This window comes from Streptomyces sp. AM 2-1-1, from assembly GCF_029167645.1.
In the GTDB taxonomy this organism is placed as follows: Bacteria; Actinomycetota; Actinomycetes; order Streptomycetales; family Streptomycetaceae; genus Streptomyces.
Window position 1 is genome coordinate 171,359 of the sequence record NZ_CP119147.1, and the last position, 922,746, is coordinate 1,094,104.

Annotated in this window: 751 protein-coding genes, 3 tRNA genes, 25 pseudogenes and 2 riboswitches (2 of these 781 only partly in view); of the genes and pseudogenes, 383 read left to right on the forward strand and 396 right to left on the reverse strand. The window is 72.3% G+C overall.

The window, feature by feature from the left end; genetic code table 11:
• From PZB77_RS00750 to PZB77_RS00760, 3 genes are all read left to right on the forward strand, one after another.
• On the forward strand, positions 1 to 687 hold the 3' portion of the coding sequence (locus PZB77_RS00750) for an SDR family oxidoreductase (RefSeq protein ID WP_275490547.1). The gene continues 198 nt to the left of window position 1, outside the view; the window shows 687 of its 885 coding nt (coding positions 199-885); its start codon lies off the left edge, out of view; it ends in the stop codon at positions 685 to 687.
• Positions 688 to 790: 103 nt separating this feature from the next.
• Complete coding sequence (locus PZB77_RS00755) at positions 791 to 973, forward strand: DUF6480 family protein (protein ID WP_275490548.1); 183 nt, start codon at positions 791 to 793, stop codon at positions 971 to 973.
• A gap of 266 nt (positions 974 to 1,239) precedes the next feature.
• A complete protein-coding gene (locus PZB77_RS00760; protein ID WP_275490549.1) occupies positions 1,240 to 2,079 on the forward strand; it encodes a hypothetical protein in 840 nt (279 codons plus the stop codon).
• Between the two features lie 97 nt (positions 2,080 to 2,176).
• Here PZB77_RS00760 and PZB77_RS00765 read toward each other — a convergent pair whose 3' ends face one another.
• Positions 2,177 to 2,836 (reverse strand): MSMEG_1061 family FMN-dependent PPOX-type flavoprotein, encoded by a 660-nt coding sequence (locus PZB77_RS00765; RefSeq protein ID WP_275490550.1) that lies wholly within the window; start codon positions 2,834 to 2,836, stop codon positions 2,177 to 2,179.
• A gap of 202 nt (positions 2,837 to 3,038) precedes the next feature.
• Here PZB77_RS00765 and PZB77_RS00770 point away from each other — a divergent pair, with 202 nt between their 5' ends.
• Positions 3,039 to 3,512: a hypothetical protein gene (locus PZB77_RS00770; protein ID WP_275490551.1), complete on the forward strand. Its 474-nt coding sequence runs from the start codon at positions 3,039 to 3,041 to the stop codon at positions 3,510 to 3,512.
• 46 nt (positions 3,513 to 3,558) lie between these two features.
• Here PZB77_RS00770 and PZB77_RS00775 read toward each other — a convergent pair whose 3' ends face one another.
• Positions 3,559 to 5,214, reverse strand: a complete 1,656-nt coding sequence (locus PZB77_RS00775) for an MFS transporter (RefSeq protein WP_343299831.1) — start codon at positions 5,212 to 5,214, stop codon at positions 3,559 to 3,561.
• Between the two features lie 334 nt (positions 5,215 to 5,548).
• On the opposite strand from PZB77_RS00775, the gene PZB77_RS00780 reads away from it, so the two are divergent.
• The 8 genes from PZB77_RS00780 (at position 5,549) to PZB77_RS00815 (ending at position 14,267) form a co-directional block, all read left to right on the forward strand.
• Positions 5,549 to 6,256: a cupin domain-containing protein gene (locus tag PZB77_RS00780; RefSeq protein ID WP_275490553.1), complete on the forward strand. Its 708-nt coding sequence runs from the start codon at positions 5,549 to 5,551 to the stop codon at positions 6,254 to 6,256.
• Positions 6,253 to 7,311 (forward strand): hypothetical protein, encoded by a 1,059-nt coding sequence (locus tag PZB77_RS00785; RefSeq protein WP_275490554.1) that lies wholly within the window; start codon positions 6,253 to 6,255, stop codon positions 7,309 to 7,311. Before PZB77_RS00780 ends, PZB77_RS00785 begins: the two co-directional genes overlap by 4 nt.
• Complete coding sequence (locus PZB77_RS00790) at positions 7,308 to 8,471, forward strand: hypothetical protein (RefSeq protein WP_275490555.1); 1,164 nt, start codon at positions 7,308 to 7,310, stop codon at positions 8,469 to 8,471. Before PZB77_RS00785 ends, PZB77_RS00790 begins: the two co-directional genes overlap by 4 nt.
• Positions 8,468 to 9,385, forward strand: a complete 918-nt coding sequence (locus tag PZB77_RS00795) for a hypothetical protein (protein WP_275490556.1) — start codon at positions 8,468 to 8,470, stop codon at positions 9,383 to 9,385. The genes PZB77_RS00790 and PZB77_RS00795 overlap by 4 nt, the downstream gene beginning before the upstream one ends.
• 12 nt (positions 9,386 to 9,397) lie before the next feature.
• Positions 9,398 to 9,928: a hypothetical protein gene (locus tag PZB77_RS00800; protein ID WP_275490557.1), complete on the forward strand. Its 531-nt coding sequence runs from the start codon at positions 9,398 to 9,400 to the stop codon at positions 9,926 to 9,928.
• A gap of 68 nt (positions 9,929 to 9,996) precedes the next feature.
• Positions 9,997 to 11,772, forward strand: coding sequence for an asparagine synthetase B family protein (locus PZB77_RS00805; RefSeq protein WP_275490558.1), 1,776 nt, complete (start codon positions 9,997 to 9,999; stop codon positions 11,770 to 11,772).
• Between the two features lie 58 nt (positions 11,773 to 11,830).
• Complete coding sequence (locus PZB77_RS00810) at positions 11,831 to 13,180, forward strand: aldehyde dehydrogenase family protein (RefSeq protein WP_275490559.1); 1,350 nt, start codon at positions 11,831 to 11,833, stop codon at positions 13,178 to 13,180.
• 106 nt (positions 13,181 to 13,286) lie between these two features.
• Positions 13,287 to 14,267, forward strand: a complete 981-nt coding sequence (locus PZB77_RS00815; RefSeq protein ID WP_275490560.1) for an acetylxylan esterase — start codon at positions 13,287 to 13,289, stop codon at positions 14,265 to 14,267.
• Between the two features lie 61 nt (positions 14,268 to 14,328).
• Here the strand turns inward: PZB77_RS00815 and PZB77_RS00820 are convergent, their stop codons facing one another.
• From PZB77_RS00820 to PZB77_RS00830, 3 genes are all read right to left on the reverse strand, one after another.
• Entirely contained in the window at positions 14,329 to 15,588 is a 1,260-nt protein-coding gene (locus tag PZB77_RS00820; protein ID WP_275490561.1) for an arginine deiminase, read from the reverse strand.
• 48 nt (positions 15,589 to 15,636) lie between these two features.
• A complete protein-coding gene (locus PZB77_RS00825; RefSeq protein WP_275490562.1) occupies positions 15,637 to 17,097 on the reverse strand; it encodes a basic amino acid/polyamine antiporter in 1,461 nt (486 codons plus the stop codon).
• Between the two features lie 486 nt (positions 17,098 to 17,583).
• Positions 17,584 to 17,739 carry a DUF6131 family protein gene (locus PZB77_RS00830; protein WP_275490563.1) on the reverse strand — a complete coding sequence of 52 codons (156 nt, stop codon included), beginning with the start codon at positions 17,737 to 17,739 and terminating at the stop codon, positions 17,584 to 17,586.
• Positions 17,740 to 17,925: 186 nt separating this feature from the next.
• Here PZB77_RS00830 and PZB77_RS00835 point away from each other — a divergent pair, with 186 nt between their 5' ends.
• The 12 genes from PZB77_RS00835 (at position 17,926) to PZB77_RS00890 (ending at position 25,287) form a co-directional block, all read left to right on the forward strand.
• Entirely contained in the window at positions 17,926 to 18,252 is a 327-nt protein-coding gene (locus PZB77_RS00835) for a gas vesicle protein (RefSeq protein ID WP_275490564.1), read from the forward strand.
• A 28-nt stretch (positions 18,253 to 18,280) separates the two neighbouring features.
• Positions 18,281 to 18,739 carry a gas vesicle structural protein GvpA gene (locus tag PZB77_RS00840; protein WP_275490565.1) on the forward strand — a complete coding sequence of 153 codons (459 nt, stop codon included), beginning with the start codon at positions 18,281 to 18,283 and terminating at the stop codon, positions 18,737 to 18,739.
• 3 nt (positions 18,740 to 18,742) lie between these two features.
• The gene (locus tag PZB77_RS00845) at positions 18,743 to 19,498 is read left to right on the forward strand and encodes a GvpL/GvpF family gas vesicle protein (protein WP_275490566.1); all 756 of its coding nucleotides are present in this window, start codon (positions 18,743 to 18,745) and stop codon (positions 19,496 to 19,498) included.
• Entirely contained in the window at positions 19,489 to 19,746 is a 258-nt protein-coding gene (locus tag PZB77_RS00850) for a gas vesicle protein GvpG (RefSeq protein WP_275490567.1), read from the forward strand. Before PZB77_RS00845 ends, PZB77_RS00850 begins: the two co-directional genes overlap by 10 nt.
• A gap of 3 nt (positions 19,747 to 19,749) precedes the next feature.
• Positions 19,750 to 20,649, forward strand: coding sequence for a histone protein (locus PZB77_RS00855; RefSeq protein WP_275490568.1), 900 nt, complete (start codon positions 19,750 to 19,752; stop codon positions 20,647 to 20,649).
• A gap of 6 nt (positions 20,650 to 20,655) precedes the next feature.
• Positions 20,656 to 21,792 (forward strand): SRPBCC family protein, encoded by a 1,137-nt coding sequence (locus PZB77_RS00860; RefSeq protein ID WP_275490569.1) that lies wholly within the window; start codon positions 20,656 to 20,658, stop codon positions 21,790 to 21,792.
• The gene (locus PZB77_RS00865) at positions 21,789 to 22,145 is read left to right on the forward strand and encodes a gas vesicle protein (RefSeq protein WP_275490570.1); all 357 of its coding nucleotides are present in this window, start codon (positions 21,789 to 21,791) and stop codon (positions 22,143 to 22,145) included. Before PZB77_RS00860 ends, PZB77_RS00865 begins: the two co-directional genes overlap by 4 nt.
• Entirely contained in the window at positions 22,142 to 22,978 is an 837-nt protein-coding gene (locus PZB77_RS00870) for a GvpL/GvpF family gas vesicle protein (protein WP_275490571.1), read from the forward strand. The genes PZB77_RS00865 and PZB77_RS00870 overlap by 4 nt, the downstream gene beginning before the upstream one ends.
• Positions 22,975 to 23,202, forward strand: a complete 228-nt coding sequence (locus PZB77_RS00875) for a gas vesicle protein (protein ID WP_275490572.1) — start codon at positions 22,975 to 22,977, stop codon at positions 23,200 to 23,202. Before PZB77_RS00870 ends, PZB77_RS00875 begins: the two co-directional genes overlap by 4 nt.
• On the forward strand, positions 23,199 to 23,477 hold the full coding sequence (locus PZB77_RS00880) for a gas vesicle protein K (RefSeq protein ID WP_275490573.1): 279 nt from the start codon (positions 23,199 to 23,201) through the stop codon (positions 23,475 to 23,477). The genes PZB77_RS00875 and PZB77_RS00880 overlap by 4 nt, the downstream gene beginning before the upstream one ends.
• A 30-nt stretch (positions 23,478 to 23,507) precedes the next feature.
• Positions 23,508 to 24,491, forward strand: a complete 984-nt coding sequence (locus PZB77_RS00885) for an iron-containing redox enzyme family protein (protein WP_275490574.1) — start codon at positions 23,508 to 23,510, stop codon at positions 24,489 to 24,491.
• Between the two features lie 115 nt (positions 24,492 to 24,606).
• A complete protein-coding gene (locus PZB77_RS00890) occupies positions 24,607 to 25,287 on the forward strand; it encodes a HemK2/MTQ2 family protein methyltransferase (RefSeq protein ID WP_275490575.1) in 681 nt (226 codons plus the stop codon).
• A 24-nt stretch (positions 25,288 to 25,311) separates the two neighbouring features.
• On the opposite strand, the gene PZB77_RS00895 is transcribed toward PZB77_RS00890, so the two are convergent.
• Positions 25,312 to 25,521 (reverse strand): CDGSH iron-sulfur domain-containing protein, encoded by a 210-nt coding sequence (locus PZB77_RS00895; protein WP_343299897.1) that lies wholly within the window; start codon positions 25,519 to 25,521, stop codon positions 25,312 to 25,314.
• 111 nt (positions 25,522 to 25,632) lie between these two features.
• The gene (locus tag PZB77_RS00900; protein WP_275490576.1) at positions 25,633 to 26,586 is read right to left on the reverse strand and encodes an adenosine kinase; all 954 of its coding nucleotides are present in this window, start codon (positions 26,584 to 26,586) and stop codon (positions 25,633 to 25,635) included.
• Positions 26,587 to 26,847: 261 nt separating this feature from the next.
• On the opposite strand from PZB77_RS00900, the gene PZB77_RS00905 reads away from it, so the two are divergent.
• The 3 genes from PZB77_RS00905 to PZB77_RS00920 all read left to right on the forward strand — a co-directional run bounded on the left by PZB77_RS00905 (position 26,848) and on the right by PZB77_RS00920 (position 31,240).
• Complete coding sequence (locus PZB77_RS00905; protein WP_275490577.1) at positions 26,848 to 28,209, forward strand: FAD-dependent oxidoreductase; 1,362 nt, start codon at positions 26,848 to 26,850, stop codon at positions 28,207 to 28,209.
• Between the two features lie 172 nt (positions 28,210 to 28,381).
• On the forward strand, positions 28,382 to 29,014 hold the full coding sequence (locus tag PZB77_RS00910; protein WP_275490578.1) for a class I SAM-dependent methyltransferase: 633 nt from the start codon (positions 28,382 to 28,384) through the stop codon (positions 29,012 to 29,014).
• A gap of 441 nt (positions 29,015 to 29,455) precedes the next feature.
• Positions 29,456 to 31,240 (forward strand): ABC transporter ATP-binding protein, encoded by a 1,785-nt coding sequence (locus PZB77_RS00920; RefSeq protein ID WP_275490579.1) that lies wholly within the window; start codon positions 29,456 to 29,458, stop codon positions 31,238 to 31,240.
• Between the two features lie 43 nt (positions 31,241 to 31,283).
• On the opposite strand, the gene PZB77_RS00925 is transcribed toward PZB77_RS00920, so the two are convergent.
• From PZB77_RS00925 to PZB77_RS00955, 7 genes are all read right to left on the reverse strand, one after another.
• A complete protein-coding gene (locus tag PZB77_RS00925; protein ID WP_275490580.1) occupies positions 31,284 to 32,027 on the reverse strand; it encodes a hypothetical protein in 744 nt (247 codons plus the stop codon).
• A gap of 206 nt (positions 32,028 to 32,233) precedes the next feature.
• Positions 32,234 to 32,428: a hypothetical protein gene (locus PZB77_RS00930; RefSeq protein ID WP_275490581.1), complete on the reverse strand. Its 195-nt coding sequence runs from the start codon at positions 32,426 to 32,428 to the stop codon at positions 32,234 to 32,236.
• Between the two features lie 330 nt (positions 32,429 to 32,758).
• Complete coding sequence (locus PZB77_RS00935) at positions 32,759 to 33,901, reverse strand: acyl-CoA dehydrogenase family protein (RefSeq protein WP_275490582.1); 1,143 nt, start codon at positions 33,899 to 33,901, stop codon at positions 32,759 to 32,761.
• Positions 33,898 to 35,088 carry an acyl-CoA dehydrogenase family protein gene (locus PZB77_RS00940; RefSeq protein WP_275490583.1) on the reverse strand — a complete coding sequence of 397 codons (1,191 nt, stop codon included), beginning with the start codon at positions 35,086 to 35,088 and terminating at the stop codon, positions 33,898 to 33,900. The genes PZB77_RS00935 and PZB77_RS00940 overlap by 4 nt, the downstream gene beginning before the upstream one ends.
• A complete protein-coding gene (locus PZB77_RS00945; RefSeq protein ID WP_275490584.1) occupies positions 35,085 to 36,053 on the reverse strand; it encodes an NADPH:quinone oxidoreductase family protein in 969 nt (322 codons plus the stop codon). Before PZB77_RS00945 ends, PZB77_RS00940 begins: the two co-directional genes overlap by 4 nt.
• A 149-nt stretch (positions 36,054 to 36,202) precedes the next feature.
• Positions 36,203 to 36,802, reverse strand: coding sequence for an XRE family transcriptional regulator (locus PZB77_RS00950; RefSeq protein ID WP_275490585.1), 600 nt, complete (start codon positions 36,800 to 36,802; stop codon positions 36,203 to 36,205).
• 124 nt (positions 36,803 to 36,926) lie between these two features.
• The gene (locus tag PZB77_RS00955) at positions 36,927 to 37,205 is read right to left on the reverse strand and encodes a metal-sensitive transcriptional regulator (protein WP_275490586.1); all 279 of its coding nucleotides are present in this window, start codon (positions 37,203 to 37,205) and stop codon (positions 36,927 to 36,929) included.
• A 94-nt stretch (positions 37,206 to 37,299) separates the two neighbouring features.
• Here PZB77_RS00955 and PZB77_RS00960 point away from each other — a divergent pair, with 94 nt between their 5' ends.
• Positions 37,300 to 37,872, forward strand: coding sequence for a rhodanese-like domain-containing protein (locus PZB77_RS00960; RefSeq protein ID WP_275490587.1), 573 nt, complete (start codon positions 37,300 to 37,302; stop codon positions 37,870 to 37,872).
• Positions 37,873 to 38,362: 490 nt separating this feature from the next.
• Here PZB77_RS00960 and PZB77_RS00965 read toward each other — a convergent pair whose 3' ends face one another.
• The gene (locus PZB77_RS00965; protein WP_275490588.1) at positions 38,363 to 39,658 is read right to left on the reverse strand and encodes an alpha/beta fold hydrolase; all 1,296 of its coding nucleotides are present in this window, start codon (positions 39,656 to 39,658) and stop codon (positions 38,363 to 38,365) included.
• A gap of 96 nt (positions 39,659 to 39,754) precedes the next feature.
• Positions 39,755 to 40,045 (reverse strand): DUF2087 domain-containing protein, encoded by a 291-nt coding sequence (locus PZB77_RS00970; protein WP_275490589.1) that lies wholly within the window; start codon positions 40,043 to 40,045, stop codon positions 39,755 to 39,757.
• A gap of 211 nt (positions 40,046 to 40,256) precedes the next feature.
• Between PZB77_RS00970 and PZB77_RS00975 the strand changes: the two genes are divergently transcribed.
• The 12 genes and pseudogenes from PZB77_RS00975 (at position 40,257) to PZB77_RS01030 (ending at position 54,880) form a co-directional block, all read left to right on the forward strand.
• On the forward strand, positions 40,257 to 41,489 hold the full coding sequence (locus PZB77_RS00975) for an aromatic acid exporter family protein (protein WP_275490590.1): 1,233 nt from the start codon (positions 40,257 to 40,259) through the stop codon (positions 41,487 to 41,489).
• Positions 41,490 to 41,856: 367 nt separating this feature from the next.
• A pseudogene (locus PZB77_RS00980) lies at positions 41,857 to 42,399 on the forward strand (RICIN domain-containing protein); the annotation flags it as partial.
• A 72-nt stretch (positions 42,400 to 42,471) separates the two neighbouring features.
• Positions 42,472 to 43,167 (forward strand): annotated as a pseudogene (locus PZB77_RS00985) (pectate lyase); the annotation flags it as partial.
• Between the two features lie 936 nt (positions 43,168 to 44,103).
• Complete coding sequence (locus PZB77_RS00990; RefSeq protein WP_275490591.1) at positions 44,104 to 45,330, forward strand: SfnB family sulfur acquisition oxidoreductase; 1,227 nt, start codon at positions 44,104 to 44,106, stop codon at positions 45,328 to 45,330.
• 71 nt (positions 45,331 to 45,401) lie between these two features.
• Positions 45,402 to 46,550 (forward strand): LLM class flavin-dependent oxidoreductase, encoded by a 1,149-nt coding sequence (locus PZB77_RS00995; protein WP_275490592.1) that lies wholly within the window; start codon positions 45,402 to 45,404, stop codon positions 46,548 to 46,550.
• A gap of 718 nt (positions 46,551 to 47,268) precedes the next feature.
• A complete protein-coding gene (locus PZB77_RS01000) occupies positions 47,269 to 48,300 on the forward strand; it encodes an amino acid ABC transporter permease (RefSeq protein WP_275490593.1) in 1,032 nt (343 codons plus the stop codon).
• Positions 48,297 to 49,103, forward strand: coding sequence for an amino acid ABC transporter ATP-binding protein (locus PZB77_RS01005; protein WP_275490594.1), 807 nt, complete (start codon positions 48,297 to 48,299; stop codon positions 49,101 to 49,103). Before PZB77_RS01000 ends, PZB77_RS01005 begins: the two co-directional genes overlap by 4 nt.
• A 98-nt stretch (positions 49,104 to 49,201) precedes the next feature.
• Positions 49,202 to 50,221, forward strand: a complete 1,020-nt coding sequence (locus PZB77_RS01010) for a transporter substrate-binding domain-containing protein (protein ID WP_275490595.1) — start codon at positions 49,202 to 49,204, stop codon at positions 50,219 to 50,221.
• 34 nt (positions 50,222 to 50,255) lie between these two features.
• Positions 50,256 to 51,368 carry an FAD-dependent oxidoreductase gene (locus PZB77_RS01015; protein WP_275490596.1) on the forward strand — a complete coding sequence of 371 codons (1,113 nt, stop codon included), beginning with the start codon at positions 50,256 to 50,258 and terminating at the stop codon, positions 51,366 to 51,368.
• A gap of 60 nt (positions 51,369 to 51,428) precedes the next feature.
• Positions 51,429 to 52,214, forward strand: coding sequence for a GNAT family N-acetyltransferase (locus tag PZB77_RS01020; RefSeq protein WP_275490597.1), 786 nt, complete (start codon positions 51,429 to 51,431; stop codon positions 52,212 to 52,214).
• A gap of 84 nt (positions 52,215 to 52,298) precedes the next feature.
• Complete coding sequence (locus PZB77_RS01025) at positions 52,299 to 53,534, forward strand: LLM class flavin-dependent oxidoreductase (RefSeq protein WP_275490598.1); 1,236 nt, start codon at positions 52,299 to 52,301, stop codon at positions 53,532 to 53,534.
• On the forward strand, positions 53,531 to 54,880 hold the full coding sequence (locus tag PZB77_RS01030) for an NtaA/DmoA family FMN-dependent monooxygenase (RefSeq protein WP_275490599.1): 1,350 nt from the start codon (positions 53,531 to 53,533) through the stop codon (positions 54,878 to 54,880). The genes PZB77_RS01025 and PZB77_RS01030 overlap by 4 nt, the downstream gene beginning before the upstream one ends.
• Before the next feature lie 69 nt (positions 54,881 to 54,949).
• Here the strand turns inward: PZB77_RS01030 and PZB77_RS01035 are convergent.
• Positions 54,950 to 55,570, reverse strand: a pseudogene (locus PZB77_RS01035) (L,D-transpeptidase); the annotation flags it as partial.
• A gap of 22 nt (positions 55,571 to 55,592) precedes the next feature.
• On the opposite strand from PZB77_RS01035, the gene PZB77_RS01040 reads away from it, so the two are divergent.
• Positions 55,593 to 55,868, forward strand: a complete 276-nt coding sequence (locus PZB77_RS01040; protein ID WP_275490600.1) for a hypothetical protein — start codon at positions 55,593 to 55,595, stop codon at positions 55,866 to 55,868.
• A 99-nt stretch (positions 55,869 to 55,967) separates the two neighbouring features.
• On the opposite strand, the gene PZB77_RS01045 is transcribed toward PZB77_RS01040, so the two are convergent.
• The 5 genes from PZB77_RS01045 to PZB77_RS01065 form a co-directional block, all read right to left on the reverse strand.
• Positions 55,968 to 56,900 (reverse strand): endonuclease/exonuclease/phosphatase family protein, encoded by a 933-nt coding sequence (locus tag PZB77_RS01045; RefSeq protein WP_275490601.1) that lies wholly within the window; start codon positions 56,898 to 56,900, stop codon positions 55,968 to 55,970.
• Positions 56,901 to 57,259: 359 nt separating this feature from the next.
• Positions 57,260 to 58,627: an NtaA/DmoA family FMN-dependent monooxygenase gene (locus PZB77_RS01050; protein WP_275490602.1), complete on the reverse strand. Its 1,368-nt coding sequence runs from the start codon at positions 58,625 to 58,627 to the stop codon at positions 57,260 to 57,262.
• A gap of 10 nt (positions 58,628 to 58,637) precedes the next feature.
• On the reverse strand, positions 58,638 to 59,747 hold the full coding sequence (locus tag PZB77_RS01055; protein WP_275490603.1) for an LLM class flavin-dependent oxidoreductase: 1,110 nt from the start codon (positions 59,745 to 59,747) through the stop codon (positions 58,638 to 58,640).
• The gene (locus PZB77_RS01060) at positions 59,740 to 61,206 is read right to left on the reverse strand and encodes an MFS transporter (protein ID WP_275490604.1); all 1,467 of its coding nucleotides are present in this window, start codon (positions 61,204 to 61,206) and stop codon (positions 59,740 to 59,742) included. Before PZB77_RS01060 ends, PZB77_RS01055 begins: the two co-directional genes overlap by 8 nt.
• Before the next feature lie 221 nt (positions 61,207 to 61,427).
• Positions 61,428 to 61,577, reverse strand: coding sequence for a putative leader peptide (locus tag PZB77_RS01065; protein ID WP_275490605.1), 150 nt, complete (start codon positions 61,575 to 61,577; stop codon positions 61,428 to 61,430).
• A gap of 241 nt (positions 61,578 to 61,818) precedes the next feature.
• Between PZB77_RS01065 and PZB77_RS01070 the strand changes: the two genes are divergently transcribed.
• Positions 61,819 to 62,640 (forward strand): DUF1684 domain-containing protein, encoded by an 822-nt coding sequence (locus PZB77_RS01070; RefSeq protein ID WP_275490606.1) that lies wholly within the window; start codon positions 61,819 to 61,821, stop codon positions 62,638 to 62,640.
• A 396-nt stretch (positions 62,641 to 63,036) separates the two neighbouring features.
• Complete coding sequence (locus PZB77_RS01075; RefSeq protein ID WP_275490607.1) at positions 63,037 to 63,558, forward strand: nuclear transport factor 2 family protein; 522 nt, start codon at positions 63,037 to 63,039, stop codon at positions 63,556 to 63,558.
• Between the two features lie 9 nt (positions 63,559 to 63,567).
• Here PZB77_RS01075 and PZB77_RS01080 read toward each other — a convergent pair.
• Positions 63,568 to 63,858 (reverse strand): annotated as a pseudogene (locus PZB77_RS01080) (hypothetical protein); the annotation flags it as partial.
• A gap of 535 nt (positions 63,859 to 64,393) precedes the next feature.
• On the opposite strand from PZB77_RS01080, the gene PZB77_RS01085 reads away from it, so the two are divergent.
• The 7 genes from PZB77_RS01085 to PZB77_RS01115 are packed head-to-tail and all read left to right on the forward strand — an operon-like array spanning position 64,394 to position 80,040.
• Positions 64,394 to 67,786, forward strand: a complete 3,393-nt coding sequence (locus PZB77_RS01085) for an amino acid adenylation domain-containing protein (RefSeq protein WP_275490608.1) — start codon at positions 64,394 to 64,396, stop codon at positions 67,784 to 67,786.
• Entirely contained in the window at positions 67,783 to 73,512 is a 5,730-nt protein-coding gene (locus PZB77_RS01090; RefSeq protein WP_275490609.1) for a non-ribosomal peptide synthetase/MFS transporter, read from the forward strand. Before PZB77_RS01085 ends, PZB77_RS01090 begins: the two co-directional genes overlap by 4 nt.
• Entirely contained in the window at positions 73,509 to 75,026 is a 1,518-nt protein-coding gene (locus tag PZB77_RS01095) for a class I adenylate-forming enzyme family protein (RefSeq protein WP_275490610.1), read from the forward strand. Before PZB77_RS01090 ends, PZB77_RS01095 begins: the two co-directional genes overlap by 4 nt.
• The gene (locus PZB77_RS01100; protein WP_275490611.1) at positions 75,023 to 78,133 is read left to right on the forward strand and encodes an amino acid adenylation domain-containing protein; all 3,111 of its coding nucleotides are present in this window, start codon (positions 75,023 to 75,025) and stop codon (positions 78,131 to 78,133) included. Before PZB77_RS01095 ends, PZB77_RS01100 begins: the two co-directional genes overlap by 4 nt.
• Positions 78,130 to 78,336, forward strand: a complete 207-nt coding sequence (locus PZB77_RS01105; RefSeq protein WP_275490612.1) for an MbtH family NRPS accessory protein — start codon at positions 78,130 to 78,132, stop codon at positions 78,334 to 78,336. Before PZB77_RS01100 ends, PZB77_RS01105 begins: the two co-directional genes overlap by 4 nt.
• Complete coding sequence (locus tag PZB77_RS01110; protein WP_275490613.1) at positions 78,333 to 78,611, forward strand: acyl carrier protein; 279 nt, start codon at positions 78,333 to 78,335, stop codon at positions 78,609 to 78,611. Before PZB77_RS01105 ends, PZB77_RS01110 begins: the two co-directional genes overlap by 4 nt.
• On the forward strand, positions 78,604 to 80,040 hold the full coding sequence (locus PZB77_RS01115; protein ID WP_275490614.1) for a condensation domain-containing protein: 1,437 nt from the start codon (positions 78,604 to 78,606) through the stop codon (positions 80,038 to 80,040). The genes PZB77_RS01110 and PZB77_RS01115 overlap by 8 nt, the downstream gene beginning before the upstream one ends.
• 59 nt (positions 80,041 to 80,099) lie before the next feature.
• Here the strand turns inward: PZB77_RS01115 and PZB77_RS01120 are convergent, their stop codons facing one another.
• The 3 genes from PZB77_RS01120 to PZB77_RS01130 form a co-directional block, all read right to left on the reverse strand.
• Positions 80,100 to 80,597 (reverse strand): phospholipase, encoded by a 498-nt coding sequence (locus PZB77_RS01120; protein WP_275490615.1) that lies wholly within the window; start codon positions 80,595 to 80,597, stop codon positions 80,100 to 80,102.
• Positions 80,598 to 80,909: 312 nt separating this feature from the next.
• A complete protein-coding gene (locus PZB77_RS01125) occupies positions 80,910 to 82,460 on the reverse strand; it encodes a pectate lyase (RefSeq protein ID WP_275490616.1) in 1,551 nt (516 codons plus the stop codon).
• A gap of 967 nt (positions 82,461 to 83,427) precedes the next feature.
• Complete coding sequence (locus tag PZB77_RS01130; protein ID WP_275490617.1) at positions 83,428 to 84,474, reverse strand: hypothetical protein; 1,047 nt, start codon at positions 84,472 to 84,474, stop codon at positions 83,428 to 83,430.
• 823 nt (positions 84,475 to 85,297) lie between these two features.
• Here PZB77_RS01130 and PZB77_RS01135 point away from each other — a divergent pair.
• Both PZB77_RS01135 and PZB77_RS01140 read left to right on the forward strand, forming a co-directional pair.
• Complete coding sequence (locus PZB77_RS01135; RefSeq protein WP_275490618.1) at positions 85,298 to 86,818, forward strand: glycosyl hydrolase family 18 protein; 1,521 nt, start codon at positions 85,298 to 85,300, stop codon at positions 86,816 to 86,818.
• Between the two features lie 1,078 nt (positions 86,819 to 87,896).
• Complete coding sequence (locus tag PZB77_RS01140) at positions 87,897 to 89,396, forward strand: peptide ligase PGM1-related protein (RefSeq protein ID WP_275490619.1); 1,500 nt, start codon at positions 87,897 to 87,899, stop codon at positions 89,394 to 89,396.
• A 69-nt stretch (positions 89,397 to 89,465) separates the two neighbouring features.
• On the opposite strand, the gene araA is transcribed toward PZB77_RS01140, so the two are convergent.
• Together araA and PZB77_RS01150 are read right to left on the reverse strand one after the other, a co-directional pair.
• Complete coding sequence (gene araA / locus PZB77_RS01145) at positions 89,466 to 90,977, reverse strand: L-arabinose isomerase (protein WP_275490620.1); 1,512 nt, start codon at positions 90,975 to 90,977, stop codon at positions 89,466 to 89,468.
• Between the two features lie 52 nt (positions 90,978 to 91,029).
• Positions 91,030 to 92,733, reverse strand: a complete 1,704-nt coding sequence (locus PZB77_RS01150) for a ribulokinase (protein WP_275495870.1) — start codon at positions 92,731 to 92,733, stop codon at positions 91,030 to 91,032.
• Between the two features lie 631 nt (positions 92,734 to 93,364).
• Here PZB77_RS01150 and PZB77_RS01155 point away from each other — a divergent pair.
• From PZB77_RS01155 to PZB77_RS01180, 6 genes are all read left to right on the forward strand, one after another.
• On the forward strand, positions 93,365 to 94,360 hold the full coding sequence (locus tag PZB77_RS01155) for an ABC transporter substrate-binding protein (RefSeq protein WP_275490621.1): 996 nt from the start codon (positions 93,365 to 93,367) through the stop codon (positions 94,358 to 94,360).
• A 127-nt stretch (positions 94,361 to 94,487) separates the two neighbouring features.
• Positions 94,488 to 96,047, forward strand: a complete 1,560-nt coding sequence (locus tag PZB77_RS01160) for a sugar ABC transporter ATP-binding protein (RefSeq protein ID WP_275490622.1) — start codon at positions 94,488 to 94,490, stop codon at positions 96,045 to 96,047.
• On the forward strand, positions 96,044 to 97,144 hold the full coding sequence (locus tag PZB77_RS01165) for an ABC transporter permease (protein ID WP_275490623.1): 1,101 nt from the start codon (positions 96,044 to 96,046) through the stop codon (positions 97,142 to 97,144). Before PZB77_RS01160 ends, PZB77_RS01165 begins: the two co-directional genes overlap by 4 nt.
• Entirely contained in the window at positions 97,141 to 98,166 is a 1,026-nt protein-coding gene (yjfF, locus tag PZB77_RS01170) for a galactofuranose ABC transporter, permease protein YjfF (RefSeq protein ID WP_275490624.1), read from the forward strand. The genes PZB77_RS01165 and yjfF overlap by 4 nt, the downstream gene beginning before the upstream one ends.
• Before the next feature lie 175 nt (positions 98,167 to 98,341).
• Complete coding sequence (locus PZB77_RS01175; RefSeq protein ID WP_275490625.1) at positions 98,342 to 99,352, forward strand: aldose epimerase family protein; 1,011 nt, start codon at positions 98,342 to 98,344, stop codon at positions 99,350 to 99,352.
• Between the two features lie 79 nt (positions 99,353 to 99,431).
• Positions 99,432 to 102,134 (forward strand): beta-L-arabinofuranosidase domain-containing protein, encoded by a 2,703-nt coding sequence (locus PZB77_RS01180; protein WP_343299832.1) that lies wholly within the window; start codon positions 99,432 to 99,434, stop codon positions 102,132 to 102,134.
• Positions 102,135 to 102,199: 65 nt separating this feature from the next.
• Here PZB77_RS01180 and araD read toward each other — a convergent pair whose 3' ends face one another.
• A complete protein-coding gene (gene araD / locus PZB77_RS01190; RefSeq protein ID WP_275490626.1) occupies positions 102,200 to 102,919 on the reverse strand; it encodes an L-ribulose-5-phosphate 4-epimerase AraD in 720 nt (239 codons plus the stop codon).
• A 373-nt stretch (positions 102,920 to 103,292) separates the two neighbouring features.
• Here araD and PZB77_RS01195 point away from each other — a divergent pair, with 373 nt between their 5' ends.
• The 5 genes from PZB77_RS01195 to dhaL all read left to right on the forward strand — a co-directional run bounded on the left by PZB77_RS01195 (position 103,293) and on the right by dhaL (position 111,914).
• Positions 103,293 to 104,351, forward strand: coding sequence for a LacI family DNA-binding transcriptional regulator (locus tag PZB77_RS01195; protein ID WP_275490627.1), 1,059 nt, complete (start codon positions 103,293 to 103,295; stop codon positions 104,349 to 104,351).
• Positions 104,352 to 105,655: 1,304 nt separating this feature from the next.
• Positions 105,656 to 109,060 (forward strand): CARDB domain-containing protein, encoded by a 3,405-nt coding sequence (locus PZB77_RS01200; protein WP_275490628.1) that lies wholly within the window; start codon positions 105,656 to 105,658, stop codon positions 109,058 to 109,060.
• Between the two features lie 303 nt (positions 109,061 to 109,363).
• Complete coding sequence (locus PZB77_RS01205) at positions 109,364 to 110,029, forward strand: endonuclease (protein WP_275490629.1); 666 nt, start codon at positions 109,364 to 109,366, stop codon at positions 110,027 to 110,029.
• A gap of 173 nt (positions 110,030 to 110,202) precedes the next feature.
• The gene (locus tag PZB77_RS01210) at positions 110,203 to 111,201 is read left to right on the forward strand and encodes a dihydroxyacetone kinase subunit DhaK (protein ID WP_275490630.1); all 999 of its coding nucleotides are present in this window, start codon (positions 110,203 to 110,205) and stop codon (positions 111,199 to 111,201) included.
• A gap of 38 nt (positions 111,202 to 111,239) precedes the next feature.
• Complete coding sequence (dhaL, locus tag PZB77_RS01215) at positions 111,240 to 111,914, forward strand: dihydroxyacetone kinase subunit DhaL (RefSeq protein ID WP_275490631.1); 675 nt, start codon at positions 111,240 to 111,242, stop codon at positions 111,912 to 111,914.
• Between the two features lie 14 nt (positions 111,915 to 111,928).
• Here the strand turns inward: dhaL and PZB77_RS01220 are convergent, their stop codons facing one another.
• Both PZB77_RS01220 and PZB77_RS01225 read right to left on the reverse strand, forming a co-directional pair.
• Positions 111,929 to 112,540: a restriction endonuclease gene (locus PZB77_RS01220; RefSeq protein ID WP_275490632.1), complete on the reverse strand. Its 612-nt coding sequence runs from the start codon at positions 112,538 to 112,540 to the stop codon at positions 111,929 to 111,931.
• A 146-nt stretch (positions 112,541 to 112,686) separates the two neighbouring features.
• Positions 112,687 to 112,899: a hypothetical protein gene (locus PZB77_RS01225; RefSeq protein ID WP_275490633.1), complete on the reverse strand. Its 213-nt coding sequence runs from the start codon at positions 112,897 to 112,899 to the stop codon at positions 112,687 to 112,689.
• Positions 112,900 to 113,476: 577 nt separating this feature from the next.
• On the opposite strand from PZB77_RS01225, the gene PZB77_RS01230 reads away from it, so the two are divergent.
• Positions 113,477 to 115,027, forward strand: a complete 1,551-nt coding sequence (locus PZB77_RS01230; protein WP_275490634.1) for a hypothetical protein — start codon at positions 113,477 to 113,479, stop codon at positions 115,025 to 115,027.
• Positions 115,028 to 115,094: 67 nt separating this feature from the next.
• Here PZB77_RS01230 and PZB77_RS01235 read toward each other — a convergent pair whose 3' ends face one another.
• Positions 115,095 to 115,778: an HAD family phosphatase gene (locus tag PZB77_RS01235; RefSeq protein ID WP_275490635.1), complete on the reverse strand. Its 684-nt coding sequence runs from the start codon at positions 115,776 to 115,778 to the stop codon at positions 115,095 to 115,097.
• Between the two features lie 569 nt (positions 115,779 to 116,347).
• On the opposite strand from PZB77_RS01235, the gene PZB77_RS01240 reads away from it, so the two are divergent.
• The 4 genes from PZB77_RS01240 (at position 116,348) to PZB77_RS01255 (ending at position 121,184) form a co-directional block, all read left to right on the forward strand.
• On the forward strand, positions 116,348 to 117,040 hold the full coding sequence (locus tag PZB77_RS01240) for a ScbR family autoregulator-binding transcription factor (RefSeq protein WP_275490636.1): 693 nt from the start codon (positions 116,348 to 116,350) through the stop codon (positions 117,038 to 117,040).
• 361 nt (positions 117,041 to 117,401) lie between these two features.
• On the forward strand, positions 117,402 to 118,148 hold the full coding sequence (locus PZB77_RS01245) for an alpha/beta fold hydrolase (RefSeq protein ID WP_275495872.1): 747 nt from the start codon (positions 117,402 to 117,404) through the stop codon (positions 118,146 to 118,148).
• Positions 118,149 to 118,632: 484 nt separating this feature from the next.
• Positions 118,633 to 120,228, forward strand: a complete 1,596-nt coding sequence (locus tag PZB77_RS01250; protein ID WP_275490637.1) for an alkaline phosphatase D family protein — start codon at positions 118,633 to 118,635, stop codon at positions 120,226 to 120,228.
• An 11-nt stretch (positions 120,229 to 120,239) separates the two neighbouring features.
• The gene (locus PZB77_RS01255) at positions 120,240 to 121,184 is read left to right on the forward strand and encodes a discoidin domain-containing protein (protein WP_275490638.1); all 945 of its coding nucleotides are present in this window, start codon (positions 120,240 to 120,242) and stop codon (positions 121,182 to 121,184) included.
• Between the two features lie 155 nt (positions 121,185 to 121,339).
• Here PZB77_RS01255 and PZB77_RS01260 read toward each other — a convergent pair whose 3' ends face one another.
• The 3 genes from PZB77_RS01260 to PZB77_RS01270 form a co-directional block, all read right to left on the reverse strand.
• Positions 121,340 to 121,876 carry a DUF4232 domain-containing protein gene (locus PZB77_RS01260; protein ID WP_275495873.1) on the reverse strand — a complete coding sequence of 179 codons (537 nt, stop codon included), beginning with the start codon at positions 121,874 to 121,876 and terminating at the stop codon, positions 121,340 to 121,342.
• Positions 121,877 to 122,123: 247 nt separating this feature from the next.
• A complete protein-coding gene (locus PZB77_RS01265; RefSeq protein WP_275490639.1) occupies positions 122,124 to 123,083 on the reverse strand; it encodes a DUF389 domain-containing protein in 960 nt (319 codons plus the stop codon).
• Positions 123,084 to 123,132: 49 nt separating this feature from the next.
• Positions 123,133 to 123,258, reverse strand: a complete 126-nt coding sequence (locus PZB77_RS01270; protein WP_275490640.1) for a hypothetical protein — start codon at positions 123,256 to 123,258, stop codon at positions 123,133 to 123,135.
• Between the two features lie 192 nt (positions 123,259 to 123,450).
• Between PZB77_RS01270 and PZB77_RS01275 the strand changes: the two genes are divergently transcribed.
• Positions 123,451 to 123,804, forward strand: a complete 354-nt coding sequence (locus PZB77_RS01275; RefSeq protein ID WP_275490641.1) for a tetratricopeptide repeat protein — start codon at positions 123,451 to 123,453, stop codon at positions 123,802 to 123,804.
• A 98-nt stretch (positions 123,805 to 123,902) separates the two neighbouring features.
• On the opposite strand, the gene PZB77_RS01280 is transcribed toward PZB77_RS01275, so the two are convergent.
• Both PZB77_RS01280 and PZB77_RS01285 read right to left on the reverse strand, forming a co-directional pair.
• Positions 123,903 to 124,688 (reverse strand): CbtA family protein, encoded by a 786-nt coding sequence (locus PZB77_RS01280; protein ID WP_275490642.1) that lies wholly within the window; start codon positions 124,686 to 124,688, stop codon positions 123,903 to 123,905.
• A gap of 21 nt (positions 124,689 to 124,709) precedes the next feature.
• Positions 124,710 to 124,925, reverse strand: coding sequence for a CbtB-domain containing protein (locus PZB77_RS01285; protein WP_275490643.1), 216 nt, complete (start codon positions 124,923 to 124,925; stop codon positions 124,710 to 124,712).
• Positions 124,926 to 124,970: 45 nt separating this feature from the next.
• Positions 124,971 to 125,061, reverse strand: a riboswitch (adenosylcobalamin (AdoCbl) riboswitch).
• A 111-nt stretch (positions 125,062 to 125,172) separates the two neighbouring features.
• On the opposite strand from PZB77_RS01285, the gene PZB77_RS01290 reads away from it, so the two are divergent.
• Positions 125,173 to 125,811 (forward strand): histidine phosphatase family protein, encoded by a 639-nt coding sequence (locus PZB77_RS01290; protein ID WP_275495874.1) that lies wholly within the window; start codon positions 125,173 to 125,175, stop codon positions 125,809 to 125,811.
• Positions 125,812 to 125,874: 63 nt separating this feature from the next.
• Here PZB77_RS01290 and PZB77_RS01295 read toward each other — a convergent pair whose 3' ends face one another.
• Positions 125,875 to 127,086: an undecaprenyl/decaprenyl-phosphate alpha-N-acetylglucosaminyl 1-phosphate transferase gene (locus PZB77_RS01295; protein ID WP_275490644.1), complete on the reverse strand. Its 1,212-nt coding sequence runs from the start codon at positions 127,084 to 127,086 to the stop codon at positions 125,875 to 125,877.
• A 380-nt stretch (positions 127,087 to 127,466) separates the two neighbouring features.
• Positions 127,467 to 127,955, reverse strand: coding sequence for a carboxymuconolactone decarboxylase family protein (locus PZB77_RS01300; protein ID WP_275490645.1), 489 nt, complete (start codon positions 127,953 to 127,955; stop codon positions 127,467 to 127,469).
• Positions 127,956 to 128,160: 205 nt separating this feature from the next.
• On the opposite strand from PZB77_RS01300, the pseudogene PZB77_RS31205 reads away from it, so the two are divergent.
• Both PZB77_RS31205 and PZB77_RS31210 read left to right on the forward strand, forming a co-directional pair.
• A pseudogene (locus PZB77_RS31205) lies at positions 128,161 to 129,060 on the forward strand (pirin family protein); the annotation flags it as partial.
• A gap of 18 nt (positions 129,061 to 129,078) precedes the next feature.
• Positions 129,079 to 129,420 carry a GNAT family N-acetyltransferase gene (locus tag PZB77_RS31210; protein ID WP_343299898.1) on the forward strand — a complete coding sequence of 114 codons (342 nt, stop codon included), beginning with the start codon at positions 129,079 to 129,081 and terminating at the stop codon, positions 129,418 to 129,420.
• A gap of 68 nt (positions 129,421 to 129,488) precedes the next feature.
• On the opposite strand, the gene PZB77_RS01310 is transcribed toward PZB77_RS31210, so the two are convergent.
• Both PZB77_RS01310 and PZB77_RS01315 read right to left on the reverse strand, forming a co-directional pair.
• Complete coding sequence (locus tag PZB77_RS01310) at positions 129,489 to 131,039, reverse strand: glycoside hydrolase family 43 protein (RefSeq protein WP_275490647.1); 1,551 nt, start codon at positions 131,037 to 131,039, stop codon at positions 129,489 to 129,491.
• A 202-nt stretch (positions 131,040 to 131,241) separates the two neighbouring features.
• Positions 131,242 to 133,140 carry an RICIN domain-containing protein gene (locus PZB77_RS01315; RefSeq protein WP_343299833.1) on the reverse strand — a complete coding sequence of 633 codons (1,899 nt, stop codon included), beginning with the start codon at positions 133,138 to 133,140 and terminating at the stop codon, positions 131,242 to 131,244.
• Here PZB77_RS01315 and PZB77_RS01320 point away from each other — a divergent pair.
• Positions 133,139 to 135,256 carry a sigma-70 family RNA polymerase sigma factor gene (locus PZB77_RS01320; protein ID WP_275490649.1) on the forward strand — a complete coding sequence of 706 codons (2,118 nt, stop codon included), beginning with the start codon at positions 133,139 to 133,141 and terminating at the stop codon, positions 135,254 to 135,256. The genes PZB77_RS01315 and PZB77_RS01320 overlap by 2 nt on opposite strands.
• Positions 135,257 to 135,402: 146 nt before the next feature.
• Here the strand turns inward: PZB77_RS01320 and nrfD are convergent, their stop codons facing one another.
• From nrfD to PZB77_RS01340, 4 genes are all read right to left on the reverse strand, one after another.
• Complete coding sequence (gene nrfD / locus PZB77_RS01325; protein WP_275490650.1) at positions 135,403 to 136,413, reverse strand: NrfD/PsrC family molybdoenzyme membrane anchor subunit; 1,011 nt, start codon at positions 136,411 to 136,413, stop codon at positions 135,403 to 135,405.
• The gene (locus PZB77_RS01330) at positions 136,410 to 137,468 is read right to left on the reverse strand and encodes a 4Fe-4S dicluster domain-containing protein (RefSeq protein ID WP_275490651.1); all 1,059 of its coding nucleotides are present in this window, start codon (positions 137,466 to 137,468) and stop codon (positions 136,410 to 136,412) included. Before PZB77_RS01330 ends, nrfD begins: the two co-directional genes overlap by 4 nt.
• Positions 137,465 to 140,710: a formate dehydrogenase gene (fdh, locus tag PZB77_RS01335; RefSeq protein WP_275490652.1), complete on the reverse strand. Its 3,246-nt coding sequence runs from the start codon at positions 140,708 to 140,710 to the stop codon at positions 137,465 to 137,467. Before fdh ends, PZB77_RS01330 begins: the two co-directional genes overlap by 4 nt.
• Positions 140,711 to 140,962: 252 nt before the next feature.
• Positions 140,963 to 141,238 carry a DUF4873 domain-containing protein gene (locus tag PZB77_RS01340; RefSeq protein WP_275490653.1) on the reverse strand — a complete coding sequence of 92 codons (276 nt, stop codon included), beginning with the start codon at positions 141,236 to 141,238 and terminating at the stop codon, positions 140,963 to 140,965.
• A gap of 441 nt (positions 141,239 to 141,679) precedes the next feature.
• On the opposite strand from PZB77_RS01340, the gene PZB77_RS01345 reads away from it, so the two are divergent.
• From PZB77_RS01345 to PZB77_RS01380, 8 genes are all read left to right on the forward strand, one after another.
• Positions 141,680 to 141,922, forward strand: coding sequence for a DUF2945 domain-containing protein (locus tag PZB77_RS01345; RefSeq protein WP_275490654.1), 243 nt, complete (start codon positions 141,680 to 141,682; stop codon positions 141,920 to 141,922).
• Entirely contained in the window at positions 141,919 to 142,260 is a 342-nt protein-coding gene (locus PZB77_RS01350; protein ID WP_275490655.1) for a DUF3140 domain-containing protein, read from the forward strand. The genes PZB77_RS01345 and PZB77_RS01350 overlap by 4 nt, the downstream gene beginning before the upstream one ends.
• Before the next feature lie 76 nt (positions 142,261 to 142,336).
• A complete protein-coding gene (locus tag PZB77_RS01355) occupies positions 142,337 to 142,936 on the forward strand; it encodes an NAD(P)H-dependent oxidoreductase (RefSeq protein ID WP_275490656.1) in 600 nt (199 codons plus the stop codon).
• A 132-nt stretch (positions 142,937 to 143,068) separates the two neighbouring features.
• On the forward strand, positions 143,069 to 143,395 hold the full coding sequence (locus tag PZB77_RS01360; RefSeq protein ID WP_275490657.1) for a plasmid stabilization protein: 327 nt from the start codon (positions 143,069 to 143,071) through the stop codon (positions 143,393 to 143,395).
• A gap of 119 nt (positions 143,396 to 143,514) precedes the next feature.
• Positions 143,515 to 143,985, forward strand: coding sequence for a DUF5709 domain-containing protein (locus PZB77_RS01365; protein ID WP_275490658.1), 471 nt, complete (start codon positions 143,515 to 143,517; stop codon positions 143,983 to 143,985).
• A gap of 362 nt (positions 143,986 to 144,347) precedes the next feature.
• On the forward strand, positions 144,348 to 144,884 hold the full coding sequence (locus PZB77_RS01370; RefSeq protein ID WP_275490659.1) for an isochorismatase family cysteine hydrolase: 537 nt from the start codon (positions 144,348 to 144,350) through the stop codon (positions 144,882 to 144,884).
• Between the two features lie 197 nt (positions 144,885 to 145,081).
• Positions 145,082 to 145,537 carry an SRPBCC family protein gene (locus PZB77_RS01375; protein WP_275490660.1) on the forward strand — a complete coding sequence of 152 codons (456 nt, stop codon included), beginning with the start codon at positions 145,082 to 145,084 and terminating at the stop codon, positions 145,535 to 145,537.
• A gap of 108 nt (positions 145,538 to 145,645) precedes the next feature.
• Positions 145,646 to 147,283, forward strand: coding sequence for an NAD(P)/FAD-dependent oxidoreductase (locus PZB77_RS01380; protein WP_275490661.1), 1,638 nt, complete (start codon positions 145,646 to 145,648; stop codon positions 147,281 to 147,283).
• A gap of 91 nt (positions 147,284 to 147,374) precedes the next feature.
• Here the strand turns inward: PZB77_RS01380 and PZB77_RS01385 are convergent, their stop codons facing one another.
• From PZB77_RS01385 to PZB77_RS01400, 4 genes are all read right to left on the reverse strand, one after another.
• The gene (locus PZB77_RS01385; protein ID WP_275490662.1) at positions 147,375 to 147,971 is read right to left on the reverse strand and encodes a DUF6228 family protein; all 597 of its coding nucleotides are present in this window, start codon (positions 147,969 to 147,971) and stop codon (positions 147,375 to 147,377) included.
• A gap of 397 nt (positions 147,972 to 148,368) precedes the next feature.
• Positions 148,369 to 148,728 (reverse strand): hypothetical protein, encoded by a 360-nt coding sequence (locus tag PZB77_RS01390; RefSeq protein ID WP_275490663.1) that lies wholly within the window; start codon positions 148,726 to 148,728, stop codon positions 148,369 to 148,371.
• Between the two features lie 269 nt (positions 148,729 to 148,997).
• Entirely contained in the window at positions 148,998 to 151,565 is a 2,568-nt protein-coding gene (locus PZB77_RS01395; RefSeq protein ID WP_275490664.1) for an ABC transporter permease, read from the reverse strand.
• Positions 151,562 to 152,350 carry an ABC transporter ATP-binding protein gene (locus tag PZB77_RS01400; protein ID WP_275490665.1) on the reverse strand — a complete coding sequence of 263 codons (789 nt, stop codon included), beginning with the start codon at positions 152,348 to 152,350 and terminating at the stop codon, positions 151,562 to 151,564. Before PZB77_RS01400 ends, PZB77_RS01395 begins: the two co-directional genes overlap by 4 nt.
• 967 nt (positions 152,351 to 153,317) lie before the next feature.
• Between PZB77_RS01400 and PZB77_RS01405 the strand changes: the two genes are divergently transcribed.
• A complete protein-coding gene (locus PZB77_RS01405) occupies positions 153,318 to 155,078 on the forward strand; it encodes an ATP-binding SpoIIE family protein phosphatase (RefSeq protein WP_275490666.1) in 1,761 nt (586 codons plus the stop codon).
• A gap of 133 nt (positions 155,079 to 155,211) precedes the next feature.
• Here PZB77_RS01405 and PZB77_RS01410 read toward each other — a convergent pair whose 3' ends face one another.
• A complete protein-coding gene (locus tag PZB77_RS01410) occupies positions 155,212 to 155,475 on the reverse strand; it encodes a hypothetical protein (RefSeq protein ID WP_275490667.1) in 264 nt (87 codons plus the stop codon).
• A 108-nt stretch (positions 155,476 to 155,583) separates the two neighbouring features.
• On the reverse strand, positions 155,584 to 156,510 hold the full coding sequence (locus PZB77_RS01415) for a zinc-binding dehydrogenase (RefSeq protein WP_275490668.1): 927 nt from the start codon (positions 156,508 to 156,510) through the stop codon (positions 155,584 to 155,586).
• 83 nt (positions 156,511 to 156,593) lie between these two features.
• Here PZB77_RS01415 and PZB77_RS01420 point away from each other — a divergent pair, with 83 nt between their 5' ends.
• From PZB77_RS01420 to PZB77_RS01440, 5 genes are all read left to right on the forward strand, one after another.
• Positions 156,594 to 157,028 (forward strand): MarR family transcriptional regulator, encoded by a 435-nt coding sequence (locus PZB77_RS01420; RefSeq protein ID WP_275490669.1) that lies wholly within the window; start codon positions 156,594 to 156,596, stop codon positions 157,026 to 157,028.
• Between the two features lie 657 nt (positions 157,029 to 157,685).
• On the forward strand, positions 157,686 to 157,934 hold the full coding sequence (locus tag PZB77_RS01425; protein WP_275490670.1) for a DUF6296 family protein: 249 nt from the start codon (positions 157,686 to 157,688) through the stop codon (positions 157,932 to 157,934).
• 839 nt (positions 157,935 to 158,773) lie between these two features.
• Positions 158,774 to 159,469 (forward strand): HemK2/MTQ2 family protein methyltransferase, encoded by a 696-nt coding sequence (locus PZB77_RS01430; protein ID WP_275490671.1) that lies wholly within the window; start codon positions 158,774 to 158,776, stop codon positions 159,467 to 159,469.
• Positions 159,453 to 159,785 carry a CDGSH iron-sulfur domain-containing protein gene (locus PZB77_RS01435; RefSeq protein WP_275490672.1) on the forward strand — a complete coding sequence of 111 codons (333 nt, stop codon included), beginning with the start codon at positions 159,453 to 159,455 and terminating at the stop codon, positions 159,783 to 159,785. The genes PZB77_RS01430 and PZB77_RS01435 overlap by 17 nt, the downstream gene beginning before the upstream one ends.
• A gap of 77 nt (positions 159,786 to 159,862) precedes the next feature.
• The gene (locus PZB77_RS01440; protein WP_275495875.1) at positions 159,863 to 160,870 is read left to right on the forward strand and encodes an iron-containing redox enzyme family protein; all 1,008 of its coding nucleotides are present in this window, start codon (positions 159,863 to 159,865) and stop codon (positions 160,868 to 160,870) included.
• A gap of 516 nt (positions 160,871 to 161,386) precedes the next feature.
• Here PZB77_RS01440 and PZB77_RS01445 read toward each other — a convergent pair.
• From PZB77_RS01445 to PZB77_RS01470, 6 genes are all read right to left on the reverse strand, one after another.
• The gene (locus PZB77_RS01445) at positions 161,387 to 162,190 is read right to left on the reverse strand and encodes a pyridoxal-dependent decarboxylase (RefSeq protein WP_275490673.1); all 804 of its coding nucleotides are present in this window, start codon (positions 162,188 to 162,190) and stop codon (positions 161,387 to 161,389) included.
• Between the two features lie 614 nt (positions 162,191 to 162,804).
• Positions 162,805 to 163,425, reverse strand: a complete 621-nt coding sequence (locus PZB77_RS01450) for an XRE family transcriptional regulator (RefSeq protein ID WP_275490674.1) — start codon at positions 163,423 to 163,425, stop codon at positions 162,805 to 162,807.
• 256 nt (positions 163,426 to 163,681) lie between these two features.
• Entirely contained in the window at positions 163,682 to 164,323 is a 642-nt protein-coding gene (locus PZB77_RS01455) for a TetR family transcriptional regulator (protein ID WP_275490675.1), read from the reverse strand.
• The gene (locus PZB77_RS01460) at positions 164,320 to 164,997 is read right to left on the reverse strand and encodes a DUF4166 domain-containing protein (RefSeq protein WP_275490676.1); all 678 of its coding nucleotides are present in this window, start codon (positions 164,995 to 164,997) and stop codon (positions 164,320 to 164,322) included. Before PZB77_RS01460 ends, PZB77_RS01455 begins: the two co-directional genes overlap by 4 nt.
• Positions 164,994 to 165,695 carry a hypothetical protein gene (locus tag PZB77_RS01465; RefSeq protein ID WP_275495876.1) on the reverse strand — a complete coding sequence of 234 codons (702 nt, stop codon included), beginning with the start codon at positions 165,693 to 165,695 and terminating at the stop codon, positions 164,994 to 164,996. The genes PZB77_RS01460 and PZB77_RS01465 overlap by 4 nt, the downstream gene beginning before the upstream one ends.
• 460 nt (positions 165,696 to 166,155) lie before the next feature.
• Entirely contained in the window at positions 166,156 to 166,992 is an 837-nt protein-coding gene (locus tag PZB77_RS01470; RefSeq protein WP_275490677.1) for an MBL fold metallo-hydrolase, read from the reverse strand.
• Between the two features lie 47 nt (positions 166,993 to 167,039).
• Here PZB77_RS01470 and PZB77_RS01475 point away from each other — a divergent pair, with 47 nt between their 5' ends.
• Positions 167,040 to 167,498, forward strand: a complete 459-nt coding sequence (locus PZB77_RS01475; protein WP_275490678.1) for a MerR family transcriptional regulator — start codon at positions 167,040 to 167,042, stop codon at positions 167,496 to 167,498.
• A gap of 185 nt (positions 167,499 to 167,683) precedes the next feature.
• Here the strand turns inward: PZB77_RS01475 and PZB77_RS01480 are convergent, their stop codons facing one another.
• Entirely contained in the window at positions 167,684 to 168,589 is a 906-nt protein-coding gene (locus PZB77_RS01480; RefSeq protein ID WP_275490679.1) for a LysR family transcriptional regulator, read from the reverse strand.
• 101 nt (positions 168,590 to 168,690) lie between these two features.
• Here PZB77_RS01480 and PZB77_RS01485 point away from each other — a divergent pair, with 101 nt between their 5' ends.
• The 9 genes and pseudogenes from PZB77_RS01485 to PZB77_RS01525 all read left to right on the forward strand — a co-directional run bounded on the left by PZB77_RS01485 (position 168,691) and on the right by PZB77_RS01525 (position 177,436).
• The gene (locus PZB77_RS01485; protein ID WP_275495877.1) at positions 168,691 to 169,728 is read left to right on the forward strand and encodes an NADP-dependent oxidoreductase; all 1,038 of its coding nucleotides are present in this window, start codon (positions 168,691 to 168,693) and stop codon (positions 169,726 to 169,728) included.
• Between the two features lie 889 nt (positions 169,729 to 170,617).
• A pseudogene (locus PZB77_RS01490) lies at positions 170,618 to 171,934 on the forward strand (MFS transporter); the annotation flags it as partial.
• Between the two features lie 232 nt (positions 171,935 to 172,166).
• On the forward strand, positions 172,167 to 173,054 hold the full coding sequence (locus tag PZB77_RS01495) for a Rieske (2Fe-2S) protein (RefSeq protein WP_275490680.1): 888 nt from the start codon (positions 172,167 to 172,169) through the stop codon (positions 173,052 to 173,054).
• Between the two features lie 453 nt (positions 173,055 to 173,507).
• Positions 173,508 to 173,645 carry a hypothetical protein gene (locus PZB77_RS01500; RefSeq protein WP_275490681.1) on the forward strand — a complete coding sequence of 46 codons (138 nt, stop codon included), beginning with the start codon at positions 173,508 to 173,510 and terminating at the stop codon, positions 173,643 to 173,645.
• A 139-nt stretch (positions 173,646 to 173,784) separates the two neighbouring features.
• Positions 173,785 to 174,609 (forward strand): MBL fold metallo-hydrolase, encoded by an 825-nt coding sequence (locus tag PZB77_RS01505; RefSeq protein ID WP_275490682.1) that lies wholly within the window; start codon positions 173,785 to 173,787, stop codon positions 174,607 to 174,609.
• Complete coding sequence (locus tag PZB77_RS01510) at positions 174,578 to 174,820, forward strand: hypothetical protein (RefSeq protein ID WP_275490683.1); 243 nt, start codon at positions 174,578 to 174,580, stop codon at positions 174,818 to 174,820. Before PZB77_RS01505 ends, PZB77_RS01510 begins: the two co-directional genes overlap by 32 nt.
• A gap of 80 nt (positions 174,821 to 174,900) precedes the next feature.
• A complete protein-coding gene (locus tag PZB77_RS01515) occupies positions 174,901 to 175,050 on the forward strand; it encodes a hypothetical protein (RefSeq protein ID WP_275490684.1) in 150 nt (49 codons plus the stop codon).
• A gap of 237 nt (positions 175,051 to 175,287) precedes the next feature.
• On the forward strand, positions 175,288 to 175,971 hold the full coding sequence (locus PZB77_RS01520; protein WP_275490685.1) for a LysE family translocator: 684 nt from the start codon (positions 175,288 to 175,290) through the stop codon (positions 175,969 to 175,971).
• A gap of 202 nt (positions 175,972 to 176,173) precedes the next feature.
• Positions 176,174 to 177,436 carry a DUF6357 family protein gene (locus PZB77_RS01525; RefSeq protein ID WP_275490686.1) on the forward strand — a complete coding sequence of 421 codons (1,263 nt, stop codon included), beginning with the start codon at positions 176,174 to 176,176 and terminating at the stop codon, positions 177,434 to 177,436.
• 212 nt (positions 177,437 to 177,648) lie between these two features.
• Here PZB77_RS01525 and PZB77_RS01530 read toward each other — a convergent pair whose 3' ends face one another.
• From PZB77_RS01530 to PZB77_RS01555, 6 genes are all read right to left on the reverse strand, one after another.
• Positions 177,649 to 178,941: an ABC transporter substrate-binding protein gene (locus tag PZB77_RS01530; RefSeq protein WP_275490687.1), complete on the reverse strand. Its 1,293-nt coding sequence runs from the start codon at positions 178,939 to 178,941 to the stop codon at positions 177,649 to 177,651.
• 235 nt (positions 178,942 to 179,176) lie between these two features.
• Positions 179,177 to 181,654, reverse strand: a complete 2,478-nt coding sequence (locus tag PZB77_RS01535) for a glycoside hydrolase family 3 C-terminal domain-containing protein (protein WP_275490688.1) — start codon at positions 181,652 to 181,654, stop codon at positions 179,177 to 179,179.
• A gap of 510 nt (positions 181,655 to 182,164) precedes the next feature.
• Positions 182,165 to 184,765 carry an alpha-L-rhamnosidase gene (locus tag PZB77_RS01540; protein WP_275490689.1) on the reverse strand — a complete coding sequence of 867 codons (2,601 nt, stop codon included), beginning with the start codon at positions 184,763 to 184,765 and terminating at the stop codon, positions 182,165 to 182,167.
• A gap of 50 nt (positions 184,766 to 184,815) precedes the next feature.
• On the reverse strand, positions 184,816 to 185,724 hold the full coding sequence (locus tag PZB77_RS01545) for a carbohydrate ABC transporter permease (RefSeq protein ID WP_275490690.1): 909 nt from the start codon (positions 185,722 to 185,724) through the stop codon (positions 184,816 to 184,818).
• 3 nt (positions 185,725 to 185,727) lie between these two features.
• Entirely contained in the window at positions 185,728 to 186,612 is an 885-nt protein-coding gene (locus PZB77_RS01550) for a sugar ABC transporter permease (RefSeq protein ID WP_275490691.1), read from the reverse strand.
• Between the two features lie 120 nt (positions 186,613 to 186,732).
• Positions 186,733 to 188,046: an extracellular solute-binding protein gene (locus PZB77_RS01555; protein WP_275490692.1), complete on the reverse strand. Its 1,314-nt coding sequence runs from the start codon at positions 188,044 to 188,046 to the stop codon at positions 186,733 to 186,735.
• A 289-nt stretch (positions 188,047 to 188,335) separates the two neighbouring features.
• Here PZB77_RS01555 and PZB77_RS01560 point away from each other — a divergent pair, with 289 nt between their 5' ends.
• The 6 genes from PZB77_RS01560 to PZB77_RS01585 all read left to right on the forward strand — a co-directional run bounded on the left by PZB77_RS01560 (position 188,336) and on the right by PZB77_RS01585 (position 194,694).
• Positions 188,336 to 189,352: a LacI family DNA-binding transcriptional regulator gene (locus PZB77_RS01560; protein WP_275490693.1), complete on the forward strand. Its 1,017-nt coding sequence runs from the start codon at positions 188,336 to 188,338 to the stop codon at positions 189,350 to 189,352.
• A 3-nt stretch (positions 189,353 to 189,355) separates the two neighbouring features.
• Positions 189,356 to 190,465: a LacI family DNA-binding transcriptional regulator gene (locus tag PZB77_RS01565; RefSeq protein WP_275490694.1), complete on the forward strand. Its 1,110-nt coding sequence runs from the start codon at positions 189,356 to 189,358 to the stop codon at positions 190,463 to 190,465.
• A gap of 480 nt (positions 190,466 to 190,945) precedes the next feature.
• Complete coding sequence (locus tag PZB77_RS01570) at positions 190,946 to 192,160, forward strand: FAD-dependent monooxygenase (protein WP_275490695.1); 1,215 nt, start codon at positions 190,946 to 190,948, stop codon at positions 192,158 to 192,160.
• 20 nt (positions 192,161 to 192,180) lie between these two features.
• A complete protein-coding gene (locus PZB77_RS01575) occupies positions 192,181 to 193,221 on the forward strand; it encodes a cupin domain-containing protein (RefSeq protein WP_275490696.1) in 1,041 nt (346 codons plus the stop codon).
• Positions 193,222 to 193,276: 55 nt separating this feature from the next.
• Positions 193,277 to 194,143 (forward strand): fumarylacetoacetate hydrolase family protein, encoded by an 867-nt coding sequence (locus tag PZB77_RS01580; RefSeq protein WP_275490697.1) that lies wholly within the window; start codon positions 193,277 to 193,279, stop codon positions 194,141 to 194,143.
• A gap of 101 nt (positions 194,144 to 194,244) precedes the next feature.
• Positions 194,245 to 194,694, forward strand: a complete 450-nt coding sequence (locus tag PZB77_RS01585) for a MarR family transcriptional regulator (protein WP_275490698.1) — start codon at positions 194,245 to 194,247, stop codon at positions 194,692 to 194,694.
• Positions 194,695 to 194,997: 303 nt separating this feature from the next.
• Here PZB77_RS01585 and PZB77_RS01590 read toward each other — a convergent pair whose 3' ends face one another.
• The 9 genes from PZB77_RS01590 to PZB77_RS01630 all read right to left on the reverse strand — a co-directional run bounded on the left by PZB77_RS01590 (position 194,998) and on the right by PZB77_RS01630 (position 226,830).
• Positions 194,998 to 196,182 (reverse strand): zinc-dependent alcohol dehydrogenase, encoded by a 1,185-nt coding sequence (locus PZB77_RS01590; protein WP_275490699.1) that lies wholly within the window; start codon positions 196,180 to 196,182, stop codon positions 194,998 to 195,000.
• A gap of 121 nt (positions 196,183 to 196,303) precedes the next feature.
• Entirely contained in the window at positions 196,304 to 196,492 is a 189-nt protein-coding gene (locus PZB77_RS01595; protein WP_275490700.1) for a hypothetical protein, read from the reverse strand.
• An 832-nt stretch (positions 196,493 to 197,324) separates the two neighbouring features.
• Complete coding sequence (locus PZB77_RS01600) at positions 197,325 to 197,525, reverse strand: hypothetical protein (protein ID WP_275490701.1); 201 nt, start codon at positions 197,523 to 197,525, stop codon at positions 197,325 to 197,327.
• Positions 197,525 to 198,283 carry an SRPBCC domain-containing protein gene (locus PZB77_RS01605; RefSeq protein WP_275490702.1) on the reverse strand — a complete coding sequence of 253 codons (759 nt, stop codon included), beginning with the start codon at positions 198,281 to 198,283 and terminating at the stop codon, positions 197,525 to 197,527. Before PZB77_RS01605 ends, PZB77_RS01600 begins: the two co-directional genes overlap by 1 nt.
• Positions 198,284 to 198,309: 26 nt before the next feature.
• Entirely contained in the window at positions 198,310 to 199,623 is a 1,314-nt protein-coding gene (locus tag PZB77_RS01610; RefSeq protein ID WP_275490703.1) for a cytochrome P450, read from the reverse strand.
• A gap of 12 nt (positions 199,624 to 199,635) precedes the next feature.
• On the reverse strand, positions 199,636 to 199,851 hold the full coding sequence (locus PZB77_RS01615; protein WP_275490704.1) for an MbtH family protein: 216 nt from the start codon (positions 199,849 to 199,851) through the stop codon (positions 199,636 to 199,638).
• A gap of 3 nt (positions 199,852 to 199,854) precedes the next feature.
• Complete coding sequence (locus tag PZB77_RS01620) at positions 199,855 to 223,908, reverse strand: non-ribosomal peptide synthetase (protein WP_275490705.1); 24,054 nt, start codon at positions 223,906 to 223,908, stop codon at positions 199,855 to 199,857.
• A gap of 104 nt (positions 223,909 to 224,012) precedes the next feature.
• Positions 224,013 to 226,310 (reverse strand): ABC transporter ATP-binding protein/permease, encoded by a 2,298-nt coding sequence (locus tag PZB77_RS01625; protein ID WP_275490706.1) that lies wholly within the window; start codon positions 226,308 to 226,310, stop codon positions 224,013 to 224,015.
• A 178-nt stretch (positions 226,311 to 226,488) separates the two neighbouring features.
• Positions 226,489 to 226,830, reverse strand: a complete 342-nt coding sequence (locus PZB77_RS01630; protein WP_275490707.1) for a DUF5132 domain-containing protein — start codon at positions 226,828 to 226,830, stop codon at positions 226,489 to 226,491.
• A 694-nt stretch (positions 226,831 to 227,524) separates the two neighbouring features.
• On the opposite strand from PZB77_RS01630, the gene PZB77_RS01635 reads away from it, so the two are divergent.
• The 6 genes from PZB77_RS01635 (at position 227,525) to PZB77_RS01660 (ending at position 235,686) form a co-directional block, all read left to right on the forward strand.
• Entirely contained in the window at positions 227,525 to 229,108 is a 1,584-nt protein-coding gene (locus tag PZB77_RS01635) for an ABC transporter substrate-binding protein (protein ID WP_275490708.1), read from the forward strand.
• A 17-nt stretch (positions 229,109 to 229,125) separates the two neighbouring features.
• The gene (locus tag PZB77_RS01640; protein WP_275490709.1) at positions 229,126 to 230,094 is read left to right on the forward strand and encodes an ABC transporter permease; all 969 of its coding nucleotides are present in this window, start codon (positions 229,126 to 229,128) and stop codon (positions 230,092 to 230,094) included.
• 2 nt (positions 230,095 to 230,096) lie between these two features.
• Positions 230,097 to 231,959 (forward strand): dipeptide/oligopeptide/nickel ABC transporter permease/ATP-binding protein, encoded by a 1,863-nt coding sequence (locus tag PZB77_RS01645; protein WP_275490710.1) that lies wholly within the window; start codon positions 230,097 to 230,099, stop codon positions 231,957 to 231,959.
• Positions 231,956 to 232,747, forward strand: a complete 792-nt coding sequence (locus tag PZB77_RS01650) for an ATP-binding cassette domain-containing protein (RefSeq protein WP_275490711.1) — start codon at positions 231,956 to 231,958, stop codon at positions 232,745 to 232,747. Before PZB77_RS01645 ends, PZB77_RS01650 begins: the two co-directional genes overlap by 4 nt.
• A 425-nt stretch (positions 232,748 to 233,172) precedes the next feature.
• Positions 233,173 to 234,207: a ketoacyl-ACP synthase III gene (locus PZB77_RS01655; RefSeq protein ID WP_275490712.1), complete on the forward strand. Its 1,035-nt coding sequence runs from the start codon at positions 233,173 to 233,175 to the stop codon at positions 234,205 to 234,207.
• A 138-nt stretch (positions 234,208 to 234,345) separates the two neighbouring features.
• On the forward strand, positions 234,346 to 235,686 hold the full coding sequence (locus tag PZB77_RS01660; protein WP_275490713.1) for a glutamine synthetase family protein: 1,341 nt from the start codon (positions 234,346 to 234,348) through the stop codon (positions 235,684 to 235,686).
• Positions 235,687 to 235,808: 122 nt separating this feature from the next.
• On the opposite strand, the gene PZB77_RS01665 is transcribed toward PZB77_RS01660, so the two are convergent.
• The 3 genes from PZB77_RS01665 to PZB77_RS01675 all read right to left on the reverse strand — a co-directional run bounded on the left by PZB77_RS01665 (position 235,809) and on the right by PZB77_RS01675 (position 239,991).
• Positions 235,809 to 237,128: a type III PLP-dependent enzyme gene (locus PZB77_RS01665; RefSeq protein ID WP_275490714.1), complete on the reverse strand. Its 1,320-nt coding sequence runs from the start codon at positions 237,126 to 237,128 to the stop codon at positions 235,809 to 235,811.
• A 419-nt stretch (positions 237,129 to 237,547) separates the two neighbouring features.
• On the reverse strand, positions 237,548 to 238,861 hold the full coding sequence (locus PZB77_RS01670; RefSeq protein WP_275490715.1) for a glycoside hydrolase family 6 protein: 1,314 nt from the start codon (positions 238,859 to 238,861) through the stop codon (positions 237,548 to 237,550).
• Positions 238,862 to 239,022: 161 nt separating this feature from the next.
• Positions 239,023 to 239,991 carry a glycoside hydrolase family 6 protein gene (locus PZB77_RS01675; RefSeq protein WP_275490716.1) on the reverse strand — a complete coding sequence of 323 codons (969 nt, stop codon included), beginning with the start codon at positions 239,989 to 239,991 and terminating at the stop codon, positions 239,023 to 239,025.
• Positions 239,992 to 240,670: 679 nt separating this feature from the next.
• On the opposite strand from PZB77_RS01675, the gene PZB77_RS01680 reads away from it, so the two are divergent.
• The gene (locus tag PZB77_RS01680) at positions 240,671 to 241,702 is read left to right on the forward strand and encodes a LacI family DNA-binding transcriptional regulator (protein ID WP_275490717.1); all 1,032 of its coding nucleotides are present in this window, start codon (positions 240,671 to 240,673) and stop codon (positions 241,700 to 241,702) included.
• Between the two features lie 273 nt (positions 241,703 to 241,975).
• On the opposite strand, the gene PZB77_RS01685 is transcribed toward PZB77_RS01680, so the two are convergent.
• The 13 genes from PZB77_RS01685 to PZB77_RS01745 all read right to left on the reverse strand — a co-directional run bounded on the left by PZB77_RS01685 (position 241,976) and on the right by PZB77_RS01745 (position 254,981).
• Positions 241,976 to 242,875, reverse strand: coding sequence for a glycosyltransferase (locus tag PZB77_RS01685; RefSeq protein WP_275490718.1), 900 nt, complete (start codon positions 242,873 to 242,875; stop codon positions 241,976 to 241,978).
• Positions 242,875 to 243,759, reverse strand: a complete 885-nt coding sequence (locus tag PZB77_RS01690) for a glycosyltransferase (RefSeq protein WP_275495878.1) — start codon at positions 243,757 to 243,759, stop codon at positions 242,875 to 242,877. Before PZB77_RS01690 ends, PZB77_RS01685 begins: the two co-directional genes overlap by 1 nt.
• 52 nt (positions 243,760 to 243,811) lie before the next feature.
• Positions 243,812 to 244,837, reverse strand: a complete 1,026-nt coding sequence (locus tag PZB77_RS01695) for a glycosyltransferase family 9 protein (protein ID WP_275490719.1) — start codon at positions 244,835 to 244,837, stop codon at positions 243,812 to 243,814.
• Positions 244,837 to 246,300, reverse strand: coding sequence for a PfkB family carbohydrate kinase (locus tag PZB77_RS01700; protein WP_275490720.1), 1,464 nt, complete (start codon positions 246,298 to 246,300; stop codon positions 244,837 to 244,839). Before PZB77_RS01700 ends, PZB77_RS01695 begins: the two co-directional genes overlap by 1 nt.
• Positions 246,297 to 246,926: an SIS domain-containing protein gene (locus tag PZB77_RS01705; RefSeq protein WP_275490721.1), complete on the reverse strand. Its 630-nt coding sequence runs from the start codon at positions 246,924 to 246,926 to the stop codon at positions 246,297 to 246,299. The genes PZB77_RS01700 and PZB77_RS01705 overlap by 4 nt, the downstream gene beginning before the upstream one ends.
• Positions 246,923 to 248,164: a glycosyltransferase gene (locus tag PZB77_RS01710; protein ID WP_275490722.1), complete on the reverse strand. Its 1,242-nt coding sequence runs from the start codon at positions 248,162 to 248,164 to the stop codon at positions 246,923 to 246,925. The genes PZB77_RS01705 and PZB77_RS01710 overlap by 4 nt, the downstream gene beginning before the upstream one ends.
• Positions 248,161 to 249,123: a glycosyltransferase gene (locus PZB77_RS01715; protein ID WP_275490723.1), complete on the reverse strand. Its 963-nt coding sequence runs from the start codon at positions 249,121 to 249,123 to the stop codon at positions 248,161 to 248,163. Before PZB77_RS01715 ends, PZB77_RS01710 begins: the two co-directional genes overlap by 4 nt.
• Positions 249,120 to 250,127: a glycosyltransferase family 9 protein gene (locus PZB77_RS01720; protein WP_275495879.1), complete on the reverse strand. Its 1,008-nt coding sequence runs from the start codon at positions 250,125 to 250,127 to the stop codon at positions 249,120 to 249,122. The genes PZB77_RS01715 and PZB77_RS01720 overlap by 4 nt, the downstream gene beginning before the upstream one ends.
• A complete protein-coding gene (locus PZB77_RS01725) occupies positions 250,124 to 250,678 on the reverse strand; it encodes an HAD family hydrolase (protein WP_275490724.1) in 555 nt (184 codons plus the stop codon). The genes PZB77_RS01720 and PZB77_RS01725 overlap by 4 nt, the downstream gene beginning before the upstream one ends.
• A complete protein-coding gene (locus PZB77_RS01730; protein ID WP_275490725.1) occupies positions 250,675 to 251,664 on the reverse strand; it encodes a glycosyltransferase in 990 nt (329 codons plus the stop codon). Before PZB77_RS01730 ends, PZB77_RS01725 begins: the two co-directional genes overlap by 4 nt.
• Complete coding sequence (locus PZB77_RS01735) at positions 251,661 to 253,295, reverse strand: carbamoyltransferase C-terminal domain-containing protein (protein WP_275490726.1); 1,635 nt, start codon at positions 253,293 to 253,295, stop codon at positions 251,661 to 251,663. Before PZB77_RS01735 ends, PZB77_RS01730 begins: the two co-directional genes overlap by 4 nt.
• Positions 253,296 to 253,307: 12 nt before the next feature.
• A complete protein-coding gene (locus PZB77_RS01740; protein ID WP_275490727.1) occupies positions 253,308 to 254,303 on the reverse strand; it encodes an NAD-dependent epimerase/dehydratase family protein in 996 nt (331 codons plus the stop codon).
• A gap of 261 nt (positions 254,304 to 254,564) precedes the next feature.
• On the reverse strand, positions 254,565 to 254,981 hold the full coding sequence (locus tag PZB77_RS01745; RefSeq protein WP_275490728.1) for a CBS domain-containing protein: 417 nt from the start codon (positions 254,979 to 254,981) through the stop codon (positions 254,565 to 254,567).
• Positions 254,982 to 255,529: 548 nt separating this feature from the next.
• On the opposite strand from PZB77_RS01745, the gene PZB77_RS01750 reads away from it, so the two are divergent.
• From PZB77_RS01750 to PZB77_RS01765, 4 genes are all read left to right on the forward strand, one after another.
• Positions 255,530 to 256,417 carry an SDR family oxidoreductase gene (locus PZB77_RS01750; protein WP_275490729.1) on the forward strand — a complete coding sequence of 296 codons (888 nt, stop codon included), beginning with the start codon at positions 255,530 to 255,532 and terminating at the stop codon, positions 256,415 to 256,417.
• A 314-nt stretch (positions 256,418 to 256,731) separates the two neighbouring features.
• Complete coding sequence (locus tag PZB77_RS01755) at positions 256,732 to 257,532, forward strand: sigma-70 family RNA polymerase sigma factor (protein WP_275490730.1); 801 nt, start codon at positions 256,732 to 256,734, stop codon at positions 257,530 to 257,532.
• Positions 257,529 to 258,509 carry a polysaccharide pyruvyl transferase family protein gene (locus PZB77_RS01760; RefSeq protein ID WP_275490731.1) on the forward strand — a complete coding sequence of 327 codons (981 nt, stop codon included), beginning with the start codon at positions 257,529 to 257,531 and terminating at the stop codon, positions 258,507 to 258,509. Before PZB77_RS01755 ends, PZB77_RS01760 begins: the two co-directional genes overlap by 4 nt.
• Positions 258,510 to 258,663: 154 nt before the next feature.
• Positions 258,664 to 259,926 (forward strand): cytochrome P450, encoded by a 1,263-nt coding sequence (locus tag PZB77_RS01765; protein ID WP_275490732.1) that lies wholly within the window; start codon positions 258,664 to 258,666, stop codon positions 259,924 to 259,926.
• A 58-nt stretch (positions 259,927 to 259,984) separates the two neighbouring features.
• Here the strand turns inward: PZB77_RS01765 and PZB77_RS01770 are convergent, their stop codons facing one another.
• Both PZB77_RS01770 and PZB77_RS01775 read right to left on the reverse strand, forming a co-directional pair.
• Complete coding sequence (locus tag PZB77_RS01770; protein ID WP_275490733.1) at positions 259,985 to 261,028, reverse strand: NAD-dependent epimerase/dehydratase family protein; 1,044 nt, start codon at positions 261,026 to 261,028, stop codon at positions 259,985 to 259,987.
• A 138-nt stretch (positions 261,029 to 261,166) separates the two neighbouring features.
• On the reverse strand, positions 261,167 to 262,147 hold the full coding sequence (locus PZB77_RS01775) for a TIGR03557 family F420-dependent LLM class oxidoreductase (RefSeq protein WP_275490734.1): 981 nt from the start codon (positions 262,145 to 262,147) through the stop codon (positions 261,167 to 261,169).
• 324 nt (positions 262,148 to 262,471) lie between these two features.
• Here PZB77_RS01775 and PZB77_RS01780 point away from each other — a divergent pair, with 324 nt between their 5' ends.
• Entirely contained in the window at positions 262,472 to 262,705 is a 234-nt protein-coding gene (locus tag PZB77_RS01780; RefSeq protein ID WP_275490735.1) for a hypothetical protein, read from the forward strand.
• A gap of 151 nt (positions 262,706 to 262,856) precedes the next feature.
• Here the strand turns inward: PZB77_RS01780 and PZB77_RS01785 are convergent, their stop codons facing one another.
• From PZB77_RS01785 to PZB77_RS01805, 5 genes are all read right to left on the reverse strand, one after another.
• On the reverse strand, positions 262,857 to 263,645 hold the full coding sequence (locus tag PZB77_RS01785; RefSeq protein WP_275490736.1) for a VOC family protein: 789 nt from the start codon (positions 263,643 to 263,645) through the stop codon (positions 262,857 to 262,859).
• Positions 263,646 to 264,111: 466 nt separating this feature from the next.
• Entirely contained in the window at positions 264,112 to 264,510 is a 399-nt protein-coding gene (locus tag PZB77_RS01790) for a hypothetical protein (protein WP_275490737.1), read from the reverse strand.
• Positions 264,497 to 264,991, reverse strand: coding sequence for a hypothetical protein (locus PZB77_RS01795; RefSeq protein ID WP_275490738.1), 495 nt, complete (start codon positions 264,989 to 264,991; stop codon positions 264,497 to 264,499). Before PZB77_RS01795 ends, PZB77_RS01790 begins: the two co-directional genes overlap by 14 nt.
• Positions 264,991 to 266,220: a divalent metal cation transporter gene (locus tag PZB77_RS01800; RefSeq protein WP_275490739.1), complete on the reverse strand. Its 1,230-nt coding sequence runs from the start codon at positions 266,218 to 266,220 to the stop codon at positions 264,991 to 264,993. The genes PZB77_RS01795 and PZB77_RS01800 overlap by 1 nt, the downstream gene beginning before the upstream one ends.
• Positions 266,217 to 266,624, reverse strand: coding sequence for a hypothetical protein (locus PZB77_RS01805; protein ID WP_275490740.1), 408 nt, complete (start codon positions 266,622 to 266,624; stop codon positions 266,217 to 266,219). Before PZB77_RS01805 ends, PZB77_RS01800 begins: the two co-directional genes overlap by 4 nt.
• 631 nt (positions 266,625 to 267,255) lie before the next feature.
• Between PZB77_RS01805 and PZB77_RS01810 the strand changes: the two genes are divergently transcribed.
• The 6 genes and pseudogenes from PZB77_RS01810 (at position 267,256) to PZB77_RS01835 (ending at position 272,694) form a co-directional block, all read left to right on the forward strand.
• Positions 267,256 to 268,275, forward strand: a complete 1,020-nt coding sequence (locus PZB77_RS01810) for a DNA topoisomerase IB (protein WP_275490741.1) — start codon at positions 267,256 to 267,258, stop codon at positions 268,273 to 268,275.
• Between the two features lie 247 nt (positions 268,276 to 268,522).
• Positions 268,523 to 268,710, forward strand: a pseudogene (locus PZB77_RS01815) (IS5/IS1182 family transposase); the annotation flags it as partial.
• Between the two features lie 404 nt (positions 268,711 to 269,114).
• Positions 269,115 to 269,360, forward strand: coding sequence for a hypothetical protein (locus tag PZB77_RS01820; protein ID WP_257134871.1), 246 nt, complete (start codon positions 269,115 to 269,117; stop codon positions 269,358 to 269,360).
• Positions 269,361 to 269,481: 121 nt separating this feature from the next.
• Positions 269,482 to 270,856, forward strand: a pseudogene (locus PZB77_RS01825) (IS1380 family transposase).
• Positions 270,857 to 271,358: 502 nt separating this feature from the next.
• Entirely contained in the window at positions 271,359 to 271,658 is a 300-nt protein-coding gene (locus tag PZB77_RS01830) for a transposase (protein WP_275490742.1), read from the forward strand.
• 155 nt (positions 271,659 to 271,813) lie between these two features.
• Positions 271,814 to 272,694 (forward strand): IS5 family transposase gene (locus PZB77_RS01835; protein WP_275490743.1). Its coding sequence is split into 2 segments (ribosomal slippage): positions 271,814 to 272,174 and positions 272,174 to 272,694, totalling 882 coding nucleotides; the frame shifts between segments, so codons are not numbered across the junction.
• 15 nt (positions 272,695 to 272,709) lie between these two features.
• On the opposite strand, the gene PZB77_RS01840 is transcribed toward PZB77_RS01835, so the two are convergent.
• Positions 272,710 to 273,630, reverse strand: a complete 921-nt coding sequence (locus tag PZB77_RS01840) for an IS5 family transposase (RefSeq protein ID WP_275490744.1) — start codon at positions 273,628 to 273,630, stop codon at positions 272,710 to 272,712.
• 42 nt (positions 273,631 to 273,672) lie between these two features.
• Here PZB77_RS01840 and PZB77_RS01845 point away from each other — a divergent pair.
• A pseudogene (locus tag PZB77_RS01845) lies at positions 273,673 to 274,503 on the forward strand (IS3 family transposase); the annotation flags it as partial.
• Positions 274,504 to 274,731: 228 nt separating this feature from the next.
• On the opposite strand, the gene PZB77_RS01850 reads toward PZB77_RS01845, so the two are convergent.
• From PZB77_RS01850 to PZB77_RS01860, 3 genes and pseudogenes are all read right to left on the reverse strand, one after another.
• Positions 274,732 to 276,231 (reverse strand): sensor domain-containing diguanylate cyclase, encoded by a 1,500-nt coding sequence (locus PZB77_RS01850; protein ID WP_275495880.1) that lies wholly within the window; start codon positions 276,229 to 276,231, stop codon positions 274,732 to 274,734.
• 102 nt (positions 276,232 to 276,333) lie between these two features.
• Positions 276,334 to 276,999, reverse strand: a pseudogene (locus PZB77_RS01855) (caspase family protein); the annotation flags it as partial.
• A gap of 1,074 nt (positions 277,000 to 278,073) precedes the next feature.
• Positions 278,074 to 279,513, reverse strand: coding sequence for an NAD(P)/FAD-dependent oxidoreductase (locus tag PZB77_RS01860; protein ID WP_275490745.1), 1,440 nt, complete (start codon positions 279,511 to 279,513; stop codon positions 278,074 to 278,076).
• A gap of 116 nt (positions 279,514 to 279,629) precedes the next feature.
• Here PZB77_RS01860 and trxA point away from each other — a divergent pair, with 116 nt between their 5' ends.
• Positions 279,630 to 280,034, forward strand: a complete 405-nt coding sequence (trxA, locus tag PZB77_RS01865) for a thioredoxin (protein ID WP_275490746.1) — start codon at positions 279,630 to 279,632, stop codon at positions 280,032 to 280,034.
• A 142-nt stretch (positions 280,035 to 280,176) separates the two neighbouring features.
• On the opposite strand, the gene PZB77_RS01870 is transcribed toward trxA, so the two are convergent.
• Positions 280,177 to 280,533, reverse strand: a complete 357-nt coding sequence (locus PZB77_RS01870) for a hypothetical protein (protein WP_275490747.1) — start codon at positions 280,531 to 280,533, stop codon at positions 280,177 to 280,179.
• Positions 280,534 to 280,584: 51 nt separating this feature from the next.
• On the reverse strand, positions 280,585 to 281,607 hold the full coding sequence (locus PZB77_RS01875) for a LacI family DNA-binding transcriptional regulator (RefSeq protein WP_275490748.1): 1,023 nt from the start codon (positions 281,605 to 281,607) through the stop codon (positions 280,585 to 280,587).
• Positions 281,608 to 281,846: 239 nt separating this feature from the next.
• Here PZB77_RS01875 and PZB77_RS01880 point away from each other — a divergent pair, with 239 nt between their 5' ends.
• A complete protein-coding gene (locus PZB77_RS01880; RefSeq protein ID WP_275490749.1) occupies positions 281,847 to 282,317 on the forward strand; it encodes a type II toxin-antitoxin system PemK/MazF family toxin in 471 nt (156 codons plus the stop codon).
• Between the two features lie 41 nt (positions 282,318 to 282,358).
• On the opposite strand, the gene PZB77_RS01885 is transcribed toward PZB77_RS01880, so the two are convergent.
• The gene (locus tag PZB77_RS01885; protein WP_275490750.1) at positions 282,359 to 283,183 is read right to left on the reverse strand and encodes a TIGR02452 family protein; all 825 of its coding nucleotides are present in this window, start codon (positions 283,181 to 283,183) and stop codon (positions 282,359 to 282,361) included.
• Positions 283,184 to 283,327: 144 nt separating this feature from the next.
• Here PZB77_RS01885 and egtA point away from each other — a divergent pair, with 144 nt between their 5' ends.
• The 4 genes from egtA to egtD are packed head-to-tail and all read left to right on the forward strand — an operon-like array spanning position 283,328 to position 287,737.
• On the forward strand, positions 283,328 to 284,680 hold the full coding sequence (gene egtA / locus PZB77_RS01890; RefSeq protein ID WP_275490751.1) for an ergothioneine biosynthesis glutamate--cysteine ligase EgtA: 1,353 nt from the start codon (positions 283,328 to 283,330) through the stop codon (positions 284,678 to 284,680).
• Positions 284,677 to 286,023 (forward strand): ergothioneine biosynthesis protein EgtB, encoded by a 1,347-nt coding sequence (gene egtB, locus PZB77_RS01895; protein WP_275490752.1) that lies wholly within the window; start codon positions 284,677 to 284,679, stop codon positions 286,021 to 286,023. The genes egtA and egtB overlap by 4 nt, the downstream gene beginning before the upstream one ends.
• Positions 286,023 to 286,778: an ergothioneine biosynthesis protein EgtC gene (gene egtC / locus PZB77_RS01900; protein WP_275490753.1), complete on the forward strand. Its 756-nt coding sequence runs from the start codon at positions 286,023 to 286,025 to the stop codon at positions 286,776 to 286,778. The genes egtB and egtC overlap by 1 nt, the downstream gene beginning before the upstream one ends.
• A complete protein-coding gene (egtD, locus tag PZB77_RS01905; RefSeq protein ID WP_275490754.1) occupies positions 286,775 to 287,737 on the forward strand; it encodes an L-histidine N(alpha)-methyltransferase in 963 nt (320 codons plus the stop codon). The genes egtC and egtD overlap by 4 nt, the downstream gene beginning before the upstream one ends.
• Here egtD and PZB77_RS01910 read toward each other — a convergent pair.
• From PZB77_RS01910 to PZB77_RS01920, 3 genes are all read right to left on the reverse strand, one after another.
• Entirely contained in the window at positions 287,680 to 288,534 is an 855-nt protein-coding gene (locus PZB77_RS01910) for a lysophospholipid acyltransferase family protein (RefSeq protein ID WP_275490755.1), read from the reverse strand. The genes egtD and PZB77_RS01910 overlap by 58 nt on opposite strands.
• Entirely contained in the window at positions 288,531 to 289,367 is an 837-nt protein-coding gene (locus PZB77_RS01915; protein WP_275490756.1) for a GNAT family N-acyltransferase, read from the reverse strand. Before PZB77_RS01915 ends, PZB77_RS01910 begins: the two co-directional genes overlap by 4 nt.
• A 213-nt stretch (positions 289,368 to 289,580) precedes the next feature.
• On the reverse strand, positions 289,581 to 290,834 hold the full coding sequence (locus PZB77_RS01920; protein WP_275490757.1) for an extracellular solute-binding protein: 1,254 nt from the start codon (positions 290,832 to 290,834) through the stop codon (positions 289,581 to 289,583).
• 215 nt (positions 290,835 to 291,049) lie between these two features.
• Here PZB77_RS01920 and PZB77_RS01925 point away from each other — a divergent pair, with 215 nt between their 5' ends.
• A complete protein-coding gene (locus PZB77_RS01925; protein WP_275490758.1) occupies positions 291,050 to 291,265 on the forward strand; it encodes a dodecin in 216 nt (71 codons plus the stop codon).
• A gap of 283 nt (positions 291,266 to 291,548) precedes the next feature.
• Here the strand turns inward: PZB77_RS01925 and PZB77_RS01930 are convergent, their stop codons facing one another.
• Positions 291,549 to 292,220, reverse strand: a complete 672-nt coding sequence (locus PZB77_RS01930) for an enoyl-CoA hydratase-related protein (protein WP_275490759.1) — start codon at positions 292,218 to 292,220, stop codon at positions 291,549 to 291,551.
• Positions 292,221 to 292,504: 284 nt separating this feature from the next.
• Positions 292,505 to 292,993, reverse strand: a complete 489-nt coding sequence (locus PZB77_RS01935) for a hypothetical protein (protein ID WP_275490760.1) — start codon at positions 292,991 to 292,993, stop codon at positions 292,505 to 292,507.
• A 354-nt stretch (positions 292,994 to 293,347) separates the two neighbouring features.
• Here PZB77_RS01935 and PZB77_RS01940 point away from each other — a divergent pair, with 354 nt between their 5' ends.
• The 3 genes from PZB77_RS01940 to PZB77_RS01950 are packed head-to-tail and all read left to right on the forward strand — an operon-like array spanning position 293,348 to position 296,805.
• Positions 293,348 to 295,078: a diacylglycerol kinase family protein gene (locus PZB77_RS01940; protein ID WP_275490761.1), complete on the forward strand. Its 1,731-nt coding sequence runs from the start codon at positions 293,348 to 293,350 to the stop codon at positions 295,076 to 295,078.
• Positions 295,078 to 296,031, forward strand: coding sequence for a YihY/virulence factor BrkB family protein (locus PZB77_RS01945; protein WP_275490762.1), 954 nt, complete (start codon positions 295,078 to 295,080; stop codon positions 296,029 to 296,031). The genes PZB77_RS01940 and PZB77_RS01945 overlap by 1 nt, the downstream gene beginning before the upstream one ends.
• The gene (locus PZB77_RS01950) at positions 296,032 to 296,805 is read left to right on the forward strand and encodes a phosphatase PAP2 family protein (protein WP_275490763.1); all 774 of its coding nucleotides are present in this window, start codon (positions 296,032 to 296,034) and stop codon (positions 296,803 to 296,805) included.
• A 104-nt stretch (positions 296,806 to 296,909) separates the two neighbouring features.
• On the opposite strand, the gene PZB77_RS01955 is transcribed toward PZB77_RS01950, so the two are convergent.
• Both PZB77_RS01955 and PZB77_RS01960 read right to left on the reverse strand, forming a co-directional pair.
• Positions 296,910 to 297,176, reverse strand: coding sequence for a DUF4235 domain-containing protein (locus tag PZB77_RS01955; protein ID WP_275490764.1), 267 nt, complete (start codon positions 297,174 to 297,176; stop codon positions 296,910 to 296,912).
• The gene (locus PZB77_RS01960) at positions 297,173 to 297,835 is read right to left on the reverse strand and encodes a hypothetical protein (protein ID WP_275490765.1); all 663 of its coding nucleotides are present in this window, start codon (positions 297,833 to 297,835) and stop codon (positions 297,173 to 297,175) included. Before PZB77_RS01960 ends, PZB77_RS01955 begins: the two co-directional genes overlap by 4 nt.
• A gap of 170 nt (positions 297,836 to 298,005) precedes the next feature.
• Here PZB77_RS01960 and PZB77_RS01965 point away from each other — a divergent pair, with 170 nt between their 5' ends.
• Positions 298,006 to 300,429 (forward strand): excinuclease ABC subunit UvrA, encoded by a 2,424-nt coding sequence (locus PZB77_RS01965; protein WP_275490766.1) that lies wholly within the window; start codon positions 298,006 to 298,008, stop codon positions 300,427 to 300,429.
• Between the two features lie 135 nt (positions 300,430 to 300,564).
• On the opposite strand, the gene PZB77_RS01970 is transcribed toward PZB77_RS01965, so the two are convergent.
• Genes PZB77_RS01970 through PZB77_RS01980 form a run of 3 tightly spaced genes read right to left on the reverse strand, consistent with a single transcriptional unit; the run spans position 300,565 to position 303,966 of the window.
• Positions 300,565 to 301,311, reverse strand: a complete 747-nt coding sequence (locus PZB77_RS01970; RefSeq protein ID WP_275490767.1) for a succinate dehydrogenase/fumarate reductase iron-sulfur subunit — start codon at positions 301,309 to 301,311, stop codon at positions 300,565 to 300,567.
• On the reverse strand, positions 301,308 to 303,257 hold the full coding sequence (locus PZB77_RS01975) for a fumarate reductase/succinate dehydrogenase flavoprotein subunit (RefSeq protein WP_275490768.1): 1,950 nt from the start codon (positions 303,255 to 303,257) through the stop codon (positions 301,308 to 301,310). The genes PZB77_RS01970 and PZB77_RS01975 overlap by 4 nt, the downstream gene beginning before the upstream one ends.
• Position 303,258: 1 nt before the next feature.
• On the reverse strand, positions 303,259 to 303,966 hold the full coding sequence (locus PZB77_RS01980) for a succinate dehydrogenase (protein ID WP_275490769.1): 708 nt from the start codon (positions 303,964 to 303,966) through the stop codon (positions 303,259 to 303,261).
• Positions 303,967 to 304,062: 96 nt separating this feature from the next.
• Here PZB77_RS01980 and PZB77_RS01985 point away from each other — a divergent pair, with 96 nt between their 5' ends.
• Positions 304,063 to 304,992, forward strand: a complete 930-nt coding sequence (locus tag PZB77_RS01985; RefSeq protein ID WP_275490770.1) for a LysR substrate-binding domain-containing protein — start codon at positions 304,063 to 304,065, stop codon at positions 304,990 to 304,992.
• A gap of 28 nt (positions 304,993 to 305,020) precedes the next feature.
• On the opposite strand, the gene PZB77_RS01990 is transcribed toward PZB77_RS01985, so the two are convergent.
• Positions 305,021 to 307,195 (reverse strand): EAL domain-containing protein, encoded by a 2,175-nt coding sequence (locus PZB77_RS01990; RefSeq protein WP_275490771.1) that lies wholly within the window; start codon positions 307,193 to 307,195, stop codon positions 305,021 to 305,023.
• Positions 307,192 to 308,010: an SAM-dependent methyltransferase gene (locus PZB77_RS01995; protein WP_275490772.1), complete on the reverse strand. Its 819-nt coding sequence runs from the start codon at positions 308,008 to 308,010 to the stop codon at positions 307,192 to 307,194. The genes PZB77_RS01990 and PZB77_RS01995 overlap by 4 nt, the downstream gene beginning before the upstream one ends.
• 1,315 nt (positions 308,011 to 309,325) lie before the next feature.
• On the opposite strand from PZB77_RS01995, the gene PZB77_RS02000 reads away from it, so the two are divergent.
• Together PZB77_RS02000 and PZB77_RS02005 are read left to right on the forward strand one after the other, a co-directional pair.
• Positions 309,326 to 310,084: a DUF4239 domain-containing protein gene (locus tag PZB77_RS02000; RefSeq protein ID WP_275490773.1), complete on the forward strand. Its 759-nt coding sequence runs from the start codon at positions 309,326 to 309,328 to the stop codon at positions 310,082 to 310,084.
• A 204-nt stretch (positions 310,085 to 310,288) separates the two neighbouring features.
• The gene (locus tag PZB77_RS02005; protein ID WP_275490774.1) at positions 310,289 to 310,900 is read left to right on the forward strand and encodes a hypothetical protein; all 612 of its coding nucleotides are present in this window, start codon (positions 310,289 to 310,291) and stop codon (positions 310,898 to 310,900) included.
• A gap of 95 nt (positions 310,901 to 310,995) precedes the next feature.
• Here PZB77_RS02005 and PZB77_RS02010 read toward each other — a convergent pair.
• Positions 310,996 to 311,187, reverse strand: a pseudogene (locus PZB77_RS02010) (hypothetical protein); the annotation flags it as partial.
• Positions 311,188 to 312,019: 832 nt separating this feature from the next.
• Between PZB77_RS02010 and PZB77_RS02015 the strand changes: the two are divergent.
• Positions 312,020 to 312,715 (forward strand): class F sortase, encoded by a 696-nt coding sequence (locus PZB77_RS02015; protein ID WP_275495881.1) that lies wholly within the window; start codon positions 312,020 to 312,022, stop codon positions 312,713 to 312,715.
• A 75-nt stretch (positions 312,716 to 312,790) separates the two neighbouring features.
• Here PZB77_RS02015 and PZB77_RS02020 read toward each other — a convergent pair whose 3' ends face one another.
• Complete coding sequence (locus PZB77_RS02020) at positions 312,791 to 313,639, reverse strand: polysaccharide deacetylase family protein (protein WP_275490775.1); 849 nt, start codon at positions 313,637 to 313,639, stop codon at positions 312,791 to 312,793.
• Between the two features lie 157 nt (positions 313,640 to 313,796).
• On the opposite strand from PZB77_RS02020, the gene PZB77_RS02025 reads away from it, so the two are divergent.
• Both PZB77_RS02025 and PZB77_RS02030 read left to right on the forward strand, forming a co-directional pair.
• The gene (locus PZB77_RS02025) at positions 313,797 to 314,258 is read left to right on the forward strand and encodes a universal stress protein (RefSeq protein WP_275490776.1); all 462 of its coding nucleotides are present in this window, start codon (positions 313,797 to 313,799) and stop codon (positions 314,256 to 314,258) included.
• Positions 314,259 to 314,521: 263 nt separating this feature from the next.
• Positions 314,522 to 315,094 (forward strand): sigma-70 family RNA polymerase sigma factor, encoded by a 573-nt coding sequence (locus PZB77_RS02030; protein WP_275490777.1) that lies wholly within the window; start codon positions 314,522 to 314,524, stop codon positions 315,092 to 315,094.
• Here the strand turns inward: PZB77_RS02030 and PZB77_RS02035 are convergent.
• The 11 genes from PZB77_RS02035 to PZB77_RS02085 form a co-directional block, all read right to left on the reverse strand.
• Positions 315,025 to 315,225, reverse strand: coding sequence for a zf-HC2 domain-containing protein (locus PZB77_RS02035; RefSeq protein WP_275490778.1), 201 nt, complete (start codon positions 315,223 to 315,225; stop codon positions 315,025 to 315,027). The genes PZB77_RS02030 and PZB77_RS02035 overlap by 70 nt on opposite strands.
• A 108-nt stretch (positions 315,226 to 315,333) precedes the next feature.
• Positions 315,334 to 316,524 carry a histidine kinase gene (locus PZB77_RS02040; protein ID WP_275490779.1) on the reverse strand — a complete coding sequence of 397 codons (1,191 nt, stop codon included), beginning with the start codon at positions 316,522 to 316,524 and terminating at the stop codon, positions 315,334 to 315,336.
• Positions 316,521 to 318,011, reverse strand: a complete 1,491-nt coding sequence (locus PZB77_RS02045; RefSeq protein ID WP_275490780.1) for a cation acetate symporter — start codon at positions 318,009 to 318,011, stop codon at positions 316,521 to 316,523. The genes PZB77_RS02040 and PZB77_RS02045 overlap by 4 nt, the downstream gene beginning before the upstream one ends.
• A gap of 61 nt (positions 318,012 to 318,072) precedes the next feature.
• Complete coding sequence (locus PZB77_RS02050; protein ID WP_275490781.1) at positions 318,073 to 318,435, reverse strand: hypothetical protein; 363 nt, start codon at positions 318,433 to 318,435, stop codon at positions 318,073 to 318,075.
• A gap of 62 nt (positions 318,436 to 318,497) precedes the next feature.
• Positions 318,498 to 319,250 carry a LytTR family DNA-binding domain-containing protein gene (locus PZB77_RS02055; RefSeq protein ID WP_275490782.1) on the reverse strand — a complete coding sequence of 251 codons (753 nt, stop codon included), beginning with the start codon at positions 319,248 to 319,250 and terminating at the stop codon, positions 318,498 to 318,500.
• A 56-nt stretch (positions 319,251 to 319,306) separates the two neighbouring features.
• Positions 319,307 to 320,167 (reverse strand): DNA-formamidopyrimidine glycosylase family protein, encoded by an 861-nt coding sequence (locus tag PZB77_RS02060; protein WP_275490783.1) that lies wholly within the window; start codon positions 320,165 to 320,167, stop codon positions 319,307 to 319,309.
• 69 nt (positions 320,168 to 320,236) lie between these two features.
• Positions 320,237 to 321,094, reverse strand: a complete 858-nt coding sequence (locus tag PZB77_RS02065; RefSeq protein WP_275490784.1) for an amidohydrolase family protein — start codon at positions 321,092 to 321,094, stop codon at positions 320,237 to 320,239.
• Position 321,095: 1 nt separating this feature from the next.
• A complete protein-coding gene (locus PZB77_RS02070) occupies positions 321,096 to 322,106 on the reverse strand; it encodes an aldo/keto reductase (RefSeq protein WP_275490785.1) in 1,011 nt (336 codons plus the stop codon).
• 179 nt (positions 322,107 to 322,285) lie between these two features.
• A complete protein-coding gene (locus PZB77_RS02075; protein ID WP_275495882.1) occupies positions 322,286 to 323,662 on the reverse strand; it encodes a wax ester/triacylglycerol synthase family O-acyltransferase in 1,377 nt (458 codons plus the stop codon).
• Positions 323,663 to 323,840: 178 nt separating this feature from the next.
• Positions 323,841 to 326,042, reverse strand: coding sequence for a SpoIIE family protein phosphatase (locus tag PZB77_RS02080; protein WP_275490786.1), 2,202 nt, complete (start codon positions 326,040 to 326,042; stop codon positions 323,841 to 323,843).
• 114 nt (positions 326,043 to 326,156) lie between these two features.
• Positions 326,157 to 327,455, reverse strand: a complete 1,299-nt coding sequence (locus PZB77_RS02085) for a DUF6777 domain-containing protein (protein ID WP_275490787.1) — start codon at positions 327,453 to 327,455, stop codon at positions 326,157 to 326,159.
• A 209-nt stretch (positions 327,456 to 327,664) separates the two neighbouring features.
• On the opposite strand from PZB77_RS02085, the gene PZB77_RS02090 reads away from it, so the two are divergent.
• Positions 327,665 to 328,171: a DUF1990 domain-containing protein gene (locus tag PZB77_RS02090; RefSeq protein WP_275495883.1), complete on the forward strand. Its 507-nt coding sequence runs from the start codon at positions 327,665 to 327,667 to the stop codon at positions 328,169 to 328,171.
• A gap of 69 nt (positions 328,172 to 328,240) precedes the next feature.
• A complete protein-coding gene (locus tag PZB77_RS02095) occupies positions 328,241 to 329,680 on the forward strand; it encodes a lipase maturation factor family protein (RefSeq protein ID WP_275490788.1) in 1,440 nt (479 codons plus the stop codon).
• Positions 329,681 to 329,771: 91 nt separating this feature from the next.
• Here PZB77_RS02095 and PZB77_RS02100 read toward each other — a convergent pair whose 3' ends face one another.
• Positions 329,772 to 329,945, reverse strand: a complete 174-nt coding sequence (locus tag PZB77_RS02100) for a hypothetical protein (RefSeq protein WP_275490789.1) — start codon at positions 329,943 to 329,945, stop codon at positions 329,772 to 329,774.
• Positions 329,946 to 330,318: 373 nt separating this feature from the next.
• On the reverse strand, positions 330,319 to 331,800 hold the full coding sequence (locus PZB77_RS02105) for an SDR family NAD(P)-dependent oxidoreductase (RefSeq protein WP_275490790.1): 1,482 nt from the start codon (positions 331,798 to 331,800) through the stop codon (positions 330,319 to 330,321).
• A 268-nt stretch (positions 331,801 to 332,068) separates the two neighbouring features.
• On the opposite strand from PZB77_RS02105, the gene PZB77_RS02110 reads away from it, so the two are divergent.
• The 5 genes from PZB77_RS02110 (at position 332,069) to PZB77_RS02130 (ending at position 337,032) form a co-directional block, all read left to right on the forward strand.
• Positions 332,069 to 332,989, forward strand: a complete 921-nt coding sequence (locus PZB77_RS02110) for a SigB/SigF/SigG family RNA polymerase sigma factor (RefSeq protein WP_275490791.1) — start codon at positions 332,069 to 332,071, stop codon at positions 332,987 to 332,989.
• Between the two features lie 189 nt (positions 332,990 to 333,178).
• Positions 333,179 to 334,402 (forward strand): SpoIIE family protein phosphatase, encoded by a 1,224-nt coding sequence (locus PZB77_RS02115; RefSeq protein ID WP_275490792.1) that lies wholly within the window; start codon positions 333,179 to 333,181, stop codon positions 334,400 to 334,402.
• On the forward strand, positions 334,395 to 336,020 hold the full coding sequence (locus tag PZB77_RS02120; protein ID WP_275490793.1) for a sensor histidine kinase: 1,626 nt from the start codon (positions 334,395 to 334,397) through the stop codon (positions 336,018 to 336,020). Before PZB77_RS02115 ends, PZB77_RS02120 begins: the two co-directional genes overlap by 8 nt.
• A complete protein-coding gene (locus PZB77_RS02125; protein WP_275490794.1) occupies positions 336,017 to 336,460 on the forward strand; it encodes a response regulator in 444 nt (147 codons plus the stop codon). The genes PZB77_RS02120 and PZB77_RS02125 overlap by 4 nt, the downstream gene beginning before the upstream one ends.
• Before the next feature lie 116 nt (positions 336,461 to 336,576).
• Entirely contained in the window at positions 336,577 to 337,032 is a 456-nt protein-coding gene (locus tag PZB77_RS02130; RefSeq protein WP_275495884.1) for an ATP-binding protein, read from the forward strand.
• A gap of 43 nt (positions 337,033 to 337,075) precedes the next feature.
• Here PZB77_RS02130 and glgC read toward each other — a convergent pair whose 3' ends face one another.
• Together glgC and glgA are read right to left on the reverse strand one after the other, a co-directional pair.
• Entirely contained in the window at positions 337,076 to 338,293 is a 1,218-nt protein-coding gene (gene glgC / locus PZB77_RS02135) for a glucose-1-phosphate adenylyltransferase (protein WP_275490795.1), read from the reverse strand.
• A gap of 105 nt (positions 338,294 to 338,398) precedes the next feature.
• Positions 338,399 to 339,568, reverse strand: coding sequence for a glycogen synthase (gene glgA / locus PZB77_RS02140; protein ID WP_275490796.1), 1,170 nt, complete (start codon positions 339,566 to 339,568; stop codon positions 338,399 to 338,401).
• Between the two features lie 236 nt (positions 339,569 to 339,804).
• On the opposite strand from glgA, the gene PZB77_RS02145 reads away from it, so the two are divergent.
• On the forward strand, positions 339,805 to 340,857 hold the full coding sequence (locus PZB77_RS02145) for a DMT family transporter (RefSeq protein WP_275490797.1): 1,053 nt from the start codon (positions 339,805 to 339,807) through the stop codon (positions 340,855 to 340,857).
• Here PZB77_RS02145 and PZB77_RS02150 read toward each other — a convergent pair.
• The 3 genes from PZB77_RS02150 to PZB77_RS02160 all read right to left on the reverse strand — a co-directional run bounded on the left by PZB77_RS02150 (position 340,847) and on the right by PZB77_RS02160 (position 345,629).
• Entirely contained in the window at positions 340,847 to 342,193 is a 1,347-nt protein-coding gene (locus tag PZB77_RS02150) for a transglycosylase family protein (protein WP_275490798.1), read from the reverse strand. The genes PZB77_RS02145 and PZB77_RS02150 overlap by 11 nt on opposite strands.
• A gap of 208 nt (positions 342,194 to 342,401) precedes the next feature.
• The gene (locus PZB77_RS02155; RefSeq protein WP_275490799.1) at positions 342,402 to 343,775 is read right to left on the reverse strand and encodes an FAD-dependent oxidoreductase; all 1,374 of its coding nucleotides are present in this window, start codon (positions 343,773 to 343,775) and stop codon (positions 342,402 to 342,404) included.
• Positions 343,776 to 344,273: 498 nt separating this feature from the next.
• Positions 344,274 to 345,629 (reverse strand): ROK family transcriptional regulator, encoded by a 1,356-nt coding sequence (locus PZB77_RS02160; protein ID WP_275490800.1) that lies wholly within the window; start codon positions 345,627 to 345,629, stop codon positions 344,274 to 344,276.
• 142 nt (positions 345,630 to 345,771) lie between these two features.
• Here PZB77_RS02160 and PZB77_RS02165 point away from each other — a divergent pair, with 142 nt between their 5' ends.
• Genes PZB77_RS02165 through PZB77_RS02180 form a run of 4 tightly spaced genes read left to right on the forward strand, consistent with a single transcriptional unit; the run spans position 345,772 to position 350,353 of the window.
• The gene (locus tag PZB77_RS02165; protein ID WP_275490801.1) at positions 345,772 to 347,085 is read left to right on the forward strand and encodes a sugar ABC transporter substrate-binding protein; all 1,314 of its coding nucleotides are present in this window, start codon (positions 345,772 to 345,774) and stop codon (positions 347,083 to 347,085) included.
• Positions 347,086 to 347,095: 10 nt separating this feature from the next.
• On the forward strand, positions 347,096 to 348,106 hold the full coding sequence (locus PZB77_RS02170) for a sugar ABC transporter permease (protein ID WP_275490802.1): 1,011 nt from the start codon (positions 347,096 to 347,098) through the stop codon (positions 348,104 to 348,106).
• A gap of 28 nt (positions 348,107 to 348,134) precedes the next feature.
• Complete coding sequence (locus PZB77_RS02175; protein WP_275495885.1) at positions 348,135 to 348,974, forward strand: carbohydrate ABC transporter permease; 840 nt, start codon at positions 348,135 to 348,137, stop codon at positions 348,972 to 348,974.
• Between the two features lie 20 nt (positions 348,975 to 348,994).
• Entirely contained in the window at positions 348,995 to 350,353 is a 1,359-nt protein-coding gene (locus tag PZB77_RS02180; RefSeq protein ID WP_275490803.1) for a GH1 family beta-glucosidase, read from the forward strand.
• Between the two features lie 173 nt (positions 350,354 to 350,526).
• Here PZB77_RS02180 and PZB77_RS02185 read toward each other — a convergent pair whose 3' ends face one another.
• From PZB77_RS02185 to PZB77_RS02195, 3 genes and pseudogenes are all read right to left on the reverse strand, one after another.
• Positions 350,527 to 351,699, reverse strand: a complete 1,173-nt coding sequence (locus PZB77_RS02185) for a S1 family peptidase (protein WP_275490804.1) — start codon at positions 351,697 to 351,699, stop codon at positions 350,527 to 350,529.
• A 304-nt stretch (positions 351,700 to 352,003) separates the two neighbouring features.
• On the reverse strand, positions 352,004 to 352,600 hold the full coding sequence (locus tag PZB77_RS02190; protein WP_275490805.1) for a DinB family protein: 597 nt from the start codon (positions 352,598 to 352,600) through the stop codon (positions 352,004 to 352,006).
• Positions 352,601 to 352,688: 88 nt separating this feature from the next.
• Positions 352,689 to 354,264: pseudogene (locus tag PZB77_RS02195) on the reverse strand (carboxylesterase family protein).
• Between the two features lie 661 nt (positions 354,265 to 354,925).
• On the opposite strand from PZB77_RS02195, the gene PZB77_RS02200 reads away from it, so the two are divergent.
• From PZB77_RS02200 to PZB77_RS02225, 6 genes are all read left to right on the forward strand, one after another.
• Complete coding sequence (locus PZB77_RS02200; RefSeq protein WP_275490806.1) at positions 354,926 to 355,507, forward strand: GNAT family protein; 582 nt, start codon at positions 354,926 to 354,928, stop codon at positions 355,505 to 355,507.
• Between the two features lie 334 nt (positions 355,508 to 355,841).
• Complete coding sequence (locus PZB77_RS02205) at positions 355,842 to 356,435, forward strand: DUF5709 domain-containing protein (protein ID WP_275490807.1); 594 nt, start codon at positions 355,842 to 355,844, stop codon at positions 356,433 to 356,435.
• Positions 356,436 to 356,554: 119 nt separating this feature from the next.
• Entirely contained in the window at positions 356,555 to 358,042 is a 1,488-nt protein-coding gene (gene gndA, locus PZB77_RS02210) for an NADP-dependent phosphogluconate dehydrogenase (protein ID WP_275490808.1), read from the forward strand.
• A gap of 386 nt (positions 358,043 to 358,428) precedes the next feature.
• Complete coding sequence (locus tag PZB77_RS02215; protein ID WP_275495886.1) at positions 358,429 to 359,784, forward strand: tetratricopeptide repeat protein; 1,356 nt, start codon at positions 358,429 to 358,431, stop codon at positions 359,782 to 359,784.
• Positions 359,785 to 359,854: 70 nt separating this feature from the next.
• The gene (locus PZB77_RS02220) at positions 359,855 to 361,636 is read left to right on the forward strand and encodes a helix-turn-helix domain-containing protein (RefSeq protein WP_275490809.1); all 1,782 of its coding nucleotides are present in this window, start codon (positions 359,855 to 359,857) and stop codon (positions 361,634 to 361,636) included.
• A gap of 132 nt (positions 361,637 to 361,768) precedes the next feature.
• Positions 361,769 to 363,130: a diaminopimelate decarboxylase gene (locus tag PZB77_RS02225; protein WP_275490810.1), complete on the forward strand. Its 1,362-nt coding sequence runs from the start codon at positions 361,769 to 361,771 to the stop codon at positions 363,128 to 363,130.
• A 441-nt stretch (positions 363,131 to 363,571) separates the two neighbouring features.
• Here PZB77_RS02225 and panD read toward each other — a convergent pair whose 3' ends face one another.
• Complete coding sequence (gene panD, locus PZB77_RS02230) at positions 363,572 to 363,997, reverse strand: aspartate 1-decarboxylase (protein WP_275490811.1); 426 nt, start codon at positions 363,995 to 363,997, stop codon at positions 363,572 to 363,574.
• A 693-nt stretch (positions 363,998 to 364,690) separates the two neighbouring features.
• On the opposite strand from panD, the gene PZB77_RS02235 reads away from it, so the two are divergent.
• Both PZB77_RS02235 and PZB77_RS02240 read left to right on the forward strand, forming a co-directional pair.
• A complete protein-coding gene (locus tag PZB77_RS02235) occupies positions 364,691 to 364,966 on the forward strand; it encodes a hypothetical protein (protein ID WP_275490812.1) in 276 nt (91 codons plus the stop codon).
• Between the two features lie 513 nt (positions 364,967 to 365,479).
• Positions 365,480 to 366,112, forward strand: coding sequence for a hypothetical protein (locus PZB77_RS02240; RefSeq protein WP_275490813.1), 633 nt, complete (start codon positions 365,480 to 365,482; stop codon positions 366,110 to 366,112).
• 63 nt (positions 366,113 to 366,175) lie between these two features.
• Here PZB77_RS02240 and PZB77_RS02245 read toward each other — a convergent pair whose 3' ends face one another.
• Complete coding sequence (locus PZB77_RS02245) at positions 366,176 to 367,960, reverse strand: acyl-CoA dehydrogenase (RefSeq protein ID WP_275490814.1); 1,785 nt, start codon at positions 367,958 to 367,960, stop codon at positions 366,176 to 366,178.
• A 113-nt stretch (positions 367,961 to 368,073) separates the two neighbouring features.
• Positions 368,074 to 368,577, reverse strand: a pseudogene (locus PZB77_RS02250) (transposase); the annotation flags it as partial.
• A gap of 187 nt (positions 368,578 to 368,764) precedes the next feature.
• Here PZB77_RS02250 and PZB77_RS02255 point away from each other — a divergent pair.
• Positions 368,765 to 369,641: pseudogene (locus PZB77_RS02255) on the forward strand (IS5 family transposase).
• On the opposite strand, the gene PZB77_RS02260 reads toward PZB77_RS02255, so the two are convergent.
• The 3 genes from PZB77_RS02260 to PZB77_RS02270 all read right to left on the reverse strand — a co-directional run bounded on the left by PZB77_RS02260 (position 369,636) and on the right by PZB77_RS02270 (position 371,716).
• Positions 369,636 to 370,094, reverse strand: coding sequence for a hypothetical protein (locus PZB77_RS02260; protein ID WP_275490815.1), 459 nt, complete (start codon positions 370,092 to 370,094; stop codon positions 369,636 to 369,638). The pseudogene PZB77_RS02255 and the gene PZB77_RS02260 overlap by 6 nt on opposite strands.
• 657 nt (positions 370,095 to 370,751) lie before the next feature.
• Entirely contained in the window at positions 370,752 to 371,003 is a 252-nt protein-coding gene (locus tag PZB77_RS02265) for a hypothetical protein (protein ID WP_275490816.1), read from the reverse strand.
• Between the two features lie 320 nt (positions 371,004 to 371,323).
• Complete coding sequence (locus tag PZB77_RS02270) at positions 371,324 to 371,716, reverse strand: helix-turn-helix domain-containing protein (RefSeq protein ID WP_275490817.1); 393 nt, start codon at positions 371,714 to 371,716, stop codon at positions 371,324 to 371,326.
• 107 nt (positions 371,717 to 371,823) lie between these two features.
• On the opposite strand from PZB77_RS02270, the gene PZB77_RS02275 reads away from it, so the two are divergent.
• Positions 371,824 to 372,198 (forward strand): VOC family protein, encoded by a 375-nt coding sequence (locus PZB77_RS02275; RefSeq protein WP_275490818.1) that lies wholly within the window; start codon positions 371,824 to 371,826, stop codon positions 372,196 to 372,198.
• A 70-nt stretch (positions 372,199 to 372,268) separates the two neighbouring features.
• Here the strand turns inward: PZB77_RS02275 and PZB77_RS02280 are convergent.
• A pseudogene (locus PZB77_RS02280) lies at positions 372,269 to 373,114 on the reverse strand (IS5 family transposase).
• 316 nt (positions 373,115 to 373,430) lie between these two features.
• Entirely contained in the window at positions 373,431 to 374,876 is a 1,446-nt protein-coding gene (locus tag PZB77_RS02285; RefSeq protein ID WP_275490819.1) for an endo-1,4-beta-xylanase, read from the reverse strand.
• Positions 374,877 to 375,443: 567 nt separating this feature from the next.
• Here PZB77_RS02285 and PZB77_RS02290 point away from each other — a divergent pair.
• The 3 genes from PZB77_RS02290 (at position 375,444) to PZB77_RS02300 (ending at position 380,547) form a co-directional block, all read left to right on the forward strand.
• Positions 375,444 to 376,910, forward strand: a complete 1,467-nt coding sequence (locus PZB77_RS02290; RefSeq protein ID WP_275490820.1) for a non-reducing end alpha-L-arabinofuranosidase family hydrolase — start codon at positions 375,444 to 375,446, stop codon at positions 376,908 to 376,910.
• A 927-nt stretch (positions 376,911 to 377,837) separates the two neighbouring features.
• A complete protein-coding gene (locus PZB77_RS02295; protein ID WP_275490821.1) occupies positions 377,838 to 379,721 on the forward strand; it encodes an ABC transporter ATP-binding protein in 1,884 nt (627 codons plus the stop codon).
• A gap of 178 nt (positions 379,722 to 379,899) precedes the next feature.
• A complete protein-coding gene (locus PZB77_RS02300; RefSeq protein ID WP_275490822.1) occupies positions 379,900 to 380,547 on the forward strand; it encodes a DUF998 domain-containing protein in 648 nt (215 codons plus the stop codon).
• Between the two features lie 50 nt (positions 380,548 to 380,597).
• Here PZB77_RS02300 and PZB77_RS02305 read toward each other — a convergent pair whose 3' ends face one another.
• The gene (locus PZB77_RS02305; RefSeq protein WP_275490823.1) at positions 380,598 to 381,323 is read right to left on the reverse strand and encodes a maleylpyruvate isomerase family mycothiol-dependent enzyme; all 726 of its coding nucleotides are present in this window, start codon (positions 381,321 to 381,323) and stop codon (positions 380,598 to 380,600) included.
• 183 nt (positions 381,324 to 381,506) lie between these two features.
• Here PZB77_RS02305 and PZB77_RS02310 point away from each other — a divergent pair, with 183 nt between their 5' ends.
• On the forward strand, positions 381,507 to 382,841 hold the full coding sequence (locus PZB77_RS02310) for an APC family permease (protein ID WP_275490824.1): 1,335 nt from the start codon (positions 381,507 to 381,509) through the stop codon (positions 382,839 to 382,841).
• A 106-nt stretch (positions 382,842 to 382,947) separates the two neighbouring features.
• Here the strand turns inward: PZB77_RS02310 and PZB77_RS02315 are convergent, their stop codons facing one another.
• The 9 genes from PZB77_RS02315 to PZB77_RS02355 form a co-directional block, all read right to left on the reverse strand.
• Positions 382,948 to 384,003 (reverse strand): YihY/virulence factor BrkB family protein, encoded by a 1,056-nt coding sequence (locus tag PZB77_RS02315; RefSeq protein ID WP_275490825.1) that lies wholly within the window; start codon positions 384,001 to 384,003, stop codon positions 382,948 to 382,950.
• A 110-nt stretch (positions 384,004 to 384,113) separates the two neighbouring features.
• Positions 384,114 to 384,788: a DUF3618 domain-containing protein gene (locus tag PZB77_RS02320; RefSeq protein WP_275490826.1), complete on the reverse strand. Its 675-nt coding sequence runs from the start codon at positions 384,786 to 384,788 to the stop codon at positions 384,114 to 384,116.
• Positions 384,764 to 385,216 (reverse strand): phage holin family protein, encoded by a 453-nt coding sequence (locus PZB77_RS02325; RefSeq protein ID WP_275490827.1) that lies wholly within the window; start codon positions 385,214 to 385,216, stop codon positions 384,764 to 384,766. The genes PZB77_RS02320 and PZB77_RS02325 overlap by 25 nt, the downstream gene beginning before the upstream one ends.
• A gap of 11 nt (positions 385,217 to 385,227) precedes the next feature.
• The gene (locus PZB77_RS02330) at positions 385,228 to 385,959 is read right to left on the reverse strand and encodes a hypothetical protein (RefSeq protein ID WP_275490828.1); all 732 of its coding nucleotides are present in this window, start codon (positions 385,957 to 385,959) and stop codon (positions 385,228 to 385,230) included.
• A gap of 326 nt (positions 385,960 to 386,285) precedes the next feature.
• Positions 386,286 to 386,606 (reverse strand): L-rhamnose mutarotase, encoded by a 321-nt coding sequence (locus PZB77_RS02335; RefSeq protein ID WP_275490829.1) that lies wholly within the window; start codon positions 386,604 to 386,606, stop codon positions 386,286 to 386,288.
• A 76-nt stretch (positions 386,607 to 386,682) separates the two neighbouring features.
• Positions 386,683 to 387,771 (reverse strand): rhamnose ABC transporter substrate-binding protein, encoded by a 1,089-nt coding sequence (rhaS, locus tag PZB77_RS02340; RefSeq protein WP_275490830.1) that lies wholly within the window; start codon positions 387,769 to 387,771, stop codon positions 386,683 to 386,685.
• 168 nt (positions 387,772 to 387,939) lie between these two features.
• Positions 387,940 to 389,007, reverse strand: coding sequence for an ABC transporter permease (locus tag PZB77_RS02345; protein WP_275490831.1), 1,068 nt, complete (start codon positions 389,005 to 389,007; stop codon positions 387,940 to 387,942).
• Positions 389,000 to 390,055 carry an ABC transporter permease gene (locus PZB77_RS02350; protein WP_275490832.1) on the reverse strand — a complete coding sequence of 352 codons (1,056 nt, stop codon included), beginning with the start codon at positions 390,053 to 390,055 and terminating at the stop codon, positions 389,000 to 389,002. Before PZB77_RS02350 ends, PZB77_RS02345 begins: the two co-directional genes overlap by 8 nt.
• Positions 390,052 to 391,581 (reverse strand): sugar ABC transporter ATP-binding protein, encoded by a 1,530-nt coding sequence (locus PZB77_RS02355; protein ID WP_275490833.1) that lies wholly within the window; start codon positions 391,579 to 391,581, stop codon positions 390,052 to 390,054. The genes PZB77_RS02350 and PZB77_RS02355 overlap by 4 nt, the downstream gene beginning before the upstream one ends.
• Positions 391,582 to 391,932: 351 nt before the next feature.
• Here PZB77_RS02355 and rhaI point away from each other — a divergent pair, with 351 nt between their 5' ends.
• The 3 genes from rhaI to PZB77_RS02370 all read left to right on the forward strand — a co-directional run bounded on the left by rhaI (position 391,933) and on the right by PZB77_RS02370 (position 396,890).
• A complete protein-coding gene (gene rhaI / locus PZB77_RS02360) occupies positions 391,933 to 393,099 on the forward strand; it encodes an L-rhamnose isomerase (RefSeq protein WP_275490834.1) in 1,167 nt (388 codons plus the stop codon).
• Between the two features lie 141 nt (positions 393,100 to 393,240).
• On the forward strand, positions 393,241 to 395,286 hold the full coding sequence (locus tag PZB77_RS02365; RefSeq protein ID WP_275490835.1) for a bifunctional aldolase/short-chain dehydrogenase: 2,046 nt from the start codon (positions 393,241 to 393,243) through the stop codon (positions 395,284 to 395,286).
• Between the two features lie 107 nt (positions 395,287 to 395,393).
• Positions 395,394 to 396,890 (forward strand): FGGY-family carbohydrate kinase, encoded by a 1,497-nt coding sequence (locus PZB77_RS02370; protein WP_275490836.1) that lies wholly within the window; start codon positions 395,394 to 395,396, stop codon positions 396,888 to 396,890.
• 307 nt (positions 396,891 to 397,197) lie between these two features.
• On the opposite strand, the gene ctaD is transcribed toward PZB77_RS02370, so the two are convergent.
• Entirely contained in the window at positions 397,198 to 398,994 is a 1,797-nt protein-coding gene (gene ctaD, locus PZB77_RS02375) for a cytochrome c oxidase subunit I (RefSeq protein ID WP_275490837.1), read from the reverse strand.
• Between the two features lie 522 nt (positions 398,995 to 399,516).
• Between ctaD and PZB77_RS02380 the strand changes: the two genes are divergently transcribed.
• On the forward strand, positions 399,517 to 401,178 hold the full coding sequence (locus tag PZB77_RS02380) for a GAF domain-containing protein (protein WP_275495887.1): 1,662 nt from the start codon (positions 399,517 to 399,519) through the stop codon (positions 401,176 to 401,178).
• A 77-nt stretch (positions 401,179 to 401,255) separates the two neighbouring features.
• Here PZB77_RS02380 and PZB77_RS02385 read toward each other — a convergent pair whose 3' ends face one another.
• The 8 genes from PZB77_RS02385 to PZB77_RS02420 form a co-directional block, all read right to left on the reverse strand.
• Complete coding sequence (locus tag PZB77_RS02385; protein ID WP_275490838.1) at positions 401,256 to 401,987, reverse strand: response regulator transcription factor; 732 nt, start codon at positions 401,985 to 401,987, stop codon at positions 401,256 to 401,258.
• A gap of 283 nt (positions 401,988 to 402,270) precedes the next feature.
• The gene (locus PZB77_RS02390) at positions 402,271 to 402,750 is read right to left on the reverse strand and encodes a hypothetical protein (protein ID WP_275495888.1); all 480 of its coding nucleotides are present in this window, start codon (positions 402,748 to 402,750) and stop codon (positions 402,271 to 402,273) included.
• Positions 402,751 to 402,979: 229 nt separating this feature from the next.
• The gene (locus PZB77_RS02395) at positions 402,980 to 404,647 is read right to left on the reverse strand and encodes a fused response regulator/phosphatase (RefSeq protein ID WP_275490839.1); all 1,668 of its coding nucleotides are present in this window, start codon (positions 404,645 to 404,647) and stop codon (positions 402,980 to 402,982) included.
• Positions 404,644 to 406,461, reverse strand: coding sequence for an ATP-binding protein (locus PZB77_RS02400; protein WP_275490840.1), 1,818 nt, complete (start codon positions 406,459 to 406,461; stop codon positions 404,644 to 404,646). The genes PZB77_RS02395 and PZB77_RS02400 overlap by 4 nt, the downstream gene beginning before the upstream one ends.
• On the reverse strand, positions 406,455 to 407,660 hold the full coding sequence (locus PZB77_RS02405) for an ATP-binding protein (protein WP_275490841.1): 1,206 nt from the start codon (positions 407,658 to 407,660) through the stop codon (positions 406,455 to 406,457). The genes PZB77_RS02400 and PZB77_RS02405 overlap by 7 nt, the downstream gene beginning before the upstream one ends.
• Entirely contained in the window at positions 407,648 to 408,073 is a 426-nt protein-coding gene (locus tag PZB77_RS02410) for an anti-sigma regulatory factor (RefSeq protein WP_275490842.1), read from the reverse strand. Before PZB77_RS02410 ends, PZB77_RS02405 begins: the two co-directional genes overlap by 13 nt.
• Positions 408,070 to 408,447, reverse strand: coding sequence for an STAS domain-containing protein (locus tag PZB77_RS02415; protein ID WP_275490843.1), 378 nt, complete (start codon positions 408,445 to 408,447; stop codon positions 408,070 to 408,072). Before PZB77_RS02415 ends, PZB77_RS02410 begins: the two co-directional genes overlap by 4 nt.
• Positions 408,444 to 409,289: an STAS domain-containing protein gene (locus PZB77_RS02420; protein WP_275495889.1), complete on the reverse strand. Its 846-nt coding sequence runs from the start codon at positions 409,287 to 409,289 to the stop codon at positions 408,444 to 408,446. Before PZB77_RS02420 ends, PZB77_RS02415 begins: the two co-directional genes overlap by 4 nt.
• 573 nt (positions 409,290 to 409,862) lie before the next feature.
• Between PZB77_RS02420 and PZB77_RS02425 the strand changes: the two genes are divergently transcribed.
• The 4 genes from PZB77_RS02425 (at position 409,863) to PZB77_RS02440 (ending at position 417,849) form a co-directional block, all read left to right on the forward strand.
• Entirely contained in the window at positions 409,863 to 410,561 is a 699-nt protein-coding gene (locus PZB77_RS02425; protein ID WP_275490844.1) for a DUF2470 domain-containing protein, read from the forward strand.
• A 128-nt stretch (positions 410,562 to 410,689) separates the two neighbouring features.
• The gene (locus PZB77_RS02430) at positions 410,690 to 410,887 is read left to right on the forward strand and encodes a DUF4236 domain-containing protein (protein ID WP_275490845.1); all 198 of its coding nucleotides are present in this window, start codon (positions 410,690 to 410,692) and stop codon (positions 410,885 to 410,887) included.
• Positions 410,888 to 411,545: 658 nt separating this feature from the next.
• Positions 411,546 to 415,391: a GH92 family glycosyl hydrolase gene (locus PZB77_RS02435; RefSeq protein WP_275490846.1), complete on the forward strand. Its 3,846-nt coding sequence runs from the start codon at positions 411,546 to 411,548 to the stop codon at positions 415,389 to 415,391.
• 892 nt (positions 415,392 to 416,283) lie between these two features.
• The gene (locus tag PZB77_RS02440) at positions 416,284 to 417,849 is read left to right on the forward strand and encodes an MFS transporter (protein ID WP_275490847.1); all 1,566 of its coding nucleotides are present in this window, start codon (positions 416,284 to 416,286) and stop codon (positions 417,847 to 417,849) included.
• Positions 417,850 to 417,855: 6 nt separating this feature from the next.
• Here PZB77_RS02440 and PZB77_RS02445 read toward each other — a convergent pair whose 3' ends face one another.
• The gene (locus PZB77_RS02445) at positions 417,856 to 418,863 is read right to left on the reverse strand and encodes a phosphotransferase (RefSeq protein WP_275490848.1); all 1,008 of its coding nucleotides are present in this window, start codon (positions 418,861 to 418,863) and stop codon (positions 417,856 to 417,858) included.
• Positions 418,864 to 419,190: 327 nt separating this feature from the next.
• Between PZB77_RS02445 and PZB77_RS02450 the strand changes: the two genes are divergently transcribed.
• Complete coding sequence (locus PZB77_RS02450; RefSeq protein ID WP_275490849.1) at positions 419,191 to 421,641, forward strand: RICIN domain-containing protein; 2,451 nt, start codon at positions 419,191 to 419,193, stop codon at positions 421,639 to 421,641.
• A gap of 105 nt (positions 421,642 to 421,746) precedes the next feature.
• The gene (locus tag PZB77_RS02455) at positions 421,747 to 424,098 is read left to right on the forward strand and encodes an AbfB domain-containing protein (protein WP_275490850.1); all 2,352 of its coding nucleotides are present in this window, start codon (positions 421,747 to 421,749) and stop codon (positions 424,096 to 424,098) included.
• A 192-nt stretch (positions 424,099 to 424,290) separates the two neighbouring features.
• Here PZB77_RS02455 and PZB77_RS02460 read toward each other — a convergent pair whose 3' ends face one another.
• Genes PZB77_RS02460 through PZB77_RS02475 form a run of 4 tightly spaced genes read right to left on the reverse strand, consistent with a single transcriptional unit; the run spans position 424,291 to position 427,952 of the window.
• Positions 424,291 to 424,788: a MarR family transcriptional regulator gene (locus tag PZB77_RS02460; protein ID WP_275490851.1), complete on the reverse strand. Its 498-nt coding sequence runs from the start codon at positions 424,786 to 424,788 to the stop codon at positions 424,291 to 424,293.
• Between the two features lie 55 nt (positions 424,789 to 424,843).
• The gene (locus PZB77_RS02465) at positions 424,844 to 425,308 is read right to left on the reverse strand and encodes an STAS domain-containing protein (protein WP_275490852.1); all 465 of its coding nucleotides are present in this window, start codon (positions 425,306 to 425,308) and stop codon (positions 424,844 to 424,846) included.
• The gene (locus tag PZB77_RS02470) at positions 425,305 to 426,399 is read right to left on the reverse strand and encodes a cobalamin-dependent protein (RefSeq protein ID WP_275490853.1); all 1,095 of its coding nucleotides are present in this window, start codon (positions 426,397 to 426,399) and stop codon (positions 425,305 to 425,307) included. The genes PZB77_RS02465 and PZB77_RS02470 overlap by 4 nt, the downstream gene beginning before the upstream one ends.
• The gene (locus PZB77_RS02475) at positions 426,396 to 427,952 is read right to left on the reverse strand and encodes a PP2C family protein-serine/threonine phosphatase (protein WP_275495890.1); all 1,557 of its coding nucleotides are present in this window, start codon (positions 427,950 to 427,952) and stop codon (positions 426,396 to 426,398) included. The genes PZB77_RS02470 and PZB77_RS02475 overlap by 4 nt, the downstream gene beginning before the upstream one ends.
• 354 nt (positions 427,953 to 428,306) lie before the next feature.
• Here PZB77_RS02475 and PZB77_RS02480 point away from each other — a divergent pair, with 354 nt between their 5' ends.
• The 3 genes from PZB77_RS02480 to PZB77_RS02490 all read left to right on the forward strand — a co-directional run bounded on the left by PZB77_RS02480 (position 428,307) and on the right by PZB77_RS02490 (position 429,597).
• Positions 428,307 to 428,633, forward strand: coding sequence for a PRC-barrel domain containing protein (locus PZB77_RS02480; RefSeq protein ID WP_275490854.1), 327 nt, complete (start codon positions 428,307 to 428,309; stop codon positions 428,631 to 428,633).
• Between the two features lie 108 nt (positions 428,634 to 428,741).
• The gene (locus PZB77_RS02485) at positions 428,742 to 429,104 is read left to right on the forward strand and encodes an STAS domain-containing protein (protein ID WP_275490855.1); all 363 of its coding nucleotides are present in this window, start codon (positions 428,742 to 428,744) and stop codon (positions 429,102 to 429,104) included.
• Positions 429,105 to 429,168: 64 nt separating this feature from the next.
• Positions 429,169 to 429,597, forward strand: a complete 429-nt coding sequence (locus PZB77_RS02490; RefSeq protein WP_275490856.1) for an ATP-binding protein — start codon at positions 429,169 to 429,171, stop codon at positions 429,595 to 429,597.
• Positions 429,598 to 429,633: 36 nt separating this feature from the next.
• On the opposite strand, the gene PZB77_RS02495 is transcribed toward PZB77_RS02490, so the two are convergent.
• On the reverse strand, positions 429,634 to 430,287 hold the full coding sequence (locus PZB77_RS02495; protein ID WP_275490857.1) for a TetR/AcrR family transcriptional regulator: 654 nt from the start codon (positions 430,285 to 430,287) through the stop codon (positions 429,634 to 429,636).
• 123 nt (positions 430,288 to 430,410) lie between these two features.
• On the opposite strand from PZB77_RS02495, the gene PZB77_RS02500 reads away from it, so the two are divergent.
• Entirely contained in the window at positions 430,411 to 430,980 is a 570-nt protein-coding gene (locus tag PZB77_RS02500) for an NADPH-dependent FMN reductase (RefSeq protein ID WP_275490858.1), read from the forward strand.
• A gap of 108 nt (positions 430,981 to 431,088) precedes the next feature.
• On the opposite strand, the gene PZB77_RS02505 is transcribed toward PZB77_RS02500, so the two are convergent.
• The gene (locus PZB77_RS02505) at positions 431,089 to 431,535 is read right to left on the reverse strand and encodes a nitroreductase family deazaflavin-dependent oxidoreductase (RefSeq protein ID WP_275490859.1); all 447 of its coding nucleotides are present in this window, start codon (positions 431,533 to 431,535) and stop codon (positions 431,089 to 431,091) included.
• Between the two features lie 127 nt (positions 431,536 to 431,662).
• Positions 431,663 to 432,715: a MerR family transcriptional regulator gene (locus tag PZB77_RS02510; protein WP_275490860.1), complete on the reverse strand. Its 1,053-nt coding sequence runs from the start codon at positions 432,713 to 432,715 to the stop codon at positions 431,663 to 431,665.
• A 188-nt stretch (positions 432,716 to 432,903) separates the two neighbouring features.
• On the opposite strand from PZB77_RS02510, the gene PZB77_RS02515 reads away from it, so the two are divergent.
• The 5 genes from PZB77_RS02515 to PZB77_RS02535 all read left to right on the forward strand — a co-directional run bounded on the left by PZB77_RS02515 (position 432,904) and on the right by PZB77_RS02535 (position 437,685).
• Positions 432,904 to 433,536, forward strand: coding sequence for a sigma-70 family RNA polymerase sigma factor (locus PZB77_RS02515; protein ID WP_275490861.1), 633 nt, complete (start codon positions 432,904 to 432,906; stop codon positions 433,534 to 433,536).
• 149 nt (positions 433,537 to 433,685) lie between these two features.
• On the forward strand, positions 433,686 to 433,913 hold the full coding sequence (locus PZB77_RS02520) for a hypothetical protein (RefSeq protein ID WP_275490862.1): 228 nt from the start codon (positions 433,686 to 433,688) through the stop codon (positions 433,911 to 433,913).
• A 232-nt stretch (positions 433,914 to 434,145) separates the two neighbouring features.
• Positions 434,146 to 435,375, forward strand: a complete 1,230-nt coding sequence (locus tag PZB77_RS02525; protein ID WP_275490863.1) for a lycopene cyclase family protein — start codon at positions 434,146 to 434,148, stop codon at positions 435,373 to 435,375.
• A 7-nt stretch (positions 435,376 to 435,382) separates the two neighbouring features.
• On the forward strand, positions 435,383 to 436,117 hold the full coding sequence (locus tag PZB77_RS02530) for a methyltransferase (RefSeq protein ID WP_275490864.1): 735 nt from the start codon (positions 435,383 to 435,385) through the stop codon (positions 436,115 to 436,117).
• 17 nt (positions 436,118 to 436,134) lie between these two features.
• Complete coding sequence (locus PZB77_RS02535) at positions 436,135 to 437,685, forward strand: NAD(P)/FAD-dependent oxidoreductase (RefSeq protein WP_275490865.1); 1,551 nt, start codon at positions 436,135 to 436,137, stop codon at positions 437,683 to 437,685.
• A 77-nt stretch (positions 437,686 to 437,762) separates the two neighbouring features.
• Here the strand turns inward: PZB77_RS02535 and PZB77_RS02540 are convergent, their stop codons facing one another.
• From PZB77_RS02540 to PZB77_RS02555, 4 genes are read right to left on the reverse strand one after another with little or no spacing between them, the layout of a single operon-like run.
• Complete coding sequence (locus PZB77_RS02540) at positions 437,763 to 438,779, reverse strand: DUF5914 domain-containing protein (RefSeq protein WP_275490866.1); 1,017 nt, start codon at positions 438,777 to 438,779, stop codon at positions 437,763 to 437,765.
• Entirely contained in the window at positions 438,776 to 439,828 is a 1,053-nt protein-coding gene (locus tag PZB77_RS02545) for a phytoene/squalene synthase family protein (protein WP_275490867.1), read from the reverse strand. The genes PZB77_RS02540 and PZB77_RS02545 overlap by 4 nt, the downstream gene beginning before the upstream one ends.
• Positions 439,825 to 441,357 (reverse strand): phytoene desaturase, encoded by a 1,533-nt coding sequence (locus tag PZB77_RS02550; protein WP_275490868.1) that lies wholly within the window; start codon positions 441,355 to 441,357, stop codon positions 439,825 to 439,827. Before PZB77_RS02550 ends, PZB77_RS02545 begins: the two co-directional genes overlap by 4 nt.
• Positions 441,354 to 442,877: a polyprenyl synthetase family protein gene (locus tag PZB77_RS02555; RefSeq protein WP_275490869.1), complete on the reverse strand. Its 1,524-nt coding sequence runs from the start codon at positions 442,875 to 442,877 to the stop codon at positions 441,354 to 441,356. The genes PZB77_RS02550 and PZB77_RS02555 overlap by 4 nt, the downstream gene beginning before the upstream one ends.
• 394 nt (positions 442,878 to 443,271) lie before the next feature.
• Here PZB77_RS02555 and PZB77_RS02560 point away from each other — a divergent pair, with 394 nt between their 5' ends.
• Positions 443,272 to 444,831 (forward strand): SDR family oxidoreductase, encoded by a 1,560-nt coding sequence (locus tag PZB77_RS02560; protein ID WP_275490870.1) that lies wholly within the window; start codon positions 443,272 to 443,274, stop codon positions 444,829 to 444,831.
• Between the two features lie 109 nt (positions 444,832 to 444,940).
• Positions 444,941 to 446,320: a deoxyribodipyrimidine photo-lyase gene (locus tag PZB77_RS02565; RefSeq protein ID WP_275490871.1), complete on the forward strand. Its 1,380-nt coding sequence runs from the start codon at positions 444,941 to 444,943 to the stop codon at positions 446,318 to 446,320.
• 131 nt (positions 446,321 to 446,451) lie between these two features.
• Here PZB77_RS02565 and PZB77_RS02570 read toward each other — a convergent pair whose 3' ends face one another.
• Together PZB77_RS02570 and PZB77_RS02575 are read right to left on the reverse strand one after the other, a co-directional pair.
• Positions 446,452 to 447,294 carry a DUF1206 domain-containing protein gene (locus PZB77_RS02570; protein WP_275490872.1) on the reverse strand — a complete coding sequence of 281 codons (843 nt, stop codon included), beginning with the start codon at positions 447,292 to 447,294 and terminating at the stop codon, positions 446,452 to 446,454.
• A gap of 207 nt (positions 447,295 to 447,501) precedes the next feature.
• Positions 447,502 to 448,035, reverse strand: a complete 534-nt coding sequence (locus PZB77_RS02575; RefSeq protein ID WP_275490873.1) for a DoxX family protein — start codon at positions 448,033 to 448,035, stop codon at positions 447,502 to 447,504.
• A gap of 204 nt (positions 448,036 to 448,239) precedes the next feature.
• Here PZB77_RS02575 and PZB77_RS02580 point away from each other — a divergent pair, with 204 nt between their 5' ends.
• Both PZB77_RS02580 and PZB77_RS02585 read left to right on the forward strand, forming a co-directional pair.
• Entirely contained in the window at positions 448,240 to 450,255 is a 2,016-nt protein-coding gene (locus tag PZB77_RS02580) for an NADPH-dependent 2,4-dienoyl-CoA reductase (protein ID WP_275490874.1), read from the forward strand.
• A gap of 36 nt (positions 450,256 to 450,291) precedes the next feature.
• Positions 450,292 to 450,849 carry a PadR family transcriptional regulator gene (locus tag PZB77_RS02585; RefSeq protein ID WP_275490875.1) on the forward strand — a complete coding sequence of 186 codons (558 nt, stop codon included), beginning with the start codon at positions 450,292 to 450,294 and terminating at the stop codon, positions 450,847 to 450,849.
• 21 nt (positions 450,850 to 450,870) lie between these two features.
• Here PZB77_RS02585 and PZB77_RS02590 read toward each other — a convergent pair whose 3' ends face one another.
• Both PZB77_RS02590 and PZB77_RS02595 read right to left on the reverse strand, forming a co-directional pair.
• Complete coding sequence (locus PZB77_RS02590) at positions 450,871 to 452,061, reverse strand: DMT family transporter (protein ID WP_275490876.1); 1,191 nt, start codon at positions 452,059 to 452,061, stop codon at positions 450,871 to 450,873.
• A complete protein-coding gene (locus PZB77_RS02595) occupies positions 452,058 to 453,017 on the reverse strand; it encodes a phosphatase PAP2 family protein (protein WP_275490877.1) in 960 nt (319 codons plus the stop codon). Before PZB77_RS02595 ends, PZB77_RS02590 begins: the two co-directional genes overlap by 4 nt.
• 143 nt (positions 453,018 to 453,160) lie before the next feature.
• Between PZB77_RS02595 and PZB77_RS02600 the strand changes: the two genes are divergently transcribed.
• From PZB77_RS02600 to PZB77_RS02630, 7 genes and pseudogenes are all read left to right on the forward strand, one after another.
• The gene (locus PZB77_RS02600) at positions 453,161 to 453,868 is read left to right on the forward strand and encodes a TetR/AcrR family transcriptional regulator (RefSeq protein ID WP_275490878.1); all 708 of its coding nucleotides are present in this window, start codon (positions 453,161 to 453,163) and stop codon (positions 453,866 to 453,868) included.
• 199 nt (positions 453,869 to 454,067) lie between these two features.
• Complete coding sequence (locus PZB77_RS02605) at positions 454,068 to 455,081, forward strand: SPFH domain-containing protein (protein ID WP_275490879.1); 1,014 nt, start codon at positions 454,068 to 454,070, stop codon at positions 455,079 to 455,081.
• A complete protein-coding gene (locus tag PZB77_RS02610) occupies positions 455,078 to 456,034 on the forward strand; it encodes a hypothetical protein (RefSeq protein WP_275490880.1) in 957 nt (318 codons plus the stop codon). The genes PZB77_RS02605 and PZB77_RS02610 overlap by 4 nt, the downstream gene beginning before the upstream one ends.
• 504 nt (positions 456,035 to 456,538) lie before the next feature.
• Positions 456,539 to 457,270 (forward strand): DUF4232 domain-containing protein, encoded by a 732-nt coding sequence (locus PZB77_RS02615; protein ID WP_275490881.1) that lies wholly within the window; start codon positions 456,539 to 456,541, stop codon positions 457,268 to 457,270.
• A 244-nt stretch (positions 457,271 to 457,514) separates the two neighbouring features.
• The gene (locus PZB77_RS02620; RefSeq protein WP_275490882.1) at positions 457,515 to 459,002 is read left to right on the forward strand and encodes a glycerophosphodiester phosphodiesterase family protein; all 1,488 of its coding nucleotides are present in this window, start codon (positions 457,515 to 457,517) and stop codon (positions 459,000 to 459,002) included.
• Between the two features lie 202 nt (positions 459,003 to 459,204).
• On the forward strand, positions 459,205 to 460,908 hold the full coding sequence (locus PZB77_RS02625) for a RecQ family ATP-dependent DNA helicase (protein ID WP_275490883.1): 1,704 nt from the start codon (positions 459,205 to 459,207) through the stop codon (positions 460,906 to 460,908).
• Positions 460,902 to 461,114 (forward strand): annotated as a pseudogene (locus PZB77_RS02630) (pentapeptide repeat-containing protein); the annotation flags it as partial. The gene PZB77_RS02625 and the pseudogene PZB77_RS02630, both read left to right, overlap by 7 nt.
• Before the next feature lie 196 nt (positions 461,115 to 461,310).
• Here the strand turns inward: PZB77_RS02630 and PZB77_RS02635 are convergent.
• Both PZB77_RS02635 and PZB77_RS02640 read right to left on the reverse strand, forming a co-directional pair.
• Positions 461,311 to 461,478 (reverse strand): annotated as a pseudogene (locus tag PZB77_RS02635) (IS5/IS1182 family transposase); the annotation flags it as partial.
• 125 nt (positions 461,479 to 461,603) lie between these two features.
• On the reverse strand, positions 461,604 to 462,290 hold the full coding sequence (locus PZB77_RS02640) for a TetR/AcrR family transcriptional regulator C-terminal domain-containing protein (RefSeq protein ID WP_275490884.1): 687 nt from the start codon (positions 462,288 to 462,290) through the stop codon (positions 461,604 to 461,606).
• Between the two features lie 108 nt (positions 462,291 to 462,398).
• Here PZB77_RS02640 and PZB77_RS02645 point away from each other — a divergent pair, with 108 nt between their 5' ends.
• Positions 462,399 to 463,532, forward strand: a complete 1,134-nt coding sequence (locus PZB77_RS02645) for an NAD(P)/FAD-dependent oxidoreductase (RefSeq protein WP_275490885.1) — start codon at positions 462,399 to 462,401, stop codon at positions 463,530 to 463,532.
• 157 nt (positions 463,533 to 463,689) lie between these two features.
• On the opposite strand, the pseudogene PZB77_RS02650 reads toward PZB77_RS02645, so the two are convergent.
• Positions 463,690 to 463,827, reverse strand: a pseudogene (locus tag PZB77_RS02650) (helix-turn-helix domain-containing protein); the annotation flags it as partial.
• Between the two features lie 57 nt (positions 463,828 to 463,884).
• Positions 463,885 to 464,049 (reverse strand): annotated as a pseudogene (locus PZB77_RS02655) (IS5/IS1182 family transposase); the annotation flags it as partial.
• Between the two features lie 270 nt (positions 464,050 to 464,319).
• On the opposite strand from PZB77_RS02655, the gene PZB77_RS02660 reads away from it, so the two are divergent.
• From PZB77_RS02660 to PZB77_RS02675, 4 genes are all read left to right on the forward strand, one after another.
• Complete coding sequence (locus PZB77_RS02660) at positions 464,320 to 464,697, forward strand: hypothetical protein (RefSeq protein ID WP_275490886.1); 378 nt, start codon at positions 464,320 to 464,322, stop codon at positions 464,695 to 464,697.
• 68 nt (positions 464,698 to 464,765) lie between these two features.
• On the forward strand, positions 464,766 to 465,515 hold the full coding sequence (locus PZB77_RS02665) for an ATP-binding cassette domain-containing protein (RefSeq protein WP_275490887.1): 750 nt from the start codon (positions 464,766 to 464,768) through the stop codon (positions 465,513 to 465,515).
• Positions 465,512 to 466,747: a hypothetical protein gene (locus PZB77_RS02670; protein WP_275490888.1), complete on the forward strand. Its 1,236-nt coding sequence runs from the start codon at positions 465,512 to 465,514 to the stop codon at positions 466,745 to 466,747. The genes PZB77_RS02665 and PZB77_RS02670 overlap by 4 nt, the downstream gene beginning before the upstream one ends.
• Positions 466,744 to 467,316 carry a hypothetical protein gene (locus tag PZB77_RS02675; RefSeq protein WP_275490889.1) on the forward strand — a complete coding sequence of 191 codons (573 nt, stop codon included), beginning with the start codon at positions 466,744 to 466,746 and terminating at the stop codon, positions 467,314 to 467,316. The genes PZB77_RS02670 and PZB77_RS02675 overlap by 4 nt, the downstream gene beginning before the upstream one ends.
• 150 nt (positions 467,317 to 467,466) lie before the next feature.
• On the opposite strand, the pseudogene PZB77_RS02680 reads toward PZB77_RS02675, so the two are convergent.
• A pseudogene (locus PZB77_RS02680) lies at positions 467,467 to 468,285 on the reverse strand (hypothetical protein); the annotation flags it as partial.
• 133 nt (positions 468,286 to 468,418) lie between these two features.
• Here PZB77_RS02680 and PZB77_RS02685 point away from each other — a divergent pair.
• Positions 468,419 to 468,949, forward strand: a complete 531-nt coding sequence (locus PZB77_RS02685) for a hypothetical protein (protein ID WP_275490890.1) — start codon at positions 468,419 to 468,421, stop codon at positions 468,947 to 468,949.
• Between the two features lie 57 nt (positions 468,950 to 469,006).
• Positions 469,007 to 469,828, forward strand: a pseudogene (locus PZB77_RS02690) (IS5 family transposase).
• Here PZB77_RS02690 and PZB77_RS31215 read toward each other — a convergent pair.
• Complete coding sequence (locus PZB77_RS31215) at positions 469,825 to 470,385, reverse strand: DUF2750 domain-containing protein (protein WP_327270514.1); 561 nt, start codon at positions 470,383 to 470,385, stop codon at positions 469,825 to 469,827. The pseudogene PZB77_RS02690 and the gene PZB77_RS31215 overlap by 4 nt on opposite strands.
• Before the next feature lie 13 nt (positions 470,386 to 470,398).
• On the opposite strand from PZB77_RS31215, the gene PZB77_RS02700 reads away from it, so the two are divergent.
• Positions 470,399 to 470,671, forward strand: coding sequence for a tyrosine-type recombinase/integrase (locus tag PZB77_RS02700; RefSeq protein WP_275495891.1), 273 nt, complete (start codon positions 470,399 to 470,401; stop codon positions 470,669 to 470,671).
• Positions 470,672 to 470,788: 117 nt separating this feature from the next.
• On the opposite strand, the gene PZB77_RS02705 is transcribed toward PZB77_RS02700, so the two are convergent.
• Positions 470,789 to 470,862 (reverse strand) — tRNA-Pro (locus PZB77_RS02705).
• A 50-nt stretch (positions 470,863 to 470,912) separates the two neighbouring features.
• Complete coding sequence (locus tag PZB77_RS02710; protein ID WP_275490891.1) at positions 470,913 to 473,564, reverse strand: AAA family ATPase; 2,652 nt, start codon at positions 473,562 to 473,564, stop codon at positions 470,913 to 470,915.
• 119 nt (positions 473,565 to 473,683) lie between these two features.
• Here PZB77_RS02710 and PZB77_RS02715 point away from each other — a divergent pair, with 119 nt between their 5' ends.
• Positions 473,684 to 474,220, forward strand: coding sequence for a DUF309 domain-containing protein (locus PZB77_RS02715; protein WP_275490892.1), 537 nt, complete (start codon positions 473,684 to 473,686; stop codon positions 474,218 to 474,220).
• A 90-nt stretch (positions 474,221 to 474,310) separates the two neighbouring features.
• Entirely contained in the window at positions 474,311 to 474,751 is a 441-nt protein-coding gene (locus PZB77_RS02720) for a hypothetical protein (RefSeq protein WP_275490893.1), read from the forward strand.
• Positions 474,752 to 474,819: 68 nt separating this feature from the next.
• Here the strand turns inward: PZB77_RS02720 and PZB77_RS02725 are convergent, their stop codons facing one another.
• Positions 474,820 to 475,638 (reverse strand): sulfite exporter TauE/SafE family protein, encoded by an 819-nt coding sequence (locus PZB77_RS02725; RefSeq protein WP_275490894.1) that lies wholly within the window; start codon positions 475,636 to 475,638, stop codon positions 474,820 to 474,822.
• Between the two features lie 376 nt (positions 475,639 to 476,014).
• On the opposite strand from PZB77_RS02725, the gene PZB77_RS02730 reads away from it, so the two are divergent.
• The 6 genes from PZB77_RS02730 (at position 476,015) to PZB77_RS02755 (ending at position 483,762) form a co-directional block, all read left to right on the forward strand.
• Entirely contained in the window at positions 476,015 to 477,190 is a 1,176-nt protein-coding gene (locus tag PZB77_RS02730) for a substrate-binding domain-containing protein (RefSeq protein ID WP_275490895.1), read from the forward strand.
• Positions 477,191 to 477,291: 101 nt separating this feature from the next.
• Complete coding sequence (locus PZB77_RS02735) at positions 477,292 to 478,665, forward strand: sugar ABC transporter substrate-binding protein (protein WP_275490896.1); 1,374 nt, start codon at positions 477,292 to 477,294, stop codon at positions 478,663 to 478,665.
• A 136-nt stretch (positions 478,666 to 478,801) separates the two neighbouring features.
• Positions 478,802 to 479,806, forward strand: a complete 1,005-nt coding sequence (locus PZB77_RS02740) for a sugar ABC transporter permease (RefSeq protein ID WP_275490897.1) — start codon at positions 478,802 to 478,804, stop codon at positions 479,804 to 479,806.
• An 11-nt stretch (positions 479,807 to 479,817) separates the two neighbouring features.
• Positions 479,818 to 480,705 (forward strand): carbohydrate ABC transporter permease, encoded by an 888-nt coding sequence (locus PZB77_RS02745; RefSeq protein WP_275495892.1) that lies wholly within the window; start codon positions 479,818 to 479,820, stop codon positions 480,703 to 480,705.
• 73 nt (positions 480,706 to 480,778) lie between these two features.
• On the forward strand, positions 480,779 to 481,813 hold the full coding sequence (locus PZB77_RS02750; RefSeq protein WP_275490898.1) for a hydroxyacid dehydrogenase: 1,035 nt from the start codon (positions 480,779 to 480,781) through the stop codon (positions 481,811 to 481,813).
• Positions 481,810 to 483,762 (forward strand): DUF2264 domain-containing protein, encoded by a 1,953-nt coding sequence (locus PZB77_RS02755; protein ID WP_275490899.1) that lies wholly within the window; start codon positions 481,810 to 481,812, stop codon positions 483,760 to 483,762. The genes PZB77_RS02750 and PZB77_RS02755 overlap by 4 nt, the downstream gene beginning before the upstream one ends.
• 82 nt (positions 483,763 to 483,844) lie before the next feature.
• Here the strand turns inward: PZB77_RS02755 and PZB77_RS02760 are convergent, their stop codons facing one another.
• The 4 genes from PZB77_RS02760 to PZB77_RS02775 form a co-directional block, all read right to left on the reverse strand.
• The gene (locus tag PZB77_RS02760; RefSeq protein WP_275490900.1) at positions 483,845 to 484,477 is read right to left on the reverse strand and encodes an LUD domain-containing protein; all 633 of its coding nucleotides are present in this window, start codon (positions 484,475 to 484,477) and stop codon (positions 483,845 to 483,847) included.
• Entirely contained in the window at positions 484,474 to 486,060 is a 1,587-nt protein-coding gene (locus tag PZB77_RS02765; protein WP_275490901.1) for a lactate utilization protein B, read from the reverse strand. Before PZB77_RS02765 ends, PZB77_RS02760 begins: the two co-directional genes overlap by 4 nt.
• Positions 486,057 to 486,827: a (Fe-S)-binding protein gene (locus PZB77_RS02770; protein ID WP_275490902.1), complete on the reverse strand. Its 771-nt coding sequence runs from the start codon at positions 486,825 to 486,827 to the stop codon at positions 486,057 to 486,059. The genes PZB77_RS02765 and PZB77_RS02770 overlap by 4 nt, the downstream gene beginning before the upstream one ends.
• A gap of 150 nt (positions 486,828 to 486,977) precedes the next feature.
• Complete coding sequence (locus PZB77_RS02775; protein WP_275490903.1) at positions 486,978 to 487,703, reverse strand: FCD domain-containing protein; 726 nt, start codon at positions 487,701 to 487,703, stop codon at positions 486,978 to 486,980.
• Between the two features lie 371 nt (positions 487,704 to 488,074).
• Here PZB77_RS02775 and PZB77_RS02780 point away from each other — a divergent pair, with 371 nt between their 5' ends.
• Positions 488,075 to 489,022 (forward strand): DUF2510 domain-containing protein, encoded by a 948-nt coding sequence (locus PZB77_RS02780; protein WP_275490904.1) that lies wholly within the window; start codon positions 488,075 to 488,077, stop codon positions 489,020 to 489,022.
• 323 nt (positions 489,023 to 489,345) lie between these two features.
• Positions 489,346 to 490,212: an MHYT domain-containing protein gene (locus PZB77_RS02785; protein WP_275490905.1), complete on the forward strand. Its 867-nt coding sequence runs from the start codon at positions 489,346 to 489,348 to the stop codon at positions 490,210 to 490,212.
• Between the two features lie 111 nt (positions 490,213 to 490,323).
• On the opposite strand, the gene PZB77_RS02790 is transcribed toward PZB77_RS02785, so the two are convergent.
• Positions 490,324 to 490,397, reverse strand: a tRNA-Pro gene (locus tag PZB77_RS02790).
• A 115-nt stretch (positions 490,398 to 490,512) separates the two neighbouring features.
• On the opposite strand from PZB77_RS02790, the gene PZB77_RS02795 reads away from it, so the two are divergent.
• Complete coding sequence (locus PZB77_RS02795; protein ID WP_275490906.1) at positions 490,513 to 491,229, forward strand: transketolase; 717 nt, start codon at positions 490,513 to 490,515, stop codon at positions 491,227 to 491,229.
• 91 nt (positions 491,230 to 491,320) lie between these two features.
• Positions 491,321 to 492,247 (forward strand): transketolase, encoded by a 927-nt coding sequence (locus PZB77_RS02800; RefSeq protein WP_275490907.1) that lies wholly within the window; start codon positions 491,321 to 491,323, stop codon positions 492,245 to 492,247.
• Between the two features lie 49 nt (positions 492,248 to 492,296).
• Here the strand turns inward: PZB77_RS02800 and PZB77_RS02805 are convergent, their stop codons facing one another.
• Genes PZB77_RS02805 through PZB77_RS02825 form a run of 5 tightly spaced genes read right to left on the reverse strand, consistent with a single transcriptional unit; the run spans position 492,297 to position 496,466 of the window.
• On the reverse strand, positions 492,297 to 492,866 hold the full coding sequence (locus PZB77_RS02805) for a GAF domain-containing protein (RefSeq protein ID WP_275490908.1): 570 nt from the start codon (positions 492,864 to 492,866) through the stop codon (positions 492,297 to 492,299).
• A complete protein-coding gene (locus tag PZB77_RS02810) occupies positions 492,863 to 493,486 on the reverse strand; it encodes an ATP/GTP-binding protein (RefSeq protein ID WP_275490909.1) in 624 nt (207 codons plus the stop codon). Before PZB77_RS02810 ends, PZB77_RS02805 begins: the two co-directional genes overlap by 4 nt.
• Complete coding sequence (locus PZB77_RS02815) at positions 493,464 to 493,838, reverse strand: DUF742 domain-containing protein (protein ID WP_275490910.1); 375 nt, start codon at positions 493,836 to 493,838, stop codon at positions 493,464 to 493,466. The genes PZB77_RS02810 and PZB77_RS02815 overlap by 23 nt, the downstream gene beginning before the upstream one ends.
• Positions 493,835 to 494,269: a roadblock/LC7 domain-containing protein gene (locus tag PZB77_RS02820; protein WP_275490911.1), complete on the reverse strand. Its 435-nt coding sequence runs from the start codon at positions 494,267 to 494,269 to the stop codon at positions 493,835 to 493,837. The genes PZB77_RS02815 and PZB77_RS02820 overlap by 4 nt, the downstream gene beginning before the upstream one ends.
• Before the next feature lie 7 nt (positions 494,270 to 494,276).
• A complete protein-coding gene (locus tag PZB77_RS02825; protein ID WP_275490912.1) occupies positions 494,277 to 496,466 on the reverse strand; it encodes an ATP-binding protein in 2,190 nt (729 codons plus the stop codon).
• Positions 496,467 to 497,035: 569 nt separating this feature from the next.
• Here PZB77_RS02825 and PZB77_RS02830 point away from each other — a divergent pair.
• From PZB77_RS02830 to PZB77_RS02880, 11 genes are all read left to right on the forward strand, one after another.
• Positions 497,036 to 498,319, forward strand: coding sequence for a family 16 glycosylhydrolase (locus PZB77_RS02830; protein ID WP_275490913.1), 1,284 nt, complete (start codon positions 497,036 to 497,038; stop codon positions 498,317 to 498,319).
• Positions 498,316 to 499,713: a ricin-type beta-trefoil lectin domain protein gene (locus tag PZB77_RS02835; protein ID WP_275490914.1), complete on the forward strand. Its 1,398-nt coding sequence runs from the start codon at positions 498,316 to 498,318 to the stop codon at positions 499,711 to 499,713. Before PZB77_RS02830 ends, PZB77_RS02835 begins: the two co-directional genes overlap by 4 nt.
• A 226-nt stretch (positions 499,714 to 499,939) precedes the next feature.
• Positions 499,940 to 501,154 (forward strand): D-mannonate dehydratase ManD, encoded by a 1,215-nt coding sequence (manD, locus tag PZB77_RS02840; protein ID WP_275490915.1) that lies wholly within the window; start codon positions 499,940 to 499,942, stop codon positions 501,152 to 501,154.
• A gap of 463 nt (positions 501,155 to 501,617) precedes the next feature.
• Positions 501,618 to 505,904, forward strand: a complete 4,287-nt coding sequence (locus tag PZB77_RS02845) for a discoidin domain-containing protein (RefSeq protein WP_275490916.1) — start codon at positions 501,618 to 501,620, stop codon at positions 505,902 to 505,904.
• A gap of 112 nt (positions 505,905 to 506,016) precedes the next feature.
• The gene (locus PZB77_RS02850; RefSeq protein ID WP_275490917.1) at positions 506,017 to 507,024 is read left to right on the forward strand and encodes a LacI family DNA-binding transcriptional regulator; all 1,008 of its coding nucleotides are present in this window, start codon (positions 506,017 to 506,019) and stop codon (positions 507,022 to 507,024) included.
• Positions 507,025 to 507,297: 273 nt separating this feature from the next.
• Entirely contained in the window at positions 507,298 to 508,725 is a 1,428-nt protein-coding gene (locus tag PZB77_RS02855; RefSeq protein WP_275490918.1) for an extracellular solute-binding protein, read from the forward strand.
• Positions 508,726 to 508,815: 90 nt separating this feature from the next.
• Entirely contained in the window at positions 508,816 to 509,775 is a 960-nt protein-coding gene (locus tag PZB77_RS02860; RefSeq protein WP_275490919.1) for a sugar ABC transporter permease, read from the forward strand.
• A 14-nt stretch (positions 509,776 to 509,789) separates the two neighbouring features.
• The gene (locus PZB77_RS02865; RefSeq protein ID WP_275490920.1) at positions 509,790 to 510,665 is read left to right on the forward strand and encodes a carbohydrate ABC transporter permease; all 876 of its coding nucleotides are present in this window, start codon (positions 509,790 to 509,792) and stop codon (positions 510,663 to 510,665) included.
• A 141-nt stretch (positions 510,666 to 510,806) separates the two neighbouring features.
• The gene (locus tag PZB77_RS02870) at positions 510,807 to 512,411 is read left to right on the forward strand and encodes a glycoside hydrolase family 13 protein (RefSeq protein WP_275490921.1); all 1,605 of its coding nucleotides are present in this window, start codon (positions 510,807 to 510,809) and stop codon (positions 512,409 to 512,411) included.
• 52 nt (positions 512,412 to 512,463) lie between these two features.
• Positions 512,464 to 514,881, forward strand: coding sequence for a discoidin domain-containing protein (locus PZB77_RS02875; protein ID WP_275490922.1), 2,418 nt, complete (start codon positions 512,464 to 512,466; stop codon positions 514,879 to 514,881).
• 354 nt (positions 514,882 to 515,235) lie between these two features.
• Complete coding sequence (locus PZB77_RS02880) at positions 515,236 to 518,019, forward strand: glycosyl hydrolase (protein WP_275490923.1); 2,784 nt, start codon at positions 515,236 to 515,238, stop codon at positions 518,017 to 518,019.
• Positions 518,020 to 518,221: 202 nt separating this feature from the next.
• Here the strand turns inward: PZB77_RS02880 and PZB77_RS02885 are convergent, their stop codons facing one another.
• The gene (locus PZB77_RS02885; protein ID WP_275490924.1) at positions 518,222 to 519,268 is read right to left on the reverse strand and encodes a LacI family DNA-binding transcriptional regulator; all 1,047 of its coding nucleotides are present in this window, start codon (positions 519,266 to 519,268) and stop codon (positions 518,222 to 518,224) included.
• Between the two features lie 242 nt (positions 519,269 to 519,510).
• Here PZB77_RS02885 and PZB77_RS02890 point away from each other — a divergent pair, with 242 nt between their 5' ends.
• Entirely contained in the window at positions 519,511 to 521,172 is a 1,662-nt protein-coding gene (locus PZB77_RS02890; RefSeq protein WP_275490925.1) for a beta-1,3-glucanase family protein, read from the forward strand.
• Positions 521,173 to 521,355: 183 nt separating this feature from the next.
• On the opposite strand, the gene PZB77_RS02895 is transcribed toward PZB77_RS02890, so the two are convergent.
• The 4 genes from PZB77_RS02895 to PZB77_RS02910 form a co-directional block, all read right to left on the reverse strand.
• Positions 521,356 to 522,546 (reverse strand): MBL fold metallo-hydrolase, encoded by a 1,191-nt coding sequence (locus PZB77_RS02895; protein ID WP_275490926.1) that lies wholly within the window; start codon positions 522,544 to 522,546, stop codon positions 521,356 to 521,358.
• An 87-nt stretch (positions 522,547 to 522,633) separates the two neighbouring features.
• Positions 522,634 to 523,074 carry a PPOX class F420-dependent oxidoreductase gene (locus tag PZB77_RS02900; RefSeq protein ID WP_275490927.1) on the reverse strand — a complete coding sequence of 147 codons (441 nt, stop codon included), beginning with the start codon at positions 523,072 to 523,074 and terminating at the stop codon, positions 522,634 to 522,636.
• Between the two features lie 136 nt (positions 523,075 to 523,210).
• Positions 523,211 to 524,215 carry a DUF6745 domain-containing protein gene (locus PZB77_RS02905; protein WP_275490928.1) on the reverse strand — a complete coding sequence of 335 codons (1,005 nt, stop codon included), beginning with the start codon at positions 524,213 to 524,215 and terminating at the stop codon, positions 523,211 to 523,213.
• Between the two features lie 158 nt (positions 524,216 to 524,373).
• Complete coding sequence (locus tag PZB77_RS02910; RefSeq protein ID WP_275490929.1) at positions 524,374 to 524,700, reverse strand: hypothetical protein; 327 nt, start codon at positions 524,698 to 524,700, stop codon at positions 524,374 to 524,376.
• 195 nt (positions 524,701 to 524,895) lie between these two features.
• Between PZB77_RS02910 and PZB77_RS02915 the strand changes: the two genes are divergently transcribed.
• The 5 genes from PZB77_RS02915 to PZB77_RS02935 all read left to right on the forward strand — a co-directional run bounded on the left by PZB77_RS02915 (position 524,896) and on the right by PZB77_RS02935 (position 530,350).
• Positions 524,896 to 525,852 (forward strand): STM4015 family protein, encoded by a 957-nt coding sequence (locus tag PZB77_RS02915; RefSeq protein WP_275490930.1) that lies wholly within the window; start codon positions 524,896 to 524,898, stop codon positions 525,850 to 525,852.
• Between the two features lie 36 nt (positions 525,853 to 525,888).
• Entirely contained in the window at positions 525,889 to 527,163 is a 1,275-nt protein-coding gene (locus PZB77_RS02920) for an STM4014 family protein (RefSeq protein WP_275490931.1), read from the forward strand.
• A 79-nt stretch (positions 527,164 to 527,242) separates the two neighbouring features.
• Positions 527,243 to 528,049, forward strand: coding sequence for an STM4013/SEN3800 family hydrolase (locus tag PZB77_RS02925; protein ID WP_275490932.1), 807 nt, complete (start codon positions 527,243 to 527,245; stop codon positions 528,047 to 528,049).
• 7 nt (positions 528,050 to 528,056) lie between these two features.
• Positions 528,057 to 529,448 carry an STM4012 family radical SAM protein gene (locus tag PZB77_RS02930; protein WP_275490933.1) on the forward strand — a complete coding sequence of 464 codons (1,392 nt, stop codon included), beginning with the start codon at positions 528,057 to 528,059 and terminating at the stop codon, positions 529,446 to 529,448.
• 8 nt (positions 529,449 to 529,456) lie between these two features.
• A complete protein-coding gene (locus PZB77_RS02935; protein WP_275490934.1) occupies positions 529,457 to 530,350 on the forward strand; it encodes an STM4011 family radical SAM protein in 894 nt (297 codons plus the stop codon).
• Positions 530,351 to 530,372: 22 nt separating this feature from the next.
• On the opposite strand, the gene PZB77_RS02940 is transcribed toward PZB77_RS02935, so the two are convergent.
• Both PZB77_RS02940 and PZB77_RS02945 read right to left on the reverse strand, forming a co-directional pair.
• The gene (locus PZB77_RS02940) at positions 530,373 to 531,197 is read right to left on the reverse strand and encodes an SGNH/GDSL hydrolase family protein (RefSeq protein ID WP_275490935.1); all 825 of its coding nucleotides are present in this window, start codon (positions 531,195 to 531,197) and stop codon (positions 530,373 to 530,375) included.
• A 179-nt stretch (positions 531,198 to 531,376) separates the two neighbouring features.
• Positions 531,377 to 532,270 carry a LysM peptidoglycan-binding domain-containing M23 family metallopeptidase gene (locus PZB77_RS02945; RefSeq protein ID WP_275490936.1) on the reverse strand — a complete coding sequence of 298 codons (894 nt, stop codon included), beginning with the start codon at positions 532,268 to 532,270 and terminating at the stop codon, positions 531,377 to 531,379.
• A gap of 4 nt (positions 532,271 to 532,274) precedes the next feature.
• Positions 532,275 to 532,429: riboswitch (cyclic di-AMP (ydaO/yuaA leader) on the reverse strand.
• Between the two features lie 427 nt (positions 532,430 to 532,856).
• On the opposite strand from PZB77_RS02945, the gene PZB77_RS02950 reads away from it, so the two are divergent.
• Positions 532,857 to 533,708, forward strand: coding sequence for a tyrosine-protein phosphatase (locus PZB77_RS02950; RefSeq protein WP_275490937.1), 852 nt, complete (start codon positions 532,857 to 532,859; stop codon positions 533,706 to 533,708).
• On the opposite strand, the gene PZB77_RS02955 is transcribed toward PZB77_RS02950, so the two are convergent.
• The 18 genes and pseudogenes from PZB77_RS02955 to PZB77_RS03040 all read right to left on the reverse strand — a co-directional run bounded on the left by PZB77_RS02955 (position 533,702) and on the right by PZB77_RS03040 (position 552,628).
• On the reverse strand, positions 533,702 to 533,881 hold the full coding sequence (locus PZB77_RS02955) for a DUF6126 family protein (protein WP_275490938.1): 180 nt from the start codon (positions 533,879 to 533,881) through the stop codon (positions 533,702 to 533,704). The two genes, PZB77_RS02950 and PZB77_RS02955, sit on opposite strands and share 7 nt — an antisense overlap.
• 72 nt (positions 533,882 to 533,953) lie before the next feature.
• Positions 533,954 to 534,562 (reverse strand): XRE family transcriptional regulator, encoded by a 609-nt coding sequence (locus PZB77_RS02960; protein ID WP_275490939.1) that lies wholly within the window; start codon positions 534,560 to 534,562, stop codon positions 533,954 to 533,956.
• 88 nt (positions 534,563 to 534,650) lie between these two features.
• Complete coding sequence (locus tag PZB77_RS02965; RefSeq protein WP_275490940.1) at positions 534,651 to 536,069, reverse strand: aspartate aminotransferase family protein; 1,419 nt, start codon at positions 536,067 to 536,069, stop codon at positions 534,651 to 534,653.
• Between the two features lie 122 nt (positions 536,070 to 536,191).
• Positions 536,192 to 536,860 (reverse strand): annotated as a pseudogene (locus PZB77_RS02970) (1-deoxy-D-xylulose-5-phosphate synthase N-terminal domain-containing protein); the annotation flags it as partial.
• A 72-nt stretch (positions 536,861 to 536,932) separates the two neighbouring features.
• Entirely contained in the window at positions 536,933 to 537,952 is a 1,020-nt protein-coding gene (gene hpnH / locus PZB77_RS02975; protein WP_275490941.1) for an adenosyl-hopene transferase HpnH, read from the reverse strand.
• A 5-nt stretch (positions 537,953 to 537,957) separates the two neighbouring features.
• Positions 537,958 to 538,605, reverse strand: coding sequence for a 1-hydroxy-2-methyl-2-butenyl 4-diphosphate reductase (locus tag PZB77_RS02980; protein WP_275490942.1), 648 nt, complete (start codon positions 538,603 to 538,605; stop codon positions 537,958 to 537,960).
• On the reverse strand, positions 538,605 to 540,602 hold the full coding sequence (gene shc, locus PZB77_RS02985; RefSeq protein WP_275490943.1) for a squalene--hopene cyclase: 1,998 nt from the start codon (positions 540,600 to 540,602) through the stop codon (positions 538,605 to 538,607). Before shc ends, PZB77_RS02980 begins: the two co-directional genes overlap by 1 nt.
• Before the next feature lie 107 nt (positions 540,603 to 540,709).
• A complete protein-coding gene (locus PZB77_RS02990; protein ID WP_275490944.1) occupies positions 540,710 to 541,813 on the reverse strand; it encodes a polyprenyl synthetase family protein in 1,104 nt (367 codons plus the stop codon).
• Positions 541,810 to 543,198: a hydroxysqualene dehydroxylase HpnE gene (hpnE, locus tag PZB77_RS02995; protein WP_275490945.1), complete on the reverse strand. Its 1,389-nt coding sequence runs from the start codon at positions 543,196 to 543,198 to the stop codon at positions 541,810 to 541,812. Before hpnE ends, PZB77_RS02990 begins: the two co-directional genes overlap by 4 nt.
• Before the next feature lie 100 nt (positions 543,199 to 543,298).
• On the reverse strand, positions 543,299 to 544,255 hold the full coding sequence (gene hpnD, locus PZB77_RS03000; RefSeq protein ID WP_275490946.1) for a presqualene diphosphate synthase HpnD: 957 nt from the start codon (positions 544,253 to 544,255) through the stop codon (positions 543,299 to 543,301).
• The gene (hpnC, locus tag PZB77_RS03005) at positions 544,252 to 545,169 is read right to left on the reverse strand and encodes a squalene synthase HpnC (protein ID WP_275490947.1); all 918 of its coding nucleotides are present in this window, start codon (positions 545,167 to 545,169) and stop codon (positions 544,252 to 544,254) included. Before hpnC ends, hpnD begins: the two co-directional genes overlap by 4 nt.
• A gap of 429 nt (positions 545,170 to 545,598) precedes the next feature.
• Complete coding sequence (locus PZB77_RS03010) at positions 545,599 to 546,384, reverse strand: ABC transporter ATP-binding protein (protein ID WP_275490948.1); 786 nt, start codon at positions 546,382 to 546,384, stop codon at positions 545,599 to 545,601.
• Positions 546,377 to 547,306 carry an ABC transporter permease gene (locus PZB77_RS03015; RefSeq protein ID WP_275490949.1) on the reverse strand — a complete coding sequence of 310 codons (930 nt, stop codon included), beginning with the start codon at positions 547,304 to 547,306 and terminating at the stop codon, positions 546,377 to 546,379. Before PZB77_RS03015 ends, PZB77_RS03010 begins: the two co-directional genes overlap by 8 nt.
• 111 nt (positions 547,307 to 547,417) lie before the next feature.
• A complete protein-coding gene (locus PZB77_RS03020; protein ID WP_275490950.1) occupies positions 547,418 to 548,290 on the reverse strand; it encodes a glycosyltransferase family 2 protein in 873 nt (290 codons plus the stop codon).
• Between the two features lie 7 nt (positions 548,291 to 548,297).
• Positions 548,298 to 549,077 (reverse strand): CDP-alcohol phosphatidyltransferase family protein, encoded by a 780-nt coding sequence (locus PZB77_RS03025; RefSeq protein WP_275490951.1) that lies wholly within the window; start codon positions 549,075 to 549,077, stop codon positions 548,298 to 548,300.
• Positions 549,055 to 550,116, reverse strand: a complete 1,062-nt coding sequence (locus tag PZB77_RS03030) for an iron-containing alcohol dehydrogenase family protein (RefSeq protein ID WP_275490952.1) — start codon at positions 550,114 to 550,116, stop codon at positions 549,055 to 549,057. Before PZB77_RS03030 ends, PZB77_RS03025 begins: the two co-directional genes overlap by 23 nt.
• Positions 550,104 to 550,838: a phosphocholine cytidylyltransferase family protein gene (locus tag PZB77_RS03035; RefSeq protein ID WP_275490953.1), complete on the reverse strand. Its 735-nt coding sequence runs from the start codon at positions 550,836 to 550,838 to the stop codon at positions 550,104 to 550,106. The genes PZB77_RS03030 and PZB77_RS03035 overlap by 13 nt, the downstream gene beginning before the upstream one ends.
• Positions 550,835 to 552,628 carry a DUF5941 domain-containing protein gene (locus PZB77_RS03040; protein ID WP_275495893.1) on the reverse strand — a complete coding sequence of 598 codons (1,794 nt, stop codon included), beginning with the start codon at positions 552,626 to 552,628 and terminating at the stop codon, positions 550,835 to 550,837. The genes PZB77_RS03035 and PZB77_RS03040 overlap by 4 nt, the downstream gene beginning before the upstream one ends.
• Before the next feature lie 308 nt (positions 552,629 to 552,936).
• Between PZB77_RS03040 and galE the strand changes: the two genes are divergently transcribed.
• The 3 genes from galE to idi all read left to right on the forward strand — a co-directional run bounded on the left by galE (position 552,937) and on the right by idi (position 555,740).
• Positions 552,937 to 553,920 carry a UDP-glucose 4-epimerase GalE gene (galE, locus tag PZB77_RS03045; protein WP_275490954.1) on the forward strand — a complete coding sequence of 328 codons (984 nt, stop codon included), beginning with the start codon at positions 552,937 to 552,939 and terminating at the stop codon, positions 553,918 to 553,920.
• A gap of 144 nt (positions 553,921 to 554,064) precedes the next feature.
• A complete protein-coding gene (locus PZB77_RS03050; protein ID WP_275495894.1) occupies positions 554,065 to 554,997 on the forward strand; it encodes a cation diffusion facilitator family transporter in 933 nt (310 codons plus the stop codon).
• Between the two features lie 149 nt (positions 554,998 to 555,146).
• A complete protein-coding gene (idi, locus tag PZB77_RS03055) occupies positions 555,147 to 555,740 on the forward strand; it encodes an isopentenyl-diphosphate Delta-isomerase (protein WP_275490955.1) in 594 nt (197 codons plus the stop codon).
• Positions 555,741 to 555,901: 161 nt separating this feature from the next.
• Here idi and PZB77_RS03060 read toward each other — a convergent pair whose 3' ends face one another.
• Both PZB77_RS03060 and PZB77_RS03065 read right to left on the reverse strand, forming a co-directional pair.
• Complete coding sequence (locus tag PZB77_RS03060; RefSeq protein WP_275495895.1) at positions 555,902 to 556,357, reverse strand: ATP-binding protein; 456 nt, start codon at positions 556,355 to 556,357, stop codon at positions 555,902 to 555,904.
• A gap of 152 nt (positions 556,358 to 556,509) precedes the next feature.
• Positions 556,510 to 557,136 (reverse strand): DUF308 domain-containing protein, encoded by a 627-nt coding sequence (locus PZB77_RS03065; RefSeq protein ID WP_275490956.1) that lies wholly within the window; start codon positions 557,134 to 557,136, stop codon positions 556,510 to 556,512.
• An 80-nt stretch (positions 557,137 to 557,216) separates the two neighbouring features.
• On the opposite strand from PZB77_RS03065, the gene PZB77_RS03070 reads away from it, so the two are divergent.
• The 3 genes from PZB77_RS03070 to PZB77_RS03080 all read left to right on the forward strand — a co-directional run bounded on the left by PZB77_RS03070 (position 557,217) and on the right by PZB77_RS03080 (position 561,615).
• Positions 557,217 to 557,969, forward strand: coding sequence for an enoyl-CoA hydratase-related protein (locus PZB77_RS03070; RefSeq protein ID WP_275490957.1), 753 nt, complete (start codon positions 557,217 to 557,219; stop codon positions 557,967 to 557,969).
• A gap of 142 nt (positions 557,970 to 558,111) precedes the next feature.
• Entirely contained in the window at positions 558,112 to 558,975 is an 864-nt protein-coding gene (locus PZB77_RS03075) for a hypothetical protein (protein ID WP_275490958.1), read from the forward strand.
• Between the two features lie 210 nt (positions 558,976 to 559,185).
• Positions 559,186 to 561,615, forward strand: a complete 2,430-nt coding sequence (locus PZB77_RS03080) for a Tex family protein (RefSeq protein ID WP_275490959.1) — start codon at positions 559,186 to 559,188, stop codon at positions 561,613 to 561,615.
• Between the two features lie 69 nt (positions 561,616 to 561,684).
• Here PZB77_RS03080 and PZB77_RS03085 read toward each other — a convergent pair whose 3' ends face one another.
• Positions 561,685 to 563,322, reverse strand: coding sequence for an ABC-F family ATP-binding cassette domain-containing protein (locus tag PZB77_RS03085; RefSeq protein WP_275490960.1), 1,638 nt, complete (start codon positions 563,320 to 563,322; stop codon positions 561,685 to 561,687).
• Between the two features lie 180 nt (positions 563,323 to 563,502).
• Between PZB77_RS03085 and PZB77_RS03090 the strand changes: the two genes are divergently transcribed.
• Both PZB77_RS03090 and PZB77_RS03095 read left to right on the forward strand, forming a co-directional pair.
• Positions 563,503 to 564,066 (forward strand): hypothetical protein, encoded by a 564-nt coding sequence (locus PZB77_RS03090; RefSeq protein WP_275490961.1) that lies wholly within the window; start codon positions 563,503 to 563,505, stop codon positions 564,064 to 564,066.
• A 101-nt stretch (positions 564,067 to 564,167) separates the two neighbouring features.
• On the forward strand, positions 564,168 to 565,112 hold the full coding sequence (locus tag PZB77_RS03095) for an FAD-dependent oxidoreductase (RefSeq protein ID WP_275490962.1): 945 nt from the start codon (positions 564,168 to 564,170) through the stop codon (positions 565,110 to 565,112).
• A gap of 93 nt (positions 565,113 to 565,205) precedes the next feature.
• Here the strand turns inward: PZB77_RS03095 and PZB77_RS03100 are convergent, their stop codons facing one another.
• Both PZB77_RS03100 and PZB77_RS03105 read right to left on the reverse strand, forming a co-directional pair.
• The gene (locus PZB77_RS03100) at positions 565,206 to 566,954 is read right to left on the reverse strand and encodes a BCCT family transporter (protein ID WP_275490963.1); all 1,749 of its coding nucleotides are present in this window, start codon (positions 566,952 to 566,954) and stop codon (positions 565,206 to 565,208) included.
• 121 nt (positions 566,955 to 567,075) lie between these two features.
• On the reverse strand, positions 567,076 to 567,963 hold the full coding sequence (locus PZB77_RS03105; RefSeq protein WP_275490964.1) for an oxygenase MpaB family protein: 888 nt from the start codon (positions 567,961 to 567,963) through the stop codon (positions 567,076 to 567,078).
• A gap of 323 nt (positions 567,964 to 568,286) precedes the next feature.
• On the opposite strand from PZB77_RS03105, the gene PZB77_RS03110 reads away from it, so the two are divergent.
• Positions 568,287 to 569,255, forward strand: a complete 969-nt coding sequence (locus tag PZB77_RS03110; RefSeq protein WP_275490965.1) for an oxygenase MpaB family protein — start codon at positions 568,287 to 568,289, stop codon at positions 569,253 to 569,255.
• Here PZB77_RS03110 and PZB77_RS03115 read toward each other — a convergent pair.
• Both PZB77_RS03115 and PZB77_RS03120 read right to left on the reverse strand, forming a co-directional pair.
• On the reverse strand, positions 569,242 to 569,886 hold the full coding sequence (locus PZB77_RS03115) for a TetR/AcrR family transcriptional regulator (RefSeq protein ID WP_275490966.1): 645 nt from the start codon (positions 569,884 to 569,886) through the stop codon (positions 569,242 to 569,244). The two genes, PZB77_RS03110 and PZB77_RS03115, sit on opposite strands and share 14 nt — an antisense overlap.
• Before the next feature lie 84 nt (positions 569,887 to 569,970).
• The gene (locus PZB77_RS03120; protein ID WP_275490967.1) at positions 569,971 to 570,408 is read right to left on the reverse strand and encodes a hypothetical protein; all 438 of its coding nucleotides are present in this window, start codon (positions 570,406 to 570,408) and stop codon (positions 569,971 to 569,973) included.
• A 293-nt stretch (positions 570,409 to 570,701) separates the two neighbouring features.
• Between PZB77_RS03120 and PZB77_RS03125 the strand changes: the two genes are divergently transcribed.
• Positions 570,702 to 571,439, forward strand: coding sequence for a MerR family transcriptional regulator (locus PZB77_RS03125; RefSeq protein WP_275490968.1), 738 nt, complete (start codon positions 570,702 to 570,704; stop codon positions 571,437 to 571,439).
• Between the two features lie 69 nt (positions 571,440 to 571,508).
• On the opposite strand, the gene PZB77_RS03130 is transcribed toward PZB77_RS03125, so the two are convergent.
• The 4 genes from PZB77_RS03130 to PZB77_RS03145 form a co-directional block, all read right to left on the reverse strand.
• A complete protein-coding gene (locus PZB77_RS03130; RefSeq protein WP_275490969.1) occupies positions 571,509 to 573,680 on the reverse strand; it encodes a 3-hydroxyacyl-CoA dehydrogenase NAD-binding domain-containing protein in 2,172 nt (723 codons plus the stop codon).
• Between the two features lie 102 nt (positions 573,681 to 573,782).
• Positions 573,783 to 574,997, reverse strand: a complete 1,215-nt coding sequence (locus PZB77_RS03135) for an acetyl-CoA C-acetyltransferase (protein WP_275490970.1) — start codon at positions 574,995 to 574,997, stop codon at positions 573,783 to 573,785.
• 59 nt (positions 574,998 to 575,056) lie between these two features.
• Positions 575,057 to 576,199 carry an acyl-CoA dehydrogenase family protein gene (locus PZB77_RS03140; protein WP_275490971.1) on the reverse strand — a complete coding sequence of 381 codons (1,143 nt, stop codon included), beginning with the start codon at positions 576,197 to 576,199 and terminating at the stop codon, positions 575,057 to 575,059.
• 105 nt (positions 576,200 to 576,304) lie between these two features.
• Positions 576,305 to 577,456: a CaiB/BaiF CoA-transferase family protein gene (locus PZB77_RS03145; protein ID WP_275490972.1), complete on the reverse strand. Its 1,152-nt coding sequence runs from the start codon at positions 577,454 to 577,456 to the stop codon at positions 576,305 to 576,307.
• Positions 577,457 to 577,745: 289 nt separating this feature from the next.
• Between PZB77_RS03145 and PZB77_RS03150 the strand changes: the two genes are divergently transcribed.
• Positions 577,746 to 578,936: a saccharopine dehydrogenase NADP-binding domain-containing protein gene (locus tag PZB77_RS03150; protein ID WP_275490973.1), complete on the forward strand. Its 1,191-nt coding sequence runs from the start codon at positions 577,746 to 577,748 to the stop codon at positions 578,934 to 578,936.
• 38 nt (positions 578,937 to 578,974) lie between these two features.
• Here the strand turns inward: PZB77_RS03150 and PZB77_RS03155 are convergent, their stop codons facing one another.
• A complete protein-coding gene (locus tag PZB77_RS03155) occupies positions 578,975 to 579,652 on the reverse strand; it encodes an endonuclease V (protein WP_275490974.1) in 678 nt (225 codons plus the stop codon).
• Positions 579,653 to 579,749: 97 nt separating this feature from the next.
• Positions 579,750 to 580,778 (reverse strand): S66 peptidase family protein, encoded by a 1,029-nt coding sequence (locus tag PZB77_RS03160; RefSeq protein WP_275490975.1) that lies wholly within the window; start codon positions 580,776 to 580,778, stop codon positions 579,750 to 579,752.
• Positions 580,779 to 581,458: 680 nt separating this feature from the next.
• Between PZB77_RS03160 and PZB77_RS03165 the strand changes: the two genes are divergently transcribed.
• The 3 genes from PZB77_RS03165 (at position 581,459) to PZB77_RS03175 (ending at position 584,370) form a co-directional block, all read left to right on the forward strand.
• Positions 581,459 to 581,875 (forward strand): SsgA family sporulation/cell division regulator, encoded by a 417-nt coding sequence (locus tag PZB77_RS03165; RefSeq protein WP_275490976.1) that lies wholly within the window; start codon positions 581,459 to 581,461, stop codon positions 581,873 to 581,875.
• A 190-nt stretch (positions 581,876 to 582,065) separates the two neighbouring features.
• Complete coding sequence (locus PZB77_RS03170; RefSeq protein WP_275490977.1) at positions 582,066 to 583,037, forward strand: acyl-ACP desaturase; 972 nt, start codon at positions 582,066 to 582,068, stop codon at positions 583,035 to 583,037.
• A gap of 424 nt (positions 583,038 to 583,461) precedes the next feature.
• Entirely contained in the window at positions 583,462 to 584,370 is a 909-nt protein-coding gene (locus PZB77_RS03175) for a chitosanase (protein ID WP_275490978.1), read from the forward strand.
• Between the two features lie 52 nt (positions 584,371 to 584,422).
• Here PZB77_RS03175 and PZB77_RS03180 read toward each other — a convergent pair whose 3' ends face one another.
• Both PZB77_RS03180 and PZB77_RS03185 read right to left on the reverse strand, forming a co-directional pair.
• Positions 584,423 to 584,677: a WhiB family transcriptional regulator gene (locus PZB77_RS03180; protein WP_275490979.1), complete on the reverse strand. Its 255-nt coding sequence runs from the start codon at positions 584,675 to 584,677 to the stop codon at positions 584,423 to 584,425.
• Between the two features lie 83 nt (positions 584,678 to 584,760).
• Complete coding sequence (locus PZB77_RS03185) at positions 584,761 to 585,552, reverse strand: VOC family protein (RefSeq protein ID WP_275495896.1); 792 nt, start codon at positions 585,550 to 585,552, stop codon at positions 584,761 to 584,763.
• A 302-nt stretch (positions 585,553 to 585,854) separates the two neighbouring features.
• Between PZB77_RS03185 and PZB77_RS03190 the strand changes: the two genes are divergently transcribed.
• Entirely contained in the window at positions 585,855 to 588,035 is a 2,181-nt protein-coding gene (locus PZB77_RS03190; protein ID WP_275490980.1) for a DEAD/DEAH box helicase, read from the forward strand.
• A 74-nt stretch (positions 588,036 to 588,109) separates the two neighbouring features.
• Here PZB77_RS03190 and PZB77_RS03195 read toward each other — a convergent pair whose 3' ends face one another.
• Together PZB77_RS03195 and ligD are read right to left on the reverse strand one after the other, a co-directional pair.
• Entirely contained in the window at positions 588,110 to 589,231 is a 1,122-nt protein-coding gene (locus tag PZB77_RS03195) for an ABC transporter permease (RefSeq protein ID WP_275490981.1), read from the reverse strand.
• A complete protein-coding gene (gene ligD / locus PZB77_RS03200) occupies positions 589,228 to 590,268 on the reverse strand; it encodes a non-homologous end-joining DNA ligase (RefSeq protein ID WP_275490982.1) in 1,041 nt (346 codons plus the stop codon). The genes PZB77_RS03195 and ligD overlap by 4 nt, the downstream gene beginning before the upstream one ends.
• A 76-nt stretch (positions 590,269 to 590,344) precedes the next feature.
• Between ligD and PZB77_RS03205 the strand changes: the two genes are divergently transcribed.
• A complete protein-coding gene (locus PZB77_RS03205) occupies positions 590,345 to 591,409 on the forward strand; it encodes an ATP-dependent DNA ligase (RefSeq protein ID WP_275490983.1) in 1,065 nt (354 codons plus the stop codon).
• A 49-nt stretch (positions 591,410 to 591,458) separates the two neighbouring features.
• Here the strand turns inward: PZB77_RS03205 and PZB77_RS03210 are convergent, their stop codons facing one another.
• From PZB77_RS03210 to PZB77_RS03280, 15 genes are all read right to left on the reverse strand, one after another.
• The gene (locus tag PZB77_RS03210) at positions 591,459 to 592,640 is read right to left on the reverse strand and encodes a PP2C family protein-serine/threonine phosphatase (RefSeq protein ID WP_275495897.1); all 1,182 of its coding nucleotides are present in this window, start codon (positions 592,638 to 592,640) and stop codon (positions 591,459 to 591,461) included.
• A 682-nt stretch (positions 592,641 to 593,322) separates the two neighbouring features.
• Positions 593,323 to 594,705, reverse strand: a complete 1,383-nt coding sequence (locus tag PZB77_RS03215) for a lytic transglycosylase domain-containing protein (protein WP_275490984.1) — start codon at positions 594,703 to 594,705, stop codon at positions 593,323 to 593,325.
• Positions 594,706 to 594,724: 19 nt separating this feature from the next.
• A complete protein-coding gene (locus tag PZB77_RS03220) occupies positions 594,725 to 595,507 on the reverse strand; it encodes a hypothetical protein (protein WP_275490985.1) in 783 nt (260 codons plus the stop codon).
• A gap of 44 nt (positions 595,508 to 595,551) precedes the next feature.
• Complete coding sequence (locus tag PZB77_RS03225; RefSeq protein WP_275490986.1) at positions 595,552 to 596,088, reverse strand: hypothetical protein; 537 nt, start codon at positions 596,086 to 596,088, stop codon at positions 595,552 to 595,554.
• A gap of 60 nt (positions 596,089 to 596,148) precedes the next feature.
• The gene (locus tag PZB77_RS03230; protein ID WP_275490987.1) at positions 596,149 to 596,793 is read right to left on the reverse strand and encodes a hypothetical protein; all 645 of its coding nucleotides are present in this window, start codon (positions 596,791 to 596,793) and stop codon (positions 596,149 to 596,151) included.
• Positions 596,790 to 597,311 (reverse strand): hypothetical protein, encoded by a 522-nt coding sequence (locus tag PZB77_RS03235; protein ID WP_275490988.1) that lies wholly within the window; start codon positions 597,309 to 597,311, stop codon positions 596,790 to 596,792. Before PZB77_RS03235 ends, PZB77_RS03230 begins: the two co-directional genes overlap by 4 nt.
• Positions 597,308 to 598,561 (reverse strand): MlaD family protein, encoded by a 1,254-nt coding sequence (locus PZB77_RS03240; RefSeq protein ID WP_275490989.1) that lies wholly within the window; start codon positions 598,559 to 598,561, stop codon positions 597,308 to 597,310. The genes PZB77_RS03235 and PZB77_RS03240 overlap by 4 nt, the downstream gene beginning before the upstream one ends.
• On the reverse strand, positions 598,558 to 599,724 hold the full coding sequence (locus PZB77_RS03245) for an MCE family protein (RefSeq protein ID WP_275490990.1): 1,167 nt from the start codon (positions 599,722 to 599,724) through the stop codon (positions 598,558 to 598,560). Before PZB77_RS03245 ends, PZB77_RS03240 begins: the two co-directional genes overlap by 4 nt.
• Positions 599,721 to 600,923: an MCE family protein gene (locus PZB77_RS03250; RefSeq protein ID WP_275490991.1), complete on the reverse strand. Its 1,203-nt coding sequence runs from the start codon at positions 600,921 to 600,923 to the stop codon at positions 599,721 to 599,723. Before PZB77_RS03250 ends, PZB77_RS03245 begins: the two co-directional genes overlap by 4 nt.
• 2 nt (positions 600,924 to 600,925) lie before the next feature.
• The gene (locus tag PZB77_RS03255; protein ID WP_275490992.1) at positions 600,926 to 601,945 is read right to left on the reverse strand and encodes an MCE family protein; all 1,020 of its coding nucleotides are present in this window, start codon (positions 601,943 to 601,945) and stop codon (positions 600,926 to 600,928) included.
• A complete protein-coding gene (locus PZB77_RS03260; RefSeq protein WP_275490993.1) occupies positions 601,942 to 602,973 on the reverse strand; it encodes an MCE family protein in 1,032 nt (343 codons plus the stop codon). The genes PZB77_RS03255 and PZB77_RS03260 overlap by 4 nt, the downstream gene beginning before the upstream one ends.
• A complete protein-coding gene (locus PZB77_RS03265; RefSeq protein WP_275490994.1) occupies positions 602,970 to 604,280 on the reverse strand; it encodes an MCE family protein in 1,311 nt (436 codons plus the stop codon). Before PZB77_RS03265 ends, PZB77_RS03260 begins: the two co-directional genes overlap by 4 nt.
• Positions 604,280 to 605,083 (reverse strand): ABC transporter permease, encoded by an 804-nt coding sequence (locus PZB77_RS03270; RefSeq protein ID WP_275490995.1) that lies wholly within the window; start codon positions 605,081 to 605,083, stop codon positions 604,280 to 604,282. Before PZB77_RS03270 ends, PZB77_RS03265 begins: the two co-directional genes overlap by 1 nt.
• Before the next feature lie 3 nt (positions 605,084 to 605,086).
• A complete protein-coding gene (locus tag PZB77_RS03275; RefSeq protein WP_275490996.1) occupies positions 605,087 to 605,947 on the reverse strand; it encodes an ABC transporter permease in 861 nt (286 codons plus the stop codon).
• On the reverse strand, positions 605,944 to 606,933 hold the full coding sequence (locus tag PZB77_RS03280; protein ID WP_275490997.1) for an ATP-binding cassette domain-containing protein: 990 nt from the start codon (positions 606,931 to 606,933) through the stop codon (positions 605,944 to 605,946). Before PZB77_RS03280 ends, PZB77_RS03275 begins: the two co-directional genes overlap by 4 nt.
• A gap of 940 nt (positions 606,934 to 607,873) precedes the next feature.
• On the opposite strand from PZB77_RS03280, the gene PZB77_RS03285 reads away from it, so the two are divergent.
• On the forward strand, positions 607,874 to 608,806 hold the full coding sequence (locus PZB77_RS03285) for a hypothetical protein (protein WP_275490998.1): 933 nt from the start codon (positions 607,874 to 607,876) through the stop codon (positions 608,804 to 608,806).
• 456 nt (positions 608,807 to 609,262) lie between these two features.
• Here PZB77_RS03285 and PZB77_RS03290 read toward each other — a convergent pair whose 3' ends face one another.
• From PZB77_RS03290 to PZB77_RS03300, 3 genes are all read right to left on the reverse strand, one after another.
• On the reverse strand, positions 609,263 to 609,448 hold the full coding sequence (locus tag PZB77_RS03290) for a hypothetical protein (RefSeq protein WP_275490999.1): 186 nt from the start codon (positions 609,446 to 609,448) through the stop codon (positions 609,263 to 609,265).
• Positions 609,449 to 609,479: 31 nt separating this feature from the next.
• On the reverse strand, positions 609,480 to 611,006 hold the full coding sequence (locus PZB77_RS03295) for a DUF6801 domain-containing protein (RefSeq protein ID WP_275491000.1): 1,527 nt from the start codon (positions 611,004 to 611,006) through the stop codon (positions 609,480 to 609,482).
• Positions 611,007 to 611,155: 149 nt separating this feature from the next.
• Positions 611,156 to 611,731: a hypothetical protein gene (locus PZB77_RS03300; RefSeq protein ID WP_275491001.1), complete on the reverse strand. Its 576-nt coding sequence runs from the start codon at positions 611,729 to 611,731 to the stop codon at positions 611,156 to 611,158.
• A gap of 811 nt (positions 611,732 to 612,542) precedes the next feature.
• Between PZB77_RS03300 and PZB77_RS03305 the strand changes: the two genes are divergently transcribed.
• The 7 genes from PZB77_RS03305 to PZB77_RS03335 all read left to right on the forward strand — a co-directional run bounded on the left by PZB77_RS03305 (position 612,543) and on the right by PZB77_RS03335 (position 617,153).
• Positions 612,543 to 613,763 (forward strand): helix-turn-helix domain-containing protein, encoded by a 1,221-nt coding sequence (locus tag PZB77_RS03305; protein ID WP_275491002.1) that lies wholly within the window; start codon positions 612,543 to 612,545, stop codon positions 613,761 to 613,763.
• A 196-nt stretch (positions 613,764 to 613,959) separates the two neighbouring features.
• Positions 613,960 to 614,232 carry a hypothetical protein gene (locus tag PZB77_RS03310; RefSeq protein ID WP_275491003.1) on the forward strand — a complete coding sequence of 91 codons (273 nt, stop codon included), beginning with the start codon at positions 613,960 to 613,962 and terminating at the stop codon, positions 614,230 to 614,232.
• A gap of 154 nt (positions 614,233 to 614,386) precedes the next feature.
• Positions 614,387 to 614,860, forward strand: a complete 474-nt coding sequence (locus tag PZB77_RS03315; protein ID WP_275491004.1) for an SCP2 sterol-binding domain-containing protein — start codon at positions 614,387 to 614,389, stop codon at positions 614,858 to 614,860.
• Positions 614,861 to 614,864: 4 nt separating this feature from the next.
• Positions 614,865 to 616,091, forward strand: a complete 1,227-nt coding sequence (locus tag PZB77_RS03320; protein WP_275491005.1) for an acyl-CoA dehydrogenase family protein — start codon at positions 614,865 to 614,867, stop codon at positions 616,089 to 616,091.
• 160 nt (positions 616,092 to 616,251) lie between these two features.
• Positions 616,252 to 616,431, forward strand: a complete 180-nt coding sequence (locus PZB77_RS03325) for a hypothetical protein (RefSeq protein ID WP_275496291.1) — start codon at positions 616,252 to 616,254, stop codon at positions 616,429 to 616,431.
• Positions 616,432 to 616,620: 189 nt separating this feature from the next.
• Entirely contained in the window at positions 616,621 to 616,839 is a 219-nt protein-coding gene (locus tag PZB77_RS03330) for a hypothetical protein (RefSeq protein ID WP_275491006.1), read from the forward strand.
• Entirely contained in the window at positions 616,836 to 617,153 is a 318-nt protein-coding gene (locus PZB77_RS03335) for a DUF6221 family protein (protein ID WP_275491007.1), read from the forward strand. The genes PZB77_RS03330 and PZB77_RS03335 overlap by 4 nt, the downstream gene beginning before the upstream one ends.
• A gap of 98 nt (positions 617,154 to 617,251) precedes the next feature.
• Here the strand turns inward: PZB77_RS03335 and PZB77_RS03340 are convergent, their stop codons facing one another.
• Positions 617,252 to 617,458, reverse strand: a complete 207-nt coding sequence (locus PZB77_RS03340) for a hypothetical protein (protein ID WP_275491008.1) — start codon at positions 617,456 to 617,458, stop codon at positions 617,252 to 617,254.
• A 53-nt stretch (positions 617,459 to 617,511) separates the two neighbouring features.
• On the opposite strand from PZB77_RS03340, the gene PZB77_RS03345 reads away from it, so the two are divergent.
• On the forward strand, positions 617,512 to 618,348 hold the full coding sequence (locus PZB77_RS03345; RefSeq protein ID WP_275491009.1) for a hypothetical protein: 837 nt from the start codon (positions 617,512 to 617,514) through the stop codon (positions 618,346 to 618,348).
• 55 nt (positions 618,349 to 618,403) lie between these two features.
• On the forward strand, positions 618,404 to 620,497 hold the full coding sequence (locus PZB77_RS03350; RefSeq protein WP_275491010.1) for an MDR family MFS transporter: 2,094 nt from the start codon (positions 618,404 to 618,406) through the stop codon (positions 620,495 to 620,497).
• 33 nt (positions 620,498 to 620,530) lie between these two features.
• Here PZB77_RS03350 and PZB77_RS03355 read toward each other — a convergent pair whose 3' ends face one another.
• Positions 620,531 to 620,971: a YchJ family protein gene (locus PZB77_RS03355; protein ID WP_275491011.1), complete on the reverse strand. Its 441-nt coding sequence runs from the start codon at positions 620,969 to 620,971 to the stop codon at positions 620,531 to 620,533.
• 747 nt (positions 620,972 to 621,718) lie between these two features.
• On the opposite strand from PZB77_RS03355, the gene PZB77_RS03360 reads away from it, so the two are divergent.
• Positions 621,719 to 622,576 carry a helix-turn-helix transcriptional regulator gene (locus tag PZB77_RS03360; RefSeq protein ID WP_275491012.1) on the forward strand — a complete coding sequence of 286 codons (858 nt, stop codon included), beginning with the start codon at positions 621,719 to 621,721 and terminating at the stop codon, positions 622,574 to 622,576.
• 49 nt (positions 622,577 to 622,625) lie between these two features.
• On the opposite strand, the gene PZB77_RS03365 is transcribed toward PZB77_RS03360, so the two are convergent.
• Both PZB77_RS03365 and PZB77_RS03370 read right to left on the reverse strand, forming a co-directional pair.
• Complete coding sequence (locus PZB77_RS03365) at positions 622,626 to 622,862, reverse strand: DUF397 domain-containing protein (RefSeq protein ID WP_275491013.1); 237 nt, start codon at positions 622,860 to 622,862, stop codon at positions 622,626 to 622,628.
• On the reverse strand, positions 622,862 to 623,722 hold the full coding sequence (locus tag PZB77_RS03370; RefSeq protein ID WP_275491014.1) for a helix-turn-helix transcriptional regulator: 861 nt from the start codon (positions 623,720 to 623,722) through the stop codon (positions 622,862 to 622,864). Before PZB77_RS03370 ends, PZB77_RS03365 begins: the two co-directional genes overlap by 1 nt.
• A gap of 382 nt (positions 623,723 to 624,104) precedes the next feature.
• Here PZB77_RS03370 and PZB77_RS03375 point away from each other — a divergent pair, with 382 nt between their 5' ends.
• Together PZB77_RS03375 and PZB77_RS03380 are read left to right on the forward strand one after the other, a co-directional pair.
• A complete protein-coding gene (locus tag PZB77_RS03375; RefSeq protein ID WP_275491015.1) occupies positions 624,105 to 624,554 on the forward strand; it encodes a hypothetical protein in 450 nt (149 codons plus the stop codon).
• Between the two features lie 141 nt (positions 624,555 to 624,695).
• Positions 624,696 to 628,385, forward strand: a complete 3,690-nt coding sequence (locus PZB77_RS03380) for a DUF4132 domain-containing protein (RefSeq protein ID WP_275495898.1) — start codon at positions 624,696 to 624,698, stop codon at positions 628,383 to 628,385.
• Here the strand turns inward: PZB77_RS03380 and PZB77_RS03385 are convergent.
• From PZB77_RS03385 to PZB77_RS03410, 6 genes are all read right to left on the reverse strand, one after another.
• Positions 628,367 to 629,713, reverse strand: coding sequence for a 6-phospho-beta-glucosidase (locus PZB77_RS03385; RefSeq protein ID WP_275491016.1), 1,347 nt, complete (start codon positions 629,711 to 629,713; stop codon positions 628,367 to 628,369). The two genes, PZB77_RS03380 and PZB77_RS03385, sit on opposite strands and share 19 nt — an antisense overlap.
• A 96-nt stretch (positions 629,714 to 629,809) precedes the next feature.
• Entirely contained in the window at positions 629,810 to 631,321 is a 1,512-nt protein-coding gene (locus PZB77_RS03390; protein WP_275491017.1) for a cytochrome P450, read from the reverse strand.
• Positions 631,322 to 631,563: 242 nt separating this feature from the next.
• Positions 631,564 to 632,178: an ATP/GTP-binding protein gene (locus tag PZB77_RS03395; protein WP_275491018.1), complete on the reverse strand. Its 615-nt coding sequence runs from the start codon at positions 632,176 to 632,178 to the stop codon at positions 631,564 to 631,566.
• Positions 632,159 to 632,530, reverse strand: a complete 372-nt coding sequence (locus PZB77_RS03400; RefSeq protein WP_266711909.1) for a DUF742 domain-containing protein — start codon at positions 632,528 to 632,530, stop codon at positions 632,159 to 632,161. Before PZB77_RS03400 ends, PZB77_RS03395 begins: the two co-directional genes overlap by 20 nt.
• Positions 632,527 to 632,934, reverse strand: a complete 408-nt coding sequence (locus PZB77_RS03405) for a roadblock/LC7 domain-containing protein (RefSeq protein ID WP_275491019.1) — start codon at positions 632,932 to 632,934, stop codon at positions 632,527 to 632,529. Before PZB77_RS03405 ends, PZB77_RS03400 begins: the two co-directional genes overlap by 4 nt.
• The gene (locus tag PZB77_RS03410) at positions 632,931 to 634,553 is read right to left on the reverse strand and encodes an ATP-binding protein (protein WP_275491020.1); all 1,623 of its coding nucleotides are present in this window, start codon (positions 634,551 to 634,553) and stop codon (positions 632,931 to 632,933) included. The genes PZB77_RS03405 and PZB77_RS03410 overlap by 4 nt, the downstream gene beginning before the upstream one ends.
• Positions 634,554 to 635,129: 576 nt before the next feature.
• Here PZB77_RS03410 and PZB77_RS03415 point away from each other — a divergent pair.
• Positions 635,130 to 635,894, forward strand: a complete 765-nt coding sequence (locus tag PZB77_RS03415) for an IclR family transcriptional regulator (RefSeq protein ID WP_275491021.1) — start codon at positions 635,130 to 635,132, stop codon at positions 635,892 to 635,894.
• A 45-nt stretch (positions 635,895 to 635,939) separates the two neighbouring features.
• Here the strand turns inward: PZB77_RS03415 and PZB77_RS03420 are convergent, their stop codons facing one another.
• The 3 genes from PZB77_RS03420 to PZB77_RS03430 form a co-directional block, all read right to left on the reverse strand.
• Positions 635,940 to 636,446, reverse strand: coding sequence for a MarR family transcriptional regulator (locus PZB77_RS03420; RefSeq protein ID WP_275491022.1), 507 nt, complete (start codon positions 636,444 to 636,446; stop codon positions 635,940 to 635,942).
• Positions 636,443 to 638,131, reverse strand: a complete 1,689-nt coding sequence (locus tag PZB77_RS03425) for an FUSC family protein (RefSeq protein WP_275491023.1) — start codon at positions 638,129 to 638,131, stop codon at positions 636,443 to 636,445. Before PZB77_RS03425 ends, PZB77_RS03420 begins: the two co-directional genes overlap by 4 nt.
• A gap of 563 nt (positions 638,132 to 638,694) precedes the next feature.
• Positions 638,695 to 639,177, reverse strand: coding sequence for a MarR family transcriptional regulator (locus tag PZB77_RS03430; protein WP_275491024.1), 483 nt, complete (start codon positions 639,175 to 639,177; stop codon positions 638,695 to 638,697).
• Positions 639,178 to 639,424: 247 nt separating this feature from the next.
• Between PZB77_RS03430 and pcaH the strand changes: the two genes are divergently transcribed.
• From pcaH to PZB77_RS03450, 4 genes are read left to right on the forward strand one after another with little or no spacing between them, the layout of a single operon-like run.
• Positions 639,425 to 640,138: a protocatechuate 3,4-dioxygenase subunit beta gene (pcaH, locus tag PZB77_RS03435; protein WP_275495899.1), complete on the forward strand. Its 714-nt coding sequence runs from the start codon at positions 639,425 to 639,427 to the stop codon at positions 640,136 to 640,138.
• Positions 640,135 to 640,704, forward strand: coding sequence for a protocatechuate 3,4-dioxygenase subunit alpha (pcaG, locus tag PZB77_RS03440; RefSeq protein WP_275491025.1), 570 nt, complete (start codon positions 640,135 to 640,137; stop codon positions 640,702 to 640,704). Before pcaH ends, pcaG begins: the two co-directional genes overlap by 4 nt.
• Entirely contained in the window at positions 640,704 to 642,074 is a 1,371-nt protein-coding gene (gene pcaB / locus PZB77_RS03445) for a 3-carboxy-cis,cis-muconate cycloisomerase (protein ID WP_275491026.1), read from the forward strand. The genes pcaG and pcaB overlap by 1 nt, the downstream gene beginning before the upstream one ends.
• Entirely contained in the window at positions 642,071 to 643,234 is a 1,164-nt protein-coding gene (locus tag PZB77_RS03450; RefSeq protein WP_275491027.1) for an alpha/beta fold hydrolase, read from the forward strand. The genes pcaB and PZB77_RS03450 overlap by 4 nt, the downstream gene beginning before the upstream one ends.
• A 78-nt stretch (positions 643,235 to 643,312) precedes the next feature.
• Here the strand turns inward: PZB77_RS03450 and PZB77_RS03455 are convergent, their stop codons facing one another.
• Positions 643,313 to 644,164 (reverse strand): phospholipid scramblase-related protein, encoded by an 852-nt coding sequence (locus PZB77_RS03455; RefSeq protein WP_275491028.1) that lies wholly within the window; start codon positions 644,162 to 644,164, stop codon positions 643,313 to 643,315.
• 70 nt (positions 644,165 to 644,234) lie between these two features.
• Here PZB77_RS03455 and PZB77_RS03460 point away from each other — a divergent pair, with 70 nt between their 5' ends.
• The 4 genes and pseudogenes from PZB77_RS03460 (at position 644,235) to PZB77_RS03475 (ending at position 647,549) form a co-directional block, all read left to right on the forward strand.
• Positions 644,235 to 644,720: a hypothetical protein gene (locus PZB77_RS03460; RefSeq protein ID WP_275491029.1), complete on the forward strand. Its 486-nt coding sequence runs from the start codon at positions 644,235 to 644,237 to the stop codon at positions 644,718 to 644,720.
• Between the two features lie 170 nt (positions 644,721 to 644,890).
• Complete coding sequence (locus PZB77_RS03465) at positions 644,891 to 645,571, forward strand: DUF3105 domain-containing protein (protein ID WP_275491030.1); 681 nt, start codon at positions 644,891 to 644,893, stop codon at positions 645,569 to 645,571.
• A 218-nt stretch (positions 645,572 to 645,789) separates the two neighbouring features.
• A pseudogene (locus tag PZB77_RS03470) lies at positions 645,790 to 646,228 on the forward strand (DUF305 domain-containing protein).
• Positions 646,229 to 646,307: 79 nt separating this feature from the next.
• Positions 646,308 to 647,549, forward strand: a complete 1,242-nt coding sequence (locus PZB77_RS03475) for an ROK family protein (RefSeq protein ID WP_275491031.1) — start codon at positions 646,308 to 646,310, stop codon at positions 647,547 to 647,549.
• Between the two features lie 205 nt (positions 647,550 to 647,754).
• On the opposite strand, the gene xylA is transcribed toward PZB77_RS03475, so the two are convergent.
• A complete protein-coding gene (gene xylA / locus PZB77_RS03480; protein WP_275491032.1) occupies positions 647,755 to 648,924 on the reverse strand; it encodes a xylose isomerase in 1,170 nt (389 codons plus the stop codon).
• A gap of 198 nt (positions 648,925 to 649,122) precedes the next feature.
• Between xylA and xylB the strand changes: the two genes are divergently transcribed.
• The 4 genes from xylB to PZB77_RS03500 all read left to right on the forward strand — a co-directional run bounded on the left by xylB (position 649,123) and on the right by PZB77_RS03500 (position 654,620).
• Positions 649,123 to 650,613, forward strand: a complete 1,491-nt coding sequence (xylB, locus tag PZB77_RS03485) for a xylulokinase (protein WP_275491033.1) — start codon at positions 649,123 to 649,125, stop codon at positions 650,611 to 650,613.
• Between the two features lie 101 nt (positions 650,614 to 650,714).
• Positions 650,715 to 651,986: a VWA domain-containing protein gene (locus tag PZB77_RS03490; protein WP_275491034.1), complete on the forward strand. Its 1,272-nt coding sequence runs from the start codon at positions 650,715 to 650,717 to the stop codon at positions 651,984 to 651,986.
• Positions 651,986 to 652,879 (forward strand): hypothetical protein, encoded by an 894-nt coding sequence (locus PZB77_RS03495; protein ID WP_275491035.1) that lies wholly within the window; start codon positions 651,986 to 651,988, stop codon positions 652,877 to 652,879. Before PZB77_RS03490 ends, PZB77_RS03495 begins: the two co-directional genes overlap by 1 nt.
• Positions 652,880 to 653,039: 160 nt before the next feature.
• Positions 653,040 to 654,620, forward strand: a complete 1,581-nt coding sequence (locus PZB77_RS03500; protein ID WP_275491036.1) for a TrkA C-terminal domain-containing protein — start codon at positions 653,040 to 653,042, stop codon at positions 654,618 to 654,620.
• 87 nt (positions 654,621 to 654,707) lie between these two features.
• Here PZB77_RS03500 and yicI read toward each other — a convergent pair whose 3' ends face one another.
• Entirely contained in the window at positions 654,708 to 656,996 is a 2,289-nt protein-coding gene (gene yicI, locus PZB77_RS03505; RefSeq protein WP_275491037.1) for an alpha-xylosidase, read from the reverse strand.
• Positions 656,997 to 657,060: 64 nt separating this feature from the next.
• Positions 657,061 to 659,943: a glycoside hydrolase family 3 C-terminal domain-containing protein gene (locus tag PZB77_RS03510; protein ID WP_275491038.1), complete on the reverse strand. Its 2,883-nt coding sequence runs from the start codon at positions 659,941 to 659,943 to the stop codon at positions 657,061 to 657,063.
• A gap of 501 nt (positions 659,944 to 660,444) precedes the next feature.
• On the opposite strand from PZB77_RS03510, the gene PZB77_RS03515 reads away from it, so the two are divergent.
• From PZB77_RS03515 to PZB77_RS03540, 6 genes are all read left to right on the forward strand, one after another.
• Positions 660,445 to 662,154, forward strand: coding sequence for an extracellular solute-binding protein (locus PZB77_RS03515; protein ID WP_275491039.1), 1,710 nt, complete (start codon positions 660,445 to 660,447; stop codon positions 662,152 to 662,154).
• 103 nt (positions 662,155 to 662,257) lie between these two features.
• Positions 662,258 to 663,412: an ABC transporter permease subunit gene (locus PZB77_RS03520; RefSeq protein WP_275491040.1), complete on the forward strand. Its 1,155-nt coding sequence runs from the start codon at positions 662,258 to 662,260 to the stop codon at positions 663,410 to 663,412.
• Positions 663,409 to 664,389, forward strand: coding sequence for a carbohydrate ABC transporter permease (locus PZB77_RS03525; protein ID WP_275491041.1), 981 nt, complete (start codon positions 663,409 to 663,411; stop codon positions 664,387 to 664,389). Before PZB77_RS03520 ends, PZB77_RS03525 begins: the two co-directional genes overlap by 4 nt.
• Before the next feature lie 99 nt (positions 664,390 to 664,488).
• Positions 664,489 to 666,807 (forward strand): exo-alpha-sialidase, encoded by a 2,319-nt coding sequence (locus PZB77_RS03530; protein WP_275491042.1) that lies wholly within the window; start codon positions 664,489 to 664,491, stop codon positions 666,805 to 666,807.
• A gap of 14 nt (positions 666,808 to 666,821) precedes the next feature.
• Positions 666,822 to 668,801, forward strand: coding sequence for a beta-galactosidase (locus tag PZB77_RS03535; RefSeq protein ID WP_275491043.1), 1,980 nt, complete (start codon positions 666,822 to 666,824; stop codon positions 668,799 to 668,801).
• Positions 668,798 to 671,200, forward strand: coding sequence for a glycoside hydrolase N-terminal domain-containing protein (locus tag PZB77_RS03540; RefSeq protein WP_275491044.1), 2,403 nt, complete (start codon positions 668,798 to 668,800; stop codon positions 671,198 to 671,200). Before PZB77_RS03535 ends, PZB77_RS03540 begins: the two co-directional genes overlap by 4 nt.
• A gap of 113 nt (positions 671,201 to 671,313) precedes the next feature.
• Here the strand turns inward: PZB77_RS03540 and PZB77_RS03545 are convergent, their stop codons facing one another.
• Together PZB77_RS03545 and PZB77_RS03550 are read right to left on the reverse strand one after the other, a co-directional pair.
• The gene (locus PZB77_RS03545; protein ID WP_275491045.1) at positions 671,314 to 672,324 is read right to left on the reverse strand and encodes a LacI family DNA-binding transcriptional regulator; all 1,011 of its coding nucleotides are present in this window, start codon (positions 672,322 to 672,324) and stop codon (positions 671,314 to 671,316) included.
• A 705-nt stretch (positions 672,325 to 673,029) separates the two neighbouring features.
• On the reverse strand, positions 673,030 to 675,108 hold the full coding sequence (locus tag PZB77_RS03550) for a hypothetical protein (protein ID WP_275491046.1): 2,079 nt from the start codon (positions 675,106 to 675,108) through the stop codon (positions 673,030 to 673,032).
• 277 nt (positions 675,109 to 675,385) lie between these two features.
• On the opposite strand from PZB77_RS03550, the gene PZB77_RS03555 reads away from it, so the two are divergent.
• On the forward strand, positions 675,386 to 676,033 hold the full coding sequence (locus PZB77_RS03555; RefSeq protein WP_275491047.1) for a YceI family protein: 648 nt from the start codon (positions 675,386 to 675,388) through the stop codon (positions 676,031 to 676,033).
• 241 nt (positions 676,034 to 676,274) lie between these two features.
• Positions 676,275 to 677,420 (forward strand): ATP-grasp domain-containing protein, encoded by a 1,146-nt coding sequence (locus PZB77_RS03560; protein WP_275491048.1) that lies wholly within the window; start codon positions 676,275 to 676,277, stop codon positions 677,418 to 677,420.
• A 405-nt stretch (positions 677,421 to 677,825) separates the two neighbouring features.
• Here the strand turns inward: PZB77_RS03560 and PZB77_RS03565 are convergent, their stop codons facing one another.
• Positions 677,826 to 678,527, reverse strand: a complete 702-nt coding sequence (locus tag PZB77_RS03565; RefSeq protein WP_275491049.1) for an NAD(P)H-binding protein — start codon at positions 678,525 to 678,527, stop codon at positions 677,826 to 677,828.
• A gap of 133 nt (positions 678,528 to 678,660) precedes the next feature.
• On the opposite strand from PZB77_RS03565, the gene PZB77_RS03570 reads away from it, so the two are divergent.
• Complete coding sequence (locus PZB77_RS03570; RefSeq protein ID WP_275491050.1) at positions 678,661 to 679,413, forward strand: TetR/AcrR family transcriptional regulator; 753 nt, start codon at positions 678,661 to 678,663, stop codon at positions 679,411 to 679,413.
• A 336-nt stretch (positions 679,414 to 679,749) separates the two neighbouring features.
• Here PZB77_RS03570 and PZB77_RS03575 read toward each other — a convergent pair.
• Positions 679,750 to 679,837 (reverse strand) — tRNA-Leu (locus PZB77_RS03575).
• A 199-nt stretch (positions 679,838 to 680,036) separates the two neighbouring features.
• Here PZB77_RS03575 and PZB77_RS03580 point away from each other — a divergent pair.
• Complete coding sequence (locus tag PZB77_RS03580; RefSeq protein WP_275491051.1) at positions 680,037 to 681,374, forward strand: DUF2254 domain-containing protein; 1,338 nt, start codon at positions 680,037 to 680,039, stop codon at positions 681,372 to 681,374.
• Positions 681,375 to 681,495: 121 nt separating this feature from the next.
• Here PZB77_RS03580 and PZB77_RS03585 read toward each other — a convergent pair.
• Positions 681,496 to 681,752 (reverse strand): annotated as a pseudogene (locus tag PZB77_RS03585) (FCD domain-containing protein); the annotation flags it as partial.
• Between the two features lie 71 nt (positions 681,753 to 681,823).
• The gene (locus tag PZB77_RS03590) at positions 681,824 to 682,774 is read right to left on the reverse strand and encodes a beta-ketoacyl-ACP synthase III (protein ID WP_275491052.1); all 951 of its coding nucleotides are present in this window, start codon (positions 682,772 to 682,774) and stop codon (positions 681,824 to 681,826) included.
• A 382-nt stretch (positions 682,775 to 683,156) separates the two neighbouring features.
• Between PZB77_RS03590 and fdhD the strand changes: the two genes are divergently transcribed.
• Positions 683,157 to 684,005: a formate dehydrogenase accessory sulfurtransferase FdhD gene (fdhD, locus tag PZB77_RS03595; RefSeq protein WP_275491053.1), complete on the forward strand. Its 849-nt coding sequence runs from the start codon at positions 683,157 to 683,159 to the stop codon at positions 684,003 to 684,005.
• Between the two features lie 98 nt (positions 684,006 to 684,103).
• Here the strand turns inward: fdhD and PZB77_RS03600 are convergent, their stop codons facing one another.
• On the reverse strand, positions 684,104 to 685,120 hold the full coding sequence (locus tag PZB77_RS03600) for a bile acid:sodium symporter family protein (RefSeq protein ID WP_275491054.1): 1,017 nt from the start codon (positions 685,118 to 685,120) through the stop codon (positions 684,104 to 684,106).
• Between the two features lie 304 nt (positions 685,121 to 685,424).
• On the opposite strand from PZB77_RS03600, the gene PZB77_RS03605 reads away from it, so the two are divergent.
• The gene (locus tag PZB77_RS03605; RefSeq protein ID WP_275491055.1) at positions 685,425 to 687,227 is read left to right on the forward strand and encodes an AMP-dependent synthetase/ligase; all 1,803 of its coding nucleotides are present in this window, start codon (positions 685,425 to 685,427) and stop codon (positions 687,225 to 687,227) included.
• Positions 687,228 to 687,422: 195 nt separating this feature from the next.
• Positions 687,423 to 688,250 (forward strand): aldo/keto reductase, encoded by an 828-nt coding sequence (locus PZB77_RS03610; protein WP_275491056.1) that lies wholly within the window; start codon positions 687,423 to 687,425, stop codon positions 688,248 to 688,250.
• Positions 688,251 to 688,414: 164 nt separating this feature from the next.
• On the opposite strand, the gene PZB77_RS03615 is transcribed toward PZB77_RS03610, so the two are convergent.
• The 3 genes from PZB77_RS03615 to PZB77_RS03625 all read right to left on the reverse strand — a co-directional run bounded on the left by PZB77_RS03615 (position 688,415) and on the right by PZB77_RS03625 (position 690,347).
• Positions 688,415 to 688,720, reverse strand: a complete 306-nt coding sequence (locus PZB77_RS03615; protein ID WP_275491057.1) for a 4a-hydroxytetrahydrobiopterin dehydratase — start codon at positions 688,718 to 688,720, stop codon at positions 688,415 to 688,417.
• A 219-nt stretch (positions 688,721 to 688,939) separates the two neighbouring features.
• Positions 688,940 to 689,689, reverse strand: coding sequence for a YoaK family protein (locus PZB77_RS03620; protein WP_275491058.1), 750 nt, complete (start codon positions 689,687 to 689,689; stop codon positions 688,940 to 688,942).
• Positions 689,690 to 689,864: 175 nt separating this feature from the next.
• Positions 689,865 to 690,347 carry a MarR family transcriptional regulator gene (locus PZB77_RS03625; RefSeq protein ID WP_275491059.1) on the reverse strand — a complete coding sequence of 161 codons (483 nt, stop codon included), beginning with the start codon at positions 690,345 to 690,347 and terminating at the stop codon, positions 689,865 to 689,867.
• A 276-nt stretch (positions 690,348 to 690,623) separates the two neighbouring features.
• Here PZB77_RS03625 and PZB77_RS03630 point away from each other — a divergent pair, with 276 nt between their 5' ends.
• Entirely contained in the window at positions 690,624 to 691,736 is a 1,113-nt protein-coding gene (locus PZB77_RS03630) for an epoxide hydrolase family protein (RefSeq protein WP_275491060.1), read from the forward strand.
• Positions 691,737 to 692,010: 274 nt separating this feature from the next.
• Here PZB77_RS03630 and PZB77_RS03635 read toward each other — a convergent pair whose 3' ends face one another.
• The 3 genes from PZB77_RS03635 to PZB77_RS03645 all read right to left on the reverse strand — a co-directional run bounded on the left by PZB77_RS03635 (position 692,011) and on the right by PZB77_RS03645 (position 694,728).
• The gene (locus PZB77_RS03635) at positions 692,011 to 692,298 is read right to left on the reverse strand and encodes a hypothetical protein (protein ID WP_275491061.1); all 288 of its coding nucleotides are present in this window, start codon (positions 692,296 to 692,298) and stop codon (positions 692,011 to 692,013) included.
• A gap of 593 nt (positions 692,299 to 692,891) precedes the next feature.
• The gene (locus tag PZB77_RS03640; protein WP_275491062.1) at positions 692,892 to 694,370 is read right to left on the reverse strand and encodes a UDP-N-acetylmuramoyl-L-alanyl-D-glutamate--2,6-diaminopimelate ligase; all 1,479 of its coding nucleotides are present in this window, start codon (positions 694,368 to 694,370) and stop codon (positions 692,892 to 692,894) included.
• Between the two features lie 205 nt (positions 694,371 to 694,575).
• Positions 694,576 to 694,728, reverse strand: a complete 153-nt coding sequence (locus PZB77_RS03645) for a hypothetical protein (protein WP_275491063.1) — start codon at positions 694,726 to 694,728, stop codon at positions 694,576 to 694,578.
• A 277-nt stretch (positions 694,729 to 695,005) separates the two neighbouring features.
• On the opposite strand from PZB77_RS03645, the gene PZB77_RS03650 reads away from it, so the two are divergent.
• Positions 695,006 to 695,545 (forward strand): GNAT family N-acetyltransferase, encoded by a 540-nt coding sequence (locus PZB77_RS03650; RefSeq protein WP_275491064.1) that lies wholly within the window; start codon positions 695,006 to 695,008, stop codon positions 695,543 to 695,545.
• A gap of 143 nt (positions 695,546 to 695,688) precedes the next feature.
• On the opposite strand, the gene ligA is transcribed toward PZB77_RS03650, so the two are convergent.
• On the reverse strand, positions 695,689 to 697,809 hold the full coding sequence (ligA, locus tag PZB77_RS03655) for an NAD-dependent DNA ligase LigA (protein WP_275491065.1): 2,121 nt from the start codon (positions 697,807 to 697,809) through the stop codon (positions 695,689 to 695,691).
• A gap of 122 nt (positions 697,810 to 697,931) precedes the next feature.
• Here ligA and PZB77_RS03660 point away from each other — a divergent pair, with 122 nt between their 5' ends.
• On the forward strand, positions 697,932 to 698,984 hold the full coding sequence (locus PZB77_RS03660) for a LacI family DNA-binding transcriptional regulator (protein WP_275491066.1): 1,053 nt from the start codon (positions 697,932 to 697,934) through the stop codon (positions 698,982 to 698,984).
• Positions 698,985 to 699,061: 77 nt separating this feature from the next.
• Here the strand turns inward: PZB77_RS03660 and PZB77_RS03665 are convergent, their stop codons facing one another.
• Positions 699,062 to 701,356 carry a phage holin family protein gene (locus PZB77_RS03665; protein WP_275491067.1) on the reverse strand — a complete coding sequence of 765 codons (2,295 nt, stop codon included), beginning with the start codon at positions 701,354 to 701,356 and terminating at the stop codon, positions 699,062 to 699,064.
• 264 nt (positions 701,357 to 701,620) lie between these two features.
• Here PZB77_RS03665 and PZB77_RS03670 point away from each other — a divergent pair, with 264 nt between their 5' ends.
• Together PZB77_RS03670 and PZB77_RS03675 are read left to right on the forward strand one after the other, a co-directional pair.
• The gene (locus PZB77_RS03670) at positions 701,621 to 702,397 is read left to right on the forward strand and encodes an MBL fold metallo-hydrolase (RefSeq protein WP_275491068.1); all 777 of its coding nucleotides are present in this window, start codon (positions 701,621 to 701,623) and stop codon (positions 702,395 to 702,397) included.
• Positions 702,394 to 703,014 carry a VTT domain-containing protein gene (locus PZB77_RS03675; RefSeq protein ID WP_275491069.1) on the forward strand — a complete coding sequence of 207 codons (621 nt, stop codon included), beginning with the start codon at positions 702,394 to 702,396 and terminating at the stop codon, positions 703,012 to 703,014. The genes PZB77_RS03670 and PZB77_RS03675 overlap by 4 nt, the downstream gene beginning before the upstream one ends.
• 55 nt (positions 703,015 to 703,069) lie before the next feature.
• Here PZB77_RS03675 and PZB77_RS03680 read toward each other — a convergent pair whose 3' ends face one another.
• The gene (locus tag PZB77_RS03680) at positions 703,070 to 704,017 is read right to left on the reverse strand and encodes an NAD(P)-binding domain-containing protein (protein WP_275491070.1); all 948 of its coding nucleotides are present in this window, start codon (positions 704,015 to 704,017) and stop codon (positions 703,070 to 703,072) included.
• Positions 704,014 to 704,835 carry an IclR family transcriptional regulator gene (locus PZB77_RS03685; protein WP_275491071.1) on the reverse strand — a complete coding sequence of 274 codons (822 nt, stop codon included), beginning with the start codon at positions 704,833 to 704,835 and terminating at the stop codon, positions 704,014 to 704,016. Before PZB77_RS03685 ends, PZB77_RS03680 begins: the two co-directional genes overlap by 4 nt.
• Positions 704,836 to 704,967: 132 nt before the next feature.
• Between PZB77_RS03685 and PZB77_RS03690 the strand changes: the two genes are divergently transcribed.
• Both PZB77_RS03690 and PZB77_RS03695 read left to right on the forward strand, forming a co-directional pair.
• Complete coding sequence (locus PZB77_RS03690) at positions 704,968 to 706,335, forward strand: amidohydrolase family protein (protein ID WP_275491072.1); 1,368 nt, start codon at positions 704,968 to 704,970, stop codon at positions 706,333 to 706,335.
• Positions 706,332 to 707,408: a membrane dipeptidase gene (locus tag PZB77_RS03695; RefSeq protein WP_275491073.1), complete on the forward strand. Its 1,077-nt coding sequence runs from the start codon at positions 706,332 to 706,334 to the stop codon at positions 707,406 to 707,408. Before PZB77_RS03690 ends, PZB77_RS03695 begins: the two co-directional genes overlap by 4 nt.
• A gap of 100 nt (positions 707,409 to 707,508) precedes the next feature.
• Here the strand turns inward: PZB77_RS03695 and PZB77_RS03700 are convergent, their stop codons facing one another.
• Both PZB77_RS03700 and PZB77_RS03705 read right to left on the reverse strand, forming a co-directional pair.
• Positions 707,509 to 708,549, reverse strand: coding sequence for an MBL fold metallo-hydrolase (locus PZB77_RS03700; protein WP_275491074.1), 1,041 nt, complete (start codon positions 708,547 to 708,549; stop codon positions 707,509 to 707,511).
• A 13-nt stretch (positions 708,550 to 708,562) separates the two neighbouring features.
• Positions 708,563 to 709,825, reverse strand: coding sequence for an aminotransferase class I/II-fold pyridoxal phosphate-dependent enzyme (locus PZB77_RS03705; RefSeq protein WP_275491075.1), 1,263 nt, complete (start codon positions 709,823 to 709,825; stop codon positions 708,563 to 708,565).
• A gap of 353 nt (positions 709,826 to 710,178) precedes the next feature.
• Here PZB77_RS03705 and PZB77_RS03710 point away from each other — a divergent pair, with 353 nt between their 5' ends.
• The 5 genes from PZB77_RS03710 (at position 710,179) to PZB77_RS03730 (ending at position 715,128) form a co-directional block, all read left to right on the forward strand.
• Entirely contained in the window at positions 710,179 to 711,318 is a 1,140-nt protein-coding gene (locus tag PZB77_RS03710; protein WP_275491076.1) for an ALF repeat-containing protein, read from the forward strand.
• Positions 711,319 to 711,489: 171 nt separating this feature from the next.
• Positions 711,490 to 712,995, forward strand: coding sequence for a phosphatase PAP2 family protein (locus tag PZB77_RS03715; RefSeq protein WP_275491077.1), 1,506 nt, complete (start codon positions 711,490 to 711,492; stop codon positions 712,993 to 712,995).
• 131 nt (positions 712,996 to 713,126) lie between these two features.
• Positions 713,127 to 713,936 carry a methyltransferase domain-containing protein gene (locus tag PZB77_RS03720; protein WP_275491078.1) on the forward strand — a complete coding sequence of 270 codons (810 nt, stop codon included), beginning with the start codon at positions 713,127 to 713,129 and terminating at the stop codon, positions 713,934 to 713,936.
• Positions 713,937 to 714,031: 95 nt separating this feature from the next.
• Positions 714,032 to 714,385 (forward strand): VOC family protein, encoded by a 354-nt coding sequence (locus tag PZB77_RS03725; RefSeq protein WP_275491079.1) that lies wholly within the window; start codon positions 714,032 to 714,034, stop codon positions 714,383 to 714,385.
• 389 nt (positions 714,386 to 714,774) lie between these two features.
• Complete coding sequence (locus PZB77_RS03730) at positions 714,775 to 715,128, forward strand: DUF6204 family protein (protein ID WP_275491080.1); 354 nt, start codon at positions 714,775 to 714,777, stop codon at positions 715,126 to 715,128.
• Positions 715,129 to 715,144: 16 nt separating this feature from the next.
• On the opposite strand, the gene PZB77_RS03735 is transcribed toward PZB77_RS03730, so the two are convergent.
• On the reverse strand, positions 715,145 to 716,899 hold the full coding sequence (locus tag PZB77_RS03735; protein WP_275491081.1) for a hypothetical protein: 1,755 nt from the start codon (positions 716,897 to 716,899) through the stop codon (positions 715,145 to 715,147).
• 281 nt (positions 716,900 to 717,180) lie between these two features.
• On the opposite strand from PZB77_RS03735, the gene PZB77_RS03740 reads away from it, so the two are divergent.
• The gene (locus PZB77_RS03740) at positions 717,181 to 717,750 is read left to right on the forward strand and encodes a type 1 glutamine amidotransferase domain-containing protein (RefSeq protein WP_275491082.1); all 570 of its coding nucleotides are present in this window, start codon (positions 717,181 to 717,183) and stop codon (positions 717,748 to 717,750) included.
• Positions 717,751 to 717,830: 80 nt separating this feature from the next.
• Positions 717,831 to 718,496: an HAD family hydrolase gene (locus tag PZB77_RS03745; protein ID WP_275491083.1), complete on the forward strand. Its 666-nt coding sequence runs from the start codon at positions 717,831 to 717,833 to the stop codon at positions 718,494 to 718,496.
• Positions 718,497 to 718,530: 34 nt separating this feature from the next.
• On the opposite strand, the gene PZB77_RS03750 is transcribed toward PZB77_RS03745, so the two are convergent.
• Positions 718,531 to 719,139 (reverse strand): GNAT family protein, encoded by a 609-nt coding sequence (locus tag PZB77_RS03750; protein WP_275491084.1) that lies wholly within the window; start codon positions 719,137 to 719,139, stop codon positions 718,531 to 718,533.
• 263 nt (positions 719,140 to 719,402) lie between these two features.
• Entirely contained in the window at positions 719,403 to 719,642 is a 240-nt protein-coding gene (locus tag PZB77_RS03755) for a LapA family protein (protein ID WP_275491085.1), read from the reverse strand.
• A 657-nt stretch (positions 719,643 to 720,299) separates the two neighbouring features.
• Between PZB77_RS03755 and PZB77_RS03760 the strand changes: the two genes are divergently transcribed.
• Entirely contained in the window at positions 720,300 to 721,487 is a 1,188-nt protein-coding gene (locus PZB77_RS03760; protein ID WP_275491086.1) for a cellulose-binding domain-containing protein, read from the forward strand.
• Between the two features lie 166 nt (positions 721,488 to 721,653).
• On the opposite strand, the gene PZB77_RS03765 is transcribed toward PZB77_RS03760, so the two are convergent.
• The 6 genes from PZB77_RS03765 to PZB77_RS03790 all read right to left on the reverse strand — a co-directional run bounded on the left by PZB77_RS03765 (position 721,654) and on the right by PZB77_RS03790 (position 730,200).
• Entirely contained in the window at positions 721,654 to 723,459 is a 1,806-nt protein-coding gene (locus PZB77_RS03765) for a CocE/NonD family hydrolase (protein ID WP_275491087.1), read from the reverse strand.
• A 390-nt stretch (positions 723,460 to 723,849) separates the two neighbouring features.
• On the reverse strand, positions 723,850 to 724,827 hold the full coding sequence (locus PZB77_RS03770; protein ID WP_275491088.1) for an LD-carboxypeptidase: 978 nt from the start codon (positions 724,825 to 724,827) through the stop codon (positions 723,850 to 723,852).
• Positions 724,824 to 726,854, reverse strand: coding sequence for a prolyl oligopeptidase family serine peptidase (locus tag PZB77_RS03775; protein ID WP_275491089.1), 2,031 nt, complete (start codon positions 726,852 to 726,854; stop codon positions 724,824 to 724,826). Before PZB77_RS03775 ends, PZB77_RS03770 begins: the two co-directional genes overlap by 4 nt.
• Before the next feature lie 20 nt (positions 726,855 to 726,874).
• Positions 726,875 to 728,218 (reverse strand): M20/M25/M40 family metallo-hydrolase, encoded by a 1,344-nt coding sequence (locus PZB77_RS03780; RefSeq protein ID WP_275491090.1) that lies wholly within the window; start codon positions 728,216 to 728,218, stop codon positions 726,875 to 726,877.
• Positions 728,211 to 729,044: a M55 family metallopeptidase gene (locus tag PZB77_RS03785; RefSeq protein ID WP_275491091.1), complete on the reverse strand. Its 834-nt coding sequence runs from the start codon at positions 729,042 to 729,044 to the stop codon at positions 728,211 to 728,213. The genes PZB77_RS03780 and PZB77_RS03785 overlap by 8 nt, the downstream gene beginning before the upstream one ends.
• Before the next feature lie 295 nt (positions 729,045 to 729,339).
• Entirely contained in the window at positions 729,340 to 730,200 is an 861-nt protein-coding gene (locus PZB77_RS03790) for a metallophosphoesterase (protein ID WP_275491092.1), read from the reverse strand.
• 495 nt (positions 730,201 to 730,695) lie between these two features.
• On the opposite strand from PZB77_RS03790, the gene PZB77_RS03795 reads away from it, so the two are divergent.
• The 4 genes from PZB77_RS03795 (at position 730,696) to PZB77_RS03810 (ending at position 735,784) form a co-directional block, all read left to right on the forward strand.
• Complete coding sequence (locus PZB77_RS03795; RefSeq protein WP_275491093.1) at positions 730,696 to 732,057, forward strand: M64 family metallopeptidase; 1,362 nt, start codon at positions 730,696 to 730,698, stop codon at positions 732,055 to 732,057.
• A 104-nt stretch (positions 732,058 to 732,161) separates the two neighbouring features.
• Entirely contained in the window at positions 732,162 to 732,614 is a 453-nt protein-coding gene (locus tag PZB77_RS03800) for a VOC family protein (RefSeq protein ID WP_275491094.1), read from the forward strand.
• Positions 732,615 to 733,028: 414 nt separating this feature from the next.
• Positions 733,029 to 734,519, forward strand: a complete 1,491-nt coding sequence (locus tag PZB77_RS03805; protein ID WP_275491095.1) for an FAD-dependent monooxygenase — start codon at positions 733,029 to 733,031, stop codon at positions 734,517 to 734,519.
• A gap of 182 nt (positions 734,520 to 734,701) precedes the next feature.
• Positions 734,702 to 735,784, forward strand: a complete 1,083-nt coding sequence (locus PZB77_RS03810) for a magnesium and cobalt transport protein CorA (protein WP_275495900.1) — start codon at positions 734,702 to 734,704, stop codon at positions 735,782 to 735,784.
• Between the two features lie 154 nt (positions 735,785 to 735,938).
• On the opposite strand, the gene PZB77_RS03815 is transcribed toward PZB77_RS03810, so the two are convergent.
• Entirely contained in the window at positions 735,939 to 736,940 is a 1,002-nt protein-coding gene (locus PZB77_RS03815) for an aldo/keto reductase (protein WP_275491096.1), read from the reverse strand.
• A 164-nt stretch (positions 736,941 to 737,104) separates the two neighbouring features.
• Between PZB77_RS03815 and PZB77_RS03820 the strand changes: the two genes are divergently transcribed.
• Entirely contained in the window at positions 737,105 to 738,031 is a 927-nt protein-coding gene (locus tag PZB77_RS03820; RefSeq protein ID WP_275491097.1) for a LysR family transcriptional regulator, read from the forward strand.
• Between the two features lie 37 nt (positions 738,032 to 738,068).
• Here PZB77_RS03820 and PZB77_RS03825 read toward each other — a convergent pair whose 3' ends face one another.
• Both PZB77_RS03825 and PZB77_RS03830 read right to left on the reverse strand, forming a co-directional pair.
• Positions 738,069 to 740,600: an MFS transporter gene (locus PZB77_RS03825; RefSeq protein WP_275491098.1), complete on the reverse strand. Its 2,532-nt coding sequence runs from the start codon at positions 740,598 to 740,600 to the stop codon at positions 738,069 to 738,071.
• A gap of 249 nt (positions 740,601 to 740,849) precedes the next feature.
• Positions 740,850 to 741,299 carry an SRPBCC family protein gene (locus tag PZB77_RS03830; RefSeq protein ID WP_275491099.1) on the reverse strand — a complete coding sequence of 150 codons (450 nt, stop codon included), beginning with the start codon at positions 741,297 to 741,299 and terminating at the stop codon, positions 740,850 to 740,852.
• 218 nt (positions 741,300 to 741,517) lie between these two features.
• Here PZB77_RS03830 and PZB77_RS03835 point away from each other — a divergent pair, with 218 nt between their 5' ends.
• From PZB77_RS03835 to PZB77_RS03845, 3 genes are all read left to right on the forward strand, one after another.
• Complete coding sequence (locus PZB77_RS03835) at positions 741,518 to 742,615, forward strand: Rv2578c family radical SAM protein (RefSeq protein WP_275491100.1); 1,098 nt, start codon at positions 741,518 to 741,520, stop codon at positions 742,613 to 742,615.
• Positions 742,616 to 742,804: 189 nt separating this feature from the next.
• Positions 742,805 to 744,397 carry an alpha/beta hydrolase gene (locus PZB77_RS03840; protein ID WP_275491101.1) on the forward strand — a complete coding sequence of 531 codons (1,593 nt, stop codon included), beginning with the start codon at positions 742,805 to 742,807 and terminating at the stop codon, positions 744,395 to 744,397.
• 124 nt (positions 744,398 to 744,521) lie between these two features.
• Complete coding sequence (locus PZB77_RS03845; RefSeq protein ID WP_275491102.1) at positions 744,522 to 745,118, forward strand: GNAT family N-acetyltransferase; 597 nt, start codon at positions 744,522 to 744,524, stop codon at positions 745,116 to 745,118.
• On the opposite strand, the gene PZB77_RS03850 is transcribed toward PZB77_RS03845, so the two are convergent.
• Entirely contained in the window at positions 745,087 to 745,752 is a 666-nt protein-coding gene (locus PZB77_RS03850; protein ID WP_275491103.1) for an adenylosuccinate lyase, read from the reverse strand. The genes PZB77_RS03845 and PZB77_RS03850 overlap by 32 nt on opposite strands.
• A 387-nt stretch (positions 745,753 to 746,139) precedes the next feature.
• On the opposite strand from PZB77_RS03850, the gene PZB77_RS03855 reads away from it, so the two are divergent.
• Positions 746,140 to 747,921 carry a 3-hydroxyacyl-CoA dehydrogenase gene (locus tag PZB77_RS03855; RefSeq protein WP_275495901.1) on the forward strand — a complete coding sequence of 594 codons (1,782 nt, stop codon included), beginning with the start codon at positions 746,140 to 746,142 and terminating at the stop codon, positions 747,919 to 747,921.
• 91 nt (positions 747,922 to 748,012) lie between these two features.
• Positions 748,013 to 748,837, forward strand: coding sequence for a TetR family transcriptional regulator (locus PZB77_RS03860; RefSeq protein ID WP_275491104.1), 825 nt, complete (start codon positions 748,013 to 748,015; stop codon positions 748,835 to 748,837).
• Positions 748,838 to 748,868: 31 nt separating this feature from the next.
• On the opposite strand, the gene PZB77_RS03865 is transcribed toward PZB77_RS03860, so the two are convergent.
• The 3 genes from PZB77_RS03865 to PZB77_RS03875 form a co-directional block, all read right to left on the reverse strand.
• A complete protein-coding gene (locus PZB77_RS03865; RefSeq protein WP_275491105.1) occupies positions 748,869 to 749,672 on the reverse strand; it encodes a phosphatidate cytidylyltransferase in 804 nt (267 codons plus the stop codon).
• Entirely contained in the window at positions 749,669 to 751,447 is a 1,779-nt protein-coding gene (locus PZB77_RS03870) for a histidinol-phosphate aminotransferase family protein (protein WP_275491106.1), read from the reverse strand. Before PZB77_RS03870 ends, PZB77_RS03865 begins: the two co-directional genes overlap by 4 nt.
• 180 nt (positions 751,448 to 751,627) lie before the next feature.
• Positions 751,628 to 752,431, reverse strand: a complete 804-nt coding sequence (locus PZB77_RS03875; RefSeq protein ID WP_275491107.1) for a restriction endonuclease — start codon at positions 752,429 to 752,431, stop codon at positions 751,628 to 751,630.
• A 144-nt stretch (positions 752,432 to 752,575) separates the two neighbouring features.
• On the opposite strand from PZB77_RS03875, the gene PZB77_RS03880 reads away from it, so the two are divergent.
• The 8 genes from PZB77_RS03880 to pssA all read left to right on the forward strand — a co-directional run bounded on the left by PZB77_RS03880 (position 752,576) and on the right by pssA (position 761,554).
• Positions 752,576 to 753,382, forward strand: a complete 807-nt coding sequence (locus PZB77_RS03880) for a GNAT family N-acetyltransferase (RefSeq protein ID WP_275491108.1) — start codon at positions 752,576 to 752,578, stop codon at positions 753,380 to 753,382.
• A gap of 392 nt (positions 753,383 to 753,774) precedes the next feature.
• Positions 753,775 to 755,148 (forward strand): crotonyl-CoA carboxylase/reductase, encoded by a 1,374-nt coding sequence (gene ccrA, locus PZB77_RS03885; RefSeq protein WP_275491109.1) that lies wholly within the window; start codon positions 753,775 to 753,777, stop codon positions 755,146 to 755,148.
• Positions 755,149 to 755,157: 9 nt separating this feature from the next.
• Positions 755,158 to 757,170 carry a protein meaA gene (locus PZB77_RS03890; RefSeq protein ID WP_275491110.1) on the forward strand — a complete coding sequence of 671 codons (2,013 nt, stop codon included), beginning with the start codon at positions 755,158 to 755,160 and terminating at the stop codon, positions 757,168 to 757,170.
• Complete coding sequence (locus tag PZB77_RS03895; RefSeq protein WP_275491111.1) at positions 757,167 to 758,138, forward strand: CoA ester lyase; 972 nt, start codon at positions 757,167 to 757,169, stop codon at positions 758,136 to 758,138. Before PZB77_RS03890 ends, PZB77_RS03895 begins: the two co-directional genes overlap by 4 nt.
• Before the next feature lie 2 nt (positions 758,139 to 758,140).
• Complete coding sequence (locus tag PZB77_RS03900; protein ID WP_275491112.1) at positions 758,141 to 758,647, forward strand: MaoC family dehydratase; 507 nt, start codon at positions 758,141 to 758,143, stop codon at positions 758,645 to 758,647.
• 23 nt (positions 758,648 to 758,670) lie between these two features.
• On the forward strand, positions 758,671 to 759,876 hold the full coding sequence (locus tag PZB77_RS03905) for an acyl-CoA dehydrogenase family protein (protein ID WP_275491113.1): 1,206 nt from the start codon (positions 758,671 to 758,673) through the stop codon (positions 759,874 to 759,876).
• A gap of 180 nt (positions 759,877 to 760,056) precedes the next feature.
• Positions 760,057 to 760,704: a phosphatidylserine decarboxylase gene (locus tag PZB77_RS03910; protein WP_275491114.1), complete on the forward strand. Its 648-nt coding sequence runs from the start codon at positions 760,057 to 760,059 to the stop codon at positions 760,702 to 760,704.
• A gap of 22 nt (positions 760,705 to 760,726) precedes the next feature.
• Complete coding sequence (gene pssA, locus PZB77_RS03915) at positions 760,727 to 761,554, forward strand: CDP-diacylglycerol--serine O-phosphatidyltransferase (protein WP_275495902.1); 828 nt, start codon at positions 760,727 to 760,729, stop codon at positions 761,552 to 761,554.
• A 164-nt stretch (positions 761,555 to 761,718) separates the two neighbouring features.
• Here the strand turns inward: pssA and PZB77_RS03920 are convergent, their stop codons facing one another.
• Both PZB77_RS03920 and PZB77_RS03925 read right to left on the reverse strand, forming a co-directional pair.
• Entirely contained in the window at positions 761,719 to 762,177 is a 459-nt protein-coding gene (locus tag PZB77_RS03920) for an SRPBCC family protein (protein ID WP_275491115.1), read from the reverse strand.
• A 134-nt stretch (positions 762,178 to 762,311) separates the two neighbouring features.
• Positions 762,312 to 762,578, reverse strand: a complete 267-nt coding sequence (locus PZB77_RS03925) for a UBP-type zinc finger domain-containing protein (protein WP_275491116.1) — start codon at positions 762,576 to 762,578, stop codon at positions 762,312 to 762,314.
• 99 nt (positions 762,579 to 762,677) lie between these two features.
• On the opposite strand from PZB77_RS03925, the gene PZB77_RS03930 reads away from it, so the two are divergent.
• Complete coding sequence (locus tag PZB77_RS03930; RefSeq protein ID WP_275491117.1) at positions 762,678 to 763,913, forward strand: MFS transporter; 1,236 nt, start codon at positions 762,678 to 762,680, stop codon at positions 763,911 to 763,913.
• Positions 763,914 to 764,007: 94 nt separating this feature from the next.
• On the opposite strand, the gene PZB77_RS03935 is transcribed toward PZB77_RS03930, so the two are convergent.
• The 5 genes from PZB77_RS03935 to PZB77_RS03955 are packed head-to-tail and all read right to left on the reverse strand — an operon-like array spanning position 764,008 to position 768,874.
• The gene (locus PZB77_RS03935; protein ID WP_275491118.1) at positions 764,008 to 765,258 is read right to left on the reverse strand and encodes an ABC transporter substrate-binding protein; all 1,251 of its coding nucleotides are present in this window, start codon (positions 765,256 to 765,258) and stop codon (positions 764,008 to 764,010) included.
• The gene (locus tag PZB77_RS03940) at positions 765,255 to 766,334 is read right to left on the reverse strand and encodes a branched-chain amino acid ABC transporter permease (RefSeq protein ID WP_275495903.1); all 1,080 of its coding nucleotides are present in this window, start codon (positions 766,332 to 766,334) and stop codon (positions 765,255 to 765,257) included. The genes PZB77_RS03935 and PZB77_RS03940 overlap by 4 nt, the downstream gene beginning before the upstream one ends.
• 55 nt (positions 766,335 to 766,389) lie before the next feature.
• Complete coding sequence (locus PZB77_RS03945; protein WP_275491119.1) at positions 766,390 to 767,280, reverse strand: branched-chain amino acid ABC transporter permease; 891 nt, start codon at positions 767,278 to 767,280, stop codon at positions 766,390 to 766,392.
• Positions 767,277 to 768,080 (reverse strand): ABC transporter ATP-binding protein, encoded by an 804-nt coding sequence (locus tag PZB77_RS03950; RefSeq protein WP_275491120.1) that lies wholly within the window; start codon positions 768,078 to 768,080, stop codon positions 767,277 to 767,279. Before PZB77_RS03950 ends, PZB77_RS03945 begins: the two co-directional genes overlap by 4 nt.
• Positions 768,077 to 768,874 (reverse strand): ABC transporter ATP-binding protein, encoded by a 798-nt coding sequence (locus PZB77_RS03955; protein WP_275491121.1) that lies wholly within the window; start codon positions 768,872 to 768,874, stop codon positions 768,077 to 768,079. Before PZB77_RS03955 ends, PZB77_RS03950 begins: the two co-directional genes overlap by 4 nt.
• A gap of 406 nt (positions 768,875 to 769,280) precedes the next feature.
• On the opposite strand from PZB77_RS03955, the gene PZB77_RS03960 reads away from it, so the two are divergent.
• Positions 769,281 to 769,964 (forward strand): helix-turn-helix domain-containing protein, encoded by a 684-nt coding sequence (locus PZB77_RS03960; protein ID WP_275491122.1) that lies wholly within the window; start codon positions 769,281 to 769,283, stop codon positions 769,962 to 769,964.
• Between the two features lie 15 nt (positions 769,965 to 769,979).
• Here PZB77_RS03960 and PZB77_RS03965 read toward each other — a convergent pair whose 3' ends face one another.
• The 3 genes from PZB77_RS03965 to PZB77_RS03975 all read right to left on the reverse strand — a co-directional run bounded on the left by PZB77_RS03965 (position 769,980) and on the right by PZB77_RS03975 (position 772,753).
• Complete coding sequence (locus PZB77_RS03965) at positions 769,980 to 771,095, reverse strand: glycerate kinase (RefSeq protein ID WP_275491123.1); 1,116 nt, start codon at positions 771,093 to 771,095, stop codon at positions 769,980 to 769,982.
• 208 nt (positions 771,096 to 771,303) lie between these two features.
• Complete coding sequence (locus PZB77_RS03970) at positions 771,304 to 771,951, reverse strand: class F sortase (protein WP_275495904.1); 648 nt, start codon at positions 771,949 to 771,951, stop codon at positions 771,304 to 771,306.
• Positions 771,952 to 772,000: 49 nt separating this feature from the next.
• Positions 772,001 to 772,753: a hypothetical protein gene (locus PZB77_RS03975; protein ID WP_275491124.1), complete on the reverse strand. Its 753-nt coding sequence runs from the start codon at positions 772,751 to 772,753 to the stop codon at positions 772,001 to 772,003.
• Between the two features lie 241 nt (positions 772,754 to 772,994).
• On the opposite strand from PZB77_RS03975, the gene PZB77_RS03980 reads away from it, so the two are divergent.
• From PZB77_RS03980 to PZB77_RS03990, 3 genes are all read left to right on the forward strand, one after another.
• Complete coding sequence (locus tag PZB77_RS03980; RefSeq protein WP_275491125.1) at positions 772,995 to 773,492, forward strand: NUDIX hydrolase; 498 nt, start codon at positions 772,995 to 772,997, stop codon at positions 773,490 to 773,492.
• 81 nt (positions 773,493 to 773,573) lie between these two features.
• Entirely contained in the window at positions 773,574 to 774,311 is a 738-nt protein-coding gene (locus PZB77_RS03985; RefSeq protein ID WP_275491126.1) for a Sir2 family NAD-dependent protein deacetylase, read from the forward strand.
• 236 nt (positions 774,312 to 774,547) lie between these two features.
• Positions 774,548 to 775,132: a TMEM165/GDT1 family protein gene (locus PZB77_RS03990; RefSeq protein WP_275491127.1), complete on the forward strand. Its 585-nt coding sequence runs from the start codon at positions 774,548 to 774,550 to the stop codon at positions 775,130 to 775,132.
• A 109-nt stretch (positions 775,133 to 775,241) separates the two neighbouring features.
• On the opposite strand, the gene PZB77_RS03995 is transcribed toward PZB77_RS03990, so the two are convergent.
• Together PZB77_RS03995 and PZB77_RS04000 are read right to left on the reverse strand one after the other, a co-directional pair.
• The gene (locus PZB77_RS03995; protein WP_275491128.1) at positions 775,242 to 775,766 is read right to left on the reverse strand and encodes a methylated-DNA--[protein]-cysteine S-methyltransferase; all 525 of its coding nucleotides are present in this window, start codon (positions 775,764 to 775,766) and stop codon (positions 775,242 to 775,244) included.
• 75 nt (positions 775,767 to 775,841) lie between these two features.
• Positions 775,842 to 777,317, reverse strand: a complete 1,476-nt coding sequence (locus tag PZB77_RS04000) for an AlkA N-terminal domain-containing protein (protein WP_275491129.1) — start codon at positions 777,315 to 777,317, stop codon at positions 775,842 to 775,844.
• Between the two features lie 159 nt (positions 777,318 to 777,476).
• On the opposite strand from PZB77_RS04000, the gene PZB77_RS04005 reads away from it, so the two are divergent.
• A complete protein-coding gene (locus PZB77_RS04005; protein ID WP_275491130.1) occupies positions 777,477 to 778,046 on the forward strand; it encodes a hypothetical protein in 570 nt (189 codons plus the stop codon).
• 28 nt (positions 778,047 to 778,074) lie between these two features.
• On the opposite strand, the gene PZB77_RS04010 is transcribed toward PZB77_RS04005, so the two are convergent.
• From PZB77_RS04010 to PZB77_RS04020, 3 genes are all read right to left on the reverse strand, one after another.
• Positions 778,075 to 779,493, reverse strand: coding sequence for an NAD(P)/FAD-dependent oxidoreductase (locus PZB77_RS04010; protein ID WP_275491131.1), 1,419 nt, complete (start codon positions 779,491 to 779,493; stop codon positions 778,075 to 778,077).
• A gap of 233 nt (positions 779,494 to 779,726) precedes the next feature.
• Positions 779,727 to 780,590, reverse strand: coding sequence for an inositol monophosphatase family protein (locus PZB77_RS04015; RefSeq protein ID WP_275491132.1), 864 nt, complete (start codon positions 780,588 to 780,590; stop codon positions 779,727 to 779,729).
• A 135-nt stretch (positions 780,591 to 780,725) separates the two neighbouring features.
• On the reverse strand, positions 780,726 to 781,490 hold the full coding sequence (locus PZB77_RS04020; RefSeq protein WP_275491133.1) for a GNAT family N-acetyltransferase: 765 nt from the start codon (positions 781,488 to 781,490) through the stop codon (positions 780,726 to 780,728).
• Between the two features lie 559 nt (positions 781,491 to 782,049).
• Between PZB77_RS04020 and PZB77_RS04025 the strand changes: the two genes are divergently transcribed.
• Entirely contained in the window at positions 782,050 to 782,745 is a 696-nt protein-coding gene (locus PZB77_RS04025) for a type 1 glutamine amidotransferase domain-containing protein (RefSeq protein WP_275491134.1), read from the forward strand.
• Between the two features lie 76 nt (positions 782,746 to 782,821).
• On the opposite strand, the gene PZB77_RS04030 is transcribed toward PZB77_RS04025, so the two are convergent.
• The gene (locus PZB77_RS04030; protein WP_275491135.1) at positions 782,822 to 783,205 is read right to left on the reverse strand and encodes a zinc ribbon domain-containing protein; all 384 of its coding nucleotides are present in this window, start codon (positions 783,203 to 783,205) and stop codon (positions 782,822 to 782,824) included.
• A 132-nt stretch (positions 783,206 to 783,337) separates the two neighbouring features.
• On the reverse strand, positions 783,338 to 784,126 hold the full coding sequence (locus PZB77_RS04035; protein ID WP_275491136.1) for a TetR family transcriptional regulator: 789 nt from the start codon (positions 784,124 to 784,126) through the stop codon (positions 783,338 to 783,340).
• 109 nt (positions 784,127 to 784,235) lie between these two features.
• Here PZB77_RS04035 and PZB77_RS04040 point away from each other — a divergent pair, with 109 nt between their 5' ends.
• The 3 genes from PZB77_RS04040 (at position 784,236) to PZB77_RS04050 (ending at position 787,575) form a co-directional block, all read left to right on the forward strand.
• Positions 784,236 to 785,021 carry an electron transfer flavoprotein subunit beta/FixA family protein gene (locus tag PZB77_RS04040; protein WP_275491137.1) on the forward strand — a complete coding sequence of 262 codons (786 nt, stop codon included), beginning with the start codon at positions 784,236 to 784,238 and terminating at the stop codon, positions 785,019 to 785,021.
• Positions 785,022 to 785,131: 110 nt separating this feature from the next.
• On the forward strand, positions 785,132 to 786,091 hold the full coding sequence (locus PZB77_RS04045) for an electron transfer flavoprotein subunit alpha/FixB family protein (RefSeq protein WP_275491138.1): 960 nt from the start codon (positions 785,132 to 785,134) through the stop codon (positions 786,089 to 786,091).
• Between the two features lie 287 nt (positions 786,092 to 786,378).
• The gene (locus PZB77_RS04050) at positions 786,379 to 787,575 is read left to right on the forward strand and encodes an amidohydrolase (RefSeq protein WP_275491139.1); all 1,197 of its coding nucleotides are present in this window, start codon (positions 786,379 to 786,381) and stop codon (positions 787,573 to 787,575) included.
• A gap of 81 nt (positions 787,576 to 787,656) precedes the next feature.
• Here PZB77_RS04050 and PZB77_RS04055 read toward each other — a convergent pair whose 3' ends face one another.
• Positions 787,657 to 789,348, reverse strand: coding sequence for an IclR family transcriptional regulator C-terminal domain-containing protein (locus PZB77_RS04055; protein ID WP_275491140.1), 1,692 nt, complete (start codon positions 789,346 to 789,348; stop codon positions 787,657 to 787,659).
• A gap of 183 nt (positions 789,349 to 789,531) precedes the next feature.
• Here PZB77_RS04055 and PZB77_RS04060 point away from each other — a divergent pair, with 183 nt between their 5' ends.
• Genes PZB77_RS04060 through PZB77_RS04070 form a run of 3 tightly spaced genes read left to right on the forward strand, consistent with a single transcriptional unit; the run spans position 789,532 to position 792,188 of the window.
• The gene (locus PZB77_RS04060) at positions 789,532 to 790,302 is read left to right on the forward strand and encodes a CoA transferase subunit A (RefSeq protein WP_275491141.1); all 771 of its coding nucleotides are present in this window, start codon (positions 789,532 to 789,534) and stop codon (positions 790,300 to 790,302) included.
• The gene (locus tag PZB77_RS04065) at positions 790,302 to 790,955 is read left to right on the forward strand and encodes a CoA transferase subunit B (protein ID WP_275491142.1); all 654 of its coding nucleotides are present in this window, start codon (positions 790,302 to 790,304) and stop codon (positions 790,953 to 790,955) included. The genes PZB77_RS04060 and PZB77_RS04065 overlap by 1 nt, the downstream gene beginning before the upstream one ends.
• A gap of 57 nt (positions 790,956 to 791,012) precedes the next feature.
• On the forward strand, positions 791,013 to 792,188 hold the full coding sequence (locus tag PZB77_RS04070) for a 4-hydroxybenzoate 3-monooxygenase (protein ID WP_275491143.1): 1,176 nt from the start codon (positions 791,013 to 791,015) through the stop codon (positions 792,186 to 792,188).
• Between the two features lie 41 nt (positions 792,189 to 792,229).
• On the opposite strand, the gene PZB77_RS04075 is transcribed toward PZB77_RS04070, so the two are convergent.
• The gene (locus PZB77_RS04075) at positions 792,230 to 793,057 is read right to left on the reverse strand and encodes an SDR family oxidoreductase (protein ID WP_275491144.1); all 828 of its coding nucleotides are present in this window, start codon (positions 793,055 to 793,057) and stop codon (positions 792,230 to 792,232) included.
• Between the two features lie 105 nt (positions 793,058 to 793,162).
• Between PZB77_RS04075 and PZB77_RS04080 the strand changes: the two genes are divergently transcribed.
• A complete protein-coding gene (locus PZB77_RS04080; RefSeq protein WP_275491145.1) occupies positions 793,163 to 793,789 on the forward strand; it encodes a TetR/AcrR family transcriptional regulator in 627 nt (208 codons plus the stop codon).
• Between the two features lie 153 nt (positions 793,790 to 793,942).
• Here PZB77_RS04080 and PZB77_RS04085 read toward each other — a convergent pair whose 3' ends face one another.
• The 5 genes from PZB77_RS04085 to PZB77_RS04105 form a co-directional block, all read right to left on the reverse strand.
• On the reverse strand, positions 793,943 to 795,022 hold the full coding sequence (locus PZB77_RS04085; protein ID WP_275491146.1) for an Ldh family oxidoreductase: 1,080 nt from the start codon (positions 795,020 to 795,022) through the stop codon (positions 793,943 to 793,945).
• Positions 795,023 to 795,041: 19 nt separating this feature from the next.
• Positions 795,042 to 796,760, reverse strand: coding sequence for a thiamine pyrophosphate-dependent enzyme (locus tag PZB77_RS04090; protein WP_275491147.1), 1,719 nt, complete (start codon positions 796,758 to 796,760; stop codon positions 795,042 to 795,044).
• Positions 796,761 to 796,773: 13 nt separating this feature from the next.
• Positions 796,774 to 797,634, reverse strand: a complete 861-nt coding sequence (locus PZB77_RS04095) for an amidohydrolase family protein (RefSeq protein ID WP_275491148.1) — start codon at positions 797,632 to 797,634, stop codon at positions 796,774 to 796,776.
• Between the two features lie 121 nt (positions 797,635 to 797,755).
• Positions 797,756 to 798,955 carry an L-2-hydroxyglutarate oxidase gene (gene lhgO / locus PZB77_RS04100; RefSeq protein WP_275491149.1) on the reverse strand — a complete coding sequence of 400 codons (1,200 nt, stop codon included), beginning with the start codon at positions 798,953 to 798,955 and terminating at the stop codon, positions 797,756 to 797,758.
• 30 nt (positions 798,956 to 798,985) lie between these two features.
• On the reverse strand, positions 798,986 to 800,425 hold the full coding sequence (locus PZB77_RS04105; protein WP_275491150.1) for an aldehyde dehydrogenase family protein: 1,440 nt from the start codon (positions 800,423 to 800,425) through the stop codon (positions 798,986 to 798,988).
• Positions 800,426 to 800,622: 197 nt separating this feature from the next.
• Here PZB77_RS04105 and PZB77_RS04110 point away from each other — a divergent pair, with 197 nt between their 5' ends.
• The gene (locus tag PZB77_RS04110; RefSeq protein ID WP_275491151.1) at positions 800,623 to 800,910 is read left to right on the forward strand and encodes a putative quinol monooxygenase; all 288 of its coding nucleotides are present in this window, start codon (positions 800,623 to 800,625) and stop codon (positions 800,908 to 800,910) included.
• A gap of 127 nt (positions 800,911 to 801,037) precedes the next feature.
• Here PZB77_RS04110 and PZB77_RS04115 read toward each other — a convergent pair whose 3' ends face one another.
• From PZB77_RS04115 to PZB77_RS04170, 12 genes are all read right to left on the reverse strand, one after another.
• On the reverse strand, positions 801,038 to 802,075 hold the full coding sequence (locus tag PZB77_RS04115) for a methionine synthase II (cobalamin-independent)-like protein (RefSeq protein WP_275491152.1): 1,038 nt from the start codon (positions 802,073 to 802,075) through the stop codon (positions 801,038 to 801,040).
• A gap of 3 nt (positions 802,076 to 802,078) precedes the next feature.
• On the reverse strand, positions 802,079 to 802,549 hold the full coding sequence (locus tag PZB77_RS04120) for a heme-binding protein (protein WP_275491153.1): 471 nt from the start codon (positions 802,547 to 802,549) through the stop codon (positions 802,079 to 802,081).
• Positions 802,546 to 803,337 carry an alpha/beta hydrolase gene (locus PZB77_RS04125; RefSeq protein WP_275491154.1) on the reverse strand — a complete coding sequence of 264 codons (792 nt, stop codon included), beginning with the start codon at positions 803,335 to 803,337 and terminating at the stop codon, positions 802,546 to 802,548. The genes PZB77_RS04120 and PZB77_RS04125 overlap by 4 nt, the downstream gene beginning before the upstream one ends.
• A gap of 19 nt (positions 803,338 to 803,356) precedes the next feature.
• Positions 803,357 to 803,728, reverse strand: coding sequence for a VOC family protein (locus PZB77_RS04130; protein WP_275491155.1), 372 nt, complete (start codon positions 803,726 to 803,728; stop codon positions 803,357 to 803,359).
• A 36-nt stretch (positions 803,729 to 803,764) separates the two neighbouring features.
• The gene (locus tag PZB77_RS04135) at positions 803,765 to 804,553 is read right to left on the reverse strand and encodes a fumarylacetoacetate hydrolase family protein (RefSeq protein ID WP_275491156.1); all 789 of its coding nucleotides are present in this window, start codon (positions 804,551 to 804,553) and stop codon (positions 803,765 to 803,767) included.
• 6 nt (positions 804,554 to 804,559) lie between these two features.
• On the reverse strand, positions 804,560 to 806,008 hold the full coding sequence (locus tag PZB77_RS04140; protein ID WP_275491157.1) for an NAD-dependent succinate-semialdehyde dehydrogenase: 1,449 nt from the start codon (positions 806,006 to 806,008) through the stop codon (positions 804,560 to 804,562).
• A gap of 37 nt (positions 806,009 to 806,045) precedes the next feature.
• On the reverse strand, positions 806,046 to 806,969 hold the full coding sequence (locus tag PZB77_RS04145; RefSeq protein ID WP_275491158.1) for a VOC family protein: 924 nt from the start codon (positions 806,967 to 806,969) through the stop codon (positions 806,046 to 806,048).
• 160 nt (positions 806,970 to 807,129) lie between these two features.
• Positions 807,130 to 808,035: a LysR family transcriptional regulator gene (locus tag PZB77_RS04150; protein WP_275491159.1), complete on the reverse strand. Its 906-nt coding sequence runs from the start codon at positions 808,033 to 808,035 to the stop codon at positions 807,130 to 807,132.
• 138 nt (positions 808,036 to 808,173) lie between these two features.
• Positions 808,174 to 809,115 (reverse strand): sugar ABC transporter substrate-binding protein, encoded by a 942-nt coding sequence (locus tag PZB77_RS04155; protein WP_275491160.1) that lies wholly within the window; start codon positions 809,113 to 809,115, stop codon positions 808,174 to 808,176.
• 95 nt (positions 809,116 to 809,210) lie between these two features.
• On the reverse strand, positions 809,211 to 810,224 hold the full coding sequence (locus tag PZB77_RS04160; RefSeq protein ID WP_275491162.1) for an ABC transporter permease: 1,014 nt from the start codon (positions 810,222 to 810,224) through the stop codon (positions 809,211 to 809,213).
• On the reverse strand, positions 810,221 to 811,762 hold the full coding sequence (locus PZB77_RS04165) for a sugar ABC transporter ATP-binding protein (protein ID WP_275491163.1): 1,542 nt from the start codon (positions 811,760 to 811,762) through the stop codon (positions 810,221 to 810,223). Before PZB77_RS04165 ends, PZB77_RS04160 begins: the two co-directional genes overlap by 4 nt.
• 38 nt (positions 811,763 to 811,800) lie before the next feature.
• Positions 811,801 to 812,397, reverse strand: coding sequence for a carboxymuconolactone decarboxylase family protein (locus tag PZB77_RS04170; protein WP_275491164.1), 597 nt, complete (start codon positions 812,395 to 812,397; stop codon positions 811,801 to 811,803).
• A 185-nt stretch (positions 812,398 to 812,582) separates the two neighbouring features.
• Here PZB77_RS04170 and PZB77_RS04175 point away from each other — a divergent pair, with 185 nt between their 5' ends.
• The gene (locus PZB77_RS04175; RefSeq protein WP_275491165.1) at positions 812,583 to 812,990 is read left to right on the forward strand and encodes a cupin domain-containing protein; all 408 of its coding nucleotides are present in this window, start codon (positions 812,583 to 812,585) and stop codon (positions 812,988 to 812,990) included.
• 161 nt (positions 812,991 to 813,151) lie between these two features.
• On the opposite strand, the gene PZB77_RS04180 is transcribed toward PZB77_RS04175, so the two are convergent.
• Genes PZB77_RS04180 through PZB77_RS04190 form a run of 3 tightly spaced genes read right to left on the reverse strand, consistent with a single transcriptional unit; the run spans position 813,152 to position 816,197 of the window.
• Positions 813,152 to 813,985, reverse strand: a complete 834-nt coding sequence (locus PZB77_RS04180) for an ABC transporter ATP-binding protein (protein WP_275491166.1) — start codon at positions 813,983 to 813,985, stop codon at positions 813,152 to 813,154.
• On the reverse strand, positions 813,982 to 815,094 hold the full coding sequence (locus tag PZB77_RS04185; protein WP_275491167.1) for an iron chelate uptake ABC transporter family permease subunit: 1,113 nt from the start codon (positions 815,092 to 815,094) through the stop codon (positions 813,982 to 813,984). The genes PZB77_RS04180 and PZB77_RS04185 overlap by 4 nt, the downstream gene beginning before the upstream one ends.
• The gene (locus PZB77_RS04190) at positions 815,091 to 816,197 is read right to left on the reverse strand and encodes an iron ABC transporter permease (RefSeq protein ID WP_275491168.1); all 1,107 of its coding nucleotides are present in this window, start codon (positions 816,195 to 816,197) and stop codon (positions 815,091 to 815,093) included. The genes PZB77_RS04185 and PZB77_RS04190 overlap by 4 nt, the downstream gene beginning before the upstream one ends.
• A gap of 171 nt (positions 816,198 to 816,368) precedes the next feature.
• On the opposite strand from PZB77_RS04190, the gene PZB77_RS04195 reads away from it, so the two are divergent.
• The 9 genes and pseudogenes from PZB77_RS04195 (at position 816,369) to PZB77_RS04235 (ending at position 826,839) form a co-directional block, all read left to right on the forward strand.
• Complete coding sequence (locus tag PZB77_RS04195) at positions 816,369 to 817,352, forward strand: iron-siderophore ABC transporter substrate-binding protein (RefSeq protein WP_275491169.1); 984 nt, start codon at positions 816,369 to 816,371, stop codon at positions 817,350 to 817,352.
• Positions 817,349 to 818,140 carry a 2,3-dihydro-2,3-dihydroxybenzoate dehydrogenase gene (locus PZB77_RS04200; RefSeq protein ID WP_275491170.1) on the forward strand — a complete coding sequence of 264 codons (792 nt, stop codon included), beginning with the start codon at positions 817,349 to 817,351 and terminating at the stop codon, positions 818,138 to 818,140. The genes PZB77_RS04195 and PZB77_RS04200 overlap by 4 nt, the downstream gene beginning before the upstream one ends.
• A 95-nt stretch (positions 818,141 to 818,235) precedes the next feature.
• Complete coding sequence (locus PZB77_RS04205) at positions 818,236 to 819,444, forward strand: isochorismate synthase (RefSeq protein WP_275491171.1); 1,209 nt, start codon at positions 818,236 to 818,238, stop codon at positions 819,442 to 819,444.
• Positions 819,441 to 821,078 (forward strand): annotated as a pseudogene (locus PZB77_RS04210) ((2,3-dihydroxybenzoyl)adenylate synthase); the annotation flags it as partial. The gene PZB77_RS04205 and the pseudogene PZB77_RS04210, both read left to right, overlap by 4 nt.
• Before the next feature lie 33 nt (positions 821,079 to 821,111).
• A complete protein-coding gene (locus PZB77_RS04215; RefSeq protein ID WP_275495905.1) occupies positions 821,112 to 821,744 on the forward strand; it encodes an isochorismatase family protein in 633 nt (210 codons plus the stop codon).
• A gap of 4 nt (positions 821,745 to 821,748) precedes the next feature.
• Positions 821,749 to 821,976, forward strand: coding sequence for a phosphopantetheine-binding protein (locus tag PZB77_RS04220; protein WP_275491172.1), 228 nt, complete (start codon positions 821,749 to 821,751; stop codon positions 821,974 to 821,976).
• Complete coding sequence (locus PZB77_RS04225; protein WP_275491173.1) at positions 821,973 to 825,899, forward strand: amino acid adenylation domain-containing protein; 3,927 nt, start codon at positions 821,973 to 821,975, stop codon at positions 825,897 to 825,899. The genes PZB77_RS04220 and PZB77_RS04225 overlap by 4 nt, the downstream gene beginning before the upstream one ends.
• Entirely contained in the window at positions 825,896 to 826,111 is a 216-nt protein-coding gene (locus PZB77_RS04230; protein ID WP_275491174.1) for an MbtH family NRPS accessory protein, read from the forward strand. The genes PZB77_RS04225 and PZB77_RS04230 overlap by 4 nt, the downstream gene beginning before the upstream one ends.
• A 5-nt stretch (positions 826,112 to 826,116) precedes the next feature.
• Positions 826,117 to 826,839, forward strand: a complete 723-nt coding sequence (locus PZB77_RS04235) for a 4'-phosphopantetheinyl transferase superfamily protein (RefSeq protein WP_275495906.1) — start codon at positions 826,117 to 826,119, stop codon at positions 826,837 to 826,839.
• Position 826,840: 1 nt separating this feature from the next.
• On the opposite strand, the gene fes is transcribed toward PZB77_RS04235, so the two are convergent.
• On the reverse strand, positions 826,841 to 828,103 hold the full coding sequence (gene fes / locus PZB77_RS04240) for an enterochelin esterase (RefSeq protein WP_275491175.1): 1,263 nt from the start codon (positions 828,101 to 828,103) through the stop codon (positions 826,841 to 826,843).
• Between the two features lie 318 nt (positions 828,104 to 828,421).
• Here fes and PZB77_RS04245 point away from each other — a divergent pair, with 318 nt between their 5' ends.
• A complete protein-coding gene (locus PZB77_RS04245) occupies positions 828,422 to 830,566 on the forward strand; it encodes a hypothetical protein (RefSeq protein ID WP_275491176.1) in 2,145 nt (714 codons plus the stop codon).
• A 267-nt stretch (positions 830,567 to 830,833) separates the two neighbouring features.
• Positions 830,834 to 831,886: a YncE family protein gene (locus PZB77_RS04250; protein ID WP_275491177.1), complete on the forward strand. Its 1,053-nt coding sequence runs from the start codon at positions 830,834 to 830,836 to the stop codon at positions 831,884 to 831,886.
• 215 nt (positions 831,887 to 832,101) lie between these two features.
• Here the strand turns inward: PZB77_RS04250 and PZB77_RS04255 are convergent, their stop codons facing one another.
• Entirely contained in the window at positions 832,102 to 833,457 is a 1,356-nt protein-coding gene (locus PZB77_RS04255) for an NAD(P)-binding domain-containing protein (RefSeq protein WP_275491178.1), read from the reverse strand.
• Positions 833,458 to 833,920: 463 nt separating this feature from the next.
• On the opposite strand from PZB77_RS04255, the gene PZB77_RS04260 reads away from it, so the two are divergent.
• The 13 genes from PZB77_RS04260 to PZB77_RS04320 all read left to right on the forward strand — a co-directional run bounded on the left by PZB77_RS04260 (position 833,921) and on the right by PZB77_RS04320 (position 845,944).
• A complete protein-coding gene (locus PZB77_RS04260; protein ID WP_275491179.1) occupies positions 833,921 to 834,985 on the forward strand; it encodes a biotin/lipoate A/B protein ligase family protein in 1,065 nt (354 codons plus the stop codon).
• 133 nt (positions 834,986 to 835,118) lie between these two features.
• The gene (locus tag PZB77_RS04265; protein WP_275491180.1) at positions 835,119 to 835,520 is read left to right on the forward strand and encodes a helix-turn-helix transcriptional regulator; all 402 of its coding nucleotides are present in this window, start codon (positions 835,119 to 835,121) and stop codon (positions 835,518 to 835,520) included.
• Positions 835,521 to 835,874: 354 nt separating this feature from the next.
• The gene (gene modA, locus PZB77_RS04270) at positions 835,875 to 836,723 is read left to right on the forward strand and encodes a molybdate ABC transporter substrate-binding protein (protein ID WP_275491181.1); all 849 of its coding nucleotides are present in this window, start codon (positions 835,875 to 835,877) and stop codon (positions 836,721 to 836,723) included.
• Between the two features lie 113 nt (positions 836,724 to 836,836).
• Entirely contained in the window at positions 836,837 to 837,619 is a 783-nt protein-coding gene (modB, locus tag PZB77_RS04275; RefSeq protein WP_275495907.1) for a molybdate ABC transporter permease subunit, read from the forward strand.
• A complete protein-coding gene (locus PZB77_RS04280) occupies positions 837,616 to 838,695 on the forward strand; it encodes an ABC transporter ATP-binding protein (protein ID WP_275491182.1) in 1,080 nt (359 codons plus the stop codon). The genes modB and PZB77_RS04280 overlap by 4 nt, the downstream gene beginning before the upstream one ends.
• 366 nt (positions 838,696 to 839,061) lie before the next feature.
• Entirely contained in the window at positions 839,062 to 839,574 is a 513-nt protein-coding gene (locus PZB77_RS04285) for a hypothetical protein (RefSeq protein ID WP_275491183.1), read from the forward strand.
• A 98-nt stretch (positions 839,575 to 839,672) separates the two neighbouring features.
• The gene (locus PZB77_RS04290; RefSeq protein WP_275491184.1) at positions 839,673 to 840,524 is read left to right on the forward strand and encodes a DUF4097 family beta strand repeat-containing protein; all 852 of its coding nucleotides are present in this window, start codon (positions 839,673 to 839,675) and stop codon (positions 840,522 to 840,524) included.
• Positions 840,525 to 840,604: 80 nt separating this feature from the next.
• Entirely contained in the window at positions 840,605 to 841,645 is a 1,041-nt protein-coding gene (locus tag PZB77_RS04295; protein ID WP_275495908.1) for an ATP-binding cassette domain-containing protein, read from the forward strand.
• The gene (locus PZB77_RS04300) at positions 841,642 to 842,433 is read left to right on the forward strand and encodes an ABC transporter permease (RefSeq protein WP_275491185.1); all 792 of its coding nucleotides are present in this window, start codon (positions 841,642 to 841,644) and stop codon (positions 842,431 to 842,433) included. Before PZB77_RS04295 ends, PZB77_RS04300 begins: the two co-directional genes overlap by 4 nt.
• A gap of 98 nt (positions 842,434 to 842,531) precedes the next feature.
• Entirely contained in the window at positions 842,532 to 843,626 is a 1,095-nt protein-coding gene (locus tag PZB77_RS04305; RefSeq protein ID WP_275491186.1) for an NAD-dependent epimerase/dehydratase family protein, read from the forward strand.
• A 115-nt stretch (positions 843,627 to 843,741) separates the two neighbouring features.
• Complete coding sequence (locus PZB77_RS04310; RefSeq protein WP_275491187.1) at positions 843,742 to 844,482, forward strand: glycosyltransferase family 2 protein; 741 nt, start codon at positions 843,742 to 843,744, stop codon at positions 844,480 to 844,482.
• Positions 844,479 to 845,126 (forward strand): DUF2064 domain-containing protein, encoded by a 648-nt coding sequence (locus PZB77_RS04315; protein WP_275491188.1) that lies wholly within the window; start codon positions 844,479 to 844,481, stop codon positions 845,124 to 845,126. Before PZB77_RS04310 ends, PZB77_RS04315 begins: the two co-directional genes overlap by 4 nt.
• Complete coding sequence (locus PZB77_RS04320) at positions 845,123 to 845,944, forward strand: methyltransferase domain-containing protein (protein WP_275491189.1); 822 nt, start codon at positions 845,123 to 845,125, stop codon at positions 845,942 to 845,944. Before PZB77_RS04315 ends, PZB77_RS04320 begins: the two co-directional genes overlap by 4 nt.
• A 373-nt stretch (positions 845,945 to 846,317) precedes the next feature.
• On the opposite strand, the gene PZB77_RS04325 is transcribed toward PZB77_RS04320, so the two are convergent.
• The gene (locus PZB77_RS04325) at positions 846,318 to 847,568 is read right to left on the reverse strand and encodes a molybdopterin-dependent oxidoreductase (RefSeq protein WP_275491190.1); all 1,251 of its coding nucleotides are present in this window, start codon (positions 847,566 to 847,568) and stop codon (positions 846,318 to 846,320) included.
• Between the two features lie 242 nt (positions 847,569 to 847,810).
• Here PZB77_RS04325 and PZB77_RS04330 point away from each other — a divergent pair, with 242 nt between their 5' ends.
• A complete protein-coding gene (locus PZB77_RS04330) occupies positions 847,811 to 849,133 on the forward strand; it encodes a hypothetical protein (RefSeq protein ID WP_275495909.1) in 1,323 nt (440 codons plus the stop codon).
• 46 nt (positions 849,134 to 849,179) lie between these two features.
• On the opposite strand, the gene PZB77_RS04335 is transcribed toward PZB77_RS04330, so the two are convergent.
• The 4 genes from PZB77_RS04335 to PZB77_RS04350 all read right to left on the reverse strand — a co-directional run bounded on the left by PZB77_RS04335 (position 849,180) and on the right by PZB77_RS04350 (position 855,464).
• On the reverse strand, positions 849,180 to 850,208 hold the full coding sequence (locus PZB77_RS04335; RefSeq protein ID WP_275491191.1) for an LLM class flavin-dependent oxidoreductase: 1,029 nt from the start codon (positions 850,206 to 850,208) through the stop codon (positions 849,180 to 849,182).
• Between the two features lie 197 nt (positions 850,209 to 850,405).
• Positions 850,406 to 852,628, reverse strand: coding sequence for an NADP-dependent isocitrate dehydrogenase (locus PZB77_RS04340; RefSeq protein WP_275491193.1), 2,223 nt, complete (start codon positions 852,626 to 852,628; stop codon positions 850,406 to 850,408).
• A gap of 186 nt (positions 852,629 to 852,814) precedes the next feature.
• Positions 852,815 to 853,816 carry a TIGR03842 family LLM class F420-dependent oxidoreductase gene (locus tag PZB77_RS04345; protein ID WP_275491194.1) on the reverse strand — a complete coding sequence of 334 codons (1,002 nt, stop codon included), beginning with the start codon at positions 853,814 to 853,816 and terminating at the stop codon, positions 852,815 to 852,817.
• 340 nt (positions 853,817 to 854,156) lie between these two features.
• Positions 854,157 to 855,464: a hypothetical protein gene (locus PZB77_RS04350; RefSeq protein ID WP_275491195.1), complete on the reverse strand. Its 1,308-nt coding sequence runs from the start codon at positions 855,462 to 855,464 to the stop codon at positions 854,157 to 854,159.
• Positions 855,465 to 855,930: 466 nt separating this feature from the next.
• Between PZB77_RS04350 and PZB77_RS04355 the strand changes: the two genes are divergently transcribed.
• The 5 genes from PZB77_RS04355 (at position 855,931) to PZB77_RS04375 (ending at position 862,228) form a co-directional block, all read left to right on the forward strand.
• On the forward strand, positions 855,931 to 856,920 hold the full coding sequence (locus PZB77_RS04355; RefSeq protein ID WP_275491196.1) for a helix-turn-helix domain-containing protein: 990 nt from the start codon (positions 855,931 to 855,933) through the stop codon (positions 856,918 to 856,920).
• Positions 856,921 to 857,230: 310 nt separating this feature from the next.
• Positions 857,231 to 858,073, forward strand: a complete 843-nt coding sequence (gene nadE / locus PZB77_RS04360; protein ID WP_275491198.1) for an ammonia-dependent NAD(+) synthetase — start codon at positions 857,231 to 857,233, stop codon at positions 858,071 to 858,073.
• 199 nt (positions 858,074 to 858,272) lie between these two features.
• Positions 858,273 to 859,172 (forward strand): ABC transporter ATP-binding protein, encoded by a 900-nt coding sequence (locus PZB77_RS04365; protein ID WP_275491199.1) that lies wholly within the window; start codon positions 858,273 to 858,275, stop codon positions 859,170 to 859,172.
• The gene (locus tag PZB77_RS04370) at positions 859,169 to 860,155 is read left to right on the forward strand and encodes an iron-siderophore ABC transporter substrate-binding protein (RefSeq protein WP_275491200.1); all 987 of its coding nucleotides are present in this window, start codon (positions 859,169 to 859,171) and stop codon (positions 860,153 to 860,155) included. The genes PZB77_RS04365 and PZB77_RS04370 overlap by 4 nt, the downstream gene beginning before the upstream one ends.
• A gap of 6 nt (positions 860,156 to 860,161) precedes the next feature.
• On the forward strand, positions 860,162 to 862,228 hold the full coding sequence (locus PZB77_RS04375) for an iron ABC transporter permease (protein ID WP_275491201.1): 2,067 nt from the start codon (positions 860,162 to 860,164) through the stop codon (positions 862,226 to 862,228).
• Between the two features lie 88 nt (positions 862,229 to 862,316).
• On the opposite strand, the gene hydA is transcribed toward PZB77_RS04375, so the two are convergent.
• The 6 genes from hydA to PZB77_RS04405 all read right to left on the reverse strand — a co-directional run bounded on the left by hydA (position 862,317) and on the right by PZB77_RS04405 (position 868,644).
• The gene (gene hydA / locus PZB77_RS04380) at positions 862,317 to 863,714 is read right to left on the reverse strand and encodes a dihydropyrimidinase (RefSeq protein WP_275491202.1); all 1,398 of its coding nucleotides are present in this window, start codon (positions 863,712 to 863,714) and stop codon (positions 862,317 to 862,319) included.
• A gap of 178 nt (positions 863,715 to 863,892) precedes the next feature.
• The gene (locus PZB77_RS04385) at positions 863,893 to 865,176 is read right to left on the reverse strand and encodes an aspartate aminotransferase family protein (RefSeq protein WP_275491203.1); all 1,284 of its coding nucleotides are present in this window, start codon (positions 865,174 to 865,176) and stop codon (positions 863,893 to 863,895) included.
• The gene (locus tag PZB77_RS04390) at positions 865,173 to 866,015 is read right to left on the reverse strand and encodes a nitrilase-related carbon-nitrogen hydrolase (protein WP_275491204.1); all 843 of its coding nucleotides are present in this window, start codon (positions 866,013 to 866,015) and stop codon (positions 865,173 to 865,175) included. Before PZB77_RS04390 ends, PZB77_RS04385 begins: the two co-directional genes overlap by 4 nt.
• Before the next feature lie 221 nt (positions 866,016 to 866,236).
• A complete protein-coding gene (locus PZB77_RS04395; RefSeq protein ID WP_275495910.1) occupies positions 866,237 to 867,688 on the reverse strand; it encodes a hypothetical protein in 1,452 nt (483 codons plus the stop codon).
• A gap of 159 nt (positions 867,689 to 867,847) precedes the next feature.
• Complete coding sequence (locus PZB77_RS04400) at positions 867,848 to 868,228, reverse strand: PPOX class F420-dependent oxidoreductase (protein ID WP_275491205.1); 381 nt, start codon at positions 868,226 to 868,228, stop codon at positions 867,848 to 867,850.
• An 80-nt stretch (positions 868,229 to 868,308) separates the two neighbouring features.
• The gene (locus PZB77_RS04405) at positions 868,309 to 868,644 is read right to left on the reverse strand and encodes a helix-turn-helix transcriptional regulator (protein WP_275491206.1); all 336 of its coding nucleotides are present in this window, start codon (positions 868,642 to 868,644) and stop codon (positions 868,309 to 868,311) included.
• A gap of 41 nt (positions 868,645 to 868,685) precedes the next feature.
• Between PZB77_RS04405 and map the strand changes: the two genes are divergently transcribed.
• Complete coding sequence (gene map, locus PZB77_RS04410; RefSeq protein WP_275491207.1) at positions 868,686 to 869,453, forward strand: type I methionyl aminopeptidase; 768 nt, start codon at positions 868,686 to 868,688, stop codon at positions 869,451 to 869,453.
• Between the two features lie 199 nt (positions 869,454 to 869,652).
• On the opposite strand, the gene ggt is transcribed toward map, so the two are convergent.
• Positions 869,653 to 871,470, reverse strand: coding sequence for a gamma-glutamyltransferase (gene ggt / locus PZB77_RS04415; protein WP_275491208.1), 1,818 nt, complete (start codon positions 871,468 to 871,470; stop codon positions 869,653 to 869,655).
• Positions 871,471 to 871,574: 104 nt separating this feature from the next.
• Here ggt and PZB77_RS04420 point away from each other — a divergent pair, with 104 nt between their 5' ends.
• Positions 871,575 to 872,321 carry a hypothetical protein gene (locus tag PZB77_RS04420; RefSeq protein WP_275491209.1) on the forward strand — a complete coding sequence of 249 codons (747 nt, stop codon included), beginning with the start codon at positions 871,575 to 871,577 and terminating at the stop codon, positions 872,319 to 872,321.
• 344 nt (positions 872,322 to 872,665) lie between these two features.
• Here the strand turns inward: PZB77_RS04420 and PZB77_RS04425 are convergent, their stop codons facing one another.
• The 5 genes from PZB77_RS04425 to PZB77_RS04445 form a co-directional block, all read right to left on the reverse strand.
• Positions 872,666 to 873,529: an amino acid ABC transporter permease gene (locus PZB77_RS04425; protein ID WP_275491210.1), complete on the reverse strand. Its 864-nt coding sequence runs from the start codon at positions 873,527 to 873,529 to the stop codon at positions 872,666 to 872,668.
• Positions 873,526 to 874,170, reverse strand: a complete 645-nt coding sequence (locus PZB77_RS04430; RefSeq protein WP_275491211.1) for an amino acid ABC transporter permease — start codon at positions 874,168 to 874,170, stop codon at positions 873,526 to 873,528. Before PZB77_RS04430 ends, PZB77_RS04425 begins: the two co-directional genes overlap by 4 nt.
• A 16-nt stretch (positions 874,171 to 874,186) precedes the next feature.
• Complete coding sequence (locus PZB77_RS04435; protein ID WP_275491212.1) at positions 874,187 to 875,098, reverse strand: glutamate ABC transporter substrate-binding protein; 912 nt, start codon at positions 875,096 to 875,098, stop codon at positions 874,187 to 874,189.
• A gap of 14 nt (positions 875,099 to 875,112) precedes the next feature.
• The gene (locus PZB77_RS04440; protein WP_275491213.1) at positions 875,113 to 875,856 is read right to left on the reverse strand and encodes an amino acid ABC transporter ATP-binding protein; all 744 of its coding nucleotides are present in this window, start codon (positions 875,854 to 875,856) and stop codon (positions 875,113 to 875,115) included.
• A gap of 154 nt (positions 875,857 to 876,010) precedes the next feature.
• Complete coding sequence (locus PZB77_RS04445) at positions 876,011 to 876,451, reverse strand: DUF6278 family protein (RefSeq protein ID WP_275491214.1); 441 nt, start codon at positions 876,449 to 876,451, stop codon at positions 876,011 to 876,013.
• Between the two features lie 105 nt (positions 876,452 to 876,556).
• Here PZB77_RS04445 and PZB77_RS04450 point away from each other — a divergent pair, with 105 nt between their 5' ends.
• Positions 876,557 to 877,336, forward strand: a complete 780-nt coding sequence (locus tag PZB77_RS04450) for an SDR family oxidoreductase (protein WP_275491215.1) — start codon at positions 876,557 to 876,559, stop codon at positions 877,334 to 877,336.
• Between the two features lie 77 nt (positions 877,337 to 877,413).
• Here PZB77_RS04450 and PZB77_RS04455 read toward each other — a convergent pair whose 3' ends face one another.
• From PZB77_RS04455 to PZB77_RS04470, 4 genes are read right to left on the reverse strand one after another with little or no spacing between them, the layout of a single operon-like run.
• Positions 877,414 to 878,163: a Clp protease N-terminal domain-containing protein gene (locus tag PZB77_RS04455; protein WP_275491216.1), complete on the reverse strand. Its 750-nt coding sequence runs from the start codon at positions 878,161 to 878,163 to the stop codon at positions 877,414 to 877,416.
• 59 nt (positions 878,164 to 878,222) lie between these two features.
• On the reverse strand, positions 878,223 to 879,002 hold the full coding sequence (locus tag PZB77_RS04460; RefSeq protein WP_275491217.1) for an exodeoxyribonuclease III: 780 nt from the start codon (positions 879,000 to 879,002) through the stop codon (positions 878,223 to 878,225).
• A 38-nt stretch (positions 879,003 to 879,040) separates the two neighbouring features.
• On the reverse strand, positions 879,041 to 879,688 hold the full coding sequence (locus PZB77_RS04465) for an MBL fold metallo-hydrolase (protein ID WP_275491218.1): 648 nt from the start codon (positions 879,686 to 879,688) through the stop codon (positions 879,041 to 879,043).
• A gap of 12 nt (positions 879,689 to 879,700) precedes the next feature.
• On the reverse strand, positions 879,701 to 880,996 hold the full coding sequence (locus PZB77_RS04470) for an alpha/beta fold hydrolase (RefSeq protein WP_275491219.1): 1,296 nt from the start codon (positions 880,994 to 880,996) through the stop codon (positions 879,701 to 879,703).
• A gap of 312 nt (positions 880,997 to 881,308) precedes the next feature.
• Here PZB77_RS04470 and PZB77_RS04475 point away from each other — a divergent pair, with 312 nt between their 5' ends.
• Positions 881,309 to 881,560 carry a transposase gene (locus PZB77_RS04475; protein WP_275491220.1) on the forward strand — a complete coding sequence of 84 codons (252 nt, stop codon included), beginning with the start codon at positions 881,309 to 881,311 and terminating at the stop codon, positions 881,558 to 881,560.
• Between the two features lie 8 nt (positions 881,561 to 881,568).
• Here PZB77_RS04475 and PZB77_RS04480 read toward each other — a convergent pair whose 3' ends face one another.
• The 5 genes from PZB77_RS04480 to PZB77_RS04500 form a co-directional block, all read right to left on the reverse strand.
• A complete protein-coding gene (locus PZB77_RS04480; RefSeq protein WP_275491221.1) occupies positions 881,569 to 883,785 on the reverse strand; it encodes a GAF domain-containing SpoIIE family protein phosphatase in 2,217 nt (738 codons plus the stop codon).
• Positions 883,782 to 884,192: an STAS domain-containing protein gene (locus PZB77_RS04485; RefSeq protein WP_275491222.1), complete on the reverse strand. Its 411-nt coding sequence runs from the start codon at positions 884,190 to 884,192 to the stop codon at positions 883,782 to 883,784. The genes PZB77_RS04480 and PZB77_RS04485 overlap by 4 nt, the downstream gene beginning before the upstream one ends.
• A gap of 407 nt (positions 884,193 to 884,599) precedes the next feature.
• Positions 884,600 to 884,881, reverse strand: a complete 282-nt coding sequence (locus tag PZB77_RS04490; RefSeq protein WP_275491223.1) for an STAS domain-containing protein — start codon at positions 884,879 to 884,881, stop codon at positions 884,600 to 884,602.
• Positions 884,881 to 889,005: a SpoIIE family protein phosphatase gene (locus tag PZB77_RS04495; protein ID WP_275495911.1), complete on the reverse strand. Its 4,125-nt coding sequence runs from the start codon at positions 889,003 to 889,005 to the stop codon at positions 884,881 to 884,883. The genes PZB77_RS04490 and PZB77_RS04495 overlap by 1 nt, the downstream gene beginning before the upstream one ends.
• 439 nt (positions 889,006 to 889,444) lie before the next feature.
• Positions 889,445 to 890,050, reverse strand: a complete 606-nt coding sequence (locus PZB77_RS04500; protein WP_275491224.1) for a lytic polysaccharide monooxygenase — start codon at positions 890,048 to 890,050, stop codon at positions 889,445 to 889,447.
• Positions 890,051 to 890,451: 401 nt separating this feature from the next.
• Here PZB77_RS04500 and PZB77_RS04505 point away from each other — a divergent pair, with 401 nt between their 5' ends.
• Positions 890,452 to 891,237 (forward strand): calcium-binding protein, encoded by a 786-nt coding sequence (locus PZB77_RS04505; RefSeq protein WP_275491225.1) that lies wholly within the window; start codon positions 890,452 to 890,454, stop codon positions 891,235 to 891,237.
• A gap of 196 nt (positions 891,238 to 891,433) precedes the next feature.
• Here PZB77_RS04505 and PZB77_RS04510 read toward each other — a convergent pair whose 3' ends face one another.
• The 4 genes from PZB77_RS04510 to PZB77_RS04525 form a co-directional block, all read right to left on the reverse strand.
• Positions 891,434 to 892,498 carry an enolase C-terminal domain-like protein gene (locus tag PZB77_RS04510; protein WP_275491226.1) on the reverse strand — a complete coding sequence of 355 codons (1,065 nt, stop codon included), beginning with the start codon at positions 892,496 to 892,498 and terminating at the stop codon, positions 891,434 to 891,436.
• On the reverse strand, positions 892,495 to 893,622 hold the full coding sequence (locus tag PZB77_RS04515) for a pyridoxal-phosphate dependent enzyme (RefSeq protein WP_275491227.1): 1,128 nt from the start codon (positions 893,620 to 893,622) through the stop codon (positions 892,495 to 892,497). The genes PZB77_RS04510 and PZB77_RS04515 overlap by 4 nt, the downstream gene beginning before the upstream one ends.
• Positions 893,619 to 894,404, reverse strand: a complete 786-nt coding sequence (locus tag PZB77_RS04520) for a DUF364 domain-containing protein (protein WP_275495912.1) — start codon at positions 894,402 to 894,404, stop codon at positions 893,619 to 893,621. Before PZB77_RS04520 ends, PZB77_RS04515 begins: the two co-directional genes overlap by 4 nt.
• A gap of 98 nt (positions 894,405 to 894,502) precedes the next feature.
• Positions 894,503 to 895,777, reverse strand: a complete 1,275-nt coding sequence (locus PZB77_RS04525) for an ATP-grasp domain-containing protein (RefSeq protein WP_275491228.1) — start codon at positions 895,775 to 895,777, stop codon at positions 894,503 to 894,505.
• Between the two features lie 559 nt (positions 895,778 to 896,336).
• Here PZB77_RS04525 and PZB77_RS04530 point away from each other — a divergent pair.
• Positions 896,337 to 897,821 carry a serine/threonine protein kinase gene (locus tag PZB77_RS04530; protein ID WP_275491229.1) on the forward strand — a complete coding sequence of 495 codons (1,485 nt, stop codon included), beginning with the start codon at positions 896,337 to 896,339 and terminating at the stop codon, positions 897,819 to 897,821.
• Between the two features lie 132 nt (positions 897,822 to 897,953).
• On the opposite strand, the gene PZB77_RS04535 is transcribed toward PZB77_RS04530, so the two are convergent.
• Positions 897,954 to 899,294, reverse strand: a complete 1,341-nt coding sequence (locus PZB77_RS04535; RefSeq protein ID WP_275495913.1) for a hypothetical protein — start codon at positions 899,292 to 899,294, stop codon at positions 897,954 to 897,956.
• Between the two features lie 190 nt (positions 899,295 to 899,484).
• Here PZB77_RS04535 and PZB77_RS04540 point away from each other — a divergent pair, with 190 nt between their 5' ends.
• The gene (locus PZB77_RS04540; RefSeq protein ID WP_275491230.1) at positions 899,485 to 900,714 is read left to right on the forward strand and encodes a molybdopterin-dependent oxidoreductase; all 1,230 of its coding nucleotides are present in this window, start codon (positions 899,485 to 899,487) and stop codon (positions 900,712 to 900,714) included.
• A gap of 313 nt (positions 900,715 to 901,027) precedes the next feature.
• Here PZB77_RS04540 and PZB77_RS04545 read toward each other — a convergent pair whose 3' ends face one another.
• Genes PZB77_RS04545 through PZB77_RS04555 form a run of 3 tightly spaced genes read right to left on the reverse strand, consistent with a single transcriptional unit; the run spans position 901,028 to position 903,104 of the window.
• The gene (locus PZB77_RS04545) at positions 901,028 to 901,771 is read right to left on the reverse strand and encodes a methyltransferase domain-containing protein (protein ID WP_275491231.1); all 744 of its coding nucleotides are present in this window, start codon (positions 901,769 to 901,771) and stop codon (positions 901,028 to 901,030) included.
• A complete protein-coding gene (locus tag PZB77_RS04550) occupies positions 901,768 to 902,388 on the reverse strand; it encodes a DUF2064 domain-containing protein (RefSeq protein WP_275491232.1) in 621 nt (206 codons plus the stop codon). Before PZB77_RS04550 ends, PZB77_RS04545 begins: the two co-directional genes overlap by 4 nt.
• Positions 902,385 to 903,104 (reverse strand): glycosyltransferase family 2 protein, encoded by a 720-nt coding sequence (locus PZB77_RS04555; protein ID WP_275491233.1) that lies wholly within the window; start codon positions 903,102 to 903,104, stop codon positions 902,385 to 902,387. Before PZB77_RS04555 ends, PZB77_RS04550 begins: the two co-directional genes overlap by 4 nt.
• 99 nt (positions 903,105 to 903,203) lie before the next feature.
• Here PZB77_RS04555 and PZB77_RS04560 point away from each other — a divergent pair, with 99 nt between their 5' ends.
• Positions 903,204 to 904,007 (forward strand): response regulator transcription factor, encoded by an 804-nt coding sequence (locus PZB77_RS04560; protein ID WP_275491234.1) that lies wholly within the window; start codon positions 903,204 to 903,206, stop codon positions 904,005 to 904,007.
• Positions 904,000 to 905,106: a HAMP domain-containing sensor histidine kinase gene (locus PZB77_RS04565; RefSeq protein WP_275491235.1), complete on the forward strand. Its 1,107-nt coding sequence runs from the start codon at positions 904,000 to 904,002 to the stop codon at positions 905,104 to 905,106. Before PZB77_RS04560 ends, PZB77_RS04565 begins: the two co-directional genes overlap by 8 nt.
• A gap of 113 nt (positions 905,107 to 905,219) precedes the next feature.
• Here PZB77_RS04565 and PZB77_RS04570 read toward each other — a convergent pair whose 3' ends face one another.
• Complete coding sequence (locus tag PZB77_RS04570) at positions 905,220 to 906,215, reverse strand: NAD-dependent epimerase/dehydratase family protein (protein WP_275491236.1); 996 nt, start codon at positions 906,213 to 906,215, stop codon at positions 905,220 to 905,222.
• Positions 906,216 to 906,445: 230 nt separating this feature from the next.
• On the opposite strand from PZB77_RS04570, the gene PZB77_RS04575 reads away from it, so the two are divergent.
• The 4 genes from PZB77_RS04575 (at position 906,446) to PZB77_RS04595 (ending at position 911,733) form a co-directional block, all read left to right on the forward strand.
• On the forward strand, positions 906,446 to 907,318 hold the full coding sequence (locus PZB77_RS04575) for a nucleic acid/nucleotide deaminase domain-containing protein (RefSeq protein ID WP_275491237.1): 873 nt from the start codon (positions 906,446 to 906,448) through the stop codon (positions 907,316 to 907,318).
• Positions 907,315 to 909,114: a hypothetical protein gene (locus PZB77_RS04580; RefSeq protein ID WP_275491238.1), complete on the forward strand. Its 1,800-nt coding sequence runs from the start codon at positions 907,315 to 907,317 to the stop codon at positions 909,112 to 909,114. The genes PZB77_RS04575 and PZB77_RS04580 overlap by 4 nt, the downstream gene beginning before the upstream one ends.
• Before the next feature lie 207 nt (positions 909,115 to 909,321).
• Positions 909,322 to 911,046, forward strand: a complete 1,725-nt coding sequence (locus PZB77_RS31220; RefSeq protein WP_343299836.1) for a nucleic acid/nucleotide deaminase domain-containing protein — start codon at positions 909,322 to 909,324, stop codon at positions 911,044 to 911,046.
• Positions 911,047 to 911,160: 114 nt separating this feature from the next.
• Positions 911,161 to 911,733 (forward strand): SUKH-4 family immunity protein, encoded by a 573-nt coding sequence (locus PZB77_RS04595; RefSeq protein WP_275491239.1) that lies wholly within the window; start codon positions 911,161 to 911,163, stop codon positions 911,731 to 911,733.
• An 88-nt stretch (positions 911,734 to 911,821) separates the two neighbouring features.
• Here the strand turns inward: PZB77_RS04595 and PZB77_RS04600 are convergent, their stop codons facing one another.
• The 5 genes from PZB77_RS04600 to PZB77_RS04620 all read right to left on the reverse strand — a co-directional run bounded on the left by PZB77_RS04600 (position 911,822) and on the right by PZB77_RS04620 (position 916,786).
• Positions 911,822 to 912,448, reverse strand: a complete 627-nt coding sequence (locus PZB77_RS04600) for a hypothetical protein (protein ID WP_275491240.1) — start codon at positions 912,446 to 912,448, stop codon at positions 911,822 to 911,824.
• 106 nt (positions 912,449 to 912,554) lie between these two features.
• A complete protein-coding gene (locus tag PZB77_RS04605) occupies positions 912,555 to 913,721 on the reverse strand; it encodes an ROK family glucokinase (RefSeq protein WP_275491241.1) in 1,167 nt (388 codons plus the stop codon).
• Positions 913,722 to 913,857: 136 nt separating this feature from the next.
• Complete coding sequence (locus PZB77_RS04610) at positions 913,858 to 914,709, reverse strand: ATP-binding cassette domain-containing protein (protein ID WP_275491242.1); 852 nt, start codon at positions 914,707 to 914,709, stop codon at positions 913,858 to 913,860.
• Positions 914,706 to 915,770 (reverse strand): ABC transporter permease, encoded by a 1,065-nt coding sequence (locus PZB77_RS04615; protein ID WP_275491243.1) that lies wholly within the window; start codon positions 915,768 to 915,770, stop codon positions 914,706 to 914,708. Before PZB77_RS04615 ends, PZB77_RS04610 begins: the two co-directional genes overlap by 4 nt.
• Positions 915,767 to 916,786, reverse strand: coding sequence for a sugar ABC transporter substrate-binding protein (locus PZB77_RS04620; RefSeq protein WP_275491244.1), 1,020 nt, complete (start codon positions 916,784 to 916,786; stop codon positions 915,767 to 915,769). The genes PZB77_RS04615 and PZB77_RS04620 overlap by 4 nt, the downstream gene beginning before the upstream one ends.
• A 241-nt stretch (positions 916,787 to 917,027) precedes the next feature.
• Here PZB77_RS04620 and PZB77_RS04625 point away from each other — a divergent pair, with 241 nt between their 5' ends.
• On the forward strand, positions 917,028 to 918,029 hold the full coding sequence (locus PZB77_RS04625) for a Gfo/Idh/MocA family oxidoreductase (protein WP_275491245.1): 1,002 nt from the start codon (positions 917,028 to 917,030) through the stop codon (positions 918,027 to 918,029).
• 28 nt (positions 918,030 to 918,057) lie between these two features.
• Here PZB77_RS04625 and PZB77_RS04630 read toward each other — a convergent pair whose 3' ends face one another.
• Together PZB77_RS04630 and PZB77_RS04635 are read right to left on the reverse strand one after the other, a co-directional pair.
• Positions 918,058 to 919,254: a cytochrome P450 gene (locus tag PZB77_RS04630; protein ID WP_275491246.1), complete on the reverse strand. Its 1,197-nt coding sequence runs from the start codon at positions 919,252 to 919,254 to the stop codon at positions 918,058 to 918,060.
• Between the two features lie 180 nt (positions 919,255 to 919,434).
• The gene (locus tag PZB77_RS04635) at positions 919,435 to 920,349 is read right to left on the reverse strand and encodes a DMT family transporter (protein WP_275491247.1); all 915 of its coding nucleotides are present in this window, start codon (positions 920,347 to 920,349) and stop codon (positions 919,435 to 919,437) included.
• A gap of 347 nt (positions 920,350 to 920,696) precedes the next feature.
• On the opposite strand from PZB77_RS04635, the gene PZB77_RS04640 reads away from it, so the two are divergent.
• Both PZB77_RS04640 and PZB77_RS04645 read left to right on the forward strand, forming a co-directional pair.
• Positions 920,697 to 921,533 carry an aldo/keto reductase gene (locus PZB77_RS04640; RefSeq protein WP_275491248.1) on the forward strand — a complete coding sequence of 279 codons (837 nt, stop codon included), beginning with the start codon at positions 920,697 to 920,699 and terminating at the stop codon, positions 921,531 to 921,533.
• Between the two features lie 94 nt (positions 921,534 to 921,627).
• Positions 921,628 to 922,608, forward strand: coding sequence for a DUF2804 domain-containing protein (locus tag PZB77_RS04645; RefSeq protein ID WP_275491249.1), 981 nt, complete (start codon positions 921,628 to 921,630; stop codon positions 922,606 to 922,608).
• 57 nt (positions 922,609 to 922,665) lie between these two features.
• Here PZB77_RS04645 and PZB77_RS04650 read toward each other — a convergent pair whose 3' ends face one another.
• Positions 922,666 to 922,746, reverse strand: the final stretch of a protein-coding gene (locus PZB77_RS04650) for a putative quinol monooxygenase (RefSeq protein WP_275491250.1). Its footprint extends 249 nt past the window's final position; 81 of the gene's 330 nt are visible here — the last part of the coding sequence; its start codon lies off the right edge, out of view; the stop codon is at positions 922,666 to 922,668.

Here is a 922,746-nt window from a genome sequence, read left to right on the forward strand (position 1 = left end):
GACGCTGCGATGCGGGACGCGGCGGAGGAGATCTCCGCGCGCCTCGGTCCCCCGTCGGTGGTGGTGGCGAACGCCGGAGTGGCCGAGGGCGGGCCCTTCGGTACGTCGGACCCCGTGAGTTGGCGCCGGGTCGTGGAGGTCAACCTGATCGGCAGCGCCATCACCGCGCGCACCTTCCTGCCGGGACTGCTCGCCACCCGCGGCTACTTCCTCCAGATCGCCTCCACGGCCTCGTTCGGGGCGGCCCCGATGATGAGCGCCTACTGCGCGTCCAAGGCGGGTGTCGAGTCCCTCGCCCAGTCGCTGCGGGCCGAACTCGCCCACCGCGGCGTCGGCGTCGGCGTCGCGTATCTGAGCTGGACGGGAACCGACATGATCCGCGACGCCGACCGGTACGACGTGCTCCGGGAGCTGCGGGGACACATGCCGCCCCCGGCGCGCCGCGTCCACCCGGTGGAGCAGGTCGCCGGCTGGCTGGTGCGCGGGATCGAACGCCGCTCCCCCACGGTGTACGCGCCGCCGTGGCTGCGGCTGGCCCAGCCCGTCCGCCCCTACCTGCCGACGGTGGTCACCTGGGTGTCCCGGAGGCAGCTCCCGCGCCTGGAGGAACGGGCACGCTTCGAGGCGACGGGGCTGCTGGGAGCGGGGGGCCGGGCCGCCGCCCGCCGGGAGGCCGAAGAGGCGTGACCGGGACCCGCGCCGGGGTCGTGTCCGCGCCCGCCGCACCGGCCGTCGGTCCGGCGCACCGCCACGGCGTGCGCTTGAGCCCGGGTGGAGAGACCGTGGAGACATGACTACGGCACTGAATCCCCCGGGAGAGACGCCGCCGGCCGAAGGCTGCATCGGCGAGGCGCACCAGGAGCGGGCGGACGGAGGCATGTGGGAGCACCCGGGCATCTGGGCGGCCGTCGTCCTGGTGGGCGCGGCCTTCTTCGCCGCGTTCTTCCTCGCCCGCATCTTCGGCTACGGCTGAGTCCGGCCGCCGGCCCGCAGCGGCGAGGGCTGCCGGCTGCCCCGCGCGGTGTTCGACAGCGCGCGGGCAGGCCGGCGCACGTCCCCGCGGGAGACGTGCGCCCCTACCGCCGTGAGAGACGCTCACACGTCGTGACAGCCTCCGCTGCCCCGCAGGCGGAGACGCGTCGGCGGGGGCATGCGGGCGGAGTCACGATCTGCGGGCTGCCCGGAACTCCTGGCGGTTCCTCTTCCGCACGGTGCCTCGACGGCTGGGAGGTCACTGTCATGACCCGAACAGAACACAGCGTGTTCGCCCTGAGCCCCGACAAGAACGGTGTCCACCACTTCCACGACGGGGCGTGGATCAGGGTCGGCGGCCCGGCGGACCGGCTCTTCGGCGGGGGCGGCGGGCTGGTGGCCACCAGCCCCGGCGGGGGTGACGTCCACCGCTACCTCAACACCCCCGACACCTGGGAACGCATCGGCGGCCCCGGGGCCACGTTCGCCGTCACCCGCGGCGGGATCTTCGGGCTCGCCCCCGATCGGAGCGGCGTGTACGCCTACACCGGTTCTTCGGGCTCCTGGACCCGGATCGGCGGTCCGGCGAGCGAGATCTACGGCGGAGGGTGGGGGCTGGTCGCCACCGGCCCCGGCAGCGGCGACCTCTTCCACTACCTCGGCAGCCCCGACACCTGGGTCCGGATCGGCGAACCCGGCGTGACCTTCGCCGTCACCGACGAATCGGTCTACGGGTTGAGCGCGAACCCGGTCGGCGGCGGTGTCTACCGCTACGACGGCCAGGGCACCTCCTGGACCCGGATCGGCGGTCCGGCCGGCCGGATCTACGGCGGGGGCTGGGGGCTCGCTGCCACCGACCCGGTCAGCGGTGACCTCTTCGGGTTCCAGTACGTCGGCCCCGAGGACGACCCCGAGATCTCCCCGGGGACGTGGCGCCAGGTCGGCGGCCCCGGTGCCGCCTTCTCGGTCGGCTACGAGACGATCTTCGGGCTGAGCACCAACCCGGTCGGCGGCGGGGTGTACCGCTACGACGGCCAGGGCACCTCCTGGACCAGGATCGGCGGCCCGGCCGACTCGCTGACCGCTGCCTTGTGGTGGAGCACGTAGCCGGGCGACGGCCGGTGTCCGTACCGCCGAGCGGTGACGGCCCGTACCGCCGGGCGGCGTGGAAGCCGCCGCTCGGGTCGTGCGCAGCGGCGGGCGATCACTCGTACCGGTACCGCAGCGAGTCCGCCTCCACCTGCTCGATGTCGGCGATCGTCAGCTCGGGCTGCCCCAGCTGAGCCAGCGTCACTTCCGCGGAGGCCGGCTGGGCGTCCGCCGCCGGCCACTGCTCCGGCTTCCACGCGGCGCTGCGCAGGAACGACTTGGGGCAGTGCGGGTAGACCTCTTCGATCCCCAGCACCAGCGCACTGGCCGGCGGCTTTCCCACGGCGGTCAGCCGGGAGAGCAGATCCGGTCGGGTGGAGACGACGGCCCGGCCGTTCACCCGCAGCGTGGTGGGCCGCCCGGGGATGACGAAGAGCAGTCCGGCCCGTCCGGTGGCGATGACGTTCTGCAGGGTGTCCAGTCGCTTGTTGCCGGTCGCGTCCGGTATCGCCACCGTCCGCGCGTCCAGGACGGCGACGAACCCGGCGGGACCACCGCGCGGGGAGACGTCGCAGTTACCCTCGGCGTCCGCGCTGGCGATCAGGACCAGAGGGGAACAGCCGATCAACTTCCTCGTCTGATCGTTGAGTTCCGTCGTCAGCTTGCGTACGGCCGCGTCACCGGGCATGGCGTACGCCCGGCGCAGCGTCTCCCGGTCGGGCACGGCGTCGAGGCGGAGTGAATCGAAGGCACTGTCGGCGAGGGGTGTCGTCATGGCTCCGAGCCTAGGCTGTGCCCAACGGCTCGGGAGGTCAGGGCCGAAGCGAGGAGCACCGGAATTCCGGCGCGGGACGTGTCGACCCGTTCCGTCCGTCCGTGCGCGTCGTTCCACCGGTCACGGCCCGGAGGCGGCCCCGCACGGCGCCCTCTCCGTATCGCCCTGGCGGGGATCACGCCCCCTCCCTACCGTGTACCGGATGGAATGGATGACACTGGTGGCCACGCTGCTCGGTGCGGTGATCGCCATGGGTTCGACCCTGCTGATCGAGGCGCGCAAGGACCGGCGCGAGACCACCGGGGAGTGGCGGCGCGGCAGGCGTGAGCTGTACGGGGCGTATCTCGGCACGCTCTCGCAGGTGCGGGGCGAGCTCGCGCTCCTGATTCTGGACAGGGCGCCGTCCGACGGGGAACGCCTGGTGCTCGCCCGTCAGATCTTCGCCAGGTGCTACGAACTCCGTTATCAGCTGGAGGTGTTCGCGCCGCGCGCCGTCGTCGAGCCCGCCCTGCGCTACTTCCGCTGCGTGCGTACGCTGCGCGACGAGGCGGGCGGCGGGGTGGTGGACGGTGACGCTCGCTGCGAGCGTGCCTTCGTCGACGTCATGGACGCCCTGGCCGGGGTACGGGACGCCATGCGGCTGGACATGGGGACGGACTCCCTCGCCGGCCTGTGACCGCTCGCTCTCCCCGTGCCGGCGGGCTCCGTTTCCGACGGCGTTCTCAACGGCGGGGCGGCCGCCCGTCGTCCGGCTCGGGGCCGCCCCCCGGACACGCCGGGCGGTCGGCGGCGGTGTCGGACGTGCCCTCCCGCAGGGCGGTGCCGTCCCGAAGAGCCGTGCCGTCCACGGGTGCCGGCGATCTCGTCGCCCTCGGGGCCCCGGCCGGGTCCTCGTCCTCGTCCACGGCGGGGGCCGCACCGCCCTGGAGCCGTTCCCGGTCGGAGGCGCGGACCTGGACGACGAAGAGGGCGATCAGCGCGGCGAGTACGGCGAGCACGGCCGCGACGACGAAGGCGGCGGACACACCGGAGGCGAGCACCTCGTTCCCCCAGGGCGGGGGGAGTTCGCCGGTCCTGCGGAACTCCGCCTGCTGAGCGGGGGTGGCCTGGCGCATGAAGGCGGGGATCTGGTCGGTGGCCTCGTTGCGGCTGGCGGTGCCGAAGACGGTCACCAGGATGGAGAGGCCGAGCGATCCGCCGACCTGCTGGGTGGCGTTGAGGATGCCCGACGCCGCTCCGGCGTCCTTGGGGCGGACACCGGACACCGCCATCAGGGTCAACGACACGAATTGCAGCCCCATGCCGAAACCGAAGACGAGTACCGGGCCGAGCAGGCTGCCCAGGTACGTGCTGTCGGCGTCGGTCCGGGTCAGCCAACCGAGCCCTCCTGCCGCCAGGACGGCGCCCGCCACCATGAACGGCTTCGGCCCCCACCGGGGCAGCAGTTGGGAGGCGAACCCGGCTCCGACCGCGATGATGGCGCTCACCGGGAGGAACGCGAGCCCGGCGCGCAGCGGGCTGAAGCTCAGGACGTTCTGCACGAACAGGGTCAGGAAGAAGAACATGCCGAACATCGCGGCGGACAGCGAGAGCATGATGCCGTAGACCCCGGCGCGGTTGCGGTCACGGAACATCCACAATGGGGTGATCGGCTGTTTCGACCGCTGTTCGACCGCGATGAACGCCGCGAGCAGCACCACGGCCGCGGCGAACGCCCCGAGGCTCACCGGATCGCTCCAGCCGTCCTCCGAAGCCCTGATGAACCCGTAGACCAGCGCCACCATGCCGAGGGTGGAGGTGAGTGCGCCGAGGACGTCGAAGTGGCCCGGGTGGCGTACCGACTCCGGGATGTAGCGGGGGGTGGCCAGCGCGATCAGGAGGCCGATGGGCACGTTGACGAAGAAGATCCATCGCCAGTCGAGCCACTCCACCAGCACGCCGCCGGCAAGGAGTCCGATCGCGCTGCCGCCGGCGGAGACGGCGGCGAAGACACCGAACGCCCTGTTACGCTCCGGCCCTTCACGGAAGGTCGTGGTGATCAGCGACAGCGCCGTGGGGGACGCGATGGCGCCGCCGACGCCCTGGAGCGCGCGGGCGGCGAGCAGTTGCCAGGATTCCTGCGACAGACCGCCGAGGAGGGAGGCGAAGACGAAGAGCAGGACGCCGAAGACGAAGACCCTCCGGCGTCCGAGGATGTCTCCCAGTCTCCCGCCGAGCAGGAGCAGGCCGCCGAAGGTCAGGGTGTAGGCGTTGATGACCCACGAGAGGTTCTCGGTGCTGAAGCCCAACGAGGTCTGGATGTGCGGAAGGGCGATGTTGACGATGGTGATGTCGAGCACCACCATCAACTGGCACGAGGTGATGACGAGGAGTGCCATGCCTTTGCCGCGGCCTTCGTTGCGGGGCCGGGGCGCGGCACGGTGTGCGACGTGCGCGTGGGAGTCCGTCATATCAGTACCCATGTCTGCCGACGGCGGTGCCCTCGGTCCATACGGGCAGGACGCGTTACCCGTTCGACGTTAGGCGTCCGGTCGGGGGACCGCCATTCGGCCGTCCGCGGTGCCCGGAGGTGCCGGCGACCACGCGTCGGGCCCTTCCGTTCACCGCTGCTTCACCGGGGAGATGCGCCCGCGTCTCCCGCGCGGGCTCCTCCGGCCCTACCATTCCCCCCGTGGAGCGCGCGCCGCGCCTCACGGGGCGGGGGGAGGCGCGATGGGCGCGAGCGGGGACATACCGGAGCGGGTGCGCGGGGTGCTCCCCCGCGGCGTGCGGCTCTACCACGTGCGGCCGGACGGCTCCGTCGTCGTCGCCGACCGTGACGACTGCCGGCCGCTGGGTCCCGACGGCGGAATGATCCCGTTCATCGACGACGGACAGTTCGCCCACTATCTGGTGGGGGACGCGGCGACCTCGCCGGAGCGGCCGTCCAACGCGACGGTGAAGCTCGGGAGGGTCGGTCCCCGCAGCGCGTTCACGCCCCACGCCCACGGCGGCGAGCACTACGTGCTGTCGCTCGGTCACGCGTCCTGCGGCCTCTACGACGCCGAACGCGGGAGGACCGCCGACATCCCGCTCGTGCCGGGGATGCTCATCCGCATCCCGGAGATGATGCCTCACTCCTTCGCCAACCGGGGCAGCCGGCCGCTGACCATCGTCGCGGCGAACACGGGGTACGGCATCGACCACGAGGACTACGCGATCACCGCTCCGGAGGCCGAGCGCCGGGCCCTCGGCAGTGCTCCCCCGACGGAGAGCGGTGTTCTCGCCACGGCGTCCACCACGGACTTCCGGGCCCTGGCGGTGGCCCTGCGGTCCGTCGAGGAACGCCAGCGGCTCCACGGCATCGCCCCGGCCACCGTCCGGGAACGGCTGGCCGAGCGGTTGCGCCGGATGGCGACGGCACTGGAGGGGCGCCCGTGATCTGTCCGCACTGCGAGCACAGTCTGCTGCGCAAGGAACGCACCGGAAACCGGTGCGGGTACTGCCGGCGCCTCTACGCGCTGGATCCGAAGACCAACCGCCTGAAGCTCAGTGACCTGCGGGTGCGGCGGGTCGTGGCCGCGCTGTCGGCCGGGGGGCGGGTGACGGTCGCCCCGGGGCAGTTGTGGTACGCCCTGTCGCGGCGTTCCCTCAGGACCAGCAGCCTCGGTGCGGAATGGATGCCGCTGCTCGCGGTGCTGGGCACTCTCCTCCTGCTGGTCGGTGCCCTCGTGCCCTTCGTGCCCGCGCTCCTCACCGGCGCAGCCCTCCTGCTGCTCGCGGTGACCGTGCTGCTCGCGCGCGCCGCGGGGCTCGGCCGGGGCGTCCCGACGATGGACCGCGCCGCTTTCCGCTCCGAAGTCCTCGCCCCGTGGATCCGGGTGTACGGCGAACTGCCGCCCGGCATGGTGGACGAGCCCGCCCGGGAGGCACCCGCTCCCGGCCCGCCCTCCTCGGCGACGCGCCCGACGGGCGTCCTGCTCTGCCCCGATCCGTCGGTCACCGCGTTCCTGCGGGCCGAGGGGGTGCCCGAGCAGTACGGGCTCGCGCTCGCCGGGAGCGTCAACGCGGCGGTGGCCCTGGCGCCGGACGGGCCGGTGATCGTGCTGCACGACGCCGACGCGCACGGCGCCCTGCTCGTCCTCCGCGCCCGCGAGGCGTTTCCGGGGTCCCGGGTGGTCGATGCCGGACTCCCGGTGCACCGGGTGTACGGCCTCGCCCACGCGGTACCGGTACGCGACCGGTGGCGCAGGCCCGACGCAACCGCCCGGCGGGAGCTGGCGGCGGTCGGCGGCCTCAGCGACGCGCAGTTGCGGTGGCTGGGGCGCGGCTGGGGGTTCCCGCTGGTCGGGCTCCCCCCGGCCCGCCTTCTGGAGGTCGTGGCGCGGTGCGCGGGGCGGGTGACCGGGAGGCCCGATCCGGCTCACGCCGGGGCGGTGGGGCTCGGCTTCCTGACCTGGCCCTCCGCCGGTACGGCCCCGGGGGGCGAGGGGTGATCTGTCCCGGCTGTGAGGCATCCCTGAAGCGCGCCGACCGGGTCGGCGGCACCTGCGTGCACTGCGGGCGGCGCTTCGCCCTGGATCCCTGGACCGACGGGCCGGGAATGCACGACGTGCGGATACGGCGGTGCGTCGAGCGGGCCACCGACGACGGCCGCCTGCGGATCACGCTGACCCAGCTCTGGTACGCGTCGCGCGCCGCCAACCCGGTCACCGAGGCGGCTCCCGCGCGGGGTGTGCGGGCGTGGAAGCGCTGGACGGCAGCGCTACCGCTCTCTGCCGCGCTGGTGGCAGCCGCCCTGTCGGCCGACGGTGCTCCCGGCGTGGTCGCCGCGGTGCTCGCTCCGGTGGTGCTGATCCTCGCGGCGGCTCTGCGCCACCGTCCCGCGAGGCGTGCGTCCGCGAGAGTCCAGCCCGCCCGCGACACCTTCGCCGGGCTGCTGCGGGGCGCGTGGACCACGGTCTACGGCGGACTGCCCCGCGGTGTGGTGGACGAGGCCCGCAAGGCCGGCCGGAAAGCCGCGGGCCGGAGCCCTGCGGCGGCGGGGACCGGGCCGCCCCGGGTGGCGATCGTCTGCGACCCCGTCATCGCGCGCTTCCTCACCGAGAACCGGATCCCGGATCTGCCGCACACCCTCCTGGTGACGGGAACCGGTGCGCGCAAGGGTGGTTCCGGCGGACTCGCCAAGGTACGGGAGGCGCTGGATCTGCTGGCCGGGCACGCGGAGGGCCTGCCCGTCGTGGTGCTGCACGACGCGGACGCCGAAGGCGCGCTGCTGGCACCGGCACTCCGTGCGGCCCTCCCCGGGCGGACCGTCGTCGACGCGGGCCTCCGCCCCGGCGCCGCCGCACGCAACCGGCGCGCCGTCCGCCTCCTCTCGTCCCGTCCCGGGTACGACGCGGAGGTGCTGCGCACGGTGGGCGGTGTGCCGGACCCGGAGGCCGCCCTGCTGGCCGAGGGCTGGTGGTGGCCGCTGGCGGCCGTACCGCCGCCGCTCCTCGCCAAGGCCGTGGCCGGCGCGGTCGAGCACGCCGTGGCGTCGCCCACGCCGGTGGCCGCGGGCGGAGCGACGCTCGCGCAGGGGTTCCTCACCTGGCCCGACCCGACCGGCCGCACCCCCCAGAAGCACGACCGGCACGACAGGAGCACCTCATGACGTCGCGACGCCCTCCCGTCACCGGGACACGCGCCCTGTCCGCCCCGACCGGCGCCCGCGTACTCGCCCGTGCCAAGGAGTACGCGCTGCGGGCCGCGATCGGCGCTGCGGCCGCCCGCGCGGCGGAACCGGGCGGACTGCGTTTCACCGAACGGCAGTTGTACTTCCAGACCTGCCGGGTGCTCGATCCTTCGCCGACGGTGCTGAGCCGTGTTCCGCGCACCGTGCGGCCGTACCTGCGGCTGTCCTCCTTCTCCCGGGCCCTGGACGCCATGGGCCGGGACACGGTCGAAGGGCTGCTGCCGCCCGCGCCGGCGGGGGCACCCGCCCCGGAGCGGGAGAGCGAGCCCGACCTCCACGCCTACGGACTCCCCCGTCTCCTCGTCTGCCAGGACCGCTCGATCGCCCGGATGCTGCTCGCCAACCACGTCCATCTGGAGGCGGCCTGCCCGGTTCTCGCGGGCGAGGACGCGCTGCTGCTCGACGCGCGGCTGACCGCCGCGTTGGAACGGGCGGGTGAGGCGACGGTGTACGTCCTGCACGACGCCGGCCCCCTGGGCATCGCGCTCCCTGGCCGGGTGCGGGCCGCTCTCGGGGCGCTGCCCGGGGTGCGGGTCTCCTCCCTCGGGCTGGTCCCGCGCCACGCGCGGGCCATGCGGCTGCCGGCCGGACGCGGCCCGGTGCGGCCGGCGGAACTCGCCGGGCTGCCCGCCACCCTCCGGCCGCAGGAAACTGCCTGGTTGGCGCGCGGCCGGTTCGCCGAGGTCGCCGCCGTCCCTCCGGACCGGCTGGTCCGCGGGGTGCTGCGCCTCACCCGCGGGCCGCGGGTCCCGCGTGCCTCGGTGTGGACCGGGCTGCGGGACCTGCGGACCACCGGCTTTCTGACCTGGCCCGATCCGACCGGACGACACTGAGGACCGCAGACCATGATCAGGCCCGTAGAGACCGGTTACAGCGACGAGCTGCTGGCCGACGGCAGTGTGCACCGCACGTACGAGGGGGGCCGGGAGGAGTGGCGGCAGCGTGATCCCTCGCGCCCGGGGGTGGTGCGCTGGTACGACAACGCGTCGGCGTCGGGGACGGACGAACTCCTGGGCGACCGCATCGTCAAACGCGTCTGCGACGGCACCGTCACCTACGGCCGGGACATCGGCTACGGGCGGACGGTCTGGGGGCGCGGCGAGACCCTCATGGTCAACCGCACCTCCTTCGGCGGCCGGATGGGGCTGCTGCTCGCGGGGGTCGGCGTCACGGCTCTGGCCGTCACGGAGGCGCAGCTGCCGCCGCTGCACCTGAGCCCGGAAGAGGAGGAGGAGCTGCGCCGGCAGGCACAGGAGCAGCCCTCCGGCGGGGGCGGCGACGGAGCCGGCGACTCGGGGAGCTCCGGGGGCGACGACTGGGACGGTGACTGGGGCGGCGGGGACGACGGGGACTGGAGCGACGACGACTTCGGCTGACCGGCCGGAGCGGTGCGTGGAGGAGATCCGGAGAACCCGGCGAGGAACAGAGCGGAAAGGAGCCGTCGATGGCGCGCTTCTGCGTGTGTGTGGCACCCACCACCGACCGGGCCCGTGCCCAGGTCCTGGCGATGGGGGCGATCGGCGGGGCGGGGCCCGGGGCCATCGTCCGGCGTGCCGACCTGGCACTGCTGCGCGGCGAGCCGGGCCCGGCCGAGGGCCCGTTCACCGCGTGCGGCCTCACCGCCGCCGGTGAGGTCACCCTGCACAACAGGCCGGTCCTGCTGAACGCCCTGGCCGCGGCGTGCGATCCGGCCCCGGTCCGCTGCACGGACGGCGAACTGCTGCTGCGCATGTGGGCGGTGCTCGGGGCCGAGGGGGTGGCGCTCGCCGAGGGGATGTTCGTCCTGGCCGTGCTCGACGGCACGGACCTGGTGCTGATCCGCGACCACCTCGGTGCCCGTACCGTGTTCTACGCCCGGGCGCAGGGGGCGTGGGCCGCCTCCACCTCCCTGCGGGCACTGCGCCGTTGGCCGGCTCTCGGCACGTCGGTGAACCTCGCGGCGGTCCGCTCGTTCCTGACGTTCGCGTACCTGCCCGGCGAGGAGACGCTGCTGACGGGTGTACGGGAGGTGCTGCCCGGGCGCGTGCTGCGACTGTCGCCGGACGGCTCGGTCTCGGAGACCGTCCACTGGGAGCCCACCGAGCGGCTCGACACCTCCGGGGCCGAGGGTCGCCAGGACCGCGTCCTGGCGCTCCGGTCCCTGCTGGAGGACGCGGTGGCCTGCCGGCTGCCGGAGGCGCGGCCCGTGGCGGTGCTGTTGTCGGGGGGCGTCGACAGCTCGCTGGTGACGGCGCTCGCGGCGAAGCTGCACAGCCGTCCGGTCCGCACCTACTCGATCAGCTTCGGTGACGAACTCCCCAACGAGCTGGGGTATTCGGGCATGGTCGCCGCGCACTGCGGGACCGATCACCGGGTGCTGAACGTCTCCGGTACGACGGTCGCGGCGCGGCTCGCCGAGGCGGCGGCGCTGCTCGACAGTCCGGTGGGCGATCCGCTGACGGTGCCCAATCTGCTGCTGGCGGAGGCGGTGGCCGACGAGGGGGCCACGGTGGTGCTCAACGGGGAGGGCGGCGACCCCGTCTTCGGCGGGCCGAAGAACCTCCCCATGCTGGTGCAGGAGATGCAGCGGGAGGCGGGGGCGCCGTGGGACGAGGACCGGGCGACCGCGTACCTGCGGTCGTACCGCAAGTGCTGGACGGACCTTCCGGTGCTGCTGACCCCGCGGGCGCTGGACGCTCTGCGGGACGCGCCGCTCCCCCAGCGTTTCGTGGAGCCCTACCTGCTGGCGGGCCCGCGGAGTCCGTACCGGATGGAGGGCCTGCTCAACCAGTTGCTGCACTGCAACGTGCGGACCAAGGGCTCGCACCACATCCTCACCAAGGTGGAACGGCTGACCTCGTCCCAGGGCATCGAGGGCCGCGCCCCCCTGTTCGACCGCAGGGTCGTCGACCACGCCTTCGCCGTTCCCGCCGGGGACAAGCTCCGGGGCACGGTGGAGAAGTGGATTCTCAAGGAGGCCGTACGCGACCTCCTCCCCGGCACCGTCGTCGACCGCCCCAAAAGCGGGATGCGGGTGCCGGTGCAGCAGTGGCTGACCGGTCCGCTGCGGGACCTCGGCAACGACCTGCTGCTGGGGCCCGAGGCCCGTCGGCGCGGCCTGTTCCGCCAGGACACGATCCGTACGTGGATGAAGGGCGAGGGCACGCTGCTGCCGCGCCAGGGCGGAAAGCTCTGGCTCGTCCTGACGCTGGAGCTGTGGCTCCGCTCCTACGGCCTCTGACGGCGTCCGGACACCGCGCACCGTACGGAACTCCCCCGAACCCGTGAGGAATCAACGGATGAAGAGCACGCTCATCGACCCCCGTACCGGCGCGGCGCGCGGCACGGCGCCCGTCTCACGGGAGCCGGAGGTGACGGGGGCGGTGTCGGCCGCCGGGGCGGCGCTGCCGGCCTGGAGCGCCCTCACCCCCCGGGCGCGGGCCGACCGCCTGGGCAGGCTGGCCGCGTCGATCGAGACGCGTGCGGCGGAGTACTCGGCGTGCGAACGGGCCGGTACCGGCAAGCCCGAGTCGGAGACTACGGGCGAGATCGCGCAGGTGGCGGACCTCTTCCGGTTCTACGCGACGGCCGTGCGGAGCCGGACCGTCCCGGCCTCGGGCGGGCTGGTCGAGGGACACGAGAGCTGGGTGCGGTGGGAGCCGATCGGGGTGGTCGGGGTGGTCGTCCCGTGGAACTACCCGCTCCTGATGGCGGCGTGGCGGTGCGCACCGGCGCTGGCCGCCGGAAACACCGTCGTGGTCAAGCCGGCCGAGACCACTCCGGACTCCCTGCTGCTGCTCGCCGCGCACGCGGAGACGGCGCTGGGGGAAGGGGTGCTCCAGGTGGTGCCGGGCGACCGGACGACCGGACGGCTGCTGGTGGAGTCCGCAGTGGACATGGTCGCGTTCACGGGCAGCCCGGCGGCGGGCCGGGACGTCGCGGCACGGGCGGGCACCCGCCGGGTCAGCCTCGAACTGGGCGGCAACGCGCCGGCGATCGTCCTCCCCGACGCGCCGCCGCGGACGTGCGCGGCCCTCGCGGAAGCGGCGACGTACAACGCGGGGCAGAGCTGTGCGGCTCCCGCGCGCGTGATCACACTGGCGGAGAACTACGAGAGCGTGGTCGCGCTGCTCGGTGCGGCGATGTCGGAGCGTGTGGCGGGCCGCGACTTCGGACCGCTGAACAACGCGGACCAGGCGGCCCGCTACGACCGGATCGTCGCCGCGTCGGAGGCGGGACGGGTGACGGCAGGCACCGTCGGTGCGGTGGCGGGCGAGGAGAAAGGGTACTGGCGCCCGGCCCGGGTGCTGGCCGATCTGCCGCCCGCCGACCCGGCGGTCACCGAGGAGGTGTTCGGTCCCCTGCTCACCGTCGAGTGCGTGGCCACCGCCGAGGAGGCGCTGGCCCTCGCCAACAGCGTCCCCCAGGCCCTGGCGTCCAGTGTGTGGACGAGCGACCTGGAGAGCGGGCTCGGCCTGGCGTCCCGGCTCGACGCGGGTGAGGCCTGGGTCAACTGCCATCTGGTGCAGACCGCCGAACTCCCGCACGGCGGGAGGGGTTCCTCGGGTCACGGTACGGATCTGAGCCTGCTCGCCCTCGACGAGTACCAGCGTCCCAAGACGGTCACCGTGCGCCTGCGGAGCTCGTAGCCGCAGCCGTCGGTGCTCGGTTTCGCAGGCGCCGGAAGGGCTTCTGTCGGCCGGGTGGCTCCACGTACCGTGTGATCATTCATCCGTGCGACGAAGGCGGCTCCGCATGCCCCTGTTCGACCTGCCCCTCGAAGAGCTCCGTACCTACCGCAGCACGTCGGTGGAGCCCGCCGACTTCGACGCGTTCTGGTCGTCGACACTCGACGAGGCCCGTGAGCACCCGCTCGACGCCCGCTTCGAGCGGCTCGACGGCACGGGGTTGAAGACCGTGGAGGTCTTCGACGTGACCTTCGCCGGTTTCGGCGGTCACCCGGTCAAGGGGTGGCTCGTCCTTCCGGCGGGAACGACCGAACCGATTCCGGCGGTGGTGGAGTTCGTCGGGTACGGCGGCGGCCGGGGTCTGCCGCACACCCATCTCCTCCATGCCTCCGCCGGCTTCGCGCACTTCGTGATGGACACACGGGGCCAGGGCAGCGGCTGGGCGGGGGGCGACACGGCCGACCCGGTCGGCAGCGCACCCTCCTTCCCCGGGGTCATGACCCGCGGCGTCGAGGACCCGTACACCTACTACTACCGGCGGCTCTACACCGACGCGGTCCGGGCCGTGGAGGCCGCCCGCTCGCACCCGCTCGTCGACGCCTCGCGCACCGCGGCCGCCGGAATCAGCCAGGGGGGCGGCATCACGCTCGCCGTCGCCGGTCTGGTGCCGGACCTCGTGGCGGTGGCGCCGGACGTCCCGTTCCTGTGCGACTTCCCGCGCGCTCTCACGGTGACCGACCGCGACCCGTACCGCGAGCTGGGCAACTACCTGAAGACGCACCGCGGCCGCACCGAACGGGTCAAGGCCACGCTCGCCTACTTCGACGGGGTGCACTTCGCCGCGCGGGCCGGCGCTCCGGCGCTCTTCTCGACGGCGCTGGAGGATCTGACCTGCCCGCCGTCCACGGTGTTCGCCGCGTTCAACGCGTACGCCCATGAAGACAAGTCGATAGAGGTGTACGACTTCAACGACCACGAGGGCGGCGGTCCCTACCAGGAGGCGGCGCAGCTCGCCTGGCTGCCCGGCAGGCTGACCGCCTCGGTCTGACCGGCCGCAGGCCCCCGCCGCACGAGGCACGAGGGGGCGGGGCCGGTGCGGGGCCGGCGGTTCAGAACGGGACGGGGTCGCGGACGAGCGGGCAGGTCATGCAGTGGCCACCGCCTCGCCCGCGCCCCAACTCCGCGCCGACGATGGTGACGACCTCCACGCCGGCCTTGCGCAGCAGGGTGTTGGTCTGGGTGTTGCGGTCGTAGGTGAAGACGACGCCGGGTTCGAGCGCAACGGCGTTGTTGCCGCTGTCCCACTGCTGGCGCTCCGACGCGTACACGTCTCCGCCGGTCTCGATGGTCCGCAGCGCGGGGAGGCCGAGCCCCGCTGCCACGACGTCGACGAAGGGGGTGGACCCCTCGTCCGTGATCTCGACGCCGGGGGCCTTGTCGCTGGGGCGGAGGGAGAAGGTGTGGACCGCGTCCATGATCTTCGGGTAGAGCGTCACGATGTCGCGGTCGGCGAAGGTGAAGACGGTGTCCAGGTGCATCGCGGAGCGCAGTCGGGGCATGCCGGCCACGATGACGCGTTCGGCCGCCCCGTTCTCGAAGAGGGCGGCGGCGACCTGGGTGATGGCCTGGCGCGAGGTCCGCTCGCTCATCCCCATCAGGACGACGCCGTTGCCGACGGGCATGATGTCGCCGCCTTCGAAGGTGGCCTGTCCCCAGTCCTGCTCCGGGTCGCCCCACCACACCCTCGCGCCGCGGTACTCCGGGTGGAAGGCGTAGATGGCGGCCATCAGGAGCGTCTCGCCGTGCCGGGCGGGCCAGTACAGGGGGTTGAGGGTGACTCCACCGTAGAGCCAGCAGGTGGTGTCACGGGTGTACAGGGTGTTGGGCAGCGGCGGCATGAGGTACTCGCGTGCGGCGGTCGACTCGCGGGCCAGCGCGAGGTAGCCGGAGCGGAACTCGTCGGGGAGGTCGGTGGTGGCGAGGCCGCCGATCAGGTACTCGGCGAGCCGGCGGGGCTCCAGCGACTCCAGGTAGCCGCGGGTGTTGTCGATGAGGCCGAGGCCGACCTCGTTCGCGGTGATCTTCCGGTCCAGCAGCCAGTCCCGGGCCTCCGGGATCGCCATGGTTCCGGCGAGCAGTTCGTGCAGCTCGACGACCTCGACGTCCGCCTGCCGCATCTTGTTGACGAAGTCGGCGTGGTCGCGTTGGGCGTTCTCCACCCACATCACGTCGTCGAAGAGCAGGTCGTCCGCGTTGGTGGGGGTGAGCCGCCGGTGGGCCGTCCCGGGGGCGCAGACCAGGACCTTGCGCAACTTGCCGACCTCGGAGTGGACGCCGAGGGCGGGCCCCTGGGCGGTCGTGTCAGTCATGGGGGGTGCCTTTCGCGGTTCACCGGCGGGCGGCCGGGGTCGAAGGGGTCAGAGTTCGATCCAGCCGGCGGCCAGGGCGATCACACCCGTGACGGCTCCCGCGACCGACACGGCGCAGATGACCGCTTCGGCCGGTGAGAAGAGGCGGCGGTTCTGCTCGCGCCGGGCCTTGACGAAGAGGATGGTGGCCGGGGCGTAGAGGATGAAGGAGACGAGGACGAACTTCAGCCCCGCCGCGTAGAGCAGGAACGCCGTGTAGAGGGTGGCGACGGCGGCGACCACGAGTTCGCCGCGGGTGGACCGGCCGACGGCGCCTTCGCCCTCCGGGTTCCGCGCGATCTTGACGGCGAACCCGGCGGCCAGCAGGAACGGGATCAGGCTGAGCGCACTGGTCAGATCGAGGGCGAAGTTGAAGGCGTCGTCGGAGAACGCGGTGATGACGAGGACCACCTGGCTCAGCGACGTGGTCATGAGCAACGCGGGCACCGGCACGTCGGCGGCGGTGGACCGCCCCAGGAAGCGCGGCATGTCCTCGTCCTTGGCCGCGACGAAGAGCACCTCGGCGGCCATCAGGGTCCAGGCGAGGTAGGCGCCGAGGACCGAGACGATGAGTCCCACGCTGACGAAGACCTTGCCCCAGGTGCCGACCGCCGCCTCCAGGACCCCCGCCATCGAGGGCTGGCGCAGTTCGGCGATCTCGGCCATCGGCAGAATGCCGTACGAGACGATGGTGACGGACGCGAAGACCGCGAAGACGCTGAGGAAGCCGAGGACGGTGGCCCGGCCGACGTCCTGGCGGCGTTTGGCGTGGCGGGAGTAGACGCTGGCGCCCTCGACGCCGAGGAAGACGAAGACGGTGGCGAGCATGGTCCCGCGCACCTGGTTGAAGAGCGAACCCGCGTAGTCGGCTCCGGCGAAGTTGTCCGCGAACACGGAGGGGTCGAGACAGAAGAGGGCGAGGATCACGAAGACGAGGATCGGGACGATCTTCGCCACGGTCACGATCCGGTTGATCGCCGCAGCCTCCTTCACCCCGCGCCGGATGAGGAGAAAGAAGGCCCACAGCCCCACCGACGACAGCACGATGGCGAGCGCCGTGTCGCCGTCACCGAGCGCCGGGGCGACGGCCCCGATGGTGGACATGATGAGGACCCAGTAGGTCACGTTGCCGACGCAGGCGCTGGCCCAGTAGCCGAAGGCCGAGAAGAAACCCAGGTATTCGCCGAAGCCGGCTTTCGCGTAGGCGTACACACCCGCGTCGAGGTCGGGTCTGCGGACCGCGAGTTTCTGGAAGACGAACGCGAGCATCAGCATGCCGACGCCCGCGACCGCCCAGGAGATCAGAGCGCCGGCGACACCCGTCTCCACCGCGAAGCGCCCGGGCAGCGAGAAGACGCCGGCTCCGACCATCGAGCCGACGACCATGGCCGTCAGCGTGATCAGCGTCAGTTTGGCCGCGGGCGGCGACGCCGGGGTGGAGGTGTCGGAACCGGCCTCGGCTCTGCTCATGCGTCCCCTCCGCGACGTGCCCCGTCCGGCCCGCGCGGTCGCCCGCACTCCGGTCGATCCGGCACCGGTCGATATGACACCCGTTCACTGCGACGGGAATCTAGTGCCGATCGCGGAGTTTGTCTTGTTTTGTGCGCGTGGATGAACCCATGGCTGTTCCGGGCCGCGAGGTCGGCCTCCCACGGGACGACGGAGTTCGGTGGGGCCGCATCGTCGCCGCCCGCCGCCACCGCTCGGGCGTCTCACCGTCGTCGGAGACCGGGCGTCGGAGACCGGGCCGGCGTCCGGGCGTCGGGATCGGGGCACCGGGATCGGGGCACCGGGATCGGGGCACCGGGATCGGGGCACCGGGATCGGGGCACCGGGATCGGGGCGCCGGGATCGGGGCGCCGGGATCGGGGCGGGGCGACGGCGAAGTGTCCTCGATCCCCTGGCCGCACCCGCACTCGACCGCCACCACTCCCCGGGGAACCACGCCGCATCCCCTTACCAGTAGTGCCGCCTGCCGCCCACCGCGCGCCCCGTCGCGCCGAGCAGGAAGAGAACGGCTCCGATGACGAGCAGCACAATGCCGATGGTCCACAGAAACGAGAGTCCGGTGATCAGACCGATCACCAGCAGGATCACACCGAGAACGATCATGGCGCACTCCGTCCGGTTCACTCCGGTTGGTGACTCCAGTATGCGCCTATTCGGAGCTGTGCACGGGTCGGCGGACCGCGCCCGCGGCGGGAGGGCCCCGGTGCCGTGCAACCCCTGGACCAGGGGTTACACGCCGATGGCTCTGCCCGAGATGCAGCACGCGCCACGACGCCCAGACTGAGGAACATGGCAGAAGAACGTCGTAAGCGTGCCGCTCACACCTCCTCCTCCGGCGCGCGCAAGGCCCAGGTCACCTCGGACGGCGGTCCCCAGGGAGCGGCCCGTTCGGCCTGCCAGAGCCTGGAGGGCCTGATCGCGCATCCACTGGAGGGCGTCTCCGCCGTCCGGCGCGCCGACGACGGCTGGTGCGTGGTCGTCGACGTCCTTGAAGTACCCCGCATTCCTGACACGACGAGCCTGCTCGCCTCCTACGAGGTGCGGCTCGACCAGGAGGGCGAACTCGTGGAGTACCGCCGAGTGCGCCGTTACCGACGGGGTGCCGCCGACGAATGAGCGGCGTCCCAGAACCGGAAGGACCCCCATGGCCACGACCTCCTACTCCGACGAAGTCACCTGCCCCCCACGCTCCGGCACCCTGTACGACGTACTGGAGCTCATTCTCGACCGGGGCATGGTGATCGATGTCTTCGTCCGGGTGTCCCTGGTCGGGATCGAGATCCTGAAGATCGACGCCCGGATCGTCGTGGCGAGCGTGGACACGTATCTGCGGTTCGCGGAGGCGTGCAACCGCCTGGACCTGGAGCGGGATTCCGGCAGCACCACGATCCCCGAACTGCTCGGCGGGACAGCCGCCAAGTCGATCGGCAAGCGCAAGGTGCGCAGGGCGACGGAATCGGTCGGAGAGAGCGTGCGCAAGGTGCTGGGCGCGGACGAACACGACGCCGACCGGGACGATGAGGAGCCCGCCGCACGGCCCAAGAAGCGGCGTGCGCCCGAGCGTTCGGGCGCAGCCCGGCGCCGCCGGCCCGTGGAGGCCTGAGCGATGCCGACGCAGGGTGTGTACGTCTACGGCGTCGTCCGCCACACGACTGCGGTGCCGATCGGGCTGAGCGGCGTCGGCACTCCTCCCGCCCGCCTCACGTCCATCGGACGGGGAGCGGTACGCGCCGTTGTCAGCGAGGCCCCCGCGCGTCTGCGCGCCCGCCGACGGGACCTCATGGCACACCAGGAACTGCTGGTCCGGCTCTCGGAGGTCGACTCGGTGCTGCCCATGCGCTTCGGCATGGTGGCGACGGGCGAGCAGACGGTGCTCCAGCAACTGGCCACCACCGAGAAAGCCTGCCTGGAGGCGCTGGAGCACCTGGCCGGACGCGTGGAGATCAACGTCAAGGCGTTCCCCGCGCAGGACGCGCTCGCCTCGGTTCTCGCTCAGGAGCCGCAGGTGCGCCGGCTCCGCCAGGACGCCCGTCGGGCGCCGGGGTACGAGTCCTCCGTACGACTGGGTGAAGCGGTGGCCAAGGCGCTGGCGCGCAGAGCGGCCGAGGCCGGCGAGGAGATCCTCGCCGAACTCACCCCGATGTCCCACGCGGTGTCGAGGGGCCCGGAGGTCCACGACTGCGCCCTCAACGTCTCCTTCCTCGTCGACCGCGCGCGGCAGGAGGAGTTCCGCATGTCGGCGCGGCGTCTTGCCGACGCCCGCCCCGACCATGTCGATCTCAGGATCGTCGGACCGCTGCCCTGCTACAGCTTCGTGGCCGGTGGCCCCTCGCTCGCCCGAGCGGGTGCCTCATGGGGCTGATCACCGGGCTCCTCACACTCCCCCTCGCCCCCGTCCGCGGGGTGGTGTGGGTAGCGGACAAGGTGCACGGGGCGGCGGAGCGCGAGTTGCGCGACCCGACCGTCCTCAGAGCCCAATTAGCCGCTCTGAACCGCGAGTTCGAAGACGGCCACATCGACGTCGAAGAGTTCGAGCGCCAAGAGGAACTACTGCTCGACCGGCTCCACGCCGAAGGCGTGGCGGCACACCGGACGATGGAAGGGGACTGACCCATGGACGACACGGCCAAGGCGACGCTCGCTGCCGCAGTGGTGGGCGGATACGTACTGGGGCGGACGAAGAAGGGCAGGCTCGCGATCACGGTCGCGACCTACCTGGCGGGACGCAGGTTCGGTCTCGAACCGAAGCAACTCGCTGCCGAAGGCATGCGGAGGCTGGGCGACGTGCCGCAAGTCGCCGAACTGCAGCAACAGCTGCGCGGCGAAGTGCTGGAAGCGGGCCGCCAAGCGGTCACGGCCGCCGCCAACCGCGGAATGACCTCACTGGCCGGGGCCATCGGCGACCGTACGGCGAAGCTCGGCGAACGCGGGCGTCCCGGCGAGGACGAAGACGCCGAAGGCCAGGGCGAGGACGAGGACGAGCCCTGGGACGAGGAAGACGGGGAGGACCAAGCCGACGACGAAGAGGACGACGGCGGCCCCGAGGACGAGGACGAGGACGACGGCGCGTACGAGGACGAGGAGCCGGACGAGGAGGAAGAGGAGGAAGAGGAGGAGCCGGACGAGGACGAAGAGCCGGACGAGGAAGAGGAAGACGAAGAGGAGGAGCCGGAGCCTCGTCCCCGCTCCCGGAAGCGCTCCGGCGCGCGTCCGTCGGGCGCTGACGCGGAGAAGCCGGAGAAGAAGCCGGTCAAGAAGGCCGCCGCGAGGAAGACCGACGGCGCCTCGTCACCGGCGAAGAAGGCCGCCAAGAAGGCTCCCCCGGCCAAGAAGGCGTCGGCGAAGAAGTCGGCTCCGGCGAAGAAGGCGGCGCCCGCCAAGAGGAGCGCGGCGAAGAAGGCCCCTGCCAAGAAGGCCGCCGCGAAGAAGGCGCCGGCCAAGAAGAGCGCCGCGGCCAAGAAGACGACGCCGTCCAAGCGGGCGGCTTCCAAGCGAGCCGATCGCCGGAGGTAGCGAGCCATGGCAAGCAATGAGAACGAGGGTGCCCAGGACCAGGTGTCCGGTGTCGACCGGCTGCGCGAGGAAGTGTCGAAGTACCTCTCCGGTCAGGTGGAACGGCTCGCGGGGAAGGCCGGCGAGAAGTTGACGGACGTCACCGGCCAGCTCAGCGACGTGGCACAGAACGGCGGGTCCCTGCCGGCCATCGGCTCCCGCGTCCTGCAAGGGGAATCGCCTCTGAAGGCGTTCGTCTCCGAGAAGGCGAAGGGGGTGAAGGACAACGTCGTCGGCAAGGCGAAGGACGCCTTCGGAGGAGGCGGCGGGGACGGGGGCGGCGGCAAGGGCGGTGGTAAGAGCAAGTCGGGCGGCAAGTCCATGAACATCATCGAGTTCCTCGATGTGGGCGTGCCGTTGCGGGAGGCGTACGACCACTGGACGCAGTACGACCAGTTCAGCAGCTTCACCAAGGGTGTGCAGAGCGTCTCGATGAACGACGAGATGTCGAGCGACTGGAAGGTGAAGATCGGTCCGTCCTCCCGGGGCTTCAAGGCCACGGTGCAGGAACAGGTTCCCGACGATCGGATCGTGTGGACGTCCGAGGGGGCCAAGGGCAGCACGCGCGGCGCGGTCAGCTTCCACGAGCTGGCGCCGTCGCTGACCCGGATCATCCTGGTGGTGGAGTACTACCCGTCCGGCTTCTTCGAGAAGACCGGCAATCTCTGGCGGGTCCAGGGACGCCGCATCCGCCTGGACTTCAAGCACTTCCAGCGTTACGTCACCCTCAGCGCCGAACCGCCCGACGGCTGGCGCGGCGAGATCCGCGACGGCGAGGTCGTCGTGTCCCACGAGGACGCCGTGGCGGAGGAGGAAGAGCAGGAGGGCCAGGAGGACGAGGGCCAGGAAGACGAGTACGAGGGCGACGAGGAAGGCGAGGACGGCGAGGACGGCGAGGAGGAGGACGGCGACTTCGAGGATGAGGACGGCGGCGAGGACGAGGACGAAGAGGACGGTGACGACGAAGAGGACGAGGGCGAGGAGTACGAGGACGAGGAGGACGCCGGCGAGGATGGCGAGGACGGCGAGGAAGAGGAAGAAGAGGAGGACGAGGACGAGGAAGAAGCGCCTCGTCCCCGTAAGCGGAGAGGCGGGCGACGGTGACCGACCTGGCTTACCGGCAGAGCGCCGACCCCATTCCCGGTCCGCAGACGAGCAACCTCGCCGACATCCTGGAACGCGTCCTCGACAAGGGGATCGTCATCGCCGGGGACATCAAGATCGAGCTCCTCGACATCGAGCTGCTCACCATCCGGCTCCGTCTCTTCGTCGCCTCGGTGGATACGGCCAAGAAGGCCGGGATCGACTGGTGGGAGACCGATCCCGCGCTCAGTTCGCGCGCGTCGCGCAGCGCGCTGCAGGAGGAGAACCGCGAACTCCGTCAGCGGATCAAGGCGTTGGAGGCCCCCGGCCACGCGGAGGAGCACGGCGAGTCGAGGGAGCGCACGCACACATGACCGGTATTCCTCGCAGCGGCACCTCGGGGGGCGAGGCCCTCTACGTCTTCGCCGTGTGCCGCGACCTCGATCGCGCCCGCCTCGGGCCGCTGGCCGGCCTCACCGGCGAGGAGCCCGTACGCCCGCTGCACCTCGGTGGCCGCCTCTCCGCCGTGGCGCAGACGGTTCCCGCGGACGACTTCACCGACGAGGTGTGGCAGGAACGACTGACCGATCAGGAGGAGTTGGAGCGATACGCGCGGGCGCACCACGCCGTGGTCACCGCCGTCGCCGCCGGCGCGCCCACCGTGCCGCTTCCGATGGCCACGCTCTATCACGGCGACGCGAACGCCCGCACGGCGCTCGCGTCGCAGGCGGCACGGTTCGATCGCGCGCTCGACCGGGTCGCCCATCACTCCGAGTGGGGCGTCAAAGTGTTCCTCTCCCCCGCGACGGCCCGGGAGCCCGCGGAGAGCACCGTGGGCCGGGTGGAACCGGCCGCGCCCTCGGACACGGCGCGTCCGGCGGCGGGTTCGGGCCTCGCGTATCTGAACCGGCGCCGTGGTGTCCAAGAGCGCCGGGAGCGCCGTCAGGAGGAGGCGGGGCGCACGGCCGACGTGGTGGACGAGGCGTTCCGCCGGGTCGCCGCGGAGGCCCGGCGACTGCGGCTGCACTCCGCGCCGTCTCCGGAGGGCCAGGGCGTCCAGGTCCTCAACGCCACCTACCTGGTGGCGGAGGGCCGGTCGGCCGAGCTGCACCGGCTTGCGGAGTCCCTGCGCGAGCCGGGTGACGCGGAGGTCGTGCTGTCGGGGCCCTGGGTGCCGTACTCGTTCGTGGCCGAGGTGGAGGGATGAACCGCGAGGTGGTGCCCTGGGACGACGCCGAACCGCTGGCCGGCCCGCTCGGCGTGCCACTGGTCGATCTGCTCGACCGCGTCCTCGCGACCGGGGTGGTCATCAGCGGTGACCTGGTGATCGCCATCGCGGACGTGCCGTTGGTCCGTCTCTCCCTGCACGCCCTGCTGTCCTCGGTCAGCGAACGGGTGCCGGCCCCCTGGGCCGACGGGGGGCCGCTGTGACCGGCGCCCGGATCGACGTCGACCGCGAGCGGCTCGGGCGTGACCTCGTCACGCTCGTCCTCACCGTGGTGGAACTGCTGCGCCAGCTGATGGAGCGTCAGGCGATCCGCCGGGTCGACCAGGGGGACCTCAGCGACGAGCAGGCCGACGAGATCGGCGCCACCCTGATGATGCTCGACCAGCGGATGACCGAGCTCTGCGAGCAGCACGGCGTACGGCCCGAGGACCTCAATCTCGACCTGGGTCCTCTCGGGTCCCTGCTGCCCCGGGACTGACCCGATGCGGACCCGACCCGAGGGAGGACCATGGACGCGAGGCAAGCGGACGGCTCCGGAACCCACCGCTCTCCCCGGCTGCCGGGCGCGCGGGGGCCGCTGTCGGCCGCCGTGCTCGGCCATCTGCGGGGTGCGGGCGCGCTGCCGGATCCCGGGGTGGCGCGCGGCGCGGATCCATACGGCCCGGACCTCCACCTGACGCTCTACGCCTGCTACGAGCTGCACTACCGGGGGTTCGCGGGGGTGGACCCGGCACTGGAGTGGGATCCGGACCTCCTCGCCGTACGCCGGGGTGCCGAGGAGTCGTTCCTTGCCGCGCTGCGCCGCGACGCCACCGGAGCCGACCCGCTGGCGGACGTGCTCGCCGGGCTGCTGGTGGAACCCGTGCACGGCCAGGGCGTCTCGGACTTCCTCAAGGACCACGGGGAGCTGCGGCACGTGCGCGCGTACGCCGTGCAGCGGTCGCTCTACCACCTGAAGGAGGCGGATCCGCACGCCTGGGTGCTGCCGAGGCTCCGGGGACGGGCCAAGGCGGGAATGGCGGCGATCGAGTACGACGAATTCGGCGCCGGCCGCCCGGAGCGGGTCCACGCGCGCCTCTTCGCCGATCTGATGGCGGACCTGGGGCTGGAGACCGCGTACGGCCACTACCTGGACGAGGGCCACGCCGAGATGCTGGCCCTGGTCAACCTGATGTCGCTGTTCGGACTGCACCGACGGCTGCGGGGCGCCCTGGTGGGCCACTTCGCCGCCGTCGAGATCACCAGCTCGCCCGCCTCGCGGCGCCTCGCGCAGGCGATGCGCCGCGTGGGTGCCGGGCCCCGGGCCGCGTTCTTCTACGACGAGCACGTCGAGGCGGACGCCGTGCACGAACAGGTGGTCCGGCGCGAGGTCGTCGCGGGCCTCCTGGCGGACGAGCCGGAACTGGAGGCCGATGTGGCGTTCGGTATCACCGCCACCGCCTTTCTGGAGGAACGGCTCGGGCACCGGCTGCTGGCGCAGTGGCGCGGCTGACCGAGCCCGGACCTCCCCCGACCGGGTGCGCTGCCGGGAGCGCCGAGTGGTGACTCTGCTGATTACGGCACAATCTGGGACGGACCACTCCGTCTCTCCGTCCGAGGGAGCCCCGATGGCCACCGACGTGGCATCGCCCGCGCCGTTCGTCCTCACCCTGCCCGGTGTGTACGCGCCGCAGCACGACACCCGACTGCTGATGCGGGCCCTCGAACGCGAGATCCTGGCGCCCGGAGCACAGGTGCTGGATCTCGGCACCGGGAGCGGGGCGCTGGCGATCCGTGCCGCGCAGCTGGGTGGGTCGGTCACCGCTCTCGATCTCGCCCGCCGGGCCGTCCTGACCGCCCGTATCAACGCGCTGCTCCACCGCCACCGCATCGACGTCCGGCGCAGCGATCTGACCGCCGCCGTCCGGGGCCGCGCCTACGACCTGCTGCTCTGCAATCCGCCGTACGTGCCCTCGCCGGCGCCGGGGCTGCCGGGGCGTGGCCGGGCCCGGGCGTGGGACGCGGGGCTCGACGGCCGGATCGTCCTGGACCGCGTCTGCGACGGCGCCCGGGAGGTGCTGCGGCCGGGGGGTGCCCTGCTGATGGTGCACTCGGCGCTCTGCGACCCGGAACTCACCCTGGCCCGACTGGAGGCGGCGGGGCTGCCCGCCGTGGTGTGCGAGCGGGCCCGGGTTCCGCTGGGCCCGGTGCTGCGCTCACGGCGGGCGTGGCTGCGGGACCGGGGTCTGCTGGGGCAGGGCGCGGTCACCGAGGAACTGGTGGTCGTGCGGGCCGTACGGGAGCGGTGAGCCAGACCGTCCGGCCGGTCCCGGTCAGCCGTCGTCGTTCTTGACCCGGCGCCGGTGGCTGGTGTCGCACCAGGGGTGGATCCGGCTCTTGCGGCACGTGCAGAGGGCGACCACGAACCGGTCCGACCGCGCCGTTCCGCCGTCCGGCAGGGTCACCTCCACGGGCCCTTCCAGCAGCATCGGCCCGTTCTCGGTGAGGGTGACACGGCAGGGACCTCGGGGTGTTTCCGGCACGGGGACCGCCTTCCGGTGGCCGCTGTAGGGGGTACGGGCGTACGGGCCGACGGTCACCTGACTCGATGGTGGTCCCCGCCCGGAGCGGGCGCACGCCGGGGCACACGGAGTTCAGACGCGCGCTGCCCCGGACGTCGCGCCGTCGGCCGTCGCGGCGTCCGTCTCCCACTCGGCCACCCGGGTGAGGAGCTGCTCGCGGCTGATGGCGTCCGCCCGGGTGGCTTCCACCGTGCAGGCGTGGGCGCCGGCGACCGCGCCGAAGAGGGCGCAGCGCGCGGGTGCCTCGCCCGCCAGCCAGCCGAGCAGGAAGCCCGCGGCGAAGGCGTCGCCGGCGCCGTTGGTGTCGACGACCGGTGCCGGTGGCGCGATCGCCGGGACGTGCGTCGACACGCCGTCGACGAGCAGGTGGGCGCCGGCGGCTCCGTCGGTGGCGACGACGACGCGGGCCCTGCCGCGCTCGGCGATCGCCCGCAGGGTGGCCACCGGGTCCTCCAGCGCGGTCGCGGAGAGGAACACCAGGTCGGCCGCGTACGCGAAGGGCTCGTGGTACGGGTTGACGCCGTCCCAGTCGTGCAGATCGGTGGAGAGCGTCAGGCCCGCCTCGCGCAGCAGGGGGAGGGCGAGGGCGCACGGGTGGGTGATCGACACGTGCGCGTGGCGGCTCTTCGCGGCGAGCGCCCGCACGGTCTCCTCCGGCAGCCGGTCGCCTTCCGCCGAACGGCTGTCGTCGTACAGGGAGAGCCGTCGCCCGTCCGGGCCGACGAGGTTCACCGCGCGTTTGGTGCCGAGCGGCTGCGGGATTCCGGTGAAGGGGAGGGACCGGTCGCGGTGGAACGCGCGCACCAGGTCGCCTTCGTGGTCGTCGCCGACCAGGTCGATGTGGTGGGTCCGCAGGCCGAGGGAGGCGAGGCCGAGCGCGACGAAGTCGCCGGTCTGCCCCGCCCGGGCGGTGATCCCGGGGCGGATCATCCAGCTGTCGGCGTACGGGAGCGGAAGTTCGGGGACGTACACGATGGTGTCGACTCCCGCTCCTCCCAGGACCAGGACGTCGTTCTCCATGCTCATGGAGGGCTCTCCGGGGGGCGCGCGGCAGGGACGGGAGCGAGTCAAGCAGCCGCCCGACGCGCTCGCAATCCTTTGCGCAAAAGTGCTGCAAGGCATTTCGGTCGCGGACCGTCCGACTCCGGCCCGGCACCCCGGCGACCCCGGGCGCGGGACCGGAGAGCCGAGGACATACCGTGTAGGGGGGTGTAATTAGTCGAGCCTTACCTTGACGGCACCTCGCCCGCGTTCACCCGCCCCGAGGAACGAAGGAACCACAGCCCCATGACACGCCCTGTCCGCGTCGCCATAGTCGGAGCCGGTCCTGCCGGAATCTACGCGGCCGACGCGCTGCTGAAATCCGAAGCCGCCAAGGACCCGGGTGTCTCGATCGACCTGTTCGAGCGCATGCCGGCCCCCTTCGGTCTGATCCGCTACGGTGTGGCCCCGGACCACCCGCGGATCAAGGGCATCGTCACCGCACTCCACCAGGTGCTGGACAAGCCGCAGATCCGTCTCTTCGGCAACGTCGACTACCCGAACGACATCGGTCTGGACGAGCTGCGCTCCTTCTACGACGCGGTGATCTTCTCGACGGGTGCGGAGGCCGACCGCGCGCTCGACATCCCCGGGATCGAACTCGACGGTTCCTACGGTGCGGCCGACTTCGTCTCGTGGTACGACGGCCACCCCGAGGTGCCGCGCACCTGGCCGCTGACGGCCGAGAAGGTCGCCGTGCTCGGCGTGGGCAACGTGGCCCTGGACGTGGCGCGCGTACTCGCCAAGACCGCCGACGAGCTCCTCCCTACGGAGATCCCCGCCAACGTCTACGAGGGCCTCAAGGCCAACAAGGCGCTGGAGGTGCACGTCTTCGGCCGTCGCGGTCCCGCCCAGGCGAAGTTCAGCCCCATGGAGCTGCGCGAGCTGGACCACTCGCCGAACATCGAGGTCATCGTCAACCCCGAGGACATCGACTACGACGAGGGCTCCATCGAGACCCGCCGCGGCAACAAGCAGGCCAACATGGTCGCCCAGACGCTGGAGAACTGGGCCATCCGCGACGTCGGCGACCGCCCGCACAAGCTGTACCTGCACTTCTTCGAGTCGCCCGTCGAGGTGCTCGGCGAGGACGGTGCGGTCGTGGGACTGCGGACCGAGCGCACCGAGCTGGACGGCACGGGGAACGTGCGCGGCACCGGCGCGTTCACCGACTGGGACGTACAGAGCGTGTACCGCGCGGTCGGTTACTACTCCGACGAGCTCCCGAAGCTGCCGTGGGACCCCGCCTCCGGCACGGTCCCGCACGCCGCCGGACGGGTGATCGCCGGCTCGGAGCACATGGCGTCGGTCTACGTCACCGGCTGGATCAAGCGCGGCCCGATCGGTCTCATCGGACACACCAAGGGCGACGCGAACGAGACCGTCGAGTGCCTGTTGGAGGACCACGCCGAAGGCCGTCTGCCCGCTCCGGCGCAGCCCGATCCCGATGCGGTCGTCGCCCACCTGGAGGGCCGCGGCGTCCGCTACACCACGTGGGAGGGGTGGCACCGCCTGGACGCCCACGAGAAGGCGCTCGGCGCCGAGCAGGGCCGTGAGCGCATCAAGGTGGTGGAGCGTTCGGCGATGCTGGACGCCTCCGGCGCCTGATCCCGTACGGCGCGCGCGTCCCCGGGCTCCCTCGTGGAGGGCCGGGGACGCGGTCGTTCCGGGAGAAGGGCCCCAGGGAGCGGCGGGGGCAGCCGAAGGGCCCCGTTGAAGAGGCGGGCGCCGGGTGGCACGATCCGGGGTGACCGGGCCGGCCCGCGGAAGGAACGCACCCATGGACGACGTGAGCGGCGCCCCGGCGGCGACGGTGTTCGACACGCTGGGAGCCGAGTACGAACGGGCCTTCGCCGCGTCACCCGCGCACCGGGACTCCCTGCGGGAACTGACCGGACACCTCGCGCCCCGCAGCCGGGTACTGGACGTGGGCAGCGGGACGGGCCGCCCGACCGCCGGATTCCTGGTGGAGTCCGGGCACGAGGTGCTGGGCGTCGACGTCTCGCCCGTCATGGTGGAGTTGGCGACGCGGCAGGTCCCCGGGGCGTCCTTCGTCCGGGCGGACGTCCGCACGCTCCCCCTGGAGGAGGAGTCCTTCGACGCGGTGTGCGTCTACTTCTCGCTCCTGCAGATGACGCGCGGCGAGCAGGCGGCGCTGCTCGCACGTCTCGCCCGGGTCCTGCGGCCCGGCGGTCTGCTGGCCGTGGCGACGGTCCCGCTGGACGTGGAGGGCGTGGACGCCGTCTTCATGGGGTGTCCGGTGCGGGTGACCAGCTTCGCCGGGCCCGCGTTCACCGCTCTCGTGACGGACGCCGGGTTCGCGGTCCTGTCCCGGCGCAGCGTATCGTTCACGCCCGAGCATCCGGAGGCGACCCCCGAACCGCACCTCTTCCTGCTCTGCCGCCGCGTCTGACACGGACCTGCGCGTGCGGGCGGGTGGCCCGAGGCGACCATGGGCTCCATGAGCGACACGACCCGGGGCACGGGTGGTCCGCGCCGGCCCGCCGGCCGACCGGGGACGGCAGGGCGGCCGAGATCACGCGGGACTCGATGCACGCGATCCGCGTGGACTTCGCCGAGGCCAACCAGTGGGTCTTCTCCTCGATGGCGGGGGCGCTCGTGCTCGCTTACCTCGCTTCCCGCCGGCACCCCGGCACCCGGGTGACGGCGGACCCCGCGGGTTCCCCGGCCCCGTCCCCCTCCCCCGCTCCTTCGCCGTCGCCGTCTCCGTCTCCGTCTCCCGGCGGCAGGCCGGCACAGGACCGCTGACCAGCATGCGGCCGTCGCCCCCACGCACGCCCACGATGCGGATGGGGTCTTGCGGCGGCCGAGGGCGGAGGGCTTGGCTGGCCGGATGCAGCACACGCTCCCCCTTCCTCCGCGGCTCTCCGCGCTCGACCACCGCTACCGGGGCGAACACCCCATCCGCACCCTCGGCTACCTGCTGCGCCCGGACCGGGCCCGGCTGGTGCTCGCCGTGGCGGCGTTCGTCGTGAAGCACAGCCCCATCTGGCTGCTCCCCCTGATCACCGCCAACATCATCGACGTCGTCGTCCGGCACAGCGCCGAGCGGGAATTGTGGCTCAACGCGGGTGCGCTGCTCTTCGTCCTCGTCCTCAACTACCCCATGCACCTGCTCTACGTGCGCTGCCTCAACGGCAGCGTGCGGCGGATGGGCACGTCGCTGCGGCAGGCGCTCTGCCGGCGCATGCAGCAGCTCTCCATCGGCTACCACGCGCGGACCAGCGCCGGTGTCCTGCAGGCCAAGGTGGTCCGGGACGTCGAACTGGTCGAGCACATGGTGCAGCAGAGCGCCGACATGGGGCTCGCGGGGATCGTCACTCTGCTCGGCGGCCTGACCGTGATTGCCGTCCGGGTGCCGTCCTTCCTGCCGGTGTTCTTGGTCGTCGTACCGGCAGCGGCGTTCCTCGTGATGAAGCTGCGTACCCGACTGCGCACCCAGAACGAGTCGTTCCGTCAGGAGGTCGAGCAACTCTCGGCCCGTGTCAGTGAGATGACGAGTCTGATTCCCATCACCCGGGCGCACGGCCTGGAGAAGGCGGCGCTCGGCAGGGTCGACGGTCCGCTCAGTCAGGTGCTGACGGCGGGGCTGCGCCTCGACGTGCTCAACGGACGGTTCGGCGCGATGGCCTGGATCCTGCTGAACTCGCTCGGGGTCGGGTGCCTCGCCGGTTCCGCGCTGGTCGCGTACCACGGCTGGCTGTCGATCACCGCGGGTGACGTGGTGATGCTGAGCGCCTTCTTCACCACGCTCACCGGCTCGGTGTCCACCCTGCTGAGTCTGGCACCGGTGATCAGCCAGGGGCTGGAGTCGGTCCGCTCGGCGGGCGAGGTGCTCCAGGCACCCGACCTGGAGATCAACGCGGGCAAGGAGCGGGTGGAGCGGGTCGAGGGGCGCATCGACTTCGAGCGCGCCGGCTTCTCCTACGAAGGTGCCGCCGGTGACGCGGTGCAGGACTTCACGCTCTCCGCACGGCCCGGCGAGACCGTCGCCCTGGTCGGTGCGTCGGGGGCCGGCAAGTCGACGGTCCTCAACCTCCTCATCGGGTTCATCCGCCCGGTCTCGGGGCGGATCCTGCTCGACGGCAGGGACATGGCGACGCTGGACCTGCGGACGTACCGGAGGTTCCTCTCCGTCGTCCCGCAGGAGTCGATCCTCTTCGAGGGCACGGTGGAGGAGAACGTCACGTACGGGCTCGGCGACACCGACGAGGGCACGGTCCGTCAGGCGCTGCGCGACGCCAACGCCCTGGAGTTCGTCGAGGCTCTTCCCGACGGCATCCACACGGTGGTCGGCGAGCGCGGGGCCCGGCTCTCGGGCGGCCAGAAGCAGCGTCTCGCCATCGCGCGGGCGCTGATCCGGGACCCGAAGGTGCTGATCCTCGACGAGGCGACCTCGGCGCTGGACACCCGGTCCGAGGCGCTGGTGCAGGAGGCACTGGCCCGGCTGGTGCGGGGACGGACGGTCTTCGTGGTGGCCCACCGCCTGTCCACGATCAGGGCCGCCGACCGGATCGTGGCGATGGAGGGCGGCCGGATGGCCGAGATCGGCACGCACGAGGAGCTGATGCGCCGCGGCGGCGTGTACGCGGGTCTCCACCCGTCCCGGGCGGCGTAGGCCTCACCGCCGGGCGGGGGTCCTGTCGGCCCCTGGGATCCGGTCAGCCGCGCGGGGTGCGACGGGTGCGGGTGCGGTTCTCCAGCAGGGTGCGCCGGATCTCCGCGGCGGTGTGCCGTGCGTGGTCGGTGGTCGCCCTCCGCTCGGAGACGGACGGCACGAAGCGGTAGGTGGGCTGCCGGCAGCGTCCGCAGGAGACGCCGGTGGTCACGAGGTAGCCGTCCTCGCACTCCGGGTCGGAGCAGCGGCCGCGCGCCAGCAGGGCCTCGGCGATCTGCAGCGGCGTCCACCGGCGGCGGCCGTCGTCGTCGGTCTCGTGCAGGGCGTGCGCCCAGCGGAGGTTCCACCGGCGTTCGATCCGCTCCCGGAGGAGGTAGGCCGTCCGGCGCCCGAGTTCCTCGCGGATCAGGTCGTGGACCTCGGCAGGCACCCGCCGGCCGAATCCCTGCATGAGGGGCTGCGGCAGGGCGTTCAGCACGTAGCCGAGGGGGTCCTTGCCGGAGTACCGGTGCCAGGCCGCGCAGTCGCAGGAGCCGTCCGGCCTCCTGGGGCCCTGGCAGCGCCCGCAGAGTCCTCGGCACTCGGCGCAGAGCCCCTGGTCGAGACCGTCCAGGTGGGGCGCCGGGGCCCGTCCGCATTCGCGGCAGCAGGAGCTGCAGGGTCCGCAGAGCCGCTCCCCGGCCACGTTCGTGGACCAGGCCCGCGTCTGGCACCGGCAGCACAGCGCACTGTTGCAGTACTCGTGGTGCGCGGCGCCGGAGTGACGGCCGGAGGGCGGGAAGGACATGACGGGCTTCTCCAGTGGCGCGGCCCGGAGCGGTGTGTCCGCTCAGGGCCGGAAGGACATCGGGACGGGACCTGGAGACGACGTTACCGCCCCCCGCGCGTGGATGCGGCGGACGGTCGTGCGCGGCCCGTGCGTCCACGGGCCGGGGGGAGGGGCCGGAGGCGGCGCGGACCACCGGATCGGTCTCGCGCGCGGGGTGTGGTGCTTCAGGGTCTCAGCCCGCTCACGATCTCGGCGGTGGAGACGATGCCGTCGTGGATCGTGGGTGCCATCCGGGTGCCGGCGATGAGGAAGCCCAGCAGGGCGCAGACGATGGCGTGCGACATTTTCAGGCCGCCGCTGCGCATGAAGATGATCGCGATGATCAACAGGAACACCACGAGTGAGATGGAAATGACCATGCCCCGCCTCCTCCGCCGCGACCGGTGTGCGGCACGTGGCGGCCAGTGTGGCGGAGCGCGCGCACCGTTCGGCCGACCGGCGTGTCCGCCGAACGGGTGGTGACGCGCTGTGACGGACTGTCGTCCGAGAAGGTGACGGCCCGGCGCGGGTCCCCGGTTGACGTGTGCTGTGAGCTTTCGGTCGAGGGGTCGCGGCGGGACGGGTGCGGGAGCGCTTCCGCATCCCGTCCCGCCGCGGTCGGCAGGGTCCTCCTGCCCGAGCCGGTCGCCGGGGCTCTTCGAGGCCCTTCATCGGGGCCCTTCATCGGGGCCCTTCGTCGGGGCCCTTCGTCAGGGAGCCGGGAGCTCCACCAGGCCGGCGACGGTCTCGCGGTGGCGGCCGGCCGTCCCGTACGCGAGGGAGTCGGCCTTCGCCCGCTTCAGGTACAGGTGGGCCGGGTGTTCCCAGGTCATGCCGATCCCCGCGTGGAGCTGGACGCACTCCTCGGCCGCGTGCACCGCCACTCCGGAGCAGTACGCCTGGGCGACGGCGACCGCGAGGGCCGCGTCGGGGGCGCTGGTGGCCAGCGCGTCGGCGGCGTTGCGGGCGGCGGCGCGCGCCGAGACGACCTGGAGCCAGATCTCGGCCATGCGGTGCTTGAGCGCCTGGAAGGAACCGATCGGCCGGTTGAACTGGTGGCGCTCACGCGTGTATCGGACGGTCTCGGTGAGGCACCATTCGGCGACGCCGAGCTGTTCGGAGGCGAGGAGCCCCGCGCCGGTCAGCAGTCCCTGCCGCACGGCCGCCACGCAGTCCCCTGGCCCTGCGAGCAACGTCGCCGGGGCGCCGTCCAGGGTGACCGAGGCGAGCGGGCGGGTGAGGTCCAGCGGGACGAGGCGTTCCAGGACGACGGTGGCCTCCCGGTGAGGGGCCCGCTCGACGGCGTACAGCCCGGTGGGGGCGGGTACCAGCAGGACGTCGGCGAGGGCCCCGTCGGCGACACCCCGTACGGTGCCGGTCAGCGCGCCGCAGTCGGCGGTCACCTCGGCGGTGTGGTCCCCCCCGGGCGCGGCGGCGAAGGGTACGGCGAGCGCGGCGGTGCGCCGGCCCGCAGCGAGGTCGCCGAGCAGGACGGCGGCGGGGCCGTCCTCGGGGTCCAGGGCGAGCAGGACCGCCGTGGCGACGACCGCGCTGGTGAGGTACGGGGAGGGGGTGGCGGCCCGTCCGAGCTCCTCCAGCACGACGGCGGCCTCCCGGTGCGTGGCCCCCAGGCCGCCGAGCTTCTCGGGCACCAGCAGCCCCGCGGCGCCGATGCCGGCGGCGAGGGTCTTCCAGAGTTCCTGGTCGTACGGCGTGTCGGACTCCGTCCGGGCGATCACGGACGGCGCGTCGGACCGGTCGGCGAGCAGGGCCCGCACGGCCGACCGGAGGTCCTCCTCGGCCTCGGAGTAGAGGAGGTCGGGGGTGGTGGCGGGCTGGATCGGGGCGGTCATCGGGACAGGTCCTTCCAGGCGACGTCCTTGTCGGTGCGCGGTTCGGCGGGAAGCCCGAGGACACGCTCGGCGACGATGTTCAGCAGCACCTCGCTGGTGCCGCCCTCGATCGAGTTGCCCTTGGAGCGCAGGTAGCGGTAGCCGGCGTCCCGTCCGGTGAAGTCCACCAGTTCGGGGCGGCGCATCGTCCAGTCGCTGTAGAGCAGACCCTCGTCGGCGAGGAGTTCGACCTCCAGGCCGCTGATCTGCTGGTTGAGCCGGGCGAAGGCGAGCTTCATGCCCGAGCCCTCGGGGCCCGGCCGGCCCGCGACGAGTTGCTGACGCAGCCGCTCGCCGGTGAGGCGGGCGACCTCGGCCTCCACCCAGAGCGTGATCAGGCGCTGGTGCAGGTCGGGGGTGCGCAGGTCGGGACGCTCGCGCCAGGTGCGGGACACCGGGCCGATCATCCCGCCCTCGCGGGGGATGCGGGCCCCGCCGATGGAGACGCGCTCGTTCATGAGCGTGGTCCGGGCGACCTTCCAGCCCTCTCCGACGGGTCCCAGCCGCCTGCTGTCGGGGATGCGTACACCGGTGAGGAAGACCTCGTTGAACTCCGCCTCGCCGGTGATCTGGCGCAGGGGGCGCACATCGACACCCGGGTCGGTCATGTCGCAGACGAAGTAGCTGATGCCGCGGTGCTTGGGCAGGTCGGGGTCGGTGCGGGCGATGAGGATGGCCCAGCGGGCGAGATGGGCGCTGGACGTCCAGACCTTCTGCCCGTCGACGATCCAGGTGTCGCCGTCGCGGACCGCCCGGGTGGAGAGCGCGGCCAGGTCTGAACCGGCGCCGGGCTCGCTGAAGAGCTGGCACCAGACCTCCTCGCCGATCCACAGCGGGCGCAGGAAGCGCCGCTTCTGCTCGTCCGTACCGAAGCCGAGGATCGTGGGGGCGGCCATGCCGAGGCCGATGCCGATGCGGCGGGGGTCGTTGTCGGGGGCGCCCGCGGCGGCGAGTTCGGCGTCGACGACCGGCTGGAGGGAGTGGGGGGCGTCGAGGCCGCCCAGACCGGCCGGGTAGTGGACCCAGGCGAGCCCCGCGTCGAAGCGGGCGCCCAGGAACTCCTCGCGGCCGGTCGTGGCGGGGGGATGGGCGGCGAGCAGTTCGCGGGTGCGGCGCAGGAGGTCGGCGGCGTCGGCGTGGGTGGTCATCGGGTGCTCCCGGTCGGCAGGACGACGACGCGGCCGGTGGTCGTGCCGTCCGCGACCCGCTGGACGGCGTCCGCCGCCGCGGACATCGGGACCCGCTCACTGACCAGCGGCTTCACGAGCCCCTGTGCGGCCAGCTCGGTCAGCTCGTCGTGGCAGGCGCGGACGGCGGCGGGGTCCTTGGTGTTGTAGAGGCCCCAGTGGAGTCCGAGGACGGAGTAGTTCTTGACGAGGACGTGGTTGAGTGCCGGTGCGGGGACGGTGCCGCCCGCGAAGCCGACGACGACGATCCGGCCCTCGAAGGCGATGCACTTGACGGACTTGGCGTAGGCGTCGCCGCCGACCGGGTCGTAGACGACGTCGGCGCCGCGCCCGCCGGTGGCCTCCTTGACGGTGGCGACGATGTCCTCGGTACGCCGGTCGATGACCAGGTCGCAACCGAGCTTCCGGGCGACGGCGGCCTTCTCGGGCCCTCCGACGACTCCGATCACCGTGGCTCCGGCGGCCTTGCCGAGCTGAACGGCGGCGCTGCCCACCCCCCCGGCGGCCGCGTGCACCAGCAGGGTCTCGCCGGGCTGGATGCGTGCCCGGCGGTGCAGGCCGAACCAGCCCGTCTGGTAGCCGATGTGCAGGGCCGCGGCCTCGGCGTCGTCGAGCGCTCCGGGGGCGGGCAGCAGCGCCGCCTCGTCCACCACGACGTACTCGGCGAGGCCGCCGTGCGGGAGCGCGGGGGTGGCGAGCACCCGGCGTCCGTCCTCGGTCCGACCGCAGATCTCCACCCCGGGCGTGAAGGGCAGCGGGGGCCTGACCTGGTACTGGCCCCGGCAGAGCAGTGCGTCGGGGAAGTTGATGTTCGCCGCCCGCACCGAGAGGAGTACCTGCCCCTCGCCGGGCACCGGGCGGTCCGTCTCGTCGAGCGTCATCACCTCGCCCGGCTCGCCGTTGCGGTGCACTCGCCATGCCTGCATGAAGGCCTCCACGAACCTGTCGGCGTTTCGCTTGCTCCGGCGCATACTAAGCGGTCGCTTGCCCTGTGGGAACACCTGTGGGTCCGCCGCTGCGGCCGGTGGGTACGGGTGGGTGGTGCGGGCGGGCCGGCTGATGCCGTGAGCCGGAATCAGTCGCCCCGGGGGCGGGCGATCACATGCATCCGCTCGCCCTGCGGCCCGAAGAGGCTGAGGAACTCCACCGTCTCCTCTCCGGCGGGGCCGAACCAGTGCGGCAGCCGGGTGTCGAACTCGGCGGCCTCGCCCGGTTCCATCACCAGGTCGTGGTCGGCGAGGAGCAGTCGCAACCGCCCGGAGAGGACGAACAGCCATTCGTACCCCTCGTGGGTGCGCTGCTCCGGCGGCTCGCCCGTGCCGCCCTGCTGGACGAGCTTGTACGCCTGGAGTCCGCCGGGCCGGGCGGTGAGCGGCAGCATGACCCGGCCGTGCCGGACGATCGGTTTGGCCCGGACCCGCGGGTCTCCCACGGGCGGGGCACCGACGAGGTCGTCGAGCGGGACCTCGTGGGCGCGGGCGATGGGCAGCAGCAGTTCCAGGGTGGGGCGGCGCCCACCGGATTCGAGCCGGGAGAGGGTGCTGACGGAGATGCCGGTGGCGGCCGAGAGAGCGGCGAGCGTCACCTCGCGTTCCTTGCGCAGGCGGCGCAGCCGGGGGCCGACCCCGGAGAGCACCGTGTCCAGCTCGGGATCGCTCTGCGCCTGTTCGCTCATGCCCCCAGTGTGCGGAACCGGCCGAGGCGGTCGCCCGCCGGGCCCGGTCCTCGGCGCCGTCGGCACGCGCCCGGCGTGCCGGGAAAGGGGCGGATCGGGCAGGCCGGGCTGGGCGGGAGCGGGGTCAGGCGAGGGAAAGGAAGAGCTTCTCCAGGCGCGCCCGCATCCGCTCACGGTCCTCCGGCGCGGCCGTACCCTCGGTCAGACAGTGCTGGAGGCCGGTCGCGATGATCGCGAAGCCGGCCCGGTCCAGCGCGCGGGAGACGGCCGCCATCTGCGTGACGACGTCCTCGCACTCCCGGCCCTCCTCGATCATCCGGATGACCGCCGCGAGCTGCCCCTGAGCGCGGCGCAGACGGTTGAGGACGGACTTCAGCTCGTCGGCCGCCATGTCGAGTTCCACACACACCCCTCCTGATACCCCCGGGGGTATTTTATCCTGTACGGGGCAGACGGAACACGTTCCGTCTGCCCCGCAAACGAAAGGACACCCGCACGTGACCAGCCCGGCATCCCTCTCCCCTGCCCAGGCCGCAGCCCGTCTGGACGAATTCACCGTCATCGACGTCCGGGGTCCCGGCGAATACGCCTCGGGGCACGTTCCCGGCGCGCACAACGTCCCGCTCGACCACATGGCCGAGGCCCTTCCGGCACTGAAGTCCGCCTCCGCGCGAGGTTCGCTGCTCGTGGTGTGCGCCTCGGGCGTCCGCTCCACGCGTGCGGCCGAGATACTCGCCGACGCCGACATAGACGCCGCGACGCTCTCCGGCGGCACCTCCGCCTGGGAGAACGCCGGGCACGGCCTGGACCGCGTGACCGGGGCGAAGGCCGTCTGGCCCATGGAGCGCCAGGTGCGGCTCGCGGCGGGTTCCCTGGTGGTGGCGGGGCTCCTCCTCGGCCGCCGCTTCCCCGCGGCCCGGTGGCTGTCGGCCGGCGTCGGCTCGGGGCTCGTCCTCTCCGCCGTCACCGACTCCTGCGCCATGGCAGCCGCCCTCTCCAAGCTGCCGCACAACCGTGCCCCCCGGACCGCCCCCGACCTGAACGCGACGCTGGAAGCCCTTCAGAGCTGATTCCCGGCGCGTCCGCGCCCTCTCCTCCGGCTCGCGCGGACGCCGGTCGCGGCAGACAGTCCCGGGCCCGTCGTCACAGGCCGTCGCCCGCACGCACCGTGCGGGACCGGAGGTGGCCGGGCGGCCCACCCGTCACGCGCCCATGGCCGCCGAGGCCCTCGCCGCTCACGGACAGGCGCGTTCGGTGCGCCGCCGGCTCGCTCGGTACGCGACCCGGCCGGACCCGCCCGCGGCCCGGGCTAGCGGGCCGCGCGCCACCGCCCCGTCGCTGGTCCCGCCCCGCCGCCGGGTGCCGGCAGTGGTGCCGCCGCGTTCGACACGGTGGTGCCCGGCCCTGGCGACGGCCCCGCGTTACGTCGAACCGAGGGTGCGGCCGGAGAGAGCGCTCGGCCGCACTCTCCGCACCCGGCCGGAGGCAGTCTCACCTCCCCGCCGCGGCACCGGCGGGACGGTCTGGCAGGTGCGCGCCCCGGTCCCTCGCCGGGTCCGCTCAGACCTCGTCGCGGACCAGGGCCAGCAGGCGGTCCAGCACGCGGGGACCGCCCGCGCGAAGGCCGTCGTGCTCGAACTCGTCGGTCACCCAGGTCCGCAGCCCCCGGATCGCCGCCGCCGTGGTGAGCGCGTGGCCCGTGTCCACGTACATGTCGTCGTGGTAGACGGCCGCCGCGACCGGGACCTCGTTGGCGGCGAGCCGCTCCCTGTCGTACAGCTCCGGCCAGTCGGTGCGGGCCGCCAGCAGTTCCGCGGTCTCGCGCAGCGGGCGCAGCGCGGGGTCCGTCCCGAAGTGCCACGGATGGATGCTCTCGCCCGTGAAGAGCAGCGGTCCGTCGCCGGCGAGCGCGGTGGCGGCGTCGAACTGCGGGAACTCGGCACGGACGCGTTCGGCGGACCAGGCGGTGGGCCGCTCGCCCTGGCCGTAGATCGGCTCGTGCAGCAGGGCGTACAGGGGGTGGGCGGCGAAGGAGTTCGCCGTACGCATGGCTTCCTGGAAGGCGTCGGAGAGCGCGGGGCCGTCCGGGGTGGTGACGAAGGCGTTCTCCAGCAGGTAATGGAGCTGGTGGCTGCCCTGGCCGCCGCCGAGCATGATGCCGAGCGACTGGAAGCCCTCGGGGGTGAGCAGGTGACCGGCGGATTCGACCCGGTGCGCGGTGAGGTACGCGGCGATCTCGCGCGCCCGCGCGACATCCTGCGGGTAGCGCGCGTAGTGGGCGGCGACCTTGCGTTCGATGCGCGGGTACGCGGCGCGGTAGACCTCGTCCGCGTGGGCGTCGAGCGAGGGCAGTCCGCCGGTGATCAGTACGGCTGCCAGGCCTTCGGGAACCGCCGACAGGTAGTGGACGGCGCAGAACCCGCCGAAGGACTGGCCGAGGACGGTCCAGGGGCGCCGGCCGGTCAGCCGGGGCCGGATCAGCTCGCAGTCCCGCACGATCGAGTCGGAGCGGAAATGGCTCAGGTAGGCGGCCTGTTCGGCGGGCCCGCCGCGTGTCGGGAGGGTCTGCCGGTTCGCCGGCGTGGAGAGACCGGTGCCCCGCTGGTCGAGGAGGAGGACCCGGAACTCCTCCAGGGCCCGGCCGAGCCATGCTTCGCTGCCGACGAAGCGCCGTGCTCCGAAGCCGGGGCCGCCTTCCAGGTAGACCAGCCAGGGAAGGTCCTCGTCGACCTTGGACGGAGCCACCGCCTCCCGGCCGAAGACCTCGATCCGCTCACCCGTGGGGTCGGCGTGGTCGAGGGGAACGGTGAAGGTGCGGTCCGTGAAGACCACGCCGGGATGGCGGAAACTGCTCACAGTGATGCTCCTGAATCAGTCGGATTCAGGACAGTTCAGCACAGGACCTCTGCGCGGGTTCCTCCGCCCCCGGCACCCCGGTCCGGGGGCCTGTCGTCAGGCCGACGGAACCTCGGCGGCCCGCCGGTAGGCCCGGCCGTCGCGGGTGCGGGTCAGCAGCCGCGACTCGACCAGATAGCGGCGCAGCGCGGCGGAGTCGTCGTGGACCGTCAGAAGGGCGTCGTTCACCTCGCCTTCCGTGTAGAAGCGTCCGGTGTCGAAGAGCGTCGCGGCGAGGTGCTCCAGCAGCGGGCCCCGGCGGGCGGGCCTGCGCGGCACTGCCTTCAGGCGTCCCCGGGAGAAGAGGTCGGACAGATGGGGGGCGGTGAGCGTCACGTCGTCGGGCATGGGCGTCAGCCTCGCAGCGCCGCGCCCGTGCGCGCAACGCGTTATCGGCTCCGCGCCAGCCCTGTTCGCGCGTCACCCGTGGGGCGAGCGGCGCGCCCGTACGCGCGGGTGCGGCTCGCCCCGGAGCGCGTGGGCGGACCGCGTTGCGTCCGTACGGAGGCACCTGGGGCGGGGGACGCTGCGAACGCGATCTTCGGGGCAGCTTGTAGGAATGTCTGGAGTTTCCGCACCCGTACTCGAACTCGTCCGGCGCACCACCGAACCCGCGGCCGTGCAGACGCTGCGCTCCACGGCCGCGGCCGTCATCGCGTTCTCCGTGGCCCAGTGGACCCTGCCCCAGCCGGCTCCGCTGACAGCTCCGCTGACGGCGCTGCTGGTCGTGCAGGTCACCCTCTACGCGACCTTGACCACCGGCATCCGCAGAGTCAACTCGGTGATCGTCGGTGTGCTCATCGCCATCGGCTTCAGCGCGCTGGTGGGCCTGAACTGGTGGAGTCTCGGGCTGACCATCTTCACCGCCCTGCTGGTCGGCCGGGTGGTGCGGGTCAACGAGTTCGTCCCCGAGGTGGCGATCAGCGCGATGCTGGTGCTCGGCGTCTCGCAGATCGCCGACACCGCGTGGGACCGGATTCTGGAGACGCTGATCGGCGCGGGGGTGGGGCTGCTCTTCAACCTCCTTTTCGCGCCACCGGTCTGGGTGGAGACGGCGGGCGCCTCCATCGAAGGGCTGGCCACCCGGATGGGCACGATGCTGCGTGCCATGGGCCAGGAGATCAGTGGTCACATCCCCGTGAAGGAGGCCGCCGCCCGACTGCACGAGGCCCGGCGCCTCGACCACGACATCGTGGAGGTGGACGCCTCGCTGCGGCAGGCCGAGGAGAGCCTCATGCTCAACCCGAGGGTGCGCCAGGGGCTGCTGAACAGGGTGGTGCTGCGTACCGGTCTCGACACCCTGGAGATCTGCGCCGTCGTCCTGCGCGTGCTGACCCGCACCCTGACGGATCTGGCCAAGCAGCGCACCGACGAGCCGATGTTCCCCGTCGACGTGGGCGAAGGGCTGGCCGAACTCTTCGACCGGATGGCCGAGGCCATCGAGGCGTTCGCGCGGCTGATCACCTCGCCGCTCGCGTCGGGCGGTGAGCAGGCCGAGGACCGCCTCGCCGAGGCGCTGGCGCAGGGCCGGCAGACGCGTGACCGGATCGCCGACCTGCTCCTGGAGGACGTGCAGGAGCACCCGCGGCAGTGGCAGTTGCACGGGGCGCTGCTGGCCGAGGTGGACCGGGTGCTCGACGAACTCGACATCGACAAGCGCACCGAGCGGCTCGGCGAGGAGCTCGACCGCCGGTCGGCGGAGCTGCACGAACGTCACCCCGCGCTGCGCCGGTTGCAGCGCCGGCTGCGCGGAACCGGCGGTACGCGCCGCCGGCCCGCCGAGGAGTCCTGAGCACGGGGTCCGTCTCCGGCGCACCACCGGTTCCGGCCGCCGCGCGCCGGGACCGGCCCTGCGGCGCGCCGGACGGACCCCGCAGGGCGGCCGTTCCGGTCCGCCCCGCGGGGTCCGTCCGGCGCGGGCGCGTCGTGTCCGGCTGTGCCGTGCGGTGGCCCGGAAGGCCCTTCGTATCGGTTGGCGCGCAACCCATTGACCGCCGATTCCGGTTGACGTACCGTCACCGGCGTTCGCATACAAGAACTCGGTTCAGAGATCCGAACGAAGCACCTCATGGTCACCTGGCCGAGAACCTGCTCTTACCACCGCATCAGCTCTTCCTGGTGCCTGCGGAGGACGCCGCAGGCGGCGAAAGGAACTACGAATGCGCACGGAGAACCAGCATGCCAGAAGGCGGGGCGGCAGGGCAGCCGCCTCGTTCCTCGCGGTCGCCGCGCTCATAGCGGCAACCCTCACCGCCCTCTTCGCCACCGGCTCGGCCACGGCCGCACCCGCAGCCGGGTCGTACACCCTGTCGAACGTCGGCAGCGGACTGTGTCTGGAGGTCCCGGGTGCCGGCACCTCCGCCGGTGTCCAGCTCACCCAGAACACCTGCGCCGGCAGTGCCGCGCAGACCTGGAAGCTCACGGCTTCCGGCAGCGGTTACACCCTCACCGCCTCGCACAGCGGAAAGTGCGCGGGCGTGAAGGACGCTTCCACCAGCGCGGGCAAGGCCGTGGAGCAGCAGACGTGCAGCGGCGCCGCGACCCAGGTGTGGACGCTCACGCAGGTGAGCGGAAACGTCTACCAGGTCGTCAACAGCAACGGCGGCAAGTGCCTCAACACCAAGGACTCCGCCACCAGCCCGGGCACGCTGGTGCAGCAGAACTCCTGCGACTCGGTGACGAGCAAGCGCTGGACGTTCACCGCGGCGGGGACGACGACGCCGACCGACCCGCCCACGACGCCTCCGACCACGCCTCCCACCACCCCTCCGGGGTCGAAGCCGGCGTGGCCGAGCGCCAAGGGCAGCCAGGCCGTCCCGGCCAGCATCCAGGTGTCCGGCACCTACGACGGTGGTCTGAAGCGCTTCTACGGAAGCGGCGACCTGGGCAGTGACGGCCAGGACGAGGACCAGCCGGCGATGTTCGAACTGGCTGCCGGAGCCACGCTGCAGAACGTCATCCTCGGATCCCCCGCCGCCGACGGCGTCCACTGCGCCGGCGCCTGCACCCTCAAGAACGTCTGGTGGGAGGACGTGGGCGAGGACGCGGCGACCTTCCGCGGCAGCTCCTCCTCGCAGGTCGCCACGGTCGACGGCGGCGGCGCACGCCTGGCGGACGACAAGGTCTTCCAGCACAACGGCGCCGGCACGGTCGTCATCAAGAACTTCCAGGTCGACGACTTCGGCAAGCTCTACCGCTCCTGCGGCAACTGCTCCACGCAGTACGGCCGCCACGTCGAGATCTCGAACGTCTGGGTCACCGCCCCGGGTACCTCCCTGGTGGGCATCAACACCAACTACGGGGACACGGCCAAGCTCTCGGGCGTCACGATCTACGACGACGAGGACCGCGACATCGACATCTGCAAGAAGTACAAGGGGGTGACGAGCGGAGAGCCGTCCGAGACCGGTTCGGGCGCCGACGGCACCTACTGCATCTACAGCTCTTCCAGCATCACCTACGTGGACTGACACGGTTCCGGCGGTCGCCGGAACCGGGCACGACGGGGAGCGGCGCGCTCACGCGCCGCTCCCCGTTCCGTGCGTCCCCGGCGGACCGGTCCGGTCCCGACCGGCCCACCGCTTCCGGCGGGAGACGGCAGCCTCGGTACGGCGATTCGGCCACGTGCCGGCGTACGCCCGCCCGGCGGCCGCACTCGCCGACCGGCCGGACCGGATCGACGTCCTCGTGTGCGGCGTGGGCGCGGGCGGCCGGAGCGGGGCTCGCCGGCCCCCGCGCCATTGCCGGCCGGGCCCGCGGCTGCGGACGCCGCTCCTCCGGCGACGCGCTGCTGCCTCTCCTCACCTGAGGGCGACGCGCCGGCGGTTCGCCGATACCGGCTCCCCCTCCCGCCCCGACTGCCGGTACGCTCCCTGCGGGAACGGCAGAGCCGGCGGCCGGGACGGCCGCACGGACCGCGTTCCCCGGTGGCACGGGCTCCCCGCCGGGCGGGTGGACCGGGCCCGGTCGGACGGCCCTCCCCTCCCAGCGGATCGGTGACCATGGACGAGCGAGTGGACCTCACGCGGCGGCGGCATGTCGATCTCGCGCGTGTCTCCAGCGCCGTCTGTCGCCCCTGCCACGGTTGTCGTCCCGGCACCGGTCACTGACCGCCCTGCCGTAGCGCGTCCGGGGGTCGTTGCCCGCCCCCGTGTCCCGTCTCCTCCGCCGTACCTCGCGCGACGCCGCCCCGGTGCCGTGGGTACGCCGTAGCCGGGTTCACGCGGAACTCGCGGCGTGTCCGTCCACCCGTGCACCTTCCGGTCACGCCCCCGCACGCGTCCCGGTGCGCCACGCCCCCTCGACCGGTCCGGTGCCGTACCGGTGCCCGGACGTCTCCCGCCGAACCCGTACCCACCCGCCCGGCGCCGCCGCCCGCGCGGCCGCGTCCGACCTCCGGAGATCCCATGACCGTTCCCGCCGCCCCTCCTCCCGGCTCCGCCGGCATACCGCCCGCCGCCCATGTCGTGCGCGACGACGCCGAGGCGCTCGCCCTCGCGTCGCGACTGGCGGCGGAGTTCCGCGCCGGGGCCGCCGTGCGGGACGCGGAGCGCCGCCTCCCGCACGCCGAGCTCGACCGCCTCTCCGCCTCGGGTCTCCTCGGCGTCACGGTGCCCGGGGCGTACGGCGGAGCCGGCGTGCGCCACACCACCCTGGCCCGCGTCGTACGGATCCTCGCCTCGGCCGATGCCAGCCTCGCGCAGATCCCACAGAGCCATTTCGTGTACGTGAACGTGCTCCGCGCCCGGGGCAGCGAGGAACAGCGCCGGTTCTTCTTCGGCGAGGTGCTGGCCGGCCGGCGTCTGGGCAACGCCCAGTCCGAAGCCGGCACGCGACACGTCCAGGACATCCGGACGCGGCTCACCGCCCGCGAGGGCGGATTCCTGCTGACCGGGGAGAAGCACTACTCGACCGGGGCGCTCTACGCGCACTGGATACCCGTGCTGGCCCGGGGCGACGACGGCGAGCTGTGGGTGGCGTACGTACCGCGCTCCGCGAACGGTGTCACCGTGGTGGACGACTGGGACGGCATGGGGCAGCGCACGACCGCGAGCGGGACCGTCCGGCTCGACGGTGTGATGGTGCCCGCCGACCGGGTGGTGCCCCACCACCTCACCTTCCGCGGCCCGCAGTTGCACGGCGCGGTCGCCCAGTTGCTGCACGCCGCCATCGACGCCGGGATCGCGGCCGGTGCTCTGGAGGAGGCCGCCGCGTTCGTGCGCACCAAGAGCCGGCCCTGGTTCGAGGCGGGCGTCGAGAAGGCGGCGGACGATCCGCTCCTCGTCCAGCGGTTCGGCGAACTCTCCCTGCGCGTGAGGTCGTCCGACGCGCTGCTGGCGGAGGCCGCGCGCGCGGTCGACCGGGCGGAGGCCGACCTCACCGACGACTCCGCGGCCGAAGCCTCCCTCGCCGTCGCCGCGGCGAAGGTCGTCGCCGCGGAGGCCGCGGTGGAGACCGGTTCGGCCCTCTTCGAAGTGGCCGGTACCCGAGCGGCACTCGACTCGCTCAATCTGCACCGGCATTGGCGTGACGCCCGGACCCACACCCTGCACGATCCGACGCGCTGGAAGGTGCAGCACCTGGGTCGCTGGGCCCTGAACGGCACCCGTCCACCCCGCCACGGACTCCTCTGACCGGCACCGGCGGCCCGCGCCCGTCACCCGGCTTCCCCACCTCCCGACGTCGTACCGAAAGGGTTCTCCCCATGTCCCTCACGTTCCACTGGTTCCTCCCCACCAACGGCGACAGCCGGCACGTCGTCGGGGGCGGTCACGGCACGCCCGTCACGGCGGCGGGTGGCGACCGGCCGCCGAGTGTCCCCTACCTCACCCAGATCGCACTCGCCGCCGAGCAGCTCGGCTTCGTCGGCGCTCTCACACCGACGGGCGCCTGGTGCGAAGACGCCTGGCTCACCACGGCCCTGGTCAGCCAGCACACCGAACGCCTCAAGTTCCTGGTGGCCTTCCGGCCCGGGTCGGTGTCGCCGACGCTCGCGGCGCAGATGGCTTCCACCTACCAACGCCTCACCGGTGGAAGGTTGTTGCTGAACATCGTCACCGGCGGCGAGAGCCGCGAGCAGCGTGCCTACGGCGACTTCCTCGACAAGGACGGCCGGTACGCCCGCACCGGTGAGTTCCTGCACATCGTCCGGGAGCTGTGGCAGGGCAGGTCGGTCGACCACGCGGGTGAGCACCTGCGGGTGGAGGGCGCCGAGCTGGCGAGGGTGCCCGAGCCGGTCCCCGAGATCTACTTCGGCGGTTCCTCCCCCGCCGCGGGCCTCGTCGCGGCCCGGCACAGCGACGTCTACCTCACCTGGGGGGAGCCGCCCGCGGCGGTCGCCGAGAAGATCGCCTGGATCAGGAAGCTCGCCGCCGAAGAGGGGCGGACCGTGCGATTCGGCATCCGCCTGCACGTCATCGCCCGGGACACGTCCGAGCAGGCGTGGGCCGAGGCCGGGCGGCTGCTGGAGGGTTTCGACGAGCGGACCGTCCGGTCCGTGCAGGAGGGCCTGGCGCGCAGCGAGTCGGAGGGCCAGCACAGGATGCTCGCCCTGCACGGCGGGGGGCGGGACGGGCTGGAGATCCACCCGCACCTGTGGGCGGGGATCGGGCTGGTGCGCGGCGGTGCGGGGACGGCCATGGTCGGCTCGCACGAGGAGGTCGCCGACCTGATAGCCGAGTACCGGTCGCTGGGCATCGAGGAGTTCGTCCTGTCGGGTTACCCGCACCTGGAGGAGGCGTACTGGTTCGGTGAAGGTGTCCTGCCGGTCCTGGAGCGGCGCGGGCTGTGGCGGCACCCGTACGCGACGGCCGCCGCGCCTTCGGTGGCCGTACCGTTCGCAGGGCGCCCGTAGGTCCGCCGGTCCACGTCACCGGCCGCTCGGACGGGCGCACGGGGAGCGCCGGGAGCCGCCGCGCTCCTCGTGCGTCCGGTATGACCGGGCATGAAGCCCGTGTTACAGGATCACGAAATGCGCGCCGCCCCGCGCGCCCTCCCGGCTCCGGCCCGTCGGTGCGCACGGCCCGCCTCCTCCTGACGTTTCCCCTGGTCAGGAGGGTCCGGGCCGCCCATCACCCGTACCGTCGCACGGCCTCTCACCCCCGTTCACACAGTCGCGGGGGACGTTGACGCGGCCTCACCCGCATGGGTTACTGACGCCGGACCGGCCCGGTGATCCCCCGGCGGTCCGGCGGCCACGATCCCGTGTGCGGCCCGTTCCACCGAGCGTGTCCCAGCGGCTCGCTCACGCGGCAGAGAGAACCACGATGACCAGCATGGCAAGCGCACCGGAGAGGACGGCAGGCGTCCGCCGCCTCCGCTCCACCGCGCCGTCCGCCACGCTGCGCCTCGCCTCCCCGCGGACGCCGTCGCACGAGTGCCGCGCTCACCGCTCGTGTACCTGCGGGCTGCCGGCCCGCGCACCGCACCGCGGCTGCTGACCGGCCGAAGACGGCGTCCGCCCCGCCCTTTCGTGATCTCCGCACCCTGCCCGGGCTCCGGCCAGGGTTCCCGACTCCGGCCCGACCGCGCGCCGCGCACCGTCCGGCAGGCCCCTGACCGCTGGAGCACCCATGCCCGAGACGTCCGCGCCCCCGGAGGATCCGGTCACCACCGGCTCCTCCCCCGCACCGCCCCAAGAGCCTCCGGCTCCCGGGGCAGCCGCCCGCGCCGCCTCCGCGCACGACCCCCGCCTCGCGGCGGAGCGGGTGCTGCCGCTGCGGCATCCGTGGCGGTGGGTGCTCACCGCGGTGGTCCTCGTCCTGGTGGCCCAGTTCGTTCACGGACTGGTGAGCAACCCCTTCTACCAGTGGGACCGTTTCTCGTACTGGTTCTTCCGGCCGGCGATCCTCGACGGTCTGCTGATCACCCTCGAGGTCGCCGCCCTCAGCGCGGTGTTCGGCCTGATCGGCGGCGTGATCCTGGCGCTGGGCCGGCTGTCGCCCAATCCGGTGCTGCGGTCCGTCTCCTGGGTCTACATCTGGCTGCTGCGTTCCGTGCCGCTGATCGTCGTCCTGCTCTTCCTCTACAACTTCAGCGCGCTGTACCAGACCTTGAGCGTCGGGGTCCCGTTCGGACCGGCCTTCTTCGAGTTCGACGAGTCCCGGCTCGCCACCGACATGACCGTCGCCGTGATCGGCCTCAGCCTCAACGAGGCGGCGTACGCGGCCGAAGTGGTCAGGTCGGGCGTGCTCTCGGTGGACCAGGGGCAGCACGAGGCGGCCTCCGCTCTCGGACTGCCGCGCGGCTACCAGTTCCGCCGCATCGTCTTCCCCCAGGCGTTGCGGGTGATCGTGCCCGCCTACGTCAACCAGTTGATCGGCCTCGTCAAGGCCACGTCGCTGGTCTTCTACGTCTCGCTGCTCGACCTGTTCGGCACCGTGCAGAGCCTCGGAAGCACCTACTCCGGTGACATCGTCCCGCTGCTGCTGGTCGCCACGTTCTGGTACGTCATCCTCACCAGCGTCATCTCGGTGATCCAGTTCTACGTGGAGCGCCACTACTCGCGGGGCGCGCTGCGCACCGTGCCCCCGACCCCGTTGCAGAAGCTCCGGGCCGCCGTCCGGGCCGCCCGTTCCAGGATCGCGATCGGATCGAGCACATGAGCGTCAGCGCACCGCAGAGCACGAAGAGCCTCGTCCGCGCCGACCCGGTGGCGGTGGAGATCCATCAAGCGCACAAGTGGTTCGGTGAGCACCAGGTGCTGCGCGGCATCGATCTGACGGTGGAGCCGGGATCGGTGACGGTGATCCTCGGGCCGTCCGGATCGGGGAAGTCGACGCTCCTGCGTGCGGTGAACCACCTGGAGAAGCTGGACATCGGCCACGTGACGGTGGGCGGCGTTCCCATCGGGGTGCGGCACCACCGAGGACGGCTGAAGGAGCTGCCCGAGCGCACCATCCGGGCGCAGCGCAGCCGGATCGGCTTCGTCTTCCAGAACTTCAACCTGTTCCCGAACCTCACGGTGGTGGAGAACGTCGCCGCCGCGCCGGCCGCCGTCGGCCTCGCCGACCGGGAGCGGAGCCGCGAGCTGGCTCGTGCCCTCCTCGACCGGGTGGGGCTGGCGGACAAGGCGGACAGCTATCCCCGGCAGCTCTCCGGAGGGCAGCAGCAGCGGGTCGCCATCGCACGCGCGCTCGCTCTCGACCCCGGGGTGATCCTCTTCGACGAGCCGACCTCGGCGCTCGACCCGGAGCTCGTCGGCGAAGTGCTCGCGGTCATCAAGGAGCTGGCGACCGGAGGTACGACGCTGATCGTGGTGACCCACGAGATCGGGTTCGCCCGTGAGGTCGCCGACCAGGTCGTCTTCCTCGACCACGGCGTGATCGTCGAGCAGGGCAGACCCGCCGACGTGCTCGACCACCCGCGCGAGGCCCGCACCAGGGAGTTCCTGGGCAAGGTCCTCTGACCTCCGTCGGCCGTCCGTCCACCGGCGCGGTGCCCGCGCCGCACCCCTCTCACCCACACGTCCTTCCACCTGTTCTCCCTCACCCACAAGGAACCGACATGTCCCGCCGCAGATCCCGCCTCTCCACCCTCGCCACCGCCGGCACCGTCCTCGCTCTCGCCGCCGGACTCAGCGCCTGCGGAGACGACGACAGCGAGAAGTCCGCCGGCTCCTCGGGCGCCGCCAAGGGATCGGTCGTCATCGGCGCCGCCTCGAACGGAGCCGCCGAGGAGATCACGCTGGACGTGCCCGAGGTCGCCTCGATCCGGGCGCAGCTGCCCGAGTCGGTCACCGAGGACGGCAAGTTGACCATCGGCCTGGGCATGCTCCCCGCCGGCTCCGCGCCGCTCGGTTTCCTCGGCGACGACCAGAAGACGGTGACGGGCTCCGAGCCCGACCTCGGCCGCCTGGTCGCCGCGGTCTTCGGCCTGGAGGCCGAGCCGAAGAACGCGACCTGGGAGAACCTCTTCGTCGGGATCGACAGCGGGCGCACCGAGGCCGGCTTCTCCAACATCACGGACACCGAGGAGCGGAAGAAGAAGTACGAGTTCGCCTGCTACCGCAAGGACAACCTCGGTTTCGAGTTGCGCAAGGAGGCGGACTGGAACTTCGACGGTACGTACAAGAGCCTCGCGGGCAAGACGGTCGCGGTCGCGTCCGGCACCAACCAGGAGAAGATCCTCCTGGAGTGGCGGGACAAGCTCGAGTCCGAGGGCGAGAAGCTCGACGTCAAGTACTTCGCCGACAACAACAGCATCCACCTGGCGCTGAACTCGAAGAAGATCGACGCGTACTTCGGCCCGAACCCGGCCATCGCCTATCACATCACCCAGTCCGCGAGCACGCCCCAGGCCACGCGCAGCGGCGGTACGTACTCGGGTGCCGGGGCCTCGCTGCAGGGGCTGATCTGCGCGACGGCGAAGAAGGGCAGCGGTCTCGCCAAGCCGCTGGCCGAAGCCATCAACTACCTGATCGAGAACGGTCAGTACGCGAAGTTGCTGGAGACGTGGAACCTCAAGGACGAGGCCGTGCGCACCTCGCAGGTCAACCCGCCCGGCCTGCCGATCACCAACTCCTGACCCCGTTCCGTACACAGCAGAGAGGAAGACCGTCATGGCACCCAGCACGGTGATCGTCGGGGGCGGGGTGATGGGTGCCTCGGCCGCCTGGCGGCTGGCGGCGCGCGGCCACCGGGTCACGGTGCTGGAGCGGTTCGGTCCGGGCCACGACCGGGGCAGCTCGCACGGCAGTTCCCGCATCTTCCGGCTGACGTACGCCGATCCCTGGTACGTACGGCTCGCTCTGCGGGCCCTGCCGTTGTGGCGCTGCCTGGAAGAGGAGACCGGCCGGCCGGTGCTGACGGTCACCGGAGCCGTGGACCACGGGTCGCCCGCCACCGTGCGGGAACTCGCCGCCACACTGGCGGCGGCGGGCCGTCCGGGGGCGCTGCTCAGCCCGGCACAGGCGGCGGAGCGCTGGCCCGGTCTGCGCGCCGACACCTCCGTGCTCCTGCACGCGGAAGGGGGCCGGCTGCACGCCGACGCCGCCGTGGCGGCGCTGCTGGCGGCGGCTGCCGGACTCGGCGCCGACGTCCGCCACGGGGTGCGGGTGCGCGCCCTGCGACGGACCGGGAGCGGCGGTGTCGTCGCGGAGACCGGGGCGGGTGAGCGGGTCGTCGCGGACACGGCGGTCGTCGCGGTCGGGGGCTGGTCGCCGTCCGTCCTGCCGGATCTGGTGGACGGGCTGCCGCCGCTGCGGGTCACCCAGGAGCAGCCGTTGCACTTCGCGGTGGACGACGCCCTGCGGTGGCCGGCGTTCGTGCACCACCCCGGCGCCGGCTTCGACGAGCCGGGCGGGGTGTACGGGCTCGGCAGCGCGGACGGCGTGAAGGTCGGGTTCCACGCGGTCGGCCCGGTCGTCGACCCGGACCACCGGGACCGCACCCCCGACCCGCTGGCGGCCGCGCGGCTGGAGGCGTACGTACGTACCTGGCTGCCCGGTCTGGCGTCCGCCGCACCGGAGCCGGTCACCTGCCTCTACACGTCCACCCCCGACCACGACTTCGTGGTCGACCGGCAGGGCCCGGTGACGGTGCTCGCCGGCTTCTCCGGTCACGGGTTCAAGTTCGCTCCCGCCCTGGGCGAGCTCGCGGCCGACCTGGTCGAAGGCCGGCCGGGGGCACGGCGCTTCGCCCTCGGACGCCCGATGCCCGCCGCCCTCCGCTGACCGGCCATCTCTCCCCTGCCACGAACCCGCACCGCACCACCGGAAGAAGAACGGTCTTCGATGTCCACCGATCTCCAGTCACCGCACTCCCTCCCCCGGACCGGCCCCGCGCCCGGCTCCGGCCCCGCGCGGCCCGGCGGGCCCGCACCCCATCTGCTGGACAACGCCGCCTGGGCCGCCCTCAACGGTCCGCACCGCCGATTCGCGGAGATCGTCGGATCCGCCGCCCGCTACCAGACGGACGTCGCTCCGTTCGTGGCGCTGGGCGATGCCGCGGACCCGCGGGCCTGGGACGATCTGGCCGCGCTCGTCGGGCCCGGGGCGGTGACGGCGGTGACCGGCATCCGGAGCGTGCCGGACCACTGGGAGACCGTGCAGCAGGCGTCGGGCGTGCAACTCGTGGCCGACACCCTGCGCACGCGGTCCGATCCGGAAGCCGTCCGGCTGACCCCGGCCGACGTCCCCGAGATGCTGGACCTGGTGAGCCGGGCCAAGCCGGGGCCGTTCCTCCCGCGCACCATCGAGCTGGGCGCGTACTGGGGGATCCGGCGCGGCGGACGGCTGGTGGCGATGGCCGGGGAGCGGTTGCGGCCTCCCGGCCACACCGAGATCAGCGCGGTCTGCACGGACGCCGGCCACCGCGGCCAGGGTCTCGCCACCCGGCTGGTCCGCCATGTCGCCGACGGCATCCGGGACCGGGGGGACGTTCCGTTCCTCCACGCGGCGGGCGACAACGAGAACGCCATCCGTCTCTACCTCTCGATCGGCTTCGCCCTGCGCGTGCGCACCCTCTTCGCCGTGGTCCGGGTCCCGGGCGGCGACCCCGCCGCCGCGCCGGGGATCTGACCTCCGCACCCCGGAGCGCGTCGCCGAAGCCGAGCGGCCGCGCCGCCCCGTACTTCCCTGCCGATCACGAAAGGCATTACGGACATGTCGCAGTCCCCCTCTTCACCGCCTGAGCCCCTCCATCTCGCCGTGGCGCTGGACGGCACGGGCTGGCATCCCGCGTCCTGGCGCGAGCCGCGCTCCCGGGCCTCCGAGCTCTTCACCGCCGGCTTCTGGCTCGACGCCGTGCGGGAGGCCGAGCACGGCCTGCTCGACTTCGTCACCTTCGAGGACTCCCTGTCACTCCAGTCGACCGATCCGACCGCCGACGACCGGCGCACCGACCAGGTGCGCGGCCGTCTCGACGCGGTCCTGATCGCCTCCCGGGTGGCTCCGCTGACCCGGCACGTCGGCCTGGTGCCGAGCGTGGTGGCGACTCACACCGAACCGTTCCACCTGGCGAAGGCGGTCGCGACGCTGGACTTCGTGAGCGGCGGGCGTGCCGGGGTCCGGGTGAAGGTGTCCGCCGCCGGGCACGAGGCAGCGCACTTCGGCCGCCGGGACCTGCCGCCGTTCCGTCCGCAGGACTACCTGCTGCCCGATGCCCAGGCGCTGGTGCGCGAGTTGTTCGCAGAGGCCGCCGACTACGTCGAGGTGCTCCGCCGGCTCTGGGACAGCTGGGAGGACGACGCGGAGATCCGCGACGTCGCCACCGGGCGGTTCGTCGACCGCGCGAAGCTCCACTACATCGACTTCGAGGGCAAGCATTTCAGCGTCAAGGGCCCCTCCATCACACCGCGTCCGCCGCAGGGGCAGCCCTTGGTGACGTCGTTGGCCCACGCCACCATCCCGTACGGGCTGGTGGCCGGTTCCGCGGACGTCGGTTACGTCACGCCGCACGACGCGGCCGAGGCGCGGGCCGTGACGCAGGAGATCCGCGCCGCCCAGGAGACGGCCGGGCGGGGCGGCGAGACCGTCCACGTCTTCGGGGACCTGGTGGTCTTCCTGGACGAGACCGCCGGTGCGGCGAAGGCCCGGCGGCAGCGCCTGGACGACGTGGCCGGCGCTCCCCTGACGAGTGACGCCGAGATCTTCACCGGCACCCCGGGCGAGCTGGCCGACCTGCTGCTGGACTGGCAGCGGGCGGGCCTGACCGGCTTCCGGCTCCGTCCGGCCGACAACGCCCACGACCTGCCGGCGATCAGCCGGGGGCTGGTGCCGGAACTCCAGAGCCGTGACGCGTTCCGCCGCGCCTACGAAGCCGATTCGCTGCGCGGCCTTCTCGGCCTCTCCCGCCCCGCCAACCGTTACGCCCGGGTCCGGGCCGGAGGACAGTCATGAGCGACGAACTGAAGCAGATCCACCTCGCGGCGCACTTCCCCGGGGTCAACAACACCACCGTCTGGAGCGATCCGGCGGCCGGCAGCCAGATCGACTTCGCCTCCTTCAGTCACTTCGCGCGCACCGCGGAGCGGGCCAAGTTCGACTTCCTCTTCCTGGCCGAGGGTCTGCGCCTGCGCGAGCAGGGCGGTGAGATCTACGACCTGGACGTGGTCGGCCGCCCGGACACCTTCGGCATCCTCGCCGCGCTGGCAGCGGTCACCGACCGGCTCGGCCTGGCCGGCACGATCAACTCCACCTTCAACGAACCGTACGAGGTGGCCCGGCAGTTCGCGTCCCTGGACCACCTCTCGGCGGGCCGGGCGGCGTGGAACGTCGTCACCTCCTGGGACGCGTTCACCGGCGAGAACTTCCGGCGCGGCGGCTTCCTCGCGGAGGAGGACCGGTACACGCGGGCGGAGCAGTTCCTGCGGACCACCTGGGAACTGTTCGACTCCTGGGCCGAGGACGACCTCGTGGCCGACCCGGAGAGCGGGCGGTTCCTGCGCGACGCGGACGCCGGCACGTTCGCCCACCGCGACCAGCACTTCGACATCGCCGGCCGTTTCAACGTGCCCCGCTCGCCGCAGGGCCGTCCGGTGATCTTCCAGGCCGGGGACTCGGACCAGGGCCGGGAGTTCGCGGCGGCCACCGCGGACGCCATCTTCAGCCGCCACTCCGCCCCGGAGCCGGGCCGCGCCTTCTACCGTGACGTCAAGGGGCGCCTCGCCCGCCACGGGCGTGAGCGGGACGAGCTGCTGATCCTGCCCGCGGCCACCTTCGTGCTGGGCGACACGGACGCCGAGGCGGAGGAGCGCGCGCACGAGGTACGGCGCAGCCAGGTCAGCGGGCAGACCGCGATCAAGTTCCTGGAGCACGTGTGGAACCGGGACCTGTCCTCCTACGACCCGGACGGCCCGCTGCCCGACATCGATCCCGACACCGGTGAGCACACGGTGACCAAGGGCCGCGCCAGTGTGCGGATGGTCCGCGATCCGCTGGCCACCGCGTCCGAGTGGCGGCAGCGGGCCAAGGCGGAGAACCTGTCGATCCGGGAGCTGGTGATCGAGACCAGCGCCCGGCAGACCTTCATCGGTTCGGCCGCCACGGTCGCCCGTGCGATCGACGACTCCGTGCAGAGCGAGGTGTCCGACGGTTTCATCCTGGCGCCGCACCTGGTGCCCGGCGGCCTGGACGAGTTCGCCGACACCGTGGTCCCGCTGCTCCAGGAGCGGGGTGTGTTCCGTACGGAGTACGAGGGGACGACCCTCCGCGACCACCTGGGTCTGCGCCCGCCGAAGGGCTGAAACCGGGGCGGGTCCCGGGGGCGCCGGTCGGCGCCTCCCGGGATCTGCCGGCTCCGCTCCGCCCGGGCCTCAGCCCAGCGCGCTCTTCGCCTGCCACGCCGTCCAGGGGACGTTCCAGTCGCCGTAGCCGTTGCCCTCGGCGACGACACCCTTGGTGTCCGCTCCGGTGATCTCGAAGGGGTCTCCCACCCGTGCCTTCGCGTAGAGCTCGGCCGCGTCGGCGTCGCTCATGCCCACGCAGCCCGAGCTGTGGTTGGCGACGCCGAAGTACGCGGCGTTCCACGGTGCGGCGTGGGCGTACATGCCGGACCAGGTGAGCCGCAACGAGGAGTCGACCATCTTGTCGTAGGCGTCGCCGAGGCCGACCGTCTCGGAGCGCATGTTGATGGTGCCCTCCTTCGCCATCAGCACGGCCGTACCGCGCCAGGACGCCTTGTCGCCGCCGGGGGTTCCTCCGGAGACGGGGACGTCCATGACGGTGCGGCCGTCGCGGACCAGGGCGAGCCGGTGGCGGTCGAGGTCGACCTTCACCACCTGGGCGGCGCCGATGGTGAAGGACATGGCGTAGTCGCGGACGAAGAACCCTCCGCCGGGTCCCGAGTCCGTGCCGTCGAGGGCTGCGTCCAGGGTGACTTCGGTGCCGGGCCTCCAGTACTCCCGGGGCCGCCAGTCGACGCGGTCCTTGCGGGTCGCGCCCGGCAAGGTGCTGGCGATGCTCTTCCGCGGGCCGGACGAATCGGAGGAGGACGCGGGCTTCTGGTCGGAACTCCCCGATGGAAAACCGGCGGTGGAGGTCGAAGCCGACGGGCGTCAGGTACGGGTGCGGCTCGGCACTCCGGTCGGCAGACTCTCCACCCTCGCCCGTCTGCAACTGGTCTGCACCGCCGCGCACCTGGGCCCGGCACGGACGAGCGGTGTGCGGGAGAGCGTCCGGGTGACGGTGCGCGGGTCCGACGGGTCGATGGAGCCGTCCGTCTGTCCGCTCTGACGCCCGTCCGTCGTGGGACCTCTCCGTCCGGACGTCCCTCCGCTCCGGCATCGGCCCGCCCTCCGGCGGCCCGGACGGCAGGATCCTCCGGGCGGTCCGTCAACCGGTGGTGCCGGAGACCGGGAGGACCGCGAGCACCGCGACGACGGCCCGGTGGTCCGTCCCGGTCAGGGTGGGCTCGTGGACGGAGATCCCCGCCAGCCCGGAGCCGTGCAGCACGTGGTCCAGTTGCACGAGGGGCGGGAGGGGCCCGGTGCCGACCGGCCAGGTCGGCGCCCAGCCTTCGCCGAGTTCCGCATGGGTGTCGGTGAGGCCCGCGGCGAGCAGGGAGCGCATCGGCGCGTGGTCGAGGGTGGCGTTGAAGTCGCCCAGGAACACGGTGTCCGGCCCGTCGCTCCGGGCCAGGGAGGTGAGGGCGGACATGTCCCCGGTCCATCGCCCGGCGTCCCCGAGCGGGTAGTAGGTGTGGACGGCGGTGAGCCGCACGGCGCGGCCGCCGACCGTGATCCGGGCGGTGGTCTGCGGCCAGGCGGTGTCGATCCGCGTGGTGCCCGCCCCGGACAGCGGAAGCCGCGAGTAGACCGAGGAGTCGTACTCGGGGTGCAGCGCGTGGTACGGCAACAGGGCGCTCAGCCCCGCCTCGTCGAGCGCGGCGAGTCCCGCGGAGGGTGTCTGTTCGACGGCGAGCACGTCGATCCGCTCGGCCCGGACCATCTCCACCACGGACCGGGGATCGACCGCTCCCTCGTCGGTGTTGACGGTCGCCACCCGCAGGGTGGGTGCTCCCGGCGGGACGGTGACGGAGTGGGAGACGAAGCGCGGCACCATCAGCCACATCTGAGCCACGACCATCACCAGCGCGGCGGCGGCGACGCCCCGCGACCGCGACGCGCGGATGCCGGCCGTCACGCCGAGGACCAGCAGGGAGAGGACCAGCGAGTGGGGGAAGAGCACCATCGGCACGGCGAGAGGTGTGCCGGAGTCGCTCCCGGTCAGCCGTACGAGGAGGAGGGCGGCGGGAATGGCGAGCACCGCTCCGCATACCGCGAGGATCCAGGTCCTGCCGCGCCCCCCGCGCCCCCGGACGCGTCCTCCGGTGCGGTGCGACTCCCCCGCGGGCGGTGGGGCCGACCGCTCGGCACGCGGCGCCGCGCGCCCGGTCACGAGCCGGTCCGGGAGGCGTCCGGCACGCGCCGGAGGGCGGGGATCCTTCTCATCCGTCGATCATAGGCGGGCAGTTGTGGGAGGCGGGACGCCGTCCCTGGACCGATCCCCGGTACAGGGACGCGGGTGGCGTCCGGCGCTCCGGCGGGTGTGCGCTCCGGCGGCCACCGGTACCCGCCTGACGGTCCCGCCCGCGCGGCCGTCGGCGCGGGGCGGGACCGTCTCCGTCACCCGTCGGTCGCGTCGAGCGGTGGCAGGTCCAGGTGTTCGCGCAGCGTGGTGCCGCGGTACTCGGTGCGGTAGACGCCCCGCTCCTGGAGTTCCGGGACGAGCTTGTCGACGATGTCCGTGACGGAGGCCGGGAGCAGGTGCGGCAGCAGGTTGAAGCCGTCCGCCACCCCCTCGCGCACGTAGCGGGTCCACTCGTCGGCGATGGAGGCGGGGGTGCCCACGAAGGACGGGTGCCCCGGTGACACCTCTCTGACCAACTCGACTATGGAGTAGTCGCGTTCGGCGGCCAGCTCCCGCCACTTGCGGATGGTGGCGAGCTTGCCGCTGCGCTGCTCGACGGCGAGGGTCCCCCGGGACGGGTCGAGCTCCTGGTCGCTCGGCTCGATGTCGGGGAGCGGCCCCTCGGGGTCGTAGCCGGACAGGTCGCTCCCCCAGTACTGCTCCAGGAAGGCGAGGGCGCGTGGGCCGTTGATCTGTTCGCCCCGTACCCAGCGGGCCTTCTCCTCCGCGTCGGCAGGGGTGTCGCCGATGACGACGCTCGCGCCCGGCAGGATCCGCAGCGAGTCGGGTGTCCGGCCGTGGCGGGCGAGGCGCTCGCGGAGGTCTGCCGCGTAGGCGGTGGCCTTGCCGAACTCGGTGTTGGCGGAGAAGACGACGTCGGCGTGGCGTGCGGCGAGCTCGCGGCCGCCGTCGGAGTCGCCGGCCTGGAAGAGCACCGGCCTGCCCTGGCGGCTGCCCGGAACGGTGGCGGTGGCGCGCAGCTTCACGAGGTCGGTGTCCCGCTCGACGGGGACGACGGTTCCGGGCCGGGCCCAGTGGTCGTCACCGCCGGTGGATGCGATCGTGTCCGGCGCCCAGGACGACCAGAGTTCCTTGGCGGCGTCGACGAACTGCTCGGCGCGCTCGTAACGGCGTGCGTGGTCCAGCCAGCCGCCGTGCCGGAAGTTGGCGCCGGTCCAGGCGTTGTCGGTGGTGACGATGTTCCAGCCCGCCCGGCCCCCGGAGAGCAGGTCCAGGCTCGCCAGTCGGCGGGCCAGGTCGGCCGGGTAGTTGTACGTGGTGTTCTGGGTGGCCACCAGGCCGATGCGTGTCGTGACGGCGGCGAGTGCGGTCAGCTGGGTGATGGCGTCGGGCCGGCCCGCCACGTCCAGGTCGAAGACGCGGCCGCGGTTCTCCCGTACGCGCAGTCCCTCGCCGAGGAAGAACGCGTCGAACAGGCCGCGTTCGAGGATCTGCGCGATCTCGACGAAGGTGTCGATCTCGGTGTGCGACGGGGCGTCGGGGTCGGTCCAGATCAGCTGGGGTCCGACTCCGGTGTAGAACACACCGAGGTGGAGTCGGGGCTGGGGGTGCGGTGCGGTCATGGCGGTCACCTCAGGTGGTCGTGGCCGCCGGGGCGGCGTAGCGGTTGGCGGGGCGGGGAAGGCCGAGCGTGTCGCGCAGGGTGTCGCCGGGGCGGGGTACGGGCCGGTTTCCGGCAGCCGCCGGGTCACCCAGCACCCGGTCCACCAGGACCGGCAGGTCGACGGCGAGCACGGCCGGGTGCAGCCGTACCCCGTCGACCAGCCCGGAGAGTTCGCGCAACAGACCGACCAGCGCCTCGGGCGAGCCGACGTGGCGCAGCCGTCCGGTCTCCGGCCACAGGGCGGCCCCGTCCAGGGCGGCGAGCCGCTCGGCCGCCGGCGCGTCCGCGTCGAGGACCACCTCGACCTCGGCGAACACCAGCGGTGCCCCGGCCTCCCGGGCGTCGGCGGCGCGGGCGGCGACGCCGGCGAGATCGGGGCGGGCGACGAGGACCACGTCGGCGTGGTCGTCCACGTCCAGCGCGTCCGGGACCAGCACGACGAGCCGGCCCTGCGGCGGGCGGGGGGTGATGAGGGGACCCTTGACCGAGAAGGCGGGGCCCTCGAAGTCGACGGCGTGCACGCGGTCGGCGTCGAGGAAGCGGCCGGTGGCCCGGTCCTTGATGACGGCGTCGTCCTCCCAGGAGTCCCAGAGCGACCGGGCGGTCTCGATGACGTCGGCGGTCTCCCGGATGAGCGCGGCCGCGGGACGCACCGGCTCCCCGACGGTCGCGGCGTCGTCCTCGCCGTTGGCCGCGCCGACGACCCAGGCGCCCCGGCCGTGCGAGGCGTGGTCGAGGCTCGCGAGCTGGGTGGCGAGGTGGAACGGCTCCGTGGTGGTGACGTGGAGGGTGGGCGCGAGCCCGATCCGGTCGGTCAGCACCGAGACGTACGCGGCGCGCGTCCCGGCCTCCAGCCGTCCGGCCGGCCCGCCCGCGGCGGGGGGCAGGGGCGAGTCGGCGAAGGTGACGAGGGCGAAGCCCGCGCTCTCGGCCGCGGCCACCGTGTCCCTGAGGGCTCCCGGGCCGAGGACGGCGCCCGGCGGTCGCCCCGAGTGGCGCCAGGCGGCGGGATGGGCGCCGTCGCCGTCCACCTCCAGGGCGAGGTGCAGCCCGGGAAGCCGGGTGTCGCGATCAGTCATGAGGGATACCTCCGGTCGAAGTGGTGCGGGGTACGGACGGGTCGGCGTACGCCGAGGGGAGGGACGGGTCCGGGGGCGGTGAAGGCGCTCCGGGCGGGATCGTGGCGGGGGTGCGGAAGGGCGCCGCGCGGGCGGCGGCCCGCACCCGGGACGCCCGGCCGGGGACGGTGGCGCCGCGCCGGGACAGCCACAGCGCCACCGCCCCGGCGGCGAGGACGGCGGCGCCCGCTCCGGAGGCGAGTCCCCAGCGCACCCCGGCGTGCTGGGAGACCCAGCCGACGGCGGGGCCGCCGAGCGGGGCGCCGCCCATGGAGACGACGGTGTAGACCGCCATCACCCGGCCGCGCACCGCGTCGCCGACTTCCGACTGGACGAAGGCGCTGACCGCCGTGTTGAGGATCATCAGCGTGAATCCGGTCGGCAGCAGCAGGATCAGGAAGGTGGTGTAGGACGGCATGAGCGCGGCCACCGCCTCGCTCGCGCCGAACAGGACGGCCCCGGCCACCACGGTCCGTACCCGGGGCGAGGCGCGGCGGGTCGCGGCGAGCGTCCCGGCGATGGTGCCCACGGAGAGTGCGGTCGACATGAAGCCGAGGCCGCTGGATCCGACGTCGAAGACCCTCCCGGCGAACAGCGTGAGGGTGGTGGGGAAGTTCACCGCGAAGGTGGAGACGAGGCCGAAGAGGACCAGGACGCCGGTCAGTTCGGGCCGGGCGGCGACGTACCGCAGCCCTTCCACGCCGGCTCCCCGCAACGGCGCTCGCTTCGTACGAGGCGGGAGGTTTCCGCCTTCCGCACCGGTCCCGCCTGCCACCCCGTCCGAGCGTTCCGCCCCCGCCGCGGGAGCCCCGGCCCCGGATGCACGCGGACGGATCATGAGCAGTCCCGCGGTCACCGCCGCGAACGAGAGGGCGTTCACCGCGAACACCCCGCCGGCACCGATCACCGCGATCAGCACCCCGGCGATCGCGGGTCCGACCAGCCGGGCCGCGTTGAGCGACAGGATGTTCAGACCGGCCGCGTTCGGGATCAGCGCTCCGCCGACCAGTTCCGTGACGAAGGAGAGCCGTGCGGGGTTCTCGACGGTGAAAACGGTGCCGAGGCCGAACGAGAGGAGGTAGAGCGACCAGAGGGGTGCGTGGCCGGAGACCACCAGCACCGTGAGGAGTACCGCCTGCACCGCGTAGAGGGACTGCGCCCACAGCAGGAGGGTGCGGCGGTCGTACCGGTCGGCGAGTACCCCGCCCCAGAGGCCGAACAGCAGGACCGGGGCGAATTGCAGACCGGCCGCCCACCCGACCGCCGTCCCGCTGTGCGTGAGGTCGAACACGAACCAGTCCAGCGCCACGCCCTGCATCGCGGATCCGGTGTTGGAGACCAGACCGGTGCTCCAGTAGATCCGGTAGTCCCGCACGCGCAGCGCGGCGAACACCCCGTTGCGCGTGGCGTCTTCGGGCACGGCGAACCTTCCGGTCGGGGCGCGCGGGCAGCCGTGACCGGCCACCGGACGCACAGTCGACTGCACATGACGGCGTGTCAGGGGATGGGAAAAAGGGAAACCCCCGGCGCACCGGGGAACGCGGAAGGCGCGCGGCTCACGACCCGCTCATGCGCGGGGCCCGGACCCGCGCGAGGTGGACGCGCACGCCGAGGTACGCGGGCCGGCGGAGAGGGACGCGCTCAGCGGCGCGGCGTGGAGCCCGGACACAGCGCGCTGCTCACCCGGAGCAGGTCGACGTGGCGCCGGAGGACACGGAGCGTGGAGGATCCGGCGTGGTGCGGCAGACGGCTGCCGTGCTCGCTGAAGGGGCGCGCCCGCACGTCGCTCACCTCGCAGTCCTCGGATCGGTCGGGGCCGGGTGAGGGCTGCCGACACGGGAATCACCGCACGGGGACGCGGGCGATCTCTCCGAGAGGCTAACCCGCGGACGCCTCGCCGAACAATGCCGTCCCAGGGTACGGAACCCCGGCGACGGGGCGGGAATGAAGGCGGCGGTCCTCGGAGTTGGGTGCTGGAGAACCGCAACCGACCCCGGCGGGCCCGCCCGCCACGGAGCACGAGGGAGTGGACATGACCGTCCCGGAGACCGCCCAGGGAACCTTCGTCGAGGAGTGGGAGGCATGGCACCGGCAGAAGGAGGAGACGCTCGCCGGGCCGCACGGATTCCTCGCCATCACGAGCCTGCACTGGCTGAGCGCCGAACCGGAACGCTTCGCCGACGCACCGGGCGCCTGGTCGACGTCGGCCGACGGCGTGGTGGTGGATCTGGCGGACGGCGAGGAACTGATTCTGGACGGAGTAACCCTGACGGGCCGTCATCATTTCGGCGTGCTGGGTGAACGCACCAGCCTCTTCCCCGGGTACGGGGATGCCGTGATCGAGGTCGCCAAGCGGGGCGGGCACGACATCCTGCGCCCCCGCCACCCGGAGAACGTTCTGCGCACCGGCTTCACCCGCACCCCCGTCTACGCCCCCGACACCCGCTGGGTGCGCCCCGGCCGGTTCGTGCCGTTCGAGCAGCCTCGCCCGGTGACCGTCGGCGCGTCGGTCGAGGGTCTGGAGCACGTCTACGACTCCCCCGGCGAGGTCGAGTTCGAGCTGGCCGGAGAGGTCCACCGCCTCACCACGTTCAACGGCACGCGCCCCGGTTCCCTCATGGCGCTCTTCACCGACCGAACCTCCGGTGTGACGACCTATGCGGCGAACCGCTCCCTCCAGATCGCCGCCCCCGACGAGGACGGAGCCGTCGTGGTGGACTTCAATCGCGCTGGGAACCTGCCCTGCGCCTACACGGACCTGGCCACCTGCCCGCTGCCTCCGAAGGAGAACCGTCTGCCGGTCGCGGTCGAAGCCGGTGAGCGCATTCCCCTGGAGCGCGGCGGACAGCCCTGACCCCTCCCGCCCCGGCATGCTCCTCGGGGTCCTGCAACGGGACTGCCGGCCTCCGGCCCGGCGCGACTCGGTCCCCCTACCGAAAGCATGACCTGAGGTGGTGCCGCCGGGCCGAAAAGTGCCGCCTCCTGGGGTGGTGCCACCGGCCCGGGAAGTGCCGCCGGAGACGCTGATGAGAGGTCCGGCCACCGCCCGGCCCGGCGTGGTGCCGGACGTGTTCGCGGGCGGCAGGTCTGCAGGACGTCGTTGTGCACGCACGACAGCGACGGCGAGGCCCGCACCCCTGGTGCGTGTCCGGCGGATCATGTTCCAAGCCACGGCGTCCGGCGCGGTCTTGACGGCAACGAGGGAGGGAAGTCTTGACCTCAAGCACGGTTGAGACCGAATGATCGAGCCATGAACGAGATGACCGGCACGACCGGTCTCCGGGACCACTTCGAGATCGCCACCCTCATCAGCGGCTTCTTCCGCACCATGGACGAGCGGCGGTACGACGAGGGGTGGCCCGGGGCCTACTTCACTGATGACCTGCGGACGACGACGCCGCTCGGTGTGGCCGAAGGTGCCGACGCGGTACGCCACGTGGAGGAGGCCACCGGCCGGTTCGCCGCCACCCTGCACATCTCCTCCGACGTCCTCGTCCAGGCCGGACCGGGCGCGCGGACGGCCCATGCCTCTTGGAACGCCCACATGACCCACGTCCATCTTGACTCCACGCTCCGAGCAAGGGGCGAGGGTGCCAACCCCCTCTTCACGGTGGGCGGAATCTACGAGGGGGATTTCCGGCGCACCGACAGCGGTTGGCGCATCAGCCGTATGTCCGTGCGGGCCGTCTGGACCAGAGGGGAGCCGCCTGTCCTGCCGGAGGAGACCGCCGTCCGGGTCACGGAACTGACCGGCGCCCAGGCGTCGGGCTGACCCGGCAGCTCATGGGCGGAGCCGGAGCCGGATCGAGGTGAGGGTGACGGTGCTGGGGAAGATGGTGGCGCGCTTGTCATATCCCGTCGCCACGGCCCGGGGGTTCTTCAGGGCGTTGATCGTCCGCTCGATTTCCTTCCTGCGCGTGCAGAGGGAGTGTCCGAGCCCTTCATCGGGGCGGTGCTGCGGAGGCGTCGGCCTACTTCCCGGCAGGCGTGGCGGCCGCGGGCGGGCCCCGGCGGCGTGCCGGTAGGGCCGGCAGGAGGCGGAGTCCACGCTCACCGTCGACCGGTCGGTGCGGACTTCCGAGTAGGCGCCGGCCAGGACAGCCGCGAAAAGTTTGCCGCGCCTGGGAGGCACGGACGAAGCCGCGCCCGGGAGACGCAGGCGACGGTCACCTCGCGCGCGCGGTTTCCCCCGCACCCGTACGGATGCGATGTCCGCAGCATCATCGGGCCCGGGCGGTGCGGCAGGACTCCGCCCCGGTGCGGAGGACTCGGGCCCCCACCTGCGCGTTCGCTTCCGTCGCCGACTGCGGACGCGTTGGTCCGGCCCTCTCGCGGCCGGGTGCGAGCAGGGGATCGGAGTGCTCAATTCCGTTCATGAATACGGAAGTTGTATTGACTCGCACGTGTGCTGTTCATAACATCGAAACATCTGAAGCCAAGTTTGGCTTGATTTCGTCGGCTTCAACGTCGCCGGATCCCCCAGTGAATGCGTACCGCCCGGATCCCGCTCATCGTTCGTTCTGCTCGATCTCAAGCATCCGCTCATCACGCCCTGCGGCGTGCGCGCCCGGGGGAGCCCGATGAGTGTTCCAGTTCTGTGTCCGGACATGACCCATGGGCAGAGACGGCTGTGGTTTCTGCACCAGATGGAGCCGGACGACCCCTCGTACAACATCCCCCTCGTGCTGCGGCTGACCGGTGATCTGGCGCAGTCGGCCCTCGGGGCCGCGTTCGACGAGGTGGTGGCCCGGCACGAGTCGCTGCGCATGCGCTTCCCGGACGAGGACGGCGCCCCCGCCGTGGTGGTCGGCGCGCCCGCTCCGGTGGCCATCGAGCACCTTGACCTGAGGGCCGGGAACCACCGGCTGGAAACGTTGCTGGCCGAGCGCACCAACCGCGGCTTCGACCTGGGGCAAGGGCCTCTGATGCGGGTGTCCCTCTTGCGGACGGGCGACAGCGACCACGTCCTGTGCGTGGTCCTGCACCACATCGTCGCCGACGGCTGGTCGCTCAACATCCTCCGCGACGAACTGGCAGCGCACTACGCCGCCCACCGGCAGGGTCGTGCCACGGGCCTGCCCCTGCCGGCCCCCTACCGCGCGCAGGCCGCCGCGGAGGCACGGGAGGCGGACGGTCCGCAGACACGCGAAGCACTCGCCTACTGGCAGGAACGCCTCGCCGACGTCCCTGCCCTCGAGCTGCCCCTCGAACGGCCGCGACCCGAACAGCCCTCCACGCACGGTGCTTTCCACACGCAGGTGATCACCGGCGCCGGGCCCGTGGTGGACGCGCTGGCCCGTGCCCGGCGCTGTACTCCGTTCATGGTCATGCTCGCCGCCTACCAGGCGGTCCTCCACCGCTGCACCGGGCAGGAGGACTTCTGCATAGGCGTCCCCACCGCGGGCCGCACCGACCCGGAGGCCGAGCAGGTCATCGGCTACTTCTCCCGCACGCTGGTGCTCCGCTCCGACCTCTCCGGCGACCCCGGGTTCGCCGATCTGCTGCGCCGGGCCCGCAGCACCGCCCTCGGGGCCTTCGCCCACGAGCGGATCCCGTTCGAGCGTCTGGCCGAATCCCTGCGCCTGGACCGTGATCCGGGGCGCACGCCACTGTTCCAGACGCTGTTGACCGTGCACACCCACGACGCGGGTCTGCTGCGTGCCACCCCGTTCGCCGACCTCTCCTGCACCGAACTCGACCCGGGCATGGAGGCCTGCAAGTTCGACCTCACCCTGGACGTGCGGCGGGACGGCGAGGACGTCGTCGCCGTATTCGGGTACCGGACGGACCTCATCGACGCCGCATGGGCGGCCCGGCTAGGCCGGTGGTTCGAGACGCTGCTGCGCGCGGCGGTGGCCGACCCGGAGACCCCGGTCCGCCGGCTGCCGATGCAGGACGCGTCGGAACTCGCGGCCCTCCGGGAACGGGGCCGGGGACCGGTCCTGGCCGCAGGACCGGCGACCGTGCTCGCCGCCGTCGAGGAGGCCGTTCGCAACGGACCCGACAGGACCGCGTTGCGGGGGCGCGAGGAGTCACTCGACTACGCCACCCTGTGGTCGCGGGCCGGCCTGCTGGCCGTGCGGCTGGCGGCCCACGGGATCCGGCAGGGGGACACCGTCGGGGTTCTGCTGCCGCGCGGCCCGCACGCGGTCGTGGCGATGCTCGCCGCCTGGCGGGCCGGTGCGGCGTACGTGCCGCTCGACCCCGACTACCCGCCGGCCCGGATCGCCTTCATGATCGAGGACAGCGGCACCCGGGTCGTGCTCACGTCCGGCCGGGCAGGATCGCGCGAGGTTCCGGAAGGCGTGCGGACCCTGACCGTCGACGGGCAGGAGCCTTCCGGTGGCCCCGGGAGCAGCACGGAAACGGCCCGCGGTGGCGAACGGATCGGTGCTCCGGGCGAGTCCGGCGGTTCCCCTGCCGCCGTTCTTCCCGTCACCCGTCCCGACGACTCCGCCTACGTCATCTACACCTCGGGTTCGACCGGCACCCCCAAGGGCGTCCTCGTACCGCACCGCGCGCTCGCCGAACGGGTCCGGTGGATGCGTGAGGGCTACGGCATCACGCACACCGACCGCGTCCTGCACTGCGCCTCGCTCAGCTTCGACACCAGCGCCGAGGAGCTCTTCCCGGCCCTGGCCGCCGGCGCCACCCTGGTCGTCGCCGAAGCCGGTGCCGCCCTGCCGGACCAGCTCGGCGACCCCTTCACCGCCGACGTCACGGTCATGGACCTGCCCACCCCGTACTGGCACCAACTGGTCGGCGACCTGGACGCGGTGGCATGGCCCGACCCGCTGCGGCTGATGATCCTGGGCGCCGACCAGGTGAGGTCCACCGCGGTCGGTGCCTGGCGGGCCCGGTTCGGGGACCGGGTCCGGCTCGTCAACTCCTACGGTCCCACCGAGACCACGATCATCGCGACGACGGCCGACCTCACAGCCGCAGACAGCCGTACCCGCCCGCCGATCGGCGCGCCGATCGGCGGGGTCCGTGCGGCGGTCTGCGACGCGCAGGGCGGCCTCGTCCCGCCCGGCACCCCCGGGGAACTGCTGATCGGCGGCGCGGGGGTGAGCCACGGATACACCGGCAGACCCGGCGCCACCGCCCGTGCCTTCGTCCCCGACCCGGAAGGACCGCCCGGGTCCCGCCGCTACCGGACCGGTGACCTCGTCCGGCACCGGCACGACGGCGCGCTGGAGTTCCTCGGCCGTCTGGACGGCCAGGTCAAGGTGCGCGGCTACCGGGTGGAGCCGGGCGAGGTCGAGAACGCGCTGATGCGACAGCCGGGGGTCGCGGAGGCGGTGGTCGTCGCCCGTGCGGACGCCCTGGTGGGATACGTGGTCCCGGTGACTCCCGCCGGGGGCCCGCACGCTCCCGGTGCCGGCCTCCCTCCCCGGGCTGACGCCCGGTCCGCCGGCTCGGCGGGGCCCGCCGGTTCCGCGGGCGCGTACGCGGGCGCCGCCCAGGGCGGTCCCGCCGCCGTCGCGGACACCGCGCCGGGCAGTGAGGTCCTCGACCCCTCCGCCCTGCGGGCCGCGCTCGCCGCCTCCCTCCCCGCCCACCTGGTACCCAACGCCGTACTCGTCCTGGAGCGGCTGCCGCTCACGCCCAACGGGAAGCTCGACCGCGCCGCCCTGCCCGCCCCCGACCAGCGCCCCGCCCTCCGCGAGGCGTACGTGGCCCCGCGCACCGAGGCGGAGGAACTCGTCGCGGACATCTGGCGCGAGGTCCTCGGCATCGACCGGGTCGGGGCGATGGACGACTTCTTCGACCTCGGCGGGCACTCCTTGCTCGCCACCAGGGTGGTCGCCCGGATCCGGGCGACCGCTGAACTGACCGTCCCCCTGCGCACCCTGTTCACCCACCGGACGGCCGCAGCCTTCGCCGAAGCGGTGGAAGCCGCCTTGGTGGCCGAAATCGATGCCCTTTCGGACGACGAGGCCGCGAGCCTCCTGTCCGCCGGGGACGACTCCCTGGAAGGAACCGGTTCGCCGTCATGAGCGAAACCACCACGTCCTCCGCAGGCCTCTCCGAGGCCAAGCGCGCCCTGCTGAGCCGCCGGCTGCGGACCGGCCTCACCACCGCGCCCCGGCCCGTCGTCCCCCGGCGGAACGACGGGGAGGTGCCGCCGCTCTCCTTCGCCCAGGAACGCCTCTGGTTCATGGAGCAGTTCGCACCGGGCACCGCCGCCTACAACATCCCGGTGGCCCGGCGGCTGCGTGGCCCACTGGACCACGCGGCGCTGGAGCGCGCCCTGGACATGGTGGTGGCCCGGCACGAGACCCTGCGTTCCCGGTACCCGGCGACCGACGACGGCAGGCCCGTCCTGGAGATCGCCGAGCCCGCGCCCGCTCCGCTGCCCGTTGCCGAAGCGGTCGACGAGGCACACGCGGCACGGCTGGTGGACGAGGCGGGGGCCCGCCCCTTCGACCTCGTCGCGGGCCCCCTGCTGCGGACCCTGCTGGTGCGGTGCGCACCCGAGGAGCACATCCTGCTCCTCGTGGTGCACCACAGTGTCAGCGACGGCTGGTCCAGCGAGATCCTGATCTCCGAGATCCTGCGCTGCTACACGGCCCAGGCGGCGGGCGACCCCGATCCGCTGCGCGAACTCCCGGTCAGCTACGGAGACTTCGCGCTGTGGCAACGCGACCGGTTGAGCGGGGACGCGATGGCCGCGGAGGTGGCCTACTGGGCTCGGGAACTGGCCGGCGTGGAGCCCCTCGTACTGCCCACCGCCCGGCCGCGGGCCGCCCGGCAGACCTTCGACGGGGCCGGCTACGGCTTCCAGGTGGGCCGAGAACTGCTGGACCGGCTCACCGCTCTCGGAAAGACCCACGGCGCCACCGTCCACATGGTGATGCTCGCCGCCTTCCAGGTGCTCCTCGCCCGCTTCAGCGGACAGCACGACTTCGCGGTGGGCTCACCGGTGGCCGGCCGTCCGGAGCCCGAACTCGAAGGCCTCGTCGGCATGTTCGTCAACGTGCTGCCCCTGCGGGCACGGCTCGACGGAGACCCCGGCTTCGCCGCGCTGCTGGAGCGGACGCGGGAGACCTGCCTGGAGGCCTACGCCCACCAAGAACTGCCGTTCGCCCAGCTGGTGACCGAACTGGGCGTCGAACGTGACGTCTCCAGGCCGCCGGTGTTCCAGGCCGTGCTCGCCATACAGAACTATGCGACCGCACAGCAGCGGGACGCGAAGGGGGCACTGGACGCGGAGACCTACGGTCTGCGGGCCGCCGGCACGCGGTTCGACATCGAGCTGTTCCTGATGGAGTGGCCGGACGGGCTGCGGGGTGCCTTCAACTACAACACCGACCTCTTCGACGAGGCGGACGTCGCCCGCATGGCGGGACACCTGGACCGGCTGTTGCGCGCGGTGGCCGACCACCCGGACGTGCCCCTGTCCGAACTGGACGGCCTGTCGGACGACGAACGCCGGCTGGAGCTCGAGGAGTTCAACGCCACCGCCGTCACCCTCCCGGCCGATGCCACCCTGGTGTCGCTGATCGGCGAGCAGATCGCGCGTACCCCTGGAGCGGTGGCGGTGACCGCCGACGAGGGCACGCTCACCTACGCGGCGCTCGACGAGGCCGCCGACCGGATCGCGGGCCTGCTCGTCGCGGCCGGAGTCACCTGCGGCGACGTGGTCGCCGTCAGCGCCGAACGCTCGCACGCCCTGGTCACGGCATTGCTCGGCGTGATGCGTACCGGCGCCTGCTACACCCCGCTGGACACCGAGTACCCGTCCGAGCGGCTGCAGTTCATGCTCGACGACAGCGGAGCGCGCGTCCTGCTCACCCAGCGCGGCCTTCCCGTACCCGAGGCCTGCGACGCGGCTGTGCTGTACCTGGACGACCTGGACGACGACGCGCAGTGTGGGAGCGCTCCCGCCCAGGGCCTGGGCGCGGGACCGCAGCCCGGCGATCCGGCGTACCTGATCTACACCTCCGGCTCCACCGGACGCCCGAAGGGAGTGCCGAACACCCACCGTGCTCTGGTGAACCGGCTGCTCTGGATGCAGCGGAGCTACCCGATCGGCCCCGACGACCGGGTCCTGCAGAAGACTCCGGCCGGGTTCGACGTGTCGGTCTGGGAGTTCTTCTGGCCCCTGATGACCGGGGCCCGTCTCGTCCTGGCCCGCCCCGGCGGGCAGAAGGACGCCGCCTATCTCCAGGAACTGATCCGCTCGGTCCCCGTCACCGTCGCCCACTTCGTCCCCTCGATGCTGCCGCTCTTCCTCGCCGAGGAGGGAGCCGGCCGGTGCACCGGGCTGCGGAGGGTCGTTTGCAGTGGCGAGGCGCTGCCGCCGGACACCGCACGTGCCTTCCGGGCCCTGCTGCCGGACTGCGCGCTGGCGAACCTCTACGGCCCGACCGAGGCGGCCGTCGACGTCTCCTCGTGGGAGTGCGAGGGAGTCCTGGACACGGTGCCGATCGGGCAGCCGATCGACAACATCCGGCTGTACGTCCTGGACGGAGCGCTGCGGCCGGTACCGCCCGGCGCCCCGGGCGAGATCCACATCGGGGGGACCGGTGTCGCCCTCGGCTACCACCGCCGGCCCGGCCTGACCGCGGGCCGCTTCGTCCCCGACCCCTACGGCCCGCCCGGCTCACGGCTCTACCGGACCGGCGACCTGGGCAGGCGCCGCCCCGACGGGACGCTGGAACACCTCGGCCGGATCGACCAGCAGGTCAAGCTGCGTGGGCTGAGGATCGAGCCCGGTGAGATCGAGTCCGCCCTGCGCGCGCTGCCGGCCGTGACCGAGGCGGCCGTCGTCGTTCGCGAGGACAGTCCGGGCGACAAGCGGCTGGCGGCCTACCTCGTCACGGAGGACGGAGGGGACGTCCTCGATCCGCAGGCGCTGCGGACACGGCTCAAGCTCGTACTCCCCGACTACATGGTGCCCGTCTCCTTCACCGCTCTGCCCGCCCTGCCGCTCACCCCCAACGGGAAGCTGGACCGCCGGGCGCTGCCCAAGCCCGAGCTGCACCGGGCCCCAGGAGCCGCCCTCGCACCCGAGAGCCCCGCTGAGCGGGTGCTCGCCGCGATCTGGGCCGAGGTGCTCGGACTGGACGAGGTGGGGGCGGACGAGGACTTCTTCGACCTCGGCGGGCACTCGCTGCTCGCCACCCAGGTCGTGGCCCGGGCACGGATGCTGCTGCCGGAGGCCGGGGCCCGCCCGGTCAGCGTGATGGACCTGTTCACCTGCCGGACCGTCAGAGACCTGGCGGCGCTGGCCGAACTGCCCGAGGACGCCCGGGGCCCCCGCAGACTGCTGCACCGGCTGACCCCCGCGGTCCCTGCCGGGCACCGGCGCGCCACCTTGGTCTGTGTTCCGTACGGAGGCGGCAGCGCGGTCGTCTACCAGCCCGTCGCCGACCTGCTTCCCGACGACTACGAGCTCTGGGCCGTCGCGATACCCGGTCACGACGTCGGCGTCACCGAGGAGCACCTGCCGTTCGAAGAGCTGGCCGGGAAGCTCGCCGCCGAGATAACGGAACGCGTCGAGGGCCCCCTCATCGTGTACGGGCACTGCGGCGTCGGCACCGCGCTGGCGGTGGCGGTGTCACGCCTGCTGGAGGCGTCGGGCCGGGAACTCGAAGCGGTCTACGCCGGAGCGCAGTTCCCCTTCGCACGACCGCGCAGCCGCGTGCTCGCCGCGCTGAGCCGGATCGCCTCCCTGGAGGCCCTGCTCGGAAACCGGGTCTACGTCAACTGGCTCACCGGGATGGGGGTCGACACCTCCCAACTCGACCGGGAGCAGACCGCGTTCATCGTGGGCAACATGCGCCGCGACACGCAGGCCGCGGAGGACTGGTTCACCGGTGCGCTCGCCGAGGTGGAGGCGGGAGCGCCCCGGCTGCGCGCACCCCTGGTGTCGCTGATGGGTGACCGCGATCCGGCTGCCGACTTCTACTCCGAGCGCTACCGGGAGTGGCTGCTGCTGGCCGAGCGCTCGGCGGTCGCGGTGATCGACCAGGGCGGTCACTTCTTCGTCAAGTACCGGGCCGCGGAGGTCGCCGAGGCCGTCACCACGGTGCACCGGGCCCTGCGTGAGGGGACCACCGCGTCGCTGCCGGAGCGGACCCCGGACGCGGCGTGGTGGTTCCACGGGGAGACGGGGCCTCCGGAGGCGGCCGCCGATCCGGCCGACCCGACCGGCGTCCCGGCGCGGGACACGACCGGGGCGGACGGTGCGGACGGTGCGGACCTGGCGCCGGCCGCGGGCCGGGAGCCGTCCGCCGGCGAGAGGTGGTCCGGCGCCCCCGGCCCGGGCCGGTCACGCGGAGGTCGTGGCCCGTCCGCCGCTCCGGGGACGGCGGACGGGCCGGAACCGGGCATGGCCCGCTTCCTCACGGTCGTGCTCGGCCAGCTCGCCTCCATCATGGGGTCCGCGCTCACCGAATTCGCCCTGCCCATCTGGATCCTGCTGGAGACCGGGTCGATGACCCGGTTCGCGCTCTACTCCGTCGTCGCGATGCTGCCGGGCATTCTCATCGGTCCGCTGGCCGGAGCCGTGGTCGACCGCTTCGACCGCCGCAAGGTCATGCTCGCCGGTGACCTCACCGCCGGACTCAGCCAGGTCGCCATGCTCGCCCTTCTGCTGACCGGGCGACTGGACACCTGGTACCTGTACGTCCTGCTCGCCGTGCTGTCCGTGGCGCTGACCTTCCAGCGCCTCGCCTACAGCTCGGCCATTCCACAGCTGGTCCCGAAGCAGTACCTCGGGCACGCGAACGGAGCCGTACAACTTGCTTTCGGTGCGGCGCAGTTCGTCGTACCGCTGGTGGCGGTCGCGCTCATGGCGGGCATCGGGCTGCGCGGCGTGCTCATCCTCGACATCTCCAGCTACGTCGTCGCCGTGGGCGTGCTGCTCTGCGTCAGGTTCCCCCGGACGCTGCCGTGGAGCCGCCGGGAACCGGTGGTCGAGGAGATCAAACAGGGGTTCAGGTACACCTGGCACAACCGCGGATTCCGCTCGATGCTGCTGTGGTTCGCCGTACTGAACCTCTTCCTCTCGCCCCTCTTCCTGCTGGTGACACCGCTGGTGCTGTCCTTCGGCACCCTGGACGACGCGGCCGGGGTGGCGATGGCGAGCGGCGCCGGAGCCGTCGTGGGCGGAGTGCTCATGGGGGTGTGGGGCGGGCCCCGCAGACACCGGGTGCGCGGCATGCTGGCACTGGCCGGCGTATTCGCCCTGGCGAGCGCGGTGACCGGACTGCGCGCCGACCTCTGGGTGATCGGTGCCGGAGCCTTCGGGATGGCCTGCGCCATCTCGATGGTCAACGGGGTGTACTCGACGATCGTGCAGGTGAAGGTGCCGCAGCGGTTCCACGGCAGGGTCTTCGCACTGAACACGCTGGTGGCCTGGTCCACACTGCCGATCGGCCACGGCCTCATCGCTCCCCTCGGCGTCAAACTTTTCGACCCGCTGCTGGCCGAGGACGGGGTGCTGGCGGGCAGCGTGGGCCGGGTGCTCGGGACCGGCCCGGGACGCGGAATCGGCCTGATGTACCTGCTGTTCTGCCTCGTCATGCTGGTCCTGGTCGCCTTCGCCCTGCGCTGGCCGGTGCTCGCCCGCTTCGACCGGGACGTACCGGACGCCGAGCCGGACGACCTGATCGGGCTCAAGGAGCGTGCCCAGGCCCTGGCGGCGGCGAAGAAGAAGCGCGAAGCGTCCGCGGAGGCCGGCACCGCTCCGGTGCCGGCCGGGGCACAGCGGTGACCGCGCCCCGGCGCGCGGCCGCCGCGCCGCCTCCCGGCTCCCTGCTGGAGGTGCTGGCCCACCGCGCCGCACTCGACCCCGGCCGCACCGCGCTGCACAACGGCGGGAGCAGCCTCGACTTCGGCAGCTGGCAGCGCCGCTCCACCGCCCTCGCCGCAGGCCTCCTCGCGCGCGGGCTGCGCCCCGGGGATCCGGTGGGGCTGTGGTACGGCAGTACCCGCTGGACGGAGTACGCCGTCGCCTACTGCGCGGTGCTGCGGGCAGGCGGGGTCGCCGTACCGCTCAGCGACCGCATGGCACCGGCCGCCGCCGCGCACGTCCTGAGCGACTGCCGGGCGGTCGCCGTCCTGCACGCACCGGGCGGACCGCCGCCACGGCTTCCCGAAGGCGTGTGGGCGGCGCCGGGCGACCTGATCGAGGCCGAGGCGGGCGAGAAGGCGCCGGACATCGCGCCGCCCGCTCCCGGCGCGTCCGCGCAGTACCTCTACACCTCCGGCACCACCGGCCTGCCCAAAGGTGTCCGCGCGACCCATGCCAATCTGGCCCACGGGTGCACCCTCGACGAGCGACGCAGGCCGCTGCGGCACTCCCGTACTTTCCTCCACAGCTTTCCCATAGGGACGAACGCCGGCCAGACGATGCTCGTCAACTGCCTGAACGCGGCTGCCACCGGTGTCGCGGCCCCGCAGTTCACCCCCCTGCGGTTCGCCCGGCTGATCGAGGAGCACACGGTCGGCAGCGTGTTCCTGGTGCCGGCGACCGCCATCGAGCTGCTGGCCTCCCCGGCCCTGTCGCGCTGCGACCTGAGCTCGGTCCGGCTGGTCGGCTCCACCGCCGCGGCGCTGCCGCAGCCCGTCGCGCTGCGCCTGTCGCAGGTCTTCGAGGGTGCGCAGATCGTCAACTACTACACCTCCACCGAGGCCGCGCCCGCACAGATCACCCTCCTCTTCGATCCCGGCCGTCCGGGCTCGCCCGGTCTGCCGGCCGCGCTCGACCAGCTGCGGATCACCGACCGTGACGGCCGCCCCGTTCCCGCGGGCGAGGCCGGTGAGATCTGGCTGCGCTCTCCCGCCTCGCCCCGCTCCTACCTCGGACCGCAGGAGAACGACGCGGACGTCTTCCAGGGCCGGTGGGTGCGGATGGGCGATCTCGGGATGCTGGACGACGACGGCTACCTCCACCTGCTGGACCGGGAACGCGATGTGGTGAAGTCCGGGGCGTACAAGGTCTCCACGATCCAGGTGGAGAACGCGCTGCACGCCCATCCCGAGATCGCCGATGCCGCCGCCTTCGGGATCCCGCACCCGGTGCTCGGCAGTGTGGTGGCGGCCGTGGTGGTCCCCCGGCACGGCGAGCCGGACGTCCCCGGACTGCGGTCCTTCCTGCTGGACCGGCTGGCGGCGCACGAGCTCCCGGCCCGGTTCCTCTTCCGCGACACCCTGCCCCGCAACGAGGGCGGCAAGGTCCTCAAACGTGAACTGCACCGGCTTCTGGACGACGAGGCGATCTCATGACCCTGCCCACACCCTCCGCGGCCACGGCCCCGCTCGGCACGGCTGCGACGGGACCCGTCCCGTTCGATCCGGCCCCGCTGGACCCGGCCCAGCACGGCGTCTGGGTCACCGAACAGGCGATGGGGACCGGTTCCGCCTACCACCTCAGCGTCGCGCTCCACTTCCGGGGGCCGCTGGACCCGGCGGCCCTGCACACCGCGTGGACCTCGTTCGTGCACGACAACCCGGTGCTCGCCGCCCGCGTCGACCCCGCCGGACCGTGTCTGGTCCCCGGGCCGGTTCCCTCCGTGCGACACCACACCTGTGCCCCCGCCGACCTGGCGAAGCTCCAGGAGGAGGAGAGTGCCGCCGCGTTCGCCCCGGACGGTGCCCTGGTCCGCCCGACCCTCTTCACCACCGGCCCCGGCTGCCACACCTTGCTGCTGGTCGCCCACCACATCGTCTTCGACGGCGAGTCCAAGGACGTCTACGTGTCCGGGCTGGCGCGTCACTACCGGGCCGCGACCCAGGACCCCGTCACCGTGGACCCGGACCGGCCCGTACCCCCTCCGTCCGCGCCCGCCCTCACCGGACAGGCCGTCGACGCCGCGGCCCGGTTCTGGGCCGGCCGCTGGCAGGAGAGCTCCGCTCCGGCCCTTCCGGGACAGTCCGCGCACTCCCTGGTCGACCCGGTCGCACCCGCTCCCGGGAACGCTGCCGAATTCCGGATCGACGGCCGGCGGCACGCCCGCCTGACCGCCACCGCGACCGCACTCCGCGTCACCCGGTTCGAACTGCTGACCGCCGCCTGGCACGCGCTCCTGCTGCGCTACGGCAACACCGAGCCCGCCACCGCCGTCGAGCTCTCGACCCGCGTCCCGGCCACAGCCGGACGGGCCGGGCTCCACGTCAACGAGCTGCCGCTCTTCACGCACCCCCGTCCGCACGCCCCGTTCCAGGAGTTCGTCCAGGAGGTCCGGGAGGAGCTGCGCGCCCTGTACGCCCACCGACCGGTGCCGCTGAGCCGTGCCGTCCGTGGGCTGACGCCGCGCACCGCGCTGTGCCCGCTCTCCCTCAGCTACCGGCGCCGCACCACCTCGGCGCAGGCCGGTTTCGGTGACGAGCTGGATGTCCGTACCGAGTGGATCGGCTTCGCCCGTACCGCCCGCAACCTCGCCCACCTCCAGCTCGTCGACTCACCGGACGCGCTGGAGGGCAGCCTGCAGTACCGCGCGGCCGCCTTCGCCCCCGAAGCCCCCGCACGTGTCCTGACCCACTTCCTCACCCTGCTGGACGGCGTGCTGGACGCGCCGGACACCCCCCTCGCCGGCCTGCCGTTGCTCCCGCCGCAGGAACTCGCGCTCCTGCTCACCGACACCACGGCCGCGCCCGGCAATGCCGACGTCAGCCTGCCCGCCCTGTTCGCGGCCCAGGCAGCGGCCACCCCGGACGCCGTCGCCGTCGTCGACGGGAACGACGAGATCAGCTACGCCCGGCTCGACGCGGCGGTACGCCGGTTCGCGCACCGGCTGCGCGAACGGGGCGCCGGCCCCGGCAGCCTGGTCGGCATCGCCCTGCCCAGGTCCGCCGCCCAGCTCGTCGCCGTGCTCGGGGTGCTCACCGCCGGCGCGGCCTACCTGCCGCTCGACCCCGACCACCCCGAGGAGCGGCTGGCGTTCATCCGCGCCGACTCCGGCCTCACTCTTCAGGTCTCCGACGCCCCCGGGCCCGGCGTCCTCGCCCCGGAACCCCTCGGCGAGCCCGGCACCCCACCACCCGCCCCGGCCCCGCCGGCCCTCGAAGACCCCGCGTACGTGCTGTACACCTCGGGCTCCACCGGCACGCCCAAGGGGGTCGAGGTGCCGCACGGGGCGCTGGCGAACCTGCTGGCCGCGATGGTCGGGACAGCCGGCGCGCGGCCCGGGGACCGCTGGCTCGGCCTCACCTCCCTCTCCTTCGACATCTCCACCGTCGAGCTCTTCGTCCCGCTCGTCACGGGCGGTCGCGTCGTCCTCGTACCGGAGGGGCGGCACCGCGACGGCGACGCGCTCACCGGTCTCGTGGAACGTCACGCGCTCACTCATGTTCAGGCCACACCGAGCGGCTGGCGGCTGATGCTCGCCGCCGGACTGCACGCCCCCGGGCTCGTCGCGCTCACCGGCGGTGAAGCGCTGCCCGCGCCCCTCGCGGCCACGCTGCGCCGCGCCGTGGGGCGGCTGGTCAACGTCTACGGTCCGACGGAGACCACGGTCTGGTCGACTTCCGCCGACATCGAGGCGGACGGCCCCGTCCTCATCGGCGGGCCGCTGGCCAATACCCGTACGTACGTCCTGGACGAGCGCCTGCGCCCGCTGCCGTACGCGACGACCGGCGAGCTGTACATCGGAGGCAGCGGCGTCGCGCACGGGTACCGCGGGCGGGCCGGGCTCACCGCGAGCCGGTTCGTGCCCGACCCCTTCGGGCCGCCCGGCTCGCGCCTCTACCGCACCGGGGATCTGGTCCGGCTCCGGACCGACGGAAGGCTGGAGTTCGCGGGCCGGTCCGACACCCAGGTCAAGATCCGCGGACACCGGATCGAACTCGGCGAGGTCGAGACCGCGCTCTCGGGACATCCGGAGGTGGCCCAGGCCCTGGCCGTGCTCCGCGACGGTGCGGACGGCGAACAGGACCGGCTCGTGGCATACGTCGTACCCGCACCGGCCGGCCCGGTGCCGTCCCCCGACGCCCTGCGCGCTCATCTGGCCCGGAGTCTGCCGGCCGCCGCGCTGCCCGCGGTGTACGTGATGCTCGACGCCCTTCCGCTCACTCCCAACGGGAAACTCGACCGGGCCCGTCTGCCCGAGCCGCCGCGGAGCCGCGACACGACCGACGAGCGGGTCACCGCCGGCGGGGAGCAGGGAGTCGTCGCCGCCGTGCTGGCGATCTGGCGGCACGTGCTCGACCTGGACGACCTCGGGCCCGACGAGGACCTGTTCGACCTGGGCGGTCACTCACTGACCATCACCTCCATCGCGGGCCGCATCCGCAAGGAGTTCGGCGTGTCGGTCCCCTTCGACGTCTTCTTCGACAGCCCCACCGTCCACGGTGTCGCAGCCTGCGTCACCGACCTCATGGAGGAGAACAGATGAACGCGAGCATCCGCTACCAGGTGGTGGTCAACGAGGAGGAGCAGCACGCCCTCTGGCCGGCCGAGTCGCTCCCGCCGCAGGGCTGGCAGCCGGACGGATTCAGCGGCACGGAGGACGAGTGCGTGGTCCACGTCGACGAGGTCTGGCCCGACATCAGGCCGCTGAGCCTGCGCCGCCGGCTGGCGGAGCAGGAACAGCTGTGAGCGGCGCCGCCCCCGCCACCGGGACGCGCGCCCGGCTCGCCGGGCTGATCCGCGAGGCCATGGACGGGCAGATCGGCACGGACGAACTCCTCGGGTCCCGGGCGACCCTGACCGAGGTGGGTGTCACCTCGCTGGGCCTGCTGAGGCTGGCCGACGCCCTGGAGGAGGAGTTCGGTGTCGAGGTCGACCTCGCCGACCCGTCGTTCTACCGGGAAACCGTGGACACACTGGCCGCCCGGGTCGACGCCGCGGACGTCGGAGAGCCCCGTGAGTGAGGCGGAGGTCCCCGCCGCGGACCTCGCGGTGGACGTGGTCGAGGTCCCCTTCGCCGGGGACCGCTCGGGGACGGCGCCGTTGACCTGGGGGCAGCAGGCGATCTGGAACGCGATCCTGCGGACCGCCCCGAACGACATCTACTTCAACATCGGTCGGCTCCTCCCCCTGCCGGAGCGCGGCCGGACGACCGGGGTCACGCAGCTGACCGCCGCGGTGGCGGCGTTGATGGAACGCCATGAGGCCCTGCGGACCAGGCTGCGCGGAACGGAGCGGACGCCGGAGCAGTCGCTGTCGGACTCGGGCCGGCTGCCGCTGACCGTGATCGACGAACCACGGCCGGAGCATGCGGACGCGGCCGCACGACATCTGCTCGAACGGCTGAGTGCCACCCGGTTCGACTACGAACGGGAGTGGCCGCTGCGGGTCGGCGCGGTGCGCAGCGGGGACAGGGTGACGCACGCGGTGCTGGTGCTGTGCCATCTCGCCTGCGACGGGCACGCCGCCGAACAGGTGGTGCGCGACCTGCGGCTGTTGCTGGTACGCGGCTCCGCCGGCCGGAAGCCGCGCACCACCCCGATGGATCTCTCCGTGGAACAGCACGGACCGGTGGGGGTGCGTCGCAGCGAGCGGGCGCTGGCCCATTGGGAGTCCTTCTACCGCAGCATCCCTCCGACGATGTTTCCCCAGCAGGCCGCAACCCCCCGGACCCCCCGGTTCTGGAGCGGCCGGCTGGTGTCGGAAGCCCTCGCCATGGCCACCGACGCGCTGGCCGCCGTGCACCGCGTCAGCGGGTCGACGGTACTGATGACGGGCATGGCGGCTCTCGTCGCGGCCGACGGCGGACACGGCACGGCTGCGATGATGCCCATCGTCGCCAACCGCACCTCCGCGGACCACCGGGATCTGGTGGCGATGCTGTCCCAGGACGCTCCGTTCCTCCTCGACACCACCGGAGCCGTACGGTTCACGGACCTGCTGCCGGTTGCGTGGCGTGCGGCGATGGCCGGGTACCGGGCCGCCGCGTACGACCCCGTCGCGTGGGAGGCGCTCCGTGAGCGGATCGGCAGGGAACGCGGCACGCCTGTGCATCCGTACTGCTGCTACAACGACCAGCGGTTCTTCGCGCGCCCGCCGGCGGACGGCCCTCCGCCGGGAGCGGAGGAGTTGAGGAGGGCCCGGACGCGTACGCGGTTCTCCTTCCCCGCCACCCAGGAATGGCTGGGCTGCCGCTACTGCGTCCATGTGACCGAGGAACAGGGCACGCTCGCGGTCATGTTGACCGCCGACACCGCCTACCTGCCGCCGGCGGCGATCCGGGCGCACCTGGAGGCGCTGGAGGAACTGATCACCGCCGCCGCGTGCGGGTCCTCCCCGCTGCTGGCCGATCTGCCCGGGCTGCTGGGGCGCGGGGACGGCGACCGCACCTGAGCCCCGCTCCCTGCGGAGGCCGGGCCACCACACGGCCGGGCCTCCGCAGGGGGGACCGGTCAGGCGGACCGGGCCGGTTCGGCGGTGGTCGTCCCGGCCGGTGCGATGCCGAAGATGTCCACCGCGTGGTAATACGTCCAGGCCGTGGAGTTGCACGAGGTCAGTTTCGCGCCGGTGTAGGCGGCGCAGACGCGCTTGAGGTCGGCGTAGAGGGCGGAGTCGAGGCGCGCCTTGTTGGCGGAGAACGTGCCGGCGGCCTTGTAGTTGCGGTAGCCGAAGTCGTGGCGGGCGCAGGCCGTCCGGAACGGGAAGCCGAACGGGTTGTCGGGCGAGGTGCTGCAGTAGTCGGTCGACCAGTCGAAGCCGTAGGCCGCCCACGCGCCCTGGTTGTTGCGGGCGGCATTCCAACTGCTGTAGCTGGAGGCGCTCGTCTGGGTCCATGAGCTGAGTACCTGGGACTTGTCCGCAGGCGCGGCCGAGGCGGATGCGGCGGGCAGCAGGGCGAGCGGGAGTGAGAGGGAGACGGTGCCGAGCAACAGGGCGATCTGGCGACGCATGGCATCTCCGTGGGGTGAGAGGACTCCGGGTGAGCGCGCACCTCGTGGGGTTCACGAGGTCGTCTTGAGAATGCCGCCATGAACCTGTCATGCATAGTCTTCGCGCCGACTGGACGCCGACCGTTGACGTGCTCGCCGAGCGATGGCCATGGGGAGGCCGCCGCCCTCCGGCGTCGGGGCGGCCGCTCTCCGTCCTGGGAGACCGCCGCCCGGACGCCGGCGCGGCACCGGGGCCGCCGTGTCCGACGGCCCCGGTGCCGCGCCCACCCTTGCGACAGGCGCCCACCTTTACGACAGGCGCTCGCCCCTCGGTCAGGCGTACGTCTCGAACTCGGCGATCTTCGGGGTGCCGCTCGAGCTGGTGATCTCGAAGGTGATCTTGCGGAGCGAGGTCTTGGCGAAGGAGATGGTGCCTGCGCCGGTACCGGAGGTCAGGACGGCACCGGTGTCACCGTTGAGGACCCGCCACGCGCCGATGGTGGAGCCGGACGCCTGACGGATGTTGATCGAGGAGACCGAGGTGGCGGCGTCCCACTTGACGGAGACGGAGCCGGTCGATCCGGCGGGCGACCAGAAGGTGCTCAGGCTACCGTCCTTGACGTTGCCGAAGCTCGTCCCGCTCGCCTTGCTGGACCCGTCGGCGCCTGCGCCGAGGCTGAGGTTGGTGCCGCTCGGCTGCGTGGGGCCCGTGGTCGGCGTGGGGGTGGCCGTGGTGGGGGTCGGCGTGGGCGTGGTCGGGTTCTCCGTGGGCGTGGTCGGCGTGCAGTTGCCGTCCGAGACCTGGAGGCCCTTGTTGGCGCCGGCCGTCTTCGCCACGATGCTCGGCACGCAGCCGGCCGCGTCGAGACTGTAGGAGTAGGGGATGCTGACCGTGGTGTTGGACGTGGGGTTGGGTCCGGCGGGGTTGTTCTCCGAGGCGCGCGCGGACCAGGTCACGTTGTCGAAGGTGTTGCCGCTGACCTGCCAGTAGCCGGCCGCGTCGGTGTAGAAGGTGCCCAGGACGTCCTTGGAGTCCTTGAAGTAGTTGTTGTCCACCTTCGCGCGGGCGCCGGCACGGGAGTTGATACCGGACTCGTTGAGCTTGACGTAGTAGTTGTTGTAGATGTGCGCGATGCCGCCACGCAGCAGGGGGGTACGGGAGTCGAGGTTCTCGTACAGGTTGTGGTGGAACGTGACGAAGCCGTTGGAGAGTTCGGTCTCGCTGGACCCGATGAGGCCGCCGCGCCCGGAGTTGCGCAGGGTGCTGTAGGACAACGTGACGTACTGCGTGTTGTCCTTCATGTCGAAGAGGCCGTCGAACCCTTCGGCCTCACCACCGGAGGCCTCCAGCGAGGTGTGGTCGACCCAGACGTTGCGGACGTCGCTCTCCATGCCGATGGCGTCGCCGCCGTTGGAGGTGGGCGAACCCGACTTCTTGACGTTCTTGACCGTCACGTTCTGGATGATGATGTTGCTGGACTGGCGGATGTGGATGCCGAGCTGGTCGAAGACCGCGCCGCTGCCGACGCCCACCAGGGTGACGTTGCTGATCTGCTTGAGCTCGATCACACCCGCGGCGGTGTTGCAGCTGTCGCCCGACACCTTGGCGGTGTTGGCGTGGTTGATCGTCCCCTCCACCTGGATGATGATCGGGGTGCTGCTGGTGGCGCGGCTGCACAGGGCCTGGTGGATCGCGGTGCCCGTGGTGGCCTTCACGACCTGGCCGCCGGCTCCACCGGTGGTCCCGCCGTTCTGGGTGGCGTAGCCGGTGACACCACCGGTCGCGGCCGATGCCGAGGGCATCGACACGATGACACCGGTCGCCGCGGCCAGGGCCGCCGTGGCCACTGCTGCGGAGAGTCGCAGTGCGACTGGTTTCCTCATGGTGGTAACTCCCTGTTCGTCTTCGTACAGCGGAATGGAGTTGAATGACATGGACATGCCATTTCTGGAGCCATGGCGGGCCCTCCCCCGCACACGACGCACCGCAGGGGCGGGGCGCGCGTCAGGGGGCGGGCCGAGTCGGCCGCTCAGGTGCGGCCAGAGATGTGCGTGCGTCGGCGGCGCCGGTCACGGGGTCTCCGCGTCCGCACCTCCGCCCGCTCCGTCGGCCGTGCCAACCGGGGCGGGAACGCCGCCCGGGAGAACGCTGCCCGCGGCAGCGACACGACCGGCCACCCGTGCTACGGGAAGCCGTCGCCGTTACATCCATGACGGACGGCGTGACGAGTCTTCGTCATGGCGTACACCCTTCACTGGCGCGGCGACATCCTGGATGCGGCACCGTTCCGGATCGGTGGCGGCTCGCCCGTGAAGACGCTTGCTGATGCGGCGACTTCACTTTCACCGGTACGGGGCTCGTGGAGAGGGAAAGCGCTTTCTGGTTGGGAGGATAGGACGGGCGTCACAGCGCTGGCAAGGTTCCGGACACACTCAGCACCAGACTCGTTCACCCATCTGAACGGGCAGCGGGGCGTGCCCACTTGGCCAAAACGGCCCCATGGGCCGTATACGTGCAGGTGGAGAGCGTCCGCTGTTCACCCACGCCTGTCCCCCGCTCGGGCAACCGGGGCGAAGAACGTCAGGAGTTCACGTCTCTGACAAGAGCAGGCGCGTCGGCCTCAAACGGTTCCGGACGGTCGGTGGACGGTCGGTGGAGCGGCGACGGCCCCTCACCCGGAGCACGCGTCGGCCGGCGAGTCGGCCGGGGGCCGAGGGCCGGAGGCCGGGGTCCCGGCACCGGGGACCGGAGATGCCGTCGCCGCACCCGCGCGCGACGACGCCGGCCCCGGGACGCGTGCTTCCCGGGGCCGGCGTCTCGCTGCCGAACGGCGCTCAGAAGGTCAGGAGATCAGATCGCCGAGGTGTACGCGGCGAAGAAGGGGACCTTCACCGGAGCGCCACCCGGCCCGTAGCACTTGACGGGCAATTGGACGGCACCGCTTGATCTGGCCCAAGGAGCGTACAGACCGCAGTACGCGGGGCCGCTGCCGTAGGCGGTGGCCTGCGCGGTGTCGGACGGAACGGCCACGGAGGGCAGGGTCACGACGAAGGGCGCACCCGAGCCTCCGAGCGTGTTGGTGGCGCCGCTGGAGTTGTAGTTGGTGAGCGGGGGCACCGATCCGTTGTACCAGAGGTAGCCGAACGATCTCGGCGGGAACGCCGGGCCGTGGACCGCCCGCAGGTAGGAGTAGCTCAACGTCCACTTGGTGTCGTACAGGGCGTCCGAGGCGTCATAGCAGTTGACCAGCACCGTCTGACCGGTGGAGCCCGGGGCCCAGTCGGCCACCTTGCAGTGCGCTCCCTGCTTCGGATCGACGGCGGTGACCTGGAGGTCGCCCGCGTACCCCGACAGCCCGAGGCCCGGGAGCCATGCCTTCCAGATGCCGGTCGAGCCCTTGCTCACCGAGTTCGTGGCACCGGTGGAGTTGTACTGGGTGAGCACCGTGCCGCCGCTGTCGGAGTAGAGGTAGCCGTACGAGCCGGTCGGTACGGCCGGCGCACCGCTGCTGGTGGTGTAGAGGACCGTGAAGGTCGAGTTGGCGGGTGCGCCGCTGGGGAGGTAGCAGGTGACGAAGACGTCCTCACCGCTTCCCACCGCCTTCCAGTCGGCGATCTGGCACCAGCGGGCGGTGGCGGTGACGGCGGTGGCGTGCGCGATGCCGCCCGGGCCGCCGATCAGCGGGAAGTGCACCACGTACGAGCCGAGACCGAGCTGGTCGACCTTGACGGGGTTGGCCGGCGGCGAGGCCCAACTGCCCCACTGACGCGTGGGATCGGGCACGTAGCCGGGGGGCGGTGTGGCGTTGTCCAGGTACGCGAATCCCCAGCGGTCGGGAACGGCGGCCTGCGCGTTCCCGGCGGTGGGGAGGGCCGCCGCCAGTAATGCGGCAAGCATCCCCATGACGAGCAGAACGGCTCGGGCGCGTCTCTTCGACGGCGCTGCGGTACGGACGACGTGCATGAGTGTCCCCCTGGGGGTGAGATGGGTGGTGCCTGCGCGGTCCGTGCTGTGCGGTGCGGCTCCGGCGTGTGGCGCCCCGCCGGCCGCGGGAGGACGGCGGCGTTCCCGCGCCCTCCTCGCGCGGAAGGCACGTTCGCCCCGTCCTGGTGCGGACGGGACGTCACCCGCTCGGGGCCCGGCGCTCAAGGTCCCAGAAGAAGGGCCCTCCGTGGCCTTTCCGCGTCGGCCGTTCTGGTGGTTCCGCACGTCTCGCACATCTGCCCCCGGAGCCCCTGGGGCCGCTCCCGCACCAGGGATCGCCCCGTAAGGCGACCGCGGAGGCCACTCCCGAGTCATCCCCCTCCACACCGCGTGCACGCTGCCACTCCCTCCCCCGGGGCATCACGGCCGCCGGTGGCCAAAACGCACGCGCGCGACCGACCGGCACCTCACCGACCGTGCCGACCACGCCGGCCGGGCGTGCGCTCCGTGCGGTCCGGAAGAGGTGCGGCCTTCGCGCGCCCGGCGTTCCCGGCCGGGGAGGCACCGCCGTGCGGAAAGGGAGGCGGTTGACCAAAAGCCGGTAAAAAGGCCCGGCGTTGGTTCCGCCCACCGGGCGCCCTCCACCAGCCGAAAGGCGTCCTGCCGAGGGCATTGGTCCACTCTCCCCTTGGTCCAGACCATTGACTCACCTCGGCCCGCGCCGCTTCCATGCACCATGCCGCTACCGGAAGGCAGTCGGCGGCTCCTCCCCCCTCCCTCCACAGCTGGGACACCCATGAGACTCACCGGCTCACTCCGCACGGTCGTCACCGCCACGGTCACGGCGGTGGCCGCCGCAGGCCTCACGCTGCTGGGCGCGCCCGCCCAGGCGGCTACGCCTCTGCCGTCGCACGTCTTCGCGCCGTACTTCGAGACCTGGACCGGGGACAGCCCCGCCGCGCTGGCCGCCCAGTCCGGCGCCAAGCACCTCACCATGGCGTTCCTCCAGACCGCCACCCCCGGATCCTGCACGCTGTACTGGAGCGGGGACACCGGGATGCCGATCGCCGCGTCCTCGTTCGGCAACGACATCAAGACCATCCAGGCCGCGGGCGGCGACGTCATCCCCTCGTTCGGCGGTTACACGGCCGACACCACGGGCACCGAGATCGCGGAGAGCTGCACCGACGTCAACCAGATCGCGGCGGCCTACGAGAGGGTCATCACCACGTACGAGGTGTCCCGGCTGGACATGGACATCGAGGTCGACTCGCTGAACAACACCGCGGGCATCGATCGCCGCAACAAGGCCATCAAGCTCGTCCAGGACTGGGCCGCCGCCAACGGGCGCAAGGTCGAGATCTCGTACACCCTGCCGACGACCACCTCCGGCCTCGCGCCCGACGCACTCGCCGTCCTGCGGAACGCGGTCGCCAACGGCGCGCGGGTCGACGTGGCGAACCTGATGACGTTCGACTACTACGACAACGCCTCCCACAACATGGCGAACGACACCCAGACCGCGGCCCAGGGACTCGTCAACCAGCTGGCCACGCTCTATCCCTCCAAGACCTCGGCGCAGTTGTGGGGCATGGTCGGCATCACGGAGATGCCGGGCGTCGACGACTTCGGCCCCGCCGAGACCTTCACCCTCGCCAACGCCACCCAGGTCTACAACTGGGCGGTCTCCAAGGGCATCAACCTCCTTTCGTTCTGGGCGCTCCAGCGCGACAACGGCAGCTGCCCCGGCGGCGCCGCGGCGGACGGCTGCTCGGGCATCCAGCAGAACACCTGGGACTTCTCCCACATCTTCGCGCCGTTCACGAGCGGCACCACGGCCCCGGCCAACGACTTCTCGCTGACTGCCACTCCGGCCTCCGCCACGGTGGCGGCCGGCGGTTCGGTCACCAGCTCGGTCAAGACCGCGGTGACCGCCGGCTCCGCGCAGACGGTGAGCCTCAAGGTCAGCGGCGCACCGGCGGGCGTCACCGCCTCGCTCAGCCCCGCCTCGGTGACGGCGGGCGGCAGTTCGACGCTCACCCTGGCGACGACCCCGGCCGTCGCCTCGGGTACGTACACGATCAGCGTGACCGGTACCGGCACGTCGGGGAGCCACACCGCGACCTACGCGCTCAAGGTCACCGGCGGTGCGACGAACCAGTGCACGGCGGCCCCGTGGGCCTCGGGGTCGGTCTACACGGGTGGGCAGCAGGTCTCGTACCAGGGCCACACCTGGAAGGCGCAGTGGTGGACGCAGGGCGAGGTGCCCGGAACCACCGGGCAGTGGGGCGTGTGGGTGGATCTCGGCGCCTGCTGAGGCCGTACCCGAGCACCTGAGCTGAGCACCCTCGAACGGGTCCGACAGGGCCGGCAGCACGTCTGCCGGCCCTGTTTCCGTCTGTTTCCGTCGTCCCGGCCCGACGGGAGCGGTCCGGTCCCGTCCCCGCGGTGGGGCGGGCGCGTCCGAGCGTGCCGGGCCGAAGGGCCGAAGGGCCGCAGGGGAAAAGCGGCCCGGTGCACGCAGAATGAGGCGGCGGAACCCGGGTCATTGTTTCTTTCGTTTTTGACGAGGGAAGAAACAATCCCGGAACCCTCACCCGCGCCCCTCGCCTGTCCCGTGCTTCCGGTCCCGTTTCTCGCCCCGTAGGCGCGATCGACTCCCCGGTCCGCGCCCGGCCGTCGTGGAAGGACACCTGTGGAAGCAGCTCGTACCGCTCCGGTCCACGCTTTCTCAGAATGTCCTGAACCCGTCGCGGAGAGAGGGGTGCGGGCGTCGCGCGACGGTCCCGCCGAACCACCGGCCCGCTCGCCGGACGCCTCTTCCGGGCCGGGCCCACCCGCCCGTCGTTCCCGCCCGGGCGGACGCGCCCGCCCGGCCTCTCGGCCGCCACCTGGGACGACGGCCCACAGGTGCCGCTCGACCGGAACGGCGGGAGAAGCCCCGGCGTCCGGCCGCCGAACCGACTGACACCCGTTCCGGCGACGTGTGTCGACGCCGAATCATCGGGTAGGAAGTCCGTTCCGCATCATTCCGCGTCCGTCGGTAATTTCATTCCGGACATCCGATCTTCGAAACGCGACCACTGTTATCACCGGAAAAACAGGCAGCCGGCCGATCGTTCCCTGGGGGTTCTCAGCATATGGACGCGCGCACATTCCCTGGCACCTCGAACGATTTCCCGACCGGACGGACCGCGCCACCACATCCCGATTCCGGGCGCACTCCCGCGGCCGGAAAACGTCCCTCCGGACGAGCGGTCCGGCCACGCGCGCAGACGGAGCTCACCGTGTACCGCCGTGACCCCGTCACGACGGGAGACCGTGACCCCGGCGCGGGTTCACCCGTTGTCGACCTGAGTGATCCCACCGTGGGCACCCGTACCTCCGAGGATGCTGTGACCGATACGCACCGGCGCCCCACCGCCCGCATCCACATCGAGAGCAGGGAGTGCGGACCCGAGGTCCTGGAGCGGCTGACCGGCGCGACGTACTTCCCCGAGCGGCTGCTGGGCCCTTCCATCGTCACCACGGTGTGCCGCGCCGGTGGCCACCTGCTCTATGTGACGGCGCCGAGTGTGATCGACGGCGAGGAACAGGTGGACTACTACCTCGGCCTCCTCCTGGGCGGTGCGCGTGCGGCGGACCCGGAGCGCTTGCGGCGGATGCGCGCCCTCGTGCGCGTCCTGCCGCTCGACGACGCGAGCACCCGTTGGCTCAGCACCAAGGTGCTCGATCCCGTCAACCCGCGCGCCGCGGAAGTCCGTTCCCAGCTGCGGGAGTTCGTCCAGGTGCACCGGAGCGCCGGGGCCGACGTACGGCTGAGCTACTTCGAACCGTCCGAGCCGCTGGAGGAACTCGCCCGCGAGCTGGGCGTCCCCGGCACCCAGCCCTCGTCGGCCCACATCCCGCTGGGGACCAAGCACACCGGCCGGCAGATCTTCGGCGCGGCGGGGATTGCCGTACCGAGGGGCAGCGGGGTGTGCCACGACCTCGGGGCGCTCGCCTCGGCGGTCGCCGCGCTCGCCCGGTCCGGGCTGCGCCGTCTGGTGCTGAAGCTGGACAGCACGGCGTTCGGTGGCGGCCTCGGGAACGCCCTGCTGACGCTTGACGACGACATCGCCTCGCCGGACGGCCCCGGCGTCGAGGAACGGGTCGCGCGTGCGTTGCCCGGGGCGACGCTCATGGACCCCAAGCTCACCTGGCACGAGTACGTCACCCTGATGAAGGACGACGGTGTGATCGTCGAGGAGATGATCACCGACGTGCCCCTGCACAGCCCGAGTTTCCAGGGGCGGCTGACCGAACGGGGCACGGTGGAGGCGGTGTCCACCCACGATCAGGTCTTCGGCGACGACGGGCAGAGCTACCACGGGTGCAGCTTCCCCGCGGACGCCGCCTACCGGCGGCAACTGATCGAGCAGGGCCTGCGGGTGGGCGAGGTGCTGCGGGAGCGCGGCGTCGGGAGCGGCGACTACGGCGTGGACTTCCTCGCCACCCGGGAGGGGGACGGGTGGCGCCTGCTGGGCTGCGAGATCAATCTGCGCGCCACCGCCACCAAGCACCCCTTCACCATGGCGGTGGGACTGCTGGGCCAGGGGCCCACACCGGACGGACGCTTCGAGGTGGACGGCGCCGAATACGTCTACCAGGCCTCGGACGTCATCATGGACCGCCGCTACGAAGGGCTGCGCCCGGCCCGGCTCATCGAGGCGGTCACCGCTTCACCGATCGGTTACGACCCCGTCCGCAGGACCGGCGTGGTGCTTCATCTGCTGAGCCCGGTGACCGAGTTCGGGAAGTTCGGCGCCCTGTGCATCGGACGGTCCCACGCGCAGGCCTCCGCCCTGATGCGGGACGTCCGTGCCCTCGCCGACAGGTTGGCGGAGAAGGGCTGAGGGAAGAGCCCGAGGAGTGGCCGGCCCGCCCGGCCGGGCCACTCCTCGGAGTCGGGTCCGCGCGGTGGATCACAGGCCGCCGGCGAGACGGTGGTAGGCCTGGTTCCAGCGCAGTTCGCGGGTGAACTGGCGGGGGGTGGTGGAGGCGTCGATGAGGACGAGTTCGGTACGCAGCATCTCGGCCAGGTCGTCCAGGTGTTCCGCGCCGAGAGCGGTGGTGAGCACCGTGTGGTGCGGGCCCCCGGCGGTGAGCCAGCTCTCCGTGGAGGTCCGCAGACTCGGCCGGGGCCGCCACACCGCGCGGGCCACCGGGAGCGCGGGCAGCGGCTCGGTGGGGGCGACCACGTCGATCTCGTTGGCCACCAGCCGGAAGCGGTCCCCGAGGTCGGTCAGCCCGACGACGACCGCCGGGCCCGGCGCGGCGTCGAAGACCAGACGGACCGGGTCCTCCCGGCCGCCGATGCCGAGCGGATGGATCTCGCAGCTCGGCACGTCGCCGGCGAGGGACGGGCAGACCTCCAGCATGTGGGCGCCGAGGATGAGTTCGTTCCCGGGCGACAGGTCGTAGGTGTAGTCCTCCATGAAGGAGGTGCCGCCGGGCAGCCCGTCGGCCGCCGTCTTCAGGGTGCGCAGCAGGACGGCCGTCTTCCAGTCGCCCTCGCCGCCGAATCCGTACCCCTCCGCCATCAGTCGCTGGACGGCGATGCCGGGGAGCTGGCGGAGTCCGCCGAGGTCCTCGAAGTTGGTGGTGAAGGCACCGAAGCCGCCCTCGACGAGGAAGGTGCGCAGCCCTGCTTCGATGCGGGCCGCGTAGCGCAGGGCCTCGTGGCGTTCGCCTCCGGTCCGCAGCGGGGCGGCCAGACGGTAGGTGTCCTCGTACTCCTTGACGAGGCCGCCGACCTCCGCGTCGGTGGCGGAGTCGACGTGGGCGGCGAGGTCGTTGACGCCGTAGGTGTTGACGGAGACGCCGAAGCGGAGCTGGGCCTCGACCTTGTCGCCTTCGGTGACGGCGACGTCGCGCATGTTGTCGCCGAAGCGGGCGACCTTCAGCGTCGCGAGTTCCGCACGCCCGGCCGCGGCCCTCGCCCAGGTGGCGATCCGCGCGCTGGTCACCGGGTCGGAGACGTGCCCGGCCACGGTCTTGCGCGCCACGCCGATCCGGGACTGTATGTATCCGAACTCGCGATCGCCGTGGGCCGCTTGGTTCAGGTTCATGAAGTCCATGTCGATGGTGGCCCACGGGAGGGCGACGTTCGACTGGGTGTGGAGGTGCAGCAGCGGCTTGCGCAGGGCGTCGAGGCCGGAGATCCACATCTTCGCCGGGGAGAAGGTGTGCATCCAGGCGATCAGGCCGACGCACCGCTCGTCGGTGTTCGCCTCCAGGCACAGGGCGCGGATGGCGGCGCTGTCCGTCAGCACGGGTTTCCAGACGATGCGCACGGGCATGCCGTCGGATTCGGCGAGGGTGGCGGCGATCCGCTGGGACTGTTCCGCCACCTGGCGGAGCGTCTCCTCGCCGTAGAGGCCTTGGCTGCCGGTGAGGAACCATATGTCGCGGACGGAGGGGGCCTGGCTGGGCACGGGGACTCCCGGGGGTGAAGGGTGCGGGTGGGGTGGCGGGGTGTCCGGCGGGTCAGTCGGCCGGGGTGGCGGTGAGGGCCTGGTTGCGGATCCGGCGCAGGCGGTGGAGGGTGCCGTCCCGGACGCCGAACTGGTCGTGGAGCGTCCGGTATTCGGCGAAGAGCGCGTCGTAGGCGTCGGCGCGGGAGTGGTCGGGGGTGTACACGTTCCGGCGGAGCCTGCCCATGGCGGCGGTGGCGGAGCGTACGTCGGGGTGGGCTCCGGCGGCGACGGCGGCGTGGATGGCGGAGCCGAGCGCTGGGCCCTGCTCGGAGGCGGCGAGGGAGACGGGGCGGCGCAGGACATCGGCGTAGATCTGCATGAGCAGGGCGTTCTTCTTGAGCCCGCCGGTGACGATGAACTCGTTCACCGGCACGCCGCCGGACTCCAGCGTCTCGACGATGATCCGGGTGCCGTAGGCGGTGGCTTCGAGCAGGGCGCGGTAGACGTCTTCGGGCCGGGTGGCCAGGGTGAGGCCGACGACGACGCCCGACAGGTGGTGGTCGACCAGCACGGAACGGTTGCCGTTCATCCAGTCGAGGGCCAGCAGTCCGTGGCCGCCGACCGGCTGCGCGGCGGCCTTGCGGGTCAGCAGTTCGTGCAGGTCCTCCCCGCGGGAGGCGGCTTCGGCCGCGTACTCGGCGGGGACGCCCTGGCTCAGCGCCCAGCCGAAGATGTCGCCCACGGCGCTCTGCCCGGCCTCGTAGCCGTACGCCCCCTCGACGATGCCGCCGTTCACGACGCCGCAGATGCCCGGCACGTCGGCGAGGGCGGGGCCGTTCACCACGTGGCAGCTGGAGGTGCCCATGATGGCCAGCAGTCGGCCGTTCTCCACGGCCTGGGCGGCGGCCGCGGCGACGTGGGCGTCGACGTTGCCCGCGGCGACGGCGATCCCCTCGGGCAGGCCGGTCCACCGCGCCGCCCGGGCGGTCAGCGAACCGACGCGGGATCCGAGGGCCGCCAGCGGGTGTTCCAGGCGGGTCCGCGCGAAGTCGGCGAAGTCCGGGTGGAGGGCGGCGAGGTACTCCGGGGACGGGTAGGAGCCGTCCTGGTGGATGCCCTTGTAGCCGGCGGCGCACGCGTTGCGGGACTCCGCGCCGGTGAGCTGCCACACGATCCAGTCGGAGGCCTCGATCCAGCGGGCGCACCGGCCGTAGACCTCCGGGTCCTCCTCCAGGAGTTGGAGCGCCTTGGCGAACTGCCACTCCGCGGAGATCTTTCCGCCGTAGCGGGCGATCCACTTCTCGCCGCGCTCGTGGGCGAGTGCGTTGATGCGGTCCGCCTGGTCCTGCGCGGCGTGGTGCTTCCAGAGCTTGGGCCAGGCGTGCGGCCGTCCCGAGAGTTCGGTCGCGGCGAGCGGGGTGCCGTCGGCCAGCGTCGGGAGGACGGTGCAGGCGGTGAAGTCGGTGGCGATACCGATGACCGCGCCCGGGTCGATGCCGGCGGCGCGCACCGCGGCGGGCACCGCCTCGCGGAGCACGTCGCACCAGTCGTCGGGGTGCTGCAGCGCCCAGTCGGGAGGCAGCGCCGTTGTGCCGTCCGGAAGGTGGCGGTCCAGCACGCCGTGGGCGTACGCGTGGACGGCGGAGGCGACCTCCTCACCGTCGCGCACCCGGACGACGACGGCACGACCGGACAGGGTGCCGAAGTCGACGCCCACGGTGTACTGCTCGGCGCCGGCCGGGCGCGACGGGTCACTTGGCGTGCGGGGCGGAATGGAGGTCACCAGGGATTGCCCTTCGGGAAAGGTGGCCGACGGACGGCCCACCAGCGGCAGCGATGCGCGGAGCCGGATGAGCGGGACCGCCGACAGCCAAAAGTGTGAACGCTAACAATTGCGAAATCAAGAGCGGTGCGGCTGCTTCGGGATTCCCGTTCCACGACAACCCCTTCGGAGCAGCCCCGGCGCGGGCGGGTGCTCGTCCCCGCCGCATCCTCGCCCCCACGCGCCACCCCGCCGCCGTCCGACCGTGAAGCCGACGGCCCCGCAGCGTCCGGATCGATCACGAACGAGACGCCAACTCGGTTCCGCCCTGCGGATCTTGACCCTCCCCTTCGGAAAAGCCGCGACCCGGTGGCGGCATACGGGCCGCCCACTCCCCCGGCCATCGGGCGGGCCACGACGTATCGCCGGGTCACAAAAAGGTAACTCGCGCACAGGGGTTGAGATACCGCAGTGTTAGCGCTCACACTGCTCGCGGCGCACCCCACGAACCTCTGCCGCCAACTCCGGGCCGCCGGCCGCGCCGAAGGCCCCGCACCGACTCCGGCCGGGCCCACTCCACCGTGCGGCGTACCCGATCGCACCACGCCGGCACCGACGACATCCCTCCGAGAGGACTCTCACCATGGCCCGCAGAATCGCCTACGCCCTCGCTGTCGGCATCCTCGCCGCGTCGACGCTGACCGCCTGCTCCGCCGAGACGACACCGTCCGGTGGTGGCGCCGGCGGGAAGAAGGACGACGGCAAGCTCGTCCTCGGCTTCGCCCAGGTCGGCGCGGAGAGCGGGTGGCGCACCGCCAACACCAAGTCCGTCCAGGAGGCCGCGAAGAAGGCCGGGATCACCCTGAAGTTCTCCGACGCGCAGCAGAAGCAGGAGAACCAGATCAAGGCGATCCGCACCTTCATCCAGCAGCGCGTGGACGTCATCGCCTTCTCCCCGGTCGTGGAGTCCGGCTGGGACACCGTGCTCAAGGAGGCGAAGGACGCCGGCATCCCGGTGATCCTCACCGACCGGGCCGTCGACTCGCAGGACACCTCGCTCTACAAGACCTTCCTGGGCTCCGACTTCATCAAGGAGGGGAAGGCCGCCGGCGAGTGGCTGACCGGCGAGTACAAGGACGAGGCCGACCCCGTCAACATCGTCGAACTGCAGGGGACCACCGGGTCGGCTCCGGCCAACGACCGGAAGTCCGGCTTCGCCGACGTGATCAAGGCCGAACCGAAGTTCAAGATCGTCGCTTCCCAGACGGGCGACTTCACCCGCGCCAAGGGCAAGGAGGTCATGCAGGCCTTCCTCAAGTCGCAGAAGGACATCGACGTGCTGTACGCGCACAACGACGACATGGCCCTGGGCGCGATCCAGGCCATCGAGGAAGCCGGCAAGAAGCCGGGCACGGATATCAAGATCATCTCGGTGGACGGCATCAAGGACGCGTTCACCGCCATGACCGAAGGCAAGATCAACGTCGTCGTGGAGTGCAACCCCCTCCTCGGTGACCAGCTGATGGAGCTGACGAAGAAGGTCGCGGCCGGGGAGAGCGTGCCGCCGCGCGTCGAGACCGTGGAAGGCGTCTTCCCGCAGGACAAGGCCGCCGCGGCCCTGCCGACGCGTCAGTACTGAACCCCGCGGGGGCGCACCGGACGTGAACGGTCGCGCCCCTGGACCACCGGACCGTGCCGTCGCAGCGTGCGTGACCCTTCCCCGGTCACGTGCGGCTCTTCGGCCACACCCGACGAGAGGAGGGCGGATGGCAGCCCCACCCACCCTTGAGACGAAACCCGCCGACCGCCCCCGGCCGGTGCTCGAAGCCCACGGCATCCGGAAGGAGTTCCCCGGTGTGCTGGCCCTGGACGGAGTCGGCCTGCGGCTCTATCCGGGTGAGGTCCACGCACTGATGGGGGAGAACGGCGCCGGGAAGTCCACCCTGATCAAGGTGCTCACCGGGGTGCACCCGGCGGACGGCGGCACCATCCTCGTCGACGGTGCGGCCCGCGAGTTCGGCGATCCCCTCCAGGCGCAGAACGCCGGGATCAGCACCGTGTACCAGGAGGTGAACCTCTGTTCCAACCTCTCGGTCGCGGAGAACATCCTCATCGGGCGCGAACCGCGCCGGTTCGGCCTGATCCACTGGTCCGCGCTGCGGCGCCGGGCCGGTGAGCTCCTGGCGGAACTCGATCTCGGCCTCGACGTCACCGGCCCGCTGGACGCGCACTCGCTCGCGGTCCAGCAGCTGGTGGCCATCGTCAGGGCGGTCGACGTCTCGGCGAAGGTGCTCGTCCTGGACGAGCCCACCTCCAGTCTCGACCGCGAGGAGGTCGCGCAGCTCTTCGCACTGGTGCGGCGGCTGCGCGACCGGGGGGTGGCCATCCTCTTCGTCACCCACTTCCTGGACCAGGTCTTCGAGATCTGCGACCGGGTGACGGTCCTGCGCAACGGCCGGCTGGAAGGTGAGTACGCCATCGGCGAACTCACGCACGTCTCGCTGGTGCAGCACATGATCGGCGGCGAACTGGCCACCCTGGACGAGCTTTCGGAGGCGGCCCGCGCCGAGGCCGGGGAGCACGCCGACGACGAACCCTATCTCCGGGCGACGCGGTTGGGGCGGACCGGCTTCATCGAGCCGTACGACCTCTCCATCCGGCCCGGCGAGGTGATCGGCCTGGCGGGGCTCCTGGGTTCGGGGCGTACGGAAGCCGCGCGGCTGCTCTTCGGCGCCGACAGCGCGGACAGCGGCGAAGTGCGGATCGAGGGCGAGCCGGTCTCGCTGCGCACCCCCCGGGCCGCCATCGCCCGCAAGATCGCCTTCTGCTCCGAGAACCGCAAGTCCGAAGGGCTGGTGGGTGAGCTCACGGTCCGCGAGAACATCGTGCTGGCGATGCAGGCCGCGCGCGGCTGGACCAGACCGCTCTCCCGGGCCAGGCAGGAGGAGCTGACGCGGCACTGGATCTCGGCGCTGGACATCCGCCCCACCGACCCGGAGGCGCAGGTACGTCATCTCAGCGGCGGCAACCAGCAGAAGGTGCTGCTCGCCCGCTGGCTGCTGACCGACCCGAAGCTTCTGATCCTTGACGAGCCGACCCGGGGCATCGACATCGGTGCCAAGGCCGAGATCCAGAAGCTGGTCGCCCAGCTCTCCGCCCAGGGCACAGCGGTGCTCTTCATCTCCGCCGAACTGGAGGAGGTCCTGCGCCTCAGCCACCGCGTGGGCGTGCTGCGCGACCACCGCATGGTCGCCACCCTCACCAACGACCAGAGCGTCACCCCCGAACGCATCCTGGCCACCATCGCCACCGGAGAGGACTCATGACCCCGCACCCCGCCAACGGCCCGGCGGCCGGCGGCGTCGGACAACGGCTGCTGCGCCACCGGCTGTTCTGGCCCTCGGCGGTCCTGGCCGCCCTGCTGCTCGGCAACCTCGCCTTCACCCACGACTTCTTCGCCGTCCACGTCCGGGGCGACCACCTCTACGGCAGCCTGATCGACATCCTGCAGTTCGGCGCCCCGCTCGTCCTGGTGTCGCTCGGCATGACGCTCGTCATCGCGACCCGCGGCATCGACCTCTCGGTCGGCTCCACGGTCGCCATCGCCGGCGCAGTGGCCTGCGAGCACATCGCCGGTTCCCCGGACCCCGGCGGCCTCCCCACCGTGCTCGTCGCCGTCGCCCTCGCGCTCGGGGTGGCCGTGGTGCTCGGCCTGGTCAACGGCACCCTGGTCGCGCGGCTGGGGGTGCAGCCCATCGTGGCGACGCTGATCCTGATGGTCGCCGGCCGCGGCGTGGCACAGCTCGTCTCGGACGGCCAGATCATCACGGTGACGAGCAGCCCGTACAAGATGATCGGCGGCGGCTACTGGCTGATGTTCCCCTTCGCCGTCCTGCTGGCGGCGGTCGTCGTCGCCCTCACCTCGCTGGTGACCCGGCGCTCCGCGCTGGGGCTGCTGATCGAGTCGGTGGGCGGCAACCCCGCCGCCAGCCGGCTCGTCGGCATCCGGGCGGCGGGCCTGCTCACCGTCGTGTACGTCTTCTGCGCCCTGTGCGCGGCCGTCGCCGGGCTGATGATCAGCTCCAACGTGTCCAGCGCGGACGGCAACAACGCGGGGCTCTGGATCGAGCTCGACGCCATCCTCGCCGTGGTCATCGGCGGTACCGCGCTGACCGGGGGACGGTTCTCCCTCGGCGGGACCGTACTCGGCGCCCTCATCATCCAGACCTTGTCCACGACGGTGTACACCCTGGGCGTCCCGCCCGAGACGACCCTGGTCTTCAAGGCGTTCGTCGTGATCGCGGTCTGCCTCATCCAGTCACCGGTCTTCCGGGCGAAGGTGCTGAGCCGCCGGAAACCGGCGTCCTCCAGCCGGCCCGCCCCGGTGGACGACACCACGCTCCCGCAGGAGGTACGTACATGAGCACCGGCATCGCGGGTGTCGCCGGCACCCTCGCGCGGCCGTTCCGCGCCCCCCTCTCCCCGCGCGCCCGCACCCGTGTCCCGCTGGTGGTCACCGCGGTCCTCCTGGTCGCGATGTTCGCCGTCGGTTCGGTGCGGTACGACGGGTTCTTCTCCACCCAGGTCCTGCTGAACCTGCTGATCGACAACAGCTTCCTGCTGGTGGTCGCCATCGGTGTCACCTTCGTCATCCTGACCGGCGGCATCGACCTGTCGGTGGGCTCGATGGTGGCCCTGTCGACCATGCTCACCGCCTGGACGGTGGAGCGGCAGGGCTGGCCCCTGGCGGCGGCGGTTCCGCTGGTCCTGCTGGTGGGCGCCGCCGGCGGTGCCCTGATGGGGTGGGTCATCCACACCTTCGAGATCCAGCCCTTCATCGTCACGCTGGCCGGCATGTTCCTGGCGCGGGGGCTCTGCTACACGATCAGCACCGAGTCCATCTCGATCAGCGACCCCAGCACGGTGAAGATCGCCCAGACCCGGCTGGTGATGCCTGGCGGGCTGTTCGTCTCGCCCGCCGTGGTCATCGCCCTGGTCGCCCTCGCCGCCGCCTTCGTCGCGCTCCACCACACCCGCTTCGGGCGCAACGTCCACGCCGTCGGCGGCAACGAGACCTCGGCCCGGCTGATGGGGCTTCCCGTGGGACCCACCAAGGTGGCCGTCTACGCGGTGAGCGGGTTCTGCTCCGCGCTCGGCGGGGTGCTGCTGACCTTCTACATGCTCTCCGGATACGCCCTGCACGCGATGGGCATGGAGCTCGACGCCATTGCGGCGACCGTGATCGGCGGCACCCTGCTCACCGGCGGCTCCGGCTTCGTCCTCGGCACCGCGCTCGGCGTACTGGTCCTCGGCATGATCCAGACGGTCATCAACTTCCAGGGCACGCTGAGTTCCTGGTGGACCCGGATCGTCATCGGCGCCCTGCTCTTCGTCTTCATCGTGCTCCAGCGGCTCCTGGGCGGAAGCCGGAAGAGCACGGGCTGACCGCACCGGAGCCTGCCGACCGGCCCTTTCCCCGCCCCGTACAACGACATCGAGGGACCCCCGCATGCGTCACCCGCCCGAGTCACCCGCCGCCCCGCCGCGGACGCCCGCCGAGCGTCCGGGCCGGACCGGCCGGCCGTACCGCCTGCCCGGCACAGGCACCGGAGACCGCTGGGTGTTCGGCTTCCCTGGGCGGGCGCGCGCCGAGGTCCACACCCTCGGCGCGCGCCTGCACTCCCTGCTGGTCCCCGACCGGTGGGGCCGCTTCGCCGACGTGGTACTGGCGGCCCGTGACGCCCGGACGGTGCGCGGGCCGGCCACCTACTTCGGGGCGACGGTGGGGCGGTACGCCAACCGGATCGCCGACGGGCGGCTGGAGGTGGACGGCGTGGTCCACCGGCTGGCGACCCAGGAGACCGGTCACACCCTGCACGGCGGCCCGGACGGCTTCGACCGCCGGCTGTGGCGCGCCGAACCGGTCCATGGCGACGACCGCACCGGCGTACGGCTCTTCCTGCGCAGTCCCGCCGGCGACCAGGGCTTTCCCGGCGCCCTGGACGTGCGGGTCACCTGCACGCTCGACCGGGACGACGCGCTGACCTTCGAGTACCGCGCGGTGAGCGACGCCGCCACCGTCGTCAACCTGACCAACCACGCGTACTGGAATCTGGACGGAGAGGGCAGCGGCGACGTGCTCGGCCATCACCTCCGGGTCGAGGCGGAGCGGTGGACTCCGGTCGACTCCGCGCTGATCCCGCGGGGACCGCACCGGCCGGTGGACGGCACCCCGTTCGATCTGCGCCGATCCCGCCGCCTCTCGGAGGCCTTCGCCCAGGAGGACGGACAACTCCGCCTGAGCGGTGGCGGGTTCGACCACAACTGGGTGCTCGCCGACACGCCTTCCGCCCACCCGCGCGCCGCCGCCGTCCTGTACGCGCCCCTCTCCGGCCGGCGCATGGAGGTGCGTACCACCGAACCGGGGATACAGGTGTACACCGGCAACCTCCTCGACGGCGGGATCACCGGCAAGAGCGGACGCCCCTACGGCCCGCACGCGGGGGTGGCGCTGGAGACCCAGCACTTCCCGGACTCCCCGAACCGCCCCGACGACCCGAGCACCCTCCTCCGGCCCGGTGAGGTCCACCGCTCCACCACCGTGCTGCGCTTCTCCGTCACGGAGGAGTGAGGGCGGGCCGCCACCGCTCCGACAGGCGGCGGCCCGCCGCTCGGGCTCCCCCGACCTCCCTCGGAAGGACGACCACGCCATGACTGCCATGAACCGCCGACTCTTCTTCTCCGCCTCGGGAGGGGTGGCGCTCGCCGCTCTGGCTCCGGCGCTCGCCGCCGGCCCGGCGGCCGCGGCCACCGGCGCCTCCTCGGCGGTCCCCCCGGTGCGCGCCGAGACCGGGGCGCTCGTGCAGCCCTTCCCGCTGGGCAGCGTCCGGCTCACGGCGGGCCGCTGGCGGGAGAACATGGACCGTACGCTCGCCTATCTCCGCTTCGTCGACCCGGACCGGCTGCTGTACAACTTCCGCGCCAATCACGGGCTGTCGACCCGGGGTGCCGAGCAGTGCTACGGCTGGGAGGCACCGGACTTCGAGTTCCGCACCCACAGCCAGGGGCACTTCCTGAGCGCCTGGGCGCAGGCGTACGCGGTCACCGGGGAGAGCGTCTTCCTGGACCGCCTCGGGTACATGGTGGCGGAGCTCGCCACGTGCCAGGCCGCGCCGACCGCCTACCGTGCCGGCTACCTCTCGGGGTTCCCGGAGTCCGACTTCGACACCGTCGAGACAGGGGTGCGCAAGGGCGTGCCCTACTACTGCGTCCACAAGACGCTGGCGGGGCTGCTGGACGCCTGGCGGCTGACCGGGCTCACCCGGGCCCGCGACGTACTGCTCGCCCTCGCCGGGTGGGTGGACGTCCGGACGGCGCGTCTGACCACCGCGCAGATGCAGACCACCCTGAGGACCGAGTTCGGCGGCATGAACGCGGTCCTCACCGACCTGTACCTGCAGACCGGCGACAGCCGCTGGCTGTCCGTGGCACGGCGCTTCGACCACGCGGCGGTCCTCGACCCGCTGGCGGCGGGCCTGGACAGCCTGGACGGACTGCACGCCAACACCCAGATCCCGAAGATCGTCGGCAGCGCGCGGGAGTACAAGGCGACCGGAACGACGCGCTACCGGGACATCGCGGTCAACTTCTGGAACACCGTCACGACCAGCCACACCTATGCGATCGGCGGCAACAGCGTCGGGGAGTTCTTCAAGGCTCCGGGGGCCGTCGGCCAGTACCTCACCGACGACACCTGCGAGAGCTGCAACACGTACAACATGCTCAAGCTCACCCGCGAGCTCTTCACCCTCGATCCCACGCGCGCGGCGTACGCGGACTACTACGAGCGGGCTCTGACCAACCAACTCGTCGGGCAGCAGGACCCCGCCGATCCGCACGGTCACGTCTGCTACTTCACACCGCTCGTCCCCGGCGGCCGGCGCACCTACAGCCGGGACTACGACACCTTCACCTGCTGTCAGGGCACGGGGCTGGAGACCCACACCAAACTCATGGACTCGGTGTACTTCTCCGACTCCGCCGGACTCTGGGTGAACCTCTTCGTCCCCTCGGTCCTGACCTGGGCGGAACGCGGCGTCACGGTCACCCAGACCACCACGTTCCCGGCCTCCGACACCACCGTGCTGAAGGTGACGGGCACCGCGGGCCGATGGGCCCTGCGGGTCCGGGTCCCGGGCTGGACGACGGGTGCCTCGGTCAGCGTCAACGGCACCGCCCAGAACCTGGCCCTGACGCCGGGCAGTTACGCCACGCTCGACCGGACCTGGGCCTCGGGCGACACCGTCACCCTGCGGTTCCCCCTGCGGCTCGCACTGAGCGGCACCCCCGACCGGCCGCAGGTGCAGGCGATCACCTACGGTCCGGTGGTGCTCAGCGGCGCGTTCGGGGACACCCCGCTCGGGGGCGTGCTCCCCGTGCTCACGACCGCCTCGATCACCGCGACGGCGACGCCCCTGACCTTCACCGCCCGGGCGAACGGCGCCCCGGTCGGGCTCATCCCCTTCTACGACAACCACCACCAGAACGCCACCGTCTACTGGAACGCCGACGGCAGGGCGGGCCTCTCCGGCTTCCGGGTCGTCAACGCCCGGAGCGGTCTCGTGCTGGGTATCCAGGACATGTCCACGGCCGACGGCGGCCCGGCGCTCCAGTGGGACGACAGTGGCACCGCCGACCACGACTGGCAGCTCGTCACGGACGGCGGCGCGCTCAAGCTCCGCAACGCCCACAGCGGCAAGGTCCTCGGCGTACGCGACATGTCCACAGCCGACGACGCGGACGTCCTGCAGTGGAGCGACTCGGGCACGGCGGACCACCTCTGGACCCCGCTCGACACCGGGGACGGCTCCCACCGCCTCCGCAACACCCACAGCGGCAAGGTCCTCGGCATCAGGGCGGGCGCGACCGCCGCGGGGGCACGGGCCGTCCAGGACAGCGACAACGGCGGCCCCGACAACGCCTGGTGGTTCGTCCCCAGCGGCGCCCACCGGATCCAGAACCTGCGCAGCGGACTGCTGCTGGGCATCAGCGGCATGTCCACCGCGAACGGCGGACTCGCGGTCCAGTGGGGCGACAGCGGCACCGCCGACCACCTCTGGCTGGCCGTACGGGACACCGCCGGACGGTTCCGGCTGCGCAACCTCCACAGTGCCAAGGTCCTGGGGGTCGAGGGCTCCTCCCAGGCGTCGGGGGCCCGGGTCCTCCAGTGGGACGACAACGGCACCACCGACCACCTCTGGCAGCTGCGGTACGGCTCGGCCGGCTACTTCCGTATCCGCAATGCCAACGGTGGCCGGGTCCTGGGCGTCCTGAACGCCTCGACCGCCCAGGGAGCCCAGCTCGTGCAGGGGGACGACAACGGCGCGGACGACCACCTGTGGCGCTTCGTGTGACGGGGTCGCGCCGGTCCGGCGGTCGATGCCGCCGGACCGGTGGGGTCCTCGTCCCCCGGCGGCGGTCAGGGGTTGCCGTAGTAGGCGTCCGGCCCGTGCTTACGCGTGAAGTGACGGTCCAGCAGGTGCTGCGGCGGCGGGGTCGCCCCGGTCCCGCCCGGCCGGAGGGCGAGGGTGTGCAGCGCCATCCTGGCCACCGCCTCGCAGATGATCGCGTTCTCCAGCGACGCGGTCGCGGTGGCGCCCCAGGTGAAGGGGCCGTGCCGCGAGACGAGCGCGCCCGGCACCTCCTGGGCCCGCCGGTCGTCGCCTTCCAGCAGGGTGACGACGACCTGGCCGGTGTTGTACTCGTAGTCCTTGGCGCACTGTTCGGCGGTGAGGTCCGAGGTGACGGGCACGGGCCCGTTGAACGTGTCGGCGTGGGTCGTGCCGAGTACGGGTATGGGCACGCGGGCCTGGGCGAAGGCCACGGCGTGTTCGGAGTGCGTGTGCGTCACTCCTCCGATCGACGGGAACGCCCGGTAGAGACAGCGGTGGGTCTCGGTGTCGGTGGAGGGCCGCAGCCGCCCCTCCACCACGCCGCCGTCCTCGATCGAGACCACCACCAGGTCGTCCTCGGTGAGTTCGGCGTACGAGACACCGGAGGGCTTGATCACGAAGACCCCCGCCTCGCGGTCCACGCCGCTGACGTTCCCCCAGGTCAGGGTCGCCAGTCCGGCCTGCGGGATGCGCAGGTTGGCGGCGAGCACCTCCGCTCGCAGTGCGTGGAGCCTGGTCCCGCTCATGACGCGTTCACCGTCTTTCCCCTTCCGTCCGAATGGGCCGGTCCCCCGGCGTGGACACCGACCGCTCGACCGGGTGCCGCCCCGTGCGCGACCGGATGGTTCCGGCCCGCGTCGCACGCTCCACCGGATGTCTCGTGAGGGTGCCGCGCGTACAGACGCAGGTAGATTGTGAGCGCTAACATATGGAGAACTCAAGCCCTGCGAGGTAATTGACGGAGAACCCCGCCGAGCGCAGGGGCCTGATGTGAGCGCACACCCACCCGGTGACGGCGCTCCGCCACAGCGGCTCTCGTCCACCTGCACACGGCAGGTACCTTGGGGGCGCAGTTCCTCAGATCCTCAGACATGACGGTCTCCACAGGGAGGAAATGGATTGTCCCGGCCCGCAGACGCCGCGAGGGCACCCACGATGGCGGACGTGGCACGTGTGGCAGGCGTGTCGCACCAGACCGTGTCACGGGTCCTCAGCGAGCACCCGAACGTGAGCGTCAAGACCCGTGCCCAGGTGACCGAGGCCATCGAACGGCTGGGGTACCGCCGCAATTCGGCGGCCCGGGCCCTCGCGACCCGGCGGACCCACACGCTCGGTGTCATCGCGGTCAACACGACCCTCCACGGGCCGGCGAGCACGCTCTCCGGAGTGCAGGAGGCAGCGCGCGACCGGGGTTACCTCGTCTCCGCCGTCACTCTGCGGGTCGCCAGCCGGGCGGCCCTGACCGAGGCGATGGAGCACCTCTCCGCCTGGGGCGTGGAGGGGATCATCGCCATCACCCCGCAGCGCGAGGCGGTGCGCGCACTCACCACGCTCCAGGCCCCGTGTCCCGTGGTCACCGTGGAGGGCGGGCACGACCTCGACCTGCCGGGGGTCTCCCTCGACCAGGAACTGGGGGCCCGCATGATCACCGAGCACCTGCTCGCCTCGGGGCACTCCACCGTCTGGCACGTCGCCGGCCCACGGGACTGGCTGGAGAGCGAAGCCCGTACCGCCGGGTGGGAGGGCGCGCTCCGCGCTGCGGGGGCGCCGGTCCCGGAACCGCTGCGCGGCGACTGGGGCCCGATGTCCGGGTACCGGGCCGGACAGCAGCTCGCCGGGCGGGTCGCCTCCTCGCCCCAGGGGTCCGGGCTCACCGCGGTCTTCGTGGCCAACGACCAGATGGCGCTCGGGGTGTTGCGCGCCCTGCGCGAGGCGGGTTTCCAGACACCCCAGGACGTGGCGGTGGCGGGGTTCGACGACATCCCCGAGGCGGAGTTCTTCCCCCCGCCGCTCACCACGGTCCGCCAGGACTTCGCCGCCCTCGGCCGCAACAGCATCGCGCTGCTGCTGGAGCACATCGAGGGGACGGCCACCGGGACCGCACACCGCACCGTCGCGCCGGAACTCATCGTGCGCGCGAGTACGGCACGACGGCAGGGGGCCCGCCCGACGGGATGAACGGCCCGCTCCCGTGGCGGAGCCGACGACGAACGCGACGGGAACGGCCTACGGGCGGGCGTGGAAGGCGTCGCGATCCCGCCCGCGAGCACGGCAGCGAACGCGGCGGGCGCGACGGGCGCGACGGGCGCGACGAAACCGTCTCGGCGGAGAGGTCCCCCCGTGAAGTCACGCCGCAAGGACTGCGGCGTGCCCGAACCGCACACCCCAGGGACGAGATCGTGCCAGGACTGTGGCGGCGTCCGCAGGACTGGACCCAGGTTGGAGTGGCCCCGCCTGCATGCGGTTCTCCTGGCCGAACTGCCCGGAGAGGGCCCGTCGGAGCCCGTCGGCCATGGATGACGCTCGAGGGCTCCGGCGGCGACGTCCAGGGCGGAGGTCGGGTCGGCGACGACCGTCCCGGATCAGCCGGCTCTCGTGAGCCAGGGGCATCCGCCCGCCGAAGGGCAGGTGGTCCTCCAGGGCTGTGGCGAGGTAGGAGAGAACGTGCCGCAGTAACGGCCAAGGGGTGAACGTCGAGCCCGTCTCGTCGAAGTACCGGCCCACCCGGGCCGGGGCGAGTGACCAGGAAGAGTCCGTCGGAGGCCTGCCAGCCGCCTCCTGCGTGACCAGCAGGCGTTCGTAAGGCCCGTACGCGTACTCGTCGCGCTCCCCTTCGGCAAGTTCGTCCTCCTTGCCGGCGACGTCCTCCCGCCCCCGCGCGGGAAATCGGCACTCCGGACGATCTCCCCGACTCGGGACAGCGGTCCGTAGATCCCGTGATCACCCCCATGCGTCAACCCCTGTACCTCAAGGTCCCGAGGTCGCGGACCGCTACGCCGGGCATCACCGGTCCGGTCCGGCCGCCCCTCGCGTCGGCGATCACCGCCCGGACAAGGCGCCGTCGTGCGCGGTCCCCCGCCCTTGACGGACCGTCCCCGGCCTCCGTGCCCCGCACCCCACCCTTCCGGCCGCCCTCACGCAACTTCCGCACCGAGCCCTCCCCCCTCCGAGCTGCGCGGAGTCGCCGGCGACAGGTGCGACGGTGTGAGAACCGTTGACAAAGGCGGAACCTACGAGAAACCTGTCACCTCAACACCGCAAAAAAACGACTGGTTTTCTCAAATAGACAAGCATTGAGCGCGAGTTCACGGCAGGGGTCCCGTTCTCCTCCCGCTCCTGCCGATCGACCGACCACCCCCCACCGGCGTACCGGCAGCCCGCACGCGGCCGACGCCGGCCGTCCGGCGCCTCCGCGTCGACCGGTCGGCGGACGCGCTCCCCGGGCCCGTCCGGCGCCGCGGGCCCACGGAACCGAGGACAGCATGAGAGAGAGACAACGCGGATGGCGACGGTTGCTCATCGGCGCGGTGACAGCGGCGCTGATGACCGTCGGCGTGATACCGGCCGCCGCGACGGCGTCCGCCCGGAGCGGTGACCTGGCGCTCGGCAGACCGGTGGCGGCGAGCGGATCACTCGGCGCCTACCCCGCGTCGAACGTCACCGACGGCAATCAGCAGACCTACTGGGAGAGCCCCGGCACGTTCCCGCAGTGGGTACAGGTCGACCTGGGCGCGTCGACCGGCGTCGACCAGGTGGTGTTGAAGCTGCCGAACACCTGGGAGGCGCGGACGCAGACGCTCGCCGTTCAGGGCAGCACGGACGGTTCGGGCTTCAGCACGCTCTCCGCCTCGGCCGCCCGGCTGTTCGCCCCGTCCGCGGGCAACGTGGTCACCCTGGGCTTCACCGCCACCCAGGTGCGGTACGTACGGGTGCTGGTGACCGCCAACACCGGCTGGAACGCCGCGCAGCTCTCCCAGGTGGAGGTCTACGGCGAGACCGGCGGCACGGACCCGGGTACGCCCCCTCCCACCGGTACCAACCTCGCGCTGAACAAGCCGATCGAGGCGTCCTCGTACGCGCAGACCTACGTCGGCACGCACGCCAACGACGACCGGCGTGACACCTACTGGGAGTCGAACGGCTACCCCGCCACGCTGACGGTGAAGCTCGGCTCCGCCGCCGACCTCTCCGCCGTCGTCGTCAAGCTGTCCCCCGACGCGGCGTGGGGACCCCGGACGCAGAGCATCCAGGTGCTCGGCCGGGCCCAGTCCGCCACCGGGTTCACCTCCCTGAAGGACCGGGCGGACTACACCTTCTCGCCGACGGCCAACGGAAACACGGTGACGGTACCGGTGTCCGGCCGCTACGCCGACGTGCAGCTGAAGTTCTCGTCCAACTCCGGCGCCCCCGGCGCCCAAGTCGCCGAGTTCCAGGTCGTCGGTGCAGCCGCACCCAACCCGGACCTGACCGTCTCCGACCTCACCTGGTCGCCCGCCTCGCCCTCGGAGAGCGACTCCGTCACCGTCAACGCGACGGTACGCAACGCCGGTTCGGCAAGCTCCCCCGCGACGACGGTCGACGTCAGCCTGGAGGGCCAGGTCGTCGGCAGCGCCTCGGTGAACGCACTCGCCCCGGGCGCCTCGGCAACCGTCGCGGTGAGCGCCGGCAAGCGGCCGACGGGCTCGTACTCCGTCTCGGCGGTGGTCGACCCGACCGACACGGTCGTCGAACTGGACAACAGCAACAACAGCCGGACCGCCCCCTCCAAACTCGTGGTCACCCAGAGCCCTGGGCCGGACCTCCAGGTCACGGCCATCTCCTCCACTCCGACCAGTCCGGCGGTGGGCGCGGCCGTCTCCTTCACCGTCTCCGTCCACAACCGGGGCACCACCGCGGCGAACTCCTCGACGGTGACCCGCCTCCAGGTGGAGAGCACGACACTGAACGGGACCACCGGAGCCGTTCCCGCCGGCGGGACGGTCATCGTACCGATCAGCGGCACCTGGACCGCGAAGAGCGGAGGCGCCAACCTGACCGCCACCGCGGACGCGACCGGCGTGCTCGCCGAGACCAACGAGAACAACAACGTCTTCTCACGGGCCATCGTGGTCGGACGCGGCGCCGCCGTCCCCTACACCGAGTACGAGGCCGAGCACGGCAGCTACCAGGGCACCTTGCTCACCTCGGACCAGCAACGGACCTTCGGTCACACCAACTTCGCCACCGAGTCCTCGGGCCGGCAGTCCGTCCGGCTGAACTCCACGGGCCAGTACGTCGAGATCACTTCGACCGTACCCACCAACTCCCTCGTGGTCCGCAACTCCGTCCCCGACGCGCCCGCCGGCGGTGGCGCGGAGGCCACGATCAGCCTCTACGTCAACAACACCTTCGCCCGGAAGCTGACGCTCTCCTCCAAGCACAGCTGGCTGTACGGCGACACCGACAGCCCGGAGGGTCTGACCAACACGCCGCAGGCGGACGCCCGCAGGCTCTTCGACGAGTCGAACGCACTGCTCGGGCAGACCTACCCGGTCGGTACGAAGTTCCGCCTCCAGCGTGACGCCGGTGACACCGCCTCCTTCTACGTCATCGACCTCGTCGACCTGGAGCAGGTGGCGGCGCCCGCCGCGCAGCCGGCCGGCTGTGTCTCGATCACCACCTACGGAGCCGTGCCGAACGACGGCATCGACGACACCGGCGCGATTCAGCGTGCGGTGACGGCGGACCAGAACGGTGACATCGGCTGCGTGTGGATCCCCGCCGGGCAGTGGCGGCAGGAGCAGAAGATCCTGACCGACGACCCGCTCAACCGCGGACAGTACAACCAGGTGGGCATCAGGAACGTCACGATCCGCGGCGCCGGCATGTGGCACTCCCAGCTGTACACCCTCACCCAGCCGCAGAACGCGGGCGGCATCAACCATCCGCACGAGGGGAACTTCGGCTTCGACATCGACGACAGCACCACCATCTCCGACCTCGCGATCTTCGGCTCCGGCACCATCAGGGGCGGCGACGGCAACGCCGAGGGCGGAGTGGGCCTCAACGGGCGCTTCGGCAAGAACACCAAGATCACCAACGTCTGGCTGGAGCACTCCAACGTCGGGGTGTGGGTGGGCCGCGACTACGACAACATTCCGGATCTCTGGGGACCCGGGGACGGTGTCGAGTTCACCGGCATGCGCATCCGCAACACGTACGCGGACGGAATCAACCTCTCGAACGGGACGCGCAACTCGACGGTATTCAACTCGTCCTTCCGGAACACCGGTGACGACTCCCTCGCCGTCTGGTCGAACAAGTACGTGAAGAACCAGTCGGTGGACATCGGCCACGACAACCACTTCCGCAACAACACGATCGCCCTGCCCTGGCGGGCCAACGGCATCGCAATCTACGGCGGTTACGGCAACACCATCGAGAACAACATCGTCTCGGACACGATGAACTACCCCGGCATCATGCTGGCGACCGACCACGACCCCCTGCCCTTCTCCGGTCAGACGCTGATCGCCAACAACGCCCTGTACCGCACGGGTGGCGCCTTCTGGGGCGAGGCACAGGAGTTCGGCGCCATCACGCTGTTCGCGGCCGGTCCCGACATACCCGGCGTCACGATCAGGGACACCGACATCACGGGCTCGACCTACGACGGAATCCAGTTCAAGACGGGCGGGGGGTCCGTCCCCGGCGCGCAGATCTCGAACGTCCGCATCACCGATTCGCTCAACGGCTCCGGCATTCTGGCGCACGGAGGTGCCCGGGGCAGCGCCACCCTGACGAACGTGACGATCAGTGGTTCGGCCCAGGGTGACGTGGTGATCGAACCGGGATCGCAGTTCGTCGTCAACGGAGCGGCCAACAGCGCCTCGGCCTCCGCCCGGTAGCGGCACGGAGCAGAGCCGCCCCGGGCCGTCCGGTCTCCGGCCCGGCCGCTCACAACCGCCGGGTGGCGCGCCTCACGGTGCGCCGCCCGGCGGCCCCGTCCCCTCCCGCCCCGCCGGCACGGCGAGGACCGGCGTCCGCACCGCCGAGCCCCGTCCGAAACCGTGTGCGCTCGTCGGTCGGGCCCGACAGCTCCTGGATCCGCACCGGACGGGAAGGATCATGAAGCTCCCCCCGGCTCGTTCGCCCTGTCCGCCCCCTCCGCGGGCGTGCGTGCCGGGGCGAGGTGCAGGACGGTGGTACTCATGAACGACCGGGACACCCTCGACGCGCTCCTCGACACGTACGGCCGCACGTACGCGGACGAGGCCGGCATCCGCTTGCGGGACACCCCTCAGCCGTTGTACCAGCTGCTGGTCCTCTCGCTGCTGCTGAGCGCGCGCATCCGGGCCTCCGTCGCGGTCGCGGCGGCGAAGGAGCTGTTCGCGGCCGGCCTGCGCGGCCCCCGGCAGATGGCGGACGCCGACTGGCAGCAGCGTGTCGACGCGCTGGGCCGGGGCGGCTACCGGCGGTACGACGAGCGGACCGCGACCCAGCTGGGCGACGGCGCGCTCCTGCTCCTCGACACGTACGCCGGTGACCTGCGGCGCCTGCGCCGGGAGGCCGACGGCGACGCCGACGTGGTGCGCGCGGGAGTGCGGCGCCTGCCCGGTCTGGGCCCGGCCGGCGCGGACATCTTCGTACGCGAGGTACAGGCCGTCTGGCCGGAGACCGGTCCGTTCGTCGACGCCAAGGCGTTGCGGGGCGCGGAACGCCTGGGTCTGCCCACCTCCGCCGAGGCGCTGCTGCGCCTCGCCCGCGGCTCCCGAGGTTCCGGCGGGCCGGAGCCGGCGGTGCTCGCCGCCGCGCTGGTGCGCGCGGCGCTCGACCGGCGTGCCGCCGAGTCGATCGGCCTCTCCGACGGCGCGTAGCTGGCGCGCGGCGCTATCACGCCGGTGCGAATGCTGCGATGCGCCGTCACTTAATGGGCTGAAACTCGACCCGCGAGTTGCCACATGCGGAACCGCCCCTCAGCATGAAGTGACCTGTCTGAAGGGTCGTCTCACCCGGCCGCGTACGGCCCCGGGACGAAAGGGCGCCGCGCATGGCCGCGTACTTCGAGAACAGCACGGACGACTTGGTGCCGAACGCGCTGGCCGGCTTCGCCCGCGCCCATGCGGAACTCGTCGTCCACGACGTGGAGAACGGCTTCCTCGCCGCTCGCCACACCGATCCGACCCGCCGTGTGGGGCTGCTCTCCGGCGGCGGTTCGGGGCACGAGCCGCTGCACGCCGGATTCGTGGGCGCGGGCATGCTGGACGCCGCGTGCCCCGGGCGGGTGTTCGCCTCCCCGCACAACCGCCAGGTGTACCAGGCGTCGCTGGCGGTGGCCCGCACGGAGGGCGTCCTGCACATCGTGAAGAACTACACCGGCGACCGGATCAACTTCGGTATCGCCGCGGAGCGCCTCGCCCACCAGAACATCCCCTGTGCACGGGTCCTGGTCGACGACGACCTGGCGTCCGACTCCGAGGACATCGCCGCCGGCCGCCGGGGAACGGGCGGCACCGTGCTGCTGGAGAAGATCCTCGGCGGCGCCGCCGACACGGGCCTCGGTCTGCGGGAACTGGCAACCCTCGGGGCGGCGCTGGCCGGCCGCTGCCGGACGCTCGCCGTCGCGTCCACGGCGCACACCGCGCCCACCACGGGCCGCCCGGCGTTCGAACTGGCAGCCGGGGAACTGGAGTACGGCGTCGGCATCCACGGCGAGCGCGCCGACCGCACCCGCCCCGAAGGCCCTGTCTCCGCCCTGGTGGCGGAGATGACGGACTCCCTGCTGGCCGCGGTCCGGCCGGGCCCGGAGGAGCCGGTTCTGGCACTGGTCAACGGTCTGGGCGCGGTCACCCCTCTGGAGCTGTACGGCATCTTCGGCGAACTGGGCCGGGTCCTGGACGCCCGCGGTGTCCGCCTCGCCCGCCATCTCGTCGGCGACTACGTCACCGCTCTGGACATGCGGGGGTTCTCCCTCACCCTGCTGGTGGCCGACGCCCGGTCCCTGGCCTACTACGACGCACCGGTACGGACCGCGGCACTGCGCTGGTGACCGGCGGGGCGGCACGCGTGGAACCGAAGGAGAACACCATGACGACACCTTTCGACATCACGTTCACGAGCGGCTGGATGGACCGGTTCGCGGATTCGGCCCATGCCACCGAGACCGAGCTGACCGCGCTCGACCAGCAGGTGGGCGACGGTGACTTCGGGGTGAACCTCAGCGCAGGGGTGCGGGCGACGCAACGCCTGCGCGGCGAGGAGGGTGACGCGGGCGGGGACGGCCCCTCGGTCCCGCTGGGCCGCGCGGCCTCCGCCTTCCTGGACGAGATAGGCGGCACCAGCGGGCCGCTGTTCGGCCTGCTGTTCCAGGCGCTCAGCGCCGCCGTCGCGGCCCAGGGACCGCTCCTGACCACGGCCGCTCTCGCCGCGGGTACGGAGGACGGCCTCGCCGCCATACGCCGGGTGGGTGACGCGAAGCCCGGGGACAAGACGCTGGTGGACGCCCTGACCCCGGCCGCCGAAGCGCTGCGGGCGGCGCCGGAGGGAACTCCGCCGGATCAAGCGCTCGCCCTCGCCGCCGATGCCGCGTGGCAGGGCGTGCGGAACACGGCCGCCCTGCGGGCGCGCATGGGGCGCGCCAGTTACGTCGGCGAGCGGGCGTCGGGCATACCCGATCCGGGAGCCGTGGGTGTCGCGCTGCTCTTCGCCTCGGCGGCCGGGACCGTACGCTCTCTCGGCCCCCATGTGCGCACCACCGGGTGAGATACGGACAACCTTCAGGAGAGCGCGGTCGGCTTGCGCGGGGGCGGCACGGCCCGCAGCAGTTCCCAGAGCGGGCGGGATCCGGACGCCCATGCGGCGAGGGTGTGGCGGTCGACCACGTGCAGCCGCTGCTGTGCGGCGAAGGCCACCGCCGGTGCGGTCACCCGGCCGTTGGTCACGATCACGGCGACATCGGCGCCGTGCACCTGACGGGCGGTGCCGTTGAGCACCTGGAAGTCCGGTGTGCCGACCGCGGAGCCGGCGAGACCGTGCCGGCGGTGCTTGCACTGGATCACCCAGCGCCGCCCGTAGGGATCGGTGGCCTTGACGTCGGCGCCGAGGTCCCCGCCGCCTCCCACCCGGACCGCACCGCGACAGCCGTCCCGGTGCATGAGGTCCCGCACCGCGGCCTCGAACTGGGAGTGGTGCAGACCGTCCAACTGGGAGAGCTCGTACCGCAGTTCCCGGGCGCGGACCGCCTCCCACCGTGACCGCCGCCGGCCGCGGTGGATCCGTACGCCGCAGGCCGAGAGCACCAGTACGCCGAGGACGACCAGCGCCCAGCCGTGTGCGAGCAGCCAGTTCACGACGGCCACCGCCGCCGTGACCGAGAGGGCCGCGAGCACGAGCGGACGGACGGACCGGTCGTCCGCGCGCCGGCCTCGCGTGCCCGGTCGCCGCTTCCGCGGCCGCGTCGCGCCCGGCCCCCGGGAACGCCGTCGCGTCGGCGGGCGGTGGGACGACACCGACCGCTTCTTCGGTGCGCGAGCGCTCATCGGCCGGCCGCCTCTCCGATGCCGCCGGCGAGCCGGCCCAGGAAGGCGAGGATGCCCCTGCCGACCGGGGTCGGGGCGATCAGTACGCCGAGGGCCAGGACGATGACCACGGTGAACCTCTCGTCCAGCCGGCTCCGGGCCTCCGTACGCCGACGCAACCGGAACAGGACGATGACCGCGAGCAGCACAGCCACATTGATCGTCAGCAACCGCTGAACCTCCCCCGCACACGACCGCCACTCCGAGGGCGACATCCGCCCACGTGTCCGTTCTGTGTAACCGAAGCGGCGGGGCGCCGAGGCCGAATGGGCGAGGAATGGCAGTAAAACGATCTTCCTGGCCGGAATGTACCGATCACTCCCTCGCCCCGTTCCGCCGATCGGCGTGGCCGGCCGGCCGCTTCGCTCCGTCCGTCACTACGTCCCGTCGGGCACACCGTCCGGACGGTCGCTCCGTCCCGACGACCCGTACACGCGAGGGACGGACCGCAGGAGGGCTCCGAAACCCGATGCGGCAGGCGCGCGTCAATGGGAGCAGAGCACGGCACTCCATCGAAAGAATGAGCGAACTTCGCGCGTGCGCCGCCCCGGAGCCCGCGCGTGCGCCGCCCCGGAGCCGTGTCCACGACGGAGGGAGCCGCCGCACCCGACGGGGGCGACCGGCGCCCTGCGAAGTTCGCCGGTCCCCCACCCGTCCGCCGCGTACGGTGGAATCCGCCGCCGTGCCCGGCTCCTTCGCGACGGGGCCGGCCGCGGGCAGTCGGAACGGTGGGGAAGGAAGAGCGGGATGACGAAGGCGCCGGCCGGACCGGACGAGCGGGTGCTGGGACGCGGGTGGACGGTACGCCTGGACGCGGCCGGCTGCAGCGGCACGGCGGTACGCGTCTCCTGCAGCCGGCCCTCCTGCGGTGAGCAGCGCATGCCGACGGCCGCCGACGGCCGCGCGGCCGCGGTCGCGCATCTCAGGGCCCACCTCAAGGCGGCGGCGGGACCCCGGCCGGAGGCGTACTGCGCGTGCAAGGCCGAGGAGTGCCACGCCCACGTCCGCCCTCCCGAACGGCACGAACGCGCGGAGCCGCCCTGGCGCTGTGGCGGCCCGATCGTCCTGGCGGTGGTCGTGGACCGGGAGGGCAGGTGGTGGCGGGCCGTCGAGTGCTGTTCCCGCTGCGCCGCCGCCACACCGGGTGCGAAGATCGTCGCCGCTCCGGCCGCGGCCGTTCCGGCGGCCGCCGCGCGGGCCGCGGGCAACCGCCCACCGGTCACCGCGCTCTTCTCCGACAGCCCCGGCTCGGCGCCGGAGCCCCGCGCGATTCCGACCCCCCGCCCCACACCGGTACGCCGTCCCACCCCGGTCCGCCGCCGCTACGGGTACGAGAAGGTCGCCCAACGCGTCATCCCCCACGACCTGCGCCCGGTCGAACTGCGCGACGAGCTCGTCGAGATCGGCAATCTGTTCCGCGCCTACCAGCAGCGCGACGAACCCGATCTCGCCCTGCTGGCCGAACTCCACGAGCGCAAGGCACGCGCGTTCCTCACCTGGTCCGAGGCGAGTGGTGACATCCGCCTGCGGTGGGACGCCCGGCGTGCCCAGGAGGCCGCCACCGCCGCCCGTTTCCAGAACCAGCAGCGCACCGGGGCCGACGCGAACGGTGAGGGGCCGACCGTCGACCGGCTGCTGATCGGGCCGACGCAGTGGGAGAACGCGCGCCTCGTCCTCGCGCACGTGGCGCAGCACGCACCCCTGCCCGGCACGGAGGCGCGTCTCCTGGCCGTGATGCTGACCCTGCGCACCGCGCACACCGGTTCCGGCAACCTCGTCGGACAGGACCTGGGGACGCTGGGTCTGACCGATCCGGCGGGGTTGCTCGACGAGTTGGCGGGCTGCGGCTGGCTCTCCTTCCCCGGTACCGGGGAGGACGTCCTGGTGGCCCGTCCGGAGAACCCGGTGCCCATCACCGTCCCGTCCCTGGTGCCCGGGGACGACGGTTCGGGTCCGCTCACCTTCGGCAGGAAGATGAGGCCCAAACTCAGCGGGTGGGCGCAGCGGGTCGTGTCGGACAAGAAGCTCCGCAAGTCGAAGGCGCCGGCGGCCCCGCGGTTGCTCGCCCTGACGCTGGCCGCGCGGACCAGTTTCGACGGACGTCTCGGACGTGACGGTGAGGGCATCGCACGGGAGGCCCTCACCGCGTGGTGCCCGGTGGAACCCGGTGAACTGGAGCCGTGGATCGAGCGGTTGTCGGGGGTGAACTGGCTCGCCGAGGCGGAACTCACCGACGACCGCCTCACCGGCCGGCTGTCGGAGCGCGTCCTGCCGCTCAGCTGCCCGTATCCGTCCTGAGAGCGGTCGCGGGCGCCGCCTCGCAAGGGAGGGGGCGGCACCCGCGGGACGGACGGTCGGGGGCGCTTCAGTCCCCGGCAATGTACGTCTGCGCCCACGCCACCAGATCCGGATCGGCGAGGCTCACGACCCAGGAGTCGGCTTCCTCCGCGCCCGGCCCGTCGGGGTACGGGCCCGTGCCGAGGACGCGGAGTCCGGCCTTCCGCGCGGAGACGATGCCGGTGACGGAGTCCTCCACTGCGAGCGCCTCCTGCGGGGGGACCCCGCAGAGGCCGGCGGCCAGCGCGTAGACGTCGGGGTGGGGTTTGGGCCGTACGCCGTCGCCCGCGACGACCACATGGCCGAAGTAGCTGAGCAGGCCGGCCCGTTCGAGACTCGACTCCACCATGTCCTGGGGGCAGTTGCTCGCCACCGCGAGGGGGATGTGCCGGGCTGCGAGCCGTACGAGCGCCGCCGCGCCCGGCATGGTGACCGGGTCGTCGGCGACCAGCGCGGTGAAGTGGGTGAGCAGGGCGTCCGTCATGTCGTCGGCGAAGTCGGGTTTGCCGCACTCCTCGGCCATGAGGGCGCCGCACTCGGTGTAGTGGACTCCCTTGGCCCGCTCGGCGAAGCCGGCCGGCGGCTGGAGGCCGAACTCGGCGAAGACCCGCTGACGGGCGTCCTGCCAATGGCTTTCGGTGTCCATCAGGGTTCCGTCGCAATCGAAGACGATCGCCGACGGGGACCAGGAGAAAATGCGATGAGGTGTCATTTCTCTGCCGTTCTCGGAGAGTGTGCCGCCCCCACGCGCTCGACGGATGCAGTGACGCAGGACTGCGGGAGAGGCGCACTCGACTGCTGAGATAGCGATGGCGAACGGTCTCGGCGACCGTGCGCGGAGACACGGAATGTCGTCTCCCGGGCACGCCACGACGGACGAATTGCGTCCGGAGGGGAGCGAGCCGAAAACATCGTAGTGGCTACGTTAATTTCGGGATCGCGCGTCACGCAATCACTACTTCGAGTGTTTGAAGTCCGATCCACCACGGGTCGACCACGGGAAAGCAGCCCTGAAAAGGCACCGGCGGGAGCGGTCGGCGCGTCCTTGACCACGCCTCCCACCAGGAAGTTCCAGAAAATCCGTCGCAGGTGGCGGGGGCGTCCCACCGAGGCGTGCGGACCCTACCGTCTGCGAACCGGTTTACGAATTCCTCAATGCCTCCCACCCGCGGGCACAGTCGAAGAATAATAAAATCTCCGCGCGCCGCATCCTCCGACGGCGGAATGCCGGCGCAACCCTGCGCCGCATCGATCAAACATGTGACCTAAGGTGAGACGCCTGTGCAAGACCGAGCGCAAGCAACCCGAAAAGTGCTCCTGGAGTCCGCAGCACATCTTTTTGTCGAACAGGGATACGCGGGCACCAGCATCAACGAGGTCGGCGACCACTCGGGGCGGACCAGCGGAGCCATCTACTTCCATTACTCCAGCAAGGAGAAGCTGGCACTCGCGGTCGTCCGCGCGCAGTTCGCCAGTTGGCCGCAGCTGAACGCCCGGTACACCGCTCCGGGCATCCCTCCGCTGGAGAAGCTGGTCGCCCTCAGCTTCGACGTCGCCCACACCCTGAGGGAGGACGTCATAGCCCGCGCCGGCGCCCGCCTGTGGATCGAGCGCCGCAGCATCGACGCGGCCGTCCCGGCGCCGTTCGCCGGCTGGACCGCGGCCGTGACACGCCTGCTCGCCGAGGCCCGGGCGAGGGGCGAACTCGCCCGAGGAATCGATCCCTCAGGTACGGCGACCACGCTCGTGTGCTCCTTCTTCGGGCTCTACACCCTGACCGACGAGGTGGCGGGCGAGCGGGAACTCGGTGCCCGGCTGCATCAGTGGTGGCTCCTGGTCCTCGGCGCCCTGCAGGCCCGGCCCGATCCGGCCGGACTCCTCGCCCGGGTACGGTCGCGCCTCGCCGCGAACGGCGGCCGGATGCCCCCGCGGGCACGCCGGTCGACCACGGCGGCGGAGGAACCGGGGACCTGATCGCCCGTGCGGCCTCGGGCTGCGCACGCGGACGACCGGGGCTCCGGAGACCGGCGTTTCCGGAACCCGTCGGCCAGAAGGCCGGTGGCGCCGGAGGCAGGTGGCCCTGGAGGGCGTGGCCGTGCGCCCAGTGCCGCGGGCCCGACGCCGGGTCCGGCCGGCCCGGGGCCGTACGCATGACCGGACGCCCTGGTCCGGCTCCCGCGGCGCCGGGCGGACGGCGTGTGCGGGAGCCGCCTCCTCCCCCGCCTCCTGGGCCCGGCACCGCCGACCACTGGCGATTTCACCGATGGCCGCCGCGCTCGGCTCCGGGAGTCTGAGCGAGCTGGACCCACCCCACCCGCGCCCTTGTCAGGAGCACATCATGCTTCGTTCCCCACGCCGTCTCCTCGGCGTCCTCGCGGCCGCCGCTGCCGCTGTCACTCTCTTCTCCTCGGCGACGACGGCCGGGGCGGTCGGCAGTGCGTCCGCGCCGACGGTCTCCGTCGCGCGGTCGGTCTCCGCCGCCCGGACGCTGGCGACCAGCACGCCGGTCGTCTTCGTCCACGGCTACACCGGCAGCGCCTCGAACTGGACGACCGCGAAGAGCGTCTTCCAGCTCAACGGCTGGTCGAACTCCAGCCTGTTCGCCTACGAGTACAACTCGTACGGCAACAACATCACCAACGCGCAGGGCCTCGCCACCTACGTCGACAACGTGAAGGCCCGGACCGGCGCGAGCAAGGTCGCCATCGTCAACCACTCGATGGGCGGCCTCGTCAGCCAGTACTACCTGAAGGTGCTGGGCGGCAACACCAGCGTCAGCCACCTCGCCTCGATCGCCGGCGCCAACCACGGGACGACGGCCGCGGGCGCTTGCCTCGTGTACGCGACGTGCCAGCAGATGTACCCCGGCTCCTCGTTCATCTCGGCGATCACCTCGGGCGACGAAACGCCGGGCACCACCAGGTACGCCTCCTGGTACTCGGCGTGCGACGGCGTGATCCTCCCGTACACGAGCACCAAGCTGGACGGCGCGACCAACAACAACGTGGCCTGCCAGACGCACATCGGGTACCTGACGGACACGGTCGTCCTCGGGCAGATCGCCCGATTCGTCGCCTCCTGAGGCACCGCTCGTCCGACACGGCCCGTCCGGTGCCGCCACCCGCACTCCCAGGACCGGGAGCGGTCCATCGATCGGCGTGCACTCCGCCCCCGGCCTCACAACGCCGGGGGCGGAGCACGCGGCCAGGGACTTCCTGCCCGTCCCGGGGAGTTCGCGAACGGCTGCGAACCGACCGGGGCGGGCGAGAAGTTGGCCGGGTACGGACCAGGCGCCCCCTCCGGCCGGGAGACGTTCCCGGACAGGGGCGGGTCGGCGGGCGGGGAGCGCTCCGGCACGCCGGTGGCACGCGTCCTTCGCCGGGGAGCGCCCCGGTGGTCCCTATGCTTCTCGGGGATCAACGGCCCGGGGCCCGAGGCCTGCCGGCCGTGCCCGCGACGGACCCCGAAGCGCTGTCGAGTCCCTGACAATAAGGAGTCGGCTCATCGCCCGTCGACGGTCTCCCGGGAGACGCCCCGTGTTCACGGCGCTCGGTTGTGGTGAGGAGGTGACTCCCAGACTCGCTCCACCCCAGGCGCTCACGGCAGCCACACGCCGACGGTTCGTCACCGTCACCGCCGCCGCAGCAGCCCTCGCCCTGTCCGGTGTCCTGCCCAGTGCGGGCGAGGCGGCCGCCGCCCCCGCCGCCCGCCTCAGGAACGACCCCTTCACCCTGGGAGTCGCCTCCGGTGATCCCCTGCCCGACGGGGTCGTCCTGTGGACCCGGCTGGCGCCCGATCCCCTCGCCCCCTTCAGCGGAATGGACCGGCGGACCTACCCCGTGCAGTGGGAGGTCGCCTCCGACGCGCGGTTCCGCAGGATCGTGCGGCGCGGCACGGCCCACCTGGTACCCGAGGACAACCACACCGCCCACGTCGACGTCCGTGGTCTGGAGCCGTGGCGCGAGTACTTCTACCGGTTCCGCTGCGGCGGCTTCATCAGTCCGGTGGGGCGTACGAAGACCGCGCCGGCCGCTCACCAGCTCGTCCCCCGCATGTCGCTGGCCTTCGCGTCCTGCCAGGCGATCTGGGAGGGCTGGTTCACCGCTCACCGTGATCTCGCGGCCCGGCGTCACGACGTGGTGCTCTTCCTCGGCGACTACATCTACGAGTTCGGTATCGACCGGGGCGTCCGACCGGGCGACGGCGAGGAGCACAACACCCGCCAGGCGGTGACCCTGGACGACTACCGGCAGCGGTACGCGTACTACAAGCTCGACCCCGACCTGCAGGCCGCCCACCACTCCGCCCCCTGGATCGTGGTCTTCGACGACCACGAGGTCGTCAACAACTGGGCGGACCTCGCCGCCGACGGCACCACACCCGACGACCTGCTGGTGCGGCGGGCCAACGGGTTCCGGGCCTACTGGGAGAACATGCCCCTGCGCGCACCGCAGTTCCCCGACGGACCGGACATGCAGTTGTACCGGCGGCTCGGCTACGGACGCCTCGCGGAGTTCTCGATGCTCGACACCCGCCAGTACCGCGACGACCAGGCGAACGGGGACGGGACCAAGGCCCCGAACGCGGCGACCGCCGACCCGGCGCGTTCTCTCCTCGGCTTCCCGCAGGAACGCTGGCTGCTCGACGGGCTCAGCGGCTCACGGTCCCGCTGGAACATCCTCGGCCACCAGACGGCCATCACCCTCCTCGACACCGCGGCCGGACCGAACGTGGCGGTCCCGATGGACACCTGGGACGGCTACAGCGCCTCCCGGGACCGGCTGCTCGGCGGTATCGCGGACCGCGGGATCCGCAACGTCGTCAGTCTCGCCGGCGACCTGCACCGCAGCGTCGCGAGCGATCTCGCGCTGGACTTCCACGACCCCGGTTCCCGGGTGGTGGCGACCGAGTTCGTGGGCACCTCGATCGCCTCCGGCCTGGACGGACAGGACATCGACGTGACGGGCCAAGCCCTCCTCGACGAGAACCCGCACATGAAGTTCGGCAACTTCCAGCGCGGCTACGTCAGTTGCGAGATCACCCCGGACCTCTGGCTGGCCGACCACCGCGTCTGCGACCGGGTCACCGTGCCGGACGGCACCGTGAGCAGTCGCACCGTCCTCGCCGTCGAGGACGGCGTCCCCGCCGTCCACCAGGCTTGAGGGAGCGAGACATGAAGCCCCACCCGAAGAGCATCCGTGCGGTGACCGCCGTCGCCTTCGTCGCCATCACGGCGGCCACCCTCGCCACCGGCGGCTCGGCCCACGAGGCCCGCGCCGCATCCCGGACCGCGCCGGCGACCGGGCCCGGCACCTCGACCGCCGGGCGATCGGCGGCCAGGCCCGCCGCCGGCCCCGTCGTGCTCTCGGCCACTCCGACGAGCCTCACCGGATCCGAACTCCCCTGCATGCCGACCACCTTCGACGTCTCCATGACCAACACCGGCACGAAGGCCCTCTTCGCCGACGCGACCCTGACCGCCGAGGCACCGATCACCCTCTCGGACCAGGTCTTCTCGACCTACCTGCCCGCCGCCGACCCGGACCGGCCGGTGACCCGGTCGGTGGGCGTACGGGTTCCTCCGGGCACGGCGCCGGGCGTCTACGACCTGACCGCGGTCTCGGGGAAGCAGCGCGTCGTGGTCCCCCTCACGGTCCAGGCTCCGCCCGCGCCCGGCCCGGGGGCGAACCTCGCCTACGGCAGGGCGGTGACCGCTTCCTCGACCCACGGGAACTTCACCACCTGTGCCGCCGTGGACGGTGACAGCAACTACCTCCACTGGGGTTCCGGTTACGGCTGGAACGACGCGGACAAGGGCGTCTTCCCCGACTGGCTCGCCGTCGAGTGGCCCGAACCGGTCGAGCTGGGACGCGTCGAGACCGTCACCTACGGCACCCCGGCCCGCCCGGCGGCGCTCCAGGGAATCAAGGAGTTCGACGTCCAGGTGAGGTCCGGTGGCGTCTGGGTGACCGTCGGGTCCTACCGTGACAACACACTCGACCGGATCGTCACCACCTTCGCCCCGGTGACCACGGACGCGGTCCGCGTCTACGTCCGCTCCTCCAACAGCGCCGACTACACGCGCCTCCTGGAAGTGGAGGCGTACGCACCGGAGTAGGCGGCCGGGCGCGCCGCTGGTCCGGAGCGGTGCGGGCACACCGCTCCGGACCGCGACGCCGCCCCGGCCGGCCCTGCGGCCGCCGTGTCGCCAAGGCGTCGTCGACGCTCGGGCGACGACGCCCTGATCGCGATCCGCGTGGTCCGGGGAACGGGTCAGGCACCCTGCTGGACCGGGCCGATGAGGGTGCCGGGGGCCACCTCGAGTGCGCCCTCGGCGAAGGAGGTCCCGGGGATCTCCCCGTCCGGAGCCCGGAGGGTGAACGACGCCTCGTCGGCCGAGGTGGCGCTCGCACCGCTGGGAACCCGGATGTCGAAGTGCACCGGCCGACCCGGGCCGAAGGTCGTCACGGCATCCTGAGCGCCGTGACGACCAGGGCTGACGCCGCTGTCCGAGCCGTGGTCCAGGAACCGCGTGCCGGTGGGCGACCCGGCCAGTTCGCACGGCGCGTACCCGCGCGGGGCGGTCAGGGTCACGCGGTAGTGACGGTGCCCCGCCGTACGGTCCGCCCCGGTGATCTTCGCGATGTGGTTGGCCGGGCGGCAGGCCGAGGGTGCGGCCCCGGTCACGGGCGCGGCCTGCACAGCTCCCGCGCCGGCACCGCCCGCCAGCACGGTGACGGCGGCTACGGCGGCTACGGCGGCTACGGCGGCTACGGCGAGAGAGACGGCACTCCGTCGGTCGGTACGCATCATGAACGCTCCTTGCCTCGTGCACGGGCCTGGCGGGCACGCATCGCGCGCTCCGTCAGCACCCTGGTCGGCCCCATCCCTGCCCAACTCCGCCGCAGAAGTCACGGGGCGCACGGGTGGTGCGGGGCGACCGGACCGCAGCCGGGAGAACGCCTCACCAGAGGAGTGAGGGCGCACGGAGGGCTCGTTGACCATGAGACCCGCCCTTCTGCCGCCGACCCTCCCGAGGCGACGTGCGGGAAGTGTTTCAGTACCGGCCCGGTTTCACCCCGCCGGCGGCGGGTCGGCGCAACTGGCGGGCCCACAGAGCCTTCTGGGCGAGCAGGGTGAGGGTTCCGGCGAGTGTGATGCCGCCGAGGTTGGCGAGGAGTTGCTGCGAGGACCCGATCGTCTGCGCGTAGTCGGAGTAGCTGAACGCCACCGCCGCGTTGGCCGCTGCGGGGACGGTCGTCACCGAGATGGTCACCCCGATCAGCGCGGCCGACTTCGACGAGGTCAGCGACAGGGTGCCGGCGACGCCCGCCAGGAACGCCACCACGAACGACATCATGTCCGGCTGCCAGATGAAGGCGGTGTTGGGACGGTCACCTTCGACCATCGCCCGAGTGAACAGGCCGCAGGCGTCCATCAGCCACGCGAACCCGGCCGTCATCACCATCGCCGCCGCGAACCCGCCCACCAGGGCCACCAACGAGCGGGCCACCAGACGCGGCGCCCGTTGCACCAGAGCGGTGGAGACCCCCGCCAACGGGCCGAACTCGGGTCCCACCGCCATGGCGCCGACGATCAGGATCGCGTTGTCCAGCATGACACCGACGGCCGCCAGCATCGTGGCGATCGTCAGGAACGCCACGTACGTGATGCTGAACGTCGACTCCTCGTGGGTGACCTCCGTCAGCTCCTCCCACAGCACGGCGTCCGCACCCTCGCCCGGAGCCTGCTCCTCCGCCTCTTCGGCGTGCGCGGAGAGCGTCAGATCCAGGTTCTCCACCGTGATGGAGCCCGTGCGGTCGATGCCGAGCCCTCGCAGCCCGCCGATGAGCTCGTCCCCCGCCTCCCGGGCGACGTCGCACAGCACCAGGTCACCGGCCGGGGAGCGGGCCGCGCCCGGCAGTACCGCGAGATGAGTGGTGCCGACACTGCCCTCCAGCAGGCTCAGCACCTCCTCCGTGCGGTCGGCCGGGACGATCAGACGCAGATGCAACACGGAGAAACCCTCCCAAGGACGGCCGTCGCGACGGGGGCGGTCGGGTCCGTCACAGTGTGCGCAGCGACAGCCGCTGGTCCTTGTGGTCCGGGCTCTTGCGCAGCACCAGGGTGGCACGTCCTCGCGAAGGGGCGACGGCTCCCCCGGCGGTGACGCGACGGGCGGACGAGGTCACGGCCACGCCCTCCTCGTCCGGACGCCTCCCGTCATGCCCCGCACCTCACCGAACGTCCGGCGGCGTCGCCGCGAGCCCGCCGTACACCCCCGGCCAATTTGGTGGAATTTTCAACGACAGAGGTGGGTTGTCGCGATCACACGGGCGGGAGACCGGGAACGGCCTCTTCGCCGGCGGCAGAGGAGGAAGCAGATGGACCAGGGCTACTACGAGTTCGGCACGGCCGCCGACCGGTGGAACCGCGCGGAGATGTTCTTCGACGCCAAGGAGTACCTGACGGCGGCGCGCATCCTCGGTGGGCTCGTGGAGGAGGTTCCCGAGCAGGTGGCCCCGCGGCTGCTGCTCGCCCGGGCCTACTACCACTCGGCGCGGCTCGGGAAGGCCGAGGCGGAGCTGCGGACCGTGCTGGAGCGCGACCCCGTCGAGGACTACGCCCGGCTGCTCCTCGGACGCACGCTGGAGCGCCAGGGGCGGCACGAGGAGGCCAAGCCGCACCTGCGGATGGCCGCCGCGCTGAACGGCGATTTCCCCGGCGCCGACGACTGACGGCCGGGCCTGTCGGGGAGTGAACCGTCGGCAGGTACCGTCGCGGCGTGCGGGACGTGTGCGGCCGGAGAGGACTTCTCCGGCCGCACACGCACACGTCAGCCGACCACCCCGGCGGGCCGGGGAGCACTCTCCCGGGTGGCCGCGCCCCGTTCCCGCGAGGGGAGGAGGAGCCGTTCGGTGAGGGCGCCGAAGACCAGCCCGAAGCTCACCCAGAGGGTGGCCTGGACGGCGAGGGTGGAGAGCCGGAACTCCCAGAGCAGGCTCGCCGGGAAGTCCGCGCCCACCTCGTCGAACGACGGCAGGAACACATAGGCGAGCCCGATCAGCACGACGTATCCGGCGGACGCGGCGATCGTCGCGTTCCAGTTGCCGAGGCGCGGTGCGAGCCTCCTCCCGCCGATCACGGCGGCGACGGCGAGCAGCACGCTGAGCACCACCATGAGGAAGAACAGGCCGGTACGTTGCCCGATGGTGTCCGGGTCGCCCACGGCCGGCGGGTTGGCCGGATATTTGAGGAACGGTACGACGTACACGGAGAGCAGCGCCGCCCCCGCGACCAGGGCCGCGGTGGCCCGGGGGCCGAAGGCGCCGATGCGGCCGAGGGCATAGCAGAAGACGAGTGCCGCGATGCCGCCGACGGCGACGCCGAAGACGAGGATGCCGGTGGCGAGACCGCCGGTGGCCTGCATCGTGCGGCTGACCAACTCCTCACCGCCGTGGTGGTCGTGGCTGTGAACGTGGCTGTGGGCCTCCTCCAGGGCGATGGCCGCGTCCACGCGCGACTCACCGAGGAAGTAGGCGACGAGGAGCGCCGCGGCGCCCGCGACAAGGCCCGCGAGCATGCCGCGGAGCAGGAGCGCTCGAACGGATAGGGAGTTCATGGAGTTCGGTTTCCCCGTGTCCTAGTGGCAGGGGAAGCCGAGGAGGTGACGGCCGTCGTGGAGCCACTCGTGCACGGCCTCGCCGGAGATGAGCGAGGTAGCTCCCTGCTCGGCGCCGACGAAGTACAGCAGGACGAGCATGAGAACGCCGAAGAAGACGGCCCACGGGGCGATCGCCTTCAGCGAGAGGGGGGTGACGGCGGGTACGCCGGTTGCGGGTGCGGCAGTATGTGCCATGGCAGAACCTCCTGGGGGAACACGCGTCCCGATCGTGGTGCCTGAGACGACGGTGCTGGGTCTGACTTCCCGCGGTTACGGGTTCACAGTGGCGCGACCGTGCCGGATTCTCACCGGACTTCCGTGCTCCGTCGTCATGCTGGTCAGACCATAGCGCCTGTGTTCGGGGGCCGCCATGGTGCGATGTGCCGGTCGATCCCCAACGTACCCATGGGGAATGGGCGTTGAGCGAGAGGAAATGGACGGAATGACGCTGCGGGTGACGTTCCTCTCACCGGCTCCGGGGCCGGCGCTGCGCGAGGCGAGGTTCGCGGGCGCCGACGACGGCGAGGCCGGGGACGGTGCACGTCCGATCGATCCCGCGGGCGAGCGCCGTGCCCGTGCCGCCGCTTCGGCGGTCCCGGACGCCGGGCGCCACCTGTCGGGTCCCTCGCAACGCTGTCTGCGTACGGCGCGGGCGCTCGGAGTGAGGCCCGTCCCCGAACCGGTCCTGCACGACTGGGACATGGGGCGGTGGCGGGGGCGGAGGCTGGCGGAGGTGTCCGCCGGCGAACCGGAGGGCGTCGCGGCCTGGCTCGGTGATCCCGCGGCGGCGCCGCACGGGGGCGAGTCCCTGCACGGCCTGCTCGGACGCGTGGGCGGCTGGCTGGACTCGCTCGCCGGGGCGGACGGCGCGAGTGAGGGGGACGGGCGGGTCCTGGTGGTCGCGGAACCCGCCGTCGTCCGCGCGGCGGTCGTACACGCGGTGGCCCTTCCCCCGGCGGCGTTCTGGCGCCTCGACGTGGCGCCCCTCTCCCTCGTCGCCCTCACCGGGCGGGCGGGCCGGTGGAACCTGACGCTGGGCGCCCCGCTCCCGGGCTCCGGCGGCGCGGCGGCCCGCGCGTAGGACGGACCGGCCCTGCCCGAGCCTCCCTCCGGAGAGCGGTCGGAGCAGCCGGTGCGAGAAGGTTCAGCGCCGGTCGCCGGCCAGGTCAGAGGGGCGCCCCTCGGACGACTTCCTGGTCGCGGCGATCTGCGGTGCGGTGGATGCCCGCGAGGGCGTCGCAGCCGCCTTCCGACCGGGGGTGGAGAGTTGCTGTGCGGGGCCGGGCACGGAGGCCGCCCGCCGCGACGGCGTACCCGCTGCGGTCTGCGGGGCCGCGGCGTCCTTGACGGGTTTACGGCGTACGCCGGTACGCGGCGCGGGTGCGGAGTGGACCGGTACGCGCAGCAGCGCCAGCACCGCGAGGGCGGCGCCCGCCGGCACGGCCAGGCCGACCGCGGGGTGGATCACCCCGGTGTGGATGAGGGTGCCGGTGGACGCGCAGGCCGCCGTCGTCAGGATCATGGTGACCGCCGCTCCCCTGGGCGTCAGGCGCAGGCGGCGGAGCCGGTGCACCGCGTGGTCCTGGGCCTCTGCCAGGAAGGACCGGCCCGCCTTCTTCCGGGACAGCAGGACGAGGACCAGATCGGCGAGCGTCATCGTCATCAGCACGGGGACCGACACCCACGCGGCGCTCCCGTCGGGGGCCTCGGAGAGCACCAGCAGGGCTGCGCCGGAGAGGAGGAAGCCGGTGTACTGCGAGCCGCAGGAGCCGTAATAGACGCGCGCGGGCGGCCAGTTGTACGGCATCACGCCGAGAACCGAGGCGCCGGCCACGGCGAGCAGCAGCACGGCACCGGGGTGGTGGTCGACGGCGGCGCAGGCGAGCAGTCCGGCGGCGAGGACCACGGTCACTCCGGCCGCCGTGCCGTCCGAGCCCTCCAGCAGTTGCAGGGCGTGGGTGAGGAGCACCATGAGGACGGCTCCGCCCACTGCCGCCACCGGGGAAAGCCCGGAGAACGCGGCGACGAGTGCCGCCAGGACGGTGCGCAGGACGAGTTCCGTCCGGGCACCGACCGGGCGCACCTCCTTCACCAGTCCGAGTACCGCGACCGCGGCGGACGCGGTGAGCAGGAAGCGCACGCCCGCGCCGGGTTCGGGAAGGCCCAGGCGGGGGGCGGCCACCATCACGCCGGTGGTCGCCAGGACGACGGCGACACCGGCGCCGACGGTCCGCCGGGGCCCTCGGCGGCCGCCTTTCGCCGCGATGACCGGGGCGAGCCCGCGGACGACCGCGGTGAGTGCCACGGTGATCACCAGCGCGACCGCCCCGGAGATGATGACGCCGACCACGTTCACCTGCTCTGCCTTTCCTCGTTCCTGGCCCCGTGGCGTCGTCCGCCGCCGGGAGCCCCCGCACGGCACTCCCGGAACGCGCGACCGGGCGGCACACCGCGCCACCCGAGTGGAGTCGTTCCACAACCTAAGGTGCACATGTAGTGATATGCCCCAAATAACACGCAGAGGGACATTTTGATTGGAGTTCGAGGAAAACCGAACAGGTGGGCAGCGGACGGGAGGTCCACCGTGTCCGGTCGGCCGACAGGGGCGTGAGGCGTACGCGGCCCCGTACGTCAGCCCGCGAGAGGCAGGCACGGCAAGAACGCTTGCACCGGCGGGAACGGCGGGAACGGCCGAGAGCGACGGTGCGGGCCCCAGATCGCCTGGGGCCGGTGGTGTCACTGCGCCGGAACGGCTCGCACCGGGTGCTTGCTCATGATGGACACCCGGTTGAAGGCGTTGATGGCGACGGCCACCCAGATCACCGCTGCGATCTCGTCCTCGGAGAGGGCGGACCGGGCCAGAGCGTAGGAGGTCTCCTGCAGCTGGGCGTCGGCGGGCCGGGTGGCCGCCTCCGCGAGGGCGAGGGCGGCTCGTTCCTGGGCGGTGAACACCTCGGTGTCGCGCCAGGCGGCCAGTACCCCCAGGCGCCGGGTCGTGTCGCCGGCGCGGAGGGCGGCCCGGGTGTGGACGTCCAGGCAGTACGCGCAGCCGTTGATCTGGGAGACCCGGAGGTTGACCAGTTCCACCAGGGTCCGGCTCAGCCCGGCCTTCTCCGCGGTGGCGCGCACCGCTTCGGAGGTCGCGACCAGCGCGCGGTAGGCCGCCGGGCTCTGCTTGTCGATGTACACCCGTCGCTTCTCCTGTGCCGTCTCGGCGCCGCTCACCCTGGTCTCCTCACCGGGGCGCGTCGCCCCTTCCACCTCTCCGTGCGCCCGGGCGGACGACGGCTTACCATCGAGCATGATCGTTGAACATGAAAGCACCTCCGGCGGGGGCCCCGTTCCCGGGGAGAGCGGCGTCGCCCCTGACCGGCACACGCGGCCCCCCGGCGCCGAAGGGCCCGGCGCCGCGGCGGAGCCCGCCCCCCGCGTGGACGTGCTCACGGCGCGGGACGTACCCCTCGGCGGCCCCCGGGCCATGACGGTGCGGCGCACGCTGCCGCAGAAGGCGCGCACCCTCATCGGCGCCTGGTGCTTCATCGACCACTACGGACCGGACGACGTCGCCCGCACGGGCGGCATGGACGTGGCTCCCCATCCGCACATCGGTCTGCAGACGGTCAGCTGGCTCTTCAGCGGGGAGATCGAGCACCGCGACAGTCTGGGCAGCCACGCCTTCGTACGCCCGGGCGAGCTCAACCTCATGACCGGCGGCCGCGGGATCAGCCACACCGAGGTCTCCACACCGGACACGGCCGTGCTGCACGGGGTGCAGTTGTGGGTGGCGCTCCCCGACGCACACCGGCACGCCGACCGCGACTTCCGGCACCACGCGCCCGAGCCCGTCGTCGTCGACGGTGCCGTGCTCCGGGTGTTCCTCGGGTCCCTGGCCGGGGACACCTCTCCGGTCCCGACGTTCACGCCGCTGCTCGGCGCGGAACTCGTCCTCGCTCCCGGCGCGAGCGTCACCCTGAAGACGGACCACGCCTTCGAGCACGGCCTCCTCGTGGACCGGGGGAACGTCCGCCTCGGTGAAACCCTCCTGAGTCCGGCCGAGTTGGGATACGTCGGCCCGGGGAACGGCAGCATGACCCTGACCAACGAATCGGACGTGCCCGCGCGGGCGGTGCTGGTCGGCGGTGTTCCCTTCGGGGAGAAGATCGTCATGTGGTGGAACTTCGTGGGCCGTACCCACGAGGACATCGTCGAGGCGCGCGAGGAGTGGGAGGCCGCGTCGGACCGCTTCGGCCACGTCGACGGCTACCCCGGAAACCGGATCCCCGCCCCCTTGCTCCCGAACGCCACCCTCGCCCCGCGAGGCAACCCCTCTCCCAGCGAAAGGCTTCCCATGACCCCGTCAGGCGCCACTCCGAGCGTCCAGCGCGTCGACGCCAGGCACCGTTACGAGATCCACGTCGACGGTGTGCGCGCGGGACTCACCGCGTACCGCGACCGTGGCGACCAGCGGGTCTTCTTCCACACCGAGATCGACGAGGCCTTCGCCGGCCAGGGTCTGGCATCCCTTCTGGTGGAGCAGGCACTCGGCGACGTACGGGCCTCGGGGAAGCGGATCGTGCCGGTCTGCCCCTACGTGGCGAAGTTCCTCACGAAGCACGAGGAGTTCGCGGACATCAGCGACCCGGTCACCCCGGAGGTCCTGGAGTGGCTGGAATCGGCGCGCTCCCACTGATTCCGCCCGCCGCGGAACCGACGCGCCCCGCTCTCCAGGGCCTTCCGGGCGCGTCGGGCGGAGCGGACTCAGGCAGGGCTCAGCTCGAACCAGTCGAAGGCCACGCTGCCCCGGGTGGCGTACATGCCGATCACCCGGCCGGTGAAGCCTCCGGCCACCTCGGTGGTGAGGTAGCGGCCGTCGAGTTCGGCGAGGATCTCGAACCGCCCCGCGTCGCTCCCGTCGCTGCCGTCGCACTCGTAACCGAGCCGAAGGGCGTCAGGGGCGCCGACCCGCAGGCCCGCGCCGGCCTGTGGCCCGGCGCTGCGGGTGGTGACGGTGGGCGGCAGGAGACCGGTGGTGATCACGTCGACGCGCAACGTCAACGGGCCTACGGGCACGGTCCGTTCGGCGACGACGTGGCGCAGGGGGCCGATACGGGCGACGACCCGCACCGCGTCGCCCTCCCTCTCCACCTGGTAGTGGTGCGCCTCGTCGAGGCGTACGGCCAGGCCGCCGCGGCCTCCACCGGAGGCGTCGACCCGCGTGCGGGCGCCGCACTCCGGATCGCGCTGACGCCGTCCCACGAAGACGGCGCCCGGCCGGTCCAGGCTGTCCGCACGGGCGTTCAGCACGAGGTGTCCCGGCCGCACGGCGAGGTGGACGGCTTCGGGGTCCTGCCGTCGCAGCGTCACCCAGTGCGGAGTGAGCGCGGGCGCGTCGAAGTCGTCGCGGACCGGTTCGGCGGGCCAGGGGTGCGGGGCCAGCTCCGGCGCGCGTCCGCGTAGTTCCAGCGGTCCGGGCAGCGGCCAACCGTCCTCCCAGCGCACCGGCGTCAGGAAGGTCTCGCGCCCCATGCCGTGGAAGCCGGGGGTGTCGCCCCGGGGGCGGGTGCCGAGCAGCACCATCCACCAACTGCCGTCATGGGCCTGCACGACGTCGCCGTGACCGGTGTTCTGCACCGGGTGGTCCGTACTGCGGTGCGAGAGTACGGGATTGTCCGGGTGCGACTCGAACGGTCCGGGCAGCGATCGGGTCCTGGCCACCGAGAGGGCGTGCCCGCGCTCCGTACCGCCCTCGGAGAGCAGTAGGTACCACCACTCACCGATCCGGTAGAGGTGCGGCCCTTCGGGATACTGCAGACCGGTTCCGGACCACATCTCCACCGGCTCACCGAGCAGTTCGCCCGTCGCCGGATCGATGCGCACGCCCTTGACGCCGTCGTGGGAGAACACGCACCAGCAGTCGCCCTCCTCGTCCCAGGCCAGGTCGGGGTCGATGCCGAGGATCGGGACCCGTACGGGGTCGGACCACGGGCCGGCGGGGTCCTCGGCGGTCACCAGGAGGGTGCCCGCACCCCGGACCACGGTGGTGATCATCCAGAACCGCCCGTCGTGATGCCTCAGCGTGGGCGCGTAGACCCCGGAGGAGGAGGCGACCGTGTCGGCGAGCTCCAACTGCGCGGGCCGGCCCAGTGCGTGCCCGATCAGCCGCCAGTGCACCAGGTCACGGCTGTGCCACAGCGGCACCCCGGGTACGTACTCGAAACTGGAGGTCGCCACGTAGTAGTCCTCTCCCACGCGGCAGATGCTCGGGTCCGGGCTGAAGCCCGGTATCACCGGATTGTCGAAGAACGCCATGTCCATCCTCGGAGGTCGTGCGTGCGGAGGTCGCCCCCGCATGGTGCCCCAAGGCCCACGCCCCGCCCCACCCGGCCTCAGCCCGCAGCGCCCTCGCCCGCCCGGCGTCGACGTGGCGTGGACGGCGGTGTGCCCGTCGCGGCCGGGACCGCGACGGGCACGCTCTGCCGGAGACGGCCGCAGCCGTCGGTGGGGGGCGGGGTCAGCCGCCGATCGTGCTCTGCGGACCGGCGTACTCCTTCAGCAGGGCGGGCACGTCCTTAGCCGCGTCCAGGGTGTAGGCGTAGTAGCTGCCCGGGGTGAAGGTGGTGCCGCCCGTCACCTGCTTGCCGGTGCAGTTGACCAGGATGCTGCCCGACTGACTCAGGGATGCCGCCGAGGTGTCGATGTTGAAGGGGTTGGCGACGTTCTCGAAGTAACTGTTCTCGACGACGGTCTTCGAGGCGCCCCGGGACAGGTTTCCGTAGGAGGTGACGTTCTGGAGGTAGTTGTTGTAGAGGTGGGCGAGTGCCACGTTGTCGATGCTGGGATTGCGCTGGTTGGTGTCGTGGATCCAGTTGTGGTGGATGGTCATCCGGGCGGTGACGTGGTCGGTCCAGCCGATGCCGACGGCCTTGTTCTCGGTGCCCAGGACGTTCCAGGAGAGGGTGAGGTAGCTGGTGTCCTTGCGGCTGTCGATGAGGCCGTCGTTCATCCGCTCGATCCGGTTGTGGTCGATCCAGACGTGGTCGGCGGTGTCCATCTGGATTCCGTCGTAGTCGTAGACCTTGTCGTCCGGGTCGTCGTCCGTCATCTGCGCGTCGCGGATGGTGAGGTTGCGGATGATGACGTTGTGCACGCCGGTTCCCAGGAAGAAGCCGCCGTGCACGATCTCGCCCTTCGTGCCGACGCCGACGATCGTCTTGTCGGAGGTCACCGGGATCTCGTGGCCGTACGGGGCGACGGTGACGGCGGCGGCGACCTTGATGACGTACGGGCTGGTGGCGGTGGCGTACTTGACCAGGTCGGCGTAGGTGGTCACGGTGACGGTGCTGCCGGCCGCGCCACCGGTGGTGCCGCCACCGGTGGAGGCGAAGCCGTCCGCCTTGTCCGACCAGGAGCGTCCCGCCGCGGCGGGTTTGAAGGCCCACTGCTTGTTGCTGTTGGCGGTGCAGGTCTCCTGGATGATCCCGGCACCACTGGCCGTCGAGGCACCCTCGTCACTGACACAGAGACCACTGTTGACGTTCACGATCTGGAACGTCCCCGACCCACTGGGCACCAGCGTCCACGCCTGGTTCGTCTGCCCCGCACAGCTGTACTGCTGCAACCGCGTCCCACTCACCGTCGAAAAACCCGGCACGTCCACACACTTACCGCTGTGCACGTTCACCAGCCGGTACGACCCCGACCCCGCCGACTCCAACCGGAACTCCTGCCACTCCGCACCAGCGGTGCACCCCCACTGCTGCAACAACGCCCCGTTCTCCTTCGACGCCGCCGGCACGTCGACACACTTACCGCTCTTCGTCACCACCAGCTGATACACCCCACCCACCGCCGGCAACGTCGCCGCGACAGCGGGCGACACCACCCCACCCACCACCACACCGCACACCACGAACACGAACGCCGCGAGCAGCGCCCCCAGCCTGGAGGCGCCGCGAGGGCGTCGGTCTCCGCCCACCGGGCCGGGTCGTGCGCTGAGCTCTCTCCACATGGGGCACTCCTTCGGGCGACTCGTACGGCAGCGGGCTCCGTCGCCCGCGTGCCGGCCGCGACTGGAGGAGCCGCAGCGCCCTGGTAGATGCGTGGGACGGGAGGGGATAACAGAAATCTCGAGGAAACTTTTCTGGAAAGAGCGGATCTCCTCGCGGGTGGTGGGGCGGGCGCTGGAAGAGACCCACAGCGGCGACCGGGCCGTCCGTACTCGGACGCGCGGCGCAGAGCACGAGACATCGCGCGCAACAGGCCTGCACCGCACCCTTGTTGGGTGGTCCGGAGCGCTGAGCGGCGGCCGTTGGCCGTCTCGTTGTGGATCTTTACAGCGCATCGACGCTGTGCCACGATGCGGACCCCTGGGAAGATCGATCGGATGAATGACCGGCGAGGCGGAGACCATGGCAGAGCGCCGAACCGACACCGAGGAGGAGGTCGCCTCTCTGGTGACTGCCGCGCGGGACGGTGACCGGCAGGCGATGGAGCGGCTGGTCGAGCTCCACCTGCCGCTGGTCTACGGCGTCGTCGGCCGTGCTCTGAACGGGCACGCGGACGTCGACGACCTCGTCCAGGAGACGATGCTGCGGATCGTCCGCGGGTTGCCGAAACTGCGCGAGGCCGACCGGTTCCGCTCGTGGGTGGTCGCCATCGCGTACCGCGAGGTACAGCAGTACCTACGGCGCACCGCGCGGAGCCGGGCCTCCCGTGGGGACGTCGAGAACGTGGCCGATCCGCTGCCCGACTTCGCCGAACGCACCGTGGCCGAACTCGCCCTGACGGGCCAGCGACGTCATCTCGCCCGGGCGACCCGCTGGCTGGAGCCGGCCGACCGGCAGGTGCTCGCCCTCTACTGGGAGGAGGCGTCGGGCCGCCTCACCCGCTCGGAGGTCGCCGCCGCCCTGGGCCTCGACCGCCGGCACACGGCGGTGCGCGTCCAGCGGATGCGGGACCGGCTGGAAGCGGCGCGCACCCTCGTCCACGCGCTGGCGGCCACCCCGCGCTGTCCCGGGCTCGTCGCCGAGGCGCGGGAGTGGGACGGGACGAGCAGCCCGCTGTGGCGCAAGCGCCTCACCCGTCATGTGCGGGAGTGCGCCCGGTGCCAGGCTCACCGCAGCGGTCTGGTCGCGCCGGAGAACCTGCTGCCCGGCATCGGTCTGGTGGCTGTCCCCGGCGTCCTGCTGGTCTGGCTCCGGGAGACCGCCGCGTCCGCCGCCCCTTCGTTGCCGGCGAGGCTCCACGACGCGCTCGCACCGGCCACCGCCACGACGAAGGCCGCGGCCCTCGCGGCGGCGGCCGCCGTCACCGCGGGGACTCTGGGTCTCCTGCTCTGGCAGTCGCCCGACTCTCCTCCGTCGGGCGCTCCGGCGCCCGGCGCCACGGCGCCCGCGCCCGCCGGGTCCTCCGCGGCCCCGTCGGCCGGCAACGACGCCACCGCGACGAGCCTGTACGTCGCGCCGGACGGATCGGACGAGGGCGACGGAACCCTCGCACACCCGTTCGCCACGCTCGGACCGGCGGTCGCCCGGGTGCGTCCGGGCGGGACGATTCTGCTCAGGGGCGGTACCTACCACCCCACGGAGGCGGTGGAGATCACCACGGCGGGCACCGCACGGCACCGCATCACCCTCGCCAACTACCCGGGCGAGCACCCGGTGGTGGACGCGTCCGGCATCCCCCGCACCCTCTGGGCGATCACCCAGACGGCCGGGTTCTGGACCGTGCGGGGGTTGGAGATCCGCGGCTCCGCCAGTCACGCGTACGTCTGCCGGGGCTGTGCCCACACCGTCTTCCAGGGCCTCTCCTTCCACGACAACGCCGGGTCCGGCCTGACCCTGCGCGACGGCGGTACCGAGGCCAACTCCGTGCTGGACAGCGACTTCTTCGCCAACCACGGCGATCACGGCCGCGGCGGGATCGGTCTCGCGATCAAGTTCGGTTCCGGCGCGGGCAACGTCGTGCGGGGCTGCCGGACGTACGACAACGCCAACGAGGGTCTGGACCTCGGCGGGTTCACCACTCCGGTGACCGTGGAGAGCAACTGGTCCTTCGGCAACGGGGTGAACCGGTGGCAGGACACCGACTGGCAGGGAAAGGGCAACGGGTTCACCCTGGGCGGCGGCAACACCCGGGCCGTCGTCCCCCATGTCGTACGGAACAACGCCGCGTGGGACAACACCGGTCTGGGCTTCACCGACGAGGGGAACCCCGGCCGGATCTCCCTGGTGCGCAACACGGCGTACCGCAACGGCGTGGACGGCTTCCACCTCACCACCGCGACCGCCGTGACGCGGGCCAACGCGGCGGTCGCGAACGGGCGGGACGCGGTGCTGGGCGACGGCGTCCGGTCCGCCGAGAACAGCTGGGACGGACAGGACCCTGGCACCGGGCTCTTCGCCTCGACCGATCCGGCTGCGGTCCGGGGCCCCCGGTCCGCGGACGGCGCGCTCCCCCGTACGGCCTTCCTCGCCCCGCGTGTCCGCGGCGGGGCGGCACCGGGAGCGACCATGACGGTCTCCTGACCCCGTTCGCCGCCGACAGGGTCCGCTGATCCGGTCCGCCGCTGATCCGGTCCACCGCCGATCCCCCGGTGCCGCGTGCCGAAGCCGTTCCGGGCCCCCGGGTCCTACGCCCCCCGGCGTCTCCGGGTCCCCGTGCGACGGCCGTGTCAGCGGGCCGTGTCGTGCCCCTCCCGCTCGCGTGCGACGGCCTCCGCGTCGAGGCGCTCGCGCTGGGGCAGCACCGTGTAGCGGGGGTCTTCGGCGGAGGCGATGCCCGCGGCGAAGACGCCGAAGCGGGTGCAGGCGGAGCCGGCCAGCAGGGCGCATCCGCCGAGGGCCGCCAAGGGCCGTGCGGCGCGTCCGGGGCGCGCGGAGACCAGTGCGCCGACCGCGCCCGCGACGGTGAGGATCCGGGCGGTACGGAGCAGCGTTCCGGCTCGGCCCCCGCGCCAGGTCTCCGCGACGAGGCCCAGCCGGCGTTCGGCCGCGGCACTCGCGGCCAGGTCTCCTGCGGCGGCGAGGACGGCCGCACAGCGGGCCGGACCGGTCTCCCGCACCGGGCCGAGGACGAGGGCCATGCCGGACGCGGCGGCCGTGGCGGAGGCCGCGAAGAGGTACGGCAGTTCCCGGTGTGCGTCGTGCCAGGCCGGTACGGCGGTGTCGGCGGCGAGGACGGCGGTGTACGTGGCGACGGCGGATCCGGTGAGCGCGGCGGCGGCCGTGGCGGCGGCTCCGGTGCGCGGGAACCTGCCGGAGGCCGCGGTGACGGCGGCGAGGCCGGCGGCGGGGCCGTAGAGGCCGAGCAGCCAGGAACCGACGCTCATCGGGGAGGTCGGCTTGAACACCCGCAGCATGTGCGTGAACCGCTCGGGGCGGCCCAGGTCGTGGACGAGGGCGGCGACCGAGAGGCCGATGGCTCCGGTCGACGAGAGCTTGAGGGCGGTCGCGGTGGTGGTGCGGCCGGTGAGGTGGGCGCCGGCGGCGAGGGCGGACCCGGCTCCGGCGAGTCCGCCGAGGAAGAAGTACCCGGCGATGTCACGTGCCGACCAGGAGGGTGCCTTGATCACGGGACGGCCGTAGTAGGAGCGGAACTCGGCGCGGGGCACCATGAGTTCCTCGCCGCGGCGCTTTCGGCCCCTTCCGCGGTGCGGTCCCTGCGTGTCGGTGGAGGCGTTCATCGGGGTCCTTTCCCGAAGAGTCCGGGCAGGCGGCAGAGGAGCGCGGGCAGCGCGTGGGCGGCGCCAGCGGTGGCGAGCAGGGTGCACGCGGCGACGCCCGCGTGCATCCACATGGCGGGCAGGTCACGGGTGGTGACGACGGGAGCCGGGGGCAGTCCGTAGACCTCGGGGTCGTCCAGGAGGAGGAAGAAGGCACCGTCACCGCCCACCCCGTCGTCGGGTTCGTGGCCGTAGAGGCGCGCTTCGGGGACGCCGGTGGCGTGGAGCTGTTCCACGCGCAGGGCGGCGCGCTCGCGCAGCTCGTCCAGCGGGCCGAACTGGATGGACTCCGTCGGGCACGCCTTCGCGCAGGCGGGCTCCTGCCCGGCGCCCAGCCGGTCGTAGCAGAGGGTGCACTTGAAGGCGCGGCCGTCCTCGGGGCGTTGCTCGATCACGCCGTAGGGGCAGGCGGGGACGCAGTAGCCGCAGCCGTTGCAGATGTCCTGCTGGACGACGACGGTGCCGAACTCGGTACGGAAGAGGGAACCGGTGGGGCAGACGTCGAGGCAGGCCGCGTGGGTGCAGTGCTTGCAGACGTCCGACGACATGAGCCAGCGGGTGCTCTCCTGCACGGCGGGGGCCGCTTCCCCCGGGGCCGAGAGCGGCAGCAGGGGACGGCCGTCGGGTTCGGGAGGTCCCGTGCGGGCGGGCTTCGGCTGTTCGACGAAGGCGACGTGGCGCCAGGTCGAGGCGCCGAGGCCCTGGGTGTTGTCGTACGACATGCCGGTGAGGGTGAGGCCGTCCTCGGGGACCGCGTTCCACTCCTTGCAGGCCACCTCGCAGGCCTTGCAGCCGATGCAGACGGAGGTGTCGGTGAAGAAACCGACCCGGTCCGGGGCGTCCTGGTACCCGGCGTCGGCGGCCGGGTCGGCCTCCGGGCCGGAGAGGAGCCGGCGAAGGAAGGACCGGTTCTCCTTCCCGGCGGGTGCTGCGGAGGTTGCGGACGACGGCGCGGAGATCCCGGCGGGGCCCGTGGTGGTGTCGGCGGGTGCTGCGGACGTCTCGTCGGCGGTCATGGCCGCGGTTCCTTTCCGGTGTCCTCGGTGATGCCGGCCCGGCGGCGGTACTCGGCGACGAGTTCCGGCAGGGCGGGTCCGCGCGGCCGGCGGCCGGGCCGGATGTCGGCGGTGAGCGCCTTGTCCTCCTGGATGTGGGCGTTGGGGTCCATCGAGATGGCCATGAGCTCGTTGGCCGCGTCGCCGGTCACGACCCCGTTGGGCCCCCAGTGGAAGGGCATGCCGATCTGGTGGACGGTCCGTCCGTGCACGGTCAGCGGTCTGATCCGCCGAGTGACCAGCACCCTGGCCTCGACGGCGTTGCGCGCGGTGATGACGGTGGCCCAGCCGCCGTGCTCCAGGCCGCGCTCGGCGGCGAGCTGCGGGGAGAGTTCGCAGAAGAACTCCGGTTGCAGTTCGCTCAGGTAGGGGGACCAGCGGCTCATTCCCCCGGCGGTGAAGTGCTCGGTGAGCCGGTGCGTCGTGACGATGTACGGGTAGACCCCGGCGCCCGGTTCGTCGCCGCTCGGGTGGTAGCGGTTGCCCTCCCGCGCCAGGACCTTGCGGGCCGGGGAGCGCGGGACGCCGGGGTACAGCAGGTTGGTGAAGGGTGAGTCCTGCGGTTCGTAGTGCGTGGGCAGCGGCCCGTCCTCCAGGCCGGCGGGGACGTAGAGCCAGCCCTTGCCGTCGGCCTGCATGATGAACGGGTCGTCGCCGCGCAGGGCTTCGGGTCCGGTGGCGTCCTCGGCCGGTACGTGCGCCGGGTCGAGGTCGGGGATGAAGTCGGGCACGTCGTGGCCGGTCCAGCGGCCCGCGTCGGCGTCCCACCACACGTATGCCTTGCGCGCGCTCCAGGGGCGTCCCCCGGGGTCGGCGGAGGCGCGGTTGTAGAGGATGCGCCGGTTGGCGGGCCAGGCCCACGCCCATTCGAGGGCGGTCCAGCTCTGCTCGGTGTGCGGCTTGCGGCGGTTCGCCTGGTTGACGCCGTCCGCGTAGACCCCGCAGTAGATCCAGCAGCCGCACGAGGTGGAGCCGTCGTCCTTCAGCTCGGTGTACGCGGAGAGATGCGCGCCGTCCGGGGCGCGGCCGTTGATCTCGGCGAGGACGGCGGTGGCGTCGGGTTCGCGCAGCGGTCCCGACACGGGGTAGTCCCAGGTGAGGTCCTGGACCGGCCGGTCGCGGGGGTCGGTGGAGTCGCGCAGGCGCTCCTTGATCCGGCGGCCGAGGTGGTACATGAACCAGAGGTCGCTGCGGGCGTCTCCGCCGGGTTCGACTGCGGCCTGGTGCCACTGGACCCACCGGTTGGTGTTGGTGAAGGAGCCGGATTTCTCGGTGTGCGAGGCGGCGGGGAAGAAGAACACCTCGGTGGCGATGTCCTCCGTGCGCATCTCGCCGGTCTCGGTCTCCGGGCCGTCCTTCCACCAGGTCGCCGACTCGATGAGGGAGAAGTCCCGGACCACGAGCCAGTCGAGCCGGGCCATGCCGAGGCGCTGGAGCCGGGTGTTGGCGGAGCCGACGGCGGGGTTCTCCCCCATGAGGAAGTAGCCCTTGCACTCACCGTCCAGCTGCGCCATGACGGTCTCGTAGGTGCTGTGCGAGCCGGTGAGTCGCGGCAGGTGGTCGAAGCAGAAGTCGTTCTCGGCGGTGGCCGCGTCGCCGTAGTACGCCTTGAGGAGGCTGACGAAGTAGGCCCGCATGTTGCCCCAGAAGCCCTTGTCGGTGCGGCTCGCCGCGATGAACCCCTCCAGGTCCTCGTGGAGGTGGGCGTGCGGCATCGGCAGGTAGCCGGGGAGGAGGTTGAAGAGGGTGGGGATGTCGCTGGAGCCCTGGATGGAGGCGTGGCCGCGCAGCGCCTGGATGCCGCCGCCGGGGCGGCCGATGTTGCCGAGGAGGAGTTGGAGGACGCAGGCGGCCCGGATGTACTGCGATCCGACGGTGTGCTGGGTCCAGCCGACGGCGTAGCAGAAGGCACTGGTGCGTTCGCGGCCCGAGTTGGCGGTGAGCGCCTCGCACACTTCGAGGAAGGTGGCCCGGGGGATCCCGCAGGTCTCCTCCACCAGTTCGGGGGTGTAGCGGGCGTAGTGGCGCTTGAGGACCTGGTAGACGCAGCGCGGGTTCTTCAGGGACTCGTCCCGGGGCGGCACGCCCACGGTCTGGGCGCCCCCGGAGCCGTGGGTCTCGGACCCTCCGGCTTCCTCGATCCGCTCCTCGTAGCGCTGGTCGGGGTCCCCGGCCGGGGCCTGCACGTCGACGCCTTCGTACTGCCAGCTCACGGGGTCGTAGGTGCCGGTCCCGGGGTCGAAGCCGGAGAAGACCCCGTCGAGGTCCTCGGTGTCCCGGAAGTCCTCCGAGACCAGGAACGAGGCGTTGGTGTAGCGCAGCACGTACTCGCGGAAGTCCTTCTCCTCCGTCAGCACGTGGTTGATGATCGCGCCGAGGAAGGCGATGTCGCTGCCGGCCCGGATGGGGACGTGCAGGTCGGCGAGGGCGCTGGTGCGGGTGAACCGGGGGTCGACGTGGATGATCTTCGCGCCGCGCGCTTTGGCCTCCATGACCCATTGGAAGCCGACGGGGTGGGCCTCGGCGTAGTTGGACCCCTGGATCACGATGCAGTCGGAGTGCTGGAGGTCCTGCATGAAGGTGGTGGCGCCGCCGCGTCCGAACGAGGTGCCTAGCCCGGCGACGGTGGAGCTGTGGCAGACCCGCGCCTGGTTCTCGACCTGCACGATTCCCAGACCGGTCAGCAACTTCTTGATGAGGTAGTTCTCCTCGTTGTCGAGGGTCGCTCCGCCGAGGCTGGCGATGCCCATCGTGCGGGCGGTGCGTACGCCGTCGCGCTCCCACTCCCAGGTGCGCGCCCGGGTCTCGACGACCCGGTCGGCCACCATGTCCATGGCAGTCTCCAGGTCCAGCGGCTCCCAGTCGGTGGCGTGCGGGCGGCGGTACAGAACCTCGTGCCGACGGCCCTCGCCGGTGGTGAGCTGGAGGGTCGCGGAGCCCTTGGGACAGAGCCGGCCGCGGCTGACGGGCGAGTCGGGGTCGCCCTCGATCTGGACGACCCGTTCGTCCTTGACGTAGACCTGCTGGCCGCAGCCGACCGCGCAGTAGGGGCACACCGATCGCACGATCCGGTCGGCGGTCTCCGTACGGGGACGGAGTGCCTCGGTGTGCGGGGAGCGGGCGGCGTGGCCGCGGCCGAGCGGGTCGTCTCCGGTGAGTTGCCGGTAGACCGGCCACTCGGTGATCCAGGTACGCAGGCCCATTCGCTGCACCTCCGGCTGCGGGGTCGGGGCCGGGGCCGTGCCGCCGGGCCGGGAGCCGGGTGCCGGCTCCTCAGCCAGGTTGGCCCGGAGCGGCCCGGACGGCGACTCGGACGAGGGACGCCCACCGGGTACCCAGGAAGGTGGAGTGCACACGCACCTCGGCGGTCCCGCGGGGGACGAGCCCGCACGGTACGTGCCGTGGCGTCGCCCGGGTGTACGGGTCGCAGGCGTCCGGGACCGGTGCCGTGCGGATCAGAAGGGTGCGGGGCCGGTGCCGCTGACCGTGGCGTTCCCGCTCTCGGCGTCCATGTCGATCTGGGCCGTCCCCCGGCGGCCGTCCGGCATGCGGATCTCGACGCCACCGCTCTGCACGGCGGGCCAGAACGAGGTCTGCAGACCGTCGGCCTGGACCGTGCCGGTCCAGTTCCCGGGAGCGGTTCCGCCGCCCGGGGCATGCAGCACGGCCATGACGGCGGTCTCCTCGGTACCGATGACGAGTGTGGCGGGGCCTTCGTAGGTGTCTGTCATGAATCCAGCGTGCCCGGCGGGACGGAATCGACGCAGCCGGATGTGTGTCCCGCCATTCGTGGTGGGTCGGTGCGCGGCGCCCCTCCCCGGAGGAGAGCGGCACCGGCGGGCCGGGGCGCTCTCGCCGACCGGACGCCGATCGGGGGCGACCGCGCCGGTGTGCGGAGGGAGGCGCGCGAGCCGCCCTCCGCACACCGGCGTCCTCAGCAACATCCCCCGCCCCGACCGCTCCATGCCCACCGACGCCCGCCTGAGGAGGTGACCGGTGGTGGAGCGGCGCACGATTCGGTCCACCGGCGCACAAAGCGCCTCCCCGCCGCCGGATCACTCCCCCGCGGGCACGTCGGCATGCGCGCGTCCCCGGCAGGATCGATGCTGACGGGGACGCGCACTCCGCGCGCCGAAACGATCCGGCCGCGGCCGGAGGCAGAGGGAGACCCCATGGCGAAGAAGGGCTCGAAGAAGGACGAGCAGCTGTCGAAGGGCGACGACGTCACGTGGAAGAGCCACGGGCAGGACGTCGAGGGTTCCGTCACGCGCAAGATCGACCGGCGTGCCGAGGCCGCCGGGCGCACCGTGGACGCGTCGAAGGACGACCCCCAGTACGAGGTGGAGAGCGACAAGACGGGCAAGTCCGCCGTGCACAAGCCCGGGTCACTGCACAAGAAGGGCGGCGGCTCGTGAGCGGCGGAGACGACGAGGACCGACGGGCCACCGTCGACGGTTTCGGCGAGGCCGTCAACATGACCGCCGGCGAGCTGGAGAAGTGGCTCGGCACGGACACCTCGCGGGAGGTGGGCCAGAAGGACGGGGGCGGCGAGTCGACCGGTCACGCCTCGGGCCGCCGGATCGTCGAGTTGCTGCGCACCAAGAAGGACGACCTCGGTGACGACGACCTCGCCCACATGCGCAAGGTCACCGGCTACGTACGGCGGCACCTGGCACAGCGGCCCTCGGGCGACAGCTCCGACACCCGGTGGCGCTACTCGCTCATGAACTGGGGTCACGACCCGGAGAAGTAGGCACTCCCGTACAGAGCGGCGGCGCGGCGCCGCCCGGACACCTGCCCGTCCCCCGCCCCGAAGGAGACCTCACACCATGCGCGCACTCGCTCTCGTCTGCACGTTGAACGCGTCGCCCGCCCCCTCCAGCAGCCAGTTGCTCGCCTCGCAGGTGATGGCGGAGTTCGAGCGCCTCGGGGTTTCGGGGGACATCGTGCGGGTGGTCGATCACGACGTCCGCGCGGGCGTCGGCCTCGACATGGGGGACGGGGACGGATGGCCGGCGCTGCGTGCGAAGGTGCTCGCCGCCGACATCCTCCTCCTCGCCACGCCGATCTGGCTCGGCCACCCCTCCAGCCTCTGTCAGCGGGTCCTGGAACGCCTCGACGCCGAACTCTCCGAGAGCGACGACCAGGGCCGCCTGCTCACGTACGGGAAGGTGGCGGCGGTCGCCGTCGTGGGCAACGAGGACGGGGCGCACAAGGTGAGCGCGGACCTGTTCCAAGGGCTCGACGACGTGGGGTTCTCCCTCGCGCCGGGAGCGGTGACCTACTGGGTCGGGGAGGCGATGCGGGGCACCGACTACCAGGACCTGGACGAGACGCCCGACGCGGTGGCGTCGACGACCCGCACGCTCGCCGCCAACACCGTCCACCTGGCGCGCCTGCTGGCCGATCACCCCTATCCGGCGTCCTGAGGGGAGGCCCCCGCCGGCGCCCGCCGCTCGGCAACCGAGCGCCCTTTCCGGCGCGGGGTTGTTTAGTGGCCGCTGTTCCCGGAAACGCGGGTCAAGGTCCCTTCGGGACGACGAGACGGAAAGGAATGAGCCATGCCTGCTGGATCGAACGCGAAGCGCGAACGTCAGTACGAGCACATCAAGGAGAGTCAGCAGGAACGGGGCACCTCCGCATCACGGGCCGAGGAGATCGCCGCCCGGACGGTGAACAAGGAGCGGGCTCGGTCCGGCGAGTCCAGGACGGCGAGCAAGACGTCCACCCAGGACAAGAAGTCCGCCTACCAGCGCGGCGGCGAGCGCTCCCACCAGGGTGCACAGGGCCCGACGAGGGACCAGCTCTACGCGGAAGCCAGGAAGAAGAACATCGACGGGCGCTCCTCCATGAACAAGGAGCAGCTGCGGAAGGCGCTCGGGCGCTGACGCCGCTCTCCCCCGCCGCGTCAGCACGCGCGGCGGGCCCCCGCACCCGTCTTCCCCCACGCCCGGTGGGAGCGGACCGGTGCGTCACCGCCCATCGACGCGAACACGAGGAGCAAGGCATGCCGGATCAGGCGCGCGGCGACGACGTCTATCAGCCGCAGAACGACGGTCAGGACCCGCCCAACGACGAGCTCGACATGGAAGACGCGCTCGGCGAACGGAATCTGGACGACCAGATGGAAGAGGGCTACTCCCCTCCCGAACGCCCGCTGGGGGTGGACAAGTTCGGCACGACGGGTGAGGAGGAGCGCCGCGGCGAATCGCTGGACCAGCGGCTCGCCCAAGAGGTCGCCGACGTCCGGCCGCCCGACGGGGACGGCATCGGCGACATTGCCCAGGGCGACGGCGAACCGGAGGACCGGATCGAGGGCGGCACGCGTGCGGGCCGCCTCAGTGAGGCCGACGACGCGACCGGTAGGCACACCGATGTCTTCGCCGAGGACGTCGGCATCGACGGCGGGGCCGCTTCCGCCGAGGAAGCCGCGGTGCACGTCGTCGACGACGTGGAAGAGGACGGCCGGGGACGCTGAGCCGCTGGGCCGACAGGTGAACCGCGGACCGAGACCGCCACGCGGGAACGAGAGGGTGGGACGCCGGGCGATGTCCGGCAAGTCCCCTTCCGCCCCACCCCCGCCCCGTGCTGTCGGGCGTAGCGCCTCCTGAGAAACGCGGTCCCTTCGGATCGGACACGAAGGGCAGCGGGTGGGGCGGAGCAGCGGTCCCGACACCTGTCGGGCGGTGGAGACGCACCGCTGGTCGGCGGCTGCGGTGTCCTTTAAGAGGCCCGGGAGGGTGTAGCGGGCCGGCAGTGTCAGCGGCACGACGGAGTTGCCGCCGTGGGAGGGCCGCCCCACGAAAGGTGATCCTGGAAGCACGGTGGGAGGATGGGTCCATGGCCAAGGGTGCGCTCATCGTCATCGACATGATCAACACGTACGACCACCCCGACGCGGAGCAACTGGTCCCCTCCGTCCGGACCGCGTTGCCCTCCCTGACCGGTCTGGTCGACCGGGCCCGCTCCGAGGGCGTGCCGGTGATCTACGCCAACGACAACTTCGGCGAATGGCGCTCGCACCACGGGGAGCTCGTCGAGACGAGTCTGGCGGGCAAGAACGCCGAACTCGTCCGCCCGCTGCTGCCCGCCGACAACGACCTCTTCGTCGTCAAGGCACGACACTCCATCTTCTACGAGACGCCGCTCGAGTACCTGCTCAAGCAACTCGGCGCGGACCACGTCGTGCTCTGTGGCCAGGTGACCGAACAGTGCGTGCTGTACTCGGCATTGGACGCCCACATCCGCCAACTGCGTGTCACCGTGCCCGAGGACGCGGTGGCGCACATCCACGCGGACCTCGCCGAGGCGGCCCTGCGCATGATGGAGCGCAATATGAGCGCTTCCGTCGTGAAGGCCGAGGCCGTCGTCTTCTGACGGGTCCCCGCACGGTACGTCGCCCGAAACGCCCGGACCGCGAGGAGAGCGGGGCGGTCGTTCCGGCGTGGCGGCGCTCGGTGGGCCCGATCTGCGCGATCGCCCCGAGCGCGGTTGAATCGGGGGTGGGAGCACGCGCCCGGGGTAGGCGCTCGGATCTCGGCACACACCGGGGCACCACCGACCCGAGGAGACCCATGGCAGTCCGTCATCACCTCATCGACCGGCCTCCGTCCGCCGTGTGGGCGGTACTGGAGGACGCCACCCTCTACGGGAAGTGGGTGGTGGGCACCACCCGTTCACGGCCGGACAAGGGGGTGTGGCCGGAGCTCAGCTCCTCGATCACGTACATCCTGCGGGTGGGACCCAAGGAGCTGACCGGGCACACCGTGGTCCGCCGCATCGACCGGCCCGGAGCGCTGGAGCTGGAGGCGAGCGGCGGCCCGCTGGGATCGGCGCGCATCGCTTTCGACATCCGCGCCTGGGGGGACGAGAAGACCCTCGTCATCGTCGACGAGCACCCGCTCAAGGGCTTCGGAGCCGCTCTGCACAACGTGGTGCTGGACGCGGCGCTCCAGATCCGCCACCGCAGCATGCTGGCACGGCTGGCCCGGCTGGTCGAGGAGAAGTCCGGCCCCGTCGCGGTCGCGTAGGCCGGCGGGGCGGGTACCGGGGGCCTGCCCGGCATTCCCCGACCCGACAGCCTTCGACCCGACAGAGCCGTCCCCGGCAACGGCCCGCGCACACCGAAAGGCGGCACCATGGTCGACGCGGTAGTGATCGGAAGCGGACCGAACGGCTTGGTCGCGGCCAACGTGCTGGCGGACGCGGGCTGGACCGTCGAAGTGCTGGAGGAGCAGCCCGAACCGGGTGGCGCCGTCCGCAGCGACCGGGAGGTCCATCCCGACTACATCAGTGACATGTTCAGCTCGTTCTACCCTCTGGCCGCGGCCTCCCCGGTGCTGGCCGCCCTGGAGCTGGAGCGGGAGGGTCTGCGGTGGAGCCACGCTCCCCACGTGCTCGCCCATCCGCTGCTCGACGGCAGCTGCGCCGTGCTGGACCGTGACCGGAGGGTCACGGCGGACGCGCTGGACGGCTTCGCGCCCGGCGACGGCGAGGGCTGGCTCGGGCTCTGCCACATCTGGGACCGGCTCGGCGAGGACATCGTCAAGGCGCTCTTCGCGCCCTTCCCCCCGGTCCTCGCCGGCGGTGTCCTGGCGGCTCGCCTCCGCGCGGCGGGCGGCCTGCGGCTCGCGCGCAGCCTCGTGCTGCCGGTACGCCGTCTGGGGGACGAGGAGTTCCTCGGCGAGGGCGGCAAGCTGCTGCTGGCCGGCAACGCGCTGCACGCGGACCTGGCGCCCGAGGCGGCCGGCAGCGGCGGTTTCGGCTGGCTGATGTCGATGCTCGGCCAGGCCCACGGCTTCCCCGTTCCGGTCGGTGGCGCCGGAGCTCTCACCGCGGCCCTGGTGCGGCGGTTGGGCTCGCGCGGGGTCGCGGTGCGGTGCGGGCAGCAGGTGACCGAGGTGGTCGTGCGGCAGGGCCGTGCCGTGGGCGTCCGTACGGCGTCCGGAGAAGGCATCCCCGCCCGGCGGGCGGTCCTCGCGGACGTCTCGGCACCTCTCCTGTACGGCTCACTGGTCCCGGCGGAACACCTGCCGCCGCGGATCCTCGAGGACATGCGCCGGTTCCAGTGGGACTTCGCCACGTTCAAGGTCGACTGGGCGCTGAACGGGCCGGTCCCGTGGAGCGCGCCTGCCGCCGCCGGGGCCGGCACGGTGCACCTCGCGGAGGGCGTGGACGAGCTCACCCGCTGGGCGGCGCAGATCGCCCGGGGACTCATTCCGGACCGGCCGTTCCTCCTCTGCGGGCAGATGACCACCGCGGACGCGACGCGCTCGCCCTTGGGGACCGAGGCGGCGTGGGCCTACACCCATGTACCCCATCGGACGAAGGCGGACGCCGGGGCGGACGGCCTCACGGGCGTCTGGAGCACCGGGGAGCGGGAACGGATGGCGGACCGGGTGGAGCAGCAGGTGGAGCGCTACGCCCCCGGGTTCCGCGACCGCATCCGGGCGAGGCGCATCCTGTCGCCGACCGAGCTGGAAGCGGCGGACGGCAATCTCCGCAACGGTGCGATCAACGGCGGCACGGCTTCGATGCACCAGCAGTTGGTGTTCCGTCCGGTACCGGGCACGGGCCGCCCGGAGACGGCGGTCAAGGGGCTGTACCTGGCCTCCGCCTCCGCCCACCCGGGCGGCGGGGTGCACGGCGCACCCGGCGCCAACGCGGCCCGGGCCGCGTTGCGTTCGAGGCTGGGCGGCGGCGCGGCTCTGGCCGCGACCCAGCGACTGCTGGCCCGCCGCAACCGGACCGGCGAAGCCGATCGCCGGACGCCCTGACACGGCCCCGCCCCGATGCCGCCACCGCGCGCGCCGGTGCGCGCACCGGCGCCGACCGGGACTGCGCCGAACGCGCCGCGTGACGCGTCGGCTACGCGACCACGCTCGTGAGAAAAGAATGGAAATCTGCGGCGAGATTTCGCATCTCCTCGCCGGCCGCGTGCACCGTGATGGTCTCGAAGTGCCACTCCCCGGCCGGAGGTCGGCCATGGACGCCCCACGTCAGGTGGACGTAGCCGCCTGAGTGGTGTTCCGCCGAGACTGTCAGGTCGTGTTCCAGGGAGCGCCAAGCGCGAACTCCTTCCCAGCCGCGGAATCCGTCGGCCAACGAGGAGAGGAAAGCGTCGAGGCCGTCGCCGTCCCACGTCCGCACCTGCGTCTCGACGCTCACCCTTCGCCCGCGAGCCTTCACCAGGAAGTCGAGTACGGGGTCGTCCCCGAACGGCCTTGCCTGCTCGGAGAAGAGCAGATGGACCGGTCGGGGTCCGGAGTCCCCCACGCGCACCACGCGACCGTCTTCGATCACTCCGCCACGGTAGAGGCCGTAGGGCTGGATGCCAAGGCGCTTCATGTCCACTGCTGCGAGGCGGGCCGCGAGCCCTCCCGGAATCATGATTGTCCGCCGGGGGCGTGAGAGCGATACGGAGGTCTTGCGCTCCGCGAGCCCGGCGAACGCCCCGACCGTCACCGACGCTCGGTTCGACGTGCTGGAGGAGGAACTCTGCAAGGGCCCGTCAGCACACGGTTTCGGGATGAGCGGCGGACTCCGGCCCCTGTCCAGACGGTGATCCGCCGCCGTTGCGCCTGACCCCGTCAGTGGTGACGGTCTGGCCTGGCGGCTGCGGAAGCGGCGCGACCGGTGAAAGGACCACCACGACCTGCTGGTGCGGGCAGACACCACCGGACTCGCAAAAACCGTAGTAGTTGCTGTTCGGCGCGGGTGCTTCCGGCTCCGTGGGGCGGATCCTCGGTCATGGGGTCTGGAGTAGCGGGCCGGTTCCGACGGCGGCGTACAGGACGAGTGGCAGTTCTCTGTCGGCCTGGCCGAGGGCGAGCCCTAGCCAGCGGGTTCCGTCGGGGAGCGGCTAGGCGAGCATGCTCGTGGCGTGCTGGGTGAGGTACTCGAGTGGTTCGGGGATGTCGTCGTCGAGCTCGCCGTTGAGACCGGCCGTGAGCCAGGCCCAGAGGTCGACGGGGAGGGGGTCGTCCCAGCGTGCCGAGAGTGTGAGCGTCAGGTCGTCGAGGCAGGCTTCCAGCTCCGCATGTGCTCTGTCCCCGGTCTGCCCGTCGTCGTCCGGGAAAACCTGGCTGGTCCGCAGATACCGGACTCGGTGGTCGGGGCCGGCGTAGCCGGTCACATCGGTGGTGGCGGTTGCGGGGAAGGACAGCGTGAGCAGTTCGTCGACCATCGGTAGACAGCGGTCGCACGGGTTGGGGGTGGCCATGGGCACAGCGTAGAAGGCGGCACCGACAGTACTTCCCGTTGCCGGCCGTACGCGAAGAGCGTCCTCGCCGAAGCCCGGCCGTACAGCTGCACAACCGCTTCCGGTGGTCGGCCGGCATCGTCGCTCGGAGCGCTCGTCACCGGCGCGCTCTTCCAGCGGCACAGCCCCGCCCCCTGAGGTCCCCACCGGCGTCCGACGCCCACCCGCACCAGGTATGTACGGGGTGTCGCCGTGACCGGACGATCACGGCGACACCCCGCGGACGGCCCTCACTCCGTGGCGATGGCCTTCAGGACGTTCATCCGCCCGGCGCGGAAGGCCGGGAAGAGCGCGGCCAGCAGACCCACCGCCGCGGAGCCGAGGAAGACGACGCCGATGGTGGTCCAGGGGATGCTGAGCACCCCCAGCCCGGCGAGGGCCAGCAGCTTCTGCGCGGCGACGCCCCAGCCCAGGCCCAGTGCCACGCCCAGGACCGCACCGAACAGGGCGATGATCACGGACTCCAGGCGGACCATCCGGCGCAACTGGCGTCGGGAGAGTCCGATGGCGCGCATCAGCCCGATCTCACGGGTGCGTTCCACCACCGAGAGGGCGAGGGTGTTCACCACTCCGAGGACGGCCACGATGATGGCGAGCGCCAAGAGCGCGTAGATCATGTTGAGCAACTGGTCGAGCTGCTCCTCGACCATGTCCTTGTAGGCGGCTTGGTCCCGGACCTTGACCTGCGGGTAGTCGGCGGTGGCCGCCTTGAGCGCCGCTGCCGCCTGGGCCTCCTGGCCGGGCCGCGCGGCGGCGAACATCATGTTGTTCACCGGGAATTCGGCGGCCGGCAGATGGCGCCTGGCCTCGGCGATGTCCATGTACATGGCGCCCTTGTCGAACACCGTGTCGTCGGAGGTGATCGCTCGGACCGTCAGCCGAGCCGTGGTGCCGCCGGCGAAGGCGACGTCGAGCCGGCTGCCGAGGGTGACCCCGTGTGTCGTGGCCCATCCCTCGGGCACCGACATGGCGCCGGGGGCGTAGGCGTCGACCAGTCGTCCCCGCACGGTCTCGGCCCGGAGGTCCTCGGTGTAGGACGGCGATCCCGCCGCGATCTTGGTCTTCTCCCCGGTGCCGTCGGGGGCGATGACGGTCGCGGCCACGTCCGTGCGATCGGTGACGTGGGCCAGATGCCCGGCCGCGTGGATGGCCTTGACGGCTGCCGGGTTGATCGGGTCGCCGTCGCCCACCTGGATGATGAAGTCGGCGCCGACGGACCTGTCCATCTGGGCGGTCGCCGAAGCGACCATCGAGTTGCCGACCACCGACAGGCTCGCGACCAGCGCGAGGCCCACCATCAGAGCCGCCGCGGTCGCTCCGGTTCGGCGCGGGTTGCGCAGCGCGTTGCGCTCGGCGAGACGGCCCACCGGGCCGAACACGCGCAGGACGAGCGAGCCCAGGACCCGTACGACGAGCCCGGCGAGCAGCGGGCCGACGACGACGAACCCGACCAGCGTCAGCAGCACGCCGATCGCGAGCAGCGCGGAACCGGCCGAGGTCGTGGACGAGGACGCGGCCAGCGCCAGTGCGGTACCGCCCGCCGTGGTGAGCACCGTGCCCACCGCGGAACGGACGCGTCCCGCGCGGGCATCGGCAGGGGTGCCCGCCTCGCGCAGGGCGGCCATCGGGGAGATGGCGCCGGCCCGGCGGGCCGGCAGCATCGCGGACACGACGGTCACCACGACACCGATGGTGAGACCGATCAGCGGGGTGGTGGCCTCGATCGTCAGGTCGGCGGTGTCCAGGTGCATTCCCAGCGCGCCCATGAGTGCGATCAGGCCGACGGCGAGGCCGATACCGGCGCCGATTCCGGCGACCGACCCGACGGCGCCGAGCAGTACCGCCTCCACCAGTACCGAACGGTTGACCTGTCGGCGGCTCGACCCGACGGCCCGCATCAGTCCGATCTCGCGGGTGCGCTGGGCGACCAGCATGGAGAAGGTGTTGACGATCAGGAAGATGCCGACGAGGACGGCGATCCCGGCGAAGCCGAGCAGCACGTACTTCATGGGATCGAGGAAGGAGCCGATGTCCTGCTGGTTCTGGGCCGTCTTCTCCGCCGCTGTGCGCACCTGGTAGTCATGGCCGCCCAGGACGGCGTCGACCCCCGCTTTGAGCCGGTCGTCGCTGACGCCGGGCGCGGCGTCCAGGGCGTAGTCGGTGTACGCGGTGCGGGAGCCGAGGAGCACCTGCTGGGCGGTCGGAGTGTCGAGGTAGACGACGGCCGCGCCGGGGTTGGTGGTCTTGTACGTGGCGATGCCGCTGATGGTCACCTCGGCGTCGCCGGGCCCGGCGATGACCCGGAGCGTGTCGCCGATGGCCAGGTGGTGCTCGGCCGCGGTGTCCGCATCGAGCACGGCCTCACCGGGTGCGCCCGGGGCGTGGCCGGAGGTGATGTCGACGGACTTGGTCTGGTTCGGGTTCCAGTTGGCGACGACGGTCGGCGCGCCGGTGCTGGAGCCGATGTCCTGGTTGCGGCTGTCGGCGACGGTGGCCTGCCGGCTGCCGACCCCGGGGACCACCCGGGCCACGCCCGGGACCTTCTCCAGAGCCGCCCGCAACGAGGCGGGCAGCGTGGCCGGTGTCCCGGTCTGCTGCTCGTCGTCGGCCTCCGGCGGGCTGACGGTGACGTCGGCGGAGCTCGTCGCGAAGAGCTTGTCGAAGGTGGCGCTCATGGTGTCGGTGAAGACCAGCGTGCCGCAGACGAAGGCGACGGAGAGCAGTACGGCGACCGCGGAGAGGACCATGCGGCCCTTGTGCGCGAGGAGGTTGCGCAGGGAGGTACGGAGCACGGTCACGACGTCCTGCCCCGGGAGTCGAAGGACTTCATCCGCTCCAGCACCGCGTCGGCCGTGGGCGCGTTCATCTCGTCGACGATCCGTCCGTCGGCGAGGTAGACGACCCGGTCCGCGTAGGAAGCGGCCACCGGGTCGTGGGTCACCATGACGATGGTCTGGCCCAGGGCGTCGACCGAGTGCCGCAGGAAGCCGAGGATCTCGGCGCCGGCCCGGGAGTCCAGGTTTCCGGTCGGCTCGTCACCGAAGATGATCTCGGGACGGGCGGCGAGGGCCCGGGCCACCGCGACCCGCTGCTGCTGCCCGCCGGACAACTGCGTGGGACGGTGCGTGAGCCGTCCGGCCAGTCCCACCGTCTCCACCACGAGGTCCAGCCAGGCCCGGTCCGGGGTGCGGCCGGCGATGTCCATCGGCAGGGTGATGTTCTCCAGCGCGGTCAGCGTGGGAAGCAGGTTGAACGCCTGGAAGACGAAGCCGATCTTGTCCCGGCGGAGCCTGGTCAGCCGTTTGTCCCCGAGCTTGGTGATCTCACTCTCGCCGACCCAGGTCTTGCCACTGGAGACCGTGTCCAGACCGGCCAGGCAGTGCATCAGCGTGGACTTGCCGGAACCCGAGGGACCCATGATCGCGGTGAACCGGCCCCGAGGAATGTCGACGTCCACCGCGTCGAGCGCGACCACCCGGGTCTCGCCGTCGCCGTACGCCTTGGTCAGCCCCCGCGCACGCGCGGCGAACAGCGAGCGCGCTTCGCCGTTCCGGGCCGCGGTACTCGATACGGACGTGGTCACTTGTGGTCTCCTGAGAACTCGGCACGGGCGGGTGTCCCCGTACCTCCAGCCTCCTGGAGCGCACTCCGCCGAACCATGGGGCGAAGCACCGGATCCGGGGTGGGGGTAGCCCCCCACCCCACCTGGAGAAAGCCCGCCCGGCCCGCTCGGCCGTGCGCCGACCATGGCAGCGCGCGTCGTCGGAGCGGGTCGGTGACGCGCCGGGGACACGGGACGTCCGGGCTGTTGCGGTGGAACACGGGGCCCTCGTCCGGAGGCGGATGATCGTTTCCGCGGCGGGGACCACGACATGAGCATTTCGCCCTGCCCGCGCCCGCGCCCGTGGGCACCCACCGCATGCCGGAGGGGGCCGTCCGCAGCCCTCGTCACCGCCGTCATCGCCCTGCTCCCCCGTCTCGCGGCAACCGATGGCTGCGGCCCAGGCTCCTCAGCGAGGACGACGACACGGGCACGGCCGTCAGGGACCCCGTCGGCCCCCTCCTCACCCTGACCGTGCTGCTCCTCGCCTGCGTCCTGGTCACCGCCTACCGGCTCGAACTCCGCGCCCTGCTGGGCGAGGACACGACCGTCTGTCTTCCTCGCCGCTCTCCCGAAGACCGATGCCCCCGGCGGTGTCAGCAGGCCGGCGTCCGAGACCACAACCGGGCGAACCCTGGGACGGCAGACCTGCGGACGAGGCGCGACCGCTGACCGTTAGAACCGGGAAGGGCCTCCCTTGGGCCGGAGGCCCCGTCCTCACCTTCCATTCGCCCTGGTCACCGCCGGTGGAGGAAGCGGCCGGTCCCGGACCGTCGGGCGGGTCCGGGCGGAACCCGTCGGTCCGGACCCCGTGAGCCCTCAACCGGTCCGAGGTGCCCCTCGGCGGACTCGCCGCATACTGGAACCGAGGAGTGGACCACCACTCTTCCCCGCGCCAAGCTCGTCGTCCGTCTCCCTGATGGCGTGGACCCAGGTACGGAGGTGCAGCGTGCCCGACGCCCCTGACGTCCTCGAGATCGAGGCGCTGCGCCGTCGGCAGGCGCTGATGGACCGGGCCGGCGAACGGGTCGGCAGCAGCCTCGACGTGCGGGAGACCGCGCGGGCCATCGCCGATCTGCTGGCGCCCAGCGTCGGTGCGGCGGCCTTCGTGGACCTCGCCGAGGAGGTCCTCAACGGTGACGAGCCGCCCCGGCACGATGCCGTGGAGCCCCGTCCCCGCATGATCCGGACGGCCGCTGCGGGAGACTACCCCTCCGATCGGCTCGACATCGGCGACGTGGTGCCGATGCCCGCGGAGCTGCCTCATCTGCGGGAAGTGTTCGTCGAGGGAGCCGTGGTGCTGGAACGCCGGCACGCGGGGGACAACCTCCATCGGAGCGTCGATCCCCGTCTGGCCCGGCGCCTGCTCCCCCCGGGTACCGAGTCGCGCATCATCATGCCGTTGCGGGCGCGAGGGCTGGTGCTGGGTGTGGCCGTCGTCGTCGAGTGCAGGGAGGAGTGGGCGGGCGACGAGGACGACCTGCGGCAGCTCTCGCTCATCGCCTCGCGGGCCGCGCTCGCGGTCGACAACGCGCGCCGGTACGAACGCGAGCACCGCACGGCGGTCATCCTCCAGCGTCAACTCCTGCCGTCCACGACCACGGACACCACGGCCGCGACCACCTTCGCCACCTACCTCCCGGCCGGTCGCCGCAACGTGGGCGGAGGTGACTGGTTCGACGTCATCCCGCTCTCCTCGGCACGGGTCGCCCTGGTGACCGGCACGGTCGCCGGCCACGGTCTCCGCGCCACTGCCACCATGGGGCGTCTGCGCAGTGCCATGGGCACCCTCGCCGTGCTCGACCTGGAACCCGACGAGTTGCTGACGCACCTCGACGACTTGGTCCAGCGACTCGACGCCGAGTCCGGCGACGACGTGCAGCGGGTTCGCGCGGCCTGCACCTACCTCGTGCACGACCCCGTCAGCGGGCACTGCGTCGCCGCCGGCGCCGGGGGCACTGCGCCGGTGGTGGTGCCTCCCGGGGGTCCGGCGACGCTGATGCCGATGCGGGCCGGTCCGGCCCTGGGCGAAGGCGGGGCGCCGTTCGAGGTGAGCGAGTGGGACGTGGTTCCCGGGACTCTCGTGGCCCTGTACACCCGGGGCCTGCTCGACGTCGTCGGCGCCGGGCCCGACGACGACCCGGCCGACCTCCTGCCCGGGATGCTCCAGCGCGCTTCCGGGACGGCGGACGGCCGCCAGAAGGAGCTCTCCGAAATCTCCGCCGACGTGCTGCGGAACGTGGGACCCGAGGGGCCACCCGGCGACGTGGTGCTGTTGACCGGATACCTCAAGACCGTCGACGACGCGCACACCGCCCACTGGACGATCCCGGCCCGCCCCGAACTGGTCGCCTCCATGCGCGCGGCGGTCTCCAAGCAGTTGAACGAGTGGGGCCTGGACGATCTCACCGTCATGGCGAGCGAGCTGGTGATCAGCGAGTTGGTGACCAACTCGGTGCGCTACGCGGGAGGTTCCCTGGAGGTGCGGCTGATCCGTACCGGCCATGAGCTGGTGTGCGAGGTGAGCGATCCCGCCAGTACCCAGCCTCGTCTGCGAAGGGCCCGCACGACCGACGAGGGCGGTCGCGGGTTGTTCCTGGTCGCGCAGATGACCGAGCGCTGGGGGTGTCGCTACAGCGCCGACGGCAAGACCATCTGGACCGAACAGTCTCTGGCCGCACCGGAGTTGAACCATCCCACACAGGGCTGAGGTGTCCGTCCCCGTGGCGTCGGTTCAGGTGCGGAGCCGTCCACCGCACGGGCCCGGGAGTGGGCCTTCGGCGTGCACGTGTGCGCGGGCCCGGCAGAGGGCGACCCGCGCACACGTGGCCGTGGACGTGCGCTCAGCCTTCCACCGGGTGGCCGCCGTCGCCCTCGACCACCACACGGTCCTCGCCCGGGTCCGCCGCGCGCTCGACCACGGTGACGTCGACTTCCCCGTCTCCGGTGGTGTCGAACTGGTACAGGTCCGCCGTGCCGTCCCCCGTGGTGTCCGTCATCCAGACATCGGGCTTGCCGTCACCGTTGGTGTCGGCCGCCAGCACCACGTGGTGAAGGTCGCCCCGGGTCTCCACCACGGTCTCCACAACTTCTTCGTTTCTGTCCATGCCGCTCGCTTGCCCCTGGCGCTCGGGTGGAAACTCCCCTCGAGCGGGGGTGGTTGCGGGTTCGCCCAGCGGCGACCCACGCCTCCCGGGACGAAGTGGCCCCCGGCACTACGGGACGAAGACGAGGCGCTCGCCGCTCCGGTCGCCCCACGCCTGCGCGACGTCGGCGAGGGGGACGGGGCGGGCCCGGACGTCGAGGCCGCCCTCGGTGACCGCTGCGGCCAGCTCGGGGAGTTCGGCGATGAAGTCGCGGGGTGGGACGGAGCCGATACCACTGCCGACGATCCGCAGCCGGGCCGCGCGCAGCGCGGCGGAGGGGACGGGCGCGGTCTCTCCGGCGATCGAGCCGATCTGCACCCAGGTCAGTGGGGTGCTCCGGTCGGCCCGGGCCTTCAGGACGGGGAGCATCGCGCCGGCGGAGGGGGCGCCCCACACGAAGTCGAGGACGACGTCGACGTCGGCCGCCGCCCCGATCTCCTCGAAGGTGACCGCCCGGTCCGCGCCGAGGCCCGGCAACTCCTCCAGGCGTGCGGTGTCGCGGCCCACGGCGATGACCTCGACGGCGCCGAATCGCTTGGCGATCTGCACCGCCATCCGCCCCGCACTGCCGGTGGCGCCGAGGACGGCGACCCGCCGGCCTACGGGGAAGTCGATACGACGGCGCAGCGCGACCCAGGAGGACATGCCCGGGTTCATCGCGGCGGCGATGCGTACGGGATCGGCGCCCTCGGGCAGGAGGACGCTGCGGCGCACGTCGATGACGGTGCGCTCGGCGAACGTACCCGAGGCGGTGTCGTCCAGGACCGCGTAGCGAAGGCGCCCGCGCGGATCCCGCACCACGCCGTCGACACCGGGCACGAGCGGGAAGGTCCCGGCGGCGGAGTAGTGCGAACCGTCCGCCTTCGCCCGGGTCAGGTGGTGCAGCCCCGCCGCCAGGACCTCCACCACCATCTGGTTCTCCCCCTCGGCGACGGGCTCGGGGCATTCGCGGTAGGCGGGCGGAGCGTCGTAGGACGTGATGATCGCGGCACGCATGGTGGTCCCCCACGGGTAGTTTGTATTACCAACTGAATTCAGAGTGGTGGGTATTACAAACAAAGTCAAGTACGGTGGTTCCCATGGCCATCGACGACTCCGAGGACGTCCTGCTGGACGGCTTGGTCCGCAGTGCGTTCCAGATCATGGGGGTGCTCACCCGCATCGGCGCCGAGCACGACCTCTCCCTCACCCAACTGCGCGTGCTCGGCATCCTGCGTGATCGACGCCCCCGTATGAGTGACCTCGCCGCCTTCCTCGGCCTGGACAAGTCGACGCTCTCCGGCCTCGTCGACCGTGCCGTACGCCGCGGGCTGATGGTGCGCGTCCCCAACCCCACGGACAAAAGGGCCGTCGACGTCCTCATCACGGATGCGGGCCGTGAACTCACCGAGCAGATGTACGAGGAGGCGCGGGCGGCGCTGGCGCCGGCGACGGGCAGGCTCGACGAGTCGCAGCGCCGGCACCTCGCCCACCTGCTCGAACCCGTCCTGACCCCTCCCCTGACACTCAGGTAGTGCCCTTACGGACGGGGGCCGCCCTTTCCACCCTTCCGGACGGGGGCCGCTTTCCCCACCCGTCCGGAAGGCCGCCGGACACCGTCCGGTGCCGGCGGCCGGGGATCCACCGCCGGCGGATCCGGTGACGCCCCCTCCGCCGGGCGTCGGCCACGATCGAAAAGGCGTAGTCGGTCATACGGATTTCGTACCGGCGCACCCGTCCCTCGGTGATCCCCCGCACCGGCCGAGTCGGCGAGGGCGCGCGCGGGGGAGTTCGGCGGTATCACGCAGGGCGGTGTCGGCGCCCGTCGCCGGAACCGGGCTCATCGTGTCGATGGCATCGCCGATCAGGGTGACCGGGCACCTTCCCGGGCGGGCACCGGCGCGGCTGCGCAGGTCGGCGGAGGGAAGAGGGAGTCGACGTCCCAGAGCCCCACGGGGTGTGCGAACAGCCGTTCCCGCAGCCGTCGGCCCCGCCGCCGCGGGGCGGGCGCCTTCGGGGAGGAGCCGTGCGGCCAGGTGTCTGCGTACCTCGCTGCGGGGTACGCGGAACCTTGTCCGCGGACACCTGTCCGCGGACACCTGTCCGCGGACCCCGCAGCGCGCGACGGGTGCGGGGGCGAAAGAATGGGCGGAGCGGGGAACAGCGGGTTCGCCGCCAAATCGGGAGATGACGTGCAACCACCGACGAGCTATGAACTGGTCTTCGAGACCCTGGGCGACGAGGACGACACGGTCGTCGTCGGTCTCACGGAACGGACCGGCGCCGGCGGCTCGCCCATCTACGAGGACGAGACGGGAATCGTGAGGGCCGAGATCAGCGTCGGCGGCGAGGCACGGATGCTGATGAGCGGGGGTCACCAGGCACCCCGCACGGTGAAGCGGGTGAGACCCCTCCCCCACCCCGGCACGCCCTCCGCCTGAGAAGCACTTTCGGCGGCACGCCGGGCCCGCCGCGTCCGCGGGTCCTGCCCCTCCCGGACCGCCCGTCGGGCGGTCCGGGAGGGGCAGGACCCCGGCACCGCCAGGCTGCCTGCCATGCTCGTTACTCCCCGGGGGGGCGCTCTCAGGCGCCTGAGGAAGCCCCGGTGCGGTCGGGGCGGGGTCAGGGGACGGACCGTTCCGCGTCCTCCTGGGCCGCATCGTTCGGGGTCAGCGCATCCGCGGCCTCACCCTCCTCGCGGGGCTCCTCGCAACCGTCCACGCCTTGGGTCCCGGCTTCCTCCACTTCCTCCACCTCGCGGAGCATCTCGTCGGCGGCGGTCTCGGCACGCTCGTCGTCCTGCTGATGCGTGCGGTCGCGCGGGATCAGTTCTCTGCCACTCCTCGTGCGACGGCCCCCAGCGGCCGACGGTCCCCGCTGCTCGTCCGCCGTACGCGGTCACCGGCCGAAGGCGCCGGCCGGTGCTCACGTGTCTCGGGAGACGCGGCCGATGCTGCTTTTCTGCTCCCGCGCACCCGTGTCCGCCGTGCCGTCCAGGGACCGGCATGCGCTGGTCCCGTCCGATCCGGGACCAGGGGGCGCGAGCAGAAGGCCGCCGAACGGCCGAGCGGGCAGTCGCCCTCAGCCGCGACCGCGATCGGTGATCACCGCCTCGCACCGCGCGAGGCGTAGGGGCGTGATCGAGGGGCAGGAGCGATTCGCCGAGGCTCGTGGCCCGTGGGGCCCCTGATGCCGCAGGGCCACGTGGGCCGCCGGTTCGCGGCCAGAGACTCCTCGGCGGCCAGTCTGTCGGGCGTACCGGCGAGAGAGAGGACGTCTCATGGAAAATGTCACCTTGAGCACCGGCAGGGCTCTGCCCCGTCCCGGCAGGGTGGTGCGGCTTCCGGGCGTCTACGCCCCGCAGACCGACAGTTACTTTCTCGCCTCCGCCATGCGGCGCGAGGGCATCGGGCCCGGCATGGACGTTCTCGACCTGTGCACCGGTACGGGTGCCCTGGCGTTGCGGGCGGCTCTGCTCGGTGCGCGGACGACGGCGGTCGACATCAGTCGGCGGGCGGTCGCCACGGCACGTCTGAACGCCTCGATCGCCGGTCTGCCGGTCGCCGTGCACCGGAGTGATCTGCTCTCCGCCGTGCGGGGACGCCGCTTCGACGCCGTCGTGAGCAACCCTCCCTACGTACCGTCACCCCGCCCTTCGCTCCCCCGGCGCGGCACGGAACGGGCCTGGGACGCCGGTCTTGACGGCCGTGCCCTGGTCGACCGCATCTGTGACGCGGCGCCCGACGCGCTCAAGCCGGGCGGCCTGCTCCTGATGGTGCACTCCGCCCTCAGCGACCCCGAAGCGAGTCTTCGCCGCCTGGAGCGTGCCGGCCTGAGCGCGTCGATCAGCGATCGTCTCTCCATCCCGTTCGGCCCGGTGCTGCGCGGAAGACTGGGCTGGCTCCGCGAACGCGGTCTGCTGCCCGTGGGCCAGAGCACCGAGGAGTTGGTGATCGTCCGTGCGCGGAAGAACTGATCCGGAGGGGGCGCCGGGACCCGAAGCGCCCGAACCGAACCCGGCCGGTGCCCGCCTGGTGAGCGTGGACCCCGAGGGCCCGGTCCTGATCGAGGGACCCGTCACGGTGCGGTTGCCCGACGGACGGAGCGTGACGTCCGAACGGTTCACCGTGGCGGTCTGCACCTGTCGTCGCAGCCGCACCTACCCGTGGTGCGACACGAGCCACCGACGCCGCGAGAAGGTGTCCGCACCGTCCGACGACGCCCGGCCGGAGCAGCCCCGCCGTCCGCGTTCACCCGGCGACCACAACGAGAGCGAGGAGTCCGCATCGTGAACACCCTGGCGACCGCCACCCCGTCCCACGGCGCCGGACCGACGCACCCGGCGGACCGCGACGGAGCCGCACCCCGGCTGCCCCGTCCGCGCGGAGAGCTTTCGGCCGGCGTCGTGGCCTACCTCACCGGCGACCGCACCCGCCTGCCGTCCGCAGACGAGGTGCGCCGGGCCGACCCCTTCGGCGAGGACGTGCAGTTGCTGCTGTACGTCGTCTACGAGACGCACTACCGGGGGTTCGCGACGGTCGACGAGGACCTGGAGTGGGATCCTTCCCTGCTGGCGGTGCGTGCGGCCGCCGAGCAGCATTTCCTCGCCGCCGTCCGGGAGGAGACCTCGGGTGACGCGGACGTGGCGCAGGCGGTCGGCTCGCTGCTGGTGGAGCCGGTAGGTGACGACGGCACGAGTGTCACGCACCACCTGCTGCGTGAGGCGCGCCTCGACCAGCTGCGCGAGTACGCCGCCCTGCGCTCGCTCTACCACCTCAAGGAGGCCGATCCCCACCTCTGGGTCGTGCCGAGGCTGCGCGGGCGGGCGAAGGCGGCGATGGTCGCCATCGAGTACGACGAGTTCGGGGCGGGCCGCGCCGAAGCGGTGCATGCCCACCTCTTCGCGGAACTCATGGCCGATCTCGGTCTGGACACCACGTACGGCACGTACGTCGACGTGGCGCCCGCCGAACTGCTCGCCACCGTCAACATGATGTCGCTCTTCGGGCTCCATCGCTCCCTGCGGGGCGCGCTGGTCGGGCACTTCGCCGCAGTGGAGATCACCTCGTCCCCAGGCTCCCGCAGGCTCGCGCAGGCGTTGCGGCGGGCGGGCGCGGGAGCAGCGGCCCAGCGTTTCTACGACGAGCACGTGGAGGCGGACGCCGTGCACGAACAGGTCGTGCGACACGAGGTGATCGGCGGGTTGCTGGAGGACGAACCGTGGCTCGCTGCCGACATCGTCCTCGGCATCGAGGCCACCGGTCTGCTGGAGGACCGGCTCGCGGCACACCTGTTGGCTGCCTGGCGCGACGGTCGCACCGCCCTCCGTGAACTTCCCGGCGCACCGGCGCCCACCCTGCCGGCCCTCGACAGCTGACGGGTGGGGCGGGGGCCGATCGCCGGCCCCACGGCCCCACGGCCCACCGTCCCTTCGGAGCACGGGCGGTTCACGCGGTCACGGTCACTCCACCGTCCCGGTCCCCGCCTCCCAGGGCTCCGAGGGCCTGCTCCCGTAGGCGCTCCACATCCAGCCGACGTCAGATGTGCCCGCGAAGACCTCCGGGGCGTCCGGGCCGGCTGCCACGGCGACCTCGGCGCACGGGTCCTGCTCCCCGTCCTCCGGTGATCATGATCCGGTGGCCGGTTGGTCGCAGGCCGGCGGCGCGGCGGGCGACCGGCCAGCGGCGTGCTCCCGCGCCGGCGCCGGGGCGCGGCAGGGCACGGAGCCGGCGGGGCCTCTTCCGTCGCCGGTTCGCCGAGGGGGATCACCGCGCCGACGACGAGCGGCTCTGTCTCGTCACCCCACCTACCGGCCGGCCCGTTCGCCTGCCGGCACGGGATGAGGGAAGCCGGCTGACCGCACGTGTCACTCGGCATGCCGTGCGACGATGCCCTACTGGTGGGAGATGACCTCCTGTGCCGCGGCTCGAATTTCTTCGAGCAGGACGGCCAGGTCGTCCTTCGTGGTGCCCGGGTGGAGGACGCAGGCGCGCAGGGCTGCGGCGTCCGAGATCCGCGTGCCGGTGAGGAAGACGTGCCCACGGCGCTGTACGGCGGCCGGGATCGCTCCGTTCAATGTTTCCGCGCGGTCCGCGGGGAGGTCCGGAGGGCGGTGGCGGAACGCGGTGACGGAAGTGGTCACCGGGGCGAGCAGCTCGAAGTCGTCGGAAGCTTCGATCAATTCGGCGAGCGTACGCGCGAGCATGGTCGTGCGGTTCACCAGGCAAATGATGCCGTTCCGGCCGAGATGGGCGATGGTGGCCCACACGCGCAGGGCGCGGAACGGGCGGGTTTGTTCGGGGCCGTACTCGGAGAGCCAGCCGAGCTCTCCGGCATCTTCGTCCCGCAGGTAGGGAGGGACCATGCTGAAGGCGTCGCGCGGGGCGGCCGGTTCGCGGAAGAGGATGCAGCCGGCGTCTATGGGGACGCCGAGCCACTTGTGCGGGTCCAGAGCAAGGGAGTCCGCTTGTTCCAGGCCGGCGTAGTCCGGGGCCGCGTCCTCGGCGAGGATGCCGAGCGCGCCGTAGGCGCCGTCTATGTGAAACCACAATCCGTGCTCTCGGGCGATCACGGCGATGTCGTCCAGGGGGTCGACGGCGCCGGTGTTGACCGTGCCCGTACTGGCGGCGACGAAGAACGGCCGCACCCCGGCTCGCTCGTCGGCAGCGATCAGACGTCGCAGCTCGCCGATGTCCATTGCGGAAGGACGAGTCGACCGGGACGGTGCGGATGTACCGGGTGCCGAGGCCGAGAAGTTCCGCGGCTTTGTGCAGGCAGCTGTGCGCCTCGGCGGACAAGTAGAGCGCCATCGGACGATGCCCGTACAGGCCGGTTTCGCGCACGTCGTGACCCTGGGCGCCAAGGGCCCGGTGGCGGGCCGTGGCCAGTGCCGTGATGGTGGCCATGGAGGCTCCGCTGGTCAGCAGGCCGGCCCCCGGGGGGTGGGGAAATCCCACCAGCTCAGCCAGCCACCGTACGGCGGTGCGCTCCAGCAGGACGCCGGTGTGGTCCCCGCCCGCGCAGCTGGGGTTCATGGCCGCGGCCAAGGGGGCCACCATGACGCCTGCGGGTGATGGCGGGGAGTTGACCCAGCCGAAGAACCGGGGGTGCCCGTTGCCCATGGGATACGGCAGGACCCGGTCGCGCACGTCGTCCAGCAGGTCCGCCAGCGGGCGGCCGTCGACGGGCAATGTCTGGCGGGCGAGCCATGTGCGGTCCTTCTCCGGCACTGGCTGCCACACCGGTCTCCCGGCAACGCCCCTCAGGTGATCGGCTGCGAGGTGCGCCGCCGAACGGGCCGCACTCCCCAGGTCATGCATCGTGCCCTCCTGACAGGCGGTGGGGCTGGGCTGCCGGGGCCAGTGTCATGGCCAGGTAGTACACGCACGCTTCGGCAGTGTCGTTGGCGAAAGCGTGTCGGCGGTTGCCGGGGAAATAGGCCGCGTCCCCGGCCTGGAGCCGGTGGGTCACGCCGTCGACGGTCAGGTGGAGGCACCCTTGTTCCACTGCGACGTACTCGTGCGATCCCGGCGCGTGCGGCGAGAACTCTCCCGCGTCCACGCCCGGTTCCAGGGTGGTGCGCATGAACTCGAATTCGATGTCCGGCAGGACCGGGGAGAGGATCCGCCGTTCCCATCCTGCGGGATCCCGGACCACGCGCTGCCGGTCACCGGCCAGCACCACGACTCCCGGGCGCACCGGTTCGTCCATCAGTCGAGCGATGGAGGTGCCCAGTGCGGTCGCCAGGCGGTCCAGAACCAGCACGCTCGGCGTCTTCGCACCGCGTTCCACCTCGGACACCATGCTCTGGCTCACGCCGCTCAGCTTGGCGAGCCGTTCCAGGCTGATGTGTCGAGCCTGTCGCTCCCCCCGGATCCTGGCCCCCAGCTCGGACATGGACAGACCGCTGGAGAACGTGCTGGAGTCATCCATGCCCTCCACTATAGCGAAGCTTGGCCACTATCGTGTGGATCAGGCTGTCCCAGGGGCCCTGAACGGGCGGAACGAGCCACCGTCAGACACGTCGGGTGCTGCTCGGTGGCGCCGGTGCAGTGCACCGGTCGCCTTCCCCGTTGCGGCGTCCGGAGCGACGGAGCAGGCGGCGGTGCCGGCGTGGACGCAGCCGTCGGTCCGGCGTTCGGGTGGGCACACCGGGTCGGCCGCGTCGGCCGGGCGAGGAGACGCCGGGTCAGTCTCTCGTGCGGCGGCGCAACCGTTGGGTGACTGCACGTTGGGTCAGGGGTCCGAGCCCTTCCAACGCCTGAGCGAGGACGGCGAGCTGTTCGAGCGCGTCCAGGGCACGGGCGGCCCCCTCGGGGTCGACGCCCTCGTACAATTCCATGCCGATGAAGGAGGCGGCCGTGGCACGGGCCAGCCCCGCGGAGTCGGCGAAGGCGTCCAGGGGCGTGGCGGCCAGCAACCGGGTCAGGACGGCCTCCAGCTCCTTGATCCACAGTGCGAGCCCGGCGGAGGTCGCGGCCGCGAGGGCGGGCACGGTCTGGCCGGCGGCCAGCAGCTGGCCGAGGACGGCCACCTGGCCGGCGGCCCGTTCCTCGGCATGCATCGCGCGGGCGAAGGCGAGGAGTTCCGTGAGGGAGTTCAGAGCGGCGAGTGGCTCACGGTAGCGGGAGACGCGCTGCTCGGCGCCGTGCACGCAGGCAGCGGCGAGGAGCTCGTCGACGGAACCGAAGTGGTAAAAGATCAGCGCCTGGTTGACCCCGGCGGTGGCCGCGATCGAGCGGGCCGAGGTCTTGGCGACGCCCTGTTCGACCAGCGTACGCAGGGCGCCTTCGAGGAGTTTGAGGCGGGTGGCCCCGCCGGACGCGCTCACGCGCGGGCCTCCTCGCGGACAGGCCGCAGCCCGGCCCGGAGTCCGCTCGCCGCGTCGACGTACCCCGCGGTGAAGGAGCCCTCGTAGCCGAAGAGGAAGCCGAAATGCCGGTTCGTCACCCGCACCCGGATCCGGAAGCGGCCGGTGCTCTCGTCGAACGACTCACGGACCTCGGCTTCGCCTCCGATCAGGGACGGAACGCGTACGTCGACCAATCCCTCGCGGAAGCGGTGCTCACCGGAGCGGATGAGAAGCGAGCCATCGGGTTCGGCGCTCATGTGGAGGTCGCTGGCGAGGTGCTGGTGGGTACCGAGGTAGTCGAGGACGCAGTCGCGCTCGGGGTTGAAGACCATCGTGGCGTCAAAGCGGTGAGGGCCGTCGGGCAGCTGGAAGGTCCGCACGAAGGTGACGGTCTCACGGCCGAAGCTATCCGCGTAGGGGTAATTCTCGATGACGAAGGGCACACGGTGTCCCTGGCGCGGGACGAGGATGTTCCGCGTCCCGCCGAGCCGGAGGAAGGGCTTGACGAAAAAGGCACCGTGGTGGATCCGATCCATCGTCCCGCGTCCGACGCAGGCTTCGCCGCTGTCGAGCCCGACGGAGAAGCGCCGCCGGAGTTCGGGGTGCAGGCGGCCGAAGTCGGCGCCCATGTGGGTCTGGAAGATCGAGGTCACGAAGGCTCCAGGGTGGCGAGCAGTCGGGGGGCGCGGATGCGCCCGGGAGGCGTGCGTCGACAGCGGCGTGCAGCGGGAGTGCCGGGCAGCGGAGGCAACAGGGCGACGAGGGCGGCGGTGCCCCCCGCGAGAGCGAGCGGGGCGACGGGAGACGCGAACAGGACGGCGAGGACCAGGGCCAGGCGCAGGGCGCACTCGCCAAGAGCCCGGGCGAGGGCGACGCGCGGGTGGGTCCCGCGTTCGCACCACAGTCGCAGCCGGTCGAAGGACCAGGCGGTCGCCCATCCCATGAGCGGCCGGAAGACCAGCCGGTCGGCAACGGCGCCGTACCGACCCCAGGCCGGGCGGTAGTGATAGCCGGTCAGGAAGCGGATGCCGGTGGGCCCGGGGACGTAGCGCCAGTAACCGCTCCCTTCGGCGAGCGGCGAGAGCGGGTGATCCGATGCGAAACGCAGTACCGAGACGCGTGCGCCGTCGGGCCGCTGCCGCTCCCCCGCGCTGACTCCGGTGCCGGCGATCCACAGGAAGGGAAGCACCCGGGTCGCGTAGCGGAAGCTCTGCGCCTCCCGCTCGGCGCGGGGCAGGTGAGAGATCGAGGTGAACCTCAGATCCCAGGACTGGTGCGCCACCGGGTCCTGAGTCCGCTCCCAGAGGACGTCCATGTCCACGTCGATCACCGTCTCCACGTACAACTCCACGGCCACCTCCACAGTTTGAGCGTTCGCTCAAAACGAAAGATATCTCGATTTGAGCGAACGCTCAATAAGGTCGGTGGGCTGGTTCGGGCGTGCACGGAGAACGCCCTTGACCCATGACCGCGCTCGAATGCGACGGCACCCGCGGTCGGGTGTGGACGTCAGGGCGTGTGGCGAGAGCGCTGTTCGCGGTGCTCGGGAGCGGGCCCGAACACCACGATCAGGACGGCCGACACCACGGTCACCGGCCAGCCCGCGGGCACAACGGTGGGGGCACCGGTTCGATCAGCAGCCGGATCATCGTCCAGGGGCGAGTACCTACACCCTCACAACGGCCGGATCCTGTCACCGGCGATCCCCCATCCCCCACCTCCACACGTCGGCGAGATCGTGTGACACGTTCCGGGCACTCCTGAGTCGGGTGAACGGCCCGCCGAGAAGCGAGTGGCGAGTGGCCCGGATCTCATCCCGGCCGACCGGTCCGGGTGACGCCGGCGGCGACGTAGCGGGCGAATTCCCAGGGGTCGTGCGACGAGAAGACCTCGATTCGGTCGCCGTGGTCATGGATCAGTTCGCGTAGACGGGCTTGCGTACCGAGTCGCAGATCGCGGGAGACCTGCGAACTGGTCTGAACGATGTCGAGCAGCGGGTGGACCTCCCTCGAGACCTCGAGCTCACGGTGGTAGTAGTACGCATCACCGCAGTGCAGGAGCCATCGCTCCCCGTCCCGGACGGCGATGCCCGTGTGGCCTTCCGTGTGGCCCCCCAACGGGATGAGTTTGATGTCGTGCGGCAGACCTTTCGGCTGCAGCGCGGAGAAACCGAACCACTCTTCGCCGGAGTCCGGGGCGGTGGGGTAGGTGACCCAGCGGGGTTCGTGCTTCCAGTGGGCCGGCCGGTAGCGGAAGCTGGGAGCCTGGGAGCGGGCCGCGTCGAGTTCGGACGCGAGGACGTGCACATCGGCGCCGGGAAAGTCGGGCAGACCCCCGCTGTGGTCGACATCCAGGTGGGTCACGACGATGTGCCGCACGTCGGACGGCTTGTGGCCCAGTCGGGCTATCTGCCGGACGGCTGTCTCCTCCTCGTCGAGCGCCGGCTGCGCCATCGCCACCCAGTCCGCACCGAGGGTGCCGTGCGGATCCCGGACGTCGCCGAGGCCGAGGCCGGTTTCGACCAGCACGAGGCCGGCAGTGTCGGTCTCTATCAACAGGCAGTGGTTCACGGCAGCTGCGGGCTTCGGGCCGTCGTAGGTGGCTTCGATCGTCAGAACCGATCCGCAGTTCAAGTGGTGGATTTCCATGCCGACTAGACTGCTACTTGAACTGCGCTTCAAGTCAAGGAGGTTGAGTGGACGCATCACTGCTGGACATCGCCGAGGTGGCCGAGGTATCCGGGCTGGCGCCTTCGGCACTGCGCTTCTACGAGAAGAAGGGGCTGATCGCCGCTGCCGGCCGTAACGGGCTGCGCCGCACCTACACGCCGGAGGTACTGGAGCGGCTGGCACTGATCACCTGCGCGCGGAGCGCGGGGTTCTCGATCGCCGAGATCGGCCGGTTCGTGACCGCGCGACCCACCGACGCGGACCTGCGCGCACGGATGGCGGCCAGGGCACATGATCTCGACGAGCAGGTCGGCAGACTCACGCGGCTCCGCGACAGTCTCCGCCACGCGGCCGTCTGCGCCCACGAACCGATCGTCGAGTGCCCCGACTTCAAACGCGCCGTCGGTGACGTGTTCACACCGGCGGCCGATCCGAGCGAGACCGGTCTCCTCGCCCCGGCGACGCGGGCTTCACAGGAGCGGTGACGGTGAGGGCCCTTCATCGTCACCGCTCCGTGAAGGGGCGTGCTGCCCGCCGCCGGTGCGGCCGGGTCCCTGAAAGGGGCGTTCGGTACCCACCGACGGTGACGCAGGTGCCGGGGCCCGAAGATCATGAGGGCGGTGACCTCGGCCACGACACGGGAACTCGCTCCGACGCGGGGAGCCTTGCCTCAGGGGCGGGCCGCTCTCAGTTCTCGGATCAGGGCGCGGACGGAGACGCTGTGGGCCATCTCCGCAGTGGTGACGTAGCCGACGGAACGGGTCGGGCGCTCGGGCCCGAGGTCGGTGACCTCGATCCCGTGCGGCGCCTCGTTCAGCGCGAGCGCCGGCATGATCGCCATACCGAGACCTCGGCTCACCAGGGACAGCACCGCTCCGTCGTCCTCGGTGAGTATGGTCGCCTCCGGGATCCACTCCTGTCCGGCCCACCACCGGCGGGTGTAGGAGCCGCAGTTCTCGTGCCAGTCCACCAGCGGCAGGGAGCGTGGGGCGGGGTGGCCGACCGGGTGCACCAGTGAGTAGGGCTCCTCCATGAGTACATCGCCGACGAGCCCGGCGGGCACGGGTGAGGTGGCGCCGATCGTCGCGATGCCCACGTCCGCGCGGCCCTCGGCTACCTCGCCGGCGGTACCCGCCCCCAGTTCACGGACGATACGCACCTCCGGCTCGATGCCGGGGTAACGGGCGGTGAGGCGCTTCAGGACGGGCGGCAGCAGGAAGAGGGCGGCGCTACGGAAGGCGGCGATGCGCAGCGGGCCGGTGACCGTGCCGCGCTCGGCGCCGCGGGCCTCCGAGGCGAGGTTGTCCAGGAGTCGCAGGACCCGGCGTGCATGGGCCGCGGCGACGGTACCGGCTGCGGTCGGCGTGGCACCCCTACGGCCCCGCTCGAAGAGGACCGCTCCGACCTTGCGTTCCATCCCGCGTACGGAGTGCGAGACGGCGGACTGGGTCAGTCCGAGCGCCTTGGCCGCGGCGGAGAACCCGCGCTCGTCGTCGACGGTCACGAGTATGCGGAGCTCGTGCGGGGCGAGATCACGGGCGGCAGTCGTCATGACCGCGGGGACTGCAGCTGTCATGGGGTGTCCCGTCTGCTTCTATGAGGACCCTTCATGGATCAGCTCGTTCCATGAGCGCAACCCTCTCCCCGGTCTCCGCATTCCTCCGTACGGTCACCGTCATGACCGAGACCGCGCTCACCGTGCACCAGACCGCCCGCCCCCACGGCTTCCCCACCCCGGGCCACTTCACCTTCGTCGAGTCTCCGATGCCGGCGCCTCTGCCCGGAACGGCGCTGGTGGAGAACCTCTTCTGGTCGGTGGACCCCTACCACCGCGAAATGATGGACGCGGACTTCGCTCTGAACGCTCCCCTGGAGGGCCGCACCATCGGCCGGGTCGTGGAGTCCCGCCATCCGGCGTTCGACGAGGGCCAGATCGTCTTCCACCGACAGGGCTGGCGCACCCACAGCGTCGTCTCTCCCGAAGAGGCGCGTGCTGTCCCCCACTTCGACGGCGTACCCCTCTCCGCACACCTGAGCATCCTCGGCGGCACCGGCCTGACCGCCTACGTCGGCCTGACCCGCATCGCCGAGTTCCGCGAGGGGCAGGACCTGTTCGTCTCGGCCGCTGCCGGCGGCGTGGGCACGGCCACCGGCCGACTCGCCCGGCTGATGGGCGCGGGGCGGCTGGTCGGCAGCACCGGCAAACCGGAGAAAGCCGCCTACCTCACGGAACACGTCGGCTACGACCAGGTCTTCGACTACCACTCAGGACCGGCGGCCGAGCTGCTCGCCGACGCGGCACCCGACGGAATCGACCTCTACGTGGACAATGTAGGCGGCGAACACCTCGAAGCGGCGATCTCCTCGCTGCGTGAGTACGGGCGGATCGTGCGGATCGGCACCATCGCCCAGTACAACAGCACCGGCGCGCCCTACGCCCTGCGCAACCTTCCCGACATCGTGGAGAAGAGCCTGCGCATGGAGGGCTTCCTCGTTCGCAACTACCGCGACGTGCAGGACGAGTTGTACGAGTTCGTGGTGCCGCACCTGCAGAGTGGACGCATCCTGCTCGACGAGAACGTGATCGACGGCTTCGGCGGCATCGTGAACGGGTTCCTGGGGATGCTGCGGGGCGAGAACCAGGGCAAGGTCATCGTACGAGCGGCCGGGACGGACGTCCGAGGCCCAGGCTGCCGCGCTCGTTCGTTCCTCTGACGCTCCTCTGACGCCGAAATCGGCCGACTGCCATGCCGGACGGACCCGCTGGATCCGGGTTGCGCGCGTGGGGGGAGGTGGTGAAGCGATTGCCCTCGCGTGCGGCGAGCGCGGTCCGGGTGAGCACGCCGGGCAGCTGCTGCTCACCGACGCCGGGAGCGGTGCGTGGCCGGCCGCCCCGTCCCTCAAGCATCTGGCCCACGCCGCGACCCTCTCCGCGAGGCTGCTGTGCGAGAGCCCGTAGCGGTTGCGCCCGGACAGATCCGGGGGTGGGGTGACGTTCGGTGACCGCCGGGCCACTCGTGCCGTGCGCGGCCCTCTGCGCCATTCCGGTGTACCGCAGCCGCCCCGGTGCGTGCTCCGTCGGGGGGAGACCCTCAGTGCGGTGGGGCGGCGGGTGGGCTCCCGCCGGGCCCCGGCCCGGGTTCCGGCGCCAAGCCCTCCCCATCCGGCCACTCACCCGCCTGCTGCCGTCGCCCCGGCAAGACGTCGGCGTCACGGTCGGTCACGAGGTGTGCACCGGGATTCCGAGGCCCCGTGTGAGGAACGCCACCGGGTCCCCGAGTCCTCTGGCAGGAAGCGGAGTTGGGGTCGCTCGGCGGTCGGTGCGGGCGGTCGTCCGGCCGGTGCGTTTCCCCCACGGGGAAGCGTTTGTGAAGATGAGGTGCGCCGGACGGCAGGCCCGACCCCCGAGGGTCCCCGCCCTTCCCGGCATCCAGGACCTCACTTCGCCGCTCCGCAGGGGCCGCCGTGTGTCTTGCTCCCGGCCCCCTCCGAGAGGTGCTGCGCTGTGCCCGCGCCCCATGTCCACGTCCAGTCGGCCGCCACCGGCCGCCCTTTCGCACGCCGTTTCGCCGGTCACGCGCCGCGTCGCCGGCGCGGCGGAAGCAGCCCCTGGCGCTGTCTGCGCACCCCGAGCATGCGCCGATGGTCCGCCGCCAACCTGGTGTCGAACACCGGTACGTGGATGCAGTTGACCGTGCAGAACCTGCTGGTTCTCCAGGTCACGGGTTCCGCCGCCGCCACCGGCCTCTCCCTGGCCGTGCAGGCGGCACCCGGCCTGCTGCTCGGTGTCTTCGGTGGCGCGGCCGTCGACCGGTGGCCCCGTAAGGTCACCGCGGCCGTGAGCCAGGGCGTACTCGGGCTGGTCGCCTTCTCCACGGCGGCCCTGATCGGCCTCGACCTGCTCAGCATGCCCGTCCTGCTCCTCCTCGCCGCGGTCACCGGCGTCGTGAACACCATCGACGGGCCCGCCACGGCGCTGCTCGGCAACGACTTGGTGCCGGAGAAGGACCTCCCCTCCGCGATCTCGCTGGGCTCGATGGTGCACAGTGCGGGGCGGCTCACCGGGACGGCGCTGGCCGCCGTGGCGGTCGGGACGCTGGGCGCGTCGTCGGCCTACCTGGCGAACGGGATCTCCTTCCTGGTGGTCGCCGCGGTCATCCCCACGCTCAGGCCCGCGGCACGCGCCCGGCCCGTGCAGGAGGGCGAGACCCCCGCCATTGGGGAGGGCGTACGCCGCGCACCGGGCGACGTGGTGCCCGCGGGCGCGCGTGCCGGCCTGAGCTATTTCCTGAGCCGCCCCCGGCTGGTGGCGCTGGCGGGGATCACCGGACTCAGTTCCGTCTTCGGACGCAACTACCAGTTGACCCTGGCCGTCCTGGTGGTCGGGCCGTTGCACGCCCGGGAGAGCGACTTCGGACTGGTCTCCACGGTGCTGGCCGTGGGGGGCGTCCTCGGCGCGCTCCTGGCCGGCCGGCTGCTCCGTCCGACGGTACGGATGGTCGGTGCCATGGCCGCCTGCGGAGGGTTGCTGCAGGCCGCCGCCGGCATGTCCCCCGGGCTCGTCGTCCTCGTCCTGCTGATCATTCCCATGGCCGTCGTGGAGTCCGTCTCCGACACGGCGGGTGCGACGGTGCTGCAGACCGGCTCGTCACCGGAGATGCGCGGCCGGGTCCTGGGCGTCTGGCGGACCGCGGGAACCGCGTGGGGGCTGGCCGGTCCGCCGTTGCTGGGTCTGCTGATGGAGTTCGCGGGCGTCCGTACGGCCCTCGTCGCCGGGGGTCTGCTGATCGCCGGAGCCATCGGCGCCGGTGGGCTGCGCCACGGTGGTCGAACGAGGAGCGGGAAGGTCCGGCCGCCGGCCCCGGTGCTCGTGGTGCCGTCGGCCCCGCGGGCAGCCCCGGCGCTCTCCCAGGCCTCCTGAAACCGGGCGGCAGTCGCGCAGGCCCGCCCGGTGCGGCCGCCGGAGTGCGCCGGGCGGGCAATCGCATGACAACCGAGCACGACCGTTTCCAGGTCCTTCAAACGGATACCTGGCACCCATGAACGAAAAAGAACCGGATGACGCACCTCGCGCCGCCACACAAGGAACAGCCGTACGAGCGATGAGGCGCCTGCGGCCCTCACCTGCGGGGCCGGGTGCGGTCCTCCGGGCCATGGACCGACTGGAGCACACCACCGCGCTGGACGGTGCCATCGACCTGGTCCAGGAGAAGGTCCGGGCCCTGCCCCTGGGCTCGCTGCGCGACACACTGCACGGACGCTGGCTGGGCCACCCCGTGCACCCCCTGCTGGTCCAGGTCCCGCTCGGCAGTTGGCTCTCGGCAGCGGTGCTCGACCTGCTTCCCGGACAGCGCAGGGCGGCCTGTGCCCTCATCGGCGTGGGCCTCGGCGCCGCGGGGCCGGCCGCTCTGGCCGGCTGGGTGGACTGGGCGGAGCTGCAGAGCCGCCAGCGTCGTGTCGGGTTCGTGCACGCGGCGGCGAACGTCACGGCGGTCGCTCTCTACGCCGGATCGTTCGCCGCGCGGCTACGGGGGCGCACCGCTCTCGGCAAGGCGCTGGGCCTCGCGGGGCTCTCGGTCGTGAGCGTCGGTGGGGCTGTGGGTGGCCACCTGGCGTACCGGCAGGCTTCGGGGGCCAACCATGCCGAAGCGGTGCAGGACCTGGTGCAGCCGGGCTGGCACGAGGTCGGTGCGGTCGCGGACTTCCCGGTCGGTGAGCCGGTACGCCGGTTCGTCGACAACGTGCCCGTCGTCCTGGTGCGGGAGCAGGGTGGACAGCTGCACGCCCTCGCCGACATGTGCAGCCACCTGGGAGGCCCGCTCTCCGACGGCGAGGTCGAGGACGGGTGCGTGCGGTGTCCCTGGCACGGCAGTGTCTTCCGTCTCTCCGACGGCTGGAACGTCCAGGGCCCGGCGACCGCGCCGCAGCCCGCCTTCGACACGCGCATCGTCGACGGCCGCGTGGAGACCCGACTGCGCGGCCAGGATGCCGAGGTCGGCGGGGAATCCGACCCCGGTCCGGTGTCGCACAGCGGCGCGTAGCCCGGGCGGGGACGGCGGATGCGCCGGGACGACATTACGGCGGGACGCCGAGTCGGGGAACGCCACGGAGCCGTGTCCCCCGCCCGTCACCACCCTCGGTGTCGCTCTCCGTCGTCGCTGATCGGCCCGTGACGAATCTGGTCACGGGGTCCGGCTCGCCGGGCACGGTGGCCGGGTGCAGGCTTGAGAGGAGGACGGGGGAGGGCGGGGGTGCCGCGGGTCGTGGTGCACCGGCCGTCCGCGCCGCACGGTGGGCTGCCGGTCATCGCCCCGTTCTTCCGTCGCTGACGGCCCCGGGTTCCCGGGTGGCGCCTGTGGGCCGTGATCCGCCCTTGCTCGTCGAAGCCGCGGGCCCCACCACCCCGCGACCGGGAAGTGGCGGGAAGGGCCGGCAGCCCCTTCCGTGCCCCCGCGCACACACCCACGTTCGTCAACCACACGAAGGAGAACAACATGAGTGGGAACACCCCCGGCCAGGCCGAAGGCGAGAGGGACGACGAGACCGCCGACGGCGGCGTGCAGGACGACCCCACCAGCGCCACGCCCTCCCAGGCCGAAGGCGAGAGGGACGACGAAGAGGATGAGGAGTGACGGAGCAGCGGAAGCTCCTGACGACCGGCTCCGGGCCCCGTACCAGCGACAGCCGTATCCGGCCTTCTGCGGATGAGCGGTTCGTGCCGGTGGCCCGTACGTAACGTCCGATCAGCCGCAACCGCAGGAGGCGGTCACCATGCCCGGCATCCCGTCGGCGGACCAGGTGGACATCACCTTCATCGGCAACGCCACTCTCCTCGTACGGTACGGCCCCCTGACCCTGCTCACCGATCCGAACTTCCTGCACCGCGGGGAGAGGGCGTACCTCGGCAACGGACTCTCGTCCCGTCGGCTGCACGATCCGGCGATGGAGCTGTCCGACCTTCCGAGCCTGGACGCGGTCGTACTCTCCCACCTGCACGGTGACCACTGGGACCGGCGGGCCCGGAGAGGGCTGCGCAGAGACCTGCCGATCCTCACCACACCGCACGCGTCGCGCCGCCTCCAAGGCCTGCACGGTTTCTCCCGTGCGGTGGGGCTACGGACCTGGCAGTCCCAGACGGTCGTCCGGGAGGGCCGGCGGGTGCGGGTGACGGCCCTCCCCGGCCGGCACGGACCGAAAGGGGCCCACAGGCTGCTGCCACCGGTCATGGGCAGCATGTGGGAGTTCGGGGCCGTGGAGAGCGAACCGGTGCAGCGCCTCTACGTCACGGGGGACACCCTCATGTTCCCGGGCATCCGGGAGATCGCACGCCGCTACCCGGATGTGGGACTGGCGGTTCTCCACCTCGGCGGGACCACTCTGCCCGGCGGTCTGCTGGTGACCATGAACGGCCGGCAGGGGGCCGAACTCGTCCGGACGCTCCAGCCCCGCACGGTGCTGCCCGTCCACTACGAGGAGTACGGGGTCATGCGGTCCCCGCTCTCCGACTTTCTGGCGGAAGCCGTCAGGGAGGGGTTCGCGGACCGGGTCGTGCGCTGTGAGCGGGGTGAGCGCTTCACCTGGGGAGATACCGGGTGACCTGACGTCGCTCGCGCGCGTTCCCCTCTCGTCGCCCGGCGCTCTCAGGGAGCGCATCTACGCCTTGCCGGCCGTGCTGGCCGTGCTGGCCGTGCTGGCCGTGCTGGTGGGCCTGGCGCAGGGCGGACCCGCAGGTGGTCCGGTCGCCCACGGGCGCCGGCCCACCGGGCGCGAGGTGCGCCACGCCCTGTCACCAGCAACCCCCTGCTGACGAGCGCCGTCGGACCGGTGCTGTTGATCGTCCGGTCCGCGGCCGGAGCGATGGAGTCCCGAACCGCTCTCCGGATTTCCGTGGGCAGCGACGTCGCGGCCCTTGCCGGGTGGGGCTTCGCCGGCGGACGGCGTGTCCGGGACAACCGTCTGCACGCCGTGGTGACGGCCGTGCTCAACGCCGTGATCGGTGCGGGAGTGGTCAGCGTGAAACGGCTCGCCGGCCACTGACGGGCGGATACGGCTCGGGACATGCGTGCTCGTGTGCCTGCCGCGGTCGGTCGGCGGGTACCAGATGCCCATGATTCACACCGACGCGCCCCTCGTGCGACATCCGGGGACTGAGGGTTCTCACGCATGTCCGGGTGGGTGCGCCCTGGGGTGTGTGCGAGGCGGCCCGACCGGGTCCGGGTGCTCCGGGGGCCCGCTCTGCCGCACCGGTCCCGGGGACGGACGGGCGGAGAGCTGATGTCGGTCGACCTGGCCGGTTTCCTCGGCGTGGTGCTGGTGGCGTACGTGGTGCCGGGTCCGGACTTCCTCGTGGTGGTGCGCTCCGCCACCGAGCACCCGGCGAAGGGGCGGGCGGCGGGGTTGGGCGCGCAGACGGGGCTGTGCGTACACATGCTGGCGGCAGCCGTCGGCCTGTCCGTGGTCGCCACCCGCTCGCCCCTGGTCTACGAGGCGATCAAACTCACGGGTGCGGCCTATCTGCTCTACCTCGGGGTCCGTGCGGTGCTCACTGCCCGCCGGGCCGCCCGGGAGCGGAAGAGGGACGGCGGGGAAGGGAACGGCGTGGACCACGGGTCCCGCGATCCGGCCGGGACGCCGGCCGAGGAGAGCGGACACGCCGCGTCCCGCTGGCGCTCCGGCTTCACCCAGGGGCTCCTGACGAACGTCCTCAACCCCAAGGCCGCGCTGTTCTTCCTCAGCATCCTGCCGCAGTTCGTCGACGACGGCGGATCCATGACCCGGCAGATCTTCTTCCTCGGCATCCTGGACATCCTCATCGGCGTGGCCTACTGGTTCGCCCTGGTCGTCGTCGCCGCGAGGCTGCGCTCGCTGCTCGCCCGGCCCACGATCCGCCACCGCTGGGAACTGACGACCGGCTGGCTCTTCATCGTCATCGGCATCTCGGTCGCAGCCCTGGCCTGAGCCGGGACGGTCCGGTGAGCCAGGACGTCCCCGTCCCGTCGCCGGCGTGAGGGCCGCTGCCAGGAGAGTCTGGATCGCCTGGTCCCACGTCGACCGTGACGAACCCGCTCGCTGCGGGCCGGCAGGGGTACGCGCGGAAGCGGCCGGTCGGACAGGTGAGGGCGGATCCGGTCGGCTCCCTCCCATGGGGAAGACTGGTTCCATGAGAGACATCGTTTTCACGCGGCGGAGCGGCTGGATACCGAACGTGGTCCGTGAAGACGGTGAGCTGAAGCTGATGATCGGTGCCGGGGCCGATGCCAACCACGAGCCCCGCACGTTCACGTTCCCGATCGGGGAAGCCCATCTCGCGGTGATCCGGACGGACTTGACCAGACACCTGTTGCTGTGGAGCGCGGTCCTTCCGCTGTGCGACGCGGCCGGGACCCGGGGCCGGCTCGACGAGGACGCCGCCGTCGCGCTCCTGGACCCGATCCTCCTCTCCTCGCCTGCGGACGTCGACGCGCTCTTCGGGCGCATCGAGTGGGACAGGGGTCGACTCGTCGCCCACGGAGCTGACATCGATGCGCTCGATCGCGGTCAGGTCTGCGTGGCGATGCGCGCGGCGACCGAGACCTCCGACACGAAACGGGCTCAGGAGGACCACGCCCAGCGCCGTCGCGCCGAGCGTGGAACGGTACTCGGTCCCCTGGACGCCGCGGTCCTGCGGTACACGGGCCAGTATCTGCACGGCGCGACGGTACCCAGGCGGATACCCGACGCCGTCGACCCCGCCCTGCTGCCCGAGGTCGTGCGGGTGATCGCGGCTGCGGAGCAGGCGTGCGCCGGGATGCGGATCAGCCGCGATCCGCGACGGGGCAAGCGCGCCACCGACAAGCGTGACTGGAATCGGATGGCGACGACGGTCGACGCGGCCGTGCGCGGTGCGCACCCGGAACTCGGCGACGACGCGGTCCGCTCCGTGACCTCCCTGATGTGCTCGGAGGCCGCGGACCGCTCCAGGAACGCGCCCATGGACGATGACGAGGAGGCTGACGGCGGCCCCGTCGGCAGCGGCGGGAACGTGAGGAAGACGGCCCTGTCGTTCACCGATGACAAGGGCGTCGAGAAGAAGTGGCTCTCGGGTCACGCCCGCACCGCCACCGCGGAGTTCTGGGAGTTCGTCGGCGAGCGCTCCGCCGGGGACAACGAAGTGTTTACCATCGAGGACGAGGAGAGGGGCGAAGGGATCCAACTCCACTTCTACGCCGACTCGATCGCCCGGGTCACCACGGTGCGCGCGGGCGAGGACGGCGCGGATCCGGAGTACCGGGTCGAGTACGGCCTGGTCGACGGGATCGGCGGGTACCGGACCCTGGTGGGCGCCTTTGTCCGCGGCGGTTGCGCCGCGCTGGGAGAGCACGGCCCCTGGATGGCGGACGTCGCCGAGTTCGAGCGCGCACGCCGACGGCGCGGCACCGTGTAGACGGCTGCCCACTCGGACCGGACAGCAGTTCGGCGCCGAGAGCGGGTGCCGTTCGGGCCACGGGAACCTCAGGGCCGGCAACACCGCCCGCGTGGTCCTCACCGGCTTCCCCTGACGCACGCCTCGCGGCCTGCGGTCCTGCTGCCGTCCGGGAGACCGGCGGCAGCGGGACCCGGCCTCCGCCCATCCGCCAGGAAGTGCGGAGAGAGCCCTCATGAGTCGGAGGCGTACGCGCGGTCCAGGGCGGCCAGGGCTGCTTCGACCGTGGTGCGGCCGGCGAAGAGCGACGCTATCTGCGCGAAGTGCTCTTCCTGGACGCCCGGGTGGGGCCAGAGTTGGTCCATGAACGGCACGGCCTTTCCCGCCCGTTGCTGCTCCGCCGTCGCGGCCAGTGCGGGCCGGACGTCGAAATCGTCGTTCGGGATGGCCGGCAAGGTGGCCCCGGCGCGGTTGTAGGCGTTCTGCCCGGCGGCCGAGCCGAGGAAGTCCGCGAACGCCAGGGCGGCCTTCATGTGCTCGGCTTTCGCGTTCACCCCGTAGGCCGCGGAGATGGCGGCCGGCATGCGGGTGCGCGACGGCGCGTTCCCGGCGGGCAGGACGAATATGCCCAGCTCCAGTCCGGGAGAGCGTGCTTGGATCTCGGACAGGCTGCTTGCGACCTGCACGACGCCCACGGCCCTGTTCTCGGCCACGTCGGCGACGGTGTCCTCGTAGGTGGTACCGAGGGGGTCATCGGAGAAGCAGCCCTCGTCGTTCATCGTCAGGTACTTCTCGAAGGCGGTTTTCCAGCCGGAGGCCGCGAAGGTCGCGTCCCCGTCCCTCATCTTCTGGTCGAAGTCCGGGGACGTGCCGTACACGGTGGTGGCGGCGAGGGCGTAGCTGACCAGTTGGGTGACCCAGGGGGTCTTGTTGCCCAGCGCCAGCAGGGTGGTTCCCTTCTCCCGCGCCCGATGGCACAGGCCGATCAGTTGGTCCCAGGTCGTCGGAGTGTCGGCGCCGATCGCGGCGAGAGCGCTCTTGGAGTAGATGACGCCGATGCCGCTGTAGTTGGCCGGCACGGCGAAGGTGTGGTACTTGAACTGAACGACCGAGGCGGCGTCGTGGGGAAGGTCCACGGCGAACCGGCGCGCACTGAGGTCGTGGAGCCGGCCGTCCGCCTGCAGACGCATCACCGAAGCCGGGTTCCCGTTGCCCGGCCACACCGTGAAGACGTCGGGGCCGTCACCCGAGGCGAGTCGGGTGGGGAGGCTCTTCTGGAGCTGATCCGTTTCGGCGTAGGTCACGGACAGCTCGACATCCGGTTCGAGCGTGCCGAAGGCAGCGACCACCGCGTCCATGGAGGCGCGGTCGGTGACGTTGGCGGTGATCCGCAGGGTGTCGTCGCCCGCGCCGACGTCGCTGCCGCACGCGGATAGCGGGCCGACGAGGGCGACGGCGACGACTGCCGCGGTACGGCGACGCGCCCCGCGTCGTGCGGCGGCGCGCGGGGGTGCTGAGGAGGACATGGGAACGCTCCGTGCCGGGGATCGGATCGAGGAAGAGGGACGGGTCACACGGTGCCGTGGGTCACCGGCGCGACGAACCGCGGCGGACGGGGCGCGGGACGATGCGCTCCCGCGCCCCACGAGTGGTACGTGCGCCGTGGAATGCGTGCCGGCACCGGTCCGGCGACGTGGCCCGGAGCACGGCCGGGACCCGGGTTCCGGGTGTGGCCGCCTCCGGGCGCCGTGCGGGACGCGGTCAGCCGACGGTCAGGCTCCGCTGTGCCGTCAGTTGGCGGGACGAGCGGGCCGTGGCGAAGGTGTACAGGCCCGGAGCGAGGATCCAGGTGCCCGATTGCCGGACGGACAGGTCCTCCCGCGGGACGGTGAAGGTCAGCCGTCGTGAACCCGCGGGGTCCAGCGTGACCTTGCGGAAGGCGACCAGCCGGCGGGGTTCCGCTGCTGCCGAGGCCGGCAGGGTGGCGTAGACCTGCACGACTTCCGTGCCCCTGCGTGGACCGGTGTTGGTGACCGTCACGGAGAGGGTGACGTCTCCCCCGGCCTGGTCCTGGGCCACCGCCAGGGAGCCGTGGGCGAAGGAGGTGTAGGAGAGGCCGTGACCGAAGGGGAAGCGTGGTTGCTGCCCCGCGGCGTCGTAGTAGCGGTATCCGACGGAGATGCCCTCCGCGAAGGAGACCGTGCCGTTCGTGCCCGGGTAGGTCGCCGGGGTGGTGCCGGGACCTTGAGTCGCGTCGGTGGGGAAGGTGACGGGAAGGCGGCCGGAGGGGTCGCTGTCACCGAAGAGGACGGCGGCGAGGGCGGTACCCATACCCCGTCCCCCGTACCAGAGTTGGATGACGGCCTCCACCTCGTTCAGCCAGGGGGTGGCCACCGGACCGTCGGTGTTGAGGACGACGATCGTGCGCGGGTTCACGGCCGCCACGGCGCTGATGAGCTGGTTCTGGTCGCCCGGTAGGTCGAGTCGTGCGTGGTCCATGGCCTCGCCGGAGACCCGGTTGACGAAGACCACGGCGGCGTCGGCCGCTCGCGCCGCGGTGACCGCGGCGGGGAGGAGGGAGTCGGGTTGCCAGCCCAGGGTCAGGCCGCAGGTGCCGGCCTCGGCGGTGGCGTTGGTGTAGGTCAGTTCGATGCTCACCGCACGGCCCGCGGTCAGTTGGGCGGTCCCCTGGAGCGGGTAGTCGAACGGTCCGAGGAAGAAGCGGCGCATCTGCCGGGTGCCGGAGACGACCTCGCTGCCGTTGATCTTCAGGGTGGCCGTACCGGCGGGCAGCAGGGAGAAGCGGTGCAGGCCGGTGGTGGTCGGTAGGAGGGTGCCGGTCCACTTGGCGGACCAGACGGCGGGCAGATTCGCCGCGGGTGCGCTGGTGAAGTCGACCACGGTGTCGGTCCTGGTCAGCACCGGAGACCCGGTGGGGTCGGCGCCCGCGAAGTACGCGGCGGTGAGGCCGGCTTTGCCCGCGTTGTCGCGCACCACCGTCGAGGGGACCACGGCCAGCGGCAGGTCGCCCTTGGTGCCCTGGGCACGGGTGACCGTGACGGAGCTTCCGGCCCGCGCACGGATGGCCTGGAGTGGGGTGGCCCACGTACCGGGATCGACGTAGCTGGACCCGCCGACGCCGGTCAGCGCGTCGGTGTCGGCGGGACCGATGACGGCGAGCGACTTCACCGAGGCGGTCAGCGGCAGGGCGGAGGAACGGTTGGCGAGCAGGACCGTGGAGGCGATCACGGCCTCGTGGGCGAGGTCCCGGTGTTCCTGGGTGCTGACATCACCCGCCGGGGCGGGGACGGGATGGTCGAAGAGGCCGTTCGCGAACATCGAGACGAGGACGCGGCGGGCTGCGTCGTGCAGTCGCGCGGCCGGTATCGCGCCTCCGGTGAGTCCACCCTGGGGAACCGTCACCGCGCCGGGGCCGAGCCCGGCGAGGTCCATGCCCGCCCGTGCGGCGGCGACCTGGTCGTCGCCGGCCCAGAAGTCCGGCACCGTGTAGCCCTGGAGGCCGATACCTCTTTTGAGGTCGTCGAACAGGGCGGGGTTCTGCGTCGCGAAGGTGCCGTTGACCTTCGGGTAGGACATCATCACCGACGTCGTCGGCGCGGCGGCGATCACGTGGCGGAAGGGCGCCTCGTAGATCTCGTGGAGGGGGCGGTCCGCCACCTCGGTGTCGGTGAAGAACCGGTTGGTCTCCTGCGTGTAGGCCGCGAAGTGCTTCACGGTGGCGACCACCTGCCGGCTCTGCATGCCGACCGTGACGGCGGCTCCCAGGCGGCCGGCGAGCAGCGGGTCCTCCCCCATGCCCTCGGACTGGCGACCGGAATGCCAGGTCCGCGTCACGTCCACGGTCGGCCCCAGCAGGTTGTTGTACCCCTTGCCCCTGCCCTCGGCGCCGATCGCCCGGCCGATCCGGCCGGTGAGCTCCTCGTCGAAGGTCGCCGCCTGCGCGACGGGTACGGGGAAGGCCGTCACCCCCTTCTCGCCCCGGAGGCCGGCGGACGCGTCGACCATGGTCAGGGCGGGGATGCCCAGGTGGGCCAGGGCCGCGAAGTCGCAACGTACGAGGGCCTCCTTCTCGGAGGCCGTCATCCTGGCCAGCAGGGCGTCGGCCCGGTCCTGCGGGGCGGAGTCCGTCATGCCCACCGCCTGACCGCTCATGGCCGGGACCATGGCGACGGCCAACGCGGTGAAGGTGGCGGCAGAGAGGAATGTTCTTCTGTTCACAGCGGCTCTCCGGATACGTGTGGACGGCTGCTCGATATTCCGTCACGGGGGGAAATGGGGGCCACCCAAGAGGTCAGGCTCCTGGGCGGCCCCGGCTGACGGGAAACGCGGGCGATTCATGCGCGACACGCATGCACCTGCGTCTTCTTTTCCGCTTCTTTCGAGACAGCCCTGCCGCGTCCTACGGCAGCGATTCTCGCGCATCTCGGCGCCTGCTCGCGAAGCTTCTCACTCAACAGGGGGAAAACTATTGCGCGTTCATCCCTCGGTCAACCCTTCGACAACTCCTCTTCAAAGAAGTCGCTGACCAGCGAAAACGTCTGTCCCACCGAGAGAAGTGAGGTGAAAATTTCAATTCCGCTCCACCGGATATTTCCCGCCATCAGCCCGCTGGATCACCCGCATCCACGGCAGTGATGCCGCATACGCGAAAAAGCCCGCACACCCCGGACTGCCCGGCGCGGGAACTGATCGCGCCGGGCAGTCCGGGGTGGTTACGTCGCGCTTCGTTCACACAGCCACAGCGGAAATCGCGGCACCTTCGAGGACGTGTTCCCCCGGGCCGAGGGAAATCGGCGGACAGCCGGGCAACTCGGCGACGGCCCGGGCTCCTTCGGGAACGGTGCAGCGGGCGGTCAGACCGGTGGCGGTCAGTTCCCAGGAGAGGGCCGCGGTTCCGTACGGGGTCTCGTGGCGGGTGCGGGCCCAGGTGATTCCCCCTCCGGGCCGCGGCCGGAAGGCGATGTCCCGGTAACCGGGACCCGTGGCGGTGATGCCGCCCACGACCCGGTGGAGCCAGTCCGCGACGGCGCCCAGCGCGTAGTGGTTGAAGGAGGTCATGCCTCCCGGGTTGAGGCTGCCGTCGGGCCGCAGGCTGTCCCAGCGTTCCCAGATCGTGGTCGCGCCCTGGGTCACGGTGTAGAGCCACGAGGGGCACTCGGTCTGGAGCAACAACCGGTAGGCGACGTCCAGGTGCCCGGTGTCGGTGAGTGCGTCGCAGATCAGGGGGGTTCCGACGAATCCGGTGGCGATACGGGCGTCGTCCGCGAGGACGAGTTCGGCGAGCCGGTCCCCGGCGTCCCGGCGCTGCTCGGGGGTGAGCAGGTCGAAGGCGATTCCCAGGGCGTAGGCGGTGGGGCTGTCGCTCGTCATGCGGCCGGACGGCAGGACGTACCGGCGGCGGAAGGCTTCCGTCACCTCGGTGGCCAGGGTGGCGTACCGGTCGGAGTCCGCGGCCTTTCCCAACGCGGCGGCGGCTCGTCCGAGGTGGCGGGCGGAGTGGGCGAAGTAGGCCGTGGCGACGAGGTAGCGATCGGTGACGCCGGCCGCCGGGTCCTCCGGCGGGGCGGCGGGGTCGAGCCAGTCACCCAGCTGGAAGCCGGTGTCCCACAGGCGCGTGGGGCCGGCGAGGCGCTCCACCAGGTCGACCCACTTCTTGGCCATGGGGTAGTGGCGGCGGAGGAGTCCGACGTCGCCGAAGCGCTGGTGGAGAGTCCAGGGGGTGAGCACGGCCGCGTCTCCCCAGGCGGCCCCGGGGTGGATCGGCGTCCACATGGGGGCGCCGGGTATGACCGGCACGTACCAGGGGACGGTGCCGTCGGGGAGTTGTTCGAGGCCCACGTCGGTGAGCCAGGAGTCGAGCATGCCCGCGCAGTCGTAGAGGAAGCTCGCGGTGGGGGCGAAGACCTGTATGTCGCCGGTCCAGCCGAGGCGTTCGTCGCGCTGGGGGCAGTCGGTGGGTATGTCGACGAAGTTGCCGCGCGTGCTCCAGACGACGTTCTCGTGCAGTCGGTTGACCAGCGGGTCGCTGCACTCGAACCAGCCGGTACGGCGCATGTCCGTGTGGTACACGCGTGCCGTCACCATGTCGGCGGTCAACTCGCCCGGCCAGCCGGTCACTTCGGCGTAGCGGAAGCCGTGAAGGGTGAAGCGGGGCTCCCAGGTGAGCGGGCCCTCGCCGGAGAGGATGAGGGTGTCGATGGCGTACGCCTCGCGCAGCGGACGGGTTGCCAGTGCGCCCCTTTCCAGTACTTCCGCGTGCCGGAGGACGACGGTGGTGCCGGCCGGCCCGTCGGCCGTGATGCTCAGGCGGCCCACGAGGTTCTGCCCGAAGTCGAGGAGGTGGCGTCCGTCCTCGGTGCGGGTGAGGGAGACCGGGGCGATCTCCTCGGTGCGGCGTACGGGTGGTCCCATGGGCGCGACCAGGGTCGCGGGGTCGCGGCGGCCGGTCCGCACGGGCGTCCACGCGTCGACGGCGGTACGCGCGGCCGACGGGGTGCACCAGTGCGGATCGTGCAGCCGGGCGTCGAAGGTCTCGCCCTCGTAGAGTCCGCTGGTCAGGATCGGACCGGGTGCCGCGGTCCAGGTGCCGTCCGTGGCGATGACGAGTGTGGCGCCGTCCCGGTACCTCACCTCGAGTTGCGCGATGAGCGCCTGGTCGGTGCCGTAGATGTTTCGGGTGCCGCCGTCGAAGCCGTACTTGCCGCGGTACCAGCCGTCGCCGAGCCAGGCGCCGATGGTGTTGGCGCCCTCGGTGAGGTGTTCGGTGACGTCGTGGGTGCGGTAGCGCAGCCGGTGCGGGTAGACGGTCCATCCCGGGGCCAGGGTCTCGTCACCGACCCGGCGGCCGTTGATCTCCGCCTCGTACAGGCCGTGTGCCGATACGTACAGACGGGCGTACGCCACCGGTCGGTCGAGCCGGAAGTCCTTACGGACCCGAGCCGGGCGGCGCTCGGCCTCCGGGTCCTCGTCCCATCCGGCGCCGACGGGCACCGCCTGCCAGTCGGTGGGCGCGAGCAGGCCTGCTTCGACGGCCCGCGGACCGCTCCAGGCCGACGGCTCCGCGGCGTCCGGGGTCCAGACGCGGACCCGGACTTCCGCGCGTTCCCGGGAGGCCAGTGGCTCCCCCGGCCAGGGGACGAGTACGTGGGTGTCGTCGTCGACGCGTCCGGTGCGCCGGACGGTGCCTGCGCGGTCGACTTCCACTTCGTACGCCTGCTGTCGGCCGGATCCTGGCGGCAGTGTCCAGGTGAGGCGGGGGGCGGCGACTCCGACGCCGAGTCCGTCCGGGAGGTGCTCGAAGGACACCGGGGAGGGCTGAGGGGGGTACACGGGAGGACCTTTCTTGCACGTGCGGGAGCGAGCGTGGTGGCGGGCGGGGGTCAGCCCTTGACCGCTCCCGAGGTGAGGCCCTTCATGACCTTCTGGTTGAGGAAGAGGTAGATCAGGAGGGTGCCGAAGACGTTGATGCAGATGGCCGCGAACAGGGGGCCGTACTGCGTGGCACCGAAGTCGCCGGTGAAGTTGAGCAGACCGACCTGGATCGTGCGCAGGTCCTGGTCGTTGGTGAAGGTCAGCGCGATGAGCAGGTCGTTCCAGATGAAGAAGAACTGGACCAGTCCGACCGTGAGCAGGGCGTTGCGGACCATGGGGACGCTGATGGTCCAGAAGGCGCGCAGGATGCCGGCGCCGTCGATGGTGGCGGCTTCGAAGAGTTCGCGGGGGACGGCACGGTAGTACGTGGCCATCATGAAGACGGTCAACGGGAGGCCCGTGCCGGTGTAGGTGAGGATCAGCGGCCACAGCGTGCCCGAGAGGCCGGTCCGGAAGTAGGCGGTGAACAGGGGCAGGAGGATCATCTGCGGGGGCACCATCATGCCGGCGAGGAAGATCAGCAGCGTGAGGCTGCGCCCCTTCCAGACCATGACCTGCAGGGCGAAGCCCGCGGCCGTGCCCAGGAGCAGCATCAGGGCGAGCGCCGGGACGACCGCGAGCAGGCTGTTCTGGATGTACAGCCCGATGTTGCCCGTGGTCCACGCCTCGGAGTAGTTGCCCCATTCCCACGTCGTGGGCAGGCTCCAGGTCGAGTGGTTCAGGTAGTCGTCGTTGGTCTTGAGCGACGTGAAGAACATCCAGATCAAGGGGTACAACTCGACGACCAGGAGCAGTGCGACGACGATCTTCACCCAGAGCCGGCTGCCGGCGCGGCTCTTCCGGCTGCGGGCGGCTCGCGGGGACGCGGCCCGGCCCGGGCGTGCGACGGAGGTCTTCGTGGGGGTCTCGATGGCCATGGGTCAGCCCTCCGTGAGGTCGCGCCGCGAGACGCGGTAGACGACCAGGCTCACCATCAGGCACACCACGGTCAGCAGCAGCGCGACGGTGCTGCCGTAGCCGTAGTCGCCGTAGGTGAACGACGTCTGGAACATGTACAGGGTCAGCGGGCTCGTACCGTTGCCGGGTCCGCCGTTGGTCAGCGCGACGATGGAGTCGAAGGCCTTCAGCGTGCCGTTGATGCTGAAGATCAGCGACGACATCAGCACCGGCAGGGACAGGGGCAGCACGATGTGGCGGACCAGCCTGAGTCCCGTCGCTCCGTCCAGCCGGGCGGATTCGAGGACCTCGTCGGGGATGTCGACGAGACCGGCGAAGAGCAGGACGGCGTAGAAGCCCATGGAGCGCCAGATGTCCATGGCGATCAGCACCCAGAAGGCGCTTCCGGCGCTGCCGAAGAAGTCGATGGAGTCCAGACCCACCATGTTCAGCAGCGAGTTGACGGGGCCGGTCTCCGGTGCGACCTGGAAGAACTTCTGGAAGAGCAGACCGACGGCGACCGTCGGGAGCACGACGGGGAAGAAGACGAGCGTGCGCACGAGGGCCGAGGCGCGCTTGAGGAAGAAGACGTAGAGCAGGGCGAGCAGGTAGCCCGCGACGACTTGGCCGACGGTCACCACGGCGGCGTACTTCAGGGTGAACCAGAGGGCGTCCCGTACGGCGTCGTCGGTGAACAGGCGCTGGAAGTTGTCCAGTCCGTTTCCGGTGAAGCCGTCGATGGTGTTGCCGCGGGTGAACGAGTACCCGAGCGACCACACCATGGGGACCAGCATGATCAGGGAGTAGACGAGGAGGGCGGGACCGAGCAGGATCAGGATGGCCCTGCGGTCACCGAGGACGCGGTGCATGGGTGGAGTCCACTTCGTTGCCGTGAAGTTGGCGTGATGAGAGGCCTGTCGGGCAGGACCGGGGGCGGCGCACACGGGGTGCGGGGCGTGCGAGGAGGCCGGCGCGCCACCCCCGGCCGGTCACTTGGCGGCCAGGGCGTCCTGCACGGTCTGCATGAACTTCTGCGGGGTCATGCTGCCGCTGACCAGGGAGGCCGCGTTGGTCTGGCTGACCGTGGTGGCCTTCGTGTTGAACAGGGCCTCGAACCAGAGCACGTTCTGCTTCGAGGCGCCGATCGTCTCCCGGACCTGGGTGGTGACGGGGTTGGCGTCCTTGATGTCGCCGTTCACCTTGAAGCCGGAGATGGCGCCCTGGTCCTTCAGCGCGGTGGCGCCGTAGTTCCTGGCGATGCAGGCCGCCCAGTCACCCGTCCTGGAGTCGAAGGACTTCTTGGCGAGGGTGATGCCGAGGCCGACGTTGGAGGGGTACTGGTCGATCGCGCCCTTGCCGCCGGTGACTGCCGGGAAGGGCATGAAGCCCACGTTCTCGACCCCCACCTTGTTCTGCTTCGCGTCGGAGATGTTGGTCAGCGCCCAGCTCCCCATGTAGAACATGGCGGCCTTGCCGGTCAGGAACTGGTTCATCGCGGTGTCGTAGTCGATGGAGCCCAGACCCTTGCCGAAGTAGCCCTTCTCGCCCAGGGCCGCGATCTCCTCGGCGCCCTTCACGTACTCGGGGTCGGTCAGCTTCGCCTTGCCGTCGGCGACCCTCTGCAGCGCGTCCGGTCCCAGGCTGCGGTAGAGGTAGTCACTGATCAGACGGGTCAGGGGCCAGCCCTGCTGACCGGAGGCGGAGAAGGGCTGCACGCCCTTGCCCTCGAGCTTGGCGGACGCGGCCACCAGGGCGTCCCACGTGGTCGGCTCCTGCAAGCCGTTGTCGGAGAACAGCTTCTTGTTGTAGAAGATGCCCTCGATGTTGTACTCGTACGGCAGGACCGCGAGCTTGCCCCCGTACAGCGCCTTGACCGTCGAGACGGCTGCGGGCTCGATCTGGTCCAGGACGCCGAGACCCTTCAGCTCGGTCTCCAGGTCGGCGATCTTCCCGGACGTGTCGAGCTGCTTCGTCAGCGCGGGGGCGTTGCCGGCGGCGAACTGGACCGGCAGGGCGTCCTGGCCGGCGAGGAGCTGGAGCTTCTGGTCGAGGCTCGCCTGCGGAACCGTCTCCACCTTCAGCGGCAGCGCCTTGTTCTGGGTCTTGCAGGCCCCCTCGGAGAGGGTGGTGAGCGCCGTCTTGACCGCGGTGTTCTCGGTGACGCTGAGGTAACCGAACTCCTTCGGCGCGGACGAGGACCCGGAGCCGCTGCCGCCGCAAGCGGTGACGAGCAGGGCGAGTGAGGCCGTACCGGCGAGGGCCAGGCTGGGGCGCACCCGACGGCGGGACATACGAGGGGACACGGAAGACTCCCAAGAAGTATGGAGGGAAGGCGAGGAACGGGGGCGGCACGGCGGGCAACGGACGGGCCCTGCCGCATCGGAGGAACGTGTAAAACGTTCTCTACTCGGAATGGGCATCACCCTGCACCCCTCCCCCGGCTCCGTCAAGACACGGAGAGGTAACACCGTGGTGTTGTGGAAGAAGTCTTGACGAAACAGGGGGGTGGCGGTGTAGACCGTTATACTCACGACTACGAGATCCGGAGCGCACACGATGGACCGGGCTGCGACACCCCGACAGAACAAACGCGTGACCATCACCGATGTCGCCCGACATGCCGGCGTGTCCACCGCCGCCGTCTCCAAGGTGATGCGCAACGCCTACGGCGTGAGCCCCGCCATGCAGGAGAGGGTGAAGGCCGCCATCGCCGAACTCGAGTACCGGCCGCACGCGGCCGCACGGGGCATGCGTGGCCGGACCTACACCATCGGCGTCCTGCTCGACAACGTCCGCAACGCGTTCTTCGCCGACATCCTCGACGGTGTCCAGGACGAGCTCCGCACCAGCGAGTACACCGTGCTGATCGGCGCCGCGGGGTTCGGTCCGGAGGAGCAGGCCAAGACCATTCGCTCCATGGTGGACCGTCAGATGGACGGCCTGATCCTCATCGCACCCGGGACGTCGCGGGACGAGGTACTGGCGACGGCGGCGTCCACGCCGACCGTCGTCCTCGGCCATCACGACGGCTCCGACGCCCACGACTCGGTGGTCGACGCCGACGACGTCGGGGCGGGGCTGGTCGTCGACCATCTGGTCGCGCTCGGCCATCGTGACATCGCCCTCGTCTCCGCCCCCGGCACCAAGGCCAACCGGTGGAAGCGCACCCCGGAGATCGTCCTGAGCGCCGGTTACCTCGATGCGATGGAACGGCACGGACTCGCGGGGCACGCCCGGGTCCAGCACGCCGCGTACTCCGACGAGGGCGGCTTCGAGGCGGGCATGGCCCTGCTGACACAGGAACACCCACCGACCGCCGTCATGACCGGAGCCGATGTGGCGGCTCTGGGCATCTACCGCGCGGCCCATGAACTCGGCCTGCGCATCCCCGAGGACCTCTCGCTCGTCGGCTACAACAACACCGCCCTGGCCGCGCTGGCCACCGTCCAGCTGACCAGCGTCGACCAGGCCGGGCACACCATGGGATCCGCCGCCGCCCGCATGCTCATCGAGCGGGTGGAGGGCCGGCGGGACAGAGCCATGCAGACGGCGATGGTTCCCCGCCTGGTCACGCGGGGCAGTACGGCGCCCGCGCAGGGCGGTGGTTAGCCCATGGCCGCCCCCCTGCCCCCGGCGCCGCGGTCGCCGGGCCGGGCCGCGAGGCGTGCGGAGGAGACCGGGACACGGGACAGTGGCGCGAAGCGGCGCCGGGTGGGCATCAAGGACGTCGCACGGGAAGCCGGCGTCTCGCTCGGAACCGTCTCGAACGTGCTCAACCGCCCGGAGCTGGTGGCCGATTCCACGCGCCGACGGGTGCTGGAGGTGATCGGCTCGATCGGTTACATCAGGACCGACGGCGCCCGGCAGCTGCACGGCCTGGCGTCGCGCGTGATCGCCGTCGTGGCCCCCGGCCCCGCCGACCCGTTCTTCACGGCCCTGGCCACCGGAGTCCAGCAGGCCGCGCGCGAAGCGGACCTCGGCGTCATGGTCTGCACCGGCGCCGGCGATCCCGAGGAGGAGACACGGCACCTCTCCCTCCTCGTCTCGCACCAGGTGCGAGGTGCGGTGCTGATCTCCGGCGACGGAGTCGGCCGGACCGTGGCCGCGTTCCGGCGGCACGCCGTGCCGTTCGTCGTGGCCGACCAGTACGCGCCCGAAGCGGCGGCTTGTTCGGTGGGGATCGACGACGTCGCCGGAGGGTACGCGGCGGTGCACCATCTGCTGGAGCGGGGGCACCGCTCCATCGCCCACGTCGGCGGCCCCGACCTGCTCGCCTCGGTACGGAACAGGCGCGCGGGCGCTCGCAGAGCCGTCAGCCGGGCCGGTCTTCTCGCAACCTCCCTGCACGAACTGTCGTGCCCCGCTCTGACCGTGCACGCGGGCAGGGACGCCGGGCACCGCATTCTCGGCCTGCCGGTCCGGCCGACCGCCGTCTTCTGCGCCGACGACCTGCTCGCCCTGGGAGTGATGCAGGTCCTGTACCGGGCCGGGCTGAGGATCCCGGAAGACATCGCACTGGTCGGCTACGACGACATCGAGTACGCGGCGTCCGCCGCCGTGCCGCTCACCTCCGTACGCCGGCCGGCCGTCGCCATGGGACGGACGGCGGGCCACCTGCTCATCGAGGACACGACGTACGGCGCCGGTCACGAGCACGGCCACGTCGTGCTCCGGCCCGAACTGGTCGTCCGCCGGTCCACCTCGGCGGCGCCCGCACGGTGACGGCGGGAGTCAGGACTGCTCGGCAGCACGGTTCGGCGGAGGGGGTTGTGGCCGGCGGACGGGAGGTCGGGCGGAAGCGGGCATGGCGGCGCTCCTGAAAGCGAGGGGTGAGGGCCGAAGCACCGTGGCGACGGATCCGTCGGGCGAGGACGTCGCCGCACGGGCTCGGTCATATGTCCCGACTATGCGGTCCTCGGGGGCAGCCTGCCCAGACCTGCCGTGATCCGATTCTCGGATGCTCCGGATCCACGCCGTGGATGCCCGTAGAGCCGGTACGCCCGGATCACCCGCGAGCCCACCTGGAGCCCGAGCCGACGGCACCACCTGCTGGCGGCGTGCGAGCCGTCGCCGCCCTCGGCAGGCCATTGACATCGGGGAAACACCGTCGCAACATAATCCGTACACCAATGATTGGTGTACGGATTACTTGCCCGGCCCTTCTGCCGGAGCCCTCCGTTCCCGTCCACGCCAGGAGGCCGTGTGTCCGTCACCCCAGATCCTCTCCGCATCGCCGTGGTCGGGGGCGGTATCGGTGGGCTGGCCGCGGCGTTGTCGGTCGCCCGCTCCGGACACCGCGTCACCCTCGTCGAACGGGCCGTCCGGTTCGGCGAGATCGGCGCCGGTCTGCAGCTCGCGCCCAACGCCTCCCTCGCCCTGGAGCGACTCGGCGTCCTGCCGGCCGTCCGGCGGGCGGCGGTCGCCCCGCCCCGGCTGGTCATGATGGATGCCCTGACCGGCGACCAGGTCACGTCCCTGGACCTGCGCAGTGCCGCCTACACCGAGCGCTTCACCCACCCCTACCTCGTCACCCACCGCACCGACCTGCACGCCGCGTTGCTGGCCGCCTGCCAGGAGCACCCGGCCGTCACCCTGCGCACCGGTCACACCGTCACCCACGTCGAACAGGACGCCTCGGGGGCCCGGCTCCACTTCGCCGAGTCGCACCCGGTCCTGGCGGCGGACGCGGTCGTGGCCGCGGACGGCCTCCATTCCCGTCTGCGCCAGGCACTGGTGGGCGACGGGAAACCGGTCTGTTCCCGTTACGTGGCCTTCCGCGGAGCGCTGCCGACGCGGAAGATGACCGGCCGCATGTCTCAGCACGCCGCGTCGCAAGCCGTGATGGTGTGGGCCGGTCCCCGCATGCACCTGGTGCAGTACCCCGTACGCCGGGGGGAGCTCTACAACCAGGTCGCCGTCTTCGAGAGCGACCACTACACCCCGGAGTCCGACGACTGGGGCACCGAGGCCGAACTCGAGGAGCGCTTCGCCGGCGCCTGCCGGACCGTCCGCGACGCCCTGCCGCTCGTCTCGCGCGACCGGCGCTGGCCCCTCTACGACCGGCTTCCCGTCGACGACTGGGTGCACGGCCGGATCGTTCTCCTCGGCGACGCCGCCCACCCGATGCTCCAGTACCTGGCCCAGGGCGCCTGCCAGGCGCTGGAGGACGCGGTCGCCCTGGGCGAGGCTCTCGGCCGGTTCGGCGAACCCACCGAAGCCTTCGGTGCTTACGCCGCGCAGCGCACGGCGCGGGCGGCCCGCGTCCAGACCAACGCCCGCCGCTTCGGGGAGATCTGCCACCTGGAGGGCATGGGGGCCACCTTCCGCAATCTGTTCCTCGGGGCACGCGAACCCGACGACTTCGACGACATCTCGTGGGTGTGGACGCCGGCCGAACCAGCGGTTCCCGCCCGGTGAGCACCAGCGAAGGAGGACACATGACGACCGACGACCCGGCCTACAAGGCCCTGGAGACAGCGGGCGCCGCGCCGCTGTGGCGCTTCTACGGCAATCTGTTCCCCGCCCAGCCGAAGAGCCGTGCGGTGCCGTACCGCTGGAGCTGGCGGGAACTGCGGCCGCACCTGCTGCACTTCTCCGAGACGCTCTCGCTGGACGAGGCGGAACGCAGGGTGCTCATGCTGGTGAACCCCGGCCTGACCGATCCCCCCGCCACCGTCAACACGCTCTACGCGGGACTGCAGATCATCCTGCCCGGCGAGACCGCCCAGGCCCACCGGCACACGTCCAACGCCTTCCGCTTCATCCTGGAGGGCAGCGGCGCGTGGACGACCGTCGACGGCGAGCGTGTCTTCATGGAGCCGGGTGACCTGCTTCTCACCCCCGGCTGGCACTGGCACGACCACACCCATGAGGGCGACGCGCCGATGATCTGGCTCGACGCCCTGGACTACCCCCTCGTCAACGCCCTGGAGGCCGGCTTCTACGAGAAGTACCCGCAGCGTCTCCAGCCCGTGACCCGCCCGGACGACGCGGGCAGCAGGCAGTTCCTGCACGGCCGGCTGAACCCGGTCTGGCTCGCTCCGGACGGGCCCCACTCCCCCGTGTCCCGCTACACCTGGGAGGAGACCCACCGCGCGCTGGAAGGCATCTCCGACACCGCCGAAGGCAGTGAGGCCGACGGCATCGTCCTGGAGTACACCAACCCGTGGACGGGCGGCCCCGTCATGCCCACCCTCGGCTGCCGCGTCCAGCGTCTGCGGCCGGGCTTCCGGGGTGCCGGCCGCCGGCACACCGCCTCCACCATCTTCACCGTGGTCCGCGGGGAAGGCACGACGGTCGTGGACGGCGAGCGGTTGGAGTGGTCCGAGAACGACACCTTCACCGTGCCCGGCTGGGCGTCCTACCGGCACCTCAACGGCTCCGCCTCCCACGACGCCGTCCTTTTCTCCTACAGCAACGAACCCGTCATGCGCTCCCTCGGCCTGTACCGCGCGGAAGACGCCGACCCCGGCGCCTGAACCGCCGCCCGCCCGACATCCCGCATCCCGTCCCGTATCCCGCAAGGAGGCCCAGATGCGTCTGGCCCTGTTCAACGAGGGGCGACTCGGAGTCGTCGACGGCGACGACCTCGTCGACGTGACCGAGCAGCTCGCCGGCTCCCCCGCGCCCGGCCCGGCCGGAGCGCTGCACCGGTACATCGAGACCACGGCCCGTGAAGGAGCTGTCCGGCCGGCCCTCTCCGGTCTCCCGCGCGTCCCCTTGACCGAGGCCGTCCTGGAGGCGCCACTGCCTCGTCCCGGCAAGATCATCGGCGCACCGGTCAACTACCTGGACCACAAGGCGGAGATGGAGTACACCACCTCCATCGCCGACCTCGGCGTCTTCCTCAAGGCCACCTCGTCGGTCATCGGGCCGGGCGAGGACGTCCTTCTGCCCTACTCGGACAAGCGCACCGACCAGGAGGGCGAGCTGGGCGTCGTCATCGGCCGCACCGCCCACCATGTGGACGCGGCCGACGCGCTGGACCACGTCTTCGGCTACACCTGCGTCCTGGACATCACCGTGCGATCCGGCGAGGACCGCTCCACCCGTAAATCGTTCGACACGTTCACCCCGATCGGGCCGTGGATCGTCACCGCCGACGAGATCCCGGACCCCGGCTCCCTCGACCTGCGCTGCGACGTCGGCGGTGCCATCCGGCAGCGGACGAACACCGCCGATCTGATCTTCGGCGTCAGGGAACTGATCGCCTACACCTCGTCCGTCATGACCCTGCACCCCGGTGACGTGATCGCGACCGGCACGCCGGCCGGTGTGGGCCCGCTCCACCACGGTGACAGGATCGTCCTGGACATCGAGCGGGTCGGCCGGCTGGAAGTCGGCGTCGACGGGACCCGGGCCGTGCCCTACGAGCAGCGCCCCGGGCGACGGTCCCCCTGACGGCCCCACGGCCTCGGGGTGGTGCCGGGTACTCGTAGACTCCGGGAGGGCTACCGGCCCCCCGACCGGCACCACCTCGAGAGCAGGACGAACGGAGCATCGTGGCGCGCGCACTGGAGCTGCACCAGTACGTCGGGCACCTGATCCGGCGCGCGGAGCAGGTGCACACCTCGCTGTGGTTCCGGCACGTCTCCCGCGACATCACCTCACAGCAGTTCGCCGTCCTCAACGCCCTGCGCCGGGAGCCCGGTATCGACCAGCGCACCCTCGCCCAGCACACGTCCCTGGACCGCTCCACGGTCAACCAGATGGTCCGGCGCCTGGTCGGCCAGGGACATCTGAGCCAGGTGCGGGACGACGGGGACCGCAGACGGACCCTGCTCAGTCTCACCGCCGACGGATCCGAACTGCTCGACGCGCTCATCCCTCCGGCGGAGCGCGTCAACGAGCAGCTCCTCCAGTCGTTGACCGGGAGCGAACGGGCTCTGGCGGTGGACGTCCTGCGCAAGATCGCGGCTCTGGACGGCGAGCCGCTCGACGGCCCGGCCTAGAGGACCGCGCGGAAGGGCCTTGGCGGCGCGCGCGTCCCGGCCTGCCGCCGGCAGCCGATGACCTCACCCCTGACCAGGCCAAGACGTTCACCCCGTGGGCGCGGACCATCGAGAGGCCGGTCAAGGAGCACGGCCGACACCCGCCTGTCGGTGATCAGGCGCCTTCCGGCGATCACCCGCGGGGCCAACCGCCCCCACCCGTCCGCGGAGCGAGGGTGCCCCGGGGGACACCACCGCTCCGCGGGGGGGGACGAGTCGTCCGGGGAGCGCCATGAGGGCTCCGAGACGCGGAGCCTCAGACCCTCACGGCCTCAGCAGGGTCTTGATCATGCCGTCGGCCTTCCTCTGGAACGTCCGGTACGCCTCCGGTCCCTCTTCCAGCGGCAGGTGGTGGGTGGCGAAGGAATCGACGCCCAGCGGATCGTCGTCGGTGAGGAGCGGCAGGAGGTCGTCGACCCACCGCTTCACGTTCGCCTGCCCCATGCGGAGCTGGATCTGCTTGTCGAACATGGTCATCAGAGGCAGCGGATCGGCGGAGCCGCCGTAGACGCCGGACAGGGAGATCGTGCCGCCGCGGCGCACCGCGTCGATCGCCGTGTAGAGCGCGGAGAGTCGGTCGATGCCCGCCTTGTCCATCAGGCGTTCCCCGACGGGGTCCGGCATCAGCCCGACCGCCCACTGGGCCGCCTTCGCGACCGGGGCTCCGTGCGCCTCCATCCCGACGGCGTCGATGACGGCGTCCGTGCCACGTCCGTCGGTGAGCTCGCGAATGGCGTCGCCGAGATCCTTTCCGTGACGGCGCAGGTCCAGGCACTTGGCGCCGTACGCGCTCGCCCGCTCCAGCCGGTCGGGGACCAGGTCCACGCCGATGACCAGGCCGGCCCCGCGGTGCTGGGCGATCCGGGCGGCCATCGCGCCGATCGGGCCGAGGCCGAGGACGGTCACCGTGCCGCCGGGCGGGATCGCGGCGTACTCGACGGCCTGCCAGGCGGTGGGCAACACGTCGGACAGGTAGACGAAGCGGTCGTCCGGCGGCCCCTGCGGCACCTGGATCGGCAGGCTGTTGCCGAACGGTACGCGCAGCAGCTCCGCCTGACCACCAGGGACCTGGCCGTACAGCTTCGTGTACCCGAAGAGCGAGGCTCCGGTGCCGCGCTCACGCACCTGGGTCGTCTCGCACTGGGAGTGCAGGCCCCGCTCGCACATGTAGCAGTGGCCGCACGAGACGTTGAAGGGAATCACCACGCGATCGCCGGGGGAGAGTGCCGTCACCTCCGGACCGACCTCCTCCACGATGCCCATGGGCTCGTGGCCGAGGATGTCGCCGGGATCCAGGTAAGGCCCGAGTACCTCGTAGAGGTGAAGGTCGGAGCCGCAGATCCCGGTCGAGGTGACCCGGACGATGATGTCGTCGGGCTGCTCGATCTTCGGATCGGGGACGGTCTCGACCCTGACGTCCCGCTTTCCCTGATAGGTCAGTGCCCGCATGGTTGTCTGCCTTTCTTCATCGTGCCCGGATGTCCCACGCGCTGCGGAGGCCGCAGCCGTCGCCCGAGGGCGTGCGGCGCGGGTGGGGTGCGTGGTCCGGGATCTGGTGGAACCGGAAGGTTCAGGAGTTCTTCCGCACGTCTTCCTGCGCTTCCTCGTTGGGTGTCAGCGCGTCCGCGGCTTCACCGTCTTCCCGGGACCGCTCGCCGCCGGTCACGTCGTCCGTCTCGGTGTCCTCGATCTCGTGGAGAACCTCGTCGGCGGCGCTGTCGGAGGGCTTCCCCCCGCGCTCACGGTGGATGTCGTTCATGTCTCTCCTCGTTGGTACGGGGCCGGCTGTGCCCGCGGAACGCAGTGCCGCCCCTCTCCGCCATCGGTACGGTGCAACAACCCAGTGCGGCGGCCCTCTCCTCCTTCCTCGGCGACGAGCGGCCGTGGACGCCTTCTCGCAGCGGGTGCCGGCGCCAGGCTTACGCGCCTTTGCCGGCGATCTTTCGCCTACCCGATGGTCAGGAGCTACTCTCCCGACCACGCTTTTTCTGTGGCGGGTAGCCCGAGCAGGGTGGCCTCGGGTGGTGGTGACCACTCCCCGACGCGGGGTGATCGCCCGCGTGGAGAGCACGCGGGTCCCCCCGGGGGGGCGCCCACCCGCCTAGATGCAGTGACGCGATTGCCCCGCGACCCACGCGTACGGTGCCCGGGTCCGGCGCGTACGGTGGCCAGGTCCGGTCCGCACCTCCGCAGCGGGTTGCCCGGGTCCGGCCGGCACCTCCGCAGACGGTGGTGGCCCCGCAGCGGCCGGCGATGCGGTCGCCGCTTCTTTCGGAGCGCGCCGCCGCCACGTGCGGCCGGGGATTCGGCGACCGGACCGGCGTGGTCGAGGAGCGCGCGCAGCAATGTCGACATGACGATCTGTCGTCGCCGGAGTGGGGCGATTCCCGCCGATGCCCGGTCCCAGAGCCGCCGACCCGGTGGCGCGCGTGGCGCGGCCACCACTGGGTCGCCTCCCCTGGGTGTCCGAAGGGCGGGGTCGGCCGGTCACCGTCCCCGCACGCGGGGTCACCGGCGGAGTCGGGATCGCCCCTGCGCCGGGCCTTCCGTGCGTCGCTGCGTTCCGCGCCACCCGGCGGTTCCTCCGACTGCTACCAACGGCGGCGCTGGGTAGGCGGGTTGAGCTTTGCAGCGAGCGCCGAGAGGAAGGTCGGGAGCTTGTCGACCATGGCCCTGGGGACCGGCGTGGTCTGCACGGTTCCCGTCCTCACATCCTGGACGACGAGTGCGTAGGTGCCGTTCTCCTCGACGAGTTCGGCGGCGAAGAGCAGTGTCTGCGTGGCGGTGTCCATCAGATCTCCTGAGCTGGTGTGTCATTGAGCCAGGCGGTCCACGCCTTGGTGGCCTGTTGCTCGTCGATAGGTGTGGCGAACACGTGGTGGCCGAGCCACAACGGCACGTTCCAGGTGCTGCCGTTGAAGAACCGGTAGAGGGCGTCCGGGCCTCGCAGACCGACGAAGTCGGCGCTGAGCCAGTCGACGACCACCTCGACGGGTTCGTGGTCCGGGCCGGGGGCGAGGAGGATGAACCGGTCACCGACGGCCGCGTCCTCGGCCAGGCCGAGACGTCGGCGCAGAGCGGCGAAGTCGGCCGGGTCGGCGGTGGGATCGGGGCGCTGGGACCGGACGTAGACGGCGGGGCGTCCGGCGAAGTGCCGGAGGTACTCGGCGAGGGCGTGCTGGTGGAAGTCCACGTACTTCTCGGCGACGTCCGTCTTGGCGTCCCAGTTCCAGGCGTCGTCGACGACGCCCGTGTGCACCCAGTGGATTCCCATCCGCAGGTGGCTCGTGCCGCCGTCGGCCGGCTCGATGCGGTAGCTGAGGGTGTTGGAGAACCCGCCGTCCTGGGTCGCCCGGACGGCGAAGTGGTGCGGCGGCTCCCACGCCACGACCGTGGCATCTCCCCGGGTCGCCTTTCCGCCGACGCGGGGCTCGATCTCCATCGGATAGAGCCAGCCCAGGTTTCCGGCGCCGGTGGCCACCGCGTCCCAGACCTGCTCGGGCGTGACGGGCAGGTCCTGCTCCCGGCGGACCTCGAACTCACGGGCCATGGTCGGTACTGCTCCTTCGTCGCCGTTCACGGTCGGTGGATGAGGGGGAGGGCGGTCAGCCGGCGCTGCAGCGGGTTGTCCCGCCAGTCCAGCGCCGCCCCTTCGGCCAGGCGCAGCCCGGGCAGCCGGCGCACCAGGGTGGCGATGGCCACCTCCGCCTGGAGCTTGGCCAGGGGGCCGCCGAGGCAGAAGTGCGGACCGTGGCCGAAGCTCAGGTGGCGGTTGCCGGGGCGGGAGAGGTCGAGCCGGTCGGGGTCCTCGAAACGCTCGGGATCGCGGTTGGTCGCGCCGAGGAAGAGGTACACCAACTCGCCCTCCCTCAGCGTCCGTCCGCCGATCTCCAGGTCCTGCGCCACCACCCGGACGATCGCCTGGGTCACCGTGTCGTAGCGGGCCAGTTCCTCGACCGCGCTCCGGATCAGGTCCGGGTCCGCGCGCAGCCTGGCCAGTTGGTCGGGGTTGCGCAGGAGGGCCAGCATGCCGTTGCCGATGAGGTGGGTGGTGGTCTCGTCCCCGGCGGTGATCAGGACGAAGCAGGTGGAGAGCAGTTCGGAGTCGGTGAGCCGGTCGTCCCGGCTCTGGGTGGCGACCAGGGCGCTGATCAGGTCGTCGCCCGGCTCCCGCCGGCGCTGCCGGATGAGCCCGGACAGGTACTCCTCGTATCGGTCGATCGCCGCCTCGGACTTGTCGATGTCCTCGCTGAGCCTGCCGAAACGGTGGAACCAACTCTTGACCCGGGGCCGGTCCTCGTCGGGGATGCCGAAGAGTTCGCAGACGACGGACATCGGCAGGGGCGAGGCGACCGCCTCGATCAGGTCCATGGCCGGACCGGCCGCGACCGCCTCGTCGACGAGCCGGTCGACGATCCGCTGTACGCCCTCGCGCAGCGCCTCGACGCGCCGGGCGGTGAACGCCTTGTTGGCCAGTTTGCGCAGCCGGGCGTGGTCCGGCGGATCGGTGTTGCTCATCACCCGGCCCAGTCGCTCGGTGAGCCGGCTGAGGGCCTTGAGGTCGCCGCCGAGCGAACTGTAGGCGCGGGTCATCCTGTCCCGGTCGTTGGACAGCCGGAGGTCGCCGAGGGCCGCCTCGACATCGGCGTGGCGGGTGAGATACCAGATGCCCTCGGGGCTGCGGTGGACCGGATCGTCGCGCCGCATGCGGGCGTACAGCGGATACGGGTCCCGCCGGGCTCCGGCTGTGAACAGGGCCGCGGCGAGGCCGCCGGAGCGGCCGGAGCCGGCGACGGGATCGCGGGGCTGGGCGGGGCATACGGCGGGGCCGTCGGGCCGGGCGGGGCCCGCGGTTCCGCGGGCCCCGTTCACGGTATCGGTGGAGGTCATGTCGGGTCCCCGTTACCGCGGGGTGTCCATGGCGTCGGCGAGGCTCCTGGGCCGCATGTCGGTCCAGGACTCCTCGACGTGGGCCAGGCAGGCGGCGTGGGTGTCGGGACCGTGGGTGATGGTCCAGCCGGCCGGGACGTCCGCGAACTGCGGCCAGAGCGAGTGCTGGTTCTCGTCGTTGACGAGGACGAGGAAGGTGCCGTCCTGGTCGTCGAAGGGGTTGGTCATGTGTCAGTCCTCCTGAGGGGAAAGGGTGGTGGCCCCGGCTTCTCCGGCGGCCACGGTCTCTGCGCCGGTCCTGTCGGCTCCGCCGGTCCTGTCGGCACCGCCGGTCCTGTCGGCACCGCCGGTCCCGTCGGCTCCGGTGGCCCCGGCGATCCTGGCGGCCAGGATCGGTCCGATCTGGGCCAGTGATCCCGCCCGGGTCATCTGGTCGTGCCGGGTGGTGATCTCGTGCGATTCGATGGCGCCCGCGATGTACGGGCGCCAGACCTCCGGGCCGGCGTCGTCGTCGCCCCGGCCGATCGTGGAGTTGAAGAGCAGCAGGTCCCCCTCGTACCTGCCGGGTACGAAGTCGACCGCCAGCTTCGCGTTGTTGATCATGATCTGGACGATCACTTCGACCTGCCGCTCGTTCAGCCCGGCCAGGGCGCTGCCCCGCCGGTTCAGCACCTCGGCGACCTCCGCGTAGGTGATCTCCCGGTCGCCCAGCTCGTCGGGGTCGACGTCGAGCACGCCGACGAGCACGTCCCGCACGGTGGGTACCGGCTCCTCCTCGAACCGCACGTCCTTCACCGGGTACGCGTCGAGGATCGCCAGCAGCGCGGTCCGCTCGCCGCGCGCCTGGAGTTCGCAGGCGAGCGCGTGCGCGATCAGCCCGCCCGCGGACCAGCCGAGGAGCAGGTACGGCCCCTGCGGCTGGATCTTCTGCACGTGGTCGGCGTAGTCGGACGCCATTTCCTCGTAGGAGGTGGGCAGTGGCTCCGGCCGACCGAGGCCGCGCGCCTGGAGCGCGTAGACCGGGTGCTGCGGGCCGAGGTGGTTCAGCAGCCCGCTGTAGGACCAGCTGATGCCGCCGCCGGGGTGGACGCAGAAGAGCGCTGGTGCTGTCCCGGTAGAGCGCAGGGGCAGCAGCACGTCCAGTGCGTCGTCCGGATCGTTCATGGCCAGGCGTTCGGTGAGCCCGGCCACCGTCGGCGCCTCGAAGAGCAGGCGCAGACCGAGTTCAAGTCCGAGGGTCTCGCGGATCCGGGAGGCCAATCGGGTCGCGAGCAGTGAGTGGCCGCCCAGGTCGAAGAAGCCGTCGTCGATGCTGACGTGCTCCCGGCCGAGGACTTCGGCGAAGAGGCCGCACAGCAGTTGCTCCTGCGGCGTCCGGGGGCCGCGACCGGAGTCCGAGGCCGCCCCGTAGTCGGGGGCGGGCAGAGCGGCCCGGTCGAGCTTGCCGTTGGCCGTCAGCGGCAGCGCCCGCACGGTGACGAAGGCCGCCGGCACCATGTAGTCCGGGAGCTCTCGGCGCAGTCGGCCGGAGAGCTCAGCCGTCTCGGGGCCGCCCTCGGGTGCGGGCACCAGATAGGCGACCAGCCGCTTGTCCCCCGGCCTGTCCTCACGGGCGACGACCGCTGCCTGAGCGATGCCGGCGCAGCTCGCCAGGACCGCCTCGATCTCCCCGGGCTCGATCCGCAGGCCCCGCAGTTTGACCTGGTGGTCGACGCGTCCGGCGAAGTCCAGCGTGCCGTCTCCGCGCCACCGGGCGAGGTCGCCGGTGCGGTACATACGGCTCCCGGCCGAGCCGTACGGGTCGGCGGTGAAGCGCTCGGCCGTGAGCCCGGGGCGGCCCCAGTAACCGCGGGCCACGCCCGTACCCGCGAGGTACAGCTCACCGACCGTGCCCGTCGGCACCGGACGCAGCCGGTCGTCGAGCACGTAGGCACGCATGTTCGCCATCGGCGTGCCGATCGGCACGGTCGCGGCGTTCTCGGGGAGGTCGCGCACCGGATGGCAGGTGGCCAGGGTGGTGGCCTCGGTGGGGCCGTAGCCGTTGACCACCTCGATGCCGGGGCAGGCCGCGAGCACCCGGGCGGCGGCGGCCGGCGACACCACGTCGCCGCCGGTCCACACCTCGCGCACCCCGGCGAGCAGGCCCGGGCGCTCCTCGGCGACCAGCCGGAACAGTCCGGCGGTCAGCCACAGCCCCGTCACCCCGTGCGTGGTGACGGTGTGCTGGAGCAGGTCGAGGTCGAGCCGCTCGGGGGGTGCGACGACGATCCGGCAGCCGTTGAGCAGCGGGACCCACAGTTCGTACGTCGAGAGGTCGAAGGCGGTCGGCGAGTGCAGCAGCACCCGCTCGTGTCCGCCCCCGCGCCACTCGGGGGTCAGCGCGAGGCCCGCCACGTCCCGGTGGGTGACGGCCACGCCCTTGGGGCGCCCGGTCGAACCGGAGGTGTACATGATGTACGCCAACTGGTCCTCACGGCACGGCACCGCGGTGCTGAGCGGATCGGACTCCCCGGCCTGGGCGAGGGCGGTGAGCACCTCCTCGGTCAGCACGACGGCCGCCCCGCTCTCCCGCAGGATCAGATCGATCCGGGAGGAGGGGAAGCGCGGGTCCAGGGGTACGTAGGCGCCGCCGGCCTTGATGATCGCCAGGATCGCCACGACGAGCTCCGCCGAGCGGTCCAGCAGGACCGCGACCGGTGTCTCCGGCCGCACGCCTTGGCGGATCAGCGCGCTCGCCAGGCGGTCGGCCCGCAGGTCGAGTTCCGCGTAGGTCAGCTCGGTGCCGCCCGCGACGACCGCCACCGCGTCAGGGGTGGCCCGCGCCCGGCGGGCGAAGAGCGCCGGCAGCGCGGCCGACGGCAGCTCCGCGGCCGTGTCGTTGACCTCGTACAGCAGCCGGTGGCGTTCCTCGTCGGACAAGAGGTCGATCCGGCTGATCGGCCGCTCCGGGTCGGCGGCGGCCGCGCGCAGCAGGCGGGCCCAGCGCTCGAACAGCAGCTCCACGGTGGACGCGTCGAAGAGGTCGGTGGCGTACTCCACCGCGCCGACCAGACCGCCGGCTCCGCCGTCCGGGCGGAACTCCTCGGCCAGGCTGAACGTCAGGTCGACCCGTGAGGTCCCGGTCGGGGCCGCCAGGTGGCCCGTCTCCAGTCCTGGCAGCGTGAACTCGCCGACGGGCGCGTTCTGCAGGGCCAGCATGACCTGGAACAGCGGGTGGTGGGCGAGCGACCGCACCGGGTTGGCCACCTCGACCAGGTACTCGAACGGCACGTCCTGGTGGTCGTACGCGGTGAGCGCCTTCTGCCGCACCCGGCCGAGCAGGTCGGCGAAGCCGGGGTCGCCGCCGGTGTCGGCACGCAGCACCAGCGTGTTGACGAAGAAGCCGACGAGCTCGTCGAGTGCCTGGTCGGTACGGCCGGCGATCGGGCTGCCGATCGGGATGTCCGTACCGCCACCGAGCCGGGTGAGCAGGGCGGCGAGACCCGCTTGCAGCACCATGAACATGCTGGCGCCGTGCGCGGTGGCCAGATCCCGCAGTGCCCGGTGCAGCTCGGGGTCGAGCCGGACCACGACCCGGTCGCCCCGCTGGGAGGCCACCGGCGGCCGGGGCCGGTCGGCGGGCAGCTGCACCTGCTGGGGAATGCCTGACAGTTCCTCCTTCCAGTAGCCGAGTTGGCGGGCGAACAGGCTCTCCGGGTCGTCGGCGTCGCCGAGCAGCTCGCGCTGCCAGCCGGTGTAGTCGGCGTACTGCACCGGCAGCGGGGACCACTGGGGTTCCTCGCCCCGGCAGCGCGCCGCGTAGGCCGCCGCGAGGTCACCGGAGAGTGGTCCCATCGACCAGCCGTCGGCGGCGATGTGGTGCACCACGACCAGCAGTACGTGCCGGTCGGGGGCGAGCGCGTACAGCTCGGCCCGGACCGGCGGGGCCGCGGCCAGGTCGAACCCGCACCGGGCCGCGTCCGCGAGCCGCTCGGCCAGCCGGCTCTCGTCGAGTTCGACCACCGGGAGCGCCGGCCGCGCCCGCTCACCGTTCAGCACGACCTGGTGGGGGACGCCGTCGGTCTCGCGGAAGACCGTCCGCAGGCTCTCGTGCCGGCCGATCACGTCCGCGAGTGCGGCGTGCAGCGCCGTGCGGTCGAGGTCGCCCTTGAGGCTGAGCGCGAGCGGCATGTTGTAGGTGGGGCTCGGCCCGTCCATCCGGTGCAGGAACCACAGGCGGCGCTGGGCGAAGGAGAGCTCGACCCGCTCGGGGCGAGGGCGGGCGGTCAGCGCGGGCCGCGCCGCCGTGGAGCCGTCCAGGCGGGCCGCCAGCGCGGCCACCGTCGGGGTCTCGAACAGGGTCCGGACCTCCAGCTCCGCGCCGAGGGTCGTCCGGACCCTGGAGGCCAGGCGGGTCGCCAGCAGCGAGTGCCCGCCGAGGTCGAAGAAGCTGTCCTCGACCCCGACCTGGGCCAGCCCGAGCACCTCGGCGAAGAGTTCGGCGAGGAGTTGTTCCTGCGGGGTGCGCGGCGCCCGTCCGGCCGCGGCGGCGCCGAGGTCGGGGGCGGGCAGCGCGCGGCGGTCGAGCTTGCCGCTCGCGGTCAGCGGCAGCGCGTCCAGCGTCACGAACGCCGACGGGACCAGGTAGTCGGGCAGCCGCCGGCGCAGCCAGTCGCGGAGTTCGCCGAGGAGGGCGCCGGTCTCCCGGCTGCCGGTGGGACGGTTGGTCAGCGACGACAGGTCCCCGCCACCGGTACCGGCCGACCGGTACGGCTCGACCGGGGAGCCGAGGAGCGTCCGCGGGTCGGTGAAGACGACGTCCAGGGCGTCAGACCCGGTCGCCGACCAGGTGACCGCCACCTCGCGGCCGGACTCCCGCCCCAGCGCGTGGAACTCCTCCGGGTCGGGAATGCCGCTCTCCTCGGGGGTGTCTCCGGGCGCGCGCAGCCGCTCCCGCAACTCCGTGAGCGGCACCTCCCCGTCCTGCACCGCCCTGGCCAGGGCGGCCTCCCGCACGACGCGGCGGTTCGGTACCCCGGTGATCCGCAGCATGCCGGGGGCGGGCTGCCGGGTGAGCGACTCGCGCAGCTCGGCCAGGGCCGAGATCTGCCGCCCCCACGCCAGCTCGACGCAGTGGCCGGGGGCCTCCGGAGCGACCGCAGACGCGTGCAGCGTCACGTCGTAGCGGTAGCGGGAGAGTTCGTTGTGGTGGTGGCCGCGCTTGAGCTCCACGGTCACCGCGCCGATGTCGGTGCCGCGGGTCCGCAGGGCGGCGAAGAAGTCCGGGTCCACCAGGAGTTCCTTCTCCACCCTGACGGCCTGCTCCACCGCCCGGCGCACGGCCGCCGGGTCGGCGCCCTCGCCGGTCCGGTGCAGTTGTGCGGCGGTGACCAGCGGGCGCAGCAGCCGCAGGTTGCGGACGTCACCGACGAAGAGCGCGCCGCCCGGGGCGAGCAGGCGCATCAGCTTTCCGATCACCTCGGCGAGGTAGTCGGCGGACGGGAAGTACTGCACCACCGAGTTGATCACGATGGTGTCGAACTCCCCGGCCGGCAGCCCGTCGGTGTCGTGCGCGGGACGGGTCTGCAGCACCACGCGCCCGGAGAGCCGCTCCTGACCCGCCACTTGGGCGGTCAGCGCGTCGATCGCGGTGGCGGAGAAGTCGGTCGCCCAGTAGGTCTCGCAGTGGGGCGCGATCCGCGAGAGCAGCAGCCCCGTACCGACTCCGACTTCCAGCACCCGGCGGGGCCGCAGGGCGAGGATGCGGGTCACGGTGGCGTCCCGCCACTCCCGCATCTGTTCGACCGGAATCGGACCGGCGTCGTAACTGCTGTTCCAGCCCACGAAGTTGTCGCCGAAGGCCGCTTCCTCCGGGGCGATGGGCAGGGCGTCGTAGATGTCCTGCCACTCCCCCACGTGGTCCGTGTCCAGCCCGCTGTCGCGGGCCGCGTCCTGGTGCGGGACGACGTAGCCGACGAGCCGGTCGTCCCGGGCGAGGACGGCGGCCCGGGCGACGGCGGGGTGCTCGGCCAGCGCGGCCTCGATCTCGCCGGGCTCGACGCGGAAGCCGCGGACCTTCACCTGGTCGTCGGCGCGGCCGGCGTACTCCAGCTGGCCGTCACCCCGTCGGCGCACCAGGTCGCCGGTACGGTACATCCGCGCGCCCGCGGTTCCGAACGGGCAGGCGACGAACCTGCCGGCCGTCAGTCCCGGCCGGTTCAGGTAACCCCTGGCGAGGCCCGCGCCCGCGACGTACAGCTCCCCCGTGACGCCCGTCGGCACCGGCCGCAGCCGGTCGTCCAGGACGTAGACCCGGGCGTTGGCGATCGGCCGGCCGATCGGCGGTGCTCCGGCCGCCGGGAGCAGCGGGTCGCTCATGGTCGCGCAGACCGTGGTCTCGGTCGGGCCGTACGCGTTGATCATCCGGCGTCCGGGTGCCCAGCGTTCCACCAGTTCCGGCGGGCACGCCTCGCCCGCCACCACCAGCGTGGACGCGGTGATCCCGCCGTCCGGCACTGCGGCGAGGACGGAGGGGGGCACCGTGACGTGGGTGATGCCGAGGCCCGGATCGGTCAGCGCGGCGAGTGGCTCAACCGCGGGGGGCAGCACGAGGGCCGCGCCGCACAGCAGGGCGGTGAAGATCTCCGAGACCGACGCGTCGAAGCTGGGTGAGGCGAACTGGAGGACCCGGCTGCCGGATTCGATCGCGAAGCGCTCGATCTGTGCGGCGACCAGGCTCGCCACGCCGGCGTGGCTGACGACGACGCCCTTGGGCCGGCCGGTCGACCCCGAGGTGTAGATCACGTAAGCGGGGTGCCGGACGTCGACCACCACCGCCGGGTCGCTCTCCGGCAACCCGCGGACCCCGGCCACCATCGCGGGATCGTCGACCACCACCGCCGGACGGGCGTCCGCCAGCATGAACGAGATCCGCGACGCCGGATACCCGGGATCCACCGGCAGATACGCCGCCCCCGCCTTCAGCACACCCAGAACCGCCACCACCGACTCCACCGACCTCGGCAGAGCCACCGCCACCACCTGCTCCGGACCCACCCCCCGAGCGATCAGCGCATGCGCGAACCGATTCGCCCGCACATCGAGCTGCCGATACGTCAACTCCACGTCCCCGCAGACCAGCGCGACCGCCTCCGGCGCCGCCACCACCCGCGCCGCGAGGGCCTGTGGCAGCGGGACGGTGCCGACGTCCCGGGCGGTCGCGTTGTCCTGTTCCAGCAGCCGGTGCCGCTCGTCGGTGCCGAGGAGGTCGATCTCTCCGATCGCCCGGTCCGGATCGGCGGTGACGGCCTCCAGCAGGAGTGTCCAGCGCCGGACCAGGGAAGCGACCGTCGAGGGGTCGAAGAGGTCGGTGGCGTACTCGACCGCGCCGACGATTCCCGCCGGCCGTCCGTCCGGACCGAAGTGTTCGACCATGCTCACTCCCAGGTCGAACTTGGCGGTCCCGGTCGCGACCGCGCAGGTGGCGACGTCGAGGCCGGGCAGCGAGAACCGGCCCATGGGGGCGTTCTGCACGGCGACGATGGTCTGGAACAGCGGGTGGTGGGAGAGGGACCGGGAGGGGTTCAGCGCCTCCACCAGGTGCTCGAAGGGCACGTCCTGGTGCGCGTAACCCGACAACGCGGTCTCCCGCACTCGGCCCAGCAACTCCACGAAACTCGGATCACCACTCGTGTCGGTACGCAGCACCAGCGTGTTCACGAAGAACCCGACCAGATCGTCCAACGCCTCGTCCGTACGCCCCGCGATCGGACTCCCGATCGCGATGTCCGTACCCGCACCCAACCGCGTGTACAACGCCGCCAACGCCGCCTGCACCACCATGAACAGGCTTGTCCCGGTGCTGCGGGCCAACTCCAGCAGAGCGGCGTGCAGTCCGGCGTCCAGCTCCAGGCCGATGTGGTCCCCGCACCGGCCGGCGACGGCGGGGCGCGGCCGGTCGGTGGGCAGGGGGAGCAGTTCCGGCAGGTCGGACAGCTGCCGCTTCCAGTAGTCGAGTTGCTGGGCGAACCGGCTCCGCGGGTCTGCGGCGTCACCGAGCAGCTCGCGCTGCCAGAGCGTGTAGTCGGCGTAACTCACCGGCAGTGCGGGCCGGTTCGGCGCCCTGCCTTCACATCGGGCCGTGTACGCCTCGGCCAGGTCGCGGGCGAGCGGTCCGGTGGACCAGCCGTCGGCGGCGATGTGGTGCATGACCAGCAGCAGCACGTGCTCGTCCGGCGCGACGGCGAACAGCTCCGCCCGCAGCGGCGGCTCCGTCGCCAGGTCGAAGGGGTGCCGGGCGAACTCGGCCAGCCGGTCGTGCAGTTCGTCCGGTGCCACCTCGGCCGGCCGGGCCGGGAGGCGGAACGCGGCGGCGTCCAGCACACGCTGGCAGGGGACGCCGTCGACTTCGGGGAAGACCGTCCGCAGGCTCTCGTGCCGGGCCACCACGTCCGTGAGCGCGTGGTCCAGCGCGACCCGGTCGAGCGTTCCGGTCAGCCGCAGTGCGAGCGGGATGTGGTAGGTCGCGGCAGCGGCGTCCATACGGTGCAGGAACCACAGCCGGCGCTGGGCGAAGGAGAGGGGCACGGCCTCGGGCCGCTCGTACGCGGTCAGCGCCGGGCGAGCCCGGCCGGCCCCGGTCAGCGCCTCGGCCAGTCCGGCCACGGTGGGGGTCTGGAAGAGTGCACGCAGCCCGAGCTCCACGCCGAGCACCGAACGCACCCTGGCGACCAGCCGGGTGGCGAGCAGGGAATGCCCGCCCAGGGCGAAGAAGTCGTCGTCGGCCGAGACCTCCGGCACGTCGAGCACCTCGGCGAAGAGCCCGGCGAGGATCTGCTCCTGCGGCGTGCGCGGCGTCCGCCCGCCGCTCCCGGGAGCGGTTTCGGGCGCGGGCAGCGCTGCCCGGTCCAGCTTCCCGTTGGGCGTCGTCGGCAACGTGTCCATCACCACGAAGACGGACGGCACCAGGTAGTCCGGCAGCCGCGGGCGCAGGTGCGCAGCCAACTCCGCGGGGCGGACGGCCAGGTCGGGACGGGCCGCGACGTAGCCGACGAGCCGGTCGTCCCGGGTAACGACGGCCGCCTGGGCGACGGCGGGGTGTTCGGCCAGCGCGGCCTCGACCTCGCCCGGCTCGACGCGGAAGCCGCGGACCTTCACCTGCTGGTCGGCGCGGCCGGCGTACTCCAGTGCGCCGTCGGGCCGGCGCCGCGCCAGGTCGCCGGTGCGGTACATCCGCGCACCGGCGGGACCGAACGGGCAGGCGACGAACCTGCCGGCCGTCGGACCCGACCTGTTCAGGTAGCCGCGGGCCAGACCCGGGCCCTCGACGTACAGCTCTCCCTCCACGCCGGGCGGTACGAGGCGCAGCCTCTCGTCCAGCACGTACACCCGGAAGCCCGCCACCGCCCGGCCGATCGGCGGCACGCCGGACTCCGCGGAGAGCGGGTCGCTCATGGTCGCGCACACGGTCGTCTCGGTCGGGCCGTACGCGTTGATCATCCGGCGTCCGGGCGCCCAGCGTTCCACCAGCTCCGGCGGGCACGCCTCGCCCGCCACCACCAGGGTGGTGGCGGTGAGGGCGGCGGCGTCCAGCGCGGCCAGCGCCGAGGGCGGCAGCGTCACGTGGGTGACGGCGAGCCGGTGGTCGGTCAGGGCTTCCAGTGGGTTCTCGGCCGGGGCCAGGACGAGGGCCGCGCCGGTGAGCAGCGCGCTGCAGAGGTCCCAGAAGGCCGCGTCGAAGCTGGGCGAGGCGAACTGGAGGACCCGGCTGCCCGGCCGCACACCGAGCCGGTCCGCCTGTGCCGCCACCAGCCCCGCCACGCCGGCGTGGCTGACGACGACGCCCTTGGGCCGGCCGGTCGACCCCGAGGTGTAGATCACGTAAGCGGGGTGCCGGACGTCGACCACCACCGCCGGATCGCTCTCCGGCAACCCGCGGACCCCGGCCACCATCGCGACATCGTCGACCACCACAGCCGGACGGGCGTCCGCCAGCATGAACGAGATCCGCGACGCCGGATACCCGGGATCCACCGGCAGATACGCCGCCCCCGCCTTCAGCACACCCAGAACCGCCACCACCGACTCCACCGACCTCGGCAGAGCCACCGCCACCACCTGCTCCGGACCCACCCCCCGAGCGATCAGCGCATGCGCGAACCGATTCGCCCGCACATCGAGCTGCCGATACGTCAACTCCACGTCCCCGCAGACCAGCGCGACCGCCTCCGGCGCCGCCACCACCCGCGCCGCGAAGAGCCCGGGGAGGTCGCCCCCGGGTGCCCGGGCCTCCGGCGCGGGCAGCAGTTCGCCGCGTTCGTCGGCGGAGAGCAGATCGATCCCGCCGATCGGCCGGTCGGGTGTGGCGGCGACCGCGGCCAGCAGCCTGGTCCACCGGGCCGCCAGCAGCTCGACCGTCGGGCGGTCGAACAGGTCGGTGCTGTATTCGATTGCGCCGCCGAGCCCGGCAGGCGCGCCGTCGGGACCGTACTCCTCCGCGAACCCGAAGGTCAGGTCGAGCCGCGCCGTTCCGGTGAGCACGGCCATCCCGGTGACCTTCAGGCCCGGGAGTCCGAAACCGCCGCCCGGCGCGTTCTGCACGACCAGTCCGGTCTGGAACAGCGGGTGGTGGGAGAGGGACCGGGAGGGGTTCAGCGCCTCCACCAGGTGCTCGAAGGGCACGTCCTGGTGCGCGTAACCCGACAACGCGGTCTCCCGCACCCGGCCCAGCAACTCCACGAAACTCGGATCACCACTCGTGTCGGTACGCAGCACCAGCGTGTTCACGAAGAACCCGACCAGATCGTCCAGCGCCTCGTCCGTACGCCCCGCGATCGGACTCCCGATCGCGATGTCCGTACCCGCACCCAACCGCGTGTACAACGCCGCCAACGCCGCCTGCAGCACCATGAAGAGGGTCGCGCCCGATCGTCGGGCCAACGCCACCAGCCGCGCGTGCAGTTCGGCGTCGATCCGGAGCTCCAGCAGGTCGCCGCCGTACGACATGACCGCCGGGCGCGGCCGGTCGGCGGGCAGCCGCAGCTGTTCGGGCAACCCGGCCAGGGTCCGCTTCCAGTAGGCGACCTGCCGGGCGAACACGCTGTCGGCGTCGTGCTCGTCGCCCAGGATCTCGTGCTGCCACAGCGTGTAGTCGCCGTACGTGACCGGCAGCGGCGGCCACGCCGGTGCCTCGCCGGCCTGCCGGGTGGCGTAGGCGGCGGCCAGGTCACGGGCGAGCGGGCCCATGGACCAGCCGTCCCCCACGATGTGGTGCATGACCAGCAGCAGCACGTGCTCGTCCGGCGCGACGGCGAACAGCTCCGCCCGCAGCGGTACTTCCGAGGTCAGGTCGAACTCGCGCACCGCCGACTCGCGCAGCAGGGCGCGCACTTCCTTCTCCCCGGTGATGCGCACGGTCAGCGGAAGGGCGACCTCGGCGGGGTCGAGCACCCTCTGGTGCGGAATTCCACCCGTGTGCGGGAAGACCGTGCGCAGCGTCTCGTGCCGGGCCGCGACGTCCACGAGCGCGGCGCTCAGCGCGTCCCGGTCCAGGTCTCCGGACAACCGCAGGGCCAGCGGCATGTGATAGGTGGCGCTCGGCGCCCCGAACTGCTGGAGGAACCAGAGCCGGCGCTGGGCGAACGACAGCGGCATCGGTTCGCGGCGGGGCCGGGGCACCAGGGCCTGCCGCGCCGTTCCGGCACCGTGCAGTCCCGCCGCCGTCGCGGCCGGGGTCGGGTCACGGAACAGGGCCCGCAGTTCCAGTTCGACCCCGAGGGTCGCCCGGACCCGCGAGACCAGCCGGGTGGCGAGCAGGGAGTGGCCGCCCAGCGCGAAGAAGTCCTCGTCGACCCCGACCCGGGCGAGGCCCAGCACCTCGGCGAACAGCTCGCACAGGATCTGCTCCTGAGGCGTGCGCGGAGCACGGCCGCCCGCGGGCGTGGCAGGCTCCGGGGTGGGCAGCGCCGTCCGGTCCAGCTTGCCGTTCGGTGTCAGCGGCAGCGCGTCGAGCAGCACGAACGCGGACGGCACCATGTACTCCGGCACCCGGTCGCGCAGGTGCGCCGCCAGCGCCCCCTCCCTCGCCCCGGTCCTGTCCGAAGCGACGACGTAGGCGACGAGCCGGTCCTCGCGGGCCAGCACCGCGACCTGGACGACGCCCGGGTGTTCGGCGAGCTGGGCCTCGATCTCGCCCGGCTCGATCCGGAACCCGCGCACCTTGACCTGGTGGTCGACCCGGCCGGCGAATTCCAGCTCGCCGTCGGCGCGCCAGCGCACCAGGTCGCCGGTGCGGTACATCCGCGCGCCGGCCGGCCCGTACGGGTCGGCGACGAAGCGTCCGGCGCTCAGGCCGGGACGGTTCAGGTAGCCGCGGGCCAGTCCGGCGCCCGCGAGGTAGAGCTCTCCCGTCACGCCGGGAGCGACCGGTCGCAGGGCCCGGTCGAGCACGTAGGCACGGCAGTTGGCGATCGGGCGGCCGATCGGCACCGGCTGCGGGCAGTCGGCGGGATCGGCCGGCAGCGGATAGGCGGTGATCACGTGCGTTTCGGCGGGCCCGTAGTGGTTGTGCAGCATCCGGCCCGGCCGGCGGTCCTGGAAGCGGCGCACGGCACCCCCCAGCCGCATCGCCTCTCCGGCCTGCGCGACCAGTCGCAGGTGCGGCAGGTCGAGCGCTGCCTCCTCGGCGGCCTCGGCCAGCGCCTCGATCACCAGGTTCGGCGCGAACAGCTCCTCGACCCGGTGCCGGTCCAGCCAGTGGGCGAACAGCTCGGCGCTGCGGCGCTGCTCCTCGGTCGGCACCACCAGGGTCTTGCCGTACAGCAGCGCGGAGAGCATCTCCTGCACCGAGACGTCGAAGCTGATCGCGGTGAACTGCGCGGTGCGCGTGCCGGGTTCGCCGCCGACGGCCCGGTGGTGCCAGGCCAGCAGGTTCAGCAGCCCGCCGGCGGGCATCACCACGGCCTTGGGGCGGCCGGTGGAACCGGAGGTGTAGATGACGTAGGCCGGGTGACGGTCGTCCACCGGGACGACCGGATCGTGCTCGGGCAGCGGGCCGGAGGGTGTGACGGCCGCGAGGTCGTCGAGCACCACGGCCGGACGGGCGTCCCGCAGCATGTAGTCGATGCGGGCGGACGGATAGTCCGGGTCGACCGGCAGGTAGGCCGCGCCCGTCTTGAGCACCGCGAGGACGGCGACCACCAGATCGGCCGAACGCGGCAGCCGCAGGGCGACCACCTGCTCCGGGCCCACACCGCGCGCGATCAGCGCGTGGGCCAGCCGGTTCGCCCGGCGGTTCAGCTCGCGGTAGGTCAGCGCGACGTCCTCGAACAGCACCGCCGGGGCGTCCGGAGTCTCCCGGACCCGCTCCTCGAAGAGCGCGGGCAGGGTGGCGTCGGAGAGCGGGCGGGCGGTGTCGTTACGGCTGACCAGCAGCTCGCGGCGCTCCTCTGCGGTGAGGACGTCGATCCGGCTCAGCGGACGCTCCGGCTCGGCGACCACCGCCGCGAGCAGCCGCATCCACCGGGCGACCAGTACCTCGACCGTTGCGGCGTCGAAGAGGTCGGTGCTGTACTCGACCCGGCCGACGATGCCCTCGGCGGCGCCCGTACCGCCGCGCTCCAGCAGGTGGAACCCCAGGTCGAACATGGCCGTGGGCGTCCGCGCCAGGACGATTTCGGTGTCCAGGCCGCTCAGCGCGAACTCGGTGCGCGGCACGTTCTGCAGCGCGAGCAGTACCTGGAACAGGGGCTGGCGGGCGAGCGAACGGGACGGGTTGAGGGCTTCGACGACGTGGTCGAACGGCAGGTCCTGGTGCGCGTAGGCGCCGAGCGCGCCCTCCCGGACCCGCTCCAGCAGCTCCGCGAAGGACGGGTCGCCGCTGGTGTCCGTACGGAGTACCAGGGTGTTGACGAAGAACCCGATGAGGTCGTCCAGCGCCTGGTCGGTCCGGCCGGCGATGAGGCTGCCGACCGGGATGTCCGTGCCGGCGCCGAGCTTCTCCAGCAGCGAGGCCAGGGCGGCCTGCAGCACCATGTACACGCTGGCGCCGTGCTGCCGGCCCAGCCGGATCAGCCCGTCGTGGAGTTCGGCGTCCAGTTCGATCGCCAGGTGCCCGCCGGCGTAGGAGGGCACAGCGGGGCGGTGGCGGTCGGCGGGGAGCGCGATCTGCTCCGGCAGGCCGGCCAGCGTCTTCGTCCAGTACGCCGTCTGACGGGCGAAGAGGCTCGTCGGGTCCGTCGCTTCGCCGAGCAGACGATGCTGCCAGAGGGTGTAGTCGGCGTACTGCACGGGCAGAGGCGCCCACCCGGGTGCCTCTCCCCGCCTGCGCGCCGCGTACGCGGTGGCCAGATCGGCGGCGAGCGGGCCCAGCGACCAGCCGTCACCGGCGATGTGGTGCATCACCAGGAGCAGCACGTGTTCGTCCGCGGCGACCTCGAACACCTCGGCGCGCAGCGGCGGTTCGGCGGCGAGGTCGAATCCGCGGGCCACCGCCGCGGCCAGTGCTCCTGGCAGGTCCGACTCGTGGGACCGGGTGACCGTCACCCTCGGGCGGGCCTCCTCCGCGGGCCGTACGTGCTGGTGGGGCACGCCGTCCGCGCTCGGGACGACCGTGCGCAGGGTCTCGTGGCGGTCGGCGAGGTCGCCCAAGGCCGCTTCGAGGGCCGCCAGGTCCAGCGTTCCCGAGAGCCGCCAGGCGAGCGGCATGTTGTAGACCGAGTCCGCGCCCTCCAGCTGGCGCAGGAACCAGAGCCTGCGCTGAGCGGACGACAGCGGTACCCGCTCGGGCCGCTCGGCACGCTCCAGCGCGAGCCGGGCCCGGTCCGCGCCGCCCAGCCCGGCGGCCAGCCCCGCCACGGTCGGGGTGCGGAAGAGGGTGCGCAGGGGCAATTCCACGCCCAGCGTCGTACGGACCCTGGCCACCAGCCGGGTGGCGAGCAGCGAGTGTCCGCCGAGATCGAAGAAGTCGTCGTCGGCGCCGACCTGCGGCAGGCCCAGTACCTCGGCGAACAGTCCGGCCAGTACCTGCTCCTGGGGGGTGTGCGGGGCCCGGCCGGCCGGTGTCGCGGTGGTGCCGGGTTCGGGCAGGGCGCGCCGGTCCAGCTTGCCGCTGGTGTTCAGCGGCAGGGTGTCGAGGGGGACGAACGCGGTCGGCACCATGTAGTCCGGCAGCCGTTCGCGCAGGTGCGCCCGCAGTTCCTCCGGCCGGAGCTCCGTGCCGGTGACGGGCACCGGATAGGCGACCAGCCGGGAGTCCTGCGCCCGGTCCTGCCGGACGATCACGGCGGCGCGCGCGACCTGCGGGTGGTCGGTGAGGACCGCCTCGATCTCGCCGAGCTCGATCCGGTGTCCGCGGATCTTGACCTGGTCGTCGGTGCGGCCGAGGAACTCCAGGTTCCCGTCCTGGTTCCACCGCGCCAGGTCGCCCGTGCGGTACATCCGCGAACCGCCGGCACCGAACGGGTCCGCCACGAACCGCCCCGAGGTCAGACCGGGACGGTTCAGGTAACCGCGCGCCAGCCCCGCGCCCGCGATGTACAACTCACCCGCCACCCCGGCCGGCACCGGCCACAGAGCGCCGTCGAGCACGTACAGCCGGACACCGCCGAGCGGCCGGCCGATCACCTGGTGCGGGCTGGATTCCAGTGGTGCGACGACCGAGTCCACCGTGCACTCGGACGGCCCGTAGTAGTTGAGGGCGGTCACCCCGTCGGCCGCCCGCAATTGCTCCCACAGCTGCTCGGGGACGGTCTCGCCGCCCAGTCCGACCATCGTGGGACGCCACTGCGGATTGTCCAGCAGACCGTTCTCGACCAGGAGTTGCAGATAGGACGGGGTGCCGCCGACGGTGTCCAGTCCGGCCCGGGCGGCGTAGTCGAGGTAGGCCCGCGGATCGGACCTGGTCGCCTCGTCCAGGACGTGCAGTTCGTGGCCCGCGAAGAGGGCGATCAGCTGATCGAGGGAGGCGTCGAAGGACACGGACGTGGTCAGCCCGATCCGCATCCGCTCCTTCGCACGGAAGACCAGGGGCAACTGGTTGGCGAGCAGGTTGAGGAGGCCGCCGTGGGTCGCCACCACGCCCTTCGGCCTGCCCGTGGAACCCGAGGTGTAGATGACGTACGCCGGATGGTCCGGACCGACCGACACCATCGGGTCCGCCACCGGACACCCCGCCACCATGGCCGCCGTCACCGGCTCGTCCACCACCAGCCGGCCCACCGGAACCTCCGGCAGCCGGTCGCCGGTGCGCACATCCGTCACCAGCAGAACCGGGCGGGCATCCTCCAGCAGATACGCGATCCGCGCGGCCGGATACTCCGGATCCACCGGAACGTACGCCGCACCCGTCTTCAACACCGCCAGAATCGCCACCACCAACCCGGCCGACCGCGGCAACGCCACCGCCACCAACCGCTCCGGACCCGCACCCCGAGCGACCAACGCATGCGCCAGACGATTCGCCCGCGCATCCAACTCCGCGAACGACAACGACCCATCCGGACCCACCACCGCACACGCGTCCGGAACCGCACCCACCCGAGCACGGAACAACTCCAGCAGACCCTCACCGGACACCCCGGCCGCCGGACCGGTCCCCAGCGCCGCCAACTCACGGTGCTCCTCAGCCGTGAGCAGATCGATCCCGCTGAGCCTGCGTCGCGGATCGGCGACCGCCGCGCGGAGCAGCCGCTCCAACCGCCCGACCATCGTCTCGACGGCGGCCGGGTCGTACAGGTCGGTGGTGTACTCGACGGACCCGTCGATCCCGTCCGGGGAGCCGTCCTCCGCGAGCCGCTCGGACAGGGTGAAGATCAGGTCGAGCTTGGCCGTGGTCGACGCCGACGGCATGTCGTCGACGCGCAGCCCGGGCGGCGCGAAGTCGGCCCGGGGGGCGTTCTGCAGCACCAGCATGACCTGGAACAGCGGGTGGTGTGCCAGCGACCGGGACGGGTTGAGGACCTCGACCAGGTACTCGAAAGGCAGGTCCTGGTGGGCGTACCCGGCCAGCGCCGTGTCCCGGACCCGGCCCAGCAGTTCGGCGAAGGTCGGATCGCCCGACGTGTCGGTACGGAACACCAGGGTGTTGACGAAGTAGCCGACCAGTTCGTCCTGCGCCTGGTCGGTCCGGCCGGCGACGGGGCTGCCGACCGGAATGTCGTCGCCCGCGCCGAGCTTGCTCAGCAGCGCCGCCAGCGCTGCCTGGAGAACCATGAAGAGACTGGTCCCGTGCGCGCGGGCGAGCTCGCGAAGGCCGCGGTGCAGCTCGGCGTCCAGCCCGGCGCTCGTGGAAGAGCCCCGGTGGGTGGCGATCGCCGGACGGGGGCGGACGGTGGGCAGCTGGATGCACTCCGGGAGACCTGCCAGCTGCCGCGCCCAGTAGTCCGCGTGTCCCGCGAACAGGCTGTCCCGATCGGTGGCGTCGCCGAGCAGGTCGTGCTGCCACAGGGTGTAGTCGGCGTACTGCACCGACAAGGGCGCCCACCGCGGCTCCTCGCCGCGCCTGCGTGCCGCGTAGGCGGCGGTGAGTCCCTGCGTGAGCGGGCCCAGCGACCAGCCGTCGCCGGCGATGTGGTGGAGCACCACCTGGAACACATGCTCGTCCGGAGCGAGTTCGAACAGCGAGACCCGCAGCGGCGCCTCGGCCGCCAGGTCGAACGGACGGTCCTTCGCCTTCGCCATCAGCGCGGAGAGTCCGGCCTCGGTGGTCCGGTCCACGAGCAGCCTCGGGCGGGCCGCCGCCACGTCCAGCACCTGCTGGTACGGCGCGCCGTCCACCGCGGGAAAGACGGTGCGCAGGCTTTCGTGCCGGGCCACCATGTCCGCCACGGCGGCTTCCAGTGCCTGCCGGTCCAGGTCCCCGGTCAGCCGCCAGGCCAGGGAGATGTGGTAGCTCGCGGCTGCCCCCTCCAACTGGTGCAGGAACCACAGCCGCCGCTGCGCGAACGACAGCGGGACCATGGCGGGGCGCTCGCGCTTCACCAGGGCCGTCTGCGCCGGCCCCGCGGCCACCAGAGCGGCGGCCAGTCCTGCCGGGGCCGGTGCCTCGAACAGGGTGCGCAGCGGCATCTCCACGCCGAGCGTCGCGCGGATACGGGCGGCCAGGCGCGTGGCCAGCAGGGAGTGCCCGCCCAGGTCGAAGAATCCGTTCTCCACGCCGACGGACTCCACCCCCAGTACCTCCGCGAACAGCTGGCAGAGGATCTGCTCCTGCGGGGAGCGCGGCGCACGGGAGGCGGCCGCCGGGGCGGTGTCCGGGACGGGCAGGGCCCGCTGGTCCAGCTTGCCGTTGACGGTCAGCGGCAGCGCGTCCAGCAGGACGAAGGCGGACGGCACCATGTACTCGGGGAGCCTCTCCCGCAGGTGTCCGCGCAGCCCGTCGGGTTCGAGCACGGCGTCCCGGGCGGGTACCACGTACGCGGCGAGCCGGGTGTCGTCGGCCCGGTCCTGGCGGGCCAGGACGGCGGCCTGGGCGACACCGGGGCACGCGGCGAGCGCCGCCTCGATCTCCCCGAGTTCGATCCGGAACCCGCGCACCTTCACCTGCTGGTCCGCCCGGCCGACGTAACGCAGGCCGCCGTCCGCCGCGCGGCGCACCACGTCTCCGCTGCGGTACATGCGCGATCCCGGCGGTCCGAACGGGTCCGCCACGAACCGCCCGGCGGTCAGGCCGGGCCGGTTCAGGTAGCCGCGTGCCAGGCCCGCGCCCGCCACGTACAGCTCACCGGGAACGCCCGGGGCCACCGGCCGCAGGCCGGCGTCGAGCACGTACACCCGCAGGTCCGGGAGGGCCGTGCCGATCTGGCCGGCGGCGGAGGCGGAGCGGTCGAGCGCCGCGTACGTGACGTGCACCGTGGTCTCGGTGATGCCGTACATGTTGACCAGTCGCGGCGCGTCGTCCGCGTGGCGCCGGTACCAGCTCGACAGCCGGCCGTGCTCCAGCGCCTCGCCGCCGAACACCACGGTGCGCAGGGCGAGCCGGCGGCCGGTCTCGGGCGCCTCCGCGTCCGCCTGGGCCAGCTGGTAGAAGGCGGACGGGGTCTGGTTGAGCACGGTCACCCGCTCGCGGGCGAGGAGGTCCAGGAACCGGCCGGGTGAGCGGCTGGTCTCGTGGTCCACGACCACCAGGCGGCCGCCGTGCAGCAGCGGGCCCCACAGCTCCCACACCGAGAAGTCGAAGGCGTAGGAGTGGAAGAGGGTCCACACGTCCTCGGCGGAGAAGCCGAACAGCTCCCGGGTGGTGTCGAACAGGCGCACCACGTTGCGGTGCGGGACCACGACGCCCTTGGGCTTACCGGTGGAACCGGACGTGTGGATGACGTAGGCGGCGTGGCCGGGGTCGAGGGCGGTCTCCGGGTCCGTGTCCGGCAGCCCGTCCAGGTCGGCGGTGTCCAGCAGCAGCCGGTCCACGTCGCCGGTCCGCAGCCGCTCACCGGTCCGGCTCGTCGTCACGAGCAGCGCGGGCCGGGTGTCCTGGAGCAGATGGGTGATCCGGGCGGCCGGATACTCCGGGTCCACCGGGACGTACGCCGCGCCGGCTTTGAGTACCGCGAGGACCGCCACGACCAACTCGGCCGAACGCGGCAGAGCCAGCGCCACCATCCGCTCCGGCCCCGCCCCCCGGCCGATCAGGGCGTGGGCCAGCCGGTTGGCACGGGAGTTCAACTCGCCGTACGTCAGGCGCACGTCGCCGTCGCTGAGGGCGACCGCAGCGGGGTGGGCCCGTACCTGCCGCTCGAACAGCGCGGGCAGGGATGCCTCCGGCAGCGCCTCGTCCCGGTCGGTGTCGGCCGGCAGCAGGGCCCGGAGCTCGTCGGCGGAGACCACGTCCACCTGGCCGATGCGCCGTCCGGGGTCGGCGACGACACCGCGCAGCAGTCTCTGCCACCGCTCGACGATCCCGGCGACGGTGGCCGCGTCGAACAGGTCGGTGCTGTACTCCACCACGCCCGACAGCCCGTCACCGTCCGGGTTTTCGGCCAGCACGACGTTCAGGTCGCACTTGGCCGTCCTGGTGGGGACCAGGTCGGTCGTCACCCGCAGTCCCGGCAGGTCGAAGGTGCCGAACGGCGCGTTCTGGAGGGTGAGCATGGTCTGGAACAGCGGGTGGTGGGCGAGCGTCCGGGTCGGGTTCAACGCCTCCACCAGGTGCTCGAACGGCATCTCCTGGTGCGCGTAGGCTTCCAGCGCCCCGGAGCGCACCCGGCCCAGCAGTTCGGTGAACGAGGGGTCCCCGGACAGGTCCGTGCGCAGCACCAGAGTGTTGACGAAGAAGCCGACCAGGTCGTCCAGGGCCTCGTCGGTGCGCCCCGCGATCGGGGTGCCGATGGGGACGTCGGTACCGGCGCCGAGCTTGCCCAGCAGAGCGGCCAGAGAGGCCTGGAGCACCATGAAGAGGCTGGCTCCGCCGTCGCGGGCGAGTCCGCGCAGCGCGAGGGACAGCTCGGCGTCGATGTGGACCGGCAGGTGGGCGCCCCGGTAGGTCATCGCCGGGGGGCGGGGCCGGTCGAAGGGCAGCTCGACCTGCTCGGGCAGGTCCGCCAGCCGCTCCCGCCAGTAGGCGAGCTGGCCGCTGAGCAGGCTGTCCGGATCGGCGGCGTCGCCCAGCAACTCCCGCTGCCAGAGGGCGTAGTCGGCGTACTGGACGGGGAGCGGCGACCACTGCGGCTTCGCTCCGCCGCTGCGGGCCGCGTAGGCGCTCGTCAGGTCCCGCGAGAGCGGCCCGGTCGACCAGCCGTCACCGGCGATGTGGTGCGTCACCAGCAGCAGCACGTGCTCCTCGGTACCGGTGCGGAACAGTTCGGCACGCAGGGGCGGCTCGTCGGAGAGTTCGAAGCCGCGCCGCGCCGCCTGTGCCAGCCTGCCGGGCAGCTCACCCTCGCCGACCTCGGTCATCCGCAGCCGCGGCCGTGCGGCGTCGGCGTCGAGCACCCGCTGCCACGGCACGCCGTCGGCGACCGGGAAGACGGTGCGCAGGCTCTCGTGCCGCTCGGTCACGTCCGCGAGGGCGGCCTCCAGGGCACGCAGGTCCAGGCTTCCGGACAGCCGGAGGGTCAGCGGGATGTTGTAGGTGGCGCTCGGCCCCTCCATCCGGTGCAGGAACCACAGGCGGCGCTGCGCGGAGGAGAGCGGGACCGTCCCGGGCCGCTCGCGCCGCCCCAGGGCCGGGCGCGCCCGGGCCGCGGCGTCCACCGCGGCGGCCAGTTCCGTCACCGTCGGCGCGTCGAACAGGTCGTGCAGTCTCAGCTCCACGCCCAGCACCGAGCGGGCCCGGGCGACCAGCCGGGTGGCGAGCAGGGAGTGGCCGCCGAGGTCGAAGAAGCTGTCGTCCAGACCGACTCCGGTGACCCCCAGCACCTCGCTGAACAGCCCTTGCAGCAGGTGCTCGACCGCGGTGCGCGGAGCGCGGCCCGGTGCGGCGGGCTGCCGGTCGGGGGCCGGGAGGGCGTGCCGGTCGAGCTTGCCGTTCGGGGTCAGCGGCAACGCGTCCAGCACCACGAAGGCGGACGGCACCATGTACGCGGGCAGCCGCTCCCGCAGCCGGGCGCGCACTCCGTCCACCGTGACGGTCTGCCCCTCGGCGGGGACGACGTACGCGACCAGCCGGGGTTCCTCGTCGGTGCGCACCGTGACGGCGGCGCGCGCGACCTGCGGGTGGTCGGTGAGGACCGCCTCGATCTCGCCGGGCTCGATCCGGTGTCCGCGTACCTTGACCTGGTCGTCGGTGCGGCCGAGGAATGCGAGGTCGCCGTCGGGGTTCCACCGCACCAGGTCCCCGGTGCGGTACATCCGTGCGCCGGCGGGACCGAACGGGTCCGCCACGAACCTCCCCGAGGTCATCCCCGGCCGGTTCAGGTACCCCCGCGCAAGCCCCGCACCCGCGATGTACAGCTCACCCGCCGCACCCGCCGGCACCGGCCGCAGCGCGGCGTCGAGCACGTACAGCCGGGCGTTGGTGACGGGCCGGCCGATGACCGGGCGCGGGCTCGGTCCCACCGGTGCGGCAACCGAGTTGACGGTGCACTCGGAGGGTCCGTAGAAGTTGAGGCAGGAGGTCCCTTCGGCGGCCCGGAGCTGCTCCCACAGCGGCTCCGGGACGGCCTCGCCGCCGGCCGCGACCAGCGCGGGCCGGTGCCGCGGATCGGTCAGCAGTCCGGCCCGGACGAGGTCATGGAGGTAGGAGGGGGTGGCCTCCACGTAGTCCAGCTCCTGGCGCGCCACGTAGTCGACGAAGGCCTGCGGATCGGTCCAGGTCGCGTGGTCCGGGACGTGCAACTCATGGCCCGCGAAGGGGGCCAGCAGCTGGTTCCAGGAGGCGTCGAAGGAGACCGAGGTGGTCAGCGCCACCCGCAGTCGCTCCCGGTCCTTCAGCAGCGGTGCGAACCGCACCAGCCGGTGGTCGCCGAGCAGGTCGAGCAGGCCGCCGTGGGTCGCCACCACGCCCTTGGGCCTGCCGGTGGAACCGGAGGTGTAGATCACGTACGCCGGATGCGCCGGATCCACCACCACCTCCGGATCGGTCACCGAAGAGCCCTCCACCAGGGCAGCCGTCCCCGGCTCGTCCAGCACCAGCCGACCGACCGGACCCCGCGGCAACCGGCCACCCATGCTCGTGTCCGTCACCAACAGCACCGGGCGGGCATCATCCAGCAGATACGCGATCCGCGCGGCCGGATACTCCGGATCCACCGGAACGTACGCCGCACCCGTCTTCAACACCGCCAGAATCGCCACCACCAACCCGGCCGACCGCGGCAACGCCACCGCCACCAACCGCTCCGGACCCGCACCCCGAGCGATCAACACGTGCGCCAGACGATTCGCCCGCGCATCCAACTCCGAAAACGACAACGACGCCTCCGGCCCCACCACCGCCAGAGCATCCGGCACCGCACCCACCCGGCCCCGGAACAACCCCAGCAGACCCTCACCGGACACCTCGGCCACCGGACCCGTACCCAGGGCCAGCACCTCGGCGTGCTCGTCCGCCGTGAGCAGTCCGATCCGGCCCACCGCCTCGTCCGGTCCGCACTCCGCGACGGTGTCGAGCAGGGCGAGCAGCCGCTCCTGGTGCGCGGCGAGGTCGTCGGCGCCGTACGCCTCCGGAGCTCCGTGCAGCCTGAGGAGCGGAGGAGTGCCGTCCCGGTAGTCGAACACCCAGACGGCCAGGTCGGTGGTGGACCCCGACACGAAGTGGTGGACCGAGGCGGGGTGTCCGGCGAAGGTCGGCCTGGCGTTGAAGGCCATGATGTTGACGATCAGCGGGAACGCCGTGCCGATGGTGCCGGACGCGCCGAGGTCGCGCAGCAGGTCCTCACTGCGGTAGCGCTCGTGCGTGACGGCCGCCTCCACCTCCCGGGCCACCTGGGCCACGAGGTCGCCCCAGGACATCTCGGGACGCACGGTCAGCCGCAGCGGCACCACGTTGGACAGGGTGCCGGGTACGGACATCAGGCTCCGCCCCGCGCCCCGACGGGCGGTGACCGGAAGGGCGAGCACCACGTCCTCGGTGCCGCTCAGCCGATGGGCGTAGAGGGCCGTCGCCGCGACCACCAGACGGGACCACCGGACACCGGCCCGGTCGGCCGCGGCCCGCAACGCCTCGGGGCTCCGCAGTCCCCGCTCCCCCGCCAGGCGCAGGGCCTGGTGCGGGTCGGTCGTGGGGGTGTCGGTGAGCCGTGTCGGGGCGGGCAGGTCGGCGAAACGTTCGGTCCAGTAGGAGCGGTCGGCGGTGAAGTCGGCGGACGAGCGGTAGGCGGCGTCGGCGTCGACCAGGTCCCGGAGGGAGCCGAACGGGCAGGGCGGTACGTCGCCGTCCTCGGCCAGCGCCGAGTACACCTCGCCGACCCGCCGGCGGACCATGGAGCTGCTGATCGCGTCCATGACCAGGTGGTGGTAGTTGAGGTACCAGAGGAACTCCGTCGGCGACAGCCGGATCAGCGCGTGACCGAACAGCGGGTCACGGGCGAGGTCCAAGGGGCGGGCCAGGTCCCGTTCCATCCATCGCAGGGCCGCCGTCCGGGAATCGGGTTCGGCGCCGAAGTCGGGGTGCGCGGGCGCCCACTCCCAGGTCTCGCGGAGGATCTGGCGCGGACCCTCACCGTCGTCGACGAAGGTCACGTGCAGGGCGTCGACCTCGTCCACGACCAGGCGCAGCGCGGCGTCGAACAGCGCCGGATCGACCGGTCCGCGGATCTCCAGGCACTCACCGACGCGGTAGCCCGGGATCGGCGTCCGGGAACCCTGCTCGGCGAGCCAGATCTCGCGCTGGGCAGCGGTCAGGGGCAGGACGTCGCCGTCACGACGGGACATGGGGGTACCTCCAGAAGTATGGGTGGGCATGCACGCAGGGCGTGCCGACCGCGCCGGCCGCGGGGTGTCACGTGGTCGGCGGGTCGGGGCGGACCGGTCCGCGGTCAGGCGGCGATGTCGCCGGCCTGGAGCTGCCAGAGGGATGCGTAGAGCCCGTGCTGGGCGAGGAGTTCGTCGTGGGTGCCTTGCTCGGCGACGATGCCGCGCTGGTCCATGACGTAGATCCGGTCGGCGTGGCGGACCGTGGAGAGGCGGTGGGCGATGACGACCATCGTCCGGTCTGCCGCGAAGCTGCGCAGCGTGCGCTGGATGGCGGCCTCGGTCTCGTTGTCGACGGCGGAGGTGGCCTCGTCGAGGATGACGACCGGTGGGTCCTTGAGGATCGTGCGCGCCAGGGCGATCCGCTGCCGCTGACCGCCCGAGAGCGTGGCGCCGCGTTCACCGATCAGGGTGTCGTAGCCGTCGGGCAGGGTGGCGACGAAGGCGTGCGCCTCGGCCATGGCGGCGGCCCGGACGACGTCCTCGTGCGAGGCGCCGAAGCTGCCGTAGCGGATGTTGTCGGCGATGCTGCCGTCGAAGAGGAACGGATCCTGCGCGACGAAGCCGATGGCGTGGCGCAGGTCCTGCCGCCGCAGGTCGCGGACGTCCTCTCCGTCGAGCAGCACCCTGCCGGACTCCGCGTCCTGGTAGCGCATCAGCAGCTTGGCGATCGTCGTCTTGCCGGAGCCGGTGGCGCCCACCAGGGCGGTCACCCGGCCGGCCGGGATGGTCAGGGAGAGGTCCTCCAGCGTCGCCGGGCGGCCGGGGTAGGCGAAGGTGACCTTGTCGAGGACGATCTCGCCCCGGACCTCGGCGAGTTCGAGCGTCCCGTCGCCGTGGTCGGCCTCGGTGGGCAGGGTGCGCAGGCGCTGGACCCGGTCGTAGGAGGCGAGGGTGCGCTGGTACTGGTCGGCGATGCCACCGAGCCGGCTCATCCGCATCAGCAGCATCTGGGGCAGACCGATCAACGGGCTGAACACCTCGAAGCGCAGGGTGCCGTTGAGTACCGAACGGCCGCCGATCAGAAGGGTGCCGGCCATGGACGCGGTGGTGCAGGCCCGGACGGTCTCGGCGTGGCGGATGGTGCTCCGGTCGGCCTGCCGACTGCTCTCCTGAACAGACTCGCTCAGCTCGTCGACGCGTGCCGCCTCGTACTCCTCGGTGCAGAAGCTCTTGACGGTCGCACTCGCTTCGAGTGAGTTGATCACCTGGCTGCCCAGTCCGGCCCGACACTCGCCGGTGGCCGCGTAGGTTGCCGCGGCGTTGTCCTGGTGGCGCAGCGAGAGCCACGCGACGACCGGAATGGGCAGGAACGCGATCCAGGCGATCTGCGGTGCCAGCAGGAGGAACGCCGGTACCAGGACGGCGAGGCTGGTGCCGAGTTGCAGCACGTCGTTGGCCGGGCCGGCGAAGAAGGCGCCCAGCTGTCCGACGTCGTTGGTGAGCGTGCCGGTCACCCGACTGGTCCGCTCGCCCTCCAGGTGGCCGAGTTCGAGGCGCTGGACGTGTCGGTAGGTACGGCTGCGCCAGTCGTGCTCGATGTCCTGGCCGAGTTGGCGCCATTGACGGCTGGAGGCGTAGGAGAGGCCGGCCACCGCGGCGCAGGCGGCGGCCACCAGCCCTGCGAGACCCAGGAGTTGGGCTGAGGCCGTGGTCAGGCCGAGGCTGACCAGCGGAGCCGCCTCTCCCTTGATGAGGACGAGGCCGGTCCATCCGAGGAAGGTGCCGAGCGCCATCTCCGCGGCCTGGCAGGCGACGGACAGGGCGGCGGCCCGGGAGAGGCGGCGGCGGTGCGGGCCGACGATCTCCACCAGGGGGTGGCGTTCGGCACCCCGCCCGGCGGCTCGCCGGGACGCTTCGACCGTTCCGCGCCAGGCTTTCCGGAGGACGAGCGCGGTCGCCGCGGCGACCCCGCCGGCGGCCACCAACTGCCTGCTCCGCGCCGACCCCTTGAACAGCGCGATCCCGGCCGTGATCCCTCCGCCGACGGCGAGCACCGGGCGCACGACCGGGCCAGGGTCCGCCCGCGGGGCCGGAGCGACGGCGGAGCCGGCCGGCGCGGGACGTCCGGCTCCGGTCATCTTCTCGGCGACCCGGGTGACGGCTCCGCGGACGATCCGGCCGACGTCCGCCGTGCGGAGCCGGGCGTCGTGCCGGACGAGGACCCCGCCGGTGACCGGATTGGCCCGGGCCTCGGTGATCCCGGGGATGCGGCGCAGCGCGGCGGCGAGGACGTCGGCCGTCCGGGGTCGTCCGAGCACCAGCTGGACGTCCCAGCGCTGGCGGCCCGGGATGACCGAGCGCGGGCTCGCACCCGGTTCCACGGAGCGGAATCCGGCTGCGGCACCCAGTAGGGATGGCATGTGTACGATCACCTGTTTGCGGAGGTCGCGGCGGGCCGTCCGGAACACGACGGCGTACGGCGACGGAACGGGATTCTCTGAGCGGCGGTCTCTGCGGTCGAGCGGCCGCCGCCCGGGCGCACTCCGCCGAGACCGGTCGGCGTGCGCGCCTGGCGGCGACCCCGGTTCTTACGGGCCGTCAGTGGGCCTTGCCGGCAGCGGAACCGGCGGTGCCACGGATCTTGGGGGTCCTCGTCTCCCCTTCGGCGGCTCCGTCCTTGGTGCCGCTTCCGGCGGCCCGCTGGCCGACGACGGAGTGCCCCCCGGTGTCACTGGCGGCGATCTGGGCGGCCACCACGTCGGCGGCGACTTCGGCGGCGAGGTCGTGGATGTTCTCCCCGGCCTCCTGAGCCGCCTTCCTCACCTCCATCGCGATACCGACGGACGTCCGGACGACCCCACTCACCAGCGGCTTGAGCAGGCGCTTGGCGACCGGCGCGACGATGAGGCCGACCAGGAATGGCGGGACTACTGGCAGCATGATTCTCCATCCTCTCCACGCATACGTATGACGGGAAACCCACGTGTGGCGAAAGGCCGGAGCAGTGCCCGGCCGTGCGGGTTTCGATCTCGAATGTCCGGGACTCATCTGGCGAATCGGATTCCCGGACGCCGGAGCGCGCCGTCCGATCCCGCGATCACCGTAGTGGAGTCCCACCCGCCTGGGCCAAGCAGCGCCTTCTCCTTCACTCATGCGAGTGCTCATGGCCTTTACGCGTAACCCCCGAGGGGCAGCCCATCCCACATGAATGCAATGCGATAATCCGATCAATATCTCTTCTCCGGTTCTCCGGTTCTCCGGTTCTCCGGTTCTCCGGTTCTCCGGTTCTCCGGTTCTCCGGAAGGAACCGCATTTCCGGTATCACCGGCCAGGGCCGGCAGGCGCTCCCCCCTCCCGCCCTCCCGCGCGGGTGGCGAAAGACCCGCGTCACCCCACCGCACCGCGCGACGCCGCTCCTCGCGAGGAGCGGCGCGGCGGTCGGCTCCTGCCGCCCCGCCCGACCGGCGGGCACGACGGGCCGTCGTGCCCCTCGTACGGGTGAATCAGATTCGGTCGCCCCGCCACCCCCGACGGCTCACGGCCCCGTCACCGGACGGATCCGCGCATTCGAACGTGCCTACCACACAGGCCAGTTGCGTCATCAGAGCCCATGGCGCGGTGTCACCATGAGGCCATGCGCCGACGTACCCCGCCGATCGCCCTGGCGGCCGCACTCACCGCCTCGGCCGTCGCGCTGGGCGGTTGCGGCGGGAGCACCACCTCCTCGACCACCACCCCACCGGTGATCCGCGGCACCGTCCGGATCGCCCAGGCCGGCGAGACGCCGAGCTTCGACCCGTACTCCGCCTTCGGTTCCTCCCAGGCCCACTTCGCCTACGACTCCCTGGTCAACCTCGCCCCCGGCGGCGCGCTCGTCTCCGGCCTGGCCTCCTCCTGGCGGGCGACGGCCACCACCGCCACCTTCACCCTCCGCCCGGGCATCACCTGCTCCGACGGCACCGCGCTCACCGCGACGGCGGTGGCCCGGGCTCTCACCTACGCGGGCGACCCCGCCCACCAGTTGGCCGGTGCCCAGACCGTCCTGCCGAACGTCCCCTTCGAGGCGAGCGCCGACGACGGCACCGGCACGGTGTCGACGACCGCCGCCGCCCCCTTCCCGTTCCTCGTCCGCACCATCGGCCGGCTGCCGATCGTCTGCCCCGCCGGTCTCGGCCGGCCCGGTTCCCTGGACCGCGCCACCCACGGCACCGGCCCGTACGTGCTCACCCGCTACACCCCCGGGGGGCCGTACGAGTTCGCCGTGCGCGACGACTACTCCTGGGGGCCCGCCGGAGCGACGACCAGGGCACCCGGTCTTCCCGCGCGCATCGTCCTCTCGGTGGTGCCCCAGGCGTCCACGGCGGCGAACCTGCTGCTCACCGGGGGCGTCGACATCGCGGGCGTGAGCGGGCCGGACCGCGCCCGGCTCACCGGACGCGGCCTGTCCACCGCCGACGTGGCGACCGTGGTCGGGCTGACCTTCTTCAACCACCGCCCCGGACGGGCGCTCTCCGACCGGGCGCTCCGCCGCGCCCTGGTCTCCGCCCTCGACCGCCGGGGTCTCGCCAACGTCGCCGTCGGCGGCACCGGTGAACCCGCCACCGATTTCGGTGCCGAGGGCTCCGTCTGCCACGCCGACCTCGCCGACACCCACCTGCCGGCGCAGAACGCCGCCGAGGCCCTGCGCACCGCCGGCTGGACCCGCTCCGCGGCCGGCCCCCTCACCAAGGGCGGCCGGCCGCTCCGGCTCCGCCTGATCACCAGCCCGGACCTCGGCCCGACCCTGGTCCCCGTCGCCGAACTCATGGCCCGCGAGTGGACGGCGCTCGGCGCCGAGGTCGACCTGGTCGCCGAGAGCCTGCCGGCTCTCGTCAACGCCATGTACCAGAGCGCCGACTTCGACGTGGTGGTCGGCAGCACACCGGGGTTCGCGCTCCCGGTGGGCTTCATCCCCTTCTTCTCCGGTCCGGCCCCCGCCCGGGGCCTCAACTTCGCGGGCGTGACCAATCCCGAGTACGACGCCCTGGTCGCCCGGGCCCTCGGGGAGACCGACACGGCGGGGTGCGCCACCTGGAACCGGGCGGCCGCCGCGCTCTTCCGCTCGGCCGACGCGCTGCCGATCGCCCAGGGCCGAACCAGCGTGTACGGCTACCGCACCACCTTCGCCACCACCTTCGGCGGACTGCTCGTTCCCACCAGCATCCGCCTCCACCAGTGACCGACCCGGGGCCCACCATGTCCGTACCCCAGCTACTGCGGCACCCCTGGACCGTGTTCCTCGGCCGCCGCACTGTCCGGCTGCTCCTCTCCCTGGGGGTGGTGGTCACCGCGTCCTTCGCGATGGTCCGCCTCATCCCCGGCGATCCGGTCCGGGCCGCGCTCGGCGTCGACGCCGCTCCCGGGCTGGTGGCCGCCCGCAGGCACGCACTCGGGCTCGACGCCCCCTTCGTGTCCCAGTACCGCCACTACCTCGGCGGCCTCCTCCACGGTGACCTCGGTTCCTCGCTGGTCACCGGGGCGCCCGTCGCGGAGCTGGTCCGCACCCGCTTGCCGGCCACCCTGGAGATCGCCGTCCTCGCCTTCCTGGTCACCCTCGCCATCGCCCTGCCCGGCGGTCTCCTGGCCGCCGTGGGCACCCGCGACGGCCGCCGCCCGCGCACCGAGCTGGTCTTCACCGCGGTCACCGCCGGTCTGACCGGAGTGCCGGACTTCGTCCTGGCCGCCGGACTGACCGCGCTGCTGGCCGTCGGACTCCACCTGCTCCCGGTGGCGGGTGCGGCGGGCGCCGCGTCGTTCGTCCTGCCCGTCCTGGCGCTCGCCCTCGCCCCCACCGCCGTGCTGCTGCGCATCGTCCGGGTGGAGGCGCTGAAGGTACTGGACGAGGACTATCTGCGCACCGCCCGGAGCAAACGGCTCTCTCCGGCTCGCCGTTACCTCCGGCACACGGCACCGAACATGGCGTCCGCCGCGCTGACCGTCGCCGGGAGTCTGCTGCCGGGTCTGATCGCCGGCACCGTGCTGGTCGAGAAGGTCTTCGCCTGGCCGGGCATCGGCTCCGCCATGGCGCAGTCCGTGGTCGCACAGGACTATCCGGTGGTCCAGGCCATGGTCCTGGTGCTGGGCACGGCCGTGCTGCTGGCGGGGCTCCTGGTGGACGTGCTGCTCGCCCTGCTCGATCCCCGCTCGGCGATCCGGGAGATGTGACCATGCGCCCTCCGTCCGGACGTTCCCGCTCTCCCCTGGCCTGGGCCACCGCGGTCATGCTGGCGTCGCTCGTCGCGCTCGCGCTGGCCGGCCCGCCGGTGTGGGGTGCGGCAGCAGACCGGCCCGACCTCTCCGCCGTGCTCCAAGGCCCCTCGGCGGCGCACCCGTTCGGCACGGACAGCCTCGGCCGGGACCTGCTCGCCCGCATTCTGACGGCCGCGCGCCCTTCCCTGCTGCTCGCGCTCGCGGCGGTGCTGCTCGGCGCGACCGCGGGAATCCTCCTCGGGGCGTGCACCGCTGTCCTCGGCCGGCGCGGCCGCCGGCTGACCGGCGGGCTGATCAACCTGCTGCTCGCCTTCCCGGCGCTCCTCGTCGCGATGTTCCTGGCGGTCGTGTTCGGCGCGGGCGCCACCGGAGCGGTGCTGGCGCTCGCGGCGGCGGCCGTCCCCGGGTTCGCCCGGCTCGCCCAGACCCTCGCCGCAGGCGTCGCGGGCACCGATCACCTGGCCGCGGCCAGAGTCCTCGGCCTGCGCCGCCACCGCCTGCTGTGGCGGCACGTCCTGCCCAACATCGCGGAGCCGCTGCTCCTCGCCGTCACCACGGCGGGTGGCACCGCCCTGGTCGCACTCTCCGGGCTCAGCTTCCTGGGCCTGGGCGTCCAGGCACCCGGTTACGACTGGGGACAGTTGCTCAGCCAGGGACTCGACCGGATCTACGCCGAGCCGGTGCCCGCGCTCGCCCCGGGCCTGGCCGTCCTCTACGCGGCGCTGACCTTCCAGTTCCTCGGAGAGGTCCTGGCCACCCACGTCGCACGGCGCGCACCGGTGGCGCGCGGACCCGCACCGGTACTCGCTCCGAGCGGCCCCGCGGAGGACGGGCTGGTCCTCCAGGTGGAAGACCTCACCGTCGAACTCCCCACTGCCGGCGGCACGATCCGGCCGGTGCGGGGGGTGTGCCTCTCGCTGCGGCCGGGCGAGATCGTCGGCCTCGTCGGCGAGTCCGGGTCCGGGAAGTCGCTCACCGCGCTCGCCGTCGCCGACCTGCTCCCGTACGGCGCCCGGACATCGAGGCGCACTCTGCGTCTCCACGGGGAGGACCTCTCCGCCCTGACGCCGAAGGAGCGGGACCGGCGCCTGGCGACGGGTCTGTCGATGATCTTCCAGAACCCGGCCTCGGCGCTCAACCCGTCCCTGCGCATCGCCACCCAGCTCACCGAGGCCGTCCGGGCCCACCGGGGTGCGAGCCGCACGAGCGCCGCGGCGGAGGCGGCCGACGCCCTTCGACGGGTGGCCCTGGCCCCGGCACTGATGCGTGCGCGCCCTCATCAGCTCTCGGGCGGTCAGCGCCAGCGGGTGATGATCGCCTCGGGGCTGATGGTGCGGCCGGGACTGGTCATCGCCGACGAACCGACCACCGCGCTCGACGTCACCGTGCAGCGCCAGATCACCCGGCTGCTCACCGACCTCCGGAGGGACACCTCCGCGGCGATCCTCTTCATCAGCCACGACGTCGCGCTCGTGGGCGAGTTCTGCGACCGGATCCTGGTGATGTACGCGGGCACCGTCGTCGAGGGGCTGCCCGTCGACCGCCTCGCAGACGGGGCCCGGCATCCCTACACGCGGGCCCTGATCGCCTCGGTACCGGACCTCGGCGCCGACCGGGACCGACCGCTGCCGACGATCGAGGGATCACCGCCCGATCCGCTCGCACCCGAGGCGGGGTGCCCGTTCGCGCCCCGTTGCGCGCGGCGCCAGGACCGCTGCGCCGAGCAGGCTCCCCCGCTGGAGGAACTCGATGCCGACCACCGGGTCGCCTGCTGGTATCCGGTTCCGGCGGCGACCCCGGAGGCGGTGACCGCGTCATGACCACCCTCCAGGTCGTCGATCTCACCGTCCGCCACCCCGGCCGCCGTGACGCCCCCGCCGCCGTGGACGGTGTCTCGCTGGAGATCCCGTCGGGAACCACCCTCGGTCTCGTGGGGGAATCGGGCTCCGGGAAGTCCAGCCTGGCCGGCGCGATCGTCGGCCTCGTGCCCGTGCACGCCGGCCGGGTCCTGATCGACGGCCGCGAGGTCCGCACCCGCACCGTCCACGACCGGCGCCGGCTCGGCCGCCAAGTCCAGGTCGTCCTCCAGGACCCGGACACCGCGCTCGATCCCCGGATGACGGTCCGCCAGACCCTCGTGGAGGCCGCCACGGTCTTCCGACGGCTCGACCGCGCCGCCCGCCCCGGGCGCGTCACCGAACTGCTCGGACTCGTCGGCCTCGATCCGCGGCTCGCCGATCGCCTGCCGCGGCAACTCTCCGGCGGCCAGCGCCAGCGCGTCGCCCTGGCCCGCTCGCTCTGCGTCGAGCCCGGCCTGCTGATCGCCGACGAGATCACCTCGGCGCTCGACGTCTCCGTGCAGGCGTCCGTCCTCAACACCATCCGTGAACTCCGGCGACAGCTCGGACTCTCCATGCTGTTCATCGGCCACAACCTGCCGGCGGTCTGTCACGTGTCGGACGTCGTGGCGGTCATGCGGCACGGCAGGATCGTCGAGATCGCCCCCACCGCGACGATCCTGCGCGCCCCGAACCATCCCTACACCCGGACGCTGCTCGCCTCCGTTCCCTCGCTGCGCGCCTCCCTCCCCGGGCAGAGGTCGTCGTGATCCTCGGCATCCGGAGGCGGTGCCCTTCTGAACACGGGCGACCGTCGCCGCCGCCCACCCGTCCGATGCGAATCGCCGGCCAGGGGGCGGCCGACTCGTCGGCGGGCACGAGGGAGTCCCCCTTCCCGCAATTCCGGCCGAATGCCCGACCGGCCGGGAAGCGGTCCACCGGCAAGGGCGGGGCCCGCGGCGGATGCGCTCGGGAAACACCCCGTGAATTCCCACGAACAACCGTCAAGCGGCCAACCACCGCATCACGCAATCGAATTACAACGTGATCCGACGAGCTGATCACCGTGAGACGATGCAGCGGCTTCGCAATTCCATGACCCGGCACCGCGATGCCACGGACGACCGGCGGAGAAAGGACGGAACATGGGAACTCTTCGAGGAACACCGATGCCCCCCGGACGGAGCGCCGTGACATGACCGTCGCCCTGGACCCGACCCTGTTCCACCAGACCGGCGTGGGCCTGTCCGTGCCGTTCGCCATTGCCGGGACGGGCATCCATCTGCCGCCGGACGTCGTCACCAACCAGGAGCTCACCCGCTCCCTGGACACCAGCGACGCATGGATCACCAGCCGCACGGGTATTCGCGAGCGCCGCCGTCTGGCCCCGCACCTGGCGACCTCCGACATGTGCGTCGCCGCCGCTCACCCGGCCCTGGAATCCGCCGGCGTCGAGCCCGGCCGACTGGACGCGGTCATCGTCGCCACCTACACCTGGGACCAACCGCTCCTGTCGACCGCGCTCATCGTCAAGGACGCCCTCGGTGCCCACCGCGCGCTCTCCCTGGACGTCACGACAGCCGCCTGTGCCTCCGGCATCCAGGCCCTGCTGATCGCCGCACACCTGATGCAGAACCCCTCCATCACCACCGTCCTGCTGCTCGCGGCCGACTGCGCCTCCAGGGTCGCCGACCCCACCGACCGCACCACCGGTGTCTTCTTCGGAGACGCCGCGGCCGCCGTCGTCCTCACCCGCAACGACACCCCGGGTGCGGGTCTGCTCTCCTACAGCCTGGGCTCCCAGCTCTCCTACGCCGTCCAGATCCCCGCCGGAGGCTCCCGGGCGCCCGCCAGCACCGCCACCGTCGCCGCCGGGGACCACTACCTGTCGATGGACGGCCGTGCCGTCTGGAACGCCGCGACCACGCTGCTGCCCGAGAGCATCACCTGCGCCGCCCGGCGCGCCGGGGTACCGATCGACCAGGTACGGCACTTCTTCCTGCACCAGGCCAACCTGAACATTCTCGACGAGACCATGGCGGTCCTGGGGGTCCCCCGAGAACGGGCCCCGGTCACGATCGACCGACTGGGCAACACCGGATCGGCCGGCGTGTTCACCGCACTCCACACCGCCGTCGCCGGGGGTTCCCTCCTCCCGGGAGACACCTACGTGCTGTCCGGAATCGGAGCGGGCTTCCAGTGGGGGACCCTCTGCCTCCGACACGCCTGACCAACCCCACATCAGGTTCGATGAAGGGGGTTGCCGCCTCGGCGCGGATGTCACGTCCGCGCTCCGGCCGTTCACGGACGGGTGAACTCGTGGTCGGCGGCTGGCGATTCCGTAGTGACCCGCACCAGCATGGACTGCATGACCACCACGTGCTCGCAGGCCGAACGGGCCGCTCAGGCCCGCGCGGCCGAACTACGGCTCGCCGCCGACGACATCGACGGCGTCGTGTTCGGCTGGGTCGACAACGCAGGACTCACCCGGGTGAAGTCCGTCCCGCTCGCCCGACTCGGACAGGCCGCCGAGCACGGTGTCGGCGCCCTCCCCTGCTTCGACGTCTCGCTGGTGGACGACTCCTTCACCACCACGGCGTCGAGCAGCGGCCCGATGGGCGACCTACGGCTCGTGCCCGACCTCGACCGGCTCACCCCGCTCGCCGCCCAGCCCGGCTGGGCCTGGGCCCCGGCGGACCTCTACGCCCAGGACGGCACCCCGCACCCCGGCTGTCAGCGCGGCTTCGCCCGGCGTGCCACCGAGGCCGTCGAGCGGCGCGGTTACGCGGTGCGGGCCGGGATCGAGGTCGAGTGGGTGGTGGCCGACGCGACCGGAGACCCCGCGGCCTCGGGGCCCGGGTACGGGATGACGCGCTTCATCGAACACTCCGACTACCTGCGGGAGTTGCTCCGCGCTCTCACCGCGCAGGGCCTGACCGTGCTGCAGCTCCACCCCGAGTACGCCGCCGGGCAGTTCGAGGTCTCGGTCGCCCCCGAGGGGCCGGTCGAGGCGGCCGACACCACGATGCTGGTGCGCCACACCATCCGGGCCGTCTCGGCCCGGCACGGGCTGCGGGTCTCGTACGCCCCCGTCTTCGCCGAGGGCACGATCGGCAACGGCGGCCACCTGCACCTCAGCCTCTGGCAGCAGGGCCGCAACCTCGGACATGACGGGCCCGGCCGTCACGGGCTGCACCCCGAGGCCGAACACTTCCTCTCGGGGGTGCTGGCCGAGCTGCCCGCTCTGCTCGCCCTCGGCGCACCCGGCGCCGCCTCCTACCTGCGCCTGGTCCCTTCCCGCTTCGCGGGGGCGTACCGCTGCTGGGGCCTGGAGAACCGCGAGGCGGCGCTGCGCCTGATCGCCGGTTCGGCGACCGGGCAGGCCAATGCCGAGTTCAAGTGCTTCGACGCCGCCGCCAATCCGTACCTGGAGGTCGGCGGGGTGCTGGCCGCCGGGCTCGCCGGGCTCGACGCCGCGATGCCGCTGCCCCCCGAGACCACCACGGACCCCGCCGCTCTCGGCGGCGCCGAGCGCCTTCCGGCGAGCCTCTCGGAGGCGACCGACGCGTTCGAGAAATCCGCCCTCCTGCGCCGGTCGCTCGGCCCCGGGCTGTACGAGGCGGTACTGGCCGTCCGGCGGGCGGAGGCGGAGTTGTTCGCGGGGATGCCGGATGCGGACGTCATCGAGGCGGTGCGCTGGCGATACTGACGGAGGGTCATCTCTGCGGCCCGGTAGCGGGTGAGGACGGTGGACATCCGCATCCACCCGTACCGGCCGGCGCCGCCGGCCCGCCCGCGTCGCTCGCCGCGAGCAGCAGGATGCGCGGTCCCTCAGGCGCTTCCTCCGTCCGGAGCAGGACCGGCGACGCACGTGTACGGCAGCGGCGCGAAGCCGTTGAAGCCCTGGGTGGTGTAGGCCACGGCATAGGCGCCGCAGGAGTGGATCCAGACAGGGTCGCCGGATGCGATGGTGCGCGGCACCCGTACCAGGCCGCCTTCCTGGGCGTAGGCGTCATCGCTGTCGCACGTCGGACCGGCCACCACGGCGTCGACGAACTGCCCGCCGGGTCGGGTCGGGAACTCCAGCCGGTACTGCAACTGGTCCATCTCGTAGAGACCGTTGAACTTCCCGCAGCTGAGGTAGAGCCAGTGCACGCGTGTGCCGTCGGCCCGGTGGCGCGAAGTGAGCCGGGAGACGTGGGCGCGGATCGCGCCGTGGTCGGCGACCAGGTGGCGGCCGGGCTCCAGCAGGAAGGACAACGGCGCCGTGCTGACGGCGCGCAGCCGCGCCATTCCCTCGCGCATCACCGTGAACATCTTGTCCAGCGGCGGCTCCAGTGGCCGGCCGCACCGGTCGAGCACGCCGAGGGCGGGCAGTCCACCGCCGAGGTTGATCCGGTCCAGGAGGACCCCCTGCCGCTGCAGCCTTTCCAGCAAGGCGGCCAGCGTCTCGATCGCCGCGCTCCAGGCTTCGGTCGTCATCTGCTGGGAGCCGACGTGCACCGACAGGCCGGAGGGCACCAGAGCCGCGTCCCGGGCTGCGACGAGCACGCGCAGGGCATCCTCGGGCGAGCAGCCGAACTTGTGACTCAGACCCCACAGCGCGCCCTCACCGCTGGTGGCGACGCGACAGAACACTGCGGACCCCGGCGCGTGTTCGGCGATGGCGGCGACGTCCTCCCGGCTGTCGGTGGCGAAGTCACGCACGCCCAGCCGGTAGGCGTCGGCGATGTTGCGGTCGGACTTGACGGTGTTGCCGTAGTGGATCAGGCCGGGGGCCACTCCGGTGCGCAGCGCCTGGATGATCTCCTGCGGACCGGCGGCGTCGAAGCCGGCACCGAGTCCGGCGAGATGATCGAGCACCTCGTCCACCGGGCATGCCTTCATCGCGAACCGGACGCCGACACCGGGAAGTTCGGCACACAGGGCAGTGTACTGGCGCCCGATGCCCTCCAGGTCGTAGACGAGGGTGTCCTCGACCGCGTTCGCGAGGGCGGCGCGCAGGGCGGAATCCTCGTGCCGGCCGGAAGGGGGCGGCCAGGACCTCGGCACGGCGGCCGACGCCGTCGGGGCGCGGTGGGCGGCACTGCCACGGTCGGCCGCCCGGCGCTGTTCGGCGATCTGACACATGTCGGTGGCCTGAGGCCTCACGCATGACTCCCTGTCCGACTGGGTGATCGATGCCGGGAACGTTCCGGCACCCACGAGAGGGAACGAGGGAGTGCAGAGGTGGGTTATGACTCGTGAGCCGAATTCCTCACGCCGGGCTCCGTGGACGCCGGACGGCCCGGCCCGCCCCTGGCGCGCGTATGGGGGTGCGAGCGTCAAGATGCCGGTCATGCGACGCGGGAACTGCGCGAGCCAGCAGAAGCAGCGGCAGCGGCAGCGCGACGGGGGCGAGCCGGCACCCCGGTGGGACGACGCCTCGGGCGCGGGCCGGGCCTCACTGGCCCCGCCCGCGCGGTCGCCGCCGGATCACGGCCGACGGCGGGCGCCCCGTCGGTGTCGGCCGTCTTCCCGGCCTCCCGCACCCCGCCGCACGGCCGCGTCCGGAAGGAAGAACCGACCCGTCAGAGTCCTGCCCAGTGGTTCAGCGTCAGACGGGGCTGCGCGTTGCGGGCGAGCTCGTGGGCCTGTTCGGGCCACCAGACTCCGGCGGCCGGGTCGACGACACCGTACTCGGGGTCGACCGTGCCGCCGGTGTTCCGGGTGCAACTGCCGTCGGACTCACCGATGGTCTTCACGTACAGGTAGGCGTCCACCAGCGGAACGCCCGTGTCGGCGGTCGGGCGGGGGCCCATGCCCCGTCCGGGCGGGTTGCACCACGTCTCCGGGTCCCCCGCGTACTTACCGGCCGGCGGGGTCCACGGCCCCTTTCCGTTGCGGCTGGTGTCGACGACGAAGTGCGCCAGCTCGCCGGTGGAAGGAGTGCCCACGTTCTGGTCGTACCAGGCGTCCGTCCAGTGCCAGGTCGAGGGGTCGGTGGAGGAGACGGCGTTGCCGGGGGTGGTGTCGTTGGGGGCGGCCGGGGAGTAGTACTGGCTGGCGCACCAGTCGCTGTGACCCCGGGACCACTCGGGCCCCTTGGTCGCGAACCACATGCACTGGGAGATCCAGGTCCCGTAGTGCGATGTCTCGTCGGTGGGCTGGTAGTTGGATATGTTCAGGACGAAGCCGTCACTCCTTTCCACGCCTGCGTCCAGGAGCCGCTGCGTGATGTCGCCGACGGACCGCCACTGACTGTTGCCCGCGTCCAGGTAGACCGCGGTGTTCGCGGCGCCCTTCAGGGTGCGGACCGCGTAGTCGAGGTCGGACAGGCGGCGAACGGTGAGTTCTCCGGTCGGGTCGATGTCTCCGGCACAGTCCTTGGGCAGGGCGGCCAGGCCGTCGGGCTCCAGGATGACCACGGCCTTGCTGCTGCCGATGCCCTGGGCGAACGCGTCGATCCACTGACGGTAGGCGGCGGAGGAGTCGGCCCCGCCGCTGGAGTAGAGGCTGCAGTCGCGTCCGGGGATGTTGTACGCGACGAGGACCGGGACCCGGCGGGTGGTCGCGGCGGCACGGACGAGCTTGCGCACGCCGGTACGGGCTTCGGTGGGCGTGCCCTCCGTGAACCAGGCGGCCTGCGGGTAACTCGCCAACTTGGCCATGTTCAAGCCGTCTTCGAGATGTCCGGCCTTCAGGTCGTCGAGGGCCTGCCGGGCCGCCTTGCTGCTCGGGTCGACGTAGAACTTCGTCGCCGGGGTGACCGTTCCCGTCGCGGGAGCGGGAGCGGGAGCGGGAGTGGTTGCGGGTGCGGCCTGGGCGGGGGCGGCGAATGCCGCGCAGGCGGTGAGCGCCGCGGCGACGATGGCCGTACGGCGCCGGAAAGTACGGGAACGCATGGAGACTCCTGGTCTGGGATCGAAGGCTGCGGAGGGGCCGTGCCCCACCTGCTGGAACCCGACGCGCGCCGTCACGGCAGGCGGGCTCCGTCGAGGGATGGCGGGAGGGGAACGGAGCTTTCTCCGGGACCTCACCGAAACGGCCGGCGGGGAGGGGGAGATCAGTAGCCGTAGATCATCTTGTAGGCGGCTTCGGGGAGGAACTGGCCTGCTGCGGATCCGGCTCCGACCCCGCAGTTGCCGTCCGACTCCCCGGGGGTCTTGATCCACAGGAGCATCTCCGCGCCCCCGCCCTTCTGGGTGGGGGTCCCGATCCTGCGGCCGGCCGAGTTGCACCATTCGCCGTTGCTCGAGCCGTTGCCGTTGCGGCTGGTGTCCACGACGAACGGCTTCGTGTACCCCTTGGACGAGCTCAGCGCGGCGTTGACCGCGTTGGCGTAGGTGATGTTCTGCGCGGTGGTGTAGTGGTTGGAGACGTTCAGCGAGAAGCCCCGGGTACGGCGGAGACCCGCAGCGTCCAGGCTCGCGGCCATCGACGTGGCGCTGCGCCAGCCCGGGTTGCCGGCGTCGAGGTAGACCCAGGTGTTGGGGGCCTTCTGGCTGAACTGGGTGATCGCGTTGTTGAGCAGGGAGTTCCGCTCGGTGATCTGGGCGGCCGTCATGCAACTGGTGTCGCCGAGCGCATCGGGTTCCAGGACGACGACGGCGGGCCGGCTGCCGATCCCGCCGGCGAACGCGGCGATCCACTCGTTGTAGGCGGCGACGGATCCCGCCCCGCCTCCGGACTGCCCGCCGCAGATGTCGCGGTTGGGGATGTTGTACGCGACGAGGACGGGCAGTTTGTCCGCGGCGTCGGCCGCGCCGGCATAGGCCCCGGTCGCCGTTCCTATGGTGCCGCTCCAGTTGCCGAACCAGCGGGCCATGGGCTTCGCGGCGATGTTGTCGCGGATCGCGGGCGCTCGTCCGTCACCGGGGTTGGCCGCGGCCCACAGCGCCGGGCTGGAGTGGGGGTCGACGTAGAAGCCGCTGGTGAGCGTGGTCGGATCGGCCGCCTGGGCGGGCGGGGAGACGACGAGGACCAACGGCAGGGCCAGCAGCGCTGCTGTCATCGCATGGCGGAGGTGACGCATGGGAGTACCTCGGTTCCTGACGGGGATGACGCCGCACGGCTCTCGTCCTGAGCGTGCGGCGCGGAGGGAAAACGGTGCACGAGGTGGCGGCCGGACCCGCGGCTCGGGCCTGGCGCGCCTCGCGGACCGGAACACGACGGCCGGAATTGGGAGCGCTCCCACTGGAAGCGCTACCAGAATCGTCCGGAGCACCTTGCGGGTATGGCCGGTATCGTCTGGGCTGGGATTGGAGCTGTCAAGGGGCCCTGCACGGAGCTCGGTTCAGTTCAGGTTCGATTCGGCACGGAGGGAGCCCTGGGAAAACTGGAAGCGCTACCACTACCCTGCCCAGGATGACGAGGAGGTTTCCTGCCACCGCACCAGGCGTTCTCCGCGGCGCAGGACCACGCCGCGGGCGAGGCCCGCGTGGGCCGGCCGGGACCTGTCTCGTTCCTCGCGGCGCGGGCACCGGTTCTCGGGGCCCCGCTGAGCACCGGGCACGAGACACGTGGCGTGTCCCGGGGGAGCAGGCGATCGGGAACCGGGCAGGTCGCGCTCACGCGACCGGGGTCGCCCCCGCCTTCGACGCGGGAGCGAACGGCTCCACCGCAGGCCGGGGCCCCCGTCCGGCCGGTCGGGCGCGTGGGATCATCACCGTAGCCATCCGGCGGACAGCAACCCCAGAGGAGCACGTGTCCCGATGCAGCCCACGCCCCGGCGCATGCCGACCCTCGACGAGGTGGCCGCACGAGCGGGCGTGTCGCGCACCGTGGCTTCCCGGGCGGTCAACAACGTCCCGCATGTGAGCCGGGCCAAGCGGGAGGCGGTCGAACGGGCCGTCCTCGAGCTGGGATACGTACCGAACCCCACCGCGCGGGCGCTGGCCGGCAACCGGGTGGGCGCGGTGGTACTGGCCGCCTCCAGTGACGAGGCCGGCCTCTTCGCGGACCCGTTCTTCGCCGAAATCGTCGTCGGGGTGAGCACGGCGCTGGACGACACCGACCTGGAACTCATCCTGGTGCTCGCCAACTCACCCCGGGGCCGGGCCCGCCTGCGGCAGATGGTCAGCTCCCGTCGGGCGGACGGCATCATGCTGATGGCCCTACGGGGAGACGACCCGCTGGGACGGCTGGCCGAGGACGCCGGAATGCCGGTCGTCTTCGGCGGGCTCCCCCTGACCGGGGAGCCTCGCTGGTACGTGGACGCCGACAACAGGGGCGGGGGCCGGCTGGCCGCCGATCACTTCGTACGCACCGGGCGGACCGGACCCGTCATGATCACCGGTCAGGTGGACAGCCGGGTCTCGGTGACCCGCGAGCAGGGCTTCGCCGAGGGCCTGGCGCTGGCAGGCGTCCCGCTGCTCGGCGTCTCCTCGGGCGCGTTCCAGGTGGAAGGCGGCGCGGAGGCCATGGAACGACTGCTCGACGCCCATCCGCGATTGGACTCGGTCTTCACGGCATCGGACGGGATGGCGATCGGCGCGCTGCAGGTGCTCCGCCGACGTGGTCGACGGGTGCCGGAGGACGTGTCGGTGATCGGCTTCGACGACCTTGCCGTGGCTCGGCACGCCAACCCGCCGCTGACCACCGTGCGCCAGCCGGTCAGGGCGCTGGGGCACGAGATGGCACGGATGCTGGTCAACGCGATCGGCGGCCACGACCCGAACCCCCTGATACTTCCGACCCGGTTGACGGTCCGGAAGTCCGCACCGGGACCGGCCTCGCCCGGCTGATCATCGGCCGCCGGCGACCGGCAGTTCGTGTCGGCGGGGTGCCGCGTCGTCGTGCGGCCGGGCCGCGCCCGTCGTGGTGGAGACGGCGCGATCAAGGAGGGCGCTGCCGTGCGTCCACGCGGACCGCGCGGCTTCCTGCCGCACGTCGCGACCGGAGTGGGCGCGCGCCGACTCGCCCACGCCGCGCGCTGCCTGGAAGCACGGGGATCCCCCGATGCGGCGGCAGCCGCGGCCGGCTGCCGAGTAGCGGGGTCGGTGGTCGGGCCGCCTCCCTCAGCCGACGTACTGTCGAGCGGTGGAGGACGCGCGCGCGACTTCGAGCGCGCGCAGGCGTGCCTCGACGGACGGCGCCACCGGTCGGCGCTGACGGAGCACCCAGGGCAGGCCGGCGGCGGCGCGTGCGAAGGCGGACAGTGAAGCCCTGTCCCGCGGCACCGTGCACAGCAGGTGGAGAGTGCGCCGGACGGCGGAGGCGCCGGGGCGGCGCAGCCAGGTGAACCAGAGCGTGTTGCGCAGTCCGAGGGTCCGTCGCTCGGTGCTGTCGCGGACCGTGGACGCGGCGTGGTGGACCAGCAGGTCGCAGACGTAGGCGAGCCACCATCCCCGGCTGAGCAGGTCGGTGGCGAGGAGTTCCTCCTCCCCGCCCAGCCAGAGGCCGGGATGGAACCCCCCGACCGACCGGAAGGCGTCGGTCCGCATCACCGTCGCGCCGGCCAGGAAGGAGCCCAGGGCCGGTCCTGGGAGCCAGGAGGGCCCGGAAAGCGGTGAGTCCCGCATGTCGGCGACGACGGGGTCCTCCTCCCCCGAGGGTTCGACGACGATGCGGGCGGTGACCGCGGCAAGACGCGGGCGGGTGTCGAGGAGGTCGGCGGCGCGCCGCAGGGAGTGCGGCTCCCACCAGGTGTCGTCGTCGCAGAACGCCACGTACGGGCTCTCCACCTGCTCCACTGCCAGATTCCGTCCGACCGCCCCCAGGTTGCGGCCGGGGGTCAGCAGGACGAACTCGGGGAAGAGGCGGCCCACCGCCTCGGCCGTGCCGTCGCGGGAGGCGTTGTCCGTCACGACGACCCTGGGCGCCTCGGGCAGGGAACGCAAGGTGTCCAGGGTGCGCAGCAGTTCCGGTCGGCGGTTGTGGGTGATCACCACGACGGTGACGCGGGGATCGGGGTCCATCACGCGCTGCCTTCCTCTTCGGTGTGCCGCATCGCGGGCGTCGCGGGTGCGTGGCGCTCCAGCAGGCGTACGGCGTTCTCGACCCGGCTCGGCAGGCGGCGGCGCAGGCGCAGGGCGGCGGGGAGCCGGGCACCCGCTTCCCGCAGTGCGAACGCGGCTTCCGTGTCCCCGCGCCACGCCTCGGCGCTCAGTGCGAACGTGTGCCGCAGGGCGACGCGCACGGGTCGGCGCAGCCAGGCGGTGAGCAGTGCGTTGCGGCGCAGGAGCGCGGAGCGGCCGGGACGCTCGCCCGGGTCGGGGTGGTGGTGGGCGGTGACGGAGGGGTCGTAGGAGACGCCCCAGCCGGCCGCCGCTAGGTCGTAGGCGAGCAGCGTCTCCTCCGCTCCGAAGAACAGCAGCGGATGGTAGCCGCCCGCTTCGAGGTGGGCCCGGCGCCGGACGACGCACGCGCACCCGAGGAAGCCGAGGACCGGACGGCCGGGCAGTCCTGCGTCCGGCGGCAGCGGGGAGCGTGACAGCAGTTCGTTCAGCGGATCGTCCTGTTGCTCCGGGCCGACGAGGCTGCGTGCGGCCAGGAGTCCGAGCCGCGGGTGGGCGTCGAGCAGGTCGGCGGCCCGCCGGAGAGCGCCGGGCCGCCACCAGGAGTCGTCGTCGCTGAAGGCCACGTAGGGAGTGGTCGCGTGCCGCACCGCCAGGTTCCGGCCCAGCGCCCCGGTGTTGCGGCCGGGTGCCAGCACCCGGGGGCCGGTGGGGTGGGCACGCAACGCCTCGGTCACCGCCGGATCGAGTCCGTTGTCGACCACGACGACAGGGGGGCGTTCGGGCAGCGCCGCCAGCCGGTCGAGCGTGCGCAGGGCACTGGCCGGGCGATCCTTGGTGATCATGGCGACCGTGGTCCGGTCGTCGGCCGCGCACGCGCCGTCGCGTCCCCGGGTGTCACGCACGTCCCTGTGCCTCCACCGGCCTGAAGCCCTCCGGCGTGGGGCCCTCCCCCGCCGTGCTCCGGTGACCGGCGTGGGCCAGAGCGGCGGCGAGCACCTCGTCGGCGCCGATCCGCAGCAGCGAGGGGTCGGCGGACGTGCCGTGCGGGTCGCCGGGCGGGCCGGGATACCAGAGCGCGGTGTGGCGCGGGTCGTCCGGGGGTGGTCCCCACAGACGTGGCGCCACCGGACCGAACAGCGTCACGGACGGCGTGCCGTGCGCCACGGCGAGGTGCGCGGGTCCGGTGTCGCCGCTGACCACGCATCCTGCGTCCGCGATCAGCGCGGAGAGCCGGGCGAAGGGAAGCCCTCCGGACAGTACGTCCCGGGGCCCGAGTCCGGCGCCCTCGGCCACCGCCGCCGCCAGCTCCGCCTCGGCGGGCCCACCGGTCACCACGACCCGGTGGCCCTCCGCCAGCAGTCCCCGGACGACCGCGGAGTACCGCCGGACGGGCCAGCACCGGGCGGCCGCTTCGGCCCCGGGGTGTACCACCACGGCGTCGGGCGCCGGTGACGGGCAGGACGGCCTCGGCAGGCGGACGTCTCCGGGATCCGCTTCGATGCCCCAGGCGCGCAGGAGCCGGCACCACCGCTCGCGCTCATGGTCCTCGCGCTCCCACCCGGGGGGTGGGAGCCCGTCCGCGGGCGGACAGGCGTAGGCGAGAATCCTGCGCGGACGGAGGGCGGCGAGGGCCGCGTAGCTCTCCGGTCCGTTGCCGTGGAGGTCGACGGCGATGTCCGGCGGAGCACCGTGCCAGCCGGTCAGTACCGGTACGCCTCGCTGCGGCGCCGTTGCCGGGAGGATGGTGTCCACGGCGCCGGTGGCCAGCGCGGCGTCCCGCAGGGACGGCGGAGTGGCCAGGACGATCTCGTGGTCGGGGAAGCCGCGGCGCAGACCCCGCAGCGCGGGGACGGCCGCGAGGAGGTCGCCCAGTCCGAGGGCGCGCAGGACGAGGACGCGGGGCGGCGGAACGGGCTTCATCACCGCCTCCTGGCAGGGCGGAGCGCGTCGGCCGACGGCGCGAGGGCCGCCCGCTCCGCGAGCCGGGTGGTGGAACGGCCGTCGAGGTAGGGCAGAAGCACCACCTCTCCCCCCCAGCTCCGTACCAGCGCGGCTTCGGGCAGTTCGGCCAGGGCGTAGTCGCCTCCCTTGGCCCAGACGTGCGGGCGCAAGGAGCCCAGCACCCGTTCGGGGGTGTCCTCGTCGAAGACGGCGACGGCGTCGACGCAACCGAGGGCCAGCAGAACCCGGACGCGGTCCGCGGCCGGCACGAGCGGCCGTGAGCCGCCCTTGCGCCGCCGGACCGAGGCGTCGGAGTTGACGCACACGACGAGGCAGTCGCCGATGCGCCGGGCAGCCTGGAGCAGCGCCACGTGGCCGGCGTGCAGCAGGTCGAAACACCCCCCGGCGGCCACGACCGTGCCGCCCGACTCGCGCACCTGGCCGGCCAGGGCGAACGGGTCGGGACCGGTCTCCGCGGACGGGGGGTCCACGAGCCGGGCCGGGGCGGAAGGCGTCGTGCCGATGCGGAGCGCCCCGGCGCCGCCCGCCTCGACGTACCGGGTGGCCGCCCGGACGGCCTCCTGCACCGCGGTCTCCGGCAGCTCTCCGTCGGCGAGCAGACCCGCGGCGGTCGCGGCGAAACGGTCACCGGCACCGCAGGCGTCCCCCCGCACGTTGCGGGGCGTGGACACCACGAGGGGGTCCCCGCCGTGCGAGAGCAGGGCGCCCTCCCCGCCGAGCGTCACCGCGACAGAGGTGACGCCCCAGGCTCGGATCAGCTCCCGCGCGTCGTCCGCCGGACCCCGGAAGTCGGCGTGCGCGCCGGTCCGCGCCCCGTCCGTGGCCGTTCCCGGACCGGCGCGGAAGCCCGCCGCCGATTCCCGGGCCTCGGCCGCCGACGGGGTCGCCAGACGTACGCCCCGGACGGGACGGCCGCCCCGGGGATGGGGGTCCCAGACGACCGGGACCCGCGCGGCGGCGCGGGTGAGGGCGTCCCGCAGCACCTCGGCGGCCCCCCGGCCGTAGTCGGCGACCAGGATGGCGGGCGCCGCGTCGACGGCCGCCACCGCCTCCTCCGTGCTCCCGGAGGCACGCCCGTCACCGTCGTCCAGCCGGAGCACGGGAACCCCTCCGGCAAGCACCCTGGTCTTGCGGGAGAGCTGCCCGGCGAGCGGCAGTTCGACGATGCGGACCTTGTCCTCCAGCAGCCGGCGCACCGTGCGGGCCGCATCGCCGTCGCCCAGTGCGGTGATCAGCGTGACGTCACGGCCGTCGAGGGCCGCGAAGTACGCGGCGAGAGCGGCGCCTCCGGGCCGCGCGACCGGCCGGGCTCCCTGGACCACGGGCACCGGTGCGTCGGGGGCGAGGCGGTCGGCCCGCCCGGAGAGGTCCTGGTCGAGCAGTGCGTCACCGACGACCAGCAGCGGGGTGAGGGCGTTCACAGGGCGCCCTCCACCGCGGGTTCCCCCGGGTTCGCGTACCTATCGGCGACGGCCACGCCCTGCTCGCACGCCTGGTCGAACGCTTCGCAGATCATGTGCACGGCGACCAGATGGAGTTCCTGCACCGTGGCCGAAGCGGGCGCGTCGACGCAGAGCGCTTCGTCGCAGGCGGCTTCGAGCGGATTGGGGGCGGGGCCCGTCAGTGCCCAGACGGACATCCCGATCCGTCGGGCCTCGGCGGCCGCCGCCAGCAGATTGGCGCTGGCCCCGCTGGTGGACAGCAGCACGAGCACGTCGCCGGGACGGCCGTGGGCGCAGGTCTGCCGGGCGAAGACCTCCTGGACGCCGTAGTCGTTGGCGATCGCCGTGGTCGAAGAGGTGTCGGCGTGCAGGGCGAGGGCGGAGAAGGGCGGGCGGTCGTCCCGGTAGCGGCCGACCAGTTCGGCGGTCAGATGCTGGGCCTGGGCGGCGCTGCCGCCGTTTCCGGCGACGAGCAGCCTGGCTCCGCCGCCGAGGCGGCGAGCCAGTTCGGCGCCCCAGCGGTGGGTCACGGGGCAGGAGGCGCGGAACGCGGCGAGCGCGTCCATCAGTTCGTCGCAGTGCCGGCCGTCGTGAGTGCGGTTCATCGGAGGACTCCTGAGAGTGAGGGGGTGGCGTGCACAGCGGCGTAGACACGGGCGACCCCGTCCGCGACGCGCTCCCAGCTGTAGTGCCGGAGAACGCGGGCCCGTCCGGCTGCGCCGTAACGGGCCCTGCGGGCCGGGTCGTCCAGGAGGGCGCGGATCGTCGCGGCGAGGTCCCGGTCACCGCCCGGGGCCGCCTGCACCAGCGCGCCCGTGACCCCGTCCACGACGGTGTCCAGGTGACCCCCCACGGCGGTCGCCACCACCGGCGTCGCGCACGCCATCGCTTCGATCGGCACGATGCCGAACGGTTCGTAGTCGGGCAGCGAGAGGACGAGGTCCGCGCCGGACATGAGGGCGGGCATCCGGTCGTGGGGCACCGCCCCCAGCAGGGTGACCCGGTCGGCGACGCCGTGCTCCTCCGCCGCTTTCAGCAGCCTTTCGGCCTCCGGTTCGGCGAACAGCAGGTCGGCCGGAGGCCCACCCGCGATGAGCAGTTCGGCGTCGGGGATTTCGGCGAGTGCCCGGATCGCACGGTCGAATCCCTTGCGCCGGACGAGACGGCCGACGGCGACCAGCCGGCGCGGGCCGGAGCCCGTGCGCGCGGTGCCGGCGACCGGAGCGAAGTGGCGGGGGTCCACTCCGCACGGGACGACCGACACCCGGTCCGGCGACACCCCCATCGCGGCGAGTTCGGCGACCTCGTCGGCGCAGGTGGCGAGGACCCGTCGGCAGGATCTGCCGATGTCCGCCTCGATCGCCAGGCGCTGGGCCGGACTGGTGTCCTCGGTCCCTTGATGGCGCTTCTTCACGGTGCCGAGCGCGTGGTACGTCTGGATCACGGGCACGCCGAGTCCCCGGGCACCGGCGAGGGCGGCCGTGCCGGACATCCAGAAGTGCGCGTGCACCACGTCCGGCGGTGCCGAACGCCAGCGCCGGGCGAGGAAGGCTCCGAACTCGGGCATGTGCACCAGGAGATCGTCCTTCGGGACCTGCGCAGCGGGGCCGGCGGGTACGTGGACGACCCGCACTCCACCGGGCGTGGTGACCTCGGCGGGCAGGCGGGGGCCGTCCCTGCGGGTGTAGACGGTGACGTCGTGGCCGCGCCGTGCGAGGTGATCGGCGAGCTGGGCCACGTACACGTTCTGTCCGCCGGCGTCGGGGCCGCCGAGGTCGGCCAGCGGGCTGGCGTGCTCCGAGACCAGAGCGACACGGAGGGAGGCCGGGCGGGCGTACCTCATCGTGTGACCTCCTTCGTCAGTTGTTCCCAGTCGTCCAGGAAGCGCTGGACCCCGTAACGGGCCTGCGCGGCGGACCTCGCGCGCTGCCCCGCGACGGCGGCGCAGTCGGCGTCGGCGAGGAAGGTGCGTACGGCCTCGTCGAGGACGTCGAGGCGGTTGGAGACCACTCCCGCGTCGTCGGGGACCGCTTCGCGTACCTCCGTGGTGTCCAGGGCGACGACGGGCATGCCGAGGAACATGGCTTCCAGGAGGGAGAGCCCGAGCGACGTCCATCGCACCGGATGCAGGTACAGCCGGCAGCGGGCCATGGCCGGATGCAGTTCGCCCTGCGGCAGGTCGCGCGCCCGGCAGCGGTCGGCCGGCAGGCCGAGGTGGTCCGCGAGTCCGCCGGTGCGCATGCCGAAGACGTCGAGGGGTGCGGAGCGGGCGAAGCGCGGAAGGAGGTCCGTGCCGGTGGTACGCCCGCGGCGCACGGGGTCGTTGACGACGACGGCGGCGCGGCGTTCCTCACCGGTCCACAGCGGCCCCGGGTCGATGATTCCGTGCTCGATGACCGTGGTCGGAGCGCGTCCGTTGTCCCACATCAGCCGGTTGAAGTGGGTGACGTGCACCAGCGGGATGTCGTCGCGGTCTGCCAGCGGGTGGCGGGTGGCGGCCGCCGAGGCGTCGGGGCTGTTGTGCTCCACGTACACGGCCGGCACGTCGGTCCCGGGCCGCCGCCCGGTCCAGGCCGTGGCCAGCTCCACCTCATGGGGCCGCTGGAGGACGACGAGATCGACGGACTCCTCCCGCAGCCGCTCCGGCGTCACCTCACGGACGTGGGGCGGCCACTGCCAGCTCGTGGCGCGACCGAGGCCGTCCGGCCCGCGGTCGGGCGTCACGGGGACGAGGTACGTGTGGGGCCCCTGGACGAACGACGTGGCCCATGAGCCGTGGACGTGCCAGATGAGGATGTTCACGCGGTCTCCTCGATGAGCTTGCGGACGGCCATGACGACGTCGTGCGGCGTGACGTCGTCGAGGCACGGGTGTCCGGGAACGGGACAGTGCCGGGCACGGCTGCCGGCGCACGGGGCGCGCTGGTCGCCGAGCACCACGGCCGGGACACCGAACGGGCCCCACCGCTCCACCGGTACGACCGGGGAGAAGAGGGAGACGACCGGCGTGCCGACGGCCGCCGCCAGGTGGGCCGGCCCGGTGTTGCCGCTGACGAGCACGTCCGCGCCGCGCAGGACACCGGCCAGCACCCGGGGCTCGGTACGGCCGCCGAGGTCCACCGCGACCCGGCCGCTGATCCGGCCGGTCAGGCCCGCCTCGTCGGGGCCTCCGGTGACCACCACCCGGTGGCCCGCGTCCGCGAGACCCATGACGGCCTCGGCGCACCGCTCGGGGCTCCAGGCGCGCGCGGGAGCGCTCGCACCGGGGTGGACGACGACATAGGGGCCGTTGCCCGTCAGCATGGCGGTGTCGGGGGGCGGCAGCACGCGCAGCCGGCCGTCATCACCCTGTTGCGGCGGAAATCCCATGGCCACGGCGGTGTCCAGGGCGGCCTCCGCTTCGTGCCGGCCCGGCAGTCGGCGGTTGCGGACGTCGAGCAGTGTTCCGGGATGGTCCACGCTGTCCGCACCGATCCGTCGCACACCCGCCATCCGCAGCAGCAGCGCGGCAGGCAGCGGGCTCTGGTGGAACGAGGTCAGTACGAGGGCGGTGTCGTAGGCGGACTCGCGCAGCCGTCCCACGAACCCTTCGACATCGGCCGTCTCCACGGTGGGTGGGTTCGTGCCTTCCCAGGGGGCCTGCCAGACGACGACGTCGTCGACGCCGGGCAGGAGGCGAGCGGCGGGTTCGCCCAGCGGGCCGCAGAGCAGCGTCACGTGACCGGCGTGTGCGGCGACCGCCCGGACGGCTGGTCCGGCGAGAAGGACGTCCCCGAAACTGTCCAGTCTGACGACGAGGGCCCTCACGACGGCCACTTCCCCGGCTCCAGTATCCGCCGCACCGCCGTCAGCAGGTCGGGGGCCGTCCAGCGTTCCGCCTCCACCTCGGCGCGCAGGGTCGCCGCGTTGGGGACCAGGACGCCCTGGGCGCCGGCCGCTCTCGCGGCGAGGACATCCGCCTGGATGTCACCGATCACCACGCACCTTTCCGGCCGCACCCCCAGTCGGCGTGCGGCCTTGAACACGAGACCGGGCCGGGGTTTGCGGCACGCGCAGTCGGCGTGCGGGGCGTGCGGGCAGAACACCCAGGTGCCGAGGGTGCCGAGCAGTTCGTCGGCCCGCCGGTTGACCCGGATCACGTCCAGTTCACGGAGCAGTCCCCGGCCGATGCCCGACTGGTTGCTGACCACGCCGGTGGCGATCCCTCGGGCGCGCAGCAGGTCGGCGGCCTCGCGTGCGCCGGGCAGCAGCCTGACCAGCGCGGGGTCCGCGTTGTAGGGCACGTCCTCCACCAGGGTGCCGTCCCGGTCGAAGAGCACCGCCGACACCCGGCGGTGGGTGGAAGGGGTTCCGCTCACCGGCTGCCTCCCCGGGGGCGGACCCGACGGTGCCTGAGCTGGCCCGCGAGCCAGTGCCATGACGCGGCGGCGGGGATGACCACGCTGGTGGCGGTCATGGTGGTGACCTCGTCGCGGGTCCTCGGTCCGGGGGCGATGCGTGCCCAGGCGAAGTGCGCCGTGGCCGCGGTCCAGAGCGCTGCGGCGACTGCGGCGGCGCGTGGCCGGCCCGCTGCGAGACCGCCGACGGCGGCGCAGGCGAGGGCCGTGGTGGCCAGATGTCCGGGGAGCCGGCCGCGGGGCGCCTCCGCCCGTGTCCACCAGTCGCGCCCGTGCAGACGGTTCATCAGAACGTCGTCGGCGTTGCCGCGCTGAGCGCGTACGGAGGCCCAGCGGTCGGCCGGGCGTACCGGATGACGGGTGGTACGGCCGCCCCGGTCCAGCGTCCAGCCCGCGTCCATGACGCGCAGGGCCAGATCGGCGTCCTCGCGGAAAGCGCGCGGGAACCGTTCGTCGAACCCGCCCACTTCCTTGAGGGCCGTCGCGCGGAAAGCCATGTCGGCGGTGGCCCAGGCCGCGTTCTCCAGCCCGGCGGTGCCCCGCTCCCAGTCCGTGGGCCTCCGGTCATCCGGGAGGGGGACCGTCAGCCGCCCCTGTACACCGGCCGTTCGCTCATCGGCCGAGGCGAGATCCTCGGCGAGCCGCTCGCCCCAGTCCGGCAGTACCTGGACGTCGTCGTCGAGGAAGACGACCCAGGGCGCGCCCACCGCGCGGGCGCCCGCGTTGCGGGCGGCGGCGGGGCCCCGGCCGCCGGTTGCCAGCACGCGGACGCGCGGCTGCCCGGGCGGGCCGAGCGGCAGTCCGTCGCGAGGCTCCGGGCGGTCGTCCACCACCACCACCTCCACCGGGCGCGGGCCGGCCGATCCGGCCAGTGCGCCGAGGCAGTCGGCCAGGCAGGGCCGGCCGACGGTGGGAATGACGACCGCGTACTCCACTGTCGTCTTCATGCGAACGCCCCTCCCCGCCGGACGGCGAAGGGGCCGAGAGCCAACAGGTCCACCGGGGCCGAGCCGAAGCACTCCAGCGCGTCGCGCGGATCGTCGACCATGGGCCGGCCGGCGGTGTTCAGGCTGGTGTTCACCACCACCGGCAGGCCGGTGAGCTGCTCGAAGGCGGTCAGCATCCGGGCCACCAGTGGCTCCGACGCGGCGTCGACGGTCTGGACCCGCGCGGTGCCGTCGACGTGGACCACCGCCGGAATCCGTTCGCGCCACGCTTCGGCGACATCGTGGACGAAGAGCATGTAAGGGCTCGGCAACGGGCCGCGGAACAGTTCGGCCGCTCGTTCGGCGAGGACCATCGGCGCGACGGGGCGGAACTCCTCCCGTCCCTTGACCGCGTTGAGCCGCTCCAGGTTTCCGGCCCGTCCGGGATGCGCCAGCAGGGAGCGGTGTCCCAGCGCCCGGGGACCGAACTCGGAGCGCCCCTGGAACCAGGCGACGATGCCGTCCCGGCCGAGCTCCTCCGCCACGGTCCGGGCGATGTCGTCCGGCTCCTCGTACGGTACGGCGGCCCGCTCCAGCCAGCCCCGTAGTTCGTCGTCGCTCCAGCCGCGGCCGAGGGCCGGGGTCGGCATCGCCTCGACGGGCTCCTTCTCACCGGCCACGTGCAGGGCCGCGCCCAGCGCCGTACCGGCGTCGCCGGCGGCGGGCTGCACCCAGATCTCGCGGAAGGGCCCTTCGCGGTGGAGCCGGGTGTTGGCGACGCAGTTGAGCGCCACCCCTCCTGCGAGGGCGAGCACGTCGTCGCCCGTCCGGCCGTGCAGCCACCGGGCGAGGTCCAGTACGACCTCCTCCAGGCACGCCTGGGCGCTCGCCGCCACGTCCGCGTGGTCCTGCGTCCACGGGGTTCCTGGTTCCCTGCCCGGTACGAGCGAGGCCCAGGGCACGGGCCGTGCGGTGAAGCCGCCCGTTGCGTCCGCCCGGACGAACTCCCGCAGGCGGTCGGCGAAGCGCGGCTTGCCGTAGGAGGCGAGCGCCATGACCTTGAATTCGTCGCTGCTGCGGAGGAACCCCAGGTGCTGCGTCAGGTCCTCGTAGAACAGACCGACGGAGTGCGGCAGCTTCTGCGAGGACAGGACCGTCAGTTGCCGGTCGACGTAGTGGCCGGAGAGGTGCGAGCCGCACTCACCGCGGCCGTCGAGCACCAGGACCGCGCAGTCGGCATGCGGCGACGCCTGCCCGGCGGACGCCGCGTGGGCCACGTGGTGGGGGACGAAGCGCACTTTGCCCGGATCGAGGCCGGGAAGCGCCTCGGCGAGGAACTCCGGTGCACGGCGGGCGTATTCCTGGCGCAGCGGGTCCCAGGGGTCGTTCAGTTCCATCGTTTCGGCGGGGCGGGCGAGACCGGGGTCGTAGGAGTAGGCGACCACGTCGAGGTCGGCGGGCCGGAGCCCGGCCTGCTCCAGGCACCAGCGGGCGCTCAGTTCGGGCAGCTCCCAGGCGGAGAAGGGAAGGGGTCGCTTGCCGTGCTTACGGCGGCTGAATCGTTCCTCCTCCGCGGCCGCGACGATCCGGCCGTCGACGACCAGGGCCGCGGCGGGATCGTGGAAGAGTGCGTTGACACCGAGGACGCGCATGGAAAACCTCCGTCAGAGCCGGGGGGCCGGGGACATGGCTTCGGGCGAGGAGGAGAAGTGGGCGATGGTCCGCTTGAGCCCCTCCTCCCAGCTCACTCTCGGTTCCCAGCCCAGCAGTTCACGGGCGAGCGCGGTGTCGGGCCGGCGACGCTCCGGGTCGTCCTGGGGGCGCGCGACGAAGGTGAGGGAGGAGGAGGACCCGGTCAGCGCGATGACCCGGTGTGCGATCTCCAGGACCGTGGCCTCTTCGCCGCCGCCGATGTTGACCGGGCGCACCGCCTGGCTGGCCGCCACGAGGAGGACTCCCTCGACCGTGTCGTCCACGTAGCAGAGCGAGCGGGTCTGGCTTCCGTCGCCCGCCACCGTCAGCGGCTCACCGGCAAGCGCCTGGCAGACGAAGGTCGGGACGGCACGGCCGTCGTGGGCCCGCATACGGGGGCCGTAGGTGTTGAACATGCGTACGATTCCCGCGTTCACTCCCTTGGCGCCGACGTGCGCGGTGACCAGCGCCTCGGCGAACCTCTTGGACTCGTCGTAGACGCTGCGCGGCCCCACCGGATTGACGTTGCCCCAGTAGTCCTCCCGCTGCGGGTGGACCAGCGGGTCCCCGTAGACCTCGGAGGTGGACGCGAGAAGGAAGCGCGCCCCGTCCCGCAGCGCCAGGGCCAGCGCATTGCGGGTGCCGAGGCTGCCGACGTCCATGGTCTCCAGGGGATGGCGCAGGTAGTCGGCCGGCGAGGCCGGGCACGCGAAGTGCAGCACGAGGTCGTAGGGGCCCGGCAGCTCGTCCGTCATGGAGTCCGAGGAGACGTCGCACCGTACGAAGCGGAAGCCGGGGCGTCCGGCCAGATGCGCGATGTTGCTCTCGGAGCCGGAGAGAAGGTTGTCCGCGCAGTCGACTTCGACTCCCGAATCCAGCAGTCGTTCGCAGAGGTGGGAGCCGAGAAATCCGGCTCCACCGGTCACGACGGCCCGGTGCCAGGGACCGGATGGCGTCAGCAGGGGCATGGGACGGCCTTTCGTCCGCAGAGGTGGAAGTGCGAGGCCGCGGTGATTCCGACGGACACGAGCGGCTGGGTTCCCGAGTCAGCAGCTTTCACACATTGAATCCGGCCTGCAACAGCAAACCCGCCGAGCGGGTGATCCTGCTCCGCCACCGGAGCGCCTCCCTCACTGGGACGCACCGACTGGCAGACACAGCGGTGAGCCGTCGGACCCGGCCACACGGCTAGGTCCGACGGCTCCGCCGGTCGTCGACGCGCTCCCCGTTCAGTCGGTGGAGAGGGCTTCGAGCAGATCCCCCACCTGGGGGTCGGTCAAGGACCGGGCGACGTCGGCCGTGGCCACCACGCCCACGAGCGTGTGACCGTCGATGACCGGGAGGCGGCGGACCTTGTGCGCGGTCATCGTGCGCAGAATCTCCTCGGTGTCGTCGTCGGCACCTATCGTGACCGCCTCGCCCTGGGCCAGCTCTCCGGCGGTGCACGCGGCCGGGTCCTTGCCGGCACCGAGCACCTTCGTCACGATGTCGCGGTCCGTGAGCATCCCCTTGAGCTTCTCGTCCGTGCCGCAGATCGGCAGCGCGCCCACGCCGAGGTCCGTCATCTTCTTCGCGGCGTCGAGGACGCTCTCGTCCGCTCCGACGCATTCGGTACCGCTGGTCATGATGTCGCGTGCGGTTGCCATGATCGTCTCCTTCACGTGGTGATCGGGTGGCAGGCCCTGGGTTCCCGGAGTGGCGCCGCTCTAACATCCGACCGGCCGGATCGGGGAGGAGTTCGCGAGGGAAGGGTCCGGCCGTTCGTCGGCGGGCGCCGGAGAGACCGGAACCTCGCGTCGGCCATCGCGGACACGAGGCTGTCCGTGTCCGGCATGCGGGCCCCGCCGACAGCGCCGATGCTGGCAGGAGACCGCCGGTGAGCCGGACGAATGCCGCCCGCAGGTGGCCCGGAAGGAGGGCGGAGGGGAGCCGGTCGCCCTCCCGGGTACGCCCCCGGCCCCGAAGGTTTTCGCGGCGTGGACGGGTGAGCCGCACCGGGCGGGGTACTCAGCGGCTCCGACCGGCCGTCCGGTCGCGCAGCCGGAAAACGCCGCCCGCCTCGGACCGGTGCCCGCACGCGAACCGGCCGGCTCGTCGAGGCGGCCCGAGGGTCGTCGTCGCGGGGACGGCGCCCGTGCCGTCTCCCTTCCCGCCCCGCACCGGAGCAGTTCCGTCGAACAGCACAGGGAGCACCATGCCGAGCAACGACCGGCCGCAGGACCCCAACCGGATCCACCCGCGTCCCGACTTCCCGCAGCAGGAACAGCAGCATCCGGGCTGGACGGGTCCCATGGACCCGCCGCCCGACCACGGCGAGGACTCCTACCAGGGCTCCGGCCTTCTCACCGGTCGCAAGGCCGTCGTGACGGGAGGCGACTCCGGCATCGGCCGCGCGGTCGCCCTCGCGTTCGCCCGGGAAGGCGCCGACGTCCTGCTGACCCACCTCGCCGAGGAGGAGGACGAGGCACGCGAGACCGTGCGCCTGGTGGAGCAGGCGGGCCGCACCGCAATACCCGCTGTGTGCGACATCCGGGACGAGGAGCAGTGCCGGGCCCTCGTCGAGCAGGCGGTCTCCGCCTTCGGCCGCATCGACGTCCTGGTCAACAACGCGGGGTACCAGATGTCGCAGCCCGACGGGATCGCCGCCATCTCCACCGAGCAGTTCGACCGGGTCGTACGCACCAACCTGTACGGGATGTTCTGGCTCTGCAAGACTGCTCTGCCGCACATCCCGCCGGGCGGATCGATCATCAACACGACGTCCGTCCAGGCCTACAAGCCGAGCCCGCACCTTCTGGACTACGCGATGACCAAGGGGGCGATCGTCACCTTCACCCAGGGCCTCGCCCAGATGCTCGCGGCCGAGGGCATCCGCGTCAACGCAGTGGCACCCGGCCCCGTCTGGACCCCCCTCATTCCGGCGACCATGCCCGACACCACGGAGTTCGGCGAACAAGGTCCCTTCGGGAGGCCCGCGCAGCCCGCCGAGATGGCGCCGGCCTACGTCTTCCTGGCCTCGGCGAACGCCTCGTACATCACCGGCGAGATCATGAACGCGACCGGCGGGACGCCTCTTCCCTGAACACGGTCCGCCAAGGCCTTCGGTTTCGGCGCGGGCCGGGACCGGAGCGTCGATCCCCGCAGGGCGGTCCGGTCACGGCGCCGGTGGGCCGAGCCGGCCGAGCAGCGGATCCGTCCGCACGACCTGCTCGGCGAAGCGAGGGCTGCTGGAGCGCGGCGCGCCGCACGCCCTCACGCGTTTGGCCGGGGTTCTTCCGGGTATGCCCCCGGAGTGCTTCGGACATGAGGCGCGCCCGTGGGCACACCGGGCGCCGCGTGTCCGGCTCCCCGCGACTCCCTCGGTGGATGTGTGGACCCCGGCGAGGAGCGACCAGCATGCAGACCGTTCGCCCTTCGACGCCGCGCCCGCTCGCCAAGGTGCCGTGGGACGTCGGCGTCTTCCTTCGTCTGCGGGCGCTCCCGCAGGGCCCGGAGCGCGAGGCTCTGCGGGTCGAGACGATCTGTCTGTGGCTGCCGCTGGCACACCGGCTCGCGTCCCATTTCCCCGACCGCGGCGAGCCGTTGGAGGATCTTCGGCAGGTGGCCGCTCTGGGGCTCATCGAGGCGGTGGACCGGTACGACCCCTCCCGGCACCGGACGTTCGTGGCCTACGCCGAGCCTCTGGTCGCGGGAGAACTCAGGCGGTATCTGCGCGAGCACGCCCGGCACGCCCCGTTGCCCCGACCGGTGGGAGACCTCCGTGACCAGGTCCGGTCATCGCAGAGACGGCTTGCCCGGGCGCGCGACGGGTCGCTCCCCACGTGGGCGGAGATCGCCGCCGACACCGGACTGAGCGATGCCGAGGTCCTGACGGGCATGGAGGCGCTCCACCGTCGTCGTACGACCTCAGGGGACACGGACACGGAAGCGGCCGGTCCGAACGGCCGCTTCGCCCCGTACGAACAGATGGACGGCGGCGCCCGCGCCCTCGAGGCGGCCATCGACCGTGAGGCGATCAGACCCGGTCTGCGCACGCTGCCCGAGCGCGAGCGGACCATTCTTTACCTGCGCTACTTCTGCGACATGACTCAGTCCCGGATCGCCACGTACGTCGGCATCTCGCAGGTGCACGTCTCGCACCTGTTGAGCCGTTCCTGCGAGCGACTGCGCGCCCACGCATGTCAGGAGGCCACATGAACGACGCCGCCGAACGGCATCTGCCGGGCGAGACGGCCGGCCTCGCCGCACGCCTCCACGGCCTGCTCCGCCTCCGGAACTCCAGAAGCCGCGTTCTGGTCACCGGCTGGTTCAGCTTCCTGGACGGCGAGGTGACAGCAGGCGACGCCCTGGCCGAACGAGCGGTCGTCACCGCACTCGATCGTCTGGGGATCCGGCACGACACGGCGTGGAGTCCGGTGTTCGCCCCGGGAGCGCTGACACTCGAAGCGGCGCTCCCGCAGGACTACGAAGCGGTCCTCTTCGTCTGCGGCCCGCTGCACGGCGAACGCATCGCCGAACTCCACCGCCGCTACGCTTCCTGTCGCCGGGTGGCCGTCGGAGTGAGCGTTCTCGACCCGGACGGTCCGGCCGCGCGGGGCTTCCACGAGGTGGTGGCCCGGGACGGCACGAACGGCAGGATGACGGCGGACCTCGCGGCGAACGCTCCGGTGCCGACCGCCCCGGCCGTGGCGGGAGTGGCACTGACGTACGGTCAGGGGGAGTACGGCGACCGCCGGATCCACGACCGGGTGGGCGAAGTCCTGCTGCCCTGGCTGGCCGCTCAGGACTGCGCACGGATCGAGGCCGACACCCGGCTGGCCCGCGACGACTGGCGCCACTGCCGCACTCCCGACCAGTACCTCTCCCTGGTCGGGCGGCTGGACGTCATGGTCACCGACCGGCTCCACGGCCTCGTTCTCGCTCTGCGGGCCGGCGTACCCGCCCTGGTGGTGGACCCCGTGGAGGGTGGTGCCAAGGTGACGGCACAGGCGCGGCTCCTTCGCTGGCCCGCCCTCCTGCCCGGTGAGGGGCTGCTGCCGGAGCTCCTGGACCACTGGTGGGCGTGGTGCCTGTCCCCCGCGGGAGCCGCTGCGGCCCGGCGTCGCCGGACCTGGTTGCTCGGAGACACGGTGATGAGGAGTCCGGTCACTGACTGCGACGACCGCGACGTTTAACCGCCCATGAGGGTGGTACCCGACCATCGCCGGAGGACGGACGGGCTGCCCACCGTTTCCGGCGCCGCCCCCTCCGCGTCGTGCGCCGTGCGCCGCACGCACGCCTCTCGTCGGGGCCCGGACGACTTCTCACTTCCCGTCATCGGAGGAACCAATGGTCGACGACACCCTTCCGCTCCTGCTGCGCGGATACGCCTGGCTGCCCGACCGCCGGCGCCGCAGCGGCGGAGCGCCCGTCCGCACACGTCTGATGGGAAAACGGGTCATCGCCCTGCACGGACCCTCCGCCGTGCGGTTCTTCTACGACGAGAACCACGTGCACCGCCAGGACGCCCTGCCGGGGCCGGTGATCGACACACTCTTCGGCCGCGGAGCCGTGCACACCCTGGACGGGGAGCGGCACCGCCATCGCAAGGCGTTGTTCACCGGCCTTCTCAGGGAGCCGCTCAGGGTCGGTGAACTCGCCGAGCGGGTCGGCCAGGAGCTGGAGCGGGCGTGCGAGGAGTGGGAGGGCCGCGACCGCGTGGTCCTCTTCGACGAGATGGCCGCGGTACTCACGCGTGCCGTCCACGCCTGGGCGGGGGTGCCCCTGGACGAGGGGCAGGTGACCCGAACGGCACGGGACCTGATCGCGATGGTGGACGGGTTCGCCGCCGTCGGCCCCCGCCATCTCAAAGCTCGCAGGGCGCGCACGCGTCAGGAGGAACGGCTGGCTCCCCTGGTGGCGGAAGTACGCAGTCGTGGCGTGGGGGACGTCGCTGGCGGGGACTCCCTGTTCGGCACGATCGCGGCCCACCGCGACCTCGACGGAGCGTTGCTCCCTCCCCGCACCGCCGCCGTCGAGATTCTCAACGTGCTGCGTCCGACCGTCGCCGTCACCTGGTTCACGGTGTTCGCCGCCCACGCCCTCCACCGTCACCCCGGCAACCGGGCTGCTCTGACGGGTGAGAACGGCCCGGCGTACGCCTTCGCCTTCGCCCAGGAGGTGCGGAGGTTCTATCCGTTCGCTCCCTTCGTCGGAGGGCTGGCCGCGGAGGAGTTGAAGTGGGCGGGACGCACGATCCGCCCGAAGACCATGGTCTTGCTCGACCTGTACGGACTCGACCACGACCCGGACCTGTGGCCCGACCCCTACCGGTTCGATCCGGGCCGGTTCCTCGGCCCGCCCACGCCCCAGGACGCTCTGGTCCCGCAGGGTGGCGGCCCGGTGGAGGGACACCGGTGTCCGGGAGAGGACGTGACCGTGGCTGTCCTGTCCACGGTGGCCATGTTCCTGGCACGGCTCTCGTACGAGGTGGACGAGCAGGATCTGCGCATCCCGTTGCGCCGCATCCCGACCACGCCCCGGAGCGGATTCGTCGTCAGCGGCGTCCGCCGTCCGCCGGGCGACGGACGGCGGGCCGCGGCACATCCTTGAGGCTCGCGCGGGGCCGCGCCGTGGGCGTGGCGGGAAGAGGGCTGCCCGCGGCCGCCCGTCAGCCGATCTTCTTGCCGGTCAGCGGCGCGGTGGCCTCTCCCCTGCCCTCCCGTACCCCTCGCAGGAACGCCCCCAGGGCCTCCTCCGACGAACGAGTCGGCGACCAGCCCAGCTCATGGTGCGCGCGGCTCGCGTCGAGCAGCGGCAGTCGCAGGACGGCGTCGAACAGATGGGGCGAGGCGGGCACCGCGTGCACGCGCCAGGTGGCCGCGACCGCTGCTCGCACGAGGGCCCGGGGAACGCGGACGACCCGGCAGCCGAGGAGTTCCGCGAGCTTCGGAGCGTCGATCACCGGGGCGGCCGCCAGGTTGAAGGCTCCTCGTACGTCACGGAGCGCCGCCAGCCGGTAGGCCTCTGCGGCGTCGTCGGTGTGGAGCACCTGGAAGCGCAAGCCTTCGACATCGGGCACGAAGGGCAGCAGGTCGGGGCGGAGCAACTGGCCGGGGACGTACCGTCCGGCGAAGATGCGCCGCTGTTCCGGCGCAGCCGTCTCCTTGAAGAGGAACCCGGGCCGCATCCGGACCACCCTGACGTCGGGGTGCCGCAGCTCGAAGGTGTCGAGGACGCGTTCCAGGTACGCCTTCTCGCGACAGTAGGCGGCGTCCGGCCAGCCGTGCGTCGGCCAGGACTCGTCCACCCCGGGCTCCTCCTTGGGCCCCGGGGCGTACGCGCCGACCGACGAGGCGTGCACCAGCGCGGGTACCTCGCTGCGCACCACTGCGTCGAAGACCCTCAGTGAGCCCAGCACGTTGCTGCGCCAGGTCACGACCGGGTCATGGGTGGGCTGGAAGCGCCAGGCCAGGTGGACGACGACGTCCGCCCCGCGCATGAGGCCGGCCAGGCGGTCCTCGCTCCCGGGCCGCGAGACGTCGACGGTCTCCCACTCCACACCCCTGATGCCGAGCGGCGGCCGCCTTCGCGCCAACGCGAGGACCGAGGCGACCTCGGGATCTGCGGCGAGTGCACGGACGACACTCGTCCCCACGTTGCCCGTGGCTCCCGTGACCACGATCCGCTTTCCTCCGGACCGGACGCTCTCCATGACGGACTCCTTCCTGCCTTGCCCCCACGCGGAAGACATCCTGGTGCCCAGGGTCCTCCCGGGCCGACGGGGGCGGCGATTCGTGTATCGGGGCTCGCGGACTCGTGCGGCGCGACCCGGCTGCGGCGCCGGTTCGGTTCAACCGCGCGCGCTCTTCGGCGTGAGCCGCCTGACCGGGCCGTCGAGTTCGGAGCGGTAGAAGTCGATGAAACCGTCCGGGTCAGGGCCGGCGTTCTGCATGACGAGGTGGTCGAACCCCGCGTCGACGAACTTCTGCGCCACCTGGAGGTACCGGGCGGGGTCCGCACCGCAGGCGAACTTCTCGAGGATGTCGTCCTCGCGCACGGTCGTCGTCGCGGCGTCGAAGTTGACGGGGTTCGGCAGTTCACTCATGACCTTCCACCCTGTCACGGCCCAGCGCGATGTCTTCAAGGCTGCCCGCGCCGCGGTGCGCTCGTCGGGTGCCCATGCCATGGGCACCTCCGCATAACCCGGACCCGTGCCCCCGGCGTCCCGGTAGTGCTGGACGATCTCGGGCTTCTCCTCGGTGGCGAAGAGGCCGTCGCCGAGTTCGGCGGCGATGCGGGTGGACTCCTGGCCGCTCGCGGCCACCGCGATCAAGGGCGGCTCGGCGGGAAGATCGAACACCCTGGCGTCCTCCAGCCGCAGGTGCTTCCCCTCGAAGGACTGGTACCCACCTCGCCAGAGCAGTCTGATGATCTCCAGGGCCTCCCTGAGCATCTCGTGCCGGGTGCGGACCGTATCGGGAAAACCACGGCCCACGACGTGCTCGTTGAGCCGTTCCCCCGAACCGACACCGAGCACGAACCGGCCCTCCGACAACAGGGCGAGCGTCGCGGCGGCCTGAGCGATGATCGCCGGGTGGTACCGCACCGTCGGGCACGTCACTCCCGTCGCCAGCCCGATCCGCGAGGTCTTGGCCGCGATGCTGCCCAGCACGCTCCAGGCGAAGGGCGAGTGTCCCTGCAGGTCGAGCCAGGGGTGGTAGTGGTCGCTGATCTCGACGAAGTCGAATCCCGCCTGCTCCGCGAGGACTGCCTGCCTCACCAGTTCCCCGGGGCCGAAAGCCTCCGCGGCGAGCTTGTAGCCGATCTTCACCTGTCCTCGTTCCTCTCGTCCATGGGTCTTGGCAGCACAGGGGTACCCGTCGACGCCCCCGCGTAACGTCCGTCCCCGCACTCGGCCCCGGTGCACCGGGGACCGACCCGGGCATACACGCTCGACGCGAAAGCAGGTGCGCGACACCCCGGAAAGCGGGGTGGCGGAGCGTCGAGCGCCGGCCGACGATGGAGGCACAGGATGTGATCCGGCCTGTCCTGGGGTCGGCGGCCTGGACGGCGCGCCGATCGGCGCGCATATCGGCGCGCCCTCCAGTGGCCCCCGGCAACGGGACCGACAGCGACCCACCCCCTGAGGAGACTCATGAACCGGAACGACCACGGGCACCCTTTCGAGCGGGACGGCCGCACCGCGGACGAGCACCCCCGTACGGCCTCCGGGGAGATACTCCTCGAAGCGGAGGAGGCCGAGACACGTGTGACGGGCGGCGAGCGGTCCGGGAGGGACGGCGAAGCGGCGGACGCCCTGACTCCGAACGAGGATGCCCAGGAGGACTCGGAGGAGCGAGCGGAAAACGACGCCGGACGGAGCCGCTGAGCGAGCGCGCTTCCCGCTCGGAGCGGCGACGGCCCGGACCGCGGGTACGGCACGGAGCGACGCACGCCGCTTCTCAACCCTTAGCCGCGCAGGACGTCACCCGGTCGCGCCGATGTCCGCCGGGTGCGCGCGCCGACCGCCGGCTGGTCCCTCAGGACTCCCGGGGTGTGAGGGTGAACAGGCCGCCGTCCGGGTCTCGCAGGGTTCGCGAGAACCCTTTCGGCGTCCAGGAGGTGGGGGACAGTCGCGGTCGGCTGCCGCCCGCCCCGATCGCGGCCACGACCGCGCGTTCGACGTCGTCGACCGTGAAGTTCACCAGCCAGCGAGGACGCAGGTGCGCGGGGACGCTTCCTCCCGCTCCCCCGCCGCGCAGGGACAGCACCGCCCGCCCTCCGCTCTCCACGACCACGTGATCGTCCCGGTAGGCGATGTCGATGCCCGGCTCGGTGGTCCAGTCGAGAACCTCTCCGTAGAACACCGCGGCGTCGAACACGTCACGGGTCTGCAGGTCCACGCGGGTCGGGGCGCTCCCCTCACCGGCCGACCACGCGGGCGCCGGGCCCTCCCAGAACCCGAAGGTCGCGCCCTCGCGGTCGGCGGCCAGCCCTGCCCGCCCGTCCCCCAGCGCCACCGGCCCCACGGCGGTGGTGGCGCCCCGCTCCCGGATCCGTGCGGCGGTCGCGTCGGCGTCACGTACCGCGAAGTACGGAGTCCACTCCGATTCCGGCGCGAAGCCCGGCTTCCGTGCGCCCAGGACCGCCACCGGGGACCCGGCCGCGAAGGCGACGAGGAACTGGCTCCCCAGAGGGCTGGGCCGGAACTCCCACCCCATGACCGTCGTATAGAAGGCCCGGGACCGGGGCAGGTCCTCGACCATGAGGTTGACCCAGCAGGGGGCTCCGGGATCGGGCACCCCGCGTTCCTCGGCATACTCGGACATCGTCTTCTTCCTCCTCGGTCGTTCTCTCCCCCGCTCTCCGGGCCACGCATACCCCGGGCCGCCCTCATCAGCGCACGCCCGCAGCACATGATCCACCAGCGTCGCCCGGGCTGGTCGCCCGTCCGGCCGGGGCCGCCGCACCGGCCGGACGAGGGGGCCCGACTCGTGGTCGGAGGCGTCCTCGATCCGTTCGGCGGTGAGGCCGGCCGGGGACGGGAACCGGAGCGGCAGTCCGGGATCGACGCTCGCGCTGCCCTTGCTCATCACGAGCCCTCCGGCGGGGTGAAGCTCCTGGCGATGTCGGCGCCGCGACCCTCGCGGCACAGCGGTGACCGAGCAGCCACCGCGCAGGTGTGTCATGAGGACGTGCGGGGGCCGGCACGGCCGTCCGGTCGACCGGCTGGTCGACGGCGGGTTTCCCCCGTCGGGGTACGGAGAGCCGACGCGGCGCATTCCTCGGTCGTCCTCACCCTGCGTCCGGCCCGGTGCCTTCCGCGTCGTCCGTCCGGTCGTCGTGGACGTCGGTCAGCAGGGGAAGCTCGTCGGTGCCGACCAGGAGTCGTACGGTCCCCGGATCGCCGAGCCGTCCGGGCCCCTCGTGCCCGGCCACGAGGGGCCACGGTGCCCACCGCGCGTTGCGGGCCGCCCAGCGGGCGAGGCGTGCCAGGGGCCAGGGTCCGTCGACGGGCCGGTGGTCGTAGGCGATCAGCCGCCCCCGCGACCGGGTGGCCACCACCAGGCCCTCCACTCTCAGGACGGTGTCCGGGGAATCCCCGCACTCACGCAGCCGTACATCGCTCACGTGCCCGACGTGGCGTCCGTCCCGGTCCTGGACACGGGCTCCCATCAGGTCAGCCAGACGCATGGCCGGCTCCCGGAAGCCGTCCGACGACGTTGTCGCGCGTCCAGTCCTCCCACGCGTGTACCGGGGCGTCCTCCTCGGCAAGGTCCACGCGCACCACCGCGCCGATGTCGGTCACCCGGTCGAAGTCCAGCCGCGCCGGTCCCTCGTCTCCGCCGACGCGCAGCCGCCGCTGCACCGCGGCGAGCCAACGGCCGGTCTTCCCGCCGAGACGGGGCGCGAGCGCGGCCGGGCCGACGAGGATCCCGGTGACGCGTGGCCCGCCCTCCCCCACGGCTGGGGTTTCGTCCAGTTCGAGGTCGTCGACCTTGCACACCGGCCGGTCCCTCCCGTCGACGACCTGCCGGTCGAGCAGGTGGAAGCGGGCGCTGTACGCGCGTCCCTCCCGTCGGCCGGCGGGAGGACGTCCGTCGTACCGCCGTGCGCCCGCCCTCCCTTCCCCGGGCGGGGATCCATCCGGCTCGTCCTTCCTCACGTCACGCATCACAGGCCTGCTTTCGTCGCGATCATCAGCGGAACGGCGGCCACCGCGGCCACCAGGATGACAACCAGATACACACCGCCCAGGAGATTGGCGACGAGACCGTTGCGCGCCTCGCCCATGTACTCGGGGTCATTGGCCACCACGAGGATCGGCAGGTACGTCAGCGGCAGCGCGACCGCCGCGAACACCAGCGAGTACTCGGTCACCATGATCGGATCGACGCCGGTGAGGACCAGCATCATGCCTGCCACCAGGGCCACGATCACCACGGCGTGGAAACGCGACGCCGTCCGGGGAGCAGCCGTCTTGCCCCAGGTCCATCCGAAGTACTGCGCCACGGTGTATCCGGAGGACAGCGCGGTCTCCAGGGCTGCGCCGAACGTGGCCGCGAACACGCCGATCAGCGCCAGGCCGAGTCCGAGCTTGCCCAGTGCGTAGCCCACCGGAAGCACTACCTGCGAGAGGTGTTCCACCGCGATCCCCGCCGGGTGCAGCAGAAGCGCCGCCGCCGTCATGATGGCCAGTGCCAGCAGCCCGCCCAGCGGGAATCCGATGAAGACGTTCATGCGCGCGGTGACCAGGTCCTCGCGCTTCCACTTCTCCTCGATACCGCCGGAGGAGAAGAAGAACACCTCGTACGGGGTCATGGCGCTGGCGAAGAGAGCGATGGCGTAGTAGAAGTACGTCGGCAGACCCTCACCGCTCGGCACCTGCGGATGCGTGACCTGGTGGAGGACCGAGCCCCAGGCCGGGTCGAGGCGGAAGACGGCGACGACGAAGACCACCAGGGCCAGTCCCACCAGGCCGAAGACCCGCTCCATGGTCTCGAACCGAGTCCGCCAGATCACCAGCCAGACGGCGAGACCGACCAGTGGCACCCACAGCAGGTGGGCGACGGAGCTGATCAGCTCGATCGCGAGCGCGACGCCCGCGAGTTCCGCCGCCAGGGTCAGGCCCGTCACCAGCAGGGAACCCGTCAGGTTGGCCAGGGCGGTGCGCGGTCCGAGCCGTTCGCGCACGAGGTCGAAGGTGGGGCGGCCCGCCACCGCGGCGACGCGTCCCGCCATCTCCGCGTACACGCAGATGCCGACCACCCCGACCAGCAGAACCCACACCAGGGAGAAACCGAACCGGGCCCCGACGAGGGACGAGGCGACGAGGTCACCGATGTCGACGAACCCACCGATGGCGGTGAGGATGCCGAGAGTGACGGCCAGGAAACGCTTCACGACGACAGTTCCTCCTCCAGTCCCTCCAGCCGGTCGACGGTCTCGCGGAGGTCCCCGGTGTGGTCGGCCAGGCCGCGCACCTCACCCCGCCGGGCTTCGACACGTACCTCGGCCAGGGTGTCCGCCGCCTCGTCCAGCAGCGCACCGAGACGTTCGCGGACGGTGTCGGCCGAAGCGCCCGGCGGCTGCCGGCTCTCGAACGTGCTCTGGGCCGCGAGCAGATCGCTCTCCGCCTCGCCGAGCAGCACGGACACGTACGGCCCGCTCACCCGGCCCTCACCCGCGGCCTGCACCGCGATCCGGGCGGTGGACACCGCCGATGCCGCCGTCTCCGCCGTGTTGGCCGCCTTCAGCCGGAAGTCTGCGTCCGTACGGGAGGAACCCGCGCACCCGCTCACTGCCACCGGGATCAGGAGAACCGCCCCGAGGACGGCCGCCGCCCTTCCCCGCGCACCCGCGCTCACCGGCATCACCGGCCGCGCAGAACGAAGTACGCCGCCACGGCCAGCAGTACGCCCAACTGCGCCCACGCCGCCAACAGAACCAGCCCCTGGTCCACGGACACCACCTCACAGCCACCGGAGAGATCCGCCTAGTACCCGTGACGCCGGAGGGCATGTACGTGCCGGCGGCCCGGACGTTTGGAAGCGTCGCTGCCGGGGACCCAGCAGCTTTCGAAACCGCCCACCCGACGCGGACCGAGGAGGGACGCCATGCCGAACGCGCGACAGCCCGAACGAGGTCGCGGTGACAAGGGCGTGGGAAGCCGCCGGACCATGCCCGGCACGATACGGAAAACCCGGACACGCGCCCCCGGTCCGGCCATGCGCACGGTACCGGCCGGGACGGTACCGGGGGCAGGGACCCGGGCGGAGGCGCGCCGTCGGGCCGATGCCCCGGACCACCGTGGGGTCCTGCCCGGCGCTGCGCCGGGCCGGACTCCGTCGATCGGCCGCCGACGTCCCGAGGCTCCCGTCGGCAAGGCGGGGGCGGGGTCCGCACCCGTCCGTTCCCGGAGGCGAGAGGGCTTGTCCTGTGCGGCTACGCGTGGCTGACCCTCACGGGCCGGGGCTCCGGCGGCAGCGCTGGGGGCGGGGGTTCCGTTATCTCGGCCCGGACGGCGAACCGCTCACCGATGCGTCACGGCTGGAGAGGCTGCGCGCCTTGGCCGTCCCGCCGGCGTGGTCCGACGTCTGGATCTGTCCTTGGCCCAACGGCCACCTCCAGGCGGTTGGTACCGACGCGGCCGGCCGCCGCCAGTACCTCTACCACGAGCAGTTCCGGGCCGAGCAGGAGCGGGCCAAGCACGAGCACGTGAGGGAGTTCGCCGCCGCTCTGCCCCGGTTGCGCGAACGGACCTCAGCCGGCCTCGCCGACCGGGGGCTGTCGCGTAGGCGGGTCGTCTCCTGCGGGGTACGCCTGCTCGACCTCGGTTTCTTCCGTGTCGGGACGCGCGCGTACGCCCGGGAGAACCAGACCTACGGCCTGACCACCATGCTCCGGGAGCATGCGGTGTGCCGCCGGGGCGTGGTCTCCTTCTCCTACCCCGCCAAGTCCTCGGTGTGGCAGGTCCGGACGCTGGTGGACCCTCCTGCCTACGACACCGTACGAGCACTGTTGCGCAGGCGCGGCGGGGGTGACCAGCTCTTCGAGTACTGGGAGGGCCGCCGCTGGCACGCCCTGACCAGCAGCGAACTCAACGCGTGCCTGCGGGACTTCGCAGGGACGGACGTCTCCGCGAAGGATTTCCGCACCTGGCACGCCACCGTGCTGGCGGCAGTCGGTCTTGCCGTGTCGTCCCCGGCGGGCCGCCTGTCGCCGACGGCCCGCAAGAGGGCCGTCACCCGGGTCGTCCGGGAGGTCAGTCACTATCTGGGCAACACCCCCGCGGTGTGCCGCGCCTCCTACATCGACCCCAGGGTCGTCGAGCTCTTCGAGGAGGGCCGGACGATCGCCGGCGACCTGAGCCGGCTCGGTGACGGGGCGGCGTTCGGCCGGCCCGCGACGCAGGGGCCCGTGGAGGAGGCCGTACGCCGTCTGCTGGACCAGGGGTGACCGACGGGCTCCGACCTGGTCCACGGGGACGGCCCGACACCCGCCGCAGGCGGTCTTCCTCCCCCGAGTACGTGCTGCAGACCGAGTGCGGCAGAACGGACCACCGACGAGGCCCCGAGCAACGTGATGGAGGCGTGGGCATCCCGAGACGCACGCGGGGACAGTCGCCCGTGACCGGCACGAGCGTCCCCGAAGCCGGTCGCACCGGCCCGCTGCGCCGCGACTTCAAGGCGGCGGAGACTCCGCGCTGATCATCACCGGTGAGGGCGGCCGGCGCTGCACACGCCGCCCGTCCCGGCGCGCGACGGCGGCACCGGTGCACCTGCGCGCTCACACCACTCCCGCGAGGACCGCCGCCGGGCGTGGACCAGCGAGCCCCCGGCCCACGCCCGCACCGGCGCGGTCGTCGGCCTCCTCGTCGAACGTGCACCGGGACCTGAAGGTCCGGCGTGAGCGCGCCGTGATCCGGCTTCGACGGCGGCGCCGGGGTACCCCCTGAACGTCTCCAGCAACCGCCGTTAACCTCGGGCTTTCACGGGCGGGCCGGCGCGGACCTTGATCAGATAGGCGGAGAGTACCGCTGAGCTGCGGCGATGGGACTTGCCAGGAGGGCTGTCGGCTGAGAGGAAGCAAGCACTCTCCAGGTGAACGAGCGCATCGTGCCGTGGCCGCTTGCCCGAGCTCTTGTCGGCGGTGCCGCAGGGTCGCGTAGGCGCCCGCAAAATGGCTGGTCACGGGAGTGGTCTGTGCAGGACTCTGTGGGTATGCCTCGACGTCTCATGTTCGTGCAGTTGAAGACTGGTTACACCACCGACCGCGGACCCTCGTGGATCGGGTGGGTGGACTTCTCGAAGACCTGGAGTACTGCGTACTTCCGCGGGAGGACACTGCGCCGGGCAGGGGGGATGTTCGATGCGAACTTCTACGACGTGCAGACCGACGAGGAGTTCTGGGTCTCCGGGCCGAAGCGGGACCGCACGGACACCCGCTACGGCCCCTCCGACCCTGAAATCGATCCGGAAGCCGTCGACACCTATCGCGCCTTCCTGGAGGGCGCATCTCTGCCGGGCCGGGAAAACGGCTGACCTCGCGCCCTTGCGAGCGGGGTGTCCGGGTCTTGATCAAATAAGCGGAAAGTGCTCCTGACCTGCAACGATGGGACTTGTCTAGGGTCCTGTCAGCTGCACGGAAAGAAGCACTCTCCAGGTGAAGAAGCGTGTCGGGTCATACCCGCGGATCCGCATCGAGGGCGGCGGCCGGGCGGTGGTCTCGCAGGCCGGGAGCGTGCTGCTGGTCGAGACCGTCCGCAAAGCGGGCCTGGACACCGCGATATCGGCGGCGTTGGCGCCGTGGCGGAAGGCGAGGGCCGTCCATGATCCCGGGAAGGTCCTGCTGGACGTGGCGTTGGCGGTCGCGTCGGGCGGGGACTGCCTGGCGGATGTCGGCCTGCTGCGGGCGGAGCCGGCTGCGTTCGGGCCGGTGGCCTCGGACCCGACGGTCTCCCGTCTCGTCGACACTCTCACCGCCTCCGGTGAGAAGGCTCTGGCGGCGATCCGTGCTGCTCGGGCCGAAGCCCGCGCTCGTGTCTGGAAGTTGGCCGGCGCCGGGGCACCCGATGCCGGCGGGACGGACCGTGGACCTCGACGGGGTGCTGGTTCTCGCGCACTCCGACAAGGAGGACGCCGCACCCACCTGGAAGCGGACCTACGGCCACCACCCGCTGATGGGGTTCGTCGACCACGGACCGGGCGGCACCGGCGAACCGGTCGCGGCCCTGCTCAGACCGGGCAACGCGGGATCGAACACCGCCGCCGACCACATCACCGCCGCCCGACTGGCCCTGGCCCAGCTGCCGAAGTCCTACCGGCGCGGGCGCCGGACCCTGATCCGCACCGACTCAGCCGGCGGCACCCACACCTTCGTCGCCTGGCTCGCAAAGCCGGGCCGGTGGCTGTCCTACTCCGTCGGCATGACCGTCACCGAGCAGATCCACAGCCACGTCCTGAAGGTCCCGGCCTCGGCCTGGACGCCGGCCGTCGAGACCGGCGGCCAAGTCCGCGATGGCGCCTGGGTTGCCGAACTCGCCGGCGACGTCCTTCACGGCTGGCCCAAGGGCATGCGGCTCATCGTCCGCAAGGAACGCCCGCACCCGGGCGCCCAGTTGAGGATCACCGACGCCGACGGCATGCGGCTGACGTGCTTCGCCACCAACACCGTCGGCCTCCCGATCTCCGAGCTCGAGCTCCGTCACCGACTGCGGGCCCGGGCCGAGGACCGCATCCGGGCCGCCCGCGCCACCGGCCTGCGCAACCTGCCCCTGCACACCACCGCGCAGAACCGGATCTGGCTGGAAATCGTGCAACCCGCCCTCGACCTACTGGCCTGGATGCCGATGCTCGCCCTGACCGGCCAGGCCCGCCTCTGGGAACCCCGCCGCCTACGGCTCCGCCTGTTCACCACGGCCGGACAACTCGTCACCACCAGCCGCCGCCGAATCCTCCGCCTCGCCCGCCACTGGCCCTGGACCGGCGTGATCACCGACGCACTCGAACGGCTCGCACTCCTGCGGAACCCCGGCTGACCAGCAACTTTGCCGCCCCTACGACAGCAACTCGAAACCGGAGCAGTGGAACCCGGCGTCACCCCGAGACGACACTCGGGCCCCCGGCGTGCCCACTCTCAGCCCACCACACGAAAACGGCCCACCAACTTCGTCGGCGGACCGTCATGAAACTTCGAGGCTAGTCGATCCGAATCCCACGGCGCCTAATGACAAACGTGTCGGCCTCAGCAGCCGCCTGTCAGGAGGTGACGGGCTCATCTTCCTCAGGGGCGCCGAGGAATCCGCCGCACGCCTGGACCGTGCCGTCGACGATCGCGACGGTGTATGGCCCAACGAGCGTCTCCGCTGGCCTTTCGCTGTGGGGCTGGGGCAGATCTGAGTTCTGTGACTGCTTGGGCCAGTTGAAGGACCATGTCGTCCGTCCCTTGGGCACCCTGACCTGGGTGTCGGGCCTTGACCCCTGATCTTGGACACACGAGACACTGGATCCTGGGGATCTGAGAACGGACATCTCGTGGTCATGAAGAACTATCCGCCGGAGTTCAAGGCGGACGCGGTCGCGCTGTACGAGTCGCGGCCCGGAGCGACGATCAGGTCGGTCGCCGCTGATCTGGGGGTCAATCCGGAGACGCTGCGGAACTGGGTGAGGGCAGCCGGGGCAAGCCGGCCCCGGGGGCGTCGGGTGGAGACGCCGACCGAACCGTCCACCCCGCTGGAGGCGGAGAACGCCGCTCTGCGGAAGAAGGTCCGCGAGTTGGAGGAGGAACGCGAGATCCTGCGCAAAGCGGCCAAGTATTTCGCCGGGGAGACGCGCTGGTGAACCGTTTCCAGTGTGTCGCCGACCTCCAGCGCCGTCACGGCGTGAAGCGGCTCTGCCGCATCCTCAGCGTCAGAAAGTGTTGGGTAACTGGTTGATCACTAGGGCCTGTCCGGCGGATCATGTGACCTTCTGACCGGTCGCTCGTTGGTTCGGGCATGGGTCGGGGGGATCTGACGAACCGCGAGTGGTCGTTACTGGAGCCGCATCTGCCACCTCTGGGTGGCCGGGGTGGCCGGTGGAGCGACCACCGCATCGTGGTGAACGGGATCCTGTTCCGGATCCGGACCGGTGTCCCGTGGCGTGACCTGCCGGAACGCTATGGTTCGTGGAAAACCGTCTATGAACGGCATCGCCGCTGGTCGGCGGACGGTACCTGGGACCGGATCCTGCAAGCCGTCCAGGCCGACGCCGACCTGGCAGGGCGGATCGACTGGTCGATGGTCGGCGTCGACTCGACGTCCTGCCGGGCCCATCAGCACGCGGCCGGCGCACGCAAAGCCCGTCCGCGGATCCCGAAAAAAGGACGACGCCCCGGCACCACCGCCCCGACGAGGGACTCGGACGGTCCCGGGGCGGCCTGACCAGCAAGATCCACCTCGCCGGCGAAGGCGGCTGCCGTCCCATGGCCCTCCTGCTCACGCCGGGCCAGTGGGGCGACGCCCCGCAGATGGTCGAGGTCTTGGACCTGATCCGGGTTCCCCGGCCGCTGGGCGGACGGCCCCGGACCCGGCCGGACCACGTCAGCGGCGACAAGGCGTACAGCTCCCGCCGAAATCGCCGCTACCTGCGAAGACGCCACATCCGGCACACGATCCCCGAGCCGAAGGACCAGCGGGCCAACCGCCGCCGCAAAGGCAAAGAAGGCGGCAGACCAACGGGCTTCGAACGTGACCACTACCGGCGCCGCAACGAGGTCGAGCGGACCATCAACCGGCTCAAGAACTCCCGCGCAGTAGCGACCCGTTACGACAAACGGGCCTACGTCTTCCACGGCACCGTCACCGCCGCAGCGATCCGACTCTGGCTCCGCCAGTGATCCGCCGGACAGGCCCTAGTGGTCGAGGTCGTCGGTGAGGCGTCGGGCCGCTTCGGCTTCGATGGGGCCGTGGGGTTCGATGGTCTCGCCGGCGAGGCGGGCGGCCATGAGCCGGATCATCGCAACCTTGATCATCGCTTCGGCGTGCGCCGTCTTGCGCTCGTAGTCGCGGGCCAACCGTCTGCACCGTCCCAACCAGGAGAATGTTCGTTCCACCACCCACCTGCGGGGCAGCACCTGGAAGCCTTTCACGTCCGCGTTGCGTGGGACGGCGACGATCTCCACGTTCTCGTTGTCCGCCGCCCAGCGGATCAGTCCGGAGTCGACGCGGTTGACGTAGCCGCCATCGACCCAGACCAGGCCGACCCGCGGAAACAGATCCCGGATGCCGGTGAGGACCAGTTTCGCTCCGGCCCGGTCCTGGACCGAAGCGGAGTGCACCACGGCGCGCAGTACGAGGCCGCAGGTGTCCACCAGCAGATGGCGCTTGCGCCCCCGCACCCGTTTCCCGCGTCGTAGCCGATGCTCTCGCCTCCCTGATGAGACTTCGCCGACTGAGTCCAGCACTGCGGCCGACGGCTCGGGATCACGACCGTCGGCCACCCGGACGCGGTCCCTCCACGCGTCACGCACCCGGTCCCAGGTCCCGTCGGCCGCCCATGACCTGAACCACCGGTAGGCGACGTCCCACGGGGCAAGATCATGCGGAACCAGCCGCCAGGCACACCCGGTGCCCAGCACGTACAGCACCGTGTCCAGGACCAGCCGACGCGAGAACATCAGCGGACGGCCACCGCGCCGCAGGTCACGCAGGGGCAAAAGCGGCTCGATCACCGCCCACTGAGCATCCGTCAACGACGTCTCGTAGCACGGCTTACAGAAACAGACGCACATGTAGATGATCTTCGCTGGCGCCCGACCCGCGAAGATCACCACCCGCTGGCAACAGAACGCAAGCGATCAGTTACCCAACACTTTCTCAGCCGCTCGAGCTTCTACTACTGGCAACGGACAGCAGCCGACCGGGCCGCCCGGCAGGCAGCTGACGCGAGGCTGGCCACCCGGATACACGCCGTGCACCAGGAGTCGGACGGCACCTACGGAGCCCCGAGGATCACCGCCGAGCTCCGCGAGGCGAGCGGAGAGGCGCTCAACCACAAGCGCGTCGCCCGGATCATGCGGGCGTTCGGGATCGAAGGGGTCCGCCTGCGCCGCCGGCACCGCACCACCGTCCCCGACCCCGCCGCGGCCAAGGCACCGGACCTGATCGGCCGCGACTTCGCCGCCCGGATCCCGAACACGAAGTACGTCGGCGACATCACCTCCCTGCCCATCGAGGGTGGGAAGTTCTGCTACCTGGCGACCGTCATCGACCTCGCATCGCGGCGTCTGGCCGGCTGGGCGATCGCCGACCACATGCGCACCGGTCTCGTCACCGACGCCCTGGCCGCGGCCGTCCGCACCCGCGGCAGCCTCGCCGGGTCGATCATGCACACCGACCACGGAGCCCAGTACACGAGCCGGGCCTTCACCGAAGCCTGCAGGTCAGCAGGGGTCCGGCGGAGCATGAGCGCGGTCGGGTCCAGCGCGGACAACACGCTCGCCGAGTCCTTCAACGCGACCTTCAAACGCGAGACCCTGCAAGGACGGAAGAGCTGGCTCACCGAGCGGGAGGCCCGACTCGACGCCTTCCGATGGCTCAACCGCTACAACACCCGCCGCCGGCACTCCCGCCTCGGCCAACGATCACCGATCGCCTTCGAGAGCGCCCTCCACCACACACCAACTACGCTGGCATCAGCCGCATAACCCGTGTCCAGGATTCGGGGTCAAGGCCCTTCCTGTTCGTGGGCAGACTCCAGTCGCATGCGGGCATAGCACCCCCCGGCACAGAGCCTCACCGACTGCAGCCGCAACGACATCACCCAGCTCATAGACGCCATCCCGCCGTTCACCCGGGTGACTGTAAGGAAATCCTGCGAGCGCCTGAAGGTAAAGACAGCAAACGTCCAACATGCCGTCGCCATCGTCCGGGTATCACGTCCGTGCCGGTCCGGGAAGGAGCTTTCTGTCTTGGAGCAGATCTCCAGAGCGCCTCAGCACCTGGTCGGCTGAAGTACCGCAGGTTGCCCAGCACAGGATGCCGGTCGCCTCCAGGGGGACGGGCCGAAGAGCCTGGCACAGCCGGGTCACGAGTGTCTCGGCAGCCGTTTTGTCCAGGTCAGGGACGAGGGTGACGAACTCGTCGCCGCGGACCCGTGCCAGAGGCACGGGCTCCCCGTACGCCCGGTTGCGGTCGAGCTCGCTCTGAAGCTGATCGGCGATTTTCACGAGCGCGGCGTCTCCGGCGGCCCGGCCGTGGCGCTCGTTATACGTCTTGAACCCGTCGATGCCGAGGCGTATCACGACGAGCGTGGAGTCCGCGCCGATCGGCAGTCTCCGGTGGCGGTGGAGGCGGTACGGTTCGACCGCGTACGGATCGTCGGCCCCCGTAGAGGAATTCGGCGTGTCGCACAAGGTGCTCGCCAGGCGGAGCCGTAGCTCCGACTCCGTGAGAAGGCCGGTGAGTTCGTCGAGACTCGCCCTCCGTTCCAACTCGCCCTCGCGCCTCTTGCGCGTCTCGATGTCTCCTACATTGGTGAGGAAGAATTGGGGACCGTCGGCGGTATCGGCGACGACGGAGTTGGAGATCGAGACCCAGACGTACGAGCCGTCGCGGCGGGCGAGTCTCACCTCCGCGCTGCCGCCGTCGGCGGAGGTCCGGAGGAGGTCGTCGATGTCCTCAGGGTGGACGAGGTCGCTGAAGGAGTAGCGGCGGAGCGTGGACTGGGGCTGGCCGAGCAGGCGACACAGGGCGTCGTTGACGCGTAGGAGCCGTCCGTGGGTGTCGCCGCCCATCTCGGTGATGGCCATGCCAGATGGCGCGTACTCGAAGGCCTGACGGAACGACTCCTCGCTGGCGCGCAGGGTCGTATGCTCACGCTCGAGCCGCACCAGCGCGCGCTGCATGTTGGCCCGAAGACGCGCCATGCTGATGGCGATGGCGGAGTGGAAGGAGTACGTGCGCAGCGCCTCACGGGCTTGGGCGCGTGGACGACGGCCGTCCTTCGGGCGGTCAACGGAGATTACGCCGATTAGCTCGCCGTTCGGCAAGTACATCGGTGCGAAGAGTCGGTCGTTGGGGTGCCAGCCGTCTTCGTGCTCGGGCGCGGGTCCGTCGGTGTGCCACTGCGGTACGTCGTCGTCGTCAAGCACCCAACCCTCCGTGTGCGGGATGAAACGCAGCCCCGACCAATCCTCACCCATCTCTAGCCGACGTTCCCAGGAGGCTCGGGAACCGACTCGACCGGTGGTGAGTGCCTCGGCTGCGGGGTTGCCCGCCAGGGCGGCGACCACGAGGTCGCCATCGGGGCCCACAAGATTCACACAGGCCAGCTCGTAGCCGAAGCCGGAGACTGCGCCGTCGGCGATGGCCTGGAGCGTGTCGGCCAAGCTACGGGCCGTGTAGATCTCGGCCACGGCCTGGTCAGTCCGCAGGGGCTCCGGCGTCTGGGGCGGGCCGGTGACTAGTGTCGGCTCAGACGGCAGGGTGTATGCGGCGTTGCGGATGAAGGGAACCTGCCCGAGCTGGTTACGGCACAGCCGCTGTGGCTCGGGACGTTCGCGGGTTACCAGTCGCGTGCGGAGCCGGGTGAAGAGCGTGTCGAGGTCCAGGTACTCAGGCCCGCCCGGCACGCCCTCCTGCATCAGCGTGACCAGCTCACCGGTGAAGGCAGTGAGCGGCTCGCCCGGCGGCGAGAGCGCCACGGCCGTCTCGGCGGAAGCGGCGAGAAGGTAGGTACCGTCTACCTCCAGGGCAGCGGCGGCCGACTGGGCACCGAAGGCCCGTGCGCTGTAGCAGCAATCTAGGACGACTATCCGGCGCATGGCCCGGCTTTTCTCAACCGGCCAGCGAATCCACTCGTAGGGAGTGGCGGTGTCGTGGACCGACTTCGGGTCGCTCGTCTCGGTGGCGAGGTGAAGCTTTCCGGTACGGGGATCGAGCAGGCCGTGCCCCGCGTAGTAGACGAGCAGGGTCTCGGTGGCCGCGTCGACCGCCTCCTGGACGGCCCGCGACACGTCACGGGGGATGGAAGGGTTCGCAACTACCGTGACGTGACCGGGCGGCAGCTTCCACAGGTTCGTGAACAGATCGCGAAGGAGGGCCAGATTGCCCACTACGGCCGGCAGGCCGTCGAGGGAGGTGAAATCACTCGCCCCGATTAGCAGAACCCGGGTCCCGTCCGGGTCGGGCAACGAGGTCACGCGGCCGGATCCTCGCTTCCCTCTCCGCCGCTGAGGAGTGAGCGCATCAGCTTCTCCGCTTCCTCCTGACTGGGTCCACTGATCTCAACGCGAGTGCCGTCGGGCCGCTGCACGACAAGCGAGGGCGACGGCGTGCGGGTGGACCGCCAGGAGGCTATGGCGGCGGCTAGCGAGGCAGCGCTGAGGCCGCTGCTGAGAACTAGGGAGAGAACGTCGATCCCGTCGCCCTGCTGACCGGGCACTGGTCTAAGCGAACTTCCCAGCTCGCTTCGAACGTGGCGTCGCACCGCCCGATCGTCCTCCAACCAGGATCTGAGTGAACGCAATTCCGCCTCGACAAAGGACGAATCGCCCGTTGCACACACGGTGATGAGAGTCATACGGTCAGCCTACTAACTGCTTCCGGTGAAGTTTGCCCTTCTCGCCCTTGCGTTCGAGGGCGCTGGTGGAGAGGCGTTCGGGTGAGTGCCGGCCCTGTTCCGGTCAACCCACGAAAGCGGGTGGCACGGCTGCAGCGACGCCTGCGTCTCGTGCCGCCATGGCCCTTGAGCCGTAGGTCCACAGGGCAGTGACGTGAACGGCTAGCGGTCGTGACGATCCGAGCGGTGGCGGAGAAAGCCGAAGCCGGCGACGACGGGGCTCCCGCCTGCAGGCTTGCCGCTCAGAAGCTGTTGTCTTTCAGAGAACGGCAGGGACGTTTCCGCCAGATCAGGCGTAGGTCTGGCGCTTCGGCGGCAGGGACGAGGTGTGGTGTCGTCTCTTCGGTGGAGGTGTCGGGATGCCGTCGGTGATGGGGTTTGCTGGAGGAGCGTGAGCGCGCGCTCCTCGGCAGCGGGTGGAGGCTCTCCAGGACCAGCTGCGGGAGGCCGAGGCGGTCTGGGAGCGGGGCGTGATCGCCCGTGAGACAGTGGGCGAGGTTCTGGCAGAGCCTCGCGGAGAAGGGGACGTTCTGCCGGTCGTGGTGACAGGCGAACAGTCGGTGGAGGTAACGGCAGCCGGACGGTCGGCCGACGGCATCGCAGACCAGATGAATCTTGCTGGTCAGCCCCCGTTATCTAGCTTTAACGGCGGCTGCTACCCGCGAAACGCTTCCAGCAGCCTCAGCCACACCTCGCTGATGGTGGGGTAGGCGGGGACGGCGTGCCACAGGCGGTCGATCGGCACTTCGCCCGCCACGGCGACCGTGGCGGAGTGCAGGAGCTCGCCGACGCCGGGGCCGACGAAGGTGACGCCGAGGACGATCTCCCGGTCCAGGTCGACGATCATGCGGGCGTGCCCCCGGTAGCCGGAGGCGTAGAGGCCGGCGCCGGCGACCCCGCCGAGGTCGTAGTCGACCGCGCGCACCCGCAGACCGGCGTGTTCGGCTTCCGCGAGGGTGAGTCCGACGGAGGCGGCCTCCGGGTCGGTGAAGACCACCTGGGGGACGGCGGCGTGGTCGGCGGTGGCGGCGTGGGCGCCCCAGGGGTCGGTCTCCAGCGAGGGTTCACCGTGCGCGCGGGCGGCGATGGCGGCACCGGCGATCCGGGCCTGGTACTTGCCCTGGTGAGTGAGGAGGGCGCGGTGGTTGACGTCCCCGACGGCGTAGAGCCAGGTACTGCCGTCCACCCGGCAGCTGTCGTCCACGCTCAGCCAGCCGCCGGGCTCGCGGTCCACCGTCTCCAGGCCGAGGTCGTCGGTGCGGGGGGCGCGGCCGGTGGCGAAGAGGATCTCGTCGGCCTCGATCGGGTCGCCGTCGTCGAGTTCGACGGTGACCGGTCCGTCGGGGGCGCTCCGGTTCAGGGCGGTGACCGAGACTCCGTACCGGATGTCGGCACCGGCCTCGGTGAGGGCCTCGGCGACCAGTTCGCCGGCGAAGGGTTCCATCTTCGGCAGCAGACCGCCACCCCGGACGAGCAGCGTCACCCGGGCTCCCAGGCCCTGCCAGGCGGTGGCCATCTCCACGCCGACGACTCCGCCGCCGACGACGACGAGCCGGCCGGGCACGCTCTTCGCGCTGGTCGCTTCGCGGCTGGTCCAGGGGCGGGCCCCGGCGACACCGGGCAGGTCGGGTACGACGGCGCGGCTGCCGGTGCAGACGGCGACGGCGTGCCGCGCGGTCAGGTGGCGGACCGTTCCGTCCGGGGCGGTGACGGAGACCTGCTTCTCGCCGGTCAACCGCCCCGTTCCCCGGAAGACGTCCGCGCCGACGCTCTCCAGCCACGCCACCTGCCCGTCGTCCTTCCAGTGGGAGGTGAATCCGTCCCGATGGGCGAGGACGGCGGCGGCGTCGAGAGGGCCCTTCACCGCGGCTTCGAGTCCCGGCACCCTGCGGGCCTCGGCCCGGGCGACGACGGGGCGCAGCAGGGCCTTGCTGGGCATGCAGGCCCAGTACGAGCACTCGCCGCCGACGAGTTCGGATTCCACGACCGCCGCGCTCAGCCCCGCGGCCCTGACCCGGTCGGCGACGTTCTCGCCGACCGGGCCCGCTCCGATGACCACGACGTCGTACTCGGCACTGCTGGCAGCTTCAGTCATGGGACCAGTCTGTCGGGGCGTGTGCCGGACGGCCACAGGGGCAGGCGGAATAGTGCACGGATGGTCACGGTTGTGGCGGACAGATCCCGAACCGGCACAGGAAGAGGTAGCGGACAATGAGCACCGTAGAGCTCACCAAGGACAACTTCGACCAGGTCGTGAGCGACAACGAATTCGTCCTGATCGACTTCTGGGCCTCCTGGTGCGGTCCCTGCCGCCAGTTCGCCCCGGTCTACGACTCCGCGTCGGAGCGCCACCCCGATCTGGTCTTCGCCAAGGTCGACACCGAGGCGCAGCAGGAGCTGGCCGCTGCCTTCGAGATCCGTTCGATCCCCACGCTGATGATCGTCCGCGACAACGTGGCCGTGTTCGCGCAGCCGGGTGCGCTGCCGGAGGCCGCGCTGGAGGACATCATCGGGCAGGCGAGGAACCTCGACATGGACGAGGTGCGGGCGTCGGTGGAGGAGCAGAAGAAGCAGGCACAGGGCCAGGCGCAGGGTCAGGGCCCGGCACCGGCGTAACCCGTCGCTGTCCCGCCTTCTCCCAAGCGGTGCGGGGCCCCGTCCGGAGTGCAGCGGTGTGCTCCGGACGGGGCCTCGCGCGCGTCGGTACGGGCGGGAGACCGAGGCCCGGCATACGGACGGGTCACCGCTCTCCCAGGACTCAGCCGTCCCGCCCGTCCCGCGCATCCTCCGCCGGGCCGGTGCCGGGCGCGGGGGTGGGGGCGGCGACCCGTACCGAGAGGCCGTAGTCGAGTTCGGCGCCGTCGATCAGGAGCGCCTCGACCGTCCGTGTGGACGGGTCGATGTCCGCCTCGATGCCGTCTCCGGCGTAACGGGGGTAGCCGGACGCGCCGGTGGCGCCGGTGGCGTGCACGACCCCTGACCGGATGGCGCTGCCGGGCCGCGGCGGGGCGTCCCTCTCGTCCTCCCCCGTCCTCACCGGTCCCGGCTTGTCGGCGCCGGACGCGTCGGCGAACTCGGGTACCAGCAGGATCTCGTAGCTCTGCGGATGGCTCATGGGCCGACGCTAAGGGCTGTCCGGCGGTCGCCGGTGGACCGGCGCGCGCCGTCAGGTCGAGTCGCGGGGCACCGCGACGGCCCGGAGCAGCTCGTGGTGCTCCGGCTCCCCACCGGGGTGCTGGGCCAGCCGGTCGATGAGTTCGGCGAGCGGCTGTCCCGTGGCGAGCGCCATCCGTACGGTGCTCAGCCGGGGGCGGAGCAGCCGTCCGAGCATCAGGTCGTCGGCACCGATCACGGCCGCCTCGGCGGGTACCGCGATTCCGGCGTCCTGGAAGGCCCGCATCAGCAGCATGGCGTACTCGTCGTTGTAGGCGAAGACGGCGTCGAGGCCGAGCGCCCGCCAGCGGGAAGCCAGGTCGGCGGCCTCCCCCTCGTCGTAGCCGAGCGGGAGTTCCTCGATCCGTGCCCCGGCCCCTCGCGCCACGCGCCGGATCCCTTCGAGGCGCGGGGCCGCGTACGGGGCGGTGCCCGGCTCGCGGGGCATGACGACGCCGATCCGCCGGTAGCCCCGTTCCAGCAGGTGGGCGGCGGCGCTGCCGCCGACCTCGCGCTGGTCCAGCACCAGGCCGTGGGCCCCCTCCACGGGGTGCGGGCCGAGGGTGATGACGGCCTTGGCGCCGGAGCGGATGAGGACGGCGATGCCGTAGGGGGTGAGGGCCAGTCCGGCCGGGGCGACGACGGCCACGGGGCGGAGTTCCGCCCAGGCGCGTGCCGCCTCGTCGGCGCCCAGCCCGGCACTGCCGTACTGGACGACGGTGTAGTCGAGTCCGCGCAGGCCCGTCTGCAGTTCCTGCAGGAAGTGGCGGTAGAGAGGCCCCTCGGGGAGGTGCCCGGTGGGCAGCAGCACCATCCGGGTGTGTCCGGCGCGCAGACTCCTGGCGGCGGCGTGCGGCACGTAGCCGAGATCGCGGGCGGCTTCCCGCACCCGGCGCCGGGTCGGTTCGCTGATCCGCATGGTGGGGTTGTTGTTGAGTACGTACGACACGGTGGCCCTGGAGACGCCCGCCAGCCGCGCCACATCGGCGCTCGTGGGGACGGGAGATTCCGAGGGCTGCTGGGGTAACTGGCTCATGGCGTCGGGCAGTCTTGCAGACGTGCCGGGGCGGGTGAGGGCCCGGGGCACCCGAAGCGCGCGGGCCGTTCCGCAGGAGGGTCACGTCCCCTTCCGCACGGGGGTCCGGCCCGGGGCCGCGACCCCGCTTCCGCCCTGATCCCGCCCCGCCCGCTCCCTGCTCGCGTCGGTCCGCACACGCTCCCCGGCGCGCTTCCCGGCCGGTGCGAAGCCGTCGGCGATTGTCCTACGGTGTGTTGATGACATATCAGTACGGCACCACCTCCGACACCGGTGTTCCCTCCGCGTTCCCCGGCAGCACCGGTCCCTTCGCGACGGCGGAGGCGGACCCTCACGAGGCGGGGCCGGTCCGCACCTCGTACGCCCCCGACCGGGACGGCGATCCCGACCCGGGGGAGATCGTCTGGACCTGGGTGCCCTTCGAGGAGAAGGACGGCAGGGGCAAGGACCGGCCGGTGCTCGTGGTGGCGCGGGAGGCGGCCGGCACCTTCCTCGCCGTCCAGCTCTCCAGCAAGCAGCACGACCTGGACCGGGAGTGGGTGGCCCTGGGAGCGGGGCCGTGGGACAGCTCGGGCAGGCCCTCCTGGGCGGACCTGGACCGGGTGCTGCGGGTGCACGAGGACGGGATGCGGCGCGAGGCGTGCGCGCTGGACGCCGTACGGTTCGAGCGCGTGGCGGACCGTCTGCGGGAGCGGTACGGCTGGCGCTGAGCCGGAGCCGTCGGGACCGGTGCGGTGGAGAGCAGGCCGGCCTACCCGGGGAAGCGGCGGGCGAACGCGGCGCGGGTGGCGGAATCCGGCGCCCGGTCGAGGATGCCGAAGACGACCCGGTCGAAGTGGCCGGTGAAGCGCCCGGCATCCGTGAGCAGCCCGGCGAAGGCGTCCGCGACCTGCGCGGGATCGTTCTGGAACACCCCGCAGCCCCACGCGCCCAGGACCAGCCGGCGGTAGCCGCACGCGGCGGCGACCTCCAGCACCCGTTCGGCGCGGCGCGCCAGGGCGGCCGGGACGCGGTGCGCCTCCTCGGGCGTCTGCCGCCGGATCACGCCCGCGTTGGGCGCGGGAGAGGTGAGGAAGCCCGCCGCGCAGGGGACTTCGAGGAGGGTGCCCCGGTCGTCACGGAAGACCGGCACGCCGGGTGAGTGGATGACCCGGTCGGTGTAGAACGCGCTGCGGTGCGCCCGGTGGTGCGCGTAGTACTCGGGGGCGCGCAGCAGGGTCGCGTGGAGCGCGGAGCCGCGGCAGAGGTCCTCCTCCTGCGCCCGTGCGCCGTTGAGGTAACCGCCGCCCGGGTTGCGGGCCGAGGCGTAGCTGAGCACGGCGACCTCGTCCGGGCCTTCCTCGCTCAGTCGGCGGGCGGCCCGCAGGCTGCTCTCTCCCGTCACCTCGAAGGCGGTGGCGCGGTGGGAGTCGAGTGCGGCGACCGCCACCGGCTCCGGTCCGTACAGCCGCGTCCCCGAGAGCGCGGCGGCCGTGGCGCGAGCCACGTCGGCCTCGTTCCCCGACGGTGTGCGGTAGCGGCCCTCGTGGACGATGGACTCGGTCTCACGCGCCAGGGCGCGCATGCGTGCGCTCACGGGCGTTCCTCCCTGCGGTTCATAGCGCACATGTTCGACTTTGGCGGAATGCCGCGCAACGCCTTTTCATCGGGCGGGGGCGCCCTTGTGCGAATGACCGGTAGGGGTTTGGGTGGAAAGAAGGCATCGGAAGAGGAGGCACGTATGCCCCCGAACAGGACCACCGGATCCGGCACCGTCACGCACGGAACGCCCCTCGGCGAGAGCGAGGCGGAGGATTTACTGCAGGCCATCTGTTTCAAGACGGGCCCGCCCCGCACCGTCGGGGTGGAACTCGAATGGCTCATCCACGACGCGGTCCGTCCTGACCTGCGGGTCGCGCCGGAACGCATGGACGAGTCCTTCGCCCGGGTGAAGGCGCTGACGCTCGACTCGGCGCTGACCTTCGAACCCGGCGGACAGCTGGAACTCAGTTCCCGGCCCGCCGGATCGCTCATGGAGTGTGTCGACGCGGTCGCCACCGACCTCGCGGCCGTGCGCGACACCCTGGGCCGCTCGGGCCTGGTCCCGGCGGGATTGGGCGTCGACCCGTGGCGGTCGCCCCGCCGGTGGCTCCGGGAGCCGCGGTACGACGCGATGGAGAGGGCCCTGGACCGCTCGGGTACGGCGGGGCGGGCCATGATGTGCACCTCCGCGTCCGTCCAGGTCTGCCTGGACGCGGGCGAGGAGGAGCCGGGACCGCTCGGCTACGGCCGCCGGTGGCAGCTGGTGCACCTGCTGGGCGCGGTACTGGTGGCCGCCTTCGCCAACTCGCCCTTCCAGCAGCGGTCCCGGACCGGCTGGCGGTCCACCCGGCAGGGGCTCTGGGCGGCGCTCGACCCGGACCGCACGCTGGCGCCCCCCGCGCACCTGCCCCCGCGCGAGGCGTGGGCCGCCCATGTCCTGGACACCAGCGTCATGTGCGTCCGGACCGGCGAGGGCCCCTGGGAGGTGCCGGAGGGACTCACGTTCCGCCAGTGGATCCGGGGCGGCGGCAACAGGCCGCCCGTCCTCGACGACCTGGAATACCACATGACCACCTGTTTCCCGCCCGCGCGGCCGCGCGGTCATCTGGAGCTGCGCATGATCGACGCCCAGTCCGGGAAGGACGGCTGGCTGGTGCCCCTGGCCGTCGCCACCGCACTCTTCGACGATCCGGAGGCGGCGGAGACGGTGTACCGCACCGTGAAACCCCTGGCCGAGACGGCGGGGCAGGACGCCGCTCCGCGCAATCCGCTGTGGCGGGCCGCCGCCCGTGACGGGCTGACCGATCCCGAACTCCGGGCGGCGGCCACCGTCTGCTTCGGGACGGCGCTCGACGCACTCCCCCGGATCGGCGCGTCCACCGCGGTGGTGGACACCGTGGCCGACTTCACCGAGCGGCTCGTCGCCCGCGGACGATGTCCCGCCGACGACCTGCCCGATCTCCTCTCCCCCGAGGCCGCCGCCGCCTGGGCCGCGGCGTCGTCGGTGGGCGGCGCCCGGACGATCCCCTCCGGAAAGGGCTACCCCGCATGACCGGCCACTCCGACAGCAACTTCCACCTCGCGCCGGAGTCCGACGCCGAGGACCTCCGCAGCCGGGCGCTGCGCGCCCTGCTCGCCGCCCGGGCCCGCACCGCGGTCCTGACGGACAGCGTGGACGACGGCGAACTCGTCTCCCAGCACTCCCCGTTGATGTCTCCACTGGTCTGGGACCTCGCCCACATCGGCAACCAGGAAGAGCAGTGGCTGCTGCGCGCCGTGGGCGGCAGGGACGCGATCCGGCCGGAGATCGACGGCCTCTACGACGCGTTCGAACACCCGCGCTCCGCCCGTCCCTCCTTGCCGCTGTTGGCTCCCGCCGAGGCCCGGACCTACGCATCGGAGGTACGCGGCCGGGTGCTGGACATCCTGCAGAGTGCACCGCTGCACGACGGCGGGCGCCCCCTCGAACGCGCCGGCTTCGCCTTCGGGATGATCGCCCAGCACGAACAGCAGCACGACGAGACGATGCTGATCACCCATCAGCTGCGTTCCGGCCCGGTGGCGCTGACCGCTCCCGAACCGCCCGCGGCAGCGGACCGGGTACGGCTCCCGGACGAAGTACTGGTTCCCGGAGGGCCGTTCACCATGGGGACGTCCACAGAGCCGTGGGCCCTGGACAACGAGCGCCCGGCGCACCGGCGGGAGGTGGCCGCCTTCCACCTGGACACCACCCCGGTCACCTGCGGGGCGTACCAGCGGTTCATCGAGGACGGCGGCTACGCCCGGGAACGCTGGTGGCAGCCGGCGGGCTGGGCGATGGTCCGCGAACACGAACTCACCGCACCGCTCTTCTGGCGCCGCGAGGGGGGTGAGTGGCTGCGGCGGCGGTTCGGGGTGACGGAGCCCGTCCCGGCCGACGAGCCGGTGCTCCACGTCAGCTGGTACGAGGCGGACGCCTACGCCCGCTGGGCCGGGCGCAGGCTGCCGACGGAGGCCGAATGGGAGAAGGCGGCCCGCCACGATTCGGCGGCCGGCCGTTCACTGCGCTACCCGTGGGGCGACGCCGACCCCACGCCCGAACGCGCCAACCTCGGCCAGCGCCATCTGCGGCCCGCTCCGGCCGGCGCCTATCCGGCGGGGCAGTCGCCGGCCGGGGCCCGCCAGCTGATCGGTGACGTGTGGGAGTGGACGGCCAGTGACTTCCTGCCGTACCCGGGCTTCGCGGCCTTCCCGTACCGGGAGTACTCGGAGGTCTTCTTCGGTCCGGAGCACAAGGTGCTGCGGGGCGGGTCGTTCGCGGTGGACCCGGTCGCCTGCCGGGGCACGTTCCGGAACTGGGACCTGCCGGTGCGCCGCCAGATCTTCTCCGGTTTCCGCACCGCCCGGGATGCCTGATGTGCCGTCATGTGGCTTATCTGGGACCGTCGGTGCCGCTGGGCGAGGTCCTGGTGGCTCCCGTATCCTCGCTCGTACGGCAGTCCTGGGCGCCTCGCCGGCAGCGCAACGGCACGGTCAACGCGGACGGGTTCGGCGTGGGCTGGTACGCGCCCGGCGACCCGGTGCCCGGCCGCTACCGGCGGGCCGTCCCGGTCTGGGGCGACGAGACGTTCGGGGAGCTCGCCCGGGTGGTCCGCAGCGGGGCGTTCCTCGCCGCCGTGCGGGACGCCACGATGTCGGGCGCGGACGGGGAGGCTGCGGCCGCACCGTTCAAGGCGGGTCCGCTGCTCTTCAGCCACAACGGGGCCGTGCTCGGCTGGCCCGGGTCCCTCGTACCCCTCGCGTCCGCGCTGCCCGCACCGGTCCTGCTAAACCTGGACGCCCGCAGCGACTCGGCGCTGCTGTGGGCGATGGTCCGCTGCCGCGTCGACGAGGGCGACGACCTGCCGCAGGCCGTCGCGGACACGGTCCGGGACGTGGCGCGGTCCGCGCCCGGTTCACGGCTCAACCTGCTGCTCACGGACGGGGCGACCGTCGTGGCGACCGCCTGGGGCGACAGCCTCTGGTACCTGCACCGGCCCGGCTTCCGCACGGTGGTGGCCTCGGAGCCGTACGACGACGATCCCGGCTGGCGCGAGGTGCCGGACCGCACCCTGCTGGTCGCGACCGTCGACGATGTCCTGCCCACCCCGCTCAAGGAGCACCCCGCGTGAGTCCCTTTCTGCTGACCCGCACCCTGCCGGTGGACGCCACGGACGCGGCGCTCCGCGCCGACGTGCTCGCCGGCCTGACCCGGCGTCCGAAAACCCTGCCGCCGAAGTGGTTCTACGACGCGCGCGGCAGCGAGCTGTTCGAGGAGATCACCCGGCTGCCCGAGTACTACCCGACCCGTGCGGAGCGGGAGATCCTGGTGGCGCACGCGGCGGACATCGCGGCCGCCTCGGGCGCCCGGACCCTGATCGAGCTGGGTTCGGGCTCCTCGGAGAAGACCCGGCACCTGCTCGACGCGTTCGGCGCGCTGCACAGTTACGTTCCCGTGGACGTGAGCGAGAGCGCGCTCACCGGGGCCGCCGAGGCGCTGCTCGCCGAGCGGCCGGAGCTGAACGTGCACGCGCTGATCGCCGACTTCACCGGCGGTCTCGCGCTACCCGGGACGCCGGGCCCCCGGCTGGTGGCGTTCCTGGGCGGCACGGTCGGCAACCTCCTGCCCGAGGAGCGGGCGACGTTCCTGCGGTCGGTCCGCTCGATCCTCTCCCCCGGCGACGCGCTGCTGCTGGGGACGGACCTGGTGAAGGAGGAGGGGACCCTCGTCGCGGCGTACGACGACGCGGCAGGCGTCACCGCGGCGTTCAACAAGAACGTCCTGGAGGTCGTCAACCGCGAGCTGGACGCGGATTTCGACCCCGCCGCCTTCGACCACGTCGCGCGGTGGGACGCGGACGCGGAGTGGATCGAGATGCGGCTGCGGGCCCGTTCGGCGTTCACGGTGAAGATCCATGAGCTGGACCTCGTGGTGCCGTTCGACGAGGGCGAGGAGCTGCGCACGGAGGTGTCGGCGAAGTTCCGCCGGGAGCGGGTGCGCGAAGAGCTGGGAGCCGCCGCCCTGCGGCTCGATCAGTGGTGGACGGACACGGGGGGCAGGTTCGCGGTGTCGCTGGCCACGGCCGTCTGAGCGCGGCGCGACAGGGTCCTCCGGTCGCTCGTCCCGTCGGCCGGGAGCGGCGGCAGGAAGGTGATCTCGGCACTCACTCCGGCGGCCCGCACCACCCTCCACAGCGAGGCGTGGAGCGGGTCGTCGCCGACGAACGCGACGGAGCGGGCCGCAGGTGCACCGCCGGCTCCGGTGGGCGCCGCCGGTCCGGCACGGTAGGCGATCCGGACCGGCCGCACCGTGGCGCCCGCGTCGAGCGCCGCCTGGAACACCGCGTTGCGGAAGGTGCCGCCCGGTCCGCCGCCGCACCGGGTGGAGCCCTCGGGGAAGGCCACCACGCGGTCGCCGGCGCGCAGCGCGCCGGCGACCGCGCGCACCGAGGCGGGGAGGGCCCGCAGGCTCCCCCGGTCGATGAAGAGGGTGCCGCCGCGCGCCGCGAGGGCTCCGAGGAGTGGCCAGCGGCGTATCTCGGCCTTGCCGAGCATCCGGCCGGGGAGGGCCGTCGCGACGAGGGGTACGTCGAGCCAGGAGATGTGGTTGGCGACGACCAGTTCGCCGCCGCTCCTGCCGCCCGGGTCCCCGATGATCGAGGTCCGCACCCCGAAGGTGCGCAGGACCGCCCGGGACCAGCGGCGGACCAGCCGGTCCCGCAAGGGCTGCGCGAGCAGCGCCGCGACGGGGGTGACGGTGGCGCCCGCCAGCGCGAGCAGGCAGCCCGCCACCAGCCGTGCCGCCGCGGGCAGGGGTGCGCGCACCGCACCGTGGTGGCCGGTGCACGCCCGCGGGGTGCACGGTGAGACGGGGAGCCAGACGCTCATCGCAGCGGTGCCAGGGAGAGGAAGTGGCGAAGGTAGCGGGGGTCCGTGCGGCGCATGGAGAGCAGGACGTAGAGATCCGCGCAGTCGAACTCGGGGTCGTAGGCGGGCGACCCGCACACCTGGGCGCCGAGGCGGAGGTAGCCGCGGAGCAGCGGCGGCAGGTCGGTACGGGCGGCGGCGGCCGGCAGCGGGCCGGAAGTGGCCGAGGTGCCCGCCCAGAGGCGGTGCGGGGTGACCCAGTGCTCCTCGGGGGCCAGGTGTCGGGTGCGGACGGCCTCCCAGGCACGGGCTGCCTGGATGCCGCCGTCGCTCAGCGGGATCGAGCAGCAGCCCGCCAGCCAGGTGTGGCCGGTGCGCTCCATGTAGCGGGCGAGACCCGCCCAGATGAGGGCGATGACGGCGCCGTCGCGGTGCGCGGGGTGGACGCAGGAGCGGCCCACTTCGACGAGGTCGTCACGGAGCGGGGCCAGCCGGGAGAGGTCGAACTCGCTCTCCGCGTAGAGGCGGCCCGCGGCACGGGCGCGTTCGGGGGGCAGGATCCGGTAGGTGGCGACGACGTGGCCGGTGGCGGTCTCCCGGACCAGCAGGTGGTCGCAGAAGGCGTCGAACCCGTCACCGTCGAGCCCGGGTCCGGGACCGGTGAGGCGGGCACCGAGTTCGCCCGCGAACACCTGGTACCGAAGGCGCTGGGCGGCGCGTACGTCCTCGGGGCCCGCGGCGAGGGAGAGGTGGTAGGCGGAGGGCTGCGACGGGCCCGAGGGGGCGGCGGCCCGGGCGGGGGCCGGCGCGGCGGAGGAGGGGCGTACCGGTGGAGCGACGGGCAGCACGGTCATGGCGGTCTCCGGGGACGGATCGGCAGGGGCGTCCGCCGGACCGCCGCGCGGTCGCGAGGGTCCGGCCCCCTACTTCTTCCGTCACCGGCTGGATTCGACGTGACCACCACCCGGAGCGGGGATGTGCGACGGCTGAATCCCGGGGTGCGGCCCGGGCGCGCCCTCCTCCCGTACCTCACCGGCACCACGCGCCCCGGCCGCACGGGTGCGGTGTCAGCTGCCCGCGAGGATGGAACTGATGCGTTCCGAGGCCGCCTTCGCCGCGTCGGCCGGGTCGCGTCCCTCCAGGACCGCGGTCATGTACGGCTTGATCGGGTTCTCGGCCTCGACCTGCGCCCACTGTGCGGAGTTGGGGGTGGCCCGGCCCTGCGCGGCCCCCTTCGCCATGGCGGCGGTGCCTTCCTGGCTCTCGATGGCGCCGGCGAGCTTCGGCTTGTTGGGCACGTAGCTCATGGTCAGGGCGAGTTCACGCTGCCACTTCTCGCTCGCCAGCGCCTTGACCACGTCGATGCCGGCGCTGCGGTGGTCGGCCTTCTCGGGGACGATCAGGTCGGATCCGCCGGTGAAGACCGCGCCCGGCTTCTTCGTGGTCTTGCCGGGTATCGGGAAGTAGCCGAGCTTCCCCTTGAGTTCGGGGTTGGCCTGCTCGATGAGCGCGGCACCGCCCGGTGTGGAGATGATCTGGGCGACGTCGCCGCGGGCGAAGACGTCGGTCTGCGGCGGATTCTCCTCGTCGGCGTTCTTCGGGCCGGCGCCGAGCGCCTGGAGCTTCTTGTAGAACTCCATGCCCCGGAGCGCCTCGGGGCTGTCGAGGGCGCCGACCCAGTCGCCGTCGTCCCCCTCGGCGAGTTCGCCGCCCTCGTCCCAGATGAAGCCGGCGAGGACGTACCAGTTCTGTCCCGCGAGGTAGATGCCCTGGTTCCCGTCGGAGTCCAGGAGTTCGGTGTCCTCGATCCACTGCTCGCGGTTCTTGGGCGGGGAGTCGATCCCGGCCTGCGCGAAGAGGTCCTTGTTGTAGATGACCACACGGTTGGCGGCGTACCAGGGGATGCCGTACTGCGCGCCGTTGATGCTTCCCGGTTCGGCGAGGCCCGGCAGCCAGTCCTCGCTGCCGAGATCGCGCATGGACTCCAGGGTGAGATCGCGCAGACCACCGCTCTCCGCGTACTGGGCCACCTGCGTGTTGCCGACCTCGATGATGTCCGGGGGCTCGTTGCCCTTGAGCGCGGACAGCACCTTGGGCCCGATCCCTCCCCACTCCTGGATTTTGATGTCCAGTTGCACGGAGGTGTGTTCGGCCTCGTACGCGGTGGTGAACCTGTCCAGGAACTCGGTGGAGGCGCTGCCCTTCATCAGCCAGACCGTCACGGTCTCGTCCCCGGCGGCCGACGGGGACAGGTAGCCGCACCCCCCGAGAGCGACGGACGAGACGAGCGCGATGGCTCCGGTGAGAATCCGGTTCTTCAAGAGGGTCACCTTCTGCGAAACAGCATCTGCGGAACAGCACGACGGAACGGGACCCGGTGTGGGGGGACGCGGGCGGTGCTCGCACGGGTGTGTGGCTGGAGTTTGGTATGGACCATTGAGGAGGTCAAGGGCCTTCCCCGTCCCGGCGCGGCCCGCCGTTCCCTCGCGCACCGCCCGGGAGTGAGGCACCGTGGAGACACGAAGGGAGACATACGATGTCCAATCACACCTATCGGATCACCGAGATCGTAGGAACCTCCGAGGAGGGCATCGACGCGGCGATCCGCAACGGCATCGCACGAGCGTCGGAAACGTTGCACAATCTCGACTGGTTCGAGATCAAGGAAGCACGCGGGCACATCGAGGACGGCCGGATCGGGCACTACCAGGTGACGCTCAAAGTCGGCTTCCGGCTCGACGGGCCCTCCTGACGGGACGCGCCGCCGCACGCCCCGGCGCCGCCCCTCCCCCGCACGCGCCACGCCTCGTACGGGACGTGCCTCCGTTCCACGCGCGTACGCGGCGAACTTCCCGGGATCCGGCGCCCGCGCCCTTCCCGCCGTCGGCACGACGGCCGCACTCGCACAGGACGCACGCGCTCGTGTGCCACCTCGCGGGGGCGGCGGCCTCCGGCCGTCCCTTCCGGCGGTGGCCGACGAGGACACCCCGCCCCGTGGGCGGTCCCGGGGCGGGGTGTGCGGTCGGAGGTACGAGTCAGCCGAGCGGGTTGGCCGTGTCGCGCAGGGCGGTCAGAACCGGACCGTACATGCGGGCCTTGATGGTGCCCAGGGTGTCGCCGGCCTTCTCCACCTGCGCCCGCGCGATCTCGATCGCGGTGGACCGCACGGCGTCCTCGCCGACCGCCCGGTCGACGATGCCCGCGGCCGCGGCGTCGTCGCCGCCGTAGCGGCGGGCGGTGAGCATGGCCTGGTGGGCCGTACGGGGATCCAGCCGGGACTGGATGAGGGCGGACATACCAGGGGTGAAGGGGATGTTGATGTCCGCTTCGGGGAGGCACCAGTAGCCGCGGTCGGCGCGCATCACACGGAAATCGTGAGCGAGGGAGAACATCGCGCCGGCGGCGAATGTGTGCCCCTGCAGCGCGGCCACCGTGACGACGGGCAGCGACACCATCCGTGCGAACAGCTCGTGGACGGAGACGACGTAGTCCTGGTGCTGTTCCGCGTGGGCGAACAGCCAGTCCAGGTCGAGTCCGTTGGAGTAGAACTTCCCCGTGGCGGTGGTGACCAGGGCGCGCGGCCCTTCCGCCTTCCCCACCTCGTCGAGCGCGGTGCCGACGGCGGCGAGCCAGTCCGGATGGAAGCGGTTCTCCCCGTCCCCGAGGTCGAGGACGAAGACGTTGTCGTGACGGTCGAGCGAGGGCATGGCGACTCCTTCGGGCTGAGCTGACTGGGTTGCTCACGCAGCGGAGCGGCCGTGGCGGTGATCATCCGGTCGCGCGCTTCACTCCTGCGCGGACGCACCTGCCCCCCGGCTACCGACGGCGTGGCCCTCCACGAACGGATTTCCTACCTGTCGGTAACTTATGGGGCCCGGCCCGGAAGATGCAAGGGCCGGAGTCCGGAAAACCCGGCCGGCCGGGCGTCGCGGCTGCGCCCCGCCGCCGGGGGTGACCGCTCCGGACGGCCGGCTCCCTCACCGCCGGGCCCTCAGGTGCGTCCCTGCCGCTCCTGGGCGTCCTTCATGGCCTCCGAGGGCTCGGCCCAGCGGGCCCGCACCACGGTGATGCCGGCCGCTTCGGCGTCGTCGCAGACCAGTTCGTCGTCGTCCACCAGCATCCGGATCTCGCGCGACCGGCCGAGCCGTTTCAGCACCTCGAGCTTGGTGCGGCGGGCGGGCCTGCGGTCGTCGTTGCGCCGCATGTGCAGATCGCCCTCGGGGAGGCCGTGCAGGGAGATCCAGTCGAGGGTGTCGCGGCGGCAGCGTTCGGGGCGTCCGGTCAGGTAGACGACCTCGCACTCGTCGGCGCTCCGCACGGCGAGGCTGATCCCCTCGGCCAGGGGCGGGTCGTCGACGGCGGCGGCGAAGAAGGCGGGCCAGTCCCGGCGCGGACCATCGAGGAAGTGCTGACGGTGGGCGCTGTCCGAGAGGGTGCCGTCCAGGTCGAACACGGCGAGGGGCCTGGTGTGGTCGGTCATGCCTCCACACTAGGCCGGGGCCGCCCGGGGCCGGTGGCGGCGCTCTCCCGGTGGTGACCCGGTCCGGTGCACTCGGGCCGGAACCGCGCCCCGGGCCGGGCACCAGGAGCCGGCCCGGTGCGCGGCGCCCGTCCGGGCCGGGGCACGGGGCCCGTCCGACCAGGGGCGCGGCGCCCGTCCGGGCCGGGGCACGGGGCCCGTCCGACCAGGGGCGCGGCGCCCGTCCGACCCGGCCCCGCCCGGTCCTCCGGGCACCGCCGAGGTCTGGCACACCGTTTCGAGGGCATACGCCGATGGCCGGGTCGCGTTCGCCGCCCGGATCCGAGTGCGTGAGCACGGACACGTGGGGGTTCCATGCCGACTGCCCTGCCGGCGAGACAGGCCGGAGTCGACGACGAGCAGCGGACGGGCGTTTCGCGGCCCGGCCGCTCCCCCGCTCTGACCAGCGGCATCGGCCGCGCCGCCGTACGGGTCGGCGCCCTGACGGTCTGCCAGGCAGGGCTGATGACGGGCTTCGGCCTGCTCATCACCGGCCCGGCCAAGGACTGGTGGCCGATGACGGTCGAGGACGAGGTGAACGAGGGCTTCGAGCGCATACGTACCCACGCGCGCACCTCCGCCTCGCTCTTCGCCTCCGGCGCCGGCAACACCTCCACGGTGGTGGGCATCACGCTGCTGGTCTGCGTGGGGCTCATCCTGCTTCCCCGTCTGCCGAGGTGGCGCGAGGCGATCTTCCTCGCGGTCGCGGTATCCCTCCAGTCGCTGGTCTTCCTCATCATCACGGAGTCCGTCGACCGCACCCGCCCGGACGTGGACCGCCTGGACGCCTCGCCACCCACCTCGAGTTACACCTCCGGGCACACCGGCGCGGCCACCGCGCTCTACGGCGGACTCGCGGTCCTGGTGCTCTCCCGGGTACGCGGTCCCTGGCGCAAGATCCTCGGCGCCGTCTTCCTGCTGATCCCGCTGCTGGTGGCGGTCGCCCGGCTCTACCGGGGCATGCACCACCCCACCGACGTGGCGGGCGGGCTGCTCAACGGCGGGCTCTCCTTGCTGATCGTGGGCCGCGCGGTCCTCGCCGACGACTACGCGGCGGCTCCCGTCCCCGCGAACGCCGCCAAGATCGCCGTGGCCGCGACGGAAGCCCGCGTCGACCAGCCGAAGAGCGGTCGCACCACGGTCATCGTCAACCCCACGGTCACCAGCCTCGCGGTACGCGACACCCTGCGGCTCGTACTGGCCCAGCACGGACGCGGCGCACCGGTGTTCGTGGAGACGACGGCGGACGACCCGGGAGCCGGCCAGGCGGCCGACGCCGTCCGGGAGGGTGCCGATCTGGTCGTTGTCTGCGGCGGTGACGGCACCGTGCGCACGGTGGCCGACGCCCTGGCGGGGACCGGCGTGGCGCTCGCGGTCGTCCCCTGCGGCACCGGCAACCTCCTCGCCCGCCACCTCGGCCTCCCGCTGGACCCGGCGAAGGCGCTGCACGCGGCGCTGGACGGCGCCCCGCACCGGTTCGACCTGGGCCGGCTGGAGGGCGACGGCGTCCCCGCGACCCACTTCACGGCCATGTCCGGGGCGGGTCTGGACGCGGCGATGCTGGAGCACACCTCGGACCGCGCCAAGTCGACGGTGGGCTGGCCCGCCTACGTGGCGTCCGGACTGCGTGAGCTGCGCTCCCCCCGGACGCGCGTGACGATCTCGCTGGACGGCGGCCCGGTCCTGCACCGGAGCGTCCGCATGGTGCTGCTCGCCAACATCGGCACCGTGCAGGGCGGCGCCCCCCTCGTCCCGGACGCGCGCCCGGACGACGGCCTGCTGGACCTCGCGCTCTACGATCCGCACGGCCCGGGCGGCTGGCTGCGCGCCGTCGGCGTACTGCTGCGCCGTTCCCCGGCCGCGGCCGGCTCGCGCACCGGGAAGGAGGGTCCCGTCGAGTTCTTCACCTTCCGCCGGGTGGAGCTGCGCTTCGAGACGCCGCAGCCCCGTGAGATGGACGGCGACCCGGTGGGCCTCGGCCGCCGGCTCACCGCCGAGGTCGTACCCGGCGCCCTGACGGTGCTGGTTCCGTCCGGGAGCAACTGATGGGTACGGCGACCCGCGTTCCGCAGACCCGGGACATGACGGGCGACGAGCTCTCCGCCGACGAGGCGCTCGCCACGTTGCGCCGGTACGGCGGCTGGCCGCTCGTCCGCGACTCCTTCGTCCGCTTCCGCTACTCCGACGGGTTCAGCCACTCCCGGGCCCTCGCCCTGCAGACGGTGCTCGCGGTCATACCGCTGGCCATCGCCTTCGTCGGGCTCTCCGCCGAGATGCACACCGACAACATCGGCCGGGTGGCCGAACTGACGATCCGACGGATAAGCGCCGGCCCCAGCGCCGACGTCGTCGACGAGGCGCTGGACCAGAGCCGCACCCAGACGGGCATCGGCGCCCGTCTCGCGCTCTGGTTCGGACTCGCCTTCTCCATGGTCAACACCACCACGGCGATGTGCCAGGTGGAGCGGGGCGCGAACAGGATCTACGGCGTCGAGCGCGACCGGGTCTTCCACCAGAAGTACCTGCGCGGGCTCGTCATGTCGCTCAGCGCGGGCATCCCGCTCGGCATCGGCTCCCTGCTGATGGTGGCCGGCGGGGACCTGGTGGCCGCCGTGACCTCCGTCTACCATCTCGGTGACACCGCGCGGAGCGCGTGGGACCTGCTGCGCTGGCCGCTGGGCCTGCTGCTCGCCCTGATCTCCGCCAGTGCCATCTTCCGCCGGGCACCCCGGCGCAAGCAGCCCGGCTACACCTGGCTGGCGTTCGGCGCCGCGGTCTACCTGGTGCTGTGGACGGCGCTGACCTGGCTGCTCAGCAAGTACCTCGCGTTCAGCGGCTCGTTCGACACCGTGTACGGCCCGCTCAGCGCTTTCATGTCACTTCTGTTGTGGGCCTACCTGACCTCGGTGGCCCTCTTCCTCGGGCTGTCCTTCGCCGCACAGCTGGAAGCCGTGCGGGCACGACTGCCCGGCCCGATCCAAGCAGACCCGGGAGCCTGAATGCCCGTACGCACCACCGCCCGCCGTCTCCGCGACAGTCGCCGGGCCGACCGGAGATTCGGTGTCCGGCTGCTCGGCGCCACCGCGGTCGCCGCCCTGGCAGCGGTGCCCTTCGCGCTGCTGCTCGTCCTCGTGGAAGGGCACTGGCAGCCCCTGCGACGGCTCGACTCGTCGGCGGCCCTGCGCCTGCACCGGACGGCCCTCGACCACCCCGCGTGGACCAGCACCCTGCGCTTCCTCTCCGACTGGGTGTGGGACCCGACCACCCTGCGCACGCTGGTGGCGCTGCTGACGGCCTGGCTGCTGTGGCGTCGGGCGTGGCGGCTCGCCTCCTGGGCAGCGGTCACGACCGTGGCCGGAGGCCTGATCGGACTGCTCGTCAAGACCGTCGTGGAGCGCACCCGGCCGTCGCTGGAGGATCCGGTGGCGAGGGCTCCCGGCTTCTCGTTCCCGTCGGGGCACGCGATGACCGCCACCACCTCCTTCGCGGTCCTGCTGCTGGTCCTGCTGCCGATGGTGCCGCGCGCTTGGCGTGCGGTGTGCTGGGGGGTGGCGGTCCTGTCGGTGCTCGGTGTGGGGTTCACCCGGGTCGCGCTCGGCGTCCACTGGTTCAGTGACGTGGTCGGCGGCTGGCTGCTCGGGTCGGCGGTGGTCGCGCTCACCGGCTGGGCCTTCGAAGCGTGGCGCGCCGACGTGGGCCGCCGGCGGACCGAACTCGGCGAGGGCCTGGAACCCGAACTGACCGGCTCGGAGCCGGAGCGCCAGGGCGTCTGACGCACTGGCCGGCCCGCGGGAGACCGCGCGAGGAGAACACACGGAAGAGCCCGCCCCCGGAGGTTTCCGGGGGCGGGCTCTTCCGTGCGGTGCGGTGCGGGCCCTCAGTCGGGCCAGGTACCCGTCAGGCGCCGTACGGTGACGGCTCCGCCGCGTTCGACGGCGGCCCGGACGGTGGAAAAGATCGCGCCCTGCAGGGCCGCGGCGGCGAGGATCTCCGGCCACCCCCGGTCCCGGTCCGTCGGGCTGGGGGCGTCGGCCTGGCGGCTGACCGTCTTCCACACCTTGCGGAAGACGGCTCCCGCCACGAGACCGCCGGCCATCCCGACCGCGAGGCCCATCGGCTTGTACACAGCGGCGGAGGTCTTCATCCGCGCCGCCGGTGACGTGCGACGGCGACCACCGCAGCGGCGGCCACTCCCCCGGCCACGAGCAGCTTCTCCTTGCCCCGCGCGGCGTTCGCGACGCGGTCGGCGCCCCGGCGCACCGGCTCGGGAGCGTGCTCCTGCCACTTCTCGCCCAGGGTCCGGACGGCCGCACCGACCTGCTGCTGGGCCTGCGACGCCTTGTCCAGCACGGCGTCCGGGGTCTTCTCCCGTGCCTGTGCGCGGACTTCGGCGGCCTTCTGAGAAGCCTGCGTCCGGATCTCGCCTGCCTTCTCCGCGGTCCGGCCCTTCACCGCGGCCGCCTTCTCGGCGGCCGAGTCCTTCGCCTCACCGGCCTTCCCGGCGGCCAGGTCCTTCGCCTCACCGGCCTTCCCGGCGGCCAGGTCCTTCGCCTGGCCGGCCTTCTCGGCCGCCAAGTCCTTCACTTCGCCGGCCTTCTCCTGCCCGCGCGCCTTTACGTCCGCCGTCTTCTCCCGCGCCTGCGAGGACAGTTCGCCGGCCTTGGCACGTGCGGCCGCGTCGGCCGCCCCCGCCGCTCCCTCGACCGTCCGGCCGAGTTCGTCGCGCGCCGCCAGCGCGTGCGCCCGGAGGTCCTCCGGCGTGGGTGCGGAACCATTCTCACGGGCGTTCTGGTCGTCCGTCATCGCTCAGCCCTCTCCTTCTCGTCCGTACCGCCCGGGTGGTCGTCCATCCGGGCGGCCGGGGATCATCAGCCTGCTTCCCACGTGCCCCGAGGCGGGCGGGGAATGCGTCGACCGGAGGGCGAACCCTTAGAATGCGACCATTTGTCCCTTCGTGTTCGGAGTCCGCATCCATGTCCACCCCCCACGACCCCTACGTCCGGGTGCGCGGTGCCCGCGAGCACAACCTGAGGGACGTCGACGTGGACATCCCGCGCGACACGCTGACCGTCTTCACCGGGGTCTCCGGGTCGGGCAAGTCGTCGCTGGCGTTCGGCACGATCTACGCGGAGGCGCAGCGGCGGTACTTCGAGTCGGTGGCCCCGTACGCCCGCCGGCTGATCCACCAGGTCGGGGCTCCGGCGGTCGGTGGGATCACCGGGCTGCCGCCGGCCGTCTCGCTGGAGCAGCGCCGTTCCTCGGCGGGTGAGCGTTCCTCGGTGGGGACGGTGACCACGCTCTCCAACTCCCTGCGGATGCTGTTCTCCCGGGCCGGTGACTATCCGGAGGGTGCGGGACGTCTGGACTCCGACTCCTTCTCGCCGAACACCGCCGCGGGCGCGTGCCCGGAGTGCCACGGGCTCGGCCGGATCCACCGGACCTCGGAGGAGTTGCTGGTGCCCGACCCGTCGCTGTCGATCCGGGAGGGGGCGATCGCGGCCTGGCCGGGGGCGTGGCAGGGCAAGAACCTCCGGGACGTCCTCGACGCGCTCGGGTACGACGTCGACCGGCCCTGGAGCGGGCTCGCGGCGGCGGACCGGGAGTGGATCCTCTTCACCGACGAGCAGCCGGTGGTGACGGTCCATCCGGTGCGCGACGCGGGCCGCATCCAACGTCCCTACCAGGGGACGTACATGAGCGCGCGGCGCTATGTGCTGCACACGTTCGCGGACTCCCGGAGCCGGACCCTGCGGACGCGGGCGGAACGCTTCCTGACGAGTGTTCCCTGTCCGGTCTGCGGCGGCGGGCGGCTGCGGCCGGAGGCCATGGCGGTGACCTTCGCCGGGAGGACGATCGCGGAGCTGGCCGCGTTGCCGCTGGCGGCCCTGTCCGAGGTGTTGCGCACCACGGACGGCGACGCGACGGCCCGGGTGATGACGACGGATCTGCTGGCCCGCATCGGTACGGTCACCGAGCTGGGTCTCGGCTACCTCAGCCTCGACCGGACCGCACCGACGCTCTCCTCCGGGGAGCTCCAGCGCCTGCGGCTGGCCACGCAACTGCGGTCCGGCCTCTTCGGTGTGGTCTACGTGTTGGACGAGCCGTCGGCGGGCCTGCATCCGGCCGACACCGCGTCCCTGCTCGCCGTGCTCGGCCGGCTGAAGGAGGCCGGCAACACGGTCTTCGTGGTGGAGCACGAACTGGACGTGGTGCGGCAGGCGGACTGGCTGGTGGACGTCGGGCCGCTCGCCGGGGAGCACGGCGGCCGGGTGCTGCACAGCGGTCCGCCCGCCGGGCTGGCAGAGGTCGCGGAGTCCGCGACGCGGCGCTTTCTCTTCGGCACGGCACCACCCTCCACACGCCCGCCGCGCACACCCGTGGGCGGGCTGCGCCTGGCCGGGGTCCGGCGCCACAACGTGCGGGGCGTCGACGTGACGTTTCCGCTCGGGGTCTTCACCGCCGTCACCGGGGTCTCCGGCTCGGGCAAGTCGACGCTGGTCGGGCAGGTGCTGGCCGGTGTGCTCGCCGACCGGCGGGCTTCGCCCCCGGCGGACCTGCCGGAGGGGGCCGCCGTGCGGGACTGCGTGTCCGCGCGAGGGCTGGAGGCGGTGGACCGGCTCGTGCAGGTGGACCAGAAGCCCATCGGGCGTACCCCGCGCTCCAATCTGGCCACGTACACCGGCCTCTTCGACGTCGTGCGCAAGCTGTTCGCGGAGACGGAGACGGCGAAGGAGCGCGGCTACCGGGCAGGGCGGTTCTCGTTCAACGTGGCGGGCGGGCGGTGCGAGACCTGCCAGGGCGAGGGGTTCGTCTCGGTGGAGCTGCTCTTCCTGCCCAGCACGTACACGCCCTGCCCCGACTGCCACGGGGCGCGCTACAACCCGCCGACGCTGGAGGTCACCCTGCGCGGGCTCTCCGTCGCCGGAGTGCTGGACCTGACGGTGGAGGCGGCGGCCGGTTTCTTCGCGGGGGTCCCGGCGGCCGAGCGGAGCCTGCGCACGCTGAACGAGGTGGGGCTCGGCTACCTGCGGCTGGGGCAGCCCGCCACCGAGCTGTCGGGCGGCGAGGCGCAGCGGATCAAGCTGGCGGCGGAGCTCCAGCGGACCCGGCGGGGGCACACCCTGTACGTGCTCGACGAACCGACCACCGGGCTGCACCCGGCCGACGTGGAGGTGCTGATGCGCCAGTTGCACGGGCTGGTGGACGCGGGCAGCACCGTGGTCGTCGTCGAACACGACATGGCGGTGGTGGCGGGCGCGGACCATGTGATCGACATGGGGCCGGGCGGTGGCGAGGAGGGCGGCCGGATCGTCGCGGCCGGCACCCCCGCCGAGGTGGCCCGGAGCGCGGGCAGCCGCACGGCCCCGTTCCTCGCCCGGGCGCTGCGCGCGGGCTGAGGGGCCGGGGGGCCGGCGGGCCGGCGGGCAGCGCGGAAGGGGCGGCGCGGCCCCCTTGAGCCGTACCGCCCCCTCCGTCGGTCCCGCCGTCGCCCACGGTGCGGCGACGGGACGGTTCGGGGGTTCAGCGCCGCATCAGCGCCGGACCTTGCGGGTGGCGCGCAGCCACTCCTTGTTCATCGCGGTGATCGAGGGGAGGGGGATCCCCTTCGGGCAGGCGGTGGCGCATTCGCCGGTCAGGGTGCAGCCGCCGAAGCCCTCGTCGTCCATGGTCGCGACCATGTCGAGCACCCGGGTCTCCCGCTCGGGCGCGCCCTGCGGCAGCACGTTCAGGTGGTTGATCTTCGCCGAGGTGAAGAGCATCGCCGAACCGTTGGGGCAGGCGGCGACACAGGCGCCGCAGCCGATGCACTCGGCGTGTTCGAAGGCGAAGTCGGCGTCCGGCTTCGGCACGGGGGTGGCGTGCGCGTCGGGAGCCGTACCGGTGGGGGCGGAGATGTAACCGCCGGCCTGGATGATGCGGTCGAAGGACGAGCGGTCGACCACCAAGTCCTTGATGACCGGGAAGGCGGAGGCGCGCCAGGGCTCGATGTCGATGGTGTCGCCGTCGTCGAAGGACCGCATGTGCAGTTGGCAGGTGGTGGTGCGCTCGGGGCCGTGCGCGTCGCCGTTGATGACGAGGCTGCACGCGCCGCAGATGCCCTCGCGGCAGTCGTGGTCGAAGGCGACCGGCTCGTCCCCCGCGAGGATGAGCTCCTCGTTGAGGGTGTCGAGCATTTCGAGGAACGACATGTCCTGCGAGATGCCGTCGACTTCGTAGGTGGCCATGGCGCCGGGCGCCTCGGCGTCTCGCTGGCGCCAGACGCGCAGGGTGAGCTTCATGCGTAGCTCCGCTGGGTGGGGTGTACGTACTCGAACACGAGGTCCTCCTTGTGCAGGACGGGGGCCTCACCGGAGGCGGTGAACTCCCACGCGGCGGCGTAGGAGAACTCCTCGTCCCGGCGGGCGGCCTCGCCGTCCGGGGTCTGCGACTCCTCGCGGAAGTGGCCGCCGCAGGACTCGGCGCGGTGGAGGGCGTCGAGGCACATCAGCTCGGCGAGCTCCAGGTAGTCGACGATCCGGTTGGCCTTCTCCAGCGACTGGTTGAACTGCTCCCCGGTGCCGGGGACCTTGACGCGGCGCCAGAACTCCTCGCGGATCGAAGGGATTCGGGCGAGCGCGGCGCGCAGCCCTTCCTCGTTGCGGGCCATCCCGCAGTGCTCCCACATGAGTTCGCCGATCTCGCGGTGGAAGGAGTCGGGGGTGCGGTCGCCGTCGACGGCGAGCAGCAGGTTGATCCGGTCCTCGGTCTCGGCCACCGTCTCCACGACCGCCGGGTGGTCCGCGTCCACGGTGGCGGTGTGCGGGTTGCGGGCGAGGTAGTCGTTGATGGTGGACGGCAGGACGAAGTAGCCGTCGGCCAGACCCTGCATCAGCGCGGAGGCGCCGAGGCGGTTGGCGCCGTGGTCGGAGAAGTTGGCCTCGCCGATCGCGAAGAGGCCGGGGATCGTGGTCTGGAGGTCGTAGTCGACCCAGAGGCCGCCCATCGTGTAGTGCACGGCGGGGTAGATCCGCATGGGGGTCTCGTACGGGTCCTCGGCGGTGATCCGGGCGTACATGTCGAAGAGGTTGCCGTACTTCTCCTCGACCTTGGCGCGTCCCATCCGGGCGATGGCGTCGGCGAAGTCGAGGTAGACGCCCTGGCCGCCGGGGCCGACGCCCCGGCCCTCGTCACAGACGTTCTTCGCGGCCCGGGAGGCGATGTCGCGGGGTACGAGGTTGCCGAAGGCGGGGTAGATCCGCTCCAGGTAGTAGTCGCGCTCGTCCTCGGGGATCGTGTTGGCCGGGCGGGCGTCGCCCTTGGCCTTCGGGACCCAGATCCGGCCGTCGTTGCGGAGCGACTCGCTCATCAGGGTGAGCTTTCCCTGGTGGTCGCCGGTGCGCGGGATGCAGGTGGGGTGGATCTGGGTGAAGCAGGGGTTCGCGAAGTGGGCGCCGCGCCGGTGGGCCCGCCAGATGGCGGTGGCGTTGGAGTTCATCGCGTTGGTCGAGAGGTAGAAGACGTTGCCGTAGCCGCCGCTGGCCAGCACGACCGCGTCGGCGAAGTGGGTGTCGATCCGCCCGGTGACCAGGTCGCGGGCGACGATGCCGCGGGCGCGTCCGTCGACCACGATCAGGTCGAGCATCTCGGTGCGCGCGTGGAGTTCGACGTTGCCCGCGGCGATCTGCCTCGACAGCGCCTGGTAGGCGCCGAGCAGGAGTTGCTGGCCGGTCTGGCCGCGGGCGTAGAAGGTGCGGGAGACCTGCACCCCGCCGAAGGACCGGTTGTCGAGGAGGCCGCCGTACTCGCGCGCGAAGGGCACGCCCTGGGCGACGCACTGGTCGATGATCTCGACGGAGATCTGTGCGAGCCGGTGCACGTTGGACTCGCGGGCGCGGAAGTCGCCGCCCTTGACGGTGTCGTAGAAGAGCCGGTGGACGGAGTCACCGTCGTTGCGGTAGTTCTTCGCCGCGTTGATGCCGCCCTGGGCGGCGACCGAGTGGGCACGGCGCGGGGAGTCCTGGAAGCAGAACTGGACGACGTGGTAGCCCTGTTCGGCGAGGGTGGCACCGGCCGATCCGCCGGCCAGACCGGTGCCGACGACGATCACGGTGTGCTTGCGGCGGTTGGCCGGGTTGACGAGCTTGGCCTCGAAGCGGCGGGTGTCCCAGCGCTCGGCGACGGGCCCCTCGGGGGCCTTGGTGTCGGCGAGCGGCTCGCCGGTCCGGTACTGCGTGTAGTCGCTCATGTCAGCTCACGACTCCGGTCATGACGGCGATGGGTACGGATACGAATCCCGCGGTGAGCACCACCGCGAACACGACTGCCAGGGTCTTGAGGACCCGGTCGCGCGTGGCGCTGCCCACGCCCAGAGTCTGCGCGGCGCTCCAGAACCCGTGCTGGACGTGGAGGCCCATGGCCAGCACCGCGACGATGTAGACGACGTTTCCGTACCAGGTGGAGAAGGTGTCCACCACGTTCTGGTACGGGTGCCCGGCCTGGAATCCGCCGCTGTGCACCGTGCCGGTGGTGAGGTCAAGGATGTGCCACACGATGAAGAGCGCCAGGATGATGCCGCCCCAGCGCATGGTCCGGGTGGCGTAGCTCGCCCGGCGCCTGGGGTGGACGTAGCCGACGGGGCGCGCGCGGATGTCGCGCCGGCTGAGCTGGTAGGCGCAGACGGCGTGCAGGACGACGGCGGCGACCAGCACCAGGCGGACGATCCAGAGCGCCCACTCGTGGTGGAGGAACGGCTCGCCGAGGGTGCGCAGCCAGTGCGCGTAGTGGTCGAACTCGCCGGGTCCGAAGAAGATCTTCAGGTTGCCCAGCATGTGCACGGCCAGGTAACCCAGCATGATCAGGCCGCTCACCGCCATGATCGTTTTCTTGCCGACGGTCGAGTTCCAGAGCGTGCGCGTCATGGACGGCCGTCGTTCCGCCCGCGTTGCCAGTGCCATGAGCACGACGGTAGGGCCACGGATCCCCATCGGTCCAAGAGATGAACATGCTCATCTTCATAGGCATGTCCTATGGAGGGGGTTTAACCTGCCCTTATGCACTTCCAGCAGCTCGCGTATTTCGTCGCCGTCGCCGAGGCCCGGCACTTCACCCGGGCCGCCGAAGCGGTGCACGTCTCGCAGCCCTCGCTCTCCCAGCAGATCCGGGCGCTGGAGAAGGAGCTGGGCGCCGAGCTGTTCAGCCGGGCGCGGGGCAACATCGCGCTGACCGACGCGGGCGAGACCCTCCTGCCCCTGGCCCGCCGCATCCTCGCCGACGCCGACCGCGCGCGGCGCGAGGTGCAGGAGCTGGTGCGGCTGCGGCGCGGCCGCATCCGCCTGGGCGCCACCCCGAGCATCTGCACCGGCCTGCTGCCCGACGTGCTGCGCGCCTACCACGACCGGCATCCGGGCATCGAGCTGCGCCTGGAGGAAGGCGGTTCGCACGACCTCGTACGCCAGCTGGCACGCGGCGCACTCGACATCGCGCTGCTGGTGCTCCCGCTGCCGCCCGCCTCACCCGCGCTGACGACGACGGAGCTGCTCCACGAAGACCTGGTCGTGGTCTCGGCGGCGGACGCCCCGGCGCCGGGACGGGGCGGGTTCGTACGGATCGCCGATCTCCAGGGCGAGTCACTGGTGATGTTCCGCCACGGCTACGACCTGCGCGAGCTCACGGTGGCCGCCTGCCGGGCGGAGGGCTTCGAGCCCTCCTTCACGGTGGAGGGGGGCGAGATGGACGCGGTGCTCGGGTTCGTACGGGCCGGACTCGGCATCGCGGTGGTGCCGCGCATGGTCGCGGGCCGGGCCGGTCAGGGCCTGCGGATGACGCCGCTGGCCCCGCCCGGGCTGCGGCGCACCATCGCGCTGGCCCACCGCACCGACGTGGCACCGCCCCGGGCGGCGAGGGAGCTCCAGCGGATGCTGCTGGAGGCGGACCCGGGCAGTCTCCTCACAGCCCCGCCCCGGAACACGGGGCGGGGCTGAGGCCCGGGCCGCCCGGCCCGGCGGCCCCTCACACCGCGTCGGCCAGGACCAGCGAGTGGATCCGGTCCGGAGCGCCCGGCCGGGCGTAGTACCACCCCTGGCCGGTGTCGCAGCCCAGTTCCCGCAACTGTTCGGCCTGGGCCGCCGTCTCCACCCCTTCCACGGTCACCGCCAGGTTCAGGCTGTGGGCCAGGGTGACGATCCCCTCCACGATCTTCAGGTCGACGGGGTCGGCCGGGTGCCGTTGCATGCCCCTGGTGAAGGACCGGTCGAGCTTGAGCACGCTGACCGGGAGGCGGCGCAGGTTGGCGAGGTTGGAGTAGCCGGTGCCGAAGTCGTCGAGGGCGATGTCGACGCCCATCTCCGCCAGTTGGCGCAGCGGTTTGAGCAGGCCGTCGTCCGCGCCGATCAGGGCCGACTCGGTGAGCTCCAGGCAGAGCGCTCCGGGCTCCAGACCCGAGCGTTCGAGCACGTCCACCGTCTCGGCGACGAGCCGGGGGTGGTGGAGCTGGGTGGGCGAGAGGTTGACGTTGATCCTCAGCGGGCCGCCGTCGGTGTGCCGTTCCTGCCAGTGGTTGGCCTGGCGGACGGACTCCTCCAGCACCCAGCGGCCGAGCGGCACGATGAGGCCGGTGTGCTCCGCGAGCGGGATGAACTGGTCCGGGCCGAGGACGCCGTGCTGCGGATGGCACCAGCGGACCAGGGCCTCCGCGCCGTGCACGCTGCCGTCGCCGAGGTGCACCAGCGGCTGGTACTCGATGAAGAACTCGCCCCGCTCCAGGGCGGCCGGCAACGCGGTGGTGAGCCCGTGCCGGGTGATGGCCCGGGCGTCGGCCTCCTCGTCGGCGAGTTCGAAGCGGTTGCCGCCGGCCGCCTTGGCGCGGTACATCGTGATGTCCGCGCTGCGCAGCACCTCGGCGGCGCTGCGGATGCCGGAGGGGCCCTCGACGATCCCGATGGAGCCGCGCACCGTCAGCTCCCGCCCTTCGATGCGGATCGGCGTGGACAGCACACCGAGGATGCGACCGGCCAGGTCGCCCACCTCGCGGGCGGTGTTCGGGCCGGTGGTCAGCGCCACGAACTCGTCGCCGCCGAGACGGGCCACCATCTCGCCCTGGGCCGTCGCGCAGCTCTGCAGCCGGTCGGCGACCTCCACCAGGAGACGGTCGCCCGCCGCGTGACCGAGGCTGTCGTTGATGGCCTTGAAGCCGTCGAGATCGAGGTAGCAGAGACCGAAGCGGGTGCCGCCCTTGGCCGCGACCGCCTTCTCCAGCCGCTCGAAGAAGAGGGTCCGGTTGGGCAGCCCGGTGAGCGCGTCGTGGGTGGCCTCGTAACGCAGTCGCAGGTTCAGCAGCCGGCGTTCGGTGGTGTCCTCCATGAGCGCGAGCTGGTACTCGGGGCTTCCCTCGGAGTCGCGCAGCAGCGACACGGTGAGGTTGGTCCACAGGACGGTGCCGTCGTTGCGGTAGTAGGGCTTCTCGACGCGGTAGTGGTCGCGTTCGCCGCGTACGAGTTCGTGGTAGTACCGCCAGACGTGGGGCGTGTCCTCCGGATGGGCCCACTCCGTCAGCTTGCGGCTGCGGACATGGCTGTCGAGACCGCCGAACATCCGGGTGAGGGTGTCGTTGAGTTCCAGCACGTTGCCGTCGAGGTCGGCGATGGCGATGCCGATGGCCGCCTCCGCGAAAACCGCCTGGAAGCGGGTCTGCGTCTCGTGCAGCACCTGCTCGGCGTGCGAGCGGGCGGCCAGCGCGGAGCGCGCGATGGCCTCCTGCTCGCCCAGGGTCCGTTCGCGCAGCGCGTGGCTGTACCCCCCGGCCAGGGTGTGCTGGATGCGTGCGCTGCGGGCCCGCCCGTCCTCGGTCGAGAGCTCGGCGGGGCCGTTTCCGCCGCAGTAGAGCACCAGGTACGACTCGATGACACCGAGCGTCGCGCTGAGGGCGTCGGGGTCGGTGCAGTGGGCGTCGACGAGCGCGGTGCCCACGCGTTGGGCGGGGGCCGCGTCGAACGGGTGGGCGTGCAGGGTCTCGCTCAGCTCGCGTGCCAGCGGCAGCAGATGCTGTTCGAACTCGGGACGGGTCAGGGAGGTGGCCGTCGAGGGGAAGATGGCTCTGCTCCAGATCGTGGCGAAGCGCCGGAGCCGGCCCTCCGGGCCGTCCGGTTCCTCGTCCCGCGCTCCGGACGGCTGGGCGGGGATGCTCACGCCTTTCGTCCCACGCCGGCGTACCCCGAGAAGGCGAACGGGTCTTCCGGCTCCCCGGCCTCGCCGGGGTCGGGCCGCCAGTCGGGCATCGGGACCAGCCCCGGGTCGACGAGGTCACAGCCCCCGAAGAAGCGGGCCACCTCTTCGGGCGAGCGCATGACGAGCGGGTTGCGGATGCTGCGGTAGACGCCCACCGCGCCGCCCGCTTCCTCGCGGGTCACCGGGATCCCCTCGTACGCGGCGTGGGTGATGACGAGCAGGCTTCCCGGGGCGAGCGCCTCGGTCAGCTCGGCGACGGCGGCGTACGGGTCGTCGGAGTCCTCCACGAAGTGGAGCACCGCCACCAGCAGGAGGGCCACCGGCCGCTCCAGGTCGAGCAGTTCGCCGATCTCCGCGTTCTTGAGGATCTCCTGCGGCCGGCGCAGATCGGCGGCGACCACGGCGGTCCGGCTGTCGCCGTCGAGAACCGCACGGCTGTGCGCCACCGCGACCGGGTCGTGGTCGACGTAGGCGATGCGCGCGGCCGGATCGGCCGCGAGGGCGACCTCGTGCACGTTGCCGAAGGTCGGGATACCGGAACCGATGTCCAGGAACTGGGTGACGCCCTCGGCCACCGCGTAGCGCACCGCCCGCCGCATGAACGCGCGATTGGCCTGCATGATCTTGGGGAGACCCGGCATGAACTCCATGGCCCTGCGGGCCGCTTCCCGGTCCACCTCGAAATTGTGCGAGCCGCCCAGATAGAAGTCGTACATGCGGGACACGCTCGGCACCGATATGTCTATGCCTTGCGGTGCCCAGGCGGGACGCTCCATCGATGTCTCCAACAAGTCGCCACGACGATCCGGCCATGTTCATGGTCAGTGTTGACCAGAGGCTACTGACCGGCCGCCAAGAGAGCGAGAGGAAACGGAAATTCGCGGTCCGTTATTGGTCACACCCTGCTGACAGGTGTGACCACCGTACGTATACGCAGGTGGACGCGGAGCGACCGGTCCTCCTCCGCGGATCCTGCGCGACGACGGGGAACTGGCCAACGCACCGTCGGCGTCGCCCCGGACATCCCGCCGTCGCCCATATCACATATCGGTCAGAGCGTTCCGGCGGGCTTCCCCCTATCCCATCCGGACCGTCATCGCCCGTACACGAAAGGCGAGTTGTCGAAGGGCGAGGCAAACCGACCCGCCGGTAACCGGGGCGCCGGGAACCCCGTCCACGAGGCGGTAATTCGAGCCATCCCGAATGGCCCTCCCGGGCCGAAAGGGAAGGGACCGGCGGGCCCGGCGGCCCGGCGGCGGCGAACCCGCGCCCCGGAAGCGGAAGACGGCCCTCACTGTCCGTCAGCCGACCCTCACCGAAAACAGTCCGTGCGGTCCGGGCCGGAGGCCGGTGGGGGCGCCCCGGCGCCACACACCCTCGCCGCACCGCGACAGCACGCTTCCGTGTTCCGCACAACCAAATCGCCGATTGTCCCACCATCAGGCGAATCACCCGAGTGCGTGGTGCGCGCCCCGCCGAAGGAGACCATGATCCCGGTCGTGCACGGATCACGTATCGGACGGCTCACCGCGGCCACCGCGCTCCTCTGGCTGTGGGTCGCGCCCGCGCCGGCGGTCGCGGATGCCTGCGCGGTGGCCGTCGTCGGGCAGGACGGCACGGCCACGGCGGTCTCTGCGGCGGGTGACGGGGGCTGCACACCGCCCCCGGCCCCCCCGCCCCCGCCCTCACCCGAGCCCTCGCCGCCCCCACCGTCCCCCGCTCCTCCTCCGCCCCCGCCGGCTCCCACGCCGGCGCCTCCCCCACCGGAGCCGCCCCCGCCCCCGAAGCCCTCGCCCCCGGCGCCGCGCGCCGCACCGCGCCCCTCCCCGCGGCCCACGCCGCCGCCCCCCGCGCCCGTACCGGCGCCACCGCCCGCACCGGCACCGAGCCCGTCGCCGCCCCCCTCGCCCACCCCGTCCGCGCGCCCCGTGCCCTCCGTCGTGGCCCTGCCGGCCTATCGCAGGCCCCATCGCCAAGTCCACGACAGCGGAACGTCGTTGGTGACGCTGACCCTGATGATCACAGCTCCCGCGGTGTTCGCCGTCGCCGTGCTCCGGCCTCGCTCGTCCCGCTGAACCGACGGAGGACACCTTGTCGGAATGGATCGCTCTCTCCATCGCGATGGCATCGGTCTGTGCCGTCGTACTCACCATCGCCGTCCTCAACAACCGCCGCGTGAGCGAGGACGACGACCCGTCCGAAACGCCCGACGTCATCGAGTACATGACGATGATGATCGGCGTGGTGTACGCCATCGTCCTCGGCCTCGCCATCGCGGGCGTCTGGGAGGGGCGCAGCGCCGCCCAGGAGTCCGTACGCCTGGAGGCCCAGGCCCTGCACGAGGTGCGCGAGCGGTCCTCCGTCTATCCGGCGGAAGTCCGTGAGCGCATCCGCGCCGACGTCGACGCCTACGTCTCCTACGTGGTGCACGACGAATGGCGGTCCATGTCGGAGAACGGCTCCCTCACCGAGCGCGGAACCGAACTCATCGACACGATCCGCGCCGACGTCACCCGGTACGTGCCGCGGAACGACCACGAGGGTCAGGCGTACCAGCCGCTCGTGGACCAGGTGGCGGCCGCCGACGACGCGCGCAGTGCGCGCGGGCAGAATGCGGGTGCCACGATGCCGGGGGTGGTGTGGTTCGGCCTCATCATCGGGGCACTGGTCACGGTGGGGATGATCTTCACGCTGCAGATCCGGAGAAGCTTCCGCGAACTGCTCCTCGCCGGGCTCTTCAGCATGCTCATCGCCTTCCTCCTCTTCCTGATCTGGGACTTCGACTCCCCCTTCGGGCGGGGCATCTCGGCGACCACGGCACCCTTCCTCGACCTCTTCCCGAACGCGTAGTCCGGAAGCGGTCCCGAAGAGGACGGGAAGCACGTGTCCTCCGGGCGGTACGCCGACCGGGGGACGCGCTGCCCCATTCGCCTTACTCCGATCGCGGGCCATGGGACGCGCTCCTAGCGTGTCGGACATCGAGACGTACTTCCCCATGCATCCCGCGTCGCGGAAACCGGTTCCGCGGGTACGCCTCGGTCCCCGGAGGCTCACATGCGCGCGATACGTGTCGCACCCCTCGCCCTGTCCGGCGCCACCGCACTTCTCCTCGCGTCTCCGGCGGCCCACGCCGCGCAGGACGGGGGAGGCACGTCCCCGTTCACCCCCACGGTCACTCCCTCGGTCGTCGCCCCCGGTGGCCAGGTCACACTGGGCGGGGGCGGGTGCACCAGCGGGACGACCATCACCTCGGGGGTCTTCGACACCGCTCTCATCCCCGCCGGGAGCACGACGGCCACCGCCACGGTGGACCGGGACGCCCAGCGGGGCGCCATCTACGCGGTGACGTTCAAATGCGGCTCCACCGGTACCGCGAAGAACGTCGGCCTCACCGTCACGGGCAGCGCCGCGAGCCCTTCCACGGCTTCCGTTCCCGTCCCGGCGACCGTCACCCCGCCCGCCACCCTCACGGTTATCGGCACGGCCACGTCCGTGGCGAAGCCGTCGTCCCCGTCCGCCCCGGCTCCCGCGGGTGTCCAGGGCGGTCTCGGCGGGAGCGTCGGGTCGATCGACGCCCGGGAGCTCGCCGCGGGCGCGGCTCTGGTGCTGATGGCGGCGAGCGGCACGGTCTTCCTCCTACGCCGTCGCGGTACCGGCCGGCACTGAACCGGCCGCTCGAGAACGCGCACGGCAGTCGCCCCGGGTCCTGATCCAGGACCCGGGGCGACGGGCGTATCGGGCCGGGCGCCGGGGACGACCCCCTAGACGGCCGCATCGCCGGTCCGACGACGGCGGACGACGAAGACGGCGCCGCCGACGGCCGCGGCCGCCACCAGCCCGCCACCGATCCGCGTCTCCGCGGAGCCGGGGCCCATGGAACCGCCGAGCCCGCCCTGCGCGCCCCGTCCGTCGAGCACGGTGAACCGCGCCGTCGCCACGGGGTCGTTGTTGTTGCCGCCGTTCCCGCCGTTGCCCCCGTTCCCGCCGTTCCCGGCGTTCCCGAAGTCGTTGCCGTCGTTGTTGCTGTTGTTGTTGCCGTTGTTGCCGTTGTTGCCGTTGTTGCCGTTGTTGTTGCCGTTGCCGTTGTTATTGCCGCCGTTGCCGCCGTTGCCGCCGTTGCCACCGCCGTTGTTGTTGCTGCTGCCGGTGGTGCTGTTGCAGCGCACCGACAGGTTGTAGTGCCCGGGGGTCGTGTCGTAGCGGATGCGCGCGGTGGCGTATCCGGTGCGACCGGCCGAGAGCTCGACCGTCGGGAACGCGTTGGACCACACCCGGCCTCCGCGGCTGCAGCCCTGGGCGCTGATCTGCAGCGTGGCGCCCTGGTGCACCGCGCGCGGGTTGACGGTGACGTTCACCGGTACGGCCGGGGCCGGACCGCCTCCGGCTGCTGCCAGCGTGGGCGCGAGCCCGACCGCCGCGAATGCCGTCGCGGTGACCGCGAGGGCGCGTGTGACACGCATCGTGTGAACCTCCAGCGGGGCGCGCCCCGGAAGCCTCTCCTCCGGGATGGGTCGAACGCGCCCCATGACGAACCCTCACCAGAACCCCCGCGAGGTCGCACGTCGGCGCGGCCCGCCCGGTGGGACGACACGCCGGGCGGGCCGTGCCGCACCTGACGGAGCCGCAGGTCATGGACCGTCAGGACTTTTCCGTCCTCCCATTACTCCGACAGGCGGCGCCGCTGAGCCGGCGGAACCCGCGGGCCACCCGTTCGCGTCGCTCCGATCGCCGTCGGGCTCCCTCCCCCCTAGCGTGCCGAACGTGGCGACGACGAGAGGGAGAACCATGGGCCGGGACAACTGGAAGGTTCAGCGGACCAGGCACACTCCGTGGGGTGCCGTCGCCCTGGTCCTGCTCACCGGGATCGCGTTGATGCGGAACGGCGTGGACGTGCCGGACGGGCCGCCGCAGCCGGTGGCCGCCGCACGGCTGGACGCCCCTCGGGACCTCGGTGACACCGGGGACATCGGGGACACCGAGGAAGCCGGGGACGACCGCCTGGCGGACGAGCCGGTGCGGATGCTGCCGTACGCGCCCGCCGCGCGGGTCTCCGTCCCGGCCATCAAGGTGGACGCCCCGATCGTGGACGTGGGCCTCGACCAGGACGGCTGGATCGCGGCGCCTCCCCCGCAGGACCCGAACCTCGCGGGCTGGTACCAGAACGGAATCTCCCCCGGCCAGCGGGGAACGGCGGTGCTGGTCGGCCACGTGGACAACCTGTCGGGACCCGCCGTCTTCTACGGCCTCGGCGCCCTCACGAAGGGCGAGCACGTGGAGGTGACCCGCTACGACGGCCGGGTCGCGGTCTTCGAGATCTACGGCGTGGAGGTCTTCTCCAAGGCCGACTTCCCCGGCCCGCGCGTGTACGGGGACACGGGCTACGCGGAACTCCGGGTCATCACCTGCGGCGGTGGCTACTCGAAGGCCGGTGGGTACGACGGCAACGTGGTCGTCTTCGCGCGCTTGACGGAGACCCGCTAGCCGCGCGCGGTGCGCCGCCGCGCGCGGCTCGGGCAGTCCGCCAGTACGCGCCCCGGGTGCGGGAGCCACCGCCTCTCAGGTGCGGTACGGCACCGTGAGCCGGTAACCCCGGTCGATCAGGTGGGGCAGGTAGAGGGGCAGCGCCTCGACGGTCTGCGAGCGGTCGCCCCCGGCGTCGTGGGAGAGCACGACCACGCCCGGGGCCGCACCGTCCAGCACCCGCCTCACGATCGTGTCGGTGCCGGGGGTCTCCCAGTCCAGGGAGTCCACCGTCCAGGCCATCGGCTCCATGCCCAGCTCCGCGCCGACCTCGAAGGAGTTGCGGTTCCACGCCCCGTACGGCGCCCGGAACCAGAGCGGGGCGTCCCCGGCCGTCCGCCGGATCTCCTCGCTGGTCCGCTCGATCTCCTCCCGTACCTCCGCGCGGGTCAGGCCGGTCATCAGGGGGTGCGTCCAGGAGTGGTTGCCGATGACGTGCCCGTCCTCGGCGATCGCCCGCACCAGATCCTGGTTGTCGTGCGCCATCTCCCCGCAGAGGAAGAACATGGCGTGCACCTGATGCCGCCGCAGGGTGGCCAGGATGTGCGGTGTGTAGAGCGGGTCGGGGCCGTCGTCGAAGGTGAGCACCATCGCGCGTCCGAGGTCCGGCAGCTCTTCGAAGGGCCGGGTGCGTACGGGCGGCAGTGCGGGCCGGCGCCGGGGCGCGGTCTCGGCGGCCCGGCCGACCATGGGGCGCAGCCGGTAGGCGGAGGGCCGGTGGGGCGCAGCGGCCGGCGGGCCGGCCGCCCCCACCGGCCCGGCGGGCGGGGCGGTGGGGGCGGCGGCCGGTTCCGCGGCGATCAGGTGGGCGGTGGCCGCCGCGCCGATGCCGGCGGTGATCCTCAGCAGCGCCCTGCGCCCCGGCTGCTTCTTTTCATATTTCATGACCAACTGCTCGCACGGTGGTCCCGTTCCGGAGTCGCGCCACACGGTCCCCCCGCACACTCCACCCGTGGGGAGGACCGCCCCTCTGCCGACCGGCTCAGCGCCACCACCGCGCCCGCTTTCGGCGCAGCGCGCCGAAGCCGCTAGCCTTCCAGCCGTGACTGAGCAACAGCGCCACCAGTTCGAACGTGGCACAGACGGACCCAAGGTGATCGTGGCGGGCATCGACGGCTCCGACTCCTCCATGCGGGCGGCGGCCTACGCCGCCGGGCTCGCACGGAGGCAGAACGCCACTCTCGCGCTGGTCTACGTCCAGCCCTTGATGGTCGCCGGTGCGGCGCTCGGTGCGCCGGTGGCCGGCACCACCGGAGATGTGGCCGAAGGGCTGATCAACGAGATCCGGACCTCCACCGAGCGCATGAAGGACACCTGGGACGTGCGCTGGGAGTTCCACACCTTCCCCGGCGACCCGTTCAACGGGCTGGTCACCGCCGCGGACGAGCTGAAGGCGGATGCCGTGATCGTCGGCGCCTCCGAGTCGGCCGGGCACCGGATCATCGGCTCGGTGGCGATCCGGCTGGTGAAGGCGGGACGCTGGCCGGTCACGGTGGTGCCGTAGGCAGTCCGGACCCGCACCCTGCGGAGCCCCGGCAGTGAACCGCCGGCGCCCGGCGCCACCCGCGCGCTCGGCCAAGTCAGCGGATCGGCCAAGTCAGCGGATCGGCCGCCGGTCCCGCCGACCGTTCACCGCACCGCTCGTCGCTTTCTGCGACCGCTCGTCGCACGCCCCTGCCCGCGGCCTGTTCCTGCGCCCGCCGATGCGTTCGGATACGCCAGGCGGCAACGAGGCCGCCTGCGAGCCGCGGGAAGGGACGTTCCACGATGTCCACGACGACCACCGACGAGCGGGCCATCGCGGAGCTCCTGCGGGAGCACGGCCCCGCGCTCTTCCACTTCCTGCAAGGGCTGACCTTCGGGGACCGCCAGCGGGCCGAGGACCTGGTCCAGGAGACGCTGGTACGCGCGTGGCAGCACCCGGAGGCGTTCGACGCGCCGTACGAGTCGATGCGGCCGTGGCTCTTCACCGTCGCCCGGCGCCTCGCCATCGACGCACGCCGGTGCCGGCAGGCACGGCCCACCGAGGTGAGCGACGCGGTGCTCGAGTGCGCGTCCGCCCCGCTGGACACCGCGGACTCGGCGGCCCGCTCGATCGACGTGCGCGCGGCGGTACGCGGCCTGAGCCCCGAGCACCGTGCGGTACTGGTGGAGATCTACTTCCACGGACTGAGCGTCTCCGAGGCGGCCGAGGTGCTCGGCATACCGCCGGGCACCGTGAAGTCCCGCTCCTACTACGCCCTGCGGCTGCTCCAGCGCGGTCTGCCCGGCTACTCCCCCAGCAGGTCCCGCTCGGTCAGCCAGACGAGGAGGCCGGAGGCCTGCACCACCTCCGTGTAGGCGGCGGCGCATCCGTCGCAGCCGAGCAGATGCGCGGAGACCTCGCGGGCCTCCGGCCCGGTCAGCGCGTCGAGCACGTACGCGCCGAGCAGGAGTTCCACGTGAGGGTGTTCCGACGGACCGGTGGTCATCGCATCCTCGTCTCCGCTCGACGACTCCACTCCCTACTGCCCACGGGGAGCGTCCGCCGCCGGTTCACCCCGGTGCGGACTCCGACGGGGCGAAACACCCCGCAGCGGTCAGGACCCGTGCACGCCGGCGCGGTACTTGGGGAGCCGGACGGTGACCTTCATGCCCGCTCCGACGCCGGTCTCGATGACGAGCCCGTAGTCGTCCCCGTACACCTGGCGCAGGCGCTCGTCCACGTTGAGCAGGCCGATGCCGGTGGAGGCGCCGCCCTCGCCGCGCAGGATCTGCCGCAACCGCTCGGGGTCCATGCCGGTGCCGTCGTCCTCGATGACGACTTCGGCCTCGGAGCCCGCGTCCAGGGCGGAGATGGTGATCCGGCTGCGGGTGACGGCCCCTTCGAGCCCGTGTTTGACGGCGTTCTCGACGAGCGGCTGGAGGCAGAGGAAGGGCAGGGCGATGGGCAGCACCTCCGGCGCCACCTGGAGGGTGACCGCCAGCCGCTCGCCGAAGCGGGCCCGCACGAGCGCCAAGTACTGGTCGATGGAGTGGAGTTCGTCGGCGAGCGTGGTGAAGTCGCCGTGGCTGCGGAAGGAGTACCGGATGAAGTCGGCGAACTCCAGCAGGAGTTCGCGGGCCTGCCCGGGGTCGGTGCGGACGAAGGAGGCGATGGCGGCGAGCGAGTTGAAGATGAAGTGCGGCGAGATCTGAGCGCGCAGCGCCTTGATCTCGGCCTCGATCAACTGGGTCCGGGAGCGGTCGAGTTCGGCGAGCTCCAGCTGTACGCAGACCCAGCGGGCCACCTCGCCGGCGGCGCGGGCCAGCACCGCGGACTCGCGTGGGGCGTGGGCGACGAGGGTGCCGAGGACCCGGTGGTCGACGGTGAGCGGCACGGCCACCGCCCAGCGCAGCGGGCAGTCGAGATCGCCGCAGTCGGTGACGAAGGCGGTGTCGCGGCCGTTCTCCAGCACCCCCTTCACCTGCTCCATCACGTCGGGGCCGTGGTGGTGTCCGGCGCCGTCCCAGACGAGCACGCGTTCCCGGTCGGTGAGGCAGAGGGCGTCGGTGCCCAGCAGCGACCGCAGCCTTCGGGCGGAGCGCCGGGCGCTGTCCTCGGTCAGCCCGGCCCGCAGCGGGGGCGCGGCCAGTGAGGCGGTGTGCAGGGTCTCGAAGGTGGCGTGTTCGACAGGGGTGCCGACGTCACTGGGCCGCACGGGCCGGGCGGTACGGCGCCCCAGCAGGAAGGCCGATCCGGTCAGCAGGACGACGAGGACGGCGAGCACCGCGATCAGGGCCCCGGTCATCGGTCCCTCCCGGCGGCCAGGGCTTCCGGCAGGTGGAAGCGGGTCATCGCGGCGTTGGTGCCCGCCGGTACGCGCCCCGGAGTGGCGAGCGAGACGAGGATCATCGCGAGGAAGCCGACCGGTACCGACCAGACGGCGGGCCAGGCCAGCAGCGCGTGGGGCCATCCCGGCGGCCGTACGGCCCCGCTCACGGTGATCGCCACGGCGAGGAGCGCCGAGCCGCCGCCGAGCAGCAGTCCGGCGATCGCCCCGGGTGGGGTGAGCCGGCGCCACCAGATGCCGAGCACCAGCAGCGGGCAGAACGACGAGGCGGAGACGGCGAAGGCCATCGCCACCGCGTCGGCCACCGGCACCCTGCTGACGAGCAGCGAACCGGCCAGGGGCACGGCGATGGCGAGGACGGTGGCGGGCCGGAAGTACCGCACGCCCCGCTGCGGCAGGACGTCCTGGGTGATGACCCCGGCCACGGCGACGGTCAGTCCGGAGGCGGTCGAGAGGAACGCGGCGAACGCTCCCCCGGCGATCAGTGCGCCCAGCAGGTCGCCGCCGAGCCCGCCGATGACCCGGGCGGGCAGCAGCAGGACGGCGGCGTCGGCGTCCCCGCCGCCCCGGAGCTCGGGGGTGTAGAGGCGGCCGAGCGCCCCGTAGACGGGCGGCAGCAGGTAGAAGAGGCCGACCAGGGCGAGCACGGCGACGGTGGTGCGGCGCGCGTCGCGTCCGTTGGGGCTGGTGTAGAAGCGGACCACGACGTGCGGGAGCCCCATGGTGCCGAGGAAGGTGGCGACGATCAGCCCGTACGTCGCGTAGAGCGGGTGGTCGGCGCGGAAGACGGAGTGCTGTCCGCCGAAGGTGACGGCGGGGCGGCCGTCGCCCTGCCAGGCCAGCACCAGGAAGAGCGCGGGGACCAGCAGCGCGGTCAGCTTCAGCCAGTACTGGAAGACCTGGACGAAGGTGATCGACCGCATCCCGCCCGCGGCGACCGCGACCACCACGACCGAGGCGACGAGCACGTCCCCGAGCCACCCGGGCGCGCCGGTGAGGATCTGCAGGGTGAGCCCGGCGCCCTGGAGCTGGGGGACGAGGTAGAGCCAGCCCGCGCCGACCACGAACACGCTGACCAGGCGGCGCACCTGGCGCGACTCGAGGCGGCCCTCGGCGAAGTCCGGCAGGGTGTACGCCCCCGAGCGGCGCAGCGGGGCCGCGACGAAGAAGAGGAGCACGAGGTAGCCGGCCGTGTAGCCGACCGGGTACCAGAGCATGTCGGGGCCGTGCACGAGCACCAGCCCGGCGATGCCGAGGAAGGAGGCCGCGGAGAGGTACTCGCCGCTGATCGCCGCCGCGTTCAGCCGGGGGCGCACCGAGCGGGAGGCGACGTAGAAGTCGGAGGTGGTGCGGGAGATCCGCAGCCCGAATCCGCCGACGAGGACCGTGGCCAGGACGACCGTGGCGACCGCGATCCACGACGCCGTGTGGTCGGGCGCGTTCACCGTGCCGCGCGCCCTTCGCCGGAGCGGGCGCAGGAGTGGGCCGGGCGTCCCGCGGGGTTCCTCACGGGGTGGGCCGGCCTTCCACGAGCCGGGCGAAGTCCCGTTCGTTGCGCTCGGCCCGGCGCACGTACCACCAGGCGAGGAGGGTGATCGGCGGATAGGCGGCGAAGCCGAGCACGGCCCAGACGAGGGCGCCGCTGCGCAGCGTGGTGAAGACGAGCGGGAGGGTGCCGGCGACGAGGGCGAGGGCGGCGAAGGCGGTGAGTCCGGCCCGGAGCTGGCTGCGCATCAGCGAACGCACGTACGCCCCGCCGAGCGCGGTCTGCTCGTCGATCTCGGACTGGGTGCGGTGGCGCGGCAGCGGACGCACCCTCCGGGGCACCCCTGTCACGACCTCGCGCCGGGGCGTGGGCTCTGCGGACATGAGCTCGGAGTGTAGGGCGCGCGGGAAGGCGGTGGGAAGGGGTCCGGGTACGACGGCCCTGGTCAGCGGCTGCCCTGGCGCATCAGCAGGTCGCGCAGGGCCCGGCTGTGGCGGCGGCTCACGGCGAGTTCCGCGCCGCCGATGCGGACGCTCATGGCGCCGGCGTCCAGGCGGAGTTCGTCGATGCGGGCGAGCGCGACGAGGTGGCGGCGGTGGATGCGGACGAATCCCCGGGAGCGCCACCTCTCCTCCAGCGCGGTCAGCGCGATACGCACCAGGTGGCTCCCGGTGTCGGTGTGCAGGCGGGCGTAGTCGCCCTGGGCCTCCGCGTACGCGATGTCCTCGACGGGCACGAACCGGATCACTCCGCCGAGTTCGACCTGTACCGGATCGCCGCCGGTGTCGTGCGGGGGCGCGGTGCGCTCCCCCACCTGTTCGGCGACGCGGCGCACCGCTTCGGCGAGGCGTTCGCGGCGCACGGGCTTGAGCACGTAGTCGACGGCCTTGAGGTCGAAGGCCTGCAGGGCGAAGCCCTCGTGGGCGGTGACGAAGACGATGAGCGGCGGCGCGGCGAACCCGGCGAGGAGCTGGGCAACGTCGAGACCGGTGAGGCCGGCCATGTGGATGTCCAGGAAGACCACGTCGACGGCGCCGGGGTCGTCCGGTCCGGCGTCGACCGCGGCACCGATGCGGCGCAGCGCCTCGGTGGCGCCCGTGGCGCCTTCGGCGCTGTGGATGCGGGGGTCGGCACGCAGGAGGTAGAGGAGTTCCTCCAGGGCCGGTTCTTCGTCGTCGACGGCGAGTACGCGGAGCATGAGGCCGGAGTGTAGGCGGTGGGGACTGCCGGGCGGACCGGTCCGGGGCCGTTCGTCTACTTCAGGAAGCGTGACGTCCTGCGGTCGGCGAGGGGCTTGCCGCCGGTCTGGCAGGTGGGGCAGTACTGGAGGGCGGAGTCGCTGAACGACACCTCCAGGATGGTGTCACCACAGACCGGGCACGCCTCCCCCGCCCGCCCGTGGACGCGCATGCCGCCGCGCTTCTCGGCCTTCAGCCTGCCCGCGGCGCCGCCGCTGGAACGGGCGACCGCGTCTTCGAGTGTGGTGCGCATCGCCGCGTACAGGTGGTCGATGTCGTCGTCGCCGAGGGCGGAGGTGCGTTTGAACGGGGACATCTTCGCGACGTGCAGGATCTCGTCGCTGTAGGCGTTGCCGATGCCGGCGATCAGCGACTGGTCGCGCAGCGCGCCCTTGATCTGGCGGCTCTCCCCGCCGAGCAGGGCGGCGAACGCCTCCCGGTCGAAGTCGGGGGCCAGCGGGTCGGGACCGAGCCGGGCGATACCGGGCACGTCCATCGGGTCGCGGACGAGGTACACGGCGAGCCGCTTCTTGCTGCCCATCTCGGTCAGGTCGAAGCCGTCCCCCCCGGTGAGGACGGCGCGGAAGGCGAGGGGTCCCTTGCCAGGACCCGGAGGCTTGGCGGGGAAGGTCTCCCGCCACTGGAGCCAGCCGGCCCGGGCCAGATGGGTGACGAGGTGGAGCTCTCCCGCCCCGATGTCGAGGAACTTGCCGTGGCGGTCGACCGAGGTGACCGTCGCGCCGTCCAGGGCGGCGGGCGGCGGGTCGTACGTCTTGAGCACGTTGACGGAGAGCGGGAGGACGTGGGCGATCTCCCTGCCGACCAGGTGGTCGCCGAGGAAGACCCGCAGGGCTTCGACTTCCGGCAGCTCGGGCATGTCTCCAGCCTGCCGCAGGCCCCGGACGGTCGGCCACCGCTGGCCCGGGGCGCCGTCCGGGCGCGCCCTTCAGCCCAGCCGGTACACGCGGGTCGCCGTTCCGGCGAAGACGGCGTCGCGCTCGTCCTCGGAGAGGTCCGCGGTGAGGGTGCTCGCGGTCCGGAGGACCTGCGGGTACGAGGCGGCGAGCCGGCACACCGGCCAGTCCGAGCCGAACATCAGCCGGTCCGGTCCGAAGGCGTCGAGGAGGACGTCGGTGTACGGGCGCAGGTCCTGGTCTCTCCAGCGGCGCGGGTCCGCCTCGGTGACGAGGCCGGAGAGCTTGCAGACCGTGTGGGGCAGGGCGGCCAGCGCACGCAGGTCGTCCGCCCACGGGGTGAGGACGCCTTCGGCGACGGGTGGCTTGCCCGCGTGGTCGAGTACGAAGGTGAGCCCGGGCACGAGCTCGGCGGCGGCCCTGGCGGCGGGCAGTTGGTGGGGCCGGACGATCAGGTCGTAGGCGAGGCGGGCGTCGGCGACGGCCGCCAGGCCGCGCAGCACGTCGGGGCGGAGCAGCCAGCGCGGGTCGCGCTCACCCTGCACCTGGTGGCGGATGCCGGTCAGCCGGTCGCCGCCGGGCAGGGCCCGCAGGGCGGCGAGGGCACCGGCCACGTCTGGGGCGGTGAGGTCGGTCCAGCCCACGACCCCGGCGACGAGATCGCTGCCGTGGGCGAGGGCGAGGAGTTCGGGTGTCTCCTCGGCGACCGCGACGGTCTGCACGAGGACGGTGGCGCGCACGCCCGCGGCCCGTGCCTCGGGTTCCAGGTCGGCGAGGGTGAAGGTGCGCCGGAGGGGGGCGAGCTCCTCGCCGGTGATCCACTCCTGGTCGCGTACGGAGAGGTCCCAGACGTGGTGGTGGGCGTCGACGATCGCCGCGGGCACCGCCATGTCACCGCTCCTCGGGAGTGCGGGAGCCGGCGGGTGCGCCGGGGGCCGGGAGGAGTCCCGCGGCGCGCAGTTCCTCCCAGAGGGCGGGAGGGGGCGGGGTGCGCAGCAGGGCGGCGGTGTCCCGCACCTCGGCCGGTGAGCGGGTGCCGACGAGGACGGTGGCGACGGCCGGGTGGGCGAGGGAGTGGTGCAGGGCGGCGGCGCGCAGCGGCACCCCGTACGCCTCGGTGACGGCTTTCATGCGCAGGGCGCGTTCCACGAGTGCGGCGGGGGCGGTCGCGTAGTCGTACGGCGCCTCGGGGCGCGGGTCGGCGAGGAGGCCGGAGTTGAAGACCCCGCCGACGACGACGCTCCGGCCCCGGGCCTCGGCCTCGGGCAGCAGCGCGTCCAGCGCGCTGCCGTCGAGCAGGGTGTGGCGGCCGGCGCAGAGGACCACGTCGACATCGGTGTCCCGCAGGAAGCGGGTGAGCATCGCGGTCCGGTTCATCCCGGCGCCGATCGCGCCGACGACACCTTCGCCGCGCAGCCGTTCCAGCTCCGGGTAGGCCTCGCCGAAGGCGGCTTCGGCGTGGTCGTCCGGATCGTGCAGGTAGACGACGTCGACGCGGTCGAGGCCGAGGCGCCGCAGGCTCTCCTCCAAGGACCGGCGCACCCCGTCGGCGCTGAAGTCCCACCGCCTGCGGTGCGTCACCGGGACGGCGAACCCGTCGTCCAGCCCTCCCTGCTCGGGATTCCCGCCCGGCAGCGGGTCGAGGATCCGCCCGACCTTGGTGGAGAGGGTGTACGAGGCGCGGGGCCGGGAGCGCAGCGCGGCGCCGAGTCGGCGCTCCGAGAGGCCGAGACCGTAGTGCGGGGCGGTGTCGAAGTGGCGGACGCCCTCCTCCCAGGCGGCGTCCACGGCGAGGGCCGCCTGCTCGGGGTCGACGGCTCGGAAGAGGTTGCCGATGGCCGCGGCCCCGAACGAGAGCTCGGTGACCTCGACGGCGGTACGTCCCAGTGTGCTGCGCCGCATGCCTGCCGCCTTCCGCTGAATGATCGCTTACCGTACGCAGCGAATATTCATCGGATCACTGGGGCAAGTCAACCGGGTCCGCCTGCTCGTTCCGCGCACTGTGCGGGTCATGTGCGGTCCATCACTCCGACCACTGCGCTCCTTCAGCCTCAGGCGGTCCACAGCGGCGCCGGGGCGAACTACGCAGTGAGCGGGGTGAGCTCCGGCGTGCGCGGTACGAGTTCCTGGAGCGCGGCCAGCTCCTCGGTCATCGCGGCCGCGAGCAGTTCGAGATCGGGCAGCGCCTTGCCGTCGGCGACCAGACCGACCTGGACGCTCCCGCCGTACGGGGAGAGCGCCACCGCGAGCGACTGACCCCGGGCCAACGGCGCCATCGGGTAGAGGGAGCGCAGCGGGCAGCCGCCCAGCGACAGGGCGGCGCGCGGCAGCGGCACGTGGGTGACCAGGAGGTCGAAGAGCATCCGGGCCGCGCCACCGGCGAGGGGAGCGCCGAACCGGTGGGCCAGCGGCGGAAGCCGGTCGGCCAGGACGGCGACGGCTCCGGCGCCCTTGAGCGGGCCGGCCGCCTTGTTGCGCTCCATCGCGGCGCGCACGGCCCGCAGTCGGCGGCGGGCGTCCGGCTCGGAGACCGGCAGACCGAGCAGGTAGGCGGAGAGCCGGTTGCCGTCCCGGGCGGCCCCGCCGGGGCGGCGGCGCGAGACGGGTACCAGGGCCCGGGGATCGCCGCCGGGCAGTTCCTCCCCCCGGCCGGTGATCCAGCGCCGCAGCGCTCCGGCGACGACGGCGAGCAGCACGTCGTTGGCCGTACCGCCTTCGGCCCTGCGGACGCGTTGTACGGCCGCCGCGTCCAGGTCGGCGGTGACGAGCCGCCGGGTGCCGCTGGATCCGGCCGCCAGCGCGCCGACAGCGCCGGGCGCGAGCCGGCTCGCGCGCATCACGGACGCTCCGACGCCCAGCGCCCGGCCGACTTCCTCCAGGCGGCCGAGGGCGAGGCCGGCGACCTCCCGGGGGCCGGGCATCCAGGAGCGCGGCGGCACGGGAGCACCGCGCACCGGCATCCTGGGGCGGGCGGTGGCGGCCGCGATCTCGTCGAAGATGCCCGCGCCGATCGCGACGGCGCGCATGCCGTCGGCCAGCGCGTGGTGCAGTTTCACCAGTACGGCGAATTCCCCGCCCGCTTCCGCGCCCTCCAGGAGGTACATCTCCCAGGGCGGCAGCCCCCGGGCGAGAGGACGTTCCATCAGGTCACCCGCGAGCGAGGTCGTCGCCGCCATGAAGCCACCGGGCGGCAGAGCGGCTCGGCGCACGTGCCGGCGCACGTCGAAGTCCTCGTCCGCCGACCAGGCCGCGCCCCCCAGGGGCAGCAGGACGTCCCGTACCCGCATCCGAAGCCGGGGCACGGCCGCCGCGCGCTCCCGGAGCAGCTCCAGCACGTCCGGCAGCGGGCGCCCGGGCACCGGGGAGAAGACGGCGAGCGCGCCGAGGTGCATGGGGTGGGCCTCGGATTCCAGGTGCCAGAAGGCCAGATCGAGCGGGGCGAGCAGTTCGGCACCCATGGGGGTCCTCATGTCATCGGGGGCAGCGAGACCGTCGTACGGCCACAGTCCCACCACGTGATCGATTACGTTCAAGAACGAACGCGCTACGTTCAGCTACCGCATGGTAGGCGACGAAGTACTTGCACGACGCGAGCGCAAGCGCGCGAGTGAAAACGATCGGGACGACCGAGAGCCCTCAGGGTTCCCGGGGCGCCCCGTCCCCTCCGGGCCGTTCGCGCCCGGCTCCGCCGCGTCCGCCTCGGTCGCGTCCGCCTCGGTCGCGCCGGTCCGGAAGCTCGTGGTGCGCGGGGGGTTCGTGCCGCCCCGGCCGTTCGAACCGTTCGGGGATGAGGAACTCGCTCCACACGCACTTGCCACCGCCACGGGACTCCACGCCCCAGACGTCCGCGAGCCGGTCGACGAGCATCAGCCCCCGGCCCGAGACGCCTGCGTCTCCCGCGTCACGGCGGCGCGGCAGCGCGCTGGAGCGGTCCTCCACGTCGACGCGCAGCCTGCGTTCGCCCCCCGCGAGGATCCGGATGGTGACGATCGCCCCGCCGTCCGTGTGCAACAGGGCGTTGGTGATCAGCTCGTCGGCGGTGAGCTCGATCTCGTCCGCGCGTTCCCCGGCGCCCCAGGCGCGGACCGCCGCCCGGATCATGTGCCGGGCGGAACTCAGTGCCTCGGGGTCGTTCTGTGCGACGTGCTGCCGGAGCCGACCGCCGGGCTGCGGGGACGGCACCGCGTCGCGCCGCAGCAGCAGGACCGCCACGTCGTCCTCGCCGCCGTACCCGTCGACCGACTCGCAGAGCTGATCGGCCAGCCGCCGGATGTCCTGCGGGCCGTTGCGGACCATCTCGGTCAGCAGCCGCATTCCGCCGTCGAGATCGGTGTCGGGCAACTCCACCAGACCGTCCGTGTAGAACACCAGCGTGTGGCCGGGGTCGAGTTCGACGGTGCTCACCGGGTAGTCGAGGCTCCCGAACTCGGCCGAGAGCCCGAGCGGAAGGCCGCCCTCGACGAACAGCTTGTGGCAGCTGCCGTCGGGATCGCGGACCAGCGGCTCCATGTGCCCGGCCCGGACCATCTGCATCACACCGGTGGTCAGGTCCGCCTCGGCGTAGATGCAGGTGGCGAACCGGTCGGTGTCCAGTTCCTGCAGGAAGACGGAGGCGCGGGCCATCACCGTGGCGGGGCTGTGCCCCTCGGCCGCGTAGGCGCGCAGCACGATCCGCAGCTGTCCCATCACGGCCGCGGCGTGGGTGTCGTGACCCTGTACGTCCCCGATGACCGCGCCGACCCGGCCACCGGGCAGGGGGATGACGTCGTACCAGTCACCGCCGATGTCACGGCCCAGCCGGGCGGAGCGGTACCGGACGGCGACCTGGGCGCCGGGCACCTCCGGGATGCGGCGCGGCAGCATCGCCTGCTGGAGTCCTTCGGCGAGATCGTGCTCCTGCTCGTAGAGCATCGCGCGCTGGAGGCTCTGGGCGATCGAACTGGAGAGGGACACCAGGAGATTGCGTTCGTCGCCGGCGAAGACCGCCCGGTCGTCGTAGAGGAGACCGAGGGCGCCGATGGGGTGGGCCTGGGCGATCAGCGGCAGATACGCGGCAGAGGTGACGCCGAGGTGACTGATCTGCCCCCACAGCTCGGGGTAGGAGCGGGCGAAGTCGTCGGGCGTCTCGATGAACCGGGGAGTCAGCGTCCGCAGGACCTCGCTCATCGGGTACCGCTCGTCCACCTTGGTGTACCGGGTGCCCGGCACGAACGACCCCTCGGGCCCTTCGGCCACCAGGTGGATGCGCCCGGCTTCCAGCAGGCCCATGACGATGTTGGCCGCCCCGAGGTGGGCGAGGCCGCGCGAGTTCTTGAGCACGTCGATGACGTCCTGCACCGTGCGGGCGTGGGCGAGTGCCGCCGAGGTCGCCTGCACCAGGCTGGTCCGCCGGCGCCGCTCCTCGTCGAGTTCCTGACGCGCGACGGAGTCCGCCAGCTCCTGGGAGGCGTCCCGGACGATCCCGAGGATGCGGCGGGGGCGGCCGTCGGCGTCGCGCCGGATGAACCCCTGGGTGTGGGTCCAGCGCAGCGAGCCGTCGCGGAGCCGGCAGCGGAAGTAGGCGCCGTAACTCTCCTGCCCCGCTTCCAGCGCCTGCACGAGCATGGTGTCGAGCCGGGCGCCCTCGTCCTCGGGGACCCGCTGGCCGAGATCGGCCGGCCGGTCGTTGTACTCCTCGGGCCGCAGATCGAACACGTCCAGCGCCGGCCGGTCCAAGTGCATGAGGCCACTGTCCAGATCCCAGTCGAAGCTGCCCATACGGTTCAGGGCGAGGCTGAGGTCCGGGTGGGCGGGCCAGTCTTCCGGGAGTGACAGGGCACCCGCTACCCGATCATCCATGTCCGCCACTCTGCCATCATTTGTCCGATTGTTCGAGCGATTGCGCGGCGGACCGGTCGGTGGAGGGCCGTCGGGGAGCGGGACACGGGCGCTCCCCGACGGCCGGCTCGTGCCTCAGGCAGCCGCGTCTCCCGGCGCGGGAGCCGGACCGCCGGTGCGCTCCCGGCCTCCCGGGTACGCCCCGTGCGCGAAGTCCGGCAGCGCGCCGTCCGCGTCCGGGGCGTGGCCGGCCGTCCCCGGCGCCCCGGCATCGCCGTCCCCCGTGAAGTCGGGGAGCCCGGGGTACGCCTCGCCGGTGAAGTCGGGGAGCTCCGGATACGCGTCCCCGGTGAAGTCGGGGAGCTCCGGATACGCGTCCCCGGTGAAGTCGGGGAGCTCCGGATACGCCTCCCCCGTGAAGTCGGGGAGCTCCCGGGTGGACGCGTCGCCCGTGAAGTCGGGCAGGTCCGCCGGATCCGGCCGCTCGGGTGCGAAGTCGTCACCCGCGTCCGGGCCGCCGGCCGTGGACTCGCCGTCGGGGCCCGCTGCGGACGGGCCGGAATCCGCGTCGTCCGCGAGACCCCCGGGACCGTCCGGGGCACCGGACGGGGAGGGGAGGAAGGCGTCGCCCGGGTCGGACGCGGGCGGGTCGGCAGGGCTGAGGTCTTCGGCGCCCTCCCCGAGCGGCCGCTCGATCCAGCCGGGCGCGACGAGGTCGGCGATGACCAGGCTGTCCAGCACGCGGGTGCTGGGGGTGATGTCGACCACGCGCTCGGGGTCGTAGTCCGCCCAGCGCTCACCCCGGTTGGCGATCCGTCCGGTCAGGGGTACCGCGGGGGTGAGCGGGTCGCCGGACGCGCACCGCACCCGGGGCAGCCCGCGACTGTCGGCCATCACGGCGGTGCCGGCCTGGAGCACGGTCTGGAAGGTGGTGGAACCCCGGGCGGCGAAGCCGTGATCGGTGACCCGGGCGTCGGCCCGGAGCACCACGGGAGTCAGCGCGCGCAGATAGCCGGGGATCTGCACCGCCTCGATGCCCGCCACCCGAGCGAAGGCACGGGCCCGTCCGGCGTCCTCGGCCAGCAGGTCGGCCTGCTGGTCCACGTCGCAGCTGGGCGTGGACCGGACCCCTCCGTAGAGGCCCGCTGCGTCGCCCAGGACGGCGTGGGCGACGGGAGCGGTGGCGGGGGCGCCACCCGCGGGGAGGACTTCCGTACCGGCGTCCGGCGCGCCCGGGACCGATCCCGCCGTGGACCGGGTGAAGGGTGCCGGTCCCCGGGCGGCGGCCGGCTGGAGCAGCACCTCGTGGCCGGCGGTCTTCGCGGCGGGCCGGGCGGCCCCGGAACCGGGTGCGCCGGCGCACCCGGCCGCGGAGAGGGTCGCCGCGCAGACGACGGCGGACAGGGCATACGGGAGTCGTCGGGACGAGCGCACAATGCTCTCCTGCCAGTACGTACGGGGTGGTGGGTCTCCTCATGTCTGACGCACGCGCGGAGCGGCCGCAAGCCGGGATACGGCCGCCCGGCGCATCCTTGAACGCGTTCAAGAAGGACGATAGGATGGATAGTGGATCATCACGTCGTGCCGGCACCGTCACACGGATGCCCGGCCCGGAGTGCGAGAGCGCGGGAAGGGCGGCAGCGGTGCACGGTCTCACCTACTCGGAGGTCGGCGGCACTCGCTCCGACCCGCTCCCCCGCGGTTACCGCCACCTGCGCCACCGCACCCCGGTCGGCCGGGGCCGGGCGGCGTTCGAGGCGGCCGGTGCGGCGGTGACGACCTGGCGCATGCACCGGGAGGCGGGAACCCTCCTCGGTGCGTCCGCCGCCCGGGCCGAAGAGGGGGTGACGGTCCGAGTGACCCTGCGCGTGGGTCCGCTGCGCTTCGTCGGCCCCTGCGAAGTGGTGTGGGCCGAGTACACCGACGAGCGCATCGGCTTCGCGTACGGATCACTCGACGGCCATCCCGAGCGGGGCGAGGAGTCCTTCGTCGTCGAACTCGCGGACGACGGCACCGTCTGGTTCGCCGTCACCGCGTTCTCCCGGCCGGGCCTCTGGTACACCCGTCTGGCGGGACCCGTCGTCCCGGTGTTCCAGCGGATGTACGCGCAGCGGCTGGGCCGTACGGTGCGCCGTATCGTCGCCGGCTGATCCGAGCGGTCCGCGGCGGCGCCGCGTCGTTCACGCGGGGGCGGGACTCCGAGGCCGATACTGACGCCGGTGGACTGGTTCACCGCGGAACGCTACGGACTGAGCAGGCTGGTCTTCCAGCGGGCTCTCGCCGCCGTCTATCTCACCGCCTTCCTCACGGCGGCTCTCCAGTTCCGTGCGCTGATCGGCGAGCGGGGCATGCTGCCGGTGCCCGAACTGCTGCGGCGCACGCGCTGGACCGCCGCGCCCGGGCTCTTCCGCCTCCACTACTCCGACCGCTTCTTCGCCGCCGTCGCGTGGTCGGGGTGCGCGGTCTCCGTCGCGCTGCTGGCCGGCGCGGACGGAATGCTGCCGCTGTGGGGCGCCCTGCTGCTCTGGGCGCTGCCCTGGGTGCTCTACCTCTCCATCGTGCAGGTCGGCCAGGTCTGGTACGGCTTCGGCTGGGAGTCCCTGCTGCTGGAGACCGGGTTCCTGGCGGTCTTCCTCGGCAACCGGGAGACCGCGCCGCCGGCCCTGGTGCTCTGGCTCATGCGCTGGTTGCTCTTCCGGGTGGAGTTCGGGGCGGGACTCATCAAGATGCGCGGGGACTCCTGTTGGCGCCGGCTGACCTGTCTCGACTTCCACCATGAGACGCAGCCGATGCCCGGCCCGCTCAGCTGGTTCTTCCACCATCTGCCCACCACCGTGCACCGGGTGGAGGTGGCCGCCAACCACGTCACCCAACTCCTGGCGCCTTTCCTCCTCTTCGCCCCCGCGCCCGTGTCGAGCGGGGCGGCGGCCGTCATGGTCCTCACCCAGCTGTGGCTGATCCTGTCCGGCAACTTCGCCTGGCTGAACTGGCTGACGGTCGCCCTCGCGCTGTCGGCCGTCGACTGGTCACCGCTCGCGGGTCCCTCCCGCCCCCTCCCCGACGCCCCGCTCTGGTACCGGATCACCGTCGTCGCCGTCACCGTCCTTCTTCTGGTGCTCAGTTACCGGCCGGCCCGTAACCTGCTCTCCCGCCGCCAGGTGATGAACCGGTCCTACGACCCCCTCCATCTCGTCAACACCTACGGCGCCTTCGGCAGCATCAGCAGGGTGCGGCTGGAGGTCGTCGTGGAGGGGACGGAGGACGTGGTGATCCACCCGGGCACCCGCTGGCGGGAGTACGGGTTCCGGGGGAAGCCGGGTGATCCGGGGCGGCTGCCCCGCCAGTTCGCCCCGTACCACCTGCGGCTCGACTGGATGATGTGGTTCGCCGCGCTCTCCCCCGCGTATGCCCGTGCCTGGTTCGGCCCGTTCACGGAGCGGCTGCTGCGCGGTGACCGGGACACCCTGCGCCTGCTGGGCCACAACCCCTTCCCCGACGTTCCGCCCGCCCAGGTGCGCGCGTCGGTCTACCGGTACCGGTTCACCGACACCGCCGAACTCCGGAGCACCGGCCAGTGGTGGCACCGCACCTACGTGAGGGAGTTCATGCGCCCGGTGGTCCGCCCGCTGCCGCTCCGGCCGCGGGACGACTCCGCGTAGGAGTCCGCGCGTCCGGCGCGCCCCGGACGTGCGCGTGCCCCGGGCCCACCGCTCGGGTGGGGCCGGGGCACGCGCACGGGGGCGGCCGGTGTCAGTCGATGCCGGGCAGGATGTGCGGCTCTGCGAGGTCGTCCTCGTAGCCGGCCAGCCGGATCGGGGCCGATCTGGCCCAGACCTCGATGTTGCGGAGCTTCTCGGGCCTGCGGGCCCGCTCTCCGGTTCGGTCGGCCGGTCGTTTCTCGTGGGTCGTCACTTCAGGTGTCACCGCGCACTCCTTCGCGTCGCGTAACCCCCAGCGCCGTCGGGGCACCGTGGCTTCTCCACCGTGGACCGCCGCGGACGGGGGCAGGGCATGGACATTCGGTCGCGGTGGCGCCGGTACGGGGCGGGACGACGGTCTGGTTGCAGACCTGTCCCAGGACGATCGAGGAAGCTTCGTGGATCCCTCGGTGGCGTCCGTTCGCCCCAGCGTAACCAAATGAGCGCCATCGCGCTCGACAGAACGTGTGCCCTGGGTCACTTTCGGCCAGAAAGTCCCGGACTCCCTCGGGGCGCCGGGGGCGGGAGCGACAGCGGGAAGGCCGCACTCCCGACGTCGGGAGTGCGGCCTTCACCGGGTTCCGGCGATCGGACCGGCGTCACCAGCCCGCGGGGGCGTAGTCCTTCAGGAAACAGCCGTAGAGCTCTTCGCCCGCTTCACCGCGCACGATCGGGTCGTAGACGCGGGCTGCTCCGTCCACCAGGTCGAGGGGGGCGTGGAAGCCCTCTTCGGCCAGGCGCATCTTGTCGGGGTGCGGGCGCTCGTCCGTGATCCAGCCGGTGTCGACGGCGGTCATCAGGATGCGGTCCTTCTCGAACATCTCCTGGGCACTGGTACGCGTCAACATGTTGAGCGCGGCCTTGGCCATGTTGGTGTGCGGGTGCCCCGCCCCCTTGTAGCCACGGCTGAAAACGCCCTCCATGGCGGAGACGTTGACCACGTACGCCCGGCCCTCGGCGGCGGCCATCGCCGGGCGCAGGCGGCTGATCAGGATGAACGGCGCGGTGGAGTTGCAGAGCTGCACCTCCAGGAGCTCGATGGGCTCCACCTCGTCCACCGTCTGGATCCAGCTGTTGGTGTGGTGCAGGTCCGGGACCAGACCGCCTGCGTCGATGGCCGTGCCGGCCGCGATGCGCTCCAGCGAGGCGGAGCCGGTGACCAGTGCCAGGCCCGTGACGTCGGCGGCGGTCAGGCCCTCCTTGCGCGCGGCGGGCAGCGCGGCCACCCGGTCGACGCTGCCGCTGCCGAACGTGCCGATCACCTCGGCCGGGGGCAGCACCCCCGCCGGCAGCGGGGCCGACTCGGCGGCGACGAGTTCGCTGTACGCCTGGGGAGAACGCCGGACCGTCTGCGCCGCGTTGTTGATCAGGATGTCCAGCGGGCCCTCGGCGGCGACCGAGTCGGCCAGCGCGACGACCTGGGCCGGGTCGCGGAGGTCTATGCCGACGATCTTCAGGCGGTGGATCCACTCGTCGCTGTCCGGCATCGCCTTGAAGCGGCGGATCGCGTCGTTCGGGAAGCGCGTCGTGATCGTGGTGTGCGCACCGTCGCGCAGCAGCCGCAGCGCGATGTACATGCCGATCTTCGCCCGGCCGCCGGTGAGCAGTGCCCGGCGGCCCGTGAGGTCCGTACGGGCGTCGCGCCGGGCCCGGTTCTCCCGGGCGCAGTCCTGGCAGAGCTGGTGGTAGAAGGCGTCCACCTCGACGTACCGCGTCTTGCAGATGTAGCAGGACCGGGGGCGCTGGAGGATGCCGGCGATCTCCGCGGAGGCGGAGGAGGAGGGCAGCACCCCCTGGGTCTCGTCGTCGATGCGGTCGGCGGAGCCGGTGGCGGTCGCTTCGGTGACCGCCTTGTCGTTGGCCGTCTTGGCGGCGCGGCGCTCCTGGCGGCGGCGCTGCTTCACGGTCCGGTAGATCCCGGCGGTGGCCCGCCGCACCCGGATGGCGTCGGGGTGGTCGACGTCGATGGAGTCGAGTTCGTCCAGCACGCTCAGGCAGACGGCCAGCCGCTCCGGAGCGATACCGGGACCGAAGTCCTCGATTCCGGGAGCGAGTCCCTGGCTTTCCTCTGTCACCGTCATGCTGCTTCCTCTGCCGTCCTCAACCCGCGGGCCACCGGTTCCTCGCGGGCCCAGACACCTGGTCAAGTCTGCCATGCGCGCGCTCCTCCTCCATCCGGGTGTACGGTCCCCGGACCCGGCGAGAGACGAGCCGCCCGGAGGCCGGTGATCCGGCCCACTACACGGCGGCGAAGGGATCTCCTCAAAACTTTCTGGAATCGACAGGCATGACTCCGCGATACCCGGGCAGACGCGGACCGACAGCTAGGGCAACAGGGAGGGCGACACCATGACGGCGATGTCATTGCGAACCACCGGAGCCGACGCCGCGACGGCGTCGTGGAACGACCGGGCGGGGACGCGGGCACCTGCCGGTGTCGGTACGGGGGCCGAGCAGGGCGAGCTGCCCTGGATCGAGGACGCCGGGAAGGTGGCCCCGCAGGACGCACGGGCCCTGTCGAAGATCTTCTTCGACCGCCTCCAGACACTGGAGGAAGGGACACGCGAGCACCAGTACGCACGCAACACCCTCATCGAGATGAATCTCTCACTGGTGCGGTTCGCGGCTTCGCGTTTCCGCAACCGGGGCGGGGACGACACCGAGGACATCATCCAGGTCGGCACGATCGGCCTGATCAAGGCGATCGACCGGTTCGACCTCTCGCGCGAGGTGGAGTTCGCCACCTTCGCGGTGCCCTACATCGTCGGTGAGATCAAGCGGTTCTTCCGTGACACCACCTGGTCGGTGCACGTGCCGCGCCGTCTCCAGGAACTCCGGGTCGAACTCGCCAAGGCGAAGGAGCAGCTCTCCTCGCAGCTGGACCGCGACCCCACCGTGAAGGAACTCTCGGCCCACCTCGAACTCTCCGAGGAGGAGATCATCGAGGGTCTCGTCGCCGCCAACGGCTACTCGGCCGGTTCGCTCGACACCCCGTCCTCCGACAGCGACGATGGTCAGGACCAGCGGGCGTACGCCGAGATGCTGGGCGAGCGTGACCCCGCCATGGAGACGGTCGAGAACCTGCACACGCTCGCGCCGCTGCTGGAGCAGCTCGACGACCGTGAGCGCCGGATCGTGCAGATGCGGTTCGGACAGGAGATGACCCAGGCCCAGATCGGCGCCGAGCTGGGCGTCTCCCAGATGCACGTGTCCCGTCTGCTGAGCCGCATCGTGGCGCGGCTGCGCGCCGGGATGTCCGTCGAGGCGTAGTCGAAGAATCACCCGGTCACGACAGTGCGGCCGGCTTCCCCGTGACCCACGCCCGGCGCTCCGGCGCCGGGCGTGGGTCATTTATGCTTTCAGGCGTGGCGTGGGGGAACCCACGCCTTCGTGACGAGGGGGTGAAGAGTGACCGAGCTGCCCACGAGGGGCTTGCCGGTCCGTGAGGCGGCAACCGCCATGGTTCCCGCTCAGCAGGCGTCGGCCGCCGCGGCCGCCGACGGTTCCGTGTGGGGCATGGACGCGGTGATCCTCCTGGTGGAGGACGACGCCGGGGACGCCCTCCTGGTCGAGGAGATGCTGTCCGACAGCGACCTCGACCCCTCCCTCACCTGGTGCAAGACTCTGGCGGAGGCACGACAGTTCCTGCGGACCTGCCGCACCCCCGTCTGCGTGTTGCTCGACCTGCACCTCCCTGACGTGCACGGGCTCGACGCGGTGACGCAGATCGTGGCGGCCTCCCGGGACGCGGCCATCGTCGTCCTGACGGGGCTGAGCGAAGCGGGCACCGGACTGTCAGCGGTGGCCAACGGTGCCCAGGACTACCTGGCCAAGGGCCGGCTCGATCCGGAGGCGCTGGGCCGGGCCATCCGGTACGCCCTCCAGCGCAAGCAGGTGGAGCGGGCCGCTGCGGCCTTGCGCGCCAACCAGCAGATGGCCCAGGAGAACGCCCGCCTCGAACGCGGGTTGCTGCCCGTGCCGCTGCTGCGGGACGACCGTTTCGAGGCGGTGGCCCGCTACGAACCGGGGCGGGTGCACGCGCTGCTCAGCGGTGACTTCTACGACGTGGTGCAGACCGCCGACGGTACGGTGCACGCGGTCATCGGCGACGTGTCGGGACACGGCGCCGCCGAAGCCGCGCTGGGGGTCTGCCTGCGCGTGGCCTGGCGCACCGCGGTCCTCTGCGGCACCAGTCCGCTGGAGCAGACCAATCTGCTGGAAGAGATCCTGGTCGCGGAGCGGTCCGATCCGCACCTCTTCGCGACGGTGACCACGCTCACCTTCCCGCCCGACGGCAGCCGGGTGGGCATCGTGCGGGCCGGTCACCCCGGTCTGCTGCTGCGCCGGGGCAGCGACATCTCGTGGGTGGAGCCCGAGACCGGCATGGCGCTCGGGCTCCTGCCCGGCATGCGGCACTGGTCGGAGAGCGAGCTGGAGCTGGGCCCGGACACTGGTCTGGTGCTCTTCACGGACGGCCTCTTCGAGGGCCGCACGGGTCCCGACAGCCGTCTCGGCGAAGAAGGGCTCCTCGCCATGGCGCAGGACTGTTCGGCGCTGACGCCCCGTCCGTTCATCGACGCGCTCGTCGCGGGGGCGACGGCCGGGGCCGCTCCCTGGGGCGGACTCGCGGACGACGTGGCCGTACTGCATCTGAGCTGGAGAAAGGTGGGAAGCGATGGCTGAGCCGAAGGGGAAGCCCGCACGTCCGGGAGGCGCCTCACGGTTGTCGGTCCAGAGCTGGGTCCACCTGATCCTCGGCGGCTTCGTCGTCGTGGTCGTCACGTGTCTGGCGATCGGCGCGGTCGTCCTCAACGACATGTCGTCCCGGACCACGGAACTGGTCGACCGGGTCCAGCCGGCCCGCTCCGCCTCCTTCCAGCTGCAGAACGCGCTGCTCAACCAGGAGACGGGTGTCCGGGGGTACGTGCTCACCGGGGACGAGTCCTTCCTCGAACCGTACAAACAGGGCCAGCGCGACGAGAAGGAACGATTGGCCCGCGTGCGGGAGCTGGTCGGTTCCGACCAGCCGTACGCCGCCGACCTGGACCGGATCGCGACGGCGGCCGAGGAGTGGCGCACCGGGGAGGCCGAGCCGCTGATCGCCACGGTGCGGGCCAGCGGTCCCACCGGCGAGGCGTCGGCGCCGTTGCTCCGGAGCAAGGCCGAGTTCGACGCGCTCCGCGACCTCTACGGCGCCCAGCAGAGCCATCTGGACAAGGCCCGTGACCACGCCCGCGACCAGCTGGACGACGCACGGGCGACCCGCGACCGGGTGCTGCTCGCGTTGATCGTGGGCTTCCTCGCCTCCGTGGTGGCGCTGAGCCTGCTCTTCCACCGGGTGGTCGGCACGCCGCTGAACAGGCTGCGCGCCGCCTCCGACGAGGTCAGGTCGGGGACGTACGAGGGGAAGATCGACGTGCGGGGGCCCTCCGACGTGCGGTCGGTGGCCACGGCGGTCGAATCCATGCGGGTCCGGCTGGTGGACGAGCTCGCCGAGTCCAAGAGCCGGGAGACGCTGCTCGCCGAGCAGACGGAGGAGCTGCGGCGTTCCAACGCGGAGCTGGAGCAGTTCGCCTACGTCGCCTCGCACGACCTACAGGAGCCGCTGCGCAAGGTGGCGTCCTTCTGCCAGCTGCTGGAGAAGCGGTACGGGAACGAGCTGGACGCCCGCGGCAAGCAGTACATCGACTTCGCGGTGGACGGCGCGAAGCGGATGCAGGTCCTCATCAATGACCTCCTCACCTTTTCCCGGGTCGGCCGGGTGCACGAGAGCTGGCAGCCGGTGGACATGGAGCGCGGGCTCGACCGCGCGCTCGCCAATCTGGCGCTGGCGATCGAGGACGCGGACGCGGAGGTCGTCCGGGAGGACACGCTGCCGGAGATCCTCGGCGACTCCACGACGCTGGCGATGGTGTGGCAGAACCTGATCGGCAACGCGGTGAAGTTCCGCCGCGAGGACGTCCGGTGCCGGATCACCGTGGGGTGCGTCCGCGAGGACGAGACCTGGCACTTCACGGTCGCGGACAACGGGATCGGCATCGCGCCCGAGTTCGCGGACAAGGTGTTCGTCATCTTCCAGCGGCTGCACGCCAGGGACGCCTACGACGGCACCGGCATCGGCCTCTCGCTCTGCCGCAAGATCATCGAGTTCCATGGTGGCCGGATCTGGCTCGATCCGGAGCCGGCCGAGGGTACGCTGATCCACTTCACCCTGCCCGTCAGTCCTGATGCCCCCACGCACACCACCGCGGAGCTCCTCGCTCCCGCCTTGCTCGCCGTTTCGCCGGGAGATGCCACGTGACCAGTTCCGTAGAGCCCATCGAGGTCCTGCTGGTGGAGGACGACCCCGGCGACGAGCTCATGACGCGCGAGGCGTTCGAGGACAACAAGATCCGCAACACGCTCCACGTCGTGCGCGACGGGCAGGAGGCGCTGGACTTCCTCTACCGGCGCGGCCCGCACGCCGGTGCGCCCCGCCCCGACCTGATCCTCCTCGACCTGAACCTGCCGAAGTACGACGGCCGGCAGGTTCTGGAGGAGATCAAGAGCGACGCGGAGCTGGCCACCATCCCGGTGGTGGTGCTCACCACGTCCTCCGCCGAGGAGGACATCCTGCGCAGTTACAAACTGCACGCCAACGCCTATGTCACCAAGCCGGTCGACCTGGACCAGTTCATCGCGGCGGTCCGGCAGATCGACGAGTTCTTCGTGACCGTGGTCCGCCTCCCCGGGCGCACCTGAGCCCGGTCCGTATTTCCCGATTTCCCCGAATCACCAGGAGTGGGATGCCCCGGCCCGGGTAGACGCCTCCCGTGACGACGACTCTCACCTCCCTCGCTGGGCCCTGGCTGGAGCACATGAACGAACAGGCCGCCTCGATGCCGGGCGCCCCCGGACCGGGCGTCCCCAGCACCGACGTTCTCCACGCCGCGGAGGTGTTCGACGGTGAGCCCGGGTGCATCGCACAGGCGAGAGCGCTGGCGGACCGGTTCCTGAGCCGTCTCGCGGCAGAGTGGTGCGCCCCCCTGGGCGCCCACACCCGCAGCGACCTCATGCTGACGGTGAGCGAGCTGGTCACCAACGCGGACCGGTACAGCCACGGCCCGTACCTGCTGGAGCTGGAGGGCACGGCCGAGCGCGTCAGTGTCACGGTGTACGACAGCAGCACGGCGTTGCCGGTGCTGTACTCCCCCGATCCCTCCCGGCTCGGGGGCCACGGCATGGAGATCGTGGTGGCGCTCTGCGACCGGATCACGGTGGAGCCGGTCCCGGTGGGCAAGCGCATCCGGGCCGAGTTCCGGCTCGACTCCTGAGACAGGAGCGGGCGATCACGGCCCGGACGCGCGGGGCGATGCCTCAGCGCACCTGCTGTCCCTTGCCCAGGGCGATGACGCCGTTGCCGGAGACCGTGTAGCACTCCCGGTCCCGCTCGGGGTTGACGCCGATCGCCGCCCCGGGGGGCACGTCGACGTTCTTGTCGAGGATCGCTCCCCGCACGATGGCCCCGCGACCCACCCTGACGTTGTCGTGGAGTACCGCTCCCTGGACGACGGCCCCCTCGGCGACGACGACGCCGGGTGAGAGGACCGACCGGGAGACCTGGCCGCGGATCACACAGCCGGGTCCGATGACCGACTCGCTCGCAATCCCGCCGGCCACGATCCTCGCTGGCGGCAGCGGGCCGGTGTGCGTGTAGATCGGCCAGCGGCGGTTGTCCAGGCTGAAGGCCGGACGGTCGGAGAGCAGGTCCATGTGGGCGTCGTAGTAGGCGTCCAGCGTTCCCACGTCGCGCCAGTAGCCGTGCTGCACGGAGGTCTCGCCGGGCACGTGGTTGTCGTCGAAGTCGTAGACCTGGGCCTGACCCCGCGCGGTGAGCATCGGCAGGATCGAGCCGCCCATGTCGTGCACCGAGTGCGGGTCCTCGGCGTCCCGGTGCAACGCGTCCACCAGGACCTTCGTGGTGAAGAGGTAGTTGCCCATGGAGGCGAAGACGCGGTCGGGTTCACCCGGCAGGCCCGGTGGGTCGGTGGGCTTCTCCAGGAACCGGTCGACCTGGGTGCCGTCGCTGCCCGGGGTGATGATGCCGAACGAGGACGCGTCGGCGCGCGGCACCTTGATGCCCGCGACGGTGACGCCCGCCCCGTTGTCGATGTGCTTGGCGAGCATCTGGCGCGGGTCCATCCGGTAGACGTGGTCGGCGCCGAACACGGCCACGTAGTCGGGCTGTTCGTCGTGCACGAGGTTGAGCGACTGGAGGATGGCGTCGGCGCTCCCCAGGTACCAACGGGGGCCGAGTCGTTGCTGTGCGGGCACCGGGGTGACGTAGTTGCCCAGCAGGCTGGACATCCGCCAGGTCGTGGAGACGTGCCGGTCCAGCGAGTGCGACTTGTACTGGGTCAGCACGCAGATACGCAGCACGTCCGCGTTGACCAGGCTGGAGAGCACGAAGTCGACCAGCCGGTACGTGCCGCCGAACGTCACCGCCGGTTTGGCCCGGTCGGCGGTGAGCGGCATCAGCCGCTTGCCCTCCCCTCCCGCGAGTACGATTCCGAGCACCGAAGGTCCACCGCGCATCGCCGCCCCTTTGTCCCGTCACATCTGTCCGGTCGCTCCCGGCCGGTCGCCTTCTGTCCGGCCGGATCTCTTTCGGTCCTACCCGCCGGCCGTTCTCTCCGGCGGTCACCCACTCGTCGTCCGCAGCTCCCGGTACAGCTCCGCCGTGCGGCCGGCCACCCGGTCCCATCCGAACTCCTCGACGGCACGCCGCCGTCCGGCCGCACCCTGCTTCCGGGCGGTCGCCGGATCGCCGACGACCTGGTTCAGCGCCTCGGCGAGCCGGAGTTCGAACCGCTCCGGTTCCCTCTCGTCGTAGGGGACGAGTACCCCCGTATGCCCGTCGTCCACCACTTCGGGGATACCGCCTACCGCGGAGGCGACCACGGGGGTGCCGCACGCCATCGCTTCCAAATTGACGATGCCGAGCGGCTCGTACACCGACGGGCAGACGAACACGGCCGCGTGGGTCAGGAGTTGGACGACGTCGGGCCGGTCGAGCATCTGCGGGATCCAGTGCACGCCCTTGCGGCCGGCGCTCAACTCCTCGTGGGCGAGACGGAACTCCTCGGCGAGTTCGGGGGTGTCGGGCGCTCCGGCGCAGAGCACCAGCTGGGTGCCGGGATCCAGCAGCCGTGCGGCGCGCAGCAGGTGCGGGACGCCCTTCTGGCGGGTGATGCGTCCGACGAACAGGACGTAGGGCCGGTCAGGATCGATGCCGAACCGGCGCAGGACGTCCGTGCCGGGGTCGGGGGCGTAGAGGCGGGTGTCGATGCCGTTGTGGATGACCCGCACCCGGGCCGCGTCGAGTTCCGGGTAGCAGGCCAGGATGTCGGCGCGCATGCCGTGCGACACCGCGACGACCGCGTCCGCGGAAGCGAGGGCGGTGCGCTCGGCCCATCCCGAGAGGGCGTATCCGCCGCCCAGTTGTTCGGCCTTCCACGGGCGCAGGGGTTCCAGGGAGTGGCAGGTGACCACGTGCGGGATGCCGTGCTGGAGCTTGGCGAGATGGCCGGCGAGATTGGTGTACCAGGTGTGCGAGTGGACCAGGTCCCGGTCGCCGAGGGCGGCGGCCATCGACAGGTCGACCGAGAACGCCCGCAACGCGTCGTTGGCGTCCGCCGGGAGCGCGGGCCGGTGCCAGTGCACGTCCTCCTCCCGGCCGTCGGGCTCGCCCCAGGCGTGCACGGCGAGATCGACCAGTGGCCGAAGTTCGCGCGCCAGGAACTCCACATGGACACCGGCGCCGCCGTACACGCCGGGGGGATATTCGCGGGTGAGCAGTCCGACCCTCATGCCTTGATGGTCACTCACCCGGGGCGTACGCGGAAGACCCCCTCACGGGTCGGCGGTGGTGTCGGTCACCGTCGGCGTACGTCGGGTGGCTTTCCGGAGTCCCTCCGGCGGCCCGTCCGAAGGAGGACTACCGTCGAAGGAAGGACGTCGCGGCCCCGCCCGTACTACGGAGGCAGTACGCCGGATCGCTCCCTCGGGACGACGACTCGGCGGCCTGCGGAGGACATTGTGGTCCCATGAGTTCCCTCGTGCTTTCGGTACTGCTGTCCCTGGTCTCCGCGGTCGCCTACGCGGCCGGGGCGATCGTGCAGGAGCGGGTGGCCTCCGGCGGGGACGGGCGCTCGTACGCGCCCCTGCGCAACGCCGCCTGGTGGGCGGCGGTGGGGCTCAACGCGGTCGGGGCGCTGCTGCACGTGGTCGCGCTCGCCTACGGCCCGCTCAGCCTCGTCCAGCCGCTCGGGGCGCTGACGATCGTCTTCGTGCTGCCGATGGCCGCGCTCTTCGTCGGGCGCAGGACCGGGCGCACGGCGTGGCGCGGCGCCGTCATGGCGACGGTGGGGCTGGCCGGTCTGCTGGCGCTCACCGGGAGCGCCGAGTCGCACGCCCTGGGCCGTGCGGACCAGCTGCTTCTGGCGGCCGCGACCTCCGGTGCGGTGGCCGCGCTGTTCCTGGCGGGCCAGGGTCTGGGTGCCCAGCGGCCCATGATGCGCGGTGTGGTGCTGGCGACCGGCGCGGGGGTGTCGTTCGGGATGGCCTCGGTGTTCACCAAGACGGTGGCGGTCGAGTGGACGTCCGGCGCGCTGCGGGAAGGTCTGCCGTCGCTGTTGGTGATAGCGGTGTTCGCCGCCGCGGGTCTGCTGCTCTCCCAGGCGGCGTATCACGGTGCGGGGCTGACCGCGCCCCTCGCCACCGTGACGGTGGTGAACCCGGTGGTCGCCGCGGTGGTCGGTCTCACCCTCTTCGGGGAGCACTTCCGCTTCGGACTGCTGGGCACACTGCTGGCGGTGGGGAGCGGTGCGCTGGCCGCGGCCGGGCTGGTGCTGCTGACGACGCAGCGGCTGGCGTCCGAGCGTCAGGACGGCAGGCCCACCGACGGGACGGCGGCCGCCGCCCCGCGACCCCGGTCCGACGGGCCGCGGAAGGGGACGCGGGGCCCGTCGGTACTGCCGGATCCCGCGGACGGGTCCGGGCCGCCGTCCGGCCCGGGTACGGCGGAGCGGACGTGGGACGAGCGCCCGCACCCCTCCGTGGGGGGCCGGACGGCTCCGGGAGCAGCTCTCAGACCGTGACTCCGCCGGCCCTCAGATAGGCGAGCGGGTCCACGTCGGAGCCGTAGCCGGGGCCGGTCCGGATCTCGAAGTGGAGGTGCGGGCCGGTGCTGTTGCCGGTCGAGCCGGAGCGGGCGATCCGCTGGCCGGCGGTGACCGGCTGGCCCGCGCGCACGTTCAGGGCGGAGAGGTGGGCGTACTGGCTGTACCTGCCGTCGGTGTGGCGGACGACGACCTCGTAGCCGTACGCACCGGCCCAGCCGGCGGAGACGACGGTGCCCTTGGCCACCGCCTTCACCGATGTACCGGTGGCGACCGGGAAGTCGACGCCGGTGTGGTAGCCGCTCGACCACGACCCGGACTGGTGGTACGGGGTCCCGGTGGAGGCCTGTACGGGGGCGACCATGGAGGAGGCCTTCACGGGGGGCCTGGGCGCGGTCGCCGTCTTCGGCGTGTCCTTCTCCGCGGCGGGTTTGGCGGCCGGCTTGGCGGGCGCGGGCTTGGCGGGCGCGTGCCTGGCGGGCGCGGGCTTCGCGGGCGCGGGCTTCGCGGGCGCGTGTTTGGCGGGCGCGGGCTCCGTGTCCGGCTGGGCGGATGGTTCCGGTACTGCGGTCTTCGGGGCCGTGGCCTTGGGGGCGGTCGTCATCGGCGATGCGGCCGCAGTGCCGGACGGCTTCGTGACCCCGCCCGCTCGGGCGGGGGTGAGGTCGAGGCGCTGGCCGGGGTAGATGAGGTCCGGGTCGCCGCCGATGACCGCACGGTTGGCGGTGTAGAGCCGCTGCCAGCCGCCTTGGAGCCGTTCGGCGGCGGCGATGCCGGAGAGCGAGTCGCCGCTCGACACGGTGTACGCCTCACGCTTGCCCGGCACCGTGGTGGGAGTGGCGGCCGGAGACTTCTTCGGCGTCTGCTGGGCGGTGGCCGGTAACGCGGCCGGGCGGGCTCCCTGCGTCTGCACCGTCGTGCCGGAGTCCGTGTCGTCGTCCCGGGTCAGCCCGGCACGGTCGGAGCAGACCGGCCAGGCGCCGGGTCCCTGCCCGTCGAGGACCTTCTCCGCGATCGCGATCTGCTGGTCCTTCGTCGCGAGGTCGGCGCGCGGGGCGAAGGCGGTGCCGCCGTAGGCGGCCCAGGTCGATCCGCTGAACTGCAGCCCGCCGTAGTAGCCGTTGCCGCTGTTGATGTGCCAGTTGTGCGTCGACTCGCAGGCGGCGACCTTCTCCCACGTGTCCGCCGACGCGGCGTGGGCCATGCCCGCCGTGATCAGCGGCAGGGCTATCCCCGCGCCTCCCGCCGTCACCGTGAGCGACGCCCGGTTGATCCGGCTCGGCTGGTATCTGCGATGCCGTCCGTTCGTGGCCATGATGAGGCTCCCCCGCTGACAGTGGACACAGGTCAGCCGTCAACTTAGGCGCGGGCGAAGGCCGCTGACAAGTGCGCGGCCCGTCGGGCGTCGCCGCCGAACACCGGGCCGCTCGGTCCGGAGCACCCCCGCGAGGCTCTCACCAGGACCGCGATGCGGAGGCGGCACGTCGACCGGCACCCCCCAAGCTGATGCGGCGGAGCGCCGGTCAGCCGGAGAGGGCGGCCTCCCACCGCTCCCGGGTGGGGCCGTCGTGGCGGGGCGAGAAGTCGGGACGGCCTTCCAGCCAGGCGGTGACGTGCTCCTCCACCTCATCGGTGCCGTAGGCCTCGCGCGGCTGGAGCTGGAGGTGGCGCACCTGGGCCCGGGCCCTCATGATCACGGGATCGTCGAAGGCGGCGACGGCCCGGGCGGCGGCGCGCCGGTCGGCGAGTGGTGAACTCTGCTGCAGACGAGTCCCGTTGGCGCGGTCGGCCACCACCTGCGCGTCGAACCAGGGGCGGAGGGCCCGGGCCGTCCAGTCGTGGTAACCGGTGGGGTCCGCGGCGATCCGGTCGGCATGGGCGGCCAGGTGCTGGGCGGCGCGCAGGCCGAGAGCCGTGCCCTGGCCCAGGGTGGGGTTGGTGTGGACGAGGCTGTCCCCGGCGCCGACCAGGCCGAGGACGACAGGTCCGTCGGCGTCGGCGAGTGCGGTCCACCGGTTGTCCAGACCGGCCATGGCCAGGACGCCCGACTGAGGTTCGGGATCCAGATCGAGCCAGGCGGACAGGGCGGGGAAGAGCCGGCCGGCGGCCTCGAACACCGCCGGGTCGGTGAGTGCGCCCCGGGCCGGATCGGCCGTGGAGAGCACGAGGTTCACCGCGAAGGTGTCGTTGTCGGAGGGGAAGACCCCGGCGAGCGCGAACGGCGCCGCCGAGCCGGTCTTCACCCGCCCGGGGTCCCGCGGACCGCCGGGCCGCAGGCGGTACCAGCGGCACAGGTACGCGATCCCGGTACGGTGACTTTCCGCCACGGGCGGGCGGCAACCGGCTGCCCGCAACCAGCCGGGAACCGGCGAGCGTCGGCCCGACGCGTCGACGACGAGGTCAGCCCGGTGCGGCTCCGTGTCCACCCGTACCCCGGTGACCCGGGGAGGGTTGCCCGCTTCGACGGTGAGTGCGTGCACCCGGCATCCCGACCGGATCTCGACGGTGGCCTCCCGCCGCGCGGCCGCGATCAGCGCGGCCTCCAGCACGATGCGACGGGTGCGCAGGGTCACCAGGTCCTCGTCACCGGCCCGGAGCGGTGGACGCGCCTCGAACCAGTCGAACTCGTGGTACTCCCGGGCTCCGCGGGCCAGCACGTCCGCGTGGACGTCGGGGGCCTCGGCGCGCAGCACCGTGCGGACGGGCGCGAGAAGCGCGTGGGGCTGGTCGGCCTGCGGGACCCGGGGCCGCTTCCAGCGGAAGAAGTCCTGGTCCAGGTCGTCTCCGGCCAGCCGGGGGTCCTGCTCGAACACGGTGACCGTGTGCCCGCGGCGCCCGAGCATGAGGGCCGTCCCCAGCCCGCTGACGCCCCCTCCGATCACCGCGACCCGTGCCATGGAACGCCCCCTCGTCTCCTGTTCCACTCCCCCGCGCCGTCGACGTCCACCACGTGGCCGCCGACGGCGACGGGGCTGCGCTCCTCCTCGTCGCGGACGTCTCCCCCATTCTGCTCGCGTCGTCCTTCGATGTGTGTGGGGAGTCGGTCGGCACCTTCTCCGGACCCCGGCCGGCCACTGCCCTCAGTCCTTCATCGGGCCGGCATGCCGCCATGAGGACGGTTGAGGACCATGTCCGGCGACCCGGCGGGCTCGAGGTCCTCCGCTCGGACCGGGCCGGATCAGGATGCGGACCCGGCTCCATGCCCCGTACGCGTGTCCCGGCCACACTCCGGATGAGAGCCCCGTGGCGGGTGCACGTTCCACGCGAGCCCGACGGGCAGCCCGTGCCGCCGTCCGAGGTGCTCACCGAACCGGGTGCGGGCGCACGCCGCATGACTCCGGATCTCCCCCGCCGCACACGCCCCCGGCCCGGACCGCCCGGTGACCCGGTACCGTTCACACGCCCTCGGCGACCACCGCCCTGGCGCGCACCACGTCCGCCGGGGTGCGGGCGGGGCCGGCCACCGCGTCGGGGACGGATGACGGGGCGGGGCGGCTGCCGCCGCGGGCGAGGAAGTCGGAGAGCGGCAGGGTGGCCGCGCCGACGGTGACGGCGTCCGGGCCCAGGCGGCCCATCTCGATGGTGACGCGGGCTGCCGCGTGGCGGAGGGCGTACGCGTCGGCGTAGCGGCGGATCGCGGGGAGCAGGTGGGGGCCGATCAGGAGTCCCGCCCATCCGCCGAGCAGGATGCGCTCGGGCAGGAAGAGGTTGACGAGGTCGGCGAGGGCGGCGCCGAGGCATTCGGCGGTCTCGTCGAGGAGGGCGACCGCGACCGGATCGGGCTCCGCACCGCCGGGGGGCGGGTAGGCGGCGGCGAGGAGGGCTGCGAGGGCCGCCTCGTCGTCGGTGTCCTCGGGGAGGGGCCCGCCGGCCTCGTACCAGCGCTCGCGCAGCGCCTCGCCACCGGCGTACGCCTCCAGGCAGCCGATGGAGCCGCACCGGCACCGGCGTCCCCTGAGCTGGACGGTGGTGTGGCCCCATTCGAGCGGGACACTGACACGGCTCTCGTCCAGGACCCCGCCCCGGTTCACACAGGCCCCGACACCGGAACCGATGAGGGCGATGGCCGCCGCGTCCGCGCCGCGTCCGCCGCCGAACCACATCTCGGCCTGTCCGAGCGTCTTGGCTCCGTTGTCGATGAAGAAGGGCACCTCGGGCGGGATGTCGACGGCCTCGCGGAGCAGCCGCTCGAAGGGGACCGCGCTCCAGCCGATCGTCTGCCCGTGCACGACGGCGCCGGGTCCGTCCGGTCCACCGCCCCCGAGGGGGTGTTCCCGTTCGATGATGCCGGGCACCCCGATGCCGATGCCGAGCAGACGGCGCGCGTCGGCGCCGGCGTCGGCGAGGACGTCCGCAACGGCCGCCCGCACATGGGCCACGATGCGCTCGACGTCGTAACCGTGCTGGGCCAACGGCCTTTCGGTGCGGGCGAGTTCGGTCAGGGCGAGGTCGAACAGCTCGACGCGCACCCGGGTTTCGCCGATGTCGATCCCGATCAGCAGACCGCCCCCGGGAGCGACGCGGAGCAGCGTGCGGGGACGGCCGCCGTCGGAGTCGACGACGCCCGCCTCCTCGAGGACTCCCTCCGCGACCAGTTCGGCGACGACGTTGCTGATGGAACCCGAACTCAGCCCCGTGGCCGGTGCGAGCTCCTGGCGGCTCAGCGGCCCGTCGAAATACAACCGTTGCAAAACCCTCGCCCGGTTGCCCCGCCGCAGGTCACGCACGGTCCGTCTGTTGCGCTCGGCCATGTTGCTCCCTTCCTTCCCGCAACATACCCCGGCCCAACCTCTTGACGCGACCTTCCTTCAGCTCTTAGATCACGACATAAATTAAGTCATGGAGGCCGTTCGGTTCCCGAACGCAGCCATCCCCGGAAAGGGGCCCTCCCACATGCGCAACCTCAGAGCCGCAGCAGCCGTCACCCTCGCGATCTCCATCGCCGCCGGAGTCACCGGCTGCGGCGGCGGGTCCGACTCGGGCGGCGGAAGCAACGCATCGCCGAAGACGCTCACCTACTGGGCGTCCAACCAGGGCCCGAACATCGAGGCGGACAAGAAGATCCTCACTCCCGAGCTGAAGAAGTTCGAGGAGCAGACCGGCATCAAGGTGAAGCTGGAGGTCGTCCCCTGGTCCGACCTCCTCAACCGGATCCTCGCTGCCACCACCTCCGGTCAGGGCCCGGACGTGCTGAACATCGGCAACACCTGGTCCGCCTCGCTCCAGGCGTCCGGTGCGCTGCTGCCGTGGGACGCGAAGAACTTCGACGCGATCGGCGGCCGGGACCGGTTCGTCGACTCGGCGGTCGCCTCGGCCGGTGCGGAGGGTCAGGACCCCGCCGCCGTGCCGCTGTACTCCCTGTCGTACGCGCTCTACTACAACAAGAAGATGTTCGCGGACGCGGGCATCGCGACGCCGCCGAAGACCTGGGACGAGCTGGTCGCCGACGGCAAGAAGCTGTCCAAGGACGGCAAGTGGGGCCTGGGCGCGGAGGGCGGCAACCTCTCCAACAACATCCACCAGGTGTTCGTCCTCGGCAAGCAGCACGGCGCCGACTTCTTCGACTCCTCCGGCAAGGCGACCTTCACCTCCGACGGTGCGGTCGCCGCCGTGAAGCAGTACGTCGACTTCATGGCCAAGGACAAGATCGTCGCTCCGGGCAACGCGGAGTACGCGCAGAACCAGTCGCTCACCGACTTCGCCAAGGGCCGCACCGGCATGGTGCTGTGGCAGGCCGCCCCCTCCACCTTCGCCGCCCAGGGCATGAAGCCGGAGGACTGGGGCGTCGCCCCCGTGCCGGTCCCCTCCGGGACTCCGGGCCAGGACAAGCAGACCAACTCCATGGTCGCCGGCATCAACATCGCGGTGTTCAAGAACACCAAGAACATCGACGGCGCCAAGCAGTTCGTGAAGTTCATGACGAGCGACGCGGAGCAGAAGCTCCTCAACAAGACCTACGGGGCGATCCCGCCGGTCAAGGCGGCTCAGGCCGACGAGGCGTTCGGCGCGCCCGACCTCGCGGTCCTGCGCGACACCCTGTCCACCAGCGCGGCGCCGCTCCCCCAGGTGCCGAACGAGTCGCAGTTCGAGACGGCCGTGGGCACCGCGGTCAAGGACCTGTGGGCCGACGCGGCCGCCGGCAAGCCGGTGACCACCGAGACCGTCAAGGCGGCCCTCGAAAAGGCCCAGCAGACCATGGGGCAGTGAGGCACCGAACATGACTTCCACCGTGACCGCCGACCCCCGGGTCGGTAAGTCGGACAGCGGTGGGGGCCGGGGCACCGGGGGTGCGCGCAGGAGACTGCCGCGCATCCCCGACCGCATCCGTAACGGCGGACTGCCCTATCTCCTGCTCCTTCCGGCGATCCTGCTCGAACTGCTCGTCCACCTGATCCCGATGATCGTCGGGATCGTGATGAGCTTCCGCCAGCTCACCCAGTTCTTCATCAGCAACTGGGGCAACGCGCCCTGGATCGGGCTGGACAACTACCAGGTCGCCGTCGACTTCGACGCTCCCCTCGGCAAGGCGCTGCTCCACTCCTTCTTCGTCACCTGCGTCTTCACCTTCTTCGCCGTCGGCCTCTCCTGGCTGTTCGGCGTGGCCGCCGCGATCATGCTCCAGGAGAACTTCCGGGGCCGCGGCGTGCTGCGGGCCATCTTCCTCGTCCCGTACGCGCTGCCGGTCTACGCGGCCGTCATCACCTGGGCGTTCATGTTCCAGCGGGACAACGGCCTGGTGAACCACGTCCTGCACGACCAGCTCGGACTGACCGACGAACCGTCGTTCTGGCTGATCGGCGACAACAGCTTCTTCGCGCTGCTCATCGTCTCGGTCTGGAAGGGCTGGCCGTTCGCGCTGCTCATCCTGATGGCCGGGCTCCAGAACATCCCGAACGAGCTCTACGAGGCCGCGTCCATCGACGGCGCCGGCATCTGGCAGCAGATCCGCAAGATCACACTGCCGTCGCTCCGCCCGGTCAACCAGGTGCTCGTGCTGGTCCTCTTCCTCTGGACCTTCAACGACTTCAACACGCCGTTCGTGCTCTTCGGCCGCGCGGCACCCGAGAACGCGGACCTCATCTCGCTGCACATCTACCAGTCGTCGTTCGTCACCTGGAACTTCGGCACCGGTTCGGCGATGTCCGTCCTCCTCCTGCTCTTCCTGCTGCTGGTGACGGCCGTCTACCTGCTGCTGACCACACGCAAACGGAAGGGTTCCGGTGTCTAGCGCCCTCACTCACAAGCGCCGTTCACCGATGGCGGCTCCGGCGTCCTTCGTGTGGACCCGGCGGATCGTGCTGACCTTCCTGACCGGTTTCGTCCTGCTGCCCGTGTACGTCATGGTCAGCAGCTCCCTCAAGCCGCTCCAGGACGTGTCCGGCAAGTTCCACTGGCTGCCGTCGAGCATCACCATCCGGCCGTACATCGACATCTGGACGACGGTCCCGCTCGCGAAGTACTTCGGGAACTCGCTGATCGTGGCGGGCGCCGCCACGGTCGCCTCGGTGATCATCGCGGTGTTCTCGGCGTACGCGGTCAGCCGGTACGCCTTCCGGGGCAAGCGGGTCTTCACCGTCACGGTGCTCTCGACCCAGATGTTCCCCGGCATCCTCTTCCTTCTGCCGCTGTTCCTCATCTACGTGAACATCGGCAACAGCACGGGTATCCAGCTCTACGGCTCTCGCGGCGGGCTCATCCTCACGTACCTGACGTTCTCGCTCCCCTTCTCCATCTGGATGCTGATCGGGTACTTCGACGCCATCCCGAAGGACCTGGACGAGGCCGCCAAGGTGGACGGCTGCGGTCCGATCGGCGCGCTCTTCCGGGTCGTCGTGCCGGCGGCCGTGCCGGGGATCGTCGCCGTCGCCGTGTACGCGTTCATGACCGCCTGGGGCGAGGTGCTCTTCGCCTCGGTGATGACGAACGACGCGACCAGGACCCTCGCCGTGGGCCTGCAGGGGTACGCCACCCAGAACGACGTCTACTGGAACCAGGTGATGGCGGCCTCGCTCGTCGTCAGCGTGCCGGTCGTCGCCGGGTTCCTCCTGCTGCAGCGCTACCTCGTCGCCGGCCTCACCGCGGGCGCCGTCAAGTGACCCTCTCAGAAAGGCAGTCCGTGAACGACCTCAACGCCCTCCCGGCCGATTTCACCTGGGGCGTAGCCACCGCCGCGTACCAGATCGAGGGAGCCGTGGCGGAGGACGGCCGGTCCCCCTCCATCTGGGACACCTTCTCCCACACCCCCGGGAAAGTGGCGGGGGGCGACACCGGCGACGTGGCGTGCGACCACTACCACCGGGTGCCGGAGGACATCGGCCTGATCAAGGAGGTCGGCGCCGGCGCGTACCGCTTCTCGCTGGCCTGGCCGCGCATCGTCCCCGGCGGCGACGGCCCGGTCAACAAGAAAGGGCTGGACTTCTACGACCGGCTGGTGGACGGGCTGCTGGGCAACGGGATCACCCCGTTCGCCACGCTCTACCACTGGGACCTGCCGCAGGCGTTGCAGGACCGGGGCGGCTGGACGGTCCGCGAAACCGCCGAGCACTTCGCGGCGTACGCCTCCGTCGTCGTCGACCGCCTCGGCGACCGGGTCAAGGACTGGGCCACGCTCAACGAGCCGCTCTGTTCGGCGTGGATCGGCCACCTGGAAGGCAAGATGGCGCCCGGTCTGACCGACCTCACGGCCGCCGTCCACGCCTCGTACCACCTCCACCTCGGCCACGGGCTCGCCGTGCAGGCGATCCGGGCGGCCTCGCCCGGCGCCCGGGTCGGCATCGTCAACAACCTCAGCCCGATCGAGCCGGCGAGCGACAGCCCCGCCGACGTCGCGGCCGCGCTCCGCGCCGACGGACACACCAACCGCTGGTGGCTGGACCCGATCCACGGCCGCGGCTACCCGCAGGACATGCTCGACCTGTACGGGGTCGAACTCCCGGTGCGCCCCGGCGACCTGGAAACCATCGCGGCCCCCCTCGACTGGCTCGGCCTGAACTACTACTTCCGCCAGATCGTCGCCGACGACCCGACCGGCCCCGCCCCGCACGCCCGGCAGGTCCCGGTGCCCGGCGCCCCCGTCACGTACATGGACTGGGAGGTCCACGCCGCGGGCCTGGAGCAGCTCCTGCTGCGCCTGACCGAGGAGTACGGCGCGCAGAAGATCTACGTCACCGAGAACGGTTCGGCCTACCAGGACACCGTCGCGGCGGACGGGTCGGTCCACGACCCGGAACGCACGCGGTACCTGGAGGAGCACCTGGCCGCCTGCGGCCGCGCGGTGGCGAAGGGCGCGCCGCTCGCCGGGTACTTCGCGTGGTCGCTGCTCGACAACTTCGAGTGGGCCTACGGCTACGACAAGCGGTTCGGACTGGTCCACGTGGACTACGACACGCAGCGCCGTACAGTGAAGACCAGCGGACGCCGTTACGCGGAAATCGTCCGCGAACTGTCCTCCGGGCGAGTGGCGGACCCCGCCTGACGCCACTCCTCCGGGAGCGGGCCCCGGCCGCGACGGCTCTCGTCGCGGCCGGGGCTCCGTCATGCCGGGGCTCCGTCATGCGGGGGCTCCGTCGTGCCGGCTGTGCCCGGCACGCGAAACGTCCCGCACTCCCTGCGCGCGGGCAGGGAGTGCGGGACGACGGTGCGGGAGCGTCAGGCGGTGTGGAGCCTCAGGCCGTAGCGGTTGAGGATCTCGTTGATCGGCTGGTGCCAGGTCTCGCCCCCGGTGGAGCAGTTGCCCCAGCCGCCCGAGGTGACGCCCTGGGCCTGGTCGCCGCTGATGAACGAGCCGCCGGAGTCGCCGCCTTCGGCGCAGACGTTCGTCTTCGTCATCTGGTAGACCGCGCCCTGGCTGTAGTTGACCGTCTCGTTCTTCGCGAGGACGGTGCCGCAGTGCCAGTGGGTGGTCGAACCGGACCGGCAGATGGAGGCGCCGATCGGCGCCTCGGCGGAGCCGCGTACCAGCTGGTCGGAGATGGTGCCCCAGCCGAGCACCACGGGTACCGTCCACCAGCCGTTGGCGACGTTCACCCAGGCGTAGTCGTCGCCGGGGAAGGTCGAGCCCTGGAAGTTCCCGATGGCCGATCCGTCCCAGCCCCGGACCGAGGCACCGGCCCGGGCGCAGTGCCCGGCGGTGACGAATCCGCCGTACACCGAGAAGCCGATGGAGCAGCGGACGTTACCGGTGTAGTAGGGGTCGCCGCCCACCGTCCCGGCGGCGAACGTCCGCGGTGCGGCGGCCACCTGCCGCACGGTCACAGGCCCCGTGGCGCGGGCTTCGGCCAGGAACGAGCGGACCTCCTCGTCCTTCGCCGAGGCCGCGACGACGTTCACCACGACGGACCCGGCCTCCGCGTCGACGTGCCAGCTCGCGACCCCGTCGGGCGCGGCGAGCGCGTCAATGCCCGACTTGGCTCGGTCCAGAGCGCGTTGGGTGTGGGCGACGAGTTCGACGTCGGCTCCGGCTGCCCGGACCGCGGCGGCGGCTCTCGCGTCGGTGACGCCGACGGTCAGCCTGCCGGTCCCGGCGTCGAACCAGGACCCTCCGTAGGAGGCTCCGGCAGCGCGGCGCGCTGCCGGTTCCTTGGCGGTGGCGGTCTTCTCGGCGGCCAGCCGGGTCCTCACCTGGGCGGGGGTCAGGCCGAAGTCCTTCCCCATGGCGGCCAGCAGGCCGTCCGAGGCGGGCTGCGGCGCGGCCGTCGCCGCACGTGTCGTGGCGGGGGGAGCGTCGTCGGCCGCCGAGGCCGAGGCCGGGCCGATGGTGGCCCAGGCCCCGACGACGAGCAGTGCGGACAGGCCGGCGCGCAGGGTGGTCAGGTGTCTCAAGGGAGTGCCCCTTCTGTGTTCCGATGTGGGGGTGGAACAGCAGGTGTCCGGGAGCGCTCCCGGGAGATGCGGTTGAGAGCGCTCTCAGGCCGTGCGGGCGACTCTAATGCAGCCGACAGGTCAGGTCCATGCCAAGTACGGAAGAGGCCGGATCCCAACGGGGCGCGCAGGGAGGGCGGATGGCCGGATCCGGCCGGTCGCGTGCGCGGCGTCCGGCCTCGGGGGCCTCGGAGAGGGCCGGGAGGCGGCGCCCCCGACGAGACGCCGGCAGGGCCCGGCGCCATCCCCCTCCCGCCCGTCCCGTTCACCCTCCGTCAGTACGGAACGCCGTCGCGGCCCCCTCAAGCCGGTCCACGTACGCCTCCCACCAAGTAGCCCCGCCACGGGGAAGGTTGCCTCCCCGGGACCGGTAGCCGACCTCTCCGTCCACGAGTTCACGCACGATGTCGGCGTGGCCCGCGTGGCGGTGTGTCTCGGTGGTCACGTGCACCAGGACCTTGTGGAGCGTCACCTCGCGCTCGGCCTCGGACCACCACGGCACGGTGCCGAGCGCGTCGAGAGGCAGCGCGGCGATGGTGGCGTCCGAGTGCTGCCACACCCGGCGGTAGCGGGCCACCACCTCCTCGCGGCTCTCGTCCTCGGTCGCCCACATGTCGGCGTTCTCCTCGGCGTCGTCGTCGAGCCACGGGAAGGGCTCCTCGGAGGGCCGGCCGAAGGTGTCGCCGAAGTAGCCCAGTTCGACCCCGGAGAGGTGCTTGACCAGGCCCAGCAGGTTGGTCCCGGTCCGCGTCAGGGGGCGGCGCGCGTCGTACTCGGAGAGTCCTTCCAGCTTCCGCAGGAGGGTGTCACGGGCGGCCTGGAGGGACGAGTGAAGGTCGTCCTTGGGGTGCGATCGACTCATCCGGGGAGTCTCCCACCCCGTGCCGACAATCCGCCGTCGAGCGCATCTGCCCCGCTGCTCCGCCGGCCATCCCGGTCGGCTCCCCGCTTCACGGGGTCAGGAGCGGCAGCCCCGACTCACGCCAGAGCGCGCGCAGGGCCGCCCCCGATTCCGCCCGCTCCGGGGAGGCCGCCCTGCGGCCACCCGCCTCGTCACGGGTACGCCAGTGGTGGACGTCCGCTTCCGCGCCACGCCCGGACCGGAGCCTCTCCCATCCCGGATCGCCGCACGCGGCGAAAGTCCGCCCACGACCGCGTCATGCGCGCGGACAGTTCGCGGTCGGCGTCGCCCGGCGGTCCGCCGATGAGGAAGTGGACGCTCCGGTCGTCGAGGGTGCCGAAGGCGAACGGGACGTCGGCGCAGTGCCACGCCCGCACCGGCCGGGCGGGCGAGCCGCCGGACCTGCGGTCGAAGCGCGCCAGGAAGGCCGTACCGCCCGCCCGTGCGTGAGCCTCGGCGAGCCGGTCGCCGTACTCGGCGAAGAGCAGGTCACCTCGGAGCGCCAGGTACGTCTCGCGTACGGAGCCGTTCGCCGTGCTGTCCCGGTAGCCGCGGACCAGGGCTGCGGGGAGACCGAAGTCGTGGGCGAAGGCGTCGAGGCGGGTCTCGGTGTCGATTTCGGGGCTGCCGCCGACGGCTTCGAAGAGGGCGTACTCCTCCGTGGTGCGGCAGACGAGGAGTTCGACTCCGGCCTTCGCTCCCGCACCGGTGGACACGGCGGTCAGCGGATCCGCGCGCAGGAGTGCGCCGTCGACGACCGGACCGAAGATCGCCGGGTCGTGGTGGCGGCGGCCGGACGCCGGGTTCCGGCGGCACGCCTCGGCCACGGCGTCGGACGCGACGAGGAGCGACTGCGGGGAGGCCCCGAGGAGCGCTTCGGGGGTGGCGGGGACACCGGCAGCCGCCGCGACCTCCTCGGTGGTGCGGGCGGCGGACTGGTCCGTGGCGCACGAGTTGACGGCGGAGTGCAGCACGGCGCGCCGGAAGAGCCCGCGGGCGGCGTCGGCGGCGATGAGGCAGGCGACCGAGGTGGCACCCGCCGACTGTCCGGCCACGGCGACCCGGTCCGGGTCGCCCCCGAAGGCGGCGATGTTGTCGCGGACCCACTCCAGGGCGGCTATCTGGTCGAGCAGACCCCGGTTGTCCGCAGAGAGGTCCCCGGCCGCTCCCCGTGAGGCCCAGGGACCGCCGGGTACGTGGCCGAACCCCTCGAAGCCCAGGCGGTAGTTGCAGCTCACCACCGTCAGACCGAGTTCCGCGAGAGCAGCACCGTCGAAGTCGGGCTGGGCGGAGGAGCCGAAGGCGAAGGCGCCTCCGTGGATCCAGACCAGGACCGGGAGCGAGTCCCCGGGCCCGCCCGGCGTCCATACGTTGACCGTCAGGACGTCCTCGTCCCCGGGCTCCCAGCCGGGCGCGCCCGGGAGCTCGGCCGACTGCGGGGCGACCGGGCCGAAAGCGAGGCACGGGCGGACGCCGCTCCATCCGCGCGCCGGCCGGGGCGCCCGGAAACGTAGGGGGCCGAACGGCGGCTCCGCGTATGGGATGCCGAGCACCGCCGTGACGGAGGAGGCCCGCCCGGCCGGCTTTCCCCGTACCGCTCCGGACCTCGTCGTGAACACAACCATCGCTGCTCCCCCCTGGTGTCTCCGGCCGACACCGCGCCGGGCCCCCATCCTGCCGACGGAACCGCTCCGGGCGCCAACACCGGGTTCGGAGCGATGGACGCGGCCGGTGGCGAATGGCCGCAGGGCGCAGTACGTGCTCGTCCTCGTCGCGGCGGCGAGCACGCTTCCCGCGTTGGTCATCGGTCGGCCGACCGGCGTCTCCCGGATCTCCCTGCTCGCGGCGACGCCGGTGTCCGTGCCCTCCTCCCGCGCGACGAAACGCCGCCCTTCGCGTGGGCCTCCCTGGTCGTGGGGACGAGCCTGCTGACCGGGGCTGTGGTGGGCGCCCTCCTGGGGATGATCCTCCGTACCCACGGCGCTGATGCTGCTGGCGACCGCCTTCATGGACCCGCGCACCCGGCCGAGCGCCCTGTGGGCGGTCGCCGCCCTCGGGATCCCGGCCGCCTGCGGCCTGGGGTTCTACCGGAGGTACGACTTCTGAGGCGTCCCGGGCAGTTACGGGATCGGACCCGCGGGCACTGCCCCGCAGCCGGTGGCCACCGCTCCCCGTCCGCAGCGCCGCCCGCCACCCCACACTCCCACCACCCCGCTTCCGGCACTCCGCTCCCGGCACTCCGAAAGCCGGTTGCCTCCCCGTTCGACGTACGCCGAAGATGCTCCGATGACCGCACACACCGCATCGTCCGGCTTCTCCGCCCAACCGGTACTCGTCGGGGAGAAAGCGCTGCTGCGCCCGTTCTCCCCGGACGACGCCCTGCGGATGATCGCCATCCTGGACGACCCCGAGGTACGTCGGTTCACGTTCGAGCCCTCCTCGGAACTCACCCCTGAACTGGTGCGCGCGTGGTACGCCTCGCGCCACACGCAGGACGACCGTCTCGACCTGGCGGTGACCGACCGCGTCACGGGCGAACTGGTCGGCGAAGTGGTCCTCAACGAGTGGTCGCCCGCCGAGCGGAGTTGCGGTTTCCGCACGCTGATCGCCGCTGCCGGCCGCGGGCGCGGCCTGGGCACCGAGGCGACCCGACTCGTCGTCGGGCACGCCTTCGAGTCCCTGGGCCTGCGGCGGGTCTCCCTGGAGGTGTACAGCACCAACCACCGAGCGCTGCGGGTGTACCGGAAGGTGGGCTTCCGCGAGGTGGGCGTCCGCACGAGGGCCCAGCTCCGTGAGGGCGTGTGGAACGACGAGACTCTGATGGCGGTGACGGCGGACGAGTGGGCCGTCCACCGGGGCCGGCCGTAAGGTCTCGCCCTTGCGCCTGCCGTGGCGGTGGGCCGCCGGGGCGCCGATCCTGGAGTGGGGCCGTCGGCGGACCGCGACGGGGAACGGGGGACCACGCCGGCGGGAAAGTCCCGGGTGGCGGGAACGGCCCGGAGGGTGTGGTGGCCGTGGAGCGCCTGTCGGCACCTCCTGCCGGAGCGCGCGGAAGGCTTCGCGCGCTTGATCCGGACAGGCGGGCCCCGGGAGCGGAGCCTCCTCGGTTCCCGCTGGGATCCTTCTTTTGCGGCGGGCGCACGACCGGAGTGCAATGGCCGCAGGGGACGGTACGGCTCCGCCATCGGCGAGAGGACACGCAATGAGCGACACCGACCGGGGGGACGACGTCTACCAGCCCCAGCCGGAGGAGGCGTCCGACCCCGCCGAACAGCCGGACACCGAGGACACCCTCACGGACTCCGACCTCGCCGACGCCCTGGACGAGGGGTATTCGCCGCCCGACCGTCCGTGGGCCGTGGAGGACGTGGGGACCACCGCCTCCGAGCAGCACGACGGGGAGTCGCTCGACAGCAGGCTCTCCCGCGAGCGGCCGGAGGTGGCCGCGGGCGACAGTGACGGAGCCGGTGACCTGCCCGGCGGCGAAGGTGAGCCGTGGGACGACGAGGTGGGTACGGACCGGGCCGGCAGGCTCACCCAGCAGGCGGACGGAACCGTGCCGGCCACGCTCACCGCGAACGACGTCGGTGTCGACGGCGCCGCGGCCTCCGCCGAGGAGGCGGCGATGCACGTCGTACCCGACGAGGAGCCCTGGCTCCCCGAATGGGACCCCGGTACGTCGTCCGCCTCGGGGCCCGAGTCCCTCGACACCGATGCCGGCGCCGACACCGATTTCGGGACCGACACCGCTTCCGGGACCGCTGTCGGGGCGGACCCGACGGCGCGCACCGGCTGAGGAGCGGGTGCGCGGGCGCCTCACCCCGGTGGGGAGGCCCGGAACGCCCCTGCCCGGTGGGGCAACCGTGCGACAACCCGAGACAGCCAGCCACTCCCGAGAGAGCCAGGAGCAGCCCCATGACCGGCACCACCCCGACCGCCGCCTCGACCACCTCGACCACCTCGACCGGAAGCGCTCAGATCGGCGTGACGGGGCTCGCGGTGATGGGCCGCAACCTCGCCCGCAACTTCGCGCGCCACGGTCTCACCGTCGCCGTGCACAACCGCACGACCGCGAAGACCGACGCCCTGGTGGAGGAGTTCGGCGACGAGGGCACTTTCGTCGCGGCGCGTTCGCCGCAGGAGTTCGTCGACGCCCTGGAGCGGCCCCGGCGGCTCGTCGTCATGGTGAAGGCGGGCAAGCCCACGGACGCGGTGATCCAGGAGTTCGCGCCCCTGCTGGAGGAGGGCGACGTCATCATCGACGGCGGCAACGCCCACTTCGAGGACACGCGCCGCCGCGAGAAGGAGCTGCGCGGGCGCGGGCTGCACTTCGTCGGCACGGGCATCTCCGGCGGCGAGGAGGGCGCGCTCCACGGGCCGAGCATCATGCCGGGCGGTTCGCCGGAGTCCTACGCGTCGCTGGGCCCGCTGCTGGAGAAGATCGCGGCGCGCGCCGCGGACGGCACCCCGTGCACCACCCACATCGGTCCGGACGGCGCCGGGCACTTCGTGAAGATGGTCCACAACGGCATCGAGTACGCGGACATGCAGCTCATCGCCGAGGCCTATCACCTGCTGCGCGGGGTCGCGGGGTACTCACCCGCCCGGATCGCGGAGGTGTTCCGGAGCTGGAACACCGGCCGGCTGGACTCCTACCTGATCGAGATCACGGCGGAGGTGCTGGCGCACACCGACGCGGCCACCGGGAAGCCGTTCGTGGACGTGGTGCAGGACCGGGCGGAGCAGAAGGGCACCGGCCGCTGGACCGTGCAGATCGCCCTCGACCTGGGGGTACCCGTCTCGGGCATCGCGGAGGCGGTCTTCGCCCGGTCCCTCTCCGGCCACGCCGACCTGCGCGAGGCCGCCCGCGACCTCGCTGGGCCCACGCCCGAGCCGCTGCCCGAGGGGGAGGCGGCGGCGTTCGCGGACCGGGTGGAGCAGGCCCTGTACGCCTCGAAGATCGTTTCGTACACCCAGGGCTTCCACCAGATCCGGACGGGCAGCCAGGAGTACGACTGGGACATCGACCTGGGCGCCGTCGCCGGGATCTGGCGGGCGGGGTGCATCATCCGGGCGGCCTTCCTGGACCGTATCCGGGGGGCCTTCGACAGCCGTCCCGAACTGCTGAGCCTGCTGTCCGACGCGGACTTCGCCCGGGAGATCGGCGGGGCCCAGGACGACTGGCGGGCCGTGGTCGCCGAGGCCGCCCGGCAGGGGGTGCCGACGCCGGGGTTCGCCGCGGCCCTCGCGTACTACGACGGACTGCGGGCCGAGCGGCTGCCTGCCGCGCTGACCCAGGGGCAGCGGGACTTCTTCGGGGCGCACACCTACCGGCGTACCGACCGCGAGGGCACGTTCCACACGCTGTGGGGCGGCGACCGCTCGGAGGTCGGCGCGGGCTGAGCGGCAGCGCTCGGAGGTCGACGCGGGTTGAGCGGCAGCGCCCTGCCCGGCAGGGGCCCGCCCGCCGTGTCTCCCGCCCGGGCGGGCCGTGGGTGGAGGGCAGCACCTCCGCCTCACGGCGCCACCCCGGGTGTGACCGGCCAGGAGGCCGCGAGCCGCTCCTCCACCCGCCGGCCCGGAGCGGAGCCGTTCCGCCGGGAGGGGTGACGACAGATCGGTTCTTCACCGGGCAATTGCCACGAGGACACCCCCCTCGGTCACGCCCCGGGACGATCTGGTCGATACTCGTCTCCCGTACCTGTCGCGGTCGGGGTGTCAGCCGAGGCGAGATGAGGGGCCACGTGGCGGAGAAGAGCCCGATCGGGCGTCGGACGGAACGCGGACCGGTGGACGACCCCGCCACGATCGGCCGACGAGTCCACCGGCTGCGCGCGGAGCGCGGCCTCACTCAGCGCGAGCTCGCGGAACCGTCGTACACCCCCGCCTACATATCCACCCTCGAGGCCGGCCGCGTCCGGCCTTCCGAGGCGGCCGTCCGTCACCTCGCCGAGCGTCTCGGCGTGAGTTACGAGGAGGTGGCCACGGGCCGGCCCGCCCACCTCGCCACCGAGCTGCGGCTGCGGCTCGTCGAAGCCCAGCGCACCCTGGCGACCGGCGCCGCCGAGGACGCGGTGGCCGACTTCACCGAACTGCTCGCCGAGGCCGACCGGCTCGGGCTCGACCAGGAGAGCGCCTCCGCCGCACTCGGACTCGGTGAATGCGCGCTGGAGACCGGCGATCTCCCCACGGCTCGGCGCCAGTTCGAGGCGGCGGAGCTCCTGCTCACGGGCGCGCCGCCGGCCCAGCGGGCGCGGGCCGTGCGCGGCCGGGCCGTCGCGCACCTCCTGGCGGGCGAACTCCGGTACGCCTGCTACCTGCTGGAAAGCACGATCGACGAGCTGAACGCGTCCGGTCTCCCCGATCCGGGCGCCCTGCTGCTGCTGTACACGGCGTCGATCGCGCCCTACATGGACATGGGGGCCCACGCGCGCGCCGCGCAGGCGGGTGAGCTGGCGCTCGCGCTCGCCCCCCGCGTCGACGATCCGGAACTGGTGGCGGGCATGCACCGGAGCGTGGCCCGGTCCCTCATCGCGGCCGGCCGCACCGACGAGGCGGACGCCTCGCTGGGCCGGGCCGCGGAGATCTACCAGCAGCTCCAGATCCGTACGGAAATGGCGCACTGCCACTGGATGCGCGGTTACGTACGGGCCCAGAACGGCGACCTCTCCGGCGCCGAGAGCGAGCTGCTCGCCGCCCGGGACATGCTGGCCTCGAAGCGGGCGGCCCTCTACACCGCCCAGGTGGAGGTGGAGCTCGCCGACGTGCTGCGCCGCCGGGGCAAGGCCCGTCAGGCGGAGGACCTGCTCCACCGGCTGCTGGGCGAGCTCCAGCCGGACCGGGGCGCGGTGCACGCGGCGGGAGCACACCGGCTCCTCGGGCTGATCCACGAGGAGGACGGGGAGACGGACACCGCCGAGGAGCACTACGTCAAGGCGCTGGCCCTGCTGGAGCGCGCCGGGGCGGCCGGGGACCTGGCGGACATCTGCCGGCTGCTCGGCGATCTGCTGCGGCGGGCGGGGCGCACCGAGGCGGCCCTGGACGCCTACCGGACCGGCCTCGGGCACCGGGCGGCCCCCGGCTCGACCACCCTCGGCCCCGCACCGGTGAGCCCGCGTCCGATCCTGGGAGGCGGCGGGCGGTAGCGCCGGTCGAGGCGGTGAGGACCGGCGACGGGCGCCTTCCGCCCTGCCGGCCTGCTCGTATCCTCGTGCCATGACCAGCGAATCGGCCGCCGCCGACCCCGAAGCGTCCTCCGCGACGGCCGGGGTCACCCTGCGGGAGGTGCTGGCGTTCGACGACAGCGGCACCCTGCGGCTGCTGCTCGCGCCCGCCGGGCAGGACGTCCCCGTCCTGGGCACCGGATTCGCCGAGAGCGGCCCCGACCGGCCGGCCCGGGGATTTCTCCTGATCGCCGTGGACGGCGACGCCGATGCGCCCGAGGCGGCGGCACTGGTGCGCCGGGCCGCCCGGCAGGGCGCGTGCGCGGTGGTGCTGCGCGACTCGGGCGAGGCCGGACCCGCGCCGGAGGTCCTGGAAGCGGCGCGGGAGGCCGGGATCGCCGTGCTGGCGCGCGCGGCGTGGGCGGAGTGGACGGACACGGCCACGCTGCTGCGGTCCGCCCTCGCCTTCGGGGCGGCGGGCCGCGACCCGCAGGGTCCGCCGGCCGACGACTGGGCTCCCGGCGGTCTGAGCGCCCTCGCCGCGACGATCGCCGGGGCCACCGGAGGTGCGATCACCATCGAGGACACCAGCTTCCGGGTGCTGGCCCACTCCGCCACCCGGCCCGAGGCGGACGGGGTCCGCCGCTCCACCATCCTCGGTGGGCGGGTGCCCGAGTGGCGGGTGGCCGAACTGCGCCGCAGCGGGCTACTGCGCACGCTCCGGACCTCGCGCGAGGTGATCCACCGCCCGGCCGACGCCGACGGCCCCGAGCGGCTGATCGTCGCGGTGCGCAGCGGAGCCGAGGTGCTCGGTTCGATCTGGGTGGCCGCCGACGGCCGTCCGCTGCTGCCGGGGGCGGCCCGTGCGCTTCGGTCCGCCGCCGTCACCGCCGCGCCCCACCTCGTACGCCACCGGCTGCGCGAAAGCGGTGAGGTGCGGCGCCACGACCACGCGCTGCGCGGGCTCCTGCACGGTGCGGGAGACCTGACCACCCACGCCTGGTCGCTGGGCCTGGCGCCGTCCGTGCCGTGCGCGGTGGTGGCGGTGGACGCGGGGACGGCCCCTGCCCCGGTGGGTCCCGCGTGGGACCGCACCCTCGACGTGCTGGCCCTGCACGCCGCCTCGTACCGTCCCGCCGCGCGGGTGCTCCGGGAGCGGGAGCGACTGCTGGTCCTGCTGCCCGTGGCCTCCGGGAAGGACCGGGAGGCGCTCGGGCTGGCCCGGGAGCTGGCCACTCTCGCCGCCTCCCTGCCCGATGGTGTGCCGGTGCTCGCGGGTGCAGGGGCCGTCGTCCCGTCCGCCCTAGGCGCCCCGGCCTCGTACGAGGAGGCGTCGCTCGTCGTCCGGGTGCTGCGGGAGAAGCTCGCCCGGGGAGACGGGGCCCGGGGAGACGGGGCACGGGGAGACGGGGCACGGGGGGACACCGGACGGGCGGGCGCCGCACCCGGGGAAGCGGGGCCGGACGGTGGACGGGGCGCCGAGCCCGACGGCGACCGGTCCCCGGCGCGGTGGGCGAGCGCCGCGGAGCTGGGACCGGCGGTGGACGTGCGCCGCATGCTCGACGCGGTCGGGCCGGTGTGGGAGGCGGGCAGCGGTCCCCTGCACGCACTGGTGCGCGCCGACCTCGCGGCAGGGGGCGAGCTGGTCCGCTCCCTCGCCGCCTACCTGGACGCGGCGGGCGACATCACCGTGGCCGCGCGGCGCCTGGTCCTGCATCCCAACACCCTGCGCTACCGGCTGCGGCGGGCCCGGGAACGGCACGGGGTGGACGTGGACGACCCGGACACCCGGCTGCTGCTGACGGTCGCGGTCCGCCTCGCCGGCGGCTTCTGAGGCTGCCCGTCCGCCTCCGTCCGGGCCTTGTGCGACTGTTTGCGGTGGTGTTGGTGCTCCGGAACAGGATGCGTCGCCGGAGTTGGCCCCGCCGACAAAGACGCGGGCTCCCCGATCGGAGAGTCTCTCCGTATGACCCAGACGACTCCCGCCGCCGCTCCGTCCACCCCGAAGTTCGCCCACGTCGTTCGGCGTGCGGTCGCCGAGGGCCTGCTCGGCGAGGCGCGGCCCGTCGTCGGGTTCGTCGACACCGACGGGGTGCGGGACTCGGTCGGCGCCCTGCGCGAGGCGTTCTCCGGCGCCCCGCGGGTCCTGCACACCTTCGCCGCCAAGGCGGCCGCGCTCGTCCCGGTGCTCCGTCTGCTGGCCTCGTACGGCATGGGGTGCGAGGTGGCGAGCCCCGGTGAGCTGCGTCTGGCCCTGGACGCCGGTTTCGCGCCCTCGACGATCGTGCTGGACTCCCCCGCCAAGACCCGCGAGGAGATCCGGCTGGCGCTGGCACTCGGCGTCGCCGTCAACGCCGACAACTTCGACGAGCTTCGCCGCATCGACGCACTGCGCTCGCCCGCCTCGTCGTCGGTCCTGGGCCTGAGGGTGAACCCCCAGGTCGGAGGCGGTTCGATCGGCGCGATGAGTACCGCCAGGGCCACGTCGAAGTTCGGCGTCCCGCTGCGGGACCCCGGAGTCCGCGAGGCCGTGGTGCGCGCCTTCGCCGAACGCCCCTGGCTGACCCGGCTGCACGCGCACGTCGGCTCCCAGGGCTGCCCGCTGGAGTTGATCGCGGCCGGTGTCGCGGAGACGTACCGGCTGGCCGAGGAGATCAACGAGAGCCTCGGCGAGCGCAGGGTCACCAGCCTGGACATCGGTGGCGGGCTGCCCGTCAACTTCGCGGACGACGAGGTACGGCCCACCCACCGCGACTACGTGGCGGCGCTGCGCACCGCCGTTCCGGGCCTCTTCGAGGGGCGGTACGCGCTGGTGACGGAGTTCGGCCGGTCACTGCTCGCGAAGAACGGGTTCATCGGGGCTCTGGTGGAGTACACCAAGGAGGCGGGCGGGCGGCGCATCGCCCTGACCCACGCGGGCGCGCAGACGGCGACCCGTACGGTCCTCATGCCGGAGTCCTGGCCCCTGCGGGTGGGGGCGTTCGGACCGGACGGACTGCCCAAGGACGGGCCTGCACTCGTGCAGGACATCGCCGGCCCCTGCTGCTTCGCCGGTGACGTGGTCGCGCACGGCCGCGCACTCCCGGAACTGCGTGAGGGCGACTTCGTGGTGCTCTACGACACGGGGGCGTACTACTTCTCGGCCCCGTGGGCGTACAACAGCCTGCCGCGGCCGGCGGTGTACGGCTTCCGCACGACGGACGCGGGCGACGTGCGCTTCGCGCCGGTCCGGGACGTCCAGACGCTGGAGTCGATCGCGGCGGAGAGCGGCCTCGGTCACGCCGACGCGCTGGTGGGACTCGGCGGGGCCGACGGCGCTCCCGCCTGACTCCGCCTGCGCCCCCCGGGGCGGCCGGGGCCCCGGGGCCGGCCCGGTGGGTGGCCGGGCCGGGGCCCCGGGGGGGCCGCTCAGCCGGTGGTCAGCCTGCGGGCTGAGGGGACGGCTCGGGTTCCGGTACGGGGTCGGGGCCCGGTGCCGGCGGCTGCGGAATCGGGTCGGGGGTCGGGCCCGGCGGCACGGGTCCGGGCGTCGGCGGCACCGGCGGCGGAGTCGGCACCGGGGCCGGCGGGCCGGGCACCGGCGCAGGGCTCGGCACGGGCGACGGACGGACGGGATCGGGGTACGGCTGGGTCATCGCGACCCTCCCATGGTGCGAACGGTACGAGTGGGGCTCATCCCCACCGTCTCCCGCTGCGGCTTCCCTCGCCTGCCGGGCCCACACCTGACGCGCCCGATCCGTCCCCTTACGGGCACACCCGACGAGATGGGTCAGCGGGCGGACGGAACCGCGTGCGGGCTGCGCTCGGTGGCGGTCCCGGGTACCGGCGCGGAGGCGTCACTCCCCAGCTCGACGATCCGGTTGTCCGCGTCCACGTGCACCACGCTCGGGACGAGGGTGCGCGCCTCCTCGTCACTGACCTGCGCGTAGCTGATCAGGATCACCAGATCACCGGGGTGCACCAGGTGCGCGGCGGCGCCGTTGATCCCGATGACACCGGAGCCGCGCTCGCCCTCGATGACGTAGGTCTCCAGGCGGGCACCGTTGGTGATGTCGACGATGTGAACCAGCTCACCGGGGAGAAGATCGGCGGCTTCCATCAGCTCGGCGTCGATCGTGACCGACCCCACGTAGTGCAGGTCGGCCTGAGTCACGGTGGCGCGGTGAATCTTGGACTTGAACATGGTGCGTATCATCGACGTACTCCTGGACGTAGGCTCCCTGCCTGCGTTTTTGCAGGTCAAGTGCTGTCTGCACAGACTACAACGATTCGCATGCCCGGGCAGCACTCCGCGGGTTTTCCAGGACTCATGCTGACCACTCGCCGACCCGGCTGACACCCCGTCGGAGAACAGCAGAGGGCTTCGCCCGCTCTGGGCGGTTCCTGATTCTTTGCGAGGATCCGCCCCCGGCGTCCGCGTGGGCGCTTACCACTATGGCGCGGTCGACGGCAGAGATCCCCGCGCCCACTCCGACGGGGAGACCGGTCGGGTCGCCCAGGCGCTGCACTCGATTCTCCGGATCCGCATCCAGAGGTCTGGGATCCGGTTGCATCTGCATGCCGGGCGCGTAGATCATTCCGCTGCCCGCACGACCCAGCCGCCTCAGCTGGGCATCGGTCGCTCCGTACGTCGGAACGAGGACCGTGTGCATTCCGGCCGCGCGAGCTTCCGTCAGCCACGCCTCGATCGCGTCGGGCGGGACATCGGGGCCGATGGCCCCGCCGCGCGCGTGTCCCGCACGTGCGCATCACCTGGGTTCCGGACCAAACCCTGCGCATGGTTTGATCTTCTCCATCGTTCAGGTCGGCCGACGAGATGACAACGGCCCGGCGGTGTGCGCACCGCCAGTGCGGACGGCGCGGACTACGCACGCGAGGGGGATGCCAGGTGCAGAGGAAGTCATGCCCGGAGCGCGAGCACCAGCGGCTGATGGAGCACTACCGCAAGCAGCGCACTCGCGCGGACCTCGGTCCGGAGTCCTGGTCCCAGGCCGACGGCCGGGGCCTCAAGGAGTCCGACCGGGTGCGGCAGGCCGACGTCAACTGGGCGCTCAGAGCCGGGGCGGGCACCTTCCAGAAGGTCGTGAGCGGGGGGTACGCCCTTCCTCCGAGTTCCACACGGCCATCGCGCAGCTGCTCCGCTTCAGCGCGCACCACACTCTGATCGGCCACCTGGACCTTTCGGGACCGAGCCGGCGCTGCTCTACGCACCGCCCTCCCCGCACGTGAGCCGTGTCGTCGGGAGCCGGCGCGAGATCGCTTGCGATCACGCCGGACGGCCGTGTGATCGCCTCCCACCTTGCCTTCGCAGCGCTGTTTCCCTCCGGTGAGCCGCCCGTCAACCTCTGGCGCTGGTCCCTGTTCGCCCCCGACGCGCCAGAGGTCTTGATCGGCTGGGAGAGCCGATGGGCCCCTCGTCTGCTGACCGACCTCAAGCTTGCCTGCTTCCTGACCCCGCAGGACACCGCGATGCGCCACCTGCACGCCCGGAGCACGCACGACCCCCGGCTGGAGCGCAGATCGAGCGGTCCGGTGCGGGAATCGGCGGCGCCCCTCTGCCGCTGCGCCCGCCACCCAGTGAGGGGAGAGGGGGAGCGCACGTCCCGGCCTCGCGTGGGGCCGGCGCGAGTTTCCCGACCGTCGTCTTCGAGCCCCACAACCGATAGGCAGGCCGCCCATGTTGATTCTCGTACCGGAAGAGCCTGTCTTCATCACCCGATTCCTGGGCATCGAGGAACCACTTCTCCACAGCCTCTACTACTTCTACCTTCGTGATCTGTCGCCCGATGAAGCGGAGGTGATCCTCCGTGCGTACGAAAGCTGGGGAGAAATACAGAAGAGGATTCCCGCTCCCTTGCGGTGGCAGACCTTGTCCGCTTCCGTGCAGGCCCCGCCGCGCCAGGAGCCGGAGGGGTACCGGCTCCACAGTCCCACTGGGAAGCGACTGGTCAGCCTGCATGCCGTAGAGGTGAGCGGCGAGCAGATCTGCTGGCTGGAAGCGTGCCACCGTCTCCTGGAAGAGGCTGAGAAAGCGAGGTTCGGGGCCCTGGCCGGCGCGCTCGGGGAAATCAGGGAGCATGGCACGAACCTGGTCGAGAACTTCCGGCGGGCCCTGAACGTCTTACGGATTCACGCCCCTCCGAAACTGCTGGCATCGCTCAAGCAGGCCGCACCGCATGGTCCTTTTCTGGATATCTCCCTGGACGGGGACCAGCAGGCCGAGTATGCGACCTACCGTGATCAGGTCGTGTTCGTGCTGAGTTCCGGTGACTGGTTCGCCTCCACCATGCACCGGGCCCTCTATCTGTGATCCCCGCCCCCTGACCGCCGCCCCCGCGCGGCGGCCGGAGACGGTCCGCTCCCGATGGCCTGGTCAGGGAGCGAGCATGAGCATGGGGTGCTGTTCCAGCAGCGCCTCGGAGACGGCGAAGCCGCCGGTGAGGCTCAGCGCGTGCGGTTCCAGCTCCGCGAGGACATGGTCGACGGCGTCGGGGAGTTCCTCGACCTGCGCGGCCGTCAACCGCCCGCGGGCCAGGAGGTCCCCACTGTGCGCGGCGAGGTGGCGGAGGGCGAACAGCCCGTGCAGTGCGCGCAGGAGGTCGCCGGACGGGCCGGGGGGAGCCTGCCCGGCGGCGGTCAGCAGGGCTTCCCCGGCGAGGCGGTGGACGTGCGCGTCAGCGAGCGCCACGGCCGGGGTGACCGTCGCGTTCCAGCGGGCCAGGGGGGAGGCGGCCCGTCGGCGAAGACGTTCCTTCGCCCGGGAGTGCGCAATGCGCTCGACGTCGGCCATGAGGTCCTGGAGGTACTGGGGATCGGCGAGGTCGCGGTCCTCGGGCGCGGTCTCGCTCTCCGGCTTCAGCTCGACACCGCCGAGCAGCATCTCGCCCCCGGCCTTCTCCATGATGACGCGGTTGTCCCCCTCGGCCGTGATCGCACCTTCGATCGACGCGAGCTGCATCGCTATGCCGTTGACCAGGGCCAGCCCCTGGGCGCCGCAGCGCTCCCGGCACTCGGTCATCACCTCGCGGGCCCGCCAGGTGATCCAGGCCTTGCTGATCGCCGTCAGCCGCTCGTACGCCTCCCGGTCATCACCGGCCGTGAGACCCCACTGCTGGACGACCGAGCGCTGGAGCAACGTGGCGGCGTAGGTCGTCGCCACGGCGTCGAGCAGGGAGGCGTGATGGCCCCGGTGGGCGATCAGCGGTACCCGCTGACCGTTGGTCATACCCGACGTGATCCGGGTGTGGGCATAGCGCATGGACACGTCGACGGCGTGGCGCATGACTCCCAGGCTGTGGGCGGTCATGCAGAGCTTGCCCATGGTGACGCGGCCGATGGACTGGAGGAAGCGCCGGCGGGGGCTTCCGAGGGAGCTGGTGAACACCCCGTCGGTGGTGAGTCGGCCGTGATCGCCCTGGAGGAGGGCATCGAACGGAAGGCGGACGTCGCGGAACGTCGTGGCGCAGTGGTCGACGGGGCTGCTTGCCGTCTGGGGCAGCGCACGCACCTCGACACCCGGCAGGGGACGGCCGGTGGAGTCGCTCAGCGGGGTCAGGAACAGGAAGACGCCGTGGTCGGATCCGTCGATGATCAGGCGCGCGGCCACGACGGCGCTCTTGGCGCCCCCGGCCGCGCTCGTGTTGGGCATGAACTTGGCCGCGGCGGGAGTGGGGGTGGTGAGCACGAAGCCCTTGGACGCCCGGTCGAATGTCGCGGTCGTCTCCATATGCACGGCGTCATTGCCATGGGCAACCTCCGTACACAGGAACGTGCCGATGCGGTCGGCGTCCACGTACTCGCTCAGGTCACGGCCGGTCGGGTCGTGGTCCGCCAGGCTGCCCAGGAAGAGGTTGTAGTGGATCGCCACGATGGTCGCCATGCCCGGGTCGACCACGCCTGCCCACTCGTGTATCGCGGTGAGCTCGACCGGGTCGTCCGCGAGGCCTTGCGGATCGCGCACCGCATCGTTGACCAGCCGCAGGCGCCGGTAGCTCAGCTCTATTCGTTCCCGGTGGGTGAGGCCTTCCTGGAAATGGAACGTGTCGCTGCTGAAGAGGCTTCTCCACCGCTCGTGGGTCGTTTTCAGCCCGCCGGAGAACAACACCTCGGCAAGCTGGGAGGAAATGACGGCGGTGTCCGGAATCTGAGAGTCAGTCACCTCCGAAAGCTAGCCCGACTGATCAATTCTGCGGGAGTGATGATCAACACGATTACCAGGGGCCGGACAGCGGTAGATGCCCCGTCGAGGCCAGTCCTTCTCGCCCCCGACCCGGCGGATCGGTGGGTCAGCCTCAGGGGAGCCGGTCCCAGGCCCTGGCGGTGACGGTCCCGTAGAGGCGGGTTGTGGTCACCGTCTGAATGCCGGGGGTGTTCCGAGTTTCCGGGTCACCGAAGACGAGCTCGCCGCCGTGGCAGGGTGGGCGGCCCAGGACACCGGGCTCGCGGGGTGGAACCGCACGGCGTAGCACGCGGTCCGAGCGCATCCGGCCCAGTACCCGCACCGGCAGGTCCTTCAGCAGGAACGCCAGCCGGGGCACGTCGTATCCAGCGTCCACCACGATCCGGATCTCCGGGTCGGTGTCATTCCACTGGCCGGCCGCGACCAGCCGCCCGACGGCCAGAACGAGCCGGCCGTCCGCCGTCCGCGCACAACACCGCGTCCACGAGTTCGAACAAGCCCTCCGCACGCCTGGTCAGACAGGAGCAGAACTCACCCCGGAAGCGCGACAGTCCTGCAATCGGATCCTGCCGGACGACGTGATACGACAGACTCATCCTCACGGCCTTCGTGCTGAGCGTTGTGTGTTCCTTGGTCGGATCACATGCTCAGCCGAAGGCCGCCCGCACGCAGGGCAGTTATCAGTCCGAGTGATCAAGTACGACGAGCCGTCCGACCCGAGGTCAAAGATCAACCCGGGCCGTGGATCGAAAGTGGATTGTGGGCTGTGAATGATCACGGTTCATGGGGCGGGGAGATCTCACGGACGAGCAGTGGGCGGTGCTGAAGCCGTTGGTGCCGAAAGGTGCCAGGGCGGGGCGGCCGCCGGTCTGGCCTCGTCGGCAGTTGATCGACGGCATACGGGCTCGGATCCGGACCGGCGTTCCGTGGGGGGACGTGCCCGTCGCGTACGGGCCGTGGGGCCGGATCTACGACCTGTTCCGCCGATGACAGCGGAACGGCACCTGGCACCGGATCCTCACCCGGCTCCAGGCCCTGACCGACGCGAAAGGCGCGATCACGTGGGACCTGAGCGTCGACTCCAGGGTCTGCCGCGCCCATCAGCATGCGGGCGGGGCCCGGAAGCAGGGCGACCTGCAGAAGGAGCCGCCGGGCGGCTGGTGTGCCGAGCCTGGTGATCACGGGCTGGGACGCTCGCGCGGCGGGTTCACAACCAAGCTGCACTTGGCCGTGGAGCAGGGCCAGAAGCCCATGTCGATCGTGGTGACGGCAGGGCAGTGCGGGGACTCGCCGCAGTTCGAATCCGTGCTGGAGAAGGTCTGCGCGCCCCGGATCGGGCCGGGCCGACCACGCGTCCGCCCCGACCGCGTGCGGGGCCGACAAGGCGTACGCCTCCCGCGAGAACCGCGCCTACCTGCGCCGCCGCGGGATCCGCTGCACCATCCTGGACAAGGCCGACCAAGCCCGCAATTGCCAGAAGTTCGGCTCCCGCGGCAGCCGGCCGCCGCGCTTCGGTCCGGCCGACTACCGCGAGCGTCACGCGGTTGAGTGCGGGATCAACCGCCCCAGCAGGAACCGCGCTGTCGCCACGCGCTACGACAAACTGGCGGTCCGCTTCGAGGCGACTGTGCTGGTCGCAGCGAACAACGAATGGCTATGACTCTCCCTCGCGCGTCATGACGTAGGTGTTCCCGATGTCGGGATCGCCGTAGAAGAAGAACAGCTTCAACTCGTCGTTCTTATCGCGGTCCACGTAGAAGGACCATGCGTATGTCGACGGTGGTTCAGGAGTCGAGGCGTCAGCGGTCGGCGAGGGGGAACGGCTCTCCACTCGGGTCCGGGCGGTCAGCGCGAGTCGGACGACCTGTCCGCCGTCGTTGTCGGTAAGTTGCCAGGCGCCCTTACCGGAGAGGCGCCAGCCGTCATCGAAGTCGAAGTCCTGTCCGTCGAGCTCTTCGAGAAGAGCAGTCCCGTCTTTGCGAAGCACCACGCGGGTCCCCTCGACGTTTTCCCAGCCCCCGTAGACCTCGGCCGCCGTGGCGTCGTGAAGGCCCGTTCCCTCGTAGTACTGGTAGGGGCCGGCGCACGCAGTCAGAGCAGCCAGAACCACCATCGACCCACCGAGGGTCGCCCCACACGCACGCAGCCTGCTTCCGCCCGCCACCAGGACCTCCCACCCTCAGCCCGCATCGTCCAACCGATAGGAGTGGGCCGGGGAGAGATACCTTGCCAGACTAGTTGAACGTGTTCAACTCTGGGGCTGGAGGGGTGACGCGTAGACGCGTACGACCCCGGCTCGTACATCCAGCGCCGCCCGCAGCCACCGATGAGCACCGCGAACAGCGTTTTCGACACACGGCCTACTCGCACTCGAACACCGCTTTCCTGTTCGTGCCTCGCTCGCCGACCCTCGACACCCTCCGTCTGGGCGGGCTCGTGGTGGCTGTGTCGTCCACTGCGGGTTTCAGGTCGGGTAACGGCGGCTCGCCTTGTGCTACGGCGCGGTGCCAGGAGTGCCGTCGCCGCGACGCCCGCGGCGACGAGGGCAAGGAGGCGGTGGCCGCGATGAGGGAAGCCGCTTCGTGCAGGGGCCAGGTCCAGGAGAAGGGACGTCGTCCGGGGCCGAGGCCGATGAGTGCACAGAGCGCCGGCACGAGCGCGATGGTGACAGGGGCGTGGGTACATGCGGCCGACGAGGTATGGGGCGATGAGCCCGATGCCCAGGCATCCGGTGGAAGTTCCTTGCTGGGGCGAGGGAGGGGCCTCTGGTTCACTTTCCCGTGTCGACGACGCCGCCCCCCGGGTTGATGCCCCTGTTCTTGCTCACCCAGGCCGTCTGCAGCATCTCGTAGTCCTCATCACTGAGAACCCGGCATGCCTCGGGCCGGTCGGGGACGGTGTATGTGCGTGTGGCACTGATGGCCTTCTTACAGTCGGCCTGCCTATCGGTTTCGGACGTGCCGCATGCGGTAAGTGCGGCCGTGAGCATGGCGATCGAGGCGACGGCGGTGCGGGTCCTCATAATTCCCCCAGGATCGCGTGGTGCGGGTGAGGCAATCATGTGATGGGCGAGGGGGCGGAGGGGAGGCTTCGGCGGCAGTTCGCGTTTCGAGCCTCGGTTCTGCTCAAAAGCTGAACGATCCTCCGGGGCCGTCGCCTCTAACGAGCCGCTGCCGGAGCGGTGGGTGATCGAGCGGACCTTCGCCCGGCCGATGCAGCACCGCCGTCTGGCAAGTGACTGACTACTCATCAGATGCCCTCTTGGCCGAAATCGCGGCCGTGACTCCTGTTTCACTGCGGACCCCGCCATGTCCGGTGAGGTCGTCCCCGTCGTCAGTCACGTCACACCGCACGGGCCGAGTCGAACCGGCGCCGAGCCTCTTCAATGTGGTCAAGGTAGGCGCGTGTCCAGGCGCACATACCGTTGACCGTGGTGCGCAGTGCCTGGCCGGCTTCGGTGAGACGGTACTCGACACGCGGCGGAACCACCGGATGAACGGTCCTGTCGACCAGCCCATCCCGTTCGAGGTGCCGCAGGGTCTGGGACAGCATCTTGTGGCTGATTCCTCCGACCTGCTTCTGCAACTCGGTGAACCGCAGGGTGCGATCGGCCAGGACGTTGATGAGCAGCAACGCCCATTTGTTGGCCACGCCCGAGAAAATCTCACGGGCCAGCGAGTCGGCACGGGTGAGATCCGTGTCGGCCGGATCACGGGTGGAGTGCTTGGTTACCACGGGGTGCCCTTCTCACGGAAAGGTGCGTTCTTCCAGTTCGGAGCATACTCTCCTACGGTTACTCCGTATCTGCTGGAGACTGAGGCAGCCTGCACGGAGGAGCAACGATGATCCTTAAGACGTACGCCCGCCTTTGGGCCGACGACCTGAGCACGACCCTTCCCCTGCTGGAGCGCTTGACGGGAGCCCGTCCGGACTTGCACTTCGCCTTCGATGGGGTCGAACTCGCCGCCGTCGGTGACTTCCTGGTCATCGCCGGACCTGCGGAGGAACGCGCTCGATATGCCCACGCCACGGCCACAGTGATCGTCTCCGACCTGGACCATGCACGTGAGGCACTGGACGAGGCTGGCGCCGAGATCACCGCGGAGGAAGCGACCAGCGCGACCGGCCGCTTCCTCTACGCCCGTCATCGGGGCGGAGTGGAGGCCGAGTACGTCGAATGGAAGCCGGAGGTGCGGCGTCGGGTGCTCGGAGCGTAGGTGTCGGCCGGCCCTTGGGAGAGGGCTGAGGTGAGACTGCGCCGCTCCTTGACCGGTTAGCGGCAGCCAGCTACCTCACGGCATCGGTCACCGGACCGCGCAGGCGCCGCCGACAAGTGAGTGCGCATCCGAGGGTGAGGAAGGCTTCGTGGACGTCATCGCGGATCTCCCAGCGGATCCGTAGTCGGCGGAACCAGTACAGGTGGGCGCATGAGCGCTCCACCACCGCGTTGGGTGCCCAGTCCCGAGCCGTGCTCGGTTCCGCGCCGGGCGCCCGCCGGCTTCACGCCGAGCTCCCAGACCAGGCGGCGGTATGCGTCGTGGTCGTAGCCGCGCTCACCCAGCACCACATCCGGGCGGCGCCGGGGCCGGCCCCGCTTGCCCCGCGCGGACGGCACGTCCTGGCGGAGTGGGATCAGCTGAGTGACGTCGTGGAGGTTGCCGCCGGTCAGGGTCGCGGCGAGCGGGATCCCGGTGACGTCGGTGATCAGATGGTGCCTGCTGCCCGTCCTGCCCCGGTCAACAGGGCTCCTTCCCGCCTTGGAGCACTCTTTGATGCGCGGATGCGGGAACCGTCGACAACCTCCCGGGAAGAATCCACGGCGTTCGCGCTGCGGAGCCTGGCGAGGAGGGCCCCGTGCAGTCGCAACCACACCTCGGCCTCGGTCCACTAGGCCAGCCGGTGCCCGCAGGTCATGCCGGAGCCGGAGCCGAGTTCCTGCGGGAGGTGTTTCCAGGTGATTCCGGTGTGCAGGACGAACCGGATGCCCTGGAACACGACCCGGTCCGAACGCCGCTTGTGCCCGGGGGGCCGGGCCCGGCGCTCAACCTTGGGCAACAGCGGCTCGATCGCCGCCCACCACTCGTCATCGACCTCCCACGGATTCGGCCGAGCCACCCCGCGCCCCCGGATCATCAGTCCCGGAGCGATCCAATCACCTGGCAGATCATTCCGTCAGGGATGCCGGAGCCCTCGGCCGAGCCCCGGACAGCGCGGACGTCATGACCGGGATCCAGATGGCCGAGACGATCGCGGCATTGGTTCCTTAGGACCTGCACGTGTCCGAGCGGGGCAGTTCGGACGGGCTCGGGCACGCGGTGGTGGATGACGGCCACGGGAAATCCCTGGTGGACGTGACCGTCCAATCCGCGGACGGGCGTCAGTCCACGCCGCACGGGTCGCCGCCGTGACGGCGGCGACCCTCCGGGCGGTCACCCAGCAGCCATCCGTATCAGGAGGACAGCGTCCAGCGCTGGTTGCTGCCGTTCGAGCAGGTGTAGAGCTGGAGCTGGGTGCCGTTGGCGGTGCCCGCGCCCACGGCGTCGAGGCAGAGTCCCGACTGGACGCCGACGATGGATCCGTCGGAGTTGACGCGCCACTTCTGGTTGTCGGCACCCCAGCAGCCGTAGATCTGGACCTTGGCGCCGTTGCCGGCGGCGTCCAGGCACTTGTTGCCGTAGACCCGCAGCTCACCGGCGGAGGTCAGCTCCCACTGCTGGTTGGTGGCGCTGTGGCAGTCGTACAGCTGGACCGCGGTACCGTCCGCGGTGGCGGAGTTGGGCACGTCCACGCAACGGCCCGAGCCGACACCCTTGAGCTGTCCGCTCCGGCCGCCGCCACCACCGTCGCCGCCGCCACCGGACGAACCGCTGTTGAGAGCGTTGAGGACAGAGCTGTAGGCCGACTTCTTGCTGCCGTCGTTGTTGAACAGCAGCGGCGCGTCTCCGGAGCGCCAGGAGTCGGAGTCACGGACGCCCCAGACGGTGATGCCGAGGCAGCGCGAGACGGCCAGGCAGTCGTTGACCACGTTCGCGTAGGTCGTGGCCGAGGCGCCCTGGATGTCGAGTTCGGTGATGGCCACGTCGACGCCGAGCGCGGCGAAGTTCTGCAGCGTGGTGCGGAAGTTGCTGTCGTAAGGGCTGCCGCTGTTGAAGTGCGACTGGAAGCCCACACAGTCGATCGGCACGCCGCGCGACTTGAAGTCCCGGACCATGTTGTACACGCCCTGGGTCTTGGCCCAGTTCCAGTTCTCGATGTTGTAGTCGTTGTAGCAGAGCTTGGCAGCCGGGTCGGCGGCCCGCGCGGTGCGGAAGGCGACCTCGATCCAGTCGTTGCCGGTGCGCTGCAGATTGGAGTCGCGGCGGCCGCCCGAGTTCCCGTCGGCGAAGGCCTCGTTCACGACGTCCCACTGGGCGATCTTGCCCTTGTAGTGGGCCATCACGCCGTTGATGTGGTCGTTCATCGCCTGGCGGAGCGAGCTGCCGCTCAGGCTCTGCATCCAGCCGGGCTGCTGGGAGTACCAGGCCAGCGTGTGACCGCGCACCTGCTTGCCGTTCTGAACCGCCCAGTTGTAGACGCGGTCGGCGCTGGTGAAGTTGAACTGCCCCCGCTGCGGCTCGGTGGCATCGATCTTCATCTCGTTCTCGGCCGTCACCATGTTGAACTCACGGGACGCGATCGAGGTGTACGCCGAGTCGCCGAGCTTGCCCGAGGCGACGGCGGTACCGAAGTAGCGGCCGCTCTGCGCCGCCGCGGCACCGAGCGTGGTCTCGGCGGCGTGTGCGTTCGACGGTGCGACCAGTGCGGCGGACGTACCCAGGACGCCGACGAGCAGCGCCGGCAGCAGAGCGCGGAGTGGACGGCCGAGAGCAAATCTCGGAAGGGCGTAGGAGCCCATGACTGTGCCTCCAAACTAGAAGTCGCGGAAAGAACCGGATCGCGGCGGCTGCGTCGTCCGTCCTCATGCGGTCGACGGACGGCAGGCCGGCGCGTGCGCGGATCTGTCGTGCGGCTGTGCGTGGGTCTGCCGGACGGCAGAGGTCCCCCGGAGTCGCCCCGGGGCGGGGCGTCCCGAATCACGTCCGGTGTCTCAGACAGGGATGATTGAGGCATTGACCGTGGACCGTCAATACCTCGCACAGAAATTGTTTGCGCTCACATTTCGAAACTTTTCGAAGTGCAGGTGAGAGCGGGTCGGGCGCCTCGGCGCAGCCACCGCAAGTCGACTCAAACCCGCTGAAGGGCTACGTCCGCGCTTCGCAGCCTCATGCCCGGCCCACCGGGGCGAGGTCAATCGCAACCAGATCTGCCAGACACCTTGACTGCGCGCGCTCACATTCCTAGCTTGTGGCGTCATGAGAACGAAGCCTGCTCGAAATGTTTCGACGATGCTTCGACCTTACGACCCCACACCCACCCCGCCCGACGGGTCACCCCCGCCCGCCTTCGCCCAGGAGGTCCTTTGATGTGGTTCCGCCATCCGTCCCCACTCCGTCCGGGGCGCCTGCTCGCGCTCCTCGCACCGTTGTTGCTCGTGGCCGGCTTCCTCGGAGCCCAGCCCGCCGCCGCGGCGACCGTCGATCCCAGCGCCTCGTACGTACTGGTCAACCGCAATAGCGGCAAGGCCCTGGACGTCTACAACCTGGCGACCGAGGACGGCGCCCGCATCACCCAGTGGACCCGGAACGATCAGAACCAGCAGCAGTGGCAGTTCGTCGATTCCGGAGGCGGCTACTACCGCGTCAAGTCCGTCCACTCGGGCAAGGTGCTGGACGTCCACAACTGGTCCACCGCCAACGGCGGCTCGATCGTCCAGTGGGCCGACCTGAACGCCACCAACCAGCAGTGGAAGCTGGCCGACAGCTCGGACGGCTACGTGAGGCTCATCTCACGGCACAGCAACAAGGCGCTCGAAGTGCAGGGCGCCTCCACGGCCGACAACGCGAACGTCGTCCAGTACGACGACTGGGGCGGCACCAATCAGCAGTGGAAGCTGGTCAAGGCCGGCGGCGGCACCTCCGGCACGTGCAGCCTCCCGTCGGCCTACCGCTGGGCGTCGACGGGCGCACTGGCACAGCCCAAGCAGGGATGGGCGTCGCTCAAGGACTTCACGGTCGTCCCCTACAACGGCAAGCAGCTCGTCTATGCGACGACGCACGACACCGGGTCGAGTTGGGGTTCGATGAACTTCAGCCTGTTCACCAACTGGTCGGAGATGGCCTCGGCCGGCCAGAACACGATGTCGTCGGCGACCGTCGCGCCCACGCTCTTCTACTTCGCGCCGAAGAACATCTGGGTGCTCACCTACCAGTGGGGCGGGAGCGCCTTCTCCTACCGGACGTCGAGCGACCCCACCAACCCCAACGGCTGGTCCGCCCCGCAGGTGCTCTTCTCCGGGAGCATCGGCGACTCCGGAACCGGACCCATCGATCAGACGCTCATCGGTGACGGGACGAACATGTACCTGTTCTTCGCCGGCGACAACGGCAAGATCTACCGGGCCAGTATGCCGATAGGGAACTTCCCCGGCAGCTTCGGGACGTCCTCCACCGTGGTCATGAGCGACACGACGAACAACCTCTTCGAAGCCCCGCAGGTCTACAAGCTGCAGGGACAGGACCGGTACCTCATGATCGTCGAGGCGATCGGTGCGCAGGGCCGCTACTTCCGCTCGTTCACGGCCACCAGCCTGAACGGTTCGTGGACCCCCCAGGCCGCGACCGAGAGCAATCCGTTCGCCGGCAAGGCCAACAGTGGCGCCACCTGGACCAACGACATCAGCCATGGCGAACTGATCCGCACCAGCGCCGATCAGACCATGACCGTCGACCCCTGCAACCTGCAGTTGCTCTACCAGGGCCGCAGCCCCAGCTCCGGCGGGGACTACGGCCTCCTGCCCTACCGCCCGGGTCTGCTGACACTGCAGCGCTGACGGGACGGCGCGGCCGGCTCGGTCACCCACCGAGCCGGCCGCGCACGGCCTCGTCTCCCTCACGGCCACTTCCGCGGGGCGGCGGGGGCGACGATCCGCCCCGCCCGGCGGAGCTGCCAGTGGCCGTCGTCCTCGCCGCGCTCTTCTTCGCCGCATTCGCGGACTCGCGGACTCGCGGACTCGCGGACTCGCGGACTCGCGGACTCGCGGACTCGCGGACTCGCTGACTCGCTGACTCGCTGACTCGCTGACTCGCTGACTCGCTGACTCGCTGACTCGCTGACTCGCTGACTCGCTGATGGTCCGTCGGACGGCGCTCTCCGTCGACCTCCCGACGTCACCACCTCGGCCTCCTGAGCCCCTCCCACCTCCGGAGACCTTTACACCCCGGACGGGCAGGAGGAGCATCCTCCCATCGTTGACAACGTTGTCGGCCCGGCGCATCGTCCACATGGCCTACGCCCAGGTGCCCCCGCTCACCCTGGTAGACCCGAGGCCGACAGCTCGCCCCGGGACGGTCAGGTCCCCCTCCTGATCCCCACGGATCTCTCCGCCTCGCGTCCCCACCCCGACAGTTGTATCGATCACGCGCGATGGACGGATCACGAGACGGTCCGGCCGACGGTGTTTCGGCCACATTCGGGAGTACGGGGAGAGGCTCGGCCCGACGGCCGGGGCTCTCGCCACTTCCGTGATCGCCAGACCCTCGGACACGGCCCCGCCCGAGGTCCCGCACCGGGTGCGGCGCTGTCCCCGCACCGGCGGGCGGTCGCCGTCCCCGGCTTCCGACAGGGGCTTCGGACCTTCAGGTCTACGCCACGATGCGCGGCCATGGCGACAGATCTGGACAAAAAACCCTTGGACCCCCGGGCACTCGTCGCGGGAGACTCCGTTCGCTCACCCACCACCTGGACGAAACGGGTCTTGATGGGATCAATCGAAGCCAAGGACGGGCTGCCGAGCAAGGGTTCGGTCCTCCTCGCACTCCGCTACTACACCCGGGAACTCTCCCGGCTCCGCCTGCTGGCCGCACCGGCGCTGCTGCTGCCGGCCCTGGGCAACATCGGCCTCTACTACGTCTCCCCGCTGATCGTCGCGAAGCTCGTGGGCCACGTGGCCGGGAACGACGCGGGCACCGTCGACCTCGGGGCGATACTCCCCTACGTCCTCGGCTTCGCCGGGGTACTGCTGTTCTCGGAGACGCTGTGGCGCGTGGGACTGCACTGTCTGAACCGCCTCGAGGGGCGGGGCATCGAGCACCTCTACGTCACCGGTATGGATGAACTCTTCGTCAAGGACTCCGCGTTCTTCCACGACAACTTCGCCGGATCGCTGACCAAGCGAATGCTGAGTTTCGCGTCGCGGTTCGAGGAGTTCGTCGACACGCTGACCTTCTCCGTCATGGGCAGTCTCGTGCCGCTGACCTTCGCCTCCGTGGTGCTGTGGAGTTACGACCCGCTGCTCGTCGTCGGACTCCTGACGCTCATCGTGCTCACGGCACTGATCGTGACACCGCTGATCCGGCGCCGTCAGACGATCGTCGCCGCGCGGGAGCAGGCGATCGCCCGGGTGTCGGGCCACGTCGCCGACAGCCTGATGAACATGGACACGGTCCAGTCCTTCGCCGCCGAGGACCGCGAGGCCGCCGAACACCGCTCCCGGGTCAGGGAGTCGTGCCGGCTCATGGTCCGTTCGTGGGACTACGGCAATCTGCGCATCGACACCCTGGTCGCGCCGCTCTCGGTGCTGACCAACGTGGTGGGTCTCGTGCTCGCCGTCACCCTCGCGGGTGGCAGTCTCGGGGTGGAGGCGATCATCGTCGCCTTCACCTACTACTCCAACGCCACGCGGATCATGTTCGAGTTCAACCAGATCTACCGCCGCCTGGAGAGCTCGATGACGGAGGCGGCCCAATTCACCGAGTTGCTGCTGGTGCCCCCCACCGTGCTCGACCCTCCCTGCCCCGAACCGCTGCTGCGCGCGGAGGCGGACGTCCGCTTCGAGAAGGTGACCTTCGCCCACGGCGGCGGCAAACCGCTCTTCGACGCTCTAGATCTGGAGGTCGCCGGGGGGACGAAGATCGGTCTCGTCGGCCGGTCGGGCGGCGGCAAGACCACGCTCACCCGGCTCCTGTTGCGGATGACGGACATCGAGGCGGGCCGCATCCTCGTCGGCGGCCAGGACATCAGCCGGCTACGCCGGGCCGACCTGCGGAGCCGGATCGCGTACGTCCCACAGGATCCGGCGATGTTCCACCGCACCCTGCGGGAGAACATCGCCTTCGCCCGGCCGGACGCAAGCGAGGCCGAGATCCGCCGGGCGGCCGAAGCGGCCCACGTCACGGAGTTCGCCGACGCGCTTCCGGACGGCTTCGACACCATGGTGGGCGAGCGGGGAGTGAAGCTCTCCGGGGGGCAGCGCCAGCGGGTCGCCCTCGCGCGGGCCATCCTCCGCGACGCGCCGATCCTGCTGCTCGACGAGGCGACCAGCGCTCTGGACTCCGAGAGCGAGATCCTCGTGCAGGACGCCCTGTGGCGGCTCATGGACGGACGTACGGCCCTGGTGGTGGCGCACCGCCTGAGCACGGTCGCCACCATGGACCGGCTCGTCGTCCTCGACCGCGGCCGGATCGTCGAGCAGGGCACGCACCAGGAGTTGCTCACGGCCGACGGCGCCTACGCCAAGCTGTGGCAGCACCAGTCGGGAGGCTTCCTCGACGAGACCACCCCCGCGGACCCCGTCGCCGATCGCGTGGCGGATCCCGTCGCGGGTTCCGTCACCGGTGCTGTCGCGGAGGCCGAGATGTGCTGATCCCGTGGGTGGCGGACGAGGTCGGTGCCGCCGCCCACCCCCACTCCGGCGGTGACGGTGCGGGACGGCGTCGGCGCCCGTCCCGCTTCTCGCTTCCGGCTTCCCGCTTCCCGCTTTCACGGGGTCTGCCCGCGTGTACACACGGAACCGGACATACGAGGCGTTCTACCGTTCACCGATGCGATACGTGCCCTGGTGGGTTCTCTTCTCCTCGGTCTGCGCTCCGATCCTGCTCGTCGGAGGCTGGTCGGTCTCGGCGGAACTCGAAGGGCCCGGCTACGACCCGGCCTCGACCACCATCAGCATCCTCGCCGCCGACGGGACCCGCGGTTACTGGGTGATGACCTCGGCGCTCGTGGCCCTGGGGGTCTGCCACGTGGTGACCGCCTGCGGGCTGCGGCCGGCCGCGCCGTTCGGCCGGGCGGCACTGGCGGGCGGCGGCCTTTCGGCGATGCTGCTGGCGCTCTTCCCGGCACCGGCCAGCGGCGGTTCCCTGGCGCACGGTGTGGTGGTGACGGTGGGGTTCTCGCTTCTGGCCCTGTGGCCGGTCCTGGCGGTGCGCCGGGGTGTCGCAGCGGCGCGGCACTCGCCGGGGCGGTTGGTGCCGGTCACCGGAAGGACCGTGCCGTGGGGTCTGCGGCCCGGCCCTTCCGTCGGGGCAGCCACGCTGATATGGCTGGGCGGGGCGTGGTTCCTGCTGGCTCTCCATGTCCTCGACACGGCCGGGGCCGCGGAACGCGTCATCACCTTCGTCCAGTCGTTCTGGCCCCTCGTCGTGGTCCTGTCCTGCGCGCGGTGGGCGGGGATCGGCGGTCCACGCGGCTGAGCGCCTTCCGTCGGTCCCCCCACCCCGCTCGCCGGCGGACGCCGGACCCGTCAGCTCCGCCAGGTGGGCAGGGCCGGCAGCGGACCGGGCGGATCGACCGCCGCTCCTTCCCCACCGGTACGGCCGGTCAGCCAGCCGAGAAGCTCCGCTCCCGAGCCCGTCACGCGCGGCCCGCGGCCGTCGCCGATCACGTACGTCGCTCCCCCGACGAGCAGCACCATGGAGGGGGCGTCGACGCGCCCGGCCAACTCCTCGACGGTCGAGGGAAGTTCCCGGTCCACGAAGGCTGGTGGCCAGTCCGCCGGCCGGTGACCGGTCCGCAGATCGGTGTGGTGTACCTCGACCTCGCGCAGCATGCTGGCGACCGCACCGCGTACGGGCCGCATGCCGCCGCCCAGCCAGCGGACCGGTACGTCCCAGCCGTCCTCGGGGTGTTCGGCGGCGGCCCGGAGGAACCGGCGCAGGGCGGTGGCGAGGTCCTCCGCGAGCGCGGCGGCGGACCGGCCGGCGCCCTCCTCGATCTCCCGCTCCCGATGGGCTTCGTCGGTGTACTGGGGCACGTCGGCGCCCGTGCGGGCCGCGGCGAGCAGTCGGGACCGGGAGTCGGCGCTGCGCGCCACGTGGGTGAGCACATGGGCGCGGCTCCATCCGGGAAGCAGCGACGGGGCTCGTACGTCCTCGTCCCCGAAGGCCGCCGCCGAGGCGAGCAGCGACGTCACGGAGGTGCGCAGTCCGGGCAGGAGGTCGGCGGGGGCGGGTGTCTCGTCGGTGGCCATACGGTCTCCTCGGTGCGGGGCCTCTGTCTCCTGTGCTGTGTGCCCCTTTACGGGCGGCGGAGTCACGTACCCCTTCCCTGTTTCCTTGCGGGTCGCGAGGCGGGTCACGCGGCTCCGGGCGACCGGCGCGGCATCCGGGGGACCGCTCCGTTTCGGTGCCGCTCGCCGGGTATACGGCTCCTCATGAGCCACTCCCCCACCGCGCGCCCGGGTCCTCCCGCGGCAGATTCCCCCACACCCCTGAAGAAGGCGCTCACCACCCCGCTGCTCTACTTCTTCATCCTGGGCGACGTGCTCGGCGCCGGCGTCTACGTCCTGGTCGGCGAGGTCGCCGCCAAGTCAGGGGGCGCGGTCTGGGCGCCGCTGCTCGTCGCCCTGGGCCTGGCCCTGCTGACCGCCTGCTCGTACGCGGAGTTGGTCACGAAGTACCCGCGCGCGGGTGGCGCGTCGCACTACGCGACCTTGGCGTACGGGCCGTTCGCCGGGTTCTTCGCCGGTTTCTGCATGCTCGCCGCCGGCGTGGTCTCGGTGGCCGCGCTCGCCCGGGGGTTCGGTGGCGACTACCTCTCGGAGTTCGTCACCCTTCCCGTGGTGCTGGTGACGGTCGTCTTCCTGGCGGCGTTGGCGCTGCTGAACGCGCGGGGCATCAGCGAATCGACGCGGGCCAACGTGGTGGCCACGCTCATCGAGGTGGGTGGACTGATCCTGGTGATCGGGCTGGGCGCCTGGCTGGTTCTGCGCGGCGACGGGGACCTCGGCAGGCTGACCGATCTGGGGACCCCGACCGAGGGGCCGGTGGCCGCCCTGCTCAGCGGCGCGGTCCTGGCCTACTACTCCTTCGTCGGGTTCGAGACGTCGGTCAACGTGGCCGAGGAGACCCTCAATCCCCGCCGCTCGTATCCGCGGGCTCTCTTCGGCGCGCTGATCACGGCCGGTGCCGTGTACGCCCTGGTCGGAGCGGTCGCCGCGGCGGCCGTTCCGACGGAGCGGCTCGCCGGGTCCAGCGGGCCGCTCCTGGAAGTCGTGCGCGCCGCCGGCGGAGTGCCCACGGAGGTCTTCAGCGCCATCGCCCTGGTGGCGGTCGCGAACGGCGCACTGCTCACCGGCATCATGTCCTCGCGGCTGGCGTTCGGCATGGCGCGGGACGGTCTCCTGCCCCGTTTCCTGACGGCGGTGCTGCCCGGCCGGCGTACGCCGTGGGCCGCCATCGCCACGACTACCGCACTCGCCCTGCTCCTCGCGCTGACCGGTGACGTGTCCACGCTCGCCTCGACGCTGGTGCTCCTCCTTCTCGTGGTCTTCTTCATCGTGAACACCGCGCTCCTGGTCCTGCGCAAGGACACGGTCGGCCACGACCACTTCCGGGCGCCGACCGTCGTACCGTTCCTCGGCGCCGCCTCCTGCGTCGGGCTCGCCACGCAGGTGGAGGGCGACGTCTGGCTGCGCGGGCTGATCGTGCTGGCCGTGGGCGCGGCCCTGGGCGCGGTCGCCGCGGTACGCGCGCGGCGTGCGGGCTGAGCGGAGCGGCGGCCTCGTCGACCGGGGGGCCCTCTCCGGCGCTCCGGGTCCGGCGGCGCTCCGGGTCCGGCGGACCCGGAGCGCCGCCGATGGGTTCAGCCGTAGGTCAGGGTCTCTCTTCCCGGCGGTCCACGATGTCCGGGCCGTCCTCGCGCCGTTCTTCCCCGTCGCCGCGCTCATCGGTGAGGTTGCGGCCGCTCCGCTCCGCGGCCCGGTGGTCCTCGTCGGTCCACTTCCGGGTGTCCCGCGGCTCGACGTACGGTTCGCTCCGTGGCGGGTGGCCGCTGACGACGGCCCGTTCGCGGGCCATCTCCGCGTCGAATTCGAGGCCGAGGAGAATCGCCAGATTGGTGATCCACAGCCAGACCAGGAAGATGATGACGCCGGCGAGCGCACCGTACGTCTTGTTGTACGAGCCGAAGTTGGCGACGTAGAACGCGAAGCCCGCGGAGGCCACCAGCCAGATCACCAGCGCCAGCAGGCTGCCCAGCGAGATGAATTTGAAGCCGCGGTCCTTGGCGTTGGGGGCGGCCCAGTACAGGACCGCCAGCATGATCGCCACCAGCACCACGAGCAGGGGCCACTTGGCGATGGACCAGACGGTCATCGCCGTGTCGCCCACCCCCAGCGCTGTACCGAGTTGCCGGGCCAGGCCTCCCGAGAGCACCACGATCAGAGCGCTGGCGCAGGCGAGGACCATCAACAGCAGGGTCAGGCCCACGCGTACCGGAAGGATCTTCCAGACCGGGCGGCCCTCGGGTACGTCGTACACGACGTTGGAGGCGCGGATGAAAGCCGCGATGTAACCGGAGGCCGCCCACAGTGCTCCCAGCAGGCCGACGATCGCCAGTACCGTGCTGGTCCCACCGCTGGACTGCAGCTGGGTCACCGCGTTGGTGATCACGTCCCGGGCGGCGCCGGGTGCGAGCTTCTGGATGTTGTCCAGGACCGTCCGGGTGGCGGATTCCCCGGCGATACCCAGCATCGCGACCAGCACCAGGAGGGCCGGGAACAGGGCCAGGATGCCGTAATAGGTCAGTCCTGCCGCACGGTCGGTCAGTTCGTCCCGCTTGAACTCCTTGACCGTACGCTTCAGGATGTGCCCCCACGAGCCCTTGCTGACCTTGGTCGGCGAGTCGGGGGGTTTGCTGTCTCGAGTCATGATCGTCCACCCCACAGATGGGAAGCGGGTGCGTGCGGCTTCCGTCGCGACCGCCGCCCGGGGGCGGCGGTCCTGGGCGGCCCGTCCCGGAGCACGGGCGGCAAGCCCTGTCAGCCCTCCGTACGACCCCGAGCATCCTGCGCGGTGTTCCGGCTCACCTCGCGCAGGCCGGACGCGGCCTCCTGTCCGGAATCCTGGGCCTGCTGCCGGGTGGCGTCGGTGGCGTCGCGTGCGGTGCTCCTCACCGACTCCACCGCTTCCTGGGCGGGTTGCCGCATGCCCTCGCCGATCTCCTGGGCCGCCTCCCGCGCGGTCTCCTTGGCGGGCTGGAGCAGCTCGTCGGAGTGCTCGCGGAGCCGGGAGCCGAGCCGCTCCTCCGCCTCCGAGGCGGGGAGGAGCGCTGCGGCGAGCATGCCCGCGCCGAAGGCGACGATCCCGGCGGCCAGCGGGCTGCCCTGCGTCTGCCGGGTCACCTGGTCCGGGGCACCGCGCACGGTCTGCCCGACCTGGTCGGCGGTGCGCCGGACGGCGTCACCGGCGTCCGAGGCGGTGTCTCCCGCGCTCGCCGCGAGGCCGCGCGCGTTCTGACCGGTTGCTCCGCCCGATGTTCCGGCCACGCCCATCACCCGTTCCTTGACGCCGGTCAACCGGTGCTGTGCGGCATCGGCCTTGCGCCGCGCGATCCTCTTCGGTGTCGCCCGGTCCGCGAGACGGTCGACGTTGCGTGCCAGCCGTGCCCGTGTGTCGTCCACTTCGGTTTTCAGTTCGTCCGGTTCCGTACCCATTGGGCATCCTCCTTGAGCGCTTCCGTGGTCCGCTCCGGCTTGACCTGTACCGCGCGCATCCGTTTGCGTCCGGTCACCAGGAGTACGGCGCCCACCAGAGCCCATATCGCGGTCACGATGAGAGCGGCCCAGGCGAGGTCGACGAGGTGGGCGAGGCCGAAGACCGCCGCGAGGCTGCCCATCAGCAGCACCAGATGTCCGGCGTATCCGGATCCGGCGAGCATGCCCGCCGCCTTGCCCGCTCGGGTCGCTTCCTGCTTGACCTCCGCCTTGGCGAGTTCGATCTCGCTGCGGACGAGTCGGGTGAGGTCCTCGCTGATCTCGCCGACGAGTTCGCCGATGGACGGTTCCGCCGACGGTGCCCGGGTGGCGCCGGTCGGGCCGACGTCGTGCGGGGCGTCGGTGTGGGGGGAAGAGGAGATGGCCACGGTCAACCCCCTTACGGCCGACGCGGGTCGGGATACGGGTCGTCGACCGGGAGAGGCCCGGGCGGCGCCACCGATCCACCGTAGGACGGCGTGAGCCGCGGCTCACCGTAGTCGTCCGGCGATCCCGGTGCGTCGTACGGTGAAGCTGCCCGGCTCGTGCCGGGAGGTCCCTCGCGGTTCCCGTCAGCGCTGTCGTGGGAGCGCAAAGCCGTTCCGCCGGCCCGCCCGTCGCCGTTCGCCGACGTGACGCCCTTGCCGAGTCGGGCGGTCGCGAAGCCCGCCAGCGCGGCGCCCGCGAGGAACATGCCGGGGCGGCGGCGGGCGAAGTCCTGGAGGTCGCTCAAGAGCCCCTGAGGACCACGGCTCTCCAAGCGGGCCGCCATGTCCCGGCCGTGACCGGCCACCTGCCGCACGGCGTTCGTGGCAGGTGAACCGTCCTTGCCGCTGCTTCCCATGTCTCCCAGTTCGTCGGCCAGTTGACGCACGGCGTGCGCCAGGCGGTCCGTTTGGGACTGGGCTTGATCGCGCAGTTGCCCACGCAGTTCGTCCGCCACGTCACGGGCGCGCGCAGACGCTTCGCCCGCCACGTCACCCGCGCGGTCCTTGGCGGTACCCGCGACATCGGCGGCCTTCTCGCCCACCAGCCCTACACCCTCACCGGCTCCCTCCTGCGCCGCCTGCTTCACGGCCGACGCCTTCCCTCGGTCGTCCGGACTGTTCGCACCGTCGAAGTCACTCAACATTCCTCCTCGGTCGTCATGTGCGGGGGGCAGGGTGTCCGGCGGATCCTCGGTCGGCAGCTCCCGCTGTGGCCGGTGCGGTCCTCGCGCCCGTTCTTCGCCCGGTTCTCGCCAGACTCCCGCCGGGGGCGGAGACGCCGTCGTGGCGGGGCAACGCGGCCGGTCCGGCTGTGCGGTGAGCCCCGCGCCCGGTGTGTGCGACGGCGGAGGGCCGCCGGGCACTCCGTATCGGCTCGGGCACCCGTCCCACTGGTCCGGGGCACCACTACCATCATGACAACCGAGGGGAAAAGTGCCACATGGCGGCATTCACGTAGGGCGTGGGCCCGTCAGGCGAGGTGGAAGATCTCGGTGAGCGGCCGCACGGCCGCGTCCGGCGCCTGCCCGTCGAGCGCTTCGAAGAACTCCGCCATATCGTGCTGCCAGCGGGCGTTCACCCCGGTGGCGTCCATGGCGGCGCGGGCCTTCTCGAAGTCGGGTGTCTCCAGGTAGCCGACCAGGAGCCCGTCCTCGCGCAGGAACAGCGAATAGTTCTGCCGGCCCGAGGCGGTGAGCGCGGACCGCATTCCGGCCCAGACGGGCTGGTGCCGTGCGCGGTACTCCTCGATCCGCTCGGTCCGGACCTTCAGCAGGAAGCAGACGCGCTGCACGGGGTTGCCTCTCTCGGGTCGGGGGTGGGGCCGCTCCGGCGGTCGCGGCCCCACGGTGGGACGGTGACTGCGGGGATCAGAACTGGAACTGGTCGATGTTGTCCTGGGTGAAGACGGTCGGCTTGCCGAGCGAGACGACCCCGTCCTTGCCGATCGTGAACGACCCGAGGTCGCCGGCCTGGTAGGTCTCGCCCTCCGCGCCGGTGATCCGGCCCGACTCCAGGGCCACGGCCGTGTGGGCGGCGAGCGCACCGAGCTTGGCCGGGTCCCACAGCTCGAAGCCCTCGACGGTGCCGTTCTTCACGTACGCGCGCATGTCGTTGGGCGTGCCGAGGCCGGTCAGCTTGACCTTGCCCTTGTACTTGGAGCCGGACAGGTACTGGGCGGCGGCCTTGATGCCGACGGTGGTGGGCGAGACGATGCCCTTCAGGTTCGGGTGTTCCTGGAGGAGGCCCTGGGTCTGCTGGAAGGACTTCTGGGCGTCGTCGTCGCCGTAGGCGGTCTTGACGAGCTTGATGTCCTTGTACTCCGGCTTCGTCAATTCGTCCTTCATGAAGTCGATCCAGGTGTTCTGGTTCGTGGCCGTCTGGGCCGCCGAGAGAATGGCGATCTCGCCCCTGCCGCCGATCTGCTTCGCCAGCAGCTGGATCTGGGTGCGGCCGAGGTCCTCGGCACTGGCCTGCGAGACGAAGACCTGGCGGCAGTCGGTCTGCGTGTCGGAGTCGTACGTGACGACACTGACGCCGTTCTTCATGGCCTGCTTGAGGGAGGTGCAGAGGGCGCCCGGGTCCTGGGCGGACACGGCGATGGCGTCGACCTGCTGCTGGGTGAGGGTGTTGACGTAGCTCACCTGCCCGGAGGTGTCGGTGCCGCTGCTGGTGCCGACCTCCTTGTACGTGGAGCCGAGCTCGTCCAGGGCCTTCTTGCCGCCGTTGTCGGAGGTGGTGAAGTAGGGGTTGTTGACCTGCTTGGGCAGGAAGGCGACCGTGAGGCCCTTCTTGGTGGCGCTGTTCGGGTCTGCCTTGCCGGTGGCGGCGGCCGGGCCGGCCTCCTTGTTCGCGGAGTCCTTGGTGGTGCCCGAGCAGGCGGTGGCGCCGAGGGCGAGGACGGCGGCGGTGGCGAGGGCGGCGGTCAGCCGGACGCTTCTGGCGGGTGTGCCGTACATGGCGTTTTCCTTTCGCTGCCGCGAGCGGCAGGGGGCTGCCGGGCGGATGCCCGAGCGGTGACGAAGCACTAGGTACGAGCGGGTGCGATACGGGGTGCGCAGGGTCGAGCGCGCCCGCGGTGGTGCGGGCGTGTGGAGGCGCTCGGTGGTGAGGCGGGTGCCGGCGGGTCAGGAGGCGCCGGGCGAGGGGACGACGGCCGGCGCGGCGGCCGTTCTCCTGCGGGCCCGCGCCTGGACGACCCGGCGGCCGACCCTGGGGGCGAGTACGGAGACCACCAGCAGGACGCCGGTGACGACGATCTGGGACTGGGCGGACACGTTGACCAGGCTCATGACGTTCTGCAGGGTGCCGAGCAGCAGCACACCGGCGACGGCGCCGCCCAGGGTGCCCTTGCCGCCGTCGAAGTCGATGCCGCCGAGCAGTACGGCGGCGATGACCGAGAGTTCGAGTCCGGTGGCGTTGTCGTAGCGGGCGCTGGCGTAGTGCAGGGCCCAGAAGACGCCGGTGAGCGCTGAGACCACGCCGGTGGTGACGAACATCGAGAGCTTGAGCCGCTTGACCCGGACACCGGAGAACCGGGCGGCGTCCTCGCTCGCTCCGGTGGCGAACAGCGAGCGGCCGACCGGGGTGGCGTGCAGGACGAGTACGGCCACGACGAGGAGGACGACGAAGGGGACGGCGGCGTACGGGATGAAGGTGTCGCCGATCCGGCCCGCGCCGAAGTCGAGGTACTGGGCGGGGAAGTCGGTGACCGAGTCGGAGCCGAGGATGATCTGCGCGATGCCCCGGTAGGCGGCCATGGTGCCGATGGTGACAGCGAGCGAGGGCAGTCCGAGCCGGGTGACGAGCACTCCGTTGACCAGGCCGCAGACCAGGCCGAGCAGCAGACAGATGGGGATGATCGTCTCGATCGCCATGCCGTTGTTCCAGAGTGCCCCCATCACCGCACCCGACAGGCCTGCGGTGGAGCCGACGGAGAGGTCGACCTCTCCGGACACCACCAGCAGCGTCATGGGCAGCGCGACCAGCGCGATCGGCAGGGTGTTGCCGATGAGGAAGGACAGGTTCAGTGCGTTGCCGAAGTTGTCGACGAACGAGAAGGAGCAGACCAGCAGGGTGATCAGCAGGGCGCCGACCGCGGTGTCCCAGCGGACCGCTCCGCCGAGGCGGGCGAGGGCAGGAGGCCGGCCGGACGCCGAGGGCGGGGCGGTGGCGTTGTCGGTGGTGTCAGGCATGGCGGGCGCTCCTCATCCGTGCGGCCTTCTTGCGCAGCCCCGCGGCCACCCGCAGGGCCAGGATCCGGTCCGCGGCGATCGCGAGCAGCAGCAGGAAGCCGTTGATCGCGGTGACCCAGACGGAGCTGACGCCTATGGCCGGGAGCACGCTGTTGATCGAGGTGAGCAGGAGGGCGCCGAGGGCGGCTCCGTAGACCGTGCCGGAGCCTCCGGTGAAGGCGACGCCGCCGACGACGACGGCGCTGACGACGGTGAGTTCGTATCCGTTGCCGGTGGCGGAGTCGACGTTGCCGAACCGGGCGAGGTAGAGGGCGCCGGCGAGACCGGCGAGCGCGCCGCAGAGTACGTAGGCGGTCATGATCCGGGCGCGGACGGGGATGCCGGCGAGCCGGGCGGCCTCGGGGCTGGAGCCGAGTGCGTAGAGGTCGCGGCCGCTGTGGTAGCTGCGCAGGTAGTAGGCGACGGCGGCCAGCACGACGAGGGCGAGCAGGGCGAGGTACGGCAGCACCCGGATCCCGTCGTGGCCGAAGTCGACGAACCCGTCGGGGAGCGCGTCGGCGGTGATCTGGCGGGAGCCGACCCAGATGGAGTCGATCCCGCGGACGATGTAGAGGGTGCCCAGGGTGACGACGAGTGCGGGCACCTTGCCGAGACTGACCAGGGCCCCGTTGAGGACGCCGAAGAGGATGCCGAGGGCGATCGCGATCAGGACGGCGACCAGGGGGCTTCCGCCGTCCTGGAGGTGGACTCCGGCGCCGAAGGCGGAGATGCCGAGGACCGAACCGACGGAGAGGTCCACGTTGCGGGTGATGACCACGACCGCCTGGCCGACGGCGACGAGCACCAGGATGGTCGCGTTGAGCATCAGGTCCTTGATGCCCTGCTCGGAGAGGAACTCGGTGTTGGACAACTGCGTGACACCCAGCATCACGACGAGGACGAGGGCGACGGCCAGTTCCCGCGCCTTGAACACTTTGTCGACAAGTCGCCGAGAGGCGACGGACTCGGGTGCGGGCTCGTGCCGCACCGGCTCTGCAGCCATGGTCATGCCGCGTTCCTTCCTCGGGCGGCACGGCCGGTCGCCGCCGCCATCACGGTCTCCTCGGTCGCCTCGGACCGGGGGATCTCGGCGGTCAGCCGCCCTTCGTGCATCACCAGCACCCGGTCGGCCATGCCGAGGATCTCCGGGAGGTCGGAGGAGATCATCAGCACCGCCACCCCCTCGGCCGCCAGGGAGGAGAGCAGCCGGTGCACCTCGGCCTTGGTGCCGACGTCGATGCCACGGGTGGGTTCGTCCACGATCAGCACCTGCGGGCGCGTCGCCAGCCACTTGGCCAGGACGACCTTCTGCTGGTTGCCACCGGAGAGGGTCCCGACGACGTCCGCGAGGCGGGCGTACTTGACCTGGAGCTTGACTGCCCAGTCGACTGCCCGGTCGCGCTCGGCGCCGCGGTTCATCACTCCGGCGCGGGTGGTCTCGGCGAAGCCGGTGAGGCCGATGTTGCGTTCGACGGACATCTCCATCACCAGACCCTGGGCACGGCGGTCCTCGGGCACCAGGGCGAGGCCGGCGGCCATCGCGACGCTCGGGGCCCCGGGCTTCAGCTTCTTGCCGAGCACCTCGACCTCGCCGCCGTCGAACCGGTCGACGCCGAACACGGCGCGGGCCACTTCGCTCCTACCGGCACCGACCAGCCCGGCCAGGCCGACTATCTCGCCGCGGCGGACGTCGAAGGAGACGTCCGTGAAGACACCCTCACGGGTCAGCCGGCGCACACCGAGGGCGACTTCGCCGATCTCCGTGACCTGCTTCGGGTAGAGCTCGTCCAGATCGCGGCCGACCATGCGGCGCACCAGATCGTCCTCGCTCAGGCCGTCGATCGGCTCGCTGGAGATCCAGGCGCCGTCGCGAAGGGTGGTGACGCGCTGGCAGAGCGCGAAGATCTCCTCCAGGCGGTGCGAGATGAAGAGCACGGCCGCGCCCTGCGCGCGGAGTGCCCCCACGACGCCGAACAGCCGGGCCACCTCGCTGCCGGTGAGTGCGGCGGTGGGCTCGTCCATGATCAGGACGCGGGCGTCGAAAGACAACGCCTTGGCTATCTCGACCAGTTGCTGATCCGCGAGGGAGAGGCCGCGGGCCGGCTGGTCGGGGTCGAGGTCGACACCGAGGCGCTCGAAGAGTTCGGCCGCCGCCCGCTTGACCGCACGGTGGTCCACCCGGCCCAGCGAGCGGCGGGGCTGACGGCCCACGAAGATGTTCTCCGCGACGGACAGGTCCGGGAAGAGAGTCGGCTCCTGGTAGATCACCGCGACCCCCGCGTCACGGGCGTCCGCGGGGCCGTGGAACTCGACGGCCCGGCCGTCCAGGAGGACCGTGCCCGCGTCGGGACGGTGCACGCCGGCCAGGGCCTTGATCAGGGTCGACTTCCCGGCGCCGTTCTCGCCGGCCAGGGCGTGCGCTTCGCCGGCGTACAGCCGCAGCGACACGCCACGCAGGGCCCGGACGGCACCGAAGGACTTGCTCACCCCCTCCAGTGCGAGCACCGGAGTCGTCTCCGGTTCGGGGTGCGTCATGGATTTCTCCCGTGCTTGTGTCGAGCGAAGAGCCCGACATGAAATGTTTCAGTGGAGTTGCCGGGAAGCTAGCCCCGCCTCGTCGAACCCGTCAAGGGGTGTTCCGCACCGAACTCCCCGAAACCTTCGGCGCACTCGGCCGCACCACCCCGCCTTGGCCCTGAACTGCGCATGTGGGGCTGGAGGGGTGGCGGGGACCGCAGCGAAGACACGATCCGGTAACACGCCGGCCACCTCGCCGGAACCCTTGACGGCCTCATCGGGGACGACTAACTTCTCCCACGCAATGAATCGATTCATTGAATCTTCCGGCGGCTGCTGCCAGGGCCGCCCGCACATCCCGAGGTGGACATGCCTGACATCGCCGCAGTGAAGGCCGTACTCGCCGGCCAGCGGATCGAGACTCCGTCCTGGGGCTACGGCAACTCAGGTACGCGCTTCAAGGTGTTCGCGCAGGCCGGGGTGCCCCGGACCCCGTACGAGAAGCTCGACGACGCGGCGAAGGTCCACGAGTTCACCGGAATCGCGCCCGTGGTGTCGCTGCACATCCCCTGGGACCGGGTGGACGACTTCGCCGCACTGGCCGCGTACGCGAAGGACCGCGACCTGGAACTGGGAGCGATCAACTCCAACACGTTCCAGGACGACGACTACAAGCTCGGCAGCGTCTGTCACCCGGACGCGAAGATCCGTGCCAAGGCCCTGGCCCATCTGCTGGAGTGCGTCGACATCATGGACGCGACCGGCTCGCGGGACCTGAAGCTCTGGTTCGCGGACGGCACCAACTACCCCGGCCAGGACGACATCGCCGCCCGCCAGGACCGGCTGGCCGAGGCGCTGGCCGCGGTGTACGAACGCCTCGGCGACGACCAGCGGCTGCTGCTGGAGTACAAGTTCTTCGAGCCCGCCTTCTACACGACGGACGTGCCCGACTGGGGCACCGCGTACGCGCACTGCCTCGAGCTGGGACCGAAGGCCCAGGTCGTCGTGGACACCGGGCACCACGCGCCGGGCACCAACATCGAGTTCATCGTCGCGACGCTGCTGCGCGCGGGGAAGCTCGGCGCCTTCGACTTCAACTCCCGCTTCTACGCGGACGACGACCTGATGGTCGGCTCGGCGGACCCCTTCCAGCTCTTCCGGATCATGCACGAGGTGGTCAAGAACGGCGGACTGGACCCCGAGACCAACGTCAACTTCATGCTCGACCAGTGCCACAACATCGAGGCGAAGATCCCGGCGGTCATCCGCTCGGTGACGAACGTCCAGGAGGCCACGGCCAAGGCCCTGCTGGTGGACATGGACGCGCTGACCGCCGCGCAGCGTGACGGAGACGTACTCGGTTCCAACGAGGTACTGATGGACGCCTACGACACCGACGTCCGTCCCCTGCTGCGGGAGCTCCGCGAGGAGCAGGGCCTCGCGCCCGACCCGGTCGCCGCCTACCGGAAGTCCGGCTGGCAGGAGGCGATCGCGGCCGGCCGCGTCGGCGGCGACCAGGCCGGCTGGGGCGCCTGAGCACACGCCTCGCCGGGCCGTCTCCGGCCCGTTCCCTCCGGCCGTTCCCGCCGGGCGGGCGACACCCCGCACGGTAGGCCGTCCCGGCTCACCACCCTCCCCACGCCGTCCCGCACCGCCAGATCCCGAAGGACTCCTGCCATGGCCTCCGCCACGCACACCACGGCCGCCGCGCTGATCGCGCGCTCCCGCCGGCTCGGCTCCGACCCCCGCAACACCAACTACGCGGGCGGCAACACCTCCGCGAAGGGCACCGGGACCGACCCGGCGACCGGCGGCGACGTCGAACTCCTCTGGGTCAAGGGGTCCGGCGGCGACCTCGGTACCCTCACCGCGTCCGGTCTGGCCGCGCTCCGCCTCGACCGTTTGCTCGCCCTGCGGGACGTCTACCCGGGGGTGGAGCGGGAGGACGAGATGGTGGCGGCCTTCGACTACTGCCTGCACGGCAGGGGCGGCGCGGCCCCCTCGATCGACACCGCGATGCACGGCCTGGTCGGGGCCGCCCACGTGGACCATCTGCACCCGGACTCGGGCATCGCGCTCGCCTGCGCGGCGGACGGCGAGAAGCTGACCGCCGACTGCTTCGGCGACAAGGTCGTCTGGGTGCCCTGGCGCCGTCCCGGCTTCCAGCTCGGCCTGGACATCGCCGCGGTCAGGGAAGCCAACCCGCGGGCCGTGGGCTGCGTCCTCGGCGGCCACGGCATCACCGCCTGGGGGGACACCTCCGAGGAGTGCGAGGGCAACTCGCTCTTCATCATCCGCACGGCCGAGGAGTACCTCGCGAGGAAGGGCAAGGCCGAGCCCTTCGGCCCGGTGCTCGCGGGGTACGAGCCGCTGGCCGAGGCCGAACGCCGGGAGCGCGCCGCGGCCCTGGCGCCGGTGATTCGCGGTCTGGCGTCCCAGGACCGCCCGCAGGTCGGCCACTTCGACGACACCGAGCCCGTGCTGGACTTCGTGTCCCGGGCCGAGCACCCGCGGCTCGCCGCCCTCGGCACGTCCTGCCCCGACCACTTCCTCCGCACCAAGGTGCGCCCACTGGTCCTGGACCTGCCGGCCGGCGCGCCGTTGGACGAGGCGGTCGCGCGGCTGAAGGAGTTGCACCAGGAGTACCGGGCGGAGTACCGCGCCTACTACGACCGGCACGCCACCCCCGACTCCCCCGCCCTGCGCGGGGCGGACCCGGCGATCGTGCTGGTGCCGGGCGTGGGCATGTTCTCCTTCGGGAAGGACAAGCAGACCGCCCGGGTGGCCGGGGAGTTCTACCTCAACGCCATCAACGTGATGCGTGGCGCCGAGGCCGTGTCCGCCTACGCCCCCATCGAGGAGTCGGAGAAGTTCCGCATCGAGTACTGGGCGCTGGAGGAGGCCAAGCTCCGGCGGATGCCGAAGCCGAAGCCGCTCGCCACCCGGATCGCGCTCGTCACGGGCGCGGGAAGCGGCATCGGCAAGGCCATCGCGCACCGTCTCGTCGCCGAGGGCGCCTGCGTCGTCGTCGCCGACCTGAACGCGGAGACCGCCGCTGCCGTCGCCGAGGAACTGGGCGGCCCCGACAAGGCGGTCGCCGTCACCGTGGACGTCACCTCCGAGGAGGAGATCACCGAGGCGTTCACGACCGCGGCCCTCGCCTTCGGCGGGGTGGACCTGGTCGTCAACAACGCCGGCATCTCCATCTCCAAGCCGCTCCTGGACACCACGGCGGAGGACTGGGACCTCCAGCACGACATCATGGCCCGCGGCTCGTTCCTCGTGTCGCGCGAGGCCGCCCGCGTCATGATCGCGCAGGGGCTCGGCGGCGACATCGTCTACATCGCCTCCAAGAACGCCGTCTTCGCCGGACCGAACAACATCGCCTACTCCGCCACCAAGGCCGACCAGGCCCACCAGGTCCGGCTGCTCGCGGCCGAACTCGGCGAACACGGCGTCCGCGTCAACGGCGTCAACCCCGACGGGGTGGTCCGGGGCTCCGGCATCTTCGCCGCCGGCTGGGGCGCCCAGCGCGCCGCCACGTACGGCATCGAGGAGGAGAAGCTGGGCGAGTTCTACGCCCAGCGGACCATCCTCAAGCGCGAGGTGCTCCCCGAGCACGTCGCGAGCGCGGTCTTCGCGCTCACCGGCGGCGATCTCACCCACACCACCGGTCTGCACATCCCGGTCGACGCGGGCGTGGCAGCGGCTTTCCTGCGCTGATCCGTGGTCAGGGGTGCCCGGCGGCCCACGCCCGGGCACCCCTGACCCCCGCCGGCCTCCTTCCCCTGACCCGTTCCCGACCGGCCGTTCGCCGCGGAGGTAATCCCGTGACCACCACTCCGCCCTCCTCGGCCTTCCGCTCGGTGTTCGCCGCGGTCGACCTCGGCGCCACCAGCGGCCGCGTGATCCTCGGCCGGGTCGGCCCGGACAACCTCGATCTCACCGAGGTGCACCGCTTCCCCAACATCCCCGTACGGCTGCCCGACGGGCTGCGCTGGGACGTACTCGCCCTCTTCCAGGGGGTACTCGACGGCTTGCGCGAGGCGGCCCGGGCCGGCGGCGTGAGCTCCGTCGGCGTGGACACCTGGGCCGTGGACTACGGGCTCCTCGACGCGGACGGGGCGCTGCTCGGCGCGCCCCACCACTACCGGGACACCCGGACCGACGGCGTCGCCGAACGGGTGTGGGCCGCGGTCTCCCCCGAGGCGCTGTACCGGATCACCGGCCTGCAGCACCTGCCGTTCAACACCGTCTTCCAGCTCGCCTCGGCTGCCGGGAGCGCGCAACTGGGCTCCGCGCGCACGCTGTTGCTCATGCCCGACCTGCTCGTCCACTGGCTGACCGGCTCTGTCGGGACCGAGGAGACCAACGCCTCCACCACGGGTCTCTTCGACGCCCGCACCGGCGGCTGGTCCAGGGACGTTCTCGAACCGCTCGGAATCGACCCCGCTCTGCTGCCCCCGCTGCGGGCCCCGGGCGACCCGGCCGGCACGCTGTTGCCGCACGTCGCCGCGTACACCGGTCTCGACCCCCGCACCCCGGTGACCACCGTCGCCTCGCACGACACCGCGTCCGCCATCGTGGCCGTCCCGGCCACCGAGCCGGACTTCGCCTACATCTCCTGCGGCACCTGGTCGCTGGCCGGCCTCGAACTCGACGCCCCGGTCCTGACCGAGGAGTCCCGGGCCGCCAACTTCACCAACGAGCGCGGTGTCGACGGCACCATCCGCTATCTGCGGAACATCATGGGCATGTGGCTGTTCGAGGAGTGCCGGCGCACCTGGGAACAGCACGGGCTGCCGACCCACATCCCGAGCCTGCTCGCCGACGCCGCCCGCGCCACCCCGTTCTCCGCGCTGATCGACCCGGACGCACCGGAGTTCATGGCTCCCGGCGACATGCCCGGCCGCATCCGGGAGTACTGCCGCCGCACCGGCCAGCCGGTCCCCGGGGATCGGGGCGCCGTGGTCCGCTGCATTCTGGAGAGCCTCGCCCTGGCGCACCGGCGGACCCTGCGACAGGCGGCCGGACTCGCCGGCCGGGACATCTCCCGCGTCCACCTCGTCGGAGGGGGATCGCGCAACGACCTGCTCTGCCAACTCACCGCCGACGCCACCGGACTGCCCGTCGTCGCCGGTCCCACCGAGGCCACCGCACTCGGCAACATCCTCGTCCAGGCGAGGGCAGCCGGCCTCGTCGGAGACCTGGCGGCGATGCGCCGTCTCGTCGCCGCCACCCAGCACCTGCGCCACTACGGTCCGCGCGGCGACGCGGCCGCCTGGGACGCGGCCGCCGCCCGGCTGGACACCGTTGCGGGCGGGTGAGGCCGCCGGGCCGGGGACGGCCGCGGCCCCTTCGGCGACTGGGACCGAGCTGCCGAAAGGATCCGCCGCCTGCGATCCGCAGGAGCCGCTCGTACCGGCTGCTCGTCGGGGGGACCGGGTGCCCACGGGAGGGGCAGATCCTTCGGGTCGTTGAGGCAGGCGGGCCCGGCGCGGAGCGCGGCGGTCCAGGCCGTGGGACCGTCGGGGTGCTGTGCCTCCAGCGTCACCCCGGTCGTGGCGTCGACGAGGGTGCGTGGCCCGTCCAGTAGGCGCTCCGGCCCGGAAGCGCAGGGGGGTGGCGCCCGGATCAGCGCGCTCCCGGGTGGTCGAGCGCGGCGATCTCCGGATGGTGCAGGTCGAACGCCGGGCTCTCGCTGCGGATGCGGGGCAGCGAGACGAAGTTGTGCCGGGGAGGCGGGCAGGAGGTGGCCCACTCCAGCGAACGGCCGAACCCCCAGGGGTCGTCGACGGTCACCCGCTCGCCGTACTGGGAGGTCTTCCAGACGTTGAAGAGGAACGGGAGGAAGGAGAGCCCGAGCAGGAATGACCCGATCGTGGAGACGGTGTTGAGCGCGGTGAATCCGTCGGCGCTCAGATAGTCCGCGTAACGGCGGGGCATTCCCTGGGCACCCAGCCAGTGCTGTACGAGGAACGTGAGGTGGAAGCCGACCGTCAGCACCCAGAAAGTGATCTTTCCGAGGCGTTCGTCGAGCATTCTGCCGGTGAACTTGGGCCACCAGAAGTGGAATCCGGCGAACATCGCGTACACCACGGTTCCGAAGAGCGTGTAGTGGAAGTGCGCGACCACGAAATAGGAGTCGGAGACGTGGAAGTCGAGCGGCGGTGACGCCAGGATGACGCCGGTCAGGCCGCCGAAGAGAAAGGTGACCAGGAAGCCCGTCGCCCAGAGCATCGGTGTCTCGAACGACAGGGACCCCTTCCACATCGTGCCGATCCAGTTGAAGAACTTGACCCCGGTCGGCACCGCGATCAGGAACGTCATGAAGGCGAAGAACGGCAGCAGCACTCCGCCGGTGACGTACATGTGGTGGGCCCAGACGGTGACGGACAGCCCGGCGATGGCCACCGTGGCGGCGATCAGGCCGACGTATCCGAAGAGAGGCTTGCGGGAGAAGACCGGCACGACCTCCGAGATGATGCCGAAGAACGGCAGCGCGAGGACGTAGACCTCCGGATGGCCGAAGAACCAGAAGAGGTGTTGCCACAGCAGGGCGCCGCCGTTGGCGGCGTCGAAGACGTGGGAGCCGAACTTCCGGTCCATTTCGAGCGCGAGCAGGGCGGCGGCGAGCACCGGGAAGACCAGGAGGATGAGGAGCGCGGTCAGCAGCACGTTCCAGGTGAAGATCGACATGCGGAACATCGTCAGCCCGGGTGCCCGCATGCAGATGATGGTGGTGATGAAGTTGACCGCGCCGAGGATGGACCCGAAGCCGGACAGCGCCACCCCCATGATCCACATGTCGGCTCCGATGCCCGGCGAGTGCACGGCGTCGGAGAGCGGGGCGTAGGCGAACCAACCGAAGTCCGCGGCTCCCTGCGGAGTGAGGAAGCCGCCGGCGGCGATGAGCGAGCCGAAGAGGAAGAGCCAGTAGGCGAGCATGTTCAGGCGGGGAAAGGCCACGTCCGGCGCGCCGATCTGCAACGGCATCAGCCAGTTGGCGAACCCGGTGAACAACGGCATGGCGAAGAGCAGCAGCATGATCGAGCCGTGCATGGTGAACGCCTGGTTGAACTGCTCGTTCGACATGATCTGCGTACCGGGACGGGCCAGTTCGGCGCGCATCAGCAGTGCCATCGCGCCGCCGACCAGGAAGAAGGCGAACGCGGTGACGAGGTAGAGGGTGCCGATCCGCTTGTGATCGGTCGTGGTCAGCCAGGACACGACGAGCCGTCCGCGGGAGGAGCGGTTCCCGGCCGGGCGCGTCGGCGGCGGGGCTCCGGGCCCGGAGCGCGGACCGCACGGGGTGTCAGGCCGGTGCGGATCGGGCACACCACTCGCGCCGGGGAGCGGCCCCGGTCCGGCGGGCGGGCGACCACTCCGTGCGGGTGCGGTCATGCCACCCTGCGATTCCCTTGCGTCCACCGGACCGTGTCCTCCTACTCGTGGTTCTCCGTGCAGCCCGCCCGCCCCGGGGCCGGGCCGGAAAGGTCCGCGAGCACGCGGGGGACGGGCAGGCCTTTCCGGCCAGGACCATGCTCCCGGTGATCGGCGTCGGCCCCCAGGGGCCGATGGGGTCCCCGGGCCGGGGCCGACGGGGCACGCTCCAGCGGGCCGGACGTCCCCCGGTGGGGGCCGGTCGGCCCTGGCCGTCGCGAATCCTCGGCCCGTAAGGGGCCGGGTCACGAGCCCTGCCCGCTGTCGCCGCTCTGCCCCGAAGGTCCGCACGGGCCCCACGTAGACTGGCGGGCTGTGGACCTGTCGTGGCGGTGGCGCGGCGTACCGCCGGCCGGCGGTACCCGAGGAGGAGAGCAGCACCCGATGACCGATCCCGTGTGCCCGGTGCCGCACCCTCCGGGTTCCTCCTCCCCCGTTCCCGCCTCGCCCGCCCCCGGCGCCGCCGGGGGTCTCGCGGGAAGGTGGCCGCAGCCCAGCCGTCCGGACCGGATGCGCGGGCTGCTCGATGCGGTGATGGGCCTCGGCCGGGGCCTCGAACTCCCCGAGGTGCTGCGCGGCATCGTGGAGGCGGCGGTGTCGCTGACGGACGCCGCGTACGGAGCTCTCGGTATCGTCGGGGACGGTGACACGCTGCAGGAGTTCCTGACCGTCGGCATGGAGCCGGAGCTCACCGACCGGATCGGTCGGACGCCGTGCGGGCGCGGTCTGCTCGGCGAACTCATCCAGCACCCGCGGCCGCTCCGCCTCGACGACCTCGGCAGCCACCCCAACAGCTTCGGGTTCCCTCCGCACCACCCGCCGATGCACAGCTTCCTCGGCGTCCCCGTGCGCGTGCGTGACGAGGTGTTCGGCAACCTCTACCTCACCGAGAAACGGCACGGGAGAAACTTCGACGCCGACGACGAGGCGGTGCTGACCACCCTCTCCATCGCCGCCGGGGTCGCCATCGACAACGCCCGGCTGTACGAGGAGAGCCGCCGGCGCGAACGGCGCCTGGAGGCCCTGGGTGAGATCACCCGCGCCCTGCTCTCGGGCACCGACGCCGACGAGGTGCTGCATCTGGTCGCGGAGCGGGCGATGGAGGTGGCGGGCGCGGACCGGGCGGCGATCCTGCTGCCGGCCCCGCTGTCGGGCATACCCGCGCGGCCCGGGCAGCCGGCTGCGCCGGTGGACGGAGGACGCCTGTCGGTGGCCGTCGCGCACGGGCGGGACGCCGACCGGGCGCGAGGGCTCTCCGTCCCGGCCTTCGGCTCGCTGACCGGGCTCGCCGCGCGTACGGGAACACCAGTTCACTGCACGGACGTACGTACGGATCCCCGGGCCCATCCGTTCGGTGACGGCGCCGACGACGGGCTGGGACCGGTGGTGGCGGTCCCGCTGCGGGTGGACGACGGGACCATGGGCGCGCTGCGGCTGGGGCGTCCCGCGGGCCGGCCGCCGTTCGACGACTCCGAGGTGGAACTGGTGTCCGGCTTCGCCGATCAGGCGGCGATCGCGCTGGAGCTGGCGCGAGGGCGCGCGGAGTCCGAGGAGCTCGCGGTCATGCACGACCGGGACCGCATCGCCCGTGATCTGCATGATCTGGCGATCCAGCGCCTGTTCGCGACGGGGATGACCCTGCAGAGCACCACCCGGGCCATCGCCGACCGCCCGGAAGCGGCCGAGCGGGTGCGGCGTGCGGTGGACGATCTCGACACCACGATCCGGATCGTCCGGTCCACCATCTTCGATCTGCGGACGGCGGACGGCTCGGGCCGTAACGGACTGCGGCACCGCGTCTCGGAGACGGCTCTCACGGCGGCCCGCGCGCTCGGCTTCCGGCCCTCGGTCCGCATCGACGGACCGGTGGACACCGTGGTCCCGGACGACGTGGCGGAACACGTGGCGGCGGTCGCCGCCGAGGCCGTGTCCAACGCGTCCCGGCACGCCCGGGCGAGCCGCATCGACATCGTGCTGACCGCGGACGAGGCGGTGACGCTGACCGTCACCGACGACGGCACCGGGCTGGACGACCGCGCCGCCGCCGGGAGACCGGGGGGCGCTGGGCTGGCCAACATGCGGACTCGGGCGGAGCTGTGCGGAGGCACGCTGACGGTCGGGCGCCCGGCCGGCGGCGGGACCCGGATCACCTGGAGCGCCCCGCTCGACTGAGGCCGGACGGCTACCGGCCGGGAACCCGGGCGCACGGGGTCCGGCGAGCATCGCGGGACGCCGTGGCGGCGATTCGCCTACCGCCCGCCGCGTTCCCTGATGCGGCCGGCGAGCATGGCGGCCTGGATGCGGCGGCCGACACCGAGTTTCGCGAGGATCGCGGAGATGCGGTTCTTCACGGTCTTCTCGGCGAGGAAGAGCTCTTCGGCTATCTCCCGGTTGGTGAGTCCTTCACCGATGAGATCGAGGATCTGCCGCTCCCTCGGGGTGAGCCTGTCGAGTTCGGACGGTGCGGTCTCCACGGCGGGCGGCTGCGAGCTTCCCCGCAACCGCGCCATCACCCGGGCAGTCGTCCGGGGGTCGAGCATGGAGGTGCCGGACGCGACGGTGTGGACCGCCGAGACCAGACCGGCCCCGTTGATCTGCTTCAGTACGTAGCCGGCCGCGCCCGCCATGATGGCGTCGAACAGCGCCTCGTCGTCGTCGAACGAGGTGAGCATCAGACAGGCGAGCTCCGGCATCCGGGCCCGCAGTTCGCGGCAGACCTCGATGCCTGCGTGGTCCCCGCCGCGGTCGTCGCCGAGGCGTACGTCCAACACCGCGACCTGCGGCCTGGTGGCGGGCACCCGGGCCAGCGCCTCCCTGGCGTCACTGGCCTCGCCGACGACCTCGATCCCGCCGTCGGCCTCCAGCAGGTCCCGTACGCCGCGCCGCACCACCTCGTGGTCGTCGAGGATGAACACGCGCACCGGTCGGGTGGGCTCCGGCACGGAGCCGCTCGGGCGGGACTGCTCGGGATCGTCGTTCACACCATGCTCGATCGGTCGGGGGCGGGTGGTGTCCGGGTGGACGCGAACCAGTATGTGCCCGCCCCGAAACGGTCTGGCGAGGGGGTGCGCGGGCATCTCACGGCGCTGTGCGGGAGGGGCCGAAAGGCCCTGTGGCCTGGGCCGTTCGGCTCTCGGGGCCCGGGGCCACAGTGGCCCCGCCGGAGTCTCCGGCGGGTCGGACGGTCCGGGCCTCCCGGACGGTTCGGGCGGGGCCCGGTCGCCGGTGTGAGGCGGGGGGTGCGGTCGTCGCGGTGGGCCCCGGTCAGGCGTTCCCCCGTGACGCGCCGTCCGGCCAGACGACTTCCACGGGAATGCCCCGGGTACGCGCGAAGGCGACCAGGTGCGCGGTGGCGTCGCTGCCGTTGGAGAGGGAACCGTCCCAGACCGCGAGGACGGTACGGCTCTCGCTGACGAGGTTCTCGTCGGCCCCGACACAGGCGTCCCGGTTTCCGGGGTCGAAGGCCAGCAGCCGCACCTGGGCGGCGAGGGCCAGCAGTTCGGCCGCTGCCCGGCGGTCCGGCTCGGGGAGCACGGCCGGTACCGAGCCCTGCGCCGGCAGCAGTACGGTCAGCTTGCGCCCGGTGTCCCGGGCGGCCCGGCCGAACGCCAGCGGCAGTCCCGCTCCGGCGCGTACGCAGGCCGTCGTGCTCTCCGTGAGTCGTTCCAGCCGCGCCCTCAGTTCGCTCTCCACCAGGTGGAGGGTGCTGCCGCTGAGGTCCTTGTGCCCTACGACCGCTATCACCGCGTGCCTCTCCCCCGTGTCGTCGCCCCGCCCGGTCCGGCGGACGCGTCGCATGCCGCGGACCGTACCCCGGTGCCGCGGGGCCGGTCCGCGGCATGCGACGTCTCGCAGTGAATACGCCCGGGGGCCCGGGGAACAGGGCCGTTCGGCCCTTCGCTCCGGGGCTCCGCCGGGAATCGGGGTGCCGTTCCGCGCAAGTCCGAGGCGGCCTCGGCAGCGGGCGGGCCGTTCAGCGGATCCGGGCCGCCAGAAGCGCGATGTCGTCGGTCTTCCCCTTGCCGAAGGTCTCCAGCAGGGTGTCGCAGAGCTCTTCCAGCTCCGGCGAGGCAGTGGCGAGGGTCCGGTCCAGGGCGGCCATGCTCTCGTCCAGGTCCTCGCCCGGGACCTCGATCAGACCGTCGGTGAGCAGCAGGAGCGTGGAGCCGGGCTCGACCGCGTGCGGTACGGCGGGCGCGTGCGGGAGGCTGAGTCCCAGCAGCGGGCCGTGCTCCGTGAGGTAGCGGGTGGAGCCGTCGGGGTTTCTCAACAGGGGCGGGATGTGGCCGGCGTTGGCCACGTGCATCCGTCTTCCGCCCGGTTCCACCAGCACCAGGCAGACGGTCACGGTGATGGAGGGCCGCAGCCGGACCAGCAGGGCGTCCAGCCGGGTGAGCAGGGTCTGCGGGTCGTGCCCCTCGATGGCGTACGCGCGCAGGGCGTGGCGTACCTCTCCCATGATCATGGCGGCCTTCAGGGAGTGCCCCGCGACGTCGCCGATGGCCAGGAGAAGCCCGGCCGGGGTCTCGATGGCCTCGTAGAAGTCGCCGCCGATCTCCGCGTGGTCGGCGGCGGGTTCGTAGCGTACGGCCATGTCGACGCCGGGAACGGCGGGCAGCCGGTCCGGCAGGAACGTGCGCTGCAGGGCCAGCACGAGCGCGTGCTCCTCGCTGTGGCTGCGCAGCGCCTCCAGGGCCAGCGCACAGGCCTGGGCCAGCTGGGAGAGTAGTTCACGGTCGTCCGCGCCGACGAGTGTGGCGGCGTCGACCGCGAGCGCGACCGGTGGGCGACCCCGCTTGGTGCGGGCGAGGACCAGCGCGACCCGGTCGGGGAAGACGTCGGCGCGGCTGTCCCCGTCCCGGCAGGTCAGGGCCTTCCAGTCGGCGCCGTCGAGGACGGTGATCTCCGTCCCGGTGCCGTCGCCGAGCGCGTTGTCGGACAGGTGGTCCAGGAGCCGGGGGTCACCGTGGGCGAGGGTGACCGGCGCTTCCTCGGCACGGCGGGCGCCGGCGGCCCGCTCCTGCTCCCGCGCCCGGGCGGTCGCGAGGTAGACGGTCCGGCCGTCGGGGCTGAGGGCGACGGCCACGGTGGGCGAGTACATCAGCGTCGCGGCGCCGACCGCCGCCGCGTCGGTGAACGCCTCTCCGTCGCGGGCCGCGTAGACGGCGAGGGTGCTGCTGTTCAGCGCGGCGACGCGGGTCGCGAGCCGCTCGGCCCGGCGGCGCGCGCGGGCGTACCGGAGTGCGGCGGTGACCGTCGCGAGGAGTTCGTCGGGGGCGATCGGCTCGGTGAGGTACGCGTCGGCGCCCCGGTGGAGTCCCTGGGTGCGGTCGCTCACCTCGATCGCGGTGGCGGAGACGTGGATGACGGGCAGATGAGCGGTGCGCGGGTCCGCCTTGATCTGCTCGCAGACCTCGAAGCCACTCATGTCGGGCAGCTTCACGTCGACGATGGCGAGTTCCGGGAGCAGTGCGTCGGGGGATTTCGCGAGCAGCGCGAGCCCTTCGGTGCCGTCGGCGGCCTCGACGACCGTGTGTCCGGCACGGCGCAGCCAGCTGCCCACGATGTAGCGGTTGGTGTCGTTGTCGTCGAGGACCATGACCGTGGCCACGGCGCTGTCGGCATGGGACTGGGGACTCATCTCGTGCCGCCTTCTCCCGCCGTACGGAGGGATTCCTCCGGGGCGGGAGCCTGTTCGGGGACGTCCCTGAAGGCTGCTGCCAGCCGGGGGAGGGTGAGTGAGGACTTGTCGAGCACCGCTCGCGCGTGACTCAACCGCTGGTGGTCGAGGGTGGCGTCGGCCGCCGAGGTGATGACGACCACCGGGATCCCCGCGAGCGAGGGGTCCCCGGCGAGTTCCGTCAGCACATCGTAGCCGTCCATGTCGGGCATGTGCAGATCGAGCAGGACCGCGTCGGGGCGGTTCCGGCGGATCGCGTCGACCGCGCGGCCGCCCTCGCCCACCTCGACGACGCGCTCGGCCAGCTGGGCGACGAGGGGCCTGATGGTGGAGCGGAACACCTCGTCGTCGTCGATGGAGACGAGGAGCGAGAGTTGCGCCGGCGGGTGCTGTCCGTCGGTGTCGGGGGGGCCCTCCCCCGGGTGGGTGGCGGGCAGGCGGACGACGACCTCGGTGCCCCGGCCCGGGGTGCTGGTCAGGACGAGGGTGCCGCCGAGCAGTTCGGTGAGACGCCGCGCGTAGGGGAGGCCGAGGCCGGTCCCGGAACGCCCGCGCTGGTGCGCGCCGCGTACCTGGTAGAACTCCTCGAAGATCTGGTGCTGCTCCTCCGCCGGGATGCCGATGCCGGTGTCCGACACCGTGAAGACCACCTCCGTGCCGCCGTCGCCCTGCCCGGCCGCCACGTCGAGCCGGACGGTCCCCTCCTCGGTGAACTTCAGGGCGTTGGAGAGCAGGTTGCGCAGGATGCGGGTGACCATCACCTCGTCGCTGACGAGGGTGGTGGCCGGGTCGGGTTCGGCCACCGTGAGCGTGACTCCGCTCCGTGTCTCGTACCCCCGCAGGGTGCCGCGCAGCTGGCCGAGGGTCGCCCGCAGATCGACGGCGTCCCAGTGCGGCTCCAGGCGTCCGGACTCGGCCTTGGCGACGTCGAGCAGTTCGTCGACGAGGGCGAGCAGAGTGGCCCCGGACGCGGAGATCATCGAGACCCTACGGCGCTGCTCCTCGTCGAGGCGCTCTCCGTCGATGTCCAGGAGGAGGCGTGCCAGGCCCACCACGGAGTTCACCGGGGTGCGCAGTTCGTGGCTGACGTTCGCCCAGAACCGGGTCTTCGCCTCGCTCGCCTCGCGCAGCTGGCTCGACTTCTCCTCCAGTTCGGCGTAGAGGGCGACCACTCCGCGGTTGGTCTCCTCCAGCTCCGCGGACAGTTCGGAGTAGAGCGCCACCACTCCCCGGTTGGTCTCCTCCAGTTCGTCGTTGAGGCGGCGCAGCTCCTCACGCTGGGCGCGGGACTCTTCCAGCGCGGCGATCAGGTCGCTGGTCTGCGCGCGGGCGTCGTCCAGTTCGGTCGATCCCCGGTGCGCGGCGAGGAGGTCCTGGGCCCGCCGGAGGCTCTCCGTGGTGGCGGCGCCCACCGAGAGCTGCTGCTCGATCGTCACGGCCCGGCCGGCCGGGTCGTGCCGGGTCGGTACGAGCCGGGAGGCCGCCTCGACGGCCTCGCGTCCGGGTCCGGGTCCGTCGCGCCAGAGCACGACGACGCGCAGGACCGGTGATGCTCCGGGCACCGTGCCGAAGGTGACCCGGAGGCCTGAGGAGCCGAGGACGTCCCGCCCCAGTTCGCTGAGGGCGGTGGCCAGGCGGATCTGGTCCTGCCGTTCGACCCCGAGGGCCTCGGCGGCCGCCTTCCCGCTGCGCCTGAGCATGAAGATGTCCTGCTCGGTGGCGAGGGCGACGGTCGCCAGGAGCACGGTCCCCTCGGCCGTGGGGAGCGTCACCATGCTCCCTTCGCCACCACGACCCCGGCGTCGTCGCGGCGCACGCCTGCCTCGCGCAGCAGCTGTGCGGCGGCGACGAGGGGGGAGTGCGCCAGCAGTCCGGGCAGGGCTGCGGGTTGCCAGCGCTCGGTGAGCCCGTCGGAGTGCATGACCACGGCGCTGCCCCGAGGGAGTTCCTGCCGGACCGTCCGCAGGGTGGGCAGCTGGTGGCCGACGATGCCGGGGGCGGACGGCAGGGAACGGCGGCTGTTGGTGGCGGGATCGACGACGAAGGTGCTGACGTTCCCCACCCCGCAGAAGGTCACGGTGCGCGCGCCGGGTTCGATGCGTACGACGGCCACGGCGCCGCCCCGTCCGCCGCGCAGCGCCGAGTGGATCTCCGCCATCACTCCTTCGGGGGTCTGGGCCCTGCCGTCCCGGAACGCCGTGACGGCGGCATCGGCCGCCCGGCCGGCCAGCGGTCCGTGGCCGAGACCGTCGCAGAACATGACCAGCAGCGCGGACGCGTCCGCGTCACTCTCCGTCTCCTGAGGGCGTTCCGGCGTGCGCGGAGCCGGAAGGTCGGCGCGCTGCCTGCCGAAGCCGGTCAGCGCTGACCAGCCCAGGGGGTCGGGCTCGGCCCGTCCGGCGGACCGGCGAGCGGTGTGCGGCTCCGGGGTGCGGGGAACCACGGGCCGGGCGGCCCAGACGTCACCGCACATCTCTTCGCCGGTGATCGGCCGGGTGAGCCCCGCCACCAGCGGTTCGCCGGCGGTGGCGGCGCGTCCGGCCGCCTCCTTGGTCCAGAAGCGGGCGGCGAGTACGGTCCCCCGTCCCTCCACGGAATGGATGTCGACGGCGTCGGCGAGCCGGGTGATCGCGCCCAGTCCGATGCCGAGGGTGCCGGCCGAGGACACGCCGTCCGTGAGCGAGTGGCTCACGTCGGCCATGCCCGGGCCCGCGTCGATGGTGACGCATTCGACGCCCGCGTCGGTCTGGGTGCGTACCGCCCGCAGCAGCAGGGTGCCGTCGACGGCGTGCCGGGCCAGGTTGGTCCCGGCCTCGCTCACCGCCAGCGCGACTTCGGCGCAGCGCTGTTCGTCGAAGCCGAGGCGCCGCGCCAGTGCGGACGCGGCTCCCCGCGCGGCGGCGGGGAGGGACTCGGTGTCGCGGAACCAGGCGACGTCCTGCGCGTCCAGCACGTACGGGGTCAGCGGGCCCATTTGGTCACCGCGATCTGGGTGCCGCGGCCGACTTCGGTGTCCAGCGTGAAGTCGTCCACCAGGCGGCGCGCTCCGCTGAGGCCGAGCCCGAGCCCGCCTCCGGAGGTCCATCCGTCGGTCAGCGCCAGGTCCAGGTCGGGGATGCCCGGCCCGGTGTCCTCGAAGACGGCGGTGACGCCGAGGCGGCCGTCCCGGCGGACCAGCCCGGTGCGCATGACACCGCCGCCGCCGTAGACCAGGGTGTTGCGGGCGAGCTCGCTCGCCGCGGTGACCAGCTTCGTCTGGTCGACCAGGGAGAGCTTGCACCGCTGCGCGAGGGTGCGGACCAGCTGCCGGGCGCGGACCACGTCGTCGTTGGACGCGATGTCGACCGTCTCGTGATCGCCTTCGGGGACGGGCGGCAGCCCGCTCACGGCCGTGCCGGACGGTGGTCGTCCGGCCGGGCCAGGATGTCCAGCCCCTTCTCCAGGGAGAGGGCGGTGCGTACGCCACCGAGCGACAGGCCCAGCTCGACCAGCGTGATGGCGACGGCGGGCCGCATGCCCACCACGACCGTCTCGGCGTCGAGCATCCGGGAGATGGCCGCCGTGGTGGCCAGCATCCGGCCCACGAAGGAGTCGACGATCTCGACCGCGGTGATGTCGATGACGACTCCGCGCGCGCCCGTGGCGACGATCCGGGCGGCCAGGTCGTCCTGCAGGTCGAGGACGGTCTGGTCTTCCAGGTCCACCTGGATGGAGACCAGAAGGACGTCGCCGATCTTCAGGACCGGTACGCGCTCGCTCACGCCCGGCCGCCCGTCGCTGCCAGGCCGGAGTCGACGCGGCGCAGCGCGTGCTTGAGGGCGTCCGCGAGGGTCGCCTTCGTGACGATGTCACCGAACTGGATGCCGAGCGCCACGATGGTCTGGGCGATCTGCGGACGGATGCCGGAGATGGTGCACTCGGCGCCCATCAGCCGGGCCGCCACCACGGTCTTGAGCAGGTGCTGGGCCACCTCGGTGTCCACCGCCGGCACGCCGGTGATGTCGATGATGGCCTGGTCGGAGCCTGTGTCGACGAGGGTCTGCAGCAGCTTCTCCATGACGACCTGGGTGCGGGCCGAGTCGAGCGTGCCCACCAGGGGTACGGCGACCACGCCGTCCCACAGCTTCACGACCGGGGTGGAGAGCTCCATCAGCTGCTCGGACTGGGCGCTGATGATCTCCTCACGTGCCTTGGCGAAGACCTCGATCGTGTACAGGCCGAGGGCGTCGAGGAGCTTGCTGAATCCGAGGTACGCGTGGATGTCGGCGGCCGACGTGTCCGCGGTCGGGGCGAGGAGTTCCTTGCAGGCGAAGACGCTGGTCGCCGTCTCCGTGGGGGTGAAGCCCTGGCGGGCGCGGTTGCGCGACAGCTCGCCCAGGAGCGCGCGCACCTCGGCGTACTCCTCGGCGTTCGCGTCCAGGCCGCCCTTGCGCAGCCCTTCGACCAGTGCCGAGTAGAGCTCGCGGAGCTCACGGTCGAGTTCCGCCAGGGAGACGCGCCCGCGCAGCGTGCGCGAGACCGACTCCACCCAGGCGGCCTCCAGCGTGTCGCGCTGCTCGGTGAGCAGCGCCACGACTCTCGCCGATATGTCTTGTTCCGCCACCACGGCGATCCCTCCGGTTGCGCCCCGTCGGTACGGGGCGGTCTTCGCAGCGTAAGCCATCGTTTCGCCTGTTCCGGCGTCACCCGGCTTGCGACGATCGCCACAGGGTTCGCACCCTCCCCGACGTGATCGGTGCAGGGCGGAACCTCCCCCGCCGAGCCGTGGCAGGGCGGGAGAACGTGCGAGGAGCACGCCCCCGGACCACCGGGACCGCGCTCTTCCTTACCCACTCCGGCCTTACGGAGCGTGCGGCGCGGACTGTTCGTCCTCGCGCATGACCCGTCTGCCCAGGCCGTGCACCTCTAATCCCCGAATCCGGAACGGGTGGGTCGGCGCCCCCGACACGAGCCGGGCAACGGTGGCGCCGACGGTAGGACACGCGCACGACCCGCCCCGGGTTTCCCTTCGAACGACGACAGGTTAGGTTAGGCATGCCTAACCAATGAGTTTCCCCTCTCACTCTCCGCATCCCGCTCGTCGCCCCGCCCCCGCGCGGATCCACGCCCTCCTTCACGCCCTCCTTCACGCCCGTCCTTCACGCCCGCCCGAACCGACACCGCTCTGGAGCACCGGATGCGCACCCCCAGCAGCCACCCCACCCGGCCGACGCCCGCCGAGCGCGTGCGCTCCATCCTGCGAGCGGCCCAGTCGATGACCGTGGTGAGCGACGGCAGGCACCACGAGGTCCACCGGCTCGACGGCGGCGCCATGGGCGCGGTCCACCTGCACGCGCCCCATGACGGCACATCCTCCGCCACGCACCCCCGCGTCCCCGTACGTCTGGAACTGACGGACATCGCCCCCACCCCCGTACGCGACCGGCTGCGGGCCCGGGTCACGCTCACCGGCCTCATGGCGGCCCCCTACCACGACGTCCCCGGGTCCACCTGCATGGAGTTCGGGCAGGCCGTTCTGGAGAGCGGCGGAGAGCGCCGTTTCGTGACGCTCGAGGAACTCGACGAGGCATCCCCGGACCCGATCGCCACCAGCGAGGCGGCCATGCTGATGCACCTCGTCGACAGCCATCAGGAGCTACTCCCCCTCCTGGTACGGCTGGTGCGCCCCCGGCCGGTACGCGGCCTGCTCCGCGCCGTCCCGCTGGCGATGGACCGGTACGGCGTGACGCTGCGACTGGAGTACCCGGGAACCCACCAGGACGAGCGGCTTCCTTTCGCCACCCCGGTCACCGACCTCGAAGGTGCCGGCCCCCAGATCCACGCGCTGCTCTCCGCGGCCCGGCGCGCGCCCCACCTCGGCCCGCTGCTCACCTGACCTGGCCGGATCCTGAAGGCACACGCCAATCCTCGTCGCAGCCGCTGCGACTGACGGCACGTCAGGTAAATAGCAGGCATACATGCGGCCGATCGGGTCATCCGGACTCCTGACAGAAGGAGGCACCGATGCCGCTCACTTTTCGGAAGAGCTTTCAGATCCTGCCCGGCGTGCGTCTCAACATCAACCGTCACTCCTGGTCCGTCACCACTGGCGCCAAGAACGGCCCGAAGCGCACCAGGAGCAGCACCGGACGCCGCACCACCTCCATGAACCTGCCCGGCCCCTTCGGCTGGCGCAAGACCCGGCAGACCCGCCGGGGCTGACCGCCACGGGGACCGAACGGCACGGGGGCCTCGCCCGCCCCGACGTCGCGGCAGCCGGGAGAGGGCGACGACCAGCAGACCTGTGCGGGCGCGAAGAAGGGGATCCGGCATTGCCGGATCCCCTTCTTCGCGCCCGCACGGACGAATCCGACCGTACGTCGCCGGAAGGGAACGGCCGTCCAGGTCCTCACACGCGCCGACTTCCCTCGGCACGCTCGCGCCGCACGGGCCGTGATGCTGTTGCGAGGGAGTGAGAGGTGCGGCCACGCCCTCCCGCTCGCGCGTGCGCGACCACCCGTCCCGGAACACCTCGCTCTTCGCGGCAGCAACCCCGGCGGCGCATCCACCGCTCGACCGGCGCCGGGCGGCAGCCCTCCGCACCGGCACGCCGCCTCCCGTACCTCCGGCGTGGCCGACACGGGCTGACCACGCGTCAGACGGCGCGGATCCGCAGTCGGATCACGCCGGCACGGGGCCGCCGGAGAGAGCCGGGCGGTCCCCCTGCGGACAGCACGCCGAGTTGCCCCGAATGTCACCGATTCGCCACGCGTCCCTTCCGCAACACCCTTGACACACAACCCCACGAGCCTCCCTACTGGTCTCCGCATCCCAGTTTGACAACGTTGTCCAAACATCGTCCGGGGAGGAACGGCTCGGTATGCAGCCACCACTTGATCTTCGTTTCCACGCGGGTACGCGTCGGAGACACAGCGTCGCCGCCCTCGCCGCGACCCTCGTACTGGTCGGAGCGGGCCCTTCACTCGCCGCCGTACCGCAGAGCGGCTCCGGGCGGCCGTCGGCCGACCAGACGTTCAGCTCGTCCTTCGAGGCCGACCAGAAGCAGCCCGACTGGCGCAGCACCGTGGAGACCGGCCCGGACGGCAAGGACCTCTCCCAGGGCGTCGACGGCGGGTTCGCCGGCGGCATCCCGGGCAACGTCACCGACCGGGTGACGGACCTTCGCGCCAGCGACGAGAACACCGGCGGCGGCGAAGTCAAGGAGAACCTGGTCGACGTCTCCTCCGCCACCAAGTGGCTGGGCTTCAAGTCCACCGGCTGGGTGGAGTTCGACCTCAGCGAGTCCACGAAGGTGACGACGTACGCGCTGACGTCAGCCAACGACCACGACGAGCGTGACCCCGAGGACTGGGTCCTCAAGGGGTCGGCCGACGGCGAGACGTGGACGACGCTGGACACGCGTACCGGGCAGACGTTCGGCGAGCGCTTCCAGACCCGCTCCTTCGACATCGCCGAGCCGGCCGCGTACCCGCACTTCCGCCTGGAGTTCACCAAGAACCACGGCGCCCCGGACGCGATCCAGCTCGCCGACGTCCAGTTCTCGGACGGCGACACCTCCGCCCCGGTGCCCGACGAGATGCGCACCGTCGTCGACAAGGGTCCGTCAGGGTCGCCGACGGCGAAGTCCGGTGCGGGTTTCACCGGCACCAAGGCGCTGCGTTACGCGGGTACCCACCAGGACAAGGGCCGCGCGTACTCGTACAACAAGGTCTTCGACGTCAACACGCCGGTGACCCGTACGACACAGCTGTCGTACCTGGTCTACCCGCAGATGACCAAGACGGACCTGGCCTACCCGGCCACGCACGTCTCGGTGGACCTCGCCTTCACCGACGGCACCTACCTGAGCAAGCTCGGCGCGACCGACACCGACGGCGGAGCGCTGACCCCGCAGGGCCAGGCCGACGCCAAGCGGCTGTACGTCAACCAGTGGAACAAGGTCGCCTCGGACATCGGCACGGTCGCCGCGGGCAAGACGGTCGACCGGGTCCTGGTGGCGTACGACTCCCCCACCGGTCCCTCGCAGTTCCAGGGCTGGCTCGACGACATATCGATCGCCCCGAAGGCGCCCGCGAAGCCCAGGGCGCACCTGTCCGACTACGCGCTGACGACGCGCGGCACCAACTCCAGCGGCGGTTTCTCGCGCGGCAACAACATTCCGGCGACCGCCGTGCCGGAGGGCTTCAACTTCTGGACCCCGGTCACCAACGCCGGTTCCACGGACTGGCTGTACGACTACGCGCGCGGCAACAACGCGGACAACCTGCCCACCCTTCAGGCGTTCAGCGCCAGCCACGAGCCGAGCCCGTGGATGGGCGACCGGCAGACGTTCCAGCTGATGCCGTCCGTCGCCTCCGGCACCCCGGACGCGTCGCGGTCCGCCCGTGCGCTGGCGTTCCGTCACGAGAACGAGACGGCGACCCCGCAGTACTACGGCGTGAAGTTCGAGAACGGCCTCAGGGCCGAGATGACGCCGACCGACCACGCGGCGCGCATGCGGTTCACCTACCCCGGCGCGGACGCGAGCATCGTGTTCGACAATGTCAACAACCTGGGCGGGCTGACGCTGGACCCGGCCACCAGCTCCTTCACCGGCTACTCCGACGTGAAGAGCGGCGGGTCCACGGGCGCCACCCGGCTGTTCGTGTACGGCGTCTTCGACTCCGAGGTCACCGCGAGCGGCAAGCTCACCGGTGGCGGTGGTGACAAGGTCACCGGCTACTTCCGGTTCGACGCGGGCAAGGACAAGCAGGTCGGGCTCCGTCTCGCCACCTCGCTGATCGGCGTCGACCAAGCGAAGAGCAACCTCGCCCAGGAGATCCCGGCGTCCACCTCCTTCGAGAAGGTGCGGAAGAAGGCCCAGCGCGCCTGGGACGACATCCTGGGCAAGGTGGAGGTCGAGGGTGCCACCGAGGACCAGCTGACCACGCTGTACTCCAGCATGTACCGGCTGTACCTGTACCCGAACTCCGGCTTCGAGCAGGTCAAGGGCGTGAGCACCTACGCCAGCCCGTTCGTCGCCAAGACCGGTACGGACACCGCGACCGACACCGGCGCGAAGCTCGTCAAGGGCAAGGTCTACGTCAACAACGGTTTCTGGGACACCTACCGCACCACGTGGCCCGCGTACTCCTTCCTGACGCCGAAGAAGGCCGGCGAGATGGTCGACGGGTTCGTGCAGCAGTACAAGGACGGCGGCTGGATCTCCCGCTGGTCGTCCCCGGGTTATTCGGACCTGATGACCGGCACCAGCTCGGACGTGGCGTTCGCGGACGCGTACGTCAAGGGCGTCGACTTCGACGCCGAAGCGGCGTACGAGGCGGCCCTCAAGAACGCCACCGTCGTCCCGCCGTCCTCGGGCGTCGGCCGCAAGGGGATGGAGACCTCGGTCTTCACCGGCTACGCCGACACCTCGACCCACGAGGGACTCTCCTGGTCGCTGGAGGGCTACCTCAACGACTACGGCATCGGTCAGATGGGCAAGGCGCTCTACGCGAAGACGAAGAACAAGCGCTACAAGGAGGAGTCCGACTACTTCCTCAACCGCGCGCAGAACTTCGTGAAGCTCTTCGACGGTGAGGCGGGCTTCTTCCAGGGCAAGAACGCCGACGGCAGCTGGCGCGTCCCGTCCGCGAGTTACGACCCGCGCGTCTGGGGTTACGACTACACGGAGACCGACGGCTGGGGCTACGCCTTCACCGCGGTGCAGGACACCCGGGGCCTCGCCAACCTGTACGGCGGCCGGGACGGCCTCGCCAAGAAGCTCGACACGTACTTCTCCACCCCGGAGACCGCCGGTCAGGAGTTCACCGGCTCGTACGGCGGTGTCATCCACGAGATGACCGAGGCGCGCGACGTGCGCATGGGCCAGTACGGCCACAGCAACCAGGTCGCGCACCACGTGACCTACATGTACGACGCCGCCGGCCAGCCGTCCAAGACGCAGGAGAAGGTCCGCGAGGTCCTGGGCCGCCTGTACGGGGGCAGCGAGATCGGCCAGGGTTACCACGGCGACGAGGACAACGGCGAGCAGTCGGCCTGGTTCCTCTTCTCCTCCCTCGGCTTCTACCCGCTGGTCATGGGCAGCGGTGAGTACGCGGTCGGTTCGCCGCTCTTCACCAAGGCCACCGTGCACCTGGAGAACGGCCGCACCCTCACGGTGAAGGCGCCGAAGAACAGCACGAAGAACATCTACGTCCAGGGCCTGAAGGTCAACGGCAAGAAGTGGACCTCCACGACTTTGCCGAACGACCTCCTCGCCAAGGGTGGCGTGCTCGAATTCGACATGGGTTCCAAGGCCTCCTCGTGGGGCACCGGCAAGAACGCCGCGCCGGTCTCCCTCACCAAGGACGACAAGGTGCCCGCGCCGAAGCAGGACGTGCTGAAGGGTGACGGCGCCCTGTTCGACGACACCTCCGCCACCTCGGCCGAGACCGCCGCGGTCGAACTGCCGGTGGCCGAGGCGACGAAGGCCGCGCAGTACACCCTGACGTCGGCGAAGTCCGGCGCGGCCCCGAAGGGCTGGGTGCTCCAGGGCTCCTCGGACGGCAAGTCCTGGAAGGACCTCGACAAGCGGTCCGGCCAGACCTTCGCCCACACGCAGCAGACCCGGGTGTTCTCGGTCGCCCGGCCTGGCGACTACCAGCAGTACCGGCTGGTGCTCGACGGGGCGGCGACCCTCGCCGAGATCGAGCTGCTCTCCTGAGCCGTACGGGTCCGGGGGCGGCGGCCTCCGGACCCGTGCGGTGATCCCACGCCGGCGGCCGGCATCCCGTGTACGGGGTGCCGGCCGCCGGCGTTCCGGTGCCGCCAGGGCGGGGCTTCGGCAGCACGACCTGGGCACGCGGTCGCGATCGGGGCCCACGGCCGACGCCGGGCATCGCGGCCGACGCCGGGCACCACGGCCGACGCCGGGCACCACGGCCGACGCCGGGCATCGCGGCCGACGCCGGGCATCGCGGCCGACGTGAGCCGAAGAGCTGTCGCGCGACGGGCCGGACAACCCCGTTCCATGCGTACGCGAGAAATGCCGAATACCGCTTGACGACGGTCGCTTTCACTCGACCACAGACCGCGTGGGACCATCCCCTTTCGCCGCGGGGAATTCCCGGAGATTTCCGTACCGGCAGCCCTGACTCATTCCGGACGTGCCCCTTAGGCAGATGTGCGGAAAGAGCGGGCGGAGATGGGTGAGCGGCTCACCGGAGCGCCACGGCGAAAGAGCCGGGATCCGCCGCTCCCGACCATCCGGGGAAACCCGCAGCGATGAATTCCGGGAGCAGACGAGCAGCGCCGCACCCCGCCCCCGTCCGGCACGGGGCACGGGAGGGAGAAAGCGGAACGCCCGGTGGGGCACGGAATCACCGCAAGGTCAACATCCGGCAGCCCATGGACAGAACCTTGAGCGGTATGCCCTCGGAAGTGCACTGGATCCCCGGCCCGGGACCCCTCGCGAAGAATTGACACAACTCCGCCTCCATGCCCCCGGATACTCCGGATCAGCACTGAGTTCGGTCGTCCGCCAGAGAATTGACACCCGCGCGCGCATTGCTTACGGTCCGCTCGTCAGCTTTTCCGGACCGCACCCGAAGGAATTCATGACCCCCTTCACCTTGTCGAAGTCCAGGCAGCAATTGGTCCTTGCCGTTCTCATGGTGTGTTCCCTGCTGATCTGGCTGGACAACACCGTCCTGAGCACCGCCCTGGAGACCCTCGCGGACCCGGTCCGCGGGCTGAACGCCGGCCCGGCCGAGCTGCAGTGGGCCACCGGCTCGTACACGCTGGCCTTCGCCACCTTGATGTTCACCGCGGGAGCGCTGGGCGACCGCTTCGGCCACCGGACCGTGCTCGCCGCCGGCCTGGTCGTCTTCGCCGCGTCCTCGGTGTGGGCGGCGTTCGCGGGAGACGCGGGGCAACTGATCGCCGCCCGGGCCGCGATGGGCGTCGGCAGCGCGCTGATCATGCCCGCCGACCTGGCCATCCTCATGTGGACCTTCACCGGTCCGGCACGGTCGACCGCCGTCGCCGTCTCCTCCACCTCCGCCGGCGTCGGCATGGCCGTGGGCCCGGTACTCGCCGGCGTGCTGCTCGGCCACTTCTGGTGGGGTTCGGTCTTCCTGGTCAACGTGCCGGTGGTCGCCCTCGCGCTGATCGGTGTCGTCCTGCTGGTCCCGGACTTCCGCAGCCCTGTCGTACGACCGCTGGACCCGGCCGGAATGCTGCTGTCGATCAGCGGTCTCGCGGCGCTCGCCTACGGACTGATCCGCTCGGGACAGGTGACGTCCTGGGGCCGTACGGACGTCTGGGCGCCGATCGTCGTCGGAGTGATCCTGCTGGCCGTGTTCGTCCGGGTCGAACTGCGCAGCGAGGAGCCGGGCTTCGACCCCAGGCTGCTCGCGCAGCGCGCGTTCGGAGGCGGCAACCTCGCCCTCGGACTCCTTCTCTTCGCCATTTCCGCGATCACCTTCTTCCACGCGTTCTACCTGCAGGGTGCCCGCGGCTATTCGCCCGTCGAGGCGGGCCTGGCCGGGCTCCCGACCGCGCTCGGGGCTCTCCTGGGGGCGCCCGCGGGCGCACGGCTGGTGCGCCGCTGGTCGCTCGGGCGCGTCGCCGTGTCGGCCCTCACCGTGGCGGCGCTGACCATGGGCGCGTACGGACTCTTCGGGCCGAGCACTCCCCTCGCCGGGATCGAGGTCCTGCTGCTGGTCCAGGGTCTGTCCATCGGCATGGTGCTCGGTCCGGTGACCGCGGCGCTGATCAGCGCCCTGCCGCTGGAACGCGCCGGTGCCGGATCGGCCGTCACCAACACCGTGCGCCAGACCGGCAGCGTGATCGGGATCGCCGTCGGCGGCACGATCATGTCGATCGTGTACCGGCGCGCGATCGAACCCTCGCTGCACGGTGTCCCCCACCCGGTGCGGGACCAGGCGCGGGTATCCGCCGAACAGGCCCGGCACGTCGCCACCACGTCCCACCTGCCCGCACTCGGGTACGCCGCCGACGACGCGTTCGTCCACTCCCTGCACGTCGGCGCCGTCTGGATCATGTCCGTGGGGCTCGTCGCCGCGGCTGTCCTCCTGGTGGCCCTGCGCGCGGTCCGCGCCCCCGCTGCCGCCGGGGACGAGACCGTGCCCGCGCGGGCTTTCGAGGACGCGGCCTGGTGAGCCTCCTCAGACGGGCGGCTCCGTGAGGAGTTCTCTCAGCCAGCGGGCACCTTCCTCCTCTCCGGGGGGACCCGCACCGCCGCAGGCTCCGGGGAAGAGGCGGCCCCAGGAGCAGGCCCGGCCGATCGTTCCGAGCCGCCACGCCAGGGTGAGGGCGCGCCGCAGTTCGGCGTCGGTGGGGCCCGTTCCCGTCCACGGCTCCAGGTAGGCGTCGCGGAGGCGGGGAAGCACCCCGGTTCCGTACCGTGCACGGGCCGCTCGCGCGGCAACCAGGAAGCTGCAGAAGGGGTGGGAGATCACCGCGTCGCCCCAGTCGAAGAAGAGGAAACGGCCCGGCTCCGGGACGAACGACTGACCGTCGTGCAGATCGGAATGGTCGAGGGAATCGGGGATCCCGGTGTCCGCCAGCTCCGCGCACCACCGCGCCAGCCGGGGGCGGAGCCTCCGCAGTTCCCTGCGATCGGCCCCTTCCAGCGCCGCGTTCTCGTCGACCAACCGGTCGAAGGTCTCCGGCAGGGCGGCGACGCGCCCGTCCGGGACGCCGAGTGCGTCCATCCTCCCGGCGAACGGAATCAACGCGCGCTGCATCCGGGCGTACTGGCGCAGCATCTCCTCCCAGTCGGGGACGCCCGCGACACCGCGGTCCAGAGCGTCCCGGAAGAGCGGGCCTCCGTCAGGGGTCAGCGACCATCCCCGCTCGGGCAGGACGGCGACCGGCCGCAGCACGCGCCCGGGAATCCAGTCCGCCAGGGCTTCGGCCAGTCCCGCTTCGAAGGCGCCGCCGGGTGGTGCGGCCTTGAACCACACGGCGCCCCGTTCCCCGACGGGGATCCGCACCAGGACGGACCACGGGCGCAGCCGCACCGTGCGCCGGCCGGCCGCACGCAGTCCGTGGGCCGCCGCCTCGCGCTCCGCCCAGGCGAGGGCGGTTTCCCGCCATTCCTCGTCCTCCCAGGGCGTCACCGCATCCGGGTACCGGCCCCGGTCCACCGCCGCCGGCTCCTCGCATCCCATCGCCCCATCCCATCACCGTGCCCGTCGCCGCATCCATCGGTTTTCCCGGGACGGCGAAGCCGCCCCCGCACCAACCGGTGCGCGATCTCTGGACACCGGCTTGACGGCGTGCTGTCATACCGCCGACATCAGTTTTCCAACGTTGCATAGAAGGCGTCGCACCGCCGCACCGGAACGCGACGGCCACCTTCGCCATGCGCCGGAGCCCTGGGCGGTGTCCGGCGGATCCAGGTCGCCGGGCGCCCCGGCCCCGGCCGCGATCCGCCGGGCACTGCCCGGCACCAGACGCGGAGCGAGGCTGTCGCAGAGCAGAAGTGGAGCTTCCACGTGCCCCTGAACCGCCGGAACTTCCTGACCAGCGCCGTGGTCACCGCCGCCTCCACCACCGCGACGGCCCGCTGGGCCACCGCCGCGACCGCGGCCGGTCACGCCGCGCCGGCGGCGCGCGGCGGCCACTACGCCCCGAACGCCGCCCCGCTGCACCCGACCGCGTTCCTGAGGCTGCCACCCGGCCGGATCAAGGCCAGGGGCTGGCTCGCCGGTCAGCTCCAGCTCCAACTGGACGGCCTCTGCGGGCGGTACGAGGAGTTCTCGCACTTCCTCGACTTCGACACCTCCGGCTGGGTCCACACCGAGCGGGGCGGCTGGGAGGAAGTCCCGTACTGGTTGCGGGGATACACCGATCTGGCGATCGTCACCGGCGACGCGAAGGCGCTCGCCGCCGTCCGGCGCTGGATGGACGCGGTCCTCACGACCCAGCAGGCGGACGGCTTCTTCGGCCCCGTCGCGCTGCGCACCTCGCTCAACGGCGGGCCGGACTTCTGGCCCTTCCTCCCGCTGATCCAGGCGCTGCGTTCCTGGCAGGAGTACAGCGGTGACACCCGGGTGATCCCATTCCTCAGCCGGTTCTTCCGCTACATGAACGCTCAGGGACCGGGGGCCTTCAACACCAGTTGGATATCCCTGCGTTGGGGCGACGGGCTGGACAGTGTCTTCTGGCTGTTCAACCGGACCGGCGACACCTTCCTGCTCGACCTCGCCGACACGATCCACCGCAACGGCGCCGACTGGGGTGACAACCTCGTCAATCCGCACAACGTCAACATCGCGCAGGGCTTCCGCGAGCCCGCGCAGTACGCGTTGCGCAGCGGCTCGGCGCAGGACACCCGGGACACCTACGGGACGTACGCCAAGGCGATGGAGCAGTACGGGCAGTTCCCCGGCGGCGGGATCGCCGGCGACGAGAACGCCCGTGCCGGGCACGGCGATCCCCGGCAGGGCTTCGAGACCTGCGGCATCGTGGAGTTCATGGCGAGCCACCAGTTGCTCACCCGGATCACCGGTGACCCGCTCTGGGCCGACCGCTGCGAGGACCTCGCGTTCAACTCGCTGCCCGCCTCACTCGATCCCTCGGGGAAGGCGATCCACTACGTCACCAGCGCCAACAGTGTCGATCTGGACAACGAGCCCAAGCGCGACCGCCAGTTCCAGAACCCCTTCGCGATGCAGGCGTACCTCCCGGGAGTGGACCAGTACCGCTGCTGCCCGCACAACTACGGCATGGGCTGGCCGTACTTCCTGGAAGAACTGTGGCTGGCCACGCCCGACGGCGGTCTGGCGGCGGCGATGTACGCGGCGTGCGAGGTGACGGCGGCGGTCGCGGACGGTACGCAGGTCACGATCACCGAGGAGACCGACTACCCCTTCACCGACACGGTCACCCTCACGCTCAAGAGCCCCAAGCCGCTGAAGTTCCCCCTGGTGCTGCGTGTCCCGGCCTGGTGCGCCGAGCCGGAGATCCGGGTCAACGGGCAGCGCGTCACGGCCCCGGCCGGGCCCGCCTTCACGCGGGTCGACCGCACCTGGAAGAACGGCGACCGGGTCACCCTGCGCCTCCCGCAGCGCACCACCGTGCGCACCTGGGCGGACAACCAAGGGTCGGTGAGCGTCGACCGCGGTCCGCTCACCTATTCGCTCCGCATCGGCGAGGAGTACGAACGCATCGGCGGCACCGACCAGTTCCCTGAGTACGCGGTCCACGCCACCACTCCGTGGAACTACGGCCTCGTGCTGGACGGCGTCCTGCCCAGGCTCACCGCGGCCCCCCGGCCCCGCGGAGTCCGCGCGGAGACCGCCGCCAACCCCTTCACCCTGGCGGGCACCCCGCTCACCCTGACCGCCCGCGCCCGCCGCATCCCCGAGTGGAGCGCGGACGACGAGCACGTGGTGGCGCCGCTCCAGCGGAGCCCGGCGCGCAGCACCGAGCCGGTCGAGGAGGTCACCCTCGTCCCGATGGGGGCGGCCCGGCTGCGGATCACCTCCTTCCCGACGACCGGGCCGGACGGGACGCCCTGGCTGGCGGACCGCTGGTACCGGATCGCCAACAGGAACTCGGGAAAGGTGCTCGGGGTGGACGGGATGTCGACCGCGAACAGTGCCCATGTGGTGCAGTTCGGCGACACCGGCACCGACGACCACCTCTGGCGGCTGGTCGCCAACGGCGACGGCTGGTACCGCATACGCAACCAGCACTCGGGCAAGGTGCTCGGCGTCGATCGGATGTCGACGGCCGACAGCGCCCACGTCGTCCAGTACGACGACAGCGACACCGACGACCACCTCTGGCAGCTCGTGCCGAACGGCGAGGGCTGGTACCGCATCCGCAACCGGCACTCGGACAAGGTGCTCGGGGTGGATCTGATGTCCCTCGCCGACAGCGCCCACGTCGTCCAGTTCGCCGACAACGGCACCGACGACCACCTCTGGCGGCTGCTCTGACGAGCCGCCGTGCCGGGCGGTGTCCCCGGACACCGCCCGTGGCTCCCCCGCACCACTCCGCGCGCCGGCCCCGGGCGCGGAGCCCCCTGTGAAGGAGGTCTCAGGATGAAGTCCGCACCCGTACCGCGCCGCCGGACCTGGTGGCGAAGACTGACCGCGGGCACCGGTCTGCTGGCCCTGCTGGCCGGCGCGCTCGTCGGGGCCGGTACGGCTCCGGCCGCCGCCGCGGTCACCGCCTGGTCGCCGAAGACGGCGCCCATGACGACGCCGTGGACCAACCAGGTCTCCGTGGACCAGCCGTTGCCCGAGTACCCGCGGCCGCAGCTGACCCGCCCGGACTGGTCCAACCTGAACGGCATCTGGGACTTCGCGGTGACCGGCAAGGACGCCGACCGGCCCGCGTCCTTCACCGAGCAGATCCGGGTGCCGTTCGTGGCGGAGTCCGCCCTCTCCGGCATCAAGCGCAAGATCACCGAGAACGACAAGCTCTGGTACCAGCGGACGTTCACCGTGCCGTCGAACTGGAGCGGCCGGCGGGTCCAGCTCAACTTCGGCGCCTCCGACTGGCAGACCGCGGTCTGGGTCAACGGCACCCAGGTGGGCGCGCACAAGGGCGGGTACGACGCCTTCTCGTACGACATCACCCCGCAGCTGAACGGCGGGACGAACACGGTGGTGGTCTCCGTCTACGACCCGACGCAGACCGGCGGCCAGGCGGTCGGGAAGCAGCGGATCAACGACGTCGCCCCGCATGCGGGCGGCGGCATCTTCTACACCGCCGCGTCGGGCATCTGGCAGACCGTCTGGCTGGAGCCGGTCGCCGCCGCGCACGTCACCCGGCTGGACATGACGCCGAACCTGGCCGACAGCACCCTGCGGGTGAAGGTCCAGGCGGCGGGCGCCGCGGGCCGCAGCGCCCGGGTCACCGTCTCCACGGGGGGCACGACGGTGGGCACGGCGACCGGTACCGTCGGCGCGCAGGTGTCCGTACCGGTGCCCAACGCACACCTGTGGACGCCCGAGGACCCCTTCCTGTACGACGTGCGGACGGAGTTGCTCGACGGCACGGCGGTCACCGACACGGTGAGCGGTTACACCGGGATGCGGTCCATCGCCATCGCCAAGGTGGACAACGTGCTGCGGCCGGTCCTCAACGGGAAGTTTGTCTTCCAGACCGGCACGCTGGACCAGGGCTACTGGCCGGACGGCATCTACACCGCGCCGACCGACGCGGCGCTCAGGTCGGACCTCCAGGCCCACAAGGACCTCGGGTTCAACATGGTCCGCAAGCACATCAAGGTGGAGCCGCAGCGCTGGTTCTACTGGGCGGACAGGCTGGGGCTCCTGGTCTGGCAGGACATGCCCGCGATGGACACCGGCAAGACCCCGGACAGCGCGGCGCGGACCCAGTGGGAGGCCGAATACCACGCGATCATCGACCAGCACCGCAGCTCGCCGTCACTGGTGCTGTGGGTGAACGAGAACGAGGGCTGGGGCCAGTACGACCAGGCCCGGATCGCCGACGACGTCAAGGCGTACGACCCGTCCCGGCTGGTCGACAACATGAGCGGGGTCAACTGCTGCGGGGCCGTGGACGGCGGCAACGGCGACGTGGTCGACAACCACAACTACGTCGGCCCCGGCAACACCGCGCCCAGCTCGACCCGGGCCGCCGTGCTCGGCGAGTTCGGCGGGCTCGGGTACAAGGTCCCGGGCCACGAGTGGTATCCGGGCGGCGGCTTCAGCTACGAGGACCAGGCGAGCGTGTCGGCCCTGAACAACCGCTTCGTGGGGCTGATCGACAGCATCCGGGTCAGCTCGCTGCCCGCCGGTCTCTCGGCCTCGGTCTACACCGAGATCACCGACGTGGAGAACGAGGCCAACGGCCTCCTCACCTACGACCGGCAGGTGGTCAAGGTGGACACCGCACGGGTGAAGGCCGCCAACCAGGCCCTCATCGCGGCGTCGAAGGCGGGGACGACGGCGGTGACGCTGCCCACCGGCGGCTACAAGTCGCTGCGGGTCACCACACCGGGCCACACCACGAAGTACCTGCGCCACTCGGAGGGGCTCGCGTACACGGCGGTCGTCGACGCCACCAGCACGGCGCTGCTGAAGAGCGACGCCACGTGGAAGGTGGTCGCCGGACTGGCCAACACCACCTGCTACTCGTTCGAGTCCCGCAACTACCCGGGTCAGTACCTCCGGCACCAGAACTTCCGGGTCCGGCGGGACGCGAGCGACGGCTCGGCCCTCTTCAGGGCCGATGCCACCTGGTGCGCGGTCGCGGGGACCGGCGGGGTGCGCCTGTCGAGCGTCAACCTGCCCGGCAGCTTCATGCGTCACATCAACTCCGAGGTGTGGCTGGCCACTCCCGGAGGGGGGAACGCGTGGGACAACGCGGCCGCCTTCACCGAGGACACCACGTGGTCGGTGGACGCGCCCTGGGCGCCGTGACCTGACCCCAGCGGGCCCCGTCGGCGTGGTGGCCGGTCCGTCGGAATCCCTCCGGCGGGCCGGCCACCGGCACCGGGCGGTGCCGGGGGCTGCGTGGTGGGTACCGCTGGGGAAGCGTCCGGCCCCGGCCGCTCCCGGGCCGGACCGTGGAAGGCGGCGTGTCGTCCCCCGGAGGACCGGACGGCAGCCCGGTCAGACCGCCGGGCCCCGGACGACGGGTCCGGTGAGCACCGGCGGCGCGACCAGGGCGGCCCGCAGTCCGGTGAGCCCCTGGGCCAGCCCGGCGCGCTGGCCGGCGGGCATGCTGTCGATGGCCCCGGTGAGCACCTCGCCGCGCTTCCTGCGCACCTCGGCGAGGTGGGCGTGCCCCTCCTCGGTCAGGCTCAGCGTCACCTCACGCTTGCTGTCCGGACTGGGTTTGCGCACGACGAAGCCCACCGTCTGCAGGCGGTCGCAGAGCCGGCTGAGCGAGGGGGCCGAGACGTTCAGGGCGACGCCGAGCGCCCGCATCCTGATGCCGTCCTCGCGGTCGACGGCGTACATCAGACGGAGCTGCGCCAGGGAGGCGGGCGAGGCCCATCCTCTGTCACGGGTGCGCTCCCACAGCACGTCGAGCAGTTCGACGATGTCGCCCGCCGAGGTGGCGATCTCGACGGGGACCGCGGACGTGACCTCGACGTCGGGCGTCATGACGGTTCCCCTCTGTATCCGGTGACCCGGGGGTGGGCTTGACGCACGACGTACGTCAAGCTGAACCGTCCGGGCCGGTGGGACGGCCCGAGCGGCTTCGTACGCCATCGATGGTCGAGGAGATCTCGTGCGCGGGGTCCGAAGTGGTCCGCGCCGCGCGTCCCGGGGCCCGCTCAGCATCCATGGGGGTCGTGGTGAGGTACTCCAGCGTACCCGTCACGCTGAGCAGTCGGTCGAGTGCGGCCCGGCGCCCGTCGAGTCCCAGCCGGACCCCGGCCGCCTCGGCGTGTCTGCGGATCATGATCAGCGCGGCGAGCCCGGAGGAGTCGACGGTTCCCAGCGAGGTGCAGTCGAGCCGCACTTCGCGCGTGCCGGGTGCCGCCGCCAGCTGCTCGACGACGGTGTCGAGGAAGGCGTCGGCGCATCGGTGATCGAGGTCGCCGCACATCTCCACCCGGACCGCGCCCTGGGCGTCGAACCGCGTGCTGAGCCGGAAGTCGTCGGAGGGTGTCGTCGTCATGCGTGGGTGTCCCAGGGTGCGGGCGGACAAGGGGCATCGCCGGGCGGGGCGGCCGCGAGGCGGAGGTGGAGCGCGGCGCGGGGGAAGTCCCTGAGCTCCTCGCCCAGGATGTCCAACGCCGGTACGAGCGAGTGCGCGGGCACTCCGCGGGCCGTCAGGATGCCGGTGGTCCAGGTGAGGAACCGGGTGAAGAGTCCCGCGTCGTCGGTGTAGAGGGAGGCTGCCAGGAAGTCGACGATGTGGGCGATGTCCTCGGCGGTCCGCTCACGCTGTGCCTCGGTGTAGGCGCGCGCCCCGGGAAAGCGCTCGTCGAGCCCGGCGAGTACCGCCTTCACCAAGCGCGCCTTGCTGCGCACCACCAGGGTGTACTCCTGGTCGGCGAGATGCGGCAGGTCGTCGATGGGCTGGAGGACGCGCCGGGACCGGGTCCCGGAGTTCGCGGCCAGCAGGCGAGCCGCGGCGCGCGCGTCGGGGGCCCAGGCGTCCGCGCCGAGCAGGCGTGCGTACCTTCCGTCCGTGCCGAAGGCGGCGCCGCCGACGAGCACGGGGGTGCCGGTCGCCTGGCAGGCGGTGATCGTGGCGTGAGCGGCGGGCAGCCGGGTGGCGAGGGAGGCGGAGAGCGCCACGGCGTCGGCGCCCGTGCGGTGCAGGTGGGCGATGAGGTGGGCGGCGGGGACCTGGGCGCCGAGGTAGTCGACCCGCCAGCCGCGCAGGGTCAGGACCTCGGCGAGGATGCGGGCGGGGAGGGCGTGCCACTCGCCGTCGACGCAGGCCACGGTCACCCGGCCGGCCGCACCGGTCGGCGGCACACCGGGGCCGTGCGAGAGGACACCCACGACCCGGTCGTTGATCGCGGTGGCCGCGTGTTCCTGGGCGACGGTGATGCGGTCGGCGGCCCACTCCTCGCCGACCCGGCCCTGGACGGGCGCGATGACGTCCAGCAGGACGCTCTCGGCGTCCACGCCGTCGTCGAGGGCGTCCCGCACCAGGGCGGTGGCCGTGTACTCGTCCCCTTCGAGGACCGCGTCCCACAGGTCGGTGCGCAGTCGGGAGAGCGGGTGGTGCGCCGCAGGGAGGGTGGATGTGCTCATGCGGTGAACCTGCCCCGGGTATGGCCGTCGACGGCGCTGAGGTGGTGGGTGCGCGGGGCGGCGATCACCACGACGGCCATGTCGTCGTGGCGTCCCGGGCCGACCCACTGCGAGGCGAGCATCTGGATGTGCTCGACGATGGCCTCGGCGGGCATCCCCCCGCACCGGGTCAGCGCGGTTCTCAGCCGCTCCTCGCCGAAGAGGGCGTCCCCGAGGGGACCGCCCCGGGCCTCGGTGATCCCGTCGGTGAACAGCACGCAGCTCTCCCCCGGCGCGAGGGTGGCCTCGACCGTCTCGGCCCGGGCCTCGGGGAGGGCACCCACCAGGGTGCCCCGGGTGGCGGCCTCCTCGACCCGGCCGTTCGCGCGGACGATCAGCGGCGCGGCGTGCCCGGCGCTGGTCAGCCGCAGCCGTACGGAGGCGGAGTCCCGTACCGCTGAGGCGAGTACGAGGGTGGCGAAGCGGGCGTGGTGGGAGTTGAGCAGTGCCCCGTTGAGCAGGTCGATCATCCGCTGGTGGTCGTCGGCCATCGGCAGCAGCGCGTGCAGGGTGTTGCGGATCTTCCCGGTCAGCACGGCGGCGTTGAGGCCCTTGCCGCAGACGTCGCCGAGCACGGCGAGGGTGGGTTCGCCCTCGACGGCGGCGGGGTGCACGTCGTAGAAGTCGCCGCCCACCCGCTCGGTGTCGTGCGAGGCGCGGTATCCGCCGGCGAATTCCACACCGGACACCTGGTGCAGGACGGGGGGCAGGAGTTCGCGCATCAGCGTCTCGGTGATCGATGCCTGTTCCGCGTACATCCGGGCGGCGGACATCGCGGCGCCCGCCCGCGCGGCGAAGAGCCGGGCGAAGGTCTCCTCGTTCCGGCTGAACGCCTGGTGTTCCCCCCGGCGCAGCAGGATGAGCGCGCCGGCCGGTACCCCGTGGCCGGGCAGCGGGGTGACCACGATGGAGCCCACGTCGCCGAGGTCCTGCGGCACCACCCAGGAGGGCGCGAGGGCCGGGTCCATCCACCGCGACGGCACGGGCGGGAAGCCCTGGAGCGCCTCGGCGAGGCCGGGTACCGTCTCGGGATCCACGCGTTCGCGGGTGAGCGTCGGCGAACCGCCCTCGGAACACCGGGCGATCAGCGTGCCACTGGTCGATGGGGCGACCACCAGGGCCGCGTCCGCGAGGTGCGCGGCGGCCAGCTGGGCGGTCACCTCGGCGCACTTGTCCAGGTTGAGCGAGGAGAGCAGCCGGTTGGACGCCTCGGTGAGGAAGGCGGTGCGTTCGCGTTCCCTGCGCAGCGCCTCGGCGGCGCGCCGCCGGTCGGTGTCGTCCACCAGCCACCACACCACCCCGCCGTCCTCCTGGCGGGCCGGGTGCGCTTCGAAACTGCGGTCGCCGATGGTGCCGGCCGCCGTGACCGGGCCCTCGCCCGGCCGCCGGACGTGGTGCGCGTCCGCCAGCCAGGACGGAACCGCGTCCGTGAGCGGGGTTCCGGGGCGGGCTCCGGGCAGGAGCGCGCTCGCGGCGTCGTTGGCCCGCTCGACGGCTCCCCTCGACCCCACCACCAGGGCGGGACAGGGAGCGGTGTTCCAGGCCGGTTCGGCCGGAACGTTCGCACGGGCGGCGGGCGCCCGGTGTGCGGAAGTCACCAAACGAAGAGGGCCCACTGCGCGGACCCCTCACCTCATCTACTCGACGACAGAATCATTGCCCCTCGACAACACTCCTCCACCCGAGGCCCTCCTGGCAACCCGTCACGGCCGTCACACCCCTCCTGAGGGGTGTGACGGGCTTCTCCTCACGCGCGGGGTTCTTTTCCCGTGTGAGTTTCGGCACGCGGGGAACGCGGTCGGTGTGACCCGCGTGCAGCGCGGGCCGTAGGGAAAGGCGAGAACGTGAGAAATGTCTGGTGCGGCCCCGTGGCGCTGGATGTGCTGGCCGAGACGGACCCGACCGAATTCTCGGTCGAGGCGGCCGACGACCCCTTGGGAACGGTGGACCGGCGCTCCCTCGTCCCGGAATTCGACCATCTGGTCGTCGACACCGGTACGTGGAAATTCGGTCGCAGTACCGCCATTCCCATGGGTATGGTCGCGCGGATCGACGCCGAACGCCGGGTGATCACCCTGCTCTGCACGAAGGAGCAGGTGAAGGGGGCTCCCCGCTTCGCCCGCGATCACGACACCAATGACCCGGCCTATCTGACGCGCCTCGGCTCCTACTACGCGGGAATCCTGACGCCGTGACCCGGGGTACGAGCGGCCGGGCCGACGGCGGACGACCGCCCCGGTCCGGCGTGACGTTCCCGGCCCGCCATGGGCGTACTTCTGCGGGGGTGAAGCACCATCAGTGAAATGACCGGGCGGAAGAGACCGACCACAGGGACGGCTTTCCGCGTCCAGAAGGAAGGCTTCGCACTCGTTCGAGTGCGCGGCGAGGCGGACGAGAAAAACGGAGCGCCCGAGTTGACCGAGGCTCTCGGGGCGGCGTTGGACGAGGGGACGGAACGTACGGTGGTGGACCTGTCGGAGACGGATTTCGCGGACTCCGCAGTGCTGCACACCCTGCTCGACGCGCGCGCCCGCTACGAGGACGCCGGCGTGAAACTGGTCCTCGCGGGCCCTTTCCGCGCCGCCGTGCGTCGCCTGTTCGAGGTCACCGGCACGGTGGACGCCTTCGTCATGGCCGCGACCGTGGAAGAGGCGGCCGCATGCTGACGCCGGCACGACACACACGGACCCTCGCCCCGGCGGCTCCGCGGTCCAGGGGGCGGAGGAGTACGTGAGCTGGGAACTTCCGGTGGACCGCGACGACTGCGGCCCCGGTGACACGGAGCTCGTCCCACGCGACGCCGCAGCAGCGCGCGCCATCGTGCGCGAGCTGCTGGACGAGCAGTTCTGCACGCTCCTGGGCATGGACCCGGACGACGTGGTCATCTCCGACGCGATGCTGGTGACCTCGGAACTCGTCACGAACGCGATCCGGCACGGGGGCGGCCTCACCGGCTTCAGCGCCCGGCTCAGCGGTGAGGGCCTGCTCCTGGACGTCGCGGACGCCAGTTCCGCGGAGCCGCAGACCGAGGTGACCCTCCCCGACACCGTACGGGTCGGAGGCTACGGATGGCCGCTGGTGCGCCGGCTGTCGAAACGGGTCACCATCACCCGGCTGACGTGCGGCAAGCGCATCAGCGTGCTCATCACCCTCTTCTGAGCCCGGCGCCGGCACGCACCGGGCGCGTCCGGCGGCTCAGCACCGGTGCGTGACCCGGGCCACCAGGTCCCTCCATCCGTCCTCGATCCGCTCGGCCGGGAAACATCGGCCGTTGCGGTGGAAGTTGAGGAAGGAGGGATCCAGGTAGGCGAGGAGCGCCTGGGTGAGGAGTTCCGCGTCGCCCCCCACGCCGGAACGCCGCAGCAGATCGGTGACGTGGGCGGCGCGCACCGTCCGTGCGGGCGCCTGGTAGCGACGGCTCGGGCAGTTGTCCGCCTGCAGGTACAGATCGACGTACTTCATGGTGTGGCGGATGGTCCGGACACCGAATTCCTCCAGCCGCTCCCGGGGAGGGGCGCCCGGGCCCAGTGGCGGCGGTCCGCAGATGACGGCGGTCTGGAACTCCTTCTCCGCGTGGTCGAGGAGGGCGGTCATCAGCCCCACCCGGTCACCGAAGCGGCGGAACACGGTTCCCTTGCCCACCTGGGCCGCGGCGGCGACGGCTTCCATGGTGACGTGTTCGGCCCCCACCTCGCGGACCAGCCGGGACGCGGCTTCCAGCAGGCGGATCCGGTTGCGGGCGGCGTCGGCGCGTTCCCTGGGCTCCGGAGCGGCACCGTGACCGGCCAGGGGGAGCAGCGTGACGGGGCGGACGGAGGAAGCCTCTTCGGCTCCGATCTGCGCGGTCATCCCCCCAGGGTAGCGCCCTCCGGGGAAAGTGGACCGCAGTCCGCTTGTCGTGCTATACCCATGACCGGACCACGGTCCGCTTAATCCCCCGCCGCCGCCCGGCGCTTTTTCACAGGAGTCCTCGTGACCACTCGCATCATCGCCCTCGTCGGCAGCCTCCGCTCCGGCTCGCACAACCGCCAGCTCGCCGAGGCCGCCGTGAAGCTCGCGCCCGAGGGCGTGGAGGTCGTGATCCAGGAGGAGATCGCCGACCTGCCGTTCTACAACGAGGACCTCGACATCGAGGGCGCCGTGCCGGCCGTCGCCGCGAAGCTCCGCGAGGACGCCACCGCCGCCGACGCCTTCCTCCTCTTCTCCCCCGAGTACAACGGCACGATCCCGGCCGTCCTGAAGAACGCGATCGACTGGTACTCCCGCCCGTACGGCGCCGGCTCCTTCGCGGGCAAGCCGGTCGCCGTCGTCGGTACCGCCTACGGCCAGTTCGGTGGCGTGTGGGCGCAGGACGAGGCCCGCAAGGCCGTCGGCATCGCCGGTGGTGCGGTGCTGGAAGAGGTCAAGCTCTCGGTTCCCGGTTCGGTCGTCCGTTTCGCCGAGACGCACCCGGCGGACGACGAAGAGGTCGCGCAGCAGCTGGTCGCGGTCCTCGACGAGCTGGCGAAGGCCGCCACCGCCGCCGCGCCGCAGGCCGTCTGAGCACCCTGACGCAGCCGTGAGGCGCCGTCCCGCTCCGGCGGGGCGGCGCCTCACGCCGTCACGGGCCGCGACTCCCGGGCCGGCGTCCACGGGCTCCGGCCCAGGTGATCAGTGGGGCGCGGGGGCGGGCTCCAGGACGAAGACCGGGATGACGCGGTCCGTCTTCTCCTGGTACTCCGCGTAGTCGGGGAAGGCCTCGACCGCGCGCCGCCACCACATCGCCTTCTCGTCCCCCGTCACCTCACGGGCGATCATGTCCTGCCGTACCGGTCCGTCCTGGAGCTCGACCCGGGGGTCGGCGACGACGTTGTGGTACCAGACCGGGTGCGTGGGTGCTCCGCCGAGGGAGGCGACCACCGCGTACACACCGTCGTGCTCGACGCGCATCAGCGCGGACTTGCGGATCTTCCCGCTGCGGGCACCCCGGGTGGTGAGCACGACGACCGGCATGTCGCGCAGGGTGGTGCCCTCCTTCCCGCCGGAGCTCTCGTACAACTCGACCTGGTCGCGCACCCACTGGGTGGGGCTGGGCTCGTACTCGCCCTGGAGCGGCATGGTGAATCCCCTCGTCGTTCGGCGCGGCCGTGCCGAACCTTCGCCGTGCACGGCCGCGTCCATCATGCAGTGCCGGTCCTCGAACGCCGGGTACGGGCTTCCGGCGCGGCGCCGGGCCGCCCGCGGTTCAGCGGGCGGCCAGCGCGGAGAGCAGCGCGAGCGCCTCGGAGAGGCTGGTGGGGCGTAGAACGCCCTCCGGCTGGTGACCCGCCCAGCCGGGGCCGGCGAGCAGGACCGCCGGGGCCGTACGGGCCCCGCGCACCCCCCACTCGATGGAGTTGATCCGCTGGGCCAGCGGTCGGCTCGCCGTGGAACGGCCCTGCGACCAGAGGACGATGCCGGCCGGTCCGGTGCGCCGGGCGGCCTCCTCCAGGGCTTCGACCGGCAGCGCCGCGCCGAACATCCTGACCGGCAGACCGCGTTGGACGAGACCGGCGGTGAGGGCCTCCAGCGGCAGGGTGTGGTTCTCCTCGGGCGCGCAGGCGAGCAGGGACACAGCGGTGCCGCGCGCCGGGGCCGGTCCCACGGCGACGCGCCGGAGTGCCGTGGAGACGTGCCAGGACAGCAGGTGCTCCACCTCCACGTACCGTTCGCCGGAGCTCTCCCACCGCCGGCCGACGGCGTGCAGGGTCGGCATGATGACCTCGTCCCAGGCGGTCACGAGCCCGTGCCGGTCCAGTGCGCGGGCGAGCAGGTTCTCGACGGCGCGTGCGTCCAGGCGGACGGCCGCCCGCGCGAGGCCGCGCGCCTCGGTGCGGCCGCGGCCGACCGGGAGGGCGCCCGGCGCGGTGGACGGCCGGGCGGGGGCGGGGTCCGCCTCCCCGGCAAGGTGGGCTGCGGCGGAAGCCGGTCCCCGGGCGACGAGCGCGGCCCGGGCCGCCTCGGCCGGCGGGAGTCCGGTGCTGGTGAAGTCGCACATGCGCATGAGGAGTTCGACATCGGTGGGGGTCCAGCGCCGGTGTCTGCCGCCTTCCCGCTCGGCGGGACCGATGCCGTAACGGCGTTCCCAGGAGCGGAGCGTGGTGGGTGCCACGCCGAGCAGCCGCGCGACGGCCCCCGTGGTCAACCCTCCGTCGTACCCGGCCGGGCGGGAGGCGCCCGGTGCGACCGCGCTCCCTCCGGCCGGTGCGTCCACGCGCCCTCCACCGGGTGCGTCCACGCGCCCTTTCGATGCGTCCATGCCCACACGATACGACGCAGAAACGATGCATGTTGCCGCATCGCCGGAGCTCCGGGTTGTGTGGCACCACCGGAACACTCCGGCTCCGGCGGGCGGGGGCGTTTCCGGTCCGGGTGGCGGCGCGGCCCATCGGGCCCCCGCCACCCGGAACTTGGGCTACCCCCGGCTCCCGACGAGGAGGGACACCGATGACCGCTGTCGACCTACCGGCGAGCCCTGGTGCGACCGGAACTCCGGTCCGCCTGCCCGTGCAGGAGGCTAGCGAGGACGAGGACCGCGCCGCAGCGGAACTGGCGGACGGCCTCCTCAGGGGTGACGCGGAGGTCTTCGCCCGGATCTTCCGCCGGTGGGGCACCCTGGTGCACACGCTGGCCGCGCGCTCCCTCGGCGACTCCCGCGAGGCCGAAGACGTCACCCAGCAGGTGTTCCTGGCGGCGTGGCGGGGGCGGGCGGGGTACCGCCCCGAGCGGGGCCCCCTGGCCGGCTGGCTGGTCGGCATCACCCGGCGCAAGATCGCCGACGCCCTGGCCGCCCGCACCCGGCGCGGCGAACTGGTCGCCGCCTCTGCCGCGCGGGAGCAGGTCCGCGGCGAGGAGGGAGCCCGCCCCGATGCGGTGCTCGACCGGGTGCTGGTCGTCCAGGAGCTCGGCAAACTCCCGCCGGTGCAGCGGCACATCCTCTGCATGGCCTTCTTCGACGACCTCACCCAGGTGCAGATCGCCGAGCGGACCGGGCTCCCGCTGGGGACCGTGAAGAGCCACGCCCGCCGGGCCCTGGTCCGGATGCGGCGCTCGCTCACCGACGCGGCGGCCACTTTCTGACGACCCGTTCCCCCTGCTCCGTCGGCGGGCGCACGAAGACTTCGGAGAAGACCGGCACGGGGCGCGCGACCGGCATCCGGGTGGTGTCCGGCGCTCGTGTGCGTCCGTCCGGCGGTCCCGGGCGGAAGCAGGTCCCGAGGGAGGTGCCCATGGCGCACCATGTCCACGAGGACGAGCTGACGGAGTTGGCCCTCGGTCACCGGTCCGCGACCGCCGGCGCGGCGGCGCGGCACCTCCGCCGGTGCCCGGAGTGCAGCGCCGAACTCGATTCGCTGCGTGCCGTGGTGTCCGCCGCACGCGCGGTGACCCCGGCCGACCTTCCGCTCCCGCCGCCGCAGTGGGTGTGGGAGGCGATCACCGCCGAGATCGGCGGCTGACGGACCGGCGCCCCGGTCGTGCGGGAGCACCGGACGCGTACGACGCGCGACACCCGTGCGCCGGTTGCATCCGGGAAGCACCCCGCTGCGGAAGTATCGGCGCCAGCACCGGCGCGGCCGCGGGGCGGCTCCGCCGCCGTGCCCGGCGTCGTCCACCCGTCCGCCGCGCTTCTCGGACAGGTGGTGGACGCCCGTCCGAGAAGCCGCCCCCGCCACAGGAGAGAGCTGCCCCTTGCCGTACGCCGACGTGGTCATCGTGGGCGCCGGAGCGGCCGGCCTGTCGCTGGCGTACCGGCTGTGCGCGCCCGGCGCGCGCGTACCGCTCTCCGTGCTCCTGATCGACGCCCCTCCGGGCCCGCTCCGGCCGCAGCCGCGCACCTGGTGCTTCTGGGAGCCGCCCGGTGGTGAGTTCGACGCGGCGCTGACCGCGTCGTGGCAGCGGCTGAGGGTGCGCGCCGCCGACGGCGCCGCCACGGTGACGGTCCCCGCACCGCTGCGGTACAAGATGCTCCGTTCGGACGCCTTCACCGGGCTGGTGGACCAGCGGCTCGACGCGTCCGCCGGGTTCCGGCGCGCCGAACTGACGGTGCTCGCCGTGCGTGACGCGGCCGGGGGCGGCGGTGAGGTCGTCGGCCGGGACGCCGGAGGGCGGCGAACCGTCGTGACGGGTCGGTACGTCTTCGACTCGCGCCCGCCCGGGCGGCCACCGGCCGCCCGGACCACGCTCCTCCAGCACTTCACCGGCTGGTTCGTACGCACCGAGCGGCCGGTGTTCGAACCGGACACCGCGGATCTCATGGACTTCCGGACCCCGCAGCCGCGCCACGGCCTGTCGTTCGCCTACGTCCTCCCGCTGGACGCCCGGTCGGCCCTGGTGGAGTACACCGAGTTCTCCCGCACGCCGCTCGAACCGGCGGCGTACGAAAGGGCGTTGCACCACCACCTCGACGCCGTGCTCGGCGCCTCCCCCTACCGGGTCTCCGCCACGGAGCACGGTGTCATCCCGATGACCGACGGGCGCTTCCCGCCACGTGCGGGGCGGTCGGTGTTCCGGATCGGGACGGCGGGCGGCGCCACCCGGCCGTCCACCGGCTACACCTTCAGCGCCGTACAGCGTCAGAGCCGTTCCCTGGCGGCGGCACTGCGCGCGGGTGGGGAACCCCGGACGCGGTCCCCCTACCGTGCCCGGTCCCTCGCGATGGACGCGGTCATGCTGCGCGCCCTGGACACCGGCCGGGTGGACGGCGCCGCCTTCTTCACCGGTCTCTTCCGCTCGGTGCCCCCCGCGCGGCTGCTCCGCTTCCTGGACGGATCGGCCCCGCTGCGCGAGGAGGTGCTCGTCGGACTCCGCACGCCCGTCGGCCCGATGCTGCGGACCGTCGCCGAACTGCCCTTCCGTGCGCGCCGGTCCCCGCCGGCGGCCCCCCGATCCGCTCTCCCCCACCCGCCCGACGAGGAATGACCACTCCATGACCCTGCTGCAGGACGCCCAGCTCTCCTCCGCCTTCGACCACGCCTCCCTCGCCTACGACCGTCTGGTGGCGGCCAACCCCGGCTACCACGCCCATCTGCGGCGCTCCGCGCGCCGCCTCGGTCTGCCGCACGGCGGGGCGGGGCTGCGGGTGCTCGACCTGGGGTGCGGCACCGGGGCCTCCACCGCCGCCCTGCTGGCCGTCGCCCCGTACGCGGAGATCGTGGCCGTGGACGCCTCGGCGGGCATGCTGGCGCAGGCCGCCGCGAAGGAGTGGCCCGCCCAGGTCCGCTTCGTGCACTCCCCGGTGGAGGCGCTGGCGGACCGGGAGGAGGCGGTGGGCGGGCCGTTCGACGCGGTGTTCGCCGCCTATCTCTTCCGCAACGTCACCGCCCCGGACGCCGTGCTCGCAGCGACCCGCGGACTCCTCGCCCCCGGCGGACGGCTGGCGGTGCACGAGTACGCGCTGGGCGGGGGCAGGGCGCACCGGGCCCTGTGGACCTCCGTCTGCCGCTCGGTGGTGATGCCGCTGGGCCGTGCGACGGGGGACGGGGATCTCTACCGGCACCTGTGGCACAGCGTCCTCGCGTTCGACACGGCGCCCGTCTTCGCCGAGCGCGTCGCTCGTGCGGGCTTCGACGGGGTGCGGGTGCTGCCGATGCCCGGCTGGCAGACGGGCATCACCCACACCTTCGTCGCCCGGGCGCCGCGCCGGTCGGGGGCTTCGGCGTGAGGCGGCCGGGAGGCAGGGTGCCCGACGGCCGGCGGCACGGCCGCGACCGGCGGGCCGAGGTGCTGCGCGCGCCGGACGGCCGTGCCCGGTTCGAGGGGGGCGCCCCGCGGGTGGCGGTGGTCGGCGGCGGTATCGCCGGGCTCGCGGCAGCCACCCTGCTGGCGGAGCGGGGCGCCCGGGTCACCCTCCACGAGCGGGAGGCGTCGCTCGGCGGGCGGCTGGCGGGGTGGTCGACGCAGCTCGCGGACGGATCCCCGGTCACCATGAGCCGGGGCTTCCACGCCTTCTTCCGTCAGTACTACAACCTGCGCGGGCTGCTGCGCCGGGTCGATCCCGGGCTGGAGTCGCTCACCGCCGTGCCGGACTATCCGCTGCGGCACAGCGGCGGGATGTACGACAGCTTCGCGCGCGTCCCGCGCACCCCGCCGCTCAGCGCGATGGGATTCGTGGCCCTCAGCCCGTCGTTCGGGGCGCGCGATCTGCTGCGGATGAACCCGCGCGCCGCGCTGCCGTTGCTGGACGTGCGCGTCCCGCAGGTGTACGAGCGGCTCGACTCGGTCAGCGCCCGCGACTTCCTGGCCCGGGTGCGCTTCCCGGAGGCGGCGCACCACCTGGCCTTCGAAGTGTTCTCGCGGAGCTTCTTCTCGGACCCGGGGGACCTCTCCGCCGCGGAGCTGGTCCTGATGTTCCACATCTACTTCCTCGGCTCCAGCGAGGGGCTCCTCTTCGACGTGCCGGCGGAGCCCTTCCCGCAGGCCCTCTGGGACCCGCTCCACGGGTACCTGGAGAAGCACGGGGTGCGGGTGCGGACCGGCTCGACGGTCGAGAGCGTGGTGGCCGGTCCGGCGGGCGGTCTGGGCGTCACGGCGGACGGCCGGACGGACCACCGGGACGCGGTGGTGCTGGCGCTCGACTCCGGCGGGCTGCGGCGGCTGGTGGCGGCCTCCCCGGGGCTCGGTGACGGCCGTTGGCGCGGCAGGATGGCGCGGCTGCGCACCGCACCGCCGTTCCTGGTGTCGCGGCTCTGGCTGGAGCGTCCCGTGGCGGCGGACCGCCCGGGCTTCCTCGGGACCAGCGGCTACGGTCCGCTGGACAACGTGAGCGTGCTGGAACGCTGGGAGGGCGAGGCGCTGCGGTGGTCCCGCCGCACCGGCGGATCGGTGGTGGAGCTGCACGCGTACGCCGTCGCCCCGGACGCGGACCGCGGGGCCGTACAGGAGGAGGTGGTACGCCAGTTGCACCGGATCTACCCGGAGACCTCGGGCGTGCGGGTGGTGGACTCCCGGCACGAGTGGCGGGCGGACTGCCCGCACTTCCCCGTGGGCGGCTACCGCGACCGTCCCGCCGTCCGCACGCCCGACCCGGCCGTCGTGGTCGCCGGCGACCTGGTCCGCACCGAACTGCCGGTCGCGCTGATGGAGCGGGCCGCCACGAGCGGGTTCATGGCCGCGAACGCCCTGTTGGCCGACTGGGGCGTGCGGGGCCAGACGCTGTGGACGGTGCCGCGCGCCGGGCGGTCGGCGCTGCTGCGGCAACTCGCCCGGCTCGCTCCGGCGCACGGCGGCTGACCGGTCGCCGGGGTCCCGGCGGCGGCGCCCCGGTCACCGGGGCCGAGGAGGCCGCCGGGCGCCCGCGGGCGCCTCCCTCACCCCGGGAACCGCCCGCTGCTGCGCAGTTCGTAGCGGCGTTCGGCGTAGGCCAGGTCGTCGCGCCAGAGCCGCCCTGCCGAGGCCCGCATCAACGGGCGCAGCAGCGGGGCCGCCGCGCGGGCGACGGCGAAGCCGCGCCGGTCCGACGCGGCGACGACCGCCTCCACCACGGCGGTGCGGGGCCGGCCGGCGGCGTCGGTGCCGAGCGGGGTGGCGTGGCTCTCGACGACGGAGCCCCGGCCCTCGCCCTCGGTGATGTGCATGACGACGGTACGGGGTTCGGGCGCCGTGAACACGGCCCGGACGGGCACCACGACCCGGCCCGCCACCTTGAAGGAGACGTCGACGGCGAACCCGTCCCGCCCGTCCCCGGCGTCGCCGCCGGGGACGTCGAGCACGGTCAGGTCGACGAAGGAGTACGGGTGGAACCAGGCTCCGTGCCAGGGGTCGAGGCGGTTGGCGACGACGTCCTCCGGTTCGCAGGTGCCGAACCCCTCGTACACCGCGTCCACGGCGCCCGCGGGCAGCGGCCGTTCGGGGACGACGGGCCGCTCCAGCGGGTCTTCGCCGCCCACCGCGTCGAGCCGTACCCAGGCGAGGATCCCGTCGTCGAAGGCGGGGTAGGGCTCCCAGCCGGCGAACGGCTCGCCGTTCAGGGCGAGTCCGTGCCAGTGGCAGACCAGGGTGCCGCAGCGCACCGGACTGTCCTTCAGCGGTGCGCCGAGGTGCGGGCAGGCGCCGGGGCCGGCCCGCAGGCGCCCGGCGGCGTCGCGCCAGGCGACGACCTCGGTGCCCTGGACGGTCCGGCCGAAGGACCGGCCGGGGGTGATGCGGCGGGAGGCGCCGATGACGTACCAGTTGCCCGAGGGGCGGGAGAGCGCGTGCGTGAGGGCGCCGGCGATGAGGGCGGGCCGGGCGGCGCGCCAGGTGGGGCGCTGCCGGTCCCACGGCACGGGGTCGCGGCGCAGCCGCAGCGGGAGCCGGCCGCGGCGGACGGGGCGCGGGTCGCTCATGCCGCGTCCTCCCGTTCGGTCCGGGTCGTCGCCGGTGCGGGCAGGGGCCGCCCCGGCCGGGTGGCGCCCGCCGCGGGAAGGGGACGCTGCCCGGCGGCCGCGTGCGGGGCGGTGGCACGGAGGCCGGAGCGGGCGGCGAGCGCGCGGACCAGACCGTCGAGGGCGACCGTCGCGCGGCGGGCGCGGGAGACGACCGCGCGGCGGTGGAGGACGGCGTAGCCGTCCGCCTCGACGGCGTCGAGGATCCCGCCGTACAGCACGAACGCGGTGCGGATGCAGGGGCGCGACTCGGGGGCGAGCAGGGCGATGCCGGGCCGCGCACGCCGGTAGACCTCCCGGTTGTACGCGGCGGCGGCCCGCAGCGCGGCGGTGACGCGCCGGTCACGCACGCCCGTCGTCCGTCCGTGCAGGAGGAGTTCGCGGTCGACCCCGTGGGCGGCGAGCAGGTCGGCCGGGAGGTAGACGCGTCCCCGGTCGAGGTCCTCCCCCACGTCCCGGAGGAAGTTGCTGAGCTGGAAGGCGACGCCCAGGTCGGCGGCGTACGGGGCGGCTTCCTCGCGGGGGCAGACCGTGCCGAGGACGGGGAGCATCTGGAGGCCGATCACGGCGGCCGATCCGTGGGTGTAGCCGCCGAGTTCCTCCCAGGAGGCGTACTCGGTCACCGTGAGGTCGCTGCGCATGGAAGCCATGAAGTCGGCGAAGTGGCGGTGGTCGATGCCGTACACGGAGGCGGTGTGGACCAGCGCCCGGATCACCGGCTCGTCGGTGGTGCCGGTGGCGAGGCCCTCGGCGAGCCGCTGTTCGAAGGCGAGCAGCGCGGCCGCGCGTTCCGCGGGGGTGGGGTCGCCGGCCAGGTCGTCCACGATGTCGTCGGCCCTGCGGGCGAAGCCGTAGAGGGCGTGCACGGCGGGGCGACGGTCGGCGGGGAGCAGCCGGGTGGCGAGGAAGTACGTCTTCCCGTGGCGTGCGTTGAGCGCGCGGCAGGCGGCGTACGCGGCGCGCAGGGCGGGGTCGTGGACGGCGGCCGCGTCGAGTTCACGGGCGGTCATGCGAGGTGGCCTTTCGGTACGGGGCGGTTCGCGGAGGCCGTGCGGGGCCGTCGCGGACCGGTGATCCGGGCGGCGGCGAGCTTCCCGGAGATGAGGACAGTCGGTACGCCGACGCCGGGGGTGGTGCCGCAGCCGGCGAGGACGGCGTTGGTGGTGCCCCGGACGAGGTTGCGGGGCCGGAAGGGGCCGGTCTGCGGGAAGGTGTGGGCGGCCGAGAACGGGGTGCCGGCGGCATGCCCCTGGGCGGTCCAGTCGACCGGGGTGACCAGGCACTCCTCCTCGATGGAGGCGCCGAGACCGGCCAGTCCCCGGCGTTCGAGCTCGGTGAGCAGGCTGTCCCGGTAGCGGGGTGCCAGCTCGTCCCAGCTGCGCGCGGAGGGGCCGATGTCGGTGTTGGGGCAGGGGGCGAGCACGTAGTGGAGGTGCTTGCCGGGCGGGGCGAGCGTGGGATCTCCGGCGGTGGGGCGGGTGATGAGCAGGGAGGGGTCGCTCATCAGAGAGCCGGTGCGGGTGAGTTCGTGGAAGGTGCCCTTCCATGCCCGTCCGAACGAGAGGGTGTGGTGGGCGAGTCCGGGCCAGGTGCGGTCGGTGCCCGCGTGCAGGACGACGGCGGACGGCGAGTGCCGCAGCCCGCCCGGACGCCGGGGGGCGCGGCCGAGCAGCCGGTAGCTGACGGGGAGGTCCGGGGTGAGCACGACGGCGTCGCACGGGATGCGGCCCCGGTCGGTGACGACGGCGGTGACCCGGTCGCCGGACCGTTCCAGCCGCGTGACGGACTCGCCGTAGCGCAGCACGGCGCCGGCCTCCGCGGCGGAGTCCGCCAGCGCCTTCGGGAGGGCGTGCATCCCGCCGCGCGGGAAGTACACCCCGGCGACCGTGTCCATGTACGCGATGACGGCGTACGCGGCGAGGGCCCTGGCCGGGGGTACGCCGGCGTACAGGGCCTGGAAGGAGAAGACGCGGCGAAGCCGTTCGTCGCTGATGTAGCGGCCGATCCGCGCGTCGAGCCGGCCGAATCCGCCGAGCGCGGCGAGCCGTGCCAGGTCGGGGTGGAGGAGTTGGAAGGGCGAGTCGAAGTTGGCGTCGATGAACCGGCGCATCTGGACGGTGTAGAGGCGCTCCAGCCACTGCCGCAGACGGCGGTAGCCGAGCGCCTCGTGACCGCCCGCGAACTCCTCCACGGCCGACTCCATCGCGCCCGGATCGGTGTGCACGTCGAGGGTGGAGCCGTCGGCGAACCAGGCCCGGTAGGCGGGGTGGAGCGGGATCAGGTCGAGCCGGTCGGCGAGCCGGTGGCCGACGGCGGCGAAGGCCTCTTCGACAAGATCGGGCATGGTCAGCACGGTGGGGCCGGTGTCGATGCGGTATCCGCCGCGCTCCAGCAGCCCGGCCCGGCCGCCCGGGGTGAGGTCGCGTTCGACGACGGTGACCCGTCGGCCGGCGCCGAGCAGGTGGAGCGTGGCGGACAGGCCGGCGAGGCCGGCGCCGACGACCACGACGTGGTCGGTGCGTCCGGGGACGGTCCTCATCGGGTGGTACCTCCTTCGGGGGCGCCGGCCGGGTGGTCCGGCCGGGCGCCGGGGGTGGATCGTGGGGCGCCGGAGGCGGGCGGCACGGGTGGTGGGGTGCGGGCACCGGCGGCTTCCCGCAGCAGCAGGCGCACCGGACGGGCGCCCTCCGGGGCGAGCCGGACCAGGTCGAGACGGGACTCGGCCTCGGCGGCGAGCCGGTCCGCCAGCTGCTCGACGGCGGCGCGCGCCCCGCTCCGGGTGAGCGCTTCCCGCACCCGGGCGAGGCCTTCGTCGGTGAGGTCCGGGTCGCCCACCCCGTCCAGGACCGCGAGCACGGCGGTGTCGCCCGCCGCCTCGGCGCGTTCGCGGGCGACCGCCACCAGGTAGGTGGGCTTCCCGTCACGGAGGTCGCTGCCGGAGGGCTTCCCGGTGACCGCGGGGTCGCCGAAGGCGCCGAGCAGGTCGTCGCGGAGCTGGAAGGCGGTGCCCGCGCTGCGGCCGGCCGCGCTCAGGGCGGCCGCCGTACGGTCGTCGGCGCCCGCCAGCGCGGCGCCGAGCGCGAGGGGGCGTTCCACGGAGTACAGGGCGCTCTTGAGGCAGGCGGTCCGCAGGGCGTGCGCGGCCGTGCGGTTCGCCGCCGCCTGTCCGTGCAGGTCGAGGTATTGCCCGGCCACCATCTCGGTGCGCATCGCCCGCCAGATCGCCGCCACCCGGCCCCGGGTGGCGGCATCCAGCGGGAGGGCGGCGACGGTGTCGTCCGCCCAGGCGAGGGCGAGGTCGCCGACGAGGACGGCGGCCGAGGTCCCGAACGCGGTGTCCGGCGCCCCGCCGGGGAGCGCCGCCAGCTCGACGTGGACGGCGGGACGGCCCCGGCGCAGCGGGGAGCCGTCCATGACGTCGTCGTGGACCAGGGCGCAGGTCTGGATGAGTTCCAGGGCCACGCCGAGGCGCAGCGCCGCGTCCGCGGTCTCCGCGCCGCCGCCGCACGCCCGCATCGCCCACCACAGGAAGCGGGGCCGGGCGCGTTTCCCGCCGCCGAGGGTGAAGTCCGCGACCCGCCGGGCCACGTCCCGGCTGAAGACGGCGTCGACGGCGGCGGCCTCGGCGAGGTGTCCGGAGAGCACCTCGCGGGCGGTGGCGAGGACGGCGCCCGCCACGTCGGCGTCGACCGCGCGGACGTCGGGGTGGTGGTGCTGGCCGGCGTGGGGAACGTCGTCGCCGGGGTGCCCGGGCCCGGAGCCGGCCGGATGCCGGGGTTGCGGGCTGTGCGGGCTCTCGCGGTCGCGGCCGCCGCGTACGGCGCCCGTGCCGGTGTCCCGCCGGGAGCCGTCCTGGGCCCGGGCGTGGTCGGCGGCCCCGGGGCCGCCGTGCGGGGGCGCGGCCGCGGCGTAAGGGTCATGGGTGTCGGGGCCGTCCGGGGAGTGCCGGGGCCGGTCCGCGGCCTCGACGGGCCCGTCCGGCGGCTGGGTGTCCCCGAAGGGCCGCTCCGACCGCCGGTGGTCGGCAGGGGCGGAAGCCGCTGTCCGGGTGAGGCGCATCGCAGGTCCTTCTGGTCGCATCGGTCTCCGTACCGGTCTGGGCCGGCCCCCGCACCGCCGGGCCGGCGCGCCGGCGGTACGGGGGCCGTCGCGGGCCCGCCGTCTTCCGTGCCCGTCGCGTCTCTTCCGCCGTCCCCCGTCCGGCGGATGCGGCAGGGCCCCGATCGCTACCGCTCGGGAGCCGGTGAGGGGGTCCGGCTCCCGAGGGGATCACGCCGACCGGCCGGGCGGTGGCTGCCCCGGCCGGTGGTGGGGGCTCCGGAGCGGCCCCGCGACCCATTCGGCCGTCCCCGACCGTGTCACGGTGCATCCACCGGGCCCCACCGGGCGGAATGCGGTACGGGCGGGGACGGTGGAAGAAGTCAGTGGGGAATCGACCCGGAGGCGAGGCGCCATGGAGACGGCCAGGGAGACCAGGGACGACGGAGAGGGCCTGCACTGCCTGGTGACGGGGGCGACCGGCTACATCGGTGGCCGTCTGGTGCCGGAGCTGCTGGCGGCCGGGCACCGGGTGCGTGCGCTGGCGCGGACCCCGGCGAAGCTGCGGGACTACCCCTGGGCCACCGACGCGGAGGTGGTGCGCGGCGATGTCACCGATCCGGAGTCCCTGGAGACGGCGATGCGCGGCATCGACGTCGCGTACTACCTGGTGCACGCGCTGGGCACCGGTCCCGGCTTCGAGGAGACCGACCGCCGGGCGGCCCGCGTCTTCGGCGAGCGGGCCCGCGCGGCCGGGGTGCGGCGGATCGTCTACCTGGGCGGACTGACGCCCGGGGACGTGCCGGAGGAGGAGCTCTCCCCGCACTTGCGTTCCCGCGCGGAGGTCGGCCGCATCCTGCTGGACTCGGGAGTGCCGACGACCGTCCTGAGGGCCGCCGTCATCATCGGCTCGGGTTCCGCGTCCTTCGAGATGCTCCGCTACCTCACCGAGCGGCTGCCGGTCATGGTCACCCCGAGCTGGGTCTCCACCCGCATCCAGCCGATCGGCGTCCGTGACGTGCTGCGTTACCTCGTCGGCAGTGCGCGGATGCCCGCCGACGTGCACCGCTCCTTCGACATCGGCGGGCCCGACGTCCTCACCTACCGGATGATGATGGAGCGGTACGCCGAGATCGGGGGCCTGCCGAAGCGGCTGATCCTGCCCGTCCCGATGCTGACCCCGCGGCTGTCCAGCCACTGGATCGGGCTGGTCACCCCGGTCCCCCGCGCCCTCGCGCGACCGCTCGCGGAGTCACTGCGGTACGAGGTGGTCTGCGGCGAGCACGACATCGCGCGGTACGTCCCGGACGGGCCCGGGCAGCCCTTCCCCTTCGACAAGGCGCTCGCCCTGGCCCTGCAGCGGGTCCGGGAGGCGCAGGTGACCACCCGGTGGTCCTCCGCCTCGCTGCCCGGCGCCCCCAGCGACCCGCTGCCCACGGACCCCGACTGGGCGGGCGGCAGCCTCTACGAGGACGTACGGGAGCGGGACGTGGACGCCTCTCCGGCGGCGCTGTGGCGGGTCGTCGAGGGGATCGGGGGCGACAACGGCTGGTACTCGTTCCCGCTCGCCTGGGCCGTCCGGGGCTGGCTGGACCGGGCGATGGGCGGGGTCGGGCTGCGGCGCGGCCGCCGCGACGCCGCCCGTCTCCGGGTCGGCGACTCGCTGGACTTCTGGCGGGTCGAGGAGATCGAGCCGGGCAGGCTGCTGCGGTTGCGGGCCGAGATGCGGGTGCCCGGTCTCGCCTGGCTGGAGATGTACGCGGAGGACCGGGGCGACGGACGCTCCCGCTACCGCCAGCGCGCGCTCTTCCACCCGCGCGGACTGCTCGGCCACGCCTACTGGTGGAGCGTCTCGCCCTTCCACGCCGTCGTCTTCGGCGGAATGGCCCGCAACATCGCCCGGGCCGCCGCCCGTCCCCCGGGCCCCGCCCCGGCCCGGACGACCGCGGCCCCGCGCCCCCAGCGGCAGCACTGAGACCTCCGGCAGCACCCCCTGCGCCGGACGCACCGGCAGCACCGACAGCACCCGCCGGGGCACCTGCGGGTCTCCGTCGTCGTGTCCGTCCCCTTCGAGGAGTAGCGCCATGACCGTCTCGGTCGTCCTGTTCACCGCCGACCTGCGGCTGCACGACCAGCCGCCACTGCGCGCGGCGGCGGTCGCGAGCGAGGAGATCGTGCCGCTGTTCGTCGTCGACCGGCGGATCGAGGAGGCCGGTTTCCGGGTGCCCAACCGGTGGGCCTTCCTCGCCGACTGCCTGCGGGACCTGGACACCGGGTTGCGCGAGCGGGGCGGACGGCTCGTGATCCGTACCGGGGACGTGGCCGGGGAGGTCTGCCGGGTCGCCGCCGAAACGGGCGCCTTCGACGTCCACATGTCGGCCGGCGTCAGCGCGTACGCCCACGCCCGTGAGGAACGGCTGCGCACGGAGTTGGAGTCGCAGGGGCGGAGACTGCACGTGCACGACGCAGTGGTGACCGCTGTCGCCCCGGGCACGGTGCGGCCCGCGGCGTCGGCGGCGAACCACTTCGCCGTCTTCACCCCGTACTTCCGGCGCTGGTCCCAGGAGCGGCTGCGCGACCCCCTCCCCCCGCCGCGTGCGGTCCGGGTGCCGGACGCCGCGCACTCCGGTGAACTGCCCGTCCGCGCCGAGGTGTCCGGGGTCTCGCCGGGTCTGGCGGAGGGCGGGGAGAACGCGGGTCGCGCCCTTTTCGCCGCGTGGCGCCGGTCGGGTCTCGGCTCGTACGACGACCAGCACGACGACCTCGCGGGGGATGCCACCTCCCGCCTCTCGCCGCACCTGCACTTCGGCACCGTCTCACCGGTGGAGCTGATCGAGCGCTCCCGCGAGGCCGGTGGGACGGGCGCGGAGGCGTTCGTGCGGCAGTTGTGCTGGCGCGAGTTCCACTACCAGGTCCTCGCGGCCCGTCCGTCCGCGTCCCACGCCGACTACCGCTCGCGGGACGACGACTGGCGGGACGGGGAGGAGGCCCGGGAGGACATCGAGGCATGGCGCCAGGGGCGCACCGGCTATCCCGTCGTGGACGCCGCGATGCGCCAACTGCGCCACGAGGGGTGGATGCACAACCGCGGCCGGCTGCTCACCGCGAGCTTCCTGGCGAAGACTCTGTACGTGGACTGGAGGATCGGCGCGCGGCACTTCCTGGACCTGCTGGTGGACGGCGACATCGCCAACAACCAGCTCAACTGGCAGTGGGTGGCCGGCACCGGCACGGACAGCCGTCCCAACCGGGTGCTCAACCCGGTGCTCCAGGGCCACCGTTACGACCCGGACGGCGCGTACGTGCGACGCTGGGTCCCGGAACTGGCCGGCATCGAGGGTGCGGCGGTGCACGAGCCGTGGCGGCTTCCGGAACCGGATCGCGTCGCGCTGGACTACCCCGCGCCGGTGATCCACCTCCCGGACGCGCTGGCCCGGTTCAAGGGGGCGCGCGGTCTGCGCTGAGCACACCCCGGCGGGGCCGTCCCCTGCCGCGTCGCGGACATGGGACGGCCCCGCCGGGGGTTCGGTTGCCCGGCGGGGCCGTGTCCGAGGGCGGAGGATCCTCGCCCGAAGGGTGTCGTACGCGTGCGTGGTCAGACCTTGCGCCACCGTGCGTTGGCCCAGGAGAAGACGCCGAAGGCGGCGAGGCCGAGGGCGATCAGTGCGAGCAGCCAGGGGCCGGCGGGGGTGTTGGTGAAGGAGCGCAGGGTGTCGTCCATGCCCTTGGCCTGACCGGGTTCGTGCTGGACGGCCGCGGCGATGGCGAAACCGCCCGCCGTACCGAAGACCACGCCCCGGGTGACGCCGCCGAAGACGCCGAGCGCGTCGACGGTGCGGCGGACCTTCTCGCCGGTGCCGGTCATGTCGAGGTGCTTGCGGAACTTCAGGGTCACCGCACGGTAGATCAGCCACAGCCCGACGCCCACGACGACGGCTCCGGCGAGCCCCACGATCCACTGGCCGCCGGGCCAGTCGAGCGCCTTGGCGGTGACGTCGTCGGTCTTCTTGTCGCTGGACCCGCTGCCGCTGCCCTTGTCCCCGACGGCGTACGAGATCACGGAGTACGCGACGAAGGCGTAGAACACGCAGCGGCCGGCGGCCATGAGCCGCTTCGTGGGCTTGTGCCCGTCCGGACCTGCCTGGCCGAACACCGCCTCGGAGAGCCGCCAGAGCGCCATGCCCACGAGTCCGATGCCGAGGAGCCACAGGAGCACTTCTCCGAGCGGCTGCTCGGCCACTTCCTGCAGGGCGCCGCCCCGGTCGGCCTGCTTCCCGCCGTCGCCCGAGAAGGCCACGCGCAGGGCGAGCACTCCGATGAGCAGGTAGATCACACCGCGCGCCACGAATCCGGCGCGCGCCGCCGTCTCCATCGCTTTGCCGTTGGCCGCGCTCCGGGCCTGGCCTCTTCCGCGTTCCGCTATCGCACTGGTCTCCATGGACCGACGGATGCCCCTGTTCGGCGGATCAATGCCCACGGGCGGCCGCGTGGCGGCACATTGCCCGGTGACCAAGGGGTCCGGCGCGCTGTCGCCGGCTCGCGTCCAGGTGTCAGGAGGGTCCCTGACGGCGCGGCGGCGGAGCGCCTCGTGCGGGGGACGCCGCGGGACCTGGGGGTTGCGGGCCCCGGGTCGCCCGGCGGAACCTCAGACCGCTTCGGGCTCGTCCGGTACCGCGCCCTGCGCCTTCGCGCGCTTGCCGACCACGGCAGCGGCTGCGGCGGCACTGCCGAGGAAGGCGAGGGCCACCACCCAGGGCTTGTCGAGCACGTGGCGGGTGGCGTGGTCGAGGGAGTAGTCACCGGCGCCGGTGAGGCCGATCGCGGCGGCGGTGAACCCGAGGAACGCGGGGTACTCGTAGCCGCCGCCCTGGGCGAAGAAGCCGGCCGGGGCGTGCACCGCGACCGCGCCCGCCATCGCGCCGGCGGCGGCGGCGCCCGCGGCCGGCGTGGCGAGCCCGAGCGCGAGCAGCACTCCGCCGCCCATCTCGCCGAGTCCGGCGGCGACGGCACTGTGCTTGGGGGGATGGAAGCCCATGGCCTCCATCCCGGCGGTGGTGCCCGCGATCCCTCCGCCGCCGAACCAGCCCAGGAGTTTCTGGCTGCCGTGGGCGACGAGGACGGCGCCGGTGCCGGCGCGCAGGGCGAGCAGGCCGAGGTCACGCCGGTTGAGGCAGGTCATGAGGGCTCCCGGGGGCGAGGCGGACGGGGTACGGATCCACTGTGGCCCGGAGGTGTCGCGAGGGCGCGGCCGGTTGCGCCGTACGGGGTGCCCCGAACGGCCGGGCAGGCCCGTGCGGATGCGACGTACGTCATTGTGCAACTTGTTGCACAAAGCGGTCCCGGTCCTCTACAACTGGCGGGACGACACCGCGAGGAGACCCTGATGAGCCCCTACCCCACGCTGCTGAGCCCGCTGGACCTCGGATTCACCACGCTCCCCAACCGGGTGGTCATGGGGTCCATGCACACGGGTCTCGAAGAGGCCGAGAACGGCTTCGAGCGGATGGCGGCCTTCTACGCCGAGCGCGCCCGCGGAGGCGTGGGCCTCATGGTCACCGGCGGCATCGCGCCCAGCGAGCGCGGTTGCTCCGCGCCCGGCGGCGCCAAGATGACCACGGAGGCGGAGGCGGAGGAGCACGCGCTCGTCACCTCGGCGGTGCACGCGGCGGGAGGCCGGATCGCGATGCAGATCCTGCACTTCGGCCGGTACGCGCACCACCCGGATCTGGTGGCGCCGAGTGCGCTCAAGGCGCCGATCAGCGGGTTCACCCCGCGCGCGCTGACCGACGAGGAGGTCGAGGAGACGATCGGGGAGTTCGTCCGCGCCGCCGTCCTCGCCCGGCGGGCGGGTTACGACGGGGTCGAGATCATGGGCTCCGAGGGCTACCTCGTCAACGAGTTCATCGTGGCGGCGACCAACCACCGCACCGACCGGTGGGGCGGCTCGTACGAGAACCGGATCCGCTTCCCCCTGGAGATCGTGCGCCGGGTGCGCGAGGCCGTGGGCGACGACTTCATCCTGATCTACCGGCTCTCCATGCTCGACCTGGTGCCGGACGGCTCGACGCTGGAGGAGGTCGTGCGGCTGGCCCGCGCGGTCGAGACCGCCGGGGCCACCCTCATCAACACCGGGATCGGCTGGCACGAGGCCCGCATCCCCACCATCGCGACCTCGGTGCCGCGCGGTGCCTTCACCTGGGTGACCGAGAAGGTGCGTGGCGCGGTCTCCGTGCCCCTGGTGACGAGCAATCGCGTCAACACCCCGGAGGTCGCCGAGGAGATACTCGCCTCCGGCCGCGCGGACATGGTGTCGATGGCCCGGCCCTTCCTCGCCGACCCGGACTTCGTGGCGAAGGCCGCAGCCGGCCGCGCCGACGCCATCAACACCTGCATCGGCTGCAACCAGGCCTGCCTGGATCACGTGTTCAGCCTCAAGATCACCTCCTGCCTGGTCAACCCCCGGGCGTGCCACGAGACCGAGCTGGTCCTCTCCCCGACCCGGACCCGCAGAAGCGTCGCCGTCGTCGGCGCCGGTCCGGCCGGGCTCGCCTGCGCGGTCACGGCCGCCGAACGCGGCCACACGGTCACCCTCTTCGACGCGGCCGACGAGATCGGCGGCCAGCTCAACGTGGCGCGCCAGGTGCCCGGCAAGGAGGAGTTCGACGAGACGCTGCGCTACTTCCGTACCCGCCTGCGCGAGCTGGAGGTGGAGGTGCGGCTCTCCACGCACGCCGGGGCGGACATGCTCGACGGGTACGACGAGGTGGTGCTCGCGACCGGTGTCGAGCCGCGCATCCCTCCGATCGAGGGTGTCACCCACCCCAGCGTGGTCAGCTACCTCGACGTCCTGCGCGACAAGGCGCCGGTCGGCGACCGGGTCGCGGTCATCGGGGCGGGCGGCATCGGTTTCGACGTCGCGGAGTACCTGACCGACGCCGGGGAGGGGACGAGCCGGGACCCGGAGGCGTTCCTGCGGGGCTGGGGCGTGGACACCTCCTACGCGCACCGCGGCGGGCTGCGTCTGCCGGAGCGCCCGAAGCCGCCGCGTACGGTCCACCTAGTCCAGCGCAAGGCGTCCAAGGTCGGCGCCGGGCTCGGCCGGACCACGGGGTGGATCCACCGCACGGAGCTGCGCCACCGGGGCGTCACCATGGTCGCGGGCGCCACCTACGACCGGATCGACGACGCGGGGCTGCACCTGACCGTGGACGGGGAGCAGCATCTGCTGCCGGTCGACACGATCGTGCTCTGCGCGGGCCAGGAGCCGCGCCGGGAGCTCTACGAGGAGCTGCGCGCGGCGGGCCGGCCGGTCCATCTGATCGGTGGCGCCGACGTGGCGGCCGAGCTCGACGCGAAGCGGGCGGTCCGTCAGGGGACGGAGCTGGCCGCCACGCTGTGAACCGGGCCACGTGGCCGCGTTCGTAGGATGCACCCCATGTCACTGCCGCACGCGATCCTCACCGCTCTGCTGGAGAAGCCGTCGTCCGGGCTCGAACTGACCCGCCGGTTCGACCGGTCGATCGGCTACTTCTGGCCGTCGACGCACCAGCAGATCTACCGCGAGCTGGGCAGGCTGGAGGAGGCCGGACGGATCCGGGCGCTGCTGCCGGACCAGCCGGCCAGGGGCAGCAGGAAGGAGTACGAGGTGCTGCCGGCGGGTCGCGAGGAGCTGGCGGCCTGGGTCGCGCTCGCCGAGGACCCGAAGCCGGTCCGCGACGCGCTGCTGCTGCGGATGCGGGCGGCCGCCGTCGTGGGGGCGCCCGGCCTGGGTGCGGAGCTCCGCCGTCATCTGGAGGTGCACCGCCGGCAGCTCGCGGAGTACCTGGAGATCGAGGAGCGCGACTTCCCGCCGGAGCGGACGGGCCGGGACGACCGGCTCCGCCACCTCGTGCTGCGGGGCGGCATCGACCTGGAGCGCTTCTGGACCACCTGGCTGACGGAGGCGATCGAGGGGATCGCGGAGGCCGTGGACGGGGCCGGCGGGGCTCCCTGACGACGGGCTCCGGCCGTGCGCTCACCTTCCGGTGGTCGCGGCGGGTCCGAGACTGTCGGCGGTCGGCCGCTCCGCCGTCCGGGGGCTCCCGATGACGGTGCGCCGTGTCCGTGTCCTGGTCCTGCGGCGGACGCCCGGGGCGGCGGCGGGTACCGCCGAGGCGGGATGCCGGCCGGCGAGCGTGACGGGGGCGGCCACCGGAGGGAGCGGCGCCCGGGACGGCCCGTCGGCGACCGGCGGGGGCGGGAGCACCGGCACGGCCGGCAGGGCCGGAGCCCCGGTGGAGGGCCGGGTTCCGGAGAGGGCCGGGGTCTCGGAGGGCGCCCGGGTGTCGGACGGGGCCGGGTTGTCGGCGGAAGCCGGGTTGTCGGCGGAGGCCGGGTTGTCGGCGGAGGCCTGCGCCCGGCTGAGCAGGATCACCCCGCGTACCGAGAGCGCGATGCCCGCGGCGGCCGGCACCAGGCTGAGGGTGCCGCCCTGGAGGCGCTCCCCCAGGAGCACCATTCCGATGACGGCGGCGGCCACCGGGTTGGCCAGGGTCAGTACGGCGAGCGGAGCGCCCAGACCGTGCCGGTACGCGGTCTGCGAGAAGAGCAGTCCGCCCATGGAGAAGGCGGCGACCAGCAGGGTCACGATCACGGTGCGCGGGGTGAACACGGCGCCCGAATGGTCGGTGAGGGCGACGGTCAGTGTCTGGGTCAGCGCGGAGGCGACACCGGAGGTGATGCCGGAGGCGGCGGCGTGCCGGAGTCCGGGGCGGGCGCCGGGGCGACCGAGCCCGGAGACCACGGCCAGGGTGACCGCGCCGACGCCGAGGGCTGCGCCGAGCCCGAGGGTCTCGTGCGGTGCGGCGCCACCCGCGGCCGTCAGCAGGGCGGCCAGTCCGACGAGGGTCAGGACGGTGCCCCGCCACTCGGTGGCGCTGACCTTGCGGCCGGCGGTACGGGCTCCGAGCGGGACGGCGGCCACGAGGGTGAGCGCGCCGAGCGGCTGCACCAGCGTGAGCGGTCCGTACTTCAGGGCGGCGACGTGGAGCAGGGCTCCGGTGGCGTTGAGCCCCACCGAGGCCCACCAGGCACCGCGTCCGAGCAGCTTGAGCCCACCGGTACCGGGCTCGGTGCGTCCGGCCAGCCGGGACTGGGCCACGGCGGCGGCCGCGTAGGCGACGGCGGAGACGAGGCAGAAGAGGATGGCGACCAGCGTGGCGTTCACCGTGCGACTCCGCGTCCGGCTCCGGGCGCGACGAGGGTCCGCCGGGGAGCGGACCCCCCATCGGCGCAGGTGGGGGCGGACGTGCCGCCGGGGTGGGCGGGCGCGGGGATGCCACCGGCGTAGGCGTGGTCTCCGGCGAACGGGTAGCTCCCTGCCGGGGCGGGCACCCCGGGACCGGGGAAACCGCCCGCCGCGGAGGGCCACGGCCCTCGGAGCCGTACCGCGTGCGAAGGCCGGTTCAGCGGGATCGCGGCCAGGGCCAGCGCGAGGAGGGCCGTGACGACGAGGGCGTCGAGCCAGTAGTGGTTGGCGGTACCGACGATCACCAGCAGGGTGAGGAGCGGGTGCAGCAGCCACAGCCACCGCCACCGGGAGCGTCCGGCGGCGACGAGTCCCACCGCCACCATGAGCGCCCAGCCGAAGTGCAGGGACGGCATCGCGGCGAACTGGTTGGCCATGGTGTCGGTGGTGGGTGTGGCGCCGTAGACGGAGGGGCCGTACACCTGGCCGGTGTCGACGAGTCCCGCGGCGGCCAGCATCCGCGGCGGGGCCAGCGGGAAGACGAGGTGGAGCACGAGGGCGGCGCCGGTCAGCGCCGCGAGTATGCGGCGCGACCAGAGGTAGTGGTGCGGGTGGCGCCAGAACAGCCACACCAGGAAGAGCACGGTGGCCGGGAAGTGGACCGTCGCGTAATAGGTGTTCGCCAGGTGGATGAGGACCTGGCCGTGCATCAGGAGACCCTGGACGTGCCCCTCCCCGGGAAGACCGGCGGCCCGTTCGAGGTCCCAGACGTGGCCGGCGTTGCGGAAGGCCTCGTCCACGTGGCCGTTGGCCGCCTGGCGACCGAGCTTGTAGACGAGGAAGAGCCCCACGACGAGGAGGAACTCGCGGACGAGGGGCGGGCGGGTCGAGGCGTCCGGCTCCCGTTCCGCAGGCGTGCTGCGGGTGTGCATCACCCGTGCCCCTAACTGACGAAGCGATGGTGTCTGGACATGGTTCCGCCATGCCCTATCGATACGCCAGTGTACCGATACGCAAACGTATCGGTACACTGGCGTATCGAAGCGCCGTACCGCCGAGCCCTCAGGAGGAAGAGCCCATGCCGACCCGGGACTCCGCGCGGGAATCGACCCGGGACTCCGCGCGGGAGCCGGCGCAGGCCTCCGCACCGGAACCGGAGCGGGAAGCAGCACCGGAACCGGCGGCCGTCGCCCGGTCACCGCGCTCGAAGATCACCCCGGAGCGGGCCCAGGAGCTCTACACCGCGGTCCTGGACCTGCTGCGCGAGAGCGGCTACGAGTCGCTGACGATGGAGGGCGTCGCGGCCAGGACCCGTTGCGGCAAGTCGACGCTCTACCGCCAGTGGGGCTCGAAGCCCGAACTGGTCGTCGCGGCCCTGCACAGCACCCGGCGCGGCTCCCTCGCCCACATCGACACCGGCTCCCTGGCGGGCGACCTGCTCGCGGCGGCGCGTGCCATCGGCGCCCGTTCCAACGTGGACACCACGCTGATGCACGCGCTGAGCCACGCCTCCCTGCAGAGTCCGGAGCTGCTCTGCGCGATGCGCGAATCGCTGGTGGTGCCGGAGATCGCGGCGATCGACGCCATGGTGCGCAGGGGTTCCGAACGCGGCGAGATCGCCGCCGACTGCCCGACGGCCGGGTACGTGGCCGCCCAGATCTTCGGCATGGTGCGTGTGCGCCCCCTGCTCGAAACCCTGTACGCCGACGAGGCGTACCTCGTGCGCTTCACCGAGCAGGTCATCCTGCCCGGGCTCGGACTGGAGTCGCCTCCGGCCGGGCCCTGACCGATCGTGGGCCGTCCACCCCAGCGGAGGGGCGGCTCATCCGCGTCGCACCGTGGGGACGGGGGCGGCGCGCCGACGGCCGGCGACTTCATCGAAGTCGCCGGCCTTTCGCGTGGCCGAAACGCCTTCTCGTCCCCTTGACGATATTGCACCGCTCCCGTTATCGTCCTCTTGACGAGAAATGGAAGGGGTCGTTCCCATGGCCGACATCACCCGGCGCTTCGGCTGGCGCCACCTGCGCTCCGCACCGACCGCCCACGTCCGCCACCACCACCGGGGCACCCTCGCCCACGACGGCCCCGGACTCAGCTTCTGGTACCGCTCGCTGAGCGCAGCGCTCTCCGAGGTTCCGGTGGACGACCGCGAGCTGGCGATGGCCTTCCACGCCCGCACCGCCGACTTCCAGGACGTGACGGTGCAGGCCACCGTCACGTACCGGGTCAGCGATCCCGCGCTGGCGGCCGCCCGGCTGGACTTCTCCGTGGACCCCGACACCGGCGTGTGGCGCGGTTCCCCCCTCGAACAGATCGCCACCCTCCTCACCGAGACCGCGCAGCAGCACACCCTGGACGCGCTGGCCCGCACCCCTCTCGCCACCGCCCTCGTGGACGGGGTGGCCCTGGTACGCGACCGGGTCTCGGCCGGGCTCACCGCCGAGCCCCGGCTGCCCGCGACGGGGATCGACGTGGTGGCCACGCGCGTCGTGGCGATCCGCCCCGAGGCGGAGGTGGAGCGCGCGCTGCGCACCCCCGCCCGCGAACAGATCCAGCAGGAGGCGGACCGCGCCACCTACGAGCGCCGGGCGGTGGCGGTCGAGCGGGAACGCGCCATCGCCGAGAACGAGCTGGCCAGTCAGATCGAGCTGGCCCGCCGGGAGGAGCGGCTCGTCGACCAGCGCGGCACCAACACCCGCCGCGAGGCGGAGGAGAAGGCCGCGGCCGACGACGTCCGGGCCCGGGCGGAGGCCTCCCGCGCGGTACGGCTGGCCAAGGCCGAGGCGGAGGCCGTACGGGAGACGGGTGCGGCCCGGGCCGACGCGCAGGCGGCCTGGCTGCGCGTCCACGCGGAGGTCGACGCGGCGACGCTGCACGCCCTCGCGGCGACCCGGCTCGCCGAGAACCTGCCGCACATCGACAGCCTCACCCTCTCCCCCGACGTGCTGACCGGGCTGCTCGCACGCCTCGGCCGGCCCGGCGGCGGGACCCCGGCGTGAGCCTCGCGCCCCGCGCCGTCCTCGTGCACCGCGCCACGGAGTACGAGGAGCTGCTCGCCCGCCACGGCACCCACGGGCAGGCCGCGTTCTTCCTCTCCAGCCGGGGGCGCTCCCTCGACGAGGTGGCACGGCGCCACCACCGCGCGCACCGGGCCCTGGCCGACGTGGCCTCGGCCGTACCGCTGACCTGGCGGCGCTCCCGGGTGGAACGCGCCGACCTCGACCGCTTCCTCTTCGCCCCCGAGGACGTGGTGATCGTCGTCGGGCAGGACGGATTGGTCGCCAACACGGCGAAGTACCTCTCCGGCCAGCCCGTCGTGGGCATCGACACCGACCCGGGGCGCAATCCGGGCGTCCTGGTACGCCACCGCGCGCGGGACACCGGAGCGCTGCTGCGGTCCGCCACCGCGCCCGGCGGCCGGGTGGACGAGCTGACCATGGTGGAGGCGGTCGCGGACGACGGCCAGCGCCTCCTGGCGCTCAACGAGATCTACCTCGGTCCCCCGGGACACCAGACGATCCGCTACCGCATCGCCCCGGAAGCGGGCCGGGGGGACGCCGGGCGCGGAGGGGCCGGCGTCCCGGGGACCCACGGTGGAGCGGCCGACGGTACCGGCGAGGCGCAAGCGTCCTCCGGGGTGCTGGTCGGCACCGGTACGGGCGCCACCGGCTGGCTCCGCTCGCTCTGGCAGGAGCGCGGCGGCCCGCTGCGTCTGCCCGCCCCCTCGGACCCCCGGCTCCTCTGGTTCGTACGGGAGGCGTGGCCGTCCCCGGTGACGGGGACCTCGCTGGTCGCCGGGGAGCTGGGGCGCGGCGAGGGGCTGCGGCTCACCGTGGAGTCGGACCGGATGGCGGTGTTCGGGGACGGGATGGAGTCCGACGCGCTGGAGTTGACGTGGGGTCAGTCGGTGCGGCTCGGCGTTTCGGCCACTTCACTGCGGCTGACCGCCTGACGGCGGGCCCCTCGTACGCCCCGCCACTCCGGGGCCCCGCACCAGGCGTCCGGCCCGTCGCGCAGAGCGGCGGACCGGACTCGGGTCGGGTCGGGTCGGGTCGGGTCGGGCGAACAGGGTCGGATCGGGCGGTTCACGGAGGGTTCAGCACTGGGGCTTTCTGCCGTGGTTCGCGGGGTGCTTGCGGCGTGCCTTCTTCTTCCGCCGACGCTTCGAGGACATGGCCACCTCCGGCTGGATCGGGACGGTGCGGAGCTCTTTCCGACCGCTCCATGGTCCCAGCACCAGACGCGGGGCGCGATTCGGTGGAGCCGGACGCGGTGCGTGCCCCGCCCGGCACGCACCGGAACATCTCACCCCGCCCGGTCCGCGACACATCCGTCCGGCTCGGTCCGGTTCCGGTACTTTCCGGCTCCGGTCCTTTCTGGTTCCGGCTCCGGTCCTTTCCGGTTCCGGTTCCGGCCAAGAAGGTTCGGGCGGCGCAGGATCGAGCAGGCGGAAGACATGAACTCTTCCGCCCGTAACGCCACAGCTCCGACAGGACCGGCTCTCCGCCCGCGCGCACGGCGTTCCGGTGGCCTCCGCCGGTTCGGACTCCTCCCGGTCGTGACGGCGTCGATCGCGCTGGCGGCGGCCGGCTGCGGCGACACCTCCTCGACCTCGACCGATCCGGCCGGCGCGAGCCGTCCGGTTTCGGGCAGTGCCACACCCGGGGCGCCCAGCTCGTCCGGCCGGCCCACGACCGGCGGTTCCCCGTCCGTGACCTCCGCGGCCCCCTCGGGGCCGTCCGACCCCGCCGCACCGTCGCAGACCTCCGGCGCGGCGGGCGCGAGCGCTTCCCAGCGGTGTGCGGCCGAAAAACTCACCATGGACCTGGCCCCCGCCGACGCGGGTGCCGGTCAGGTCTACTACCGGCTCACCTTCACCAACACGTCGGCGAAGACGTGCACGCTGAAGGGCTATCCCGGTGTCTCCCTGATCCAGCGCGACGGCAGTGTGATCGGCGTCCCGGCCACGCATGAGGGGAGCGCCGGTACGAGCAAGGAGATCCGCCCCGGCGGGACGGCGGCGGTCACCCTGCACACCGTCAACGAGGGAATCTCCGACTCCCCGTGCTGGGGCCGGCCCGACTACCTCAAGGTGTATCCGCCGGGCTCCACGAAGGCGCTGACACTGCGGACCGCCCAACCGCTGGTCTGCGGCGACCGCTTCACGACCACGGCGGTGAGCGGCTGACGCAGCGGTGTTCCGGGGCGGCGGCCGCCGCCCCGCGGTCCGCGGCGCGCGGTCAGCCGGCGCGCGGTCAGCCGGCGCGCGGTCAGCCGGTGCGCGGTCAGCCGGCGCGCGGTCAGCCGGTGCGCGGTCAGCCGGCGCGCGGTCGGGAGGACTTCGCCCTTCCGCCCGGCGCCTCCCCGCGTGCCTGCCTACCTGCCGCCCCCTCTGCCGCCCTGTCCGCGGACCGGCCCTTAGGGTGCGGATCATGAAGAGGTCCCTGGTGAATCGTTCCGCCGCACTGCTCGTCTCCCTGGTGCTGGCCGCGTCCGGTGCGCTGCTGACAACCGGCTGCTCTCCGGCGGGCCCCGGGTCCGGCGGATCGGAGCGGGCCGACGGCCGCGGAGGGGGCTCCCCGGCGCCCAGGATCGGAGGGCCGGGCCGGCCCGGCCGTACGGCCGCCGAGCGGGCGTACCGGGACCTGCTCGACCACGGGCCCGACGCCAAGATCCTCACGGCTGCGCACCGGGGGCAGTGGCGGAGCGCCCCGGAGAACTCGTTGCGGGCCTTCGAGGCGGCCTTCGCGGACGGTGCGGAGCTCGTCGAGACCGACGTACGGACGACCAGGGACGGCGTTCTGGTGCTGATGCACGACCCCACGGTCGACCGCACCACCGACGGCACGGGCGCCGTCGCCGACCTGACGTGGGCGCAGCTCGGCCGGCTCCGGCTCCGTGAAGGGCTGGGGGGCGGTCGGGCGGCGGTCACCGGGGAACGGGTGCCGACGCTCGAGGAGGCGATGGAGGTCGCCAGGGACCGCGGTCTGGTGAACCTGGACAAGGGATGGGCGGAGCGTGAGGCGGTCTGGGACGTCCTCACCCGCACCGGCACGGTCCACAACGGGCTCTTCAAGAGCGACGCGCCGGTAGCCGAGGTCGGGGAGTTCCTCGCCGCCCACCCACGAGCCCTCTACATGCACAAGATCACGGACGCCGGCATCGGCGACGTCGAACGCTTCGGCGACGACCGGCCGGTGGCGTACGAGGTCACCTTCGACAGCGTCCAGGACGCCGTGGCCCGCAGGCCGTTCCTCGACGCGCTCGCCAGGCACAGCCGGGTCTGGAGCAACACCATGGGGAACGGCCTGTCGGACCACATGACCGACGAGGCGTCGCTGACCGATCCCCTGCGCGGCTGGGAGGCGTTGGCGCGCGGTTTCCGTACGACCGTCTTCCAGACGGACGACGTCGCGAAGGTCGAGTCCTGGCTCCGCTCCGGCGAGGGCGACCCCGTACCGCGCGGCGCGGTACGGGTGCAGGCGGAGGATTTCCGGGCCGGCGAGGGGACGGGCTACCACGACGACGACGCCGCGAACAGGGGTGGGTTCGGCATGCGTCCCGGCGAGGGCGTCGACGTCGGCGACGCCGACGGCAATGTCCGGGTCAGCTGGATGCGCGGCGGGGAGTGGCTGACGTACGACGTGGACGTTCCGCGTACGGGGACGTACGCCCTCTCCGCACGGGTCTCCTCGACGTACTCCCCGGCCGGTACGTACACCGTCTCCTTCGACGGCGGCGAGGAGAGTGAGCGGGTCGCCGTGCGCAACACCACCAGCCACGCCAAGGAAGTGCTCCAGCCCGGCGGGGTACGGCGGCGGCTCACCGCCGGGCACCACGTCCTCAAGGTCTCCCTGCCCACCGGCGTACCGCAGAACTGGAACCTCGACTACCTCCAGCTCGTGCCGGTCCGCGGCTGACCGGGCGGCTCGCCTCCGTGCCGGGGCTCTTCCCGCCAGGCGCGTTCGGCCCGGGTGACCGGGGGCCGCGGGCCGGTGGCGGACGTGTCCGCGACAGCGCGCCGCCGCCGGGGGCGCTACCGCGCGCTTACCGGGGTACGAGGAGCGCCACAGGGGTCCCGCTCCCGCGGGGGCTGCCCCGTTCGTGCTGTCGAGGAGTGTCATGGTGGCTGCTTCGTCGCGTCGTCTTCAGGACGTCGCGCGGGAGGTGTTCGGCTGGGAGCGGTTGCGGCCGGAGCAGGTGATGGCGATGGAAGCGGTGATGGAGCGGCGCGACGCCCTGGTGGTGATGCCCACGGGCGCCGGGAAGTCGGCCGTCTACCAGGTTCCCGGTGTGCTGCTGTCGGGCCCGACCGTCGTGGTGTCGCCGCTCATCGCGCTCCAGCGCGACCAGGTCCAGGGGCTGCTCCGGCGCGAGGGTACGGACGCGGCCGCGGTGAACTCGACGCAGAGCGGCAACGAGAACGCGGCGGTGTGGGACAGGATCAGCGAGGGCGATGTCGACTTCCTCTTCCTCGCGCCCGAGCAGTTGGCGAAGGACGAGGTGGTCGAGCAGCTCGCGGCCGCGAAGCCGGCGTTGTTCGTCGTCGACGAGGCCCAGTGCGTCTCGTCCTGGGGTCACGACTTCCGGCCCGAGTACCTGCGGCTCGGGCAGGTGCTCGACCGCATCGGGCGTCCGCCGGTGCTGGCCCTGACGGCGAGCGCGGCGGCCCCGGTGCGGGCCGACATCATCGCGCACCTGGGGATGCGGGACGTGCACGAGGTCGTCACCGGCTTCGACCGGCCCAACATCCACCTGGAGGTGATCCCCTTCCGGGACGCCGCGGTCAAGAGGCGGGCGGTGGTCGAGCGTGCCGCGGCGGAGCCCAAGCCGGGTCTGGTGTACGCGGCCACGCGGCGCGAGGCGGAGAAGTACGCGGACGAGCTCGGCCAGCTGGGGCTGGACGTGGCGGCTTACCACGCGGGGCTTCCGGCGCAGGAGCGCGGCGACGTGCACGACCGCTTCCTGGCGGGCTCGCTGGACGTGGTGGTGGCGACGTCCGCCTTCGGCATGGGCATCGACAAGCCGGACGTGCGCTTCGTGCTCCACGCCTCCGTGCCCGGCTCGCTGGACGCGTACTACCAGGAGATAGGCAGGGCCGGCCGGGACGGTGAGCCGTCCCGCGCGATCCTCGCGTACCGGCCGCAGGACCTCGGGCTCCAGCGTTTCTTCGCGGCGGGCCGCCCGGACCCGGACACCGTGACCCAGGTGGCGCGCACGCTGGCGGACCACGACGGTCCCGTACGCCCCAGCGAGTTGCGGGACGAGACGAACCTGACGGCAAGCCGGCTGACGGCCGTCGTCAACCTCCTGGAGCAGGTCGACGCGGTTCGCACCACCGGCGACGGGGACGTGGAGCCGGCCCCCGGCATCGACGCGGCCCGCGCCGCCCAGCAGGCGGTCGAGCTGGGCGACGCCCACCAGCAGTTGGAGCGCTCCCGGGTGGACATGATGCGCGGCTACGCGGAGACCACCGGCTGCCGCCGCCGCTTCCTCCTCGGTTACTTCGGGCAGGTCCGAAGCGACTCCGAGGGGTGCGGCTCCTGCGACCAGTGCGAGGCGGCCGAGCTGTCCCGGGCGGGCGCGGAGCTCGGTCCGGCGGTCCTGGCGGGCACCGGAGGGCTGATACCCGCTCCTTCCGCCCCGGCCCCGTCGGAGGACGAGCACCCCTTCCACCCCGGCACCCGGGTCCGGCACCAGCACTGGGGCGAGGGTTCGGTGATGAGCGAGGAGGAGGAGCGTCTGACGGTGCTGTTCGAGACCGTGGGGTACCGCACCCTGTCTTTGGAGGTCGTGCGGCAACAGGGCCTGCTCGACGTGTGCTGATCGCGCGGGGCGGCGCTCCCGCGCCACGAGGCCGGGCCCGGCTCACCGGGGCCCGGCTCAGCGGGGCCCGGCTCAGCGGGGCCCGGCTCAGCGGGGCCCGGCTCAGCGGGGCCCGGCTCAGCGGGGCCCGGCTCAGCGGGGCCCGGCTCAGCGGGGCCCGGCTCAGCGGGGCCCGGCTCAGCGGGGCCCGGCTCAGCGGGGCTGGGCTCAGCGGGGCTGGGCCTCGTGGTGACGCTGGGCGCCTTCGCCCACGCCGGTGTTCAGGTGCCCGTCCGCCGCACCACGGTGACCGCTCCGGGCGTCGGAGCGAACTCCTCGCCGGCCGGCTGTCCGACGAGTGCCTCACCCGGGGGCCGGGGCAGCCGGACCGGTGCGTCACCGTGGTTCACCAGGGAGGGCCCCGGCGATCCGGGTGGGGGTGTCGTGGCGGCGCAGGTACACGAGTGCGGCCGGAGCACGGCGGTGCGGGGGGAGTTCGCACCGCCGGCCGCCCTCGCGGGTGACGGTGGGCATCGTGACCCACTCGACCAGGGCGTGGGGCAGGTCGGGGGCTGCCGGGCAGGGAACCAACAGGCCTCCCGTACACAAGAGTCGAGACGTCGAACACCTTCCTCGACGGCACCGGAGCCCTGCCCGTCACGCACCCCGGCCTGACACCGCCCCGTCAAAGATGGGGGCACGGGTGCCGGGGTCCTCTAGCGGAGGGTGGAGACACCGGCGAGGAAGATGTCCACCCCGACGAGGAACTGCTCGCGGTCGTCGTGTTCGCCCAGCCGGGTCGCCGCCGCGTGCACGAACGGGTACCGGGCGGGGTCGATCCGCGCCCACTGCGTGGCGGCGTCCTCGAGGAAGGTCTCCCGGTCTGCGCCGCTGCCCCTGCGCAGCCGTGCGTTCGCGGCGTTCTGCGCGGCGACACCGAGGACGTAGTTCACCAGCGCGCCGGCCGCGTCGAAGCGCGCCTCCTGCGGAACGTCGAGGGCGTCGAGCAGGCGGCCGACACCCTCGTAGAAGTCCAGCAGCGCGGGCCGCCACGGCTGGCGGGAGAATTCCGCACCCACCCAGGGGTGGGCGTCGATCGCGTCGAACAGTCCGAGGGCGAGGGCGCGCAGTGCGCCACGCGGATCCGCGTCGGCGCCCGCGCCGGACATCACGCCGGTGATCACCTCGTCAGCGGCCGTCGCGAGCAGATCCCCCTTGTCCTTGACGTGGTGGTAGATGGCGCCGTAACCGGTGCTCAGGCGCACGGTGAGGGCGCGCAGCGTCAGTGCTTTCTCGCCGCCGCCGTCCAGCATCTCGATCGCGGTCCGGATGATGATCTCCCTCGACAGGCTGTCCGTCCGCCGGGGCGAGCGCGCGGATCCCTTCGCTTTTTCCTTCTCCATCGCCCCAGCATCGCATGGATGGAGCGCCGATCCAACGCGTGCTAGCTTGATTGGAGTGACGATCCAAAGGGGGCGTCGCGGCATTCGGCCATTCCTGTGGAGGACACCATGACGACACCGGTCACGATCATCGGAGCGGGTCTGGGCGGCCTGACGCTCGCCCGCGTTCTGCACGTGCACGGCATCCCCGCCACGGTCTACGAGGCCGAGCCCGCACCGGACTCGCGCCGTCAGGGCGGCCTGCTCGACCTCCACCCCCACAGCGGGCAGGCCGCTCTGGAGGCGGCCGGACTGACGGAGGAGTTCCGCAAGCTGGTCCTTCCGGGCCGCGAGGCGTACCGGATCCTGGACCGGGCGGGGAACGTGCTGCTCGACCTGCCCGACGTCGGATCCGGCGAACGCCCGGAAGTCCCGCGCGGCGCGCTGCGGCAGATGCTGCTCGACTCCCTGCCCGCCGAAACCGTCCGCTGGGGCCACAAGGTCACTGCCGTCCGGGCCCTCGGCGACGGCCGCCGACAGGTGACCTTCGCCGCCGGCACCACGATCGTCGCGGACCTGCTCGTCGGCGCCGACGGCGCCTGGTCGCGCGTGAGGCCGCTGTTGTCGCCGGCCACACCGGAGTACTTCGGCATCTGCAGCGTGGAGACGTTCCTCTTCGACGCCGAAACCCGCCACCCCGCCTCCGTGGAGGCGGTCGGAGCAGGCTCACTGTTCGCGCTCGCACCAGGCAGGGGACTGCTGGCCCACCGGGAAGGCGGCGGAACCCTGCACACCTACGTACAGCTGAAGAAGCCCCGGGACTGGTTCACCGACCTCGACACCACCGATGACCAAGCCCTCACCGCACGGGTGATGCGGGAATTCGACGGGTGGGCCCCCGCGCTCACCGCATTGATCGTCGACAGCGACACCCCGCCGGTCCTGCGTCCCATATTCACCCTGCCGGCCGGGCACCGCTGGGAGCGCGTGCCGGGGGTGACCCTGCTCGGCGACGCCGCCCATCTGCGGGCACCGAACGGCGAAGGCGCCAACCTGGCCATGCTGGACGGCGCCGAACTCGGCCGCGCCCTCGCCGCGCATCCCGACGCTGCGGAGACGGCGCTCGCCGCGCACGAAGAGACCATGTTCGCCCGCGCCGCTGCCGCGGAAGCGAAGGACGACGGCTTTTACACCACCATGATCGACGACCACGCGCCCCACAGCCTGCTCGCCCTGATGACCGGCGCCACATCCGAAGCGTGATCCACGGCGCTGACCGTCGCTGCATGCACGGGACTGGTCGGGAACGAGGAGTTCGCCCAGGCACTCCGGCGGCTGGAACGCTTCGGCTGCGGCACGAATCCCTTGATCTGCGGGTCGCGGGCGACGATCTACTCAGTCGCGGCAGCGACGCGGGCTCCTACGACCGCAAGGACCGCGGGCCGCCCTCGGACCACGTGTGACGCCACCGCTGCACCGATCGGACACTGATCCGCAGATCCCTGGCGATCGCCGTACTGCCCTCGCCACGAGCGAACCGCTCAGCCGCCTGGAGCCGTAACTCCTCGCGCCTGCACTGCCGTTCAGCGGCAAACCCGCCACCCTATCTCAGTAGGCCCGGCAACGTTGGCGACAACCAGAGGCTCTCCCCGCTGGGGTCTGTGTGGACCTGCACGTCCACCGTGCCGCTTGCGTTGGAGTAGTCGGCCCCGCCGCCGCCGGCCCGGTCGCACTCCGCGAGCGCGCTGTCCAGGAGAACGCAATCCGGATCGTGTGCGCGTGGCTGAAAGTAGCAGCCTCATCAGACAAGATCAGGCCACGACTGAAAGTGATCGTTGTTCCCCTGAAGTGATCAGCCATAAGGTCACCCTGACCTGCGACAGAGACATGAAAGCCTGCCGGGCGAGCATCCAACTCCCACGGGAGGAGATGCACCCCTCCCTATTCCGCACGGTCGGTCTCGACTCACACAATCAGAATGGGACATACTGCGAAATCTATCTACGCGCGTTCAACTTCTCTGTATGCATCGGTCCGTCGAATCGCAGTGGTGTTGTTCAGCGTCGTGACAGTTGTCGGCATATGCAGCAGCCCTGCACAGGCGGGCAGCTACACCAGCTATATGGCCGGGGTGGAAGCGGGTTTTGAGTCCAGCCACTGGAACGAGGACTCCGCTGCCACAACGACGACCATCAAGTTCACCGGCTGCACCAGCGGCAGCAGTGCCGTGCACGTCAAACTGGCGAAGGACATCAACAACCTTCCCGACAACTACTACGTCGATGCCGCGTTCACGAAGTGCTTGGAGAGCAGCACTTCGACCTCCACAGGCGTTTGGGATGACCACGGGGCCGGCAGTTACTACTTCATCGTCAACGACGGTGGGTACGCCACCGTCTCGGTCAAAAGTTTGACTGTCTCTTGGTAATTGCACCCTCCCCGGCCACTCGCCCACGCGGGTGGCCGGGGCCTGCTCTGTCGATGAGGGTTACTTTCATGCCGTTGCACTACCAGTCCTGTACCTTTCGCTACAACCGCAGAACACGCCCTGTCCTCGACGAACTTGAACTGCGGTTCTCACTGGGCAACACCGTGCTCCTCGGCCCGAACGGAGCGGGCAAAAGTACGCTGCTCGCACTCGGGGCGAGCGCAAACGCCCCCCAGAGCGGGGAGATCCGATTGGGGAATCTGCGATCAGCGGACAGGAAAAGTCTGCCCGCCTACCGTCGCAAGGTGTCCTGGCTTCCCCAGCGGAGCTCCACTCTCCCGGGAATGACATGCCGGGAACAGGTCGCATATGTCGGATGGCTCAAAGGGATGCGTGAGCGAGACGCCTGGCGAGCCGCTCCAGAAGTCATTGAGCGAGTCGGGTTGACAGCGAAGATGAAGGACAAGGTGAATACCTTGTCCGGAGGTCAGCAGCAGCGATTGGCGATTGCTCAGGCGCTCGTTCACGGCGCGGAACTTCTCCTGCTCGACGAGCCTACAGCCGGTCTGGACCCCACCCAGCGCCGCCGCTTCCACGATCTTCTCGTGGAGCTTCGTGGGGCGGTGCACGTTATCGTGTCCACCCACGACATTGGAGATCTGGACGACGCATTCGACGAGGTTGTGGTCTTGGAAGGCGGTGTACCCCGATTCCAAGGGAGCGTAGTCGAGTTCGAAAGCCATGCTGCTCTCGGGAGCGCCCCTGGTCGACGCTTGGAGAGCGCATACTCCGCACTGCTGGGATCGGTGGAACAGTGATCTCGCTCGGAAATCTCCGCGCCTCATCAACCCCCTGGCTACTCATACCGGCCGCGCTCTATATGAGTAGTTACGTCGGCGGAGACAACTTTTGGGGCGTTCACGACTACGGCCCAGCCTCAGGTGAACTCGCCGCCTGGGGGATCACCGTGATCGCACCGGCAGTGGCCGGAGCTGCCGCCTGGGAAGCCGGCCGTCAGAAGGTATTCGGAGGTATCCGGGAAACCAGTGTGCGCAGTGTCGTACGACAGTGGCTTTGGGCAATCCGACCTGTCATGGCCCTGCATCTCTCCCTCGTGGCCGCCGCAATTGCCCTGGCCAAGTTCACGGTCGGCGTCTGGCCCGCCGATGCCGGTCTGCTCGCCGTTGCGCACTTGCTGGTGCTCCCCTACGGCTGGATGATCATTGGCTGGGTAGTGGGACTGCTGTGTCCCCGGGCTGTTGCAGCACCGGCCGTCGCCGTTGGCAGTTGGGCATGGCTGGCCGTTCCCCCCTCAATGAGCTCCCCTTCGTGGCGTCACCTGAGTGGCTTCGTGATCGAAGGCTCTACTCTGACCGATACCCTCGATCCTCTTGTCTACTTCATTCCGTGGGTGGTCACGGCCGGGTTCGCAGCGGCGTTGGTTCTCATGGCCGGGGCACGACGCAGGCCATGGCTCGTAGCTGCCGGCGCAGCACTCGTCGTCGGGACGCTCCTCGGTGGACGCAGCCTTGTAGCGGACTGGGGATTCAGCCCTTCGACAGAAGCTCGCCTCGGCCACACAGTCTGCATCGGCACGGCACCTGCAGTCTGTCTGCCCGAAGAGTATGAAAACGATGCAGCCAAAATCCGCCTTCAAAGCTTGCCCGCCCTGAAGGCACTAGGTGGCAGCGGGGTTCCCTTTCCCAGGATTTTGCGGATGGCCTCTGATGATCTCCCAACGCGACCGGGAACTTGGCCTCTCTACTGGTCGCCAGACACCTCTCTTGAGCAACTCAACATCGACCTCGCGCGGTCAGCAGTCACTGGTACGGCAGCGTTGCATGGAGTGCATGATTGTCGACAACCATCAATCGCAGCTACCTGGGCCCTACTGAGGGTGGGAGTGAACGAGAAGCAAGTACAGGAAATTACCTCTCCCCAAGAGTGGGCACAATTGCTACGAATCCGCGAACTGCCGGCTGAACAGCAGGCTAAGTGGTTCACCTCGACGGTTCAGGACCAAACTCACTGCATGGCAGGGCTGACATGAAGCTCTACTTCAACGTCATACGGCGCTGGTGGACCGTGCTTGTGGCCACCGCGTTGCTCGGCCTGGTCTCCTGGAGCCTCGGTGGCACCGAGATCCCTGTCCCTGGCTTCATGGGTGGCATGGTCAGCATGCGCGTTGAGTACTTCGCTCCCCTCCTGGTCATCGTCGCTGTCCTGTACTGCCTCGATCGTCGGTTGGAAGCTCCGGAGAGCACGGCGGTCGTGCGCCTGAGACGCTGGGATCTGGCCGCGGTTTCCCTCACAGCGTTCCTCGGTCATGTACTCGGCCTCTTCGTGGGCATGGACATACCTCGAAACCTGATGCTTCTCCTCGCTGTCGCTCTGCTCGTTCGACAGTTCAGTAACGAGGCGGCAGCAGGCGGTGCCTGCCTGCTGTTCCTGCTCGCCACTGCCAGCCTCGGCCGCAACTACCGTCCCTCGGGCCAGCCGACAGGCCAATGGTGGGCTCTTCCCCTCTACCCGCCTGGGAGTCTGAGCGCTTGGGTGGCCGCTCTGGCCCTCTTCGGCTGCGCGCTGCTGTCGTCAGGTCGGCGCAGGCGGTTCCGTTGATCTCCGAGGCTTTCTTAGCTTGACTCTGTCGGGGATCTTGGAGTGGTGGAGGTCAGGTGCCCAGTGGCCCGCCAAGTTTTCAGTCGGGGTAGCTCGCGCTGGTCGAGGTAGTTCTGGAAGGCAGTCGGTCGGCGGGGTGCAAGTGCGTTCTCAGCAGGGGGCAGCCCGCTGAGGCGCTCGATGTTGACGGCGATGGCCTTCAGGCGCGTTGGATGTGGGCTCTCCCCTGTCCTCGGTAGCGGCAGCGTCGCATGCCGTGTCCGTGGGCGAACTCGTAGACCGTGTTCTCCGCTCCGGAGCGGATCGCGTAGCGGGCCTTCTATTCCGGCGTCTGCTGCTCTGTTCGGACACGGAGGCGCAGATCGCGGAGTCCTCGCGGGGGAAAGACCACCATGCGGGCTCTGTCTGCGGTGCTGGTGCACTGCGCACGGGTTGGGCAGGGGTGCACTGGCTCTTGGTGACCCTGGCCCCGATCAGCGGGGCCGCGGTGGGTGAGGAGGTCGGGTAGGGGCCGTGCCTGTTGATGTTGCCGTGCGCGCTGGTGTGCAGCCGCACCGGCGGGCGGGACGCGTCCGGGCTGTTCCAGCGGGCGAGAAAGGAGTCGAGGTTGCGCATGGTGTTCGGCGTGCGGGGGCGCCAGCGGGTGCTGGTGCACCAGGCGCCGGCCGGGTGGGCACGCCGCGCGAGGAAGGCGGCGCTGCCGTCGACCATCCGCATCCGGTAGTCGCAGTAGGCGTCCTGGTCCCCGGCCTTGTCGTAGCGCCAGCGGGTGCCGATGCAGCCGCCGCACGAGGTGCGGTAGTCGCAGGTGGTGCACCGGTCCTTCAGCTTCTTGCCCTGGTTCAGCAGGGGAAGCCGGCGCTGCGCGGCGATGATGCCCACCTGGTCGGCGGCCTGGTCGAGGCGGGTGATCTGGGCCTGCGGCCAGGGCAGTTCGTCGCAGCTTCCGAGCCGGCCGTCCGGGTAGAGCGTGAAGACGTGGTCGAACTTGAGGTCGGAGAAGTGGCAGAAGCTGGATCACAGTCCGCGCAGGTGCCGGATGGTGGAGACCGCCGGCTCCAGCTTCAGGCGGGCGAAGTGCCCGGCCTGGATCCAGTGGGTGGTGGCCGGCAACTCGAACATGGACCTCGCCCTGCGCGGCCTGGAGTTGAAAACACTCGGCCCCTACCTGTCAGGCTGGCGGATGCGCGTCGTGCCCGCCCTGGGCCACCTCGCGGTCCGCATGATCACCAACGGTGCTGTCGACCGCACCGTGCATAACTGGATCGCCGACGAGATCAGCCGCTCAACGGTCAACAACACCATCGCCGTCCTGGTCCGCGTCACGGAGCAGGCAGTCCGCGACGGCATCATCAAGGCGAACCCCGCCCGGGTGACCGGCTGGCAGAAGCTCTACAAGCAGGCCGAGGACGAACTCCTCGACCCACGCGCGCTCGCCCTGCCCGACTGGGAAACACTCGTCACAGCGGCCGACGCACTCGTGGCCGCCTCCCACGACGAGTACCGCGGCTGGGGAGACGTGGTCATCTTCGCCGCGTGCTCCGCCGCACGGATCGGCGAGATCTCCGGCTGCCGCGTCGGAGACATCGACACCACCCAGTGGATCCGGACCGTGGGGCGTCAGAACTCCTAACGAAATGATTTCCGAGGTGGTTGGATCACTCCGGGACTGACGATCCGGGGGTGCGGGGTGGCTCGGCCGAAGCCGTGGGAAGTCGATGAAGAGTTGTGGGCGGTGATCGAGCCGCTGTTGCCCAAGGTTGAGCGTCGGGCCCGGGCGCAAGCGGCATCCGGACCGGCTCGTGTTCCAGGGCATCCTGTTCGTCCTGCACACCGGGATCGCCTGGGAACACCTTCCGCAGGAACTCGGCTTCGGCTCGGGCATGACCTGTTGGCGCCGACTGGCCGAGTGGACCGAGGCCGGTGTGTGGCCTCGACTGCACGAGTCCCTCCTCGCCAGGCTCCGCAGCGCGAACGCCCTGGACTTCTCCCGGGCGGCCGTCGACGGCTCCCATATCCGCGCGTTAAAGGGGGCTCCAAGACGGGACGAAGCCCAGTTGACCGGGGCAGGACGGGCAGTAAGCACCACCTGATCACCGACGCCACGGGCATCCCGCTCGCCGCCATCCTGACCGGTGGCAACCGCAACGATGTCACCCAGCTGATCCCACTCCTCCAGGCTGTGCCTCCCGTACGGGGCAAGCGTGGCCGGCCCCGGCGCCGCCCGAACGTGGTGCTGGGTGACCGCGGCTATGACCACGACAAATACCGCCGTCTGGTCTGGGGCCTCGGCGTGAAGCCGGTGATCGCCCGGCGCGGCACCGAGCACGGCTCGGGACTGGGCACTCAACGCTGGGTAGGGGAGCGCGCATTCGCCCACCTGCACTGGTTCCGCCGCCTGCGGATCCGCTGGGAGATACGCGACGACATCCACGAAGCCTTCCTCACCCTCGGATGCGCACTCGTCTGCTGGCGACGCCTGCGCGCTCTGGTGACCGATGCCGTGGGCTAGCTATCTGCCGCTAGCCGGTTAAGGACTTCCCCGGGGGTGAAGCTCCAGCCGACCAGGCGCGGCCCGCTCCAGTTGGTGCCGATCACGAGTCCATCCCTAGCGGCATCGGGCAGTACAAGATCGCACCAGGTGCCCAGGGGCATGGAATCGACCTGGAGCCCATGCCCCCAGATCTTCGCCGCCCTCTGAGCCCGGGGCGAGGTCGACCAGAAGGGAAAACTGCGCGTGCCGTCCGCGGAGAGGTGAGTCGGGCTTCCTTCATCCTTCCGGACAAGCCAGACCACTCTGCTTGTGCGGACGTCTCGGAAGAATGCCGCTGCTTGCGAACCGCTCTGACTCATGGCCACCGAGCCTAGCGTTCCCCAAAGACCCATTTCGTTAGGAGTTCTCAGACCACACCCGTGCCCGGCGGGCTGACCGACAAGGGCACCAAGGGCAAGCGGGCCCGCAAGGTTCCCATCGTCGAGGACGATATGCACCCTAGTCGCCCAGCGCATCCTGTCCGCCGGCCCCAATCCGGACGCCCGCCTGTTCACGGGCCCGCGCGGCGGACGCATCTCCACCGCCGTCCTGCGCAACGCCACACACTGGGACACCGTGGTCTCCAAGCTCGGCTACGAACATCTGCACCGCCACGACCTCCGTCACACCGCAGTCACCTGGTTCGCCGACACTGGGGTCCAAGTACACGTCCTTCGCAGGATCGCCGGCCACGGTTCACTGACCACCACCCAGCGCTACCTTCACCCGGACGTCCACAAGATCACGACCGCCGGAGCGGCGCCCTCGGCCCACTTCAACGTGCTGCGCGCACCACGCTCACTGCCGAGCCCTTCGCCATGACCCGCTGACCTGGTTCAGGACGCCGGACCTCCAGCTGGCCCCCAATTGGTCCCCAAAATGATCAAGGGCCGGTTTCGGATTTCTCCGAAACCGGCCCTGATCTGCGACTCTCTCGAGTCGGGACGACAGGATTTGAACCTGCGACCCCTTGACCCCCAGTCAAGTGCGCTACCAAGCTGCGCCACGTCCCGCTGCGTTTTCTCCCGGTGTGACCGGTCGGCCGCGCAGGGAAAACATTACCTCACTCCGGGGCCCGCAATGACGCGCGTGCCTGCTGGGCACGGTCGGCCAGTGCGGCCGCTCCGCAGGCGACGGCCAGCTTGTGGGCACGGCCCAGCTCCCGCGGGCTGCGGATCGCGAGGCCGTAGTCGTACAGGGCGAGAGCGTGTTCGTACTCCGAGGAGGACGCCTCCAGGTGGCGTACGGCGTCGGCGAGGAGCTTCTCGGCCTCGTCGGCGGGGGCGAAGACGGCGAGGCACCGCAGGGCCTCCCCGATCGCGGTGTCCGTCCCGAAGCGTTCCGCGTGCTTCCGGGCCTGGGCCGCGATCCGAGCGCCCCGGGCCGGGTCCACGTCCACGAGCGCGCGGGCCAGGTCGCCCGCCCAGGGAGCCCAGACGCCGTTGTGCCGCTCGCGGGCCTCCAACGCCAGTCCCGCCGCTTCGAGCTCGGCAATGGCCTCCGCGGTCCGCCCTTCCGCCAGCAGCAGGCGGCCGCTGATGCACGGGGCGTCGGGAAGCACCATGGCGCTGGGGTACGGGTACGGGGCGCCGAACTCGTACTGGTCCGCGACCTCCCTCGCCTCGACCGTGCGGCCGCGGGCGAGCAGGGTGTCGATGAGGAGACAAGCGGCGTCCCAGTGGACCGGGAGGCCCTTGCCGACGCGGTCGGCCAGGCGCAGGCCTTCGGTCAGGAAGCCCTCGGCCTCCGCGAGACGTCCGCGGCGGCGGGCGACGAGACCGAGCAGGGTGTGCGCGAAGGCGAGGTGCGCGCCGCTCCATCCGGAGATCTCGAACGCCCGCATCGCTTCCTCGAACAGGGCTTGTGCCCGGTCGAGCCGATCGGTGAAGGCATAGGTGATGCCGACCATGGCGGGGAACTCGAAGCCCCACTCCGGGTCCGTCCAGCCGAGTCCCCGGGCCGGACGGCCGTCGACGAGCGCGCGTTCGCAGAACGCGACGACGAGTTCGGCGCTCTCGCCCCGCATCATCGCGTCGAAGGCCCGCAGGGTGATCAGGGCGCGCTCGGGGTTGTCCCGGGCGTCCAGGTGGTCCGTGTTCCTCGCGAGCCGGCGCGAACGGGCCGCACCGTCGTCCTCGACCCGCTGCATCCCCTCCCACTGGAAGTGCGCTGCCTGCAGGCGCATCAGGCCCGGCCCCGGAGCGGTACGGGCCGCCTCCGCCGCGAGGGTGTCGCCCGCCTCCTTGAGCTGGTTGTTGTGGGCGAGAGCGGCAGCGAGCCGGAAGGTCGCGTCGACGCGCTGCCGGTCGTCGAGGCCGGGGATGTCGAGTGCGTCCCGCAGGTGGCGCACGGTGGTGGCGGGCGAGGTGAGGAGCGTGGCGCAGCCGAGTTCGTACAGCATCAGTGCGCGGTCCTCGGGCCGGGGCGGCTCCTGGAGCGCGCGTTCCAGACAGCGCCGGGCCGCTTGCGGGGCACCGAGCGCGAGGTGGTGCTCGGCCGCTTCGCGGAGCTGCTTCACCACGCCCTGGTCGTCGTCCGGGTGGACCTCCAGCAGATGCCGCGAGGCTGCCGCGACCCCGTAACCGTCCCTGGTCAGGGCCCACGCCGCACGTCCGTGCATCGCCGTGCGGGTGGCGGACGGGATCGAGTCGTAGATGGTCGAGGCGATGAGCGGGTGGAGGAACTCCAGCGGGTTGAAACCGGTGATGATGCGCGCCTCCCGCAGGCGGGCGGTGCTGTCCGCGGCCTCCGCCGGGCTCATTCCGGCCAGGTCGGCGGCGATCTCCGGCGAGATCTCCGTGCCCAGCACCGCGGCGGCCCAGGCGAACCGGTTGGCGTTGGTGCCCAGACGTTCGAGCCGGGCGACGAGCCCACGTCCCCGGGCGGAGGCGCCGAGTTCACGGAGCTGGCCGGCGGAGTCCTCCACCGGCGGCATCTCCTCGTCCTGCACCTTGGCGACCAGTTCGACCGCCTCGTACGGGTTGCCCCCGGTCACCGCCCAGACCTCACGGCAGAACGGGTCGTCCGCGTGCTCCCCGAGCGCCGCCCGGACCAGGTCGGCGGTCGCGTCCGGGGTGAGCGCGCGCAGCTTGACGCGGACGAGCTTGGCGGGGTCGACCAGCGCCGCCGGGTCGAAGGCACCGTCCCTGCCGCGCTCGGCCATCTCCTGCGGACGGTAGGCCTGGACGGCGAGTAAAGGCAGATCGCCGAGGCTCTCGGTGAACGAGGAGAGCCAGTCGAGGGATTCACCGTCGGCCCAGTGCGCGTCGTCGACGATGAGCAGCAGGGGCCGGTGGCTGTGGCGGACCGCGAGCTGGCGGACGACGTGGTCCAGGCCGTCCCGCACACCCTGGGGGTCGGGCTGCGGGCCGCTGGGCTGGGCGAGTCCGAGGGCGGGGGCGGTGGTCTCGTACCAGTCGCCGAACAGCTCGCGGATCTCGTCGACCGGGATCTGGACGAGCACGGGCTGGAGCAGCTGGCGCACGACGTGGAACGGGACGGACGTGACCGTCTCGCCGGCCCGCGCCGACCAGACGGTGCAACGGTCGGCGGCCATGGCCTGGATCTCCGCCAGCAGCGCGGTTTTGCCCAGCCCCGCCTCCCCGCTGTAGACCAGCAGGCCACCGACGGCCTGCGCGCCACTGAGCGCGTTCACCGCGTCTGCTGCGACGGCGAGTTCGGGATCGCGCTCGTACAACGGCCGGGACGGCTTCATGCTTCCCCTTCCCCCAGGTGATGCGGACAACTGCCGAGCGTAGTCGGCCCGGGGCGGCGCGGGCGGTGGTTCGGACACTTCGCGGTCGGCAAGCCGCAGGTAGGGGGCACAATCAAGCCGTGGACGAGACGCACAGGGACCGTGACACCGAAGGCCGGGCGCGCAACGCGCGCCCCCGGGACGGGCTGGGGCGCCCGCTGCCCTACGGGGCCGAGGGAGTGGGACGCCAGCCTGAGGGCGTGGTGCGTTCCCCCGAGGAGACGCTGCGGGAGGCCCAGCGGCTGCTGGACGCGGGCCTGCCGTTCCACGCGCACGAGGTCTTCGAGGACGCGTGGAAGTCCGGCCCCCAGGAGGATCGCGAACTGTGGCGCGCCATGGCCCAGTTGGCGGTGGGACTCACGCACGCGGCGCGCGGCAACGCGGTGGGGGGTGCCCGGCTGCTGCGCCGGGGGGCGGACGTACTCGACGCCTACCGCACCCGTGATCCGTACGGGATCGGGGTCGACGGACTCATCGGCTGGGCGCTGGAACTGGCGGGGCGGGTGGAGTCCCCGGCCGATACGGGGGCGGCTCCCGCGTCTTCTCCTGCGGACGGTGCGCGCCCGGCGGGAGGCCGTCCGGACGCCGCCGCGGAGGCACCCCGGCTCCGCCCGTGAGACGGTCGGCGGGCGGGACCGGTCCGGGATGCCGTCCGCGTCCGGGCTCGCCGTACCCCCGGCGGCGGACAGCCGTTACGATCCGGCTCCATGAGCACTGCTGACCAGGAACAGGGCCGGGCCGAGACCGAGGAGGGGGTCGCGGACGAGAACCGCGAGGTGAACCGGGACGAAGGCACGGAAGGATCGCGATCGAGGGTCGTCGGAGACGGAGCGACCGAGGACGGCGGGCCCGTGAGAGACACGGCCGAAGAGGAATCCGCAACGCATGAGAGCCGATTGACTCCCCGTCAGGCACGTCGGCTGCGTATCGCCCTCTCCTCGGTGGGCATGGCGGTGATGGCGGTCGTCCTGTGGATGCGCATCGCCAGCCGCTCGTCCGTCCTGGTCGTCGGCGTCTACGGACTCGCGCTGATCCTGTGCGGCGTCGTGATGGAGCTGAGCCGCGCCGGCCGGACCCGACTGGCGAGTTGGCTGCTCGGCATCGGCCTGCTGGCGGCGGTCGGGACGGACTGGCTGCTCCTTCCCTGACCCGGCGCCCGCCACCCTGCCCGGGGAGGTGCGGAATCGGGCGGGGCGGCCGGACGGAGTGCGGCCCGTCAGAGCAGGAGCAGTTGGAGGCCGCCCAGCACCGTCGCGGCGAGCACGATCCGCTCGAAGAGCCGCTGGTCGATCCGGTCCACGCAGCGACGGCCCAGCCAGGCACCGGGCAGGACGAAGAGCACCAGCACGGCGTCGAGCAGCAGCGAGGGACCGTCGATCAGGCCGAGGCCCACGCTGAACGGCACCTTCGTGACGTTGACGATCAGGAAGAACCAGGCGGACGTGCCGAGGAAGCCGAGCTTGCGCATCCCGGAGGAGAGCAGGTAGAGCGACATCACGGGGCCGGCCGCGTTGGCCACCATGGTGGTGAAGCCGCCGAGGACCCCGTAGGCCCCCGCCTGGGCCCGTGCGGTTTTCCGCGCCCGGCGGCCGTCCGGCCCGCCCTCCTCCGCCTCGCCCGCCTCGCCGGCACCGTGGTCCCCGCTCGCCCCGGCCCCGGCCCGCTGCCGCTGCCGCTGCCGCTGCCAGAGGGTGACGCCGACCATGACGAGCAGGATGGCCCCGATCGACGCCCGTACGGCGCCGTCGCCCGCGTACTTCAGGAAGAGCGTTCCCGCCACCAGTCCGACCGCGACGGCGGGGAAGAGCCGCAGCAGGGTGGGCCAGTGCGCGTGGCACCGGTACACGTAGACGGCGAGGACGTCGCCGGCGATCAGGAGGGGCAGCAGCACGCCCGTGGAGGCACGGGCCGGGAGGACCGCCGCGAAGATCGCGAGAGTGATGGTGTTGGCGCCGTTGATCGAGGTCTTCGAGAAACCGACGAGGACGGATGCCGCGGCGAGCACGGCGAGCTGGGCGAGTGTGAGGGTATCCATGGCGGATCGAATGCTAAGACGATCTCCTGGTCGACGGTTTTCGGGCGCGGTGGCCCGGCGTCCCGGGAGAGCAACCCCCGGCGCGGGGCGGCCGGTTCGTCCGGACGGCCACTCGCGCGCGGTCCGTGGTGCGCGGTCCGTGGTGCGCGGCTTCATCGGTACGGGCGCGTCCCGCGGTCCGGGCGACCGGTTGGCGGTGCGAGGCCCAGCGGGCTCCGCTCGGGACGCCGGGGACGAGGGGCCGTCGTCATCGCCGGGGGTTCCCCGGACGCACCCTCTGGCGTCCGGCCGGGGCGATCTGTCTATGCTGCGCGCGCGAGCGCTCGAAGAAGCGCTCAAACGAACACTGCGGCAGTACGGGTAAGGGGCCAACAGCATGCGGGAGCCGGTGGAACTCAGGCGGCAGCGAATCCTCGCGGTGGTGCGGTCGCGCGGGGCGGTGAAGGTGAGCACGCTCGCCGAGGAGCTCGACGTCTCGGTGGTCACCGTACGGCGGGACGTGGAAGAGCTCGCCCGCGCCGGGCGGCTCCGGCGCGGGCACGGTGTGGCGCGGTCCGTCTCCCTGGCGCGGGAGCCGGACCCCGCGCCGGCCGCGTCGCGTGCGGACCCCGTCGAAGGGGGCGGGGCGGTCGCGCTCGTCGTGCCGGAGCGCCATTCGTACCTGTACGAGACGCTGCACGGCGCCCGTTCGGTGCTGGACGAGCACGGTGTCCGGGTCGCGCTGCACATCGCCCCCCAGGCGCGCGGGACCGAACGGCCCCTGGTGGAGCAGGCGCTCGCGGGGGGCGCTCGCGGGTTGCTGATCGCTCCGCGCTGGCGCAGCGCCGCGTGGGAGGAGTCGGACGCCGAGTGGCTCGCCGGGGTGGGGGTGCCGGCGGTGCTGATGGAGCGCAGGCCCCGCGCGGGCAGTGCGCTGCACGCCCTGGACTCGGTCTGCTCCGACCACTGGTACGGGGTCCACCTCGCCGTCGAGCATCTGGTGTCGCTGGGGCACCGCCGCATCGTGCTGGCCGCCCGCGACGACAGCCCGACCGCCCGGAGCATCCGGGCCGCGTTCGCGGAGATCGCGGCCGCGCGGCCGGAGGTGGACGAGTGGCGGATCGTGCTCAGTTCGCCCGACGCGCTCGCCTCGGGCGGCCCGTCGGGAGCCGACGCCCCGGGAGCCGGGACGGGTGAGGAGGCGGGGCGCGGGGGCGCCGCGGGTGCCGCGGTGGATCTGGCGGCGGTGCTGCGGGAGATCCGGGCCACCGGCGCGGTGCTGCACGGTGACGTGGACGCGCTCATGCTGGTCCAGCAGCTCGCCGAGAGCGGAGTGCGGGTGCCCCAGGACTGTTCGGTGGTGGCGTACGACGACGTGGTCGCGGCGCTGGGAACGACGCCGCTGACCGCCGTGTCCCCGCCGAAGGCGGAGATCGGGCGGGCCGCCGCCGAGCTGCTGCTGTACCGGCTGGAAGGTTCCGCGGGAGCGCGGGGGCCGGTACGGCGTACGGAGTTGCTGCCGGAGCTGAAAGTGCGGGGTTCGACGCAGGGGGTGGCTCCCCGCGACCACTGATCGATTGACCGCTTCACATTTCTTCTGATCGATCTATTGACCGCATTCGGTCAGGCGATCAGTATTCCCGTTGTCTCGAACAGGAGCCGCGGGAGGCGCGCATGCCCGATCGACAGAGTCGTCGGTCCGTGCTGGCCACGATCGCCTCGCTGCCGGTGGCAGGTGCGCTCAGCGCCTGCTCCGGCGGCGGGACGTCGGGGCCGGGCACGAGCAGTACCGACACCAGCAAGGTGAGTGACACCCGCACCGGGAAGGGCGGCAAGGTCCGCATCACCTTCTGGTCCGCCCTGCGGGGCAGCCAGGAGGTGGTGGACGCCTTCAACCGGAGCCACCGCACCGTCGAGGTCGATTTCCAGCAGGTCCCTTCGGGCGGCCAGGGCGGTTACGCGAAGCTCAGCAACGCCGCCCGAGCCGGCAACGCCCCGGACGTGGCCACCCTGGAGTATCCGCAGGTGCCCGGCTTCGCCATCGACGGCGTCGCCCGCGACCTCACCGGCCTGGTCAGTGACACCTTGCGATCCCGGCTGCTGCCGCAGGCACTGGGTCTCACCACGTTCGACCAGAAGGTCTTCGCCGTCCCGCTCGACATCGAGCCGATGGTGATGCACTACCGCACCGATCTCTTCGCGGAGTACGGCCTTCATGTGCCGCGCACCTGGGACGAGTTCGCGGAGGCGGCGGCGATCGTGCGCCGCAAGGGCGGGGAGCGGCGGCTCGCCCTCTTCGCCACGGACGGTGCGACGCAGATGGCCGCGTACGCCTGGCAGGCCGGCGCCCAGTGGTTCTCCACCGCGGGAGGCACCTGGAACGTCTCGCTCGCCGACGCCCCGACCCGTCGGGTCGCCGCGTACTGGCAGCGGCTCGTCGACCGGGACCAGGTCTTCATGAACGCCGTGGAGAGCCGGCAGAGCGACGCGCAGATCGGCAACGGCCGGGTCCTCGTCCGCCTCAGCGGCGCCTGGGACGCGGGTGCCCAGATGAAGGCCCGGCCGGGCCAGAAGGGACAGTGGGCCGTCGCGCCGTTCCCGCAGTGGGATCCGTCGGAGCCGTCCAACGGCACGCACGGGGGCTCCACCTTCGCGGTGACGAAGGACAGCGCGCACCCGGAGGCCGCGATGGAGTTCATCGAGTGGCAGGTCTCCCACCCCGACGCGCTGCGCGCCCGCCTCTCCAGCGGGGCGAGCAGCCAGTACCCGGCCGCGCCCGGCCTCGTGTCCGTGGGCAGTCAGGCGTTCGACCGTTCCTACTACGCGGGCCAGGACATCTACCGGGTCTTCGAGGAGCAGGCGCGGATCATCCGGGACGGCTGGGTCTGGGGCCCCCGGATGACCGCCACCGGCAAGGTCATGCAGGACGGGTTCGCCCGGGCGAGCGGTGGCAAGGGGTCGCTGCTGAGCTCGATCGAGGCAGCCCAGAAGGGCACCATGCCCGATCTCCGGGCACTCGGCCTGTCCACCAGCGAGCGCTCCTCGTGAGCCGCGCCCCGGTGCTCCCGCACCGCCGCCCCGGTCCCCCCGGTCTCCCCGGAGGGCGGCGCGCACGCGCCCTCTCCCGGCCCGAGCACCCTTCCCAGCAGACTCTCCCTCCGCAGCAGAGAGGCAGGTGACCACCATGGCCCACACCACCTCCACCCCGCGGCCCGTCCCCGTGGCGAGCGGTACGGGGCGGACCGCGGGTCCCGCGTCCCCCGCCCGCGCGCGGACCGGCCGCGCGACCACCGGGCAACGTGAACTCGGCGCCGCGGGCGTCCTGATGACTCCGTTCTTCGTCCTTCTGGTGACCGTCTTCCTCGTACCGGTCGGCACCGCGGTGTGGCTGAGCTTCTTCAGCGACGACCAGCCCGGCCTCGGCTTCGGTCCCGAGAAGACCGTCTTCGTCGGAGTGCGCGGTTACGTCGCCGTCCTCACCGACCCCACCTTCCTCGGCGGCCTCGGCATCGTCGCGCTGTACTGCCTGATCTACATCCCGCTGATCGTGATCGGCGCGCTCGCGCTGGCGCTGCTGCTGGACTCGGGCGTGGTCCGGTTGCGCGCCACGGCGCAGCTCGCGCTCTTCCTGCCGCACGCGGTGCCGGGCATCATCGCCGCGATCATCTGGCTGTACCTCTACACCCCCGGGCTCAGCCCGGTGATCGACCTGCTCGGCAAGGCGGACATCACCGTCGACTTCCTCGGGGTCCACACGGTGGTGCCCTCGATCGTGAACATCGCGCTGTGGAGCAACCTCGGCTACGACATGGTCGTCTTCTACGCCGCGTTGCAGGCCGTTCCGCGCGAGGTGATCGAGGCGTCCGTCGTCGACGGCGCCGGGCCGGTGCGTACCGCACTCCAGGTCAAGGCACCGCTGGTGCGTTCCTCGATCGTGATGGTCGCGATGTTCACCTTGATCTTCGCACTCCAGCTGTTCACCGAGCCGATGCTGCTCGGCCAGTCCACCCCGATGATCAACTCCCGCTTCTCCCCCAGCATGTACATCTACGACGCCGCGTTCACCCGCAACAACTACGGTCTGGCGGCTGCCGCTTCGGTGATCCTGCTGGCCTTCACGGTCGCGCTGTCCTACGGCGTCACCCGGTGGACCAACCGCGCCGACGCCGTCGAGGAGGCCACCCGATGAGTGCCACGGCCATGGACCGTACCGCCCGCCGCACGTCCCGCGGTTCCGCCTCGGCGGCCCGGCGTCCGGGGCTGACCGGACGCGCCGTCGTCAACCTCGTGGTGGGCCTCTCGGTGCTGTACACCCTGCTGCCGGTGCTGTGGCTGGTGCTGGCCGCCTCCAAGGACCGCGACGCGCTCTTCAAGAGCAACGTCCTCTCGCTCAAGGGCTTCTCCTTCGTCCAGAACCTGAAGGACCTGTTCTCCATGGACGCGGGGGTGTACGGGCGCTGGTACGCCAACAGCCTGCTGTACGCGGTGCTGGGGGCGACCCTCGGCGCGCTGATCAGCGTCGCCTGCGGCTATGCCTTCGACAAGTACCGCTTCCGCCACAAGGAGAAGATGTTCGGACTGGTGCTCGCGGCCGTCATGGTGCCGCAGACCGTCCTGGCCCTGCCGCTCTACCTGATGGCATCCAAGGCGGGGCTGGTGAACACCTTCTGGGCGGTCTTCGTCCCGGTGCTCTTCAATCCGTTCGGCGTGTACCTGGGGCGCATCTTCAGCCAGGGGTACGTGCCCAACGAGGTGCTGGAGGCCGCCCGGGTGGACGGGGCGGGCGAGTTGGCCACCTACTTCAGGGTGGCGCTGCGGATGCTGGGGCCGGGGCTGGTCACCGTGTTCCTCTTCCAGCTCACCGCCATCTGGAACAACTTCTTCCTGCCCATGGTGATGCTCTCGGACCAGGACCTCTATCCGGTCAGCCTCGGTCTGTACACCTGGAACAGCTCGGCGTCGGTCTCCCCCGAGTACTACCCCGTCGTCATCATGGGCTCGCTGCTCGCCATCGTCCCGCTCATCCTCGCGTTCGCCCTGCTCCAGCGCTTCTGGCGGTCGGGGCTCACCGCGGGCGCCGTGAAGTAGCGCGCCGGCCGCGAACGTTCCGGGGACCACCGGCCCCCGGACGTTCGCGCCTGCCGCCCCTACCAGGAGAGACATGCACACTTCCGCTGCCCCCCGCACGTTCCGCCGCCCGCGCGCCGTGCTCGCCATGAAGCCGGACGCGGCGGCGGCGGTGCTGCCGCCGGACGCGCTCGCCGCGCTCGGCGAGGTCTGCGACCTCACACCGCCGCCCGCCCTCGACGACTTCACCACCGACCGGGCCCGCACGGCGCTCGCCGACGCGGAGGTCCTGATCACCGGATGGGGCTGCCCGCCGATCGACGAAGGGGTGCTCGCGGCGGCTCCCGCCCTGCGGGCCGTCGTCCACACCGCCGGCTCGGTGCGCGGCCACGTCACCGAGGCCTGCTGGGCGCGCGGGATCGCGGTCTCCTCCGCCGCCTCGGCCAACGCGCTCCCGGTCGCGGAGTACACCATCGCCATGATCCTGCTCTCCGGGAAGCGGGTGCTGGAGCGGGCGCGGGAGTTCCGCGTGGCCCGCGACCGGGGCGACTGGCTGCGGGTCCCCGACGACGTCGGCAACTACCGCCGCACCGTGGGCATCCTCTCGGCCTCACTGATCGGCCGGCGGGTGATCGAACTGCTGCGCCCCTACGACCTGCGGGTGCTGCTGCACGATCCGTACGTCTCGGCCGAGGAGGCGGCGTCGCTGGGCGTCGAAGCGGCCGGGCTCACCGAACTCTTCGCCCGCAGCGACGTGGTGAGCGTCCACACCCCCCTGCTGCCCGGGACGCGCGGGCTCGTCAGCCGCGAACTGCTCACCTCCATGCGGCCGGACGCGACCCTGATCAACACCTCGCGCGGCGCTGTCGTCGACCAGGACGCGCTCACCGACGTGCTCCGGCAGAAGCGGATCCGGGCCGTCGTCGACGTCACCGACCCGGATCCGCTGCCCGCCGGCCACCCGCTGTGGGAGTGCGAGAACGCGCTGATCACCCCGCACCTCGCCGGATCCCAGGGCAACGAATGGCGCCGGCTTGCCGATCTGGCGACCGGTGAGGTGGCGCGCTGGGCCGCGGGCGACGGCTTCGCCCATCCCGTACGACCAGAAAGGCTGGCCTTCCTCGCATGAGCTCCGCCCCCCTCTCCCCTCCCTTCCACCTCCCCCCCGAGGACCGCACGCTCAGCCCTTTCACCGGTTACACCCGGGCGCACTGGGAGGCCGCCGCGGACGGTCTGCTGCACGCGGCCTGGAAGTGGGCCACCCCCGGCCGCGCCCTGCTCGACCTGCCGGGCCGGCCGTCCGGCTCCGGGGTCCGCTCCGACGGGCTGGAGGGATACGCGCGCACCTTCCTCGCCGCCGCGTTCCGGGTCGTGGGCGCCGGGGGCGACGACCCGCACGGCTGGCTGGAGCGGTACGCGGACGGCCTCGCCGCCGGTACGCGGACGCCGGGGCGCGACGACACCGAGTCCTGGCCGCTCATCCGCGACCACACGGTCTTCGGTCAGCCCATGGTGGAGTCGGCGTCCGTCGCCCTCGGCCTGCGGCTGACCCGTCCGTGGCTCTGGGACCGGCTCGACGCCACCACCCAGGACCGCGCCGAGGAGTGGCTGCGCGGATCGCTGCGTCACACCCCCGCCCCGAACAACTGGTACCTCTTCCCCTACACGGTCGCCGGGTTCCTGGAGTCCGTCGGCCGGGGCGACGCGGCCACGGCGCGGGCCCGGGCCCGCGCGTTCGACCTGCTGGAGGGGTGGTACCGGGGCGACGGCTGGTACGCGGACGGGGACGGGCGGGCCTTCGACCACTACAACGGCTGGGCGCTGCACCTCTATCCGGTGCTGGACGCGCACCTTTGCGGCGACGGGGAACCGCTGGCCCACTACGGCGGCCGGCTGCGCGAGCACCTGGAGAGCTTCTCGCTGATGTTCGGCGCGGACGGGGCGCCGCTGCACTTCGGGCGTTCCCTCGCCTACCGGTTCGCGGCGGGCGCGGCGGTCGGCATGGGTGCGGTCTCCGGACACACCCCGCTCTCCCCGGGTGCTTCCCGGCGGCTGGTCAGCGGTTCGCTGCGGTACTTCCTGGAGCGCGGGGCCACCGGTGAGGACGGGGTGCTGAGCCTCGGGTGGCACGGCCCGCACACCGCGACCCTCCAGAGGTACTCGGGGCCGGCGTCGCCGTACTGGGCGTCGAAGGCGTTCGTGGCGCTGCTCGCCCCGGCGGACCACCCGCTGTGGACGGCTCGGGAGGAGGCCGCCCCGAGCGACGGTCCCGACCGGGTGCTGTCGCTGCCGGCGCCGGGGCTGCTGGTCCAGTCGACCCGGTCGGACGGGATCGTCCGGCTGCACAACCACGGCAGCGACCATGTCCGGCCGCACGAGGGCGAGTCGGCGGCCGAGGCGGACCCGCACTACGGGCGGTTCGCGTACTCCACGGCCACCGGTCCCTCGTCGGCGGCGAACGTCGCGGACAACCACCTTTCCGTCAGCGCCGGCGGGGCCCGGAGCGTCCGCCGCCGGATCCATCCGCTGGGCGCCGGGCACGGGGACGGCTGGGGCTGGGCGGCCTCCTGGCACATGCCGGTCTTCCCGGGGCAGCCGCCGGCCGTCCCCGGACTGCGGGTGGAGAGTGTCACCTTCGTACGCGGGCGTCACGAACTCCGCGTCCACCGGGTCCTCGGCGCCCCGGCGGGTACCCGTCTCGAACAGACCGGCTGGGCGACGGCCCCCGGCGCCTCACCGCACTCCGCCCTGCACGGGCTGCACGGCTGGGAGTCGCGGGAAGAGGTACGCGCCCCGCAGGGCACCGCCTACACCCGGTGGGCGGTGCTGCCCCGGCTGGCCGCCGACGCCGAGGGCACCGCGGTCCTGGTCGCCCTGGCCTCACTCACCGGCGAGACGGATCCGGCGCCGGCGACCGAGGCGGTGAGCGCGGTGGACGTGCCGGCAGGTGACGCGGGCGCCGGGGACACGGTGGAGGTGGTCTGGTCCGAGGACGGCGCGCTCACCCGGATCGCCTTCGGCCCCCGGGCTCCCGCTGCCGCGCCCGTATCCGTGTCGGTGGAGCACGGCACCAGGTGACGCCTCGGCGCCCGCCTCGGACGTCGTGTCACACGTCGGCGCGGGCGCACGTCGGCGCCCGTGTCACACGTCGGGGCGGGCGTCACACGTCCGTCCGGATGATCACCACCAGGGTCCGGGGCCCGTGCACCCCTTCCACCCGCTCCAGTTCGATGTCGGACGTGGCCGAGGGCCCGCTGATCAGGGTCGTCGGCCGCTCCGGTACGAGGCGTGCCACCGCCTCCGGGACCCCGGCCTCCACCGTGGAGAGGTCGACGACGCAGACGTGCAGGTCGGGGACGAGGGAGAGCGCGCGGCGCCCCTGGTCCCCGGAACCGTCCAGAAAGATCGTGCCGGTCTCCGCGCAGCTGACGGCGGACGCCGTCACCACGCCGTCCAGCGCGCCGAGCGAGGGCGCCGGGATGTCGGCGGAGTCCCGCTGGACCTCCCCGTCCCAGGCCGCCGACCACCCGGCGTCGAGCCCGGCCGGTACGCCGATCCGGCGGGCACCGTGCTCCCGCAGCACCTGTGCGATCACCTCCGCCGTCCGGTCCGCGGTGCACGGGTGGACCCGCGCCCTGTAGTCGACGAGCCGGTCGGTGAGGAGGGCGAGCCGTTCGGCGTCGGGGAGGACGCGTCCGGTGCGGTAGGCGCGCGGGACGGTGACCGGGCGGGCCGGCGCGAGCGCCAGGGCATCGCGCACCCGGCCGAGGACGGTGTCACGTGCGGTCGTCACTTCTCCTCCTGGGTGGGAGCGTCCGGGCCGTCCTCGGCACCACCGCCGGCGGCGCCGGTGGCCGCGCCCTCGTCGGCCGCGGCCTTCAGGGTGGCGGCGCCTTCGGCCGAGGCGAGCCAGGCGCGGAAGGTCTGCTTCGGAGGTGCCGGGGTGTCCCGGCTGTCGCTCCAGCCGTCGAAGGGTGCGGGAACCCGCCCGATCGTGCCGTCCTTGCCCGCGACGATCCGTCCGAGACCGGCGGCCTTCTGTGCCGCCGTGAAGAGCTTCGGGTGCCGCATCACCGTGGCCGCGGCCTTCATGGCGAGCTTCTCGGGCGTCGTACCGGCCTGTTCGGTGTTCTGGTGGCGCAGCTCGACCAGGAGCGAGGGGATGTCGATCTTGACGGGGCAGGCGTCGAAGCAGGCGCCGCAGAGGCTGGAGGCGTACGGCAGCGAGCTGTTGGGGTCGTCCTTCGCGGCGTGCATCCCCGCGAGCTGCGGGGTGAGGACCGCGCCGATCGGGCCCGGGTAGGTCGAGCCGTAGGCGTGGCCGCCGGCGCGTTCGTAGACCGGGCAGACGTTGAGGCAGGCGGAGCAGCGGATGCAGTTGAGGGCCTCGCGCCCGACCTTGTCGGCGAGCGCGGCGGTCCGGCCGTTGTCGAGGAGGACCAGGTGGAACGCCTGCGGGCCGTCGCCGGGCGTGACCCCGGTCCACATCGAGGTGTACGGGTTCATTCGCTCGCCGGTGGAGGAACGCGGCAGGAGCTGGAGGAAGACTTCGAGGTCGGTGTAGCGGGGCAGCACCTTCTCGATGCCCATCACCGTGATCAGGGTGTCGGGCAGGGTGAGGCACATCCGGCCGTTGCCCTCGGACTCGACGACGGAGAGGGTGCCGGTCTCGGCGATGCCGAAGTTGGCGCCGGAGACCGCGACCCGGGTGGTCATGAACTTCTCGCGCAAGTAGGCGCGCGCGACGGCGGCGAGGTGCGCCGGCACGTTGTCCAGCGCGGGGTCGACGCCGGGGATCTCCTTGAGGAAGATCTCCCGGATCTCGTCACGGTTGCGGTGGATCGCCGGCACCAGGATGTGCGAGGGCTTGTCGTGGGCGAGCTGCACAATGAGTTCGGCGAGGTCGGTCTCGTACGGCGTGATCCCGGCCGATTCGAGGTGCTCGTTGAGGCCGATCTCCTGCGTGGCCATGGACTTGACCTTGATGACCTCGTTGCTGCCGGTCGCCCTGATCAGTTCGGTGACGATCTCGTTGGCCTCGGCGCCGTCACGCGCCCAGTGGACCGTGCCGCCGTGCTCGGTGACCTTCGCCTCCAGTTGCTCCAGGAGCTCGGGCAGGCGGTTCATGGTGTCGGTCTTGATGGCCGCGCCCGCCTCGCGCAGGTGCTCCCAGTCGGGGAGCTCGCCGGTGACGTTCAGGCGCTTGGCGCGGATGGTGCGGGTCGCCTTGCCGAGGTTGCGGCGCAGCTGTTCGTTGCGCAGCTCGTCGTGGGCGGCGGCGGGGAACTTCCGTTCGCCGCGCAGGTTCCCCGTTCCGTACGGGGAGCGCGGGGGCGCGGGGGGCATGCCGAGGAAGGTGCTCGTACGGCTGCTCATACGGCGGCCTCCTCCTTCATGGGGTAGGGCGCGGTGCGGGTGGCGGCGAGGATCTGCGCGAGGTGCAGGGTGCGGGTGCCGGACGAGATGCGGTGGAGCCCGCCGCCGATGTGCATCAGGCAGGAGGAGTCGCCGGCGGTGCAGACGTCGGCCCCGGTGGAACCGATGGCGCGGATCTTGTCCTGGAGCATCGCGGAGGAGGTCCCGGCGTTCTTCAGCGCGAAGGTGCCGCCGAATCCGCAGCACGCGTCGGCCTCGGGCAGCTCGACGAGGTCGATGGAGTCGACCGCGCGCAGCAGGCGCAGCGGCTTCTCCCCGACGCGGAGCATCCGCAGCGAGTGGCAGGTGGGGTGGTAGGTCACGCGGTGCGGGAAGTACCCGCCGACGTCGGTGGCGTCGAGCACGTCGACGAGGAACTCCGAGAGCTCGTACGTCTTGGCTTCGACCGTGGCGACCCCGGCGCGGAGCGCGGCGTCGCCGTATCGCTCGGCGACGAGGCGGTGCTGGTGGCGGACCGACCCGGCGCAGGAGCCGGAGGGCATGACGACCGCCTCGATCGACGCGTCCCCGAACTGGTCGGCGAAGTTGCGGACCAGCGGCAGCGGCTCGCGCTGGTAGCCGGTGTTGACGTGCATCTGGCCGCAGCAGGTCTGCCCGGGCGGGAACACGATCTCGTGGCCCAGGCGGGCGAGCAGCACCGCGGTGGATTTCACCGCCTCCGGGAAGAGCGTGTCTCCCAGACAGGTGGCGAAGAGCCCGACGCGCATGGAGCCTCCTCGATCGTTCTCGAAACGTCCTCCGCGGGGGCCGGAACCGCATGACCCCGGACGTCCTTTCTATGGTCGGACCATACTAGGCGCAGCTCCGCCGGTGAAGAGGTGCGGGCCGCGCGCCCTCTCGCGCCGCCGGGGTGGCTGCTACTTCTGGTCGTCGACCAGCGTGCCGTGCAGGCTGCGGATGTGGCGTTCGACGAGGTCGGCCGCCTCCGTGCCCCGTCCGGCGCGTACCAGCCGGAGCAGTTCGGTGTGTTCGGCGTTGAGCGCGGCAGCGGTGGCGGGCCAGTCGCCCGACTCTTCCAGCGCCCGCAGGATCAGCGGCCGTACGGACTCACGCACGGCGGAGGTGAGGGTGGAGGTGAGGGCGTTGCCGGAGCAGCGGGCGATCTGGACGTGGAAGCGGGTGTCGAGATCGTTGAAGGCGGCGACGCCGATGCCGGGTTCCGCCATCCCCGCGACCAGGGACGCGGCCTCGTCGAGGTCCTCTTCGCCCGCCTGCGTGACAGCGGCCTCGAATCCGGCCCGCTCCAGGACGACCCGCGCCTCCATGACGTCATGGAGGCTGTAACTCCCCAGGGCGAAGTGGAGTCGCAGCAACCGCCCGAGCGCGTCGTCGGGGTTGCGCACGATCCGGGCCCCCGAGTCGGGCCCCCGGCCGGGCTGGGCCACCAGGACACCGATGGTCTCCAGTACCCGCAGGGCCTCGCGCAGGGCCGACCGGCTGACGCCGAGGACCGGGGCGAGTTCCCGCTCCGGCGGGAGGCGGTCGCCGGCCTTGAGTTCGCCGGCGAAGACCCGCTCCTCGATGCTCCGCAACACGAGTTCGTGGGTCCGTGACTGACGCACCGGTTCCCATTCGACGGGCATCCGCCACTCCCTGCCTCGGCCGGTCGCACCGGCGCTCCGTCCGCGCGGTCCGGGGACGGGTATCACCCGGCGCCGAAAGAACCGACTATGTCACACACGGCGTGTGGTAGGACCAATGAGCCGGACGACCGGTGACGCCGCCGTTCGCGGTGGTCGGGACCAGCGGCCTTCCGGCCACCCGGCACCTCCCCCTGCGCCTCGCACCACGGGACGGGCGTGCGGTCGGCCCGTGGGTCGTCCTGGTCCCACGGTGCTCGCCGCACCGGTCACGGTCACCACGGTCGCCCCGCCGGGCCGAGCGGCGGGGGTCCGGACGAAGGGAACGCCGACCATTTCATGTGATTCTCACTCAGGGCGCATACGGTACGCCTGTGAACCAGACGAGCCCGCCCGGCTGGCATCCAGACCCCGGGTATACAGGAATTGGCCCCGCGCAGGAGCGCTGGTGGGACGGCACCCAGTGGACCGACCAGCTCCGCGTGGCACCCGCCGCCGTCCGTAGCCGCCGTGTCCGCATCGGCGTCGGCATCACCGTCGGCCTGGTGGTTCTCGCCGCCGTCGGCGGTGGCGCGTACGCACTCGGACACAACGACGGAAAGCAGTCCGCCAGGCCTTCGGTCGCCCGGTCCGGCGGCCCCCAGTCCGGCGGCGGTGACGGACGGCCGGGCGCCCCGGGAGGAAGCGGGGGCAACGGCGGAAGCGACGGTGAGGACGGCGGAAGCGGCCAGAACGGCGGTGGCGACGACGGGCAGGGCCAGGCGCCCGAATCACAGATCCCGACCGAGGACGGCTACGCGACCGACGTCGCCAGCGGCATCAGCCTGCCGGTCCCGGACGGGTGGACGGGCGAGTCGGGCGCGGTCGGCGCCAGTCTGACGACGGGTGAGTACGCCTGCCCCGGCGACGCCGACGAGAAGTGCGTGCGCGGAGGAGTCTTCTCGGCCCCCGCCGCCGCGCTGGAGAACACGGAGAAGACCGCCGAAGCGGCCGCGAAGAAGGACATCTCGGCCAACGCCGAACAGTCCTACGGGTCGGACATCTACGAGGGCATCACCTCCCACCAGCAGCTCAAGTCCGAGGCGGTCACGGTGGCGGGCCAGAAGGGCTATCTCGTGCGCTGGAAGGTGGTCACGAAGAAGGGCGACGACGGGTACGTCGAATCGCTCGCCTTCCCCTCCCCCCGCAACAAGGACCTGCTGGTGGTCGTCCGGTCCGGGTTCGACATCAACGACCGGGCGCCGGAGCTCTCCCTCCTGGACACCATCACCAAGGGCATCAAGGCGGCATCGGCCGGCTCCGGTTCCGGGCAGACCGCGTAACCCCCGACCCCATTCCTCGGTCGGCACCGGCGACGCAGGGGCCGGGCGACCCAGGGGCCGGGCCACTCAAGGGCCGGGCACGGGCGCGCATCCGCGCCCGTGCCCGGCCCTTGCCGTGCCGCCTTCCCGGGGCAGCGCAAGACCTTTCTCCGCCTTTGCGGCAGAAGGGCCAGGCCGCTTGCTCACACCGTCGGGACGGAATCTTCACGTGATCACATCGTTGTGATCATCGGTCATTCTGGATCATCGCGGCTGGTTAGGGTCAACGTGCGTCCGATCTTGGACATGGACATGGTCTTTGACCGACCGAGGAGGTACGGACAATGACGTCCGCGACCATTGATGGTTTCAGCCACGGCTTCGTGACCCCCGCCGCGGGGTTCCTCGTCGCCTGGCTCGGCGGGGCTCTGGGCCTGCGCTGCACGAACCGGGCACGCAGCTCGTCGGGCATCCCGAAGGCGGGCTGGCTCGCACTCGGCGCCGGATCGATCGGTGTCGGGATCTGGACGATGCACTTCGTGGCCATGCTCGGCTTCGAAGTCGTCGGCGCACGGGTCTCCTACGACCTGGGCCTCACCGTGGGCAGCCTGGGCGTGGCGGTGCTCGTCGTCCTGATCGGGGTGGTCCTCGTCGGGTACCGGGGGACGGGATGGGCCAATCTCCTCCCCGCCGGCACGCTGATGGGCCTCGGCATCGCGGGCATGCACTACATGGGCATGGCGGGGATGCACGTGGGGATGAGGATCCACTACTCCGTGCCCCTGGTGGTGGTCTCCGTCGTGATCGCGGTGGTCGCGGCGACGGCCGCCCTGCGAGCGGCGGTCTCGACCTCGGGCATCAGGGCGAGCGCGAGTTCCAGCCTGATCTTCGGCGTCGCCGTCGCCGCGATGCACTACACCGGCATGAGCGCGCTGGGAGTGAACGCCGACCACATGTCCCACGCCTCGGGGACACCCGCCACCGACCTGATCGTCCCCATGCTGCTGGGGCCGACGGTGTTCCTCGTCCTCGCGTCGGCCGTGGTGATGTTCGACCCCGATCTGATGCTCGGAGACGTGGAGCGCAGGGCCCGCCTCAGGGCTTCCTCCGGTCCGGTCTCCCCCGCGGCCGCGGCCGACACTGCCGGACCGTCGTCGGTGGGTCGGCCGAACGCCGCGCACCGAGAAGGCGGGGCCTTCCACCGGCGGTGACCTGGGGGCGGACACGCCGGCCGGCAGGCGAAGGGCCCGGCGGCCCGGGAAACGATCAGGGCGGGTACCGGATTTCTCCGGTACCCGCCCTGATCCGACGACTCTTTCGAGTCGGGACGACAGGATTTGAACCTGCGACCCCTTGACCCCCAGTCAAGTGCGCTACCAAGCTGCGCCACGTCCCGGCACCGTCTGACCTGGGCAGTTGCCCGGGCCGAACGTGCATGAGAACGATACCGCACTTGGACGGGTGGTTACGAACCGCTTTCGCTTGACCTCGACCTTGATTGAGGTTGAACGATGATCGACGTGACCCACTCCACCCGAACCACCCACCGCACCCACGACTACGCCGACCTGAACCGCCTGATGGGCCTCATGACCGGCGACGAGAAGCACGGACCCGCCGCCACCTCCACCCTGGACGTGCTGTGGGTGCTCTACGACCGGGTGCTGCGGGTCCGACCCGCGACCGCGGACGACCCGGAGCGGGACAGGTTCCTGCTCTCCAAGGGCCACGGGCCGATGGCGTACTACGCGGTGCTCGCCGCCCGCGGCTTCTTCCCGCAGGAGCTGCTCACCGGCTTCGGCGCCTTCGATTCGCCCCTGGGCCACCACCCCGACCGGCTGCGGGTGCCGGGCGCCGAGATCGGCAGCGGGTCGCTGGGACACGGCCTTCCTCTCGCGGTCGGCACCGCCCTCGGACTGCGGGCCCAGGGCCGCACCGGCCCCGCGGTCTGGGTGCTCGTCGGGGACGCCGAGCTGGACGAGGGCAGCAACCACGAGGCGCTCGCCTTCGCCGGGCCGGCAGGACTGGAGCGGCTGCACACGGTGGTCGTCGACAACGCGTCCGCAACGTACGGCCGGCCCGGCGGGATCGAGGCGCGCTTCGAGACCGCCGGATGGTCGGTGGCGAGCGTGGACGGCCGGGACCACGAGGCCCTGCACGCCGCCTTCACCGCCCCGCACCCCGGACGTCCGCACGCCGTGGTCGCCCGGACCGCGCCGAAGCGGTGACCGCCTCCCCACCCCGTACGACCGTGGCGCGCCGCGCCCCCTCCCCCACCCCCTCGGCACACGCCCCTCAGCGGCGGACGGAAGGAACCCCGTGGACACCATGCGCGAACGCTTCATCGCCACGACCACCGAACTCCTGGACAACGACCCACGCCTCGCCCTCCTGCTGGCGGAGATCAGCCGTGACGGCTTCGAAGAAGCCGAGCGGAGCCATCCGGACCGGGTGATCAACGTCGGCATCCGCGAGCAGTTGCTCATCGGTGCGGGCGCCGGTACGGCCCTGACCGGGATGCGGCCGATCGTGCACACGTTCGCGAGCTTCCTGGTCGAGCGCCCCTTCGAGCAGATCAAGCTGGACTTCGGGCACCAGGGCGTGGCCGGGGTGCTGGTGAGCGCCGGAGGGTCGTACGACTCCCCCGCCGGCGGGTTCACCCACATGTCACCCGGCGACGTGGCGCTGATGGACACGCTCGACGGCTGGAGCGTCCACGTCCCCGGTCACCCGGACGAGGCGGAGGCGCTGCTGCGGCGGGCCGCCGCCGCGGACGACCGGGTCTACCTGCGGCTCTCCCTGCAGACCAACCGCCGGGCCCTGCCGGTGGACGGCTGCGGCTTCCGCACGGTGCGCGAGGGCTCCCGGGGTGTCGTCGTCGCGGTCGGTCCGATGCTCGACGAGGTCCTCACCGCGACGGAGGGCCTGGACACGACCGTGCTGTACGCGACCACGGTGCGGCCCTTCGACTCCGCCGGCCTGCGTCGCGCGGTGGGCGCCCTCCCCGCCGGAGCGACCGGAACCGCCGCGAAGAGCGCCGATGTGGTGCTCGTGGAGCCGTACCTCGCCGGGACCTCCACGGCGGCGGCCACCGAAGCCCTGCTCGACCTGCCGCACCGGGTGCTGGGGCTGGGAGTGGGCCGCGCCGAACTCCGCCGCTACGGCCGGATGGACGAGCACCTCGCGGCGCACGGCCTGGACGCCGCGGGGCTGCGGAGCCGCATCTCCCCCTTTCTGAACGGCTGAGCCGCGGCTGAGGGAACGCCTCCGCACCGGGCGGCCTCCGTCGTCCTCCTCAACGGCGGGGCAGCTCCCGGCGGTCGATGTGGCCGACCAGCTCCTGGGCGAGCGCCTTGATCGTGACGAGCCCGGCTCGCCCCCACGGCCGGGGGACGGTGTCCACCGCGCAGACGGTACCGAGAGCGACGCCCGTCCCGTCGATGAGCGGCGCCCCGAGGTAGGAACGGATCCCTATGCCGTCCACGACCGGGTTGCCGGCGAAGCGCGGGTAGTCGCAGACGTCGTCCAGCACCAGGGCCTTGCGCCGGACCAGGACGTGCGGGCAGTAACCGTGGTCGCGGGCCATGTAGCGGTCGCTCCGGTGGTCGTGCGCGGCCGCGGCCCCGAGGTCACCCCCTCCCTCGCAGCCTCCTGGGGTGTGCAGACCGGCGAAGAACTGACGGTTCTCGTCGATGAAGTTGACCATCGAGAAGGGGCTGTCGGTCACGGCGGCGACCCGGTCCGCGAAGGCGTCGAAGTTGTCGAACGTCGTGTCCGCCCGCTCACCGAGGCCGAGCCGGCGCAACCGCGCGCCCCGGGCAGCACCGCCGTGGTCGACCGGCGTGAGCAGCGGTCTGCCCGTCACGGGTGTGCCCCGTACGTCTGGAGCGGGGCGGGCGCGGCGGTGGCGTTGATGAGGTGCTGGAGGAGGGTCACCAGCGCGCCCGTGCCGGAGCTGGCGATCCGGGCGTCGCACAGGACGACCGGGACCGCGGGCGGGAGGTCCAGTGCGGCCCGCACCTCGTCGGGCGCGTAGCGGTAGGCACCGTCGAACTCGTTGACGGCGACGATGAAGCCGATGCCGCGCCGCTCGAAGAAGTCGACGGCCGCGAAGCACTCTTCGAGGCGGCGGGTGTCGGCGAGGACCACCGCGCCCAGGGCTCCCCGGGAGAGCTCGTCCCACATGAACCAGAAGCGCTCCTGGCCGGGAGTGCCGAAGAGGTAGAGGACGTGCTGGTCGTCCAGGGTGATCCGGCCGAAGTCCATGGCCACCGTGGTGGACCGCTTCGACTCGATCCCTTCGAGGTTGTCCGTCCCCACGCTGATCTGGGTCAGCAGCTCCTCCGTGCTCAACGGGGCGATCTCGCTGACGGCGCCCACGAACGTCGTCTTGCCGACCCCGAACCCACCCGCGACCAGGACCTTGAGGGCCACGGGGAAGGGTGCGGGGCGGGCGGCGCTGTCAGAGTTGTCGTCGTAGGCCATCGAGCACTGCCTCCAGCAGGGTTCGGTCGGTGGGCATGTCCTGGAAGGCGGGAGCGTGCGCGGTGACGGCCCCGCAGTCGACCAGGTCGGAGACGAGGACCTTCGCGACCGTCGCGGGCAGCCGCAGGTGCGCGGCGACTTCGGCGACGGAGGTGGGGCCCTCGCAGAGCCCGAGCGTCACGGTGTGTTCGTGGCCCAGGTGGGCCTGCGGCTTCCTGCCCGTCGCCATGACCAGGGAGAGCAGGTCGAGTTCGGTCGTCGGCCGGGTCCGGCCGCTGCTGACGGTGTACGGACGGACCAGCCGGCCGGCCGCTTCGTCGAGCAGCGGCCCCTCCTGGGCCCGCACCCTCACAGACCCGGGGTGAACTGTGTCCCCGCCAGGTGCCGGGCCGGGGTGGCCAGATACGGTCGCACGCTCTTGACCAGCATGGTCATCTCGTAGCCGAGGACCGCCGCGTCCGCCTCACGGCCGGCGAGGACCGCGAGACAGGTGCCGGACCCGGCGGTGGAGACGAAGAGCAGGGTCGAGTCGAGTTCGACGACCACCTGCCGCACGTCCCCGTTGTCCCCGAACCTGGCCCCGGCGCTGCGGCCCAGCGAGTAGAGCCCCGCCGCGAGGGCGGCCATGTGGTCGGCGCTGTCGGAGTCCATGCCGTGGACCGACTTCACCAGTCCGTCCGCGGAGAGCAGGACGGCGCTGCGCGTGTACGGAACGCGCTGGACGAGTCCGCTCAGCAGCCAGTCCAGGTCGGCGACCTGACCGGACGTCATTTCGCTCGCCATGGGGCATCTACTCCTTGTACGTGTTCTCGTGGCGGGGGTCGGGGCGACCCGGGACCCCCCTTTCGGACGGTGCGGCCGGCGCGCGGACGGGCAGCGGGGCGACCCGCCGGCCCGGCTGTACGGCCGGCACGGCGTACGGGGCGACTCCGGGCGGGACGGTGGCGGCACCCGGCGGGAGGCCCTGGGCCGTGTCGGGTGAGGACGCGCCGGGTCCGGAGGACGGGGCCGGAGCGGACGACGGGCCGGGGGTGGGGGGATGGCCACCGCTCCCGGCGACCGGCGGTTCGGTGTCCTGCGCCGACCGGGCCTCGGCGAGGTCGATACCGCGCCGGAACGCGGCGACCAGACCCGGGTCGTGCACCGCGTGCTCGTCGGCGACGCGGCGCACCGGGGCCTGGCGCAACTGCGGCACCAGGTTCTCCTGGTTGGTGCGCCGGGGCAGTTCGGGACGTGCCGGGGACGCGGGCTGCTGGTCGGGGTAGGCGGCCGGAACGTCGTGTACGGCGGGTGCGGGAGGGGATCCCTGGGTCCCGGGCCGCTCCGCGGTGCGCTGCGGCAGCGGGGGGCCCTGGGCTTCCCGCCGGATCTGGCGCGGCGGCTGCGGGGAGACGGTGCCCCCCGGGGTACCGGCGGTGCCGAGCGGTCGGACCGTCGGCTCGCCCGCCGAGGGGGGCCGTCCCTGTGCGGGCGGGACGCGGTCCGCCGCGGGCGGCAGCTGGTCGTGCGGCGAGGGGTGCGGGGCGTGGGGCCGGACCTGCTCCACGGGTCGGAGTCCTTCCCGCGCCCGCTGCGGTGCCCGGTCCGGGGAGCCGGGCAGGACGGGGGCGGGCGGTGCCTGCGGAATCGCCCCCGCCGGCCGGGCCGCGGGGTCGGTGTCCTGGGCGGGCGGACGGTGTACGGCGCCGGGAGGGGGTACCGGGACGCCTTCCGGCGGGGTGGTGGTGTCGCTCTCGGCGCCGAGGAGCACCTGCGGGAGGACCAGGACGGCCTGCGTACCCCCGTAGATGTTGCTCTCCAGCCGGACCGCGATGCCGTGGCGGCGGGCGAGCGCGGAGACGACGAAGAGCCCGATGCGGCCGTCCTGGAGCAGGTGGGCGACGTTGACCTGGTCGGGGTCGGCCAGCAGGGCGTTCATCCTGCTCTGCTCCTGGACCGGCATGCCCAGGCCCCGGTCCTCCACCTCCAGTGCGAAGCCCGCCGTGACGGGCTGGACGCGCAGCAGCACCTGCGTGTGCGGGGCGGAGAACACGGTGGCGTTCTCGACGAGTTCGGCCACCAGGTGGATCACGTCGGCGACCGCGTGCCCGCGCAGGGTGCCTTCGATCGGCGGGACCAGCTTGACGCGCGAGTACTGCTCCACCTCCGCGATGGCGGAGCGCAGCACCTCGGTGAGGGTGACCGGATTGGACCACTGGCGACGGGACACCGCCCCGCCGAGCACGGCGAGGTTCTCGGCGTGGCGACGGATGCGGGTCGCGAGGTGGTCCACGTGGAAGAGGCCCTTGAGGAGGTCGGGATCCTCCACCTCGTGTTCGAGTTCGTCGAGAATCTGGATTTCACGGTGCACCAGGGATTGCAGGCGGCGCGCGAGGTTGACGAAGACCTCCACCTTCTGTTCGTTGCCCGCGCTGTTGAAGAGCTGGGACGCCTGCGCCATGGCGGCGACGGCGGCCTCCTGGGCGCGCGTGATCTCCTGGCCGAGCAGGTCGAAGGCGTCCGCTTCCGGTGGGGCGGGGTGCGGAGCCCGGCGGGCGGGCAGTTGTTCGCCCGCGCGCAGCTGCTCCAGCGTCCGCTGCAGGTCGGCGTGGCCCCGGGCACTGAGACGGCGGAGTGCCTGGGTCCGGTCGAGCACCCCGGACGAGACGCGGTGGGCGCCGATGCACGCCGCCGCGACGGCCGCCACGGCCAGCGCCGCCGAGCCCGAGAGGGCTGCCAGCAGGCTGCCGGAGGGACGCACCCCGGAGGCCCGCACGGTGAAGATGACGGCGGCGGCACCGCTCAGGAGGGCGGCCACCGTCGGCAGCAGTGCGGCACGCAGCATCTGGGGGCGCATCCGCACCTCCGGTGCCGGCGGTGCGACACGCGCCTGCGCGGCACGCGGCCTGGCGGCGGCGGAATGGGAACGGCCCGCGGGGCGGCCGTGCCGCCCGCTCTCCCGGCGATCCGGTCGCGCGTCTGGTGCGCGAAGTTGAGACATCAGCGTCCTCGGTACGTGGGGCACCCGGAATCGTCCATGCGGTGGCACCAAAGGGGGTCGGTCAGGTGGGGGATCGGTGGGCCGGACTCGAAGAACATGAGCCCATCGTCGATCACCGAGCACACACGGTAGTCGCCGACGCGACGGGGGCGAGCGCCAGTTGTCGAACTTGCCCGCCATTCGTCCCGCTCTGGTATGACGCCTCGTACGGATGACCGATTTCCAGACCGTCTCGGCGCCGCACCGCCGCCGCACGTCGCCGCCGTGTCGTCGCCGCACCGTCGTTCGGCCGGGGCGGAGTCGACGCCCCGGCCGCCACCCACCCCCTCCGTCCGGCCCGGTACGGCCGGATACCGGCGGGTGCGTCCGTCGCTCGTTCAAGAGGTGAACGGGTCATCCGGGAATCCGACGGCGGAAGTCGTCAGAAGGTCCGTACCAGCACCTTGACTGCCTCTCGCCCCCTCACTTAAATCAAGTAGTGAATTAACCAGCGGCATCGCCCCTCGGGTGCCGGTTCACGCTGCCATCTGTCATGCCCATGACAGATTCCCCCCACGCGAAGTGATGTGATGACCGTGCGAACCCCCACCAGGCGCCGACTGGCGCTGTACGTCGCCTCCCTGCTCTGCTGTTCCGGACTGCTCATGGCAGCTCCGGCCGGTGCGGCGCCCGCGCCCGCGGAGAGCGGCGCCACCGCCGCCGCGGCGACCACCACCTTCTCCGACGACTTCAACGGCGCTGCCGGGTCCGGGCCGGACACGAGCAAGTGGCAGACCGAGACCGGCGACAACGTCAGCAACCACGAGCGGCAGTACTACACGGCGGGGGCGAACAACGCCAAGCTGGACGGCCAGGGCAATCTGGTCATCACCGCCCGCAAGGAGAACCCGGCCAACTACCAGTGCTGGTACGGCACGTGCCAGTACACCTCCGCGCGGCTGAACACCTCCGGCAAGTTCTCCTCGACGTACGGCCACGTCGAGACCCGGATGAAGATCCCGCGCGGGCAGGGCATCTGGCCGGCGTTCTGGATGCTCGGCACGGACATCGGCAGCGTCGGCTGGCCCAACAGCGGCGAGATCGACATCATGGAGAACGTCGGCTTCGAGCCGGGCACCGTGCACGGCACCCTTCACGGCCCCGGCTACTCCGGCGCGGCGGGCATCGGCGCGGGCTACTCCCTGCCGGGCGGCCAGGCGTTCGCCGACGCCTTCCACACCTTCGCGGTCGACTGGGCCCCCAACTCCATCACCTGGACCGTCGACGGGAACGTCTACCAGAAGCGCACCCCCGCCGACCTGGGCGGCAACAGCTGGGTCTTCAACAAGCCCTTCTTCGTCATCCTGAACCTGGCGGTCGGCGGCTACTGGCCCGGCGACCCCGACGGCTCCACCCCGTTCCCCGGCCAGCTCGTCGTCGACTACGTCCGCGTCACGACCGGTGACGGCGGCACCGTGCCGCCGGCCACCGGCGGTTCGATCACCGGCATCGGCGGCAAGTGCGTGGACGTGGCGGGTGCCGCGACCGCCAACGGAACCGCGGTCCAGCTCTACGACTGCAACGGCTCCGCCGCGCAGAAGTGGGCCGTCAACTCCGACGGCACCATCCGGGCACTGGGCAAGTGCCTGGACGCCAAGGACGCCGCCACCGCCGACGGCACCCCGCTCCAACTCTGGGACTGCAACGGAACCGCCGCCCAGAAATGGGCGGTCCCCGCGGCCAAGGACATCGTCGGCATCCAGTCGAACAAGTGCGTCGACGCCACCGGCAACTCCTCCGCCAACGGCACCCGGCTCCAACTCTGGACCTGCTCCGGCACCGCCAACCAGAAGTGGACGGTGAACGCCGCGTGAGCGCTCCCTCCGCGATCCGCCGCCGCGGGCTCCCGTTCCTGGCGCTGCCCGCGGCGCTCCTCCTCGCGGCGGGCGCCACCCTCGTCTCGCTGCCCGCCACCGCGCAGGCGGCGGCCACCGCCACCGGCGCGATCACCGGCATCGGCGGCAAGTGCGTGGACGTGGCGGGTGCCGCGACCGCCAACGGAACCGCGGTCCAGCTCTACGACTGCAACGGCTCCGCCGCCCAGCAGTGGAGCGTCAACTCCGACGGCACCATCCGGGCACTGGGCAAGTGCCTGGACGCCAAGGACGCCGCCACCGCCGACGGCACCCCGCTCCAACTCTGGGACTGCAACGGAACCGCCGCCCAGAAATGGGCGGTCCCCGCGGCCAAGGACATCGTCGGCATCCAGTCGAACAAGTGCGTCGACGCCACCGGCAACTCCTCCGCCAACGGCACCCGGCTCCAGCTCTGGACCTGCTCCGGCACCGCCAACCAGAAGTGGACGGCGCCCTCGGGCGGTGGCACGCCCGCACCCGGCGGGACCATGGCCGTGGCCCCCTACCTCTACAACGGGTGGGGCAGTCCGCCGAGTCCGACGACCGTGATGAACGCGACCGGGGTGAAGTGGTTCACCCTGGCGTTCGTCCTCAGCAACGGCTACTGCAACCCGCAGTGGGACGGCTCGCGGGCGCTGGCCGGCGGCGTCGACCAGCAGACGATCAACACCGTGCGCGCGGCGGGTGGCGACGTCATCCCCTCGTTCGGCGGCTGGAGCGGCAACAAGCTGGAGAGTTCCTGCTCCAGCGCCGGTGAGCTGGCCGCCGCGTACCAGAAGGTCATCAACGCGTACGGCCTCAAGGCGATCGACATCGACATCGAGGCGGACGCCTACAGCAACGCGACCGTGCAGCAGCGCACGGTCGACGCCCTGAAGACCGTCCGGGCCAACAACCCGGGCATCAAGGTGTACGTCACCTTCGGTACGGGCCAGAGCGGTCCCGACGCGTCGCTGATCAACCGGGCCGCTTCCTCGGGGCTGACCGTCGACAGCTGGACGATCATGCCGTTCGACTTCGGCGGCGCCGGCCAGAACATGGGCACCCTCACCACCAGGGCGGCCGAGGGCCTGAAGAACGCGGTGAAGAGCGCCTACGGGTACTCCGACGACCAGACGTACCGGTCGATCGGCATCTCGTCGATGAACGGAGTCACCGACGACAACGAGACGGTGACGGTGGACGACTTCCGCGCCATCCTCGCCTACGCCCAGCAGCACCACCTGGCACGACTGACCTTCTGGTCGGTCAACCGCGACCGGCCGTGCACCGGGGGCGGGGCGGACACGTGCTCGAACGTCAGCCAGCAGGCGTGGGACTACACCCGCGTCTTCGCGCAGTACACGGGGTGAGCCGCCGCGCGGTGGCGGAGCCGGCGGAGGCCCGGCCACCGCGCTCGGGGGCGGACGGTGCCATGGAGGGAGGGCAGGGCGGAGCGCCGGTGACGGGGCTGATGCAATAGCGCGGGGACCGGCCCTCCCCGGAGCCGGGTCCGACCATGCCCACGGGATGGCCGGACCCGGCCCCGGGCCGCCCCCGCGCCGCACCACCCTGCCCAGCACCGGAGAGAACACGCGCATGAAGATCGTCGACGCGAAGTTGGTCGTCACCAGTCCCGGCCGCAACTTCGTCACGCTGAAGCTGACGACCGACGAAGGGCTCACCGGGCTCGGCGACGCCACGCTCAACGGCAGGGAACTCGCCGTCGTCAGCTACCTCGACGACCACGTACTGCCGCTGCTCGTCGGGCTCGACCCGCACCGCATCGAGGACACCTGGCAGTACCTGTACCGCGGTGCCTACTGGCGCCGCGGTCCCGTCACCATGGCCGCGCTGGCCGCCGTCGACGTGGCGCTCTGGGACATCAAGGCCAAGGCGGCGGGTCTCCCGCTCTACCAGCTCCTCGGCGGCGCGAGCCGTGACCGGGTCCGCGCCTACGGCCACGCCAACGGCGCCGGAGTCCCGGAACTCCTCGACTCCGTCCGGGCCCGCCTCGCCGAGGGATACCAAGCCGTCCGCATCCAGACCGGCGTCCCCGGGCTGAAGGCGGTGTACGGGGTGCACACCACCGACGAGCACGGGGCTGCCGTACTCCACCAGGGCGCCAGGCCGCTGGTGGAGGACTGGGACACCGATGCCTACCTGCGGCACGTCCCGGCCGTCTTCGAGGCGGTACGCGCGGAGTTCGGCGACGAACTGCCGCTGCTGCACGACGCGCACCACCGGCTCACCCCGATCCAGGCGGCGCGGCTCGGCAAGGACCTGGAGCCGTACCGCCCGTTCTGGCTGGAGGACTGCACACCGGCCGAGAACCAGGACGCCTTCCGTCTGATACGCCACCACACGACCACCCCGCTCGCCGTCGGCGAGGTGTTCAATTCCTTCCACGACTACCAGAGCCTGATCACCGAGCGGCTGATCGACTACGCGCGGTCGGCCGTCACGCACTTCGGCGGGGTCACCCCGCTGCGGAAGCTCTTCGACTTCGCCGCGCAGTACCAGATCAAGAGCGCGATGCACGGCCCCGAGGACATCTCCCCGGTCGGCATGGCGGCGGCGGTCCACCTCGATCTCGCCGTGCACAACTTCGGCATCCAGGAGTACTCCGGGCACTCGGCGCTCACCGAAGAGGTGTTCCGGCACGCCTACACGTTCACCGACGGGCACCTGCACCCGGGCGAGGCCCCGGGGATCGGTGTGGAGCTCGACGAGGAACTGGCCGCCGCCCACCCGTACGCGCGCGCCTATCTGCCGGTCAACCGCCTCCAGGACGGCACCGTCCACGACTGGTGAGCCCCGCACGCCGACGCCCCGCACCCTGACACCCCGCGCCCGGGGCCGCGGCCCCTCGGGACCGTCCCCGCGCCGCCCCGCATGCCCCGGACCCCCGCGCCCGTTCGCGCGGTCCGGGGCATACGCGCTCCGCACGGCCTTCCCGCCCGGCCCGCCTCTTCTCGCCGCTCCCGCCTGGAGTCTTGCGCAAAAACGCAACTGGCTTCCATCGCTTGCGGAGAACTTGCATTTTCTGACAGCACGCGCGAAAGCCCCTGTTCCGCCGCCGTATCGCTCTTTCCCGGCGCGTCGGCACGGTAATTGACGCGTGCGGGACCGGTAGACGAGCCTCCAGATATCTGCAACTCTCTGACCGCTCCTCGCAAACGACGTAGTGCACTACGCATAAATCTAATCCTCCCTGCCACATCGACTGAGCCGCGCCTCGCCGCCGTCAGGGCGCGAGGCCGAGGATCGGGGATCCATGAGAGCGAAACGCTGGAGAGCGCGCGGTCTCTCCGCAATGGTCGTCACCAGCCTGCTGACCGTCGGATGGCCCGCGCTGACCGCCGCTGCGGCGTCCGGGCCCGGCGCGGCCTCGGGCCCGCAGGCCAGGGCGAGCAGTGCGCAGACGAAGAACGCCGCCGGTGGTGTCACCGACGGCGACCAGAGCACCTACTGGCAGAGTTCGGGAGGCGAACTCCCCCAGTGGGTGCAGACCGACCTGGGCTCCACCGTCCGGACGGACGGCGTGGTCCTCAAGCTCCCCGCCGGATGGGCGAGCCGCACGCAGACCCTCGCCGTCCAGGGCAGCGCCGACGGCACCTCCTTCACCACGCTGAAGACCTCCGCGACCTACACCTTCAGTCCCGGGCGGGCCAACGCGGTTACCGTGAACTACCCGGCCACCCGAGCGCGTTACGTGAGGATCGCCGTCACGGACAACTCCGTCGCCGACGCCGCCCAGCTCTCCGAGCTGGAGGTGAAGCTCGCCGGTGAGTCCTCGGTGAACCTGGCGAGCGGACGCACCCTGACGGAGAGCAGCCACACCGACGTCTATCCGGCGTCCAACGCCAACGACGGGAACCGGTCCACCTACTGGGAGAGCGCCAACAACGCCTTCCCGCAGTGGATCCAGGCGGACCTCGGCTCCGCGGTCCAGGTGAACCGGGTCGTCCTGCGGCTGCCGGACAGCTGGGGGCCGCGCAGCCAGACGCTGAAGATCCAGGGGAGCGCGAACGGCACGGCCTTCACCGACCTGACCGCCTCCCGGGCGTACGCCTTCGACGCGGCGGGCGGCCAGTCGGCGGCGCTCTCGTTCGACGCGACCACCACCCGTTACGTCCGCGCCCTGTTCACCGCGAACAGCGTGCAACCCGGCGCGCAGCTGTCCGAGTTCGAGGTCTACGGCCCCGACACGGGTGACACGCAGGCACCGTCCGCGCCGGCCGGCCTCGTCCTCACCGAGCCCGCGAGCGGTCAGATCAGGCTGTCCTGGAACGCCTCGACCGACAACACGGGGGTCACCGGCTACGACGTCTACGCCAACAACGCCCTGCTGACCAGCGTCGCGGGCGGGGTGACCACCTTCACCGACAACCGGCCCGCCAACCAGACCGTCTCGTACTACGTACGGGCCAAGGACGCGGCCGGGAACCAGTCGGGCAACAGCAACACCGTCACCCGGCAGGCAGGCACCGGGGACACCACGGCGCCGACGGCCCCCTCCGGGCTGGCGCTCAGCGAGCCGGCGAGCGGCCAGGTCAAGCTGGTCTGGAACGCCTCGGCCGACAACACCGGGGTCACCGGGTACGACGTCTACGCCAACAACACCCTGCGGGGCAGCGTGGGCGGCTCGGTGACCACCTACACCGACACGCAGCCCGCCTCCGCGACGGTCACCTACGTGGTCCGGGCGAAGGACGCGGCCGGCAACCAGTCCACCGCGAGCAACTCCGTGACGCGGAACGGGTCGGGAACCGCGGGATCCAACCTCGCGGTCTCCAAGCCGATCAGCGCGTCCTCGGTGGTGCACACCTACGTCGCGACGAACGCCAACGACAACGACGTGACGACGTACTGGGAAGGTGCGGAGGGAAGCTACCCCGGCACCCTGACGGTGAAGCTCGGTTCCAACGCCGACCTCAGCTCCCTGGTGCTGAAGCTCAATCCGGACAGCGCGTGGTCGGCACGGAACCAGACCGTCGAGGTGCTCGGCCGGGAGCAGAGCGCGACCTCCTTCACCACCCTGGTGGCCGCGAGGAGTTACGCGTTCTCCCCGGCGAGCGGGAACAGCGTCACCGTGCCCGTGTCCGGCCGTGTCGCGGACGTGCAGCTGAAGTTCACCGCCAACTCGGGCTCGTCGGCCGGGCAGGTGGCCGAGTTCCAGGTCATCGGGGTGCCGGCGCCGAACCCGGATCTCGAAGTCACCGGGGTGACGGCCTCGCCGTCCGCGCCGGTGGAGTCGGACACGATCACCCTCGGCGCGACCGTGCGCAACACCGGCGCGGTCGCGTCGCCCGCCACCAAGGTGGATCTGCTCCTCGGGGGGTCCAAGGCGGCCACCGCGTCCCTCGGCGCCCTGGCCGCCGGCGCGCAGACCACCGTCAGCGCCTCCGTCGGTACGCGTGAGGCGGGGAGTTACCCGCTGGGCGCGGTCGTGGACCCGGCGGGCCAGGTCATCGAGCAGAACGAGACCAACAACACCTACAACCGGACCGATCCCCTCGTGGTGAAGCCGGTCGCCAGCTCCGACCTGGTCGCCGCGGTGAACACCTCGCCCTCCAGCCCTTCGGCCGGTGACGCGGTGACCTTCGACGTGGCGATCAAGAATCAGGGATCGGTCGCCTCGGCGGGCGGGAGCCACGGGGTGACCCTCGCCGTGGTCGACTCCGCCAACGCGACCGTGAAGACCCTGACGGGCGCGTTCACCGGCACCATCGCGGCCGGAGCGACCGCGGCGCCGGTGAGGCTCGGCCCGTGGACGGCAGCCGACGGCTCGTTCACGGTGAGGGTGACGCTCGCCGACGACGCCAACGAACTGCCGGTGAAGCGGACGAACAACGTCTCCACCCAGCCGCTCTTCGTCGGGCGCGGTGCCGACATGCCGTACGACATGTACGAGGCGGAGGACGCCACGGCGGGCGGCGGCGCGCAGGTGGTCGGTCCCAACCGCACGGTGGGCGACATCGCCGGCGAGGCCTCCGGCCGCAAGGCCGTGAACCTGGACGCGACCGGTGAGTACGTCGAGTTCACCACCCGTGCGGCCACCAACACCCTGGTGACCCGGTTCTCCCTCCCGGACGCCCCGGGCGGCGGTGGCATCGACTCCACGATCGACGTCTACGTCAACGGTGTCCTGAAGAAGGCGTTCCCGCTGACCTCCCGGTACGCCTGGCTGTACGGCGCCGAGGCGGGCCCCGGCAACTCCCCCTCGGCGGGCGCGCCCCGGCACATCTACGACGAGGCGCACCTCCTGCTCGGCGAGACCGTTCCGGCCGGAGCCAGGATCCGGCTGCAGAAGGACGCCGCCAACACCTCCACCTACGCGATCGACTTCGTGAGCCTGGAGCAGGCGACGGCCGTCGCCAACCCCGACCCGGCGGCGTACGCGGTGCCCGCCGGATTCTCCCATCAGGACGTCCAGAACGCTCTGGACCGGGTGCGGATGGACACCACCGGGAAGCTGGTCGGCGTCTACCTGCCGGCGGGCGACTACCAGACCTCGTCCAAGTTCCAGGTGTACGGGAAGGCGGTGAAGGTCGTCGGCGCGGGTCCGTGGTTCGCGAGGTTCCAGGCGCCGGCCGGGCAGGAGAACACCGACGTCGGATTCCGTGCGGACGCGACCGCGAAGGGGTCGTCGTTCGCGGGGTTCGCCTACTTCGGCAACTACACCTCGCGGATCGACGGTCCGGGCAAGGTGTTCGACTTCGCGGGCGTCTCGGACATCGTGATCGACGACGTGTGGGTCGAGCACATGGTGTGCCTGTACTGGGGCGCCAACACGGACCGGATGACCATCAAGAACTCCCGCATCCGGGACATGTTCGCCGACGGCATCAACATGACCAACGGTTCCACCGACAACCTGGTCTCCAACAACGAGGCCCGGGCCACCGGTGACGACAGCTTCGCGCTCTTCTCCGCGATCGACGCCGGCGGGGCGGACATGAAGAACAACGTCTTCGAGAACCTGACGTCGCTCCTCACCTGGCGGGCCGCGGGCGTCGCGGTGTACGGCGGCTACGACAACACCTTCCGCAACCTCCGGATCGCGGACACCCTCGTCTACGCGGGCATCACCATCTCCTCGCTGGACTTCGGGTACCCGATGAACGGTTTCGGCACCGGGCCCACCGCTCTGGAGAACATCTCCCTGGTCCGGACCGGTGGCCACTTCTGGGGGTCGCAGACCTTCCCGGCCATCTGGGTGTTCTCCGCCTCGAAGGTGTTCCAGGGCATCAGGGTCAGCCACGTGGACATCGTGGACCCGACCTACAGCGGGGTGATGTTCCAGACGAACTACGTGGGTGGTCAGCCGCAGTTCCCGATCAAGGACACGGTCTTCACCGACGTGTCGATCTCGGGAGCCCGCAAGAGCGGGGACGCGTTCGACGCGAAGTCCGGCTTCGGGCTCTGGGCGAACGAGCTCCCGGAATCCGGGCAGGGGCCCGCGGTCGGTGAGGTCACCTTCAACGGCCTGCGGTTCTCGAACAACGCGGTGGACATCCGGAACACCACCTCCACCTTCAAGATCAACGTGAATCCGTAGGGAGGATCCCAGGGGGCGCGGCGGGGCGGAGGCCGCCCCGCCGCGACGGCCTCCACGACGGCCTCCACCACTGACGCAAGCTGCTTGCGCAGCTTGCGTTAGTCTTGCGTCCATGACGCGAAGACTTGCTCAGGTGGCACAGAAGGTGGGGGTCAGCGAGGCCACGGTCAGCCGGGTCCTCAACGGCAAGCCCGGAGTCTCCCAGGCGACCCGGCAGTCGGTGCTCACCGCCCTGGACGTCCTGGGCTACGAGCGGCCGACCCAGCTCCGCGGCGAACGGGCGCGGCTGGTGGGGCTCGTCCTGCCCGAACTCCAGAACCCGATCTTCCCGGCCTTCGCGGAGGTCATCGGCGGGGCGCTGGCCCAGCAGGGCCTCACGCCCGTCCTCTGCACGCAGACCAAGGGGGGCGTCTCCGAGGCCGACTACGTGGACCTCCTGCTCCAGCAGCAGGTCTCCGGGGTGGTCTTCGCCGGCGGACTCTTCGCCCAGGCGGACGCGGAGCACGAGCACTACCGGCGCCTCGCGGAGCGCAGGATTCCGGTGGTGCTGATCAACGCCCCCATAGAGAACCTCGATTTTCCCTGCATCTCCTGCGACGACGGCGTGGCCGTGGAGCAGGCCTGGCGCCATCTGACGTCGCTGGGACACGGGACGATCGGCCTGGTACTGGGGCCGGCCGACCACATCCCCTCGCGGCGCAAGCTGGCGGCCGCCCAGGCGCTGGCACGGGCCAACGGGGGTGAGCTGGCGCCGGAGTTCGTCGAGCGGACCATGTTCTCTCTGGAGGGCGGACAGGCGGCCGCCGCGCGGCTGCTGGACCGGGGCGCCACGGGCATCATCTGCGCCAGCGACCCGCTCGCCCTCGGCGCGGTGCGGGCGGCGCGCCGGCGCGGGATCGCCGTGCCGGACGGGGTGTCGGTGGTCGGCTACGACGACTCCGCCTTCATGAACTGCACGGAGCCGCCCCTGACGACCGTGCGCCAGCCCATCGAGGCCATGGGGCGGGCCGCCGTCGACCTGCTGACCGCCCAGATCCGGGGCGGCGAGGTACACCCCGGCGAACTCCTCTTCGAGCCCGAGCTGGTGGTGCGCGGCTCGACCGCCAAGGCTCCGCGCTAGCGGCGCCGGCCCAGGCACCACGGACGCCGCGGTTCCCCGCCCCCTCCCGGGGCTGGGAACCGCGGCGTTCTGCGTACCGCGTCCGACGGCGCTTCGCAGCCGTCCGTCCGGACGACCCACCGTCCGCCTCACCACCATTCATTCATCTGTCAAACAATTACGAGATCGGCGCTAGATATTGCGCCCTTCTGTTCCCGGTGGTTGAGTGTGCGGCGCCCCACAACGCATCGGCGGTGGGGCGACGTCCACGTACCCGCCCGAGGGGGACCACCCATGAGTAGAGCCGCGTACCGCCGTAGAAGCCGCGCAGGCGCGGTCGCCCTTGTCTCCGCGCTGGCGCTCACCGCGCTCGCGGCCTGTGGCACGAGCAGCAGCAGCGACGACGGCAGCGGTGACCAGGCGAAGGGCAGTGGAAGTGGGTCGTCGGACCCCGCCGCCCCGCTGGACCCCAAGACCAAGGTGACGATCACCATCGACTGCATGCCGCCCACGGCGAAGGCGGCCGAACTGAAGGAGTGGAAGGAGGACGTCGCCGAGTTCAACAAGACCTACCCGAACGTCACCGTCGAGGGGCGCTCCACCGCCGGCCAGTGCCTGGAGCCTCCGCGCTTCACGGCGATGCTGAAGGCGAAGTCCCAGCCGGACGTGTTCTACACCTACTTCACCGACCTGCCGCAGGTGCTCGACAACGACGGCGCCGAGGACATCACCGCGTACGTCAACGACAAGAGCGTCCCCGCCCTGGCCGACATCGACCCGAACGTCCTCGACTCGCTGAAGCAGGACGGCAAGTTGTACGGGCTGCCCACCAGCAACTACACCATGGGCCTGCTCGTCAACCGCAAGCTCTTCCAGCAGGCCGGCCTGGACCCCGACGCGCCGCCGCGCACCTGGCAGGAGGTCCGCGCCGCCGCGAAGAAGATCGCGGGGCTGGGCAAGGGCATCTCGGGCTTCGGCGAGTACAGCGCCGGCAACACGGGCGGCTGGCACTTCACCGCGCAGATGTACAGCATCGGCGGCGAGGTCGTCGACGCGAGCGGCACCAAGGCGGCCTTCAACAACGAGCTCGGCAAGCAGGTCGCCGAGAACATCAAGGCCATGCGCTGGCAGGACGACAGCATGGGCAAGACGCAGTTGCTGAAGTGGGGCGACCTGCAGAAGCAGATCGCCACCGACAAGCTCGGCATGTTCCTCGCGGCGCCGGACGACATCGCCTACATGGTGCAGCAACTCGGAGCCTCCTACGAGAACTTCGGCATGGGCCCGATCCCCGGCGAGAAGAACACCCTGGCCGGCGGCAACAACTACATGATCAAGAAGGGGATTTCGGCCGACAAGATAAAGGCCGCCGTCGCCTGGCTCAACTTCAAGAACCTCACCGTCGGCAAGGGACAGTTCGACTGGGAGCGCACCAAGGCCGACAAGCTGCCCGTCGGCGTTCCCCAGCCGAACTTCTGGCTGAACGGGTCCAAGGCCGAGGACGACGCCGCGCGCACCCGGTTCGCCACCATGCCGGTCGCCAACTTCAAGACCTTCGTGGACAACCCGGTGGCGGGCAAGGCCGAGCCGCCGAAGGCCCAGGAGATCTACAAGGTCCTGGACAACGTGATGTCCGGCCTCCTCACCAACAAGGACGCCGACGTCGACAAGCTGCTCTCCACCGCGGAGAAGCAGGTCGACCAGGTCCTGGCCAACCAGTAACCGGGCGAAGGGGGCCGGTCCCGCCGGCCCCCGCGCCTCGTCCGATCCCGGACCGAGTTCCGGCACTTCTGCACCGAGGAGGCGGCGACGATGTCGGCCCCCACCATCCCCGAGGCTGCGGCGAAGACGCCCCGCCCGTCACGGCACCACGGCGAGGGCACCGAGCGCGCCGGCGGCGCCTTCGCCCAGCACCTGCGCCGCAACCTCACCGCCCACGGCTTCCTGATCGGGGCCGTCATCTGCTTCGGCCTCTTCTCCTGGTACCCCATGGTGCGGGAGTTCCTGCTCGCCTTCCAGAAGACCGAGGACGGGCAGACCACCTGGGCCGGGCTGGACAATCTGCGTACCGTCTTCAACGACCCGGCGTTCTGGCAGGCATGGCGCAACACCCTGCTCTTCACCGTGCTCGCCCTGGTCCTCGGCTTCGCCGTACCGTTCGTGGTCGCGGTGGTGCTCAACGAGTTCCGGCACGCCCAGGGATACCTGCGGCTCCTGGTGTACCTGCCCGTCATGCTCCCGCCGGTCGCCTCGGTACTCCTCTTCAAGTACCTCTACGACCCCGGGTACGGCCTGCTCAACCAGCTCCTCGACTTCTTCGGGATTCCGGCCCAGCAGTGGCTCCAGGACCCCAGCACCTCGATGCTCTCCGTCGTGGTCGCCTCCACCTGGATGAACATGGGCGGCGCCACCCTCATCTACCTCGCCGCCCTCCAGGGCATCCCCGGCGAGCTGTACGAGGCCGCCGAACTGGACGGTGCGGGGCTGCTGCGCAAGATCTGGCACGTCACCGTTCCGCAGACCCGGCTCATCCTCTCGCTGCTGCTGCTCATGCAGGTCATCGCGACCATGCAGGTGTTCGTCGAGCCCTTCCTGCTCACCGGCGGCGCGGGCCCCGAGGGTTCGACGACCACGGTCGTGTACCTGATCTACCAATACGCCTTCAACTTCAACGACTACGGCGCCGCGGCGGCGCTCGGCCTGGTCCTCCTCGTACTGCTCGCCGGAGTGTCGGCCGTGTACGTGAGGCTCAGCCGCGCCGAGGACGAGTAGGACCGGGGGAAACGATGTCCACACGCACGCTCATCTCGCCGGCCCAACTGGCACGGCCCCGGGGCAAGGCCGTCTACTGGGTGGTCTTCGGCCTCGTGGTCGTCCTCTTCACGCTGGTCTTCCTCGGACCGCTGTACTGGATGGTCTCCGGCGGGCTCAAGTCCACGCAGGAGGCGGTCCAGTCACCCCCGACGTTCTTCCCGTCGACGCCGACCCCGGCCAACTATTCGCGCGCCTGGGAGGTGATGGACCTCTCGCGCCTCCTCTTCAACACCCTGTACTACGCGTTCGGGGCGCTGGCCTTCCAGCTCGTCCTGGACGTGGCGGCGGCCTACTCCCTCTCCCGGCTGCGACCCCTCTTCGGCAAGGCGATCCTCGGCATGATGCTGGCGACGCTGATGATCCCGGCGACGGTGCTGGTCGTCCCGCAGTACCTCACGGTGCTAGACGTCCCGCTGGTGGAGCGCAATCTGCTGAACTCGCCCTGGGCGATCTGGCTCCCCTCGGTGACCAACGCCTTCAACATCTTCCTGTTGAAGCGGTTCTTCGACTCCATCCCGAAGGAGCTGCTGGACGCCGCGTCGATGGACGGGGCCTCCCCGCTGCGCACCCTGCGCTCGATCGTCCTGCCCATCTCGCGGCCGATCCTCGGGGTGGTCTCCATCTTCGCGGTCGTCGGGGTCTGGAAGGACTTCCTCTGGCCGATGCTCACCCTGCCCGATCCGGCCATGCAGACCCTGAACGTCGGCATCTACTCGCTCTCCAACGGTGTGCCGGAGAACGTGCTGATCGCCGCGCTGACCATCGCCTCCCTGCCGACGCTGCTCATCTTCCTCGTCTTCCAGCGCAACATCATGAGCGGCCTCACCGCGGGCGGCCTCAAGGGCTGAGAGCCCGGCCCGCACACCGGCGACGCGCGCCGTCGTCGCCCGTCCTCCCGACAGCCCACCTCCATGAAGCCTCCGCCGCCGGCCCGGACCCCGTGCCCCGCCGTCCGGCCGGCGGCGGACCCTGCCCGAAAGGACCCTCACGTGGCAGCCCCTCTTCCGGAACGCACCGACGACTGGTGGCGCAGTGCCGCCATCTACCAGGTGTACCCACGCAGCTTCGCCGACGGTGACGGGGACGGTACCGGGGACCTCGCGGGCGTCCGGTCGAGACTGCCGTACCTCGCCGAACTGGGCGTGGACGCACTCTGGTTCACGCCCTGGTACGTGTCCCCGCTCGTGGACGGCGGGTACGACGTCGCCGACTACCGCACCATCGACCCGGCCTTCGGCACGCTCGCCGAGGCGGAGAAGCTCATCCACGAGGCCCGCGAGTCCGGCATCCGGGTGATCGTCGACATCGTGCCCAACCACGTGTCGGACCAGCACGCCTGGTTCCGGGCCGCCCTGGAGGCCGGCCCGGGCAGTCCCGAGCGCGAGCTCTTCCACTTCCGGCCCGGCCGGGGCGAGGACGGCGAACTGCCGCCCAACGACTGGCCCTCGCAGTTCTCCGGGCGCACCTGGACGCGGGTACCGGACGGCGAGTGGTACCTCCACCTCTTCACCCCCGAGCAGCCCGACCTCAACTGGGCCCATCCGGCGGTCCGCCGGGAGCACGAGGAGATCCTGCGGTTCTGGTTCGAGCGCGGGGTGGCCGGCGTCCGGATCGACTCCGCCGCGCTCCTCGCCAAGGACCCGGCGCTGGCCGACTTCGTGGAGGGCGTGGATCCCCACCCGTACATCGACCAGGACGAGTTGCACGACATCTACCGGTCGTGGCGCGCCATCGCCGACGAGTACCAGGGTGTCTTCGTGGGCGAGGTCTGGCTCCCGGACTCGGAGCGCTTCGCCCGCTATCTGCGCCCGGACGAGCTGCACACCGCCTTCAACTTCAACTTCCTGGCCTGCCCCTGGCAACCGGACCGGCTGCGGCGGACCATCGACGACACGCTCGCCGAACACGCGCCCGTCGGCGCCCCCGCCACCTGGGTGCTGTGCAACCACGACGTGACCCGGACGGTCACGCGGTACGGCCGCGAGGACACCGGTTTCGACTTCGCCACCAAGGCCTTCGGCACGCCCACCGACCTGGTGCTGGGCGAGCGGCGGGCACGGGCCGCCGCCCTGCTGACGCTCGCGCTCCCGGGGTCCGCCTACCTCTACCAGGGTGAGGAGCTGGGCCTGCCCGAGGCGGAGATCCCCCTGGACCGCATCCAGGACCCGATGCACTTCCGCTCGGGCGGCACCGATCCGGGGCGGGACGGCTGCCGGGTGCCGCTGCCGTGGACCGCGGACGCCCCGTACGGCGGTTTCGGCTCGCGCGAGGAGCCGTGGCTGCCGCAGCCCGAGGGCTGGGGTGCCTACGCGGTGGACCGCCAGAGCGCCGACCCCGGTTCGATGCTGTCGCTCTACCGCGAGGCGCTGCGGCTGCGGCGCACCACCGCGGCCTTCCGGTGCGAGCCGCTGACCTGGCTCCCCTCCGAGGAGGGTGTCCTCGCCTTCCGGCGCGGCCCGGACCTGATCTGCGTCGTCAACCTGGCGGCGGAGCCGGCCCGGCTCCCCGCCCACACGGATGTCCTGCTCGCCGGCGGCCCCCTGGACGACCGGGGCCGTCTCCCCCAGGACACGGCGGTGTGGCTGCTCGCCTGAGGGCGGGTGCCGCGGCGCCGTCCCGATGTCCCCCCACAGGAGGTTCTGCATCATGAGCGTGACAAGAGCCGCGCCCGGCGGACGGTCCGTGACCGCTCTGCTGGTCTCACTCGCCTGCACCGTCGCCCTGGGTACGGCGGCCGCCCTCACCGGGGGCGGCGCCGGGTCCGCGGTGGCGGCCGAGGCGCCCGTACTCTCACCGTTCGCGGTGGCGGGGCGCGGGGCCCAGGTGCCGTTCACCGAGCTGGAGGCGGAGTCCGCCGCGACCAGTGGCTCGCTGATCGGCCCCGACCGTACGTACACCACCCTTCCCTCCGAGGCCTCCGGGCGGCGCGCCGTACGGCTCGACGCCCCGGGCGAGTACGTCGAGTTCACCCTGACCAAGCCGGCCAACGCGATGACGGTGCGCTACTCCGTCCCGGACAACGCGGCGGGTACGGGCCTCACCGCGCCGGTGACGCTCGCCCTGGACGGGACCAGGCTCAAGGACCTCGACTTCACGTCCCGGTACGGCTGGTTCTACGGCTCGTACCCGTTCACCAACACCCCGGGCAGCCAGCCGCACCACTTCTACGACGAGACCAGGACACTCTTCGGCAGGACGCTGGCCGCGGGCTCGAAGGTCCGCATCACCCTGCCCGCCACCTCAGCCACTCCGTGGGCCGTGGTGGACCTCGCCGACTTCGAGCAGGTCGCGGCCCCGGTGACCCGGCCGGCCGGTTCCCTGTCGGTCACCGACTACGGCGCCGACGCGAGCGGCGCGGGGGACTCCACCTCCGCCTTCCAGCAGGCCGTCGACGCGGGGAAGGCCCAGGGGCGCGAGGTGTGGATCCCCCAGGGCACCTTCAGGCTGACCGACCACGTGGTGGTCGACCAGGTCACGCTGAGGGGCGCCGGACCCTGGTACAGCGTGCTGGGCGGCCGGCATCCCACCGACCGGTCCCGCGCGGCGGGCATCTACGGCAAGTACGCCTCCGGTGGCGGATACGGCGGCGGTGTCCGCCCGTACGAAGCCGGCGGGCCGAGCCGGAACGTCACGCTCAAGGACTTCGCCCTCATCGGCGACATCACCGAGCGCGTGGACGAGGACCAGGTCAACGCGATCGGCGGCGCCATGAGCGACTCCGTCGTCCAGAACGTGTGGCTGCAGCACACCAAGGTCGGGGCGTGGATGGACGGCCCGATGGACAACTTCCACATCCGCGACAGCCGCATCCTGGACCAGACCGCGGACGGGGTGAACTTCCACTGGGGCGTGACCCGTTCTTCCGTGGAGAACACCTTCCTGCGCAACCTGGGCGACGACGGGCTCGCCATGTGGTCCGACACGAAGGCCGACTCCGCCGGCGCCTTCACCGGAAACACGGTGGTGGCCCCGATCCTCGCCAACCACATCGCGATCTACGGCGGCAAGGACATCTCGGTCACCGACAACGTCCTCGCCGAGAGCCTCACCAACGGCGGCGCCCTGCACGTGGGCAACCGGTTCCCCGGGGTCTCGCCCGGTCAGGGCACCGACGTCCAGGGCACCTTCACCCTCGCCCGCAACACCACCATCCGGGCGGGGAACACCGACTACGGCTGGCCCTTCCCGATCGGCGCGGTCTGGTTCGACGCCCGGAACAGCCCCATCGACAAGGCGACGATCAACGTCACCGACACGGACATCCTGGACAGCTCCTACGCCGCTGTCCACTTCGTCTCGGGGACGACGAAGAACGTGCGCTTCGACAACGTGAACATCGACGGCACGGGCACCTTCGCCTTCCAGTTCAACGATCCGGCGCAGCTGTCGCTGACCAATGTGCGCGCCACACACATCGGCTTCACCGACCCCGTGTACAGCTGCCTCGGCTCCTCGCTGGCCCTGTCCCAGGGCGCCGGCAACTCCGGCTGGAACTCCAGGCTGCCGGCCACGTACTGCGGTCCCTGGCCCACCGCGAACTACGACCACGGCGGCGGGACCACGCCCACCCCGACGCCCACTCCGACTCCAACGCCCACCCCGACTCCGACGCCCACTCCGACTCCGACCGGTCCGACCCCGGACCCGGGCCGGAACCTCGCCCTGGGCAGGCCGGTCACCGCGACCGGCTACGCGGACGTCTACGCACCGGCGAAGGCCGTCGACGGTGACGCCAACTCGTACTGGGAGAGCGTCAACCGGTCCTTCCCCCAGTCACTGACCGTGGATCTGGGAGCAGCGGCCGGCGTGGGCCGGGTCGTCCTCAGGCTGCCGTCGTCCTGGGAGGCGCGGACCCAGACCCTGGCGGTCCTCGGCAGCGCCGACGGATCCGCCTTCACCACGCTGACCGCGTCGAAGGAGTACCGCTTCGACCCGGCCGGCGGCAACAAGGTGACCGTGACCCTGCCGGCGGGCTCCGCCCCCCGGTACCTGCGGGTCACCGGCACCGCCAACACGGCCTGGCCGGCCGTCCAGGCCTCGGAGCTGGAGGCGTACCGCTCCTGACCGGCCCCGCTCGCCCCACCGCTCGCCGCCCGCCCGTGGTACGGATCCACGGGCGGGCGGTGTGCTGTCGCCGGACGGTCCCCGCCGGAGTGTCCCGCGGCGGCGACGCCGCGCGGGACGAAAGCGCACAAGAGTGCTCGGACACCTGAGAGCGCGCTCATTACTTCGACCCAGGCCGCTCCGCCCTCTCGTCGATCCGTCAGGTCTCGAACACGGGCAGGTCTACACGCTCGGCCAACTACCGTACGTGTCAGTTCTCTTGACACCGAGGTTTCAGGAGTTTTACGTTCCTTGGCAATTGAGAGCGCTCTCGAAAGCGCTCCGTCCCCCCTCCTGACCTCGAGGTGCTGCCCCATGCAAGCCTCCCTCGTAAGACCCGCAGCCGCGATGGCCCTGGCTCTCGCCCTGGCCGCAGCCGGCCTGGGCACCGCCGCATCCCCCGCGGTGGCCGCCACGATCACCGCGGGCGCCGGCAGTTATACGGACACCCGCCCCGCCGGGACCTCCGGGCCGACCACCAACACCGGCGCGCCGGTCACCCCCAAACTGACCGCGGCAGCCAGGAACAAGCCGGTGCCGACCAACGACTGGTGGACCTCGCTCGCCTACCAGCGCTACGGCGACAATCCGTACTCCACCCCGATGTACGGCCACCCCCTCACCTACCAGGCCACCTCCGGCGGACTGGAGGTCGGCTACCCGACCACGCCCGCGGTCGTCGGGGACGGCCGCCAGTACGAGTACGCGCACAAGGCCGACCTGACCCTCGGCCTCAGCGGACTCAACTCACCCGACACCAAGGCCGACGACTGGTCGGACTGGACGGTCACCCCCTACTGGTCGGACGGCGCCCGCACCCTGCGCACCACCATCGGGCACGGCCTGCCGTACGTGTACGCCAAGGGCTCCGGCGGCGACGCCCGGATCACCACGGCGAGTGCCCCCACCGTCTTCGCGGACAACGGCAACGTCCTCGGCATCACCGTCGCGGGACACCACTACGCGCTCTTCTCGCCGACCGGCACCGACTGGACGGTTTCCGGCTCGACGATCACCGCTCCTCTCGGCGGCAAGGACTACTTCTCGCTCGCCGTGCTGCCGTCCACCGACGCGCTCGCGACCTTCCGGAAGTACGCCTTCAGCTTCGTCACCGGCTCCAAGGTGACCTGGGAGTCCACCGGCGGTACGGTCCGCGCGACGTACAGCCTCACCACGGAGGCCAAGGAGGGCACCGAGCGCGGGACGCTCCAGGCGCTCTACCGCCACCAGTGGCTGCACACCTCCGACGCGCTCACGGGCTACACGTACGTCTCGCCGCGCGGCACCATGAAGGTGCGGGAGGCCGCGTCCTTCACCACCAACCAGAAGGGTTCCGGCGTGGTGCCGGCCCTCCCCGCGGTGAGCGGCGTCGACAAGGCCCGGCTGACCGGGTACCTCAACGAGGTGGCGAACGCCTCCGACCCGTTCTCGGGCGCCACCGACACCTACTGGACCGGCAAGGCGCTCGGCCGCCTCGCCCAACTGGTCCCGGTGGCGGACCAGATCGGCCAGACCGGCATCCGGGACAAGTTGCTGGGGCTGATGAAGGGCCGGCTCCAGGAGTGGTTCACGGCGGGCGGCGCGAGCGAATTCAGCTACGACAAGGACTGGAAGACCCTCACCGGTTACCCGGCCTCGTACGGCAGTGACACCGAGCTGAACGACCACCATTTCCACTACAGCTACTACCTGTACGCGGCGGCGATCGTCGCCCAGTACGACCAGACCTGGGCCGCCGACTCCGCCTGGGGCACCATGGTCAAGAACCTGATCCGTGACACCGCCAACCCGAGCCGCACCGACACCGCGTTCCCCTTCCTGCGCGGCTTCGACGTGTACGCGGGCCACAGCTGGGCCTCCGGCCACCAGGGCTTCGCGGCCGGCAACAACCAGGAGTCCTCCTCCGAGTCGACCAACCTGAGCGCCGCTCTCGTCCTGTGGGGCTCGGCGACCGGGGACACCTCGCTGCGCGATCTCGGCAGCTATCTGCTGACCACCGAGTCCGAGGCGGTCGAGCAGTACTGGTTCGACACGGATCAGCAGGTCTTCCCCGGCTCCTTCGGCCACGACACGGTCGGCATGGTCTGGGGCAGCGGCGCCGCGTACTCCACCTGGTGGACCGCGAACCCGGAGGAGATCCACGGCATCAACACCCTTCCGATCACGGGCGGTTCGCTGTACCTGGGTCGCGACAAGGCCACCGTCAAGCGGAACCTCGCCGAGATGGTGCGGGAGAACGGCGGCCCGGCCGTCGAATGGCGGGACCTGCTCTGGGAGTTCGAGGCCCTGGCCGACCCGGCGTCCGCGAAGGCCAAATGGGACGCGGGCAACGCGGGCTACACCCCGGAACAGGGTGAGTCCAAGGCGCACACCTACCAGTGGATCACCACCCTCGACAGTCTCGGCGCCCCGGACATGAGCATCAGCGGCGACATTCCGACCTCCGCCGTCTTCGCCAAGAACGGCGTCAACACCTACGTCGCCCACAACTACGGCACCACCGCCCGCACCGTCACGTTCACCAACGGCGCGACCCTCTCCGTACCGGCCCGCTCCACGGCCACCGGCACGGGCACCGGCGGCGGCACCACCGACCCCGACCCCGGCACGGGCACCCCCACCGGGAACACCTTCCGGCTGAAGTCCGGGGGCACCCTCACCACCGCCACCGACGGCGCCGCCGGTACGGACACGATCGCCTCGGCGGACGGCGTCAACCGGGACGGCACGCCGTACAAGCCCACGACCTACCAGATCAGAGGCGTCAACGGCACCCTCTCGGCCGGGGCGTCCACGACGTTCCGCCTCCGGGTCGACGCGGGCGCGACGGTCGGTCTCGCCCCGCAGGTCAGGGTCAGCTACGACCTCACCGGTGACGGCACCTTCGACCGGACCGAGACCTACCGCTACTTCGCGACCGACCCGGTCGCCGGGTGGGAGGAGTACACCCAGGCCGCGGGCGCGCAGGCGACCACCGGCACCTTGGGCAACCTCGCGGGCGGAACCGTCCGCCTGGAGATCTGGAACGCCCTGGGAAGCGGTACCTCCCAGGTGCAGACCGGCACGGACGCGGCGGTCCTGAAGATCCCCTACGTCTGACCGTCCCGCCGACGTACGGGTGGGCGCCGCGCGGCGCTCACCCGTACGTCCGTTTCACCGGCCCCGGAGCGTGCGAAGCCCACGTACATGCCGATCGGAGAGCCCTTCCGGACGGCGGGGCCGTCTTCTGGGCGAGTCCGTGCACTCGGCGACGGCCCGCCCGCTCCGGACCCGCCGGACCGGCGCGGTGCGGGTGACCGGCTCAGGAGGAGGCCCGCCGGACCAGCGTGGTCGGGGTGATCACCGAGTCGGGCGCCTCCGCCCCCTGGCGAGCCCGGTCCCGGTCCAGGTTGCGCAGGAGCAGCCTGGCCATGAGCCGTCCCTGGCCCTCGACGTCCTGCCGCACCGTGCTCAGCGGCGGTACCGTCGCCTCGGCCACCGACGCCATGTCGTCGAACCCGACCACGGCCACCTGGCCGGGCACCGGGATCCCGCGTTCGGCCAGGACGCGCAGGGCGCCGGAGGCCATCAGGTCGTTCGCGGCGAACACCGCGTCCAGGTCGGGCCGCCGATCCAGCAGTTCCTCCATGGCCCGTGCCCCCGACTCCACGGTGAAGTCGCCCTCCGCGACGAGCGTCGGGTCCACGTCGAGCTGGATGTCCCGGTAACCGTCGAACCGGTCCTGGGCCGAGGTCTGGTCGGGCGGTCCGCAGATACAGGCGATCCGCCGCCGCCCCTGGTCCCGCAGGTGCTGTACGGCCGCCCGGGCGCCGCCCCGGTTGTCCGCGTCCACGTAGGAGGCGGTGCGCTCGCCGGGAGGCGTGGTCCAGCTCGGGCGCCCGCCGTAGACCGTCGGCAGCCCGGCGCGTCGGGTGATGCCCGGCAACGGGTCGTCGGTGTGCAGGGAGAACGCCAGAGCTCCGTCGACGTGACCGCCGCACAGATACCGCTCGATCCGGTCGAAGTCGCCCGGTCCTTCGACGATCAGCAGCACCAACTGGGTGTCCTGTTCGGCGAGTTCCTTGCCGATGCCCCGGAGCTGACGGGAGAAGAAGGGGTCGGAGAAGATGCGGGTCTCCGGTTCGGCGATGACCACCGCCACCGCCCCGGTCCGCCGGGTGACGAGGGTGCGCGCCGCGTGGTTCGGGATGTACTGCAGTTCCTCGACCGCCTGGCGCACCCGGTCCACGAGGGGTTTGCGCACTCCGTCGCCCCCGTTGACGACCCGGGACGCGGTGGCCCGCGAGACCCCGGCTCGCGCCGCGACGGCTTCCAGGGTGGGCCGGGAACCTGGGGACTGGTCGGGCAAGGCGGGCGCTCCTCAACGCTGGGCGGCGACGCGGGAGGTGAGGCCGCCCGGTCGTGCCCAGCCTAACGCCGGGGCCGCCCGTACGCGGCGGCGACGGGGGCTGCGGTTGAGAGCGCTCCCAAACTCGTTCGGCGCATCCCTTGACCCTTATTGGTCCAGCCCAATAGCGTCACGTTCGCCTTCGGGCAACACCCCCACCCCGTCGCTGTTCTGACGGGTCATCACCCCCTTTGGGAGGGTCAGTGGTCTCTCGACGTTCCTTCCTCACCGCAGCCGGCGCGACCGCAGTCGGCGCGACCGTCCTCTCCCCGCTTTCACCGTTCGCCTCCGAGGCGTCGGCGGCGAGCGCCCCCCTGCCGGTGTCGCTCCGGAACAACTCCGGAAGCAACACCGTGTACGCGTACATCTCCGGCACGGACAGCAGCGGCTGGCCGGTGTTCGTCTCCGCGAACGGTGCCCTGAACCGGCTGCCCAACCCGTCCTCGGCGGTGACCCCGATCGCCGACTACGCCATCCCGCTGGGCGCGTCCGGCTCGGCCGCCACCAAAGTGAACCTGGCCGGCTTCATCATCGGCGGCCGGGTCTGGTTCTCCATCGGCCAGAAGCTCAAGTTCTTCGTCAACCCGGGCACGGTGCCCGGCGTGGTCCAGCCGGCGCTCACCAGCTCCGACCCCAACTGGAACACGAACTGGACCTTCTGCGAGTTCACCTTCAACAGCGCCAACCTGTACGCCAACATCTCCTACGTCGACATGGTCGGCCTGCCGGTCTCCATGTCCAGCACCGGCAGCTCCGGCAACCAGACGGTCAGCCCGCTGCCCAACGGCGCACTCGGCTCCATCGCCTCCGGTCTGCAGGCGCAGCACGCACGCGACGGCGCACCCTGGGACCGGCTGGTGGTCAACGACTCCTCCGGCGGGGTGCTGCGAGTCCTCGCGCCCTCGCACTCCCCGGTGGACTTCGGCTCCTACTGGGACGACTACCTCAACCGGGTGTGGAGCCGTTACTCCTCCACCCCGCTGACCGTGAACGGACAGGGCGGCATCGGCTCGTACACCGGCACCGTCTCCGGTGGCGCCCTTGTCTTCTCGGGCCTGAACACCAACGGCGTCCCGTTCACCAAGCCCAGCGCGGTAGACATCTTCGGCTGCGCCTCCGGACCGCTCTACAACTCCAACGGCGACGCGCGCGGCGCGATCGCGGCCCGGCTCTCCGCCGCGCTCAACCGCAGCAGCCTGCTGGTGGCCGGCGGCAACAACCAGCCCGACGGGGTGTCCCCGTCGCAGTACTACACGGATCCCGTCACCAACCACTACGCCCGGCTCGTCCACCAGTACGCCAGCATCGGCTACGCCTTCCCGTACGACGACGTCGGCCCCACCAACTCCGCCCCCGTCGACGGCCACATCCAGGACGGCGCCCCCACGTCGTGGACCATCTCCCTGGGCGCGGGGTCGGGCTCGGGCGGTTCCGGTGGCACCGGCGGCTCCGGCACCAGCGCCTACGGCACCATCCAGGCCGAGTCCTACGCGTCCCAGAGCGGCACCACGACGGAGAGCTGCTCCGACTCGGGCGGCGGTCAGGACGTCGGCTACATCGCCAACGGCGACTGGCTCAAGTTCTCGTCCCTGGACTTCGGTCCGGCCTCGCCGTCCCAGTTCAAGGCCCGGCTCGCCTCGGGTGCCGCCGCGGGCGTGAGCGGCGCGATCAAGGTACGACTGGACAGCGCCACCGGCCCGCAGGTCGCGGAGATCAACATCGCGAACAACGGCGGCTGGCAGTCCTGGCAGACCGTCCCCGCCAACATCGTCGCCTCCGCGACCGGAGTCCACGACGTCTACCTGGTCTTCTCCGGGAGCAGCTCGGACTTCGTCAACATCAACTGGTTCACCTTCACGCGTTGACGGAGACGCCGGGCCCGCCGCCTCCGCGGCGGTGGGCCCGGCGCACGCACTCCGACCGGCCGGGCCGGGGACACCGGGAGGCCGGACCCGAGCCCTCACCACGGCGTCGGCGGTCCCCCACGCGGCGGCCCTTTCCTCCTCGTCGCTCCCCCTTGTCACTCCCCCCTCGTCACTCCCCCCTCGTCACTCCTCCGTCACGAGTTCGAGGGCGTCGTGCGCCGAGTCCTCCGGCATGTCGGGACCGGGCCACGCCTGGTCGGGTACGTATCCCACGCCCCGCCACCACGGCGCGGTCGGCAGCTCGCCGGACGGTTCGAACGGTTGCCCGGGAATGGGAAAGGCGCCCGGCTGGCCGACCGCCGCCGCGGCCTCCCGGGTCCACTCTCCGGGCTCGGCCCACGCGTGCGGCGCCAGGTTGAAGGTGCCCCAGTGGATCGGCATCAGGACACCGTGAGGGCGTCCGCCCTGGAGATCGAGGTGCGCGCGGATCCCCTCGGCGGGCGTCATGTGGATGTCCGGCCAGTACTCGGAGTAGGCGCCGATCTGGATCATGGTGGCGTCGAACGGCCCGTGCTCGGCCCCGATCTCCTTGAAGCCGGGGAAGTAGCCGGTGTCGCCGCTGTGGTAGATCCGGTGGTCGGGGCCCTCGACGGCCCAGGAGGCCCAGAGGGTGTGCTGCCCGCTGCGCACGCCGCGCCCGCAGAAGTGCCGCGCGGGGGTCGCCGTGAGCCGGAGGCCCGCCACTTCGGTGGTCTCGTTCCAGTCGAGTTCACGCAGGCGCTCGGGCGAAACGCCCCAGTGCTCCAGGTGGGCGCCGACGCCGAGCGGCACGGCGAAGACGGTGTCCGTCCGGGCGAGTGCGCGGATCGTCGGCAGGTCCAAGTGGTCGTAGTGGTCGTGGGAGATGACGACGACGTCCACGGAGCCGAGTGCCGTGAGCGGCAGCGGTACGGGATGGAGGCGCTTGGGACCCGCGAAGGCGAACGGGGAGCAGCGCTCGCCCCAGACCGGGTCGAACAGCACGCGGCTGCCGTCGATCTCGGCGAGGACGCTGGAGTGGCCCATCCAGGTCAGCCGCAGACCCGAGGCGGCGGGCCGCGCCAGGTCGGCGAAGGTCGTGGCGTGCACCGGAAGGGTTCCGGCCGGAGCCCTGCGTGCCCGGCGTTCCTTGTCGAAGTAGATCTTCGCGAAGTCCGCGGCCGAGCCCGAGGGCCGGGTCCGGGCTCCCACCGGGTTCTGGAAGACGCCGTCGGCGAAATGGGGCGAACGACGGATGCGCTCCATCCGGGCGCCCGTCGGGTCGGCCCCGAAGGCGTCGGTGCGCATCGAGCGCAGTCGGGAGCGGAGGGGGGTCATGAAGTCGGCGCCGGTCACAGCATCTCCTGGGGAGCTCGATCTCTTCCTATTATGTGCTCAGGCGGGCCCGTGCGAGGGCCCGCCCGGCTCCCCACGCGTATCGGGTCAGGCACCCGGCTGCCCGTAGACGTGCTCGACATGGAGGGTGAGGACGACCCTGCGGTCCCGCACCATCGCCTGCCGGTAGTCGTCCCAGTCGGGGTGCTCGCCGAGGACGTCGCGGTAGAGGGTGATCAGCGCGTCGACGGTGGCGTCGTGCGGATCGGCGGCGGGAGGGGTCAGCTCGGCCGTCCCGTCCACGACGGTCCAGGCCCCGCGGTCCTCGCTCGTCACGTGGTAGCTCGCCCGGGGATCGCGGCGCAGGTTCCGCGTCTTCGCCCGCTCCTCGGTCACGGAGACCCGGATGGTCCGGGCTCGCGGGTCGTAGGCGTGGCTCACGTTCGACAGCTGGGGCCGGCCGTTCTTCCTCAGGGTCACCAGCACTCCGCCGTGCGAGGCGGCGACGAGTCGCAGGAGGTCGTCCTGCGCGGAATCGGGAGACGTCATGCCCGTCCAACGTGCGTGCGGCCTTCAAGATTCCTCCGGTGCGGTGCGGGACGGCGCCGCCCGAGCCCCCGAAGGTCCCGTTCCCCGGCTCCGGCGTGGCGGTGCACCGTCCTCGGGTCCGGCGGGCGTCCGCTCCTCAGGTCTGGCGCAGGGGGGCGTACTCCTCACCTCCGAGTCCGAAGGTCCACGCGACCCCGTCCTTCGCCGTGCGGGTCGACGGCGGTACCCGCAGCCAGTAGGTGCGGTGGGTGCCGTCGGGCTCCGGGGTGGAGTTGACGACCTCGACCATCACGACGTCCTCGTCGCCGGGCAGGGGCACGCGCCAGAGGACGCCCGTCTCGTCCCGGTGGACCGGTTCGGCCGCGGACTCCTCCAGGTAGCGGTCGTAGCCGAAGTGCTCGAGCATCACACGGCGCAGCTCGGCGTTGGCCTCCTCGCGTATCCGCTGGGGGGTCAGGGAGTCGAGTTCTTCGAGGAAGGCGGCCGGCACCGGCATGCCACGCCAGGCGTGGAGGGCGAACCCGTCGCGGTAGGCGAGCGCGGGGCCGTCCGCCCGGTCGAGGCGCCCCGCTTCGTCACGGTGCAGGGTTTCGGGGCGCTCGGCCACCACGACGGCGTTCTCGTAGGGCCACCACCAGCCGGCGTTCCGCGCCACCTGGGCGAGGCCCGCCAGTCGCTCGCTCTCCTCGAAGGCGGCGAGCCATGCCGCGTCGTGCTGCCCCAGTACCGCGTCCAGCAGGACCAGCCGCACCGCGGTCTCGTCGCCGGACTTCCCGGCGAGCTCGGCCACGACACCCGCGCGGATGCGCTCGGCCAGGGCCGAGGTGGTGTCCCACAGCTGCGCTCCGGTGGCCGACCAGCGCGCGGCCCATCCCATCGCCCCCAACGCGTCGTAGGTGCTTCGGCGTTCGTGCGCCCACGGCCGGGTGCGCACCTCCTCCCGCACCGACTTCCCGGCACCGTCGAGCTGCTCCACCGCTTCCACGGCCGCCCTGGGCGAGTCCGCCCAGACGAATCTCGCGGGCTCCGTCAGCCCTGCGGTGCGGTAGGCCAGGCGAATGCCGTCCTCCGCCGCCGTCCGGTCGGCCGCTCCGGTGGCCGCTGCCACCGCCCTCCACGAGGTCACGTCCCGCGTCGTCATTCCCGCTCCTGTCCTCTTCCGTCCCGTGTCTCTGCTTCGTCCGTGTGGTCGTGCTCCGTCGGTGCCCGCGTCCACCCGCGGCGCTCCCGGTCCGGTGCGGCCGGGCGCGCCGGCGGTGGGCCGGCCCGTCCCGACGCGCCTCGCCAGGGCGGTGCCCGTCAGTCGGCCACGACGCGGAAGGCGCCCGGGACGTACTCCCGCTGACGCACCACCCGGAACCAGCCCTTCGGGAGCGTGATCGCGGCGTGCTCCTCGTGGACGACCCGTCCGCCGTCGGGGAGGTGGAGCAGCATCGGCCCGAACGTCCCCGCCTCGCGTATCAGCCGGCCGGGCCCCCGCACGGCGTGCGCGTGTCCGGTGACCTCGCCCAGCGCGAGCACCAGACGGCCCCGGGCGTCGCGCAGTTCACCCGGCGCGTCCACGAGCCGCGCGGGCACCTCCGACTTCTCCACCGCCATGATCAGTACGTCGCCCTGCCGGTACACGGACGTCTCCCCTCCGGTGCGGCGCCCCGTGCGCCGACCCCTGCCGAGAACGCTAGGAGGTGGGTCTGACAATCGCGCGTTTCCGGCGGGACCCCTCCCGGACGCGGCGGGACCCCTCCCGGACGCGGTGGTGTCAGTGGCACTTGATAGACCTTGCGGCAGACAAACGTCCCCGGCACACCGGAGTTTCGGGTCATGACCATCACGCACCACCTGAGCGAGTTCCACGGCCTTCCCACCGTCGACTTCGAGTTGCGGACCGGCGGACCCTCGCTCCCCGGGGCCGGCGCCGCGGCCTGGCGTCTTCGGGTCGATCCGTACGCGGACGAGCCGGCCACCAGCTGGGAACAGGCCTTCGAGCTGTTCCTGAGGACGGTGGACCCGGCCGGTGTCCGGGCGCTGATCATCGGTCAGTGGGGGGAGGCGTACGACTGCGACTCCGCGCACCCCATCGGCCTGGTGACCGCCGCGGCCGGCCGGCTGACCTCCCTGGAAGCCGTCTTCGTCGGCGACCTGGTCCTGGAGGAGGCGGAGATCTCCTGGATCGAGCAGTCGGACGTGACGGCGCTGCTCAGCGCCTATCCCCGGCTGGTGGAGCTGGGGGTGCGGGGTGGCACCGGTCTGGTCTTCCCGCCGACCCGTCACACGGGGCTGCGCTCCCTCACGATCGAGTCGGGGGGTCTGCCGGCCGAGGTGGTGCGCGGTGTCCTGGACAGTGAGCTCCCCGCGCTGGAGAAGCTGGACCTCTGGCTCGGTGTCTCGGCGTACGGCGGTGACAGCGGGATACCGGATCTGGCCCCCCTGCTGTCCGGCACGCGCTTTCCGGCTCTGCACCACCTCGGCCTGCGCAACAGTGAGATCCAGGAGGAGATCGCGGCGGCCGTCGCCTCGGCCCCGGTGGTGGCGCGGCTGCGCACGCTGGACCTGTCGAACGGCGTCCTCGGCGACGACGGCGCCGCGGCGCTGCTCGAAGGCCAGCCGCTCACCCATCTCGACGTGCTCGACCTCCATCACCACTTCCTCGGCGAGGCGATGGAACAGCGGCTCGTCGCGGCGCTGGAACCGCACGGCGTCCGGGTCGACCTCTCCGACCGCAACACGCCCTGGGGCGACGGCGGGCGGGAGAACAGGTACACGGCGGTGGCGGAATGAGCTGCGCGACGGAGACCGAGCACCCGGGTGGGGACGATGAGCGGTACGCCGCGGTCCGCGCATAGCCCGGGACCGCGCCCGGCGCGGGGCCCGGCGGCTTCCACGGCACTGGCCGTCGTCGGCAACCCGCTCAACCGCCGGGTCGCGTTCTTCCGGGACGCGGTGCGCGCCGCCGGGCTGCCGGAGGTACGGGTCGTGCCGTGGCTGGACGTCCTGCGCGGCCGGGCCCGCTTCCGGACCGGCGAGTCGGTGCGCCTGGACTCGCCGGGCGAGGATTTCGAGGTCGAGCGCCTGCTGCGCGGCGTCGGAGATCCGACCCGGGTGGAGGGATCGGCGCTCTGGTACGCGAACTTCCTCGCCGCAGTCCGTTCGGTGGCCGCGGAGGTATCGGCCGTGGGCGGCGAACTGCTGCACGATCCGGCCGAATTGGCCCGCCTCTTCGACAAGCGGCTCTGCCATGCGGTACTCGACGGAGCGGGGGTACCGGTGCCTGCCTCGCCCACTTCGGGGCCGGCCGCGCCCGCGGTCCGGGACTGGGAACACCTGCGGAAGCTCCTGCGGGACCACCGCATGCCCCGGGCGTTCGTGAAGTTGGCGCACGGCTCGTCGGCCTCCGGCGTGCTGGCGGTGGAGACGGCCGGGCCCGGCCGGGTCCAGGCGACCACCTCGGTGGAACGGGACGGGCGGGGAAGGCTGTTCAACTCCCTGCGGGTGCGGCGGTACACCACCGAGCGGGAGGTCGCCGCCCTGGTGGACGCGCTCGCCCCGGACGGACTGCACGTCGAACGCTGGCTCCCCAAGGCGTCGCAGCAGGGCCGTTCCGCCGATCTGCGGGTCGTGGTGGTCGCGGGCCGGGCGACGCACGCCGTCGTGCGGACGAGCCGCTCGCCCCTGACCAATCTGCATCTCGGCGGGTCCCGCGGGGATCTGGACGGGGTCCGCGAGGCGGTGGCCGCGGCCGGCGGCAGCTGGCCGGAGGCACTGGCGATCTGTGAACGCGCGGCTGCCCGCTTCCCCGGGACGCTGTGTGTGGGGGTCGATCTGCTGCCCGCCACCGGCTGGCGGCGGTTCGCCGTGGGCGAGGTCAACGCGTTCGGCGATCTGCTCCCCGGCCTCACCGGCCTGCCGGGCAGCGGAGCCGAGGGCTTGGACACGTACGCCGCCCAGGTCGCCGCTCTCCGGTCCCGCGCGGACAACCGCGCCGGCCCTCCACACGCACAGGTGCACACACCGACACCGACACCGACACCGACACCGACACCGACACCGGAAGAACGACCGAGGACCGACCGTGCCATCGCTGCCCCCTGACCACGCGGACGCCGCGGCCGGCACGGATTCCACCGGGAAGCGCGCCCCGGACCGTTCACCGGGCGGCGGAGGTCCCGACATGAACGCCGTCGTCGGCAGCCACGATCTGCTGCTCGTCACGCTCGACACCCTGCGGTACGACATCGCCGCCGAACTCCTGGCGGCGGGTCGTCTCCCGCACCTCGCCCGGCACCTCCCCGGTGGCGTCTGGGAGGAGCGGCACGCCCCCGGGAGTTTCACCTACGCCTCCCACCAGGCGATCTTCGCCGGTTTCCTGCCCACCCCGGCCTCTCCGGGGCCGCACCCGCGTCTCTTCGCCGCACGCTTCGCGGGCAGCGAGACGACCGCCGGGCGAACCTTCGTGTACGACTCCCCCGATCTGCCGGGGGCGCTGGAGACGGTCGGCTACCACACGGTGTGCATCGGCGGCGTGGGCTTCTTCAACGGGCAGCCGCCGCTGGGCGCGGTGCTGCCCGGTCTCTTCGCGGAGAGCCACTGGGAGCCGGAGTTCGGGGTGGCCTCACGGGTCTCGTTCGAGTCCCAGGTGACCCGGGCCGAGGAGGTCGTGGCGGCGCTCCCGGACGATCGGCGGCTCTTCCTCTTCGTCAACGTCTCGGCGCTCCACCAGCCGAACTGGTTCCACCTGCCGGGCGCCACCGCCGAGGTCGGCGACACGCGGGCGACGCACGCGGCCGCGCTGGAGTACGTGGACCGGCACATCGGCCGGCTCTTCGCGGCGGCGAGCCGCCGTCGCCGGTGCTTCGCCATCGTCTGCTCCGACCACGGCACCGCCTACGGCGACGACGGCTACACCGGGCACCGACTCGGCCACGAGGCCGTCTGGACGGTTCCGTACGCCCACTTCTTCCTCGAACCGGGGGCCTGATCCGACCATGACCACCACGCCCACCACTCCCACCGCCCGACCCGTCGCGCCGACCGCGGCCCCCACCCCCATCAGGCCGTACCAGAGCTACGTCTACGCCTACCCGCACAAGACCGCCTACCGACCGCTGCCCGACCGCCCGTCGCTGCGCGAGGAGTGGGCCGGCGAAGACAAACGGGCACTCCAGCTCTACGCCCACATACCGTTCTGCGAGGTCCGCTGCGGCTTCTGCAACCTCTTCACCCGGATCGGCGCTCCGGGGGAACTGACCACCCGCTACCTCGACGCCCTCGACCGGCAGGCGACCGCCGTGCGGGACGCGCTGGGGGACACCGGGCCGGTGCGGTTCGCCGCCGCGGCGTTCGGCGGCGGTACGCCCACCTTCCTGACCGCCGGCGAGCTGGAGCGCCTCTGCGACATCGCCGAGAAGCGGATGGGGGTGGATCTGCGTGCGGTACCCCTCTCCGTCGAGTCGTCGCCCGCCACGGCGACCGCGGACCGGCTCGCGCTCCTCGCCGACCGGGGCACCACCCGCATCAGCCTCGGCGTGCAGAGCTTCGTCGACGGCGAGGCCCGCGCGGCGGTCCGCCCGCAGCGCAGGTCCGACGTCGAAGCCGCGCTCGGCCGCATCCGCGCCACCCGGATACCGGTCCTCAACATCGACCTGATCTACGGCATCGACGGGCAGACCGAGCGGAGCTGGCTCACCTCGCTGGACGCAGCCCTCGCCTGGCACCCCGAGGAGCTGTACCTCTACCCGCTCTACGTCCGTCCGCTGACCGGTCTCGGCAGGCTCGCCGGTGGAGGGGCCGCGTCGGACGCCGCCTGGGACGCCCAGCGCCTTTGCCTCTACCGGGCCGGCCGGGACCATCTGCTGGCGCACGGGTACGACCAGGTCTCCCTGCGGATGTTCCGCCGCGCGGACGCTCCCCCGCAGGGCCCGGACGACTACGCCTGCCAGACCGACGGCATGATCGGCCTGGGCTGCGGTGCCCGCTCGTACACCTCGCGGCTCCACTACTCCTTCGACTACGCCGTCGGGATGCAGGAGATCCGCGCCATCATCGACCGCTTCACCGCCACCGAGGACTTCGCCCGCGCCGAGTTCGGCCGGCGCGTCGACGGGGAGGAGGCCCGGCGACGCCACCTCCTGCAGTCACTGCTGCAGGCCGCCGGGCTGCCGCGCGCGGAGTACCGGCAGCGGTTCGGCACCGACCCGCACGACGACTTCCCCGAAGAGCTGGCACGCTTCGCCGCGCTCGGCTGGCTGGACGGCAGCGGGGACCGGGACGGTCGGCTACGGCTCTCCCCGGAGGGCCTCGCCCACTCCGACGCGCTCGGCCCCGCGCTCTTCTCGCCCGCCGTACGCGCCGCGATGGCCGTGTACGAGGCGAAGTGAGCGGCCCCGTGGACCTGACGATCCTCTACCGGGGCCCGCTCGCCTCCTGCGACTACGCCTGCCCGTACTGCCCGTTCGCCAAGAGGCGGGACAGCCGGGAGCAGCTGGCGGCCGACCGGGCCGCGCTCGAACGCTTCACGGCGTGGGTCGCGGCGCGCAGCGGGGACCGGCTCTCGGTGCTCTTCACCCCGTGGGGAGAGGGGCTGGTGCGGTCCTGGTACCGGCGCGCGCTGGTGGAACTCTCCCACCTGCCGCAGGTGGAGCGGGTCGCGATCCAGACGAACCTCAGCGGCCGCACCGGGTGGCTTGCCGAGGCGGACCGGGAGCGGGTCGCGCTCTGGTGCACGTACCACCCGGGGCAGACCGCGTACGACCGGTTCCTCGGCAAGTGCCGCGAGCTGGCCGCGCTAGGGGTGCGTCACAGCGTGGGCGTCGTGGGGTTCGAAGAGCATCTGGCCGAGGCGCGGCGGCTGCGCGCCGCCCTCCCCGACCAGGTCTACCTCTGGGTGAACGCGGCCGAAGGGCGTACCTACACCGACGCGGAGGCGGAGCACTGGACGGCGCTCGACCCGCTCTTCCCGTACAGCCGCCACCCGCACCGCTCCGCCGGCCTGCCCTGCCGGACGGGGCAGTCGGTGATCTCGGTGGACGGCGAGGGCACCGTGCGGCGGTGTCACTTCGTCAAGGCGGAGCTGGGCAACCTCTACGACGGCAGCTACCGCGAGGCGCTCGGTCCGAGGGCGTGCCCGCTGGCGGTCTGTGACTGCCACATCGGGTACGTGCACCTGGAGTCGCTGCCGTTGTACGACGTGTTCGCCGGGGGCGTCCTGGAGCGGATTCCGGCGGTGGCGGGCGGTGCGGCACCGCCGGGCCCGTCACGCCCCCGCCTTCCCCTGGTGTAGCGGACCCGCGGCGCCGCGCCGCTCAGAGCGGCAGCAGGTCCGGGCGCTTCGCGGCGACGGTGTCGCCGGAGGATTCGCCGCGCAGTCGGCGGCCGATCCACGGGACGAGGTGTTCGCGGGCCCACTGGATGTTGTCGCGCCGCACTTCGTAGGTGTTCCGCTCGGCCTGCGGGGGCCAGGGCTGGTCGGGATCGGCCGGGGTGTCCATGCCGAGGACCCGCGCGGCGCGCAGTGCCACCCGGGTGTGCCCCTCGGCGGAGAGGTGGAGCCGGTCGTCGTCCCAGGCGCGCCGGTCCTGGATCGAGCGGAGGGACCAGAGGTCCAGGACCGGGCAGTGGTAGCGGTCCGCGATGGCGCGCAGGTGGACGTTGTAGGTGGCGATCTTGCCGCGCATGTGGCGCAGCACCGGTACGCCGCGGGTGTCGAACCCGGTGGTGACCATGACGGTGCCGACCGCGTCGGTGAGTTCGGCGACCGCGCGCTCGAAGCGTTCGGCCAGGTCGTCCGGGTCGGTGCCGGGGCGGATGACGTCGTTGCCTCCGGCGCAGAAGGTCACCAGGTCCGGTGCGAGCTCCTTGGCGCGCGGTACCTGTTCCGCGACGATTCTGTCGAGGAGCCGGCCGCGTACCGCGAGATTGGCGTACCGGAAATTTCCGTGCGGGGAATCGGAGTGCGTCGCCCCGTCGAGGGCGGGGAGCTGGTCCGCCAGGAGGACCGCGAAGCGGTCCGCCCAGCCGACATAGGTCCCGTCGGGTCCGGGGTCTCCGACACCTTCGGTGAAACTGTCGCCGATCGCCGCGTACGACCCGATGATGTCTGTCTTCTGGATTCTCGAATCGATTGCCACGGCCACGTATCTTGCCCCTTCCCGTGTGACCTACGCGACCGAAAGAGGGGGTTGACGGTGGGTGAGATAGACCACCCGGTCAGGTTTTGGTAAAGCCGGAATAAGTGGAGGGGCAGCACGCTTGCGCGTACCGCCCCTCGAACCCTGACGGATCGTGACGACCGTCAATGGTTTCTGTCTCAGATGGAGACGCCGTGCGAACGCAGGTAGGCGATCGGGTCCACGTCCGAGCCGTAGCTCGGGGTGGTGCGGATCTCGAAGTGGAGGTGCGGGCCGGTGACGTTTCCGGTGGCACCCGAGAGACCGATCTGCTGGCCGCCGGTGACGGTCTGGCCGACCGAGACCATCAGCTGCGACTGGTGCGCGTACTGGGAGTACATGCCGTCGGCGTGCTTGATGATGACCTCGTTGCCGTAGGCGCCGTCGTAACCGGCGGAGACGACGGTGCCCGGGCCGACGGCACGGATGACGGTGCCGGTGGCGGCGCTGAAGTCGGAGCCGGTGTGGTAGCCGCTGGACCACATGGAGCCGGAGGCGTGGTACTGGGTGGTGACGGTCGCGTTGGCGATCGGGGTGACCCAGCCGGAGCTGTTGCTGTCGGCGGCCTTGGTGGCCGGCGCGGCGGACTCCGTCGTGGTCGCCGGGGCGGCCTTCGTCCCGGTCGTGGTCGCCGTCTTCGCCCCGGTCTCCGTCTCGGCCTTCGCGGCGGAGGCGGCCGGGGAGGAGGTGGACGCGTGGGCGCCGAGCGTCAGCTTCATGCCCGGCAGGATCAGGCTCGGGTTGTCGCCCACGACCTCGCGGTTGTCCTGGTAGAGCTTCTCCCAGCCGCCCTTGATCTTGTGTTGGGCGGCTATCTTCGCCAGGTAGTCGCCGGAGACGACCCGGTAGGTCGTGGCGGACTGCTGGGCGGCCGGCGCGGACTGGGCGGCGGCGGGGGCCGTCCGCTCGGCGGCGTGGGCACCCGTGGCGCCGAGGAGCGGCAGGGCGAGAACAGCGCCGCCGGCTCCTGCGGCGAGGACGCCGCGAGCGATCGGGCCGGACTTCTTACGACGGTGGTTACCCGGGATGGGCATGGGGAATTCCTCTCCGGCGCCTACGAGGTGAGCTGTCGGGTTCGGGCTGGAGATGCCCGGTCGCGCTGAACGCGACTTCACCCCGAGCCGTCCGGAACAACTCCGGTCGGCGGCTTACCTGGGTCCCCCGCTCCTGCCACGCATAGGTGAGTTCGAATTCCGGGCGGCGGCAGGATTAGGCGGTCCGTCCGGATTGAGGGTGAACGTAATCGAGCCGGGTCGGACGGAACAAGCCGTGGCAACCGGAACGGAATCCGTGCGCTGATATCGGCCCCGTTTTCCCGTCACCCTCCGTGGATTCGCGATCTTGAATTTCCGCGTGACGGCCGGACGTCCCCCCGGCCTCACGGCCACGCACCGTCACCGATATGATCCCGCTCACGAGATCACCCGCCATCTCCCTTATAAACGGGTGATGTTGGGTTAAACAACTACAATACGGACATGTCGCACGCGGCCCTGAAGGGGGTCACGCAGCCGTCCGGACCCACCGTCGGCACACCGGCTCCGGGAACGGATGTCGTAGGGTCGCGACGAGCCGACGTCGGCGAGCAGCGCCGGCGCGCTGGAGCACTCAGGAGCCGCTGTGACGCAGGTGCCGCAGTTCTCGCCGGCCGAACCCGAGCTGAGCGGGGTCCGCAACTTCCGGGACGTGGGCGGGCTGCCCACCACCGATGGGCGGCGCGTACGACACGGGAGGCTCTTCCGCAGCGGTCACCTCGCCGCCGCCACCGCCGAGGACGCCGTCTTCCTCGGCCGGCTCGGCCTGCACACGGTCTTCGACTTCCGCAACGCGGCCGATCAGAAGCTCGACGGCTTCGACGTGGAGCTGGCGGGCGTGCGCAACGTCCGCATCCCGCTCTCGGACCCGGCCGACGGGGCCGGATTCTGGCGTCTGGTGCGCGAGGGCGACATCGCGCAGCTGCGCTCGCTGCTCGCCGACGGCAAGGGGAAGGAGCGGATGCTCGCCTCGTACCGCTCGATCATCACCGACCGCACGACCGAGCACAGCCGCGTGCTGCACGCACTGGCGCGGGACAGCGTGCCGGCGCTCATGCACTGTGCCGCCGGCAAGGACCGGGCGGGCCTGACGATAGCGGTGACGCTGCTCGCGGTCGGGGTGGAGCGCGACGCGATCGCGGCGGACTACCTCAAGTCGAACGACGCCCACCGCCGGTACCGGCTGCGGCGCGGCGACAGCGCCGACCCGGTCGTCTCCACCGAGGTGATGAGCCTGCTCAACCCGCTCTTCGGGGCGCACATCGACTACCTCGACGCCGCCTTCGCCACCATCGAGGAGAACTGGGGCACCACCGATCGGTACTTCGCGGACGGGCTGGGGCTCTCCGGCGAGACCCGGGAGCGGCTGCGCGAGCGACTGCTGGATCAGTCCGCACCCGCACGTCCGTACCCGTCGGGAGACCGGTCCGGCTACTGATTGCCTCCGGCCACGGCGAAGAGGATGTACAGGAAGGCCGCGACGACGTGTCCGGCCACCAGGTAGGCGATGAGCCGGATGACCACCCCGCGCGGCATCTTCCGTTCGTGGGTGTCGCGGACCTCACCGGTCGGCCGGGGGGTCAGCGGGTCGTAGTGCTCCGAGTCGTACATGACGGTCCTCTCTGCCGGACGCCCGGGGTCCGGGCGTCGGAGGTGATGGCGAGGCGTGGGCGCCGGGCGCGGTCAGCGCCGACGGGTCCCGTCGCCGAGGCACAGCTCGGCGGCGGGGCTCTGCAACAGGGTGTGCACGAAGATCAGCTCGGCGCCCTCCGGGCCGGCAGCGGCGATCCGGTGCGGGGTGAGCGAGTCGAAGTGGGCGCTGTCGCCCGGCCCGAGTTCGTGCGCGGATTCACCGAGGCTGAGCCGGAGCCGCCCTTCGAGAACGCAGAGCCACTCCTCCCCCGGGTGGACGCGCACCAGGTCGCCCTGGGCGCCGTAGGGGACGCGTACCCGCAGAGCCTGCATGGCGCGGCCCGGGCCGCCGGCCCGGCGGTACATCCAGCCGTCCGCCTCCGGTCCGTCGAAGCGGCCGCCGCGCACGATGGCGTCGCGCTCCGGGGGGATCTCGCCGAGGAGTTCGGAGACGGTCGTGCCGTAGATCCTGGCGAGACCGAGGAGCACCGGCAGCGAGGGTTGCCGGTTCCCCGTCTCGAGCCGGGAGAGGTGGGCCGGGGAGAGTCCGGCCCGCTGTGCGGCGGCCTCCAGGGTGAGGCTGCGGCTCCGGCGCAGTTCGCGCAGGCGGGGAGCGACGCCGGGGAGGTCGTCGGCCACCCCTCCGTCGGGAGGATTCATGTCTCCATTGCGCCACCGACTTTCCTCTGAGGCAAATTTCTTGCCTCAGAGGCAAACCGCTCCGAGGTGGTCCAGCGGTCTCCATGGGTCACCGGCCCGCAACCGCCTGCTTCACCAGGGTCCGCCCGAAGTCCCACATCAAGCCGCCCCCGCCGTGGGCGTCGTCCATCACCGACTCGAAGGCGGTCACGAAGCGGTCGACCTCGGGCTCGCCGATGATCAGGGGAGGGATCAGCTTGATCACCTCGAGGTGGTCGCCGGACACCTGGGTGAGGATCCGGTGCTTCTGCAGCAACGGTACGACAACCATCTGGGCGAAGAGCCCTTTCCGCGCGGCTTGCAGCATCGTCCACCGCCCGCGCAGCTTGATCGACGAGGGCCTCCCGAACTCGATGCCGATCATCAGCCCGCGCCCACGCACCTCGTGGAGCAGCTCGTACCGGTCGACCAGCGCGCCGAGCCGTGTCCGCAGCAGGTCGCCGGTACGCCGGGCGTGGGCGACGGTCTCCTCGTCCTCCATGACCGAGAGGACGGCGAGCCCCGCCGCCATCGCCTGGGCGTTCGATCCGAAGCTCGCGGAGTGGACCAGCACCCGGTCCATGGAGGAGTACACCTTCTTGAAGATCCAGTCCTTGCCGAGCGTCGCCCCCACCGGCACGTAGCCGCCGGAGAGCGCCTTGGCCACGCAAACCAGATCGGGCTCGACGCCCTCCTCGTGCTGGTAGGCGTAGAAGTCGCCGGTACGCCCGAGGCCGGTCTGCACCTCGTCGGCGATCAGGAGCGCCTTGCGGCGGTGCAGGAGGTCCTGGGCCTCGCGCAGGAAGCCGGGCGGGGAGGCGTGCACCCCCTTGCCCTGGATGGGTTCGACGACCAGCGCCGCCACGTCGCCCCGTTCGAGTTCGCGGCGCAGCGCGTCGAGGTCGCCGAGGGCGATGGCGGTGTCCGGGAGCAGCGGCGCGAAGCCGTCGCGGAAGCCGTCCTCGCCGTTGACCGAGAGCGAGCCGGTGGTCAGGCCGTGGAAGGCGTGGGTGCAGTAGAGGATGCGCGGTTTTCCGGTGGCGTAGCGGGCGAACTTGAGCGCCGTCTCGACGGCCTCGGTGCCGCTGTTGCCGAAGAAGACGCGGTCGAGATGGGGGCTGTGGGTGAGGAGCTTCTCGGCGAGGAGGCCCGGCAGCGGCTGGCAGTCGAAGCGGGTGAGGTCGGCGAGGGAGGCGTCGAGCACGTCGTGCAGCGCCTTGCGGACGACCGGGTGGTGGCGGCCGAGGCCCATCACGCCGAATCCGGCGAGCATGTCGAGGTAGTCGTTGCCCTCCTCGTCCCAGAAGTACGCGCCCTCGGCCCGTTCGTAGACCTTGTCGAAGCCGATGGTGTGCAGCATGCGCGGCAGTTGGTGGTTGAGATGGCGCGTGTGCAGGTCGTACCGCTCCGCGCCGCGCTCCGCGAGCAGCGTGGTGAGGTCGAATCCTTTGCCGGCGCCCGCGGCGCCGCCTTCCCTGTCGTCCTTCATTCGCCGCTCGTCTCCTTCTTCTTTCCGCGCGCCACTCGTCCTCGTTCCCCGAAGCTCCCGGCCGCCGCGCCACCCACTCCGGACCGCCCGGTCAGGGCCGCGCCGATCCCGCCCGCGATCTCCACGGGGGTCAGCCCGATGTCCGCCAGTACCTCGCCGCGCTTGGCGTGGGCGAGGAATTCCCCGGGAATCCCGAAGGTCCGCAAGGGTACGTCCGCCCCCGCGTCCCGCAGCGCCTGCCCGACCGCCCGGCCGTCGCCTCCGGTACGGCAGTTGTCCTCGACCACGGCGACCCGCCGGTCCCCGGGGGCGATGTTGTTCAGCGCCTCCCGGGCGATGCCGCCGGTGAGGGCGCCGTCACCGGTGACCGCGACGACGTGGTCGTCCCTGCCCAGCACGTCGTTCGCCTTGGCTGGGCCGTCCGCCCAGCCGTGGGCCGTGGAGGCGGGCGAGTTCTCGATCACGTCGTGCGCGGACTCCGCACGGCAGGGGTGGCCCGACAGGCCGCCGCCCCTGGCGCGCAGGGGGGAGAAGTCCTGGCGGCCGGTGAGGAGCTGGTGCGCGCAGCTCTGGTGACCTGTGTCCCACAGGATGCGGTCGCGCGGCGAGTCGAAGACCCGGTGCAGGGCGACGGCGAGTTCGACCACGCCGAGGTCGGGACCGAGGCGGCCGCCGCTGCGGGAGATCGCCTGCACGGGGAAAGACTCGATGTCCGAGGCGAGTTCGGTCGGTTGCGGTGCGCTCAGCGGCGCGAGGTCCCCGGGTCCCCCGATGGACTCCAGCAAGGTCATGTCGGTGCCCCCTCTCTGGTGACGGAGGGCGGTCGCGGCCCAGGTGCCCGGCCACGACCGCCCTCCCCGGATCTACCGGTTGCCGGTGACCGTCTCCCGGGCTGCGCGCAGCGATTCCTTGAGCGAGCCCATGGTGGCGAGCACGGCGGTGGGTTCGTAGCCGCAGTGCGCCATGCAGTTGGCGCAGCGCGGGTCCTTGCCCCGGCCGTACTTGTCCCAGTCGGTCTCCTCGATGAGCTGCCGGTACGTGGGGACGTACCCGTCGCTCATCAGGTAGCAGGGGCGCTGCCAGCCGAAGAGGGAGTAGTTCGGGATGGCCCAAGCGGTGCAGGAGAAGTCCGCCTTGCCCTCCAGGAAGTCGAGGAAGAGCGGCGAGTGGTTGAGGCGCCAGCGCGCCCGGTTGCCGCCCGCGAAGGACTTCTTGAAGAGCTCACGGGTCTGCTCGACACCGAGGAAGTGCTCCTGGTCCGGTGCCTTCTCGTAGGCGTACGCGGGCGAGATCATCATTTCGTCGACCTTCAGGTCGTCGTTGAGGTAGTCGAGCACCTCGATGATGGTCTGGGGGGTGTCGGTGTTGAAGAAGGTGGAGTTGGTGGTGACCCGGAAGCCCCGTCTCTTGGCCTCCTTGATCGCCGCCACCGCCTCGTCGAACACGCCTTCCTTGGCGACGGACTCGTCGTGCCGCTCGCGCAGCCCGTCGATGTGGACCGCGAAGGCGAAGTACCGCGAGGGGGTGAACTTGTCCATCTTCTTGCGCAGCAGCATGGCGTTGGTGCAGAGGAAGACGTACTTCTTCCTCTCCACCAACTGACGCACGATCTCGTCGATCTGAGGGTGCATCAACGGCTCGCCACCGGCGATGGACACCATCGGCGCACCCGACTCGAGCACAGCCCCGACGGCCTGGGCCACCGGCATGCGCTGCTTGAGCACTCCGGCGGGGTGCTGAATCTTCCCGCAGCCTTCGCAGGCGAGATTGCAGGCGAACAGGGGTTCCAGCTCGACGATCAGCGGGAACTTCTCACGCTTGCGGATCTTCTGTTCGACAAGGTACGTCGCCACCTTGATGGTTTGGCGGAGCGGCATGACCATCTGGCTCACCTCCGGGGGAGCAACAAAGAACGGTGCCATTCATGAAAGGCAGGCAGGACGGCACGAAGAACGCGGAAAGCTGATATTCCACCGCGTACCGTGGCAACCCGGACGAGCTCATGCTCTGGAGCGTCCACGACCACCCGTACGGCCGCAACCGGGCGGTGGCCGTGACGCAGAGCGGTACAGAGGGTCGCCGCGGACTCCATGTCCACGGCGATGGCCCCGGTCCTGGCGAGGGCCGCCCGTTCGGCGCCCCTCACGACGTGGTCGGAGCCGGTCAGGGGGCCGGTGTGCACGGTCCGGCCGGGAAAGAGCCGGGAGACGGCGTCGACCAGCAGGGGAACACCGTCACAGGCGGTTCTCCCCTCGGCGGACCGGGTCTCCCCGGCGACCACGAGATCACCCGGGTGCATGCCGGGCGCGAGGCCTGCGCAGAACCCGGAGGCGATGACGGCGGCGCCGCGCATCTCCTCCCGGGCCAGCGCGCGCCCCAGCGCGGTCTCGGCCGCCCGGGGTCCCATCCCCGTCCGCAGGACGGTGACCGGACCGCCACCGCGCGGCCCGCTCCGCAGGGCCAGCTGTTCGATGCCGAGGGCGCAGGCGACGAGCAGCGGTGCCGGCGGACGGGTGGGGGGCGGGGGCCCGCCCATCAGATCGCCGCCGGGCGCGCGACCCGGGCGGCGAGCGGATCACCGTGGGCGTAGCGCCCCAGTGCGGTGAGCGGGAAGACCTGACGGTAGAGGTGGTAGTTGATGGAGAAGTCCCAGGGGAAGCCGGTTCCGGTGAAGAACGGCTCGTCCCAGGACCCGTCCTCCTGCTGGGTCCGGGTCAGGAAGGTCACGCCCCGGGTGACGGCGGGGCTCTCTCGCTCACCTGCGGCCAGCAGGGCGAGGAGCGCCCAGGCGGTCTGCGAGGCGGTCGACTCGCCCCGGCCGATCCACTTGCTGTCCTGGTAGGAGCGCAGGTCCTCGCCCCAGCCGCCGTCGTCGTTCTGGACGGACTCCAGCCACCGTACGGCGCCGCGGACGGCGTGATGGGTGGTGGGCAGCCCGGCGGCGACCAGTGCGGGCACCACCGACCCCGTGCCGTAGACGTAGTTGACGCCCCAGCGGCCGAACCATCCGCCGGCGGCGTGCTGTTCGGCGAGGAGCCACTCCACTCCCCGGCGCACGCTCGGGTCGTCGGCGCGCCCTTCGTAGGCCATCATCTCCACGACGTGGCCGGTGACGTCGGCGGAGGGCGGGTCGACCACCTCGCCGAAGTCGCAGAAGGGCAGCCGGTTGGGGAAGGGGCTGGTGTTGTCCGCGTCGAAGGCGCCCCAGGCACCGCCCCGCGACTGCATCCCGACCGTCCAGCGCACTCCGCGCTCGATGGCGGCCTCAACCCTGGCGGGGTCGGGGTGACGGACCCGGCGCAGGGCGAGGACGACCTCGGCGGTGTCGTCGATGTCCGGGTAGTTGTCGTTGTGGAACTCGAACGCCCATCCGCCGGGCGCGAGCCGCGGCCTGCGCACCGACCAGTCCCCCGGTCGGGTGACCTCCTCCGCGAGCATCCAGTCGGCGGCCTTGACCAGCGCCGGATGGTCCGGCGGGAGACCGGCGTCGGCCAGGGCGATGGTGGCGAGGCAGGTGTCCCACACCGGTGACTGGCACGCCTCGACCATGCGCGCGCCGTCGGGGCGCCACACGGCGAACCGGTCCAGCGATGCGAGTCCGGCGCGCATCACCGGGTGGTCGAGCTCGTAGCCGAGCAGGTGGAGGGCGATCACGGAGTAGACGGCGGGCGGCTGGATCCCGCCCCAGCAGCCGTCGCTCTCCTGCCGTTCGATGATCCAGCGGGCGGCGGCGTTCATCGCGAACCGGCGCAGCCTGCGCGGGGCGATCCGGTGGTAGAGGTGCAGCGCCTTGTCGAGCCGCTGGAAGACACCGTCCCAGCTCACCGGCGAGGCCTTGCGCACGGGCGGATTGGGGCGGGAGGGGTCGGTGTGCAGCTCGTCGAGGGAGAACGGTGCCGGCCGTACGGGCCGCGTCGCCGAGACGATGGTCAGCGGAACAATGGTCTGGCGGGCCCAGCAGCCGAAGTCATAGATGTTGAGCGGTACCCAGGAAGGAAAGAACATCAATTCGGGCGGGAGCTCCGGGAGGTCCTCCCACTTCCACCACCCGAAGAGGGCGAGCCAGATCCGGGTGAACACCCGGGAGGCGGCGATCCCGCCCTGGTCCCGCACCCAGGCGGCGGCCCGGGCCATGTGCGGCTCGTCGGGCCGGTCGCCGGCCAGTCGCAGCGCCACATAGGCTTCGATGGTGGCGGAGAGGTCGCTCGGCCCGCCGTGGAAAGTGGCCCAGGTGCTGTCGCCCAGCTGCTCGCCGCGGACGAAGAGGGCGGCGGCCCTGAGGGTGTCGGGGTCCTGGATACCGAGGAACTGACGCAGCAGCAGGTCTTCCGCGTCCATGGTGACGTTGGTGGCGAGGTCGCCCTTCCACCAGCCCTGCTCGTCCTGTCTGCCGAGGAGGTGCTCGACGGAGCGTTCCGCGGCCCGGCGGGCGGCGTCGAGCACCCCGCCCGCCGTGGTGGTCGTGTCGGTCGGATCGCCCGGGACCGTGCGAGGATGTGCGGCCCCGGTGCTTCCGTCGGTCGTCGCTGTCATGGCTTCCCCTTCGTGCAGTTCGGTCCTCTGCTGTGCTGGGGTCTCCGTCGGCCGGTGCCCCCTGGGGGGACACCGGCCGGCGACTGCGAGTCATATGCGAATGGTGATCATCTCTTTCGGACGACGACGAAATCGGCGAGCGCGGTGAGCTGCGCCCGTACTTCCCGAGGCATGTCGACGCGGTGCAGCGCCTCGATGGCGATGCTGTGCTGGCGGCGCGCCTCCTGGGCGGTCCACTCGCGGCCGCCCGCCTCCTCGATGAGCGCCGCGCGGGCGGCGAACTCCTCTTCGGAGAAGCTGTCGAAATCGCTGCTCTTGGCATCCGCCGACAGCAGGGCGCCGAGTCGCTCGGAGGCCGGACCGCCGGCGGCGAGGGCCGCCACCACCGGAAGCGACTTCTTGCGCTGGCGCAGGTCGCTCCAGGTCTGCTTGCCGGTGGACTCCGGGTCGCCCCAGATGCCGAGCAGGTCGTCGACCGCCTGGAAGGCGAGGCCGAGGTGGTAGCCGTAGGACTCCAGTGTGTCGGCGGTGCGGTCGTCGGCGCCGCCGAGCACGGCGCCGATGGAGACCGCGCAGGCGAGGAGGGCGCCGGTCTTGTTGCCCTCCATCTCCAGGCACTCCTCGACGGTGACCCGCTCGCGGTGCTCGTACGAGATGTCCTGCGCCTGGCCGTCGATGAGCTTGCGGGTGGCGGTGGTCAGGCGGCGGGCGGCGCGCCCCGCCTCCACGGTGCCGAGCTCCAGCAGGAGTTCGTTGGCGAGCGCGAACAACGCGTCGCCGACGAGGATCGCCTGGGCGGGACCGTGCACCTTCCAGACCGTGTCGCGGTGGCGGCGCTGCTCGTCGCCGTCCATCAGGTCGTCGTGCAGCAGCGAGAAGTTGTGCACGAGTTCGACCGCCACGGCGCCGGGGACTCCGGCCTCCGCGGGGGCACCGGCCGCCTCGGCGGACAGCAGCGCGAGCGCCGGGCGCACCGCCTTGCCGCCGTCGCCGTCGGCGGGCCGGCCGTCGGCGTCGATCCAGCCGAAGTGGTAGGCCGCCACGGTGTCCATGGGCGGCGCGAGCCGGTCCACGGCAGCCCGCAGCACCGGCGCTGACAGGGCCCGTCCGCGCTCCAGAAGCGCGGTGACGTCCGTGGTGTCCGCCACGGTGTCGAAAGCCGGATTCGCCGGGGTCACTGACTCTCCTCTTGTTCCGGTGGTACTGCTCATGCCGCCTCCTGCAGCGGATGTTCGTGCGGGTTCCTGAGCCCTGGGAGCACTGCTGCGGCGGCGGTGGTGCCGCTGCGGACGGCGCCCTCCATGGTGGCGGGCCATCCGGTCGCCGTCCACGCGCCGGCCAGGGCGAGTCCCGGCAGCCGGGTACGGGCTCCCGGGCGCAGCCGGCCGGTGCCGGGGACCGGCGCGAACGTCGCGGTGCGCTCGCGCGTGACGAAGAAGTCGCGGACGCCGGCGCCGCGCGCGGCGGGGAGGATGCGCTCCAGCTCGGGCAGGTACCGGGCGCGCAGTTCGGCGACGGGCAGGTCGATCTCGTCCTGCGCGGCCGACTGCGACAGGGCGAGGTACTGGCCGCCGCCGCGCAGACCGGAGGGGACGGTGCGGTCGAAGACCCACTGGACCGGTGACCCGAGCGCGGCGAAGAACGGCCGGCGCAGCACCGTGCGGTCGTAGACGACGTGGACGTTGAGGATGGGGGCGTCCTCGAGGGCGAGCAGCCGGTCGGGCTCGTCGATGGCGCCGGTCGGCAGCAGGGCGTGGGTCTCGCGCTGCGGGAGGGCGAGGACGACGGCGTCGGCCCGGATCCGCTCGTTCCCGGTCTCCACCAGCCAGCTGCCGTCCTCCGCGCGGGAGAGCGAGGTGGCCTTGGCACGCAGTTCGCTCCGTACGCCGGCGGAGTCGAGGGCCTTGCGGGCCAGGGTGTCGTGGAGTTCGCCGAGCGGCACGGCCGCCCACCCGATGTCGGCGGCGCCGGGTTCGGAGAGCAGGCCGGTCTTGAAGACCATCGCGGCGAGCGCCAGGGAGGCGTTCTCGGCGGTCGCGTTGAGGGTGGCGACCCCGACGAGGTCCCAGAGGGCCTCGACGGTCCTCGGGGACTGGCCGTACCGGCGCAGCCAGTCGGCGAAGCTGACGGTGTCGAGGGCGGGGTCCGCCGGGTCGAGCCGGCCGAGGGCGAGTGCGGCCCGGCCGACGCCCGCCTTCTCGGCGAGCGAGAGGTGCGGGTAGGCCGCCAGTCCGCCGGCGAGGTGCAGCGGTACGGGCAGGCCGGTGCGCCGGAGCCGTCCGAGGCGCGGTCCGGCGGGCCGGCCCACGTCGAGCACGGGTACGTCGAGGCGGTCCTGGACCGGGGCGAGGTGGGCGGCGCCGATGCGGTCCAGGAACCAGCGGTATCCGGTGCAGCAGCGCAGGTAGACGTGCTGTCCGTTGTCGACCGTCAGATCGCCGCGGCGGAAGGAGAAGGCGAGGCCACCGAGCCGGGGGCGGCCTTCGAGCAGGGTCACGTCGGCCCCGGCGTCGGCGAGGCGGAGGGCAGCGGTGATGCCCGCGAGGCCGCCGCCGACGACCACGGCGCGTGCGGGGAGCGGTGCGGTGCCGGTCATGCCTCACCCTCCCGTCGGCTCGTCGACCACAGAATCGTCCCAGGGAGGGACGTCGCCGGCCACAGGATGGTTGCCCGGCACACGGATTGGCCGCTGTCCGTCATGGGCGCCCCGTCCTGGTCGTCAGGCGCGAGACGTGACGCGCGTCAAGTCCGGAGAGGCCGCGGACCGCCACGTACGCCTTCTCGTGGCCCGGCAGGGAGACCCGGCCGCGCAGCACCGCCTCCGGGTCGCGCTCGATGCGGTCGAGGAGGCGACGGTAGATTCCGGCCATCGCCGCGACGCACGCGCCGCTGCGGCGGTCCAGCATCGGCAGCAGGCGGTACCCCTCGGCAAAGAGCGCGCGGGCCCGGCGGACCTCGAAGTGGATGAGGCCCGCGAAGTCGGAGCCGGCCGGCGGGGTGGCCCGGTGGAAGCCGTCGGAGCAGCCGAACTTGGCGAGGTCGTCCGCCGGCAGGTAGGTCCGGCCGTTGCCCGCGTCCTCGCGCACGTCGCGCAGGATGTTGGTGAGCTGGAGGGCGAGTCCGAGCGTGTCGGCGTACTCGGGCGCGCGGTCGGCTCCGGGGGCGCCGCGCTCCGTGCCGAAGACGCCGAGGCTGAGGCGGCCGATGGCTCCGGCGACGCAGCGGCAGTAGGTCCTCAGGTCGTCCCAGGTCTCGTAGGTCGCTCCGCGGACGTCCATCAGGACACCGTCGATGAGCTCGTCGAGTCCCTCCAGGGGCAGCGGGAAGCGCCGGGCGGCGTCGGCGAGCGCGACGGCGACCGGGTCGGTGTCGTCCTCCTCCACCGCACCGTCGCGCACCCTGCCGAGCAGTTCGCGGGTGCTCTCCAGCCGTGTCTTCTTCGTCCCGGGGTCGAGCGGGCCGTCGCCGATGTCGTCGACCCGGCGGGAGAAGGCGTACAGCGCGGACATCGCCTGGCGCTTCTCGGCCGGCAGCAGCCGGATGCCGTAGGCGAAGTTACGTGCCTGCTGCCCCGTGACGGCCTCGCAGTAGCTGTATGCCGCCGCTACCGGTGCCGACATGGACGTCGTCTGTCCCTCCACTTTCGGAGTCATCCCTCTCTTCGCGCACTTCGCAAGACAACTCCCACTTCGCGCAGCAGGCTGGGCTTCGTGGGTCTGGGCGGTCCGGGCAGTACGTCGAAGCCGGCCGCCGTGATCGCGGTGAGGGCGGCCCGCCCTCCGGCGACGAATCCGGCGAGCAGCAGGCGGAGTCTGCCCTGGACGCTGCCCACGAGGGGGGCGCCCTCGTCCAGCAGTTCCCGGGCGCGTGCCGCTTCCCAGGCGATCAGGGCCCGCACCGACGCGCCCGCGGTGGGGGCGGCCAGGTCGGCCTCGGTCACGTGGAAGCGTGCCAGGTCGTCGGCGGGCAGGTAGATCCGGTCGCGGCCGAGGTCCTCGGTGACGTCCTGGAGGTGTTCGGCGATCTGCAGGGCGGTGCAGATCGCGTCCGAGCGGCGCACCCGCTCGGGGGTGGTGGTCCCGGTGATCGCGAGGACCAGCCGGCCGACCGGGTTGGCGGAGAGCTCGCAGTAGGCGAGGAGCTCGTCCCAGGTCGCGTAGCGGCGGATCTTCTGGTCCTGCCGGTTGGCCTCGATCAGCGCGAGGAACGGCTCGGGGGTGAGCGCGCGGCGACGGACGGTGGGGCGAAGGGCGCGCAGCAGCGGGTGGTGCGGGCCGTCCCCGTCGGTGGAGAAGACCCGGTGCAGGTCGGCTTCGAAGGCGTCGAGCAGGGCGAGCCGGTCGTCGGCGCCGTCGGCCGTTCCCGGCTCCAGCCCGAGGTGGCGAGCGTCGGCACCGCCGGGGGCGAGGTCGCCGTCGCCGATGTCGTCGACGAGCCGGGCGAACCCGTAGACCGCCATCAGGTCGTCGCGCCAGGCGCGGGGCAGGAAGAAGGGAGCGACGGGGAAGTTCTCGTCCGCGGCTTTGTCGAGGGTGGCGACCGCGGGCGCCGGCTGGGTACGGGTCACGTCGTACCGCCCGGCGCGGGGACGGCGAAACCACGTCGGAGCTGGAGATTGTCCGTCATTGCCGTCACATCTCCCGTTCTACACTGCTGACCCAAAACATCCCTTTTCGGACACGCCGCCCGCCCTCCCGAGTGCCCCGGCGCACCTGGTCGCATGCTGTGGGCGTATCGGCACACTTGCCGCGAATCAGCACCGGTACAGCTTACGTTGTACGGCTCGCACGGCGTCGGCCGGGTGTTCCGCGGCGTCACGGCCGGCCGCCCGGCTCCCAACCTTCCACGGCATCGGGACACTTGGCATCGTCCGCCAGGTGGAGAAGCGATCTCCGGCTACCGCCACAGGCGGACGGGCCGGACACCCCGGGGTCAGGGGCCGGGCGAAGCGTTTCGCCCGGCACCACCCGCGGTGTCCGGCCCGCAGTCGGCCGTCCTACTTGCCGGTCTCGCGCTCGTACGCCTTGAGGACCTCGTCGGTGGGGCCGTCCATGAGGAGCTCGCCCTTCTCCAGCCACAGGACGCGGTCGCAGGTGTCGCGGATCGTTCCGTTGTTGTGGCTGACCAGGAAGACCGTGCCGGCCTCCTTGCGGAGTTCGCGGATGCGTTCCTCGGAGCGGACCCGGAACTTGCGGTCACCGGTGGCCAGCGCCTCGTCGATCATGAGGACGTCGTGGTTCTTCGCCGCCGCGATGGAGAACCGCAGACGGGCCGCCATGCCGGAGGAGTAGGTCCGCATCGGGAGGGTGATGAAGTCACCCTTCTCGTTGATCCCGGAGAACTCCACGATGCTCTCGTAACGGGAGCGGATCTCCTCCCGGCTCATCCCCATGGCGAGACCGCCGAGCACGACGTTGCGCTCACCGGTGAGGTCGTTCATCAGGGCGGCGTTCACGCCGAGGAGCGAGGGCTGACCGTCGGTGTAGACCCGGCCCTCCTCGGTCGGCAGCAGGCCGGCGATGGCCCGCAGCAGGGTCGACTTGCCGGAGCCGTTGGTGCCGATGAGGCCGATGGCCTCGCCCCGGTACGCGGTGAAGGTGACGCCGCGCACGGCGTGCACCTTGCGGATGCCGCGGGGCTCGCCCTTGCCCCGCCGCATGATGCGGCTGAGGGCCGCGGTCGCGCTGCCCCTGCCGCCACCGCCGCCGTTGACGCGGTACACGATGTGGACGCCGTCCGCGATGACGGTGGGGATCCGCCCTTGAGTGTTGTCGTCAGCCACGGCCGTACCGTTCCTCTGCCTTCCAGAAGTACACGAAGCCCAGGGCACCCACCACGAGCGCCCATGCCACGGCGACGGCCCAGACGTGGGCCGGGAGGTTCTCCGCGCCGTAGCCGTCGATGAGGGCGAACCGGACCAGGTCCATGTAGATGGCCGCCGGGTTGTACTGGAGCACGTTCGCGATCCACTGCGGCTTGTCCTGGAGCATCACCGTGATGGAGAACATGACGCCGGAGGCGTACATCCAGGTCCGCATCACGAAGGGCATCAGCTGCGCCAGGTCGGGGGTCTTGCTCCCGAGACGGGCCATGACCAGCGCGAGGCCGGTGTTGAAGCAGAACTGCAGGAGCAGGGCCGGGATCACCAGCAGCCACGACAGGGTGGGGTAGCTGCCGAACGCCACGGCGACCGCCACCAGCACGATCATCGAGTACAGCAGTTGCTGGAGCTGCTGCAGGGAGAACGACACCGGCAGCGAGGCACGGGGGAAGTGCAGCGCCCGCACCAGGCCGAGGTTGCCCGAGATCGCCCGTACGCCCGCCATGACCGAGCTCTGGGTGAAGGTGAACACGAAGACACCGGTGACCAGGAAGGGGATGAAGACCTCCTGGCTCATCCCCTTCCGCGTGCCGAGGATCAAACCGAAGATCAGGTAGTAGACCAGCGCGTTCAGCAGCGGGGTGGCCACCTGCCACAGCTGGCCGAGCTTGGCCTGGCTGTACTGCGCGGTCAGCTTCGCCCGCGAGAACGCCAGGATGAAGTGGCGGCGGCCCCACAGCTGACGGACGTAAGCGAACAGCCCGGGCCGGGCGCCGCTCACGGTCAGGCCGTACTTGTCGGCCAGCTGTGCCGGACTCAGCCCCTCGTCGGCCGACGGCGGAGCGCTCATGGCGACCCGCCCGTCATGCGTTGTGTCACTCACAGATGGAAACTCTCGTCTTCGATCCACGCGGCCGGTGAAGGGGGCGCGGCGCAGGCGGACAGGACCTGGAAAAGAATGCGTACGTGGGTCATGGTCTCAGAGGCGGCCGGGTCAGATCACCGGGGGACGGCCCAGCTTCGTCAGCCGCCAGACCGTGCGCCACCGCATGGGCCGCCGCGGTCCGCAGGGGGTCGTCCACCCCTCCCGGAAACCGCCGAACCACGCCTTGAGGGCGGGCGCGGAGGGGCGCCGTACCAGCGTCAGCAGCAGCCAGACGCCCAGGTAGACCGGGACCAGCGGTGCGGGGAGGTTGCGCCGCGCGAGCCAGACCCGGTTGCGGGCAACCATCCGGTGGTAGACCGCGTGCCGGGACGGCGCGGTGGTCGGATGGTCGAGGACCATGTCCGCGCGGTAGTCGATCAGCCATCCAGCGTCCAGCGCCCGCCAGGCGAGGTCGGTCTCCTCGTGGGCGTAGAAGAACGCCCCGGGCAGCCCGCCGACCTCGGCGAGCACCGCGGTGCGCACCGCGTTGGCACCGCCGAGGAAGGTCGTCACCCGGGAGGAGCGCATCGGGTCGGAGGCGCGCAGCCGGGGGACGTGCCGGCGCTGGGTGAGGCCGGTCTCCGGATCGGCGATGCGGAAGCTGACGATGCCCAGCTCCGGATCCTCCCGGAACGCCCGGCGGCAGAGCTCGGCGGTGTCGGTCCTCGGGAGGCGGCCGTCGTCGTCGAGGAAGAGCAGCACGTCCACGTCGGTACCGCCGGGCCCGAAGGCCTCGATGCCGGCGTTGCGGCCGCCGGGGATGCCGAGGTTCTCGGGGAGTTCCACGGTCCGCACCCCGTCGGGGACGTCCGGTACGGGGGCCCCGTTGCCGACGACCACGATCTCGATCCGGTCGCCGTCCTGGGCGGCGACCGAATCGAGGAGGGCGCGCAGCTCCACGGGACGGTTGCCCATGGTGATGATGACCGCGCCGAGTTTCATGGAGTGCTCACTTCAGACGGCTGGAAGCCAGGATCGACACCAGGTGCAGAACGGTCTGGAGCAGGGCGATGCCCGCGAGGACCGCGACCGCGAGACGGGTGAAGAAGAGGTCGTCCCGGACCATGTCGGCGATGGCGGCGGCCAGGACGACCAGGGACGCCTCGACGCCGAGGATCAGGCGGTGGAACTTGAGCGCTCCGGCCGCCCGGCGGGCGAAGGCCATGCCGGAGGAACGGGGCTCGGAGGCGGCTTCCTTGACGGGCGGCAGCCCGCCCTGGTGGCGCGCCACGCCGACGAGGTCGGTCTCCGCCTTGATCAGGATGGCGCCGAGGGCGGCGAGGGTGCCGAGGAAGGCCCAGAGCCAGTCGATCCGGCCGCTGCCCCACAGGTCGGCGGCGCGCAGACCCAGCCCGACGAGTACGGCGGCGTCGCAGAGGTAGGCGCCGACCCGGTCGAGGTAGACCCCGCCCAGCGAGAACTGCTTCTTCCAGCGCGCCACCTCACCGTCGACGCAGTCGAGCAGCAGGTAGAGCTGGACCATGACCACGCCCAGCACGGCGCCCGGTATGCCGGGGACGAGCAGGGCGGGCGCGGCGAGCACGCCGGCGACGGTCATGACGTAGGTCAGCTGGTTGGGGGTGATGCGGGTGTTCACCAGGTGCCGGTCGATGCGCAGGGAGATCTCGCGCATGTACAGCCGGCCCCCCCAGTGCTCGCCACTGCGCCGGTCCTTCACGCCCGGGGGGTGCACGACCGGACGGAGTTCAGCTACGGATGGCTTTTGCATAGTCGGCGTACGCGTCCCTGATCTGATCGGTGGACAGGTGGAGGTGCTCCAGGATCGTGAAACGTCCCGGGCGCGTCTGGGGGGCGAAGTCGACGGCCTCGACGAACTCGTCGACGGTGAAGCCGATCTCCCGGGGCAGCACGGGCAGGCCGTGGCGCCGCAGGGCGGTCGCCATCACCTGCGCCTGCTCGTGGGCGCCGCGCAGGTGCATGGCGAAGCAGGCGCCGAGGCCGACCTGCTCGCCGTGGCTGGCGGCCCGCGCCGGGTGCAGCAGGTCGAAGGCGTGGTTGATCTCGTGGCAGGCACCGGAGGCCGGCCGCGAGTCGCCCGCGACCGCCATGGAGATGCCGGTCAGGACGAGTCCCTCGGCCAGCACCGTGAGGAACTCGTCGTCGGCGACGCCGCCGGGGTGGCGCAGGACCGCCTCGCCCGCCTGGCGCGCCATGGCGGCGGCGAGGCCGTCGACCTCCTCGCCGTTGACCCGCTGGGCGAGCTCCCAGTCGGCGACGCAGGAGATGTTGGAGACCGCGTCCCCGATGCCGGAACGGACGTACCGGGCGGGGGCCCGGCGGATCACGTCGAGGTCGATCACGACGGCGATCGGGGTGGGCACCCCGTAGGATCCGCGGCCGTTGTCGTTGTCCAGGGTGGCGACCGGGGAGCAGAGGCCGTCGTGCGAGAGGTTCGTGGCGACGGCGACCATGGGCAGCCCGACCCGCGCGGCGGCGTACTTCGCCACGTCGATGATCTTGCCGCCGCCGAGGCCGACCACGGCGTCGTAGCGGTTCCCCTTGATCCCGTTGGCGAGCCGCACCGCGGAGTCGATCGTGCCGTCGCTCACGGAGTACCAGTCGGCCCCCGGCAGGACCGGCGCGAGCCGTTCCCTCAGCGCGCGGCCCGAGCCGTCGCTGATCGCGACGGCCAGCTTGCCCGAGGTGGAGATCCGCTGGTCGTGGAGGACCCCCGCCAGGTCGTCCATCGCGCCGCGGCGGATGTCGACGACCAGCGGGGAGGGGATGAGCCGGGTCAGTACTGGCACGCGATCTCACGGCCCTTCGCGAGGTCGGCGTGGTTGTCGATCTCCACCCAGGTCACCTCGCCGATGGGGGCCACGTCGACGGTGAAGCCGCGGTTCACGAGCTCCTGGTAACCGTCCTCGTAGTAGAGGTCGGGGTCGCGCTCGAACGTGGCCTTCAGGGCGTCGGCGAGTTCCTCGGCGGCCTCGGGCTCGATCAGGGTCACGCCGATGTACTCACCGGTGGCCTCGGCCGGATCCATCAGCTTGGTGATCCGCCGGACGCCCTTCGCGTCGGTGACGACCTTCATCTCCTCGTCGGCGAGGCTCTTCACCGTGTCGAGGGCGAGGATGATCCGGCGGCCCTCGCCTCGCGCCGCGAGGAGGGTCTCCTCGACGGAGACCGGGTGCACGGTGTCGCCGTTGGCGAGGATCACACCCTGCTTGAGGACCTCGCGGGCGCACCACAGGGAGTAGGCGTTGTTCCACTCCTCGGCCTTGTCGTTGTCGACGAGGGTGATCGAGACGCCGTACGTGGCTTCAAGCTCGGCCTTGCGGGCGTACACGGCCTCCTTGCGGTAGCCGACGACGATCGCCACCTCCCGGATGCCGACCGCGGCGAAGTTGGCCAGGGTCAGGTCGAGCACGGTCTTCTCGCCGTCCACCGGCACCAGTGCCTTGGGCAGGGTGTCCGTGTAGGGGCGCAGACGCCGTCCTGCACCGGCTGCCAGTACGAGGCCGATCATGCGAGTTCTCCTTCGTCGTGTACGGCGGGGGCCGAGGAGGACACCCAGAAGCGGATGGACTCGACGGTCACCACCAGAGCCACGGCCACGGCGAGCGCGGTGAGGGCCGTGGTGAAGTCCGAGTGGGCGGTCAGTACGGCGGCGAACAGCGCCACCACGAGGGTGCGGCCCTCGTGCCCGAGGACGGTGCGGACCAGCCACTGCGGCGGGGCTCCCGTGCCGCCCCGGATCCGGTACACCGTGTCGTAGTGATGGTAGGCGACCGCCGCCACCAGGCCGAATGCCGCGGGAACCGCGTGCGGCACGCCGCTGCGGGCCGCCAGGGCCAGGACCGTGCAGTACTCGGCCGCCCGGAAGAAGGGGGGCACCAGCCAGTCGAGCGCGCCCTTGAGGGGGCGCGAGACGGCGAGAGCGGCGAGGACCGCGTACAGCGCCGCGGCGGCCACCGGCCACCAGCTGCCGAAGGGCGCGAGGAGGGCTGCGGCGATCATCAGGCCGCTGCCCACCAGAGCGAGCAGCGGCGCGGTGAACCCGCCGCCGGGCCGGCGGACGAGGGCGGCCAGGGTCTGCGCGAGAGGGCCGGAGTCGGCGAGGTCGGCGAGGGCGCGGGCGGCGCGGTCGGTGCGCCGGGCCTTGCGGGTCAGCGAGCGGAGCAGCCGGCCGGCCGTGGTGTAGCAGGCGGCCAGCGAGCAGCCGACGAGCAGGGCGTAGAAGACGATCCGCGGGGTGGTGACCGCGGTCAGGACGGCGATCATGGCCCAGCGCTCGCCGATGGGGAGCACGATCATCCGGCGCAGCCAGACCGTCCACCCGACGCTGTCCAGGCGGTCGGAGAGCGCGGCGGTGGGGCTGGTGTTGGAGACCGCGTCGTGGTTGGCCTCGTTGAAGGAGAAGTCGACGACGTGCCGGCACGCCTGGAGGACCATCGCGCCGAGGGCGAGGGCCCACACGTCGTCGCCGCCGTCGCTGTGCGAGGCGCCGATCGCGAGGCCGGCGTAGTAGGCGTACTCCTTGGCGCGGTCGAAGGTGGCGTCGAGCCACGCGCCCATCGTCGAGTACTGCAGGGAGTAGCGGGCCAGCTGCCCGTCGGTGCAGTCCAGGACGAAGGAGAGGAGGAGGAGCAGTCCGGCGGCCACGAATCCGGCCCGGGTGCCGGTCGCCGCGCAGCCGGCCGCGATCAGCGCGGTGATCAGCGAGGCGGTGGTGACCTGGTTCGGGGTGAGGCCGCGGCGGGCGCACCAGCGGGCGATGTAGCGGGAGTACGGGCTGATGAAGTGGGTGGTGAAGAAGCCGTCGTGCGCCTTCACCGCGCTGCGCAGGCGTACCGCCTCGTCGTCGACGGCCGCGACGGCCGTGCGGGCCGCGGCCAGTTCCTCGGGGGTGGTGGGCACGGTGGCGGTGAGCGAACCGAGCTCGGGGCGCTGCACGGCGGTGTCGCCGGACTCCAGGGCGAGCGCGATGCGGCCCGGGATCGTGCGGTCCTCCGCACGGGCCGGTCCCTCGCTCGCGGTCACCGGCAGTCCGGCGCCGACCGCGGCGGCGGTCCGCTCCATCGCGCGCAGCAGGGCCTCGCGCGCGCCGGGCTGGACGGTCAGCGCGCCGGGGACGGTGGCGGCGGCGAAGCGGGGGTCGGTGAGTCCGAGGCGCAGGGCGTGGACGTGGCCGACGAAACGGGGGTCCACGAGAGCGACGCGGTGGCTCGCGGGAACGCCCGCGAGGAGTGCGGCGGCTTCACCGGCGTCGGCGGCCGACCGGACGTCGAATCCGAGGGCCCGCAGGTCGTCTCCGATCGACGACCCGGGTACCGGTGCACCGGTGAGGATGGCGGTCGACAGACGAACTCACTCCTTGTATACGGGCGTGGAGGCGCACACACGGAACGGCCCGTGATCGGGCCTGCGGCACATCGGCAGAGGCTATCGGATGAACGGAAGGTTGAGTTCACTGCCCGTTTGTGGTCCGTTCGGGTCAGTCGGGGACTTCGTTCGTCCTTCGGTGATCATCATCGGTGATCGAACCCGAGTGCGACACACCGCGGTGGTCACCGTGCGGGCCCACGCCTCCGGACCGGGGCCGGCCACCCTTTAGGCTGACCGTCATGACGTGGCTGATCACTGGCGGTGCGGGGTACATCGGGGCACACGTGGCGAAGGCCATGGTCGCCTCCGGCGAGAAGGCCGTCGTCCTCGACGACCTCTCCACGGGCGTGCCCGAGCGGCTCCCGGCGGAGCTGCCGCTGGTGCGCGGGTCATCCGCGGACCGGGCCCTGGTGGACCGGCTGATGGCGGAGCACGCCGTGACGGGCGTCGTGCACCTGGCGGGGAAGAAGCGGGTGGACGAGTCGGTCGAGCGGCCCCTCCTGTACTACCGGGAGAACGTCGCCGGGCTCGGCGTCCTGCTGGAGGCCTCCGTCGCGGCGGGCGTGCGCTCCTTCGTCTTCTCCTCGTCGGCGGCCGTCTACGGCGTGCCCGAGGCCGAGACGATCACCGAGGACACCCCGTGCGCGCCCATCAGCCCGTACGGCGAGACGAAGCTCGCCGGTGAGTGGCTGGTGCGCGCCGCGGGCCGCGCCCACGGCATGTCCACCGCCTGCCTGCGGTACTTCAACGTGGCGGGCGCCGCCGAGCCGGCCCTCGCGGACACCGGGGTCCACAACGTGATCCCCATGTTCTTCGACCGCCTGACGCGCGGCGAGGCGCCCCGGGTCTTCGGCGACGCGTACCCCACCCCGGACGGCACCTGCGTCCGCGACTACATCCACGTCGCCGATATGGCCGACGCGCACCTGGCGGTCGCACGCCACCTGACGGGCCCCGGAACCCGCGGCGATCTGACGGTGAACATCGGCCGCGGCGAGGGCGTCTCGGTGCGGGAGCTCGCCTCCTTGGTGGCCGAGGTGACCGGGAACGGCACGGAGCCCGTCGTGGAGCCGCCCCGTACGGGTGACGCCGCGAAGTCGGTGGCCTCCGCCGCCCGGATCACCCGGGAGCTGGGCTGGACGGCCCGCCGGGGGGCGCGCGAGATGGTGGAATCGGCCTGGGAGGGCTGGCTGCTGCGCCATCCGCAGGCCGCGCGCCGTTAGGCCCGCGCTCGCACATGTGTGCAGCTCACAGGGGATGACAACGGTGTTCAACACCGTGTTGCCCGGTACCCCCCGCCCGTAGTTCACTGGCGTTCCCGGGCGACGGCAGCGATCCGGGCCGTTCCACCGTCTGGAGGCATGCGCATGGGGGCCGGCCACGACCACGGTCATACGCACGGATCGGCCGCGACGGCGTCGGCGGCGTACGTGGGACGCCTGCGGATCGCGCTGGGCATCACCCTCGGCGTGATGGTCATGGAGATCGTCGGAGGCGTCCTCGCCGACTCGCTCGCCCTGATCGCGGACGCCGCGCACATGGCGACCGACGGACTGGGCCTCGGCATGGCGCTGCTCGCCATCCACTGGGCCAACCGCCCGGCCGGACCCAACCGGACGTTCGGCTTCGCCCGCGCGGAGATCCTGGCGGCCCTGGCCAACTGCCTCCTGCTGCTGGGCGTCGGCGGCTTCCTGGTCTACGAGGCGGTCGACCGCTTCATCACACCGGCGGACACCCGGGGCGGCCTGGCCATCGCCTTCGCCTCGGTGGGCCTGCTCGCCAATCTGGTCTCGCTCACCCTGCTGATGGGCGGGCAGAAGGACAGTCTCAACGTCCGGGGCGCCTACCTGGAGGTGCTCGCCGATACGCTCGGCTCGGTCATGGTCCTCGTCTCGGCGGGCATCATCCTGACCACCGGCTGGCAGGCGGCCGACCCGATCGCCTCGCTGCTGATCGGTCTGATGATCGTCCCCCGCACGGTGAAACTGCTGCGCGAGACGGTGAACGTGCTCCTGGAGTCCGCCCCCGAAGGGGTGGACATGGACGAGGTACGGGCCCACATCACGGCCCTCCCGGGGGTGGCGGACGTCCACGACCTGCACGCCTGGACGATCACCTCCGGGATGCCGGTGCTCTCCGCCCACGTGGTCGTGCATCAGGAGATGCTGGACTCCATCGGGCACGAGAAGCTCCTCCACGACCTCCAGGGCTGCGTCGGGGACCACTTCGACGTGGAGCACTGCACCTTCCAGCTGGAGCCGAGCGGGCACGCCGCGCACGAGGCGAGGCTCTGCCAGTGACGGGGAGGCCTCCCGGGCCTCGGCCGCGGTCCACGCGGGGGCGGACATGCCCGGGCCCGAAGTACGGACAAGCGGCATTTGTGGGGCAGACTTGACCGGACTCCAGGGGTCCGGTCGCACGAGGCCGGGGACCAAAGCGAAGGATGGGTATGCCGACCACACCAGCCACCGCGACGCACAGCTCGTCGAACGGCTCCGCAGAAGCGATCATGCTCGAACTGGTCGACGAGAGCGGCACCACCATCGGCACCGCGGAGAAGCTCGCCGCCCACCAGGCGCCGGGCCGGCTGCACCGGGCCTTCTCGGTCTTCCTCTTCGACGAACGGGGACGGCTGCTGCTCCAGCGCCGCGCGCTCGGCAAGTACCACTCCCCCGGCGTGTGGTCCAACACCTGCTGCGGTCACCCCTACCCTGGCGAGTCCCCCTTCGCCGCCGCCGCCCGGCGCACGCACGAGGAGCTGGGCATCTCGCCGTCGCTGATGGCGGCGGCCGGAACCGTGCGCTACAACCATCCGGACCCCGCCTCGGGCCTGGTGGAGCAGGAGTTCAACCACCTCTACGTCGGACTGGCCCAGGACGTCGTGGCGCCCGATCCGGAGGAGGTCGGCGAGACCGTGTTCGTGACCGCCGAGGAACTGGCCGAGCGGCACGCCGCCGGGCCGTTCTCCGCGTGGTTCATGACGGTCCTGGACGCGGCCCGGCCGGCGATCCGCGAACTGACGGGTCCCTCCGCGGGCTGGTGAGGCGGGACGGGCGGGTGCTCCGCGTACGGCAGCCGGGTGGTACGCGGTACCCGCACGGCGGGCGGTACGGGGGCGCCCGGCAGGCGCGCGGGGACCCGCACGCCCCGTGGTGCCCCGTAGGCGCCGGGCAGGGGCGCGGGGCGCCCCGTCCGGACCGGCGCTCAGAGGGGCGAGGTCAGCGGCAGCGCCGCCCAGATGATCTTCCCGCCGCCCGCGGTGTGCTCCACGTCGCAGGTACCGCCCGCCTCCGCGGTGATCTCCTTCACCAGCAGCAGCCCCCGGCCGCCCGTCCGGGCGTGGTCGGTCTGCAGCGCGGTGGGACGGTAGGGGTGGTTGTCCTCGACGGCGACCCTGATCCAGTCGGCGCCGATGGCCACCTCCACCGCCAGTTCGGGTGAGAGCAGCGCCGCGTGCTTGACCGCGTTGGTCGCCAGCTCCGAGACGATCAGCAGCAGTCCCTGGAGGATGTCGTCCTCCACCGGTACGCCCTGCCTGCCGATCAGATCACGCACCGCGTGCCGCGCCTGCGGCACCGACACGTCGACGGCGGGGGCGGTGAAACGCCACACCCCCTCGTACGACAGGGGACGGGCCGGAACACTTCCGCGGCTCTCCATCATCCGGCACCCGCTCTCGGCTCGCGCATCCATGACCACTGCCCGTTGACTGACGAGTGTCGGGAGTCCCCGGGCCCTCGTCCGGCCATGACAGGAAGTGGCTGCCTATCGACCCGTATTGACCGGCTGAGTGTGACGGCGTCGCATGTGGACTACTTCTGGCCACCTTCCTCGGCGCTATTCGGCCCCTTGGCGTCGTCGGCGGTCCGGCCCTCCATCTGCTCGGCCACCAGCCCGACGACCTGCCGGCCGCCCACGCCGATCGCGATCAGACCGAGCCCGTCGAAGAGCAGCGAGAGGGAGAAGAAGAGGCCGAGGACGTACCGGCTGCTGTGCGGCCAGTCGAAGAGCACCAGCAGCCCGAGCAGCAGGCCGAAGGCGCCCTGCAGCAGCGTCCAGCCGAACTGGGGCCCGCGCACCACGAGCGATCCGACGAGGCGGAAGACCCCTCCCGTGAGGAAGAGCAGGGCGGCGAACATGGTGAGCGCCTCGGCTCCGCCACGCGGGTCGTGGATCACGACCACCCCGGCGGCGATGTTCAGCGCCGCGACGACGGCCGCGAGCCAGAAGTAGGCAGTGCCCCGGGACTGGACCGCGTGCGCCAGTCCGACCACCCCGCCGACCAGCAGCAGCCAGCCGAAGAGCAGCATCGAGGTGAGGGTGGCCACACCGGTGTGGACGAGGCCGACGACGCCGGCGGCGACGAGCAGCACGCCGAGGACGACGAGCCATCCGAAGCTGCGGCTGAGTTTCCTGCGCTGGGCCTGGGGGTCGGCCATCGACGGCTCCTCACGGTGCGTACCTGCTCCGGCACCCCCTTGGGATCATAGGAGCGAACAGTACGGATAGCATCCGGCGCATGGACCGCAGCGAGCCCCGGCTGGAGCATGCCGTCGTGGACGGCGTGGCGACCGTCGTGATCAGTAATCCCGCGAAACGGAACGCGATGACCGCCCCGATGTGGCGGGAGCTGCCCGTCCTGCTGGAGCGGCTGGCCGCCGACGCTTCGGTGCGGGTGCTGGTCCTGACCGGTGCGGGCGAGACCTTCTGCGCCGGGGCGGACATCTCCTCCCTCCGGGAGCCGGGCGAGCTGACCTCCGAGCTCACGGTGGAGGCGGAGGAGGCGCTGGCCGCGTTCCCCCGGCCGACGCTCGCCGCCGTGCGCGGCTTCTGCGTGGGCGGTGGCAGCCAACTGGCGGCCGCCTGCGACCTCCGGTTCGCCGCGGAGGGCGCCCGGTTCGGCATCACCCCCGCCAAGCTGGGGATCGTCTACTCCTCCTCGTCGACGCGGCGCCTGGTCGCTCTGGTGGGTCCGGCCACCGCCAAGTACCTGCTCTTCTCCGGGGAGCTGATGGACGCCGGGCGGGCACTGCGCACCGGCCTGGTCGACGAGGTGCTGCCGGCCGCCGGCCTGGCGGACCGGGTCGCGGAGTTCTGCGGCATCCTCGGGTCCCGGTCCCAGCTCACCCAGGCGGCGGCGAAGGAGTTCGCCACCGGGCGCACCGACCGTGACGCCCACTGGGCCGCTCAGGCACGGGCGGGCGAGGACACGGCGGAGGGCGTGGCGGCCTTCCTGGAGCGGCGGTCTCCGCGCTTCACCTGGACCACCTGAGCCGCTGCCCACGGCACCCCGCGTTCCTCCGGGGGCCGGGTGCGGGTCCGGGCGATGCGTGGCGGGGAGTTCGGCCGGGACCGGGTGGGCGGGTTCCCACCGGGACTTCCGCCCATACTGACCAGTCGGTAATGTGCGGGTCATGAGTACTCTGCCGCCCCGCGCCGGCCGCCGCTGCCACAACGCCCTCAACCCGCTGCACTCGACGCTCTACTTCTCCCCCGACCTGCTCACCGAACTCGGTGCGCTCGGCATCGACGACGCCCGGGCCGCGTACCTCGCCGCCCGGGGCGCCGCGCTCGGGGCCGTCGGGGCCGGGGCGGTGACCTCGACCTTCTACAACTTCAGCCATGAACTGGTGGCCCGGCACCTGCCGGCCATCTGGGCCCTCGCCTCTCCCGAGGAGGTGCTCGCCGCCCGGCTCCGGGCGGCCGACGCCACCCTGCGCCGGCTGCTCGGCGAGGAGGTCGTCGGTTCTCCCGAGATGGCGGAGGCCGCCGGGCTGGCGTTGCGGGCCGCCGAGGCGTGCACCCGCCACGCCCGGCCGCTCTACGCCGCCCACGCCGATCTGCCCGTCCCCGACGAGCCGCACCTCGCCTACTGGCACGCCGCCGCGCTGCTGCGCGAGCACCGGGGCGACGGCCACCTCGCGGCGCTGCTCGCGGCCGGTCTCGACCCGGTCGAGGCGCTGGTCAGCCACACCGCGACCGGGAAGGGCATGTCCCCGCGCTGGGTCCTCGGCACCCGGGGCTGGCACCGCGAGGACTGGGACGCCGCGTCCGGCCGGCTGCGGGCGCGCGGGCTGCTCGACGAGGAGGGGGGACTCACCGAGGAGGGCGTCACGCTGCGGGCCGAACTGGAGGAGACGACGGACCGGCTGGACGCCGCACCGTACGAGCACCTCGGTGCGGCGGGGGTGGAGCGGCTGACCGAGCTGGGACGCGGCTTCCTGTTCACCGCCGCCTCGGCCGGGGCGTTCCCCGCCGATCTCATCGGCAGGGAGTGAGCCCGGGGGCGGCGCGGGCTCCCGTTCCGGGTTCCGGCCGCCCGCCTTCCCGGAGGTCGCGCGACACGGCCCCCGGCCACCCGGCACAATGCAGGCGAAGGGGACCACCCCGAGCGACGCCCACCCGCGGCACGGAGCCCGTGCCGCGCGCGGGGGCGCGTCAGCAGAGCCAGCACCACAGCCAGTACGAGAAGGCGAGCCGGGAACACCGTGACGACGTCCATCGAAGGCAGGATCGCCGAGGAACTCGGCGTACGTGAGCGACAGGTGACGGCAGCCGTCGCCTTGCTCGACGGCGGGTCGACCGTCCCGTTCATCGCGCGCTACCGCAAGGAAGCGACGGAGATGCTCGACGACGCGCAGCTGCGCACGCTGGAGGAGCGGCTGCGCTACCTGCGGGAGCTGGAGGACCGCCGCTCCGCGATCCTCGAATCCGTCCGTGAACAGGGCAAGCTCGACGAGGCCCTGGAGGCCCGCATCCGGGCGGCCGACACCAAGTCGCGCCTGGAGGACATCTACCTGCCGTTCAAGCCGAAGCGGCGGACGAAGGCGCAGATCGCCCGGGAGGCCGGGCTGGAGCCGCTGGCCGACGGGCTGCTCGGGGACCCGTCCGTCGACCCGCTCGCCGCCGCGGCGGCGTACGTGGACGCCGGGAAGGGGATCGCGGACGGCGCGGCGGCGCTGGAAGGAGCTCGCTCGATCCTCACCGAGCGCTTCTCCGAGGACGCCGACCTGACCGGCGAGCTGCGCGAGCGCATGTGGACGCGGGGGCGGCTCGCGGCGAAGGTGCGGGCGGGCAAGGAGGAGGAGGGCTCGAAGTTCGCCGACTACTTCGACTTCACCGAACCCTTCACCGCGCTCCCCTCGCACCGGATCCTCGCCATGCTCCGGGGCGAGAAGGAGGACGTGCTCGACCTGGTGCTGGAGCCCGAGGAGCCCTCCGGGGAGCCGGGCCCCTCCGCGTACGAGCGGATGGTGGCGCGCCGCTTCGGCATCGCTGACCGGGGACGGCCGGGCGACAAGTGGCTGGGCGACACGGTCCGGTGGGCCTGGCGGACCCGCATCCTGGTGCACCTCGGCATCGACCTGCGACTGCGGCTGCGTACCGCGGCGGAGGACGAGGCGGTACGCGTCTTCGCGTCCAACCTCCGCGATCTGCTGCTGGCCGCTCCGGCGGGCACCCGGGCGACGCTGGGGCTCGACCCCGGATTCCGTACGGGGGTGAAGGTCGCGGTGGTCGACGCGACGGGCAAGGCGGTGGCGACCGATGTCATCCACCCGCACGTCCCGGCCAACCGGTGGGACGAGTCGCTGGCGAAGCTGGAGCGGCTCTGCCGCACCCACGCGGTGGATCTGATCGCCATCGGCAACGGCACCGCGTCGCGTGAGACGGACAAGCTGGCGGGTGAACTCTGCGACAGGCACCCGGAGCTGGGGCTCACCAAGGTGATGGTGTCGGAGGCGGGGGCGTCCGTGTACTCCGCGTCCGCCTTCGCCTCGCAGGAACTCCCGGGCATGGACGTGTCGTTGCGCGGGGCGGTGTCGATCGCCCGGCGCCTCCAGGACCCGCTGGCCGAGCTGGTGAAGATCGACCCGAAGTCGATCGGCGTCGGCCAGTACCAGCACGACCTGTCCGAGGTGAGGCTCTCCCGCTCCCTGGACGCGGTCGTCGAGGACTGCGTCAACGGGGTGGGTGTCGACGTCAACACGGCGTCCACGCCGCTCCTCTCGCGGGTGTCGGGGATCAGCTCCGGGCTCGCCGAGAACATCGTCGCGCACCGTGACGCGCACGGCCCCTTCCGCTCCCGCAAGGCCCTCAAGGACGTGGCCCGGCTCGGCCCGAAGGCGTACGAGCAGTGTGCGGGCTTCCTCCGCATCCGGGACGGGGACGATCCGCTGGACGCGTCGAGCGTGCACCCGGAGGCGTACCCGGTGGTGCGCCGGATGGTGAAGACGGCGGGCACCGAGGTGGCGTCCCTCATCGGCAACACGGAGGTCCTGCGGTCGCTGCGGGCCGACGCGTTCGTGGACGACACCTTCGGCCTGCCGACGGTGACCGACATCCTGAGGGAGCTGGAGAAGCCGGGGCGCGACCCGCGTCCCGCCTTCAAGACCGCCACCTTCAAGGAGGGCGTCGAGAAGATCGGCGACCTGGAGCCGGGGATGCTCCTGGAGGGCGTGGTCACCAACGTCGCGGCCTTCGGCGCGTTCGTGGACGTCGGTGTCCACCAGGACGGCCTGGTCCACGTGTCGGCGATGTCGCGGACCTTCGTGAAGGACCCCCGCGACGTCGTGAAGCCCGGGGACATCGTCAAGGTCAAGGTGAGGGACGTCGACGTCCCCCGCAAACGGATCTCGTTGACGCTGCGGCTGGACGACGAGGCGACCGCGGGCGCGGGCGGCGGCCGGCGCGAACGCGAGGCGGCTCCGGCCCAGGGCGGCCGGCCGCCGCGCCCGCGCCAGTCGGAGGGCGGCGGCGACCGGCGGCAGGGCGGTGACCGGCGCGGCGGCGGTTCGGCGGGCAACGGCTCGGCCGGCGCCCGCCCCCCGGCCGCCCCCGCGCCCGCCAACAGCGCGATGGCCGACGCCCTGCGCCGGGCCGGTATCGCGGATCCGGGTCAGGGCCGCGGCAAGCGCTGACGGCGACGGAGAACGCGGGACGGGCCGGCCCCGGAGGGTCGGCCCGTCCCGCGTGTCGGGCCGAGGCGATCAGAGTTCCGTGATCCTGCCGTCCGCGACCTCGATGCGCCGGGTCGTACGGACCGCCTCCAGCATCCGCCGGTCGTGGGTGACCAGCAGGAGCGTGCCGTCGTACGAGTCGAGCGCGGACTCCAGTTGCTCGATGGCGGGCAGGTCCAGATGGTTGGTGGGCTCGTCCAGCACCAGCAGGTTGACGCCCTTGCCCTGGAGCAGGGCGAGCGCCGCGCGGGTCCGCTCACCGGGCGACAGCGTGGTCGCCGGACGCATGACGTGGTCGGCGCGCAGGCCGAACTTGGCCAGCAGGGTGCGCACTTCGGCGGGTTCGGTGTCCGGGACGGCCGCGCAGAAGGCCGCCAACAGCGTCTCGTCACCGAGGAAGAGCTTGCGCGCCTGGTCGACCTCGCCCACTACGACGCCCGAACCCAGCACGGCGGAACCGGAGTCGACCGGCACCCGCCCCAACAGCGCTGCCAGCAGGGTGGACTTGCCCGCCCCGTTGGCACCGGTGATGGCGACACGGTCGGCCCAGTCGACCTGGAGGGAGGCGGGTCCGAAGACGAAGTCGCCCCGGGTCACGCGGGCTTCGCGGAGGGTGGCGACCACCGAGCCGGAGCGCGGCGCGGTGGCGATCTCCATCCGCAGCTCCCACTCCTTGCGCGGCTCGTCGACGACGTCCAGGCGTTCGATCATGCGCTGGGTCTGCCGTGCCTTGGCGGCCTGCTTCTCGCTCGCCTCGCTGCGGAACTTGCGGCCCAGCTTGTCGGAATCGGTGGCCTTGCGCCGGGCGTTCTTGACGCCCTTGTCCATCCAGCCCCGCTGCATCTGGGCGCGGCCTTCGAGGGCCGACTTCTTGTCGGCGTACTCGTCGAACTCCTCGCGGGCGTGGTTGCGGGCCCGCTCCCGCTCCTCCAGGTAGGAGGCGTAACCCCCGCCGTAGAGGTTGATCCGCTGCTGGGCGAGGTCGAGTTCGAGGACCTTGGTGACCGTGCGGGTGAGGAACTCGCGGTCGTGGCTGATGACGACGGTCCCGGCGCGCAGCCCGGAGACGAAGCGTTCGAGGCGCTCCAGCCCGCCGAGGTCGAGATCGTTGGTGGGCTCGTCCAGCAGGAAGATGTCGTAGCGGGAGAGCAGCAGGGAGGCGAGACCGGCACGGGCGGCCTGTCCGCCGGAGAGCGCCGTCATGGGGAGGTCGAGGCCGACGGTGAGTCCGAGGTCGGCGACCACCTCCTCGGCCCGCTCGTCGAGGTCGGCGCCGCCGAGGTCGAGCCAGCGTTCCAGGGATTCGGAGTACGCGTCGTCGGAGCCGGGCGCCCCGTCCATCAGGGCCTGGGTGGCGGCGTCCATGGCGGCCTGGGCGTCGGCGACGCCGGTGCGCCGGGCGAGGAAGTCCCGGACCGTCTCCCCGGGGCGCCGTTCGGGCTCCTGCGGGAGGTGGCCGACGCCTGCGGTGGGCGGGGAGAGCCGCAGCTCCCCCGCCTCGGGCCGGTCCAGCCCCGCGAGCAGCCGGAGCAGGGAGGATTTTCCGGCCCCGTTGACCCCGACGAGACCGATCACGTCCCCGGGGGCGACGACGAGGTCGAGCCCGGAGAAGAGCGTGCGGTCGCCGTGTCCGGCGGCGAGGTCCTTGGCGACGAGAGTGGCAGTCATCAGGGTGCCGATCCTAAGCGTTCCGTGCCGCCCGACCGTCAACCGGCCCGGCCCCGGGCCCGGAGGGAACCTCCCGGCGGCGCGGGTCGCGGGGGCTCCGCCGGAACCTGACCGGACCGTTGCCGCGTCCGGGTAACGGGACCCATGAGTTTCCACCGGGACACCGAGGAGGATCGGCCGATGACGGGATCGGGAAGGCGCGGGTACGGGATGCTGCCGGCGGTGCTGCTGCTGGCAGCGGCGGCGGGGTGCGGGACGCACCGGCCCGGGGACGCCACCGGGGCGGGGCTGCCTTCGCGCCCGCCGTCGAGCGGGTCGGCGGACTTCCCCTGCCCCGGCGAAGACCCCGAGCCGTCGCCTCCCGCCGGCGCCACCGCACCGGCCGCGACCGCCGCGCCGACCGACCACTACGCCGAGAACCACGGATTCAGGGTTCCCCTCCCGCTCCACGGCCGGAGCCGCTGCGACGGGCTCGCCGTGACCGGACGCGTCGAGAGCGCGCTCGAACCGTTGCGCGAGCGCGGTGATTTCTCACCGCGACACGTGAAGGACGTGCTCGACCGACTCGGCTACCGCACCGCGACGGCCTACGAGAACGGCCCGACGGGAGTCGGCTTCCTCATCGTCTTCCCCGCGTCCCCCTGGTGCGTGGAAGGAACGATGAACCGCGGCGCCACCTCGGCGGACGCCTTCGGCGGCTACCCCGACGGCACCGACTGCGAGCCCCCGCGGGGCGGCCACTGACGGCCCCCGGAAGCGTCGCCGGTGCCGTGCCGGGGCAGGATCCGCAGGGCGGGGACACCGGCCCGCGGGGACGGGTGTACGAGCGGCGACGGGGGTGCGGCATGCCGGACGTGATCGTGGTGGGCGGCGGGGTCAGCGGACTGACGACGGCGCTGGTGCTGGCGGAACGGGGCCACCGGGTGCGCGTCTGGTCGAGGGACGCGGCCGGGGACACGACCTCGGCGGTGGCGGGGGCCCTGTGGTGGCCGTACCGGATCGAGCCGGCCCGGTCGGTGGGCGACTGGGCCCTGGAGACCCTCGCGGTCCACCGGGAGCTGGCGGCCGGCCCGGAGGAGACCGGGGTACGGATGGTGGCGGGGGTCCACCTGGGCGAGCGCCTGGCGGCGCTGGGCCCGTGGGCGGAGCGGCTCGCGGACGCGGTGGAGGGGGCCGAAGGGCTGCGGGTGACGCTGCCGCTGCTCAGCATGGCCGACCACCTGGCGTGGCTGGAGCGGCGGCTGCGGGCCGCGGGCGGCACGGTCGAGCGGCGGGCGGTGCACGGCTTCGGGGAGGCCGCCGCCGAAGCCCCGGTGGTCGTCGACTGCGCCGGGCTGGGGGCCGCGGCGCTGGCCCCGGACGACGGGGTGCGTCCGGTGCGCGGGCAGCTGGTCGTGGTGGAGAACCCGGGGATCACCGAGTGGTTCGCCGCGCCCGATCCGGCGACGGGCTGGACGACGTACGCCTTCCCCCAGCCGTACGGGCTGGTGCTGGGCGGGACGGCGCAGGACGACGACTGGTCCCTGGAGCCGGACCCGGACATCGCCGCGGAGATCGTGGCGCGGTGCACGCGGATCCGTCCCGTGATCGCCGGGGCCCGTGTCCTGGGGCACCGGGTGGGGCTGCGGCCGGCCCGGGACGCGGGGGTGCGGATCGAGGCGGAGGACCTGCCGGGCGGGGGCCGGCTGGTCCACAACTACGGGCACGGCGGCGCGGGTGTCACGGTGGCCTGGGGCTGCGCGCGGGCCGCGGCCCGGCTGGTGGACCGCATCGCGCTCCGGGCTCCGTGACCCCCTGTCGCCCCACCGCCGGCCGGACGTCCCGGCCGGCGGGCCGAGGGGGGACGGCGGACACCGCCGCCTCCGCACCGCGCGGGTGGCGGGTCAGCCGGTCGTCGGCCGGTCCGGCGGGGAGGCCGGGTCCTCGTGCTGGTGCCGGTGGTCCTCGGTGATCTCGCTGCCCGGGCCGATCCGGATCTCGAAGTCGCCGTCGTACCTGGCGTGGCCCTGGATGACCGCGCTCTCGACCGCCTCGACGCCGAACTCGTGGCGGACGATGAGCGGGTCCTGGCGCAGGTCCCGCATGAGGGCGACGCACATGCCGACCATCACGATCGTGAAGGGCGCGGCGACCAGGATGGTGAGGTTCTGCAGCCCGGCCAGCGCGTCGCCCTCGCCGTCGCCGATGAGCAGCATCACGGCGGCCACCGCCCCGGTGACGACGCCCCAGAAGACGACCACCCAGCGGTGCGGCTCCAGCACCCCCTTCTGCGAGAGCGTGCCCATGACGATGGAGGCGGCGTCGGCGCCGGAGACGAAGAAGATGCCCACGAGGATCATCACCAGGATGCTCATCAGGGTGGCGGCCGGGAACTGCTGGAGCACACCGAAGAGCTGCGCCTCGGGGGTGTCGGCGCCGCCGAGTTCGCCGGCCTCCTTGAGCCGGATCGCGGAGCCGCCGAAGATCGCGAACCAGACGAGGCTGACCGTGCTCGGCACCAGGATGACCCCGCCGATGAACTGCCGGATGGTGCGTCCGCGGCTGATGCGGGCGATGAACATGCCGACGAACGGCGTCCAGGAGATCCACCAGGCCCAGTAGAAGACGGTCCAGGAGGCCAGCCAGTCGGCGACCTCGCCCTCCCCGGTCGCCTCGGTGCGCCCGGCGAGCTGGGGCAGTTCGCGGAAGTACTCGGCGATGGAGGTGGGCAGCAGGTCGAGCACGATGATCGTGGGGCCCGCGACGAACACGAAGACGGCGAGGATCAGGGCGAGCACCATGTTGATGTTGGAGAGCCACTGGATGCCCTTCTCCACCCCGGAGACGGCCGAGGCGACGAAGGCCACGGTCAGCACGGCGATGATGGCGACCAGCAGGCCGGTGCCCGTCTTCTCCCGCCAGTCGAGCTCGTGGAACCCGCTGCCGATCTGGAGCGCGCCCAGGCCGAGGGAGGCTGCGGAGCCGAAGAGCGTCGCGAAGATCGCGAGGATGTCGATGACCCGGCCGGAACCGCCCCGGGCGTGGCGCTCCCCGATGAGCGGCTCGAAGACGGCGCTGATCGTCTGCCGCCGGCGCCGCCGGTAGGTGCTGTACGCGATGGCGAGCCCGACGACGGCGTAGATCGCCCAGGGGTGGAGCGTCCAGTGGAAGAGGGTGGTGGCCATGGCGGTCTGCATCGCCTCGGCCTCGTCGACGGGGCGGGTACCCGGCGGCGGATCGGTGAAGTGGGCCAGCGGTTCGCTCACCCCGTAGAACATCAGGCCGATGCCCATGCCGGCGCTGAACATCATCGCGACCCAGGAGACGGTGCGGAACTCGGGTTCCTCCCCTTCCTGGCCGAGCGAGATCCTGCCGTAGCGGCTGATCGCCAGCCAGAGCGCGAAGACCACGAAACCGGAAGCGGCGAGCATGAAGGCCCAGCCGCCGTTGTGGATGAGTCCACCGAGCAGATCGTTGGAGACGCTCTCCAGGGAGTCGGTCGCGATCGAACCCCAGAGCACGAAGGCGAGGGTGAGGACGGCGGTGACTCCGAAGACCACCCGGTCGGTGGTGGGTCTGCGCCCGTGGCGGGAGTCTTCGGGGAGGTCCGCCGTGACGGGTGACCTCTCCGGCCTCTGGTCGTCCTGCGGCACGTGTGACACCTTTCGGGAGTCCGGAAATGACTCCCTGTAGGCAGTACCACACACGGAGTGGCGCCTGCGGGATCCGCGCGGCGTCGGCCGGGGTCTTCCCGGATCCGGGCTCTCGCGTTCCCTACCGCGCCTGCCGTCCGGTCGCGCCTCCCGCGCGAGCCGCGCGGCGTGCCTCGCGCGCCATCGGCAGGTACCGCAGCCGTTCGGGCAGGACCGGCACCACGCGGCGCACGACCGCGCCGAAGCACCGCAGGCGTCTCTCCTGCGCCGGGGTCCACTCCAGGCCGATCGCGGCGCGGGCGTCGGGCGGCATCAGACCGACCGTGAGGAAGGACCGGAAGCGGGCGAGCGGTGGCAGGAGCACCGGCCACAGCACGCGCGCGAGGAGGCGCAGGGGCAGCGGGCCCCGGTCGGGCGGCGGTACGGGCCGGTCGGCGGCGACGAGTTCCTCGACCACCGCGTTCCGCTCCACCTCCTCGGCGAGCACCTTGCGGTAGTAGGGCCAGAACTCCTCGACCGTCGGGGGCATGTCCCGGTCGTGGATGCCGAGGACCCGGCCGACCTGGAGCCACTCCCGGTACAGCGCGCGCTCCTGGGCTTCGGTGAGGGGCCGCACCAGGTAGCGGGACGCGTGCCGGTAGACCGGAAAACCGGTGGCGTGCACCCAGGCGTAGTTCGCCGGGGTGAGGGCGTGGTAACGGCGCCCCCGGGAGTCGGTGCCCTGGATGGTGCGGTGCATGGTGCGCAGCCGGCGCCCCTCCGCCGCCCCTTCCGCGCCCCCGTACACCCAGAGCTGGAGGGAGCGCAGGGAGCGTTCGCCGCGTCCCCACGGGTCGGTGCGGAAGACGGAGTGCTCGTCGACGCCCGCGCCCACCGCCGGGTGGGCGACCTGGAGGGCGAGGGCCGCGGGCAGCATCAGCAGGCCCCGGAGATCGCCGGCGAGGCTCCACAGCACCCCGCCGGGCGGAGGCGGCACGGGGTCGGTCCGCTCGGTTCCCTGGCTGCTCATACGGTGCTCCCGGCGATCGGTGGACGGACGCCGCGCCTCCTCGCAGGGTCTGCCCGCGGGTCCGGCTTCCAGTATGCGAGCGGGCGGGCGGGGTGGTGCGGGCGGGCGTGCCCCGGGGGTCGCGCCCTCGGCCGCGGCGCGCGGATTCCCGCCGGCCCGTTGACGCGCCGATGAAACAAGTCAATAGTATTTGTAACATTGACTCCGAGCGTCCCGTCCGCGTCAACCGCCTTGCTCAGGTGGGACTTTGACCGTCGGACGGCACGGATCGCCGAACGGGGTCGGCACGATGAACCGCACACATCAGCAGGAGGGTGCACATCATGGGCCGTTACAGCCGCCTGAAGGCGATCCGCGGGATGGACCCGGAGCGGGACTGCGCCGAGATCCTGCGGCTGATGTCCCAGTACGAGTTCCCGTGGGACTACCGGCAGGGCGTCAGCGTCGCGTTCCTCCGCGACTTCGGGGTCCCGCGCATCTCCGTACTGCTGGACCGCACCCAGGAGTTCGAGCGGAACGGGCAGAAGCGCTACGACGACACGGTGCTGATCGGCTACGAGATGGCGGCCGACGGTTTCGACTCCGCACGCGGACGGGCCGCCGCGCGCCACCTCAACCGCATCCACGGCCGCTACCGCATCCCCAACGAGGACTACCTCTACGTCCTGGCCACCACCGTGGTCGGCCCCAAACGCTGGATCGACCGGTTCGGCTGGCGCCCCCTGTGCCGCCAGGAGGTGCAGGCCCTCGCCGAAGTCGGCCGCACCATGGGGCGGATGATGGGCATCGCGTCGGTTCCCACCACCTACCAGGGGTTCGAGGAACTGCTCGACGCGTACGAGGCGGAGATGTTCGCCCCGGCACCGGCGAACCGCCGGGTCGCGACCGCCACGTTACGGACGATGGCGAGCCGGTACCCGTCCCCGCTGCGTCCGCTGGTCGCCGGCTTCGCCCTGGCGCTCCTGGACGAACCGCTGCTGCGCGCCCTGGGGTTCACCCCGCGGCCCGGGTGGATGAGGACGCTCGCGGTACGAGCCGTACGGGCCCGCTCCCACGTCGTACGGCTGCTGCCCGCGCGGCCCGGATGGCTGCCCTCGCGCCCGCGCCCGCGCAGCTACCCCTTCGGCTGGCGGCTGGACGACCTGGGGCCGCACTGGGCGCAGAACCGCCCGGTCGAGCCGCTCCCGGACGAGGCGCCGGGAAGGCCGGGGGTGCCTCCGTGCACGGCACCCGGGGGTCGCTCCCGGTCCCGGACCGGGGTGCGCCGGCCCGAAGGGCTCACCCGGCCGTGAGGAGGGGGACGAGGCAGCGCCGGGCGAAGGCCGCCACCTGCTCGTCGTCGTCGAGTTCGAAGCAGCTCAGCGGGTTGAGGAGGAAGGAGACGGTGATGCGCACCATCACCTCGGCGACCGGCGCCGAGTCGGTCTCCGGCCGGCCCTCCATCCGCTGGGCGTGCCGGAGGCGGTCGGTCAGGAAGTCGCGCATGGCGAGGAGCGCCGGGCCACCGTCCACCGTGAGGAACGGCAGCATGACCTCCGGTTCCAGCTTCAGCAGACCACCGATGAGCGGGTGTTCCCGCACGTGCCGCAGGACCGCGACGAAGCCGGCGACCAGCCGGTCCTCCACGGTCGGCAGCGCGGCCACCGCCTCGTCGACCTCGCCCACGAAACGGCGGTACTCACGGAGCAGACACGCGGAGACCAGGGCCTCCTTGTTCCCGATGCGCCGGTAGACCGTCACGCGGGAGACCTTGGCCCGCCTGGCCACGTCGTCGACGGTCGAGCGGCGCAGCCCGAAGGTCATGAACTGCTCGCGTGCCGCGTCGAGGATCTGCTCACTCAGCGCGTCGGAGGGCGGGGCTTCTTCGAGGGCCCTCGCCCTCAGCACCTCGTCCAGCGCCTCGCCCCCGACCGGTCCCGTCATGCGCTCTCCCCGTGTCGCCGCCACCCGGCGCCCACTTTAACCGGAGGTGCTACAGGGAGACGTGCCCCGTCGCTCCGTAGCGCGCTACGCGCTTACTCCCCCCTCGGGGAACATGCCGAGGAACCTCTCCATCTCGTCCCGGGACAGGTACGTGATGCTCAGCCGCGTCGGCTTCGCCTTGCCGGGGAATCGCAGATACAGCGCGCTCCGGGTCTTGCCCCGCTTCACACGGGCGACCAGACCGCCGGTCTCGGCGAGGGGGATGACATGGACCAGCTTCCCGGGACGGTTCTTCAGGAGGGACCCGCGATGGACGTAGAGGGAGCGGGCGGTGACGGTGAGGAGATACCTGTCGACGAGGAGCGTGCCCATCGGTCCCAGAGCGCCCATGGCGAGCGGCGCGGACCCGCTGCTGCCGATCAGTACCAGGCCCGGCTTCTCGGTCGGGTCGAGGCGCCGTACGGCTCGCCGCGCTTCGGATATGAGTTCGGATCGCGCATCGACCGCTCCGAGCTTCGCCATGAGGCCACGTCCTTCGACAACTCGTGTCCGATCTGGACACGAGGGCAATCTCTCACAGCCCTGACCAGGTACGACGCGACCGGTCGCCCGGCTCGGGGACCGAGGGCGCCGCGTCGGGGTGATCGTGCACGTCGGCCTACCTGATCCCGGCATGGTGTGCGCGGTACGGGCGGCCACCGGCAACGGCCGGGGAGGCTTTCACCACAGTGGTGAGACAGCAATACTGTTGCACGCGATCGCCGCCCGGGGCGATCAGGTCCGATCCGGCCATCTCCGGGCACCGAGGAGCAGACATGGCGACCGCGCCCGAGGAGTGGACCCTCACCGTCGACGAGTTGGCGGCCCGGGCGGGGATGACCGTGCGCACCGTGCGGTTCTACAGCACCCGGGGGCTGTTGCCGCCGCCGGTCATCGGTCCGCGCCGGGTCGGGCACTACGGGCACGGGCACCTGTCGCGGCTGGCGCTGATCGAGGAACTCCAGCGGCAGGGAATGACGCTGGCCGCGATCGAGCGGTACCTCGAACAGCTTCCGGAGGATCTGAGCGCGCACGATCTGGCGATCCACCGGGCGCTGGTGGCGTCCTGGGCCCCGGACGGGGTCGAGGAGATGACCGGCGCGGAGCTGGAGCGGCGGGCGGGCCGGCCCCTCACCGAGCAGGACCTCGACCGGCTGGCGGCGATGGGGGTGCTGCTGGACACGCCCGAAAAGGCCTCGGAGGGCGTCCACCGCGTTGATCCGGGGCTGCTCCGGCTGGGGGTGGAGCTGCTGGACGTGCCGATCGCGCACGAGACGATCCTGAGGGCGCGGACGGTCCTGGTGGAGCACACCCGGGCAGCTGCCGCCGAGTTGACGCGGCTCTTCCGGGACGAGGTGTGGAGCCCGTACCGGGAGCGTGAGGCGGACCCGGAGCACGTGGCCGCGATGAAGTCGCTCTCGGTGCACATGAGGCCGCTGGTGATGCAGGCCCTGGTGACCGCTTTCCAGCGGTCGCTGACGGCCGAGCTGCGCGCCGCGTTCCGGGCTCCGTGACCGTGGGGCCTCACGCGCGCAGGGGGCCCGCCGCGTGGCGGGCCCCCTGCGGGGACGTGACGGCCGGTGTCAGTCGTGGAAGGTCTCGCCGTTCGCCGCCATCTCGACGAGCCGGGCGGGCGGCAGGAAGCGGTCTCCGTACCGTTCGGCGAGCTCGCGGGCGCGGGCCACGAAGCCGGGCAGACCGCCTTCGTACCCGTTGACGTAACTGAGGACACCGCCGGTCCACGGCGGGAAGCCGATGCCCATGATGGAGCCGATGTTGGCGTCGGCGACGGAGACGAGGACGTTCTCCTCCAGGCACCGGACGCTGTCCAGGGCCTCGGAGAAGAGCATCCGCTCCTTCATGTCCTCGAACGGGACCGCGGCGTCGGCCTTGCCGAAGTGCTCGCGCAGGCCCGGCCAGAGCGCGCCGCGGCGGCCCGACTCGTCGTACTCGTAGAATCCCGCACCGCCGCTGCGCCCGGGCCGCCCGAACTCCTCGACCATCCGGTCGACCACGCCGTCCGAGGGGTGCGGGGTCCAGGTGCCGCCCGACTCCTCGATCGCGCGCCGGGTCTCCTCGCGGATCCTGCGGGGCAGGGTGAGGGTCAGCTCGTCCATCAGGGAGAGGACCTTGGCCGGGTATCCGGCCTGGGCGGCGGCCTGTTCGACGGAGGCGGGCTCGACACCCTCGCCCACCATCGCGACGCCCTCGTTGATGAACTGGCCGATGACGCGCGAGGTGAAGAAGCCGCGCGAGTCGTTGACCACGATCGGGGTCTTGTTGATCTGGCGGACCAGGTCGAAGGCGCGGGCCAGCGCCTCGTCGCCGGTGGCTCCGCCCTTGATGATCTCGACCAGCGGCATCTTGTCGACCGGCGAGAAGAAGTGCAGTCCGACGAAGTCGGCGGGGCGGGTGACGCCCTCGGCGAGGACGGTGATGGGCAGCGTGGAGGTGTTGGAGCAGAGCAGCGCGTCGGGAGCGACGATGCCCTGGATCTCCTGGAACACCTTGTGCTTGAGGGAGGTGTCCTCGAAGACGGCCTCGATGACGGCGTCGCAGCCGGCCAGGTCGGCGGGGTCGCCGGTCGGGGTGATCCGGGCGAGCAGCTCGTCGCGGGCGGCCTCGGTCGTGCGCCCCCGGGAGAGCGCCTTCGCGAGCAGCTTCTCGCTGTACGCCTTGCCCCTCGCGGCGGCCTCGGTGGTGACGTCCTTGAGGACCACCTCGATACCGGCCCGGGCGCAGGAGTACGCGATGCCGGCGCCCATCATTCCGGCGCCGAGCACGGCGACCTTGCGGACCGTGCGGCGCTCGACGCCCACGGGGCGGCTGGCACCGGAGTTGACCGCCTGGAGGTCGAAGAAGAACGCCTGGATCATGTTCTTGGCGACCTGGCCGGTGACCAGTTCGGTGAAGTAGCGGGACTCGATCGTCTGCGCGGTCTCGAAGTCGACCTGCGAGCCCTCGACGGCCGCCGCCAGGATGTTGCGCGGCGCGGGCATCGGGGCCCCGGCGAGCTGTTTCCTGAGGTTGGCCGGGAAGGCCGGGAGGTTGGCGGCGAACCGGGGGTGGGAGGGGGTGCCGCCGGGAATCCGGTACCCCTTCACGTCCCAGGGCTGCTGGGACTCGGGGTGCGCGTCGATGAAGGCGCGGGCCTTGGCCAGCATCTCCTCGCGGGTGGCGGCCACGTCGTGGACCAGGCCGTTCTCCAGCGCGCGTGCCGGGGTGTACCGGGTGCCCTGGAGCAGCACCTTGAGCAGCGCGTCGGCGATGCCCATGAGGCGTACGGTGCGGGTGACGCCGCCGCCCGCCGGGAGCAGGCCGAGGGTGACCTCGGGCAGACCGATCCGGGAGCCGGGCGCGTCCAGCGCGATCCGGTGGTGGCAGGCGAGGGCGATCTCGTAACCGCCTCCGAGGGCCGCGCCGTTGATGGCCGCGACGACGGGGATGCCGAGGGTCTCGATGCGCCGGAGCGAGCGTTTGATGGCCATCCCGGTGTCGAAGACGGCCTGGGCGTCCTCGGGGCGGGCCTTGATCATGTCCTTGAGGTCGCCGCCGGCGAAGAAGGTCTTCTTCGCGGAGGTGACGATGATGCCGCGGAGGTTCTCCCTCTCGGCCTCGGCGCGGTCGGCGATCGCCGCGACGGACCGGGTGAAGGCCTGGTTCATCGTGTTGGCGGACTGGTCGGGGTCGTCGAGGACGAGGGTGACGACTCCGGTCCCGTCGTCTTCCCAGCGGATGGTGGTGCTCTCGGTCATGGGGTTCTTCTCCGTAGGCAGGCGGGCGTGGCGGGGGACGGGGCTGGCCGGGGGGTGTCGGACGCGTGGAGGCGCGAGGTCACGGCCGCGCGCCCCACACCCTCAGAGCCGTTCGACGACGGTGGCGACGCCCATGCCGCCGCCCACGCAGAGCGTGACGAGTCCGTACCGCAGGTCGCGCCGTTCCAGTTCGTCGACGACGGTGCCGAGGATCATCGCGCCGGTGGCGCCGAGCGGGTGGCCGAGCGCGATGGCTCCGCCGTTGACGTTGACCTTGTCCAGGTCGATGCCCATGTCGCGGACGAAGCGCAGCACGACTCCGGCGAAGGCCTCGTTGATCTCGACGAGGTCGATGTCGTCGATGGTGAGCCCGGCCTTGGCGAGCGCCTTGCGGGTGGCGGGGGCGGGGCCGGTGAGCATGATGGTGGGCTCGGAGCCGGAGACGGCGGCGGAGACGATCCGCGCGCGCGGGGTGAGGCCGTAGCGCTCCCCGACCTCCTGGGAGCCGATCGCGACGAGCGCGGCTCCGTCCACGATCCCGGAGGAGTTTCCGGCGTGGTGGACGTGGTCGATCCTCTCGACCCAGTGGTACTTCTGCAGGGCCACCGCGTCGAAGCCGCCCATCTCGCCGATGGTGGCGAAGGAGGGCTTGAGGGAGGCGAGCGAGTCGGCGGTGGTGCCGGGGCGCAGGTGCTCGTCGTGGTCGAGCACGACGAGGCCGTTGCGGTCCTTGACGGGCACCACGGAACGGCCGAAGCGGCCCTCCTTCCATGCCTCGGCGGCACGCTCCTGGGAGAGTGCGGCGTACTCGTCGACGGCGCGGCGCGAGAAGCCCTCGATGGTGGCGATGAGGTCGGCGCCGATCCCCTGCGGGGCGAATCCGGTCTCGAAGCTGGTCATCGGGTCCATCGCCCAGGCACCGCCGTCCGAGCCCATGGGGACGCGGGACATGGACTCGACGCCACCGGCGAGGATGAGGTCCTCCCAGCCCGAACGGACCTTCGCGGCGGCGAGGTTGACGGCTTCGAGCCCGGAGGCGCAGAAGCGGTTCTCCTGGACGCCGGCGACGGAGTCCGGGAGTCCGGCCGCGATGGCGGCGATCCGCGCGATGTCGGAGCCCTGGTCGCCGAGCGGGCTGACGACACCGAGGACGATGTCGTCGACGGCCGCCGGATCGAGATCCGGGAAGCGGCGGAGGGTCTCGTGGATGAGGCCGACGACCAGGTCGATCGGCTTGGTGCCGTGCAGGGCCCCATTGGCCTTGCCGCGACCGCGCGGGGTGCGGATCGCGTCGTAGACGAACGCTTCGGTGCTCAAGACAACAGCCTTTCGGGGGAAGGTGCTCGGGGTTCCGGGGTGCGGGCGGGCGTCCGGGTTCAGGAGAGCAGGGAGCGGCCGATGATCTCCTTCATGATCTCGGTCGTCCCGCCGTAGATGGTCTGGATGCGGCCGTCGGTGTAGGCCCTGGCCACCGGGAACTCCGCCATGTAGCCGTACCCGCCGTGCAGTTGGAGACAGCGGTCGGCCACCCGCTTCTGAAGTTCGGTCGCCCACCACTTGGCCATCGAGGCGTGCACCGCGTCGAGCGTGCCGTCCGCGTGCTCGACAATGCACCGGTCGAGGAAGGTGCGGGTGACGGCACACTCGGTGGCCATCTCGGCGATCTCGAAGCGGACGTGCTGGAGCTTGGAGAGCGGACGGCCGAACGCCTCGCGCTCCTTGACGTACCGGGTGGTGATCTCCAGCAGGTGTTCCGCGGCGGCGATGCCCGCGACCGCGATGCCCATGCGCTCCTGGGCCAGGTTGGTCATCAGGTGGAGGAAACCGCCGTGGAGTTCGCCGAGGAGGTTCTCCTTGGGTACCCGGACGTCATGGAAGAAGAGTTCGGCGGTGTCCTGGGACTTCTGGCCGATCTTCTCGAGGTTGCGGCCGCGCTCGAAGCCGGCCGCGCCGCGTTCGACCACCAGGAGGGAGAGCCCTTTGGCCCCACCCTCGGGGGCGGTGCGGGCGACCACGACCACCAGGTCGGCGAGGATGCCGTTGGAGATGAAGGTCTTGGAGCCGTTGAGGAGCCAGTGGTCGCCCCGGTCCTCGGCGGTGGTCCGGATGCCCTGGAGGTCCGAGCCGGCACCCGGTTCGGTCATGGCGATGGCGGTGACGGTCTCGCCGGAGCAGAAGCCCGGCAGCCAGCGCCGCTTCTGCTCGGGGGTGGAGAGCCGGGTGAGGTAGGGGCCGACGATGTCGTTGTGGAGGCCGAGGGCGAGGCCGCTGACCCCGGCCCGGGTGAACTCCTCAGCCAGTACGGCGCTGTAGCGGAAGTCGTCGTTGCCGCCGCCGCCGAACTCCTCGGGGACCGCGAGGCCGAGCAGCCCCTGCCGGCCCGCCGCGCGCCACGCCTCGCGCGAGACGATGCCGTCGTTCTCCCACTGTTCGTAGTGCGGGAGGACCTCCTTGGCGAGGAAGGTGCGGACGGTCTCACGGAACACGTCGTGTTCCGGGGCGAAGATCTGCCGGTTCACCGGGCCTCCTGGAGTGGCGTCGGGTCGGTGCGGTCCGGCCGGTCCGGCACGGTGCCGGTGGCCGCGGTGCCTGAGCGTCGTCTCCGGGCGGCCGGTGCGCGGGGGTCACCCTTCATCCGGCGACACCTCCGGCCGCTCGTCGAGCAGGTCCGGCACGCCCCACTCCGCGGCCACCGACTGAGCGCCGGTACCGGGCAGGGCGGGGGCGGTGCGTACGGCGGTGGGGGTGGCCGAGAAGCGCGGGGCGGGGGCGGGCTGGGTGATCCCGGCGTGCTCCACGAAGGTGGCGCGGGCCGCGAGGTGCGGGTGCGCCGGCGCTTCGCGCAGGGAGAGGACCGGGGCGACGCAGGCGTCGGTGGATGCGAACACCTCGGTCCACTCGGCACGGGTACGCGTACGGAAGCGGTCCGCGACCGCGGTGCGCAGCTCCTCCCACCGGGCGAGGTCCGCACGGTCGGGCACCGTGTCGGGGAGGCCGAGGAGCGCGCTGAACTCGTCGTAGAACCGCTGTTCCAGCGGTCCGACGGCCATGGCCTCGCCGTCCGAGGTGGCGTAGGTGCCGTAGAAGGGGCAGCCGCCGTCGAGGAGGTTGGAGCCGCGCCGGTCCTGCCAGGCGCCGGCCGCCAGCATGCCGTGGATCATCGTGGCGAGGTGGGCGGCGCCGTCGACGATCGCGGCGTCCACGACCTGGCCGCCGCCGTCGGGGGTCCGGGCGTGCTGGAGGGCGGCCAGCACGCCGACCACGAGGTAGAGCGAGCCGCCCGCGTAGTCGCCGAGGAGGTTGGCCGGGACGGCGGGGGGTTCGCCGGGGCGCCCGATCATGGAGAGGGTGCCGGTGGGCGCGAGGTAGGAGATGTCGTGCCCGGCGCGCTGGGCGAGCGGCCCTTCCTGGCCCCAGCCCGTCATCCGCCCGTAGACGAGCCGGGGGTTGCGGCCGAGACAGGCGTCGGGGCCCACTCCGAGCCGTTCGGCGACGCCGGGGCGGTACCCCTCGATCAGGATGTCGGCGCGTTCGACCAGGGCGAGGACGGCGGACGCGCCCGCCCCGGTCTTGAGGTCGAGCACGACGGAGCGCTTGTTGCGGTTGGTCAGGTCGCGGGCGGGGTCGATGCCGAGCACGGCACCGCCCGGCCGGTCCACCCGGACCACGTCGGCGCCCAGGTCGGCGAGCAGCATCGCGGCGAACGGGCCGGGCCCGATGCCCGCCAGCTCCACGACCCGCACACCGGCCAGCGGACCGTTCCCGGTCGCGGTCATCCAGGGCCTCTCCTTCTGATCGCGCCGGGGCCCGGGTCCCCGGCACCGGACCCCTGCTCCCCAGCCCTGTCCGGACGAAGGACCCGAGCCCTCAGCGGTATGACACAACCGATGTAACATCGACGATGCTAAGAACGACCGCCGCTCCGCACAAGGCTTTTCGCCGAGCGAGCGCTTAGTTTTGACGTTTCCCATGGTGCACCGTCACACGCCGTCCCGCACCGAGTGCCACGCACCACCCGATGGCCTCGGCGGCCGACCACCCGGAACCACCCCGGAAGAGGCACGCATGAAGAGGCATCACGGATCGGAACGCCCCTACGACGTCGTGCTGTACGGCGCCACCGGCTTCGTCGGCACCCTGACCGCCGCGTACCTGGCGGCGCACGCTCCCGAAGGGGTGCGCTGGGCGCTCGCCGGGCGCAGTCGCGGCAAGCTGGAGCGGCTGCGCGCGGAACTGGCCGCGGGCCACCCGCGGCGACCGGAGCCCGCGCTCCTCGTCGCCGACGCCGACGACCCCCGCGCACTGCGTGAACTCGCCCTCTCCGCAAGGGCGGTCGCCACCACCGTCGGACCCTTCCTGACGTACGGGAACGCCCTCGTCGCGGCATGCGCCGGGGCGGGTACGGACTATCTGGACCTCACCGGCGAGGCCGAGTTCATCGACCGGACCTGGCTCGACCACGACGCGCTCGCCCGGGAGACCGGGGCGCGCCTGGTGCATGCCTGCGGCTTCGACTCGGTGCCCCACGACCTCGGCGCGTACTTCACCGTCCGGCAGTTGCCGGCGGGCGTGCCGCTGCGCGTCGACGCCTTCGTCCGTACCCGTGCCGTCTTCTCCGGGGGCACGTTCGCCTCGGCGGTGAACGCGATGGGCCGGGGCCGGCAGATGCTGGCCGTCGCCCGGGAGCGCCGGGCGCGCGAGCCGCGGCTCACCGGCCGTCGTGTCCGCACCCCGCTCGGGGCGCCGCACTTCAGCGCGGCCACCGGCACCTGGGCGCTGCCGCTGCCGACCGTGGACCCGCAGATCGTGGGCCGTTCGGCACGCGCGCTGGAGTGCTACGGCCCCGACTTCCGCTACCGGCACTTCGCCTCGGTGAAACACCTGCCGGTCGCACTGGGCGGGACGGCGGGCACGGCGGCCCTCGTCGCGGCGGCCCAACTGCCCGCTGCCCGCAACTGGCTGACCGGCCGCTACCGGGCGGGTGAGGGGCCGGACGAGGCCCGCCGCAAGCGGAGCCGGTTCACGGTCCGCTTCGTCGGTGAGGGGGGCGGCCGACGGGTCTTCACCGAGGTCTCGGGCGGCGATCCGGGGTACGACGAGACGGCGCGGATGCTCGGCGAGGCCGCTCTCTGTCTCGCCCTGGACGATCTGCCGGAGACCGCGGGCCAGGTGACGACGGCAGTGGCGATGGGCGATGCCCTGCTGGAGCGGCTACGGGCCTCGGGGCTGGGCTTCCGGGTGGCGGCCCGGCTCTGAGCGGAGGCGCGAGAGGGGGGACTGCCGCGGCGGCCGGTTCAGCCGGCCGCTTCCCGCAGTGCGCGCCGGCAGAGCGCGTCGGCCCTGCGGGTGGTCTCGGGCTGGCGGAACTCCCGCGTCAGCGCCAGTGTGTGGGCGCAGGCGGTCTCCAGCGTGGTGCGGTGCCCCAAGGAGACGAAGACCGGCTTGGTGCCGTCCCTGGTCCGCAGGGCCCGTCCGACCTCCTCCGTACCGTCCCGCAGCGCGGAGGAGTCGCCGCGCCTCGGGCCGGGCTGCTGGAACGCGAAGGTGAACGGGTTCTTGGCCACCCCGATGACCGGCAGACCCGTCAGCACCCCGAGGTGACTGGCGAGGCCGAACCGGCGGGGGTGGGCCACTCCGTACCCGTCGCAGACGACGAGACCGGGATCGGCCGAGAGCGACTCCAGCGCGGCCAGCACCGTCGGGATCTCCCGGAAGGCCAGCAGTCCGGGGACGTACGGGAAGGTGACCCGGCCCACGGCAGTGGCCTCCGCGACCACGTCGAGGGTCGCGGCGTCCAGCACCACGGCGGCCGCCACCACGAGGTCCCGCTCGTCGTCGTAGGCCACGTCCACCCCGGTGGCGTGGCCGGAACCGGGGGCCGGCCCGAAGTCCTCGGCCACCACGAGATCACGCAGCCGGTTCTGGACGGCACGTGCCTCGGCCGCATCGGCGGGCACGGCGAAGGTCGTCATGGCGGGTGAGTGTAGGGGGTCGGTGCGTGCGGCGGTGATCGACCGACTGGCGGGACCGGCGTCACGTGCTCGCGGACGCGGCGCCCGGCGCGGAACCTCAGTCCAGTGTCTGGACCAGTTCACTGCGCGTCGGGGTGTGCACCACGCGGCCGCGTGCTCCGTTGACGAGGGGCAGGTACGGCGGAACGTGCCCGCACTCGACGTCGGCGACGATCGGGACGTTCAGGGTGCGGAGGGCGTCCAGAACGGCCTGGTGCTGGGTGAGTGAGGGTGCGTCGGGCGCCGACGTCCTGCCGACGAGGATCGCGTTCGCCGCGTCGAAGAAGCCGGCCAGCCGCATCCCGTGCAGGTTCCGGCAGATGGTGAGGGCGTCGTCGCCGCACGCTTCGACGTAGACGAGGAGCCCGTCGGGGGCCTCGGCCCGTGCGAAGGCGGACGGGTCGAGGTAGGGCGTTCCCGCGATGTTGACCAGGGTCTCGATGCAGCCCCCGATCAGGCGTCCCTCGACGTCCACGTCACCGTCGCCGTCCAGCCTGGTCCACCCGCCGGGCGTGTCGAGCCGGTACGCGCTGACCTCGGGGTGGAGGGCGTAGTCGTCCCAGCCCGTGGCGCGGTGGCGGCCGGGCGGTCTCTGGGTGAACCGGTGCCCCTGCGGAGCGGCGGCGATGTCGAGCCACGAGAGGAGGCCCTCGGGCGTCTGGTAGGGCGTGTCCATCAGGTTGTTGCCGTGCAGGGTCGCCACCCCGGTGAGGAGGGTGAGCGGCGCCATGATCGTCGACATGTCGGAGTACCCGACGAGCCAGGTCGGCTCGGCGTCACGCAGCCGGTCCCGGTCGAGCAGGGGCAGCAGGTCGATCGCGGTCTCCCCGCCCCAGGGCGGCACCACCGCTCTGATGCCGGGGTCCGTCAGCATCTCCGTCAGTTCGGCGGCGCGGTCGGCGGCGGTGGCACTGACGTGGCCGGCACCGTCCATGCAGCGGCCGACGACCACCTCGTACCCCCGCGCCTCCACGACGCGCACGGCCACGTCGAGGCGCGCACGCAGCTCCTTCGGGACCCCGCTGGAAGGAGAGGTGACGCCGACGCGGTCACCGGGACGCAGAGGTGCTGGGTATCGAACGGACATGCCCCGGAGTGTGGCACGGCGCGACGACCGCACCCTCACGAGTTTCGGCACGTCCCGCTCGGCGGCGCTCTCCCGGGGCCCCGCCGACGGCCGCTGCGGCACGCGGGACGCGCCCCTCTCCGACCCGGCGGGGTCCGTGCCGCGTCCGGTCGGTACGGGCGGCGCGGCGGTGCGGGCATCGGGAAGGACGCTCGCTGCTGCCGGCGTTCCTGCCGGCGGCACCAAGGGCCCGCCCCACCACGCGGACCCGCTCTCCCGCGCCGTCCTCCGTCGACGTGCCGCGCGTTCACCACCCTCACCGCCCGCGGACACGGTGGTTCTCCGGCACGGTCCCGACCGGCCGCCAGAGGCGCGTACCGGCGGCGGCGCCCGGCCGGCCCGGCGCGTCCCCCGATGTCACGACTCTCCGTCGATGGGCTGTTAGCGGGCCTTGTCCGGGTGGCGGCCGGGCCGCGCGGCCCTTCGCGGCCCTGCTGCGGCCGGGTGGGCCCCGGCGCCATCGCGCCTGGTCATCGCCGCCCACCCGCGCGGGATGGGTGAGCGGTGACCGGGCAGGGGATCACCACCGGGGAGGTCGGCGGTGACGGACCTCACGCCCCGGGCCGGTGCACGGATCGCGACGTTCCGTCGTCTACTCCAGTGCCGGGGTCCGTTCGTCCAGCCGTGCGAGGGAGCAGGTCTTGTCCAGCCTCATCGAGCAGTCCGTACAGGCCCGCATGGTCGCCTCCGTCCCGCGGATGGCGACGCTGCCGGCCACACTGCGTTACGACCGCGAGAATCCGTTCGCCGTCCGGATGGCGTTCCCCGCCCGGGCCACGCTGGAGGGCAGCGACGTCTCGTGGGAGTTCTCCCGGGACCTCCTCGCGCGGGGTGTGGACGCGCCCGCCGGAGTCGGGGACGTACGGGTGCGGCCGTTCGGGCGGGAGCGGACCGCGCTGGAGTTCCACGCCGCCGAGGGCATCGCCATGGTGCATGTCCGTACCTCGGAGCTGCGCCGGTTCCTGAAGCGGGTGGAGGAGTCGGTACCGCTGGGCGACGAGTACCGTTTCCTGGACCTGGACCGTGGACTGGAGCAGCTGTTGGGCGACAGCCACTGACCGGAGCCTCTCCCGGCCGGTCGGCGGCCCGCACCACGGTGCCGGCGCGCCCCCTCCGGAGTCCCTCCCGGAAGGCCCCGGCGCGTGGGTCCGGCTCCGGCCAGGCTTGGCTGAGCACTTACCTGCGCTTAACCTACGGACACGTAACCTACGAAGCCGTAGGTAAAATCTCCCGTCCCCAGGAGCCCTTGTGACGATCACCTCTCCCCATCTCGGCAGTTCGAAGGCGTGGAGCGACGCGCAACTGCTGTACGCGTTGGAAGAGGTGGTGGAGAAGGAACTCAACCGGCATCTCAAGGTCGCCAAGGACTGGATGCCCCACGAGTACGTGCCGTTCTCCGACGGCCGGAACTTCCCCGGTGTCTTCGACGACGGCGAGGCGTGGGCACCCGACCAGTCCAAGGTCACCGACATCGGCAAGATCGCCCTCGTGGTGAACCTGCTGACCGAGGACAACCTCCCCAGTTACCACCACGAGATCGCCTCACTCTTCGGCCGCGACGGCGCCTGGGGCACCTGGGTGCACCGCTGGACGGCCGAGGAGGGCCGCCACGGCATCGTGATGCGGGACTACCTCCTCACCTCCCGCGCGGTCGACCCGGACAAGCTGGAGCAGTTCCGCATGGCGCACATGGCGGAGGGCTTCGAGTCCGACAACCGGCACTCGATGCTGCACTCCGTCGCGTACGTCGCCTTCCAGGAGCTGGCGACCCGCGTCTCGCACCGCAACACCGGCCACCAGTCCGGTGACCCGGTCTGCGACCGCATGCTGGCACGCATCGCGACCGACGAGAACCTCCACATGGTCTTCTACCGGAACCTCCTGGGCGCGGCCTTCGAGCTGGCCCCGGACCTCACCATGCAGTCGGTGCGCGACGTGGTGGTCAACTTCCGGATGCCCGGGCACGGCATGCCCGGCTTCGAGCGGGCCGCCGCGCAGATGGCGATCGGCGAGATCTACAACATGCGCATCCACCACGACGACGTGATCCAGCCCGTGCTGCGCTACCTGAAGGTCCTGGAGATCGACGGGCTCGGCCCGGAGGGCCTGCAGGCGCAGGAGGAGCTCGGCCTCTTCATGGGCGGGCTCGACAGCGAGGCGTCGAAGTTCGACGAGAAGCTGGCGGCGCGCAGGGCCCGCATGGCGGCGCGCGGCCGCTGAGGCCCCGCCCCCGCCCCGCCGAGGTCCTGCCCCCGCCCGCCGACGTGAGTGCCCGCGTGCTCCCGTCGGCGGGCGCCGGCGTGTCCGGTCCGCGTGACGGATCCGCTCCCGGGCCGCCCGCGGGACCACTCCCGGGCCGGTTTGCCGGTGCCGGTGCCGGTGCCGGTGCCGGTGCCGGTGAGAACGGCTTCGGCCGGACGAAGGAGTGGTCCCCGGGACCGCCCCCGCATCCCGGCGTCCCACGTGCCGGACCCGCAGGTATGGGTGCGGCTCGCGGACGAGAAGCGCACTGACCGTCGCGGGGCGGGGGGCGCAACGGAGCGGGCAGGGGACTCCGGGGCGAGCTGGGCGTCCCCACCGGCCACCGGTCCTGGCTCAGGGCTGGCCAGTGGGTTTCCTGTGAGCGAGCCCTACACTGTGCGGCGTGAAACCTGCCATACGCCTCGCCCTCGTCGGCGCCCCGGTCATCGTCGTTCTCTCGCTGGTCTTCGGAGCCGGCGGGGGGGACGATCTGCCTTCCGACACGGGTCAGCCGACATCCGCCGACGCCAGTCAGCAGGCGGCCGAGTCGGCTGCGGACGTGCGTGCCGACGAGGACGCGGAGATCGCGAAGCTGCCCGCCGGGCTCGCCGATCCGGCGGCGAAGGAGATCGCCTCGGAGCTGGTGTCGAGCGCGGACAGCTCCACGCTCGACTGGCGGAGCCGGTACGGCGCGATCGAGGACACCGGTGACGGCTCGGGCTACACCGCCGGGATCGTCGGGTTCTGCTCGGGCACCAGCGACATGCTGGATCTCGTCCAGCGCTACACCGCCGACCACCCGGACAATCCGCTCGCCCCGTACCTGCCGGCGCTGCGCGAGGTGAACGGCACCGCGTCGCACGAGGGCCTGGACCCGGGGTTCACCGACGCCTGGCGGCAGGCCGCGCAGGAGGAGGCGTTCCGCACCGCGCAGGAGGAGACCCGCGACCGCCTCTACTTCGAACCGGCCGTCCGGCAGGCGAAGCTCGACGGGCTGGGCCCGCTCGGGCAGTACATCTACTACGACGCGATGGTGCTGCACGGGCCGGACACCGACGCGGCCGGCTTCTACGGCATCCGGAAGGCGGCCCTGGCGGAGGCCGACACGGTCACCGAGGGCGGTGACGAGGAGGAGTACCTCGACATCTTCCTGGACGCGGGCCGGAAGGCGATCCTCGCGAAGCCGACCGAGCGCGACACGACCCGCATCGACACCATGCAGGAGGCGTTCCTCGACGCGGGGAACTTCGGGCTCACCACACCTCTCGAGTGGCGGGTGTACGGGAAGACCTTCCGGATCCCGGCCGCCTGACCCCTCCTCGGTGCCGGAGCGCCGGTGCGCCCGGCGCCCGAGGGCGGGATCCTCAGGCGCTCGCGCGGCCGTCGCGGCGCAGCCGGTCGCGTTCGTTCTCCGAGAGGCCTCCCCAGACGCCGAAGCGCTCGTCGTTGGCGAGGGCGTACTCCAGGCATGCCACCCGGCCCTCGCAGGCGAAGCAGAGCCGCTTCGCCTCTCGCGTCGAACTGCCCGGGGCGGGAAAGAAGAATTCGGGACCGGTCTGGGCGCACAGGGCCGATTCCTGCCAGGCGAGCGCGTCCTCGGTGGTGGTGTTGATCAGCATGCGCCCAGCATGTCGTCCGCTTATAAACATCCGTTGAACGACCACTTCCGGCCACGCCCGGATCCGGGGCGCGGAGGGCCGGTTCAGCCCATGGGAGCGGGCTTGATGACGGCGAAGGAGGCCCCGTACGGGTCGGTGAGGTTGGCCGTCACACCGACGTCCGGCACGTCCATCGGCCCCAGGGTGACCGCTCCGCCGAGCCGGACGGCGTCGCCCAGGACCGTGTCCACGTCGCCCACGCAGAAGTACGGCAGCCAGTGCGGTCCCGACTCGGCCTCGCTGGGCACCTCGTCCAGGCCGACCAGTCCGCCGAAGAAGTCCGCGTCGTCCTCGGCGCCGGACGGGCGGATCATCGTGTAGGTGCCGCCGGGATACTCGGTGGTCTCGGTGTCCCAGCCGAAGACGCCGCCGTAGAACGCCTTCGCCGCTGCCACGTCCTGGGTGTAGAGCTCGGCCCAGATGAAGGTGCCGTACACCTGGGTGGCGCCGAGTCCGGGGTTCTGCTTGGGCTGCCACGTGCCGAAGTAGGCGCCGGCGGGGTCGGTGAAGCCCCCCATCCGGCCGTGGTCCAGGACGTCCATCGGCGGGAAGGGGACGTTGCCGCCCCGTTCTTCGACCGCGCGGGCGGTCGCGTCCACGTCGGGCGAGTGGAAGTACACCGACCAGGTCGGCTTGGCCTGTTCGTCGGTGACGGTCATCGCCCCTGCGACGGTCCGGCCGTTCAGGGTGTACGTCCCGTAGCCACCGGTCTCGGGACCGCCGGGGACCAGCTCCCAGCCGAAGACCCCGCTGTAGAAGGCGGTGGCCCCGTCGAGGTCGGGGGTGCCGAGGTCGATCCAGTTGGGCGCGCCCGGGACGAAGGTCGGGTCGAGCATGGCGCTGCGCTCCTCCAGCGGGGCCGCTGTCGCCCCGCTTGACTCGTCGTAGGGGTCGTACACGTGCTGTCGGTGCCGGGGGCACGGCCCCGGCCGTTCGAGTCTGCCACCGGCCGCCGTGCGCCGCAGTCCGCGTACGACCGGCCGGAGGAGGAACTCCCGGAGCGCGCGGGCGACGCGCGGGGCGGGGTGCGACGCCGGGGCGGTGAGGGGGCGGGCCGCCCCGGCGTGGCAGCATGGAACCCCTCGCGGGCCCCGGTGGCGCGCGACGGGCGGGGCAGGGCGGGACACGAGGGACTCACATGTCACAGGGCACCGGGGCGGGCGCGGGCAAGGCGGTCCGGCCGCTGCTCGCGGAGGCCGACGCACTCCTCGCGGCCGCCCGTGCGGTGCCCGCCGACCACGACCGCGCGCTGGACTCCGTACGCTCCGTGCTCGATCCCCTCGTCGGCTCCCTGGTCGGCCGGGAGCTAGACGCGATCCCGGTCGCCCGGCTCCGGGACGTGACGGAGGGGCGGTTGCGCATCACCGCCTTCGAGCAGGCCGGCTTCGGCACGGTCGGCCGGGTGCACGCGGCGAGCCGGTACGAGCTGAGACGGCTGCCCGGCGTCGGGGCGCAGACCGCCGACCAGGCGCTGGCCGCCGCCGAGCGGCTCGCGCACGCGGTGCGCGACACGGTCTCGGTGCGGCTCGACGCGGATGCGCCGGACCCCGCCACCAGCGCACTGGTGGTCGCGCTGCACCGGCTGGTGGGGGCGGGCCCCGACGCGCCGCGTGCCCGGAAGGCGGCGCTGCGGCTGATCGGACGGCTGGAGGAACCGGTCGCGGAGGCGGCGCCGGCCCGGGGGCGGCTGCGGCCGCTCTTCCTCGGCCGGGAGGCGCGCGGCCGGGTCGCGGCGGCGGTGGAGACCGTACGCGCGGTGCTGGCGGAGGCCCATGGTCAGGGGCTCCCGCTCCTCTTCGGCCAGGTGTGCGTCGATCTGCTGCGGGCCCCCGAGCCGGAGGCGGCGGCCTGGGTCGACTTCGAGACGCGGTCGGCCGAGTACTACGGCCTGCTCGCCGAGTTGTCGGGCACCGGACCGGACCGGGACGCCGCCGAGGGGTTCCTGCCGTCCACGATCGCCGACCGGGTGCGCGGCCTGCGGCTCGACGACTCGCGGTTGCGGGTGTCGCTGCGCGGTTACCAGTCGTTCGGGGCGAGGTTCGCGCTCGCCCAGAAGCGGGTGGTGCTCGGCGACGAGATGGGGCTGGGCAAGACGGTGCAGGCGATCGCGGCCCTCGCGCATCTGGCGGCCGGGGGCGCCCGTCACTTCCTGGTGGTGTGCCCGGCGAGCGTGTTCATCAACTGGACGCGCGAGATCAGGGCCCGTTCCACGCTGGATGTGCTGCCGGTCCACGGCCCCGACCGGCTGGACGCGTTCGCCGAGTGGCGGCACTCGGGCGGGGTCGCGCTCACCACCTTCGACGCGCTGCACGCCCTGCCGGACGGGGACGCGGCGGGGGTGCGGCCGGCCATGGTCGTGGTGGACGAGGCGCACTACGTGAAGAATCCCGCGACCCGCCGGTCGCGGGCGGTGGCCGGGTGGGCGGACCGCGCGGAGCACGTCCTCTTCCTCACCGGCACCCCGATGGAGAACCGGGTGGCGGAGTTCCGCAGCCTGATCCGGCTGCTGCGGCCGGAGTTGGCGCCTCCGGTCGACCCGACCCACGGCGCCGCCGGTTCGCACGCCTTCCGCCGTGCGGTGGCCCCCGCCTACCTGCGGCGCAACCAGGAGGACGTGCTGACCGAACTCCCGGCGCTGGTGCGGGCGGACGAGTGGGTGGAGTTCAGCGAGGCGGACCTGCGGGCCTACCGGGCGGCGGTGGACGACGGCCACTTCATGCGGATGCGCCGGGCGGCGTACGCGGTGCCCGAGGCGTCGGCGAAGCTGGCACGGCTGCGGGAGCTCGTCGCGGAGGCCGCCGGGAACGGCCACAAGGTGGTGGTCTTCTCGTACTTCCGCGAAGTGCTGGCGACCGTCCGTGCGGCCCTGGGAGACGCGGTGTTCGGTCCGGTCGCGGGGGATGTCGCGGCGGCCCGCCGGCAGGATCTGGTGGACGCCTTCGGGGCGGCGCGCGGTCATGCGGTGCTGCTGAGCCAGATCCAGGCGGGCGGCACCGGGCTGAACATGCAGGCCGCTTCGGTGGTCATCCTCTGCGAACCGCAGATCAAGCCCACCCTGGAGCACCAGGCCGTGGCCCGCGCGCACCGCATGGGGCAGATACGCACCGTCCAGGTGCACCGGTTGCTCACGGCGGACAGTGTCGACCAGCGGATGATGGCGCTGCTGGCCCGCAAGGACCGGGCCTTCGACGTCTACGCGCGGCGCAGTGACGTCGCGGAGGCGGTGCCGGAGGCGGTGGACGTCTCGGACGGAGCGCTGGCCCGGCTCATCGTGGAGGAGGAGCAGCTGCGCCTGTCGTCCTCTCCCCCGCCCGGCTGACCTCCCCTCCCGGCTGACCACTGCCGCCCGGCTGACCTCCCCCGCGCCGGGAGGCGGCCGGAAGCGACAGGGTGTCAGCCGTCGGCCGCCGCGTGCTCGGCCGGCTTCGGCCGCCCGCCGGGGTGGCGGTGGCGCCAGGTCCAGAAGACGCCGCAGGAGACGAGGGACCAGGCGGCGAGCACCAGGTAGGGGAAGGCGAACTGGTGGCCCTGGTAGTAGACGGCGGTGTGCTGGGCGTTGACCGAGGCGCCGGGGGGCAGCCAGCGGCCGATGTGCCCGAGCAGGGACGGCAGCAGCGGCCAGGAGACGGCGCCGCCGGACGACGGGTTGCCGAGCAGCACCATGACGCCCCAGGTCGGGAGCATCGCCCAGCGTCCCATGAGGGTGTTGAACATGGTGAAGACCATGCCGGAGGTGAACATCGTGAACGCGAGGATCAGCCACGACTGGGCGAAGGGCAGGTCAACCGCCCCGAGCCCCCAGTCCACGACGGCGGCGATGGAGAACGCACCCAGCAGGGAGTAGGCGATGGTGAACAGGATGCGCTCCACCGGGTTCAGGGCGCGCGCGTGGACACTGAGCTGGATGGCGCCGACGAAGCCGAGGATGACGGCGGCGAGCGAGATGTAGAAGAGGGCCAGGCCCCGCGGGTCGCCCTTCTGCAGCGGTTTGACGTCCCGGACGGTGACCGGCACCCCGACCGCCCTGCCCACCTTGACCCCCGCCTCGGCGAGGATCTGGGCCACGGTGGCACCCGAGGCGCTCGCCACGTCGAGGCGCACCCGGGCGTCGCCGGCGCGCAGGATGGTGAAGACCCGCTGTTCCTCGAGCGCCTCGTCGGCCTCGGCGAGGGTGTCGTACTCGTGGAGGACCAGCGAGGCGTCCAGGGCCTTCTCCATCCCCGCCACGAACGCGGCGCCGCGCGGTGCGGCGGGTTCGCCGACCAGGGCCGCCGGGATCCGGTGCGGGGTGGGGTTGGCCATGGTGTAGGTGTACGAGCCGGCGAAACAGCCCGCGGCGGCGGAGAGGATGAACACCAGCACGGTCGCGGCCAGGTACGGCGAGTCCTTGAAGGCCCGCCACGTGTCCCGCGGGGTGGAGGGCCGGCCGTGGGCGCCGTGCGACCGGGGGTGCCCGGAGCCGGCGCCGCCGCGGCCGTCCTCGCCGTCCCCCGTGGGTGGCTGCTCGGCGCTCACGCGCCGGCTCCGGAACCCTCGGCCGGCTCGTCGTCCGACCGGGCGCGGCTGGGCTGCACACGCTTGGGCTCGCCGGGCATCTTGGGGTACTCCGGCGGGTAGGGCAGGTCGCCGTGGCCGTGTTCCCGCTCGTCGCGGGCGGCGAGCTCGAGCAGCAGATCGAGGCGGAAGGCGTGCTGGTCCATGTCGGCGTGGACGTCACCCACCTTGGCGTACCGCTGCGGCAGGGTCCTGATGTCGAAGTCGCGGGGCTCGGCGTCGTCGATCTCCTCCCAGCGCAGCGGGGCGGAGACGGGGGCGTGCGGGAAGGGGCGTACGGAGTAGGCGGAGGCGATCGTCCGGTCGCGGGCCGTCTGGTTGTAGTCGACGAAGATCCGCTCGCCGCGCTCCTCCTTCCACCAGGCGGTGGTGACCCGGTCCGGCATCCGTCTCTCCAGCTCGCGTCCGACCGCGATGGCGGCCCGCCGGACCTCGGTGAAGCTCCACTCGGGGACCAGCGGGGCGAAGACGTGGATGCCGCGTCCGCCCGACGTCTTGGGCCAGCCGCGGAGCCCGTGCTCCTCCAGGACGGAGCGGAGTTCGTGGGCGGCCTCGACCGCGTCGGCGTAGTCGGTGCCGGGCTGCGGGTCGAGGTCGATGCGCAGTTCGTCGGGGCGGTCGGTGTCGGTGCTCCGTACCGGCCAGGGGTGGAAGGTGAGGGTGCCGAGGTTGGCGGCCCAGAGCACGGCGGCGAGGCCGGCCGGGCAGATCTCGTCGGCGTGCCGGCCGCTGGGGAAGGAGATGCGGGTGGTGGGGATCCAGTCGGGCACGTTCTTCGGCGCCCGCTTCTGGTAGAAGAACTCGCCCTCCACGCCGTCGACGAAGCGCTGGAGGGTGGTGGGCCGGTCGCGCAGGGCGCGGGTGATGCCGTCGCCGACGGCGAGGAAGTACTCCGCCACGTCCCTCTTGGTGTAGCCCTTCTCCGGGAAGTACACCTTGTCCGGGTTGGACAGCCGTACCGGCTGCCCGTCCACGTCGAGTTCCACCGCAGCTCCCATGTCGGCCACCGTAGGCGGGGCGCACAAATGCCGCACATCGAAGGACGGGCGGTGGTCCTTCGCGCAGAATCGGGCCATGGACCTGCCGGTGATGCCGCCCGTGAAGCCGATGCTCGCCAAGTCCGTCCCCGCGATCCCGCCGGGCATGCAGTACGAGGCGAAGTGGGACGGCTTCCGCGCACTCGTGTACCGGGACGGCGACGAGGTGGAGATCGGCAGCCGTACGGGCAAGCCGCTCACCCGCTACTTCCCCGAACTCCTCCCGGCGGTGCGCGCGTCGCTGCCGCCGCGCTGCGTGATCGACGGGGAGATCGTGCTCGCGCACGACGGGCGCCTGGACTTCGACCGGCTCAGCGAGCGGATCCACCCCGCCGAGTCCCGGGTGCGGCTGCTCGCCGAGCGGACCCCGGCCTCCCTGGTCGTCTTCGACGTCCTGGCCCTGGACGACCGCTCGCTGCTAGGCACCCCGCAGGCGGAGCGGCGGACGGCTCTGGAGGCGGCGCTCGCCGGGGCGGCTCCCCCCGTCCATCTCGCGCCGGCCACCACCGACCGGGAGACCGCGCAGCGGTGGTTCGACCAGTACGAGGGCGCGGGGCTCGACGGGATCGTCGCCAAGCCGCTCGCTCTGCCCTACCGGCCCGACACCCGCACCATGTTCAAGATCAAGCACGAACGGACCGCCGACTGCGTGGTCGCGGGATACCGCGAGCACAAGAGCGGCCCGGTCGTCGGTTCGCTGCTGCTGGGGCTCTACGACGACGAGGGGGCGCTCCAGCACGTGGGGGTCTGCGCATCCTTCCCGATGAAGCGGCGGGCCGAGCTCGTCACCGAGCTGGAACCGCTGCGGACCGCCTCCTCGGACCACCCGTGGGGCGCGTGGACCGATGCCGGGGCGCACGGGAACGCCCGGATGCCCGGGGCGCCCAGCCGCTGGTCGGGGAAGAAGGACATGTCGTGGGTGCCACTGCGCCCGGAGCGGGTCTGCGAAGTGGCCTACGACCACATGGAGGGCGACCGGTTCCGCCACACCACGCAGTTCCGCCGGTGGCGCCCCGACCGCGACCCCTCGGGGTGCACCTACGCGCAGTTGGCCGAGGTGGTGCGGTACGACCTCTCCGCGGTGCTGTCGGGCACGGACTGAGACCCGTGCCTCTCGTGCCGTCGAAGGCGAGGGCGGGGTGCCCGGGCGATCAGCCTTCCTCGGTCCGGGGCCCGTGCCAGTCCAGGCAGAGGACGGTGGCGTCGTCCTCGGGAGGACGGCCGCCGTACACCTCGGCGACCGCCTCGACCATGGCGCGCACGACCTCGCGCGGGTGCTCGTCCGCGGTCGCACGCATCAGGCCGGGCAGGTCGACGGTCGCCGCCCTGCGCTCCTGCATGCCGTCCGTGTGGAAGACGAGACGGTCCCCGGGACGCAGATCGACGTCCTGTACGCGGTACGGGCCCTGCAGGACCACCCCGAAGGGCATGTTGACGGCGAGAGGCACCGCCCTGACCGTGCCGTCGCGCAGGACGAACGGCGCGGGGTGACCGGCGTTGACGATCTGCGCCCCGCTTCCGTCCAGGGCGACGCGCAGCAACTGGCCCGTGGCGAAGGTCCGTCTCCCGTGGTCGAGGAGGGCCCGGTGGATCTGACGGGCCTGCTCGGCGAGGTCGGCACCGGAGCGGCGGGCCCCCCGGGAGGCGTTGACCAACAGGGTGGCCATGAGTGAGGCGTCGACGTTGTGGCCCATCGCGTCGGTGACGGACAGGTGCAGCGTGCCGTTGTCGAGGCTGTAGTCGTAGGTGTCACCGGCGATGTCGGACGCCGGTACGAGGGCACCGGCCAGGGTGAACTGGCCGGCCTCGACGGAGGAGGCCGACGGCAGGAGCTGGCGCTGGATCTCGGCGGCCAGGCTGACGGTGGTGGTGCGGTTGCCCCAGTGGTACAGGTCGGTGAAGCGGCGGTCGGTGACGATGATGTACGCCAGCGCGTGCGCGGCCTCCTCCACCTGCTCCAGTACGTCCCCGGAGACGTCCGGGAGGAACAGCTCCAGCACGCCTATGGCGTCACCGCGGTTGGTCACCGGCGCGAGTACCCACAGACCCAGCTCGCCCTGCGGCGCCTGCACCAGCTTCTGGGAGCGCAGCACCTCGTCGTACAGGCCGCTGCCGGCCAGGGGCACCTGTGCGGCGCGGTCCTCCTGCGGCATGCCCTCCGTGTCGTTCACCCGCAGCAGGCGGCGCCCGACCACGTCCACGAAGAGGAAGGAGACGTAGCGCGCGTTGAACCGGTCCCGGAGGTTGCTCGCGACGACGTCGAGTGAGTCCACCGGCGCGGCTTCCTCGGCACGTGCCAGTACCTCGGCGAGCCCCAGACGGTCCCGCTCCACATCAGCCTCCCGGATTGCCACTCTTCCCCGACCGATCAGTAAAGCTACGCGTTCCACCCGCGGCTGTGTGCCCGGGGTCTTCCGCCGTCGCCGCGTGTCCGGACTCATTCTCCCCGTTCCCGCACACGGCGGGCTTCGGGCGCGGGCGGTCCCGGTCCCGCTGCCCGGTCGGCGCACAGGTGGGTCGCCGAACAGGGCTGGTCGCCGCCTCACCGGGGGCTTCCCGTGCCCCGGGGCGCACCGCACTCGCGTGGGGCGGTGGACCGGCCCTGCCGGCGGTCTGTTCAGCGCGTGCGCCCGGCCCGGTCAATCCCGGGCCGGGCGCACGGCGCACGTCGGGGCCGGCCCGGCTCCGGTGGGGGCGGTTCACCCGGGAGTCGGTCCGCGTGCCGCAGGGGGTGGGCGAGGGCTGACCGGGGCGGAGGATGCGGAAGGGCTGGGCAGAGCCGTGGAATTCGTTCTCCCTGACCACTACGCGGACGCCGGACGGGCGGCCACGCGCGCATGACGGCGTACGCCGGGGTGAGGGTCCCGGTCGCCGTGGTGCGCCGCCCGGCCGCCCGTTCCGCCGCGCGCCCCGGCGCTGCCTCGCCTTCCGGGGCGTGTCGCGGAGGCCGGGAGGCGGGGCACTTCGTCCGTCGGAGAGTGAGCGCGACCAGCGGCGCCGGGAAGCGCGGGTCCGCTACTCCGCGGCCGCCTCGGCCGCCGGGACGCACGGGTCGCCGGTGGCCCCGGGGTCGGTGGCCGGGTCCGCGCAGCCGGGCGCCGGGTCGGTGGTGGCCGGGGCGGTGGGCTCGGTCGTCGCCGGGGTGGTGGGTTCGGTCGTGGCCGGATCCGTGGGTTCCGTGGTGGCGGGGTCCGTCGGATCGGGCGTGCCGGTGTCGGTCGGGTCGGGGTCGGGGGTGGTGCCCGGGTCCGGGGTCGTTCCCGGGTCGGGGGTGGTTCCGGGGTCGGGCGTGGTGCCCGGGTCCGGGGTCGTGCCCGGGTCCGGGGTCGTGCCGGGGTCCGGGGTCGTGCCGGGGTCCGGGGTGGTACCCGGGTCCGGGGTCGTTCCGGGGTCGGGCGTGGTGCCCGGGTCCGGCGTGGTGCCCGGGTCGGGGGTCGTCCCCGGGCCGGGCGGCGTACCGGGGCCGGACGGGGAGGGGGTGAGGGGCGGGCGGGAGGGCTGCGGGCCGATGATGATGCCGCCGCCGACCGGGGCCGAGGGTGCGGTGGGGCCGCCCGCGCCGGGGGTGGTGGGCAGCGGGCCCTGGCCGTCCGGGACCGGGTGCGCGCCGTTGCCGTAGTACGCCAGCCAGGACAGCACCGTGCGCAGGTAGGTGTCCGAGTGGTTGTAGCTGAGGATCGCGCGGTCGAGGTCGGCGGCGACCGCGAGGTCGCGGGTCCCCGCGCAGAGGTAGCGGCCGGCGGCGAGCGCCGCGTCGTGGACGTTGCCGGGATCCCGGCGCCCGTCGCCGTTGCCGTCCTGGCCCCAGTGGGCCCAGGTGGACGGGATGAACTGCATCGGCCCGACCGCCCGGTCGAAGGTGGCGTCGCCGTCGTACGCGCCGTTGTCGGTGTCCGCGATGTTCGCGAACCCGGCGCCGTTCAGGACGGGCCCCAGGATCGGGGAGAGCGTCGTGCCGGCCTTGTCCACCCTGCCGCCGGCGGCGTGCCCGGACTCCACCTTGCCGATGGCGGCGAGGAGTTGCCACGGCAGCCGGCAGGCTCCGTCGGTCCGGGCGACGGTGCTCGCGGCCTTGCGGTACGCCGCGAGCACCGTGGACGGGATTCCCGCCTGGGCTTCCCCGGCGCGGACGACGGCGGGGCTCTGCTTGGCGCCCGGCGCCGCCGGGACCGGCAGGGGCGGCGGTACCGGTGACGTCAGGGGCGGCAGTTCGGTGTGGTAGGAGTCGTCGTTGGGGACTTGTGTCCAGAGCACCTCGTCGGGGGCCGCTTTCCTCGCCTCGTCCTGGTGGGCGACGCTCAGGAAGCCCGGTGCCTGCGAGGTGGTGAGCGCGGCCATCGCGGCGACGGCCGTGGCCGTGCCGGTGAGTCCGCGCCGCATGGAGCCGTTGAACCTCATCTGTCCGTCTCTCTCCGGGTCACTGGGTGAAGGTGTCGATGGCCGCGATGCGCCAGCGGCCGTCCTCGCGGACGGCGTCCACCGCGAGCATGGCCGCCGCGTAGGTCGTCTCCTCCTTGGCACCGGTACGGGTGTTGCTCTGGTCGGCGAAGACGAGGACCCGCGCCCGGTCCCCGTCGAGTCGTTCGACCGCGCTCTCGGTGACGGTCGTGGTGAGGACGAGCTTCTGCGCGGGCGCCTGCTTCCGGACCCCGGCGAGCATCTCCTGGTGCTGCTGCACCGCCTTGCCGGTCAGGTAGGTCTTCGCCGCACGGTCGGATTTCTCCGTGGAGGCGTAGTCGTACGAGAAGACGGCGCCCACCGCCTCGGTGATCTGGCCCTTGACCTCGCTGGTGCGGGCGATGTCGGTGAGCGCGCTGTTCCGGCGGCCCGGGTCGTCGCGCAGCGAGGCGGCGGAGGTGAACGCCCAGGCGGCGAAGATGCCGAGCAGCACGGTGAGTACGCACAGGAGGGCGGGCAGGCCGATGCGCGGGAAGGCAGGACGCGGGCGCCGGGGCCGGTGCGCCTCGGCCGGGGTGTCGTCGGCGGCCGGGTCCGTGTCGTCAGCCGCGGGGTCCGCGTCGTCGGCGGCCGGGTCCGCCGTGTCCGCGGCCGGGTGCGTGTCGGTGCCGGGGTCGGTGGGCTCCGCGTCGGTGGCTGCCGGTCGACCGTCCTTGCCGGTCGCGGCGGCGGGTGTGGCGCGCTCGGCGGCGACGGTGGCCAGCCTGCGCTGCCGGTTCAGGAGGTGACGGGTCGTCGGCATGTCCGGGAGTTCCTCTCGGGGCGGGGCGGGGGTGGGGCGGCGTGTCAGCCGGCGGTGTTGCCGACCGGCGCCTGGCCGAGGGCGCTGAGCTTCCACCCCTGGGAGGTCCGGGTGACCTGGCCGAGCATCCGGCTCTCCTTCACCGCCGGTTCGCCCTCGGGCGCTGTGACGGTGACGCGCAGGGCGACCAGGAGGCTCGCCCGGCCGGCCCGCTCGTCGAGTTCGGTGACGGCGCCGGAGAGCACCTGGGCGGTGCTCGTCGTCTTCGCCGTCTCGATCTGCTTCACGAAGGCGTCACGGCCGTCGACGAGTTGTTGGTGGAGGTCGCCGGTCGTGGAGTCCTCCCAGCTGTCCAGCCCTTCCCGCAGTCGGGAGTGGTCGAGGGTGTTCATGTTCTGCACCGCCTGTTCCCCCGCCGCGAGGGCGTCGTCACGGGCCTGTGCGTAGGAGGCGGAGTCGTCGTGCGCCGCCGTGTACCAGGACCAGCCGCCCCAGCCCGCCGCGACCGCGGCGACGAGTGCCAGCGCGAGCGCCACCCCCACCAGCGGATTGAGCTGCGTCGTCTTGCCTGCCCGTGCCATCGCTGCCTCTCCCCTGCCGGCCCGTGGACGGGCCGGCACCGTGTTGCCCTGCTCGTCCCGTCACCTGGAGGTGATGTCGACGATCTGCCAGACGCCGTGCTGTTGACGTGCCGTGACGGAGAGCTGCGCGGCCGCCGTGGTGGCGGTCTTCCCCTCGCGCTCGTACACCTGGTCCAGGAAGACCAGCAGGTGCGCGCTGTCGCCGGTGAGCCGGGTGACCCCGGCGCGTACGACGTGCGTGGTGAGCGTCAGTTCCTGGTCGGCCGCCTGCTTCTCGACCTGGCCGAAGAGCGCCGCGTACTGCTGGAGCGCCCGGGCCGCCAGCAGACGTCGGGCGGCGGTCTTGGTCGCGGCGGTGGTGCCCGGCGCGTACGAGAAGACCGTGGCGAGCGCGCTGCTGACGTCACCGGTGACCCGGTCGGTGGCGGCGGTGTCGGTCAGCGCCCGGTTGGCCGTCGCGGGGGTGTCCCGCATCTGCTGCCCGCGCACGAACATCGCGGTCCCGGCGGCGATCAGCGCAACCGCCAGGACACCCGCCGCGAGACCCCGCCACCTCCGCGAGCGGGTCGCCCGCTTCTCGGGGCCGGACGCCTCCGGGCCGGACGCCTCCGCGGGGCGTTCCTCCACCTCCTGTGCGCCACCGCTCACGTGCTCCGCCTCTCCGTCGTCGCGCGTGGTCGCCGCGCCCGCCCGTGCCGCGTTCATGTGGCGGCTCCGACCGGGATCGCGGTGAGCGCCCTGACCTTCCAGCCGTCGTCCGTACGCTCCAGGACGGCCTCGAACCGCTTGCGTTCGGTGCCGGCCGCACCGGTGCGCGGGGTGACCCTCACCTCGACGGTGGCGATCAGCTCCGCCGTACCGCCGCGTTCGTCCAGGGCGGTGAGCGCCGCGTCCGTGACCGTGCCGCGGGCGCTGGTGCCGGCCGTCCTGAAGGAGGCGGCGTCCTCGGTGCGGGTGCTCTTCAGCTGGTCGTGGAGCGGGCCGGCGGTGGCCCGCAGCCAGCCGTCGAGCCCGGCGTCGATCCGTGCGGCGTCGGTGCCGTCCATGCTGTTCAGCCGGGCCAGTTGGCTCCGGCCCGCGGCGAGGGCGGCGTCCCGGCTCTTCGCGTACGCGAGGGAGTCGTCACCCCGGGCGGCGGCGTACGACCAGCCGCCCAGCGCGCAGACGAGTACGGCGGCGAGCAGGGCCGCCCAGCCGGTGAGGGTCTTCGCCCGCGCGCTCACTCCCCGCCCTCCAGACCCAGCAGGCCGGCCATGGTGGCGGACGGGCCCGCGACGGGTTCGGAAGCCAGTGCTCCGGGGAGGACCGTGTCCGTCGTCGAGCCCGTCAGGGTGGTGCCGGGCTTCACCGGATCGGGGACCGCGCCGCCCTTCGGGGCGTTGGCCGAGCCGCGGACGTTGATACCGGTGCCGGGGGAAGCGGTGCAGCGCGCACCGGTGTTGACCGCCGGGCCGGCAGAGGTGTCGAGGCCGTTGCGGTAGACCGTTTCACCGTATCCGGCCGTGCAGGGCAGCGGTTCGAAGAAGGTGACGGCCATGCCGAACCGGGCGCCGTCCTCGTCGATCACGCTCGCTCCGGCGGCGGCCACGGCGGGCAGCTTCACCAGCAGTTCCTCGATGCCGCGCTGGCGGGTGACGGCGACTTCGGAGGTGGTGAGGAGGTTGGCGACCACCACGCCGAAGCCCGGGTCCAGATCGCGCATGAGCGCGCTGAGCTGGGTCGCGGCGCCGGGGGTGGCGGCGATCAGCCGGCGCAGGTCGCTGTCGGACCCCCTCAGCTCGGCGGCCAGGTCCTTCGCCCCGTCCGCGAATCCTCTGAGCGCCTCGCCCTGTTCGGCCTGGGTGCGCAGCACCGTCTCGCCGTCCCGCATCAGCTTGATGTTGGCGGGGAGGGCCTTGTCGGCGGCGTCGACGAACTCGCTGCCGGTGTCCAGCAGGACCTGGAGGTCGTCGCCCCGGCCGGCCAGGGCGGTGCCGAACTCGTCGACCACGGTACGCAGCGATTCGAGGTCCACCGAGGACGCCAGGTCGTTGACGCTGACGAGTACGTCGGTGGGCGGCGCGGGGATGGTGGTGTCGGCCTGGTCGACGACCGAGCCGTTGCCGAGGAACGGGCCGGTGGAGCGGGTGGGGCGCAGGTCGATGTACTGCTCGCCGACCGCGGAGAGGTTGGCGACGACGGCGGTGAGGCTGTCGGGGATGGGCGGGGAGTCGTTCTCGATGCGCAGTTCGGCTTCGACGCCCTCGTCGGTCAGTTCGATGGGGCCGACCCGGCCCACGGACACGCCCCGGTAGGTGACGTTGGAGTGGGTGAACAGCCCACCTGTCTGCGGCAGTTGCACGGTGACGGTGTAGTAGTCGCGCAGCCCGACGTAGTGCCCGAGGTCGGCGTAGCGGACGCCGAGGAAGCCGAGGACCAGCACCGAGATCACGAGGAAGGCGATGTTCTTGAGGCGGATGGCCGTGGTGATCATCGGTTGCTCCCGGTGCTCGACGTGGTCACCGCGGGGAGCGGGAGGGGCAGGGAGGCGAGGGACGCCGTCTCTGCCGCCGGGTCGGCCGGGGTGGGCGGGGCGGTCTGCGCGTCGGGGTCGTACGGCGGGATGATCCGGGTGCCGGGGGCGGCCGTCATGTCCAGGTAGACGTTGAGGTAGTCGCCCTTCACCCCGCGCAGGACCTCGTCGGTGAACGGGTAGGTGGCGAGCACCTGGAGGGAGTCGGGCAGGGCGTCGCCGGAGTCGGCGAGCGCCTGGAGGGTGGGCGCGAGGGCCTTGAGGTCGGCGATCATGTCGGCCTTGCTCTTGTTGATCGTGTCGACGGCGACGGTGGACAGGGTGTCGAGCGAGCGCAGCATGGTCATCAGCTGACCGCGCTGCTCCTCCAGCACCTTGAGGCCGGGGCTGAGTCCGGTGAGGACGGTGCCGACGTCCTGCTTGCGGGTGGCGAGGGTGGTGGCCAGCCGGTTGACGCCGTCGAGGGCCTGGGTGATGTCCTCCTTGTGGTCGTCGAGGTCGGTGACGAGGGTGTCGACCCGCTGGAGCATCGACCGGATCTCCGGCTGCTGTCCGGTGAGTGCCTTGTTCAGCTCGGTGGTGATGGTCTTGAGCTGGCTGACTCCGCCACCGTTGAGCAGCAGGGAGAGCGCGCCCAGGACCTCTTCGACCTCAGGGTTGCGGTTGGTGCGGACGAGCGGGATGCGGTCGCCGTTCGCGAGGGCACCCTCGGCCTTGCCGTCGGTGGGCGGGGAGAGCTGGACGAACTTCTCGCCGAGGAGGCTGGACTGTTCGAGGTGGGCGAAGGCGTTGGCGGGGAGGTCGACGTTGCCGTTGATCCGCATGGTGACCTTCGCGGTCCAGCCGCCGCGGCCGACGGCGATGTCGGTCACCCGGCCCACCGCGACGTCGTTGACCTTGACGGAGGACTGCGGGGCGAGGCTGAGTACGTCGGCGAACTCGGCGGTGATCTCGTACGGATGGTCACCGAGGTCGGCGCCGCCGGGCAGCGGAAGCTGCTCGATCCCGCTGAAGGACGGTGCGTCGACCTGGGTGACGACGAGCACCAGGGCGACGCCCACCGCGGCCACCGCGGCCGTGCCGGCGATCACCTTGCTTCTGGGTCCGTGCGCGGCCCTGCTCATCGGCCGGCCTCCTTCTCTTCGGTACCGGACGCGTCGGTACCGGCGGCCGCCTTCCCGGGGGTGCCGTAGACGGTGCCGACGGCGGGCAGCGGCAGGACGGGGAGTTCCTTCCGGCGGGCGTCGTCCACCGCGGCGAGGCCGCCGGGGGCGCTCGTTCCGCCGCTGCCGGATGCCGTGCTGCCGGACGCGGTGCTGCCGGTGACCGTGCCGCCGGTCGCCGGGACGTCCGGGAAGTAGCCGCCCATGCTCAGCTCGTTGAGGTTGGCCCGTCCGTCCAGGGTCCGGTGGGCCGGGTCGTACGCGTTGACGAGGTTGCCGGCGGTGTTGGGCAGGGTGTCGAGCGATTCGGCGAGCGAGGCCCGCTGGTCGACGAGGATCTGGGTGAGCGGGACGAGGGCGTCGACATTGGCCTTGAGCGACTCGCGGTTGTCCTCGATGAAGGTCTTCACCTGGCCGAGGGCGGTGCCGAGTTCGGTCAGTGCGGCGCTGAGGTTCTCCTTGTCCTCGGCGAGGAAGCCGGTGACGGAGCTCAGCTGCTGTTCGGCGGAGCGGACCTCGCCGTCGTTCTCCTTGAGCATGGTGGTGAAGGACTGGAGGTAGGAGAGGGTGTCGAAGAGGTCCGTGCTGCTCTTGTCCAGGGTCTTCGTCGCCTTGCCGAACTCCTCGATCGAGTCGCCGATGGCCTTGCCGTTGCCGTCGAGGTTCTTGGCGCCGGTGTCCAGCAGCCGGGCGAGCGCCCCGTCGGCGTTGGCGCCGTCCGGACCGAGGGCGGTGGAGAGTTCGGTGATGGACGCGTAGAGCTGGTCGACCTCGACGGGGGCTGCGTTGCCCTCGGCGGGGAGCACCGCGCCGTCGGCGAGCGTCTGGCCGCCGGTGTAGGCGGGTGCGAGCTGGATGTACCGGTCGGCGACGAGACTGGGGGCGACGAGTACGGCGTGTGCTCCTTCGGGGACCTTGACGTCCTTGTCGACGCGCAGGGTGACCCGGACCTCCTTGCCGCGGGGTTCGACGGAGGTGACGCTGCCCACCTTGACGCCGAGGATGCGCAGGTCGGAGCCGGCGTAGACGCCGGTGACCCGGTCGAAGTACGCGGTGACCGTGGTGGTGCCCTCCTCGTCGAGGGCCGTCACTCCGGAGGTGACTGCGACGGCCACGACCGCGATTCCCGCGCCGATGCCGATGACGCGCGTGAGTCTCATCTTCAGCTGCCCCCTTCCTGTTTGGGCGGCATGCATCCGGTCGTCGGAGCGGCGCCGGCCGGCAGGTAATTCTTGGGCACGACGCCGCAGACGTAGTTGTCGAACCAGCGGCCGTTGCCGAGGGTGTTGCCGACGAGCCGGTTGTAGTCGCCGGCCATGGAGAGCACCTTGTCGAGGCTGTCCTCGTTCTTCACCAGGACGGCGGTGACCCGGCCGAGCGCGTCCAGGGTGGGTTTCAGTTGCTTCTCGTTGTCCTGGACGACGCCGGTGAGCTGGATGCCGAGGTCCTTGGTGCCGGTGAGCAGCAGGTGGATGGAGTCCCGGCGGGACTGGATCTCGCCCAGCAGGAGGTTGCCGTCCTTCAGCAGCGTCTCGAAGGAGCTCTCCTTGGTGGAGAGCGTCCGGGTGAGCTGCTTGCTCGCCCCCAGCAGGGTGGCGAGTTCCGCGTCGCGCGCGGAGACCGTGCGGGAGAGGGCGGAGAGCCCGTCGGCCGCGCTGCGGACGTGCGCCGGGGAGTCCTTGAAGGTGTCGGAGATGGCGTCGAAGCTCGCGGCGAGCTGGTCGGTGTCGATCTCGTCGATCGTCTCGCCGAGCCCGTTGAACGCCTGGGTGACGTCGTACGGGGAGGTGGTGCGGTCCGCCCCGATGCGGCGGGACGGGTCCTGTGACGCGTTGCCCAGCGGGTCGACGGCGAGGTACTTGTCCCCGAGCAGGGTCTTGACGGCGATGCCGACGGTGCTGGAGTCACCGATCCAGGCGTCCTTGACCCGGAAGGAGACCTTGACCTTGGCGCCGTCGAGCGCCACGCCGGTGACCTCGCCGACCTTGACGCCGGCGATGCGGACCTCGTCGCCGTCGGAGAGCCCGGCGGACTCGGAGAAGTCGGCGGTGTAGGTCGTACCGCCGCCGACGAGGGGCAGTGCGTCGGCGTGGAACGCGGCGAACCCGACGAGACCGAGGACGGCCAGTCCGGCGACCGAGACGGCGACGGGGTTGCGTTCCCTGATGGGGGTGATGTTCACGCCTGGCACCTCGGTTCGGTGATCGCGATGCCGGTGGGCGGGGTGCTGCCGTCGCTGGTGGTGACGCCGGAGACCCTGGCCTCGCAGAGGTAGAGGTTCATCCACGATCCGTACGAGGTGAGGCGGGAGATCGCCTCCATCTTGGCCGGGGTCTTCGCGAGGAAGTTCTCGATCTCCGGTGTGGCGTCCGCCAGTTGGCCGGAGAGCCGGCCGACCTGCTCGATGCTGTCCTTGAGGGGCTCGCGGCCGTCGTCGAAGAGGTCGGCGGTGACCGTGGTGAGCGCACCCATCGCGGTGACGGCCTCGCCGAGCGGTTCGCGGTCTCCGGCGAATCCGGTGACCAACTGCTGCAGCGTGTCGACCAGTTCGGTGAACCCGGCCTCGCGGTCGTTGACCGTCTTCAGCACCTCGTTGAGGTTCTTGATCACCTCGCCGATGACCTTGTCCTTGGCGGCGACCGTGGTGGTGAGCGAGCCGACGTGGCTGAGGATGCTGTCGACCGTGCCGCCCTCGCCCTGGAGCACCTGGACGATGGAGCCGGCCAGTTCGTTCACGTCGGGCGGCGAGAGCCCTTCGAAGAGCGGCTGGAAGCCGTTGAAGAGCTGGGTCAGGTCGAGCGCGGGGGTGGTGCGGGCGAGCGGGATGGTCTCGCCGGCCGTGAAGCTCCGGCCTACGGGCCCGGCGCCCTGGTCGAGATCGATGTAGCGCTGGCCGACCATGTTGAGGTACTTGATGGACGCGGTGACCGAGGCGGGGAGCGTGCGCCCCCTGCGGACGGCGAAGCGGACTTCGGCGACCCGGCGGTCGGCGAGGCCGATGGACTCGACCTGGCCGACCTTGACCCCGGCGATGCGGACGCTGTCGCCGACGACGAGGCCGGTGGCGTCGGTGAACCGTGCCTTGTACGACGTGGTGTCGCCCACCCCGGTGTTGGCGATGGAGAGGGCGAGCACGGTGGTCGCCAGGGTCGTCACCAGGACGAAGACGATCGATTTCGTGAGGGGTCCCGTGAGGGAGCGGCGCTTCACTTGAGCTTCACCTCCGCACCGCGGAAGGCCGGACCGATGAGCACGCTGCTCCAGTCGGGCAGGTCCTGCGGCTGGACTTTCAGTGTGGGAGCGACGAGTTCGTTGACGAGCGCGCTCTCCTCGGGGGAGTTCGCGACGCCGAGGGAGCGTTCGCCCGCGGTGGTGGTGTCCGGGGAACCGGTGCCCGCCGTACTGTCCGCGGCCGCGGCCGGGCCACTGCCGGACGCCGCCCGGTCCGCGGCGGTGGGCGCGGTGGCTCCGAGGTACGGCACCGAGTAGCAGTGCGGGCCACCGGTGGCGGTGTAGCGCGGGGTGTCGCGGCCCGCGACGTACTTGCCCTTCGACGGGACGGTCTTGAGGGTGACGTGCAGGCCGGGCTGGTCGGTGCCCTTGCCGAGCGCCTTGTCCATGGCGGGCACCATGCCGGCCATGGTGCGCAGGGTGCAGGGGTACTCGTCCGCGTACCGGGCGAGGAGTTCGAGGGTGGGGCGGCCGGACGCGGAGAGCCTGATGAGGTTGTCCTTGTTCTTCCGCAGGAACGCGGTGACGTCCTGGCCGGTCGCGGTCGCCGTCCCGTACACGTCGGCGAGCTCGGCCTCCTGGTCGGCGAGGGTGGAGCTGGTGGTGGTGAAGTCGGTGAGCGCGTCGACGATGTCCGGCGACGCGTCCGCGTAGAGCGAGCTGACCTTCACCAGCTGCTGGATGTCCCGGTTGAGCGTCGGGAGCTGGGGGTTGAGCTTCTTCAGGTGGGCGTCGAGGGTGACGAGGGTGTCGCCGAGCTTCTCGCCGCGTCCTTCAAGGGCCTGGGAGACGGCCGAGAGGGTGGCGGAGAGCTTCTCGGGCTTCACCGCGGTCAGCAGCGGCAGGACGTTGTCGAGTACCTGCTCCAGCTCGATGGCGTTGCTGGAGCGGTCCTGCGGGATGACCGCCCCGGCCCGCAGCGCGTCGCCGGAGGGCGCCCGCGACGGTACGAGGGCGACGAACCGCTCACCGAAGAGCGTGGTGGGGAGCATCTGGGCGGTGACGTCGGCGGGGACCTGGTGGAGCTTGTCCCGGTCGATGGCGAGGGTGAGCCGCGCTCCCTCGCCGTCCGCCGTGATGGAGCGGACCTGGCCGACGACGACGCCGCGCAGCTTCACGTCGGCGTTGTCGTGCATCTCGTTGCCGACCGAACCGGTGCGTACGGTCACGGTGGCGTCGTCCTGGAAGTCCTTCTCGTACACCGAGACCGAGACCCACACCAGGACGGCGGGAACCAGCAGGAAGGTCACCCCGGCGGCTCTGCGGCGTACCGTCTGCGCGTTCATCAGCCGGCCACCTTCACGGTCGTCGTGGCGCCCCAGATGGCGAGCGAGAGGAAGAAGTCGGTGACGCTGATCAGCACGATCGCGTTGCGCACCGAGCGGCCCACCGCGATGCCGACCCCGGCGGGTCCGCCTTCGGCGCGGAAGCCGTAGTAGCAGTGCGCGAGGATCACCAGCACGCTGAAGATCAGCACCTTGAGGACGGAGAGCAGCACGTCGTCCGGGGAGAGGAAGAGGTTGAAGTAGTGGTCGTAGGTGCCCTCGGACTGGCCGTTGAAGAGGACGGTGATGTACCGGGAGGCCACGTACGAGGAGAGCAGACCGATCGCGTAGAGCGGGATGATGGCGACGACGCCCGCGATGATCCGGGTGGTGACGAGGTAGGGCATCGAGCGCACCCCCATCGCCTCCAGGGCGTCGACCTCCTCGTTGATCCGCATGGCGCCGAGCTGCGCGGTGAAACCGGCGCCGACGGTCGCGGAGAGCGCGAGTCCGGCCACCAGGGGCGCGATCTCGCGGGTGTTGAAGTAGGCGGAGATGAAGCCGGTGAAGGCGGAGGTGCCGATCTGGTTGAGAGCGGCGTACCCCTGGAGGCCGACGACGGTCCCGGTGAAGAGCGTCATGGCGATCATCACGCCGATGGTGCCGCCGATGACGCCGAGGCCGCCGCTGCCGAAGGCCACTTCCGCCAGGAGGCGCTGGACCTCCTTGGTGTAGCGGCGCAGCGTGCGCGGGATCCAGATCAGCGCACGTACGTAGAAGGTGAGTTGATCGCCGGAGCGGTCGAGCCAGCTGAGCATGGACATCGGTCAGCCCCCCTTCGCGGGGACGATCTGGAGGTAGACCGCCGTGAGGACCATGTTCACGAAGAACAGCAGCATGAAGGTGATGACGACGGACTGGTTGACCGCGTCGCCGACGCCCTTCGGTCCGCCGCGCGGGTTGAGGCCCCGGTAGGCGGCGACGACACCGGCGAGGAAGCCGAAGATGAGGGCCTTGAACTCGCTGATCCAGAGGTCGGGGAGCTGGGCGAGCGCGGAGAAACTGGCGAGGTAGGCGCCGGGGGTGCCGTCCTGCATGATCACGTTGAAGAAGTAGCCGCCGAGGGTGCCGACGACCGAGACCAGGCCGTTGAGCAGCAGGGCGACGAACATGGTCGCGAGCACGCGCGGGACGACGAGGCGCTGGACGGGCGAGACGCCCATGACCTCCATCGCGTCGAGCTCCTCGCGGATCTTGCGGGAGCCGAGATCGGCGCAGATCGCGGACCCGCCGGCGCCCGCGATGAGCAGCGCGACGATGAGCGGGCTGGCCTGCTGGATGACGGCGAGGACGCTGGCGCCGCCGGTGAAGGACTGGGCGCCCAGCTGCTGGGTGAGCGAGCCGACCTGGAGGGCGATGACCGCGCCGAACGGGATGGAGACGAGGGCGGCGGGCAGGATGGTGACGCTCGCGATGAACCAGAACTGCTCGATGAACTCCCGGGCCTGGAAGGGGCGCCGGAAGGTCGCCCGGGTCACCGCCAGGCCGAGGGCGAAGAGCTTCCCGGTCTCCCGCAGCGGGGCGAGCAGCCGCGAGGGCTGCCTCGGCACGGGTGCGGAACCCGCGGGCGCGGGCGGCGGCGATTTCTGGGGCGGCTCGGCCGGCCGCACCGGTATCTCGGCGGTCACGGGCGCGCACCGCCGGTGGTCGCGGTGTGACTGCGCAGGATGGCGTGCTGGGCGGCGACCGGCAACTGGTGCATCATCGCGGCGACCCGCTCGCGGCGGCGCAGCGCGCCCTGACGTACGGGCATCCCGGGCGAGGGTTCGAGCTGCGGGACCACACCGCGGGGCCCTTGGTCGGCGTGATCGCCGTAGCCGTCGGACGCTTCGGCGGCGAGCAGGGCCGCGTCCTTCTCCTCGGACATGCCGATGGGTCCGTGCCGGCGTCCGGCGAGGAACTGGGAGACCACCGGCAGCTCGCTGGTGAGCAGGACCTCGCGCGGGCCGAAAGTGACGAGGTTGCGGGAGAAGAGCATTCCCATGTTGTCCGGGACGGTGGCCGCGATGTCGAGGTTGTGCGTCACGATCAGCATCGTCGCGTCGATCTGCGCGTTGAGGTCGATCAGCAGCTGCGACAGGTAGGCGGTGCGCACCGGGTCGAGGCCGGAGTCCGGCTCGTCGCAGAGGATGATCTGCGGGTCGAGGACCAGGGCGCGCGCGAGGCCGGCCCGCTTGCGCATGCCGCCCGAGATCTCCCCGGGCAGCTTGCCCTCGGCGCCGAGGAGCCCGACGACATCGATGCGCTCCATGACGATGCGACGGATCTCGGACTCCGACTTGCGCGTGTGCTCGCGCAGGGGGAACGCGATGTTGTCGAAGAGGGACATCGAGCCGAAGAGGGCGCCGTCCTGGAACATGAGCCCGAAGAGTTTGCGGGTCTCGTAGATGTCCCGCTCGGGGCTGTTCACCATGTCGACACCGTTGATGAGGACGCGTCCCCGCTCGGGCTTGAGAAGCCCGATGATGGATTTCAGGAACACGGTCTTCCCGGTGCCGGACGGCCCGAGCATGACGCTGACCTCACCGGCGGGAAGCGTGAGTGACACGTCCTGCCAGATGTTCTGTTTGCCGAAAGACTTGGTAAGGCCTTCGACAACGACTTCGATTCCCATCCCACCTCCTGCATGCACTCACGAAGTGACAGAAATGCGCCGCGGGGCGCACGTTAAGTTCACCAGCACCGCCAGGACAAGCCCTCGAACGGCCAAGGGGCCAAAGATCGGCACACTTGTCATCGAGTGACAACTTCCGGCGACTGACTTGTTCCTTGTTGCGTACTCACCACGGTCGGTGCAGGCGGGAGGCTCTGACCCGGGTGGGGCCGGAGCCGTGGATGCTCCCGGGGGCGGAGTCCGGGCCGCAGGGGGTGGCGGGACGGCGGGCTCTCGGGACGGAAGTCCGGTGCGACGAACCGCCCCGGTTTTCCGATCCCGCACGTGAAGGCGGAGACCCGGGCTACCCGCCGGGTGCTCACGGGGCGAGGCTACGGGCGAGTAACCTGGCAGGCAATACACGCTGTCCAAGTTTTCCCGGCCAAACCTGAGGCCCTTGATTTCTGCGCAGAAACTGAGCAGAACTGCCCTCGGGATTGTTCACCGGTGACAATTTCTCCCGCTCGCCGAGCCGTGCCCGACGGCATCCGCGCACGTCACACCCGGACCGCGCGGTTCATGCCGGCCGACCGGCACACACAAACGGAGACCCCGACTCCGCATTTCCCCGGAGAAGCCCTCCACTCACCATCTGACAAGAATGGCCGAATAAGCACTCACCTGGGAACGAGAACCGGGCCGCCTTCGAGGATTGTCAAACGCCGCCATTGTGCACCGGTGTGACCCGCCAGTAACGTCACGGCTCGGTGATAAGAGCGGAGCCACTCGGGAGCAGAACCAACCGATTCAGCGCTCATTTCACCGTCGCCATTCTCGTCGCCGCCGGAGCCGCTTCCCTCGGCGGACGCAACGCCCGTTCTCGGCGCCCGTTCCGGGGCGCTTTCCGAGCAAGTCCGCGCATGCCGCCGCCCGTACGGCGGCTGCCGTCAAAGGGGATGACATGAGAGCCACTTCGAACCGGACGCGCATGGGACTGCTGGCCGGACTCACCGCCCTGGGCGCCGTCGCGTCCATGGGGTCCGCCACGGCCGCCACGAGCCTCAACGGCAACTGGGCGTCCTTCACCCGCTGCCCGGTCGACGCGCCCGCCATGCTGGCCGCCGACGGCGCCACGGACACCGCCATCTGTGTCTCCTCGCACTCCGCGAGCGGCACCATCAAGCTCGGCAACACCGTGGTGCCGTTCGGCGCGAGCGATCTCCAGCTCGGCGTGGTGACCCACCCCAACAACACCTCCACGGCGGTCTCCCCGGCCGGCGGCGCGCTGGTCGCCGCCCCCGCCGACATCCCCGGAGGTCTCCTCGGGCTGATGTGCCCCAGCGACATCTTCGTGATCACCGGCATCTGCAACAGCCTCGCCGACGTCAACCTCAACCGGGTGACCGCCACCATCGAGTCCGTCAACAACCCCTCGAACTTCCAGCTCCTGGCCGGCCTCGGCACCACCACGCCGATCATCACCCTGCCGGTCCGCATCCACCTGACCAACCCGCTGCTCGGCGACAACTGCTACATCGGCAGCTCGTCCGCCCCGATCCTGCTGCGTCCGAAGAACGCGACCCTGCCCACGATCGGCTCCTACCAGTTCAACGGGGACGGCTCCGACAACCCCGAGGGCGTGCTGGGCCGCATCCAGCTCGCGGGCGCCACGCAGTCGGACACCACCTTCGCCGCCCCCGGCGCCAACGGCTGCGGTCTCGGGCTGCTCAACTGGGCCGTCAACCTCAAGACGGGCCTGCCCGCCGCCTCCGGCACCAACAGCCTGACGCTGAACAACGCCCAGACGAACGTCGTCACCATCAACGACCCGGGCGCCGCCGCCCCGAACGCCGGCAAGGAGCTCTCCCGGTACTGGCACTCCGCCGTGAAGTAGGGGCGTTCGTCCGGTTCGGGGCACCGGGTCACGCGAGCCCGGCCCGACCGGATGGAAGGTCCCCGGGTCCTTCGCCCGGATCGGGCCGGGCCCGGTCCGATCCGGTCCGGGCAGCCCCGACCCTCCCCGCACGGCTGCGCACGACAGTGGGGCCACCCTCGCACCGAGGGTGGCCCCACTGTCGTACGTGTCCTCCGTGCAGCCGATTCCCGTCATGCGGAGGGCCGGCCACCTCACGGAGACGCCGCCTCCGTGGGGCCGGCCGGCCACCGCCCCGGTCGCAGTGACCGGCCCGGCCGGGCACCCGACGTGAGGGTGAAGGTGAAGGTGGGGCGGCGGGATCACAGCCACCGATCGCCACGGTGTTCACCGTGGCGATCACGCTCCCCGAGGCAATCGGGACGAGGGAACCGGCCACGTCGGTCGTGGAGCAGTACAGCGCCCTCCGGGGCCGGCTCAGGATCCGGCCGGAGTGGCCCGCGAAGGCGCCACCCGCCGGTCATCACGTAGGCGGACCGGCTCGTCGCCGACGCCGACGCCGATGCCGATGCCGATGCCGATGCCGATGGCGATGGCGATGGCGATGGCGATGGCGATGGCGCCGTCAGCGTGACCCGCCGCGGACAGCGCGGCCACGAGCATGCCGGTGGGGATCTCCCCAGGTCCGTCCTGGTCAGTCGACCGCGGGAGCGGGGCTGCCCGGCAGGGCGGGGATCCTCGGAGGGCAGTTCCTGACCTCCAAGTCCGCGTCCGGGACGCACATGTTGGCCTGGTTCATCGCGATGGTGTTTCCCGGCCCGGATATCGACGCGGTGAACAACGCGTCCAGGTCCTCACCGCCGGTTCCGCACCCGGAGAAAGCGGGGATGTCCAGCGTGCCGTTGAGCGGTCCGCCGTCCAAGACGTTCAGGTAGGGGTTCCCGTTCTCGAAGTCACCGCGGAGCACCACCTTGTAGGGGTGCGCGGTGCGGCAGTCGGGACCCACGTCGAGCGGCACGCCGTTCACCTTCACGTCGTACAGCCGCATGGACTGCTGGAAACTGGCCACCGCGAACGGGGCGACATGCAGGAAGTCCGGGGCCACCTGGCCGGTCGAGACGGTGAGGAGCCCGCTTTCGAACGCCACCTTGGCGGAGACGGGCTGGAACCCGAACGCCAGGAACGTCGATTCGGCGTCGGGCAGCTCGAGACGGGCGATCGAGCCGTATTGCACGTACAGGCCTCCTTCCATCGTCGGAAGACGCAGGAGTACGCGCTTGTTGGCGTTGGCGGTGATCATGGCGGGCTTCTTCGCCGGGTCGTTGATGATCACGGAGCCGTTGAGCTTCTTGATACTGGCGAGCCCCACCGCGTATCCGCAGACCTTCTGGCCGGCCGCAGCGAGTACCAGCGGGGGCGCACCCGGAGGAGGAGGCACGGCCTCGCTGGAGTCCATCTCCCCCACGGGCACGTCCTCGGTGCAGGACGTGTCGGCCGGCGGCTGCGCCGGCGGCTCCTCCCCGGGGTCACCCGGGTCCTCCCCGCCGCCCTCCCCGGGGTCGGTCTCCCCTCCCGGGTCCGGTGTCTCCGTGCCGGTGTCCTGCACCGGGACCGTCGCGAGAACTCCCGCATCCCCCTCGGAACGGCCGCAGTTCAGGGTCACCGGATCGGCGGGCGTCTCCTCGCCCCCGACAGCCGGGGTGCTCAGTTCCAGGGTCAGGCCGCCCGCGATCAGGGTGACGTCCCCGCCCGCGCCGACAGTGACCGAGGGAACCTCGCCGGTGTGCGCGAGCCGTACCTTTCCGCTCTCGTCACCGGCGAGGTTCGTGGCGGGGGCGACGAACTGCGCCCACTGCGCCTGAGCCGACTCGCCGTTCTGCGTCACGTCCACGTCGAGCGCCGCGGTGCTGACGACCTCGGTGGCTCCTTCCGGCAGCAGCGGAGCGAGATCGGTGGCCTGGAAGTCTGCTGCCATGCGCACGTCCAGGGGTGACATCGGCACGTCCACCTCACCGGTGGCCGGAAACGTCCCCCGTACCTCCAACGGCACCTGCACCCGGCCGGAAGGCAGATCGCAGTCGTACGTCACCACGACACTGGCGTCCACGTCGTCGGCCGCCGACCCCGGACCGCTCAGCAGTCCGGCGATGGTGGCGACGGCCGCGACGGATGCCAGACGTACGGATCGCCGCGAGGCGCTCGCCGATGTCTTCTCGCTCATCCTGGTCCTGTCTTTTGCTGGGTTGGTGAAGTGCAGCCCGCCCCGCGCCCGTCGGACACCGCCCGGCGACCGCAGAACGCACGATCCGGGCCGACGGTGGCAGGGTCGCTGCTCACCGTCGGCCCGGAGGCTCATGTGCCGGGGAGGTACTAGGAGATCACGGGGTGGGTGTTCACCAGGTAGTTGCCGGTGAAGGCGGCCGCGTCGTTGACGTTGATGAGGCCGAGGCAGTTCGCGGCCGTGGCCTTGAGCGTGCCGGTGCCGTTCAGGCCGAGCACCCACGTGGTGTTGTTGTAGGTGCCGTTGACGGTGCCCGCGAAGGTCGCGGTGCAGCCGGTGCCCGTGATCTTCGCCGAGACGTTGCTGACGTTGCCCGTCACGATGTTGCCGCTCTTGGACAGGGCGTTGATGTTCCACGGCGAGACGTTCATCGTCACGGTGAAGGGCAGCCCAGCCAGGTTGCAGCCGGTGAAGGTGATCGTGGTGATGGTGCCGACCGTGTTGGTGGCGCTCGACGCGAGGTTGCCCTTCGCGGTGCTGGACGTGCAGTAGAGCGCGGCGAGCGGGACGCTCAGCGTCGGGCCGGAAGCCGTCGCGGTGTAGGCGCCGGACGGGGTGACCGTCCACGGTGCCTGGACACCGGCCGAAGCGGAGGAGACGGTCATGCCGAGGGCGGCGCCGCCGGCGGCGAGGACGACGGCGGCTCTACGTGCAAGGGTGTTCACGATGGTTTCCCTTCGGGGGAGAGTATCCCGATCCGGACATACTCGTCTCAGGAAAGAGGCGGTAATCCGGGGGGACAAGGGTGGGTGTGAAGTGGCGGCCCGCCCTGACGGACCGCTCGACCGCTTGCGTTCGACGATGACGCTACGGGCGGGTAACGTTCCTCCGCAACAGCCCTGCTGAAGAAATTCCGGAAGAGTGTTTTTCGGCCGGTCTTTTATTTGACGGGTGAGCAAGCGGACGCGGGACGCCACCCCGTTCTTGTCGAGAAGTGAGCAAACGTGCGTCCCGCAGGATCGTGTCACCAGCCTCCGACCGCTCCCCTCGCACCCTCATTGCTCACAACATCGCATGTCAGCACTGCGATGCGCGGAAGAGCGCGAGTCCGGCCCGATGACGTCGCGGCGCCCGGCCGACGATCGATGAACGATGATTGATCGTACGGGAGCGTACAGCGGCCCGAATTCCACGCGACTCGGTTAATGCTGTTGATTGGTCCCGGACCGCTGCCATTGCGGGAACGTCGCGAGAAATGACGAGCCGGGGTTATTTCACGCGCGCGTGACGTCGATTCCCAGCCGACTTCGACTCCCCACCCGTCCGGGAAGAGGACCGGCCGATTCCGGGACGCCAGTGGCTCAAAATCGCCACCGGCATAGTCACCCCGCGCACTTCCTGCCGTCGCACCGGTGTCCACGCGCTCGGACGTGCTCTATGTTCAAGATTCCAATGGGTACGCACCTGGCGGCATGTGGGAGCGCTCTCCCCCTGCTCGCCGCCGTCGGGGCACGGGAGAGCAAGGGGAAAGGGAACATGCCGGCAGTCTCGCAGCCCTCGGACCTCGGGGAACCTCTGGGACCACTGCCCCAGGAGTTCGCCGCGATCGTCCGTCCTGAACTCCCCAGCCTCATCAAGGAGATAGGCCTGGAGGTCACCCGCGCCTATCCGGAGTACGCCCGGCTCTTCGACAGCCCGCACGGTGAAGGCATCCGGGTAGGCATGGAACAGAGCATCTCCGTCTTCGTCGAACAGGTCGCTCGGCCCTCCGTGCCCACCCCGCTGAGGGACGAGATGTGCCGGCGGTTCGGCCGGTTCGAGGCGTACGAGGGCCGGGGCCTCGACCAGCTCCAGGGGGCCTACCGGCTCGGCGCCCGGATCGCGTTACGGCGGGCGAAGAAGGTGGGGCGGCGCTACAACCTCTCCCCCACCATGATGCTGACCTTCGCCGACGCACTCTTCACCTATGTCGACGAGCTCGAGTCCCTCTCCCGCGAGGGGTACCTGGAGGTACGGGCCGCCACCGACGACCACGCCGAGACGCTGCGCCGCCGGTTGCTGCACCTGATCCTCACGGGCCGGCCGGCACCGCGCAGCGCGATCGCCGAACTCTGCGAGCAGACCGGCTGGATCCTGCCGGAGCAGGTGACGCTGGTCGCGTTGCGCCCCTCACCCGACCTGGGGCGGCTCGCGCTCGACCGTGACGTGCTGGCGGACCTGACGGACTCCCAGCCCCACATGCTCATCCCGGGTCCCATCGACGACGCGCGAAGACGCATGCTCGACCACGCGCTCCTGGGCGCACACGCGGCGGTCGGTCTCACCGTCCCGCCGTCCCACGCCCCGGACTCGATCCGCTGGGCCCGCAGGCTCCTCGAACTGGTGGACACCGGCGTGATCGACGACGCCCCGCTCGTCCTGGCCGAGGACCACCTCATCACGTTGTGGCTGCTCTCCGACACGGCTCTGCTGGACCAGCTCTCCGAGCGTGAGCTGGCCCCGGTCGCCGCCCTCAGTCCCACCCGCAGGGAGCGGCTGATCGAGACCCTGCGGATCTGGCTGGACACCCGCGGCACCGCGGCCCACATGGGCGAACTGCTCGACGTCCACCCGCAGACGGTCCGCTACCGCATGCGCAGCCTGGAGTCCTTGTTCGGCGAGCAACTGGTGGACCCGGAGAGCCGGTTCTCCACCGAGGCAGTGCTCCGCGCGATGCGCCTGCGCTCCCGGGGCGGGGACGGCACCACCCGAAGATGACAACCACACAGCGCGCGACCAGTCAACTTACCCCCGAGTAAGGGGAAATACCCGGTCAGTCCCAAACGGTTGCGGCAACAAGACGTATCCGATGAGAAACCCGGACCCGTGTGCCGTACACAAGGAGACGCGGGAAGCCCTTCGGGGCGACCACGACCGTAGCGCCTCCTGGCCGACCAACCGAGAGGGAACCCCCATGCCCGCCTCACATCTCCTCGTGCCCGTGCCGATCCCCGACCGGGTCGCGGCGCTGATCGGCGCCTGTCTCCCGGCGCACGTGCTGCAGGCCGAGTTCGACGCCGACTGTGCCGCACGCGAGGTCCGCAGGTTCCACGGGCCCTCCCTGGGTGTCGAGGACCAGGCCGACCGGGAACAGGCGCTCTCCGATCTCGCGCGCGCCAACAAGGTGCTCGCCGCCCACCATCCGGGACTGACGGTCCATCCGGCGGTCGGCCCCCGGATCTCCTGATCCGCCGGTCCCCCGGCTTCCCGATCCGTCGGTTCTCCGCTCCGTCGGCTCCCGCCCCCCCGGTCCACTCCCTCACGCTCCGGCCGCTTGCGCAGCCGCCGACGACGGCCTTACCTTACTCAAAAGTAAGTTGACTTCGGAGTAAGGAACTGGCGTGGCCGACCACTTCAGCGGCGACCTCACCGAGGAGCTGGCACGACTCGACTTCTCGGCCGTCTCTCCCGAGGAGTTCGCCCGGATCGTCAAGGGCCTCTCCGTCAAGCAGCTCGACGAGGTGATGCACGGCGAACTCCGCGCCCGGATCCTGGGTGCGGTCTTCGACCGGATGCGACAGCAGTTCCGGCCGGACGCGGCGGGCGGGGTCACGGCCCTGATCCGCTGGAAGATCACCGGCGAACCCGAGGAGGTCTACGAGACCTCCCTCGCCGACGGCACCTGCACGGTGCGGCACGGACGTTCGGCGGCCGAACCCCGCACCACCCTGGTGATGGCCGACGCCGACTTCCTCAAACTGGTCTCCGGCAACGGCAATCCCATCACCATGTTCATGATGCGCAAGCTCAAGATCGCCGGTGACGTCGGTCTGGCGGCGGGCCTCACCCGTTACTTCGACATCCCGAAGGCGTGATCCGGTGAGCTTCTTCTCCCTCGCCCTGACCGAGGACCAGCGCGACCTGCGCGACTGGGTGCACGGCTTCGCCGCCGACGTGGTGCGCCCGGCGGCGGCCGAGTGGGACGCCCGGGAGGAAACGCCCTGGCCCGTCATCCGGGAGGCGGCCCGGATCGGGCTGTACGGATTCGAGTCACTGGCCGACATGTACGGCGACCCGACCGGCCTCTCCCTCCAGATCGCCAACGAGGAGCTGTTCTGGGGCGACGCGGGCATAGGCATGGCGCTCTTCGGCACCTCGCTCGCGGTCGCCGGGATCTTCGCCTCCGGCACCCCCGACCAGCTCGCCGAGTGGGTCCCGCAGTGCTACGGCGACGAGGACGACCCCAAGGTGGCCGCGTTCTGCGTCTCCGAACCCCAGGCCGGCTCCGACGTCTCGGCGATGCGGACCCGGGCGCGGTACGACGGGGCCAAGGACGAGTGGGTGCTCTCCGGCCAGAAGGCCTGGATCACCAACGGCGGCATCGCGGAGATCCACGTCGTCGTCGCCTCGGTCGAACCGGAGCTCGGTGCCCGGGGCCAGGCCGCCTTCATCGTGCCGCCGGGCACCCCGGGCCTGGAGGCGGGCCGCACGGTCAAGAAGCTCGGCCTGCGCGCCTCGCACACCGCCGACCTCTTCCTGGACGACGTGCGCGTGCCCGGCCACTGCCTGCTCGGCGGAAAGGAGAAGCTGGACGCCCGCCTCGCCCGTGCCCGCGAGGGCCGTACGGCGAAGGGGCAGGCGAAGGGCCAGGCGGCGATGGCGACCTTCGAGGTCAGCCGCCCGACCGTCGGCGCACAGGCGCTCGGCATCGCGCGCGCCGCGTACGAGTACGCCCTGGAGTACGCGGGGCAGCGGGAGGCGTTCGGCCGCAGAATCGTGGAGAACCAGTCGATCGCGTTCGCCCTCGCCGACATCCGTACCGAGATCGAGGCGGTACGGCTGCTGATCTGGCAGGCCGCGTGGATGGCCCGCAACGACCGCACCTTCGACGCCGGACAGGGCTCCATGTCGAAGCTGCGCGCGGGCGAACTCGCGGTCGCCGCGACGGAGAAGGCCGTACAGATCCTGGGCGGGGCGGGGTACAGCCGGGAGCACCCGGTGGAGCGGATGTACCGCGACGCCAAGATCTACACCATCTTCGAGGGCACCAGCGAGATCCAGCGGCTGGTCATCGCCCGCGCGATCACGGGGCTGCACATCCGCTGACCGGGACGACCGCGGGCCTCGTCCCCGCCCGGGCGGGCCGGCCCGGGCTCCGCACGCACGGGCTCCCTCTCCCCCACGGTCGCCGAGGTCGCGTACGCCTGCTCGAAACCCTGCGCCGACCCTCTGGGAGCCCGCCGGTGGTGGCCCGTACTCTGGGGGCATGCCCCCGAAACCGCCCGATGCTGCCGCCGCGCGCCCGTTGCCCGTGGTGAACGCGGACATTCGCGCGCTGATGCGGGCGCACAGGGGCCGGTTGTCGGTGGAGGGGCGCCGGGAGTACGAGCGGCTGCTCGCCGAGTGGGCGGCCGCGGTGCGGGGGGACGGCGCCGAGGCGGCGTGATCGTTTCCGCACGCGGTTCCGGTGACCGTACGGGCTGGACGGCCGCGCGGCCCCGGAAGCGCGGTGTCTCACCCTGGCTCACGCGCAGCACCGCCCCACCGGGCGCTGTTCCGGCGGGGCGGTCGCAATCCCCTTGTTCGCGGGCCCCGTTGGCCCTGGGGGTTGGTGCGACCAGCCTACGAGGCGGGTATGACAACCGGCGGAGGCGACGTCGTCGTCGAGCCCCCGCCGAGGGTGGCGACCGCACATGGCACCATCAGGTCTATGAACGCGCCCGAGAAGAAGCAGCAGGCAGCACGGGAAAGGCCTGCTGAAACGGGCGCCTCCCACGTGACGGCCGAAGGTGAGCGGGAAGCCGCGCACGTCGCCGTCACCGGGAAGAAGGCGGCCGAGGGGAGCATCGCGTGACCGACGCCCTCGTCGCCTTCCTGCGAGCCCGGCTGACCGACGAGCTGGAGAAGGCGCGCTACGCGAGCAACGTGGTGGTCAGGGATCCCGCGCGCTTCGGCGTCAAGGCCGAGGACGCCGCCGCGCACGCCCGGTTCTCCGTCGCCACGGCCGAGGTCCGCCTCGCGCTGCTCGACGACACCGTCGTTCCGTACCTGGGGACCGCCGGGCCGGGCGGCCGGAACGCCGAGTACCAACTCCGGCTGCTCGCCGTCCCGTACATGGAGCACTCCGATTACCCGCACGACTCCGACCGGACCGGGAGTACCGGGTGACCGCTGACCGCGACCGCCGTCCCGCGAGGCCGTCGGACACCGGGGCGTGTGGTCGGGCGCGTCGTCGCATGTGAACCCTCGCGCCCCGTCCCGGAAAATCAGTGCGACGTCCTCGTACCGGGGACGAGGTGGCTGTTCGTCGCCTCGTGCCGGATCAGCGGGGCATGGTCCCGCGTCATCCGGTGAACCCCGTCGGGGTCGGTGGCGAAGGCGGGCGAGAGAATGTCCGGCAGCGGCGACGCGGACGACGCTTGCGACTCGTACGGGGCAGACGTACTGGATGCTCCTCGGTCGTGAACGGTCATCGCGTCCAGGCTATGGACCGACCACCCGCCCACGGCACCCCTGGGAACCACCGATGACCACCGCTTCCGGCCTCCGCCGCCCGTCCGTCCTCTTCGTCACCGATCTGGCGTACGAGGCCCGGGGCCGGCGCTACGGCGACGAGGACGTCTTCCTCACTTCGCGGCTCCGCTCCCGCTTCGACCTCGCGCTCTGCCATCCCCGGGACGCGGCGGCGCTGCTGGACCGCTTCGACGGGGTGGTGGTGCGCAACAGCGGGCCGGTGCTGCACCACCCCGAGGCGTACGACGCCTTCCGCCGGCGGGCGCGGGAGCTGCGGACACCGGTGTACAACGCGCTGGACGGCAGCGGTGACGCGGCGGGCAAGCAGTACCTGGTGGACATGGACCGGGCCGGGCTGCCGGTCATCCCGACCGTGGACCGGGCCGCCGATCTGGGGTTGCTGCCGGAGGCGGAGTCGTACGTGGTGAAGCCGAAGCGGGGCGCGGACTCCGAAGGGCTGCGTTTCGTCGCCCGGCCCACGCTGGACCCGGCCGACGACGGCACCCTGCTGGTGCAGCCCCGGATCGACTTCCGCCACGAGGTCTCCTTCTACTTCGTGGACCACGACTTCCAGTACGCGCTGTACGCCCCCGACCCCGCGCGCCGCTGGGTGCTGGAGCCGTGGGAGGCGAGCGCGGCGGACCTGGAGTTCGCCCGCACCTTCGTGGAGTGGAACACCCTCAGCCACGGCATCCAGCGGGTGGACGCCTGCCGGACGGCGGCGGGCGGGCTGCTCCTCGTCGAACTGGAGGACCTCAACCCGTACCTCTCGCTGGACCGGGTGTCCACGGAGGTGCGGGAGGCGTTCGTGGGCCGGATGGCCGACGCGGTGGCCGCCGTCCTCGGGTGACTCGTCCGGGTCCGTCCGGCATGCGGGTCAACGGTGCCGGTGTGAGGGTGCGAGGGTGACCACTGCCAGCAGCGAGACCGCTCCCGTGGCGCCGAGTGCCACCGCACCGCCCGTCCTCGATCCGCGCCGCCGCAACATCGTCTTCGGGACGATCGTGCTCGGGATCCTCCTCGCCGCCCTGGACCAGACGATCGTGGGCACGGCGCTGCCGACGATCGTCTCGGACCTCGGTGGCGCCGCCCACATGTCCTGGGTGGTCACCGCCTATCTGCTCGCGGAGACGGTCGCCACCGTGCTGGTCGGCAAGTTCGGCGACCTGTTCGGGCGGAAGATCGTCTTCCAGGTCTCGGCGATCGTCTTCATCACCGGCTCCTTCCTCTGCGGCCTGGCCTCCAACATGCTGCTGCTGATCATCTGGCGCGGGCTGCAGGGGATCGGCGCGGGCGGGCTGATGGTGACGTCGATGGCGCTGATCGCCGACGTGATCCCCCTGCGCGACCGCGGCAAGTACCAGGGTGCGATCGGTGCCGTGTTCGGTGTGGCGACCGTCATCGGCCCGTTGCTGGGCGGGCTGTTCACCGACCACCTGACCTGGCGCTGGGCGTTCTACGTCAACGTGCCGATCGCCATCGTGGTGGTCATCGCGGCGGCCCGGAACATTCCCTCCGTACGGGCCGCCGGCCGCCCGGTCATCGACTACCTGGGTATCGCCCTGGTGGCGATCGGCGCCAGCGCGCTGATCCTCGGGACGAGCTGGGGCGGCAACGAGTACGCGTGGGGCTCCCCCATGATCATCGGCCTCTTCGTCGGCGGTCTCATCGCGCTTGCCCTGTTCGTGCTGGTGGAGAGCCGGGCCGCGCAACCGATGCTGCCGATGCGGCTCTTCCACAATCCGGTCTTCACGGTCTGCGCGATCCTGAGCTTCATCGTCGGCTTCGCAATGCTCGGGGCCATGACCTTCCTTCCCACCTATCTCCAGTACGTGGACGCGAACTCGGCGACGATCTCCGGCGTGCGGACCTTGCCGATGGTCATCGGTCTGCTGATCGCCTCGGTCTTCAGCGGCAACACCGTCAGCAAGACGGGCCGGTACCGGATCTTCCCCATCGTGGGCTCGCTGGTGATGGCGGCCGGGCTGTATCTGATGTCCCTGATGGGTCCGGAGAGCGGGGTGTGGCTGGAATCCCTGTACATGTTCGTGCTCGGCGTCGGCATCGGTCTGTCGATGCAGGTCCTGACGATCGCCGTGCAGAACACGGTGGACTACTCGGACCTCGGCACCGCCACCTCGGGCGTGACGTTCTTCCGTACCCTCGGCAGCTCCTTCGGCACCGCGGTCTTCGGCACGATCTACGCCAACTCGCTGGAGCCGAACCTCCGGCAGGGCGTGGACGAGGCCGCGCGCGCGGGCGGTGATCCCGCGAAGGTGAGCGTGGCCGCGCAGAACCCCGTGAGCCTGCATGCCCTGCCCGACGCGCAGTCGGCCCCGCTCGTCCAGGCGTACGCGGACACCATCCACACGGTCTTCCTGTGGACCGTGCCGGTGGCGCTGATCGGCTTCGTGGTGGCGCTGTTCCTCAAGGAGGTCAAGCTGCGGGACTCGGCGCGGGCCGGGTCGACCGACATGGGCGAGGGCTTCGCCCGTCCGACCGCGGGGAACTCGGACCGGGTCCTGGAGTTCACGGTGGCCAAGATCCTCCAGGGTGCGGGCCCGGACACGGCCCGGCGGATCATCGCCGCCTCCGACACCCGGCTGGACATGGCGGGCGCCTGGGCCGTCATGCAGGTCGACCTCTTCACGCGGATGGTCGGCCACGCCGGCCTCGGGTTGATCGCGACCCGCCACCGGCTCCCCCCGGAGGTCCTGGTGCCGGTCTTCGACCGGATGATCGACGAGGGGTACCTGACCGGGGACGGGCGGCTCTTCCAGCACACGGCGGCAGGCCGGCGGGAAGCCGCGACGATCACCTCCGCCTGGGCCGACTGGCTCAACGACCGGCTGGAGGAGGACGGCGCCCGGCCGGACGACCGGCGGCTGCGGGCCGCGGTCGACGTCATCGCCAAGCAGCTGCTCGCGGAGGACCTGGCGGCGGAACTCTCCCCGGCGCCCCGGAGCCACGCCCCGACCCCGGTCGGCTCTTCGGTCTGAGCACGGGCCGCCCGGAGAAAGGTCGGGCCGGGGTCAGCCGAGGAAGTCGCCGTCCTCGTAGACCCAGGCACCCTCGTGGCGGACGAAGGTGCTCCGCTCGTGCAGGGCGCCGGGCCGCCCGCCCTCGGTGTAGCGGGCGCGGAAGGTCACCGTGCCGGTGGTGTGGAAGGCGCTGCCCTCGGAGGTGGCGAGGATCTCCAGCCCTTCCCAGCGCGTGCCGGGGTCCGCCTCGACGACGGGCGGGCGGGTCGCGGGGTGCCAGGTGCGCAGCAGGTAGCCGGCGTCGCGGACGACGAAGGCGGCGTACCGGGAGCGCATCAGCGCCTCACACGTCGGCGCGGCCGCCGTTCCCGCGTGGTAGCGGCCGCAACACGCGGCGTACGAGGCCGGCAGACCGCAGGGACAGGGGGCGTCCGGGGCGGTGCGCGGGGCCGAGGGGGCGGGCGGTTTCCGGTGGGCGGTCCGTCGTGACATACGCCCATTGTCGCCCGGCCTTCTCCCCCCGCCGTCCCCGGCTCCGCCTGCGCCGGCGTGCTCCGCAAGCCGGTGAAGCAGCGACGCCACCGGGCGACGCTTCCCGCACACGGCAGGGTAGGGGGTCACCTGCGCGACACCACCGTGGGCTACGGTTTCCGGCCGGCGCGCGCGGCGGCCCGGCTCGGTCCGCCCTCGCGGGCCTGGGGGATCGCGGCCGTCCACCGGCGTCGGCCGCCTCCCCCGGGCAGGCACTCGGGTGCACCGGCCGGGTGGGCATACCCGTGCGACCGCGTCCCGGAGGCGGTGTCTCCGCGGACCACGACCACCACCTGACCAAGGATCACGCCCTGGCAGTCGAGGCAGATCGGGGGGAACGTCACCGCACCCACCGTCCTTCGCCGCGTGTCCGGACCATGTCGTCGCTCCTCCCGCGGCACCGGCCGCACCCCGGGCCGACCGCCGCCGCCGGGCTCTTCCCCGTCCGGGCTGGACCGTCCGCACCCGTCCCACCGTGACCACGTGTGCACGGTGGGTGATCGTTCGCCTTCAGCATGCCTTTGCCGCAGGGAGGAACGCAAGGGTTGCGTTCTCCCGCACTGCGCCGTCCCCGTGCTCGTTCACCCGTACCGGTGCGGTCGCATCCGTTCACCCGTGCCCCTTCGGCCGTGCCGCCACCACCCGGCTTGAGATGGGGAGGGGTCACCGCTCAGACTCACGGCTACCACCGACCCCGGAAGGCGCACAGTGTCAGAGAAGCGGCAGGCTCCCCCCACGGTCCGACTGCGGCGGCTCGCCGCCATGCTCCGACGCCTGCGCGCCACGGCCGAGTTGACCCGCGAGGAGGTCACCGAGCGGACCGGCATCAACGGCGTGACGTTGTACCGGATCGAGAAGGCGCGCGCCCGCCCGCAGAGGAGGACCCTCACGGCTCTCATGGAGGTGTACGGGGCCGACGAGGCGCAGCGGAGCGACCTGCTCGCGGCGGAGCGCCACGCGCAGGACCGGAGCAGGGTGCGGCCGTACCACGCGGGGCTCTCCGAGCACTACACGGCGTACATCGGGTTCGAAGCCGAGGCGCGCACGGTGCGGGCCTACGAACCGTCCCTGGTGCCGGGGCTGCTCCAGACCGAACGGTACGCCCGGGCCGTGGCCGGGGTCGCGCTGCCCGAAGCCGGCCGGCCGGGAGCGGACCCCTGGGTCGCTGCGCTGAGGGAGCGGCAGGCCGCGCTCGGCGTGTGTCCCGCACCGCGGCTCCGGGCGGTGGTGGACGAGGCGGCGGTACGACGGGTGGTCGGCGGGTCGGAGGTGATGCGCGAGCAGGTCGAGCATCTCCTGCGGATCGCCGCGGAGCCGCGGGTCCGTGTGCAGGTGATCCCGTTCGGCGCGGGGGCGCACGCCGGGATGGCCGGAGGCTTCGTCCACCTGGAGTTCCCGGACCCGCGGGATCCGGAGCTGGTCTACCTGGACACCCCCGCGGGCGACCTGTTCCTGGAGTCGGAGGAGGAGACCCGGAGGTTCAGGGCCGCGTTCGAACAGTTGCGGTCGGTGGCGCTGGACCCGCGGGACAGCGCCGAACTGCTGGCCGGGGTGTGCCGCTCGTAACGGCGGTCCTCACCCGGCCGCCCGCCCGGTCCTACCCCCTTCGGGGGAGTCAGGTGAGCAGGAAGTCGGCCTGGCCGGTCTTGGCGCCCTGGATGAAGGCGGCCATCTCGCCGGTGGAGTAGATGAGCGCCGGGCCGTCGGGGTCCGCGGACTGGCGGACGGCGACCCTGCCGTCGGCCAGCTTCATGGCCTCCACGCAGTTGCCGCCGTTGCCGCCGCTCCATGGCTTGGACCAGCCGTCGGCGCCGAGGGCGGCAGCGGGCATGCCGTTGTAGATGTCGCTCATCACAGCTCCTTGCGGAAATCCCGGAGGATGTCCTTCGTGCGTCGTGCCGTCGCGGCCTGGGCCGCCATGCGGTCCATGACTTCGAGGTAGGAAGCCACCTCGGGACGCGCGTCGAAGTAGACGGCGCCGGTCAGGTACTCGCTGAAAACCATGTCGGGCAGTTCGGGCACGGCGAAGCGGAAGAGCACGAACGGACCGTAGGTACCGGGGTGGTGGCCGGTCGCGAACTCCGCGATCTGCAGGGTGATGTGCGACTGCTCGGAGGCGTCGAGCAGCTTGTCGATCTGCGCGCGCATGATGCCTGGAGTGCCGACCGGGCGGCGCAGCACCGTCTCGTCCATGACCACCCAGAGGCGCGGCGCGTCGGCCTTCTCGAGCAGGCTCTGCCGCTCCATCCGCAGGGCGACGTGCCGCTCGATGTCCTCGGGCCGGGACTGGCCGACCGCGCCGCTACGCATCACCGAACGGGCGTACTCCTCGGTCTGGAGGAGCCCGGGCACGAAGTGCGGTTCGTACATGCGGAGCAGGCTGGCCGCGCCCTCCAGGCTGACGTACATGCTGAACCAGTCGGGCAGCACGTCGTGGTAACGCTGCCACCAGCCGGGCTTGTTGGCTTCTTCGGCGAGCGCGACGAACGCGTCGTTCTCCTGTTCGCCGATCCCGTACGCGCGCAACAGCACCTGCACGTAGGGGATCTTGAGGGCGACCTCGGCCGTCTCCATCCTGCGGACCGTCGCCGGGGCGACGCGGAGCACCTTGGCGGCCTGGTCCCGGGTCAGGCCGGCACGTTCCCGCAGGTCCTGCAGGCGCTTGCCGAGGACGACCTGTCCCACGGTCGGGGCGGACCGGGGCTCGCTCACTTCAGACCTCCGATGGTCACTTCTGCCAGCAGTGTGCCATGCGGTGGGCGACAAAGACACGTCCACTCTGCATTTTTCAGAGTGCCCCTTGCCAAGTGTCCGCGTCAGGGGGAGAGTTGACGACCACCAGTTCATTCGGTCATGCCCGTGCCTCCGCCCGAGGTGACGAGGTCCGGACATGACGCGGCAACCACTGTGAGGATTCGGTCGTGGCACCTGGCAGTGCGCTCGTCTCCCGGCCCGCGGACTCCTGTTCCGGCCCGGCAGCGCTCCGTTACCGCTCCGCGCCGCCGGCGCGGCCCGACGCGGCCGCCGGAACGCGCGGGCCCACCGCGTGCGCCCTCGCAGTCCGCCCCACGTCGACGCCGGTTGCGGAGCCGGGATGTTGAGGGACGCGCTGGCCCGGCTGCGTGGGGTGCGCCCAGCCCTCCGGCCGGCCGCCGGCGGGGACGGCACGGGGCTCGCGCGGGCCCGGCTGCCGCTGCCTCCGGAGCTGTGCGCGAGCCTGGGGTACGACGCCGTGGGCGTCCCGGCACGGCACGGATTCCACCTGATGTCCCATCTGCCGCGCACCGGATGCGTCTTCGAGGCCGCGGACGTGTGGTGGTGGATCGTTCCCGCGGGCTCGGACCAGGATCTGGACTGGCCCGAGCCGGTCGCCTACGCCTCGGGTGGATACGTGCCGGTGCCGCGTCCCCGGCTCATCCACGGACCCGACAGCAGCACTCCTTACACGCCGCCGATCCCGCTCTTCCTGATGGTGTGCCAGGTGGCCGGGGTGACGCCGAGCTGGGGGGCGCCGGGCCCCCGACGGGCCGTCCCCGCGCCCTGACGGGATCCGGCGCGGTCCGCCCGTACGTGACGTGTACCGGCGGAGCCCGCGGGGCGGCGTCAGTGGTCGGTTCCAGCATGAGAGCAGCGATCGGGCGACTCGCCGCACGGTGGGCCGTACGGATTCGAGGGGGTGGCTTGGATGCGGCGCTGGGAGCTGGTGGAAGGGACCGCGTCGAAGTTCTGGGAGACCGGCGCGGTCGGCGCCACGGTCACCGTGCGGTACGGCCGCTGCGGGTCCGAGGGGCGCACCCGGACCAAGGAGTACGCCTCCGAGGAGGCGGCCCACGCCCAGGTGCGCAGGACCGTCGCGGAGAAGGAGCGCCGGGGGTACGAGCAGGTGGTGGCCTCCGCTTCTGGAGCGGACGGGGCGACGGACACGGACGGCGCGACCCGTGCGGACGGGGCGACGGGTACGGGCGGCGCGGTCGGTGCGGCACTGCCGGACGAGACCACCTTCCGGCTGCCGTTGAGCTGGCGCCGGGTGCTCCACCCCCGGCGGGGCGGCTGCGCACGCCCCCTGAGCACGGCCGACGAGGAAGCCTCGGCGCGGGTCGGGGAGCGGATCGCCGGGGAAGCCGCCTGGATCGAGCTGATACTCGCCGAACCCGGCTCCGACCCGGAACTCGTCGAAGCGACCCGGGCCCACCTCGCCGGCAGTCCTTCCCCGGCCGGGGCCGCCGCGCTGGCGGCCGTCGTCTCCGTGGAGGGGGCCCCGGCCTGCTGGGTGGACACCTGGGTGGCGGAGCACGGGCTGCCCTTCGCCGCCCGGGCGGCCCAGGAGCTCCAGACCATCAAGGCGCACAGCTACCACGCGCTGGGACGGCGGGTGAAGGGCGCCCTCAAGCGGGTTTCCCTCTCCTCGCCCCTGCACTGGCACCACGGCTCCCTGAACGTCGCCGCCCGGGCCCGGGCCCACATCGCCGCGGCCGACGAGGAGACCTACCTCGCCACCGTGGCGGCGCTGGCCAGGGCCCGCCGGGACAGCCACCAGCGGATCACCGCCGCCTTCCTGGCGCCGAGCGAGACGGAGTGGGTCGAGGCCCTCCTGTCCGAGCCCGCCGTCCTCGCCGAGGACCACTACGTCCTGCAGCGGATGGTTCTCTCCTCCCTGACGTCGGCGGACCAGCTGGCGCGACTGCCGTACCGGCCGGACCCCACCCTCTCCGTGATCGCGACGCTCGCCGACGGCATCGGCACGGGCGTCGCGCCGATGCTCGGTACGTACCTCGACCACGGCCACCACTACGCCGAGGGCGTCAAGGCGGTCTCGGCCGCCCTCACCGAACTCCCCACCGACGAGGCGTTCGCCATCCTCCTGCACCACAAGGAGCTGAAGCACGTCCGCGCGGCCCTGCTCGACGCGATGCGCCGCTACCCGGTACGGGCCCTGCGGCTGCTGGCCGCCGACGTCCGCCACTCCGCCCCCACCAGGTCACGCGCCTCGCGGCAGCTCCTGCACGCGCACATCAACACCCACCGCCCGTTGGTCGCCGCCCTCCTGCCGACGTTGCCCGCCGGTGCGGCGGAGGTCGTCGGCCCGCTGCTGAACCCGGTCTCCCGCTTCCCGGAGGCGTCCGCCGCCTCCCTGCCCGCCGCACTCACCCGGCCGCCGTGGACCCGGGCGCGCGCCGGTGCTGCCGCCGCCCCGGTGGACACCGGCGCGGCCGAACTCCCCGCCCCGGAGCTGTGCTGGCTCCCGGGCGAACAGGAGGCGTGGGCCCGCTGCTCCACCTGGTACACCCGCCCGCAGCACGACGGCGACTGGGAGAAGGTGATCTCCTCCCCTCTCGAAGGGCTCGACAGCACCGGTCTGAGGCCCGCCTGGATCTTCCTGCACGCGCCCGTGGAGCGGATCACCCCCGCCCTCGCCACCTGGGCCCCCACCGACCTCTGGGACGGGGCGGACACCCTCCGACCGGTCGTCGCCCGTTTCGGACTCGGCGCGCTGCCTCTCCTGCTGCGTACGGTCCCCCGCCAGCCGAGCACCATGGCGGCGCTCTTCCTGCCGTTCGCCGACGTGACCGTCGCCCGGCACATGGCCGACTGGGCGGCCCGGCTCAAGTCCACCGCCGCGACGACCCGGACGTGGTTCGCGCGCCACGGCGCCGCCGCGGCGGCGTTTCTGGTGCCGGACGCGGTCGGGAAGCCCGGCGCCGCGCGGCGCGCCGCCGAACAGGCCCTGATCCAGATCGCCGCGGTCCACGGCGAGAAGACCGTCCGCGACGCCGCCGCCCGGTACGGCGCGCAGGCGGTGCGCTCCGTCGACGTGCTGCTGGTCACCGACCCCCTGGAGCGCGCCCTGCCCGCGAAGCTGCCGGTCCTGCCGAACTGGGCCGAACCGGGTCTCCTTCCGCAGCTGCTCACCCGTACCGGGGAGGCGCTGCCGGCCGAAGTGGTGCGCACCGCCCTCACGATGTTCGCGCTGTCCCGGCCCGGCGAGGTCTACCCCGGTGTCGGGGCGCTGCGCGACGCCACCGACCCCGCTTCGCTCGCCGCGTTCGGCTGGGCCGTCTTCGAGCAGTGGCTCGACGCCCGGCTTCCGGCCAAGGAGTCCTGGGCGCTGTACGTCCTGGGGGAGGTCGGGGACGACGAGACGGTGCGGCGGCTCACGCCGGTCGTCCGCGCCTGGCCGGGCGAGGGCGCGCACCACCGGGCGGTCGAAGGGCTGGACGTGCTGGCGGCCATCGGCAGCGAGACGGCCCTGCTGCATCTGCACGGCATCGGGCAGCGGGTCAGGTTCAAGGCGCTGAAGACACGTGCCCAGGAGAAGATCGCCGAGGTGGCGGCGGCGCTCGGACTCAGCTCCGAGCAGCTCTCCGACCGTCTGGTGCCGGACTTCGGGCTGGACCCGGACGGCTCGCTGGTCGTGGACTTCGGCCCGCGCCGGTTCACCGTCGGCTTCGACGAGCGGCTCGCCCCGTACGTCGTGGACGCGTCGGGGAGGCGGCTGCGCGATCTGCCGGCCCCGGCTGCGGGGGACGACCAGGAGTCGGCGTCGGCGGGCCGCGAGCGGTTCGTGACGCTGAGGAGGGACGTGCGGACGATCGCCGCCGGTCAGGTGCACCGGCTGGAGACCGCGATGGTCTCGGGCCGGTCCTGGACGACGGAGGAGTTCCGGGACCTCTTCGTCACCCATCCTCTGGTGGGGCATCCGGTACGGCGGCTGGTGTGGCAGAGCGCGTCGCGGGGGACGGTGACGGCCTTCCGGGTCACGGCGGACGGGGCGTTCGCCGACGCGGGCGGCGGCCCGCTCGTGCTGCCCGCCGACGCCTCCGTACGGATCGCCCATCCGCTCCGGCTCGGGGGCGCGCGTGCGGAGTGGTCCGAGGCCCTCAGCCGCCTCGGGCTCGCCCAGCCCTTCCCCCAACTGGAGCGCGTGGTCCGCTCCCTGACCGACGAGGAGCGGACGAGCGACCGGCTGCACCGGTTCGAGGGTCTCACCGTGCCCACGGCCGCGGTGCTGGGACTGGAGCGGCGCGGCTGGGAGCCGGGCGCTCCCGGGGATGCCGGGGTGCGGGGGTGGATCTCCAAACGCCTGGGCGAGGACGTGTACCTGGTCGTCTGCCTCCACGAGGGCGTCGTGGCCGGCTCTCCGGAGTCCTTCCCGGAGCAGCGACTGGAGGCGGTCCGGCTCAGCGACCGGCCCGGTGCCCCCCGGCCCCGCGGTCCGCACCGCCCTCTCTTCGGCTGCCTGGATCCGGTGACCGCGTCCGAGGTGCTCGCCGACCTGACGGCGCTCGCGGGTGTCCGGCGGAGCCCGGCCGGGGGCGGTCCGGCCGGGGCTCCGGGCCGGACCGTCGCCGCCGCGGGTCAGGGCCGGTCGAGGTAGGCCAGCTGGGGATGGACGCCGGTGTACGCCTCGACGAGTCCGCGGGCCACCTGGACCGAGTCCACGAGCGGGTGCAGGGCGAACGCCCGTACGGCGGCGGAGCGTGAGCCGCTCCCGGCGGCGTCGAGCACGGCGCGTTCGACGGCCTTGACCGTGGTGACGAGTCCGGCCGCGTGGCCGGGCAGAGGGCTCACCGCCACCGGGTGGGCGCCGTTCGCGTCGACGAGGCAGGGCACCTCCACGACGGCGTCCGCGTCGAGCGCCGGGAGGGTGCCGCGGTTGCGCACGTTGAGGATGAGCGAGGTGCGCTCGTTGCGGGCGACGGCGCGCATCAGGGCGAGGGCCACCTGTTCGTACCCCCCGGACTCCAGATCGGCGGCGGCACGGTCGCCGGCACCCGCGACCTCGCGGTTCTCCGACATGTAGGTCGCCTCCCGCTCGGCGCGGGTGCGGTCCCAGGTGTCCAGCGCCGGTGTACCGGGTTCGCGCATCCGCGCGTAGAACCCTTGTTGCTGCCGGCTCAGGAAGGCGCCCCGGGTCAGCTCCGCCCGCTGGTAGGCCTCGACCGCCTCCCGGTTGAAGTAGTAGTAGTGCAGGTACTCGTTGGGGATCGCACCGAGCGAGCGGATCAGGTCGGTGCCGAAGAGCTTGCCCTCCTCGAAGGAGCCGAGGAGCGCCTCGTCGGCGAGCAGCCGGGGAAGCTCGTCCCTCCCGTCGACGTACAGCCCCTGCACCCAGCCGAGGTGGTTGAGGCCCGCGTAGTCGATCCAGGCACGGTCCGGGTCGGCGCCGAGCAGCCGGGCGATCCGGCGGCCCAGCCCCACGGGTGTGTCGCAGATGCCGACGACCCGGTCACCCAGGTGCCGGGACATCGCCTCGGTCACCATGCCCGCGGGATTGGTGAAGTTGATGACCCAGGCGTCCGGGGCGAGCCGTGCGATGCGGCGGGCGAGGTCGACGGCGACCGGCACGGTGCGCAGCCCGTACGCGATGCCGCCCGCCCCGACCGTCTCCTGCCCCAGCACCCCCGCCGCGAGGGCGACCCGTTCGTCGGCGGCACGCCCGTCGAGACCGCCCACCCGGATCGCCGAGAAGACGAAGTCGGCGCCCCGCAGCGCCTCGTCCAGATCGGTGGTGGCCAGGACGGCGGGAGCGTCCCGTCGCCCCCGCGCCTGTTCGTCGAGTACCCGGGCGACGGCCGTGAGACGGTCGCGGTCGGTGTCGTAGAGGGTGACCCGGGAGACACGGCCCTCCGCATGGTCACCGAGCAGCGCCCCGTACACGAGAGGGACCCGGAATCCGCCACCACCAAGAATTGTCAGCTTCACGCTGCTCGATGGTACGGGTCCGCTCGCGCTCCGCGGCGGCGCGGCGGAGTGCGGGGCCGTTCCTCGGGGTCGCCGGGGCGGCTCGCCGACCGACGGTCAGTACCCCTTCCACCAGGCGGAGACCGCCTGCCACAGGCGGCCGGTGGTGCCCTGGACCCGCTGCGGCGGAATCTCGGCGACCGGCTCGGTGCCGGCGGCCGGCGGCGTGGCCGTCTCCGGCGCGGTGGTCGGACGGGCGGGGGTGCCCGGCGCCGGTGAGGAGATCTCCCAGTCGTTGCGGGGCCCGGAGCGGGCGGCCATCGCGGTCATCGGTTCGTCGTCGATCTCCTGCTGCGGGCTGGGCGCGAACTTGACCGGCAGCTCGGTCAGATGACGCGACATGATGTTGCCCATCCAGCGCAGCTCGCTCTCGTCCACCGCGAGTTCGAGGTCGGGCAGACGCATCAGCAGCGCGTCGACGCCGACGTCCGCGATGGCGCGGCCGATGTCCTGGCCGGGGCACTCGTGCGGGCCGCCGCTGAAGGCGAGGTGGGCACGGTTGCCCTCCATGCCCGCGTTGAGGTCGGGCCGGACGGCGGGGTCGCTGTTGGCTCCCGCGATGCTGATGAGCATGGCGTCGCCCGCCTTGATCCGCTTCCCGCCGAGCTCGGTGTCGCCGACGGCCCAGCGGCCGAAGACGGCCGAGAAGGGGGGCTCGTCCCAGAGGGTCTGCTCCACCGCCTCGGGGACGGTCATGTGGCCGCCGCTGAGCCGCGCGCGGAAGCGGGGGTCGGTCAGCACCATGCGGATCACGTTGGCGATGAGGTTCGCGGTGGACTCGTAGGCCGCGATGAGGGTCAGCCGCAGGTGCTCGATCACCTCGATGTCACTCATGTGGGCGGGGTGCTCGACGAGCCAGCTGGCGAAGTCGGACTCCCGGGCGCCGCGACGGCGTTCCACCAGCCCGGTGAGCACGCCGACGACGTACGCGTTGCTGGTGACGGCGGTCTCGGTACCGCGCGTCATGTCGCGGGCGGCCTGCACCAGCCGGTCGTCGTACTCCTCGGGCATGCCGAAGATCGCGCACATGACCATCATCGGCAGGTGCTCGGCGAACTGGCTGACGATGTCGGCGGAGCCCTTGAGGCAGAAGTCGTTGACGAGCCGGTTGCTGAAGCGGTTGATGTGGCGGCGCACGCCGCGGGTGTCGATCCGGCCCATGCTGTCCGTGATCGCGCCGCGCTGGCGCTCGTGGGTGGCGCCGTCCGCGAAGACGCACACGGGCTGGTAGGTGAAGATCGGCGCGAGGGGGTGCTCCGGACCCACGCTGCCGTCCTGCAGCGCACGCCAGCGCCGCGAGTCGCGGGAGAACTGCGAGGGGGTACGGGTGACGTGCAGGTTCTCGCTGTGGCCGAGGACCAGCCAGGCGGGTACGTCACCGTGCAGCAACACCGGTGCGACGCTGCCGTGTTCGGCGCGCAGCTTCTCGTTCAGCCCGACGATGTCGTTCTCCACCTCGGGGCCGTAGTAGCGGCGCAGCCCGCCGGGGCCGAGTCCGTGGGCGGGGCATCCGGGCGGCGGGGCGGCTCCCGTCGGTGCTCCGGGCTCGTGGGAGAAGGGGGTTGTCACAGTGGCTCCAGTGATGAGGCGTGCGAGGTCGCGCGGAAAGACGCGCGGCGGAGAGGGGACTTCGGGGGCGCCCGGCGGATCGTGGCCGGGGACGGTGCCCGGTGCGGCGCCCCGTGCCGGGGCGAATGCCGCACCGGACACCGTCTTTCCGGCCGCTCGGATGCGCCGGGCACCCGGGCGCCGCGCGGCTCCTGTCCGGGCGTCCGGGCGGCCGGGCGGTCGTCCGGCCGGCCGCCCGGACGTCATGCGAGAGGGACGGCCAGGCCGTGCAGGTAACGCATGAGCGTCATCAGCACGTCCCGGCTCGACGCGCGGAGGCGCGCGTCGCAGTCGATCACGGGGACTTCGTCGGGCAGGTCGAGCGCCCGCCGCAACGTCTCGACCGGATGGTGCGGGGCGTCGGGGAAGGTGTTGACGGCGACGACGAACGGCACCCCGCGCTCCTCCAGGCGTCCGATGACGTCGAAGCTGGATTCGAGGCGGCGGGTGTCGATCAGGACGACGGCGCCGAGGGCACCCTCGAAGAGACCGTTCCACAGGAACCAGAAGCGTTCCTGGCCCGGTGTGCCGAACAGGTAGAGGATCAGCTCCTCACTGAGGCTGATCCGGCCGAAGTCCATGGCGACGGTGGTGGCGGTCTTGCTCTCCACCCCGGCGTTGTCGTCGACGCCGACGCCGGCCTGCGTCATGGTCTCTTCGGTCGTCAGGGGGCGGATCTCACTGACCGAACCGACCATGGTCGTCTTGCCGACGCCGAATCCGCCGACGATCACGACCTTCACCGCGGCGGTGGCCGTGGTGGGCAGGACGTCCTCGGTACGGGGGCCGGTGATCGTGTCAGAGCTTCTGAAGTCCATGCATCACCGCTTCGAGAAGGGACCTGTCGGGGAGGGTGGCGCGGACGATGGGTGCGCGCGATTCGATCAGTTCGGTCGCGAGTAATTCGGTCAGGAGCGAGGTGACGACGCTGAACGGCAGGCCGAGATAGGCGGAGATCTCGGCGACGGACAGAGGCGCCTGGCAGAGCCGCAGGATCGCGGCCTGCTCGGGCTGGAACGTCGGTGAGGGTTCTGCCTGGGCGACGACCATGGTGACCAGGTCGAGCGCGGCCCGCTCGCTGCCGTCAAGATCGCCGGTGATGACGTACAGGCGCTCGGGATCGTTGAGCGCCGGGTCGGCATTGCGGCGTTCCCGTCGGGGAGCGTTCATCCGGCCTGCCCGTCGTGGCGCGGCGGGCTGGTCAGATGGGCGCCGATCCGGACGACCATGTCGCGCATCCTCGCGCCGACCAGCCCGGCGTCGACGGTCTCCCCGGCCAGCACCGCGAGGTACGCACCCGTGCCGGCGGCCATCAGGTAGAAGAACCCGCCGGTCACCTCGATGACCACGAGCTTCATCAGACCGTCGCTGTAGGGGATCTCGGAGGCGACGGCGGCGGCCAGGCTCTGCAGGCCGGCGCAGGCAGCGGCCAGCCGGTCCCCCACGTCCGGGTCCCCTCCGTGCATGGCGATGCGCAGCCCGTCGGAGGAGAGCACCACGATCTGGTGGATGCTCGGAACGTCGTCGGCCAGCTCCTTGAGCATCCAGTCCATGTTTCCCCGCTGCTGGATCACTTGAGGTCTCCCTTGTCCCACGCGTCGTCAGAGTTTTCGCCGTTCTTCGGGTCGTGCGGCACGCCGTTGACGGCCTTGGTGAAGGCCTCCAGCCAGAGGCCGGGGGGCTTCTCCTCACCGTTGCCACGGCCTGCGGCGTGCGGGGCCACGCCGGTGGGCGCGCCGTGAACGCCTTCCGTCGCGGGTGCCGGGGCCTGCTGCGGGAGGTTGTGCGAGCCGAGCGGGGCGCGGCCCCGGCTGCGGCGCTGGGGCAGTCCGTTCTCGGTCCACTCGGTCACCACGGGGGCCTCGTCCTCCATGGCCGCGGCGGGTGCGGCGGAGGCGGCGGGCGGGACGACGGCCGAGGGCACCGGACCGGTGGCGGCGACCCGGGCCTTCCGCTTGCCGGCGGGGGGGACGACGTGCTGGAGTTGTGACATGTCCAGCGAGCTGGTGGGCCGCGAGGTGGCGCCGATGCCGTGGGCGATACCGGGTGCGGGGCCGGTGGTGATCATGTCGCGGGGGACGATGAGCACGGCACGGACGCCGCCGTACGCGGACTGGCGGAGCGACACCTGGAGTTGGTACATCCGCGACAGCCGGCCGACGACCGCCATGCCGAGGCGCGGGGACTCCCCGAGGTCGTTCATGTTGATGCCGGCCTGGGCCTGCGCCAGCATGTTCTCCGCCCGGGAGCGGGCCTCCTCACTGAGGCTGACCCCGCCGTCCTCGATCTCGATCGCGATGCCCGTCTGCACCTCGACCGCGGTGACGTGCACCCGGGTCTGCGGGGGCGAGTACCGCGTGGCGTTGTCGAGGAGTTCGGCGCAGGCGTGGATGAGCGGCTCGACCGACGTGCCGACGATGGCGACCTTGGCGATCGAGTGCAGGTCGACGCGCTGGTACTCCAAGATGCGCGACATGGCACCGCGCAACACGCTGAACAGCGGTACGGGCTTGGGCCACTGGCGGCTGGGCCGGGCCCCGCCGAGCACGGCGATGGAGTCGGCGAGCCGGCCGATCAGCGCGGTGCCGTGGTCGATGCGGAGCAGGTCGTCGAAGACCTCCGGGTTGCGCCCGTAGTGGTCCTCCATCTCCCGCAGTTCGCTCGCCTGGCGGTGGACGATGGCCTGCACGCGGCGGGCGACGCTGACGAAGGCGCGCTGCGCGGAGTCACGCCGGGCCTCCTCGTCGTCGATGATCTGCAGGACGGTGTAGACCAGCCGCCGCAGCGCCTTGGGGAGGTTGCGGTAGGACTCGTCCCCGTCCACCACCTCCCGCATGACCTCTTCGGGCGAGTTGCTCGCGCGCAGCATCCTGATGGCGGAGGGCATCAGTTCCTTGGTGAGCCGCACGGTCTCTTCGTCGTGTGCGGCGATGCGCAGTTCCAGCTGGGCGATGCGCTGTTCGTACTGCGCGCGCAGGACGCGTGTCTCGCGCCGTCGGCGGTTCAGTGCGACGGCGAGCGCACCGACCACGACGGCGGCGAGCGCGCCGCTCACGGCGACTGGTATCCGCGCGGCGTCCGTGACCAGCGTCATGCCCAGCGCGCAGGCGCCGACGACCAGCACGACGGGCAGGAGGAGTACACGGACGACGGGAATCCGTCGGTCGGTCGGTGGTGATTCAACACGGACCATCTAAAAACCTTCTGGCGGTTGATTCCGGGATGTATGCACACGGGTGCTGACACTCATGAACATGTGCGCGAATTGGTGCCAACTCGGCTTCACTGCGCGTGAGCTTAGCCAGATCGGAACAGGGGGTCGGCACATTCACCCAACGCCCTGCGCGCGCACCCCACGGGTAATACACTCGCCAGTTTTCGTACTCCACGCGTCCGGACGTGCGCGGACAGTGACGAGCGGCGAGGCGGGGCCGCTCTCTCCCGTGCACGTCCCGCACAGTGGTACGAAGACGTACGGAGCACCGCGGGAACCACCCGTCACCGTCCCGGGCGACCCTCACCGCGTGTCGCTCCCGTCGCCGCGGGGTCCCGGCGGGAGCGGCGGTCAAGCCCTTAAACTCACCGCCGGGCGGGAGGGGCACGACCGTCCCGCAGGGAAGTACATACGCACACCTGATCGACGAGGATCGAAAGGGGCGAATTTCCGCTCCACGGAAGGGTGAGGGGCAAAATCACCGTGTTTGACGGCGAGGAGGCCCGTTCCCCTTCCGTACGACCGCGCCGAGGACCGGACGAGAGCGGGCACATCATGAGATCGGCACCGGGGTACACCATCGAGTCGCTCGACACCGGCCTGCGACTGATGCGGCTCTTCCTCACCCACGACACGCTCACCGTCAGTGAGGCGGCCGGGCTCCTGGACGTCGGGCGGTCCACCGCGCACCGGGTCCTCGCCACGCTGGAGGGCCGGGGGTTCGCCGGGCGCGACGCCTCGGGGCGGGGCTACGCGGCGGGACCGGAGCTGATGAGGCTCGGCCGGCCCGCCGGGTTCGGGGCCGTCGTCCGGGAGCGGGTGGCCGGGGTGCTGGACGACGCCGTCCGGCGGACCGGGGAGACCGTCCAGGCGGTCGCCCTGATCGGCGACCGGATCATCGTCACGGACGCGCGCGAGTCCCCGCAGCCCGTGCGGGTGCGGCCGGGGACGGGCCTGACCCACCCGGCACACGCCACGGCGGGGGGCAAGACGCTGCTCTCCCTGCTGACGCCCGGCCAGGTCCGCGCGCTCTATCCGGACGAGGAGTGGGAACCGGTCACCCCGCGCACGATCACCTCGCGTACGGCGTTGCTCGCGGAGCTGGAGGGTGTCCGCGACCGGGGCTACGCGGTGAGCGCGGGCGAGTCCGCCCGGGGCCTGTGCGCCGTCGCGGTGCCCCTCGTGGGCTCCGGCCCGCGCGACCGGCTCGCCCTGGTGGCCTCGGTACCCGCCGACCGGGGCGATGAGGGCGCCCTGCGTGAACAGGCGGCGCGCTTGCGGGAGTCGGTGGCGGCGCCGGGCCCGCTCCGGGCGGAGTGACGGCGCCGGCGCCGGCCGTGGGGGAGGGCCGCCGCCGTACGCGCCTCAGCGGGAGGCGCCGCCCAGGCGCCCCTCCAACTGCACGAGCAGTTCGCTGAGCTGGGCGCTGAGGCGGTCGCGGGCCGGCTCGTCCAGTCCGGCCAGCACCGTCCGTTCGTAGGCGAGTTGCTGGGGCAGGACGCGGTCGACGAGATCGCGGCCCGCACCGGTGAGGCGGACGCGGGCGACCCTGCGGTCCCGGTCGTCGCCCCGGCGGTCGACGAGCCCGCGTTCCTGGAGGGCGCGCAGCCGTTTGGTGACGGCGGCACCGGAGGAGAAGGTCTCCCGGGCCAGTTCTCCGGGAGTGAGTTCACGGCCCGTCCGGCGCACGGCACCGAGCAGGTCGAACTCCGCACGGTTCAGCCCGGCGGCGCGCAACGGCGCGTCCTCGGCCTGCTGGAGCAGGGCGGCGCAGCGGTTGATCCGGCCGATGAGTTCCATCGGCCCGGTGTCGAGTCCGGGGTTGACCGCCTGCCACTGCCGTACCACCGAGGCCACGATGTCGTCGGTCACACCGCTCCGTTCTCCGGGGCCAGGGCGATGAGCCCCTGCCGTTGTGCTGTCGCGGCGAGCGTACGGTGTCCGGCCCGCTCGGCCGCGACGAGATCCTCTTCCGGCAGGGCGCGCTGCCACCACTCCCCCGCTGCGGCGTCCCCGGCCTCGCGCAGTTCGACCAGGGTGGCGGTGAGCCCGCGGCGGGAAGCGTCGAGCGCGGCGGGCTCGGCGCGCCCGTCGGCCAGGACCTCGACGCTGTGCGCGCGGGCCCGTTCGGTGGCCTTCAGAGCGCGTTCCACCCGGCCGGTGGCCCGCCGGTTGGTGACGAGGACGGCGGCGAGGAAGCCGACGGCCGCGCCGACGACGGTGTCGACGACCCGGTCGCCGATGAGTTCGCCGGCGGGGTGGCTGCCGCCGAACTCGATGACCAGGAGCGCCATCGGGGTGACGGCGACGGATCCGAGCCAGTAGTTGCGGGTGATGAGCGCCTCGGCGGCGAAGTTGAAGACCAGACAGCAGGCGATCAGGAGCAGCGGGCTCGTACGGGCGAGCGGGAGGACCGCGGCGAAGACGAGCACGCCGAGCAGATTGCCCAGGGTGCGCTGGAGGGCCCGGTTCCAGGAGAGGGTGACGTTGGCCTGGTAGAGGGAGGCGGCGGTGACGATGGCCCAGTAGGGCCGGCCGACGCCGAGCGCCTGGCAGGCGTATCCGGCGAGAGCGCAGCCGATGAGGGTGCGGACCGCGATGGGGAGCACGTGGGAGCCCGGGCCGAGGCGGCGCAGCAGCTCGCCCCGGTGGGTACGGGCCCGGCGGCCGGCCCGTTCGGCTTCGACGCCGTAGAGCTCGGCGGTGGTGCCGGGGGCGGCCGGCGGCGTCGGAACGGGGCCGCGCGCCCGGGTCAGCGCGGCCCACTCCCGCAGGCGGGCGGGATCGGCGCAGGCGCGGTGGCCGGCCGGGCTGCTCTCCACGAGCGCCGCCTCGGCGTGCACGACGAGGCGTTCCAGCGCCCGGCGCGCGGGCGTGGGGCGCCCGGCGGCGAGCAGGGTCTGCCAGGCTCCGTGCACCGCGGCGGCCGCTGCGCCGCGCGTACGGGGACCGGGGGCGGCCAGGCAGGCGGCGGCCGCGTCCAGGGCGCGTGCGGTGGCACGGCGTTCGGGTCCTTCGCGGCGCAGCAGGGCGGGGCCGACGGTGACGCACCAGGAGAACGTTCCGGCCGCGAGGGTGAGGGCGAGGTGGCCGGGGACCTGGCCGAGGTGCTGGGGCGCGAAGAGGGCCGCGGAGGTGACGAAGGTGAAGATCACGTGTCCGGGCGGACCGATGCGGGACGCGTCGCAGAGGGCCTTCTGCGCTGCGGCGAGCAGGGCGCCGACGGCGATGAGGATCGCGGTGGAGTCGGTGAGCGCGCCGGCGATCAGCGCAGCCGCCAGTCCGGCGAGCATGCCGAGCACCACCCACACGACGGTTCCGGCCCGTCGGGCGTACGGGAGGCTGTGGCCGTACAGCGCGCAGAGCGATCCGGCCATCGTGTACATCACGAGGTCCAGCCGGTCGGCGGCGAAGAGCAGCAGGTTCGGTACGGCGGAGGCGACGACGACGCTCAGCGCCGGTTTGAACCAGATGTCCGAGGGGTGGGCGAGGCGGAGCGCCGCCTTCAGGGGGAGCCTGCGGACGGAAGGGCGCCGGGGGATGGTTGTCTCACTCACCTCTTCACTTTAACAGGTATTACACCTGTAAAAGATTGACCGGTGGGCCTCCTCCCGGCGGCTCCGCCTCGGCCGCCCCGGCCGGAACGGTGCTTCCGCCGAGCCGGGCGGCGATGCGGTCGGCCGTCCGCTCCAGCCCGTCCGCACGGTGGCGGGTCCACGCGTCCGGCGGGCCCGGCCCGGCCGGCCGGAGACTGAGGGGGGCAGCCGGTGCGCACCCCACACCATGTCCTCGGCCGCGACGAGCAGGGCATGCCAGTCGGCCTCGGAGCGCCCCGGGGTGGTCGGCGTCCCGGTGCGGTACGGGGCGTACGCGGGCCTCGACACCCGCAAGGAGGCAACCCCTGCAAGGAGGCGATCCGCGCGGCGGGCCGCAGAAGAACGCCCACGGCATCACGGGCGCGAGCAGCACGGCGTACGCCTCGGCCGCGGGGCCGGTCCCGATCCGCCGGGCCCCCGCCGGCGTTCCCGGCGACGGCTCGGCGGACCGCCTGCCAGGTGGGGAGACCGGGCCCGCCGGGCGTTCCCGCGCGCCGCCCGGTCCACCGCCCCCGGTGCTCCGCTCAGGCCGTGGGGCCGCCGTCCGTACGGCCGGAGGGCGGGTCCGCCGGGGCACGCAGGCTTTCGGCGGCGTCCGACACCCTGCGCAGCAGGTCGAGGAAGACGCCCTGTTCCTCGGGGGAGAGCGGACCGAGGAAGACCTGGTTCATGCGGGCCGCCCGCAAGGACACCTTGGCGTGGGTGCGGGCGCCCGACTCGGTGAGGCGCAGTACGGAGCGCCTGCCGTCCCGCGGATCGCGGACCTTGTCCAGCAGCCCCCGGCGCAGCAGTCGGGTGACCAGGTCGGCGATGGTCGAACGGTCGAGGCCTATCCGATCCCCCACCGTGCGCTGGTCGAGTCCGGGCTCGGCCGTCAGGGAGTTGAGGAGGGCGAACTGGGGCGAGGTGATCTCCTCGGAGACCATCGTGGTCCAGAGCAGGTGGTGCGCCTGCTGGAAGCGCCGGGCCAGGTGGCCCGGATGGGTGCTCAGATCGACCGCGGACACGGGCCGCCTCCCCTGCTGCTCTGCGGCTCGTCTGTCTGCCGGTGGGTACGGATTGCTCCGGCGTCCGCGCCGGGTCACCGAAGAAAAGCAGTGTACTGAGGGTATTGACCCTGTCCAACTCTCCTGATTAGCTCCGGAGCCATCAGGAATTACTCCGTGCACTGAGTAAATGTGAGCCGACTCCGGAGCCACCATGACTTCCCCTCCCCTGCCCGACGGGCTGGACCAGCACGAGATCGACCGGGCGATGGATCTGGCCGAGGCCGCGGCTGCCCCCGGGCACCATCCACCGCGCGACTACCCGCCCTACCGGAGCAGCCGCCTGCGCCATCCGCACCGGGCGCCGATACCCGTCCGCGATCCGGAGGCCGTCGAACTCTCCGGGCCCGCCTTCGGCGTCAGCGACGTCACCGCGCTGGACAGCGATCTGACGCAGCAGCACCACGGCGAGCCGCTGGGGGAACGGATCACCGTCGGCGGGCGGCTGCTCGACCGGGACGGGCGGCCGGTGCGCGGTCAGCTGGTGGAGGTCTGGCAGGCCAACGCCTCGGGACGGTACGCCCATCAGCTCGACCACCATCCGGCGCCGCTCGACCCCCACTTCACCGGCTTCGGCCGCTGTCTGACGGACGACGAGGGCGGGTACTCCTTCACCACCATCAAGCCCGGGGCGTATCCGTGGCGCAACCACACCAACGCGTGGCGCCCCGCCCACATCCACTTCTCCCTCTTCGGGACGGCGTTCGCGCAACGGCTGGTCACCCAGATGTACTTCCCGGGCGATCCGCTCTTCCCCTACGACCCGGTCCTGCGCTCGGTCACGGACGCCGCCGCACGCGCGCGGCTCGTCTCCGCCTACGACCATGACCTGTCCGTACCCGAGTGGTCCCTCGGCTACCGCTGGGACATCGTCCTGGACGGCCCGTCCGCCACCTGGATCGAGGAAGGCCGCGACCGATGACCCTCGCCCCCACGCCCTCCCAGACCATCGGCCCGTTCTACGGGTTCGCGCTGCCGCTGCCCGACGGCGGTGACATCGCCCCGGCCGGGCACCCCGACACCCTCACGGTGCGCGGGCTGGTGCTCGACGGCGCCGGGGCCCCCGTGCCCGACGCGCTCGTCGAGACCTGGCAGCCCGCTCCGGACGGATCGCGCACCGGCCTGCCCGGTGCGATGCGCCGCGATCCCGTGACCGGGCGCAACGCGGGCCGCAACGGGGTGGACTTCACCGGTTTCGGCCGGGTCGCCACCGACGCGGACGGCCAGTGGTCGCTGCGGACCCTGCCGCCGGGCGGCGTTCCCTACCTCAGCGTCGTGGTCTTCGCGCGCGGCCTGGTCCACCATCTCCACACCCGCCTCTACCTGCCGGACGCCCGCGGGGCCGCGCCCGAGGGCGACCCGCTGCTGGACTCGCTGGACGCGCAGCGCCGCGCCACGCTGATCGCGACACCCGCCGGCCACCGTACGTACCGTTTCGACATCCGCCTGCAGGGCGAGGGCGAGACGGTCTTCCTGGAGTTCCCCTGATGCACGAGAACGGCACCGGACCGCACCGTCCCGGACCGCACGACGTCGGCCTGCTCGCTCCCGGGCGGTCCGGGTCCCGGGCCGAGGCGGCCACCGGGGACGCGGCCTTCCTGCGGGCGATGCTCGACGCCGAGGCGGCCCTCACCCGGGCCCAGGTCTCCTGCGGGCTCGCTCCCGCCGGGGCCGGCCCCGCGGTGACCCGGGCCGCCGACCCCGCCTGCTTCGACCCCCGGGATCTCGCGCTGCGGGCCCGCTCCGGCGGCAACCCGGTGATCCCGCTCGTGGCCGACCTGCGGGCACGGGTGGCCCAGGAACTGCGCGGGCACGTCCACCGGGGCGCGACCAGCCAGGACATCGTGGACACGGCGGCGATGCTGGTGGCCTCCCGTGCCCTGGCCCTCGTCCTGGACGACCTCGGCCGGACCGCGGAGCGGCTGGGCGTACTCGCGGCCGAGCACCGGGACACCCCGATGCCGGGCCGGACCCTCACCCAGCACGCCGTACCGACGACGTTCGGCCTCAAGGCGGCGGGGTGGCGGGCGCTCCTGCTCGACGCCCGGGACCGGCTGGCCGCCGTACGTTCGTCGCTGCCGGCCCAACTGGGCGGCGCGGCGGGCACCATGGCCGCGCTCGGGCCCGAGGACCCGGACACGGACGGCCCGGCTGCGGCGCCGGCCGTCGCGGCGGCGTACGCGCACGAACTGGGCCTGGCGGAAGCGGTGCTGCCCTGGCACACGCTCCGGACGCCGGTCGCCGACCTGGCCGGGGCGCTGGCGTTCGCCGCGGGCGCGCTCGGCAAACTCGCCGTGGACGTGCTGAACCTGGCCCGGACGGAGATCGGCGAGGTCGCCGAGGGAACGGGCGGCGGGTCGTCCGCGATGCCGCACAAGGCCAACCCGGTCCGCGCCACGCTCATCGCGTCGGCCGCCCGCCGCGCACCGTACCTCGCGGCGACGCTGTACGGCTCGCTCGCCGCCGAGGACGAGCGCCCCGCCGGAGCCTGGCACGCGGAGTGGGAGCCCCTGCGCGATCTCCTCCGGCTGGTGGGCGGATCGGCCCAGGACGCCGTCGAACTCACCGCGGGGCTGCGCGTCTTCCCCGACGCCATGCGGGAACACCTCGATCTGACCAGCGGGTTGATCGTCTCGGAGCGACTGGCCTCGGTGGCGGCGTCCCGGGTCGGCCGCGCGGAGGCCGCCGAGGTGATGGCGCGGGCCACCGCCACCGCCCGGGAGCGGCAACTCCCCCTGGCCCGTGTCCTCATCGGGGAGCCCGCGTTCGCCGGCACCGATCTCGCCGCCCTCACCGACCCCACGCGGTACACCGGCTCCGCCGGTCCGCTCACCGACCGCGCCCTGGAACGCCGATGACCGGACACCCCTCGCCCGTACCGCACTTCCGCGAGGAAGGTCCGTCCGGTGCGCCGCCGTTGCTGCTCGGCCCCTCGCTCGGCACGTCCATGGCGCTCTGGGACGGTGTCGCCCCCGCTCTCTCCCGGACCCGCCGGGTGGTCCGCTGGGACCTGCCGGGGCACGGCGGCTCCCCGGCCGGCCTGATCGGAGCCGGGGCGACCGTCGCCGATCTCGGCCGGCTGGTCCTCTCCCTCGCCGACACGCTCGCGCTGCGCCGGTTCTCCTACGCGGGTGTCTCACTCGGCGGCGCGGTCGGGCTCTGGCTGGCCGCCCACCACCCCGAGCGCGTCGACCGCCTGGCGGTCGTCTGTTCGTCCGCTCGGTTCGGGGACCCGCGGGCCTGGCGCGACCGGGCCGCGCGGGTACGCGCACGGGGCACCGGACCCGTGGCCGACGGGGCGGCGGCGCGCTGGTTCACCCCGGGTTTCACGGTGCCGGCGCTCCTGGACGACCTGCGGGCCGCGGATCCGGGGGCGTACGCGGCGTGTTGCGACGCTCTCGCCTCGTACGACCTGCGACCGCTGCTCAGCTCCATCGGCGCGCCCACCCTTGCCGTGGCGGGGCGCGAGGACCCCGCGACGCCGCCCGCGCACGCGCGGGAGATCGCGGACGGCGTTCCCGGCGCGGCCCTGCTGGAACTGCCGGGCGCCTCGCACCTGGCGCCCGCCGAGCGTCCCGAGCCGCTCGTCGCGGCTCTGCGCGCACACTTCGACGCCGGGGACGGGGCCGCCGCGGGTTCGGCCGCGGGCGGGCAGGCGGTGCGGCGGGCGGTCCTCGGCGACGCGCACGTGGACCGTGCGGTCGCCGCCACCACACCGTTCACCGCACGGTTCCAGGACTTCATCACCCGCTACGCGTGGGGCGAGGTCTGGACCGACCCGACCCTCCCCCGCCGGGAACGCAGCCTCGTCACTCTCACCGCGCTCGTGGCCCACGGCCACATGGGCGAACTGGCGCTGCACGTGCGCGCCGCGGTGCGCAACGGCCTGACCCCCGAGGAGATCGGCGCGGTGCTGCTCCAGACCGGGGTCTACTGCGGCGTGCCGGCGGCGAACGCCGCGTTCGGTGTCGCCGGGAAGGTTCTCGCGGAGATGGCGGAGGAGGAGACCGCGACGTGAGCGGCCGGGTGCGGGGCCCGGACCGCGCGGTGCCCCGTACGCGTCGCGTACGGGGCACCGGTGGGGACGGACGACGGCTCAGCCGAAGCCGCGCGCGTCCTGCTTGAGCGCGGTGTCCACGGTGAGCGCCGTCGCGACGACGAGGCTCAGGAGCGGCTCGGGCAGCTGGTAGTGGATCTGGAGGACGTAGTTGTCCGCCGTGGTGAAGAGCGTCTTGGCGAGCCCTTCCCAGGTCTTGGTGATCCGGGCGATCTCGGCCTCGTTGTGGTCGACGATCGAGAAGTTCCAGGCGCGCCAGTTCTCGGCCTTGATCGCGCCGACCTTCCGGCCGTCCACCATGATGGCGAAGTTGATCTTGCCGATCGCGTTCTGCTGGACGATCTCGCCGACCGCCCGCCCGTCCGGCCGCTGGACGATCACACGCGACTTGATGAACTTGGCAGGCCGGGTCAGCAGCAGCTGGGGCTGACCGTAGGCGTCCCGGATCTCCAGGCGGTGCGTCAGGTACTGGTCCCAGCTGGACACGAAGCGCAGCACCTTGCGGAACGCGCTCTGCCCGACCTGGACGACCGAGCCGAGGGTCGCGCCCTGCTGGTCGAAGACGCGGTACTCGTTGGTCACCTCGATCAGCTTGGCCTTCTGGTTCACCACCAGGACCTGCTGGTCGAAGAGGGTCCCGGCGCTGATCCGGCCCGGCTGGGCAGGCGCGGCCTGCTGCTGGGGCGCCTTCTGCTGCGGGGGCACAGCCGGGTGAGGGGCCGGCGCCCGCACGGCGGCGGCCTGCGCGGAGCCCGCCGGGGCCGAGGGCTGGGCGCCCGCGGCCGGGTGGGTGTGCTCGGTCCACCGGGAGCCGTCCCAGTAGCGGAGGAGCTCCGTGGCACCGTGCGGGTCAGGGAACCAACCCGCAGGTATGTTCGAGGTCGTGGTCACCGAGGCACACTATCCCGCGGGGGGCGGCGGGGACATTCTTGAAACTTCACACACCGCTGCGGTGACAGTGATGACCACACCGAGGACGCGGGCCGACACACCGCCGCCCGGCATGTCCGCCGCGGCCCGGGTCACCCGGGCCGCGGGTCCGGGGGCCGTACTGGTGCGGGCCGTGCTGGCGGCGGTCTTGTACTGCCTTCCCTTCCTCCCCGCCGGGGCGGGCAGCGGCGGGAGTGCCGCGCCTCCCGCAGCGGCGGCGGCGTCCGCCCGGGCGACCCCGCCGGCCGGCCTCACCCCCGCGCGCCCGGAAGAGGCCGTCGCACGGGTGGTCCGCGTCCACATCCCGGTCGGCGACGTGTTCGGCAGCACCTGCCACGGCTCCCCGGGCCACGAGGCCGCCGCCCTTCCGCCGTCGCTCGCTCCGCCCCTCACGCTGCCCCGCCCCGACGGCATCCCGCCCGGCGCGCCCCGTCCGGGGACGGCCCCCGTCCGCGACCCCTCCCACCACACCGCACAGGCGGTCGACCGGATGCTTCTCCGGATCCGGCGGACGTAGGCGATCCCCGCCGGGCGCCCTGCCCGGGACCTCTCGTCCGGATCACTCCGGGCGCCGACCGCTGTCCCGGTCCGGACGAGCAGCCGCGGCCGAGAGACGGACAGCCCTCGGACCGCCCGGCGGACCCTCCGCCCCCGCACTTCCCGCCGATGCCGAATACGAGGACGACCATGCCTTCCACCACAGACCAGAACTCCCCCTCCGCCGGGCGCCGCGCCAATCTGGAGGAGGCACGGCGCAGGGAACGCGGGCGCGAGCGCCGCGTCAGGGTCATCACCATCACGGCCGCCGTCGCGGTCGTCGCCGCGCTCGTCGCGGGCGGCGGCTACCTGATGACGAAGACGGACGGTGAGGACGAGGCCGGGGCGAAGGCCTCGGCCGGCCCCGTCACGACCGGCTCCCCCGCGACCGGCCCCCTCACGGGCGAACGCAGTTGGGACGGGCTGACGCAGAACCACGTGGAGACGCCCGTCGACTACCCGATGAACCCGCCGGTCGGCGGCGACCACGACCCGGTCTGGATGAACTGCGACGCGGACGTCTACACCGAGGCGATACCGAAGGAGAACGCCGTCCACTCCATGGAGCATGGCGCCGTCTGGGTCACGTACAACAGCAAGGCCGCCACCGACGACGTGGCAGCGCTCACCGAGCGGGTCGAGGCCACCCCGTACTCCCTGATGAGCCCCTTGGAGGACCAGGCGGACCCGCTGATCCTGAGCGCCTGGGGCAAGCAGGTCACCGTCACGAGCGCCACCGACCCGCGGGTCGCGCGGTTCTTCACGAAGTACGTCCAGGGCGCGCAGACGCCGGAGCCGGGCGCCCCCTGCACCGGCGGGATCGCGAAGTGACGCACGCCGGCCGCGTGGTGGGGTCCCGGCGGCTGGTGGTGGCGGGCGTCGCGGTACTGCTGCTCGCGCTGGGGCTGGTGGCACTGATGGTCGTACGCCCCTCCCCCGCCTCGTCCTCGGTCGCGGTGTCCCCGTCCGGGCGGTCGGCGCCGGCGGACGGTTCGGTGGACGCCGGTTTCACCCGGGACATGTCCGTCCACCACCAGCAGGCCGTCGAGATGTCGTTCGTCGTCCGGGACCGTACGGACGACGAGGACGTGCGGCGGCTCGCGTACGACATCATCAACACGCAGGCCAACCAGCGCGGGATGATGCTGGGCTGGCTGGAACTGTGGGGGTTGCCCAAGAGCTCGGCGGTCCCCCCCGATGCGCTGGATGGGCCACACGGTCCGGCCGCACGACGGCGCGCTGATGCCCGGTATGGCCACCGACACGCAACTGGACGCGCTGCGGGCCGCGAGGGGCGAGGAGGCCGAGGTGCTCTACCTGCGGCTCATGACGGCCCACCACACGGCCGGTGCCGAGATGGCGGGGGCGGCGGCCGGCTCCGCCACGACCGACGCCGTCGTGCACCTCGCCGCCGGCATGGTGCGCGGCCAGCGCTCCGAGATCGCCCTCATGGTGGACATGCTCCGCGAACGCGGCGCGCAGCCCTGACCGGCGCGGCCGGGGCGGGAGCGGGTTCCCGCGGCTCCCCGTCCGGCCGCGGCCGCCATCACCTATTCTCGGCAACGACATGAAGAACCATTTCACGCAGTTGGGTCCCAAAGCCGACAAGGACACCGTCCGGCGGCACAACCTGAGCCTCGTGCTGCGTGCGGTCCGTGACGAGGACGAGACCGGCGAGGCGACCAGGGCCGGAGTGGCGGCCCGGGTGGGACTGACCCGCGCGGCGGTGTCCTCGCTGGTCGAGCAGTTGCTGGAGACCGGTTTCCTCACCGAGTCCGGCAAGACCTTCAGCGGACAGGCAGGGCGCCCCGGCACCGCGCTCAAGGTGGCCCGCACCGGGCCCGCGGGCGTCGGGGTGGAGATCAACATCGACTACGTCTCGGTCTGCGTCGTCGACTTGGCGGGCACCGGGCGGGTGCGGCAGACCGAGCACCTGGACAACCGGGGGGAGCCGCCCGAGGAGGTCCTGGTCCGCGCCGCCCGGATCGCGGCGCGCACCCTGGACTCGGCCCGCGAGCAGGAGCTCCGCCCCGTCGGCGCCGCGCTCGCCCTGCCGGGCCTCGTCTCCGGCGGTGCCGTGCGCCAGGCTCCCAACCTCGGCTGGAACCGCGTCCCGGCGGAACGCCTCTTCGCCGAGGCGCTCGCCGTCCTGCGTCCGGGGGTCGGCCCGCTGCCCGTGAGTTCGGAGAACGAGGCGAATCTGGCGGCGCTGGCCGAGCTGTGGTTCGGCGGCCTCGGCGAGGTGCGCAGCTTCCTCTACCTGACGGGCGAGATCGGTGTCGGCGGCGCCCTGGTGATCGGCGGCGAGCTGCTGCGCGGCGCGCACGGCTTCGCCGGGGAGATCGGCCACGTGGTGGTGGACCCGGCGGGTCCCGAGTGCCGGTGCGGATCGCGGGGCTGTCTGGAGCAGTACGCCGGTCAGGCGGCGCTGCTGCGGGCGGCCGGCATAGAGGGGGCCGGCGGCGGAGCGGTGATCGAGCTGGAGCGCCGGGTGCGCGCCGGTGACGCGCGGGCCGAGGCGGCGGTCGGCGAGGCGGGCCGGATGCTGGGCCGCGTCCTGTCGGGCGCGGTGAACCTGATCGACCCGGACGCGGTGGTGCTCGGCGGGATATACCGCGGGCTGATGCCGTGGCTGTCGCGGCCCGCCGACGAGGAGCTGACCGGCCGGGTCGTCTCGGGTCTCTGGTCCCCGGGCAGCGGCAGGCTCCGGGCGTCGTCGGTCGCCGGGGACGCGGCCCGGGGCGCGGCGGCCCTGGTGATGCAGGACGTGCTGGCCGACCCGGTGGCGTACGCCGGCCGGGAGCGCTGAGCCCCACCGGGGCGGACCCGCTCCACCGGGGCGGATTCCGCTCCCCGCACGGTTCGCGGCAGGCGGTTGGCGAGGGACGGTCCACCGGTCGCGCGCGACCGGTGAGGGAGAGCGGTCCGGCGACTGCGCACGACCGGCGGGGGCCGGACCGTCCCCCGGACGGTCCGGCCCCCGCCGGTCGGTCGACGCGTCTGCTCCGTCGGGGTCAGCGGACGCCGAGGAGGTGGTCCAGGGCGAGCTGGTCGAGGGCTTCGAAGGCCATGGAGCGTTCGGCGGCGGCGGTGACGTCGAAGGTCTCGTAGGCGGTGGTGTCGGCGAGGAGTCCCTTGAGGCCGTCGGCGGCGGTGGGGGTGGCGAGTTCGTCGAGGCGGGAGGCGGTGAGGGCTTCCTGGACGGCGGGGTCGGCGCGGAAGGCGGCGGTGCGGTCCTTGAGGATCAGGTAGTTGCGCATGCAGTTCTTCGCGGATTCCCAGACGCCGTCGAAGCCGTCGGTGCGCACCGGCTTGAAGTCGAAGTGGCGCGGTCCGGTGTAGTCGGAGTTCTCCAGGAGGTCGACGAGCCAGAAGGCCTGGCGCAGGTCGCCGGCGCCGAAGCGGAAGTCCTGGTCGTACTTGATGCCGGACTGGCCGTTGAGGTCGATGTGGTAGAGCTTGCCGGCCCACAGGGCCTGGGCGATGGCGTGGGGGAAGTTGAGTCCGGCCATCTGCTCGTGGCCGACCTCGGGGTTGACGCCGTAGAGCTCGGGGCGTTCCAGGCGCTCGATGAAGGCGAGGGCGTGGCCGACGGTGGGCAGGAGGATGTCGCCGCGGGGCTCGTTGGGCTTGGGCTCGATCGCGAAGCGGATGTCGTAGCCCTGGTCGGTGACGTACTCGCCCAGGAGGTCGAAGCCCTCCTTCATGCGGTCGAGGGCGTCGCGGACGTCCTTGGCGCCGCCGGACTCGGCGCCCTCGCGGCCGCCCCAGGCGACGTAGGTCTGGGCGCCGAGTTCGGCGGCGAGGTCGATGTTGCGGATGACCTTGCGCAGCGCGAAGCGGCGGACGTCGCGGTCGTTGGAGGTGAAGCCGCCGTCCTTGAACACGGGGTGCGTGAACAGGTTGGTGGTCGCCATCGGGACCTTGAGGCCGGTGCGCTCCAGGGCGTCCTTGAACCGGCCGATCAGCCGGGCGCGCTCGGTGTCGGAGGACCCGAACGGGATCAGGTCGTCGTCGTGGAAGGTCACGCCGTGCGCGCCGAGCTCCGCGAGCCGCTCGACGGACTCGACCGGGTCGAGCGCCGGACGGGTCGGCTCACCGAAGGGGTCGTTGCCCCGCCAGCCCACGGTCCAGAGACCGAAGGTGAACTTGTCAGCGGAAGTGGGAGAGAAACGGTCCGACATGTCTGCCTCTTGTCGACGGGCCCGGACGGCTGCACTGCCGACCGACCAATTTGTTCAGTGCCATTACTAATATGGCACCCTTGGGGCCGGAAGCAAACCCTCGGAACAGCGAAAGGTCTTCGGACCCTGTCCCGCGCCGGTTCGATCACGTAATTTGTTTGTCGAACGAGCAAATCCGCAGCACGAGAAGAGGTAGCCATGCCGCCGCGTACGGTCGTCATCGGCGTGGACAGTTCCACCCAGTCCACCAAAGCAGCAGTCACCGACGCCGTCACCGGTGAGATCCTCGCGGTGGGCCGCGCCCCGCACGTGGTCCTCGGCGAGGGCGGTGCCCGCGAGAGCGACCCCGAGATCTGGTGGCAGGCACTGCGCGACGCGGTGGCCGCCGGGATGAAGGAGGCCGGGGTCCCCGCCTCGGCCGTCACGGGCATCGCGGTCGCCGGCCAGCAGCACGGCCTGGTGGTACTCGACCGCGCCGGCCGGCCGCTGCGGCCCGCCCTGCTCTGGAACGACACCCGGTCCGCGCCCCAGGCCACCGCCCTCACCGCCGCGCTCGGCGGCCCCGAGGCGTGGACCGCGCGCACCGGATCGGTCCCCGTCGCCTCGATGACCGCCGCCAAGTGGCAGTGGCTGCGGGAGAACGACCCGGCGAGCGCGGACGCCGCCGCGGGCGTGCGCCTCCCGCACGACTTCCTCACCGAGCGCCTCACCGGCGTCGCGGTGACCGACCCGGGTGACGCCTCCGGTACCTGCTGGTACTCCACCGCCACCGGCGCGTACGACTCCGAACTGCTCGCGCTGATCGGCCTGGACGCGGCGCTGCTGCCGGAGGTGGCCCCCACCGGCGGCGCGCGGGCCGGGTCGCTGACCCCGCAGGCGGCCGAAGATCTCGGCCTGCCCGCCGGCATCGCCGTCGCGGCCGGCACCGGCGACAACATGAGCGCCGCCGTCGGGCTGGGCCTCGGCGGAGCCGGGCTGCTCGACCACCCCGTACTCAGCCTCGGTACCTCCGGCACCGTCTTCGCCGCCTCGCGCACCCGGCCCGCCTCGCCCGCGCTCGCCGGCTTCGCGGCGGCGGACGGCACCTACCTCCCGCTCGCCTGCACGCTGAACTGCACGCTCGCCGTGGACAAGGTCGCCGCGCTGCTGGGCCTGCACCGTGACGACGCGTCACCCGGCGGGGAGGCGGTCCTCCTCCCGTACCTGGACGGCGAACGCACCCCCGACCTGCCGCACGCCGCCGGCCTCCTCACCGGGCTGCGGCACGACACCACCCCGCAGCAACTCCTGGGTGCCGCCTACGAAGGCGCGGCGTTCACCGTGCTGCACGCCATGGACGAGTTGCTGCGCGCCTGCGGTCTCGACCCGGCGGCCCCCGAGGTCGCGGCCCGTCCGCTGCGTCTGATCGGCGGCGGGGCGCAGGGCGCCACCTGGATCGAGACCGTGCGCCGGCTCTCCGGCCGGCCTCTGGTGGTGCCCGCCAACGGTGAGTTGGTGGCACTCGGCGCCGCCGCGCTCGCCGCCTCGGCGGCCGGCGGCGGCGACCCGGTCGCCCTGGCCACCGGATGGAACGGCCGCGGCACGGCCGGAACGGACCGTCACATCGACCCGGTCGCACGGGACACGGAGGCCTGGGAGCGGATCGGTTCGGTGCTCGACCGCGCCTCGAAGCCCCTCCTCGGCGGCTGACGAGCACCCCGGGAGTACCGGCGGATCGCATCGCGCATCCCCGAACCCGCTTCCGCGCAGCGGGTTTGGGGATGCGAACCGATGTTCAATAGGATCCGGCGATGATCACAACCAAACGGCTGAGGACCGGGGTGGGCCTGCTGCTCGCCACCCTGGCCGCCGGAATCGGCACCGCCGTGCCGGCCGCCGCCGACGAACCCTCCACCGCCTCCTCGCCCAAGGTCGAACTCGTCCTCGACGTCAGCGGGTCCATGCGCACCCGTGACATCGACGGCGAGTCGCGCATGAGCGCGGCCAAGCAGGCGTTCAACGACGTGCTGGACGCCGTTCCCGAAGAGGTACAGCTCGGCATACGCACGCTGGGCGCCGACTACCCGGGCGACGACCGCAAGGTCGGCTGCAAGGACACCAAGCAGCTCTACCCGGTGGGCCCGCTGGACCGTACGGACGCGAAGACGGCGGTCGCGACCCTCGCGCCCACCGGCTGGACCCCGATCGGCCCGGCCCTGCTCGGCGCGGCCGACGATCTGGACGGCGGTGAGTCCACCCGCCGGATCGTGCTGATCACCGACGGCGAGGACACCTGCGGTCCGCTGGACCCGTGCGAGGTGGCGCGCGACATCGCCGCCCGCGGCGTGCACCTGGTGATCGACACCCTGGGCCTGGTGCCCAACGCGAAGATCCGGCAGCAGCTGACCTGCATCGCCGAGGCGACCGGTGGTACGTACACGGCCGTCCAGCACAAGGAGGACCTCTCCCACCGGGTCACCCAGCTCGTGGACCGGGCCGCCGAACCCGTCGTCACCCCGGTGGCTACCGAGGGCGCCGCGAGCTGTGCCAAGGCTCCCGAACTCGCCGCCGGTCTGTACACCGACCGCGCGAAGCTCGGTGAGCACCACTGGTACCGGGTGAACGTCCTGCCCGGCCAGGAGCTGCGGGCCTCCGTCAGTGTCTCGGCCGACCGGGCCGTCAACCCCGACTACGGTGTCCTGCTGCGCGCGGTCACCGTCCACGGGCGGGAGATCGTCCGGGGCTCCGAGTCGGGCACCGGACGCACCGACGCCATCTCCACCGGACTGCGCTACCCCAAGGGCGAGGCGCGGGACGACGCCGACGCCGGGACCGCCGAGGCCGTCTGCCTCCAGCTCAGCGACTCCTTCTCCTCGCCCACCTCGGCGAAGACCGGCCCCGGCATGCCGGTCGAACTCACCATCGATGTGGTGGACTCCCCCGACGACGCCGCGGACGCCGCGGCCTTCGGTCTCGGCCGCGGCTGGTGGTTCCTCGGCCTGATGCTGCTCGCCGGTCTGCTGGCGGGGCTGCTGTTCGGCTGGATCTCGCGCTGGCGCGTCGCCGTATGGAGGACCAACTGATGCGTACGACCCCCCGCACCCGGACCACCCGTGCCCATCGGCTGCTGCGCGCGAGCGCGGGCGTCCTGGTCGCCGGCCTCGCCCTGTTCTCCTCGGCGGGTCCGGCGCTGGCCGACGACCCGTCCGCCTCCGCGAGCCCCGGCCAGGACGGCTCCGAGGGCGGCCCCACCGAGGCGGGCACCACCTTCCGTACCGCGACACCGCTCCAGCAGGAGCAGGCGGGCACCGCGCAGGCCTCGACGGGCGACTACCTCTACTGGGTCTTCCCCGCCGACGCCGGGCAGCGACCGACCGTACGGGCCACCGTGACCCTCCCCGAGGCGTCGCTCCGCCACGGCGCGTCCACCTGGCAGATCGACGTCTACGACGGCCTGCGCCGCCGTCAGGCGTGCATGTACGGACACCAGACCCGCAAGGCGGCGGCCGACGCGGCGACGGTCGAGCTCGACTGCGTGCTGCGCCCGGTGCGTGCCTGGTCCGAGCCGTGGGCCAACGACCCGTTGCCCGGCAGTTACTACGTACGCCTGACCGTGCTGGACCTGCCCGACACCGACCTGGGCCGGCCCGTCGGCGCCCGGGTGGAGGCCACCTCGATCGACGTGGGCAGCGCGCACGACGTGGACGGCACCCTCTCCGAGCCCTTGGTGCCCGGTTCCTCCGCCGTGCGCGCCGCCGCCGGCTCCGGCTCGTCCGCCTCGCCCACGGACGGTGCCACCGACGAGCCGGTCGTGGTGGCCGGCAGCGAACCGGAGGACGGCTGGTCCTCCGGCTGGTGGACCCGGCGCTGGCTGTGGAGCGCGGGCGGGGCGGTGCTCGCCGCCCTGGCGGGTGTCTTCGGCTACACCCTCACCCGCGGCCGCGGCCGCCCGTCGCACGTGCCGCCGGGCGTCTGACGGGGCCGCTTCCCCGCCTGCCACCGCGCCGCCGTCCTCGTCCGGGACGGCGGCGCGGTCGTGTCCGGGGCAGCGCGCCGCCGAGTGGCGGGCGGTGCGGGTCTGCCGGATGCTGCCCCCGTCGGACCGGACGAGGACCCAGGGCCAGGAGGCAACGCGCGTGTGGCAGTTCTTCGCGGACAACCCCTGGATGGCCGTCTTCTCGGTGATCACGGTCGGATCCCTGCTCGGCATGGTCCGCTTCGGCCCGGTGAGGCTCGGAGCGGCGGGCGTGCTCTTCGTCGGTCTCTTCGTGGGCGCCCTCGACGAGGACATCGCCGCGGCCCTGCCCGCCGGGGTGTCCGCCCTGGGCCTCGCTCTGTACGTCTACACGGTCGGGCTGGAATCGGGGCCCGCCTTCTTCCGGGAGCTCCGGGGGCAGTTGGCCGTGATGGGCGGGGCGATCGTGGCGCTCGCCGTCACCGCGGTCGTGGTGGGCGCGCTCGGCCACGGCGTCCTCGGGATCAGCGGCCCGTTCCTCGCCGGCGGTTTCGCGGGCATCGGGACCACCACCCCGGGCCTCGCCGCCGCCCAGGCCGCGTCCGGGGACCCGGCACAGCCCGCCGTCGGCTACGCGATCGGCTACCCACTGGCCGTGGTGATCACGATCATGTTCGTGGCGGCCCTCGCCGCCCGTCGGCGGTGGGTGGCCCGGCGCGACCCCGGCTCCGGTCTGCCGGCCACGCTCGTCACCCGGACGGTGCACGTCACCCGCGAGATCGCGTGGGCGGACGTGCCGGGCGTCGCCGAGCACCGGGTCCTGGCCAGCGAATACCGGGCGGTGGGAGCCCCGGCCCGGGTGGCCACCCGTCTGGACCGGCTGCACCCGGGCGACCTGGTCGAGGTGGTGGGCGGCGAGGAGGACGTGGCGGCGGCCACCGCCCGTCTCGGTGAGCTCGCCGGGGCGCATCTGCTCGACGACCGGTCCACCGTCGACTACCGCCGTGTCCTGCTCACCAACCCGGACCTCGCGGGCCACACGGTCGCCGAACTCCGCCTGGCCGACACCTACGGGGCGGCCGTCAGCCGGGTGCGGCGCGGCGACTTCGACATGCTGGCCCACGACGGCCTGGTCCTCCAGCTCGACGACCGTCTGCGCGTGGTGATGCCCCGCGAGCGGTCGGGCGAGGTCACCCGGTTCCTCGGCGACACCGAGGCGAAGGTCAGCGAGGTCAGCGCGGTCAGCCTCGGCCTCGGCCTCGCGCTCGGCTTCCTCATCGGCATCCCGTCGCTGACCCTCGGCAGCGCCACTCTGGCCCTCGGCACCGGGGCGGGCCCGCTGGTGATGGGCATGGTCCTCGGCTGGCGACGGCGCACCGGCCCGCTGGTGTGGACGCTGCCGACCCGGGCCAACCTCACCCTGCGCCAGATCGGACTGCTGCTCTTCCTGGCCATCGTCGGTCTGAGCTCCGGCTACTCGTTCCGGGAGAACGCGTTCTCGATGTTCGGCCTGAAGCTCCTGGCGGTCCTGGCGGTCGGCGCGGTCGTCAGCTACGCGCTGATGGTGCTGGTCGCCAAGGGCTTGGGCCAGAGCCGGGAGCGGACCATGGGCCTGCTCTCGGGGTACGTCGGCAACCCGGCGATCCTCGCGTACGCCAACAGCCGGGTGAGCGACAGCCGGGTCAACAGCGGGTACTCGACGCTCTTCGCGCTGAGCATCCTGGTGAAGATCGTCTGCGTGCAGCTCCTCGTGGGGTTGTGACCGGGCGGCGGAACGCTCTCCGGCGGGCCGCGAGCGGCGCCGGGCGTGCCGGGGAGGAGGCCCGCTCCCCGGCACGCCCGTCCCGCGTCAGCCGGGGTGCGGCACCTCCACGGTGCCCGTTCCCGCCACCGTGGCGCCCGTCTCCTCGACCGTGACGCGGTACGGCCGGCCGCTGCCCTCCGCCGTGACCCGTACGCCGTCGGCGTCGCGGGTGACGTGGAAGGTCGCGGCGGGTTCGCCGGTCGGGCCGGGGAGTACGACCGTGGTCGTGGTCGTCCCGGACACCGGGGCGGGGCCGTAGGTCCGCAGGGTGAGGTCGGCGAGCCAGTCGCCGTCCGGGCGCTGGTCGTCACCGCTCCAGGGGAGGATCGCGCCGGGCCGGACGAAGAGCGGCAGGCTGTCGAAGCCGTGCGTCTCGTGGCGCCAGGCCGGGCCGGTGACCGTCTCGCCGGTGAGCAGGTGGGTCCAGGTGCCCTCGGGGAGGTAGTACTCCACCTCTCCCTCGGCCGAGAAGACCGGGGCGACGAGCAGGTCCGGGCCGAGCATGTACTGCCGGTCCAGGGTGCGGGTCGCCGGGTCGTCCGGGAACTCCAGCAGCATCGGGCGCATCACCGGGACGCCGGTGCGGTGCGCCTCGACGGCGGCGCCGTAGAGGTACGGCATGAGGCGGTGCTTCAGCAGGGTGAACTGCCGGGTCACGTCGACCGCTTCCTCGCCGAACTCCCACGGCACGCGGTAGGAGACGTTGCCGTGGAGGCGGCTGTGCGAGGAGAGGAGGCCGAAGGCGAGCCAGCGTTTGAAGACGGCCGGGTCGGGGGTGCCCTCGAAGCCGCCGATGTCGTGGCTCCAGAAGCCGAAGCCGGAGAGGCTCAACGACAGTCCGCCGCGCAGGGATTCGGCCATCGCGTTGAAGGAGGCGAAGCAGTCGCCGCCCCAGTGGACGGGGAACTGCTGGCCGCCGGCGGTCGCCGAGCGGGCGAAGAGGACGGCCTCGCCCTGGCCGCGCTCCTTCTCCAGGAGGTCGAAGACGGCCTTGTTGTAGATCTGCGCGTAGTAGTTGTGCATCCGGTGCGGGTCGGAACCATCGTGCCAGACCACCTCGGTGGGGATGCGCTCGCCGAAGTCGGTCTTGAAGCAGTCGACGCCCTGGTCGAGCAGGACCTTCAGCTTGCTCTGGAACCAGGCGGTCGCCTCGGGGTTGGTGAAGTCGACCAGCGCCATGCCGGGTTGCCAGAGGTCCCACTGCCAGATGTCGCCGCCCGGCTTGCGGACCAGGTATCCCTTCTCGGCCCCCTCGGCGAACAGGGCCGATTTCTGGGCGATATAGGGGTTGATCCACATGCTGATGCGCAGTCCGCGCTCCTTGAGGCGGGCCAGCATCCCCTCCGGGTCGGGGAAGACGTCCGGGTCCCAGAGGAAGTCCGACCACTGGTACTCGCGCATCCAGAAGCAGTCGAAGTGGAAGACGGAGAGCGGGATGTCACGTGCCGCCATCCCCTCCACGAAGGAGGTCACCGTCCGCTCGTCGTAGGAGGTGCAGAAGGAGGTGGTGAGCCAGAGGCCGAAGGACCAGGCCGGCGGCAGCGCGGGGCGGCCGGTTAGCGCGGTGTAGCGGGCGAGGACGTCCTTGGGCGTCGGGCCGGCGACGACGTAGTACTCCAGTGTCTGGTCCTCGACGCTGAACTGGACCTGGCCCACGGATTCGGAGCCGACCTCGAAGGCCACCTTGCCGGGGTGGTTGACGAAGACGCCGTAGCCGCGCGAGGAGAGGTAGAACGGGATGTTCTTGTACGCCTGCTCGCTGCTGGTGCCGCCGTCCGCCTGCCAGACGTCGACGACCTGGCCGTTCTTCACGAACGGGGTGAAGCGCTCCCCGAGTCCGTAGACGTTCTCCCCGACGCCCAGGGCGAGTTGCGCGATCATGTGGTGGGAGCCGTCGGAAGTGGTGGCGAAGGCGGTGCCCTTGCGGTCGGCCCCGGTGAGCCGGCGGCCGTCCGCGTCGAGGAAGGTGAGGCCCCAGGGCCCGTCCTGGTCGAGTCGCAAGGTCAGCGGCCCGCTGGTGAGTTCGGCGACCGGGCCCTCCCGCACGGTGCGTACCGCCGCCTGCGGCACGGGGTCCGCCGACAGCTCGAAGTCCGGGCCGCGGTGGACCTTCCCCGCGTGGTGGGTGGCGCGGACGCCGATGACGCCCTCCGCGGGAGAAAAGCATTCGACCGTGATCAGCGGGGTGTTGAGGGTGTCGCCGCGCCCGGTGACCCGCATGACCGCCGCGTGGGCGGTGATCCGGTCGGCGTCCACGCGCAGGTCGCGGATCTCGGTGGCGTAGGAGGCGCTGACCCCCTCCCGCATGAGCCAGAATCCGTCGGTGAACTTCATGAGGACTCCTTGCCCGGGGCGGTGGTGAGCGGATGCTGGGCTGCCGCGGTGCGCTGGTGCCGGGTCACTCGGACTCCCCCGGCGCGTCGAAGGTGAGCCGGGCGAGGCGCAGGGCCCCGCGCAGGGTGACCCGCAGGTCCGCCACCCCGGTCGCGGCGAACTCCGCGGTCACGGCGCGGTAGGCGTACGGGCCGTCGGTGGCGGGGACGGTGACGACGGCGCGGGCTGTGTCGGTCCCGATCTCGACCGTGCCCTCGCCGGACGCGTGGACAGTGACACGGTGCACGCCCCGCCCGAAGTCGCAGCGTTCGAAGACGAGCAGCCCGCCGGCCGCGTCGGCGCCGGTGGGGGTGACCGCGTCGCCGTCGGTCTTCGCCCGGTCCACGATCGCCGTGCCGCGCTGCTCGTCGTAGTCGGCCGCTTCGAGGCCGGCGGCGAGGACGGGGCGGGGGCCGGAGGGCTCTCCGCCGAGCTCCACCGCGGTGGTGAGCCGGATGTCCGTGCTGGACGCCCCGGCCAGGAGTTCGTAGCCGCCCGGCTCCACGGTCCAGCGGCCGTGCGCCACGTCCCAGTGACCCAACTCGGCGACCGGCACCAGGAACTCGATCCGCCGGGAGGCTCCGGGGGCCAGGTGCAGCCGCCGGTGGCCGACCAGTGTGCGCAGCGGCAGCCGGGTGGCGGCGGAGCCGGTGCGGCGTACGTAGAGCTGGGCGACCTCGTCGGAGGCGGCCCCGCCGCCGTGGGTGACGGTGAGGGCGACCCGGAGCAGGTCGTCCTCGCGGGTGACGGTGAGCTCCTCGTACCCGAAGGAGGCGTAGGAGAGGCCGTGGCCGAAGGGGTAGAGCGGGGTGCCGTCGAAGTAGAGGTACGTCTGGCGGGAGCCGATGACGTCGTAGTCCAGCAGGTCCGGCAGGTCGGCGTCGGAGGCGTACCAGGTCTGGGGGAGCCGCCCGGCCGGGGAGACGTCGCCGGCGAGGATCCGGGCGAGCGCGGTGCCCGCGGCCTGGCCGCCGTGCGCGGTCCACAGCAGCGCGGGGAGGGTGGCGTGGGCCTCCGGCACGGCGTACGGGTAGGCGGAGGTCAGCACGAGCACGGTCCGCGGGTTGGCGGCGTGCGCGGCCCGCCAGAGGTTCTCCTGCTGGGCGGGGAGGGCGAGGGTGGTGCGGTCCTCGGTCTCACGGCCGTTGATGTGCGGGTCGTTGCCCGCGACGACGATCACCGTGTCGGCTTCGGCGGCGACCCGTGCGACCTGGTCCGCACCGCGCTCGACGGTCTCGACGCCGAAGACGGTGGCCCGGCCGGCGGAAATCTTTTCGCCGTTCTCGGCAACCTTTGCGCCGTCGGCGGCGACAGACACGTACCCACCCGTACCGATGTGCAGAAGGCGGTGTCCCGCGTCGTGTCCCCCGACCGCTTCCAGGCGGAACGTCTCCTGGACGACCCAGCCTCCCGGCTCCTCGGCGGAGGCGCGCACGAAGCCGTCCTCGGCGACCGAGAGGTGGAGCCCTTCGTCGGTGCGCAGGGTCAGCACGCCGTCGCCCCAGTCGATCAGGGCCAGGGCGGTGCCTTCGGGGGCGGCGACGAGCGGCGGGAGGTCGGTGCGGCCGGTGAGGAGCGCCGGGTCGAGCGCGCCTTCCTCACCGAGGGCCGCGCCGGTGTCCACCGGTGCCGCGGGTACGAGGAGGCGACCGCCGGAGCAGGTCAGCAGGACCCGGTCGACGCCCTCGGCGTACAGCACGTCGTCGGCGCCGTAGCGGGCCCGCGCTCCGTCGAGCGGAGTGGAGCGGTGCAGCAGGGTGCCGCTGTACCAGTCGAGCTTGCAGGCGTCGGCGAGCAGCCCGACGACCGCGATCTTGCGTCCCGCGCGCGGCGCGAGCGGCAGCAGACCGTCGTTCTTGAGCAGGACGGCGGCCTGTTCGGCCGCTTCCAGGGCGAGGGCCCGGTGTGCGGGGGTGTCGAAGTCGTCGGTCCCGGCGTAGGGGTCCAGCTCCGGGTCGAACTCGCCGAGCGAGAAGCGCAGCGCCAGCAGCCTGCGTACCGCCGTGTCGATGTCCTCGGGGTCGAGCAGCCCTTTGTCGAGCGCGTCGCGGATGCGTCCGGTCATCACGGAGGAGTCCGTGCCGTGGTCGGTGAAGCTGTCGACCCCGGCCTTCAGGGAGGCGGCGGTGGCCTCCTCGTGGGTGTCGAAGTAGTGCTCGGAGTCGACCAGATTGGAGGGGGCGCCGGCGTCGGAGCAGACGACGAGGGACTGGTCGGTCCACTGCCGCAACTGCTGGTCCAGGAGCGGGGAGACGTGGTTGGGGCGCCCGTTGACGAGGTTGTAGGCGGGCATGACCCCGGCGACCGCGCCGGCGCGTACCGCGTCGCGGAAGGCGCGCAGGTCGTACTCGTGCAGGACACGGGGGCGCACGGAGGAGGAGGCGGTGTCGCGGTCGGTCTCGTTGTTGTGCGCGAGCCAGTGCTTGAGGACCGGGGCGGTGCGCCAGTAGCGGGGGTGCTCGCCGCGCAGGCCGCGGGTGTACGCGACGGCGATGGCGGAGGTGAGCGCGGGGTCCTCGGAGTACCCCTCCTCACCGCGTCCCCACAGGGGGTGGCGCAGGAGATTCACTGTCGGGGCCCAGACGTTGAGGCCGACCCTCTCGTCGCTCCGGCGCTTGGCCCGGACCTCGTTGCCCACGGCTTCGCCGACGCGGCGCACCAGGTCGTCGTTCCACGTGGCGCCGAGGCCGACGGCCTGGGGGAACACGGTCGCCCCGCCCATCCAGGCCACCCCGTGCAGCGCTTCCTGGCCGGTGCGGAAGGCGGCCAGGCCCAGTCGCTCGACCGGGGGCGTGAACTGGTGGAGCATCGCGATCCGCTCGTCCGGCGTGAGCCGCTGGAGCAGGTCGTCGATGCGCGCCCCGAAGGGCTGCTGCGGGTCTCGGAAGGGCAGCGGATGGTCCGTCACGTGCGGTTCCCCTTGGAAAGGTGGGAGGTTTAGCGGAGCCATGGGCCTCTACGGCTCCGTCGGTACATCGTCGAGCGCTCTTTCGAAGCGCTTCGATGCTCCGTGCCTGACCGGCCAAGTGTCAATAGTCCGGGGTTCTCTTCGGCCTGCCCGGCTCACCCGCGACCTTTCGCGGGGAGAGAAACGTTATGGAAACAGCTCCGAGGAATCTGGGGGCGAACTCTTGTGCGGCCGGATCGCTTCACTTAACCTCGCTGCAACATCGAAGCGCTTCGACAGAGCTTCGAGGGTGCTTCGCCGGCTTCCCCGGAAAGTGCTGCGGGGGACCTCGTCCCCGGCGGCCCGGCCCGGTCCCGCCGCAGGTGATGACGGAACCCGTCATCGCCCGGTCGTACCGCTCGATTCGGGCGGTTCCGTCCAGTTACGCCCACCTCAGACTCAGGAACCGAACGGCGGTCGCCCGCCGCGTGTCGTCCTGGTGCGCCATGAAGGGTTGACGCAATGACGCCGAATTCCTCCCCCGCCGCGAACCGGTCCGCGAGCGACGCTCCGGGCCTCCGCGCCGTGACGCCGAATCGTCGGAGCTTCCTCGCTTCGAGCGCTTTCGCCGCGGTGGCCGTGGCGGGCGGCGTACCGCTGCTGGCCGCGTGCGGCGGTTCCGGCTCCGACTCGGGGACCCGGGAGGGCACGACGACCGGCAAGGCCCTCAACAAGGTCGTGCCGAGTTACGTCCCCTCCGAGCTGGTGAAGCCCGACGTGGCCAGTGTCAACGGGTCGAGCCCCGGTTTCGCCGAGCTGCCCGACCCGTTGGCGAAGTCGGTCAAGTCCGTTCCTGGCAAGGGCTCTACCTTCCGGGTCATGACCCCGCTGTGGGGCACCGTCCCGAAGAAGAACAACCCGTACTACAGCGCGGTCAACAAGGCCGTCGGTGCGACGCTCACCTTCGACCCGCAGGACGGCAACACCTACCAGGACAAGATCGGCGCCGTCCTCGCCGGTGACGACATCCCGGACGCGGTGACCATCCCCGGCTGGAACATGCAGGGCCAGATCCGCAACGCCATCACCGCGAAGTTCGCCGACCTCAGCCCGTACCTGGCCGGCGACGGGGTGAAGAAGTACCCGAACCTCGCCAACATCCCCACCGGCGCCTGGCAGTACTCGGTCTTCGGCGGCAAGCTGCGCGGCCTTCCCATGCCGTCGCCGGTCATCGGCAACGCGCTCTTCTACCGCAAGGACCTGGTCGGCTCCGGCGCGGTCCCGGCCAGCGCCGACGACCTGCTCGCCTTCGGCAAGGAGTACACGGCGCCGAAGAGCAAGGTCTGGGCCTTCGACGACCTGTGGACCTGCATCCAGAAGATCTACGGTGTGCTGCCCGACGCCCCGCACTACTGGCAGCTCCAGGACGGCAAGCTCGTCCACAAGATCGAGACGAAGGAGTACCGGGAGGCCCTGGCCTTCGCCCGCAAGCTCCACGACCTCGGCTACGTCCACCCGGACGCCGAGGCGAACAAGGACGCGGACTCCAAGATCCGCTTCACCAGCGGCCACATCGTCATGTACAACGACGGCACCGGCGGCTGGAAGGGCATGGTGACCGAGCAGAAGGCCGCCAACCCGAAGTTCGACATGCAGGCACTCGACTTCTTCTCGGCCGACGGCGGCAAGCCCGTCCTGTGGCAGGACGACCCGGCCGGCATCTACACCTTCCTCAGCAAGAAGCTTCCCAAGGCGAAGATCGAGGAGTTCCTCGCCATCGCCGACTTCGCTGCCGCCCCGTACGGCACCGAGGAGTTCATGCTCACCAACTACGGCGTCGAGGGCACCCATTACCGCGTGAAGGACGGCGTCCCGACCTTCACGGACCAGGGCATCCAGGAGGCCCAGCCCTCCACCTTCCTCTTCCTCGCCTCCCCGCCGCACACCATCGCCTTCCCCGACGAGCCGAAGCTGGTGCAGGACTACGCGGGGTGGATGGCCCGGCAGGCGCCGCACATCAAGAAGCCGCTCTTCTTCGGCATGCAGATCGTCGAGCCGCAGCGGTACGCCTCCCTCTACACGCCCTTCGACGACCTGCAGAAGGACATCCGGCGCGGCCGCAAGAAGGTCGGCGACCTGGAGGCGGCGGTGTCGACGTGGAAGCAGAGCGGTGGCGACGAACTCCGCACGTGGTACCAGGACATCCTCGACAAGAACGGCTCCGGCAGCTGACCGTACGCGGCAGTCGGCAGGACCCACGCAGAGACGGAAGTGGCCGCCGGGCGCAGTGACGCCCGGCGGCCGGGGCGGAGCAGCACGACATGGGGAGCTCACGGTGAAGCCACGGGCGACGGCGGCGGCCGGCACGGGCCGCACGGCGGACGGGACCGAGGTCCCGGCCGGCGAAGACGGTCCGCGCACCGCGCGGGACGGCGGTACGCGGGAGAGCGGGACGCGGGACGGCTCGGACGGACAGCGGGAAGCCGGCGGGAGCGCGGTCGCCCGCGCCCGCGGCGGCCGCTCGGGCACGCCGGCCGAGGGCGGCGGCCGTCCGGCCTCAGGCGCGCCCGCGGAGGGCATCACCTGGCGGCACCGGCTGCGGCGGGACCGCACGCTGGTGCTGATGACGCTTCCCGCCATCGCGCTGCTGCTCGTCTTCAACTACATACCGCTGCTCGGGAACATCGTCGCGTTCCAGAACTACGACGTCTACGACCTGGGCATCACCGGCAGCCCGTTCGTGGGCTTCGACAACTTCACCCGCATCTTCGACGACTACCGCTTCTGGGAAGTCCTGATCAACACGCTGGTCATCTTCCTGACCCAGCTGATCCTGTTCTTCCCGATCCCGATCGCCATCGCGCTGCTCGTGAACAGCATGATGAGCACCCGCGTACGTGCGTGGGTGCAGGCGATCGTCTACCTGCCGCACTTCTTCTCCTGGGTCCTCGTCGTCACCGTCTTCCAGCAGATGTTCGGCGGGGCCGGCCTGGTCGCGCAGTGGCTGCGCGAACACGGCCACGAGGGCTTCGACCTCATGACCAACCCCGGGTTCTTCAAGTTCCTGGTCACCGCGCAGGCCGTGTGGAAGGACGCCGGCTGGGGTGTGATCGTCTTCCTCGCCGCACTCGCCGCCGTCAACACCGACCTGTACGAGGCCGCCGCCGTGGACGGGGCGGGACGCTGGCGCCGCATGTGGCATGTCACGCTGCCCGCGCTGCGCCCGGTGATCGCCCTGCTGCTGGTGCTGCGGGTCGGCAGCGCGCTCAACCTCGACTTCGAGCAGATCCTGCTCCAGCGCGACCAGGTGGGCGCCGGCGCGTCCGAGATCCTCGACACCTACATCTGGTGGACGGGTATCAAAACCGGCGACTTCGGCTACGCCGCCGCGGCCGGGATCTTCAAGGGACTGTTCAGCGTCGCCATGGTGCTGGGCGCGAACAAGGTCGCCCACATGCTGGGCGAGCAGGGGGTGTACTCCAAGAAATGACGACTTCCCTGGACCTCGACAAGACGCCCGGCGGGTGGCCCGTGGACTCCGCCCCCGCCCGTACCCCGCTCCAACGCCTCCTCGGCACCGAGCAGCGCCCCGTCTGGGAGGACGAGCCGACCAGGACCGGCCTCGCCTTCAAGGGCTTCGGTCTCTTCGCGATCTGCGCGGTGATCCTCGTCCCGATCTGGGTCGTGGTCGTCACCAGCCTCTCCGACACCAAGGCCATCAACGACGCGGGAGGTCTGGTCGTCTGGCCGAAGACCATCACCTTCGTCGCGTACAAGGAGCTGCTGAGCGGCGGCGCCGTCACCCGGGCCGCGATGGTCAGCATCGGACTGACCGTCGTCGGCACGGTGTTCAGCATGGTGATCTCGATCCTCTGCGCCTACGGCCTCAGCCGGCGCGACTCGATCGCCCACCGGCCGCTGCTGATGACGCTCATGGCGACGATGTTCTTCGGCGCCGGGCTCATCCCCACGTACCTGCTGGTGACCGGGATCGGTCTGAGCAACAGCTACTGGTCGATGATCCTGCCGAGCGCGATCTCCGTGTTCAACATCCTGGTGCTCCGCGGCTTCTTCATGGACACCGCGCCCGAACTCATCGACGCGGCGCGCATCGACGGCGCCGGCGAGTGGCGCATCCTGCTCCAGATCGTCATGCCGCTCTCCCGCGCGGTGGTCGCGGTCATCTCGCTCTTCTACGCGGTGGGTTACTGGAGCCAGTGGTTCAACGCCATGCTCTACATCCAGGACAGCGACAAGTACCCGCTGCAGATGATCCTCCGTCAGCTGGTGCTCCAGCACCAGGTTCCGCCGGGTGCGATGGGCGCGGCCGTGAGCAGCGGCCAGATCAACAGCCTCGCCGTGCAGATGGCCGTCATGGTCCTCGCGCTGATCCCGGTGGCCGTGCTGTCGCCGTTCGTCCAGAAGCACTTCCAGAAGGGGATGCTCACCGGGGCCGTGAAGGGCTGACTCCCCGGCGCACCCCGGCCTGCCTCCTCCGTCCGTGCCGCGTGCCGGGTTCTCCCGCGCGCGGCTCGGCCGTCCCGCTCGTTGTGGAAGGACTCCGCCATGTCCGCGTTCCGTTCCGAAGCACACCCCGCCCTGCCCGGCCCCGACGCCCCTGGCGCCGCACCCTCGTCGCCCGCCCGCCGGTCCGTGCTCGCCGGGGCCGCCGCCGTCGCCGCGGCCGTCTGCGTCCTGCCCGGCGCCCACGCGGCCTCGGCGGCACAGCGGCCCTCGGACGGCTCCCGTCCTTCCGGCGGGTCGCGGACCGAGGCGTACCGCTGGCGGACCGCCGCCATCGGCGGCACCGGCTTCGTCACCGGGCTGATGTTCCACCCCTCGGTGCGCGGCCTGGCCTACGCCCGGACGGACATCGGCGGGGCGTACCGGTGGGACGCCGCGAAGGCCCGCTGGACGGCGCTCACCGACTTCACCGGCTGGGACGACTGGAACCTCCTCGGCGTCGAGGCGATGGCCGTGGACCCCGCCCACCCGGACCGGGTCTACCTCGCGCTCGGTACGTACGCCCAGTCCTGGGCCTCGCCGGGGGCGGTGCTGCGCTCGGAGGACCGCGGCAGGACGTGGAGCCGCACGGACCTGACGGTGCGGCTCGGCGCCAACGAGGACGGCCGGGGCACCGGTGAACGCCTTCTGGTCGACCCGCGCGACAGCGAGACCCTCTGGCTGGGCACCCGCCACGACGGTCTGCTGCGCTCCGACGACCGGGGTGCCACCTGGGCGCCGGACCCCTCCTTCCCCGCCGTGCCCTCGGCGTCGGGTCAGGGGGTCACCCTGCTGGTGGCGGCCGGCCGGACGGTCTACGCGGGCTGGGGGGACGGCACCGCCTCCCTCTACCGCACCACCGCGGCCGGCGGCTGGGAGCCGGTCCCCGGCGCGCCGGCGGCCGGAGGGGCGACGCGGGTGCCCGTCCGTGCCGCGTACGACGCCGCCTCCCGCGCCCTGTACGTGAGCTGGGCGAACGGCCCCGGCCCCAACAACCAGAGTGACGGCGCGGTGCACCGCCTCTCCACGGTGACCGGCGCCTGGTCGGACGTGACGCCCGTCGCCCCGTCCGGCGCCGACGCCTTCGGCTACGGCGGGGTCGCCGTGGACGCGAGGCGGCCCGGCACGGTCGTGGTCTCCACCAACAACCGCTGGGGGCCGGTCGACACGCTCTTCCGCTCCACCGACCACGGGCGCACCTGGACCTCCCTCAAGGACTCCGCGGTGCTGGACGTGGCGGAGACGCCGTACCTGCGCTGGGGCGGCGAGGCGAAGTTCGGCTGGTGGATCCAGGCCGTCGCCGTCGACCCCTTCGACTCGCGCCACGTCGTCTTCGGTACCGGCGCGACGGTCTTCGGCACCCGGGACCTGGTGCACTGGGCGCCGGAGATCCGCGGCCTGGAGGAGTCGTCCGTACGCCACCTGATCGCGCCGCCCACCGCGCACGGTGCCCGGCTGCTCAGCGGGCTCGGGGACATCGGGGTGATGTACCACGACTCGCTGACCTCCTCCCCCTCACGCGGGATGGCCACCCACCCGGTGTTCGGCACCGCCACCGGGCTGGCCCTGGCGGCGCGTGTCCCCTCCTACGTCGTACGGACCGGCTGGCCCTCGGGGTCGGACGCCGCCGGGGCGTACTCGCACGACGGCGGGTCCAGCTGGCAGCCGTTCGCGGCCCAGCCGGAGATCGCTGCCTCCGCACCGGGCCCCATCGCGGTGAGCGCCGACGGGAAGACCCTTCTCTGGACGTTCATCCACTGGGACGGCACGAAGTACCCCGCGCACCGCTCCACCGACGGAGGCGCGAGCTGGAGCGAGGTGACGACGTTCCCGAAGGGCGCGACCCCCGTCGCCGACCCGGTGGAGGCCACCCGCTTCTTCGCGTACGACACGGACACCGGCACCGTCCACCTCTCCACCGACGCGGGCGCGTCGTTCACCGTCGGCGCCACCGGACTCCCCTCCGGCGACGCGCAGTTCAAGCTGGCCGCCGCGCCGGGGCGGTCCGGCGACCTCTGGCTGTCGGCGAAGACCGGCGGACTGCACCGCTCGACGGACGGCGGGCGGACGTTCTCGGCCGTGGCCGGCGTCCAGGAGTCGTATGCGCTGGGCTTCGGCAAGGCGGCGCCTTCCCCGAAGAGCCGTCCCGCCCGCCCGGGCGCCGGTTATCCCGCGATCTTCCAGACGGGACGGGCGGCCGCGACCCACGACGGGGTGGCGGTGCTGCGCTCCGACGACGCGGGTGCCACCTGGATACGCGTCAACGACGACCAGCACCAGTGGGGGTGGACCGGTGAGGTGATCACCGGCGACCCCCGTGTCCACGGCCGGGTGTATCTGGGCACCAACGGCCGGGGCATCCAGTACGCCGACCCGGAATGAGGATCGAGAACACCATGCCGTCCCTGCGTGACGCGACCCGCGGCCGCCTGCTCTTCGGCGGCGACTACAACCCCGAGCAGTGGCCCGAGGAGGTGTGGGCCGAGGACGTCGCGCTGATGAAGGAGGCCGGGGTCAACTCGGTCACCCTCGGCGTCTTCTCCTGGGCGAAGATCGAACCGCGCCCGGGAGCACGCGAGTTCGACTGGCTGGACCGGTTGATGGATCTGATGGACTCCCACGGCATCGGGGTGGTCCTCGCCACACCGACCTCGTCCCCGCCGCCGTGGATGGGTGCGCTGCACCCGCAGACGCTGCCGCGGGCGGAGGACGGCTCGGTCGTCTGGTACGGCTCGCGCCAGCACTTCTGCGCCAGTTCACCGGTCTACCGCCGCTACGCCGCCTCGCTCACCGAGGACCTCGCGGCCCGCTACGCCGGCCATCCGGCGCTGGCCATGTGGCACATCAACAACGAGTACTGCACACACTGCTGGTGCGACGAGACGGCCGCGCACTTCCGCCGCTGGCTCGCCGACCGGTACGGCACCCTCGCCGCGGTCAACGAGGCCTGGGGCACCGCCTTCTGGAGCCAGCGGTACGACACCTGGGCGGAGATCCTGCCGCCCCGCAAGGCGCAGTACACGCACAACCCCACCCAGGTGCTCGACTTCAAACGGTTCACCTCGAACGCCCTGATGGAGTGCTACACCGCCGAGCGGGACATCGTGCGGCGCCACTCCCCCGCCGTCCCCGTGACGTCCAACTTCATGCCGCTCTGGTCGGGGCAGGATGCGTGGGCGTGGGCCGCGCAGGAGGACGTCGTCTCGGTGGACGTCTACCCCGACCCGGCGGACCCGGGGGCGGGGCAGTACCAGGCGATGCTCGCCGACATGACGCGCTCGCAGGCGGCCGGGCCGTGGATGCTGATGGAGCAGGCCGCCGGCGCCGTCAACTGGCGGCCGGTGAACCACCCCAAACCCCGGGGCCTCAACCGGCTCTGGTCACTGCAGTCGGTGGCCCGGGGCGCGGACGCCGTCTGCTACTTCCAGTGGCGCCAGTCCCGGCAGGGCTCGGAGAAGTTCCACTCCGCGATGGTGTCGCACGCCGGACCCGAAGGCCGGTCGTTCCGGGAGATCACCCGCATCGGCGCCGAACTCGCCACGCTCGCCCCGGAGGTGAGTGGCGCGCACGCGCCGGCCGAGGTGGCCGTGCTGCACGACTGGGACGCCTGGTGGGGCAGCGCGCAGGAGGGCCGGCCCTCCTCGCACCTTCAGTACCCGGAGATCGTACGGGCCTGGCACCGGGCCCTCTGGGAGAACGGCACGGCGACCGACTTCGCCCGTCCCGAGGCCGACCTGTCCGGCTACCGGATGGTCGTCGTCCCGCAGCTCTACCTCCTGACCGACGCGGCCGTGGACAACCTGGTCGCGTACGTCGCGGGGGGCGGCACCCTGGTCAGCGGCTTCTTCACCGGCGTCGCCGACGTGGACGACCGCATCCGGCCGGGCGGGATGGACGCCCGGCTGCGCGCGCTCTTCTCCATCCGCACGCTCCACGAGTGGTGGCCCGTGGAACCGGACGCGAGGGTCACCTGCGACGGCTTCCGAGGACTGCTGTGGTCGGAGGAGTTGGAGGCCGACGGCACCGGCGAGACCGTCGCCGCGTACGTGGGCGGGGAGTTGGACGGACTGCCCGCCGTGCTCCGCAAGGGAGGCGCCTGGTACGTCTCGACGCTCCCGGAACCGGAAGCGCTGCGCGAACTGCTCGGCCGGGTCGCCGGGGAGGCGGGCGTACGCCCCGTGGTCGCCGGACTTCCCGCGGGCGTCGAGGCGGTACGCCGGGGCGGCCTGCTCTTCCTCTTCCACCACGGGCGCGGCACGGTGACCGTGCCGTTGCCGGGCGCGCACGTGGACGTGCTCACCGGGGCGCGGGCGGAGGGAGCGGTGGAGCTGGGGCGCTTCGGCGTGGCGGCCCTGAAGCCGGCCGGCGCGGCATGAGCCGGTCCACCGGCAACCCGTCCCCCCGGAAGCCGTACACCCCGAACCCGTCCACCCCGGCTCCGTCCCTCCCGAACCCGTCCACCTGGGAGCCCCGTCCCGCCGCCCGCTGGGAGGACGCCTTCCTCAGCGGGAACGGGCACCACGGGGCGATGGTCCACGGAGACCCCGCCGACGACCGGGTGATCGTCAACCACCACACCCTGGTCCGCCCCAACGGCAGCGAGGACCTGCGCCCGCCGGAGCTCGCCGGGGAACTCGGACCGCTCCAGGACGCCCTGCTCTCCGGTAACACCCGGGCGGCCGAGCGCTTCGGCGCGGGCAGCCCGCTGGTGTGGGTGCAACCCTTCCATCCGGCGTTCCAGACCCGGGTGCGGCGCGCCCCGGCGGAGTCCGGGACGCCGTTGGGAGCCGGGGCGGGGGCGCACGGGACGGCTCACGCGGGAGCCGGGCCGGAGGCGGAGTACACGGCTCCGGCCGGAACGGCCACCGGCCCGTCCTACCGACGAGAGCTGGATTTCACCTCCGGCGAGACCGTCGCCTCCCACGGTCCCTGGCGCAGTCGTGTCTTCGTGTCGCGGGCCGACGACGTGATCGTCCAGCACATCACCGGCCCGGCGGCGGACACCGAGGTCTGGCTCGACCCCGTCCTTCCCGGCGCTCCGGCGAACCTCGCGGTCGGCCGGTCGACGGTGCTGACCCCGCAGGGCGCCCGGATCGCCCTGCGTCTGCGCTACCCGGAGAGCGATCTCTCCTGCACCGGGGTGTCGGTCCTGCGGGCGGAGGGCGGAACGGTCTCCGTGAGCGGCGACGGGGTCCGCGTCGCCGGAGCCCGGAGCCTGCTCCTCCTGACCCGTGTGCGCCGCTCCCCCGGTGAGCCCGACCTCGACGCCGAGTGGGCGGCCCTGCCGGACGACGATTACGACGCCTTGATGGCACGTCACCTCCCGCTGCACCGGAGCGCCTTCGGCCGGTGCGCGCTCACGCTGCACGACGAGGACCCGGCGCGGCAGGGTCTCCCGGGCAGTGAGCTGCTGCGCCACCCGGGCAGTCCGGCCCTGCTGGAGCGGCTGTTCGCGGCGGGCCGCTACCACGTGCTGTCCGCCTCGGGTGCGCTGCCGCCCCGACTGACGGGGGTGTGGACGGGGGACTGGGACACCGCCTGGTCAGGGGCGTTCACCACCAACGCCAACCTCAACCTCCAGGTGGCGTCGGCGACCGCCGGCAACCTTCCCGAGGTGCTGGACGCCCACGCGCGCCTGATAGAAGGTCAGTTGGACCACTGGCGTGAGAACGCCCGGGCTCTCTTCGGGGCCCGGGGCATCGTCGCGCCCTCCCACTCGGACGGGGAGTCGGGCCGCACCCGCCACTTCCAGCGGGCCTACCCGCTGCACCTGTGGACTGCGGGCGCCGACTGGCTGCTGCACCCCCTGTGCGAACAGGCGCAGTGCCGAGGGGCCGCACCGGAGGCGCTGGTCTCGGCGTGCGCGGAAGTGGCCGACTTCTACACCGACTTCCTCACCCGTGAGGGTCCCGACGGAGCCGTGGCGATCGTCCCCTCGTACTCGCCGGAGAACCGCCCGGAGAACGCGAGTTGGGGCACGCTCAACGCCACGATGGACATCGCCGCCGCCCGGCACGCCCTCACCACCGCTGCGGAGCTGGCCCCGGCGCACCCGGACGCGGACCGCTGGCGGGACCTCGCCGGCCGGCTTCCGCGCTACCGGATCAACGCCGACGGCGCACTGGCGGAGTGGGCGTGGCCCGGGCTCCGCGAGACGTACGACCACCGCCACCTCAGCCACCTCTACCCGGTCTGGCCGCTCGACGAGATCAACCCGTACGACACTCCCGGGCTCGCCGCTGCCGCGCACCGCGCCCTGGAACTGAGGGGTTCGGAGAACGACTCGGCCCACGGTCATCTGCACCACGCGCTCGTCGCGGCGCGGCTGCGGGACGGTGCGCGGGTCTCCGCCGCGCTGGCGTCGGTCCTGGACGGTGACTTCTTCCACGACTCGCTGATGAGCGCGCACTACCCCGACCGGAACGTCTACAACGCGGACGCCGCCCACGCGTTGCCGGCCGTCGTGCTGGAGATGCTCGTCCAGTCCGCGCCGGGCCGCCTGGTCCTGCTGCCCGCGCTCCCGGCCGCGTATCCGAGGGGCGCGCTCCGGGGCGTCCGCACGCGGTTCGGCGCGGTGCTCGACCTCGTCTGGACCCCCGAGGAGATCACCGCCTCGTTGCGCCCCACCCGCGACGCGCGCATCGAGCTGCGTACGGGCCCGCCCCCCGGATCTCCGGCCGGCCCGGCGGAACCCGGCGAGGCATCCTGGGTCACCCTCACCGCCGGGGCCGACCGGGTACTCACGCTGCGGCGAAGGGCGACCGGCGGCCGGTGAGCACGCCGGGCGATCCGGCGTCCGTCCCCGTACGGGGAGCCGCGAGCGGGTCCGGCGGCCGGCCGGCAACGGTCGCGGCAGGGGTCGGCCTCCCTCGGCCGACCCCTCGCGGGTCACACCGCGGGCGCCGGTCCCGTGCTCGCTCGTACCGTCAACTCCGGTGCGATCAACTCGACTTCGTCCGATCCCTGGCCGGTGAGCTTGGCCACCACCAGCTCGACCGCGCGGCGCCCCATCTCCTGCGCGGGGATGGCCACGGTGGTGAGCCGCACCGAGGCCTCCACCGCCACCTGTTCGGGACAGACCGCGACGACCGACACGTCCTCGGGGACGGCGCGGCCCTGCTGCTGGAGGAGGTTGAGCAGCGGTTCCACGGCGGACTCGTTCTGGACGATGAACCCGGTGGTGCCGGGCCGCTCGTCGAAGATGCGGGAGAGCGTCTGCGTCATGGCCGCGTACCCGCCCTCACTGGGCCGGTGCAGTACGGTCACCCCGGTCTCCCGCGCCTTGGCCCGGATGCCGTCGATGGTGCGCTCGGCGAAGCCGGTGTGGCGTTCGTAGACGGCGGGGGCCTCGCCGATCACCGCGACCTCCTGGTGCCCGAGTTCGGCCAGGTGCTCCAGGCAGAGCGCCCCGGTCGCCTCGAAGTCGAGGTCCACACAGGTCAGACCGGAGGCGTCGGCGGGCAACCCGATCAGGACGGAGGCCCGCTGAGCGCCCCTCAGCAGGGGAAGGCGCTCGTCGTGCAGCTCCACGTCCATGAGGATCATCGCGTCCGCCAGCGAGCTCCCGGCGATCCGCCGGACCGCGGCGGGGCCCTCCTCTCCGGTGAGGAGCAGCACGTCGTAGCCGTGGGTGCGAGCGGTCGTCGCCACCGCGATGGCGATCTCCATCATCACCGGCACGTACATGTCGGTGCGCAACGGCACCATCAACGCGATGATGTTCGAACGGCTGCTGGCGAGCGCGCGCGCCCCGGCATTGGGGTGGTAGCCGAGTTGCTGGATGCTGAGTTCCACGCGCTCCCGGGTGGGGGCGGAGATGGACCGCTTCCCGCTGAGGACGTAGCTCACCGTGCTCGCGGAGACTCCGGCGTGCTGGGCGACCTCGGCCAGGGTGACCATGCGCTCTCCCTTACGGGTGACAGATGAGAAGTGACGGACGACGGGTGCCGTGCGGCAGTGGTGCGGAGGGCGGAACGCGAGCAGCGTTGAAGCGCTTCGAAGCGGGCCGCTTTCTCGTCGCAGCCCCTCTGACGTGCAGATATCCAAGCGAGCCTAGACCGACTCCTGTGAACTGTCCAGAGAAACGTTGAAGCGCTTCGACGCTGTCCGGAGAGGCCATTCACCGGGCGGTGAGCGGGAGTTCAGAGGACGGCCGGGGGTGCCTCCGGATCGGACTCCCGGCCGCGTCCGCGGCCACCTTGCCCGCCCGGGAGGACCCGAGGTCGGGTGGTGTGCATCCGTACGGTGCCATGGCTGTTCCGTTCCTCGGTCCCAGGGGGAAGACAGGGGGTTCCGGACAGGTAGTTGCCGCCCGGCCCCAAAAGGTTGCCGCCGATGGAGGGCGGGTTCACCGAGGATCGGGAGGAGGCCGTCACCGTCACCGTCACCGGAACGGTCCACCCGGGACGGGGGCCGGGTCCGGGCCCGAGTCCGCGACCGCTGTCGTGGTGCCGCCGAGACTGCGGTCGGGCGGTATCAACCCGCTTATTGACCAAGCCTGTTGGTCGGGTCCGGGACGTCGCCGCCCCCGCGCGGCCGTGGGGACGCCGGGGGCCCGCGCGCACCCCGCACCGACACCAGGCCCACGCACGCCGCCCCGTCGGTTCAGCGCGCCTCGGCGGGCCTCTCCGGCCTGGTCCGCTCGTGGGTCTCCAGCGCCACCCGGGCCCGGTCGGCCACCTCCTCGCCGCGCCCCTGGGCCCGGCCGACCGCGAGGTCGATCGCCATCCGCACCCGGGAGGCTTCGCCCCGGCCGTAGGAGACCCCGGAGGTCTTTCGGCGGTTGTCGACCGAGATCAGGGTCAGCCCGGCGCTCTTGTCGTGGTCGTGCCGGAGCCACTTGCCGTAGGCCCACTCGCGCCTGCCGCCCGGACCACTGAACAGGAGGCGCCGGTCGGTGACGGCCAACTCCCCCGTCCAGGTGGTCTCCAGGTGGCTCACCCCTTGCCGGGTCCGCACCTCCACGAGGGCGGCGGGCGCGACCAGCAGGACGCACTCACCGGACTTGCGTGCCGCCCACCGGAAGTCCGACGCGCTGCACTCCGAGCCCCGCAGCCCACGGACGAAGTCGTACTCCGCGGCGAGCCGGTCCCGGGTGCTCAGCCAGACGGCCAGCCGGCGCTCGTGCGCCTCCCGGGCATCGCGGCGCTCGTCCTCGCGCCGGCGCTCCTCGGCCTCCTGCCGCGCGACCACGGCAAGGGCCGCCCGTTCCTGTGCGGCGATCCGCGCGGACTCCCGTCGGCGGGCGCGCCACTCGATGACCACCCTGCGCCGTCGCCACAGCAGGAGTCCGAGGACGGCCACGACCACCAGGACCGCGGCGAGGCCGAGCAGGGCGTCCCGGATCTCGGTGCCGGTCATGTCGTCCGCGACACGCACGGTCAACTCCCGCAATGTGGTGTTGCCGTGCGCGTCGGTCAGCCGGGCCACCAGTCGGTACGCGCCCGGCTCGGCGTGCCAGTTCAGCACCCGGCGCTCGCGGACCAGGACGGCGGGGCGACCCCCGTCCGCTCCGTCGAGGCGCAGGGTGGCGCCCCGCTCCCCGGTCACGATGAGCACGACCTCACCGTGACGCGCCCGTTCCTCGTCGTACGCGACGCGGAGCGCGGGGGCCACCGTGTCCACGACGAAGGGAGCCGAGCGCGTGGTTCCCCGCCGCCCGAAGGGGTCGGCCAGCGTCACCAGCACCCGGTACGACCCGTCCTCCAGCGGAAGGGACACACTCCCCCGTCCGTCGCCGTCCAGTCGTACGGGCTCCGTCCCGCCGTCCGTCACGACGGTCCCCACCGATCCGGGCGGCCCGACGACGTCGACCGTCGTGCGGCCGCCTTCCGGGTCTCCCACCCGTACTCCGGGCCGGAGCTCCGCCAGGGCGACCTCGACGGTCGCCTCCTCACGGGTACGGTTGCCGGCCCGGTCCCGTACGACGGCGACGAGCCGGAACGTGCCGTTGGGCAGCCGGAGCGAACCGGTGACCGTTCCGCCGGCGTCGACGGTGCCGCGCAGTACGTCCTCGCGGCCCGCGACCGTCACCTCGTACGAGGCGCCCGCCTCCGCGTCGAGGGTCACCTCGGCCGCACCCGTCTCCGGGTCCGCCGCACCGAGGGCGGGCGCCCCCGCCCTCGGTGCGGTGCCGTCGACCGTGACGGTGAACGCGGCGCTCGCCTCACTGGTGTTGCCGGACGGGTCGACGGCCACGACGGTGTAGGCGTGCTCGCCGTCCCCGGCCTCGAAGGTGATCTTCTGCTCGGTTCCGGTGGCCGGGGCGTGCGCGACGACCGCGTCCGCTTCGTCCCGCACCTCGATCCGGGCCCCCTTCTCGGCCCGCACGCCGAGACCGACACGCCCACCGGCCACCGCGCCCGCGCCGCGCGTGGTGGGCCGCCCGGGCGCTTCGACGTCCACGACGGGCTCGGGGTCCGCGCCGGAGCCGGAGCCCGCGCCGGAGCCGGACTGGGAGCCGCCCCCGGACTCGGAGCCGGGCAGGGAGCTGTACCCGCACTGGGAGAAGTTCCCGAGGTCACCGCATACGTACGAGCCGGAGTCGGAGGGGCAGGAGTGCCATCGGTGACAGCCGTCCCGGTGCGCCATGGCCGGCGACGCCCCCACACCGAGCGCGGTGGCGGCGACGAGCAGCGCGAGCAGGGCCATCACGGCACGTCGAAGTCTGGTGCGTATCTCCACGCGGCTGGTCCCCCCGGCTCAGCGACGGCAAAGTGCACGCCGAAGGACGGGATCCTGTCAGGCGATGTGAAGAAATGGCAAATGAACGGTGGAGCCGTCGCGCCGCGACCGCCCCTCGGTCACCGCCCGCGAGAAAGCCCTGCCGGAGTACCGTCGGCCGCCGGACGCTACGCCCCGTGTCCACGAGGGCTTCATCGCTGTGAAGGTTCGCGTGTACATGGTCGGGTTTCCCGGGTTCTCTTACGTCGATCGCTTTCTCACGGTAACCAGGTAGTCCATGAACATCTTCAGCCGCAGCTCCACGCCCCGACGCCCAGCCGGCACGGGCGCGGGCACGAAGGTCCCGTCTCCCGCCGCCGCGCTCCCCCACCCGGCCCTGAGAGGGCTCACCGGTGAGTGGATGATCGATCCCGCGCACAGCAGGATCGGGTTCTCCGTGCGACACGCCATGGTGACGACGGTGCGGGGTTCGTTCGCCGAGTACGAGAGCCTCCTCCACTTCGACGGCAGCAACCCCACCCGCTCCCGGGCCGAGATCGCCATCGCCACGGCCAGTGTCGACACCGGAGTGGAACAACGCGACGAGCACCTCGTCGGACGGGAGTTCCTGGATGCCCGGACATACCCCCGGATGATCTTCACCAGTACCGCCGTGAGCCTTCCCGCCCCGGACGTCTACCGCATGACCGGGGACCTCACCATCCGGGACGCCACCCGTCCGGTCGACCTGGACCTCACCTACATCGGCCACGTCACCGACCCGTTCGGCTACGAACGCGTCGGGTTCGACGGCACCACCACCATCAACCGCTCCGACTGGGGCCTCACGTACAACGCCCGCCTCGCCGAAGGCGGCGCCATGGTCAGTGAGAAGCTCCGCCTCCAGTTCGACATCGCGGCGATCCGGAAGCCGGTCGCGGTGTGAGGGCGGGAAGGTCCCGGGGGATGCCGGCCGGCCGTCGGGCGGGCAGTGCCCGGCAGCACGGGGGCGGTCGCGGCGAATCCGTAACACGGGCGTAGCCCTGCGGGCCCCCGCGCGCCCTAGGATCGCCCCAACGCTCCCACCTGCGGTTCTCCGCGTCGCACGTGGTCGGTGTTTCTCCCTCCCCCACCGACCGGATCCGGCGGCATCCCCGCCGTGTCCGCGACCCCCGAAGGCGGCCTGCATGGTCTCTCCCGTACGCGTCTGGCTCAACCGCACGTACGCGGAGAACGTGTTCTTCATGGATCAGCTGCGGCGCAATCCGCACGGCCGGCCTGTCGAGATCCACGCCACGCACGCCGACCCGGACTCCCCGGTCCTCGCGGCGGCCGACACCGCCGCACCGGAGCCGGAGAACCTGTCTCCCGCCGCGTACGCCGAGTACGCGCTGGACCAGTGCGCGCGGCGCGCCATCGACGTGTTCGTACCCGTACTCCACCAGGCGGCTCTGGCCGCGCACCGCGAGGACTTCGCGGCCGTCGGGACGGCGTTGCTCGCACCGCCCGCCGAGGCGATAGGCCTCTTCGCGAACAAGGCGGTGGCGTACGAGACGGTGCGAAGGGTCGGTGCCCCGGTGCCGCCTTGGTGGCGGGTGCGCGACGAGGCACAGCTCATGGCGGCGGTGGACGCCATCGAGGGCGCAGGCGGCAAGGCGTGCTTCAAGCCGACCACCGGCGAGGGCGGTGTCGGGTTCCGGATCATCACCCGGGCGCCGTTCTCCCTGCTGCACCTGACCGGTTTCCCCAGCCCTTACGTGCCGTTGGAGCTGGTGACCCAGGCGCTGCGGCGTACCGAGCGGTCCGTCGACTGGCTGGTGATGCCACGCCTGGACGAGCCGGAAGTATCCGTCGACTGCCTCACCGGCCCCGACGGAGAGGTCCGGTTGGCGGTGGGCCGCACGAAGAACGGCCGGCGGCGCGGTTTCACGCTCGACCCGGCGTGGATCGAGCCCGCCCGCCTGATCGCCCGGTCCTTCGGCCTGCACGGGCTGACGAACATCCAGTTCCGCATGCACGCGGGCGAGCCCGTCCTCATGGACGTCAACACCCGCCCCGCCGGCGGCCTGCACCAGCTCTCCGGGTGCGGCCTCAACGTGCCGTGGGCCGCCGTACGCCTCGCCCTCGGCGACGACCCCGGCGAGCTCGCCCCGGAGTTCCTCGGCTCCGACTACGCGGTCGTCCCGGGGCCGCGCGCACTGCGCCCGGCACTCCCGCAGCAGCGGAAGCAGCCACCGCCGGTCTTCGTACCGATCGCCACGAGTCCCGGACCGGGCATGGCCTCCGTCCTGCCGACCGCGGGCGCACCGCGGCCGGCGGCGGAACTGCCGTGACGGGCGGCCGGTACTCCAGTGTGACGTTGTGATCCATCCGCCTGGGAAGTTGGCGAGTCGTCGCCGGTGGTGGCTGCGGCGGGCGGTGGCCTGGTGGTGCCTGCGCCGGTTCGACCAGTGTCTCCGCCTGTGCGGGGAAGCTGCTCGTCGGGTACGGCGGGGCACCGAGCAGGTGGCGGGTCTACGGGACGGTCAGGTCGATCGGATCAGCGCTGTGGGCGGGCCGGTTCCGTTGTGCGGGCCTTGTCGGCCTCGCGTCGGCGACCAGGGCGGCCAGGGGGGCGGAAGACCCGGGGACTCTTCGGACCGGAAAGACCGGGGGGTCCCCTTCGGGCCGGATCGGGCCGCTGAGGGCGGTCCGATCCGGCCTGCGGGTGCGGTGACGACACCCGGTCAGCAGCCGGCTCAATAGCCGACGGTGAACCGGCGCTGGACGAAGCGGGGCAGCTCCGCCTCGTCCACCAGGGCGACCGCGGCGTCCTCCGCCGAGATCCGGCTCAGACCGTCGGCGTCCAGCACGGGCTGGTCGCCGCCGATGCGGAAGCGGCCGGTGCGCTCGCCGGGAGCGATCTGCTCGGCGGGGCTGAAGTAGGTCCAGAGCCGGTTCGAGGTGCGCAGCACGTTCAGAGCCTCTCGGTGGCCGCGTATGGCGGCGGCGTACTGGCGGGCCAGGCCGAGTTCGTCGAGCGACGCGTGAATGAGCTCTTCGTGGTCGGCGCGGACGACGCCCGGCTCGATCTCCAGACTGCCGGCACCACCGATGACGATCAGCCGGGTGCGGGGGTGGCTCTCCAGGGCTTTGAGGAGGGCCTCGGCGGCCGCCGCATAGACGGTCGGGTCCGCGATCGAGCGCTGGACGGTGTCGGCGAAGTCCTTCGCCGCGTTCCCGGGCTGGAAACCACTGATCAGAACGTCCAGACCAGGCAGGACGGCGGCGATGCTCGCGGTGTCCAGGGCGTCGACGCTCGCCCACCCGAGGTTCTCCCGCTGGTCGGTTATCGCGGAGGCGTCCCGGCTGAACGCCGTGACGCGGTGTCCGCGCTGGAGAGCCTCGGTGACGACCCGGCTGCCGATGGTGCCGGTGGCTCCGATGACGCCGATGTCCATGGTTCTCCCCTTGGTTCATGCCGTGCTCATGCCGGATGGACGCCTGAAGCCGAAAAGCCTCACGCGATGCACGGACTATACGGCGTGAAGTTTCTGCACGGCAATCAGTGCAGTGACGCTGTAAAGTGAGCCCGTGGCAGGCACCCGAAGCACCGGACGACGTGAGCGACTGCGGGCCGAGACGACCGCTGAGATCAAGCGCACAGCGCTGGGATTGATGGGCTCGGGCGGCCCCGACGCGATCACCCTGCGGGCGATCGCCCGCGAGATGGGCATGACCGCCAACGCCATCTACGGCTACTTCGGCACTCGCGACGACCTGGTCACCGCCCTCATCGCGGACGTCTACACCGCCCTTGCCGACGCCGTCGACGCCGCCTGGGCCGCCTCCGCGCAGGACGCCCCGGCGAAGCGGATACAGGCCTGGGCACACGCCTTCCGCAACTGGACGCTGGCCAACCCCGAGGGCTTCCGGCTGATCTACGGCGACCCCGTCCCCGGATACCAGGCCCCAGCCGGCGGCGCCGCGCCGGACGCCGCCCGGCGGGTCTGCGTAGGCATTGCCGCGCTGGCGGACACGGCCTGGGTCAGCGCCGAACGGTCCTATGGGGACAGCGACTTCGGCTGGGGCGACTTCGAGCCCGGCCTGCTCGACAAGGTCCGCCCGGCGTTCCCCGCACTACCGCCGGCCGGCGTGGCCCTGGCGCTGCGGATCTGGGGGCACCTGCACGGCCTGGTGGCGCTGGAGGTCTACGGCCACCTGCGCGCCCAGACGCTCTCGCCGGACAAGCTCTTTCACGCCGAACTCACCCAGCTGGTCAGATCGTTGGGCCTCGACGCTCAGCACTTCAGCGTGACGTCGCGATCTCGTGCGGGAGCCGGGTGAGAACGCGACGGCCACCGCATGCAGACGCAGCATGGACAGCAACGCGGCGTACCGCTTCTCGTCCTCCCGCGCGTCTTCCCAACGCCGTGACCATCCGGCCACGCCGGCCCCGGAGATTCACGGCAGTCAGCTGCTTCCCCGCAGCTCCCTGGCCCCGAGCCGACCACCGGTCCAGCCGTCCCACGGGCACACAGGCCCGGATCCGCGCCAGGCCGACCGCCGGCATCCCTTCCGGCACGTGAACCGCAGTCGGCCTTCCGTACGCCGGACACGACGACAGAGCCGGTCAAAGCGACGAACTGTCGCTTTGACCGGCTCTGTCAGGTCGGTTGACCCTGGTGTCCGAGGGGGGACTTGAACCCCCACGCCCGATAAAGGGCACTAGCACCTCAAGCTAGCGCGTCTGCCATTCCGCCACCCGGACGAGGTGTCTGCCGTTCGCGGTGTTTTCCGCGGCGACATGGAGAACAATACCAGGGGTTTACTCCCCCGATCACCCTCATTTCCCGTGGTCAGTGCGGTACCGGAGGCGTGGCGGTCGGCCCCCGGGAAAGCTGGGCGCGCCCCGGGTGCGGTGTGTCGGGTGACGTGCACGTTCCGTCGCACGGGCTACCTTCGCGGTCATGAACGTCCGCTACCACCTGCGCCCCTTCGCCCTCGCGGGCCTGCGCGAGCATCTGCGGGACACCTTCTGGTTCGCCCCGGCCACGAGCCTCGTGGGCGCCTTCCTCCTCTGGTGGGGGGTGTCGACGCTGGACTCGGCGATCGTCGCGCATCTGCGGAACGACCGGGCCTACGAGGAGCTGGGCGAACTGGCCTCCTTCGCCAACGACGCCCGTACGGTCGTCACCACCGTCAGCGCGGCGATGATGACCTTCATCGGTGTGGTGTTCAGCATCTCGCTGGTGGCGGTGCAGATGGCGAGCGGGCAGCTGACACCCCGCATCGTCCGGATCTTCGTCCGGAGCCGGATCACCAAGCTGACCCTGGCCGTGTTCCTGGCGACCTTCGTGTTCTCGTTGCTGGTCCTGACCTCGTACGAGAGCGAGACCGAGGTCCGGCGGCTGACCTCCGTGCCGGTGCTGCAGGGCCTGCTCACCCTGGCCCTGGTCGCCCTGAGCCTGCTCCTCTTCATCGCGTACGTGTCCTCCACGCTGCGGCTGATGCAGGTCGGGCCGGTCGTCGACAGGATCACGCGCGACGCGCTGCGTGCCCTGGACCACCAGCCCCGCGAGGAGAACCGGGAGCAAGCCTCCGGGCCGGCGGACCGACCGTCGCCGCTGCCGCCGGAGAGCGGGACGGTGAGGTACGCCGGGCGGGCGGGGGTGCTCCGGGACGTGGACGTGGCACGGCTGGTGCGGGTGGCCCGTCGGCGCGGGTCGGTGCTGCGCCTGCTTCCCCGTACGGGCGACTTCCTGGTACCCGGCATGCCCCTGCTGGCGGAGCACGGGGCGAAGGGGACCGGGCCGGGGCATGTTCCGGGCGACGCCGTCCGGGTGGGGGTCGAACGGGCGCTGCGACGCGATCCGGCCTTCGGTCTGCGACAGCTCACCGACATCGCGCTGCGTGCCCTGTCGGCCGCGGAGAACGACCCGACCACCGCCGTGCAGTGCCTGGACCGCATCGTGCAGTTCCTCGCTGCGGTGGCACACCGTCCGCTCGGTACGGTGCGCCACCGCGACCGACGCGGCGAGGTGCGGCTCGTCCGGGAGACACCGGACTGGCCCGGCCTGGTGGATCTGGGGTTCGAGGAGGTCCGGCGGTGCGTCGCGCAGGCGGGACCACAGGTGACCCGCCGGCTGTTGGCCGGCCTCGACGACCTGCTGGTCCTCGTACCTCCGGAGCGCGCGGCTCCCTTGCTGGGGCACCGCGCGCTCCTGGTACGGGCGGTGGAGCGGGAGTCGTCGGAACCCGCCGAGCGGGCGTTCGCGTCGGTCCCGGACCGCAAGGGGATCGGCTGACCCACCGGAGGAGTGCGCGCGCTCATCCCCCGGTCCGGCGTGCCCGGCGGTCCGGCGTGCCCGGCGGTCCGGCGTGCCCGGCGGTCCGGCGGCGCCGCGTGCCAGCCCGGATGCGCTCGGATCAACCTTTCTCGCGCCCGTGGTACGTCCGGCGGGTGTGCCCGGTGTGGGCCCGCATGATCTCCGCGGCGCGCCGCTCGTCGCGGGTCGCGAGGGCGGCGATCCGCTCGCGGTGCTGATCCGGGACTGCTTCCCCCGCCGGCGGGCCACCGGGGTGCAGTACCAGCGGACCCGGCGCCCGACCCGGGCCGCGAGCGCCGGGAGCACGACGTTTCAGGCCGACTCCATCGCTCGGGCGCGGTATTCGGCGTTCACGGACCACGGTCCACGGTTTCCGAGGTGCGACCGCGCCCCGGGGGCCGACGCACCGGACCGGGTCTCCGGTCCTCTCAGGGACAGCGGATGACCTGACCGGCGTAGGAGAGGTTTCCGCCGAAGCCGAAGAGGAGGACGGGCGCCCCGCTCTCGACCTCGCCCCGTTCCACGAGCTTGGACAGGGCCATGGGGATGGAGGCGGCGGAGGTGTTCCCGGAGTCCACCACGTCCCGGGCGATGACGGCGTTGACGGCGCCGATCTTGCGGGCCACCGGTTCGATGATCCTGAGGTTCGCCTGGTGCAGTACGACGGCGGCCAGGTCCTCGGGGGCGACCCCCGCCTTCTCGCACACCGAGCGCGCGATCGGCGGCAGTCGGGTGGTCGCCCAGCGGTAGACGGACTGGCCTTCCTGGGCGAAGCGCGGCGGCGTCCCCTCGATGCGTACGGCGTTGCCCATCTCCGGGACCGAGCCCCACAGCACGGGACCGATGCCGGGCGTGCCCCCGTCGTCCGGGTCGGCGACGACCACGGCGGCGCCCGCCCCGTCCCCGAGCAGGACGCAGGTGCTGCGGTCGGTCCAGTCGGCGATGTCGCCCATCTTGTCGGCACCGATGACCAGTGCACGGGTGGCCGCCCCGGCACGGATCGCGTGGTCGGCCGTGGCGAGCGCGTGGGTGAAGCCCGAGCAGACCACGTTGATGTCCATGACGGCCGGCGATCCCATGCCCAGCCGGGCGGCGACCCGCGCCGACATGCTGGGCGAGCGGTCGATGGCCGTGGAGGTGGCGACGAGGACCAGGTCGATGGCGCCGGCCTGGAGTCCTGCCGTCGCGAGGGCCTTGGCGGCGGCGTGCGCGGCCAACTCGTCCACCGGCTCGTCCGGTCCCCCCACATGACGGGTCTTGATGCCGACGCGGCTGGTGATCCACTCGTCGCTGGTGTCGACCATGGCCGCCAGGTCGTCGTTGGTCAGCACCTTGGCGGGCTGGTAGTGGCCGAGCGCCACGACACGTGAGCCGGTCATGTACGGGTTCCCCTCGCTACGTATGGCAGGAACCATCCAGTCTTGGTCGCTACTGTCCGGTACAGGGGCACGTGATCCGACAGATATACGGACCGCGGGTTGGAGCCTTGACGACAGATCCGCTCCGGATGGGCCTCATTCGGCCACATCTTTGTCGAACTTTCCTCCCGAGGGGGCACATTCGGCATGCTGCCGGCCGTCCGGGTTCCGGGCCGCGGTGCGCCGCGCGTGACCTGAACATGCGGGGACGGGTGCCACGCCGCCGCGAATCGTGTACCGGACAATGAGATCGTGGAGGCCGTCCGGCCGCCCGACGGCCGGGCGGGCATCTCCGCCGCGGGGCCGCCGGGGCCCTTCGCACGTACAGAATCGGGTCTGAGCCATGGGACGGGTCACCGAGCGCCGCCGCACTCTTCGCATCCGGGACAAGGCGGTGTCGAGCCGCGCCGACACGCTCGTCGCCGAGGAGCCGCTGGAAATCCGCCTCAACGGCAAGCCGCTCGCCATCACCATGCGCACCCCGGGCGACGACTTCGCGCTGGCCGCGGGGTTCCTGGTCAGCGAGGGTGTCATCGGCGCCGGGTCCGAGGTGCGGTCGATCGTCTACTGCGCCGGCGCGACGGCGGAGGGGGTCAACACCTACAACGTGGTCGACGTACGGCTGGCGCCGGAGGTCGTCGTCCCCGACATCACCCTCGAACGCAATGTGTACACGACGTCCTCGTGCGGCCTCTGCGGCAAGGCCAGTCTCGACGCGGTACGGACGACCACCCGGCATCCGGTGGCCGACGAACCTCCGGTGCGGGTGACGCCCGAGCTGCTCTCCGCCCTGCCGGACCGGCTCCGTGCGGCGCAGCGGGTCTTCGACCGGACCGGTGGGCTCCACGCGGCCGCCCTCTTCTCCGAGGAGGGCGAACTGCTGGACGTACGGGAGGACGTGGGCCGTCACAACGCGGTGGACAAGCTGGTCGGACGGGCCCTGACGGACGACCGGCTGCCGCTGTCGCGGTCGCTCCTGCTGGTGTCGGGGCGGGCCTCCTTCGAGCTGGCACAGAAGGCGGTGATGGCCGGGATCCCGGTCCTGGCGGCGGTGTCGGCGCCGTCCTCGCTCGCCGTCGACCTCGCGGCCGAGAGCGGGCTGACCCTGGTCGGCTTCCTGCGCGGGCCGTCGATGAACGTGTACGCGGGCGAGCACCGGATCGCGCTGGAGGCCCCGGTCGCCGGGGGCTGAGGCCGCCCGCCGCCGCACCGACCGGCGGTGGAGCGGGGGTCCCCTGCGGGCCTGCGTGCTCGCCGCGGGTCAAAGCGGGACCGACGGTGTCGGGTGGGTCACACCGCCGCGGGTACCGGGACGCCCACCGTTTCCGTCTCCTCGGGTTCGCGGGAGCGGTGCTTCGCGATGACGGCGCAGACCATCAGCTGCATCTGGTGGAAGAGCATCAGCGGCAGGACCGCGAGGCTCGCGTGTGCCCCGAACAGGACGCCGGCCATCGGCAGCCCGGAGGCGAGGCTCTTCTTCGATCCGGCGAACTGGATGGCGATGCGGTCGGCGCGGCCGAAGCCGAGGCGCTTCGCCCCGTGCCAGGTGATCAGCAGCATGACCGTGAGCAGGACCGCCTCGGCGGCCAGCAGCGCGACGAGCCGCAAGGGGGTCACCTGGTGCCCTGTGCCGGCCACCATGCCCTCGCTGAAGGCGGTGTAGACGACGAGGAGGATCGAGCCCCGGTCGACGTGGCCGAGGATCTTCCGGTGGCGGCCGAGGAAGCCGGTGGTCCAGCGGCGCAGCAACTGACCTGCGAGGAAAGGGACCAGCAGCTGGAGGACGATCCTCACCAGTGAGTCGGCGGAGAAGCCCCCGCCGGTGCCGCCGAGCAGCAGGGCGGCGAGGAGGGGGGTGATCACGATGCCGGCGATGCTGGAGAAGGAACCCGCGCAGATCGCCGCCGGGACGTTGCCGCGCGCGAGGGAGGTGAAGGCGATCGACGACTGGATGGTCGACGGCACCAGGCAGAGGAAGAGGAAACCGGACTGGAGTTGCGGGGTCAGGACGTAGGGGACGAGTCCTTCGCTCGCCAGTCCCAACAACGGGAAGAGGACGAAGGTGGCACCCAGGACGGTCAGGTGGAGCCGCCAGTGGCGCACCCCGTCCAGCGCGTCCGCCGTGGAGAGCCGGGAGCCGTAGAGGAAGAAGAGGAGCGCGACCGCACCGGTGGAGGCCCCGCCGGCCACGTCGGCGGCGGCGCCCGATGCCGGGAGCAGTACGGCGACGACGACGGTCCCGAATAGCGCCAGGATGTACGCGTCGACGGGCAGCCAGGACGGCAGCCGCAGGGTGCGGGGGCTCATGTGCTCCACGTCCGTCCGAACGGTCGAATGCATGCGGTCGCCATTCTGCTTCACCCGGTGCGGAGCTCGCGACCAGCGCCCTGCTGTACAGATTCTGTGCAGATGGGGCGGGCGGTGCTTACCCCAGGGTCGGAAGTGCGCCCGAGCCTTGCCCATCTGGCCGGATTTCGACGCTGGTCCCTCGTGCGGGACCTGTGCGGACGGGCCTCTTTTCCACCCAAGGGCCCGCTCGTTGGGGTAGCGTCGCGGCGCTGTGCGGAGTGCCGTAAGGAGCAGGTCATTGCGCGAGTTCACCGTCCCACCCATGGCTGCCGCACGACGTCCGGTCGGAGGCCTCGCCGACGCCGTATTCGAACAGGCGCACGATGATCCCCATCGGGTCTCGTTCGGCCGGAAGGACGCGGACGGACAGTGGCAGGACGTCACCGCCGAGGCCTTCCGCGACGAGGTGCTGGCGCTCGCCCGGGGGCTCGTCGCGCACGGCATCCGCTTCGGCGACCGGGTCGCCCTCATGTCCCGTACGCGCTACGAGTGGACGCTCTTCGACTTCGCCCTGTGGGCCCTGGGCGCCCAGTCCGTGCCGGTCTACCCGACGTCCTCGGCCGAGCAGGTCCTGTGGATGCTGCACGACGCCGAGGTCGCCGCCGTCATGGTGGAGCACGAGGACCACGCCATGACGGTGGGCTCGGTGATCGACCGGCTTCCCCGGCTGAAGCGCCTGTGGCAGCTGGACGGCGGCGCGGTCTCCGAGCTGATGGAGGCCGGGACCCGGATCGACGACGAGGTGGTGCACCGTCATCGGCGCGCGGTGACGCCCGACTCGGTGGCGACCGTCGTCTACACCTCGGGGACGACGGGCCGACCGAAGGGGTGTCTGATCACCCACGCCAACCTCATGTTCGAGGCGGACACCATGGCCCAGCGGTGGGAGCCGGTCTTCCACTCCAGTCCCGGCGAAGAGCCGTCCACCCTCCTGTTCCTGCCGCTCGCCCACGTCTTCGGCCGCATGGTGGAGGTCGCTGCGCTGCGCAACCGGGTGACGCTCGCCCACCAGCCGGAACTCTCGGCCGGCGCGCTCATGCCGGACCTGGAATCGTTCCGACCGACGTTCGTCCTCGCCGTCCCGTACATATTCGAGAAGCTCTTCCACGGCGCCCGCCGCAAGGCCGAAGCGGAGGGACGGCTGGGGCCGTTCGACAAGGCCGAGGAGGTCGCCGTCCGGTACGCGGAAGCGACGGAGCAGCGGACCTTCGGCACGGGCCCCGGCCCTTCGCCGGGTCTGCGCATGCAGCACCAGTTCTTCGACAAGGTCGTCTACAAGCGGTTCCGTGACGCGATGGGCGGCCGGATACGCCACGCGATGTCCGGCGGCTCCGCCATGGAACGGCGTCTGGGGCTCTTCTTCGCTGGGGCGGGCATCGAGATCTACGAGGGGTACGGCCTCACCGAGACCACCGCCGCCGCGACGGGCAACCCTCCCGGCCGTGTCCGGTACGGCACCGTGGGGCAGCCCATCCCCGGCACCACCGTCCACATCGCGGAGGACGGTGAGGTGTGGGTGCACGGGAGCCAGGTGTTCGCGGGCTATCTGGGCAACCCGGAGGCGACGGCGAGGGCGGTGCACGACGGCTGGCTCGCCACCGGTGACATCGGCGCGCTGGACGAGGACGGCTACCTCACCATCACCGGCCGGAAGAAGGAGATCCTGGTGACGTCGGGCGGCAAGAGCGTCTCCCCCGCCGGGCTGGAGGAGCGGGTCCGGGCCCACCCGCTGGTCGCCCAGTGCATCGTGGTCGGCAACGACCGCCCGTACATCGCGGCACTGGTGACCCTGGACCAGGAAGCCGTGGACCACTGGCTCGCGATGCAGGGACGCGACCCGCTGCCGCCGGCCGAACTCGTCCGGGACCCCGACCTCGAGATGGAGGTCCGGCGCGCGGTGGTCGCCGCCAACACCGCCGTCTCGCAGGCGGAGTCGATCCGCACCTTCCGCATCCTGGCTCACCGGTTCAGCGAGGAGCGCGGTCTGCTGACACCGTCGCTGAAGCTGAAGCGGAAGGCGATCGAGACGGCGTACTCGGTCGAGGTGGACGCCCTCTACGGCTGAGAGCCGGCGGACCGGGGCCCGGCATCCGGAGCGAACGGGGGAAGCGGCGGGGACCGGGGGTGCCCGGACCGTGTGCGGGGAAACGCTGCGGGTAAGCGGTGCGGGGAAACAAGGGGTGATCCGGGAATGGATCGGCCGTCCCGCTCGTTCTTCACCGGAGTACCCCATCACCACCGACGTAAGGATCGACCGCTCGTGAGCAAGGTCCCCACCCTCAGCCTCAACAACGGCGTCGACATGCCGCAGCTCGGTTTCGGTGTCTGGCAGGTGCCGGACGACGAGGCGGAGCGGGCGGTCGCGACGGCGATCGAAGCCGGCTATCGCAGCATCGACACCGCCGCGATCTACGGAAACGAGTCGGGCACGGGCAAGGCCATCGCCACCGCCGGTGTCGCCCGCGAGGAGCTCTTCGTCACCACGAAGCTGTGGAACGACGACCAGGGCCACGACGCGACGCTGCGCGCCTTCGACGCCTCCCTGGAGAAGCTGGGCCTCGACTACGTCGACCTGTACCTGATCCACTGGCCGACCCCCCAGAAGGACCGCTACGTCGACACGTACCGGGCTTTCGAGAAGATTTACGCCGAGGGCCGTGCCAAGGCGATCGGAGTCTCGAACTTCCTGCCGGAGCACCTGGAGCGGCTGATCGGCGAGACCTCGGTGGTCCCCGTGATCAACCAGATCGAGCTGCACCCCCAGCTCCAGCAGGCGGAGTCGCGCGCCCTGCACGCCCAGCACGGCATCGCCACGGAGGCGTGGTCCCCGCTCGGTTCGGGCCGGGGTCTCCTGGAGGTCCCGACCGTCGTCGCGGTCGCCCAGAAGCACGGCCGCACGCCGGCCCAGGTGGTGTTGCGCTGGCACCTCCAGCTCGGCAACGTCGTCATCCCGAAGTCCGTGACGCCGTCGCGGATCGCCGAGAACATCGACGTCTTCGACTTCGAGCTGGACGCGGACGACCTGGCGGCCTTCGCCGCGCTCGACGAGGGCAAGCGTCTCGGCCCGAACCCGGCCGACCTGAACTGACCCTTCCGTACACCGGGCCCGCGGCCCGTGTGTCCGGCCCACGGCGCCCCACCGCATTCTCGGTGGGGCGCCGTCGGTGCGTCCGGACACCGCCCGACGTGCCCCACGGGCTCCGAAGAGGCCCGCCACGCGCACCGGACGCCTGCGGAACGGCGTGTCCGGCGCTACTCGGCCCCGTGGGCCGGGGCAGCTGCGGTCACCCGGGCGGCCAGCGCGAGGTCCTTGGCCGTGACGGCGCCGTCCGCGTCATGGGTGTGCACGGCGAGGGAGACGGTGCGGTACCCGAGCGTCAGATCCGAGTGATGGTTCAGCTCGTCCTGGATCCGGGCGATGTGCAGGGTGAACGCGGCGGCGGCGAAATGGGACGGAAGCCGGTAGCCGCGTGTCAGCCGGCCCTCCGCGTACGCCCAGCCGGGCAGCTCGCCCAGCCCTTCCTCGATCTCGGCCGGTGTCAGCGGTGCGGTCGGCATGGGTGGCTCTCCTTCTCGGGCGGTGCGTCGGCGGTGCACGGACGGACCGGCTGTTCGCGGGCGGTCGGTTCACGGGGCGCCGGCAGTTCGCGGGCCGGGCAGGCGGTTCGCGTTTCCGGCTGTTCGCGGGCCGGAACGCGGGCCCCGCAGCGGGGTGTCCCGGGGGCTGTGGTCATCATCCACCGGACGGATCTCCCGCCCGCCGCGTGCGGCAGGTCCTCACCCTCCGGCGTGTCCGGTGGCCCAGGCCCGCCCGCCCCGGGCCATCGGGACCGCCGTGAGCGTCACCGCCACCAGCAGGACGACGGCGAGCAGCAGCGGCAGCCTCGGGTGTCCGTTCAGTACGGCCAGAGCGCCGCCGAGTGCGCCCAGGAGCATCGCGGCGACGGAGAGCGCCCGGCGCCCCGCCCGGCTGCCGGCTCCTCCTGCCGCCCGGCTGTCGGCGGCGATACCGGTGATCGTCAGTGTCAGCACGGTCGTCTTGAGATCCGGCACGGAGATCGCCCTGGCGGCCGCGTTCTGGACGCCGAGGCCCAGGCCGAGCAGCACGACGAGCGTGAACCGCACGCCGCCCGTGTACGGGGAGCCGGAGACCAGAATGACGACGAGGGCGGCCGCCACGCACACGGTCTCGGTGAGCAGCGCGTACAGCAGCAGCCGCCCCCGGTGCTCCGCCGCACGGGTGCGATGGACGATCGCTCCTCCGGTGAAGGCGCCCACCACGAAGGCTGCCAGGGCCACTAGGGAGGCGGCGAGTGAGAATCCGGGCGCTCCGGCGAGGGCGAAGCCGGTGAACACGACGTTGCCGGTCATGTTGGCGACGAAGACCCGGCCCAGCTCGAGGTAGCTGACGGCGTCCACCAGACCGGTCACGACCGTCAGGACGAGCATCAGGGGCGGCAGCGGACCGTCCCGGCCGGCCGGATCGGGAACCAGGGTGGCCCGGGCCTCACGCAGAAGGGTCGCCATCGGAGCGCTCCGATCAGTGGGAACCGTGGGATTGTCCCGTTTCGGCGGCCCTCCCCGCCATCACCGACACGCTTCCCCGCGCCCCCGCACCCGGGCGGGGGCGCGGGGGCGTCGGCCTCGGTCAGGTCCGGAAGGGTGGCGAAGGCGCCGAGGGTCCGCGCGCTGTGCGCCGGATTCACATGGTGCGGTCGGGGCGCTCGACCAGGGCGGCGAGGAGTCGGGCCAACTGCTCGCGTTCCGGTGCGGTCAGCGGCGAGAGCACCTCGTCCTCCACCTCGGCCAGCACCGCGTCCAGCTCCCTGAGGTGCTCCGTCCCCTGCGGCGTGGCGGAGACGACGTTCTGCCGGCGATCGGCGGGGTTGGGCGTGCGTGCCACCAGACCGCGCTCGGCGAGCTCGTTGATCACCGCGACCATGTCACTGCGGTGGATCCCGGTGCGACGGCTCAACTCCGCCTGGCTCGCCGGTCCGAACTCCTCCAGCGTGGCGAGCGCCGCGTAGTGCCACTTGCGGGCACCGGCGCGCGCCAGCCTTTCGTTCACCAGGCGGTCCGACCGGATCGCCGCGAGGGAGAGGAGCCGGGTCCCCAGATTCCGCAGCCTTTCGGCAGCGGCCGGGCGTCCGGGCGGATTCTCGGTGTCGGGCGTGCTGTGGCTCATGCCGCGATCCTACGTTGCGTTCGTCCCACTAACGAACTACCTTGTCCCACGAGAGGAACGTTCGTCCCACAAACGATCGGGTGCCCCTACGCCCCCGTCAGCGGGTCCGTACGTCAGCGCGTCCGTTCGTCCGGCATTCCCACGTCCGGTGTTCCCACGTCCCGCGTGCCTACGTCCGGTGTTCCTACGTCCGGCGCGTCCTGTCCGGCGTGCCTACGTCCGGCGTGTCTGCGTTCGCGCCTCGGCGCGCCCGAACCGAAGCCCTTGGAGTGAGACATGATCAAGCCGTTCCGCATCGCCGTCCCGCAGGCCGACCTCGACGACCTCACCGCTCGCCTCTCCCGCACCCGTTGGCCCGACGAGGTGGCCGGCGCCGGGTGGGACTACGGCTTTCCGCTGGCGCGGCTGAAGGAGTTGGCCGAGTACTGGCGCACCGGTTACGACTGGCGCGTCCACGAGGACGAGCTGAACGAGCTCGCGCACTTCACCACCGAGATCGACGGTCAGAACATCCACTTCGTCCATGTCCGCTCCCCGGAACCGGACGCGCTCGCGCTCATCCTCACCCACGGCTGGCCCGGCTCGTTCCTGGAGTTCCTCGACGTGATCGAACCACTCTCCCGCGACTTCCACCTGGTGATCCCGTCCATCCCGGGTTACGGCTTCTCCGGGCCGACCCGTGAGCGCGGCTGGGACGTGGTCCGGGTCGGGCGGGCCTGGGCGGAGCTGATGCGCCGCCTCGGGTACGAGCGGTACGGCGCGCAGGGCGGCGACTTCGGCTCCGGCATCTCCACCGCGCTCGGCGCGGTGGCGCCCCGGCAGGTCGTCGGGGTGCACGTCAACTACCTGCCGACCCGGCCGCTCCCGGACGCCGACATGGAACGGCTGGATCTCTCCGAGACGGACCGGGCGCGCGTCGACACCATCAGGCGGCTGATGGCCAACCGCCCGCCGTACCAGGCCCTGCAGGCCACCACCCCGCAGACGATCGGCTACGCGCTGACCGATTCGCCGGTCGGTCAACTGGCTTGGATCGCGGAGCGTTTCGCCCAGTGGACGGACCCCGGCGCACCGGTCAGCGACGAGAAGATCCTCACCGACGTCTCGCTGTACTGGCTGACCGCCACAGCGGCCTCCTCGGCGCGACTGCACCGCGACTCCCCGCGGCGCGTCGAGCCGTGCTCCGTACCGGTCGGTGTGGCGGTGTTCGCGCACGACATCACCCAGTCGGTGCGACCGCTGGCCGAGCGGCTGTACGACATCAGGCACTGGTCGGAGTTCGACCGCGGTGGCCACTTCGCCGCCATGGAGGTACCGGAGCTGCTCGCCGGGGACGTCCGGGACTTCTTCCTCACCCTCTCGCCCACGACCGGCCGTTCCCCACGCTGAGGAACACCCGGGCGGCCGTGCTCTCCTCCTGGGCGGACGGGCCGACCGGGGAGCCGCTCACAGGCAGTGACCAGTCCAGCTCTCCCGAAGGGCTCGGGGCCCGGCGGGCAGCACCGGGTGCGGCCGGTCCCCGACGCCTGCCTCGTTCCGTGCGACAAGCCGTCGCCGGCACGTCACGCCCGAACCGAAGCCCACCGAGCATCCGAGCCGACAGTCCCATCGTCCGGGACTTCTGTGCGTACCTCTGGGCCCGGCCCGAGGCGGACGGCGCCCATCACCCTCCACGGCCCTCCGATTCGGAGCGGGGCCGACGAAGCATGATCATGAGGAACGCCGCCGCCACCAGCACGACGCCCGTCACCGCACTCAGCGCGCCGGCTGTCCCCACGGTGTTCCACAGCCCGCTCTCCACACGTCGGCACGCCGGCTCGCACTCCCACGAGATCGCCCCGTCACTGCGCGAACCGGCGAGGCCGGCCAAACCGAGTACGAAGAGCAGGAGCCCGCACCAGACCATCCGGCGTGCGGCGAGCAGGTAACCGGGCGAGTGAGCGTCGACCATGCGACCACAGTCCCAGCCACCCGGTCGGGTGGCAACAGTGCCGGACACGACCGGGCCACCGGCCGGGAGTCCGGGGCGAAGCCCGCCTCCGTTCACGCGGAGAGACGGGCGGGGCACGCACTCGGTGACGGTGGGACGGTCCGTGCCCCGCGGTCTCCGGGCACGAGGAGCCGTTCGTCACCACCGGCCCCTGGGTCCGGGACGCCCCCTGTCCAGGACAACGCCCGCCGGCGGCGTCATCGCGCTCCCGAGCCCGTACGTGCCGGGCGCCCGGCCGAGTATCTCGCCTTCTTCCCCTTCGAGTTCACCGACGAGCAGGTGGCCCGGACCGCCACCCCCGACACCGGCGGCTCCCCGTTCTTCGACCGCCACGACCCCGAGATGGTCCCTGGCCGGCAGGGTGTGGTCCGGAGATCGGTCCGTCGGAACCGCTGGTCCGAGAGGTCTCGGGGTTCAACGGCGTGTCCAGGCCGGGGAGGCTGTCCCGAGGGGCGCCCCGTAGGACCCTCGTGCCGGCCACGGCGGCCTTGACGTCGACGGCGTCGAGCCCGGTCAGGAAGGCTCCGATTCACCTTCCGGAGAGGGAAACCCCCCTACGCTCCGGCGAGTTCCCGCACTGTTGCCATGTCGCTGAAGGGAAGCAGTTCTTCCCCGACGATCTGGTGGGGTTCGCTGCCCTTGCCGGCGATCAGGACGATGTCGTCCGGGCCCGCGGCGGACAGGGCGAAGGCGATCGCGCGACGGCGGTCGACGAACCGTTCGAACGGGGTGCCGGTTGCCGTGAGACCTGGGGCGATCTGGTCCAGGATCGCCTCAGCGTCTTCGTTGCGGGGGTTGTCGGAGGTGAGGACGCACAGGTCGGAGTGGGTCCCTGCGATCTCGCCCATCTCGGCCCGCTTGGTGGTGTCACGGTCCCCGCCACAGCCGAAGACGGTGATGACGCGGCCCGGAGCGAAACCTCGGATGGTCGTCAGGACCTTGTCCAGGGAGTCCGGCGAGTGGGCGTAGTCCACGATCACCGATGTGCCGCCCGGGGTCCGGAAGCGTTCGAACCGGCCCGGGATCGGGGGCAGCCGGTCGAGCGCGGCCACCAGGCCGCCCAGCTCGTGCCCCAGGGCGTGGCAGGCCGCCACCGTGGCCAGTGCGTTCGCCACCGAGTACCGCCCCGGTACGGGAATCGCCGCCGGATACTTGCGGCCGTCGTGGTGCAGGGTGAACCGTGTGCCGGAAGCGTCCACGGTGAGGTCGGTGGCACGGTAGTCCGCCGCTTCGGCGTCGAGGCCGTAGGTGGTGACCGCGCCGGGCATCATCGCCTGGATCATGGCGCCCACCGGGTCGTCGGCGTTGACCACCGCGCGGCGGCACAGGCCCTGGAACAGGCGGAGTTTGGCGTCCCGGTAGTTCTCCATCGTTCCGTGATCGTCGAGGTGATCCTGCGTCAGGTTGGTGAAGACCCCGACGTCGATGAACGTGCAGTCCACCCGGTGCGTCAGCAGGGCCATCGATGTCGCCTCCAGCACCACGCTGTCGGCCCCGCGGTCGCGCATGCGGCCCAGCAGGTACTGCAGGTCCGGTGCCTCGGGCGTGGTCAGTACCGACCGCGGCATGGAGATCGGCTCGTCGCCGGTCCGGCTGCCGGCCGTCCCGATGACCCCCACGGTCGCGCCCTCCGAGAGCCGGAGCACCGACTCGACCATGTACGAGACCGACGTCTTCCCGTTGGTGCCGGTGATCGCCACCAAGTCCATCTCCCGACCCGGCTCACCGAAGTAGCGGGAGGCGACAACTGCGGCTGCCTTCCGGGTGTCGGGCACCCGTACGGTGCACACACCCGCCGCCGGCACCGGAAGAGCGGGGGCATCGGCATCGACGAGTACCGCCGCCGCGCCGCGCGCGTGGGCCAGTCCGACGGAGCCGGGACCGCCTTCACGGTGTCCGGGCACCGCGATGAACAGCGACCCGGCCGTCACCCGGTCGGCATCGAAGGTCGTTCCCGCAGTGATCCACGTGGTCTCCGGGTCGCCCTGGAGAATGTGGTGGTCCTGCCCGGCCAGCAGCTCGCTCAGCTTCACAATGATTCCTTCGAAGGTGGCTCGGCCCCGGTGGTGCGGGCGTCGCCGGGCTGCAGCACCGACGGAGTGCCGGAAGCTGCGGTTGACGTGGAGCAGAGGGGCGGAGCGTGCCCGAGGAGAGCCGAACGCCGCGACTCAGCCCCGAGGACGGCGTCCTACGGAGTCCGTGGATGGCAACGAGTCAGGGCAGGGTTCGTGAGATTCGCTAGCCGTGGCCGTGCAACGCGCTGCGGCCGGTCTGCGGCGCCCGGGCGTCGTCCGCGCGCGCCGAGACGACGGCTGCCGGCCCCGAAGCGGTCGGGCACAGCGCATCGGTGGCCTGTTGCAGGCACTCCCTCACGGCATGTGTGCGACCCATGGGCCGAGTGTACGTCTACTCCGGCGCCTCGAGACCCGCCCGCAGACGCCGCCGGGACGCCGGCCCGCTCGCCGCCGTCCGACAGTCGGCGTGGGCCCACCCGGTTTCCCGCGGGCGAGTCGAGCGCCCGATCGTCCGGCGCCGCGGACTCCGACGACTCCGCGCACCCGCCGGAAGAGAGGAGACGACAACCACGAGGCCTTCCCCCGGCCTCGCCACCCGCCCGACCACCCTCGCTACGTTCCACGCCTTCGTCAGGACCTCTTAGGGTGTGCCGGTGACCGAACATCCTGCCTCCTGGCCCGCCGCGGTTCCTCTGACGACACCTCGCCTGGTCCTGGAGCCGCTCCGCGTGGACCACGCCCCAGAGGCGGTGACCGTCTTCGACGACGTCCGGCTCCACACGTGGACGGGTGGGACACCGGACTCGCTCGCGCAGCTCGTCTCACGGTACGAGCGGCAGTCGGCGGGCCGTTCGCCGGACGGTACGCGGGGATGGCTCAACTGGATACTGCGCAGGACGTCGGACGGCCGGGTGATCGGCACGGTCCAGGCCACCGTGTACCGGCCGGCGTCCGGGAACGCGCTGGAGGCGTCGGTCGCCTGGGTGATCGGTACCGCCCACCAGAACGAGGGCTACGGGCGGGAAGCGGCGCTCGCCATGGCGTCCTGGCTGCGGGCGCGGGGGGTGGCCGAGCTGGCCGCGTACATCCGTCCCGGCCACGACGCGTCGGCGGCCGTCGCCCGCGCTCTCGGGCTGAGGGCGTCCGCCGTGGTGGAGGAGGACGAAGTCCGGTGGAGCGACTCGGGGACGTAGGCCGTGTCCGCCGGTGGCCCGCGTGGTCCGCGCCGGACCGGCGGGGACGCTCGGACACGGTCCGCGCCGCCCGTCGGGGACGAGCGGCTGTCCAGCACCCTTCGCGCCCCGGGCGGGGGCGGGCCGCCCGGGGCGCGGGCCGCTCACGCCTCCAGGTGGTCCGCGATCAGGACGGCGAACTCCTCCGGTGAGGCGATCCGTACGCCCAGACCCTCCGCCTTGGTCCGTTTCGAGCCCGCCTTCTCCCCCGCGACCAGGAGGCTGGTGCGTCCCGAGACGCTGGACGAGGACTTCCCGCCCGCACGTTCGACGAGCTCGTTCATCTGGTTGCGGGACAACTTCTCCAGTGCTCCGGTCATCGCGCCGGTGACCACGACGGTCATTCCCGCCAGCGGCAGGGGCGGGGCCCCGTCGCCGCTGTCGGCGGCGGAGCCGTCACCGGTGCCGGCGGCGGGCTCCTCCGTGCCGGGCTCGGGAGGCGCGGTCGCGCCCGGCTCGCTCATGTTGACGCCCGCCTTCACCAGTCTCCCGATCAGCGGGGCCAGCTCCGTCAGCTCGGCGACGACGGCCGAGGCCTTCTCCGGACCGATGCCGTCCACCCGCTGGAGCGTCTCGGCGTCGGCGGCGACGATCCGGTCCATGGTGGCGAAGTACCGTGCCATACGGCGGGACATCGAGCGGCCGGTGCCGCGTACGCCGAGCGCGCAGAACACCCGGGAGAGCGGGCGGGAGCGCGCCGTGTCGATGGCGGCGAGGAGGTTGTCCGTGGACGTCTCCCCCATGCGCTCCAGGGTGAGCAGCTGCTCGCGTTCCAAGGTGAAGAGGTCGGCGAGGTCCGCGACGAGCCCCGCCTCGACGAGCTGGACGACCCGGGTGGCGCCCAGCCCCTCGATGTCCAGCTGGTCGCGCCCGGCGGCGTACGAGAGGGAGGCGACCAGACGACAGTCGCGGCCCCGGACGCACCGCCAGCGCTGCTCGCCGGTGTCGATCGCGGAGCCGCACTGCGGGCAGAGGGCCGGGAACTCGATGGGCCGCTCCTCGCCGGTCCGCAGGTGGACGGCGGGCGCCTCCACGCGCGGGATGATGTCTCCCGCCTTGTGGACCATCACCATGTCGCCGAGGCGCAGGTCGCGGCGGGTGATGTCGGCCGGGTTGTGCAGGGTGGCGAACCCGACCGTCGAACCGTCGATCTCCACCGGTTCCAGCACGGCCCGGGGAGCGATGATGCCGGTGCGGCCGACGTTCCACTCGACGGCCAGCAGCCGGGTGATCTTCTCCACGGCGGGGAGCTTGTACGCGATGGCCCAGCGCGGTGCGCGGGTGCCGTTGCCCGCCTCGCGCTGGTCGGCGGCGAGGTCCGCCTTGACGACGATGCCGTCGATGCCGAAGGGCAGCGTGGCCCGGAGCGCGGCGATCTCCGCGACCCGGGCCAGCACCTCCTCCACCGTCCCGGCGGTGCGCGGGGCGACGGCGGTGTCCGCCGCCGTGTGCACGCCGAGGCCGGCCGCGTACACCAGCACCTCGCTGTGCGGCAGCTCCGCCAGTCGCTCGGCCACCTCGCCCGAGTCCGGCAGGGGCAGTGCGCCGTACGCGAAGAAGGTCATCTCGACGCGGTAGGGCCGGTCCTTGGCCCGCAGGGTGCCGGCGGCTCCGTTGCGCGGATTGACGAAGGGGGACGCACCGTGGGCCGTGCGGACCGTGTTGGCCTGCTCGAACTGCTCGGCGGTCATGAGTATCTCGCCGCGCATCTCGAGGGTGACCGGTTCGGAGAGCTGCTCGGGCAGGCCGAGGACGGTCCCGATGGCGTGCGAGACGTCCTCGCCCGCGGTGCCGTCGCCCCGGGTGACGAGCTGTTCCAGCCGGCCCGCCCGGTACCTCGCGGCGACGGCGAGGCCGTCGAGCTTGGGCTCGACGCTCCACGCCCCGACCGGTCTGCCGAGGCGGCGCTCGAGTGAGGCGGTCCAGCCGGCGAACTGCTCGTCGGAGAAGACGTTGTCCAGGGAGAGCATCGGGACGGTGTGCGGGACGTCGCCGACCGCCGCGCCACCCGCCACCTTCCCGCTGGGCGACCCCGCGAGCACGTCCCGCGGGTGCTCCGCTTCGTACGCGGCGATGGCGCGCGTCAGCCGGTCGTACGCGTCGTCGTCGAGGGCGCTGTCACCGGAGGCGTAGTACGCGGCGGCGGCGCGGGTGGCCTCCTCGACGGCGGCGGCGTAGGCGGTGGCGTCGGCGAGCCCGGGGGCTGAGTTCGTCATGACCACCATCCTGCCGTTCACCACTGACAACGCCCTTCGGCGGGCGGCCGTGGACGGTCCCGCACCCCGAAGATCACCCGGGGGTGCCGGGGCGGGGTCCGGGCCCCCGGCGGTCCCGGTATAAATGCTGCATGACTGCCGATGTGTCACCGCCCGTACGTCCCGCGACCCTGGAGGACGTTGCCGCGGTGGCCGGAGTCTCCCGGGCCACCGTCTCCCGGGTGATCAACGGTGCGACCACGGTCGACCCGGTGCTGCGCCGGGTCGTGGAGGAGGCGGTCGCCGCCACGGGGTACGTACCCAACCGCGCGGCGCGTTCGCTGGTGACCCGGCGCACCGATTCGATCGCGCTGGTGGTCTCCGAGCGCGAGCGCCGCACGGTGGACGAGCCCTTCGTGGGGCGGATGTTCTCCGACCCGCACTTCGGACGGGTCGTCACCGGTCTGCTGGACGTGCTGCGCCCGGCCGGTATCCAGATGGTGCTGATGCTGGCGGACGACGCGGTCTCCCGGGGGCAGTTGCTGTCGTACCTGCGGCAGGGGCACGTCGACGGCGTGGTGCTGATCTCCTCGCACGCCGACGACCCGCTGCCCGGACTGCTCCAGGAGACCCGGCTGCCCGCCGTGCTCGCGAGCGCACCGGCGCAGCCCACCCCGCTCACGCACGTGGAGGCCGATCAGCACGCGGGTGCGGGGCTGGCCGCGGACCATCTGGTCGCCCTCGGGCGCACGCGGCTGGTGACGGTGGCCGGTCCGCAGGACAGGCCGGCCGGCCGGGCCCGGCTGAGCGGCTTCCTGGAGGCGCTGGCGGCGCACGGGATCACCGACGTGCCGTGCGCGGAGGGCGACTTCACGCAGGCGGGCGGGGCCTCGGCGATGAAGCGGCTGCTGGGTGACCAGCCGGACCTGGACGGGGTGTTCGTCGCGTCGGACCTGATGGCGCTGGGCGCGCTGCCGGTTCTGCTGCGGGCCGGCCTCGACGTGCCGTCGGACGTCGCGGTGGTGGGGTTCGACGACTCCAGCGCGGCGCTGGCCTGCGATCCTCCGCTGACGACGGTGCGCCAGCCGGTGGAGGAGATGGCGGCCGAGATGGCCAGGCTGCTGCTGCGGCAGATACGCACCTCCGGGGCGCCCGCGCCGTCCGTCGTGTTCCCGCCGGCGCTGGTGGGCCGCGAGTCCGCCTGAGCCGGCCGGGCCTCCGGCGGTCACTCCCACGGCGTCGTACAGGACTCCCGGGACCCCGGGACCCCGCGCGGCCGGGGTCAGTCGCGCGGGGCGCGGGCCGCTTCCGTGCCGGGCTCCGGCAGCGCCGCGTCCGCCACCGGCCGGCCCGCCCCGCTCCGGGCGCCGGGGAGCGGCCGGTCCGCGTACGGCAAGCCCCCCATGCCTTCGGTCAGCAGCGGCACCTGCGGTCCCGCCGGCTCCCGCAGCCAGCGCCTGAGCACCCGGTGGACCGCCTCGGCGCCGACCGGAACGGCGTGCGGTACGAGGGGCCGGGGGGCTTCCCCCAGGGAGACTTCCGCCCGGGGCCCCACCACCGGGGCCCGCGCGGCCCCGGGCTCAGCGGCCCCCGGTCCCGCCGCCTCGGCGGCGAGCGCGTCGAGCGGGTCGGTCATCCCGCGCGGCCACAGCAGGAACGGCCGGGACTGCGGGCCGCCGAGTCCGCCGTGCGAACCGATCTGCTCCTCGAAGGCGTGCACCTCCCCCGTCGCGGGGTCGTACATCGAGTTGACCATGAGGTCGGCGACGTGCGGGAAGGTGTCGGTGCGCCGTACGGCGTCCGCCGCGCCGGGGCCGAAGCCGGCCAGCGGTCCCTCGTCGTCCCGCAGCTCGGCCACCGGTACTTCGGCCCCGCCGGCTCCGAGCACGACCGAGCCGTGCTCCTCGCTGCGGACCAGCAGGAAACCGATCCCCGGGTGGTTCGCCAGGGTGCTGAGCAGGGCGGGGTGGCGGCGGTCCACTTCCTCCCGGGAAGCGCGTCCCTCGATGCCGGGGAAGGAGACCAGGCCGAGGTTGCCGGAGGCCAGGACGACGGGATCGGAGGCGGCCAGGGCGGCGGGTTCCGCCTCCTTCTCCTGCAGGGGCCGGTGGAGCGCGATGCGCAGCGCGTCGCGCGCCTCGGACGCGCTGCGGGTGCGCTGGGCGCGCCGGGGCACCGGGAGGCCGCAGCCGGCCCGCACCAGGTCCTTCAGGGTCAGCCCGTACCGTCCGGCGAAGGTCTCGCCGACGCTCTGGCCGTGGTCGGAGAGGAGCACGATCCGGTACGGGCGCGGGGCGTGCTCGGTGATCTTGACGATGAGGGCGAGGGAGCGGTCGAGCCGGGCGAGGACCCGGTCGGCGTCGCGGCTGTACGGCCCCGAGTGGTGGGCCACCTCGTCGTAGGCGACGAGGTCGGCGTAGACGGCGGTGCGCCCGGCGAAGATGTCGCCGATGACGGCGGCGACCACGACGTCGCGCTCGACGACGGTCGCGAAGGCCCGGATGAAGGGGTAGAGGCCGCCGCGCTTGATCCGCGGAGTCTCCTTGCGCAGCCTCGACCGGGTGGACTGGCCGATCTCGCGGCCGACCTCGGCGACGAAGGAGAGCGCGGTGCGGACGGCGTTGGCCGGGTCGGAGAAGTACGCGAAGTACCCCGAGCGCGACCTGCGGCCCTTGCCCCGGCGTCCGGTCATGGAGAGGACGAGCGCGAGCTGCTCGGCTCCCCCGCTGAAGAGGTTGCCCCGGCTGGCACCGTCGAGGGTGAGCAGCCCGCCGTCCTGGGTGCGGGCGACCGCGCGCCGCTGGAGTTCGAGGGCGCTGGCGGGGCGGCTGGAGACCATCACGGTGCCGGTCTCCTTCTCGTACCACCGGAACGCGGGCACGTCGTGGTTGGAGCCGTGCAGCAGGGCGAGCTGACTGGCGCCGGTCTGGCTGGACCAGTCGGTGCGCCACGGGGTGAGCCGGTGGCCGCCGGGGTCGGCGAGCCAGCCGGCCACGGTGGGCATCAGTCCCTGGGCGGCGGCCTTGGTCAGCACGTCGTGGCCCACCCCGTCGAGCTGGAGGAAGACCGTGCCGGGCGGTCCGTCCGGGCCGTCCGCAGCGAAGCCGGGGCCGCGCTTGCGCCGCCGGTCGGCGAGACGGGAGAGCCGGCGCCGGTAGGCGTCGTCGTCCCGGACGGCGAGGGCGGTGGAGGTCGCCGAGGCCACCGCGGACATCACCGCCGCGACGGCCACGGCGGTCTCCGGGTCGGCGGTGCCCCGCCCGTCCGGGATCAGCCGCAGGGCGACGATCAGGAGGGAGCCGTTGAGGAAGAAGACCAGGGCGCCGAGCACCAGCGCCGGGACCACCAGCAGCGCACGGACCAGGACGGGCCAGACGAGGGCGGAGAGCAGTCCGAAGGCGCCGGCTCCCCAGGCCGCGGTGAAGGCGGTCTTGGTGACGGTGTCACCGTCGTCGGACTGGAGCTGGAAGTCGGGGAGGATCCCGGCGAGGGCGAGCATCGTCAGGGTGGACACCGCCCACACGGCCGCCACCCGCAGCAGGGCGCCGCCCGCCTTGTGCCATCGCCCGGCTCCCACGCCCGCTCCGTCCTTCCCTGCCGTCCGGGCCGGTCGTCCAGAGCGTGCCCCGGGACACCCCTCGGGGCCCGCTCCCAGCTTCCCACAGCCCTTCCCGGCCGTTCGCGGGCCGGTCACCGGGCACAGGTGTACGCCCCGGGGCGCCGCCGGATGCGGGAGGCATAGGCTCGTACCGGCGTTCCGTCACACGGAAAACGGGCAGGACAGGGCTGGAACGGACGGACGGACCGTGCGGACACGGCGGGAGAGGGAGGCGGGGCACCGGTGGAGGTCACCTGGTGGGGGCATGCCACCTGCACGATCGAGGACTCCGGCGTACGGGTCCTGACCGACCCGCTCTTCGTCCAGCGGTTCGCGCATCTGCGCCGTCGGGGGGGAGCGGTGCCGCCGCCGTCGGCCGCGCTCGCCGACGTGGTCGTCGTCTCCCACCTCCACAGCGACCACCTGCACCTGCCGTCGCTGGCCCGGGTCCCCGCCGGCACCCGGCTGATCGTGCCGCGGGGGGCGGTCCGCGCGGTGGCCGGTCTGCGGGCGGTGCGGCGCAGGCGCGACCTGCGGGTCACCGAGGTGGCGCCCGGCGACACGGTCCGGATCGGCGGGGTGACCGTGCGCGCGGTGCCGGCCGAGCACGACGGCCGGCGGCTCCCGGTCGGCCCGCACCGGGTTCCGGCGCTCGGTTACGTCGTGGAGGGCCAGGCGCGTACGTACTTCGCCGGGGACACCGGGCTGTTCGAGGAGATGGCGAAGGAAGTGGGTCCGGTCGACGTCGCGCTGCTGCCGGTGGGGGGCTGGGGGCCCGGTCTGGGTCCCGGCCATCTCAACGCGGCCCGCGCTGCCGAGGCCCTGACCCGGCTCTCCCCCCGCTCGGCGGTACCGGTGCACTACGGCACGTACTGGCCGATCGGGATGGGCGGAGTCCGCCCGAGCGAGTTCCACTCGCCGGGTGCCGAGTTCGTGCGGGAGGCCGCGCTGCTGGCCCCCGGGGTGGCGGTCCACCTGCCCGCGCACGGCGAGCGCGTACGGCCGGAGGTCCACCGGTGATCACCGAGGTGCTGGGTCAGTTGCCTGCCCAGGGGGCACGGCAGGCGGTCGGCTATCCGACGCTCTTCGCCCTGGTGGCGCTGGGCTCCCTGGTGCCGGTGGTGCCCACCGGGGCGCTGGTCAGTTCGGCGGGGGTGGTGGCGTTCCACCAGGCCTCGCCCTTCTCCCTGCTGTACGTGTTCCTGACCGCCGCCGGCGCGGCGTTCCTCGGTGACGTCTGCCTGTACTGGCTCGGCGAGCGCGGAGTCCGGTCGGATCACGGGTCGAAGTGGTTGAAGGTCATCACCGACCGGGCCGCCCCCGAACGGCTGGCCCAGGCACAGCGGAAGCTGGACGAGCACGGGGTGATGGTGCTGGTGCTGTCGCGGCTGGTCCCGGCCGGGCGGATACCGGTGATGCTGGCGTGCCTGCTCGGCGAGATGCCGTTGCACCGGTTCGCCCGCGGGGACGTTCCGGCGTGTCTGGCCTGGGCCGCCACCTATCAGCTGATCGGCATTCTGGGCGGCTCGCTCTTCCCGGAGCCGTGGCAGGGGGTGGTGGCCGCGGTGGCGCTGACGCTGCTGATCAGCGGGGTACCCGCCGGGTGGCGCGGCCTGCGCGCACGGTTCGCGCACTGAGCGGCGGACGTGCGCGGGACGCCCGTCCCGTGTGGCCGGCCGCTCGGCGCGGCCCTCAGAACGCCAGGCTGGTGCCCCTGCCGTCCTCCAGCGCCCCGGCGTAGGCGACGGCTGCCGCGGCGACGTCCAGCGCGGCGTGGCCGGTCGACTTGAAGACGGTCAGCTCTCCGTCGCCGCGGCGGCCCGGGTGGCGTCCCGACAGCACCTCGCCGAGGAGGACGGCCCGGCCGGCGGTCAGGCCCTGGAGTTCGTGGGCGCCGGCGGGCGGCGGGGCGGTGACGGCGCCGGTCCATTCGACGAAGAGCGCCCCCTCGTCGACGGTCCGCGCGTCCAGTTCGGGTCCGCGGGAGCCGCCCACCGAGCCGACGTGCGCGCCCTCGGCCAGCCAGGAACGGCGCAGCACCGGCTCGCGGGCACCGGTGCAGCAGAGCACGGCGCCGGAGCCGCGTACGGCGTCCTCGACGGTGCCTGCGGTGGACCGGGGGTGCCGGGCGGCGAGCGACCGGGCGCGCTCCGGGTCGCGTCCGCCGACCACGACGGGGGTGTCGGGAAAGTACCGGGCCAGGAGGTCGAGTTGGGCCCCCGCCTGAACGCCGGTGCCCAGCACGGCGATCCGGCGCACCTGGGGTCCGGCGAGGGTGCGCAGGGCGAGGGTGGCGGTGGCGGCGGTCCGGACGGCGGTGATGCTCTCGGCGTCCATCACCGCCAGCGGCCGTCCGTCCGTCTCGTCGAAGAGCGCCACCACGCCCCGGTGGGAGCTGCGGCCCGGGACTGCGGGGTCGGCGAAGACCGAGACCAGTTTGGCGGCGAGGCCGACGCCGGGGACGTGGGCGGGCATCACGCCGAGGAGCCCCGCCGGCGCTTCGGCGGCGATCCTGGGCGGTGCGGACACCGTCCCGTCGGCGACCGCGACGAGGGCCCGGGTGAGCGCTTCGGCCAGCCGGTCCGGGTCGAGCCCGGCGCGGGTCTGGGCCGCGTCCAGGACGAGCACGCCGTTCGTCATGGGCCCTCTCCCTCGTCCGGCCCGCCCTCCGCGTCCGGCGTCCCTGTCGGCTCGTCCGCGGGCGGTGCGGTGCCGTCTTCCACGCCCAGGAGGTCCGCGACCGCCGCGGCGGCGTCCCGCAGCGCCGCGCACAGGGCGGTGAGTGAGGGTTCGTCGAACTCCGCGGCCGGTCCGACCACGGTGAGCGCGCAGAGCGGCTGCCCGGGGCCCGCGAGGACGGCGCGGCCCACCGAGGCGACCAGCGCCTCGTTGCGGCCCCGCTCCACCGCGAACCCGGTGCGTTCCACTCGGGCCAGGTCGGCGAGGAGTCCTTCGGGTCCCGCCATCGGATGCCCGGCCTCCTGGGCCGGGCGCAGATAGGGGGCGCGTGCCTCGGGCGGCAGCGCGGCGACCAGGGCCAGCGGTCCGGCGAACCGGTGCACGGGCAGCGTCTCGTCGGTGAGCAGGCTGATCATCTCCAGCCGGTCGGGCCGGACCGCGTCGAGCACCCGCGAGCGGTCGTGCTCCAGCACCTGGAGGTTGACCATCATGCCGGTACGGGCGGCGAGTTCGCCGAGGACGGGGCGGGCCGTCGTCACGAGGGAGTGGGAGGCGGCGGTGCGCGAAAGCCGCAGCGCGGCGGCACCGGGCAGGTAGTGGTCCCCGGAGCGCAGCACCCAGCCGCGGCGGACCAGGTCGACGAGGACCCGGTAGGCGGTCGGCCGGTGCAGTCCGACGGCGTCGGCGAGCTCGCTCAGCCGGAGCGGGCGATCGGACCGGGAGACCGCTTCCACGAGGTCCAGCGCCTTGTCGACGGCCGAACTGGAGGACTTGGGCATCCTCGGACCACCTCACCTCTACGCGTCGGCCTTCAGGGAAGGTAGCGTACGTTTTCCACAGATGGAACCAGTGTTACACCAGACGTAATCTCCGGAGCGCTGGTGCCGCACATGACGGAGAGGTGCGACCCGATGGCTCACGAGGATGTCGGCGCTCCCGCCCCCTTCGCCGCCCCGGCGAAGGGCACCGTGGTGCTGTACCGGGGGGCCACCCTCATCGACGGCACGGGCGGCGCCGCGCGCCCCGCCACCTCGATCGTGGTGGACGGGGCGCACATCAGGACGGTGGCGCCGGACGGGGAGATCCCCGTCGCCCTGCTCGCCGAGGCCGAAGTCGTCGACCTGCAGGGCACGTTCGTGGTGCCCGGACTGATCGACTCGCACCAGCACATCGCCACCCCGCCCAACCGCCCGGTCGCCGAGGCCGCCCTGCGCCGCCAGGTGTACGGCGGGGTGACGGCGATCCGCGACATGGCCGACGACCTGCGGCACATCGCCGACCTGGCACGCTCCACGCTGGTCGGGGAGATCCCGGGTCCCGACATCCACTACGCGGCGCTGACCGCGGGGCCCGGGTTCTTCGACGATCCGCGCACCTGGCAGGTCTCGCAGGGCGCGGTACCCGGCCAGGTGCCGTGGATGCAGGCCATCACCGAGGAGACCGATCTGCCGCTGGCCGTGGCGCGGTCCGCCGGTACCTACGCCACCGCGGTCAAGATCTACGCGGACCTCCCCGGCTCGCTGGTCGCGGCGATCACCGCGGAGGCGCACCGGCAGGGGCTGGGCGTCTGGGCGCACGCGGCGGTGTTCCCGGCGTCACCGGCCGAGGTGATCGGTGCGGGAGTCGACTCGGTCTCCCACGTCCACCTGCTGGTGCACGAGTTCGCCGATCGCGCGCTGACCACGTACAAGGACAAGCCGCCGGTGGACCGGGACCGTTTCCTGGCGGGCGACGACCCGGACATGGCGGAGCTGTTCGCGCGGATGCGGGAGCGGGGCACCGTGCTCGACGCCACCAACACGCTCTGGGAGTGGCTCGCCGACGACGCGGACACCCCCGGGGAGAAGTCCCGGGCCGGGGAGAACGCCGAGCTCTCGGCCGCCCTCACGGCGCAGGCGTTCCGGGCGGGGGTGGAGATCAGCACCGGTACGGACTACGAGACCGCCCCCGGCCGGCCCTACCCCTCGGTCCACGACGAGCTGGTCTTCCTGGTGGAGCGGTGCGGCGTCCCCGCCGTCCAGGCGATCCGTTCGGCCACCCTGGTCGGGGCCCGCAGCATGGGCACGGAGGACTCGATGGGAACCGTCGCGGAGGGAAAACTCGCCAACTTCGTCGTGCTGCGCGAGGATCCGCTCGCCGACATCCGCAATCTGCGGAGCGTCGTCTCGGTGGTGAAGCGCGGGCTGCGCCTCGATCGCGCCGCGTTCACCTCGCAGAACTCCCCGGCGGGCACGGCCGGCCCGACCACCCCGCTCCCGGAAGGCACGACCAGCCGATGACCACCCTCTCCGTCCACGACATGCTGATCGTCAACGCCCTGGGGGAACTGCAGAATCCCAACGCCCCCGGGTCCGCCGAGGGAGCGGGGCAGCTCCTGCAGACCATCGACGAGTTGGCCGTCGACGGCCGGGCCCTCGCCGACGCCCGCGCCTCCGGCATGAACGCCGTCAACATCACGCTCGGTTATGTGATGGGCGACATGGACCCGTACGAGCACACCCTGCACGAACTCGACGTGTGGGACGGCCTGATCGCCGCCGGCCCCGACGACCTGTGTCACGTGCGCACCGCGGCGGACCTCCACCGGGCGAGGGCCGAGGACCGGATCGGAGTGATCTACGGTTTCCAGAACGGTGTGGCCGTCGGTGACGACCTCGGGCGCATCGCCACCTTCCAGGAACGCGGTGTGCGGGTCTTCCAGTTGACGTACAACCAGGCCAACCACCTGGGCGACGGATCGATGGCGCCGGAGAACCGCGGTCTCACCCCGTTCGGCCGGGACGTGGTCGAGGCGGTCAACGAGAGCCGGATGATGGTGGATCTGTCGCACAGCGGCGAGCGGACCTGCCTGGAGGCCGCCCGGCTGTCGTCCGCGCCGGTCTCGGTCAACCACACGGGCTGCCGGGCCGTCACCGACCTGCCGCGCAACAAGACCGACGAGGAACTGCGGCTGGTGGCCGGGCGAGGGGGCTTCGTCGGCATCTACTTCATGCCCTTCCTCAACCCGACCGGCCACGCCACGGCCGCCGACGTGGTGGAGCACATCGCGCACGCCGTGAACGTCTGCGGCGAGGACGCCGTCGGCATCGGCACCGACGGCCCGGTCACCGCCATCGACGACCTGGACGCCTACGCCGCGACTCTCGCGGCGCACGTCGCCGAGCGCCGGGCGGCGGGTGTGGGCGCCGCCGGCGAACGCGCCGACACCTACCCCTTCGTGGTCGACCTGCGCGGAGTGGACCAGTTCCGCGAGCTGATCCGGCTGCTGGAGAAGCGCGGCTACGGCTCCGGGCGCATCGAGAAGATCCTCGGCCGCAACTTCGCCGGCTACGCCGAGCGCGTCTGGGGCTGACCCGGTCCCCGGCAGGCCTGGGAGCGGAGGGGGAGCCGCGTCGCGGGGCCGGGAGGTGCCCGGCGGGAGGCAGGCGCCGGTGCGGGCCGCGCGGCGGGGTTCAGGCTTCCCCGAAGGCGCGCGAGCCGCCGATGGGCAGGTCCCAGAGGCGTTCGCGCGGATGACCCGCCCGGTGCCAGGCGGTCCGCAGCCGCACCAGCGGTTCCAGGACCGGCTCGGCCGACAGCAGGAACGTCGCCCAGTGCATCGGCGCCATGGCCCGGGCACCGAGGTCCTCGTACGCCCGCACCGCCTCCTCGGGATCGGTGTGCACGTCGGCGAGCCACCACCGGGGCGCGTACGCGCCGATCGGGAGCAGCGCCAGATCGATGCCCGGGTGGTGGCGGCCGATCTCCCGGAACCAGTGGCCGTATCCGGTGTCCCCGGCGAAGTAGATCTTCCGCCCCGGCACCGCCGGCTCGGGGGTGTCGCTGATGACCCAGCCGCCCCACAGCGAACGGCAGGTGTCGAGGAGCGTGCGCCGCGACCAGTGGTGCGCCGGAACGAACGCGAACTGCACGCCGCGCAGTTCGGCCGTCTCCCACCAGTCGAGTTCGGTGACCCGGGTGAACTTGCGGCGGGTGAACCACCGGGCGACGCCGGCCGGCACGAACAGGGGTGTGCCGCGCGGGAGCCGGCGCAGGGTCGGCGCGTCCATGTGGTCGAAGTGGTTGTGGCTGATGACGACGGCGTCGACGGGCGGAAGCGCGTCCCAGGCCACGCCGACCGGGGTGATCCGCGCCGGAGTGCCGACGATGCGCCGGGACCACACGGGGTCGGTGAGGACGGTCAGGCCGCCGATCCGCACGATCCACGAGGCGTGGCCGGCCCAGGTGACGGCGTCCTGGCCGGGCGGGGGCAGCGGCGCGGGGTCGAAGGGCAGCAGGTGGACGCCGCGCAGCCCGGCGGTGTCCGGCCGCAGCGAGCGTTCGCGGACCAGCCGGGTCATGGCCCTGATCCCCGGCAGGGGCGCGGTGAGCCGGTCGGCGAAGGTCGCGGGCCAGACGCGTCGCCCGGTGGGCGGCTGCCCGGTCCGCGCGCCGGCGTCCTGCCGGGGGTGGGGGTCCGCGTCGGTGCGGGAGGGTCCGGTCTGTTCGGTCATCACGGGGCTCCCGTCACCGGAGTTCGTCGAAGGCCGCTGCGAACATGCTCAGCGCGTTCGCGACGTGCGGCAATTCCAGAGGCGTGTCAGCGGCGAGGGAGGCGGACCGCTGCTCCGGCGTCGCCCCCACCAGAGCGCCGGTCCCCAGGCGTACCCGGAGCGCCCCCAGCTCGTCCCCGAACCGGTGCCCGCCCGGTGCGGAGGCGCCCAGCCGGTCCGTGAGGTACTCCTCCAGCTCCATGGCGTCCGTCACCCCGCGCTCGGCCAGCCGGGTGCGGAGCGGCCCGAGGTCGGCGTAGAGATGCCGGCCCGCCTGCGGAGGGCGCGCCAGGGCCCCGGCGGCCAGGACGGCCCGGTGGGCGGCAGCGGCGAGCTGCGCGTGGAGCCGTGCGGCCTGCCGGATCCGTCCGGTGACCGCGTCGGGCTCCCGCAGGGCGTGTGCGGCGGCCCGGGCGACCGGCGTGGCGACGAGGGCGCCCAGGGCGGTGAGGACGTCGAGGGTACGGGCGCGGCGCGCGGCGCCCGGGCGGGTGGCGGGGAAGCGCGCCACCGCGAGGGGCCAGGCCGCCGGGGTGAGCGCTCCCGAGAGGTCGGTGAGGACCGTGACGTCGTCGGGGCACATCTCGGCGGGGCTGAGCAGCACGGTGTCGTGCGGCCGGTGCAGGGTGTCGCGCCAGGTCTCGTCGCTGACGATGTGGAGTCCCTCGGCGACGGCGGCTTCGCACGCCTCGCGGACGAGTTCGGGCGGGGCGACGGTGGCGGTGGGGTCGTCGGCCACGGAGAGCACCAGCAGCCGGGGGCGCCCGCCCTCGGCGCGTACCCGGCGGACGGTCTCCAGGAGGGCGTACGGGTCGGGCACGCCGCCGCACTCCGCGGGCGTCGGCACGTGGTAGACGGGGCGGCCGAGGAGCCCGGTCTGCGGGATCCAGGCGGCGGGGCAGGGCCGGGGCATGAGGACGTCCCCGCCGTGGGCGGCGATGAGCCCGAGCAGGAGCGCCTGGGTGCCCGGGGCGGCGGCGACGTCCGACGGTTCGCAGGCGAGACCTCGCCGTGCCCAGTAGGCGCGGGCGGCGTCGCGCAGAACCGTTCCTCCGCCCGAGGGCTCCGGCCGGGTGTCGCCCGCGGCGGACGCCAGTACGCCGACGAGCCCGGGCAGGACGGGGAGCCCCGGCTCGGGGACGGGCGGGCCGTAGCGGACGGGGCCGTGGCCCTCGCGGGCCGAGGAGGGGCCGTCTTCCTCCCCCGCACCGTGCGGGCCGTGCTCGGTCCGGTGCATGGGCCTGACCTCCTCCTCCGCCGGTGCTGGTCCGCCTGCGCCCCCTCGTCCCGCTCAGGCCCTTTATACGGAGGATTCGGCCGGGGTGCCCGCGCAGCGCCCGGCCCGGCTCGGGTACGGACGGGGCGCCGCCGGGCTGCCGGCGGGCGGGCCGGGCGGGGCGTCCGGGCACCCGGCCTTCCGCACGGCGGAGACGGACGGCCGCCCCGGGAGCGACCGGTATCGCGCCCCGCACCGTCAGGAGCGTGATGACGAAGCGGTCTCGGGCCGGAAAAGCCGAAGCCCGGTGTCAGTCATGCCCATTACACTCACCTACACATTTGATGGTCCCTTGGGCGAAGCGAGAGTTTTTCTTGAAGATATCCAGAGTCGGTACCTTGCTCGCCGCCGCCGCGGTCGCGCCCGCCTTCCTGCTGGCGTCGCCCGCCTCGGCGGCCGGGCCGGCGTCGGCCTCCGCCGCGGACGTCTCCCCGGCCGAGGCGGGCGGGGCGGGCGAGGACCAGGCGGAGAACGACCGGATCGAGATCCTGCGACTCATCGCCGCGGCCGGCCGGGACTCCGTGCTGGCGGAGGCGGGCAGCGCCGCGATCGACGGGGGCCCGGACGCCATGCGCGCGTTCCTGACGACCGGCCAGTACACCGCCCGCGACCAGGACAACCGCGTCCTCGTCGCGCGCATCATCAGCACGGGTGGAACCGTCGTCCAGGAGCACGGGCGGGCTGCGCTGGACGGCACGCCCGAGGACCGTGCCGCCTTCCTGGCGACCGGCCAGTACGAAGCCCGCGACACGGACAACCGGATCCTCGTCGCCCGGCTCATCGGGCAGGGCGGCCCGTCGGTGCGGGAGGCGGGCATGGCGGCCCTGAAGGGCACGCCCGAGGACCGCGTCGCCTTCCTGGAGACCGGTCAGCACGAAGCCCGCGACACGGACAACCGGGTGCTGGTCGCACGGATCGTCAACACGGGCGGCCCCCATGTGCGGGAAGCGGGCAAGGCGGCCCTGAAGGGCACGCCCGAGGACCGCGTCTCGTTCCTGGAGACGGGGCAGTACGAGGCCCGCGAGCAGGACGAGAAGGACGCCGCCGGTACCAGCGGCTCCAGCGGCTCCACCGGTTCCGGCGGCTCGGGTGCCGCGGCGACCGGCGGCAGCGGCCAGACCGGCGGGGGCACCGCGGTGACCGGGGCGGGCACCGGGCAGCAGACCTCGTCCGGCGGCGGCAGCACGGCGGCACCGGTGATCGACGGCAGCGGTACGGACTCCTCCTCCGCCTCCGGCAGTACGAGCGGTTCCACTTCCGGCGGCGCGAACGGGTCCACCTCAGGCAGCACCGACGGCAACGCGGACGTCACGGCGCAGGGTGACGGCTCGCTCGCCTCGACCGGGTCGGACTCCGGCACGGGTCTCGCCCTCGGTGGCGGAGCCGTGGCTCTCGCGGCCGGCGCGGGCCTGCTGGTCGTCGCCCGCCGACGCCGCTCGGGCTTCCACCTCTGACCCACGGCCGACCGTCCGGCGGGGTGCTCCGAGAGGAAGTGCACCCGCCGGACGGCGGCGGACGGTACGGCCCCGTCCCGGCGAGGGCTCCGCGCACCCGGCCGCACTTCGCCGTGCCCCGCTCCGCGCGCCTCCTGGTTCAGGACCGCCGGACCGGGTATCCGCTGAGCCATGTCCACACGCCCTCTGCCCACCACCTTCACCTCGTCGAACCGGCTCAGGGGCTGGCTCCAGCAGCGCGACCTGACCGCTTTCCAGGGGGTCGCCAACCGGCACTGGCCCGGCGCGGAGCCCTTCCTGCCCCGGCTGAGCCGCAGCGCCAACCACGGTCTGCTCTGGTTCGGCGCCGCCGCGGGCATCGCCGCCCTGGGCGGCAGCGCACGGGCGCGCAGGGCCGCGCTGCGCGGCGTGGCCTCGCTCGCCCTCGCCTCGGCGGCCATCAACACCGTCGGCAAGGGCGCGGTGCGCCGGGACCGGCCGGTGCTGGACATGGTTCCGGTGATACGGCAGCTGAAGCGCCAGCCGATCACCACCTCCTTCCCCTCCGGGCACGCCGCGTCGGCCGCCGCGTTCGCCACCGGGGTAGCTCTGGAGTCCAAGGGCTGGGGCGCGGTCGTCGCCCCGGTGGCGCTGGCCGTCGCGGCCTCCCGGGTCTACACGGGTGTGCACTATCCGAGCGATGTCGTGGCCGGTGCGGCACTCGGCGTGGGGGCGGCGTTCGCCCTGCGCGGAGTGGTCCCGACCCGCGGCCAGCTCCCCGCACCCGGCCGCCCGCCCGCCCAGGCCCCGTCGCTCGCGGCGGGCGAGGGCCTTGTGGTGGTCGTGAACCGGGAGTCGGGCACGGCGAGGGGCACGGCTGCGCTGGTCCGCGACGCGCTGCCGATGGCCGAGGTCGTGGAGTGCGCGCCCGCCCTCCTGGCGGACACGCTCGCCGGGGCGGTGGGCCGGGGGCAGGCGCTGGGGGTCTGCGGCGGCGACGGCACGGTCAACCTGGCCGCGTCCGTGGCGGCGACCCACGGGGTTCCGCTGGCGGTGTTCCCCGGCGGCACCCTCAACCACTTCGCCTACGACCTCGGCATCGAGACGGTGCACGACACCGTCGCCGCCCTGAAGGCCGGGGACGCGGTCCAGGTGGACCTCGGACGTTTCCGGCCCGGCCCGCACGGCCCCGACGGGGCGGACGGCTACTTCCTCAACGCCTTCAGCCTCGGTGTGTACCCGGAGCTCGTACGGAAGCGGGAGCAGTGGGCACCGCGCATCGGCGGCTGGGCGGCCGGCCTGCTCGCCGCTGTGGAGGTGCTGCGCGGAGATCGCCCGCTGGAGGCGGAACTCCAGGGGAAACGGCGCCCGTTGTGGCTGCTCTTCGTGGGAAACGGCCTCTTCCAGCGAGTCGGCCCCGCGCCCGGCCGCAGGCACAACCTCGCGGACGGGCTGCTGGACGTCCGGGTGGTCCACGGCGGCTGGACCCCGGGGCTGCGTCTGATCGCGGCGGCCGTCGCGGGTCCACTGACCCGCTCCCCCGTCCACGCCGCCGAGCGGCGCCGCCGGGTCCGGATCGCCGGCCTCCCGCCGGGCACGCCGTACGCGTACGACGGCGAAGTGGCTCATTCGACGGGTGAGTTGCTCGTCGACAAACTCCCGGAGGCCCTGACGGTCTACTGCCCCATGCCCACCTGACGGCCTGGCACTCCTCCTGCCGGCCGGTTCCGCGCGTCTCATATGACAAGACAGGGATCTCATCATGCGACCTCCGGCGTACCGTTGTCGTACCGTTCGCAGCAGCGCGTTCGCCAGAGAGGACGTCCGGCATGCCGAAAGAGACCGCCGTCTACACCCACGGGCACCACGAATCAGTGCTCCGCTCCCACCGCTGGCGCACCGCCGAGAACTCGGCCGCCTACCTCCTCGGCGAGCTCGGGCCGGGGCTGTCCGTGCTGGACGTCGGCTGCGGTCCGGGGACGATCACGGCCGATCTGGCCGCACTGGTCGCGCCGGGAGCCGTGACCGGCGTCGACACCCACCAGGACATCCTCGACCTGGCGGCCGGGGCGGTCCGTGAACGCGGACTGGAGAACGTCACGTTCGCCGTCGCCGACGTCCACGCGCTGGACTACCCGGACGACTCCTTCGACGTCGTCCACGCCCATCAGGTGCTCCAGCACGTGGGCGATCCCGTGCAGGCGCTGCGCGAGATGCGACGGGTCTGCCGGCCGGGCGGCGTCGTCGCGGCCCGGGACAGCGACTACGCGGCGATGACCTGGTATCCGGAAGTCCCGGGCATGGAGGCGTGGTTGACGCTGTACCGGCAGGTGGCGCGCGCCAACGGCGGGGAACCCGACGCCGGACGCAGGCTCCTCTCCTGGGCACGGCAGGCCGGTTTCACCGACATCACCCCGACCGCTGCGGCCTGGTGCTACGCCACCCCGGAGAGCCGGAGTTGGTGGAGCGGCCTGTGGGCGGACCGCACGGTCGGGTCCGCCTACGCGCAGAAGGCGGTGGACGGCGGCCACGCCACGGCCGAGGATCTCGCCGCCGCCGCGTCGGCGTGGCGCTCCTGGGGCGAAGAGGACGACGGCTGGTTCATGGTCCCGCACGGCGAGGTGCTCTGCCGGGCGTGACGCACGGGTCCGGACCGCCCGCCGGTCCGGTCCGGACCGCCCGGACCGGCGCGAATCGATCGCGCGGCCCCGAAGGCCCAACTAACCTCGTCCCCATGGACATCCTGGGAACCACGCTACGCATCTGCGTCGACGACCTGGAGGCCTCGGTGGCCTTCTACGAGGGCCTCACCGGCACCCCGGCGCTGCGCTTCGAGCGCGGCGGGGTGTCGGTCGCGGCGATCGGCTGCTTCCTCCTCATGAGCGGGCCCGAGACGGAGCTGGAGTTGCTGCGCAAGGTCGTGGCCACCATCGCGGTCAAGGACGTCGACGAGGCGCGCGAGGCGCTCGCCCGGGCCGGGGCGCACATCGTCGCGGGGCCGGTCCCCACCCCTGCCGGCCGCAACCTGATCGCCCTCCACCCGGACGGCTCGGTCTTCGAGTACGCGGACCGCAACGCCGTCGTCTGACCCGGCCCCCGGGCCGTGTCGTCACCGTGCCGTCGTCCGGCCGGCGACCGGGCCGGGCGGCCTCCGGGGCGTGCGATCGCGAGGCGGAGGACCGTCCTCGTACGGAAGGTGCGCGAGGTACGGGGACGGTCCCGCCGACGCGGCGGGAGCGCGTGCCGGGCGCCGCCCGGCGGACAGCAGTGCGCAGGCACCGTCCCGGGCGGCGGGGCGGTCTCAGGACCGCGGGGGACGGGGCCGCAGGCCCAGGTTGGAGGGTGCGTCGACGACGACGATATTCCGCATGCCGCACATCCTTGCCGTCGTACCCTGGGCCGCCGGCGGATTTCGCCCCGGGAAGAAGAGCGCGCGGGACCCGTCGCGCGCGGCACAGGAGAAGGCAGGGCACCACGATGGCCACGCAGCACACCTACCGGGTGATCGTCAGGGGCACCTGGGACGGGCTGACGGAGGAGGCGCGGTCCCGGCTGCTCGCCGAGGTGGCGGAGCACGGCCTCACGTCGATGCACTTCACCGAGGAGGGTTCGCTCACCTACGACGCGGTGCTGAAGCACTTCAGTTTCCGGTACGTGGTGGTGTCGGACGCCGAGGACGGTGAGGAGATGGCATCCGCGCTGGCCGAGGAACGGGCCGAGAACACCCTCACGGCCCAGGGATTCGGCCACGGGCCGCTGCGCTCCACGGCGACGGACATGGACACCATGAAGATCAACGCCAAGGGGCGGCGGGGGTCGGGGGCGGCGTGACGACGGCCGTGCGGCGTCACGGGGCCGCCGGTCGGCGACGGACGCAGATGTCGAGTCCGGCTGCCGAGAAGGCGGCCGGGCCCGTGCAGTCGTAGGCGGCGCCCACGGCCTCCCGTACGGCGGGGGCGACGCGCTCCAGGGGGAACCAGCCGGGGTCGACGACCAGGTAGCGCGCCGCGGGGTCGTCCAGGCAGCGCAGGTTCTCACCGAAGCTGGTGAGGTCGGCGACCTCGGCGTGGTACGAGGTGCGCTGGAGGAAGGCTGGGGACGGGTAGCGGCAACGTGTCGGGTTGCCCAGGAAGTAGGCCGTGTCGCCGAAGGCCAGGTAGACGACGGGGGTGTCCGGGCCGAGGCGGGTGCGCAGGCCGTCCAACCGGTGCGCGAGGTCCTTCGCGGTCCGCACCCGCTCCTGCGCGGTGTACCCGGAGTGCCGGACGTCGAAGGAGTACGGGGTCGTCGGCCAGGCGGGGATCACCGTGACCAGGGCCAGCGCCACCCCCGCGGCCACCGGTGACCGGCGGCCCGGGCGCGGGTCTCCCGCGGGGCGGCGGTCCGTGGTGAGGGCTGCGGCCAGGGCGAGCAGCACCGCGATGGCCAGGACGGCGCAGACGGCGGGGGCGTGGGCGGTACGCCAGGAGAGCGGCTGCCCCGCGACGACCGGGACCGCGACACCCAGCAGGGCCGTGACGGCCACCGGCCCGGTGGGGGCGCGGCCATGCCGGCCGAGGTGACGGGTGACGGCCAGCGCCCAGAGTCCCGCTCCCAGCACGGGGAGCGGCGCGAGGTGGTAGAGGAACCACTGGCCCTGCACCACGACGGTCCCGGCCACCACCACCAGGGCGAGCACGGCCGTCGCCGGGCAGACCCAGCGGTCCCGGCGGGTGGCGGCGTCGCGCATCAGCAGGGCGAGGCCGACCGGCGCCAGGGCCACCACGGGGACGAGCAGGGCCTCGTTGGCGAGGGACCTGAGCAGTTCGTGGGCCTGGGGGACGCCGAAGCCGGTGCGGAACACGCTGTGGGGGTTGAGCGCGGAGAACTCGTGGAGCCAGCGCCGTTCGCGGGGCTCCACCCGGACCGCGAGGGCGAACCCGGCCGACGACGCCACGACCGCGGCCGCCGCGCTGAGCACGGCGCGGCGGCGGTCCAGGACCGCGACGACCACCAGGGCGAGCAGCGCGGTCGAGGCGGTGGTGTACTTCATCAGCACCGCGAGCGCGAGCAGCAGGCCGCAGAGCGATACCGCGAGTACGGTGCGGCGGCCCGCGAGTGCGGCGCCGACGGCCGCGGTCGACACCAGGACCGCCACCCACTCCGGCTGCAGGAAGTCCCAGGCGGGGGCGCAGACCAGCGCCGCGCCCACCGCCGCCGCCACGGCGCCGGGCTCCCGCCCGGGCAGGACGCGCCGCAGGCCGGCCCGGAGCCACCAGGCCGCACCCAGGGAGAGGGCGGCGACGACGAGCCTCATCACCGTCTCCCGTACGGCGGACGGGCCGACCGTCAGGGCGTCCAGCCCGGCGATCGACCACCGGTAGGCGAGCGGCCGGTGGACGAAGATCTCCGACGCGGCGAGGCCCGCGCGGTGTGCGGTCCTGATGCCGCCGAGGGAGTAGCGGACGTCGTGGTTGAGGCCGCCCCAGCAGAGGTATGCGATCACGCAGACGCCGGCGGCGGCCGGCACGAGCGACCGGACCGACCTGGTGACGAGCCCGGCGGGGCGACCCTGCGCGGCGTCGGGGTCGTGCGGGCTGAGTGGGGTGGTGTCCACGGCCATGAGCGCAGAGACTATCCGCGCCCGGCCCCGGCTCCCGGCGGCCGCTCCGCGATTTCCTCTTCCGCGCTCCCTTGTTCCACGACCGTTCCCGCGTGGTTCACCGTCCGGACCGCCACCCGGCGCCTGCGGGCGAGGAGGACCCGGTGAACGTGCCGAGGAGCGGTGCACGGGGCCGCCGCAACGCGCGTACGTGTGGGACGTGCGAGGCTGGAGAGACGTACCGGTACGAGCGGGCCGCTCATTCGGGCGGTTCCGCGCCACACGACGCGGAAAGGCATGACATGGCTGACACCTCCCTCGCGGGCCGTCGGGTACTGGCGATCGTCACCAACTACGGCGTCGAACAAGACGAGTTGGTGGTGCCGGTCGGGCAGCTGCGGGAAAGCGGCGCCGAGGTGCACGTCGCGGCCGTCTCCCCGGACGAGATCCGCACGCTCGTCGGCGACAAGGATCCGGGCGAGACGGTGCGGCCCGACCTGACCCTCGCGGACGTCGACCCCACCTCCTACGACCTGCTGCTCATCCCCGGCGGCACGCTCAACGCGGACACCCTGCGGCTCCAGGACGAGGCGCTGGAGATCGTGCGGTCGTTCACCAGGGGCGGCCGGCCGATCGCGGCGATCTGCCACGGCCCGTGGGTGCTGGTGGAGGCCGGAGTGGTCGAGAGCCGCACGCTGACGTCGTACGCGTCGCTGCGGACGGACATCCGCAACGCCGGCGGCACCTGGGTGGACGAGCCGGTGATCAGCGACAACGCCGCCGACTGGGTCCTGGTCACGTCCCGGACGCCGGACGACCTCGGCCCCTTCGTCCGCGAGGCGAAGGCCGCCCTCACCGCCGGCACCCACTGAGCCCGTCCTCGCCGCCGGTACCGGCCGAACCCGCGGGGTTCAGCCGGTACCGGCCGAGCCCGTCACCCAGGGAGCGACCGATGACGCACGCCGCGATCTTCGACGTCGACGGGACCCTCGTCGACACCAACCACCTGCACGTGACCGCCTGGTGGGAGGCCTTTCGTCAGGCCGGGCACCGGGTCGCCATGCACGACATCCATCGCTCGGTGGGCCTGGGCGGGAACGACCTGATCGCCGGTCTCCTGGGCGAGGGGCGCGACGAGGGTGAGGACGACACCATCAGCGCTGCCCACACGACGCTCTACGCGACGTTCTTCGACCGGCTGCCCGCATTCGAGGGAGCGGCTGATCTCCTGCGGGAGCTCACCGGACGCGGCTGGCAGATCGTGCTCGCAACCTCCGCGACCGGCGCCGAACTCGGCGCGCTGCGGCGTGCTCTCGACGCCGACGACGTCGTGCGGGCGACCGCCTCGGCGGGGGACACCGCCGCGGGAAAACCCGCCCCCGACCCGGTGGAACATGCGATGGAGCTGGTGGGCGCCACGGCGGAGACCTCGGTCTTCGTCGGGGACACGGTCTGGGACATGCGGGCCGCCGCGCGGGCCGGAGTGACGGCGGTCGGTGTGCTGAGCGGCGGCATCGCCCGCGAGGACCTGGTGGAGGCAGGGGCCGCCGGCGTCTACAGCGACGTCGCCGACCTGTTGAACCGGCTCGACAGAAGCCCGTTCGCGCTCCCCGGCTGAGAACGGGAGCCACCGGGGTGGGTGCTCTGGGGTGTCACTCCCGCTGGGCGAGCATCTCCGCCGTGATCGCCCACCGTTCGTGGTCGCGCCAGGCGCCGTCGATGTGGAGGAAGTCCGGCGAGAACCCTTCGAGCCGGAAGCCCGCCCGCCGCACCAGCGCGATCGACCTCGCGTTGGCGGGCTGCACATTGGCCTCCAGCCGGTGCAGTCCCAGGGGGCCGAAGGCGTACTCGAGGACGAGGCCGATCGCTTCGGACATCACTCCGCGGCCCGCGGCGTGCGCGAAGGCCCCGTAGCCGAGGGCACCGCAGCGAAAGGCCCCCAAGACGATGTTGTTGATGTTGACGAAGCCGGCGATGGCGCCGCCCGCCGCGCGTTCGCCGACGAGGAAGCCCTCCCGGTCAGGGCTCTGCCGTAGCCGCGCCGCGTAGACGGCATACGCCTCCTCGCTGGTGGGCGGGGAGAGCCAGGGGTGGTGCAGGGCACGGCTCTCCCTCGCGCGCGCGGTGAACTCGGCCGCGTCCTCAGGGGTGTAGCGGCGCAGCGAAGTCAGCGGGCCTCGGGGCAGTCGGGTGGCGGTGGCCGGCGCCGGGGCGGTCGCGGCGGGCGCCGGGTTGTCGGGGTGGTCCTGGAATGCGGGCACCGGCCCACGGTAGGACGGACCGGCCGGACGGACCGCACCGGCCCCGGGCGCGCCGCCACCTCCGTCCCGGCTCATCGGCACGCACGCGTACAGGGACCTCCGTCCCGGCTCGTCGGCACGCCCGCGTACGCGGACCGGTCACCGGTGGCCGGTCCGCGCCCAGGGACCGCCGTCCCGGCTCATCGGCACGCCCGCGTACGCGGACCTCCGTCCCGGCTCATCGGTACGCCCGCGTACGCGGACCGGTCACCCGTGGCCGGACATCACCTGGTCCGCCGCCGGAAGACGTATCCCCCGCAGATCCCTCCGGCGAGGAAGACACCCAGCAGGGCGAGCCAGAGCGGCATGGTCACCTTGGGGATGATGACGCGGATGGTGACGTCGCCGGTGTTCACACAGATGAAGACGATCGCCAGCACGGCGACGACGGCAACGGCGATGCGGCCGGGGGTGAACAGGCCGTTCTTCGCTCCGCCGTCGCTGGACACGTTCTTGGGGCTCATGGGTCCGGCCTTTCCCTCGTCGGCGGAGCGGCCCCGTGCGGGTCGGGCCGAACGCGACCGCCCTCCGGCGACCAGGATGCCCCCGGCCGGTGCCGACGGCCGGGGGATGCGTCCGTTCGGGTGACGGCTCACTCGGCGGGTCCCCGGGCCGGTGTCACGGAAGACCTGGTCAGCGCTCTGGGTACTGCCGCGAGGCACCTCGTCGCCGATCACCCCGGTCGAATCGACCGGGGGCGGCCGAGCGGTCGCATGCACCCGTCACACCGTGGGTCCGGGCCGGACGCCTCGGTCCACAGCGCCTGACGCCCAAGCACCATCCCGGCAGGGGACCAAGCCGACTCCTCGCCGTCCGGGCGGGACCGGTCCGTCCCCTTCCCGACCGGGCACGGGATGACCGCCTCACCGACGGAGGCGTCCTCGCGCACGTCGACACCATCCTGCGAGCAGGCGCACCCGAACTCGCCGGAGCCACCCGGCCCGGGCGTAGGCGAGCATCGAGGCGGCGTCGGGTTCGACGCTTCGACGGCTCGCACGACCCCCGTCGGCAACTCGGACGGCCCTCTGTATTGACAGTACGCCGTCAAGTCGATGTCATGAATGGGAGCGCTCCCACAGCTGGACTGTCGTCCTGCGGTTCCCCCCTCCAAGGAGACGCACATGCCGATTCTCCCCCCGCGACCCCTGCGCAGACTCTGGACGGCTGCCGGTGCCGCTCTCGCGCTGGCCTTGTCCCTCTTCGTCGCGGTGCCCGCCAGCGGTTCCAGTACGGCGTCCGGATGCCGGGTCGACTACACCGCCGACCAATGGACCGGCGGCTACACCGCCCAGGTACGCATCACCAACACCGGTGCTCCGCTCAGCGGGTGGCGGCTGACGTGGACGTACGGCGGCGACCGGCGCGTCACCTCCGCCTGGAACGCGACCGTCACGCAGACCGGCCGCTCCGTGAGCGCCGTCAACGTGGCCTGGAACGGAGCACTGGCCAGCGGCGGTACCGCCGACTTCGGCCTGCAGGGGACCTGGCAGTCGGCCGACTCGGCACCCACGGACTTCGCCCTCAACGGCGTGTCCTGCGGCGACGGCTCCACCCCGCCGACCACCCCGCCCCCCACCACACCGCCTCCCACGACACCGCCTCCCACCACACCGCCCACGGCGGAGTGCGGCGACGCTGCCGTCTGTGAGGACTTCGAGGACCAAACCGGCCCGGCGCCCTCCGGGAACTGGCGGTTCACCGCACCCGACTGCCAGGGCACGGGTACGGCCGCCGTCGACACGGCAGTGGCGCACAGCGGCACGCGGTCACTGCGGTTGGACGGACGGGCCGGTTACTGCAACCACGCCTTCGTGGCCGCCACCGCGGACCTGTCGTCGGTCGGCCCGGTCCTGCACGTCCGCATGTGGGTGCGCCACACCACCGCACTGCCGGCCGCCCACGTCACCTTCGTGTCGATGCCGGACAGTTCCCAGGGTGGCAAGGCGTTGCGGATCGGCGGACAGAACAGCGCCCTGCAGTGGAACCGGGAGACCGACGACGCCACGCTCCCGGCGCAGAGCCCGGTCGGGGTGGGGCAGAGCAGGCCTCTGCCGACGGGCAGCTGGCAGTGCCTGCGGTTCGCGGTCGACACCTCGGCGCCGAAGCTCGACACCTGGCTCAACGAGGAGCAGGTGCCGGGACTGCACGCCGACGGCGTACCGACCCAGGACATCGACCAGCAGTGGCTCTCCCGGACCACTCCCCCGAAGCCCACTGCGCTGCGGCTGGGCTGGGAGAGCTATGGGACGGGCGACGACACCCTGTGGTTCGACGACGTGGTCGTAGGCTCCTCGCCGGTCGGCTGCTGACGGCCGGCTGCGGCGAGCAGGGGTACGGTGACGGCGGGCTGACGGTGACTCCGCGCAGGAGCAGCCGTCGGCCCGTCCCTCCGGCCCCGGCGAGGTCTGCCCGCACGGCAGGCAGCCCGCACCTACGAGCCGCAGCGCTCCCTTCGGCTCCTGCGGAACTCTGTGTTCACTCCCCGGCCCGCGTCTTTTCCGAGGTACCGGCCCGGACCACGGGCAGCTGCAGCACTCCGGTCTCCCGGGGCGTGCTGGCGACGGTGACCGGTTTGGTCCCCCGGTTGCCGTAGTAGGCGGTGTCGCTCCCCGCGATCACCAGACGGAGCCGGTGACCCGCGGCGAACCGGTGCACGATGCCCGGCAGCCGTACGGAGAAGGGCCTCGTCACGTCCGCCACGCGGACCGGGGCGACCAGTCGGTGGACGAGCTCCTGCGACCCGTCGGGGGCCCGGTCGTACACCTTGACGAAGAGCACGAGCCGGTCCGAGGCGTCTCCGCTCCCCTGGACCCGCTCCGCCTTCGGCGAGATCACCCGCAGCCGGGCGCGGGGAGCGCCCACGACGTCCAGTGCGGAGGGCAGCGGGGCGGAGGTCCAGTCGAGGTAGGTCCCGGTGGTGTCGTAGGGGTCGAGGTCGGGGAGCCCGGTGAGGCCGGAGAGAGAGGTCTCCGAATGGCTGCTGGGCAGGGACCGGTTGGTGTACGAGCGGCTGCCGGGGACCACGTCGGAGCGGTGCTCCCTCAGGGTGCCGTCGCCGGAGAGGTACAGGGTCCGCGAGGCGGCGGGCAGCGCGTCGGCCGTGCCGTAACCGCTCGTCCAGTCGCGGTAGTAGGCGAAGGCGGGGCCGGTGTCGGTGGTGCGGTCGAGGAGATAGCGGCCGAACCAGGCGAGGATGCGGCGACCGACGTAACTGGTCTCCCAGTTGCCCTGCGAGAGGTCGAGTTCGCCCGGGGTGGCGCCTCCCCCGCTGTGTCCCCAGGCCTGCCAGATCATCTTGACGGTGGTGCCGTGCGCGCGGAGGGCGTCGTACGTCGCGGTGGCCTCGTTCAGGTTGAACAGGGTGTCCGCCTGGCCCTGCACCAGGAGCGTGGGCGCCTCGACCCGGTGGAGGTAGGAGACCGGGGAGACGCCGTGCGTGAAGGCGAGCACGGCCTCGGACTCCTCGGCGGGGTAGCGGCCGGAGTTGAGGAAGCTGATGGTCTCGCAGGCCTCGGGGGTGAAGTGGAGGCAGTTCGGTTTGCCGAAGCGCGAGGGGTCGAGGCTGGGGGCGAGCAGCGGTTGCCCCTCCCCCATCAGGTAGAAGCCGTTGGTCCACTGCCATTTGAAGACCCCCGGGGTGCGGGGGGTGGCGCGGTCCTCGGTGACGGTGTTGTCGGGGGCGAGGGAGTGACCGAGGTCGTTCCAGGTGATGAGGGGGACGAGCGCGTCGACGCGGTGGTCGACGGCGGCGGTGGCGAACTGGACGGCCCCGCCGTACGATCCGCCGATCATCCCGACGCGCGGGTCGCCCGGTTCGTCGAGGGCGACGAAGTCGGCCCGGGTGCCGTCGTCGGCCGTCCGGGTGCCCGCGAGGAAGTCGACCAGCCCGGAGGCGGCCCTCCCGTCGGCCTCGGGGGCGTCGAGGGTGATCAGGCAGCCGGACCGGCCGAACCCGAGGCCGGAGTAGACGAGGCTGACGTATCCCCGGGCGGCGAAAGCCCGGCCGAGGGCGTCGGTGGAGCCGTCCGACTTGCTGCCGGCGAAGCCGTTGGTGGCGAGCACGGCCGGAGCGGGGTGCGCGGCGTCGGCTCCGCGGGGACGGTAGAGGTCGGCGTCGACGGTGCAGTCGTGGCCGCCCGCGCGGACGGTGAACTTCAACGGGGTGACGGTGTACGGCTCCGGCGCCGCGCCGGCCGGAGCGGCCAGCACGAGCGGGGCGGCGAGTGCCGCTCCGGCGAGGGCCGCGAGGGGTTTGGGGAACCTGGCGACGACACCTGACACCACGGACCTCCACACCGAGAACACCGGGGGCGGGCCGGAGACACCGGCGGCCACCCGGAAGGGATCACCGACGTGCCGGAATCGCCGGGACGCGCCGTGCGCGGGTAACGCCGGGTCGCGAGAACAGCGAGGTCATCGACCCTTCGATCACGGAACGTGTTCATGCTGTGACACGGTGGCGTCGATGTCAACGCTTCGGCCCCCGATTCCCCCGAGGGTGTCGGCCGGCCCGTCGCCACCGGGCCCGCACCGCTGCCCCGCGGGCGGCCCGGAAGCGAGCGCGGCAGGAAGCCCGCACGGCCCGGAACACCCACGTTGACCAGATATCCCGCGCCGCCCCGCGGAGCCCTCGGGACCGCGCGGGCGGGAGAGGCGCCGGGGGCCGACCCGTCAGATCAGCGCGGGCACGTCGACGGTGAGAGTCGCCCGTCGCCCGTCCGAGGGCGCGTCGAGCACGGCGGGCAGCCCGAGCGGGATCGTGAGGGTGCTCGGCCCGTGACCGAACCCCAACTCCTCGACGACCGGCACCCCGAGGGTGCCGAGCCGGTCGGCGAGGACCGCGCGGACCCGGTCGTAGGGCCCGCAGCCCTCCCAGGAACCGCAGACCACTCCGGCGATCCCCTCCAGGGCACCCGAGCGGAGGAGCCGGGTGAGGATGCCGTCGATCCGGTACGGGTCCTCGGTGACGTCCTCGACGACGAGGAGGCCGCCCCGGGCCGAGGTGCGGGCGGCGGGGGTGCCGAGGTCGGCCGCGAGCAGGCTGACGCACCCGCCGTAGGTGACGCCGCGGGCCCGGCCGGGCACCAGGGAGGCCGCGGTCTCCAGACCCAGGGTCCGGACCGTTTCGGGGGCGAACAGGGTGGCGCGCAGCGCCTCCTGGGTGGCCGGGTCCTTGAGGAAGGTCTCGGCGGCCACCATCGGGCCGAGCAGCGTGGAGAACCCCGCCCGCAGGGCGAACGCCTCGTGGAGCACGGTGGTGTCGCTGGAGCCGACGAACACCTTGGGGCCGGCCGCCCGGATGGCCGTCCAGTCGAGCAGGTCGACCATGCGGTGGGCGCCGTAACCGCCCCGGGCGCAGAGGACCGCGTCCACGGACGGGTCGCACCAGGCGTTCTGGAGGTCCTGGGCGCGGTGTTCGTCCCTGCCGGCGAGGTAGCCCAGGTCGGGGTGGACGTCGCGCGCGTGCGGGGCGACGACGGGGTCGAGGTCCCAGCCGCGCAGGACGTCCAGCCCGGCGTCCAGCCGTTCGGCGGGCACCGGCCCGCTGGGCGCGACGACGGCGACCCGCGCGCCGGGCCGGAGCCGGGCGGCCCGGGCGAGCGGGACCGGTCCGGCGCCGGTGGGTGGCGGCGACGCGGACGGGGTCACCGGGTCAGCTCCAGCACCGGTACGTCGACTCCGTCGATGCCGAAGGTCTGTGCGTAGAGGGAGAGTTCGGCTTCCAGGGAGCGGATCAGCGTGCTCATCAGGCGGAATCCGTGGCTCTCTCCCGCGAAGGCGAGGTAGGCGTGCGGGATGCCGCGGCCTTCGATCGCGGCGAGGAACCGTTCGCACTGGACGGGCGGGCAGATCACGTCGTCCAGCCCTTGGAGCAGCAGGAACGGCACGCGGAGCCGGTCGGCGCGGGTGAGGGGCGACCGGTCGCGGTAGCGGTCGGGGACCTCGGCGAGCGGGCCGACCAGCGACTCCAGGTACTGCGATTCGAAGTCGTGGGTCTCGCCGGCCGCCCAGCCGGTGAGGTCGAGGATGGGGTAGCTGATGGCCCCGCAGGCGTAGAGGTCGGTGCCGGTCAGGGAGGCGGCGGTGGTCCAGCCTCCGGCGCTGCCGCCCCGGATCGCCAGCCGCTCGCGGTCGGCCGAGCCCTCGGCGGCCAGGGCCTCGGCGACGGCGGCGCAGTCCTCGACGTCGACGACTCCCCACTGTTCGCGCAGACGTTCGCGGTAGGCGCGTCCGTAGCCGGTCGATCCGCCGTAGTTGACCTCGACCACGCCGATTCCGCGCGAGGTGAAGTAGGCGACCTCGAGGTCGAGGGCGAGCGGGACGCGGCTGGTGGGTCCGCCGTGCGCCCAGACGACGTACGGCGGCAGTTCGCCCTCGGGGCCGGTGTGGCCGGGGTTGCGGGGCGGGTGGACCAGGGCGTGCACGTCGCGGCCCCGCGGCCCGGTGAAAGTGCGTTCCTCCGGCCGCGGGTAGTACGCCGGGTCGACGGGGTCGGTGTGCGGTGCGCCGATGGTCCGGGCACGGCCGGTGGCGGTGTCGAGTTCGACGACCTCGTAGCCGGTGTACGGGCTCGCGGCCACGCCGATGACGCGGTCGCCCTGGACGGCCAGGGTCTCGGCCCAGGCGGTCCAGGGTCCGGCGGCGTCGACGAGTTCGCCGCTCTCCGGGTCGAGCACGCCGAGGCGGGTGGTACCCCTGCCGTGCAGGACGGCGATCAGACCGTTGTCGAGCTGCTGGAACCAGCGCAGGCCGATCTTCCAGAGGGGCCCGCCGAACTCCTCGTCCCGGCCCGGGCAGAGGGGAACCGCCGGTGCGGAGCCCTCCGCGACGGCGTCGGGCCGGACGCGCCGCACCTGCCACCAGTCGTCGACGTCGGAGACGAAGAGCAGGGAACCGTCGCGGTCCCACTCGACCTGGCAGACCGACTCGTCCACACCGCCGACGAGGGGCCGTACCCCGGTGAAGGCGCCCTCGTGGGTGACCTCGGCGAGCATCACCACGGTGCCGTCCCACGGCATCCGGGGGTGGTCCCAGGCGATCCAGGCGGCCCGTTGTCCGTCGTGCGAGAGGCGGGGCCCGGTGACGAAGCGGTGGCGGTCGTCGGAGAGTTCACGTACGGCGGCGCGGTCGGTGGCGGCGGAACCGTCCAGCGGTACCGCCGCCACCACCCGGCGTACGTCGGCGGGGCCCTCACCGGTGAACTCCTCCAGGACGCACCAGACCTCGCCCCGGTCCGGGTGGATCCGCGGGTCCGCCCAGCGCAGCCCGCCGCCGACGGCGGAGAGCGGGGTGAGCGGCCACGGGGCGTCGGGCCCGTCCGGGGCGTACGCGTAGAGCCGCTGGTCGTCGAAGTGGACGAAGACGACGAGCGGGCCCCCGCCGTCGCGGGCGACCCCGGCCCACGGCTGTCCGCCGTACTCGACGACCCGGCTGCGGGCGTTCCACGGGGCGGGGAGCACGGTGGTGATCTCCCCCTCCGCGCTCCGTCGCACCAGGGCGCGCCGGCCTCCCTCGGCGGGGCGGGGCTCCGTCCACCAGACCTCGTCGCCGACGGTGCCGACGTACTCCGGGCGGCCGTCGTGCGAGGCGGCGAGCGCCGCGTCGACGGGTGAGGGCCAGGACCCGTAGGGGGCCGGGACCGGGGTCGCGGACGTGCTGGGCAGGCTGGACGCCATGGGTGGTTCCCCCGTCGTGGTCAGGCGTTGCGCAGGTAGTGGTCGAGGACGCGGACGCCGTAGTGCAGGGCGTCCACGGGGACGCGTTCGTCGATGCCGTGGAAGAGCGCCTGGTAGTCGAATCCGACCGGGAGCTTGAGCGGTGAGAAGCCGTATCCGGTGATGCCGAGGCGCGAGAACTGCTTCGCGTCCGAGCCGCCCGACATGGAGTACGGGACGGCGTGCGCGCCGGGGTCGAACAGTTCCACGGCGGCGCGCAACTGCGCGAAGGTCGGGGTGTCCACGGGTGCGGTCAGCGGCACCTCGCGGTGGAGGAACTCCCAGTCGACGCCCGGTCCGGTGAGCCGGTCCATGGTGGTGTGGAACTCGTCCTCGCCGCCGGGGACCATCCGTCCGTCGATGACGGCGGTCGCGTGGCCGGGGATGACGTTGACCTTGTATCCGGCGTCCAGCTGCGTCGGGTTGCTGCTGTTGCGGAGGGTGGGTGCGATCAGGGCGGCGGCCGGACCGAGCTTGCCGAGGAGTTCGTCGGCGTCGAAGCCGGGGGCGTCGACGTCGACGGTGAGGCCGTGCAGTGCGGAGATCTCGGTGAGCGCGGCGCGCACGGTCGGGGTCAGCCGGACCGGCCAGGTGTACTCGCCGATCCGGGTGACGGCGGCGGCCAGCCGGGTCACCGCGTTGTCGTGGTTGACCTTGGAGCCGTGGCCGGCCCTGCCGTGCGCGGTGAGCTTCAGCCAGCCCGTACCGCGCTCGCCGGCGGCGATCGGGTAGAGGGAGAGGCCGCCGCCCGCGTGGAAGGTGAAGGCACCGGACTCACTGATGCCCTCCGTGCAGCCTTCGAACAGGTCCGCGTGCGCGTCGACGAGGAAGCCCGAGCCGTCGGCGGCGCTGGCCTCTTCGTCGGCGGTGTAGGCGATCACGATGTCGCGGCGGGGGCGGATGCCGGCGCGGGCCCAGCCGCGGACCACCGCGAGCACCATCGCGTCCATGTTCTTCATGTCGACGGCGCCGCGCCCCCAGACGACCCCGTCGCGCACCTCGCCGGAGAAGGGGTGCACGGACCAGTCGGCCGCCTCGGCGGGAACCACGTCGAGGTGGCCGTGGACGAGGAGGGCCTCGGCGGACGGGTCGGTGCCCTCGATGCGGGCGACCACGTTGGTCCGGCCGGGGGTGCGCTCCAGCAGCGCCGGTTCCAGGCCGGTCGCGGCGAGGCGCTCGGCGACGTACTCGGCGGCCGGGCGTTCCTGGCAGCTGCCGTCACCGCTGTTGGTGGTGTCGATCCGGATGAGTTCCGAGGTGAACGTCACCGATTCGTCGAGGGCCTGCTGGTCCACGGCGAAGGACGGGGCGGGCGACTCAGCCATACTGTTCCTCCACTGCGGCGGACACGATGGTGGTGACCGCCTTGAACGTGCGAATTCCCTCGTACATCGTCCCGCTGCTGTAGGCGACGCGCCGTTCGCCGGTCACGGCCACGCCCGGGACGACGGTCGCGGCGGCGGACAGGTGTTCGGCGTCGAACTCCAGTTCCACCGTGAAGGGGCCGCCGACGACGGGCTCGTACCGGACGGCGAGCGAGGCGGCACCGGCGGCGGCGGCGCGGATGTCGGCGGCCGTACGGGCGGGGGTGCGGCACACCGCCGCGTACCGGGAGACGTGGTCCTTGACGGCCACCTTGCGGGCGTCCGGCGCGTAGCCGTCCGCGTCCACGCAGGTCAGGTCGTCTCCGGTGACCAGCACGACGGGTACGCCGTACTCGGCGGCGACGTGCGCGTTGAGCAGGCCCTCGCTGGCGCGGACGCCGTTCAGCCAGACGCCGGTGATGGAGTTGGCCAGGAACGTGTGGGCGAGGACGCCCTCGGTACCGGCGCCCGTGTGGTAGCCGACGAAGGCGACCGCGTCGACGTCCCCGTGCTGGATCCCCTCGACCATGGAGAGGGTCTTGTGCCGGCCGGTGATCATCTGGACGCGTTCGTCCATCCGCTCCAGGAGGAGGTTGCGCATGCTCCAGTGCGCTTCGTTGACGAGGACCTCGTCGGCGCCCCCGTCGTAGAAACCGAGGACAGCGGCGTTCACGTCCGAGGTGAACATGGGGCGGCAGCGCTCCCACTGGGGGGTGCCGGGCAGGACGTCACCGGGCCAGGTCACACCGGTGGCGCCCTCCATGTCGGCGCTGATGAGGATCTTCATGCGGCCCTACCGTACGCGCCCCGGTCCGCGCCGCCAAAGGCCCGGCGGGAACACGTTACGCGCCGGTGACCGGAGGACGCGGCCGGGGGCCGGCCCGCGCCGTACGGACATGTCCGGGCAGGTCAGGAGGTACGGCTCCGACACCGGAGGCGGTCCGCGGGGCACGGCGCGGAGGCCGCCCCCCGGAGCGGTGGTGGACGACGGCCCGCGGGGAGGAAGGCGCGGAGCCCGCGGCGTGCGCCGGCCACCCCCCGCGTGGAGCAGGGCCCCGCCACGACGGGGCTCTGCTCCGCCGTCACACCCCGCGTACCGCCGGGAGAACGGGGCGGATGCGGCGGGGCGGCACGGTGCGGGGGTGGCCGGGCCGTTGCCACTCGCGCGGGTAGCCGACGGAGACCTCCTCGAACGGGACCCCGTCGTAGACGGTGGACCGGGGGATGTGCAGGTGTCCGTAGACCATCGCGGCGACGGGGAAGCGGCGGGGCCAGTCGGCCGTCCGTTCGGTGCCGCACCACAGGGCGAACTCGGGGTGGTGCAGGACGTCCATCGGTGTGCGGACGAGCGGGTAATGGTTGATCAGGACGAGCGGGGTGGCCGGGTCGAGCGCGTCGAGGCGCTTCTCGGTCTCGCGCACCCGCGCCTCGCACCAGGCGTGCCGGCTGTCGTACGGATCGGGGTGGAGCAGGTACTCGTCGGTGCAGACCACGCCCGCCTCGTGGGCCGCGGCCAGCGCCTCCTCACGGCTGAGCCCGGCGTGGGTGCGGAAGGTGTAGTCGTACAGCAGGAAGAGCGGGGCGACGGTCACCGGGCCGTCCGGCCCCTGCCAGACCGGGTAGGGGTCCTCCGGGGTGACGATTCCCAGGCTGCGGCAGAGCTCGACGAGATGGTCGTAGCGTTCCACCCCGCGCAGGCGCAGCGGGTCCTTCGGGGGCGTCCACAGCTCGTGGTTGCCGGGCGTCCAGAGGACCTTGGCGAAGTGAGAAGCGAGGGTCCGCAGTGCCCAGGCGATCTCCTCGGACATCTCGCCGACGTCCCCGGCGACCAGGAGCCAGTCGTTCTCCGTCTCGGGCCGGAGACCGGCGACGATGGCGCGGTTCTCCTCGTGGGCGACGTGGAGGTCGCTGATGGCCAGGAGGTTGCCCTGATTCTGCGGCACGTCTCTTCCTCTCGTCGCCTCCGACTGCGGAGTTCGCACATACCTGTGCTGCGCGGTGCCGGTGCTGTGCGGTGCCGGTGCCGGTGCCGCATGCCAGTGTGACGCGCCCGGGCCGCGGCCCGTCGGTACGGCACGTCTGCACGGCACGTCGGTACGGAGTCCCGCACCGTGCCGCGTCGCCCCCGAGGCTGGCACGTCCGGCCGACGGACGTAACCCCTGACTTTCCCCCAGGGGGAGCAGGCGGAGGGAGCGCCGGCGCGAGCGCGCGGCGGCCCGGTGGCGAACACCGACGCGAGGGGTGCGGACGGACCCGCTCACCCGTCACTCCGTCAACTTCTGCCCCTGCCCTTGCCAGAGGACCTCGGAAGCCCTAATTTCATCGCACGGTAAAGCATATTTACTTATTGATTTACACCGGTCGATCCGGCTGCGCCTGCCCCCGCACGGTGCCTCCCCCACCACCGCGCCGTCCGGCGCCCCCCGAAGGAGAGTCCGTGCACCCACGCCCTGTCAGCACCGCCATCACGGCCGCACTGCTGCTCGCCGTCACGCTCTCCGCCACGGCCGGCACGGCCGCGGCGGACACCGCTCCCCTCGGCGCCGCCCCGACGGGCGGCACCACAGTCCGGGCCGAGTACTTCCCCGACCCGCGGGGCGAGGGCCGCCGTGTGGAGGTGCCCGCGACCTCGCCGTACGCGGCGTCCACGCCGGTGGTGGCCTCCTCCACAGCGCGCTCCGCCGGTGCCGTCCCGGCCGAGGACGGCGCGGTCACCGTGCTGTCGCAGACGGGTCCGAGCGCCGACCGCATGGACGTGACGATCATCGGCGACGGCTACACCGCGGCGGAGCAGGTGGATTTCCTCGCCGACGCCCGCGCCCGGTGGGCGGAGGTCAGCGCCGTCGAGCCCTACCGCAGCTATGCGGGCCTCTTCAACGTGTGGGCGGTCGGAGCCGTTTCGGCCGAGTCGGGCATCTCCGGCGACCCCTCGGCGGACGTCGTCAAGAACACGGCGCTGGGCTCGTACTTCTGGTGCTCCAGCACCGAGCGCCTCATCTGTGTGGACCTCGACAAGGTCAGGACGTACGCCGCCAAGGCCCCCGCCGCCGACCTCGTCGTCGTGGTCTCCAACTCCACGAAGTACGGCGGCGCGGGCTACTCGGAGCTGGGTTCGGACTACTCCTTCGCCGGGGTCTCCACCCTCTCGTCCGACAACAGCCGGTCCAGCCTGATCGCCGCGCACGAGATAGGCCACTCGATCGGCCTCCTCGCCGACGAGTACACGTACGACTCCTACGGCACCTACACCGGAACGGAACCGGTCGAGCCCAACTCCACGGTCCGGACGGCCACCCAGCTGACGACCTCCCGGGCGAAGTGGTACCGCTGGCTCGGCGAGTCGGACCCCTCGGGCGGCACCGTCGGTACGTACGTGGGCAGTTCCTACTACCCGAAGGGCGTCTACCGGCCGACCGCGGACTCCCTGATGCGCTCGCTCTCCACCGACACGTTCAACCTCCCGGGCCGGGAAGCCATGATCAGCGGTTTCTACCGGTACGCGTCCTCGCTCACCAAGGTCACCACCGCCGCCACGGTCGCCCGCGGCCAGCAGGTGACCGCGAGCGTCGCCACCCTGGCGACCGGCCTCTCCCGGCTCGACTTGCGCTGGTACGTCGACGGGACCGAGGCACGGCAGGCCCGCGGTCTGCGGACGGTGGTGCCCCGGGCGCTCGGTGTCCCCGCGGACGGACGCGCGCACACCCTCGTCGCGCGTGTCACGGACACGACGGACTCGCTCCGCGACCCGGAGGCGAAGGCCGCCGCGACCGACTCGGTGACCTGGTCGGTGGTCCGCTGATCCACGGGCCGCGCCACTCCTCGGTCGGGGTGAGCGGCGCCGCCCGCTCACCGGAAAAGCCCGCCACGGCGGCGCGGGCCGCGCGCGTGCGGGAGAGTGGAGTCATGGCACTGCACTGGAAGCTCGTCATCGACAGCAGGAGTGCGCCGGCCCTCGCCGACTTCTGGGCCGCCGCGCTGGAGTACGAGGTGGAGGACCCGAGCGCCCTCGTCGCACGGCTGCTGGCCGCCGGTCAGCTGGGTGAGGACGCCGTCACCGAGCACGACGGGCGCAGAACCTTCCGCGGGTACGCGGCGATCCGCCACCCCGAGGACCCGTTCGACGAGGTGAGCGGCGTGGGCGGCGGGCGGCGGATCCTCTTCCAGGAGGTCCCCGAGGAGAAGGCCGGCAAGAACCGCCTGCACATCGACGTCCACGGCGAACCCGGCGGTCTCGACCGGCTGGTCAGCCGACTGAAGGAACTCGGTGCCACCCCGGTCCGCGAGATCGACAAGGGCCCGGCCGGACACTGGTGGATCATGCGCGACCCGGAGGGGAACGAGTTTTGCGCCACCTGAGGCACCCCCGCGCGCCCCACCCGGCCGGGACAGCGCCGGTTGCCCTACGAGGCCGGTAGCCCCCGCGCGATCACGTTGCCCGGTGCCACGTGATGCCGCCTCGTGACGTCACCCCCGACCGGAACAGGCACACCGTGTCGGGGGCGCGTGCGCCCCGCGATGAACCGTCCCTCAGCGACGGCTCCCCGCCGTCCAACTTCCGTGCCGTGCACGGATCCTCCCCCGCATCGCCAGGCCGTGGGGCTCCTCCCGGTCGAAAGGCAACTGTCCACGGGCTCACGGTGGGCGGCAGAGTCCCCACGCCCCCGCCCATCACGAGCACTTTGGCCGGGCACCATCCCGAGGCGCGGACCGATCTTCGCCGTCGATACGCTCCCCTCAACCATGGCGGGCTTTCACCACGGAGGGCATCGGATGTCTGTTCCGACAGTTGTGGTGGTCGGTGCGGGACCGACCGGGCTCGCTCTGGCGTGCGGCCTGTCCATGGCCGGGGTTTCGGTCAGGGTCATCGACAGGGCGGAGCGGCCTTCCACCACGTCGCGCGCGTTGGGCCTGCAGCCCAGAGGGTCGGAGGTGCTCGACCGGCTCGGCGCCTTCGACGGGCTGCCGGAGCGATCGATTCGGGTCGCGGAGTTCGTCACCCACGTCAAGGGGAAGTGCTTGGTCCGCCTGAAGGTCGGTGCACACGCGAAGTTGACGAGCCATCCCGTGCTGGTGAACTCGCAAGCGGCGGTGGAGGCGCGGCTCCGATGCCGCCTCAGCGAGTTGGGTGTCGAGGTGGAGTGGCGTCAGGAACTGACCGGAGCCGTTCAGGACGCGGACGGTGTGACCCTTCACCTCAACGGCGGGACCGTACGCACCAGGTGGCTCGTCGGCTGTGACGGGGCGCACAGCCGGGTGCGGAAGCTGGCGGGCATCGAGTTCGCCGGAGCTCTCGTGGCGGACGGTTTCCTCCTCGCGGATGTGCGGGCTTCGCTGCCACTGCCCCGGGACGTGGTGTCGGCGTGGTTGCACGACGGGGGAATGTTCGGGGTCTTCCCGCTGCCTGGACGCGACGTCTGGCGTCTGGTGGCCTCGGCGGGCAGCGAGAGCGCTGCGTCCCCGACAGCGAGGACGGTATGGGAACAAGCGCTGCGCGACCACGCGGGGGTGGATGTCCCCGAAGGATGGGACGCCTTGTGGTCTTCGTCGTTCCGTATCCATCGCCGCCTGGCCACGCGGTATCGGTGTGGCCGGATCCTCTTGGCGGGAGACTCCGCCCATGTGCACAGCCCGTTCGGCGGGCAAGGCATGAACACCGGGCTCGGCGATGCCGAGAACCTGGCCTGGAAACTGGCCCTGGTCGCCTCGGGCCGCGCACGGGACCCTCTGCTGGACACCTACGAGGCCGAGCGGCGTCCTGCGGCGCGCGAGGTGGTGGCGGCAACCAGCGGCCTCACGCGTCTGGCCGCCGGGAACAACTTCCTGGTTCGCGCCGCACGTGAGCGCGTCCTGGCTCCGCTGCTGACTCTTCCGAGAGTGCAGCGTCTGGTCTGGGAGAAGTCGTCCCAGCTCACGACCAGTTACCGAAACGGTCCGCTGGGCGGCCGCTTCCGGAAGCTGGGGCCGGGCGCCGGTCCGCGCGCCGGCGACCGGGTGCCTGACCTGCCCTGCACGAAGGAAGACGGCGAGCGGACCCGGCTGCACCACGAGCTCGGACCGCAGTGGGCAGTCGTTGCCTCCGATGCGCGCGGACGGGTGTTCGTGGACATCGCCCGCCGTCGTCTCGGGGACACCGCCGTAACCTCACTGGCGGATCCCGAGGGCGGGCGGTCGACTTGGCTGGTGCGTCCCGATGGCCACCTGGGGTGGTCCGGCACATCGCCGGCTTCCCTGGACACCTGGTTGGCGCGCACGCTGGGGTGAAACGAGGGGGCCCTGCGAGTCGAAGGGCCGCCTGCCAGGATGGGCTGGGGAAACGAGTTCCGCGCCACCTGAGGCGCCCCCGCGCGCCCCACCCGGACGGGACCGCACCGGCCTGGGAGGACCCGCCGGGCGGGTGGCACACTGGCCGCGCGTAGTCCATGCCGAGGGGGGCCGCCGTGCCGATGATCCGTTCCATCCGCCGGGCGATGAGCCGTGCGGTCCGCCGCAAGGTCGACCTGAGCCACCCGGCCCGCTCCCCGCTCGGCAGTTCGGTGGTGAACTGCGTCTCCTACGAGGACGGAGTGCGGCAGCCCGTGACCGGCTCCCCGGCGGAGACCCTCGACCGGGTCCGCCGCGCCGGGCGCGGCTTCGTCTGGCTCGGCCTCCACGAACCGGGGCAGGAGGAGTTCGCGCGGGTGGCCGCACTGTTCGGCCTCCACCCGGTGGCGGTCGAGAACGCGGTACGCGGGCAGCAGCGCCCGAAGGTGGAGCCGTACGGGAAAGGGCTGTTCGCGGTCTTCCGGACGTGCGGTTACGTCCACCACGAGCACTTCACCGCCACCAGTGACATCGTCAACACCGGGGACCTGATGGTCTTCACCGGGGACGATTTCGTGATCACGGTGCGGCACGGCAGTCACGGTTCGCTCGGCCCGCTGCGCGAGACCCTGGAGGCGGACCCGGACCGGCTGCGGCGGGGACCCGGCGCGGTGCTCCACGCTGTCGCGGACACCGTGGTCGATGCCTACGCGGACGTCGCCGACGCCGTGCAGCACGACATCGACGCGGTGGAGAGCGCCGTCTTCAGCGTGGACGCCGGACGCGGCGAGGCGGGCCGGATCTACCAGCTGAAGCGCGAACTGATGGAGTTCCGGCGGGCGGTCGTCCCGCTCGACCGGCCGATGCAGACCCTCGCCACCCGGCCCGTACCGACCGTGGACGCGGGGACCCAGCCGTACTTCCGCGACGTGGCGGGCCGACTGGCCCGGCTGAACGAGCAGTTGGTGTCCTTCGACTCCCTGCTCGACACGGTGCTCCAGGCCCATCTCGCGCAGGTGACGGTCGGGCAGAACGAGGACATGCGGAAGATCACCGCGTGGGCCGCGATCGTCGCCGTGCCGACGATGGTGTGCGGGATGTACGGGATGAACTTCTCGCACATGCCCGAACTCCGGTGGACCTACGGATACCCGTTCGCCCTGGGGCTGATGGCGCTGGCGTGCTACGCCATCCACCGGGGCTTCCGGCGCAACGGCTGGCTCTGACCGGCTTAGGACTCGTCCCGCCGAGGCCCCGCCCGACGCCAATGCCCCTGCCGAGCGCCTGCGGACCGTCTCGACCGGCTGTCCGGTCGCCCGGAGGGGCCTTCTCCCGCGGGGAGGGGCCTCGGCCCGCGCCCCTCCCCGCGGGAGTGATGTCTCAGGCCGCGTCGGCGCCCTGGAGGATGGCCTCGACGCGGGCGAGTTCGTCCGTGTCGAAGTCCAGGTTGCGGCTGGCCTCCACGCTGTTCTCCAGCTGGGCGACACTGCTGGCTCCCACCAGCGCCGAGGTGACGCGACCGCCGCGCAGCACCCAGGAGAGCGCCAGCTGGGCCAGGGACTGGCCCCGCTCCTTGGCCACCGCGTCGAGCGCGCGCACCTTCTCGACCAGGGCGGGGGTGACCGCGTCCGGCGTCAGGAACGGGCTGGCGCCCGCCGCGCGCGAACCCTCCGGGATGCCGTCGAGGTAGCGGTCGGACAGCATGCCCTGGGCGAGCGGCGAGTACGCGATGGAACCGGCGCCCACCTCGTCGAGCACGTCGAGCAGACCGTCCTCCACCCAGCGGTCCAGCATCGAGTAGCGCGGCTGGTGGATGAGGAGCGGGGTGCCCAGCTCCTTGAGGATGGCCGCGGCCTCGCGGGTCTGCTCCGGCGAGTAGTTGGAGATGCCGGCGTAGAGCGCCCGGCCGGAGCGGACGGCGGTGTCGAGCGCACCCATCGTCTCCTCCATCGGGGTCTCGGGGTCCGGCCGGTGGGAGTAGAAGATGTCGACGTACTCCAGGCCCAGCCGTCCGAGGCTCTGGTCGAGCGAGGAGAGCAGGTTCTTGCGCGAACCCCACTCCCCGTACGGGCCGGGGCCCATCAGGTAGCCGGCCTTGGTGGAGATGATCAGCTCGTCGCGGAGCCCGGCGAAGTCGGTGCGCAGCGAGCGTCCGAGGGTGAGCTCGGCCGAGCCGGGCGGCGGGCCGTAGTTGTTGGCCAGGTCGAAGTGGGTGACGCCGAGGTCGAACGCCCGGCGCAGGATGGCGGCCTGCACGTCCGGCGTCCGGTCGCCACCGAAGTTGTGCCACAGGCCGAGGGAGAGCGCGGGCAGCAGGAGGCCGCTGCGTCCGGTGCGCCGGTAGGGCATGGCGGAGTAGCGGTCGGCGGACGGAAGGTACATGCGAGAGGCTCCGCGGGGTCGTCGGGCGGGCACTCCGGTCCGGGGTGCCGGGGGCTCCCGGTGCGGCGGGTGGCCGCGCGGGGGTCCGCTTCCAGGCTGACGGAGAATGATCCAGCAGTCCAACGGGAAACAGCTCTGGGATTCATCACCTACAGTGCTCAATCATGGAACTGCGTCAGCTGGAGCACTTCGTCACCGTCGCGGAGGAGCAGCACTTCACCAGGGCCGCCGAGCGGCTCGCCGTCTCCCAGTCGGGTCTCTCGGCGTCCGTGCGGGCGCTGGAGCAGGAGCTGCGGACGCCGCTGTTCAGCCGGACGACCCGGTCGGTGCGGCTGACGGAGGCGGGGCGGGCGCTGCTGGTGGAGGCGGTGCGCACGCTCGCCGGCGCCCGTGCGGCGCGGGACGCGGTGGACGCCGTACGGGGTCTGCTGCGGGGCACGCTGACGGTGGGGGTCGAGCAGTGTGTGGCGGGGGTCAGTCCGGCCCGGCTGCTGGCGGCGTTCCACCGGGAGCACCCGCACATGGAGATCCGCCTCCGCCAGGAGGGCACGATGAGCCTGCTGGACGGGGTGGCGGACGGGCGTCTCGACCTGGCGTTCGCGGCGACGGTCTCCCCGCTGGAGTGGCGCGGTGAGCTGATTCCCCTGGCGACCGAGGAGATGGTGGTGCTGTGTGCCGCCGGGCACCGGTTCGCCGGTCGGCCCGGAGTCGAGTGGGGTGCGCTGCCCGAGGAGTCGTTCATCGACTTCCACCCGGACTGGGGTCCCCGCCGGGCCGCCGACGCGGCCTTCGCCGCGGCCGGGGTGCGCCGCACGGTCGCCCTGGAGGTGAACGACGTGCACAGCCTGCTGGAACTGGTGCAGGAAGGGCTGGGCATCGCGGTCGTCCCGCGCCACTTCGCCCGCAAGCCGGAGGCGGTCGGGCTGGTGGCCCTGGACCTCCTCGCGCCCGCGGCGTCCGGCCCGGTGTCCGGGACCGGGCCGGTGCGGTACGAGAGCGTGGTGGTCCTTCCGCCGCAGCGGGCGGCGAGCCCCGGGGCGCGGGCCTTGGTGTCCCTGGTGAAGTCGGCGCGGGAGCGGGGCGAGGAGTGAGGGGCCTCCCTCGGGCGGCGCCCCGCCCGAGGGGCCGTCAGTCCTCGTGCCCCAGGCTGAGGTCGCGCTCGGTGCGGCCGCCGCCGGCGACCTGGAGGACGGTGGCGACGGGCGGGTAGCCGGCCGCGATCACGGTGTACTCGCCGCAGGAGAGGTCGACGAAGCTGAACGTGCCGTCAGGACCGGTGGTGAGGGTGTCGACGACGTTGCCCGCCGCGTCGAGCAGGGTGACCCGGGCGTCCTCGACGAGCCGCCCGCCCGAGGCGCGTACGACTCCGCGCAGCACCGCGCCGCCGGCCAGTTCGATGTCCTGGCGGGTCTCCCGGGCGGCCTGCACGCTGATGGGGAGGGCGACGGGCCGGAACGCGGTGGCGCTCGCCGCGAGGGTGTACTCGCCCGCGACCAGATCCGTGATGACGTAGGCGCCCTCGTGGCCGGTCCGGGTGGAGGCGACCACCTCGCCGTGTACGTCGGTGAGGGTGACGGCCGCCTCGCGCACCGGGGCGCCGTCCGGGGTGAGGACCCGGCCGGTCAGCCGGCCGGCGCCGCCGAGCACGATGTCGAGGGTGACGGGCCGTTCGCCGACGGTGACGCTGACGGCCTGCGGCTGGTGCCCCCCGGCGGCGGCGATCAGGACGTACGAGCCGGATCCGGGCACGCTCAGCGCGTACCGCCCTTCCCCGTCGCCGGCGCCCCGGCCCACCTGGTGGCCCTGCGCGTCGATGAGGGTGAGCGCCGCCCCGGGGACGGTGGTCCCGTCCGGGTGCTGGACGCGGCCGCGCACCGGCACACCGGCGACGTGGGCGACCGGGACGGGCGCGGCGGTGGGTACGGGGACGGCGACGGACGCCGGAACGGCGGCGGGCACGGTGCGGGCGCCGGGGATCGCGGCGGGCTCGGCGGAGGCTTCGGGGGTGGGGTGGGACACCAGCGGTTTCTCCTTGAGGAAGAAGGCGAGCGCGAGACCGGTCAGCAGGACCGGCACCAGGTAGAGGAAGATCCGCGGCATCGCGTCCACGTACGCCTGGATGTACGCGTCGCGCAGCGCCGGTTCCAGCGTGCGGATCAGCTGGGGGGTGACGGACTCCGCGTCGGGCAGCCCCGCGCCGCTCGGCAGCCGGACGTCGAGCGCGTCCGCGAGGCGCCCGGCGAACAGGGTGCCGAAGATCGCCGCTCCGACGCTGCCGCCGATCTGCCGGAAGTAGTTGTTGGCGCTGGTGGCGGTGCCGAGGTCGGCGGGGCGCACGGAGTTCTGCACCGCGAGCACCAGCACCGGCATGACGAGTCCGATGCCGATGCCGAGCACGGCCTGCGCGAGGCTGTACTCCAGCCGAGAGGTGCCCAGCTCCAGTCGGGAGAGCAGCCACATGCCGACCGCCGAGAGGGCGCTGCCCACGATGGGGTGGATCCGGTAGCTGCCGGAGCGGGAGATCATCTGGCCGGAGACGATGGAGGCGCCCACGATGCCGCCCATCATCGGCAGCATGAGCAGCCCCGACTCGGTGGCGCTCACGCCGTCGACCATCTGGAGGTAGGTCGGCAGGTAACTCGCCGCGCCGAACAGGGCCACCCCGATGACGGCGCCGACGAGTGAGCTGACGTTGAAGACCGAGTCGCGGAAGAGCCGCAGCGGAATGATCGGTTCTGCGGCGCGGGCCTCGACGGCGACGAAGAGCAGCGCGGTGACGACCGCTCCGACGGCGAGCAGGACGATGGTCCGCGATCCCCAGGCGTACTCGGTGCCGCCCCAACTGGTCAGCAGGACGAGGCAGGTGGAGGCCGCAGCGAGCAGCGCGGCGCCCACCACGTCGAGCCGGGGGCGGACGGTGGGGCGGGGCAGCTTCAGTACGACGGCGATGACGGCGAGGGTCGCCAGCCCGAACGGCACGTTGATGTAGAAGCACCAGCGCCAGGAGACGTGGTCGGTGAAGAATCCGCCGAGCAGCGGTCCGGCGACCGACGCCAGTCCGAAGACCCCGCCGATGAGACCCATGTAACGGCCGCGCTGCCGGGGCGGGACGATGTCCGCGATGATCGCCTGCACGCCGATCATGAGGCCGCCTCCTCCGATGCCCTGGAGGGCGCGGAAGGCGATCAGCTGGTCCATGGTGCGCGACCAGCCGGCGAGGGCGGAGCCGACGACGAACACCACGATGGCGAACTGGAAGACGCCCTTGCGCCCGAAGAGGTCGCCCAGCTTGCCGTAGAGCGGCAGCACGATGGTGGAGGCGAGCAGGTAGGCGGTGACCGCCCAGGACATCTTGTCGAGTCCGTGCAGTTCGCCGACGATCTTCGGCAGCGCGGTGGCGACGATCATCTGGTCGAGGGCCGCGAGCAGCATGGTGAGCATCAGCCCGATGAACACGGTCCGCACCTGACGGGCGTTCACCTGCCCGTCCACCGGCGGTTGCTCGGGTGCGCCGGGCGGACCGGGCGCGGGTGGCGCGTCCTGGACGGGCAGTTCCTCGGTCGGGGTGTCGTCCGGCAGCACGGACGGCCGCCAGGCTCCGCCCTTCCGGTCCCCCGGCCTGTCCTGTCCGTCCTCGACCAGTGTGCTGCCACCCACCATGGAACGCTCCCCTCGTCGCACCTGCGCCGCACATTTCTCGCATCGCGCGGGAAGGCGGGGCAAACGGCTTCGCGGGGTGTCCGGGGCACGCAGGGGGCGTAAGTGCCGGTGAGAGCGGCGTGGGCGGAAAAAGGTTGCCCGGGAAAACCACTCGTTCCGGTGAGACGGGGAACGCGCGGCGGGTGACGGAGGGGAGGGACCGGCGCGCGGACGGTGGCGGGTTCCCACCGTCCGGCGGCAGGTCTTCTCCTACGCGGTCTTCTCGACCTCGGTGGCGAGGTTCTGGAGCAGTTCGTCGTAGATGCGGGCGAGGCCCTTGGGCGCGAAGGTCCGCTCGAAGAAACCGCCGATGCCGCCGGCGCCGTTCCAGACGGTGGAGACGACCGCCTTGGAGCGGCCCTCGCCGGCGGGGGTGACGGTCCAGGTGGTGACCATGGAGGAGTTGCGGTCCTTCTCGACCAGCTGACCGTCGGTCGGCTCGGTCACCTCCAGGAGGCAGTCGCGCACGCGCTTGCTGGTGGCCTGGAGCTTCCAGTGGACGAGGGAGCCCTCACCGTCGCCGCCTTCGCGGACCTCGTACTCGCTGAAGTGCCCGGGCAGCACCTTGCCCCGCACCTCCTTGTAGTCGGCGAGCGCGTCGAACACCGTCTCCGCGTCCGCCGCGATGGTCCGCTCCGTGGTGGCTTCGACCTGCGCCATGGCTGTTCCTCCAGCACTCGGTTGATGGGGGGCGGGATGAGCCAACCATCCCGGGCGGGCGCGATCAAAATCGGGGCCGCGCACCGCCGGTCGCAGAGCACCTTCCCCGAGCGGCGACGACCAGGCCGGAAGTCGTACCGGAGCCGGGGGACGGCTGCTCCGCACGATCAAGGGAACATATGTTCTATTGTCGGACCAGTGCTACCGAGGAGGTGCCGATGCGCTGGGACCACCTGGCCGAGAACGCCGACGAGAACGGCACGTCGCGGGCGACCGGAACCGCCCGAGCCCGCGCGGGCGGACCACCCGCCGCCGGCGCGCTCTTCGCCGCGGAGGCGGTGACGACCCGCACCTTCGACACCCCCGAGTTCCGCGGCATGACCTTCCACGAGATCCGCGCCCGCTCGCTCGTGAACCGGGTGCCCGGGGCCTCCCGGATGCCGTTCGAGTGGACGCTCAACCCGTACCGGGGGTGCAGTCACGCCTGCGTGTACTGCTTTGCCCGCAAGACGCACAGCTATCTGGACCTGGACACCGGCACCGGATTCGACTCGCAGATCGTCGTCAAGGTCAACGCGGTGGAGCTGCTCCGGCGCGAACTCGCCTCACCCCGCTGGCGCGGGGACCACCTCGCGATGGGGACGAACGTCGACTGCTACCAGCGCGCGGAAGGCCGCTACCGGCTGATGCCGGGGATCATCGGCGCACTGCGCGACCACGCCAACCCGTTCTCCATCCTCACCAAGGGCACGCTGATCCTGCGCGATCTCGAGCTGCTGCGGCAGGCCGCCGCGGTGACCGAGGTCGGCGTCTCCGTCTCGGTGGGGTTCGTCGACCGCGAGCTGTGGCGCACCGTCGAACCCGGCACCCCCGCTCCCGAACGCCGGCTCGACGCCGTGCGGACCCTGACCGACGCGGGCATCGGGTGCGCGGTCCTGATGGCCCCGGTCATCCCGTTCCTCGGCGACCGCCCCGACCAGCTGCGGGCCACGGTCCGGGCGATCGCGGAGGCCGGTGCCACCTCCGTCACCCCGCTCGTGCTGCACCTGCGGCCGGGCGCCCGCGAGTGGTTCATGGAGTGGCTGGGCCACCACCACCCGCACCTCGTCGCCCGGTACGAGCGGATGTACGCGGGCGGTTCGTACGCCCCGACCTGGTACCAGCGGCGGATCACGCGTCAGGTGCACGAGATCGCCGCCGAGTTCGGCATCGGCCCGTCCGGCTTCGGCGCCGACCGGCGGATCGCCCCGCGCGGGCCGCGGGGCGACGGTACGACCGGGGCCGCCGCGGACCCCGTCCAGCTCACGCTCCTGTGAGGCGCGCTCGCGCGGACGCGTCCGTCGGAGCGAGTCCCGCGCGGGGCGGCCCCGCACCGGGGTGACGCCGACCGGCCGCCCGTACGGGTCAACTCCGCCCGCCGGCGGTCGGTCTCCCGCCGATCGCGGGGAGCATCCGGCCGAGGCTGCGCCCCGAGCAGTCGCGATCCCTCGCCCCCGGGAGACCGTATGACGACAGCACGTGCAGGAATTCTGGTCGCCGCGAGCGCGGTGGTCGCCGGTCTGGTGACCGGCGTGCCGGCTCCGGCGACCGCCGACACCGGCCCCGCCCCGCTGCGGTGGACCGCCTGCGCCACCGAGGCCCGGCCGACGCTCCAGTGCGCCTCGGTCCGGGCCCCGCTCGACCACTCCCGACCGGGGGGACGCCAGGTCACGCTCGCGCTGACCCGCGTCCCGCACACCGCGAAGACCTTCCAGGGTCCGCTGCTGGTCAACCCGGGCGGGCCCGGCGGCAGCGGGCTGAACCTGGCCGGTTTCGTCTCGACCGCGCTGCCCGCGAAGGTCGCCGCCGAGTACGACGTGATCGGCTTCGACCCCCGGGGGGTCGGCAGGAGCACGCCGAGGCTCGACTGCGCCCCGGGGTACTTCGCGCCGGTGCGCCCGGGTTCGGTGCCGGCGTCCCTCACCGCCGAGCGGGCGCTCCGCTACCGGGCCGCCGCGTTCGCGGGGGCCTGCGGCGACGCGTACGCCGACCTGCTGCCGTACATGGACACCGTGAGCGCGGCCCACGACCTGGACGTGATCCGCGAAGCCCTCGGCGCCCGCCGGATCAACTACCTCGGCTACTCCTACGGCACCTACCTCGGCGCGGTCTACGCCCAGCTCCACCCCGACCGGGTGCGGCGGTTCGTGCTCGATTCCGTCGTGGACCCCGACGGCGTCTGGTACGAGGACAACATCGCCCAGGACTACGCGTTCGACGCCCGCCACAAGGCGTTCGCCGCCTGGGTGGCGAGGAACGACGCGACGTACCGCCTCGGCAGCGACCCCGACGCCGTCGAGGCGGCCTGGTACCGGATGCGGGAGGCGGTCGCCGGGAAGCCGGCCGGCGGCAAGGTCGGGCCCGGCGAACTGGAGGACACCTTCCTGCCCGGGGGCTACTACAACGGCTACTGGCCCCACCTCGCCGAGGCGTTCGCCTCGTACGTGAACGACGGCGACGAGAAGGCGCTCCTCGCCGCCTACGAACGGTTCGGGGAGGCCGGCGACGACAGCAACGGCTACTCCGTCTACACGGCGGTCCAGTGCCGCGACGCCGGCTGGCCCCGCGACTGGAGCACCTGGCGCGCGGACGCGCGGGCGGTGCACGCGAAGGCGCCCTTCATCGCCTGGAACAACACCTGGTACAACGCGCCGTGCGCCTCCTGGCCGGTGGAACCGCTCTCCCCCGTCCGCATCTCCAACGACGCGGTGCCACCGGTGCTCCTCTTCCAGGCGACCGAGGACGCGGCCACCCCGTACGAGGGAGGGCTGAGCATGCACCGCAAGCTCAAGGGCTCGCGCCTCGTCGTCGAGCAGGGCGGCGGGAACCACGGCATCACGCTGAGCGGCAACACCTGTCTCGACACCCACCTGTCCCGGTACCTCGCGACCGGGACGGTCCCGCCCCGGGCCGGCGGCGGGGGCGCGGACGCGGTCTGCACGGCACGGCCCGACCCCGAGCCGCTCCCCGCCGGGAAGGCGCTGCGCGCGACGGACAGCGGGACCACCTCCGGCAACGGCGGCGGCACCCTGCACGGGCTGCTCGGCTTCCGGGGCTGACCCGGCGGCGCGGAGGCGGCGGTACGGCGCGGCGCGCTGCCGCGTACCCGGTTCCGGCGGCGGTCGTCCCGCCGCCGGCGCCCCACCGGGGCTCCCCGGTGGGGCGTGTCCGAGGATGACCTCCATGACGACAGGACACACCTCACCGCCCTCCCCGGGTACGTGGCTGCGCGAGATGACGGACGGGGACTGCGGGGCCGTCGCGGCGATCCGGGTGCGCGGCTGGCAGTCCGCGTACCGGGGACTGATGCCGCAGGCGCACCTGGACGCGATGGACGTCGGGCGGGAGACGGAACTGCGGCGCGAGCGGCTCGCGGAGGGCGGCGCGGTGAACCTGGTGGCGGTGGCCGGGCCGCCGGGGGCGCCCGGTACGCCGGGGCAGGAGGTGGTCGGCTGGGCGGTGTACGGCGCCTACCGCGAGGACGACGGGCGGCGGACCCGGGGCGGGGAGCTGTACGCGATCTACGTGCTGCCCGGTCGCACGGGAGCCGGGACCGGCGGTTCTCTGCTCGCGGAGGTCATGGCGAGGGCGGCGGCGGACGGGTTCCCGACACTGGCGCTCTGGGTGCTGCGCGAGAACACCGGGGCACGCCGCTTCTACGAGCGCGCGGGATTCCTTCCGGACGGCGCCGCGGAGGACTTCGACGCCGGCGGGCTGATGGTGTCCGAGGTCCGGTACGTGGCGGCGCTCACGCCGCCCCCGACGCCCCCAGGCGGCTGAGGGCGTCGTCGGCGGCGGCGCGGAGCCCGGCGTACCGCAGCGCCGACTCCAGGACGGGCCGCGCCCGCGCGTCGCCGAGCTGCCCGAGCCCGTCCACGCAGGCCGAGGCGACCGGCCGGTGCGGCTCCCCCGGTACGAGCAGCCGCTCCAGGGTGGCGATGAGGGCCGGAGTGGATTCGGGGGCGCGGAGCGCGGTCAGCAGCCGCACCGGGTACAGGGCGTACGCGGTGCGCAGGGGGTTGGTGGCGAGGGCGGCGGCCGCGCGGGGCGTGCGCGGGTCGCGCAGCTCGGCGAGCGCGCGGACGGCGGCGGCGCAGCGCGCGGGGTCGCGGTGGTTGAGCAGCAGTACGAGGGGCTCGAAGGCCCGGCGGTCCCCTGCGCGGCCGAGGCGGTGGGCGGCGAGTTCGCGGGCCCAGAGGGGGCGGCCGGGTTCGACCAGTGCCCGGGCGAGCTCCTCGGGGTCGGCGGTGGCGGCGAGCCGGACGTACTCCCGCTCCCCGGCCGGCCCGGCTTCGCCCCGCAACCGCCGCGCGAGCGGTCCCGGCACCGCGACGAGCGCTCCCCGCCCGGCGGCGAGCGGTCCCTCCGCGTCGGTGTTTCCCTCCGCGCCGCGTGGTCCGGGCTCCTCGTCCATGACGCTCAGCGTAGCCGCGGGCACGCTCCGTGCGCGGAGTGCGGGCGTTCGCACATCTGGCCAAGTGTGGTCCAGCGCACAAGGGTTGCGGGCTGGCGCGCTCGTTACTCGCCGGTTACTCTCATGTGAGCGGGATGAACTCCCGCACAGCTCCGGTGGCCTGGTGACGCAGCCACCCGGAGTGCTCGTCGGTTCGGCGGCTTCGTGCGACGCGAAAGCCACCGTGGGACGCGACCCGGGACAGGGTCCGTCCCCCTTCCGGGCCGGGACCTGTGTCCCGCGGCCCGGCCCCGCACCTCGACACGCCTTCCGCACGCGCGCGTTCCTCGTTCCGTTCCCCCGCGCGCCGTGCTCCCTCACAGTCGTCACTCACCCTGGAGTCCCGTGATGGACACCCCCTTCTCCACCATCGCCGTCGTCGGCCTCGGCACCATGGGCACCGGCATCGCCGAGGTCCTGGCCCGCGCCGGCCGCGAGGTCATCGGCATCGACATCGACGAGGCGGCGGGCCGCCGTGCGGTCGCCTCCCTGGAGGCGTCCACCGCCCGCGCCGTGCGGCGGGAGCGCCTCACCGAGCAGGAGCGCGCCGACGTCCTCACCCGTTTCCGTACCGCCTGCGACCTGTCGGCCGCCGCCGACGCCGAACTGGTCATCGAGGTGGTGCCGGAGTCGTACGAGATCAAGCAGCAGGTGTTCCGGGAACTGGACGCGGTCGTGGCGCCGGGCACGATCCTGGCGACGGGTACCAATGCCCTGTCCGTGACCCGGCTGGCCGCCGAGTCGCGGCGTCCGGAGCGGGTGCTCGGGCTCCACTTCTTCAATCCCGCCCCGGTGATGAAGCTGGTGGAGGTGGTCTCCTCGGTGCTGACCGCCCCGCCCGCGGTGGAGGCCGTGACCCGGCTGGCGCGTGAACTCGGCAAGGAGCCGGTCGCGGTCGGCGACCGCCCGGGGTTCGTGGCGGACGGTCTGCTCTTCGGCTACCTCAACCAGGCCGCCGCGATGTACGAGGCGAACTACGCCTCCCGCGAGGACATCGACGCCGCGATGCGGCTCGGCTGCGGACTGCCGATGGGGCCGCTGGCGCTCCTCGACCTGATCGGCATCGACACCGCGCGTACGGTGCTGGAGGCCATGTACGCGGCCTCGCACGACCGTCTGCACGCCCCCGCGCCGGTGCTGGGCCAGCTCAGCGAGGCGGGGCTGACCGGCCGGAAGGCGGGCCGCGGCTTCTACTCGTACGCGGCGCCCGGCAGTCAGGACGTCGTCCCGGACGCGCTCACCCCCGGCGAGGGCGCGGCGGCCGTGGCCGGGCGCCCGGTGAGCCGGGTGGGCGTGGCGGGTTCGGGCACGATGGCGTCCGGCATCGCCGAGGTCTTCGCCAAGGCCGGGTACGCGGTGGTGCTCGCCGCCCGGTCCCAGGAGAAGGCGGACACCGCCAAGGGCCGGATCGCCACCTCCCTCGGCCGCTCGGTCGCCAAGGGGCGGCTCACCGCCGAGGCCCGGGAGGAGACGCTCGCCCGGATCACTCCGGCCGGCTCGCTGGACGCGTTCGGCGAGGTGGACCTCGCCGTGGAGGCGGTCGCCGAGGACCTGCTGGTCAAGCAGCAGCTCTTCGCGACCCTGGACAAGGTCTGCAAGCCGGGCGCGGTGCTCGCCACCACGACCTCCTCACTGCCGGTCGTCTCCGTCGCACGCGCGACCGCCCGTCCCCAGGACGTGGTGGGGATGCACTTCTTCAACCCGGCACCCGCGATGAAGCTCGTCGAGGTGGTGCGCACGGTGCTCACCGCCGACGACGTGCACGCCACGGTGCGGGAGGTGTGCGTGAAGGTGCGCAAGCACCCGGTGGACTGCGGGGACCGGGCCGGGTTCATCGTGAACGCGCTGCTCTTCCCCTACCTCAACAACGCGATCAAGATGGTCGAGGAGCACTACGCGACGCTCGACGACATCGACGCGGCGATGAAACTCGGGGGCGGCTACCCGATGGGCCCGTTCGAGCTGCTGGACGTGGTGGGGCTGGACGTCTCCCTCGCCATCGAGAAGGTGCTGCACCAGGAGTTCCGCGACCCGGGGCTGGCTCCGGCCCCGCTGCTGGAGCACCTGGTGGCGGCGGGATGCCTGGGCCGCAAGACGGGGCGCGGCTTCCGCGAACATGCCCGGCGCTGATCCCGGTGCCTGCTGGGGCGGGTTGCTCGGGCCTCCGGGCGGCCCGCCCCCTCGGACGCACCCGGCCGCCCCGATGCAGTACGTTCACACCATGTCCCAGCCCGCCAGGTCACCCCGTGCCACCGCCGCCTCCGACGCCCCGGAGAGCACGGCCGTCACCCGCGCCGCCGCCCAACGGCTGAAGATGCGCCGCGAGTTGGCTGCCGCGGCGATGGAGCTCTTCGCGACCAAGGGGTACGAGGGCACGACCGTGGACGAGATCGCGGGCGCCGCGGGCGTGGCCCGGCGGACCTTCTTCCGGCACTTCCGGTCCAAGGAGGAGGCGATCTTCCCGGACCACGACGACACCCTGGTCCGGGCCGAGGCGGTGCTGAACGCGGCTCCTGCCCACGAGCACCCGCTCGACACGGTGTGCCGGGGCATCAAAGAGGTCATGACGATGTACGCGGCCAAGCCCGCGGTCTCGGTGGCCCGCTACAAGCTCACCCGCGAAGTGCCGGCGCTCCGCGAGGCCGAGATCGCCTCGGTGGCCCGCTACGAGCGACTCTTCACGCGCTATCTGCTGGGCCACTTCGACGAGCGGGACAGCCATGTGGGCAACGACGATCCGCTGCTCGCCGAGGTCGCCGCGTCGGCGGTGGTGACCGCCCACAACCACGTGTTGCGGCGCTGGCTGCGGGCGGACGGCCAGGGCGACGTGGAGGCGCAGCTCGACCACGCCTTCGCCATCGTCCGGGAGACCTTCGGCACCGGTATCGGCGCGGGCCGGACCGCCGGCGCGGAGCCGGCCAAGCCCCCCGCGGCGCCCGCCGCGTCGGTGGCCTCGGACGGGGAGGTACTGGTCGCGGTGGCGCGGACGGACGCCCCGCTGGACGAGGTCATGCGGACGATCCAGCAGGCGCTGAAGGAGCGCTGAGCAGGCGCGGCCGCCGCCCGGCCGCCGGGCGTCAGCCAAGGACGAGCAGTACGGCCAGCGCGAGGAGCAGCGAGTCGATCCGGTCCAGCAGACCGCCGGAGCCCGGTAGCCACCGCCCGGCGTCCTTGACCTGCGCGCCTCTCTTGATCATGGACTCGAGGAGGTCCCCCGCCGGGCCTCCGACCGCCACCGCGACCGCCATCGGCGGGGTGAACGCGGACAGTGCGGCGAGCGCGCCCAGGCCCGCCGCGGCCCCGGCCAGGGTCCCGCTCCACCGTTTGGCCGGTGACAGGGGCGACAGCCGCGGCCCGCCCAGACGCCGGCCGGCGAAGTACGCCACGATGTCGGCGACCGAGACCGCCACGAAGAGCGCGAGTGCGCTCGCTCCGAGCGGAACCAGCGCCGCCAGGACGCCGAGCCAGGCGAGACCGAGCAGGCCGGCGCCGAGCCGGCGCGGGCCGTGGTCGGCGTCGCCGGCCAGGAGCGGCGCCGAAGCGACCGCGAGCGCGCCGATCGCCATCGCCCGGGCCTCCTGACCGGGGGCCAGCAGAGCGGTCAGCACCACCCCGGTCACCGCCGCGGTGAGCACCGCCCGGTCCACGCGGTTCATCCGCATCAGCCCGCCGAACTCCGCCACCGCGATCACGCCGACCACGAGGGCGACGGCCGCGGCGCCCGGGCGCCCCCACCAGAACGCGCCGGTGACCAGCGGCACTCCGACCGCCCAGGCGCACCACCGGACCATCAGTTCGCGGCGCCGGGAAGCCGCCACCGCGACACCGCCCGCCACCAGGGCCCCACCGAGGCCGGGCGCCAGCGAAGCTGCCGTGATCACCGGGCGGTCGCGGCGGCCGGCGCGCTCCCCGGCAGGGGGACGAGCGGGACCGCTCGCGGCCGCAGCGCGTCCAGTGCGGCCCGGCACGCCGCCACGATGCGCGCGTTCTCGGCGGTGTCCCTGACCGCCACGCGCACCGTGCGCCCCTGGTACTCGGACGACATGGGCGACAGGTCGCGCAGGTAGACCTCGTGACGGCGGCATTCCTCCACCACCTGTGCGGCGCTCGGGCCACCTGGGGGCAGCGTCACGGTGAGCCAGTTGGCCACGGCCTCCTCAACCGCCAGGGTCTCGTCCAGTGCGGCGAGGTCGGCGGCGAGCCGGCGACGCAGCGCGTGGGTGCGGCGCCAGTGGTCGCGGTAGTACGCCGGGTCGCGCAGGGCCGCCACCGCGGCCAGTTGGGCGGGGAGGCTCACCGACCAGGGCGGCGTACGCCGGCGCAGCTCCGTCGCGGTGGCCGGGTCGGCCACCAGGAACGCGGCCCGCATGCCGGAGAGTGCGTACATCTTGGACAAGGAGCTGCAGACCACCACCCGCGGATCCACCGCGGCGAGGCCGGCGAGCGACTCGTCCATGTCCACGTAGCCCAGGTACGCCTCGTCGATCCACCAGCGGGTCCCGGCGGGCGCGGCGGCGATCACGGAGCGCAGTTCGGCGGCGGGTGCGTGGCGTCCGGTCGGGTTGTTCGGGTTGACCACCACGACGAGGTCGTAGCGGCCGTGCTCCACGACGGCGGACAACCGGTCCGGGTCCACCCGCCAGCCATCTTCGCGGCGCAGCCGGAACCGGTCCACCCGGCATCCGATCACCCTCTCCGTGACGTGGGCGTACTCGCCGTAGCCCGGGTCCAGGAGGAGCACCCTGCTCCGCGGGGTCAGCCACCGGCCGAAGGCCCGGAAGATCAGGTCGGACGAGCCGGCGCCGGGTACGAGCGTTCCCACGGGTAGCCCCCGGGCGCGGGATATCTCCGCGAGGAGTCCCTCGGCGCCGGTCGGCGGCGAGGTGCGGGCGGCCCACTCCGGGTCGTCCGTGAGCGCCGCGCGGACGCCGGGGGCCGGTGAGAACCAGGCGTCCAGCACGTCCGCCGCGACAACCCGGTGGCGGCGGCCCAGGTCGCCGAAGCCGGTCCCGATGGCGGTGAACGAGAGCCCTCCGTGCTCGCAGCCGTCCGGCCGGGGCGCGAACGGCGCGTCCAGCTGCCAGTCCACCCGGGTCCGCAGACGTTCCACCGTGGCGCGGTGGCGGTCCCCCGCCGCCCTGGTGAGTTCGGTGACGCTGCCGGTCAGTACCTCGAACGTCACCGCCCCGCTGCGGACGGTGTGTCCGACCGGCCGCAGCCCCGCGGCCAGGTACATGGCGAGCAGTTCGGTGCGGCCCATCGCCACCACCCGCCGGCCGCCCCGGGAGGCGATCCAGCGCAACGCCGCGTACATCAGCAGCGGCGCCGCCCCGCAGGTGCGCCGGCCGGGCTCGACGGTGAGCAGCCGCACCTCGAACAGGTCGTCCTCGGTCAGGAGGGGCAACTCCTCGCGGGACAGGTACTTCTCCAGCGCGTACCGCTTCAGCCAGGGCGGGGTCAGGCTGATGAAGCCGGTGCGCACCTCGCCGTGCGCCGCGACGAGGTAGACGTTCTCACCGTCCAGTCCGTCGCGCAGGCGGCCGGCCGCGTTCGGTGCGTGCTGGCCGAGCTCCTGCGCGTACACCCGGTGGCGCAGCTCGTGGATCCACTCGAGATCCTCCGCGGTGGCGGCACGCACCTGCGGGTCACATTCCATCAAAGCCTCTTTCGACGCGGCGGAGACTGCATCATCCGCAACGGGCGTCCGCCGCGTCAGAGCCGCCTCGCACGTCCGGTCCGAGTACCCGTACTCAGGTGCGAGGGCTCCCCGTGTGCATGGGAGAGGGCGGGCCCGGACGCCGACGACGGCTCCGGCTCCGCCCCGGGCCGCATGTCCTCAGGCCGGTTCGGGCAGGCCGCCGACGTGGGCCACCGGCAGCTCCCAGGGCGGCGCCAGCGTGCCCTCGCTCCAGCCCGTCAGCCCGTCCGCGTCCACGCAGACGATGCCGCAGGCCGCCGCGTACTCGGCGGCGGGCGCGGTGAACTCGCCGGTGGTGACCACCACCGCGGTCTCGGCGCCGTGGACGGCGTAGCAGGTTCCGCCGAACCGCTGCAGGTCCTGCGAGCCGACCTTGTTCGTGGGCCCGTAGCGCTTGCACTGGACGACCATCCGCCGGCCGTCCGGGGCGGTGGCGAGCACGTCGGCGCCGAGGTCCCCGGCGCCGCCCACCACCTCCACGTCCCGGCAGCCGTCCCGGCGGCAGAGGTCCGCCACGGCCTCCTCGAAGGCGTACGGGTCCAGGGCGGCGAAGTCCGCCGCGACCGGCTCCGGCTCCGGCAGGAGGACCGCGGCGGGGGCGGGGGCCGGGGCGGGGGCCGGGGCGGGAAGCGCGTTCGCCTCGTCGAGTTCGGCCAGTGCGTTGTCCACCAGCTCCTCGGCGGCCTGGGTGACGGCGGCCGCCACCCGGGCGGCGGCCCGGCGGCGGTGGCGTCGGCGCAGCATGCCCAGGGCACTCACGGCGCCGGCCAGGGCGAGCGCGCCCCACAGGAGGGGGTGGTGTCCGGCGCTCGCCCCGACCGTACGGAGCAGCATCCCGCCGGCCACCAGGAGCAAGGCGGCGAGGACGAATCCCACCGCCGTGCGGCGGAGACTGAACTCGCCCCGCGTCCTGTGCGCGCGTCCTCGTATCGCTGTCGGCATCTCTGCTCCCCACCCCTGTCGTGTCCGGTGCGGTCCTGCGAGCGCAAGATCATCTGATGGGGCGTCTGCCCGCAGACGGGTGATCGACGCGGGTCCGGCCGAAATCCGGTGGCCGGGGTCCGCGCCGTGTGGTCGGGTACGCCGATGCGTACCCACGAGGAACTCCTGGCCCTGTTCGATCACGAGATGCGGGAACACGCCCGTCCCGACGGCCCTGGTGAGCGGGTGGACCGGGACGGGCCGGTGGTCCGCCGGAGCGGTGGCCCCGACGACTGGAACGGCGTCGTGTGGTCGGACCCGGCGCTCGACGTGAGCGCGGCCGGGGCTGTCGTCGCCGCGCAGGTGGCCCACTTCACGGCGCTCGGTGCGGCACGCGGTGTCACGTCGTTCGAGTGGAAGCTCTACGGGCACGACCGCCCCGCCGGTCTGGCGGAACGGCTGGAGGCGGCGGGTTTCGTCCCCGAGCCCCCCGAGACGCTGATGGTGGCGGCGGTGGCGGACCTGCCGGCCGACGCCGGCCCGCCCGCCGGGGTCGAGGTGCGCGAGGTGCGCGACGCCGTCGGGGTGCGGCTGATGGCCGAGGCGCACGAGGCGGCGTTCGGCGCGGACGCCGGGTGGCTGCGCGACCACATGCTGGCCCGGCTGGCCGCGGCACCCGAGGAGTTCTTCGGGCTGGTTGCGGTGGCGGACGGGCTGCCGGTGAGCGCGGCGCGGATGGAGCTATATCCGGGTACGCGCTTCGCGGGGCTCTGGGGCGGCGGTACGCATCCGGCGTGGCGGGGGCGCGGCGTCTACCGCGCCCTGGTGGCACACCGGGCCCGTACCGCCGCCGCGCGCGGGGCCGAGTACCTGCAGGTCGACGCCTCCGACGCCTCGGCCCCGATCCTGGCGCGGCTGGGTTTCGCGGCGCTCACGACCACGACGCCGTACGTGTACCGCATCGCGTCGTAACCCATGCCCTGCGGCCCGGAAGGCGTCGGAGCGCCCATCGTGTTGCTCATGCGTGCCGCCCCGATGACAACTGAGAGAAATTGTTGGCACTCGGTGCCTTGTCAGCTGTCACGCAGTGCCATACGTTGAAGGCGTCCGGGCGGCCGGCGTACCGGATCTCACGTACGCCGGCTGTCCCCGCGAGCCGACCGTGCCCGCGCGCCCGGACGCCTGCGTCACAGGCACCCTTCCGCTCCACCGAGCACGCCGAGCACCACCCGCCGAACCGACGGCACACCTCCAGAACCGCACCGCTCCCCGTCCGCGGGGACCACCGAAGCGTTCCTCACCAGCGTTCCCCTGCCTCTCGGCCCGTTCGAGCAGGGGAGACACCATCCGCCGGAGGCATCACCGTGAAGGAAATCCTGGACGCGATCCAGTCGCAGGACAGCACCGCAGCCGACTTCGCGGCGCTGCCCCTCCCCGAGTCGTACCGCGCGGTGACCGTGCACAAGGACGAGGAGGGCATGTTCGAGGGACGGGCCACGCGGGACAAGGACCCACGCGAGTCGCTCCACCTCGACGAAGTCCCGCTGCCCGAACTCGGCCCGGGCGAAGCCCTGGTCGCCGTCATGGCGAGCTCGGTGAACTACAACTCCGTCTGGACCTCGATCTTCGAGCCGGTCTCCACCTTCGGCTTCCTGGAGCGGTACGGCAGGCTCAGTGAGCTGACCAAGCGTCACGACCTGCCCTACCACGTCATCGGATCCGACCTGGCGGGCGTCGTGCTGCGCACCGGCGCCGGCGTGAACGCCTGGCAGCCGGGCGACGAGGTCGTCGCACACTGCCTCTCCGTCGAACTCGAGTCGTCCGACGGACACAACGACACGATGCTCGACCCCGAGCAGCGCATCTGGGGCTTCGAGACCAACTTCGGCGGCCTCGCCGAGATCGCCCTCGTCAAGTCGAACCAGCTGATGCCGAAGCCCGACCACCTCAGCTGGGAGGAGGCGGCGGCCCCCGGGCTCGTCAACTCGACCGCCTACCGCCAGCTCGTCTCGCGCAACGGCGCGGGCATGAAGCAGGGCGACAACGTCCTCATCTGGGGCGCCAGCGGCGGCCTGGGCTCGTACGCCACCCAGTTCGCGCTGGCCGGCGGCGCCAACCCGATCTGCGTGGTCTCCAACGACCAGAAGGCGGAGATCTGCCGGCGGATGGGTGCCGAGGCGATCATCGACCGCAGCGCCGAGGGCTACAAGTTCTGGAAGGACGAGCACCACCAGGACCCCCGCGAGTGGAAGCGGTTCGGCAAGCGCATCCGCGAGCTGACCGGGGGCGAGGACGTCGACATCGTCTTCGAGCACCCCGGACGCGAGACCTTCGGCGCCTCCGTCTACGTCACCCGCAAGGGCGGCACCATCGTGACCTGCGCCTCCACCTCGGGGTACACCCACGAGTACGACAACCGCTACCTGTGGATGTCGCTCAAGAAGATCGTCGGCTCGCACTTCGCCAACTACCGCGAGGCGTGGGAGGCGAACCGGCTGGTGGCGAAGGGGAAGATCCACCCGACGCTCTCCCGCGTGTACACGCTGGAGGAGACCGGCCAGGCCGCCCACGACGTCCACCGCAACGTCCACCAGGGCAAGGTCGGCGTCCTCGCCCTGGCCCCGCGCGAGGGGATGGGCGTGCGCGACGAGGAGCTGCGCGCGAAGCACATCGACGCCATCAACCTGTTCCGGGACACCCCGGCGGAACGTTCCACCCCCTCCACCCCGAGCGTCTGAGGTCTCCCGATGACCGAACGTCACAAGGACCGTCCCTGGCTCATGCGGACGTACGCGGGCCACTCGACGGCCGAGGCGTCCAACGAGCTCTACCGGCGCAACCTCGCCAAGGGCCAGACCGGTCTCTCCGTCGCCTTCGACCTGCCCACCCAGACGGGCTACGACCCCGACCACGTCCTCGCCCGCGGCGAGGTCGGGCGGGTCGGGGTCCCGGTCTCGCACCTCGGTGACATGCGCCGGCTGTTCCAGGACATCCCGCTGGAGCGGATGAACACCTCGATGACGATCAACGCCACGGCGATGTGGCTGCTGGCGCTCTACCAGGTGGTCGCCGAGGAGCAGGGCGCCGACCCCGACCTGCTCCAGGGCACCACCCAGAACGACATCGTCAAGGAGTACCTCTCGCGCGGGACGCACGTCTTCCCGCCGGGACCCTCCCTGCGGCTGACCACCGACATGATCACGTACACCGTCGGCCGCATCCCGAAGTGGAACCCGATCAACATCTGCAGCTACCACCTCCAGGAGGCCGGGGCCACCCCCGTCCAGGAGATCGCCTACGCCCTGTCCACGGCCGTCGCCGTCCTGGACGCGGTGCGCGACTCCGGGCAGGTGCCCGAGGAGGAGTTCGGCGCGGTGGTCGGGCGCATCTCGTTCTTCGTGAACGCGGGCGTCCGGTTCATCGAGGAGATGTGCAAGATGCGCGCCTTCGGACGGATCTGGGACCGCATCACCCGCGAGCGGTACGGCATCACCGATCCCAGGCAGCGGCGGTTCCGCTACGGCGTCCAGGTCAACTCCCTCGGCCTCACGGAGGCGCAGCCGGAGAACAACGTCCAGCGGATCGTGCTGGAGATGCTGGCCGTCACCCTCTCCAAGGACGCCCGTGCCCGCGCGGTGCAGCTCCCCGCCTGGAACGAGGCGCTGGGCCTGCCCCGCCCCTGGGACCAGCAGTGGTCGCTCCGCATCCAGCAGGTCCTCGCGCACGAGAGCGACCTGCTGGAGTACGAGGACATCTTCGCCGGATCGCGCGTGATCGAGGCCAAGGTGGACGAGCTGGTGGAGGAGTCGCTCGCCGAGATCGACCGGATCGAGCAGATGGGCGGTGCGATGGCCGCCGTCGAGTCGGGCTACCTCAAGTCCGAGCTGGTCTCCTCGCACGCCGCGCGGCGGGCCCGCATCGAGAGCGGCGAGGAGAAGGTCATCGGTGTCAACCTCCACCAGGGGACCGAGCCCAGTCCGCTCACCGCCGACCTGGACGGCGCCATCATGACGGTGGACCCCGAGAACGAGGCGCGGGTGGTGGCCGCCCTGCACGCCTGGCGCGACGACCGCGACGAGACGCGCGCCTCCGAGTCGCTGGCTGCCCTGAAGAAGGCCGCCGCCGGCACGGAGAACCTGATGGCCGCGACGCTCGAGTGCGCCCGCGCCGGAGTGACCACCGGCGAGTGGTCCTGGGCGCTGCGGGACGTGTTCGGCGAGTTCCGGGCGCCCACCGGGGTCTCCTCCGCGCCGGTCGCCGTCACCGCCGAGCCGGGCACCCCACTGGCGGAGGTCCGCGCCAAGGTCGCCCGTACCGCCGAGGACCTGGGCTGCGGACGGCTGCGCCTGCTGGTCGGCAAGCCGGGGCTCGACGGGCACTCCAACGGCGCCGAGCAGATCGCCGTACGCGCCCGCGACGCCGGCTTCGAGGTGGTCTACCAGGGGATCCGGCTGACGCCCGAACAGATCGTCTCCGCCGCCCTGGCCGAGGACGTGCACTGCGTGGGCCTGTCGATCCTCTCCGGCTCGCACGCCGCGCTCGTCCCCGACGTGCTCCACCGGCTGCGCGAGGCGGGCGCGGACGACGTTCCGGTGATCGCGGGCGGGATCATCCCGCCCGCCGACGCCGCCGTCCTCGTCCGGGCCGGGGTCGCCGCCGTCTTCACCCCGAAGGACTTCGGTATCACGGAGATCATCGGCCGTATCGTCGACGAGATCCGCAAAGCCCACACGCTCGACCCTCTGGAGGTCCCCGCATGACCACGCCCACGCCCGTGAACCGGCTGCGCCCCCGCCGCTCGTGTCTGGCCGTTCCCGGCTCCAACCCGCGCTTCCTGGAGAAGGCACAGGGGCTCCCGGCCGACCAGGTCTTCCTCGACCTGGAGGACGCCTGCGCGCCGCTCGCCAAGGAAGGGGCGCGGCACACCATCGTCGACGCGCTCAACAACGGCGACTGGACCGGCAAGACCCGGGTGGTACGGGTCAACGACTGGACCACGCACTGGACGTACCGCGACGTCATCACGGTCGTCGAGGGTGCCGGGCCGAACCTCGACTGCATCATGCTGCCGAAGGTGCAGGACGCCGAACAGGTGGTGGCGCTCGACCTGCTGCTCACCCAGATCGAGAAGACGATGGGCTTCGAGGTCGGCCGGATCGGCATCGAGGCGCAGATCGAGAACGCCAAGGGCCTGGTGAACATCGACACCATCGCGGCCGCCTCGCCCCGGCTGGAGACCCTGATCTTCGGTCCGGCCGACTTCATGGCGTCCATCAACATGAAGACCCTGGTCGTCGGTCAGCAGCCGCCCGGCTACGGCGCGGACGCGTACCACTACATCCTGATGCGCATCCTGATGGCGGCCCGCACGCACGACCTCCAGGCGATCGACGGACCGTTCCTCCAGATCCGTGACGTGGACGCCTACCGCGAGGTGGCCGGCCGTGCCGCGGCGCTGGGCTTCGACGGCAAGTGGGTGCTCCACCCCGGCCAGGTCGACGCGGCCAACGAGGTCTTCTCCCCGTCGCAGGAGGACTACGACCACGCCGAGATGATCCTCGACGCCTACGACTGGTGCACCTCGGAGGCGGGCGGCAAGAAGGGCTCGGCGATGCTCGGCGACGAGATGATCGACGAGGCCAGCCGCAAGATGGCGCTGGTCGTCGCCGGCAAGGGCCGGGCCGCCGGGATGCGGCGCACCTCGAAGTTCGAAGCTCCGGAGGCCTGATCATGCAGTTCGGACGCACCTTCGAGGAGTTCGAGGTCGGCGCGGTCTACAAGCACTGGCCGGGAAAGACGGTCACCGAGTACGACGACCACCTCTTCTGCCTGCTGACCATGAACCACCACCCGCTGCACATGGACAGCAACTACGCGCGGAACACGACCGACTTCGGCAAGAACGTGGTCGTCGGCAACTACGTCTACTCGCTGCTGCTGGGCATGTCGGTGCCGGACGTCTCGGGCAAGGCCATCGCCAACCTGGAGGTGGAGTCGCTGCGGCACATCGCGCCCACCTTCCACGGCGACACGATCTACGGCGAGACCACCGTGCTGGACAAGACGCCGTCGAAGTCCAAGAGCGACCGGGGCATCGTGTACGTCGAGACCCGGGGCTACAAGCAGGACGGCACCGTCGTCTGCGTCTTCCGGCGCAAGGTGATGGTCCCCACGCAGGAGTACACCGAGGCACGCGGCGGCGAGCAGCCGGGCCGCCCCACCCCCGCCGCCCACTGAGCCGAGCCACAGGAGAAGCCGTCATGACGCGACTCGCCCGGACCGCAGGTCTGACCGACGTACAGCAGGAAATCCTGTCCACCGTGAGGGACTTCGTCGACAAGGAGATCATCCCGGTCGCCACCGCCCTGGAGCACCGCGACGAGTACCCCACCGAGATCGTCGAGGGTCTCAAGGAGTTGGGCCTCTTCGGGCTGATGATCCCGGAGGAGTACGGCGGGCTGGGCGAGTCGCTGCTCACCTACGCGCTGTGCGTGGAGGAGATCGCGCGCGGCTGGATGAGCGTGTCGGGGATCATCAACACGCACTTCATCGTGGCGTACATGCTCAAGCAGCACGGCACGCAGGAGCAGAAGGACACGTTCCTGCCGCGGATGGCGCTGGGCGAGGTGCGGGGCGCCTTCTCGATGTCGGAGCCGGCTCTCGGCTCCGACGTGTCGGCGATCACCTCCAAGGGGGTCAGGGAAGGGGACGAGTACGTCCTCGACGGCCAGAAGATGTGGCTCACCAACGGCGGCACGTCGACGCTGGTGGCCGTTCTCTGCCGGAGTGACGAAGGACACCCCGAGGGCACGGCCCCGCACAAGTCGATGACGACCTTCCTGGTGGAGAAGGAGGCCGGCTTCGGCGAGGTCAGGCCCGGCCTCACCATCCCCGGGAAGATCGACAAGATGGGGTACAAGGGCGTCGACACCACGGAACTCATCATGGACGGACTGCGCATTCCGGCCAATCGGGTCCTCGGTGGCACCACCGGCCGAGGGTTTTACCAAATGATGGACGGAGTCGAGGTGGGACGGGTCAACGTGGCGGCTCGTGGCTGTGGCGTCGCTCAGCGTGCATTCGAATTGGGCGTTTCCTACGCGCAGCAGCGCCAGACCTTCGGAAAACCGATCGCCCAGCACCAGGCCATCCAGTTCAAATTGGCCGAAATGGCCACCAAGGTCGAAGCGGCGCATGCCATGATGGTAAACGCGGCCCGCAAAAAGGACTCCGGGGAACGTAACGACCTGGAGGCAGGGATGGCGAAGTACCTCGCCTCCGAATACTGCAAGGAAGTCGTCGAAGACGCCTTCCGCATCCACGGCGGTTACGGCTTCTCCAAGGAGTACGAGATCGAGCGCCTCTACCGCGAGGCTCCGATGCTGCTGATCGGTGAGGGTACCGCCGAGATCCAGAAGATGATCATTGGCCGCCGACTGCTGGAGGAGTACCGCTTGCAGGGCTGATTGCCCCTTGAGTGGTGGTTTGACCGCGAAGAAGATCACATCCAGTGATCCTCGGGCGGGGTCCCGCAGCTGTCCGACTCGGGTGCTGGCTTGCCCAGTTGTGGCCACCAACCGATAGCATCGACGGAAAGCCGCCGTCCCCCGTTGCCAGCGCGGCATCATCCGCTACGAAGGTCATTCATGCCCGACAGCCCTACCTCCGCACACCGCGGCGGGGTCCGCATCGCTCGCGGAGCCTCGCCGTGGCTCCTCCCGACCGTCGCCACCGCGGCGCTCAGCCTGACCCGGGCGCGCACGTCCGGCCGCTGGGCCGCCGTCGCCGTACCCGCCACCGCGCTCGCGGCGGGCATGCTGTGGTTCTTCCGCGACCCCGAGCGTGAGATCACGCAGGGCCGGGTGATCTCCCCGGCCGACGGTGTGGTGCAGAGCATCATGCCGTGGAAGGACGGGCGCACCCGCGTCGCGATCTTCATGAGCCCGCTCAACGTCCACGTCAACCGCGCTCCGCTGGCCGGTACCGTGACGTCGGTCGAGCACGTTCCGGGCGGGTTCGTCCCGGCGTTCAACAAGGAGAGCGAGAACAACGAGCGCGTCGTCTGGCACTTCGACACCGAGCTCGGCGACATCGAGATGATCCAGATCGCCGGCGCCGTCGCGCGCCGCATCGTGCCCTACCTCCCCGAGGGCACCAAGGTCGAGCAGGGTGAGCGCATCGGTCTGATCCGCTTCGGCTCGCGCGTGGACATCTACCTGCCGGAAGGGGTCGAGGTCGCGGTCGAGGTCGGCCAGGCCACCACCGCGGGGGTGACTCGAATTGACCGTGATTGATCCGGACACCCAGGCCGACTGGGTGCCCGAGGCCGCCGGGGACGGCGACGAGGACGGCACTCAGGACATGCCCCTCTCCATGCGCCTGTCGATAGCGGACACCCTCACGCTCGGCAACGCCACCTGCGGGTTCATGGCGGTCTACTTCACCACCACGGGCATCCTGATCCCGCATCTCACGGGCAGTGACGAGTCGGGGATGGCGCGTCACTCGGCGGCCACCGCGGTGATCCTGATGCTGATGGCCGCCGTCTTCGACCTCTTCGACGGTCTGGTCGCCCGCAAGCTGCGGTCGTCGCCGATGGGTGCGGAGCTGGACAACCTCTCCGACCTCATCAGCTTCGGTCTCGCCCCGGCGTACTTCGTCCTCGTCTACGGGATGGTCGCGGACGACGCGCACCAGCGGGTCTCGGCGCTCGCCGCGATCGTGGTGCTGCTGGCGGTGGTGCTGCGGCTTGCGCGGTTCTCCTGCGTGACCCTGAAGGACGGCATGTTCCAGGGCATGCCGAGCCCTTTCGGAGCGCTGACGGTCGTCTCCATCGTGCTCCTGGAGCTGCCCTTCGTGCCCACCCTCCTCGCGATCGTCGGGGTGGCGTGGCTGATGGTCAGCAGGGTCGAGTACCCGAAGCCGCGCGGTGTGCTCGCGGTGGCGATGCTCGGCTGGATCGTGGCCGCGATGGGGCTCCTGGTCGCGTGGGCGTTCGACGCTCCGGGCGGTCAGCTGCTGCTCCAGACCGGCTGTGCGCTGCAGGTCGTGCTGGGCGCGGTGATCCCGCTCTTCGCGACCGCGCGGCGCGTGAACACCTTCCGCGGCAACCGGCGCGAGGCCCGCGCGGCCCAGCTGCCGTAACCTCCGCCCCGGACGCACGAGTGGCCCGGATGCCGATGAGCATCCGGGCCACTCGTGCGTCCGGGGCCACTCTGCCCGTCCGGCCGGCGAAGGCCCTCGGACCCCGACGGCGGCCCCGCCAAGACTCGGGGCCGCCGTAAGGGGTCCGAGGGCCGCGTCGGGGCTCAGCGGCTCGGGACGGCGGCCTCCACCGCCTTCTTGATGCGGAGGCCGAAGGCCGGAGCGTCCTTCCGCGCGGCCCTGACCGCGAATCCGACCAGCAGCTTGCCGACGCCGCGGCCTTCGAGGACGTTGAAGATCCGCACCCGGGTACGCCCGTCCGCGAGGGCCTCCAGGTCGTACCCGCCGTCCGCGGCGGCGACGGTGTTCCTCGACTTCTCCTGCCAGCGGAGCCGGGTCGGAGCCACCAGTTCCGTGATGGCGAATTCCCGCTCGGTGGTCATTCCGGCGTCCCTGACCGTCGAGCGGAACACCGTGCCGACGACCGTGGGACCGACCGGGGTCTTCTCGATCCTCCGCACGCGGGGGCTGAAGTCCCTGTCGTTCTCGCCGTCGGCGAGATAGGCGAAGACGTCGTCGATCGGGCGGTCGATCTCGGCGATCGCCTCGAATTGCGTGGCCATGGGTTCCTCCTCGGGGAATGCGCCCAGTCTTCGGGGCGCACTCCCCCGCCGCACCCGGAACGGCTGCCTCCGGGTGGCCGCCGTCGCGCACCCACCGGGAAGTGCGGGACCGGCGGCCGTGGCGTCCGGCGGGGTCAGCCGAGTACCTCGTGGCGGAAGCACCAGCGCCACTCCTCGCCCGGCTCGTGGGAACGCACGACGGGGTGGCCGGTGTCCGTGAAGTGGGCGGTCGCGTGCCGCAGCGGGGAGCTGTCGCAGCAGGCCACGCGGCCGCAGGTCAGACAGAGCCGCAGATGCACCCAGTCGTCCCGGCCGGCGGCCAGGCAGTCGCCGCAGGCGTCGGCAGGAGGGGCGGGGGCGGTGTCCGGACTCGCCCGGTCCAGATCGTCGCAGAGGGCCATGTGCCGAGCGTACGACCGTGTCCGCCGGGCGGCAGGGCGTGGGGACTTCGCGCGGACCCCGTGCACGAGGGCCGGGGTCGTACTGGTTCCCTTGTGTCCATGGTCGATCAGCCCTCCGCCGCGGACGCGGTACGCGGTCGCGCACCGTCCGTGACGGCTTCTCCCCCGCGCGGTATGAACCGCGGCCTCACCCTGCTGTTCGCGGTGGCCGCCGGCGCCGCGGTCGGCAACCTGTACTGGGCGCAGCCCCTGCTGGACACGATCGGGCGTTCCCTGCGCATCAGCCCCGGCGCGGCCGGACTTCTGGTCACCCTCACGCAGATCGGCTACGCGCTCGGAGCGTTCCTGGTGGTGCCGCTCGGCGACCGGCTCGACCGTCGCCGTCTCATTCCGGCGGTCATGCTGGCGTCCGCCGTCGCCCTGGCGGCCTGTGCGGCGGCGCCGGGCTTCGGTGTGCTGCTGGTCGCGCTCGCGCTGGTGGGGCTGACCACGGTGGCCGGGCAGCTCCTCGTCCCGCTGGCGGGTGATCTGGCCGATGACGATCAGCGCGGCCGCGTCGTCGGTACCGTCGTCTCCGGCATCCTCAGCGGGATCCTCGTCTCGCGCACGATCAGCGGGATGGTGGCCGACGCGTTCGGCTGGCGTGCGGTCTACGGGGTGGCGGCGGTGCTGACGGTGGTCCTCGCCGCGGTGCTGGCGCGGGTGCTGCCGACGGTCCCGTCCAAGGCGCCGGTCGGCTATGCGGCGCTCCTGAAGTCGGTCCTCACCACGGTGGGGCGGCACCGGACGGTACGGATCACGCTCGCCCTGGGCGCCCTCTGCATGATGGTGTTCACCATGTTCTGGACGTCCCTGACGTTCCTCCTCAGCAGCGCCCCGTTCGACTACTCGGTGACGCGGATCGGGCTGGTCGGGCTCGTCGGCCTCGCGGGCGCGCTCGCCGCCCAGCGGGCCGGTCGCCTGCACGACCGGGGATGGTCGGTGGGCGGCACCGGTGCGGCCCTGCTGCTGGCGCTGGCCTCGGTCGCGCTCGCCGGATTCGGCGGCCGTTCGATCGTCGTCGTACTGATCGCGGTCCTGCTGCTGGACGTGGGTGTCCAGGGGTGCAACGTCCTCGGCCAGACCCGGCTGATGAGCGTGGAACCGCAGAGCCGCAGCCGGCTGAACACGGCCTTCGTCACCGGTAACTTCCTCGGCGGCACGATCGGTTCGGCGCTGGCGTCCGTCCTCTGGCAGAGCGGCGGTTGGGGTGGGGTGATGGGGGGCGCCGGGTTCCTCCTCGCCCTCGCGCTGACCGTCTGGGCGGCCGCCCGGCGGACGCTGTCCGCTGTCTGACCCCGGGCCGGACGCGGCCGCGCGCTGAAGGGCCCGGGATCGTGGGCCCTTCAGCGCGCGGTGGCGGTCAGCGGTGTCGCCGCGGGGAGCGCGGCTACTTCAGGGTGTACGACTCGGCGGCCGGCGAGACCGCCGCCGGGCGCACCACGACGAGCCCGCCCGGGGCCTTCGCGTCGGGCTTCAGGATGACGCTCTGCCGGGTGGAGGGCGCCTTCGGGTCGGTGAAGTCGTGGGAGATCCCGAAGTCGCTGCCGTACCCCGTGATGGTGAGCAGCGCCTTGTCGACGCCCTCGCGGGTGAGGTCCTTGGCGTCGCAGGCCTTCTTCAGGGCCTCGCCGTACACGGAGGCGGCGGTCCAGCCGGCGACGACGCCGTTGTCCAGGCCGTCCTTCGGGTACGCGGCGGCGTACTCCTTGGCCAGCTTCGAGGGTCCGGCGCCCGGGTCGCCGATGGGCAGGGTGGAGGCGGCCACGTAGTAGTCGCCGAGCAGCGCGGGGCCGGCCTGGGTCGCGAGCAGTTGCGGGGCGAAGGCGGAGTTGTTGCCGACCACCGGGACCTTGAAGCCGGTCGCCGCGGCGACGCCGACCAGGGAGGCCGCCTGGCGGGGGCCGGCGCTGACGATGATCGCCTTGACGCCCGCCTGCTTGAGGGCGGAGACCTGGGCGGTCATGTCGTTGTCGGTCGGCTTGATCTTCTGCTCGACGACGGTGAGGCCGGCCTGCTGGGCCGCGTACTTGGCTCCGGCGAGCGCGTTCTCGCCGTAGTCGCCCTCGAAGTACACCTGGCCGATCTTGTCGCCCTTGGCGATGCGCTTCTCGCTGACCAGGTAGTCGACCAGGTTGATCGTCTCGATGTCGTACGTGGCGCCGATGACGCGGACGTACGGCGAGCCGAGCAGGTTGGCCGACCACGCCTGCGGCAGCACCACACCGTGGTCCTGACCGTCGATGCGCTGCTCGACGGCGGCGACGAACGGCGAGCCGATGAACTGGGTGAAGCCGAGGACGTCGGGCTCGAGCTCGGTGTAGGCGGCGATGGCCTTCTGCGGGTCGTAGCCGTGGTCGCGGACGGTCAGTTCGATCTTCCGGTCGCAGATGCCGCCGGCGGCGTTGGTCTGCTTGACCCAGAGCTGCTGGGCCTGGGTGACGCTCTTGCCGAGGGAGGCGTAAACCCCGGTCATGTCGGTCAGCGAGCCGAGGGTGATGGCCGATTCGGTGACGCCCTGGCCGGTCTTGACGCCGCCCTTGTCCGCCTCGGTGTCCTTCCCTTCGGTGGCTTTTCCGCTGCACCCCGCGAGGGTGAGGGCGAGAGCCGCCACAACGGCTCCGAGCACACGCTTTCTCATTTCTTCTCCCCTGATTTCTTCGGACGCGTAAGGCCGCCGGGCATGAACAGGACCACCGCGACGATCGCGGCGCCGTAGAGATAGCGGGACGCCTCACCGGGTGCGATACCGCCCGTACCGGGGGCGGAGACCAGCGGGAGGGACTCGCTGTAGTGGGTGAGCACCTGCGGGAGCAGGGAGACGAAGGCGGCGCCGACCACCGCGCCGGCGACGCTGCCGAGACCGCCGATGACGATCATGGCGAGGTACTCGAGCGAGAGGACCATGCCGAAGTACTCGGGGACGGTCCGCTGGAAGACCAGCGCGAGCAGCACGCCCGCCAGGCCCGCGTACATGGACGAGAGGACGAAGACCCCGGCGCGGTACCGGGCGACCGGGACGCCCATCACCCCTGCGGCGATGCGGTGGTCCCGGATGGCGTTGAGGGCCCGGCCGGGCCGGCCGCGCAGCACGCCGCGGGCGAACAGGCCGCTGAGCAGGAGGACGGCGAGGGCGAGGTACCAGAGCTTCTCGGAGGATTCGAACGGCACGGCGGCGACGAGGAGTTCGGAGTCGTCGAAGGTGAACCCGAAGAGCGACAGCGGGGGCACGGCACGGCCGTTGAAGCCGCCGGTGAGCGAGCCCGCGTTGAACAGCACGTGCTGGCCGATGAAGATGAGCGCGAGGGTGGCGATGCCGAGGTAGGCGCCGCGCAGCCGGCTCGCGATCGGGCTGAAGATCCCCCCGGCCACTCCGGCCAGCGCCACGGCGAGGATTGCCGCGAGCCAGGTCGGCAGGCCGAGTCCGGTCAGGCTGTGGCCGTTCTCGTTGCTCGACCCACCGGCCAGGACGCAGTATCCGTACGCGCCGACGGCGAGGAAGAAGGCGTGCCCCATGGAGAGCTGCCCGGTCGCGCCGGTCAGCAGGTTGATCCCGATCGCGCCGATCGCGGCGGCCATGGCGAACAGTCCGGCCTGGAGCCAGAAGCGGTCCAGGTAGAACGGGAACACCAGCAGCAGCACCGAGCCGGCGAGCCAGAGGTAGGGGCGCGGGCGGCGCGCGTAGGCGCCGTACGCGCGGGCCGAGGGGGTCGTGATGCCCGGAGCGGCGGACGGGGTGACCGCCCGGTCGCGCGGGACGTCCGGCGTGGTCTCAGACACGGGCCGGCTCCTTCGTACCGAAGAGTCCGGCGGGCCTGATCAGCAGGACGATCAGCATCACCAGGTAGGGGGCGAGGTCGCCGATGCCCCGTCCGAGGAAGGAGAGGTCGCTCTGGTAACCGGTGGCGAAGGACTCGGTGACGCCGACGAGGAGTCCGCCGGCGAGGGCCCCGGTGGTCGAGTCGAGGCCGCCGAGGATCGCCGCGGGGAACGCCTTGAGGGCGGCGAGGGAGGTGGCCCGTTCGAGTCCGGGGGTGGGGAAGACGGTGAGGAAGAGGGCGGCGACGGCGGCGAGGGCCCCGGCGACCGCCCATGCGGCGAGGGAGACCCGGCCGAGCCTGATGCCCATGAGGGCTGCGGTCGGCGGGTTCTCCGCGGCGGCCCGCATCGACACGCCCCAGGAGGTGAAGCGGAAGGCGAGCAGGAACGCGGTGATGAGCAGCGCGGCGGCGACGAACGCGGCGATCCTCGTCTGGGCGAGGGTGACCCCGCCGACGGTGACGACGCCGTCGCCCCAGGGATCGCCGAGCGGGAGTACGTCCGTGCCCATGCGCCGGGTCAGTTCGGTGGTGAGCAGGATGTCGACGCCGATGGTGACGATCGCCAGCACACTGTGGTCGCTGCCCCGGTAGCGGCGCATGACGAGGAACTCGACGGCGGCGCCTACGACCGCCGCGCCGGCGATGCCGACGGCGAGGGCAGGCCAGAAGCCGATGTCGTCGTGGAGCACCGCGGTGACGTATCCGCCCGCCAGGAGCAGGGAGGCGTGCGCGAAGTTGACGACCTCGGTCGCCTTGAAGATGACGACGAAACCGAGGGCGATGAGGGCGTAGACCGATCCGATGGAGAGGCCGCCCAGGAGGAGTTCGACGAAGGTGGTCATTCCTGTTCTTCTCCCAGGTAGGCGCTGACGACGGCCGGGTCGTTCTGGACCTGGGCGGGGGTGCCGTCCGCGATCCTGCGTCCGAAGTCGAGTACGGTCACCGCGTCCGCGAGCCGCATCACCACGCCCATGTCGTGCTCGACGAGGACGATGGAGATGCCGAGGCTGTCGCGGACCCCGGCCACCACGGCGGCCGTCCGGCGGCGTTCGTCGGCGGTCATGCCGGCGACGGGTTCGTCGAGGAGCAGTACCTCGGGCTCCATGCAGAGCGCCCGGCCGAGTTCGACCAGCTTCTGCGCGCCGTACGGGAGCGTTCCGGCGGGCCGGTCCAGTTCGGCGTCGAGGCCGATGAACTCGGCTATCTCGTGGACCCGTCGGAGGTGGCGGCGTTCCTCCCGGGCGGCGGACGGCAGGCGGAGTCCGGCGGCGAGGAACCCGGAGCGCATCAGCCGGTGCCGGCCGAGCAGCAGGCTCTCGGCGACGGTGGCGTGCGGCGGGAGCGCGAGGTTCTGGAAGGTGCGCGCGACCCCGAGGGCGGCGATCCGGTGCGCGGGCAGCCGGGTGATGTCGGTGGATCCGAGGTGGACGGTGCCGGAGGTGGCCCGGTAGACCCCGGAGAGCACGTTGAAGGTGGTCGATTTACCGGCGCCGTTGGGGCCGATGACGGCGTGCACGCTGCCGGGTTCGACGGTGAAGGAGACCGCGTCCAGGGCGGTGAGCCCGGCGAACTTGACGGTCACGTCGCGGACGGTGAGCGGAGCGGGCTTGGCGGGTGCGACGGTGGCGGCTGCGGGGCTCACGCGGACCACCTGCTCAGGGTGCGGGTGACGGCACTGGCCGCGCCCGCGTCCTCGGCGGCCGTCTCGTCGACGACGCCGAGGTAGCGGCGGCGCACCTCGTCGGAGGCGGCGAGTTCGGCGGCCGGGCCACCGAGGGCCACCTCCCCGACGTCCAGGACGTACGCCGTGGAGGCGAGACGCAGAGCGATCGCGGCGTTCTGCTCGACGAGCATCACGGAGGTGCCGCCCGCGTTGATCTCCCGGACGGTCTCGGCGATCTTCGCCGCCATCAGGGGGGCGAGGCCGAGGGACGGCTCGTCGAGCAGGAGCAGCCGGGGTCCGGCCATCAACGCCCGTCCCATCGCCAGCATCTGCTGTTCGCCGCCCGACAACAGTCCGGCCCGCTGGTGCGTTCGTTGGGCGAGCACCGGGAACAGTTCGTGGACGCGGGCCAGGGTGGCGGCCGCCTCCTTGCGTCCACCGCGGGCTCCGAGGGCACCGGCCCGCAGATTGTCGGCCACCGTCATCCGGGCGAACACCTGTCGCCCTTCGGGTACTTGGACCACTCCCGCGGCGACCACCTGTGCGGGCCGCAGCCCGTCCAGGGGCCGGCCGTCGAAGTGGATGGTGCCGGTGCCGCTTCCGCGGTGGAAGCCGAGGGTCCGCGACACGGCCCGCAGCAGTGTGGTCTTGCCCGCGCCGTTGCCGCCGAGCACGGCGGTGATCGTGCCGGCCGGCACGTCGACCGAGACGTCCCGCAGCGCCCGTACGGGGCCGTAGCCCACGGACAGCGAGCGGATCTCCAGCGTTGCCATGCGTCCTCCTCCTTCCGCCTTCTCGTCGTGGTGATTCCGGGCCGTCGGCGGCCTATTGGCGTACGGGCCCGTCCGGATCCGCCGCAGGCGCCGCCTCGGTGGGCGACGGGCCCCGCGGGGCCGTCGGGCGTATCGCTCCGGTGCGGCGTCCCGTGGTGCCACACACCAGCACCGGCCCCCGCCGCCCGTCCACGGGGTACGGCCGACTCGATGCGGGCGACCAGTGAGGATGGCGCGGTGTTGTGCGCGCGCACAGAGGCGGCGTGCTCGTGTCCACGAGGGGCGCGGCCGGTGTCATCCTCGCCACGACGCGCGGCCTTCCGGCTCGCGACGAAGGGGGGAACGGATGCCGCGGTGCGAGGACGGGTCTGCCCGACGACTGCTCGGCGCACTTCTGACGGGTCCCGTGACGCCGGACCTCGCCGGACGTGCGGCGGCCGCCCTGGACCTGCCGGAGCGCGGGAGGTACGCGGTCGTCGCGCTCGTGGGCGACGGGAGCGGCGTACCGCCCGTCTGCCCCCTCGACGGCGGTGACGGCGCGGGGGACGGGCCTCCGCGGTTCCTCTGGCAGCCGGGAACCGAGCGGGACACCGCCCTCGTGTCCCTCGGGGATCAGGAGCCGGCCGACCTGGCCCGGCGGCTGAACGACCGGCACGCGGGCCGGGGCGGGGTGGGACCGGCCGTCGCCGGCCTCACCGAACTGCCGACGGCCCGGCGGCTCGCCGAGGTGGCCCTGCTGACCTGCCCACCGGACGGAACCACGGTCGTCACACTGGACCGGCGCCTTCCCGCCGCGCTGATGGTCAGCCAACCGGAGTTGACGCAACGGCTGGTGAGGGACGTACTGGGCCCCCTGCTGACGCTGCCGGCGGCCGAACGCGAGGTGCTGGTGGCGACCTGGGACGCGTGGCTGGAGTGCGGCGGCTCGGCGGGGCGGGCGGCGGCCCGGCTGTACTGCCACCGCAATACGGTGCTCAACCGGCTGCGACGGCTGGAACGGCTCACCGCGAGGTCACCGGCGTGGCCGCGCGAACTGGTGGAGCTCACCCTGGCCTTGGACGCGCTCCGCCTGGCACCGCCGCCCCGGTGAACGGGGCGGCGTCGGTCACCTCAGGCGGTCCCGGGCGATGGCCTCGGCCACCCGTTCCAGCAACGGTCCGGCCTGGTCCATGGAGACGGCCGGGTCGGGTTCCACGTCCGCCAGCGCGTAGGCGCGGGCGATGCCCGCCTTCTCCAGCTCCGCGGCCGTCAGCGCCAGTCGCCCACAGACCGCGACGACCTCCACACCGGCGGCACGGGCTGCGGCGGCGACTCCGGCCGGTGCCTTCCCGTGCAGGGTCTGCTCGTCGAGCGAGCCTTCGCCGGTGATGACGAGGGTGGCACGGGCCAGCGCCGGCGCGAACCCCAGCACGTCCAGCATGACGTCGATTCCCGGGCGGAACCGGGCCCCCAGCCCCACCAGCGCGCCGTAGCCGATACCGCCGGCCGCTCCGGCGCCGGGCAGCGCGGCCTGCTCGGGGCCGAGGACGGTGGCGTAGCGGGAGAGCGCCGCGTCCAGGGCCGCGATGTCCTCGTCGGTGGCCCCCTTCTGGCGCCCGTACACCGCGGGCGCGCCCTTCGGGCCGGTCAGCGGGTTGTCCACGTCGCTGGCGAGGACGAGATCGACGGTGGCCAGGCGCGGGTCGAGTCCGGTGAGGTCCGCCCGGTCGAGGCGGGCGAGTCCACCACCGCCCGGACCGACGGGTGCGCCGTCCTCGTCCAGGAAGCGGGCGCCCAGCGCCGTCAGCATGCCCGCGCCGCCGTCGGTGGTGGCGCTGCCGCCCACGCCGAAGACGAGGGTCTTGGCGCCGTCGTCGAGGGCGGCCCGCAGCAGTTCGCCGGCGCCGTACGTGGTCGCGGTGAGCGGGGCGAAGACGCCAGGTGGCAGGTGCTGGAGTCCGGACGCCTCCGCCATCTCCACCACGGCGGTGGTGCCGCGCAGCGCGTACGCGGCGTCCACCGGTTCACCGAGCGGACCGGTCACCCGGGCTTCCCTGCGCTCGAAGCCGGCGGCGATCGCGGCCGCGACGGTGCCGTCGCCGCCGTCCGCCACGGGCAGCGTCTCCACGTGCAGGCCGGGGACCGCGCGGCGCAGTCCGGCGGTGACCCGCTCCGCGACCTGCGCCGCGGTGAGGGACCCCTTGAACTTGTCCGCCGCGACCAGCACTCTCGCGGTCGCCATCTCTGCTGCTCCGTCCGCCACGTCACATCCCTTGTCGTCGCACCTGCGTTCGGCCGCCCCGACCCTATCCGCAGCCCGTCCCGGACGCCCACGGGGTCCGGGACGGGCCGGCGGTCGCCCGGAGCACGCCCGACGGGCCGCGCGCGAGGCGTGCGGCCCGTCGTGGGGAGCGCGTGGGTTCTTCTCGTCCGGCCCGGGTGAGGGAGGTTCAGGCGGTTCTGGTGGTGAGGGAGGTGAGGTGGGCGAAGACGACGACGTTGGCGGAGTAGCCGGTCTTCTTGTCGAAGCGTCCGCCGCAGGTCAGCAGCCTGAGTTCCGGCCGGTTGGTCGCCCCGTAGACCTTGTCGTCGGGGAACTCGCTCTTCTTGTAGGTCTTGACGGTGTCGACGGTGAAGACCGCCGTCCGCCGGTCCGCGCGCGTGACCTTGACGGTGTCGCCGTGACGCAGCGCGTTGAGGTTCAGGAAGATGGCGGGGCCCGTCGCGGTGTCCCGGTGGCCCACGATCAGGGCCGTTCCGGCCTCCCCTGGTGACGGACCGTCCTGGTACCAGCCCGCCACCTTGGGCCGGTCGATCGGCGGGGCGCCCAGCCGGCGCCGGGCGTCGAGCCTCAGGCCGACGAGCGGAGCCTCGATGTAGATCGCGGGGATCGCGACCTTCACCGCCCGGGACGGGCTCAGGGGAGGGTGGGAGGCGGGGATGCGCTCGGGCATCCGGTGGGGGGCTCTGCGGAACGGCGGCGCCCCGCCGCCCGCGGCGTCGGAGCCGCGGGCGGCATGCGCCACCGCCTCGCCGGACGGATCTCCGCAGAGCCGGACGATGCCCGCCACGAGGGAGAAGGTCGCGCACAGCGTCAGGGTGAGACGGCATGCGCGACTCGGCCCCCGGCGCCGCCGTCGTCGAGTGTTATGCCTCGCCACGGGCGCGGCGGCGAGCGGCCCGGCGGGCCAGGACGAGGCCGGCGAGGCCGGCCACCCCGGCACCCACGCCCAGGGTGGTCCCCGTGTTCATGCCCGAACCACCGTCGTAGCCGGCGGCCTGGAGGGTGGCCGCGCCACCACCGCCGGCCGGGACGCCGCCGGAGGGACGGTCGCCCGGGGCGGCCTTGGTGTCGGAGGACGTGGCGTCGGCGCCCGCACCGTCGGTGGAGGCGTTCCCCGATGCCTCGTTCCCGGACGCCTGGTTGCCGGAGGAGGGCCGGCCGGAACCGTCGTTGCGCTCGCCACCCCGGGCGCCCCGGCTCTCGTCGGGGCAGTTGACGACGAAGGTCCGCTGCTTGGTCAGGCTGCCCGGGACGACCCACTGGAGCTGGTAGGTACCGTCCGGCAGCTGGTAGAGCGGGCTGCGGGCCCGGCCCTGCGAGAGGGGGAGGGTACCGGCGAGCACGTTGCCGGGCGGGACGGTCAGCGGCAGCTCGGTGATGGTCCAGGGAACTGCCTGGAGCGTCTCGAAGTTGTTGGCCGACAGCCGGAACTGGCAGATCGGTCCGCCATTGCCCCGGGTGTCGCGGCCCGCGTTGCGGATCTCCACGATGGTGAGGTCGCCGCTGTCGCCGGGGATGGCGAACGCCTCGGGGGCACAGGTGAGCGCGATTCCGGCGGCGGCGACGAGCGTGCCGGCGCGGAGCGCGTGGGTACGGGTGGAGGCGGAGAGGGGCATGCGTGACTCCTTGAAGCCAGAACGATTGTCGTACTAATGGGAGGGCACTCAAGGGATGCCACAGGTGATCCGCGAGAGGGGATCGGCGCGACCGACCAACCGTCAGAAATCCCCCCACCGGCCGATAGCCGGCGGCTCCGCTCCTCCGAACGGGCGCGGGTCGGGAGTCGTGCGCCTCCCACCGGGCGCCGGCGGCGGCGGTCACTGCCGGGGGGCCTCGGCGAGCCTCTACAGTGGCGCGGTGACCACGACTGACGACTACGCCACGTACATCGCCGGCCTGCCCCGGATCCTGGCGGGAGCGGCCTGCCTCTACCGCGACGGAGAGGGCCGGGTCCTGCTGGTCGAGCCGAACTACCGCGACGGCTGGGCCCTGCCCGGCGGGACGATCGAGTCGGACACCGGCGAGGGTCCCCGCCAGGGGGCGCGGCGCGAGAGCGCCGAGGAGATCGGCCTCGACCTGGAGCCGGGACGGCTGCTGGTGGTGGACTGGGTGCGCGGCGCGCAGCGGCCGCCGATCGCGGCGTACCTCTTCGACGGCGGGGTGCTGAGCGACGCCCAGCTGGCGTCGATCGTCCTCCAGGAGGAGGAGCTGCTCTCCTGGAAGCTCGTGGAACGTGCCGCGCTCGGCGACCATCTCCTCGGTTCGCTCGGCCGACGGGTGCGAGCCGCGCTGGACGCGCTCGACTCCGGTGCCGGGGCGGTGGAGCTGGAGGACGGCCGGCCGCCCGTCCGCTGACGGAGCGCTCCGGGGAGCCGGTGCCGGCGGCCCCCGGAAACACGGTCGCGGGGCGGCACCCCGGCTCCGTAGGCTCGCCGCATGACCCTTGTCGCGATCCTCAGCGGTGCCGGCGTCTCCACGGACTCCGGCATCCCCGACTACCGGGGCCCGGACGGGGTGTGGACCCGGGACCCGGAGGCCGAGAAGCTCGTCACCTACGACTTCTACATGGCGGATCCGGAGATCCGCCGCCGCTCCTGGCAGATGCGCCGCACCCACGCGGCGTGGAACGCCGAGCCGAACGCGGCCCACCGCGCGGTGGCGGAGCTGGAACGGTCCGGCACGGCGGTACGGGTCCTCACGCAGAACGTCGACGGCCTCCACCAGCGGGCCGGGCTCTCCGCCCGCAAGGTGGTCGAGCTCCACGGCACCGCTCATGAGGTGGTGTGCACCCGGTGCCACGCCCGCTCCCCCATGGCCGACGCGCTGCGCCGGCTGGAGGCGGGCGAGGCGGACCCGCCGTGCACGGTCTGCGGCGGCATCCTGAAGACCGCCACGGTCATGTTCGGCGAGCGGCTGGACCCCGAGGTGCTGGCCCTGGCGGTGGCGATCGCCCGGGGGTGCGAGGTCTTCGTCGCGGTGGGGACGACGCTCCAGGTGCACCCGGCGGCCTCGCTCGCCGGTGTGGCGGCCGACCACGGAGCCCGTCTGATCATCGTGAACGCGGAGCCGACGCCGTACGACGACCGGGCCGACGCGGTGGTGCGCGGGCCGATCGGTACGGCGCTCCCGGAGCTGCTGGAGCGCCTTGGGGCAGGTGGGGCGGCGGTGGGGTAAAGTGAACGGCTGCGAAGGGGAGTAGCCCCGAAAACCGGTCGTCGACACACTGGAATCCCCGGATTCCCGGTGGCCGGGCCCGTGGATCATGGCGGGTGGGCGAGACCTTCGGTCAGGTATGACACGCCCGCGCCCCCGCGGGTGCTGCGGTCATGCCGGGCCGAGTGGTCCTCCGAGAGCCCGTGCGGCGCTTCGCGAAGACCCGGGGCCCGGCCTCTCACAGAAAGCCACCCGGAATGCACCTCGACCCCCTGGCGATCCTCACCGCCTTCGGGCTCATCTTCCTCGCGGAGCTGCCGGACAAGACGATGTTCGCGTCGCTGGCCATGGGAACGCGCATGCGCCCCCTCTACGTGTGGTTCGGTACCTCGTCCGCGTTCATCGTCCACGTGGCCATCGCGGTCGGTGCCGGTGGTCTCCTCGGGCTGCTGCCCGGCTGGATCGTCAAGCTGGTCTCGGCCCTGCTCTTCGCCTTCGGCGCCTTCATGCTGCTGCGCGGCGGGGGCGACGACGAGGACGAGGAGACGGAGGTCAAGACCGTCACCGGTTTCTGGCCCGTCTACGCGACGGCCTTCATGGCCGTCTTCATCAGTGAGTGGGGCGACCTCACCCAGATCACCACGGCCAACCTCGCGGCGAGCAACGGTGCCTGGTCGGTGGCGATCGGCTCCGCCGCCGCCCTGATGTCGGTCTCGGCGCTGGCGCTGCTGGCCGGCCGTTTCATCGCCAAGCGGGTACCGCTCAAGACCGTCCAGCGGGTCGGCGGGGTGTGCATGCTCGGCCTGGCGATCTGGACTGCGGTGGAGATCTTCACCGGCTGACCCCGCACGCGGGAGCACGTACGCGTGCGGAGCCCGGTGACCGGCGCGTGGGTGGTGCCGGTCACCGGGCTCCGGCATGTGCGGGCCCGGTCGCCGCGGCCGCGCGGGGTCAGAACAGCGCCGGGGTGGCGTTCTCCGTGCCACGCTCGAATGCCAGCAACCGCTGCTTGCGGTCGAGGCCGCCGCCGTAACCGGTGAGGCCGCCCGACGCACCGATGACCCGGTGGCAGGGAACGATGATCGAGACGGGGTTGCGGCCGTTGGCCAGACCCACCGCTCGGGAGGCGCCGGGTCTGCCGAGTCGGGCCGCCACTTGTCCGTAGGAGAGCGTCTCGCCGTACGGGATGCGCTGGAGCTCCGCCCAGACGGTCCGCTGGAACGGGGTCCCCTCCAGGTGGAGTGGCAGGTCGAACGCGGTGCGCGTCCCGTCGAAGTACTCCCCCAGCTGGCGGACCGCCTCGCCGAACCCACCGGCGTCCACCTCCTCGCCGAACGTCTCGCGCGGTGGCTGGTGGCGATGGTCGGTCATGTACACGGCGCTGAGGACTCCGTCGGTGGCGACGAGGGTGAGCGGGCCGTAAGGGCTGTCGAGCAGGGTGTGCGTCCGGGTGTGCGGGGGGATGGTGGTGCTCATGGCGTACTTCTTCCGGGGTCGGGGCCTCGTGGCCGGAGCGCGGGTACGGGCCGAAGGCGCGGGCGCGGGCCGGGGTCAGGCGGGCAGGTGGTTGATGGGGTGTCCGTCGACGGTCCACAGGTACTGGACGGCGTACGCCCGCCAGGGCCGCCACCCGGTTGCCCGCGCGGTGAGCGCCGCCGGGGTCGACGGCAGGCCCAGCCGCTCGGCCGCGCGCCGGATTCCCAGGTCGGTCGGGCAGAAGGCGTCCGGGTCGCCGAGGGCCCGCATGGCGATCACCTCGACGGTCCACGGCCCGAAACCGGGCAGCGCGCCCAGTGCCGCGCGGGCCTCGTCCCAGTCGGTGTCGGCGGCGTCCAGCCGGAGCGAACCGTCGGCCAGTGCGCCGACGAGGGTGCTCAGCGTCGTGCGCCGGCTGCGCGGCAGGGCGAGTGCTTCGGGGTCCAGTCCGGTCAGCGCCTCGGGCGTCGGGAAGAGGTGGGTGAGCCCGCCCTCGGAGTCCTCCACCGGTTTCCCGTACGCCGTGACCAGCCGGGCCGCGTGGGTGCGGGCGGCGGCGGTGGAGACCTGCTGGCCGAGGACCGCGCGTACGGCGAACTCGGCGCCGTCCACCGTGCGGGGCACCCGTCGGCCCGGTGCGGCGTCCACCAGCGGGGCGAGCAGCGGGTCGGTGCGCAGTTGCCCGTCCACGGCGACCGGGTCGGCGTCCAGGTCGAGCAGGCGGCGGCAGCGGCTGATGGCGAGGGTGAGGTCGCGCGGATCGGTGAGCTGGAGGCGGCAGGCGATGTGGTCGGGGCGCGGCGAGAGCGCCACGATGCCGTGGCCGTGCGGGAGGGCGAGGGTGCGCCGGTACGCGCCGTCGCGCCACTCCTCCACCCCGGGCACGGCGGTCGCGGCGAGGTGGCCGAAGAGGTTGCTGGGGTTGAGCGGCGCGCGGTACGGCAGCCGCAGCGCGATCACGCCGGGGGTGGCGGCGGTCCTGGCACCGCGTTCGGCACGGGCGCGGAGCTCGCCCGGGGCGAGGGCGAAGACCTCGCGGACCGTCTCGTTGAAGGTGCGGATGGAGGCGAAGCCGGCGGCGAACGCCACCTCGGCCATGGGCAGCGCCGTCGTCTCGATCAGGACCCGTGCCGTCTGGGCGCGCTGGGCACGGGCCAGGGCGAGCGGGCCGGCGCCCAGTTCGGCCAGGAGCTGGCGTTCGATCTGGCGGGCGGAGTAGCCGAGGCGGGCGGCGAGGCCCGGGACCCCCTCGCGGTCGACGACCCCGTCCTGGATGAGGCGCATGGCGCGGGCGACGGAATCGGCGCGGGCGTTCCACTCCGGGGAGCCGGGGCTGGTGTCGGGCCGGCAGCGCTTGCAGGCCCGGAACCCGGCCTGCTGGCAGGCGGCCGCGCTGGGGTAGAAGGTCATGTTCTCGACCTTGGGCGGTACGACGGGGCAGCTGGGACGACAGTAGATCCGGGTCGTCAGGACAGCCGTGAAGAACCATCCGTCGAAACGGGCGTCCTTGGACCGGACGGCCCGCACGCAGCGCTCGGTGTCGGTGTGCATGCTTCAAGCATCGGTCACCCGGGGGCGTACGGCTGGCGAGAATCCGACATGGGGGTCGCACGGCGATACGGTGTCCCGGCGGGTCACCGTGCGGCGCCGGTGGGCGTACGGCCCCATGCTGTTCCGGTGACGGCCACCGATGTCCCGAGAGGTTCGACCATGTCCGATCTGGACTTCTACGCACACGTGGCCATGCGCGGCGACGTGCTGGGCACCGGCATCGGAACCCCTCCCGAAGCGTGGGACGCCTCGGTCGGACGGGATTGCCACGACGATTTCGGCAAGGGCCGGTTGCGCCGGGACTACGGGCTGGTGGAGCTCTCCTTCTCGCGGGTCGAGGGCTCGCTGTCGTGCTTCGGGATCGGTCTGCAGGTCCACCGGCTGGTCCATGGCCTCTCCGTGCCGGCGTCGCTCACGGCGGAGTACGGGGCGTTCGCGCCCCGCGTCCGGTTCGCGGAACTGCGGGCCGTGCTCGCGTCCCTGGGTTCCACCGTCGAGCCCGACGACCTCACGGGCGACGTCCATCGCTTTCGGGTGGCCGGTTCGGGGGTGCGCGTCTTCGTCGTCGACGACCCCGACCCCTACGGGGACGGTGACCATGACGCCGATGACCGGACGGCGCACCAGGCCGGCGACGTGTGGGCGTTGAGCGTCTCCCCCGGCTGGTGGAAGCCCGCGGAGCAGGTGAAGCGCGGCAACGGCCGTGAGGGGGCGGCGGCCCGCCCCTGAGGGCACGGCGCGGCGGCCCGCCCCGGGGTCACCGTGCGGCGCGGAGGCTGCGCCAGACCGCTCGGGCCGCGTGGTGCCCGGACATGCCGTGGACGCCCGGGCCGGGCGGGGTGGCCGAGGAGCACAGGAAGACCGCCGGGTGCGCGGTGGCGTAGGGGACGCGGGCGAGCTTGGGACGCAGGACGGTCTGGAGCCCGGCGAAGGCCCCGCAGGCGATGTCGCCGCCGACGTAGTTGGCGTTGTGCGCGGCCAGCTCCGGCGGCCCGGCGACGGCGCGGGCCAGGACCAGATCGCGGAAGCCCGGGGCGAAGCGCTCCAGCTGGCGTTCGATGACCTCGGTGGCGTCACCTTCCCAGCGCGCCGGCACGTGTCCGTACGCCCAGAAGACGTGGTGCCCGCCGGGCGCGCGGGTGGGATCGGTCAGGCTCGGCTGGGCGGTGATGAGGAAGGGGACACTGGGGTCGCGGCCGTCGACGGCGGCCCGGAGCGCTGCGTCGATCTCGGGGGCGGTGGGTCCGAGGTGCACGGTACCGGCGCGCCGGGCCTCCTCGGCGGTCCAGGGGACGGGGCCGGAGAGCGCGTAGTCGATCTTGAAGGTGGCGGCGCCGTAGCGGTAGTGGCGGTAGGCGTTGCCGAGTCCGGCGATCCTGGCGAGCGCGGTCGGCGAGGTGTCGAAGACGTAGGCGCGGGCGGGCGGCAGTTCGTCCAGGCGCTTGACCTCGATGCCGGTGCGGATGGTGCCGCCCTGGGTGCGCAGGTAGGAGGCGAGTGCGTCGGAGATCGACTGGGAGCCGCCCCGGGGCACCGGCCAGCCGTTGGCGTGCGCGGCGAGCGCGAAGAGCAGGGCGATCCCACCGGTGGCGACGCCGGAGGTGGGCGCGATGGCGTGGCCGGCGAGTCCGGCGAGGAGCGCGCGGGCCTTCTCGTCGCGGAAGCGGCGCGAGAGCAGCGCGGCGGGCTGGAGCGCGTCGAGTCCGAAGCGCGCCCACCGGTACGGGTCGCGGGGCAGGCCGATCCACGGCGTGCGCAGGAAGTCCGCGGCGAGGCTCTCCCAGTGGCCGAGGTAGGGGGCGACGAGCCGGCGGTAGGCACCGGCGTCCCGGGCGCCGAGCGAGGCCGCGGTCTCTCCCACCGAGCGGTTGAGCACGGCGGCCGTGCCGTCCGGGAAGGGGTGGGCGAGTGCCAGCTCCGGCTGGATCCACTCCAGCCCGTGGTCGGCGAGCGGCATCCCGGCGAAGGCCGGGGAGCCGATGCCGAGCGGGTGGACGGCGGAGCAGGGGTCGTGCCGGTAGCCGGGGAGGGTCAGCTCCTGGGTGCGGGCGCCCCCGCCGACCGTGTCGGCTGCCTCGAAGACCTCCACCGCGAGGCCCCTGCGGGCCAGTTCGGCTGCGGCGGTCAGTCCGTTGGGCCCGGCCCCCACGACGACTGCGTCAAGCATCGGCGACACCTTGGGACTCCTTCGCGGGGCGACGGGCGGAGCACCCAGGATATTCCCGGGCGCGGGCGGCGGACGCGTGGGTACCCTCCGCTCCGCCGCCCGCTTCCGACGCCACGACCGCGGCCGACATGGCGGTGCGCCGACGGTGCTTCGGGCGCAAGTGCTGGAGTGTGCGGCGCCGTTGGGACGAGACGGGGCTCCGGGTGGGGGCGGTGCGCCCGGCGCCGGGCGGGCCGTCCGGCTCAGACGCCGCTGAGCAGCGCCGCTCGGACGCGGGCGACGGTCGCCGCGTCCCGGCCGACCGCGAACGGCAGGTCGTTGTCGCCGGCCAGCCTGAACGCCCCGCCGGACAGGGTGGCGTGGGAGCCGCCCGCCTCGGCGACCAGCAGCAGCCCGGCCGCGTGGTCCCAGGCGAATTCCCAGTTGAAGGCGAGCGCGTCGAGACCGCCCTTGGCGACGGCGAGGTACTCGAGTCCGGCGGAGCCGCAGGCGCGGGCGTCGATGCCTGCCGTCCGCAGGCCGAGCAGGGCGCGCTTCTGCTCGTCGGTGGTGAAGTCGGGGTGGGACATGGCGACCCTCAGCACGGCGCCGGGCTCGGGCGAGCCGGACCTGAGCGGCGCCCCGTTGAGCGTGGCGCCCCGGCCCCGTACGGCGACGGCCATCTCCTGGAGCACCGGGGCGTACGTCCACGAGGCGATGAGTTCACCGTGGTGGGCGAGGGCGACGAGGGTGCAGAAACCGGCCTCGCCGCGGACGAACTGGCGGGTGCCGTCCACCGGGTCCACGATCCAGACCGGCGCGTCCCCGGAGAGCGCGCCGTACACGGTGGGATCCTCGTGCACGGCCTCCTCGCCGACCACCACCGATCCCGGCAGGATGCGGGTCAGCGCCTCGGTGAGGTACTTCTCCGCCTCCCGGTCCGCGCTGGTGACGAGGTCGTGCGGACCGCTCTTCTCGATGATGTCGTCGGCGGCGAGTCTGCGGTGGCGGGGCATGATCTCGGCGGCCACCGCCGCGCGCACCGCCTGCTCGACCACCGCGACCTGGCCCACGCTCCCGGTGGTCCCGGTGTCGGCTGCGTATGCGGCGAGAAAGTCATCGATCATGTCTCCAGCTAAGCACGGTCCGGCCGCACCCCCGTAGGCGGACAGGTTTCCCGGCGGTGAAACCCGCCGTTACGGGGGTGGGGCGGCGGTCCCGGTGCACCCGGTCGTCCCGCCCCACCCCCGTGGCGGTGGGCGTCAGGCCTCGAGCCTCATGTACAGGCGGGTGCCGTGGTGACGGTAGCCGAGGCGCTCGTACACACGGCGTGAGCCCGCACCGGAGAATTCCAGCCACACCGAAGCGGCGCCCCGGTCGAACATCGCCCCGGTCAGCGCGGCGGTGACCGCTCCGGCGATGCCCCGGCCCCGGTAGGCGGGGCGGGTGGCGACACCGGCGAGTTCCGCGGTGCCGACGGCGGGTGCGGAACAGGCGGCGGCGCCCGCGCAGCTCCCGTCGGGCGCCCGGACGAAGCGGACACCCCCGCCGCTCTCCTGCGTGCGCCGGAGCCGGGCGGTCCCTTCGGCGGACGGGGTGAGGAGCCCCCCGAAGGACTCCGCCTGGGCCGCGTCGACCGCCGCGTACTCCTCGTCGCAGGAGGGTGTCTCCACCGGGACGGCAGGGTGCCGGCCGTCCCTGTGCGGCGGGATCAGGGTCGCCGGGGTGCAGACCAGGTACGGGTGTGTCTCCTCGACGGTGAATCCGGCAGCCCTGAGCGCGGCCTCCACGGCGGGGGCCGCGTCCGGCGCGAACTCCAGGCGGGGTACCAGGCCGCGCTCCCGGAAGGCGGCGACGAGCGCCCGCACGTCGTCCCTGGTCGGCCGCGCTCCTGGATGCGGGGTGGCGTAGTTGATGTACGGGCTGGAGGTGGTGGGGGCGAATCCCGCGACGAATCCGCCGGTCTCCAGGGCATGGGGGCGGCGACGGAGGTTGGCGACGGCGAAGCTCTGGACGTTGATGTCCACGATGTGTGTACCTCACGAAGGTGACAGGGAGGAAGCGCGCGACGGCGGCCCGTGAGGGCTCGTGCGCGCGGGGCTCGTCATGCCCGCTCCGGGTGGGAGCGGGCCCCGTGGGGCCGCCGTGCGAGTACGGGCGTGGTGCGGGCCGGTCGATGCCGCGTGGGCGGACCGGTCAGTACCGACGGCGGCCGCTGAGGGGCGCCGCGGACATGGGCTCAGATCCTTCGTGGTCCGTGAGGGGTGCGGGAGGGCGTGGGGCGCGGCCAGCCTGGCACGGTGCCCAGGGGCGCGCAAGGCGTTTACCCGAGCGGGGCGGGCGGCCCGGCCCGAGGAGCCCGGCGCGCCCGGTCCCTGGGGGCGTAGGGGCCGGTTCCGGTGCGTGCACGGCCCGGTCCCGGTGCGCGGACGGGCCGGTCCCGGTGCGCGGACGGGCCGTTTCCGGTGCGTCGGCGGGCCGGGCCGGGTGGGTACGGGCGCTCGGGTCGTCGCCGGTTGGCATCTCGGGGGCGATCCGTCCTACGGTCGAAGGGTCAGCAACCCCACGACCTCGGAGATGTGCGAGATGGCGAAGATCCTTTTTGTGGTGACCGGCGCGGACCACTGGACCCTGGCGGACGGCAGCAAGCACCCCACCGGCTTCTGGGCCGAGGAGGCCGTCGCACCCTACGAGGCGTTCAAGGCGGCCGGGCACGAGGTCGTCGTCGCCACCCCGGGCGGGATCGAGCCGACCGTGGACCGGGCGAGTCTCGCTCCGGAGGCGAACGGTGGGAAGGAGAACGCGGACCGGATCGCGGCCACGCTGGATTCCATGGACGAACTGCGGACGCCGCTGGCGCTCGACGAGGTCCGGCTGGACGACTACGACGCGGTGTTCTTTCCGGGCGGCCACGGCCCGATGGAGGATCTCGCCGTCGATCCCGTCTCCGGTGAGCTGCTGACCCGCGCTCTGGATTCGGGCAAGCCGCTCGGCGTGGTGTGCCACGCCCCGGCCGCGCTGCTCGCCGCGAAGCGACCGGACGGCTCCCCCACCTTCGCCGGGTACCGGCTGACCGGGTTCACCAACGCGGAGGAGACGCAGGCCGGGCTCGCCGACAAGGCGAGCTGGCTGCTCCAGGACCGGCTGGTGGAACTCGGGGCGGATTTCCAGGAGAGCGAGCCGTGGGCCCCCCACGTCATCACCGACCGCAATCTGATCACCGGTCAGAACCCGGCCTCCTCGGCACCGTTGGCCGCCGAAATGGTCAAGAGGCTCGGCTGACCGTCCGGTTCGCCATGCTCCCGGCCACTGTTCCGCGGCGGGCCCGCGGGTCCGGGCGTCGGAGGTCTACGGCTCGTCAGTACCAGTCGCGGTGGGCGGGCGGCTGGCAGAGTTCGAGGATCACGTCGCCCCCGTCGGGCTCGTCGGCCGGGAGCGGGCGCACCCGGGCGCCGACCTCGACCAAGTGCGGGGCGGCGCCCACCACTTGGCAGCGGAAGACGAACCCCTCCGGGAAGCGGACCAGGGATTCGTTCCGCGCGTCGTCGGTGTACCGGTGGATGACGGCGGTCCGCACGACGACCCCGTCACCGGAGCTGCGCTCCGGGGTGAAGTCGCTGGACGCGCAGACCGGGCAGAGTTGCCTCCGGAAGGAGGCCGTACCGCACCAGCGGCAGCGCTGGTAAGGCAGCCCCGCCTCCTCGATCACCTGGTGCGCGGTGCCACTTGCTGACGGGAACATGTCGGGACCCCCTGCGCTCGGCTCGGACGCGCCGCACCTCGGCAGCGCCGCGTCCGCACCATATGGCACTCAGTGCCTACACGTAAAGATACTGAGTGCCCATTGCTGCCGACCGTCTCCGTCCGGCCGTGGTCAGCCTTCTCCGACGGCCGCTTCTATCTGCTGGACGACCCGCCACATCGGGGTGCCGCGCTGCGCGACCATGACGATGACATCCCGTTCGGGACCCTCCGGTCCGTCAGGGACGAGGGCGTCGGGGCCGGCCTGCGCCGGGTCCGTCCGGTCCGCGGGGACCGGCGGACCGGACCACAGGTCGCGGACCAGGTCGAGGGCGTGCTCCACGGCCTCGTGCACGTCGCCCACCCCGCCCGAACGCAACCAGAGCCGCAGCCCGTTGTTGTGCGCCGCCACCACCGAGGCGGCGGCCACCTCGGCGCGCAGCGCACCGTCCGGCAGATCCCGGTACGCGCGCCGGAGGTGGCCGGCGTAGGTCTGCTCGTACCGCCGCACGACGGAGAGTTCATAGGTCCGCAGCCCCGGCACCTCACGGGTCAGCCGGTAGCGCCGGACCGAGAATTCGGGTTTGGCCGCGTACATGCCCAGCACGATCCGCGCGGCGTCGCAGACCGTGCCGACCGGGTCGGCGCCCGCGGTGCCGCTCGCGCCCTTCGCGTCCTGTGCTTCCTCGGCGGCGGCGAGGAATGCCGTCGTCTCGGCGAGGCAGCTCTCGTGGTCGGGGAAGACCACGTCCTCCTTCGAGGGGAAGTAACGGAAGAAAGACCGGCGTCCGACCCCGGCGCGCGCCACGATGTCGTCCACGGTGGTCCGCTCGAAGCCCTTCTCCACGAAGAGCTCGAACGCCGCCGCGGCGAGCACCTCCCGCATGGGGGCCTTCTTCGCTGGTCTGCGCGCATCGGTCATGCCGCGCAAGGTAGCACCGGACGCCACGATCTGGCACTGGGTACCTTTACAGAGGGTACTGAGTGTCATAATCTCGACACTACGACCACCACCAGGTAGGAGAGCCGGCGTGAGCTTGAGGATCGTTGTCTGTGTGAAGTACGTGCCCGACGCGTCCGGTGAGCGGGGGTTCGCGGATGATCTGACGGTGGACCGTGAGGATGCGGACGGTCTGTTGTCGGAGCTGGACGAGTACGCGGTCGAGCAGGCGTTGCGGATCGCGGACGCGGCGGACGGGGCGGAGGTCACGGTGGTGACCGTGGGTCCCGGGGACGCGAAGGACGCGTTGCGCAAGGCGTTGTCGATGGGTGCGGAGAGGGCGGTGCACGTCGAGGACGATTCTCTGCACGGCAGTGATGTGATGGGGACGTCGCTGGTGCTGGCGAAGGCGGTCGAGAGGACGGGCTTCGATCTGGTGATCTGCGGGATGGCGTCGACGGACGGCACGATGGGGGTGCTGCCGGCGGTGCTGGCGGAGCGTCTGGGTGTGGCGCAGGTGACGTTGTTGTCGCAGGTGGCGGTGGCGGGTGGCACGGTGACCGGGCGGCGTGACGGGGACGCGGCGTCGGAGGAGCTGGAGGCGCCGTTGCCGGCGGTGGTGTCGGTGACCGACCAGTCGGGCGAGGCGCGTTACCCGTCGTTCAAGGGGATCATGGCGGCGAAGAAGAAGCCGGTCGAGGCGCTGGATCTGGATGATCTGGGGATCGGTGCGGACGAGGTGGGTCTGGCGGGTGCGTGGACGGTGGTCGACGCGGCGGTGGCGCGTCCGGCGCGGACGGCGGGCACGATCGTGAAGGACGAGGGTGAGGGCGGCAGGCGGCTGGCCGAGTTCCTCGTGGGCCAGAAGTTCATCTGACGCGGCCGCGCCTCTGGTGCGGGGTGCCCGGGTGACGGGGTGGTGGGGATGCCCGCTCACCGTTCTGCCTTTCTCTTTTCGTCTCTGGTTTCGCAGGAAGTGGATGTGTCATGGCTGAGGTTCTGGTTGTTGTCGATCATGTGGACGGTGCGGTCCGTAAGCCCACGCTGGAGTTGTTGACGCTGGCGCGGCGGATCGGTGATCCGGTCGCGGTGGTGCTGGGTGCGGGTGCGGCGGACACGGTGGGTGTGCTGGCGGAGCACGGTGCGGTGCGGGTGCTGACGTCGTCGGAGCAGCGGTTCGCGGAGTATCTGGTGGTGCCGAAGGTCGACGCGTTGCAGGCGGCGGTGGCGGTGGTCGAGCCGGTGGCGGTGCTGGTGGTGTCGTCGGCGGAGGGCAAGGAGGTCGCGGCGCGGCTGGCGGTGCGGATCGGTTCGGGGATCATCACGGACGCGGTGGATCTGGAGGCGGGTGAGTCGGGTCCGGTGGCGACGCAGTCGGCGTTCGCGGCGTCGTTCTCGGTGAAGTCGCGGGTTTCGCGGGGGGTGCCGGTGATCACGGTGAAGCCGAACTCGGCGCCGGTGGAGCCGGTGGTGGCGGCGGGTGCGGTGGAGGAGCTGGTGGTGGAGTTCGGTGCGGTGGCGGGTGCGAAGGTGTTGTCGCGGACGCCGCGTGCCGCGTCGGGGCGTCCGGAGCTGACGGAGGCGGCGATCGTGGTGTCGGGTGGGCGGGGTGTCAACGGTGCGGAGAACTTCGCGGTGATCGAGGCGCTCGCGGACTCGCTCGGTGCGGCGGTCGGTGCGTCGCGGGCGGCGGTCGACGCGGGGTGGTACCCGCACACCAACCAGGTCGGGCAGACGGGCAAGTCCGTTTCCCCGCAGCTCTACATCGCGTCGGGGATCTCGGGTGCGATCCAGCACCGGGCGGGTATGCAGACCTCGAAGACGATCGTCGCGGTCAACAAGGACGCCGAGGCCCCGATCTTCGAACTCGTCGACTACGGCGTCGTCGGTGACCTGTTCACCGTCGTCCCCCAGCTCACCGAGGAGATCAACGCCCGCAAGGGCTGAACCACACCCCCGCGACGACCCTCGCGGAGGACCACGCACGGCCACGGGCCGGGACCACGCGGACACCCCACGCGGCCCCGGCCCTGTCGTGTGCACGGGGTGGGGCCGCACCTGAAGGGCTCGCGGGGACCTAAGGTGATGCTCCCCCGCAAGCCCTTCAGGGTCCGCGGTGGACCGCCCGACGCCCGAAGGCGGCGCGCCGCCTAGCCCGTACCGCACACGTTCAGTCGCGAGCCCGTCGTCTCCCGCCTGCCGACCGGTCTCCTCGCGGCGCCCATGGAGCCGTCATGACCCGAGCGATACCGCCGCACACCCGCGTCCGTGCCACCGTGGACGGCTGGGCCGACCGGCTCCTCTCCCTCAGCCACGCCCTGCACGCCGAGCCCGAGACGGCGTTCGAGGAGCACGCGTCGGTGGCGCGTCTCGGCGCTCTGCTGCGGGAGGCGGGCTTCGAGGTCGCGGAGGGGGTGCACGGACTGCCGACCGCGCTGACCGCGACCTACGGCAGCGGCGGACCGACCATAGGAGTCTGCGCGGAGTACGACGCGCTGCCGGGCCTCGGGCACGCCTGCGGGCACAACGTCATCTGCGCCGCCTCCGCCGGGGCCGCCGTCGCGCTGCGGCCCCTCGCCGACGAACTGGGCTTCCGCGTCAAGGTGATCGGCAGCCCCGCCGAGGAAGAGGGCGGCGGGAAGGTGCTGTTGCTGGAGCGCGGCGCCTTCGACGACGTCACCGTGGCGATGATGGCCCACCCCGAACGCCACGACCACTGCCGGGCGGAGAACTCCTCCCCCGCCGTCAGCCGCTTCCGCATCACCTTCGAAGGGCGGGCCTCGCACGCCGCCGCCGCACCCGAACGCGCGCTCAACGCCGCGGACGCGGCGGTCGTCGCCCAGGTGGCGGTCGGGCTGCTCCGCCAACAGGTGGCGGGAGACTGCCGGATCGCGGGAATCGTCACCGACGGAGGCACGGTCAGCAACATCATCCCCGAGAGCAGCACCCTCCACTACGAGGTACGGACACCGTCCGCCGAGCAGTTGGACGGACTCAAGGAGCGCGTCCTCAACTGCTTCCGGGGCGCGGCGATCGCCACCGGAACCACGATGAGCGTGCACTCCACCCAGCCCGACTACCTCGACCTGCGCCACGACCCCTGGCTGATGCACGCGTACGGGCGCCACATCACGGCGCTCGGGCGCACGCCCCGTGTCCCGTCCGACGGCACGGCGCCGCCGGGCGGCTCGACGGACATGGGTAACGTCACGCACATCCTGCCGGCCATCCACCCCTCCATCGGCATTCTCGGTGCCGAAGGAACGCCGCACACCCGGCAGTTCGCCGCCGAGGCGATCTCCCCGGCCGCCGATCGGGCGGTACTGGACGCGGCGAAGGCGCTCGCCCTCACCGCTGTGGACCTCGTGCTCGACGAGGAGCAGTGCGCCACGGTCCTCGCGGCCCACCGCGAAAGGCTCGCGCGGACCTGAGGACGCGGACCGTCCGCCGCGCCGTCCCACACCACCGCCGCCCACGCCGGCACCGCTTCCCCGTACCACCCCGCCGCGGTCTCACATCACGGCGATCTCCAGGAACCGTGCGGCGATCCGCAGTTCCTCCTCGATCGCCGAGGCCGTCGACCGCAGGCGGGGCAGAACCTCGTCCAGGCACTGCCGGCGGGTCCGGCTGCTGCTGTGCATCGCGACGTTCAGCGCCGCGACCGCCGCACCCGTGCGGTCGCGGACCGGAACGGCGATCGAGCGCAGGCCCGCTTCCAACTCCTCGTCCACCAGCGCGTACCCCTGCTCCCCCACCCGGTCGATCTCGGCGCCGAGTTCGGCGGTGCCGGTCAGGGTGCGCGGGGCGAGGACGCGGAGGTCGGCTCCGTCCAGGAAGGCGTTCCGGACGGGGTGGGGGAGGTCCGCCAGCAGCACGCGACCCAAGGAGGTGGCGAAGGCGGGGAAGCGGGTGCCGACCGTGATGTTGACGCTCATGACGCGACGGGTGGCGGCGCGCGCGACGTACTGCACGCAATCGTCGGAGAGGACCGCGAGGGAGGCGGAGTCCTTCACGAAGGACGACAGTCGGGCGAGGTGCGGTCGGGCGATCCGGGCGAGGGTGGTGCGCGAGAGTGCGGGGTGGGCGAGTCCGAGGACGCGCGGGGTCAGCCAGTGGTGGCGTCCGTCGGTCTCCGTGTAGCCGAGGTGGGTGAGGGTGATGAGGGCGCGTCGCGCCGTCGCGCGGGCCAGGCCGGTGGCCTGCGCCACCTCGGCGAGCGTCAGCCGCTCCGCGCCCGCCCCGAAGGCGGTCAGGACGCCCAGGCCGCGTGCGAGCGACTCGATGAACTCCCGTCCCAGCTCCTGTTTGGAGGCGGCCGCGCGCCCTGCGAGGGGTTCGGGCACGCGGTACTCCCCCGTCCTCTCGTCCCGCGGGCGCACCAGGGCCTTCTCCATCCCGGCCGCCGTGGCGCGCAGCCGGTCCAGCAGGGCCTCACGCAGGCCGTCCGCCGTGCTGCGGCTCGTGTGGCTCACCACGCTGAGCACGCACGCCGTACGGCCGTCGGGGCGGCGCACCGGTACGGACAGCGCGACGAGCCCGGGTTCGATCATCTGGTCGTCCGTCGCCCACCCCTCGCGCAGGGCGGTCTCCGTCCGCCGGCGGAAGTCCTCCTCCGGGTTCCCGTCACGGCCGGCCGGCATCGACGGGAACATTGATCCGTCGGGGTCGGCGGCGCGGCGGATGCGCCATGCCTCCCAGTCGTCCGCCTCCCAGTCGGCGGCGAACAGGGCGCCGGGTGCGGTGCGTTCGGCGGGCAGCAGATCACCGATGCGGAAGCTGAGGGACATCGCCCGCCGTCTGGTGGCCTGGTGGACGAAGCGGACGCCGTCGCCGTCGGGGACCGCCAGGGAGACCGATTCGTCGAGCTCGTCGGCGAGCGCGTTCGCCGGGGGCCCGAGCAGGGCGGGGAGTCCGGTCGACGCCAGATAGGCGTTGCCCGGCTCCAGCAGCCGGGGGGCCACCACCACGTCCCGGCCGTCGAGGCGTACGTATCCCAGCCGTGCCAGGGTCGCGGCGATCCGGTCGACGGTGGAGCGCGCCAGTCCGGTGGCCTTCTCCAGGCCGCTGAGGCTGACGGGGCCGCCGTCCGCGCCGGCGAGCAGTTCCAGGACGGCGAGCCCGCGCATCAGCGGGGCGACGGCTTCGGCGGGGGCGCCGGTCCCGGCTGCTGCTCCGAGACCGCGTTCGGACCGGGTCGGTGGCATCTGCTCTCCGTCGTCCGTCGGGGCCCACCGTACGGATCGCGGTGCGCGCGGCGGGAGGCCGCTCCGGTGCTGCCGGAACGCGGGCAGCACCGTTGACATCCCTCCGGTCTGCTTGCAGACTCCCACCACCATAGTGAATAAAACTTCACTACGCGAACACAATGGGAGTGGGGGTCTCCGCACATGGACAAGGTGGTCGCTTCGGCGGCGCTCGCCGTGAGGGGCATGTCCGACGGCGCCTCGCTCGCGGTCGGCGGTTTCGGGCTCAGCGGTGTGCCGACCGAGCTGATCGGCGCGGTGCACCGGGCGGGGATCCGGGACCTGCGGGTCGTCTCGAACAACTGCGGCGCGATGGACACGGGGCTCGCGGTGCTGCTGGCCGACGGTCGGATCAGCCGGGTCACCGGCTCGTACATCGGCGCGAACAAGGAGTTCGCCCGGCAGTACCTCGCAGGAGAGCTGGAGGTCGAACTGATCCCGCAGGGGACGCTGGCCGAGCGGCTGCGGGCCGGTGGCGCGGGCATACCCGCCTTCTACACACCCGCCGGTGTCGGCACCCAGGTGGCCGAGGGCGGTCTCCCCTGGCGGTACGACGGCGACGGCGGCGTGGCCCTGGCCTCCCCGGCCAAGGAGGTGCGGGCGTTCGACGGTACGGAGTACGTACTGGAACGCGCCATCCGTACCGACTTCGCGCTCGTCCGGGCGGCGAAGGGCGACCGCCACGGCAACCTCGTCTTCAACAAGGCCGCGCGCAACTTCAACCCGCTCGCCGCGACCGCGGGGCGCATCACCCTCGCGGAGGTCGAGGAGCTGGTCGAGCCGGGCGAGATCGATCCGGACCACGTCCATCTGCCCGGCATCTTCGTCCAGCGGGTGATCGCCCTGACGCCGGAGCAGGCCGCGGACAAGAAGATCGAGAAGCGGACCGTGACCGAGTGGGAGGACCGGAGCTGATGGCCTGGAACAGGAACGAGATGGCCGCACGGGCCGCCGCCGAACTGCGCGACGGCGAGTACGTCAACCTCGGCATCGGGCTCCCGACGCTGATCCCGAACCACCTGCCACCGGGCGTGGAGGTGGTCCTGGAGTCGGAGAACGGCATCCTCGGCACCGGCAGGTTCCCCCACGAGGACGAGGTGGACCCGGACCTGATCAACGCCGGCAAGGAGACCGTCACGGTGCTGCCCGGGGCGTCCTTCTTCGACTCGGGGCTCTCCTTCTCCATGATCCGCGGTGGGCACATCGACACCGCCGTGCTCGGCGCCATGGAGGTCTCGGCCGGTGGAGACCTGGCCAACTGGGCGGTTCCCGGGAAGCTCGTCACGGGGATCGGCGGCGCCATGGACCTGGTGCACGGCGCCCGGCGCGTCATCGTGACCATGACGCACACGGCGAAGGACGGCACTCCGAAGATCGTCGAGCGGTGCACCCTTCCGCTCACCGGGAAGGCGTGCGTCCACCGGATCATCACCGATCTCGCCGTGATCGACGTGACCGACGAGGGACTGGTCCTGGTGGAGACGGCCCCCGGCGTGGACGTCGAGGAAGTCCTCGCGCGGACGGCGGCGCCGCTGCGCACGGCCGCACCCGTCGCCGCCGAGCACTGATCGTCCCCTCAGCACACCTCACGAGCACCCTTCCCGACAGACCGAGGAGAACCACCCATGCACACCACCGTCGGCATCATCGGCGGCGGTCCGTCCGGACTGTTGCTGGCCCGCCTCCTCCACCGGGCCGGCATCGACTGCGTCGTCCTGGAGAGCCGCGACCGCGCCTACGTCGAGCAGCGCCAGCGCGCCGGCATCCTCGAACAGTCCACGGTCGACGCCCTGCGCGAGGCCGGAGCGGCCGGACGGCTGGACGCCGAAGGGCTGGTGCACGACGGTATCGAACTGCGCTGGGACGGTGGCCGCTCCCACCGGGTCGACTTCCCGTCGCTCACCTCGGGCCGCCGGGTGTGGGTGTACGCGCAGACCGAGGTGGTCAAGGACCTCGTCGCCCTCCAGCTGGCGGACGGTCCGCCGCTCCGCTTCGGGGCGAAGGCCGTGTCGGTCGAGGGCGTCGAGACCGACCGGCCGGTGGTGACCTACGTCCACGAGGGCCGGACCAAGACCCTCACCTGCGACTACGTCGTCGGGTGCGACGGTTTCCACGGGGTGGCCCGGGCCGCGGTGCCCGATACGGCGAGGACGACGTACGAGCGGGTGTACCCGTACTCCTGGCTCGGCATCCTGGCCGATGTGCCGCCCTCCTGCGAGGAGTTGATCTACGCGCACTCCTCACGCGGCTTCGCCCTGCACAGCATGCGCTCCCCCGAGGTCAGCCGGCTCTACCTCCAGGTCCCCAACGGCACCGACCCGTCCACCTGGTCCGACGCACAGATCTGGGACGAGCTCGACTTCCGCTTCGCGCGCCGGGGCTGGACGCTGGCCCGTGGGCCGATCACCGCCAAGAACGTTCTGCCGATGAGGAGTTCGGTGACCGAGCCGATGCGGTTCGGGCGCCTGTTCCTCGCGGGCGACGCCGCGCACATCGTGCCGCCGACCGGCGCGAAGGGCCTCAACCTCGCCGCCGCCGACGTGGTGGTCCTCGCCCGCGCGCTGGTCCGGTGGCACACGACCGGGTCGACCGATCCGCTCGACGCGTACTCCGACACCTGCCTGCGCCGCGTCTGGCGCGCGGAGCACTTCTCCTGGTTCATGACGACGACGCTCCACACCGACCCGGAGCAGAGCGGGTTCGACACCCGGCTGCAGGTCTCGCAGCTCGACCGGATCGCCTCGTCACCGCACGCGGAGGGCGAACTCGCCATGAACTACGCCGGCTTGCCGCTTGCCTGAGTCGGGTCCGCGGCTCGAAGGAGGTGCGGCGGGCCCCGTCGTCAGACGCGCAGCGCGGAAGGCTGGGCCGTCGGGCGCATCGCGGCGTCCGTGCCGCCGTCGACGTACAGGACGGCGCCCGTGGTGAACCGGGCTTCGGGGCGCAGGAACTGCTCCACCCAGAATCCGATGTCCTCCGGCTCGCCGAAGATCCCCAGCGGCATGGGGGTCGGGAAGGAGTCCGGGTCGAAGTCCCTGTCGGCGCCGGTGGATCCCGTCATCAGCGGGGTGAGGACGGCGCCGGGCGCGACGGCGTTGAGCAGGATGCCCCGGCGGCCCCAGGCCGGGGTGACCGCCGTGCGGCGCACCCAGTGGGCGAGGGCCAGCTTCGAGGTGGCGTAGGCGGAGATGCTGGGGCTGGCGCCGAGGGCCTCGGCGGGAAGAGCGCTCTGCGCGGACGCGGCGTGCTCACGGGAGGCCGCCTCGTCCCCGCTGAGCATCAGCCGGACCAGTTCGTCGTCGATCATCGGGACGGTGCTGGCGGAGTTCGAGCCGATCACTACGGCACGCGGGGCGTCCGAGCGCTCCAGTGCGCCGCGCAGTCCGTCCAGCAGCTCCACCGGCCCGAAGTAGTTGATCGAGGCGACGGCGGCGGCGTCCGGCACGCTCGGGCCGACGCCGGCGACGGCGGCCACCCCGTCGAGGACACCGCCGCTCAGCTCCAGGATCTCGGCCACCGCGGTCCGGCGGCCCGCCGGGGTGCCGAGGTCGGCGACGACGTCGGCGGAGCGGAGGTCCACACCGATCACCCGGTGGCCGGAGGCGCGCAGTCGTTCGGCGCTCGCCGCCCCCATGCCCGACGCGGATCCGGTGACGACGATGGTGCCCATGGCGCTACTCCTCCGTGCGGTGACCGCGGCTCTCGCGATCTCGCTTCAAACATATATCAATCAGTGATTGGAAGCTGTCGCCCCGGCCTGTGCTGCAATGTGCGCATGAGCCAGCACTCCGACTCCTCGACCCGTGAGCGACTCCTGACCGCGGCGAAGAAGCTGTTCCTGGAGAAGACTCCCGACCAGGTCTCCGTCCGCGCCATCAATGCGGAAGCGGGCCTCAATCCCGGTGCGGTGCACTACCACTTCGGTTCCCGGGAAGGGCTGATCGCCGCGCTCCTGGAGGAGGAGCTGCTCCCCCTGTGGTCGGACCGCATGGCGAAGCTGCTGCACGGCAGGAACCTCGCGACCTCGGTGGACGACCTGGTGGTCGCGTTCGTGGAGCCCTTCGCGGAGCTGGTGCGCACCGGGGACGGACGGATGCTCTGCCACCTGCTGGCCCGGGCCACCCTGCCGACCGGGCAGCTCGCCAACGTCTCCGCGCAGTTCCTGCCCGCGCCGTTCGAGGTGATGGTCGGCCGCGCGCTGCCGGAGCTGTCGGTCCACGAGGTCGCCGAGCGCTGCGGGCTGGCGTTCAGCCTCGTACTGGAGACGTACGGGCGGCCGGTGGGCGGCCCGCCGAGGGGAGCCGCGCCGTTTCCGCGCGCGGCCACCGTCATCGCCTTCGTGACGGCCGGGCTGACCGCACCCCCGGCCGGATCCCCGTCCGGGGCGGCCGGGGCTCGATAGGCGCGGCCCGGCTCGGGCGCGCGAGCAGGCCGTGGACGAGCCCCCGCACAGTGGGCTCGTCCACGGCCTGCTCGCAGGTGCGGCGGGACCGGCCGGGCGGCACGGACCGGGTACCGCGACCCGGCGCCGCTCCGGCCGCCTCCGCCGCGGCTCTCAGCCCGCCGCCACCGGCTCCGGCGGCGTGATGCCGAATCCGGCGGCACGCTCGGTGAGGTCGCGCCAGACCTTCGGGGCCACCGGCAGGCCCTTCCCGGCCCGCTCCACGGCGAGGGCGGCGCTCCGCTCGCCGGGGTAGAACACGCCGGAGGCGTCGTCCGCCCGCGGCAGGGCCTTGAGGGTGGTCAGCGTGGTGTCCACGGCGGCGGTGAAAGCCGCCGGGTCGCCGAAGGCAGCCGGGTCGAGCGCGATGAGCAGCGCGTTCTGGCGGTGCTCGCGGCCCCCCGGGTCGTCCGAGTGGAAGGAGGCGAAGATCGGCGCGCCCACGAGCACGCTGGTGAGCAGCTCGAAGGCGATCGACATGCCGGAGCCCTTGGCACCGCCCAGCGGCAGCGGCATGACGGCCTGTTCCGGGTCGGTGGTCGGGGTGCCGTCGGCGGTGGCCGCCGCGCCCTCGGGCAGCGGGGTTCCGCTCGCCCTGGCCTGGCGGATCTTGCCCAGGGCGATGGTGGCGGTGGCCATGTCGAGGACGAGCGGTGCCTGGGCGTCGGCCGGCACCGCGACGGCGAGCGGGCTGGTGGCGACGGCGGCGCCCTTGACGCCGGTGTACCCCATGTTGGGCATGCCGGAGACGAAGCCGATGCCGATGAGGCCGTGTTCGGCGATCTTCGAGACGTAGTAGCCGATGGCGCCGGTGTGGACGGTGCGGCGGACTCCGACGGCGGCGATGCCGCTGGTCCGGGCCCGGTTCACCGCTTCGGCGGCGGCGGCGGTGAGGGCCACCGGGCCGGGCGCGTGGTCGGCGTCGAGGACGGTGACGGCCGGGCTCGACGACTCGACGGTGATCTCGGCCCCGGCGTTGGCGACGCCCTTGGCGAGCAGGTCGAGGTAGGCGGGGACGCGGGCGATGCCGTGGGAGTCGACTCCGCGCAGCGCGGCCCAGACGAACACGTCCGCGGTGGTGCGGGCGGCCTCGGAGTCGAGTCCCCCCTTCTCCAGGAGGGCGGCGGCGAAGGTGCGCAGGTCCTCGGCGGGGACCAGGACCTTGCCGGGCTGGGGGGTGGGCTGGTCGGACATGGTGGTGGTGCCTCCTGCTTCAGCGGGTGACGAGTACGTCGACGACTGCGGTGGTCCCGTCCGCGACGGCCCCCAGCGCGCGCTCCAGCGCGGGCCCCAGGGCGTCGGTCGTGTCGACGGTCTCGGTGTGCATCCCGAACGGTTCGGCGAACGCGGCGAGCCGGGGCAGCCGGTGCAGGTCGGTGCCGAGCCATTCGCCGGTCCCTGCGGCCGCGCCCTCGGGGTAGAACCTGCGGTGGTTCAGGTTCATCGATTTGTAGACGCGGTTGTTGAACACCACGATGAGGATCGGCAGTCCGTACGCCCGGGCGGCGTCGTAGGACTGGATCACCGGGTTGTAGGTGAAGGCGCCGTCGCCGACGGTGAGGACCACCGGCTTCTCCCCGGCTGCGAGTTTGACGCCGAGGGCGACCGCGATGCCCTGTCCGAGTCCGCCCTGAACGTAGAAGTACGAGTCGGGTCCGGAAGTCGACAGGTGCCGCTTCACCGTCCTGCTGTGGGTGATGGTCTCGTCGACGACGATGCCGCCGGTCCCGTCGAGCAGCTCGCGCAGGGTGGCGGCGACCAGGACCGGGTCCACTCCTCCGCTCTCCACCGCCCTCGCCTCGGCCGAGGTGATCGCCGCCCGCTCGGCGGCGTACCGCTCCTCCTGGGCCGCGCGGCGCAGGGTGACGGCGGCGCGTTGCTCCTCGGTGAAGTCCTTGGCGCGTTTCGTCAGTTGCCGCAGGGTGTTGGCGACGTTGCCTTCCAGGTACGCGTCGGCGAAGAGCACCTGGTAGACGATGTGCGGCCGTTGCGGCACCTCGTCGACGACGACGATGGTCGCCTTCGACGGGCGGCGGCTCGGCGGGTAGAACGGCACGCGGCAGTTGACCAGGAGGATCAGGTCGGCCTCGTCCATCCAGGGCCCGATGTCGCTGCCGGCGTGCAGCGGATGGGTGCGCGGGAAGTTGCCGCAGACCGCCGAGTCGGGCTCGACCACCGGGATGTTCCACGCCTCGGCGAAGGCGAGGAGCGCCTCGTAGCCGCCGGCCTCGCGGCCGGCCGTCTCGGTGACGACGACCGGGTTCTCCGCCTCGCGGATCAACCGGGCAACGTGGTCGGCCTCTTCGGGCGAGCTGTGCGTGGATCCGGGCGCCACGACCGGCTTCGCCCCGCGGCCGTCCCACTCCTCCAGGAGGATCTCCAGCGGGATGTTGAGGTAGGCCGGACCCGCGGGCGCCCGCCAGGACAGCTCCGCCGCCCGGGTGATCATGGTGGGCAGGGTGTGCACGCTGGCGGCCTCGGTGGCCCACTTGGTGAAGGGCTGGGCGACGCCGTGCGGGCCGCCCACGATCGAGAGGTTGCGGTACCACTGGCCGCCCGGGTCCTGGCCGGGCCCGTCGCCGTAGGTGCTGGACTCCGAGGAGGTGACGACCATCGGGACGCCGGCGAGCAGCGCCCCGTGGATCGCCATCGAGCCCTGGAGCAGGCCGGGGGCCGCGTGCAGGAGGACTCCCTGCGGGCGGCGGGTGACGAGGCCGTACCCGGTGGCCATGCCGACCGCGACCGTCTCGTGGGTGAGGTCGAGGTACTGGGGGGCCGGCTCACCGTCGCGGTGGCGCCGGGCCAGGGATTCCCACACCGGGGCCCATTCGGACCCCGATGAGCAGAAGAGGTAATCGGCGCCGACGGCGTTGAAGGCGGAGACGACGGCGTCACCGCCGTCGACGCCTGGCGTGTTCGTGCTGTCCGTCATCTCAGGTGTTTCCTCAGCCCTCGACCGGCCAGCCGAGGACCTCGCTGATGCCGCGGCCCATCATCCACTCGAGCTCCTCGGGGGTGAAATCCCAGTGCTTGGTGAACTGCTCGATGGTGTCCGTGTAGGTGATGCCGTGGCCGAGCAGGCGGGTGATGTCGGTGCCGTAGAAGCAGCGCTGCGGCCCCATCTTGTCGACCATCTCGCGGACGTACTTCTCGATGTTCTTGTTCGGGAAGGGCTCCGTGGAGTAGCCCGGCAGGGCCGAGACCTTGACGTAGATGTTGGGGTGCTTCGCGAGGTCGGCGGTCTCGGAGACCCAGTAGCCGATGGCGTCGTCGACGCAGCGGGCCATGATGCCCATGTGGTCGATGATGATCTTCAGCTCGGGGTGCTTGGCGGCGATCTGGCCGAGCTCGCGCTTCCAGATGGGCGCGTGGACCATCGTGGGGACACGCAGCTCCTCGGCGATCGGCCAGTACCAGTCGTTGGTGCCGTCGATCATCCAGTTGCGGTCCTGCGGACGGTGGAAGGTGAGGCGGGTGCCCTTGATGTGCGGGTTCTGCGCGAAGTCCTTCAGCATGGCCGTGCCCTCGACCTCGTCGTCCTGGGGCACGCGGGCCATGATGCCGAAGCGGTCCGGGTGGGCCTCGCAGGCTTCGAGGGCGTAGTCGATGCGGTTGCCCTCCCAGGACGGCGGGAGGATGAGGGCGCGGTTGACGCCGGCCTCGTCCATCAGCTCCAGGGCCTCCTCGTACGAGAAGGCCTCCTCGCGGTGGCCGTTGAGGCGGATGCGCTCGCGCGCTCCGGGGACCCAGGGGCGGTCCGGGGCCTCTTCCTTCCAGATGTGGATCTGGGTGTCGACGACGAACATGGCGGTGCCTCTTCCGTTGCGGGGTGGGGTGGTGTGCGTCAGACGCTAGAGCTGGTGGGGGCGTTTGCGGAGTCCCCGGGAGCGCAAGCAGTTGTTGCGTGAACGGGCAGCTGGGGCGGGCTCACACCGGGGAGAACACGGCCTCGGTGATGTGCTCGGCGATGGCCATGCAGGCGGTCGCCGCCGGGGACGGGGCGTTGCGCACGGCCGTGACGCGGCCCACCTGGTGGATGCGGAAGTCGTCCACGAGCGTGCCGTCCGGATCGAGCGCCTGGGCGCGTACGCCGGCTCCGCCGCGGACCACGTCGGCGACCCCGACCCCGGGGACGTACGCCCCCGCCTCCTTCATGAAGGCGGCTCTCGACAGCGAGCCGCGGTACTCCTTGACGCCGGTCCGCCAGTGCTGGGCGGCCATTCGCCAGGCACCGGGATAGGCGGCGAGTCGCGCGAGGTCCTTCACGGACACCTGGGAGAGCTTGTACCCCTCCCTGGCCGTCGCGAGGACCGCGTTGGGGCCGACCTCCACCGAGCCGTCGACCCGGGGGGTGAAGTGCACCCCGAGGAAGGGGTAGCGCGGATCGGGTACGGGGTAGATGAGGCCGCGCACCAGCCCGGCGCGCTCCGGTTTCAGCAACATGTACTCGCCCCGGAAGGGGACGATCCTGGGGGCCGCCCCGTCCCGCGCGAGCTTCGCGACGGTGTCGGCGTGCAGGCCGGGGCAGAGGACCAGCCGGTCGACCCGTACGCGGTCCTGCCCCGAGGCGACCTCGATGCCGCCGGGGACGCGGGTCAGCCCGTCCACCGCGAACCCGAGCCGCACCTCGCCGCCGGCGGCCTCGATGTCCTGCGCGAACCGGCGGGCGATCGCCGGGTAGTCGGTGATCGCGGTGCGGGGCGAGTGGAGGGCCGCGATACCTCCGGCGTGCGGCTCGATCTCCTTGATCTCGTCCTTCGAGACCTTCCGGAGGTCGGGCACGTGGTTGTTCCTGGCCCGGTCGTACAAGCCCTCCATGCGGCCGAGTTCGTCCTCGCGCACCGCCATGACGAGTTTGCCGGTCTCCTGGTACGGCAGCCTGTGCTCCTGGCAGTACTCGCGCAGCAGGGACACCCCCCGTACGGTCAGGTCGGCCTTGAGGCTGCCCGGGGTGTAGTAGATGCCGGCGTGCACCACACCCGAGTTGTGCCCGGTCTGGTGGAACGCGACCCGGCGTTCCTTCTCGAACACCACCACGCGGGTGCCGGGGCGGCGCAGCGCGATCTCGCGGCCCGTCGCCAGGCCCACGATGCCGGCTCCGACGACACCGATCGTTCCGTCGCTCATCGGCATCCTCCTCTCTGCTCGATCCGTGCGTCAGGCCCCGAAGTGGAAGGCGACGGTCTTGACGCGGGTGTAGAAGCGCAGGGCTTCGGTGCCCTGCTCCTTGAACGCGGAGCCGGAGTCGCGGAAACCGCCGAAGGGGTGGTGCACGTCCCAGCCCGTGGTCGTGGTGTTGATGGACACTTGTCCGCAGTCGGCCTCCTCGGCGAAGCGGTGGGCGGCACGCAGGTCGCGGGTGAAGAGCGCGGCGGCGAGGCCGAAGTCGGAGTCGTTGACCTCCTCGACGGCCTCGTCGAAGCCGTCCACGGCGCGGACGACGACGACCGGCCCGAAGACCTCCTCGCGCCAGACGGCCATCTCGCGGGTGACGTCGCCGAGGACGGTCGGCAGGACGTAGCAGCCGTGGGCGTGGGCCTCGTCCTTCGGGGTGCCGCCGCCGGCGAGGACGGTCGCGCCCTCCCGGACCGCGCGGGCGATGTGGTCGAGGACGCCGGTGCGCTGCCCGGTGCTGACGAGCGGGCCGACGGAGAGGGTGTCCGTCTCGCGGGAGCCGAGGCCGAGCGCGGCGACGGCGTCCAGCAGCAGGCCGGTGAAGTCGGCGTACACGGACCGCTCGACGAGGACGCGGCTGGTGGCGGTGCAGCGCTGGCCGGTCTGTCCGAACCCGGCGGCGACCACCGCCCTGACGGCGGCCGGGAGATCGGCGTCCGCGAGGACGACGGTGGCGTTCTTTCCGCCCAGTTCGCCCTGGAAGCGGACGTTGCGGTCGGCGAGGGAGCTGCGGAGTGACTCGCCCACGGAGTTGGAGCCGGTGAAGGTGACGGCGGCGACGCGGGGGTCGTCGAGCAGCGGGGCGGAGATCTTCCCGCCGCGGCCGGTGACCACGCCGAGCACTCCCGCGGGCAGGCCGGCGTCGTGCAGGGCCCGGGCCAGGTGGAGGGCGGACATCGGGGTCTCGGAAGCCGGCTTGAGGACCACGGCGTTGCCGGAGGCGAGCGCGGGGGCCAGCTTGCGGGCCGGGGTCAGCAACGGGTCGTTCCACGGGGTGATCGCGAGGACGATGCCGATGGGTTCGTGATGGTAGCTGGTACGCGTCCCGGGCCGGGCGTCGTGGACCAGGGTGCCGTACCCGGCGCGGGCGAGGCCGGCGTAGTACTCGAAGAAGTCCGCGGCCTTCTGGACCTCGCCGCCCGCCTCAAGGAGGGTCTTGCCGTTCTCGGTCACCACCGCGTCGGTGATCCCGGCGGCCCGCTCGCGGAGCAGCCGGGCCGTCTCGTGGAAGACCCTGGCCCGCTCGAAGGGGGTGGTGCGCCGCCAGAGCGCGAAGCCCTTCTCCGCCTCGTCGTACGCGCGGGTGACGTCCGCGGCCCCGAGCGCCGGTACCCGGGCCACCGGGGTGCGGGTGTCGGACGGGTCGTGGACCTCCAGCCATGTGCCGGCCGCCACCCACTGTCCGCCGAGAAGGGTCTCCATGGTGCGCATCCGGATCATTGCTCCCGTTCGATCTGAGTGGTGTCGTCACGACAACACAGGAAGTCCGCGGAGGTGACCAGGCCCGCGGCGGCAGACATTGCTTGCACGTCACGCACGGGCTCGTGGGCGTCGACCGTGCGGGGACTGTGCTGGAATCGGCACCGCCGAGAGCCGTACGGAAGAAGGAGGCCGCACTCATGGCGTATGCCGTGATCGCCCGCTACACCTGTGAACCCGCCGACGCTGACACGGTGCGTGCCGCGCTGCTGAAGATGCGCGCGCACACGCTGACCGAGCCGGGGAACCTCGGGTACGAGGTGCACGCGGAGGTCGACCGGCCGGGCGGATTCGTGCTGTACGAGCGGTACGCCGACCGCGCCGGCTTCGACGCGCACGCGGCGGCGGAGTACTTCGACGAGCTGATCGTGCGGACGGTGCGGCCCCTGCTGACGGACCGTGCGGTGACGTTCGCGGAGGTGCTGTAGCGGTACGCGGGGCACGGCGGCGGGGTCCGGAGGCGCGTCAGCGCCCCGGCCCCCGCCGCCGTGCGCGGGCGCCTACCGTCGTGCGCGGGCGCCTACCGCCGTGCGCGGGCCCCCGCCGCCGTGCGGCTCAGAACTCGTTGCCCCAGCAGTAGCGGGCGAGGGTCTCCACCTGGATCAGTTTGCGGTGCTGGTCCCCGGCGCTCAGCAGAGGGCGGGCGGCCACGTCGGCGAAGCCCCGGGAGGGCGAGAGCGCCATGTCCTCCAAGTCCTTGACCTCGGCCGCGGCGTCGATACGGACCATCACCGCGTCGATCTCCTCGAACTCGGCGGTGGTGGCGTCGACCGCGCCGAGGCAGGCGTCCCGGTCCTCGGGGAGGGCCCGCAGCAGCTCCAGCTCGGCGTCGGTGCCGCGGTCGAGGGGAAGCACCCAGCGGTCGGCGGGGACCGCCGCGTACAGCCGTTCGGCGCGGGCACGGTCCACGGCGGCGGGGGCGGCCCCACCGGGCGCGACGGCGATCCGGACGCCCTCCGGGCGCTCGTCCAGCCGCACCGCGAGCGCGTCCACGGCGAGTGCGTCCTCGAACGCCAGCGCGCCGGTGTCACCGGGTTCACCGGCGGTGTGGGCGAGCAACAGCGGGTTGTTCAGCTGGATCAGGCGCACCCCCTGGGCGACCAGGAGCCGGATCTCCGCGCGGATGATCTCCGCGAGGGCCTCACCGAGCTCGCGGGCCGAGGCGGGACCGCCGGCTCCGGCGAGTTCCGGGTCGAAGGTGGTGGCCGCGAGGTAGGCCGGGGAGGGCAGCGCGACCTTGGGGGCGACGACGGTGAGTTCGCCGAGCAGGCCGGCCCACTCGCCGAGCAGCGGGCCGTCCGCCTCGGGGAGGGTTTCGGCGACCCAGCGGGCCAGGCCGTCGGTCTCCTCGCCGGTGCGCCGGAATCCGGTGACTCCTTCGAGGACCGCGCTGCGGAAGTCCTCGCGGGGGAGGTCGCCGTCGGTGACGACGGTGGAGCGCAGCCGGCGCTGGAAGACCACGGCCTCCTTGACCGCGGCGAGTTCGGCCGCGCGCAGGGCTTCGGCGTCGCCGCGCTCGCGGGCGGCCAGCAGGGCGGGGGGCCGGACCAGGCTGCCGTGGTGGTCGATGCGGTAGTTGAACGTGTCCGCCATGGCTCAGGCGTCCTTTCCGGCGGGCTTGCCGGAGACGCCCCAGGCGGCGAACTCCAGTTCGTAACCGAGGGCGGCGAGTGTCTCGTCGGCGATCGTCTGGTCCTCGTCGGCGGTGCCGCCGGCGATGCCGAGACCGCCGATGATCTCGCCGTCCTTCTTGATGGTGACGCTGCCCTCGGCGGCGAGGATGGGCATGGAGGCGCCGGGCAGCTGGGAGAGCTGGGAGAAGAAGACCGGCTGGCTCTCCTGCCACTTCTTCAGCATCTTCCCCGGGCGCTGCATGATGGCGGCCGTGTACGCCTTGGCGCGGGCGATGTCGGGGGTGAGCGGGCGGGCTCCGTCCGGGCGGCGGATGGCGACGGGGAAACCCCCGGCGTCCACCACGGCCACGCTCACCGCCTTGCCGAGGGCCTGGGCGCGCCGGTGGGCCTCGGCGATGAGCTCTTCGGCGGCGGCGAGGGTGAGGTCGCTCATGCGGTTTCCTTCGGGGTGGTGAGAGTGCGGCGCAGTCGGGCGACGGCGGCGTTGTACGGCTCCGGCGTCTCCCAGTACATGGAGTGCGGGGCGCCCGTGACGATCTCCAGGTGCGAGCCCTCGACCAGTTCGTGGGCGCGGGTGACCGTCTTGACGCTGAGCACCGCGTCCTTCTCCCCCGCGAGGAAGGCGAGGGTGACGCCCGAAGCACGGATCTCGTCCAGGCCGGGGCCGTCGGTGTCGAGGTTGCGCAGGTCCTGCATGGTGGCGGTGTTGAAGGTGCCCATCTGCTGGAAGAGGAAGGTGAGGTCTGGGCGCTCCCGCTGGAAGCGCTTGGTCAACAGGCGGTCGATGACCGGCAGTTTGACCGCTTCGGCGCGGTCGGCGGCGGCCAGTTCCTTCAGCTCGGGGTGGCTGATGCCGCCCAGCGAGTGGCCGAGGACGACCGAGCCGACGCGTTCGGGGCGTACCAGGCCGGCGCGGAGGGCGGCGACCGATCCGATGGACTGGCCCACCAGCATGGCGTCGGTCAGGTCCTCCCGGTCGAGCACCGCGACGACGTCACCGTAGAAGGCCTGTCCGTCGAACTCGGACTGCGGTGCGGACAGCACGGTCCTGCCGAAGCCCCGCAGGTCGAGGGTGACGACGGTGAACTCGTCGCGGAGGGCGACCACCTGCTGCCACCAGGCGGCGTGGTGGCCGCCCGATCCGTGGACGAACACGATCGCCGGGCCGCTGCCGTGGCGCTCGTAGTAGAGGGACGCTCCCTCTGCATCGACGTGGGGCATGTCACGGTCTCCTTGTGGCTCAGTGGGGGCGCTTGCCGTGGAAGACGAGCTCGATCATGGTGTGGTCGGGGTCGTGGATGTAGCAGAACTTCGACTGGTTCTCCGGGCGTTCGACGGGCCGGGTGTGCCGGATGCCCAGCTCGGCGAGGTGCTCCATGAAGTCGTCCCAGTCGTCGACCTCCACGGCGAAGTGGTACGGCGCCATCCGGTCCATGTCCTCGACCGGGGTGAAGTGGAGGTCGAAGTTGCCGCGGGTCATCAGCACCACGCGGGTGTTGGACTTCGGCTGGATCCTCTTCATCCCGAAGACCTCGGCGTACCAGGCGGCGGTCCGGTCGGGGTCGGTGGTGGGGAAGTTGACGTGGTGGATGTAGCGGGGTTCCTTGCTCACGGCGTACTGCCTTTCGGGGGGAGGGTGGTGGACCGCTCAGGGGCGGCCGGGCTCGGCCAGGACGTGGTTCGACAGGACACCGATGCCGCTGATCTCGATGTCGACCGTGTCGCCCACCTCGATCTGGCAGGTCGACTCGGCGCCCATCCACAGCACGTCCCCGGGGTGCAGGGTGATGTGCCGGGTGATCTCGACCATGTGGTCGTACGGGTCGAAGACCATGTCGCCGGTCGGGAAGCGGGCGCGGGTCTCGCCGTTGACGCGGAGCGTGGTGGTCTGGGCGAGGGCGTCGACGTCGGTCTCGATCCAGGGACCCATCGGCTTGAAGGTGTCGCTGTTCTTGCTCCGCCAGAAGGTGCGGTCCTCGTGCTGCCAGGTGCGGGCGCTGACGTCGTTGCCGATCGTCCAGCCGAAGACGGCGTCCCGCGCCCGCTCGTACGTGGCGTGCCGCAGCGTCCTGCCGATGACCGCGACGAGCTCCGGTTCGGCCTCGAACCGCCCCCGTACTCCATCGGGCTTGACGATCGCGGTGCGGTGGCCGGTGAGCGCGTTGTTGGCGCGGTAGCCGGCCTCCGGCCGCTCGGGCAGGACGGCCGCCGCGTCGCCGAGCAGCCGGGCGTGCTCGATGTGGCGCGGATAGTTCATGCCGACGGCGTAGAAGACCGGCGGGACGACCGGGGGCAGCCAGTCGGCCCCGGCGAGCGGGATCGTGCCGATGACGGTGGGGTCGCCGTCCAGCGGCGAGTCGGAGAGCAGGCGTACGGAGCCGTCCTCGACGCGGCCCCAGACGGCCCGGCCGCCGACGCGTATACGGGTGTATCGCATGGGGGCTCAGTCCGTCAGCAGGTGGGAGACGCGCTTGGTGACCAGGTAGGCGTCCAGTCCCTCCGGGCCGCCCTCGCGTCCGTAGCCGCTGGACTTGACCCCGCCGGACGGTGCCTCGTGGGTCGATCCGCCGCAGTGGTTGAGGGAGAGGATCCCGGCCTCGAACTCGCGGGTGAGGCGCTCGGCGGTGGCGGCGGAGCGCGTGAAGCCGTACGCGGCGAGGCCGTAGGGCAGCGAGTTGGCGATCCGCAGCGCCTCGTCCAGCTCGCGGAAGGCGACGATCGGCGCGAGCGGTCCGAAGGGCTCGTCGGACATGAGGGCGGCGTCCTCGGGGACGTCGGTGAGAACGGTGGGGGCGAAGAAGTAGCCGGCGCGATCCAGGCGCTCGCCGCCGGTGCGGATCTTCGCGCCCTTGGCGACGGCGTCGGCGGTGAGGGCCTCCATGGCGCTCAGCCGGCGCTCGTTGGCGAGCGGGCCCATGGTGACGCCCTGGTCGAGACCGTCGCCGACCACCACCGCCTCGGCGGCGCGGACGAACTCCTCGGTGAACTCCTCGACGATGCTCTCGTGGACCAGGAAGCGGCTCGGCGAGGTGCAGACCTGGCCGGCGTTGGCGAACTTCGCCGCGGCCGCGCGGCGGGCGGCGGTGACGGGGTCGGCGTCCGCGCAGACGATGACCGGGGCATGACCGCCCAGCTCCATGAGGGACGGCTTCATCTCCGCACCGGCGGCTGCGGCGAGCAGCTTGCCGACCGGTACGGAGCCGGTGAAGGCGATCAGCCGGGTGGCGGGGTGCGCGATGAGATGCGCGGAGACCTCGGCGGGCTCGCCGAAGACGAGGTTGAGCACGCCCGCGGGCAGGCCGGCGTCCTCGAAGCAGCGGACCAGCTCGACGGCGGTCCCGGGTGTCTCCTCGGAGGCCTTGATGACGAGGGAGCAGCCGGCCGAGAGAGCCGCGGCGATCTTCCGCATCGGTGACCCGGCCGGGAAGTTCCAGGGGGTGAAGGCGGCGACCGGGCCGATCGGCTGGCGGCGCACGGAGAGCAGCGTGCCGGACTCGGTCGGGATGACCCTGCCGTAGGCGCGGCGGGCGTCGTCGGCGTCCCAGCGCAGGGCGCCGGCGACGCGCCCGGCCTCTCCGACGGCCTCGCGCAGCGGCTTGCCCTGTTCGCGGGTCATGGTGCGGCCGACCCGGTCGGCGCGGGAGACCAGCAGGTCGGCGGCGTGGTGGAGGATCGCGGTGCGCTCGGCTATCGGTGTGTCGCGCCAGAGCGCGAAGCCGGCCGCGGCGGCCTCGGCGGCGCGGTCGAGGTCGGCGGTGGTGGCGAGCGGAACGTGTCCGAGCACCTCTTCGGTGGCCGGGTTCACGACCGGTACGGTCGCTCCGGCGCCACCTTCGCACCAGGTGCCCGCTATGTACATGCGGATGGCGGGGTAGTCGTCTGGGGTCGTCATGGGTGCGTGTGCCCTCTCACGCTCGGCGGGTGGGGTGTCAGGAGGCGGTGCTGCCGGAGGCGTCACGGGAGCTGCGCAGGGTCCAGATGTGGTGGGGCGGCGTGGTCTCGTGGACGCGGGTCCCGTACGAGGCGTCGACGCGGTCCATGTCCGCCGCGTACTCGACGCGGCCGCCGCAGGGGGCGTGGACGAAGCGGAAGACGTTGGAGCCGACCGTGTGCCGGCCGAGCTTGCGGGCTTCCCGCCAGCCCTGGGCGATCATGTGGTTGCCGCCCTCGATGACGTCGTCGAAGCCGGGGACCTCGTAACTGACGTGGTTGACGCCGGCCCGGTCCGGGCGGTGGCAGAGCAGGAAGTTGTGCTGGTCGTCGTCGCCCTCGCACTGCATGAAGGTGCCCATCGGCTTGACGACGTCGGTCGCCCGGAAGCCGAGCCGGTCGACATAGAAGGCGACGGCCTCCTCCTGTCCGGCCTTGGGGATGTTGAGGGCGACGTGGCACATGCGCAGCGGGCGGACCCGGCCGACGGGTTCGAGCGGAGCGTTCCAGCGGCGTACGGCGCCGGAGACGTTCGCCTCGCGCGGTCCGCCCGGCGCGAACTCCTTGACACGGGCCAGGGTGAGGCCGAGGCCGAAACCGGTCTCGTCGCGGGTGCGGTGCACCCCGTCCGCGCCGAGGGCGACCTCACGGTCGACGCCGACCCGGGCGACCAGTGTCGCCAGGTCCGCCTCGGTGTCGACGCCCCAGACCACCTCGCGGAGGGTGGGGCCGTCCTCCAGGGCGGGCGGCAGGGCCGGGTCGGGGAGGGTGTCGAGGTGGAGCCGTTGGCCCGCCGCCGTCTCGAACGAGGCGCGGACGGCGGTGCGCTCCACCGGGGTCAGCCCGAAATCCGTGAAGAAACGGACGCACGCGTCGAGGTCGTCGACGCTGTAGGTGACCGACTCGATTCTCTGGATTCCCATGGACTCCTCATTTCGCGGGCCGCGACCGCAGGGCGCGTGACACCGGCTCGATCAGCTTAGAAATCGGGGCGCGCGGCCTCAACGGCCCGGCATTCCGAATGGTGCAAGCACTTCTTGCGCGAACGGTCGCGCCACGGGGCCGGCCGCGGGGGCAGGTGCCTCACATGGCGGGAATGGGGTTCTCCGAGAACCACGCGGCGAGGAATTCGAGGAAGACGGTCACCTTGCGCGGCGTCTCCTGGCCGGGGCCGTAGATCGCGTACAGCGGCCGGTCGGGCACCGCGAGTTCGGGCAGCAGCACCCGGAGGGCGCCGGAGACCAGGTCGTCGTAGGCCGGCCGCTGCGGGAGCAGGGCGATCCCCCTCCCGTGCACGGCGGCCTTCTGCAGGGCGATGTAGGAGTTGGAGGAGAACGCCACGTTGCGGATCTTGTGCAGGGTGCTCGCATGGCCGTGGCCCACCCGCCAGACCGGGTCGTTGACGTGCACCAGGCAGTCGTGGACGGCGAGGTCGTTCGGGTGCGCGAGCGTGCCGTGCTTCTCCAGGTACTTCTCCGACGCGCACAGCACGAAGGGCAGTGAGGCGATCTTCTTCAGGCGGACACTGGAATCCCGCAAGTCGCGCGTGTGGAAGGCGATGTCGAATCCGCCGTCCAGGAAATCGTAGGTGCGGTCCGATATGCCACCGAGCTCGAAACGGACGAGGATTTTCGGGTGCGCGACGGAGAACGCGGATATGGCGTCCCCCAGGTCGAGGCTGCCTATCCACTTGGGACAGATGATGTTGAGCGATCCCTCCGGCCGGTCGTGGAGCTGCGCGATGTGCGAGTCCTCGGCGGAGATCTCCTCCAGGATGCGTGCCGCGAACTCCGCGTAGCGCAGGCCGGGCTGGGTGAGGCTGACGGACCGGGCCGTGCGGTTGACGAGCCGGACCCCGATCTGGCGCTCCAGCTCCGCGACGTGGCGTGAGATGAGTGATCCCGAGGAGCTCAGCGCTTTGGCGGCCCCGCTGAAACTGCCGATGTTGGCGACGGTGACGAAGCTGCGCATGAGGAGCAGACGGTCCATGGTGGTACCTCCGGCCGTTCACGGCCCCGGTCATGGGGCCGTGTCGGGCGGGTTGTGCGGGTGGAGCCTCGGCGCTGCGCTCCGGAACGGGGATCGCTCGGCCGGGTGCACGGAACGGGGTGTCGGACGACCCGGGAATCAGGGGCAGTACTGAGGGGCCTTGTCCAGGTTGTCCTTGGTGACCAGCAGGATCGGCGTCTTGTCCATCTTGCTGATCTTCTTTTTGTCGAGCAGTCCTACCGCATTGTTCACGGCGAGGGAACCCGTGCTCATGGCCGAGTTCGCGACGGTCGCCGAGAGCTCGCCCTTCTCGACCCCTTCGAGGCCCCGGTCGGTGCCGTTGACGGTGACGATCTTGACGTCCTTGCCGGCCGCCTTGAAGGCCGTACGGGCGGCGAGGGCCATCTCCTCGTTGGCGACGAAGGCGTACTGGAGGTCCGGGTGCGCCTGGATCATGTTCTCGGCGACGTCCTTGGCCTTCGCGGCGTTGAACATGCCCGGCTGGTTCGCGACGATCTTGGCGGTGGCCGGGAGTGCCTTGGTGAATCCGGCGACCAGCATGTCGGAGGCGGCGCCGGGGGCGCCGGCGATCACGCCGACCTCCACCGGCCTGCCCGCGGCGTCCGTCGCGACCCAGCCCGCGTCCAGCGCGCCGACCGCGTTGAGGTCCACGACCACCGCACCGAGGATCTCGGAGGGGTCGTCGGTGACGACGGAGGTGAGGAAGATCGGAATGCCGGCGGACTTCGCCTTGGCGATGTCGCCCTTGAGGGCGTCGACGTTCACCGTCTGCACGATGAGCGCGTCGACGTTGCGGGAGATCATGTCCTCGATGTTGGACAGCTCGGTACCGGGGTTCTGGTGCGAGTTGGCCGTGTAGATCTTCGTGTGGCCCGCCTCGGCCGTGTTCTCCACCGCCTTCTGGAGGCAGGTGTGGAACTCCGTGTCACCGCCGTTGACGAACCCGAGGGTGACGGCGTCGCCGCCGGATCCGGACTCGCCGCTGCATCCGCCGAGAGCCAGCGCGGCCCCCACGACGGTGGTGGCCAGCACTCTTCGCGGGTGGAGGGACAGGCTCATGGTGTGGTCGCCTTTCGTGGCGTGCGGGGAACGTGGTCGGCCGTGCGGGGACGTGGAGTCACGGTGCGGAGCGTCCGACCGCGCTACCGCGTACGTCAGGTGGGGGACTTCTTGTGGAGCTGGTTGGCGATCGCCGCGACGAGCAGGACGGCGCCGACCGAGATCTGCTGGAAGTAGCTGGAGACCTGCAGCAGGTTCAGGGCGTTGGCGACGACACCGAGCAGGACGACACCGAGGGCGGTGCCGATGACGGTGCCGCTGCCGCCGGCGAGCGAGGTGCCGCCGATCACGACGGCCGCCACGGCGGTGAGCTGGAGGTTGAGGCCACCCGTTCCGGGGCTGCTCGCGCCCAGTCGGGAGAGCAGCATGAGACCGGCGAGACCGGCGAGGGTGCCCGCCAGCCCGTAGAGCAGGAGTTTGTTCCGGTTGACGCCGATGCCGCTGAGGCGGGCGACGTGCTCGTTGCCCCCGATGGCGAACGCGTCGCGGCCGAAGACGGTGAACTTCATGACGAGACCGGCCACCACCAGCACCAGGATCGCCACGATCAGCAGATGGGGGACGCCGAGGACCTTGCCGTTGCCCAGCGAGGAGAGGTGGGTGCCGATGGAGACGCTGAGACCGTCCAGGACGAGGAGCGCGACGCCGTCCAGGAGCGTGGCCGTCGCGAGCGTGGCGACGAACGGTGCGACGCGCGTGTAGGTGACCACGAGCCCGTTGACCAGTCCGATGAGGGTGGCCAGGACGAGGGAGACGACGACCGTCACCGTGGTGGACTCGCCGTCCGCCAGCATCTGGGCGGCCACCGCGGTGACGACGGCGGCGTTGCTCCCCATCGAGAAGTCCATGCCGCCGGCCGTCATCAGCAGCGTGAGACCGGCGGCGAGCACCCCCGAGACGCTGACCTGGCGGAGGATGTTGATGATGTTGGTGGAGGTGGCGAACGAGTCGGTCCGCACACTCGCGAACACCACCACGATGATCAGCACCGCGAAGAGGCCCGCGTGCGGGATGCCCGCCAGGGAACGCAGCGGGGCGCGCGACCCGGGTGCGGTCTCCGGGGCGCTCTTCGTGGCGGGGGTCTGCGCCGGGGGCGCTACGGGGCTCACTTGCTCTGTCCTCCGAGGGCGAGGGCGACGAGTTGGTCGCGGGTGATGGTGGTGACGTCGTGTTCGGCGACCGTCCGTCCCCCGCTGACGACGATCACCCGGTCGGCCAGTCGCATGACCTCCTCGGCGGAGGAGGACGCGAGCAGCACGGCGACACCGCGAGCGGCGAGTCCGTCGACGAGGGTGTGGATGTCCGCGATGGCCGCGACGTCGACCCCGTTGGTGGGGTCTTCCAGGAAGCACGCGACGGGCGCGGTCTCCAGCCATTTCGCCAGCAGGACCTTCTGCTGGTTGCCTCCCGAGAGGCGCCCGACGGCCGGATTGCGGGTCAGCGAGACGACTCCGTAGCTCTGGCGCAGCGGGGCGGCCCGGCGGGTGAGCGCCGACCACCGCTGCAGTCGGCGCCGCTCCAGGCGGTCACTGGCCAGCATCAGGTTCTCGTCGAGCGAGAGTTCGGGGATCAGCCCGAGCGCCCTGCGGTCGCCGGTGACGCACCGCAGACCGCTGGCGAGCGACCGGGGGATCCGGCCGAAGGGGACGTCCTCGCCGTCCACCGACATCGTGCCGGAGTCGGGGCGGCGGCGGCCGGAGAGCAGGTCGAAGAGACGCGACTGCGCGTCCCCGGCGGGGCCGAGGACGGCGACGATCTCACCCTTGCGCACGTCGACCGCGAAGTCCTCGATGGTGCGCCCGTGCGAGAGGCCCCGGACCGCGAGGCCGATCTCGCCGGTGGGAGCGGTGCGTGCGGGGCGGGTCGAGACGACGTCCCGGCCCACCATGGTGCGGACCAGCCCGGCGGCGTCGGTCCCGGCCGCCGGACCGCTGTGCACGACCGCGCCGTCCCGCAGGACGGTGATGTGGTCGGCGACGGAGAGCACCTCGTCGATGTAGTGCGAGATGTAGACGACGGCCATGCCCTCGTCGCGCAGCGTCCGTACCAGCGTCCGGATCCGGTCGGCGGCCTCGGCGCCCAGACAGGCGGTCGGCTCGTCGAGGATGAGGACCTTGCCACCGCGCCTGACCTCGCGGGCGACCTCGACCATGGTCTGCTCCGCGACGGTCAGCCCACCGGCCGTCCGGTTCACGTCGATGGTGATGCCGAGGTCCGCGAGGGCCTTGCGTGCCTGCTCCCGGACGGCCTTCCAGGCGACGAGGGCGCGCGGGGCGGGCAGGTCGCCGAGGAGGATGTTCTCGGCGACCGTCAGCTCCATGACCAGCTCGCGGCGCTGCGGGACGGTCGAGATGCCGAGCCGCCGCGCCTGCCGCGTCGACAGGCCGGTCTGGGCCTGGCCGCCGATCTCGATGGTGCCGCCGTCCGCCTGGTGGACTCCGGCCAGCACCTGGACGAGGGTGGACTTGCCGGCCCCGTTCATGCCCATCAGGGCGTGGATCTCGCCCGGTCTGATGTCGAGGGAGACCCCGGTGAGGGCGGCGGCTCCGCCGAAGCTCTTGCGGAGGTCACGGACCCTGACCACCGGTTGCGAAGGCGCGTCGACGACGGCGGTGGTGCTCGTACGGAGCGCGGTACGGGTGGTCACGTCGGTGCTCCCCCCGGTCTGCCGGTCGGCGGGCGGTGTCACGGCTGCGACCGGTCCCCGTCACCGGGGGTGACGCGTGCGAAGCCGCGGATGTCGGGGAACGGCGGCTCGCGGTCGGCCTGCAGGTCCACCTGGAAGGTGTTCAGGCACATCCCGAGCATCGTGAAGTTGCCGAGCGAGCCGATGGCGTCGACCAGGCCCTGGGAGCCGAAGTGCCGGTGCGCGGCGGCGAAGGTCTCGTCGGAGACGAAGTGGTTCTCGAGCACCTCCTGGCAGAAGGTGTAGAAGGCGGTGTCCGCCTCGTCGTCGAACTCGGGGGTGCGGCGCTCGGCTATCGCGTCCACGGCGGCGGCCGGGACGCCTGCCTCGACGGCCGCCCCGACGTGCGCGTTCCAGGAGTACTGGGCGTCCCAGTTGCGGGCGGCCATCAGCAGGGTCAGCTCCCGCAGGTGCTTGGGCAGGTCAGAGTCGAAGCGGACGAACGCCCCGAGCGACTCCACGCGTTCGCAGAGTCCGGGGCTCTGCAGCCAGACCCGGAACGGGCCGCGTACCCCGCCGCGACGAGCGGTGATGCGGGCATGCAGCTCCTGCTGGTGCTCGTTCATCTCTTCGGTACTCAGAACGGGGAGGCGCATGGCCGGTCCCTGCCTTTCGATCTGCGACACAAACTCGAAATGTGCGATGGCAGCAGACCGTACCTCCGGCTGGTAGCGGCTCACCCTTCTCGGAATGCAAGGTAAAGGTGCGCACCAGGGACCTCTCAGCGACGGCCGCTTCCCATAACGTCGGACGACGCCTCGCCGTCGAAAGGGTTTGCCGCATGAGCGTCATCATCAAGACCGCTTCCGTACCGCTGCTGGACCGGGGAGGCTCGATCGTGACGACCCCGCTGGTCACGACGGTTTCGGCGGCCGGCGAGAATCTGATCACCAGCGGAATGAGCGTTTATCCGGTCGGTTCCGGGGCGCCGATGCACTCGCACAACTGCGACGAGCACGTGACGATTCTCGAAGGAGAGGCGGAGGTACTGGTGGAGGGCGTCGTGACGCGTTTGGAGCGCTACGACACCACGTACATCCCCTCCCCCGTGCCGCACCTCTTCCGGAATGCCGGGGAGACTCCGCTGCGCATCCTCTGGGTCTATACCTCGGGCACGGTGACCCGCACGTTCACCGATTCCGGCGTGACGGTCGAACACCTCTCCGCCGAGGACCGGATGGGGCGCTGAGCGGCGGCCCTCAGCGGCGTGCGGCGGTCCGGCCGGGGGCGCCGCACGCACCCTCCGTGCGCGAGGCCGCGCCGACGGCCCTCCCCACCGACGCCGTCCGCTCCTCCCGGCCCCGGTACGGAGCCGACCACGTGGACGGGAAGGGCCTCCGGCGCATCCGGTCAGGCTCCGGCCGGCACGCCCTCCGTCACCCTCGCGCCCGCGCGGGCCACCACCACGGGTGATCCGTCCACGGGAGCCCGGAGCACGTCCGCCTCGACCCCGTACAACTCCCTCACCAGCGAGGCGGTCACGGTGGTGCGGGGCGCTCCCTGGGCCACGACGCTGCCGTCCTTCATGGCCACGAGGAGGTCGGAGTAGCGCGCGGCGGCGGCCAGGTCGTGCTGGACCATGACGACCGTACGGCCGGCGCGCGCGACCTCCCGGACGAGTTCGAGGACCTCGACGACGTGCCCGAGGTCGAGGGCGCTGGTCGGTTCGTCCAGCAGGACCACCGGCGTCTGCTGGGCGAGCACCATGGCCAGCCAGCAGCGCTGGCGCTGGCCGCCGGAGAGGCGGTCGAGACGCTCCCCGGCGAGACCGGTGGTCCCGGTGGCCTCCAGCGCGTCGCGCACCGCCGCCTCGTCCTCGCGCGACCACTGGCGCAGCAGCCCCTGGTGAGGGTGGCGCCCGTACCGTACGAGCCCCGCGACGGTCACCGCCTCGGGGGCGCGGGGCGACTGCGGGAGCAGGGCGACGCGTTGCGCGGCCGGGCGCCGGCCGAGCGCCCACAGGTCCGCGCCGTCGGCGTGGACCGTACCGGACTCCGGCCGGTGGAGCCGGGCGACGGCGCGCAGCAGCGTCGACTTCCCGCAGCCGTTGGGTCCGACGATCGAGGCGACCTGCCCGGCGGGCACGGTGAACCCGGCGTCCTTGACGACGGCCCGGCCGGGGTAGGAGACGTGGAGGCCGCGGACGTCGAGGCCGCTCGGCGCGTTCTTCATGGGCGGGTTCATGCCTTTTCTTCGGTGCGGTCCGAGCGGAAGAGGACCCAGAGGAGGAAGGGGCCGCCGAGGACGCTGGTGACGACGCCGACGGGGAGTTCGACGGGGGCCCCGACCCGGGCGAGCGCATCGGCCGCGGTGACGAGGGCGGCTCCGGTCAGGCCCGCGCCGAGGACCGGGACCCGGGTGGGACCGGCCAGCCGCTGGGCGAGGATAGGGGCGCCCAGGGCGATGAAGGCGATCGGCCCGCCGACGCCGACGGCGACCCCGGCGAGGAGCACCGCGAGGGCGAGGGCTGCGGCACGCACCCGGCGCAGGTCGACCCCGAGGGTGGCGGCCATGTCGTCGTCGAAGCGCAGGAGTTGCAGCCGGTGACCCGCCGCGAGGGAGAGCGGTACGAGGAGGCAGAGGGCGATCAGCAGCGGCGTACCGGCGGCCCAGTCACGGCCGTTGAGGCTGCCGACCGCCCAGAGGAACACTCCTCCGGCGGAGTTGTCGTTCTCGCGGGACATCACGAGGTCGCTGACGGCCCCGACGAAGGTGGAGACGCCGATGCCGGTGACCAGGACGCGATAGCCGGCGCTGCCCGCCCCGCCCGCGCACAGCACGACGAGCGCGGCGGCGGCGACGGCGCCGACGGGCCCGAGCCACCACATGCCGACCATTCCGGTGGACGTGCCCGCGGCGGCGGCGACGACGGCCGCGGTGGCACCCTCGTTGACCCCGACCAGGTCGGGGGTGGCGAGACGGTTCCCGGCGAGGGTCTGGGTGAGACAGCCGGCGATGCCGAGCGCGGCACCGACCATGATGCCGACGAAGATCCGGGGCAGCCGGAACTCGCGGATGACCATGACGGTGCCCGCGTCGCCGGTGCCCAGCAGGCCGGAGAGGGTCCGCGCCGGGCTCATGCCGGACGAGCTCGCCAGTACGGAGAGGACGACGAGCAACGCGATCACGGGGAGGAGGAGCGCCGCCACGAGTGCGCTGCGGCGGGGGAAGAGCCAGGAGAGCGCGCCACCGCGCAGCACGGTGCTGTCGGGCGGGGTGAGGACGGGCGGTGTCAGGCCGCGTGGGGGCGGCCCGGCGTCGCGCGGGACGAGGCCGGGAGCGTGGTCCGTCATGCCGCGGCCCCCGCGGTGGAGAGTCGGGACGAGCGGGCGATCCAGATGAGCAGGGGGCCGCCGACGAAGGCCAGGAGCACGCTGACCGGGGTCTCCCAGGGGCGGATGACGATCCGGGCGAGGATGTCGGCGAGGATCATGACGTCGGCGGCGATCAGCGCGGACAGCACGAGTTGGGCCCCCGTCGACGCGCCGGCGAGGGCGCGTGCGGCGTACGGGGCGAGCAGCCCGAGGAAGGCGATGGGCCCGGCCACCGCGACCGCGCAGCCGGCGAGCAGCGACACGGCGACGGCCACCACGACGCGGATCCGTCCGGGGTGGTGGCCGAGCGAGCGCGCCCCGTCGTCGCCGAGACCGAGGGCGGCGAGCGGCCGGACGCAGCAGCCCGCGGTGAGCAGTCCGAGGAGCACCAGCGGTACGAGGGGCACGAGTTGACCGGTCTCCACACCGGCCAGCGAGCCGATCGTCCAGTAGCGGTAGGTGTCGAAGGTGGACTGGGTCCCCAGCAGGACGTACGAGGTGAGGCCGTGGAAGGTGGCACTGAGCGCGGAGCCGGCGAGCACCAGGCGCAGCGGGGAACCGGCGGCCCGGCCGGACGCGGCGAGCAGGAGGACCACGGCGCTCGCCGCCATGCCGCCGAGCAGCGCCCAGACCAGCAGCGCACCGGAGGAGGAGGCGTGGAAGAAGGTGAGTCCGAGGACGACGGCGAACGCGGCGCCGGAGTTGACGCCGAGCAGCCCGGTCTCCGCCAGCGGGTTGCGCGTGGCGGCCTGGAGGAGGCAGCCGGCGGTGCCGAGGCAGAGGCCGACCAGAATCGCGGCGAGGGTGCGCGGGAGGCGTACGTCCATGACGGCGAGGCGGAGTTGGGCGTCGGCGCGGGCCGAGGGGTCGCCCCAGAGGTAGTCCCAGGCGCGCGCGGGCGGGGTGGAACCGGTGCCCGTCAGCAGGGAGGCGAGGACCAGGCAGAGCAGGGCGACGAGGCTGAAGGCGGCCCACCGGACCGGACGCCGGTCCCCGCTCGCCGGGCCGGACCGCTCAGGGCGGGGGACCGTCGCCGTACGGGTTTCCGCCCTCCCGGGAGAGCCCCCTTGCGCAGTAGACATATGGTTAGCCTAACCTAAGCATCAACGCCCGGTCCGGCGGGGCTCCCGAGCCCTCCCGTCCGGGCCGGCTCCGCCCGTCCGATCCGGTCCGACTCTGCCCGCACGCAGCGCTTCTCTTCACAACGGTGCGTCAGAACCCGTTCGTCCACCCGCATACGGAGGTTTCCGGCCATGACGCCGAACCAGTCCACCGCTCCCCGCCGCCTCGCCCGCCCCTTGGCCGCCGTCGCCGTCCTCGGCATCTGCGCGCTCACGGCGACCGCGTGCGGCTCCTCGGACGCGGACTCGGCATCGGACGGCTCCGCCAAGGGCGGCACCACCACGGTCACCGACGCGGCCGGAACGAAGGTGACGGTACCCGCCGAACCGGCGCGTGTCGTGGTCCTGAGCGAAATGGATCTCGACTCCTCGCTCACCCTCGGGGTGAAGCCGGTGGGCCTGACGGCGGGCCGCGGCCAGAAGGGCGCCCCCGCGTACCTGACGGACGAGGCCGGCGACATCCCGGTGGTGGGCGCGGTCACCGGCCCGGACATCGAGAAGGTCGTCCAGGCGGCTCCCGACGTGATTCTCGCCGGCCAGATGACGGACACTCAGGTGCTCGCCCAACTCCGCAAGATCGCGCCCACCCTGGTCACCATCGGCGACGACAAGGACTGGAAGAAGTCCCTCTCCCTCACCGGCGAGGTCCTCGGCAAGGCCAACGAGGCCGACGCCTTCCTCGCCGACTACGACGCGAAGGTGGCCGCCCTCAAGAAGGACCTGGGGTTCCGGGCCGGTGCCAAGGTCTCCGTCGCCCGTTACTCGCCGCAGGGCTCCGCCGTCATGCAGCAGGGCGTCTTCATCAGCGACGTCCTGAACGACCTCGGCTTCACCCGGCCGGGCATCCAGGCGGAGAAGGGCGAGGGCCACTCCACGCCGATCAGCGAGGAGAACCTCGACGAGCTCGACGGCGACTGGCTCTTCATCGGCACGCTGACCTCCACCGGCGGCTCCGGCGTCGTCGGCCGGCTCTCCGCGAATCCCGCCTACCAGCAGCTCGGCGCCGTCAAGGCCGGTCACGTGACCGAGATCGACGGCTCGATGTGGACCAGCCTCGGTGGTGCGAAGGCCGCCGTGAACGTGCTGGCCGACCTCCGGAAGGCCATGGTCAAGTGAGCGCCGAGTTCGACGGCGGGCTCGCCCTCGTCACGGGCGCCGGCCGGGGCATCGGCGAGGCCGTCGTCACCGCGCTCGTCGAGCGCGGCGCGCGGGTACTCGCCACCGACGTCACCCCCGACGGCATAGAGGCCCTCGCGAAGGAGCACGGTCCCCGGGTGGTCGCCCGCCCGCTCGACGTCACCGACGCGGCCGCCGTGGAGCGCGTGGTCGAGGAGGCCGAACGGGACCTCGGCCCCCTCGACTTCGCCGTCAACGTGGCGGGCGTCCTGCGCACCGCCGACGTGCTGGACACCAGCGACGAGCACTGGGCCGCCACCTTCGCCGTCAACGTGAACGGCGTCTTCCACGTCTCGCGCTCCGCCGCCCGGCGGATGGCTCCGCGCGGCCGCGGCTCGATCGTCACCGTCGCCTCCAACGCGGCGGGCATCCCGCGCGCCGGCATGGCCGCGTACGCCGCGTCCAAGGCGGCCTCGGCCATGTTCACCCGGTGTCTCGGCCTGGAGATGGCGCCGCGCGGAGTGCGCTGCAACAACGTGTGCCCCGGATCGACCATGACGGAGATGCAGCGCGGCATGTGGGCCGGCCTGGACCCGCAGGACATGACCGCCGCGGCGGACCGCGTCATCGAGGGTGACCTCGCCGCCTACCGGACGGGCATACCGCTCGGCCGCATCGCGGATCCCGCGGACATCGCCGACGCCGTCATCTTCCTGCTCTCCGACCGCGCCCGCCACATCACCATGCAGGACCTGTACGTCGACGGCGGCGCCACCCTGCGCTCCTGACCCGGCCCGTACCCCTCCCGGTCCTCCGCCGCACCCACCCGTCCCCGCCGCCCCGCCGCCGACCCGGCACGCGCCCTCCACCGCAGGAGACACCCATGTCCACCTCCCTGCACGATTCCGCCCCGGCCGCCCCCGGCCTCGCCCCCCTCACCCCCGGGGCGGCGACCGCGCTGCTCGACGCCTACCGACCCGGCACCGACCGCTTCGTGGCCTCGCCGACGCGCACCCTGCTGGGCCGCGGCGTCCTCGCCGAAGTACCCCACGGCACGGGGCCGGTGGAGGAGCGCGTACGGGGCGTCCTCCACGCCCGGCGGCGGGACGGGGACCCGGCGCCGGTGGTCGTCGGGTCCATACCCTTCGACGCGGACGCCCCCGCCGCGCTGGTGGTCCCCCGGTCCGTGCGGTGGGCCCCCGCGCTGCGGCGGGACCCGCTGGTCGCGCTGCCCGCTCCCCCCGTCGAGGACGGTGGTGCGTGGCAGGTGCGCGAGGTGCCGGCCGCCGCCGAGTACACCGGGGCGGTGGCCGAGGCCGTACGCCGCATGCGCGCCGGGGAGTTCGCCAAGGTGGTGCTCGCCCGCACCCTGGAGCTGACCGCGCCCGGCGAGCCCGACCTGCCCGCGATGCTGAGCCGGCTCGCCCGCCGCGACCCCGCCGGCTACACCTTCGCGGTGCCCACCGGCCCCGGCCGCACCCTGATCGGCGCGAGCCCCGAACTCCTGGTCGCCCGGCAGGACGGACGGCTCGTCGCCAACCCGCTGGCCGGCTCCGCTCCGCGCAGCTCCGACCTGGCCGAGGACGTCCGGCGGGCCGCGGCCCTGCTCGAGTCCCCCAAGGACCTGCACGAGCACGCGGTGGTCGTGGCCGCCGTGCGCGAGGCGCTCGCCCCGTTCTGCACCCGTCTCGACGTGCCCGAGCACCCCACCCTGGTGCGGACCGCCGCCATGTGGCACCTGTCGACGACGCTGACCGGTGACCTCGCGGACCCGGACACCACCGCACTGCGGCTCGCCGCCGCCCTGCACCCGACTCCGGCCGTGTGCGGGACACCCACGGCGGCGGCGCGCGCCGTCATCGCCGCGTACGAACCCTTCGAACGGGGTGCCTACACCGGAATGGTCGGGTGGCAGGACGCGGACGGCGACGGCGAGTGGGTCGTCACCATCCGCTGCGCCGAGGCCGAGGGCCGGTCGCTGCGCCTGTTCGCCGGGGCCGGTGTGGTGGCCGACTCCTCGCCCGAGGCGGAGACCGCCGAGACCGGCGCCAAGTTCCGCACCTTCCTGAACGCCGTGGGAGCCCAGCTGTGACCGCCACCGCCCACGAACCGCTCACCGCCGGGGACCCGGACGCGCCGTCCTGGCCCGCCGGGTTCGCCGCCCGCTACCGGGCCGCCGGGTACTGGCGCGGCGAGACCTTCGGCGACTTCCTGCGCGAGCGCGCCGGAGCCCACCCGGACCGGACCGCGCTCGTCGACCCCGCGCCGGTCCGCCGCACCTGGACCTACCGGGAACTCGACGAGAGCGCCGACCGGCTGGCCGCCGGCTTCGCGGCCCGGGGCATCGCCAAGGGCGACCGGGTGGTTCTCCAGCTCCCGAACGTCGGGGAGTTCATCGAGGTCGTCTTCGCGCTCTTCCGCATCGGCGCGCTCCCCGTGTACGCCCTCCCGGCACACCGGGAGACCGAGATCGAGCACTTCTGCGCGTTCTCGGAAGCCGTCGCCTACGTCGTGCCCGACCGGCACGCGGGGTACGACTACCGGCAGCTCGCCACCCACGTGGCCAAGATGACGCCCACCCTGCGCGAGGTCTTCGTGGTGGGCGACCCGGGTGAGCACACCGCGCTCGCCGACGTGCCGGTCGGCCCGTCCGGGACCGTCGAGGGACCCCGCCCGCACGAACTCGCCTTCCTCCAGCTCTCGGGCGGGACCACCGGCGTCCCGAAGCTGATCCCCCGTACCCACGACGACTACCTCTACTCGCTGCGGGGGTCGAACGAGATCTGCGGGGTGGACGAGACCACCCGCTACCTCGTCGTCCTGCCGGCCGCGCACAACTTCCCCATGAGCTCCCCCGGTTGGCTGGGTGTGCTCTACGCGGGCGGCACGGTCGTGCTCTGTCCCCGGCCCGACCCGGCGACGGCCTTCCCGCTCGTCGAGCGGGAGCGGATCACCATGACCGGCATGGTCCCCCCGCTCGCGCTGGTGTGGACCGAGGCGGCTCCCTCGGCCGAGCAGGACCTGTCGAGTCTGGAGCTCGTCCTGGTCGGCGGCGCCAAGTTCAGCGAGGCGGCCGCCCGGCGGCTCGGGCCCGCGCTGGGCTGCCGGCTGATGCAGGTCTTCGGCATGGCCGAGGGTCTGGTCAACTACACGCGCCTCGACGACGACGAGGAGACGGTCGTCACCACCCAGGGCCTGCCGATCTCCCCGGACGACGAGGTGCGCATCGTCGACGACGCGGACGAGGACGTCCCCGAGGGCGAGTTCGGCCATCTGATCACCCGCGGGCCGTACACGATCCGCGGGTACTGGCGGGCTCCCGAGCACAACGCGCGGGCCTTCACCGAGGACGGTTTCTACCGGACCGGCGACATCGTGCGCCGCACCCCCACCGGCCACCTCGTCGTGGAGGGCCGGGCCAAGGACCAGATCAACCGGGGCGGCGAGAAGATCGCGCCGGAGGAGGTCGAGAACATCATCCTCGCCCACCCCTCCGTCCACGACGTCTCGGTCGTCGCGGTCCCCGACGCCTACCTCGGTGAGCGCTCCCTGGCCTACGTGATCCTCCGCGAGGGTGCTGAGCCGCTCAAGTCCGTCGCCGTCAAGCGGTTCGTCCGCGAGCGCGGGATCGCCGCGTACAAGGTCCCCGACCTCGTCGAGTTCGTCAACGTGTTCCCGCAGACCGGGATCGGCAAGATCAGCAAGAAGAGCCTGCGGTCCGCCGCGCCGGCTCCGCACCACGAGGAAAGGCCCGCACCCATGGCGCTGCCCGCCATCGCCCCGTACCCGCTGCCGACGGCGGACGAGCTGCCCGCCAACCGGGTCGCCTGGACGGTCGATCCGTCCCGCGCGGTGCTGCTCGTCCACGACCTGCAGAACCACTTCCTGAACGCGTTCCCGGCCGGTGAGCAGCCGCTGACCGGGATGCTGGAGAACACCGCCAGGGTGCTGGAGGAGTGCCGCGACCGGGGCGTCCCGGTGGTGCACTCGGCGCAGCGCGGGGGGCAGACACCCGAGGAGCGCGGGCTCCAGCTGGACTTCTGGGGGCCCGGCGTGGCGGACGATCCGGCCGCGCTCTCCGGTCCGGCGAAGACGGCTCCCGCGGAGGGCGAGTACTCCCTCACCAAGTGGAAGTACAGCGCCTTCGTGCGGACCGGACTCGACGAGATCCTGCGGGAACTGGGCCGGGACCAGTTGATCGTCGTCGGCGTGTACGCGCACATCGGTGTGCTGATGAGCGCGGTGGACGCGTGGCAGCGCGACATCCAGGCGTTCGTCGTCGCCGACGCGGTCGCCGACTTCTCCCGCGCGGACCACGACATGGCGCTGCGGTACGCCGCCGGCCGCTGCGCCGTGGTGACCACCGCCGACGCTCTCTTCCAGGAGGTCTGAACCGATGTCCCTCACCCTCGAACTGATCCGCGCCGACGTCGCCGACTCCCTCGGCGAGGACCCCGAGGACATCCCGGTCGACGAGAACCTCGTGGACCACGGACTGGACTCGGTACGGATCATGGCGCTGCTCGAACGCTGGCGCCGCGACCACGGTGTGACGGCCGCCTTCGCCGATCTCGCCGAACAGCCCGCCATCGAGGCGTGGTTGCCGCTGCTGGTGGCCTCGTGAGTGCCCCGGCCGCGAGCCTCGGAGCGCCGCCGGCCGGCGCCCCGGACACCGTACTGCCGCTGACGTCGGCCCAGTCGGGCATGTGGTACGCCCAGGCGCTCGACCCGCTGAGCCCGGCGCTGAACACCGCGGAGTGCGTGGAGATCGACGGTCCCGTCGACCCGGAGCTCTTCGGTGCCGCACTGCGCCAGGTGGTCGCGGAGGCGGACGCGCTGCGGATCCGGGTGGAGGACTCCCCCGATGGTCCGCGCCAGCGGATCCGTGCCGAGGTCGAACCGGCGTTGCGCACGGCCGATCTGCGGGCGGAGAAGGACCCGGACCGGGTCGCCGGGACGTGGATGCGGGACGATCTCGCCCGCCCCGTCGACCTCACCCGCCAACCGGTCTTCGGGCAGGCGCTCTTCCGCGTGGGCGAGCAGCGGTGGCTGTGGTACCAGCGCATCCACCACCTCGCCATGGACGGCTTCGGCTACTCGCTGCTCGTACGGCGCACCGCCGAGGTCTACAGCGCCCTGGCAAAGGGTGAGGCACCCGCCCCGACGCCGTTCCGGCCACTGGCCGAACTGGTCGCGCAGGACGCCGAGTACCGCGCGTCCGACGCCCTGGCGGCGGACCGGGCCCACTGGAGCGAGGCGTTCGCCGACCGGCCCGAGGCACCCCACCTCGCCGGGCGCGGCGCGCTGCCGTCGCGGACCTCGCTGCGCCGCACGGTGTCGCTGCCGCGTGAAACGACCGAGGCGGTACGCCGGTTGGCGGACGGTCTCCGGGCGACCTGGCCGGAGGTGCTGATCGCCGCGCAGGCGCTCTACGCCTCCCGCGCCACCGGCCGCTCGGACGTCGTGCTCGGGCTGCCCATGATGGGCCGGATGGGTTCGGTGGCGCTGCGGGTGCCGGGCATGGTCATGAACGTCCTGCCGCTGCGGCTGGAGGTCTCCCCCGCTGCGGACTTCGCCCACCTGGTCCGCCAGGTCGTGCTCGGCATCCGCGCCGTCCGCCGCCACCAGCGCTACCGTTACGAGGACATCCGCCGCGACCTCGGGCTGCTCGGCGAGAGCCGCGCCCTGGTCGGCCCGCTGGTCAACGTCATGCCCTTCGACTACGACGTGCGGTTCGCCGGTGCCCCCGTGCGGGCCCGCAACCTCTCGGCCGGGCAGGTGGAGGACCTGACCGTCAACATCCACGACCGGGCAGACGGCCGCGGACTGCTCATCGACTACGACGCGAACCCGGCCCTCTACACCGAGGACGACCTCGCGGCCCACCAGGACAGGTTCACCGGCCTCGTCGGGCGGCTGGCCGAGGCGGACCCGCACCTTCCGCTCGCCGCGCACACCATCGCCACGCCGGGCGAAGTCTCGCTGATCCTGTCGGAGTTCAACCGCACGGAGCGTGAGCTCCCCGCGACCAACCTGATCGGCCCCATCGAGTCGCGGGCCCGCCGGACCCCGAACGCCACGGCCCTGGTGTACGGCGCCGAGTCGCTCACCTACGCGGAGCTGAACGCCCGGGCCAACCGGCTGGCCCGGCACCTGCGCACCCTCGGCGCCCGCCCGGACGCGGTGGTGGCCCTCTCGGTGCCCCGGTCCGTCGAGCTGATCGTGGTGCTGCTGGCCATCCTCAAGACGGGCGCCGCCTACCTGCCGCTCGACCCGGACTACCCGGAGCAGCGCCTGCTGGACATGATCGAGGACGCGGCGCCGGTCTGCGCGGTGACCGACCGGGAGGGCAGGCTGCCGGAGGGCGGCACGACCCCGCTGGTCGTGCTGGACGGGCTCGACGTGTCGGACCGGCTGCCGACCGACCCGGGCCGCCCGCTCACCCCCTCCCACCCGGCGTACGTCATCTACACCTCGGGTTCCACCGGCCGCCCCAAGGGGGTCGTCGTCTCGCACGGGGCGATCGACAACCGGCTGCGGTGGATGCAGGACACCTACCGGCTGGTCCCCGGCGACCGGGTGCTGCAGAAGACACCGTCGTCGTTCGACGTCTCCGTGTGGGAGTTCTTCTGGCCGTTGCGCGAGGGCGCGACGCTCGTGGTCGCGGAACCCGGCGGCCACCGCGATCCGGCGTACCTCGCCCGCCTCGTGCGCGAACAGGGCGTCACCACCGTGCACTTCGTGCCGTCCATGCTCCAGGTCTTCCTGGCCGAGCCGGAGGCGGCCCGGTGCACGGGCCTCACCCGGGTGTTCTGCAGCGGCGAGGCGCTGGCCCGGGAGACCGCGAACCTCTTCGCGCGCACGCTGCCGGGGGCCGGGCTGCACAACCTGTACGGCCCGACCGAGGCGGCGGTGGACGTCACCCACCACACCTGTGCCGCGGAGGGCAGCGGCCCGGTACCCATCGGGCGTCCGGTGTGGAACACCCGGCTGTACGTGCTCGACGCGGCGCTCCAGCTCTGCCCGCCCGGCGTCCCGGGGGAGCTCTTCCTCGCCGGACGCCAGCTGGCCGACGGATACCTGGACCGCCCCGAGCTGACCGCGACGCGTTTCGTCGCCGACCCCTTCGGCCCCGCCGGCAGCCTCATGTACCGGACCGGCGACCTGGCACGGTGGACCACCGGCGGCGAGGTCGAGTACCTCGGCCGCACCGACCACCAGGTGAAGCTGCGCGGCCAGCGCATCGAACTCGGCGAGATCGAGGCGGCCCTGGCCGCACGGCCCGGTGTCGAGGGCGCCTGCGCCCTGGTGCGCGAGGACGACGGCGGCGAGCAGCGCCTCGTCGGTTACGTGCAGGGGCAGGCGGACCCCGCCGGGGTGCGGGCGGCGCTCGCACGGGTGCTGCCCGACCACATGGTCCCGGCCGCCGTGGTCGTGCTGGAGGCGTTCCCGCTGAGCCCGGCCGGGAAGCTCGACCGGCGTGCCCTGCCCGCACCGGTGTTCTCCGGCGGCACGGGGGGCCGACGCCCGTCCGGGCCCCTGGAGGAGAAGCTGACGCGGCTCTTCGCCGAGGTGCTCGGCGTCGAACACGCCGGGCCGGACGACGCGTTCTTCGACCTCGGTGGCACCTCGCTGCTCGCCATGCGGCTGGTGGCGCGGGTACGGGAGGAGTGCGCGACGGAGCTGACGATCGGCTCGCTCTTCGAGACGCCGACTCCGGCGGCCCTGGCCGCGCGCCTCGCGGGCCCCGGCGCGGGTGCCGACGACGCGCTGGACGTGCTGCTGCCCCTGCGCGGCGGAGACGGCCGTCCTGCGCTCTTCGCGTTCCACCCCGCGGGCGGCATCGCCTGGTGCTATGCGGGCCTCTCCGCCCGGCTGGGGCCCGATCAGCCGCTCTACGCCGTCCAGGTGCGGGGGCTGACCGACGACGAGCCGCTCGCGGAAACCCTGCGGGACCAGGCCGTCGACTACACCGCGCGCCTGCGCGCCGTACAGCCGCACGGGCCGTACCGGCTGGTGGGCTGGTCGGTGGGCGGAGTCCTCGCGCACGCCGTGGCGGTGCTGCTCCAGGAGGCGGGCGAGGAGGTCGAACTCCTCGCGCTGCTCGACTCGTTCCCGTCCGAGATGTGGCGCGCCCGCCCGGCGCCCGAGGAGGGCGACGCGCTCACCGCGGTGCTGCGGATGGCCGGTTTCGAGCGTACGGACGAGGCGAGCCGTGAGGACGTGCTGGCCACCCTGCGCCGGGCGGGCAGCCCGCTCGCCGGCCTCGGCGACCGTACTCTGTCGAGGATCGTCGACATCGTGCCGCACCATGCGCGGCTCATGCGCGAGCACCGGCACGACACCTTCCGGGGCGACGTCCTCTTCTTCACGGCCGCCGCGCCGAGGGCGGAGGACTGGCTCACCCGGGAGTCCTGGCACGCGCACGTGACCGGTGAGATCGTCAACCACGATCTCGACTGCACCCACGCCACGTTGCTCCAGGGCGCTAACCTCGACACCGTCGCGACGGTCCTCGCGGCCCGGCTGAAGGAGCTCGACGGATGACCGCCGTGAACACACCGTTCGACCCCGCGCCCGCCGGGGCCGGGCCCACCCATCTGGTCCTGGAGAACGCCTCCGGCCGCCGGTCGCTGTGGCCCGCCTGGCGCGCGGTGCCCGCGGGGTGGAGCGTCGGCTCGGGGCCCGCGACCTACGAGGAGTGCGTCGGCCGGCTCGCCCCGCGGTCCGGCTCCGCGGGCGCGACGGTGCGGCGGTGAGCACGATGTCCCTCGTGCGGCCCTGGGCGCCGGGAGACCGGCCTCCGGGGCCGTCCGCGCTGGAGGGTCCCGGTCCGCTGCTGTGGTCCGTGCGCCCCGGGGCTCCGGTTGCGGCCGACGCGGATCCGTTCGGGCCCTCCGGCCCGTCCGTGCTGGACGCCGAGGAGCGGGGCCGGGTCGCGGCGTTGCTGCGCCCCGAGGACCGTGCGATGTACGCGGCCTCGCACACGGCGTTGCGGGTGCTGCTCGGCGGGGTCCTGGAACTCCCGCCCGCGAAGGTGGAGTTGATGCGGCTCCCGTGCCCGGGGTGCGGCGCCCCGCACGGCCGTCCGGCCGTCGCGGGCCCGCCGGGAGAGCGGGTGCACTTCTCGCTGTCGCACACCGCGGGGCTGGCGCTGGTGGCCCTGGCCACCCGGCCGGTCGGCGTGGACGTCGAGCGGCTGCCTTCGCCCAGGACGGCCGACGAGGCGGCGACGGCCCTCCACCCCGACGAGCGGGCGGAGTTGGCGGCCCTGCCGGCGGCGGACCGGCCGGCCGCCTTCGTACGGTGCTGGACCCGCAAGGAGGCGTACCTCAAGGGCACCGGGGAAGGGCTCTCCGGGGAGGCGCTGAGCGGCGCCTACCTGGGGACGGGACCGGCTCCGGCCGCTCCGCCCGCAGGATGGGCCCTGCACGACGTCGAGGTACCGGCCGGTTACGCCGCCGCCCGCGCGCTACGGACCGACTGAGTCAGCCGCGGCCGAGCAGCCGGGTCAGTCCGTCCGCCATCTCCGTACGCCACCACACGTAGTCGTGGCCGCCGTTGAACTCGCGGTACGCACAGTCGTATCCGGCCTCGTCGAGCACCTCGCGCAGGCGCCGCGCGGCGGGCAGCGCCACCCACTCCTGTTCGCCGAAGGAGAGCCTGAACCGCACCGGGCGGCGCGGGGCGGCGGCGATCCGGCGGGTGAGCCACTCCGGCTCCGGTCCGTTCGGCCACCAGTAGGAGGCCGACTGGACCAGTGCGTTGCCGAAGCGGTGCGGGGCGCTCAGCGCCGTGTACGTCGCCGACAGACCGCCCAGGCTCTGCCCGGCGATCACGGTGCGTGCCGGGTCGTCGGTCAGGGGCAGACGCCGGGCGGCCCACGGGAGCAACTCCTCCGCCAAGAACGACGCGTGGGCAAAGTTGCAGGCCAGATCCCGCCACCGGGTGCCGGAGTCGACCGAGTCCACCAGGATCGCCGCCGTCGGCGGGATGCGGCCGTCCGCGATGAGGTTGTCGAGGAGGTTCGCGATGCCCAGGTGCGGCTGCCAGTGCTCGCCGTCCAGCAGGACCAGGACCGGGAGGCGTTCCCGGTCGGCACCCTCACCGGCGGCGGGCGGTTCGTACAACCAGACCGTGCGGGCCTCCCCGAGGTGGGCGCTGGGGACCTCGTGCACGCTCACGGTGCCGCGGGGCGCCTCCGGGCGGGGGTCCCAGTCCGAGACGGCCGGCTCCGGCCGGATCTGGGCCCAGGACACCGGGTCGCCGTCCCAGCGGCGGGGAAGTGTGCGGGAGTTCAGGGGGTCGGCGCGGCGCCGGGTCCGCAGCCACTGCCAGTAACCGGGGCCGTCGCCGTCGGGGCCGTCGCCCTCGTCGACGTAGAAGTCGTACGTACCGCGCCAGTCGCGGCGCAGCCGGAGCGTCCAGTGCCAGACGTCGGTGCCGGGGACGCGCTCCATCAGGTTCCCGCGGGGGGCGCGCGGGTCACCGAGCTTGTTGGGGAGGACCTGGACCGCCCGGGTCGTCGCCGTGCCCCGCCACAGGAAGGTGACCGCCGCGTGCTCGGGACTGCCCTGCGGATCGGGGGCGACCAACGGGGTGCCGCGCTCGCGCACCCGCACCCAGAACTCCTCGACCCCTTCGGGACCGGGGAGTTCGACCCCGGGGGCCGCGAGGAACGGGATCGCGTCGGGACGCGCGAGCCTCGGCGGATGGAGGGGGGCCCCTTCGGGCGGTGCGGACGCGAACATACCGGCGAACTCCGAAGAACGATGACGGATAAGGCTTACCTTACCTCGCGTCCGCCGACGTATCCGGAGTCCCCGTGCGGAGACCCCGCGGTGACCCCCGCGCGGCAGCCCGGCGAGGCTCGCACCGAGGCCCGCACGAAAGCACCCGCGAGGCCCGCGCCGACCTCGCGCTCCGGCAACCCGGCCCACGAGCACCCCGCTTGACCCCTGGAGGTTTACTTAGGCTAACCTAACCCCTTGTTGGCGCCCTCCTGCCGAAACGGTCAGCGAACGCCGCCCTTCTCCCCCGCACCTCTTCTTGCCTGCCAGGAGCCCGCCATGAGCGCAGACAGACCTCTCCGTACCTCCACACCGGCGTTCCGGGGCCCTCGTGGCAGGGTCGCGCGGGTGGCCGCGCTCACCGCCGGAGCGACGCTGGGCCTCGGAGTGCTGTCGATGCCTCTCGCCGCGGCGAGCGGCGAGGCGGGAACGTCGACCGGCGCGGTGGCGCTCGCGGCTGACGAGGTGTCGGCCCCGGCGGTCGTCCTGGGCTCGACATCGGTGAAGGCGGGTGGGGAGGTCACCTTCACCGCCACCGGCTTCCCGGCCGCGAGCAAGGTCAGCGTCAAGCTCGACGACGCCACCCTCCTCGCTCAGTTCACCAGCGGCGCCGACGGCAGCGTCTCCGGCACCGTCACCGTGCCCGGCTCCACCGCACCCGGCACCGACCACTGGCTCCGCTTCCTCGCCACCGGCACCAGCGTCAAGAGCGCCGCCCTCACCGTGACCGCCACACCCGCGGTCACACTCGGCACCACGTCGGTGAAGGCGGGCGGGGAGGTCACCTTCACCGCCACCGGCTTCCCGGCCGCGAGCAAGGTCAGCGTCAAGCTCGACGACGCCACCCTCCTCGCTCAGTTCACCAGCGGCGCCGACGGCAGCGTCTCCGGCACCGTCACCGTGCCCGGCTCCACCGCACCCGGCACCGACCACTGGCTCCGCTTCCTCGCCACCGGCACCAGCGTCAAGAGCGCCGCCCTCACCGTGACCGCCACCACGCCCACGCCCGAGCCGGCGACACCCAAGATCCGGCTCGGGGCCACCAAGGTCGCCGCGGGCGGCACCGTCTCCTTCGATCTGTCGGGCTTCGTCACGGGGCAGACCATCACGGTCAAGCTCGACGACCAGACGATCCTGAAGCAGTGGACCGCGGCCGTGAAGGCGGACGGCACGTTCTCCGGCACCGTGACGGTGCCGGCCACGGCCGGCGCCGGCGCGCACTGGCTCCGCATCCTCGCCCCGGACCCCTCCACCAGCCTGAAGGCCGACTTCACCGTCACCTCCTCACCGTCCACGGGCGGTTCGAGCAACGGTGGCAGCACCGGAGGAAGCACCGGCGGCAGCGGCTCCACGGGCGGCGGCTCCACCGGCGGTTCCAGCACGGGCGGCGCCGGCACGGGTGGCTCCCCCACGGGCGGCGGCTCCACCGGGGGCTCCGGCACGGGCGGCACGAGCACCGGCGGCACCAGCACAGGCGGCTCGTCCACCCCGTCAGGTACCTCCGCGACCATCACCGCCGGTTCGAACGTGGCCGCCGGCGGCAAGGTCTCCTTCCGGCTGACGGGTTTCCCCGCCGGCCAGCAGATCACCGTGAAGCTGGACGACGGCGAGATCATCGGACAGTGGCCCGACGGCATCGCCTCGGACGGCTCGTTCTCCGGTACGGTCACCGTCCCGGCGACCGCGACGAAGGGCGCACACTGGCTGCGGTTCCTCGCCCCCAACCCGTCCACCAGCATGAAGGCCGACTTCACCGTGACCACCGGGGCAGCCGCCTCGGCGACCACCGGCGGCACGGGCGGCACGGGCACGAGCGCGGCCGGGGCCAACGGCTCCACCGCAGCGGGCGGCGCGGTTGCGGCGATCCCGGCCGCCACGGGTGCGCCCGCCAGCGCGAGCAACGCCAGTGGGGCCAAGGCGGAGATCACCGCCAGCGAGGTCCAGCCTGGAGGGAAGCTCCACTTCAAGGTCACGGACTTCCCGGCGTCCCAGGTCGTCACCATCAAGCTCGACGACGACGCCATCCTCGGGCAGTGGGACATCGACGCCCAGGGGTCGTTCGAGGGTGACGTGGAGATACCGGCCGAGGTGACCCCCGGGGCGCACTGGCTGCGCTTCCTGGCACCCAACCCCGCCACGACGCTCAAGGTCGACTTCACCGCCCTGGCCGCCGACCCCACCGCGGCCGCAGCGGTCGCCGCCCCGTCCCCGGACGCGGCGGCGACCACCACCGACCCGACCGTCAACGCCGCCTCGGTCCAGGACGTCGGGACAGGTGTCTCGTACGCGACGATCGCCTGGGCGGCCGGAGCGGCGGCCGTCGGCGGCGCGGTCGGAGCGGCCGGCGCGACCACCTTCGTCCTGCGGCGCCGCAAGCCGGACGCGCCGCGGACACCTTCGACGTCGCAGCCCGCAGCCGTCTGACGACCCGTCGGTCGCTCGGCGGGCCCCTCAGGGTTTCGCCCACAGCGACCCGAGCAACCTCCCTCACCACGCGGGGTGTTGCGCGCTCCCCCGCGCGCAGCACCCCGCGACGCGTTCGCGGACCCGTACGTTCGCCCCGCCCCCGAACCTCACCCGCAACTGTGACGCACGCCACTCGAAAACACGCTTAACTTAGGCAAGCCTAAGCTAATCTCATGGATATCGCCTCGCATCAAGGGGCGCACCAGTCAAGGAGATTGACGCAGCATGACCTCTGCCACCCGCCGCTCCCTCAGCACCGCCGTCGTCCTCGCCGTCGGCGGTTCCCTGGCCCTGGCCGGCACGGCGTCCGCCAGTGCCACGGGCCACAAGGGCAACTCGGCCTCCACGGTCACGTCCGCCTCGCTGGCGACGGGCCTGTACCAGTCCTCGTACTCCGAGCGGAACCACGTGCTGTGGACGACCACCGCCGTGGGCCGCCCGCCGGTCACCAACTCCAGCCTGCTGAAGGTCGACCCGCGCACCCTCGCGGTCAAGAAGACCATCGTCCCGCCGGTGACCGACGCGGCGACCGGCGCTGTCGAGGCCGTCTACGGTGTCGCGGTGGACGACGAGCACAACACCGTGTGGACGACGAACACCCGCAGCAACACGGTCGCGGTCTACAGCCAGAAGACGGGCGAGCACCTCGCCACCCTGCCGAACGTCGCGCACGGCCGTGACATCGTCGTGGACGAGAAGCACAACACGGTGTGGGCGAGCAGCTTCGCCGGTGCGAGCCTGGTCGCGTTCGACTCCAAGACGCTCAAGGAGAAGGGCCGCGTCACCATCGAGGGTTCGAGCCCGACCGGCCTCACCCTGAACGAGAAGACCGGCACCGTCTACACCGCCGACCTGAACAACGACCGCGTGATCGAGGTCGGCCCGCACAAGGCACCGCGCTTCATCCCGACCGGCGACGGCGCGATCTCGGTCGCCCTCTCCGCCAACGGCAAGACCGCGTACACCGCGAACCAGACCGCCGGCACCCTCTCGGTCATCGACCTGAAGAAGGGCGTCGTCACCTCCACCGTCGCGACCGGCGCCGGCTCGCTGGCCGTCGCCACCGACAAGAAGTCGGGTCGCGTGCTGGTCGTCAACCGCACCGCCGCCAACGTCTCGGTCGTCGACCCGAAGAAGGGCACCGTCGTCGAGACCCTCGCCACGGGCGCCAACCCGAACCACGTGACGGTCGACGACGGCGTGGCGTACGTCGTCGACAAGTCCGGCTCGGGCACGGACGGCAAGGACCTGATCCACCGCATCGTCCTCGGCCGCTGACCCCCGCTCCCCCCTGAACCGGTTCGCCCCCGGAACCGGATCCGAACGGCCGACGGCCCGTCCCCTCCCCGCTCCGGCGGGAGGAACGGGCCGTCGGCCTTCGGCGTGTCCGCTTCTCCGCCCACAGCGCCGGGCAGCGGTGCGTACCCGCGACGGGCGGCGAGCGGCAGGTCGTCGACCGCGACCGGTGCGGTCGGATCGGCCGGGCCGGCGGGTCAGCCGCCGGCAGGGCGGCCGGAGAGCCGCACCGTCTCGATGCCGAGGGTCCGGGGAGCGCCGCAGCAGCCGCTCTCCTCGGCGGGGGCGTCGAAGAGGCCCGAGCCACCGCACACCCCGGTCTCCGGCAGCGTCAACTCCACCCGTGCGGCCGCCTCGTGGTCGCCGGCCAGGGCGGCCGCGACGGAGCGGACCTGTTCGTAGCCGGTCAGGGCCAGGAACGTGGGCGCGCGGCCGTAGGACTTCATCCCGACGAGATAGACGCCCCGTTCTCCGTGGCCGAGCTCCTTCGCCCCGTGCGGGTAGACCGTGCCGCACGAGTGGACGTTGGGGTCGATCAGGGGCGCGAGCCCGACGGGGGCCTGCAGTCGCGGGTCCAGGTCGAGGCGGAGTTCGCCGAGGAAGGAGAGGTCGGGACGGAAGCCGGTGAGGACGACGACCTCGTCGACCGGCTCCGCGCGCGTGCCGTCCTCCGCCACGAGGACGAGGGCGTCGTCCGGACCCGACTCGATGCCGGCGATGCGGAAACCGGTCAGCGCGTGCGCCTGGCCGGCGTCGACCGCGGCCTTGGCCGCGAGACCCAGCGCGCCGCGTGCGGGGAGCTGGTCGGCGGACCCGCCTCCGTACGTGGAAGAGGTGACACCCCGGCGCAGGATCCACAGGGAGCGCGTCCCGGGCTCGGCCTTCGCGAGGTCGGCGAGGGCGACGAGGGTGGTGAAGGCGGAGGCTCCGCTGCCCACGACCGCCGTTCGTCTGCCCGCGTGACGGGCCCGGGTCGCGGGGTCGTGCAGGTCGGGCACCCGGTAGGTGATGTGCCGGACGTGGGCCCGCTCCCCCGCGGCGGGCAGTCCGTCGCCTCCGGCGGGCCCGGGCCCGGCCCACGTACCGGAGGCGTCGAGGACGGCACGGGCGAGGAGCCGGATTCCGGTCCCGTCGGCGGCCCGCGCGTGCACGGTGAACGGCTGCTCGGCGCGGTCGGCGTCCACGACGCGGTCGCGCCCGGCGCGGGAGATCCCGGTGACCGTGGCGCCCGTACGGACACGGTCGCCGAGGACCTCCGCGAGGGGCTGGAGGTACGACTCCACCCAGTCGCCGCCGGTCGGGTAGGCGGCCCCGTCCGGCCGCTGCCAGCCGGTCGCGGCGAGGAGCTTCTCGGCGGCCGGGTCGATGACCTCGTCCCAGGGGGAGAAGAGCCTCACGTGCGACCACTCACGCACCGCGGCGCCGACCGCGTCGCCGGCTTCGAGCACCAGCGGTTCCAGACCGCGTGCGAGGAGGTGGGCTGCGGCGGCGAGGCCGACGGGGCCCGCGCCGACGACGACGACAGGGAGCTCAACGGCATCGGTGGTCTTCATCGGCGCTCGGTCCTCACGCTGAGGGCGGGACGTCCCGCCCGCTGATTAGACGGACATCTAATTGATGCCCAGCGTGCCTCTTCCATCGACACCTGTCAACATAGAAGCCTGTCGAATCAGCGTCGTCCGGACCTCCACCGCTGCGGCTCCCGGGGCAAAGCGGCGCCGTGCTTCCGCGACCGTGAGGGGCGATGCGCGCCGGGGGCCGGGGCTGCGGCCCATCCTGCCGCCGGCACGCCCGCGCATCGGCGCGACCGGCCCGTTCGCGAGCGGTCCCGACGCCCTCAGCCGGTCCCGGAAGCGTCCCGGCACCGGGGAACGGGGGAGGCGTCCGCCCCGTCGGAGCCGCATCGGCGCCCGGCAGGAGCGAGCATTAAGGTGCATGAGGGATGATGTGCGCGTTTCTCATGACTCCGGAGCGATGGGCTCGGGTGCATCGCAGCGCGCTGAGGGGAGCGAAGCCGTGCATGGCGAGTACAAGGTTCCCGGCGGCAAACTGGTCGTCGTGGATCTGGACGTCGACGGGGGCGTCCTGCGCAACGTGCGGGTCGCGGGCGACTTCTTCCTGGAGCCGGACGAGGCGATCCTCGCGATCAACCGCGCCCTGGAGGGCGCCCCTTCCTCCACGGACGCCACCGCCCTGGCGGCCCGGATCACGGCGGCGCTGCCCGAGTCCACGGTCATGCTCGGGCTGTCGGCGGAGGGCGTCGGCATCGCCGTCCGGCGAGCGCTGGCCCGTGCGACCGAGTGGAGCGACTACGACTGGCAGTTGGTGCACGTGGAGCCGCAGGCCCCGGCGCTGCACATGGCGCTGGACGAGGTCCTCACCGCCGAGGTGGCCGCCGGGCGGCGGGCGCCCACGCTCCGGGTCTGGGAGTGGGCCTCGCCCGCGGTGGTCATCGGCAGTTTCCAGTCGCTCCGCAACGAGGTGGACCCCGAGGGGGCGGCACGGCACGGGATGACCGTGGTGCGCCGCGTCTCCGGCGGCGGGGCCATGTTCGTGGAGCCGATGAGCACCATCACGTACTCCCTGTCCGTGCCGGACTCCCTGGTCTCGGGCCTCTCCTTCGCAGACAGTTACGCCTACCTCGACGATTGGGTGCTCGGCGCACTCGCGGACATGGGGATCAAGGCCTGGTACCAGCCCCTCAACGACATCGCGACCGAAGCCGGCAAGATCGCGGGGGCGGCCCAGAAGCGGATGGTGGGTGCCGACGGCGGCCCCGGGGCCGTCCTGCACCACGTGACCATGTCGTACGACATCGACGCCGACAAGATGCTCGAAGTCCTGCGCATCGGCAAGGAGAAGATGTCCGACAAGGGCACCACGTCGGCCAAGAAGCGGGTCGATCCACTGCGGCGTCAGACCGGTCTCGCGCGGGAGCAGGTGATCGAGAACATGATCGCCTCCTTCCGCAACCGCTACGGCCTGACCACCGGCGCGGTCACCGAGGAGGAGATGGCCCGGGCGGAGGAACTGGTGCGGACGAAGTTCGCCACCGAGGAGTGGACCGCCCGGGTGCCGTGACCCGCCGCCTCCCGGGCCGGCGTCTCCGCCGGCCCGCCTGTGCCTCCCCGGCTCCCCCGGCATCCCGCCGGAGCTGCGGCTCCGTACCGTCCGCGCTTGCGTCGGTGCGGAGCGGCGACCTACCGTGACGCCCATGCAGTCCTACACGATCGGCCAGGCGGCCCGCCTTCTGGGCGTGAGCCCGGACACCGCACGACGGTGGGCCGACGCGGGCCGGGTGGCCACGCACCGCGACACGAGCGGGCGGCGGCTCATCGACGGCGGCGACCTGGCGGCCTTCTCGGTCGAGGTCGCCGGCACTGCCGGGAGCGGCGGCGAGGGGGAGGTCCCGTACACCTCCGTGCGCAACGCCTTCGCGGGCATCGTCACGGCGGTGAAGCTCGGCGACGTCGCCGCGCAGGTCGAGATCCAGGCCGGTCCGCACCGGCTGGTCTCCCTGTTGACGCGCGAGGCGGTGGAGGAACTCGGCCTGGAGGTCGGCATGGAGGCCACCGCCCGCGTGAAGTCGACCAACGTGCACATCGACCGGCTCTGAGCGGTCCCGCTCACCGCACCCTTTTCTCCGCACACCCGCACACCCGCACACCCGCACGTACGCACACCCGCACGTACGCACACCCGCGGCCTCACGTGCGGGGGGCGGACCGCTGGCCGGAGACAGCCGATCGCGCCCGAGTCAGCCTCCCCGCATCTGCCCCTGAAAGAACCTGCCCCCCACTGCTCCTGCGAGGCAATCGGGGTCTTCCCCTTGGCATCTGCGCACGTATGATCGATCCGTGCGCGCCGCCGTCCCGGTGATCGGCGTGCACCACACCGACCGTGCGAGCACCGGGAGACCAGCGCGGAGGAGTCGTCGGGCTCCTCCGGAGGACCAGAGGGAGCAGACTCCGTGACGACCCGTTCCGCACGCCGGCCCCGTAGGACACCGCAGTGGACGGGCGCGGGAGTCGCCGCGCTGCTGGCGCTGAGCGCCTGTTCCTCGTCGGACGGCTCCTCGCCCGACGCTTCGACGCGCTCCTCCGGCGGTTCCGCCTCAACCTCCGCGGGTTCCGCGGCGAAGCTCTCCGGCACGGTGACCGTGTTCGCCGCCGCCTCGCTGAAGGAGAGCTTCACGACGCTGGGAGCCTCGTTCGAGGAGGCCCACCCCGGTACCGAGGTCACCTTCAGCTTCGGCGGCAGTGACACCCTGGCCGCCGGGATCACCGAAGGGGCCCCGGCCGACGTCTTCGCCGCCGCCAGCGCCAAGACCATGGCGACCGTCACCGACGCGGACGACGCGGTGGGAACGCCCGCCACCTTCGTCCGCAACCAGTTGGAGATCGCGACCCTTCCCGGCAACCCGGACAAGATCGCCACCCTCCGGGATCTCACGAACGCCGATCTCAAGGTCGTGCTCTGCGACAGGACGGTGCCGTGCGGCGCCGCCTCGCAGAAGGCGCTGGACGCCGCCGGTCTCGACCTCGTCCCCGTCAGTTACGAGCAGGACGTGAAGAGCGCCCTCACCAAGGTGGAGCTCAGGGAAGCCGACGCGGCCGTGGTCTACCGGACCGACGTACGGGCCGCGGGTGACAAGGTGGAGGGCGTGGAGTTCCCCGAGTCGGCCGACGCCGTCAACGACTATCCGATCGCGCTGCTCAAGGACGCCCCCAACGCCACTGCGGCCCGGGCGTTCATCGAGCTGGTGCGGTCCGCCGAGGGGCAGCGGGTGCTGACCCGGGCGGGGTTCCTCACGCCGTGAAGAGGCCCGCCGGTTCCGGAGCCCACGCACCTGCCACCTCCGGTGCGGTGACCGGCCCACGAGGACGCGGGACGGAAGGAGACGGCGGCGTGGCGGTACGAGGACGTACGCGGATGCGCGGACGCGTTCCACTGCCGCTGCTGCTGCCCGCCCTGCTCGGCCTGGTCTTCCTGCTGCTGCCGATGGTCGCCCTGCTCGTCCGGGCCCCCTGGCGGAGCATGCCGGAGCAGTTGTCCAGTACGGAGGTGTGGCAGGCGCTCCAGCTGTCCCTGGTCTCCGCGACCGCCGCCACCGCGGTGAGCCTGGTTCTGGGCGTGCCTCTCGCCTGGGTGCTGGCGCGCACCGATTTCCGGGGGCGCGGTCTCGTCCGGGCCCTGGTGACGCTGCCGTTGGTGCTGCCGCCGGTGGTGGGCGGTGTGGCGCTGTTGCTGGCGCTCGGCCGCAACGGTGTGGTGGGACAGTGGCTGGACTCGTGGTTCGGCGTCACGCTGCCGTTCACGACGGCGGGGGTGATCGTGGCCGAGGCGTTCGTCGCCATGCCCTTCCTCGTCATCAGCGTGGAGGGCACCCTCCGGGCCGCCGACCCGCGGTACGAGGAGGCGGCCACCACCTTGGGGGCCTCCCGCTTCACCGCGTTCCGGCGGGTCACCCTGCCGTTGATCGCCCCGGGCATCGCGGCGGGTGCCGTACTGGCCTGGGCCCGCGCCCTGGGCGAGTTCGGCGCGACCATCACGTTCGCGGGGAACTTCCCGGGCCGTACGCAGACGATGCCGCTGGCCGTCTACCTCGCCCTGCAGAGCGACCCGGAGGCCGCGATCGCGCTGAGCCTGGTGCTGTTGACGGTGTCGATCGCGGTACTGGCCGGGCTGCGCGACCGATGGATGACGGCACCATGAGGATCGATGCGCCCACCGCGTCTCCGGCCGCCGCCGGGGGACTCGACGCCCGGCTCGTCGTCGACCGGGGCGCCTTCCGCCTGGACGTGGCACTGAGCGCCCGGCCCGGCGAGGTGGTCGCCCTGCTGGGGCCGAACGGCGCCGGGAAGACGACCGCGCTGCGCGCCCTCGCGGGTCTCACCGAGCTGACCGAAGGCCATCTGCGGCTGGACGGGGCCGCGTTGACCGACCGGCCGCCGGAGTCGCGCCCGGTCGGCGTCGTCTTCCAGGACTATCTGCTCTTTCCCCACCTCTCGGCCCTGGACAACGTGGCCTTCGGTCCGCGCTGCCGGGGCGCGAGCAAGTCCGAGGCCCGCGCCCAGGCGGCCGTGTGGCTGGACCGCATGGGGTTGGCCGACCGGGCCGGGGCGAAACCGCGCCGGCTCTCCGGCGGCCAGGCCCAGCGCGTCGCCCTCGCACGCGCGCTCGCCACCCACCCCCGGCTGCTGCTGCTGGACGAGCCCCTCGCCGCGCTCGACGCCCGCACGCGCCTCGACGTACGGGCCCAGCTCCGCCGTCATCTCGCGGAGTTCGAGGCGGTCGCGGTGCTGGTCACGCATGATCCCCTGGATGCCATGGTCCTCGCCGACCGTCTGGTCGTGATCGAGCACGGCGGCATCGTCCAGCAGGGCACGCCGTCGGAGATCGCCCGGCGCCCCCGTACCGACTACATCGCACAGTTGGTCGGCCTCAACCTCTACCGGGGGCACGCCGAGGGGCACACGACGGTCCGGCTCGACGCGGGTCCGGCGATCACCACCACCGAGGATCTCGTCGGCCCGGTGTTCGTCGCGTTCCCCCCGAGCGCGGTCACCCTGCACCGCGAACGGCCCACCGGTTCCAGCGCCCGCAACGTCTGGCGCTGCGCGGTCGACGGGCTGGAGACGCACGGCGACCAGATCCGCGCGGACCTCGGCGGCGAACTGCGTCTCGCCGCCGACCTCACCACGGTCGCCGCCGCGGAGCTCGATCTGCACCCGGGGGCGACGGTCTGGGCCACGGTCAAGGCCGCGCAGACACACGCCTATCCCGCCTGAGGAAGCGTGATCCTCCCGGGCAGGAGCCGACCCGTGCGGCCGGGTGGCGCCTTGCGGCTGCAGGTGACACCACAAGGTGGCGCGAAGTGGCACCACCTGGCGCCACCCGCCGCCATGCGACACCACCCGATGCAGCCTGACGCCACCTGGTGCCACGGGGTGCCACGGGGACCTCCCCCCACCAGCACGGCGGCTCTCGCACTCCCCAGGAGCGCCCTCATGCTCCGCGCGCCACTCCCCCGCCCCCCATGCCCCATGCCCCATGCCCCACCATCCACCCGGGTCGCGGGCTCCACGGCCCCTTCCCTCACCACAATGACGCCCTGCCGCTTGCACATGGCGCCACAGTGGTGCCATGATGGCGCCATGGACCTCACCCCGTATGTCGACTCCCTCCGCCGCGAACTCGCGGTGGCCGCCGATGCCGGCGGCGACGAAGCCCGCGAGCTGGCCGAGAGGCTCACCGCTCCGCTGGAGTCGGCGACCCGCCTGACTCTGCTCAACGTGCTCTCCGCCGCGATGGACGAGGTCACCCGCGAGCTCGCTCCGGGCTCGGTCGACGTACGGCTGCGAGGACTCGACCCCGACTTCGTCGTGACCCGGCCGCCGGCCGATTCCCCCGCGGGGGCGGCCGCCGCCGTCGAGCCGGCCGCCTCGCAAGCACCCGCCGAAGGTGACGAGGGCGGCACCACCGCCCGGGTCAACCTGCGCCTGCCGGCCCACCTCAAGGCGCGCGCCGAGGAGGCCGCGGGCCGTGAGGGCCTCTCGGTCAACGCGTGGCTCGTCCGGGCCGTGTCGGCCGCCGTCGACGGCGGCGGCCGACCGCGTACGGCGGACAAGGCCCAGGTCGGACAGAGCTTCACCGGCTGGGTCCGCTGAGGACGGCCGGCGCCGCCGCACCCCTTCACCCATGACCCCGTCCCGCCGGCGGGGAGACCCCACGAATCGACCCCACGACCCAAGAGGACGGGACAGCCATGCCTTCTTTCGACACTCCTGAAGCGATCTCGGTCACCGCCCGCGTGGAGGCAGGCTCCGTGCAGTTCACCGCGGACGACCGCCTCGACACCGTCGTCGCGGTGCGCCCCCGGGACCCGAAGCGGGACGCGGACGTACGGGCGGCCGGCCAGACCGAGGTGACGTACGCCCGCGGCGCACTGACCGTCAGGACGCCCAAGTCCGGCCTCTTCGGCCGTACCGGCATCGTCGACGTGGCGGTCGACCTGCCGTCGGGCTCGCGCGTCGACATGACCGGCGCCTGGGCCCAGGTACTCGGCGAAGGGCGCCTCGGCGAGGTCCGCGTGAAGACCTCGTCCGGCGACGTACGCCTCGACACCACCGGGCCCCTCCATCTGACCGCCTCCCACGGCTCGATCAGCGTGGACCGGATCGAGGGCAAGGCCGAGATCACCACCAGCTCCGGGAGCCTGCGCATCGGCATCATCGACGGCCCCGCCGTCCTGAAGAACTCGCACGGCACCACGACCGTCCGTGCCGCGACCGGCGAACTGCGGGTGAGCGGCGCCCACGGCGACATCGAGATCCTCCGCGCCGAGGACTCGGTCACCGCCACCACCGCCTACGGCACCTTGCGCGTGGGCGAAGTGGTCCGCGGCACGGTCCAGCTGGAGACCAACTACGGGGCCATCGAGATCGGCGTCCGCGAGGGCTCCGCCGCCTGGCTCGACGCGAGTTCGGGCTCCGGCCAGGTACGCAACACGCTCACCGCGTCCGAGGCTCCGGCCGACCCCGACGGCGCCGACAACATCGTCGAGGTCCGCGCCCGCACCCGGCACGGCAACATCGACGTCCGCCGCGCCACGACCTGACCGCGTGAGGGGCCGCCCTCGGCCCTTCCGCCCCCCTCGCCCCCTCCTCCGACCGGGAGATCCCCATGCATGCCAATGTCATGTCCACGTCCAGCCAGGGCGGTGGCCTCCCGTCCCCGGCCGCCGTCTCCGCCGTCGGTCTGCGCAAGTCCTACGGCGACAAGACCGTCCTCGACGGCATCGACCTGCGCATCCCGGCCGGGTCCGTGTTCGCGCTCCTCGGTCCGAACGGGGCCGGCAAGACCACCGTCGTCAAGATCCTCTCCACCCTCGTCACCGCCGACGCGGGACAGGCGCAGGTGGCGGGCCACGACCTCGCCGCCGCTCCGCAGACGGTACGGGCCGCGATCGGGGTCACCGGACAGTTCTCCGCGGTGGACGGGCTGATCACCGGCGAGGAGAACATGCTCCTCATGGCCGACCTCCACCACCTCTCCAAGGCGGAAGGACGGCGGGTGGCCGCCGAACTGCTGGAACGGTTCGACCTCACCGAAGCGGCGCGAAAGCCCGCCTCCACCTACTCCGGCGGCATGAAGCGCCGCCTCGACATCGCCATGACCCTGGTCGGCAACCCGCGGATCATCTTCCTCGACGAACCCACCACCGGGCTCGACCCCCGCTCCCGCCACACCATGTGGGGCATCGTCCGCGAACTCGTCACCGGCGGCACCACCGTCTTCCTCACCACCCAGTACCTCGACGAGGCCGACGAACTCGCCGACCGCATCGCCGTCCTCCACGACGGGAGGATCGCCGCCGAAGGCACCGCCGACGAACTCAAACGCCTCGTCCCCGGCGGACACGTACGCCTCGCCTTCACCGACCCCGACCGCTACCGCGGAGCCGCCACCGCCCTCTCCGACGCCTCCCGCGACGACGACGCACTCACCCTCCAGATCCTCAGCGACGGCAGCCAACGCGAACTCCGCACCATCCTCGACCGCCTCGACGCCGCCGGCGTCGAAGCCGACCGACTCACCGTCCACACCCCCGACCTCGACGACGTCTTCTTCGCCCTCACCGGCGGCGAGACGGTCCCGAACCAGCAGGGCCCGCAGACCCGACAGCCCCCGCAGGCCCGGCAGACCCCGCGGATCCAGCCCGAGGAGGACGTCCGATGAGTTCCCTCTCCCTCGCCGTGCGCGACTCGTCCACGATGCTGCGCCGCAACCTGCTGCACGTCCGGCGCTACCCGTCCCTGACGCTCAACCTGCTGCTCACGCCGGTGATGCTGCTGCTGCTCTTCGTCTACATCTTCGGCGACACCATGAGCGCGGGCATGGGAGGCGGCGGGGCGGACCGGTCCGACTACCTGGCGTACCTCGTCCCGGGCATCCTGATGCTGACCATCGGCGGAACCACCATCGGCAGCGCGGTCTCCGTCTCGATGGACATGACCGAGGGCATCATCGCCCGCTTCCGCACCATGGCGATCCACCGGGGATCGGTCCTCGTCGGACACGTCGTCGGCAGCGTGCTGCAGTGTGTGACGAGCGTGGTCCTGGTCGCCGCCGTCGCGGTGGCCATCGGTTTCAGGTCCACGGACGCGACCGTCCTGGAATGGGTGCTGGCCGTGGGGCTGCTGGCGCTCGTCTCCCTGGCCCTCACATGGATCGCGGTCGGGATGGGCCTGTCCAGCCCGAACGTCGAGGCGGCCGGCAACAACGCGATGCCGTTGATGATCCTGCCGCTCCTCTCCAGCGCCTTCGTCCCGTTGGACGCGATGCCCGGCTGGTTCCGGCCGGTCGCCGAGTACCAGCCCTTCACCCCGGCCATCGAGACCCTGCGCGGACTCCTGCTCGGCACGGGGATCGGCAACAACGGCCTCATCGCCGTCGCCTGGTGCCTCGGGCTGGCTCTGCTCGGATACTTCTGGTCCACCGCCCTCTACGACCGCGAGCCGAAGTAGTCCGTACGAGCGATACAGCGGCGCACCCGACACCCCGTCGGGTGCGCCGTCCGTGGCCTGTCCGGGGAACGCCCGGGGCGCCCCTTAGCGTGGCGGCCATGCGTGTACTCGTCACAGGCGGAGCAGGGTTCATCGGGTCGCACATCACCACGGCCCTGGTCGCGGCCGGGCACCGGGCGGTGGTGATCGACGCGTTGCTACCCACCGCCCATCCTGCCGGGACGGCGCCGGAAGGGCCGTACGAGCGGCTGATCGTCGCGGACGTGCGGGACCCCGGGGCCGTGGCCGGTGCGTTGGCGGGAGTCGACGCGGTCTGCCACCAGGCGGCGATGGTGGGACTGGGCAAGGACTTCGCCGACGCACCGCTCTACGTCGGCTGCAACGACCTGGGCACGGCGGTGCTGCTCGCGGGGATGGCGGCGGCCGGGGTCCGGGATCTGGTGCTGGCCGGGTCGATGGTCGTGTACGGCGAGGGGAGGTACGACTGCCCGCGGCACGGGTCCGTCCGGCCGGGGCCGCGCGCCCGGCAGGATCTGGAGGCGGGCCGCTTCGAACCCCGCTGCCCCTCCTGCGGGGCGGACCTCGTGCCGGGGCTGGTCCCCGAGGACGCCCCGGCCGACCCCCGCAACGTCTACGCCGCCAGCAAGCTCGCCCAGGAGCACCTCGCCGCCGCGTGGGCGCGGGCGACGGACGGCCGGGCGGTGTCGCTCCGCTACCACAACGTGTACGGGCCGGGGATGCCGCGCGACACGCCGTACGCGGGAGTCGCCTCGCTGTTCCGGTCCGCGCTGGCACGCGGTGAGGCGCCCCGGGTCTTCGAGGACGGGGGGCAGCGACGCGATTTCGTGCACGTGACCGATGTCGCCGCCGCGGCGGTGGCTGCGCTGACCGCCCTGCCGCAGCGGGTCCCGGGGGTCCTCACCGCGTACAACACCGGTAGCGGGGAACCGCACACCATCGGCGAGATGGCGGCGGCGCTCGCCTCCGCGTACGGCGGTCCGCCGCCCGTCGTCACCGGGGAGTTCCGGCTCGGGGACGTGCGCCACGTGACGGCGGACTCCCGGCGGCTGCGCGCGGACCTGGGCTGGCTGCCGCAGGTGGCGTTCGCCGACGGCATGCGGGAGTTCGCGGCCGCGCCGCAGCGGGGAGGGGCGTCCGCGCCCCCGGGCGGTGCCCGTCTCGCGGACGCCTGACGGAGGGACGGAGCGGTGCGGATCGGCCGTTACGGGACGGACACCGATCGACGTCACCGTTTTGCGTGGCCCATATGCAGGCAAATGCCCTATCCGTCTTCATAGGGTGAGCCGGGTGACCGATACCTCGACCACCTCGACCCACGCCCCTTCCACCACTCCGTTCCCCGTCGACGTGGTGCTGCCCTGCCTGGACGAAGCCGCCGCCCTCCCCCGGGTGCTGGCCCGCATCCCGGCAGGCTGGCGCGCCATCGTCGTCGACAACGGTTCGACCGACGGCTCGGCGGAGGTGGCGCGTTCGCTGGGCGCCACCGTGGTGCACGAGCCGCGACGAGGTTTCGGGTCCGCGTGCCATGCGGGACTGGCCGCCGCCGAGGCGGAGTTCGTCTGCTTCTGCGACTGCGACGACTCACTCGACCCGGGCCTGCTGCCCTCGTTCGTCGGGCGGGTCGCCTCGGGCGACTGCGACCTCGTGCTGGGGCGTCGCCGCCCCGAGGGGCGCGGCGCCTGGCCGCTGCACGCCCGGGTCGCCAATGTGGCGCTGGCCGTGATGCTGCGGCGCCGCACGGGACTGCGGCTGCGGGACCTCGGCCCGCTGCGCGCGGGACGCCGGACGGACCTGCTGGCCCTCGACCTCACCGACCGCCGCAGCGGATACCCGCTCCAGATGGTGGTGCGGGCCTCCGACGGCGGGCTCAGGATCGCCGAGGCAGACGTCCCGTACCGCCCCCGTACCGGCAGGTCCAAGGTCACCGGGACCTGGCGGGGCACCTGGCACGCGGTGCTCGACATGCGGGCGGTGCTGCGGGAACCGCCGCTCGTGCGCACCGCCGCGCGGACGGAGTCCTGTCGATGACCCCCTCCGGCCCCACCACTCTGCTGGTCCTCGCGAAGGAACCGGTTCCCGGTCGCGTGAAGACCAGGCTCACCCCGCCGTTCACCCCCGAGGAGGCGGCGGAGCTGGCCGCCGCCTCCCTCGCCGACACCCTGGGGACCGTGCTCCTGCTGCCGGCCGCGCGCCGGGTCCTCGTCCTGGAGGGCGGCCCCGGCCCGTGGCTGCCTCCGGGCATCGAGGTCGTCCCGCAGGGCGCCGGGGGCCTGGACGAGCGTCTCGCCCAGGCGTTCGGCGGCTGCGACGGCCCGACGCTCCTCCTCGGCATGGACACCCCGCAGATCGAACCGGCCCACCTCGCGCCCGCGCTCGCACCGGACGGTTGGGACCACTGCGACGCCTGGTTCGGCGAGGCGGAGGACGGCGGTTTCTGGGCGCTCGGGCTGGCCTCCCCCGATCCCGGGCTCCTGCGCGGGGTGCCCATGTCCGTGCCGGAGACGGGGGCGGTGCAGCGCGCGCGGCTGCTCGACGCCGGGCTGACCGTCCGTGAGCTGCCCCGTCTCCGCGACGTGGACACCGCCGAGGACGCGGTGGCGGTCGCCGCTCTCGCCCCGCACGGAGGATTCGCCGCGGCTCTGGGCCGGCTCGACCGGGCATCGGTCCGATGACCACCTCGCGTACCTCGCAGGCCGAGAGCAACCTCTCCTGGGCCGCCGACCCGTACGCCAACGCCCTCCGCCACGGCCGCGGCCCGCTCTTCCTCCGCCGGACCGACGGCCTGCTGATGCCGCTGGACGTGGAGCGCTGGTGTCTGGGCGCCGACGACGCCGACCTGTCGGCCCTGCGCCGCTGTGAGGGTCCGGTGCTCGACGTGGGCTGCGGGCCGGGCCGGCTGGTGGCGGCGCTCAGCCGGCGCGGGCACCGGGCGCTCGGCATCGACGTGAGCGAGGCCGCCGTGGCCCGCACCCGCGGCCTCGGCGGCTGGGCGCTGCGGCGCAGCGTGTTCGACCCGCTTCCGGGCGCGGGCCGGTGGGGCACGGTGCTGCTCGCGGACGGCAACATCGGCATCGGCGGGGACCCGTCCGCCCTGTTGGAACGCGTCGGGGTGCTGCTCGCCCCGGGCGGTCTCCTCCTCGTCGAGACGCACGCGCTCGACCTGGACGAGCGGTTCGAGGTCCATCTCCACGACGGCAGCGCCGACGCCCCGGCCCCCGGCCGCGGTGGCTCCGGGGCGCTGCCGGCACCATTCCCGTGGGCCCGGCTGGGCACTCCGGCGCTCCTGCGGTACGCCCGTCCGCAGGGATGGGAGCCGGTCGATCAGTGGGAGTCCGGCGGACGGCCCTTCGTGGCGTTGCGCCGGCGGGGCGCCGTCCGGCCGGCGCGCCGCAGCGCGGAGAGGACGAGCCAGAGCGCCGAGGCGGCGAAGAGCGCTCCGGTGACGAGGAGCCAGTTGCCGAGGAAGACGTCGGGGGAAAGCCCGGTGTAGGGCTCGTACCGCTCGGAGAGCCGCGCGATCAGCGGGAACTGGACCAGCAGGAGCAGCAGGGAGAGGAACGCCGGTACCCGTACGTGGTTGACGACGTCCGACCGTGCTCCCAGCGCCCCGCGCAGGGCGCGGTCGGCCGTCGCGTGGACGGGCAGCAGGACGAGGTCGTGCACCACGGCGGCGCCGGCGAACCAGAGGGCGATCCGCGGGGTGTCGCCGTCCAGCAGCCGGATTCCGGCGTAGCCGGTGAGGGCGAAGCCGGCGACCATGAGCAGCAGGTGCAGCGGCCCTTCGCCGTACCGGCGCCGGAAGGGGTGCGCGGCGCGCGAGCGTGCCTTGCCCCCTACCCGGCCGGTGTTCCGCTCCCCGCCCTTCACAGGTCTCCGAAGGTCAGGGATCCGACCCATTTGGTGTTCATCACTCCGGGGGCGGCCGGCACGATGATCCGAGCCGGGTGGCCGTGGTCGGCCGACAGGGCGACGCCGTTGACCTCCAGGGCGAGCAGGGAGCGCCCGTCGCGGACCTGGTTGTCGCGCAGGGCCGCCGTACGGAACGATCCGGCACGTTGCACGGACTCCACGAGGACGCCCGGCGGCCGGTCGGGGAAGCCGGCGATCGCGGCGAGGTCGCGCAGTCGCACCCCCCGCCACCACTGGTCGGAGGTGGACCAGCCCTCCACACAGGCGATGGGCAGGGCGGCGCTGTGCAGTTCCATAGCGAGGAGTTGGGCCCTGGTGAAGCGGAAGGAGCCGGCCGGTCCGCGTACGGTCAGGCGCCAGGCCGGTCCGGTGTCGGCCGGGCGGATGTGCACGGAGGCCGCGGTCTTGTTGATCTGGAAGCCGGCCGGCCCGGAGCCGGGGTCCTGGACGCCGTGCGGGGTGAGGAGGGCGGTGGGACGCAGCGCGTCGGAGCTCCGGCCGGCCGAGGTGGCCAGCAGGACCAGCGATCCGGCGCCCACCATGGCGAACGCGCCGCGCCGGGAGAGGGTCGGCGGGGCGGGCGCGGGCGCGGCCAGGGTGTCCTCCTCCCCCGGCGGAACGCCGTCGCGCAGGACCCGTACGGCTTTCGGGAGCTTGAGGGCGGTGTGGGTGAGGAAGCCCGCCAGGAAGACCCAGGCTCCGTAGAAGTGCAGCCGGTAGAAGGAGCCGGGAAAGACGTACTCCAGCTGGATGTTGAGGAGTCCGGTGACGATCTGGAACAGGGCGCCGCCGACCAGGAGCAGGAGGGAGAGCCGCTCCAGCGCGTGGCCGGCGGAGCGGACCGGCGGGAGTGCGAAGAGGCGGGGGATCACCGACCAGAGCTTGGCCAGCACCACCGGGACCAGGACGGTGCCGAGGGTGACGTGCACGCCCTGGGTGAGCCGGTAGAGCCAGTGCGGGTCGGTCGGCCAGGCGAACAGGTAGAAGCCGAGCAGCCCCTTGTCCGGCGTCTTGTCGTTGACGGCCGCGAGGCCGGGGTTGTACGCGGCGTAGGAGAGCAGCCCGGTGACCGCCACCAGGGTCAGCCCGACGAGGAGGACGACGCCGAGTACGGCGGTGAACCGCGCGCCCCGCAGGGGGCTGCGCCAGAAGTCGGGCCTCGTGGGCCCGGGGAGTGCGGCGAGGTGTCGCATGAGGTCACCCATGGTGCCGACGGTAGGGCGAGGGTCCCCTTCCGTACGGGGACGCGCTCCCGGCGGGAGGGAAGGGTCACTCCGTCGAGTGGGCCGGGCGCCCCGGGAGGGCCTGCGGCGGCCCGGTCGGAGGGGGGAAACGGCCGGCGGAGGCTTAGCGTGCGGGGGTGAGGACCGAGGAGCGCGCCGGACGCGCCGGAGGAACAGGAGCCACCTCCCGCCCCCGTAGGGCGGACCGGGCGGGACGCCGGGACCTGAGGGCAGCGGCGCTGGGCGCGTCGCTGGTGGCGGTGGCCGCGCTCGTCGGCTGGGCGGTGAACGGCGACGGCTCCCTGTACGCGGGGTGGCCGCCCCTGATCGCCGCGTGGGACCCGCATGTCGGCCCCGGCACCCCGGCGGCGCTCGCGCTGGCCGTGCTCGCCGTCGCCTTCGGCGCCCGGGTCGCCGCCCGGACGCGCTGGCGCGGTCTGCTGGTCCTCTCCTGGACGGCGTCGGCGGCGTGGATCTTCTCGCTCGCGATGATCGACGGCTGGCGCGGCGGCTTCGCGCTCAAGCTGACGAGCCGCCACGAGTACCTGGCGGGGATCGCCGGGTTCCACGACATCGGCGCCGCCCTGCGCACCTTCGAGGACCACATCGTGATGGGCCGGCCCGGCAACTGGCCGACCCATGTGGCCGGCCATCCGCCGGGTGCCACGCTGCCGTTCGTCCTCCTGGACCGGATCGGCCTCGGCGGGGCCGTGTGGGCGGCGGTGTGCTGCGTCGTCCTGGCGGCCACCGCCGCGGCCGCCGCCCTGGTCGCGCTGCGGGCGCTCACCGGGGAGCCGGTTGCGCGGAAGGCGGCGCCGTTCCTGGTCCTCGCGCCGGGGGCGGTCTGGGCGGGGGTCTCGGCCGATGCCGCGTTCGCGGCCGTCGCCGGCTGGTCGATGGCGCTCCTCGCGCTGTCGGCGACCCGGGCGACCCGCTTCCCGGCGGTGGCGGCGGGCGGCTCCGGCCTGTTGTTCGGACTGGTCTGCTACCTGAGTTACGGGCTCCCGCTGACCGCCCTCCTGCTGGCGACTGTCCTCGTACTCGCCCGCACCGTCCGCCCGTTGCCCCCGTTCGCCGCCGGATCGCTGGTGGTGCCCGCCCTGTTCACACTGGCCGGGTTCCACTGGTGGGAGGCGTATCCCCTGCTGGTCGAGCGCTACCACCAGGGCGTGGGCGGCAAGCGGCCCTACGCGTACTGGGTGTGGGCCAATCTCGCCGCCGTCACCGTCTCGGCCGGAGTCGCCACCGTGGCCGGGCTGCGCAGGTCGGCGGTGGCCGCGCCCCGTGCCGTACGGGCGCTCAGGGCCGGTGGCCCGCTCACCGGGACGCAGCGGCTCGCCGTGCTCACCCTGGCGGCGGCCCTGGCCGTCCTCGCGGCCGACCTGTCGGGGATGAGCAAGGCCGAGACGGAGCGCATCTGGCTGCCGTTCGTCCTCTGGCTGCTGCCCGCGGCAGCCGCGCTCCCCGGCCGTCACCGGCGCGGCTGGCTCGGCGCCCAGGTGGTGCTGGCGCTGCTGGTCAACCACCTGCTGCGGACGAGTTGGTGACGGTGGCGTCCGAAGTCCGGTGCCGGGACCGGAGCAGGGAGCGCCCTCACTCCGCGGGCTTCCACCCCAGGGCGGGTCCGAGGCAGCCGGCGATGTCGTGGAGGATCTGCTCGTAGTCCTCGTGCGCGAAGCTGAACGGCAGGGCGAAGGCGACCTCGTCGACCTCCCGGAAAGCGGCGTGGGCGTGGAGCTGTTCGGCGAGCTGCTCCGAGGTGCCCACCAGGTCCGGGGCGAACATCATCCGCGCGGGTCCCTGCGGGGCTCTCGTGCGGGGCGTCCGGCTGCGGGCGTACTCCTCGTACCGGGCGCGCTGGGCGGGGGTCGCGGAGTCGGTGGGGATGACCACGAGCCCCTGGGAGACGCGGGCCGCGTCGCCGTCGGGGTGGTGGGCGCGGAAGGTGCGGATGTGCGCGAGCTGGATCGCGGCGAAGTCCGCGGCGGCGTCCGCGTCCTCCGCCTTCACCACACTGCTGGTCAGCAGGTTCATGCCGTTCTCGCCGGCCCACCGGGCGGAGCGCAGGCTTGCGGCGCCGTACCACATACGGCCGGCGAGGCCCTGGGCGTGCGGCTCGACGCGGTCGGAGTACACCTCGATCCCCTCCGTGCCGCTGAACGCGGTGACCCGCTCTCCGCGTACGAGGTCCAGCAGCCGGCGCACCCGGTCGTGGCCGAAGTCCTCGTCGGCGGCCGTGTCCGGGTACAGCGCGTCCTTGACCCGGTCGAAGTGGATCGGCGGTCCCACGCTGACACCCGGCTCCAGGCGCCCGCCGGAGAGGACGTCCACGGTCGCCAGGTCCTCGGCGAGGCGCAGCGGGTTCTCCCAGCCGAGCGGGATGACGGCGGTACCGAGGTGGATGCGGCGGGTGCGCTGGGTGGCCGCCGCCAGGACGGCGATCGGTGAGGAGATGCCGTACTGGAGGTGACGATGCCTCACCCAGGCGCTGTCGAAGCCGAGTTGCTCGCCCAGCTCGATGATGCGCAGCGTCGACTCGTGGCCGGGGCGCGGGTCGGCGCCGTCGAAGAGGCCGATGGTGAGGAAACCCAGTCCGCGCAGCGGCTTCGAGGTGGGCGGCACGGGTTCCTCCGGCGTTCGCGGCGGCCGCGCCGGACGGCGGAGCCGTGTTCATTCTGGCAGGCGGGGCCGTGCGAAAGGTGGCGGCAGTGTTGCGGGAACGCCTCCGCCCCGGCCGGATGTTCCCTGGCCGGGGCGGAGGCGTCGGTGCGGTGGGCGGTGCGCGCACTCGGGTGCGCGTACTCACCCGGGCGGCCGGATCAGGCGAGCGTCGCGATCGCCTCGTTGAAGGTCGCCGAGGGGCGCATGACGGCCGCGGCCTTCTCGGGGTCGGGCTGGTAGTAGCCGCCGATGTCGACCGGGGAACCCTGCACCGCGTTCAGCTCGGCGACGATGGTGTCCGCCTGCTCGGTGAGGGTCTTGGCCAGCGGCGCGAACGCCTCGGCGAGCTGGGCGTCGTCGGTCTGCGCGGCCAGCTCCTGCGCCCAGTAGAGCGACAGGAAGAAGTGGCTGCCGCGGTTGTCGATGCCACCGAGCTTGCGGCTCGGGGACTTGTCCTCGTTCAGGAACGTGCCGGTGGCGCGGTCCAGGGTGTCGGCGAGGACCTGGGCGCGGGCGTTGCCGGTGGTCTGGGCGAGGTGCTCGAAGCTGACCGCCAGGGCGAGGAACTCACCGAGGCTGTCCCAGCGGAGGTAGTCCTCCTTGACGAGCTGCTGGACGTGCTTGGGCGCGGAGCCGCCGGCGCCCGTCTCGAAGAGACCGCCGCCGTTCATCAGCGGGACCACCGAGAGCATCTTGGCGCTGGTGCCCAGCTCCAGGATCGGGAAGAGGTCCGTGAGGTAGTCGCGCAGGACGTTGCCGGTCACCGAGATGGTGTCCTCGCCGCGGCGGATGCGCTCCAGCGAGAAGGCGGTGGCCTCCTCCGGCGACTTGACCGAGATGTCCAGGCCGTCCGTGTCGTGGTCGGCGAGGTAGGTCTTCACCTTGGCGATGAGGTTGGCGTCGTGCGCGCGGGTCTCGTCGAGCCAGAACACGGCCGGGACGCCCGTGGCGCGGGCACGGGTGACGGCGAGCTTGACCCAGTCCTGGATCGGCAGGTCCTTGGTCTGGCACATGCGGAAGATGTCGCCGGCGCCGACGGCCTGCTCCAGGACGACGTCGCCCTTCGTGTCGACCACCCGCACGGTGCCGGTGGACGGGATCTCGAAGGTCTTGTCGTGGCTGCCGTACTCCTCGGCCTTCTGCGCCATCAGACCGACGTTCGGGACGGAGCCCATGGTCGACGGGTCGAAGGCGCCGTTGGCGCGGCAGTCGTCGAGCACGACCTGGTAGACGCCCGCGTAGCTGCTGTCGGGCAGCACGGCGAGGGTGTCGGCCTCGTTGCCGTCCGGGCCCCACATGTGGCCGGAGGTGCGGATCATGGCCGGCATGGAGGCGTCGACGATGACGTCGCTGGGCACGTGCAGGTTGGTGATGCCCTTGTCGGAGTCGACCATCGCGAGGGCGGGGCCTTCGGCGAGCTCGGCCTCGAAGGAGGCCTTGATCTCGGCGCCGCCCCCGGGCAGCGAGTCGAGGCCCTTGAGGATGCCGCCGAGGCCGTCGTTCGGGGTGAGGCCGGCCTTCGCGAGCACCTCGCCGTAGGTGGCGAAGGTCTTCGGGAAGAAGGCGCGGACCACGTGGCCGAAGATGATCGGGTCGGAGACCTTCATCATGGTGGCCTTGAGGTGCACCGAGAAGAGGATGTCCTCCGACTTGGCGCGGGCGAGCTGCGCGGTGAAGAACTCACGGAGCGCGGCGACGCGCATGACGGCGGCGTCGACGACCTCGCCGGCCAGGACCGGTACCGACTCGCGCAGCACGGTGGTGGTGCCGTCGTCACCGACGAGCTCGATGCGCAGTGCGCCGTCCTCGGCGATGACGGCGGACTTCTCGGTGGAGCGGAAGTCGTCGACGCCCATGGTGGCGACGTTCGTCTTCGAGTCGGCCGACCAGGCGCCCATGCGGTGCGGGTGGGCCTTGGCGTAGTTCTTGACCGACGCGGGGGCGCGGCGGTCGGAGTTGCCCTCGCGCAGGACCGGGTTGACGGCGCTGCCCTTGACCTTGTCGTACCGGGCGCGGACGTCCTTGTCCTCGTCGGTCCGCGGGTCGTCGGGGTAGTCCGGGAGGGCGTAGCCCTGCGCCTGGAGCTCGGCCACGGCGGCCTTGAGCTGCGGGATCGAGGCCGAGATGTTCGGCAGCTTGATGATGTTGGCGCCCGGCGTCTTGGCCAGCTCGCCCAGCTCGGCGAGCGCGTCATCGATACGCTGGTCGGCCGTGAGGTGCTCCGGGAAGCTGGCGATGATCCGGCCCGCGAGGGAGATGTCACGGCGCTCGACCGTGACACCGGCGGTCGAGGCGTAGGCCTCGACGACGGGCAGGAACGAGTACGTCGCCAGGGCAGGGGCCTCGTCGGTGTGCGTGTAGATGATGGTCGAGTCAGTCACCGGGTGCTCCGCTCCACGTCTGCAACATTGCTTGACATCAAGATATCTCGTGACCGGTCCGGTCTCCACAAGGGACCCCGTACCCGTGCGGGCACGCCGTGGCCGGCGCCCGGAACCGGGCGGTCCCGGGCCGGCTCGCGCCGGGCCCGGGACGTGCGTACAGCCGGTGCGGGGAGGTGTGCGGGGTCAGCCGGCGAGGGCGGGGACGACCGTCGATCCGTAGGCGTCGATGGTGGCCTCGCGGGCGTCGTGCATGGCGTAGACGGCGAACTGGTCGACGCCGAGGTCGCGCAGGATCCGGAGCTTGTCGATGTGTGCTTCGGCGGGGCCGAGCAGGCAGAACCGGTCGACGATCTCGTCCGGTACGAAGGCGGTGTCCGGGTTGTCGCTGCGGCCGTGGTGGCTGTAGTCGTAGCCGGACCGGCCGGCGATGTACGCGGTGAGGGCCTCGGGCACCAGGCCGGAGTGCTCGCCGTACCGGGAGACCAGGTCGGCGACGTGGTTGCCGACCATGCCGCCGAACCAGCGGCACTGCTCGCGCGCGTGGTCGAGGTCGTCGCCGACGTAGGCCGGGGCGGCGACGCAGATGGTGAGGGAATCCGGGTCCCGGCCCGCGTCCTCGGCCGCGGTCCGCACCGCCTTGATCATGTACTCGGTGAGGAACGGGTCCGCGAGCTGGAGGATGAATCCGTCGGCCTTCTGCCCGGCCAGTGCCAGCGCCTTGGGCCCGTAGGCGGCCATCCAGACCGGCAGCCTGCCGTCCTTCACCCAGGGGATGCGGACCGGCTGCCCGTCGAGGGACGCCTCGCGCCCCTCGGCGAGGTCACGGATGGTGTCGATGGCCTCGCCGAGCCGGGCGAGGGTGTGGGGCCTGCGGCCCGCGACCCGCATCGCGGAGTCGCCCCGGCCGATGCCGCAGACGGTCCGGTTGCCGTACATGTCGTTCAGGGTGGCGAAGGTGGACGCGGTCACCTCCCAGGTGCGGGTGCCGGGGTTGGTGACCATCGGGCCGACGATGAGGCGTTCGGTGTGTTCGAGGATGCGGCTGTAGATGACGAAGGGCTCCTGCCAGAGCACCGCCGAGTCGAAGGTCCAGCCGTAGCGGAATCCGTTGCGTTCGGCGCGGCGCATCAGGCCGACGACGGACGAGGCGGGCGGGTCGGTCTGGAGGACGAGTCCGAAGTCCATGTCGCTGCTCCTGGTCCAGTGCGCGAAGGGGGCGCGCGGGGCGGACCGCCACGGCCGCCCCGGCCGGTGTACTTCCGTCCGTGGACGGCGGGTTCGCCCGGCGGGGAGCGAGGTCGGGTACGGCCTCCGGCGCCGTGGGCGCACCACCCGCGGATGACGTTGTCCGGCGGAATACTTCCCTATCGGACCATGTCGAACCCTGTACGGCGACGCCTCGGACGCGCGTCGCGGAGCGATGACTCCCGCCCGCTTCCGTCACCTCGGGAAGAAGGCTTTCGGGGGCTCGGGGCCCCGGTGCGCGAGAAGGACGGGGTGCGGCCGGGACCGCACCCCCGCGTACTCAGCAGTTCGGGACGCCCGGCAGCCAGCCGGCGGCATTGTCGATGAAGATGTTGGAGACGTATCCGCCGTAGTCCGGCAGGTAGGACCAGGCGTCGTTGCTGTACCCGTTCGACTGGACGAGCTGCCCGCGGACCTGGCACTGCACCCGTACCGTCGTGGGGCCGGCCAGCTGGGCGACCCGGGTGGAGGCACTGGTGGCCTGCTGGCGGATGTTGACGTCGGTGCCCCAGGTCGGGAAGGACGTGGTCGCGGCGCCGGCGGCGGTCCACAGGTACTCGACGGTGACGTAGCCGTTGTCGTTCAGGCCGACGTTGTGGAAGGTGCCGTCGGCGAGGTCGATGCCGGCCGGGTTGAGCACCCTGCGGCCGGAGCCGTCCAGGCCGCCGTTGTACCCCTCCAGGTACGCGGCCTGCGCCTCGGGTCTGCCCCGCGGCAGGTCCTTGAAGCTCTCCCGGGTGGAGGACGGGTTCCAGTAGTCGTCACGGGTGTTCCACGGGCCGACGTCCCACACCGGGGCCGTCTCGCAGCGGGCGGGACCGCAGACCCGCACCGAGTACTGGCCACTGCCCTTCGGGGAGAGCCCGCGCCGGGACGGCAGCGCCACGAAGTGGTCGTCGGCGACGATGACGTGTCCGTTGGCGGTGGTGCCTCCTACCAGACCCTCGCGGGTGGCGTAGACGGTGGCGGTCAGGGAGGCCGCCGCCGCGACGGACGGGCCCGCGTCGTCGACGTCGAGTTCGGCGCTCAGGGACAGGGCGCGGATGCCCGGTACGGCACCGTCGGCGGCGGCGACCAGGACGATCCGGGCCTGCACCCGGGTGACGGCCCGGGGCAGCACCGCGGGGTCGTCCGCGCTCGCCTCCCGCCATTCGGTCCACCGGCCCAGTCCGTCCTGACCGCGCACGTCGACCACCACCTGCGATCCGGCCGGAAGGGTGACGTCGACGTCCGGGGTGATCCGGTCGACGGCACGGTCGAGCCGGTGCACCGGGAGGAGGACCGTGCCCTGTCCCCGCGGGGAGCGCGCGGAGGCGGGCCGTACGTGAGGGTCGCGCAGGCGCAACGCGCCGTCGGCGCGGCTGACGTTGGTCTCGTCCCCGGAGGGCACGGAGAGGTCCGCCCGCCAGCTGACGCTCCCGAGCGGGCCGTCCGCGGGGGCGGCGTCACGGGCCGCCGCCGGACCGGCGGTGAGCGAGAGCGCGACGAGGGCCAGCAGCGAGAGCGCGGCGGCAGGTCCGCGCCGGACGAGGCGCGCGGCGGGGCGCACGGCTCCGGGGAGGGCGGTGGGTCTGGGGTCTCGGCGCATGGATGCGCCTCCTTCGCGGTGGGGGCGGGGAAGGAACTCGCGGGCCGCGGGGCGCGCCCGTGAGGGTGTGGGCGGAGACGTCATGGGGGCGTGGTGGGGAACGGAGGGGGGCATCGTCGTTCGGGTCGCCGACCGGGGCCCGCGGTGTCCCCGGCGACGGGGTCGGGCGCACCGGGTCCGCAGCCCTGGTGACGACGTGACACGTGAAGGCCACGGTGGTGCGGGCAGGGACGCCGCGCAAGCCATTCGTTCCTGGTCGAAGGAGGTCGCGGCACGCTTGCCAGCGGCCCGGCGCCCCGCTACCTTCCGCGCCCTCCCCGCATCCGCACCCTCGACGCCGCCGGGCGGAGAGGTGACGACATCCGCTCCTCCTGACATGCATGCGTCACATCCGCACTGCGCGTAGAGTTCCGCCGGGCGAGCGCCGCCGAACGCCCGTGACCGCCGGGGGTGCGCCGTGCTACGGGTGGAGTTCACGCACCAGGAGCTGGCCCGTCTGCGTCTCGCCCCCGACGTGGACCCGCTCTGGGAAACCGCGCTGAGCCTGCATCTGCTGCAGCGCCGTCAGGCGCCGCTCGCCTTCGGGACCTGGCGGCGCGAAGCGATCGCGGCCCTGCGGCGGACCGGCCTCGTCGCCGCGACGCGCGCCCTGATGCGACTGTGCCCGGACCGCTCGTACTTCCCGGACTTTCTGACACCCGGTCGCGGGGACAGCGATCTCGACACCGCGCTCGAACGGGTGCTCTCCACGCCCCGGAACCGGCTGCGCGCCGAACTCGCCCGGCTCTACGCCCCCACCGGCCGCCCCGTCCCCGCAACCCTGCGCCCTCTGGCCGACGGCTGCCCCCGGGCGCTGGGCCGCCTCGGATCCGCCCTGCGCGCCTACCACCGGGTGGCCGTCGAGCCCTACCTCGGCGCGATGCGCGCGCAGGCCGCGGCCGACCGGACCGCCCGGGCCGAAGCCGTCCTCACCCACGGCGCGGAGGGCCTCCTCATCGTTCACGGCGAGCTGCCCGGGTGGCGCTACCGGGAGCGCGAGCTGCGCGCCCCGTACCCGATCGAGCGCGGACTGGCCCTGCGGGGGCGGACCTTGACCCTCGTACCGGCGTTCTTCTGCGTCCGCTCCCCGATCGCTCTCGCGGACGAGGAGCTGCCTCCGGTCCTCGTCCACCCGCTTTCGCCCGCACCCGGCTGGCTCGAACGCCGGCACCTCGGCGGTGACGCTCCGGCGGCGCAGCTCATCGGCGCCTCCCGCGCCGAGCTGCTGCGGATACTCGACCGCCCGATGACCACCATGGACCTCGCCGCGGCGCTCCGGCTCGCCCCGTCGACCGCCAGCAGGCACGCCACCGTGCTGCGCGAGGCGGGGCTGCTGCTCTCCCAGCGCCAGGGGGTGCGGGTCCTCCACCACCGCACCCGGCTCGGCCGGGCCGTGCTGGAGGGCGCACTGCGATGAACCGGGTGAGCCGGGCCGGGGCCGCCGGGCCGTCATGACGACGGCAGCGCCGCCGTGCGCTCCGGGCAGATCCGCCCGGAGCGCGTCCCGTCCCACCCGGCGGGCCACCCGCAGGTCGGTGTCGTACCGCCGTCGCGCCGCCGCAGGTGCGGCGTCGGGCCCCTCGCGCCGCCGCTCCTCCATGTCCCCCGCTTCGCAGCGGGCCGCGGAACCCACCCCTGTGACCTGCGGCAGAGCCGGGGCGCACGGGGGGGGTGGACCCGACCGTGCCGACTTCACCCCGCGGGAAGGGGGCCAGTACAGTACGGGAATGGTGACCCTAAGGGAGCAGATTATCGCCGACCTCGGCGTCCGGGCGGCAGTGGAACCGAAGGAGGAGATCCGGCAGCGGGTCGACTTCCTCAAGGAGTACCTGCGGTCGACGCCGGCCAAGGGCTTCGTACTCGGGATCAGCGGCGGCCAGGACAGTACGCTGGCCGGCAAGTTGTGCCAGCTCGCGGCCGAGGAGCTGCGGGCCGAGGGGCACGACGCCACCTTCCTCGCGGTGCGGCTGCCGTACGGCGTGCAGGCGGACGAGCACGACGCGCAGATCGCGCTGGAGTTCATCGGGCCGGACCGTTCGGTCGCGGTGAACGTCAAGCCGGGTGCCGACACCGTGGCCGCCGAGGTCGCGCGCGGGCTGGCCGGGCTGCCGGAGGGGGAACCGGAGCTGCGGGACTTCGTACGCGGCAACGTCAAGGCCCGTGAGCGCATGGTGATCCAGTACGGGCTCGCCGGCCAGTTGGGGCTGCTCGTCGTGGGCACGGACCACGCGGCCGAGGCGGTGACCGGTTTCTTCACCAAGTACGGCGACGGCGGGGTCGACCTCACCCCGCTCACCGGGCTGACCAAGCGTCAGGGTGCGGCGCTTCTGCGGGAGTTGGGAGCCCCGCAGAGCACCTGGGAGAAGGTGCCGACGGCGGACCTGGAGGACGGCCGCCCCGCGCTGCCGGACGAGGTGGCACTCGGGCTGACGTATGCGGAGATCGACGACTACCTGGAGGGCGCGGAGGTCACCCCCGAGGTGGCGTCGAAGCTGGAGGCGGGCTACCTGGCGACCCGGCACAAGCGGACCGTCCCGGCCACCCCGCTCGACGACTGGTGGAAGAGCTGACCGCGACGGCGGACCACTGAACGCGGCCCGGCCGCCCGACCGTCCCGCCCTTCCCACGCACCCGCCGCGCGACCCGGTTCGCGCGGCGGGTGCGTCATGTCCGGACCGGGTCCCGGCCTCCGCTCCCCACCGCATCGTCGCCTTCTTGTGACCGGGGGTGATGTTCCTTCCCATCTAAGGGCAGGCTAACCTAAGCGGCATGAGAGCTGGTGAGAGCATGTCCGGTGCGGCGCACGTCGCCGCCGCTGCCGGTGTGCCACATACGCGCGGTCACGGACTGTCCGCCGACGGGGTCACCGTCGCCTACGGCCGCACCGACGTCGTGCACGGGGCGAGCCTCGCCCTGCGGCCCGCCGAGGTGACCGCCCTGGTGGGCCCCAACGGCAGCGGGAAGTCGACACTGCTGCGTACTCTCGCCCGGCTCCAGACCGCACGGACCGGAACGCTCACCGTGGACGCCGGCACCGAGGGGGCCACCGACGGCTTCGCGCTCGGCGCCCGCGAATTCGCCCGGCGGGTCGCACTCCTGACGCAGTCCCGGTCCACGCCGGGCGGTCTCACCGTCCGGGACGTGGTCGAGTTCGGCCGCTACCCGCACCGCGGCCGCTGGGGACGTCCCGACCCGGACGGCACGGCGGCGGTGGACCGCGCCCTCACCCTCACCGGTGTCGAGGACCTCGCCGGCCGGGGCGTGGAACAGCTCTCCGGCGGGCAGCTCCAGCGCGTGTGGCTGGCGAGCTGCCTGGCGCAGGAGACGGGCGTTCTGCTGCTCGACGAACCCACCACCTACCTCGACCTCCGCTACCAGGTCGAACTCCTCGACCTGATCCGCGATCTCGCCGACCTCCACGGCATCGCCGTGGGCGTCGTCCTCCACGACCTCGACCAGGCGGCAGCCGTCTCCGACCGGGTCGCCCTGCTCCACGCGGGACGCGTCGTCGCCGACGGCGCGCCCGAGGACGTGTTCACACCGGAGTTGCTGTCCGACGTCTACGGCATCCGCATCGACGTCGACACCGACCCGTCGACCGGCCGGCTGCGCACCCGCGCGATCGGTCGCCACCACTCCCGATCCGAAGGGCTCAGCACCTCCTCATGAAGCGCCACCTCCTCGCCTCGGCCACCGTCGCCGTCGCCGCCCTCTCGCTGGCCGCCTGCGGAACCTCGGAGCCGTCCACGGACGACGCCGCCCCGTCCGCGAAGCCCGCCGCCCAGAAGATCACCGTCACCGACGCCACCGGCGCGAAGGTGACGCTCGACGGGCCCGCCACCAAGGTCGTCGCCACCGAGTGGAACGTGGTCGAGGACCTCGTGGCCCTCGGTGTCTCCCCGGTGGGCGTCGCCGACGTGAAGGGCTACACCGCGTGGAACACCGCGGCCCCGCTCACCGGCGACCCGAAGGACATCGGTACGCGCGGCGAGCCGAGCATCGACACCGTCGCGGCGCTCGCCCCGGACCTCGTGGTCGCCACCGACGACCTCTCCCCCGACGTCGTCGCCCAGCTCCGCAAGGTCGCGCCGGTCATCCAGGTGACCTCCGCCGACGGCGCGGACCAGATCGGCACGATGACCGAGGGCCTCGACCTGGTCGCGCGGGCCACCGGCAAGACCGCCGAGGCCACCACCGTGAAGAACGAGTTCGAGGCGAGCATCGCCGAGAACAAGAAGGCCCTGGAGGACGCCGGGCTCGGCGGCGCCCGGGTCGCCTCGGCCGACGGCTACGTCGACGCCAACCAGGTCTCCGTCCGCGCCTTCACGGCGAACTCCCTCCTCGGCTCGGTCAACGAGAAGCTCGGGCTGAAGAACGCCTGGACCGTCGAGGGGGACAAGGCCTACGGCCTGGCCACCACCGACGTCGAGGGACTCACCAAGCTCGGTGACGTCCACTTCAGTTACATCGCCAACGACGTGGACGGCGACGCGTTCGCCGACAACCTCTCGAAGAACGCGGTCTGGAAGTCGCTGCCGTTCGTCGAGGACGGCAACGTGCACCGGCTGCCCGACGGCGTCTGGATGTTCGGCGGCCCCCGCTCGATGGAGGCGTACGCCGACTCCCTCGTCGACGCCCTGACGAAGAAGTAGCGCGCCGTGGCCGTCATCAGCAAATCCGTGGTCGGCCGTGACCGCCCCGCCGCGGCCACGACGGGCACGGTCGCGGTGACGGCCGGGCTCGTGCTGCTCGTCCTCGTCCTCGCCGTCGTCGACATCACCCAGGGCACCGCCGACGTCGGCGCGTCGGAGGTCCGGGACGCGCTCCTCGGCCGCGCCGACGCCGGGGACTCCTCCGTCGTCATCGCGTCCCGGCTGCCGCGCATGGTCGCCGGCATCCTCGTCGGGCTGGCGCTCGGTGCGGCGGGGGCGGCCCTCCAGTCGGTCAGCCGCAACGTGCTCGCCGCGCCGGACACCCTGGCGGTGAACGCCGGTTCCTATCTGGCGCTGGGCCTGGTCGCCGTCACCGGTGTCTCGCTGCCCTTCCTCGCCTCCTCCGGCGCGGCGTTCGTCGGCGGGCTCGCCGCCGCGGCCGTCGTCCTCGGCCTCTCCGGACTCGGGAAGGGCACCGTACGGCTCGTCCTGGCGGGCAGCGCGCTGATGCTGGGCCTGAACGCCGTGACCGAGGCGCTGCTCCTGCTCTTCCCGCAGAAGACCGAGGGGCTCTACCGCTGGGGCCAGGGCGGCATCGGCCAGAACGGCTTCGACGGGGTCCAGCAGATGCTCCCGGTCGTCGTGGCCGGCCTGCTCGGGCTGCTGCTCCTCGGCCGCCGGGTCGACGCGCTCGGCCTGGGTGACGACGCGGCCCGCGGCCTGGGCGTCCCCGTCCGGGGAACCCGGGTCACCGCCGTCGTTTTCGCCACCCTGCTCTCCGCGGCGGCCGTCACGCTCGCGGGCCCGATCGGCTTCGTCGGTCTCTGCGCCCCCGCGCTCGTACGGCCCCTGGCCCGACGGTTCCGCGGCTTGACCCGCTCACGGACCGGGATGCCCGTCGCCGGGCTGGTGGGCGCGGCGCTGATCCTCGGGGCGGACGTGCTGCTGCGCGCGGTCGTCCCCGCCGACCTGGCGGTGGAGGTGCCCACGGGCGTCGTCACCACGGTGGTCGGCAGCGTCTTCCTGGTCGTGATGGCGCTCCGTACGCGGGACACCGACGCGGCCGAGGCGCCGGACCGGCTGCGGATACCCGGTCGCACGGCGTTCCTGGTCACCGTGGCCGTCCTCGTCGTCGCGCTCTTCGCCGTGGTGGTCGGCGCGGTCCTCCTCGGGGACGCGAAGCTGCTGCTCGGCGACGTCGTGAACTGGACCCAGGGCCGGTCCGGACGGGTCGTCACCTACGTCCTGGACGCGCGGGTCCCCCGGGTGCTGGCCGCCCTGCTGGCAGGTGCCGCGCTGGCGCTGTCCGGCACCCTGGTGCAGGCGGTGACCCGCAATCCGCTCGCGGAGCCCGGCATCCTCGGTGTCACCGGCGGCGCCGGCCTCGGTGCCGTACTGGTCGTCACCACCGTGACCGCCGCGAGTTCCTGGGTGATCGCCGGTGCGGCGTTCGCCGGTGCGGCCGCAGCCTCGTCGCTGGTCTTCGGCCTGGCGGCCCGGGGCGGTTTCCGGCAGAACCGGCTGGTCCTGCTCGGGATGGGGGTGTTCGCCGGCACGACGGCGCTGATCAGCCTGGTCATCGTGGTAAGCGACCCGTTCGACACGACGCGGGCGCTGACCTGGCTGTCCGGATCCACCTACGGCCGGAACATGCCCGACGTGCTGCCCGTCACGGTGGTGCTCGCCGGGGCCCTCGTGTGGTCGGCGGTACGCCGCCGGGAGCTGGACCTCGTCGCGCTCGACGACAACACCCCGAGGCTCCTCGGTCTGCGCCTCACCCGGGCCCGCCTCGGCTTCCTGGTGGCGGCGGTGCTGCTCGCGGCGAGCGCGGTGGCGGCCGCCGGACTGATCGGCTTCGTGGGTCTGGTCGCCCCGCACGCGGCACGTGCCCTGGTCGGGCGGCGGCACGCGCGGGTCGTCCCGGTCGCGGTCCTGCTCGGAGCGATCCTCGTCACCCTTGCCGACCTGCTGGGCCGCACGGTGATCGCCCCGGCGCAGCTCGGCGCGGGCCTGATGACGGCCGTCATCGGCGCCCCGTACTTCCTCTACCTGCTGGTCCGCACGCGCCGCTGAACCGCCCGCGCACGCCCCGCCCCGCCCCGCCCCGCCCCGCCCCGCCCCGGGAGACGTTCCCGGGGCGGGGCGTCCGTGTGTGCGGTCCTCAGCCGGCGTACTGGGAGAGCCCGCGCGGCAGATAGGTGCCGTGCCCGGCGTGGCCGACGTAGGTGCGGTTCTCGATCACCGGGACGCCGCGGGAGAGGACGGTCTCCACCCGGCCGGTCACCCGCTTGCCCTCGTACGCCGAGTAGTCGACGTTCATGTGGTGGGTCGCGGCCGACATGGTCTGTTCGGCGTGCGGGTCGTAGAGGACGATGTCGGCGTCGGAGCCGGGGGCGATGGTGCCCTTCTTGGGGTAGAGCCCGAACATCCGGGCCGGTGCGGCGCAGGCGATCTCGATCCAGCGCCGGCGGCTGAGGTGTCCGTCGACGACGGCCTGGTGGAGGAGGTCCATCCGGTTCTCGACGCCGGGCATGCCGTTGGGGATCTTCGAGAAGTCGCCCCGGCCCAGTTCCTTCTGTCCCGTGAAGCAGAAGGGGCAGTGGTCGGTGGAGACCACCTGGAGGTCGTTGGTCCGCAGTCCGCGCCAGAGCGCCGCCTGGTGTTCCCTGGGCCGCAGCGGGGTGGAGCAGACGTACTTGGCGCCCTCGAAACCGGGTTCGGCGAGGTTCTCCGTCGACAGGAAGAGGTACTGCGGGCAGGTCTCGCCGAACACCGGGTGGCCCTCGTCGCGGGCGCGTGCGATCTCGGCGACGGCTTCCCGCGCCGACACGTGCACGACGTAGAGCGGGGCCCCGGCCACCTGGCTGAGCCTGATCACCCGGTGCGTGGCCTCCGCTTCGAGCAGCGCCCTGCGGACTTCGCCGTGGTGGCGGGGGTCGCGTTCGCCCCGCGCCAGCGCCTGCTCGACCAGGACGTCGATGGCGAGGCCGTTCTCGGCGTGGGTCATCACCAGGCCGCCGTTGGAGGCGGCCTGCTGCATGGCCCGCAGGATCTGTCCGTCGTCGGAGAGGAACACCCCCGGGTAGGCGGTGAAGAGCTTGAACGAGGTGACGCCGGCCGAGACGAGCCGGTCCATCTCCCGGAGCGAGGAGGCGTTCACGTCGGACATGATCATGTGGAAGCCGTAGTCGATCGCGCAGTTGCCCTCCGCCTTCTCGTGCCAGGCGCCGAGCCCGGCGGTGAGCGTCCCGCCCCGGGACTGGATCGCGAAGTCGACGATGGTCGTCGTGCCGCCCCAGGCGGCGGCGCGGGTCCCGGTCTCGAAGGTGTCGGAGGCGTACGTGCCGCCGAAGGGCATCTCCATGTGGGTGTGGGCGTCCACCCCGCCCGGGATCACGTACGTGCCGGTGGCGTCGATCCTCCTGCCGGCCCAGCCCTCGGCCACGTCACTGCCGTGGGCGGCGAGCGCGACGACCCGGCCCCCCTCGATCAGCACGTCGGCGTGGATCTCGTCGGACGCGGTGACGACGAGACCGCCGTGGATCACGGTACGGATCATGTGCCTCTCCTCGCTGTGCCGGGAAGGGACCCACGGCGAGGGGCCCCGTTGCGTGCTGGTCGGGTCGGGGGCGGCGTCTGCCGGAGACGCCGCCTCCGGGATACCTCCGAGAGGTGGGGCGGCGCGCCGGACGCCGCCTCCGGGGTGGCGGGGCGCGCGCCGGGCCGCCCCCTCCGGGTCAGCCCGCGGCGCGCAGGGCCTCGCCCAGGATGGACGCGCCCTCCTCCGCCTCGGCGACGGACAGCGAGAGCGGCGGGGCGATCCGCAGCACGCTGGTGCTGTGGCCGCCGCCCTTGCCGATGAGCAGGCCGCCCTCGCGCGCCGCCTCCAGGACGGCGGCGGCGGCCTCGGGGGCGGCCCGGTCGGTGCCGGGCTCCACCAGCTCGATCCCGATCATGAGACCGCGCCCGCGTACCTCGTGCACCGAGGGCACCCGCGCGGCGAGGGCCCGCAGGCGTTCGACGAGCAGTCCGCCGACCCGGCGGGCATTGCCCTGGAGGTCGTGGTCGAGAAGGTACGTGAGGTTGGCGAGGCCGGCCGCCATCGTGACGGGGGAACCACCGAACGTGGAGATGGAGTTGGCGTCCAGGCAGTTCATCACCTCGGACCGGGCCACCACGCCGCCGACGGACATGCCGTTCCCGATCCCCTTGGCGAAGGTCAGGATGTCCGGCGGGCCGTTCCGCGCGTGCGCCTGCCATCCCCAGAAGTGGTCGCCGGTGCGGCCCCAGCCGGTCTGCACCTCGTCCGAGATCCACAGGATGCCGTGCCGGTCGAGCACCTCGCGGAAGGCGGCGTAGAGGCCGTCCGGCGGCGAGGTGAAGCCTCCGACGCCCTGGATCGGTTCGGCGATGAGCGCGGCGGGCCGGCGGGTGTGCCCGAGGAGGTCCTCCAGGTCCCGTACGCATGCCGCGATGAACTCGGCGTCGGTCAGTTCCGCGTACGGCCCCCGGGTCCGCACCCCGCCATGCACGTACAGGGTCTGGAGGGGGGAGAGGCTGGTGGGCGACCAGCCCCGGTTGCCGGTCACGGAGACCGTCGAGAACGACCTGCCGTGGTAGCTGTTGCGCATCGCGAGGATCTGGTTGGACCCCCGGTACGTGGTGGCGAGCAGCAGGGCGGTGTCGTTGGCCTCGGTGCCGGAGGTGGTGAAGAAGACGCGCGCGTCGGGGATGCCGGAGAGGGTGGCGACGCGCTCGGCGAGGTCCACCAGCGGGCGGTTGAGGTAGAGCGTCGACGAGTGGAGGATCCGCCCGGCCTGCTCGCTGATCGCCTTCGTCACCTCGGGCAGCGCGTGCGCGGTCATCGTGGTGAGGATGCCGCCGAAGAAGTCGAGGTAGCGCTTGCCGTCCGCGTCCCAGACGTGGCGCCCCTCGCCGTGGGTGATCTCCAGCGGGCGGTCGTAGTAGAGGGTGAGCCAGTCGGGGCTGACGGCGCGGTGCCGTGCGAAGAGGTCGTTCACGGTTCCACCAGCCCGTCGTAGGCGTCCGCTCGGCGGTCGCGGTAGAAGGCCCACTGGGTGCGGACCTCCTCGATCAGGTCGAAGTCCAGGTCCCTGACGACGAGTTCCTCCTCCTTGTCGCTGGCGACGTCACCGACGAACTGGCCCCGGGGGTCGACGAAGTAGCTCGTGCCGTAGAAGTCGTTGTCGCCGTACTCCTCCCGGCCGACCCGGTTGATCGCGGCGACGAAGTACTCGTTCGCGACGGCCGACGCGGGCTGCTCCAACTGCCAGAGGTGGCTGGAGAGCCCACGCGAGGTCGCAGACGGGTTGTACACCAACTGGGCTCCGTTGAGGCCGAGTTGTCGCCACCCCTCGGGGAAGTGGCGGTCGTAGCAGATGTAGACGCCGACCTTGCCGACCGCCGTGTCGAAGACGGGCCAGCCGGCGTTCCCGGGCTTGAAGTAGTACTTCTCCCAGAACCCCTTGACCTGCGGGATGTGGTGCTTGCGGTACTTGCCGAGGTACGAGCCGTCGGCGTCGATCACCGCGGCGGTGTTGTAGTAGAAGCCCGACTGCTCGATCTCGAAGACGGGCACCACGATGACCATGCCGGTCTCACGGGCCAGTTCCTGCATCCGGGCGACCGTGGGGCCGTCCGGTACCGGCTCGGCCCAGCGGTAGTGCTCCGGCTCCTGCACCTGACAGAAGTAGGGGGCGTTGAACACCTCCTGGAAGCCGATGATCCTCGCCCCCTGCCGGGCGGCCTCGCGCGCGTGCTCCTCATGCTTGGCGATCATGGATTCGGTGTCGCCGGTCCAGGTCGCCTGGACGAGTGCGGCGCGAACGACGTGGGACATGAGCTGCTCCTTCGACGCGGCGTCAGAGCCTCTACGCGTTTTCTACGCGGGTGGACACGGAAGGTAGGAGGAGAACGTAAGCCCCTCCCCACGGCGGGGCAAGACCGTCGCCGTGAACCGGCCGAGTCGATCACGTTTCACACCCGGGCGGCCCGCACCGCCGCCGGGACACGCCGCACGCGGCCCCGGACGGAGGCTCCTGGGCCGCTCGGGGCGCACCCTCACACCCCCGCGACGCCCGCCACCCGCAGGGCGTGCACGAGGTCCCACTCCCGGGCCGCCGACACCCCGCGGGCCGCCGCGAGGAGTTGGGGGACGAGGTGGGCCGCCCCCGCACCGGCGACGCGCGCGGTGTCGTGCGGGGACCGCACACGGACGAAGGCGCTCAGTAACTCCTCCGCCTCCGACCCCCGCCCCGCCCGTTCCAGCGCGGCCGCCGCCTCGGCGATCTCCTCGGCGGGGCGGGAGACCCCCTGCCGCAGCAACTGCCCGCAGTCCCCGGACCGCCCCGCCGCCGCGAGGGCGCCGACGGCGTCGGCGAGCCCCACGGGCGGCAGCGAGGAGACCTCCCACAACAGCGTGGCCCAGTCGGCGTCGAGACCGGCCAGCTCCAGCGCCACGGCGAGCACCGGCAGCCGCTCGGCCGGCCAGGCCGCCGCCTCGCAGAGCACGGCGTACGCCTCTCCCGTCCGCCCCTGCGCGCGCATCGCCAGCAGGTGGGTGACCACCTCTGCCGCGGCTCGCACCACCACCGGGTCGAAGGCCGGTCCGGTCGTGTCCGCTTCGGCCCGTCCGCCGGCCCCGCGCGCGTCCGGCCCACGGTCCCGGGACGCACGCGTCACGCCGCCGAAGCGCGCACCCCGGGGCGTCGCCGGGGACGGCGCGGCGGAGGGCAGCAGCGGGAGCGCCGAGGGGGCGGGCCCGTCGGCGTTCTCCAGCCCGGCGAACCGGGCGCCCCTCGGCCTCCCGCGCGCCGCTTTCGGCGCGGGGGCGGGCGCGGGGGCGGGGGCGGGGGCGGCCACGGTCGCACGGGTGGGCTCGGCAACGCGGGCGGGTTCGGGAGCACAGACGGGTCCGGGATCGGCGGCCGCGCGCGGGGCCGGCGCGGTGACGGGCGAACCGGGGTGCACGGAGGGGGTGTTCGGAGCGCTCCGATCGCTCGTCCCGTCCTCCCGCAGCCGGGCGGGCGGGACGGCGAGCGCCGCCAGGCGGGTGCGGATCTCCTCGCATCGGGCGGAGGCGCGCCGGTGGTCGTCCCGGGCCCAGGCGAGGGCTTGCGGATCGGCGTCCCGTACCCCGCCGCTTCCCGCGGCCGCCAGCCGCCGGGCCGCCTCATGCTGCTCGCGGAGCATCAACTCCAGCCGGTGGAGCAGCTCCTGCCGTCCACCCGGTCGGCGGTCGTGGGCCGCCGCCGAGGCCTCGTAGAGGGCGGCGGCCCGCACCGACTCCCGCTCGGCGAACGCGGTGCCGCAGGAGGCGGCCACGTCCTGGAGGAGCGACTCGACGACGTCCCAGGGCGGGATCTCCACGCCGTCGAAGCACGCGCGCATCCCGGCGGGATCGCGGCGCAGGAATATCCCGTACCAACCGCGCGCGGGATTCAGCCGGCCGGCCAACTCCCGCAGGAGATCGGCGAACACACCTGGTTCGACCCCATTGCGCTGTGCCGTCATCGCCACCGCCGCCCTCGTCGGCCACCGACTGGAACCCTCCAGCCGGCTCGCATTCGACCGCAGGCGTGTTACGGGGCGGCTACGCCCGCTTTTCCGCTCCGAGGCGCCGAAAGTGCCGGGGCGGTACGCCGGGAAGCGCGAGCCCCCGGACCGGGTCCCTCAGAACGTGACCGCGATCCCGGTGTGGGGCCGCTTTCCGAGCCGGACGACCATGGCCGGCCAGTCGACCAGCCAGAACTTCCAGGTGTACTTGCGGGCCAGCGCCTTGCGCACGGCGGCCATCTCCGCCCCTTCGAGGAGGCGCGCGGTTCCCTCGGCGCTCGGGGCCCCTTCGGTGACCCGGCCCTTGACGTCGCAGACGGCGACCCGGACCCGGGAGGTGTGGCGCAGCCGCTTCACCTTCCACGAGTCGGATCGGGTCCAGATGTAGAGCGTCCCGCCGTCGGCCGCCGCCCACACGGGGGTGGCGACGGGGGTGCCGTTCTTCCGGTAGGTGGTCAGGCTGACGTACTCGCTGCCGGCGAGGTCCTGGAGAGTCACGGGGCGAGCCTATGCTCCCCGGCCCGGGTGGCGGACGGACCTCCCGCCCGGGAACCGGCCGGCGCGCTCCCGGGCGGCCGTCACACCCTGAGCGGCACCAGCGCACCGGCCGGCACCGCGGACAGCACGGCGGGCGGCATGGTGCCCGCCACCCTCCCGTCCACCGTGTCGGGCTCCCGGGCGCAGCCCGTGAGGATCTCGTCGAGGGAGAGGCCGAGGGCCGCCGCGAGGGCCGCCACGGTGAAGAAGGCGGGCGTGGGGGCGCGGCCGGTCTCGATCTTGCGGAGGGTCTCGGCGGAGAGGCCGGCGCTCGCCGCGACGGCGACCATGCTCCGTGCGCCGCGCGCCTCGCGGAGCAGGGCTCCGAGCCGTTCGCCGCGCAGGCGCTCTTCCGGGGTGAGGGGTGTTCGTACCATGGCGTCATTCTAATACCGCATGGACCGGTATATTAATTGGCATGGTGCAACTCAAGACGGAAACCTCCCTGGCCGCGATGCGTGAGGCCGGCCGGGTCGTGGCGCAGATGCTGACCGCCGCGCGCGAAGCGGCGAAGATCGGTGTCAGCCTGCGCGACATCGATGCCGTGGCCCACCAGGTGCTGCGCGACGCCGGTGCCGGATCACCCTTCCTCCACTACCACCCGCACTTCGCGCCGGTGCCCTTCCCCGCCGTGATCTGCGCGTCGGTGAACGACGCGATCGTGCACGGCGTCCCCGACGGATACCGGCTGCGCGACGGGGACCTGGTCAGCATCGACGCGGGTGCGACGCTGAACGGCTGGGTCGGCGACTCCGCGATCAGCTTCACCGTGGGCCGGGCCCGGCCCGCCGACACCCTGCTGATCGACACCGCCTACGCGGCGCTGGACGCGGGCATCGCGGCGGCCGTCGTCGGCAACCGCATCGGCGACATCGCCCACGCCATCGGTACCGTCTGCCGCTCGGCGGGGTACGGCATCCCCGAGGGGTTCGGCGGCCACGGCGTGGGCCGGTCCATGCACGAGGACCCGTCCGTGCCGAACGAAGGGCGCGCCGGGCGGGGGTTGCCCCTGCGCCACGGGATGGTGCTGGCGATCGAGCCGATGCTGATCGCCGGCGGCGGCGACTACTTCCGGCCGGACCAGGACGGCTGGACGCTCCGGACCACCGACGGCAGCCGGGCCGCCCACGCCGAGCACACGGTGGCCATCACCGACGACGGCCCGCGCATTCTCACGGCGCTCTGAGCCCCGCGGCGAACGCGCCGACCCCCCGAGCGGGCACGCCGACCCCCGAGCGGGCACGCTGATCCCCGCGCGGGCACGCTGAGCCCCGCGCGGGCACGCCGATCCCCGCAGAGGACCGCCCGCACCGGACCGGCACGACCGCTCCGCCCCGGACGCCGTCCGGGAGCTCGGTCGTGCCGGCGGTCGTGCCGCGCCCGGTTCAGCGCCGGCCGCCCCTGCTCGGCGTCACCACCATCGCCGAGCCGCCGCCCCGGCGGACCGTCTCGGCCGCCGCCAGCCACCGCCCGTCGGGCAGCCGCTGGACACCGGTGGCCGCGCCGATCTCGGGGTTGAGCTTGAACACGTGCCCGAGCGCCTCCAGCCGGGCGCGCAGCGGGCTGTCCCACAGCGCGGGCTCGATCTCGGTGGCCGCCGCGTTGCGCTGGCTGGCGCGGGGCGCGGCGATGGCGTCGACCAGCGGCAGGCCGCGGTCGGCGCTGCCCGTCAGGGTCTGGAGGACGGTGGTGATGATGGTCGCCCCGCCGGGCGACCCCAGCGCCAGCACCGGCTTCCCGTGGTCGAGCACGATCGTCGGCGAGATCGACGAGCGCGGCCGCTTGCCCGGACCCGGCAGGTTCGGGTCGTGCACGGCCGGGGAGGCCGGCGCGAAGGAGAAGTCGGTCAGCTCGTTGTTGAGCAGGAATCCGCGTCCCGGCACCGTGATGCCGCTGCCGCCGGTGGACTCGATGGTCAGGGTGTAGGCGACGACGTTGCCCCACTTGTCGGCAGCCGTCAGATGGGTGGTGTTCTCCCCCTCGAACGTCGTCGGGGCCGCGGTCCCGCCGGTCGCGCAGGGGGTCGGGGAGTTCGGGTTCCCCGGTGCCAGCGGGCTGGTCAGCACGGCGTCGTCGCGGATGAGGCAGGCGCGCGAGTCGGCGAACCGCTGACTGAGCAGCCCGGCCGTGGGGACGTCCTCGAACGCCGGGTCGCCGACCCAGCGTCCCCGGTCCGCGAAGGCGATCCGGCTCGCCTCGATCAACCGGTGCAGGTACTGCGCCTGGCTCGCCCGGGAGAGGTCGGTGGCCTCCAGGATGTTGAGGGCTTCCCCGACACTGGTCCCGCCGGAGGAGGAGGGGGCGATGCCGTAGACGTCGAGCCCCCGGTAGCCGACCTTGGTCGGCGCCTGCCGCAGCGCCCGGTACGCCTTCAGGTCCTGGGCGGTGAGGTCACCGGGCCGGGCGACGCGGCCGGACGCCGGGTCGACGGGGGGCGTGCGCACGGTCGCCACGATGTCGTGGGCCAGGTCGCCCCGGTAGAGCTCCTCGACCCCTTCGCGGCCGAGCTCGTCGTACGTACGGGCCAGGTCCGGGTTCTTGAACACCGATCCGACCACCGGGAGTTCACCGCCGGGCAGGAAGAGCTTCGCGCTGGCCGGGAAGTCGGCGAACCGCGCCCGGTTCCCCTCGGTCTGGCTGCGGAAGGTGCCGTCCACGACGAACCCCTCGCGCGCCAGCCGCTCGGCGGGCTTCAACAGGGTGCGGAGCGACTTGCTGCCCCAGGTGTCGAGCGCCTTGTCCCAGGTGGCGGGGGTGCCCGGGGTACCGACGCCGAGACCGCTGGTGACGGCGTCGTTGAAGGCGAGCGGCTTGCCGTTCTCCAGGAAGAGCGAGGAGTCCGCGCTGCGGGGCGCGGTCTCGCGGCCGTCGATGGTCTGTACCGTACGGGACTTGGCGTCGTAGTACACGAAGTACCCGCCGCCGCCGATGCCGGCCGAATAGGGCTCGGTGACCCCGAGCGCGGCTGCCGTCGCCACCGCCGCGTCCACCGCGTTGCCGCCCTTGCGCAGCACCTCGATGCCGGCCGCCGTGGCGTCGGCGTCCACACTGGCCACCGCTCCCCCGTACCCGGCGGCCACCGGTGTCTTCGCCGGTGGGGCGGGCGGCCGCGGCGACGAGCCCGCGGGGGCCGCCGCCCCGACGGACGCCACCACCGCGAGCACGGCCAGAACCGATACGTTCCGTCCGACAGGACGACGCATGCGTACCTCCAGTTGACGATCGTCCGCGCAGAGTAACTCCGGCCCGGCCGGATCGTCAGGACCGCCTCGAACGAATACCCGGATGCCCGCTACGATCCCCGGCCATGACCGACGACGTACGCAACATTGTGCTGGGCGTCATCGCCGCGGGAGTGAGCGCCGCTCTCGGCTGGCTCGCGCGCACCTACCTCTGGCGCCGCGAACTCCGCCGCAAGCAGGACTTCTTCGGGCTCCCCTCCCACTCCGAGTGCCTGCTCGTCGTCAACCGCGACCCGGGCACCGACGGATCCGTGCACCGCCATGACGTCTTCGCCCTGCTGGAGTTGTCCGCTTTGATCAAGGACTGCGACGCGCACGCGCAGATCCTCTCCCACGACGCGGCCCGGCAGGGTTTCGGCGAACGCACGGAGTACTGCGTCGGCGGGCCGGGTTCCAACCGGCGGGCGGCTGCGCACCTCCAGGCACTGCTGCCCGGCATCCGCGTGAACACCGACCGCGAACCTGGCCCGGACCGGGCCTCGTTCTCCATCGGTACGGAGCACTACCCGCTGGTCAAGGGGGTGTTGGAGCACGTGCTGCTGGCCCGGCTGAGCATCGGCGCGGACGCGCGGCCGGTGTTCCTGCTCTGCGGTCAGCGAGCGATCGACAACCAGGCCGCGGCCCGCTATCTCACCCGCAACTGGCGGAAGCTGGCGCGCACCCACCGCGGCTCGACCTTCTGCCTGCTGCTGAAGGTCGTCAACTCCGACGCGTACGGCCCCGACGTGGTGGAGCTGGTCGCGGACGTGACGCGCATCGCCCGGACACCGGTACCCGCGGCGCTCCCGGACGCCGAGCACGCCACCGGCTGACCTTCGCCCCCGCGACACGGAGGAACGAGGCACCGTCGGGCGTCCCCACGACGACGGCCCTTCTTCCGTGCGCGTCCTCCCCCGCAGAGACGGGGGTGTTCCGCACACGGAGGAGCGGGCCTTCGTCGTGCATCCCCACGACGACGGCCCGCTCTCCGTCAACGGCACCTTCCGGTACTTCGGCCGGGCATCTCCCCCTCTGCCGTGCGGCGGGTCACCGGCATGCAGCTGACCTTCTCCCCGCACGCGCCGGGCCCGGGAGAACGTCCGGGTCACGGGCGTGCGGGAGGTGATCTCCGGCTGCTGGCCGGCGGGGGTGTCCGGCGTCGGTCCGCCGGACACCCTCAGGGCAACAGGGGTCCTGGTCCGGCCGGGGAGACCTCCACGGCCTCCGTCTTCGGGTTGCGGCGCTGGCGCTTGGCCATCCATGTGGCGAACCACGAGAGGAGCATGCACATCCCGATGTAGATGGGGGAGATGACCATCACGACCGGGATGAACGGCAGGTCGTAGTCGAGGTTGGAGGCGATGAGCTTCCCGGCGTGGAGGAACTCCTCGTAGGTGATCAGAAAGCCGAGCGAGGTGTCCTTCAGGGCCACCACGAGCTGGCTGATGATGGTCGGCATCATGGCGCGCACGGCCTGCGGTGCGAGTACGGAGGCCGTGACCTGGGTCTTGCGCATCCCCAGCGCGTACGCGGCCTCCCGTTGGCCCCGCTCCACGGAGTTGATCCCGGTGCGGAACACCTCGGCGAGCACCGAGCCGTTGTAGAGGGTCAGTCCGGCGACCAGGGCGGGCAGCGGCTGGACCTTCAGCGCCACGAAGATGAAGAAGATCATCACCAGTACGGGCATGGCGCGGAAGAACTCGACCAGCAGGGTGGAGAGCCACCGGACCGGCCGGTGCACGGAGAGCCGGCCGACCGCCAGTACGGCTCCGAGAGCCAGCGAGAGCACCGCCGCGTACGCGAAGGCCTTCAGGGTGTTGCCCAGTCCGCGCAGCAGCAGCTCCTGGATGCCCTTGTAGGTGAAGGGGTTCCACTTGGCGGCGGCGAACTGGCCCGTGTCGACCAGGAGGTAGACGACCCAGGCGAGGAGGGCGGCGACCAGGATCGTGGAGACGACGCCGTAGAGGAAGTGCCGTTTGCGGGCTTCGGGGCCCGGGATGTCGTAGAGCGCGGTGGCGGAGGGTGCGGCGTGGGTGGTCATCGGGCGACTCCCCAGCGCTTCTCCAGCACGTGGAAGAGCACGCTGATGGACAGGGTGATGATCAGGTAGCCGACGGCGATCCAGACGAAGGTCCAGATGATGCTGTATCCCAGCTCGTTGAGGGTCTTGTAGGTGCCGAGGAGTTCGGTGACGCTGAACGCTCCGGCGATGGCGGAGTTCTTGGCCAGCGCGATGAGGGTCGATCCGACCGGCGGGATCACCGAGCGGAACGCCTGGGGCAGTACGACGGTGTTCAGGGTCTGTCCGAAGGACATCCCGAGGCTGCGGGCGGCCTCGCCCTGGCCGGTGGGCACGGTGTTGATGCCGGAGCGCAGCACCTCGCAGATGAACGCCGAGGTGTAGCAGCCGAGCGCCAGCACCGCGAAGACCTGGAACGGCAGTACGAGGCCGAAGCGCGGCAGGCCGAGGAGGACGGCGAAGAACAGCAGGGTGAGCGGGGTGTTGCGCAGCACCGTCACCCAGACGGTGCCCAGCAGGCGGAGCGAGACGACCGGCGCGACCCGGAACGAGGCCATGACGAAGCCGAGTACGAGGGCCAGGACCGAGGCGTAGACGGTGAGTTCGAGGGTGCCGAGGAACCCCTTGCCGTAAAGGGAGAAGTTCTCTGTCAGTACGTCCATGGTGGTGGTCCCTCCCTCAGTTCGCCGGGTAGCGGTCGATGGGCGGCGGCGTCGGCGCGGGCACCCCGGAGAGCCCGAGCGTCGCTTCGAACGCCTTCTTCCAGTTGCCGTTCTTCTCGTTCTCCTCCAGTGCGTCGTTGATCGCGGACCGCAGGGCGTCGTCGCCGCGCGGCACGCCGATGCCGTAGGGCTCCTCGGAGAAGGGCTTGCCGACGACCTTCATCTCGTCCGGTGCCTTCGCGGCGAAGCCCAGCAGGATCGCGTCGTCGGTGGTGACGACGTCGACCTGGTAGGTCAGCAGGTTGTCGACGCAGATGGAGTACGTGTCGTAGGCGACCAGGTCCGCCTCGGGGAAGTCGGCGGCGATGCGCTGGTAGGGGGTGGATCCGGCGGCCGAGCAGACCGTCTTGCCGGCCAGGTCCTGCGGGCCGTGGATGTCGTTCTCGTCGGTGCGTACCAGCAGTCCCTGCCCGGCCATGTAGTAGGGGCCGGCGAAACCGACGAGCTTCTTACGCATGTCGTTGATGGTGTAGGTGCCGACGTAGTAGTCGATCTGGCCGTTCTGCAGGGCGGTTTCGCGGTTGGCCGAGGCGATGGTCTTGAACTGGATCTCCTTCGGACCGAAGCCGAGGCTGGCCGCGACCATGGTGGCGATCTCGATGTCGAATCCGGAGTAGATCCCGGTGGCGGGGTCCTTCTCGCCCAGGTAGGGCTGGTCCTCCTTGGCGCCGATCACCAGCCGGCCCCGCCGCTCGGCAGCCGTCCAGGTCTTCGATTCCGGGAGCCGGAAACCGGTGTTCACCGTGTAGTGGGGCAGTGCCCCGGCCTTGGGACCCTTGACCGGCGGGCTGCCCTCCTTCCCGCACCCGGCGGCGAGGGCGGTCAGCAGCAGGCCGACCAGCAGCGCGGTGATCTTCTTGGTACGCAACGCGGAGCCTCCCGTCAGTGCTTGAGGATCTTGGACAGGAAGTCCTTGGCGCGGTCGCTCTCCGGGGCGGTGAAGAACTCCTCCGGGGTGCGGTCCTCGACGATGCGGCCGTCCGCCATGAAGACCACACGGTTGGCGGCGGACCGGGCGAAGCCCATCTCGTGGGTGACCACGACCATGGTCATCCCGTCGCGTGCCAGCTGCCGCATGACCTCCAGCACCTCGTTGATCATCTCCGGGTCGAGCGCCGAGGTGGGCTCGTCGAAGAGGAGCGCCTTGGGGTCCATGGCCAGGGCGCGGGCGATGGCCACGCGCTGCTGCTGGCCGCCGGAGAGCTGGGCGGGGAACTTGTCGGCGTGCGCGGCGAGTCCCACGCGCTCCAGCAGCTCCCGGGAGCGGGCGTCGGCCTCCGGCTTCTTCCGCTTGCGGACCTTCGTCTGGGCGAGGGAGACGTTGGCCAGCACGGTCTTGTGCGCGAACAGGTTGAACGACTGGAAGACCATGCCGACTTCGGCCCTGAGCTGCGCCAGCCCCTTGCCCTCCTCGGGCAGCGGCTTGCCGTCGATCGCGATGTGGCCCGACTCGATCGTCTCCAGCCGGTTGATCGCGCGGCAGAGAGTGGACTTGCCGGAGCCGGAGGGGCCGATGACCACCACCACCTCCCCGCGGCCGACGGTGAGATTGATGTCCCGCAGAACGTGCAGTTCTCCGAAGTGCTTGTTGACGTCCCGCAGATCGATCAACGGATCGACGGCCATACGCTGCCCTGCCCATGTGTCGCTGTGTGTCGGCTCAGCGCAAACTATCCGTACGCCCAAGGCACTTCGACGGCGACACGCAAACAGGGCAAAAGGCTGTTTATCTAGACGGCGGCGTCAGCCGGCTCCGACGCCGGAGCGGTCGGCGCCGTCGTCACTCCTCGGCCGCCTCCGCGTAGACCTGCGAGAGTTCGGGGCTTCCGTAGACCGCCCAGTCCAGTCCGGCCCCGACGACGTCGATCTCCCGGCCGGAGGCCAGCCGTACGACGGGCTGTCCGCTCGGCCAGATGTCCCACCGGGCACCGGGCACGGTCCGCACCACCACGGTGCCGAGGTAGAGGCCGGCGTCGTTTCCCAGCCAGGGCACCTCTTCCGGATCGTCGCGCCAGTGGGGCGGCAACTGGTCGAGGGCGGTCAACGAGCCGGGCGAATCGTCGAGTTCGAGTCCACTGCTCCCTGCCCGGACACGGAGCAGCTCGCACTCGGCGAGGAGTTCGGCGAGACCGCCCGGGTCGTCCGCCGCGGTCTCGGCCAGGGTCGCCGTACGCGTATCGCCTTGCCGCTTGCGCCAGTTGTCCAAGAAAGGGATGTTCACCCGGCAAGGGTCCCACCTTCGTCCCGCCGCACGCCACAGGGCGCGCGACCGGGTGCGCGCCAGGCCGGAACCGGACGGCGGCGGAGCGGACCGTAGGCTGCCGGAATGAACGTACAGAACTATCTTTCCGAGCTCTTCTCCCTGGAAGGCAGGACCGCGGTCGTCACCGGCGGCAGCTCCGGCATCGGCCGGGCGATCACGGATGCGCTCGCCCGCGCGGGTGCGGCGGTCACCGTCGTGGCCCGCCGCGAGCCCGAACTGAAGACGACCGTCGACGAACTGACCGGGGCCGGCTGCCGCGCCGCCTGGGTCAGCGCCGATCTCGCCACCGCCGAGGGGGTCCGGCAGGCGGCCGACGCCGTGCTCGCGGGGTTCGGGGCGCCGGACATCCTGGTGAACTGTGCCGGCGTCAACCTGCGGCCGCCGATGGGCGAGCTGGGCGAGGAGGTCTGGGACACCACGATGGCGGTGAACCTCAAGGCGCCCTTCCTCCTGGGCGAGCGGTTCGGGCCGGGGATGGCGGAGCGCGGGTACGGGCGGATCATCCACATCACCTCGCAGCAGGCCCACCGCGCCTTCGTGAACAGCGGGGCGTACGGCGTCTCCAAGGGCGGCCTGGAAGCGCTGGCCCGGTCTCAGGCGGAGGCGTGGTCGCCGTACGGGGTCACCGCCAACACCCTGGTCCCCGGGTTCGTGATGACCCCGCTCAACGCCCGGCTCTCCTCGGACCCGGAGAAGGTGGCCGCACTGGCCGCCCGCACGATGGTGGGGCGCAACGGCCTGCCCGAGGACTTCGCCGCCGCGGCGGTCTTCCTGGCCGGCCCCGGATCGGCGTACGTCACCGGGCAGTCGCTCTTCGTGGACGGCGGGTTCTCCGTCCACTGACCGCGCGCGGGCCGGCCGTCGTGCCGCCCGCGGAGTTCCGCGTCCCGAGTCCGGCCGGGACCGGGCGCCGGGCGGGATCAGACGACCGGCGGCTTCCGGGCCGCCTCGGTGGCGGCGGCGACCAGCGCCCCGGCGGCGGCGGACGCCTCCTCCTTGTCCACCCCGAGGCCGGTGAGGAGCCCTTCGCCGCCCTCGTGTTCCAGAAGTGCCAGCAGGATGTGCTCGGTCCCGACGTGCTGGTGACCGAGCCGCAGGGCCTCGCGGAAGGTGAGTTCGAGGACCTTGCGGGAGCCGGCGTCGTACGGGATGAGCGCGGGCACCTCGTCGGCGGCGGGCGGCAGGGCCGCGAGGGCGGCGGTGCGCACCTGCGCCGGGGTGACGCCGCGGGCCGCGAGCACCTGGGCGCCGATGCCCTCGGGGTCGCCGACGAGACCGAGTACCAGGTGCGCGGGAAGGACCTCGGTGTTCCCGGCGGCATGGGCCTCGTTGTGGGCGGCGACCGCGACGTTGCGGGCCCGCGGGGTGAAGCGTGCGAACCCCTCGTCGGGGTTGAGCTCAACGGACTCGTCGGGCTTCTTCGGGACGAAGCGCTTCTGGGCGGCCTGGCGGGTCACCCCCATGCTCCTGCCGATGTCGGTCCAGGAGGCGCCGGAGCGGCGGGCTTGGTCCACGAAGTGACCGATGAGGTGGTCGGCGATGTCGCCGAGGTGGTCGGCGGCGACCACCGCGCCGGAGAGCTGGTCCAGAGCGTCGGAGTGGGACGTCTTGATGGCCTCGATGAGGTCGTCGAGGCGTACGGGAGGGGTGACGGATGCCGGTTGCGTCATGTGTCAACCATAAGTTGACACCTCCGCGGACGTCAACCTCTGGTTGTCAGCGGGGGCGTTCAGAGTTCGAGGTCCACCACCACCGGCGCGTGGTCGGAAGCGCCCTTGCCCTTGCGTGCCTCGCGGTCGACGTAGGCGTCCTTCACGGAGGCCGCGAACGGGGCGTTGCCGTAAGCGAGGTCGATCCGCATGCCCCTGTTCTTGGGGAAGCCGAGCTCGCGGTAGTCCCAGAAGGTGAACGGGTGGTCGTACTTGAGGGGGCGCGGCACGATGTCGCTCAGCCCTTCCGCGCGCAGTGCGGCGAGGGCGTCCCGCTCGGCGGGAGTGACGTGGGTGGCCCCCTCGAAGCGGTTCGGGTCCCACAGGTCCTCGTCGGTCGGCGCGACGTTGAAGTCGCCCAGCACGGCGAAGGGGCGGGCGGCCGACGCGTCCGCGGCGACCGCCGTCCGCAGCGCCTGGAGCCACCGCAGCTTGTAGGCGTAGTGCTCGTGCGTGACCTCACGGCCGTTGGGTACGTAGACCGACCAGAGCCGGACGGGTCCGCAGGTCGCGGCGATCGCCCGGGGCTCCACCACCCCGTCGTACGCGGGGCCGTCCGGCAGGCCGGTGACCACCTCGTCGAGGCCGACCCGGGAGATCAGCGCCACGCCGTTCCACCGGCCGGTGGCGTTGACCGCGGAGGCGTACCCCGCCTCCCGCAGTTCGTCGGTGGGGAACTGCTCGGCGGTGCATTTGGTCTCCTGGACGCACAGCACGTCGGTGCCGGTGCTCTCCAGCCAGGCCAGCAGCCTCGGCAGCCGGGCGGTGATCGAGTTGACGTTCCACGTGGCGATGCGCATGGGAACCAACCTAACCGCTGCCACCGACAGCCGGACGCTCAGAGCCCGGTGCGCTCCCCCGGGGCCATCCGGCCGTGGTCGCTGCCGCCCAGCGCTCCGATCTGGGAGTCGTAGATCGGCCGGGCGAGGTCGGTGAGCAGGGCGTCGTGGATGTCGATGGCGCGGCGCGGCCCGACCTCGCGGACGTAGTCGATGACCTCGGAGATCTTGCTCCACGGAGCCATCACCGGCAGCAGCAGGGTGTCGACCGGTTGCGCGGGGACGGTCAGCGCGTCGCCCGGGTGGAAGAGCGCAGCGTCGACGAGGAACCCGACGTTGGTGATGCGGGGGATGTCCGGGTGGATCACCGCGTGCAGCTCGCCGTGGACCTGGACGTCGAACCCGGCGGCGCGGAAGGTGTCACCGTGGCCGACGGTGTGCACCCGGCCGGGGAACGCCGGCGCCAGCTGCTCGGCGACGCTGCGCAGCGTCCAGATCTCCGCGGCCGGGTTGGCCTCCATCGCGGCGCGCAGCCGGGCCTCGTCGAAGTGGTCCGGGTGCTCGTGCGTCACCAGCAGGGCGTCGGCGCCGACGGCGTCACCCTCCCCGGAGAAGCCGCCCGGGTCGATCACGAGGGACTGCCCGTCCTTGTCCAGACGCACGCACGAGTGGCTGTTCTTGGTGAGGGTGAGGGTCGAGGGGTTCATGGTTCCATCCTGCTACGCGGACGGGTCGGTTTCCTCCCTGATCACCGACTGCGCGACGGCGAACGCGGCGCCGGCGGCGGGAATGCCGCAGTACACGGCGGTCTGGAGCAGCACTTCCTTGATCTCGGCGGGCGTGAGGCCGTTGCGCAGCGCCGCCCGGAGGTGCGCGGCGAGGCCCTCCAGCCGTCCGGACGCGATCAGCGCGGTGAGCGTGACGCAGCTGCGGGTACGGCGGTCGAGACCGTCACGGTTCCAGACCTCGCCCCACGCGTAACGGGTGACGAGGTCCTCGTACTCCTCGGTGAACGGGTCGGCGGCCGCTTCGGCCCGGTCCACGTGGGCGTCGCCGAGCACCTCCCGGCGGATCCTCGTCCCGAGCGTGCGGTGGTCCGCGCGCTCGCCGTCGTCCGCCCTCGGCGAGGGGACCGCCGGCGCGATCTCCGCGACGGGCGCGTACGGCGCGGAGATCTGCGGGACCGCGACGGCGGCGGGGGCTGCCGCGGGCACCGGAACGGCGCCGAGGGTGTCCTGCCAGGTGGTGGAGAAGTGGGTGAAGAGGAGATCCATCACGGCGGTCGGCTGCTCGACCGGGGCGAGGTGCGAGGCCCCCGGCACGAGGGCCAGGCGGGCGTCCGGGATCCCGGCGACCAGGGTGCGCGCCTCGGCGGGGCCGGTGACCCGGTCCTCGGCGCCCACCACGACGAGTGTGGGGACACCGATGCGGCCGAGCTCGGCGCGGATGTCGAAGGCGGCGAGCGCCTCGCACGCGGCGATGTAACACCCGGGGTCGGTGGTGCGCACCATCTGCACGGCCCACTCCACGATCGCGGCCTGCGCGCCCGCGAAACTGGGCGTGAACCAGCGCTCGGGTGCGCTGCGGGCGATGGGCTCCAGGCCGTTGGTACGGACGATCACCCCGCGCCCCCGGAACTCGTCCGGGGTGCCGAACCGGGGTGAGGTCGCCACCAGCGCCAACGACGCCACCCGGTGCGGGTGGCGCAGCGCGAGGTCGGCACCGACGGCGCCGCCGATGGAGCACCCCGCGTAGCCGAAGCGCTGGACGCCGAGCGAGTCGAGGGTGGCGATCAGCCGGTCCCCCAGGTCGGCGACGGAGACCGCGGGGCGGGCGGGGGCTCCGCCGTGGCCCGGCAGGTCGTACCGCAGCACCCGGTAGTGCTGGGAGAGGTCGGGTATCTGGCGGTCCCACATGTGCCACGTGGTACCCAGAGAAGGCCCGATCACCAGGACCGGAGCGTCTTCCGGCCCGTCGAAGCGGTATTGGAGGGTGTTCGATGATGTCTCGCTCACCCGCCTGACCCTCTCATCTCCCACCATCTTCCACAGAACCGGGTCGGCCCTACGGGCTGTGCCCCTTCGCCTGCGAGGGTGGCCCCAGCTCGGGCCCGCCCGCCGGACGCCCCGTGGAGTCCGCCCCACGTGACGGCGGCAGCGCGCAGGTCCTCCACGCCGGGCTTCACGTAGTACCGCTTGGTGGTGCTCACGTTACTCGGAGCTCGTGACACGATTGTGTCGATGTTGGCCGGTGGGGCGTGCCCGGTATGACGATGCGGCTGTTCGTGAGGGTGCGGGTACGCGACCGTGGATCGCGGACGATGAGGTGTGGGATCTGGTCGGGCCGCGTTGCTGCCGCCGTGGCCGGAGCGGTCTCCGAGGCCGGTGTCGGACCGGCTCTGCCTCCCGGGCATCCTGTTCGTGCTCCGCAACGACATAGCCCGGCAACTTCTGCCCCCGGGGCTCGGGTTCGGCTCGGGACAGATCTGCCGGCGCCGACTGGACCGGTGGCACAGGCCCGGCCGCGGGCCCGATCATGCCCCGACGCCCCATCAGGCAGTCACACACCCGACGACGTGACAACGCCCTCAGCCGGGTTCGGCGGCGGTGAGGACGAGGATGGCCTGGTCGTCGTCGATGCCGTGGTCGCCGGTAAAGGCGTGCACGGCCTCGGTGACGGCGTTGATCAGGTGCTGCGGGGTGGGCCTGTGCGGTGTGCCGGTCACGGCATCGGCGAGGCGTTGGTCGCCGAAGAGTTCGTCGTCGTGGCGGCGTGCTTCGGTGATGCCGTCGGTGTAGAGCATCAGGCTCTCGGCCGGGCGCAGGTGCAGGCTGCGGGGTTCGATGTGGATGTCGGGTCCGATGCCCAGCAGGATGCCGGGTGCGTCGACGGTGCGAACGGTGTGGTGGTTGTCCATGTGGAGCGGGAGGGTGTGGCCGGCGCGGACGAGATCGATGTCCAGGCCCGTGGAGGTGGGGGTGAGCTGTCCGTAGACAAGGGTGACGAATCCGGTGCCGTGTCCGGCGGGCCGATTGATCAGGGCTTGGTTGACCGCTTTGACGACGGCCTCGGGGCCCGGGACGAGGGGGGCGACGGCGCGGGCAGTGTGACGGACCAGGGCGGTGGTGGTGGCGGCGATGGCGCCACGCCCGCAGACGTCACCGAGCATGAACCCCCACCGGTCCCCCTCCAGGGGGAAGACGTCGTAGAAGTCTCCGCCGATGTCGAGTCCCTCACCGGCGGGGTGGTAGTAGGTGGCCACTTCCGCGCCGGGGACCCGGGGCACGTCGGGCAGGAGAAGCCCGGCCTGCAGGTCGCGGGCGAGAGCGGCGCGGTGGGTGTACTGGCGGGCGTTACGCGCAGCCAGGGCAGCACGGGCAACAAGCTCTTCGGCCAGGACGATGGTGTGCCCGTCGAAGATGTGGTCGCCGGTGTACAGCAGTGTCACGGTACCGAACGCGTTGCCGCGGTCGAGCAGAGGGATGCACAGGTAACCGGTGACGCCGAGGTCCTGCCAGGGGGCCGGGCCGGTGGGGGCGCGGCGTGCGACCTCGGTCACGCCGGAGGCCAGGACGCGGGTGATGGGGTCGTCGGTGTCGTAGGCGGGGGTGTGGGAGGCGAGCAGGTCCTGCTGCCTGCGGGTGGGGGCGTTGGTGGCCACGCGGTGCACCCGGCCGCCCTCGATGACGTCGACCGCGCACAGGGGTGCCAACCGCGGGACGCAGGCGTCGGCCAGGCGTCTGAGGGTGTGGTCGGCGTCGAGTTCGGCGCTCAGGGTGGTACTGGCATGCAGGAGGAAGGCCAGGTCGTCGCGGGCGGCCTTCTCACGGACCTCGGCCGCCCAGTACGCCTGTTCGGCCTGGTGGCGTTCGATGGCCAGGGCGGCGGTGTCGGCGAAGATCTGGGCGAGCGCGAGGTCGGCGTCCTGCGGCGAGCGCGGGACGCGGTGGTACATCGCGAAGGTGCCCAGCAGTGAGCCGTCGCTCGCCAGGATCGGAGTGGACCAGCAGGCGGCCAGGCCGGCCTTGTCGGCCAGGTCGCGGTAGTCGTCCCAGAAGGGGTCCGTGGCGATGTCGGAGACGGCCACCGGTCTACGGCGGTGTGCGGCGGTGCCGCAGGAACCCACGCCTTCGCCGGTGGCGATGCCGTCGATGGCCTGGTTGTAGAAGTCGGGCAGGCTCGGTGCGGCGCCGTGGCGCAGATGCCGGCCGTCGGCGTCGGCGAGCAGGACGGACACCAGCACTTCCTCGGGTGTCAGGTCCTGGATCGCGCGGGCCATGCCTTCGAGTACGTCGGAGAGGGGGGCCTGACGGGCGATCTGCTCCAGCAGTGCCCGGTGCTCGGCCGTCAGCCGCTGCGCGTGCTTGATCTGGGTGGTCTCTACCCCGATCATGCGCACGCCCATGACGTTGCCGCCGGCGTCCGTGCGGGGTTCGTAGGTGAAGTCGAAGTACGCCTCACGGGCTTTCGCGCCTTCGCCCAGTACGACGCGGGCGTCGCGGCCGGTGTAGGCCTCCGCCGTGCGGTAGACCCTGTCCAGCAGGGTGATGAAACCCTGTTCGACGAGCTCCGGCATCAGCTGTCCGAGCGGTACGCCGGTGCGGGTGCGTTCGAGCCCGCCTATCGCGGTGAAGAATGCCGGGTTCGCCGCCTCCAGCATGTGTGCCGGGCCCGCCATGGAGGCGAAGACCGCCATCGACTGCCCGAACAGTGCCCGCAGATCATGATCCGTGTCCGTGGCAGCGGCACGTACCGCGGGTTCCCGGGCGGGCGGGCAGGCCTGCTGGTCCGGTACGCCCGTCATCCGTCGTGTTCCCCACCGGTCCGTGCTCCGGGGTCGACGCCGGCCCCGGCGGTGCCGACAGCACCCCTGTGCGTGTCGAGGGCCTCCTCGGTGTCGGTATGCAGACAGAAGACCTGGTTCAGCCCGGTCAGCACGAACAGGCGGTCGAAGAAGGCGGGTATACCCGCCACGCACAGGACCCTGCCCTGCGCGGCCAGCTGGTGGTGCAGCTTCACCAGTGCGCTGATACCGGTGGAGTCGCAGTACGTGAGGTGGGAGCAGTCGATCACGACCGTCCCCGCTTCCCGTCCCGCGGCCAGTTCCGTGTCCTCAGCCTCGTACAGCTGCACCACGCTGTGGAAGTCGAGATCTCCGCGCAGAGCGAATACGACTGCCTGCGTGTCCCGCCTGACGTCTACCGCGAACACTCTCGGTTTCCTCCGCCCTAGGATTCTCAGTGATGCTCATGATAAAGAGCAGCTTTCACCGCGTGAAACGCGGGCTGGTCAGCTTCCGCCCTGCTCGGGTGATTTCACTGATCCAACCCCCGTCGAACAAGGTTGAACCGGGCGCAATCACTCAGTGAACGATGCAGCATGCCATGCGGATCTTCGGGTGTGCTCACCCGGACATGGCCGCCCCGCGTCTGCCCAGAGGTCCCGTGCGGCCTGCCAGAGCTGCTCCGGTACCCCGTGAGCGGGCGTTTCCCGTTTCCTCGCGCGGGAGCGGCTGTCACGGATGCGCCCTTCACCCCAGTGCCGTGGGGAGCCTGTCCCGCCTCGCCCAGGAACAACCATGTCGTGAGGCGAGGCAGGCTTCCACGTGAGGAGGATCCTCAGTGGTGCGTGGTGAGGTCGGTCAGTCCGGAGATGGTCAGGACCGGGGCCAGAAGCGGGCCTGCGATGAGTTCGAGGCGGTCGGCATGGGGAAACAGGACGCTCAGGCCTGCGCTGTCGAGGTACTCGACTTCGGTCAGGTCCAGCACGAGAGGGCCGGGTGCGCCGTCGAGCGCGGCTGCCAGGCTCCCCGTGTTGCTCATGTCGATCTCGCCGACCACGGTCAGCACGGCCGTTCCGTCCGGTCGCCGGCCGGGCGTCAGGGTCAGGGGCGTAGTCATCAGGCGATCCTCGTATGCATGTCGACGGTGGTCCCGGTCGGGCTTTGAGTGACAGTGACCTGCTGCATCAGGGCCCGCATCAGCCCCATGCCCCGGCCGCGGTGCGCGTTGCGCTCGGGCTGCGGCACTTTCCACCGCCCGGAGTCCGCAATGGTCAGGCGCAGGTTGACGACGGACGCCTCGGCACGGAAGTAGACGGTGTCGCCCGGAGCGTCACGGTGCCCGTGCTCGATGGCATTGGCGCAGGCTTCACCCGCCGCCACCAGGATGTTCTGCACGGTGCCCGACGGCAGGTCGCACTGGTCGAGCCAGCCGCGCAGGGCCCTGCGGACGGGAGCGAGCTGACCCGATTCCGCTGGGAAGGACATCTCCAGCGGGGCCGGGTGCCGGTAGAGCAGCAGGGCGACGTCGTCGTCATAGCCGCCGGCGGGCGCCAGGCGTGACATGACGTCGGTGGCGAGGTCGTCGATCGCGGTGTCCCGGCCGTCCTGGAGTGCCTCGCCCGCTTGGTCGATGCCCGCGCTGAGCGGGCGGCGGCGACGTTCGACGAGTCCGTCGGTGTACAGCAGCAGGGTCGAGCGAGCCGAGATGGTACAGCTTTCCTCGGGACGCGGGTTGCCGGGACGGACAGCCAGCGGCAGCGAACGCCCGCCCTCCAGGAGCTGGATGGAACCGTCGGGCTGGACGAGTATGCCGGGCGGGTGTCCGGCGCTCGAGTAGGTGAGCTGACCGGTTTCGGTGTCGAGGACCCCGCAGAAGACAGTGGTGCACACCGCGCCGGGGACGCCGGCGGCGAACTGGTCCAGGGCCATGAGCGCCTGGGCCGGGCCGACGTCCTGGAGCAGCAGCGCGCGACAGGCGCTGCGCAACTGGCCCATGACGCTGGCGGCTTCCAGGCCGCGGCCGACGCAGTCGCCGACGACGATGCCGATGCGGCCGTCGGGCAGGGCGATGGTGTCGTACCAGTCGCCGCCGACCTCCAGGGGCCGGGTGGCCGGCTCGTAGCGGACGGCGAAGCCGTCGGGCAGACGGGAGGGGCCGAGAATGGCGCGCTGCAGGGCGATGGCGGTCTCGCGCTGCTGGTCGATCTGGTGCGCGCGGACCAGGCCCTGTGCGATGTGGCCGGCCAGGAGGGACAGCAGGAGCTGGTCCTCGCCGGTGAAGGGGCGCTGCTCACCCAGGTCGACCCACACCACCAGGAGGCCTTCCGGGTGTTCCAGGACGACGGTGGCCTCGCCCTGGCCCGGAACGGCGCTGAGCGCCGGCTGTTCACGCAGGCCGGAGAGCATCTGACGGCGTTCGGCGGGCAGTTCCTGCCAGGTGAGGGAGGCGTCGGTGCAAGTGAGTGCGGGCTCGTCACCGGCGCCGAAGACCACGGCCGTCACCTGCCGGGCACGCCACAGTTTCTTCAGTTCCTCGAGGGAGCCGTCCAGGGCGTCGGGCAGGCTGGGAGCCTGGGACAGGCGTGTGCTCAGGGCGGCCAGCGCGGTTTCACGCTGGATGGCGAAGTGCTCGGCGCTCACGTCACGGAAGGTTCCGACGATCACGGTGCGGTCGGTATCGGGGTCCTGGACCTGGTTGAACGTGGCCGTCACCCACAGGCGGTGCCCGTCGCGGTGGGTGACGGGGATGGTGTAGCTGCCACGCTCCTGGCCGGTCAGTGTCGCGAAGGCCTCGGCGACCTGGCGGTGGGCTTCGGGGTCGGTGGCCTCGTCCGGCCACCAGGGGTGGATCGGCTGGTAGGGCAGGTCTTCGGGGCCGTAACCGAGGATGGTGGTGAAGGAGGTGTTGATCTCGATGACCGCGCCGTCCTCGTCGCAGACGAAGAAGGCTTCCTGGAGCGAGTCGACCAGGGCGGTGCGCCAACGGGCGTGGTGGTTGCGCAGCCGGGCCAGCTTCACGTTGGCCTCGACACGGGCGAGGAGTTCGGCTGCGGCGAACGGCTTGACGAGGTAGTCGTCGGCGCCTGCCCGCAGGCCCTCGATGGACGCCTCCTGTCCGGCGCGGGCGGACAGCAGGATCACCGGTACCGAAGCGGTGCTCTGGTCGGCTCGCAACGCGCTGACCAGGGCCAGTCCGTTCAGGCGGGGCATCATGACGTCACTGACCACGAGGTCGGGAACGTCGGTCCGGATGGTGTCGAGGGCCTGCTGCCCGTCGCTGACCGCGTGGACCTGGTAGCCGGCGCCGCGCAGGAGCCGGGTCAGGTACTCCCGCATGTCGGCGTTGTCGTCGGCGATCAGCACCCGCGCCGGAGCCGGCAGGCGGTTCGCCTGTGCCTCGTCGTCGGCCCGAGAGACGCTGCGCGGTTCGTCGGCCGCCATGCCGGTCTCCTCGCCCGGCAGCCAGCGCAGGGCTTCCTGGACGAAGGGGTCGGCGGTGGCGGGTGACGCCTCGGTGGCCGTCCCCGTGCGGATGGCGTCGGCGGGCAGGTGGGCGGAGCCGAAGGGCAGCCGGATGGTGAAGCGGGTGCCTTCCCCCGCGGTGGAGGAGGCGGTGATGGTGCCGCCGTGCAGGCCGACCAGTTCCTTCACCAGGGCCAGGCCGATACCGCTGCCCTCGTTGGAGCGGGACCGGGCGTTCTCGATGCGGTGGAACCGTTCGAACAGGCGCGGCATCTCCTCGGCCGCCACGCCGATCCCGGTGTCCGCGACCGTCACCACGGCCTCACCGTCCTGGACGCCCACACTTATGCGGATCGAGCCGTCGAAGGTGAACTTCAGGGCGTTGCTGAGCAGGTTGAGGACCACCTTCTCCCACATGTTGCGGTCCACATACACCGCCTCGGGCAGCGGTTCGCACTCCACGTGGAAGTCCAGACCGGCGTGTTCGACGGCGGAGCGGAACACACTCGCCAGCGCACCGGTCACCGTGGCCAGGTCTACCGGTTCGTAGCTCGCCCGCATCCGGCCCGCCTCGATACGGGAGAAGTCCAGGAGCATGTTGACCAGCTTGCCCAGTCGCAGCCCGTTGCGGTGGACGGCCTCCAGTTCCTCGCGCAGGCTCGGCTCCGCATCGGCGAGCTGCTGCCGCAGTTCCTGGACCGGCCCCATGATCAGGGTCAGCGGGGTGCGGAACTCGTGGCTGATGTTGGAGAAGAACGTCGTCTTGGCCCGGTCCAGTTCCGCGAGCTCCTCGGCGCGGCGCTGCTGCGCCTGGTAGCTGCGGGCGCTGGCGACGCCGGTGGCCACGTGACCGGCGACCAGCTCGACGAAGCCGCGGTAGCCCTCGTCCAGGTCGCGGTAGCGATTCAGGCCCGCCACCAAGAACCCGTACGGGGTTCCGCCCTGCTGGAGCAGGGGGACGACAAGTGCCTGGGTGGGCGTCTCTTCCCAAGCCCCGGAGGACAGGCCGGTGAACGGCTCGCCGTCGAGGGGCACCAGCACGGCTTCGCCGCGGACCAGGGCATCGGTCGACCAGGGAGAGGTGGAGCCCGCGGGAATGATCTCCGCTGCCGCCGGATGAGTGGACACGAGGCCGGTGGCCGAGGCGAGACGAGCGTTGCCGTCGTCCTGGAAGAGGTAGGTCAGGGTGAAGGGGAGGTCGTACGGGTTGCGTTTGAGCTGCTCGGCGGCGAAGTCGAGCATCTCCTGCTCGGTACGCACCACACTGGGATCGGAGCCCAGGTCGCGCAGAGTCGCCATCCGGCGCTCGCCGATGACCCGCTCCGTGTCCTCGCTGACCACACACAGCATGCCCACCACGACGCCGTCGTCATCGCGCAGGGGACTGTAGGAGAAGGTGTGGTAGCTCTCCTCAAGGTAACCGGAGCGCTGCAGGAACAGCAGCAGACCTTCGTCCCAGGTCGCCTCGCCACTGGCCAGAACGGTGTCGATGCGCGGACCGATGTCGCCCCAGATCTCCGACCAGACCACGCTGGAGGGCCGGCCCAGCGCCCAGGGGTACTTCTGCCCCAGCGTGTCGCGCCGGTACGCCTCGTTGCAGAAGAACGTCAGCTCCGGCCCCCAGGCCATCCACATGGCGAACTTCGACGACAGCAGGATGCTCACGGCGGTCCGCAAACTCTGCGGCCAGTCCTGCGGCTCTCCCAGCGGCGTCGCCGACCAGTCCACCCGGGCCAGCTCCTGCCCGATCTTCCTGTCCGCGGTGAACACCTCGTCCATGGCCGCTGACGGGATGGTGAGCCCACCGTCCTCCGAGCGCGTCACAGCAGACACCCTTCCCCTTGCCTCAGCCTCTTGTGTACGAAGCACCGCCCGAGACCGCTCCATGGCATCGCCGAACAGCGAACAACCCGGACCCGGTACCCCGCAGGAACCGTCGGGGGCGTGCACACACCCGAAGACCCACCGGCGCACTCAACAGGATAGGACAGCCGCTTCCAGGGCTGTGGTCCGAGAGCCCGCACCGTGACGGGGGGTGGTGATCACCGGGACCCTGCCACCATGACGCTCCTGACAACCGGGCCGGCACCCGCAGGAGACCTGAGCACGGGAAGCCCCGTCGGGGCAAGGGATCCCTTGCTCCGACGGGGCTTCCCCGGCCGGGCGGCGACTCAACGGCAGTCGGCCGGGGCCGGTGCCATGTGCGTCGCTCCTCGGCTCAGCCGAAACTCACGTCGCTGCACCACATGTAGGCCTGGTCGAGGTGCGAGGCCTGCCAGATCACGAACACGACGTGGTGTCCGGTGTAGCCGGAGGTCTGGACGGGGAACGTGATGTCGTTCGCCGGCGCGTAGCGGCCGGTCTGCGTGATGAAGTCGAGGTTGCCCCAGCCCAGGGTCTGGGTCTTGGGGTCGAAGCCCTGCTTGCTCACGTAGACCTTGAAGTAGTCGGCCCCGTGGGACGCCTGGTCGTACAGGTGCACCGAGAAGTTGTTGCCGACCGTGGTGGTCTTCCACGCCCCCGGCTTGTTGAGGCTGGCGTTCCGGGACAGGTTGTTGCTGCAGAGCGTCCCGTCGGGGGTCTTCGCCTGGAACTGGCCACCGAGGCCGTCACGCAGAGCGCTCATCCAGTTCCACATGGTGTCGCTGTTGGCCTGCCAGGCCTGCCAGCACATGGGGTCCTGCGTCTGCATGGCCGGGTCCGTGTGGTGGCTGCCCCACGTCTGCCAGCACTGGTACGCACGGGAGGCAGGGCCCACGATCGTGCCGTGGGCCTGGGCGGGTGTCGACCAGGCCAGCGCGCCGACGACGACGGCGAACAGCATGACGACTGTCTGAAGGGGTCGGCGGAGGTAGGGCCTCGTACGCCCGGTCAACGGAATCCTGTGTTGCATGTGGGGGGAACTCCTTCCAGTGGCAAAGCTGCTATGGGAGCGCTCCCAACGTTACGACTCTCACATCAAGTGTCAATAAAACAAACCAAGTTGGTTAACACCTGGGCAGTGAGCAGCGAATGGGCCGCAGGCCGGAAAGCGACCTTTCGCTTCCGTGTCGGGAGGGAGGTCGACCGCCCATTGCTTCGTGTCGGTCAGCGCTCTTGCGGATCCGGACCGGCGGGGGAGACTGCCTTCAGTACCCGGTCCGCTCCGTTCCCGGCAGCACCACGCCGCACCGGTCCGAGGGGTCCCGGGCAGACCGGTCAGCCGTCACCCTGAAATGAGTTGTCATGAGCCGGAACCGAGCCGTCGTCAGCGCCATCGCCATGACCCTGTTATCCGCCGGTCTCGCCGTCGGACCTGCGGCCTCAGCCTCCGCTGCCCATGCCTCCCCCACCGAGGCGAAGGCGCGCGTGGGGGCCGACTGGGAGACGCAGTCGATCCTCTTCACCGCCGCTGTGGGGCAGACCAACGACCTCGACATCTATCCGATGTACACCAGCGACGGGATCCGCCGGATCGGCTTGAGGGACGTGGTCCCGCTGGAACCGGGTGAGCACTGTGCGTTCTCCAGCGCCGAGGACACCACCGCCGTCGTCTGCGAACTGCCCGCCGACAGCGCACGGCCCGACAGGATCGATGTCTTCCTCGGTGACGGCGACGACACGATCGCCGCCTTCGCGCCCGGCATGAACACCGTCAGCGGCGGCGCGGGGGACGACGAACTGCACGCCCACACCGCCCGCACGGTGCTGGGCGACGCGGGGGACGACATGGTCATGGGTCCCGCGACCCTGTACGGCGGCGACGGCGTGGACCATCTGATGGGCGACAGCGAGAACCAGCGGATGTGGGGCGGGCGGGGCGACGACATGATCGAGGGTTACGGCGGGGACGACATCGTGTACGCAGGCCCCGGCGACGACCAAGTGATGGGCGGAGACGGCCGGGACATCCTCCTCGGCGGCTCCGACGACGACATGGTGCACGGCGAAGGCGGTGACGACGTGGTCTGTGGTGGCGCCGGGAAGGACGTCCTCGACGGTGGCGACGGCCGCGACGTCGTCCTCCCCTGAGCGCCGCTCCCGTCCCGAAGGCCCGACGGCCCGCAGGCATCGACATGGCCGAGTGCATCGGGCGACGGGCGGCAGGGTCGGTTCCGAGCCGGCCGGATGAACGGGATGATCAGGCAGGAGCCGGGATCGACGCCGAGCCGATCGGCGAGCAGAAGCTGGACGGCCGGCGGGAAGTCGCGTGCCGCGGCGATGGTTCTCATCGTGCGGCGCCCACGGCTGTGCCGGCGCGCGGCCGCACCCCCAGACCGGCGCCCGGGGCGGGGCGTACCACGCCGTCGGCGCCGCCGATTCCCGACCACGGATCCTCGGCGAGGAGCAGATGCCCGTCGAGATCGACCCAGCGCGCCCGGTGGACCAGATGGACGGCGGGCGCGATGCCGAGCGAACTGGCAGTGAGACAGCCGAGCATGAGGTCGGTGCCGCTGCCCTCCAGCGCGGCGTGGATCCGCATCGCGGCGCGTACGCCCCCGCACTTGGCGAGCTTGACGTTGACGCCGTGCACGAGACCCGCGAGGGCTGCGGTGTCCTCGTAACAGACCGCGTCCTCGTCGGCGATCACCGGGATCGGAGAGGCGGCGGCGACGCGGGCGAGCGCCTGCGGCGTGCCCGCGGCGATCGGCTGTTCCACGGCGGTGACTCCGAGGGCAGCGAAGCGGGGCAGCAGTGCGTGGGCCCGGTCCTCGGTCCAGGCGCCGTTGGGGTCGAGAAGCAGGTCCGCGGCGGGCGCTGCCGCGCGGACGGCTTCGACGCGAGCCAGGTCCTCGGCAGGGTCGGGGGATCCGGCCTTGACCTTCAGCACGGTGAAACCGGCCAGGGCGAGCCGGCCGGCCTGGGCGGCCGCGGCGACGGGCGTGACGATGCCGATGGTGCGTGCTGTGGCCGCGGACGGCGGCAGGGGGCTGCCGAGGAGTCGGTGCGCGGGTGCACCGGCTCGCTTGCCGATGAGGTCCAGTACGGATGACTCGACGGCGGCGAGGACTCCTGCGGGCAGGTCAGCGCCCACGGGGCCGACGGGCGCGAGTTCGGCCCAGGCGGTCTCCGGGTCCGGCAGGCGCTCGACCGCCGCGCGGACGGTGCCCAGGTGACGGAGGATGCTCTCGCGGGGCAGACCGAGGTACACACTGCTGACGGCTTCCCCCCAACCGCGCAGCCCGCCGTGCTCCAGAGCGACCCGGACGGCGTCGCGTCGGGCCGTCACGGAGCGGGAGATGCGCAGCGGCTCCTTGAGTTCGAGCGCGGCGGTGTGCCAGGTGAGTCTCATACGGCGCCTCCGGGGGCCGGGATGTGCGGAGCGGGGGCTTCGCCCCTGGGGGCGGCGAGGGGATCGACGACGGTCCGGCACCGGGTCCAGCCGAAGGCCTCGGCCGCACGAGGGTGCGGGATCTCCAGCGGCCTGGTGGCCGGGGCGGTGGCGGTCAGTCCGTGGGCGCGGCAGAAGTCGTCGTCGTAGACGGTGCCGAGGTAGCGGTGGGGGCCGTCGGGGAAGACGGTGGCGACGACGGCGCCGGGCGCGGCCCCGGCCGCCCACGCGGAAACCAACGCGACGGCGCCGGTGCTCCAGCCGCCGCTGACGAAGCTGCTGCGGGCGAGGCGGCGGCAGGCGTCGACGGCCTCGGCGGCACCCACCCAGTGAACCTCGTCGAAGGCTTCGTGACGGACGTTGCGGGGGTGGATGCTGCTGCCGAGTCCGCGCATCAGGCGCGGCTTGGCGGGCTGTCCGAAGATGGCGGAGCCGACCGAGTCGACACCGATCACCTTCAGCCGTGGCCAGCGGCGGCGCAGCGGGCCGACCAGCCCGGCGCTGTGTCCGCCGGTGCCCACGCTGCACACCAGGACGTCCAGGTGGTCGAGCCGGCCGATCAGTTCCGCGGCCAGGGAGAGGTAGCCCGCGGGGTTGTCCGGGTTGTTGTACTGGTCGGGCCAGTAGGCGTCGTCGGTGCGGGCCAGGACTTCGCGCAGCCGGGCGATCCGTGCGGCCTGCCAGCCGCCCCGGGGGGCGGGGCGGTCGACGAGTTCCAGGCGGGCGCCGTAGGTGCGCAGCAACTGCCGCATGGACGGTTCGAGTTCGCAGTCACCGACCAGGATGACGGGGTGGCCGAGGGCCTGACCGGCGAAGGCCAGCCCGATGCCCATGGTGCCGGAGGTGGATTCCACGACCGGAGCGCCGGGGCGCAGCTCACCGCGCCTGCGGGCACCGGAGAGCATGGACATCGCCGCGCGGGCTTTCATTCCGCCTGCGCTGAGGCATTCGAGCTTGGCCCAGAAGCCCGGGTGGGGGTGGGGCAGGTCGGCCTGGATCCGGGCGAGGGGAGTACGCCCCAGCAGGGGCAGGAGGTCGGGGTTGCCGGCGGTGTGCGAGCGGTGCACGGGCGGAGCGGTGGTCACGGGCGGCCTCCGTAGCGGTGGATGACGCCCGGACCGCCGTCGAGCCAGAAGAACGGGTACGGCTCGGCGGACACGGCGCTCACCCCGGCCCCGAGGAAACGGGGCAGAACGGCACTGCCGGTCTGGGCGAACATCACGAGGGGCTTCCCACTTCCGGCGGCGTGGTCCAGCAGGCTCTGGAAGGTGCCGTTACCGAGGGTCATGCCGGAGGCGAGGACGGCTCCGCAGCGGTCCAGGTACGCGGCGGTGTCGGTGAGGACGGGTTCCCCCCACTCGGTGGTGCCGCCCTTGAGGTCGCACGGAAGGTACGCGAGACCCCGCGCGCGAAGCTGCTCCAGGAGCGAGTTGACCACTCCGACCACCAGGACCGGGCGGCGCGCGCCCGACGGGGAAGGGTCGGCGGGCAGCAGGTCGACGACGGCGTGCGCCCGGGCCAGCGAGCGGCAGAGCGAACTGCCTGCCGGGAGGGGGTGCGGGCGGGCTCCGTGGTGCGGGGTGTGCGGGCGTATGTGGGCCAGGTAGGCGTCGAGCGCCGCGATCCGTACGGGCAGCATCGGATGGTCGAGGAGGTCGGCGACGGTGGCGCCCACGCAGTCGTCGAGGGTGCCTGCCGGGAGGGCGCCGGGCTCGACCGCACAGGAGCCGACCGCTGCTTCGAGCCGCAGGCTGAGCACCTCGTTGCGGTAGCCGCTGCCGCGCCCCGCGTGCCGGACGGCCTGGGTGGTGGTGAACGCGAGCGAGATCTGTTCGCCGGCGGGGTCGGGGCCGTACGCCCCGGCCAGGACCGCGTCGCGGAGCTGGTCGACGGTCCGGACGGAGGGGTCGGCAGGAGGGCGCTCGCCCACCGGGATCCTTTCGGGTGTGTGCGGGGCCGGCAGGGTCATGCGACCACCCCCGCTGCGGGCTCGTAGGAAGGGCGCAGGCCGGCCAGCAGCCTCTCGGCGGCGGCGCGGGCGCCGCCACCCTCGAAGTCGGCGGTCATCACGTGACCGAGGTACTCGTTGTTGCTGGTGGCGGCGCGCACGGTGCGGCCCGGTCCGACGAGGCTGACCTCCAGCACCTCGGGCCGCGCTCGTAGGGCTCGCGCCCCCTCGATGCCGGTGAGGATGCCGTCGGTGTCGGGCAGCAGGAAGGAGATGGCGGCACTGCGCACGCCGGTGGGTCGTGGCGCCAGGTCGGGCACGCGTCCCAGCGCCACGTCCACGCAGGCGGCGGGCAGGTCGACGCCGAGGACGTGGCGGACCAGTTCGGTGATGCGGTTGCCCGCCGGGCGGGGGTTGACCTCGACCACCCGGGGTCCGTCGGGCGTCAGCTTGATCTCGGTGTGGCAGACCACCTGGTCCAGACCGAGCGCCTCGACCGCCCGCCGTGCGGTCCGGGCGGCCTCCGACGCCGGGGCCTCCCCGATTCCCGCCGGGAACATGTGCCCGGTCTCGATGAAGGCGGGCGCCCCGGCGATGCTTTTGTCGGTGACCCCGACGACATGGGTACTGCCTGCGAAGGACACCGTCTCGACGCTGACTTCGGGCCCGTGCAGCAGCTCTTCCAGCAGGATGACGGGTACACGGTCCTGGCCACGCGCGTTGACCGGGAACGCGGCAAGGGCCTGACAGGCGAGTTCCAGTTCATGTGCGTCGCGCACCGCCCGGACCAGCATGCCGGCGCACAGGTCCACCGGCTTCACGACGAGCGGGTAGCCGATCTCACGAGCGGCGGCCGCTGCCTCTTCGCCCCCTTCGCAGAGCGCGAACAGGGGCCCGGGTACACCGGCTTCGGACAGTCCGAGGCGCGTCAGATCCTTGCGGCACGCCGCCTCGACAGCCTCCGGCGCGGGCCCGGGCAGGCCGAGCCGCCGGGCGGCGTGCGCGACGGCGGGAAGGTAGTAGTCGCACGAGGAGACCACCCCGTCGAAGCGAAAGGCACCCTGCAGGCTTTCGAGCCGCGCCAGGAGGGCGGGCATGTCGTTGGTGTCCGCCGTGATGACGTTGCGGGCCGTCAGCAGCGGATGCGGCCCGTCCCCCGCGGGGGCGGAGCGCAGGTAGTGGTGCAGGTCGCGGGTGACGAAGGTGAACTCGTGCCCCTCTTCGCGGATGGCTGTGGGCAGCAGCCTGCTCATCGACCCCACCCAGCTCTCGATCACCAGCAGATGTCCCATCGGGCTCCCTCCCGGACTGCCGTCGGTACGGTGCGACGCAGACGTTATAGGAAATCGTTTTCATTTCCAATACGACGGTTTTCCGCTAGCCTGCGGCCCTGGCACGAGAGCCGGAGAGCGCGACGACAGAGGTGACCCGGCATCAGAGAAACGGACCCCACACGGTGCCGCACGCGACGTCCGAGGACCTCCCCGGGCTCGGAGCGTCATATTCGACACCCTCTACGGGGAGTTCAAGGCCTCGCTCAGCGGCGGGTGGAGCAAGTCGCCCGGGGCGCGCGGACCCCGACCGCGAGGCACCGGCCGCGCTGGAGGGGAGGCATCCGTCGGGGCGGATCCGGTGGCGGGCCGGTGACCGTGATCTCTCAGCCGAAAAGGTCGGCCAGGGGATCCACGTGCCGATGCGCGTGGTCCGTACGAGGTCCGGCCGCTCCAGCGGGCCCGGGTACGACGAAACCGTGCGGGGCTACTCCGCCTCGTCGCGGGTAGGCGCTTCGGAGGCGCGCCGGCTCCGGCGCGCCGAAGAGCAGGACGACCCCCCGATGCAGTGGGAGAGGAAATGAGGCTCCGCGACTTCGCTCAGGCCACTGCTTCCCGAAGCTCCACCGAGGTGCTGAGTGGCCGGTACCGTCTCGACGGGCGTCTCGGCTCGGGTGGTGCCGCGGACGTCCACCGGGGTTTCGATCTGCGGTTGAGGCGACCGGTCGCGGTCAAGATGTTCCGGCCCGACGCCTGCCTCAACAGCGAGGAGAGCCGGCACGACGAAGCGGTGATCCTGGCCCGGCTGAATCACCCGGGGCTGGTCACCGCCTTCGACGCCGGGCAGCACGACGGACGCGCGTTCCTGGTCATGCAGCTGATCGAAGGCACCACGCTCAAGGACCGCATCGCCACCGGTCCGCTCACCCCGGGTGCGACCGCCGCGCTCGGGGCCGGCCTCGCCAGAGCGCTGGCCCACGCGCACGAAGCGGGAATCGTCCACCGGGACGTCAAACCGTCCAACGTCCTCCTGGACGCCGCCGACCGGCCCTACCTGGCGGACTTCGGCATCTCCCGGCTGCTGGACGGCGCCACCCGCACCGGCACCGGCACCCTCACGGGCACCGCCGCCTATCTCTCCCCGGAGCAGGTGCTCGGCCGGCCCGTCGGCCGGGCCACCGACATCTATGCTCTCGGTCTGGTGCTGCTCGAATGCCTCACGGGCAGGCTCGAGTACGACGGCGGGCCCCTCGAGTCCGCCATCGCACGACTGCACCGTCACCCCGTCCTGCCTCCCGGGTTGCCCGGACAACTGAGTTGCCTGCTGCGGGAGATGACGGCGCTGGAGGAGCAGGACCGCCCGCCGGCCCGCGACTGCGCCCGCACTCTGGCGGCGTTGGCCGACACGGTCCCCGTGGCGGCCGGCTCGACCACGCCGGCCACGCGCCTCGTCACCGGCCACGAGGCGCCGAGGGCGAGCGACCACACGCACGTCAATCCGGCGGCGCTCGTCAGGAATCAGGACACCGCTCGAAGCGTGCCCGCACGCCGGCGCACCCTCCTGGCCGGCACGACGGTCGCACTCGCCGCCGTCGTGGCAACCGCATTCGCCGTCACCGGCAGCTCCGTCCCCCCGAACACCGACCGGAACCCGACCAGTGCTTCCGAGGCGCCCGCCGGAACGTCGGAGGCTCCCGACCCCACAAACCAACGGGGGGCGGTCACGCCGTCTCCGGCGGCGCGGTCCTCCGACCAGAATGCCGCTGCGGGTACACCCTCCGAGGGCGCCCCCGGACTCGGCGTCCGCTCCCCCACTCCCGGTCCGGTCGGCGAAGCCGCCGGGAGCCCGGGTGCGCAGAGTCCCACCCCCACCGCGCCCCCCACCACGGGCACCGCACCCACGACCTCCACGGCACCGACCACTCCGAGCACCGGAACCACATCGGCAGCGACACCGGACGCCACCGCGACCAAACCCCCTCACCCCTCGCCCACCCGCGTCAAGAAGACGAAAGCGGCCGAGGGCAAGGGCCGGCAGAACAAGGCGAACCAGGCGGCGCAGTGAGGCTGCCACGCCGAAACCGCCCGGCTCGGCGGAGAACCGGAGGACGAGCCGGTCGTCGTCACCCGCCACCGCCGTCCTCCCGCACCGGCGTGCGAGCCATGCGGGGCTTCCCGCGCCTCGCGGGGCCGGGGATCACCACCCGGTCATCAACAGGTGGTTCAGGAGCAGTGCGAGGGCCGCTTGCACGGCGAGCCACGCGCGAGGACGCGTGAGGAGGGCGCACGCGGGGAGCAGCCACAGAGCGAAGGGGAGCCAGATGCGCTCCGTCTCCGCCTTGCTCATCCCGGACAGGTCGGCGACCAGCAGGGTCGTGACGGCGGCGGCCGTCAGGAGAGCGAGGCGGGCGGTTGCCGGAGAGGGGTCGCGCGGGCCGTCCGGGCGGTTGGCGGGGTCGCCCGGTCTCCTGAGGAGGGCGGTGCCGGCCCTTCGCAGCCCCGCGGCCGTCGCCGGGCCGGTGATGAGCACGGCACACGCGAGGTTGGCCCACACCCAGTAGCCGTAGGGGCGAGTGCCGCCCACTCCCTGGTAGTAGCGGACGACCAGCAGGTGGTACGCCTCCCACCAGTCGAATCCGGCGAGGGTGAAGGCGATCGGGACGACGGACGCACCGGCGAGCAACGGCACCAGCAGCACGGGACGCGCGCGCATCCGCTGCCGGCCGAGGAACAGCACGGCGGCGGCGACGAGGACGAAGAGCGTCAGCCCGTAGGAGAGGTAGCAGACCAGGCCGAACAGCAGACCGGACGCCGCGGCGGCTCGGAGCGAACCGCGGGTGAGCGTGACGGCCAGCAGGGCCACCGCCCAGGCGGCCACCGCGGCGAAGTAGGCGTCGGCCGAGGTGCCCATCCACACCGCGGCCGGCGCGACGACCAGGAAGGGCGCTGCCCGCCGGGCCGCTCTCTCGTCGGCCAGGACGCGTACGGCGACCAGGACGGCCACGCAGGCACTCGCCCCGACCGTGATGCACCAGACTCCCGCCCAGCCGCCACCGCGCAGCCCCAGCCGGTCGAGGAGGACGAAGGTCAGGGTGGCCGCCGGGGGGTGGCCGGCGACGTGGGCGGGCCAGTTGTCGGGAGACTGGATCAGGATGTGCTGCGTGAAGCCGTCCAGGGCGGCCGGTATGTCGTGGAAGCGGTCGACGACCCGGAGGTACTCGTTGCGTGTCGTGAGCCGGCCGGAGATTCCCCGGCGCGGGCCGTCGACCAGGGCGAGCGAGAAGATCCAGGCCATGGACGTGCCCCAGGCGAGCGGGAGCAGGGTCCGCCAGGGCACGCGGGACGCGAGAGCGGGGCCGTGGACGACGGTCAGGACCGCGACGAGTACCGCTGAAGGGGTGCCGGGGCCGACGTGCGGTTGCCAGGACCCCAGCACCGGGGGCCATCCGACGGACAGCGTGTGGCGGGTGTTCTGGATGTGCCGGCCCACCAGGACGGCGGCGGTCACCAGAGCCGCGGCGGTCCCGGCTGCGTACAGGTCGCGACGGACGTCACGGCTGGTCCGGCGGGGGCGTGGGTCCGGCGGTTCGACGGACGGCAGGGTGCGGGTCACGTCCACGAACGCTAGGGCGGGTGGGCCTCGCCGCACTCCGGTCCCGGCAGGACGTCAGAGTTTCGTCATGAGTCCCGGGGCCCGTACCGGCGGCCCGGCGTCCTACGGTCGGAGCATGAGAGACGACTCCCGGCTCCCCACGTCCCCGGGCTTCTGGCGCAGCCCTCTGCGCGGCCCATGGCTGACGTCCGTGCTCGGTCTCGTCCTGCTCGGCGGCGTCATGGTGCTGTTCGTGACGGGCCTGCTCTCGTACGACGCCTACAACCCGGGTCTCTCACGGGTGAACGACAAGACCCCCGACAAGGGGATCCTCGGCTTCTACCTGTTCTCCTGGCCCACGAACCCTCACTGGCTGTACCGCCTCGTCCAGGGTGTCCACGTCACCCTGGGCGTCACTCTGATCCCGGTCCTGCTCGGCAAGTTGTGGTCGGTGGCGCCGAAGCTGTTCACCCTCCCGCCGGCCCGTTCCGTCGTGCACGCCCTGGAGCGGATCTCCCTGCTCCTGCTGGTCGGGGGCGGGCTGTTCGTCTTCGTGACCGGGGTCTTCAACGTCCAGATGAACTACGTCTTCCCGGGTTCCTTCTACCCGTTGCACTTCTACGGGGCCTGGGTCTTCTTCGCGGCCTTCCTGGCCCACGCCCTGTTGAAGACGCCCACCGCCCTGCGCAACGTGCGCCGCATGCGGGAGGAACGGACCTCTCTCGTGGCCCCGCGCCCCGCCCGGCCGACGGTCTCCCGCCGGGGCGCCCTGTGGTTCGTCGGGGGCGGCTCGTTGTTGCTGTTCGGTACGACAGCGGGGCGAAGCTCCGACTTCCTGCGCGTGACCGCCCTGCTCGCGCCGCACGGAGGTGGCGAGCCGGGTCGCGGCCCGAACGGCTTCCAGATCAACAGGACGGCCGCCTACGCCGGAGTGGGTGCGGCGGAGACGGGCGCGGACACCTGGCGCCTCGTCGTCGTCGGACGCACCGGAACCGTCCGGCTCACCCGGGCCGATCTTCTCCGGCTCCCCCTGCACGATTCGGCGTTGCCGATCGCCTGTGTCGAGGGCTGGTCGACGTCCGACCAGGAGTGGCGCGGGGTCCGGCTGCGGGATCTCGCGGCACTCGTCGGCCACGACGGCGACCCCCCGGACGTGTTCGTCGAGTCCCTCCAGCGGCGCGGCTCTTTCCGTCACGCGGCCCTGCGCGCCAACCAGGTCGCCGACGGGCGCTCCCTGCTCGCCCTCCACGTCAACGGAGAAGCGTTGTCGCCCGACCACGGTTTCCCCGCCCGCGTGATCGTGCCCGCGGCGCCCGGTGTCATGAACACCAAGTGGGTCGCCCGCCTGACCTTCGGCGACCGGTGACGGCTGTGCGTCTGCCGCTCGGAAGTCCGCTGCGTCTGCTGGTGCTCATGTGCTCGTTCGCGCTCGCCGCGTACGCGGGGGTCCGCCTCCTGGCCGGGGACTGGCTCGGTGTGACGCTGTGGGTCGTGGGGGCGGCGTTCCTCCACGACCTGGTGCTCCTGCCCCTGTACGCGGCGGTGGACCGGGCGGCGGTACGCGCACTGGAGGAGGCCGGCCGCCGGGCGTGGGCGATGTACGTCCGTGTCCCCGCCGCGCTGTCCGCCCTCCTCCTGATCACGTGGTTCCCGTTGATCAGCGGGATGGTGAGCCGGCGTTACCGACTCGCCACGGGACTGTCCCCGGACGGGTTCCTCTCCCGCTGGCTGCTGATCACGGCTGTCCTCTTCGGCGGTTCGGCGCTGCTGCTCGTCCTGCGGTTGCGCAGGGCGGCGAAGCGTCGGCCGCCGACCGACCACTGAGCGTCCCTCTCCCAGTCCGGCGCGTGCCGGTGCAGCGCCGGGGTGCCGAGCCGGGCCCACGGGAAGCGGGCACCGTCGGTGGTGCGCGCGTCGGTGATGCGGACGTGCACGCGCTCGTCCACGTCGACCGGCGCAGTCTCGGCGATGAGCAGACCGCCGGGAGCGAGCAGGCCGGCGATCCGCTGGAGCAGCGCGTGCGGGTCGCCACCGATGCCGACGTTGCCGTCCATGAGCAGGACGGTGCCCCAACGGCCCTCGCCCGGCAGCGGATCGAAGACGGAGCGCCGCAGCGCCAGCCCTCCGAGCCGCACGGCGTGGCCGACGGCGGCCTTGCTGACATCGACACCGAGGGCGGTCCGGCCCCGGGCCGCGAGCTCCGCCACCAGCCGACCGGGGCCGCAGCCGACATCGAGGACGGTGCCCTCGCACCGGTCCAGTACGTCGAGGTCCACCGGGTCGGCCCGGGAGCACCACCGTTCCACCTCCAGCGGCAGCAGCCACCCGTCGTCCCGGCGCAGGAACAGCGGCCCCCGCCGGGCGTGCAGAGCGGCGGCGTAGGAGTCGGCGGTCGCCCACTCGGGCGCGGTGGAGGTGCTCATCGGCCGGCCGTCCCCTTCGTGAGCCGGGAGAGCCGGGCTGCGAACCCGCCGTCCGGGGCCAGCGCGGCGACCGCGTGGGCGTCGGCGGCGCTGTCGACGTCCCGCAGGGGCGGGAGATCGCGTACCAGCAGGCCCGCCTCGACGAGCCGCCGGCGCTGCACGGCACCCGTCAGCGGCGTCGACATGGGCACGCCCCGGAGCAGGGAGGGCTCCGGGCGGGACAGGCCGAGTGCCCAGAATCCGCCGTCCTCCGCCGCGCCGAAGTACGCGTCGCACCCCGCGAAGTCCACGCCGAGCAGGTCCGGGGTCACCTGGGGGGTGTCCATGCCGACGAGCAGGGCCGGGCCGGAAGACTGGGCGAACGCGTGCGCCAGCCGTTCGTCCAGACCACCCGGGCACTGGGGAACCACGTCGAAACCGGGCGGCAACCACGGCCCCGGGGCCCCGTCGAGGACGAGGATCCGCCGCGACGCGGGCGCGGTGGCCACCGCGAGGAGCGTGTCGGCGAGTGCCGCCTCAGCGAGTTGTGCGGCTTCCTCGGGAGTGAAGGGCGGGGTGAGCCGTGTCTTCACCCGCCCCGGCCGTGGTTCCTTGGCGATGACGAGGAGGGTGGTCACCTCCGGCTCCCTTCCGTACGCGTGGACGCCTCGTGCAGGACCCCGCTCATGTCCCGCACCGCCTGCCAGGTGCCGCGCCAGGTGCCTGTCACCTTGGACCTGCCGGTGCGCGGCAGGTACGGCACGTTCCGCTCCGTGATCCGCCAGTCCGCGTCGGCCGCGCGGACGACCATCTGGAGGGGATAACCGCTGCGCCGGTCGGTGAGACCGAGGGCCAGCAGCCGGTCACGGCGGGCGGCACGCAGAGGGCCGAGGTCGTGCAGGCGCAGCCCGGTTCGGCGGCGCACCATGCGGGCGAGGGCCAGGTTGCCCGCACGGGCGTGCGCGGGCCAGGCGCCCCGGGCCCGTGCGATCCGTCTCCCGAGGACGAGGTCGGCCGTGCCGGAGCGGATCTCGTCGACGAAGGGCACGAGCAGGGCGGGGTCGAGGGAGGCGTCGCAGTCGCAGAAGCAGACGATGTCGGCTCGGGCAGCGGTCAGTCCGGCATGGCACGCGGCGCCGAAGCCCCGGTGCGGCTCGGTCACGACAGTCGCACCGAGCGCCCGGGCGATCTCCGCCGAGCCGTCGGTCGAACCGTTGTCGACGACCAGGGCGCGCCAGCCGTCGGGGATCCGCGCGAGCACCCAGGGCAGCGCCTCGGCCTCGTTCAGGCAGGGGAGGACGACATCGACGTCCGGTGGTGGTGTGGTCACGCCTTTCACCCTACGAGCGCACATCGGGCATTTCGGACCTGTGTTTCTTACGGAACGCGGACGTCGGGGTTCCGCGGCAGCCGGGGGACGGTCCGCAGGCCGGTGTGGTGCAGGGTGGGAGGCATGCGACAGCCGTACGCGCCCTCGGGCACACCAGCAGAGCGTCCCCCCACGCGGGTCCTGGTCGTCGACGACGACCCGACCATCTCCGAGGTCGTCGCCGGATACCTCGGCCGGGCAGGTCACCTCGTGGACCGGGCTGCCGACGGACCGGCGGCACTCGCCCGCGCCGAGGCGCGCCGTCCGGACCTGGTCGTCCTGGATCTGATGCTGCCCGGCATGGACGGTCTGGAGGTCTGCCGGCGACTACGGGAACGCGGACCGGTGGCGGTCATCATGCTCACCGCCCGCGGCGACGAGGAGGACCGGATCCTCGGCCTGGAAGTCGGCGCGGACGACTACGTCACCAAGCCCTTCAGCCCCAGGGAACTCGTCCTGCGTGTCGAATCGGTACTGCGCCGGTCCCGGCCCGACGCGGGGGCGCGCCCGCTCGGGGCGGGCGGACTCGTCGTCGAGCCCGCAGCTCGCCGTGCCACCCGGGACGGCGCCGAACTTGCCCTCACTCTCCGCGAGTTCGACCTGCTCACCTTTTTCCTGCGGCATCCCGGCAGGGCTTGGAGCCGTGAGGACCTGATGCGTGAGGTGTGGGGCTGGGATTTCGGCGACCTCTCCACCGTCACCGTCCATGTCCGCCGGCTGCGCGGCAAGATCGAGAGCGACCCGGCCCGGCCCTGCTTGATCCAGACCGTGTGGGGCAAGGGCTACCGCTTCGAACCGGGTCAGTACTCCACGGAGGAGGAACCGGGGGAACGGCCCGGCGAACCGGCGACCCGCCCCGGGCTCCGGGAGGCGGACCGCCGTGCGTGACATCCTCCTCATCGCTCTGTACGCCTTCGCGGGCGCCGCCGCCGCGGGCATGGCCGGAGCGGCGGTGCTCCGGCTGATCCGCCGCCGCTCTCTCACCGCCTCGCTCGCCGTCACCTCGGCGGTGGGGGTGCTGGCCATGCTCGCCGGAACGCTGGCGGTGGCCTGGGCCATGTTCCTCTCGCCCCACGACCTGACGGTCGTGACGACCGTGGTCGCCATGGCGGCCGTCGTCTCGCTGGCCACCGCTCTGCTGCTGGGACGCTGGGTCGTCGCCCGCAGCCACGAACTCGCCGATGCGGCCCGCGCGTTCGGCGACGGTCCGTTCGCCGCCCCGGACGGACCGGCCACCGCCGAGCTGGAGGCGGTCAGCCGCGAACTGGCTGCCACCAGCGCGAGACTCGTCGAATCGCGTGAGCGTGAGCGAGCGCTGGAGACGTCCCGACGGGAGCTCGTCGCCTGGATCTCCCACGATTTGCGCACCCCGTTGGCCGGACTCCGTGCCATGTCGGAGGCGCTGGAGGACGGCGTCGCCCCGGACCCCGCCCGCTACCTCACACAGATCCGCACCGAGGTCGAACGGCTCGACACCATGGTCGGTGACCTCTTCGAGCTCTCCCGCATCCACGCCGGCACCCTCCCGCTGAGCCCGGCGCGCATCTCCCTGTACGACCTCGTCGGCGACGCCCTGGCGGGAGCCGACCCACTCGCCTGCGAGCACCGGGTCAACCTGGTGGGAGGCAGGGTCGAGCCCGTGCCGGTGGAGGTGGACGCCAAGGAGATGAGCCGGGTGCTGGGCAACCTCCTCGTCAACGCCATCCGGCGCACCCCGGCGGACGGCACCGTCGCCGTCGCCGCGGAGCGTGCGGCCGGCGAAGTGGTGCTGTCGGTGACGGACGGCTGCGGCGGCATCGCCGAGGAGGATCTTCCCCGCGTGTTCGACACCGGCTGGCGCGGCACCGACGCCCGCACGCCGCCCGCGGGCGCGGGACTGGGTCTCGCCATCGTCCGGGGGATCGTGGAAGCGCATCAGGGACGGGCCACCGTGCGCAACATCCCCGGTGGCTGCCGCTTCGAGGTCACTCTGCCCGTGCGGACCTGACGGCGGCCCGCCGGCCCGGCGCCGGTGCCGGGCCGGCCCGGAAGCATGCACGCCGTCGGTCTCCCCCGGACCCGGCGCACCGGCTGAGGGCTCGCAGGAGAAGGAGGAAGCCCTCAGCCGGCCTTCGCTCGCGCGAACTCCCCCATTCCCTCCTCGAAACCGACCTCCGGCTTCCAGCCCAGCTCCGTCCGCAGACGGGAGGAGTCCGCGGTGATGTGCCGGACGTCGCCCAGCCGGTACTCCCCCGTGACGACCGGGTCGGGGCCCCCGCATGCGGCGGCCAGGGCCCGGGCCATCTCCCCGACCGTGTGGGGTGTCCCGCTCCCGGTGTTGTACGCCGTCAGCATCCCGTCCCGCGCCCCGGCATCCAGCGCCGCCACGTTCGCGGCGGCCACGTCCCGCACGTGCACGAAGTCCCGCCGCTGCCGGCCGTCCTCGAAGACGCGCGGCGCCTCGCCCCGGGCCAGCGCGGACCGGAAGAAGGAGGCCACTCCCGCGTACGGGGTGTCGCGGGGCATGCGGGGTCCGTACACGTTGTGGTAGCGCAACGACACCGCGGAACCGCCCGTCGACCGGGCCCAGGCCGACGCCAGGTGCTCCTGCGCGAGCTTGGTCGTCGCGTACACGTTGCGCGGGTCGACGGGGGAACCCTCATCGGTGAGCCCGGCGGAGAGGAAGCCCTCGCACACCGGGCATCTCGGTTCGTACACGCCCGAGTCGAGGTCGTCGGCGGTTCGTGGGCCGGGCCGGACCACGCCGTGCCGGACGCACGTGTACCGCCCCTCGCCGTACACCACCATCGAACCGGCCAGCACGAGGCGGCCCACGCCGACCGCCGCCATCGCGGAGAGCAGGACAGCCGTGCCGAGATCGTTGTGGGAGACGTACTCCGCCGCATCGGCGACCCCGTTCCCCAACCCGACCATCGCCGCCTGGTGGCAGACGGCGTCGACCCCGTCGAGGGCCCGGACGACCGCGGCCGCGTCGCGCACGTCCGCCCCCGGATCGCTCCGCACGTCGAACACGACCGGGTCGTGGCCGAACGTGCGCAGGGCGTCGAGAACATGGGACCCGATGAACCCGGCACCGCCGGTGAGGAGAACACGCATGGGGCCACGCTAGGGCGGTGGACGCGGGGGACCCAGGGTCCGCCCGAGGACGTCACCACTCGGTAAGGAGCCGGAGCGGGAAGGAGCCGGAGCGGGCGCGCGGCGCGTCACCTGCGCGGGCACGGTCACCGCGGCCGGGACCGTCCCGGCTGTCGTCGCGCACCCACCAGGCAGTGCGGGACAGCCCTTAGGCTGATGCCGACCGCCGCCCGCCGTGACGAGGGAGCCCGATGTCCGAGCCGACCCCGGAACCGTCCGTAGCCCACTTCGGTGCATCGGGGATGCGGCGGATCGTCGTGCCCCGGCAGTACGCCACGTTGCCCGGCCTCACCCGCGAGGTACTGGCGACGGCCGGAGTGCCGCTGCACGTGCATCCGTACTTCACGGCGGCCGGTGAGACCGACGGTCTCACCCTGCGGATGTTCGCCGGCCACCGCGGCCTGGTCCTGGAGGACCCCAGGGCGGACTGGGTCCGGCTCGGCAGCGACCGGCTGGCGCAGTTGTGCGTACGGCCCGACGGCGGCGTCCAGGCGGTCTTCCTCGCCCGCCCGGAGCCGGACCTCTTCGTCGCTTCGGACGTGCGGGCGTTCACCGCCACGCTGGCGGCCTTCGACCGGCGGCTGCCGGTGATCGTCGCCTCCTCCGGGCCGGCGGCCGCCGCGGCGGCCTACCGGGAGCTGGCCGCGGAACTCCGGCGGCTCGACCCCGAGGCGTTCGACGACCGCGAGAGCTGGTGGCCCCGGGTCCTGGAGGACGTGCGCCACACCCTCAACTTCCCGTTCTCCTCGGCGTTCGAGTACGTCGACGGGCACGGCGGCAAGACGATAGCCACCGAGCGGACCGCTCCGGGCCGGGCGCATCCCGAGGAGCTTCTCTGGGCGCGCCTGTCGGCGGACGGGGTCACCCCCGACCGGGTACGCCGGGTCTACTGCGAGCTGGAGCCGTGCATGATGCCGGGCCACTACTGCTCCGCGTGGCTCCAAGCGACCTTCCCGCACGCCGAGTTCACGCACAGCTTCGACTACGGGGATGCGGCGGCCGCGCGGGAGGAAGGGCTCAGGCAACTGATCCTCCACGCCGCACGACAGGCGGGACCGGCGTGAGCGGCGAGCCGGGCGCCACCGGCGGAGCCACCCGGACCACCGGGACCGAGCAGAAGTGGGGGCGGCCGGCGGCGGGGCGGGAACCTGCCGCGGCGGCTCTGCTGGCCTGGCTCGCGGACGCGGGGGCGCCCCGGATCTGCCTCGTCACCGGTGGCGCGGGGCGCGGTAAGTCGGCGCTGCTGGCATGGCTCGTCGCCCACGGCAGGCGTCCGGGAACACCTCCGATGCGGCGTGTGCACGCCTTCGCACCCCTCACCGGCCGCACGGCGACGACGGCGGCCTGGACCCTCGCGGACCAGCTGTCGGTGACGGCACGGACGCCCGGCGCACTGGTGGACGCGGTGGCCGGCGACGGCCGCCGTACGGTCGTCGTCCTTCCCGACCTGCACGCGGCCGACGGTCCCGAGGGCGTGGCCGAACTGGTCCTGGCCCTCGCCGAGTCGGACCACGTACGGCTGATCGTCGAGGTGCGGAGCCGGACGCCCGCCGAGCGGGCCCTCACGGAGGCCCGGTGTGCGGTGATGGACCTCGACGAGGCCCGGTGGACCGACCCCGCCCGGTACGCCTCCTGGCCGGCCCGGCCCCGGCAGGGCGCGCCAAAGCCGGCTGGGCCCGATCCGGCATCCGCGCCCGTGGCCCCGGTCGACCTGGACGATCCCGCCTCGGTCTGCACGGCGGACCCGTGGCAGGTCTCCGCCCTGTACGAGCGCTCCGGCGACGCCCACGGAGGCCTGCGGGCGGCCTGGTTGCGGGCCGGCGCCTCGCTCACGCGGGAACAGGCGGCGCCGGAGCGGGCCGGTGTCCTGCTGACCGCCCTGGGGAACGACGCGGATCCCCGGCTGTCGGCGGCGCTCGCGCGCTGCGCCGAGGGTGCCCGGTGGCGTGTCCGATGGCGGTGCGTGGCGGGCGACGCCCGGCCGCCGTGGCCCGGACCGGCCCGAGCCCTCGCGGCGGGCCGGGGGGTGCTCGACGGACGACTGGTCGTGACGGACCATCAGGGCACGATCCGCGTGCTGGAGGGCGCGGACGCCTCACCGGTGGGAAGACTTGCGAAGTCCCGGCTGTCTTGTGGTGCGTTGGTGGTTCACGAGGACGGCGCCGTGACGATCCTGGACGCGCACGGGTCGCTCTTCACGCAGCGCGCGGCGCCGGGCGCCGGGACGGCGGGCCTGTCCGCCCTGCTGTACGCCGGCCCGTCGGCCCACGACCGGCTCCTGGAGGCGGCGCGGGCGTACGCGGAGGGCGTCGCCGCGACCGCACTGGCCGCCTGCGACGGCGTACTCGCGGTGGCCGACGGGGCGGGCACGGTGCATGTCCTCACCGACCGGAGCGACCGACGAGGGCTGAGCGACGGAGCCGACGGAGGAAACGGGCCGGGTGTGGTCACCGCTGCACTCCACCGGGGTCCGGTGACCGCCCTCGCGGCCACCGGCGCCCTGCCGGCCGGACTCGACGCACCGTCACTTCCGTTGGTGTACAGCGGGGGAGCCGACGGGACGGTCCGGGTGTGGGCCCCTCACGGCGAGTCGCTGGCGACGCCCGTGCTGGCGCGCCCCTGTCCGGTGACGGCGCTGGCGGTGACCACCACGGGAGCGGGGCCCCTGCTGGCCGCCGCCTGGGCGGACGGCGTGGTGGTTCACCAGGCCGTGGCCGCGGGCGCCGCGCCCCGCGTCTTCCGCCCCGGCCTGCGGGTGAACGCCCTCGCACTCACCGCGGCGGGCGACATGGTCCTCGGCACGGACGAGAGCCTGATGTGTCTCGCTCCGGCCGACGGCTCCCGGGAAGCGGCGAAGTGAGCCGGGTTCCCCGAACCACCCCTCAGCAGCCACCGCTTGAGGGGTCTGCCTCCCTGGCCCGCCCTCTCGCATCTCCATGTCGCATTCCTGTCATGGCTTCCTCCCAGCCCTTGCGCCGGCCCCGGCACCGGTAGCTACCTTCTCCTCGTACGTCGAACGGGTCGAACGGGTCGGCCCCTTCGACGGGCCGAGCGGGGAGGGAGCGGCATGGGTTACACGATCCCGGGCTGGCTCGACGAGGTCCTGGACTTCATCGGCATCAAGTTCCCGAACGTCGACGAGGACGACTACCGCGAAATGGCCACGGCCATGCGGGACTTCGCCGGCAAGTTCGAAGGACACAGCGGCGACGCCCACCAGGCGGTCTCCCGCATCCTGCTCTCCTCCCAGGGCTGGGCCGTCGACGCGATGGAGCAGCACTGGAACAAGGTCCGGGTCAGTCATCTCGACAAACTCCCGGAGCTGGCGCGGCTGCTCGCGGACGCCTGCGACATCCTCGCGGACATCATCTTCGCGCTGAAGACCAAGGCGGAGGTCGAACTGGGCGTGATGGCGGCCTCGGTGGGCGTCTCCGCCGGGCTCGCCGTGGTCACCGGCGGCCTGTCGGCCCTGATCGGCGCGGCCGAGGTCGCCGCCATGCGACAGCTGGTGAAGCGGCTCGTCGACGAGGCGGTGGACCGCATCGTCGACGAGGTGCTCGCGAAGATCACCGAGCCGATCAACGCCAAACTGGAGGCGATGGTCGCGGACATGGTCCTCGATATCGCCGAGGGAGCCTTCTCGGTGCCCCCGGCCGACGGCGGGCCGTCGGGGCCCGGCAAGCCGGGTCCCGACGGCCTGCACCTGGCGTCGGCCGGCGGCGGCACGGGGTACGCCCCGGTGACCTACATCGACCACGTCGCGCTCGTGGACGGTGCGGACAAGGTCTCCGCGCACGGCGGCGAGTTGAGGCAGAGTTCGGCCGCGCACCTGTCCAGGGCGCGGAGCGCGTTCGGCCGGAGCAAGGGCCGTGATCCGTTCACCCAGGTCTTCGACGGCGTCCTGCACGGGGCGCTCAAGGGGTCGGAGAAGGCCCTCGGGAAGATAGCCAAGCACGTCACCGAGACGGTCCCCGCCGGTGTCAAGGCCACCTCCAAGACGCTCAAGGGCACGGACCACGACGTCGAGGACATCCTGGACAAGATCAAGAACAAGAAGGGCGGCTCCGGTGACACACCGATGTACCTGCTGGACGCGGACGGCTCGGTACGGCGGCTCCTGCCGGACGGGAGCGCGCACCCGCTGAGACAGGACGACACCTCCGGCGTCCACTCCGTGCTCAACGGCGGCCAGGCCTGGCACCCCTGGCACTCCACCGACAAGAAGGGGTACGGGGTGAAGGACGGCGGGGAGAACGCTCCCCGGGTCACCTCGGAGAAGATCCCGCCGGGCTCCAGCGACCTGGCCCGTGCCACCCAGATCGCCCGCTACCACAACGCGCACGAGCGCCCCGAGATCTACAAGCGCGGCGGTGCGAACTACGCCTCGCTCCTCTTCGACGACGACGCGGACCGGCGGTTCATACTGGTCGGCACCAGCGATCCGGTGCACTCGGAGAGGATTCTCGGATACCCGATTCTCCATTCCTCGGAGCAGGCGCACGTCAACGCGCTCTACACGGAGCGCGAGCCCTGCCAGGAGACCAACATGTACTGCGACCAGTGGCTGGCGCAGCACTTCGACGAGAACATGGACGTCACCCACAGCGCGAAGTACGACCAGGACGAGAAACGCCCCGACAGCGACACCGAACTGAGCAAGTGGAAACAGGACCGGGAGCACCGGGCGTACGTCAAGTGGCTGCACGAGCAGTGGGCGGCGCACGGTGTGGACGGCGGAGCGACCGGCACTATGATCGACCTCTCCCCCTCCGAGAACAGGTTCGTTCCCTGACGCTCCGGATCGTCCCGCGAGCCCACGGGGCCACGAGCCCACGGGCCGCGCTGAGCGCGTTCCGCGCCCCTCGGTGGGACTGCCCGAGAACGACGAGAGAGTGACGAGGGTCCGATGCTGTTCGCGCTGTCCCGAGAAGAGTTGGTCGCCTCCCTGGGCGAGGAAGCTGTTTTCGTGGCGCCCTCCGGTTCCCTGGAGCCTGCGGCCGAGAACTCCCCCGCAGGCCGGCTGCTGACCTCGGTCGGCATCCCGACGGGAGTCTTCCAGCCGCAGAAGCGCATGGAGTCGGGCCGTTTTCCGCTCGTGGACGAACGGATCGAGCTCACCGGGTACGAAGCTCCGCCCGGGTGCGGAGCATGGGTGGTGTTCGGCTGGATCCCGCAGACCCACCTGGCTCTGGATCCCGGGACCGGGAAGGTCCACGGGTTCTCCGAGAACGGCGGTCCGGTACAGGAGGTGCACGCGGACATGTCCTCCCTCTCCTACCTCGCTTTCGCCCTGCACCGGCTCCTGAAGGAGTTCACCTGGAGCGACGACGAGGAGGACGAGGAGGACGACTTCGAGCGGCTCGCGCACTCCCTGGAGCAGATCCGCGCGACGGTGTCCGCCCGTGATCCGCTGCCCTTCACCGGTGGCAGTGTCTGGCCCGCCGTGCTGGACGACATGGAAGCGGGCATGTGGTCCTGACCGGACCGAGGGCGGTGCGGCGGCCACCCGTCGTGGGAAGCCGTCTTCTGCTGGGGCATGACGTGCCGCCGCGTGGGCCGTGGCGCGTTCAGGGCGTCGCGGCGGAGACCACGTAGACGACCGGCGACGCCGGGTCGGTCATGTTCACGGTGATGTTCTGGGTGGGCCGGGGGTCCTTGTTGGCGTGGGTGGTCCCGGCCCAGTCGGCGGCCGGCCAGAAGTTCCAGTCGGTGATCCTGATGTCCCGCTGGGAGATCGTGATCTTCCCGGTCCTCAGGGCCGCGCGGTTGGTTCCCACGCCGCTCAGGAAACGGTCGAGACCGGCGGAGGTGGTCCGGAACTTCAGGTACATCCGGCTCGCCTTCCAGTTGTTGGTCTCGTAGTACTGGACGCCGGTCGCGTTCCCCGGCACGGGCACCTCGAAGATCCGCCGCTGCATCCGTGACGGCCAGCTGGCGCGAAGCCCCTGGGCCGCCGCCTCGGCCTCCTTGTCCTTGCCGGACCGGCGGCTCTGGCCCGCCGAGACGAGCAGGTACCCGGCCGGGATCCCGATCAGCAGCACGATGATCGTCGCGGTGATCAGCCGTCTGCGGAAGATCCGGCGCGGGTCGCGCTCGGCTCCGTCCTCACGGGGCGCGCCAGAGGGCGCCGGCGCGGAGGGCTCGGCGACGGCGACCACGGTTCCCTCGGGACTCGGATGCTCGGCTGCGGTCATGATCTCAGGATCCCTCGGAGCTTCGGTACGCGGACGGACGGGGGCGTGGGCGCGGGGCGGGCGGCGACGCGCGGCGGAAGGGCTCCGCGCCGGCCCGGCCCGGCGGTCAGTCTTCCGTCCGGGTGCTCCGGGTGCTGCGCAGGGTGCTCGCGGCCTGGTCGTAGATCTGCGCGTACCGCTCGTACCGTTCGACCCGGCGGCGGTTGGCGCGGCGGAAGCGGCGGGCGACGAGCCGGGCCAGGTCGGCGGCGCCGACCATGCCGGCCTCCGGGCCGAGCTGGGCCCGTACGATCCGGGCCTCGGGGCGGTAGCCGCGACCGGTGAGGTGGCGCTTGAAGGCGTCCCGGGCGGGGCCGATCAGCAGGTCGTCGGCGGCGCTGACGCCGCCGCCGATGACGAAGCACGACGGGTCGAGGGCGGCGGCGAGGTTGGCGATGCCGACGCCGAGCCACTGCCCGATGTCCTGGAAGAGCTCGATGCACATCGCATCGCCTTCGCGGGCCAGCTCGGTGATGAGCGGCCCGGTGATCTCGGGGACGTTGCCCTTGACCCGCTCGATGATGTTGTACGCCACCGGGGAGTCGGCGGCGGCCAGCTCCTTGGCCTCGCGGACGAGCGCGTTGCCGGAGCTGTACTGCTCCCAGCAGCCCCGGTTGCCGCAGGGGCAGCGGTGGCCGCCGGGGACGACCTGCATGTGCCCGAATTCGCCGGCCACACCGTACCGGCCCCGTTTGACCTGCCCGTCCTCCAGGATCGCGCCGCCGATGCCGGTGCCGAGGGTGATCATCACCAGGTGGTCCTCGCCCCGGCCGGCGCCGAACCGCCACTCCGCCCAGGCGGCGGTGTTGGCGTCGTTGTCGACCATGACGGGGACGACGAGGCGGGAGGCGAGGGCGTCGCGCAGCGGCTCGTCGCGCCAGGCGAGGTGGGGGGCGAACAGCACCTTGGAGCGGTCCGCGTCGACCCAGCCCGCCGCGCCGATGCCGACCGCGTGCACGTCGTGGCGGTCGGAGAGGTCCAGGACCAGCTCGACGATGGTGTCCTCGACGACCCGGGGGCTCTTGGACTTGTCGGGCGTCTCGGTGCGCAGCGTCTCCAGGATGTTGCCGTCGGCGTCGACGACGCCGGCCATCACCTTGGTCCCGCCGATGTCGATGCCGACGGTCGGGACGCGGGGAGCGGTGAGGTGGGAGCGCCGCTCGCGCGTACCGACGGTCTTGAGGACGGTGGCGCGGGCGGAGCCGCGGTGGGTGAAGTCGCGGTACGTGCTCATCGTCCCTGCGGTGTCTGGAGCGGCCGGCGGGTCACTGCTGCCGGCGGCGGACGGCGCCCACCTCCACCGATTCTGCCACTGCCGTCCGCCCTCAGCCGCCGCGGCGATGTCCGTCGCGGCGGCTGCGGGCCTCGCGTCAGTCGGTGTCGCCGGCCACCGGGTGTCCGCCGATGGAGGTCGGCGCGGGGGCGCGTTCGAGCTCGTGGCTGAGTTCGTCGAGCTCGCTGCCGCCCGCCATCTGCCGGGTGAGCTCGTCGAGCGTGACGTCGCCCTTGGTGTGGCTGCCGGCCATCGCGCCGCGCTTGAGGAGGACGAACCGGTCGCCGACGAGGTAGGCGTGGTGCGGGTTGTGGGTGATGAGGACCACTCCCAGTCCGGCGTCGCGGGCCGCCGCGACGTACTTCAGTACGACTCCCGACTGCTTGACGCCGAGGGCGGCGGTGGGCTCGTCCAGGACGAGGACCCTGGCGCCGAAGTGGACGGCCCGCGCGATGGCCACGCACTGCCGCTCGCCGCCGGAGAGCGTGCCGATCGGCTGGTCGACGTCGCGCAGGTCGATGCCCATGCGCAGCAGCTCGGCGCGGGTCGTCTCGCGCATCAGCCTGACATCCAGGCGCTTGAACGGGCCGGATCCGGTGGTCGGCTCCGAACCGAGGAAGAAGTTGCGCCAGACCGGCATGAGCGGGACGACGGCGAGGTCCTGGTAGACCGTGGCGATGCCCCGGTCGAGGGCGTCGCGGGGGTTGGCGAGCGTGGTCTCCTCCCCCTCGATCCGGAAGGCGCCCTCGTCGTGCCGGTGCAGACCGGCGATGATCTTGATGAGGGTGGACTTGCCGGCACCGTTGTCGCCGAGCACGCAGGTGATCTCGCCCGCGTGGACCTCCAGCGAGACGTCGGTCAGCGCCTTGATGCTGCCGTAGAACTTGCTGACGTGGTCGAGCTGGACCAGCGGCCGGGGGGCAGCCGCCCGGGTGTCCGGGGCCGTCATGTCGTCGCCTCCGCGCGCTTGCGTACCCATGTGTTGAGGAGGGTGGCCAGGAGCAGCATCGCTCCGAGGAAGAACTTGAACCAGTCCGGGTTCCACTCCGCGTAGACGATGCCCTTGCTCGTCATGCCGAAGATGACGGCGCCGACGGCCGAGCCGATCGCGGAGCCGTAACCGCCGGTGATCAGGCAGCCGCCGATGACGGCCGCGATGATGTAGGTCAGCTCGTTGCCGACGCCCTCGCCGGACTGGACGACGTCGAAGCTGAAGAGCAGGTGCTGGCCGGAGACCCAGGCGGCGAACGCCACACCGAGGTAGAGCCCGATCTTGGTACGGATCACCGGGACGCCGACCGCGCGGGCCGCGCTCTCGTCGCCGCCGACCGCGAAGATCCAGTTGCCGAAGCGGGTGCGGAGCAGGATCCAGGTGGCGACGGCGACCAGGCCCAGCCACCACAGGATCGTCACCTTCAGCTCGACGCCGCCGAGGGTGAGCTGCGAGGCGAAGAGCGCGTGGGCGGAGTCGAAGCCCCACATGTCGCCGATCGCCTTGGTCGACACCGTGCCGCTGATGAGCTTGGTGAGACCGAGGTTGAGGCCGGTCAGCATGAGGAAGGTGCCGAGGGTGATGATGAAGCTCGGCAGCTTCGTCCGGGTCAGCATGAAGCCGTTGAACGCGCCGAAGGCCAGGGTGACCAGCAGCGAGACGAACACCCCGACCCAGACGTTGGCCGTCATCTGGTAGCTGAACATCGAGGAGACCAGCGCGGAGCTGGTCACCATGACACCGGCCGAGAGGTCGAACTCGCCGCCGATCATCAGCAGCGCGACGGGCGCGGCCATGATCCCGATGGTGGAGGCGGCGTAGAGCACCGTGCCGAAGCTGGAGAGCTGGAGGAAGCTGCTCGCGACCACCGAGAAGAAGAGGAAGACCGCGACGGCGCCGACGATCGAGCCCAGCTCGGGGCGGCCGAGGAGCCGGCGCAGCGGTGAGGTGCGCAGCAGTCGCTCGTCGGCGCCGCCGGGAGCCGGCGCGGGGGCCGTGGACTGACCGGTACCCGTCATCGGGTACCCCGGGCGGTGTATTCGGCGAGTGCGTCGGCGTCGGCGGCCGTGATGATCTGCGGGCCGGTGAGGACGGGCTGGCCGCCGCCGAGGACGTTGCGGTTGAAGCGGTAGAGCCAGAGCAGGTCGACGGCCTCGTAGCCCTGGAGGAACGGCTGCTGGTCGACGGCGAAGCCGAGCGTCTTCGCCTTGAGGCCGGCGGCGACCTTGGCGTTCAGGTCGAAGGTGTCGATCTCGGCGTCGCTGCCCGCGGACTTCTTGGCCTGGACGGCGGCGTCGGCGAAGGGGGCTCCGAGGGTGACGACGGCGTCGATGCTCTTGTCGGTCTGCAGCTTGGCCTCGATGGAGGCCTGGACGTCGGGCATGTTGGTGCCGTCGACGTAGAGGTTGGTGATCTTGCCGTCGAAGTTCTTCTTCACCCCGGCGCAGCGCTGCTCGTGGCCGACGTTGCCCTGTTCGTGCAGGACGCAGAGGGCGTTCTCGCGGCCCCGGGTGTTCAGCTCGTCGCCGACGGCCTCGCCGGCGATCGACTCGTCCTGGCCGATGTGGGTGAGCGCGCCGTAGGCCTTGGACTCGGCGGAGCCCGAGTTCACGGTGATCACCGGAATGCCGGCCTTGGTGGCCTTGGCGAGGACGTCCTTCATCGCCTCCGGCTTGGCGAGCGAGACGATGATGCCGTCGACCTTCTTGTCGATCGCGGTCTGGACGAGCTGCGCCTGCTGCTGCGCCTCGTCGTTGTGCGAGTACAGGAAGTTGATGTTGTCCTTGCCGGCCGCCTCGTCGGCGCCCTTCTGGACGATGTCCCAGAAGGTGTCGCCATCGCCCGAGTGAGTGATCATGGCGAACGTCCAGCGGGGCGTGTTCACGGCGGAACGGCCCTCGGAGGCGGCCTGCGAGGCGGCCGCGCGTTCCTCCGCCCGCTTGCCGCCGGTGCTGCTGCATCCCGCGAGGGAGGCGCCGAGCGCCACTGCCAGCACGGCGCCCGTCGCGCGTACCCCTGTCCGAACCCTTGCCACGAAGCCGTGCCCTTCTTGTGCCGCTCACTGTGCCGTCTGGTGCGCCGCGGACATGAGGAGTCCCGGCCCGGCTGCCCAAGTATCCCCGAGGTTCGACGGGCGGCACCCGGCAGGGCCCGGGCAGATGGGAGGGGCGCCCTGGCGCACGGGCGATTTCCCAGGTCGCACGGGTGCGGCGGGTGCACGGCGGGGCGACTGCGCGTGCTTGACACGGCGACAGGGCGGACGCCACGGTGAGGCCATGCGCATCGGACTGGTCGGAACGGGACGTATCGGCACCTTCCACTCGGAGGTGCTCAGCCGCCATCCCGCGGTGGACGCCCTCCTGGTGGCGGACGCCGATCCCGCCCACGCGGCGGCCGCGGCGGCCCGTACGGGTGCCACGGCGGTGCCGGTGGACGAGGTGTTCGCCGGCGGGGTGGACGCGGTGGTCATCGCGTCGGCCACGGCCGCTCACGCCGGCCTGATCGCCCGTGCGGCACGGGCGGGGCTGCCCGCCTTCTGCGAGAAGCCGGTCGCCGTGGACCTGCCGGGGACGCTCGCCGCGCTGGCCGAGGTGGAGGCGGCGGGGTCGGTCCTCCAGCTCGGATTCATGCGCCGCTTCGACGCCGGGTACCGCGCCGCGCGCGAGGCGGTCCGCGAGGGGCGGCTCGGCCGGCTCCACACGGTGCGCGCCGTCACCTCGGATCCCGAACCGCCCCCCGCCGCCTACCTCCCGCTCTCCGGCGGGCTGTTCCGCGACTGCCTCGTCCACGACTTCGACATGGTGCGGTGGGTGACCGGCCGCGAGGTGCGCGAGGTGTACGCCACCGGGTCGGACGCGGGGCCGGCCGCGTTCCGCGAGGCGGGCGACGTGTCCACCGCCGCCGCCCTGCTGACCCTGGACGACGGGACCCTGGTGACGGCCACCGCGACCCGGTGCAACGGCGCCGGGTACGACGTACGGATGGAGCTCGCGGGCGAGCGGGACCAGATCGCGGTGGGTCTCGACGACCGCACCCCGCTCACCTCGGTGGAACCGGGGGGAGGGGGCGCGCCGCTGAAGGCGTGGCCCGGCTTCCTGGAGCGGTTCGCCCCCGCGTACGAGGCCGAGCTCGACGCCTTCCTCCGGCTGGCGGCCGGCCGGGCCGCCAATCCGTGCGGCGTACGCGAGGCCCTGGCGGCACTGCGGATCGCCGAGGCGTGCGAGCGGTCGCGGCGGGAGCGGCGCCCGGTGGCGCTCGCCGGGATCCCGGGCGGCTGAGCCCCGCGCGAGCCGTCGCGCGCCCTGCCTACCAGGCGACCGGCAGTCTCTCGGGCCCCCGTATCAGCATGCCGGTACGCCAGGTGAGCAGCTCCGGATCGGTGTCCAGCCGCAGGTCGGGGCAGCGTGCCAGCAGCGATCCGATCGCGGCCCGCGCCTCGACGCGGGCGAGCGGTGCTCCGAGGCAGTAGTGGATGCCGTGGCCGAAGGCGACATGGCCGCGTGCGTCACGGGTGATGTCGAAGCGGTCGGCGCCCTCGAAGCGGGCGGGATCCCGGTTGGCGTCCGCCATCGCGACGAGGACGAGCTCGCCGCCGCCCGGGATCACGGTGGAGCCGACGGTGAGCGGCGCGGTGGTGAAGCGGTACGTGGGGGTCTCGACGGGGCCGTCGTAGCGCAGGATCTCCTCCACCGCGTTCCCGAGCAGGCCGGGCCGGTCGCGCAGGGCGGCCAACTGGTCGGGGTGGGTGAGGAGGTGGAGCACCCCGTTGCTGATGAGGTTGACCGTGGTCTCATGACCGGCGACGAGCAACAGCCAGGCCATGCCCGCCAGTTCGTTTCCGGAGAGCCGGTCCCCCTCTTCGTCTGCCGTGTGGATGAGCGCGCTCATCAGATCGGTGCCGGGGTCCTTGCGCTTGTCGTCGAGGAGCGCGGCGATGTACGCGTTCATCGAGGCGACGGCGGTGCGCCGCTCCTCGGCGTCGGTGGAGGAGAGCGCGGTGTTGGACCACTCGCGAAAGCTCTGCCGGTCCATGGTGGGCACGCCCAGCAGTTCGCAGATGACCGCCATGGGCAGCGGGAACGACAGCGCGTCGACGAGATCGGTGCGGCGGTCCGGTTCCGCCAGCATGGCGTCGAGCAGCTCGTCCGCCATCCGCTGGATGCGCGGGGCGAGCTGTTGGATCCGGCGCGGGGTGAACTCACGGCTCACCAGTGTGCGGAGCCGGGTGTGGTCCGGGGCGTCGGAGCTGAGCATGGTCCTCCCGGCGGAGACCTGGTGGGCACCGAGGAGGGGTGAGGCGTTGGCCCAGTCCTTGGAGAGCCTCTGGTCGGCGAGGAGTTCGCGGCCCGCTTCGTACCCGACCACCAGCCAGGCGGGGGTCCCGTCGGGGATGACCACCCGGTGCACGGGTCCCCGGGCGCGGAGTGCGGCGTAGACGGGGTAGGGGTCCCGGGTGAAGTCCTCGCCGAGAGCGCCGAGGTCGAGTATCGCGTCGGTGGTCACCGCGGTTCCTTTCCGGAGGTCCGTGCGCGCCGGCCGGGGCGGACCGGGGAGAGCGGCACGTACGCGGCCCCGCCCCCCGTGAACCCCTACCTCGGCGGGAGGCGGTCCAACCCTCGTGCCACCGCCCGCTGTTGTGCGCCGGTCGCTCGGCGGGGGCGCCCCGGCGTCCGGACGGGGCCGTCAGGCGCGTGCGCCGCTCCGCCCCCAGGCCGTCCCGGCCAGGACGAGGACCGCGCCCACCGCTCCGAGGACACCGAGCCGTTCGCCGCCGATCGCGATGCCGACCGCGGCGGCCCACAGGGGTTCCGTACCGAGCAGCAGACTGACCCGGGAGGGCGAGGTGCGCCTGACCGCCCACATCTGGACGAAGAACGCGAAGAGCGTGCAGAAGGCGGCGAGGAACAGCAGCCCGGCCCACTCGGCGGCGCCGAACCCGGCCGCCACCGTCCAGGGTGCGGAGCCGGTACCGGGCGCCGCGGTGAGGACGGCGAAGACCGCCACCGCGCTGCCCAGCTGGACCGTGGTCAGGGAGAGCGAGTCGGCGGACCGGACGGCCTTGATGCGGGCCATCGCGAGGACGTGGACGGTGCGCGCGAGGGCGGCGAGCAGCATCAGCAGGTCACCGCCGGACGGCGTGGTGAACCCCCCGCCCTGGGTCAGCAGCACCACGCCCGCGACCGAGAGCCCGGCGGCGAGGAGGAACCGGCCGGTCGGCCGGGTGCGGGTGACGGCCGACTCCGCCAGCGGAGTGAAGATCATGGTCAGGCTGATGATGAGCCCGGCGTTGGTGGCCGAGGTGTGGACGAGTCCGTACGTCTCCAGCAGGAAGATGCCGCTGAGGACCAGTCCGAGGAGCCCCGCGCCCCGCCACTGGGCAGCCGTCAGGGATCTCAGTCCGCGCGCTCCGACGACGACCAGGACGGGCAGCACGACGGCGAAGCGCAGCACCAGGACGGCTATGACGGTCCCCGGTGTGGTGATGCCCTTGGCGGCGAGGTAGCTCGCCCCCCAGACGACAGCGACCGCCAGAACGGGCAGGTCGGTCGTCCAGGCGGAGCGGGACGGGGCGGTGGCGGGCAGGGTGACAGCGGGCACCTGGTACTCCTGGGTTCTCCACGGCGGGGGTCTCCGGGCGACGGAGGGTCTTCCATGGCGGATATGCCTCCACGACGAGGGCTCTCCGTGAGGGAGGACTCTCCGTGACGGAGACGCCTCCGCGTCGGATGCGGCGTGGAGACCTCGCCGGCTCGCGCACGGACCCGGGTCACGCTATCCGGGCACCGGCCCGGAATAAAACCCGCGTTCCCACTCGCGTTCACCCGTTCGCCGGACCCGTCTCCCCCGCGCCCCTCCCCCTGCGGGCTCCGTCCCCCCGCGATCTGCCCGGCGGTGTCGGCCGTCCTACGCTGGGTGGGACCGCACCGGACCGGGAAAGGACGAACATGAGCGCCGGCGACATCCCGCACCTCCCCCTCCTGGACCACCGCACCCTCCCGGCGGTCGGTCTCGGCACCTATCCCCTGGACGACGACGAGGCGGAGACGGCCGTCGCGGGGGCGTTGGGCCTCGGATACCGGCTCGTCGACACGGCGCTGAACTACGGCAACGAGCGCGGCACCGGACGCGGTGTCGCCCGCAGCGGGGTGCCGCGCGAGGAGATCACCGTCACCACGAAGGTGCCCGGACGCCACCACGGCTACGAGGAGACGCTGGCCTCCTTCGAGGAGTCGCGGACCGCGCTCGGCCTGGACCACGTCGATCTCTACCTCATCCACTGGCCGCTGCCGCGCGTGGACAAGTACGTGGAGACCTGGCGGGCGATGATCAAGCTCCGTGAGGAAGGACTGGTCCGCTCCCTCGGCGTCTCCAACTTCAGCGCGGCGCAGATCGACCGGCTGGAGCGGGAGACCGGGGTGCTGCCGGTGGTCAACCAGATCGAGCTGCACCCGCTCTTCCCGCAGGACCGGTTGCGGGAGTACCACGAGGCGAAGGGCATCGTGACCCAGGCCTGGAGTCCGCTGGCGCGCGGCCGCGAAGTGCTGGAGTCGCCGGAGACCGTCGCGGTCGCCCGGGAGCACGGCGTCACGCCCGGCCAGGTGGTGCTGCGGTGGCACACCCAGCTGGGGGTGGTCCCGATCCCCAAATCGGCCGACCCCGAGCGGCAGCGGGAGAACCTTGACCTGTTCGGCTTCGAGCTGACACCGGACCAGCTGGACCGGATCGAGTCGAGCCGCCCGCACCGGTTCGGCGGCGACCCGGACGACCACGAGGAGTTCTGAGCAACTCCTGTGCGGGCCCCGGGCCCGGGGTGGCCCGCGGGACAGGTCCCGACCGGCCGGCGGACGGCCCGCCCGGTGGCCCTATCCTGCGCGGATGACGCATGAACCCGAGCTGACGTCCCCGGTCGAACTCTGCCGCCCCGACGGGCGGTTGAATCCCGCGGCCGTCGGCTGGACCCGGCGCCCCCTGCACACCGCCAACCTGCGCGGCTGGGGCCGGGCGAAGCGCTGGGAGTACTGGGGCATCGTCACGCCGGAGCACATCGTCGGCCTGGTCGCCTCGTCGCTCGATTACGCGGGTGTGCACGGGCTCTACGTGCTGGACCGGGCGACCGGCGTCGAACACGGCACGGACGTGGTGGAGCCGCTGGCCCGCGGCACCGTGCTGCCCGCGCGCAGCGGCGAGGGTGAGGTCTCGGTGCGGGCGGGCGGGCTGGAGATCAGGATCGGGCAGAGGCCGGACGGCTCGACGATCCGGGCGACCGCTCCGGGCGTACGCCTCGACGTGGAAGTGCCGTTGCCACCGGGACACGAAGCGCTCGGGGTGGTCGTGCCGTGGAGCGACAAGCGGTTCCAGTACACGGTCAAGGACGTCGGCCGACCGGTGCACGGCACGCTGGCGGTGCACGGGCGGACCTACGAGGTGGGCGGCCCCGAGGCCTTCGCCGTGCTGGACCACGGCCGCGGCAAATGGCCGTACGCGGTGCGGTGGAACTGGGCGGCCGGAGCGGCTCCCGGGCGTGCGGTCCAGTTGGGTGGCGAGTGGACCGACGGCACCGGTGTCACCGAGAACGCCCTCTTCGTCGACGGACGCCTGCACAAGATCGGCGAGGAGCTGCGCTGGAGCTACGACCGGTCCGACTGGCTGCGCCCGTGGCACATCCGCGGCGAGCGGGTGGACGTGCGGTTCAGTCCGTTCCACGAGAAGGCCGGGCGGACCAACCTGGGCGTCGTCGCGAACGAGACCCATCAGTGCTTCGGCACCTTCAGTGGCTGGGCTCTGACCGACGAGGGGAAGAAGACGGATCTCGACGGCCTGGTCGGCTGGGCCGAGGAGGCCCGCAACCGGTGGTGAGGCCGGGGACGGAGGGGCGGGACGGTGCTGGTGTGCCGTGCGGCCCCTCCCCGCCCGTCATCGGTTGACGGGGGCGACCTCCGTCATCCGCGACCAGCCGTCGCCCGGGATCTCGACGTTGATGATCTCGGGAACCTC

Coding starts and splice junctions, on each gene's coding strand:
- PZB77_RS00755 (WP_275490548.1), top strand. CDS start 791: ATGACTACGGCACTGAATCCCCCGGGAGAGACGCCGCCGGCCGAAGGC.
- PZB77_RS00760 (WP_275490549.1), top strand. CDS start 1,240: ATGACCCGAACAGAACACAGCGTGTTCGCCCTGAGCCCCGACAAGAAC.
- PZB77_RS00765 (WP_275490550.1), bottom strand. CDS start 2,836: ATGACGACACCCCTCGCCGACAGTGCCTTCGATTCACTCCGCCTCGAC.
- PZB77_RS00770 (WP_275490551.1), top strand. CDS start 3,039: ATGGAATGGATGACACTGGTGGCCACGCTGCTCGGTGCGGTGATCGCC.
- PZB77_RS00775 (WP_343299831.1), bottom strand. CDS start 5,214: ATGGCACTCCTCGTCATCACCTCGTGCCAGTTGATGGTGGTGCTCGAC.
- PZB77_RS00780 (WP_275490553.1), top strand. CDS start 5,549: ATGGGCGCGAGCGGGGACATACCGGAGCGGGTGCGCGGGGTGCTCCCC.
- PZB77_RS00795 (WP_275490556.1), top strand. CDS start 8,468: ATGACGTCGCGACGCCCTCCCGTCACCGGGACACGCGCCCTGTCCGCC.
- PZB77_RS00800 (WP_275490557.1), top strand. CDS start 9,398: ATGATCAGGCCCGTAGAGACCGGTTACAGCGACGAGCTGCTGGCCGAC.
- PZB77_RS00805 (WP_275490558.1), top strand. CDS start 9,997: ATGGCGCGCTTCTGCGTGTGTGTGGCACCCACCACCGACCGGGCCCGT.
- PZB77_RS00810 (WP_275490559.1), top strand. CDS start 11,831: ATGAAGAGCACGCTCATCGACCCCCGTACCGGCGCGGCGCGCGGCACG.
- PZB77_RS00815 (WP_275490560.1), top strand. CDS start 13,287: ATGCCCCTGTTCGACCTGCCCCTCGAAGAGCTCCGTACCTACCGCAGC.
- PZB77_RS00820 (WP_275490561.1), bottom strand. CDS start 15,588: ATGACTGACACGACCGCCCAGGGGCCCGCCCTCGGCGTCCACTCCGAG.
- PZB77_RS00825 (WP_275490562.1), bottom strand. CDS start 17,097: ATGAGCAGAGCCGAGGCCGGTTCCGACACCTCCACCCCGGCGTCGCCG.
- PZB77_RS00830 (WP_275490563.1), bottom strand. CDS start 17,739: ATGATCGTTCTCGGTGTGATCCTGCTGGTGATCGGTCTGATCACCGGA.
- PZB77_RS00835 (WP_275490564.1), top strand. CDS start 17,926: ATGGCAGAAGAACGTCGTAAGCGTGCCGCTCACACCTCCTCCTCCGGC.
- PZB77_RS00840 (WP_275490565.1), top strand. CDS start 18,281: ATGGCCACGACCTCCTACTCCGACGAAGTCACCTGCCCCCCACGCTCC.
- PZB77_RS00845 (WP_275490566.1), top strand. CDS start 18,743: ATGCCGACGCAGGGTGTGTACGTCTACGGCGTCGTCCGCCACACGACT.
- PZB77_RS00850 (WP_275490567.1), top strand. CDS start 19,489: ATGGGGCTGATCACCGGGCTCCTCACACTCCCCCTCGCCCCCGTCCGC.
- PZB77_RS00855 (WP_275490568.1), top strand. CDS start 19,750: ATGGACGACACGGCCAAGGCGACGCTCGCTGCCGCAGTGGTGGGCGGA.
- PZB77_RS00860 (WP_275490569.1), top strand. CDS start 20,656: ATGGCAAGCAATGAGAACGAGGGTGCCCAGGACCAGGTGTCCGGTGTC.
- PZB77_RS00870 (WP_275490571.1), top strand. CDS start 22,142: ATGACCGGTATTCCTCGCAGCGGCACCTCGGGGGGCGAGGCCCTCTAC.
- PZB77_RS00875 (WP_275490572.1), top strand. CDS start 22,975: ATGAACCGCGAGGTGGTGCCCTGGGACGACGCCGAACCGCTGGCCGGC.
- PZB77_RS00885 (WP_275490574.1), top strand. CDS start 23,508: ATGGACGCGAGGCAAGCGGACGGCTCCGGAACCCACCGCTCTCCCCGG.
- PZB77_RS00890 (WP_275490575.1), top strand. CDS start 24,607: ATGGCCACCGACGTGGCATCGCCCGCGCCGTTCGTCCTCACCCTGCCC.
- PZB77_RS00900 (WP_275490576.1), bottom strand. CDS start 26,586: ATGAGCATGGAGAACGACGTCCTGGTCCTGGGAGGAGCGGGAGTCGAC.
- PZB77_RS00905 (WP_275490577.1), top strand. CDS start 26,848: ATGACACGCCCTGTCCGCGTCGCCATAGTCGGAGCCGGTCCTGCCGGA.
- PZB77_RS00910 (WP_275490578.1), top strand. CDS start 28,382: ATGGACGACGTGAGCGGCGCCCCGGCGGCGACGGTGTTCGACACGCTG.
- PZB77_RS00920 (WP_275490579.1), top strand. CDS start 29,456: ATGCAGCACACGCTCCCCCTTCCTCCGCGGCTCTCCGCGCTCGACCAC.
- PZB77_RS00925 (WP_275490580.1), bottom strand. CDS start 32,027: ATGTCCTTCCCGCCCTCCGGCCGTCACTCCGGCGCCGCGCACCACGAG.
- PZB77_RS00930 (WP_275490581.1), bottom strand. CDS start 32,428: ATGGTCATTTCCATCTCACTCGTGGTGTTCCTGTTGATCATCGCGATC.
- PZB77_RS00935 (WP_275490582.1), bottom strand. CDS start 33,901: ATGACCGCCCCGATCCAGCCCGCCACCACCCCCGACCTCCTCTACTCC.
- PZB77_RS00940 (WP_275490583.1), bottom strand. CDS start 35,088: ATGACCACCCACGCCGACGCCGCCGACCTCCTGCGCCGCACCCGCGAA.
- PZB77_RS00945 (WP_275490584.1), bottom strand. CDS start 36,053: ATGCAGGCATGGCGAGTGCACCGCAACGGCGAGCCGGGCGAGGTGATG.
- PZB77_RS00950 (WP_275490585.1), bottom strand. CDS start 36,802: ATGAGCGAACAGGCGCAGAGCGATCCCGAGCTGGACACGGTGCTCTCC.
- PZB77_RS00970 (WP_275490589.1), bottom strand. CDS start 40,045: ATGCCCGACGACGTGACGCTCACCGCCCCCCATCTGTCCGACCTCTTC.
- PZB77_RS00975 (WP_275490590.1), top strand. CDS start 40,257: ATGTCTGGAGTTTCCGCACCCGTACTCGAACTCGTCCGGCGCACCACC.
- PZB77_RS00990 (WP_275490591.1), top strand. CDS start 44,104: ATGACCGTTCCCGCCGCCCCTCCTCCCGGCTCCGCCGGCATACCGCCC.
- PZB77_RS00995 (WP_275490592.1), top strand. CDS start 45,402: ATGTCCCTCACGTTCCACTGGTTCCTCCCCACCAACGGCGACAGCCGG.
- PZB77_RS01000 (WP_275490593.1), top strand. CDS start 47,269: ATGCCCGAGACGTCCGCGCCCCCGGAGGATCCGGTCACCACCGGCTCC.
- PZB77_RS01005 (WP_275490594.1), top strand. CDS start 48,297: ATGAGCGTCAGCGCACCGCAGAGCACGAAGAGCCTCGTCCGCGCCGAC.
- PZB77_RS01010 (WP_275490595.1), top strand. CDS start 49,202: ATGTCCCGCCGCAGATCCCGCCTCTCCACCCTCGCCACCGCCGGCACC.
- PZB77_RS01015 (WP_275490596.1), top strand. CDS start 50,256: ATGGCACCCAGCACGGTGATCGTCGGGGGCGGGGTGATGGGTGCCTCG.
- PZB77_RS01020 (WP_275490597.1), top strand. CDS start 51,429: ATGTCCACCGATCTCCAGTCACCGCACTCCCTCCCCCGGACCGGCCCC.
- PZB77_RS01025 (WP_275490598.1), top strand. CDS start 52,299: ATGTCGCAGTCCCCCTCTTCACCGCCTGAGCCCCTCCATCTCGCCGTG.
- PZB77_RS01030 (WP_275490599.1), top strand. CDS start 53,531: ATGAGCGACGAACTGAAGCAGATCCACCTCGCGGCGCACTTCCCCGGG.
- PZB77_RS01040 (WP_275490600.1), top strand. CDS start 55,593: ATGCTCTTCCGCGGGCCGGACGAATCGGAGGAGGACGCGGGCTTCTGG.
- PZB77_RS01050 (WP_275490602.1), bottom strand. CDS start 58,627: ATGACCGCACCGCACCCCCAGCCCCGACTCCACCTCGGTGTGTTCTAC.
- PZB77_RS01055 (WP_275490603.1), bottom strand. CDS start 59,747: ATGACTGATCGCGACACCCGGCTTCCCGGGCTGCACCTCGCCCTGGAG.
- PZB77_RS01070 (WP_275490606.1), top strand. CDS start 61,819: ATGACCGTCCCGGAGACCGCCCAGGGAACCTTCGTCGAGGAGTGGGAG.
- PZB77_RS01075 (WP_275490607.1), top strand. CDS start 63,037: ATGAACGAGATGACCGGCACGACCGGTCTCCGGGACCACTTCGAGATC.
- PZB77_RS01085 (WP_275490608.1), top strand. CDS start 64,394: ATGACCCATGGGCAGAGACGGCTGTGGTTTCTGCACCAGATGGAGCCG.
- PZB77_RS01090 (WP_275490609.1), top strand. CDS start 67,783: ATGAGCGAAACCACCACGTCCTCCGCAGGCCTCTCCGAGGCCAAGCGC.
- PZB77_RS01100 (WP_275490611.1), top strand. CDS start 75,023: ATGACCCTGCCCACACCCTCCGCGGCCACGGCCCCGCTCGGCACGGCT.
- PZB77_RS01105 (WP_275490612.1), top strand. CDS start 78,130: ATGAACGCGAGCATCCGCTACCAGGTGGTGGTCAACGAGGAGGAGCAG.
- PZB77_RS01120 (WP_275490615.1), bottom strand. CDS start 80,597: ATGCGTCGCCAGATCGCCCTGTTGCTCGGCACCGTCTCCCTCTCACTC.
- PZB77_RS01125 (WP_275490616.1), bottom strand. CDS start 82,460: ATGAGGAAACCAGTCGCACTGCGACTCTCCGCAGCAGTGGCCACGGCG.
- PZB77_RS01130 (WP_275490617.1), bottom strand. CDS start 84,474: ATGCTTGCCGCATTACTGGCGGCGGCCCTCCCCACCGCCGGGAACGCG.
- PZB77_RS01135 (WP_275490618.1), top strand. CDS start 85,298: ATGAGACTCACCGGCTCACTCCGCACGGTCGTCACCGCCACGGTCACG.
- PZB77_RS01155 (WP_275490621.1), top strand. CDS start 93,365: ATGGCCCGCAGAATCGCCTACGCCCTCGCTGTCGGCATCCTCGCCGCG.
- PZB77_RS01160 (WP_275490622.1), top strand. CDS start 94,488: ATGGCAGCCCCACCCACCCTTGAGACGAAACCCGCCGACCGCCCCCGG.
- PZB77_RS01165 (WP_275490623.1), top strand. CDS start 96,044: ATGACCCCGCACCCCGCCAACGGCCCGGCGGCCGGCGGCGTCGGACAA.
- yjfF (WP_275490624.1), top strand. CDS start 97,141: ATGAGCACCGGCATCGCGGGTGTCGCCGGCACCCTCGCGCGGCCGTTC.
- PZB77_RS01180 (WP_343299832.1), top strand. CDS start 99,432: ATGACTGCCATGAACCGCCGACTCTTCTTCTCCGCCTCGGGAGGGGTG.
- araD (WP_275490626.1), bottom strand. CDS start 102,919: ATGAGCGGGACCAGGCTCCACGCACTGCGAGCGGAGGTGCTCGCCGCC.
- PZB77_RS01200 (WP_275490628.1), top strand. CDS start 105,656: ATGAGAGAGAGACAACGCGGATGGCGACGGTTGCTCATCGGCGCGGTG.
- PZB77_RS01205 (WP_275490629.1), top strand. CDS start 109,364: ATGAACGACCGGGACACCCTCGACGCGCTCCTCGACACGTACGGCCGC.
- PZB77_RS01210 (WP_275490630.1), top strand. CDS start 110,203: ATGGCCGCGTACTTCGAGAACAGCACGGACGACTTGGTGCCGAACGCG.
- dhaL (WP_275490631.1), top strand. CDS start 111,240: ATGACGACACCTTTCGACATCACGTTCACGAGCGGCTGGATGGACCGG.
- PZB77_RS01230 (WP_275490634.1), top strand. CDS start 113,477: ATGACGAAGGCGCCGGCCGGACCGGACGAGCGGGTGCTGGGACGCGGG.
- PZB77_RS01235 (WP_275490635.1), bottom strand. CDS start 115,778: ATGACACCTCATCGCATTTTCTCCTGGTCCCCGTCGGCGATCGTCTTC.
- PZB77_RS01255 (WP_275490638.1), top strand. CDS start 120,240: ATGAAGCCCCACCCGAAGAGCATCCGTGCGGTGACCGCCGTCGCCTTC.
- PZB77_RS01260 (WP_275495873.1), bottom strand. CDS start 121,876: ATGCGTACCGACCGACGGAGTGCCGTCTCTCTCGCCGTAGCCGCCGTA.
- PZB77_RS01275 (WP_275490641.1), top strand. CDS start 123,451: ATGGACCAGGGCTACTACGAGTTCGGCACGGCCGCCGACCGGTGGAAC.
- PZB77_RS01280 (WP_275490642.1), bottom strand. CDS start 124,688: ATGAACTCCCTATCCGTTCGAGCGCTCCTGCTCCGCGGCATGCTCGCG.
- PZB77_RS01285 (WP_275490643.1), bottom strand. CDS start 124,925: ATGGCACATACTGCCGCACCCGCAACCGGCGTACCCGCCGTCACCCCC.
- PZB77_RS01290 (WP_275495874.1), top strand. CDS start 125,173: ATGACGCTGCGGGTGACGTTCCTCTCACCGGCTCCGGGGCCGGCGCTG.
- PZB77_RS31210 (WP_343299898.1), top strand. CDS start 129,079: ATGACCCCGTCAGGCGCCACTCCGAGCGTCCAGCGCGTCGACGCCAGG.
- PZB77_RS01310 (WP_275490647.1), bottom strand. CDS start 131,039: ATGGCGTTCTTCGACAATCCGGTGATACCGGGCTTCAGCCCGGACCCG.
- PZB77_RS01320 (WP_275490649.1), top strand. CDS start 133,139: ATGGCAGAGCGCCGAACCGACACCGAGGAGGAGGTCGCCTCTCTGGTG.
- PZB77_RS01315 (WP_343299833.1), bottom strand. CDS start 133,140: ATGGTCTCCGCCTCGCCGGTCATTCATCCGATCGATCTTCCCAGGGGT.
- nrfD (WP_275490650.1), bottom strand. CDS start 136,413: ATGAACGCCTCCACCGACACGCAGGGACCGCACCGCGGAAGGGGCCGA.
- PZB77_RS01330 (WP_275490651.1), bottom strand. CDS start 137,468: ATGACCGCCGACGAGACGTCCGCAGCACCCGCCGACACCACCACGGGC.
- fdh (WP_275490652.1), bottom strand. CDS start 140,710: ATGGGCCTGCGTACCTGGATCACCGAGTGGCCGGTCTACCGGCAACTC.
- PZB77_RS01340 (WP_275490653.1), bottom strand. CDS start 141,238: ATGACAGACACCTACGAAGGCCCCGCCACACTCGTCATCGGTACCGAG.
- PZB77_RS01345 (WP_275490654.1), top strand. CDS start 141,680: ATGGCGAAGAAGGGCTCGAAGAAGGACGAGCAGCTGTCGAAGGGCGAC.
- PZB77_RS01355 (WP_275490656.1), top strand. CDS start 142,337: ATGCGCGCACTCGCTCTCGTCTGCACGTTGAACGCGTCGCCCGCCCCC.
- PZB77_RS01360 (WP_275490657.1), top strand. CDS start 143,069: ATGCCTGCTGGATCGAACGCGAAGCGCGAACGTCAGTACGAGCACATC.
- PZB77_RS01365 (WP_275490658.1), top strand. CDS start 143,515: ATGCCGGATCAGGCGCGCGGCGACGACGTCTATCAGCCGCAGAACGAC.
- PZB77_RS01370 (WP_275490659.1), top strand. CDS start 144,348: ATGGCCAAGGGTGCGCTCATCGTCATCGACATGATCAACACGTACGAC.
- PZB77_RS01375 (WP_275490660.1), top strand. CDS start 145,082: ATGGCAGTCCGTCATCACCTCATCGACCGGCCTCCGTCCGCCGTGTGG.
- PZB77_RS01380 (WP_275490661.1), top strand. CDS start 145,646: ATGGTCGACGCGGTAGTGATCGGAAGCGGACCGAACGGCTTGGTCGCG.
- PZB77_RS01390 (WP_275490663.1), bottom strand. CDS start 148,728: ATGGCCACCCCCAACCCGTGCGACCGCTGTCTACCGATGGTCGACGAA.
- PZB77_RS01410 (WP_275490667.1), bottom strand. CDS start 155,475: ATGGACAGAAACGAAGAAGTTGTGGAGACCGTGGTGGAGACCCGGGGC.
- PZB77_RS01415 (WP_275490668.1), bottom strand. CDS start 156,510: ATGCGTGCCGCGATCATCACGTCCTACGACGCTCCGCCCGCCTACCGC.
- PZB77_RS01420 (WP_275490669.1), top strand. CDS start 156,594: ATGGCCATCGACGACTCCGAGGACGTCCTGCTGGACGGCTTGGTCCGC.
- PZB77_RS01430 (WP_275490671.1), top strand. CDS start 158,774: ATGGAAAATGTCACCTTGAGCACCGGCAGGGCTCTGCCCCGTCCCGGC.
- PZB77_RS01445 (WP_275490673.1), bottom strand. CDS start 162,190: ATGGACATCGGCGAGCTGCGACGTCTGATCGCTGCCGACGAGCGAGCC.
- PZB77_RS01450 (WP_275490674.1), bottom strand. CDS start 163,425: ATGGATGACTCCAGCACGTTCTCCAGCGGTCTGTCCATGTCCGAGCTG.
- PZB77_RS01470 (WP_275490677.1), bottom strand. CDS start 166,992: ATGGAAATCCACCACTTGAACTGCGGATCGGTTCTGACGATCGAAGCC.
- PZB77_RS01480 (WP_275490679.1), bottom strand. CDS start 168,589: ATGACAGCTGCAGTCCCCGCGGTCATGACGACTGCCGCCCGTGATCTC.
- PZB77_RS01485 (WP_275495877.1), top strand. CDS start 168,691: ATGACCGAGACCGCGCTCACCGTGCACCAGACCGCCCGCCCCCACGGC.
- PZB77_RS01495 (WP_275490680.1), top strand. CDS start 172,167: ATGGACCGACTGGAGCACACCACCGCGCTGGACGGTGCCATCGACCTG.
- PZB77_RS01500 (WP_275490681.1), top strand. CDS start 173,508: ATGAGTGGGAACACCCCCGGCCAGGCCGAAGGCGAGAGGGACGACGAG.
- PZB77_RS01505 (WP_275490682.1), top strand. CDS start 173,785: ATGCCCGGCATCCCGTCGGCGGACCAGGTGGACATCACCTTCATCGGC.
- PZB77_RS01520 (WP_275490685.1), top strand. CDS start 175,288: ATGTCGGTCGACCTGGCCGGTTTCCTCGGCGTGGTGCTGGTGGCGTAC.
- PZB77_RS01525 (WP_275490686.1), top strand. CDS start 176,174: ATGAGAGACATCGTTTTCACGCGGCGGAGCGGCTGGATACCGAACGTG.
- PZB77_RS01530 (WP_275490687.1), bottom strand. CDS start 178,941: ATGTCCTCCTCAGCACCCCCGCGCGCCGCCGCACGACGCGGGGCGCGT.
- PZB77_RS01545 (WP_275490690.1), bottom strand. CDS start 185,724: ATGGCCATCGAGACCCCCACGAAGACCTCCGTCGCACGCCCGGGCCGG.
- PZB77_RS01550 (WP_275490691.1), bottom strand. CDS start 186,612: ATGCACCGCGTCCTCGGTGACCGCAGGGCCATCCTGATCCTGCTCGGT.
- PZB77_RS01565 (WP_275490694.1), top strand. CDS start 189,356: ATGGCCGCCCCCCTGCCCCCGGCGCCGCGGTCGCCGGGCCGGGCCGCG.
- PZB77_RS01575 (WP_275490696.1), top strand. CDS start 192,181: ATGACGACCGACGACCCGGCCTACAAGGCCCTGGAGACAGCGGGCGCC.
- PZB77_RS01580 (WP_275490697.1), top strand. CDS start 193,277: ATGCGTCTGGCCCTGTTCAACGAGGGGCGACTCGGAGTCGTCGACGGC.
- PZB77_RS01590 (WP_275490699.1), bottom strand. CDS start 196,182: ATGCGGGCACTGACCTATCAGGGAAAGCGGGACGTCAGGGTCGAGACC.
- PZB77_RS01595 (WP_275490700.1), bottom strand. CDS start 196,492: ATGAACGACATCCACCGTGAGCGCGGGGGGAAGCCCTCCGACAGCGCC.
- PZB77_RS01600 (WP_275490701.1), bottom strand. CDS start 197,525: ATGGACACCGCCACGCAGACACTGCTCTTCGCCGCCGAACTCGTCGAG.
- PZB77_RS01605 (WP_275490702.1), bottom strand. CDS start 198,283: ATGGCCCGTGAGTTCGAGGTCCGCCGGGAGCAGGACCTGCCCGTCACG.
- PZB77_RS01610 (WP_275490703.1), bottom strand. CDS start 199,623: ATGACCTCCACCGATACCGTGAACGGGGCCCGCGGAACCGCGGGCCCC.
- PZB77_RS01615 (WP_275490704.1), bottom strand. CDS start 199,851: ATGACCAACCCCTTCGACGACCAGGACGGCACCTTCCTCGTCCTCGTC.
- PZB77_RS01620 (WP_275490705.1), bottom strand. CDS start 223,908: ATGTCCCGTCGTGACGGCGACGTCCTGCCCCTGACCGCTGCCCAGCGC.
- PZB77_RS01625 (WP_275490706.1), bottom strand. CDS start 226,310: ATGCCATCCCTACTGGGTGCCGCAGCCGGATTCCGCTCCGTGGAACCG.
- PZB77_RS01630 (WP_275490707.1), bottom strand. CDS start 226,830: ATGCTGCCAGTAGTCCCGCCATTCCTGGTCGGCCTCATCGTCGCGCCG.
- PZB77_RS01635 (WP_275490708.1), top strand. CDS start 227,525: ATGCGCCGACGTACCCCGCCGATCGCCCTGGCGGCCGCACTCACCGCC.
- PZB77_RS01640 (WP_275490709.1), top strand. CDS start 229,126: ATGTCCGTACCCCAGCTACTGCGGCACCCCTGGACCGTGTTCCTCGGC.
- PZB77_RS01645 (WP_275490710.1), top strand. CDS start 230,097: ATGCGCCCTCCGTCCGGACGTTCCCGCTCTCCCCTGGCCTGGGCCACC.
- PZB77_RS01650 (WP_275490711.1), top strand. CDS start 231,956: ATGACCACCCTCCAGGTCGTCGATCTCACCGTCCGCCACCCCGGCCGC.
- PZB77_RS01655 (WP_275490712.1), top strand. CDS start 233,173: ATGACCGTCGCCCTGGACCCGACCCTGTTCCACCAGACCGGCGTGGGC.
- PZB77_RS01660 (WP_275490713.1), top strand. CDS start 234,346: ATGACCACCACGTGCTCGCAGGCCGAACGGGCCGCTCAGGCCCGCGCG.
- PZB77_RS01670 (WP_275490715.1), bottom strand. CDS start 238,861: ATGCGTTCCCGTACTTTCCGGCGCCGTACGGCCATCGTCGCCGCGGCG.
- PZB77_RS01675 (WP_275490716.1), bottom strand. CDS start 239,991: ATGCGTCACCTCCGCCATGCGATGACAGCAGCGCTGCTGGCCCTGCCG.
- PZB77_RS01680 (WP_275490717.1), top strand. CDS start 240,671: ATGCAGCCCACGCCCCGGCGCATGCCGACCCTCGACGAGGTGGCCGCA.
- PZB77_RS01685 (WP_275490718.1), bottom strand. CDS start 242,875: ATGGACCCCGATCCCCGCGTCACCGTCGTGGTGATCACCCACAACCGC.
- PZB77_RS01690 (WP_275495878.1), bottom strand. CDS start 243,759: ATGATCACCAAGGATCGCCCGGCCAGTGCCCTGCGCACGCTCGACCGG.
- PZB77_RS01695 (WP_275490719.1), bottom strand. CDS start 244,837: ATGAAGCCCGTTCCGCCGCCCCGCGTCCTCGTCCTGCGCGCCCTCGGA.
- PZB77_RS01705 (WP_275490721.1), bottom strand. CDS start 246,926: ATGAACCGCACTCACGACGGCCGGCACTGCGACGAACTGATGGACGCG.
- PZB77_RS01710 (WP_275490722.1), bottom strand. CDS start 248,164: ATGAGGTACGCCCGCCCGGCCTCCCTCCGTGTCGCTCTGGTCTCGGAG.
- PZB77_RS01730 (WP_275490725.1), bottom strand. CDS start 251,664: ATGAAGACGACAGTGGAGTACGCGGTCGTCATTCCCACCGTCGGCCGG.
- PZB77_RS01735 (WP_275490726.1), bottom strand. CDS start 253,295: ATGCGCGTCCTCGGTGTCAACGCACTCTTCCACGATCCCGCCGCGGCC.
- PZB77_RS01740 (WP_275490727.1), bottom strand. CDS start 254,303: ATGCCCCTGCTGACGCCATCCGGTCCCTGGCACCGGGCCGTCGTGACC.
- PZB77_RS01745 (WP_275490728.1), bottom strand. CDS start 254,981: ATGGCAACCGCACGCGACATCATGACCAGCGGTACCGAATGCGTCGGA.
- PZB77_RS01750 (WP_275490729.1), top strand. CDS start 255,530: ATGCCGAGCAACGACCGGCCGCAGGACCCCAACCGGATCCACCCGCGT.
- PZB77_RS01755 (WP_275490730.1), top strand. CDS start 256,732: ATGCAGACCGTTCGCCCTTCGACGCCGCGCCCGCTCGCCAAGGTGCCG.
- PZB77_RS01760 (WP_275490731.1), top strand. CDS start 257,529: ATGAACGACGCCGCCGAACGGCATCTGCCGGGCGAGACGGCCGGCCTC.
- PZB77_RS01765 (WP_275490732.1), top strand. CDS start 258,664: ATGGTCGACGACACCCTTCCGCTCCTGCTGCGCGGATACGCCTGGCTG.
- PZB77_RS01770 (WP_275490733.1), bottom strand. CDS start 261,028: ATGGAGAGCGTCCGGTCCGGAGGAAAGCGGATCGTGGTCACGGGAGCC.
- PZB77_RS01780 (WP_275490735.1), top strand. CDS start 262,472: ATGAACCGGAACGACCACGGGCACCCTTTCGAGCGGGACGGCCGCACC.
- PZB77_RS01785 (WP_275490736.1), bottom strand. CDS start 263,645: ATGTCCGAGTATGCCGAGGAACGCGGGGTGCCCGATCCCGGAGCCCCC.
- PZB77_RS01790 (WP_275490737.1), bottom strand. CDS start 264,510: ATGCGTCTGGCTGACCTGATGGGAGCCCGTGTCCAGGACCGGGACGGA.
- PZB77_RS01795 (WP_275490738.1), bottom strand. CDS start 264,991: ATGCGTGACGTGAGGAAGGACGAGCCGGATGGATCCCCGCCCGGGGAA.
- PZB77_RS01830 (WP_275490742.1), top strand. CDS start 271,359: ATGAAGAACTATCCGCCGGAGTTCAAGGCGGACGCGGTCGCGCTGTAC.
- PZB77_RS01860 (WP_275490745.1), bottom strand. CDS start 279,513: ATGACTGAAGCTGCCAGCAGTGCCGAGTACGACGTCGTGGTCATCGGA.
- trxA (WP_275490746.1), top strand. CDS start 279,630: ATGAGCACCGTAGAGCTCACCAAGGACAACTTCGACCAGGTCGTGAGC.
- PZB77_RS01870 (WP_275490747.1), bottom strand. CDS start 280,533: ATGAGCCATCCGCAGAGCTACGAGATCCTGCTGGTACCCGAGTTCGCC.
- PZB77_RS01875 (WP_275490748.1), bottom strand. CDS start 281,607: ATGAGCCAGTTACCCCAGCAGCCCTCGGAATCTCCCGTCCCCACGAGC.
- PZB77_RS01880 (WP_275490749.1), top strand. CDS start 281,847: ATGACATATCAGTACGGCACCACCTCCGACACCGGTGTTCCCTCCGCG.
- egtA (WP_275490751.1), top strand. CDS start 283,328: ATGCCCCCGAACAGGACCACCGGATCCGGCACCGTCACGCACGGAACG.
- egtB (WP_275490752.1), top strand. CDS start 284,677: ATGACCGGCCACTCCGACAGCAACTTCCACCTCGCGCCGGAGTCCGAC.
- egtC (WP_275490753.1), top strand. CDS start 286,023: ATGTGCCGTCATGTGGCTTATCTGGGACCGTCGGTGCCGCTGGGCGAG.
- PZB77_RS01910 (WP_275490755.1), bottom strand. CDS start 288,534: ATGAGCGTCTGGCTCCCCGTCTCACCGTGCACCCCGCGGGCGTGCACC.
- PZB77_RS01915 (WP_275490756.1), bottom strand. CDS start 289,367: ATGACCGTGCTGCCCGTCGCTCCACCGGTACGCCCCTCCTCCGCCGCG.
- PZB77_RS01925 (WP_275490758.1), top strand. CDS start 291,050: ATGTCCAATCACACCTATCGGATCACCGAGATCGTAGGAACCTCCGAG.
- PZB77_RS01930 (WP_275490759.1), bottom strand. CDS start 292,220: ATGCCCTCGCTCGACCGTCACGACAACGTCTTCGTCCTCGACCTCGGG.
- PZB77_RS01935 (WP_275490760.1), bottom strand. CDS start 292,993: ATGACCGACCACACCAGGCCCCTCGCCGTGTTCGACCTGGACGGCACC.
- PZB77_RS01940 (WP_275490761.1), top strand. CDS start 293,348: ATGCCGACTGCCCTGCCGGCGAGACAGGCCGGAGTCGACGACGAGCAG.
- PZB77_RS01945 (WP_275490762.1), top strand. CDS start 295,078: ATGGGTACGGCGACCCGCGTTCCGCAGACCCGGGACATGACGGGCGAC.
- PZB77_RS01950 (WP_275490763.1), top strand. CDS start 296,032: ATGCCCGTACGCACCACCGCCCGCCGTCTCCGCGACAGTCGCCGGGCC.
- PZB77_RS01955 (WP_275490764.1), bottom strand. CDS start 297,176: ATGAAGACCTCCGCCGCTGTGTACAAGCCGATGGGCCTCGCGGTCGGG.
- PZB77_RS01960 (WP_275490765.1), bottom strand. CDS start 297,835: ATGACGGACGACCAGAACGCCCGTGAGAATGGTTCCGCACCCACGCCG.
- PZB77_RS01965 (WP_275490766.1), top strand. CDS start 298,006: ATGTCCACCCCCCACGACCCCTACGTCCGGGTGCGCGGTGCCCGCGAG.
- PZB77_RS01970 (WP_275490767.1), bottom strand. CDS start 301,311: ATGAAGCTCACCCTGCGCGTCTGGCGCCAGCGAGACGCCGAGGCGCCC.
- PZB77_RS01975 (WP_275490768.1), bottom strand. CDS start 303,257: ATGAGCGACTACACGCAGTACCGGACCGGCGAGCCGCTCGCCGACACC.
- PZB77_RS01980 (WP_275490769.1), bottom strand. CDS start 303,966: ATGGCACTGGCAACGCGGGCGGAACGACGGCCGTCCATGACGCGCACG.
- PZB77_RS01985 (WP_275490770.1), top strand. CDS start 304,063: ATGCACTTCCAGCAGCTCGCGTATTTCGTCGCCGTCGCCGAGGCCCGG.
- PZB77_RS01995 (WP_275490772.1), bottom strand. CDS start 308,010: ATGGAGCGTCCCGCCTGGGCACCGCAAGGCATAGACATATCGGTGCCG.
- PZB77_RS02005 (WP_275490774.1), top strand. CDS start 310,289: ATGCGCGCGATACGTGTCGCACCCCTCGCCCTGTCCGGCGCCACCGCA.
- PZB77_RS02015 (WP_275495881.1), top strand. CDS start 312,020: ATGGGCCGGGACAACTGGAAGGTTCAGCGGACCAGGCACACTCCGTGG.
- PZB77_RS02020 (WP_275490775.1), bottom strand. CDS start 313,639: ATGAAATATGAAAAGAAGCAGCCGGGGCGCAGGGCGCTGCTGAGGATC.
- PZB77_RS02030 (WP_275490777.1), top strand. CDS start 314,522: ATGTCCACGACGACCACCGACGAGCGGGCCATCGCGGAGCTCCTGCGG.
- PZB77_RS02035 (WP_275490778.1), bottom strand. CDS start 315,225: ATGACCACCGGTCCGTCGGAACACCCTCACGTGGAACTCCTGCTCGGC.
- PZB77_RS02040 (WP_275490779.1), bottom strand. CDS start 316,524: ATGACCGGGGCCCTGATCGCGGTGCTCGCCGTCCTCGTCGTCCTGCTG.
- PZB77_RS02050 (WP_275490781.1), bottom strand. CDS start 318,435: ATGTCCGCAGAGCCCACGCCCCGGCGCGAGGTCGTGACAGGGGTGCCC.
- PZB77_RS02055 (WP_275490782.1), bottom strand. CDS start 319,250: ATGCTCCGCGTACTCGCCGTCGACGACGAAGAACCGGCCCTGGAGGAA.
- PZB77_RS02060 (WP_275490783.1), bottom strand. CDS start 320,167: ATGCCCGAGCTGCCGGAAGTCGAAGCCCTGCGGGTCTTCCTCGGCGAC.
- PZB77_RS02065 (WP_275490784.1), bottom strand. CDS start 321,094: ATGGCGGTGCCCGCGGCGATCGTCGACGCCCACCACCACGTCTGGGAC.
- PZB77_RS02070 (WP_275490785.1), bottom strand. CDS start 322,106: ATGCGGCGCAGCACACTGGGACGTACCGCCGTCGAGGTCACCGAGCTC.
- PZB77_RS02075 (WP_275495882.1), bottom strand. CDS start 323,662: ATGGGTGCCGAACTGCTCGCCCCGCTCGATCTGGCCTTCTGGCACCTG.
- PZB77_RS02080 (WP_275490786.1), bottom strand. CDS start 326,042: ATGGATGATCGGGTAGCGGGTGCCCTGTCACTCCCGGAAGACTGGCCC.
- PZB77_RS02105 (WP_275490790.1), bottom strand. CDS start 331,800: ATGACGGTGACAGAGGAAAGCCAGGGACTCGCTCCCGGAATCGAGGAC.
- PZB77_RS02110 (WP_275490791.1), top strand. CDS start 332,069: ATGACGGCGATGTCATTGCGAACCACCGGAGCCGACGCCGCGACGGCG.
- PZB77_RS02115 (WP_275490792.1), top strand. CDS start 333,179: ATGGTTCCCGCTCAGCAGGCGTCGGCCGCCGCGGCCGCCGACGGTTCC.
- PZB77_RS02120 (WP_275490793.1), top strand. CDS start 334,395: ATGGCTGAGCCGAAGGGGAAGCCCGCACGTCCGGGAGGCGCCTCACGG.
- PZB77_RS02130 (WP_275495884.1), top strand. CDS start 336,577: ATGAACGAACAGGCCGCCTCGATGCCGGGCGCCCCCGGACCGGGCGTC.
- glgC (WP_275490795.1), bottom strand. CDS start 338,293: ATGCGCGGTGGACCTTCGGTGCTCGGAATCGTACTCGCGGGAGGGGAG.
- glgA (WP_275490796.1), bottom strand. CDS start 339,568: ATGAGGGTCGGACTGCTCACCCGCGAATATCCCCCCGGCGTGTACGGC.
- PZB77_RS02145 (WP_275490797.1), top strand. CDS start 339,805: ATGAGTTCCCTCGTGCTTTCGGTACTGCTGTCCCTGGTCTCCGCGGTC.
- PZB77_RS02150 (WP_275490798.1), bottom strand. CDS start 342,193: ATGGCCACGAACGGACGGCATCGCAGATACCAGCCGAGCCGGATCAAC.
- PZB77_RS02155 (WP_275490799.1), bottom strand. CDS start 343,775: ATGGCACGGGTCGCGGTGATCGGAGGGGGCGTCAGCGGGCTGGGGACG.
- PZB77_RS02160 (WP_275490800.1), bottom strand. CDS start 345,629: ATGGCCGAGCGCAACAGACGGACCGTGCGTGACCTGCGGCGGGGCAAC.
- PZB77_RS02165 (WP_275490801.1), top strand. CDS start 345,772: ATGCGCAACCTCAGAGCCGCAGCAGCCGTCACCCTCGCGATCTCCATC.
- PZB77_RS02170 (WP_275490802.1), top strand. CDS start 347,096: ATGACTTCCACCGTGACCGCCGACCCCCGGGTCGGTAAGTCGGACAGC.
- PZB77_RS02175 (WP_275495885.1), top strand. CDS start 348,135: ATGGCGGCTCCGGCGTCCTTCGTGTGGACCCGGCGGATCGTGCTGACC.
- PZB77_RS02190 (WP_275490805.1), bottom strand. CDS start 352,600: ATGAGTCGATCGCACCCCAAGGACGACCTTCACTCGTCCCTCCAGGCC.
- PZB77_RS02200 (WP_275490806.1), top strand. CDS start 354,926: ATGACCGCACACACCGCATCGTCCGGCTTCTCCGCCCAACCGGTACTC.
- PZB77_RS02205 (WP_275490807.1), top strand. CDS start 355,842: ATGAGCGACACCGACCGGGGGGACGACGTCTACCAGCCCCAGCCGGAG.
- gndA (WP_275490808.1), top strand. CDS start 356,555: ATGACCGGCACCACCCCGACCGCCGCCTCGACCACCTCGACCACCTCG.
- PZB77_RS02220 (WP_275490809.1), top strand. CDS start 359,855: ATGACCAGCGAATCGGCCGCCGCCGACCCCGAAGCGTCCTCCGCGACG.
- PZB77_RS02225 (WP_275490810.1), top strand. CDS start 361,769: ATGACCCAGACGACTCCCGCCGCCGCTCCGTCCACCCCGAAGTTCGCC.
- panD (WP_275490811.1), bottom strand. CDS start 363,997: ATGATACGCACCATGTTCAAGTCCAAGATTCACCGCGCCACCGTGACT.
- PZB77_RS02240 (WP_275490813.1), top strand. CDS start 365,480: ATGTTGATTCTCGTACCGGAAGAGCCTGTCTTCATCACCCGATTCCTG.
- PZB77_RS02260 (WP_275490815.1), bottom strand. CDS start 370,094: ATGGTGGTTCTGGCTGCTCTGACTGCGTGCGCCGGCCCCTACCAGTAC.
- PZB77_RS02265 (WP_275490816.1), bottom strand. CDS start 371,003: ATGAGGACCCGCACCGCCGTCGCCTCGATCGCCATGCTCACGGCCGCA.
- PZB77_RS02275 (WP_275490818.1), top strand. CDS start 371,824: ATGATCCTTAAGACGTACGCCCGCCTTTGGGCCGACGACCTGAGCACG.
- PZB77_RS02285 (WP_275490819.1), bottom strand. CDS start 374,876: ATGGGCTCCTACGCCCTTCCGAGATTTGCTCTCGGCCGTCCACTCCGC.
- PZB77_RS02290 (WP_275490820.1), top strand. CDS start 375,444: ATGTGGTTCCGCCATCCGTCCCCACTCCGTCCGGGGCGCCTGCTCGCG.
- PZB77_RS02295 (WP_275490821.1), top strand. CDS start 377,838: ATGGGATCAATCGAAGCCAAGGACGGGCTGCCGAGCAAGGGTTCGGTC.
- PZB77_RS02300 (WP_275490822.1), top strand. CDS start 379,900: ATGCGATACGTGCCCTGGTGGGTTCTCTTCTCCTCGGTCTGCGCTCCG.
- PZB77_RS02305 (WP_275490823.1), bottom strand. CDS start 381,323: ATGGCCACCGACGAGACACCCGCCCCCGCCGACCTCCTGCCCGGACTG.
- PZB77_RS02310 (WP_275490824.1), top strand. CDS start 381,507: ATGAGCCACTCCCCCACCGCGCGCCCGGGTCCTCCCGCGGCAGATTCC.
- PZB77_RS02315 (WP_275490825.1), bottom strand. CDS start 384,003: ATGACTCGAGACAGCAAACCCCCCGACTCGCCGACCAAGGTCAGCAAG.
- PZB77_RS02320 (WP_275490826.1), bottom strand. CDS start 384,788: ATGGGTACGGAACCGGACGAACTGAAAACCGAAGTGGACGACACACGG.
- PZB77_RS02330 (WP_275490828.1), bottom strand. CDS start 385,959: ATGTTGAGTGACTTCGACGGTGCGAACAGTCCGGACGACCGAGGGAAG.
- rhaS (WP_275490830.1), bottom strand. CDS start 387,771: ATGTACGGCACACCCGCCAGAAGCGTCCGGCTGACCGCCGCCCTCGCC.
- PZB77_RS02345 (WP_275490831.1), bottom strand. CDS start 389,007: ATGCCTGACACCACCGACAACGCCACCGCCCCGCCCTCGGCGTCCGGC.
- PZB77_RS02350 (WP_275490832.1), bottom strand. CDS start 390,055: ATGACCATGGCTGCAGAGCCGGTGCGGCACGAGCCCGCACCCGAGTCC.
- PZB77_RS02355 (WP_275490833.1), bottom strand. CDS start 391,581: ATGACGCACCCCGAACCGGAGACGACTCCGGTGCTCGCACTGGAGGGG.
- rhaI (WP_275490834.1), top strand. CDS start 391,933: ATGCCTGACATCGCCGCAGTGAAGGCCGTACTCGCCGGCCAGCGGATC.
- PZB77_RS02365 (WP_275490835.1), top strand. CDS start 393,241: ATGGCCTCCGCCACGCACACCACGGCCGCCGCGCTGATCGCGCGCTCC.
- PZB77_RS02380 (WP_275495887.1), top strand. CDS start 399,517: ATGCGCGGGCTGCTCGATGCGGTGATGGGCCTCGGCCGGGGCCTCGAA.
- PZB77_RS02395 (WP_275490839.1), bottom strand. CDS start 404,647: ATGAGTCCCCAGTCCCATGCCGACAGCGCCGTGGCCACGGTCATGGTC.
- PZB77_RS02400 (WP_275490840.1), bottom strand. CDS start 406,461: ATGGTGACGCTCCCCACGGCCGAGGGGACCGTGCTCCTGGCGACCGTC.
- PZB77_RS02405 (WP_275490841.1), bottom strand. CDS start 407,660: ATGGGCCCGCTGACCCCGTACGTGCTGGACGCGCAGGACGTCGCCTGG.
- PZB77_RS02425 (WP_275490844.1), top strand. CDS start 409,863: ATGCGCACCCCCAGCAGCCACCCCACCCGGCCGACGCCCGCCGAGCGC.
- PZB77_RS02430 (WP_275490845.1), top strand. CDS start 410,690: ATGCCGCTCACTTTTCGGAAGAGCTTTCAGATCCTGCCCGGCGTGCGT.
- PZB77_RS02435 (WP_275490846.1), top strand. CDS start 411,546: ATGCAGCCACCACTTGATCTTCGTTTCCACGCGGGTACGCGTCGGAGA.
- PZB77_RS02440 (WP_275490847.1), top strand. CDS start 416,284: ATGACCCCCTTCACCTTGTCGAAGTCCAGGCAGCAATTGGTCCTTGCC.
- PZB77_RS02445 (WP_275490848.1), bottom strand. CDS start 418,863: ATGGGATGCGAGGAGCCGGCGGCGGTGGACCGGGGCCGGTACCCGGAT.
- PZB77_RS02455 (WP_275490850.1), top strand. CDS start 421,747: ATGAAGTCCGCACCCGTACCGCGCCGCCGGACCTGGTGGCGAAGACTG.
- PZB77_RS02460 (WP_275490851.1), bottom strand. CDS start 424,788: ATGACGCCCGACGTCGAGGTCACGTCCGCGGTCCCCGTCGAGATCGCC.
- PZB77_RS02465 (WP_275490852.1), bottom strand. CDS start 425,308: ATGACGACGACACCCTCCGACGACTTCCGGCTCAGCACGCGGTTCGAC.
- PZB77_RS02470 (WP_275490853.1), bottom strand. CDS start 426,399: ATGAGCACATCCACCCTCCCTGCGGCGCACCACCCGCTCTCCCGACTG.
- PZB77_RS02485 (WP_275490855.1), top strand. CDS start 428,742: ATGACCGGGCGGAAGAGACCGACCACAGGGACGGCTTTCCGCGTCCAG.
- PZB77_RS02495 (WP_275490857.1), bottom strand. CDS start 430,287: ATGACCGCGCAGATCGGAGCCGAAGAGGCTTCCTCCGTCCGCCCCGTC.
- PZB77_RS02505 (WP_275490859.1), bottom strand. CDS start 431,535: ATGCCGCTCCAGGGCGAGTACGAGCCCAGCCCCACCCAGTGGGTGCGC.
- PZB77_RS02510 (WP_275490860.1), bottom strand. CDS start 432,715: ATGGACGCATCGAAAGGGCGCGTGGACGCACCCGGTGGAGGGCGCGTG.
- PZB77_RS02515 (WP_275490861.1), top strand. CDS start 432,904: ATGACCGCTGTCGACCTACCGGCGAGCCCTGGTGCGACCGGAACTCCG.
- PZB77_RS02520 (WP_275490862.1), top strand. CDS start 433,686: ATGGCGCACCATGTCCACGAGGACGAGCTGACGGAGTTGGCCCTCGGT.
- PZB77_RS02530 (WP_275490864.1), top strand. CDS start 435,383: ATGACCCTGCTGCAGGACGCCCAGCTCTCCTCCGCCTTCGACCACGCC.
- PZB77_RS02540 (WP_275490866.1), bottom strand. CDS start 438,779: ATGAGCGACCCGCGCCCCGTCCGCCGCGGCCGGCTCCCGCTGCGGCTG.
- PZB77_RS02545 (WP_275490867.1), bottom strand. CDS start 439,828: ATGACCGCCCGTGAACTCGACGCGGCCGCCGTCCACGACCCCGCCCTG.
- PZB77_RS02550 (WP_275490868.1), bottom strand. CDS start 441,357: ATGAGGACCGTCCCCGGACGCACCGACCACGTCGTGGTCGTCGGCGCC.
- PZB77_RS02555 (WP_275490869.1), bottom strand. CDS start 442,877: ATGCGCCTCACCCGGACAGCGGCTTCCGCCCCTGCCGACCACCGGCGG.
- PZB77_RS02560 (WP_275490870.1), top strand. CDS start 443,272: ATGGAGACGGCCAGGGAGACCAGGGACGACGGAGAGGGCCTGCACTGC.
- PZB77_RS02565 (WP_275490871.1), top strand. CDS start 444,941: ATGACCGTCTCGGTCGTCCTGTTCACCGCCGACCTGCGGCTGCACGAC.
- PZB77_RS02570 (WP_275490872.1), bottom strand. CDS start 447,294: ATGGAGACCAGTGCGATAGCGGAACGCGGAAGAGGCCAGGCCCGGAGC.
- PZB77_RS02575 (WP_275490873.1), bottom strand. CDS start 448,035: ATGACCTGCCTCAACCGGCGTGACCTCGGCCTGCTCGCCCTGCGCGCC.
- PZB77_RS02580 (WP_275490874.1), top strand. CDS start 448,240: ATGAGCCCCTACCCCACGCTGCTGAGCCCGCTGGACCTCGGATTCACC.
- PZB77_RS02585 (WP_275490875.1), top strand. CDS start 450,292: ATGTCACTGCCGCACGCGATCCTCACCGCTCTGCTGGAGAAGCCGTCG.
- PZB77_RS02600 (WP_275490878.1), top strand. CDS start 453,161: ATGCCGACCCGGGACTCCGCGCGGGAATCGACCCGGGACTCCGCGCGG.
- PZB77_RS02605 (WP_275490879.1), top strand. CDS start 454,068: ATGGCCGACATCACCCGGCGCTTCGGCTGGCGCCACCTGCGCTCCGCA.
- PZB77_RS02615 (WP_275490881.1), top strand. CDS start 456,539: ATGAACTCTTCCGCCCGTAACGCCACAGCTCCGACAGGACCGGCTCTC.
- PZB77_RS02620 (WP_275490882.1), top strand. CDS start 457,515: ATGAAGAGGTCCCTGGTGAATCGTTCCGCCGCACTGCTCGTCTCCCTG.
- PZB77_RS02625 (WP_275490883.1), top strand. CDS start 459,205: ATGGTGGCTGCTTCGTCGCGTCGTCTTCAGGACGTCGCGCGGGAGGTG.
- PZB77_RS02640 (WP_275490884.1), bottom strand. CDS start 462,290: ATGGAGAAGGAAAAAGCGAAGGGATCCGCGCGCTCGCCCCGGCGGACG.
- PZB77_RS02645 (WP_275490885.1), top strand. CDS start 462,399: ATGACGACACCGGTCACGATCATCGGAGCGGGTCTGGGCGGCCTGACG.
- PZB77_RS02665 (WP_275490887.1), top strand. CDS start 464,766: ATGCCGTTGCACTACCAGTCCTGTACCTTTCGCTACAACCGCAGAACA.
- PZB77_RS02675 (WP_275490889.1), top strand. CDS start 466,744: ATGAAGCTCTACTTCAACGTCATACGGCGCTGGTGGACCGTGCTTGTG.
- PZB77_RS31215 (WP_327270514.1), bottom strand. CDS start 470,385: ATGCGTCCGCCGCGCGGGCCCGTGAACAGGCGGGCGTCCGGATTGGGG.
- PZB77_RS02710 (WP_275490891.1), bottom strand. CDS start 473,564: ATGAAGCCGTCCCGGCCGTTGTACGAGCGCGATCCCGAACTCGCCGTC.
- PZB77_RS02720 (WP_275490893.1), top strand. CDS start 474,311: ATGAGCACTGCTGACCAGGAACAGGGCCGGGCCGAGACCGAGGAGGGG.
- PZB77_RS02725 (WP_275490894.1), bottom strand. CDS start 475,638: ATGGATACCCTCACACTCGCCCAGCTCGCCGTGCTCGCCGCGGCATCC.
- PZB77_RS02730 (WP_275490895.1), top strand. CDS start 476,015: ATGCGGGAGCCGGTGGAACTCAGGCGGCAGCGAATCCTCGCGGTGGTG.
- PZB77_RS02735 (WP_275490896.1), top strand. CDS start 477,292: ATGCCCGATCGACAGAGTCGTCGGTCCGTGCTGGCCACGATCGCCTCG.
- PZB77_RS02740 (WP_275490897.1), top strand. CDS start 478,802: ATGGCCCACACCACCTCCACCCCGCGGCCCGTCCCCGTGGCGAGCGGT.
- PZB77_RS02745 (WP_275495892.1), top strand. CDS start 479,818: ATGGACCGTACCGCCCGCCGCACGTCCCGCGGTTCCGCCTCGGCGGCC.
- PZB77_RS02750 (WP_275490898.1), top strand. CDS start 480,779: ATGCACACTTCCGCTGCCCCCCGCACGTTCCGCCGCCCGCGCGCCGTG.
- PZB77_RS02755 (WP_275490899.1), top strand. CDS start 481,810: ATGAGCTCCGCCCCCCTCTCCCCTCCCTTCCACCTCCCCCCCGAGGAC.
- PZB77_RS02765 (WP_275490901.1), bottom strand. CDS start 486,060: ATGAGCAGCCGTACGAGCACCTTCCTCGGCATGCCCCCCGCGCCCCCG.
- PZB77_RS02770 (WP_275490902.1), bottom strand. CDS start 486,827: ATGCGCGTCGGGCTCTTCGCCACCTGTCTGGGAGACACGCTCTTCCCG.
- PZB77_RS02775 (WP_275490903.1), bottom strand. CDS start 487,703: ATGCCCGTCGAATGGGAACCGGTGCGTCAGTCACGGACCCACGAACTC.
- PZB77_RS02785 (WP_275490905.1), top strand. CDS start 489,346: ATGACGTCCGCGACCATTGATGGTTTCAGCCACGGCTTCGTGACCCCC.
- PZB77_RS02795 (WP_275490906.1), top strand. CDS start 490,513: ATGATCGACGTGACCCACTCCACCCGAACCACCCACCGCACCCACGAC.
- PZB77_RS02810 (WP_275490909.1), bottom strand. CDS start 493,486: ATGGCCTACGACGACAACTCTGACAGCGCCGCCCGCCCCGCACCCTTC.
- PZB77_RS02820 (WP_275490911.1), bottom strand. CDS start 494,269: ATGGCGAGCGAAATGACGTCCGGTCAGGTCGCCGACCTGGACTGGCTG.
- PZB77_RS02825 (WP_275490912.1), bottom strand. CDS start 496,466: ATGTCTCAACTTCGCGCACCAGACGCGCGACCGGATCGCCGGGAGAGC.
- PZB77_RS02830 (WP_275490913.1), top strand. CDS start 497,036: ATGACCGTGCGAACCCCCACCAGGCGCCGACTGGCGCTGTACGTCGCC.
- manD (WP_275490915.1), top strand. CDS start 499,940: ATGAAGATCGTCGACGCGAAGTTGGTCGTCACCAGTCCCGGCCGCAAC.
- PZB77_RS02845 (WP_275490916.1), top strand. CDS start 501,618: ATGAGAGCGAAACGCTGGAGAGCGCGCGGTCTCTCCGCAATGGTCGTC.
- PZB77_RS02850 (WP_275490917.1), top strand. CDS start 506,017: ATGACGCGAAGACTTGCTCAGGTGGCACAGAAGGTGGGGGTCAGCGAG.
- PZB77_RS02855 (WP_275490918.1), top strand. CDS start 507,298: ATGAGTAGAGCCGCGTACCGCCGTAGAAGCCGCGCAGGCGCGGTCGCC.
- PZB77_RS02860 (WP_275490919.1), top strand. CDS start 508,816: ATGTCGGCCCCCACCATCCCCGAGGCTGCGGCGAAGACGCCCCGCCCG.
- PZB77_RS02865 (WP_275490920.1), top strand. CDS start 509,790: ATGTCCACACGCACGCTCATCTCGCCGGCCCAACTGGCACGGCCCCGG.
- PZB77_RS02875 (WP_275490922.1), top strand. CDS start 512,464: ATGAGCGTGACAAGAGCCGCGCCCGGCGGACGGTCCGTGACCGCTCTG.
- PZB77_RS02880 (WP_275490923.1), top strand. CDS start 515,236: ATGCAAGCCTCCCTCGTAAGACCCGCAGCCGCGATGGCCCTGGCTCTC.
- PZB77_RS02900 (WP_275490927.1), bottom strand. CDS start 523,074: ATGACGTCTCCCGATTCCGCGCAGGACGACCTCCTGCGACTCGTCGCC.
- PZB77_RS02905 (WP_275490928.1), bottom strand. CDS start 524,215: ATGACGACGCGGGACGTGACCTCGTGGAGGGCGGTGGCAGCGGCCACC.
- PZB77_RS02915 (WP_275490930.1), top strand. CDS start 524,896: ATGACCATCACGCACCACCTGAGCGAGTTCCACGGCCTTCCCACCGTC.
- PZB77_RS02920 (WP_275490931.1), top strand. CDS start 525,889: ATGAGCGGTACGCCGCGGTCCGCGCATAGCCCGGGACCGCGCCCGGCG.
- PZB77_RS02925 (WP_275490932.1), top strand. CDS start 527,243: ATGAACGCCGTCGTCGGCAGCCACGATCTGCTGCTCGTCACGCTCGAC.
- PZB77_RS02930 (WP_275490933.1), top strand. CDS start 528,057: ATGACCACCACGCCCACCACTCCCACCGCCCGACCCGTCGCGCCGACC.
- PZB77_RS02945 (WP_275490936.1), bottom strand. CDS start 532,270: ATGCCCATCCCGGGTAACCACCGTCGTAAGAAGTCCGGCCCGATCGCT.
- PZB77_RS02955 (WP_275490938.1), bottom strand. CDS start 533,881: ATGTACGACTCGGAGCACTACGACCCGCTGACCCCCCGGCCGACCGGT.
- PZB77_RS02960 (WP_275490939.1), bottom strand. CDS start 534,562: ATGAATCCTCCCGACGGAGGGGTGGCCGACGACCTCCCCGGCGTCGCT.
- PZB77_RS02965 (WP_275490940.1), bottom strand. CDS start 536,069: ATGAAGGACGACAGGGAAGGCGGCGCCGCGGGCGCCGGCAAAGGATTC.
- hpnH (WP_275490941.1), bottom strand. CDS start 537,952: ATGGTCATGCCGCTCCGCCAAACCATCAAGGTGGCGACGTACCTTGTC.
- PZB77_RS02980 (WP_275490942.1), bottom strand. CDS start 538,605: ATGGGCGGGCCCCCGCCCCCCACCCGTCCGCCGGCACCGCTGCTCGTC.
- shc (WP_275490943.1), bottom strand. CDS start 540,602: ATGACAGCGACGACCGACGGAAGCACCGGGGCCGCACATCCTCGCACG.
- PZB77_RS02990 (WP_275490944.1), bottom strand. CDS start 541,813: ATGAGCAGTACCACCGGAACAAGAGGAGAGTCAGTGACCCCGGCGAAT.
- hpnE (WP_275490945.1), bottom strand. CDS start 543,198: ATGACCGGCACCGCACCGCTCCCCGCACGCGCCGTGGTCGTCGGCGGC.
- hpnD (WP_275490946.1), bottom strand. CDS start 544,255: ATGACTCCGAAAGTGGAGGGACAGACGACGTCCATGTCGGCACCGGTA.
- PZB77_RS03020 (WP_275490950.1), bottom strand. CDS start 548,290: ATGAAACTCGGCGCGGTCATCATCACCATGGGCAACCGTCCCGTGGAG.
- PZB77_RS03025 (WP_275490951.1), bottom strand. CDS start 549,077: ATGCAAAAGCCATCCGTAGCTGAACTCCGTCCGGTCGTGCACCCCCCG.
- PZB77_RS03035 (WP_275490953.1), bottom strand. CDS start 550,838: ATGATCGGCCTCGTACTGGCAGCCGGTGCAGGACGGCGTCTGCGCCCC.
- galE (WP_275490954.1), top strand. CDS start 552,937: ATGACGTGGCTGATCACTGGCGGTGCGGGGTACATCGGGGCACACGTG.
- PZB77_RS03050 (WP_275495894.1), top strand. CDS start 554,065: ATGGGGGCCGGCCACGACCACGGTCATACGCACGGATCGGCCGCGACG.
- idi (WP_275490955.1), top strand. CDS start 555,147: ATGCCGACCACACCAGCCACCGCGACGCACAGCTCGTCGAACGGCTCC.
- PZB77_RS03060 (WP_275495895.1), bottom strand. CDS start 556,357: ATGGAGAGCCGCGGAAGTGTTCCGGCCCGTCCCCTGTCGTACGAGGGG.
- PZB77_RS03065 (WP_275490956.1), bottom strand. CDS start 557,136: ATGGCCGACCCCCAGGCCCAGCGCAGGAAACTCAGCCGCAGCTTCGGA.
- PZB77_RS03070 (WP_275490957.1), top strand. CDS start 557,217: ATGGACCGCAGCGAGCCCCGGCTGGAGCATGCCGTCGTGGACGGCGTG.
- PZB77_RS03075 (WP_275490958.1), top strand. CDS start 558,112: ATGAGTACTCTGCCGCCCCGCGCCGGCCGCCGCTGCCACAACGCCCTC.
- PZB77_RS03085 (WP_275490960.1), bottom strand. CDS start 563,322: ATGACTGCCACTCTCGTCGCCAAGGACCTCGCCGCCGGACACGGCGAC.
- PZB77_RS03090 (WP_275490961.1), top strand. CDS start 563,503: ATGACGGGATCGGGAAGGCGCGGGTACGGGATGCTGCCGGCGGTGCTG.
- PZB77_RS03095 (WP_275490962.1), top strand. CDS start 564,168: ATGCCGGACGTGATCGTGGTGGGCGGCGGGGTCAGCGGACTGACGACG.
- PZB77_RS03105 (WP_275490964.1), bottom strand. CDS start 567,963: ATGAGCAGCCAGGGAACCGAGCGGACCGACCCCGTGCCGCCTCCGCCC.
- PZB77_RS03110 (WP_275490965.1), top strand. CDS start 568,287: ATGGGCCGTTACAGCCGCCTGAAGGCGATCCGCGGGATGGACCCGGAG.
- PZB77_RS03115 (WP_275490966.1), bottom strand. CDS start 569,886: ATGACGGGACCGGTCGGGGGCGAGGCGCTGGACGAGGTGCTGAGGGCG.
- PZB77_RS03120 (WP_275490967.1), bottom strand. CDS start 570,408: ATGGCGAAGCTCGGAGCGGTCGATGCGCGATCCGAACTCATATCCGAA.
- PZB77_RS03125 (WP_275490968.1), top strand. CDS start 570,702: ATGGCGACCGCGCCCGAGGAGTGGACCCTCACCGTCGACGAGTTGGCG.
- PZB77_RS03130 (WP_275490969.1), bottom strand. CDS start 573,680: ATGACCGAGAGCACCACCATCCGCTGGGAAGACGACGGGACCGGAGTC.
- PZB77_RS03145 (WP_275490972.1), bottom strand. CDS start 577,456: ATGACCGCGACCGGGAACGGTCCGCTGGCCGGTGTGCGGGTCGTGGAG.
- PZB77_RS03150 (WP_275490973.1), top strand. CDS start 577,746: ATGAAGAGGCATCACGGATCGGAACGCCCCTACGACGTCGTGCTGTAC.
- PZB77_RS03155 (WP_275490974.1), bottom strand. CDS start 579,652: ATGACGACCTTCGCCGTGCCCGCCGATGCGGCCGAGGCACGTGCCGTC.
- PZB77_RS03160 (WP_275490975.1), bottom strand. CDS start 580,778: ATGTCCGTTCGATACCCAGCACCTCTGCGTCCCGGTGACCGCGTCGGC.
- PZB77_RS03180 (WP_275490979.1), bottom strand. CDS start 584,677: ATGCTGATCAACACCACCACCGAGGACGCGCTCGCCTGGCAGGAATCG.
- PZB77_RS03185 (WP_275495896.1), bottom strand. CDS start 585,552: ATGCTCGACCCGACCTTCGTCCCGGGCGCGCCCAACTGGATCGACCTC.
- PZB77_RS03190 (WP_275490980.1), top strand. CDS start 585,855: ATGTCACAGGGCACCGGGGCGGGCGCGGGCAAGGCGGTCCGGCCGCTG.
- ligD (WP_275490982.1), bottom strand. CDS start 590,268: ATGGGAGCTGCGGTGGAACTCGACGTGGACGGGCAGCCGGTACGGCTG.
- PZB77_RS03205 (WP_275490983.1), top strand. CDS start 590,345: ATGGACCTGCCGGTGATGCCGCCCGTGAAGCCGATGCTCGCCAAGTCC.
- PZB77_RS03215 (WP_275490984.1), bottom strand. CDS start 594,705: ATGAGGTTCAACGGCTCCATGCGGCGCGGACTCACCGGCACGGCCACG.
- PZB77_RS03220 (WP_275490985.1), bottom strand. CDS start 595,507: ATGCCGACGACCCGTCACCTCCTGAACCGGCAGCGCAGGCTGGCCACC.
- PZB77_RS03225 (WP_275490986.1), bottom strand. CDS start 596,088: ATGGCACGGGCAGGCAAGACGACGCAGCTCAATCCGCTGGTGGGGGTG.
- PZB77_RS03230 (WP_275490987.1), bottom strand. CDS start 596,793: ATGAACGCGGCACGGGCGGGCGCGGCGACCACGCGCGACGACGGAGAG.
- PZB77_RS03240 (WP_275490989.1), bottom strand. CDS start 598,561: ATGATCACCACGGCCATCCGCCTCAAGAACATCGCCTTCCTCGTGATC.
- PZB77_RS03245 (WP_275490990.1), bottom strand. CDS start 599,724: ATGAGCAGGGCCGCGCACGGACCCAGAAGCAAGGTGATCGCCGGCACG.
- PZB77_RS03250 (WP_275490991.1), bottom strand. CDS start 600,923: ATGAGACTCACGCGCGTCATCGGCATCGGCGCGGGAATCGCGGTCGTG.
- PZB77_RS03265 (WP_275490994.1), bottom strand. CDS start 604,280: ATGAACGCGCAGACGGTACGCCGCAGAGCCGCCGGGGTGACCTTCCTG.
- PZB77_RS03270 (WP_275490995.1), bottom strand. CDS start 605,083: ATGTCCATGCTCAGCTGGCTCGACCGCTCCGGCGATCAACTCACCTTC.
- PZB77_RS03280 (WP_275490997.1), bottom strand. CDS start 606,933: ATGGGAATCGAAGTCGTTGTCGAAGGCCTTACCAAGTCTTTCGGCAAA.
- PZB77_RS03285 (WP_275490998.1), top strand. CDS start 607,874: ATGAGAGCCACTTCGAACCGGACGCGCATGGGACTGCTGGCCGGACTC.
- PZB77_RS03290 (WP_275490999.1), bottom strand. CDS start 609,448: ATGCTCGTGGCCGCGCTGTCCGCGGCGGGTCACGCTGACGGCGCCATC.
- PZB77_RS03295 (WP_275491000.1), bottom strand. CDS start 611,006: ATGAGCGAGAAGACATCGGCGAGCGCCTCGCGGCGATCCGTACGTCTG.
- PZB77_RS03305 (WP_275491002.1), top strand. CDS start 612,543: ATGCCGGCAGTCTCGCAGCCCTCGGACCTCGGGGAACCTCTGGGACCA.
- PZB77_RS03310 (WP_275491003.1), top strand. CDS start 613,960: ATGCCCGCCTCACATCTCCTCGTGCCCGTGCCGATCCCCGACCGGGTC.
- PZB77_RS03325 (WP_275496291.1), top strand. CDS start 616,252: ATGCCCCCGAAACCGCCCGATGCTGCCGCCGCGCGCCCGTTGCCCGTG.
- PZB77_RS03330 (WP_275491006.1), top strand. CDS start 616,621: ATGACAACCGGCGGAGGCGACGTCGTCGTCGAGCCCCCGCCGAGGGTG.
- PZB77_RS03340 (WP_275491008.1), bottom strand. CDS start 617,458: ATGACCGTTCACGACCGAGGAGCATCCAGTACGTCTGCCCCGTACGAG.
- PZB77_RS03345 (WP_275491009.1), top strand. CDS start 617,512: ATGACCACCGCTTCCGGCCTCCGCCGCCCGTCCGTCCTCTTCGTCACC.
- PZB77_RS03355 (WP_275491011.1), bottom strand. CDS start 620,971: ATGTCACGACGGACCGCCCACCGGAAACCGCCCGCCCCCTCGGCCCCG.
- PZB77_RS03365 (WP_275491013.1), bottom strand. CDS start 622,862: ATGAGCGACATCTACAACGGCATGCCCGCTGCCGCCCTCGGCGCCGAC.
- PZB77_RS03375 (WP_275491015.1), top strand. CDS start 624,105: ATGTTGAGGGACGCGCTGGCCCGGCTGCGTGGGGTGCGCCCAGCCCTC.
- PZB77_RS03380 (WP_275495898.1), top strand. CDS start 624,696: ATGCGGCGCTGGGAGCTGGTGGAAGGGACCGCGTCGAAGTTCTGGGAG.
- PZB77_RS03395 (WP_275491018.1), bottom strand. CDS start 632,178: ATGGACTTCAGAAGCTCTGACACGATCACCGGCCCCCGTACCGAGGAC.
- PZB77_RS03400 (WP_266711909.1), bottom strand. CDS start 632,530: ATGAACGCTCCCCGACGGGAACGCCGCAATGCCGACCCGGCGCTCAAC.
- PZB77_RS03410 (WP_275491020.1), bottom strand. CDS start 634,553: ATGGTCCGTGTTGAATCACCACCGACCGACCGACGGATTCCCGTCGTC.
- PZB77_RS03415 (WP_275491021.1), top strand. CDS start 635,130: ATGAGATCGGCACCGGGGTACACCATCGAGTCGCTCGACACCGGCCTG.
- pcaH (WP_275495899.1), top strand. CDS start 639,425: ATGGATCTGGCCGAGGCCGCGGCTGCCCCCGGGCACCATCCACCGCGC.
- pcaG (WP_275491025.1), top strand. CDS start 640,135: ATGACCCTCGCCCCCACGCCCTCCCAGACCATCGGCCCGTTCTACGGG.
- pcaB (WP_275491026.1), top strand. CDS start 640,704: ATGCACGAGAACGGCACCGGACCGCACCGTCCCGGACCGCACGACGTC.
- PZB77_RS03450 (WP_275491027.1), top strand. CDS start 642,071: ATGACCGGACACCCCTCGCCCGTACCGCACTTCCGCGAGGAAGGTCCG.
- PZB77_RS03460 (WP_275491029.1), top strand. CDS start 644,235: ATGACCACACCGAGGACGCGGGCCGACACACCGCCGCCCGGCATGTCC.
- PZB77_RS03465 (WP_275491030.1), top strand. CDS start 644,891: ATGCCTTCCACCACAGACCAGAACTCCCCCTCCGCCGGGCGCCGCGCC.
- PZB77_RS03475 (WP_275491031.1), top strand. CDS start 646,308: ATGAAGAACCATTTCACGCAGTTGGGTCCCAAAGCCGACAAGGACACC.
- xylA (WP_275491032.1), bottom strand. CDS start 648,924: ATGTCGGACCGTTTCTCTCCCACTTCCGCTGACAAGTTCACCTTCGGT.
- xylB (WP_275491033.1), top strand. CDS start 649,123: ATGCCGCCGCGTACGGTCGTCATCGGCGTGGACAGTTCCACCCAGTCC.
- PZB77_RS03490 (WP_275491034.1), top strand. CDS start 650,715: ATGATCACAACCAAACGGCTGAGGACCGGGGTGGGCCTGCTGCTCGCC.
- PZB77_RS03495 (WP_275491035.1), top strand. CDS start 651,986: ATGCGTACGACCCCCCGCACCCGGACCACCCGTGCCCATCGGCTGCTG.
- yicI (WP_275491037.1), bottom strand. CDS start 656,996: ATGAAGTTCACCGACGGATTCTGGCTCATGCGGGAGGGGGTCAGCGCC.
- PZB77_RS03515 (WP_275491039.1), top strand. CDS start 660,445: ATGACGCCGAATTCCTCCCCCGCCGCGAACCGGTCCGCGAGCGACGCT.
- PZB77_RS03525 (WP_275491041.1), top strand. CDS start 663,409: ATGACGACTTCCCTGGACCTCGACAAGACGCCCGGCGGGTGGCCCGTG.
- PZB77_RS03530 (WP_275491042.1), top strand. CDS start 664,489: ATGTCCGCGTTCCGTTCCGAAGCACACCCCGCCCTGCCCGGCCCCGAC.
- PZB77_RS03535 (WP_275491043.1), top strand. CDS start 666,822: ATGCCGTCCCTGCGTGACGCGACCCGCGGCCGCCTGCTCTTCGGCGGC.
- PZB77_RS03540 (WP_275491044.1), top strand. CDS start 668,798: ATGAGCCGGTCCACCGGCAACCCGTCCCCCCGGAAGCCGTACACCCCG.
- PZB77_RS03545 (WP_275491045.1), bottom strand. CDS start 672,324: ATGGTCACCCTGGCCGAGGTCGCCCAGCACGCCGGAGTCTCCGCGAGC.
- PZB77_RS03555 (WP_275491047.1), top strand. CDS start 675,386: ATGAACATCTTCAGCCGCAGCTCCACGCCCCGACGCCCAGCCGGCACG.
- PZB77_RS03560 (WP_275491048.1), top strand. CDS start 676,275: ATGGTCTCTCCCGTACGCGTCTGGCTCAACCGCACGTACGCGGAGAAC.
- PZB77_RS03565 (WP_275491049.1), bottom strand. CDS start 678,527: ATGGACATCGGCGTCATCGGAGCCACCGGCACCATCGGCAGCCGGGTC.
- PZB77_RS03580 (WP_275491051.1), top strand. CDS start 680,037: ATGAACGTCCGCTACCACCTGCGCCCCTTCGCCCTCGCGGGCCTGCGC.
- PZB77_RS03590 (WP_275491052.1), bottom strand. CDS start 682,774: ATGACCGGCTCACGTGTCGTGGCGCTCGGCCACTACCAGCCCGCCAAG.
- fdhD (WP_275491053.1), top strand. CDS start 683,157: ATGGGACGGGTCACCGAGCGCCGCCGCACTCTTCGCATCCGGGACAAG.
- PZB77_RS03600 (WP_275491054.1), bottom strand. CDS start 685,120: ATGAGCCCCCGCACCCTGCGGCTGCCGTCCTGGCTGCCCGTCGACGCG.
- PZB77_RS03605 (WP_275491055.1), top strand. CDS start 685,425: ATGGCTGCCGCACGACGTCCGGTCGGAGGCCTCGCCGACGCCGTATTC.
- PZB77_RS03615 (WP_275491057.1), bottom strand. CDS start 688,720: ATGCCGACCGCACCGCTGACACCGGCCGAGATCGAGGAAGGGCTGGGC.
- PZB77_RS03620 (WP_275491058.1), bottom strand. CDS start 689,689: ATGGCGACCCTTCTGCGTGAGGCCCGGGCCACCCTGGTTCCCGATCCG.
- PZB77_RS03625 (WP_275491059.1), bottom strand. CDS start 690,347: ATGAGCCACAGCACGCCCGACACCGAGAATCCGCCCGGACGCCCGGCC.
- PZB77_RS03630 (WP_275491060.1), top strand. CDS start 690,624: ATGATCAAGCCGTTCCGCATCGCCGTCCCGCAGGCCGACCTCGACGAC.
- PZB77_RS03635 (WP_275491061.1), bottom strand. CDS start 692,298: ATGGTCGACGCTCACTCGCCCGGTTACCTGCTCGCCGCACGCCGGATG.
- PZB77_RS03645 (WP_275491063.1), bottom strand. CDS start 694,728: ATGGGTCGCACACATGCCGTGAGGGAGTGCCTGCAACAGGCCACCGAT.
- ligA (WP_275491065.1), bottom strand. CDS start 697,809: ATGGTGGTCATGACGAACTCAGCCCCCGGGCTCGCCGACGCCACCGCC.
- PZB77_RS03660 (WP_275491066.1), top strand. CDS start 697,932: ATGACTGCCGATGTGTCACCGCCCGTACGTCCCGCGACCCTGGAGGAC.
- PZB77_RS03680 (WP_275491070.1), bottom strand. CDS start 704,017: ATGACGAACGGCGTGCTCGTCCTGGACGCGGCCCAGACCCGCGCCGGG.
- PZB77_RS03685 (WP_275491071.1), bottom strand. CDS start 704,835: ATGCCCAAGTCCTCCAGTTCGGCCGTCGACAAGGCGCTGGACCTCGTG.
- PZB77_RS03690 (WP_275491072.1), top strand. CDS start 704,968: ATGGCTCACGAGGATGTCGGCGCTCCCGCCCCCTTCGCCGCCCCGGCG.
- PZB77_RS03695 (WP_275491073.1), top strand. CDS start 706,332: ATGACCACCCTCTCCGTCCACGACATGCTGATCGTCAACGCCCTGGGG.
- PZB77_RS03700 (WP_275491074.1), bottom strand. CDS start 708,549: ATGACCGAACAGACCGGACCCTCCCGCACCGACGCGGACCCCCACCCC.
- PZB77_RS03705 (WP_275491075.1), bottom strand. CDS start 709,825: ATGCACCGGACCGAGCACGGCCCGCACGGTGCGGGGGAGGAAGACGGC.
- PZB77_RS03715 (WP_275491077.1), top strand. CDS start 711,490: ATGTCCACACGCCCTCTGCCCACCACCTTCACCTCGTCGAACCGGCTC.
- PZB77_RS03720 (WP_275491078.1), top strand. CDS start 713,127: ATGCCGAAAGAGACCGCCGTCTACACCCACGGGCACCACGAATCAGTG.
- PZB77_RS03725 (WP_275491079.1), top strand. CDS start 714,032: ATGGACATCCTGGGAACCACGCTACGCATCTGCGTCGACGACCTGGAG.
- PZB77_RS03730 (WP_275491080.1), top strand. CDS start 714,775: ATGGCCACGCAGCACACCTACCGGGTGATCGTCAGGGGCACCTGGGAC.
- PZB77_RS03735 (WP_275491081.1), bottom strand. CDS start 716,899: ATGGCCGTGGACACCACCCCACTCAGCCCGCACGACCCCGACGCCGCG.
- PZB77_RS03740 (WP_275491082.1), top strand. CDS start 717,181: ATGGCTGACACCTCCCTCGCGGGCCGTCGGGTACTGGCGATCGTCACC.
- PZB77_RS03745 (WP_275491083.1), top strand. CDS start 717,831: ATGACGCACGCCGCGATCTTCGACGTCGACGGGACCCTCGTCGACACC.
- PZB77_RS03755 (WP_275491085.1), bottom strand. CDS start 719,642: ATGAGCCCCAAGAACGTGTCCAGCGACGGCGGAGCGAAGAACGGCCTG.
- PZB77_RS03760 (WP_275491086.1), top strand. CDS start 720,300: ATGCCGATTCTCCCCCCGCGACCCCTGCGCAGACTCTGGACGGCTGCC.
- PZB77_RS03775 (WP_275491089.1), bottom strand. CDS start 726,854: ATGGCGTCCAGCCTGCCCAGCACGTCCGCGACCCCGGTCCCGGCCCCC.
- PZB77_RS03780 (WP_275491090.1), bottom strand. CDS start 728,218: ATGGCTGAGTCGCCCGCCCCGTCCTTCGCCGTGGACCAGCAGGCCCTC.
- PZB77_RS03785 (WP_275491091.1), bottom strand. CDS start 729,044: ATGAAGATCCTCATCAGCGCCGACATGGAGGGCGCCACCGGTGTGACC.
- PZB77_RS03800 (WP_275491094.1), top strand. CDS start 732,162: ATGGCACTGCACTGGAAGCTCGTCATCGACAGCAGGAGTGCGCCGGCC.
- PZB77_RS03805 (WP_275491095.1), top strand. CDS start 733,029: ATGTCTGTTCCGACAGTTGTGGTGGTCGGTGCGGGACCGACCGGGCTC.
- PZB77_RS03810 (WP_275495900.1), top strand. CDS start 734,702: ATGATCCGTTCCATCCGCCGGGCGATGAGCCGTGCGGTCCGCCGCAAG.
- PZB77_RS03815 (WP_275491096.1), bottom strand. CDS start 736,940: ATGTACCTTCCGTCCGCCGACCGCTACTCCGCCATGCCCTACCGGCGC.
- PZB77_RS03820 (WP_275491097.1), top strand. CDS start 737,105: ATGGAACTGCGTCAGCTGGAGCACTTCGTCACCGTCGCGGAGGAGCAG.
- PZB77_RS03825 (WP_275491098.1), bottom strand. CDS start 740,600: ATGGTGGGTGGCAGCACACTGGTCGAGGACGGACAGGACAGGCCGGGG.
- PZB77_RS03830 (WP_275491099.1), bottom strand. CDS start 741,299: ATGGCGCAGGTCGAAGCCACCACGGAGCGGACCATCGCGGCGGACGCG.
- PZB77_RS03835 (WP_275491100.1), top strand. CDS start 741,518: ATGCGCTGGGACCACCTGGCCGAGAACGCCGACGAGAACGGCACGTCG.
- PZB77_RS03840 (WP_275491101.1), top strand. CDS start 742,805: ATGACGACAGCACGTGCAGGAATTCTGGTCGCCGCGAGCGCGGTGGTC.
- PZB77_RS03845 (WP_275491102.1), top strand. CDS start 744,522: ATGACGACAGGACACACCTCACCGCCCTCCCCGGGTACGTGGCTGCGC.
- PZB77_RS03850 (WP_275491103.1), bottom strand. CDS start 745,752: ATGGACGAGGAGCCCGGACCACGCGGCGCGGAGGGAAACACCGACGCG.
- PZB77_RS03855 (WP_275495901.1), top strand. CDS start 746,140: ATGGACACCCCCTTCTCCACCATCGCCGTCGTCGGCCTCGGCACCATG.
- PZB77_RS03860 (WP_275491104.1), top strand. CDS start 748,013: ATGTCCCAGCCCGCCAGGTCACCCCGTGCCACCGCCGCCTCCGACGCC.
- PZB77_RS03870 (WP_275491106.1), bottom strand. CDS start 751,447: ATGGAATGTGACCCGCAGGTGCGTGCCGCCACCGCGGAGGATCTCGAG.
- PZB77_RS03875 (WP_275491107.1), bottom strand. CDS start 752,431: ATGCCGACAGCGATACGAGGACGCGCGCACAGGACGCGGGGCGAGTTC.
- PZB77_RS03880 (WP_275491108.1), top strand. CDS start 752,576: ATGCGTACCCACGAGGAACTCCTGGCCCTGTTCGATCACGAGATGCGG.
- PZB77_RS03890 (WP_275491110.1), top strand. CDS start 755,158: ATGACCGAACGTCACAAGGACCGTCCCTGGCTCATGCGGACGTACGCG.
- PZB77_RS03895 (WP_275491111.1), top strand. CDS start 757,167: ATGACCACGCCCACGCCCGTGAACCGGCTGCGCCCCCGCCGCTCGTGT.
- PZB77_RS03900 (WP_275491112.1), top strand. CDS start 758,141: ATGCAGTTCGGACGCACCTTCGAGGAGTTCGAGGTCGGCGCGGTCTAC.
- PZB77_RS03905 (WP_275491113.1), top strand. CDS start 758,671: ATGACGCGACTCGCCCGGACCGCAGGTCTGACCGACGTACAGCAGGAA.
- PZB77_RS03910 (WP_275491114.1), top strand. CDS start 760,057: ATGCCCGACAGCCCTACCTCCGCACACCGCGGCGGGGTCCGCATCGCT.
- PZB77_RS03920 (WP_275491115.1), bottom strand. CDS start 762,177: ATGGCCACGCAATTCGAGGCGATCGCCGAGATCGACCGCCCGATCGAC.
- PZB77_RS03925 (WP_275491116.1), bottom strand. CDS start 762,578: ATGGCCCTCTGCGACGATCTGGACCGGGCGAGTCCGGACACCGCCCCC.
- PZB77_RS03930 (WP_275491117.1), top strand. CDS start 762,678: ATGGTCGATCAGCCCTCCGCCGCGGACGCGGTACGCGGTCGCGCACCG.
- PZB77_RS03935 (WP_275491118.1), bottom strand. CDS start 765,258: ATGAGAAAGCGTGTGCTCGGAGCCGTTGTGGCGGCTCTCGCCCTCACC.
- PZB77_RS03945 (WP_275491119.1), bottom strand. CDS start 767,280: ATGACCACCTTCGTCGAACTCCTCCTGGGCGGCCTCTCCATCGGATCG.
- PZB77_RS03955 (WP_275491121.1), bottom strand. CDS start 768,874: ATGGCAACGCTGGAGATCCGCTCGCTGTCCGTGGGCTACGGCCCCGTA.
- PZB77_RS03965 (WP_275491123.1), bottom strand. CDS start 771,095: ATGGCGACCGCGAGAGTGCTGGTCGCGGCGGACAAGTTCAAGGGGTCC.
- PZB77_RS03975 (WP_275491124.1), bottom strand. CDS start 772,753: ATGCCCCTCTCCGCCTCCACCCGTACCCACGCGCTCCGCGCCGGCACG.
- PZB77_RS03985 (WP_275491126.1), top strand. CDS start 773,574: ATGACCCTTGTCGCGATCCTCAGCGGTGCCGGCGTCTCCACGGACTCC.
- PZB77_RS03990 (WP_275491127.1), top strand. CDS start 774,548: ATGCACCTCGACCCCCTGGCGATCCTCACCGCCTTCGGGCTCATCTTC.
- PZB77_RS03995 (WP_275491128.1), bottom strand. CDS start 775,766: ATGAGCACCACCATCCCCCCGCACACCCGGACGCACACCCTGCTCGAC.
- PZB77_RS04000 (WP_275491129.1), bottom strand. CDS start 777,317: ATGCACACCGACACCGAGCGCTGCGTGCGGGCCGTCCGGTCCAAGGAC.
- PZB77_RS04005 (WP_275491130.1), top strand. CDS start 777,477: ATGTCCGATCTGGACTTCTACGCACACGTGGCCATGCGCGGCGACGTG.
- PZB77_RS04015 (WP_275491132.1), bottom strand. CDS start 780,590: ATGATCGATGACTTTCTCGCCGCATACGCAGCCGACACCGGGACCACC.
- PZB77_RS04025 (WP_275491134.1), top strand. CDS start 782,050: ATGGCGAAGATCCTTTTTGTGGTGACCGGCGCGGACCACTGGACCCTG.
- PZB77_RS04030 (WP_275491135.1), bottom strand. CDS start 783,205: ATGTTCCCGTCAGCAAGTGGCACCGCGCACCAGGTGATCGAGGAGGCG.
- PZB77_RS04035 (WP_275491136.1), bottom strand. CDS start 784,126: ATGACCGATGCGCGCAGACCAGCGAAGAAGGCCCCCATGCGGGAGGTG.
- PZB77_RS04045 (WP_275491138.1), top strand. CDS start 785,132: ATGGCTGAGGTTCTGGTTGTTGTCGATCATGTGGACGGTGCGGTCCGT.
- PZB77_RS04050 (WP_275491139.1), top strand. CDS start 786,379: ATGACCCGAGCGATACCGCCGCACACCCGCGTCCGTGCCACCGTGGAC.
- PZB77_RS04055 (WP_275491140.1), bottom strand. CDS start 789,348: ATGCCACCGACCCGGTCCGAACGCGGTCTCGGAGCAGCAGCCGGGACC.
- PZB77_RS04060 (WP_275491141.1), top strand. CDS start 789,532: ATGGACAAGGTGGTCGCTTCGGCGGCGCTCGCCGTGAGGGGCATGTCC.
- PZB77_RS04065 (WP_275491142.1), top strand. CDS start 790,302: ATGGCCTGGAACAGGAACGAGATGGCCGCACGGGCCGCCGCCGAACTG.
- PZB77_RS04070 (WP_275491143.1), top strand. CDS start 791,013: ATGCACACCACCGTCGGCATCATCGGCGGCGGTCCGTCCGGACTGTTG.
- PZB77_RS04075 (WP_275491144.1), bottom strand. CDS start 793,057: ATGGGCACCATCGTCGTCACCGGATCCGCGTCGGGCATGGGGGCGGCG.
- PZB77_RS04080 (WP_275491145.1), top strand. CDS start 793,163: ATGAGCCAGCACTCCGACTCCTCGACCCGTGAGCGACTCCTGACCGCG.
- PZB77_RS04085 (WP_275491146.1), bottom strand. CDS start 795,022: ATGTCCGACCAGCCCACCCCCCAGCCCGGCAAGGTCCTGGTCCCCGCC.
- PZB77_RS04090 (WP_275491147.1), bottom strand. CDS start 796,760: ATGACGGACAGCACGAACACGCCAGGCGTCGACGGCGGTGACGCCGTC.
- PZB77_RS04095 (WP_275491148.1), bottom strand. CDS start 797,634: ATGTTCGTCGTCGACACCCAGATCCACATCTGGAAGGAAGAGGCCCCG.
- lhgO (WP_275491149.1), bottom strand. CDS start 798,955: ATGAGCGACGGAACGATCGGTGTCGTCGGAGCCGGCATCGTGGGCCTG.
- PZB77_RS04105 (WP_275491150.1), bottom strand. CDS start 800,425: ATGGAGACCCTTCTCGGCGGACAGTGGGTGGCGGCCGGCACATGGCTG.
- PZB77_RS04110 (WP_275491151.1), top strand. CDS start 800,623: ATGGCGTATGCCGTGATCGCCCGCTACACCTGTGAACCCGCCGACGCT.
- PZB77_RS04115 (WP_275491152.1), bottom strand. CDS start 802,075: ATGGCGGACACGTTCAACTACCGCATCGACCACCACGGCAGCCTGGTC.
- PZB77_RS04120 (WP_275491153.1), bottom strand. CDS start 802,549: ATGAGCGACCTCACCCTCGCCGCCGCCGAAGAGCTCATCGCCGAGGCC.
- PZB77_RS04125 (WP_275491154.1), bottom strand. CDS start 803,337: ATGCCCCACGTCGATGCAGAGGGAGCGTCCCTCTACTACGAGCGCCAC.
- PZB77_RS04135 (WP_275491156.1), bottom strand. CDS start 804,553: ATGCGATACACCCGTATACGCGTCGGCGGCCGGGCCGTCTGGGGCCGC.
- PZB77_RS04140 (WP_275491157.1), bottom strand. CDS start 806,008: ATGACGACCCCAGACGACTACCCCGCCATCCGCATGTACATAGCGGGC.
- PZB77_RS04145 (WP_275491158.1), bottom strand. CDS start 806,969: ATGGGAATCCAGAGAATCGAGTCGGTCACCTACAGCGTCGACGACCTC.
- PZB77_RS04150 (WP_275491159.1), bottom strand. CDS start 808,035: ATGGACCGTCTGCTCCTCATGCGCAGCTTCGTCACCGTCGCCAACATC.
- PZB77_RS04155 (WP_275491160.1), bottom strand. CDS start 809,115: ATGAGCCTGTCCCTCCACCCGCGAAGAGTGCTGGCCACCACCGTCGTG.
- PZB77_RS04170 (WP_275491164.1), bottom strand. CDS start 812,397: ATGCGCCTCCCCGTTCTGAGTACCGAAGAGATGAACGAGCACCAGCAG.
- PZB77_RS04175 (WP_275491165.1), top strand. CDS start 812,583: ATGAGCGTCATCATCAAGACCGCTTCCGTACCGCTGCTGGACCGGGGA.
- PZB77_RS04180 (WP_275491166.1), bottom strand. CDS start 813,985: ATGAACCCGCCCATGAAGAACGCGCCGAGCGGCCTCGACGTCCGCGGC.
- PZB77_RS04185 (WP_275491167.1), bottom strand. CDS start 815,094: ATGACGGACCACGCTCCCGGCCTCGTCCCGCGCGACGCCGGGCCGCCC.
- PZB77_RS04190 (WP_275491168.1), bottom strand. CDS start 816,197: ATGTCTACTGCGCAAGGGGGCTCTCCCGGGAGGGCGGAAACCCGTACG.
- PZB77_RS04195 (WP_275491169.1), top strand. CDS start 816,369: ATGACGCCGAACCAGTCCACCGCTCCCCGCCGCCTCGCCCGCCCCTTG.
- PZB77_RS04205 (WP_275491171.1), top strand. CDS start 818,236: ATGTCCACCTCCCTGCACGATTCCGCCCCGGCCGCCCCCGGCCTCGCC.
- PZB77_RS04215 (WP_275495905.1), top strand. CDS start 821,112: ATGGCGCTGCCCGCCATCGCCCCGTACCCGCTGCCGACGGCGGACGAG.
- PZB77_RS04220 (WP_275491172.1), top strand. CDS start 821,749: ATGTCCCTCACCCTCGAACTGATCCGCGCCGACGTCGCCGACTCCCTC.
- PZB77_RS04230 (WP_275491174.1), top strand. CDS start 825,896: ATGACCGCCGTGAACACACCGTTCGACCCCGCGCCCGCCGGGGCCGGG.
- PZB77_RS04235 (WP_275495906.1), top strand. CDS start 826,117: ATGTCCCTCGTGCGGCCCTGGGCGCCGGGAGACCGGCCTCCGGGGCCG.
- fes (WP_275491175.1), bottom strand. CDS start 828,103: ATGTTCGCGTCCGCACCGCCCGAAGGGGCCCCCCTCCATCCGCCGAGG.
- PZB77_RS04245 (WP_275491176.1), top strand. CDS start 828,422: ATGAGCGCAGACAGACCTCTCCGTACCTCCACACCGGCGTTCCGGGGC.
- PZB77_RS04250 (WP_275491177.1), top strand. CDS start 830,834: ATGACCTCTGCCACCCGCCGCTCCCTCAGCACCGCCGTCGTCCTCGCC.
- PZB77_RS04255 (WP_275491178.1), bottom strand. CDS start 833,457: ATGAAGACCACCGATGCCGTTGAGCTCCCTGTCGTCGTCGTCGGCGCG.
- PZB77_RS04265 (WP_275491180.1), top strand. CDS start 835,119: ATGCAGTCCTACACGATCGGCCAGGCGGCCCGCCTTCTGGGCGTGAGC.
- modB (WP_275495907.1), top strand. CDS start 836,837: ATGCGCGGACGCGTTCCACTGCCGCTGCTGCTGCCCGCCCTGCTCGGC.
- PZB77_RS04280 (WP_275491182.1), top strand. CDS start 837,616: ATGAGGATCGATGCGCCCACCGCGTCTCCGGCCGCCGCCGGGGGACTC.
- PZB77_RS04285 (WP_275491183.1), top strand. CDS start 839,062: ATGGACCTCACCCCGTATGTCGACTCCCTCCGCCGCGAACTCGCGGTG.
- PZB77_RS04290 (WP_275491184.1), top strand. CDS start 839,673: ATGCCTTCTTTCGACACTCCTGAAGCGATCTCGGTCACCGCCCGCGTG.
- PZB77_RS04295 (WP_275495908.1), top strand. CDS start 840,605: ATGTCCACGTCCAGCCAGGGCGGTGGCCTCCCGTCCCCGGCCGCCGTC.
- PZB77_RS04300 (WP_275491185.1), top strand. CDS start 841,642: ATGAGTTCCCTCTCCCTCGCCGTGCGCGACTCGTCCACGATGCTGCGC.
- PZB77_RS04305 (WP_275491186.1), top strand. CDS start 842,532: ATGCGTGTACTCGTCACAGGCGGAGCAGGGTTCATCGGGTCGCACATC.
- PZB77_RS04315 (WP_275491188.1), top strand. CDS start 844,479: ATGACCCCCTCCGGCCCCACCACTCTGCTGGTCCTCGCGAAGGAACCG.
- PZB77_RS04320 (WP_275491189.1), top strand. CDS start 845,123: ATGACCACCTCGCGTACCTCGCAGGCCGAGAGCAACCTCTCCTGGGCC.
- PZB77_RS04325 (WP_275491190.1), bottom strand. CDS start 847,568: ATGGGTGACCTCATGCGACACCTCGCCGCACTCCCCGGGCCCACGAGG.
- PZB77_RS04345 (WP_275491194.1), bottom strand. CDS start 853,816: ATGGACTTCGGACTCGTCCTCCAGACCGACCCGCCCGCCTCGTCCGTC.
- PZB77_RS04350 (WP_275491195.1), bottom strand. CDS start 855,464: ATGCGCCGAGACCCCAGACCCACCGCCCTCCCCGGAGCCGTGCGCCCC.
- nadE (WP_275491198.1), top strand. CDS start 857,231: ATGGTGACCCTAAGGGAGCAGATTATCGCCGACCTCGGCGTCCGGGCG.
- PZB77_RS04365 (WP_275491199.1), top strand. CDS start 858,273: ATGAGAGCTGGTGAGAGCATGTCCGGTGCGGCGCACGTCGCCGCCGCT.
- PZB77_RS04370 (WP_275491200.1), top strand. CDS start 859,169: ATGAAGCGCCACCTCCTCGCCTCGGCCACCGTCGCCGTCGCCGCCCTC.
- hydA (WP_275491202.1), bottom strand. CDS start 863,714: ATGATCCGTACCGTGATCCACGGCGGTCTCGTCGTCACCGCGTCCGAC.
- PZB77_RS04390 (WP_275491204.1), bottom strand. CDS start 866,015: ATGTCCCACGTCGTTCGCGCCGCACTCGTCCAGGCGACCTGGACCGGC.
- PZB77_RS04395 (WP_275495910.1), bottom strand. CDS start 867,688: ATGACGGCACAGCGCAATGGGGTCGAACCAGGTGTGTTCGCCGATCTC.
- PZB77_RS04405 (WP_275491206.1), bottom strand. CDS start 868,644: ATGGTACGAACACCCCTCACCCCGGAAGAGCGCCTGCGCGGCGAACGG.
- map (WP_275491207.1), top strand. CDS start 868,686: ATGGTGCAACTCAAGACGGAAACCTCCCTGGCCGCGATGCGTGAGGCC.
- ggt (WP_275491208.1), bottom strand. CDS start 871,470: ATGCGTCGTCCTGTCGGACGGAACGTATCGGTTCTGGCCGTGCTCGCG.
- PZB77_RS04420 (WP_275491209.1), top strand. CDS start 871,575: ATGACCGACGACGTACGCAACATTGTGCTGGGCGTCATCGCCGCGGGA.
- PZB77_RS04425 (WP_275491210.1), bottom strand. CDS start 873,529: ATGACCACCCACGCCGCACCCTCCGCCACCGCGCTCTACGACATCCCG.
- PZB77_RS04430 (WP_275491211.1), bottom strand. CDS start 874,170: ATGGACGTACTGACAGAGAACTTCTCCCTTTACGGCAAGGGGTTCCTC.
- PZB77_RS04440 (WP_275491213.1), bottom strand. CDS start 875,856: ATGGCCGTCGATCCGTTGATCGATCTGCGGGACGTCAACAAGCACTTC.
- PZB77_RS04450 (WP_275491215.1), top strand. CDS start 876,557: ATGAACGTACAGAACTATCTTTCCGAGCTCTTCTCCCTGGAAGGCAGG.
- PZB77_RS04455 (WP_275491216.1), bottom strand. CDS start 878,163: ATGACGCAACCGGCATCCGTCACCCCTCCCGTACGCCTCGACGACCTC.
- PZB77_RS04460 (WP_275491217.1), bottom strand. CDS start 879,002: ATGCGCATCGCCACGTGGAACGTCAACTCGATCACCGCCCGGCTGCCG.
- PZB77_RS04465 (WP_275491218.1), bottom strand. CDS start 879,688: ATGAACCCCTCGACCCTCACCCTCACCAAGAACAGCCACTCGTGCGTG.
- PZB77_RS04480 (WP_275491221.1), bottom strand. CDS start 883,785: ATGACGGGCGTACCGGACCAGCAGGCCTGCCCGCCCGCCCGGGAACCC.
- PZB77_RS04490 (WP_275491223.1), bottom strand. CDS start 884,881: ATGACTACGCCCCTGACCCTGACGCCCGGCCGGCGACCGGACGGAACG.
- PZB77_RS04495 (WP_275495911.1), bottom strand. CDS start 889,005: ATGGACGAGGTGTTCACCGCGGACAGGAAGATCGGGCAGGAGCTGGCC.
- PZB77_RS04500 (WP_275491224.1), bottom strand. CDS start 890,050: ATGCTGTTCGCCGTCGTCGTCGGCGCGCTGGCCTGGTCGACACCCGCC.
- PZB77_RS04505 (WP_275491225.1), top strand. CDS start 890,452: ATGAGCCGGAACCGAGCCGTCGTCAGCGCCATCGCCATGACCCTGTTA.
- PZB77_RS04510 (WP_275491226.1), bottom strand. CDS start 892,498: ATGAGACTCACCTGGCACACCGCCGCGCTCGAACTCAAGGAGCCGCTG.
- PZB77_RS04525 (WP_275491228.1), bottom strand. CDS start 895,777: ATGGGACATCTGCTGGTGATCGAGAGCTGGGTGGGGTCGATGAGCAGG.
- PZB77_RS04530 (WP_275491229.1), top strand. CDS start 896,337: ATGAGGCTCCGCGACTTCGCTCAGGCCACTGCTTCCCGAAGCTCCACC.
- PZB77_RS04540 (WP_275491230.1), top strand. CDS start 899,485: ATGAGAGACGACTCCCGGCTCCCCACGTCCCCGGGCTTCTGGCGCAGC.
- PZB77_RS04545 (WP_275491231.1), bottom strand. CDS start 901,771: ATGAGCACCTCCACCGCGCCCGAGTGGGCGACCGCCGACTCCTACGCC.
- PZB77_RS04555 (WP_275491233.1), bottom strand. CDS start 903,104: ATGTGCGCTCGTAGGGTGAAAGGCGTGACCACACCACCACCGGACGTC.
- PZB77_RS04560 (WP_275491234.1), top strand. CDS start 903,204: ATGCGACAGCCGTACGCGCCCTCGGGCACACCAGCAGAGCGTCCCCCC.
- PZB77_RS04570 (WP_275491236.1), bottom strand. CDS start 906,215: ATGCGTGTTCTCCTCACCGGCGGTGCCGGGTTCATCGGGTCCCATGTT.
- PZB77_RS04575 (WP_275491237.1), top strand. CDS start 906,446: ATGTCCGAGCCGACCCCGGAACCGTCCGTAGCCCACTTCGGTGCATCG.
- PZB77_RS31220 (WP_343299836.1), top strand. CDS start 909,322: ATGGGTTACACGATCCCGGGCTGGCTCGACGAGGTCCTGGACTTCATC.
- PZB77_RS04595 (WP_275491239.1), top strand. CDS start 911,161: ATGCTGTTCGCGCTGTCCCGAGAAGAGTTGGTCGCCTCCCTGGGCGAG.
- PZB77_RS04600 (WP_275491240.1), bottom strand. CDS start 912,448: ATGACCGCAGCCGAGCATCCGAGTCCCGAGGGAACCGTGGTCGCCGTC.
- PZB77_RS04605 (WP_275491241.1), bottom strand. CDS start 913,721: ATGAGCACGTACCGCGACTTCACCCACCGCGGCTCCGCCCGCGCCACC.
- PZB77_RS04610 (WP_275491242.1), bottom strand. CDS start 914,709: ATGACGGCCCCGGACACCCGGGCGGCTGCCCCCCGGCCGCTGGTCCAG.
- PZB77_RS04615 (WP_275491243.1), bottom strand. CDS start 915,770: ATGACGGGTACCGGTCAGTCCACGGCCCCCGCGCCGGCTCCCGGCGGC.
- PZB77_RS04625 (WP_275491245.1), top strand. CDS start 917,028: ATGCGCATCGGACTGGTCGGAACGGGACGTATCGGCACCTTCCACTCG.
- PZB77_RS04640 (WP_275491248.1), top strand. CDS start 920,697: ATGAGCGCCGGCGACATCCCGCACCTCCCCCTCCTGGACCACCGCACC.
- PZB77_RS04645 (WP_275491249.1), top strand. CDS start 921,628: ATGACGCATGAACCCGAGCTGACGTCCCCGGTCGAACTCTGCCGCCCC.